This window comes from Halobacterium rubrum, from assembly GCF_021729015.1.
Taxonomy (GTDB): domain Archaea; phylum Halobacteriota; class Halobacteria; order Halobacteriales; family Halobacteriaceae; genus Halobacterium; species Halobacterium rubrum.
In genome coordinates, this window is sequence record NZ_JAJQQZ010000001.1 from 277754 (window position 1) to 1145054 (window position 867301).

Genomic DNA, 867301 nt, shown 5'->3' on the forward strand with positions numbered 1-867301 from the left:
CCCCGACGCCATCGTCTCCGTCCGTGCCGCCCGCAACAACAACGCCGAGACCAGCCTCGCGAACGTGCTCGGTAGCAACATCTTCGACCTCCTCGTCGCCGTCCCCGCCGGCATCGTCCTCGGCGGCGCCACCCCCATCGACTTCGCGTTCGCCGCCCCTATGATGGGCGTCCTCGTCGCCGCCACCATCGTCCTCTTCACCGTCATCCGCACCGACCTCGAACTCACCCGCAGCGAATCGCTGCTCCTGCTCGCGCTGTACACCGCGTTCGTCGCGTGGCTCGCGCTCGAAACGGCCGGCGTCACCGACCTCATCCCGACGTAGCGCCGGCCCACGCGCGCGCCCGTAACGGGGGCTTTTTACGGACGGCTCGCGTAGCCGCTTTCAATAATGTTCAAGGCGATCGTGAGCGCCGACACGCTCCAGGAGACGCTGGACTCCGTGAGCGTGCTGGTGGACGAGTGCAAGATCCACCTCGACGAAGACGGCCTCTCCATCCGCGCAGTCGACCCCGCCAACGTCGGCATGGTCGACCTCGACCTCGGCGCCGCAGCGTTCGAATCCTACGAAGCAGACGGCGGCCTCATCGGCGTCAACCTCTCCCGGCTCGAGGACATCGCCGGCATGGCCGACGCCGGCCAGCTCGTCCAGCTCGAACTCGACGAGGAGACCCGCAAGCTCCACATCCAGATCGACGGCCTCGAGTACACGCTCGCGCTCATCGACCCGGACTCCATCCGCCAGGAGCCCGACATCCCGGACCTCGACCTTCCCGCACACGTCGTCATCGAGGGCCGCGACATCGACCGCGCCGTCACCGCCGCCGACATGGTCTCGGATCACATCGCGCTCGGCGTCGACACCGGCGACGAACTGTTCTACGTCGACGCCGAGGGCGACACCGACGACGTCCACCTCGAACTCACGCAGGACCAGCTCATCGACCTCGACGCCGGCGACGCCCACAGCCTGTTCAGCCTCGACTACCTCAAGGACATGAACAAGGCCATCCCGAAAGACGCCGAGGTCGAACTCGAACTCGGCGACGAGTACCCCGTCAAGCTCCACTACGACATCGCCGAAGCCCAGGGCCGGGTCACCTACATGCTCGCGCCCCGCATCCAGAGCGACTGACGCACGTTCGCCGCGCTTTTCCGGTCCTGTTACGCAGCCGGACGGCCAGGGTCCTGTCTCGGTCCGGCAGCCGCCTCCGGTGTCTCACCTGACCTGGTAGCTACTCGGGGACGGGTCGGCAAGCGTCTCGCCGCAGTTCGTGCACTGCCAGGTGTTCGCGCCGAGTTTCTGGTAGCCGTTGCGGAGGCTACGCCCGTGCCACGTCGTCCAGTCGATGTCGCAGGCGGGACACGAGTCCGGGAGGCCGCGCGCGTCCGGGTCGGGCGTGGGTTTCGATTCGGCGACGAGCGCTTCCAGACGGTCGCTGCGGGACTTCAGCGCGGAGAGGCTGTCCTCGTCGAGGGCCGCGCGGAACTGCCTGAGGTAGCGCCGCGACCGGTTTTGCACGGTCTTGAGGCGGTCGAGGTGGTCGTCGTCGACGGCTTCGTCGCCCCACAGTTCGGCGTTCCGTATCTTCACGGAGACACCGTAGTACCGCTCCAGGGTGGCCGCGTAGTGCGCCCGGAGGTAGAGTCCTTCGACGCGCGCCCCGAACGCCTCGCGGTCGAGCGGCGGCACGAACTCCGCGTCCCGGGGGACGGCGTCGTCCGCCGGTCGTGGTTCGCCGAGGAGCGCGACGCGAGCGTGCGGCGACGCGCTAATTGTCGACGCGACTACCGCCTCCAGGCGTTCTGGGGAGTAGTCTCGCGCGACGAGGGCGACGGCCACTTCGCCACTCAGTGTGTCCTCGAACGCCGCCGGGTCCGTGGCAGATTCTACCGAAATCTGGTCCGGGGTGGCCGCCCGTATCCGCTCGCACCAGTCGGTGTTCGCGAGCACGGCGACCGACGCGCGCATGGGCGGTCGCCCGCGGTCGTCCTGCGGGGCGGGGTCGTCCGCCGGGTCCGGAGATTCCGGCAATATTTCCCGCATTCTGGTCGGCCGTTCGTGCCCCAGAGTGTTAACAACTCTCACACGTGTCGTCCGTCAGACAGGAGGTACTTCTGCGGCCGTGGGCGTGCCACCGAGGGCGACCAGAGCTCGGACAGCCCGGGCGCAGTCGACTTCGGGCCCGTCTCTCGGGGGCGACGCCGATGCCGGCTGCCCGTCAGGCGTCCCCGTACCACTCGGCCGCGAACCGCTCCGCGAACGCCTCGAGGAAGGCGTGGCGTTCCGCCGCTATCCCGCGGCCGGTCTCGGTGTTCATGTTCTCGTGGAGGCGCAGGAGCTTCGCGTGAATGTGGTGGTACGTACTCCCCGGCACGTCGTCGTCGTCGACACCGGCGTCCTTCTCGTAGGCCTCGTCTTCGGGGAGCGGGCGCTCGGTGTCCCACATGAGGTTGCCGTGTGCCCCTCCGAACTGGAACGCGCGAGCGACGCCGACGGCACCGATGGCGTCCAGATTGTCGGCGTCCTGCAGCACCTCGGCCTCCAGTGTCTCGGCCGTCCGGGGATCGTCCTCGAAGTCGTACTCCTCGTGGACGGCGACGCAGTGACACACCGGGCCGTGGATGCCCTCGGGGACGCGGGCCTCGGCCAGTATCTCGCGAATCTCGGGAATCGTCTCCTCGGGGTGCGTGAAGCCCTCGCCCCGCACCCGGTGGAGGTCGTGGACGAGCGCCGCTACGCCGACCACTCGCGGGTCGGCGCCCTCCGCCGCCGCGATGCGCGTCCCGAGGCGATTCACGCGCCAGAGGTGGTGCAGGTCGTGGCCGGAGTCGTCGCCGTCGAGGTGGACGGCCATCTCGTCGGCCACCCGCTGGTAGAGCGCGTCGTACTCCTCGTCGTCGTCCTCGTCGGTCACACTCCGGCGTTCGGCGACCCGGCGGAAAAAATCACTCGGCGCGACGGCGCGGTCTCACGCCGTGGCCGCCCGGTAGCCGGCGTACGCCAGCGAGAGGACGCCGCCGACCAGCGAACCCAGCGTCCGCAATACGCCTGCAGAATCCGGGAACGTCGGCTCGTACACGAACCGGAGGTCGTAGGCTGTCGACTCGTACTCGACGCGCTGCTCTGTGACGCTCGTCCGGTCGCCGCCACTCGGGAACTCCACGCCGTCCGGGTACGTCTCGCCCACGTACCGGACCGACCCGTCGTTCGCGAGCGCCGCGTCGAAGGCGGCCCGGTCACCGGCGGCGAGGTCGCCGTACGCCGTCGGTGCAGTCGCGGTCTGGTTCTGTTCGGCGACGACGAGATACTCGTCCGGCGGGTCGGCCGCCGGCGCGGCGAAGAACGCCGCCAGTAACACGACTCCGAGCACTGCTGGGAGGGCAACGCTGGCGCGAACCATGCCGGAACCGGGCCGGCTACGCCCATAAACCCCGACGCGGTGTCTCAGTCCGTGCTGTCGCGGCCGCCGAGCGGGCTGGACAACGCCGCGTCGGTGTCGTCTGCCGGGGCTGCGAGCACCGTCTCCCCTGCCCGGACCGTCTCCCCGGACTCCACGACGACGTCCTCGCGGTCGTACTGCTCGGGCAGCACGACGTCCGCGCGGCTGCCGAAGGAGATGTGGCCGAGGCGGTCGCCGCGTGCGAGGTCGTCGCCCGCTTCCGCGTAGGGGTGGATGCGCCGGGCGAACGCGCCGGCGATGAGCACGAGCGTCCACTCGTCGGTCTCGATGCGGACGCGTTCGTTGTGCTCGGACTCCTTGTCGAACGCGGGGCGGTGGCCGCCCGGCTCGTGAGTGACGGCGTCGACCGTGCCGTCGAGGGGTGCGCGGTTCACGTGCACGTCGTGGACGTTCATGAACACGCCCACGCGTACCCGGTCGTCGTCTTCCTCGCGAATCACGGACACCTTCCCGTCGGCGGGCGTGACGACGCCCGGGCCGTCCGGGCTGCGGTCGGGGTCGCGGTGGAACCAGGCCACGAACCCGGCGAGCCCGAGACCGACGACGCCCCACAGCGAGGACAGTCCGAGCAGCGCCAGCCCGACGACTGCGGGCGGCAGGGCGTACTTCCACGTCCAGGGGCCTCGCGCGAACACACTCCTCCAGTTGCGGGCCAGGGCTGTGAGCGTGTCGGTCCGGAGCCGGGGCGTTTATCGGCGTTCGCTCGCAATGACGGAGCAGTATGAACGCGCGCCACGCCCGCTATCCCTTCCTGGGGGAGGCACGCGACGCGGTCGAGGAGGCCGGCGTGGACCTCGCTCGCGTCGTCGACGAGGACGACGCCGTCGTGGAGCGCGCCCGAGAGCGGGTCGTCGGCGCGCTGACCGACGGCTCGGTCGGCGAGCGCGCGCGCTCGGACCGCGTCGAGTTGCTGTCGTATCCGGTGGCGCGCGTGCTCGTCTCCGTCGTCGACGAGAACGTGCTCGTGCGGAAGTACGCGCAGGCCGAAGCCGACGCCGCCCACGAGCGGTTCACGGCCGACGAGACCGACGACAGCGAACTGAAGAGCGTCGGCGGCGACGACCGGCTCCCGCGGGCCGAGCTCCTGCGGGAGTTCGACCTCACCGACCACGTCTACGAAACGCCGGACGGCTACGACGTAGACGTGCCGACGTACCTCCTGCTGTCGTCGTCGCTGCGCAGCGACGACTGGCGGCTCGTGAATCGCGCGCTGGACGACGGGCGGGTGCCGGTCTCGGAGCCGGAGCTGGACACGCTGCTCCGGGAGGCAGTCAGGGAGCGCATCGAGGACGGACTGCCGCTGTCCGTCCCGGACCCCATCGAGGACGCGCTGGAGGCGCCGGCGACGGCCGTCCGGGACGTGCTCGCGGACATGGACCTCACGCGGGAGATCGACACCGTCGTCCCGGAGCTGTTCCCGCCGTGCATGCAACACCTCCTCGACCAGGTGCAGCGCGGCGAACACCTCCCGCACCACTCGCGGTTCGCCATCACGTCGTTCCTCGCGAACATCGGGCTGACAACCGACGAAATCGTGGACATCTACAAGGTGAATCCGGGGTTCGGCGAGGAGATGACCCGGTACCAGACCGACCACATCCAGGGGGACTCCAGCCCCACCGAGTACACGGCGCCGTCGTGTGCGACGATGAAGGCCTACGGGGACTGCGTGAACCCGGACGACCTCTGTGACGCCATCAACCACCCGCTGTCGTACTACGAGGTGAAACTCGACGACGAGGACGACGACGATCTGGAGGACTGGCGGGAGCGCGAGGACAGCGACGACGGCGGGGAGGAAGCGGCGGACGCCTGACTACCGGGTCATTCGCCCTGCTTGCCGGAGAGCCAGTAGCCGATGCCGGCCATCAGGAGGATGAAGACGACGATACCGGCGACCACCGCGTAGGCGCTGGTGGCGCCGAGGCCGCTGGCACCCATCGACATCGCTGCGACGAGAATGCCGATGAAGACGAGAACCGCGAGGATGGCGATGCCCGCCTCCACGCGGGCGTCGAGCGCGTCTGACATGGCTTCCGCTTTCAGGGGCCGCCGCAAAAGCGCTTCGAAGCCGACGGCAGCGGCGGCGACTCCCTCCCTAGGGGCCAGGTTCGAAAGTACTCCCCGGATTGCGGGGGTTTAGGCGGCTTCGCGGCGTACGTTCGGGTGACGATGGCGGCCGACGCCGACGGCGACCGGGGGCGCGCGGAGCGCGCCCGCGACGAGCGGATGCGGGTGACTGCGACGGGGAGCGGCCGGTACGAGGTGGCGACCGAGTCGGGGAACGTCTACGAGGTCGACCTCGAGCGCGGGCGGTGTGCGTGCCCCGACCACCAGTTCCGGGGGGTGCGCTGCAAGCACCTCCGCAGGGTCGCGATGGAGGTCACCGCCGGCACCGTCCCGGCGCCCGGCGAGCGCGCCGCGGCCTGTGCGAACTGCGGTGAACGCGTTCACGTCGACGAGGACGCCCCTGACCCGGTCTACTGCGGGGACTGCACGCTCGACCCGGGGGAGTTCGTCGTGGACCGCGAGACGGGCGACCTCGTGGTCGTCGTCGAAACCACGGGAGAGCGAGCCGACGTGGTCGACATCCCGTCGCGGGGCTGGACGGTCGCCGACCACTACTCGAACGAAGACTACGACCCCAGTGACGTGGTCGTCGACGTCCTCTACCCGCTGGACCGGGAGGCCACGCCGTCGTCCGTCGAAGCGCGGCCGCCGCGGCGGTACGCCTTCCCGCGCGGCCGCTTGCGCCGCCCCGGCGAGTCCGAGTCCTGACTGCGACCGGGGGCTACTCCAGCATCGAGGCGGCTTCGTCGGTAGAGAGCACGCCCTGGTCGACCGCTTCGAGGACGTCCCGGGCGTCGTGGCCGTCGTCGCCGGCTCCGCCGCCGTCGTTCCCGTCGGTGCCGAGGTCGTCGAGGTGCTGTCCGTCCTCGACGGCGGTCTCCTTCTTCACGCGGTAGTTCCCGCCGTCGGTCTGGTGGACGTCCGCCGGGTGGAAGAAGTACCAGTCCTCGCGGTCGAAGCGCACGCCGATCTTCGGGCTGGCGCCGAAGTTCTGGGAGAAGTACACCAGGGCTTCGACCTCTTCGCCGGTGAGGTAGATGGGGTCCCCCGCGGAGGACTTCGCTTCGACGGCGTAGAAGGCGTCGCCGTCGCCCGCCAGCACGTCCGGGAGTTCGCGCTCGGTCGCGCTCCCGGAGGCCGGCGCGCGCATCACCGCGAACCCGCGCTCGTCGAGTGCGTTCACGAGCTCGCGCTCCCGCCTGTTGCCCTTCGCGTTGGAGTTAGCCATGCTGGTGGCCTCCGTGTGGGGCGGCGGCAGTGGGTCCGAGCCCGTGCGTAGTCGTCATGGTCCGTGGTACGCCGTGGGGTGGTTAGTGCGTTGCGTCCCGGCGTGGCGCGCTCCGCGGACGGGTCACTCGCTGACCGGCGCCGGGCGCTCCAGCGCGAACAGCTCCTCGAACAGCCGGCGCTGGGCGACCCGGAGGTGGCGGTTCACAGTCGGCTGAGAGACGCCGAGCAGGTCCGCGACACCCTCGCCGGTGGTCTCCCGCGGCCACTCGAAGAACCCCGCGAGGTACGCCGTCCGCAACACCTCCAGCTGGCGTTCGGTGAGCGAGTCGAAGAGGTCCCGGACCACCTCCTCGCGGGTGCGAGCGGTCCGCTCGACGTCCCGCCGTCCCTCGAGGTCGACCGCCTCGTACCGGCTGCGGAGGCGGTCGACGTACTCGCGGACGTCGCTGGCCGCTGGCACGTCCACGACGACACTGAGGCCGTCGTCGTCGGCGACCACCGACTGCGGGCTGCCGCCGCTGCGCGCGAGCACCCGGGGGAGGCTGTCGGCCGCCGCCGTCACTTCGAACGCGTGGCGGTCGTCGGCGCTGGCGACGTGCTGGAAGTCAGTGACTCCCGCGAGGCCGGCGAGGGCGTCGGCGACCTCGTCCCGGCTCGCGCCCGTCACCGAGACGAACAGGTCGCTGGCGTCGCCGGCCCGGCCCGCCGACCCCTCGTAGACGACGCGGCCGCCGGTGGCCGTCTGGAGCCGGGAGAGGACGGTCTGGTCGGCCGTCACCGCCAGCTGGAGTTCGACGTGCGTGTCGGCCTGCAGTGCCTCGCGGGCGGCGACGGCCGCCATCGCGTCCGCGATGGTCTCGCCGAGTTCGGCGAACACGTCCGTCTCCAGGTCGCCGAAGGCGCCGGACTCGTCGGCGTAGACTGCGAGCACGCCGTGGCTGTGGCGGCCGACCGACAGCGGCACGGCGAGCGCCGACGCGAACCCGCGGGCGGTCGCGTGCTCCCGCCACTCCTCGGCGGTCACGCGCTCGGCGACGGTTTCGACGACGGCGGGAGCGTCGTCGCGTGCGGCGACGACCGCGGGCTCCTGGCGGTCGGCGCGCAGCGAGACGGCGTCGAGGTAGGTGCCGCCGTCCCCGGCCCACCTGCGCGGGCTGAGCCGCCCGTCGTCGGCGTCCCAGCCCCCGACCCACGCGAACTGCATGCCGTCGGCGTCCGCCAGCCCCTCGCAGACGGCGGTCTCCACGGCCCTCTGGCTCTCGGCGGCGACCAGCGACTGGTTGATGGTGCGCATGATATCGGTGACCTGCACGCGGCGCTGAAGGCGTTCGTTGCGCTCGGCGAGTTCGCGCTCGCGCGCCCGGAGGTCGGCCTCGCTGGCCAGCCGGTCGAACGCCGCCTCGGCGCTCGCGGCCGCGGTCTCCACGAGGCGGCGGCTGTCGCCCTTCGGGGGCGAACCGGTCGTCGCCACGACGAACAGGCCGTGGTCGCCAGCGGGGACGAAGACGCCACTCCTCGCAGCGTTCCGTGGCGTCCACTCGGGTGCGACGACTGTGGTGTCGTCGAATGCCTGCGTCTCGCCGTCCAGGAAGCACTCCCAGGGGACGGAGCCGTCACCGACGTCCAGCGGTGGGGGGTCGCCGGATGCGAACGCCGCGGTGGCGGCGACTGGCGCGAACTCGTTGTCCGCCGACTGGAACTGGTAGAACGCCACCGCCGCGTCGCCGAGCGCGTCTTCGACCGTGTCGACCACGGTCTCGGCGGCGGTCTCGGTCGAGTCGACGCCGAGCAAGTCGACGGTGGTGTCGTGGACCGCCGCCAGCGCCTGTTCACGGCGGTCGCGCTCCAGTTCGTAACTCACCCACCGCGCCATGAGGTCCACGAGCGCGCGGTCCAGCGCGGTGAACGGCGCCCCCGAGGGCTCGTCGTCGAAGAAGCACAGCGTGCCGTACAGCTGGTCGTCGACGACGACGCGGCCGCCGATGTAGCAGGCGATGCCGCTGTCGGCGTACCCGGGGTCGTCCGCTTCGCCCTCGCCCGCCGCGTCGTAGATGGCGAGGATGTCGTCGCCGTCGATGGTGCGCCGGCAGAACGTCGCGGACAGCGGCAGCTCGTCGCCGGCGGCGACGAAATCGGACCCGACAGCGCGTTCGACCCGGTAGTCGCTGGCGGCCTCGTCGATGCGGCTGAGGTAGGCGTTGTCGGTGTCGAACCACTCGCAGCCCAGCGTCAGCAGCCGGTCGACCTTCTCGGCGAGAGACAGCGACGGGTCGGCGGTGATCTCGTAGAGCCGCTGGCGGCGGTCGACGCGGTCGCCCCGCACCGCCTGGAGGTCGCCGAACACGGCGTACCCTTCGCCGTCGGCGACCGGCACGAACTGGAAGCTGGTGTCGGCGACGCCGCCCGACGTGGCCACCCGCAGGCCCGCCTCGACCCGCTCGCCGGCCGCCGCGCGCGAGACCACGTCGCCGCAGTCTTCGACGAAGCACTCCGCCAGCGACGACCCGGCGGACGCGACGCCGTCGAACGTCGCGTCGAACTCGTCGTTCCCGTCGGCGATTCGCGGCGGCGACGCCCCGGTCACGCGCACGACCGGGTCGGTGGTGTGTTCGAACAGCGCGGCCGCCCGGTCGCGTTCGGCGGCCCGCTCCCGCTGGACCTCGCGGAGCCGGTCGGCGACCGCGCGGACGGCCGCCTCGAGGCCGGATTCCTCCTCCTCCTCGTCGCCGTCCGGCAGGTCGAGGTCCGTTTCGCCGGCGGCCAGCGCCTCGAGCGAGCGCCGCACGCGGTCCCGGGAGTCACTGCTCATTCTACACAGGTTGGTAACACGGCACAATAGTTTTCACGGAGCGAGTGACAGCTGGCTCCACCACACGCTATACGTATTGCGGCGGCAGTCGGGGCGGTTTACCAGTATACCGGTCAGGGGGATACCCGTGGAGGCCGTTCCGCACACACGATGTCAGAGGCACGCACCGAACGCCACCCCGTCAGTTCCCGCGTCGTCGCCGCGCTGGCGAGCGCCACCGATACCGAACCTCGCAACGTCGACCCGCCGCTGTACGAGACGGTCGACGCCGACGCCCTCGACGCCGTCGTCGCCAGTGCGACCGACGTCGAACTCAGCTTCGAACACGACGGCCACACGGTCGTCGTGCGCGCCGACGGCAGCGTCGTCGTCGACGGCACGGTCCACGCGAGCGCCCGCGAAATGATCGACGCATGACCGATGCACGCCACCCGGAGACGCTGTCCGGCGAGGACCCGGTGAGAGACACCTACGAGGAGTACGACCTCGAGGGCACCCGGGTCGCGATGATCGCCGACCCCCACAACGAACACGCCTGGATACAGTCCGACGACGCCGTCCCCGTCACGCAGTAACGCCACACCCGGCCGGGCACCGGGCGAGGTGGCGGACGCTGCGAGACGGCTGCACGGGCGCTGCGAGACTGGCGAGTGCCGTCCGAGGAACCGCGAGAAGACAGTCGAGAGCCGGGTCTACGTGCCGTGCTGCCAGGAGTCCATGTACTCGGCCTGCTCGTCCGTGAGCTCGTCGAGCTCGATGCCCTCGGCCTCGAGTTTGATCTCGGCGAGCTGCCGGTCGAGTTCGTCCGGGACCTCGTTGACGCCGGCGTCGTAGCCGTCGCCGTTCTCCACGAGTTCGCGCACGCAGACCGCCTGCACGCCGAACGACTGGTCCATGACCTCCACCGGGTGGCCGAGGCTGACGGGCGCCGCGAGGTTCACGAGCCGGCCCTCGGCGAGCACGTTCAGCCGCGTGCCGTCGGCGAGCCGGTACTCGCGGACACCGTCACGGACCTCGCGCTCGCTGTCCGCGAGCGCCGAGAGCGCGTCGAGGTCGATCTCCACGTCGAAGTGGCCGGCGTTCGCGAGCACGGCGCCGTCGCCCATCTTCTCGAAGTGGCGGTCGACGATGACGTCCCGGTTCCCGGTGGTCGTGATGAAGACGTCGCCGACCTCGGCGGCCTCGTCCATCGACATCACGTCGTAGCCCTCCATGTGGGCCTCCAGCGCGCGCCGCTCGTCGATCTCGGTGACGACGACGTTCGCGTTCTGGCCGCTTGCCTTCCGCGCGACGCCCTTCCCGCAGTAGCCGAACCCGGCGACGACGACGTTCTTGCCCGCCCACGAGAGGTTCGTGGTCATCGCGATGGAGGACAGCGACGCCTCGCCCGTGCCGTGGACGTTGTCGAACAGCCGCTTCATCGGCGTGTCGTTGACGGCGAACACGGGGTAGTCGAGCGCGCCGTCGGCGTCCATCGACCGCAGCCGGTGGACGCCGGTCGTCGTCTCCTCGGTGCCGCCGACGATGGTTTCGATGAGCTCGGGGTGCTCCTCGTGCACGCGGAAGACGAGGTCGCCGCCGTCGTCGACCGTCACCGTCGGCTCGTGGGCGAGCACGGCGTCGATGGCCTCGTAGTATGCCTCGTCGTCGACGCCGTGCTCGGCGTACGACGAGATGTTCTCGTGGGCGTCCAGCGCCGCGCTCACGTCGTCGTGGGTCGACAGCGGGTTGCAGCCCGTGATGGCGACCTCCGCGCCGGCGTCGGCCATCGTCTCGACGAGCGCCGCCGTCTTCGCCTCGACGTGCAGCGCCATCCCGACCGTCTCGCCCGAAAGCACCTGCTCGTCCTCGAACTCCTCGCGCAGCGTCGACAGGATGGGCATGTGTTCGAACGCCCAGTCGATCTTCTTCCGTCCCTCCTCGCGCGCCGACTCGACGTCCTCGAGCCGACTGCTGATGGGTGACGCAGTCGTCGTCATGCAGGAATCGACGGGCACCGAACCCAAAACGCTACCGAAGCCGTCGGCGCCAGCCGCTACCCGCGACGCCGACGGACCGCCCGGAGAAAAACAGCTGTCGGCTTACGGCGGGCCGTTGCCGTTGCCGCCGCCGTTACCGTTGCCGTTGCCGTTGCCGTTGTTGCCCTTCTCCTCGTCGTCGTCTTCGTCGTCTTCGTCGTCGTCCGCGTTGCCGTTGCCGTTGCCGTTGTTGCCCTTCTTCTCGTCGTTCTCGTCCTCGGCGCCTTTCTCGTCGTCCTCGCTGTCAGCGCCCTTCTCGTCGTCGCCGCCGGCCTTGTCGTTGCCCTTCTCCTCGGGCGGGCCGGCGTTGGCGTTGTCCGAGCGGTTGTCCGCGCCGGGGTTGTTGTCCGTGACGAACGCCGCCACGGCGTGTCCGCTCATGTTGCCACCGGCCTGCAGCGAGTGCACGAACGCGGACACCCGTGCGCCGAACGACTCGTTCGCCTCGGAGCCGTTGTCCTCGACGGCGGTCAGCGTCGCGGTCGCCGACGCTGTCAGGTTGTCCGCCTCGGCGGTGACGTCGACGGTGACGTTCTGCTCGGGCGCCGGCAGGTCGACGGTGCCGTTCTCGCCCGTCTCGTAGTCGCCCTCGCCGGCGTACGAGACGTTGTCCTGTGCCGTGACGCCGACCGAGGCGTTCGCGACGCCCGTGCCGTTCGTCGTCACGTCGACCGTCGCGGAGCCGTCGTCGGCCTGCGTCACGTCGACCGCCAGCGACTCCTCGTCGCCGTCGTCAGTCGGCGCCACGAGGTCCAGCGTCGTCGACGCCGTCGTGTTGTTCGCCGCCGCCGTCACGTCGACGGAGACGTTCTGCTCTGGTGCGGGGAGGGTGACGGTGCCGTTCTCGCCCGTCTCGTAGCCGCCCTCGCCGGCGTACGTCGAGTTGTTCAGTGCGTCGACGGTGACTGACGCGTTCGCCACCGCGGTCTCGTTGTCCGTGACGGTCACGGTCACCGTGCCGTCGTCAGCCTGCTCGCCGCTCACGTGCAGGCCGCCGTCCGCCGCCGCCGCCCCGCCCGGGACGGCTGCGACGGCCGCGACGAACAGCGCCACGACCAGTACTGCGTGCCCTGTCTTGCCCATGGTCGTCGCTTTGTTACCACGTGAGTGCAATAACGTTGCTGGCCGCCGAACTTCGAGTATTTGGGTGTTTTGGCCGTGGTACTGGTAGGTCGCCTACTCGCCGGCGCGCTCCGCGACGGCGGCGGCCCGCTGCTGGGCGCACTCCCGGACCGCGGCCTCGTCGAACGGCAGGACCTCGCGGTCCCGCATGAGGACCTCGCCGTCGCAGACCGTGTGTCGGACGTCCTGTCCGGTCGCGGCGTACGCGAGGTGGGAGACGTGGTCGTGGACGGGCGTCAGGTGTGGCGCCGAGAAGTCGACGACGGCGAGGTCCGCGTTCGCGCCCGCCTCGACTCGGCCGGAGTCCTCGAAGCCGAGGGCGTCGGCGCCGCCAGCAGTGGCCATCTCGACGGCTGCCTCGGCCGGGACGGCGTCGGCGGCGCCGGCCTGGAGCTTTCCGAGCATCGCGGCGTCCCGCAGCTCGTCGAAGACGTCGAGGTCGTTGTTCGACGCGGCGCCGTCCGTGCCGAGCGCGACGGTGACGCCGGCGTCCCGCATCGCCTGCACGGGCGCCATCCCGGAGGCGAGTTTCATGTTCGACGCAGGGCAGTGGACGACACTCGCGCCCGACTCGGCCAGCAACTCGACTTCCGTCTCGTCGGTGTGGACGCCGTGCGCGAGAAAGTCGCCGTCCTCGAGGAGCCCGACGTCCTCGGCGTACTCCATGGGGCGGACGCCGCGCTCGTCCACGATGGGCGCAACCTCGTCCTCGGTCTCGTTGGCGTGGAAGTGCACGGGGACGCCCGCCTCCCGCGCCTGGAAGACGAACTCGCGGAGGTACTGTTCGCCCACGGTGGTGAGGCTGTGGGGCATGTACGCCGTCCGGATGCGGCCGTCGGCGGCGCCGTCGAACTCCCGGGCCACCTCGAGGCTCTCCTCGTTGTCCTCGATGGCCTGCTCGTCGTCTTTCCCGACCGTGACGACGCCGTGGCCGAGCCGGGCGCGCACGCCCGCTCGTTCGACGGCGTCGGCCACTTCCGGCACGTGGAAGTACATGTCCGCGAACGCTGTCGTCCCCGAGCGAATCAGCTCGACGAGCGCGAGCTCGGTGCCGGCGCGGACGTCCTCGGCGCCGAGTTCGGCCTCGGCCGGCCAGATGTCCTCCTGTAGCCACGCGTCCAGCGGCTTGTCGTCCGCGTACCCCCGGAGCAGCGTCATCGCCGCGTGGCAGTGGGCGTTGACAAGCCCCGGCATCACCAGACAGCCCTCGGCGTCCAGTCGCTCGTCGCCGCCCTCGACGTCCTCGCCGACGGCGAGAATCTCGCCGGCTTCGCGGTCGACCAGCACGTCGCCCTCGGTCACAGAGAAGTCCGGCCGGAGGACCGACCCGCCCGCGATTCGCAGCGTACTCATGGCCTGGGATTCGGGGGTTCCCGGTGTGAATCTGTCGGGTTCCCCGCTCAGTCTCCCGCGGGAAACTGCGGACCGTGGACTGCCCAAACCTTACCAAAAACATATATGAATCAGTGGTGGAAACAAGGTGTATGTCGTCTCGTCGTACACGGGGTCGCCTCCAGCGTGGACGCGGCTGGCCGTCCCGGCGACGACCACCGGCACACCGCAACCGCCCTCGCCGAGCGCCCGGACTGACTCGCGTTGGCACGCAAGAACACGGCGCCGCACTCACTGCACCCACCCAATGCCACCACAGACACTGACACGCGCAATCCTTCGATACACCGTCGGCGTCGGCGGTGTCGCCGGCGGCCTCCTCGTCGGCATCACCGCCGTCGCGACGACGTTCTCGCTCAGACTTCTCGCGATGATTATGGTCGGCATCGCGGGACTCATCGCACCGCTGCTGGTCGCCGCGGAGACTGGCGCCGACACCATTGACGAAGGTGCCGAAGCCGGGTTCGTGAGTAGCGACGGCTCGGCGCCGGAGAACACCGGGGTCTCGTTCCCCGGGCGTCTCGAAGCCGCGTTGTCGCTCATCGGCTTCGGCGTCGTCGGTATCCTCGCGATAGTCGTGCTCGCCTGACGAGCCGCGACCCGTCACCGGTCTCCTCCCGTTCGCGCGTGCTTCTACCGAAATCGAAACGTGGCACGCCGACCGGGGCGTGAATCTGTCGGGCGCGCCCTACGAGTTCTGGCGGGCGGCCGCCACGATGCTCGCAGTCTGGCCGACCCCGGTCGCGGCGATGCCGGCGAGCACGACCCAGCCGGCCGCCGGCACCCACGACGCGAGCCCGAACACCGCGAGCGCGGCGCCCGCGACGGACGCCACGGCGGCACCGAGGTAGACGCGGGCGAACGCCGGGTCGGGCGTCCGGCGCGAGGTGTCCACTAGCCCCCACGCCGGCAGCAGCATCCAGCCGACGACGGCCCCCGCCCGGAGCATGCCGGCGGGCTCGGCGGACACCCGGAAGGACGCCAGCCCGAGCGCCGTCACGCCGACGCCGGCGGTGACGACGGTCCGCCACGCCCGCAGCGCGCCGTCCCGCATCTCCGTCCACGACAGCGCCGCGAACGACGCCAGCAGGACGACCATCACGACGTGCGCGACGAACAGCGAGTGTTCGCCGACGTACCCGAGGTGGGCGGCGGCGGCGAACCCCCACGCCAGCGGCACCAGCCCGACCGGCCCGTACTCGCGAGCGCGCTCCAGCATACACACCGTCTGGGCCGCCCGCTCGCTTGAAACCACCCGCTCTCCCACCAGTGCCGGCGCCCGCCACCCAAAGGTAGTTCCGGACTCCCGTCGAAGCCGACAGCATGCGAATCGCCGTACCCAACAAGGGGCGCCTGCACGACCCCACCCTGGAGTTGCTGGACCGCGCCGGCATCGGCGTCGAGAACGGCGCCGACCGTCAGCTGTACGCCGACACCGTCGACCCCGACATCACGGTGCTGTACGCGCGCGCCGCCGATATCCCCGAGTACGTCGCCGACGGCGCCGCCGACGTCGGCATCACGGGCTACGACCAGGTGCGGGAGTCCGCCGTCGACGACGTCGCCGAACTGCTGGACCTCGACTTCGGGAAGTGCCGGCTCGTGCTCGCGGCGCCCGAGGACGGCGACATCACCGAACCCGGCGACCTCGACGGGAAGACCGTCGCCACCGAGTTCCCGACGGTCACCCGCGACTACTTCGACGGGAAAGGCGTCGACCCCGAGATCGTCGAGGTGACGGGCGCCACCGAACTCACGCCCCACGTCGAGATGGCCGACGCCATCGTCGACATCACGTCGACGGGTACGACGCTACGCGTGAACCGGCTCGCAATCGTCGACGAGGTGCTGGCGAGCTCCGTGCGACTGTTCGCCCGCGAGGACGTCCGCGACGACCCGAAGGTCCAGCAGGTCGAGACGGCGCTCCGGTCGGTGCTCGACGCCGCCGGCAAGCGATACGTGATGTTGAACGCGCCCGAGGACCGCCTCGACGACGTCAAGGACGTGCTGCCCGGACTGGGCGGCCCGACGGTGCTCGACGTCGACGAACCGGGGATGGTGGCCGTCCACGCCGTCGTCGCCGAGCGCGACGTCTTCGAGGCCGTCAACGACCTCAAGGGCGTGGGCGCCTCCGGCATCCTCGTCACGGAGATCGAACGCCTCGTCGAGTAGCCGCTGCTCGCGTCGCTCGCCGACCTCCCGCGTCCCTACTGGTCGCTCGTCCCGCGGAGCTGTCGCTTCGCGCGGTCGACGGCTCTCGCGGCCGTCCCCGCAAGCGGGTAGGCGACGATGCCGACCACGCTCAGCGCGGCCAGCGCGATTGCCGCCATCCGCATCTGGTCGGGGGTCTCGGCGGCAAGCGACACCAGAATGCCGGCGGAGGGAGCGACCCACACGCCGGCGAGCACGCTCGGCTCGTCGAAGAAGTAGTAGGTCGCCAGCGAGAGGACGGCCGCGAGACCGAAGACGGCGGCGACGTCGGGACCGGGCGGGCGGACGTAGGCGGCGGCGTACGCGAGCACGGCGGCGCCGAGAGTGAGGGCGCTCGCGCGGAGGGCCTGTCGGTCGTACTCGTCCATACTCGCCGACACCACACACTGCACAAAAAACCGGGGTGGGCGTTCTCTCGCCCTGCGACTGCCGGCGTCACCCGGGTGCGGTGCCGAGGATGGCGAGCACGTTCGCTACGAGCAACACCACGGCCAGCGACACGGTGTAGTGCATCACGACGACGAACGCCGTCGTCCGGTAGCGCACCCGGTAGACCGCGCGGACCGCGGCGAAGTCGGCGGCGAGCCCGACGGCGACGATGAGCAGCGGGCTGAAGCGCACGAGCGCGACGGTCACCACGGCGGGCGCCAGACCGACGAGGAACCCCCGTTTCCAGGGGACGTCGCCGAGCACGTACGTGGCGGCGGCGTGCGCGGTGAACCCGAACAGCAGCCAGCCACCGACGAACGTGGCGACGAACTGGAGGGGCGTGCCCGTTGCCGGTTCGACGACGGCGTCGGTCGCGGCGACGACGGCGGCTGCTACGGCGGCCACGGCCGGTTACTCGAGCAGGCCGAGTTCTTCGAGCCGGGACGTGATCTTGTCGACGGCGTGCTCGGCGTCCTTGGGCTTCTTCCCGCCGGTGATGACGAGTTTGCCGGAGCCGAACAGGAGCGCGACCACTTCGGGCTCGTCGAGGCGGTAGACGAGGCCGGGGAACTGCTCGGGCTCGTACTCGATGTTCTCGAGGCCGAGGCCGATGGCGATGGCGTTGAGGTTGAGCTGGCGGCCGAGGTCGGCCGACGTGACGATGTTCTGGACGACGATTTCGGGGTCGTCTTCCACCTGGATGGAGAGCTCGCGGAGCTTGTCGAAGACGATGCGGAGGCTCTCGTGGACGTCGTCGGTGGACTTCGCGCCGGTACAGACGATCTTGCCGGAGCGGAAGATGAGTGCTGCGCTCTTCGGGTCCTGAGTGCGGTAGACGAGCCCGGGGAACTGCTCGGGGTCGTAGTCGGCGCCCTCGAGGTCCATCGCCACGCTCTGGAGGTCGAGCTCCTGGCCGATACCGGTGGAGGCGACCACGTTTTCAATGTTGATGGTTTCCTTGGGGTCGGTCATCGTTCGACTTAAACCACGTATTTAAGGTTTAAAAAGGTTCGTGGTCCGGGTAGTGGTGCCTCAAATACCTGCAGCCACCGGCAGCCTGATTGCCCGCGGGCGTCCAGTTCACCCGTGTTCGTGCTCGAACTCGGCGGCGACGACGACGCGTTCGCCGCCGCCGAAGCCCGCGTTGCAGCCCCCGACGCCGACGTGACCGCACCCGGCGTCGCCACCGCCAGCAGCATCGACGCCGACCGGCTGGCGGGACTGGCGTACACGCACCGCGCCGGCGAGCACGTCGCGACCACCGACGCCACGATACCGGCCGCAGTCGATGCGCTCCGGGACGCCGTGCTCGCCCGCGACGGCACGGTCGCCGTCCGCGCCCGCGACGTCCGCAAGACGACCGGCGTGGACACCCAGCGCGCCGAACGCGAACTCGGCGGCGTGCTCGTCGACGCCGGCTTCGACGTGGACCTCGACGACCCCGACCACGAGCTCCGTGCGCTGTTCAGCGCGGCGCCACGCGCCGCGGAAAACGCGAGCGGTGAGCGTAGCGAGCCGCGAGCCACCGGTTCGTGTTTCCTCGCGTGGCTCGCCGCCGAGTCCGTCCGGGACTACGGCGACCGCAAACCCACCGACCGGCCGTTCTTCCAGCCGGGCAGCATGGACCCGCTGCTCGCGCGCGCCGTCTGCAACCTCGCCCGCGTCGCCCCCGGCGACCGCGTCCTCGACCCGATGTGTGGCACCGGCGGCGTCCTCATCGAAGCGGGGTTGCTCGGCGCTCGCCCGGTCGGGACGGACGCCCAGTCGAAGATGGTCGCGGGCGCCCGCCAGAACCTCGCGCACTTCCTCGACGACTTCGACGTGGCGCGCGCCGACGCCACCAGCCTCCCGCTCGAAGACGGCAGCGTCGACGTCGATGAACGGAGTTCATCGGGCCGACAGGCGAAGCCTGTCGACGCCGCAGTCTTCGACGCGCCGTACGGCCGCCAGTCGAAGATCGCGACCCACGACCTCGCGGACCTCGTCGGCGGCGCCCTGAGCGAGGTCCGGCGCGTCGTCGACGGCCGCTGCGTGCTCGTCGCCGACCGCGACTGGCGCGAGGAAGCCGCCGCTGCGGGCTGGAGCGTCGAGTCGCGCTTCGAGCGCCGCGTCCACCGGTCGCTGGTCCGGCACGTCCTCGTTCTCGGTTGACGCCGGGTAGCAACGTTCGGCCCCGCTCGACCTCTCGGAACCCTGTATTTTGTCCGGCTGTCAGTTTGGATTCTGAGGGAAAATCGCATTCAACGATGCGACCGTCGGTGTTCGTGTGCACCAGCGACCGCCCCGCCTCCCCGACTGGCTCGCCCGCGCCGCCGACGCCGGCCCGTCCGTCCTCGCGGCAGGGACCGTCCTCGGCCTCCTCGCCTTCTTCACGAACCCGGTCCCCGACCCGTCGTTCCCGTGGGCGACCCTGCCGGCGTCGCTCAGACTCCCGGTCACCCAGCCACGAATCGAACACTGGCCCGTGACGTACACCGTCGCCATCTGGACGTGGGTCGTGGCCACCCCGTTCGTCCTCCTCGCCGCCTACCGACGGCTGCCCCCATCACCGCGAGCGGGGCCGGCTGGCTGGCTCGTCGGCGTCCCCGCCGGCCTGATGCTCGCGCTCACGACGTACTGCCGGTTCTTCTGGCCGAAACTCCACCCGGCGTCGTGGAACGCGCCGTCGTACACGTTCGCCTGCTGGGGGTACTGCTCGTCGTACCTGCCGGCCTGGAGCAACCTCGCGTACGCCATCGCGGCGCTCGGCGTCGTCGCGTTCGTGCTCGCGAGAACGAACCGGACCGGCGGCCGGCAGTTGACGCTGGCGTTCGGCGTGCTCGCGCTCCCGCTCGGCCTGCCGGCGGTGGTGTACGCCCGGTACTACTCCCGCCACCAGTAGCGAACGCCCGCAGCGGCGAGGTAGGCGCCGACGCCCACGGCCAGCACCGCCAGCCCGCCGTCCTCGCCGACGCTCACGTCGAGGACAGCGAGCCCGGCCACCGTGAGGAGGTAGCCGAGCAGGCAGACGAACCAGACGTCGTCGTAGTCGAAACTCGGGCGGTCGTGCGCGAGCGCCCACCCGAGCGCGAACGCCGGCGCGAGCACCACCAGCGGCCCCCACCAGGGCGTGCTCTGGCTGTCGACGGCGGTCACGAGGATGGACCCGGGGAGCGCCGACAGCACCATCGTCCCGACGACGATACCGGCGCGCTCCAGCGTATCCGCGAGTGACACAGGTGGAGTCGGGTGCGGGCCGACGAAAAGCTACCGACCGAGTTCCGCGAGCAGCCGACCGAGCTGCACGCGGTCGCTGTTGCCCTGCGTGAGGTCGAACTCCACGTCGCCCGCCATCGCGTACAGCTCCGCGAGCTCGTCGCCGGAGTACCGCGAACGCGCGACGTCGAGGAGTTCGTCCAGCACCTCGCCGCCGCTCATCCCCTCGTCGACGAGCAGGTCGTCGAGCGTCGACCGCGCGTCCGTGAAGTCGCCCGCCTCGGCGTCGTCGAGCATCGATTCGACGACGTCGTCGCTGCCGACGTCCTGGAGGGTCTCGTAGGCGGCGTTCATCGTCACCTCGCCTTCCTGCTCGGCGGTCGTCTGCGCGCTCAACACGGCCTCCCGGAGGTCGCCCTCGGCGTACCCCGCGACGAACTCCAGGCCGTCCGGCTCGTAGTCGACGCCCTCGGCTTCCACGATGTCCCGGAGCACGCCGACGATCTCGTCGTCGCTCGGCGCGCGCACCGACACGGGGAAACACCGCGAGTGAATCGGCGGAATCAGCTTGGAGGGCTGGCGGGTCGCGATGACGAACTGCGTCGCCTCGTGGTGGCGCTCCATCACGCGCCGCAGCGCCTGCTGGAAGTCCTCCCGGATGGCCTCGGCGTTGTCCAGCAGGATCGTGTTGTAGCCGCCGGAGACCGGTGAGTAGCTCGCTGTCTCCTTCAGCACGTGGTTCACGAGGTCCGCCTTCGAGGAGTTCCGGCGGCGCTTCGAGTCGATGAACGGCGCGAACCGCGGGTCCTCGCTGATCTCCTTTTTCGTCATCCCGAAGAAGTCCGCGACGTTCAACTCCACGAGGTCGTTGTCGGGGTCGTCGTGGGCGGCCTCGGCGAGCGCGCGGACGGCCGCCGTCTTCCCCGCGCCCGGCGGCCCGTACACGACGAGGTTCACGGGCTCGTCGACGGCGTCCCGCAGCCGGTCCCGCACGCTCTCCTGCGGGAGGTCGGCCAGCGACGGCGCGTGCTCGTCGATCCACAGCGGCTCGTCCATCACTGCGGGGTAGCCGCCGCGGCACAAAGAAAGAGTCGGTCCGGGGTGTCGGTTGCGGGGTCCGGGCCTGCTCAGTTCTGCCCGCCGCCCTGACCGCCGTCGCCGCCCTGCCCGTCGTCGCCGTCGCCCTCTGCGTCGCCGTCACTGCCCTGCCCGTCGCCGCCGTCGCCCTCTGCGTCGCCGTCACTGCCCTGTCCTTGGTCGCCTGCACCGTCACCCTGTCCGTCATCGGCGGACTGCTCACTACCGGCCGCAAAGCCCAGCACGGCCTCGCCGTCGACCGTGTACGGGCCGTCCTCGGCGCCGTCGCTGGCGACGAAGTCGTAGGTCTCGTTGCCGGTGGTCTCCTGGTGGGGCATCGCGACGAGCGTCTCGCCCGGCTCGACGGACGCGTTCTCGTCGAACTCGGCGCCCGAGACGTTCTCGAAGAGCGGCACGGAGACGTTCTCGTGGACGCCGGGCTCGAGGTACTCGGAGACCCCGACGACGCTGCCGACGGTGTCACCCTCCAGGAACGTGTTGTCGTGGACGGCGACGTAGCCGCCCTCGGGCACGAACACGCTGTCGACGGTGACGTTCGTGGCGTCGTTGCCGGCGGGCGTGAACCGCACCTGCGACTCGTTCGTGACTTCGATGGCTGCGAACCCGCTGGAGTTCTCGGTCGTGACGCCGTGGATGTACTCGCCCTGCCCGACGGCCGAGGCGTTCAGCTCGAACGTCACCGTCTCGTTGCCGGAGGCGTTCACCGTCACGTTCTGCCGGACGACGACGTCGGCGCCGCTGCCGGCCAGCCGGAACGCGACGTCACCGCTTGCTGCCTCGTCGAGCGTGTTCGCGACAGTAGCGTTCACCGTGATGGTGGCGTTCGGCGCCGCGAACGCCGGTGCCTCGAGCGACTCCACGACGAGCCCGCGGTCGTCGACCTGCGCGCCGTCCATCGCGAACTCGACCTGCGCGTCGTCGGTCACGGTTTCGTTGTCCACCGCGTAGGGGCCGTCGTCGGCGCTGCCAGTGAACACGAAGTCGTAGGTCTCGTTGCCAGTGGTCTCCTGGTGGGGCATCGCGACGAGCGTCTCGGTGCCGTTCGGCATCGAGACGTTCTCGGTGTCGGCACCCCGGACGCCCTCGAAGAGCGCCACGGAGACGTTCTCGTACGTGCCCGGTTCGAGGTACTCGGAGACGCCGACGACGCTCTCGACGGCGTCACCGTCCAGCAGCCGGTCGTCGTGAACGGCGACGTAGCCACCCTCCGGGAGGGTGACGTTCTGGACGGTGACCGTCCCGTTCTCGACCGTCTGGTTGTCGAACGTCACGGACGCGTTCCCGTCCTCCTGCTGTTGCTGCTGTACCTGTGCTGCCCTCGTGTCGTCGGCGATGCCGGCGCCACCGAGCGCCGGTCCCGCCGTCGCCGCGGCGGCGCCGCCCCAGAGGACGAGCGTCGCCACGACGACCAGTACGCCGATGTGTCTCGTACGTGCCATGCCAGCGCAACGAGGGGCGCAATCCGAATAAACGCGACAGATAGTTAACGCCGATTTCGGAGTATACAGGACTGCTACTCCGAGAAAAGCGAGCGTACGCAGTGAAAGCCGACCGTACCCGTCTCGGCGAGCGAACAGGTCCGGGGAGCGAGGTGGACGGCCGACGAAACGCGAGCCTACCCGCAGCAGGCGGCTCCTCCGTCGCCGAACGCACGGCGTGCTGGCCGGGAACGCGCGTCGGTGTCGCAGTGGCCGGCGGGTGCTCTGACGGCCGACCGTGTCGCGCTATCGGTGTCGTTTTGCGCGCGGCTCCCGCAGGGGACGGTATGACTCTCACCGTCACCTTCCTCGGGACGAGCGGCGCGGTCCCGACGACGGAGCGCAACCCCAGTTCGCTGTTCGTCCGCCGGGAGGGCGACGCGTTCCTCTTCGACGCCGGGGAGGCGACCCAGCGCCAGATGATGCGCTACAACACGGGCTTCGACGTCTCGGACGTGTTCGTCACGCACGGCCACGGCGACCACGTGTTCGGGCTGCCGGGGCTCGTCCACACGTGGGACTTCAACGACCGCGAGGACCCGCTGACGATTCACGTCCCGCGGGGTCTGGGCGGCGACATCGAGGACCTCGTGTTCTCCGTCGGCGGCGACGTCGGCTACCCGGTCCGGGTCAGCGAGGTGAGCGCCGGGGAGATCGTGCTCGCCAGAGACGACTACGAGGTGCGGGCGTTCACGACCGCCCACCGCACGGCGTCGGTCGGGTACGCGCTCGTCGAGCACGACCGGAAGGGCCGCTTCGACCGGGAGCGCGCCGAGGAGCTCGGCGTGCCCGTCGGCCCGAAGTTCTCGAAGCTCCACGACGGCGAGCCGGTGGAACTCGATGACGGCACCGTCGTCCACCCGGACCAGGTCGTCGGCGACCCGCGGCCCGGCCGGAAGTTCGTCTACACGGGCGACACCCGGCCCCACGACGCCGTCGTGTCCGCCGCCGAGGGCGCCGACCTCCTCGTGCACGACGCGACGTTCGCGAACGACGCTGCCGAGCGCGCCGCCGAGACCGGGCACTCGACGGCGGGCGAAGCGGCCGAAATCGCGAACCGGGCCGGGGTCCGGGCGCTCGCGCTCACACACGTCTCCTCGCGGTACGCGGGCGACGCCAGGGAACTCAGCGAGGGCGCGGCGGGGTTCGCGGGCGAGGAGGTGTTCGTCGCACACGACGGTCTGGAGTACGACGTGACCTTCCCGACCGACAGCGACGACAGCGACGAGAAGTAGGTCGGCTGGTGGCCGGCGCCGCGCTGGCCGCCGTCAGTCCCGCACGTTCTCGACCAGTTCTTCGGCTTCGGTACGTTTCTCGCCGAGCGCGGCACCGGCGAGCGCGCCGAGCCCGCCGCCGGTGCTGGCGGCGTTCCGGCTGAACAGGCCGCCGACGGCCGCGCCGACGGCCGCACCGATTGCCGCGTACTTCGCCCGAGTGAACACTGTGGATAGTCGCTTTCCCATATCTGTTGGTTCGCAAGCGACACGTAAAAGCTGTTCGGCGGTCCGACACGTCACCCGGTCGCCCAGTCGGCCAGGTCCTCCACGACGCCCGCGACGAGGTCGGGGTCGTACGTCCACGCGCCGACGTAGTCGTCGTCGTTGCCGTCGCGCTGTTCAGCGACGAGCGCGCACTGGCTGTCGCCGGGGCCGTCGAAAGCGACGAACCAGTACCGGTCGGCGTACTCGCCGCCCGCGTGGACGGCCACCTCCTCGGCGTCCACGCGCTCGTCGGCGAGGTGCACGTGTACGTCGAGACTCGTGTCGGCAGCGAGCCGGTGGTACAGCGACTGCTGGTCGGCGAACGCGTCCGCGGTCTGGAACCCCACGTGGAGCAATCCGTCGCCCGCCCGCCACGCCCGGTCCTCGAACTCCCGCGTGGTCGCCAGCAGCTGCCGGCGGGACAGCGACGCGAACACCGTGTCGTCGAGCAGGTCGAGGACGGCGCCGTACGCCGGCGAAACCGCTTCCCTCGCGCGTTCGTCAGTCGCCCGGGGTGGCGCGAGCAAGCGCTCGAGGGTGGCCACGGTGACCGCGCCACGGAAGCGCTCGCTCCCAGGGCGCTCGCCCGTATTTTCCGAGTCAGCACCGCCTGCACCACTTTCGTCGTCGCCGCTGCCGCTGTGGCTGCCACCGGCGTCCCGAACCACGACGAACGGGTCGGGGCCGCCCGGCGGGAGCCGCCGGAACGACACGTCGACGTTCCGTGCGGCGAACCGGTCGGCGAACTCGCCCCGCTCGGGCGCGTAGTGGGTGAGGCGCTTCCGGCGATCGGCGGCCGCCTCGAGGACGTTCCCCGGGCTCATCGCTCCGGCAGCGCGACGTCGTACTGGTGCGCGAACTGGACTACGCCCTCGACGGCCGGCGCCAGCGACGACGCCGTCACGGTCCCGGCCTCGCGGTCGTACTCCGCGAGCCCGGCGTCGTCCAGCAGCGGGAGGTGGCTGTGGTGGAGCGTCGCGAGGATGCGGTCGTACTCCTCGCTCCCGACGTCGGTGGTGTCCGCCAGCTGCCAACCGGCGAGGACGTCGGCCAGCTCTGCGACGGACGCCGGCGACTCCTCGAGGAGGTACCACAGCAGGTGGCGGCGCTGGCCGTCCGCGAGCGCGGCGAACAGCCGGTCCGGAGGCGGGGCCGTACCGCCGGCGGTGGGGTCCCAGTCGCCGGCGCTGGACTGCGAGTGGATAGGGCTCTCGTCGCCCGACATACGTATACACACGGTAACATACTACATAGAAATACGGGCTGTCCCACTGCCCAGTGCTACGAGGGGGCCCCGTCGGCGGCTGTCCCACCTGCACCCCCGGGCCGCCGTGCACTTATGTGGGCTCGCTCCGTATTCCTGAGCGTGAGTACCCGCACGAGCGCCCTCGACGCTCTCGTGTTCGGCGTCGACGTGCAGAGCGGTGACGTGCGCGGCGACGCCCCGTCCTACGCGCTGGTCGTCTTCGACGGCGAGTCCGTCGAGCGCGACGTGGTCACCCGCCGGAAGCTCCTGCGGCTGGTGGCGGACCGCGAGCCCGCCATCGTGGCGACCGACAACATGTACGAGCTCGCCGCGGACAAAGACCAGCTGATCCACCTGCTGCGGCGGCTGCCCGAGGCGACGAAGCTCGTGCAGGTGACCGGCGACGAGCGCCCCGAACCCCTCTCCCGGGTGGCGAAACGCCACGGCGTCCCGTACGGGAAGCCAGCGATGGAGGAGGCCGAGGCCGCCGCCCGGCTGGCCGCCCGGAACGTCGGCTACGAGGTGTCGGCGTTCACCGACGAGACCGAGATCAAGGTCGCCCGCGGCCGGTCGACGGGCGGCGGTGGCGGCTGGAGCGAGGACCGCTACACGCGGCGCATCCACGGCGCGGTCAAGCGCGAGTCCCGGAACGTCGAGTCGAAGCTCGACGACGCCGGCCTCGACTACGAGCGCGAGGTCACGGAGAAGTACGGCGGGTACGCCAACGCCGTCTTCACCGTGCAGGCGCGCCCCGAGAACATCCCCATCGGCGAGCACCGGTCCGGCGACACCCGGGTGGAGATCGAGCCGGTGCGCCGGGACGGCATCGAGTTCCGGCCGCTCGCCCGCAGGCGGGACCGCGTGCTCGTCGGCGTCGACCCCGGCACGACGACGGCCGTCGCGCTCGTCGGACTGGACGGCCACGTCCTCGACGTCACGAGCACCCGGACCGCCGACACCGCCGAGGTCATCGAGTGGATCATCGAGCGCGGCCGGCCGGCGCTGGTCGCCGCCGACGTCACGCCGATGCCCGACACCGTCGAGAAGATCGCGGCGAGCTTCGACGCCCCGACGTGGGCGCCCGACGCCGACCTCCCGGTCGACGAGAAACAGCACCGCACGCGCGAGGAAGGCTACGACGACGACCACCAGCGGGACGCGATGGCGGCCGCGCTGTACGCTTACGACCACTACCGGGAGACCATCGACCGCGCGACCGGCGAGGCGCCGCCGGACGTCGACGAGGGCGAGGTCGCCGCGCGAGTGCTCGCCGGCGAAACCCTCCAGGGCGTCCTCTCGGACCTCGAGGAGGTCGAGGAGCCCGAGCCCGAGGAGTCCACCCACGAACCCCGCGAGCTCACCGACGAGGAGCGCCGCATCAGGGACCTCGAAGCGCAGGTCGAACGCCTGCAGGCGCACGTCTCGGACCTCGAAACCGAACTCGACGAGAAGGACGCGAAACTCGAGGAGTACGAGGAAGAGCTCTCGGAGGCCCGCCGCGAGGAGCGCCAGGAAGCCCGCGAGCGCCGCGAGGTGACCCAGCTGGAGTGGGAGAACGACCGCCTCGAGACCGAACTCGAGGAGCAACGCGAGCGCGCCGACAGCCTCGAGGAGAAACTCGAGCGCCTCAAAGACCTCTGGAAGCTCGACCACTCGAACTTCGCGGACGTCAGCCGCGGCCGCGACCTCGTCGCCGTCAAGCCCGTCGACCAGTTCACCGTCGACGCCATCGAGACTGCCCACGACGAGTACGGCATCGCCGCCGGCGACGTCGTCTACCTCCGGGACGCCTCCGGTGCCGGTCGCTCCACCGCCGAACTCCTCGCCGAGTTCGACCCCCGGGTCGTCCTCCGGTCCGGCGGGCTCTCCGACGCGGCCGACGAGGTCCTCTTTGACCGGGAGATTCCGGTCGGTCCCGCCGACGACGTCACGATCCGCGAAGTCGACGAACTCGCCGTCGCCAGCGAGTCCGACGTCGAAGCCGTCGTCGAGGACTGGCGCGACCGCAAGGCCCAGCGCGAGCGCGAGCAGAAGGAGACGATGGTCGACTCCATCATCAGCGAGCACCGCGCCGACCGGGATTGACGCTGTAGTTTCTCGCTAGCTCGATCGCGCTGGTGGCTCTGATGCTCCGAAAGCCCCGGGCGGCTACGGTCGCGCGGCTCGCTGTGCTCCTCGGTCACTGCGTTCCCTGCGGTGCTTGCTTCGCCGGGCTTCCCGTAGCCGCCCGCCACTTTCGATGTCCCGCCTTGGCGGCTGGGCAGCCGGCAGTAACTCTGTCGACTGACCGTCCGGTAGCGGGGTGGGACTGAGCGAACGCTTCGCGTTCGCGAAGGTCGGAAGACGAGCGGAGCGAGTCTTCCGGGAATCCAGAAGGGGCCGTCGGGTCGGCGAACCCGGGCGACGCAGGCACCGGACCGAACGACTGGAGGGAGTGAGGGAGGAGCGCAGCGAGCCCCGGGAGTCGAGCCGTTGGGGGCTTTCGAGGAAGTGTTCCGAGTACTCGTGACGTAACCGCCGACCAGAAATCCACCTGCAGAACCAGTCACAGACTTCCGCACCGCTTAACCCGGCGGCCCGAATCTCTCGGGGTATGGACGCGTACGAGCGCATCACTCGGAACACGGCGGAAGTCGTGACCGAGGACGAGGTTCGGGAACTGGCCGAGGACCCCGAGGGCAAGCGGGTGTACGTCGGCTACGAGCCCTCCGGCGTGTTGCACCTGGGGCACCTGTTGACGGCGAACAAGCTGATGGACCTCCAGGCGGCGGGGATGGAGGTCGTGGTGCTGCTGGCGGACGTGCACGCGTACCTCAACGACAAGGGGACGTTCGAGGAGATTCGGGACACGGCCGACCAGATGAAAGAGCAGTTCCTCGCGTACGGGCTCGACGAGGACCAGACGGAGTTCGTCCTGGGGTCGTCGTTCCAGCTCGACGAGGAGTACGAGCTGGACCTCCACGCGATGCAGGTCGAGACGTCGCTCAAGCGAGCGCAGCGCGCGATGGCCGAGATCCAGAGCGGGGAGACGGCGAAGGTCAGCCACGTCGTCTACCCGCTGATGCAGGCGCTGGACATCGAGTACCTCGACCTGGACCTCGCCATCGGCGGGATGGACCAGCGGAAGGTCCACATGCTCGCCCGCGAGGAGCTGCCGAGCGTCGGCTACGAGAAGCGCCCGGCGCTGCACACGCCCATCATCGGCGACCTCGGGTCCGGCGACGGGAAGATGTCCGCCAGCGAGGGCGTCACCATCTCGATGGAGGATTCCACCGAGGACCTCGAGGAGAAGGTCAACGCGGCGTTCTGCCCGCGGACCCGCGACCCGGAGGGCGAGAAAGTCAACCCCGTGCTGGAGCTGTTCCAGTACCACGTCTTCCCGCGGTTCGAGGAAGTCGTCGTGCAGCGACCCGACGAGTACGGCGGCGACCTCGTCTACGAGGAGTACGAGACCCTCGCGACCGACCTCGAGTCGGGCGACCTCCACCCGGCGGACGCGAAGAGCGCGCTGGCGTCGGCGCTCGACGACCTCATCGAGCCGGGCCGTGAGCGGCTGCGGGAGCTCCGCGACGAGTAGCGGACGCGGTCTGTTCTACTGCACGCGAGTCCTCAGTCGGTCGCGTCGGCCGTCCGGCTTTTCCGTCTCGCGCCGCTACATGTCGCCCCCATGGTCGAACACTGCGACAAGTGTGGGACGGCGCTCGACCCCGACCAGCCGCGACACCAGCGTTTCGTCTTCGAGGCCGCCGAGGACGACACCGAGACCCTGGTCGGTGCACTGTGCTCGGACTGCTTTTTCGCGTTCGAGGAGTGGCTGGCGACCCGGGACGCTCCGGACTCGTCGTAAGGTTCTCGCTCTCGGACCGTCGCAGGGTTCTAACCCCCGGTTGGCGTACCGGTTCTCATGACTGTTCCGGACGTGGAGGCGACGGCGGACGCCTTCGGGGCGCTCGCCGACCCGGTGCGCGTGGAGATTCTGGCGGCGCTCTGGGAGGCCGAGGGGTCGGCCGTCCAGTACTCGTCGCTGTTGGAAGCCGTCGGCGTGCAGGACTCGGGCCGGTTCAACTACCACCTGTCGAAGCTCACAGACCACCACTTCGTCGCGAAGACCGACGACGGCTACCGGCTGCGGCCGGCGGGGTTGCTCGTCGTGAACGCCGTCTACTCGGGGTCGTACGTCGAAGCGCCGGTCCGCGAGGGCCTCGACGTCGGCGGGGCGTGTCCGTCCTGTGACGGGCCGCTGGTCGGCGAGTACGACGAGGGAATGTTCCGCGTGCTCTGTGGCGACTGCGGGGACCAGGTGTTCATGCTGTCGTTCCCGCCGCGGGGCGTGGAGACCCGGGTGGACGACGACGACGCCCTCCTGCAGGCGGTGTCGGTGCACGCGCGAGCCCACACGAGGCGAGCGAACCGGGGGCTGTGTCCGTTCTGTGGCGGTGCGATGACGGGCTCGCTCGACCTCGACGCCGACACGGCACTGCCGGTGTCGATGCTGGTGCGACGCGACTGCGACAACTGCGGGGTGGCGAACCGGTCCAGCATCGGGTACGCGGTGCTCGAACACCCCGCAGTCGCGGGGTTCCTCGCGGAGCAGGGGCTGCCGGTGGACGCGCCGCCGTGGCGGTTCGACTGGTGTCTGAGCAACGACACGGTGACTGTGGCGTCCCGCGACTCGCCCCGTGTGACCGTGGATGCGACGGTCGAGGGGGCCGAGACGGCGCTCCGTGTGACAGTAGACGAGCGTGGCAGGGTGGCCGGGACCGAGCGACTGCCCGCCGAAGACCTGTAAGCAAAATCGGAAAACCGTCTTTGTACGCGGGCCGATAAGTATCAGGTACAGAAACGCCTGTAATTAAATCGGTGCTTTCTTCTAACAGTTCCGTGTAGCTGCTGCTCAGGCACCCGAGCGCTGCGAATTCGGGGGTCGTCACGTCCGCCAGCCCGCGCCAGTCGCCCGCCCTGTACCGCCGCGGCCGACCACACCACAGCCATCCCCACCGAATGAGCACTCCCCCAGACCCGACTCCGGTCGACTCGCTGTCCGACCCCGACGCCCTCCGCGACCGCGACGGCGTCGAGTACCTGACTGTCAGCGACGACGACCACTTCGAGTCGAACCAGCGAACCGAGGGCGTCGCGGTCGTCGGCGTCACGAACGGCGCCGGCGACCTCGCGCTCCCGACGCTCGAAGCCGGCACGATACTCACGCACGCGATGGTCGAGGACGGCGGGGACTTCGCCGACACCGCCCGCGAGGGCACCCACGAACTCCTCGGCATCGACGTCACCCTCGACGACGTGCTGCGCGTCCGCCGGAAGGTCTCCTCGCGGCCGGACGCGGAGGAGGACGCAATCGCCCACGTCGTCGTCTACGCAGCGTCACCCGCCGGCGACGCCGAGCTGCCCGAAGAGGTCCCGTCCTGTCAGGTCGAATCGACCGACTGGTACGACGGCGTCCCCGACGACCTCGTCTCCGCAGAGATGCGCGACGACCTCGAACGCCTCCTGGAGTGACGGCCTGCGGCCGTAGCTGTCGCTGACGCCCGCTCGCGGGCGTCGCTGCGGACCTCCTTCGACTGCCGGCCGGAGAACTGTTCTACAGCCCGAAGACGCCCATGAGCGACTGGATCGCGCTGCGGGCAGCGAGGGCGACGCCGACGAGGACGGCGGCGATACCGGCGGCGACCACGGGTGCTTTCCACGCGACGACAGCGACGCCGACCACGACGAGCAACACGCCGAGGTAGCCGAGCGCGTCGAGTTTCTCGAACATACCTCAGGCACGCCCAGCGGCGGTGGTAAGCCTGCTGGTCGGCGGTCGAATGCCGCGGAGTGGTGGGGTTTAAACAGTTCGCTGTCCAACCGCGCCGTATGAGCGAGGACGACGGCGGACGCAAGAACTTGCGAATGCCCGAGGACGACGAGGTGTTCGCGGAGGTAACGGACATGCTCGGCGCGAACCGCGTCCAGGTTCGGTGTGCGGACGGCAAGGAGCGGACGGCACGCATCCCGGGACGGATGCAGAAGCGTATCTGGATCCGCGAGGACGACGTCGTGCTCGTGGAGCCGTGGGACTGGCAGGACGACAAGGCCGACGTGACGTGGCGCTACGAGAAGAGCGACGCCGACCAACTCCGCGAGGAAGGCCACATCGAATGACGGCGGTGGGACGGCGGTGACCGACGAGCAGGACGACTTCGGGCTGACCGAGGAGACGGAGGGAGCGCCCGGCGACGAGTTCGAGGAGATCGACGTCAGGGACACGGAAGCCGACCGCATCGCGCGCACGAAGGACCGCGAGTTCGCGGAGTTCCGGAAGCGCCTGAAGGACACCGAGCAGTTCAAACTCGACGACGGCGCGTTCGACGACGCGACGTACGCGGCCATCTACAAGCTCGTCGAGGACGACCACGTGGGCGCGATGGGCGGCCCCATCTCCACGGGCAAGGAAGCCAACGTCTACGAGGCCCTCGACGGTGAGGGCGGCGACGTGGCGCTGAAGGTCTACCGCATCAACGCGTCGAACTTCCAGCAGATGCGGGAGTACCTCGAGGGCGACCCGCGCTTCGAGGGGCTGCGCGGCGACAAGAAGGCGGTCGTGCTGTCGTGGACGCGCAAGGAGTTCTCGAACCTGCGGCGCGCGAAGGCCGCCGGCGTGCGGGTGCCGGAGCCGCTGGCGGTCCAGCGGAACGTGCTCGTGATGGAGCTCATCGGCCGGGAGGGCGACGCCGCGCCGACGCTCAGCGACGTCGACGTGGAGAACCCCCAGATGGCCTACGAGGTCGTCCGCGAGTACGTGCGGCGGCTGTACGACGCCGGCCTCGTGCACGGCGACCTCTCGGAGTACAACGTCGTCGTCTACGAGGGCGAACTGGTCGTCATCGACGTGGGGCAGGCGGTGACCATCCACCACCCGAACAGCGAGGATTTCCTCGAGCGGGACTGCCGGAACGTCGCGAACTTCTTCGCGCGGCAGGGCGCCGAGGACGCCGACCCCGACGACCTGCTGGCGTACGTCCACGAGCACGCGAACCCGCGCGCCGAGGCGGACACTGCGGCGGGCGCACGCGACGGCACCGAGGCAACCGAGCAGGGCAGCGACACCGACGACGCCTGAGCGGGCTGGCCCTGCTGCACCGAAAGTGTTTTTGACGCGGTTCCCGGAATCCGGAGTATGCAGTCCGCTCTCCGCGGCTGGCGCTGGCGCGTCCGGGGAGCGGACAGTCTCGTCGCCGCGGCCTGACGGGCGTCACCCGCTCGGGTTGGGGGCGTGGCTCACTCCGTTCTCTCCGTTCTCGCGTACCGCCTGCCGACTACCAGCCACGCACCCACTCACACACGCATGACAGACGACGATACCGTGACGCCGTACGCCGTCGAGGGCGAGGACCTCGACTACGAGAAGCTGCTCGCTCGCTTCGGCGCGGACGAACTGACCGACGACCAGCGCGCCCGGTTCCCCGACCACCCACTGGTACGACGAGGGCTGTTCTACGCCGGCCGGGACGTCGACGACTTCCTGGCGGCCGACACGCAGTCTATCGTCACCGGCGTCGGCCCCTCGGGGCCGATGCACCTCGGGCACGCGATGGTGTTCTACTTCGCGAAACGCCTGCAGGACGAGCTCGGCGCCCGGGTCTACATTCCACTCTCCGACGACGAGAAGTACTGGTTCAAAGACCAGACGCCCGCGGAGACTGGGGACTACCTCCGGGAGAATCTCCGTGACCTGCTCGCGGTCGGCTTCGACCCCGAGCTGACCCGCATCGTCGTCGACACCCGTGACGCCGACGTGCTCTACCCGCTGGCGACGGCCTTCGCCGGGGACGTGCGGCACGCGACGCTGCAGAACGTCTACGGCGAGCCGGACAACGTCGGGCAGGCGTTCTACCCGGCGGTCCAGACCGCCCACCTCCTGCTCCCGCAGATCGTCCACGGTGAGCACGAGACACTCGTCCCCATCGCCGTCGACCAGGACCCCCACGTGCGGGTGAGCCGGGACGTCGCCGCCAAGGCCCGCTACCCGGTCGGGAAGCCCGGGGCGCTCCTGATGCAGTTCCTCCCGTCCCTGGAGGGGCCGGGGAAGATGAGCAGCTCCGAGGGCGTCTCCATCCGGCTCACCGACGACCCCGACACCGTCCGCGAGAAGGTCCGGAAGCACGCCTACACCGGGGGCCGCGCGAGCGTCGAGGAGCACCGCGAGCGGGGCGGCGTCCCCGAGGAGGACGTCCCGTTCCAGTACCTCTCGGCGTTCTTCGAGCGCGACGACGACGAACTCGCGCGAATCGAGCGCGAGTACCGGGCGGGCGACCTGCTCTCGGGCGAGCTCAAGGAGCTCGCCGCCGACCGCATCGCGGACTTCCTCGAGGGCCACCAGCAGCGGCGTGCGGCACTCGGTGACGTCGACGCCGAACTCGAAGCGTTCCGGCTCACCGACGACGAGCGCGAGCGTGCGCGCGACGCGGTCGGGTTCGGGTACTGAGCCCGAGACCGAGGCCCCACCTCTAAGACCCGCCGCGTCGACTACGCAGCCATGAACGAGGACGCCGAGGCCGCCTTCGCGGCGGTCGCGGACGAACTCCGGGTTCGCATCCTCCGCGAGCTCTGGGACGCCGACGACCCCCTGTCGTTCTCGGAGCTCCGGGAGCGCGTCGGCGTCCGGGACTCCGGGCGGTTCAACTACCACCTCGGCGAGCTCCGTGGGCGGTTCGTGGAGAAAGACGAGGACGCGGGCGGCTACGACCTCCGGTTCGCCGGCCGGAAGCTCGTCGGCGGGCTCTACTCGGGGGTGTACACGGAGGCCGCCGAGCCTGTCGGCCCCCAGCCGGTCGACGGCTCCTGTGTGACCTGCGGCGGCGACCTCGAAGCCGTCTACGAGGACGAACACGGCAAGGTCGACTGCACGGACTGCGAGGTGACGCTCATCCAGACGGGCGTCCCGCCGGCGTTCGTCGACGGCCGGGAGGACGACCTCGCGGCCGCCGTCGACGGCTACGTCCGCACGACATCGCGGTCGTTCCTCGACGGCTTCTGTCCGACCTGCAGCGGACCGACCGCCGGTCGGCTGGAAGACAGCGAGTACGGCCCGCAGGCGGTCGTGGAGTGCGAACGCTGCGGCGCGTCGTTCTACGGGCTCGCGGCGTGGGTCGGCGTCGACCATCCTGCAGTGGTCTCGTTCTACGACGACCACGACCGCAGCGTCCGGGACACGGAGCTCTGGCGCCTCGACTGGCTGGCCGACGCCGCGTGGGTCGACGGGGCGGACGGCGACCGCGCGACCGTCACGGTCGAACTCGACGGCGAGGCGCTCCGGCTCACCGTCGCCGACGACCTCGCCGCCACCGCCGTGGAACGGACGGAGACCGACTGACGCAGGTGACGAAGGCTTTTACGCGAGCGACAAGTACACCGCGTTATGAAACACGTGAAGATTCCGAACGACCGGATCGGGGCACTCATCGGCGACGGGGGTGAGACGCTCCGCCGCATCGAGGCCGCCGCTGAGGTCGACATCGACGTCGACTCGCAGGACGGCGCGGTCGCCATCGAGCGCACGGGCGACCCGGTGCGCGGGATGAAGGCGCCGGAGATCGTGCAGGCCATCGGCCGCGGCTTCAAGCCCGACGAGGCGCTGACGCTGCTGGACGACGACATGCGGATGTTCGACACCATCGACATCGAGCGGGCGGCCCGCAACGACAACGACCTCCGCCGGAAGAAGGGGCGGCTCATCGGCGAGGACGGCCGTACCCGGGAGCTGATGGAGGAGCTGACGGGCGCGTCGGTGGTCATCTACGGGTCGACGTTCGGCGTCATCGGCCAGCCCAAGGAGGTCGACGTCGCGCGGTCGGCCGCCGAGATGCTGCTGGACGGCGCCCCCCACGGCTCCGTCTACTCGTTCCTCGAGCGCAAGCGCAGCGAGGAGCTGAAACAGCAGGGGATGGACTACCACGAGTTCCCGGGCTGACGCCCGTAGCGGCCCGTTCTTTCGCTGTTCGACGGTTCTCCAGCGGTCGCGCTCGCGGTTCGCGTGACAGCCGTTGACGTACATAAAGCCTGAGCGGGTCGCTCGCTGTTCGCCCGTGGGATGCCGTCTCCGCCGTCCTTCCGGGGTGTGTTACTCCCTCGCGCACAAGCTTTAAATAGAATCGCATTCAATCAATGAGTACTAATGGCTCAGCAGATGGGTAACCAGCCGCTGATTGTCCTCTCCGAGGACAGTCAGCGCACATCCGGAGAGGACGCGCAGTCGATGAACATCACCGCCGGCAAGGCCGTCGCGGAGTCCGTACGGACTACGCTCGGCCCGAAAGGCATGGACAAGATGCTCGTCGACTCGACGGGCGAGGTCGTCGTCACGAACGACGGCGTCACCATCCTCAAGGAGATGGACATCGAGCACCCGGCGGCCAACATGATCGTCGAGGTCGCCGAGACCCAGGAGACCGAGGTCGGCGACGGCACGACCACCTCGGTCGTCGTCTCCGGTGAACTCCTCTCCGAGGCCGAGGACCTCCTCGAACAGGACATCCACGCGACCACGCTCGCGCAGGGCTACCGACAGGCCGCCGAGAAGGCCAAGGAGCTCCTCGACGACGCCGCCATCGACGTCTCCGCCGACGACGCGGAGACCCTCGAGAAGATCGCCGCGACCGCCATGACCGGCAAGGGCGCGGAGAACGCCAAGGACGCCCTCTCCTCCCTCGTCGTCCGCGCGGTCCAGTCGGTCGCCGACGAGAACGGCGTCGACACGGACAACGTCAAAGTCGAGAAGGTCACCGGCGGCGCCATCGAGAACTCCGAGCTCATCGAGGGCGTCATCGTCGACAAGGAGCGCGTCAGCGAGAACATGCCCTACGGCGTCGAGGACGCCAAGATCGCGCTCGTCGACGACGGCCTCGAAGTCAAGGAGACCGAGATCGACACCGAGGTCAACGTCACCGACCCCGACCAGCTCCAGGACTTCCTCGACCAGGAAGAAGAGCAGCTCAAGGAGATGGTCGACTCCCTGAAGGAAGCCGGCGCCAACGTCGTCTTCGCCGACTCCGGCATCGACGACATGGCCCAGCACTACCTCGCGAAGGAGGGCATCCTCGCCGTCCGTCGCGCGAAGTCCGACGACTTCACCCGTCTGTCCCGCGCCACCGGCGCCACCCCGGTCTCGAACGTCAACGACATCGAGTCCGAGGACCTCGGTGACGCAGGCAGCGTCGCCCAGAAGGACATCGGCGGCGACGAGCGCATCTTCGTCGAGGACGTCGAGGAAGCCAAGAGCGTCACCCTCGTCCTCCGCGGCGGGACCGAGCACGTCGTCGACGAGGTCGAGCGCGCCATCGAGGACTCCCTCGGCGTCGTGCGCGTCACCCTCGAGGACGGCAAGGTCATGCCCGGCGGCGGCGCCCCGGAGACCGAACTCGCCATGGAGCTCCGCGACTTCGCGGACTCCGTCGGCGGCCGCGAGCAGCTCGCCGTCGAGGCGTTCGCCGACGCCCTCGAAGTCATCCCGCGCACCCTCGCGGAGAACGCGGGCCACGACCCCATCGACTCCCTCGTCGACCTCCGCAGCCAGCACGACGGCGGCAACAAGGCCGCGGGCCTCGACGCCTACACCGGCGAAGTCGTCGACATGGAGTCCGACGGCGTCGTCGAGCCGCTCCGCGTGAAGACGCAGGCCATCGAGTCCGCCACCGAAGCGGCGACGATGATTCTGCGCATCGACGACGTCATCGCCGCGGGCGACCTGGCCGGCGGTCAGGTCGGCGACGACGACGGCGACGACGGCCCCGCCGGCGGCCCCGGCGGCATGGGCGGCGGCATGGGCGGCATGGGCGGCATGGGCGGCGCGATGTGAAGTCGGCCACGTAACACCCGCCACCTACCCCCAGCCGGTCCGCACCGCTCGCTCACCACTATCACCCGACACACTTCTTTCGACGCCACGCCGCCCAGCGGTCGCGCTGTCCTCGAGTCGCTGCAGCCAGCGCTCGCCCGGGAAAACGGACGTTCTAAGTGGCGGCCTGCAAGATTTGCGGGCATGGAGACGCTGCTGCTCAACAAGGACGACGTCGACGAGAACACGCCGATGGCCGAACTCATCTCGGCCATCGAGGACGCGTTCGCCGCCTACGAGACCGGTGACGCCCAGATGCCCGCGAAGTCCTACATCGATCTCCCCCAGTACAACGGCGACTTCCGCTCGATGCCCGCGTACATGGACGCCGGCTCCTGGGACGCCGCGGGCATCAAGTGGGTGAACGTCCACCCCGACAACCCCGAGGACCACGACCTCCCCACGGTCATGGGGACGATGGTGTACTCCGACCCCGAGACCGCGTTCCCGCTCGCGCTCATGGACGGCACCGAACTCACGATGAAGCGCACGGGCGCGGCGGCAGCCGTCGCCACCGACCACCTCGCCGTCGAGGACGCCTCGAGCTTCGGCGTCGTCGGCGCCGGCGTCCAGGCCTACACGCAGCTGGAAGCCATCTCCCAGGTACGGGACATCCAGGAGGTCGTCGTCAGCGACGTCGACGACGACGCCGTCCAGCAGTACATCGACCACTTCTCGGACCGCTTCGACGTCCGCGCCGGCTCCATCAGTGAGGCCGGCCACTGCGACATCCTCTCGACGGTCACCCCCGTCGAGGACCCCGTCGTCTCGGCCGACGACCTCGCCGACCACACCCACGTCAACGCCATGGGTGCCGACGCCGAAGGCAAACACGAGCTCGCCGACGAGATTCTGCTCGCCGGCAAACTCGTCATCGACGACCACGCCCAGACCACGCACTCCGGCGAAATCAACGTCCCCTACAACGCGGGCGTCCTCGACGACGACGACATCGACGCCGAAATCGGCGAAATCGTCACCGGCAACGCCGACGGCCGCACCGACGCCGACGGCGTCACCGTCTTCGACTCCACCGGCCTCGCCATCCAGGACGTCGCCGCCGCCCACGTCGTCTACGAACACGCCGACGACCACGACAACGGCTACGAGTTCGACCTGCTCGGCGTCTAGACGTAGCTTTTACTCGTACCTTTTGCTGCGCTCCTTCGAGCGCGTCGCGCTCTCAGTCGCTGGCAAAAGCTACGCTAAAAGCCGTCGTCACCCCCCCTTCGGGGGTTCCTCGGCCTGCGCTCACTCGCTACACTCGTTCGCGCAGTGAACCGCTCGCCTCGACCTCTTCGAGGCGCTCGGCTCGCGGATGCTCGTCGTTGGTCGTGTCATTTGCCGATGCTGCCGGCTGTTCCCCGAGTCACATGCCGCCTCTGGTCTGGCGGGCGAGGAACCCGGTGACCTTCGAGATGCCCCAGACGACCGCAATGACGGGCAGGAGGGGAACCAGGAGGAACAGCAGGCCGATGAACACCAGCCAGCCGATGGTCGACATCTCGGGGTTCGGCTTCGGGACGCTGGGCGGGCTGACGCTGCGGACCACGCGCTCGACGGGCTCGGGGGTGGCGCTCATGGGTGTCCTACGCGCCCGCCGCGAAAACGTGTTGTGCTAGTGATTACTTCGGGCGGGGGACGCGGAGCGGTCGGCGTCGCTTCGAACAGGTGGGGCTGTCGTAATGAAAGGCATTTGGCCCTCGGTCCCGCAGTGTCGGGCAAGAGCAACGCATGGGCCAGCAAGAAGCCACCTACGACCACCGAACGATCGAGCAGCGCTGGCAGCGCGAGTGGGACGACGCCGACGTCTTCCGGGTGCCCGACGACGCCGAGGACCCCGAGTACGTGCTGGCGATGTTCCCGTACACGTCCGGCGAGCTCCACATGGGCCACGTCCGGAACTACGCCATCACCGACGCCTTCGCGCGGTACCGCCGGATGGACGGCGAGGAAGTCCTGCACCCGATGGGGTGGGACTCGTTCGGGCTGCCCGCCGAGAACGCCGCCGAGGAGCGCGACACCAACCCCCGAGAGTGGACCGAGCGCTGCATCGAGCAGATGCGCGACCAGTTCGAGTCGCTGGGCTTCGGCTACGACTGGGAGCGCGAGGTCACGACCTGCGACCCCGACTACTACAAGTGGAACCAGTGGCTGTTCAACGAGTTCCGCGACGCCGGCCTCGTCGACCGGCAGGCCGCGACGGTGAACTGGTGTCCGTCCTGCGAGACGGTGCTGGCCGACGAGCAGGTCGAGGGCGACGACGAGCTGTGCTGGCGGTGTGACACGCCCGTCACCGAGCGCGACCTCGACCAGTGGTTCTTCAAGACCACCGAGTACGCCGACGACCTGCTGGACTCCATCGACGAACTGGACGGCTGGCCGACGAACGTCCGGGACATGCAGCGCAACTGGATCGGCCGCACCGACGGCGCCGAAGTGCCGTTCACGCTGCACGCGCCCGACGGCGACGAAGAGGTCGTCGCGTTCACGACCCGGCTGGACACCATCCACGGTGCGACGTACTTCGCGCTGGCGCCCGACCACCCGCTGGCCGAGGCCGCGGCCGAGCGCGACGACGACGTCGCGCACTTCGTCGACCACGTCGCCGACCCCGAGGGCGACGAGCCCCAGGGCGTCGAGACCGATATCACGGCCACGAACCCCGCGACCGGCGAGGAGATTCCGGTCTTCGTCGCGGACTTCGTGCTCTCGGACGTCGGTACGGGCGCGCTGATGGCGGTGCCCGCTCACGACGAGCGCGACCACGAGTTCGCGCAGAACCACGACGTCGAAATCCGGCAGGTCGTCGCACCCGAGGACGACGACGACGACGAGGAAGTGGACGTCGAGGAGGCCGCGTTCACGGACGACGGCGTGCTCGTGAACTCCGGGGACTACACCGGCCTCTCCAGCGAGGCGGCCCGCGAGGAGCTGACCGCGGACGTCGACGGCGCCGAGTCTGCCGTCCAGTACCAGCTCCGCGACTGGGGGGTCTCCCGACAGCGCTACTGGGGGACGCCCATCCCCATCGTGCACTGCGAGGACTGCGGCCCGGTCTCCGTGCCCGACGAGGACCTGCCAGTGGAGCTGCCGGAGTTCGTTCACACGACCGGCAACCCTCTGGACGCCGCCGACGACTGGAAGCACACCGCGTGCCCCGACTGTGGGGAGCCCGCCGTCCGGGAGACCGACACGATGGACACGTTCGTCGACTCCTCGTGGTACTTCCTGCGGTTCACGTCGCCGGATCTCGAGGACGCCCCGTTCGACGTCGAGCGCGCGAACGACTGGATGCCCGTCGACGAGTACGTCGGCGGCATCGAGCACGCCGTGATGCACCTGCTGTACTCGCGGTTCGTGACGAAGGCGTTCGCCGACCTCGACATGCTCGACCACCGCGAGCCCTTCGAGTCGCTGACCACGCAGGGGATGGTGCTCGGCGAGGACGGCACGAAGATGTCCAAATCGAAGGGCAACGGCGTCTCCCCCGAGCGCATCGTCTCCGAGTACGGCGCCGACACCGCGCGGCTGTTCACGCTGCGCGCGGCCCGCCCGGACAAGGACTTCCCGTGGAGCGAGGAGGGCGTCCGGTCCAGCCGCGCGTTCCTCGAGCGCCTGCTGGCGATGGCCCGCGAGGTCGACGCCGACGCGACCGACGCCGACAGCGACCTCGCCCCGGCCGGCGAGTACGTCGCCCGTGAAACCGCCGCGACCGTCGACGCCGCCACCGACCACTTCGACGAGATGGAGTTCAACCGCGCGGTCCAGGCGGTCGACGAACTGGTGTCGCTGCTGGTCCGGTACCGCGACCGCGACGACACCGAGGACGCGGTCGTCGCGCGCGGCGTCGAGGTCGCCGTGAAGCTGCTGGCGCCCATCGCGCCCCACGTCGCCGAGGAGTGCTGGACGGCGCTGGGCGGCGACGGCTTCGTCGCGGAGGCCGACTGGCCGACGCCCGCACGCGACGTCAGCGACCACGACCGGGCGACCCGACTGGTCGAGCAGACCCGCGAGGACGTCCGGGACATCGTCGACACCGCCGGCATCGAGGACCCGACCGGCGTCGACGTCGTCACGGCGCCCGAGTGGATGTACGACGTCCTCGAACTCGCGAAGGACGCCGACGGCGACGTCGTCGGCTCCGTGATGAGCGACGAGGACCTCCGGCAGCGCGGCGAGGACGCCGCCGACTACGCGAAGGACCTCGCCGCGCAGGCGCCGGCGTTCCCCGACGTCCTCGGGCCGGACGAGGAGCGGGAGACGCTGGAGCGCGCGGCGTGGCTCGTCGAGTCCGAGTTCGAGGCGCCGGTGCGCGTGCTCGCCGCCGACGAAGCGGACGACGACGTCGCGAGCAAGGCCGAACCCGGCCGCCCTGCCATCCACGTCCACGAAGGCTGAAGTAGCGCCCGCGGCTCGGCCAGCTCGTGGGCGAGTTCGCCGACACCCTCCACGAGGCCGTCCGGGACGCGCTCGCCGCCCGAGACCCGAGCCGGGACTGGCAGACCGAGTGGTACGTCCGCCGGACGCCCGTCGACGTCGCTGGAATGCCCGACGATTCTGCCGTGCCGCTCGTGCTCGTCGAACTCGAAGTCCGGCGGGCCGACCCCGCGAACAACACCGTGAAACTCGCGCGGTACGCCGACGCCGGCGACCTCGACGGACCGGTCCGCCTCGTGCAGGTGTTCACCGACTACTACGACCTCGAGACCGGCGTCTCCTCGAAGCGCGAGAACGCCGAGTTCGTCGGCGACCTGGCCGCCGACTCGATTCCGAGCTTCGACTACGACGCCGTCTCGCTGTCGGTCGCGCCGCCGAAGCGCGGTACCGACCCGCCAGCCGACTGGCGGGACGCCATCGACGCAGCCGCCGCAGAAATGCTGGACTGACGCCGCCGCTGGCGGGGTTACTCGACCTCGATGGTCGTCGAGTCCTCGGTCACGTGGGCCTTCGGCAGCGTCACCGTCAGCACGCCGTTCGAGTAGTCCGCCGCAGCGCCCTCTTCCTCGACGTCCTCGGGCAGCGTCACGCTCCGGCTCACCGAGTGCTCGCTGCGCTCCCGGCGCACGTAGTCGGCCGTCTCCACGTCGCTGCCCTCGCTGTGGGTCGCGTCGATGCGCACCGTCCGGTTCTGTACCTCCACGTCGATGTCGTCGCTGTCGAACCCCGGCAGGTCCGCGACCAGCGCGAACTCGTCGCCGTCGTCGCGCACGTCGACGGCCAGCCCGCCCGTCGCGGTGCCCCGGGCCTCGTCCAGTCGTTCGAGCAGCGACTCCAGTTCGTCGAAGGGACTCCCTCGATCCATATCCGTCCTTTCGGCGGCAACAAATGAAAATCCATCGGCCAGATTGCGACCCGGCTACTGTTCGCAGTCTTCGAGACTTCGAGCACAGCGAGAAGTCTCGCTATCTCACGGCTCCCGGTGGTCGCCGTTCACGTTCAACGAGACGTCTCCCGTCGGTCGACGTCTCGCTCGTCTCACGGGTCACTGCGTTCCCCGCTCGACTGTTCGGAGAACCGCCGCTCGCTGTGCTCGCGGCGCTTCTCCTACGCCACGTGTTCGGTGTCGTACGACCCGAGCTGCCGAACCCACCCCTCCGACGCGATCTCCTCGAGGTCGTCGACGGCGTCCTGCGTGCGCTGCTCGTAGAGCCCCGCGTCCACGTCGATGTGGAAGAGGTAGTCCCCGAGCCGTTCGCCCGACGGTCGGGACTCCACCCGGGAGAGGTTGATGTCGCGGTCGGCGAACGGCTCCAGCAGCTCCAGCAGCAGGCCGGGGTAGTTCGCGTTCGGGTAGACGACGAACGACGACTTCCCGCCGGCGTCGGAGCGGTCGCGCTCCGGCGCCACGACGAAAAACCGGGTGGTGTTGCTCGTGCGGTCCTGTACGTCCTCGCCGAGCACCCGGAGAGAGTCGCCGGCAGCGTTGTCCGGGTGCGCGATGGCCGCCACGGAGCCGTCCTCGCGCGCGAGCTCGACACCCTGGGCCGTCGACGCGACGGCCTTCCGGTCGGCGCCCGGGTGGTGGGCGTCGAGGTACTCCCGGCACTGCGCGAGCGCCTGCGAGTGGCTGGCCACCACGTCGAACGACGAGCTCTGGCCCAGCAGCGCGTGTCGAATCGGCGTCACGACCTCCCGGACGACGGCGAGGCCGTCGGTGTCGGCGAGCGCGTCCAGCGTCTCCGTCACCGACCCCTCGATGCTGTTCTCGATGGGGACGACACCCCGGTCGGCGCGGCCCTCGGCCACGGCGTCGACGATGCCGCGGACCGACTCCGCGAACGAGATGCCGTCCTCGGGGTCGTCTGCGACCGCCGTCGCGGCGCGGTGCGAGTACGTCCCGGACGGACCCAGCGTCACCGTCTTCATGTCCTCGGGTATCCGGGGCGGCGGGAAAAGACCGTCGGGGGTGTGTCAGTCGAACCGGTAGCCGCCGACCACGAGAAACGTGCCGACCGCAGTGAACGACGGAACAGATGAGAGAGAACGAGAGAGCGACGACCGAGCGGGCTACCGGTTCAGCGTGTGGATGGCGTGACCGAGCGCGTGCTCGGCGGCCTCCATCGTCGCCTCGGCGAGCGTCGGGTGGGTGTGGATGGTGGAGGCGACGTCCTCCAGCGTGGCACCCATCTCGATGGCGAGCCCGAGCTCGGCGACGAGTTCGCTGGCCTCCGGGCCGACGATCTGGGCGCCCAGGATGAATCCGGACTCCTCGTCGGCGACGACCTGCACGAAGCCCTCGGCGTGCCCGGTGGTGAGCGCGCGGCCGCTGGCGTTGAACGGGAACTTCCCGACGACCGGGTCGAAGCCCTGTTCGGCGGCGTCGTCCTCGGTGAGGCCGACAGTGCCGATTTCGGGGTCGGTAAAGACCGCCGCCGGCACGGCCTGGTAGTCGAGCGCGGCGGGCTCGCCGGCGATGACCTCGGCGGCGACCTCGCCCTCCTTGCTCGCCTTGTGCGCGAGCATCGGACCGGGCGCGACGTCACCGATGGCGAAGACGTTCTCGACGTCGGTCCGGGCCTCGTGGTCGGTCTCCAGCCGGCCGTCCTCGTTCGGCTCGAGACCGATAGCCTCCAGATTCAGGGTGTCGGTGACCGGCTGGCGGCCGACCGCCACGAGCACCTTGTCGGTGTCGAACTCGGTCGTCTCGCCGTCCTCGTCCTCGGCGGCGACGACGATGCCGTCGCCGGCTTCCTCCCAGCTGTCGGCCGCGAGGCCGAAGTGGAAGTCGATGCCGAGCGCCTCGGCGCGCTGCTTCACGGGGTGCGCGAGGTCGTCGCCGTACTGCGGGAGGATGCCGTCCAGCATCTCCACGACGGTGACGTCGACGCCGAGCTTCGCGAACACCGTCGACAGCTCCATGCCGATGTAGCCCGCGCCGACGACCACAAGCGAGTCCGGTAGGTCGTCCATCGCCAGCGCCTGCCGGGAGTCAAGCACGGGGTCGTCGCCGAAGTCGAAGCCCGGCACCTCGATGGGCCGCGAGCCGGTCGACACGATGGCGTGCTCGTACTCGATGGTCTCCGAGCCCTGGCCGTCACCGCCGTGCACGACCCGGAGCTTGTCGCTGCCGGCGAACTCCGCGCGGCCCTCGACGAGGTTCACGCCGTTGGCCTTGCAGAGTTTCTCCACGCCGCCCGTGAGCTGGTCGACGACGCCGTCCTTCCAGTCGACCATCTCCGCGACGTCGACCTCGGGGTCGGCGTACACGCCCATGTCCTCGGCGTCGCCGGCCTCGTGGGCGACGTCGGAGGCGGTGATCATCGCCTTCGACGGGATGCAGCCGTAGTTCAGGCAGGTGCCGCCGTAGGCGTCCTTCTCGACGAGCGTCACGTCGAGGCCGAGCTGTCCAGCGCGAATCGCCGCCACGTAGCCACCGGGGCCGGCCCCGATGACGGCGACGTCCGTCCCAGTCGAGATGTCTCCGACAACCATTATTCGAGTAGTAGTAGTTCGGGGTCAGTCAGATACTCCATGACGCGGTTCGTGAACTGGGCGGCCTCCGCGCCGTCGATGACGCGGTGGTCGATGGACAGCGACAGCGGCAGCGTCTGCGCCGCGCGCACGTCGCCGTCCTCGGCGACCGGCCGCTCGTCGATGGCGCCCAGCCCGAGAATCGCCGTCTCGGGGTAGTTGATGATGGGCGTCGCGTACTCGCCGCCGATGGCGCCGAAGTTCGTGATGGTGAACGTCCCGCCCTGCATCTCCTCGCGGGAGATCGAGCGATTCCGGGCCTTCTCGACGAGCTCGTTCATCTCCTCGGAGATCTCCAGCATCGACTTCTGGTCGACGTGTTTCACCACGGGCACCATCAGGCCGGCGTCCGTCGCGACGGCCACGCCGATGTTGTAGTCCTGCTTCAGCGCGATTTCGTCGTCTTCCTCGCGGAGCTCCGAGTTCAGCACCGGGAACTCCTTCAGCGCCGCGACGACCGCCTTCATCACGAACGGCATGTACGTGAGCTTCACGTCCTCGGCCTCGGCGCGCGCCTTCAGCTTCGAGCGCGTCTCCACGAGGCCGTCGATGACGGCGGTGTCGTGGTGCGTAACGTGGGGCGCCGTGTACTTGGACTCGGCCATCTGCTCGCCGATGGTGCGGCGGATGCCCCGGTAGGGCTCCGTCGTCTCGCCGCCCTCGACGAACTCGCGGCTGGCCGCGCCGCCGGCTGCGGCGGCGTCGCCCTGTGCGGCCTGCCCGCCCTCGGCGTACGCCTGGACGGCCTCCGCGGTGACGAACGCCTCGCCGTCGCGCTGTTCGACCGCCGGCACGTCGTCGATGTCGACGCCGAGCTCGCGAGCGACGCCGCGGGTCGCGGGCGCCGCCAGCGTCTTCTCGCGGCCGGCCGGCTCCTGGCCGCCCGCAGCGGCACCGCCGGCGCTGGCCGCAGTGGCACCGTCGTCGTCGCCGACCGCCTGGGTCGCGGACGTCGACTCGGCGGCCGGCTCCGCGGCCTCCTCGCCGCCCTCCGCGGCGGCGCGCACGTCGCCCTCGGTGACGCGCCCGGAGGGCCCGGTGCCCTCGACGCCGTCGAGGTCGACGCCCAGTTCGCGGGCGAGTTTGCGGACGCTCGGCGGCGCGAACGTCCGGCCACCAGCCTCGCTGGTCGCCGACGCTGCTCCGTCGGCGCTCTCGTCGTCGTCGTCGTCGTCGTCGCCGGCTTCCGCCGACTCCTCGGCCTCGGGCTCGGGCGCCTCGCCCTCCACGTCGAACGTGACGAAGAGGTCGCCGACCGGCACGATGTCGCCCTCGTCCCAGTGGAGTTCGCGGACCGTGCCGTTCACGGGCGCGGGCACTTCCACCTGGGCCTTGTCCGTCTCCACCTCGGCGACCGGCTGGTCCTCGCTGACCGTGTCGCCCTCGGCGACGAGCCACTGCACCAGCTCGCCCTCGGCGACGCCCTCGCCGACGTCCGGGAGCGTGAACTCTCGGGCCATCTTAGAAGTCGAACGCCTCCTCGATACCGGCCGCGATGCGTGCGGGCTCCGGCAGGTAGTAGTCCTCCAGCGCCGCCAGCGGGAACGGCACGTCGAACCCGGTGATGCGCTCGACCGGCGCCTCCTGGTAGAGGAGCGCTTCCTCCTGGATGGTCGCCGCGATCTCGGCGCCCAGCCCGCCCGTGTTCGGGGCTTCGTGGACGATGGCCGCCCGGCCCGTCTTCTTGAACGACTCGACGATGGTGTCGAAGTCGATGGGGCTGAGCGTCCGCAGGTCGACGACCTCCACGTCGACGCGGTCGAGCTTCTCCGCGGCCTCGATGGTCGGCCGGGTCATCGCGCCCCACGTGAACACGGAGACGTCCTCGCCCTCCTTGCGGACGGCGGCCTCCCCGAGTTCGACCTCGTAGGGGTCGTCCGGGACCTCCTCGCGGAACGCCCGGTAGATCTTCTTCGGCTCGAGGAACACGACCGGGTCCGGCTCGCGAATCGCGGCGATGAGCATCCCCTTCGCGTCGTGGGGCGTGCTCGGCATCGCGACCTTCAGCCCGGCCTCGTGCGCGTAGAACGCCTCCTTGGACTCGGAGTGGTGTTCCGGCGCGCGGATGCCGCCGCCCATCGGGGCGCGCAGTACCATCGGCAGCGTGAACCGGCCCCGCGAGCGCGTGCGGAGCCGCGACATGTGGCTCACGATCTGGTCGAAGCCCGGGTACATGAACCCGGAGAACTGGATCTCCGGCACCGGCTTCAGGCCGTACGCGGCCATCCCGACCGCCGAGCCGATGATGCCGGACTCCGCCAGCGGCGTGTCGATGACGCGCTCGTCACCGAACTCGTCGTACAGCCCCTCGGTCGCGCGGAACACGCCACCGTTCTTCCCGACGTCCTCGCCCATCACGAGCACGTCGTCGTCTTCGGCCATCTCGTCGCGGAGGCCGTCCCGTACTGCCTGCACCAGGGTCAAGTTCTCGCTCATGTCTTAGTCCTCCAGTAGCGCCTCGTCGCCGTACTCGTCTCGAATCGACTGGAAGTACTCGAGTTGCTGTTCCAGCCGCTTGGGCATGTCCGCGTAGACGTGCTCGAACATCGACGCCGGGTCGGGCCGCGGCGTCTCCTCGGCGGCCTCGATGGCGTCGGCGACGTCGTCCTCGATCTCGGTCTCGATGGCCTCGACGTCCTCGTCGTCGAGCCGGTCCGTGTTCTTGAGGAACGTCTCCATGCGCGGAATCGGGTCTTTCGCCTTCCACTTCTCGACCTCCGCCTCGTCGCGGTAGACGGAGGGGTCGTCGGCGGTGGTGTGCGCGCCGAAGCGGTACTGCACCGCCTCGATCATGGTCGGGCGCAGCTCGCCCTCGTCGGGGTCTTTGGCCTTCTCGACGGCGTCTCTGGTCACCTTGTAGACGGCTAGCGGGTCCATGCCGTCGACCTGCACGCCGTCGAAGCCGTACGCTTCGGCCTTCTGCGCGAGCGTCTCGGAGGCCGTCTGGCGCTCCCGGGGGACGCTGATGGCCCACTGGTTGTTGTTGCAGAAGAACACGTTCGGCGTGTCGAAGACGCCGGCGAAGTTCAGGCCCTCGTGGAAGTCGCCCTCGGAGGTCGCGCCGTCCCCGAAGTAACAGAGGAACGCCTTGTCCTGTTCGTCCTTGAGCTTGGACGCCCACGCCATGCCGGTGGCGTGGGGAATCTGGGAGGCGATGGGGACGGCGACGGTGAAGACGTTCTTGTCGAGGGGAATCTCGTTCCCGCGCTCGTCACCCATCCAGTACAGCAGCGTGTCTTTCAGCGGGAGGCCGCGGACCAGTCCGGCGCCGTGCTCGCGGTAGCTCGGCACCATCCAGTCGTCGTCGGCGAGCGCCATCGCGGACGCGATCTGGGCGCCTTCCTGGCCGGACAGCGGCGGGTAGGTCCCGATGCGGCCCTGTCGCTGGAGGCTCACCGCGCGCTCGTCGAACCGGCGCGCGAGCTTCATGTGGCGGTACATCTCGACGAGCTCGTCGTCGGAGAGGTCCGGTACCTCCGCGCCGTCGACCAGCTCGCCGTCCTCGTCCAGCACCCGGTACATGTCGTCGGGTGCTCGATGAACGGTCTCGGTCACGGGTACCCCCGTCCTGACATGTGCGGAGGGTCTACCCCTGCAACCATATGGTTTTCGTAACAATCTTTGCCAAGGGTCTCACTGGCACCGAATTCCCGGACTCGTGTCCAGTCACGACGGAACAAAACGACTGAACGAATAGCTTGGCCGCCTGGAAATACAGAACCAGAATAAACACTCGGTGGAACCTCCCGGTGTTGGACGCCCGTCCACCCGCCACTCGACCGCCGGCCTCACGGGCTTTTTACGTGGCCGCCGACGGCCCGGCCGGTCTTGCCACTCGACTGACTGTTCCTCGCTAGCGATTACCGATGGTCTTCGTGACCCGTGACACCCACCGCTCGCTCAGTCCGAGGCCGCTCTCCGAGCGTCCTCGCGGCTCGCGTGTCGCTGTGCTCCCGCTCGCTCAATCGGAAGCCGCTCTTCGAGCGTCCTCGCGGCTCGCGTGTCGCTGTGCTCCCGCTCGCTCAATCGGAAGCCGCTCTTCGAGCGTCCTCGCGCGCCTCCTCGATGCTCTTGCCCTCCCTGACCACGGCGTCGACGAACAGCTCGCCCGCCTTGTACGACGACCGCACCATCGGACCGGACGCGCAGTACAGGAAGTCGAACTCCTCCTCGGCCACCCGCTGCCACGTGTCGAACTTCTGGGGGTGGACGTAGTCGTCGACGTCGAGGTGCGAGCGCGACGGCTGGAGGTACTGCCCCAGCGTCACCACGTCCACGCCGACCTCCCGGAGGTCCCCCAGCGTCTGGTAGACCTCGTGGTCGTACTCGCCGACCCCGAGCATGATGCTCGTCTTCGTGTAGATGTCCGACTCCCGGTTCACCTGGTCCAGCACCGACAGCGACTGCTCGTAGCCCGCGCGCCGGTCCCGGACCGGGAACTGCCGTCGCTCGACCGTCTCGACGTTGTGCGCGATGACGTCCGGCCCTGCGTCGATGATCTCCCGAACCAGCGACTCCTCGCCCTGGAAGTCCGGAATCAGCACCTCCACGAGGATAGATGGGTCGCGGTCCTTGATCTCCCGAATCGTCTGCGCGAAGTGGCCGGCGCCCTGGTCGTCGAGGTCGTCCCGGTCGACCGACGTCAGGACGACGTAGTCCAGCCCGATTTCGGCGACGGATTCCGCCACGTTCGCGGGCTCGTCGGGGTCCAGCGCCTCCATGCCGCCCGTCTCGACGTCACAGAAGTTGCAGCCGCGGGAACACCGGTCGCCCATCAACATGAACGTCGCCGTCCCCGGGCCGTCCCGGCCGCTCCAGCACTCGCCGAGGTTCGGGCAGGACGCCTCCTCGCAGACGGTGTGGAGGTCGTTGTCGCGGAGCGTCTCCTTGATGTCCGCGAACCGCTCCCCGGACGGCGGCCGCATCTTCAGCCAATCCGGCTTCCGGCGGCTACTCATGTGCCCGTCTTCGGAAGCCAGCGCAAAAACGGTGCGGATTGCGGCCTCGCCTGACGGGTGCAGCAACGCATCCCGTATGTTAAAGAGGGGCGGGGGAACAATTAACGAGACGAAATCCGATATAATGTTCGACGTGTCCAGCGAGGAGATAACGGAGGGCTCGCTCCCCCGAGCCCTGCTGTTCCTCAGCACCCCGCTCGTCGTCCAGCAGTACGTCGTCGTCCTCCAGCAGGTCGTGGACGTGTTCTGGCTCGGCCGCGTCAGCGAGGACGCCGTCGCCGCCGTCGGCCTCGTCGCGCCGCTCGTCGGCTTGCTCAGTCTCGTCACGAGCGTCGGCGTCATCGGCGGCCGCGTGCTCGTCGCCCAGAACGTCGGCGCCGACGACGAAGCCGAAGCGCGACGCGCCGGGTTCCACGCGACAGTGCTGGTCGGCGCCGCCAACGTCGTGCTCGCTGCGCTCGTCTACTTCCTCGCGGCGGACGTCGTCGGCCTCCTGAACCCCGGCGAGGCCGTGCTCCCGCTGGCCGCCACCTACCTCACGGTGACCACGTTCGGCCGCATCTTCGGCGGCATGAGCGACGCCATCGAGTCCGGGTTCGTCGGCTGGGGTGACTCCCGGGCGTCGATGGTCGTCAACGTCGCCGCCGTCCTCACGAACGTCGTCCTCGACCCCTTCCTCGTCGTCGGCTGGGGCATCCCCGGCTTCACCGGCTACGGCATCTTCGGCGCCGCGGCCGCCACCGCCATCGGCTACGTCGTCGGGTTCAGCGTCGCGCTCGCGGGCCTTCGTGTCGCCCGAACGAACTTCACCATCCACTGGCGGGACGTCGGCTTCGACCCCGACACCGCCCGTAGCCTCCTCGAAGTCGGCGTCCCGAAAGCCGGCCAGGAGGGCGGCCGACAGGTCGCCCGCCTCGTCGTCATCGCCATCGTCAGTGCCGTCGGCGGCAGCGCTGGACTGGCAGCCTACACCGTCGGCGCCCGCATCTCGACGGTCGCGTTCGTGCCCGCCGCCGCCGTCGGGAGCGCGGTGTCCAGCGTCGTCGGCCAGAACGTCGGCGCCGGAAAGGCCTCGCGCGCGACTCGCGCGACGTGGCTGGCGACGGCTGCCACCGCCGGCGGCATGGCGGTCCTCGGCACCGTCCAGTTCTTCCTGCCGGGCGCCATCGCCGGCGTGTTCGCGCCGACGCTCGCCGGCGACGCGCTCGCGTACACGGTGACGTACCTCGAAATCCTCGCCGTCGGGTACTGGGCGTTCGGCGTCATCTACCCCGTGCAGGGCGGCTTCAACGGCGCCGGGAAGACGCAGGTTTCGATGGTCGCGACGCTCCTCCAGTACTGGACCGTGCGGCTGCCCATCGCCGTGCTGGGCGCGTACGTGTTCGTGCTCGCCGTCCCGGTTCACGCGGTGTTCTGGGCTATCACGCTCTCGAACGTCGTCGCGGCGGTGGGCGTCGCGGCCTACTTCTGGTACGAGACCAGCGGCGGCGGCGGCCTCATCCAGCGCGCGGCGACGGCGGCCGCGGCAGACTGACTGTCACCGTTCCGTCGTCCGCCGACAGTCAGCCACGTGGCTCGCGGCGCGATAGCGCCGCTCGTCCATTCCGTGCTCTCCCGCTGGTCGAGCACGCTACTCTCACGGCTCCCGCTGGTCGCCGTTCGAGCGTTCCGTCGTCCTCCTTCGTCGGACGACGCGGACTAGAAACGCCTATCCGGGCTCCCGCCTTCCCCTCGCTCGATGGAAGTCGCCGAGGTCGTCCCGGAGTTCGCCGAGGCGTTTCCCTTCGACGAGTTCAACGAGATGCAGCGCGAGGCGGTGCCCGCGTTGCTGGAGTCGGACGCGAACGTGGTGGCGTCCGCGCCGACCGGCAGCGGGAAGACCGCGCTCGCCGAGCTCGCCATCTGCCAGACCCTCGAGGCGGGCGGGACGGCGCTGTTCGTCGCGCCGCTGCGCGCGCTCACCAACGAGAAGGAGGACGAGTGGGAGCGCTTCGAGGACCTCGGGTACTCGGTGTACGTCGTCACGGGCGAGCGGGACCTGAACCCCCGGCGGGCCGAGCGCGCCGACGTGCTCGTGATGACGCCGGAGAAGGCCGACTCGGCCACCCGGAAACACGACTCCCCGCGGTACTCGTTCGTGACCGACGTCGACTGCGTGGTCATCGACGAGGTCCACCTGCTGGACTCCGAGAAACGCGGGAGCGTCCTCGAAGTGGTAGTCTCCCGGCTGCGGCGGCTCTGTGACCCCCGCGTCGTCGCGCTGTCGGCGACGATGCCGAACATCGAGGACGTCGCGGACTGGCTGGACGCCACGCCGGAGACGACCTTCGAGTTCGGCGACGAGTACCGCCCCGTGGACCTCCACGCGGGCGTCCGCACGTACGAGCACGGCGACAACCCGTTCGCGGACAAGTACCGGCGGCTGTTCACGGCGCTCGACCTGGCCGAACCCCACCTGCGGGAGGACGGCCAGTCGCTCGTGTTCGTCTCCTCCCGGCAGGACACCGTGCAGGCCGCGAAGAAGACCAGAGACGAGATTGCGGAGCGAGACATCCCGGTCGGCTCCCGGGGCGACTACGAGTTCCACACGGCCGCCGAGGAGCTGGACAACGCGACGCTGCGGAAGAGCGTGCTCGACGGCGTGGCGTTCCACCACGCCGGGCTCTCGACGAGCGACAAGAACCGCGTCGAGCAGTGGTTCCGGGAGGGGAAGATTCGCGTGCTGTTCTCGACGTCGACGCTCGCGTGGGGCGTGAACCTCCCGGCGCGCTGCGTCGTCATCCGGGACACGAAGCTCCACGACCCGCTGGAGGGCGAGGTCGACATGAGCCCGCTGGACGTCCTCCAGATGCTCGGGCGCGCCGGCCGCCCGGGCTACGACGACGTGGGGTACGGCTGGGTGGTGTGTGACGCCGGCGACGCCGACAAGTACCGGACGCTGCTGGAGGAGGGCCACGAGATCGAGAGCCGGCTGGCCGGCAACCTCGCCGAGCACCTGAACGCCGAGATCGCGATGGGCACCATCCGCGGCCTCGGCGACGTGATGGACTGGCTGGAGACGACGTTCTACTACCGGCGCGCGCAGTCCGCGCCCGAGGACTACGACTTCCCGACGCTCCGCGAGCGCGTCCGCGACACGCTGGACGACCTCGTCGAGGAGGGGTTCGTGGAGACCGACGAGGACCTCGGGCTGTCAGCGACCCGGCTCGGGGTGCTGGCGTCGACGTACTACCTCCGGCTGGACACCGCCCGGGAGTTCCGCGAGGTCGCAGCGGACGGCCCCGACGACCGCGCCATCCTGCGGGCGGTCGCCAGCGCCGGCGAGTTCGACTCCGTGAGCGCCCGGCAGTCCGAACAGGACGCGATTCAGAAAGTGCTGGGCCGCGCGGCCGACCACCGGGAGGCCGCGGAACGAGCGAGCGGCGGAGCCGCGAGCAACAGCGCCGAGGGGATGGACGACGGCCCGCGGAAGGTGTACGCCATCCTCCGCGCCGGCATGCGGGGCGCCGTCCCGACCGAACTCCGGTCGGACGCCTGGGTCATCAAGCAGAACGCGCTCCGGCTGCTGGCCGCGCTGGGCGCGTTTTTCGACCGCTACGACGACCCGGCGGGCGCGAACGCCGCCGCCCGCCTCGAGGCCCGCATCGACACCGGCGTCCCCGAGGCCGCAGTCGGCCTCACCGCCGTCGACGGCGTCGCCGCCGGCCGCGCGCACAAGCTCCACGACGAAGGCATCGAAACCCCGGAGGACGTCCGCGACGCGGGCGTCTCGGGACTCGTGGACGCCGGGCTCGCCGAGGGCGTCGCCGAGAGCGTCCACGAGCAGGCCGCCGGCCTCCCCGACGTCGCCGTCGACTGGGGCGACTTCCCCGACTCGATTCCGGCCGGCGCCAACCAGCTGTGCGAGGTCACCGTCCGCAACGACGGCGGCGCCACCAAAGCCGGCGTCGAGGTCACCGTCAACGACGTCGAGATGAGCACCGAGACCGGCTACCTCGACGACGCGCTCGCCGTGCCCGTCGGCGTCTTCGGCGCCGACACCGAGGAACTCACCTACGAGGTCACCGTCACGTTCGCCGACCTCCCCCTGTTGCCCGTCACCGACACCCGAACCGTCGACGTGGCGTAGCCCACCTGCTCGCGCTGAAGTTCAAGTACGGGAACGGGACCAGCAGGGGGTATGCAGGACGCGATTCGCGTGCTGGCCGGCGAGTGTGCCGTGCGATACGAGCACGGCGGAGAGACCGAACGAGTGCTGCGCGGGGACGTGGTCGTCGTCGTGAAGCCCGACGACACCGTGCTCGTCCACGACGCCGACGGCTACCAGCCGGCGGCGTGGCTCACCAGACCCGGCGTCGTCCGGTACACCCGGGACGCCGGCGGCTTCCGCATCGACGCGGCGGACGGCGACGAGCGCCTCGTCGTCGAGAGCGCGACCGAGCACGGCGACGCGCACTACCCGGCGTCGCCGGCCGGGCCGCCGGTCGGCACCTGCGACTGCGGCGGCGCGTTCGTGCGCGACGGCGGCCGCGTGGTCTGCGTGGACTGCCGCGAGCAGTACGCCATCCCGCGGGACGCCGCCGTCGTCGACGAGACGTGTGGGGACTGCGGGCTCCCCCGGATTCGTGTGGAGCGCGGCGCGGCCGTGACGGCGTGTCTCGACCGAGAGTGTGAGCCCATCGCCGACGCCGTCCGAGCCGCACTCGACTGGACGTGTCGCTGCGGCGGCCGGCTGGCCGTCGAGTCCGACCGTGGCCTGCACGCCGTCTGTGCGGACTGCGGGTCCCGGTTCCGACTCCCCCGGGGAACCGAAGCGGGGGACTGCGAGTGCGGGCTGCCGGCCGTCCAGACGGCCGACGGCCGCCGGTGTCTGGACGCCGACTGCGAGCGCGCACCACAGTCGCTTTGAGTGTCCGCGCGCGTCAGTGAGGTATGAACGGCGACCTGCGCGGGGACGAGGTGCACGTCGGCGGGGACGCCCGCCAGCGCTTCCACGACGCCCGCGGCTACGGCTACCCGCTGGGCGGCAACGACGTCGCGCTGTCGCTGGTGGAGGCCGCCCACCTCCTGTTCCGTGGCGACCTCGACGACGTCGACGGCAAGCGCTTCCGGGCGTTCCTCGCGGACCGCGAGGCCGGGTTCACCGCCCGCTTCCTGGTGTACGTCGACCTCCGGGACCGGGGGTTCTACCTGGTGCCGGACCGCGAGCCGTGGTGGCACGAGCCCGGTGACGGCGACTTCGTCGTGTTCCCGCGGGGGAACACGCGTCGGGACGGCGTCGTCAAACACCGGGTGCGGGTCGTGGACGAGCGCGCGACGCTCCCCGTCGGCGAGCTCGGCGACGAGGTGCTGGCGGTGGTCGACGAGGAGAGCGAGATAACCTACCTCGACGTGGACTCGGAAGCCCCCGACGGCGACACCGAGTTCGACCAGCCGGCGGGCGTCGAGGCGGTGTTGCTAGACGACCGCGTACTCGTCTGGGGGCCGCCGAGCCGGCTCCACGAGTCGGGGTTCTACGGGCAGCCCCTCGGCGGGCGCGCCGCCGACCACGACGCGCTCCAGCTCTCGCTGCTGGAAGCGGCGTACCTTACCGCCGAGGGCGTGCTCTCCTTCGAGGACGACGCAGACATCGAGGACGTGCTCGCTCGCGGCCGCGTCGGCGAGGGCGAGCACTTCGACCGGCGGCTGGCGGTCTACCGTGCGCTCCGCGACGCCGGTGTGGTGCCGAAGACCGGGTTCAAGTTCGGCGCCGACTTCCGCACGTACTCGGGCGTCGAGTCCGTCGACGACCTCGGCCACTCCGAGCTGCTGGTGCGCGTGCTCGACACCGACCACGTGTTCTCGCCGCGGGACCTCTCGCTGGACGTGCGGCTCGCGCACGGCGTCCGCAAGCGAATGGTTTTTGCAGCCACCGACGGCACAGACGACACGACGATTCGCTGGCTCTCCGTCAGTCGACTGACGCCATGACCACCGACGACAACAACACTACTTCCACGGCCGGCGCCGACGACGTCGCACTCGACCCCTGGGGGTCCTCGACCGTCTCCGACTACCGGAACCTCTTCGAGGAGTTCGGCATCGAGGCCTTCGAGGACGTCCTCGACGAGGTGCCTGCGCCCCACTACCTGATGCGGCGCGCCATCATCTTCGGGCACCGGGACTACCGCCGGGTGGCCGACGCGATGCGAAACGACGAGCCCTTCGCCGCGCTGTCGGGGTTCATGCCGACGGGTGACCCCCACATCGGCCACAAGATGGTGTTCGACGAGATCGTCTGGCACCAGCAGCAGGGCGGGGACGCGTACGCGCTCATCGCCGACCTCGAAGCCCACTCGGCCCGGGGGCTTGACTGGGACGAGATCGACGAGCACACCGAGGACTACCTGCTGAGCCTGCTCGCGCTCGGCTTCGACGCCGAGGAGGGCGAGCTCTACCGGCAGTCCACGAACCGCGAGCTCCAGGACCTCGCGTTCGAGCTCGGTATCGAGGCGAACTTCTCGGAGTTCGAGGCCATCTACGGGTTCGGCGGTGACACGGACGTCTCCCACATGCAGAGCGTCGTCACCCAGATGGCGGACATCCTCTACCCCCAGCTCGACGAGCCGAAGCCGACTGTCATCCCGGTCGGCCCCGACCAGGACCCCCACGTGCGGTTCGCCCGCGACCTCGCGGAGCGCACGCGCTACTTCAAGGTCACCGAGGCGTTCGCGAGCGTCGCGTTCGACGACAACGAGCGCCCGCTCGTCCGCGCCGCCTACGACGCCCGCGGCGAGTACGCCGAGGACGCGGACCAGCCCCGGTGTACGGAGGCCGCCGACTGGCTCGCAGCGGAGCCCACAGTAGCCGACGACTTCGACGCCGACACTGTCGACTCGGTCGTCCAGAAACTGGAGAACGCGGGGATGGAGCCGCTCCGGCCACGCATCCGATTCTTCGACCGGCAGGCGACCGACGAGGCCTTCGAGGCGCTCATCGACGAGATCGCGGGCGAGAAGCGCGTCTTCGAGGGCCACGTCGACGCCTTCGACGTGGAGATGGAGGCGGCCGAGGACCTCGCGCTCGCCGTCGAGGTCGACCACGGCGGTTACGGCTTCGTCCCGCCGTCGTCGGTCTACCACCGCTTCATGACGGGGCTGACCGGCGGGAAGATGTCGTCGTCGATTCCGGCCAGCCACATCAGCCTGCTCGACGACCCCGAGGAGGGCTACGACAAGGTCAAGGCCGCGACGACCGGCGGCCGCGAGACCGCCGAGAAGCAGCGCGAACTCGGCGGGGAAGCCGACGAGTGCCCGGTCTACGAGCTGTACGCCTACCTGATGGCGGGCGACGACGACGAGTTCGCCGAGGAAGTGTACTCGGAGTGCGTGAACGGCGAGCGCCTCTGTGGCGGCTGCAAGGAGCAGGCCGCCGAACTGATGGCGGAGTTCCTCGAGGACCACCAGGAGAAACGCGAGGAGGCCCGCGAGGTCCTCGACGACCTCGACATCGAGCTGGACTCGGCGCGCGCCTGACCACCACGACCCCGTTCTCGCCTCCCGGCCTCTCGGTGTCTCGCTGCGTGCACTCCGACAGAAGGCCTATCCCGGTCTCTGCCGTTCGTTCGCGTATGTCCGACGCGCAGGCCGCCGCCAAGGCCCGCGACCCCGACGCGCTCGTCGCCGAGCTCCGGGACGCCCACGAGGCAGTCGCCGACGCCGAGGCCGCCGTCGACGAGTACGGCGAGGCCCGCCTGCAGGCGCTCCGGCGGGCGCTCCGGGAGTTCGACCGGCTGCTCGTCCAGTACGAGGACGACGCCACCGGCACCGGAGACTTCCAGTCGTATCTGGCCTTCCAGGAGGACCTCGTGGCGCTCGTCGAGGAGGACTTCGACGACGACCTCCCCGAGCGCGACACCTTCGAGGACCTGCTGGAGCTGTTCAAGAAGCGCCGGCTCTCCGAGTCCGACTTCGCCGAGGCGCGGGACCGACTGGCGGACGCCCGCGACCTCGTCGACCGCCTCGACGACCTCGCCGACGCCCGCGACGACCACAGCGAGGTCCGGTCGCGGGTGGCCGACACCGCGGACGCGTACGGCGAGGAAGTCGCCGAACTGGAGCGGCTCCGGCGCCTCGGGAACGCCGACCTCGACGCCCCCGTCGAGGACCTCCGCGAGCCGATTCGCGAGTACGACGACGCCGTCACCGACGCCTTCCAGTCGTTCCGCCGGGAGGCGCCGGCCCGGGAGTTCCTCGACTTCGTCGAGACGACGGAATCCTACCCCCTGGTCGGGTTCGAGCCCGTGCCAGAGGGGCTCGCCGAGTTCGTCGCCGACCGGCCGGCCGGTGAGGAGCCGATTCCCCAGCTGCTGGAGTACGCCGGCTACTCGCCGTCGAAACTCGACCACTACGTCGCCGCGCCGCGCACGCTGAAGCGCGCGGTCGGCGGGAACCGCACGTACCTCGAACGCCTCGACGCTGACCCGCTCTTGGTCGGGTGGCCACCGGCGCCCGCCGAGGACCTCCAGTACCGCCTCGACGAACTGGTGTCGGTCGTCGCGCGCTTCGCCGGCGGCGACGTCCTCGAACCGCTCCACGCGGTCCGGAAGTGGGTTCGCAGCGACGACTACGACCGTCTCCGGGACGCCGCCGTCGCCACACACGAACTCACCGACGACGAGAAACAGCGCATCGAGTCCGGCGTCGAAGACGACCTCCGGCGGGCGAGAGAACACGAGCAGCGGCTGCGGGACGCGCTCGACGAGTACTGACTAGGCGGCGTCTGCGCCGGCTTTCGCTGCGCGCAGGTCGGCGGCGAACGCCTCCGCGAGCTCCTCGGCCTGCTCGCGGTCCGTGGACTCGGCGTAGATGCGGACAACCGGCTCCGTGCCCGACGGCCGGACGAGCACCCACGCGTCGCCGTAGTCAAGCCGGTACCCGTCGATGGTGGTGCGGTCGGCGTCGGCGTCCAGCGCGCGCTCCTCGGCGGCGTCCAGCAGCGCGTCCCGTTCGGCGTCGTCGTCGTAGCCGACGTTCACGCGGACGTTGTGGTAGTCGCTGTACGGCTCGACGACCTCGCTGGCGGGCGTACCGTCGGCGAGCAGTTCGAGGAACCGGGCACCGGTGTACGCGCCGTCGCGGGTCGTCCGGTAGCCCGGGAAGATGATGCCGCCGTTGCCCTCGCCAGCCACCGGCACGTGCTCGCCTTCGGCCTCCAGCTGGCGGATGCGCGTCATGATCTGCGTGGAGCCGATGGGCGTCAACTCGAGGCTGGCACCGGTGCGCTCGCAGACGTCGACGAGGCGCTGGCTGACGTTCACCGCGGAGACGGTGGTGTCGCCCTCGTCGAGTTCGGCCGCGGCGAGCGCGGCGAGCGCGGCGTCGCCCTCGACGTACTCGCCGGTCTCGTCGAAGAAGATGGCGCGGTCGGCGTCCCCGTCGTGGGCGATGCCGACGTCGGCGTCGGCTGCCTCGACGAGCCGCCCGAGGTCCTGGAGGTGTTCGCGGACCGGCTCCGGCTCCCGACCCGGGAAGTGGCCGTCCGGCTGGCTGTTCACGGTGACGACCTCACAGCCGAGTTCGCGGTAGAACTCGGGGCTGGTGAGCGCGCCAGCGCCGTGACCCGGGTCGAGGGCCACGGTCAGGTCGGCCGCCGCGATGGCGTCCCGGTCGACCGACTCGTACAGCTGGTCGAGGTAGCTGCGGGCCGCCGACGCCACGTCGCGGTCGTCGCCGACGCCGTCCCACGCCGCGTCGTCGAACTGCTCCGTGGAGAACTTCCGCTCGACGCGCTCGAGGTCGTCGACGGCGAGCTCCACGCCGTCGCTGCCCACGAGCTTGACGCCGTTGTACTCGCCGGGGTTGTGGCTCGCCGTCACCATCACCGCCGGCACCCCCTCGCGTTCGGCGTACGCCTGCGTCCCCGGCGTCGGCAGCACGCCCAGCCGGTCCACGTCCGCGCCGACGCTCTGCAGGCCGGCGACGGCGGCGTTCTCCAGCATCCGACCCGTCGTGCGCGTGTCCCGCGCCACGGCCACTCGGTCGGCGCGCCACACCGACCCCGCCGCCTTCGCCACGCGCAACACGAACCCCGGTGTGAGCTCCTCGTTGGCCACGCCCCGCGTCCCACTCGACCCGAAGACCTTCATGGGTGTCTGTCGGAGTGGACGCCTCTAATCGCTTCCGAACGCTGCGTGCGCTCCGGAAACAGGACTTCCTCGTTTTCGCCGTCGTCGTCGACGACCTCGAGGACGAACGACGCACCGTCGTAGTGGTAGACCCCACCCACGGCCTCGCAGTGCTCGCTGAGGTCGTCGGCGAGCGCCTGCCCCGTCTCCGGGTCGACGTCCGATGTCACCCACTCGTTGCGGGGTGCGTCCGCCACCGCCTCCGTCACCCGCTCCAGCGGCGGGTGGTCGGCGACGAACTCCATCGCCAGCGTGCAGTGGCGTTTCGCATCGGCCGAGTGGCCCTCTGGCGGCCGCTTCGCCCTGACGAGGACGGTCTCGTCGGCGAGCACTCGAAAACACCCGGCTGTCGACGCCAGGCCGACCACGCCAGCGAGTACCGTCCGCCGTCGCATACCGTACACGTTCGGCGGCCCCCGCAAAATGTTTTCGAGAGAACCGCAACCCCTTAGCCCGGCGACCGCGGCGGTCTACGTATGCCCACCGTGCGCGAAGACCGCGTGTTCGTCGAACAGGGCGAGACCCTCGTGGCGTACGTCGCCGCCGGCCTCGGCATCACTGCCGCCCACATCTCCGGCAGCAAGGTCGGCGAGTTCGCCCTCGAACACCGGTGTGACGCCCGCGACGTGGCCGCCACCGGCCTCGGCGTCGCCGCCGCCACCGACGACGGCGTCCTGCTCTCGACGGCCGGCAGGGACTTCGCCGCCACCGGCTTCGACCGGGCCGCCGTCGCCGTCACCGGCTTCGACGGCGGCGTGCTCGCGGCCGGCGAGGACGGCACCGTCGCGCACTACGACGGCAGCGAGTGGACCGACCGCGGCGCCGTCGACGACGGCGTGGACGTCCGCGGTCTCGACGCCGACCTCGTCGCCGCCACCGACGGCGTCCACCGCCTCACCGCCGACGGCGACGGCCTCACGCACGCCGGCCTCGACGACGCCCACGACGTCGCCGCTCCCGGCGTCCCGCAGGCCGCCACCGCAGACGGCCTGTTCTCGCTCGGGAACGGCTGGCTGGAGGACGTCTCCGGCGACTTCCGCGCGGTCGCCGCCGACCCCGCCACCGCCGCCCCCGGCGAGGTCGGCGTCGCCCACGCCGCCACCCCCGACGCCTGCTTCGAACACACTGCCGACGGCGAGTGGACCGAACGAACCGCCCTCCCGGTCGACGAACCGGTCGTCGACGCCACCCACGCCGTCGACACGACCATCCTCCTCACCGCCACCGGCACCCTCGTCGTCGACGACCACACCGACGGTGACACCCGCCACCGCAGCCTCGGCCTCCCCGACGCCGCCGCCGTCACCGTCGTCGGCGAAGAACACGTCACCAGCGACGAAGACGCAGCGTAACGCCACGCCCCCGCTTCGCCCGGTCGACCACGCTGCTCGCGGCTCCCGCTGGTCGCCGCTCGCGCTAACGTGGCTCTCGCTCACTTCGTTCGCTCCGAGCCACGCACGCAAAGGAAACGCGTAAGCCGCCGGCACGAGTCCACCCGGATATGTTACTCAGCGGGTCCTCGAGCCAGGCGCTCGCGGCCGCGCTCGCCGCCGAGACCGGCGAGCGACTCGGCCGGGTGGCCTACGACTCGTTCCCGGACGGCGAGCAGCTGGTGACCGTCCCGGAGGACGTCGCCGGCGAGCGAGCGGTGGTGGTGGCGTCGACGCCGACCAGCGACGCGCACGTCGAAGTGCTGCAGTTGCAGGACGCTGCCCGCGAGGCCGGCGCGAGCGAGGTCGTCACCGTCCTCCCCTACATGGGGTACGCGCGGCAGGACGAGGCCTTCGAGGCCGGCCAGCCGGTGTCGGCGCGAGCGGTCGCCCGCGCCATCTCGGCCGGCACGGACCGCGTGATTACGGTCAACCCTCACGAAGACGGCGTGCTGGAGTTCTTCGATGCGCCCGCCGTGGGCGTCGACGCCGCGCCGCAGCTCGCCGAGCCGCTACCCGGCGACCTCGCGGACCCCGTCTTCCTCGCGCCCGACCACGGTGCGACCGGGCTCGCGGAGAGCGTCCGAGACGCCTATGGCGGCGGTGTCACCGACCACTTCGAGAAGGTCCGGCACTCCGGCAGCGACGTCACGGTCGAACCGAGCGAGATCGAGACCGCCGGCCGGGACGTCGTCGTCACGGACGACATCGTCGCCACCGGCACCACGATGAGCGAGGCCATCGCCGCGCTCGACGACCCGGGCCGGGTGTTCGTCGCCACCGTCCACCCGCTGCTCGCGGGCAACGCCCGCCTCAAACTCGCGGACGCGGGCGTCGACGCCGTCTACGGTACCGACACCATCGAGCGCGCCGTCTCCGAAGTGTCGGCCGCACCCGCCGTCGCCGACGAACTCTGACGCCGGCTCGTTCTCTCTGTCCCGCTCGCCGCAGCCGTCACCGCAGCCGCCCCAGGAGCGCGGCGTCGGGCCGCCACGCGAGCAGCGCGACGGCGAGCACGAACACCGCCGTCGAGAGGTCGTAGGACAGCGCCGACGCCGTCCCGAACGCGACCGCGCCGCCGGCCAGCGACGAGACGACCGCCGCCAGCAGCGGCAGCGTACAGCTCACGCACGAGAACAGCCCGACGAACCCGCCCGCCAGCGACGTCTCCGCGTCGGCGAGCGTGGCGTACACGAGGTACGCGAGCGCGAGGTAGCCGGCGACCCGGTAGGGAGCGGCGGCCACCCGGACGGGGCCGACGTGCGCCAGCATCATCGGCCCCCAGCCGGGTGGCAGCGCCCAGTAGACGGTCACGCCGCTGCCGTTCGACGCCGCGAGGATGCCGCCGACGGCCGCGAGCACGAGGAAGTACGCTGCGGCGACCCCCGCCGCGAGCCGGCGCCGCCGTCCGTTCGCCGGCCGGGGCGTGACCCGCCAGACGGCGAGCACGCTGGCGTTCAGCCACACGAACGGGTAGAGGAAGTACCGCAGTTCGTCGACGGCGACCGGCATCGCGGCGAGGTAGGCCGCGAGCGCCGCGATTTCGGCGAGCGCGAGCGTGGCGAGGACGCCGACCGTCTCCCGCCGGGGTCGAACTCGGGCGAGCGCGGCGCTCACGACGACTCCACCTCCCCGGCTCCAGTCTCGCCACCGGACCCGCCCCAGTCAAGCAGCGAGCGCGTGGAGTTCCCGACGACCAGCAGGCTGGAGGCGGTCATCGCGCCCGCTGCGAACAGCGGATTGAGGGCGCCGGCGACGGCCAGTGGCACCGCGATGGCGTTGTAGAGGAACGCCCACGCGAGGTTCTGGCGGATGCGGCCGTTGGTCGCGTCAGTCAGCTCGAAGATGCGCGGGACGGCGGCGAGGTCCTCCGTGGTGACGACGGCGTCGGCGGCGTCGGCGGCGAGCGCGGCGTGGTCGAGGGCGACGCCGAGGTCGGCGGCCGCCAGCGCTGGCGCGTCGTTGACGCCGTCGCCGACCATCGCCACCGTGTCGCCGTCGGCGCGCAGCGACCGCACGACCTCGGTCTTGCCCTCCGGCGGGACGCCCGCGAACACCTCGGCGACGGCGTCGTGCTCGCGGAACTGCCGGGCGGCCTCGGGGTCGTCGCCCGTCAGCACGACCACGTCCCGGCCGTCGGCCGCGAGGTCGGTGACGACGGCCTGCCACTCGTCGCGCGGCCGGTCGCCGGCGACCACGACCCCTCGAGCTTCGCCGTCCCAGCCGACGAGCACGGGGACGTTCCCGTTCGCTCGCGCCTCGCTCGCGCGCTCGGCGTACCGCTCGGGCACCCGCCAGTCGCGGTCCGCGAACAGCTCGCGGTTCCCGGCTAGCACCGCCGCGCCGCCGGCCGCGTCCACCGGCGCTGTCTCGTCCGTCCGGGCACCGTCGGGGCGGACCGCGAGACTGCCGGCGACGCCCCGGCCGGGCACGCGTTCGAAGTCGTCGACGTCGCCGGCCGGCGCGGCCCCGTCGGTGATGGCTGCGGCGACCGGGTGGTCGGCGTACTGCTCGACGGCGGCCGCCCGGGCGAGCACGCGGTCGTCGCCGACCACGTCCCGGACGCGCATCTCGCCGGTGGTGAGCGTCCCCGTCTTGTCGAACACCACGGTGTCGGCCTCCGGTGCGGCCTCGAACGCCGAGGCGTCGGTGACGACGACGCCGGCGTCGAGGGCCTCCTTGACGCCCCGGGCGACCGCCAGCGGGGTCGCGAGCCCGAGCGCACACGGACACGACACCACGAGCACGGACAGCCCGACGAGCAGCGCCTCGTTCGCGGCGGCGCCACCGGCGAGGAAGTGCCAGCCGCCGGCCAGCCCCGCGAGCACGAACACGAGCGGGACGAAGACGGCGGCGACGCGGTCGACGAGCCGCTGGACGCCCGGCCGGGCGCTCTGGACGTCCCAGAGCACGCGCACGACGCGGTCGAGCGTGCTCGCGGCGTCCTCGCCGACCGTCACGACGAGCCGGCCGTCCGTGACGACGGCGCCGCCGACGGCGTCGTCGCCCGGTTCCTTCCCGACGGGCGTGGACTCGCCGGTCACGAGCGACTCGTCGACGGTCGCCGTACCCTCGGCGACCGTGCCGTCGACGGGCACGCGCTCGCCGGCGACGACCACGACCTCGTCGCCGGGCCGGAGGTCGTCCACTGGAACCGTCTCTGTCCCGCCGCCGGCGCTGCGGCGGGTGGCGTCGTCGACGCGCTCCTCGGTGAGGTCTGCGAGCCGACCGGCCGCCGCGCGCTTCACCCGGCCCTCGTAGTAGTCCCCGACGGTGACCGCGAGCACGACGACGATGGCGACGTCGAAGTACACCTCGCGGCCCCCAGTCAGGACGGTCACCGTGCTGAACAGGTAGGCGGCGCCCGCCGCGATGGCCACCAGCAGGTCCATGTTCGGGTGGCCGGCCCGCAGGCTCACGTACGCCCCCCGGAACAGCGGGTAGCCGGTGTACGCCAGCACGACCGTCGCCATCAGCCAGACGTTCGCCAGCAGGTAGCTGCCCGCCAGCCCCTGGAGGTCCAGCAGGTGGGCCGCCGACGGCACGTCGAGGTACGCAGGGTAGAGGAACAGGACGTACCACAGCATCGTCATCATCCCGAAGAAGCCGCCGACGAGCAGCCGCCCGACTTCCGACTGGTCGTCGTCGGCCTCGTCGTCGCGCTCGCTCGCGCTGTACCCGAGGCCGTCGACGGCGTCCAACACGTCCCCGCGGTCGACCCGCTCGGGGTCGTACGTGACCTTCAGCGTCTCCGTCGGGTAGCTCGCGGACGCCGCCCGCACGCCCTCGGTATCGGTCGCCTGCGACTCCACGAACGCCTCGCAGGTCGCACAGTGCATCCCCGAGACGGAGAGGAACGCCGCCTCGCCGTCCGCGTCCTCGACGTCCGGTCCGGTGTCGAGGTCGTCGGCCGGGTCGGCGTCCACGCTCTCCGGGTCGTCGAGCGTGCGCGCGACTTCCATGCAGCCCCGACAGCAGTACTCGCCGTCGACGCTGCCGTCGCTGGCGGTGACGGGCGGGTCCGGCGTCGGGAGGCCACAGAGCGTGCAGGTGTCGTCGTGGTCGGTCATGTCACGTTGGCATCGGCGGCATCGGCAGCGGCAGGTGCGGGACCGTGTAGCCGAGCGCGGTCACGCCCTTCGCCAGCGGGATGGTGCCCGCGACGACGAACGCGACGCCGAGCGCGCGGTGGACCCGGTGGCGCGTCGTCGCGCTCACGGCGTCGACGGCGGTGCCGTACGCGAACAGCGTCGGGAACGTCCCGAGGCCGAGCGCGCCCAGCGCCGCCGCGCCCTCTGTGGGGCTGCCGGTCGCGAGCGCGTACAGGTAGCCCGGGTAGATGAGCGGACACGGCATCGCGCCGTGGGCGGCGCCCAGCGCGACGATGCCCGGGCCGGTCGCCCAGTCGTCGACGCGGTCGGTGAGCCGGCCGGTGACCGCGCCGAACGCCCGGCCGAGTCCGGGGACAGCGCCCGAGGTCAGCCGGGACTGGCCGCCGGTCGCGTACCCGACGCCGGCAGCGACGATGACGACGCCGGCGACGATGCCCGCCACGCCCCGGACGAGGTGGCTCACTTCGAGGACGCCGCCGGCGTCCACGAGCACGGCGCCCAGCGCCCCCATCAGCCCGCCGACGGCGGCGTAACTGACGGTCCGGCCGGCGTTGAACAGGGCGTGCTGGCGGAGCGCACGCATCGACGGCCCGCGCCTGTCGTCGTGGTCGCCGTCGCCGATTCGGTCGGCGTACATCGTGACCAGCGGCCCACACATCCCGAGGCAGTGCGCGCCGCCGAGCAGTCCCACGACGAAGAACACGACCACGCCGGCGTCGGGCGCGCTCGCTGACGCAGCAGCGACGCCGGCGGCCGCGAGCGACACCCCTGAGAGCCCCATCGCCGCGAGGTCAGTGCGCGACGGCGTGGTCGTCGCCCTCCGCCGCCGAGAACATGTAGTAGAGGCAGCCGGCCACGATGAGGACGTTCCCGAGCGCGATGGCCGCGATGGTCTCCTGGCCCGCCGCGTACAGCGCGACCGGCACCAGCGCCAGCAGCGGCATGACGGTCGCGACGACCTGTGGACGCACGTTCATACCCGCTGGTTGGCTGGTTCTGGCCTAAACCTTTTGACGGATTCCTACGCGCTTGGAATCACCGAGAGTAGCTAAAGGGCCTCTCGGAAACACGGGGGTGTGAACGGCTACGGGGCCTTCCGTTCCGGCACACCGGTAGACTCCGTACCGGCTTCACTCGCGTCGCCGTCCCCGATGGTGACGGGAACGAAGTGAGGTGTACACGATGACCAGACTGGACAACAACAACACTACGCTATCGCGCCGCGGTGTCCTTCGCGCCGCTGCCGGCTCCGCAACCGCACTCGCGGCCGGCGCGGCGGCGACTGGCACGGCCGCGGCCCAGGACTACGGCGGCTGGTTCACCGGCGACGCCAAGGGCGGCGCCGTCGGCAACTACGACGGGACGACTGTCGACCAGACGGGACAGGACGAAGTGACCGTGGAGGTCGGCGTGAACGCCAACGGCGGCTCGTTCGGGTTCGGGCCGGCGGCCGTGCGCGTCGACCCCGGGACGACAGTGAACTTCGAGTGGGTGTCGAACACGCACAACGTCGTCGTCGAAGACCAGCCGGAGGGCGCCGACTGGAGTGGCGACGAGGAGATCAACAACGAGGGCTACTCGTACAGCCACACCTTCGAGACCGAAGGCATCTACAAGTACTACTGCGACCCCCACCTCTCGATGGGGATGAAAGGCGCCGTCGTCGTCGGCGGGTCCGGCGACGGGGGCGGCGGCGGCAGCGACGCTCCGACCGTCGAGGCGGACTACGGCGACTGGTTCACCAGCGACGCCGACGGCGGCGCTGCCGGGAACTTCGACGGGTCGACTGCCGACCGGACCGGGCAGGACGAGGTCACCGTCGAAGTCGGCACGAACGCGAACGGCGGCTCGTTCGGGTTCGGGCCGCCGGCGGTCCGGGTGTCGCCCGGCACCACCGTGAACTTCGAGTGGGTGTCGAACACGCACAACGTCGTCGTCCAGAACCAGCCGAGCGACGCCGACTGGAGCGGCGACGAGGAGATCAACAACGAGGGCTACTCGTACAGCCACACCTTCGACACCCCCGGCGTCTACACGTACTACTGCAACCCCCACCTCACTGCGGGGATGAAAGGCGCCATCGTCGTCGGTGCCGCTCCCGGCGGCAGCGGGGGCGACGGTGGCGGCGGCACTGGGCAGCGCGCGTTCGCCGGCAGCACGCTCTGGAAGTCCGTGTTCGCCGGCGGTGTCGCGCTCGCGATGCTCGCGCCGATTCTCGCGAGCTACTACCGGAACCGCACGCCAGCCGGCGGCTCAGGCGGCGCCGGCAGCGAGACGACAGACGAGATCACCGAGGCCGACGAGTTCGAGCCGGAGACCGAGATCGGGCACGACGAGTACGACCCGGTCGGCACGCTCGCGCTCGTCGCAATCTACTTCCTCATCCTGGTCGGGATGTGGGCGTTCACGTACTTCGTCGAGTTCCTCGGGAACGGACCGACCATCGTGGGGTGACCAAGGATGCGGATACACAGATTCGAGAAACTCTGGCTCGCCGCGGCGTTCGTGCTCATCGCCGCGTTCATCGCCACCATCGTCTACGGCTCGCTCGGCGCGGGCGTCGCGATGGTCGGAGACGAGGGCGGCACGGTCGACCCGGACGACCCGACCGCCTCGGACAACTTCCGGGAGCCCGGCGTCTACCAGACCGGTGACGGCGAGTACGCGGTGTACGTCGAGGCCCGCCAGTTCGCGTTCGCGCCCGGCACGAACGAGCCGATTCGCGTGCCCGCCGACGCCGAAGTGACGTTCTACGTCACCAGCAGCGACGTCACGCACGGCTTCGAGCTCGTCGGGACGAACGTGAACACGATGGTGATTCCCGGGCAGGTCGCCGAGCTCACCGTCGAGTTCGACGAGGCCCGCACGCACCACATCGTCTGCCACGAGTACTGTGGCGCTGCCCACCACGCGATGGAGGGCACCGTGGAGGTCGTGTCCCAGGACCAGTTCCAGTCCCAGGACGTTCCGGAGGTGAACGAGGAATGACGTTCGTCGACAAGTTCCCCGAGGAAGCGAAGCTCGTCAGGTGGCACTTCGGCGTCGGGTTCGTCGCGCTCGCGCTCGGCGGCCTGTTCGGCCTCGTGCAGTCGCTGTACCGGACCGGCTACTTCCGCGACGCGCTGCCGATCGACGCCGCCCAGTACTACACGGTGCTGACCGGGCACGGCGTCCTGCTCGCGCTCGTGTTCACCACGTTCCTCATCTGTGGGTTCTTCGTGTGGGCGATCACGCGCAGCCTCGACCGGCCGCTCGCCCACCAGCGGGTCGCGTGGGCGGGCTTCTTCGCGATGCTCGTCGGGACGACGCTGGCCGCCATCACCATCCTGAACGGGTTCGCGCCCGAGCTGCCGTTCGGCTCCGCGGACGTCCTCTACACGTTCTACGCGCCGCTGCAGGCTCACCCGGCGTTCTACGTCGGCGCGGCGCTCCTCGTCGTCGGGTCGTGGGTCGTCGGCGCCGAGTACTTCCTCACGTACCGCGAGTGGCGCGCCGACAACCCCGGCGAGCGCATCCCCCTGCAGACGTTCATGGTGCTGGCGACGTTCGTCATGTGGTACCTCTCCTCGTTCGGCGTCGCCGTCGAAGTGGTCGTGTTCCTGATTCCGTGGTCGCTGGGGTGGATCAGTCAGGTCGACCCGCTGCTGACCCGGACGCTGTTCTGGTACTTCGGCCACCCGGTCGTGTACTTCTGGCTACTGCCCGCCTACCTGGCGTGGTACACCATCCTCCCGAAGCTCGCGGGCGGCAAACTGTTCAGCGACCCGCTGGCCCGGGTCGTCTTCGTGCTGTTCGTGTTGCTGTCGACGCCGGTCGGCTTCCACCACCAGTACACCGACCCCGGCATCGCTGAAGGGTTCAAGTTCATCGCGATGACGAACACCTTCATGTTGCTGTTGCCGTCGCTGCTGACGGCGTTCACCGTCGTGGCGTCGCTGGAACACGGCGCCCGGCAGCGCGGCGCAACGGGGTACTTCGGCTGGCTGCGCGCGCTCCCGTGGGGCAAGCCGTCGTTCTCCGCGATGGCGCTGGCCGGCCTCGTGTTCGCCGCGGGTGGGTTCTCCGGCATGATCAACGCCGGGATGAACATCAACTACCTCATCCACAACACGATCTGGGTGCCCGGCCACTTCCACCTCACCGTCGGCACGGCGTTCGCGCTGACGATGATGGGTGTCTCCTACTGGCTCGTCCCCCAGATTACCGGCAAACAGCTCCAGCACAAGACCATCGCCGCCGCCCAGCCGTTCGTCTGGGTCATCGGCATGACGCTGATGTCGAACGCGATGCACCGCGGCGGCCTCGCCGGGCTGCCGCGCCGCACCGCGAAGCCGCTGTTCCGCGGCGAGGGCGCCGCGCCGTTCGACCCCGTGGTCGGCAGCATCGCCGAGATGCAACTCCAGATCGCGGTCGGCGGGACGCTGCTGTTCGTCGCCCTCGCGATGTTCCTCGTCGTGATGACGGGGACGTGGCTGTCGCGGTCGGGCGTCGGCCAGCTCTCGGTCAACGGCACGATTCCGGCGCCGCTGTCCGGGCCGGCCGACAGCCCCCGCATCCTCGACAACCTCAAGGTGTGGGCCGGCATCGCCGTCGTGCTGGTGATCATCGCGTACGGCCTCCCGCTGTACAGCATGGTCGCGGACGGCATCCTGTCGCCGGGCGCCGGCCTGCTCGCGCCGCTGCTCGGACTGTAACCCTCCTGTATCGCATCCTCCTCCGGGACGACACATCCACACAGACGAGATGACTGACACCGACCACGAAGCGGACGGCGACGACGTCACCCGGCGCTGGCTGATTCGCGTACTCGTCGGCCTCGGGTTCGGGATTCCGATCGCCATCGAGGGCGCGACGCTCGTCGGTCTCGTGGAGTCGTGGCTGTTCGGCGACGGCGAGGGGGACGACGACGCGGCGTCGACGGCGACCACGACGTCGGAGCCGACGACGGCCGTCGGCGACGACCTGCTGCCGACGACCGACCGCGCCGAGACGCTCACGGAGGCGACCGTCTACGCCCGCGACGACGGCTGGCGGTTCGACCTCGCCGTCGACGTCGAGAACTCGGGCGACCGACCGTACGAACTCCGGCTCGGCACCGTCACGACGCAGGACGGCTCGCGCGTCGAGGGCGGCGCGTCCACCGGCCGGCTCGCCGCCGGCGAGTCGGCGACGCTGTCGGCGAGCTACGACCTCCCGGACGGCGAGACGCCAGCGACGATGGCCGTCGTCGGCGTCGAGTCCGTCGAGGGCGGCGGCGAGCGACTCTTCCGGCGGGACGTTCGCTTCGGCAACATCCCCGTGCAGGGGTAGGCGAACTGCCGGCGGTCCTGCGGCCGTCCGCTGTCACGCTGTCTACTGTCGACCGTCACGCTGCCTGCCGCCGCCCCTCTCGCCACCCTTCGACGAACAGCGCTGCGACCAGCGCGACGGCGAGGGCAGCGCCTGCGGCCGCCGCGAACGCCAGCGCGTAGCGGCCGTCCGGAAGCGCGCGAATCGCGACCCCGTAGCTCTGCAGCCCGAGGAACGCGAGCAGTACCCCGAGGACGACCCGCTGGAGGGTTCGGAGAGCCGACTCGAGCGTCGACGCTGCGGACATACGCCCAGTGCGGTCGGCGACGACAAAAAACGGCCAGTGGCGCTCGCAGCCGCTGCGAAGTCTCAGCGAGCCGGCGGCGAGGCGGGCTTACAGCTCCTCGATTTCGAGGGCGACCGTGGTGCCCTCGACGTCCCACTCCTCGCGGTGCCCGTCGTCGACCTCGCCGAGTTCGCGGGCGCGGGTCTCCTCCCGGATGAGGTCCTCGTGACGGGCGACGAGTTCGGCGACCTCCTCGTCGAATACGAGCACGTCCAGCCGGATCTCGGCGTCCATCTCGAGGTCCATGTCCTTGCGCATCTCCTGGACGCGGCGGACGACCTCTCGGGCGTACCCCTCGCTCTCGACGTCCTCGTTCAGCTCCACGTCGACGTAGACCGTCCCCGACTCGAAGTCGGCGCCGGCGACGTGCTCGGCCGTCTCCTCGACGAACTCGACCATCTCATCGGTGAGTTCGACGTCCATCCCGAGGTCGTCAGCGACCTGCTCGGCGAGGGCGTCGAGGTCCGTGTCGGTGACGTGGGCGTCGTTGAGTGCGTTCATGACACGGCCGGCGTCGTCGCCGAACGCGGGGCCGAGTTCGCTCATGTCGGCGCGGGCGCTGTACGCGAGTTCGCCCCAGGACTCGCCGGGCTCGACGACCTCGACGGTGCGGGTGTTGAGGCGGTCGGCGAGCAGGTCGCCGTGGGCGTCCAGCGCGTCGACGACGCGGTCGTCGTCGGCGTCGACGACGATTCGCGTGACGGGCCACCGGAGCTTCCGGCCGGCCTGCTGGCGGGCGTGGCTGCCCGCCTCCTCGGCGGCACGCAGCACCTCGATGTGCTCCTCGAGAGCGGGCTGGCGCAGCGACTCGTCGACCGCGGGCCAGTCGCACATGTGGACCGTGTCGTAGCCCGTCTCGCCGGTGAGGTGGCCGTACAGCTCCTCGGTGACGAACGGCGCGAACGGCGCCAGCAGCGCCGTGACTTCGAGGAGGACGCGCTGCATCGTGGCGTAGGCGGCGGTCTTCGACGCCGACTCGCCGTCCTCCCACATGCGCTCGCGGACGACCTGCACGTAGTACCGGGAGAGGTCCTCGACGACGAACTCGAGGACCTCCTCGAGCGCGCGGTGCTGCTCGTAGGCCTCCCAGTGCTCGGTTGCGTCGGCTTTGACGCGCTGCAGCGTGGACAGCAGCCACTCGTCGACGGCCTCTAGCTCGACGTCGTCGACGCCGACGCCGGCGTTCTCGCCGCCGAAGCCCTCGGGGACGTTCGCGTCGAAGCCGTCCAGCGCCATGTACGGCCGCGGGAACCGGAAGACGTTCCAGAGGATGTTGAGGTCGGCCTGCATGTTCCCGACCTCGTCCTCGGAGACCCGCATGTCGTCGCCCTGCGGGGTCACCGAGAGCACGAACATCCGCATCGGGTCCGCGCCGAACTCCTCGATGAGGTCGTGGGGGTCGATGCGGATGTCCTTGCTCTTGGACATCGCGCGGCCGTCCGGCATCAGCGCGTGGCCGTGCATCAGGACGTTCTCGTACGGCGACTGACCGACGGCGGCGGTGCCCATCCCGAGCTGGCTCCAGAACCAGCCGCGGGTCTGGTCGTGGGCCTCGATGATGAGGTCAGCGGGCCACAGCTCGTCGTGGGCCTCCGTCTCCGCGGGGTAGTTCAGGGTGCCCCAGGAGGCGACCGAGGAGTCGATCCAGACGTCGAAGACGTCCGGGACGCGGGTGTACGTCGTCCCGTTCTCCGTGATGGTGAGGTCGTCGACCGTGTCCTTGTGGAGGTCGACCTCGTCGGGGTCGACGTTCTGGTCGACGCGCTCGGCGAGCTCCTCGCGATCCCCGACCACGACGACGTCCTCGACGTCGCCGCTCCAGTCCTCGGGCGTCCAGATTGGCAGCGGGATGCCCCAGTAGCGCTGCCGGCTGACGTTCCAGTCCGGCGCGTCCTCCACGAAGTCCCGGAAGCGGTTCTCCCGTGCCCAGTCGGGGTACCAGTCGGCGTCCTCGATGTTCTCCAGCAGCTCGTCTTTGACGTCGGTGACCGTGATGAACCACTGGTCGGTGACGATCTGGACGATGCCGGTGTCACACCGCCAGCAGTGCCCGTAGCTGTGCTCGACGGTCTGGCTGGCGAGCATCGCGCCGCTTTCCTCGAGGTCGGCGATGATGTCGTCGTTGGCGTCCCGCACGAACTGCCCCTCGTACTTACCGCCCTCGTCCGTGTAGACGCCGTCCTCGCCGACCGGACAGAACACGGGCAGCCCGAGTTCCTCGCCGCGGTCGAAGTCCTCCTCGCCGTGGCCGGGCGCGGAGTGCACGAGCCCGGTGCGGTCGGCCTCCACCCAGTCGCCGTGGTAAACCTCGTGAGTGCCGTCGGCGTCGGTGGGGTTCGCGGGCACCTCGTCGGTCAGCGGCGGCGTGTACGACCAGCCCACGAGGTCGCTGCCGGTGAGGTCGGCCTCGACCTCGTAGTCGCCGTAGCGGCCCGCCGACAGCACGTCCTCCACGCACTCAGTCGCGACGTACAGCACCTCCTCGTCGCCGTCTTCGGTCGTCGCACGGACCTGCTGGTAGTCGCCGTCCTCGTCGACGGCGACGAACTCGTTGGCGGGAATCGTCCACGGCGTCGTCGTCCACACGACGAGGCTGCCCTCGCGGTCGTCGAGGTCGAACTTGACGTAGATGGAGGGGTCGGAGACGTCCTCGTACTCGACCTCGTTGTTCGCGATGGCGGTCTCGCAGCGCGGACACTGACTGATGGAGCGCTTCCCGCGCTCCACGAGATCGTTGTCGTACACCTGGCTGAACGCCCACCACGTCGACTCCATGTACTCCGGGGAGACGGTCCGGTAGGGGTCGTCCCAGTCCATCCACGCGCCGAAGCTCTGGAAGTCCGACTGGAGTTGCTGGAGGCTGTCCTCGGCGAACTCCCGGCAGGCGTCGAGGAAGTTCTGGACGCCGAACTCCTCGATGTCCTTCTTGTTCGCGAAGTCCATCTCCTCCTCGACTTTCGTCTCGATGGGCAGCCCGTGCATGTCGTAGCCCGGGCGGTCGGTCACGTGGTGGCCCTGCATCCGCTGGTACCGGATGTAGGCGTCTTTCAGGCTCTTGTTCCACGCGTGCCCCATGTGGGCGGCGCCGCTCGTGTACGGCGGGCCGTCCACGAAGAAGAACGGCTCGCCGTCGGCCCGGTGCTCGACCGTCTGCTCGTAGGCGTCGACGTCGTCCCAGTACGAGAACACCCGGTCCTCCACGTCCTCGGGGTCGTACTGGTCGGGCACGTCGCCGAATCCACTCATACGGGTACCGTCCCGCTCGCACCTAAAAGGATAATCGGTTGTACAGCCGCCGGCAGTCCGCGGTTACGCCAGCCGGCCCGCGACCGCGTCCTGGAAGACCTTCACGCCGGCCGCCACGCCGACCGCCCCCATGACGGCGAGCCAGACGCCGAAGCCGACGTCGCCGCCGCTGCCGAGCGTCGAGGCGCTCTGGAGTTCCGCCACCAGCCCGCCGCCGACGAGGGTCGCACCGAGGAGCGCGAACAGCGCGGTGACGGCGGCGTCGAACAGTTCGGGGAGAGATTCGAGCATACGCCCCGTCAGTACCCACCCCGTTGTAGGCTTTCCGCTCGACTCAGAAGATTTACGACAGCCCGGAGGCGACCGCCGGTATGGGCCACACTGGGAACCTCGACTACCCCGACCTCGCGAAGTACGGGACGCTGGCGAGCCTGGCGCTCCTGCTGGTCGGCGCCGCCGGCACGACGCTGGGCGCGGGTCGACTGCCGGGCTGGGAGCTGACGCTGCTGCTGGACCTCGAAATTCTCGGCGTGCTCGGCATCGTCGTCTGTCCGTTCCTCTTCGGTGTCGCGCTCCCCCTGCTGGAGTGACGCTCCCGGCGACCGGGCGCGGTCGCCGACAGGACTAACTCGCGGTCTCCCGTTTGCCTCGCGCATGCCCGAGGACGCGTTCGAGACGCTCGCGGACGCCGACGTCCGCAACGCCGCGACGTTCACACTCGACGCAGCCCACGCGACGCCCGTGTTCGGCCGCCAGCAGGACCCGCCCAGCGAGCCCGCCGCGACCGACGCCGACCCCGGGGAGGCCGTCGACGTGCTCGGTACCTCCCACCTGCTCGCGCAGTTCGGCGCGGTCGCCCGCGAGGCGCTGCGCGGCTACCTCCCGGAGGGCCACGGCGCCGTCGAGCGCGGCGCCTCCATCTCTCACCTCGCGCCCGTCGGCGTCGACAGCGAGGTCACTGTGACGGCGACGATGGTGCGCGTCAGCCGGCCGGACGTCCGGTTCGCCGTGCGCGCCGAACGCGAGTCCGACGGTGCCTCCGTCGCCACCGGCGACCTGACGTTCCGCGTCGTCGACCGCGACCGGTTCCGGGACTCCGTCCCCGAGTAGGCTTAAGGGCGAGCCGTGCGTCCCGTCACCCATGAGCGAGGACTGCATCTTCTGCCAGATCGTCGACGGCGAGATTCCCGGCCGCATCGTCTACGAGGACGACGACGCGGTGGCGTTCCTCGACGCGAATCCGATGGCGCCCGGCCACACGCTCGTCGTCCCCCGGACCCACCACGAGACTCTCGGCGACCTGCCCGCCGACGAGGGCGAGGCCGTGTTCGCGGCGCTCCACCGGCTCGCACCCGTCGTCGAGGCCGCCGTCGACGCAGACGCCAGCACCGTCGCGTTCAACAACGGCGAGGCGGCCGGCCAGGAGGTACCACACGTCCACGGCCACGTCATCCCGCGGTTCGAGGGCGACGGCGGCGGCCCCATCCACACGGTCGCCGGCAGCCGCCCCGACCTCTCCGACGAGGACCTCGACGCCATCGCCGACGACATCGCGAGCGCCGCCGAGTGACCGACCCGCCGCGGCTGGCCACACGCCCCGCCCGGAGCGCTGACGCGCCGTGACCGCGACCGCCGTCTTCGCGGCGTACACCGCGGCGTTCGCGCTGACGGCAGTCGCGTGTTTCGCGAGTCTGCGGCGGACCGGTCGCGTCGAGGACGCCGACACGCGCCGCGGGCTCGCCGCGCTGCTCGCGACCAGCGGCCTCTGGGCGGCCGCCGCCGTCGGCTACCTGCTCGCGCCGACCGACGACGCCGCGAACGCGTTCCACATCCTCGGGCTCGTCGCGGGATTCAGCACACCGGGGGCGTGGCTGTACTTCTGTTCGGCGTACACCGGCCGTCGCCTGCACCGCGACCCCCGGTACCGGCGGGCCGCCGTCGCGGTGTTCGCCGTCGTCGTCGCGGTGAAAGTCACGAATCCGCTGCACCACGCGTACTTCACCACGACGGCAGCGTCGACGCCGTTCCCGCACGCCGCCGTCCAGAGCGCCGCGCTGCACTGGCTGGTCGCCGGGTTCGCGTACGCGCTGTCCGCTGTCGGCTACTTCATGCTGCTCGAACTGTTCGACCAGACGAGCCTCGACACCCGGCCGCTCGTCGGGCTCGCGTCGCTCACCGCGCTGCCCGTCGCGCTCACGGTCGCCGGATCCCGAGTGCCGTGGCTCGTCGACATGTCCTACGAGCCGCTGGGCGTCGCGGCGTTCGCCGTCGGCTCCCTGTTCCTGTTCACGGGGACGTTCGAGACCGTCCGCGTCACCAGCCAGCTCGACGACCCCGTGGTGTTCGTCGATGCCGACGACCGCATCCGGGACTACAACGACGAGGCGGGTGGACTGTTCCCGGCGCTCGAGGGCGCCACCGGCCGCCCGGTCGCCGACGTCCTGCCGGACGTCGTGGGCGTCGTCGAGGCCGACGACGCCGTCATCGACCGCGAGGTCGACGGCGAGACGCGGTCGCTGCTGGTGGCCGCCAACCAGTTCGCGGTCGGCCGCAACCGGGTCGGCCAGCTGTTGCTGTTCTCGGACGTCACCGAGAGCGAGCGCCACCGCCGCGAACTGGAACGCCAGAACGAGCGCCTCGAACAGTTCGCGAGCGTCGTCAGCCACGACATCCGCAACCCCCTGAACGTCGCGCAGGGCCGGCTCGACCTCGCCCGCGAGGCCCGGGACGACGAGAACCTCGAGACGGTCGCCGACGCGCTCGACCGCATGGAGTCGCTGGTCGCGGACCTGCTGGCGCTCGCCCGGCAGGGCGAAGCCATCGGCGACACCGAACCCTGCAGCCTCCGGGACGTCGCCGAGGAGGCCTGGGCGGGCGTCGGCACCGGTGACGCCACCCTCGACGTGGCCGGCGACAGGACGCTGGCTGCCGACCGCACCCGGCTCGTGCAGCTGTTCGAGAACCTCTTCCGGAATGCCGTGGAGCACGGCTCCACGAACCCTGACTCGCAGGCCCGTCAGGACGCTGTCGAACACGGCGGCTCCAGTGTGACTGTCTCGGTCGCCCCCACCGACGACGGCTTCGCCGTTGGCGACGACGGCCCCGGTATTCCCGTCGACCAGCGCGCCCGCATCCTCGAACCGGGCGTGACGACCACCGAGGGCGGCACGGGGTTCGGGCTCGCCATCGTCGCGAGCATCGCCAGCGCACACGGCTGGACGGTGACGGTCGGCGAGAGCGAGGCCGGCGGTGCACGCTTCGAGTTCGCGGGCGTCGAAACGCTGGCTCAGAACGACTAAATTTTAGTACGATAAAAAGCGAATCTATGGCATGGAGACGACAACGACCGCCGCACTCGTCGGCGTCGCCGGCGGCGCCGGCGCCACCCGTCTCGCCACCGAGACTGCCGCCGTGCTCGCGCGGGACGGCGCCAGCGTCGGCGTCCTCGACGCCGCACTCGCTACGCAGGGACTCTCACAGCACGTGGCCGGGCGCATCGACCCCGACGCCGCCGCAGTCCTCGCCGGTGACGCCGACCCCGCCGACGCCCGCCACGACCTCGCCCCGGACGCCCCCGGCGACGTGGCCGCGTATCCGGCGTTCGCGCCGTTCACGCGCGTCGCCGAGGCGAAGACTACGGAGGCCGCCCAGCGGTTCGAGGCTGTCCTCGACGACCTCGCAGCGACCCACCACTACGTGCTCGTGGACACGCCGCCGGTTGCCGCCAACCAGTCCGTCGCCGCCGTCACCGCCAGCGACGCCGTCGCTGCCGTGGTGCCACCCGGTAACCGCGGCGCCGACAGCCTCCAGCGCGTCCGCGGCCGCCTCGCCGACGTCGGCGCCGACTGCGACCACGTCGTCGCCAACCGGACCCAGACAGCACCGCCGGACGCGGGCCTCGCTGTCCCCGAACACGACGAGACGGGGATTCCCGACGCGCCCGTCGCGCTCGACGGCACCGACGCCTTCACCGAGTCGGTCGTGGCGCTCGCCGAGACGCTGTTCGAGACGACCGTCGACGTCGACTTCGAGGACGACTCCGTGCTCGACGCCGCCCGCGAGAAGCTAGCCTGACTCGGGGAGCGTCGCGTCCAGCGCGTCCCGCTTCGCGACCATCGCGTCCTCGCCGGGAGACAGCGTACTCTCCACCGCCTCGGCCGCCCCCGACAGCCGGTCGTGGGTGGCGACGTACGCCGCGAGCGCGAACTCGCGCTCGCTGGCGTCAGTCAGCGCGAGCGCGTCTGCCCGCGACAGCTCGGCGTCCAGCCAGTCCTCGAGCACGTCGCGCTGCAGCGGCGAGAACGGCGTCAGTCCCTCGAACCCCAGCCGGTGGAGGCACTTCGCCGTCGTCGTCGGTGCGAGGCCCACCTCGTTGGCCGCGTCGCCGACGCTCCCGCCGGCCGCGTACGCCTCAGCGAGGTCGGCGGCCGCCTCCGCCCCACAGGGCAGGTCGTCGGCGTACTCCGCCAGCCGCTCGGCCAGCGACGCCGCCGTGCGGTCGACACTCGCCACGCCGCGCTCGCGCTGGCTGGTCGTCACCGCCACCCCCTCCGCGATGTCCGACAGTCCCATACCCGGCTCTTCCGCCCCACAGAACTTAAAATTAGACGAAACAGACGCGAACTGAACGCCGCCGGTACGCCGGAACCTACCGGTTACCGGTAGGTTCAGGAACCTCGAGACGGCCGATTTCCGGCGATTCGCCCCGCGTTTAAATACTGCTACGGCGCCTACGTTCAGGTACGATGAGTCAGGCACAGTGCTGCCCCGAGTGTCAGGGAACCGTCCGCGAACAGGACACCGAACGCGTCTGCGTCGACTGCGGCCTCGTCGTCGACGAGGACCGAATCGACCGGGGCCCCGAGTGGCGGACGTTCGGCGACGACTCCGAACGCAACCCCGAACGCACCGGCGCGCCGCTCACGCGCTCCCGGCACGACCGCGGGCTCTCCACCGAGATCGGTCGCTCGACCCGGCTGAAGGGCCGCAAGCGCCGGAAGTTCGCGCGGCTCCGCCGCCAGCACAGGCGCGCCACCATCTCCTCGAAGGCCGAACGCAACCAGGTGTACGGCTTCACCGAGATCCGGCGGCTCGTCAGCACGCTCGGGCTGCCGCGCAGCGTCCGCGACCAGGCGTGTGCGCTGTTCGACTCCGCGCAGAGCGAGGACCTGCTCCGCGGCCGCACCATCGAGGGGTTCGCGGCCGCCGGCGTCTACGCCGTCTGCCGCACGAACGGTGTCTCCCGCACGCTCGGCGAGGTCGCGGCGGCCGCGCGCGCCGACGAGAACGAACTCACCGCTGCCTACGACGCCATGAACACCGAACTCGGCCTCCCCACCGGCCCCATCGACCCCCGCGATTACCTGCCCCGGTACGCCGACACCCTCGACCTCCCCAGCGACGTCGAACACCGCGCTCGCGCGTTCGTCGACGACCTCGAAGCGGCCGGCGCGGTCTCCGGTCGCAACCCCAGCGGGGTCGCCGCCGCCTGCCTCTACACGGCCGCCGCCGACACCGACCACGCCGTCACGCAGGCCGAGGCGGCCGACGTCGCGGACGTGACGCCCGTCACGCTCCGCACCACCCACTACGAGCTCCGGCAGGACTGAACCAGCGCCCCGAGTTCTGCGAACCGTCCGGCTGCAGTCGACTCCGCCGCGACCGCACGCACCGGCAGCCCCGCCGACAGGGCTCGTTCGAGGGGCCCGGACTCGGGGACCGCGACTGCGGGCGCGCCGAGCGCGTCGGCCACCCGGTTGCCGCCCGAATCGGCGCGGTTGTACGCGACCGCCGCCAGCCCGGCGTCGAGTTCGCGGGCGAGCGACCGCACCCGGACGGCGTCGGCGAGCGCGGCGCGGTCGGGCGTCGTGACGACCACGGCGGCGTCCGCCGCGAGCAGCGGCACGCCGACGTCCGCGCGCAGGCCCGCCGGACAGTCCACGACCACGTCGCCGAACTCGCTGGCGACCGAATCGAGCACGGTCGCGAGCTTCCGGGGGTCGCCCTCGCGGGCGCCGGCGAGCGTCCGCCCACACGGAAGCACCGAGACGGCGCCGTCCGTCTCGACTGCCTCGACGGGGTCGGCGCGCCCGGCCAGCACGTCGTGGAGGTCCGGGCCGTGGTCGGCGGGGACGTCCGCCATCCCGAGGTCCGCGTCCACGAGCACGGCACCGAGCTCGGCAGCGAGGTTCACGGCGACCGTCGTCTTCCCGACGCCGCCCTTCCCGCCGACGACGGCCAGAATCACTCCTCGCCCACCCGCTCGCGGAGCACGCTCGCGCGAGCCGCCAGCGCCGACACGGCCTCCCGGTCGGCCGCCGTCTCCACGTCGGCCGTCGCTCGCGTTGAGACGTCGCCCAGCCAGTCTCGGACCGACTCGGGCAGCCCGGCGTCGGGCGCCGGCACGGCGTCTCTGGGCGGCCGCGGGTCGCCGAACTCGGCGACGGCCTCGCGGGCGTTCGGCGGCCCGTCGGCGGCGCGCTCGGTCCACGCCACCGTCACCGGCGGCTCGCTCGGCTCGCCGGGCGTCGCGTATCCGAGCGGCCGGACCTCCCCCGGTGCGAGCACGCCCTCCCAGCCGCCGTCGTCCCAGCCCGGCGCCGGTAGTCCGTCCTCCCGCGGCGGCCACACTGGTCCCGCGCACTCGTTCGCGAGCCGAACCCGCCGCGGCTGGGTGCCGCGCTCGTCCGTTCCGCTTCCCCTCCCACCGCCGTCGTGTTCGACGCGCACCGCCACGAGCGTGACCCCGTTCCGGCGGTGTGTCTCGGTCGCTACGCGCATACCGTCGGTGGCCTCCTTCCCGTGCTTAAACTTCTACCAGCGCCACGGGCGCGTCCAGCGCTGCACTCGCACGGGTCGCGTTCGAGAACAGGCTCGACCCCACCACGAGTGGCGCGCCCGGCGCAGCGAGTCTGGCGACGGCGGCCCCGGCGACCCAGTTCGGCCCCTCGAAGGCGTCCGGGCCCGTCGGCTCGTCAGCGAACGGCAGCGCGGCGAGCGCCCGCTGGAACCGCTCACCCCACCGCTCGGCCAGTGCTCGCCGCGCGTCCCGCCGCAGGTTCGCCAGCCGGTCCTCCAGCGACAGCCTGCGCTCCCGGGCGTCCCGTGCCTCCCGGGCCCGCCGCCTCGCCCGTTCGAGCGCCTCCTGCGCCGCGTGGTGTTCCGTCTCCGCCGCCGCCAGCTCCCGGTTCGCGTCTGCGAGCGCCTCCTCGGCGGCGGCGGCGTCAGCGTCACCGACGCCCCGGCGCGCCTCGACGCGACCGCTCACGCGCGCCACTCGCTCGCGGAGCCGCTCGACGTCTTCGGCCGTCTCGGCGACTCGTTCGCGGGCGCCGGCGAGGTCGACCGACGCCACCGAGACCTCGGCGAGCTCGGCTTCGACGGCCCGCAGGTCGCCGTCGTACTCGGTCCTCGCGCCCCGGCTCCGCGCCGCGGCTGCCAGCGCCGCCCGAACCGGCACGCTGACCTCCCTGTCCAGGACGCCGACGTGCTCGTGGACCGCGGTGGGGCGCTGACTGCACACTCGGTCGTCGTCGGGGTCGCGGACCGCAGCGGCCACCTCGCTGGCGGTCACGTCCACCGACCGCAGGTCGACCGTCCGGCCCCGCCGCTGGACGCCGCCGAGCGCGACCTTCACAGCTCGCTGTCCCGCAGCGACTCGGGGTCCGGATGCTCCTCGCTGCCCGCCGCGAACTTCGCGTACGGCGTGCTCGCCGCGTCCCGGGCCTCGTAGGCCTCGGCGGCCGACCGCACGCGCTCGGGGGCGTCGGCGAACTCGTTGAACGCCGCCGTGCGCTCGACCTGCACGTCGTCGCCGTGTTTCTCCCGCAGCCGAAGCGCCTGGAACGCGCCGAACTCCGTCTCCCGCAGCAACGCGGCGCGCCCGAACCGCCGGACGACGCAGTCCTCGTGGGCGTCACAGACGTTCCGCAGGGTCTGGCGAGCCGCTCGCGCGTACGTCACCACGAGTAGCACTACCCGAGCTTCCACACAGCGACAAAAATTAGTTACGGAACAAGTGCAATCAAGTCGCGTCGAGGACGTCGAAATCGGGGACGGCTCCGTCCACTCGCGCCGCGACCCGGTCTCTCGCAGTCTCGGCGTCCGGCGCCACGACCACCACGCCCTCCACGGCTGGATCGCCGGTCGCCCGGTACGCGGACAGGCCGTCCTCGCCCTCGAACTCCGTCGCGTACGTCCGCAACACGCCCAGCACGCGGTCCTCGACGTCCTCGAGGCTCGCCTCGCCGTCCTCGAAGTCCGCCAGCGCGTCCTCGACGTTCCGGAGCGCAGAGATTCGGTCCATCAGATCGAGCGCAGGTGGTCCTTGTTCGGCTGGTAGAGCTCGCCCTTCTCCTTGAGCTTCTCTATCTCGTGTTCGGCCTTCTCGGCGTCCATCCCGACCTCCTCTGCGCGGTCGAGCACCTCCTCGACGGGGGCGCCCTCGTCGAACTCCTCCTCGATCTCGCCGATGAGCGCCTTGATGTTCTTCACGCGGTCCCGCTGGGTCTTCGACTGCCCGGTTTCGACCACGTCGGCGTCGAACTCGCCCGTCTCCGGGTCCACGCCGATGTCCTGCAGACACGACCGCACGATGGAGATGACGCGGTCGGCGTCCTCCTGCTCGACCGTGTCGGAGAGCCGCAGCCGCGCGGAGGCCTCCGCCAGCCGCACGATTGCCTCCAGCTGGCGGGCCGTGACCGGCACGGGCGCGTCCTCGTCGGCGCCCTTCGACCGCAGGTCCACGTAGAAGTCCTCGATGGCCTGTTTGGCCTCGGCGGTCATCGTCGGGAAGCAGTTCCGGCGAGCGTACGCGATGTACTTCCGCAGCAGGTCCGGGTCGATGGCCGGCGCCACCTCCTCCGTCTGGCTGTCGATCTCCTCCTCGCTGTAGTTCGCGTTCGCGAGCTGCTCGTTCTGCGTGTTCAGCTCCCCGGCGTAGTTCGTCTGCAGGATGTGCTCGGCGAGCGCCGCGTCCTCCTCGGGGTCGGGCTCGTCCGTCACCGTGAAGATCAAGTCGAACCGCGAGATGAGCGCCGGCTCCAGGTCGATCTGCTCGCCGATCGGTTCGTACTGGTCGAATCGCCCGTACTTCGGGTTCGCCGCCCCCAGCAGCGAACACCGCGCCTTCAGCGTCGCGTTGATGCCCGCCTTCGAGATCGAGATCTTCTGCTGTTCGAGCGCCTCGTGCATCGCCGACCGGTCGTCGTCGGCCATCTTGTCCAGCTCGTCGACCGCCGCCACGCCGTTGTCCGCGAGCACGAGCGCGCCCGCCTCCAGCGTCCACTGCTGGCCGTCGCCGAAGTCGTCGCGTACAGCTGCGGCCGTGAGGCCCGCCGCTGAGGACCCTTTCCCGGAGGTGTAGACCGAGCGCGGCGCGATGTTCTGGACGTACGAAATCATCTGGGAGTTGTGCGAGACCACGCCGTCTGTGAGGTAGTTGTGCGTCCCCTCGACTTCGAGGTCGTACACCCACTCCTCGTCGGTCTCGACCTCTTCGATAGTCTCGATGCGAGTCCATTCGACACTCTCTGAGCTTTCCTCCTCGGAGAGTGGGGCTGGAGCGCGCTCATGCACGACCCCACCGTCGGTTGCGACCTGACTCGGGTCGTAGCCGTCTGGTTCCACTCCCACGAACTGCCCGGGTTCGAGGTCGTCGGCTCGGACTGCTTCGGGGCCTTGCGAACCCGGGACGAACAGCGGGTGGCTCGGCGTGACGGTGACCTCGTGGCCGTTGGCCGTTCGGACGCGGTACATCGTCTCCGGCGCCTCGCGCTTCCAGACCTTCGTCGCGCGGCGCTGCACGAGCGTGCCGTCCGGTGCGAGCGACGGAACCGCGAGGTCGGCGTCGTCCCAGACGCCGTCGTCGACGGGCTTCGGGTCGTCGAGATTCGACTCGACGAGGTCTCGAATCTCGTGTTCACTGCCGTCCGCGAGCGTCACAGTGGTATCGCCGCGCACGCACTTCCCGGTACCCGGGTCCCCTATCAGCAGCATGTGGAGGTCGCCGCGAATGCGGGATTCGTCCGGGAGGTGTTTGGTGACGCCGGAGAACAACTGGAGGATCATCGCGAGTTTGGCTTCCCGGTGGCCGTAGATGGCGGGCGCCATCGAGTCGACCATCTCCTCGTAGATGTCGTCGTGGTCGGAGAGCTCGATGATCTCTTTTTTGTCCTCCTCGGTGATGTTCATCTCGTCGAACTCGGCGTCCTCGATGACGACCGACGACCCCTCCATGTAGTGTTCGAAGACGGGGGAGTCGGTGGCCTCCTCGCTCTGGTCGAGGCGGAGGACGCCGGTGACGGTGACGTGGTCGCCGGGCGTGACTTCGCCGGTGGCGTCGTCCTCGATGTGGATGTCGATGCTCTGGGGGGTTTCGCCACCCGCCAGCCCCTCGGGGGACTCCTGCACGCGGAGCTTCTGGGAGTCGACGAACTCCGAGCGGTCGGGGTCGAGCTTGAAGGGGCCCTGGCGCTCGCAGGACTCGCACTGGTAGGGCTCCTGGAAGCCGGCGTCGCCCTGCGGGACTTCGGTCTCGGCGCCGCAGCGCTGGCAGACGAAGACGGCGCGCTGGATCTTCGGCATGACGTCGGTCGCCTTCCGCACCATCCCCTGCACGGAGACGAGCGTGTTGAGGTGCTCGGCCCGAATCTCCCGAATTTCGGTGTGCTCGGAGAGGCCCTGGACGCGGACGTGGGCCTGTCCGAGGCTGACGTCGACGGGGAGGTCGTAGAGCCGCAGGGCCTCCTCGGCGGCCTCCTGGAGCTGGTCGGGGTGGTTGATGTAGTCGTCGGCCAGGTCGGGGTCCATCTGGTAGAGGTCCCGCCAGTCCAGCTCGAGCGACTTCGACTCGCGGGGGTACTCGCGCGCGAGCTGCGCGACGTCCTCGCTGTAGTACCGGCGGTAGAACTCCTCGAATCGGTCGACGAGCTCCTGGTTGGCGGCCTGGGCCATTCTGTCCTTCCGGGGTAGTGCTCGCTGGCCTAAGAAGGTTCGCAAACCGGGGTGGAACTGGTCGGCTGCCTAGTTCGGGCTTCGACAGCCCGCAGCGAGGAGTGCAAGAAGCGGCGGGAGACGGTGCTAGGAGCGACTGCGGCGGGCGTCAGTCGGCCGTGGAGTCCGGCGCTTCGACGTCTTCCGTGGTGTCAGCCGACTTCTCAACTCCGTCTGCTTCGGGGCTGTCGTCAGCGGCGTCGCTGTCGGGACTGTCGTCGCCGTCACCGCCGCCCGGCACCGACTCCTGGCTGTCGAGGCCGACCTCGCCGGCGACCTTCGCGCGGTTCACTTCCCCGATGCGGTCGGCGGTGGCGTCCACGAACTCGAAGAGGTCCTCGCGGACCTCGCTGTCCTCCTCGCGGATGGTCGGGCCCGCCATGTCGCCGCTGTCGAAGTCGGGGTGGACGGGGAGCTCGGCGAGCACCGGGACGCCGTAGTCCTCGCGAATCTCGTCGCCGCCGCCCTCGCCGAACACGCGGTGGGTGTCGCCGCAGTCCGGACACTGGAACGCGGCCATGTTCTCGACGACGCCGAGGATGGGGGCGTCGTGCTTCTCGAAGAGTTTGAGCCCCTTCCGGGCGTCCGCGACCGCCATCTCCTGTGGGGTCGTGACGACGACGACGCCCGCCAGCGGCAGCGTCTGCAGGAGGTTCAGCGAGGCATCACCGGTGCCCGGCGGCAGGTCGACGACGAGGTAGTCCAGCCGCCCCCACTCGACCTCGTTGATGAACTTCATCATCACGTTGTTCACCATCGGGCCGCGCAGGACGGCGGGGTCGTCGCCGTCCGGCATCATGTGGTCGGTGCTCATCACGCGCACGCCGTCCGACGCCGGCGGCACGATCTCCTCGTTCGGCGTCATCCCGGGGTCGTTCTCCGTGGGCAGCAGCCGGGGAACGTTCGGGCCGTGGACGTCGGCGTCGAGGATGCCGACGCGCGCCCCGCGGTCGTTCAGGCCCGCTGCGAGGTTCGCGGCGACGGTCGTCTTCCCGACGCCGCCCTTCCCGGACGCGACGGCGACGATGTTCTTCACGCCGGGCAGGACGTCCTCGTCGAAGCCCTGGTCCTCGCCGACGCTCGCGCGCAGGTCCGGTTCCAGACCGGCGTCCTCGACGACGTCCCGGATCTCGTTGCCGATCTCCATCTCCGTCGGCGAGTACGGCGCGTTGAACGCCAGCGAGATTCGTGCCTCGTCGTCCTCCCCGATGGCGATGTCGTTGACCAGTCCCATCGAGACGACGTCGTCGCCGTTGTCTGGGTCCTCTACCGCTCTGAGTTGCTGTTTGAGTTCGGATGCAGTGGGTGTCATGGTGTGGTGCCGGGGTCGCGTCGAGTCGTGGTCGGTCGAGTGCGGTCGCAGCGCGATTCGAGGTGGTCAGCGCGCGGCGTTCAGAAGAACACCACGTCGATGACCATCGTGGCGACGAACAGGCTTCCCCACAGCGTCGTCGTCAGCCCGACGAGGTAGCCAACGCCGAGCGCGACGCGCTTCGCGTCGGTTGGCTTCCCGACCACCCACGCCGCCAGCATCAGGTAGATGGGCAACAGGACGATGCCGAAGATGAGGTACGTGCCCGGGCCGACGAACGGGAGCACGAACGGCGGAAGCGCCATCAGTCACTCACCTCCGTGGCCTCCGCGTCGTCGTGGTGGTCCTGGATGGCGTGCAGTTCGACGACTGGGATGACCTTCGAGACGACGAGGAAGAACAGCACGACGATGCCGACCGCGCCCAGAATCGAGGACAGCTCCACCGGCGACGGGATGTAGTGGCCGGGGACACCGTCGTACAGCGCGAAGTGGGCGTGCTGGAGTCCCTCGACGACGAACAGCGTCTTCTCGATGAGCGTTCCGACGAGCACGAGGAACGACACCGCGACGATGCGCGGAATCGAGAACAGCGACGCCTTCAGCGCGGACGCGAAGATGTACAGCAGCCCGAGGCCGACCAGGCCGATGGCGACCCAGTAGACGGGCGTCGAGAGCTTCACCTCGGTGGCGTGCTGGAGCGTTGTCGGCGCCGCGAAGATGCCCGTCATCACCTGCTGGAGCTGCAGCCAGAGGAAGAGTAGAGCGAAGAAGCCGAGCCACTTCGACAGGCCGTAGAACACCTGGTCGGGGATGAGCTCCTCCCAGTCGTAGACGTACCGGAACGCCGCCGCGATGATGATGATGCCGCTGACGGCCGACGTCAGCGCGATGGAGAGGAACGACGGCCCCTGGACGCCGCCCGCCCAGCCCGCCATCGACGGCAGCAGGGCGAACAGCCACGGGATGACGCCGCCGTGCAACAGCAGGGGCGCCATGATGATGATGGCGAACGCGAGCCACCACACCATGCGCTCGACGACCTGGTCCTCCTTCTCGCTGTACCCCAGCATGAGCGCCTTGTACAGCGGTTCGAAGGTGTCCGGCAGCCGGTCACGCAGGCGGTGGATGTCGTACCGGATGGTGAGCAGGAGGTAGGTCGCCGTCAGCACGAAGTACGCCGTGATGACGGTGACGTCCCACATGAGCGGCGACCACTGGACGCGCGTCGGCCACGCCGGGACGACGCTCGTCACGAGCCGGTCCGGCCGGCCGACGTGGATCATGATGTAGAGGCCGGCGCAGGTGAGTGCGGCGATGGTGAGCAACTCGGCCATGCGCGCGACCGGCTGGTAGGTGTCCATGCCGAGCAGCCGGACCGCGGCCGAGAGGATGATGCCGCCGTGGGCGATGCCGACCCACCAGATGAACGCCCCGATGTACAGCCCCCACGGGACGCCGCCGCCGGACCCCCAGTCGGCGAGGTTCGTGACGATGAGGCCGTTCGACAGCTGCTGGTAGTAGAAGAACAGCCAGACGCCGATGCCCGCGAGCGCGGCGAGCAGCGCGCCGACGTACCGCTTCGACGGCGCCTGAATCGGCCGAGTCAGGGTTTCACGCCCGACGTCGGTGCTCATGCCTCTTCACCTCCCTCCTGGTTGGCCATCGCGCCGTTGTCCAGGACCTCCTCCTTGCGGTCGTCGACGAGGCCGACGTCCTCGTAGGAGACGGGCCCCTCGACTTGCTCGGCGTCCTGGGACGGCTCGTTGCCGACGTACCGGACGTTCGGGTCCGTGCCGCGCTCCTCCATCAGCTGGAACGTGGAGACGGTGTGTTCCTTCCGGTTCTGGAACGTCATGTCGTTTTCCTGTTCGTCCTTGTACTGTTCGAGGTGCGTGTTCGGCGCGCTCTCGGGGTCGTTGAGGTCGCCGAAGTGGATGGCGTCCATCGCGCACGCCTCCTCGCAGGCCGTCGTGCCGATCTTGTCGTCGCCCATCTTGCCGTCCTGGCGGTCGACGCAGAACGTGCACTTCCCCATCACGCCCTCGGGCGGGCGGGCACCGACCCAGCGGCCGCGCTCGTCCTGGGACTGGCTCTCGGGAATCTCGGACTGCGGGTGGTCGGGTTCGCCCCACTGGAAGTAGTTGACGCCGTACGGACACGAGACCTCGCAGTACCGGCAGCCGATACAGATCTCGTAGTCCGTTAGCACGAGACCGTCCTGCTCGCGGGTGTGGCGAGCACCGACCGGACACACCTTCGTACACGGCGAGTCCGTGCAGTGCTGGCACGGCCGCACGAGGAAGTTCTCGTCGTCCTGGTGGTCGTCCTCGTACGTGAAGACGTACATCCAGTTGGCGCCCCCCGAGAGCTTGTGCTCCTGGTCGCAGGCGACCATACACGCCAGACACCCGTCGCAGTTGTTGAGGTTGATCGTCATCCCCCAGCGGGTGCCGTCGTACTCGTCGCCGCCCTCGCCCTCGGCCGACGCCGCGCGGTTCTCGCCCGCGCTGGCGAAGATGCTGAGCGCGGCGACGGCGGCGCCGCCCTTCTTCATCACTTCGCGCCGGGAGAGGTCTTTCTCGTCGGCGAGCGCCTGGAGCTTGTCGCCGACCCCCTCGCCGTCCCCGGCGTCGACGTTGCCGACGTCGTCGAGGAGGCCGTTGAGTTCGCGGTCGTCCTCGCCGAACTCCTCGAGGATGTCCTCGTGGTACTGGCGGTAGAACTCGGCCTCGCCGAGTTCGCCGGCCGCGACTCGCTGGGCGTCTTTCGCCATCTCGACGCCGAGCTCGGTGTCGTACTCGGTGTCGTCGAGTACGCGTTCCATGCGCCTCGTCTCGTCTTCGCTGAACGAAGTCGTCTGGTCAGTTTTGTCCTCGTCTGGCATTCGTATCTCCTCCGGGTCGGGAGCGGCGCAGCGGCCCAGCCAGCCGCCGTCGGTTCCGTCGCCACTCCGCGGCTACCCGCCTGTACCGGGCGTTACGACACGACGGGCAAGAACAGCCCACCCCGTTTTCACGAACTGGGCACCGGCCCGAAGATGTTAGTCGAGGAGACGAGGCCGTGGCTGACCCGGTCGCGGAACGGCTGGCGGTGAAGCCAACCCTTAGTACCCTCCGGCTCCGTGAGAGTCCTGTGACGGAGGACCAGCAGTGACGAGTTCGACGCTCGGTATCGCGACAATCGACATCGCGTACGCCGGGCTGTTCGTGCTGGCAGCGGTCGTGTCGGCCGCCAGCAGCTGGCGAGCTCGACGCGTCGAAGACCGGGAGACGCGCCACGGACTGGTCGTGTTGCTCGCGACCGCCAGCGGCTGGTCCGCCACCCACGCCATCACGCTGCTCGCACCGTCCGAACTGGTCGCCGACACCGCCTACCTCGTCGGCCTCGTGCTCGGGTTCTCGACCGTGTGGGCGTGGCTGTACTTCTGCTCGGCGTACACCGGCCGCGTTCTCCACCGCGACACCGCGGTGGTCACCGGGAGTATCTTCACGTACCTCGCCGTGGTCGCCGTGAAACTCACCAACCCCATCCACCACCTCTACTACCGGGCGACCTACCAGCCCGCGGAGTTCCCGTTCTTCGTCGTCGAACACGGCATTTTCCACTGGGGCGTCACCGGCCTGTCGTACGCGCTTGCCGGGATTGGGATGTTCATGCTGTTCGAGTTGTTCCGCGAAGCGGACTACGGCACGCGGCCGCTCGCTGCACTCGTCGGCGTGATGGCGGTACCCGCCATCCTGGACGTGTACAGTTTCGCGAGTCCGCGGCTCGTCGACATCATCCACTCGCCGCTCGGCGTCGCCGTGTTCGCCGTCGGCGTCCTCTTCGTCCACGAGAACCGCTTCCTCGCCGTCCAGCTCACGGGTGACATCGACGAGCCGGTCGTTCTGCTCGACGACGACGACCGCGTCCGCGCGGTCAACGACAACGCCCGCGCTCGCCTCCCGAGCCTCGACGGCGCAGTCGGGAAGTCGCTCGCCGACTCCGCGCCGACGATTGCGGCCCACATCGACGGCGACGACGACGTGCTCGCCGTCCGCCGCGGCGACGACACCGAGTACTACCTCGTCGCCGAGTCGACGTTCTCGCTGGGCGCCAGCAGCCTCGGCCGCGTCGCCGTCTTCACCGAAATCACCGAGACCGAACGCCAACGACGCGAGGTCGAACGCCACAACGCCCAGCTCGAGGGGTTCGCCGCGGGCGTCAACCACGAACTCCGGAACGCCATCCAGGTCGCCACGGGGTACACGTCGCAGGCCGCCAGCGCACTCGAGTCCGAGGACGTCACCGGCGCCCGGCAGTCCCTCGAACGCGTCTCGGAGGCCGTCGACCGCATGGAGGACCGCGTCGGCGACCTCTCGACGCTCGCCCGCCACGGCCGCACGCTCCGCGACACCGACACCGTCGACGTCCGCGAGGCGGCCCGGGCGGCCTGGCAGACCACGGACACCGGCGACTCGGAACTCACAGTCACGGGCGACGCCACCGTCGACGCCGACCGCGTCCGCCTCGAAGACCTCTTCGAGGCCGCCTTCGAGTTCACCGTCGACAACGACGCCAGTCACGTCGCCGTCGATATCGGCGAGAAGACGTTCACCATCGAGGACGACGGCGCAGCGCCCTCGGTCACCGACACCGAACGCTTCTTCGACTACGGCGACGCCGTTCCGTCGACGCAGGCCGGCATGCACCTCCCGAACGTCCAGACGCTCGCCCGCGTCCACGGCTGGACGGTCACCGTCGACACCGACTACCGGGACGGCCTCCGCCTCGAAATCGCGACCGAACCCGCCCCGCTCGCGCTCACCGAACCTCCCGAGTGACTGCCGGGCGCGCCGGCGGTCAGTCCAGTTCGATCTCCTGTTCCTCGATGACGCGCTCGCTCTCGTTGTTCACGGCCCGAACGACCAGATTCGTCTCGCCCGCCCGCCCCACGTCTTTCGGCAACTCGACGGTCTCGTTGACCTGCTCGATGGTCGCGTTCCCCAGCGAGTTCCCGGTCGTCACCTCGATGTAGTTCGCGTTCCCCGCCTCGGTCCACATCACGGTGGCTTCCCCGTCCGTCGCCGCAATCTGGACGCCCGCCGTCACCCCCTCGCCTTCGGTGAGCACGCCCACCCCGACCGCCCCTGCGACCACGACGGCGACGGCCAGCAACAGCACCACGCCTACCGCGGGTGACGTCGCTCGCTCGTCGGACGGCGCCGGAATCATACCCGCCAGTATCTGCGTCCCACGTATATGTGTACTCCCGTGGCTATCGCAGACGATACTCGACCCGGCGCCACGCGCAACACTCAACTCCCGGCCGCTCCGACCCTCGAAGGTGCCCGAGACGCTGACTGCCGACGTCGTCCACGCCCTCGCGCCCGACGAACTCGAGGAGGCGGACCTCCAGCCGGAACTGGCGGAGCTCGCCGCCGGCCGCCACGTCCTCGTCTGCCGGAAAGGCGGGAAACCGTCGTGGCTCGAACGAATCCTCGCGTTCTTCCGCCGCACCCCCATCGAGGCCGTCACCGTCGTCGCCGACGAGGGCGTCGCTGAAGGCGAAGAGTTCACGGCCCAGGTCGTCGAGACGAATCTCACCGGCGTCTACGAAGCGGTCGGCGTCACCGACCGCGACCCGTAACTCGAGCAGTTCGCTGTCGGCCGTTTCGCCGTCACGGCATTCGTGAACGTCCACCCAGACGACGCCCCTCGACCCCGTGGTACTGTCGGAGCCGAGACTGACAGAGGTTGCACGTTCGCTCGTGAAAAGTGGGACCGCCCGAGTATGCCTCTGTCCGGTTCTGAAGCGTCTGATTTCGTCTCTCGCGGAGTCGCGACTCGTGGGTTGTTGGGTCGTCATGAGTGGATGTCGAGGTCGTCGACGTAGGCGCGCCGCCGGTGCTCCATGCGCTCCCGGGGCGTCGCCTTGTCGTAGTGGCGTTCGATGGTCTCTACGGAGGCGTTGACGCGCGTGGCGACGACTTCCGGCGGCAGGCCGGCGTCGAGTTGCCACGTGATCGAGCCCGTGCGGATCTGGTGGGGGCTGCGCGAGCTCGGACACTTCGAGGCGTGGCCGCGTTCAGTGAACTCGCAGGTGTCGCGCTTTCGGCCGTGCGGGCACCCGGCGTAGATGCAGGGTAGCGTCGCCATGTACGTCCAGACGCGGACGGTGTTGGCGGTGGGGCGGCCGAGCCGGCTGGCGAACAGCGGCTTCCGGCCGTGGTCGTCGTGGACGTCCCAGCGCTGGCCGTCCGCGAGGTACCCGCGGATGGCGTCGGCGGTCGTGTCCGCGAGCGCGACGGGGCGCTCGCCCTGGTCTTTCTTCTTGAGCGGGGTGCCGGTGCTGGGCCGGTGGACGAACTCGAGGAACTGGTCGTCGGGGTGGAAGTCGCGGACGTCGAGCGCGCGGACGGCGCCGAGCCGGCAGCCGACCGTCCAGAGGATCTCCAGCAGGGCGTGGTCGCGCGTGCCGAACTGGTGCTCGCGGTAGTACTCCAGAAGCGCCTCGGCGTCGGCGGTGGCGAGCTTGACGTCGCTTGACTTCTCGCTGGGGTCGACCGTCGGGACGTGGACCTTCTCGGTGAGGCCGTCGTCGACGGCTTCGATGCGTTCGAGGTACTCGACGAACTTCCGGAGCGTCTTCAGCTCGTTCCGGAGCGTGATGGGGGCGATGTCCTCGCCGGCGCGGTGGGTCTCGTAGTTCTCGAACGTCCAGCCGGTGAGGTCGCCGACGCGCTCGACCTGCTGGCGCTCGCACCACTCGACGAACTGCTTGAGCCGGTAGTGGTAGCTCTTCGTCGAGTGCTCGGTGGACTCGGGCCGCCGCCGGTCGACGTACCGCTCCCACGCCTCGCGGGGAGTGAGGTCCTCGGGCTGCACGTCAGGCACCCTCCGGAGCCGCAGCCTGCTCCTCGCCGACCAGCTGGTCGCCGTCGGTGACGTCCTCACCGAGGACGCTCCGGACGTCCTCGATGGGGTGGCGTTCCGACGTCCACCAGCGGCCGCGGCGCCACTCCTGTCGGACCCACGCGTCGTCGTCGACGGCGAGCCGGGTCTTCCGGCCGAGCGTGTCCGTGTACTCGACGAGCACGAACATCGTCACTCGCCCTCCTCGTCGTCGTCCTCGACGCAGTCCTTGCAGCGCGAGGCGTCGGCGAGGCTGATGGTGTCGGCCTTCAGGTCATCGCCACAGTCGTCGCAGACGAGTCCGTCGCTCATCGCTGGACCTCCTCGGTGTCCTGCCAGTCGAGGCGGTCGGCGAGCGCCGCGCGGCCGGCGTCGGTGAGCTGGTACTCGTTGGTCCGGCGGTCCCGCTGGCTCTTCGCGACGAGCCCGTGGTCGACGAGCGCGTCGAGATTCGGGTACAGCCGGCCGTGGTTGACGTTCTCGGCGTAGTAGTCCTCCAGCGAGTCCTTGACGGCGAGGCCTTTGCTCGCGCCGTCCTTCGCGAGCGTCCACAGCACGTCGCGCTGGAACGCCGAGAGGCCGGCGATCGAGGCGTCAGTCATCGTTCTCACCTCCGTAGCGCTGTTCGAGACGCTCGACTTCCTGAAGGAACGCATCTGCCTCCTTGATGGTGAGGCTGCCTTCGTCGGCGAGTAGGCGCTTCAGGAGGTAGCGCGTGGACTTCGCTTCGAGGTCTTCGAACGTCTCGAAGCCGTTCCGGATGTTCGTCTTGGTGAGGTCGTTCGGCCGGCCGTACAGCAGGCTCACGGTGTTGGAGTGAGTGAGGCCGGTGTCGATGTCGGTGAGCTCCGACTGGAATTCGTCGAGGGTGTGTTCGGCGCCGCGCAGCGCTTCGATGCCGCGCTCGAACATCTCGCGCGTCACCTCGACGTCGTCTTCGTCGTCCTCGACGACGTGCCCGCCGTCGGCGATGAGCGTCTTCGCTCGGCGCGCACACGGCCGGCAGAGCGACCGCCCGGGGGGATTCATGCCCTCGGCGTCGCGGACGCCGCAGTCGTCGCAGGGCGTGCGCTCGGTGGATTCTTGGGGGAGCGACGCGTCTCTGGTCGTGCGGGCTTGATTGCCCGCGTGGGATTTCGCGGTCATAGCTGACACAGCGAAACCGCGTCTCGGGGCGTGTTCTAGCACGTCCCGGCCTTCTACGTCCGACAACAGTCTTCCACGACCAGCCAGCGGTCTCGCATCTACCCCTGTGTGACTGGCGGAGCATAAATGCAACGACGAAGCACTTGTTTAGCCAAAGCAGCACAAGTGCTTTGTCTACAGCAGCAGTACTATTTTGCGGATGATTAGGGGCTACCGCGCCACATTTGCTGGTGATGAGAAAGTCGGGCTCGTGGATGACGATTTGGGACGACCGGATACTCGAGTACATTCAGGAAGAGGAATCAGGCTCTCCAGCAGAGCTGGAGGACTCTGGCTACATCAGGGTCTCAAAGTCCCAAATCTCCCGGCGACTCCGCCGACTTGCCGAGTACGGAATGCTCCAGCACCTCGGCAACGGCGTCTACGTCATCACCCAGCGCGGCGAGGACTACCTCGCTGGCGACCTCGACGCCGACGACATCGAGGACCCGAACGGTAACGGCGAGAAAGCGCAGTCGTAGTCGCCCCCTCCCAACGATGAGAAAGACGGCCACCTGGATGCGGCAGTTGGACGAACGGCTCCTCGAACACCTCGGCGAACAGGACTGGTCGACGCCGCGAATGCTCGCACAGCATCCCCGCTTCGAAGAGATGCAGGTCTCTCGCGGACGGATTCGCGAGCGCCTGCAGATGTTGGCTGATGCCGGTCTGGTCGGTCGGGAACACGAGGACATCTACGAGATCACGACGTGGGGACAGCTGTATCTCGAGGGTGAACTCGACGCCGAGAATCAGCCGAAGCCGAGACCAAAGAGAGTTCGCTAAATTTTGTCCCGCGATTAGTCTCCTGCTGCCTCCTCCTCTAGACTCTCGACTCGGTTCAGGAGGCGTTCATCGCCTGTCTTCTGTGCCTTCTCCCTGAATACTTCCAGGAACTGGTCGAACGTATTCTCTGCAATATCCTGCATCCGCTCGTAGGTCCGACCGTATAAATCGTCGCTCTCAAGGCGTTTAATCTTGCCTGCGGCACCTTCAGACACTTCTCCCCCAATCACGTAACCGCTGACACTTCGGTAGAGGTCATCCTGTTCCGATATAGAGCTCCGGAGGTGGTCCACGTACAACTCTAGGTTACTCAGATGACGGCGTTCGATAGTATCCGATGGGCTCATGATTTCGACAATGTTCAGGTTCTCACCGTATCCCAGACAGAGGATTTTGAGCCTCGTATCAGGGTTGTCGTGGACGTTTTCGGCAGGGAATTGCTCTTTGATTTCGTCGCTATACTTTGGCTCGTCATCGACGTAATCCCACCGAGGCTCCATCACCCACGGATTTTCGGAAATGAAGTCGTGGACGTACTCCTCGTTTTGAGCATCAGAGTCGATGAGAGAGCGGAACTTCGAAATCGTCTCTAAGCGACCTCGAGCAACCTGCATTAATTCCAGCGCGTCGATAACTTCCCATCGGTCGAACAAGTCGAACACAGCATCTGTGTCGGCGACATCGACGTCCTGCATATCCGTAATGAAATCCGTGAAGACCTCTCGCTCGGCACTATCAGCTACCTTCTCGATGAACTCATCTTTCTCTCCTGACTCGAAATCACGGTGTTGAGCTGCTTTTCCGATGAACTCATCTATTTCCTCTTGTTTGTCATCTGGAAGACTAGTGATACGGTCGTCGTAACTCTCGGTCTCTTTAGCTGCCTTCGTCGCTTCACTCGACCGCTTTTCGGCTCCTGCATCCGCCACATTGACGAGTTCTTCCTTTATCCACTCTCGTAGTTGCGTGGCGGGTTCCTTACCCCACGCGAGGCTGCTCCGATCCGTCGAAATCAGGTCCAAATCTTCTCGATCCACGAAGTCTGCATGGATTTCACCGACGACATATTCAAGCGCGAACTGACCACTGGTAGCTGCACTAACTCCTAAGAATGTGGGCTCTTGGACGAGTTTCCCACGAGCCATGACTGCAACACCCTTCTGTTCGTCACTCTCGACTGGATCTTCCATCGTCCCAATCCAACCCTTAACCGGGTACTGATTACCTTCTGAATCCTCGATTTGCTCGTCGTATTCCTCTACGTACGAGCACTTCCTTCGCAGCCCCCGGTCAGATGGTTCGATACGCTCCCCGTTTACTCTGACGACGAAATCTTCGTCAATGACCGAGAACCTCCGTGCTAACCGTTCCTTGATGTACCTGGTCGTAGGACGGCGCTCACGATTCAAGTCGGTCAGTGTGACGATGGTGCCGTGATCTTTGTCCGCACTCGAACCATAATCAGTAACTTCAGGGTCGTATGTGCTCGTATCAGCAGGGTCTGCTTCATTCCCTCTTTCTTTCATCTGGTCGTAGTCGAGCTCAAACTCGACATGCTTCCCGTCCTTAAACGTCTGAATTACGACTTTCCCAGCAACTCCGAATCCCGCCAGTTTGCCGATCCCCTTACGCCCCATCACGGGCCGAGTCATGCCCCGAATATCGACTACGTCCTGCTCTTCGTCTTGTCTCCGGTTACGTCCGACTACGAGGAACTTCTCTTCGACCTCATCGTAGTCCATCCCAATTCCATTGTCTTCAATTGTAATCTCGTAGTCGTCGCTCATCGACTCATCCGTAGGGACGTCGATGTCGACTTCAGTCGCGCCTGCGTCCCAGGCGTTCGCGACGTACTCAGAGATTACAGCGGGGAGACTGGTATACATCTTCAGCCCGAGGTGCTGGAGGATGTTCATGTCCAGCGTCATGGTTAGGTCGGGCTCGTCGATGCCGTCTTCTGGGGTGGAATCTGATTCACTCATTGTCTTGAGCAAACGCCTGAAGTCGCTCTATTTTCTCGATAATCTCCTCATTCTCTGATGCGCGGAAATAAGGTCGGACAGCATTAAGGAGTTCATTATTTGTGTTTATCGACCTTTCAAGCACTTTTGGATAAGTCTTTGCCACAATCCCCCACGTTTTGTTCCTCTCTAATTTCCCCCGTACAGACTCAAGTTCGCACCCGAAGACCCGTCCGTCGGGATCGTCCTCATTCACAGCATCTATTTGCGGAATTGCGTCCACACACGACTCCAAGAACTCATACTCCTTTCTGGAGACTGTTGAGTCACACGGCAATAGGACTTGCACAGATATCGATTCGTTGTGACAGAAGACAATAACCTCGTAATCCTCAGGAGTAAAATAATGGTCTTTCGCGGCTTCTCTAATGGTTTCTGCTACGTCATCTAAACTCCTGACATCATACCAGTTTTCGTCAACGAACTGTGGGTACTCAGCAAAAACTGGCTCTGGAATATGTTTGTCTTCTGCCTCGATGCTCTCTCGAAGTTCGTCCAGCGCTTCTATCTGCTGTTTCCCTACCTCGCTGTCTCGAATTATGTCTACCGCATCCAAGAGGTCCTTTGCGTTGAATAGCCTCGTTGACGCTTCGACTGGTCGCTTTCGGAGGTAGTCCTCTCGGTACTCACCCGCTGGTGAGAATACTTCCTCCTCTACGTCGATATCTTCGATGGGGGGAGCATAAGAGTCGAGTTTGCTGGTAGCATCTTGAGCTTCGATGAAGCCCGCCAACATCGCACCGTCGATGAGTTTAATGTTATTTTCGGCACCATATTCATATCCTTTAGTCGAGAACGGTGATGACGTAACGACGACGACGAAATCAGTGTCTGGATCGTCACGGTCTATTGAAGCGTACTGCTGAAGATCTGGTCGCCCAACTTTATTTCCTCTATCAGGGCGTTTCACCTGTATAGACGCCTTTTCTTCAACAAACGTGTATCTACGAGCGACGACGTCAACACCGCCATCACCGGAGTCTTGCGTGACCTCGGTGTCCCACCCTGCTTCATCGAAAATCTCAGCTACGAAGTCCTCGAATTCGTAGCGATCAATTTCCTGAATTCGGGTAATCGTTTCCTCTTGTCCCCGCACCTTACTCATCGTACTAAATTGAAAATTCGTTAGGTATTAAATTACCGGACGAGAATTACGGTGTATGTTGCTTGAGAATGTCGAACTAGCACGTGGTCAGTCTTTATCTCTCTCCGAGTTTGACGATTTATTTGGGCAAGGAACCACAGGGAAGGGGATCGAGATTAGATATGATGAAAAGGGCCAAAAATACCTCTGGCTGTTTGCTGGTGAAGGAGACAGATACGAGGACTCCGCTGATGGCGAGACGTTCACTTTTGTAGGAGAGAATCCGCAGGGCCCTGACGTAGATCGCCCTGGTGAAGAGAATCAGCGAATGCAGCGAGGGAACAAGGAACTTCGCGATGCTATCAACACGCCTCTACCTATTTTCTTATTCCACGAAAACTCGGAGCAAGGAAACTGGACATTTGAGGGGCAAGTCGAAGTAATCTCATACTCATACACACCCTCAGAAGGCCGCTACGTATACGAGTTCGAACTCGAATTTGCCGAAGCTAATAACGAAGGGAAAACTGGGACTGAACTGAATCACAGCAATTCTGAGGTGGAGACCACTCCAGATATAAATCAACCAAAACGCGCTGAAACCTCGGTAAGCCGCATAATTAGAAATACGGAACTTGCTCGCAGATTAAAAGAGAAGTACGATCACCGGTGTCAGGTGTGTGGTGACCAACGACGTGGCACACTAGACGGACTGTATTCTGAGTGCCATCATATTCGGCCACTCGGACGACCACATAATGGTCCCGATGAGGCCTCTAATCTTCTTGTTCTCTGCCCAAACCATCATGCTGACTTCGATTATGGTAACATCTCTGTAGATCCGGACAGTCTCGAAATTGAGCATGATTATGAAGATGAGACTGATGGCGGAGAGCTAACTCTGCGAGACGATCACGAATTGAGCAAGGCAGCTCTACGTTACCATAATCAGTTGATTCAGTAGGAGAAAACTACCAGCAGCAATGTCACCCGAGGGAGACTTTTTTATGCTGAGGGACAGTCGTACAGATATGACCATCCGCGCGGTCGATTTATTTAGTGGGGCAGGAGGCCTCACATACGGCCTTCGGGGGGCCGGAATCGACGTTCGTGCCGGGTTCGATATCGAACCTGAGTGCGAATATCCGTACGAAGCTAACAACGAGGGCGCGGAATTTGTCGAAACGGATCTGAGCGAAGGCAACTCGATAGCCGAGATTCGCGAATACCTTTCGGGTGACGAAGAGTACACTTTGGTTGCAGGTTGTGCCCCTTGCCAGCCTTTCTCAACCATGAGCAACGGCAATAAAAACCAGAAAGAAGGGCATGAGAAATGGGGGCTGATGGGAGAATTCGCTGAAATTGTGTCCGAGGTGGAACCAGACCTCGTGACGATGGAAAACGTACCAGAGGCCCGGAAGGCAGAGCCGTACGACGAGTTCCGATCAACGCTTTCTGAGTTGGGGTATTCAATAAGTGACGGCTTGGTTGATTGCCCCGACTATGGAGTCCCTCAGGAAAGAAAGAGGCTGGTCCTGTTAGCTTCCAAACATGGGCACATCGAGCTCACCGAACCAACCCATGATTCAGAAAGAGTTTCAGTCCAATCTGAGTTCGAAAAGCACGAATTAGCCGAGCTTGAGGCTGGAGAAACCTCTGAGAAAGACTTCCTACATAATGCTCGAGGCCTCTCTGACACTAATCTGAAGAGGATTAAGCACTCAGAACCGGGCGGGTCTTGGAAAGATTGGCCAGAAGAGTTGCTTCTAGACTGCCACAAAAAAGAGAGTGGTCGAAAGTACGTCTCATCGTACGGTCGAATGGAATGGGATAGTCCTGCCCCGACGATCACCACTCGATTTTATAATTATGGTAGTGGCCGATTTGGCCATCCAGAAGAGGACCGTGCTATCTCGGTTCGCGAAGGTGCCTTGCTCCAGACGTTCCCTCCAGACTACGAATTTGTAGAGTCGGAGGACGATCTAAGCGTTGTTTCAGTCGGAAAGCTGATTGGGAACGCTGTTCCTCCTCGTCTTGCTAAGGCAATCGGCGAGAGCTTGATTCAACACGTAAACCACGAGGCGCCTCAGCAGCGCCTTACCGCTGAGCAGATAAGCTGATAGATTCGCTTACAACCAAGGAACCTTCTCTCTCGCCCGCTGCTGCGCTTTCACGCTGTACTGTCCCAGATAGTGCTCGCGGAACGTGTCCCAGTCTTCCCAGCCGCCGTACTCCATCACGAGGCCGGGCTCGACCTCGCGCTCGCAGAGTAGCGTTCCCCACGTCCGCCGGAGGTCGTGGGGAGTCAGGTACTGCCAGCCGTCGTCGTCGTGGCGTTCGGCCAGCTCGTCGGCGGCGCGGTCGACCCACCGCTCGACCGTGCGCGTGCTGACGTCGACGAGCGGCGCGGCGTCGTCGGCGCCGCGGAGATCCGCGAGCGTCGAGATGGTCGTCGAGAGGTCGCCGGGCAGCGGCGTCTCGCGGTACTTGTCGCCCTTGCCGTGCTCGACCCGGAGGAACGCTCCGGCTGGTCCCTCGGTGACGTTCTGGGGCGTCGCCTCGACGATCTCCTTGCAGCGCAGCCCGCAGCGCAACCCCAGCCCGAACGCAATGCGCTGCTCGGTGTCGTCGGCGGTGGCGATGAACTCGCTGGCCTCCTCCTCGGTGAGCCAGACCTTCCTACCGTCGTGGTCGTCGTGGTCTTCCATCTGCATCGTCGTGTCGCCTATCTCGAGAGATGCGACAGAACTCCTAGAATCTTTCCCCGATTCAGGGTGAATCGACGTCGATCAGCGGAGATTCTGTCGCACTTTGCAGTGTTCTCCGACACCTAATGACGAGAGATGCAACTTCGAATTAGTCGCCCACGACAATCGACGAGAATGCTAGAGCTCGTCACGCGGGCTGTAGTAGGTACGATCGAACTTTTTCGCGTGCATCAGCGCTTTTTCTTCCAGTTCAGTGATGAACTTCTTCGCCGCCATTACTGCTTCATCAAGCTCGTCCTTCCTACACGTGAAGTAGATATCTCGTAGGTGGTAGTTCGGGTTGTTAGACTTATATTCAGATGTCTCCCAATCATACTCCGAGAACAACTTCGTCGTCTCTTCTATTATCCACTCTGCGACGGCGTTACGTTGCATCTCTTCCTCCTGTTCTAACAAATCAGGATAATTTTTATCGAGATTGTACCCCGACGGTTCAGGGATGTCACCGACGATTATCTCTACCTCGTCTTCCCCCCGGGCAATTAGGAGAATCTTGGCGTCGTGGCTGGTAAATGGGGTGTCAATGTCGTATCTCACATCTGCTTCGTCTTCGAGTTTGGCAGACCGGTTACTGCTTCTGTTGGCCATATTCGGTTGTGTGAATCCGGACTCTTGATACTTGCCTGCAGATCATACAGTTCTTTCTCGCTCGTTTCTGAGTCGTATTGTCGAACTCCCAGCGAAGTGCGACAGATTAGCCCTCTTTTTCAGACGGACCACACAGGCCCTCTGGTCAATCATAAGTAGGCATTTTAGACATCGACCGTTGTGGCGGCGCCAATGTCTGAGTTCTGTCTCAAGAGAACGCCTCTGCGAATATTCCCGCAGTATCTGACGGTCCTCCGGCATACACAGTGCGAAGGTATCCGGTAGCGCAAACCGCCTCCAAGGAGAAAACAAAGAACAGGATTAAGGGCGATCCAATCTCGCGGAGTGGCTTCGTTGCGCCTGCTCCAAGTGCTGCGCTCACAGATGCGATACTCAGGTTGAATAAGAGGTTGTTGACGCCCGGTTTCAAATCGTCTATCTCGTGCGCAATCCGTCTTATTGGGACGACCACAATTACGATTCCAAATATACTCAATAATATCTGGCTTTTGATACTATGGGGGAATTCGAACAGTGTTGCCAGTGTCGCACCTGCCCCTGCTCCAGACAGGGTGACGAGATCATCAACAATCTGTCTCAGCGATTGGCTCATAAAGAAAAACAGACAACAAATTGTGGATAATGTTTTCGAACCTATTAATAGTAAAAGTTGCCGTCGTTCTCCCCGGTTACTATCTATGACGACACGCTCCCCAACCAAACTGCGGCCCTGGTGGCCGCAGATTAGTCAGGAGAGCGCCGGATAGATTCCCGTCTTCCAGACCGCGTCCAGCGGCGTCCAGATACCGAAGGCGTGACTCACCGCATCGTCGAGGCCGACGAGTACGCCCACGAAGGCGACGAGCCGCCAGACGAGCGGGTAGCCGCTCCACATGCCGCCGGGCCAGACGACGCCGACGAGCGCGACGAGCAGGCCCGCCAGCGTGAGCAGCGCGCCCGTGGCGTGGTAGTACGGCCAGACGGTCGCGAACGCGAACAGCGCCGTCAGTGTGCCCGTGAGCGCGAGCAGGGGCTCGCGTTGGGCGTAATCGTCGGCCACCACGAGAATGGCGACTGCGAGCACCAGCACGCCGATGTAGAGGTGGTGCGGGGCACCGATGACGCCGTCCGGCACCGATTCCGCCGGGAACGTCACGACTCACCACCGTCGTTCTGGACGGCGCCGAGGATGGCCTTCAGCGCGCCTTTCCCGAACGCCCACGTCGCCGCGAGCGCCACCGACAGCGCGAACACACGCCACAGCAGCGAGGGTACCTCGACGCCAGTCGCGAGCGCGACCGCCAGCAGTCCGACGTTCGCCAGCACCAGCACGTACGCCAGCCCGTCGTTGGTCAGCCGATGGCGAACGTCGACGTCGTCGGTGGTCTCGGCGTCAGTCACGGCGACCACCTCCGTCGGTCCGCAGGCCTTCGCGGCGGAGCGCGCGCTTGTTGTGCCGGGAGCGCTGGGTGTTCTCGGCGACGCGCTCGATGAGCCCGTCGCTGTGCTGTTCGCCCTCGAGGGCGCGCCGGCTCCACCGCGCGTCGCGAGCTGCCCGGCGCGTGTAGGAGAGCGCGCCGAGCGCCGACAGCGCGGTGACGACCGCGGAGATCGCCATGACGACTTGCGTCCAGGGCATCAGGCCACCTCCTCCCAGACGTCGCCGACGCCGGCGGCGGCGTCCTCGATGTAGTCGTCGGCCTGTGTCGAGAAGCCGATGGGCGCGGCTTCCAGCGCCTCGACGACGATGTAGACGATGCCGAGCATCAGCACGACGAACACGGCGGTCTCGACTGCGTCGAGAGAGTTCCCGGTCACGGGTAGACACCTCCGGGGGCGGTGACGGGCGCCAGCGGGTCGTTCCAGATCGGCTCGTCGTCGCTGTCGTCGTCCGAGTCGTTGCCCGAACTCGGCGGCGATGCGCTCGGCGCCGTCGACGGGTCATCTGGGTCGATGCCCGGCCCAGGCGAGTGACCGCCGTCGTCCGGGCTCCAGTCGTCGCCGGTGCTCCCGTCGTCGCCTGCATCGTCGTCCTCGTCGTCCTGAAGTTCGTCCGGAATGTCGATGGGGTCGATGTCGGGCGTCTGGTCGCCCTCGCCGCCGTCCGGACCACCGCGCCCACTGCTCGCGTCGTCGTCCCCGTCGTTCGGGTCGACGCCCGGACCTGGGTCGTGGCCGCCGTCGTCGGGCTGCCAGTCGTCGCCCTGTTCGGGCGCTTGGTCGCCCCCCGCGTCATCCCAAGGGTCGCTCGACGAGTCGTCGTCGGGCTCCTCGACGGCGCCGTCTCGGCCGGTCCCACGCGAGCCGTCGATGGTGTCCTGACCGCCGCTGGGCTCGGTCGTGTCGCCGGTTCCGCTGATGCCGTCGACGTCTTCGCCGACAGCGTTCTTCAGCGCGGCCGTGGCGCTCTCGTAGGTGGTTGCTGGCACGCCGACGGCCGCGAGGCTGGCGGCCTGCGTGGCCGACAGCGCCATCGTCGCCCCACCGGCGTAGACGTAGGCGGCAGCGCTGCCAGTCGCGACAGTTGCTCCGACGACGAGCGCGGCCTCTCCGGGGTTCTTGCGTGCCCACTCGAAGAGGCCCGTGCCGTCCTCGTGGAACGGCTGGTTTGCGGCGCCGGCGTCGGCGGCGCCGATCGACGGGTCGGGGAGCTGGCTGGCGAGGTCCTCGAGGTCGCCCGTCGACGGATTCGACAGGTCGACGCCCTCGAGCTCGCTGCCGCCGTAGGTCGTCGAGTCCTCGGTTGCGTCCGGCGGGAACAGCTCCTCGTTGCGCTCGGCGTTCTCCTCGTTCGGGTCCGGGAACCGGTCCTGTCGGTTGTCAACGGGGTTCGGACCGGAGTCTTCGCCCGGCCGGTCCTCCGGCGTCGTACCGGTCGGCGAGTCTGTTCCCGGGTCGACCTCGTCGTTGTCCTCGGGGAGCGTCCATCCGCTGCTGTCGCCGGCCGTGTCGCCGCTCTCGTCGCTGGCACCAGAGCCGGAGCCGGAGCTAGAGCCAGAGCCGCTGCTCGAACCACTGCCAGACCCGGAGCCACTCTCCCAGCCCGAATCAGCACCCGAGCCGGTTCCCGGCGTGCTTGGACTCGGTGACGTCTGGCTCGGCGGTGTGAGCGTTCCGAAGCCGTACAGCAGGCCCAGCAGCGCCAGTAGCAGCGCCCACACAGCCTGCGCTCGCTTCTTGTTGTCCATCAGCCGCCACCTCCGCCGTGCGGCCCGTTCAGGGCCGTATTCGTAGTTTCCTGCATCGTTAGATGTTATGAGAGTGTGGGGCGTTAGCCGTCCAAGAGATTTGCAGGCCGTCGAGGCTGCCATCCGCGTTGTAGTCGTTATTATTGGTGTACTGCATCCTTACGAGGTCCACCAGTTTGGTGCTCCCGATGTTGAGGGTATTCCAGCCCTGGGAGACGCTATACCAGCGGTCTGAGCCCCCGCTGGCGTACTCCAGCTCTATCCAGTCAATTGAAACGCCGCTGTCATACCCCTGAGCGTTCACTTTTGCCGCCGAACCCCATCGGCTATCGTAGGGGTTCACGGTATCGCTGACTGTGTAGCTGCTGCCTGGGTTGTTACCACCCGATGCACTCACGCCAGGAATCGTCACCCAAGTGGATGGCCCGCCGCCCCCCGTTTGTGTACTCCCCGGTGCCCCGAGGTCACTAGCGTGCTTGCCGTCGACGGTGTCTGCGTCGACCTGTCCGTCGACGGTCGTCCGGACGTTCGCATCGCTACGATGCTGGCCTGCCGAGACGCCACCGACCTCGCTGTGGTCGGTGACAGTCAGCAGGTGCCAGTCCACGCCGTCGTAGACCTTCGCCTCGTTGGTGCCGAGGTCGTACCACGTCTCGCCCTCGGTGGGGCTGTCGGGCGCGGTGTCGGTGACGTAGACGAAGCCGGAAGAGATGGAGTCTGCAGGCCACGTCGCCATCTCAGACCACCTCGTAGACCTGCGCCTCGACGGCGGTCGCGTCGCTGCCTTCGAGGCGGATGGCTGTCGCGTCGTACCCCATCGCGATGATGTCCGCGCCGGCCGCGTCGAACTGCACCGGGCTCTCGGGGGCGACGTACCATGTGGTACCGCCGTCCGGTGACAGCGACACTTCGACGTTGACAGCGCCCTCGGCGCCGAGGTACAGCGTCCACGAGGAGGCGTCACCGAGCATGCTGGCGGTGCCGCCGCTGATGTCCTCGGCGCCGTTGGTCAGCCCGCGCTCGATGCTGGCGCGACCCTGTAGCTCCTCGATGTCGCCACTGACTCCGACGGGCATCAGGTCATCACCTCGTATCCCACCGGCTGGATGGCGTAGTCGCGGTCGCCGGTCGTCGCCGAGAGGTTCCGCACGACGACCTCCATCGACTGACTGAAACCCAGCGCCGGGATGAACGTCACCTGAAGGTCGTCGATGTCCGTCGGCGGAATCGGCGCCGGCCCGAACACCGTCTCGCCGTCCATCCGGACGACGTACTCGGTGTCCGCGCGCTTCGAGATGGCGACCGTTCCGACGCGAAACTCGGCGTCGTTGCTCGTCGGTTGGTACTCCAGTCGGATTTCCTCGCCGCCTGCGAGGCTCACCGACGCCGTCTCGGCGAACGGCCGGTCGCCCGGGTCGGGTTCCGGGATGAGCGCCGGCATCAGAGGTCGCCTCCGTGCTTGCGGTCGACGCTCGCCAGGTCCGCCGTCTTGTCGCTGTCCTCGTCGCCGTCGTGGGCTGCGGGGACCGTGCCGTCGCGGCGCCGCTCGACCTGCTGGAGTGTCTGCTCGTGCATCGACGAGCGCTCGCCGCGGAGATTGACGCGCTGGCGGGACTCGTCGGTCCACGTCGTCGGTTCCTCGTCGCCGTCGTCGCTGGTAGTGGTGTCGTTACTCATGGTAGGTTGTGTAGACCCACACGGCGAGCAGCACGATCTGGGCGACCTCGAGGGCGAGTTCGATGTCGGCGCGGCTCCACGACGACGCCTCGATGGCCGCCGACAGCGGCGACTGGTCGCTCCCGCTGGTCGTCGACGGCGCCGCTGTTGGGGCCGGTTCGGTGCTGTCGCTCTCGGTCTGTGTGGTGTCCCAAAGAGTGGTAGACATGTGTGGCCCTCCGGCGCTACATCGCGTCCGTCACGGCGCTCTTCAGGCCGGACACGATGTCGCGGCCCTGCATCGCCGTGAAGTTCAGTAGCGCGTTTGTTGCGACTGCGCCGTCACCGTCCGGGTCCTCGAAGCGCGTGACGTAGGGGACGTCGACGTAGACGTCGAGGGTCATGTCGGCAGCGACGAACGGCTCCAGCGGGTCCGAGCTGTCACGGAACTCGAAGTACTCTGGCTGCTCGCTGAGGTTCTTCCGGTGGATGTTCTTCACCGACACCGTCTTCAGGTTCTTGCTGGTGCTGGTGGAGCCGTCGGCGGCCTTCTCGACCTCGAGCGTGCCCGCCGCCTCCGGGATGTAGAAGACGTGGACCGTCGAGCCAGTTCCGGGGTCCGTGACCTGGACGTCGCCGGTGCTGACGGCGTCGTCGTTGTCCGGGGTGCCGTAGTAGTCGCCGTCGAGCCAGACGACGACGTTCTGGGTGTTCGGACAGTCCAGCACGCCGTGGCTAAGGCTGAACGTCTCCTGGTCGTCGGCCGTCCCGTTCGTCGGACCGAGGCTCTCGTAGGCAGGGAGCGCGAGCTCGACCGGCCGGTCGTTCTGCTTGCCGAGGAGCTTGTACGCGACATCCGCCCGGAGGCGGGCGACGCGGGAGCGCTGGCCCATCGAGTTGGCCTGCCAGTCGAAGGCCTGCGGGGAGAGGTTCCGCCGGTCGCGGCCGGTCTCCTGCAGCTCCTTCTTGATGGCTCTGGGAATTCCGGGCATGGTCACCGGGAGAAGGGGCCTTCGAGGGCGTCCGTGTCGAGCTGTGCGACGGAGTCGGCCGCGCTGAACGCGACCGCCGAGTCGATCATGATGGCGAACTCGTCGATGTCCCGAATCGTGACGCTGGATGGCGTGCCGGCCTTCTCAGCGGCTTCGGGGTACTGGAGGTCGACCTTGCTCTGGTCGATGTTGTCGGCGTCCTGCTGGGTGGTGATGTCGTTGCGGACGTAGTGGCCGATGTTCGTGATCTCCTCGCTGATGCGGTGGAACGACGACTGGCCGGCGCGCTTGATGGCGAGGAAGACGGTCGTCGAGCCGATGGGGAGCGGGTCGCCGTTGCTGTCTCGGGCCTTCAGGTACAGCGGGAGGCCCGATGAGGAGCCGGCTGCGACGGCGTTGAGCAGCCGGACGGCGGTGCCGCGCTTCGGGCTGAACGTGAGGACGGCGGTCTCGTGGTCGGCGACGCCGTCCCGGGCCTCGACGTTGGTGCCAGTGGCGCCCTGGTCGAGGAAGATGTTGGCAGTCTCGGCCATCAGTTACCGACCTCCGTGATGTGCTGCTTGAGGTCCATGCGCTCGGCGAACTTGTCGACGGAGTACAGCCCGCCGCCGAGCATCAGCTCCCGGCTGTAGGCCGGCGAGTACTGGGCGCCGGCGACGACGAGCGCGCCGTAGGCCTCGTCGGGGATGTCGTAGCTGGTGTTCGGTTCGATCAGGTTGCGGGCGACGGTCGGCCCGACGAATCCCGCGAAGACGGCCCCGGCCTGCGACCAGAACTCGGGGTCCGCGAGTTCGTCGAGCGCGTCCATCGCATCACTGGTAGCTGCCATTGCGCTCCTATCCGAGCCCCGGCCCGTTTGTACGAATGCGGCTTAGATAGCGCGAGAAGGCGCGGGCAGGCAGGTAGAGGCGTCGGGTCCCGCTGGGTGTCAGCGGCGGTTCTGCTGGTGCCAGTCGGCCATCAGCTCGGCGAGCGTCTCCGCGTTGCCGGGCTCGAAGCCCTTCCGGTCGGCCATCTCTGCCTTGATTTCGCGGAACAGTTCAGCCTTGTCGCCGTACAGCGTGACTGATTCGCTCGGTTTCGCCATCTCAGCTGTCCTCCATGTCCGGGGGAACGAGCTTCATCCCCTCGTCGCCGTAGTGCGTCGCCTCCATCTGAACGCGCCGGGTGTCGATGCGCTCGATGTTGCCCTTGTCGTCGCTGTGGATCCACTCGCTGCCGATGGTGTGCTCGTCGTCGCCTTCGCCCTCTGTGAACCGTCGGAGTGGTCGGCTCTCGCCGTCGACTTGCAGGGCGTCGGGGACCGCGCTCGGCAGGTCGAGGGCGTTCGGGTTGTGGAACTCTGCGGGGTACTCGACGGCGTCACCGACCTTGTTCAGGTCGCCTGTGGACGTGTAACCGCCGAGAATCTGGAGCATCACGTTCCCGATGATGGTCTCGTCGATCTCCGTCAGCCGCTGGGTCGCCCAGAGGCTCGAGGAGCCTTCGCCGCGGCCGGTGGTCGCCATCCCCTTGATGACGTCCGGAAGTTTCCCCGACTGCGGGGCCGCCCAGTGCGCCTCGTCGATGACCGTCAGCGCCGACGACGAGCCCGAGGACTGGGCGAGCCGGCGCGCGGCACGGATGACGGGCGCGACGACCTGCTCGCGCCACTCCTCGGGTTCCAGCTCGTGGCGGGCGAGGACGAGCCGGGGGTTCTGGCGGAGTGCTTGCACCCACTCGTCGACGCCGAACGCTTCGGCTTCGCGGGGGCCGACGATGTAGTGGGCTGCGAGCCCAGATTTCACGAGGCCGCGGAACTCGTCGCTGTAGTCGAGGCAGACGAAGTAGTCGTACCGGGGTGCGTTCGTCTCCATCCACGCCTGCAGATACCACGACTTCCCCCAGCCGGACTTCGCTCCGAACAGCCCGTGCACGGCTTACTCGCCCTCCTCCGCGTCCTCGACAGCTTCGACGTCGATGACCTGCGTGCCGGAGAGTTCGAGGTCGCGGCCGTGCCACCGCCGAATCGTCACGGGCTGACCGTCCTCGAGACGCCGCAGGGCGTCCTCGTTGAGGGTCACGGACTGCTCGGTCGGCTCCCGGGTGGGCTCGCTGCTGGCGGTGAGCGACCGGACGATCTCGAAGACCGCCATCAGGGTGACGAACGCCGTGAAGGCGTACGCCAGCTCGTCGGCGATGCCGTCGGCGTCGAAGCCGTCGGTGTAGGTCACGCCGACCCCTCCATGTCATCGGCGACGGCGGTCATCACGGCCTCGACGGTGCGGAGGTTCGTGGTGAGGACGTCCTGAATGGCCTCGCCGGGGCGGAAGTCGACGACGTTCTGGCGGAACTCCTCAAGGGGGACGCCGAAGGTGTTCTCGACGTGCAGCGCCGCCAGTTCGTCGTCGCTGTAGGCGTCGGCCTCCGGGGAGGTGCTGCGGTAGTTCTGGGCCCACGCCTGCTTCTGAGCCTGCCACTCGTCGTCGTTCAGGCCGGCGTAGGGCTTCGCCCGGGCCGGTTCGTCGAGGTAGTCGGGGGCGAACTCCTCGAAGTACCAGCCGACGAGGTCGGCCTGACTGGCACGCTCGGCCATCGTTTCGAGCTGGGCGGCCCGTTCCTCGACGTCGGGCAGTTCGTCGACGGAGACGTCGGCGTCGCTGGCGTCGGCGAGGCGCTGGGCGAGCTGGAGCTGGGCGCGCTCCCGCTGGGCGACGACCTGCGAGAGGGCTTGCATCTGGGGGCGGAACTGGTCGAACAGCTGTGCGCCGGTCGCTTCGGTCATCTGCGCTTTCGCTGCGCTGAGTGGGTTAACCATCGTCCTGCTGGAGCTTCGAGACTGCCTTGTTTGGGAGGTCGGTGCGACTGACGAGAACGGTGGCGCAGAGGGCGGCGGTGGCGACGAGCATCCCCTGTGCGGGGTCCATCTCGGCCTTGCCCTGCTGGGCCATCCAGTCGTTGACGTACTCGTCGAGGTGGAGATCGCGGGCCAGCGACTCGTCGATGTGGTCGGCGTCCTCGTCGCCGTACTCGTCGATGACGGCATTCAGGCCGGTGGTGACGGTGCCGACGTAGAGGTCGCCCCAGTCGGTCGTGCCCGTCTCGGCTGCCGGCACTGGGGCGCTGCCGTCGCTCGCGTCGGCCTGCTCGGGCTTGTCGGCGTCCTCCTGGTCGTCGTCGGCGTCGGCGCCGGCCTCCTCCTCGACCTGCTCGGCGAGGTCGGCGAGCCCGCCCATGTCGGCCCGCTCGTCGGGGTCGATGTCGGGCTGCTCCTCGCCGCCCTCGTTCTCCTCGGTTTCGGCTGCTTCGCGCTGCTCTTCGGCGCCTTCTGCCTGCTGCTGGTCGGTCATTCCCAGAGGTCCTCCGTATCGCCGCTGCTCGACTGGTCACCGGTGGTCTCCTCTTCCTCATCGACAGGCGTCTCGGCGGTGCCTGCGGCCGATGTGGGGCCGTCGTCGGTGTCGTGGATGACGACGTAGTAGACGACTGCCGCGACCGCGACAGCGCCGACAACGAGCAGGACGGTGCGGGTTGAGGGCGCTGGGAGGCCGCTGCCCTCGTCGGCTGTACCCGATTGCTCGCCGTCGCTAGGCGAATCGCCAGACGACTCGCCTTCGTCGCTGCTCTCCGCCTGCTGTTCCTGCTGCTGTTGCTCGTACTCCTCTGGTGTAGCCATCTCAGAGCCGTCTTCCGCCTGCTCTGAAGGCGAAGATTCGGCGCCTTCAGACTGCTCTCCGTCCTGTTCTCCCTCTCCGTCGTCGGAGCCGTCGGTAGCAGCGCCTTCAGGGGGTGTTTCGACCTGCTCCGAAGGCGAGGTTTCGGCTGCTTCGGCCTGCTCTCCGGCGCCTTCTCCCTGCTCTTCTTCGCCCTGGGCGTGAACCTCGGGCTTGAGGGTGTTCCAGTCGTGGCCCTCGCTGGTCTCGGCGTTGATGTGCGAGCGCACGCTCGCCAGCGACGCGCCACCGCCGTAGTCGCAGACCGGGCACCAGTGTGGTTGCTTGCTCATGTAGTGTTCTGCCGCTCTGTGTGGCCCTCGGCGTCGTGGGCGGTGTCGCCCTCGGCCGCGAGCCGGTCGCTTAGTTCTTCGAGTCGTTCCAGTTCGATGGGTTCCTGGCCGTGGTCGGCGCGAATCGCGTTGATGGCGGCGGCCGCCTGCTCGGCGTTCTGTTTTGCCTCCAGAGCGTCGTCGAGTTCCGCTGCGAGCCGGGCGATGGCGGCCTTGTAGCCCTGCCACGCCCGCCCGAGTGCGCCGGCGGCCTCGCCCTCGATCTCCTGCTCGGTGCTGGCGTCGGCGTCGTCGAGGATGCTGGCTACCTCCTCGTCGTCGTAGCCGCACGCCTCGCTGAGAAACTCGCAGGCGTCGGGGTCGCCGTGCTGGCAGTGGTCGCGGGCGTGGTCGCACTCCTCGCCCATTGCCTTCTCCGCGCGGCCGAGGCGGTCGTCGGCCGAGTCTTCGGCGTCGAGGCGGCGGCCACCACCGCCGTCACGGGCGGCTCGCTCGGCGAGGTCGCGGTGTTCGTCGACGGTCAGCGTCTCGTCGTAGTAGCTCGTCCAGTCGTCGACGCCCTCCTCGCGGAAGATCGCCTTCGCGGCGGCCGCCTTCCGGTACGAGTTGTCACCCGTGAAGGGGCCGAGCCGGTCTTTCTCGGCATCGGTCAGCTCAATCTGGCCGGCACCGCTCGCGCGCTCGCTCCGGCCGCTCGCGGCCTCGACGTGCGCCCGGTCCAGCACGTGCTCGGGCGGGTCCGACACGAGCGCCACGGTCTTCCGGCGCTTGTCGTCGTCGACGGGACAGACGTACTCCTCGTAGTCATCTCTGAAGGCGTTGGCCGCCTGCATGGAACCGAACTCTACAGTCTCACTCAGGGGTAGGTCACCTCGACGGAGAAACAGGCGCGAGACGCGCAAAGCGACCCGGAATACTGGGGTCTGACTAAAGTCTCGGCAACGTTTAACGGGTTACCGGGCTACGAGGAAACTGTAGTCATGGCGATGAACCAGTTGGTGTCCATCGGCGGTACGTCAGCGGGCGTCTCGCTGCCGCTGGACGAGCTTCGCGACGAAGGTGTTGTATCGGGCGGTCGGGGCGGCGAACCGCTCGAGATCGAGGAGACGATGCTGCGGGTCGAGCGCTTCGACCGCGGCGCCTGGCAGGTCGTCCGGACCGACGTCCACGACTTTCCGGCGTACATGGAGGAACCAGCGTTCTGCCAGCAGGCAGAACCGACAGTCAGCGCGTAGCAGCCTGACGTTCGCCCCACTCACGGAAAACGGAATTCCGATGTACGCACCAGAGTGCTCGCCGAGCAGCCTCGCTGTCCGGAGTCACATCGATTAGTCCATCCGTCTTTTCAACCATCACCCAGTAGCCGTCACCCACCTTCTTCCCGTCTTCAGCGCTTACAACGATTGCTGGAAGTGGTGGATCGTCGAGTCGATCCTCGTGTATGCCGAGAAATCCCAGCAGAACGCCGCGACGTGTCGGGTGAATGCCGCAGTTCGAGGACACATCTCCGTAGGTAACCTCTCGCTCGTCGCTAGCTGCACGAACGAGGTAGGTCTTGAGCGTCTCTACCTTCTGGACCAGAGTTTCAAACTCGTTGTACGGGTTCGTCATCAAACCCTCGTCGGCAATTGACCGAAGTTCTTCTCGGTCGATCTTGGACGCCGATGTCATATTCGACCCGCCAACGTGGCTTCAGAAAGTTAGACGCCTGCTTCGGTGCTGGTCTTACCGTACGCGGATGTGCGGCTGGTTGACCGGGTCGCCGGTCCGCGTGAGGTAGCCGCGTTCGTTCAGCGGCTTCAGGACCCGTCGCGGGACGCTCTCTTTCGGGAGGTTGAGCTTCGACGCCAGCACGCTCCGTGCTTCTGTCAGCGGGAGCGACCGGCCGTCGGTCGTCAGCCGGCGAAGCTCCTTGTAGGCGGCCGCGAGCGTGTCGTCGTCCTCTGGCGGGACGAGCCCACCGTCGGTCGTCGGCGTCGAGACGGTCTTCCGCATGTGCTGGCGGATTGCTTCGCTGCGGTTGGTGTCCTGGTCGTCGAGGATGTCGTCGTACTCCTCGAGGAGGTCGGCCGGCACGCGGACGGTGACGCGCTGGGTGTTGGACTCGTCGCTCTCCATGCGCCCCATCAGACACGCACCTCCGCATGACACAGACGGCCGCCGTCATACGCACTCGAACCGCCACACGTGGCGGGGGTTCGGGTGGTCGCTTGCAGTATGTAGGACACCCCTCCCCCAGTCAGAGAGAGGCTCGCGCGCTCCCGGGCGTGCCCGCTCATGCGCGCGCTGCCTCCGCATCGTCGACGGTGAGCCACCACGGCGGACTGAGGTGGGTGTCGTCGGCGTCGAGGTCGCGGACGCCGAGCTGGTCGCGGCTCCAGCGCCACCAGAGGTGAGCGACGTGCGCGCACCACTGGCGGTGCTGGAAGCTCTTGCAGTCGCAGTCGGCGCGTAGCTGGCCGCTCTGGATGGCGAACAGCACGCGGTGCTTGTCGCCCCAGTCGCCGCTCTCGCGCTCCAGCAGCACGTCGAAGTGCGCGTCGTCGACCGGACCGAAGTGGGCCTCGGCGCTCTGAGCACGCTGCCACGCGCCCGACAGCGTCCAGTCTTCGGGGAATGTCAGCTCCGGCGGGTCGGCCAGATAGCCGTCGAGTGGGCCGCCGGGCGGCTGTTGGGCGCGGCTCATGGGCCTGCGAACACCTCGGCCGGGCCGTCGCTGCAGTTCGGACAGACGCGCCGGGGGATGCCGCCGGGAGACGTCGCCGGGCGGAGGCGGGCGCCGCAGTCCCCGCAGAACCGGCGGGTCATGGGCGGCACTCACCTCGGTCGAGCGCGGGACAGAGCTGGTCGGCGGACTCGATGAAGCCGCCACAGTAGCGACAGATATCTTGCTCGTCGGTGGTCTCGGCGGGTGCGCTCACGCCGACCACCCCCGTCGAGACTCGGCGCTATTCGGTTTCGCAGAACGGCCGAGAACCGGCAATAAAAGCCGTCTCTGCCTTAAATAGTATGGGACCGCCCGAATTTGAATCGGGGTCACGGGCACCCAAGGCCCGAAGGATACCAAGCTACCCTACGGTCCCGCACGCCGAGGTACACCGCGGGTACGCCTAAGCGTTTCGTTCGGGAGGCCACAACGGTTTTCGCGTTCGACGGCGACACCGGCCGTATGGCGACGACTCTCGAACTCGCGCTGGTGGCGCTGGTGCTGGCGGCGCTGTTCGGCGCGTACCGGGTGATTCGCGCGGTGAAGCCGTTCGTGGTGAACGCCGTGGTGGGACTGGTGGTGATACTGCTGGCGCAGGCGCTGGGGGCGGAGGTGGCGGTGACGCCGCTGGCGTTGCTGGTCGTGGCTATCGCGGGGTTCCCGGGCGCCGTGCTCGTGATTCTGCTGGCGTACGTGGGGGTCGCGTTCGCGCCGGGGCTGGCGGCGCTGCCGCTGGTCGTCGGTGTGCTGTAGTTAGACGTTCGTGCTGCCGGGATTCGGGTTATTCGTCGTCGTCGCGGAGCTCGAGGTCGGCGACGATGCGGTAGGGGTCGTGGCCTTTGCGGACGCCGTCGAGGATGCGGAAGGCGGCGTCGGGGTCGAGGAAGTGCGTGGTGACAGCGCGGCCGAGGTCGGTCGGTTCGAGACCGTCGACGAACTCGTACTCCAGCAGTTTGCCGAGCGCGTGCTTGGTGGGGACGTCGCCGACCATACGGTCGTTGAGGCGTTTGGCGGCCGTCCCGCCGACGGTGACGTTCGCGAGTGTCTCCTCGACGGCGGCGTCCTCGTCGTAGTGCGTGACGACGTCCTCCATGTCGCCTTTGAGGAGTTTGAACGCGATCTCCTCCTCGGTGCCCTCCATGGAGGAGTGATACGAGGCGTCGGGTTCGACGAGGACGTACACCTTCCCGCGGTCGTGGTAGTCGGGGCGGCCAGCCCGGCCGAGCATCTGCTCGAACTCCTGGACGGAGAGCCACTCGATGCCCATGGCCAGCGTGTCGAAGATGACCTGGTTCGCGGGGAAGTCGACGCCGGCCGCGAGCGCGGCGGTCGTCACGACGGCGGCGAGGTCCTGGTCGCCGAACTGGCGTTCGACGGACTTGCGTTCGCCGTAGTCGAGGCCGGCGTGGTAGGGCCGCGAGGGGTAGTCGAGTTTGCGGGAGATCTCGTTGCAGCGCCGCCGGGAGTTCGTGAAGATGATGGTCTGGCCGCGGTACCCCATCGAGGACTCCTGGTCGAACTCCCGGCGGACGAGCTTGTTCTCGATGTCGGGCTTCTCGGAGCCGTCGGCGAACGTGACGTGGCGCTCGATGGGGACGGGGCGTTCCTCGAACTCGACGAGGTTCGCGCGCAGTTTCCCCGCGAGTTCGCCGGGGTTGCCGACGGTCGCGGAGAGGTACACCCACTGCGCGCCGTCGTAGCTCGAGCGCTGCTGCTGGCGTTGTTCGCAGTAGTACTTCAGCCGCGAGATGAGGCCGTCGAGCCGGTGGCCGCGTTCCTCGGCCTTGAGGGTGTGGACCTCGTCGATGACGACGGTCCCGATGTCGCCCAGGTTCCGGCCGGTCCGCAGCGCGTGGTCGATGCCCTCGTAGGTGCCGACGATGATGTCCGCCGACGGGTCGAAGGCGTGCCCGTCGTCCCGAATCCGGGACGACCCAACGCGGATAGTGACGTTCGCGAGGTGGCCGTACTCGTCCTCGAAGTCCTCGTGTTTCTGGTTCGCGAGCGCCACGAGGGGGACGAGGAACAGCATCTTGCCGTTCCCGGACTTCAGCCGGTGGAGGCCCGCGATTTCGCCGACGAGCGTCTTCCCGGTCGCCGTCGCGGACACCACCATCTGGTCGTCGCCCTCGACGAGCCCGTTGTCGACGGCGAGGCTCTGGACGGGCAGCAGCTCCTCGAAGCGGTCCTCGAAGAGCCCCTGGACGTCCGGGTGGAGGTCCAGCTCGGAGACCTTCACGGGGTCGACCTCGTCCGTGGTCGCCGACACCTCGTCGTACTTCGTCAGGTCGGGGTCGAGGTCGCCGCCCAGCAGCCCCGTCACCTTCCCGAGGTCCTGCTCCTCGAACAGCAGCTCCTCGAGGCGGTCCTGGGCGGCGCCGGACACCGACCCGGAGAAGGAGAGTTCGCGTTCCAGCTCCTGGACCGCGCAGTCGCGGCAGATGAACTCGCCGTCGGCTTCGATGGCCGTCTCCGACGTTAGCGGCGAGTACCGGCCCCTGCCAGCACAGTACCGGCACGTCCGCACCACCTTCGCGCCGAGCTGGTAGGCGTCGAGCATCTCACGCAGCTCCTCGCGACCGGTGGTCGTCGTCTGCTGGCTGATGCGGATACGGCCGGCGCGGCGCGCGATCTCCACGAACTCCTCGGGGTTGCGCGGCTCCTCGCCGCCGCCCGTCTTCACGCGGAACCGTGCCGGTCGGGGACCCGGGCTCTTCTCCGCCACTTCCAGCTTCGCGCGGAACAGCCGGTCGCCGTCGCGGTTGGCGACGGCGAGGTAGTCGTCCCCCGTCTCGTGGAGGAACAGCGTGTCCACGCGCTGGACCTGCTCAGACACGGACAGTCATACAGGACGCCGGTATTTCAGCGGTTCGCTTGTCTGGCAGTGCCACGCGCGAGCGCCGCCCGGAGCCACGTCAGCGCGACCCACGGCACCGGGAACGGTTTTACGGCGGGCGTGCTCTCCCCGACGATGACCGACGACGCCCTCCCCCTCGACGCCCTCGAAGCCGCCCTCGCCGACGAGCTCGGCGAGCCCGTGACCGACACCGAGGTGCTCGACGGCTCGCTGAACGTGATGGTCGCCGTCTCCACAGACTCGACGGAGAACGCCTACGTCGTCCGGCAGGCCAGCGAGATGCGGGACAGCGACCTGTTCGTGGACCTCGACCGGGAGTACCGCGTGCTTGAGGCGCTGGCCGATACTGGCGTCCCCGCCCCCGAGCCGGTCGCCTACTTCGAGGACGAGTCCGTCCTCGGCGACCCGTTCGTCGTCACGGAGTTCCTCGACGGCGAGCCGGTGCCGGTCGGGAATCGGCTCCCCGAGCGCTTCCAGACCGAGGCCGGTCGACGGGCCGTCGGCGAGGAACTCGTGGACGCACTCGCCGACGTGCACTCCGTCCCCGCCGAGCGCTTTGAAGGGGTCTGTGAGCGCAACGCGCCGCTGGAGCAGGTCGAGTCGTTCGCGGACCGCCTCGACCGCGCGACAGCGGCCAGCGGCCGCGACGTCCCCGACCTCTGGCGCGTCGTCGACTGGCTCCGCGACCACGCACCCCCGACTCACGAGACCCGGCTCACGCACGGCGACTTCAAGTCCGGGAACGTCTTCTTCGGCGACGGCACGCCGCCCGAGGTCACGGGCGTCTTCGACTGGGAGACGGCGACGCTCGCCGAACCTCGGACGGAACTCGGCTACCTCCTGTTCTACTGGCGCGACGACGGCGACCCGACGCCCGCCCTCCACGGCATCCGCGAGCGATACGGCGACGACCACCCGGAGGCCGTCCGGGAGGTCGAAGCGGCGGCCGAACACGGCTTCTACCGGTACGCCAGCCGGCCCGGGAGCCCGAGCCGCCGCGACCTTGTCGACCGCTACGAAGCCCAGACTGGGCTCTCGTTCGACCACGACCGCTTCTACCGGGCGCACGCGGCGCTCGGCCTCGCGGCCGTCTGGGAGGACATCCACGCCCGGCAGGTCGAAGCGGGCGAGGACTCGGACTGGGAGCCGCTGCTGGACTACACGGCGGCGGTCACGGCCAGCATCGTCGACGGCGAGTTCGAGCTCTGAGACGCCCTACTCGTCGACTAGCTGGATGTCGTCGTCACCATTGGGCACCACGCAGACGAACGCCCCCGTCTCGTCGCCGTCGTTCTCGTACCAGTGGACGGCGCCCGCCGGGATGAGGAGGCTGTCGCCCTCGCTGACCTCGTAGGTGTCGCCCTCGATGCCGACGGTGTAGCTGCCCGCGAGCACGTACTGCTCGTGTTCGACCTCGTTGGTGTGCTCGGGCACGCTCGCGCCCGGGTCGAGTTCGAACCGGCGCATCGCGAAGTGCGGTGCGCCGTCGGACTCGTCCAGCAGGACGCCCTTGCGCATCCCGTCGGCCGCCCCGACGCTCTCGTACTCGGCGTCCTCGCCGCGCTTGACGACGTGTGGTGTGTCGGTCATACCGAACCGTTCGCGGGCCCGGGATTTAGGGCTAGCCGTCCCGGCCCCCCGCCGCTCGACTCAGCCGTCCCGTCCCCGCAGCCCCAGCAGCTCGCGGGCTTCGTCCGGCGTCGCCACGGGCCGCCCGAGTTCGTCGGCGAGCCCGGCGACGCGCTCGACGAGCTGGGCGTTACTCTCGGCGAGCTCCCCGGCCTCGTAGTAGACGTTGTCCTCCAGGCCGACGCGCACGTGGCCGCCGAACAGGACGCCCATCGTCGCGAACGGGAGCTGGTGGCGGCCGAAGCCGAGCATGTTGAACGCCGCGCCCTCGGGCAGGTTCGAGACGAGGTTCAGGAAGTTCCGTGGCCGGGGCCGGGTGAGGGTGCCGGGGCCACAGATGAGCGTCGCGTAGACGGGGTCGGCCAGCTCCCGGCGCTCGAGGAGGCCGTGGACCTCGTTCAGGTGGCCGTCGTTGAACACCTCGAGTTCGGGCTTGATACCGCGCTCGACCATCTCGGCGTGCAGCGAGTCGACGAGGCCGCGGGTGTTCTCGCTTGTGAGGTGGTCGTAGCGGTTCAGCGGCCCCATGTCGAGGCTCGCCATCTCGGGCGCGGGGTCCGTCCTGAGGGGCTGGTGTCGCAGTTCGTCGGGCGCTCCGGTCCCACCCGTCGAGTGCTGGATGACGACGTCGTCGGCGTGGTCGCGGATGGTGTCGTCTATCGCCTGGAAGCGCTCCGTGGCGAACGAGCGCTCGCCGCTGTCCGTCCGGGCGTGGACGTGGACGACCGCCGCGCCCGCTTCCTCGGCGGCTGCCGCCGCGCGACCGATCTCCTCGGGCGTCTCCGGGAGGTTCGGGTTCGCCTCCTTCCCGTGGACGCCGCCGGTCAGCGCCGCCGTGAGAATCACGGGCTCGCCGGCGAGGTAGTCGGTGTAGGTCACGACTGGCCGCCCTCCGGTCCGTCGTCCAGTGTCGTGTCGTCCCTCGACTCGTGGGCGCGGAATATCTCGCAGTCCGTCGCGTGGTCGAGGTTGTAACGGTCGTTGCAGACGTCCGCGCGCATCGCCTGCACGAACTGCTCGGCGGCCGCGCAGTACGCTCTCGGCGTGTCGAAGGACCGCCCGTCGCCGTCTGCGCGGTACTCGAGGTGCGGGCAGGTCATACGCCCCGTTGGCCGGCTGGCGTGTTAACGATTACCTGACGGTCGCGCCCGGTGGTAACCCACTCGTCCCCCGGTGACGGCGCCGTCCGGCTAGACATAGGGGGCTGTGGCAGATAGTGACGGGTATGCCGACTACCCCCGGACTCCACCACGTCACGGCCATCGCGGGCGACCCGCAGGACAACGCCGACTTCTACGTCGGGACGCTGGGCCTGCGGTTCGTCAAGCGGACGGTGAACCACGACGACACGGGCACGTACCACTTCTACTTCGGCGACCACGAGGGGACGCCGGGCACCAACATCACGTTCTTCCCGTGGGGCGAGCGCGGCCGGGACGGCGAGTTCGGCGCGGGCCAGACCAGCCACACCGCCTACCTCGTCGCCCCCGACTCGCTGGACTTCTGGCGGGACCGCCTCCGAGAGGCGGGCGTCGACGTCGAGGAGACCGAGCGTTTCGGCGAGTCCGTCCTCCAGTTCGCGGACCCGGACGGCATCGGTCTCGAACTCGTCGCCAGCGACTCTGCCGCCGACGCCGAGACGGTCGCCTGGGAAGACGGCCCCGTCCCCGCCGAGCACCAGCTCCGGGGGTTCCACAGCGTCACGCTCGCCGTCGCCGAGTTCGGCCCGACGGCGGAGATTCTCACGGACGTCCTCGGCTACGAGCACGTCGGCGACGAGGACGGCCGGCGGCGCTTCCGCGCGCCGGGCGAAGGCCCCCACTCCCGACTCGACCTCGTGGAGACCGACCAGTCCCGGGGTCGGATGGGTATCGGCACCGTCCACCACGTCGCGTTCCAGGCCGAGGACACCGACGAGGAAGAGCAGTACCGGGAAGCCTACCAGTCCCACGGCCTCCAGCCCAGCGGCGTCATCGACCGGAAGTACTTCCAGTCCGTCTACGCCCGAGAGCCCGGCGGCGTGCTGTTCGAGATCGCGACCAACGGCCCCGGGTTCGACGCGGACGAGGCCGTCGAGGACCTCGGGTCGAATCTCGTCCTCCCCGAGTGGCTCGAGGACGAGCGCGAGCGCATCGAAGCCGAACTCCCGGCGTTCGACCCGCCGAGCTACGGGGACGACTGATGGCACCCGACAGCCAGCGAGACCCACGAACCGGGAGCCCGTTCCGCTTCGACTACGAGTCGCCGGTGCTGCGGTTCGGTGCCGGGAGCGCCCGCGACCTCGGCGACGAACTCGCCGCTCGGGGCCTCGATAGCGCGCTCGTCGTCACCGGCTCGACGGTCGGCACCACGCCCGCAGTGATGGACCCGGTTCGGGCGGGGCTGGGCGCCCGGCTGGCGGGCGTCTTCGCCGAGACGACGCCGGACAAGCGCCTCGCCACGGCTTTCGACGCCGCCGACCGTCTCGCCGACGCGGGCGCCGACGCGTTCGTCGTCGTGGGCGGCGGCAGCAGTATCGACGTGGCGAAGGTCGCTAGCGTCCTCGCCGCCGCCGGCGAGCCGAGAGAAGCGGTCTTCCGGGCGTTCGCCGACACGGGGACGATTCCGCTCCCGGACGGCGACCTGCCGCCGGTCGTGGCCGTTCCGACCACGCTCGCCGGCGCCGATGTCTCGCAGGTCGCGGGCATCACCGCCGGTCCCGAATCCGGCTCCGTCGACGAGGAGACCGGGGGCGGTGTCGGCGACCGCCGTCTGATGCCGGCCTCGGTCGTCGCCGACCCCGACCTCGCTGCGACCACCCCGGAGTCCGTGCTCGCCGGCTCCGCGATGAACGGCTTCGACAAGGGCGTCGAGACGCTGTACGCCGCCAGCACCACCCCGGTCACGGACGCCACGGCGAGCCGCGGGCTCGGGCTGCTCGCCGACGGCCTCCGCGACCTCGGCGACACGGGCCCGACGCCCGAGACACTGGAGCCGGTCCTCGAGGGGCTGTTGCTCGTCCAGTACGGCATCTCGCGGCCCGACGGCTCCACGCTCTCGTTGATTCACGCCTTCGGCCACGGCCTCACCCGCACGGGCACCCTCCAGCAGGGCGTCGCGCACGCAATCGTCGCTCCGCACGTCCTCGACTACCTCTTCGACGAGGTCGACGGCCGCCGGGACCTGCTCGCCGACGCGCTCGGCGTCGCGGACGGCGACGACGACGACCCCGCAGCAGCCGTCGTCCGGGAGGTCGAGGCCGTCCGGGACGCGCTGGACCTGCCGAGCCGCCTCCGGGACGTCGACGGCCCCGAGCCCGAGGACTTCCCGGACGTGGCCGAGGCCACCGTCGCCGATTCCTTCGTCGCGAACGCGCCGCCCGACCTCGAGTTCACGGCGGCGGACGCCGAAGCGATCCTCGACGCGGCCTGGTGACTGGGGAACCACGGCGGCTGCGGTGCTCGGCACCTCACCGCCGCCCCCGGACTTAACAGGGGTCGACTGGTAGCTACTCCCATGCGAGGCTTCCGTATCGGGAGCGTGTTCGGGATCCCTATCAAACTCGACGTCACGTTCCTCCTCATCCTCCCCGTGTTCGCCTACCTCATCGGGCTGCAGGTCGACATGTGGATATCGATGCTGAACGGCCCGCCGTTCGACGCCGCACTGAACGCGGAGTCCCTGACCGCCGGCGACGGCCAGTGGCTGCTCGGCTCGGTCGCTGCTATCGGGCTCTTCGTCGGCGTCGTCCTCCACGAACTCGGGCACTCAGTCGTCGCCATGCGGTACGGCTTCACCATCGACTCCATCACGCTGTGGATTCTCGGCGGCATCGCCAGCCTCAGCGACCAGCCCGAGGAGTGGGACCAGGAGTTCTACATCGCGCTCGCCGGCCCCGCCGTCAGCGTCGCGCTCGCCGGCATCTCCTACGTCGCCCTCCAGGTGTTGCCGTCGTCGCTGGACTTCGCGCGGTTCGTGTTCGGCTACCTCGCGCTGATGAACCTCGCGCTCGCCGCGTTCAACCTCCTGCCGGGGTTCCCGATGGACGGCGGGCGCGTCCTGCGCGCGCTGCTCGCCCGCAACCGGCCGTTCGCCCGCGCCACCCAGATCGCCGCCGAGGTCGGCAAGCTGTTCGCGCTCGTCATGGGCATCGTCGGCCTGCTCTCGCTGAACATCATTCTCATCGGCGTCGCCTTCTTCATCTACATCGGTGCCTCCGGGGAAGCCCAGCGCACGGTCATGAACGCCGCCTTCGAGGGCGTCACCGTCGCGGACGTGATGACACCCGCCAGCGAGGTCCACACCGTCAACGCGGGGGACTCCGTCGCCGACCTCATGGACCGCATGTTCGAACAGCGCCACACCGGCTACCCCGTGCTGCGCAACGGCGAGGTCTCCGGGATGGTGACCCTCGACGACGCCCGCTCCGTGCAGGCCGTCGAGCGCGACGCGATGCGCGTCGAGGACGTCATGACCGACGACGTCTACACCGTCCCCGACTACGCCGACGCCACGGACGCACTCGACGCGCTCCAGCGCCACGGCGTCGGTCGGCTGCTCGTCGTCGACGCCGACGGCGAGATGACCGGCCTCATCACCCGCACCGACCTCATGAACGCCTTCGACATCATCCAGTCCACGGGCTACCAGACGCCCCGAGAGAACCTCGACCTCTCCTCCGGTCGCTGAACAGTGGGGCGCCCTCGGTTCTGGGCGAAACCGGGTGTGGGTGGCTGCGTGCCACCCGGGACCTGTACGCGTCGACTCGATTCACAGGCACACCCGACCAGATACGGGGCCGCTCAGCCCTGTCGGTGCTCGAGCTCGTGGCGTGCGCTCTTTCGAACGAACTCCGCCGTCGGCTCGGACTCACCCCGATAGGGAGTCCCGTTCAGGCGGAGCGTACGAGTGTCGTCTTCGAGCGCATCGACGACGTCCTCGGTGGTGTACGTCGACGACTCGGGCGCGCTCGTGCCGGCGAGAAAGTAGACGTCGTCGACGGACTCGGTGTTCACGCGAGCCACACTCCCGAGCGGGTTCGTCTCTGTTGCGGGCAGGCTCCGATGGACGACGTGCTCGTCGCGGGAAACAGACTCGACGTCGGTCGTCGTGGCGAACATGCCGTCAGCCCGCCGGACGAGGGTGGCCACCGGACTGCCGAAGAACTGGTGCGGCGAATCGAGGCCGGCGAGGTCCGCGCTCCACGGAAGCGTGTGGCTGGCTACCAGTGGCGCCACCAGGTGAACGACGCTACTCGGCGAGAGCCGGCCGTCTGCGGTCAGACCGGCGAGTGTCCCGTTCTCACAGAGGCGTCTCTGTGCGGACGGCGAGAGCGAGCACCCGAACATGACGACCGACGGCCACGAGTCGGCTGCGTCCTCGATTTCTGCGTCGGAGACGGCTCCGTCGGCGTCAGTCCCGGGCTCGCAGTAGAGGAAGTCGGGGTCGGCGTCGAGCACGCGACCGAGTGCGTCCGGCGTCGCGTTGTCGGCGACGACTGTGGTCGCGTCGCGGACCTGTGGCTTCCGGGCCGCGTCCAGAGACGATCGAAGCGCGTCCGCTCGGTCGCTGTCCCCGAGCACGAACCCAAGCGTCACGTCTTCGGGGACCGGGAGCTGTCGCTCCCGCTGCGCGACGAACGCTTCGGGGACGAGTCGCGTCCACCCCGGCGGCACCTCGTCGGTGGTCGTCGCGGCTCCGAGCTCCCGAATCGCCGGGTCAGTCACCCAGTCCGGGTCCGCTGACGTGTCACCACTGGCGACGCGAATCGGCGCGAGCTCGTTCGCGAGCGACGACAGCAACGCGGCGTCCTCGACGCGCGGCCGAAGTGTCGCGGTGCAGGGCCACGCGGGCCGCAGACCGTCTACGCTGGCCGGGTCGACTTCGAGGTACTCGAGGAGTTGGACGGCGAGTGGCTCGCCGTGGAGGTTCGGCGGATAGAACGGGAGTTCGGGAGCGACGAGGTCGTACTCCCGGCGGCGAAACGAGTAGTACCCCCCGATTCGGACGAGCGAATCGAAGAACAGTGCCCGGCTCAGTACGGACGCGACGTGTTCACCGGGGGACCGCTCGGGTGTCTCCAGCGGTTCGCTGTACCCGTTGTCCAGGTGGAGCGCTGGGCTGTCACCGATTTCGAGCGTGGCCCCGAAGTAGAACGCGAGCGGTACGACGGGGTAGACGTACTCGTACTCGGCGGGCACCTCGATGGTGACACCCGTGTCGGGCTTCGACAGCTGCGACGGTACGTCGAGTTCGTCGCTCGGGCGAATCGCTGGCGGGTGGCCCCGGAGTGTCGGCCAGGAGCGCTCGCTGGTGAACTCCTTGACCGAGGACCCGAGATAGGAGACGGCCTCCGCCACCGCAGCCGGGTCGTCTGGCACATCGATAGTCGCCTCTGGACGCGTGTGCTTGGACCGCGCACCGATAGTCACAGTCGTCTCGTCGTCGAATTCGACTGTCGCTGCGGCCGTGTCCAACGCACTCGACTCGTACCTCGCGGTGAACGCGGCGTCCCGGACCCGCAGGTACGTTTTCGTGCTCCCGGCGAGCTCGAGGAAGTACGTTCCGCCTTCGAACCGCCTGGGTTCGGAGGTGAGCCCACCCAGATGGTCGCCGTCGCTGTCCCGAACGAGCACCTTCGTGCTCGGGTCGATTCGGACCCGCGTCGTCGTCACCGAGACGGCGGCGTCGACGGGAAAGACGAATAGGTCCGTGATGGCGGGCGTGACGTCCACACCCGCGTCCACGCCGAGCTGGATGTCACTGGACTCGACCCCGTCGGTGACGCGCACCGTCCCCTCGGCTGCGTCCGCGACGAACGACACCAGCCCGCCGTCCGAATTCATGCCTTGAAGTTGTTCTGAGCGCGGTTCACCCTGTCGGAGCCGGACGCCGCTCTCGCGAGACAGCAAGTACTTCTCGGGGAGCGTCCTACGAATCCGTCCACGATGACCGACGGCGACGCGCCCGACGCGACACCACTGTACGAGGAGTGGTCGCTGCACGGCGCCGACCGGTACGCGACCGACGACCTCCGGGCGCTCAGCCGCTACCTCGGCCTCGAAGGTGACGACCTGCGCGCGTGCCTGAATCAGGCCGCTGACGTGGTCGACGTCCCCGCCGAGGACGGCCGGGGGCTGGTCGTGCCGCTGCACGGCGAGGACACGCCGGCGCCGACCAGCGAGTACGTCGTCTGGGACGCCGACGCGGACGCAGTCGGCTACTTCGACGAGACCTTCGGCATCAGCGGCACGAACAGCCGGGCGCCTCTCGACGACGTGGTCGCCACCGAAATCGCCCACCGGGTGCGGTTCTGGCACCCTGACCACGCTCCCGACAGCGACGCGGACGCCGCCGCCGCCGACCCGCTGGGGGGCGCCGACGTGCCAGACGCGATTCGCGCCAGCGACCCGCTCGCCGGCCGCGACCGCCGCGCGTTCTTCGACGCCCTCCGCGAGACTGTCCGGGGCGAGCGGACGGCCGAGCGCGACCAGACCCGCGACGCGCACGCCGACGCCGACCTCGGCCAGCTCGTCGGCGAGCGCGCCGTCGACGGCCCGTTCGTGCTCGTGTCGACGACCGCCCAGTCCGACCGGCCGGCGGACGTGCGCGTCCAGTACGCGCCCGAGGACGGCGGCGCGCCGGCGGACGTCGACCTCGTCGCCGCCTTCGACCTCTACCCGGACAACCGCGTGCTCGTCGACGCGTTCCACGGCGACTTCCCGTTCCCCGCCCGCGTCGCGAGCGTCGACGGCCCCCTCGTGACGCTCCGGCCCGCGTGGGAGCGCGTCGACGACCCCGAGCGCGTCGCCGCGGCGCTCGAGGACGCCGACCCGTTCTGGCTGCGCGGCCTCCTCAATCCCGTCCCGTACGCTCGCCGGCTGGACGCCCTCGACGCGGTCTGGGAGACGCCGGCGAAGCGCCGGCTGCTCACAGGCGAGCGCGACCTGTCGTTCTCGCGGCCGCCGAACCGCCGGCGCGCCGACCTCGCGCTCGACGACCACCAGCAGCGGGCGCTGGCGTGGGCGGTCGCCGCCGACGACGTGGTCTGCATCCACGGCCCGCCGGGAACGGGGAAGACGCGGACGCTGGCCGCCGCCGTCGCCGAGTCTGTCGCGCGCGGCGAGCGCGTGCTCGTGACCGCCCACTCGAATCAGGCCGTCGACAACCTCCTCGTCGGCGACAGCACGCCCGACGAGGTCGACGACGGCTCCCTGCACGGCGTGCTCGGCGACAACCCTGAAGTCGACGTCGCGCGGTACGGCAGCCACTCCCGGAACCGGGTGGTCGACGAGCACTACCGCCAGCGCGGCGTCGACTCGGCCGACGTGGTCGCAGCGACGACGAACGGTGCCGCCGCCTTCGACCAGGACGCCTTCGACGTCGCGGTCGTCGACGAGGCGACGCAGGCGTCCCGCGCCGCCACCGCCATCGCCGTGAACGCCGCCGAGACGCTCGTGCTCGCCGGCGACCACCGCCAGCTCCCGCCCTACGGCGTCCGGGAGGGCGGGGCGGGCGAGATGCGGCCGTCGCTGTTCGAGACGCTGGTCGACCGCTACGGCGACGACGTCGCCGTCCTGCTCGCGCGCCAGTACCGGATGCACGACGCCATCGCCGGCTTCCCGGACGAGGCGTTCTACGGCGGCCGCCTCGAGACCGCCGCGGAGGCGGCCGACCGAACCGTCGATGGCCTCTCCGCCGTCGACCTGTTCGACGTCACGGGGGACGAGCGCCGGGAGGAGCGCGGCGCGAGCGTCCGGAACGCGGCGGAAGCGTCGGTCGTCGCCGACCGCGTCGAGACGCTCCTCGGCGTCGGCGTCGACCCGGGCGACGTGGGCGTCATCGCTGCGTACAGCGGACAGGTCTCCGAGATTCGGGGCGTGCTCGCCGACCGGGGCCTCGACCGGCCCGCGCTCACGGTCGACACCGTCGACTCCTTCCAGGGCGGCGAGCGCGAGGCCGTCGTCGTGTCGTTCGCGCGCAGCAACGACGCAAGCGACGCCGGCTTCCTCGAACACCCCGAGGAGGGGCCGCGCCGGCTGAACGTCGCGCTCACCCGGGCGCGCCGCCACCTCTCGCTGGTCGGCGACTGGACGACGCTCACCGAACCGGCCAGCCACCGCAGCCCCGAGGAGAGCTGTGCGGCCGTCTACGCCGACCTCCACGACTCCCTCGCCGGCCACGCCGACGCCCGGCTGCACAGCCGGTAGGCTGCGGGGGCCGCGTCCGACCGCCTGCCACCCACAGCCAAGACCCCGGGCGTTCTAGGCGAGGGCGTGACTGCCCTGCTCGTCTACGGCGCCTACGGCTACACCGGCGAACTGGTCGCCGGGGAACTCTGCTCGCGCGGCCACGACCCGGTGCTCGCGGGCCGGAACGGCGCGAAGCTCGGCCGCGTCGGCACCCGGCTCGGCTGCGAGACGCGCGCGTTCCCGGTCAAGGACGCCGACGGCCATCTCGACGGCGTCGACGTGGTCCTGAACTGCGCGGGGCCGTTCGTCGAGACGGCCGAACCGCTGGCCGACGCCTGCCTCGGGGCCGGCGTCGACTACCTCGACGTCACCGGCGAGATTCCTGTCTTCGAGTCGCTCGCCCGGCGCGACGACGACGCCAGCGACGCCGGCGCGACGCTGCTCCCGGGCGTCGGCTTCGACGTCGTCCCGACCGACTGCCTCGCCGCCCACCTCGTCGGGCGGCTGCCCGACGCAACCCACCTCGCGCTGGGCTTCGAGCCACACGGCGGCATCTCGCCCGGGACGGCCGCCACCGCCGTCGGCCAGCTCGGCGAGGGTGGCGCCGTCCGCCGCGACGGGCGCCTGCTGTCCGTGCCGCCCGCGCACCGCCAGCGTCGCATCGACTTCGGGAACGGCACCCGGACCGCCGTGACGTTCCCGTGGGGCGACGTCGCCACCGCCTATCGGTCGACCGGCATCCCGAACGTCGAGGTGTACATCCCCGTGCCGTCGGGCGCTCGTCGCGCACTGAAGGCGTCGAAGTACCTCGGGCCCCTCTTCGACGCCGACCCCGTGCAGGACGGCCTCCAGTCGCTCGTCCGGCGGTTCGTCGACGGCCCCGATGCCGACGAGCGCGAGACGGGCCGTGCCTACGTCTGGGGCGAAGTCAGGAACGACGCCACCGGCGAGACGGCGGTTTCCCGACTGGTCACGCCCGAGACGTACGCGTTCACCGTCGACGCCGCCAGCACCGCCGCTGAACGGACACTCGACGGCGACGCGCCCGGCGGCTACCAGACGCCCGCGACCGCCTTCGGCGCCGACTTCGTCACGACCCTCGACGGCGTCACCCGGACGGACGACGACGACGAGGACGACGACGAGAGCTAGAGCGCGTCGACTGCGGCGTCCCCGTTGTCCGACTCCACCAGCACTCCGTGTGTGCCGTCGCCGAGTACGCCCCGTACCTCCTCCTCGTCGCCGTCGCGTTGCTCGTCCGAGAGGTCGAGCCCCTCGATGCTCGCGTTGCCGTTGTCCGTTCGCGCCACCACCTCGGCGTCGGCGTCCGGAGACAGCGACACCGACACGTCGCCGTTGCTCGACGCCACCGTCACGTCACCGGGCAGCGGCGCCGGCACGTCGGCGGCGACCTCACCGTTGTCGGTCTCGGCCGCCGACACCGGCCCGGCCGACCGAACCGTCACGTCGCCGTTCTCCGAACTGGCCGACCCGACGCCCGCCACGTCTCGGACATCGACGTCGCCGTTGCTCGTCTCGAGGTCGCCCGTCGGCGTCCCTGCCGGCACCTGCACGTCGAAGTCCGCGCTCACGCGCCGCGTGCTCCCCTCGAGTGCGATGGAGAGGTCTCCGCTCCCGGGCGACCCGGCGACCTCGACGCCCTCGACCCGGTCCTCGCTCGGCCCGGACAGCCGCGCCGTCACCGACACCCGGTCGCCGTCGTGCGTCGACACGTCCACGTCGCCGTTCTCGCTTTGCACGCTCACCGAGGCGTCCTCGTCCGGCAGGTCGAACTCGACCTCTCGGGTGTCCTCGTACTGGTCGCCGAACAGTCCGGTCGAACAGCCCGTCAGCGCCGCCGCCGACGCAGCCGCGACTCCACTCAGGAGGGCTCGCCGATGCATACTCGGTCCTCTTGCTCGAACTCCCTAATCAGTTGTCGCGTGTCTCGCGCGCTGAAACGGTGACCGGCTACCAGACGAACGACACGCTACGCGGTCGTTCGTCGCTGTGTCGCTCAGAACTGGCGGCCAGAGACACAACGCTACGCGGTCGTTCGTCGCGAAACGGTCCAGGGGCGAGAATCGAACCGGAGCCAGAGGTTCCTGCTCGCTCGCGCTGGTCGCTCGCGGGCTGCCTCTGGCAGGGTTCGATCTCGCCTGCTGGACGTCACTACGTTCGAACGCTCGCGACACAGCAAGCTAGTCGCTCGCGGTTCGAGTGTATCGAGAAGGTCCAGGGGCGAGAATCGAACCCGCGTCTCAGCCTCCACAAGGCTGAAGGATAGTCCACTACCCTACCCCGGACACTGCACTCGGTCGTAGCAGGCTGGAATTCAAATACGTTACGACCTCGGGCAGACGATACGCTTTTCCACGAACCCGGCGTATCGACGGGTGACTGTGGCCGTCACGGACAAAATCTACGTGAAGAACCACCGGCAGATCGCCTCCCAGCTCGACACCCGGTTCCCCAAGTCGGCGTTCAGCGGTGCAACCCTCGACATCCTGTTCACCGGGGACCTCTCCGAGCTGAACGACGCGACCCGGGACTCCGTCCTGGAGTTCGCCGAGGACTTCCTGGACTGCGACTGCGACTCGAACCCCTACTGCGGCCACCCCGAGGAGAAGTTCGTGGAGTACCTGCTGGACCTCCGCGCGCAGGGCCTCGACCCCGAGTCGATGGTGGACGTGATGACCGACGACTACATGGTGTACGCCTACCCCGGCGACCTCTACTCGTTCCTCGACAACGCCATCCGCACGCTGGAGGCCGTCGAGGAGCTCGCCGAGGTAGACGGCCGCCACGAGCAGGCCGACCGCGCCAGCCGGAAGAAGCGCGAGCTCAGTCGCTGACGCCGCTGTCGGCGGCGCGACTGCCGCTGCCGGCGAACCGCTCCACGAACGCGGCCACCTCGTCGACGGCCAGCTTCTCCGTCCCCGACGCCGTCTCCACGTCGACGACGCCGTCCTCGCGGTACGTGTTCCCGACCACGACTTTGGCGGGGATGCCGAGCAGGCCGCTCTCGGCGAAGCGCTCGCCCACGGACAGCCCCGCATCTTCGTCGTACAGCAGGACGTCCTCGCGCCCGCAGTCGTCGTGGATGCGTTCGGCGACGCCTAGCACCTCGCTGTCGTCGCCGACGGGGACGATGGCGGCGCGGTAGGGCGCGACGCTCCCCCAGTCGGTGACGGGCCACGCGAGGTTGTCGGGGCTGCCGTGTTGCTGGCCGAGCGTCTGGAGCAGGCGGTCGACGCCCAGTCCGTAGCTCCCCATCTCGACGGAGCGCTCGTCGCCGTCCGCCGTGTCGACGGTGAAGTCCATCGCCTGGGAGTACCGGGTGCCGAGCTGGAATACGTGCCCGACCTCGATGCCGTCGCTCGCGGCGAGCGACCCGCCGCACTCGGGGCAGGCGTCGTCCGCGTCGTACTCGTCGAAGCCGTCGTGTTCGTCGGTGACACCGAACCGACAGCCCGCACCCGTGCAGTAGACGAGCCGGTCGCTGTCGCCGCCGGCGTCCGCGACGGGCGCGACGAACTCCTCGGAGGTCGCGCCGCCCATCACCCCTGCGTCTGCCTCGACGATTGCGTACTCCAGTCCCACGTCGTCGAGGGCGCGCTCGTAGGCCGCCCGGACCTCCCGGTACGTCTCCCGGAGTCCGGCCTCGTCGGCGTGGACGCTGTAGGCGTCCTTCATCGTGAACTCCTTCGTGCGAACGAGTCCGTTCCGGGCGTGGTCGTCCCGGAATTTCGACTCGACCTGGTAGACCAGCAGGGGGAGGTCGTGGTGGCTCCGCACCGGCCCGTCCAGCAGGTTGACGACGCCCTCCTCGTGGCTGGGCGCGAGACACATCGCCTGCCCGTCGCGGTTCTCCAGCGTGAACATCTCGCCCTCGAAGCCACCCCAGCGGCCGCTCTCCCGCCAGCGGTCTGCGTACTGGAGGCCGGGCAGCCGCACGCGCTGGCCGCCGATGCTGTCCATCGCTGCGACGACCCTGTCGGTGAGCTTCGCCCGGACGCGCTGGCCAGCGGGCGTCACCGCCCACAGCCCGCTGCCGAACCCCCGAATCAGGCCCGCACGGACGAGCAGCTTCGCCGCCTCGGACCCCGCGCCGGGCGTCTCCCGGGTCGCGGGCAGGAACAGGTCGCTACGCCGCACGCCACTCACCCCCGGTCACGGCGCTGGCGTCGCTGGTGGTGGTCGTCGCTTCGAACGCCGTTGCTCGTGTTCGCCGCGAGAAGCAGTAGCTATGCGCCTGCCGGAACGCGTCCACGGGCCCGACTGGACCCCTGGAGTGACTCGACTAGCACGTCCGACGCTTCAGCTCCCCACACAAAAAGGGTTCCCCGGCCGTGGGACGCCCTCCCTACCCGAGCTGGTAGGGTTCGTCCTCGTCGTCTAGCTCCTCGAGGTGGACGACCTCCTCGACGTCGTCCTCGCCGTCCAGCCGGTCCCGGAGGTGGTCGATGTACGCCTTCTGCTCGTCGAGCTGTTCGCGGAGGTGTTCGGCCTCCAGTTCGAGGCGCTCGTGCTCGCGCACGAAGCTCTTCGACACCTCGACGGTCGGCGGGAAGTCGCCGTCGCCGTCGCCGCCGCCGCCGCTTCCGGCGCCCGCGCCGCTCTCGGGCACCACCTCGACCTTGCCGTCGTGGGTGACCAGCGTGTCCACGTAGTCACGAAAGACGGCGGACAGCGAGAGGTCGCGCTCCTCGGCGATGTCCCGCAGCGCGTCGAAGGCGTCCTCGTTCACGCGGAACGAGATGGTCTTGTTCTTGTTCCCCATTTGCGAGGGAGTGTCGGCCGGAACGTCTTAAGCGTTTGTCAGACGTTCACGCGTCGGCCGGGACGTCTGCTTCTGTATCGAAGTCCTCCAGCGCGTCGAGGACCGCCTGCCGGTACGCCGAGAGGTCCTCGCCGTACTCGGCGCGGGCGCGCTCGGCGTACTCGTTGCCCTCCTCGTCGAAGGCCTCGACGCGGTCGAGCGTGCGCTCGGCGGCCTCCACGACCCAGCGGTCGCGGACGGCCTCGTCGACCATCGTGATGGACTCCGGCCGCAGGGAGACGTTCACGGACCCGTCGTCGGTCTCGAAGGTCCGTGGCTTCCCGACCACGGCGACGTACGTCGGCGTCTCGGCGTCCCGCAGCGTCGACGCCGCCTCGGGCTGGTACTGGCCGGCGTACACGAAGAACGTCCCCGTCGGGTCGACGACGCGGCCGCGCCAGTACTCCGAGTCCTCGCCGATGTCCTCGGTCTCGGTGAGCGTCCCGGCGACGAACACGCGGTTCGAGCGCTCTCCCGTCGGCAGCAGCGCGTACAGCGGCGCGCGCTCGTCGTCGGACTCCTTGAACGTGAACGTGGCGTCGTTGAACTCGGCTGCGAAGACGCGTCGCGCGACCTCGCGGGTAGGTGCTCCACTCATTTACATCGACCTCGCTCGAATCAGCACGGATTCCGGGTCTGGCTGGTCGTCCAGCAGCGTCGTCTCGTTCGCGAGCACGTAGCGGCCGAACGTCGGCCCAGTGACCCGGTAGTACTTCCCCAGAATCTTCGCGCGCATCTCGTCGGCGACGACGGTCGTGTCGAGGGCGTCTTTGGCCATCTGTTTGGCCTCCTCGAGGCCGATGTCCGTGAGGTCCTCCGTGGCTTCCTCGTCGAAGATGACCTCGTGGACGTCCGTGCCGTCGTCGAGCACGCCCTTGATGCGGAGGTCGAACTCGCCCTCGACCTCGCCGTGCTCGTTACAGCGGCCGTTCTGGAGGACGCGCGTGCAGTCCTCCTCCGGGCAGCGCTTGATGAGGCCGCTCCCGGACTGGACGTCCACGAGCGCGCCCTCGACCTCGTCCTCGTTGTCGCCGACTTCGAACTCCTCGTCGACCTCCTCGATGGTCGTCGTCTTGTTCAGTTTCACCGAGTACCGGCCCTCGTACTCGTCGGTGACGACGTTCCCGAGCCGGTACGTCTTGCCCTCCTCGAGGTTGGCGAGGTCCGACTTGGCCCACTTCGTGAACTTGATGGTACCAGTCGGGTCGCCGAGCAGGCCGACCTGCCCGACGGAGTCCGAGCGGGGCTCCCAGAGCTCCACGACTTTCGCCGTGATGTCCACCCACTGCTCGGCCTCGTCGACGTCCTCGACTTCGACGGTGTCGTTGCCGCCACCGCCGGCGAGGTCGTCGCGGTCGAGGCCGGCCTCGTCGAGGTAGTGGTTCTCGACGCTGCGGCGGGCCTCGTCTACCGGGACCTTGTACTCCGTAACCAGTTTCTCCAGCCGTGCTTCCACGTCGTCGACGGTCGCGTCGACGTGCTCCGAGAGGTCGTCGTGGACCTCCTGAGCCGTATCTGAAAGGTCGCTCATGGTCGTGTGTCCGTCTCCGCGTGTGTTTCGATGGGAGACGTATCGGTGTTGACTCCCGACCACCTTTAAATCTCCGCAACCGGGGTGAAAGTGGTCGGCAGGCGGCCGGAGACAGGCATTTGGGCCGCCCCGTCGAACTGCAGTCCATGCACCACTCGACCGGGGGACCGGCGCCGTGACGCGGACTGTCGTCGCCGTCCTGCTCGCCGGCGGCACCGGCACCCGGCTGTACCCCGCGAGCCGCAGCCACCGACCGAAGCAGTTCCTCGCGCTCGGCGACGACGACGACGACGACCGCAGCCTCCTCCGCCGCACCGCCGACCGCGCGAGCTTCGCCGACGACGTCGTTTCGGTCACGCGCGACGAGTACGCCGACCGGGTCAGCGAGACCGTCCCCGAGGCCACAGTTCTCACCGAACCCGCCGGGAAAGACACGGGGCCGGCGCTCGCGTACGCCGCCAGCGAGGTCCGGGAGAGATTCGACGAGGACGCGGTGATGCTCTGTCTCCCCAGCGACCACGTCGTCGGCGACGGCTTCCGGGAGACCGCCGAGACGGCCATCGACGTCGCCGCACGCACTGACGCGCTCGTCACACTCGGCGTCGAACCGGACCGTCCCGCCACCGGCTACGGGTACATCGAGCCGGGCGAAGACCGCGGCGACCACAGCGAGGTCGCCGTGTTCCGCGAGAAGCCGGACGCCGAGACGGCCGAGCGCCTGCTCGAACAGGGCTGCCTCTGGAACGCCGGGATGTTCGCGTGGAGGCCAGCGGCCTTCCTCGACGCCGCCCGCAGCGGGCCACTCGCACCGGTCGTGGACGCCCTCGACTCCGGGACGGACCCGGCGGTCGCCTTCGACCGCGTCGACCCCGTCAGCGTCGACTACGCCGTCCTCGAGCGCGCCGGCGACGTCCGGGTCGTCCCCGCTGCCTTCGACTGGGACGACGTCGGCGCCTGGGACTCGCTCGGCCGCCTGCTGGACGGCGAGAACGCTGTCTTGGGGGACGCGACGACCATCGACGCCTCCGGGAACGTGGTCGCCAGCGACGACGACAACCACGTCTCGGTCGTCGGCGTCGACGACCTCGTGGTCGCCGCCTACGACGACCGCGTGCTCGTCGTCCCGAAAGAAGACACCCAGCGCGTCCGCGAAGTGGTCGCTGAACTGGCGGACGACGGGCTGTTTTGAGTGGTCTCGGTAGCGCTATCCCGGTTCTGGACCTGGCGTTGCAAGTGGGTCAGCAGCGCGATTCAGCGGGGTATGTACCACTCGTCGAATCACGACACGTAAATCGCCTCGGGGTCAAGCCCCGAGGCTTTCGCGTGGACTCCCGTTCTATCCCCCAACTGAGGCAGGGGGTGCGTACTCCCCGCTTACGTTCAGCGTCCCGCGATTCAAGCGCACATCTACGGGTGCGCCTCCATCGCCTGCGTTTTGCCGACGACGGAGATACTGCAAACCGATGTTCTTCGAGGCGTTGTAGTCGGCGTGGTTCTCATACCCACACTGCTGGCACTCGAACGACTCCCCGTTCCGGTTATCGTCGTGGGTAAACCCACACGTCGAGCAACGCTTCGACGTGTTGCGCGGGTCAACCTGCACGGTTTCGACGCCGTGTTCTTTGGCTTTGTATTCGACGTACTCGTAGAGGCGTCGGAACGCCCAGACGTGTTGCCACGTCGCCTCGGGGATATTCTCCCGAATGTTGGTCAAGTCCTCGAACACGATGTGCGAACAGTCGTTCTCGACGGCCTCCTCGATGAGTTCGTTCGCCACCGTGTGAAGCTGTATCACGTCGGGGGGTCGTCCCGCCATCGTAGCGTGGTTTGTGTCATCTGGTGTCGGCTTCCTCCCCGGCCTCAAGGGTCGGGGCATCCGCCTCGTACCGCCTGTGAACTCGAAACCTGTTCTCCGGACGGACAGCCACAGTCGAATGTGGGATGGATACGTCAGTCCGCGGCGTGGGCCTGGCCCCCGCGGTTCTCGTCCATTCCGCTCTCACGATGCAGCCAGTAGAGGACCAGGAACAGCCCCGTTGCCAACACGTTCAGTACCATCTTGTAGTTCATTTCGATCCCGACCTCGGCTATCTGGACGCTGTCGGGTGACGGGATCACTCCGGCAGCCAGAAAGACGAAGTGGATGATGACCCCGGTTACCACGGCAGAACCGAAGATCATCAACGAGAGGACGACAGCGAACGTCGTCCCGTAGTACTCTCGATAGGCGTCCATGATGGGCGGGACGATCAGGTCGGCGTAGATGTATGAGAGAACCGACCCGAATGGCAGGCCGTTGCTGAACAGCACGGCACCGAAGGGGACGTTCCCGACGGAGCAGACGAACGTGGCGACGCCGATGATCGCGCCGAGAACCGCGGTCCAGAAGATGTACACCGGAACACCGAATGTGGCACCGGAGAAGACGGCGGTCCAGACCGACTCGGGGATGAACCCGGCAATCAGTCCGGCGAAGATGAACCCGATGGCGATCTCGTCCCAGAGCATCCCCCACTCCTTCCACTGCTTATCGGCTAGCGCCTTCCAGCCCTCCATCGACGTGGCCTGTTGAATGATCGTGGTGTTGGCCTCTTCAGGATCGAAGCTCTCCTTGCACGACGCCGAGCAGAAGTGGTAGGTCTCACCGCCGTGTTGAATGGTGTGTTCGGTCTCGCTGGGGTTGATCTCCATCCCGCAGACCGGGTCCCGGACCGTCTGCTCTCTCTCATCGCGGACGTTCTGGCGAGCCTGCTCGACGACCTCGTCGGGGACGAGGTAGACGAAGCCGAACGCCATCATCCCGATGAGTACGAACCCGCCCACGATGTCGGCGAGGAGGAACTGCCAGCCGAGCAGTATCCAGATGACGGCACCGATCTCGATGACGAGGTTCGTCGAAGCGAACATGAACGCCCCCAATGTGGCGGCGGCGGAGCCGCCTTTCTTGAAGAGGTTCTTCGCGGTGGCGATGGCCGAGTACGAACACGACGAGGAGACGAACCCGAACAGCGATCCGTACCCGATCTCCCGGAGTCCGTGCCCCTCGAGCAGTTCGCTGACCTCCTCGTTCGAGGTCCAGGCTTCGACGCCGCCCGCGATAGCGAATCCGACGACGAGCGCCCACCACGTGATCCAGGCCATGGCGGCTGTCGTCGTCAGAAACTGTCGGAAGCTCTCGACGAAGAACGCCCCGAGCGGCTGGTTCGTGGTGAACACGCCGATGGCGACGGTCACGAGCGCGATGACCGCCAGTATCGCGTACTCAGTGCGCTCCATGTGTTCTGATGGGAGAGCCACACTTACCGGGATTGTGGCTTCCAATCCAGTCCGAGTAACCGGCTGTGAGTTTGGAACCTAAAATGCTGAGCGACCCTATTTTGTTCCTCTCTCTTTTCCGAACCAGATAAACCGAATCTGTAGCTGATAGAATCTACGTGGTGGATTCGCCGGTCTGCTTACTGACTCGGCTGTCTCATATCCCCGTATTCGAGATGACTGAATCCCTCGTGTGAGCAACCACTGTCATCCCCGCAGTCGGCCGCCGTCGACGGGCACGCTGGCGCCGTTCACGAAGCTCGCGCGGTCGCTCGCGAGGAACGCCACCACGTCGCCGAGTTCGCCGGGGTCGCCGACTCTGTCCAGCGGGATGTCGTCGCTCCAGGCCGCCAGTCCCGCCTCGTAGCTGTCGTACTCGCCGCGCTCGACGGACGCCGCCACGAGTTCCTCGATGCGCGGCGTCTCGTGGGCACCGGGCTGGACGACGTTCGCGCGCACCTCGGGCGCCCACTCGCGGGCGACGGTCTTCGCCAGCCCGACGACGCCCCGCCGGACGGCGTTCGACAGCACGAGCCCCTCGATGGGCTCGCTGACGCTCGTCGACGTGATGCAGGTGACGGTGCCGCCGTCGCCAGCGACGAGGTGCTCGTGGGCGGCGTCCAGCGTGCGCACGACGCTCATCACGAGCAGGTCGAACGCCTCGTACCAGTCCTGCTCGCTGGTCTCGAGGAACGGCCCGCTCGGCACGCCGCCCGCCGACGTGACGAGGTGGTCGAGTCCGCCGAACTCATCGACGGTCGCCTCCACGACCGCGTCCACGTCGTCGGGGTCGGTGATGTCGGCCGGGACGGTGTGGACGTCGCCGGCTGCCCCGTCCCGGACGTCCTCGGCTGCCGCCTCGAGTCGGTCCGCGCTGCGCGAGCACAGCACCACATCGGCGCCCTCGCGCGCGAGCGCCGCCGCACTCGCCTTCCCGAGGCCGCTCGACGATGCCGTCACGAGCGCCGCGTCGCCGTCGAGTGTCAGGTCCATGCGACTGGGTGGGCCGGCCAGGGGCTAAGTCGCTTCGCCGCCGGCAACTGCTGGAACCTAAACATCTATCAACGCTCTATCGAGTACGCCGTAGCAGTCGGCCGCGTGCCGGCCCATACCACCGTGACGATACACTTCGACGTCGCGCCCGACGACGCCGGCGCCCGGACGCTCCGCGTGCGGGACACGACGGAGGCCGAGCGGTTCGACCTCCACGCCGACCGCGAACTATCGCCCGAGCAGGCGTCGACCGACGAGTTCTCGCGGCCCGTCGACGCGGCAGTGGTGCTAACAGTGGGAGAACTCCACTTTCCGCTCCACAACCCGGCGGTGTTCTTTCAGCAAGGGTCGGCAGTTCACCGGAGTGAGGACGAGGCGTCGAGCGAGTGGCTACAGCGGGGAACGTACGAGGTGGACGTGCTCGTTCCAGCAGTAAAGACGTACGTGAAGGTGTGTGATGCCCGGGTTCGGGCACGGTTCGGGGACGGACACACCGTCCTCGAGGTCGACCCTGGAACGAGACTCGTCGTGGGTGCGCGGTCGCACCACGAGCAGCCGGCGGGCACTGTCACGACGACCGAAGACCCGCGGGACGTGATGCGGGCGATTTCGACGTTCGGGTCGGCGCTGAAGACTCACTCTCCGGACCGGTCGTGGCCGACGCTGCGCGGACATCCGCCGGCGCTCGAACTCGGGTCGAGTCTCGAGGTGCCGGACGCCGTCGCGCCGCCGGAGACAGGTGTGACCATCGAGGTGCCACCCGACTACGGGCCGATTTTCTCGGTGGCGCCGCTGGCGTACTACCTCGGCGCCACCGTCGAGCCGGGCAGTCGGCCCCGGCTCCACACTGAAGGAACAACGCACGAATTCGACCCGGACGCACTCGCCAGCGAGGTTGCCGACGTCCTCGAGCACTGTTTCGTGCTGGACGGAACTGTGCGGACTGCGGGTGTCTACCCGTACCGTCACGAGCAGGCCGACGTCGTCGACGAACGGACGAACCTCGACCACGAGCGGCTGTTCGAGCTACCGCTGGCAGAACGGACGGCCGCGTACCTCGACATCCCCCGCTCGGTCACCGCCGAGCTCCTGCGGTGGCACTTGACAGCTGACGTCTCCCCGGAGGCGCGCTACGCGGCGGCGCTGCCGCACCTCGTGAACGCGCTCACCGCCATTCGGAGTCCGCCACCGGAGCCGTCGCGCGTGGAGCGGGCGCCCGAGCCGAACGCGCTGGCGCGGTCGCTCGCGCAGGACCCCGACGACGCCACGACGTTCGTCCGCCCGCAGGACGCCGGCACCCCCGGACACGCCTGGGTCGGGGAGGGGTTCGCGGTGGAAGCGGCGAACCCGACGGTAGGGTCGTTTCGACGGGGGTTCGAGTGGCCGTCCGGCGAGGGGCCACTGGACGTCCACGTGGTGTACAACGACGAGCGGCTGGACGCCCCAGACGAGCTCGCCTACAGTGTCCACGAACTCGCGGACACGAGTGTCAGGGTGTCGGAGTCGCTGCCGACGGTGGAGTTGCGGGAGGCGTTGCTGGAGGACACCGACTTCCTGCACTTCGTGGGACACGTGACCGAGCGGGGGATGGTGTGTCCGGACGGGGAGCTGGACGTGCGGACGCTGCCGATGACCGGCGTGGGGGCGTTCTTCCTGAACGGGTGTCGCTCGTACGAGCAGGGGTTCGCGTTGCTGACGGCGGGGGCGGCGGGTGGTATCGTCACCGTCGACGATGTCGAAGACGAGGTCGCCGGCGAGGTCGGGTATCAGGCGGCGATGTTGCTGGATGCCGGTTTCCCGCTGTACGCCGTACTGGACGTGCTCGACCGGACTGAGGTCGACACGAGCCGGTACACCCTCCTCGGCGACCCAGCGCTCACGCTTCGGCGGAGTGCGAATGGCGTGGCGGACCTCTGGACACCCGTAGCTGGTGGCGACAGCAACGCCGACGAGATCCAGTTCTCGTCGACGCTGTACCCGACTGGCGAGAACGGGCTCGGCAGTCTGTATTCGTTCAACCACGGGTCAGGTCCGCCCTCTCTCGGGTCGGCGAGACAGACGTCATTCGTGCTGTCGAACGACGATCTTGCCGGGTTCGTGGAGAACCACGTATCACCGTTGCTCGTAGACGGCCGGCTCCAGCCAGCCAACTCGTTCACGGTCGACGACTTCCAGTAGGAGCACGCGCGGGTCTGACAACGCTTATCCACCCGTCGGCGACTACGTGGGGGGGAAGCAGCTACGAGGACAGCGTGACGATCCAGTTCGAAGTCGACGGTGACGGTCGGACGCTCCGAGTGGTAGACACTGCCGAGAGCGAGCGGTTCGACCTCCGCGCCGACCGCGAACTATCGCCCGAGCCGGCGTCGACCGACGAATTCGCGATGCCGGTGCAGGCCGCCGTCGGCATCGAGACCAGCGAACTCCACTTCCCGCTGTACCGGCCCGCCGTGTTCTTCGAGGACGGCGAGGCCGTCCACCGGACGGAGGACGAGGCGTCCAGCGAGTGGCTGGACCGGGGAACGTACGAGGTTGACGCGTCGCCGCCGGGCGCGAAGACGTACGTGAAGGTGTGTGACGCCCGAGTTCGGGCGCGCTTCGAGGACAACCACACCGTGCTCGACACCGAGTCGGCCACCCAGCTAGTCGTCGGTGTCCGGTCGCACCACGAGCAGCCGGCGGGGACAGTGACGGTGACAGACGACCCGCGGGACGTGATGACGGCGGTTTCGACGTTCGGGTCGGCGCTGAAGACCCACTCTCCCGACCGGTCGTGGCCGACGCTGCGGGGCCACCCGCCGGCGCTCGAACTCGGGTCGAGTCTGGACGTTCCGGATGCTGTCGCACCGCCGGAGACGGGCGTGACCATCGAAGTGCCACCCGACTACGGGCCGATTTTCACGGTTGCACCGCTGGCGTACTACCTCGGTGCCACCGTCGAGCCCGGGTCGGAGCCGGCGCTCCACGCGGCCGGCCGGACGCAGTTCTTCGACGCGAACGACCTCGCCGCCGACGTGCAGGCGACGCTCGAACACCTGTTCGTGCTGGACGGGGTCGTCCGGACGGTCGGCGTCTTTCCGTTCCGGCACGAGCAGGCCGACCGCCTCGAGGAGCGCGTCGACCTCGACTACGAGCGGCTGTTCGAGTTGCCGCTGGACGAGCGGACTGCCGCCTACCTCGACGTGGCCCGTTCGGCGACCGAGGGGCTCGTCGGCTGGCACTCGACGGCGGACGTGGCGCCGGAGCCGCGGTACGTCGCGGCGCTGCCGCACCTCGTGACCGAGCTCACCGCGATTCGGAGCCCGCCGCCGGAGCCGTCGCGCGTGGAGCGGGCGCCCGAGCCGAACGCGCTGGCGCGGTCGCTCGCGCAGGACCGCGACGACGCCACGACGTTCGTCCGCCCGCAGGACGCCGGTACCCCGGGGCACGCCTGGGTGGGTGAGGGGTTCGCGGTGGAGGCGGCGAACCCGACAGTGGGGTCGTTCCGGCGGGGGTTCGAGTGGCCGTCGGGCGAGGGGCCACTGGACGTCCACGTGGTGTACAACGACGAGCGGCTGGACGCCCCAGACGAACTCGCGTACGACGTGCACGAGACGGCCGACACCGACGTGCGGGTGTCGCAGTCGCTGACCACGGTGGAGTTGCGGGAGGCACTGCTGGAGGAGACGGACTTCCTGCACTTCGTGGGGCACGTCACGGAGCGGGGGATGGTGTGTCCGGACGGGGAACTGGACGTGCGGACGCTGCCGACAACGGGTGTAGGGGCGTTCTTCCTGAACGGGTGTCGCTCGTACGAGCAGGGGTTCGCACTGCTGACGGCGGGGGCGGCGGGTGGCATCGTCACCGTCGACGACGTCGACGACGAGGTCGCTGGCCGGGTCGGCCGGGACGCCGCGCTGTTGCTGGATGCCGGTTTCCCGCTGTACGCCGTGCTGGACGTGATCGACCGCTCGGTCGCCGACGCGAGCCGGTACACCCTCCTCGGCGATCCGACGCTCGCACTCCGAAGGAGTGTGAATCACGTGTCGACCCTCTGGACGCGTACCGCTACAGCCGAACCAGACGACGGTCGGACACAGTTCACGTCGACGCCGTATCCGCACGGCGAGAACGGGCTCGGCAGTCTCCTCTCTCGGCACTACGGTTCAGCGCCGACGTCCCTCACCTCCGCGAGTCCGACCAGCGTCGCGGTCTCGCCGGACGAACTCGCAGCACTCGTCGGGAACGAGCAGAGCCCACTGCTCGTCGACGGCGACCTTCGTCAGGCGAACGCGTTCTCTGTCGACGACTTCCAGTAGGAGCACGTCGCCGGTCTGACAACGCTTATCCACCCGCCGGCGACTACGGACACGGAGGCAGTCCCGGGGGATTGCGTGACCATACAGTTCGACACGGACGACGACGGTCGGGCGCTCGAAGTCCGCGATACGACGGAGGGAGAGCAGTTCACGCTCCGCGCGGACCGCAAGGTCACGCCCGTCGCGGCGTCGACCGACGAGTTCGCGATGCCGGTGGACGCCGCCGTCGCCGTCGAAGCCGGCGAGCTCCACTTCCCGGTGTACCGGCCGGCCGTCGTCATCGAGGACGGCGACGTCGTCGACCGCATCGAGGACGAGGCGTCCAGCGAGTGGCTACAGCGGGGCACCTACGAGGTGGACGCGTCGCCGCCGGGCGCGAAGACGTACGTGAAGGCGTGTGACGCCCGGGTCCGGGCGCGGTTCGTCGACGACCGCACTCGCCTCGACGTCGACCCGGCGACGAGACTCGTCGTCGGCGTGCGGTCGCACCACGAGCAGCCGGCGGGTACCGTCACGACGACGGAGGACCCGCGGGACGTGATGCAGGCCGTCTCGACGTTCGGGTCGGCGCTGAAGACCCACTCTCCCGACCGGTCGTGGCCGACGCTGCGGGGCCACCCGCCGGCGCTCGAACTCGGGTCGAGTCTCGAGGTGCCGGACGCCGTCGAGCGGCCGGAGACCGGCGTCACTATCGAGGTGCCGCCGGCGTACGGGCCGATTTTCACGGTGGCGCCGCTGGCGTACTACCTCGGCGCCACCCTCGAACCCGGGGCCGAACCTCGGCTCCGCGCGGCCGACACGACCCACGAGTTCGACCCGGACGCACTCGCCAGCGAGGTCGCCGACGTCCTCGAGCACTGCTTCGTGCTGGACGGTGTCGTCCGGACGGTCGGCATCTACCCCTTCCGACACGAGCAGGCCGACCGCCTCGAGGAGCGCGTCGACCTCGACTACGAGCGGCTGTTCGACCTCACCCTCGACGAGCGGACTGCCGCCTACCTCGACGTGCCCCGTTCGGCGACGGAGGGACTGGTCGGCTGGCACCTGACCGCCGACGTTGCGCCGGAACCCCGGTACGCGGCGGCACTTCCGTACGTCGTCGACGAACTCGCGGCCGTCCGGAGCCCGCCGCCGGAACCCCGGCCGGCAGCGCGCTCGCCGGAGCCGGACGCGCTCGCTCGCTCACAGGCCCGGACGTCCACGGCGTCGGCAGACGTGCTCGTGCCCGACCCGGTCGACACCCCGGGGCACGCCTGGGTCGGGGAGGGGTTCGCGGTGGAGGCGGCGAACCCGACGGTGGGGTCGTTCCGGCGGGGGTTCGAGTGGCCGTCCGGGGAGGGACCTCTGGACGTCCACGTGGTGTACAACGACGAGCGGCTGGACGCCCCGGACGAACTCGCCTACGACAACCACCCGACTGCGGAGACGAACGTGCAGGTGTCGCAGTCGCTGACCACGGTAGAGTTGCGGGAGGCGTTGCTGGAGGAGACGGACTTCCTGCACTTCGTTGGCCACGTGACCGAGCGGGGAATGGTGTGTCCGGACGGGGAACTGGACGTGCGGACGCTGCCGATGACCGACGTCGGGGCGTTCTTCCTGAACGGGTGTCGGTCCTACGAGCAGGGGTTCGCGCTGCTGACGGCTGGAGCGGCGGGTGGCATCGTCACCGTCGACGACGTCGAAGACGAAGTCGCTGGTAAAATCGGGTATCAGGCGGCGATGCTGCTGGACGCCGGCTACTCGCTGTACGCCGTGCTGGACGTCCTCGACCGGACCGGAGTCGACAGGAGTCGGTACACGGTTCTCGGCAGTCCCAGACTCAAGCTACGTAGTACGACGGGTGTCGCGCTCCTCCGAGAATTCGACTCGTCCGATGTGGCGACGACCGACGGAGCTCTCCCAGTGCGTACCCACACGTACCCTGAAAGGACGACCTCACTGGGTGGATACCTCACCACCAACTACGTCGATGCTGCCGATTCTCTGGTGTCTGCGGACCCCGTCGAGACAACAATCACGCGAGCAGAATTCGAACGGTACACCGACACTCAGCCCCTACCGACTCTCGTCGACGGCGACCTCGTCCTCAACACCGACCTCTCCCTCGAGGACTTCGACGGCGCCTAGTTGCCCCAGAAGTTGTCGCGGCTGCCCAGCCGCTCCATCGACCCATCGTCGTCGTCATCGTCGTCCTCGTCGCTGTCGTCGGCTTCGGCTGCCTCGTCGGCTGCCTCCTCGTCGTCCTCGTCGTCCTCCTTCTCGGGGAGTTTCTCGAGAAGGTCGGCGCGGGCGTAGTTCGGCTTCACCTTCGAGATCTCGGCTTTCACGCGGGCCGGCGGCAGCACGCCGTCGACCATCACGATGAACCCCGAGTCCTCCTGGCGGCCGACGCCGGCGCCGCTCTCGTGCATGTCGTCGACCTCGATGACTACCTCCTGGCCGGGCACCACGGGCGCGGTCTTCAGGTCCTCGATGGGCTGGCTGTAGTGCTGGCACCACTCCATCCCGCCGCGGTCGCCGTAGTGCTGGCACCCCATTCCCTCTATCTGTTCCTGGAAGCTGGGGCACTCGTCGGCGAGGGGGCAGTCGGCCATACCACACGTTTCTGGCCGGCGGTCTAAACCCTTGCGGCACGCTCTGCCGCGACACTGGCGGCCGGCGTCGACGCCCCTCGCCCGCTAACTCCGCCAGAGAAGACGGCTACGCCAGCGGCGTCCGCTCGACGACCTGCCCGTCGTACGTGGGGTACTGCTCGACGATCTCGCCGTCGTCGACGTCGCCGTCCTCGATCATCTCCTCGAGCAGCCACCACGCCACCTCGACGTGGTTGGACTTCACCGTGTAGAACTCCTCGGGGATGCCGAGCGCCTCGAAGCGCTCGGGGGCGACGGTCGTCTTCCCGTAGACGAGCGTGCCGTCGTCCGTGACTTCGTCGAACTCGCGGCGGACGTTCTGTGCCATGCGCTTGAGCCGCGAGCGGTGCTGGGCGGCGTCCTTGAAGACGCTCGTGCAGAAGTACACCTTCTCGTGGTCGGCCATCTCCTCGAGGATTGCGTCCTTCGAGCCGTCGACGGCGCTCATGTGGTCCTCCTGGAGCTCGTAGCCCTCCGCCTGCATGCGCTCGTAGTTCCCGTCGCTCATCTCGAACTCGTTGACGTTGCAGAAATCGGCCGCGCCCTCGTCGAGGAACTCCAGGAACTCCTCCTCGGCGCGGATGCCCGGAATCTCGAAGGCGGGCGTCAGGCCTTCCTCGCGGGCGATGTAGAGAATCTCCTCCCACTCGGTGCCGTGCATGTCGCCCCACAGCTCGTACGGCGGGTGGAACCGAATCTCGTCGAGACCCGCCTCGCTCAGGCGCCGCATGTTCTCGCGGCCGCCCGTGATGCCGGTGTAGAGGTGCGTGTGGTGGTCTTCGCCGAACTCGTCTTTGAGGCGGCGGAGGTACCGACAGGTCCGGTCGAGGACCTCCTGGGGTTCGCCGCCCGTGATGGACGTGCCGAGGGCGTCCATGAGCTTCGCCTCCTCGACGATGTCGTCCTCGGTCTCGACGGGGCGCTCGTTGGCGTACACCTGGTGGACGTTCTTCCGGTTCTCGCCGAGCGGACAGTAGAAGCAGTCACGCTGGTCGCAGTACCCGTAGACGAAGAGGACCATCTTCCCCCCTTCCGCGCACTGCTCGCAGCCCTTGGAAATCATCTGGTGACCAGTGCGTACTGCTCCGAGCCTCAAAAACCGACCGGAACGACCTCCGGGTCGTCGAGTCGCGTTCCGGGCGTCCGGTCGACGGACTGGCGGCGGGACGCGCCGACTGCCTCCCGGGGTTCGGGAGCGACCCCCGAAGACAAATATGGGCCGGCCGCCTACCCACTGGCAGATGCTGCTGGTCCTCTGCGTGGACCTCGACGACGACCTCGGGCGGAAGACGGGGGTGCCGACGCCCGTGGTCGGCCGCAACGAGGTCGAACACGCCGCGGTCTCGCTAGCGGAGGCCGACCCCGAGGACAGCGACGTGAACGTCCTCTTCGAGGGCGTCCACCTCTACGACCAGTACAGCGCCGAAGAGGAAGTGGAAGTTGCGGCGGTGACGGGCGTGGAGCGCGGGGACGTCGCAGCGAACCGCAAAGTCGGCCGGGAAGTCGACGAGGTGCTGGCCGGGCTGTCGACGGACGACCCCGTGCGGGCGGTGGTCGTGACCGACGGGGCACAGGACGAGTCCGTCGTGCCCGTGATTCGCTCCCGGGTGCCCATCGAGGCTGTCAAGCGCGTGGTCGTCCGGCAGGCCCAGGACCTGGAGTCGATGTACTACACGCTCAAGCAGGTGATGAACGACCCCGAGACCCGGGGGACGATTCTGGTGCCGCTCGGCATCCTGTTGCTCATCTACCCGCTGGCGGTGCTCGCCGACGTGCTCGGGCTGCCGGGGGCGGTCCTCGGCGTGTCGTCGGCGGCAATCGGGCTGTACGCCCTGTTCCGGGGGCTCGGGCTCGAACGCGTCGTCGACGACGCCGTCGGCCGGCTGCGGGACAGCCTCTACACCGGCCGCGTGACGCTCATCACGTACGTCGTCGCGGCGGCGCTGCTCGTCATCGGCGGCGTCGAGGGCGTCTCGCAACTGGAGTCGGTGCGCGCGCAGGTCGGCGGCGACCTCGCACCGAGCACCGTCGTCGCCGCGCTCACGTACGGCGCCGTCCGGTGGTTCGCGGCGGCCGGGCTCACGACCAGTCTCGGGCAGGTGACCGACGAGTACCTCGCCGACCGGTTCCGGTGGCGGTACCTGAACGCGCCGTTCTACGTGCTCTCGATCGCCGCCGTGCTCCACATGCTGTCGGCGTTCTTCCTCGACTACGTCACGCTCACCGAGCTCGCCGCCGTACTGACGGCCGGCACGCTGGTGAGCGTGCTGTCGACGCTGACGTTCGCCGTCGTCGAGTCCTGGCTGGACGGGCCGGACGCCGAGGCCGCCTGACTCAGACGTCCCGTTCGACGACGAACTCGGCGAGATACTCGAGGTAGTCTTTGGCTTCGCCGTCCGGGAGGTTCAGGTCCGCGAGTGCGGCGAGCGCGCGGTCGGACTGCTCCCGGGCGAGCCCGTTCAGCTCCTCGGGGGAGCGGTCGGTGACGCGCACGATACTCGGGCGGTCCATCTCCTCGTCGATGCCCGCCGGCTTCCCGAGCGCCTCGCTGTCGGCGGTCGCGTCGAGGACGTCGTCCCGGATCTGGAACGCGACGCCGACGCGTTCGGCGTACTCGCCGAGCGTCTCGACTGTGCGGCCGTCGGCGTCGGCGGCGATGGCGCCGAGCTCCGCGGCCGCACGGAACAGCGCGCCAGTCTTCCGGCGCGCGAGTTCCATGTACTCGTGTTCGTTCTCGGGACGGTCGACGAGCTCGATGGCCTCGCCCTCGCCGAGCTCCACCAGCGAGTCCGTGACACACTCCATCGCCCGGGGGTCCCGGGAGAACAGCGCGAACGCCTCCCCGAGCAGGCCGTCGGAGGCGACCAGGCCCGGGCCGTAGCCGTACTCGGCCCACGCGCTCGGGGAGCCCCGCCGGATCTCGGACTGGTCGATGATGTCGTCGACGACCAGCGAGGCGTTGTGGACCAGTTCGACGCCGACGGCGTAGTCCAGTGCGTCCTCGCCGTCCGCCGACAGCACCGTCTGCTGGCGGGCCGACGAGCCGTCGACTGGCTCCCAGACGTCCCCGCCCGCGGCCTCGCAGACGAGGACAGTGAGCGTCGGGCGGACGCGCTTCCCACCGGCGAGCACCACGTGTTCGAGCTGGTCGCCGAGCTCGGCCGGTTCGACGCCGCCGACCGTCTCGGCGATGCGCTCCTCGATGGCGGCCCGGCGCGCCTCCACGTACTCCATCACCCCCGAATCGGGGTTTCCCGGCCAAGTACCTGACGGGACGTGCCGGTCCCGCCGAGAGTCAGTACTCTACACCGTCGACTGCAGGCGGCCAAAAAACCGGAGAACTGTTGATTCGACCGTCCTCAGACGCTCGGCGGCTCGCCGCCGAACTCCCGCGAGTACCTTTTTCCGCCTCGGGTGCGCTCCGCGCACCGCTCGGCGCAAAAATCTACGCTAAAAAGCCCTCGCCCTCGCGGTGCTCGGGCGAGTGAACCGCGGCCTACGGCCGCGGATGCCACCTTCTTCAGACGCTCGGCGGTTCGCCGCCGAACTCCTCGATGAGCGCCGGCACGACGTCGAAGAGGTCGCCGACGATGCCGTAGTCGGCGATGTCGTAGATGGGCGCGTTCGGGTCCGTGTTGATGGCGATGATGGTGTCGGCGCCCTTCATGCCGGCGACGTGCTGGACGGCGCCCGAGATGCCGATGGCGAGGTAGACGTCCGGCGTCACCTGCTTGCCGGACTGGCCGACCTGCCGGTTCTTCGGCAGCCAGCCGTTGTCCACGATGGGCCGCGACGAGGAGAGGGTCGCGCCCGTCGTCTCGGCGAGCGCCTCGATGAGCTCGAGGTTCTCCTCCTCTTCGATGCCGCGGCCGATGGAGACGAGGAAGTTCGCGTCGGCGATGTCGACGTCGCCGCCGCCGACTTCCTCGAAGCCGTTCACCGTGGAGCCGACGGCGTCCTCGTCGACGTCGACGTCGAACGTCGAGACCTCGGCGTCACCGACGCCCTCGGCGGCCGGCCACTCCGCGCCCCGGATGGAGACGACGTACGGTCCGTCGGCCACCTCGACGGTGGTCTCGACCTTCGACCCGTACATCTCGCGGGTGACTTCCAGGGTGTCGTTGTGCGCCAGGTCGATGGCGTCTGAGACGTACGTGCGTCCCGTCCGGGTCGCCACGGCGGGCGCGTAGTCCAGGCCGTTCACGCTGTTCGGCACCAGCACGAACTCGGCGTCGAGGTCCTCGGCGAGCGCCTCGACGGCCTGCACGTAGACGTCGTGGTTGAACTCCTCGCCGTGCTCGACGGCGTGGACGTGGTCGACGCCCTCGCGGTTCAGGTCGTCCGCGAACGACTCCGTGTCTCCGGAGACGACGGCCGCGTGGAGGTCGGTGCCGGCTGCGTCGGCGAGCTCGCGGCCCGCCGTCAGCAGCTCGAAGCTCACGTCGCGAAGCGCCCCGCGGCGGTGGTCGGCGACGGCGAGAACGGTCATTCGCCGACCACCCCCTTGTCGCGGAGGACGTCAGCGAGCTGCCCGGCCTGCTCGCCGGCGTCGCCCTCGATGTACTCGGCGTCGCTCTCGGTCTCCGGCTCGTACATCGCCGTCACGTCCAGACTGGACTCGACGACGCCCGCGTCCAGCCCGAGGTCGTCGAGGCTCTTCGGCGCGATCTCCTTGGACTGTGCCTGCCGGATGCCGCGCAGGCTCGCGTACCGCGGCTCGTTGATGCCCGTCTGGATGGTGAGCACGGCCGGGAGCTGTACGTCGGTGAGCTCCTCGACGCCCCCCTCCAGCTCGCGGCGCACCGAGGCGACACCCTCGTCGAGCACCGTCTCGGTGTCCAGGTCGTTCACGACGGCCGCCCACTGGAAACCGAGCTCCTCGGCGAGCGCCACGCCGGTCGCCCCGAAGCTGTCGTCGTTGGCCTGTACGCCGGACAGCACCAGGTCGGGGTCCTCCTCCTCGACGACGGCCCCCAGCAGCTGGGCCTTCGTCTCCACGTCGAGCAGTTCCACGTCCTCGATGGCGTCGTCCCAGACCCGGACCGCGCGGTCCGCGCCCTTCGCGAGCGCCATCCGGATGGTCTCCTCGGAGCGCTCCGGGCCGATGGTGACCGCGACGACTTCGACGTCGTCGCCGGCCTCCGCCAGCTGGACGCCCTCCTCGACGGCGTAGTCGTCCCACTCGTTGAGGTCGTAGTCGAGGTACGTGCTCCCGATCTCCGTGCCGGAAATCTCGAAGTCGTCCTCGACGGCGGCCACCTCCTTGACGGTGACGAGAACCTTCATCACCCCGAAAATCGCGCTCCCCGGGGGTAAACGTTTTCGGAACCGCTGGAGCACCGCCGAGAGTTGTTACCGGTCGTCCTCGCCGCCACTGTCGATGCCCTCGCCCGGCAGCGAGATGAGGTTCTCGCGGCCGATGCGGAGCTTCTCCACCCGGTCCTCGTCGGCCATCGAGGACAGCAACTGGGAGACTTTCGCCGTCGACCACCGGGTCTCCTCGACGATCTTGGACTGCTTCATCCGGCCGCCGTGCTCCGCGAGCAGCCGCTCGACGCGCTCCTCGTCGCTCAACAGCTCGGGGTCGACGCCGCCGCCGCTCCCGGCGCCCGCGGACTCGGAACCGTCCGCAGTGCCGTTGCCGCCCGCACCGGCGCCACCGTTCGCGTCACTGGCGCCAGCGCTACCGGAGGCCTCGCCCGCCGACGCGCGCTCCGCGCCCGCGGCGCTACCGTCCGCAGTCGGACCCGCGCTGTCGTCGCCGTCCCCGCCGCCGGACTGCCCCGGCGTCGGGCGACTGGACCGCCGGTACAGCCAGACGCCAACGCCCACTAAGCCGGCCGCGGCGACCACGCCGCCGACGGCGAGCATCGACACGCCGCCGTCCCCACCGAGCGGCGAACTCGTGAACACGAGCGACGGCTCGCCCTCGCCGAACGTCTGTGGGCCCTCCCACTGGTAGGCGCCGCCGACGACGTTCGTGGTCGGCTCGACGGTGTCCGGGTCGTAGTCGTCGGGCGCCCGGATGCTCAGACTCTGGCCGGCCTGCAGGTCGCCGAACCACGACCCCGCGAACGAGTCGACGGTCATCGTCTCGTTGTCCACCGCCGCGAAGTTCGTCCACGTGAACTGCAGAGAGAGCACGCCCGTCGAGTTGTTCCCGCGGTCGACGGTCGTCGCCGCGCGCCGGTCGTCCGTAATCTCCATCGGCCGCCCGACGCGGTCGCTCACGTCGGGCGCCGCCGCCTCGAAGACGTCCACGGAGAAGCCGTTGTCCGTCTCGCCGGCCTTGAACGCGGCCGCGATCCGGTCGAACGCCGCAGTGTCGTTCTCGTCGGTCAGGATGTAGGTCGCGGAGACGTTCCACCGCGCGTCGCCGTCCTCCTCGAGCTGGACGGCGATGTGGACGCCCTCCTGATCGAGGCTCTCCGCCTGGAGCTGCGGGTCGCCGGCACTGGCGGCCGACGGCGCGGTCGCGTCGTCGGCAGCGGCCGCTGGACCGACGACGGCGCCGGCCAGCGGCGCGACGACCAGACACGCGAGAGCGACGAGGAGGGCGGCCTGCCGCATACACCGTGACTGTTCGACGCTCGGGCAAAGTACTTTCCATCCAGTCGACAGGCCGCGGTGGATGCGGTCGGAGAGAACGCTCCACATCGTTTTTCAGCACCCCCCGCGAACGGTCCCCCATGTCCCGCGTCCGCCCCGCCCTCGCCGCTCTCGTGCTCGTCGTCGCCACGGCGGCGACCGGGCTCGCCGCCACGGGGTCGCTGGCTGCACCCGTCCAGCCCGGCGACGACCCCACCGTCGGCGTCTCCGAGAACTCCACTCGCGTCCTCCTCCTCACGCGCGCCGACGCCGCCGCGTTCAACTCCGCTACCCTCTCGGTCACCGACTCGCTGGGCGCCGGCCACGAGGGCGTCACGGCACAGTACCGGCTCGAACGACTCGACAGCGCGCTCGAGAACGCCGCGACCGAGGCCGAACGCAGGGCGCTCATCCAGCGCGAGATCGAGTGGGCGGCCGACCGCACCGCGGCGCTGGTCGAGCGCGAGCGTGCCGCCCGCGAGGCCTACGTCGCCGGTGACATCACTGCCACGGAGTACCTCACGACAGTCGGCGCGGTCCACGCTGCTGCCGAGGACGTCGAGTCGTTCCTCGGCGACGGCAACACCCCGAGTTCGCTGTACACGTTCGCCGAAACCCGCAACTACGGTGAGCTGACCACGACGGTGAGCCGGAACCGCGCCCGGCTTCAGACCGTGCTCGGGCCAGTCCGGGAGCGTGCTGCCGGCGTCGTGCAGGGTGACCGCGAGCGCGTACGGATTCACGTGACTGTCGGCGACGGCGTGATGCTCTCGGCCGTCGATGGCGGCCAGTACGTCCGGGAGACGGTCCGGCCCGGGAACCTCGACGAGGACACAGCGCCGGACTACGGCGACCCGGTGGCGTACATCGGCGAGACCTACCCGTGGGTGAAGAACAACTCCCGGGGCGCGTCGTACTCGCTGCTCGGCCGGTACGCCGTCCTGTTCTCCACGAGTCACGGCCACGGCGAACTGGCGCTGTACTACGACGTCACGACGGAGCGCGTGTTCGTCGAACGTCAGCAGCTACGGCTCTCGGCGACCCCCGTGCGCTACGAGTCCTCGGCCAGTGCGAGCAACACCACCCTGCACGTCTCCCGGACGTACACCGGCGGACCCGTGAACGTCCGCGTGGAGAACGAGACCGGTGGCCCCGTCGACGCGCCCGTCGTCCTCGACGGCGCGGAGGTCGGGTCGACCGGCGAGAACGGCGAGCTCTGGACGGTGAGCCCCGGCGGCGAGTACACGGTGTCCGTGCGGGTCGACGGCGAGACGCTGAACGCGACCGTCGTCGCGAACCCTCGGCCGCCGACGGCGGCCGACGCCGAGAACGGGACGGCTGGCACGGCCTGACTCGGGGGAGCGCAACGACCCGGAAGTTCTTGTCCGGGGACGCGACCACCGGGGAGCGTGGCGCGCGCATTCGCCCCCGTCGCGGCCGTGTTGCTGATTGCAGTCACCGTCGTGGCCGCCGCCGGCGTCCTCGCGCTCGTGCCGGCAGCGCCCGGTGAGCCGCCTGCACCGCGCGGCGTCGACGCCGAGGCCGCCGCGAACGGCACCGTCAGGCTGACGCTGGTGGCCGGCAGCGCCGTCGACCCGGGGTCGCTGTCCGTGCGGGTTCGCGTCGACGGCGAGCCACTCGCCCGCCAGCCACCGGTGCCGTTCTTCTCGGCGGCCGGCTTCTACAGCGGCCCGACCGGCGCGTTCAACGCCGCCAGCGACGCCGACTGGCGGGTCGGCGAGACCGTCTCGTTCAGAATCGCACCGACGAACCGGCCGGTGCCGGGAGCCGGGGACACCGTCCGGGTGACGCTGGTCGTCCGCGGACAGGTCGTCGGAACTGGCGAGACGACCGTCGACGCGCCGCCGTAGCCTCGCTGTCGCCGGGGTCGCGTCAGGCGGCCTCGCCGGTGTCGTCCTCGGCGTCGGGGGCTCGCGCGACGGTGACGATGGCGGGCGGGCTGTTGGGCTGCTTCTGTAGCACCCGGTGCTCGATGTCGTCGAAGCCCGCCTCCCGGAACATCCGGTCGGCCTCCTCCTCGTCGTAGAACAGCATGATGGCGTCCGCGAGCTTCTGGAACACCGTCGACGCCGGGTAGTCAGGGCCGACGACCAGCACCTGGCTGCCGGGCTTCGCGACCCGGCGGAGCTCCCGCAACCCCTCGACGGGGTGGGGCCAGTACTCGATGGACCCCGACGACCACACCACGTCGAAGCTGTCGTCTTTGAACGGCAGGCGCTCGGCGTCCCCGAAGTGGAAGGCGACGGGGTCGTGTTTCCCGAGTTTCTCCCAGGCCTTCTCCAGCTGGTGGGGGCTCTGGTCGAGGCCGTAGACGTCCTCGGTGTGCTCCAGCAGCCCCTCGGTGCCGAAGCCGGTGCCACAGCCCACGTCGAGCACGCGGTCGTCGGCGTCGATGTCCAGCATCGACAGCGCCTCGGCGCGCATCTCCTCGGTCCAGATGAACGTGTTGACGCGGTCGTACACCTTCGAGAGGTACTTGTAGAACGTGCGGGCCCGCGCCTTGTCTTCGAGGACTCCCATCGGCCGAATGTTGGCCTGAACACGCATAATAGCTTCCGATGGCCCTTGAACTTCGCAACTACCATATAGCCCGTGGGCCAACTCCCGACCGGTTAGAGCGTATGCCAAGGCCAGAGGTTCTCGAAGACATCAAATCGGCAGAGTCTGACGCCGACGACATCGTGGCCGAGGCCGAGGAGGACCGCGAACAGCGGCTCTCCGAAGCCCGGTCGCGGGCCGATGAAATCCGCAGCGAGGCGGAGGAGGAGGCCCGCGAACTGAGAGACGAACGTCTCGCGGACGCCCGCGAGGAGATCGAGGCCGAGCGCGAATCCGTCCTCGAGGACGGCGAGGCAGAACGTGAGGAACTCGTCGCCGAAGCCGAGGACAACACCGAGGAGGCGGTGGAGTTCGCGCTCGAACGGTTCACGGAGGCGGTACATGCTCAGACCTGAGCAGATGAGCAAGGTGTCGGTGGCGGGCTCCCAGCGCGTGCTGGGCGACGTCATCGAGGCCATCCACGACCTCGAGCTGGTCCACCTCTCGGACTACGACGGCAACATCGAGGGCTTCGACAACGGCGACCCGATGGCGGGCGCCGACGAGGCCGCCGAGAAGCTGGTGACCGTTCGGTCGCTGAAGTCCATTCTCGACGTCTCCGAGGCGGACGCGGGGCCGACCCGCATCGTCACCGACGAGGCTCTCGAGACGGAACTCGAGGAGATCCGCGTCGAGGCCAACGAGCTCGACGACCGACGCAGCGAGCTCGAGGACGACCTCCGCGACGTCGAAGAGCGCATCGAGGCCGTCGAGCCGTTCGCCGACCTCGGTATCGACCTCGACCTGCTGCGGGGCTACGAGTCCCTCCAGGTCGCGGTCGGTGAAGGCGAGGAAGACGCCGTCGGGCGAGCGCTCCGGGAGTCCAGTCGTGTCGCCGCCTTCGAGACGTTCGCGGGCGACGACACGCTCGGCGCATTCGTCTACCCGAAGGACGGCGACGACGACGCGGCGCTCGACGACGCGCTCGTCGGCGTCGACTTCACCCGCATCGAAGTGCCCGAGGACGCCGAGGCGAGCCCGGGCGAGTACGTCGCGAAGCTCCGCGACGAACGGAACACCGTCGAGACGAAACTCGAGCGCGTCGACGCCGAGCTCGCGGAGTTCCGCCAGGAGCACGCCGGCTTCCTGCTCGCCGCCGAGGAGAAGCTCGCCATCGACGTCCAGAAGGCCGAGGTGCCGCTGCAGTTCGCGAGCACCGACCGCGCGTTCGTCGCCGAGGGCTGGATTCCGACCGACGAGTACGACGCGTTCGACGAGTCGGTGCGGGCAGCCGTCGGCGAGCACGCGGCAGTCGAGGAGCTGGAGCGAGCGGACTACGAGCCGTCGGGTCACGGCCACCAGGCGCCGGCCGAGGACCACGACGATACGCACGCCGACGCCGCGGCCGCCACCGACGGCGGCACGAACGCCGAGTTCGACGAGAGCGACAGTCCGCCCGTCGTCCAGGACAACCCGGGGCCGGTGAGCCCCTTCGAGTCGCTCACCGAAGTCATCAACCGACCGAAGTACACGGAACTCGACCCGACGGTCGTGCTGTTCCTGACGTTCCCGGCGTTCTACGGGTTCATGATCGGGGACCTCGGGTACGGCATCCTGTACACCGCTCTCGGGTTCTGGCTGTACAGCAGCTTCGACAGCGAGATGATCTCGAAGCTCGGCGGCGTCGCGATGTGGGCCGGCGGCTTCACCGCGCTGTTCGGCGTGCTGTACGGGGAGATATTCGGACTCCACCTCATCACTAACTACGTGTGGGAACCCGTCGTCGGGCTCGCCGACGCACCCCTGAAGAAGGGCCTGCACGTCGGTGCGTTCGCCGAACTCTGGCTCGCGGCGAGTCTGGTGTACGGCATCGCGCACCTCACCATCGGCTACGTGTTCGGGTTCGTCAACGAGTCCCGTTCGCACGGCGTGCAGACGGCCGTCACCGAGAGCGGCGGCCAGATGCTGCTGATGCTCGGTGTCGGCCTGTGGCTGTTCAGCACGCACGGGCAGTCCGGCGGCGGTCCGCGCCCCGAACTGCTGTACAGCGTGGTCGAACTGCCGGCTATCGTCGGAATCGTGGGACTGGTCGCTGCGCTCGCCGGGCTGGTGCTGGTCACCATCGGCGAGGGCGCGGCCGGGTTCCTCGAGAGCCCGACGTACGCGCTGGTCAACACCGTCTCCTACACGCGTATCGCCGCCGTGCTGCTCGCGAAGGCGGGGATGGCGTACGTCGTGAACCTCCTCGTGTTCGGGGCGTACGACGTCGACCTGACGAGCGAGGCGGCTCAGGCCCACGGGTACGAGCCGTACACCGCCAACTACCTGTTCGGGTTGTTCCCGACAGAGATCCACCACGAGACCCACTTCATGCTGTTCAGTGGGCCGGGCAAGTATCAGGCCGAGTACTACTCGGTCCTGTTCGACGGCCTCATCCACATGGGGTGGGGCGGTGTGATCGCCGGCGTGCTCGTGCTGGTCGTTGGGCACGCTCTCGTGCTCGGGCTCGGCGTAACATCCGCCGGCTTACAGGCTCTACGCCTCGAATACGTCGAGTTCTTTAACAAGTTTTATGAAGGCGGTGGCGAGAAGTACAACCCGTTCGGTTACACACGCAACTACACCACTGAGGACTAAGTAAAATTAAAAATGTTCGAAAATTTCGCCCAGCTGACGACGACCCTGACGCAGACCGGAGGTAGCATGCCCGCAATCACCCCGAAGTCCGCCGCCGCTCTCGCGGTCGGTCTCGCGGCCCTCGCAGCAGGGTACGCGGAGCGCGGTATCGGTAGCGCGGCCGTCGGCGCCATCGCCGAGGACCAGGACCTCTTCGGTACGGGCCTCATCCTGACGGTCCTCCCGGAGACGCTCGTCATCCTCGCGCTGGTCGTCGTCTTCGTCGTCCCGACCCCGTTCTAACTACCCCCGCAGTCTCCACTTATGAGTCTGGAAACAGTAGTTGAGGATATTCGAGACGAGGCCCGCGAGCGCGCGAAGGAGATTCGTGCAGACGCCGAAGAGCGCGCCGACGCCATCGTCGCGGAGGCGGAAGCCGACGCCGACGAGATCGTCGCCGAAGCCGAGGCTGACGTCGAGTCAGAAATCGCCCAGGAGCGCGAGCAGAAGCTCTCCAGCGCGAAACTCGAGGCCAAGCAGATGCGCCTCGAGGCGCGTCGGGACGCGCTCCAGTCGGTGCGTTCGTCCGTCGAAGACCGCATCACCGACCTCGACGGCGACGAGCGCGAGGAGCTCACCCGCGAGCTGCTCGACGCCGCCAGCACGGAGTTCGACGACGACGCCGAGGTCCGCGTGTTCGGTCGCGCGGACGACGAGGCCCTCATCTCGGACATCCTCGACGACTACGACGGATACGAGTACGCCGGCGAGTACGACTGTCTCGGCGGCGTGGTCGTGGAGAGCGACACGTCCCGGGTCCGAGTCAACAACACGTTCGACTCGGTGCTCGAGGACGTCTGGGAGAACAACCTGAAAGCAATCAGCGCCCGCCTGTTCGACGAGGAGCAATGAGCGCGTCCGGACCGGCCAACTACGAGTACGTGGTCGCCCGGGTCCGCCACCGTCGAGCCAGCCTGTTCGGCGACGACGAGTACCGCAAGCTCCTCCGGATGGGCACCGGCGGCATCGCGCGCTTCATGGAGGACACCGCCTACGAGGCGTCAATCAACCGTCTCGGGTCGCGGTACAGCGGCGTGGACCTCGTCGAGTACGCGCTCAACGACACGCTCGCCAGCGAGTTCGACTCGCTGCTCCGCTGGAGCGAGGGCCGCCTCTACGATCAGGTCGCCAAGTACCTCCGGAAGTTCGACGCGTGGAACGTGAAGACGGTGTTCCGGGGGCTGTACTCGGACGCGACCGTCGACGAGATCCGCGCCGACTTCGTCGACGCCGGCGAGTTCAGCGAGGAGTTCCTCGAGCGGCTGGTCGCCGCCGACTCCATCGAGACGGTCGTCGAGACCCTCGACGGGACGCTGTTTGGCCCGTACGTCGAGCCGGCGTTCGAGGACTACGAGGAGTCCGGGACGCTGGTCCCGCTGGAGAACGCCGTCGACCGCGCGTACTACGAGAACCTCGTGCCCCGGCGCGTCACGAATCAGGACAGCCCGCAGGCGCTGTACGCGGAGTTCCTGACCGCCGAGATCGACTTCCGGAACGCCCGGAACGCGCTGCGGCTCGCGCGGTCGGGGGCGTCGGTCGACCCCGAAGAGTACTTCATCGAGGGTGGGACGCTGTTCGAGGCGTCGGAGCTGGCGTCGCTGGTCGAGCGCAAGTCCGACCTCGTCGACCGCATCCGGGAGAGCCGGTACGGCGACGAGCTGTCGGCCGCGCTGAACGACCTCGAGGAGGCCGACAGCCTCATCGGGTTCGAGCACGCGCTCGACCGCGCGCTCCTGGAGTACTCCGACCACCTCTCGTACGTCTACCCGCTGTCCGTCTGTCCGGTACTGGCGTACATACTCGCGAAGGAACGGGAAGTGGACAACATTCGCGCCATCGCTCGCGGCCGGGAGGCCGGCCTGAGCGAGGACGAGATACAGGAGGAGCTGGTCATCCTATGAGCCAGGAGATTGCCGTCGTCGGCAGCCCGGAGTTCACCACCGGGTTCCGGCTCGCAGGCGTTCGGAAGTTCGAGAACGTCCCGCAGGACGAGAAGGGCGACGAGCTGGACGGCGCCGTGGAGGCAGTCCTCGAGGACGACGACGTCGGCATCGCCGTGATGCACGATGACGACCTCGAGTTCCTCTCGCGGGGCGTCCGGCAGTCCGTCGAGACCAGCGTGGAACCGACGTTCGTCACCATCGGCGGGGGCGCCGCCGGCGGGAGCGGACTTCGAGACCAGATCAAGCGCGCCATCGGGATCGACCTGATGGGCGACGAGGAGGAAGGTGACTAAATCGAATGAGTCAAGCTGAAGCTATCACCGACACTGGCGAAATCGAGAGCGTGAGCGGTCCGGTCGTGACCGCCACGGACCTCGACGCCCAGATGAACGACGTCGTCTACGTGGGCGACGAGGGTCTGATGGGCGAGGTCATCGAAATCGAGGGCGACATCACCACCATCCAGGTGTACGAGGAGACGTCCGGCATCGGGCCGGGCGAGCCCGTCGAGAACACGGGCGAACCCCTCACTGTGGACCTGGGTCCGGGAATGCTGGACTCCATCTACGACGGCGTCCAGCGCCCGCTGGACGTCCTCGAAGACGAGATGGGGGCGTTCCTCGACCGCGGCGTCGACGCGCCCGGCATCGACCTCGAGAAGGAGTGGGAGTTCGAGCCCGCCGTCGAGGAGGGCGACGAGGTCGAGGCCGGCGACGTCGTCGGCAGCGTCGACGAGACCGTCAGCATCGAGCACAAGGTCCTCGTCCCGCCCAACAGCGAAGGCGGCGAAGTGGTCTCCGTGGAGTCCGGCTCGTTCACCGTCGAGGAGACGGTCGTCGAGCTGGACACCGGCGAGGAGATCCAGATGCACCAGGAGTGGCCGGTGCGCCGCCAGCGGCCGACCGTCGAGAAGCAGACGCCGACGGAGCCGCTGGTCTCCGGCCAGCGCATCCTCGACGGCCTGTTCCCGCTCGCGAAGGGCGGGACGGCCGCGATTCCGGGGCCGTTCGGGTCCGGGAAGACGGTCACCCAGCAGTCTCTGGCGAAGTTCGCCGACGCGGACATCGTCGTCTACATCGGCTGCGGTGAGCGCGGCAACGAGATGACCGAGGTCATCGAGGACTTCCCGGAGCTGCCCGACCCGCAGACCGGGAACCCCCTGATGGCCCGGACGTGCCTCATCGCGAACACGTCGAACATGCCGGTCGCGGCCCGCGAGTCCTGCATCTACACGGGCATCACCATCGGCGAGTACTACCGCGACATGGGGTACGACGTGGCGCTGATGGCCGACTCCACCTCGCGGTGGGCGGAGGCCATGCGCGAGATTTCCTCCCGCCTCGAGGAGATGCCCGGCGAGGAGGGCTACCCGGCGTACCTGGCCGCGCGCCTCTCGCAGTTCTACGAGCGCGCCGGCTACTTCGAGAACCAGAACGGCAGCGAGGGCTCCATCTCGGTCATCGGCGCGGTGTCGCCGCCGGGTGGTGACTTCTCCGAGCCGGTCACCCAGAACACGCTGCGCATCGTGAAGACGTTCTGGGCGCTGGACAGCGACCTCGCCGAGCGCCGGCACTTCCCGGCGATCAACTGGGACGAGTCCTACAGCCTGTACAAGGACCAGCTCGACCCGTACTTCGAGGAGAACGTCGTCGACGACTGGTCCGAGCAGCGCCAGTGGGCGGTCGACATCCTCGACGAGGAGGCCGAACTCGAGGAGATCGTACAGCTCGTCGGGAAGGACGCGCTGCCCGAGGACCAGCAGCTCACCCTCGAGGTCGCGCGCTACATCCGCGAGGCGTGGCTCCAGCAGAACGCGCTCCACGACGTGGACCGCTACTGCCCGCCGGAGAAGACGTACGCCATCCTCTCGGGTATCAAGTCGTTCCACGACGAGGCCTTCGAGGCGCTGGACGCCGGCGTGCCGGTCGACGAGATCACGGCCATCGACGCCGCGCCGCGTCTGAACCGTCTCGGCACGACGCCCGACGACGAGTACGAGGAAGAGGTCGAGGAGATCGAACAGCAGATTAGCGAACAGCTCCGGGAGCTCTACTGACCACAATGAAAGAGTACCAGACGATCACCGAAGTCAGCGGCCCGCTGGTGTACGTCGAGACCGACGAGCCAATCGGGTACGACGAGATCGTCGAGATCGAGACGCCGGACGGCGAAGTGAAGCGCGGGCAGGTGCTGGAGTCCAGCCAGGGCTTCGTCGCCATCCAGGTGTTCGAGGGGACCGAGGGCATCGGGCAGGACGCCTCGGTTCGGTTCCTCGGCGAGACCCTGAAGATGCCCGTGACCGAGGACCTCCTCGGTCGCGTGCTGGACGGGTCCGGCAACCCCATCGACGGCGGTCCCGACATCGTCCCCGACGAGCGACTCGACATCGTCGGCGAAGCAATCAACCCCCACGCGCGGGAGTACCCCGAAGAGTTCATCCAGACCGGCGTGTCCGCCATCGACGGCATGAACACGCTGGTTCGGGGGCAGAAGCTCCCGATCTTCTCCGGGTCCGGGCTGCCCCACAGCGACCTGGCACTCCAGATCGCGCGGCAGGCCTCGGTCCCCGAGGAGGAGGAGGCCGAGGGCGAGGACAGCGAGTTCGCCGTCGTCTTCGGCGCGATGGGTATCACGGCCGAGGAGGCCAACGAGTTCATGGAGGACTTCGAGCGAACCGGCGCACTGGAGCGCTCCGTGGTCTTCATGAACCTCGCCGACGACCCGGCCGTCGAGCGGACGGTCACGCCGCGGATGGCGCTGACCACGGCCGAGTACCTCGCCTTCGAGAAGGACTACCACGTCCTCGTCATCCTGACGGACATGACGAACTACTGCGAGGCGCTGCGCGAGATCGGTGCGGCACGCGAAGAGGTGCCGGGTCGCCGTGGCTACCCGGGTTACATGTACACGGACCTGGCGCAGCTCTACGAGCGCGCCGGCCGCATCGAGGGCCGGGAGGGCTCTGTCACGCAGATTCCCATCCTCACGATGCCGGGTGACGACGACACGCACCCGATTCCGGACCTCACCGGGTACATCACCGAGGGCCAGATCATGATGAACCGCGACCTGAACAGCCAGGGCGTGACGCCGCCCGTGAACGTCCTGCCGAGCCTCTCCCGCCTGATGGACGACGGTATCGGCGAGGGGCTCACCCGCGACGACCACGGCGACGTCTCCGACCAGCTGTACGCGGCGTACGCGGAGGGCGAGGAGCTCCGCGACCTCGTGAACATCGTCGGCCGCGAGGCCCTGAGCGAGCGGGACAACCGCTATCTGGACTTCGCGGACCGCTTCGAGGAGGAGTTCGTCGACCAGGGCTTCCGGACGAGCCGCTCGATCGACGAGACGCTGGACCTCGGCTGGGAGCTGCTGTCGATGTTCCCGAAGGCCGAGCTGAACCGCGTCGACGAGGACCTCATCGAGGAGTACTACGTCGAGGACGCGGCGTCCGAGGAAGAGGCCGCGGCGGCCGACTGACGCCCGAACCCGACACCACCCATTCTCCGTTCTTTCCCGTCGCCCAGCCGCGGCGCCAGCCGGGTGCGTCCACGCTCGGACACCCACAGTTTCGGCCCTACAGTAATGAGGGAACGGCGCCACAGATGAGGAGACGGCAGTGGCGTCGCTCGCCGGACTCGCCACGTTTTTCGTGGCGGGCACGGAACCAGCGTGCAGTCGTCGGACGGCCGCCACCCGGCACAGCGGTGGCGGTCCGCTCGCAGACGGAGTGAGACGGTGACAACGAGCTACCTGACGTTCCTGGCCGTGGCCGTGGGCCCGCCGCTGGCGGCGCTGACAGCGCTGCGTGTGGCTCGCTGGGACGGCGACCGCTACCGGCTCGCGGGCGTCGGCGTCCTGCTCGTGCTGGCGATGACGTACACGACGCCGTGGGACAACTATCTGGTCGCGCGCGGCGTCTGGTGGTACGGCGAGGGGACGGTGGTCGCCCGCATCTGGCACGCGCCCCTCGAGGAGTACCTCTTCATCGCGACGCAGACGCTGCTCACCGGGCTCTGGGTACAGACGCTGCCGGTGCGGCCCGACGGCGAGTTCCTGTCGACCCGGCGGGACGCGGCAGTCGGGGCGCTGGCGGGCGTCGCGGTCGGCGCCGTCGGCGTGGCGTTCCTGTTCCGGGACGCGACGTTCTACGTGGGCGCCATTCTGGCGTGGGCAGCGCCCGTACTCGGCCTCCAGTGGGCGGTCGGCTGGCGGTACCTCTGGGAGCGCCGGCGTGTGTTCGCGGTGGCCGTGCTGGTACCGACGCTGTTCCTCGCGGCCGCCGACCGGTACGCCATCGCGGACGGCATCTGGGTGCTGGCCGACCAGTACACCACCGGCCTCACGGTGCTCGGGCTCCCAGTCGAGGAGGGCGCGTTCTTCTTCGTGACGAACGTCTTCGTGAGCCAGGGGCTCATCCTCTACGCGTGGGTGCTAGCCCGGTGGCGCTGACCGACCTCGGCGACCGGGAGCGACGCACGCTCGCCCGCCCGGCGCTGGCCGCCGGCTGGGTCGCCGTCGCGGTCGCCGCGCTCCCCGCGCTCTCCGGCGTCGAGCTGTCGCCGACCGCGCGGTACGCGCCGCTGGTCGCGAGCGCCGTCCTGTTCGGGATGCCCCACGGCGCCATCGACTACGTCGCCCTCCCGCGAGCGGTCGCCGGCGCGGTCACCGCCCGCTGGCTCGCGGCCGTCGGCGTCGTCTACCTCCTCCTCGGCGGCGGGTACGCGGCCGCGTGGTTCGCCTACCCGGTCGCCGCGGCGCTCGCGTTCGTCGCCGTGACGTGGCTGCACTGGGGGCAGGGCGACCTCTACCCCCTGCTCGATTTCCTCGATGTGGACTACCTCGACACGCGCACGCGACGCGTGAGCGCCGTGCTCGTGCGCGGCGGCCTCCCGATGCTCGTCCCGCTGCTGGGCTACCCGGGCCGCTACCGCGAGGTCGTCGCGGCGTTCGCCGCGCCGTTCGGCACCGGCGCCGACGACGTCGCCGGCCTCCCGCTGTTCGACCCGCAGATCCGGCTGGCGCTCGGCGTCGCGTTCGCCGCGCTCACCGTCGGCGTGCTCGCCGCTGGCTGTCGACGAACCCGGAACCCGTGGGCGTGGCGCGTGGACGCCGCCGAGACGCTGGGACTGTGGGCGTTCTTCTACGTGGTCCCGCCGGTGTTCGCCGTCGGGGTCTACTTCTGCCTGTGGCACTCCGTCCGGCACGTCGCGCGCGCAATCGCCGTCGACGACTCCATTCGCCCCTCGCTCCGAGCCGGCGACGTGCTCGGGCCGCTCGCGCGGTTCGTGCGGGAGGCGGCGCCGCTGACCGCCGCCGCGCTCGCGCTCGGGGGCGTGCTCTGGTGGGCGGTGCCGGACCCGCCGACCACCCTCGAGGGCGGCGCTGCCCTCTACCTCGTGTTGATCGCGGTGCTCACGCTCCCGCACGTCGCGGTGGTGACGTGGATGGACCGCGCGCAGGGCGTGCTCTGAGCCCGACTGAAAACGTTTACCTCCCCGCAGAGAGAACGCCCTCGCAAGAGACCAGTATGGCCCAGGACATCAAGCCCACCCGGAAGAACCTCATGGAGATCGAGGACCGCATCGACCTCTCCGAGCGAGGCCACGACACGCTCGAACAGAAGCGCGACGGCCTCATCATGGAGTTCATGGACATCCTCGATCAGGCCCAGGACGTCCGGGAGGACCTCGAGGGCGACTACCAGACCGCCCAGAAGAAGATCAACATGGCGCGCGCGATGGAGGGCGACATCGCCGTCCGCGGTGCCGCCGCCGCCCTCGAAGAGCACCCCGAGATCACCGTCGAGTCACGGAACATCATGGGCGTCGTCGTCCCCCAGATCGAGTCCTCGAAAGTCCGGAAGAGCCTCGACGAGCGCGGCTACGGCATCCTCGGGACGAGCGCCCGCATCGACGAGGCCGCCGAGGCCTACGAGGAGCTGCTGGAGTCCATCGTGCTCGCCGCCGAGGTCGAGACCGCAATGAAGAAGATGCTCACCGAGATCGAGACGACCAAGCGCCGCGTCAACGCCCTGGAGTTCAAGCTCCTGCCCGAGCTCTACGAGGGCAAGGAGTACATCGACCAGAAGCTCGAGGAGCAGGAGCGCGAGGAGATCTTCCGCATGAAGAAGGTCAAAGCGAAGAAAGAAGAGCAGGAAGAAGAGGAGGAGGAGGAGGACGCGGCCGACGCGTACTACCTCGACGAGGAAGAGGCGCCGGCCGACGACTAGCGGAGCCCGCTGCCCACCGGCCAGCACGCCCGTCCGCCCGAGTCACTTAGGGGGCGGCCGGCCGTCGGTCGACGCATGACGTGTCCGAACTGCGGCAGTCCCACGCTCTCTTTCCCCGTCCCGGAGTCGGTCCGTGGACACTTGCCCGACGACCGCGCAAGCGCCACCATCTGTACGCACTGTCTCCAGGTCGCGCCGAGCGACGACGCCGTCTCGGAGTACCCCGATTTCTCCCGCGCGAGCACCGCGTTCCCCGACGACGGCGAGACGGCGGCCGTGCTCGCCAGCCTCCTCGCGCTGCTGGACCGGCTCGTGTTGCACCGCGAGGACGCCGACGCCGTCGCCGAAGTCGCCGAACGTCGGGGCGTCGACGTGCTCCTGTTCCTGGACCGGGTCGCCGCCGACGACAGCGCCGACCCGGAGCTCGACGTGACCCGGCGGCGCACCCAGCTCGAACAGCTCATCTGACTGCCGGCACGCCAGCAGTTAGGGGGCTGGCCGCCGACAGTCGCGACATGAACACCGAGTGGGCCGACGCCGGCCGGCTGGCTGGCTTGCGCGAGGACCTCGTAGTCACGGGCGAGCGCGCCCGGATTCCCGTGGAGGCACCGTTCACGGGCGAGGAGATCGCCGAACTCCCCGCCGGCACGGAGGCGGACGTCGAGGCCGCGGTCGCACAGGTCCAGGACGCCCAAGAGTCGTGGGCCGAACGCTCCGTCGCGGAGCGGACGGCGGTCCTCGACCGGTACGCCGACCGCGTGCTGGACGCGCAACGCGACGTGCTGGACCTCGCACAGCTGGAGTCCGGGAAATCCCGGCGGGACGCCTTCGAGGAGGTGCTGGACGTGGCGGCGACGGCGGACCACTACGCGAACGTCGCCGAGGACCTGCTGGCGAGCGAGCGCCGCTCCGGCGTGATTCCGGGGCTCGTCAGGCCGACGGTCCACCGCCACCCGAAGGGGGTCGTCGGCATCATCTCGCCGTGGAACTACCCGGTGACGCTGGCCATCTCGGACGCGCTGCCGGCGCTGGCGGCGGGCAACGGCGTCGTGCTGAAGCCCGCCGAGCAGACCACGCACGTCGCCTTGCTGGCGCGCCGGCTGCTCGTGGAGGCCGGGCTGCCCCCGGAGCTGTTCGCCGTCGTGTCCGGGGAGGGCGAGCGGGTCGGCGCCGCGCTCGTCGACCACGTCGACTACGTGGCGTTCACGGGGTCGACGCGCGCCGGCCGCGAGGTCGCCGCCGCAGCCGGCCGGAACCTCGTGGACTGTTCGCTGGAGCTCGGCGGGAAGAACCCGCTGCTCGTACTGGACGACGCCGACCCCCAGAAGGCCGCTGCGGGCGCCGTCAGAGCGTGCTACGCGAACGCCGGCCAGCTCTGCATCAGCACCGAGCGGCTGTACGTCCACGACGACGTCTACGACGACTTCCGGGACGCGTTCGTCGCGGCCGCCCGCGACCTCCGGCTCGGCACCGGGTTCTCGTACGGCCCCGAGATGGGGAGCCTCCAGAACGAACCCCAGTTGCGGAAGACCGTCGAACACGTCGAGGACGCCGTCGAGAAGGGGGCGGACGTGCTGGCGGGCGGCCGCGAACGCCCGGACCTCGGCCCGTACTGCTACGAGCCGACGGTGCTGGAGGGCGTCACCGAGGGGATGACTGCCTACGACGAGGAGACGTTCGGCCCGGTCGCGTCGCTGTACCGGGTCGACAGCGTCGACGAGGCCGTCGCGCGCGCCAACGACTCCGAGTACGGCCTGAACGCCTCCATCTGGACGGGCAACCCGGAGCGCGGGGCCAGCGTGGGTCGTCGCATCGACTGTGGCACCGTCAACGTCAACGAGGGGTACGCCGCCGCGTGGGCGTCCATCGACGCGCCGATGGGCGGCATGGGCGACTCCGGGGTCGGCCGCCGGCACGGCGACGAGGGCCTGCTGCGGTTCACGGAGGCCCAGACCGTCGCCGTGCAGCGCGGCCCCCGCGTCGACCCCGGGCCGCTCCCGCAGGCGCTGTGGGCGAAGGCGATGACCGCCGGGACGCGCCTGCTCGGACGGCTCCCGGGGTGGCTGCGGTGAGCGCCGTCTTCCTCACCGGATTCCCGGGCTTTCTGGGGTCGGCGCTCGTCGACCGGCTGCTCGACCGCCGGGAGACGGTCCACTGTCTCGTCCAGCCGAAGTACCGCGAGGCCGCCGAGGCCCGGGCCGCCGACCTCGCGGGCGAGGACCGGCAGGACGCAATCGTGCTCCACGCCGGCGACGTCACGGAGCAGGGGCTCGCCCTCGACGACGACGCCCGCGAGACGATTCGGGCCGAGACCCGGGAGCTGTTCCACCTCGCCGCCGTCTACGACCTCGCCGTCGACCGCGCGGTCGGCGAGGCCGTCAACGTGGACGGTACCCGCCACGTCCTCGACCTCGCCGAGGTCTGTACGGACCTCGAGTGCTTCCACTACGTGAGCACCTGTTACGTGAGCGGGCGCCACGACGGCGTCTTCGGGCCCGACGACCTCGACGTCGGGCAGTCGTTCAACAACCACTACGAGGCGACGAAGTTCGAGGCCGAACTGCTCGTCCAGGAGCGAATGGCCGAGGGGCTGCCGGCGACCGTCTACCGGCCCGCCATCACGGTCGGGGACAGCGAGACCGGCCGGACCCAGAAGTACGACGGTCCCTACTTCGTGATGCGGTGGCTGCAGCGCTGCCCCGGTGTCGCACCGCTGCCGGTGTTCTCGGGCGCCGCCAGCACCGAGCTGAACGTCGTCCCCCGGAACTTCGTCGTGGACGCCATCGACCACCTCAGCGAGCACGGCGAGCCCGGCACCGTCTACCAGCTCTGCGACGCCAACCCCCCGACGATTCCCGAGCTCACGCGACTGCTCGCCGACGTCACCGACACGCGCGTGCTCCCGGTGCCGTCGACGCCCGGGCTGGCGAAACGCCTGCTCGGCACGGGCCTCGGCCGGTCGGTCGCCGGCATCCCGCCGGAGACCCTGGACTACTTCACGCACCCGACGACGTACGTCGCCCCACACACCCGCCGCGACCTCGCGGGCTCGGGCATCGCCTGTCCGGCCTTCGAGAGCTACGTCGACGTGCTCGCCGCCTACGCCCGCGACAACCCCGAGGTCGGCAGCGACGCGATGACGTAGCCGGCGAGCCGACTCCGGCGACGGCGGCCCCAGCGGTGAGGCTTATCCGGCTCTGCGCCTAACTCGACGTGTGGTAAAGTCCCCGTTCGAGATTCTGGGCGTCGACCCCGGCGCGGACGACGACGAGGTCGAGCGCGCGTACCGCCGGCGCGTCGTCGAGACCCACCCCGACCAGGGCGGCTCCCGGGAGCAGTTCCAGCTCGTCCGCGCGGCCTACGACGCCATCGACTCCGGCGACGTCGAGAGCTTCGACGAGGACGAAGTGGACACGGACCCCGAGGAGTCGGGGTTCGAGCGGCGGCCGGCGTCGGCGGCGACGCGCGTCGAGTACCTGAACTACGACGCGGTCGCGGACGCCGGCTGGACGCTCGGCGACGACGACCTCTTCGAGAAGGCCGCCGACGCCGACCTCGACCCCCTCGACCACGGCGAGTTCACGGTCGAACCGGGCGAGTCGCTGCTGGAAGCCGCCGAGCGCCGCGGCTGGGCGTGGCCGTACGCGTGCCGGGGTGGCGCGTGCGCGAACTGCGCGGTCGCGGTCACGGCCGGCGAACTCTCGATGCCGACCGACCACATCCTCACCGACGACCTCACCGACCAGGGGTTCCGGCTGTCCTGCAACGGCGTCCCGCTGTCCGCCGAGCTCCGGGTCGTCTACAACGTCAAACACCTCCCCGGCCTCGACGAACTCCGACTCCCGCCGTACCCCTTCGAGCAGGCGCACGCCGACGACTGACTGCGCCGCACTTCCGCCGGAGAACCAGTCCGCCTAGACGCCCGTGGAGTACCGCAGAATGCCCGCGTAGCCACCGAACGCCGTGAGGAGCTGTTCGCCCTTCTCGAAGTCGGTGGAGATGAAGTGCGTGTCCGTGCCGCGCTGGTCGGCGATCTCCATCAGGTGGTCGATGGCGTCCTCGCGTTCGACCTCCTCGGCGTCCTCGCCGCACTCCGAGCACGTGTGGTCGGGGCTGGAGTTGCGGCGGTCGACCGTCTCGTACTCCTCGTGGCCGTTCGGGCACTCGTAGACGACGACGTCCTCGCGGAGGTCCTCGGAGACGAGCAGCCGGTCGACGCTCCCCATGATGAGGTTCTGGCGGGTCTGCTCGAAGCCGTACGTGGCGAGCTCCCCGCCGTTGAGCTCCTCGAAGAACTCCTCCATGTCGGACTTGTCGTCCATCAGGTCGGCTTCCGCGAGCGCCGCCTGCCCCGCGTCGACGAGGTCCGAGAGCCCGGACTCGTCGGTGTAGGAGACGTCGAACTTCCCCAGGACCTTGTCCCGGAGCTCGTGGTGGAGGTAGTCGCCGTCGAGGAACTCGTCTTTGGTCGGCGACGGGCCGCCGACGAGGATGCCGTCGAGCTCGTGGCGCTTCGCCACGAAGAGGTCGTCGGCCATCCCCGCGACCTCCTGGTAGAAGTTGTCGATGGCTTCCAGCCGCAGCCGGGCGAACCGCTGTGCGGACTGGCCACCCTTCCGCTGTTTGCCGGGAACCAGCGACTCGGCGGACTTCACGGGCTCGACGCGCTTGCCCTTCAGCCAGCCGACGTTCGCCTCGCGGCGGTCGAGGACGATGAGCCCGTACAGGCCCTTGTCGCCGAGCATCTCCTCGAGGGGTTCGGTGAGGAACGCCGAGTCGCAGTGGTAGCGGAACGACTCGATGGGCTGGGGCGGCGACTCCAGCACTTCCGTGACCATGTCCGTGCGGCCGCCGCCGGAGTCGACGGCGCCCGAGAAGATGACCATGCCGTTGTCCGGCGGGAAGGTGTCGTAGTACCGCAGCCGGTCCTTGATAGAGGTGAGGGCGTCCTGGACCGCAGTCCGCGTCTGCTTGGACTTGATGTTGGACGCCTCCGAGTGCTCCTGGGTGACGTGTGCGACGACGTCGGAGATCTGCCGTTCCGGAGGGATGTAGATGGTGACCAGTTGGGTGCCGCTGCCCTCGTAGTCTTTGAGCTCCTCGATGACTTTGCGGAACTCGTACTTGCGTCGGTCCTCGGACGGTACCTCGTCCTGCTCGCTCATTGCACTGGAGTAGCCGACCGGCCGGTAAGTAAGCTTTGACCTGCTAGGAAGGCTCTCACACGGAATCTGGCGCCGATTCACAGCGCCGGGGCTTTCGGGGAGTCGTCGCAGTGCGGTCACTCCAGTTGCACACCTCGCCGCCAAACGCTTTATGTGACGGTGTGCGAAGATGTACCCATGAGTAGTGGCCGAGTGTTCGCCGTCGCCTCGGGGAAGGGCGGCGTCGGAAAGACGACGACCGCCGTGAACGTGGCGTCGGTGGTGGCGGAGGCGGACCGGTCGGTGGTGCTCGTCGACTACGACCTGGGGATGGCGAACGTCGGTCAGGTGCTCGACGTCGAGGACCCCGCCGGGGCGACCCTGCACGACGTACTGGCGGGGGACGCCAAGCCGCTGGACGCCGTCTCGGCGGCCCCCGGCGACTTCGACGTGGTGGTCGGCGGCACCGACATCGAGGACTTCGGGCGCGCAGACCCCTCGAAGCTCCGGGGGATGGCAGACGCGCTCCGGTCGGAGTACGACGTGACCATCGTCGACACCGGCGGCGGCCTGAGCCACGACACGACCGTGCCGCTGGGGCTGGCCGACGAGACGGTGCTCGTCTCGACGCGGCAGGCGGCGGCCCTGGAGAACACGGCGAAGACCCGGGACCTCGTGGAGCGCGTCGGCGGCACCGTCCGGGGGCTGGTGGTGACGCGGGTCTCCGGCAGCGACGTGGCGGACGACGACGAGGTGGCAGCGCTGGACGTCGACGTCCTCGGGTCGATTCCGGAGGACGGCCGGGTGGCGGACAGCGAGCGCGCGGGCGAGCCGCTGGTGTCGTTCGCGCCGGAGAGCCCCGCAGCCGTGGCGTACCGCGAACTCGGCTACGAACTGCTCGGCGAGTCGCCGCCGCTGTCGTTCAAAGACGGCGACGGTGAGGGCGCCGGGGACGCCCAGCCGGGTGCGGCGATGGCCGAGATGATGGGCGAGGGCGGCGACGCCGAGGAGTCGTCGGAGCCGTCGCTGCTGTCGCGGGTGACAGGCGGGCTGCTCGGGTCGAACGGGAAGGATTAAGCGACCGCGCACTCGGACACTCGGGTATGGCAACGGAACGCGACTCCATGTCGACTGGATGGCTGCTGTTCTACGTGCTGCTGGCACTCGCGGTCACGTACGGCGCGCTGTCGTACGTCGGCGCACCGCTGTAGTCGGCGCGCGCCGCAGCGGCCAGCAACGTTTTCGGTGCTCCGGGCACCGTCCCGTCAGTTCTGCTCCAGAGCACTGCCGCCGCCGCAGCCGCTGCGGCGCCTACATCGACTCGGGGGCGTCGATGCCGAGGGCGTCGAGCGCGTTCGCGAGCGTCTGGCGGGCGGCGTCGACGAGCGCGAGCCGGGCGGCCTGCACGTCCTCGTCGACGTCGTCGGCGAGCACCGGGCACTCCCGGTAGAAGGCGTTGAAGTCGTCGGCGAACTCCCGGGTGTAGGTCGCGACCTGGTGAGGCTCGAGGTCTTCTGCGGCTGCCTCCACCACGAGCGGGAACCGGGCGATGGACGCCAGCAGCGCGCGCTCGGCGTCGTCGGTGAGCACGTCGGCGTCGAGGCGGGGTTCGACGTCGCCCGCGGCCTCGCCGAGAATCCCGCAGGCTCGGGCGTGGGCGTACTGGACGAACGGCGCGCTCTGCCCCTCGAAGTCGAGGGCGTCGTCCCAGTCGAACGTGATGGCCTTCGTCGGCTGCTTGGCGACGACGTCGTAGCGCACCGCGCCGATGCCGACCTGTTCGGCGATGCGTTCGACGTCCTCGTCGGTGAGGTCGTCGTCCCGCACGCGGTCGCCGAGCCGCGAGCGGACGGCGTCCTCGGCCCGCGAGACGGCCTCGTCGAGCAGGTCGTCCATGTCGACGCCAGTCCCCTCGCGGGTGCTCATGGACTCGCCGCCGGGGAGGTTCACCCACGCGTAGAACAGCTCCTCGAGGCGGTCGGTGTCGTTGCCGAGGATGTCGAGGGCGGCGTTGAGCTTGTTCGCGTGCAGCTCCTGGTCCTCGCCGAGCACGGTGACGGCGCGGTCGAACTCGTCGAACTTCCACTCGTGGTGGGCGAGGTCCCGGGTCGTGTAGAGGGTGGTGTCGTCCGACCGCAGGAAGACGAAGGACTGCTCGATGTCCCAGTCGTCGAGGTCGAGCTGCCAGGCGCCCTCCTCCTCGTAGGCGTGCTCGGACTCTTTGAGCCGGTCGACGACCTCGTGGGTAGAGTCGTCGCGGAGGAACCGCGTCTCCTTGACGAACTCGTCGAACTCGGCGGGCAGCCGGCCGAGGGTGTCCTGCATGCCGCCGAGGACGGTGTCGACGACTTCTTCGACGCGTTCGTAGGTGGCTTCGTCGCCCTCGTCCAGTCCCTCGATGATTGCCGCGATCTCCGCTTCGGCGGCCTCGACCTCCTCGTCGGGGCCCTCCTCGAGGAACTCGTTGCCCTTCCGGTAGTACCGCACGAGGTCGTAGTCCGGCTTCTCGCGCTCGGGCTCGGGCAGGTCGGCCTCGTCGAACGTCTCGTAGGCCCACGTGAACACCGCCATCTGGCGGCCGGCGTCGTTGACGTAGTACTCGCGAGTGACGTCGTTGCCGGCGTACTCGAGGACGCGAGCGAGCGCGTCACCCAGAATCGGGTTCCGGGCGCGGCCGACGTGGACCGGCCCCGTCGGGTTCGCGCTCGTGTGCTCGACGACGACGGACTCGCCGGTGTCCGCGAGGTGGCCCCAGTCGTCGGCCTGCGCTTCGACGAGCGTGTCCGCGAAGTACGCGTCGCTCGGCCGGAAGTTCACGTACGGCCCCTGCGAGCGCGCTTCGGCGACGTACTTCGCGTCGGTGACGTCGACGGCGTCGGCGAGCTCGCCGGCGACCTGCGGCGGCGGCGCGCCCGCCTCACCGGCGAGCCGGTACGCCACGCTGGACGCGAGCACGGCGAGTACGTCCGCGGGCGGTTCCTCGATGCCGAGGTCCCCGGTCGGGTAGCCGAGGTCGTCGAGCGCCGCCTCGACGGCGGCCTCGACTTCCCGGCGGAAGGCGATGAACATGCCCACTGGTTGCTCGCGCCGGCTAAAGGGGTTTCCGAAGGAGCGCCGGAGGGCCGACGGGCCACACCGAACGCTGCCCTGCAGTCGCTGTGCGAACTAGTGCCAGTGATTCCGGGAGTGTAATGTAGGCGGCGCGCCGTCGTGGACGCACGTGAGTCGGTGGCTGACGACCATCTCCGTGACCGGTGCCGTCCTCATCGCGTTCGCGCTCGGACGGGCGGCGTTCGGCGTCGTCAGCGGCGGGGCCGCCCCCGGCACCGTCATCGACTTCGTGCTGGTGAGCGCCCCCGGCGTGGTGCTGTGGTACGTCGCGTACTGGCTGCCGAACACCGAGTTCGACCCGTCGCTGTACCCGCGCGTGCTGGCGTGGAGTGTCGGCGGCGTCGGCGTGATGCTCGCGTTCTCGCTGCTCCGGGTGGGCCACCCCGGCGTGAGCGTCGACGGCTCGCTCGGCACGCAGGCCATCGCGGTCGCCATCGGGTCGTTCGGCGGGCTCGCCATCGGCATCCGGGAGGCAGAATCCATCACTCGTGCCCAGGAGCTCGGCGACCGGAACGAGGAGCTGGCGCGCCGCGAGCGCGAGCTGGAACACCAGAACGAGCGCCTCGACGAGTTCACGAGCATCGTCAGCCACGACCTCCGGAACCCCCTGAACGTCGCGCAGGGCCGACTCGACCTCGCCCGGTCGAACGTCGACGACGACGAACACCTGTCGGCCGTGGCGGACGCCCACGAGCGGATGGAGGCGCTCGTGGACGGCCTGCTGTCGCTGGCCCGACAGGGCGAGACGGCCGACGACGACCTCGACCCCGTCGATGTCGCCGCGCTCGCCCGCGACTGCTGGGAGGCGGTCGCGGAGCCCGGTGCCACCCTCGACGTCCCCGAGGCGGGCGACGAGTTCGTCGTGCACGCCGACGAGCAGCGCCTCCGGCAGGTGCTCTCGAACCTCTTCCGGAACGCCGTGGAGCACGGCGACGACGACGGCGTCAGAGTCACCGTCGGCGCGCTCGACGACGGAGCGGGGTTCTACGTGGCGGACGACGGCCCCAGAATCCCGGCCGAGGACCGCGAGCAGGTCTTCGACCGCGGGTACTCCTCGTCGACCGACGGCACCGGCTTCGGGCTCGCCATCGTCGCCCGCATCGCCGACGCACACGGGTGGACCGTCTTGCTCGCAGACGGCGAGGACGGCGGCGGCGCGTGCTTCGAGTTCCGGGACGTCGAGCTCGCGGAGTCGGCCGCGCCTGCGGCGTAGCGCCACGTTTTTCCACGGCAACGGCGAATCCGGGTCCATGCCGAAGCAGGTGGACGACCCGGACTACCACCACGAGAACCACACGGCCGCCCAGACGTGTGGCTGGACCGCGAACGCGATGCGCGGCGAGGGCACCTGCTACAAGCACGCCTTCTACGGGATTCGGTCGCATCGGTGTATCCAGATGACGCCGGTGGTGCGGTGCAACGAGCGCTGTGTGTTCTGCTGGCGCGACCACTCCGGGCACACGTACGAACTCGACGGCGTCGAGTGGGACGACCCCGAGGCAATCGTCGACGCTTCGATTCGCCTCCAGAGGAAACTGCTGTCGGGGTTCGGCGGGAACGACGACGTGCCCCGGGAGCGCTTCGAGGAGGCGATGGAGCCCCGGCACGTCGCCATTTCGCTGGACGGCGAACCCACCCTCTACCCGCACCTCCCCGAGCTCATCGAGGCGTTCCACGACCGGGGGCTGACGACGTTCCTCGTCTCGAACGGCACGCGCCCCGAGGTGCTGCGGGAGTGCGACCCGACCCAGCTGTACGTCTCCGTGGACGCGCCGGAGCGCGCGACGTTCGACGACGTGGTGGGGGCCACCGAGGACGACGCGTGGGAGAAGCTCGTGGACACGATGGACGTGCTCCACGAGAAAGACGAGACGCGGACTGTGCTGCGGACGACGCTCGTGGGCGGCGAGAACATGGCGAACCCCGACTGGTACGCGGGATTCTTCGAGCGCGCGGACCCGGACTTCGTGGAGCTGAAGGCGTACATGCACGTCGGCGACAGCCGGGACCGCCTCGACCGTGGGGCGATGCCCGACCACGAGGCAGTCCTCGAGTTCGCCCGCGAGGTCAAGGCACACCTGCCACACTCGGTGCTGCGGGACCAGCCGGAGTCCCGGGTGGCGCTGCTCGCCCGCGACGAGGACACGTGGGTCGAGGACTTGCAGGCCGACTCCGCGTTCTGGAGCGAGGGCGCCCGCCCGAGCGCCGACTGACACAATTTCGAGACGCGTTCCACATCCGGTATCCTTATGCGGGGCGCGAGCCAAGCCCGAGACATGTCAGGAGCCACGGGCACCGGCGACGTCGGCTACGACGAACTCGCCGTGCTCAAACTGCTCGCGCTCGACGGCGCCCACCGCGGCGAGGTGAAGGTGTCGTGTGGCGACCTCGCCGGTCGCCTCGACGCCTCCAGCCAGACCGCCTCCCGGCGCCTCCAGGCGCTGGAGGACGCCGGCTACGCCACCCGCGACCTCGTCAGCGACGGCCAGTGGGTCGCCGTCACCGAGGACGGGCAGGCCGCCCTCGAACGCGAGTACGAGGACTACCGCCGCATCTTCGACGACCCCGGCGAGCTCGCGCTCGACGGCACCGTCACCAGCGGCATGGGCGAGGGCCGCCACTACATCAGCCTCCCCGGCTACAACCGCCAGTTCGTCGAGAAGCTCGGCTACGACCCCTACCCGGGCACGCTGAACGTCGACCTCACCAAGGAGAGCCAGCGCGCCCGCTCGGCGATGCAGTCGCTGACCGGCGTCGACATCGAGGGCTGGGAGGACGAGGAGCGCACGTACGGCCCCGCGACCTGCTATCGCTGCACGGTGCTCGCCGACGACGCCGACTTCGCGGGCGCCCACGTCATCGTCCCCGACCGCACGCACCACGACGAGAGCCAGCTGGAGGTCATCGCCCCGGAGAAGCTCCGCGACGAACTCGGCCTCCTCGACGACGACGAGGTGACTATCCGTGTCGAAGAGCAGTAGCGCCGCCACGACCGCGGGCGTCGACCGCGCGGTCGCCGCGTTCCGCGACGGCGACCCCGTGCTCGTCCACGACGCCGCCGACCGCGAGGGCGAAGTCGACCTCGTCTACCCGGCCGAACCCGTCGAGCCGGCGGCCGTCGCCCGGATGCGCAACGACGCCGGCGGCCTCGTCTGCGTCGCGCTCGCCGACGACGTCGCCGACGCCTTCGAGTTGCCGTTCGTCAGCGACGTGCTCGACCACCCGGCGGCCGACCACGGCCACCTCGGCTACGACGACCGGTCGTCGTTCTCCCTGACGGTGAACCACCGCGACACCTACACGGGCATCACCGACGACGACCGCGCGCTCACCATCTCGGAGCTCGGCCGCGCCGCCGCCGACCCCGACGCCGTCGACTTCGCCGACGAGTTCCGCGCGCCCGGCCACGTCCACGTGCTCCGGGCCGCCCCGTCGCTGTCGGACCGACAGGGCCACACCGAACTTGGCGTCGCGCTCGCCCGCGAGGCCGACATCGCGCCTGCCGTCGTCGTCTGCGAGATGCTCGACGACGAGACCGGCGGCGCGCTCTCGGTCGCCGACGCGAAGGCCTACGGCGAACGCGAGGGCATCGCGTACGTCGAGGGCAGCGACCTGCTGGACGCCCTCCAGTAAGCCGACGTCACCGTGGGTGCGTATCTCCTGCTAGTGTTCGTGTTCGCGACCCTCGACAGGTAACGCGCACGGCGACGGGCGGTCGCAGTCCGAACGCAGTCATCCGTTCGGTCGCCAGTGAGAGAGCGGTCGTTTGCTGCGGGCCGCTCCTGCCGACTGCAGTCTCTCCTCCGTTCAGTCGTCGGCGACGACGGCCTGGTCAGCTTCGCTGCGGTCCTGCGTGTAGCCGTACCCGAAGAAGGCCATCGCGAACAGCACCAGCGGCGAGAGGATGCCGAAGAAGTAGTACGGCGCCCACCACCACGAGATGGCGCCCTCGGCGGAGTACAGCACGCCCGTCATGAAGACGGCGCCGGCGTGCCACGGGAAGAACGGCCCGGTCGGGGTGCCGGCGGCCTCGACGGCCCGGGAGAGGTCCCGCTCGTTCAGGCCGTACTCGTCGTAGAGATTCCGGAGGCTGACGCCGGGGACGACGATGCTCATGTACTGCTGGGCGGAGAACGCGTTCGTCGTGATGGCGGCGACGCCGGTGCCGGCGACCAGCGACCCCGGCGACCAGATGGCCTGCGTCAGGTGGTGCGTGAGCGTCGGCAGGATGCCGGTGCGCTCGAGGAGGCCGCCGAGCGCGAGCGCGGCGACGACGACGGCGATGGTCCACGCGGACCCGGCGATGCCGCCGGTCGACAGCAGCCCGTTGACGAGCTCGCTGCCGGTCTCGGGGCTGGTGCCGTTGAGGAAGACGTCCCAGGCGGCCGTGAACGCGACGCCCTGGGCGGCGACGGTGGTGAGCGCGCCGGCGAAGACGCCGGCGACCAGCGACGGGAGCGCGGGGTAGCCGCGAATCGCGAGCCCGAACGTCACGACCAGCGGCAGGAAGACCAGCGGACCGAGCGCGTACGTGTCGGCCAGCGGGCCGCTGATGGCGGCGACGTCGGGGGCGCCGCCCTCGACGGCGTACACGCCGAGTGCGGCGTACGCGAGCACGGACAGCCCGAACGCGATGGCGGTGCCGACGCGCATCCCGTTGATGTGGTCGTAGAGGTCGGTGTTCGTGACGGCGGCGGCGAGGTTCGTGGTGTCCGACAGCGGGCTCTGCTTGTCGCCGGCGTAGGCGCCGGAGACGATTGCGCCCGCGGTCATCGCCAGCGGGACGCCGAGACCGTTCCCGATGCCGACGAACGCCACGCCGAGCGTGCCGACCGTGGTCCACGACGACCCGATGGCGAACGCGACGACGGCGGCGAGCACGGCTGTGACAGGGAGGAAGACGACCGGCGTGAGCGCGCCGAGCCCGTAGTACATCAGGCCGGGGATGGTGCCGGCGCTGGTCCACGTGGCGATGAGCCCGTAGATGACGAACAGGATGAGGATGGCCTGCAGCCCCATCCGGAGGCCGGCGGCGGCGGCGTCGTACACCGAGTCCCAGTCGTAGCCGAGCCGGTAGCGCGCGAACAGCCCGGTGAACGCGATACTCCACAGCAGCGGTGCGTGCGGCGCCAGCCCCAGATAGCCGGAGCCGACGCCGAGGGAGACGACGACGGCCAGCACCGGGAGCAGCGCCTCGCGCAGGCTGGGCCGGTGGGCCTCGTCGATGTCCTCGTAGGCTAGCGGCGTGAATTCGCTCATCACGCCCCGATAATTCACTCGGGTAATTAAGCTCCACGATTAGATTATTTAGAGACATTCCTGCCGGCTGTCACGGCAACCGGCGAGCGTTGCGGGAAGCGTCACTCGTGGTTTTATCACCGACTAGTGCGTCCCGGCGCATATGGCCAGTTTCAGCGAGATGGACGTCGACACCATCTGGATGGACGGCGAGTTCGTCGACTGGGAGGACGCACAGGTACACGTTCTCACCCACGCCCTCCACTACGGCTCGGGCATCTTCGAGGGCGTCCGCGTCTACGACACCGACAACGGCCCCGCCATCTTCCGGTGGGACGAACACCTCGACCGGTTCTACCAGTCAGCGAAGCCCTACGACCTCGACATCGAGTTCACGCCCGAGGAGCTCACCGAGGCCACGGTCGAGCTCGTCGACCGCCAGGACCTCCGGTCCTGTTACATTCGGCCGCTCGCCTACTACGGCTACGACTCGCTGGGCGTCTCCCCGGGCGACTGCCCGACGGACGTCGCCATCGCCGCCTGGCCGTGGGGCACCTACCTCGGCGAGGACGCCCTCGAGAACGGCGTCGACGTGATGGTGTCGTCGTGGCGCAAGCACGCCTCCAGCCAGATTCCGACGAACGCCAAGACCACCGGCCTCTACGTCAACAGCATGCTCGCCGGAGAGGAGGCCCGCCGCAACGGCTTCGTCGAGGCCATCGTCCTCAACAAGGAGGGTAACGTCGCCGAGGGCCCCGGCGAGAACCTCTTCCTCGTCCGCGACGGCGAACTCTACACGCCCGGGCTCTCCGAGAGCATCCTCGACGGCATCACCCGCGACACCGTCATCACCCTCGCCGAGGAGCGCGGCTACACCGTCCACGACAACGTCTCCATCTCCCGCGGCGAACTCAACACCGCCGACGAGCTGTTCTTCACCGGCTCCGCCGCGGAAGTCACCCCCATCAAGCAGGTCGACAACGTCGAAATCGGGAACGGCAGCCGCGGCCCCATCACCGAGGAACTCCAGACCGCGTTCTTCGACCTCGTGGAGTCCGGCGACCGCGAAGAGTGGTTCCACTACGTCTGAACCACCTCCCTGCCGTCACCAGTTCTCCAGAACAGTGCGCCGACCGCTGCCGTGACGACCCCTAGTCGTCGGTTCGCACGACGTCGTCCTCACTGCTGCTCGCGTCGCCCTCGTTCGCGACCAGTCGGTCGATGGCGACCTCGTCCTCGTTCTCCCCGAAGCCGGCGCTCAGCACGCGCGTCAGCGCATCTTCGACGCTCTCGTCGGACTCCTCGAGGTCCTCGGGGTCGACCTCCATCACGAACCCGGTGGTGATGTTCGGCGCCGTCGGCATGAACACGACCTCGCGGTCGTCGTCGGTCGTCTTCCCGGTCTTGAAGGCCGTCAACCGCATCCCCGGCCACGGCTCCAACTTCACGGGCTGCTGGAACTCGCCGGCGCCGTCGGACAGCACCGTCTCGACGGCCATCTTCGACGCGTTGTAGACGATGCGCAACACCGGCAGCCGGTTCATCAGGTCGTCGATGACGGCCTCGACGATGCCGCCGACGGCCGTCCGCATCAGGTAGCCGACCGAGAACACCACCAGGACGAACACCACGAGGGTCAGACCGACGGCCAGGACCGGGTCCTCCACCTGTGTCGCGACCAGCGAGAGCCTGGAGAGCAGCCCGAACAGCCAGTAGATGACGTACAGCGTGACGAGAATCGGGACGAGCACGACGAGCCCGCTCGCGAAGTCCCGCTTCCAGGAACTCATACCGAACACCACAGACGGGCCACGTATAGTGATTTCGAGGTTTCTCGGCGCGCTCCGCCGCTACCGGCCGAGCACCGCGCGCACCGCGAACAGGAGGTTCTCCTTGCGCTCCATCGCGCGCCGGTAGAAGTACGAGAACCACTTGTCGCCGTACGGTACGTACTGGTAGGTCTCGACGCCGTCGGCCGCCAGCTCCGTCTGGGCGTCCTCCCGGATGCCCATCAGCATCTGGACCTCGTAGTCGGTGCCGTGCTCGTCGTGGAGGCCGGCGGCGTGCTCGATCATCGCCGGGTCGTGGCTGCCCACCGCCACGCCGTCGTCGAACTCCCGGAACATGTACTCGAGGTAGTCCCGGTACGCCTCGTTCACGCGCTCCTTCTGCTTGTACGCGATTTCGGACGGCTCGTCGTACGCGCCCTTCACCAGCCGCACCTTCCCCGGGACGTCCGCCAGCCGTTCGAGGTCGCCCTCGGTGCGCTTCAAGTTCGCCTGGATACAGACGCCGACGTCACCGTCGTACTTCCGGGCGAAGTCCTCGAACGCGTCCAGGGTCGCGTCGGTCGTCTCGTGGTCCTCCATGTCCACCCACGTGAACACGCCGTGGTCGTCAGCCGTCTCCACGATGCTCTCGAGGTTCTCCCGGAAGACGTCCTCGCCGACGTCCAGCCCGATCTGGGAGGGCTTCACCGAGATGCAGGCGTCGACGTCGCTGTCGGCGATGTCGGTCACGAGGTCGCGGTACGCCGCCGCGTCCTCGTCGGCCGGCGGCCGCTCGTGGTAGTGCTCCCCGAGGAGGTTCAGGATGGCCGCCACGTCCCGGTCGTTCAACCCGTCGACGTACTCGATGGCCTCCGCCGGCGTCTCCCCCGCGACGAACCGGCTCGCGATGGGCGGAATCATACGAATCTCTCGGTGGCGCCGTCCCTTAAATACCCCGCTCGCGGGAACCCACGCATTTTTGCGTGGGGCGCGACCACCGACGCGCATGGTGGACCTGGTCGGTACTGTCGCCGTCGCCGTGTGGGCGATGCTCCCCGCGTACGTCCCGAACAACGCCGCCGTGCTCGCTGGCGGTGGCCGCCCCATCGACGGCGGCCGCATCTGGGGCGACAGCCGCCTCCTCGGCGACGGCAAGACCTGGCGCGGGACTGCCGTCGGCACCCTCGTCGGCGTCGCGCTCGCCGTCGCCCTCAACGCCCTCCGCCCCACCGCCGTCGACGCGCTCGGCGTCCCCGCACTCCCCGAGTTCCCGCCGCTGGCGATGGGCACGCTCGCGTTCGGCGCCATGCTCGGCGACATCACCGCCTCCTTCCTGAAGCGACGCACCGGTCGCCAGCGCGGCGCCGCCTTCCCGGTGGTCGACCAGCTGGACTTCGTCGTCGTCGCCCTCGCTCTCACGGCGCTTGCAGCCCCCGCGTGGTTCGGCGACACCTTCACGCTGTCCGTGCTCGCCACCGTCGCCGTCCTCACCCCCGCGCTCCACCTCCTCACCAACGGCATCGCGTACGCCCTCGGAGTCAAAGACGAACCCTGGTAGCACCCGCGTTCTCCCCGCCGAGCACTCGTTCGCGGTGTACGGGCCGTTCACAGCCTGTGTTCGGTGCTGGCCGGCAGACGGTCAGTCGTCGTCGCCGAGCACTTTCACGTACTCGCAGTTCTCGACGTGGAGGCGTTCGTCGTAGTCGTCGGCGACGTGCTCGAAGCCCCGCGCCTCGTAGAAGCCCCGGGCGTTCTCGTTGGCCGCCATGACGACCAGCCGGATGGCATCGTAGCCGCCGTCACGAGCCAGGGCTTCGATGCCGTCGAGCAGCTGGCTGCCGACCCCCTCGCCCTGCCGGTCGGGATGGACGTAGATGGAGCCGAGCGTCAGCGCGCCGGCGTCGTCGTCGCCCGGGACGCCGCTGGCGTACCCGACGACGTCTGTCGCTTCGCCGGTGTCGTCCTCGCAGGCGACGAGGGTCGTGTTGTCCCCGTCCCGGTAGCGCTCGCGCAGCGTCTCGACGGCGTAGTACTCCGCGAGGAACTCCTGGACTGCGGCGGCGCCCACGATGGGTTCGTGGGCGTCGCGCCAGGCGGCGTCGGCGACCCGACGAACGCCCGCTGCGTCCGCCGGCGTCGCCTCGCGGACGTGCATAGCCGCCCCTTGGGAGGCGGCCGGCATAGCGTTTGGGCGGGACCGGCGGGCTTTTGTCCGGCCGGCACCCCGTTTCCGGCGATGACTGCCACCGACGACCTCGTGGCCGCGCTCCGGGCCGCAGATGCCGTACAGTTCGGCGAGTTCGAGCTCTCTCACGGCGGCACCTCCGAGTACTACGTCGACAAGTACCTCTTCGAGACCGACCCCGACTGCCTGTCGGCCATCGCTGGGGCGTTCGCCGACCGCATCGACGACGTCGCCGATGCGAAGCTGGCGGGCGTCGCGCTGGGCGGCGTTCCGCTTGCCGCCGCGACAGCCACCGAGGCGGGCGTGCCGTACGTCATCGCTCGCAAGGAGGCCAAAGACTACGGCACCGCCAACCGCATCGAGGGCCGGCTCGACGACGGTGAGGAGGTCGTGGTCGTGGAAGACATCGCGACGACCGGCCAGTCCGCCGTCGACGCCGTCGAGGCGCTCCGGGACGCGGGCGCCGTGGTGGAGCGCGCGCTCATCGTCGTGGACCGCGAGGAGGGCGGTCGGGAGCTGCTGGCCGAGCACGGCGTGGAGATGGAGGCGCTGGTCACCGCCAGCGATCTCCTCGACGCCGAGTAGACTGACCGCGTCGTTGGCCCTCGACGGCCCCGAAAGTGGACGCGTTTGTGACTGATTCTCGTCCGGCTCGGTCCGAGGTATTCAAGTTTGTGGAAACGTGTGTATCGATATGAACCGAGCCGAGAAGGCCGCACTGCAGTTGCAGGCGGTCGACGTCCTCCGCACGCTGAAAGAGACCCGGACCTACGACGAGCTCTCCGCGGACACCGGGCTGCCCGCCGGCGACCTGAACCGCTACGTGAACGGCCACGTCCTCCCGAGCGCGGACCGCGCCCGCGACGTCGTCCGCGAGGCCGGCGCCGACCTCCTCCGCGACGAGCTCGCGGCCCGCGTCCACGTCGACGACGACGGCTACGTCGACAACTCCGGCGTCGTCTTCGACCAGTCGTTCCTCGACCTGGTGGCGCCCGTCGCCGCCGAGACGTTCGACTTCGAGGTGCCCGACGTCGTGCTGACGGCGGCCACCGACGGCATCACGCTGGCCGCCGCGCTGGCTTCCTACTACGGCGCGGACTGCGCGTACGCCAAGCAGTCCAAGGAGACCGCCGTCGAGGAGTTCGTGGAGGCCCGCCAGCGCCTCGAGTCCGGCATCGAGTTCACGTACTACCTGCCCGCGTCGGCGCTGAACGACGGCGACACCGTGCTCGTCGTCGACGACCTCATCCGGTCCGGCGAGACCCAGGAGCTCCTGCTGGACATCGCGGACGCCGCCGAGGCCGACGTCACGGGCGTGTTCGCGCTCATCGCCGCGGGCGACGAGGGCATCGACCGGGCGCGCGAGCGCACGGACGCCCCGGTCGGTGCGCTCACCGAGCTCGACGAGCTGTAACGGCCGATTCTGCCCACGTTCTTGTATCGTTCCGGCGTCGCGGACCTGTTAGTCGACACGAACGTCGAACGTGCATAACAAGCCTCAAGTGTCGCGCCGAGATGTGCTCGAACGTGCATCATGGGGCTCGCTGACTACTTCGGCTTCGACGAACACGACACCGACCTGCGCACGGAAGTCGTGGCGGGCGTGACGACGTTCCTCGCGATGTCCTACATCGTCGTCGTCAACCCCGCCGTCATGACGCAGATCACGCAGGACGGCGAAGTCGTCAAACCCGGCATCGCGCTCGCGAACTACAGCTACGCCGAGACCGTCCAGATGCTGGCGGTCGTCACGCTGCTCGCGTCGGCGGTCGCCATGCTCGTCATGGCGTTCTACGCCAACCGGCCGTTCGGGCTCGCGCCCGGCCTCGGCCTCAACGCCTTCTTCGCGTTCACGGTCGTCGGCGCGCTCGGCGTTCCCTGGCAGACCGCCCTCGCCGCCGTCTTCGTCGAGGGCGTCCTGTTCATCGTCCTCACCGCGGTCGGCGCCCGCGAGTACGTCATCGGCCTCTTCCCGGAGCCGGTGAAGTTCGCCGTCGGCACCGGCATCGGGCTGTTCCTCGCCATCATCGGCCTCGAGGCGATGGGCATCGTCGTCGGCGACGCCGGCACCATCCTCGCGCTCGGCGACCTCGCGCAGAGTCCGGTCGCCATCCTCGCCGTCGTCGGGCTGTTCTTCACGGTCGCGCTGCACGCTCGCGGCGTCACCGGCAGCATCATCATCGGCATCGTCTCCACGACCGTCGCCGGCGCCGCGCTCACGTACGCCGGCGTCGTCGAACCCGGCGTGCTCGCCGGCGACTTCGTCCGCAACGGCAGCTTCGCCGCCAGCGAACTCCCGAAGGCCCAGTACGACGTGACGCCGCTGGCCGGCGCGTTCGTCGAGGGCTTCCAGGACGTCGAAGCCTTCAGCTTCGCGCTCATCGTGTTCACGTTCTTCTTCGTGGACTTCTTCGACACCGCCGGCACGCTCGTCGGCGTCGGGCAGGCCGGCGGCTTCCTGAACGACGACGGCGACCTCCCGGACGCCGACCGCCCGCTGATGGCGGACGCGGTCGGCACCACGTTCGGCGCGATGCTCGGGACCTCGACGGTCACGACGTACGTCGAGTCCGCGACGGGCGTCGAAGAGGGCGGCCGCACCGGCATGGTCGCGCTCGTCGTCGCCGTCCTGTTCCTGCTGTCGCTGGCGGTCGTCCCGCTGGCCGCCGCAATCCCCCAGTACGCCAGCCACATCGCCCTCGTGGTCGTCGCGCTGCTGATGCTCGCGAACGTCACCGCCGTCGACTGGGACGACCTCACGCACTCGATTCCCGCTGGCCTCACCATCCTCGTGATGCCGTTCACGTACTCCATCGCGTACGGCATCGCCGCCGGCATCGTCTCCTACCCCGTCGTGAAGGTCGCGTCCGGCGAGGCCGACGACGTCGCGTTCGGTCAGTGGCTGCTCGCCGCCGCCTTCATCGTGTACTTCTACGTGCGCACCAGCGGCGTGCTCGCTGCCGCGGTGTAGCGCTCGCCGCCGCTGCGGTGAAGCGGCCGTTCCCGCTCGGTCCCCCGGGTTCTTTTGGCGTGCTCGTCTATCGGCGAGACATGACGCTGGAACTGTACAAGCTGCCGGGCTGCCCGTACTGCGCGAAAGTCGAGACGAAACTGGACGAGCTCGGCCTCGAGTACGTCGAACACGAGGTTCCGAGCTCGCACAGCCAGCGCGGCGAGGTCGAGGAAGTCAGCGGCCAGACCGGGGTTCCCGTACTCGTCGACCCCGACAACGGCGTCGAGGGGATGCCCGAGAGCGACGACATCGTCGAGTACCTCGACGAGCACTACGGCGCGTAACGACGCCGTACCCGCGCCGTCGCCGGAATCCACGCTTTTTTGCGGACGCGTTTCATGGTGACCGCTATCCGTGAACGTCGTCAAGCAGGTGCAGGCGACGCTGGAACAGCTCGCCACGACGCAGGCCCGCGTCGGCGCGACAGTCACGCTCGCGGTCGTCGCCGCAGTGCTCGCGTGGCTGTTCGCGCCCCGCGTCGTCCGGACCGTCCACCGCGAGGTGACGGGTCGCCTCCTCGCCAACGAGCGCGTGCCCGTGGACCTCGACTCGTTCGACATCGGGTTCCCGGTGACGTTCGTCGTGCGCACCATCCAGCTGGCGCTGTTCGTGCTGGCGTCGCTGATGGTGCTGGTCGTCTGGGGGTACGTCGACGTCGCCGTGGCGGCCGTCGAGGCCATCGTCGGCACGATTCCGCTGTTCGTGCGCGTGCTCGTCACCATCTCGCTGGTGGCGGCGACGCTCGTCGGCATCGACGTCCTCGAGGACCGCGTGGACGCGTACGCCGAGGAGTCCGACGCCCTGAATCAGCACCAGCAGGGCGTCGTGTTCCGCGTGCTGCAGGTGAGCGTGCTGGTCGCGGCGACCATCGCGTCGCTGTCCGTCTGGGGCGTGAACCTCGGCGGGCTGCTGGTCGGCGCGGGGTTCCTCGGCATCGTCATCGGTACGGCCGCCCGGACGACCATCGGCTCGCTCATCGCGGGGTTCGTGTTGATGTTCGCGCGGCCGTTCGAGATCGGTGACTGGGTCGCCATCGGCGAGGACGAGGGCACCGTCACCGACATCACCATCATCAACACGCGCATCCGGAATCCGAGCGGCGAGGAGGTCGTCATCCCGAACGAGAACGTCCTGAACGCGACGGTGACCAACCGCACGAGTATGCAGCGGCTGCGGCTGTCGGTGGACGTCGGCGTGGACTACGACGCCGACGTCGAGGCGGCCGAAGCGGTCATGCAAGACGCGCTGGAGGACCTGAACCGCGTGCTCTCGAATCCCACCCCGCAGGTGGTGCCGAAGTCGCTGGGTGACTCGGCGGTCGTCCTGGAGTGCCGGTTCTGGATCGACCACCCGAGCCCGGCGAAGCGCGCGATGGTGACCGCCGACGTGGTGCGGGGCGTGAAGGCGGCGCTCGACGACGCCGGCATCAAGATCCCGTACCCGCAGCGCGAACTGCTCGGGCGGGAGGAGGACGGCGGCCTCGGCATCGACCACCGGGAAGGGCGTGCGGAACTGACGCGGGACCGCTGACGTCTCGGCGTTCTCGCTTTTGCAGTGGCTTCTGCACCGGCCACACACCGGATTCGACGCGACGCAGACGGCGCTGTCGCTACGGGCCGGTCGAATGAAACTGAATCGCCGCGTCGGTCACTCGTCGATGTCGTAGAGCGTGATGCGCCCGGTCTGCCGGACGACGACGAAGAAGTCGTGGTACGAGAACGACACCCGGAGGCTGCCCGGGGTGTCGGGCTGGTCTGGTTCGATAACCCGGTTCAGCGCGTCGGTGTCGACGGCGTCGTGAAGTGGGTCGAGGTCGATCGGGTCGAGGTCGATGGCGTCTGCGACGGTCTCGACGACTGCGGTCGCCGGGGTGACGTCCGCCCAGGCGTAGTTTCGACTGAGCGGGGTCGTTTCGGCGAGCGTGGCGTCTCCGTCGGAAGTGCTCCGATTCGTGCTCAACATGCTCCGTACCGGACGTGTGTTACCCTCACAAATATAACTTCCGTGACTATTGTGGGGGATTCTGGTAACTACCCGGAAACCACCCTCCGAGTGCGCCGGCCTCAACACTCGAGAATACAACTTGGAAATCTAACTACAGACCGTGTACAACTCTGCACGGGTCGCCGGACAGGTGATGCTTGTACGTCATGAACAATACTGAACTCGCCGGCCGTTTACGCGCGCCGTCCCCGGGTTCCACTCAGGCTTCCTGGGGGTCGCCGCGGTCCGCCAGCAGGTCCCGGAGGTCGTCGGAGTCGTCGACCTCCTCCAGTTCCTCGCGCTCCACGATGGCGGTGTCGTCGACGGACTCCCGGCTCGCCTCGTCGACGACGTAGACGGCCCGCGTGTGCGTCACCTCGCCGACGGAGCTCATGATTCGGGCGCGCTTCACCGCAGCCTCGGTGAACGACGAGTGGCCAGTGAGCAGCCGGTCCGGGCCGGCGGACTCCTCGCTGACGGCCTTGAACGGCGCCCGAACCGTCGGGTGGACCTCGAAGCCGACTCGGGCCAGCACCGAGAGCACGGGCACGTCCTCGGGGGCCGCCTCCGGGTCCTCGGGCGTCGGGTCGGCGTCCCGGACGTCCTCGGCGCCCTCCATCACGGCCACGGGCGACGTGAGCTCGCCGCCGAACAGCTCCTCGAGGCGCATCGCCACGTCGATGCTGGCGTTCATCCCGTCCTCGTACTTCGAGACCGTCCGCCGGGAGACGCCGAGCTCGGACGCGAGCTGTCCGAGGCTCAGGTCCTCGTCCTCGCGGCGGTCCGCCAGCACCTCGCCGTCGATGTTCACGTAGAGACCGCCCGGTGCTGCGTACACCAGCGGCGGCATCCCCTCGACGAACAGCTCCATGGCCGTGTCCGGGCTGAACACGGGGACGCCGTGCCGGAAGTACACCACGCCCGGGTCGAGCTCCTCGTCGCGCGTCCGCAGCCCCACTACGAGCGGGGTCGCCTGCAGGTACGTCCCGAGCCGCCGCATCTCGGCACCCGTCTCCGCGTCGAACGCGTCGATGTTGCCGAGAATCTTCACCAGCACCACGTCGTCGCCGCGGCGCGCGGCGACGTCGAAGCTCTTCGGGCGCGTCGCACACCGGTCGCTCACCGAAAAGCCCGCGTCTGCGAGCATCGCGGTGACGTTCTCGATGAGAGCCGACCGTGACATACTCGGTGGTAAGTCTTTCGGGCCATATATGCGTTGTGACGGCGACAGCGCCGCTTGCCCCGATTTTCCCGAGACGACACGTCGACGGCGCCCTCCTACGACCCCGCGGTTCGACCGCAACCGGAAAACCGCTGCCCACCGTACACCGCGCCATGACCGTCGTGGCGCTCGACGACACCGACTCCCGGACGGCGGGGATGTGTACGACGTACGCCGCCCACCTCGTCGCCGAGGAACTCCGGGATGTCGGCGTCGACGTCGACCGTGTCCTGCTCGTGCGCCTGAACCCCGCCGTCGCCTACAAGACCCGGGGGAACGCCGCGCTCGCCGTCCACGCCGACGTCGACCTGCTGGTCGCCCGCGACGTCGCGTCCAGAGTCGTCGAGGAGCACGCCGAGGTCGGCGACGACCGCACTAACCCCGGCGTCGTCGTCGCCCACGAGGCCGACGCGCCCCCCGCAGTCGCCGCGTTCGCCGAGCGCGCGCTCCGCGAGGACATCGACCCCGCCGAAGCGGAGGCGCTCGCGGCGGCCCACGGCTACGAGACCGCGGGCTGGGGGAACGGCCGGGGCGTCGTCGGTGCGCTCGCCGCCGTCGGCGCGTGGACAGCGTTCGACGACTGGACCTACGAGTGCATCCACTACCGGCCACGGGACCGCTGGGGGACCGACCGAATCGTCGACGCCGAGAGCGTCTTCGACGCCGCCGACGCCGCCTACCCGGACGCCTGGGACACCGTCGACCGCGGCGAGGGCGAACTCGTCTGCGTCCCCCACACGCCCGGCCCAATCCTCTACGGCGTCCGGGGCGACGACCCCGAGACCGTCCGGTGGGTCGCCGACGAGTTCGACAGCGAGCCCGTCCACGCCAGCGAGCTGTTCGTCGCCAATCAGGGCACCGACGCCCACCTCGCCGACGCCGCGCTCGCCGACGTCGAAGACGGTCGCGCGTACCGCGTGGACGCCACGGTAGCCGGCGGCCCCGAGACCCGCGAGGGCGGCCACGTCTTCGTCCCCGTCGAGGACGACGACGACGCGACACTGCAGTGCGTGGCGTTCGAGCCGACCAAGCGCTTCCGGGCCCACGTCCGGCGGCTGCGGCCCGGCGACCGCCTCACCGTCTGCGGCGAGGTCGCCGACGGCACCCTCAAGCTGGAGAAGTTCGCCGTCCGCGACCTCGTCACGACCGAACGCGTCACGCCCACCTGTCCCGGCTGCGGGACGAACATGGAGAGCGCGGGCGCCGACCAGGGCTACCGCTGCCGGGACTGCTCGACGACCGCGGGTGGCAAAGAGCGGCAGGCGCTCGACCGTGACCTCGACGCCGGCTGGTACGAGGTTCCGCCGTGTGCGCGCCGCCACGTCGCGAAGCCGCTGGTCCGCGAGGACTGGGATGCACCCGTCCATCCCGAGCGATAGGGAAGAGTTTTGCGGCGATTATCGCTCGTTCGCAGGGTGCCCCAACGCTTTACCGTACTGTCCGAGAAGCTGTAAATATGCCACCGGGCAGCCGTACCCACCGCGACGACGACGCTGTCGCAGAGCCCGACGAACAGCCCGAGAGCGCTGCGTCCGGGCGGGTGCTCGCCCGGGTCGAGTCGGCCGACGACGGCCACGAGGAGTGCACGCTGTTCCCGGCCGACGCCGACGCCGACGAGCTCGTCACGACGTGGCTGACCGCGGCCGACGACGCGTTCGTCGACCTCGACGACTGCCGCTAGTCCGCCTTCAGCCCGCTCCCCGTCAGCGCGACGACCACGTCCTCGCTCCCGTCGAGTGTCCCGTTCTCGCGGTACGTTTCGAGTCCAGCGACCGCCACGGCGCTGGTCGGCTCGACGTAGAACCCGCGCTCGTGGAGCGCAGCCAGCGCCCGCTCGGTCGCCGCCTCGCCGCACGCGATTGCGTCACCGCCGGAGTTCTCGATAGCGCCGAGAAGCTGGTCGAAGCGCGCCGGCTCGCGAATCTGGATGCCGTCGGCGACGTCGTTGCGCGCCGCCGCAGCCGGGCCGTGTAGCTCCTCGACGACCGGCGCGACGCCCTCGGCCTGCACGCCGAGCAGTCGCGGCACCTCGTCCGTCCAGCCCGCGTCCCGGAGCTTCTCGAACCCGCGGTAGGCGCCGAGGAACAGCGTCCCGTGGCCCAGCGGGAGCACGACCGCGTTCGGCACGTCCCAGTCGCGCTGCGCCGCGAGCTCGTACGCGAACGTCTCCGTGCCAGCGTAGAACGCCGGGTTCCACGCGTGGCTCGCGTACCACGCCTCGCCGCCCACGGCTTCCCGGACGCAGGCGTCCGTGACGTCCTGCCGGCTCCCCTCGACTCGCACGGGTGTCGCGCCCGCCGCCTCGATGGCGTCGAGCTTCGACTGTTTGGCGTCCGCCGGCACGTAGATGTCGGCGTCGACGCCCGCCCGCGCGGCGTACTGCGCGATGGCCGCGCCGGCGTTCCCCGAGGAGTCCTCGACGACGCGCTCCACCCCGAGCTCCGCCGCCCGGGAGAGCGTGAGCGCCGCGCCCCGGTCCTTGTAGCTCCCCGACGGGAACACGTAGTCGAGCTTGAACTGGGCGTCCCACGCCGCCGACTCGGCGACCGGCGTCCACCCCTCGCCGAGGGTCACCTCGCGGCCGACGGGCAGGAACGCGTCGAACGCCCACAGCCCCGCCAGCGGGTCGACGTCCGGCTTCTCGCCGTCGGGCAGCGGGCGCTCGGCGAAGTCCAGCGCGTGCCCGCACTCGGGACAGCGCCACGGCTCGTCGGCCCCCGACTCGCAGGTCGCGCCACACGACCGACACTCGAGCATGCCTCACCGGACGCCGCCCGCTCACCTGAGCGTGGCGGTTCCCGGAAGTGGAGCGCCGACCAGCGACGCGCCGGTGTCAGTACGTGTCCACGCTCGTCCCCACCGAGCAGACGTACTCGCCGGTGGCGACCTGGGGCTTGCGGCGGGTGCGCCAGAAGATGCCGTCGGTGTCGGCGGTGACCGTCGCCTTCAGCGTGCCGAAGGGGTCGGTGACCTCGAACAGCGTGTCGCCGGCGTCGACGCGGTCGCCGAGGGCCACCTCGTAGTCGACGAGCCCGCCGACGGGGGAGCCGTAGCGGTCGAACTCCTTGGCGCGCGTCTGCGGCCCGGTCTCCAGGTCCCCGTCGAGGAAGCCGTAGTAGCGGAGGACGTTGAAGACGCCGTCGACGCCGTACCGGATCGACTCCTGGTCCCAGCCGACGCAGCCGCCGAGCTCCGGGTCGACGGTGGGGATGCCGTTGTCTGGGCCGGCGCGCGCGAGCTGACCGTCCGGCCCCTTCTGGTCGAGGACGTGCCCGCACCCGAACACCTTCGCGAGCTTGAGACACTGCGAGTGCAGCCGGTGGTGGCGGCCACACCGCACCCGGACCTCGTTGATCATCCGCGACGTCGAGGCCTGGTGGAGGTCGAGGATGAGGTCGGCGTCCTCGGCGGCCGAGAACGTCGCGTTCGCGATGCGCTCGCTCGAGGAACCGTCGGCGTTCCCGGGGTACGCCCGGTTGAGCTTCGTGTCGTCGATGGGGTTGCGGTGTTCGGCGACGTTGAACGCAGGGAGGTTCGTGACGCCGACGACGCGCACTTCGCCGGCCAGCTCGGCGGGGTCGAGCTGGGGGACGACGCGCCGCACGACACCGACGCCGTTGAGTTCGTCGCCGTCGCTCGCTGCCTGCACGTACAGCGTCTTGCCGTCGCGTTCGCCGTTCACGACCGCGACCGGCAGCCCGAGGCTGGTGCCGTCGCGGGTCTCACCGACCGTGAGGCGGCCGGTGTCGAGTTCGCCGGGGCCGGCAGACGCGGTGCCGAGGGTCGTCATTACGTCCTGATTCCGGCGGCCGTACCTTCAGCGATTCGGTCGGGGAACCGACGGGGCTAAGCCCGGCCCGCCACAACCGGCGGATATGCCCGAGCGGCCCGGCGTGCAGAACCTGATGCAGACGCTGGACGTGGCGACACAGGCCAAACGCGGCCTCCTGGTGGGGGTGCTGGCCGCGGCCGCGACCTACTGGTTCTTCGTGGTGGCGTCGGGCGGGGCGGTGTACCCGACGCCGTACCTGGCGGGGCTGGCGCTCGTGCTGGCGTTCACGGTGACGCTGCTGGCGACGGCGCTGTTCACCGTCGGCGCCGCCTACCGGGTGACGAAATCTCTCGAGTAGCGGAGCTGACACGACCGGTGCGGGCAGCATCGCGACTGCCACAGTACTGAAATAGGTGCAGGTAGTCGCCGGGGGTGATGGGTGACGACGACTTCCCGACTCGGCTCGCGGCCGCGACCGGCGACGACGGGGACGGCGGGGACGGCCTCCCCCCGGCGTCCTCCGTCGTGGCGGGCCTGCTGCGGCCGCTCCGGGGAGCCGACCGGTCGAAAGGCGGCCACCGGTACGAGACGGCCGCGACGGACCGGTCCGCGAAGCGATGGGTGTACACGACCGACGTCTCGTTGCGCGGCGTCGAGTGCACGTCGAAGCTCGTCGTCTTCCGCAGACACGGCTACGTGTACGCCTACCACGGGCTGGAGCCCGAGTCCGACGGCGGGCTGCTCGTGCGGTTCCGCGGCTCGGACTCGGAGTACGACGCCTTCGACGTCGACGAGTCGGCCGTGGACGCGCTGGAGGAGCGCCGCCGGCAGCTCGCCGCCGCGGGCGTGGTCGGGCAAGTGACCGCCGTCCAGCCGGCGGACGGCCCGGCGGGGTTCAAACTCCGGTTCGAGACCGGGGAGACGTCGATGATGGACGCGCAGTCGTTCACCGACGGCCGCGACTACGTGCAGACGCCGCTGCCCGACCTCGCGCTGACCGTGATAGAACGGGAACGCGGCTGGCTGGCGGACTGAGCGCCCGCCTGTCGGCGACGAGCCGTGCTGTCACGCGGCCAGCGCCCGGAGCTTCTCGGCGCCGCTGCGAGTGCCCTTCGCGAGCAGCACGTCGCCCGGGCGGACGGCCGTCTCCGGGCCGGGTTCGACGACCCACGCCTCGGCCTCGTCCGGACTGTCGCCGCGCCGCACTGCGACGACCCGCATCCCGGTCTGGGTCTTCACGCGCTCGTCGCCGAGCGTCGTGCCCGCGAGCACGCTGTCGGCCTCGACCGGAACCCGGACGACCACTTCGTCGGAGGCTTCGACGGCCTCCTGCACGACGATGTGCGTGTCGAGCCCGCGGAGCACGCCCTCGCTGATCTCGACGGCGGCGTCGCTGATGACCTCGGTGGCGGTCGCGATGTGGACCAGCCCCCGAAGCGACACCGGGTCGGGGACGTCGGCGGCCGCCCGCAGCGTCCACGCCTCGAAGCGTGACTTCAGGGCGTCGACCTCCGCCTCCAGTTCGACGACCTCGGCGGCGAGCCCGTCGTCGTCGAACAGCACTGCGCCGTACGCGAGGTCGACGGCGAGCTCGCTCATGTTCTTCATCAGGACGACGGAGTCGACGGCGCGTCCGAGGTCCTCGACGTCCGGCTCGGCGGCCGCCGGCCGGTCGTACGCCACGCCCGTCGCCGTCTCGAAGACGGCCGCCACGCCCGTCTCCGGCCCCCGCAACAGGAGCACGTCGCCGGCCCGCAGCGTCGTCTCCCGGTCGGGGTTCGGCAGCCAGTCGGAGCTGGTGCCCGCTCCGCCTTCGCCATGGCCCTCGCGCCTGATGGCGATGACGCGCACGCCAGTCGCGGTCTCGAGGTCGACGTCGCCGAGGGTCCGGTCGGCGTACTTCGAGTCGGCGGCCAGCTCCGCCCGCACCAGCGACTCGGCGGCCTCCGGGAGCGCTGCCCGCATCGCGTCCGGCAGCCCGACGTCCTCCCGGACGACCTTCGCGATGTCGCCGGCGGCGTCGCTCATCTTCTCCGTCGCCGCCACGACCCCGAGCACTGGCGCCAGCGACTCGGCGTCCTCGGGGCTGCGCGCGGCCATCAGCAGCGTCATCCGCGCCCGCAACTGGAGGACGTCCATGCGCTCCTCCAGCCGCAGGACTTCCTCGGCCACGTCGTCGCTGCCGTGCAGCACCGCCGAGAACGAGAGGTCCACGAGGAGCTCCGCCGTGTCCTTCAGCTCCACGAGGAGCTCTTTCGCGCTCGCCGGCTCGTACTCGACGCGGCCACCCATGTCTCGTCGTTCGCTCCGGCTCGCGTTAAACGTTGGCGTGCCCGGAACCGGAATCGATTTCCGGGATTCCACACGAAAAACCGATACCCATTAGGACCGGCACGGGCGAGCCTAGGCCATGTCCGACGAACTCAAGAAGGGCCTCGAAGGTGTGCTCGTGGCCGAGTCCGAGTTGAGCTTCATCGACGGCGACGAGGGGAAACTCGTCTACCGCGGCTACACCATCGAAGACCTCGCGCGCGACGCCAGCTACGAGGAAGTCCTGTACCTCCTCTGGCACGGCGAACTCCCGACACGCGAGGAACTGGACGCCTTCCGCGCGGACATGGCGAGCCACCGCGAGGTCGACGACGACGTCCTCGACCTCGTCGCGGACCTCGCCGACGCCGACGCGGAGCCGATGGCAGCGCTGCGAACGGCCGTCTCGGAGCTGTCGGCGTTCGACGGCGACAGCGACGCCGAGCCGACCGACCGCGAGGCGAACCTCCGGAAGGGCAAGCGCATCACCGCGAAGATTCCGACCATCGTCTCGGCGTTCGCGCGACTGCGTGACGGCGACGACGTCGTCGACCCCCGCGAGGACCTCGACCACGCCGCGAACTTCCTCTACATGCTGAACGACGAGGAGCCCGACGACGTCCTCGCCGACGTCTTCGACCAGGCGCTCGTCCTGCACGCCGACCACGGCCTGAACGCCTCGACGTTCTCCGCGATGGTCACCTCTAGCACGCTCGCGGATGTCCACTCCGCGGTCACCTCGGCCATCGGCACGCTCTCCGGCAGCCTCCACGGCGGCGCGAACGCCAACGTCATGCGCATGCTCCAGGAGGTCGACGACAGCGACAAGGACGCCCTCCAGTGGGTGCAAGACGCTCTCGACAGCGGCGAGCGCGTGATGGGCTTCGGCCACCGCGTCTACAACGTCAAGGACCCGCGCGCGAAGATTCTCGGCGAGCGCAGCGAGGAGCTCGGTGAGGCCGCCGGCGACACGAAGTGGTACGAGATGAGCGTCACCATCGAGGACTTCATGGCCGAGGAGAAGGGCCTCGCGCCGAACGTCGACTTCTACTCGGCGTCCACCTACTACCAGATGGGCATCCCCGTCGACATCTACACGCCCATCTTCGCCATGAGCCGCGTCGGCGGCTGGGTCGGCCACGTCCTCGAACAGTACGAGGACAACCGCCTCATCCGGCCGCGCGCCCGCTACACCGGCGAGGCGGACCGCGACTTCCCGAGCGTCGACGAGCGGTAAGCGCGTAACAGCGGCCCGCAGGCGCTCGCTATTCCTCGCGTTCGATCTCGTCGAACAGTGCGACGACCAGCCCTTCGACCTCGTCTCTGATTTCGCGGACGCGCTCGGGGGCTTCGCCGCCGGGGTCGTCGAGCGCCCAGTCGCGGACGTCGACTCCGTCGACGTCCCCGAGGTCCAGCGTCGAACAGCCCATCGTGGCGACGTAGTCGCAGTCTCGCAGCTCCGCCTCGCCGATCTCGCGGGGCTGGCGGTCCGAGAGGTCGAAGCCGGCGTCGGCCATCGCGTCGAGGACGCCGTCGTGGACGCTGTCAGCCGGGTGGGTGCCGCCGGTGAGCACCTCGACCTCGTCACCGAGGTCGCGGCGGTCGACCTCCCGCTCGGCGAAGGCGGCCGACATCTGGGAGCGGCCCGCGTTCTGCACGCAGACGAACGCGAGGGTGGTGGTCACGCGACCACCTCCCGAGCCGCGTGCAGCGCACGTCGCGCCGCAGGCGAGACGGCGTTTTGCACGCAGACGGACGCGAGTCGGAGCGATTCAGTGTCCTCGGTGGGTGTGGAGTCGGTGGACATGCGTTGTGGTGGTGGTCAGTCGTCGGTCGGGGCGGTCGAGTCGGCGGAGCCGTCACCGCGCCCGGCCCAGTCGAAGCGGTCCTGGAAGTACAGCGCGACGTTCACCAGCGCGAGCAACACCGGCACCTCGATGAGCGGGCCGACGACGGTGGCGAACGCGACGCCGGAGCCGACGCCGAAGACGGCGACGGCGACGGCGATGGCGAGCTCGAAGTTGTTCGAGGCGGCGGTGAAGCCGATGGCGGTCGTGGTGGAGTAGTCGGCGCCGATGCCCCGCCCCATCGCGAAGCTCACGAGGAACATCACGACGAAGTAGACGGTCAGCGGCACGGCGAGCAAGAGCACGTCGCCGGGCGAGGCGACGATGGTCTCGCCCTGCGTGGCGAACATCACGACGACGGTGAACAGCAGCGCGACGAGCGTCAGCGGGTCGATTCTGGGGACGAACTCGTCGTCGTACCACTGCTCGCTTTTGACCCTAGTGCTGACGTACCGGGTGAGGAAGCCGGCGGCGAACGGGATGCCGAGGAAGACGACGATGGCCTCGAACACCTGTCCGGGCGAGATGGAGAACGTCTCGATGCCGGCGACCAGCGACTCCATACCGAGCAGCGGCGGGAGCACGAGCGCGAACAGCCAGACGTAGACGCCGTAGGTGAGAATCTGGAAGAGGCTGTTGAACGCGACGAGGCCGGTGACGTACTCCGTGGAGCCCTCCGCGAGCTCGTTCCAGACCAGCACCATCGCGATGCAGCGCGCCATCCCGATGAACACGAGGCCGAGGAAGTACTCGGGGCGGGCGGGCAGCCCGGGCACGACGCCGCCGAAGAAGACGACGGCGAGCGTGAACATCAGCGTCGGCCCGATGAGCCAGTTCTGGACGAGGCTCAAGCTCAGCACGCGGTAGTTCGAGAACACGGTTCGGAGCCGCGAGTAGTCGGCTTTCGCCAGCGGCGGGTACATCATCAGTATCAGGCCGACCTCGACGAGGTGGAGGTCCTGAATCGGCGCCGTGACCGAGGGCGCGGCGAACCCGAGCGCGACGCCGACGGCCATCGCGCCGAGAATCCAGACGGTGAGGTACTTGTCGAGGAAGTCCATCGACCGCGGGTCGCCGCAGGCGTCGCAGCCGCAGTCCGGGCCGTGGTCGTGGGCGACCTCACTCATCGACGCTCACGCTCCCGTCGAGGACGGTGACGAGTGCGACCGCGCGGTTCGTCGCGCGGTACTTCTTCCAGCGGCCGTCCTTCCGGGCGTCGACGAGCCCGGCGTCGGCCAGCCGGGAGAGCGCGTGGCTGAGCCCGCTCTCGGAGACGTCGACGAGGGCGTCCAGTTCGCAGACGCAGAGTTCGCCGTCGGCGGCCACCAGCACCCGGACGAGCGTGTACCGGGTCTCGCTGGCGACCGCGGAGAGGACGTCGAGTTCGGCGTCGACGCGCTCCGGACCGATCGCGGTTTCGAGCGCGCTCAGTTCGTCGAGGCGCCGGTCGACGTCCTCGTCCCGGCACTCCCCGAGCTCGTCGTCGAGGTACCGCCGCAGCCGCTCGGTGGCTTCTGCCATCGTTAGCCAGTTGAACGAACGCTCAATTATACGTTCCGGTACGCGTGGCTGAAACTGGTGAAAGAGCTCTGCTCGGGAACGTAGCGCTCTATAGATTTAGGCGTGATTAGTAGTAGTTCAACTATCGCTGCGCTCGGCCATCATGCCGGCAGCGCGGTCGGCCCAGCCGCTGTAGTGGAAGCCGACGGCGACCACCAGCGCCATCCAGGCGTTCGAGAGGCCGACGCTCCAGTACGCCGCAGTGACGCCCCAGCCGAGCGCGACGCCGGCGACGTACGCGAACCCGACGAGGAACCCGAACATGCCGGTGGCGCGCGCGAGCAGCGGGATGCGGGTCTCGCTCGCGCCCTGGAGTGCGCCCGACAGCGCCGTGAACGAGACGAGGAAGGGGGCACTCACGCCGTACACCTGCGCGAACGGAACGGCGTACCGGAGCGTCGCCGGCGTGTCGTCGAGCAGCGAGACGAGCGGGCGGGCGTAGACGGCGAGCAGGACGCCGACGGCGCCGACCGTGACGACGCCGAGGGCGGCGACCGCCCAGCCGTTGTACCGCGCGCCACCGGGGTCGCCTTCGCCGAGCGCCTGCCCGACGACGACGTTCGCGGCGACGCTGTAGCCACGGGAGAGCGGGCCGGTAACCTGCTGGTAGGCCCGCCGGCCGACCTGGAAGGCGGCGTTGACGTTCGTGCCGAAGGTCAGCAACACGGCGTTGAACGGGAACTCCGCGAGCGTCGAGCTCAGCCCCTCGGCGATTTTGGGGACGCTGACGACGAACAGCTGCCTCGTGACGACGGCGGACTCGGGGCGCGCGAACCCGGCTTCGGTCGCGCCCGAGGCGATGGCGACCGTGAGCGCGAGCGCCGTGAAGACGTTGCCGGCGGCGGTCGCGAGACCGACGCCGAGCACGCCGAGCTCCGGCAGGCCGAAGAACCCGAGGCCGAGGCCGACGCTGCCGAGGACGTTCCCGACGTTCGCGACGGCGTTGACGTACATCGGCGTCCGGGTGTCGCCCGTGCCCTGCAGCGAGCGCGCCGCGACGAGCGCGACGTGGCGTGCGGGCGCCGTGGCGAGCACGACGGCGAGGTAGGTGCCGCCCAGCCGGACCACGTCCGGCGCGGCGCCGAGCAGTCGAATCGCGTCGGCGCCGAACAGCACACCGAACGCGGCGAACGGCACGCCGACGAGCGCGCCGACAAGAATCGCCTGCGTGACGGCCTCGTCCCGGGTGGCGGTGGCGCCCCGGCCGGTGTCCTGACTGGAGAGGCTGATGGCGCCGCCGCCGAGGCCCAGCCCGACCCGCAGCGGGAACCGCGCGTAGAGATCCGCGAGCCCGACCGCGACGACTGCGGCGGGCGAGATGGCCGCCGTGACGGCGACGTCGACAGTCCGCATCAGTGTGCGCAGCGTCTGCTCGGCCATCACGGGCCACGCCAGCGCGAACACGCGCCGCCACACCGACCGCAGCCGCGAGTACACACCGACAGGTCGGCGGCCCGCCGGATGGAGCTACCGGTCCCGGAAAGTCGGGACGCGTCGCCGTGCAGTCTGCCACTTTCACTTTCACTCCGGTTCGGTCGGTTTTATGTTGGTGGCGGGTCTCATCCCAAATGTCACACGCTCCATTTTCGCGTTCTTCGCCGCTCACCACCAACGGTTAAATCCGGACCAGCCATACCGGCGGGTATGCTCGAACTCGACGACGTGCTCGCCGCCCGCGACCGCGTCTCCGAGACGGCCCGCCACACACCACTGGACTACTCGCACACCTTCTCTCGGATGACGGGCGCCGACGTCCACCCGAAACTGGAGTGCTTCCAGCGCACCGGCTCGTTCAAGATCCGGGGCGCCACCAACCGCGTCCGCACGCTCTCCGACGACCAGCAGGCCCGCGGCGTCGTCACCGCGTCCGCGGGCAACCACGCGCAGGGCGTCGCGCTCGCGGCGAGCCGGTCCGGCGTCGACTCGAAGGTCGTGATGCCGGAGACCGCGCCCATCTCGAAGGTCAAGGCGACGAAGAGCTACGGCGCCGAGGTCGTCCTCCACGGCGCCGACTACGACGAAGCGCAGGCGCACGCCCACGAACTCGAGGACGCCGAGAACCGCACGTACGTCCACGCGTTCGACGACGAGTACGTCATGGCCGGCCAGGGCACGCTGGGCCTCGAAATCGCCGAGGACTGTCCGAACGTCGACACCGTCGTCGTCCCCATCGGTGGGGGCGGACTCATCTCCGGCGTCGCCACCGCCCTCAAGGGCGAGCTCGACGACGTGCGCGTCGTCGGCGTGCAGGCCGAGGGCGCCTCGACGGTCGCGCAGTCCCTCGACAAGGGCCAGCCCCAGGGCGTCGACCACGTCGACACCATCGCCGACGGCATCGCCGTCCGGCAGGTCGGCCAGAAGACGTTCCCCGTCATCCAGGAGCGCGTCGACGAGGTCGTCACCGTCTCCGACGACGAGATCGCGACCGCGCTCGTCCTGTTGCTCGAACGCGGGAAGACGCTCGTCGAGGGCGCCGGCGCCACCCCGCTGGCGGCCGTCCTCGAGGAGAAGTTCGACTACGACGACGGGGAGACCATCGTCCCCGCGCTCTGCGGCGGCAACATCGACCTCAACCTCCTCACGACGGTCATCGTCCGGGGGCTCGTCGACCAGGGCCGCTACGTGAAGGTCCGCACCGTGCTCAAGGACCGGCCGGGCAGCCTCAACACCCTGCTGGACGCCGTCGCCGACGAGCGCGCGAACATCTACGCCATCCAGCACGACCGCACCAACCGCGACATCGCGATGAACGCCACCGAGGTCGAACTGGACCTCGAGACCCGCGGCCCCGAGCACGTCGACCGCCTGCTCGACCGCATCCAGGACGAGGGTTTCGACGTCACCGTCCTCAACGGCCCCCGCATCGAGAGCGACTGACTCCCGGACTCCGGCGGCCGGATGGACGACCGGCTCTGGCCCGTTTCTCCTACGTTTAAGACGAGGGGGAGCGACGATTCGGACATGAAGCGCATCATCGAGACTCCCGACGCGCCCGCCGCCGTCGGCGCGTACAGTCAGGCGACGACCAACGGCGACGTCGTGTTCACCGCCGGCCAGATTCCGATGACGCCGGACGGCGACCTGCTCGACGACGAACCCATCGACGTCCAGACACGCCAGAGCCTCGAGAACGTCAAGGCCATCCTCGAGGAGGAGGGCCTGAACATGCAGGACGTCCTCAAGGTCTCCGTGTTCATGGACGACATCGAGGACTTCGACGACATGAACGAGACCTACAAGGAGTACTTCCAGGACAATCCGCCCGCGCGCTCCGCGGTCGAGGTCGCGAACCTCCCGAAGGGCGTCGGCGTCGAGATCGAAGCCATCGCCGCGCAGCGCGACTAGCGAGAGAGCAGCATGGTCGACGCGCGCACGAAGTCGACGGCGCTCTGGGGGGTCGTCGGCGCGCTGGCGTTCCTCGTGCTCGCACAGGGCTACCTCCTGATAGCGGGCCAGCGCGTCGCCTACAGCGCCCTGTTCGGCGTCGCAGCCGTCGTCTTCGCCGCCGCCGCAGCCACCTCCCACGTCGCCGCCGGCCGCCTCGGCGGCTGAACGGAAAAGAAGGGTTTAAACGCGCGACCCCGGTACGAACGACTGGGCCGGGATGGCCGAATGGCAAAGCGCACGCCTGGAAAGCGTGTCCCCTTACGGGGTTCAGGGTTCAAATCCCTGTCCCGGCGTTCTCCCCGTACTCGCGCCGCACAGCGACGGTGCTGTCGCTGTGCGCGCGATGCTTGCGTAAACGACGACGGGATTTGAACCACGGCAGACCGAACGCAGTGAGGGCTGGCATCGGGTTCAAATCCCTGTCCCGGCGTAGCTTTTTCCTGCGCTCACTCGACGGCTTCGGCGCCTCGTTCGCTGGCAAAAAGCTACGCCAAAAAGCCGTCCTCACCCCCGTCCGGGGGTTCGTCGGCCAGCGCGCTTCGCGCGCTGTGAATGCTCCGAGTTCGTTCTCACGTTCGAGCGGCTCGTCTCGTCGCGCTGGTGTTCGCGAACTCGGCGAGCCGCCGGCCTACCACTCGACGTAGGTGATGTACGCGGTGTCCTCGTACTCGACCAGCCACGTGCCGTAGGCGTCCGTGGTGTCGATTCCCTCGTGGTCGCGGATGCGGTCGACGACCGACCGGAAGGCGTCGCTCTCCTCGAAGTAGCCGCCGTCGATGGCCGCCTCGACGACGTCGCGTTCGGCCTCGGAGAGCTCCGACAGTTCGAACTGGTAGCGGTCCCGCACGCTGTCGGCGAACGTCTCCACGTCGGAGGAGACTTCGGTCAGTTCGTACCGGTACTCGGTCTCGGTCGTGGTCCGGGACTCGACCGTGACCCGGTACTGGCTGTCCTGGTGGGTCACGACGTCGTACTGGGGTTCGGTGACGAACACCGACTCGTTGCCGACTTCTTCGGCGGTGCCGTACCGGACGCCGAGCTCCTCGCGGCTCGAGTCGGCGTTCTCGTCGGTGACGACCGGTTCGAGGTGCTCGCGGTCCACCTCGGGCAGGTCGGCGTACGCGACCTCGCCGACCGACGGCGTCGAGTCCTCCGGGTTCGTCTCGACCACCACGTCGTAGACGGTCACCTCGTCGCTCTCGAGTTCCGTCGAGGCGACCTCGTAGAACGCGCCGTCGAAACGCACGGTCCCGGACCGGTCGAACAACTCGGTCCGGCTGCGTCGCGTGGCGGTGCCGTTCTCCAGTGCCGCCTCGACGACCGCAGACTCCGTCGAACCGCCGTCGACAGGCGTCGACACCTCGTCGGCGACGTCGTCGGCCGTCGCCTCGTCCATGTCGAGGACGACGGTCGGGTGGGCGCAACCGGCGAGGAAGGGGAGGAGGGCAACTCCGCTCGCGAGGAACTGGCGGCGTCGCATGCGTCTACGGACGCCCAAACGCGGTGAAAGCTTTCTGGTGGGTCGCCCGGGGAGCGACGACGTCGCCGGTCAGTTCTCGCTGTCGCTCACTCGCATCCGGGGGAGCGACCGGTAGGTGAGCGCGCGCCACAGCCACTCCAGTGGGCCGTAGCGGAAGTACCGCAGCCAGAGCACGGACAGCGGGACCTGGACGGCCCAGATGGCGACGACGAACCCGAGGGCTTCGACCCGGGAGACGCGGCCGAACAGTCCGAGGCCGTGGCCGTAGAAGATCGAGGTGGCGACGACCGTCTGGAGGATGTAGTTGCTGAAGGCGGTGCGGCCGACGGCGGCCAGCCAGCGGGTCACGACGCCGGCGGGCCGCCACTTCGCGTACAGCATGACGAGCCCGAGGTAGGCGCCGGCCAGCGGGATGCTCCCCCAGTAGTTGAACTGCGTCCAGTACAGCGCCACCGACGCCGCCCAGTCGTTGGCCTCGATGAACCAGACGCCGGCGAGAATCGTGGCGAGGCCGACGGTGCCGCCGACGGCGACGAGCCGGTGGTAGAAGCCCGCCGACCGCTCGTTGGTCATGACGCCGGTGCGGAACAGCGCCATGCCGTACAGCATCAGGCCGGCGGTCCGCCAGCCCGTCGAGGCGAGGTAGCCGGCCGTCTGTCGGTACACCGACGAGGAGACGCGGTGGTCCATCTGCGCGAGCCAGCCGCTCCGGTAGGTCTCGACCTCGGACTGGATGGTGGACTGGGCGGGCTGCCAGGATGCGGCGAGCTGCTCGGGGCTGGCGGCGAGCGCGGACAGCACCTCCAGCGCGGAGGGGATCACGAGCAGGGCGGTGCCGACCAGCGCGAGCTCGCGGGCGTCCCAGTCGCGCGCGGCGACGACGAACAGCGCGGTGACGCCGTACGCGACGAGGATGTCGCCGTACCAGAGGAGGTAGGCGTGTGCTAACCCGAACGCGACGAGCCACAGCGACCGTCTGAGGTGCAAGCGGACAGCGGGGTCGTCGTCGCGTTCGCGGTTACGGACGAACAGCGCGACGCCGGCGCCGAAGAGTAGCGTGAACAGCGTGATGAACTTCTGTTTCACGAGGACGTGGCCGGCGAGCCACGCCCAGTAGTTCGCGCCCGTGAAGTCGCCGTACGCGGTGGGGTTGAACAGCACGATCTCGGGCATCGAGAACACGCGGATGTTGATGACGAGGATGCCGAGCAGCGCGAACCCCCGGAGGGCGTCGAGGCCGACGACGCGGTCGCTGGGCGCCGTGGGGCTTCGTTCGGAGGTCATCGGCTCGCCTCCGCGGTAGCGTCGGTCTGTACGGCGCTGTGTCGTCCTCGCCGGGCCATCACTCGTCTACGTGGTCGGTTCGGTGTCACAAAAGGTGTGGTTTCCCGGCCGGGCCTGCGCGAACTGTCCGGGGTCGTCGAGAGGGGTCGACGACGGTTCGGTTCCCGGACGTTATCCAGTTGCTACCGCGGGATAGTCGACGCATAGCGAAGTCCCCGTGGTCGGAGTGTTCGCGCATGGCGACCTGTGAGGAGAGCCCGGCCGAGACGCTTGCCGACCTCGGGATGCTGGAGCGGCTGCGTTTCGAGGTCGCAGACGAACAGTTCGAGGGATACTCCCACCGGAAGCAGGTCGGTGACGACCGGCTGTGGGTGGTGGTGCAGACCGAGGGGGACCGCGTGTTCCGCCTCGAGACGCAGTGGGCGAACGGCTGGCTGGAGCCGCTGGTCGACGAGTACGACGGCACCGAGGACTCGGTGGAGCCGGTGGGGAACCTCTCGTCGGTGGAGGCGCTGGGGTACGCGCGCAGCGAGAACCCGGATGCGGACACCTGACCACCGCCGCCGAATACACTTAAACACCGTCTCGGACGCCACGGCTCGTGTGAACAACTGACACGCTACTCACGGGTTTTAGTCTCCTGTACCGGTGTTAGGAGGCGAATCGGCAGGGTCGACCAGTACCCACTCTCGTACTAAATAGGTGCTTTTATATAGAATGGCAATCAATGTATCGCACATGGCTCAACAGCAACAGCGTATGCAGGGGCAGCCGATGATCATCATGGGCGACGACGCGCAGCGCGTGAAAGACCGCGACGCCCAGGAACACAACATCTCGGCCGCCCGTGCGGTCGCCGACGCAGTACGCTCCACACTCGGCCCGAAGGGTATGGACAAGATGCTCGTCTCCTCGATGGGCGACGTCACCGTCACGAACGACGGCGTCACCATCCTCCAGGAGATGGACATCGACAACCCGACCGCGGAGATGATCGTGGAAGTCGCCGAGACTCAGGAGGACGAGGCCGGCGACGGCACCACGACCGCGGTCGCCATCGCGGGCGAGCTCCTGAAGAACGCCGAGAACCTCCTCGAGCGAGACATCCACCCGACGGCCATCATCAAGGGCTACAACCTCGCCGCCGAGCAGGCCCGCGAGGAAGTCGACAACGTCGCCGTCGACGTCGAACCCGACGACGAGGAGATCATCCGTAGCGTCGCCGAGACGTCGATGACCGGCAAGGGCGCCGAGCTCGACAAGGAGCTGCTCTCCGGCATCATCTACGACGCCATCAATCAGGTCTCCGTCGACACCGACGAGGGCGGCATCGTCGTCGACGCGGCGAACATCAACATCGAGACCCAGACCGGTCGCGGCGTCGGCGAGAGCCAGCTGCTCCGCGGCGCGGCCATCAGCAAGGACCCCGTCCACGACCAGATGTCCAGCGAGGTCGAGGACGCCAGTATCCTCCTCCTGAACGAGGCCATCGAGGTCGAGGAGGCAGAGGCCGACACCTCCGTCAACATCGAGAGCCCCGACCAGCTGCAGTCCTTCCTCGACCAGGAGGAGAAGCAGCTCAAGCAGAAGGTCCAGCAGGTCGTCGACACCGGCGCCGACGTCGTCTTCTGCCAGAAGGGCATCGACGACATGGCCCAGCACTACCTCGCGAAGGAGGGCATCCTCGCCGTCCGCCGCACGAAGAAGTCCGACATCGAGTTCCTCACGAACGTCCTCGACACGTCGGTCGTCACCGACCTCGACGCCGCCAGCGAGGCCGACGTCGCGACGGGCTCGGTTACCCGCGACGACGAGGACGAGCTGTTCTACGTCGAGGGCAGCAGCGACCACGCCCACGGCGTCACCATCCTCCTGCGCGGCTCCACCGACCACGTCGTCGACGAGCTCGAGCGCGGCGTCTCCGACGCGCTCGACGTCTCCGCGCAGACGCTCTCGGACGGCCGCGTCCTGCCCGGCGGTGGCGCGACCGAAGTCGAGGTCGCGCGGCGCCTCCGTAACTTCGCGGACTCCGTCGAGGGCCGCGAGCAGCTCGCCGTCGAAGCCTTCGCCGACTCTCTGGAGCTCGTTCCCCGCGTCCTCGCCGAGAACGCGGGCCTCGACTCCATCGACACGCTCGTCGACCTGCGCTCCGCGCACGAGTCCGGCGACGAGCGCATCGGCCTGAACGTCCTCTCCGGCGACCTCGAAGACACCTTCGAGGCCGGCGTCGCCGAACCGGCGCACGCCAAGGAGCAGGCCGTCACGTCCGCTTCCGAGGCCGCGAACCTCGTCCTCAAAATCGACGACATCATCTCGGCCGGCGACCTCTCCACCGACAAGGGTGACGACGAGGGCGGCGCCGGCGGCATGGGCGGCGGCATGGGTGGCGGCATGGGCGGCATGATGTAAGCTCGGCCACGTCGTAGCTTCCACCACCCACCACGGCCGTTTCAGCCGTTCGCCGCTGCTGCACCGCTCGTCGACCGACTCCGCGATTTTCTTTCGACGTCGTCGCGACCACCGTCGGGTCCGTGCTCCCAGTGGCGCGGTTCAGTCGGTTACCGCCGACCCGACCCGCTGGACGAGTGCGGCGGTCGCGTTGAAGACGACGTACGTGAACAGCAGGGCGGCGAGGACGATGGTGACGCGGTCGACGCCCGAGGCGTCCGCCTGGAGCCAGGCGAGCCCGGCGACGACGCCGCTCGTCAGGATGCTGCCGGTCCGCGGGCGGAGGAGTGCGTGGAGCACGGGCGACTGTTCGACGCGCGCGCCAAAAATCTGGACGGTCGGTTACTCGTTGTCGTCGTCGTCCTCGTCGACGTCGAGCTGGAACTGTTCGTTCTCGGCGGCGGCGTTGAGGACGACGCTGGTGTTGGACTCGTTGATGTCGGCGTCCGACAGCAGTTCCTTGATGAGGGCGTTCATGTCGTCGGTTTCGGTGAACTTCCCGACGGCGACGACGTCGTAGTCGCCGGTGACCTCGTAGACGGAGATCATCTGTTTGTGGCCGCGGAGCGTGTCGGTGATGTCGGGGAGTGCGTTGCCGTCGACTTTCAGCTGGAGGATGGCGGTGACGTCGTAGCCGAGGCGCTCGTAGTCCACGACGGGCGTGTAGCCGTTGACGACGCCCTCGTCCTCGAGGGTCTGGAGGTGGTTCGAGACCGTGGTGACCGAGACGTCGAGGTCGTCGGCGAGGCTCCGCAGGCTCGCGCGACCGTCGCCGAGTAGTTCGTTGACCAGTTTCACGTCGAGGTTCTCGTAGGTCATACACCACGATACCGACCCCACCGTTTAGAAGTTTACGAATGTCCAGTTTTAATTCGGAGCGGCTCTACTTACACCGAGCGATACTCCTTTATTGATGGACGTAGACCACACTTACCGTAGATAGAAATGACGAACGGAGATTCCAAATCCGACGGACTCACGGACCGGGAGCAGGCCGTACTGGACGAGATCGAGACGAAGGGCATCGACTTCCTGCGCCTCCAGTTCACGGACATCCTCGGCACCGTGAAGAACGTCTCAATCCCCGCCCACCAGGCGGAGAAGGCGTTCACGGAGGGCATCTACTTCGACGGCTCCTCCATCGAGGGGTTCGTCCGCATCCAGGAGTCGGACATGCGCCTCGACCCCGACCCCGACACGTTCGCCGTGCTCCCGTGGCGGTCGAACGGCGAGGGCGGGAGCGCGCGTCTCATCTGTGACGTCGTCGACCGCGAGGGGAACGCGTTTGCCGGCGGCCCCCGGCAGGTGTTGAAGAACGTCCTCGCGCGCGCCGAGGAGATGGGGTACACGGTGAGCATCGGCCCCGAACCCGAGTTCTTCCTCTTCGAGAAAGACGAGGCGGGGAATGCGACGACGGACGCCCACGACAACGGCGGCTACTTCGACCTCGCGCCGAAGGACCTCGCGTCGGACATCCGCCGCGAGATCATCTTCACGCTCGAGGAGATGGGCTTCGAGATCGAGGCCAGCCACCACGAGGTCGCGCGCGGCCAGCACGAGATCAACTTCAAGTACGACGACGCGCTCACCACCGCCGACAACATCGCGACGTTCCGCGCGGTCGTGCGCGCCGTCGCCGAGCAGAACGACGTGCACGCGACGTTCATGCCCAAGCCCATCGGCGAAATCAACGGGTCGGGCATGCACAGCCACATCTCGCTGTTCGACGAGGACGGCGAGAACGCGTTCGCCGACGGTGACGACGAGTTCAACCTCTCCGAGACCGCCTACCAGTTCATGGGCGGCGTGCTCGAACACGCACCCGCGTTCACCGCCGTGACGAACCCGACGGTGAACTCCTACAAGCGCCTCGTCCCCGGCTACGAGGCGCCGGTGTACATCGCGTGGAGCGACGTGAACCGGTCGGCGCTCATCCGGGTGCCGGACGCCGCCGGCGTCTCCGCGCGGTTCGAGATCCGCTCGCCGGACCCGTCGTGCAACCCCTACCTCGCGCTCGCCGCCGTCATCGCGTCCGGCCTCGAGGGCATCGAGGAGGGTGCCGACCCCGGCGACGCCGTCCGCGAGGACATCTACGAGTTCGACGACGAGAAGCGCGCGGAGTACGGCATCGAGACGCTACCCGGCAACCTCGGCGAGGCCATCACGGCCCTCGAGGAGGACCCGGTCGTCCAGGAGGCGCTCGGCCCGCACGTCTCCGAGAAGTTCGCGGAGGCCAAGCGCCAGGAGTTCTCCGAGTACAAGGCGTCGGTCTCCGAGTGGGAGACCGACCGCTACCTCGAGAAGTTCTGAACGGCGGGCAGCCCCACGAACACCGTTCCGGCCGCGGCGTGCGCCGCGAACACGGCCGGCGCCCCGGCCTCGAGGCCGAGGGTCGCCGCCGCCGCGCCGCCGAACGCGAGCACTGCGAGTGTGCCCGCGACCGGCCGCACCGCCCGGTCGACCGCGCTCCGTTCGTCGACGACGAGCCAGCCGACCAGCGCGCCGACCGTCCCGCCGAGCGCTGCCACGGCGTCCGTCGTCGGCCCGAGCACGCCGACCGCTGCCGCCGCGAGCGCGACAGCGAGCAGGAAGCCGTAGACGACGCGCCGCCGCGTCAGCGCGAGCACGACGCCGACGAACGCCACGCCGACGACCATCCCCGCGAGCACGTCCACGAGGTAGTGGACGCCCAGCGCGACCCGCGTGAACGACACGAGCAGAATCATCGCCGCACCGGCGGCGTACCGCCGTGCCCGGGAGCCGACGCCGAGCAGCGCCGCGAGCCCGCCGTAGAACGCCGCCGACCCCGTGGCGTGGCCGCTCGGGAAGCCGTTGCCGTCCTCGGCGATGCGCATCACCGACTCGGGCGGCCGCGGCTCCGCGAACGCGCCCTTCAGCAGGACGACCAGCGCCAGCCCGCCGATGGTGACGGCGAGCAGGCGCGCGCCGTTCCGCCGTCCGACCACGCCGAACCGGTCGCCGAACAGGTAGACGAACGGCCCGGCGGTGGTCACGACGTACGTGCTCCCCAGCGTCGTCAGTGCCACCAGCACCACCACCAGCACGTCCGGGACGCTCCCGGCGACCGCCTCGGTGACGCCGACGCCGCGCGCAGTCACGGCTCGCTCCCCCCGCGGAAGGACCGGACCCGGTCGGCGAGCCGGCCCGGCAGCCCGAGCGCGCTCGCGCTCACGCCGAACAGCACCATCAGCGTGTAGAGGCCGAGCGTCGACAGCCAGACGACGACCATCGCCAGAATCGCCCAGCCGCCGGAGAGGTACGCGAACGCCCCGATGGTCATCGCCGTCCCGTACAACAACACGAGGTACGGCCCCCAGCCGCGGGCCTTCCCGCGGCGCTGGCGGGCGCGCACGTACTGCTTCAGTTCGGCCTCGAGGTCGCCGCGGCTGACCGTCTTGTCGTCGAGCTCCTCACGGAGCGCCCTGACCTCGGCGCCGAGTTCGGCGACGTTCGGCGCCTCGTCCAGCGGTTCGCGCCCCTGGTCGGCGTCGTCCTCGTCGTCTCCGTCGTCAGTTCGTCCCGACAGCACGGCGTTGAGTACCGCCCCGACCGTGATAACGATGCCGCCGAAGTACAGCATCGTGACGAACAACAGGGCACCACCGAGCACGCCGTACAGTTCGAGGCTCGCGGTCTCCGCGTACAGCCGGAATCCCTCGGCGAGCGCGGCCCAGCCGACCGCCGCGAACGCGGCGCCCGGCGCCGCCTCCCGCAGCGTCATCGCCACGTCCGGGAACACGTAGTACGCCGGCAGGAACACCACCGTCAGCGCCGCCACGAGGGTCGCGACGCTCGTCACGTCGGCGAACGGTACGAGGTCCAGCGCGGGCGCGAGCACGCCGACGACGGCGGCGGCCACGACGGCGACCGGAATCGTCACGAGCACCACGCCGGCGTCCAGCAGCTGGCTCGGCAGCGACTCCACCTCGTCGACGCCGTACACCTGCGAGAACGCCACGTCCAGCCCGCGGAACAGCTTCAGGCCGGACCACGTCAGCAACACCACGCTGGCCGCCGTGGTCCCCGCCCGCCCCCGGACACCCGTGAGCGCGTCTCTGACGGACTGCTGGCCGGTGCCAGTGAGGAACTCGTCGGTGAGCCGCAGGCCCTCGTCGACGAGCGCCTCGCCGCCCAGCGCCGTCCCGACGGTCACCGCCAGCAACACCAGCGGCACCAGCGACACGAACGCGTAGTACGCGACGGCCGCCGACAGGAACGTCACCTGCTCGCTGCGGGCTGCCGTCACGGTCTGCCGGGCGACGGCCGTGGCGCATCGGAGTCGAGTCACACACGGCGCTTCGCCCCCGGCCGGGATAAATCGCCGCGGCTCAGTCGAGAACGGCCGCCTCGACGTCCCCGAGGCTGCCGTCGGTCTTGAACGTCGTGCCGCCGAAGTGCGTCCGGGAGGCCGCCAGCCCGGCGTCCCGGAGCTGGTCGAGGAACTCGTCCATACCGACCGCCGGCTCGCCCCACTGGCTGTACAGCCGGTGCTGGTCGTAGTGCGTCGGCTCGTGGAGCTCGCCCTCGATGGTCTGCAGCAGGTGGAACGCCTGCGAGGCCTCGCCCATCTCCCCGGTCAGGTGCTCGCGCACGCTCGCCGCGAACGCCTCCTCGTGTGCCGGTCCGAGCCACAGCGGCCCGGCGGTCAGCACCTGACTCCCGCCACACCGCGGGCACTCGTCGCGGGGGTCGGCCAGCAGGCCGTGCTCGTGCTCGCGGTAGAGACACTGCTGGCAGTGGTAGACGTGCCCGAGTTCGTCGATGGCCGCGTTCGCGTCCGTCGCCCGGTGGTGGAGTTCGAGGTACGTCCGCACGTAGTGGTCGCTGACGTGGCTCAGAATCGGCGTGACACCGACGTCGTAGCGCGCCGCCGTCCGCGCCATCGCCCCCAGCAGGACGCGAAGCCCCATCTCGGCGTGGTACTCGGTGTTCCGCGGCGTCGCCGAGTACTTCCGCACCCCGGACTCGAAGTGCGCGCCACACAGCGGCGCGGTGTCCGTCGCCGTCACGCAGACGAGGTTCCGCGCGTTCGCGAACGCCGCGTCCGCGAACGGCACCGGCGACCCGAACGGGTCGACGTCCACCACGTCGACGACGCGGTCGTGGTCGTGCAGCAGGCTGTTGGCGTCCCGCTGGACGACCTCGCCGTCGAGGCCGTTGCGCGCGAGGTTCGACTCCGCGAGCTCGACGGCGTCGGCGTCGATGTCCGCCATCGTCACGTCCCAGCCGGCGTCCGCTGCCCGCACCCCGCGGATGCCGCTTGCCGTCATCGCGTCGAGGTACGTCTCGGCGCGCGGCTCGCGCTCCCGGAACGCCGACAGCGTCGCCACGGTCAGGTCCCGGTTGAGTTCCTGCGTCTCGTTGAAGAACACGTCGTCGGCGGCGCCCTCGCCGCCGCCCGACGCCTCCGGAACCTCCACCGCGACGCCACCTTCCTCGACGAGCATACCGCTACTCAACGGTGTCGGTGAAAAAAGGACGACGGTTGGCGGGCGCTGGCTGCTGGCGTTTGGCTACGTGCCGAGTTCGGTCGCGCGCTCGACGACCTCGGTGCCGTACCGGTCGGCCAGCGCGTCGTGCTGGTCGGGCCGGTGCTCGTAGACGTCCTGGAACAGGTCGATGGGGGTCTTCGCCGCCTGGTAGGTCGCCTCGTCCCACATCCGGTCGGACTCGACGTCCACCGCGACGCCGTCGATTTCGATGGTCGCGGCGCGCGTCATCGCGATGGCGCCCTTCCCCGCCTCCTTCGCGGCCTCGAACTCGGCCATCGAGTCCACGATGTCGGCCATGCTCGGGACGTAGGCCGCCCGGTCGAGCAGCTCTGTCTGGAGCTCGTCGCCGTCGAGTTCCTGCTCGCGGCCGTCAGCCCGGAGGACGTAGCCGTCACCGGCCGCCTCGAGCCCGAGGCCGTCCCCGTCGTAGACCCAGCGTCCGTCGTCCTCGCGGAGTTCGGTCTCGCCCTCGCCGTCGTCGAGCAGCCAGTAGCCCGCCTCGGGCGGGAGGGGTGCGGTGTTGGCCTCCACGACCTGGCCCGGCGTCAGCGACCAGATGCCGGTCATCCCCTTCGCGCGGTTCTCGGTCATCCGGTCGCGGTACCCCTCGACGTCGCGGATGTCGTCGAAGGGGCCGTCGACCGCGATCAGGCCAGCGGCGCTCGCGCCCCGCGACGTGTTGTGGCGCAACTCCGGCCACTCGGGGAGCTCGCCGGTCGGCGTCATCGCACGCATGTCCTTCGTGTAGTCGACCTCGCCGTCCACCAGCAGGAACAGCCGTTCGAGGTTGTTCGACGGCTTCCCCATCTCCTCACGGAGGTCGCCCATCGCGAGCTCCGCCTCGCCGCTCTCGACGATGACGGACATCGAGAGACTGCCCTCCTCGAGACCGTGCTCGGTCTCGACGATGGTCAGGAACTCGTCGGCCTTCTTCCAGTCGTCGACGCCGCCCACCTCGGGAATCACGAAGCCGTCGATGTGTTCGACGGCGCCACCCTCGGGGTCGGCGATGGTCCGCATCTGCTGGAAGCCCCGGTAGCGCGTCGCGGGGCTGTCGCGGTGCCAGACGACCCGCGGGTGGATTTCGGCGGGGACGTCGGCGCCGTGCTCGGCGACCACCTCGACGACGTTCTCGGCGCCCTCCTCGCGCATCGACGGCGCGGTGGCGTCCTCGTTGTCGGGCACCCAGACGTCCGGGGCTTCCATCCCGCGGAGGCCGGCGGCGCTCCGGAGCATCTTGGCCGAGTCGTCCGCCCCCTCGACCGCCGTCGGCGTCGTGAAGAACGTGCGCACGAACTCGCGGTCGTAGTGGCGGGCGGTCGGGTCAGTCGTCATCGCTGGTCTCCGGCGCGGCCGGGTCCTCGGACGTGATGGGGTCGGACTCGTCCTCGCTGTACCCCTCGGACTGCTCGATGCGCCGCTTGGCTTCGGGGTCGAACTGCGTCTCGATGTCCTGGTAGCGGGAGACGAGCGAGAGGTCGTGGTGGCTCTCGGTCTCGTGGCCGAGGTAGCGGTCTTCGAGGTCGAACTGCGCCTGCTCGGCGTTCTCCTCGATGTTCACCATGTCCTCGTAGACAGCGTGCGCGCCCGAGTGCAGGCCGAAGAGGGTGATGAAGACGTACTTGTACCCCAGGTCGCCGAGTTCCTCGAACGTCAGCGGGTCGTCCTGCTCGCTCCACGCGAACGACGACGAGTAGTTGAACGCCAGATCGAGGTCCGGGTGGGTCTCGTGGATGGTCTCGGCGTACTCGACGGCGTCCTCCCGCGAGGGGTCGGGCATCTCCGGCCACACGAGGTCGACGCCCGCGTCGGCGTAGATGCGGCCGCGTTCGAGGTGTTCCTCCCAGTCGCCGTTCGCGGAGCCGTAGGCGTCGGTGCGCGCGATGATGACCGTGTCCTCGCTCTGCTTGGCGTCGACGGCGGCCTCGAAGCGCGCCCGGGCCTTCTCGCGGGAGGCAATCTCCTTGCCGGCGATGTGCCCGCAGCGCTTCGGCGTGGTCTGGTCCTCGATGTGGATGGCTGCGACGCCGGCCTTCTCGTACTCGCGGACCGCGCGTCGGACGTTGTGCACGCCGCCGTAGCCGGTGTCGCAGTCGGCGACGACGGGGAGGCTGGTGGCGTCGACGATGCGCTTGGCGTTCTCGACCATCTCCGTCATCGAGACCATCTCGAGGTCCGGGAAGCCGAACTGGCCGAGCACGGTGGAGTAGCCGCTCATGTAGACGGCGTCGTGGCCGGCGCGCTCGGCGAGTCGCGCGTCGAGGGCGTGGTAGAGCCCGGGCGCGAACACGTACTGGTCGTCGAGCAGCTCGCGGAACTCGCGGGCTGCGGGGTTGTCGATGTCTCGTCGCGTGTAGTCGGGGTACTCGTCAGTCATCAGTTGGGTCCGTCGAGTCGGCAGGGTCGTCGGTCGGTTCGTCGAGTCGGTGGCTGCGAACGGTCTCGTCGAGCCACGTCTCGCGGTCGTAGTCGTCGCGCAGGTCGGGGACGACGGGAGCGCCCGTGTTCTCTATGTCAGTGTAGGTTGGCATTGTCGTTGTCTGGGGGGTTGCGGTCGGGGAGTGGTTCGCGTGGGTGTCGGCGTCGATGTCGGACCGGGATGGCCTGCTACGCACATTGCGACTCGAGAGGCACGGGCGACGCGAATAAAGTTAATGATTATTCATGTACAATGGTGTGAATATAATGAATATTAATTATAGAATCAGATTGACGGATGTCAACACGCCACACGGACCGGCCGACTCGGGCAACCGAACTGCTAAACCTCGCCCCTCCCAAGTCGAGGTGTGCCCGAAGACGGAGCCGGCGCCGGAAACGGCGACACCGAGGACAGCGACGACTGGCGGACCGCCCTCGCCGACGAGGGCAGCCTCACGCCCGCCATCACGGAACGCATCCTCGACGCCCACGGCGACCGCGGCCAGCGCGCCATCGAAGCCGCCAGCGAAGGCCGCGTCAAACAGTACAACGACTTCACCGTCGTCGTCGGCCACGGCGACGAGTACATCGTCGAAGCCGGCTCCTGCAACTGCGAGGACGCCCAGTACAACCTCGGCCCCGACGAGTCCTGCTGGCACGCCCTCGCCGCCGCCATCGCCGACCGCGTCGGCGCCGTCGACCACCACGACATGTTCTACAGCGAAGTCCGAGACTTCCTGTAGTACGTTTTGCTCCGCTCGCGGCGCGGAGCGCCGCTCGCTGGCAAAAGCTACGCTAAAAGCCGTCGTCACCCCCTGACGGGGGTTCCTCGGCGCGAGCGCTCACTGCGCTCGCGCTCAGTGAATCGCGGCGCTCGGGACCACCGCGAGAGCACGCTCTCGCGAGTCCTCGTTCGCTCCGCTCACGAGGACTTCGGACCACTCGCGCCGCGAATGCTCGCTGTCCATTGTCGAATCCGCAGTCACTCTTCTGCGTTCTCGCCGGCGTCGTTCCGGCGGTGGACCATCCAGCGCAACTGCTCGGGGTCGCCGTCCGGGTGGTCGATGGCCTCGTCCATCACGTCGAAGCCGCAGGCCTCGTAGAAGGGGACGAGACCCTCGCAGGCGAGCAGGGACGGCGCGACGTCCTGCAGCCGGGGGTGGGCGACGACGGCGGCCACGAGGTCGGCGCCGAGGCCGTTGCCGCGCCGCCGTTCAGCCACGACAACGTCGTACACCATCGCGTAGTAGACGTAGTCTGTCAGCACGCGTGCGGCTGCGATCGGGTCGCGGGACTCCTCGTCCCGGAGCACGACCACCTCGTCGGTGTGGCGGAGGGCGCGGCGGACGTCTTCTGGGTCGCGGTCGGCCCACCAGTCGTACTCGCGGTAGAGGTCGAGCAGGTCGTCGGCAGTCGCGCCGTAGGAGACGGAGACCATACGCCCGGTGGCTCGCGGAGCGAGAAAAGCGTTCGCGGGCTGCGGGAGGCCGCCCAGGGGGTTACTGGTGGTCGGCGCAGTAGTCGACGAAGTTCCGGAGGATGCGCAGCCCGGTCTCGCCGGACTTCTCGGGGTGGAACTGGGTGCCGAAGACGTTGCCGGCGTCGTTGGCGACGACGGCGGGGAACGTCGTCCCGTAGTCCGTCTCGGCGACGACGTGCCCGGGGTCGTCGGGCGCGGCGTAGTAGGAGTGCACGAAGTACGCGTACTCGTCGTTCACCCCGTCGACGAGCGGGTGGTCCCGGGTCACGGAGAGCTCGTTCCAGCCCATGTGGGGGACTTTCACGTCCCCGGTGAACCGGACGTTCCGGCCCGGAATGAGGTCGAGGCCCTGGACGTCGCCCTGCCCCTCGCGGTCGGCCTCCTCGCTGGAGGTCAGCAGCATCTGCATCCCGAGACAGATGCCGAACAGCGGCCGCCCCTCGTCGGCGGCGTCGGTGAGTGCGTCGCGGAACGGGCCGGCGTTCTCCATGCCGTCGCCGAACGCGCCGACGCCCGGCAGCACGATGCCGTCGGCGTCGTCGAGCGCACCGGGGTCGTCGGAGACCGTGACGGCGGCGTCGGCGCGCTCCAGGCCGCGCGTGACACTCCGGAGGTTCCCGAGCCCGTAGTCCACGACGACGACCTCGGCGGCGGTCTGGCCGGCGGTGGATTTACTCATACTCGTGTATTTCCCCTCCGCCACCAAGTGCGTTCGCATCCGTATCGATACATAGAGATGTGTATCCAGGGGGAAGCGAGAACGGCAAACCTTATGCCTCACCCTTCACACTCCAAAGACGAATTCCCAATGGCGGGACGACGCAAATTCCTCAAAGTCGCAGGCGCGACAGGTATCGCAGGACTGACCGGCCTCAGCGGCTGTACGGGCGGTGGCGACGGAGACGGCGGCGACGGAGACGGCGGCGGCGACTCCACGACGGCGGAGTCGACGGCCACGACGTCCTCCGGGCCGGCCGAGATCACGTTCACGCTGACGCCGGCCGAGTCCGAGGTCGACGTCCGCAAGCAGTACCAGCCGCTGTTCGACTACCTCGAGTCCGAGGCAGACGTCAGCATCGAGTCCAGCGTCGCCGCGGACTACGCGGCGGTGTACTCCTCGCTGGAGTCCGGACAGACCGACGTGGCCGACGCCGCGCCGGCCATCGCCATCCAGAGCGCCGACAACGACGTCGCGGAGGTCGCCGGTATCCGCATCGCGTACGGCGCCGCGAAGTACTTCTCCCTGATCACGACGCTCCCGGACAGCGACATCGAGAGCCTCTCTGACCTCGAGAGCGAGACGGTCGCGTTCGCCGACCGGCTCTCCACCAGCGGCTCCATCTTCCCGTTGTACATGCTCAACGACGCCGGCCTCGACACCGGCGGCGCGCCCAACGGCACCCCCGAGGACTTCGAGGGCCAGTGGTCCGACCACTCGCAGGCCCGGAAGACGCTCATCAACCGCGACCCCGTCGTCGCAGCGGGCACCGGCGCGTTCTCCACGGCGGGCCACGTTCCGAAAGACCAGTTCTCGGACCAGTTCCTCGAGATGTCCGCCGAGAACGACGGCGACCTCGGCACCGCAGACCCCGAGCTCCAGCTGCTCGCGGAGTCCAACCCGATTCCGCGCGCACCCATCCTGATGCGGACGGGGCTCGACTCGACGGTCAAGTCCGACGTGACCGAGGCGCTGCTGGCCGCCGGCGAGGAGGACCTTATCAACGAGGACCTCGGCGACGACCAGCAGCTCTGGTTCACGGGGCTCAGCGAGGGTACCGTCGAAGCGTACCAGCCGGTTCGTGACGCTTTCGAAGCCCTCGGCGTCGACCTCGGCAACGCGTAACTCGTTCGTACGCAATCGAACAATCTATTTGTCGGCGGCAACGACAGCCAGTCAGCCAGCGCGTCAGGCGGCCTACCGAGAAATGATAGAAGTCTCAAACCTGAGTAAATCGTACGGCGACATTCAAGCCGTCGACGACGTCTCCTTCACAATCCCCGACGGTGAATTCGTCGTGGTCCTCGGCGAATCCGGCGCGGGGAAATCGACACTCCTCCGATGCCTGAACGGGCTCACCAAACCTACTGAGGGCTCGGTCTCGATCAACGGCGAGTCCGTCATGGGGCCTCGGGACGACGTCGCGATGGTGTTCCAGCAGCACTACCTCATCGAGGAGATGAGCGCGTACAACAACGCCCTCACGGGCGCTCTCGGCCGGACTAACCTCTTCGACAGCCTCACCGGCCGATACGAGAAAGACGACAAGTACGAGGCGCTGCGTTCGCTGCGGACCGTCGGCCTGCTCGACGAAGCCGGGCAGGCCGTCGGCCAGATGAGCGGCGGCCAGCAACAGCGCGTCGGCATCGCTCGCGCCCTCGTCCAGCAGCCGAACCTCCTGCTGGCCGACGAGCCGGTCGCGAGCCTCGACCCGGCGTCGGCCGAGCGCGTCATGGGCTACATCCGGCGAGCCGCCGACGAACGCGGCCTGTCGACGCTCGCCAGCCTCCATCAGGTGAACATCGCCCGCGAGTTCGGCGAGCGGTTCCTCGGCATGAAGGACGGCGAGGTCATCTTCGACGGCTACCGTGACGACCTCACCGTCGACGTGATCGACGAGATCTACGGTAGCATCGAGACGGACGCCATCCGCTCGGAGGCCGAAGCATGAGCACCGAAACCGAATCCGAAACGAGCGAGGTCCAGACCGCCGACGACGTCGACGACGCGTTCACGCTCATCCGCATCAACAAGCGCGCTCGACAGGTGTTCGGGCTCTTCGCGCTCGTCGTCTTCGGGTGGCTGTTCACGCTCGCCCTCGACCAGGTCGGGTTCGCCGTCTCCGAGATCGTCAAGTACTGGCCGGACTTCGAGGACGCCCTCGGGCAGTTCTTCCCGCCGGGCGAGGTGTTCGGCATCCCGTTCGTCGACGTCGGCGCGTACTGGTCGTTCATCCAGGAGCGCAACCTCATCATGCAGGTCGAGACCAACGGCGCCGGGTTCATGTTCTGGGACTGGACGGTCATCCCCGGCCAGATGTTCGTCACGCTCGCGATGGGCTTCGCGGGCCTCGTTCTCGGCTTGCCGGGCGCACTCATCCTCGGCGTGCTCGGGAGCGAGCGCGTCACCCCGTACCCGTTCAACTTCATCTTCCGCGGGACGATGAGCGTCATTCGTGCCATCCCGGCACTCGTCTGGGCGCTCATCTACATCCCGCTGGGCGGCGTGACGCCGTTCACGGCGACGCTCGCCATCGGGACCGACACGATGGGGAACCTCGGCCGCCTGTTCACTGACGCCCTCGAGGAGGTCGAGGACGGCCCCATCGAGGCCATCGGTTCGACCGGTGCGAACGGCCCGCAGCGCGTCATCTTCGGGATGCTGAGTCAGGTTGCTTCGCCGTTCATCGCCTGGACGATGTACATCCTCGAGATCAACACGCGCATCGCCGTCACGATGGGGCTCATCGGCGGCGGTGGGCTGGGGTACGTGCTCCAGACCCAGCGCAGCCTGTTCAAGTACACGAACATGATGGCCACGATTCTGGTCATCTTCGTGCTCGTCATCTCCGTGGAGATCGTGAGCCAGCGCGTGCGCTCGTACATCCGCGGCACCGAGGAGTCGCAGGGACTCATCGCGCTCATCGTCGAGTTCCCGCAGCGGATGGTCCGCTCCATCTGGCAGTAAGAACGAGTTCGCCGCCTTCTCTCCCCGTTTTGTGTTCCTCCGTTCTCGCTTCCGGAGTCAGTAGTCGCCGAGCCGCGACTGGCCGCCGCTGGCGCCCGCCATCGTCGCAGCCGTCTCGATGGTGTCCCGGAACGCGTCCCGCTGGCTCGCGTCGTAGAGCGTCGCCGCCGGGTGGAGGCACAGCAGGACGTCCCGGGGGCTGCCGCCGAGGTCGACGCGCTCGACGCTCCCGGTCTCGTTCGTGACTGCGACGTCCCGGCCGAGCAGGTGCTCGCCGGGGACTTTCCCGAGCGTCACGACCACCTCGGGGTCGACGAGCTCGATTTCGCGCTCGAGGTGCGGCCGGCAGTTCGCCAGCTCCTCGCTGGTCGGGTCGCGGTTGTCCGGCGGCCGGCAGCGCACGCAGTTCGTGATGCGGACGTTCTCGCGGGCGAGCCCGGCGTCGGCGAGCTCGTCGTCGAGCACGTCGCCGCTCCGGCCGACGAACGGTACGCCGTCCTCGTCCTCGTTCGCGCCCGGTGCCTCCCCGACGAACAGCACGTCGACGTCCGCGGGTCCGTCGCCGTTCACGATCTGGCTGCGGGAGTCGACCAGCGCCCCGCAGCGCGTACAGCCCTCGACGGCCAGCCCGTCCATCGCCTCGGGGGCCGCCGTCGAATCCGCGCCGCCGTCCTCGCCCTCGTCGTTCATGCTCGTACGTGGCGCCTCGGCGGAGTTAAGCGTAGTCGTCGACCGCGCGCGCAACCAGTCGCGCGACCCGAAGCGGCTCGGGGCGTCCGCCCTCCGGCGTGAACGCGCACACCACCTCGTCGGGCGAGTCGCAGCCGACGCTCCGCACGAACACGCGCTCGCCGTTCACGGCGAGCGGGTGGCGGTCGGGCAGCGACTCGTAGACCGCGAGGCGGTCCTCGCGCTCGCGCCCCGAGAACTCGCGCTCGATGGGGTCGCGGAGGCCGTCGCTTGCCTCGAACGAGACTGCCAGCACGGGCCGCTCGACGGCCTCGTGGACGGCCCGCAGGTCCACGACGTTGAACCACGCCGGCGCGACGCCCGCCAGCAGGACGTACCGGACGTCCTCGCGGCCGAGGCGCTCGTAGCAGTCGACCACGGCGGCGGTGCTGTCGAGGCCGCCGACCGTACACGTCGAAAGCGAGAAGCCGTCCGCGACGCGGGACGCACGCACCACGGCACCGGCGACGGTCGCGCTGTTACCGCCGCTGGCGGAGGCCGCCACCCCGAGCGCGCGCGTCCCGGGTTTCACCACGACCCTACGACTCGTCTTTGATGTCCTGGAGCCGGTCCAGGAGCTCGTCGTTGGACGCGCCGATTTCGTAGTCTACGCCCCCGTCGTGTTCGTACTCGGCAGTGTCCACCCCGTCCTCGGCGTCGATGTCCTCGGAGTCGATGGACTGGTTGTCCTGTTCGGATTCGTCGTAGCTCCCGAAGCCCATGACCACCTGAACGTAGACGGTTGAATCACTAAAATTCCTCGCCGGGTTTAGGTGCCGAAAGCGCCTGAATGGGCACATGGCAGACGTACGAGTCGTCACGAGCGGCGCCGAATCGTTCACGTGCAACGCCTTCCTCGCGCTCGGCGAGACGTCCACGACGCTCGTGGACGCGGGGGCCTACGACGGCGTCGTCGGCGAGATCCGCGAGTACGTCGACGACCTCGACCGGGTCGTGCTCACCCACCAGCACGGCGACCACGTCCAGCAACTGGACGCCGTCGTCGACGCCTTCGGCGAGCCCGACGTGTACGCGTACGACGACCACCCGCTGCGCACCCACGCGCTCGCCGACGGCGACGAGGTCCGGGTCGGCGACGAGACCGCAGACGTCGTGTTCACGCCCGGCCACGCCCCCGACCACGTCTCGCTGGTGACGGAGTCGGCGCTGTTCGCGGGGGACGTCGTCGTCCACGACGACGGCGCGTTCGACGACGGGAGCTTCGGCCGCACCGACATGCCCGGACAGTCCCGGGAGCGCCTCGTCGGCAGCATCCGGGAGCTGCTCGCGCGCATGCCCGACTCCGTCTCCGAGTTCTACGCCGGTCACGGCGGCGTCTTCGAGGGCGACGTCCGGGCGGTCGTCGAGCGCGCGCTCGACCGGGCGGAGCGCCGCGAACCGAAGTATCCCGACGACCAGTAGCGCGACGACCTGACACACCACGACAACCCTTATTCGGTCGGCGGCGAACGGTCGGATATGCCCGGCCGCCCGTTCGTCTCCGGCGACACCGTCGACCTCTGCCCGGTCGGCGAGGACGACGTCGACTTCCTCCACGACACCGTCAACGACCCCGCCGTCTGGCCGACCATCGGCGCTCGGACGCCCGTCACCGAGCGCGAGGAACGCGAGTGGTACGAGGAGCAGGCCAGCGCGGACGACGGGAACGTGAACTTCGTCGTCGCCGTAGACGGCGACCCGATCGGCAGCCTCGGCGTCCACGGCGTCGACGACAGGAACGGCAGCGCCGAAGTCGGCATCTTCCTCGCCGAGGAGTACTGGGGTGAGGGCTACGGCACCGAAGCCGGCCGCCTCGCCACCACGTACGCGTTCGACCAGCACCGACGCCACCGCGTCGTCGCCCGCGTCTTCGAGGGTAACGAGGCCTCTATGCGCGTCTGGGAGAAACTCGGCTTCGAACTCGAGGGCACCCACCGCGACGAGATGTACGTCGACGGCGAGTACCTGGACGTCCACTACTACGGCGTCCTCGAATCCGAGTGGGACTGGTGACGTCGCCGTCGCCGCCACCCGACCTCGTGCCCGCCGTCGTCGCCGTCGTCACCGACGAGGCCGGACGCGTGTGCCTCGTCCGCGACACCAAACGCGACAAGTGGACGCTCCCGATGGGCCGCGTCGAGCCCGGCGAGTCGGTCAAAGACGCCGTCCGGCGGGAAGTCCGCGAGGAGGCCGGGCTGGTCGTCGCCCCCGACGTCGAACTCACGGGCGTCTACACCGACCCGGCCACGCAGGTGTTCGACACCCCGGACGGCCGCAAGCAGTTCCTCGCCTACGCCTTCCGCTGCGAGTGGGTCGACGGCGACCCCGAACCGGACGGCGACGAGACCACCGCCGTCGAGTTCTTCGTGCCGGGCGAGTACCCCAGCGACTTCCACCCCAGCGACGACTGGGTCGCACACGCTCTCCACGGCGACGGCGTCGAGGTCACCTGACCAGCACCAGCAGCGACCCGGGCGGCGCGATAGCCGCCGCTACTGGACGTGTGAGTACTGCAGGAGAACGCCGGCCAGTTATGCGGAGCGGCGCTCGGAGGCCTTCGTGCGGAGGTTCTTGTACCCGCACTTCCGGCAGCTCTCGGCGTCCTTCGGGTTCCGTGCGTTACACCGCATGCAGATCTGCTTCCCCAGCAGTCGGTCCTCGATGGTCTCGCTCATGCACCCGGGTTCGGCGCCACCGCGTTTAAGCGGTTCGGAACGGGGCCACCGGGCGACCCGCTGGGTCAGTCCTCGCCGGCGTCGAGGTACTCCTGCTGGACGGCGACGACCTCGCTGGAGTCCTCGCAGTCGGCGTACCGCTCGAGTGGTTCCTCGTTCAGTTCGAGGAACGTGTGTCCCCACGTGAACTTCGACAGCACGGCCTCTGCGCGCTCCCAGTAGCCGAGGATGGCCAGCGCGCCCGCGAACGCCTCCGCCGTGTTCAGCTGGAACGGCTGCCCGTAGTTCACGGGGTTGGCCGCCACGAGGAACGGGAGTGCGCGGTGCTCGCCGTCCAGCTCGAACATCGCACGCCCCGCCGTCTCCCACGAACAGTCCAGCGCCACGAGCGTCCCCGTGTCGTCGGCCGGCGACAGCGCCTGCTCGGCGTGCGGATTCAACACGACGCCGTACGGCGTCTCGCGGGCGGTGTGGTGGAGTTCCGCCATGTCGAAGCGCGCGAGCTTCCGCGCCGTGCACTTCTCGGGGTCGTCGTCGCCCTCGTACCGGACGTGCAGGTCCACGGTGCTACCACACACTCGGCCGGCCGCCGGCAAAAGCCCCTCGCTCGGCCGTCCGCCCCCGAATCCCTCCAGACCCCGGTTTCTTGTCCGGGCAGCCCCTCGGTGCGAGCATGAACGCCGGCGCCGCCGAGGACGACGACGCCCCCGTGCAGGCGTACTACGACGCCATCGACGACGGCGACTACGACGCCCTCCGCGAGGTGCTCGCCGACGACTTCACACAGGAGCGCCCGGACATGGTCCACGAATCGCCCGGGGACTTCGTCGCGTTCATGCGCGACGACCGCCCCCGGGACGACACCCGCCACGTGCTCGACGGCGTCTACGACGGCCCGGACGGCGGCGTCGCCGCCCGCGGCCGGCTCGTCGCACCAGAGGGTCCGATGTTCGCGTTCGTCGACGTCTTCGAGACGACTCCCGACGGGAGAATCAGCCGGCTGCGGACGTACGTCGACTGACTACTGCTACTCGCGGCTCACTCCGTTCGCCGCTCGCGGTTTCGCGGTTCTCGCTCGCTTCCGTCGGTCGCTCGTTCCGAACCACGCTGCGCTCGCGCATCGCTGCGCTCGCTCACGGGTCGCTTCGCTCCACGTTCGCCATTTCCTGGGTCTCACTCGCCCACCCTGTTCGCTCGTTCCGACCCACGCACTCGCTCCGAACCGCGCCACTCACGCCCGCTCACGGCTCACTGCGTTCGCCGTTCGCGCATTCGGAGGCGTTCGCTGTGCTCGCGCATCGCTGCGCTCGCTCACGGGTCGCTTCGCTCCACGTTCGCGCATTCGGAGGCGTTCGCTGTGCTCGCGCATCGCTTCGCTCCGCGCTCGCGGTTTCGCGGTTCTCGCTCGCTGCGCTCGCTCCGAACCGCGCTACTCACGCCTCCCGTTCCCCGTCGCCGAGCGCCGACTCCCCGACCTTCTGCGACCCCTCGATGACTTCCTGGCCGTTCATGTACGGCTGCAGCGCCTCGGGCACGTCGACGGTGCCGTCGTCGTTCTGGTAGTACTCCAGAATCGCCACCAGCACGCGCGGCACGGCCACCCCCGACCCGTTCAGGGTGTGGAGGTACTCCGACGACTCGTGGCGCTCCGGCCGGTACTGGATGCCCGCCCGGCGCGCCTGGAAGTCCTCGAAGTTCGACACCGACGACACTTCGAGCCAGCGGCCGCCCTCCTCGGGGCCGTCGTCCATGTCGTCGCCGGGCGCCCACACCTCGATGTCGTACTTCTTCGCCTGCGTGAACCCGAGGTCGCCCGTGCACATCTCGAGGATGCGGTAGGGCAACTCGAGGCGCCGCAGGACCTCCTCGGCCTCGTCCAGCAGGCCGTGGAAGCGCTCCTCGGAGTCCTCGGGGCGCACGAAGTTCACGAGCTCGACCTTGTTGAACTGGTGGACGCGCACGATGCCCCGGGTCTCGGTGCCGTGCTCGCCGGCCTCGCGGCGGAAGTTCGGCGAGTACGCCTGGTGTTTCACCGGGAGGTCGTCGTCGAGCAGAATCTCGTCCCGGTACATGTTCGTCACCGGGACCTCCGCCGTCGGCAGCAGCCAGAGGTCGTCGTCGACGTACTCGGCGTCGTTCTCGCCGCCGATGCGGTAGGCGTCCTCGACGAACTTCGGGAACTGGCCGGTCCCCTCCATCGACTTCGAGTTCACCGGAATCGGCGGGAAGACGTCCTCGTAGCCCTGCTCGCGGTGGACGTCCAGCATGAACTGGACGAGCGCGTGCTCCAGTCGGGCGCCCGCGCCCTTCGCGAAGTAGAAGCCGCCGCCGGAGACCTTCGCGCCGCGCTCGAAGTCGAGGATGTCGAGTTCCTCGCCGAGGTCGTAGTGTGGGACCACCGCCTCGGGGAGGTCCCGGCGGTCGTCGAAGCCCTCGCGGCGCCGCTCGACGTTCTCGTCCTCGGTCTCCCCGACCGGCACCTCGTCGTCGGGGACCATCGGCAGCGTCAGCAGGCGCTCCTCCAGTTCTTCCTCGAGCTCGTCGGCGCGCGCCTCGACGTCCGCCAGCTCGTCTTTGAGCTCCTGGGAGCGCTCGATGGCCTCCTGGGCGGCGTCCTCGTCGCCTTCCTGTTTGAGCTCGCCGATCTTCGAGGACACCTCGTTGCGCTCGTGGCGGAGGTCGTCGCCACGCGCTTTCAGTTCGCGCCACTCCTCGTCGACCGCCAGAATCCGGTCGAGGTCCGCGTCGACGCCCTTCTTCTCGAGGGCGTCCCGTACGTCGTCGGGGTGCTCGCGGACGAACTGTCGGGACAGCATTTGCTCTGTGATTCAGCGGGCCGCGGCAAGAACGTATCGCATCCCTGTGACGCCGTCACGCCGCCGGCGCACGGGCACTTCCGGCAGGCACGGGCGCTGGTTGCCTCCAGCGAGACGCTTTTTTCGGCCGCCCCCCTCCCGGGTGGTATGACTGCAGCTGACAGCGACAACTGGGACGTGTACGTCGAAGACAACGCACTGGTCGCGGACTTCGCGGCGGACATCTCGACCGACGAGTCGGTGTTCGCGGCCGTCAACGAGGAGTTCGAGCGGCTCGCCGCCGACCCGGACGTGGACACCCACATCTCCGTGCTGCGGATGGACTCACCGCTGAACAGCGACGTCTTCGAGAAGGCCAGAGAGGCCGCAGCGGTCGGCGTCGAGCACGGCATCCACTCCTGGATCACGGTCTCCGGGGGCATCAAGAGCCACGCGCTGAAAAGCGAGGTCGGAAACATCGAGGGCGTCGAGATAGAGACCGCGTCGACCGTCGAGGAGGCGCTGGCGCTGGCAGACGAGTAGCCGGGCGCCGGCGACCGGGCTGCCTCCGGCCACTCCGGTCTGGCACGCGAATGCTTTTCCCGGCGGCCCTCCCCCGTTCGTGTATGAGTCCAGGTGACGTTTTCGACGTCGAAACCTGTCCCGGCGTCTCCTACGTCGACACGGGGATGTACGACACTGCCGAGTACGGCTCCGTCTACATCATCGACGCCGACCGGCCCGCTGTGGTGGACACGGGCATCGGCACGAACCACGAGCGCATCCTCGACGCCCTCGAAGCGCAGGGCATCGAGCACGCCGACCTCGAGGCGATTCTGGTGACGCACGTCCACCTCGACCACGCTGGCGGCGCGGGCTACCTCGCCGAGGCGTGCCCGAACGCCGACGTCTACGTCCACGAGGTCGGTTCTCGCCACCTCGTCGACCCCGGGCGGCTCGTCGAGGGCACCAAGCAGGCGGTCGGCGACCAGTGGCAGTACTACGTGGAGCCCGAGCCCGTCCCGGAGGACCGCATCGTGGAGCTGTCGGACGGCGACACCGTCGACCTCGGCAGCCGCGAGCTGACGGTCCACCACGCGCCCGGCCACGCTCCCCACCAGGTGGTGTTCGAGGACCACTCGTGTGACGCCGTGTTCACGGCCGACGCGGCCGGCATCTGGGTGCCCGAGCAGGACCGGGTGCGGGAGACGAGCCCGCCGCCGAACTTCGACCTCGAGCAGTGCATCGACGACGTGGAGCTGATTCGCCGGCTGGAGCCGGAGACGCTGCTGTACGCGCACTTCGGGCCCGGCCCGGACGACACCGACGCCGTCCTCAAGCAGTACGAGCACGTGCTCCGGGACTGGGTCGACGCCGTCGAACGCGAGGTCGTCGAGCGCGGTAGCGAGGAGGCCGCAATCGACCACTTCTCGGCGAGCACGGAGGTCGAGTACGTCTGGGGCGAGCACAAGGCCCGGGCGGAAACTGCAATGAACGTCCGTGGCGTTCTCCGATACCTTAAGAACCGGGAGTGAGACTGGCTGCCATGGACTTCCGCGAGGCCGAGCGCCAGTACGAGGACGACACCATCGCTCGACAGACACTCCCACGCACGTTCGAGGAGTCGGCGGCGCGCCACGCCGACAGCCCCGCACAGGGCTACAAGGGCGGCGTCTACGACCGAACGCTGGCGCCGGACGTCGTCGAACCGGCGCCGCCGGGTGACTACGAGAACCTCACGTACGGAGAGGTCCGGGATATCGTCCGGAATCTCGCCGCCGGCTTCCGCGACCTCGGCGTCGAGGCCGGCGACCGCGTCGGCATCTTCTCGCACACCCGCATGGAGTGGGCGCAGTGCGACTTCGGCGTACTCGCGGCCGGCGGCGCCGTCACCACCGTCTACGCCAGCTCCAGCAGCCGGCAGGTGAACCACCTCCTCGGGGACAGCGGCGCCGTCGGCGTCGTCGTCGAGAACGAGGAGCTGCTCGCTCGCGTCCGCGAGGTCGAGGACGACCTCGAAAATCTCGAGTTCGTCGTCGCGATGGACCACGTCGCCGACGACGACGCCATCCCGCTCTCGGACGTCTACGAGCGCGGCCGCGAGGCGTTCGACCGCGACACCTACGAGGGCTGGATCGACGACCGCGACTACGACGACCTCGCCAGCCTCATCTACACCTCGGGCACCACCGGGAAGCCGAAGGGCGTCGCGCTCACCCACGAGAACTTCCGGGAGAACGTCAACCAGTGCCGCAAACGCTACGGGCCGCGGCCCGACCGCGGCGACGCGCCCGCCATCACCAGCGAGACGCGGCACATCTCGTTCCTGCCGCTGGCGCACGTCTTCGAGCGGCTGTCCGGGCACTTCCTGATGTTCACCTCGGGCGCGCACGTCTGTTACGCGGAGTCCCCGGACACACTCCGGGAGGACTTCGGCGTCTTCGAGCCGACCAGCGGCACCAGCGTCCCCCGCGTCTACGAGAAGCTCTACGACGCCATCCGCGAGCAGGCCTCCGAGTCCCCGGTCAAGGAACGCATCTTCGAGTGGGCGACCGACGTCGGCGTCGACTACCACGAGGCCGACGATCCCGGACTCGGACTCCGAGCGAAGCGCGCCGTCGCGGACAAACTCGTCTTCGAGACCGTGCGGGACGCCCTCGGCGGCAACATCGACTTCTTCATCTCCGGCGGCGGCTCGCTGTCGGCGGACCTCTGCGCGCTCTACCACGGCATGGGCCTCCCGATTCTGGAGGGGTACGGCCTCACGGAGACCAGTCCCGTGCTCACGGTCAACCCCTACGAGAACCCACAGGTGGGGACCATCGGGCCGGCGCTCCCGGACACCGAGCTGGTCGTCGACGAGTCCGTCGCCAGCCCCGAGCAGCGCGACCGCTACGACGGGGACGTCGGCGAACTGCTCGCCCGTGGCCCCCAGGTGTTCGACGGCTACTGGGAGCTCCCCGAGGCGACCGAGGCGGCGTTCGTCCAGCACGAGGGCCAGGAGTGGTTCCGCACCGGCGACGTGGTCGAGATCCGCGACGACGGCTACGTCCAGTTCCTCGAACGCGCGAAACAGCTGCTCACGCTGTCCACCGGGAAGAACGTCGCGCCCGGCCCCATCGAGGACGCGTTCGCCGCCAGCCCGCTCGTCGAACAGGCGATGGTCGTCGGCGACGGCCAGAAGTTCGTCTCCGCCGTCGTCGTCCCGAACTTCGACGGCGTCCGCAAGTGGGCCGACCGCGAGGACCTCGACCTGCCCGACGACCCGGACGCCGTCTGCCGGAACGACCGCGTCTACGACCGCATCCAGCAGGAGGTCGACGACGTCAACGAGAACTTCGAGTCCTACGAGCAGATCAAGCAGTTCCGGCTCGTCGCCACCGAGTTCACGGAGGACAACGACCTGCTGACGCCGACGATGAAGAAGAAACGCCGGAACATCCTCGACCGGTTCGCCGACACCATCGGGGACATGTACGACGAGTAGGCAGTCGCAGTCCCGGCCGGAACCCCGCTTCTTTATACGCAGCGCGGTGAATCACGGGACGTGACACACACGGAGGCGGGTGCTCGATGAGTTCGGCCATCATCCCGGTGGTCGCCACCATCATCGCGCTCGGCGTCCTCGCGCAGGTCGTCGCGGACAAACTCCAGGTGCCGAGCGTGCTGTTCCTGATTCTGGCCGGTATCGTCGTCGGCCCGGAAGTGCTCGGCGTCGTCACGCTGGAGTCGTTCGGTGGCATCGAGACGCTGTCGGGCATCGTCGGCCTCTCCGTCGCAATCATCGTCTTCGAGGGCGCGTTCCACCTCAAGGTCGCGAAGCTCCGGGAAGCCCCGGGCGCGTGGCTCCGACTGGTCACGCTCGGCGCGGCCATCGCCCTGATCGGCACCGCGGTCGCCGTCCGCCTGCTGCTGGACACGGGTTGGGACGTCGCCTTCCTCATCGGCAGCCTGCTGGTCGCGACCGGCCCGACGGTCGTCACGCCGATTCTGAACGTCGTCGCCGTCCGGGACCGCGTCGGTGCCGCCCTCGAGACCGAGGGGGTCGTCAACGACGTCACGGCGGCCATCCTCGCCATCGTCGTCTTCGAGGTGGTCAAGAACCCCGGGCGTTCGATCGACCTCGTGGCCCAGGACTTCGTCACGCGACTCGGTACCGGGGTCTTCTTCGGGCTGCTGGTCGCGGCCGCCGTCTGGTACCTCCTCAGCTACGTCGACCTCTCCCGGGGGAACGCCCCGCAGAACGCCCGGCTGGTCGTGCTCGCCGGCGCACTCGTCGCGTACGGCGCCGCCAACACCCTCTACAGTGAAGCCGGCATCGCCGCCGTCGCGACCGCCGGCGTCGTCCTCGGAAACGCCGACCTGCCCTACGAGGAGGAGATAGAGGCGTTCAAAGGCGACGTGACGCTGGTCGTCCTGTCGTTCGTCTTCATCGGACTGGCCGCGCTGCTGTCCTTCGATACCCTCCTGAACCTCGGCGTGGCGGGGCTCGCGGTCGCGGTCGTCGTCGCGGCGCTCATCCGACCGATCGCCGTGTTCGCGTCCACCATCGGCGGCCGCTACGAGTTCTCCGAGCGCGTGTTCATGAGCGCGGTCGGGCCGCGCGGCATCATCCCGGCGTCGGTCGCGACGCTGTTCGCGGCCGAACTGCAGACCCTCGGGATGGACGCAGCGGCGAACCTCCTCGTCGGCACCGTCTTCCTCACCATCCTGCTGACGGTGGTCCTCGAGGGCGGCTTCGCCAGACACATCGCACAAGCACTCGACGTCATACCAATGAGAGTCATCATCGTCGGCGGCGGCACCGTCGGTCGCGCGCTCGCAGAGCGCCTCAGCGACCGCGGTGAGAACGTCGTCATCGTCGAGAACCGGCAGCCGGCAGTCGAACGGGCACGCAACAAGGGGTACTCCGTCCACCACGGCGACGGCTCCGACACCGACGAGCTCCGGGCGGCCGGCGCCGAGAACGCGAAGATTCTCGTCGCCGCGACCGGCGACGACGACGTGAACCTCCTCGTCGCGCAGCTCGCGGAGTCGAAGTTCGACGTGGAGACCATCATCGCTCGCGCGAACAACCCGGACAACGTCGACGCGTTCGAGGACCTCGGCGTCCGCACCGTCTCGTCGTCGCTGGCGACGGCGTGGGGCATCGACAACATCATCGAACGCCCGGCGCTCGCGAACTGGATGACCGAGATCGGGCGGTCCGGTGACGTCCAGGAGGTCGAAGTGACGTCCGACGAGCTCGTCGGCCTCACCATCGACGAACTCGACAGGGACCTTCCCGGTGGCGTCATCATCGCGCTGGTCGGCCGCAACGGCGACAACAAGGTGCCGGACGCCGACTTCACTATCCAGGAGGGCGACCACCTCACGTTCCTCGGGCGGAAAGAAGCCGTCCGGGACGCCCTGAACTGGTGTCACCCCGAGAGCCCGTAACCGCCCGACTGACCGGCTGTTCTCCGGCCGTTACTCGTGGTGGACCTGCCACGTGAACAGGCTCTCGAAGACGTAGTTCACGAGCATCGCCACGCCGATGGCGCCGCCCTTCACGACGACCAGCCAGAGGTCCACGCCGAACACCGCGAGCTCGACCGCGAACCCGTAGAAGACGGCGACGAACAGGACGTACTGGAGGGTCGACCCGCCGGCGCGGACGACGTGCGAGCGGGCGAGCCGGCGGGCCAGCGACCGGCCGCCGTCGGCGCCCTCGTCGGCGAACGTCCAGCGTTCGTTGACCGCGAACATCACGAGAATCGCCGTCTCGATGCTGGCGACGTTCGCGACGGCCGCCGACAGCCCCGCGAGCTCCGTCAGCAACACGAGCGTCGTCACGTCGAAGGCGGCGCCGACGGCGCCCACGGAGACGAACTGCCCGAACCGGACGCCCGAGACCAGCGCCTCGAAGCGCTCGGGGACTGCCGCCCGCACCCTGTCCAGTCCCTTACTCATGGTGTTCGGTGGCGCGGTCGATCAGCGCCGTCGGGCCGTCCCGGCGGTCGGCGATGGCGTCGTGCAGCCGGCTGTCGCCGAGTCGTTTCGCCCGGTGGCGCGCTCGCAGCAGCGACCGCAGCAGCCGCAGCGGCGTGCGCACCGGGGAGACCGTCGACCCGGGCTGGTCCTCCCACGCGATGGGGACTTCCGCGACCCGGCAGCCGAGCGCGCCGGCGACCGCGACCAGCTCGACGTCCCACGCGAACCCGGCCTCGTAGAGGTGTTCGCGGACGCGCTGCCAGGCGTCGGCCGTGAGCGCTTTCGCGCCGCACTGGTAGTCGTAGAGGTCGACGGCGAGCAGACTGCCGGCGAGCCACGCGAACCCGTCGCCGAGCAGCCGCCGGACGACGGTCTGGTGGCCCTCGACGCTCGCGTCGGGGTGTCGGCGGGAGCCGACGGCGAGGTCCGCGTTGCCGTCGTCCGCGACCCGTGCGACGACCTCGGCCAGCGAGTCCGCCGGCGTCGCGCCGTCGGCGTCCGCGAACGCCAGCACGTCCGTCTCCAGCGTCTCGAAGCCGGCCGTGATGGCCGCGCCCTTCCCGCGGCGGCCGGCGCTCTCCGCGACCGTCGCGCCCGCCTCCCGGATGCGGTCGGCGGCGCCGACGCCGCCGGCGTCGAGTTCGACGTGCAGCCGCTCCGGGTCCAGCGTCTGCCGGAGGCTGGTGATGTACGCGCGCAGCCGCCCGACGTCGGGGTCGTAGGCCGGGACGACGATGCCGACAGAGTCCATCGAGTCGAAGGAGTCGGGACTCCGGTATCAGTTTCGTGGTTTTCCGCCGAGCGCCTACCGCTCGAAGGAGATGGCTGCGCCCTGCCCGAAGCCGACGCAGAGCGTCGCCAGTCCCTTGTCGGCGTCGCGCTTGTTCATCTCGTGAATCAGGGTGACGGGGAGCCGGGCGCCGCTGGCTCCCAGCGGGTGACCGATGGCGATGGCGCCGCCGTTGACGTTGAACTTCTCGTTGTCGATGCCGAGTTCGTCCCGGGAGTAGACGGTCTGGGAGGCGAACGCCTCGTTCAGCTCGACGAGGTCGAAGTCGTCGATGTCGTCGCCGGTGCGGTCCAGCAGGCCGCGCGTGGCCGGGACCGGGCCGATGCCCATCACTTCGGGGTCGACGCCGGCGACGTTGTGGTCGCCGACGCGCGCCAGGATGTCGAGGCCGTGGTCCTGCGCGAACGCCTCGCTCGTCACGAGCGTCGCGGCGGCGCCGTCCGAAATCTGGCTGGCGTTGCCGGGCGTGACGCTACCGTCGCTCTTGAACACGGTCGGGAGCTGGCCCAGCGCCTCCTTGGTGGTGTCGCGGCGGATGCCCTCGTCCTCCTCGACGAGCCCGCTGTCGGTTTCGACGGGGACGAGCTCGTCGTCGAAGCGCCCGGAGTCGGTCGCCTCGGCGGCGCGCTGCTGGCTCTGGAGCGCGTACTCGTCCTGTTCGTCGCGGGAGATGCCGTGGCGCTCGGCGACCTCCTCGGCGGTCATCCCCATCTGGAGCTGGGGGATGTCGTAGTGCTCCGCGAGCTCCGGGTGGAGGTAGCCGTAGGAGTCGCCGTCCATCGGCACCCGGCTCATGTTCTCGACGCCGCCGGCGATGATGGCGTCGCGCTGGCCGGCGCGAATCGCGTCGGCCGACCGCATGATGGCCTCCATCGAGGACGCACACCAGCGATTGATGGACGCCGCGGGCACGTCCTCGCCGAGCTCCGAGAGGAGTGCAATGACGCGAGCGACGTTGTTGTCCTGTTCGGTGCGCTGCTGGGCGACCCCCCACTGGAGGTCGTCGACGTGGTCGCTGGTCAGGCCGGTCTCGTCGAGGATGTGGTCGATGAGCGTCACCGAGAGGTCCTCGCTGCGGGTGTCGGCGTACACGCCGTCCTCTTTCCCCTGCGGGGTTCGGTAGGCGGCGGCGATGACCGGAGTGGTGGTGTCTGCCATACCCACAAGCAGCGCGTCCCGGTCCTTAAACCTCCTACAACCGGCGGCCCGCGGCAAGCCGTTTACTCGGCGCCGCGACGGATCGGTCGGCGGGCTCGGCTGGTCTGTGGCTCGCGGCGCCTCCGCGTTCCAGAAAGCGTTTAGTACCGTCTCCGCAACCGCGTGGTATGTCTCGGACCCGCGACGGCTCGTCCGCCCGCGTCGCGGTCGCCCTCCTCGCGGTGGCGGCGGCCGGACTCGCCGCCAGACTGTGGTCGCTGGGGTGGCGCGTCGCCCACCAGGACGAGGCCCGCGTCGCTCACTGGACGCTCCAGTACATGGAGCTCGGCGCCTGGGAGTACCGCGCAATCATCCACGGCCCGTTCCTCCCGCACGTCAACGGCGTCGTCTTCGACCTGCTCGGGCCGTCGGACTTCACGATGCGCCTCGTGGTCGCCGTCGTTGGCGGCCTGCTGGTGCTGTCGGCGTGGCTGTTCCGCAGCCGGCTGTCGGACGTCGAGGTGGTCGCGCTGGGCGCGTTCCTCGCCGCCAACCCCGTCCTGCTGTACTACTCGCGGTTCATGCGTAACGACGTCCTGCTGGCGGCGTTCATGCTGACCGCGCTGGGGTGCTTCGTGCGCTTCGTCGACACCCGGCGGGTGCGCTACCTCTACGCCGGCGCGCTCGTGTTCGCGCTGGCGTTCACGACGAAGGAGAACAGCCTCCTGTACCCGGTCTGCTGGCTCGGCGCGCTCGCGCTGGTCTTCGACGGCCGCATGGTGCTGGCGGAGGCAAGCGACGACGAAGACGGCCCGGGCCGGTACGAGACCGCGAAACAGTACGCCGGCCGCGTGCTCCGCGGGGCCTGGCGGCACAAGCTCGACCTCGTGCTCTCGGCGTTCGTCGCGGCCGTCGTCGTCGTGGCGTTCTACGCCCCGAAGCCGGGCTTCTACCAGCTGTTCTCGAACCCCGGCATCGCCGGCGACGTCCTCCACACGGCGACCGTCGGGAGCTACGAGGAGTTCGCCGACCTCTGGGGGTCGACGAGCACGAAACAGCACTCCTACATCGCGTTCCTCGAGCACGACCTGGACGTGCTCGTCGCGGGCGGCACGACGCTCGTGGCGTTCGCCCTGCTGGGGTTCCTCCACGACCGGTACGCCACCGAACAGTCGCGGCCACTGGTCGCGTTCTGCTTCTACTGGGGGGCGTTCTCCGTGTTCGGCTACCCCGCGGTCTCTGACATCGCCGCCGGCTGGACCGCCGTGAACGCGCTCGTGCCACTGGCGGTGCCGGCAGCCGCCGGCGTCGGCGTCGTCGTCCGGTACGGTCGGCGCGGCGTCGAGACCGGGGACGCGACGAAGGTCCGGGTGGCCGTCGCCGTGCTCGTCGTCGCTGCCGCCGGCACCGGCGCCGTCGCCGCCGAGACGTCGTACGCGAGCCCGCAGAGCCCCGAGAACCCGCTCGTGCAGTACGCACAGCCAGGCGGGGAGATGCAGCCCACTATCCGGGACGTCAAGCGCGTCTCCGCCGCGAACGACGGCGTCGACGTGCTGTACTACGACGACGAGGACGACGACGCCGGGGACGGGCTGGAGTTCCACCGGAGCGGCGACGACGACTTCAACGTCAGCACCGGCCCGCCGGCGGGCTGGCACGACCGGTTGCCGTTCCCGTGGTACCTCGCGCACGTCGACGCGAACACGACCAGCGTCCAGACGCCGTCTGACTTCCCCGCCGACCCGCCGCCGGTCGTCATCTCCGTCGCGAGCGAGGAGGACGACTTCGCGTCCCAGCTCGACGGCGACTACGAGCGCCACGCCTACCCCCGGTACTTGACCGACCTGTCCCGGACGCTCGTCGTCTACGTCGACCAGTCGGCGCTCCCCGCCGACGCGTAGCTGGCCGCGCAGTCGCCGGGCCGAGACGGCCGGGTGCTGGCGGCCGGACTGCGACGGTATTAAACGGCCCGGGGCGGTAGTTCAGTGCTAGTGACCGAGGCTCTCGACGTCGTGGAGTTCCTGTTGACGGCTCGCGTCTACGACCGCCACCAGGAGCTAGACGAGAACGACCTGCCGCCGGCGCACCGGAGCGCGCTCTGGGGGGACGACGGCGTCCCCCGGCCGCCACAGACCACCGAGGAAGCGACCCGCGAGGCGACTGGCGTCGCCGACCCCTGGGACGCCGTCTCCGGTCTGATGTTCACCGACCGGGACGCGTTCGCCGGGAACGTCTCGCTGGTGGACGACGACATGGCAATCGACTGGTTCGTGGAGCGCGCGGACAGCGAGCGCGTCCGCGACAACCCCGTACTGGCGTTCGTGCTCGGCGACGAGTTCGGCGTCGACTACGAGGCCGCCCGCGAGGAGAACCGGTCGGTGCAGGCGGACCCGCAGTGGATCGACGGCCTGCTGGAGGAGTACTTCGACGAGGACGACGAGGAGATGCTGGACCTCGTGGAGGTGCGGTCGCCCGCCGACATCGAGGTGACCCTCGACGACATCGTGCTCACCGAGGAACAGGAAGAGGAGATGTCGAAGGTGGCGAAGGCCATCGAGCACCGCGACTACCTCGCGACCATCGGCCTCAGCGAGATCGGGAAACTGCTGTTCGTCGGACCGCCGGGCACGGGGAAGACGTCGACCGCCCGCGGGCTCGCCCACCAGCTCGACCTGCCGTTCGTGGAGGTCAAGCTCTCGATGATCACGAGCCAGTACCTCGGCGAGACGGCGAAGAACGTCGAGAAGGTCTTCGAGGTGGCGAAACGGCTGTCGCCGTGTATCCTCTTCATGGACGAGTTCGACTTCGTCGCCACCACCCGGACCGGCGACGAGCACAACGCCATCAAGCGCGCGGTCAACACGCTGCTGAAGAGCATCGACGAGGTCAGCCTCGTCAACGACGACGTGTTGCTCATCGGCGCGACCAACCACCCGGACGAGCTGGACGCGGCGGCGTGGCGGCGCTTCGACGAGATTCTCTCGTTCCCGCGGCCGGACGAAGGGATGCGCGCCGACATCATCTCGCTGGTCACCAGCGAGGTCGACGTCGCGGACTTCGACCCGGCGGAGGTCGCCGCCGAGACGGAGGGGCTCACCGGGAGCGACCTCCGACTGGTGCTCCGCGAGGCCGTGCTCGACGCGCTCGTGGAGGACCGCACGGAACTCACGCAGGACGACCTCCTCGCGGCCATCGAGGACTTCGAGGACCGCGACCACCTCCGGAACCTCGACACGCTCGAGGACGCGCTGGACGAGGACCACGACGGCCACGACCACGCCGACCACGACCACCCCACCCCGGACCCGGAATGAGGGTCACGCTGCTCGGCACCGGCGACACCACAGGCACTCCGACGCCGGACTGCGACTGCGACACGTGCCGGGCGGCCCGCGAGCGCGACGTCGAACGCACCCGGTTCTCCGTCCACGTCGAGGACGAGGCGTCCGGAGACACCCTCCTGCTGGACTTCAGCCCCGACTTCCGGTACCAGTTCCTCCGCGAGGACGACGCCGGGCTGCCAGACGCCGGCGTGGTCTCACACATCCACTTCGACCACCTCGACGGGCTCGGGAACGCCTACCGGCTGTTCGACGACCTGCCGGTGTACGCCGCCGACGAGGCCGACCCCGTCACGGGAGAGTCGGTCGCCGAGACGGTCGCGTCGAAGTACGACTACCTCGACAACGTCCACCCGCGGGCCGTCACGCCACTCGAACCGTTCGAGGCGGCCGGCTTCGAGGTCACGCTCGTGCCCGTCGACCACCCGCCGCTGCTGTGCTACGGTGTCGTCGTCGAGCGCGACGGAGCGACGCTCGCGCTCTCGGGCGACACGACCTTCGACATCCCCGAGGCCTCCCGGGCGGCGATGCGGGACCCGGACCTCCTGCTCGCGGACGGTATCGTCCCCGCGCACCTCGCTGACTACCACCCGAAGGGCGGCCGCCACCCCGACGCCGACGGCGTCCCGCGAACCTTCGGCACGAAACACATGACGAAGGAGGGCGCGCTCGCGCTCGGCGACGACCTCGACGCCGACCAGACGAGAGTCGTCCACGCCGCCCACTACTACCCCGTCGAGGAGGCGTTCGCCGACGACATCGCCGTCGACGGCGAAGTCTTCGAACTCTAGGTCGGTTCGGGGCGGCTGCGGGCCCACGCCACGCCGACCGCGAACCCGAACACGGCGAGCCCGAAGGCGTAGACGAGTAGCCACGGCGGCGCGTCGACGGTCGTCAGCCCGAACAGCCCGAGAGTGAGACCACCGCCGAGCGCGCCGGCGGCCCAGTCCGGGTCCGAAAGCTCGGACCGACCCCTGACGACGTCGGGATGCCGAGCGATGTAGAACCCGGTCGCGCCGTACAGTGCGGCCGTCGGAACCAGCGACACCGGTGGCGCGTCGAGAACCAGAGAGACGCCGGTCGCAGCCAGCGCGGCCGCCACTGCGAGCGCTCGTTCACGTCGTCGCATACGTGCCGGTGGCGCCGTCCGAACTTCAAACGGCCGGCGGACTCGCAGGGCGTGCAGTCAGAACTGGTCGAGGCCCGCCTGCCGTCGCCTACCGCCGGACTCGCGCTGCCACGCCGTGCGTCGCTCCCGTTCGGCGTCGAGGTCCGCCGGCGGCGGGTCCGCGTCGACGAACCCCGGACACTCCTCGCCGCACTCGCTGGCGGGGTCGACGACGCGCTCGAAGTGCTCGCAGTACGGCAGGGTAGCGTCCCCGGCCCCGCCGTCGCCAGCCGTCGCACGAGCGCACGGCGGCAGGTCGAACGTCCGCCACCCCTTGCCGTAGGCGCGCTCGGCCACTCGCCGCCGCTGACGGGCCTTCTCGTCGGCCGTCACCGGGCGGACGTCGGTACGAGCGGTGTGTTCGTCCAGCACCTCCAGTCCCGGCCCTGTTGAGTCGAGGGGCTCGGGCTCCCGGACGACCTCGACCGGGTCGTCGCGGTCGAAGTCCACGCGCCAGACGCCCACCGCCTCGGGGAGGCGGTTCAGGTGCGCTCGCGTGACGTGGGACTCGGTGGCGAGAACGGCGTAGTCGAGCACGCTGAGGCTGGCGTCGTGGCGCATCTGGAGCTCCAGGTCGCCGGGCCGCCCGAGGTCGGGCTTGTTCTCCACGCCCACCAGCCCGCCGACCCAGTCCGGGTAACGGGCGACCTGCCGGACGACCTGCTGGCCGTCCCGGCGCGTCACGTCGAGGAACCCGGCTTCGGCGCCGTGCTCCGCGACGGCTCGCGCGCGCTCTGGCGGCCCGTCGGACACTCGGGTGACGCGCTCGTACTCGCCGACTGGCACGTCGGCGTCCAGCACCGCCGGCGGCACTGTCTCGCTCGTGAGCGTGACGCGCTCGTCGAACGACGGGCCCGGGAGCACGCAGACGGTGTCCACGATGCGGCCGCCGGCGGCGTGCACGCTCGTCCCGAGCTGCCGGGCGACCACGCCAGCCACCCCGCCGACCCCGGGCACGCTGCCGGCGCCCTCGAGGTGCGCGCACAGCCGTAGTTCGAACGCGTACTCTCGCACTGGGCCCGCGTAGGGACCCGGCGGGGTTAAATCGTCCTCCCGTCAGTCGTCGGTCGCCGGCTGGCTGCCGCTGGTGGCGTCCGGTGCGGGCGCCGGCGGCTCGTGCGTCCCGAACTCGGGGTGGGTCTCCTCCATCCACGCGTAGACGACCGCGCCGGAGACGAACATCAGGCCAGCAGTCACGTAGAACGCCGCTTCGGCGCTCACGAACTCCATCGAGGCCCCGATGACGACCGCGCCGACGGCGTACCCGGAGTCACGCCACATCCGGTAGACGCCCATGCCGGCCGACCGCCACGTCGGGTGGGCGGCGTCGCTGGGCACGGTCATCAGGTTCGGGTACAGCAGCGCCATGCCGAGTCCGGAGGCGGCGGCGAGGACGGCCCATGGGACGTAGCCGTCGACGAACGCCATGCCGAGGACGCCGCCGCCGGCGAGGAACATCCCCGCGACGACCGGCGGCCGGCGGCCGACCCGGTCGGCGAGCCCCCCGGTCGCGATCTGGAGGAAGTACATCGCGCTGTGGACGCCGACGACGACGCCGACGGCAGCGATGCCCAGTCCCTCGCTCGTGAGGTACAGCGGGACGGCGATCCAGAACAGCGTGTCCACGAAGTTCTCGACGTGGCCGGCCTGCGCGGCCGCGAACAGCGTGCGGTCGCCGTAGGTCGCGCGCTTCAGCACCGCGGCGAACGGGAGGTTCGCGTCGTGGTGGTCGTCGTCGCCCTCGGCCTGCGCGTACTGGACGGTCTCCTCGACGAGGAAGACCGACAGCAGCAGCGCCAGCACGACGACGACGCCGAGGAAGTAGAACGGCTCCGGCCGGAGGCTGTACTGACCGGCGATGACGCCCGTGACCCATGCGCCGGCGGCGACGCCCGTGTACCCGAACGCCTCGTCGATGCCGACCGCGAGCCCGCGCTGGTCGGGGCTCGCCAGGTCGATCTTGGCGTTGATGGCCATGCTCCACGTGAGCGCCTGGTTGACGCCGAGCAGGAGGTTCCCGACAGTGACCCACTCCCAGCTCGGCGCGAACACGAGGATGACCGGCAGCGGGAGCGCCGTCACCCAGCCGGCGACGAGCACGGGCCTGCGGCCGTACTCCTCGCCCCACTTGCCCGCGTAGAGGTTCAGGATGGACTTGACGACACCGAAGGAGACGACGAACGACCCGACGACGAGCAGCGACTCGACGCCGAGCACGTCCCGGCCCAGCACGGGGACGACGGCGCGCTCGGAGCCGATGGTGAGCCCTGTCGCGAACACGAGCACCACGTGCAGCGAGAACTGCCCGAGGTGTTCGCGGATGCCCTGTGTGAGTTCGGTCGGTTCCGTCATCTCACTCGGCCGCGCAGTTGTTCGGCCCCAGTTCCAGTTCGGCGAGCTTCGAGTCCGGGACGGACACCTCGCCGACGTTCGTGCGTTTCACGCGCTCGAAGTTCGGCGGGTGGTCCGGGACGTCCGAGGCGAGCGTGTCGACGAAGTCCGCGCGGTCGCGGGCAAGGTCGGCGTTGCGCTCTGCGACCTCGTCGAGGCTCGCCGACACGGGCGGCTCGGGTGACCCGGGGTCGTGGGCGGGGAGGACGACGGCGTCCCCGGGCCGGTCGAGCAACCGCTGGAGGCTGTCGTAGAGCGTCGCCGCGTTCGCTGCGGCGTCGCTGTCCTCGATGCCGGCCTCGACGCCGAGTTCGACGCGGCCGACGCTCCCGTGGAACAGGGTGTCGCCGGTGAGCAGCGCCGCGCCCTCGACGTCGAAGGAGACGCTGCCCTCGCTGTGGCCGGGCGTGTGGACGACTTCGACCGTCACGCCGCCGACGTCGACGGTGTCGCCGTCCGCGAGTGGCGTGGCGTCGAGCGCGAGCGCGTCCGACGGGTGGAGGTAGTAGGGGGTGTCGTGGCGGCCGGCGAGGTCGGTGCCGCCGGAGACGTGGTCGGCGTGGGCGTGCGTGTCGAAGACCCCGACGAGGTCGGCGTCGTGGTCGTCGAGCACGGCCTCGTACTCCGCCACGTAGTGCGACGGGTCGAAGACCGCGGCCTCGCCGTCGGCGACGAGGACGTGCGAGAGACAGCCCTTCCCCGGGCGGGCGACCTGCACGAGCGTGCCGTCGAGGCCGGCGTCGACGGGGGCCCGGCGGTGGACCCGGCTCCAGCCGTTCATCCCGTCGACGAGGGTCGCGGCGTCGTAGCCCATCTCTGTCAGCACGTCCGTCGCCGTCTGCGAGACGACGCCGGCGGCACAGACGGTGACGACTGTCGGCTCCTCGGGGAGCGCCGAGAGGTCGTCTCTGGCGGCTCCGCGGTCGTGCGTGAGCTCGTCGTAGACGTCGACGTTGACGCTGCCCGGAATATGCCAGTCCTCGAAGTCGCCGCTGTGGCGGACGTCGAGGACGAGAACGTCGTCGTCGTCGTCGCCGTCGTCGCTGGCCTGCAGGCGTTCGCTCAGTTCGTCCGGCGTGATTTCTGGCATCAGTACCCGCCCGTAGTCGGAATGTGGGAATACGACTGGTGCCGGACATGGCCGGCAGTATTAATTTTCTGTAGTGCATCTGTGCTCGCGTGAGCCTCTACGAAGCCTCGTTCCGGGTGCGCCACGAGTGCCCCTACCGGGAGATCTCGGAGCGGTACCCCGACCTCACCATCCGGGAGTGGTACCTCGACGACTGCCAGGTGGTCGAGCTGACCGCGCCCGACCCGCCGACCGACGACCTGCTCGCGGAGATCGACCGGCTCGGGACGGTGCTCCACGAGTCCAGCGGCGAGCACGGCCTCCACGTGGTCACGCAGTCGTGTCTCTGCTCGCTGGAGGACTCCATCATCCAGCGCTTCGAGGCGTACAACGCGCTCTACCAGCCGCCGACCATCCACCGGCAGGGCTGGGAGCACTACACGGTGCTAGCGTTCGACGAGGGCGACGTCCGGGCGCTCCTCCGGGACCTCGAGGCCGACCGGGACGTCGACGTCCTCTCGAAGACGGCCATCGCCGAACAGGAACTCCCCCACAGCATGCTCGCGCCGGTCGACCAGCTGTTCGACGGCCTCACCGACAGACAGCTCGCGGCGCTCCAGCTCGCCCTCGAGTGCGGCTACTACGAGCAGCCCCGGCGGACGTCGCTGCGGGACCTCGCCGACCGCACGTCGGTCGCGCGCTCCACGTTCGAGGAACACCTCCGGAAGGCCGAGAACAAACTCCTGACGAGCGCCGGCCAGTTCCTCCGGCTGGTGACCGCCGGCTCGACGGCCGACCCGCTGCGAGCCGGTGCCTCCGAGCGGACGGAGTCGGGCGCCGACTGACGGGCCACCGGCGGTCGGACACCGGCCGGCGAACCGCCGCCTCCGTAACAGTAGGTTTATCAGTCGTTCGGGGCGAAATTCACGCAAGATTACTCTGTGAACATGGCAGACGAACACCGTCAACCGGAGGTGAACATCGGACTGGTCGGGCACGTCGACCACGGGAAGACGACCCTGGTCCGCGCACTCAGCGGCGAGTGGACCGACCAGCACTCCGAGGAGATGAAACGCGGTATCTCCATTCGCCTCGGGTACGCCGACGCCACACTGCGTCGGTGCCCCGACTGCGACGAACCGGAGTGTTACACGGTCGCGGAGACGTGCCCCGAGCACGACACCGAGACCGAAGTCACGCGAACCGTCTCGTTCGTGGACGCGCCGGGCCACGAGACCCTGATGGCGACGATGCTGTCGGGCGCCGCGCTGATGGACGGCGCCGTGCTTGTCGTCGGCGCGAACGAGCCGGTGCCCCAGCCCCAGACCGAGGAGCACCTCATGGCGCTGGACATCATCGGCATCGAGAACATCGTCATCGCGCAGAACAAGGTCGACCTCGTCGACGCCGACGAGGCCCGCCAGAACTACGAGGAGATCCAGGAGTTCGTCGAGGGCACGGTCGCGGAGGACGCGCCCATCGTCCCAATCTCCGCCGAACAGGAGATCAACGTCGACCTCATCATCGACGCGCTCCAGACCGAGATTCCGACGCCGGACCGGGACCCGACGGCGGACCCCCGGATGTACGTCGCGCGGTCGTTCGACATCAACCGCCCCGGCACCGAGTGGGGCGGCCTGCTGGGTGGCGTGCTCGGCGGCAGCCTCGTGCAGGGCGAACTCGAGGAAGGCAACGAGATCGAACTGCGCCCCGGCCGCGAGGTCGAGGAGGGTGGCCAGACCGAGTGGCGGCCCGTCTCCACGGACGTCCGCAGCCTCCAGGCCGGCGGCGAGGACGTCGAGAGCGCCAGCCCCGGCGGCCTGCTTGGGGTCGGCACCGGTCTCGACCCGAGCCTGACGAAGGGCGACGCGCTCGCCGGACAGGTCGCCGGGCCGCCCGGCAGCCTGCCGCCGACGTGGGAGTCCTTCGAGATGGACGTCGACCTCCTCGAGCGCCTCGTCGGCGCCGAGGAGGGCGAGGAGATCGACGACATCTCGACGGGCGAGCCGCTGATGCTCACCGTCGGCACCGCCACGACCGTCGGGTCGGTGACGAGCGCCCGCGACGGCGAGTGCGAGGTCGCACTCAAACGCCCGGTCTGCGCGCCCGCCGGTGCGAAGATCGCCATCAACCGCCGCGTCGGCGCGCGCTGGCGGCTCATCGGCGTCGGCACGCTGACGGAGTCCGAGTAGGATGCACGTGGTCGCCGTCGACGCCAACGCGCTGATGCTGCCCGCCGACCAGGACCTCCGGCTGTTCGCGGAGCTGGAGCGCCTGCTCGGCGACTACGAGGCCGTCGTCCCCCGGTCGGTCCGCGACGAGCTGGCGGAGCTCGCGTCGGGCGCGGGAGAGGCGGCGGCGGCAGCCGGCGTGGCGGCGGACCTGGCGGCGGACCGCTGTGGCTCCGTCGAGACGGAGGAATCGTACGCGGACGACGCGATCCACGCGCTCGCGGTGGGCGAGGACGTGGACGCGGTCGTGACGAACGACGGCCCCCTGAAAGAGCGCGTGCTCGACGCGGGCACGCCGGTAATTCATTTAAGGGGCCGGAATCAACTCACTATCACTCGACCATAGATGTACAAGCGAGCACGGCTGAAAGACACGATAGAGGTCCCCCCCGAGCACCTCGGGGACGTCGGTCCGGACCTGGTGAAGCGGCTGCTACAGGACAAACTCGAAGGACGCATGGACGAAGACGTTGGCAGCGTCGTCACCGTCACCGAGGTCCACGACCTCGGCGAGGGTGCGGTGTTGCCGAACCGTCCGGGCGTCTACTACGAGGCGGAGTTCGACGCCGTCACGTTCGAGCCCGAGATGCAGGAAGTCGTCGACGGCGAGGTCGTCGAGGTCGTCAGCTTCGGCGCGTTCGTCGGCATCGGGCCCGTAGACGGCCTGCTGCACGTCTCCCAGATCAGCGACGAGTATCTGGCGTTCGACGAGGAGAACCAGCAGCTTGCGTCCCGCGAGTCCAACCAGGTGCTCGGCACCGGGGACGCGGTGCGGGCGCGCATCGTGACGAAGAGCATCGACGAGCGCAACCCCCGCGAGTCCAAGATCGGGCTGACGGCGAAACAGCCCGGGCTCGGGAAACACGGCTGGCTGCGGGCGGCCCGCGAGCAAGAGCAGGCCGAGAGCGAGGGACAGTAGATGGCGTCGAATCGACTCGCGTGCCACGACTGTCACCGCATCGTCGAGCCGGACGAGGAGATGTGTCCGTACTGCTCGTCGAACAGCCTCACCGAGGACTGGGCGGGCTACGTGGTCATCACGCACCCCGAGGAGTCCGAGATCGCGGACAAGATGGAGGTCCGTGAGGCCGGCGAGTACGCGCTGAAGGTCCGCTGAGCGTGCCCGACTCGGAGGACGCGGTCGCGACGCTCCCGGAGGACGCCCGGGACGCGTTCAAGGACCCGATCGGTCCCGTCTACACCGAGGCGGAGCAGCTGCTCTCGGACGCGGGCAGTCCGGTCGTCGCAGTGGGCGACGTCGTGACCTACCACCTCGTCGCGGCCGGCCACACGCCGAACGTCGCAGTCATCGACGGGCGGACGGAGCGCGAGAGCGTCAGCGACGAGGTCCGCGAGGGGCTGCCGCCGGCCGACGTGTCGGTCGCGAGCGCGCCGGCGACCGTGTCCCGGGCACTCCTCGAAGCGCTCGTCGACGCCATCGACGCGGACGGTGACACGGTGATTTCGGTCGACGGGGAGGAAGACCTCGCGGTCGTGCCGGCGGTGCTGGCGGCGCCCGAGGGCGCCAGTGTGGTCTACGGGCAGCCCGGCGAGGGGATGGTGCTGGCGACCGTCGACGCCGACCTCCGGTCGCGGATGCGCGAGCTCGCCGAGCAACTCGAGACGGACGAGGCGTTCTGGCGGCTCGTGGACTGACGCGGCGTTCGAAATGCTTTTACAGATTTCCCGCGCAAGTACGTGATAACTGACCATGGAAATCGAGATTCTGGGGCAGGAGGACAACCCTCTGCTCCACCGGACGGAGGTCGACTTCGAGATAGTCCACGACGACGCAACCCCCTCGCGGCTGTCGGTTCGCGACAGCCTCGCGGCGAAACTCGACAAGGACTCCGAGGAAGTCGTGGTCCACGAGCTCGACACGAAGTTCGGGATGCGGAAGACGCGTGGCCGCGCGAAGGTCTACGACTCCCCCGAGGAGGCCGCAGAGGTCGAGCACGAGTACATGCTCGAGCGGAACAAGATCGGCGCCGACGACGAGGACGCCGAGGCGGAGGAGGCCGAGTAAGATGGCTCGCGGCGACTACTACGAGGACGACGGCAGCACCGAGAAGGAGATGTGCCCGCGCTGCGGCGACACGTTCCTCGCCGACCACGACGACCGGCAGGTCTGTGGGAAGTGCGGGTACACCGAGTGGGAGTAACGCGGTAGATGCGGGTCGTCGGCGTCGAAGGGACAGCGTGGTGCGCGAGCGCGGCGCTGTACGACGCCGACGCTGATTCTGTCGTCATCGAGTCTGAGGCGTACCAGCCGGACAGCGGCGGCATTCATCCTCGCGAGGCCGCCGAACACATGCGGCAGGCGGTGCCGCGCGTCGTCGAGACGATTCTCGACGAGGCCGACGGCGACGTGGATGCGGTGGCGTTCTCGCGGGGCCCCGGGCTGGGGCCATGTCTGCGCATCGTGGGGTCGGCGGCGCGTGCACTCGCCCAGACGCTGGACGTGCCGCTGGTGGGCGTCAACCACATGGTCGCCCACCTGGAGGTCGGCCGCCACCGGTCGGGGTTCGACGCGCCGGTCTGCCTGAACGCCAGCGGCGCGAACGCCCACGTGCTGGCGTACCGGAACGGCCGGTACCGCGTGCTCGGGGAGACGATGGACACCGGCGTCGGCAACGCCATCGACAAGTTCACGCGCCACGTCGGCTGGCAGCACCCCGGCGGGCCGAAGGTTGAGGCGCACGCCCGCGACGGCGAGTACACGGAGCTGCCGTACGTCGTCAAGGGGATGGACTTCTCGTTTTCGGGCATCATGAGCGCCGCCAAGCAGGCCGTCGACGACGTTCCCGCGAGCGAAGCGAGTGGGAGCTCGTCGCGGGAGCGAAGCGACCGCGACGGTGGCACTCCGGTCGACGACGTCTGCCGGGGGCTGGAGGAGACCGTCTTCGCGATGCTCACCGAGGTCTCGGAGCGCGCGCTCGCGCTGACGGGCCGGGACGAACTCGTCCTCGGCGGCGGCGTCGGACAGAACGACCGCCTCCGGGGGATGCTGGCGGAGATGTGCGAGGCCCGCGGCGCCGACTTCCACGCGCCCGAACCCCGGTTCCTGCGGGACAACGCCGGGATGATAGCGGTGCTCGGTGCGAAGATGGCCGAGGCCGGCGACACGCTCGAGGTAGCGGACTCCGCTATCGACTCGCACTTCCGGCCGGACGAGGTGCCGGTGACGTGGCGGTCGCCGGAGGCGCCGCCGGCCCGCGAGGGCGACGTCCGGCAGGGTGCCGAGGCCACGGTCACCATCGCCGACGACCGCGTCGTCAAGGAGCGCGTGCCGAAGTCGTACCGCCACGAGCGCCTCGACGACCGGCTGCGGCGGGACCGCACGGTCCTCGAAGCCCGACTGACGAGCGAGGCCCGCCGCCAGGGCGTCCCGACGCCGCTCGTGCGGGACGTCGACGTGCCAGAGGCGACCATCGAACTCCAGTACGTCGGGGACAGCGACCTCCGTGACGCCCTGACAGAGCCGCGAGTTCGGGACGTCGGGCGGCACCTCGCCGGGATTCACGCTGCCGGGTTCGTGCACGGCGACCCCACCACGCGGAACGTCCGGGTTGGGCCCGCGGACCCACCGAACGGGCGGGCGGGCGACGCCGACGACCGGACGTTCCTCATCGACTTCGGCCTCGGCTACTACACGGACGACGTGGAGGACTACGCGATGGACTGCCACGTCTTCGAGCAGAGCCTCGCCGGCACCGCCGACGACGCCGAGGCGCTCGTCGCGGCGTTCGAGGACGCCTACCGCGAGGCGGCCGGCGACGAGACGGTCCTCGACCAGCTGCGCGCCATCGAGGGCCGCGGGCGGTACCAGAACGACTGACGGACGAGCTGTGGGCCGACCGGTCGGGCAGCCGGCCCGCCACCGGACCGACTCACCATCGGCCGGTCCGTCGACTCGTCGCCCCAACTGATATGACCGGCGGCGACGAAGTGGGGGTATGGCCGAGAAACCCACCAGCGGGGAACTGTTCGGGGTGCCGTACAACTTCGAGCGCCCGAAGCTCTCGAAGCTGCTGTCGTCGTACTGGCAGCCCGGCGAGGGGATGCTCGTCGAGAAGCCGTTCGGCGTCGGGTACACGCTGAATCTCGCGAACTGGCGGTCGTGGGTCGTGCTCGCAGTCGCGGGCGTGTTGCTCTACCAGCAGCAGGGTAGCGAGGGCGACAGCGAGGACTCGGCGGTCGACGAGGCGGTCGAGGTCGTCGTCGACGACGACTAACCGACGCCATCTTCTCCCCGGAGCCGCACGCGTCTGGTATGCCGAGTCTCCGGTTCGTCACGACGAACAGCGGGAAGGTCCGGGAGGCCGAGGAGTACCTCGCCGGCGTGCGCGACGTCGAACAGTTCGACTACGACTACACCGAGGTGCAGAGCAGCGACCTCGCGACCATCGCCGCCCAGGGCGCCGAGGAGGCCTACGAGGCGAACGGCGGCGACGCGCCAGTCATCGTGGACGACGCCGGCCTGTTCGTCCGCGGGCTGGACGGCTTCCCGGGACCGTACTCGTCGTACGTCGAGGACACGCTCGGCGTCGAGCGCGTCTGGACGCTCGCCGAGGACCTCGACGAGCGCCGGGCGGCGTTCCGCTGCGTCGTCGCGTACACCGACGGCGAGACGACCGAGACGTTCGACGGCGCCGTCCAGGGGACGATGGTCGCGCCCCGCGGCGACGGCGGGTTCGGCTACGACCCGATCTTCGAGCACGACGGCGAGACGTTCGCGGAGATGGACACCGAACGGAAGAACGCGCTGAGCCACCGCGGTCGGGCGCTCGCGAAACTCGCAGACTGGCTGGCGGACCGCGACGCCTGACTGACTGACCGACTCGCCAGACCTGTTACTCGCGGGGGTCGTGGTCGGGCCCCGGGTACTCGCCGCCGACCACGGTCGGGTACAGCGACTCGGCGTCGAACAGCCGCGCGAACGCCGCGGGGGACTTCACGCTGACGTCGACCCGCCCCGAGAGCACCGCGCCGGCCTCTGCCGACCGGAGGCGGTCGTCGTAGGAGAGCACGTGTGCGGCGCCGGCGTTCACGGCGGACGCCAGCGCTGGGTGGTCGCCCTCGGGGTGGCCGACCACATTCGCCAGGTCGGCGACACGGTTCCGCCAGTCCGCCGCGAGCGCGTCGTCGCCCAGCGACGACACGACGGCCTCGGCGTCGTCCAGCAGCGGCTCGCTGGCGACGAGCGTCACCCAGTCGTGGGCGCGAGCGGCGTCGAGTGCGCGCCGCGCGCTCCCGTCCACGAAGAGGTCGGCCGCGAGCACGTCAGCGTCCGCGGCGAACGCCGCGGGGTCGGGGTCACTCGTCACGGCGGGCGGCCAGTTCGTCGCAGACGTCCCCGACCGACACGTCGCGGGTGGCCGCGCGGTCGAACAGCTCCCGCCACGCCACACTCGGCGTCGCCGTCATCACCTGGTCGCGGCCATCAGGTTCCGGACCTCGGTCCGGTACTCGTCGGGAGTCAGTCCGAGGTCGACGTCGATGGTGACGTTGATGGCGTCCGAGAGGTCCTTGTCGACCGTCTCGGCGTAGTTCTCGGCGGGGTAGGCGCCGCCCGCGACGACGACGTAGTCGCCCTCGTTCCAGACGGCGAGGTCGCCCGCCACCTCGATGGTGCCGACGTCCAGCGTGAACGTCTCCCCGCTCGCGTCGAACGAGATGGTGCCGACGGGGAACTCCCCGCGGTACGTCGCCAGCCCCGGCGACTTCCCGGAGTCCGTGGTGAACTCCGCCTCGCCGACCTCCTCGACGTTCTCGAGGCCCTGGTCGCGCATCCGTTGCTCGAACTGGGCGCGCGCCTGCGTCTCGACCTCGCTGACGACCTCCTTCCGGCCGATGTCGCCGGGGAGATTGTTGAGGTTCGGGTCGAAGTTGATGTGGGAGGCGGCGTAGATCGAGAGCGTGCCGTCGATGCGGCCGAGGGTCTTGTCCTCGATTTCGGCGGCGAGCGCGGTGTCGCTGTACGTCAGGGTCGTCGACTTCGCCGTGACGTTCACTGGGCCGTAGGACTCGTCGAGGACGGTCTCCTCGGTGCGGTCGGACTGCTCCCAGCCGCCCTCGTCGAGCTGGTCCTGTGGGACGTCCGGTGGCGCGACCGTGCCGAGTGCGTTCGTGCAGCCCGCCAGCGCGCCGAGGCCGACGGCGCCGACTCCCCCGATGAATCTGCGTCGGTTCATACACCCCTCTCCTGCACTGCGGGCGTATGGGTGTTGCGGCCACCAGCAGGCCGACTCGCGGCCCGCTGTCGGTTTCGGTAGGAGCAGCCTACAGGGTGTCGTCGACGAGCGCTGCGAGTGCGCCAGCGGCCTCGTCGTCCACCGGGCGGTGTGGGGATCGGACTGTGCCGGCGGGCGCGCCCCGCGACCGCATCGCGGCCTTCAGTCCGGGGACGCCGTACTCGGCGGTGACGGCGTGGTTCAGGTCGACGGCCGCCCGGTTGCGGGCGCGCGCAGCGTCGTCGTCGCCCCGGCGGTGCGCCGCGAGAATCTCGCTTGTGACCTCGGGGGCGACGTTGGCGAGCGCGAGCACGCCGCCGTCGGCGCCGGCGTCCAGCGCGGGCGCGAACACGCTCCCGCTGCCGACCAGGAGGTCGAAGTCGTCGTCTGCGGTCGCGGCGCGCGTCCGCTGGAACGCGCCGAGGTCGCCCGACGAGTCTTTCATCCCGGCGACGTTCGGGTGCCCGGCGAGGTCGCCCGCGACGGCCGGAGGCAGGGTGTAGCTGGTGTACTTCGGGACGCTGTAGAGGTAGACGGGTAGCGGCGAGTCGTCGGCGAGCCCCCGGTAGTAGGCCGCGACGGCGTCGTCGTCGTGGCCGAAGTAGAACGGCGTGACGACGAGCGCGGCGTCGGCGCCGGCGTCGGCGGCCGCCGCCGTGAGCGCCAGTGTCTCCCGTCGGCCGGGTGCGCCCGTGCCGGCGAGCACCGGAACGTCCTCTGGGGCGGCGCTGGCCACCGTCTCGACGACCGCGGTCCGCTCGTCGGCCGTCAGCAGTTCCGCTTCGCTGTTCGAGCCACACGGCACGAGGAAGTCCACGCCGCGCTCGACGACCCAGTCGGTGAGCGTCGCGAGCGCGTCGTGGTCCACGTCGCCGTCCTCGTCGAAGGGCGTCGCCAGTGGCACGCCGAGTCCCTGCATACCGTCCCCCACGACCCGCCGCCCGATGACGGTTGTGGTGGTCGGCCGCGCGTCTGACGTGGATTTAAGTGCTACCGGCGGAATCCGCCAGATGGACGCGCGATACTTTCTCCCCCCGCGCGTCCGGCACTCTCCCACTCCCGCTTTCGACGTGGACCGACAGCCCGACAGCGCCGCCGCTGTCGAGTTGGCACGAAAAACGCGGGGCGCGACTGCGACCGGCCGACGCCGCAGCCGCCGCTACGTCACCGTTCGAGGACGGTGCCGCCGGACCCGACCGCGATCTCGACGCTGCTGTCGACCGGCGTCACCGCCTTCAGGTTCTGGCCGGTGGGCGTCGCCTCCTGCGTCCAGCCGCCGGCGTCCCGGCGGTAGACCTTCCCGCCGCCGCCGACCGTCAGCGCGTCCACGCCGTCGGCCTCGACGTCGCGCAGTCCGGCGTCGCCCGTGTCCTCGGGAATCCACGACGACCCGTCCCAGTTGTGGAGCATGCCGCCGCCCGCGGAGACGGTGACGTCGTCGGCGCCGTCGGAGTCGACGCCGTAGAAGTTCACGTTCGCGTCGGCGATGCCGATCTTCTCCCACGTCGTGCCGTCGTCAGTGACGAATACGGTCTTGTTCCCGTCGACGGCGTGCCCGGACCGGGGGCCGTGGAAGTCGATGGCGTTGATCTCGGAGCCGCTCCCGGGCGTGACGTCGTCCCAGGTGCCGGTTGCGCCGTTCTCGAAGCTGCCGTAGATCTTTCCGGAGTCGCCGGCAACGTAGACGTTCGCCTCGCCGGCCTCGCCGGTGACGGCGACGCCGTTGAAGTTGTTCGTCACGTCGTTCGGCGCGGAGTGGTCGTACAGCGTGCGCGCCGGGACGTCGTACTCGCCGATGGCGCCGGAGGACCCGACGAACCAGAGCCGGTCGCCGTCGTCCGTGACGTCCAGCCCGTAGAGGTTGTTGCCGTTGCCTGTCGGGCCGCCGTCGAGGAGCTTCCGCCAGCCGTCGGCGGTGCGCTCGAGGACGACGCCACCCGTTCCGACGGCGTACGCGCCGCCCGTCGCGTACGCGACGTCGTAGAGGGTGTTGCCGGTGGCCGTCTCGGCGACAGTCCAGCCGGAGTCGTCTTCGGCCGATGCGGTCAGCGGGACGCCCGCGAGCGCGGCGGTCGCGGCGCCGGCGCCCCGGAGGAACGTCCGTCGGGTGTGTTCGGTCATTGGTGTTCGGCCCACTCGTCGCTGAGCGCGCCACGGACTTAATACCGGCCCTAGTTGTAGTGATATTAACTCGATTTGTCCGATTTTGCCGGGTTTCGTCCTCTGTGGGGCGACGAAACCCGCCCGAACTCGGGTCCTCGCCCGGCCAGCGGGGGTCCAGTTGCCCGTAGATTTACGTCCGCGCGGGCCCCGGAGAGAGACAATGGCTGCATCCGGCCCGTCCGACGAGCGCGGCGTCGCCGACCTCGACGCCCTCGCCGAGGACGCCGAATTCTTCCGGTCGCTGGTCGAGCACGGCTCGGACGCGATCGTCTCCATCGACGAACACAGCACCATCCGGTACGCCAACCGGGCCGTCGAGCGCGTGTTCGGGTACGCCCCCGAGGACATCGTCGGGGAGAAGCTCACAACCATCATGCCCGAGCGGTTCACCGCCGACCACTTCGACGCGGTCGACCGCTACCTCGACACCGGCGAGCGACAGCTCGACTGGAACGACATCGAGCTCCCGGCCGAACACGCGGACGGTCACGAAGTCCCGCTCTCCATCACGTTCGAGGAACACGTCCACGAGGGCGACCGCGTGTTCTCCGGCATCATGCGAGACGTCTCCGACAGGAAGGCCTACGAGGACACCCTCGAAGCGCTCCAGGAGACGGCGCGAGCCCTCATGCAGGCCCGCACGCCAGCCGACATCGGTGACTGCGCGGTCGGCGCGGCCACCGACGTCATCGGCTTCCCGCTGTCCTCGCTGTACCGCTACGACGACGCCACAGACGTCCTCCGGCCCGGCGTGCAGAGCGAGGCCGCCGCCGACCTCTTCGACGACCCGCCGACGCTCTCGGAGGGGTCGCTGGCGTGGCGCGCGTTCCAGTCCGGCGAGCCACTGGAGTACCACGCCGACGACGACCGCGACCTCCCCGTCCACCGGCCCGACGGTCCGGTCGACGCCGAGTACGCCGTCCCGCTCGGCGACCACGGCGTCCTCCTCGTCGCCGACACCGACGCCGCCGCCTTCGACGACCAGACACGCCACCTCGTCCGCATCCTCGCGGCGAACACCGAAGCCGCGCTCGGCCGCGCGGAACGCGAGGCGGAACGCGAACGCCAGAACGAACGCCTCGAACGGTTCGCGAGCATCGTCTCCCACGACCTCCGCGACCCGCTGCAGTCCGCGCGCGCCACCGCCGCCCTCGCGAAAGCCGGCGACGAAGAGGCCCTCGACGACCTCGAGGACGTCATCGACCGCATGGAAGACCTGGTCGAGGACGTGCTCACGCTCGCCAAACAGGGGCAGGCCGTCGGCGAGACCGAGCGGGTCGCGCTCGCGTCGGTCGCCGCCGACGCCTGGTCGACGGCCGGCGCCGAGGACGCCACGCTGGTCGTCGACGACGACCTCCCCGCCCTGCAGGCCGACGAGGAACGCCTCCGCACCCTCCTCGAGAACCTCTTCCGGAATGCCGTGGAGCATGGCTCCACGAACCCTGACTCGCAGGCTCATCAGGACGCTGTCGAACACGGTGGGAGCGACGTCACGGTAACGCTCGAACCGCTGGCCGACCGCTCGGGGTTCGCCGTGGTCGACGACGGCGACGGCTTCGGGGACGCCGACACCGAGAAGCTGTTCGAGTACGGGTACACTACCAGCAGCGGCGGCACGGGGTTCGGGCTGAGCATCGTCCGCGACATCGTCACCGCCCACGGCTGGACGATTCACGCGACCGACGACGAGGACAGCGAGCGCGCTGGCGCTCGCTTCGACGTACACACGAGGTGACCACAGATGGAGACTGACACCCAGCCCGACGACACGGACGCGGAGCACGCGACAGCGATTGACCCGGACGGCGAGCCGGTCGTCCTCGCAGTGGACGACGAACCGCGGGTCGTCGAGGCGTTCGGGCTCTGGCTCGAGGACGACTACGACGTCCGGACGGCCACGAGCGGCGAGGAAGCTCTCGACGTGGTCGACGCCGACGTGGACGTTGCGTTACTGGACCGCCGGATGCCCGGCCTCACTGGCGACGACGTCCTCGACGAGCTCCGCGAGCGCGGACTGGACGTCCGGGTCGCGATGGTCACCGGCGTCGACCCCGACTTCGACATCGTCGAGATGCCCTTCGAGGAGTACGTCCAGAAACCGGTGGACGGCGACGACCTCCACGAGGTCGTCGAGCGCCTCCTCGACCTCGAACAGTACGACGACTCCGTCGACGAACTGTACGGCGTCGTCCAGAAGCGCATCACGCTGGAAGCCGAACTCCCGGAGAGCGAACTCGTGGACAACGAGGAGTACCAGCGCCTCCGCGAGCGCGAAGCCGAACTCGAAGCCGAGACCGCATCGGTCATCGACTCGATGGACGACGAGGGCTTCGCGCAGCTCTTCTAGCCGAGCCGCGACAGCAGGTCTTCGACGTAGTCCGGCACCGTCACGTCGGCGAGGTTGCCGTCCGCGTTCCAGGACGCCACCACCTCGTAGGTACCGTCTCGCTCGACGTCCAGCTCCCACCGGGTGCCGTCCTCGTCGGTCACTTCCACGCGCGCCCCGCCGGACTCCAGCGGCCGCTGGGGGGCTATCTCCACCGTGTTCCCGTTGTAGGCTTCGACAGTCTCAGCGTCCATACCCCGGGGTACGTCGCCCCCCTACTTGAGGCTTCGAGGACGCGCTCTCTCACTTCACCAGCTCCCAGACCTGGACGTCGTCGCCGTCGCGCAGCGGCTCGCCGCCGAAGCCGCCCTCGACGGACCACTCGTCGAACGGCGACTGCCGGGCGAGCAACTCCACCTGCTGGGCTGGGAGGTGAGAGAGCAGGAACTCGTCGCGGGCGACGACCTCACCGTCCGCGTCGCGGAGTTCTTGCTCGGTGCAGTAGGTCTGTGCTGTCTCGTCGGCGAGCGTCGCCCGCGACCGCCCGGTCAGCGTCTCGCCGCCGTACCCGAACTCCCGGACGCTGTGCCACTCGCCGAACGACTCCGAGACCACCGCGTAGTCGGGGACGTAGACGTCGAACAGCAGTCGACCGCCGTCGGCCAGTGCATCGTACAGCGACCGCAGCGCTGCGAGCTGGTCGTCGACAGTCCGGAGGGTGCACATCGAGTTGTACGGCACCACCGCCAGCTCGTACGTCCGGCTGGCACCGACCTCCCGGAGGTCGGCCTGCCAGACCGACGGCGACAGCCCCTCGCTGGCCGCCCGCTCGCGGAGCACCGACAGCATCGGATCGGACACGTCGAAGCCGTCTGCGTCGACGCCCCGACGGAGGAACTCCAGATAGAGCCGCCCACTCCCGCAGGCACCCTCCAGCACAGGACCGTCCGCTCCCGTCGCTGCGCCGACGTAGAACGACTCGTCGCCGACGTCTCCGTAGTCGTGGCTGGCGTCGTAGAACGCCGCCAGTGGCTCAGAGAAGCCGTTTGGTTCGCTCATTCGGGGCTAGCTGGAGCCACGCGACAAAACGCTGCCGGACACACCACTGCTGGTCGGTCACTGCGGAGCTGTAGCTCCGCGGTCTGTCGCTCGCAGGAAGAGCCTAGACCGGAATTTGAACCGTTGCAAGACGGGTCTGCTCGGCTCACTGCGTTCGCCTGCGCGGACTGCGTCTTGCAGGGATTCGAATTACGGCAACGCTTCTGCTCGTCACGTACGTTCCCCGCAAGAAGCCTAGGCCGGAATTTGAATCCGGGGTCTCGTCCTTACCAAGGACGCGCTTTACCGCTAAGCTACCCAGGCACGCATCCCGAACGAAGTCCGGGAGTAACTTTAGGCGTTTCGATTCAGTGGTCGCCGACCGACGGCGTACCGACGGGGTCCTCCGATTGCAGCGAGCCGACGCGCGCCATCACGTCCTCGACGCCCTCCGGGAGTGCGTCGCCGGCGGCCGCCAGCGGCGGCTCACCGTGGTTGTCGGCCAGCCCGACGAGGTACTGGCGCAGCGCCATCGGCGCCTCGCTGCCCGCCGCCGAGCCGCCCGCGATGGCGGCCAGCTCGAAGACGTTCGCCTCCAGCCCGCGGTCGGTCGGCTCGCGGTCGGCGTGCTGATCGGTCTGCTCGCGGCCGAACGCACGCACCGTCTCGACGGCCTGCTCGGCCGACTCCGTGCGCGCCAGCAGCCGGAAGCCCCGGGCGACGAGCACGTCGGCGGCGAGAATGTCCAGGTCGTCTTCGGGGTCGTCGTCGTCGGTGTCGGCCCACGGCTCGGCGTCGACCAGCGCTCGCGTGACGCGCAGGCCGTCGTAGATGAGTTGCACACCGGCGGCTCGGCGGGTCACTGCGTGGTCGTCGACGGCGCCGTCGACGACGCGAGCGCTCAGCATCGTCAACACCCCCGGGAGCATCGAGGACGAAGCGACGTGGTCGTCGATGACCGCCCGGAGCCCGTCGGGCTCGATATCCGCGACGGCCTCTCGGGCGGCGGCGCGTGCTTCTTCGGCCTCCTCCATCACCCCCGACTAGCGGAGGGAACGGCAAAGACCTTTGGAAAGCACCGCTTTCCACCAGCATGCTCTCGGTGACGGACGGCGACGACTACCGGGTCGTCGCGCTCGACAGGCCGGCAAAACGGAACGCGCTCACGCGCCAGGGACTCGACGACCTCGCAGCTGCCGTCTCGGACGCCCCCCAGCCAGTCGTCTACGTGCACGGGGCTGGGGAGGCCTTCTGCGCCGGTGCCGACCTCGACACCGTTCGGGGGCTGGACGGCGACTCGGGGGCGGCGTTCGCGCGCCGCGGCCAGCGGACGATGAACGCAATTGCCGACGCCGACAGCGTGGTCGTCGCGGGTATCGACGGCCCGGCCCGCGGTGGTGGCGTGGAGCTCGCGCTCGCCTGCGACGTCCGCGTCTGCACGCCGGCCGCGTCGTTCGCGGAGACTGGCGTGAAACTCGGGCTGTTCGGCGCCTGGGGTGGTACGCGACGGCTCCGGCAGGCGGTTGGCGCCACGCACGCCGCCGACCTCTCGCTGTCCGGCCGCACCGTCGACGCCGCCGAAGCGAAGGAGATGGGGCTGGTGTCGCGGGTCGTCGACGACCCCCGGCAGGTCGCCGACGAGGTCGCCGTGAACGACCCGGACGCGCTCCGGGAATTGCAGTCGCTGCTCGGGGCTGACGGCGACCGCGAGGAGACGGACGACCTGGAAGCTGGCGCGTTCGGCCGGCTGCTCGAACAGTCGTAGCCGCCGGTGGTCAGGGCGCCGGCGGCATCGCGCGCTTGTGCTCGCTGGCCTCGTAGAGGTCGACGACCGTCTCGACCACCGACGGGTCGACGCCGAGGTGGTCGGCCGTCGCGCTCGCCGGGACGCCGCCGTCGACGTGCAGCGCGAGCACGGCGTCGATGGTGTCGTAGTCCACGCCGAGCTCCTGCTCGTCGGTCTGGTCGGCCCACAGCTCGGCGGTCGGCGCCTTCGTCACCAGGTCCTCGGGCACGCCGAGGTCGCGGGCGAGCTGCCGGACCTGCATCTTGTAGAGGTTCCCGATGGGGTTGCAGTCCACGGCCTGGTCGCCGTACTTCGTGTAGTAGCCGGTCATCGCCTCAGCCCGGTTGCCCGTGCCGAGCACGACGCCGTCTTCGTGGTTCGCGACGAAGTAGTTGATGACGGCGCGCGTCCGCGCCCGAGCGTTCCCCACCGCGACCTCGTCGCCGGCCGCGTCCGGGAACACGTCCGTCAGCTGGTTCACGAACGGGTCGATCTCCACGACGTCGTACTCGATGCCGAGGTCCTCGGCCACCCGTTCGGCGTCGCTCATGTTCTCCTCGCGGGACACCGCGCCCGGCATCACGAGCCCGTGCAGGGCGTCGGCACCGAGTTCGTCGACGGTCAGGTACGCGACGGTCGTCGAGTCGATGCCGCCGGACAGCCCGAGCACGCAGCGCTCGGCGCCGGCCGTCTCGACGGTCTCCCGGACGAACGACTGGATGCGGTCGCGGCGCTCGGCGAGTTCGGCCTCGGAGAACCGCAGGTCGAACGGCTCGACGGTCTCTGGAGCACTCATCGCCCCTAGATACGGCGCACACCGACTAAAACCCCCGCAACCGGCCGAGATTCCTGCACGAACGTCCACTCGCCGAAACGCTACGTTCAAGTGCCGCCGCGGACAAATCCCGTTCGCGTACCCCTGAACGAGCGCTGGTGGTGAGCGAACCCGACAGGTTCGCGAGGTACAGCGCGCGTGAAACGAGCGCTGGTGGTCTAGTGGTAGGACATGAGCTTCCCAAGCTCATAGCCCGGGTTCAATTCCCGGCCAGCGCACTCCTCTCAAACTCGAGCCGGCCAGCGACGGCTGTGTCGCTGACCGCTCGACTTCTCGCGTGGATGCGCGAGGGAATTGAGCCCTGCCAGTCGCGCGCAGCGAACACGGTGAGCGAGCACGTCTGGCTCTGGTTCAATTCCCGGCCAGCGCACTTCGCGGTCTCACTTCGTTCGACAGCTCGTGCGCTGCCCGACGTCTCGTTCGCTTCGCTCACGAGATTTCCGGAAGACGCGTGGCGTCTTCCGGCGTTCGCAGTCCTGCGGACTGCTCACTCCCGGCCAGCGCACTCCTCTCAAACTCGAGCCGGGCAGCGACGGCCGTGTCGCTCACTTCCGTCCTGTCTTGTCACTACCACCTACACATAACTGCCTGCAGTGACAGCTTCCGTCGATGCCCGTCTCGAACGACCCGACCGTCGTCTCGGTGGACGCCGCAGCGATGCGCGAGGCAGTCGAGGAGACGGTCGAAGGGCACCTGCGGTCGCTCGTCGAGTTCGACGCCGAGGAGTTCGGCGTGCTGTACGTCGACGACCTGACGCTGCAGTTCTACGAGGACGAGGCCGAGATGCGCGCGCACTTCGAGCAGATTCACTCCTACGTGCACGCGGACTTCACGGAGAAAGCGTTCTACACGGAGGACCTGTTCCCGGTGTCCGACCGTGTACGGTACATCGCGACGGGGTTCGACGTCTTCACCGTCGTGCGCGTCTACTTCGAGGACGAGGGCCTGTTCGTCACCGTGGACCGCGACGAGCCCGTCGAACCTATCGTCGACGCCATCGAGGACATCTACCTGGCGTGAGCGTGATGCCACCCGCTGCCGGGACAGAACGTTCTTTGCTCGCGCCCGGCCACGAGGAGCCGTGACGCTGGATTCGGACGCGGCCCGCGAGTGCGTGGCGACCGAGCACGCCGACGTAGTCGCTGCCGTCGGCGCGTGTGCGGACGCCGTGGCCGACTCCCGGGATGGACTGGCCGCCGGGGACGGGACGGCGGTCGCCGCTGCGCTGGAGTCGTGTCTCGACAAGTCGGGAACGCTCGGCGCGCTGCCGGGCGTGCTCGCGGCGGCGGTCGATGCGGCGGGCGGAACGCTGTCCGCAGAGCCGGTGGCGGCGCCGCCGTACGTCGCCGTGACGAGCCGCGGGCCGGTGCTGCGGGCGACGCTCGACGACGGCCGGCTCGTCGTCGAACTGCGGGCGATTCGGCTCACCGACGACAACGGCTACGAACGCCGGGACGGGGTGGCCGTCGAGGCGTCGGTCAGGTAGCTACGCGTAGTGTTCGTCGAGGTACTCGACGATGTCGTCGCTCCCGTAGTGAGCTTCCTCGCGGGCGGTGTCGACGAGGTACGGGATCTGGTCGGCGCCGCCCGCCTCGAGTTCCTCGTGGGTCCGCTCGTTCGTCACGTCGCCGCCGGCGTTCCCCGGGAGCCGGGGGTTGTGGGTGACGTACGAGACGCCGAGCTCCGAGAGCTTCTCGCGGACTTTCGCGCAGTGCGGGCAGCCCTCCGACTGGTAGAGTTCCAGCATACGCGGCGCTTCGACGGCCTCGCACGTAAACCTCACCGAACCGACGGGTAGGCGTCTCGGGCGACCCACTCCCGGAGCCGGCCGGCGCCGTCCTCGTCGTACCGCAGCGGGCGGCGCCACCACGGCCCCTTCCCGGAGTCCGCGGACCACTCGGTGACCGCGCGGTTCGCGTCGATACCCCGGCCCCCGCTCAGGGGGACGGCGGTGTCGTACAGCCGGGAGGCGTCGCCGTCGCCGGCGAGCAGGACTTCGGCGTCGAACGGGTCGCGGCGGAGGTGCGCGTTCCCGGCGAACGCCGCCTGCTCGTCCGCCGGGAGGTCGGTGTACTCCTCGCCGGGCAACGGGTTGCGGGCGAGCACGAACTCGCCGAGGACGTAGGTCCCCCAGTCGGGCGCCATCCAGTCGGCGGGCTCGTCGGGGGCGTCCAGCGTGGCGTAGAAGTAGACGCGGTCGCCCGCCGAGAGGTCGAGCAGCGGCCGGGCTTTCACGCCGTGGGGGTCGCCGTACGTGTAGCGCTCACAGCACGGGTACTCGGCGAACGACGGGTCGAGGTGGACGCGCGTGTCCCGGAGGTCCGGGGGCACGTCGACGGGGAGGTCGAGGTCCGCGTACGTCGGGACCGGGCCGGTGGTCGGTTCGGGCTCGGGGATGGGGACGTAGACGAACGAGCCGTCGGCTCGCAGCGGCCCGCGGAACCCCGGCTGGTTCGTGTTCGCCGCGACGTTGATTGCGACGGCCCGGGTCACGGCCGAAGACTGCCGACGCAGCGCCGACAGAAGTCGTACCCGGGGTCGTTCTCGGCGCCACAGGCGGGACACAGCGTCAGGTCCGGGTTCTCGGGCTCGCTGGTGGGGTCGGCGGGGTGGCTCTGCTCTCGCGGCGCTGCCGAGTCGGAGACGCCGACGTCCCCGCTCTGGATGCGCCGCCACACCGCGAACTGGAGGGCGGCGACGAACAGCATCGCGAGCACGAACAGGCCCCACTCCATGTGTCTGTCTAGCACGGCCACCGTCTTGAGTTTTCGGTCGCTCACTCCTCGTCCGGCGGCGACAGGTCTCGCTGGAACTCGTCGTACGGCTCGACTGCCTCGGCGGCCTCGTCGTCGAGGCGTCGCTCGGCCTGCCGGCGCTGGCCGGCCGCCTCGAGCGGCGCGGCGACGGACTCCCAGCCCGGCTTCACGCGCACGCTCTCGGCCGGACTCCCGACCGCGATGTGGTGGGCCGGCACGTCGCCCTGGACGACCGACCGGGAGCCCACGAGCGCGTTCTCGCCGACGCGGACGCCAGCTCGCACGAGCACGCCTTGCGTGACCCGGGCGTCGTTGCCGATTTCGGTCCGGTAGTTCGTCACCTCGGTCTGGTCGACGACGTCGTGGTCGTGCGTGTAGACGTGGACGCCGTCGCTGACGCTCGCGCGGTCGCCGACCACGAGCTCGCCGCGGTCGTCGAGGTGGACGTCGTCGTGGACGACGACGTTGTCACCGAGCTCGACGTTGTGGCCGTACGTCATCGTGATGCCCTTGAACAGCCGGATGTCCTCGCCGACGTCGGCGAACAGGTGGCCGGCGAGCATCCGGCGGAACGCCAGCGCGACGTCCACGTTGTCCGCCAGCGGCGTCTCGTCGAACTGCCGCCACAGCCACTGCAGGGGCTTCGACCGCGCGAACGCGTCCTCGTCCTTCTCGGCGTAGTACTCCGACTCGAGGGTGGCGTTCCGCGGGTCGAGGTTCGCCAGCCGCGCCGCCGCGGTCGGCGAGACGTCGGTGTCGTCGTCCCGCCAGGCCTCGTAGGCGTCCCGCTCCCCGTGGAGGTCCACGAGCGTCTCGGTGACGGCGTCGGCCAGCTCGTCGGGCGTCTCCGCGGCCGACAGCCGCTCGTCGACGTCCGACACGAACTCCCGTCGGACGCGCTCGGCGCCCTCGGGCAGCGAGACGTGTCGCTTGGTCATGTCCCGTAGTGGGCCGCCGGTACGGATAGTGGTTTCCGTCCCGACGGCTCCCGCCGGTTACGCGTCCGTGCTGGCTGTCAGTCCGTGACCGGCGACACCAGCACCGCAGCGATTCCGGCGACTGTGAGGACACCGGTCAGCGAGACGAGGTACTGTTCGCCGCCGCCGTGGAAGCCGAGCGAGAGCACGGCGACGAGGAGACCACCTACGAGCCACGTCAGTCGGTCGAGTCTGCGTCGGAGGGCGTCGTCCATAGCGTCGCCGAGTGGCGGGCAGCGCTTGAAGCTGGCGTCCGGTCGCTGGAACCGTCGGCGCTAAGTGGCAGAACACCCAACTCCGTGGTATGCAACATCGGGAGCTCGGTGACTCCGGCGTCGAGGTCAGCGAAGTCGGATTCGGCGCGTGGGTCGTCGGCACGGACTGGTGGGGCGACCGCGACGAGGACGACGCCCTCGAGATGGTGGAGTACGCGCTCGACCACGGCATCACGTACTTCGACACGGGCGACGTCTACGGCCACGGCCGCAGCGAGGAGCTGCTCGGGAAGTCCCTGGCCGAGCACGGCGACGAGATGACTGTCGCGACGAAGGTCGGCTACGACTTCTACAACAACCCGCAGGCGGGCCACGGCGAACTCCCGAAGGAGATGTCCGTCGACTACCTCCGGGACGCCGTCGAGCAGTCCATGGACCGCCTCGGCGTCGACCACGTCGACGTCCTCCAGCTCCACAACCCGAACGTCGACGAGCTCACGCCGGACGTCCTCGAACTGCTGGACGAACTCCGCGAGGACGGCCGCGCGGACGCCATCGGTGTCGCTCTCGGGCCGTCCATCGGCTGGCTCGCCGAGGGCGACCTCGCCATCGAGAAGGAGTTCGACGCCGTCCAGTACGTCGGCAACATGCTGGAGCAGGACGTCCACAACCACTTCGTGGACACCGTCCGCGAGCAGGGCGCCAGCACCTCCCTGATTCCGCGCGTCCCGCACTCCTCGGGGCTCCTGAACGAGCAGGTGACGCCCGACACCGAACTCGGCGAGGGCGACCACCGCGGCTTCCGCCCCGAGGAGTGGTACGAGACGGGCTGGGAGAAGGTCGACGCGCTGCGCTTCCTGGAGCGGGACGGCGAGCGTACGATGGGGCAGGCGGCCATCCAGTGGCTCCTGAGCTTCGACGAGGTCGCGACCGTCACGCCGACGTTCCGCTCGAAGGCCGACATCGAGGAGTGGGCCGGCGCCTCCGAGACGCCTGCCATCACCGACGAGGAGCGCGAGCGCGTCGCCGACCTCTACGCGGACAACTTCGGCGTCGACCGCTTCGACGGCATGGCTGAAGAGGACTACCGGACGAGCGTCGACGGCGAGGACCTCCGGGACGCCGGCATCCTCGGCTCTGCGGACTGAGCGGTAGCATACCCGAGCGAAGCGAGGGTTTCGGCGCGCGAACGCAGTGAGCGCGGGACGTTTTTAGCGTAGCTTTTTGCGAGGAGAGGTGCGTGAGCGTAGCGAGCGCACCCGACGAGTAAAAAGGTACTACGCGAGGAAGACGTGGCGCGGTCGGTCTGCGAGCACGTCGCGGCCCCAGTCGACCGCGTCGGCGAAGTCGTCGCTGCGGAAGAACGTCATGGCGTCCTCCTGGGAGCGCCACTGGCTGGCGATGAACATGTCGTTCTCGTCCTCGACGTTGACCATCAGGTCGGTGTCGAAGTGGCCGTCCATGTCCGCGAGGACCTCGCCGACGGTGTCGAACTTCTCGACGAAGTCGTCGGTGTGCTCGGGCTTGGTCTCGTAGAACATCCCCATCGTGCCGAAGCCGGACTCCTCGCCGGCGCGTTCGACGACCTCCGGGAGGTCGGCGAGGAAGCCCGCGGCGGTGTCGGCGGCGCTGGCGGTGTCCCAGATGGAGACGACGGCGCGCCGGTCGGCCTCGTGGCCGTCGTAGACGGCTGTCTTCACGTGGGTGTCGTAGTGCTCGAAGTTCCCGCGGAGGCCGTCGACCTCGTCGAAGAGTTCGTCGGCGTCGGCCGCCGAGTAGAGGACGGTCGCGTAGACGTCCTCGCCGTGGGGCTGGCCGGCGTAGATGTCCTGGTCCTCGAGTTCGCCGCGGATGCCGTCGTCGGCCTCGTCGCCGGTCCCGTGGTGGTGGCTCGCGTCGCCGGCGTCTCCACCGTCGTCACCGTCGTGGTGGTGTCCGTCACTGTCGCCGTGATGGTGGCCGTCGGCGTCGCCGTGGTGGTGCGTGCCCTCGCCCTCGCCGTGGGCGTGTGCGTCTGCCTCGCTCTCGGGGACGGGGACCTCCTCGCCCGCCATGAACGCCGGGAGGTCACTCGGGGGGAACCGGCGGCCGACGAAGAAGTCGCCGAACGCGCCGTACTTCGCGGACACCTCGTCGAAGCGCATCTCGTAGACGATGTCCTTGATGTCCGTGAGGTCGTCCGCGAACAGCGTCACGCCCCACTCCATGTCGTCGAGGCCGACGGAGGACGCGATGACCTGACTGACGCGGCCGGCGTACTGCTTGCCGAGCTCGCCGTGGACCTCCATCATCTCCGCGCGCTCTTCGATGGGCAGGTCGTACCAGTTCTGCTCGGGCTGGCGGCGCTTGCTCATCGGGTAGAACGAGACGTACGTGTCGTCGGGAATCTCCGGCGTGAGCTTGCTCTCGAAGTACTGCCGGAGCCCGTCGTCGACGGACTCGGGGTCCTCGAAGTACTCCGGCGCCGTGTACCCCGACACCTCGACCACGGAGACCCAGGAGTTCGCCTGCTCGGTGTACTCGGCGAACGCCGTCTGCTCGAACGACCGCTCGATGCGGTCGAGTTCGTCCAGCGTCTCCCGGAAGTGCACGAACATCAGGTCGGCCTTGTGGCCGGTGATCGAGAACACGGCCGAGGCACCCTCGTCGGCGCGAGCCAGTGCCTCGCGGTGCGCGAGGAACGACTCGGCTTCCTCGAGTGCGGCGTCGCGGTCCCGCTCGGGGGCCGCTCGCCACGCGTCCCAGTCCACGCTGTAGAAGTCGTGGAGCACGAACCAGCCCTCGTCGGTCGGTGGAGCGTCTGCCATACGCCGGGCTTCGGACCGGGCGTAGAAGGGTTTTCCCAAACCGTCGCGAACCGGAGCCCGCTCCACCCGGGGTGTCCCGACCGAAACCCTTTCCCCGCGACCCGCGGAACGTGGGGGCAGATGCGAAAGAGCGGTCCGCCGAAGGGGCTCGTCTCCTATCTGGTGCTGGAGCTACTGGCCGAGCAGCCGCGGTACGGCTACGAGATTCTCAAGGAGATCGAGTCGCTGTCGGGCGGCCACTGGGAGCCGTCCTACGGCTCGGTCTACCCCATCCTCTACAAGTTCGAGGAGGAGGGGTACGCCGAACGCCTCGAGGTCGAAGACGAGCCGGACCGGAAGTACTTCGAACTCACCGACGCTGGTCGCGAGGAACTCCTCGTGAAACGCGAGGAGGTCGGACAGACCGGGGAAGACCTCTTCGACGTCATCCTCGGATTCTACCACATGTTCGCGGTGCTCGGCACCGACGAGCGCTTCGAGGTGCAGAACCCCGACGAGGGCGAGGGCTGGCGGTTCGACGAGGCATTCTCGTCGTGGATCGTCGAACAGGTCGTCCGGCACCACGAGTACTACTACTCCGACTTCGAGCGCATCGAGGACACGCCCGAGGAGTTCGCCGCACGGATGGGCCTCGACGGCGACGACTAGCTCAGCAGTTCGGGCCCGAACAGCATCAGGAGGAGGCTGGCCAGCATCAGTAGTCCGATACTCGTGGTGATGGCGCGCGTGACCGCCTGCCGATTGTCGAACGGGAGCCGCGCAGTCGCCGCTTCGGCGCCCGACCGCAGCAGGTGACCGCCGTCCAGCGGGAACGCGGGGATGCAGTTGAACAGCGCGAGGTTGAGGTTCACCCAGCCCGTCCACAGCAGGAGGTTCGCGCCGACGAACGTCACCCAGTTCGGTAACACGCCGAGCACGCCCGTGACGTGGTAGAAGCCGGCGTTCGTCCCGGTGAACCCGGGGAAGTTGAACCCCAGCGTCGGGTCGACGAGCCCGATGAACGGCAGGTAGAGCGCGCCGACGACGGCCTGCAGGAAGCCGGTGATGGGGCCGCTGTCACCGCCGAACAGCGCACCGAGGTACGCGGAACCGGAGATGTCGCCCGACAGCATCGTCTTGTAGGTGTCGGCAGGGTACAGCGACGCGCCGAACTCGTCGACGGCGATGCCCGTGACCCCGGGCGCGATGACGACGCCCAGGTAGCTGGAGCCGTCGCGTTGTTCGCCGAGTTCGACCTCGTAGGTCTCGCGGTTCCCGTCGACGTAGGCGGCGACGTCGATGGTGTCGCCGGGCGCACGGGCGTCGAGTTCTTCGCTGAGCGCGTCGCGGGTGGTGACGCGTTCGCCGTCGACGGCGACGACGACCGCGTCTTCCTCGGCGGGCATCCCCGAACCCGCCGCGGGAGCGTCCGGCGCGACAGTCACGAGCGCTCCGGCGGGCCCGGTCGTCGTCGACCCGTCGGCGAGCTCGAACGTCGCACGCTCGCGGTCGGCGAGCGCCTCGTCCAGTTCGGACTCGGTTGCGACCGCCGTTCCGTTCACGGCGACGATAGTGTCCTCGTCGGTGATAGACAGCGGCGAGTTCGAGGCGTTCGCAACGACGTCTAGCCGCCGGTCGACCGTCACCGTCTCACCACTCGACAGCGTCACGGGCACCGCCGGGTCGTCGTACTCGCGGAGCGCGCGCTCGAACTCGGTGTTGTTCGCGACGGCGTCGCCGCCAACGTGCGTGATGCGGTCGCCGCTCGAGATTCCCTCCTCGGCCGCCGCCGAGTCGCCGTAGACCTCGCCGACGAGACCGCCGTCAGAGACTGCGACGGCGCCCGCTACCGGTCCGAACAGCAGCGCGAGCGTGACGACGACGACGAGGAAGTTGTTCGTGACGCCCGCCGCGAACATCCGGGCTTTCGCACCCCGGTCGGCGGCCTCCTGGCTCTCGTGTTCGGGTTCGACGAACGCGCCGACCGGCAGCACCGCCAGCAGCGCCACGCCCATCGACGCCACCTCGATGTCCTCCACCCGGCACATCAGGCCGTGCCCGAACTCGTGGACGACGATGCCGACGAACAGCCCGGTAACGATTTCGGGTGCGACGGACAGCGGCAGGAAGTCGTTGACGCCGGGAATCACGAGGACGTTCGACGGCTGGCTGACCGCCGACGGCTCCGGCGGGTTCGCGAGCGTCGTCACCGCCGTCAGCACGAGCGCGAACAACACGCCGACGAGCACTACGACGGCGAGTCCGAGCCCGAAGTTCCCCCACGCCCGCCAGAGGCGTTCGGGCGCCGCCGCCCAGTCCAGGAACCGCTTGCCCCGCTTCGTGCTCAGTGTCGTTATCGGGCCGCTCGTGCTCACGAACGACGGCAGCAGGCCGCGGCTCCGCGCCCACGACACCACGGCCCAGTAGCCGACCAGGCCGACCAACAGCAGCTGCCAGGTTTCCATTGTTAGACGTGTCCGGGTTCGCGCGGCAAAAGGGGTTCGGGGACGGGACGGTGCTGCCGGGAGTCAGTCCGCCAGCCGTGGGCGGTCGACGTACTGTGACGCCGGGTCAGGCCTCTCGGCGCAGTCGGTCTAGCACGAACTCGCGGTCGAGTTTCGCGAGGAACGGCCCGAGCTTCGGGCCCTGGTCCTCGTCGAAGAACAGCCGGTAGCCGGCCGAGAAGAACGCCCCGATGTCGACGTCGTGGCGTTTCGCTGCCTCGTAGATCTCGCCCTGCAGGGCCTCGCCGTCGGGGTCCTCGGCGTCGAGGAAGTCGGCGAGCTCGTCGAGTGCGGTCTCGGTGGCGTCGTCGAAGTCGTGGGCGGGGATTCCGGTTCGCGCGAGCCGGTAGTTGAACTCGTTGTCCGTGCGTCGCGCCCACTCGCGGGCCAGCTCGACCCGCGCGAGCGCGTCCTCGACCGTCTGCTCGTCGGCGTCCTCGGGGATGTGGCCCTCGCGGCGCGCGATCTCCTCGCGGAGGTCGGGGTCGTCGGTCATCCCGAGCACCGCCGCGAACGTGAACGGGATGCGCACACGGTCCTCGTCGATTTCGTCCACGAGCAGGGGGTAGACGCGGTCGGCGCGCTCGCGTTCGTCCGCGTCGGCGTCCCCGGCCTCGCCGAAGTAGACGCGCTCTAGGCGGTCGAACTCGTCGACGAGCTGGTCGAGGTGTTCGACGGAGAAGTCCCGCGCCCGCCGGGGGTCCTTGCTGAAGAAGAACCGCACGACTTCGGGCTCCAGCAGTTCGAGGACGTCCTGGACGAGGACGACGTGGCCCGCCGAGGAGCTGAACGGCTCGCCGTCGAGCGTGAACCACTCGTAGGCCATCGGCACCGGCGGTTCGTCGCCGAGGACGTTCCGGGCGACGTCGGACCCGGAGGGCCACGAGCCCTCGGCGTGGTCCTTGCCGAACGGCTCGAAGTCGACGCCGAGGACACGCCACTGGGCGGGCCACTCGAAGCGCCACGGGAGCTTCCCCTCGCGGAGCGTCGCGGTGCCCTCGTGGCCGCAGCCGTCGATGGTCTGGTCGCCGGCGTCCATGTCCGTGCAGACGTACTCGACGGTACCGGCGTCTGCGTCGACGCCGGTGACGGTCTCCGTGACCTTCCCGCACGCCTCGCAGATGGGGTTGAACGGGACGTAGTCCTCGTCGACCTTGTCCTGGTACTCGGCGAGCACCTCGCGGGCCAACTCGGCGTGTTCGAGGAGGAATCGGGTGACGCCCTCGAAGTCGCCGTCCTCGTAGGCCTCGGTGTTCGAGACCATCTCCACGTCGATGCCCAGCAGGTCCGCGGAGGACTGGATGAGATTCGAGAAGTGCGCGCCGTAGGAGTCACAGCACCCGAACGGGTCGGGAATCGCGGTGTAGGGCGCGCCGAGGTTCTGGCCGAGCGCGCCCGCGTTCACGTCGCCGAGGTCCACGACCTCGCCGTCGAGGTCGGCGAGCTTCCGGGGCAGCCCCCGCAGGGGGTCGCGGTCGTCGCTCGTGAACACCTGCCGGACCTCGTGGCCGCGCTCGCGGAGCACTTCGGCGACGAAGTACCCGCGCACGATCTCGTTCATGTTCCCGAGGTGCGGGACGCCCGACGGCGAGATGCCGCCTTTCACGACGATGGGTTCCTCGGGGTCGCGGTCGAGCACGCGGTCGGCGGCGGCGTCGGCCCAGAACACGCGGCCGCTGTCGTCGTCGGCGTAGGGGTCGTCGTCGGGGTGCATCTGTTACTCGTCGTCGACCCAGTAGGTCATCTGGTCGTCGGTGCCGTCCGGGATGATGTCGGTGCCGTCGTGTTCGCCGTAGAGCACGGCGTCGACGATGCGCTGGGGGTCGGTGCCGTCGAGCACGATGGTGCGGACGCCCGAGCGCTCGATGAGCTTCGCCGCCAGCAGGTCGACGGGCGCCGACGACCCGGCGTTCATCTCGATGTCCGCGATGATGTCCACGAGGTCGCCGGCGTTCATCTCCGCGAAGTGCTCGGCGTCGTCGTCCTCGTTCGGGTCCGCGGAGAACACGCCGTTGACGCTGGTCGCGTACAGCAGCAGGTCGGCGTCCATGTACTCCGCGAGCGCCGCGCTCACGGCGTCCGTGGTCTGGCCCGCGACCACACCGCCCATCACGGCGACGTCGCCGCGCCGGATTGCCTCGCCCGCCTCCTCGTAGTTCCGCGCCGGGCTCGGGGCCGCCGCACCACCGAGCGCCGCGATGAGCAGCCGGGCGTTCAGTCGCGTCACGTCGACGCCGATGTCGTCGAGCTCGATCTCGTTCGCGCCGAGCTCCCGGGCGGTCCCGATGTAGTCTCGTGCCACTCCCCCGCCGCCGACCACGGCGCCGACCTCGCAGCCGGCGTCGGTCAGCCTGTCGATGGCGTCGGCGTGCGCGTCGACTCGCTCTGAGGCGAGGTCGGGCGCGAGCACGCTCCCGCCGATAGAAACCACCACTCGCATACTACAGTCCGATAGCCCGGAGCCGTCCTTAAGGGTTGTCAACTGCCGATTCGGAGGGCTATCCGGCTGCCGGAGGGAAACACGGAAGCGGGGTCGCCGAGATGCGCCAGTATGGTTCCGGTCCTCGACGTCGACGTCCTCCTCGCGCTGGCGTGGCTGGTGGTGCTGTTCGCGGCCGGGTTCCGGTACCGCTGGGGGTCGCTGCCCTCCGCGAGAGCGCTGCTAGTGGTCGCGTCGGCGCTGGTCTGGCTGGGGTACTCGCTGACACAGCTCTCGGCGTTTCTCGCGGCTCCGTTCGACGACGTAGCGGTCGCGGTAGCGGTGGGTTTCCTGGTCGCCGGCGGGGTGCTGCTCGTCAGGTGGTGGCGGCGGGACGACACGGCGAAATCCGGTGGAGCGGCTAGCGGTAACGAATGACAATTTCCGGGCTGGCTGGCAGCAAGTGGTGGTCGAACTACCGGCATCTGGTCGCTGTCTGACGCGTCGACGACGCAGATCGGGCGTGTGCCGACTACTACTCTGACGTAAACGTGAGAGTAGAAAGAAAATCCCAGAACCGTCTATAAAATGTCTGGACGGCTCTAAAACTGTCCTGAAACGTCGGTCGGAATCAGTTTACGGGTGAAACGTCGGAAATCTGCCCGAACGTTCCTCCCTTTATAACCGGTCGTGGCCAGTAGGGGTGAGCGAGGCCAGACACCATGAGCGCAACCCAACAGCCCTCCACCGAGGCCGACGCCGAGGCCGAATCACCGGACAAGGAAGCGCGCCTGAAGTCCTACCTCCGCGAGAAAGCCGCAGACGGCGAACTCTACTTCAAGAGCAAGTTCATCGCCGACGACGTCGACCTCTCCCCGAAGGAGATCGGCGCCCTGATGGTGAAACTCTCGAAGTCCGCCACGGATCTCGAAGTCGAGAAGTGGTCGTACACGAGCGCCACCACGTGGCGCGTCCAGCCCGCCTGACCGACGCGCTCGACCCCACCCTGACCCGCCGCCCACGCCCGCTACATCGCTCCCACGGGGTCCCGGTCCCCGAACCAACCACACGGGACGTTCCGCTCACGCCCCGCCCACCCACCTCACTCCACGCTTCCGGGACCCCCGTTCTTGCGTGCTGCGCCGCCGCTCCGACGGCGCCGCCGCACGATTCTCACCGCCGCCACAGTGGTTAAGCCACTGTGGCCGCTAGCCCCGGTCGATGTCGGCTCACCCGCCCGAGGACGCACCCGCCCCCGCCGCCCTCGGCGACCTCTTCGACGTCTACGAAGTCCGCCAGCAGGACGAACAGGTGCTGTACTTCGGCCGAGCCGGCGCCGACCGGAGCACCGTCGAACGGGAACTTTGGCCGCTGTTCCGTGAACACGGCTACGAGGTCCGGCTGGCGAGCCGTACCGGCGAGCTGGTGCTCGTCGCCGACCCCATCGACGCCACCAGCGACGACCGGGACGTCCCCTGGACGAACGTCGCGCTGCTCGTCGCGACGGTCGCGTCCACGCTGTTCGTCGGCGCGAACTGGTACTACGTCGACCCGATCTCGCCGGAGATCGTCCACGCCGTGCCGTTCACGCTGTCCGTGCTCGGCGTGCTCGCCGTCCACGAGTTCGGCCACTACGCGATGAGCAAGTACCACGACGTCGACGCCAGCCTCCCGTACTTCATCCCGTTCCCGTCGCTGTTCGGGACGATGGGCGCCGTCATCCGGATGCGCGGCCGGATGCCCGACCGCAAAGCGCTGTTCGACATCGGTGCCGCTGGCCCGCTCGCGGGGCTGGTCGCTGCCGTCGTCGTCTCCGCAGTCGGCCTCTGGCTGCCCCCCGTGACGGTGCCGGCGGACGTCGCGACTTCGGCGTCCGCCGTCCGCATCGAGTTCGACTACCCGCTACTGCTGCGGGGTATCGCCGCCGCCATCGGCGAGCCGCTGTCGTACAGCGACCCGACCCGGTCGGTCAACCCGGTCGTGATGGGCGGCTGGATCGGGATGTTCGTCACGTTCCTGAACCTCCTCCCGGTCGGCCAGCTCGACGGCGGCCACATCCTCCGGTCGCTCGCCGGCGAGGCCGCCGGCCGGCTCGCCCCGGTCGTGCCGACGGCGCTGTTCTCCCTCGGCGCCTACCTCTGGGTCGTCGAGGACGCCGGGAACGCCGCCGGCATCTGGCTGATGTGGGGGCTGCTGGCGTCGGTGGTGTCGCTGTCCGGGAGCGTCCAGCCCGTCGACGACCGCCCGCTGGACCGCCGGCGGGTGGCACTCGGCGTGCTGACGTTCGCGCTCGGCGCGCTGTGTTTCATGCCGCTCCCCATCCAGATCGTCGGCTAGTGCGTCCAGCCCTCGTCGGCGAGCGCCTCGCCGTCGAGCTGGATGCCCGTCTCCGTCGCCTCCCCGACCACCGAGAGGTCGACGGGGACGGCGGCCCGCGCCGCCTCCACGCGCTCCGGGGGGACCGTCGCGACGAGTTCGAAGTCCTCGCCGAACGTCACCGCCCGGCCCAGCGGGTCGTCGACGAGCCCGGAGAGGGCGTCCGCGACCGGAATCCTGTCGCCGTCCACGTCGAATCCGCAGCCGCTGGCCTCCGAGAGCTGGTGCAGCGAGCGCGCGAGGCCGTCGCTGGAGTCCATCATCGCCGTCGCGTGCGCGCCGAGCGCCCGGCCGGCGGCCACGCGGGGCATGAACCGGAAGAGGGCGTTCGCTCGCTCCACGTCGCCGCGCTCGAACAGCTCGAGGGCTGCCGCGCTCCGGCCCAGCGACCCGGTGACGACGACGCTGTCGCCCGGCTGGGCGCCCGCTCGCCCGACCCGCCTGTCGGCGTCCCCGACGGCCGCCGTCGCGACGGTGAACTCGTCGTGGCCGTCGAGGTCGCCACCGACGTACTCCGCGCCGACGGCGGTACAGACCTCCCTCGCGCCGGTCACGAACGCCGTCAGCTCGTCCTCGTCGAAGTCGGGGGCGGCGTAAGCGGCGACAGCTGCGGTCGCGTCGGCGCCCGTGGCGGCGACGTCCGACAGCGACGCGCCCACGGACCGCCAGCCCGCCGTGTACCGCGTCGTCCCCGGCGGGAAGTCAGTGGCCTCGTGGAGCATGTCGATGGTGAGGGCCGTGTCGTCGACGACGGCGGCGTCGTCGCCGGCGCCGGACACGAGCCCACCGACCAGGTCCAGGGCCGCGCGCTCGTCCATGCCACCGGGTTGGCAATCCCACGTGAAAAGCCCCCGGATGCCCCGTTCGCTGGCCCGGAATCGCCGCCGCGAGTGCGTGGGGTTCCGGCGGAGCGGCCCGGCTGTGAGTCACCGACGCGAGCCCGAACGAGCGGCTAACGATGCCTTTAAACGAATCAGGGCCGACGTGCCTCCAATGGCAACTCTCTACGACGCTCCCGTAGACGAGCTCATCGACGAGCTCGCCGCGGACCTCGAGGAACGACTCGACGAGCCGGACTGGGCGAACTACGCGAAGACGGGCGCTGGCCGCGAGCTCCCGCCCGAGCAGGAGGACTTCTGGGCGACCCGCGCCGCCAGCCTCCTCCGGAAGGTCGCCGTCGACGGCCCCATCGGCGTGAAGCGGCTGTCCTCGGCGTACGGCTCCACGACGGACGGCTCCAACCGGTACGTCGTCGCGCCGTCCAAGACGACGAACGGCTCCCGGAACATCGTGCGCACCATTCTCCAGCAGCTCGAAGAGGAGGACCTCGTCGAGAAGCAACACGACCGCGGCCGCGTCGTCACCGCCGAGGGTCGGAGTCTCCTCGACGAGACCGCCGGCGACGTCATCGAGGACCTCGACCGTCCGGAACTCGAACGCTACGCCTAACGACCTTCGACGACGGTAGCCGTTCTCTCCGGCGACTCTCGCCGCCGCACTCTCCCGCCTCCAGCGGTGGCACTCGCCACCTGCGTGCGCAACAATTAACGGGATTCGCGGCCAACTACCGTGTAGTATGAGTGGGAATTCCGACGACGAACGACTCGAGGAGCTCCGCCAGCGGAAAAAAGAGCAGCTCAAACAGCAACAGCAGCAGGGCGGCGAGGCACAGCGGGAGGCACAGCAACAGCAGGCCCAGCAGGCCGAACAGCAGAAGCAGGCGCTGCTGAAGCAGAACCTCACGGACGGCGCCCGGAAGCGCCTGAACACCATCAAGATGAGCAAGCCGGAGTTCGCCGAGAAGGTCGAACAGCAGGTCGTGGCGCTGGCCCAGTCCGGCCGGCTCGAGGAGCGCATCGACGAGGACCAGATGAAAGAACTCCTCCGCGAACTCAAGCCCGACTCCCAGAGCTTCAACATCAACCGCCGATAATAGATGGAGCTGGGACTGCTCTACAGCGGCGGGAAAGACTCCACGCTGGCTGCGCTCGTCCTCGACCGGTTCTACGACATCACGCTCGTCACGGCGCACTTCGGCATCACTGACGAGTACGAGCACGCCCGCGAGGCGGCCGAGGCGACGGACTTCGCGTTCGAGGCGCTGGAGCTCGACCGCGAGGTCGCCGACGACGCCGTGGAGTTGATGCTGGAGGACGGCTACCCGCGCAACGGCATCCAGCACGTCCACGAGCAGGCGCTGGAGGCGGTGGCGGAACTGGGGTTCGACGCCATCGCCGACGGCACCCGTCGTGACGACCGCGTGCCGACGGTGTCGCGGGCGCAAGCCCAGAGTCTGGAGGACCGCCACGACGTCGACTACCTGTCGCCGCTCTCGGGGTTCGGACGGGGTGCGGTCGACCGGCTCGTGCACGCCGAACTCGACGTGGAGGTCGGGCCCAGCGAGGAGATCCCGCGCGCCGACTACGAGGCCGAACTGCGCGCGCTACTCGCCGAGGAGCACGACGAGGCGGTCATCCGCGAGGTGTTCCCGGACCACGACCAGACGTACGTCCACGGCCTCCGGGACTGACCGGGCGTCGCGCTCGCCCGTCCCACGACTGCGTCCCCTACCGGGCGTCGCGCCTGCCGTAATCGAACCACTCTTCTCCGGGCCGCTGTTCCCTCGACGTGATGCAGCCAGGGTTGGTGTACGCGCTCGCCGCCGCCGGCATCTGGGGCGGCTACCTCTTCGCCCTGAAGCGGTACTTCGCGGGCATCCACGGCGCCGTCCTCACGCTGTTCGTGAACATCTCGGCCATCGCGTGGTATCTCCCGGTCGCCGCGGCGACGGGCGACGGCGGCATCCCGTCGTTCCCCACGCTCTCGCTGACCGCCGCGGGCGTGCTCGCGGGAACGATTCTCCTCGGGGGTGCGGGGTTCCTGCTGTCGGTGCGCGCGCTCGCCGTCGGCGACGTCTCCTACGTCGCCCCCATCGCGAAGATCGTGCCGGTGTTCGTCCTCCCCATCGAGGTCCTGGGCCTCGGCGCGGTCCTCGACCCGCTGTCGGTTCTCGGCGTCGGCGTCGCCACGACCGCGGTCTACCTCGCGAACTACGAGGGCGGCGACCTCGTCGAACCCATCCGGCGCGCCCGCCACTCGCGGGCCGCCCAGCTCGCGCTGTTCTCGGCGATGCTGTACGCCGTCAGCGACATCGGCCGCCGGCTCGTCCTCGGCGACTACACCTTCCCGACGCGGGTCTGGGTGCCGACGTTCCTCGGTGGCGTCGCCATCGCCGTCCTCCCGCTCGCGCTCCGCCGCTGGCCCAGCGAGGGCGTCCGCCCGCACCTCAAACTGTTCGCCATCTCGGGGTCGGGCGTCGCGCTCGGCGAGCACATCACGGCGCTCGCGTTCGCCGCCGCGCCCGCCAGCATCGTCTCCACGCTCGTGAACGGCCAGGCCATCGTCGCCGTGCTCCTCGGCTGTGTGCTCCTCGGGGAGCCCGGCCTCCGACGCCGCCTCGCTGCTGCCGTGCTCGCCGTCGTCGGTGTCGGGATGATTGCCGTCTGAACGGCGATTGGCCAGCCGGCATCGGGTGGACTGAAAGGGGCCAGGCTCTCGAAGAAGACTGGCGACGCGAGCACTGGAGCGAGTGCAGCGAGCGAAGGGCGCAGCGAGCCACTCGATTCGAGAGCCCGTGGGCGTTCGAGGTCACGCAATCGGGCGACTGCTACCCGCACACTCCCTGCCACACAGGGCCAGTGAACGGAAGCATTGAAGCGCGGGACGCGACAACGACGCTGCATGTACGACCGACTCAAGGGGTTCCGAGATTTCTACCCCGAGGACATGGGGCCGCGCCGGGTGGCGATGGACGCCCTCGAGGACGCGGCCCAGCGGTACGGGTTCCGCGAGGTGGGGACGCCGGCCCTGGAGTCCACGCAGATGTACGTGGACAAGTCCGGGGAGGGCATCGTCGACGAACTGTACTCGTTCACCGACCAGGGCGGCCGTGACGTGGCGCTGACGCCCGAACTGACGCCGACCGTGGCGCGGATGGTGGTGGCGAAACAGCAGGCGCTGTCGAAGCCCATCAAGTGGTACTCGACGCGGCCGTTCTGGCGCTACGAGGAGCCCCAGCAGGGCCGGTTCCGGGAGTTCTACCAGACGAACGTCGACATCTTCGGGTCCAGCGACCCGCGGGCGGACGCCGAGGTGCTGGCGGTCGCCGCCGACGGCCTGACAGAACTGGGGCTGACCAGCGACGACTTCGAGTTCCGCGTGAGCCACCGCGACATCCTCGGGGGGCTGCTGGAGGCGTTCGACGCCGACGTCGACACCGAGGAGGCCATCCGGACCGTCGACAAGCGCGAGAAGATCGAGCGCGCCGAGTACCTCGACGGGCTGGCGGCGGCCGGCCTCACGTACGACCAGGCCGAGCGCTTCGACGACCTGCTCGCCGGCGACGACCTCGACGCGCTCACCGAGTTCGCGGGCACCGAGCGTGTCGACGACGCCGTGACGAACCTCCGGAACGTGCTGGAGGCGGCCGAACACCTGGGTGTCCGGGAGTTCTGCGACGTCTCGCTGACGACCGCCCGCGGGCTGGACTACTACACGGGCGTCGTCTTCGAGTGCTTCGACTCGACGGGCGAAATCGGGCGCTCGGTGTTCGGTGGCGGGCGCTACGACGACCTCATCGAGAGCTTCGGCGGCCAGCCGACGCCCGCGGTCGGCGTCGCGCCCGGCCACGCCCCGCTGAACCTCCTGCTGGAGCGCGCCGGCGTGCTCCCGGAGGGCGAGTTCGCGGCCGACTACTACGTACTCCAGGTCGGCGACACCGAGGCCGAGGCCGCCGCGGTCGCACAGGCGCTGCGCGAGCGCGGGAACGTCGTCGACACCGACGTCACCGGCCGGAGCTTCGGCGCGCAGATGAACTACGCCGACAGCGTCGGCGCCGACACCGTCGTCATCGTCGGCGAACAGGACCTCGCCGACGGCAACGTCACGGTCAAGGACATGGCGAGCGGCGACCAGACGACCGCGCCGTTCGCCGAGTTCCCCGGCGACATCGACAGCCCGACCGTCGACGACTTCGAGTAGGATGCCCCGTCGCGCGTTCCGCGTCGCCTACGACGGTCGGCCGTACCACGGCTTCCAGCGCCAGCCCGACGTCACCACGGTGGAGGGCGAACTGTTCGGCGCGCTCCGCCGACTGGACGTCTTCGCCGGTGAGAAGCCGCCGGGCTACGCCGCCGCGGGACGCACCGACGCCGGCGTCTCGGCTCGCGCGCAGACCGTCGCGCTCGACGCGCCCGAGTGGCTGACGCCGTACGCGCTCAACGGCGAACTCCCGGACCCGATTCAGGTGTGGGCGCACGCCGACGCCCCCGACGACTTCCACGCGACCCACGACGCGAACTGGCGGGAGTACCGGTACTTCTGGCACGTGCCCGAGGGCAGTGAGGGTACGGAACGGCGAGCGGAGAGCAACGCGACCCGCGAGCAAGCCCCGGACGCCGACGACGACTGCGCGGAGCGCGCGCTCTCCCGACTCGCGGGCGAGCACGACTTCCACAACCTCACGCCGGACGACGCAAACACCGTCCGAACACTCGACGCCAGCCTCGAACGCGAGGGCGACTTCCTCGTCGTCACGGTTGGCGCGAGCGGGTTCTGCCGGGAGCTCGTCCGGCGCGTCGTCTCGCTCGTGCAGGAAGTCGCGGAGACGGGCGAGTTCGACCGCATCGAGACGGTGCTCGGCGACGACCCGGTCGACGGCCCCGATGGCGTGCCGCCCGCCGACCCCTACCCGCTCGTGCTCCACGACGTCGACTACGACGACCTCGACTTCGCGGTCGACGAGGACGCTGCAGAGCGCGCACGAGCGACCTTCCGGTCGCTTCACGACGACCGGCTGGCGCTGGCGCGGGTCGCTGGCCACCTCGCCGAGTTCTGAGTCAGTTCCAGCCGTCCGGCCAGACGCCGGCGGCCTCCATCCCGGGCCGCATCCCGTCGTCGTCGAGGCGGTCGCGGAGGGCGTCGCCGTCGGGCCGCGGGACGGTTTCGCTGTCGTCGCTTGCGAGTTCGCGGACGACGAGCGCGGCGAGCATCCCGTGCTCGCGGAGGTTCCGGGCGTCGGCCTTGTCCCGGGTGTCGGCGTGCGTGTGGCCCCAGCCGCGGCCGCGCTCGGGCGTGACGGAGTGCAACTGCAGGGCGGGGACGCCGGCCCTGAGGAACGGCCAGTGGTCGCTGTACGGGTGGACGGCGTCCCGCACTTCGATGGGGTGGCCGGTGTCGTCGCTGACGCGGTCGAGGACGCCCTCGAAGTGGTCGGTGCCGTGGAGGAACGCCCGCAGGGTGCGGTAGCGGCCGGCGCCGTCGAGGTTCACGACCGCGCGCACGGACTCGGGGTCGAGGCGGTCCGCGAGCGCGCTGGCGCCCTGCAGGCCGACCTCCTCGGCGCCGACGGTTGCGAGTCGGACCCGGCAGTCGAGGTCGAGGTCGGCGAGGACGCGGGCGGCGGCGACGAGCGTGGCGACGCCACAGCCGTTGTCGAGCGCGCCCTCGGCGATGTCGTGGGCGTCGTGGTGGGCGAGGACGACGACCTCCTCGTCGGTGTCCGGGCCGAGCACGCCCTGGGTGTTGGTCCCCTCGCCGGGCTCCGTGTGGGCGTCGACGGAGAGCGCGACCTCGCCGCCGCGGTCGGCGTACTCCTGCAGCCACGCGCCGGTCTCCGTGGAGACGCCGACGGCGGGAATCTCGCCCTCGCGGCCGAAGCGCAGCGACCCCGTCGGGGGCAGCTGGCCGTCCTTGTGGTTGTAGAAGACGAAGCCGGCGGCGCCGTCGTCGACTGCCCGGCCGTACTTCTCCATGCGGTGGACGAGCCGGCCGCCCGGCGGGCTGTCAGTCGAGGCGAGTACGACGGCACCGTCGACGTCGGCGCTGTCGAACTCGTCGTCGGTCGCGTACCCGACGTCGACCAGCCCGCCCGAAGCGGCTCCGGCGGGCGAGTACGGGAGTGCAATCGCCTCGAACTCGCGGTCAGTCGGTTCGGTGACGCGCAGCGAGCAGTCGCCCCGGGTCCAGACCGGGAGGTCGAACGAGGTCGTTGCGACGTCGCGAGCGCCCGCGTCGCGGAGCGCCCCGGCAGTTATCTCGGCGGCTCGGCGCTCGCCCTCGTGGCCGGCGAGCCGGTGGTCGAGTTCGGTCAGGGCGGTGAGCACGTCCCACGGCGTCTCGTCGGTCCACGCCCGTCCGAGGGCGCGGGCTTCCTCAGTCATACTCCCGTGTACGGTGGCGGGACAGTTAATTTCGCGGGCGGGCGGCGGCAAGGCCGCTGCCGTTTGCCAACGTTTAACCGACCGCACGCGAACGCTGAGGCGTATGAGTAGTGTCCCCGAACGCGAGGAACTGGACGACGAGTACAAGTGGGACCTCGAGTCCATCTACGCGACCGACGAGGACTGGGAGGACGGTTTCGAAGCCCTCCAGGCGAAGCTCGAGGACCTCGAGGCCTACGAGGGCCGTCTCACCGAGGACGGCGACACGCTGCTGGACGCACTGGAGCTCCGGGACGACATCTACCGAGAGGCCGAGAAGGTGTCGTCGTACGCACGGATGCGCTCGGACGAGGACACCCGCGATCAGGAGTACCAGGCGCTGCGGGCTCGCGGCGCGAGCCTCATGACCGAGGTCTCGTCCGCGACCTCCTTCTTCGACCCCGAACTCCAGGACTGCACGCGCGAGGAGCTGCAGGCGATGGTCGAGGAGACGCCCGACCTCGAGGAGTACGAGCACTACTTCGACGACGTGCTGCGGATGAAGCCGCACACGCGCTCCGCCGAAGTGGAGGCGCTGCTGAGCGACCTCGGCGAGGTGTTCGGTGCGCCCAGCGACGCCTACAACATGCTGACCGACGCCGACCTCGAGTTCCCGACCGTCGAGGACCCCGACGGCGAGGACGTCGAGATCTCGCAGGCGAACTTCACGAAGCTCCTCAAGGAGCCCGACCGCGAGTTCCGCCAGACCGTCCACGAGGAGTTCTACGAGACCATCGGCGACGTCCGGAACACCATCGGGTCGACGATGAAGAACCAGATGAAAAAGGACGTCAAACTCGCCGAGGCGCGGAACTACGACACCGCCCGGCAGGCCGCCCTCGACGACGGCAACATCCCCGTCGAGGTCTACGACACGCTCGTCGACACGGTCGACGACAACCTCGACAAGCTCCACCGCCACGCCGACCTCAAGCGGGAGGCGCTGGGCGTCGACGAGCTGGAGATGTGGGACCTCTACATGCCCATCGTGGACTCCGAGAGCCCCGAAATCGGCTACGAGGAGGCCCGCGAGCACGTCGTGGAGGCGGTCGCGCCGCTCGGCGACGACTACCAGCAGCGCGTCGCCGAGGGACTGGACTCCAACTGGGTGGACGTCTACGAGAACCGCGGGAAGCGCTCGGGCGCCTACTCCGGCGGCACCTACGACACCCAGCCGTTCATCCTGATGAACTACCAGGACGACATCTCCTCGATGTTCACCCTGGCCCACGAGCTCGGCCACAGCCTCCACAGCCAGTACACGAGCGAGCAGCAGCCCTACGTCTACTCGCAGTACGAGATCTTCGTGGCCGAGGTCGCCTCCACGGTGAACGAGGCGCTGCTCGTCAACCACCTGCTGGACACGGTCGAGGACGACCACTTCCGGCGGCACATCCTCAACGAGTACCTCGAGCGCTTCCGGTCGACGCTCTACCGGCAGACGCTGTTCGCCGACGTCGAACAGCGCCTCCACGAACTCACCCGGGAGGGCGAGGCGCTCACGCCGGACCGAGTAGACGACGTGTACGGCGACCGCAAGCGCGCCTACTACGCGAACGCCAACGTCGACGACCACATCGAGCGGGAGTGGATGCGCATCCCGCACTTCTACTACAACTTCTACGTCTTCCAGTACGCGACCGGCATCTCGGCCGCCGTCGCGCTCGTCCAGGACATCCTCGAGGAGGGCCAGCCCGCCGCCGACCGCTACCTGGAGTTCCTCGAACGCGGCTCCAGCGAGTACCCGCTGGAGCTGCTGCGGGACGCGGGCGTCGACATGTCCACCAGCGAGCCCATCGAGCGCGCGCTCGGCGTCTACGACGACTACCTCGGCGAGGCCGAGGACCTCGTCTGACCCGGCAGCGCTCGCGCCGAATCGCCGGGCAGCGTCGGACGCGTGACCGCCGGTAGGCGTTCAGCCTACCCAAAGGAACTTCTACGCGGGGACCCTAGCGGGGGCAACGAATGTCGCGTAGCCCCTCACTGCCGGACCGGCCGACGCTCGACGTCGACCCCGAGTCGACGCCGGGGGAGCGCCTCGACGCACTTCGAGACCACTACGAGGAGATCGTGGCGGTCCACGAGGAGCTCCGAGAGCAGCTCGACGACGTGGAAGCCCGCCGCGAAGAACTCCGCGAGGAGGTCAACCGCCTCCAGCGCGAGAACGAGACCCTGAAGACGGCGTCGCTGTACCTCGCGACGGTCGAGGACCTGCCGGAGGACGGCAGCGCCGTCATCAAGCAACACGGCAACAACCAGGAGGTCCTCACCGAGCTGTCGCCGCGGCTCGCCGACGAACTGGACGTCGGCGACCGGGTCGCCATCAACGACTCGTTCAGCGTCCAGCGCGTCCTCGACGACGAGACGGACGCGCGGGCGCAGGCGATGGAGGTCGACGAGTCGCCGACCGTCGACTACGAGGACATCGGCGGCCTCGACGAGCAGCTCCGGGAGGTCCGGGAGGCCGTCGAGGACCCGCTCGTGAACCCCGAGAAGTTCGACGCCGTGGGCGTCGAGCCGCCCAGCGGCGTGCTGCTGCACGGTCCGCCCGGCACCGGGAAGACGATGCTCGCGAAGGCCGTCGCGAACCAGACGGACGCGAGCTTCATCAAGATGGCCGGCAGCGAGCTCGTCCGGAAGTTCATCGGGGAGGGCTCCCGGCTGGTCCGGGACCTCTTCGAGCTCGCCGAGCAGAAAGAGCCCGCCATCATCTTCATCGACGAGATCGACGCCGTCGCCGCCAAGCGCACGGACTCGAAGACGTCCGGCGACGCCGAGGTCCAGCGGACGATGATGCAGCTCCTGAGCGAGATGGACGGCTTCGACGAGCGCGGCGACGTCCGCATCATCGCGGCCACCAACCGCTTCGACATGCTGGACTCCGCGATTCTGCGGCCGGGTCGCTTCGACCGCCTCATCGAGGTGCCGAACCCGAACGAGGAGGCCCGCGAGCGCATCCTCGAGATCCACGCCGCCGAGATGAACGTCGCCGACGACGTCGACTTCTCGGACCTCGCGCGGGACACCGATGGGTTCTCCGGCGCGCAGCTCGCCAGCCTCGCCACCGAGGCCGGGATGTTCGCCATCCGGGACGACCGCGAGGAGGTCCGTCGCGGGGACTTCGACGACGCCCACGAGAAGCTCGTCGCCGAGGGCGAGGCCGAGGACGCGGGCGGCCCGCGGTACCCGAGCTACATCCAGTAGGTATTCTTCGCCCGGCCGGCTAGGCCGGGTATGTCCAGTCGGATTCGAGTGGCGTGGGGCACCGGCGCCGCGCCCACCGAGATGGCGGCCTACGACGCCGCGCTCGCGGACGCGAACCTCCACAACTACAACCTCGTCGGCGTCTCCTCGGTGATTCCGGCCGACGCCGGCGTCGACGCCGTCGGGACGGCGCCCGACCTCGGTCCCGCCGGGAACAAACTGACCGTCGTCGAAGCGCACGCGAACACCGCCGGCCCGGGGCACACGAGCGCGGCGCTGGCGTGGGCCGAACGCGGCGACGACCCCGGCCTGTTCTACGAGGCAGCCGGCGAGACCAGCGACGACGACGTCGAATCCCGGGTGACAGCCGGCATCGAGGCCGGCCTGGACCTCCGGGGCTGGGACGCCGACGACCCCGCAGTCCGGAGCGTGACAGTGGAGGCCGAACCGGGCGAGCACGCCGCCGCGGTCGTCGTCGCCGCCTACGGCGACAGCGACCCCGTCTGCTGACTGCGAATCCTACCCACACTACAAGGACTATACGTGACCGACACCTAGGGAGACGACATGCACGGAAACGCGCCGTTCAGCGGGCCGGAGACGACCACCGCCGACCTCAGCGGGGACCAGCGCCGTGCGCTGCGGACGAGCATCGCGCAGATCGCGTCCCTGACCCGCGAGTTCCTGCCGGACGAGTACGTCGTCGGCTCCGAGATATCCAGTGGCTCCAGCGGCGTCCAGGTCACGGTCGCCGTCCGGCCGCCCGCCGGCAACCCCGTCAGCGCGGGGTTCACGCCGGAGTTCGAGGACCTCGCGGACGACGACCTCATCCCGACCGAGGACCGCGAGGAGGTCGCCCGTGGCCTCGCCGCCAGCGCGGCGCTGCAGGTCAAACACGCGCTCGGCGACGACGTCCCCGAGACCGCGCGATAGAACGAGTCTCCGTTCTGCCGTCTACTTCCCCCAGAAGGGGTCGCGCTTGCGCATGATGTCCAGGTAGGACTTCAGCGCCTCGCGTTCGTCGGCGGGAATCTCCTCGCTGAGCTCCTGGTCGAGGACCTTCGCGTGCTTCTCGGGGAGGTCGACCCAGAGCTCGTCGCCCTCTTCGATGTCGCGGCCGACGGTCGGGCCGTCGATGGAGACGCTGACGCGGTTGCCCGCGCGGGCTTCGTCGACGTCCTCGCCCTGGTCCTGGATGCCTTTGACGACGCCGACGCGGTCGAGGTCGTTGCCCTCGACGAGGCCGACCGGCGTGTTGCGCTTGAGGGTGCCCGAGACCACTTCGACGCCGACGACCGCCGGGTCGTTCTGGCGGAACACGTGGTCTTTCAGGATGCGGAAGCGCGCCGGCCGCACGATGTTGTCGAAGATGGCCTCCTTCTGTTCGCGCTCCTGTTGCTCGACGAACTCCTCGTAGTCCTCGACGAGCTGGTAGATGACGTCGCTGGCGAACAGCCGCACGCTCTCCTCCTCGGCTTTCCGTTCGGCCGCGGGGAGCACGTCGACGTTGAACCCGAGGAGGACGCGGTGTTTCTCCTCGTCGACGGTCGTCGCCATCGCCACGTCGCGGGGCGCGATGTCGCCGACCTCCGCCGCCATCACGGGAATCTCGGCCTCCTCGAGGGCGTTCACGAGCGCCTCGAGGCTGCCGAGCGTGTCGGCTTTCACGACCACGCCCTCCTCCTCGGTCTCGACGGCGACCTCGGCGAGTTCGGCCTCGACCTCGGCGACGACCTGCTCGACGTCGCGGTCGCCGACCACGCGGACCGGCGCGCCCGCCATCGCGTCGTCGAGGTCGGGCGCCGCGATTTTCAGCCCCGCTGCGGCCTGCATCTCGTCGACGTCGTCGAAGCGCTTCTCGGTGCGGATCTCCGCGAGTTCGCGGGGTTTCAGGAGCGCGCGCACCTCGGTGACGATGGGGTCGTTCTTCGCGCCGACGACGATCTCGTCGCCCGCGCGGACGGTGCCGTCGTAGAGGATGACGTCGACGGTCTTCCCGAAGCCCTGTTCGTCTTTGACCTCGAGGACGGTGCCGGCGCCCGGCCCCGTCACGTCGACCTCCATCTCGGCTTTCATGTACCGCTGGGCCAGCCCCATCAGGACGGTCAGGAGGTCCGGGACGCCCTCTCCGGTCTCGGCGGAGACCGGGATGACGCCGACGTTCTTCTGGAAGTCCTGCACCCGCCAGTAGAGGTCCGAGGAGAACCCCTCGTCGGACATCTCGCCGATGAGCTCGTACAGCGCCTCGTCGAGGTCCGAGCGCACGCGGTCGCTCTGGTCGTCGTAGGTGCCCTGGACGGGCGCGTCCGGGTTCGGGTTCCAGCCGGGCGTCGTGTCGATCTTGTTGGCGGCGACGACGAACGGCGTCCCCGTGTCCTTCAGGATGCGGATGGCTTCCAGCGTCTGTGGCTGGAAGCCGTCGTTGACGTCCACGACGAGGATGGCGATGTCGGCGAGCGCGCCGCCCCGCGAGCGCAGCGTGGAGAACGAGTGGTGGCCGGGTGTGTCGATGAACAGCAGCCCCGGGAGGTCGAACTCGGTGGGGTCGACGAGGCTGCCCGCGACCTCAGAGACGGTCTCCAGCGGCACGGCGGTCGCGCCGATGTGTTGCGTGATGGCGCCGGCTTCGCCCTCGATGACTGCCGAGCCCCGAATCTTGTCCAGCAAGCTGGTCTTCCCGTGGTCGACGTGGCCGAGGACGGCGACGATGGGCGTCCGCAGGTCCCCGGGGTCGTCGTCTTCGGTGGTTGTGTCGGCGTCGGACATAGTAGAATCCTCCGAGAGAACGGTCGTTACGCGTACAGAACGGGTCGCGGGGTTTAATTCCATCGTCACGCCCGTGGTGTGGCGCCGCCGACGGGCGCGCTACGGGCCGACTGTTGCCCGCGATTCGCCGGCGCCCGTCCGCTGAGACGACCCGGTGGCGACCCCGCGCCGCCGGCGGCAGTCACTTCTCGACGACGACAGTCCCGACCATGCCGAACGACTGGTGGGGCGCACAGTAGTACTCGTACCGGCCGCCCACCTCGAACGTGAACTCGTAGACGTAGTCGCTGTCGTACGTCTCGTTCTCGCCGCCGGGCGTCCCGGTCCAGTCGGCGTCGGCCGGCTGGCTGTCCGGGCGGACGTTGTGGCCGCTGCTGGCCCACTCCCAGCGAACCGTCTCGCCGGTGGCGACGGTGACTTCCTCCGGCGTGAAGCGCGTCTGTCCGTCCGCGCCGACAGTCACGACCGTCGCATCTTCCGTTCCGCCGTTCGTCGTGGTGGTGTCTGCGGCCGTCGTCGCCGTCTCCGTCTCGGTGGCTGTCGCGGTCTCCGTCGTGCCGTCGTCCCCGCCGCCGCCGTACGCGCCGCCACCCGCATCGTCGTCACTGGTCGGCGTCGTGGTGTCCTCGCCGTCGCCGCCACCACCGCCACCGCCGTCGTCGGTGCCGGTGCAGCCAGCGAACGCTGCGGCGAGCGTGCTCGCTCCCGCCGCGAGGACGCGTCGACGTTTCATGCTAGCAGAGACCACGGCACTGACAAAGAGTGTTCGCCCAGACTCGCCCCACGTCTGGCACGCCCGCGGTCCCCGCCGGACCGTCGAACGCCGTCCAGCTGGCCGAGCGGGCGGGGCGCGTGCGTCGCGCGTCCGACGACCCCGCGGGGTTTATGTGAATCCCGGCAGTCCCCACGTGTATGGCCGACATCCTCGCCGAGAACCTCTCCGGGAAGGCCGTGATGGGGTCGGACGGCACGGAGCTCGGGATGCTGTACAACATCACGATGGACCTGAAATCCGGGAAGCTCGAACACCTCCTCGTGGAGCCGACCGAGGAGTCCGTCGCGGCGGACTTCCCGGCCGACGACGAGGGCCGCTACCGGGTGCCGGTAGGCCGCGTCCAGGCAGTCAAAGACTACATCGTCGTGCAGCGGTAGCGTGCGAGTCCTCGACGCCTCCGCGTTCATCCACGAGTACGACGCCGACGGCTCGACGGCGTCGGTGCCGGAAGTCCGCGAGGAGCTGACGGACTCGGCGGCGTTCCGCTTCGACGCCGCCTCCGGCAGCGGCATGCAGGTCCACGTCCCCGGACAGGATGCCCGCGAGCGTGTGCGCCGGGCGGCGACGACGACGGGCGACGACGACGTGCTCTCGGAGACCGACCGGCGCCTGCTCGCGACCGCGCACGAGCTGGACGCGACGCTCGTCACGGACGACTACGCGATGCAGAACGTCGCCGACGAGCTCGGCGTCGACGTCGACGTCATCGCGCAGGACGGCATCAACGAGCGCCGCGACTGGCGCTTCCAGTGCCAGGGCTGCGGCCGCGAGTTCGACGACGACCGCGACCGGTGTCCGGTCTGCGGGAGTCCCCTCGAACGCAAGAATCCGGGCTAGTCGCAGACCTCGAGGCCGGCCTCGACGAGCTGGTGGAGTACCTCCTGCTCGGAGATGCCGTACTCCCGGGCGAGCTCCTCGATGTCCGCTGCGAGCGGGTCCTCGCAGACGACCGAGTACTTCCGAGGCATGTCACTCGGTTTCACGCCGCGAGCACGTAATACTTAGTCAGCCCCGCGTCTGACGCTCACGAGAACTGGAGGTACGCGACCCCGAACTGGACGGCGTCGTACACGCCGTGGACGACGACGGGCGCGAACAGGTCGTCGGTGCGCTCGTAGGCCACGCCGAGCACGAGGCTGACGACGAACACGCGCGCCAGCGTGACGAGCACGGCGCCCGGGGCGGCCGCGCCGGCGTACGCCAGCACGTGGCTGGCGGTGAACACGAACGACGCCACGACGACGGCGCTCCACCGCGAGTACGCGCCGTAGAGGAACTTCTGGACGCCGTTGCGCGCGAGCAACTCCTCGCCCGGCCCGACGAACAGCAGCGAGACAACCGCCAGCGGCGGCAGAATCTCGGGGTTGTCCCGCGCGGTCTCGACGAGACCGTGGGTGCTCTGTGGCAGCGAGAACGTCGTGACCACGAGGTTCAGCGCGAGGTGCAACGCGAAGATGGCGGCGACGCCGGCGCCGGCGACGACGAGGTCGCGGCGGCCGGGAACGCTGACGTCGATGCCGCCGTCGAACGACCGCACGAACGCCACGCCGGCGAGCCCGATGCCGGCGCTGGCGACGGCGGTGTTCGTCGGCCACTGGAAGACGGGCTCGGCGGGGACGAACCCGATGGCGGCCGCCGCCAGCAGGCCCCCGAAGACGAGCGCGGCCGCGGACACCACGGTGGCACCGAGGGTCGCCCGCTCGCGGTCGCGGACGCCGTCGCGGTCGACGCCGGCGACGGCCGCCGCACCGGCTGCGAACGCGCCGAGGCCGGCGAACAGCGCGACCATCGGTCCCGCCGCGAGCCGGCCGCCGAGCGCGAGGACGCCGGCGGCCGCCGCCAGTGCGAGCGCCCCGCCGGCTGCTGTCGCGACGTAGTCGAGCCAGCCGGGGCCGCTACCGTGGCGCCGTGCGGCGAACGCCAGCGTCGCGGCGGCGGCGAGCCCGCCGGCCACCTGCGCGACCAGCGACGGCGCCGGCGTCCAGTCGAGGAACGCCGACGCCAGTCCGACGCCGCCCACGACGAACCCGACAGTCTGCGCGTACCGGTCTGTCACGTCCGGCCGTCGGGACGCCGCCGACATAGGCTTGCCTACTCGACGACGAGCGAGTCCGTCTCGGGCAGCGCCTCGTCGCCGCGCAGGAGGTCGCGGGCGGCGTCTTTCCCCCACTCGACGGCTGGCTGAGTGAACGTCTCGACGCCGTAGAGCTCGCCGGCGAGCACGCAGGCCGCCTCGAAGTCGTACAGCAGCCGACCCACGGAGTGGGCGTCGACGGCGGGAATCTCGACCCGGACCGACGGTACGCCGGACTCGGCGAGGCTGGCCTCCGTCGCCTCGAACTCGGCGTCGAGCAGGTCGCCGAGGTCGCCGCCCGCGAGGTAGTCCAGGCCCGCCATGTCGGTCTCGGGAATCGCGCAATCCGGCCGCGACTCGGGCCGCACCATCGTCACGAGCTTGTCCCGGGGACCGGCGCGGTAGAGCTGGAGCTGGCTGTGCTGGTCGGTTGCGCCGAGGGCTCGCGCCGGCGTCTGTCCGAGGCCGTCTTTCCCCAGGCTCTCCGCCCAGAGCTGTGCGAACCACTCTCCGAAGGTCTCCAGTCCCTCGGCGTAGGGCAGCATCGCGTTCACGCCGGCGCCGCGCAGGTCCAGCGCGTACGCTGCTGCGCCGTAGGCGTACGCGGGACAGTCGTACAGCGACCCGGCGAGCGCGTCCCGGCCCTCGGCTGCACCCACCAGGAGGGCGTCGACGTCGACGCCGGCGAGCGCGGCGGCGGGCAGCGCGACCGTCGACAGCGCCGAGAACCGGCCGGGAACGCCTTCCGGCGCGTCGAGTACGGGCAGGTCGTGCTCGTCGGCGAGGTCCCGGAGGTTCCCCGCCTCACCGGTCGTGACGAGCGTGCGGTCGGCCCAGTCGACGCCGGCGTCCGCCATCGCCTGCCGGACGACGAGGAAGTTCGCCAGCGTCTCGGCGGTCGTCCCGGACCGCGAGACCACGTGGACGGCGGTCGACGAGAGGTCGAGGTCGTCGAGCAACCGCCGGACGTGCGCCGGGTCGACGTTGTCCAGCGCGTGGTACTCGAGGTCGTCGCCGAGCGCGTCCACGAGCGTCGCGGCGCCGAGCGCGCTCCCGCCGATGCCGACGGTCAACAGCGTCTCGGCGTCCGAGAGCGGCGCGACGGCGTCCGTGATTGGCTGCGGGTCGGCTGTCTCCGGGAGATTCAGCGCCTCGTACCCGAACTCGCCGTCGTCCATGCCGGCGGCGATGCGGTCGTGGGCGGCGCCGACGCGGTCGTCCAGCCGGTCCAGCGCGTCCGCGGGGACGCCCGGTCGGGCGGTCGCGGCCAGCGCGTTCCCGATGTCTACTCGCATGTGGGGACCGGCGTCGGCCGGCTACTTCAGGGTAGCTAGTCCGGGCCGGTGTCGCCCCCTCGCCACGCACCGGTGGCCGGGCGTCCCGCCGCCGCGAACCCGGCGGTGGCCGGGAGTCGCCGCGCTTTTGCTCGCCCGGCCCCGACCTCGGAGCGATGGGACGGTTCGACAGTTACTCCGGCCTGCTGACGGCGTTCCCGTACGCGTTCCGGGCGTCCGACTCGCGGCTGTTCAGGAGCTACGCCGTCGTCAGCGCCGTGCTCGGCGGCCTGTTCGCGTTCCTGATGGCGGGCGCGCTGGTCGTGCTCGTGGCGAACACGACCGGCGCGACCGGCGGGTCGCTGACGCTCTCCCGGACGTTCTACGTCGTCATCGGGCTGTTCGTGTTCTTCCCGCTGGTCGCGCCCGTGTTGCTGGTGGCGCGCCGCCACCGCCGCGAGCTTCCGGTCAGCGAGCGCTACGACCCCGCGCTGGCGGTCGCCGGCTACCTGTTCGCGTTCTCCGTCTACCTCGGCGTCGTCGCGTCGATGCCCGCCGAGTACGAGGTCGGTGGGGAGCTGACGACGCGCCCCGAACCCAGCGGCGCCCTCGTCGCGCCCGTCGTGGAGGCGCTGTACGCGCTCCCGTCGGTGTTCTCGCCGGTGGTGCCGCTGGCGGGCGCGCTCGTCGTGTACGCCGTCCACCGGCGCCTGCGCGCCTGAGCCCGTGGGCCGCCTTCGAAACAGTGAACCGCCGAGGCGGCCTACCGGCTGGCAATGAGCGACCAGCGCGAGAAGACGGCGACGTTCCTCGTGACGGAGGTCAGCGAGGAGTCCGCGATTCTCACCGACGTCTCGGACGCCCAGGTGCACACGCTCTCGGAGAACCCCGGCGTCGAGGCCGGCGACGTCCTCGAGGCGACGGTGGCGCCGGACCCGCCGATGGACGTCACGTACAGCGTCGTCGACGTGGCGGAGCGCAAGCAGATTCCGGTGCGCGTCAGCGAGGAGACGCCGACGCCCCAGACCCGCGAGATGGCCGAGGACCTCCCGCAGGGCGAGCTCGCGACCACCGAGCGCGCCGGCGTCGGCGAAGTCCACGTGCTGTCGGTGGGCGCCGACGCGGTCGAGGACGCCGTCGCGGACGTCGCCGACGACCAGCAGACGGTGTCGCGGGCAGCCCGCATCGGCATCGAGCGCGTCGAGATCCGGTCCGGCGAGGACTTCGTGAGCGTCCGCTACCTCCCCTGAGCGCGGTTCAGCTCGGACCGGTCTCGCTCTGGACCGCCCAGCCGGAGTCGACGCCGCAGGCCTCGCGCTCCTCGAAGTGGAGGTCGGTGTCCGCGTCGAGGTCGCCGTCGCCGCCGACGGCCTCGACGACCAGCGGGACGTCGGGGCTGTCGCCACAGCAGCCGACGTCGAGGAACACGTTCCAGGTGTCGCCCTCGCGGGCCGGGCCTTTCGTCTTCTTGAGGTAGGCGCGCATGTGGTCGGTGGTGAGCTGGTCGTACCCCCAGTCGGAGACGTCGGCGGGGTACGACAGCGTGACGCTGTCGGTCGCCATGGTCACGTGTAGGCGTGGCACGCGTTTGGGGCTGTCGCCTACTCGTCCAGCCAGACGCCGACGGCGTCGATGTCGGCCCGGAGGTACCGTGCGCCCAGCGTGGCCGCGAGGAGCGCGCCGACCGCGTTGAAGACGACGTCGAAGACGGTGTCCTCGACGCCGTAGACGACCAGAACCGGGTCGAGCGCGAGCGCCACGGCCGCTTCGCGTGCGGCCCACTCCGCCACCTCCCAGAGGACGCCGAGCGCCAGCGTGAGCAGGAAGATGAAGACGGTCAGGAACGACCGCGGGAAGTGGAGGTCGTCGCGGTGCTCGTCGAGGGCGCGCGCGGCGGCGTAGCCGGCGGCGGCCACGACCGCCGCGGAGAGCCCGTGCGTGAGGTGGTCGAACCACCAGACGGTGTCGTACGCGCCCAGCATCCCGGCGGCGTGGAGGAAGACCGCGACGGCGACCAGCAGGGACGCGCCCGGGGACAGCCACAGGTGGTAGTCGCGGCGGAGGACGACGGGCAGGAACGTGACGGCGAGTCCCAGGACGCCGTTGACCACCACGGCGACGTTCCGGGTGGCGACGCCGACGACTACGATGGCCGCGATGCCGGCCTGCAGCGCCCGGACGAGCAGCGTGGCTGGCTTCCGGCGCACGACCTAGCGGTCGCGGCCGCGGGCCGTAAACTCTCGGGGCGGCGGGTGAGAACGGCACTCCCGGATTCTGACCTCTCGAAGGCGACGCACTCAAGTGCAGGGGTTCCCTACTCGTGGGTACATGATGGCGACGACGCACGCGATGGCCGGGCTCGCAGTCGCGGCCCTCGCCACGCTCGCCGCCCCCGAACACGCCCCCGTGCTCGCCGCCGCCGGGCTCGCGGGCGGCCTGTTCCCGGACCTCGACCTCTACGCCGGTCACCGTCGCACCCTCCACTTCCCCGTCTACTACGCGGTCGCCGCCGCAGCAGCCGTCCCTGTCGCAGCGCTCGCGCCCGGCGCGTGGACGCTCGCCGCAGCCGTCTTCCTCGCCGCCGCCGCCCTCCACGCCGCCAGCGACGTCCTCGGCGGCGGCCTCGAACTCGAACCCTGGCGGGAGACCAGCGAGCGCGCCGTCTACAGCCACTTCCACGGCCGCTGGCTGCCGCCCCGGCGGTTCGTCCGCTACGACGGCTCCCCCGAGGACGTCGTGGTCGCGGTCGGCCTCGGCGTCCCCGCCGCGCTCGCCTTCGAGCCGACAGTACAGCGCGTCGTCGGCGCCGCGCTCCTCGTCTCCGTCGGCTACGCCGTGGTCCGCCGCCGCCTCCCTCGGCTCGTCACCTGGCTGGTCGGTTTCGCGCCCACCGCCGTCCGCAGCCGGCTCCCCGAACGATTCCTCGACTGACGCCACCGCCGGTGTGGACGGCCCGCGCCCGCGCTGCCGGGGATAAGAAGCCTTAACCAGCGCCGAATCCCACCGGCAGGCATGTCACGGTTCGAGGTCCCGGACGTCGACCTCAGCCAGTACTCGATGCGGCAGACCGTCGCCCCGCCGCTCGCTGTCCTGGTCGTCGCGCTCGCCGTCATCGGCGGGTGGATGGCCACCACCGGCGCGCCGGCAAACCCCGGCATCGAGTTCACTGGCGGGTCGGAGATGGTCGCAGAGTCAGACGCCTCCCAGTCCGAAGTGCGGACCGCCTTCGAGACTGAACCGGCCTCCATCCGGCAGGTCGGAACCGGCGGCGACCAGTACCTCGTGACCTTCCAGACCGAGACCGTCCCGGACATCCGGGACGACGCCTCGGTCTCCATCGACGTCGTGCAGTCACAGGAGGTCTCCCCGACGTTCGGCTCGTCCACCCAGCAGCTCGCCCTGTTCGGCGTCGCGGGAGCCTTCCTCGGCATGAGCCTGCTCGTGTTCGCGCTGTTCCGGACGTTCGTCCCGAGCATCGCCGTCGTCGTCTCCGCGTTCAGTGACATCGTCGTGCCCGTCGCGCTCATGAACGTCCTCGGCATCCAGCTCTCGCTGGGGACGGTCGCGGCGCTACTGATGCTCATCGGTTACAGCGTCGACTCCGACATCCTCCTGAACAACCACGTGCTCCGGCGCTCGGGGGGCTTCTGGGAGAGCGTCGACCGCGCGATGAAGACCGGTGTCACGATGACTATCACCTCCATCGCCGCGATGGCCGTGATGACCGTCGTCTCCTACATCTTCGGCATCCAGCTGATGACCGCGATCGGCCTCGTCCTCGTGATGGGCCTGACCACTGACCTCATGAACACCTACATGCTGAACGTCACGCTGCTTCGCTGGTACAAGTTCGAGGGGGTGGCACAATGAGCTGGCTCCGCGAGAACTGGCGGGTGGCCACGCTCGCACTCCTGCTGGTCGCCAGCTCCGTCGCACTGTTCGCGCCGGGCGTCGGCGCGAGCGGCGGCAGTGGTGGTGCCGCCGGCGGCCAGCAGGCTACGGCGGCCAGCGGCCCGACGAACCTCAACTACGGCCTCGAACTCTCCGGTGGCGTCCGCCTCCGGGCGACAGTCACCGGCGTCACCGCCGAAGGCGTCGACGTTACGGTCGACAACGAGGCGGCCATCTCCGAGGAGGTCGCCGCAGCCCTCGACGTCGAACGCGGCGACGTCCGCGCTCGCCCCGCCGGCGACACCGTCGAGGTCTACCAGGACGTCGAACCGAGTGCGCTCGCAGACGCCCTGACCGCCGCGGGCTACGAACCCGACACCACCCGCGTCGGTGTCACGCAAGCAACCCGGGACAACATCGTCAACATCATCGGCTCGAAGGTCGACGCGACCGGGTTCGGTGGCGCGGACGTCACGGACATCGAGACCCAGACCGGCGACCGCACGCACTACATCGTCGTCGAGGTGCCGGGGCAGAACGCCTCGCAGGTCCAGAGCCTCATCGAGGGCCGCGGCGAAGTCGAACTCTGGGCGTACTACCCCGGTGACAACGGCACCCAGCAGAACGAGACGGTCCTCCGCGGCGAGGAACTCGTCGAAGTCGACCAGCCCGACCGGAACCGCCAGGGGCGCCCCATCGTCCCCGTCCAGCTCTCGCAGGACGCCGCCGAGCGCTTCGCCAGCGACATGCAGCGCTACGGGTTCACGTCCCAGCAGGGCATCAGCAACTGCCAGTTCCCGGACGGCGGCTACTGCCTGCTGACGATGCTCGACGGCGAGGAGGTCTACAACGCGAGCATGGGGCCGACGCTCGCCCCCGACCTCCAGTCCGGTGACTTCGTGAACAACCCGACGTTCACCATCACGGCGAACTCCATGGAGGAGGCCCGGACCCTGCAGGTGAACCTGCAGGCCGGCGCGCTCCCCGCCGAACTCCAGTTCCAGGACTCCTACTACGTCTCCCCGAGCTTCGCGGACCGCTACAAACCGCTGACGCTCGTCACCGGTATCGCGGCCGCAATCGCGGTCGCGCTGATGGTGTTCCTCCGGTACGGCGAGCCGAAAGTCGCTATCCCGATGGTGTTCACGGCGCTGTCGGAAGTCGTCATCCTGCTCGGGTTCGCCGCCGTCTCCGGGCTGGCGCTGGACCTCTCGCACCTCGCCGGGTTCATCGCGGTGATCGGGACGGGGGTGGACGACCTCGTCATCATCGCCGACGAGGTGATGACAGAACAGGTGTCCTCCTCGCGGGTGTTCCAGAGCCGCTTCCGGAAGGCGCTGTGGGTCATCGGCGCCGCGGCAGCCACCACCATCATCGCGATGAGCCCGCTGGCCGTGCTGAGCCTCGGTGACCTGCGCGGGTTCGCACTCATCACCATCCTCGGCGTGCTCGTCGGGGTCATCGTCACCCGGCCGGCGTACGGCGACGTGCTGCGCCGCCTGCTGACGGACAACCGGTAACCCGGCGGCTCCCCCTCGCCGGCGGCGGTGCAGTACGCTTTTTGCGTTCGGGCACCCGGTACGCCCATGACTTCGGTTCGTCGCCTCGGAGCGGCCGCCACCGTCGCCCTGACGGGCGCGGCGGTCGTCGCCGTGATGGCCGTCCACGTCGCGACCGCGCAACCGCCGATGTCGGGCCTGCTGCTCGCGGGGTTCGGGAGCCTCGTCGGGCTGGCGCTCGTCGCTGCCGGTGTCGGACTCGTCTGGCTGGACGTCTCCCCCGAGCACGCGCTCCGCGTGGCAGGCTGGAACGTGCTGGGTGTCGTCGTCATCGGTGCGGCGCTCGCGCTGCTGTTCGCGTACCAGGGCGCCGTCGCGTCGGTACCTGCCGCACCCGTCTTCTCGGGGACGGTCGTGGTCGCCGTGAGCGCAGTCGCACACGTCCTCATCGGCATCAACGACGTGCGCCGCATCCGGGCGACCGAGCTCGCCCGCCAGCGCCAGAAACTCGACGTGCTGTCCCGCGTGGTCCGCCACGACCTCCGGACGCTCGCCCAGCTCCTCTACAGCTACGCGAACCGCGTGGAGGCGGCCGCCGCCGGCGACGACGACCCGGAGGCGGTCGCAGCTGCCGTCCACGAGGCCGGTGCTGACCTCTCGAGCATCCACGAGCAGAGCAAGCTCGTGCAGGACCTCGTGGACGGCGAGGCAGCTACTCGCCGCGTCGACCTCGCGGCCCTCGCCGGGGACGTGGCAAGCGACGCCCGCGACGCACACCCGGACGCCACGGTGACAGTCGGCGTGGCGGACGGCCTCGCCGTCGAGGCCGGTGACTACCTCCGGGACGCGCTCTCGGAACTGCTCGAGAACGCCGTGGAGCACAGCTCCACGAGCCCTGACTCGCAGGCTCGTCAGGACGCTGTAGAGCACAGCTCCACGAGCCCTGACTCGCAAGCTCAGCAGGACGCCGCCGAGCACCACGACGGAGAGGCTTCGGGGGTGACCGTCGAACTGTCGGCGGCCCGAGTCGCCGGCGGTGACAGGGTGGCGGTGTCGGTGAGCGACGACGGCTCCGGCATCCCGGCGGGCGAGCGCGCCGTCGTCACCGGCGAGACAGACGTCACGCAGCTCGACCACGCCAGCGGCCTCGGGCTCTGGGTCGTCCGGTGGGTCGCCGACGCCTACGGCGCCGACCTCTCGTTTTCCAGCAGCGAGGCCGGCGGCACCACGGTCACGCTCGAACTGCCGGCCGCGGCGTGACGACCGCCGCCGCCTCGCGCCCACTCAGAAGTCGGTGAGCTTCGCCTCGGTGGCGCCCTTCGCGTCCAGCCCGAACTCCGCCAGCTCGACGAACTCCAGACCGTTGTCGCGGAGCGCCCGTTTCACGCGCTCGGACGCCGACGGCGCGACCAGCATTCCTCTAACGTCGTCGTTCGATTCGTCGTACAGCTCCACGTACCGCTTCAGCTGGTCGAAGTGGTTCAGCGTCGCCTGGATGCGCTTGACCTCGACGACGACGGGCGTGCCGGCCTCGTCGACGGCGTAGAAGTCCACGAAGCCGTACTTCGTCTCGCGCTCGTGCTCGACGATGCGCAGGCCCGCTTCCAGTTCCTCGGGGTTGGCCTCGATGTACTCGTGCATCTCCGCCTCGGTGCCGGACTCCTCGTAGGTCGCGCCGTCCTCGGCGTCGAAGCGCGTGACGCCGTACACCTCGTGCAGCCGGGTCTCGACGCGCTCGCTGGGGTTGGTGCGGCGCGCCAGCAACACGGCCTCGTCGTCGCTCACGCGGGCCTCGACGGTGCCGCCGCCCGGCATCCAGTTCACGGGCTTGTGGCCCGTCGGCTGGTGGACGAGGAAGGTGCCGTCGGGCTTCGCCACGAGCAGCCGGTCGCCCGCGGCGAGGTAGCCGCTGGTGCGGCCCTCGTACTCCACCTCGCAGCGCGCCTGCACGCTCAACACGGCGCCGTCCCGGAACGCGGCCTTCGCGGCGTCCACGAACGCCTCGGGGTCCGGCGCGTCGAGAGTCTCTGCGGCCATCGCGTCGACAGTGGCCGCGAACGCCCGTTAAACGTGTGGATTGCGCGACCCGTCTCGCACGACGAAGCTGGGTTTAAACAGTTAGAAATGAATCAGCGTTGTATGTCAGAGTTCGGCGCACTCTCCGTCGTCCCGCCGTTGCTGGCCATCGTGCTGGCCATCGTCACGCGGAAGGCGGTGCTGTCGCTGTTCGTCGGCGTCTGGGCCGGTGCGGTCATCTTCACCGGTGGCGTCGGTCTCGAACAGACCTTCGACTGGATCGCCCGCTCGATATCACAGGTGTCCGCCGAGGGCGAGGGGTCGACCTTCCACGCCCAGATTATCCTGTTCACGCTCCTGCTCGGGTCGGCCGTCGCGATGATCTGGCGGCTCGGCGGCAGCCACGCCGTCCGCGACTGGGCCATCCAGCGCATCCACAGCAAGCGCTCGGCCGGCATGGTCGCGTGGCTGCTCGGCCTGCTGCTGTTCTTCGACGACTACGCCAACACCGCGGTCGTCGGCTCCACGATGAAAGACGTCTCCGACCACCTCGGCGTCTCCCGGGAGAAGCTCTCCTACATCGTCGACTCGACGGCCGCGCCGGTCGCCACCCTCGCCATCTCCTCGTGGGTGGCGTTCCAGCTGTCGATGATCGACGCCGGCTACGAGGCGACGAACGTCCCGGCCGCCGACCGCCCCGGGTCGTTCGAGATCTTCCTGCAGGCCATCCCGTTCAACATGTACTCGATTCTCGCCGTCGTGATGGTCGCTATCGTCGTCCTCAGCCGGCGCGACTTCGGCGAGATGCTGGCCGCCGAACACCGCGCCTCGACGACGGGCGCGGTCACCCGCGAGGACGCCAACCCCATGCAGGACGTCGAGGAGGAACTCGGCGAGCCGAGCGTCGAGAACCCCAAGCTGCTGTCCTTCTTCGGGCCCATCGCCGTCCTCATCGCGGTCACCATCGGATCCGCGCTGTACACCGGCTACGCGCCGGGCGCCACCCTCTACGACATGGTGGTCGACGCCGACTACGCGCTCGCGCTCATCTTCGGGTCGTTCGCCATGGTGGTCTCGACGTACGTCCTCGGGTGGGCGTACGGCATCCTCACGCTCGGCGAGAGCGTCGACACCACCATCGACGGCTTCGGCATCATGCTCACCGCCGTCACGATTCTCGTGCTCGCGTGGTCCATCGGAAACGTCGTCGACGCGCTGGGCACGGCCGACTACGTCTCTGGCGTCGTCGAGGCGTTTCTCACGCCCGAACTGCTGCCCGTGGTCGTGCTGTTCACAGCCGCGTTCGTCGCGTTCTCCACGGGGAGTTCGTGGGGCACGATGAGCATCGTCACCCCCATCGCGGTGCCGGTCGCGTGGGAGCTCACCGGCACCCACACGATGGTGTCGGCGGTCGTCGGCGTCGTGTTCTCCGGCGCCATCTTCGGCGACCACGCCTCCCCCATCTCCGACACGACGGTGCTTTCGGCGACGTTCACGGGCGCCGACCTCATCGACCACGTCCGCACCCAGCTCTACTACGCGGTGACGGTCGTCACCGTCGCCGCCCTCCTGCTCGTCGTCTGGGGGTACACGCGAATCACGCCGTGGCTGCTGCTGCCGGTCGGCGTGCTCGCGCTCGTCGGCCTCGTCTACGGGTTCTCGGAACTGGACGCCAACCGCCGCGGCATCGACGCCAGACAGTCCAGCGCCCCGACGCCCGCGGACGACGACTAGAAGTCGTCCAGCGCCGACTGCTCGGCGGCCGCCAGCGCGTCCTCGCTGGTCTGCCACGACGACCGCGCGCACGCCGGCAAGGCGCCGTGTTCGCGGACGTGTGCTTCGAGGAACTCACGGGTAGTCGGGTCGCTCGGGTAGCCCGACCCGACGTCCGTGCCGTACTCGTCGGCGAGCGCGTCGACGTGGGCGTCCCGGGCGACCTTCGCCACGACGCTGGCCGCCGCGACGAGGGCGTACTCGTCGTCGGCGCCGTGCTCTGCGGTCACGTCCACGTCGGCCGGGACGCCGTCGGCGACCCGGCGGCCGAACCGCTGCTCGTCCACGTCCCCCGCGTCGACGTACCCGGCTGTGCCGTCGTCGGCGACCGCCGACAGCGCCTCGACCTGCGCCGCCACGGTGAGCCCGTTCATGTCCGTCTCCGGGTCGTCGATGCGTTCGACGGGAATCTCCGCGACCCCGACCCGCATCGACGCCCGGATGCGCTCGTCCAGCGTCTCCCGGCGGCCGGGCGCGAGGCGCTTGGAGTCCGCCACGCCGTCCGGGAGGTCGGTGGGGTCGCCCGCGACCGCCGCCGCGAACATCGACCCCAGTACCGGCCCCTTCCCCGCCTCGTCGACGCCGAACCGGGTCATCTCAGGGCAGGTACTCGGTGTCCTCGAAGGACTCCGTCTCGCCCTCGACGGCGACCACGTCGAGCGCGGTGACCTCGGCGCCGACGTCGAGCAGCCCGGCGAGACTCGGGTTCGTCCGCCCCTCGTCGCTGGAGACGAGCTCCTTGATGTAGAGCCCGCCCTCGCCCTCGATTTCGACCGTCGCGTGCGTGTCGTCCTCGCGCTCGGCCTCGATGTCGTAGACGTCGCGCTCCCGCACGAGGTGCGCGCGCCGGTGGTCGACGCGATTCGGGGTCTCCTGCTCGATGGTCCCGCCGTCCAGGGTTTCGATTGCGCGCTGGAGGTCGTCGTCGCTCACGGGTGCGTCGAACGCGACTTCGGCCCGGTAGCGCTTCCGGGCGTCCAGCTCCTTCACGCGCTCGACCATCTCGTAGTCGGCGACCTCGACGCCCTCGACCTCGACTTTGCCGTCGGCGAAGTCGTTGATGGCGTCCTCGAGCGCGTCGGCGTCCGGGTGGCGGTCCTGTGGCTCCTCGACCTCGACGACGAACGGCCGGCCCGTGCCGAGCATCAGCGCGTCGATGTCCTCGCGGCCGGCCCCGTGGAACGACTCGGCCGACCCGTCCATCGCCTCCACGACCGGCGGCGCGGTGAGCTGTTCGACGCTCTCGGGGTAGAGGAAGCCGGTGCCGTCGCAGTGCGGGCACGGCGAATCCACGAGCGTCCCAGTGCCGTTGCAGTCCGAGCACGGCCACTTCGTCTGGGGAATCCCGCGCTCGAGCTTGCGGTACCGGCCGTAGACGAACGCCGAGTTCACCGTCACGTCGACGGTCTCGGCCTCGACGTCGAGTACGCCGAGCACGTCCGGCCGCCCGAAGTCCACCTCGGCGCCCGTGCGCTCCCCGACGCGCTTCCCGACCTCGCGGTTGCACTCGGACTTGAACAGCTCGCCCGCGTCCTCCTCGAGGCCGGCCAAATCGCGCAGCATCGTCTCGTTCTCCTCGACGAGCGGCGGCGCCTGCGTCCCCACCTGGTAGGTGTCGAACGTCACGTCCTCGATGGCGTCGACGACGAGGTCCGCGAACTCGTCGAACCGGCTCGACGCCCCCTCGCACACCCAGCACGCCTCCTCGGGTGGCTCGTAGGGCTCGTCGTCCTCCAGCGCGACCGTCGTCCGCAGCGCACGCCCGCGCTCGGCGTTCGACAGCCCGAAACTCCGCTCCGCGAAGCACCGCCCGAGGCAGGCGTCACACACCGGGTTCTCCGCCAGCACCGCCCGCGCGTCCTCCAGGATGGTCATGGGCGTTTCGTAGGCGGCCGGTGGTACGTACTCTTCGGTCCGCGAGCGCGCCACTGGGCGTCCGTCAGCGCCGGGCTACCCGAGGAGCACGCCACCAGCGACGCCGGCGACCCCGAGCGCGAGGAAGAAGCAGAGGTACAGCAGGCGGCGCGAGGCACCCGACTCGGTCGGGGCGCTGAAGACGCTGTCCTGGTCGACGTGGGTCTCCGTGGACTCGGCGCCCTCGTTGAGGCTCGCGGTGCCGGCGAGCAGCCCGACGGCCGAGAAGCCGCCGAGCATGTACACCAGCGCCGGGATGTAGATCGAGACGGACTGCCAGTCGGCGAGCGCGAACCCGAGTCCGGCGACGACGGCGGCCGCGACGCCGCCGTACAACGCGGGCGAGACGAGGAGTCGGAGGTTCATACTCTATACCCGACAGGAAAACGTGAAAAAAGTAGCGGCTACCCCTCCAGAATTTTCTCGTACTCGGCGTTCGAGACGTCGAACCGCGGCTCCTCAAACACCGGCAGAGGCAGGCGTCGCAGACCAGACCTTCCGTGCGCCCCTCAAGACGGTCGCGTGGGTGTTCTCGGGTGCCCGTGGTACGTACGCTTCGGTCCTTGGGTCGGATTTGGACGCCTCATGACGAAGAAATCAGCTTCACCACCTTTCACTGACCATAAAATACAACTCCACTACTTGTGTGAATCCGAGTAATGGCCAGTGGAGGAATTGACTTTGAAGGGCTTCTTGACGTGGTGATGATTGCGCTCTTGGGTGTTCTCGCTTACTTAATTTATACAGAATCAAGAGGCGGAGATATTTCGGCTGTAATTGATACCGTTACTGAACTCGCGATGCCATTCTTCCTTATGCTGGTTCTGACTTTCGGAGTTTTAAAAGTCCTCTCGGGGGTGTCCTAAATGCGGGCAGTTACACCAACCATTGATGACTTAATAACGAGAGGCGTTCCTGGCGTAGTGCTGTTTTTAGCAGTGACTTTCGAATTTTTCCAGTCGACAAACGGTTGGCTCGAACCCAACGCGAAATTAGTGATTGTCCTTACTGGCTCCTACACTGTGGGAACATTCATTGATGTCCACAAGCACGACGTATTTTCCCCACCTCCGTTCTTTAGGAAAGTCTTGTACGAAGAGACAGGGAATCCGGGTTTTCTTCGGTTGACTACGAGAGCTAAGCTACGGCTACGCCAAAGTCGAGGAATCGGTCTATGGAATGACGCTCCCATCCTCCCTGAAATCGAAACTTGTCCTGATTATGGTCGGAAGTCGATCTTCTCTAAAAACGGGGGGTCATTAACTCAGCAATTAGAGACCACACTTGGTGAAGATGTCACTCCAAATCGGCTTACTCATGCTTGGACGGAGTTAGAACGGCAAGCCCTCCCTGAATTGGGTCGTACGGGTCAAAATCACCATACGGTGTACCATTTCATCCTGAATCTAGCGATTGGTATCACGTTTGGCTCTCTCCTGCTTCTCTTCCCGCTTTCTCAGGGAAAGTACGTGTCAGTGACCACCGGAGCACTCATTACTGCTTTCTTCGCACTCCTGCTAATGGTTGAGTTAAGTGTTGTCGGAAAGTATGGGACAAGATACGCGAAAAGCTTGGTGCAAGGGATGTATTTATCGTCCAATCCATCAACCACCCGTTATCCAGTCTCATCATAACGGATTAGCTCACCCCCTAAAACAAAGCCGTCCGCTTTGACGCATTCTTTGTGAAATTACTCAATTTTGGTCCCCTCCCCAAACCCGATGCACGTAAGCGCCCCCGCTCCGACACACCACGCATGAGACAGTTCGCCGTTCTCGGTCACGACGCCCCCACGACGCCGGACTTCCCGCTCGACGACTTGCCGGGCGCAGGCGGCCGGCTGGACGTCCTCTGTCGCTGCGTGAGTTCGGCGCTGTTCCTCTCGCACGGAATCCGGGAGGACGTCGAGGTCTTCCTCGTCCTCGGCGACGAGGTGACGGTGCGCATCGACTCCCGCGAGCTCCAGTACATGAGCCCCGACGAGCGCAACGTCGCCGGGCTGCTGAAGCAGGCGCTGGAGGCCAGAGACCGGGCCATCGGCCACCAGGAGGCCGAGTCGTCGCCGGGCATCCACGTCTCGAAGCGCGGCTTCGAGGCGGTGCTGGACGACGCCGTCTCCGGGACGGTCGTGACGCTGCACGAGGACGGCGACGCGCTCGCCGCCGTCGAACCCCCCGAGGACCCGACGTTCGTGCTGTCGGACCACCGCGACTTCACCGAGCGCGAGGCCGGCCTGCTCGCCGACGCCAGCGACCAGCGCGTGCGCGTCGGGCCAGAAGTGCTGCACGCCGACCACGCGATCACGGTCGCGCACAACTACCTCGACACCGACGGCTTCGAGGGGTACTGATGCGGGTCAGCGTCATCGGCGGCAGCACGGTCGACGACGAGACCGCCGCGGACGCCCGCGAACTCGGTCGGGTTCTCGCGAAGCGCGGCCACACCGTCGTCTGCGGCGGGCTCGGCGGCGTCATGCAGGCCGTCTGCGCGGGTGCTCGCGAGCGCGACGGCCACACCATCGGCATCCTCCCGGGGTACGACCGTGCCGACGCGAACGAGCACGTCGTCGAACCCATCGCGACCGGGCTCGGGCACGCGCGAAACGGCGTCGTCGTGCTGAACGGCGACGCCGTAATCGCTGTGGACGGCGGCAGCGGCACGCTCTCGGAGCTCGGGTTCGCCGGCGTCCACGACCGTCCGACCGCCGGCCTCGGAACCTTCGACCTGCCCCACGTCCACGCCGTCGATGCGCCCGCCGACGCAGTCGACTACGTGGAATACCAGACGCGCTGACCGTCCACGCCACTCCACCGCTGCTCGCCGGACCAGCGGGCGGCGTCGACCCTCGACGGACGCATCCCGGCTACTCGCTGACACCACGCGTACCCCTCTCACGCCCCGGAAATCGCTTGGTCTGGTGCGAAGGTTCGTTACCGAATTGGACAAGATTATATGCGGAAGCGACAATCATACAGTGATGACTAGATCCAACCAGGACTGGTGGCCGAACCAGCTGGACCTGGGGCTGCTCGACCAGAACGACCTCGACGTGGGGCCGTACGACGAGGACTTCGACTACGGTGAAGCGTTCCAGACGCTCGACCTCGACGAGGTGAAGGCGGACATCGAAGACGTGATGACCACGTCGCAGGACTGGTGGCCGGCCGACTACGGCCACTACGGCCCGCTGTTTATCCGGATGGCGTGGCACAGCGCGGGCACGTACCGGACCAGTGACGGCCGCGGCGGCGCCTCCGAGGGCGCCCAGCGCCTCGCACCGCTCAACAGCTGGCCGGACAACGCGAACCTCGACAAGGCGCGCCGCCTGCTGCTGCCGGTCAAGCAGAAGTACGGCCGCAAGCTCTCGTGGGGCGACCTCATCATCCTCGCGGGGAACGTCGCCATCGAGTCGATGGGCGCGAAGACGGTCGGCTTCGCCGGCGGGCGCGAGGACGCGTTCAAGCCCGACGAGGCCGTCGACTGGGGGCCCGAGGACGAGTGGGAGGCCTCCGAGCGCTTCGACGAGAACGACGAACTCCAGCAGGGTCTCGGCGCCACCGTCATGGGGCTCATCTACGTGAACCCCGAGGGGCCGGACGGCAACCCCGACCCCGAGGCGTCCGCGGAGAACATCCGCGAGTCCTTCAGCCGGATGGCGATGAACGACGAGGAGACCGTCGCGCTCATCGCCGGCGGCCACACGTTCGGGAAGGTCCACGGCGCAGCGGACCCCGAGGAGCACGTCGGTCCGGAGCCCGAGGCCGCCCCCATCGAGGCGCAGGGCCTCGGCTGGGAGAGCGACTACGGCTCCGGCAAGGGCAAAGACACCATCACGAGCGGCATCGAGGGACCGTGGACGCAGGCGCCCACCGAGTGGGACACCGGCTACCTCGACAACCTCCTCGAGTACGAGTGGGCGGCCCAGAAGGGCCCCGGCGGCGCCTGGCAGTGGATTCCCGTCGACGAGGAACTCGAGGACTCCGCGCCCGACGTCGAGGGCGAGGACGAGGTGACGCCGATGATGCTCACGACGGACATCGCGCTGAAGCGCGACCCGGACTACCGCGAGATCGTCGAGCGCTTCCAGGACAACCCGATGGAGTTCGGCATCAACTTCGCGAAGGCCTGGTACAAGCTCACGCACCGCGACATGGGCCCGCCCGAGCGCTTCCTCGGCCCCGAGGTCCCCGAGGAGGAGATGCTCTGGCAGGACCCGCTCCCGGACGCGGACTACGACCAGATCGACGACGACGACGTCGCCGAACTCGAGGAGGAACTGCTGGCGTCGGACCTGACCGTCCAGCAGCTCGTGAAGACCGCGTGGGCGTCGGCGTCCACGTACCGCGACAGCGACAAGCGCGGCGGCGCCAACGGCGCGCGCCTCCGCCTGGAACCCCAGAAGAGCTGGGAAGTCAACGAGCCCGAGGAGCTGAGGACCGTCCTCCAGACCCTCGAGGAGATCCAAGAGGAGTTCAACGCCGCGCAGTCCGACGGCACGCGCGTGTCGCTGGCCGACCTCATCGTGCTCGGCGGCAGCGCGGCCGTCGAGCAGGCGGCGGCCGACGCCGGCTACGACGTCGACGTCGAGTTCGTGCCGGGGCGCGTCGACGCCAGCCCCGAGCAGACCGACGTCGACTCCTTCGAGGCCCTGAAGCCGAAGGTCGACGGCTTCCGAAACTACATCGCCGACGACCTCGAGGAGGAGCCCGAGCGCCACCTCGTGAACGAGGCTGAGCTCCTGAACCTGACCGCCTCGGAGATGACGGCGCTGGTCGGCGGGATGCGGTCGCTCGGCGCGACCTACCAGGACTCCGACCTCGGCGTGTTCACTGACGAGCCGGGGACGCTCACGAACGACTTCTTCGTGAACCTCCTGAGCATGGACACGGAGTGGGAGCAGTCCGACGACGACGACGACGTCTACGTCGCCCGCGACCGCGACACCGGCGAGATCGAGTACCGCGGCACCCGCCTCGACCTCGTCTTCGGGTCGAACTCGCGGCTGCGTTCCATCGCCGACGTCTACGGCTCCGAGCCCGAGGAGGAGAAACTCGTCCACGACTTCGTCGACGCCTGGGAGAAAGTGATGCGGCTGGACCGCTACGACCTCGAGTAAGCCGGTCGAACGCCCGGTCCGCCGCCCGTCACCGGCTCCTAGTTCGCTTCGCCGATTCGGAACCGTTAAACCGCCCACGTGCGTTCTGTCGAGTGCGGGCCGGTGGGGTAGCTTGGTATCCTTCGGCCTTCGGGTGGCCGTAACCGCGATTCGAATTCGCGCCGGCCCACTTTTCCCGCATTCGCGGCGACTCACAAGCGGTGAGTCCGTCGGCCGGCTCTTGGTAGTGGTACTGCTACTGCTGGTGTTCTTCGCGCGTCGCGCTCGCTGCCGTCACGCCTGTCGACGCGAGCTCGCCGTCACTCGAACTCGACGTCGGTGAACTCGAAGCGCGCACCGCCTTTCGGTCCGGTGGTGAGGTCGACGGTCCAGCCGTGGGCTTCGGCGATTCGTCTGACGATGGTGAGGCCGAAGCCGGTGCCGTCCGACGCCGACGTGTGACCGGGTTCGAACACCTGCTGGCGGTCGCCCTCGGGAATCCCGGAGCCGGTGTCTTCGACGTAGAGGCCGTGGTCGCCGACACGGCCGACGCGGACGGTCACGCCGGGGCCGCCGTGCTCTACGGCGTTGTCGGACTGCCCTGCAGTCCGACTGGCTGTCGAACCGTGTTCGACAGCGTCCTGACGAGCCTGCGAGTCAGGGTTCGTGGAGCCATGCTCCACGGCATTCCGGAAGAGGTTCTCGAAGACGTGCTGGAGCCGGCTGCGGTCGCCGTGGACGACGGCCTCGTCGGCGTCGTCCACGACCTCGATGCTGTCGTCGTCGCCCGTGGGGACGTGCTTCCAGCAGACGCCGAGCAGGTCCGCGAGCGCGACGGGTTCGGGGTCGGTGACGACCTGGCCCTGTCTGGCGAGTGTGAGGGTGTCGGAGACGATGTCGTCCATGCGGTCCAGCGCCGCCACAATGGGTGCGAGGTGGTCGCTGTCGCACTCCTCGCCGAGCAGTTCCGCCCGGCCCTGCGCGATGTTCAGCGGGTTCCGGATGTCGTGGGAGACCACGGACGCGAACTCGTCGAGCTGTTTGTTCCGGCTGCGGAGCTGGCGTTCCCGCTTGACGCGCTCGGTGACGTTCCGGGTGATGCCGACAATTTGGGAGACCTCGCCGTCCGCGAGGACGGGCGCGAGGTTCGTCTGCCAGAACCGCGCGCCGGTCTCGACGGGGACTTCCTCCTGGTACGTGATGGATTCGCGGGCGTTCGCGCACCGGTGGTAGTTCGCCTGCAGTTTCGCGCCGAGGTCGTCGCCGAAGACCTCCATCGGGGTCTTCCCCTTGACTTCAGCAGTCGTGATGCCGGTCTGTTCCTCGTAGGTGACGTTCAGGCGCTCGAACCGGAACGTGTACCCCGAGCCGTCCGGCTCGACGTCGAGGAAGAAGATGCCGTCATCGACGGTCTCCAGCAGGGTCTCGTACTCCTCGGCGAGCTCCTGGTGGCGTCGCTCCCGGCGCTTCCGTTCGGAGATGTCGCGGCTGTTCACGAGGATGCCGTCGATGTCGGCCTCGTCGCCCGTTCGGTCCTGTAGCGTCGCCTCGATCCAGCACCAGGACCCGTCGGCGTGCCGGAACCGCGTCTCGACTGTTTGCGTGCGGACGTCCTCGGACTGGAGTGCTTCGATGGCGTCGGCGACGGCAGCCCGGTCGTCGGGGTGCTGGTACTCGTAGCCGGTCTCACCGACGAGGTCCTCGGGGTCGTAGCCGAGTGTCCCCTGCACCGACGGACTCACGTAGGAGATGGTGCCACTGGAGTCGATGACCGTCGTGACGTCGGCTGATTCCTCGACGAGCGTCCGGTGCAGACCGCCGTCCATGCATCCCCGTAGGCAGCGATCCGGAATAAAAGAGTGGCATACCCCGAGTGCGTCCGGTTCGAGTGGCTTATTCCGACGGGTCGAAGCGCCGCCAGTCGCGGTCGTGGCTGGGGAGGCCGGTGGTCCGGAGTTCCGGGCCGTCGCCGTCGTCGCGGACGTCGATGCGGCCGGCGCAGAACTGCGCGAGCGTCGCGACCTCGCGCTCGTCGTGGTTCGTGGGGTCGACGAACAGGACGCCGAACCCGTCGACGCTGTCGATACGGCCGACGAGCGTGTGCACGAACCGGGAGACGGTCTTGAGGTCGCTGAACGTCAGCAGCGTGGAGACCGAGTAGAGGCCGGTCCGGACGCGGTCGACGTCGCTGTCGGCGAACGACCGGTGGAGGTCGGAGAACCGCATCCCGATGCCGGTGAGGTCGGTGGGACCGGCGACGGTGAGCAGGCGGGCGGGGACGCTGGGTTCGTCGTCGCTGACGCAGTCGATGATGGCGGCCTGGTCTTCGAAGACGGAGACGCCGGCGCGCTGGCAGTCCTCGACGACGCGGTCGGCGCTCTGGTTCGTGGTGACGACGATAGCGCCCTCGCCGTGGGGACCGGCGAGCATGCGGAGCGCGAGGCTGCGGGTGCCGGCGTGCGTGGGGCCGGCGACGAGCACCGTGGTGCCGGGGCGGATGTCGTCGACGGGGAGGCCGTCGAACGTGTAGTCGTCGTCACTCACCGCCGTCACCTCCGGACCCGGCGGCCGGAGTGGTCGTGGCGGTGTCTTCGGCGGCCCGGCGGCGGAGTTCGAACTGGTCCATCGCTTCGGCTGCGAACGACTGGAGGAGCTCGCGGTCGCGCTCGGAGAACGTCCCGGGTTCGTCGTCGTGCAGGCAGAACACGCCGATTCGGTGGCCGTCGGGCGTGACGAGCGGGGCGCCGGCGTAGAACCGGAGTTCTGCCTCCCGGAGCGTGTCGTTGTCCGCGAATCGGGGGTCATCTTGGACGTTCTCGACGACCGTGACGTCGTCGTCGAGGATGGCGTACGTGCAGACCGTGGCGTCCCGCTCGAGGGTGTCGAAGACGCTGCCGTGGCAGGCGACGAACTCCTCTTCGTGGGCGTCGAGGAGGCCGACGGTGGCTGTGGCGACGCCGAACAGTTCGCCGGCGAGGTCAGTGAGGCGGTCGAGGGCGTCGCGGAGGCCCTCGGCGTCGACGGCGTACCGGTCGAGGGCGGCGAGCCGGGCGTCCTCGTCGTCCGGCAGCGGGTACGCCGTCTGGCTGAGGAACGCGAGGCTGTGCTCGACGAGGCCGACGAGGTCGTCGTGGGCGGTGTCGCTGCCGCGGTGGAGGTACTCGGCGACGGTGTCGCCGAAGGCGGCGGTGTCGATATCGTCGAGCGGCGTCTCGGTGAAGAGGATGCAGGCGGCGTCGGGGGCGTGGTCGCGCGCGGTCCGGATGAGTTCGAGGCCGGTGCCGTCCGGGAGGTTGTGTTCGGTGACGACGCAGTCGACGCCACCGTCGGCGAGCACGTCGAGCGCGCCGTCGACGGTCCCGCTACCGGCGGTCTGGAACCCGGCATCGGCGAGCGCCCGCCGCGTCGCCTCGCGAGCGTCGGCGTCGCCGTCTACGCAGAGAATCATACCCGAGCAAGTGACTGCGTGGTAGTAAGATTTCGGGGGTATCGGTGCCCGGACCACCCTGACAGCCCATGCCGAACAGGGTTCCGGCGGGCAGTGCTACGGAGTCGCATGAATGACGCTGCGTTCGAGGCGGTGGCGGACGGCGACCGGAGAGCCCTCCTCGTGCAGCTCGCAGCCACCAGCGACCGGGACGAACCGCTCAGCGTCTCCGGGGACGTCGTGGAGCGGGTGGAGCAGGGCGCCGACCGGCAGGCCGTCGCGCTGCGCTTCCACCACGTCCACCTCCCGAAGCTGACCGACCTCGGGTACGTGACGTGGGACCAGTCCAGCGGGACGGTGCAGCCGGGCCCGGCGTTCGACGACCTGCGGCCGCTGCTGGCCGCCGTGGTAGCCGACGAGCGGACAGTGTACTGACCCGGGGCGTCGCCGGCAGTCGTCTCGTTACTGCGTCCTCGCCGCGTCGGCTTCGGCGACGGCGAGCGTGTTCTCGACGAGCGCGATGGTGGCCCGGCGCAGGCGCTCGGTGATGGCCTGGTCGGAGACGCCGAACTCGTCGGCGAGCTCTTGCGTCGACACCTGCCGGGGGATGTCGTAGTAGCCCTCGCGGACGGCGTACAGGAGCGTGCTCCGCTGTACTTCGGTGAGCCCGAACCAGGGGGAGTCGCCGGGCTTGGTCGGGTTGTAGATGCGGGTGACGTCGAGCGTGACGTGGGCGTTGTCGCAGTACTCCTTGAACGCGGAGAGCGCGCCGTGGTCGGAGAACCGCAGCTCGAACTCCCACGTGTGGGCGTGGCCGGTGGCGGTGAGGAGGTGGGCGCCGGTCTCGAGGAACCCCTCGAAGACGAGGTCGCGCTCGTGGCGCCAGCTCAGCGAGTAGAAGACCTTGTCCTCGTGTTCGTTGACCTCCAGGAGCTGTTCGACTGAGGGGTGGTCCCGGACGTTCGACTCGAAGGCGTCCCGGGTCTCCGACCGCACAGAGAAGAAGGGGACGGCGGTCTCGCCGAGGGGAACCATCTCCTCGAGCTCGATGGTGGTGGCGCCCTCGACGTCGAGAATCCGCCCGAGCTCGAACTCGCTGGCGGGGATGGACACCTCCGCGATGACACTCATTGTAGACGTGTAGTAGTAGCCGGCAGAGACGGATAAATACAGGCCGCTTGGCTCACCAAGCGGCCGAATTCTGCTTGGTACACCAAGCTAATCGGTGCCTTATTCCGGCCAGGTCCCCTCGTGTGAAACGGACGCGCCGCCGGAAGCGAAGCTCGAGTTGCCAGCGGGACTCTACCGGTCCCGGCTCTCGTTCGATGGAGCGCCAGTCCGTCCGTACTCACTATGACCGGCGACGCACTCTCCGACACCGACGTCTCGACGCCCGCGAAGTTCAACGCCGTCCTCACCGAGCTCCTCGTCCGCGCACACGCAACCGACATCGACGTGCAGGGCGCGTGGGCCTGCCGCTCCAGCGACGGGGCACCCGACTGGGAGGCCTCGGTCGTCGAACTCGACGACGGGGACTGACCCGCAGACGCCCCCGCGGTGCTGCTGGCCAGCCCGATTCCACAGTTTCATATTCCCGGCGAGTCGTCACTCAGTCGATTACCGTGAGCGGGGAGTCCGTCTCAACAGAGGCCGGGTCGGCGAGGGGGAGCGAGCCGCGGCTCGTCGTCGTGTGTGGGCTGCCGGGCGCCGGAAAGACCACCGTCTCGGAGCACGCCGTCGACACCCTCGACGCCGAGCTGTTCCGCACGGACGTGGTCCGCAAGGAGCTGTTCCCGGAGCCGGAGTACACGCCCGAGGAGGTGCGCGCCGTCTACGACGAACTCCTCGCGCGGGCGGCAGCCGCGCTGCGCGACGGCGACCCCGTCGTGGTCGACGGGACGTTCAAGGAGCGCGAGTTGCGGGGGGACGCCCGCCGGACCGCCGAGCGCGTCGGCGTGCCGTTCGACCTCGTGAAAGTCGAGTGCGAGGAAGACGTCGTCCGCGAGCGCATCCGGGCGCGGTCGGGCGACGAGAGCGACGCCGACTTCGCCATCCACCAGCAGTTCCGCGAGCAGTTCGAGTCCATCGCGGGCGAGTACGCGCTCGTGGACAACTCCGGGACCCTCGAGGAGACGCTCGGGCAGGTCAACGACGTCTTCTAGATCGGTGCACTGCGCGCGGTAGCCTTTTCTCCGGACGACGCCAACCGCCGGGCGTGACCGACGACGACGCCGACGCCGACAACGAGGCCGACGGCTACGGAAACGCCAGCGACGGCGCCGACCCGCTGGCGTGGGAGACGACCAGCAGCGGCGTGCCCTACACGTGTCCGGGCTTCGAGATTCGCCGCGACGAGGTCCGGCTGCCCGACGGCACCGAGACCGACTACGACTACCTCCACGACGACCCGGCCGTCGTCGTCCTCGGGTTCACGCCCGACGACGAGGCCGTGGTGCTCGTCGAGGAGTGGCGCCACGCCGTCGGTCGCGTGAACCGCGCGCTCCCCGCCGGCAGCGTCGAACCCGGCGAGGACCTCGCCGCCGCCGCCCGCCGCGAGTTCGGCGAGGAGACGGGCTACGAGCCCGACAGCATTGAGCAGTACGCGACCTACGAGCCCGCCAACGGCATCAGCGACGCCGTCCACCACTACTTCGTCGCCCGCGGCTGCACGCCGACCGGCAGCCAGTCGCTGGACGACGACGAGTCCATCCGGGTCGACACCCAGTCCTACGACGACCTCGTCGCCGCCGTCCGCGACGACGAGATTCGGGACGGCCGCACCGCGCTCGGCGTGCTCCAGCACGAACTCGCGTAGCTTTATCAGCGCCCGCCGCCTGCCGCCGGCATGGGCGTCATCGTCTACGAGGACCCGCAGGGCGGCGTCACCGAGTGGCCGACCGACGACGACCGACTGAAGTACGACGAAGCCACCGGCCACTGGCTCGTGAAGACTGGCGACGGCACCGTCCGCCGCATCCCCCGGGAGCGCGTGTTCTACGTCGAGCAGGACTCCTGACGGCCGTCACCGAAGGCAAGCCTCAAGCGCGCGAGGTGGCTACCCCGGTGCAATGAGAGACGTCTTCGAGGTCGGCGCACAGGACGGCCTCGCCCGCATCGGCGAACTCGACGTGCCCCGGGCGGGGGTCACCGTCGAGACGCCGACCCTGATGCCGGTCGTCAATCCCAACCTCATCACGGTCGAGCCGTCGCGGTTCGCCGACGACTTCGGCGCCGAACTCCTCATCACGAACTCCTACATCATCAACAACGACGAGGCCCTCAGGGAGCGCGCGCTCGACGAGGGCCTCCACGAGATGCTGGGCTTCGACGGCGCCATCATGACCGACTCGGGGAGCTTCCAGCTCGCCGAGTACGGCGAGATCGACACGGACACCGAGGCCATCCTCGAGTTCCAGCGCGACATCGGCAGCGACATCGGCACCCCCGTGGACATCCCGACGCCGCCGGACGTCGACCGCGAGCGCGCCGAAGACGAGCTCGCGACCACGCAGGAGCGCCTCGAACTCGCCGAGACCGTCGACGTCGGCGACATGCTCGTCAACGCCCCCGTGCAGGGGTCGACGCATCCCGAGCTCCGAGAGCGCGCGGGCGAGCACGCCTACGGCACCAGCCTCGACCTGTTCCCAGTCGGGGCGGTCGTCCCGCTGATGAACCAGTACCGATACGACGACATGACCGAGGCCGTCCTCGGCGCGAAGCGCGGGCTCGGCCGCGACGCCCCCGTCCACCTGTTCGGCGCCGGCCACCCGATGATGTTCGCGCTCGCCGCCGCGCTGGGCTGTGACCTCTTCGACTCCGCCGCCTACGCCATCTACGCCCGCGACGACCGCTATCTGACAGTGTCGGGCACGAAGCACCTCGACGACCTCCACTACTTCCCGTGTGACTGCCCGGTCTGCGCCGACCACAGCCCGCAGGCCGTCCAGGACATGGACGGCGACGACCGCGAGCGCCTGCTCGCCGAACACAACCTCCACGTCTCCTTCGGCGAGATTCGGCGCGTCAAGCAGGCCATCAAGTCCGGGAACCTGATGGAGCTGGTCGCCGCCCGCGCTCACGCCCACCCGAGCACGCTCGACGGCTACCGCGCCCTGCTCGACCACGCCGACCAGCTGGAGGCGAGCGACCCCGCGAGCAAGGACGCGTTCTTCTACACGAGCGCGGAGAGCGCGCGCCGCCCCGAGGTCCTCCGGCACCACCAGCGTCTCGACCGGCTGGACGTCGACGGCGACGACGTCCTGCTGACCGAGGGCGCCAGCAACCACCGGTACGACGAGTCCTGGAACGTCCTGCCGCCGTTCGGCCCGTACCCGTCCGCGCTAGCCACCACCTACCCGCTGACGGCGGAGACGCCCGACAAGATGGACCGGGCGGGCTACGAGGCCGCCGCCGAGGGCGTCGCGCGCCTCGCCGACGCTAACCCCGACACCGAGTTCACGCTCGCCCACGACGGCTGGCCCGAGACCGCCCTCGCGACGCTCCCCGAGCGCGTCGACCTCTACAATTCTGCGACAGGGGAGTAGCTCCCCAGGGCAGGCGCCGAAAGGCAAGGCAATTGGGCGCGCGCCCCCCAGAGAGCACTAATGACCGACTACTTCGAGGTCCACGAGCGCGACGCCGCGGCGCGCGTGGGCGAGCTCCGGCTCTCGGAGCCCGTGACGACGCCGGCGCTCGCGGACGACGTAATCGAGGACGCCGGCAGCCGGTGGACGCAGCCCCAGGAGACGCCCGAGGGCGACGAGTCCGTGCTGACCGTGCTGCCCCACCGGGCGTTCCCGTCGGGGACCGCCGCCGAGGTCGAGGAGTCGTTCGCGCCCGACTACCCCGACGTCGACTACCCGAGCGCCGCCGTCGTGTCGCCCGAGACTGCACAAGACTTTGGCGCCGACGCCTACGTGCTGTCGGGCGCGCCCGGCACCGTCGGCCACGGGTCGGCGTTCCGCGACGCAGTCGTCCAGACCCGGGACGCCGTCCCGGACGACACCGCGCTCTACCTCTCCGGGGTCGCCACCCCCCGGAACGTCGCCGTGCTCGTGTACGCCGGCGTCGACCTCGTGGACGCCGATCGCGCCGTCGTTCGCGGCACGCAGGGCCGCTACCTCACCACCGAGGGCGAGTACGACCTCGCCGACCTCGACGAACTCCCGTGTTCGTGTCCGGCCTGCCAGCAGCCAGCCGCAGAGTTCGACCGCGAGGACTGCGTCGACCACAACGTCAACGCGCTCGAAGCCGAACTCGGACGGGTCCGGCGCCGCATCCGGGACGGCCGGCTGCGGGACTACGTCGAGGGGCAGGCCCGCCACACGGCGTGGCTGACCGCCGCACTCCGCGAGTTCGACCAGCAGTACGGCTACGTCGAAGAGCGCACGCCCGCCTACCGCGACTCGCTTTTGCTGTCGTCGACCGAGGACGCGCTGCGCCGCGTGGAGATCCAGCGCTTCGCCGACCGCGTCACCAGCCGGTACCGGAAGCGCCTCGACGGCCACCCGCTGTTGCTCGTGCCGTGCTCCGCCCGGAAGCCGTACAGCGACTCCCAGAGCCACCGCCAGTTCCAGGACGCCGCCAGCTACCGGGCGCACATGGTGTCGATGACGTCGCCCATCGGCGTCGTCCCCCAGGAGCTCGAACTCACGTACCCCGCCCAGCACTACGACTCCGTGGTGACGGGGCGCTGGAGCGCCGAGGAGAAGGACTTCGTCTCGCAAGTCCTCCGGCGCTACCTCGAACGTACCGACTACTCCCGCGTCATCGCGCACGTCCCGCCGGAGGGCTACCGCGACATCTGCGAGCGCGTCGCCGCCGAGGTCGACGTCCCCTTCGAGTTCACGGTCGAGGACCACCCGACGACCGACGAGAGCCTCGGCGAGCTGAACGCCGCGCTCGCCGGCGAGGACAAGATCTGGGTGCAGGAACGCGAGCAGGCCACGCTGAAGGCCGTCGCCGACTTCTACTTCGGCGACGGCGCCGGCGACGAGGTCTTCGCCGACATCGAGGTGCAGGGCCGGTACCCGAAGCTCCAGGCGCTCGACGCCGACACCGGCGACCAGCTCGCGGCGCTCGTCCCCCAGTACGGCTCGCTGTCGTTCACGCTCGCCGGCGCCCGGAAGTGGGTGGCCAGCGACGCCCCCACGAAGCGCGTCGAGATCGACGGCTTCGTCCCGCAGGGCAGCGTGCTCGCGCCGGGCGTCGTCGACGCCAGCGACGACATCCGGGTCGGCGACGAGGTCGTCGTCGAGGGGCCGGCGGCGTTCGCCGTGGGGCGCGCCGAGATGCCGGGACCGGCGATGGCCGATGCGACCCGCGGCATGGCGGTGCAGGTCCGGCACTCCGTGGAAAAGTAACAAGGCGTTCGGCGCCGTCTGAGCGCCCGTGCGCGTCGAGGACGTGATGACGACGGCCGTGGTGTCGGTGCCGGCGGCGGTGTCCCTGCACGAGGCTGCCGGCCGGATGCTCGACGCTGGCGTCGGGAGCGTCGTCGTCACGACCGACGGCGACCCGGCGGGGATTCTCACCGAGTACGACTTCGTCGACGCCGGCCACGAGCACGACGACCGGTCGTTCACCGAGATTCCGGTGTACGCCGCGGCCTCCCGGCCGCTGGAGACCGTCGAGCCGACGGCGACCGTAGACAGGGCGGCCCACCAGATGCACGAGACGGGCGTCAGCCACCTGCCGGTGGCCGACGGGCTGGACCTCGTCGGCATCGTCACGACGACCGACCTCGTGGGCGTCCGGGACGAACTCGACGACGACGCGGAGCGCGCGCTCCGCGAGCGCGCCGACTGGACGGCGAGCGGCAGTCCGGGCGGGACAGACTGACGCCGGGACGCCGTCGCTCCTAGAGATAGCCGAGGTCTTCGAGGTGGTCGTCGATGTCGAGCTCTTCGACCTGTTCGAGAGGCTGGCCGCGTTCGGGCAGCAGGCGCTCCATCCGGGCTTCGACCTCGCTGTCCTCGATGCGGCGCAGCTCCCGGGGGTCGGATTCGAGGTCGTACAGTTCTGCGTCCCAGTCCCTGTCGGGGTAGGTGACGTACTTGTAGCCGTCGGCGCGCACGGCCCGCGCCCAGTTGCGCTCGCGGTGGAGGGAGGCGCCACACGCCCGGAGGTACGCCGGCCGGTCGTCGCTGGTGGCCGCCGTCACGGGCTCGCCGTCGACGTCGTTGGCGGGTCGTTCGTCGACGCCGAGGGCGTCCAGCAGCGTCGGGAGGACGTCGACCTGCCGGAGCTGGGCGTCGACGCTCCCGGACTCGACGCCCGGCCCCGAGAGCACGAACGGGACGTTCGTCGTGAAGTCGTAGACGTTCTCGCCGTGGCCGTTCTCCAGGTAGTGGTCGTCGACGTCGGGGCCGCGGCCGTCCCACCGGCGGTTCAGGGCCGCGACCGGGGCGCGGAGGTCGACGCCGCCGTAGTACTGCGCGGCGTCTCGCAGCGACTTCAGGACGAGCCGCAGCGGCGAGTTCCGGAAGGTGACGCTCTCGCCGTGGTCGCCGAGGAACGCCACGACGGTGTCGTCGGGGACGGCGTCGACGAGGTCAGCGAGGTCGCGGTCGAGCGCCGAGAGCGCCCGGCCGTACGGCGTCGCGCCGTACTCGGGGCTGTCGAACTCGGCCGGGACGTGGACGTCCTCGTGGAGCTCCCAGAGGTGGACGAACGCACCGAACGGCTCCGGCATGGCGTCCAGCCGGTCCAGTATCTCGGGCTTCCAGCCGCGGAACAGGTCGGCGTCCTCGGCGCGGTGCTCGTACACGTCGAAGCCGCGGTCGAGGCCCGTCTCCGGCAGGAGGGGGCCGGTGACCCGCGCCTCGGTGTGGTAGCCGGCGTCACCGAGCACGGTCCCCAGCGGGTCGACGTCGTCGGACAGTGTCCCCCGGCGCAGCGACATGACGCCGTTGCGCTCGTTGTAGGTGCCGGTGAGGAGGCTCGCCATCGCGGGCGTCGTCGTCGTGGTCGACGAGTAGACGTTCGAGCAGTCCAGCCCGCCGGCGCGCAGCGAGTCCAGGAACGGCGTGTCGGTGCGGTCGCTGCGCACGGCGTCGTCGCGCAGGCAGTCCACGCAGAGTACCAGGAGGTTCGTGGGCGTGTCACTCGCCGTCATACTTTGTAGCCGAGGCTCTCCAGTCGGTCGTCGACGGTCGTCTCGTCGGTCGATGCTCCCTCGCTCTCGCCGTCGTCGCTACTGCGAGCGCCGGGGTCGTAGGCGCCGGTGTCGCTGGCGGTCGTCTCGCACCACGGGACCTCCCGGAGCGCCGGCAGGTCGACGCCGGCCGGGTGGCCGTAGATGTGGTGCTCGCCGAACGCGTTGCCGTGGTCGCCCGTGAGCACGGCGGTCTCGGCGTCCACGTTCGACAGCAGGAGTTCGACGTCCGCGAGGACGGCTTCGAGGTTGCGCTCGTAGTCCGCCCAGACGTCGTCGACGCTCCGGCGGCCGAACCGGAGCTGTTCCCAGACGGACATCGGCTGGTCGCCCCAGTCGGCCAGCGCGATGCCGTCGTCGTCGCCGCCGCCGCCCCCGTCGCCGGTCTCGTCGTCGCCGAAGACGGTGGGGAAGTGGGGCTGCATGTAGTGGACGACCAGCCGGTCGGTGTCGTGGTCGCGGCCCGCGCGAATCGCCGCGTCGGTCAGCGGCCGGGGCGGAATCGTCCCGCGGTCGTCGTCCCACGCGTCCCGCCAGACCTCCTCGCAGGCGCCGAACCGGTCGGTGTCGATAGTGCGCGAGGAGTAGGGGTTCCCGGTGACGTACGAGACCTCGGCGAGGGCGTCGTCGCTGGCCGCGCCGAAGACGGATTCCAGCCACTCCGTCGACGAACTCGCCGGCGAGGTCGCGGTCCCCCCGACACCGAACGGATAGTCGCCGCTGCCGACGACGTCCGCGAACACGTCGGCGCGGCAGGCGTCGAGGACGACCAGCAGGTCCCAGTCCGCGTCGAGTACCGGGTCAGGCGACGCAGTCTCGGGACGAACGGAGAAGTACGTGCGGTAGACGAACTCCCGGACCGCGTCGAAACCGGCGTGTCGGAGGCTTCGACCCGCGGTAATGAGTGAAGAGCTCATTGGTGGGTGCTATGCGGAACTCCGTCGTTCACGCGGCGTGGGACGACACAGAGCTACATTACTGCTACGCTTCCTGGCGGTCCTGTCTCCGATTGGTGGCGTCGTGATCTCACTCGTGCGTCGCGATTGGGTTGTCTCCTGACTCCCACCGTGGGTCTGGCACCCCCATAGTAAGTACAAAGACACGAATGCCGGGAAACTACGTCTATCGGTCTGGGCGGGTGCCTAATACGGTCTGGGAAGCCGCAGCGGCCCCGAAAAGCTACTCGGCGCGACTAAATGTAAGTCTACCATAATTATCCATACTTTCAAGTTAATCATCCACCATTAACCACGTGTGCCCAGATCATGCGGGGAGATAACAAAGCCGGGGCGATTCGGAGAGGAACTGAACCGCCGGAGTACGAGAATCCCGAATGGGTCGTATCGAAGTCACTGCTCGAGGTCAACGACGCCTGTAGTCGAACGCTAGAGGAATTTCTGCTACAGGCGACTCGGCCCGAGAATGACCTCTCTGCCGAAGCGCTAGAAGAACAGATGGACGACCTGATCACGCGACACGAGCGCCTGATTGCCGAACTGGAACTGGCGAAGCGAGCACTTGGCGATCTAGAGTAGCGGTGCTCCTCCGTTCTTTTCGGGCACCACGCCCACCTACTAATAGCACGTAGCTAGTGGGGAACCCCGGGATATATGTTATGTAGGGGTCATTGTCCTCCCAATGAAACTCGCAGTCCCGACGGACTTCGAGGTGCTGGAGGCCTTATCTGACGGGAAGCGTAACAACGCTGTCAACATCTCACACATGCTCGACAAGAATCGTGCATACATCAACACCCGCCTCCCCGTCCTCGCGGATTACGGACTGGTCGAGCGCGTCGGTCCGGCGTCGAACAGCGGGCTCTACGAGATTACGGAGAAGGGGCAGGTCGTCGTCGAGCACCGAGAGGTCTACGAGGAGAGCGTCGAGGACTTCGAGGAGTTCGTGGCTGAGAAACTCGAAGCGTAGCGCCTGCTGATCCGGGAAACCCGGCGATACACCACAACTCTCCTCTCTCGCGCGGTAATTCACGGCTTAAATTCGTTCTCACGGCGTCTCGTTCGCCACCGACGAGTGTCAGGTTTCCACCACTTCTTAATGGTTCTTCGAGCGCACGCGAGGAGTCGCTACGCATCCTGATTCTGGCGTTCGAAACGGCCCGTTCGCGCCGTAGATCGATTTAGACTCCCTATACTCCGTATTCTGCCGGTTGTTACCTCTACCATATACCGACGGTATCTATAAGTACTATCAGGTAAAATCATTGAACTGTCTGGTCACGAAGTCACCAGACTTCACCCAACCAGAATGGAACGCACTCGGAGAGAATGCAAGCAAGAATGACAGTCTCGGATGACGGCGACGGCGACGACACGCGCGCCACCACGCGGACGACCATCGAGGTTAGCCGCGAGGTGTGGCGGCAGGTGCGCAGCGACGCTGTCGCCGAGGGACAAAACGTCTCACAGAAACTCGAGGAGGTGCTCGAGGATTACTACGACCTCGACTGACGCGCGGTACGGCGGTGTACCGCCGGAAACCACGGCGAGAGGCATCGCTGGCGAACTGACTGCGGTGCAGACGAAACTCGAAGACACGTAAATGATACAGAACGAAACTTACGACAAGGTCCGCGCGGTCTTCCTGACGGCGCTGATGATCGGCTCCGTCTTCGGTGCCGGCATCGCGTTCTCGGGAGGGGCTGCTGCGGCTACTACCTCAATCGAACTGAGCGACAACCTCGTTCAGGGCGGTGAGGATTTCGATGTTAATGGTACAGTCAATGCGAATGGTACCGTCCACGCATTCATTGACAAGAATGGAGACGGTGTGTATCATTCTGCGAACGATACACATCTCGGTAAACTGGACGTGGACGATTGGGAAAGCGACAACGAGTTCTCGATCACCTCTACTAGTACACCAACCGACAGTGGAACGTACGACGTGTACGTGTTCCAGGACGAGGGTGGATCGGGGACTACCATCGACGATGGCGATGCAGGTGAGCGCTATGCGACCCTGCAGGTCGACGCCGACGAGCCAACCTTCGGTGACACGTCCGACCGCAAGGTAACGGACGAGAAGCCGACGGTGAGCCTCGGCATCTCCGACGCCAACACGTCCGTCGACCCGTCGAGCATCGAGATCGACTTCTCGAACGGTGGCAACGTCATCTACGAGGTCAACGAGACCGGGAGCGACCACGATGGGATCGTCTACGACAACGGCGAACTCACCATCGACTTCAGCAACGACGCGCTGAAACCCCTGATGGACGGGACGGAGTACGACGTCAGCGTGACCGCCGCCGACGAGGTCGGTAACTCCAACACCACGAGCTTCAAGGTCGACGTCGACACGACTGCCCCGACCTTCACGCTCGTTCAGCCGACCGACGGCGGCCTCTACGAGGACCCCGAGCAGACCATCGAGGTCAGCATCAAGGGTGGCGACATCAACGACAGCACCGCCGAGCTGACCATCAGTGGTCCCAACGGCGACTACAGCTACACGAACAACAGCTCGGACACTGGTGTCTACGACGCCAGCTCGGACACGTTCACGGTGGAAGCCGGTGGGAATGGCGACATCCCCGAACTCCCGAACGGCACCATCACGGTTGACGTGAGCGCAGCCGACAATCACGGCAACGCGAACTCTGCCTCGTACGCGTTCGAGGTGGACAACAAGCAGCCGTACGTCCAGGACGTCGCTGTCAACCAGTCCGAGAAGGGCGACGACGAGCCGCCCGTCACGGAGGAGGACAGCACGATCTCCGTCGGCATCGAGTTCAACGAGGACGTCGATGCCAGTACGGTCGAAGCCGAGATCACGGCCGACGGCACGACCGTGACGCTGGACTCGTTCAAGGACGACCAGGACGAGGCCGGTGAGGACACCGTCTATCAGTACTACGACGTTCTGCCCGCCTTAGACGATATCGAGAACGACTCCGTGGAGGTCGTCGTCACCGCTGGCGAGGACATCGCTGGCAACGACGCCGACCTCACGAAAGGCGACAACTCCACGACGTTCGCCATCGACACCATCGAGCCGGACGTCACGGTTGACCCCCTCGGTGGTCCGCTCGAGGGTCGCTGGGACATCGCTCAGGAAGTCTCCGTCGACAAGGCCGACGGTAACGACGTCCACATCGGCTGGATAGAGACTGGTGATACGTTCACGAAGAAGAACAAGAAGAGCGTGACGCTGTTCGAGCACCCCGGTTCCGTCGACACGCGGGACATCACCGAGGGTGACATCACCATCGTTGCGTTCGCTGAGGACGACAACGGGAACTTCGACAAAGGCTCTGCTGACGTTATCGTCGACAACTTCGAGCCGAAGGTCGAGTACAGTGGTCCGGAGGTCCTGACCGCGACCGACACCGGTGTCGACTACGACGTCGCCGACCTGGTCACGGTCTCCGACAACGGTACTAACGACGCCAGCGCCTACGGGTACTACGAACTCGGTCCGAACGAGGACCCGAGTAGTCTGAGCTGGAGCGACTTCACGCAGTCCTCGAAGTTCACGGCTGACAGCGACCAGACGTACGTCTTCGCCGCCCAGGTCGAGGGCAAACTGCTCAAGACCAAGCCCGTCGACGCGAAGACGGTCGACATCGAACTCGAGGACGACGACGAGGACGGCAAGCTCAACCTCACCGTCACCTCGCCCGTCGAACTCGACGGTCTGACCGTCACCATCGAGAGCGACGACGGCTACTACAAGCAGTACAAAGAGACGTTCGCACTGTCCGGCCACATCGAGGAGACCGGCGAGCGGACGTACACGATGGTCTACGACGCGCCGCGCGACGGCGACTTCAAGGCCACCATCGACGACGCTTCGCTGGTGAACGGTCTCGACCTCACCGACGCCGGGTCGGACACGGCCCGCGCCATGGGCGACGAGCCCAACATCGGTGACGCCGACGTGATCGGTCTCGGTGAGACCGGGACCGAGGTGCTCGTCCGGTTCACCGAGCCCGTGCAGGGCGTCGATAAAGGCGACTTCGACTTCCTCGGTGACGGGAACGTGGTTGGCATCGACGGCGAAAATGACGACGACGGTAAAGTCGTCCTCACGTTCGACCGCGAGATCCAGACCGGCGACGAGGACGCCCGCCTCACTGTCGACCCGGGCGTGTTCGGGGACTACGACGACCCCTCGACCCTCAACAACGAAGACAGCGAGTTCGTCGACTCCGTCGAACTCAAACTCCAGAAGGGACAGAACTTCGTCTCGGTGCCGCTCGAGGCGGGTTCGGTCTCGTTCGACGAGCTGAAGAACAACGACGAGCTGGACCACGTCGAGGCCATCTGGACGTACGAGGATGGCGAGTGGCTCAGCTACAGCCCCGGTGCGAAGGACAACTCGCTGACGGCCCTCGAGGGCGGTCAGGGGTACATCGTGAAGGCCGACGGTACGGCCTACATGGACGTCCGCGGGTACACGGTGTACGACGGGGACGCCAGCGACAAGATGGAGCCGGACAGTCCGTCCATCCAGGACGTCGACGCTGGCTGGAACCTCCTCGGTCACTTCCAGGAGGGCACCCAGTCGGTCGGCCAGGCGCTCACGCCGCTCGACGGCCAGACTTACGACGCGATGTCTGGCGACACCGGCTTCAGTGTCTCGCAGTTCGAGATTGGTGAGGGCTACTGGGTCTTCACCGACGAGGACGGCCTCCACGCCCCCGTCGAGTACGGCGGCATGGAAAGCGAGAAGCCCGACGTCACGGCGTCGGGTGACAGTCTGTTCAGCGACACGCCGGCCAACGGCAAAGACGTGGACCTCGAGGTCGGCGTCACGTCCGAACAGCAGATCAGCAGAGTCATCGTCGACGCACCGAAGCTCGGTATCGACCACCAGGCGCTCAGCTACAAGCAGAGCACGAAGACGCTCGGTGACCTCTTCGAGGCCAACGGTGTCACCGTCGACTACGATGCGGGCTACGACGGCAAGAAGATCGATGTGATGGTCTACGCCGTTGACGCCCACGGGAACGTCGGCACGTACACCGAGACGGTCGACCCGGTCAACCGGTCCGGCATCGTGAGCATCACGGACGCCGACTTCTCGGACCTGACTCAGGGTGACACGGCGAACGTCACCGTCTCCACGGAGTACGACGCCGACGGGTTCCACGATGCGAAGCTCGTCGTCGAGAACAGCACCGGCGTCGAGATTGGCAGTGAAGCCGACCCCGCCGAGGACGGCTCACAGAACGTCAACGTCTCGCTCACCGATCTCGACAACGGCGAAGAGATCACTGCGAAGCTGATTGACGCAGGTGAAGCCAGCGACTACGTCGTTCCGAACTCGACGGACTGGAGCGAACTCGCAGACGACACTTCGGACGCCGAGGGCCTCACGAACCTCGCGTACACCGAGAACAGCCCGTCCACGATTCGTGGAACTGGCGCTACCGCCATCGACACTGCAGCGAGTTCGGTGAGTGATGATACGGTCTACGTCGAAAGCGGTGTGTACGACTCGGTCACCATGGACAACCAGGGCGTGACCGTCGTGGCTGCTCCCGGTGTGAGCCAGGAGCAGGCAACAATCACTTCTTCCGGTACTTCGCTGACTCTGAGCGCTCAGAACGTTGGAATTGATGGGTTCACCATCAATACGACTGATTCGAGCGCGCAGATGATTGCCCTGAACGCTGATGGCTACACAATCGCCAACAGCGAGCTGAACGTCAGCAATGGTGCTGTCGCCGCGTACGGTAACGGTGCCAACAACGGCCAGCTGATGGCCAATACCTTCATCCTCGGTGATGGTACCAACAACGGAATCCGTCTCGATGGCACTACTGGTACAACCTTCGCGCACAACACCTTCGAGCAGGTGAAAATCTCTCAAGGTTCGAACACTCCGCAGGGGATTCTGTTGAGCAACACCGCCGACACGGTCGTTCACGACAACACTTTCGAAGGTGTCGAAAGCGGCCAGGCGGTGCTCGTCACCAGTAAGCACGACGACGCAACGAACATCTCGATCACGGACAATGATGTGGCGGGATGGTCCAACGGTGTCTACCTCCTGGAGAACGGCGGTAACAACATCTCCGAAGTCGACATCGTAGGCAATGATATCAGCGCTAACAGCACTGATATCCAACTGTACGACCTCTCTGGGTACGAAGGGTTCACCAGTATCAACAGTCAGGATAGCCCTGGCCTTGAGAGTGTTCTATTAGCTGACAATAATGTCGGCAGCGTTGATGTCTCCGGAGTCGACTACACGAAGCCGTCGCTCGACTCTGCAAGTAAAGTGGATGACACGACGATTGAAGTCACGCTGAGCGACTCCGGCTCGGGGCTCGCTCCGAGCACGATCTCAGCCAGTGACTTCAGTGTCAGCTCGGGGAGCATCTCCGGCATTGATAAGTCGAGCATCTCTTCGGGCGATTCGACCGGCACGGTCACGATCAACCTCGCGAGTGCTGTCGACTCGTCCAGCGTTGACGTGTCGATCGCCGGATCCATCGAGGATACCGCGGGCAACACGCTGACGAGCGGTACCGTAACGGCGTCCAACATGGACGGCGTTGCACCGACGCTTGATTCCGCGAGCAAGGTTGACGACACGACTATTGACGTCACCATCAGTGATGGTGTCGACGTGAATGAGTCGACTATCGCCGCAAGCGACTTCAGCCTGAGCGCGGGCTCGGTCGCCAGCATCTCGACGAGCGAGAGCGGTGGTACGACGACCGTGACGCTGAACCTCGCGAATGCGGTTGACGCGTCGAGCGTTGACGTGTCGATCGCCTCCGGTGAGACGATTGCTGACACGTCCGGCAACCAGCTGGACGACACGGCGAGTGCGGTGACGGCGTCCAACATGGACGGCGTTGCACCGACGCTCGATAGCGCCTCGTCGACCACATCGGGTGGTACGACGAATGTTACTGTGACGCTCAGCGAAGCCGGTAGTGGGTTCAACGAGACGTCCATCGAACAGGCCGACTTCAATGTTACTGCTCAGGACGGAACGACCGTCACCATCAACAGCATTGACAAGAGCTCGGTCACCGATGGAGCCACCGGGTCGACCACCGTCACGCTGACTCTGGATGGTGACTACTCCACCAACACGCTGACTGCCGAGATTGTCAGTGGTTCTGGCGGAATCTCTGACCAGGCCGGCAACAGCGTGACGTCCGCCAGTACGTCAGTCAACTAGCACAGCGAACTAACCAACCCTTCCAATTTCCAAATTTCCGCAACACGAACCACCTGTCATAGGCAAAAAATATACTGATGATACATACCATGAATTGGCAACGTTCGGCGGCTCGACTGCTCGTCGTGGTCGTCGTGTTGATGACAGTGACCGGCGCGTTCGTGCCGGCCGTCGCGGCGACAGCCGACGGCCCACCAGAGCCCCCGCAGCGGTACTTCGGTACCGTCTCGGACAGCGGCGGCTCGCCGGTCGGCGGCCTCACCGTGGAAGTGACGCAAAACGGTGACGTCGTCGCCGAGGACGTAACGGACAGCGACGGCTACTACGACCTGCAGGTGAACACGAGCGACGTGAACACGGACGAGCAGGTCACGATCGCCGTCCAGGAACAGACAAAGTCCCGCGACGTCAGCGTTGGTGGGTCGACGCAGGTCGACTTCACGGTCAGCACTGACACCGTCGCGGGCGGCTCCGAGGACCTCGACGAGAACGGTGACGCGACGGTGACGCTCGGTACGGACGAGGTCGACAACGTCGCCGTCGACCTCGAGAGCGGGACGACCGGGACCCTGAGCGTGCGCCAGACGTCGGGTCCGGCGGACGGTGCGCCCGAGCCCGATGGCGTCTCGGTCGCAGCGTACCTCGACATCGAGGCGCCCAGCGGGTCGTCCGGTTCGGTGACCGTGACGGTCACGCAGAGCGCACTCGACGACGCTGGCCTCGCCGTGGAGGACGCGAACATCCTCCACTACACCGACGGCTCGTGGGACACCCTCGAGACGTCAGTTGTCGACGAGTCCGGCGACAACGTGGCGCTGCGTGCCGACGTCACCGAGTTCTCGCCGTTCGCCATCGCCGGCACGAGTGATACCGGCGGTGACGACGGTACCGGTGGTGACGGCGGCACCGGCGGTGACGACGGCACCGGTGGTGACGACGGCACTGGCGGTGACGACGACGGTAGCAGCGATAACACTGGTGGTGCCGGCGGCGGTGGCGGTGGCGGTGGTAGTGATACCACCACCACGACCGCGACGCCGACCACTACGTCGACGCCGACGACGACGCAGCAGCCGACGGACACGACCACGCCGACGGATACGACCACGCCGACGGACACGGCCACGCCGACGACGACGCAGCAGCCGACGGACACGACCACTCCCTCCGGACCGTCCGACGTCGATGACGGACCCGGACTCCTCTTCATCGGAGGCATCGCGGTGGTCCTGCTGGCAGTCGTCGGGACGGTGTACCTCGTGTACGTCCGCGAATAGCCCGACTACCAACCCACTTTTTTCGAGCGCGAGTCGAGAACCACCGCTCCGTCTGCCGGCAGTACTGACGAGTAGCGTGTGACTGTCACGTCCTATGGACCGAGTGCGAACGATCGAGCGGACCGAGCCGGCTGTTCACGAACTACGACGGTGGAGAATATCGTCGAGGACGTAGAGTCCGAAGGGGACGGTTCCACAGACGACCGCGAAGAGGGCGACCTCGAGTTCCGCTTCGCCGAACTTGTCGATGTAGATCTGGAGGCTCCCGTCGAACACGTAAGCGAGGAGGACGAGCATCCCCAGGAGCATGACCGAGAAGCCTCCGAGCAGGATGGTGTACCAGGCGATGAACCTGCGGAACTTGTTTCGACGCGTTCTCTCCGTTTCGTGGTTGGACATTCTGGGTCCGGGCCTGGAAGTTCCGAGCACTCAGAGACGCTTTGTTACAGGGGGCATGTCCACGGGTGGGTCCGGTTAACGACTGAGACAGCTGTTCGCTCCTGAGTCACTGGTCGGAGAGTCCATGGAGTCGGAGCACGAGAGCGCCTGCGGTAACTGACACCCTCTGGGCGGCGAGAACCGCCAGTAAGATACCAATATCCTTCGAGGAAGACAGAGGCGGGGAGGCGTACTCGCTCCCGTGTTCGCTCGAACTCGCAGACTCCTGTGCGTCAGTCGTCGCCGGGTTCGACGTCCAGTGGCCGGTCTGGGTTGGCGTTGGACGCAGCGGCGGGCATCCCGAACTGGTGGTCGCCAGTGACTTCGACGGCGCCGCGCCGGACGGTGGCGTCCCCGGCGAGGTGGACCCGGACCGCTTCGACCAGCGCCTCGGCTTCGAGGGGCTGGCCGCGCGCCCGGAGGTCCTCGACGCCGGCGTCCGGCGGGACGGTGAACGCGCGCTGGGTGAGAATCGGCCCCTGGTCGAGGTCCGTCGTGACGTAGTGGGCGGTGACGCCCGCCACGCGGACGCCCGCCTCGACGGCCTGCCGGTAGGCCTGCGCGCCGGGGAACGCCGGCAGCAGGCTCGGGTGGACGTTCACGATGCGGCCGGCGTACCGGAAGACGACGTCCGGGCTGAGGATGCGCATGTACCGCGCGAGCAACACGAGGTCGACGTCGTACTCGTCGAGCAGCGCCAGCAGGCGGTCCTCGTCGGGCGTGCCGGACTCGTCGCCGATGTCGTGGAACGGGACGCCGTGCTCGTCGGCAATCGGCTGGAGGTCGTCGTGGTTGCCGACGACGACCCGGACCGGGGCCTGCAGGTCGGCGTCCAGCACCGCCCGCAGGCAGTGGTCTTCTTTCGTGACGAGGACGGCGATACCGTCGTCGCGCTCGCCCGGGAACCGGACCGTGACGTCGACACCGAGGTCCTCGCCGGTCGCGTGGAGTTCCTCGCGGAACGCCTCGCGGTCGGTGACGGGCGCCCCGCCCCGGTCGAAGCCGCTGCTCGCGGCGTCGCCGTCTTCTCGCGGGCTTCGCCCGCTCGAACGGTTCGAGGGACTTCGTCCCTCGCTACTCGCTCGTTCGGGAGTCTCGCTGCGCTCGGCCCCCAGGTCCGCCAGAAGTGTCATCCGGAAGACGCCGTCCCTGACTGTCTGTTCGACGTCCTCGATGTTCGCGCCGTGCTCGAACAGCAGTCCGGTGACCGCGGCGACGATGCCGGTGCGGTCGGCTCCGACGACCGTGATCTCGGTGTGGCCGTCGGCCGCTGCGCCCGTGGACTGCTGCTCGCTGGGCATACGCGCAGAGACGTCGTCGACCGGGATACGTGTGACCCGGCCACGACACGCCGAACCAATCCACGAACGTGCATTACGAGATATTTCCACAAGAGTAATTGGGCACGGTCGACCACACTACGGTGATGACCGCGTACACCGCCACGGTGACGGTCCGACTGAAGCGGGGCGTCCTCGACCCCGAGGCCGAGACCACCCAGCAGGCGCTCGAGCGCCTCGGGTTCGAACTCGGCGACCTCCGGTCGGCCGACCGCTTCGAGATCGACCTCGACGCAGACGACGAACACGAGGCGGCCGAGCGCGCCGACGAGATGGCCGAACGCCTCCTCGCCAACCCGACCATCCACGACTACGACGTGGCGGTCGAACCCCGCGAATGACTTCCGAAAGACGGTCCTGCTCGCTGCGCTTTGCGGGCTGCGACTTTCGACGTCACACTCGCCACCGGGGGTGGCTCGCGTGACGGTCTCGGTCGTCCGCTTCGGCGGCTCGAACTGCGACCGGGACGCCGTCCGTGCCCTCGAGTACCTGGGCGTCGACGCCGACATCGTCTGGCACGAGGACGGCCTCCCGGCGGACACCGAGGGCGTTGTCGTCCCCGGTGGCTTCTCGTACGGCGACTACCTCCGGGCCGGCGCGATGGCCGCCCAGTCGCCCGTCATGGACGAGGTCCGCGCGCTCGCCGACGACGGCGTCCCCGTCCTCGGCGTCTGCAACGGCGCCCAGATCGGCTGCGAGGCCGGCATGACGCCGGGCGCGTTCACGACGAACGCCAGCGCGCGCTTCCAGTGCGAGCGCGTCCACCTCCGCGTCGAGAACGCCGACACGCCGTGGACCGCCGCCTACAGCGAGGGTGACGTCCTCGAAGTCCCCATCGCGCACGGCGAGGGCCGCTTCGAGATCGGCGAGGACGCCTACGACGACCTCGTCGCCGACGACCGCGTGCTCTTCCGGTACTGCGACGCCGACGGCGAGGTGACCGACGAAGCGAACCCGAACGGTTCGACGGGCGCCGTCGCCGGCCTCACCGGCGACCGCGACAACGTCGCCGTCATGATGCCCCACCCCGAGCGCGCGACGCTCCCCGAACTCGGCGCCACCGACGGCCAGGGCGTCCTCAGCGCGTTCGCCTGACCGCTACGCGTCTCCACCCCCGTCCTCGACCTTCTGCCCCCAGAAGCCGTCGTGTTTCGTGACGGTGACGTCGCCCTTGACGCTCGTCTGGCAGGCCAGCCGCAGCCCGCTGTCCGACTCGTGGGGCGGGAACGACAGCCGGCGCTCCTCCTGGCTCGTCGGCTCGCTGACCTCGCCGGACACTTCGACTGCACACGTCCCGCAGGTCGCCATCCCCCGGCAGTTCAGGCTGTCCGCGAGGCCGTTGTGCGGCGTCTCGCCGGCGTCTTTGAGGGCGTCGCGGAGCACGGCGCCCGCCTCGCACTCGATCTCCCGACTTTGGTAGTGAATTGTTGGCATATCTCGTTCGAGGGGCGCCACGCCCAACAACGTTCCCACGACCACCAGTCGGTCGTCGCCCGACCGGGGCCGACGACCGGGCGGTTCTTTGTCGGTCGCGCCGACAGCTACGACCATGAGCCGCTCGGGTCGGTCCGCGCTGGTCGCCCGTCGCCGGCGGGAACGGGTCGCCGTCTGGGTCGTTGGCCTCCTCGTGGTCGCCGCCGCTGTCGGCGTCGGGTGGGCGGCGACGCCCTACCACGACGCCCGTGGGAGCGTCGCCGGCGTCGAGGCCCGGGACGACGTCACCGTCGAGCGCACCGGCGCAGGCGGGTACGTCCTCCGGCCGACGGGGACCGACACGGACACGGGCCTCGTGTTCTACCCCGGGGCGCGCGTTCACCCGGACGCCTACGTCGAGTCGCTCGCCCCGCTCGCGAGCGAGGCCGGCGTCACCGTCGTCGTCCCGAAGCTCCCGCTGAACCTCGCCGTCGTCGACTACGGGCTGGCGAACACGGGCGTTCGCCCGCACGCCGCCGAGCGCGCGATGGCGGCCCGAGACGGCGTCGAGGAGTGGTACGTCGGGGGGCACTCTCTCGGCGGCGCGATGGCGTGCCGGTACGCCGCCGGGAGCGAGGACGTCTCCGGGCTGGTGCTGTACGGCTCCTACTGCGACGTGGACGTCTCCGACCGCGCGGACCTCGCCGTGCTGAGCGTCGCCGGGGCGGACGACGGCGTCCTGAACCGGGCGGCGTACGAGGACTCCCTCGCGAACCTCCCCGGGTCGGCGCGCGTCGTGGTGGTGCCGGGCGTCAACCACACCCAGTTCGGGACGTACGTCGGCCAGGACGCCCCCTCGGGGACGACCTTCGAGACCGCCCACGAGCGACTGAACGGCGTCGCAGTCCCGTGGTTCCAGAACCGGACCAATACCGTCGGGCTGGCTCGCGGCCGGCCGGCGGGCTGACTGCTACTTCGGCACCCAGACGAGCGGGTGGTTGCGCCACATCCAGCGCTCCTCGGGCTTGTCGACGACCGCCCAGAAGCTCCGCGGCCACGTGTCGAGTGCGTCGTGGATGGCGTCGTAGGACAGCGTGCTCTCGCCGTCGACGACGAGACCGAACCGCTCGGCGTACCGCTGCGGGTCGACTTCCTCGGGTGGATCGTCGAGGACGCGGCCGTAGTGCGCTCGCCCGAGGTCGTTCGTGTACGTGAGCACGAGGTCGCCGCCGGGCGCGACGGCGTCGTACAGCGACCGGAGCGCCGTCTCCGAGTCGGCGACGTACTCGAGGGTGTGACAGCACGCCACGAGGTCGAACTGACGGCCAGGGTCGAAGTCGGGGAGGACGCCGCGCTCGAAGGCGACGTTCGACGCGTCCTGCTCTGCCGCGCGCTCGCGGCTCTCGGACAGCACCGACGCGGCGGCGTCGTAGCCGACGACCTCGGCGTCGGAGTAGCGGTCGGCCAGCGCGAACGTCAGGGCGCCGCCCCCGCAGCCCACGTCGGCCACGGTCGCCGGCGCGCCGCGCTCGGCGGCGAACGCTGGCACGAGGTCGACGGCGTGGTGGGCTGCGGCGTTCGCGCTCTCGCGGTCCTCGTCGTCGGCGTCGGCCCAGAACGCCCCCCAGTCGATGGTCTCGGGGTGCGTGGGGTCGTCGCCGGTCATCGTCGGTCGGTCGCGTCGGCGGGGTCGGGGGTGACTGTCAGAGACTGGGCACTGCCGGTACCGTCGGCTGGGGAGTTGGCTGGCATGGTGGCGTCGAGACTGCGGGGTGGTCTGCGGGCGCTACGAGCTGCCGCGCCAGTGCTCGGGTGATAGCGGCGCGGAGCAGACGCTATGGGGGACTGATAGAAGAAGCCACCGATTTAATTTCGTTTTGACTCTTGCTTAATTATTAACACCCTGGGGATTTAGTGGTTTTTCCGAACTCGCTGACAGGTCACCGCTCGACCAGCGACTGTCGACCCCCGCTCCGCCGGACACTGAGCCGAGGCCCCTGCTGGTGGCTCGCACAGTGCCGCCACCGAAACAGTGTAGCCGCTCGTCTCCGCATACCCACGCATGGGCTTCGGCAAACACCTCACGAACGGCATCGTCTCGCTCGTCGTCAGCGTCGCCGCCACCCTGCTCGCCGCCGACGACGGCGACGGCCCCTGGGAGCTCGAACAGGTCGCCCTCGCCGTCGCGGTGTCGGCGTTCCTCTCCGGGTTCTTCACGAGCTACTTCGCCGAGTAGCGCCGGCCCCGGGGAAACGCCGATACGGCGCCCGCGCCTAGCGCACTCATGGACGAACCAGCACCGGCCGGCGACGACTGGCCGGACCGCCCGCTGTCCCCGAGCGAAGCCAGCGACCACCTCGACGCCGCCGAGGACGTGCGCGCCGTCTGGGTGATGGACCACGACGACGGCGTGCGCTCCACGGTCGTCCCCGACGACGCCCCAGAGGACGCGGTCGTGGACGTCGTCCTCGAGACGACCACGGGCTTCGAGATGTACAGCTACACGCGCGGCCAGTGGATGGACTACGGCACGCAGCGCCACGACGACGAGGACGCCCCCTCGATGGCGGGGACGCTGGAGAGCTACCGGGTGCTCGCCGGGGACTCGGAGCTGTCGACGTGAGGTCGCCCGCCGGCCGTCACTCGGCCAGCGGGAGGTTGTAGGCGGTCTCCCGCTCGACGACCACGTCGTGGGTCGCCTCGCACTCGCAGGACACCTCCGAGAACACCGACGGGTCCTGCCGCAGGTCGAAGTCCTTGATGGCCTTCTGCACGAGGTCGTCGCACTCCCCGCAGTTGTGCGGCCCGCGGTCGCTGCCGTGGCCGACCGGGTCCGAGACGACGATGGCGTCGACGTCCGCCGTCGACTCCAGCACCGCTGCGACCGACCAGAGCCACGGTGGCCGGTAGCCGCCGCGGAAGTGCAGCTGGTCGACCATCGTGTACTGCTGGACGTTCGTCGGGTTCATCGACACCGTGTGGCAGCCCTCGACGGCCGCACAGCGCCGAATCGAGGACTGCATGTCCTCGATGGCGTCGCTCTCGGAGAGGAACGGCGGCTTCATGAGGAGGTACGCCTTCACGCCGGCGTCGGCCTCCAGCGCCTCCGCGCAGGCGGCCTCGAAGTCGCTGAAGTCGAAGTACTTGTTCACGCAGTCGTGGCGCACCCGGTCGGTCGCCGTCTCCAGCCCGACCGCCACGTCCGTCTCCAGGCCGACGCCGGTGAAGTCCGCGAGCTTCTCGCGCTCGACGAAGTCCGGCAGGCTCTCCACGACGATGCGCTCGCGGTCCGCGAACGTCTCGGCGATGGCCTGCCGGGTCTCGGCGGGGACCTCGCGCTCGTCGAGGAACGACCCGCTCGTGTAGATCTTGATGAGCCCGGCTTCCTCGTCGGCCTCCTCCCGTTCGTGGGCGAGACACTCGTCGATCTGTGCCATCAGGTCCTCGTGGGCGACCGACCCGCCCTCGACGGACTCGGCGACGTACCCGCACATCGTGCAGCCGCCGGCCCGCGCCCACCGGCAGCCGCCCGTGTTCAGGATGATGGTGAGGCTGTCGTAGACGCCGTCGGGCGTGTTGTCCTCGTCCAGCCAGACCCGCGTGGGCTCCCGGGGGTCGTAGTCCTTGGCCCCCTTCTCGTCCCGCAGCTCCCGCATCACCTTGTTGTGGGCGTCCATCCCCCGCCCACGCTCGTAGACCTCCGCGCTCGGCTCGCTCATTGCCCGCGAACAGGACTCGCGGCCGTAAATCGGCTTCGTCTGGGTCCGGCGGCCCCGTCGACCGAACACCACTCCGCAACTAGTGTGACAGCATCCCACAAATCTAAACCGTTTTAGTGGTTCCGGGAGAGGCCACGAACGTGAGCAAAGCGACCTTCGAACTGTACGAGGACGAGGCCGGACAGTACCGCTGGCGGCTCGAACACGACAACGGCAACATCATCGCGGACTCCGGCGAGGGGTACGCGTCCAAACAGAAGGCCCGCGAGGGCATCGAGTCGGTGAAGACCAACGCCGCAGACGCCGACGTCGAGGAACTCGACTGACGAGTCGGCCCGCACCGGCGGGCTGTCGACACCGGTCGCGCAGTTCGCCACGACCCTCCTGCGACCCGCCGTTCTTGTGCCACGAACACGTAGCACACGGCATGTCCGTCCGGGGCGCGCTCGCTGCGGCCGTCGACTGGCTGGAGCCGCGGCCCCGCCTCGTCGACTGGTCGCTGTTCGCGCTCGTCGCCGCCGAAGCCGTCACCGGCCTGGTCTCGTTCACCCTCGGGACGCCGTCCGACTGGCCGGTGTTCTGGGCCCACCGCGCACTCGGCGTCGCCATCGTCGCGCTGCTGGCGTTCAAGCTCGCTCGGGTCCGCCGGAACCTCACGAACCCACGACGCTGGCGGCGCTCCACCGCGCTGTCCGTGCTCGCCGCCGTCGCCGCCGTCGGCGCGCTCGGCACCGGCGTCGCGTGGGTGTTCGGCCTCGACGTCCGTGTCTCGCTGTGGACGCTGCTGTCCGTCCACGTCGCGTTCGGCCTGCTGTTGCTGGTCGTCGTGCCGCTGCACGCCGCCACCCGGTTCCGGCTGCCGCGCCGTGAGGACGTCGAGGGCCGGCGCACCGCGCTCCAGTACAGCGCGCTGCTCGTCGCCGGCGCCGTCACGTACCGCGCCCAGCAGGCGGCGAACCGTGTGCTCGGCACGGCTGGCGCCGACCGCCGGTTCACGGGCTCCCAGCCACGCGAGGGCGACGGCAACGACGCCTTCCCCGTCACGTCGTGGGTCGCCGACGACCCCCAGCCCGTCGACGTGGAATCCTACCAGCTCGCCGTCACCGGCCGCGTCGCGGACTCGCTGGCCCTGCCCGTCGACGAAGTGGCGGCCGGCGACGCGGAGCGCGCGCTCCTCGACTGCACGAGCGGCTGGTACACCGTCCAGGCGTGGCAGGGAGTCCGCGTCGCCGACCTGCTCGACGCCGCCGGCGGCACGACCGACGGCGCCAGCCACGTCCGGTTCGTCTCCGTCACGGGCTACCGGTGGACGCTGCCCGTCGACGAAGCGCGCGACGCCCTGCTCGCGACGCACGTCGGCGGCGAGCCGCTGACGCACGGCCACGGCGCGCCGGTCCGGCTGGTCGCCCCCGGCCGCCGCGGGTTCCAGTGGGTGAAGTGGGTGACGCGGGTGGAAGTGCGGGCCGGCCCCGACCCCGCGCAGTGGGTCGTGACGCTCGTCAGCGGCTTCGACTGACCGCGGCGGCGACGGCGCCGACGGCGGCGCCCGCGAGGTTCGCGACGGCGTCGCCGAGGCTCGCCCCACGACCGACCATCGGCTGGAGCACTTCGACGCCCGCACCGAACCCGGAGACGGCGAGAACGACACTCACGAGCGTCCGCCGGCCGGCGTCCTCCACGGCGCGCGTCGCCGCGAACGCTACGGCCGCGTACCCGGCGAGGTGCGCGAGCTTGTCGGCGCCGGTCGGGACACTGTCGCCGTCCGGAACCGGCACGAGCGACGTCGCGAGCACGACGACCGCGAGCGCGACAGCGACGCCGGCCCAGCGTCGCCGCATCGTCACTCCGGCTCGAACGCGGACAGCGCCTCCCCGAGCGGCGGCGCGTCCGCGAACCACTCGTGGCCCGTGTAGCGGTTCGCGCCCGCCGCGTACAGGTCCGCGGTCGCCTGCAGAATCTCGGGCGGCAGCGGGTCCGGAGACGCCTCGCACAGCGACTTCCAGTCGGCGACGCCGCGCTCGTCGGCTTCCTGCTTGGCCGCCTTCACGGCCTCGACCCAGTCGGGGTCGCTGCGCTTGTAGAACTGCCGCACCGCCTCCTTGGAGACCTCGCGGCCGTCGAACCGGAAGCGGTTCTCGTCGAACGTCCCGACGACGTCGGCCACCCGGAGCTCGCCGTCGACGTACAGGCACTCGATCTTGCCGTCCTCGTGGACGAACCCGGTCTCGGCGGCGCGCTCCGTGACGACCTCGTTCACGCGCCGAGCGAGCGCGTCCAGTTCGGCGATGCCGGCCGCGCCGGCGATGCGGTCGGCTTCGGGATTCGAGAGGTAGCGGTCCTGCTCCTCGTACTTCGTGGAGAACTCCACGACGGTGTCCGGGAGGTCGACGGGCTCGTCGGGCCACTCGCTCGCCTCGAGGCCGACGTCGGCGGGGTCACACCGCGTCCGCAGGCTCGACCCGACGGGCACGCTGTTGCGGAACACGACCTCCAGCGGCACGAGGTAGTTCTCGCCCGCCGCCTCGTGGTACTGGTCGTAGTCGTAGGCGCCGCCCTCGAAGGGCAGGTCGGGGACCTGCGTGAGGCCGACGACCATCTCGCTCGGCACCTCGGGCGCGTCCGCGAGGGCGACGGTGTCGCCGTCGGGTGTGCTCGCTCGCGGGTCGCCGTGCTTCTCGCTCGCGCTGTCCGCGGAACGTGGTTCCGCGCGGACCCCTTCGTAGTGCGTCGGCACGCCCTCGGCCTCGAGGAGCTCGAAGTTGAACGCGCCCATCGTGCAGAGGCTCGCACCCTTCCCCGGAATCAAGTCGGGCATCTCGCCCCAGTCGAAGACGGAGTACCGGTCGCTGAACTCGAAGACGCCCCGACCGAGCGCGTCCCGGGTGGGGTCTGACTCGACGCGGAGGTCCTTGACGCTCGCCATACCGCTACACCCGCGACCCCACCCCATCAATCTTTCACTCTCGTGCCCACAAACCCCCGGTTCGGACTGGAGATGTGCACGTTCGTGGTGTCGCACGGGGGCCTGCCGCTGTGGCAGGGTTTTTGGCCGTGCGAGCAGTGCCATCGACAATGAGCGACGCCAGCGCCGACCTCGACTTCGACGTGGTCCCCGAGACCGACCAGTCGTTCGAGAACGCGCTGGGGAAGGCACGCGACGGCGACCGGCTCTCGGTGGACGACGGCGTCGAACTCATGACGACCGGCACCGACAGTGAGGGCATCGACCCCCGGCGCAAGGAACTCGTCCTCGAGGCCGCCGACCGCCGCCGCGCAGAGGTCGTCGGCGACGAGGTGACGTTCGTCGCGAACCTCAACAACAACGTCACCACGGCCTGCAACACGGGCTGCCTGTTCTGTAACTTCAAGGACACCGCCCACCGGTTCGAGGCCGACAACGACGAGACCCACGCAGGCTTCACGAAGACCCCCGCGGAGTCGAAGGCGGCCGTCGCCGACGCCGTCCAGCGCGGCGTCTCCGAGGTCACCTCGGTCTCCGGCCTCCACCCCGCGTTCGGCCTGAACGACGCCCACCGCGCCGTCCTCGACTCCGAGAACCCCGAGCACAACTACAAGCCCCCGGAGGTGTACGACACCGATCCGACGACGTACGTCGACCAGATTGCGGCGATGAGCGAGGCCGGCGCCCACGTCCACTCGATAACGCCCGAAGAAGCCCACCACGCCCAGCGCGGCGTCGACTGGGGCTACGACGAGGTCTACGGGACGCTGGCCGACGCCGGACTCGACACCGTCCCCGGGACGGCTGCCGAGATTCTCGTCGACGAGGTCCGGGACGTCATCTGCCCCGGGAAGATGACGACCGACGAGTGGGTCGCCGCGATGGAGGCAGCCGCCGACGCCGGGCTCCCGATGACCTCCACCATCATGTACGGCCACGTCGAGAACGCCGCCCACCGCGTGAAGCACCTCGACGTCGTCCGGGACCTCCAGGACCGCACCGGCAACATCACCGAGTTCGTCCCGCTCTCGTTCGTCCACGAGCAGACCCCACTCTACGAACGCGGCGTGGTCGACTCGGGTGCCAGCGACGCCGAGGACGAACTCATGATCGCCGTCTCCCGCCTCTATCTGGACAACGTCGACCACATCCAGTCCTCGTGGGTGAAGTTCGGCGACGCGAAGGGCCTCAAACTCCTGAACTGCGGCGCCGACGACTTCATGGGCACCATCCTCAGCGAGGAGATCACGAAGCGCGCCGGCGGCCAGCACGGCGAGTTCCGGTCGGTCGCCGACTACGCCGAGATGATTTCGGCCATCGGCCGCACGCCCGTCGAGCGCTCCACGGACTACACCGAGCGCCGCGTCCTCGACCCCGACGCCGACGTGCTCGGCCCCCGGCTCGGCCCCGAAGCCGACGGCACGCCGCTCGTCCCGGAACGCACCACGCCAGCCGGCGCCGCCGACGACTGACGCCATGATGGCCACGACGCACGCCGCGATGGGCGTCTGCCTCGCGACACTCGTCCTTCCGGTCGCCCCCGAGTTCGCTGTACCCGCCGCGCTCGGCGCCATCGCCGGCGGCGTCTTCCCGGACCTCGATGTCGCCGTCGTCGCCCACCGCCGGACGCTGCACTTCCCCGAACACTACTGGCTCGCCGTCCTCGCTGTACTCCCCGTCGCGGTCGTCTGGCCCGCGCCGGAGACCGTCGCCGCCGCGTTCTTCGCGCTGTCCGCGGCCGTCCACTCCGTCAGCGACGCCTTCGGCGGCGGCCTCGGCGCCCGCCCCTGGGACAACGACGACCAGCGCGGCGTCTACTCGCACCACCGCGGCGAGTGGATTCCGCCCCGCCGGTGGATTCCCTACGACGGCTCGCCCCGCGACCTCGCCGCCGCAGCCACGCTCTCGCTGCCCGGCCTGCTGCTGTTCGGCAGTCCGGTCCGGGAACTCACCGCCGCGATGGTCGCGCTCTCCGCCGTCTACGTGCTCGTCAGGAAGCCGCTGGGGAACTTCGCCGCCCGCCACGACCTCTGAACCGCCGTAGAACAGCCGCTCCAACCGGACCGCTGCCGGTCAGTCCGCCAGCACCGACCGGTAGCGCTCACCGTCCCGGATGGCTTCGCCGATGCGCTCGCTCACCCACTCGTTCTCGACGCCCTCGTCTGGCAGGAACCGCTCGTAGATGGGCAGCCGCTCCCGGAGCCCCACACCGCCGTGGTCCGCGATGTCCTCCAGCTCGCGGACCGCCGGCCACGCGTAGTCGGGGTTGATGTAGTCCTCGGTGACGGGTGAGACGCCGCCGAGGTCCTCCACACCGCAGTCCAGCAACGCCCGGGCGTCGGCGAGGTTCGGCGGCACCTGCACGGCCACCGACTCGGGGAGCACGCCCCGGGCCATCGCCACCGCCCGCCGCATCGTCGCCTCGTCCGGCGGCGCCTCGTCCCAGCGCTCGTTCGGGCTCACCGGCTGCACGATGACCTCCTGGACGTGGCCGTAGCGCTCGTGGAGCGCCCGGATGGCGAGCAGGCTCTCCGCGCGGTCCCGCCAGCTCTCGCCGATACCCACGAGGATGCCGGTCGTGAACGGCACACCGAGTTCGCCCGCTGTCCGAATCGTGTGCAGGCGCTGGCCGGGGTTCTTCGCGCGGGAGCCGGAGTGGGCCTGCACGTCCGCCGTCGTCTCCAGCATCACGCCCATCGACGCGTTCACGTCAGCGACCAGTTCCATCTGCGCTCTGGTCTGGTCGCCGGGGTTCGCGTGCGGCAACAGCCCCTCCTCGAGGGCGATCTCGCAGGCAGCCCGCAGGTACTCGTGGATGGAGTCGTAGCCCCACTCCGCGAGCTGGTCGTGGACGGCAGTGTAGCGGTCGTCCGGGTCGTCACCGAACGTGAACAGCGCCTCCGTGCAGCCCGCCTCGGCGCCCGCCCGGCACTGCTCGCGGATCTCCCCGGGGCTCAGCAGGCTCGCCTCCCCGGGCACGTCGTAGTACGTGCAGTACGTACACGTGTACCGGCACGCAGTCGTCAGCGGCAGGAAGACGTTGCGCGCGAACGTGAGCTCGTCAGCCGGCTCCACGTCCGCCGGCCGAACCTCCAGCGCGCGCTCGACGTCGCTCTCGCGAACCGAGACGTCGACGCCGTACTCGTCGGCGCCCGGAATCCCGGTCACGGCTCGCCCTCGCTGTCACCACCGGCCACTGCCGCCGACGCCGCGGCCGGCCCCCCCGGCCGGTAGATGTCGTAGTTCCGCGCGACGAACACGCCGTACCCCAGCGCCACGGCGGCGCCGACGACCGCCGTCCGCGCCAGCCCGGCGACCGACGGCCCGAGCACCGCCACGGCACCTAGTCCCGCGACCACGCCGCCCGTCGCGCCGGCGAGCGCGAGGTCCGCGACGAGCGCGCTACTGGGCTGTCGCTTCAGCAGTTCCGTCCGCTCGTTGTTCCCCAGCGGCGTGTACGCGTCGGCCAGCGCCAGTATCGCCGGCACGACCGCGCCCGCGGCCGTCGGCGTCGCCATCCACCGCGGCACGCCCGCCGCACCCAGCGCCGTCACCAGCACCGCGAACAGCGCGACGGCGAGCGCGCCGACGCCGACGAGCGCCCCGAACGCCCGCGCGAACGGACTCCAGTTCATACCCACCCGTCCGGGGTTCGGGCGCTTAGTCGTTGGGTTCGACCACCGGCTCGCCGTCCCGCACTGCGAGCGCGTACCCGGCGTCGGCGAGCCAGTCGGCCGCCCGGCTGTCCGTGCCACCGTGCACCAGCACGTCCACGAGGTCCTGCTCGTCGTCGACGTCCACAGCCAGCCGGAACGAGTCCACGGTCGTCACGTCCAGTCCGGCCCGCTCCGCCGCCGCGACGTGGTCCCGGAACGACGCCCCGTGGTAGTCGACGGCGAACCCGGGCTCGCGGACGACCAGCGCGTTCGTCCCGCCCGCCGTCCCGGGCGCGATCACCACGTCGCCGTCGGCGTCGAACAGCCGCCCGACGCAATCGGGCGTGGCGAGCGCGAGGTCCGCCATCACCACCGCCACCGGCAGCGCTTCCTCGTCGAGTACATCCTGTACGGCGACGGACAGCGACCGGTCGTCGACCGACACCGGCACCCCCACGTCTCGGTCGACTGACGCCGTCGCCAGCAACTCCGGCTCCCCGCCAGCGCCCCGCACGGCGTCCAGCACGTCCGCCAGCATCGCTTCCGCGAACTCGCGGCGCTCCCGCTCGTCGTCTCCGCCGTCACCGTCGAAAACCGCAGCGAGGCGAGAGTTCGGATTCCGCGGGTCGAACGGCACGACCGTCCGCATCGTCAGCCCAGCTTGTCGTACGTGTCCCGCTGCTGGAGGTACCAGTAGCCGATTCCGGCCACCACCAGCACCAGCACCAGCGCGACGCCCCCGTACAGGAGCAACTGGGTCTGCTGGGCCGAACTCGCCGCGTTGTTCGCAGCGGACTCGGCCTCCTCCGCGTTATTGGCCGCCTCCTCGAAGTTCCCCGTATTGTAGAACTCGATGGCGTCCTCGAGGTCGCCCTCGGCGCCGCTGACGCTCGCGCCGCCGGACTGTGCGCTCTCGATAGCGGTCTGGGCGTCACTGATCGCCGTCCGCGCCTCCTGGCTGGCGGAGGTGTACGGTCGCGTGTCGAACGTCGACAGCACCGTACTCGACCCGCCCTCCTGGGTCTGCTCGAAGGACGCGTACGTGATCGTCTGCTCGGGGTCGTAGCTCCACTCGAAGGCCGACGCTTGCGGCACCGTGCCCTCGATGCTGACCTCGACGCGCGTCACGCCCGACGACGCCTGGAGCTGGTAGGTCATCTCCTGACCCGTCAGCGTCTCCTCGCTCACCTGGTTGCCCGCGTTGTCGAACGTCTGGACCTGCCACGTGACGTCCGTCAGCTGCGTCTCCGCCCGAAGTGTCCACTGCTCGTAGTCGCTGAACGGGTCGGTCACTTCGAACGTTGTCGACTGCTGTTCCCCGACCTGCGCCGTGCCCGGCGCGTCCCCGTCGACCGACACCGCGGCTACCGGCACCGCGGCCACTGCGAGTAGCGTCACGACGGCGAGGACGGCCCCGAGCTCAGAATAACGGCTCGAGTTCATCATCGTCGTCTTCGACTAACTCCTCCAAGTTGTCTTCGCTTTCCTCCCGAATCTCGTCGATGTTGTCCTGCGCTTCGATGGCGACTTCCTGCAGCTCCTTGATGCGCGGGACGTTGTTCACGCCGGACAGAATCACGACGGACGCGACCTGCTGGGAGTCCGGCACCGGGTAGTCGCCACCCCGGACCTCCATCGAGCCGGTCTGCTCCTCGAGCCACTTGCGGCCGCGCTCGATGCCTTTCCGGTTCAGGTACTTCGGCGGCCCCGCGGTCACGAGCAGCGCGCGCTCCGCGCCCTCGATCTCGCAGGGGAGCGTCAGCCGACCGAGCGCCGCCTTCCGCACGAGACTCGTGATGCGGTTCGTCGTCGACGCCGAGTCCTCGACCGGGTCGTCGTCACCCTTGAACCGCGACAGTAGCCCGCTTCCGCTGCCGCCGTCGTTGTCGACGGTCTCGGAGGCGTACCCGATGGTGGAGACGCCGCCTCCCGCGAGCGTGTTGATGATCTCGCTGGAGTCCACGACGGACTCGGCGACGTCGCCGCCCTGCTCGACCTCCCCCGCGCCGAAGAGGATGCCGAAGCGTGTGACGATCTCCTCGTTGATCTCGTCGTAGCCGCCCTGGACGGACTCACCCGACTTCCGCCAGGCGTCGTTGTCGAACACGAGGAGGTTGTCGACCTCCCGGACGAACGTCTGGAAGGACCGCGCGGCGTTCAGCGTGTAGATGCCGCCCTCGTCGCTCCCGGGGAGCACGCCGAGGCCGTAGACGGGTTCGGTGTAGATGCGCTTGAGGTGTTTCGCGATGACGGGCGAACCACCGGAGCCGGTGCCACCACCGAGCCCAGAGATGACGAGGAACGCGTCGACCTCGTGGACAGGAATCGAGTCGATGGCCCCCTGTACCTCGTCGATGTCCTCCTCGGCGATCTCCGCGCCGAGCTCGTTGTCCGCGCCCACCCCGTGTCCCTTGACGCGGGACTGCCCGATGAGGACGCGGTTCTCTTGCGGCACGTGCTCCAGACCCATTAGGTCGGCCTTGGCGGTGTTGACGGCGACAGCGGCGCGCACGATGTCCGAACCGTGGCGCTTGTCGTACTCGATGAACTTATCGAGTATTTTCCCGCCCGCCTGACCGAACCCGATCATTGCGAGTTTCATACGGAACCCTTTGCCAAGGTAAAGCGCCAACGGCTGTATAAGCCTTTTGCAGACGAGTGTCCGACGGTAGCCACGTGTTACTCGTTTTGTGGAGGTAGGGGGCGTAAGACGAACGAACTCGAGTCGACGAGCGAACCGCCTCCTCCCCTTCCTTTAACTTTAATGGCCAGCTACCGGCAGTTCAGTGCCCCGTGTCGACGTTTAAGAGCACCCTACCGTCCGCGACCGGACGGCACGGCGCACTCCGGAGCGCCGTCAATGGACGGCCAGATAGTCCTCGAGTGACGTCAGCTCCCCGGCGTCGACCCCGAACGCGCCAACGTCGTTGCTGTCGGTCGTGTTGTCGAGTTTCAGCGACCGGTACTGGTCGGAGCCCATCGGCACGAACGGCAGCGGGTCCGCGAGCGTCAGCCCGATTGCCGCCAGCGGCATCGGCACCGGGAGCACCCGGACGGACTTCCCCTCGGCGCGGTACACCAGCCGCGCGACGTCGGCCAGCGTCAGCGACTCCGGCCCGCCGATCTCGTACGTCTCGCCCCAGTGGGACTCGTCCTCGACGGCGTCCGCCAGCATCGGCACGAGGTCCTGCACCCAGATGGGCTGGAACTTCGACTTCCCGCCGCCCGGCAGGCCGGTCACGTACGGCGTCGTGAGCTTCTTCGTGAACCCCACGAACTCGCCACCGTCGCCGAACACCACCGACGGCCGGAAGATGGTGTACTCGAGGTCCGACGACCGCACGACCTCCTCGGCGCGCCCCTTCGCTCGCAGGTACGCCGTCGACCCGTCAGGGTCGGCGTCCAGCGCAGACATCTGGAGGACGTACTCCACGCCCGCCTCCTCGGCCGCGGTGACCACGTTCTCGGTCCCGCCGAGGTGGACCTCGAGGTGGCGGCGGTCGCCCTGCTTGGGCTTGAACAGCGGCGACAGCGCGACGAGGTTAACCACCGCGTCGTGCCCCTCGACGGCCTCGGCGACCGTGTCGTACGCCGTGACGTCCCCGACGGCCCGTTCGACGCTCGCGGGCAGGTCGGCGCCGTCCGGGTTCCGCGCGAACGCCGTCACGTCGTGTCCACGGTCGTCCAGCTCCCGGCACACGTGCGTCCCGATAAATCCCGTACCGCCAGTAACCAACACGTCCATGGCCCCACTCAGGAGCGCTGCCTCCCTAAAAGTATGCCACGGGGCGGGCGCCCCCGCTGTCGGCGAACCCGAAGCCGTTTGTACGTCGCTGTCCGTGCCACAATGTATGCTCGTCACGCTGGAGGGCATCGACGGCAGCGGGAAGACGACAGTCTGGGAGGCGCTCCGGGACGCCCGCAGCGGCGACGACGACGACGGCTTCACGTTCACGGCCGAACCGACGGACTCGTGGTACGGCGAGGCCGTCCGGCGCTCGGAAGTCGCCGACGACGCCGACCCGCTCGCGGAACTGTTCCTGTTCACCGCGGACCACGCCGACCACCTCTCCCGCGTGGTCGAACCGGCGCTCGAACGCGGCGACGTCGTCGTCTCCGACCGCTACTCCGACTCCCGGTACGCCTACCAGGGGGCGGCCCTGGACGGCGAGATCAACCGCGCGATGGAGTACGTCCGCGGCATCCACCAGCCGTGGACACGCCCGCCGGACCTGACGCTGTACTTCGACGTCGACCCCGAGACCGGCGCGGCTCGGTCGGGCGCGACGAACAAGTTCGAGCAGGCGGAGTTCCTCGCCGACGTCCGCCAGAACTACGAACAGCTCGTCGACTACGACCCCGAGCGGTTCGTGCGCATCGACGCCACGCAGTCGCCGGAAGCCGTCATCGAGGACGCCGAGGACGTGCTCGGGCGTGTGCTCCACGCCGACGATGGCTGACGACCGGCGCGACGGCTCCGACACGGACGCCGCCGCCGGCGACGACGAACACGCTGGCGGCCGCGACGGCACTACTGGTGCCGGCGACGACGCCAGTGGCGACTTCTCGTTCTCGCTGCCGCCGATTCGACTGCCGCCGCTGTTCCCCGAGCGCTTCCGCGTGCTGTGGCCCGGCGGTGGCAGCGGTCCCTCGACCCGGCCGTCCCGCCCGGCGGCGATAGCGGGGCTGGTCGCGTTCGACCTCGCGGACGCCGCGCTCGCCGTCTGGGCCACCGACGCAGCGGTGGTCGCTGGCGCTCGCGTGCTGGCCGGGTCGCTCGTCGCCGGTGTGGCGTTCGGCCTGCCCGGCGCGCTGTACGCGCTCGAAGCCGCCGCGGTGCTCGGCGGCGCCGGCCTGCTGACGGTCTTCCCGACGCTGTCGGCGCTCCTACTGGTCGTCCGGGTGGTCCGGTAGATCCTCCAGTTCCTCGGGGGCCGGCAGCCAGAACAGGTCGATCGACCACCCGAGGAAGAACGGGAACGCCCACGTCACGACGATGAGCTCGCCAGTGTCTGCGAACGCACCGGCGCCAAGCCCCAGAGACCCGAGGACAATGGTTGTCAGCACGTAGACCAGCGGAATCAGGACGAAGGTGTAGACGAGCGACCCCCACCGGGTGCTCAGCGTGACGCGGAAGAACCGAGCGCCGAACGCCGCGATAGCGGTGTGCAGCAACACGATGAAGCCGACGCCGGCGGCGGTAGCGGCCGAAACCATGTCCGGCCGTAGTCGCTCGTGGGGCTTTTCGCTATCGGTAAGTAGCTGCCCGCAGTCCGGCCCGACATGCACCGCGTCATCGGGGAGCGCGACCTCCAGACCGTCGACGTGAGCGAGTCGGAGGCGCGCGCCGTCCTCCGAGACATGGTTCGAGCACGGCACTTCGACGAGCGCGCGCTGGCGCTTCAGCGCCGCGGCTGGATGCCGGGCTACCCGCCGTTCAAGGGACAGGAGGGCTCGCAGGTCGGCGCCGCCCACGCGATGGGGGACGACGACTGGCTGTTCCCTACCTACCGGTCGAACGCCATGCAGCTGGCGCGCGACGTCCCGGCCAGCGACATCCTCCTCTTCCGGCGGGGCCACGCCGAGTTCCACTCCGACCACGACGTCCAGAACTTCCCGCAGGCGGTCCCCATCGCCAGCCAGATTCCCCACGCCGTCGGCGCCGGAATGGCGATGGACTACGCCGGCGACGACGACCGGGCCGCAGTCGCGTACTTCGGTGACGGCGCGACCAGCGAGGGCGACTTCCACGAGGCGATGAACTTCGCCGGCGTCTTCGACGCCCCCGTGGTGTTCTTCTGCGAGAACAACAACTGGGCCATCTCGCTGCCCCGCGAGCGCCAGACCGCCAGCGACTCCATCGCGGTCAAAGCCGAGGCGTACGGCTTCGAGGGCGTTCAGGTCGACGGAAACGACCCGCTGGCCGTCCACGAGACGGTCGCCGAGGCGCTCGACGACGCGAAGGCCGGCGAGCCGGTGCTCGTGGAGAGCCTGACCTACCGGCAGGGCGCCCACACCACGAGCGACGACCCGGACCGGTACCGCCCCGAGGAGGAGGACCTCCCGGACTGGCGGACTGCCGACCCCCTCGACCGGTACGCCGACTTCCTCCACGAGCAGGGCGTCGTCGAGGACGGGTTCGTCGAGGAGTGCTTCGACGAAGCGGAAGCCGAGATCGACGACGCCGTCGACGCCGCCGAGGCGGTCGGCGAGCCGGACGTCGACGAACTCTTCGACCACGTGTACGCCGAGCGCACGCCCCGCATCGACGACCAGAAGGCGTGGCTCGACGGCTGGCTCGAGGACCACGACCCACAGGAGATGGAGTTCTGAAGGCACACCTCCTCGCGTGCAGTCGGCCGGAAGCATTTTCACGGCGCGCGGTGACGCCCCGGGTATGCGCCGCCGTCGGTTCCTCGCCTGCGCCGCCCTCTCCACCGGAGTACCGGCCGCCTCGGCCGGCTGTCTCGGCGACGACTTGGGTCCGACGACCACTGCCGTAGACAGACTCCGGTTCGTGAACCACGCCGACGACGGCTGCGACGTCTCGGTGACCGTCACCAACCCCATCGGGGAGGGATTTGTCGCCTACGAGTCGTCGTTCCGGCTCGGGCCCGCTTCGTCGGACGAGGACCCCGCCGGGAACGTCACTCGCGACCCAGACCTGAAGGACTTCGGCGCGTACGTCGTCGAGACGACGGTCGGTAGCGAGTCGCTGACGGTCGATACGACCGAGCACGTGGACGAGAGCGCCGACTGCGTCCGCCTGAAGTTCGAACGCTCGCCGGACGGACGTGTCGAACTGGTCTCGACCAGTTACGACATCTGTTGACCGCCCCGCTCAGGCCGCCGCCAGCGAGATGTACGTCTTCGTGTCGGTCACGCCGGCGACGGCGCCGACGTCCTTCGAGACGGTCTGGAGGATGCTCCCGACCTCGTCGCCGCCCACTTCCACGATAACGTCGTACCGGCCGGCGACCACGTTGGCGTCTCTGACCCCGTCCATGTCCGCGATCTGCTCGCAGACGTCTGTCGCCGCGCCCGCGCCGGCACTCACCATGATGAACGCGTGAACCATGCTCACCCGTAGGACGCCAGCCAGCAAAAGCATTGGTGCATGCCAACACCCTACAAACCTATTTGTCGTGTCACGTCATACAGGGGGCTATGGACATCGTCATCATCGGCGCCGGACGCGTCGGCTCCCGCACCGCGCGCGTCGTCGCCAACGAAGGCCACACCGTCACACTCGTCGAACGAGACTACGACAGAGCCGAACGCGCCCGAAACGAAGGCTTCGACGTCATCGAAGGCGACGGCTCCAGCGAAGACGTCCTCATGGAGGCCGGCCTCGACGCCGCCGACGCCGTCGGCGCGCTCACCAGCGACCTCAACACCAACTTCGTCGCCTGCATGGTCGCCAACCACCACGGCTGCCGCACCGTCCTCCGCATCGACGAGGACTACCGCGAGAACATCTACCGCAAGTACGCCGACGAAGTCGACGAGATCGTCTACCCCGAACGCCTCGGCGCCATCGGCGCCAAGAACGCCCTGCTGGGCGGCAACGTCACCGCCATCGCCGACCTCGCCGAACACCTCCAGATCGTCCAGCTCACGGTCACTCAGGACGCCCCCATGCGCGGCTACACCCTCAGCGAACTCGAACTTCCCGCCGGCGCCCGCATCCTCGCCTTCGGCAAAGAAGACGGCTCCCTCGCACTCCCGCTCCCAGACGAAACCCTCGAAGTCGGCGACCGCATCGCCGTCCTCGCCGAATTCGACGCCCTCGACAACGTCCGCCAGATACTCGTCGGGCAGCACGCCAGCGCCACGGAGGGGATGTAGATGGTCACCGCCTACGTCATGGTGAAAGCCAACACCGGCGAAGCGGACCGGCTGCTGCACGAAATCGCGGACGTCGACGGCATCGTCGACGCCCACATCGTCGCCGGCGACGTCGACATCATCGCCAAACTCGACGTCGACTCCCCCGCCGACGTCAAAGAGATTGCCGCCACCACCATCCAGAACACCGACGGCGTCGAAGACACCGAGACGTACATCTCCATGTAGTACCTTTTGCTGCGCTCCTTCGTCTGCTCACGGGCGCGTAGCGCCCGTTCGCACGGCCAGCAGGACCAAAGTGTCCCGCTCGGCTGGCAAACGCTACGCTGAAAGCCGTCGTCACCCCCTTCGGGGGTTCCTCGGCCGCCGCTCGTTCGCGGTGCTCACGGCTACGCCGTTCGCACAAACAGAGGCGTTCGCTTCGCTCACGCCTCACACCGCTCACTCGCGCCGTGAACCGCGACCCTCGACCTCTTCGAGGTGCTCGGGTCGCGGATGCTTGCTGTCGGTTGGAGGGGCTGCTACAGCGGCGTGCCGTCGGTTCCCTGTGCGTTCTGGGCGGCCTGCTCGCGCATCGCCTGGACCTTCTCGACGTAGTCGTAGCCGGGCACGACGCCCTGGAACCACGTGCCCTCCACGTAGTTCACGAGGGCGAGCGTGTCGTCGGCCGCCTTCCCGGAACGCGGAACCACCGTGAGTTCGACGGTGATGTCGCCGCCGACCCGCGAGACGTTCGTCACGTCCACGTCGTCGGCGTGCGTCACGCTGTCGGCGTCCCGGACCCGGCGCTCGAACGTGTCGTACCAGCCGTCCTCGACCACGTCGGCGACCTCGTCGTTCGTCGCGGCGTCCAGCGTCGGCACCACGACCTCCGCAGTGACCGTTCCGTCCGACGAGACGGCGACGGTGGCGTCCCAGTCGTTCGTTGTCGGCACGAACACTGTCCCGCCGTCGTCGCCACCACTGCCGCTCGTGCGCTCGAAGCGACCGTGCGCCTCGAACTCGCCAGCCACGTCACCACTCATTGCACGGACACACGGCGTCGCGCCGCTTGGGCGTTGCGTTCCGCTGGGTATACGTGCCGAGGCCGCCCACGGCGACACGATGCCACCGACCCGCCGGCGCGCACTCCGCGCACTCCTGCTCGTCGCCGCCGGTGGGTTCGCGGGCGCGACACTCCGGTACTTCGTCTCGCTGCTGGCAGCCGGCCCGGCCGGGACCCTCGCCGTGAACGCCGCGGGGAGTCTCGCGCTCGGCGCGCTCGTCTACGAGGCCGTCGGCACCAGCGCGCTCGCCGACGAGGCCCGGACGCTGCTCGGCACCGGCTTCCTCTCCTCGCTGACCACGTACAGCACGTTCGCCGTCGAAACTGCGGTGCTCGCACCGCTGTGGCTGGTCGCGAACGTCGCGGCGAACTACGCGCTCGGGTTCACCGGTGTCCTCGTCGGCCGCGCGCTCGCGCTCCGGTACGGAGGCGAGGCAGCGTGACCAGCGTCCCAGTTCCGCCGTCGGTGCTCGTCGGCGTCGGCGGCGCGCTCGGGGCGGTCCTCCGGTGGGGCGTCGGCGAGGCCGTCCGGATGGAGCGCTACCCGGCGAGCACGCTCGTCGTGAACGTCCTCGGGACGTTCGCGCTCGCCGCACTCACGTTCGCCGGTGCCAGCGAGGACGCCGCACTGCTGTTCGGCACTGGTGCCTGCGGCGCGTTCACGACGTTCTCCTCGTTCAGCGTCGACGTCGTCGGCCTCGTCGAGGACGCGCGCTTCGGCGCGGCAGCGTTCCACGCGGTCGGGAATCTCGCCGGCGCCGCCCTCGCCATCGCGCTCGCGTGGCTGCTCGTCCCCTGACCGTACCGGGCTTCGGTGGACTGAAGGCCCACCTCCGGCAATCCCGCCGTAATGACGACTGACTGGCGCGCAGCCAGCCACATCACGAAGGTCGACCCGGCCGACCCGCTGCCCGGGAACCTGTCCGTGCTCGGGCACACCGACCTCGTGATCGTCGGCGGGTCCGACGACGTCACGGAAGCGAACACGCTGGCGACGATCGAACGCATCACGGCCGAGTTCCCGCAGCTCCCGGTCTGGCAGGAGCCCTACAGCGGCAGCCACGTCTCCTCGGACACCGTCGACGCCGCCGACCGCCTCTCCGTCCCCGCCGTCTACAACGGTGACAGTGCGAACTTCGTCGACAAGCACGTCGACTTCTTCACCGAGGTCGGCCAGAAGCCCGCGGAGCTCACCGGCGCCAGCCTCCCCGTCGTCGGCGACCTCGTGCAGTCGAAGGGCCGCGACGCCGTCACCGCGCTCTCCGAGAAGGTCCTCGCTGAGGGCTACGTCGTCCAGAACCTCGACTCCAAGGCCGCCGCCGAGTCCGGCGTCGACACCCTCTACACCCCCGAGCAGGTCGCCGGCGCCGCGCTCGCCACTGAATCGTTCTTCGACTTCCCGGTGTTCTACGTCGAGTACTCCGGCACCTACGGCGGCCCCGAGGACGTCGAAGCCGCCGCCCAGTACCTCGACGACACCGCGCTGTTCTACGGCGGCGGCATCCAGCGCGCCGAACAGACCGAAGAGATTCTGGACGCCGGCGCCGACGCCGTCGTCGTCGGCGACATCTTCCACGAGGACCCCGACCGCTACCTCGACACCATCCCCTGACTGCTACTCGTGGGCGAGCCAGAGGCCCACGATTTCGCCGTCCACGATCCGGTAGACGCCGACCGCCTCCATCTCCTCGCCGCCCTGCTCGACGCGCTCGTGGTCCACGACGTACTCGCCGAGCGCGATGCGCGACAGGACCTCCGCCTCGGGCGAGACGGCTTCGAACTGCTGGCCGTACAGCTCCCGAATCTCGCGCTCGCCGACCGCCATCGGCTCCTCGTCGTCGAACCCCGTGACGACAGCGTCCGCCGAGAACTCCGCGACGAACGCGTCCACGTCGCCGTCGTTGTACGCGACTAGCTGGCGGTCGACGACTGTCTCCGGTGAGTCGGAGTTCTCGCTCACAGTGGCTTCTGGCTCGTTCCCGACAGTTGAAGACACGGATTTGTACAGCGGACTCCACGACCGACGGCAAGCATCCGCGACCCGAGCGGTCCGAAGGACCCGGATGGGTCGCGGTTCACGCCGCGACCGCAGGGAGCGGCGGCCGAGGAACCCCCGAAGGGGGTGACGACGGCTTTTAGCGTAGCTTTTGCCAGCCGAGCGGGACCAGAGGTCCCGCTGGCCGTGCGAACGGGCGCTACGCGCCCGTGAGCAGAGAGCGAGCGAAGCGAGCGACCGCAGCAAAAGGTACGTGCGAGGGGTGGGATTCGAACCCACGAACCCCTACGGGAGCGGGTCTTAAGCCCGCCGCCTTTGGCCGCTCGGCCACCCTCGCATCTTCGTGGTGGGGTGCGCGGGGAGAAGTCGGTTACGGTCAAGCGCCGCGGCGGCGGCGACGACGGATGGCGACCGAGGTGCCCCAGCCGACGCTCGCGCCGATGATGGCGAAACGGTGGCTGATGGTCCAGTCGACACCGAACGCGAGGGTGGTGACGCCCGAGATGGCGACGAGAACGACGGTCGTCCAGAGTGCGCCGAACGAGGCCGGCCGCACGCTACTACCAGTCGACGGAGAGCGTGCCGTCGCCGCTGGGGTCGGGCGCGATCTCCTCGTCGGTGCGGCGGTCGACGACGTGGATGACGCCGTCGCCCTTCTTCGCGGGGCAGGCGTCGGCCGCGTCGACGTTGTGCTGGAGGTCGTCCTCGTCGAAGAAGTACGCGACGGGGTCTGCGAGGCCGGTGGAGATGTCCATCTCCCAGTTGGCGGAGACGGCGGCGCACTTGCCCGCGCCGAAGCACTTGTTCGCCTCGAAGATTATCTTGTACGGCGCTTCGTCGACGGGCGGGGCGTCGGCTTCGCCGATGTCGCTGGGGTCCAGCGCGGCGGAGTCGGCGTCGCTCATGGCACTGGGTTGGGAGCGACCGGTCTTTCGGCTTTCGGTCGGCCGGTCAAGGAGACGCGACTGCAGGAAAGACGTCCGCTACGGCGTCAGTCGTGGATCTCGATGCGGTCGATGGTGATCTCGGTGGTCGGCTTGTCGTTGGCGTCGGTCTCGACGTTGCCGATGGCTTCGACGACGTCCATGCCGTCAGTGACCTCCCCGAAGACGGCGTGGCGGCCGTCGAGGTGCGGCTGGGCGTCGAGGGTGACGAAGAACTGGCTGCCGTTCGTGTCGGGGCCGGAGTTCGCCATCGAGAGCACGCCGGGGCCGTCGTGGCCGAGGTCGTCGTGGAACTCGTCGGCGAACTCGTAGCCGGGGCCGCCGCGGCCGGTGCCGGTCGGGTCGCCGCCCTGGATCATGAAGTCCTCGATGATTCGGTGGAACGTGGCGCCCGCGTACAGCGAGTCGCCGCGAATCTCGCCGCTCTCGGGGTCCTCCCACGTGACGGTGTCCGGAGCGGGGTCGGCGTCAGCGGCGGGCTCGTGGCGCGCGAGGTTCAGGAAGTTCTCGACGGTGCGGGGCGCCCGGTCGTCGTACAGTTCGACGTCGAACGCGCCCTCGCTGGTGTGGATGGTGGCTTCGACTGTCATCGTGTCAGGACAGTCGGCGCGCCGCCGGAAAAACCCTCCCGACTCGCCGGGGGTAGTCAGCGGTGGTACACCATGTGGATGAGGTCTTCCTCTCGGCCGTCGTGTTTGACGCTCTCCCGGCTCTGCTCGAACCCGCAGCCGGCGTAGAACTCCGTCAGGCCCTCCCGGCAGGCAGCGTTCAGTCGGGGGACGTCGCCGAGCGCGTCGTGGTCGACGACCGCCGCGAGCAGTTCGTTGCCGAGCCCCTCGCCCCGGCGGGCTTCGGCGACGACGACGTCGTAGACGCTGGCGTAGTAGGCGCCGTCGGTGACGACTCTGGCGGCGGCGACGAGTTGGTCAGTCGCCGCCTCGCGGAGGCCGACGGCGACGTCCGAGCCGTCGATGGCGGCAGCTACCCGGTCCGTGTCGCGGCCCGCCCAGACGTGGTAGTCGTCGTAGAGCGCGGCGAGGTCGGCGGCGTCCTCGGGCGTGAGTTCGACGACGGAGACAGCGGTCACGTCGGCGGCGACACTCGGCGGCGACTTACCCGTTACGGCCCGGGCCGTCCACGACGTCGCCCGTGCCGTCGAGGCGGAACTCGCAGCCGCCGTCCGGGCCGGCCGCGACGTCGACTCGTGGCGGGTCCGCCGACACCAGCGTCCCCGCTCCCGGCAGACAGCAGTCGATGGCCCACACCGGCTGCTCCCGGACGTCGACGCCGGCGTCGTGGTACGCCGCCACGACTGCCGGGTGGTCGAACACGAACAGCCCCGGGTTCAGTGTGAGCTGGCGGCCACACGACTGACACACCGCCACGTAGGCCGCCTCCATCGGGACGTCGGTGGGGATGTGGGTCTCGAAGCGCCAGTCGACGCCGCCGAGACAGGCCGGGCAGGTGTCGCGGCGGGCGGCCGAGAGGTCGGTGCGCAGCGTCGCGTCGAGGACGCGCGTCGCCTCTCGCAGGCTGGCGTCTGCCAGTACGCCCGGTGGGACTGCCTCCCCGAACGCCCGGTCGTCCCCGCAGCCGACTCTGAGGACCCCGTCCTCGTAGACCGCTTCGAGGGGGTCGCCGCACCGCCCGCAGGTCTCGTCTAGCTCGACCGGACCGCGGTCTGGCGGGTCGCTGTACGCGCCGGCGAGAATCGAGCTGGCGGCCTGCTGGCCGACCGGGGAGAGCCTGTAGCCGTCGTCAGTCTCCACGACGAGGTGGCCCGTGAGCTCGCCGAGGTGGTAGTTGAACCGTCCCGAGTCGGCAACGCCGACGCGGTCCCTGAGCGTGGAGAACGGCACTGCCGAGTCACGGGGCGACTCGCGGCGGGCAGTCGCGAGCTCCCGCAGGATGCTGGCTCGCGTCTCGTCCGCGAGGAGGTCGAAGCCGTCGCCGTCTGTCATACGTTCCCGTCGATGCGACCCCACAAATCGGTTCCGCTCGGGAGCCTGCTGTCCGCCCCTCAGAACGCACAGAGATCCGCGAGGAGGTGTTCGGCGCTGCCGTCGGAGATGACGCGCTCGGCCTCGTCGATGCCGTCGTCGAGGGTGGCGACGTCGCCGCGGGCGTACATGCGCAGCGCGGCGTTCACCAGCACGGCGTCCCGGAACTGGTCGCGGCGCTCGCCGGAGAGCACGTCCAGCGTGATTTCGGCGGAGTCGGCGGCGACGTCGTCGACGTGGAGGTCCTCGGACTCGAAGTCCATCCCGTACTCGGGGGTCTCGATGGTGAAGTCCTCGAGGGCAGCGCCCTCGTCCCACTCGGCGACCGTCGTCGAGCCGGGGCGGACGTCGTCGTAGCCCTCCATCCCCTGGAACATGAGCACGCGCTCGAAGCCGGCGTGCTCGCTCTCGCGGACGGTCTCGACCATCTTCTCGGCGAACGCGAGGTGGTAGAACGACCCGAGGTGCACGTCGGCGTTCGCGGGGTTCGCGAGCGTCTCGACCGTGTTCACGAACGTCCGGACGCCCATGTTGTCCCGGCGGTCCCAGAGCGCGTCCACGACGGGGTTGAAGTTCGGCTGGTAGTAGAAGCCGAAGCCGTGCTCGTCGACCATCGCCGCTGAGTCCTCGGGTTCGAGTTCCGTTCGCACGCCGAGCTCGTCGAGGACGTGCTTGTACGAAACGTCCTTCTGGGACGGGACGCGGTCGCCGGAGTGGACGACGACCGGGGTGCCGGCGGCCGCGGCGACGAGGCCGGCGGCGACACCGAGCAGCGCGCTGCGGGCCTTCCCGTCGTAGTTCGCGCCGCAGTCCACGGGGTCGGCGTCGGGTTCGGCGGGGACGACGCTCTCCTCGTGCATGACGTCTACGAACCCCGCGAGCTCCTCGGGGTTGTTCTTCTTCCAGCGGTTCGCCAGCCAGAACGCGCCGAGGGTGGTCGGGTCCGGATGCAAGTCGAGGATTCGCTGGAACGCCTCCCGGGCCTGCCCGCGGTCCATGTCCCCGGCGGACTTCGGCCCGGACGCCACGACCTCGGTGTTCAGGCGCTTCAGCGGCCACTCGCCGTACTCGTCTGCCATGGACGGTCGTTGGGATTACACCGGGGTAAATCCACCCACTCGGTCCCGAAAACCGGTAGCCGTCCCGGAAACCGGTAGACAGTAACCCGGGGAGCCCCTATCGGCCGTCGATGGTCGCGGGTGACTGGCGCGAACGCATCGACGACACCGACGCACGCCTCATCGACGAGTACCAGAGCGGGTTCCCCGTCCGTGAACGGCCCTTCGAGGTCGTCGCCGACGACCTCGGGACGACGCCCCGAGACGTCCTCGAGCGCGTCGAGCGGCTGCGCGAGGAGGGCGTCTTCCGGCGGTTCGGCGCCGTCCTGAACCCGCCCGTCATCGGGTCCTCGACGCTCGCCGCCGTCGCGGCGCCCGAGGACCGCTTCGACGAGGTCGCCGACGTCATCAACGGCTACCGTCAGGTGAACCACAACTACGAGCGCGCCCACGACTACAACCAGTGGTTCGTCGTGACGGCGGGCAGCCGCGAGAAGCGCGACGAGATTCTCGCCGACATCGAGGACCGAACGGGCTGCGAGGTGCTGAACCTCCCGATGCTCACGGACTACTACATCGACCTCGAGTTCCCCGTCGTGAACTCCGACCGCTTCGCCCGCGAGAGTCTGGACAGCACGGCCGTGGACGCGACGAACATCAGCGAGAACGCCACCGGCGACCTCTCCGCGCTCGACGCCGACCTCCTGCTCGCGATTCAGGATGGCTTCCCGCTGTCCGCCACCCCCTACCAGGACGTCGCCGACGACATTGGCGCGGACGTGAGTGACGTGCTGGCCGCCGTCGAGCGCCTGCTCGCGGCCGGCTGCATCAAGCGCGTCGGCTGCATCGTCAACCACGTCGTCACCGGGTTCGACGCCAACTGCATGGTCGTCTGGGACGTCCCAGACGACGAACTCGACGACCGCGGCGTCGCCGTCGGCCAGCTGCCGTACGTCACGCTGTGCTACCACCGGCCGCGGCGGCCCGACCAGGACTGGCAGTACAACCTCTTCACGATGATTCACGGCCGGGAGAGCGACGCCGTCGACGAGAAGATAGACGAACTCGCCGCCGACCACCTGCCGTTCGACCACGAGCGGCTGTACAGCCAGCGCACCCTCAAACAGACCGGCGCACGCTACGACGACCTCGTCGGCGAGTAACTCCGCCGCCGCCGGCAGTGCCGCCGGCCTCGACGACTCCTGCTACCGTTACTCCTCGGCCGTGACGAACAGAATCGGCGCGACGACGACCAGCGCGATGCCGAGGAACCGGAACGTGAACGGCGAACTGCCGAGCATCGAGCCCGGGGTCATCAGGAACAGCAGGCCGAACAGGATGGAGTTGATGGAGACGACTTTCCGGCTGCCCAGCGGGAGCGTGCCGAGCACCGACCCGACGAACAGCAACGCGAGCACGTGACCGATGTGGTAGTTCGAGATGAAGTCGTCGATGATGGGCAGGGGAGTGGACAGCATCCTTTGACGAATCTCGCCGCGAAATCCCCTTTAAGGTTCCGTTCCGCCGCTCGAACCGGACAGGTCCAGGGGCCGCAGCCACGTGTACCACACCACCACGACCATCGTCGCGTACCCGCCGTACCACACCACCCGGTTCGCCAGATCGAACCCGGCCTGCCCCAGCAGGTAGCTCGCGACACCGGGGAGAATCACGCCCGCCGCGAGCACCGCGCCGAGTTTCACGCGCTCGTCCATACACTCGGTTCGGACTCTGGACGCCTGAATGTCTCGGTCCCGGCGGCCGCCGGCGTCGGGGTGTCGCCGTGGCGCCGCCGCTGGACAGCTGGCGTCGTTTCCTTCTCGAAACAGGGGTGCGCCGGGGCGGGGCGTGACAGGGGGTTCGGGTTGGGCGGGCCGAGCACCCCGGCGCTGTCAGAGACACGGGCTCCGAACGGAACCCACGCCGACCTACCCACCGCCCGATAGTCAAACCAGTCCCGGAGTTGCAGGGTCTGCGAACGCCCGCCGCGAACCCACTGCTCGGACCCTCACAGCCCGAGCTGGCGCGCCATCCACTCCTCGCCCGCCTGCCCCAGCATCTCCTCGAAGTCCCCGAACGCCGTCCGGTCCGCCACGTACTCGTCGAACTCACCCTCCGGAATCGCCGCGAACTCCGCCCGCGACGACACCGACCACTCGCTCTCCTCCACGAACGCCTCGAAACTCTCCACGTCCGTGTGCCGCTCCATGAACGACGGCGGGAACACCACCCCCAGCGCGTCGGCGCCCTCCTCGCTCAGCGCCGTCGCCCGCTCGTGGAGCTCGTCCACGACCGCGCTCACGTCCCCGTACTCCGCGTCCTCCACCGAGGTCATGGTCTAGCTCTCGCACCCAGGGGTCAAAACCGTTCGCGTAGTGTCTGACGAGAGGCTGACGCTACAGACGGAGACGGCGCTTCTCGACGTGGGTTCGGGAGAAAGTGGGTCAGTGCGGATTTGAACCGCAAGCCTCCACCTTATCAGAGTGGCGCTCTACCTAGTTGAGCTACTGACCCGCGCACTTTGGCGTAGTCCGGTGGTACAATTAAGGGTTTCCTTTCGACAGCACGACGCCGGCTTGCGTTACTGGCGGCCGTCGTCGCCGTCGCGGTCCTCGAATTCGACGTCGTAGGCGTCGTCGTCGAGGTCGACGGTGTCCTCGTCGTCGTCGGGAGCGCCGGCGGCGCCCCCGCTGGGGCTGAACGGGCCGCCACCGCTACCCGGACCGCTGCCACCGGGACCGAACGGTCCGCCCGTGGCGTCGTCGTCACCGTCTCCGCCGTTCCCGGGGAAGCCGAACGTGTAGACGTTCCCGGTGGCGAATCCACCGGTCTTCGCGTCGACCTTCGGCGTGACGTAGCGCTTGACCGCCCACCGGAACCCCGCTCGCGTGACGGGGAACACGAGCAGGAAGCCGAGCGCGTCGGTCACCAGCCCCGGCGTCAGGAGGAACGCGCCGGCCGCGATGAGCAGGCCGCCGTCGACGAGCTCGTCGGTCGGCGGCTGGCCGCGCGCCAGTGACTGCTGGAGCTTCGCGAGGGTCGCCCGGCCCTCGGCGCGCACGAACAGCGTCCCGAGCAGCGCGGTCAACACGACGAGCGCGACGGTGACCTGCCAGCCCAGCTCGCCCGCGACGAACACCAGGAAGATGGCGTCCGTCAGCGGCACCAGCAGGAGGGCGAGGAACACCCACCGGAAGCGAGGCATGCGCGGTGGTTGCCGGGCGCGCCTGATAGCCTTTCTGTTGGACGGTCTCGGACGGCTGCAGTCCCCGCTCGACTCGCCCGGTTCGAAACGGTTTCCCGGAGCGGTCGCCGAGAGGACGTATGAGCGAGTGCGACGGCGAGGACGGGGCGGCGACGCGCGTGGAGTGGCGCGAGTGGGGGCCGGAGGCGTTCGCGGAGGCCCGCGAGCGCGGCGTCCCGGTGCTGGTGTCGGTGGTGGCCGAGTGGAGCGAGTCCTGCCGGGCGATGGACGAGCGGACGTACGGCGAGCCGCGCATCGCGGCGAACGTCAACGACGACTTCGTGCCTGTGCGCGTTGACGCCGACCAGCGACCCCGGGTACGGGAGCGCTACAACATGGGTGGGTTCCCGTCGACGGTGTTCGTGACGCCCGGGGGCGAGCACATCGCGGGCGCGACGTTCCTCGAGCCGGAGGGGTTCCGGCAGGTGCTACAGCGCGTCCGGGAGACGTGGGACGAGAAGGGCGAGGACGCGGGGAGCGTGCCGCGCGCGCTGGCGGGCGGAGAGCCGCCGGCGGCGCCGCTGTCCGGCGACGTCGAGCGGCTGGTCGCGGGCCAGCTCGCCGACCAGTACGACGAGGAGCACGCCGGCTGGGGGACGAGCGAGAAGTTCCCGCTGCCGGAGACGGTGTCGTTCGCGCTGAAGCGCGACCGGGACCGTGCGCTCCGAACGCTGGACGCGATTCGCCGCCACCTCGCCGCCGACGACGGCGGCTTCTTCCGGTTCGCGCACGCCCGGGACTGGTCGGACCCGCAGGCGGAGAAGACGCTGTCCGTGAACGCGAGCCTGCTGTCGGCGTTCGCCCACGCCTACCTCCACACGGGAGCGGACGAGTACCTCGACGCCGCGACCGGCATCGTGGACTACCTGACGGGGACGCTGTGGACGGGCGAGGCGTTCGGCGCGAGCGAGACGCCGGCCGGCGACGTGGACGAGACGGCCTACGCCGACGGGAACGCGCTGGCCGCCGACGCCCTGCTCACGCTCGCCGCCTACACGGACGACGACCGCGCGAAGCGGTACGGCGAGCGCACGCTGGAGTACCTCGCCGACGAACTCGTCGCCGACGGCACCGTCCGGCACTACGCCGGCGAAGACGCACCGGTCGGCCTGCTCGCAGACCGGGCACAGGTGGTCGGTGCGTTCGCGACGGCCGCACAGGTCGTCCATCCCGCGTATCTGGAGACCGCCTGCGCGGTCGCCGACCGCGCCATCGACGACCTGCAGGACGCCACGGGCGCGTTCACCGACGGCCCCCAGACGGGGGCGGGGCTGCTCGACCAGCCGCTCCGGCCCGTCGACGACACGGCGACGATGGCGGACGCGCTCGTGGACCTCCACCACCTCGCGGGCGACGACCGCTACCTCGACGCCGCCCGGGACGCCGTGTCTGCGTTCGCTGGCGCCGCCGAACGGATGGGCGTGCAGGTCGCGGGCTACGCGACCGCTGCCGCCCGCGTGACCGACCAGCCGCTCGTGATTCGGGTGGCCGCCGACGCGGGCAGCGACCTCCACCGGGCCGCGCTCCGCATGGCCGACCACGAGAAGGTCGTCGCCGTCGATGCCGACGGCGAGCCGGGGACGGCGTGGCTCGACACCGGGGACGGCGTCACCGAGACTGTCGATTCGCCCGGTGCGCTCGCCGACCTGGTCGCGGAGACGCACTGAACGCGCTGGCCGCCACCGCCGGCGCGACGGCCTTCCCAGCGTCTGGGAACACGGTCGAAAGCGTTCGGGAGTAGGTAGAGGGACCTGCTGTCGAGACCTTTACCGTATGTCGGCAGAGGCAGCGACAGACACAGGAGACGACGAACCGTGGCCCCAGCGCCTGCTGGACAACATCTGGTTGCTGGCGCTGGCCGCGATCATCTACTTCGTGGTGTCGTACATCGTGTGGGGAATGGTCGACCTGGCGACGATTCCCCCGGGGTGATTCAGTCATGAGCTCGCCACTCGACGACCCCGACGGCAACTGGTGGGACAGGCAGGTCAACCGCCGTGAGACCATCTGGCTCGGGCTCTCGGCCGGCTGGGCGGTCAGCCTCTTTGGCTGGATGCTCGGCTGGACGGAGTTCGGCGACCAGAACAACATCGGGGAGACCTACGAGATCAGTCCCGAGCGCTTCCAGGAGAAGGTCTCGACGTTCAAGGAAAACGCCGGCACGCTCACCGTAGACGACGAGGAGTACCTCGTCCCGGACGGCGAGGACATCTACATCGGCGCGTTCCAGTGGGGCTTCGACGGCCTCCCCGTCGTGGTTCGGCCTAACAAGGAGTACAAGGTCCACCTCGGGACGTACGACGTCCAGCACGGCTTCAGCGCGCGCAACGAGTCGAACCTCAGTCAGCAGATCTCTCTCCAGATGATCCCCGGCTACGAGTGGGTCTTGGAGATGTCCTGGGACGACACCGGCACCTACCAGGTGATCTGCAACGAGTTCTGCGGGAACGGTCACCGGTCGATGCACGGGAAGTACCTCGTGCGCGACCACGAGGAGGTCGAGACGGGCCCCGACGCCGGTGGCGGCCAGGAAGAATCCGGCCCGTACGGCGGCTGGCTCACGTCCGACAACAACGGTGGCACCGCCGACAACTTCGACGATGTCGTCGACGAGACCGGCTCGTCGTCGGTCACAGTCGAGGTCGGCGCGGAGGGCAACGGCGGTCCGTTCGCCAACACGCCCGCCGCGGTCAAGGTCGAGCAGGGAACCACGGTCAGCTTCGAATGGGTCTCTAACGGCCACAACGTCGTGCTCGAGGACGCCCCCGACGGTAGCGACTGGAGCGGGGTCGAGGCCCTCAAGAACGAGGGGTACAGCCACGAACACACGTTCGAGACGACCGGCGTCTACAAGTACTACTGTGACCCCCACCTGCAGATGGGGATGAAGGGCGTCGTGGAGGTGGTCTAGATGTTCGGAATTAGTCCCTACGAGTACGACGACGACGGCTTCCGTGACTGTAGCGTTACCGGCCTCCGCATCCACAGATCCGCGGAGGACATGGTGAAACTGTACGGCCTGACGGCCATCGTCGCGCTCGTCGTCGGCGGCATCTTCGCCATCGCAGTGGCGATGACCCGCTGGGAGCTCGTCGGCATGCTCGACCCCGGCCAGTTCTACACGTACCTGAGCATGCACGCCTGGAACCTCCTCATCTTCTGGATGGTGTTCATGGAGATCGCCATCCTCTACGTCGGCGGGCCGTTCGTGCTCGGGCGGCGGCTGTCGCTGCCGTCGCTGGCGAAGGTCGGCTACGGCCTGATGCTCGTCGGCGCCGTCGGCGTCAACGTCGCCATCTTCCTCACCAAGTCGCCGGACAACGCGCCGCTGCTCACGTCGTACGTGCCGCTGCCGTCGTCCTGGCAGTTCTACCTGTTCGCCATCGTGTTCCTGCTGGGTGCGGTCGTCGCAGCGCTCCCGTTCTTCGCGACCATCTGGTGGGAGCGCCAGGAGAACCCCGGGAAGACGCTGCCGCTGGTCGCGTTCGGCGCGTTCGTCACCTCCATCATCGCGCTGGAGGCACTGCTCGGCGGCCTCATCACGTACGTCCCGACGCTCGCCTGGCGGATTGGGGTCCTCGAGAGTCTCGACCCCGTCTGGTACCGCCAGATGTACTGGATCGTCGGCCACGGCACCCAGCAGATCAACCTCGTGGCGATGATCGTCATCTGGTACTTCCTCACGCACGTACTCGGAGGCGCGGAGGTCGCCTCCCAGAAGGTCTCGCGCATCGCGTTCGTGATGTACCTCTTCTTCATCAACCTCGGTGCAGCACACCACCTGATGTCCGACCCCGCAGTCTCCGCGGGCTGGCGGCTCTGGAACACCTCCTACTCCGCGTACGGTGCGGTTATCGCGTCGATGATCCACGCGTTCGCCATCCCCGCCGGCCTCGAAGCGGGCCGCCGCGCGAAGGGCAAGGGCGGCGGGCTCTTCGGCTGGCTGTGGTCGAGCCCGTGGCGTGACCCCGGGTACTCGGCGACAATCCTCTCTATCATCCTGTTCGGGTTCCTCGGCGGCATCACGGGCGTCATGATGGGGCAGATGCAGCTCAACATGACCTGGCACAACACGCTCGCCACGGTCGGGCACTTCCACGCGACGGTCGTCCTCGGGACGACGGTCGCCTTCATGGGACTCGCCTACTACGTGCTCCGCCTCGTGTTCGGTCGCGAGTGGGTCCTGAAGCCGCTGGCGAGGATACAGCCGTTCTTCTACAGCGGGACGATGGCGCTGGTCACGCTCATGATGATGTACCTCGGTCTGCTGTTCAGCGTGCCGCGACGTCACCCGTCGGTGATGGACATCCCCGGCACGGAGTTCAGCTTCGAGGCCGCGGCACCGTTCTTCGCGGTGTTCGGCATCGCCGCGTTGCTCGCTATCGTCGGCGGTGCGATGTTCGTGGTCGTCGCCGTCGGTACCCTGCTGTTCGGTGACGAGTTCGACGCGGCCACTGCGAAGATTGGCGACGTCGGACGGCTCGCTGCCGCAGACGGCGGCGACGAAGACCACGAGCCGGTGCACGAGCAGAGCATGCGTGGCACGTTCGTGCTCACGCTCGTGTTCCTCGCGACGTTCGTCGTACTCACCGCGCTCAACTGGTACCTGCTGTCGAACACCTGGCAGATCGGTCCCTGACCGGGGCCGACGCCGACGCCACTACCACCACCAAACTCTCACGACATGTACTCCCAACTGCCCCGGCACCTCTGGTCGCTGGTCAAACCCCGCATCGTCGCGTTGCTGTGCGTGACGGGCGTGTTCGCCGTGTACGCTGCCGGCGGCGCGTCGGCCGCCACCGTCGCGTCGTTCGTCGCGGCTGGCGCGCTCGTCGCGGCCGCGTCGGCGGCGTACAACTGCTGGTACGACCGCGAACTCGACCGCCACATGGACCGCACCGCCGACCGCCCGCTGCCCAGCGGCGACCTCGACCACCGGGTGGCGTTCGCGTTCGCCACCGCGTTGCTCGTCGCGGGGACGGCAGTCGGGATCGCGTGGCTGCCGGTGGAGACGGTCGGCTACATGCTCGCGGGCGTCGCGTCGTACGTCCTCGTCTACACCGTCGGCCTGAAGCGCCGGCACTGGCTGGGCGTCGTGCTCGGCGGGTCCGCCGGGTCGTTCCCCGTGCTCGCCGGCTGGACGGCCGTCCGGCCGCTCTCGACGGAGGCGCTCGTGCTGGCTGCGGTCGTCTTCGTCTGGACGCCCGCTCACGCGTGGGCGCTGGCACACGTCTACCGCGAGGACTTCACCGCCGCCGGGATTCCGACGCTTCCCGTCGTCGCGTCGGCCCGCCGCGTCCGGCGCGCGGTCTGGTACTCGGCGGTCGGCACGCTCGTCGTCGCGGCCGCCGCGGTGCCGTTCGCGCCCGCACCCTACGCGACCGTACTCACCGTCGGCGGCGTCCTCTTCCTGGCTGGCTTCCGCCAGTACCACCGCGAGGGCACCGACGCCGCCGCTGTCCGGGCGTTCTTCACGTCGAACACGTTCCTCGCCATGCTGTTCGTCGCGTGGGGCGTCGGCGGCGCCACGGGCGGCGTCGGCCCGGTCGGCCAGCTCGCTGCCGCCGGGGGGACCGCCGCGATGTTCGCGTGGCTGTGGACGGCCCGGCCCGCACTCGACGGCGTCGAGAGCGCGCCCCCAGTGGAGTATCACTGGGTGACCGCTCGCGTCGGGCGGCTGGCGGAATACGTTCGGGACAACGCACACTCCCCGCGACCGAGTAAGTCAGACTGATGACCGACGAGTCCTCCGCAGGCGCACCGTCGGACGCGTCCGGCGGCAGCAGCGTCGCGTTCTCCCCTGTCGCCGTCGTCTCGAACGCGTGGTCGGGCCTGAAGACGGTCTACTGGGCGAACTCGCCGAGCTGGCGCGTGATGAAGTCGGGCGCGCTGCTGTTCCTCGGGTTCTTCCTGTGGGCGGGCTCGAACATCCTGCACTCGTACAACACCGGGATGGACCTGCTGTACTACCCGATGGCGTACGGCTTCCTCCTGATCGGGTACGGGCCGATACACCACCTCGTCGTCATTCCGCTGGCGGTGCGTTGGCGGCGCAGCGGCGACGGGACCAAGCGGACGCTGGGCCGCCGCGGGCCGAACGCGATGCTCGCGGTGTTCCTCGTGGCGGTGCTCGTCCTCGGGGCGTTCCCGGCGGGCGCGATGACCGTCGACTTCGGGAGCGGCGGTGGCGACGGCCCCGCCGACATCGACCCCGAGCTGTCCTGCGTGAAGACCACCACCACGGGCGACCAGGTCAGCGTCGACTGCGAACTGGAGGCCGTCGACGGCGTCGGACGCATCGTCGTCGAGAGTGGCGGCGAGACCATCAGGACGGTCGAAGACCCGCCCTACGAGTTCACCCTCCGGGACGACGACATCGGGTCCGTGATGGGCGAAGAGCAATTCACGGTCCGCCTCGAGGACGACGAGGGACACTTCGTCCGGCGGTACACGCGCCGCCTCGCCGTCGTTCCCGAGGCGGAGGAGTAAACTGTCGGAGCGTTTTTCACCGTGCGTGACGAACGGCGAGGAGATGGCTGACCTGAGGGACATCGGGCTCTCGGAGTACGAAGCGAAAGCCTACCGCGCGCTGCTCCGGACCGGCCCGGCAACCGCCAAGGAGTTGTCAGAGGAGAGCGGTGTGCCGATGGGTCGCGTCTACGACGTGCTCGGCAGCATCGAGTCACAGCACCTCGTCCGCAGTCAGGCCGCCAGCCGGCCGAAGAAGTACGTCGCCGTCGAACCCGAGACGGCCCTCGACCGGCTGCTGGAGGACCGCAAGCGTGAACTCCGCGAGAAAGCCGACCAGTACGAGACGGTCGTCGACGACCTCACGCGCGAACTCGACGAGCCGAAAGCCCCCGAGGACGGCTTCTGGACGGCCGCAGTCGGCCCCGACGCCGCCCTCGACCTCCTGCTGGAGCGCATCGACGCCGCCAGCGACAGCGTCGTCCTCGTCTCCGGTACGCCCGCTTCCGGCTGGGAGCTGGACGACGTCAGCGGTCGCGTCTTCGGCCGCCTCGAGGCCGCCGTCGACCGAGGTGTCGACGTCTCCGTGCTGCTCTCCGAGGACCTCGCGCGGTCGATTCCCGACGAGGTCAACGAGCGGTACGCCGAAGTGCTCGCCGACGAACCCGACTACGAGGTGCGGGTCGGCGAGAGCATCGACGGCAACGTCACTATCGTCGACGGCGCCGAGGTGTGTCTGGAGGTCTCGAACCCCGTCCAGCCCGGCGAAGCGTTCGCCACCATCGACCTGCAGGACACCCAGTTCGCCACCGACGTCCACGCCGCCTTCGAGGAGAGCTGGACGGACGCTACGACGCTCGGGTAGCGGCCCGGCGAGCCGCGCGCTCCGCGGGCCGCAGTGCGCCGCCGGAAAAAACCGCTCCCAGTCGTGAACGAACATTCATACGTCGACGGTGTGGACGTTCCACCGTGCGTTCGAGTCGCTCCCTGTTCGTGGTCGCTGTCGTCACGCTGGTCTCGCTGGTCCTGGGCGTGATTGGTGGGCGCTGGCTGACCGACGTCGCCGCTGCGGGCCCGCTCGCGCTCTTCGGTTTCGCCCTCTTCGCCGTCCTGCAGACGCTCCTCGTGCCGGTGTTCTTCGCGGCGCTGTACGTGGACATCGGCGTCGTGCGCGCCAGCCCAGCGCCGTGGTCGCCGAACCGCTGGCTCTGGGTCGCTGGCGGCGCACTCGCGGCAGTGGCCGCCTACGCCACGGCGAGCAACACCGTCGTCGTTGTCGTCCCGGTCGGCCTCGCGTACCTCGGCCGGCGCTTCTCCGCCGCGACGGGCGCGGACACCACCCCGAAGCCGCCGGAGCCGTCGACCGACAACGACCACGCCGGCGGCCGCTCGGTCGCCGGCGTCCTGGTCCACGTGCTCGCACTCGCGGCCGCCGCCGCCGCGTTCGCGCTCACCAGCGACGTGAGTGTGACGCTACTGGCGTTCGGCGGCGTCGCAGCCGTCGTGCTCGTGGCCAGCGACGACTCGTTCACGCGAGCGAACGCTCGGAACGCCGCGAACTGGTCGCTGTCGGTACTCGCGCTCGCGACGGTTTCGCTCGTCCCAACCGGCCTGTACGCCATGGACGGCCAGTTCTACGGGTACACTGTCACCGGGCCACTCCTCCCCCCGACTCTCGACACGCTCGTCAGGTCCGGAACCACTGCGCTCGTCGTCGTGACTCTGGTCGCGCTCGTCGCGACCGTTGCCTTCGCGGCGTTCGCCGCGTGGCAAGCGGCGATGGGAACGCCGTGGTCGTACCCGTTGGCGCCCTCGCTCGTCGAACGGTTCACCTGACGGCCGCGGCGCAGCGGAACGCCGACTGCCAGCAGATTCGCGGCGTCACTCGCCGCCGTCGACTTCCTCGCGGAGCTGCCCGAACTCGGCGACGCGCTCGGCGTGAGCGTTGTGCTGGTGGATGGACTCGTCGTTGGACTGCTTCATCGTCACCACCGCGTCCTCGGGCAGGTGGTCGAACTCGTCGACGACGCCCCGGGCCATCGACCGCACGCAGTCCTCGACGAACTTCGCGTTCGCGTGCGACTGGTAGGTCATGTGGTCCTCGTCGGGGCGCTTGGCGGTGTTGTAGATGCGCGCGCTCATCGAGTCCCGCGCGACGTCCACGAGGTCCATCAGGTCGACCTCCGGGTCGCCGGCGGCCTCGACGGTGAGCGTGGCGTGCCCCCGCTGGCTGTGCCCGGCCTGCGGGACGTCCTTGAGGAACTCCCGGACGGCGTTCTCGCCGACGCCGAGCTCGGCGAGCTTCTGGCGTGCGGTCTCGCTCATCATCTGCTGGCTGCACGGACACACCGTCATGCCGACGACGCGCGCGCCGATCTCCTCGCGGGTCGGCTCGTCGGCCCGGGCCGTCGCGGACGCGATGATGTCGACGGTCGCCTGCGTCGGGAGGTCAGACGCCGGCGTCTCCTCTCGGACCATCAGCTCGGCCTCCATCTCGACGGTCGCCGTCGACGTGTAGTCGTGCTTCTCCAGGAGCCGCTCGGCGACCGTCCCGCACATCTCCTCGACGCGGTAGACGGGGTCGCTGACGGCGTCCTCGAGGGTCTCGTCGATGACCTGCATGTTCCGGCTCATGTCGATGCCCTTCCGGCCGCGGGGCAGGTCGACGTACACCTCGAACTCCGCCATCAACGCGATGGGGCGGTCGTCCTCGCGGGCGATTTTCACGAGCTTCTCGACGCCCGTCACGCCGACCTGACTCAGGCCGACCGAGACCTCGGGTTCGGAGGCCTGCACGTCCGGTAGCTGCTGGCTCATTGCACCTTCCTTGGGGGGGAAGCTCAATACGACTTTCCGTTCCGGCACTCACTCCAGTTTCCCGAGCGCCTGGAAGAAATCGGCGTCTGGGCCCGCGACTCGCCCGGGATCGTCGGCTCTCTCGACGGTCACGACCGACGGCGTCTCCACGCGCTCCGTCCGGCCGCCGTCGCTGGCCACGACCACCTCGTCGGGACCGTCCACGCGCACGGTCACCTCGCTGTCCAGACCGACCGCCAGCGGCGGCATCGCCTCCGACGCGCACATGCCCGTGACCACCAGCGCGTCCACGCCCGGGTGCACGAGCGGCCCGCCCTCGCTGAGGTTGTACGCCGTGCTGCCGGTCGGCGTCGCCACCAGCACGCCATCGGCGTGCGTCGCCCCGTACAGCGACCCGTCTACGCGGACCTCCACGTCGACGCCGTGGCCGTGGCCGCGCTGGTCGCCCAGCACAGCCACCTCGTTGAGCGCGGGCGTCGCCGACCAGCCGTCGCCGGACGCCACCACGCGGGGTACCTCCCGGTACCGGACGTCGCCGGTCTCCCGGAACCGCTGGACCTCCCGGGAGACCACGTCGACGACGTCCTCGGGGGCGACCGCGTTCAGGAACCCGACCTCGCCGAGGTTCACGCCGAGCACGGGTGTCGACCCGGCACCCCGCGCGGCGAACAGGAAGGTGCCGTCGCCACCGATAGACACCACGAGGTCGCAGGCCGAGAAGGCCGCGACGTCACGTCCCGCGACGTCCAGCTCTCCGGCAGTCGCCGCGTCCAGCCACACCTCGACGTCCATCTCCGTCAACTCCTCGCGGACGTCCCCCGCGAGGTAGGCCGCGCGGGAGTTCCCGCGCTGCGCGACGATGCCGACTCGCATATCTCCCACTCGAACGCCGGCGCTTGAAAAACCCGCGGGCGGCGGAAACTACTTTTCGCTGCCCACCCTCGGCCGGGGTATGGAGCCGACGGCGCGTGTCGCCGCGGCCCGGGGGCGGCACCGTGGCTGACGACGACGGAGAGGGCGACGACGACTGGTTCGAGGCGGCGTTCGAGGACGAAGCTGACGCCGCCGACAGCGACTCGGCCGACGGCACGGACAGCGACTCGGCTGGCCGTCCAGCGGAAGCCGACGCAGACCCCGACGAGACGCCAGCAGAACCGGACGGAGAGCCGTCGAGCGAACCGTTCCCGGACGGGGAGACGGCCGAAAGGGGCCCAGGCTCGGACGGCGCTGCCGAGCCGGTCGGGAGCGCCAGCGCGGCCGAACTCGACGACGCTGCCGACTCACCAGCGGCGGAACCGACCGACGGCCCGCCGGCCGACGCCGACACCGACGCGGACGACTTCGCCGACGCGTTCGGTGCAGACGACGGCGACACTCCGGACTCGTCCGATGCGGGTGGCGGTGACACGCCGGCCCCTTCCGGCTCGGACGACGGGGACGGGAGCCCTGACGACTTCGCGGACGCGTTCGACGCCGGTGGCGACGACGGTGGCGGTGGTGGCGACGGCGACGACGACGAACTGTTCGAGGACGACTTCGCCGACGCGTTCGCGGGCGCCAGCGGCGGCGGCAGTGGTGGCGGTGGCAGCGCGCCACAGATGCCGGGCGGTGGTGGCGGTGGTAGTGGTGGTGGCGGCGAGGGAACGTTCGGATTCGACCTCGAGGACGGCGCGGGCACCGGCGACGCCGGCGACGACTTCGAAGAGGAAGACTTCGAGTCGGACATCCCCCGCATCGACGTCGGCATCGAGGGCCTCGACGAGATGATTCAGGGCGGCGTCCCCGAGCGCTCCCTGATGGTCGCCGTCGGCGAAGCCGGCACCGGGAAGACCACCTTCGGCCTCCAGTTCCTCCACGAAGCCATCCAGAACGGCGAACGAGCGGTCTTCATCACACTCGAGGAGTCCCGCGAACGCGTCGTCCAGAGCGCCGACGAGAAGGGCTGGAACTTCTCCGAGCACGCCGCCAACGGCGACCTCGCCGTCGTCGACATCGACCCCATCGAGATGGCGAACTCGCTGACGAGCATCCGGAACGAGCTCCCGCGACTCGTCGAGGACTTCGGCGCCAGCCGGCTCGTCCTCGACTCCGTCTCGCTGCTGGAGATGATGTACGACGACCAGTCGACGCGCCGCACTGAAATCTACGACTTCACCAAAGCGCTGAAGGAAGCCGGCGTCACCACGATGCTCACCAGCGAAGCCAGCGAGGACAACGCCTTCGCCTCCCGATACGGCGTCATCGAGTACCTCACGGACGCCGTCGTCGTCCTCCGGTACATCCGCCCCGAGGACTTCCGGGAGACCCGGCTCGCCGTCGAGATTCAGAAGATACGCGACGCCAACCACTCCCGCGAGACCAAGCCCTACGAGATCACCCACGAGGGCATCAGCGTCTACCGGCAAGCGAACATCTTCTAGACGTACCTTTTGCTGCGCTCACTCGGGTGCTGACGCACCCTCGCTCGCTGGCAAAAGCTACGCTAAAAGCGCCGTCGGACCCCGCTCCGGGGGTCCTCGGCGCCCGCGCTCCCTCCGGTCGCGCGGTGAACCACTTCGCTCGGGTTCTCCGAACCGCTCGCTCGCGGATGCTAGTGCTACCGGCTCCCGAGGTTCAAGTGGGAGAGCGGAACCAACCCAGGTCGTGACCTGAGTGTCGGCGCGGGCGGACCGAGACGAGAGCGCGGCGCACCCGCCCGCGAGCAGCGCTGGCGCCGCCTGTCAGCCCTGTCTACCGGACGATGGTCACCGGCATCGGCGACCGCCGAACGACATTCTCCGCGACGCTGCCGAGCAGGATGCGCGTGACGCCGGACCGCCCGTGGCTCCCCATCACGATGTGGTCGACGTCCTCGTCCTCGGCGTACGAGACGATGGTGCGGCTCGGCCGCCCGACCTCGGTCGCGGTCTGCAACTCGACGTCGTACTCGTCGGCCGTCGCCTGCGCGTCCTCGAACAGCTCGTCGGCCGCGGTCTTCGACTGCTCGAACCACTCCTCGGAGTAGCCGGGTACCGTCGCCTGCGAGGTGTACCCGGCCTCGATGGGGTCGATGACGTTCAGGACGGTGATCTCCGCCGCCTCGAACTCCTCGAGGGCGTACTCGAGGGCGTTCTGTGCCTGCGGCGACCCGTCGATGGGAATCAGGACGTGTGTCATGTCTAGGGATTCCACGCCACCGAGGATAAAGGGGGCGGCCAGTTCCCGTCAGTCGCGACCGTGCCGCGTCACGCACGTCGACAGTCCCTGAATCTCGACGGGCTCGGAGTTGTCCGGCGAGTAGACGACCATCTGGCCCTTCTCCATGTAGGGCACCTTCGACTGGAGCGACGACGGGATGTTCACGGCCTGAATCGCGTCCTCGTCGCCGAGGTTCAACACGACCGTCGTGTTCACCTGCTTGAACACGGGGTCCGCGATGTCTTGGGGGTCCTGCGTGATGAGGAACAGCCCGAGGCGCTCCTTGCGGCCCTGCTTGGCGGCCTCCGTGAACTTCCCGACGACCTTCCGGGCCTGCACGCTGTCGGCGTCCGAGAGGAAGTTGTGCGCCTCGTCCATCCCCACGAGCAGCGGCGTCTCCTTGATGGACTCGTAGCTGGGGTCGTTCGAGAGCTTCTGGTCGACCAGCAGGCTCGACACCGCGAGCACGACCGTCTCGGCCGCCCGCGAGTCGCTGACGTGGTACGTCGGCACGACTGACAGCCGACCGGGGCGCACGAACTGCCGGTCCTCGACGAGGTCGGTGATGGCGCGCGCGTCCTGGTCGAAGAGACCGTTTGGCATCCCGTTGACCCGCCGCAGGACGGCCTCGTAGGTCGCCTCGTGGACGCGCCCGGACTCGTCGAGTTCCTCTTTCAGCGCGGGGTCGTCGAGGAACGAGCAGAACTCCCGGTACGTGCCGGACTCGCCGTACTGGCCGAAGAATCGGTCGAGCAGCAGGTGGAGTGCGCCGTACTGGTTGTCGTTGAGGTCGCTGGAGGCGACCAGCCAGGGGTTGTCCCGCACCATCGAGAACGGCACCGTGAACTCCACCTGTTCGGCGGCGTGGTGGTCGGCGGCGTACGACGCCGACCCGACCTTCGGGACGAACGCGACGGTGTCGTCGTGGCCGCCGTACGCCAGCCCCTGGGTCTCCCACTGGCGCTCGTCGCCGGGTTCGGCGTCGGGGTTGTCGTCGTGCATCTGGGCGTACTCGTCCTGCGGGTCGAACTGGACGACCGCCATCCGGCGTTCGGGGCCGCCGGAGTCGACGGGGTACCGACGGTCCTCGTGAAGGTACTGGCGGAGGACGTTCTTCGCGGCGTGGGTCTTCCCGGAGCCGGTGCCGCCGGCGACCAGCGTGTGCCGGAAGACCAGCGGGTCGCCGGCCTCGTAGTCGTCTTTGACGCGGTAGTCGATGGTCGGCGGTTCTGCCGCCGTCCGGACCTTCTCGCCGCCGACGGAGAGGTGCCCGAGGAACACGCCATCCTCGGGAATCTTCAGGCCGGTCTTGATCTCGGTGGCGTCGTCGGCCGCCCGCACCACGGTCTCCGGCTTCGGGACGCGGTCGGGCATCCGGCGTTTCAGGTCGCCGCTGCCGCCGTCGGTGTACAGCACGGCGACGGGGTCGAGCTCCGCGAGGAACTTGTAGTCCTGTTCGTCGACGCCGTCGGAGCGCATCGCGCGCCGGGCGTGAATCTCGGTGGCGTCGTCGCTCTCGAACGCCTGCACGTACTCCAGGCCCGTGATCTTGCAGAAGAGCTTCTCGCCGCCCGGGTAGGGCGCGACGAGGTAGGTGCCGAGCCGGACCGCCGACCGGTTGCCGGCGGTGACGTACGCCTTCAGGGCGGTCTCGCGGCCGTCCTCGTGGATGCGGAGCCCCTCGGAGACGGCGAGCGCGCCGATGCCGTCGTCGCTCCCGACGTCCTCGAGTTCCGGGCGGTCGTAGTCGTCGCCCGACTCGGTGGGGCCCTCGACCCCACCAGTCTCGTCGTCGTCGTCGTCGTCGTCGCGGCCGTGGTCCGCGAAGTCCCCGAGGTCGCTCATGGACGAGGGGTGGCAGCGCACGGACTAACCGCTTTCCCCTGAACCACAACCGTTTAGCCGGCAGACTGCCGGCGTGGAACTGATGCCCTCCGACGTCGAGAACACGGCAGTGCGTGCGTGTCTGGCCGGCGGCCGCCACCTCCGGGAGCGGTTCGGCCGAGAGCCCGACGCCGAGTACAGCCGCCACGACGTGAAGGCGGAGGCGGACCGCGCGAGCGAACAGCGGATGCTGTCCGTGATCCGGGACAGCCACCCCGACCACGCGGTGTACGCCGAGGAGTCCGGCGACGTGTCGACGGGCGGCGACTACCGGTGGGTCGTCGACCCGCTCGACGGGACGAACAACTTCGTCGCCGGCCTGCCGTCGTTCGCGTCGGCGGCCGTGGTGCTGGACGACGACGGCCCGCTGGCCGGCTGCGTCTACGTGCCGGTGAGCGACGACTGCTACGTCGCCCGCCGGGGCGAGGGCGTGACCCACGACGGCACGCCGGTGGCCGCCGACAGCGACGCGACGACGGAGACGGCGACGGTCGGGTTCGTGATCGGCCACGACGTGAAACTGGACGGGCGGCTGGCGGAGGCCGACGCGATGCAGGCAGCGCTCGGGGACGCGACCAAGCGCGTGGTGGAGAGCTGGTCGCCGTGCGTGCACTGGGGCGCGCTTGCCCGCGGTCGGCTGGACGGGATGGTGTGTTTCTATCCGGACGACGAGGAGCAACACGTCGGCGAACTGCTCGCCAGCGAGGCGGGCGCGGCCGTCGCCCGGCCGACCGACGGACTGTACGTTGCAGCCGTCAGCGAGGCGATTCGCGACGACCTCGTGGCGGCCGTCGTCTGACCGAGGTCCGCGGTCTTTTCCGTGTCGGTGCAGTAACTCCGGTATGCTGCTGGTTCGTGGGTCGGCCGGTGGGACGGCCCTGACGGGGACGCTGTACGAGCGCGGCGAGACCGCGCCGTCGTTCAAGGGAGCGCCCGACGAGGCGGCGCCCTACGTCTGGGTGTGCGACGAGTTCTACGCGGTGGACAGCGGCGGGCAGGTCCAGCACGTGGACGGGGAGGAGGTCAACGTCGCCTTCGAGTCGCCGATGCCGCGGGGGTTCGAGACGCGGGACGCGGCGCTGGAGGCGGCCCGCGAGCACGTGCGGACGCAGTTCGCGCGGATCGGCGTCGACCGCGAGGACGTCGACGTGGAGGTCGTGCGCGAGCACGAGACGGACGCCGATTTCTGAGGGCAGGTCAGCCGTCGGTTGTGTAGTCGTCGAAGGTCCGGACAGCGTTGCGGCCGGCGAGGACGGCGGCGCCGCCGGCGACGAGCAGCCCGACGGCGAGTCCGGTGACGTAGACGACGGTCTCCGAGACACCGAGCAGGCCGCCGAGGGCACCGGCGACCGCGGGGGACTGGACGCCGGTGGCGACTCCCGCGGACAGCAGGAAGACGATGGTGTAGACGCCGAACGACCACAGCGAGGGGACGACGGCTTCGCGGCTGCGGGTGATGCTCGTGGCCTCGTACTTGGGGAAGGACGCGCCGACGCCGGCGGCGACCGTCGCGGCGAGTCCGGGGAGGACGACGGCGGCGACGACGAGGCACGCGACAGCGACCGGTGGTAGCGGGCCGAAAACGCCGAGGGCGAGTGCGAGCGCGAGCGTGACCGGGGTGCCGAGGAGCGCACTGGCGGCGACGAGTCCGCCGACGAACTCGCGGCCGGAGACGCCCGAGGTGACGGTGACGGGGAGGACGGCGCCCTCGTCGCCGAGGGGGTTCAGGCTGAACAGCGCGCCGGTCGCCCAGGCGGCGTACAGCGTGACGGTGGCGGGGAGTGTGGCGGTGACATGGCCGGCGTCGACGCTGTTCTGGATGGGCGCGAACAGCACGAAGATGGGGTAGGTGACGTAGACGAGCTTGACGGGGGCACGGCGCGCGCGCAGCCAGCTCTTGCGGGCCACCCACGCGGTCCGGCGGCCGAGCAGGTCGTCGAGCCGGCCGCCGCCCGCCGAGTCGGTCTGGCGCGGGGTAGCGTGAGCGGTGTCGTCGTACCAGCGGCGTTCTGAGACGCGGACGCTCGCGAGCACGCCGAGGGAAGCGACGACGACGGAGCCGGCGAGGACGGCGCCGGCGCGGAGCGCGCTGGCTTCGGCGCCGGGGACAGTGAGCAGCGCGAGGTCGGCGTACCACGCGACCGGTGACGCCTGCGTCGCCTCGAGTGCGGGCGCGACGACCACGTCGAGCGTCTCCGTGAACAGCAACGCGAGGTAGGCGAGGAAGGCGGCGACCCCGAGCCCGGTCTTGTAGCGGTCGACGAACTCGGACTGCCCGAGGAGGTAGGCGACTGCGGCGCCGGCGGGGAAGCCGACGAGGTAGGCCGTTGTCGCGAGCGCGCCGAGCGCGAGGACGGCCAGCGGGAACGCGAGCGGCACGCCGGCGCCGGCGGCGAATCCGGCGCTGGCGACGACGAGCGGCGAGACGAACATGCCGACGACGCGGAGGTAGCCGGCGGCCAGCAGCCCGCCGACGACATCGCGGGCGGGCACGGTGGTGAGGTAGCCGTCGCGGACGTCGATGTCGCCGAGTTGGAGCGCGGTGAGGTAGGCGGTCATCGTGAGCGTGAACACGCCGATGCCGGCCGGGACGAGCCCGACGAGGTCGCCGGCAGCGCCGGGGTCGTCGACGAACGCCTGCCCACCGACGTAGGCGGCCCACGTGACGCCCGCAGTCATCCCGACCACGAGGACGGCGACGAGGCCGACGGCGATGTGCTGGGCGAGGCTCTTCTCGCGGAGCTTCCGCCAGCCGACGCGGAGCTCGTTGTACGCGATGCTGGCGGCGTGGCCGGTGTCCGGAACCCCGGGCATCTACGCCTCCCCACCGATGCCGCCGGTGACCTCGAGGAAGACGTCTTCGAGGGTGCGTTCGTCGCCGGTCTCGGCGCGCTGCTTGAGGGCGTCCGGCGGGCCTTCGGTGACGAGGCTGCCGTCGTGGAGCACGCCGACGGTGTCCGCGAGTTCGTCGACGACCGGGAGGATGTGCGTGGAGAGGAAGACGGTGGCGTCGCCGTCGGCGAGGTCGGCGATGGTATCCCGGACGGTGCGGGCGGCCCGTGGGTCAAGTCCAGACGTCGGTTCGTCGAGGAAGAGCACGTCGGGGTCGTGGAGCATCGCCTGGATGATGCCGGTCTTCTGTTTCATCCCCTTCGAGTACGCGGAGATGCGGCGGTCGGCGTCGTCGGCCAGCGAGAACCGCTCCAGCAGGTCGTCGATGCGTTCCTCGGCCCGGGATTCGGGGAGGTCTCGGAGGCCGGCGACGTACCGGAGCTGTTCGCGGGCCGTGAGTTCGGCGTGCAGCGGCGGCTCCTCGGGGAGGTAGCCGAGATTCGAGACGACGGCGTCCCGGTCGGTGATGTCGGCGCCGGCGACCGTCCCGGTGCCGTCGCTGGGCTTCGTGAGCGTGGCCAGCATCCGCATCGTCGTGGTCTTCCCGGCGCCGTTCGGACCGAGGAAGCCGTACACCGACCCCTCGGGGATGGCGAGGTTCAGCCGTTCGACGGCCGTCGTGTCGCCGTACCGCTTCGTGAGGTTCCGGGTCTCGATGGCGCGGTTGGTCATTACCCGTCGGTGCCACGTCCGGAGCAATAAAACCGGCCGAGCGTTCTCCGGCGATGTGGTCGTCCGTTACCAGCGGTGGTCGTCGTAGTTGCGGTCCTCGCGGCTGTCGAAGGACTGCTCGAGCTTGCGGACGAGCTCCTGTTTCTCGTCGCTGCCGATGCGCGCGAGCTCGTCGGCCTTCCCGACCGGCTCCGGCGGGCCGGCTTCGGCGGCGACCTGACTGGTGACGTAGCGCTCGACCGCCCGCCGGCAGTCGGGGTCGTCGGCGAACACGCGCGGGAGTTCGACCTTGTGCACGAGGTCCGTCCGGGGGTCGTAGACGACGAAGAACGCGACCTCGTAGCAGGCGGCGTCGAGTTCGCGGTCGACGCCGAGTTCGTCGGCATCCGCGAACACGCCGTCAGCGCCGAGCGTGGACGTGAACCAGCACGTCCACGTGAGTTCGTCTGTGAGCCGTTCGTAGCCGTCGCCCTCGAACTCGCGGCGTTCGAGCACCTGTCCGAAGAACGCGGCGTCGGTCGCCCACGGGGTGGGGCGGCCGCGGTCGCGGAGCGCGCGCACGAGGGCCTGACTGGCGGGGCTCTTCACGAAGCCCGCCAGCGGGACGCCGCGGTCGGCGAAGTCCTCGACGAGCCGGACGTAGTTCTCCAGCACTTCGCCGACGAGTTCGTTCTGCGTGACGAGGTCGGCGAGGCTGGCGTGGCGGTCCGCCCACTTCACGAGCTGTTTGGGGTAGACCGGGCCGTCGAGCAACAGCAGGTCGTCGACGCGCTCGGCGTGTTCGAGGGCGTGGTGGCTCTCGGCGAGGTACAGCGCGAGCCCGTGGACGACGCGCTCCTGGTCGCGGGCCAGCGGCGTGGTCTGGACGATTCGGCCGCGCCAGTAGCCGGCGTCGGCGCGCTGCCAGTCGGTGCCCATGTCGACGGTGGCGTCGTTGGAGTGGACGCTCGTGATGGTGGTGCGGGCGCGGTGGCAGTCCAGGTCGGAGGGCGTGGCGCTCATCGCGGCCTGCGCGAGGTCGAGGACGAGGCCGTTCGTGAACGTCCGGGGATTGATGGTGCCGGAGTCGAGGCCGTGGGCGGTCTCGAAGGGGTCGGGCTGGAGCGCGAGCTCCTCGACGGGCGCGGCGTGTCTCACGAGGTCGTCCAGCGGTTCGAGCACGGGGCCGTCGTCGCCGTACAGGGGGTCGAGGAACTCGCGCCACGTCTCGTCGGCGAGGTCGCGGTGTTCCTCGGCGTCCACCTCGTGTCTGATGCGGGCGGCGAGGTCCGCGATGCCGTCGAAGTGGACGGGGTCGAGGGTCATGGCGGGGAGTGGACGGGCGAGCCACAAGTAGCTCCCGACCGTCGTTTACTCGCGACCGAAGCAACTTTTGTCAGAAATGTTAAATTCGTCGGCGTAGTAGCCGGTCGTGGATGCAGCAACACCGCACGAGCTCGGTGAACTGGCGGCGCACCGACAGCGGCGTCGAACTCTACGACGAGACCAATCCCGACGCCTGGATTCACATCGACGTCGACCCCGGCGCCCCCGCAGACGAACGCCCCTTCAGCGTTTGCCCGGACTGCGGCGTCGTCGCCCCCCAGCGTACCGCCCCCACCGACCACATGGTCTGTGGCGAGTGCGGCGCCGAATTCGACAACGACGACTAGTTAGTGTAGGCTGCTTCTCTGACTGCTCTCGGGACTACACGTCCTCAAAAGCCCCGAGACTGTGGACTCGGTGCGCTCTCACGGCTCACTCCGTTCGCCGTTCGAGTATATCGAGGTCTCCCAGTGGTCGAACTCGCACTCGCTGCGCCCTTCGCTCCTTCACTCCGTTCAGTCGCTGCAGTGCTTGCTTCGCCCGCCTTCGTCCACTGGGCGGTCGGCTCCGCCGACCGCCTCATACCGTGGCGGCTACGCCGCCACGCGAGCCTCGCCCCTTTCATTCCTGCCCGTGACCGGCTGGTCAGCCGGCAGGAATCAGGCTGGTTTCACAGCCGGTAGCAGGGGGTGGAAATCGAAAGGGGCGGCGGGGTCGGCGTCTCCGCGAGCGAAGCGAGCGGATGGCTCGAAAGACGAGCGAAGCGAGTCTTTCGGCGAAGCACGGCGAAGTAAGCACCGTAGGAGCGACCGACGGGAGCGACGAGGCGCGCAGCGAGCCGCGCAAGTCGAGCCCTCCGGGGCTTTCGGAGAGTTAGTAACCCACACCCCAGAACCAAACCCCGCTCCAGAGAGACGACACCTACATAGGCCCAACTGCCGCATCCACGAGCATGCAGGCCGCGCTCGTGATTCTGGACGGCTGGGGGCTCGGCGATCACGACTTCCGAGGCGGCGGAGCTGCCTCGACGTCCCGCTCACAGGGCTCGCGGGACCGACGCGACGCCGTCGATGCCGCCGACACCCCGAACTTCGACGAGTACGCCGAGCGGGGGGCGTTCGGGACGCTGACGACGTCCGGTCGGGACGTCGGGCTGCCGGACGGCCAGATGGGGAACAGCGAGGTCGGCCACCTCACCATCGGCGCGGGCCGCGTCGTGAAGCAGGCGTACACGCGCATCGAGGACGCCATCGCCGCCGACGAGCTCTGCGGGAACGACGCCATCGCGGGCGCACTCGACCACGTCGCGGAGACCGGCGGGACGCTGCACGTGATGGGACTCGTCTCGGACGGCGGCGTGCACTCCGACCAGGAGCACCTGCACGCGCTCGTGGAGTGCGCCGCAGAGCGGGACGTCGAGGCGGCTGTCCACGCCTTCACCGACGGCCGGGACACGTCCCCGACCGGCGGCGAGGACTACCTCGCCGACCTCGAAGCCGTCACCGACGAGCACGGGACCGGCGAGGTGGCGACGGTCTCCGGACGGTACTACGCGATGGACCGCGACCAGAACTGGGAGCGCACGAAATCGGCGTACGACGCCATCGTCACCCGGGAGGCCGACCACTCGGCCCGCTCGGCGGTCGACGCCGTCACCGACTCCTACGAGCGCGGCGACACCGACGAGTTCGTCGAGCCGACCGTCGTCGAGGGCGGCGACGCGCTCACCGACGGCGACGCCGTCGTGTTCGCGAACTTCCGCGCCGACCGCGCCCGCCAGCTCACCCGGCTGCTCGCGGACATCGCGCCCGCCGACTGGGAGGCCGATGGCGTCGAGACGAGTCCGCCGGACGTGCCGGTGGTGACGATGACCGAGTACGACGAGACGTTCGACCTCCCGGTGGCGTTCCCGGCCGAGGAGCCCGCGGACACGCTCGGCTCGGTGCTCTCCGCGGAGGGGCTCACCCAGTTCCGGGTGGCGGAGTCCGAGAAGTACGCCCACGTGACGTACTTCCTGAACGGCGGCCGCGAGGTCGAATTCGAGGGCGAGCGCCGCGAAATCGTGGAGAGCCCGGACGTGCCGACGTACGACGAGCAGCCCGAGATGAGCGCGCCCGGGGTCACCGACACCGTGCTGGACGCGCTCGCGACCGACGACCCGGACGTGCTCGTGTTGAACTACGCCAACCCCGACATGGTCGGGCACACGGGCGACTTCGACGCCGCCGTCGAGGCCGTCGAGGCCGTCGACCGGGAACTCGGACGGCTGGTGCCGGCGCTCTCTGACGCGGGCGACGAGCGGAGCGAGTCGCCGAATGGGCGAGCGGGGAGCGAAGCGACCCGCGAGCAGGGCGCGCACATCTTCCTCACCGCCGACCACGGGAACGCCGACGACATGGGGACAGTCGAGGACCCCCACACTGCGCACACGTTCAACCCCGTGCCGTTCGTCTCGCTTGCCCCCGAAACCGGGGGAGACGACCGCTCGGGCGGCTTCGCCGTCCGGGACGGCGGCGCGCTCCGGGACGTCGCCCCGACGCTGCTGGAGGTGCTCGGCATCGACCGCCCGGCCGCGATGACGGGGTCGTCGCTGCTGGAGTAGCGCGGTCTACGCGAACGCCTCGCCGCCGGTCGCCCGGAAGGAGTAGTCGAGGCTGGGCGCGGAGTGGGTCAGCGACCCCATCGAGATGACGTCCACGCCCGTCGCCGCGTACGCGGGGACGTCGTCGACGGTGATGCCGCCGCTGGCCTCCGCGAGCGCCGCGCCGTCCAGCAGGTCGACCGCGCGCTCGGTCTCTGCCGGCGTCATGTTGTCCAGCAGGACGATGTCGGCTCCGGCGTCGGCTGCCCGTGGCGCATCCTCGGGCGTCTCCACCTCTACTTCCAGTTTCGTCGCGAAGCTCTTGGCCGCTCGGAAGCGCTCGACGGCGCCCTCGAGCCCCAGCTCGGCGACGTGGTTGTCCTTCACCATCACCATGTGCGAGAGGTCGAGGCGGTGGGTGTCGCCGCCGCCCGCGACCACCGCGCGCTTCTCGACGCCCCGGAGTCCAGGGGTGGTCTTCCGGGTCGCCGCGATTGCCACGTCGTCGCGCTTCTCGCGTGCGGCGTCGACGGCTCGCCGGGTCTTCGTGGCGATGCCGGAGGCGTGGCCGGCGACGTTCACGGCGACCCGCTCGGCGCGCAGCACGCTCTGTGCGTCGCCGTCGACGGCGAGCACGGCGTCCCCGGCGTCGATTCGGTCGCCGGTGTCGACGAGCGCGTCGGCCTCGCAGCCGAGGTACTCGAACACACGGACTGCGGCGTCGAGGCCGGCGGCGACACCCGTTTGCCTGGCGACGAGCCGGCCGGCCGTCTCCCCGGGCACGTCGTTGGTCACGTCGTGGTGGCCGAGGTCCTCGCGCAGCCACCGCTCGACGTCGGCGTCAGTGACCGGCATCCGGTGCCTCCTCGACGGCAGCCTCGTCGGTGCGGTGGTGGCAGCCGGCGCTCTCCGGGTTCTCGCTGGCGGCCCGTGCGACCAGCAGCCCGACGACGGCGGCGTTCCGGAGCTGGTAGAGGTCCCGGCTCGTCCGGGTGCGGACGTAGGCGTCGACCTCGCCCTTCAGCCGGCGGAGCACGCCCTGTGCGCGCTCGAGGTCGGAGCCGGACCGGTGGAGGCCAACGTACTCGTCCATCACGCGCCGCAGCCGCCGGAACTTCTCGTCGGCGAAGCCCGACGGGAGGTCGGGGTCGCGGTCCCGGAGCTCGGGCGGCTCGCTCGGCTCCGCCTCCCGGCCGTCGCTGGCCGCCGTCTCGCCGGCCCGCAGCCCCCAGACGAGCCCCTCGAGCAGGCTCGTGGACGCGAGGCGGTTCGCACCGTGGACGCCCGTGCGGGCGCACTCGCCGACCGCGAACAGCCGGTCGAGGCTCGCTCGGCCCTCGGTGTCGACGGCGACGCCGCCACAGAGGAAGTGCTCGCAGGGCGCGACCGGGATGCCCGCCTCCCAGTCGACGCCACGGTCCTCGCAGGTCTCGGCCAGCCCCGGGAACTCCCCGGCGAAGTCCAGCGGGGAGACATCCAGCCGGACCTCGCCGGTGGCGTCGCGCTCGGCGGCGACGGCGCGCGCGACCACGTCGCGGGGCGCGAGTTCGGCGTCCTCGTGGTACTCGGGCATGAAGCGCTCGCCGTCGGCGTTCCGCAGAACGGCGCCCTCGCCGCGGACGGCCTCGGAGACGAGAAACGGGTCCTCGTCGTCGTAGGCGGTCGGGTGGAACTGGACGTACTCGACGTCCTCGACGTCCGCGCCGGCGAGCGCGGCCATCGCCACGCCGTCGCCCGTCGAGCCGGCGGGGTTCGTCGACCGCCGGTAGAGGTCGCCGATGCCGCCCGTCGCGAGCACCGTCGACCCGGCGAACACCGGGGCGCCCGTCCCGGCCCGTTCGCCGGTCTCGGGGTCGCGGTCGAGCAGCGCCCCGGTCACGAGCCCTTCGTCGGTAATCAGGTCGAGTGCGGCGGCGTCCTCCAGAATCCGGACGTTCTCGTGGTCGTCGAGGAGTCGGAGGAACGGCCGGAGGATGTGGTGGCCCGTGGCGGCGTCCACGTGCAGGATGCGCGCCTCGGAGTGGGCGGCCTCCTGCGCGTAGTCGAAGCCCTCGCCGTCGCCGCCGTCGAAGGACACGTCCAGTGTGTCGACGAGCACGTCCTCGACGGCGTCGGCGGCGTCTTCGACCAGCACGTCGACTGTGTCGGGGTCGGCTTCGCCGTCGCCGGCAGCCAGCACGTCTCGTTTCAGGGACTCGGGGCTGTCTCGGGTGGTGGCGATGCCGCCCTGCGCCCAGTCCGTGCTGGCGTCGGCGGGGCGCTCGGCCTTCGTCGCGACGAGCACGTCTGCGCCCTCGCGGGCGGCGGCCAGCGCGGCCGCACAGCCCGCGATGCCCGAGCCCACGACGAGCACGTCGGTGGTAGCGTAGTCGGTCATGGTCAGATTTCGAGCATGCGGTCGAGCGCGACCTGCGCCAGTTCCTTCTCCTCGGCGGCGACCTCGACGACGTTGCGCTCGCGGCCCTCGACGAGCTCCTCGAGCACCCACGCGAGGTAGTTCGGGTCGATCTGGCGCATCGCGTTGCAGTCCATGCAGGCGTCCCCGCAGAGGGGGACGACGTTCACCTCGGGGTGCCAGCGCTGGAGGTGGTTCGCGAGGTGAATCTCGGTGCCGATGGCCCACGTCTCGCCGGGGTCGGCGTCCTCGACGGTCTGCGTGATGGTCGACGTGGAGCCCACGACGTCCGCCGCCTCGACGACCTCCCGGCGGCACTCGGGGTGGACGACGACGTTCACGTCCTGGTGGTCCTCGCGGACCTCGGCGACGTGGTCGGCGGTGAAGCGCTCGTGGACCTGGCAGTAGCCGTCCCAGAGCACGATGTCGGCGTCGGCGACCGCCTCGGCGGTCTTCCCCTCGGCGTCCCAGGGGTCCCACTCGACGGTGGAATCTTCGAGGCCGAGCCGGTGGGCGGTGTTCTCGCCGAGGTGTTTGTCGGGGAGGAACAGCACCTTGTCGCCGCGCTCGAACGCCCACTCGAACGCTCGGTGGGCGTTCGACGACGTGCAGACCAGCCCGCCCTGCTCGGCGCAGAACGCCTTCAGGTCGGCGTAGCTGTTCATGTACGTGATGGGGATGATGTTCTCGTCCGGGGCGGCGTCGGTGATGTCCGCCCACGCGGCGTCGACCTGGAGGGCTTCGGCCATCCCCGCCATCGGACACGAGGCCTCCATCGAGGGCAGAATCACGGACTGGCTGTCGTCCGTGATGATGTCCGCGCTCTCGGCCATGAACGTCACGCCGCCGAAGACGACGTAGTCGGCGTCGGCGTTCGCGGCCTCCTTCGAGAGCTGGTAGGAGTCGCCGATGAAGTCGGCGTGCTCGACGATCTCGCGTCGCTGGTAGTTGTGGCCGAGGACCACGACGTCGTCGCCGAGTTCGGCACGCGCCGCCTCGATGCGTTCCGTACGCTCGTCTTCGGTCAGTTCGCGGTACTCCTCGGGAAGCGCTTCGAGGTCGTCGTACTTGAAGAGACTCAGGTCGGTCTCGAACGACGACGTGTCCATCTCTGCCACGTTCAGGTCACCCGTGTACTCTCACCTTCGGAACTCCACTATGAAAAGATTATTTCTTCAATCTCGGCTGTCGGAGAGACGAGCCACTACTCGAGGAGAACGAGAGAGCGAGAATCGAGTGGTCGGCTACTCGTCCTGCTCGCGGGACACCTGTTCGTGGGCCTCCTCCCGGGTCATCCGGGTCGTGTCTTCGGCCTCCCGGCGCACGAGCAGGTACAGGAGAAGTGCGCCGCCGACGCCGACGACGAGGAACAGACCGAACGCGACGCCTGCTGTTGCCATACCCGGCGGTTCTCCCGGCTCGATGTTAGGTCTGGGGGCTACGTCCCGTCGTACACCACGTCGCCGTCCACGACGGTCATCGCCACGTCGACGTCGTCCGCGATTGCGTCCGCGTGCTCCCACGGCGACGCGTCCAGCACAGTGAAGTCAGCCAGCGCGCCCTCCTGAATCGCGCCCTGCTCGTCCTCGCGGAAGCCGGCGTACGCGCCGCCGCTCGTGTACGCCCGCAGCGCCTCCGTCACCGACAGCCGCTGGGCGTCCGCCGGAGCGTTCACGGCGTGGTGGACGCCCAGCAGCGGGTCCAGCGGCATGCAGTCGCTGCCGAACGCCACGTCCACGCCAGCCTCCAGCATGTCGGCGAACCGGTTGCTGGCCTCGCGGCGCTCGGTGCCCAGTCGGTCCTCGTAGAGGCCCTCGGTGCCCGCCCACTTCAGGAAGTTCGGCTGCGGGGACGCCACCACGCCGAGGTCGGCCATCCGCTCGATGGCGTCGTCGGACGCGAGCTCGGCGTGCTCGATGCGGTGGCGGCGCTGGCCCGCGTCCCCGGCGGCTGCGTCCTCGTAGGCGTCGAGGACGGCGTCGACGGCCGCATCGCCGATGGCGTGCGCAGTCACCTGCAGGCCCGCGCCGTCGGCGCGCTCGACGATGCCCGCTAGCTCCTCGGGGTCGACGACCCACGTCCCGGTCTCGTCGGGCGCGTCGGCGTACGGCTCGTGGAGCTTCGCCGTGTGGCCGCCGAGGCTGCCGTCGGTGTACGTCTTGACAGCGCCCATCTCGACCATGTCGCTGCCGTGGTTCGTCACCAGCCCCGTCTCGAGGACGGCGTCGAGGTGGTCGGCCCAGTAGTTCAGCCGCACCCTGACGGAGAGCTCGCCCGCCGCCTCCAGCTCCCGGTAGGCACGGGGCGCGTGGGAGTGCCGCACCATGTCGTGGACGGCGGTCACGCCCTTCGCGTTGGCTTCGCGCTGCGCCGCCCGGACCAGCGCCTCCGTCTCCGCCGGGTCGGGGTCGGTCGCGTCGTAGACGACTTCGACGGCGTCCTCCACGATGCGACCGTCCTCACCCACGTCCTCGTCGGGCATCTCGTCGCCGTACTCGGCCAGTGCGACGCCGTTCACCGTCGCGGTGTGCATGTCCTCCCGAATCGCCGCGACCGGCTGCGCCTCGCTCGCGGCGTCGAGGTCGGCCTGCGAGAGGTCCGCGTCGCCCGGCCACTGGCTCTCGTCGTACCCGAACCCGAGCACCCACTCGTCCTCGCTCAGGTCGCTGGCGCGCTCGGCCAGCCGCTCGGTGACTTCCTCCGGACCACTGGCTCCCCGGAGGTCGGCGTGCACGCCGTGCTGCCCCACGACCTCCATGTGCGTGTGGGCGTCGACGAACCCCGGAATCACCACCCGGCCCCCGAGGTCGACGGTCTCCGTCCCGGTCCCTCCGAGGAAACCGGCGTCGTAGTCGTTGGCCAGCCCGACGACGCGGTCGTCCCGCACCGCCACCGCCTCGTACACCTCGTCACCGTCTGGGCCGAGTGTGTGGATCTCGCCACCGTGGAGAATCAGGTCGGCAGCCGCTGTCATACCTCTACGCCGGACGGCTGCGCGCAAAGAGCTTCGGGAAGACGAACAGCGAGTGGAGGGCCGAAGGGGGACCGGACGACACCAGCGTCGGGCGCAGGGCTACTGACTGGCGATTCGCTGGGCGACGGCCTCGCGCCAGTCGTCGGCGTTCTCGCGGAGGGTGTCGTAGCCGTACTGGAGCTTCTCGTCGGGGACGTGGACGTACTGCTGGAGGTCCTCGGGGAGGCTGGCGTCCGAGACGGTCGGGATGCCGACGTTCTTCTCGGCGACGTTGCGCTGCGTGTCGGCCGCCAGCATGAACGACGCGAAGTCGTCGACGAGGCCGCCGCGCTCGGTGCCGTCGAACTTCGCGGTGCCGGAGACGTACGCGTACCCCTGGTCGTTCGGGAACCCGATCTGGTGGCGGCTCATGTCGGTGTCCTCGGCCTGACTGGCGTACACCTGGTCGGTGCTGTACGACATCACCATCGGCGCCTCCTCGCCGGAGTACGCGCTGTACGCGGCGTTCCACGACCCGGTCGTCTGGAGGCCGTTGTCGACGAGGCGGTTCCAGTAGTCGAGGTAGCCGTCCTCGCCGAACTCGTGGACGGTCCACAGCAGGAAGCTCAGCCCGGTGACGGTGTTCTGGGGGTTCGGGAGCAGCAAGCCGTCGCTGAACTCCTCGGTCGTGAGGTCCTCGAGGGTCTCCGGCTCGGGGACCTCGTTCTCGTCGTAGACGATGCAGACGTAGGAGGCGCCGGTCGGCAGGACGCGGCGCTGCGGGTCGAACCAGTACGCATCGACCACGTCGCCGGTGTTGTCGACGCCGCCGGTGTCGAAGCCCGCGAACAGGGACTCGTCGAGTTCGCGGTCGGCGCGCACGAGTGCGGTCGGCGTGACGCCGACGTAGCCGTCAGCACCGAGGTCGACGCCCTGCTGTTTCCGGCGGATGAAGTCGTTGAGCTCGTTGTCGCGGACGACCCAGTCGAACTCCACCTTGTGTTCGGACTCGAAGGCCTCCTCGACCCAGCCGCCGGCGCTCGTCGACACCGCGCCGACGTACGCCTCGCTGGTCCCCATCCGGAGCTGCGGCGGTTCGCCGCTCTCGCTGGCGGTCGTGCCGCCCGTCGTCGTCGTCGTACCCGCTTCGGTGGTGGTCTCGGTCGCGGTCGTGGTCGTGTCCTCGCTCGTGTCCGTCGTCTCGACACAGCCGGCGAGCCCGAGCGCGGCGGCGCTGCCGATGGTCGTGACGAACTTGCGTCGGGAGGACGTCATCGGTCGCTCGCTGCCTCCCGACCGAGGTGGTCCTCCACGCGGTCGACTTTCTCCTCGACGGCGAGGTCGTCCTCGCGGTAGTGGTCGATTTTCACCGTCGTCCCCACGCGCGGGGCGTCGACGGCCTCGTGAGCGGCCTTGACGGCCGCCAGCAGCTCGTCTATACCGTCGGCCTCGATGGTGGTCTCCATCGGGTTGGTCTGGTAGCGGACGTCGAAGTCCTCGAGCGCGTCGATGGCGCTGGCTATCTCGGCGTCGAAGTCGACGCCGGGGCTGTCCACCGGCGCGACCGAGAGCATCGCAGTGACTGTCACACCCGCCCTAGCGACCACCGAGTAATATAACTCACTATTCTCGAACGGCGTGTCGAACCGCGACGCCGGCGAACCCCGCCGCGACTGCGAGCCAGGCCGCGCCGACGCCGAGCGCGCTCCAGTTCGGGTCGCCGCCGATGGCGGCCTCCATCGCCGCGGTTCCGGCCCACCGCCCCGGCAGCAGGTCGGCCCACGCCGGGGCGTCCGTCGCCAGCGGCGAGTGGAACAGGAACAGGTCGACCGTCGGCGCGAACAGCATCGCGTACACGCCACCGAGGCGGTTCAGGAACACCCCAGCGACGGCACCGACGAGCCCGTAGGTCGCCGCCAGCAGCACCGTCGCAACCAGGAACACACCCACGCGCTCGGGGGACGCGTGCACGAGCAGGACGGCCGTCGCGGCCACCGACCCGACCGCGGCCACCGCCAGCAGGACGCCCGCGCGAGCCGCGAACAGCGACCGCGCCGGCAGCCCGGACAGCGACAGCCAGCCGTCGGCGTCCAGCGTGTTCACGGTGAGGAACAGCCCGCCGACGCCAGCGACTACCACGGCCGCGAGCACGGCCAGCATCGGCAACACCCCCTCGACCATCGTCGCCCGTGTGGTCACGGTCGCAGTCTCCACGCGGACGGTGGTCTCGGGGAGAACCGCTCCCAGGACGCCGACGAAGTACGCCGGCAGCACCACCAGCAGCGCCAGCAGCACTGGCGTGCGCGCGAACTGCTTGACGGTCGCGGCGAGCGCGGTTCGCGTCCGGCTCACAGCGACCACCCCCGGCCAGTCGCCGCCGCGTACGCGACGCCCGCCGCAACTGCCAGCACCGCGAGGTACGCCAGTGCCGGCGCGACGTTCCCGGTGCCCACCGTTCCGTCCAGCACCGCCGACTCGAACATCGCGTGCGGGTAGTGCAGCGGCAGCAGCGTCACGAGGTCAGTGTCCACCGACAGCACGTCACCGGAGAGAAAGGAGTCCGCGTCCGCGAGGAACACCAGCACGAGCGACCCCTCGAGGTCGCGTGGCACGAGCGCGCCGACGACCACGCCGAGCAGCCCGTACAGCGTCCCCGCCAGCACGAGGACGAGGTAGGCGGGCGCGACGGCCGCGACGTCCGTCCCGAACGCGAGCAGCGACAACAGCGAGACCGCTGCGGCGACCAGCGCGACGCCCGTCGTGACGAGCACGCGCGTCCCGAACAGCACGCCCGAACTGAACCCCGAGAACGCGAGGTAGCGGTCGGCCGTCGCCGCGCTCACGGTGCCGAACAGGCCGACCAGTCCCGTGAGGAACGCGGTCGCGAACAGCGCGCCGCCGATGCGGCCGTACGTCGACGCCGACCCGTCGACGAAGCCGACGTCCGGGAACGCGCCCATCGCAGCGCCGTAGACGTACGTCACGAACGGTGGCAGCGCGACGAGCATCGCGAGCGTCGTCGGCTGGCGGAGGACGCTCCTGCTGTGTGCGCTCGTACCGGTAGCCACCTCACCCATCGGCGCTCGCCTCCAGTTGCTCGTGGTCACCGGACGCCCCCGACTGCGTTCCGCTGCGCGCCAGTCGGCCGTCTCGGAGTTCGAGGATGCGGTCGAACCGGTCGCGTTCGCTCACGAGGTGCGAGATGACCGCGATGGCCGTCCCGTCGGCCGCGAGGTCCGCTGCGAGCTCCCAGAACGAGAGGTAGGTCTCCCAGTCGAAGCCGGTGTACGGCTCGTCCAGCAGGAGGACGCCGGGGTCGTGCATCAGCGAGACGGCGAGCGTGAGCTTCCGGCGGTTGCCGCCCGAGAGCCGGTCGACTCGCCGGTCCCGGAACCGCTCGAAGTCGAGGCGGTCGGTGAGCCGGTCGGCGGCGTCCCGGATGGCGTCGTCCGTCATCCCGTGCGCTTCGCCGAACAGCCGGAACGTCTCGTCGACCGTGAGCCGGTCGTAGAGCCGGTCGTCCTGCGGACACCAGCCGACGCCGTCTGGCCGCGAGACAGTGCCGGCGTCCGGCTCGATGGCCCCGACCAGACACTGCATCAGCGTCGACTTCCCGGAGCCGTTCTCGCCGACGATGCCGACGACCTCGCCGGCGCGGAGTTCGAGGCTCGCGCCGGTCAGCACTTCGACGTCCGGCTCCCAGGGGAGCCACGAGCTGTACGTCTTCTCGACGCCGTCGGCGGCGAGGACGACTTCACGCCCGTCCTCGCCCGACTGATTCGGTATATTCGGCATATACCGAATATTCCGAATGGACTGATTTATAGGTTGGGGATGCGAAGGTTCGGGCATGACCAGCGACCAGGTCGAGGACGCCCGGGAGCGCGTCGTCGACGCCTTCGAGCGGTCGGCCGAGATATACGGCCTGAACAGGAGCTACGGTCGCCTCTACGGCGTCCTGTACTTCGCGCGCGAACCGCTGTCTCTCGACGAGCTCGCCGAGGAGACCGGGTTCGCGAAGTCCACAGTCAGTACCGCGATGAAGGAACTCGAGCGGTTCCACATGGTCCACCGGCGGTCCATCGAGGGCGAGGGCAAACGCGCGTTCTTCGAGCCCGAACGGGACTTCTGGCACATCGTCAAGCAGTTCCTCGACCGCGAGATGCGCCGCGAGATCGACACGATGGCCCGCGCGCTCGACGACGCCGAGACCGCCCTCGAAGCCGCCGTCGACGCCGGCGAGGACGAGCGCGCCGCCCGCGACCTCGAACGCGTACGAGACCTCCAGCAGGTCTACGACCGGTCCGAGGCCTTCGTGAACCTCGTGACGCGCGCGCCCAGCGACCGGCTGCGGTCGGCGTTCGAGGACTTCGCCGACCTCGTCCGGCGCTGAAGGGCAACCTTCAGGGCGGCGGGCCGCCGACTCCCGGGCATGACAGACGACGCCAGCGACCTCGCGGACCGAGTGCAGGCCGGCGACCTCCGGCTGTACGAACTCGAGGACCACGCCGACGCCGAGACCGCGGCGGCCGCGCGCCGCGACCTCCTCGAGCGCGAGACCGGCGCCGACACGGACGCCCTCGGCTCGTTCTCCTTCGACGCCGAGCAGGCTTCCGAGACCGCCGTCGAGAACCTCGCGGGCGGCGCACAGCTCCCGCTGGGGGTCGCGGGTCCCGTCGCCGTCAACGGTGGCGCCGCCGACGACGAGTTCTACCTCCCGATGGCGACCACCGAGGGCGCGCTCGTCGCGTCCGTGAACCGAGGCTGCTCGGCCATCACGGCGGCCGGCGGCGCGAACGCCCGCGTCACGAAAACCGGGATGACGCGCGCTCCCGTCTTCCGCGTCGAGGACGTGACCGAGGGCGCGGAGGTCGCAGAGTGGGCGAAAGAGAACCACGACGTGCTGAAGGCGGCCGCCGAGGGGACGACGAGCCACGGCGAGCTCACGGACGTGACGCCGTACGTCGTCGGTGACAGCGTCTATCTGCGGTTCCGGTACGACACGAAAGACGCGATGGGAATGAACATGGCGACCATCGCGACCGAGGCCGCAAGCGAGGTCGTCGAGCGCGAGACGCCCGCCGAACTCGTCGCGCTCTCCGGGAACCTCTGCACGGACAAGAAGCCGGCCGCCATCAACGCCGTCGAGGGTCGCGGACGGACGGTCACGGCCGACGTGACCATCCCCCGCGACGTCGTCGAGGAGCGCTTCGACACGACGCCCGAAGCGATCGAGGAGGCGAACACGCGGAAGAACCTCGTCGGCTCCGCGAAGGCCGGGAGCCTCGGTTTCAACGCCCACGCCGCGAACGTCGTCGCCGCCGTCTTCCTCGCGACCGGGCAGGACGCCGCGCAGGTCGTCGAGGGCTCGAACGCCATCACGACCGTCGAGGCGCGCGAGGACGCGCTGTACGCGTCGGTGAACCTCGCGAGCCTCGAAGTCGGCACCGTGGGCGGCGGGACGAAGCTCCCGACCCAGCGCGAGGCGCTGGACGTCCTCGGCGTGCGCGGTAGCGGTGACCCCGCCGGCGCGAACGCGGACGCGCTCGCCGAAATCATCGCTGCGGGCTCGCTCGCCGGCGAACTCAGTCTGCTCGCCGCGCTCGCTTCCCGCCACCTGTCGTCGGCGCACGCGGAACTCGGGCGCTGATACGGGCTGCAGACGAAACAAAATTTTACCACGTGCTCAGTGAAAAATAAGGCTGTCACCGAAGTCGGCCTCCGGGCGGCGGTCCAGTACTGGGGTTCTGCCGGCGTGGCGTGTGCCGTCCTCGCCGTCGCAACGGCCGTCGCGACGTCGTTCCCGTTGCTCCTGCGGGATGGTGCTGTTCGGCGTGCCGCTGGTCGTCGTCCCGCTAGTCGTCGGCGTGACCGACACCCGCCTCGACACGGCGGCCAGCGCGACCCGTCTCGGATTCGACGCCGGCGACCCCGGCCAGTACGACCCGGGGCGCGTGCTGCCGATTCCGAACCCGCTGGACCTCCTCTGCTGGCTGTGCTGCGTCGGCCTCGTCACGATGGCCGTCGCCGCCTGACCAGTTTCACTTTCACCGGGCGGCAGACACAGGATTATTTTCCTGCATTGCGTCGTTCGATTTATGCGTGCTCGCGGAGACGTCGCCGACGACGCCGACCCTCCCGCCGCTCGTGCGGAGCGCGCGCTCCGCCTGCTGAAGCTCCTGCTGACGGTGCTCGTGCTGGCGCTCACGCTCGCTCGCGGCCTCGCCGGCGGGCCGCTATAGCAGCCGGTAGCCGCCGCCGTCCTCGACGACCTCGCCCGCCCGCTGGAACTTCGCCAGTGCGTCCTCGACGTACTCGCCGCTCGCGCCGTGCTCGGCTGCGAACGCCTTCACCTCGCGCTTCGTCGGGGCGTCCAGCTCCCGGAGCGCCGTCCTGACGGCGTCGCGCTTCGAGAGACTGCGCCCCGAAGACTCGGCGCGCTCGGCGGCCGCCGCCACCTCGTCTGTGTCGACGCCCGACTCTGCGAGGTACTCGTCGTCGCTCATCCCCGCGTCCTCGACGTAGTCGTCGAGGGTGGCGAAGTCCTCTACTTCGGCGAAGGCGTCGCCCTGCCCGGCCTTGTTCGCGAGAATCGACGCCCGGACCTCGCGGGCGTGGTCCTCGTCGTCGGTGGTGACGAACTGCTTGAGCGTGCCGAACTGGTGGCGCTTCTCGCAGCGCGGACAGCCGGTGGTCTCCGGCCGCCCCTCGACGACCCACAGCGCGTTGCACTCCGAGCAGCCGACGACGGCGTACGTCATCCACCCGGGAGTCCGGCGCGGTCCGGTATAAACTCGTGGGTGGCGGGCAGTTCCCGCGCCGGGGTCGGATTTTTGCCGGTCCGCGCCGTCGACCCCAACATGGACATCGAGCGCCTGACCGACACGGAGACCGTCGAAGCCGTCGACGGCGTCCACCTCGGACAGCTTGCCGTCGGCGAGGAGACGAGCGTCCAGCACTTCGAAATCGAGCCGGCTGCGGTGGTGCCCGAACACGACCACCACCACGAGCAGGCCGGATTCGTCTACCAGGGCGAACTCACGTTCCACGTGGGCGGCGAGGAGCTCGTTGTCGGCCCCGGTGACTCTTACACCATCCCCGGCGGCGAGCCACACGCCGCCGTCAACGAGGGCAGCGAGCCCGTCCGCGGCATCGACGTGTTCTCGCCGCCGCGCGCGAACCCCGACTGGCTAGAGTAGCGCTCCTATCCGCTAGCTAACCTTTATCGTCGCGGCCGACGCAGTTCGTCGTATGGTGGGAGTCAACACACTCCGAGAGATGTACGAGCAGATGGTGACAGCCCGGCGCTACGAACAGCGTCTCCAGGAGGAGTACCTCGAGGGCAAACAGCCAGCCTTCGACATCTCCGCCGGTCCCATCCCGGGTGAACTCCACCTCGCAGCCGGCCACGAGGCCGCCGCAGTCGGCGTCTGCGCGCACCTCGACGACGAAGACACGGTGACCGCGCCCCACCGTCCGCACCACGTCGCCATCGCGAAGGGCGTCGACCTCGACAGGATGACTGCCGAAATCTTCGGCCGCGAGACGGGTCTCTGCAAGGGCAAGGGCGGGCACATGCACCTCTTCGACCCCGACGTGAACTTCGCCTGCTCGGGCATCATCGCGCAGGGCTGCCCGCCCGCAGTCGGCGCCGCGATGGCCGCCGACAAGCGCAACGAGGACAGCGTCGCCGTCGCCTACCTGGGCGAGGGCGCGGTCGACCAGGGCGCGTTCCTCGAATCCCTGAACCTTGCCGCCGTCCGGGAGCTCCCGGTGGTGTTCGTGGTCGAGGACAACGACTGGGCCATCAGCATGCCCCAGGACCGCATCACCGACGTCGACACCATCGCCGAGCGCGCCGACGGCTTCGACATGCCGGGCGTCCGCGTCGACCACGACGACGCGATTGCCGTCTACGAGGCCGCCCGGGACGCCGTGGGGCGCGCCCGGAACGGCAACGGCCCGACGCTGCTGGACGTGCAGGTCCACCGCCGGATGGGGCACTTCATGGGCGACGCCGAGGGCTACCGGCCCGACGAGGACAGCGAGCGCGCCCAGCGCCTCGACGCCATCGAACGCCTCGCCGACGACCTCCGGGACCGCGGCGTCGACGACGCCGAACTCCAGGAGCTCCGCGAACTCGCCGAAGACCGCGTCGAGGACGCCATCGAGTGGGCGAAAGCCCAGCCGGAACCGGACCCCGCGGACGCCCACGAGGACGTGTTCGTGGACGACCCGGCCGCCGCCAGCGGGGGTGACGACTGATGTCGAAACCGGCCTCTGACCCCGGGACGGGCGGCGTGGACCGCGAACTCACGATGAGTCGCGCGATGGTCGACGCCATCGCCTCGGAGATGCGGGCCGACGACGAGGTGTTCTACATGGGCGAGGACGTCCAGGACTACGGCGGCATCTTCGACTCTACGGAGGGCCTGCTGGAGGAGTTCGACCGCGACCGCGTGATGGACGTCCCCATCAGCGAGACGGCGTACGTCGGCGCCGCAGTCGGCGCCGCACAGGCCGGGATGCGGCCAATCGCGGAGATCATGTTCGCGGACTTCGTCGGCGTCTGCCTCGACCAGGTGTACAACCAGATGGCGAAGAACACGTACATGAGCGGGAGCGCGGTCAACGTCCCGATGGTGCTGACGACGGCCGTCGGCGGCGAGTACAACGACGCCGCCCAGCATTCCCAGACGCTGTACGGCCTGTTCTCGCACCTCCCGGGGATGCAGGTCGTCGTGCCGTCGACGGCCTACGACGCGAAGGGCCTGATGCACGCCGCCGTCCGGAGCGACGACCCGGTCGTCTACATGTTCCACAAGCGCCTGATGGGCATCGGCTGGATGCCCGCCCCCGAAGGGCCGAAGACGCCCGTTCCGGAGGACGACTACACGGTCCCCATCGGCGAGGCCGACGTGAAACGCGAGGGCGGCGACGTCACCGTCGCCACGCTCGGTCTGCACGTCCACCGCGCGCTCGACGCCGCCGACCAGCTCGCCGACGACGGCGTCGACGTCGAAGTGATCGACCTCCGGAGCCTCGTCCCGTTCGACACCGAGACCGTCCTCGATTCGGTCGAGAAGACCGGGCGACTCGTCGTCGTCGACGAGGACTACCAGTCGTTCGGCGTCACCGGCGAAGTCGTCGCCCGGGTCGCCGAACGCAGCCCGGACGCCCTCGAGGCCGTCGAGCGCGTCGCGATTCCCGACGTCCCGATTCCGTACTCGCGGCCGCTGGAGACGGAAGTGAACCCGCAAGTCGAGGACATCGTCGCCGCCGTCGAATCGGTCGAATGAGCACCGACGTCGACTCCGAGTCGGTCTGGCCGGCGGACGCCGACGACGTCGACGAGGCAGTCGTCGCCAACTGGTTCGTCCGGGAGGGCGGCGCCGTCGACGCTGGCGACACGCTCTGCGAGATCCAGATCGAGAAAGTCAGCGTCGACGTCCCCGCCCCCGAGAGCGGGACACTCGCCGAGCGCACCGTCCCCGAGAACGGCGAGTTCCGGCGCGGTGACGTGCTCGGCCGCATCGAGACCGGCTGACGGCTCGGTCAGCGCACGACGGTGACCGGCACCGGCGACCGCCGGAACACCTTCTCGGCGACGTTGCCGACGACGAGGCGCTCGGCCAGTGTCCCGCCGTGGCTCCCGACGACGACCACGTCGAAGTCTTTGGCCGTGTTCACGATGGCTTTCGCCGGCGACCCGAGCGCGAACCGCGTCGACACCTCGGCGTCGTGCTCGGCCGCAATCTCTCTCGCCCGTTCGAAGACGTCCTCGGCGTGGGCCTCGGCCGCGTGCTCGAGGCCGTCCTCGAGCACGAGGCTCATCGCCTGCCCCATCATCGGGGACGGCTCCCCGACGACGTGCAGCACCGTGATCTCGGCGTCCGGGTACGCCTCCAGCGCGTGCTCGAGCGCGCGCTCGCTCATCTCCGAGTCCTCCATCGGCACGAGCACCGTCGATATCATACGTGACCTACGACGCACTCCCGGATAAACGTCCCTCGCGGTCGGTCGGCTCGCTGTGGGACGGCAGCACGGCAAAAAAACCGGGTTCTAGATGGTGTCGGCGCGATTGAGGGTCCGGGGAGCGAGTTACGCGAGGTCCTCGATGTCGTCGGCGGAAGCCGACTGCCCGAAGAACTCGGCTCAGGCGAGTTCTTCGATGTCCTCGGCGCGAGCCGAGGGTCCGAGAAGCGAGTTACGCGAGGTCCTCGATACGTTCGACGACTTCCTCGGCGTACTCGGAGGTGGAGAGCTTGACGCCGCCCTCGACCTGCCGCTCGAGGTCGTACGTGACGCGGTGCTCGCTGATCTGGGACTCGACGGCCTCGTGGACGAGGTCGGCGGCGTCGTCCCAGCCGATGTACTCCAGCATGAGCTTGCCGGAGAGGATCATCGCGGTCGGGTTCGCCTTGTCCTTGCCGGCGTGCTTCGGTGCGGAGCCGTGGACGGGCTCGGCGAGCACGCGGCCGTCACCGAAGTTCGCGCCCGGCGCGATGCCGAGGCCGCCGATCTGGGCGCCCGCGGAGTCGCTGAGGTAGTCGCCGTTGAGGTTCGGCATCGCGAGCACGTCGTAGTTCTCCGTGCGGGTGAGCAGCTGCTGGAGCATGTTGTCGGCGATGCGGTCCTTGACGACGACCACGTCGTCGGGAGCCTCGCCGTCGTACTCTTCCCAGAGGGTGTCCTCGTCGATGGTCTCCTCGGGGAAGTCCTCCTCGGCGACCTCGTAGCCCCAGTCGCGGAACGCGCCCTCGGTGAACTTCATGATGTTGCCCTTGTGGACGAGCGTGACCGAGTCGCGGTCGTTCTCGATGGCGTACTCGATGGCGCGGCGGACGAGGCGCTTCGTGCCGAACTCGGTGATCGGCTTGACGCCGATGCCGACGGCGCCGTCGTGGATGGTCGCGTCGAAGCCCATGTCGTCCTCGACGAAGTCACGGACCTCCTCGACCTCGTCCGTGCCGGCCTCCCACTCGATGCCGGCGTAGACGTCCTCGGTGTTCTCCCGGAAGTTCACCATGTCCATCTCCTCCGGGTCCTTGACGGGGGACGGGACGCCGTCGAGGTAGTAGGTCGGCCGGACGTTCGCGTAGAGGTCGAGCTTCTTGCGGAGCGCGACGTTGAGGCTGCGGAAGCCGGCGCCGACGGGCGTCGTGAGCGGGCCCTTGATGGCGACGCGGTGCTCGCGGATCGCCTCGACGGTCTCCTGCGGGAGGTTCTCGTCGTACGTCTCGCGGGCGTCCTCGCCAGCGTAGACGTCCATCCACGCGATGTCGTGGCCCGTGGCTTCGGCGGCGGCGTTCAGTACCTTCTGGGCGGCCGGCCCGACGTCCTTCCCGATGCCGTCGCCGTGCAGGACGGGGATGATCGGGTGGTCGGGGACCTCCAGAACGTCTTCGTCCTCGTCGTACGTGATCTGCTCCCCCTCGTCGGGGACCTCGATTTTGTCGTAGCTCATGTCGTTTGCACCTCACGCGAGGCGCCTAAAAGGACTGCTGTTTGCGCCGGCCGCGTCAAAGCTTGCCGCGTCCGGTTTCCGGCGATGCGTCACTCGTCGTCGACCGGCTCCGCGGGTCGCACGAGGTCCGCGAGCGTCACGAACAGCCCGAGCAGCCAGCCGACGACCGTCGCCAGCCCCGTCCACATGCCGACGTAGCCGAGTCCCGCGAGCCGGAAGTTCTCGCGGAGAAACGACGCGACGCCGGCGACCGAGAGGGGGTTGTCCAGCAGCCAGATAGCGAGCGCGTAACTGTTCGGGAACACGCTGTCGGCCAGCGGCGGCCAGTAGAACGCCGCGACCACGGGGGGCAGGAGCAGCGCCGTGACGCCGAGGGGGTACGCGAACACCACGGTCGAAAGCCGGCCGCCGCGCCGCGCGATGGTCGTCGAGAGCACTGCCGACGCCACGGCGACGCCGCCCCCGGCCGCGACCGCACGGACGCCCTCGGATGGCACGTCGAGCAGCCAGACGCCGGCCGTGAACACGCTCCACGCGACCGTGGTGCCGACCGCGACGCCCAGCCAGCCCAGTGACACCGCCGTCCGGAACAGCCGCCGGGTGTAGAACCGCACGGCGAACCCGACGAGCGCGAGTGGGTAGACGGCGGCGACCACCGGGACGCCGAGCGCCGCCCACAGCCAGAACGCCGCCTGACCGACCGTCGTCGACGGCGACCACTCGCCGAGCGCCGGGTGGTGGTCGCGCCGTCCGGGGAATCCAAGCGTTAGCCAGCCGTCGTGGAGGACAGACAGGTCGGTCCGGACGCGCGACCGCAGTGACGGCGTCCGCTGGCGGCGCCCCTGGCCTCGTGCTCGCGTCACGGCTCGTTTGCCCCCGGGCGGCTCATATCGGGTCGAGCTCGTCGTCGGGGTCGGTGACGAGCTCCGAGATGGCGGTCTCGCGCTCGGCGGCCTGCGCTTCGATGTTCTCGCGGGCGTCGACGGCCTGCGTCTGCAGGGCGTCGATGCGGGGGACGTCCGTGGCGTTCGCCAGCAGGACGGTCGCCCGCAGGCGGTCGGCCGCCGGCCGCGGGTCGTCGCCCGCCAGCACTTCTACGCTGTCGATCTGGGATTCGAGCCACTTTCGCGCCCGGACGAGCCCTTTTTGAGAGAGTTCGGACGGTGGCCCCGAGACGACGACGACCGCGCGTTCCGCGGACGCGATGTCCGCCGGGCAGGTCAGCCGGCTGCGGGCCGCTCGGCGAACGAGGCCGTGGACCTTCGTTGCAGCGCCCTCGCGTTCTCGGCCGGGGTCCTCGTCGTTCCGGAGTCGCCCGAGCAGGCCGCGCTGTCGCTGGGTCTCGGATTCGAGGCTGGCTTCGGCGTACGCGACCGTGGCGACGCCACCGACGGACAGCGTTCGCTTCACGTCGCTTGAGTCCATCGCGTTCTCCGAGACCGGGGAGCCGTCGTACTCGCCGGGCGCCAGCAGCGCGACGACGCGCTTGGCGATCTCGAGGTTCGTCTGCTCGTAGCCGGACTCGATGGACTGCGTGCCCTCCCGCCAGGCGTCGTTGTCGAACGCGATGGTGGCGTCGGTCGCGTCGACGAACGACCGGATAGAGCGCGCGGCGTTCAGCGACGCCCGCCCGCCCTCGTCACTGGACGGTAGTACGCCGAGGCCGTACACCGGTTCGCCGTATCGCTCCCCGAGCGCCTCGGCGAACACAGGTCCGCCGCCGGAGCCCGTGCCGCCCCCGAGTCCAGCGATGACGAGGAACGCGTCCACGTCGTGTAACGGGACGTTGTCGAGGATGCGCTGGACCTCCGAGAGGTCCTGGCGTGTCAGCTCCGCTCCGAGGTCGGGGTCGGCGCCGGCCCCGTGTCCCTTCGAGCGTTCGTCCGTCTGCCCGACCAGCACCTGGTGGCGCTGTGGGACGTACGAGAGCTTCTGGAGGTCGATGCGCGCGGAGTTCACGACGGCGGTGAACTGGCACAGCGACCGCTCCGTCTTCGTCTCGTACTCGACGATGCGGTCCGCGATTTTCCCGCCCGCGTTCCCGAACCCGACGACTGCGAGCTTCATGGGTCCCACCGGACCGGGAACGCGCTTTGGTATACAGTGACTACCACTGTCCCCGGGGGCCGAATCCACACGCACTAAGCCCCCGGGCGCGCCACGTGCAGGCATGCGAGTCATCGTACACGGCGGCGCCGGCACCAGCCCCGACGAGCCAGAACCGCGGCAGGCGACCCTCGACGAGGCGGCCGACGCGGGCGCCACCGAGGACGACCCCGTCGACGCCGTCGAGGCCGCGATTCGCGTGCTGGAAGCCGACACCCGGTTCAACGCCGGGACCGGCGGCGCGGTCCAGTCCGACGGCGTGATTCGGACCGACGCCGGCGTGATGACCAGCGGGCGGGAGGTAGGTGCGGCAGCGTCGATGCCGGGCGTCGAGGCCGCCGTCTCGGTCGCGCGCGCCGTCATGGAGGAGACGCCACACGTCCAGATGGCCGGCGTCCACGCCGTCGACTTCGCCGCCGACGTCGGCGTCGACGTCGAGTGCGACCTCTGGAGCGACGACACCCGCGAGCGCTGGGCCGACCTCGACGACCACCCCGAGGGCTCCCCGACCGACCACCTCGACTGGATCCGGGACAAGTTCGGCCAGACCGACCCCGGCGGTCAGCAGCGAGACGGGGCGGAGAGCGAGGACGGGGACGCTGCCGGCACCAGGAAGGACCACGACACCGTCGGCGCCGTCGCGTTCGACGGCGACCAGTTCGCGACCGCGACGTCCACGGGCGGCCGCTGGCTCGCGCTCGCCGGACGGGTCGGCGACGTCCCGCAGGTAGGCTCCGGCTTCTACGCCGCGCCGGCGGGCGCCGCGTCGGCGACGGGCGCCGGCGAGGACATCGCGAAGACCACGCTCACGCGGCGCGCGGTCCGCCACCTCGAGAACGGTCTCGGCGCGCAGGCCGCCGCCGACCGCGCTATCGAGGAGTTCGGCGAACTGACGGGGTCGTCGGCCGGCGTCATCGTGCTGGACAGCGACGGAGAGTCCGGGGAGGCGTTCAACTCCGAAGCGATGCAGACAGCGAGAGTCCGAACGGAGTGAGGACTCTCGGTATTGCGAACGCGGAGCGAAGCGACGCGTGAGCCGCGCGGTTCTGAGCGCAGCGAAGAACCTCGAAACTTCGAGCGGCGAGCGCGTGGTCGACCGGAGCGAGGCCACGCGGAGAGTGAACGGCGACCGAAGGGAGCCGTGAACACGAGCGACCCGCGAGCCGCACGGAAGCGAGCGCAGCGAACATCTCGGCGCTGCGCCAGGCGCGACGGCCGGCCATCGACTGGCCGCCCGATAGTCACGTCGTCGTTTGAGTCCCCGGTGGGTTCTTTGTGGGCGCTCGTGGAGTCGTTACTGATGACATCTCGGTTGTTCTTCGACGGCGACGAACTGGATTCGGGGGCGGTGTGGCGGGAAGTCGTGCCGCTCGTGCGACTCGTCGCGGTGGTCGGCGCGGTCGCACTCGTGCCCGTGGTTCTGCAGTGGCTGGTCGTGGAGACGCTCGGGCTCGTGCCGGTGTTCGCCGTCCTGTTCTCGGTCGCGACCCAGTTCGTGCTGGCGGTGGGGACGGCCGTCGTTCTGTTGTACGTCGTGACGCGGGCGAACCGGCTCGCTGGCGACCCGGCGTAGCCCGCTGGCTGGCCGCGACCCGCAACCTCTTTGCCGCGTTCGGGCGAAACCCGAGGCATGACAGACAGCGTCGAGGTCGGTTCGGAGGCCTACGAGAAGTACGTCGAGGCCGGCGAGATTCTGACCACCGTGATGGCGGAAGCGGCGGAGCGCGTCGAGGTCGGCGCGACCCACCTCGAGGTCGCGGACTACGCCGAGGACCGTATCCGAGAACTCGGCGGCGAGCCGGCGTTCCCGGTAAACATCAGCATCGACGAGGAGGCCAGCCACGCCGCCCCGGGCGCCGACGACGACACCGAGTTCGGCGAGGACATGGTGTGTCTGGACGTCGGCGTGCACGTCGACGGCCACATCGCCGACGCCGCGACGACCGTCGACCTCTCGGGCAACCCCGAACTCGTCGAGGCCGCCGAGGAGGCGCTCGACGCCGCCGTCGACGCCGTCGAGCCGGGCGTCCACACGGGCGAGATCGGCGCCGAGATCCAGGACGTCATCGAGGCGTACGGCTACAACCCCGTCGTGAACCTCACGGGCCACGGGATGGACGTCTACGACGCCCACACCGGGCCGAACGTGCCGAACCGTGCGCTCGACTCGGGCGTGGAACTGCAGGCCGGCGACGTGCTCGCTATCGAGCCGTTCGCCACCACGGGCACCGGGAAGGTCGGCGAGGGCACGGCCACCGAGATCTACGAGGTCGTCGGGTCGGGGAACGTCCGCGACCGGCGCGCCCGCCAGCTCCTCGAGGACCTCGAGCGCTTCGACGGGCTGCCGTTCGCGGCGCGCTGGCTCGAGGGGTCGCGCGCCGAGATGAGCCTGAAGCGCCTGGTTCGCGCGGACATCGTGCGGTCGTACCCCGTGCTGAAAGAGGACGACGGCGAACTCGTCAGCCAGGACGAGCACACGCTGGTCGTCACCGAGGACGGCTGCGACGTCGTGACGAATTGAGCGGCCGGCGGGAAAGATGAGGGTGGTGGGTTCCGACCGACTGGTCACGCGTCGTTCATGCGCTGGCTCGTCTCCTCGCCGCAGGCCCGGCACGTGGCGACGCGGTAGGGCTCGCGGGAGAACGCGGCGTTCTCCCCGCCCTCGTTCTCAGTCCGGAGTTCGACGGACACCCGGTGGGTCGTCTGGCTGCTGCAGTTCTCGCAGCGCTCCGTCAGGCCGTCCGTCTGTGGGGTCTTGCTCGCCACTGGAACCACCACTTGTGTTCACGCGGCCTCGGTACAAATAAACTCGGGTGGCACCGGGCGCTGTTCGTCTCCGGGCGGGCGTGGGAGCGGCACCGAAAGGCTACTGCCGGGGGCCGCCCACGCCTCGGGCATGGACCAGGTGTTCGCGCCGTGGCGCATCGAGTGGGTGGAACGCGACGACAAGAACGAGGGCGTCGACTGCGTGTTCTGCGAGTTCCCCGACCGCGAGGACGCCCGCGAGCACCTCGTCGTCGCGCGCTCCGAGCACGCCGCGGTGATGCTGAACAACTACCCGTACAACCCCGGCCACTGCATGGTGATTCCGGACGTCCACACGGGCGACTACACCGACCTCGGCGACGACGTCCTGCTCGACCACGCCCGCCTCAAGCAGGCGACCTTCGACGCGGTCGACGCCGCACTGGGGCCGGACGGCTTCAACGCCGGCCTGAACCTCGGCGGCGGCGCCGCCGGCGGCAGCATCGACGACCACCTCCACACGCACGTCGTGCCGCGCTGGAGCGGCGACACGAACTTCATGGCCGTCGTCAGCGACACGAAAGTCATCGTCGAGGCGCTCGACGACACCTACGACCGGCTGCACGAGGCGTTCGGCGCCCACCCGGCCGCCGTCGACAGCGAGGCGGGCGCCGTCGAACTGGTGTTCGACTGACGTCGCTGAGACTACAGCGGTCCCTTGAGCCTCGGTAACGGTTTTGTCGACCCGAACCGACACCCGGCGTATGCCCCTCCAGCCGACCAGACGACGTGTTCTGACCACCAGTACCGCCGCCCTCGCTGCCACCGTCGCCGGCTGCTCGGCGGTCCCCGGCTACGGCCCGGAGTCCGACGAAACCGGCCCGGACAGCGGCACGGACTCCTACGGCGTCGTCGTCCGCAACGACACGGACGAGACATACCCGGTCACGGTCACCGCCGGTCCCCGCGGCGAGGAACCGTCCTTCGAGGAGACTGTCGAGAGCACGCCCGAGGACCCCATCGAGTGGGACGGCGTACTCACCGGCGAGGGCCTGTTCGTCGTTGCGGCCGACGTGGACGCCGAGAGCTTCCACGAGGAGCAGAGCCAGACGATGCGCACCGTCACCGTCGGCAGTGAGAACGGCCCCGAGGTCGAGGACGTCCTGGTGCACCTCCGCAGCGAAGCCCACGGCGTGGTCGTCGACGTCGACATGGACTGGGGGTGAACGGCTGGAACCGAAAGGACGAACCCCCCGGCCGAGATAGCTCGGCGTGATGGAGCGCAAGCGGGCGGTCCGCCGGGTCGGCGTGCTCGTGCTCGCCGCGAACCTCGCTCTGGTCGCGGCGAAGGGCGCCGCCTGGTGGGCGACCGGCAGCCTCGCGGTCGGCTCCGAGGCGGTCAACAGCCTCGCCGACGTGGCGTACTCCGTGGTCGTCCTCGGCGGCCTCTACCTCACCACGCAGCCGCCGGACTTCGAGCACCCGCACGGCCACGAGCGCATCGAGCCGTTCGTCTCGCTGGTGGTCGCGCTCGGCGTGCTCGCCGCCGGTGCCGCCGTCCTCTGGCAGGCGACGACGTCCGTGATCGCGGGCGACGTCGGCCGGAGCGCCGGCATCACGGGCGTCGCCGTCCTCGCCGGGACGGCCATCGCGAAGTACGCTCTCTACCGGTACGTGCTCGACGTCGCCGAGGACCACCACTCGCCGGCGCTGCGCGCGACCGCCCTCGACAACCGCAACGACATCCTCACCGCCGGCGCCGCGCTCGCCGGCGTGCTCGGGTCCGCCGCCGGTTACCCGATTCTGGACCCGCTGGCGGCGTTCGTCGTCGCCGCCGGTATCCTCCACACCGGCTACGAGATCGTCCGGGACAACGTCAACTACCTCGTCGGCGCCGCGCCGCCCGACGACCTGCGGGACGAGATTCTGTCGCGTGCACTCGACCACCCGGATGTCGAGGGCGCCCACGACGTCGTCGCGCACTACGTCGGCCCCGAAATCGACGTCAGCCTCCACGTCGAGGTCGAGGGCGAGATGACGCTGTACGAGGCCCACGACATCGAGACGGAGCTCATCCTCGACCTCGAGTCCATCCCGGAGGTCGACGACGTGTTCGTCCACGTCGACCCGAAAGAGCTCGGCGAGTGGAAACAAGAAGAGCGAGCAGCGGACGCGCCCGAGTAGTCGACTGCCGCCCCGCGCCAGTCAGTCGGCGGTCGTGCTCGCGCGGTCGTCGTCCTCGGCCGCCAGCGACGCCACGGGCTCCGCGAACGCGTACACGGTCTGGTGGCCGGTGACCTCGACGGTGGCGAAGTCACCGGGTTCGAGACCGTGGTCGGTCGCGTTCTGGACGATGACCTGCCGGTAGGACCCGTCGTAGCACTTCACCGAGTCGCCGGTTCCCTCCTCGACGACGAGCACGTCACGCCGGGTGCCGACCATCGACTCGTAGGCCGCCGCGACCACGTCCATCTTCAGGTCCGTCATCGCCTTCGAGCGGTCCTTCTTCGTCTGGCCGCCCAGCCCCTTCATGTCGGCGGCGTCCGTACCGGGGCGCTTCGAGAACCGCGTGACGTTGATCTTCTCCGGCCGGGTCTCCCGGAGGAGGTCCATCGACTGCTCGTGGTCCTCGTCGTCCTCGGTCGGGAAGCCGACGATGAAGTCGGTCGACAGCGTCCACTCGTCGAGGTAGTCGTCGAACGTCTCCACGATGTCGAGGTACTGGCTGACCTCGTGCTGGCGGCGCATGTCCTCGAGGACGTCGTCGCTGCCGGACTGCACGGGCGCGTGCAGGAAGTTGTAAATCTCGTCGTGCTCGGCGAACACGGCAGCGAGCTCCTCGCGGATGCCGTGGACGCCGCCGGGGTTGGCCATCCCCACGCGGACCCGGAAGTCGCCCTCGATGTCGGTGGCGATGCGCTCCAGCAGCTCCGGGAGCTTCCGTTCACCGTTGTCCCAGCCGTAGACGCCCGTGTCCTGCCCGGTGATGCGGATCTCTTTCGCGCCGGCGTGGACGAGCGCCCGAGCCTTCTCGACGTTCGCCTCGACCGGCGGCGAGTCCACGCGTCCGGTCGCCTGCTTCGTGATGCAGTACGAGCAGTTGCTCATGCAGCCCCGCGCGATGGGCAGAATGCCCACCACGCCGTCCAGAATCGGCTCGGCGTCCGGCGTCGTCGTCGGACACTCGCCGTTCGTCACCGCCTCTGGCACGTCGTCCCAGTGCAGGACCTGGGCGTCCACGTCTGCGTCCGCGAACTCCCCGCCCTGCGCGAGGGCCATACAGCCGGTGACGATGAGGTCCGCCGTCTCGTCGGCGAGTTCTTCGGCCCGCCGGAGCATGTTGCGCTCCGTTTTCTCGACGACGGTACAGGTGTTGAGGATTGCGACGTCCGCGTCCGCCGGCCCCTCGACCTCGTGGTGGCCGGCGTCGCGGAGGCGCCGCTCGATCTCGCGGCTCTCGCCGCGGTTCGAGGTGCACCCGTACGTCTCGATGTGGTAGCGGGCCATCGCTGCAAGGTCGTTGCCGGTCCGCGGGCAAAAGGGATGCGGTAGGCGGCGACGCGCCGGTACGCAGCCCGAGACCCAAAACGATACAACCGCCAGCGACGAACCGCCGACGATGCCCTCCAGACGACAGTTTCTCGCGACGAGCGCTGCGGTCGGCGCGGCCGCGCTCGCGGGCTGTAGCGCGCTGCCGTTCGGTGGCGGTGGCGGCGACGACGGGAACGACGAACCGAGCGCCGAACCGAGCGACGACACGCCCCGCGAAACGAACGTGGCGTCGGGGTGGCCGAACCCCCGGCGGGACCCCGCACACACCGGGTGGGTCCCGGACGGCGGCGTCGCGGACCCGAGCGTCGAGTGGCGGTCCGAGCCCGTCCCGTTCAACGCCAGGCCCTCCGTCGCGGGTGCGACAGTCGTGGTCGGTGCGAAGGGGCTCACGGGGTTCGACGTGCTCTCGGGAGAGACGCTCTGGTCGTCGCGGTACGGTACGGGCGGGTGGGCGCCACCGGTCGTCAACGACGTCGCGTACGCCACCACGCGGACCCTGGAGGGCAACGACCAGCCGGGCGTCGTCGCCGTGGACGCTGTCGACGGCGAACTTCTGAACGCGACGGCGATATCCGACCCCGCGGGAATTCCGCCGACGCGGTCCTTCGACGACGTCCGCGACCGGTACTTCCTCCCCGTCGAGGGGGGCGTTCGAGCGGTCGTTTGGCCGGGCCCCGACGAGGACAGGACGGGAGACGACGAACCCCCCGAGTGGCGCCAGGACGTGTTCGGCACGCACGCAGCACCGCTAGCGTACGACTCGGGGCTGCTCGTCGCCACCGCCGGGGCGGGCGAGGTGTACACGTTCGGAATGAACGGCGACGGGAACTGGCGCCGCAACCTGAACGACATGGTGACGGCTCCGGCCGTCGTGGGTGCCCAGCGCGTCTACGTCGGCACCCACGAGCAGGTGGTCGCGCTCGAACGCATCGACGGTGGCGAGGCGTGGCGCGTCCCCCGGCCGGCGACCGCGCCGCTCGCGCTCGACGACGGCCGGCTGTACACCGTCCACGGCGACGCGCTCGTCGCACGGTCGCCGCGTACCGGGGGCGCGGTCTGGGAGACGTCCCTCGACAACCGGCCGTCGACGGCGCCCGCGGTCGGCGGCGACGCGGTCTACCTCGGCCGGGAGGACGGCGAGGTACACGCCTTCGACGTCGAGGACGGCGAGCAGCGCTGGACGCGCTCAGTCGGCGACGGGCTCGGGCCGACGCTCGCGCTCACCAGCGACCGCCTCTACGCCGTCGCTGAGTCCGACGGGACCTACCGGGTCGTCTCCGTCGCCTGACCGCAACGGCTACAACCCGGTCGGGTGAACGCCCGGTGATGCCCTCCAGACGACGATTCCTCGCGGCGAGCGGCGCGGCTGCCAGTGCGGCGGTGACGGCGGGATGCAGTTCGCTCCCGGTCGGGGACGACCCGGTCCCGCTGGGCGACGACTATCCCACCAGCGGTGACGCGACCACGACCGGCGGCTGGGGGACACACCGGTGCGACGGCGCGAACACCGCCTGTGCCCGCGACGCGTCGCCGGTCGAGAATCCGAGCATCGAGTGGGAGTCCCCGCAGTTCGGGAGCGTCCAGCGACCGGCACAGCGCACGCTGACTGTCGACGCCGCCACGGTGTACACCGGCGGTAAAGCGATTCACGGCTTCGACGTGCTGTCCGGCGACCCGGTCTGGACCAGCGAGGACGTCTTCGCCACTCGAATCGCGCCCGACGTCCACGAGGGCGTGGCGTGGACTCGGGCCGGTCCGGACAGCTCGACCGTGGTGGGGCTGGACGCGTCGACGGGAGGCGAGGTACGCCGCCGCGAGTTCGACGTCGAACTCCACGGTGAGCCGTCGGTGACACGCGGCCGGGACGCCAGCAGGTTGCCGCCGTACCTCGTCGCGCAGACGGCCGAGGGCGGCGTCGCCGGTGTCGTCACCGAGGAGCCCGAGCGGGAGCCGCTGTGGGAGACCTCGTGGGCGCAAGACCTCTTCGCTGGTGGGGTGTTCCGTCCCGCGACGACCCAGCAGGTCGCGGTCACGTCCCACGCCGGTGAGGTCTACCGGTTCGGCGCGTCCGGCTACCCGGCGTGGCGGACGGACCTGCGGCGGCGGCCGCGGTCGTCGCCGGTGGTCGGTGCGACCCGGCTGTACGTCGCGACGAGACGCGGCGCCGTGGCGCTCGACCGCGAGACGGGCGCGGTCGACTGGGAGTACACCGACGTGGGGGTCGACGGGGACGCGACCGGCGGCCGGACGCAGACTGGCGTGCGGCGCTCGGCGGTCGCGTTCGACGGCGCGCGGGTGTTCCTCTCGGGGTCGAAGTCCCTGCACGCAGTGTCGGCGAAGACCGGCCAGCGGCTGTGGCGCCACGAGTTCGACGAGACCCCGACCGCACTCCCGGCGGTCGGCGGCGACCGGGTGTACGTCGGGACGGACACCGAGGTTCACGCGCTCGGCGTCGATGGCACCCACCACTGGGCGTTCGACGTCGACGACCCCATCGGGGAGACGCTCGCGGTGACGGACGGCCGCCTGTTCACGCTCGCGAACCGTGGTCGAGAAGACGACGTGGCGGTCGTTTCGCTCGCCTAGGCGTCCTCGAAGGAGTCGACGATTTCGACGCCCGACGACGCGCCGATGCGCACCGCGCCGGCGTCGAACATCGCTTGCGCCTGCTCGTAGTTCCCGACGCCGCCGCTGGCTTTGACAGGGAGGTACTCGCTCATCAGTTCGACGTCCGGCACTTCGGCGCCGCCGTCGGCGAACCCCGTGGAGGTCTTCACCATGTCGGCGCCGGCGGCCTCGGCGGCCTCGCAGGCGGCTTGCTTCTCGTCGTCGGACAGCAGTGCCGTCTCGATGATGACCTTCACGGCCAGCGGCGTGGCGTCCACGACCGCCGCGATGTCGTCCTCGACGGCGTCGTGCTCGCCGGCTTTCAGGCGGCCGACGTTGACGACGAGGTCGAGTTCGTCCGCGCCGTCCTCGTGGGCGCCCTCGGCCTCGGCGACCTTCGCGGCGGTCGCGTGCTGGCCGTGCGGGAACCCGACGACGGTCGCGACGGTCAGGTCGTCGGGCGCGTGCTCGCGGGCCTCGGGAACGTAGCACGGCGGGATACAGACGTTCATGCCGTACTCCGCGGCCTCGTCGACGACGCGCTCGACGTCGCCGGGCGTCGTCTCCGGCCCGAGCACGGTGTGGTCGATTCGGGACGCGAGTGTGTCGCGGTCCATGCTGGAGACGGCGGGCCCGCGGTGGCATAGAACCCCCGACTCTCCTCGCTGATAACGCCAACCGAACGTTGAAATACGGCAAATGGGTCCGACGTGGTATGCATCGCACAACGAGACGCGGCTGGCTAGCCGCGGCTGGTGCCACCGCCGTAGCCGGCCTCGCCGGCTGCGCGGGCGTCGGCGGGTCCAGCGAGCCCGTGGCGCTGGGGTCGCTGCTCCCGCTGTCCGGGCCGGGGGCGCTCGGCGACGTCGCCGCCGACCACGAGCGCGCGGTCGCCGCCGCCGTCGAGCACGCCAACCGCGCGGGCGGAGTGGACGGCCGGGAGGTCGTGCACGTCTCGAAGGACACCGGCGCGAACCCCGAGACCGCCGCCGAGGCGTACGCCGAACTCACCGAAGACCACGACGTGTTGTCGGTCGTCGGCCCGGTCATCAGCGACGTCACGGCGTCACTGACCGAGCGCGCCGCCGACGACCGGCAGTTGCTCGTCAGTCCGTCGAGCACGGCGCCCGACCTCGCGTCCGCGGGCCGCACCGACGACGGGAAGTTCTTCGCGCGGACGTGCCCGAACGACAGCCAGCAGGCCGCAGTGATGGCGAAAATCGTCGACGACGACGCGTACGCGAGCGCCGACACGGCCACCGTTTTTCACCTCGACGACGCGTTCGGGTCGGCGCTGGCCAACGCTCTGGAGGGCACCATCGACGCCGACGTGGCGGCGACCGTGTCCTACCCGGGGGGTGTCGAGGACCCGGCGCCGCTGGTCGACGACGCGCTCGCACCCGAGCCGGACGCCGTCGCGTTCGTCGGGTCCCCGGGGTCGTCGGCGTCGGTCCTCAAAGAACTGCTCGCTCGCGAGTACGAGGGCGACGTCGTGCTCAGCTCGGGGCTGGCGTCCGACAACCCGCGGCCGAACTGGACGGGCGTCTACACGGCGTCCGTCGCCAGCGCGAACACTGTCGGGACGAAGCGCCTGCGTCGCGAGCTGTCCGACGCCGCGCCCCTCCTGGTGTACACGATGAACGCCTACGACGCCGCCATGCTCCCGCTGCTCGCCGGCGAGTACGCGGGCGAGGCGTCGTCGCCGGCGGCCGCCGACGCACTGCAGACCGTCTCGGGTGGCGTCGGTCACTCGGTGACGGTCGGCGAGTTCGACCGCGCCCGCGACCTCGTCGCCGCCGACCGCGAACTCAACTACAAGGGCGCCGCCGGCGACATGGACCTCACTGACGACCTCGAACCGGTGACCAGTTACCTCGTCCAGCAGGTCGCCGAGAGCGGGCTGGAGACCCTCGAACTGCTGAAACGCGGGTACTTCGGCGGCGGCAGCGGGGGTGGTGACGCGTGAGCGACATCGACCGGGGGCTGCTCGAACGCCTGCTGCCGGCCCGGATTCGCGGCAGTTACGCCGCGAAGTTCAACGTCCTCCTGCTTGCGGTGGTGGTCGTGGTCGCGGCCGCCGGCGGCTTCATCCACCTCCAGACCCAGCAGTCGGTCGGCGAGGACACGGAGAGCGAGGTGTCCGGCATCGCGGAACAGCAGTCGGCCTCGCTGCACGACTGGGTGACCCAGAAGGAGGCGACGGCGCAGTTCCTCGCGTCGGACTTCGGCGGTGACTCGGTGTGGGCCAGCGACGTCGAGCCGGAGCTGGAGCGCCAGCTCGCGACACTCCAGACCAGCGTCCTCGCCATCCACGTCGTCTCCACAGGCACGAACAGCGTGGTGGCGAGCACGGACGACGCCCGCTCCGGAGCGTCGCTGTCCGAGGGCGACGTGCCGTGGTTCGGCACCATCACGGACGGCGCTACCGGCGTGGCGGTCTCGGAGCCGTACCGTGAGAACGGCGAGCCCGTGTTCGCGGTGACGGCGCCGACGGACAAGACCGGCTGGGTGCTCGTGATGACGGTCTCGCTGGCGGACCGCTCGCAGTCGTTCAACTCCCCCATCGCCACCGGAGACGTGAAAGTCGTCAACGGCGACGGCGAGATCGTGTTTGACAACCGGAACCGCGCGCTGCTCGAGCAGTACACCAACAGCGACGGCGAGGTGCCGGAGGCGGTCGCGACCGCGCGCAACGGCCGGACCGTCTTCGAGGTCGCCGGCGAGCGCACCGGTATGGAGGACGGCCGGTACGCGACCGCGTACACGGCGGTCGAGGGCACCGACTGGGTGCTGGCGTACCACGTGCCTCGGAGTGAGGCGTACGCGCTCCAGACGCAGGTGACGGAGTACCTCGCCGGGATGGTCGTCATCGCGCTCGTCGGCCTGCTGCTGGTCGGGCTGACGGTCGGTCGGCGGACATCCAGCGCGCTCGACGAGTTGTCCGGCGTGGCGTCGGCGGTCGCGGACGGCGACCTCGACACCGACGTGCCGGACACCGACCGTACCGACGAGCTCGGCGAACTCGTCGACGCCTTCCAGGGGATGCAGGTGTACCTCGGTACGGCGGCCCGGCAGGCGGACGCGCTCGCCGAGCAGAACTTCGATGCGGACGTGCTCGACGAGGACCTGCCGGGGTCGTTCGGGGCGTCGCTGTCCCAGATGCACACCCGGCTGGAGGCGCTCATCACGGACCTCGACGAGGCCCGCGAGGACGCCGAGCAGACCCGCAAGGAGGCCGAAGAGGCCCGCAAGCAGTCCGAGCGCCTGAACGAGCGCCTGGAGCGCCGGGCGGCCGAGTACAGCGACGAGATGGCGGCGGCCGCGGCCGGCGACCTCACCCGGCGTCTCGACGAGGACGCCGACAGCGAGCCGATGCGGGACATCGCGGCGGCGTTCAACGACATGATGGACGACGTGGAGGCGACGCTGTCGCAGGTGCGGTCCATCGCGGACGCCGTCGACCGGGCGAGCACCGACGTCTCCACGAGCTCCGCGGAGATCCGGAGCGCGAGCGACCAGGTTAGCGAGTCCGTGCAGGACATCTCCGCCGACGCCGACCAGCAGCGCGAGCGGCTCGGGACGGTCGGCGACGAGGTCACGTCGCTGTCCGCGACCGTCGAGGAGATCGCCGCCAGCGCCGACGACGTCGCCGAGACGGTCGACGGCGCGGCCGCGGAGAGCGAGCGCGGCCGGGCGCTGGGCGAAGACGCGGTCGCCGAACTCGAACGCATCGAAGCGACCGCGGACAGCGCCGTCGAGCGCGTGAACGCTCTCGAGGAGGCGGTCGACGCCATCGGCGAGGTCACCGGCGTCATCACGGACATCGCCGAGCAGACGAACATGCTGGCGCTGAACGCGAACATCGAGGCCGCCCGCGCCGACAAGGACGGCGACGGGTTCGCCGTGGTCGCCGACGAGGTCAAGGACCTCGCCGACGAGACCAAGGAGTCCGCCGAGGAGATCGAGGGGCTAGTCGAGGATGTCCAGGACGACGTCGAGGCGACGGTCGAGGACATGGCTGACCTCGGCGAGCGCGTCGACGCCGGCAGCGAGACCATCGAGGCGGCGCTGTCGGCGCTGGACGACATCGGCGGGCGGGTCGAGGAGGCGAACGCGAGCGTGCAGTCCATCAGCGAGGCGACCGACGAGCAGGCGGCCTCTACCGAGGAGGTCGTGACGATGATCGACGAGGTCGAGGACCTCAGCGACCGCACCGCGACGGAGGCCCAGCAGGTCTCCGCGGCTGCCGAGGAGCAGGCAGCCTCCGTCTCCGAGGTGGCGGGGCTGGCCGACGACCTCGACGGGCAGGTCTCGGACCTCAACGAGCTGCTCGCGGAGTTCGAGACGCGCGAGGACGCCGGCGGCGCAGTCGACGCGGCCAGCGACGACGGTGACGAGGGCGGCCAGGAGGCCGACTCCGCGGCTGCCGACGGCGGCTACGAGGGCGACGGCGAGGGCAGCGGCGACGCGGACGGGACGGACGAAGCGGAAGCCGGCGACGACCCGGACGCGGCGACCGACGGCGGGTTCGAGTTCCGCTGACGCCGGCGGCGCTGAGTGAACGCGTCGCCGCGAGCGACCTCACCCACCGCCGTTCACTCGGTCTGTAGCGTCGACTCGAGGTCGCCCTGCTCGTCGAGTTCGGAGAGGATGTCGCTGCCGCCGACGAACTCCCCGTCGACGTACACCTGTGGAATCGTCTCCCAGCCGCTGTGCTCCTCGAGGGCCGCCCGGTACTCCGGGAGCGCGTCGAGGACGTTCACCGTCTGGAACTCCTCGCGGTGCTGGCTGATCAGTCCCAGCGCGCGCTGTGAGAAGCCACAGCGGGGCTGCGCCTGAGTCCCCTTCATGAAGAGGACGACGCCGTCGGATTCGATGGAGTCGTCGACGGTCGTCTGGACGCGAACTTGCTCCGAGGACATGTGGAGTCAGACGGCAGCCAGGTCTTTATGATTTGTCTTGCTAGCGCTCCGCATCCTCCGGCGTCCGCGTGCTGACCTTCAGCGCGTGGATGTCCGTGATCATGTGCTCGTCGACCGCGTCGTACACCATCTCGTGCTGTTCGACGAGGGACTTCCCTTCGAAGGCGGGAGAGACGACGTCCGCGGCGAGGTGGTCGTCGTCGTTGGGCCGCGGCGCCGTCACGGTGGCTCGGGCGTCGTCGATCGACGCCTCGATGCGCTGTTCGAGTTCCTCGTGATCCATGGCGGACGAAAACCGTTCGACGCGAATAAACCTTGAGCCAGCGCGCCGTCGCCGAACGCTTTTCTTCGTGGGCGCGTAGCCCGAGTATGGTCAACGAGGACGTCCGTACGACGGCCGAGGACATCGCCGAGATGGAGATTCGGGGGGCGGCGACCATCGCGCGCGCCGCCGCCGACGCGCTGGAGTCCCAGGCCGAAGCCAGCGACGCCGAGAGCCCGGCGGCGTTCCGCGCGGAGATGCGCGAGGCCGCCCGACACCTCCGAGACACCCGGCCGACGGCGGTCAGCCTCCCGAACGCGCTCCGGTACGTTCTCCGGAATCTGGAGGGTGAGACCGTCCGGGCGCTCCGGGCGTCGGCGACCGAGGCCGCCGAGTCGTTCCGCGACCAGCTGGAGCGCGCGCAGGACGACCTCGGGGAGATCGGTGCGAACCGGCTGCGGGACGGCGACGTCGTGATGACACACTGCCACTCGACGGACGCGCTGGCGTGCGTGAAGGCCGCGCTCGACGACGGCAAACACATCGAGGCCGTCGTCAAAGAGACCCGACCCCGCAAGCAGGGCCACATCACGGCCGAGCAGCTCCGCGAGTGGGGCGTGCCGGTGACGATGATCGTGGACAACGCGGGCCGCCGGTACCTCGACGAGGTCGACCACGTACTCGTCGGTGCGGACTCCATCGCGGCCGACGGTTCGGTCATCAACAAGGTCGGGACGAGCATGCTCGCCGTCTCCGCCCGCGAGCGAGGGGTCCCGGTGATGGTCGCCGCGCAGACTCTGAAGCTCCACCCGGACACGCTCACCGGCCACACGGTCGAGATCGAGATGCGCGACGAGACCGAGGTGCTCGCCGACGACGACCGCAAGCGCCTCGGTAATCCGGACGTGGAGAACCCCGCCTTCGACGTGACGCCGCCCCGGTACGTCGACGCCATCGTCACCGAGCGCGGCCAGTTCCCGCCCGAGAGCATCGTCACGCTGATGCGGGAGCTGTACGGCGACGGCACCACGGAACCCTGGACCGAGGAGTAGCCAGCGTCCGGGCCTGAGCCGGAAGGACAACACTTTCCTCCCGAGGCCGACGCCACCTCGTATGAACGCTGTCGCGCTCTCCGCGGTGCTCCCGACCGGGTTCGCGCTCCCGCCGCTGCCCTATCTCGGCGTCGTCGCCGCAGCGACGGTCGCGGTCTTGGCGGGGCTCCGCCGCGAGCGCCCGGCCGTCGACGCCCGGACCGTGCTCGCGCTCGCGCCGTGGATGGTGCTGGGGTCCAGTCTCTACGTCTGCTACCAGCTCGCGCTGTTCCCGGACGCCGTCGCGCCCTTCTTCGGCTCACCAGTCGTCTACGCCACGACGTTCGCCGTCGCGGGCGCCACCTGGCTGGCGGCCCGGCGCGCCGGCTCCGCAGCGCCGACGCTGCCGACGCTCGCTGCAGTCGGCGCCGTGTTCGCTGTCCTGCCGATTGCCGCCGCCCTCTACTGGGGGTGGACCGAGGCGTCGCTGACCGTCGCGTGGCCGCTGGGCGCCGTCGCCGCCGCCGCCGTCCTCACGGTCGCAACGTGGGCCGTCGTCGCCCGCGTCCGGCCCGAGGACGCCAGCACGGTCGGCGCGGCCGGCGTGCTCGCGGTCTTCGGGCACGCCCTCGACGCCACCTCCACCACCGTCGGCATCGACGTGCTCGGGTACGGCGAACAGACGCCGCTGTCGGCCGCCATCATCGAGTTCGCTGCCGGCCTTCCCACCGAGCCGCTGCTCGGCACCGGCTGGCTGTTCGTCCTCGTGAAGCTCGCGCTCGCCGGCGGCGTCGTCGCGCTGCTGGCCGACTACGTTCGGGACATCCCCAGCGAGGGCAACGCCCTGCTCGGCGTCGTCGCCGCCGTCGGCCTCGGTCCCGGGACGCACAACGTCGTGCTGTTCATCGCGGCGAACCCCGCTGGCCTGTAGCGCGAGCCGACCCCGCAGGATTTTAGCCGCGGGGAGCGTTCCGCGGTGGTATGGTCAGAGTCGTCGCCGCCGGCCACGTCAACTGGGACGTCACGCTCCGCGTGGACGCCCTCCCCGACCCGGACGGGGAGGCCGAGATCGTCTCCCAGCGGCGCTCGGGCGGCGGCAGCGCCGCGAACGTCGCCGTCGCGCTCGCGGGTTTCGACGTCGAGACGGGGCTCGTCGGCAGCGTCGGCGACGACGAGCACGGACTGCTCGCCCAGCGCGAACTCCAGGACGCCGGCGTCGACCTCGACGGCCTCCGGGTCGTCGACGGCCTCGAGACGAGTGTGAAGTACCTCGTCGTCGACGGCGACGGCGAAGTGATGGTGCTCGGTAACGACGGCGCCAACGAGGCCGTCGGCCCCAGCGACGTCGACCCCGACGTCGTCGCTGGCTGCGACCACCTCCACCTCACCAGCCAGCGCCCCGAGACCGCCGACCGGCTCGCCGAACTCGCAGGGGACGCGGGCGCCACTGTCTCCTTCGACCCCGGGCGCCGGCTCGGCGACCGCGACTTCACCGCCACCCTCGACCGTACCGACGTCCTCTTCGTCAACGACAACGAGGCCGAAGCCGTCCTCGACGAGGACGCCGCCTATCCCGGGTCCGACTTCAGCGACCGCGTCGTCGTCGTCAAGCACGGCGCCGAGGGCGCCACCGTCCACACCCCGTCGGGGTCGTACAGCCACCCCGGATTCGACATCGAGCCGGTGGACACCACGGGCGCCGGCGACGCCTTCGCCGCCGGCTTTGTCGCCGTCCGCCTCGACGACGGCGGCTACGAGCGCGCCCTCGAGTTCGCGAACGCCTGCGGCGCGCTCGCCGCCCAGCACGAGGGCGCGCGCACCGCCCCCACGCGGCCGGAAGTCGACTCCTTCCTCGACGGCCAGTTCTGAGTCCGGTCCCGGTGTTCGGGGTGGCCCGAGCCACCCCACACAACTTTCGTGGTTCGTCCGGTACGACCGGTATGCACCTTCTCGCCGCCTACCCCGACCGGGTAGTCGCGCTCGACGAGGCGGACGGCACACTCACAGCGGCATTCGAGGGCGACGTGCAGTGCATCGACGACGGTCAGGCGGGCGTGTTCGCCGGGACCAGCGACGCCGTCTATCGCCGCCTCGGCCCCGGCGACTGGGAGCGGGTCGCTGCGCTGGGCGACGTGACCAGCGTCACCGTCGCCGAGTCTGGCGTCTGGGCCGGCACGGAGCCGAGCGCCGTCTACCGCGCCCCCGAGGGAGACTCCTTCGAGCAGTGCGCGCCCCTGGCCGACCTGCCGTCGAGCGGCCAGTGGGCGTTCCCGCCGCGGCCGTCGACTCACCACGTGCGCTGGCTGGAGTGGACGCCGGACCGGCTGTACGCCGCCGTCGAGGCGGGGGCGCTCCTCCGCAGCGAGGACGGCGGGGAGACGTGGCAGGACCGGGTGCCGGCCGGCCCCCGAGACACGCACTCGATGGCGACCCACACCGGGCGGCCAGACCTGGCGTACTCGGCAGCCGGCGACGGCTTCTACGTCACCGAGGACGGCGGCGACACCTGGCAGACGGTGGAAGCCGGCCTCGGCGACCGGACGTACTGCTGGAGCGTCGTCCGGGACCCCGGCGACCCGGACCGCCTGCTCGCGTCGGCGGCGTTCGGCGCGCGCAGCGCCCACACCTACGAGACCGCCGACAGCGCGGTGTTCCGCCGGAACGCCGGCACCGACGAGTGGACGCGCTGCACCGACCTGCCGGGCCCGGAAGGGCTGCTCCGGGCCGAACTCGCCGCGACCGGCGACCCCGGCGGCGTAGTCGCCGCGACCAACCGCGGGGTCTACCGGACCGACGACTGGGGCGAGACGTGGACCCGCCTCACGCCGGACTGGCCACCCGCCCTCGAAGCGGCGGCGCCCCGGGGTGTGGTGGCGCTGGACTGACCGCGACATCCGGGTCTTTTTCTCGCCCACTGGCCAACTCCGGGTATGGCGAAACAGCCCCACCTGCTCGTCGAGGAAGGCGACGTCCACGACATCGCGTTGCTTCCCGGCGACCCCGGTCGCGTCGACCGCATCGCCGGCCACTGCGACGACAGCGAAGTCGTCGCCGAGAACCGCGAGTACAAGATCGTCAACGCCACCTACGACGGCGTCGACCTCACCATCAGCTCCACCGGCATCGGCTGCCCGAGCGCCGCCATCGCCGTCGAGGAGCTGGCGAAGGCGGGCGTCGAGACGTTCATCCGCGTCGGCACCATCGGCGGCCTCCAGGCGGACGTCGAAGTCGGAGACATGATCGTCGCCAACGGCGCCGCCAAAGAGGAGGGCACGAGCAAGCGCTACGAGTCGCCGGTCTACCCGGCCGTCCCGGACTACGACGTGCTCGCGGGCCTCGTCGAGTCGGCCGAGAGCAACGACGAGGACGTGCACGTGGGTCCAATCGTCTCCGACGACGCGTTCTACAACGAGAGCGACGAGTACGTCGCCGACTGGGAGGACGCGAACCTGCTGGGCATCGAGATGGAGGCCGCGACCGTGTTCTCGCTGGCGCGCCGCCGCGGCCTCGCCGCGGGCGCCATCTGCACGGTCGACGGCAACCTCGTCGCTGGCAACCAGAAGGGCGCCGACAGCGACGACGAACTCCCCGAGAAAGCGAAGAACAACGTCGCGCGCGCCATCGACATCGCGCTCGACGCCGTGGCCGACCTGCAGACCGCGTAGTACCGCAGGCCACCCCCGTCTCGTTCTCCCACCGTCCCCGCTTATGGAGCCCGGAGCCGTCTGTCCGGGCTATGAACGGGCCCGACGACGAGGCGGGCGACCACGACCACGAGGAGTTCGACTCGGCGGGCGCCGACGAACGCCAAGTCGGCCGCGAGATGGCCGACGACAGCTCGGGACTCGGGTCGGTGCTGGCTCACGCGTACCGCGGCGAGATCGACCGCGTGGGGACGTGGCGCCAGCGCCTCGACCAGACCACGACGTGGGCGGTCACGGTGCTCGCAGCCATCCTGACGTGGGCGTTCTCCACCTCCGACAACCCGCACTACGTCCTGCTCGTCGGCGTCGTCGTCCTCACCATCTTCCTCTGGGTCGAGGCGCGGCGCTACCGGCACTACGACGTCTTCCGGTCGCGAGTCCGGCTGCTCCAGGAGAACCTCTTCGCGACCGCGGTCGACCCCTCGGAGGGCGTCGAGGAGCGCGACTGGCGTGCTGACCTGAGCAGGGACTTCCGCCGGCCGACGCTGAAGGTCCCTTTCCTGGAGGCGCTCGCGAACCGCCTCCGGCGGATGTACCTCGCGCTGCTCGGCGTCCTGCTCGTCGCGTGGGTGTTCCGCCTCGCGGCCTTCTCCCCTCCCGGCGGCTGGCTGGCGGCCGCCGCAATCGAACGCATCCCGGGGGAGGTGGTCGTCACAGCGGTCGGCGCGTACTACGCGGTGCTGCTCGTGGTCGCGTTCTGGCCGAGAGAGCGCCACGCGAAAGGCGAGTTCCGCGAGGGCGACCCCGAGGAGTGGGAACGCGAGGAGTGACGGCGCAGCTCGTCTCTCACACTCCCGTCTCGGGTGGCGCCGCGGCGGCACTCACGCGGGGAAGCGTCAGGACCAGCGTCTCAGTGGGCGCCGGGCAGGACGCTCGGCCGCCAGTCCGCCAGAGAGAGCGAGCAGAGCCGAAACACACAATACTGGCCGCCGTCGACTCGCTGAACGTGCTCTCCGGACTCCGGAAGCGGCTCGCGGCCGCTCGGCGGCGCATCGCCCGCGTCGAGCGCCGGGAACTCCGCGAGTTCCGCCGGTGGCTGGAGACGACGACCAACCTCCTGCACGTCTCCGTGCTGCTGTTCGTGCCGCTGCTGGTCGGGCTGGTGACGCTGCTGGCGAACACCGTGGGAGCGGTGTCGTTCCTGCTGTTCCCGCCGCTGGCGTCGGGGACGTACACGCTGTTCTCGGACCCGGAGGGGCAGTACTCGGAGCCACGGACGTTCGTCGGGGGACTGACTGTCGGCGCGCTCTGCGGGTGGGGCGCCGTCGAGTTCCTCGCTACCGTGGTCTACGGTGTCCCGCCGAGCGCCGTCGGCGTGGACGCGGGGGCGGCGGCGCTCGCGGTGCTGGCGACCGGCGGGGCAACGTGGGTGCTCGGTCTCGAACTCCCGACGGCGTTCTCGACGGCGCTGCTCGTCCTGTTCACGGGCGGCGCGGGGCTGGCGTACGTCGGCGGCGTCGCGCTGTCGTCGTCGCTGGTGGCCGTCGTGTTCGTCGCGTGGCGCAGCGAGATCTACGAGGAGCGCGCCCGCTACCTCTACCACACCACGGAGGCCGACGACCACGTCGTCGTCCCGATGCGGGGCGACGACGCCCCGAAGGCGGCGATGTTCGGCGCCCGAATCGCGGCCGCCCACGACGCCGGCAAGGTCGTCCTGCTGGACGTCGTCGACGACGAGGACGTCGCGGCCGCCGAGCGCGAGTCCATTCGGAGCGACGGCGCGACCGCGGAGTACGTCGAGAACGCCGAGTCGTCGGCCGAGCAGGATGCCGCCGACGCCTCGGCCCGCCGGCTGGAGACGCAGGCCGCCCGCATCGAGACCAAAGTCGGCGTGCGCTGTGAGGTCGTGGTCGCGGTGGCGGACGGCGACCACGCGGGCACGGTGCTGGCGACGGCCGACGAGGCGAACTGCGACCTCGTCGTCACGCCGTTCGAGGCCGGCGACGGCGGTGGCGGACTGTCGCCGTTCCTCGGGACGCTGTTCGGGTCGGCCATCGACGTGGTGGCGCTCCGGTCGGCCAGCGACCGCACGGAGTGGAAGCGCATCATGGTGCCCGTGCGGTCGGCGTCGAACGTCGCACACGCGATGCTGGACTACGCCGAACGGCTCGCCGGCCGGAGCGGGTCGGTCAGCGTCTGCTCGTGTGTCGACTCCGAGCGCGACCGGCGGCGAGCGGAGTCGACGCTCGCGAACCTCACGGAGACGATGGAGGCGCGCTGCGAGACCCGGGTGTCGCGGTCGTCCGTGGAGTCGTTCGTCGAGCGGAACGACGCCCACTACGACCTCGTGATGCTGGGCGCGAGCACGGACCGGTCGGCGGCGTCGAAGTTCTTCTCCCGGCCGACCTACGAGCGCGTCGCCGGCCTCGAAACCGACGTCGCCGTCGTCCACACCGCGTAGCGGCAGGCGCTACGGGTCCGCCGTGTCCTCGAAGACGCCCTGGGCCTCCCGTTCGGCGTCCTCGTCGCCGAGCGCGGACCGGGCGATGAGTCGGCCACCGATGACTGCGGGGCTGATGACGGTGTCCGCGCCGGCGCGCCGGAGTTTCGCCTCGTTCTCCTGTTCGGTGGCGGCCGCGACGACGCGGACGTCCTGGTGGTTCTCGCGGACGGTGAGCACGACGAGGGCGTCCTCGCCATCGTTGTTGGTCGCCGCGACGACGGCGCGAGCGCGGTCGACGCCCGCCCGCGTCAGCGCCTCGTCGTCGGCGGGGTCCGCGACGAGTACGTGGAGGTCGCGCTCCCGCAGCTCCGCGACGCTGTGGTCGTCGTTGGTCACCACGAGGTACTGCCGGTTGCTGTGGTCGAGTTCGGTCAGAATCGGTTCCGTGAGGTCGCCGTAGCCCGCGACGACCACGTGGCCGTCGAGGGACTCGAGGTCGCTCTGTGTCATGCGTCCGAGGGCGCTCGCGAACCGGGCTTCGAGGGCGGGGCCGAGCAGGGCGGTCAGCGCGATGGCGAAACTCGCCGTGCCGAGCACGAGCACGGACAGCGAGAACAGCCGGGCCTCCTGTGTCGTCGGCGTGATGTCGCCGTACCCGACGGTGCTGGCCGTGACGAGCGTGTAGTAGAAGGCGTCGAGCATCGTCGACACGGACTGGAACCCGTCGTCGCCGCGGAGCGCGTACGTCCCGATGGTGCCGTACGTGAGCACGCCGAACAGCGCGCCGGCGGCGGCGAGCTGGCTGGTCGACAGCGTCACGTGTTCGTCGAACCGGGCGCGAGCGACGGCGAGCACGGGGAACGCCGCCGCCGACAGCACGACCAGCGGCACCGAGTACGGCGTCGCCTGCACCAGTCCCTGCGCGACGGTGACCGGCAGGAGGACGAGCGTCGAGTACCACGCGACGCGCAGCCCGCGACGCAGCCCGAACGCGCTCATCGCCATCAGGAACCCGGTGAGCGCGCCCGTGAACCCCGCCGTCTGGCTGATGGCGGGCGGGACGTACTGCGCTATCGGGCCGAAGCCCGCGGTCGGGTCGACGATGCCGAGGACGCCGGTGGCGACGGAGAGCCCGGCGACCGCCAGCGTCAGCGCCACGGCCACCCGCCCCGTCACGCGTTCGACACCCGGCACGTCCATACTCCTACGCCGGACGCCGCCGGTAATAAGGCCGGCGACGCCCCGGTGGAGTGACGCGATTCGCGTTCCGGCAGCGGTAGGATTTTGACGGCGGGCCGAGTCGGTGCGAGCCATGACTGCGCTCCCCGTGCAGGTCCTGCACGGCATCTACCTCGGGCTGCTGGCCGGCGTCGTGCCGGCGCTGGTGGCGTTCGGGCTGGGGTTCCTGTTCCGGTACGTCGTCGGCCTGACGGTGCCCGCGTTCGGTGTCGTCGTGCTCGGTGTGGCGCTCGCCGGCGTGAACGGTGGGCTGCTGGCGTTCGCCGACCCGAGCATCACCGGCGCCGCGAACGCCGCGACGCTCGTGGTGGCGCTGCTGGTGGTGACGATGCTGACGCTGTACACGCACGCCGTCGGCGACCGGCTCGGCGCGGACCTGCCGCGGCGCATCACGCTCCGGACGCTCCGGGAGCGCACGCTCAGCGCGGACGTCGTCGACCTCGTCGGCGGCACCAGCCGCGTCACGGTCCGGGTGGTCGGCGGCGTCCGGGACGTTGACGGCTACCCGCCGCTGTCGGAGCCGCTGCGCGCGGAACTCCGGTCGGTGGCGTGGGAGTTCCCCGGCGACCTCCGGCTGTCGGCGCTCGAGGAGCGGGTGGCCGACCGGCTGCGGTCGGAGTTCGACCTCCAGGACGTCTCGGTGTCCGTCGACGAGCGCGGGCGGGCGACGGTGGCGGCAGCGCCACCGGCTGCCGGCGTCTCGAAGCGCACGCCGCCGGGGAAGCGCGCGGTGTCCGTCGAGACGCTCGTGCCGACCGGCGTGGCGCGCGGCGACGAGGTCGCGGTCCTGACCGCGGGCGACGGCGGCGTCGAGGGGACGGTGGTGTCGGCCCGCTCAGGCGGCTCTGCGGGCGCCCCGCAGTCGGTCGCGACAGCAGCCTCGTCCAGTGGTGATGACGACGGCGACGACGAGGGGGTCGATGCGGCCGACCAGCCCGTGCAGGCAGCGGCGCCGACGACTACGGGCGGCGACGGCCGGGTGACCGTCGCAGTGTCGCGAGCGGACGCCGAGCGCCTGCTCGCGACCGGGGGCGCGCCGGTGGTCGTGCAGTCCCGCAGCACCGGCCGCGAGTACGAACTCCTCGGCGTGCTGCGGCGGGCGGGCCGGCGCGTCCGCCGCGTCACACTCGGCGAGGGCGACTCGCTCGGCGTGGCGGCCTCGCCGGCGGGCGTCCGGGACGAGTACGGCGTGGCGGTGCTCGCTATCCGGGATGACGACGCCGGCGGCGGCTGGCGCGTGGCGCCCGACGCTGCGGCGAGGCTGACCGGCGGCCAGGAGCTGTTCGTCGCCGGCTCGCGGAGCGACCTCGACCAGTTCGCGGAGGTGGCGTCGTGACCGCGCCGCCCGCGCTCGCCGTCGGCGACGCCGTCCCGGTGGCGTCGCTGGCGGAAGTCGGTGGTCTCGTCGTCGCCGCCGCGCTCGTCGTCGCCGTGCTCGCGGCCGGGTTCCGGTGGTTCTTCCGGCAGCGCGTCGCGTTCGGCGTCGCGTTGCTCGTGGACGCCACCGTCGTCACGCTGTACCTCAACACCCGGGTGGCGCTCGGACAGGCGATATCCGGCGCGACGGGTGCCCTCGAACCGCTGGCGGTGGTGTTCAACCTCGCCGCCTTCGCGGTCGCCGGCGTGCTCGTCGTGCCCGCTGTGCGGTTCGGGGACCGCATCGGCGTGCAGGTGCTGGCGGCCAGCGGCGCCCGCGAACTCGCCAGCGACGTCGGCGACTTCGTGCAGGCCGTGGGTCGCGCCATCGCCGTCGACCTCCCCGAGGACGTCGCGGACATCGACGGCTACGACCCGGTCGCCGACGACGTGAAACGCGACCTCGCCGGGAAGACGCTCGTGTTCCCGCGGCGGCTCACCGTCGAGCAACTCGAGGACCGCGTCGCAGCGCGCCTGAAAGACGACTACGAGGTCGGGTACGTCGACGTGGAGCTGGACGCCGACGGTACGGTCACGCACCTCGGGCTCGGCCGCCGGGTTGCGGGAATCGGCCCGACGCTGCCGCCCGGAACCGCTGCCGTCGCCGTGCACGCCGACCCGCCGAACGCGGCGAGCACGGGCGACCTCGTGCAGGTGTGGGCGACCGGCGACGGGAACGACGACGACGACGACGACGCCCCGGGGAGGGTGGCGACGGCCGAAGTCCGGGCCGTCCACGGGGACGACGTCACACTCGCCGTCGACGAGGCGGACGCCGAAGTGGTCGCGGGCGGCGAGTTCCGGCTGGCGACGCTCCCTCGGGAGCCGGGCGCCGACCACGAGTTCGCGGCGGTGTTGCGCGGCGCCGACGAGACGATGTCGGTCGTGGACGTCGCGGCCGGCAGCGACCTCGACGGCGCGACGGTCGCGGACGCACCGGGGGCGGTCGTGGCCGTCCGGTCGAACGGGCGCGTCGAAGCAATCCCGGACGCCAGCCGCGCGCTCGTTGCCGGCGACGCCGTCTACGCGCTCGCCAGCCCGGAGGCCGCCCGGCGGCTGGAGGCCGCGGGTGCGGCGCCGCCGGGCGCCGACTCGACGCCGGCGGACGACGCCGACGCCCCGTAGCACATATGCCGGGCGACCGACGAGGAGAGCACATGGAGTGGCAGCTGTTCGCAGACCTCTCGGACGTGGCGGGAGACGACCGGGTCGCCGTCGACGTGCCCGCGGAGGACGCGACCCTGCGGGACGCCGTGGACGCGCTCGTCGAGGACCGGCCGGCGCTCGGGGAGCGCGTGCTCGCCGACGACGGCAGCCTGCACTCGCACGTCAACGTCCTCGTGAACGGCGAGAACGTCGACGCGGGCGGTGACGGCCTCGACACCTCCCTCCAGCCGGGCGACGAGCTGGCGATGTTCCCGCCGGTCAGCGGCGGCTGATGCGCGAGCTCGCCCACCGGGGGTTCGCGGGCGTCGCCCCCGAGAACACGCTCGCTGCGGTCGAGGCGGCCGTCGACAGGGCGGACGGCGTCGAGGTGGACGTCCAGCCCGCGAGCGACGGCACCCCCGTCGTCTTCCACGACCACCGTCTCGGCAGCGGCGGCGACGCCCGCGGCTGCACCGACCTGTCGGGGTTCGTCTGGGACGCCAGTCCTGATGCGCTCGCCGATGCCGACGTGCTCGGGTCCGGCGAGGGCGTGCCCACGCTCGCGGCAGTCACGGAGGCCGTGCCGCCCGACACCGTCTTCCACGTCGAACTGAAGTCGCCCGGCTCTGTGACCGAAATCGGGGCCGAGGGCCCCGGAGCGAGCCGGTGGCGGCCGTTCGTCGGGCGCGTCGCCGAGGTGCTCGCCGACGCCGACGCGCCCGTGGTGTTCTCCTCCTTCTTCGACGGCGCGCTGGCGGCCGCCTCGGAGACCGCACCCGACGTCCCGCGCGCGGCGCTCTGCCTCGACGGCGAGACGGGACTCGCCCGCGCCAGCGAGTTCGACTGCGACGCCATCCACCCGCCGGTCGACGCCGCGGACGCCGACCTCGTGGAGCGCGCACACGCCGCCGGCCTCGACGTGAACGTCTGGACGGTCGAGACGTGGCAGGCGGCCCAGCGGTGTCGGGAGGCTGGCGTCGACGGCGTCATCGCCGACTACCCCGGCGTCACCGACTACCTCGACGGCGATTGAGCCGGCGGTTGCAGACCGCCTCTGGTGGCTCGGCCGCTGACAGTCACTCCCCCGTCCGTTCGAAGTCCTGCATCGCGTGGTCGCTGCCCGCGACGAACACCTCGTCGTCGGCCTCGACGGTCGTCCCCTCGTCGGTCAACACCTCGTCGTCCCGTGCGACGCCGACGACCGTCCAGCCGGCGTCCGGGTTCCCGCAACCCTCCACGCGCCGACCGGCGAACCGCTCTCCGTCCGCGCGAACGAGCCGGATCTGCGAGACGGGGTCCATCACGCGCTCGCCGTGGACCTCGCTGGCGACCAGCCGCGCGCTGACGCGCTGGACGGACAGCACGTAGTCGGCGCCCGCCCGGAACGCCGGCGACGCCTTCTCCTCGTCCGTGACCCGCACGAGAATCTCGACGCCGTCGGACAGCGAGCGCGCCATCGCGACCGTCAGCAGCGTGGTCGCGTCGTCGTCGACGGTGACGACGAGCGCGGTCGCCTCCCCGATGTCGGCTGCCTCCAGCACCTCGGGTTCGGTGACGTCCCCGACCACGTCCGCCCCGCTGTCGGCCGCCTGGTCGACAGTGGTCACGTCGGCGTCCTCGGGCAGGGCGTCGACGGCCGCCCGCCCACCCTCCCCCAGCCCGGCGACGACGACCTGCGAGTGCGGGCGACCGTGGGGCCGCCGGACTCCCGCGACCTCGCTGGCGGCCGCCTCGATTTCGGACTCCGGGCCCGCGACCACGAGGACGGTGTTCGGCGTCAGCCGGTCGTCGGGCGACGGCGGCACCCTGAGTTCGCCGTCGAACCAGCCCGCGACCAGCGTCAGCTCCGGGTGTTCGGCCAGCGGCGACTCGCCGACGAGCACGCCGTGCAGCGGACTCCCGCGGCGCACCAGAATCTCGCGGATGGCGACGTCCTCGTCGGCGTCCCCCGGGACCGACACTGGCGTCGTCGCCTTCTCCGCGAGCCGCTGGCCGATGAGCGCGTGCGGCGCCACGCTCCGGTCGACGCCGACCTCCGCGAGCGCCGTCTTCCGCCGCGTCGACTCCGTGAAGCTCACCACGCGGAGGTCCTCGTTCGCCTCGAGCGCGGTCAACACGACGCTCGCGGTCTCCCCGCCGCTGTCCGTGATGAGCACTGACGCCTTCCCGATGGACGCGCGGTCGAGGTCCTCCCGAGTCTCCGGGTCGCCGTTGATGGCCTGATAGCCGTCGTCGGAGAGCCGGACTGCCTCATCTTCGTCGCTCTCCACGAGCACGTAGTCGACGCCGAGCACCTCCAGTTCGTCCAGCAGGACCTCCGTGTCGCGGCGGTACTCCGCGAGCACGACGTGGTCGTGCTTCGGCGTCAGCCGGTCGTCGAGGTTCAGCGGCGTGCGCTCGAACAGCGGGATGACGAGCACGCGCAGCGTCACGAACCCCATCACGACCCCGGAGACCTGCATGAACGCCACGAAGAGGTTCATCCACGGGGTGTCCCACGGCGAGTCGGCGCCGAACCCCGTCGTCGTCAGTGTCTCGATGACCGTGTTCAGGGCCTGGAACGGCGTCCGCGGACGCCCCTCCAGCGCCGCCATCCCCCAGTAGTAGACGCCCGTGTAGACGAGCACGAGCGAGGTGATACCGGCGAGGAACACCAGGAGGAGTCGCTGGCGTCTGGTGAGGTCGTTTGGTCCGCGCGGCAGGTCCCGTGGCAGTTCCATCTCCTCCAGTGTACCGGGGCTCGTGGCAAAACGTTTGGCAGTGACCGCTCCGGACGACTGGCCGGCGGCGGGCCGTCGACGCTACCCGCGGTAGTCGCTGGTGAGGTCGGCGGCCATCACGAAGTCCGGCTCGTCGCCGATCTCGGTCCGGGTCACGGCGACGTCGCTGACCATCCCGACGTCCTCGGGAATCAGGACGCGCGTGCGGTCGGCGTCGACGCTCGCGGCGTCCCGGGCGACGGCCGCCAGGAGGTCCTCGGCGGCGTCCCGGTCGGTCCAGCCGGCGACGCCGTACTCGGCCCACGTCTGTTCGACGCCGTCCTCGTCCTCGCGGTCGTACGTCCGCGTGCGGAACGTGAACCCCTCGGTGCCGGACGTGTCGTCCTGCACGACGAGCAGGCCGTCTCGCTCGTCGCGAGCCGCCGCCAGCCGCCCGCGGGTGAGCTCGGCCAGCGCCCACGACTCCTCGGTGTGCAGCGCCAGCCCCCGGAGTTCGTTCCGGGCGTGGCTGTCCTGCCAGTACCGCCACGCCGCGTTCACGTCGTCCGTGACCTGCCGGCCGGGGTCGGCGCTCGCGTCCGGCGTCGGGTGGACCCACCGGAACTCGGTCGCGGGCGCGAACCCGGCGGCCCGCGAGTGCCCGAGCCCCATCACGTTCCACGAGAACACCATGTTCCGGGCGACCGTCGCGCCCCGCTCGCGCGCCCAGTCGAAGCCGGCGTGGACGAGCCGCAGGCCGACGCCGGACCCCCGGTAGTCGGGGTTCGCGCGCATCCCCTGCGCCCACGCCTCGTGCTCCGAGAGCCGGACGAGCTGGACGATGCCGGCGATGTCGTCGCCCGTGTCGGCGACGAACGTGCGCTGGCGGGGGCCGTCGCTCTCGACCCAGTCCTCGAAGACGCGCGGGATGTAGTCGCCGTCGTCGCGGCGGTCGGACCACGTGTCGCTTGTGAACGCCGCCACGTCCTCGTAGTCGTCCAGTTCCGCCTGCCGGACGGTGATCTCCACGCTCATGTCCACGGCCGGGACTGCTCGGTCAGCTCGCCCGCCAGCGACTCGCCCATCGCCGCCTCGGGGTCGTCGGCGTTCGCGAGCGCCCACATCAGCTTCACCTTCGCCGTCCCCGGGAGCGTGTCGCCGGCCTCGACGACGCCGGCGTCGAGCAGGTCGCGGCCCGTGTCGTAGACGCGGTCGCAGACCCGGCCCTCGAGACACTGGCTCGTCATCGCGACCGTCGTCCCGTCGTCGACGAGGCCGCCGATGGTCTCGACGAAGTCCGTGTGGACGTGCCCGAGCCCGGTGCCCTCGACGACGACGCCGTCCTTGCCCTCACAGGCCGCGAAGAACGCCTCGTCCATCCCGGGCGTGAACTTCACCAGCTCCACGTCCGGCTCGAGGTCGGGCTGGAGGGCGAGGTCGCTGCCGCCGCGCTCGGCGTACTCGCCATCGAAGGAGACGCCACGGGCGTCGGCGGTCGCGTCCTCGCTGGCGGCGTCGTAGTCGACGTACCCCAGCGGCTCCGCGCCCACCGTCTCGAAGGCGTCGCGGCGGCTCGTGTGGTTCTTCCGCACCCGGGTGCCGCGGTGGAGCGCACACCGGTCGTCGCTCTCGGAGGCGTGCATGCAGACCAGCACCTCGGCGGCGTCGCTCTTGGCGGCCTCGACGGCGCAGACCGCGTTCATGACGTTGTCCGAGGACGGCCGGTCGGCTGACCGCTGGCTGCCCGTGAACACGACCGGGACCGGCGTGTCGAGCATGAACGAGAGCGCGCTCGCGGAGAACTGCATCGTGTCGGTGCCGTGCATCACGACCACGCCGTCGGCGCCGGCCTCGATCTCCTCGCGGACGGCCTCGGCGAGGTCCCGCCAGATGGACGGCTCCATGTTCTCCGAGAGGATGTTCGCGACGACCCGGCCCCGGTAGTTCGCGCGGCCGGCGAGGTCCGGGACGGCCCGAAGCACGTCCTCGGCGTCGAAGCGCGCCGTGACTGCGCCCGTCCGGTAGTCGACCGTCGACGCGATGGTGCCACCGGTGGAGATGAGCGCGACGGTCGGCAGGTCGTCGTCGAACTCGACGGCGGACTCCGTCGACTCGTCACCGCTATCGGCCTCCACGTCGACCACGCCCGCCTCGAGGACCTCCACGTCGGCGTTCTCGTCCTCGACGCCCACGTTGTACCCCGAGTCGAGTTTGACGACGAGGTGGTCGGGCGACGTCGACGGCAACAACACGCCCTCGTGGGTCCGGTCGCCGCGAGTGACGCGCACGCGGTCCCCTGCGTCTGCTGTCATACGCAGGAGTACCGCGTCGCTGGAGGAAAAGGTTGCTACTCCGCGATGGCGTACTCGCCGCCCGACTGCTCGACGACCACGTCCCGCTCGGCGAGCGTCTCCAGGACGCCCTCCACGAGCGGCTCGGGGGCGTCCAGTCGGTCGGCGACGGCCGCCGGCGTCCCGACGCCGTCCGCGAGCGCCGCGAGCACGTCGGCGTACAGCCGGTCGGGGCCCTCGCCGATGGTGTCAGCCAGCTCCGTCTGGACGTCGGCCAGCCGGCCCTGCACCCAGCGCTGGGCCAGCGACAGCTCCCGCTCCAGGTCTTTGAGTTCGTCGAGTTTCGCGGCGAGCTCGCCGACGTCGTCGTCGGTCGAGCGCTCCTCGATGCGCACCGAGACGTACTGGCACCGCGTCAGGTCGAGGTCGGCGCTGGCCGGGTACGCGGACTTCGCGCCGAAGTCGAACGGCGACAGCTGGACCTCCAGCCGGAGGTTCTCGGAGATGTGGAAGTACTTCCGGCGCTGGTCGTCCACCCGAGACTCGACGAGGCCGGCCTCCTCCAGCTGGCGGAGGTGGTCGATGACGGCCTTCGGACTCACGCCGATGTACTCGGAGATCTCCGTGACGTAACAGGGCTTGCGCGCGAGCAGCCGGAGGATGCGTCGGCGGTTCTCGTTGCCGAGCAAGTCCAGCAGTGCCCCGGAGTCCATGCTACGAACTGGTTGGCGGTCAGCGCTGAAAAGGGTGTCTGCTCGGTGGAAATGCGGTACGGCTTAAACGTTCGCCGACGAACTTATCAGTGAGCACGGTAGAGGATGACACGCATGTTCGAGGCGTTCTCCAGCGGCTACTACCTCGGACGGCTGTACGTCGAACCCGCCGACACCGACCGGGCTGCGATGAACCAGTCCCAGCACGAGCGGGTCAACGAACAGCTGTACGCAACGGACGACGGACTGTCGCGAACGGACCTTCCCCTCGTGATGAAACTCGGGGCGGCACACCTCGCGGTAGACGGCCAGGAGAACGTCCCAGAGCGAACACTCGCGGTGCCCGCCGACCTCCTCGAGGACCTCGACGTGGACAACCCGCCGACGCTCTCGGAGGTCCTGCTGGCGAAACGCGACCACGCCGCTCGCTTGCTGGACATCGGCGCGGTCTGAGCCGGGGCCGCCAGCGCGCCAGTAGCGCCGACGGCCGGGCACAACGCCTTTACTCGCGGGCGTCCGCCGTCTGTCCATGCTGGACGACATCCTCGGGCGCACCGAACTCAAGGAGCGCATCGAGGACCTGGAGGGCGAGAAGGAGTCGCTGGCGAACCAGCTGGCGGCCGAGGAGGAGCGCCGCAGCGAGGCGGCCCGGAAGCGACAGGAAGCGGAGCGCCGCGTGAACGAACTGGAGGCGAAAATCGAGGAACTCGAGGACCGACTGGACCGGGCGGAGGCCGACGACGCCGGCCCCGATTTCCGGGGTCGGGCGGACCTGACCGGGCGGCGCCGCGAGCGCGTGCTCACCTTGCTGGCGAGTCTGGAGGCCGGCGAGGAGGGGGTCCTGACGGCGTACGTCCCCGACGACCCGCCGGACGCGGTCCGGGACGCGCTCGGGGAGCGCGCCCCGCTGGTCGAGCGAGCCGCGCCCTGCGTGGTCGTGCGCGACCAGGAGGGCGTCGTCTCGCTGGCGCTCCGGCCGCCGAATCCCCCGGCGGCGGCCTTCTGCGAGTGGGGCGAGACGGCGCGCGTCGACCGCGAGTGGGTCGCGCCCACTGGCCGGTACGCGCTCGCCGTGGTGCGCGCAGACCTCTTTGCAGTCGGCACCTATCAGGACGGACAGCAGGAGTCCTTCGAGGGGTTCGAGAGCAACGTGAAAAGCGACCACTCGAAGGGCGGGTTCTCGCAGGCGCGCTTCGAGCGGCTGCGCGACGAACAGATACGGGAGCACGTCGAGAAGTGCCGCGAGGCGCTGGCCGACGTCGAGGCCGACCGGACGTTCGTCGTCGGGCAGGAGACGCTGCTCGGTGAGTTCGACGCGGACGCGACGGCCGCCGTGGACGCGACGGGCGACCCCGAGGACGCGCTCGCGGACGCCCACGAGGACTTCTGGACGCTACCGCTGTCGCTGCTCTAGCCCGAAGCGGAGCAACGTCCGGCTTTCCGGACGTCTCAGAGCGTGTACGTCCGTTTTCTGACGCGCCCGCAGCGCGGACAGATGTGGCTGTAGTGGACGCGGCTGCCGTCGGTCGTCGACCGCCACCGGCCGCCGTCGTCCTCGTAGCCGCAGGCCGAGCACTCCATGTCGACGCGTTCGAGGCGGCTGCGCATCCGGTCGAGCGCAGTCACACCCCTGTGCTTCGTAGCCATACGTTCCGGTACGCGGCGAACCGGTAAATAGTGTGTGGGTAGTTCACACGAGCCACGGGACTACGTGGGGGTCGTTTGCCCCCTGCATCAGGTTTACCACGGCCGGGAGCTACCGGTTCTGCATGAACGTCGCCTTGCTCGCCCACGAGCAGTTCCCCGACCGCGCGAAGACCGCGGTCGGCGTGCTGCGGTACGCCGACTACGACGTGGCCGCCGTCCTCGACCGCGACACCGCCGGCAGCCGGGTCGCCGACCACGTCCCCGGCGTGCAGGACGCGCCGGTCGTCGCCTCGATGGCCGACGTCGACGAGGCCGTCGACGCGCTCGTCGTCGGCATCGCGCCCATCGGCGGCGGCTTCGAGGAGTCGTGGCGGTCGGACGTCCGGACCGCCCTCGAACGGGGCGCCGACGTCTACGCCGGCCTCCACTACTTCCTCGCCGACGACGACGAGTTCGCGGCGCTCGCGGACGAACACGGCTGCGAGCTCTGGGACGTCCGGAACCCGCCCGAGGACATCGGCGTCGCCGAGGGGACCGCCGGCGACGTCGACGCGACCGTCGTCACTACGGTCGGCACCGACTGCTCGGTCGGGAAGATGACCGCCACCCGCGAACTCTACGAGGACGCCCGCGACCAGGGCATGGACGCTGCGTTTGTCGCGACCGGTCAGACCGGCATCCTCATCGAGGGCGAGGGCGTGCCGGTCGACCGCGTCGTCTCGGACTTCGCCGCCGGCGCCGTCGAGGGGATGGTCGTCGAGGCGGCCGAGGACCACGACTACGTCTTCGTCGAGGGGCAGGGAAGCATCGTCCATCCGGCGTACTCGGGCGTGACGGCGAGCATCCTACACGGGTCGATGCCCGACGCGCTCGTGCTCTGTCACGAGGTCGGCCGGGACTCGGTCCACGGCTACGACCAGGCGATTCCGCCCGTCGAGTCGTTCCCCGAGCGCTACGAGACGTTCGCCGAGCCAGTCAGCGATAGCCACGTCGTGGGCGGCATGCTGAACACCCGGAGTGTCGACGACGACGACGACGCCCGGGACGCCGTCGCCGACTTCGCCGACACTATCGACGCGCCCGCCGACGACCCCGTTCGGTTCGGCACCGAGGCCGTGCTGGAGGCGATTCGATGAGAGCCGAGTTCGAGCGCCGCGAGTTCACCCTCGAACACCCCTTCACCATCGCCCGGGGCACGCAGGAGACCGCCGCGAACGTCGTCGTGGAGGTCCACGACGAGGACGGGAACACGGGCGTCGGCGGCGCCGCTCCGTCGGCGCACTACGGGGAGACGGCGGCCACCGTCGAGGCCGTCCTCCCGGCGCTGCTGGAGGTCGTCGAGCGCGTCGACGACCCCGAGAACCTCGCGCGCATCGAGACGGGGATGAAGGAGGTCGTGCGGGACAACCCCGCCGCCCGGGCCGCCGTCTCCATCGCGTGCCACGACCTCGCCGCGAAGCGCGCCGACCTCCCGCTGTACCAGTACTGGGGGCTGGACCCGGCGGACACGCTGGAGACGTCCTACACCATCGGCATCGACGACGCCGAGACGATGCGCGAGAAGACCCGGCAGGCCGTCGACGCCGGCTACGGCACGCTGAAGGTCAAACTCGGGACGCCCCGCGACGAGGAGCTGCTGTCGACGGTCCGGGACGCCGCGCCGGACGCCACCATCCGCGTCGACGCCAACGAAGCGTGGAGCCCCCGGGAGGCCGTCCGGAACATCGAGTGGGTCGCGGACTACGGCGTCGAGTTCGTCGAACAGCCCGTGCCCGCCGAGAACCCCGAGGGCCTCCAGTTCGTCTACGAGCGCGCTGAACTCCCCATCGCCGCCGACGAGTCCTGCATCACCGCCAGCGACGTGCCACAGATAGCCGACAGGTGCGACATCGCGAACCTCAAACTCATGAAGACCGGCGGCCTGCGGGAGGCCCGGCGCCTCATCCACACCGCGAAGGCCCACGGCCTCGAGGTGATGTGTGGCTGTATGATCGAGTCCAGCGCCAGCATCGCCGCCGCCGCGCACCTGGCGCCGCTTTTGGACTACGCCGACCTCGACGGCTCGCTGCTGCTGGCCGACGACGACTTCGACGGCGTCCCCATGCCCGCCGGCCACGTCGACCTGCAAGCGGTCGACCGGGCCGGAACTGCTGCACGAGAGTAACGGCTGCGAGACTGCGGTACGCGAACAGCGGTCCCGTGGCTACCGTCCGAGAACAGGTGTCCCAGCGCCGAGCCGGCGGCTGGGACGTGTGGATTGCTGCTCCGAATCCGCGCAGAGCGCGAGCTACGGAGCGTAACTGTAGTGATAGTAAAGAGTCAGCCGTCGTCAGAGACGACGGGCGGCGGCGTTACTCGTTACGGACGAGGTTCGTCGCGCGCGGACCCTTCGGGGACGATTCGATGTCGAACTCGACTTCCTGACCCTCTTCGAGGTCCGGACCGCCGACGTCCTCCATGTGGAAGAAAACGTCCTCGTCGTCGTCGACGTCGTCTGCGTCAGTCGAAATGAAACCGTAGCCGCCCGTGTCGTTGAAGAAGTCAACCTTACCTTCTGCCATTGCAACCATCCGTAGGGCCGGTTCGGGGATAAGAGTTGCGAGTGTCGGCGTACCACGGTCCGCTGCACCACGAACGAGGAACCGGCGGGTCGACGGACGGGACTGGGCCCCGACGGACTAGCACAGTCTCAACAGGCTTATGGAGGCCTCCCGGCGAACAGAGGGTGTAATGAGTTCGGTCACTGTGACGCTGCCGGACGGGTCCACGCTCGACGTGGAGTCCGGCGCGACGGTCGAGGACGTAGCGTACGAAATTGGGCCTGGCCTCGGCCGTGACACAGTCGCTGGGAAGATCGACCACGAGCTGGTGGCGAAAGAACAGCCGATCACCGAGGACTGCGAGATCGAGATCGTCACGGACCAGAGCGACGAGTACCTCGACGCGCTCCGGCACACGGCCGCACACGTGCTCGCGCAGGCAATCCTCCGCCACCACCCCGACGCGAAGCTCACCATCGGCCCGTACACCGACGAGGGCTTCTACTACGACGTGGCGGACGTCGAGCTGGACGCCGACGACCTCGCGGAGATTCAGGCCGAGGCGGAGGCCATCATCGACGAGGACCTCGACGTCGAGCGCGTCGAGTACGCCCGCGAGGACGCCCGGGAGACGTACGAGGACAACGAGTTCAAACGCGAGATTCTCGAGACGGAGGCGGCGGGCGACGGCCCCGTGAGCTTCTACGAGCAGGGCGAGTTCGAGGACCTCTGTCGCGGCCCGCACGTCGACTCCACTGGCGAAATCGGCGGCTTCGAAGTGCTGGAGACCTCCGCTGCCTACTGGCGGGGCGACGAGGAGCGCGAGACGCTGACGCGCGTGTACGGCACGGCGTTCCCGACCGAGAGCGAACTCGAGGACTACCTCGAGCGCCGCGAGGAGGCCCAGGAGCGCGACCACCGGAAGCTCGGCCGGGAGATGGACCTGTTCTCCATCCCGGACGTCACCGGCCCCGGCCTCCCCCTCTATCACCCGAACGGGAAGACGGTGCTGCGGGAGCTCTCCGAGTTCGTCCACGGCCTGAACCGCGAGATGGGCTACGAGGAGGTCGAGACCCCGCACCTCTTCCGCACGGAGCTCTGGAAGCAGTCCGGGCACTACGACAACTACGTCGACGACATGTTCCTCCTCGACGTCAACGACGAGGAGTACGGCCTGAAGCCGATGAACTGCCCGGGCCACGCCACCATCTTCAATCAGGGGTCGTGGAGCTACCGCGACCTGCCCGTGCGGTACTTCGAGGACGGCAAGGTGTACCGCAAGGAGCAGCGCGGCGAGCTCTCCGGGCTGAGTCGGGTGTGGGCGTTCACCATCGACGACGGCCACGTGTTCGCGCGCGCAGACCAGATCGAGGAGGAGGTCCGGCGGCTGATGGACACCATCATCGAGGTCCTGGACACCTTCGACCTCGACTACGAGGTGGCGCTCGCCACGCGCCCCGAGAAGTCCGTCGGCAGCGACGAGATCTGGGAGCAGTCCGAGAACCAGCTCCGGGAGGTGCTCGACCAGCAGGGCGTCGACTACGACGTCGAACCCGGCGACGGCGCGTTCTACGGGCCGAAGATCGACTTCGGGTTCTCCGACGCGCTCGGCCGCTCGTGGGACGGCCCGACGGTCCAGCTGGACTTCAACATGCCCGACCGCTTCGACCTGGAGTACACGGGCTCGGACAACGACGCCCACCAGCCGGTGATGATTCACCGCGCGCTTTACGGGAGCTACGAGCGGTTCTTCATGGTGCTCATCGAGCACTACAACGGTCGGTTCCCGACGTGGCTGGCGCCCGAGCAGGTGCGCATCCTCCCGGTGACGGACGACAACCTCGGGTACGCTCACCGCGTGAAGAACGAACTCGACGGCTACCGCGTCGAGGTCGAGGACCGCGACTGGACGGTCGGCCGGAAGATCCAGCAGGCCCACGACGACAACGTCCCGTACATGCTCGTCCTCGGCGACGACGAGGAGGACGCCGGGACGGTCTCCGTGCGCGACCGCCAGGAGCGCGAACGCAACGACATCCCCCTCGCGACGTTCCTCGAGCACCTCGACGCGGAGGTCGAGGGCAAGCGTACCGAACCCGACTTCCTCGCGTAGCTGGCTGATGTCGCGGGCGCCGGTCGGCCTCGGCGCCGGCACGTACGTCGCGTTCCTCCTGGCCGTGCTCGGCGCGATAGCGTGGGCGACGGGGACGGCGGCGCTGCTGCCGAGTCTGGGGCCGTCGGCGTACGTGCTCGCCGCCATCGACGACCGGCCGCGGCGGGTCGTCGTCGGTCAGTTCGTCGGCGCGCTCGCGGCGTTCCTCGCGGTGCTCGCGTTCGCCGGCACGGCGACGCCGCTGCTCGACGCCGCCGCCGGGTCGACGGCGGGGCTGCGCCGCATCGCCGCGGCGCTGGTCGCGACCGTCGTCGCCACCGTCGGAATGACCGCCACCGACAGCCTCCACCCGCCCGCGTACGCGACCGTGCTGATCGTCTCGCTGGGCATCGCCGACGACGCGCTGGACGTCGTGGCGTTCGGTGTCGGCGTGCTCGTGCTCGTCGCCACCCACGGCGCCGTCGACCGGCTGGGGCCCTGGCGGCCGCCCTACTCGCTGTAGTCGCTGGAGTTGCGGTCTCTGGTCGCGCGGTCGGTTTCCCGGAGGACGAACGCGCCGATAGACAGCGTGCGCTTGGTGACGGTGACGACGCGGAGAATGTACGCCAGTAGTAACGCGAACGGTGACACGGCGACGGTCGTCGCGGCGCTCACGGCGACGAGGGCGTGATTCACTCCGAACGTCGCCCCCGGGTACTGCGCGGGGTCGAACAGCAGGACGGTGGCGACAGACACGCCGAGTGCGGGCATCGCGGCGTACAGCAGCTGCCGGGACAGCTCCGAGAGCTCCTACATGCTCGTGCCCGGTGACGACGAGGAGGACGCCGGCACCGTCTCCGTGCGCGACCGCAAGGAGCGCGAACAGAAGGACATCGCCCTCGACGCGTTCGTCGACCACCTCGACAGCGAGGTCGCGGGCAAGCGCACCGAACCCGACTTCCTCGTGGAGTGATAGGGCCTGCCATTCCTGGTCCGAATACTCTCGCTACGCCCGTACTGTCGCCGTTCCGTTCGTCCCAGTTGCCGAGACACTCCCAACAAACGACTCACTTCCGACGAGTAGCACGGTCGTCTCCGGCGCTACGCGGGTCAGTTTGGCGGTCGCATTCAACTCGCTGCGGGCGTCCAGATACGTTTCGACGCCACGCTCGAATTCGGTGGCATTAGCGGGGTCGTCCCAACGTAGTATCCACGCGTAATCCCTGGCGGTTCCGCTGCCGAACACGACACGTCTGTCGTTCCCCCAGCCGTCGGCAGCCTGGGCCGCGGTGGACTCACTGAGTGCGGTACCTAGGAGTGCCCTCGCGTACATCTCGCCGAACCGCTTCTGGACTGTCGTCTCTCGTGCCGTCTCGACAGTCACCGAGAGCGGTGCCACTGGCTCGCTTCCAGGGGGGAGCGCGTGGAGGAGTTCTTCGGTCGTCTGTGGCGGATTCTCGTAGATTCGGTGAAGCTGTTCGGGCGATGTGAGTGTCGTGTCGACGTACCGTGTCCCGAAGTAGTAGGGTGCCGCATCAATTTTCGTCGTTCCCGTGGCGTTCTGATACCGCTTCCGGAGATTAACTTGCGTATAGTTCGTGTACCGTTGTGTGTACCGCTGCGACACGTACGTCGCGCTGCCCTCGACGATTGCCCTGTACGTGTTGACTCCGTCCCGTGTGCTGTGGAATTCGTCCCAGAGCGGCTCGAGGAAGTTCTGTCGCATCTGTATGGTGTGTAGGTACTCGTGTGCGAGCGTCGTCTCCAGTCCAGTGCTGCGATTAAGTGCGGAGTCGTCGAGCGTTATCTGGTTCCCCGGCGGCGTCGTTCGTCCGAGTGGACCACCACTGGCGGACCCTTCGACGCCGAGCAACTGCTGGAACCGAGGCGGAGTCTGCGTTTTTTCCGTGGAGAGGTTCTCGACGGTGACCGCTACTGGTGGCCCCACGTCGGCCCCTACTATTCCCGCGACTCGTTGCCAGACCTCACCCACGTCGTACGGGAGTTCACCACCGTCTACGTCGATGTTACGGTGTCTATCGGTAGTAGTACCGGGCGTCGAGTGTTCTGTGGATATCATCGACCCCTCTTGGGTTGGCGGGGCCGTCGTCGTGGACGTGCCCGGTGCCGGTGTTCCCTGGCATCCAGCGAGTAGGAGAAGTAAGCAGCAGCACAGTGCGAGAGTCCGCATACCTATTTTTCTGACCGCTCAGTTAAATATCTACTGTCCAATAATCCACGCTTAAATTTATTAATGTACAATCCCTAGACAGAAATATGGCGAATAGAATACTTGTACTGTTCTGTGTCATGCTCGTCGTGGTCGGAATTGCCAGTCCAGTAGTTGCTGCAGACCCAGAACCGGAGATGTGTACCCCCGGACCAACTTCTGAGGATACTAGCTCGACTGGAGACGTATCTCCCAACTGCGGTGATGACGGTGAGTACAACGGCAGCATCCCGAGTCCTCCTTGCGGATACACGTGTGGATTGCCTGTATGACCTGAGCGGATTCGTATTCAGAAGGAGCCGTTCCCGTCACTCCTCGTAGTCGACTTCCCCGGAGCGGTCCGTCTCCCGGAGGATGAACGGGCCGATGGAGAGCGTCCGCTTGGTCACCGTGACGATGCGGAGGATGTACGACAGCAGGAAGGCGAACGGGAGCAGCGAGATGGCCACGCCCGCGCAGACGACGAGCAGGACCGTCTCGACGCCGAGCAGCGTGCCCGGGAACAGCGCGGGTTCGAGGTAGACGATGCCCATCACGGCCGCCGCGAGCGCCGGAATCGAGGCGTAGAGGATGGTCCGCGAGAGGTTGATGAGCTCCCACTGGAAGTACAGCGTCTTGAAGTGCTCGCGGGCCGGCCCGAACAGCTCCAGTGCCTCCACGAGGTCGTCGAAGGCCGCCCGCGCGTCGTCGTCCAGCGAGTCGGCGTGCTCCGCGCGGAGTCGCCGCGCGGCGTATATCTTCCAGGAGTAGTTGTAGTTCAGCGCGGCGAACACCACGTTGAACGTGCCGAACTGCGCGCCCTCGAGGCTCTGCTCGACCGCCGCCGCGTTGCGCTCGACGTCCTCGACGAACCCCGCTACCCGATCGTTCAGGTCGGCGTCGTCGATTGCCGCGACGGCGTCGTCAACGGCGTTCGCCCGCTGCTTCGTGAGTTTCACGAGCGACCGCAGGAACGCCGACGGCTGGGCCGGGCTGACCGGCTCCTCGATAACGTCCTCGACGTCCGACCGGAACGCCATCGCGCCCTCCATGCGCTCGCGCTGGTCGCCGACTGGGCCCTGCTCCTGGGAGAGCACGAGTTGGCTCAGCGTCAACACCAGCGTCACGCCCGTGATGATTGCGGTCAGCAGTCCCTGGAACAGCGTCTCCATCGGGTCACCGCCGTCCAGCAACGTCCGGACGCTCGTCGGGTGGAGGGTTCCGACGAGGACGAGTGTGACGAACACGCCCGCCACGATGCCGCCCGCGACGAGCCACCGGTTAGCGTTCAACAGCAACCAGAACTTCCGAGAGCTCTCGGGCACCCGCTCCCGCATCGTGTCGCTGGGCTGGTCACCCTTCTTTGGGCCGTCCTCAGCCTCGCTCTCTTCGTCCGCGTTCGAACCCATTACTCCCCGCTTGACGGTTCGCGCGGAAAACGCTGGTTGCTGGAGCCGCCCCACTCCGATAGCCGCCGAGGCCCTGACGAACACCCAGGGAGGATTCGATACGCTGCGTTGGATCGCCATCGAACCGGTCGCCGTCGCGCCCAGCGTTCAGAGGAGCTCCTCGCGCAGGAACGCGGCGAGGACGACGGCGTTGTTGTGGGTCTCGTCACTCGCTGCCCACACCAGCGTGAGCGTCTCGTCGTCGGCGTACTCCAGTACCTCCGACCGGAGTTCGCCGCGCTCGTCGTCGAGTTCTGCGCGGTACTCCCGCTGGAACGCCGCCCAGCGCTCCGGGTCGTGGTCGAAGTGCTCGTGGAGCTCGTCCGTCGGCGCGACGGACTTCGCCCAGTTGTCGAGTGCTGCCTCGTCCTTGCTGACCCCGCGCGGCCAGAGGCAGTCGACGAGCACGCGCGCCCCGTCCCCGGGCGCCGGGTCCTCGTAGACGCGTTTCGTCCGCACCTCCATGCGCGGCCGTTCGCCGGCCGGGCACGTAACGCTACCCGCTATCAGCAATCGCAGGCTACACGGCGGGGGCTGGCGAACGCTCGGGTATGGACCAGGAGACCGTACTCGTACCCGGCGCGCGGGACGTTGAAGCCACGCTCGACTCGCCACCCGGCGGGGCGTCGGCGTGCGTCGTCACGTGTCCACCGCACCCCCAGCACCGCGGCCACCGCGGTGACGCCCGCCTCGAAGCGGTCTCGGAGTACCTCGTCGGCGAGGGCCTGGCGTGCCTGCGGTTCGACTACGGCGACTGGGACGAGGGCCGGGGGGAGCGCGAGGACGCCCGGAACGCGCTCCGGTGGGCCGACGACCGCTACGGGACCGTCGGCGTCTTCGGATTCAGTTTCGGCGGCTCGATTGCCGCGCTCGCCGCCGCGACGACCGAGGTCGAGCTGTGTGCGGTGTCACTGCTCGCGCCCGCCGCCGAGCTCCCCGCCGGCTTGAACGCCGCCGACGCCCTCGCGGACGTCACCGCGCCCGTCCAGGTGGTGTACGCGACGCGGGACGACACCGCCGACTGGCAGCCGGTCGTCGACGCCGCCCGCGAGCTGGACTGCGAGGTCGTCGAGCGCGACAGCGACCACTTCTTCGTCGGGAAACTCGACACCGTCGCCGAGACGGTCGGGCCGTTCCTCGGAGACGCCTGCTAGGGCGTCGGCCGGTCTCGCCAGCCGAGAGACTGTGCTGAGTCTCCTCTGCCCCGGAGCGCGGCTGTCGGCCCGCGTCGGGCGGTCGCTGCCTCGGGTGGCACGCTCTGTCGCGCGACGGGCGTCCCGAAACGGTTTTTGCTCGGCCTGCCGGACGGTCAGTATGCCGACGGAGACCGGATACGACCCCTCTCTCGGGAGCAAGTTCGTGTTCGTGACTGGCGGCGTGATGTCGGGCCTCGGGAAGGGCATCACGGCGGCGAGTCTCGGACGACTGCTCTCGAACGCGGGCTTCGACGTTACTGCAGTGAAGATCGACCCGTACCTGAACGTGGACGCGGGCACCATGAATCCCTACCAGCACGGGGAGGTGTACGTCCTGAACGACGGCGGTGAGGTCGACCTCGACCTGGGGAACTACGAGCGGTTCCTCGACGAGGACATGACCTCCGACCACAACGTCACCACGGGGAAGGTCTACCAGGACGTCATCGAGCGGGAGCGCTCGGGCGACTATCTGGGGAAGACCGTTCAGATCATCCCCCACGTCACCGACAACATCAAGCGCCGCATCCGGGAGGCGGCCGAGGGCAGCGACGTCTGTCTCGTCGAGGTCGGCGGGACGGTCGGTGACATCGAGGGGATGCCGTTCCTCGAGGCCCTCCGGCAGTTCAGCCACGAGCAGGACGACGAGGACATCCTGTTCGCGCACGTCACGCTCGTGCCGTACTCGAAGAACGGTGAGCAGAAGACCAAGCCCACCCAGCACTCCGTGAAGGAGCTCCGGTCTATCGGTCTCCAGCCGGACATCCTCGTGGGGCGCTGCGAGGACCGCCTCGACCCCGACGTCAAGGAGAAGATCGCGCTGTTCTGTGACGTCCCGAACGACGCCGTGTTCTCGAACCCGGACGTGGAGGACGTCTACCACGTCCCCCTCAAAGTCGAGGAGGAGGGCCTCGACCAGTACGTCATGGAGCGCTTCGACATCGCCGACGACGCGCTCCCGGAGGCGGAGCAGTCGACCGAGTGGCGTGACCTCGTCACCCGCGAGCGCACCGGCGAGGTCGACGTCGCGCTCGTCGGGAAGTACGCCCTCGAAGACGCCTACATGAGCATCCACGAGGCGCTCAAGCACGCCGGGCTGGAGGCCGGCGTGGACGTGAACGTGCTCTGGGTGGACTCCGAGAAGATGCACGACCACCACGAGCGCCGCATCGAGGAGGCCGACGGCATCGTCGTCCCGGGCGGCTTCGGCTCTCGTGGCACCGAGGGCAAGATCGAGGCGATTCGGTACGCCCGCGAGAACGGCGTGCCGTTCCTCGGGCTCTGCCTGGGCTTCCAGCTGGCGGTCGTGGAGTACGCGCGCAACGTCCTCGGGATGGAGGGCGCGCACTCCGCGGAGATCGACGAGGACACGCCGTACCCGGTCATCGACCTGCTGCCCGAGCAGTACGACCTCGAGGACCTCGGTGGGACGATGCGCCTGGGCGCCCACGAGACCGAGATCGAGCCCGACACGCTCGCCCACGAGCTGTACGGCGACACGTCCTGTACGGAGCGCCACCGCCACCGCTACGAGGTCAACCCCGAGTATATCGACGAGCTCACCGCGGACGGCCTGACGTTCTCCGGCGAGGCCGGCAACCGCATGGAGATCGTGGAGTACGACGACCACCCGTTCTTCTTCGGGACGCAGTTCCACCCCGAGTACCGGTCGCGGCCCACGAGAGCGAGTCCGCCCTTCGTCGGCCTCCTCGACGCCGTGCTCGAACGGGTGGACGTCGACCCGGCTCGCGGCGACGCGGAAGCGGAGGTGACGAACTGATGGTGGACGTCGAATCCTTCGTCGAGGACGCCCGCGAGGAGATCCGCGAGGAACTCGGCGACGAGACGGCCATCATCGCGCTGTCGGGCGGCGTCGACTCCTCGACGGCGGCAGCGCTCGCCTACGAGGCCGTCGGCGACCAGCTCGTCCCCGTCTACGTCGACACCGGCCTGATGCGGAAGGGCGAAACCGACGAGATTCGAGAGGTCTTCGACTACATGGAGAGCCTCCGCATCGTGGACGCCCGCGACCGCTTCTTCGACGAACTCGAGGGCGTCACGGACCCCGAGGAGAAGCGCCACGTCATCGGCGAGCAGTTCATCCGGGAGTTCGAGACGGTCGCCGAGGAGGTCGACGCAACCCAGCTCGTGCAGGGCACCATCTACCCCGACCGCATCGAGAGCGAGGGCACCATCAAGAGCCACCACAACGTCGGCGGGCTGCCCGAGCGGGTCGGCTTCGACGGCATCGTGGAGCCGATGCGCGACCTCTACAAGGACGAGGTCCGGGAGGTCGCGCGCCACCTCGGCCTCGAGGAGATCATCAGCGAGCGCATGCCGTTCCCGGGCCCGGGGCTCGCCGTGCGCGTCATCGGCGAGGTGACCCCCGAGAAGGTCGAGGTCTGCCGGGAGGCGACCCACATCGTCGAGGAGGAACTCGAGGAGTACGAGCCGTGGCAGGCGTTCGCCGCCGTGCTCGGCCGCGCCACGGGAGTCAAGGGCGACAACCGCGTCCACGGCCACGTCGTCGCCGTCCGGTCCGTCGAGTCCCGGGACGGTATGACCGCCCGCGCCCAGGAACTGGAGTGGGAGACCCTCCAGCGCCTGCAGTCCCGCATCGCCGGCACCATCGACGAGGTCTCGCGGGTCGTCTACGACGTCACCCACAAGCCGCCCGCCACCATCGAGTACGAGTAACCCCGTCCGCTCCCGGTCGCCGTGCTTCGACTCGGCAGGTTCTTCAGCCAGCCGCCCCCAGCCACCAGTATGCACGCAATCGTCGTAGGAGCCGCCGACGCCGACATCGCGGACGCACTCGAAGCCGAAGGCGTCGACGTGACCCGCCTCGAGGGCGTGGCGTCCGGCGAGCGACTCGAGGACGCCGGCGTCGCGGACGCCGACCTGCTGGTCGTCGTCGACGTCGACGAGGCCACCGCGATTCCCGTCGCCCGCGAACAGAACCCCGACCTCCAGACCGTCGCGTACACGGGCGACGGCGTCCCCGAGTTCGTCAAAGGCGTCCTCGACCTCACGGTCGACCCCGCGCTGCTCGACGCCGAGGCCGTCGCCGAGGAACTGACGGCCTGAACCAACCCGCCCCCGGGGACCTCGCTCCGGCCCGGGACTGAAGTCCCCCGCCCGCGTTCCTCCGGTATGGCAATCGACCGTTACCCGGACCTCGACCCCGACGACGGCGAGGTCGTCACCGAGGAGCTGTTCTTCAGCGAGGACGCGCTCGTGAAGGCGTTCGCGCTCGGCCCCGGCGCCGAGGTCGAACCCCACGAGCACGCCGACCAGACCAACGCCTTCCACGTGCTCTCGGGCGAACTGGTCGTCGTGCAGGGCGACGACGAGGAGACGGTGACGGCGCCGGGCGTGGTCGTTCACGAGCGCGGCGTCCCCCACGGCGCCCGCAACGAGAGCGAGGCGGTAGCGGTGTTCACGGCGACGATGGCGCCGATGGGGTAGCGGCAGGGCGCTTTCTCACAGCGAGAGCGCGAGCGGGCGGCCGGGCCGCGCGTCCTCGGGGTCGTCGACAGCCGCCGAGAACGGGCTGACGTGCTCCCAGCAGACGAACGTCTCCACCCGGCCGGGCTCGTAGAGGAAGTAGTCGGCGGGCTTCGAGCAGCGGTCGCACTCGGGCTCGCCGTCGCAGTCGTCGAGCGCCGCCGACAGCGCCGCGGCGGCCGCGTCCCGGTCGGGGTCGCTGCGGGGGGCCGCGTCGCTGACCTCGTCGCGCTCGTCGGGCGCGTCGTCGCTCGCTGGCGGCATCTACGCCAGAATACGGCGTTCTCCGGCTTAAAGCTCCGCACGGCCGGGACACCGGCGTCGCTCCGAACGCCGAAACTGCGCGGGACCACCCGGCGGGCGTGTTCACGTACGAGCGGGGCTGACGGCTACTCCTGCAGCCGTCCGAGCACGGGAATTTCCTCGAGTCGCTCCTCGTCGAGGGCGCTCCAGTCGATGCCAGCGGGCTTGCCGCCCTCGTACTCGGTCTCGACAGTCCGTTCGGGTGTGACTACGAGGTCCATCGGCACGTCGTGGGCACCGGTCGGGACTCCGTCGTCGACGACCTGGCGCTCGTGGACAGTGGTGACGGTGGTCGTGTCGTCGTCGACGCGCCCGAACTCGCGGAGGAGCGCGAACTCGAGGTCGCTGTACCCCTCGCCCTTGCCGACGCGCTCGCCGCGAGCGGTGACGGCGACACTCCCCGAGACCACGAGGTCGATGGGTTCGACGGCCTCGGGGCCGACCGGCTCGCCGTACTCGCCGATGCCCGAGACCGTCGTGGCTGCGTCGACGTCGTCGACGTCCGCCGGGTCGATGCGGAGGAAACACTCCTCGTCGCGGAGCCGGGGGACGGCGGCGTAGAGGGTCTTCCCGGCTCGCAGCGCCGCGCGCCGAACGGGGAGCTGGGGGGCGTCGGGGTTCCCCTTCACGGTGTCCGCCCGCTGCCACGCGTCGGTCTCCGCGAGGCGGTCGGCGGCCTCGTCCGCGCCGGCGAAGTTCGGGATGCGGCCGTGTGGCGGGAACGGGAACCGAGCCGCGCCGCTGGCTTCGAGGTCGTCCCAGACGCGCTCGCGGAGCGCCTGCTTGTCCATACCCCGGGTTCCGGGGGCGCCACCGTAGTCGTTCCCGTTTCGGGCCGACAACTCGACGTAAATCGGGTTAATCGGGATTGAGGCGGGCCGAGGCACTGGAACTCGGATTCAGCGCTTCCCCGGTTGAAGTGGGTGTGGCGCCTCGACCCGAGTGCAATGAACGCTCGAAAACTGCTCGCGGTCGCCGTCGCCGCGTCCGTCCTCCTCGCGGGGATGGCCGCTGCCGGCGCCGCCACGCCCGCCGAACCGGCGTCCGACAACGCACCCGACGAAGCCGACCGCACGAACGACACCGACCGCGGTGCCAGCGGCGACGACGCCGCCGACGAGAACGCCACGGACGGCGACGAGACGGCTGCCGACGCCGGCCCACCGAGTGACGTGCCCGCGGCCGACGACGGCGACGAGACCGAGGCCACGCGGGGGCCGCCGAGCGAGCTCCCCGAGCAGGTGCCCGACCACGTCGGCCAGATCCACGACCGCATCGACGCGTTCCTGAACGACGAGGTCGACAACCTCGGGACCGCGCTCGGCGACCTGCTCGGTAACGAGGCTGACGGCGACGAGGCCGCTGCCGACGACGAGCAGACTGCTGACGACGCAGACGACGAGGAAGCCGACGAGGAGGAAGCCACTGAGGACGACGACGACGACGACGCGACGACCACGACCTCCAGCGACGACGAGACGACGACCTCCAGCGACGAGTAATCCGACGCGTCCCGCGACCCGTCTCCGTAGCCGACGGCCGATTCTGCTGTTCTCCGCTGTGAGTGGACGACGCCTAGCGCCTCGCCAGTCCGACGAGGTGGGTGATTTCGGGGAGGATGACTGACTCCGTCCCGAGTTCCGCGGCGTGTTCGCTGCCCGGGAGACAGAAAACCAGCGTGCCTTCGACGACGCCACCGGTGGCTCGCGAGCCGACGACCTTGGTGCCGATGTCGTCGAAGGAGAGCCGACGGAACACCTCGCCGAAGCCCGGGAGTTCCCTGTCGAACAGCGGCCGGGCGGCGTCGACCGTGACGTCGTCGGGCGTCACGCCGGTGCCGCCGCTGGTGACGACGACGTCGACGTCCTCGCGGCCGGCGAGGTTGTCGAGCGCGGACTGCACGCGGTCGTAGCCGTCCGCGACGAGCTCGCGCGTGACGACTTCGTGGCCGTCGGCCTCGAACGCCTCGACGATGGTATCGCCGGCCGGGTCGTCCGACAGCGACCGCGAGGACGACACCGTCAGCACCGCCACGCCGACCTGCTCGGCGTCGTGGTGGTGATGGTGGTGTTCGTCGTCGTCCTCGTGGTCGTGTGCTCGCTCGTCTTCCGCCGGCGAGTCGGCCTCGTCCCCGTGCTCGCTCCCGTCGCCCTCGCCCTCCGCTTCCTCCTCCCCGCTGTCCTCGTCGTCCTGTCGCGTGTCCCGGGACTGGAAGTCGACCATACGGGCAGGCTACGGGGGCCGCCGACAAAAGGCTGGGCGCCAGCCCGCCGGAGTCCCCACAGTTTTGGTCGGGGACGCCGACCCACCGGCCATGGACGCAGTCACCTTCGACGGGCACGGCGACACCGAGGTCATCGGGTACGGGGAGGTCCCGGACCCCGAGGTCGGCCGCGACGAGGTACTGGTGGACGTGAAGGCGGGCGCGCTGAACCACCTCGACGTGTGGACCCGGCGGGGGATGCCGGGCCTCGACCTGGAGATGCCCCACGTGCCGGGCAGCGACGGCGCCGGCGTCGTCGCCGAGGTCGGCGAGGACGTCCGGCGCTTCTCGGACGGGGACCGGGTGGCGCTGTCGGCGGGCGTCTCGTGTGGGTCCTGTGAGTTCTGCCGAAACGGCGAGTACCCGCTGTGTGCGTCGTTCCACGTCATCGGCGAGCACGTCCCGGGCGTCCACAGCGAGTACGCCGCCGTCCCGGCGGACAACCTCGTCCCCGTCCCCGACCACGTCGACTGGGAGACGGCCGCCGCCGCACCGCTGGTCTTCCAGACGGCGTGGCGGATGCTGAACACGCGAGCGGACGTCTCCCCCGGCGAGTCCGTCCTCGTGCTCGGTGCAAGCGGCGGCGTCGGCCACGCCGCCGTCCAGATCGCCGACCACGCCGGCGCGGAGGTGTTCGCGACGGCGAGCACCGAACAGAAACTCCAGTACGCCGAGGAGCTCGGCGCCGACCACGTCGTGAACTACGAGGAGACCGACTTCGCCGACGAGATCCGCGCCGAGACCGGGAAGCGGGGCGTCGACGTCGTCGTCGACCACGTCGGCGAGGCGACGTGGGACGACTCCCTGCGGTCGCTGGCGAAGGGCGGCCGACTCGTCACCTGTGGCGCGACCACCGGCGGCCGCCCCGAGACGCACGTCCAGCGCGTGTTCTGGAACCAGCTGTCGATTCTGGGGTCGACGATGGCGACGCCCGGCGAGGCCGACGCTGCCCTCGAGCACGTCTGGGACGGCACCTTCGACGTCCGAGTCCGGGACGTGCTCCCGATGAGCGAGACGGCGCGCGCCCACGAACTGCTGGAGAACCGGGAGGGCTTTGGGAAGGTAGTCGTTAGACCCGACAGCGAGTACAACTGATGGCGAACCCCCACGAGCCCCAAGAGGCCGCGACGCGCACGGCGATGAGCAAGCGCTCCCAGTGGCTGGTCGTCGGCGTGCTCGCGCTCTGCGGGCTGGCGGCGCCGGCGTTCATCTACTGGGTCGGTCCCGGCAGCTTCGGGCTGGGATTCCGTGACACCTACCTCGCGATTCCGATGATTCCGGCCATCCTTCTGGGCGCGGTCGGCGTCTGGACGGCGATCCGCGGCTGACGCGACCGACTCAGTCCGCCGTCGTGTCGGGCGCGCGCTGCGGCGACACCGACCACGTCTCCTGGGTGTACGCCATCTCCCAGAAATCGTGTTCGAGGCGCGCGCTCCGGTGGAACGCTGCCCGCATGGCCTCGCGGGCGCCCGGTCGCTCGTCGGCGAGCCGGTCGACCAGGTCGCGCATCCACCCGACAGTCTCGCGGAACGCGTCGCTGGTGTACTTCTCGACGAACGGCGTGTAGCGGTGCTGGCCGTCCGCCAGCTCCGCCATGTGGTCGGCGACGTCCAGGTAACCCTGCCCGCAGGGGTAGACGGCGGCAGCGACCGTCGGCAGCCCGCCCTCGCGGGCACAGCGGACGAGGTGGTCGGTGTAGGCCTGACAGGTCGGAGCCTTCTCGACGGCCTCGAGGTCCCCGGCGGTGAGGCCGTAGTCGGCGGCGAACTCGCGGTGGAGGTCGAGCTCGTCGGCGAGCACGCGGTGTGCGGTCTCGGCGAGCCGAGTGGTCGTCTGTTCGTCGTCGGCGCGCGCGGCCGCCAGCGAGAACACGTCGGCGTAGTCCAGCAGGTAGCGGTAATCCTGCTCGACCCAGTGCCGGAAGGCGGCGTCGTCGAGCGTGCCGGCGGCGAGCTCCGTGACGAACGAGTGGTCGTACTGGGCGGCCCAGACCGGTTCGGCCTCGGCGAGAAGCGTGTCGCTGAACGCCATACGTGGCCGGTGGGCTCCCGCGAGCAAATAACCTAGTGATACAACTGACTAATCGCGCACGGCGACAGGCTGGCGTTCGAAGTCCTCGCCGGTCCACAGCCACGCGTCCAGTGTCGGCGGCCGCGCGGCCAGCGACGCCACGACGTACACGTGGCCGGGCCACCGCGCGTGCTCGCGGTCCGCCGCACTCGGCCGCCCCGGCCCCGACGGGTGCGAGTGGTAGAACCCGACGACCTCCATCCCGGTCGCCTCCGCCTCGTCGAACACCGCCAGCGTCGTCTCCGGGTCGAGCTCGTACCGCACTCGCGGTGCGTCCGCCACGTTCGGCACCCGGCGGACCGCCGTCACGCGCCGCTGGTCGCCGTCGCGCTCGCCGACGAACACGCCACAGGCCTCCAGCGGCGCGTCCGCCTGCGCGTGGTCGAGCACGGCGTCGTAGGCGTCCCGCGTGAGGACGAACACGCCCCCTGATTCGGGGCCGGTACGGAAAAGTCGCGGTGGTGCTCGCGGTGGGTGCTGCTCCGGAGGCGTTACTCGCGCGTGCCGTCCGGGACGGGGTCGGCGTCGCCCTCGAAGTCCCGGCGCATTGCGATCTCGAACCACGGGCACAGCCGGAGCTGGCGGTAGTACCGGGGGTTCTCGTGCAGGTCCTCGTAGTCGACCCACATCGCGCCGCCGACCTCCTCGGGGTCGCGGTCGAAGCTCGTGTCGTGCAGCGTCGCCTGCAGGACCGCACAGACCTCCCACTCGAGACCCTGGTCGAGGTAGTGGCGCCTGTACTCGAAGCGGTCCGTGACCTCGAGGTCGCCGTACTGGTCGGGAGTGATGCCGAGTTCCTCCTCTAAGCGCTCGCGGGTGGCTTCCTTCTGGCTCTGGCCCTCCACGGGGTGGCTGGCGACCGTGCCGTCCCAGTAGGTGTCCCAGAGGCGCTTGCGTTCGGCGCGCTGCGCGAGCAGCACGCGACCGTCCTCGTCGAACAGTAGGCAGGTGAACGCGCGGTGACGGATGCCGTCCCCGGTGTGGGCGTCGAGGCGGTTCGCCAGCCCCTCGCGCTCGTCGTGGGCGTCGACGGCGACGACGGCCTGCTCGGCGTTCTCGGCGGTCTCGTCGTCCCGGCTGGATTCGACGGAGACGCTCGGCTCGGTCTCGCTCATGCTCTCACGCACGGCGACCCGGCCTAATAGCGCTTCGACTCACCCGAGCTTCTCGTCGAGAATCAGCCGCGTGCGCGTGGACACGACCGCGTCCTGCTCGCGGGCTTTCGTCATCAGGTCGTTGACGCCACCAGTGTCTGCGGCGTCGACGACCAGCACGATGTCGTCCTCGCCGGAGACCTGCCAGACGAAGTCGACGGCGTCCCACTCCACCATGCGGTCGCCGAGCTCGTGGGTGTCGACGTCCATCGCCACCCCGATCTCGATCATCGCCTTGACGTTCCCGGTGGAGGTCGAGACCGTGAACCGCTCGATGACGCCGTCCTCGACGAGCTGGTCGACGCGGTTGCGCACGGTGCCCTCGCTGACGCCGATGTCGTCGGCGATCTCGGTGTAGGGGGTGCGCGCGTCTCGTCGCAGCGTGTCCAGAATCTGGCGGTCGACGTCGTCCATACCCATCGTACCGGGACGCACACAAAAAGGATTACGAAAATCGTAGCCAATCTACGAAAGGAAGATTTATAGTCCGCAGATGCGTGTGAATCTCGTAATGCCAGACGCCTACCTCGCGCTCGAGACCGGCGACGTGGTCGAGGCGACAGCCCGCGCCCCGGGGACGGCGCGCGGCGAACTCGTCTTCACGACCGCGTACACCGGCTACGAGGAGAGCCTCACCGACCCCTCCTACGAAGCCCAGGTGCTCACGTTCGCCTACCCCCTCATCGGGAACTACGGCGTCCGCCCCGAGCGCACCGAGTCCGACCGCGTCCACCCCAGCGCCGTCGTCGCCCGCGAACTCACGGACGACGTCGCCGACTGGCTGCGCGACGAGGGTGTCCCCGCCGTCGACGGCATCGACACCCGCGACCTCGTCCTCGACATCCGCGAGGGCGGTGCGATGCAGGTCGGCATCGCCGCCGGCCCCGACGCCAGCCCCGCCGAGGCCCGCGCGCAGCTCGCCGACTGCCCGCACCTCTCGGACCTCACGGACATCGGCGCGCGCGTCAGCGTCGACGCGCCCGAAGTCCACGGCGACGGCGACACCGACGTCGCGCTCGTGGACTGCGGCGCCAAGCAGTCCATCGTCGACTCGCTGGTCGACCGCGGCGCCACCGTCCACCAGCTCCCTTACGACGCCACGCCCGCCGACGTCGACGCCATCGACCCCGACGTGCTGTTCGTCTCCAACGGCCCCGGCGACCCCGCGAACTTCGGCGCCGCCGAACGCCTCGTCGACGAGTACGTCGGCGAGGTCCCCATCGCCGGCATCTGCCTCGGCCAGCAGGTCGTCGCCCGCGCGCTCGGTGGCGACACCGAGAAGATGGCGTTCGGCCACCGCGGCGTCAACCAGCCCGTCCTCGACCACGGCTCGGGTCGGGTCGTCATGACCACGCAGAACCACGGCTACACCGTCGCCGACCCCGGCGACCTCGACGTCACGCAGGTCAACGTCAACGACGACACCCCGGAGGGGCTGGACTCGGAGGCGCTCGACGTCCTCACCCGCCAGTACCACCCCGAAGCCAACCCCGGGCCGAACGATACCCTCGACTTCTTCGACGACGTGCTCGCCATGGCCGAGGCGCGTCAAACCCCCGTCGCCGCCGACTGACGGCGCCCCGCTGTTCTCTCCGTCCCGATACGCACGCGGCCCGAAGCGTTACATTCCGCGCTGAACAACCGGAATATAATGCCCGAGTCGGAGTCCGTCTTCTCCGAGAATCCGCTGACGTTCCGCGAGTGGCACGCCGCCGTGCTCGGCGGGAGCGTCGGCGCCGTCGCTGGCTACCTTCCCACTATCGGCTACCCCGGCGCCGCCGTCACCCTCGCGGGCCTCGTCGTCGGCGTCGCGTTCGGAGTGAAGCGCCTCGGCAGTGTCGCCGGACGCACCGTCAGGAAGGAGCCGTGGTACGCGCTCGCCGCGCTCGTCGTCGTCGGGGCTGCTGTCCGGCTGCTGCTGCCGGTGTTCGCGTGACCGGTCAGCCCCAGGTCTCGTCGCGAATCGGGCGCTCGCCGACCGGCGCGACGTCCAGGTCGCCGTCCGAGGCGGCGACGCCCTCGAGCATCGCCTCGGCCGCCGCTTCCGTGGAAACGTAGGGGATCTCCTCCTCGACGGCCGTCGTCAGCGCCGCCCGGTCGTCGCTCACGAGGAACTCCACCTCGCCCTGGCGGATGGCTTCGGGGACGTCTTCGGTCTCCACGACTTCGAAGTGCTCGTCGAAGCCGTCGACGGGGAGGTCGACGACCGCCGCCGACCCGGGCTCGGGGGCGTTGAACGCCGCCGTCTGGGCCTTCCAGTACGCCATCCCGGGGTCGCTGGCGGTGCCCATCACCTCGCCAGTGGACTTCATCTCCGGGCCGAGCCGCGGGTCCGACTCCGGCAGCCGGTCGAACGGCAACACGACCTCCTTCACGCTGTACTGCTCGGGGACGCCCTCGCTGGCGTCGAGCTCGGCCAGCGAGTGGCCGGCCATCACCTTCGCCGCGAGCTTCGCGATGGGGACCCCCGTCGCCTTCGAGACGAACGGGACCGTGCGCGAGGAGCGCGGGTTCGCTTCGAGAACGTACACTTCGCTGCTCGCGGCTTCGCCGCTCGCACCTTCCGAGGAGCGTGGCTCCTCGCGGTCCTGTACGGCGAGCTGGACGTTCAGCAGGCCGACCGTGTCGAGGGCGGTCGCGATCTCCTCGGTGACCTCCCGAACCCGGGCCAGCGTGTCGTCGTCGAGGCTCCGGGGCGGAATCACGCACGCCGAGTCCCCGGAGTGCACACCGGCGGACTCGACGTGCTCCATCACGCCGCCCAGCAGCACGTCCTCGCCATCGGAGACGGCGTCGACGTCCAGTTCAACGGCATTCGCGAGGAACTCGTCGACGAGAATCGGCTTGTCCGGGCTCACCCGGACGGCCTCCTCGACGTAGTGGCGGAGCTCGTCGTCGTCGTGGACGACCTCCATCGCCCGCCCGCCGAGCACGTAGCTCGGGCGGACGAGCACCGGGTAGCCGACCTCGTTGGCGAGGTCGAGGGCTTCCGCCTCGCTGGTCGCGGAGCCCCCGTCGGGCTGGCTGATGCCGAGTTCGTCCATCAGGCGGTTGAAGCGGTCGCGGTCCTCCGCGAGGTCCATCGCGTCCACGCTCGTCCCCATCACCTCGCAGTCGAGGTTGCGGCGCTCCAGTTCCGCTTCGAGGGGGTCGCCGACGTCGACGCTGGTCTGGCCGCCGAACTGCACCATCACGCCGTCGGCGTTCGTCGCCTCGACGACGTCCGCAACCTCCTCGGCGGTGATCGGCTCGAAGAACAGGCCGTCGGAGGTGTCGTAGTCCGTCGACACCGTCTCGGGGTTGTTGTTCACGACGTGGGCTTCGACGCCCGCCTCGCGGAGCGCGCGCACGGCGTGGACCGTGCAGTAGTCGAACTCCACGCCCTGCCCGATGCGGATGGGGCCGCCGCCGACGATGACCACGCTCTCGGCGTCGCGGTCCGCCTGCACCTCGCTGCGGGTCGAGCCCGACGAACGCGCCGAGTAGTAGTACGGTGTGGAGGCGGCGAACTCGCCCGCGCAGGTGTCGACCTGCTTGAACGTCCGCTCGGGCGCCGTGGTCTCGACGTCACCGACAGCCACGTCGCCACCGTCGCTCGCCAGCTCCGCGACCTCGCTGTTCGTGTAGCCGAGCTGGGCGGGCGTCGCGACGTCGCCCTCGCTGGCGGCTTCGGAGGCCTCGGCCACGTTCTGGAAGCGCTCGAGGTACCAGTCGCGGAAGCCCGTGAGGTCGTTCACGTCGTCGACCGTGAAGCCGCGCTCGAACGCCTCGAAGACGGCGTACGGCCGGTCGGGGCTCGCGCGCTCGAGGTAGTCGGCGGCGAGCTCTTCGTCGCCCACGTCGGTCCAGTCTACGCTCGGGTCGTACTCCGAGGACCGCAGCGCCTTCAGCAGGCTCTCCTCGAACGTCCGCCCGATGGCCATCGCCTCGCCCGTCGACTTCATCGCCGTCGACAGCTCGAAGTCGACTTCCGGGAACTTGTCGTTGGGCCACCGGGGCACCTTCGTCACCACGTAGTCGATGGCCGGCTCGAAGGCGGCGGTCGTCTGGCCCGTGATCTCGTTCTCGATCTCGTGGAGGCGCTTGCCGAGCGCGACCTTCGCCGTCACGCGGGCGATGGGGTAGCCGGTCGCCTTCGACGCGAGCGCCGACGACCGCGAGACGCGCGGATTGACCTCGACGACCCGGTACTCGCCGCCGGGCGTGCCGTCGTCGCGCCACGCGAACTGGATGTTGCAGCCGCCCTGGATGCCCAAATCCCGGATGACTTCGAGTGCGGCGTCCCGCATCTCCTGGTGCCCGTCGTCCGGGATGACCTGGCTCGGCGTGACGACCGTCGACTCGCCCGTGTGGATGCCCATCGGGTCGATGTTCTCCATGTTGCAGACGATGATACAGGAGTCGCCGGCGTCCCGCATCACCTCGTACTCCAGTTCGACCCAGCCCGAGATGGACTCCGTGACGAGGACCTCGGAGTTCCGGGAGAGCCGCAGGCCCGTGCGCACGCGGTCGACGAGCCCCTCGAAGTCGTCGACGACGCCGGAGCCGCTGCCGCCGAGGGTGTACGTCGTCCGCGCGATGACCGGTAGCCCGCCGACCGCCTCGACTGCGTCGTCGACGCGCTCGCGCAGCGAGTCCTCGTCCATGTCCGTCACCGTCTCGTCGTCGCCGAGCGCGATGGTCGTCGAAGCCGGCACCGGCTGGCCGAGGTCCTCCATGCGCTGGCGGAACAGGTCGCGGTCCTCCGTCGCGTAGATGGTGTCCAGCGGCGTCCCCATCACGTCGACGTCGTGTTCGTCGAGGACGCCCTGCTCGGCGAGTTCCGCCGTGACGTTCAGCCCGGTCTGGCCGCCGAGCCCGGCGATGACGCCGTCCGGGTTCTCCTGTTCGATGACCTCTGCGATGGCGTCGGGCTCGATGGGCTCGATGTAGACCGCGTCGGCCATCTCGGGGTCGGTCATGATGGTCGCGGGGTTCGAGTTCACCAGCACGACTCGGACGCCCTCCTCCTGGAGCGCGCGGCAGGCCTGCGCGCCCGAGTAGTCGAACTCTGCCGCCTGACCAATCTGGATGGGGCCACTCCCGATGAGCAGTATCGTCCGGTCGTCCTCGGTCATGTGTTACCCGATCGAAGTTCGGTCATCGTAATAAGTTACACGGAACTGTGCGATGCTCGGAACTCAATTACGAATATCGTAGAACTGGCGGGGCGGAGGGATCACGGCAAGTGCTCGAAACCGAGCGTGCGCGACCGGTCGGGAACTGAGGCCACCCGACAGCGCGTTTTTCCGTTCACGGCGCGTCAACACACCTGTCATGTTCCTCGACGACCTCGAGGTCGACCGGTCGACGCTCTCCGGCCCGGAAACCCGCGCCCTCGGGCGGATGGCGGCGGTCGCGTGGCTGCTCGACGACGCGATCCGCGTCCCCGGGACCGGCCGCCGCATCGGCCTCGACCCCGTCGTCGGCGTGCTCCCCGTGGCCGGCGACCTCGCCATGGCCGCGATTTCACTGTACATCGTCGTGGAAGCCGCGCTCGCCGGCGTCTCCCGGCGCACGCTCGCAGCGATGCTCGTCAACATCGCCATCGACACGGGCGCCGGTTCGGTCCCCGTCGTCGGCGACCTCTTCGACGCCAGCTGGAAAGCCAACAGGCGCAACGTCGAACTGGCCGCCCGGGACCTCGCCGAGGCTCCCTGAGGCCGGTCAGTCGCGTTAGAACAGTTCCCTCGTCGCTCACGGGACTCCCGCTGGGACGTCTCTCCCGAGACGATTCAGACCGCCGAATCGTACTCGTCCTCGAAGTCCCGTTGCTGCCGGTAGACGTCGACGAACTCCTCGACGTCGAACTCCTCGAGTTGCTCCTGGAACTCCGTCTTCGAGGACTCTGCCTCGGCGTGGCTGACGGCGTGGTCCATCAGCTCCACGACGAGTTCGACGACGACCCGGTGGAGCTCGCGGGCGTCGAGGTCCGTCACCCAGCACATCGCGTAGCCGACGCTGCCGTTCTCGCTGGCGTCGACGGCCGTCACGTCCTCCGGAAGCTCCTCGAGGACGGCGCCCATCAGGTGGGGGGTGCCGAACTCCTCGAAGTCGTCATCCTCGGCGGGCTCGACGGCCTCCACGAGGACGTCGACGATGGACTCCGGCACCCACCGCGACGGCGGGTGCATGTCCATCACGACGGCGTGTGTGTCGCCACACGAGCACGCGTAGTTCCGCATCCCCATGTCGAAGTCCTTCAGGTGGGCCTGCTCGCCACACGGCAGGTCGACCCAGTCGTCGTCTTCCTCCTCGGTACCGGGGACGCGTGGCTCCGTCATCACGGCGTCGTTGGCGCGGGCGCCGAATAAGCCCCGCGGACGGACGTGAACGAACGAGGAGAACGTTCATGGATTCACGAGGTGACGGTGTCGTATGGGAGTCATCGAAATCGAGTCGCTCACGAAACGCTACGGCGACCTCACGGCGGTCGACGACCTCACCTTCGAGGTCGCGGACGGCGAGGTCTTCGGGTTCCTCGGGCCGAACGGCGCCGGCAAGACCACGGCCATCCGGACCCTGCTCGGGATGCAGGCGCCGACCGCCGGCAGCGTCCGCATCGACGGCCACGACACCACCGACGAGAACCAGCGCCTCGAGGCGCTCGCCGACACCGGCTTCCTCCCCAGCAACCCCCAGTTCGACCCGCAGGCGACGGGCCGCGAGATACTGGACCTCCACGAGTCCATCAAGGGCGGCAGCCGCCGCGACGAACTGCTGGAGCTGTTCGACCCGCCCCTGGACCGCGAAATCCGGGCGTACTCCACGGGGAACGTCCAGAAGCTCGGGCTCGTGCAGGCGTTCATGCACGACCCCGACGTGGTCGTCATGGACGAACCCACGTCCGGCCTCGACCCGCTGCTGGTCGCCCGGTTCAACGACTTCGTGCGCGCCGAACGCGAGCGCGGCGTCACCGTCCTCTTCTCCAGTCACGTCCTCAGCGAGGTGCGACGCGTCTGCGACCGGGTCGCCGTCATCCGGGACGGCGCCCTCGTCGCCGTCGAGGACGTCCAGACGCTGCTGGCGCGCAGCGGGAAGGTGGTGCGGGCGCGCGCCGACGGCAGCCTCCCCGACGACGCCTTCGACATCCCGGGTGTCGCCGACCGCACCGTCGAAGCCGACGGCGACGCCACCAGAGTCTCGTTCACGTACACCGGCAGCGTCGACGCGCTCGTCGACGAACTCGACCGCTACTCGCTGCTCGAGCTCGACGTCGAGGAGGCGCCCCTCGAGGACGTCTTCCTCCAGTTCTACGGGGGTGAGGCGAGTGCTTGAACTCGCCCGGTACGGCGCCCGCCGCCGCATCACCGGCGCGCTCGTGCTCGCCGCCGGCCTCTCCGCGTTCAGCGCGCTGTACGCGGCGTTCTTCCCGTCGGTCACCGAGGGCATCGACCTCGACCAGTACGCGGAGACGCTGCCCCCGGTGTTCGTCGAGGCGTTCGGCCTCCGGTCGCTGGGCACCATCGAGGGCTTTCTCGCCACCGAGCTCTACCAGTTCGCGTGGGTCATCCTGCTCGGACTCTACCTCGCGTACAGCGCGGCGTCGGTCGTCGCCAGCGACGTCGAGTCCAGCCGCATGGACCTCCTGCTGGCGCTGCCGGTGTCCCGCGCCCGCATCGTCGGTGAGTCGTTCCTCTCGCTCGTCCCGGGCATCGTCGTCATCAACGCCGTCGTCGCGGCGGTCACGTGGGCCGCTACCGGCTTCATCGGCCACCAGGTCGCTGCGGTCGACCTCGTCGCCGTCCACGCGCTGTCGCTGCCCTACCTGTTCGCGTGCGCCGGCATCGGGCTGGCGTTCAGTGTGACGCTGGACCGCGCGAGCCTCGCGCAGCGCGGCGCCGCCGGCACCGTCTTCTCGCTGTTCCTCGTGGAGACGCTCGTCACGAACACCGACTACTCGTGGGCCGGCGCGCTCGCCCCGCAGCGCTACTACGACCCGACCGCCGTCCTCGTCGACGGCGTCTACGACCTCGAGGGCGCCGCCGTCCTCGCGGCCGGGGCGCTGGTGCTGGTCCTCGCCAGCCAGTGGCACTTCACGCGGAGGGACGTCCAGTGACCGGCGGCTTCAGCGACGACGAACGCCAGCGCGTCCGCGAGGCGCTGCTCGACGCGGGCCGCGAGCAGTTCGCGCGCTACGGCCTCGCGAAGACCACGGTCTCGGAGCTCGCCGACGCCGCCGGCATCGCCACGGGGACGTTCTACTCGTTTTTCGACTCGAAGGAGCGCCTCTACTACGACGTCCTGCAGGAGCGCGCGGCCGACGGGTTCGCGGAGTTGACGGCCGCAATCGAGGCCGCCGACGGCCCGGAGGCCGCCACGCGCGCGTTCCTCCAGACGGCGTTCGCGGTCGTCGAGGACGACTCGCTGCTCCGGAACGTCGTCTACGGCGAGGAGCGCCAGCGCCTCCTGCGGGTGCTCGACGACGACGAGCTCGCCGCGAACCGACGGCAGAACGTCTCCGTGCTGGCGCCCCACGTCGCGGACTGGCAGGACGCCGGGGTGGTCCGGGACGGCGACCCGGAGACGCTCGCGCTCGCCGTGCAGAGCGTCGGATTCGTCGTCGCGCACCGCGACGAGTTCGCCGACGACGCCCAGTACGAGGCGGTGCGGGACGCGCTCGTCGACATCGTCGCCGCCGGCCTCACCGACACGACGGGCTGCGAGGGCAAGCGTCCGAGCGACGGTGAGGACAGCACCTCGTCCCAGTAGCAGCGCTCGCTCCGTTACGGCCAGTCGTCGCGCTCGGGCTCCTCGGGAACGGCGTCGGGCTCGTCGTCGGTGGCGAGCTCCCAGTCGGCGTTCTCGGCGGCGTCCTCCAGCGTGAGGTACTCCCAGCCGACGTCCTCGGCGAGCTGTCGGTCCGCCTCGCTGGTGCCGACGAAGACGTGGCGCTCGGTGTCGAACTGGTCTCTGACGGACTCGAGGCTGTCCTTGCGGCTCTTCGGGCCGGAGAAGAAGTCCTGGCGGATGCGGCGCTTGCGCGTGAAGTTGGTGACGACGTACGTCGGTTCGTCGGAGACGACGCCGACGTACTCGGTCCACTGGCGGGCGCCAGCGAACGCGGTCCCGGGCTTGGCGAGTTCCTTGAGCGCGGACAGCTCGAACGCGAGTGTCATGTCCGTGCTCCCGCCGGATTGGCTCATGGCGGGAGGTCGGGCACGGACGGGAAAAACGGCTTCGGTTGGGGTAGGGGTCTGGGACTCGGACCGCGGGTCAGCGCGCGACGGTGATGCGGTAGTAGCCGGTGAACTTTACGACCTCGCCGTCCGTGAACGCCGCCGCCGCCTCGTCGTCGAGGGAGACGGCGCCGTCCGTGGCTGCCTCGTGGAGCACGTCCTGTGCGTGGTCGTCGAGTTCGTCGAAGTCCCGGACTGGCGCGTGGACGCCGCCGTCGGTGGCGGCCGCGCCGAGGGACTCGGCCTCTGTGGCGTGGATCGTTGGGTTCATCCGGTCACCGGCACTCTTGTGCCATGCCAACGTATGCCACGGTTTAACTTAAACTTACCGGGGGAGTTGACCGTATCGACCAGCGCAGCCGCTGCGAATCCGGGAGTACCGCAGTAGAGTCGTACGCGAGAAGCGAGTCTGGCGACGGCGGACGGTTCGGCGCTACTGCTGGGTCGCAGTCGCCAGCTCCTCGACCTCGAAGTTCTCCTGCAGGAGGACGTCCTGCTGGTCCGCGACGACGGCCTCGTCTTTGATGAGCTGCTTGTACTTCGACTGCGGCGCGAGGTTCCCGATGAGCACGCCGCCGATGAGCTGGCCGTCCTTGAACGTCAGGCGGCGCCACTCGTTGCCGCCGTAGTGGCGCTCGCAGGACTCGTCGCCCATCGTCGGGAAGCCAAACGAGAGGAACGGGAAGTCGAAGTGCGTGATGGAGTACGACGACACCCAGCGGAACGGCTCCACGTCCACGTCGTGGCCGCTGTCGGCGAGCATCGTCTTCCCGGCGAGCGCGCCCTGCTGTTTCGCGGAGCCCCACGAGCCGTTCTGCGCGCGCTCGTCGAGGATGGTGTCCCAGTACTGGGTGATGTCACCGGCCGCGTAGACGTCGTCGACGTCCGTCCGCATGTACTCGTCGACGTGCACGCCGTTCTCGATGGTAACGTCCGTGTCCTGGAGGATTTCGACGTTGAAGTCGAGGCCGATGGCGACGCCGACGAAGTCCGACTCGTGGCGGTCGCCGTTGCCGTCGACGGTCGCGACGACCTCGCCGTCGTCGTTCGTCTCGAAACGGCCCGCGCCGGACTCGAAGACGGGCTCGACGCCCTTCTCGCGGAGCCCCTCGTGGATGATTTCGGCGCCCTCCTCGCTGAGCGCGTACCGCCACCAGCGGTTCCCGCGCATCAGGTACTTCGCGTCCACGTCCTGCCCGCCGCAGATGGCCGCCAGGTCGATGCCCAGCAGGCCCGCGCCGACGACGACGCCCGTGTCGGCTTCCTCGGCGTGCTCGCGGATGCCGCGCGCGTCCTCGAACGTCCAGAAGTGGTGGACGCCCTCCGCGTCCGAGTTCTCCACGGGGAGCTGGTTCGGCGTGCCGCCCGCCGCGACCAGCAGCTTGTCGTAGTCGATCTCGTCGCCCTCGTGGGTCTCGATGGTGTGCGCGTCGGGGTTGACGTCGGTGACGAGCGTGTTCAGCCGGATGTCGATGTCGCGCTCGTCGTACCAGTCCGGGTCGTGGATGCTGATGGGGGCCTCCGGGAGCTTGCCCTTCGCGAACTCCTTGATGAGAATGCGGTTGTACAGGGTCTCGCCCTCGTCGGTGACGACGGTGACGTCGGCCTCTGGCGCCTCCTCGTGGATGGCCTCGGCCGCGGAACTGCCCGCGATGCCGTCGCCGATTATCACGTACGACTCGCTCATACTCGGGGGTCACGCCTTCAGGGTTGAAGTGGGTTGCTATCTCCTCGGCGCCCGGATTTCGGCAGGCTCGCGTCTTTGTAAACCGTTGTCTATGAGCACGACCTGGCGAGGTTAGTCGTGGTGAATCGTCTCGTGGCGGCTGCGAGTAGGGGGGTCTTGCACCTCGGTAGGGTCGGGCAGTCTCAGCCGGTCCACGAGCCAGTGGGATTCGACGGGGCGCCCGCGTACGCCGGTAATCACGTGCTAGAAGCGCTGTCGTGGTTGAATTCGCCTGAACTATCGGCGCGCTTTATCACCAATCGCGTTGACGGTTCGACTGTCCCGCTGCCAGGGACGGAACACCAATGCAAGACCAGCCAAGCTTCCAGCAGCCGCAGCTATCGCGAGCCGAACAGTACACGGGACCGACCAGTCAGGTCGCGGGCAACCGGCAACCGCAGGCCGCCCAGCAGCACGGGCAGATCGCCCAGCAGCCCCAGCAGTTCGCCGGCGGACAGTCGCCACAGCAGTCCGGGATGGAGCCGCAGGCACAGCAGCCACAGTTCCAGGCCGGCCAACAGCAGCAGCCGCTGCAACAGCAGCCGCCGCAACAGCAGTTCCAGGGTAGCCAGCAGCCACCACAACAGGGCGCCAGCGGGCAGGTGCCATCGCAGGCCGCAGCCGGCCAGCAGCAGGCACCCCAGCAGGACCTGTCGAAGCGCCAGTTCCAGCAGGCCCAGCCGGAGGGCCAGCTCCAGGGGACGATCCAGCAGCCGGAGATCCGTCGCCAGGAGGCTGCAGGCCAGAACCAGATTGAACAGCAGCCGGCGTCTCCGGTCGGGCAGCAGCAGCAGCCGGCGTCTCCGGTCGGGCAGCAGCAGCAGCCGGCGTCTCCGGTCGGACAGAAGCAGCAGCCCCAGTCCCAGCCGCAGCAGCAGCAGCCCATCGGCTCCGGGATGCCGTCGACTGGCGCCCCGCAGCAGCCGATGACGGAGGGAATCGGCAAGCAGGCCGGGATGCAGTCCCCACAGATTTCGTTCAGCTCCCCGTCCGAGCAGGGGCAGGCCGTCGGCGGCCAGCCCGGCCAGCAGACCACCGGACAGGAGCCGGTTCGGCAGTACGTCGAGACCGCCGACACGAAGCTGCTCGCGGACACGCTCGCGCGCCGGGTCGGGCTGACGAGCCAGCAGCTCGCGCAGGTCGTCCCGCAGCTCGACGTCGTGCTCCGGAGCCAGCAGCACGGCGCCGGACAGTCCACGATCTCCCAGCAGCCGACCGGCAAGCAGCCGATCGGCCAGCAGGCCGCGATGGGCGTCCAACAGCCGGTGACCCAGCCGCAGTCCCCCGTGACTCAGCAGCGATGAGCTACGACCCACGAACTGACCCGGGCGTCCCGCGCGCGGCGGCCGCCTGGAACGCGACCGGACCGACGACTACCGGACCCGTAGCCCCCGCGACGCCACAGCAGTCCGCGGGCGTCGGCGCCGGCCAGCAGCAGGCCGAGGCCGTCGAGTACCAGCCGCCGGCCGCGGCGACGCCGAACATCGACGTCGTCGAGTCCGACCAGGAGATCGTCGTGTTGCTCGACGCACCCGGGTTCGAGGAGGACCACATCACCGTCCACGCGGACGCGAACAACCTCTACGTCACCGCCGACCGGTCGGACGACCCGGCGGTCGGCTCGGAGAGCGGCGAGCGCACGCTCCTTCACGAGCGACCGGTGCGCATCGAGCGCGCCATCACGCTGCCCGGGCACATCGACCCCGAGCAGGCCACCGCCGAACACGAGAACGGCGTCTGCCGCATCACCGTGCCGAAAGACGAGGAAGAGCGCCGACACGAGATCGCCTTCCAGTAGGTCACCCGAACGCTCCGATTTTTCGACGCGGCCGGCCCGCTACTGGTAAGCACACCCACACGAGGCGAAACGGTCTTAGTAGCCCGGGCGTTACGGCTGCCAGAGCCCGGTAACCGCGGCTTACGCGGGCCGGCAGCCAACCGATGTCACAGGATTACCGACTCGTCTCAGAACTCGTCCGTCCCGGCGACAGCCTCCCCTGCCCCGAGGACGCCGACCCAGTCGTGCAACCCACCGGCCACCCGGGACTGGTACGAATCACCTACCTGAAAGAAGTGACGCGCGTGCCGTTCGCCGCGAGCCACGACGAGGACGACGCCGACCTCGCGTACGTCGAGTAACCACCTCCTACGCGCAGCCAGCGGCGCGCTCGGCGACGAGCAGCGAGTGTCGCTGTCGGGACGTTCTTGAGGGCAGGTCTCCTACGGGCAGGCATGAAACTCCGCCAGAACGTCCGGCACTTCGCGTCGAAGAAGGCCCTGGAGGTCCCGGGCCTGCGGGACGTGGTCAACGACAAGCTCGTCGACCTCCACACGAGCATCTTCCTCGACAAGGCGCCCGAGGAGCGCCGCGAGGAGCGCCGCGACCACCTCGACGGCTTCTTCGACGCGACGATGGACATGTACCTGACCGCTCTGCAGGCGGGCTACCCGGAGGCGGAGGCCCGAGAGATGACGCACATCGTCGCCAACTTCGATTTCTACAACCACGGCTGGGCGGCGATGATGGAGTTCCCCGCGGACGAACTCGGCGAGCACTACGAGCGGTACGCGGCGTTCTTCGACGAGCACGGCGTCAGCATCGACGACCCGCTCGGCGAGTTCCGGCCGGCCGACGGTATCCCCGACGCGCCGGCGACCCCCGAGAAGCTCGAGGACGCCGAGTTCGAGAACGCCGCCGCCGGCTACGAGGACGACGTCTACGTCGAGACCGAGGACGGCGTCCAGCAGGGCGGCGCCGACGAGCCGGACGACGTCGACCCCGAGGACAGCCCGTTCGCCGGCTAGTCGAGCACCGCGGCCAGGGCGTCCCGGCCGCCCGACCGAATCGGGTCGCCGTGGCCGACGCAGGCTGCTTCGAACGCCGGTGTGCGGTCGAGCACGCGCCGCACACTCGGTTCGAGCTCGCCGGTGTCACTGGACAGCAGCCACGGTGACAGCTCCAGCCGGCCGTCGTCCTCCCGCACGAGGTCGCCGAGCAGCGCAGCATCCAGTTCCTCGTGGACGTACGCGACGTGGCCGGGCGTGTGGCCGGGCGTCGCGACGACCTCGAAGCCCCCGACCCGGTCGCCGTCGCCGAGCGCGCGTACCGGTGAGTCGACGCTCGGTGTGAGCATCCCGCCGAGCCGCTGTCCGAGTCCCTTCGGGGCGGACAGCGGCGGCTTCCGGTTGCCGACGACGAGGTCGGCGTCGCCCTCGCCGCAGCAGACCTCGACGTCGCCGTCGGCCGCGCGCACCGAGGAGAGCAGCGACTGCAGGCCGCCGACGTGGTCGACGTCGTAGTGCGTGAGCAACACTCGGTCGACGTCCCGCATCGAGAACCCCGCGACTTCGAGCGCGCGACGAACGCTGTCGGCCTGCCACGGCATCCCGGTGTCGACCAGCGCGAGACCGTCGTCGTCCTCGACGAGGTAGGCATTCACGCCGCGCAGGCCCACCCGCCAGACGCCCGGACGCAGTTCCACTGCCATCACCGCCGGGTACGACGGCCGGTGGTTTAGTTCCTCAGTCGGTACTGGCTGCGGCCACCGTCGATGTGGCCGCCGACTGCCCGGGTACCGCGCTCGCCCGGCGGTGGCTGTTTTGATGGTGGACGCCGAAGCCACGCCTATGCCCAGCGCGACCACCGAAGCCGACCCGCCCGGCCGGGAGCGCTCCGACACGCTCGCGGACGTCCGGGAGACGTACGCCGAGCAGGCCGACCGCTTCGACCGGATGCAGTGGCTGAACAGACGGCTCACCGGCGGCTTCCGCCGGCGGCTGTTCGCCCGGGCGAGGGGCCGCGTGCTCGACGTCGCCTGCGGGACCGGTCTGAACGTCCAGTTTCTCCCGAAGGCGACGACGTACGTCGGCGTCGACCTCAGCCCCGAGATGCTCGCGAACGCCAGCGAGCGCTTCGGCGGACTCGACCGCGTGGTGGGGTTCCACGAGATGGACGCCCAGACACTCGCGTTCGACGACGACACCTTCGACACCGTCATCTCGGCGCTGTCCACGTGCACGTTCCCGGAGCCGGTCACCGCACTGAACGAGATGTCGCGCGTCTGCAAGCCCGGTGGCCGCGTGCTCCTCTTCGAGCACGGCCGGAGCTCCGTCGGCCCCGTCGCGCGCTTCCAGGAGTGGCGGGCCGACGCCCACTACGCGAAGCACAGCTGCCGGTGGGATCAGGACCCGCTCGCGCTCGTCGGGGACGCCGACCTCTCGGTCGTCGACGCCTCGACGGCGCTTCTCGGTGTCCTCACCGCCATCGAGGCCGAACCAGAACAGGGCTGACGGGGCCAGTCTGCTGTGTCGAGACCACCAGACTTACGCCGGCTCTCGGTGATGCCCCCGCCATGGCAGTCCCGCCCTCCCCCGAGAACGTCGAGACGTACGTCGAAGACGGCGCCCGCATCGCCGCTATCCTCCTCGTCTGGGGCGCGCTCGCGGCGTTCTTCCGCTACGGCCTCACGGAACTCGGCGTCTTCGGGCGCGCGTTCGCCGGACTCGGCCGTGTGTTCGGCTACGTCGGCGTCCTGAACGCCGTCCTCTTCGTGCTGTACCGCGCGCTCGACTACCACCACGCGCTCGCCGCAGAACGGTAACTGCTGTCCGGCAGCGCGACCGGCTCTGCCATCCGGCATCACGACCGACTGTACTGCCCGCTACTCCTCGCCGACGACCCGGTCGGCCGCCTCGTAGCCCGCGACGATGCCGCCGTTCAGCGACCGCTCCGGGTACTGCGCGCGGCTCGCCATCCCCGCGTAGTAGACGCCGTCGTGGCCCTCGCTTTCGAGGTCGTAGGGCACCACCATGTCGAGGTAGCCGCGCTCGTAGACGGGTGCGGTCCGGGGGTTCCGGTTCGTCGCGACCCAGTTCACCGACTCGCGGTCGAACCCCGGGAACAGCGCCTCGATGCCCGACAGCCAGTGCTCGCGGACCTCGTCGTCGCTCATCTGCCAGACCTCGTCGTCGCGGCTCTGGACGTACTTCGGGACGTAGAGGAGGTGTTCGCCGCCGTAGCGCTCGGGGTCGACGAAGTTCGTGTGCTCGATGAGCGCGCCGAACGGCGCGTCGTCGGCGATGTTCAGCCAGTACGTGTCCGTCAGCGGCTCGTCCATCGACACGATCGAACACACCGTCCCCTGGAAAGTCACGTCGCACTCGTAGCCGGTCAGCGACTCGAGGACGTTCGGCATCGCGGCCACGACCACGCCGTCGGCGTCGACGCGCTCCGCGCCGCCCTCCGCCCCGCGGTCGACGGTGACGGCCTCGACGTCGCCTGCGGCGTCACGCTCGATGCCGGTGACTCGCGTCCCCGTCTCGATGTGCTCGCGACCGACGTCGTCGACGAGCGCGTCCAGCAGTCGACCGAAGCCGCCGTCGAGGTAGCCCAGCGGCTCGCCCCGGAGGAGGTCGCGTTCGCCCCGGAACTTGATGCGGCCGAGCAGCCACGCCGCGCTCACGTCGTCCATCCGGTCGCCGAACTTCGCTTCCAGCAGCGGCTCGAAGAACCGCTCGTAGACGCCCCGGGTGGTGTGCTCGACGACGAACTCCTCGACGCCCACGTCCTCGAAGTCCTCCAGCCGGTCGTAGGTGTCGAACGAGGGGACGCCACCCCGGACGTCGACCTCCTGCGTGAGCATCGCCAGCCGGAACGTGTCGTAGGTCGTCATGTGGGGGAACGCCAGAATCTCCCAGGGCTTGTCCATCGGGTGGACGGTGCCGTCCACGTAGTAGGCGTTCTTCCCGATGGGCCACCGGAGGTCGTCGCCCAGCCCCAGCTCCTCGATGACCTCGACGATGGTCTCCTCGGAGGCGGAGAGGTGGTGGTAGAACGCCTCGATGGGGTCGCCCGCCGTCTCGTGGGTCGCGGCGAGCCCGCCGACCTGGTCGGACGCCTCGAACACCCGGGCGTCGACCCCGCGAGCCTGGAGGCGTCGGGCGGCCGCCAGTCCGGCGATGCCGCCGCCGACGATGGCAATCATGCCGAACTGTCCGACACGTGACCGGGTTAGCGTTACGGTCGTCGGTCGCCCCACCACCCCGAAGGCTTCCCCGGCCCACACGTCTTTGTACGGGTACTCCAATGCCCGGACAATGGCGCTGCAGTGGACGCCGTTTACGCTCCCGATACTCGCCGCAGGCCTGGGGTACGCAGCGTTCGCCGTGTACCTCTTCCGCCGGCCGGAACACCGCGGGACGCACGGATCGCGGATTGCGGCGTTCCTGCTGGGGGGCATGGCGGTGTGGCTGCTGGCGTACGCGGGCCAACTGTCGGTCACGTCGCTGGACGCGAAACTCGTCTTCCAGCGGCTGAAGTACCTCGGGCCGACGACCGTGCCGGTGCTGTGGTTCGCGTACACGCTCGCGTACACCGGTTACGTCGACGCTGTGCCGCGCCGCGCGTGGGCCGCGCTCGCCGTCCCGCCGGCGGCGATGTTCGCCCTCGCTGTGACGTACCCGTTGAACCGCCTCGTGTGGGCGGACGCCTTCCGCAGAGACCTCGGCAACTGGGTGGGGTTGGGCGTCGAGCACGCCGTCGCGTTCTACGGCTACCAAGTGTACGTGTACGGGCTGTTCCTCGCGAGCCTCTTCGTGCTCGCGCAGAACCTCGTCGCGTCGTCGGGCGTCTACCGCAGACAGACCCTCGGCCTCCTCGCTGGCGCGCTCCTTCCCGGTTTCCTCGGTGTGCTCCACGTCGCGGACGCGAGTCCGGTGCCCTACCTCGACCTGCCGGCCATCGCGTTCGTCGGCACCGCGGCCGCCGTCGCGTGGAGCGCCACGCGCGACGACCTGTTCACGCTCGAACCGGTCGCGTGGGAGACCGCCATCGCGAAACTCGACGACCCGGTGTTCGTGCTGGATACCGACGACCGCGTGGTCGCCGCCAACGACGCCGCCGAGTCGTTCGCACCAGATCCCGTCGGGCAGTCAGCGGCGGCAACCCTCGGGCGCGTCCTCGCGGACGACGTCTGGACGGCCGTCGGAGACCACGAGTGCGACGGCACCAGCGGCTGCCGCCATCGCGTCTACGAGGTGTCCGTCTCACCCGTGGAGCGCGACCAGACGCGCGTCGGTCGGGTGGTTGTCGTCCGCGACGTGACCGAGCGCCGCGAACGCGAGCGCCGTCTCGACGAGTTCGCGAGCGTCGTCAGCCACGACCTCCGGAACCCACTGAACGTCGCCCACGGCCACCTCGAACTCGCCCGGGAGTCCGGCGACGACGAGCACTTCGAGGAGACCGACGACGCGCTCGCACGCATGGAGGACATCATCGACGACCTGCTGACGCTCGCCCGCGAGGGCGACGCGACGCCGGACGCGGAGCCGGTGACGCTGTCGGCGGCCGCCCGAACCGCCTGGGAGTCCGTCGAAGCCACAGACGCAGACGCCACCCTGGAGGTCGGCGAGGATCGGACGCTGGTCGCCGACGAGACGGCGCTCGTCCGCCTGCTGGAGAACCTCTTCCGGAATTCGACAGAGCACGCCGGCTGCGACGTCGCGGTCGCCGTCGGCACCACGGGAGGAGGCTTCTACGTCGAGGACGACGGCCCGGGCGTCCCCGAATCGGAGCGAGATACCGTCTTCGAGTCGGGGTTCACGACCAGGGACGACGGCACCGGGTTCGGGCTGTCCATCGTCGCCGAGGTCGCCGACAGCCACGGCTGGACGGTCGCTCTCGTCGACGGCGAGGCCGGCGGCGCGCGCTTCGAGTTCGACACGTAGTTGCGCCGTCCGCTATCCTTTTGCCTGCGCCCGAGAGAGACCACGCCATGATTGCGGTGCGCGCACCCGCGACGAGCGCGAACCTCGGCAGCGGGTTCGACGTCTTCGGGGTCGCTCTGGACAGACCCGCCGACGTCGTGCGCGTCGAGCGCGCCGACGAGACCACCATCGACGTGACGGGTGCCGGCGCCCAGTACATCCCGGAGGAACCCAGTGCGAACACCGCCGGCGTCGTCGCGCGGGAGCTCGACGCCCCCGCCCACATCCGCATCGACAAAGGCGTCCGGCCATCCTCCGGACTGGGGTCGTCGGCCGCCAGCGCCGCCGCCGCGACCGTCGCGCTCGCCGAACTCTACGACCGCGACCTCACCGACGAGCAGCTCGTCCGGGTGGCGGCGCAGGGCGAAGCCGCCGTCTCCGGGGACGCCCACGCCGACAACGTCGCGCCCGCCATCCTCGGCGGCTTCACCATCGTGCGCGAGGACGGCATCGAGTGCGTGGACGCCGACCTCTCGCTTGCGGTGTGCCTGCCGGACATCGTCGTGTCCACGCGGGACGCCCGGGGCGTGGTCCCCGAGTCCGCGGCGATGGCCGACCTCGTGGCGACGGTCGGCTCCGCCGCGACGCTCACGCTCGGCATGTGCGAGAACGACCCCGAGAAGGTGGGACGCGGGGTCGAGGACGAACTCGTGACGCCCGCTCGCTCGGCGCTGGTCGACGGCTACGACGCGGCCTGCGAGGCCGCCCGCGAGGCCGGTGCGACCGGCGTGACGGTCTCCGGGTCCGGGCCGGGTGTCCTCGCCGTCTGCGAGCGCGAGAACCGGAAGCGCGTTGCCGCCGCGCTCGTCGACGGCTTCGAGTCCGTGGACGTCGACGCGACGGCGTACCCGACAGGCATCGGCGACGGCGCGACGTTCGTCTGACACCGCTGTCGCTCCGACCGGGGCCGACCGACCGGGCCGCTTCGCCCCGCTGGGGAAACCGTTATGTGGGCCGCACAGAGTCCTGGCCACGTGGCGTCGAATACGTCTGACAGGTCCGAACGAGGACACGAACGGACGGTAGCGGGCGGACAGACAGACACGGTACTGGGCACCATCGCCGGGCTGGCCCGGCGCGCGAACCCGGCGTTCGCCGCGGGCGTCGTCCTCGTCCCGCTGGCGCTGCTCGGCTACGCTGCCACGGTCGGCGGCCAGCAGCTCCACACCTACGTCCACGTGATGACGGGCGTGCTCTGGACGGGCGTCGACGTGTTCATGGCGGCAGCGCTCGGCCCCGCCGTCGGCGGACTCGACGTCGAGGACCGCGCGAAGTTCTTCCGCCGACTCACCCCGAAGACGGCGTTCCTGCTGCCGTCGATGGCGGCGGTCACCATCGCGGGCGGCATCACGCTCGCGCTCCGCATCGACGGCCTGTTCTCGCACGCCCACGTCTGGCTGGCCATCTTCACCGCCGCCGCGCTCGTTCCGACGCTCCTCCTGATCGGCCACCAGTTCGACGCCTTCGGCGACTGGCGCTGGCAGGCGTGGTTCGGCGTCGTCCTCCTCGGCAGCGGCGCCTACCTCGCGACCACCCTCCCGACCTTCGGGTGGACCGAGCCGGTGTTCGTCGTCGCGCTCGCCGTCGTCGCGGTGCTGAACGTCCTCGGGTTCGGCGTGCTGATGCCCGGCGAAGTCCGGATGTACCGGGAGATGACCTCGGAGGACCCCGACGAACAGGTGATCGCCGACATCGGCATGCGGAACGCGAAACTCGGCGGCGTTCAGGGCGCCTTCCAGCTGGTCGTCGTCGCGACGATGGTGCTGATTCGCTGGCGCGTCCTCCGCTTCGACGCGCTCCTCTAGAAGGTGGCGTCCGGGTTCGCTGCCCGGTCAGTTCCCGCGGCCCTGCATCTGCTCGTCCTCGGCCAGGTCGGCGTTCGGGTCGCCCTTCATGCCCGCACCGATGTTCGACGAGATCTCGGCGAGGCGCTCGGGGTCGTCCCAGTTGTTCACGGCGTCCACGACGGCGCGGCCCATCGCCTCGGGGTCCTCTGCGCCGAAGATGCCGGAGCCCACGAAGATGCCGTCGCAGCCGTGGTGCATCATCAGCGCCGCGTCCGCCGGCGTCGCGATGCCGCCCGCGGCGAAGTTCACGACCGGTAGCCGCCCCATCTCGGCCGTCTCGTGGACGAGCTCGCGGGGCGCCTCGTGCTTCCGGGCCCACATGTCCCGCTCCTCGTAGCTCATGCCCTCGAGTTTGCGGATGGCGGACTTGATGTTGCGCTGGTGGTGGACGGCCTGATTCACGTCGCCAGTACCGGCCTCGCCCTTCGTGCGGATCATCGCCGCGCCCTCGTCGATGCGCCGCAGCGCCTCACCGAGGTTCCGCGCGCCGCACACGAACGGCGCCGTGAACTCGCGCTTGTCGATGTGGTACTCGTCGTCGGCGGGCGTCAGTACCTCGCTCTCGTCGATCATGTCCGCGCCGACCGCCTGCAGAATCTCGGCCTCTTTCCGGTGGCCGATGCGGGACTTCCCCATCACCGGGATGGAGACCTCGTCGATGACGCCTTCGAGGCTCGACGGGTCGGCCATCCGCGCGACGCCGCCGCGCTTCCGGATGTCGGCCGGCACGGCCTCGAGGTTCATCACGGCGACCGCACCGACGTCCTCCGCGATGCGCGCCTGCTCGCGGTTCACCACGTCCATGATGACGCCGCCCTTCTGCATCTTCGCGAACCCGCGTTTCACCAGTTCGCTGCCGCGCCGCAGTTCCTCGAGGTCGGTCTCGGTGGCCATACCTGATTGTTGGTTTCCCGCCGCTTAACTGGGGCGGTTGCGGCACGGCCCGGGCACGACCCGACGACGGGCCGGCTGGCTGCTGGCGCACTCCGCTGAACCGAACGCTCTTACCCTCGGCCCGTGGTACGCCCGACAATGAGAAGCGACGAAGTCCGGGACGACACCGCCAGCGACGACGAGGCGACGGAGCTCCGGGACGCCGTCGAGCGGTCGCGAAGCGGCGCGCCCGCGGTCGGGTCGGTCGTCCGTGACCGATTCACCTCCGACGAGATCTTCCAGCGCATCATCGCCGCCGCCGACGAGGAGATCACGTCCGGGAGCCGCGAACTGTTCTTCAGCGCGCTCGCCGCCGGGTTCGCCATCACCATCACGTTCATGCTGTACGTGTCGCTGACGGCGTCGACCGGCGGCGACCCCGTGTTGAGCGCGCTGCTGTACCCGCTGGGGTTCATCTACATCATCATCGGCGGCTACCAGCTGTACACCGAGAACACGCTGCCGCCGGTCGCGCTCACGCTCGAACGGCTGGCGAGCGTCCCCGCCCTGCTGCGGAACTGGACGGTCGTGCTCGCCGGGAACTTCGCCGGCGGCGCGCTCGGCGCGCTCGCGCTCGCTTACGGCGGCGTCATCTCGCCGGAGGCGGCCGCGGTCGCTGTCTCCCTCGGCGAGAAGGGCGTCGCCACCGCGTGGTGGAGCCTGTTTGCGAAGGCGGCGTTCGCGGGGCTCATCGTCGCCGGCGTCGTCTGGGTGGAGTACGCCGCCCGCGACACAATCTCGCGGCTCGTCGTCGTCTACATCGCGTTCCTCGCCATCCCGCTCGGCGGGCTCTACCACTCCGTCGTCTCCTTCACGGAGATGGTCTACCTTGTCCTGCAGGGGGACCTCCTGATCGCCACCGGGCTGTACGAGTTCGTGCTCCCGGTGTTGCTCGGGAACACCATCGGCGGCGTCGTCCTCGTCACCGTCGTCAACTACTTCCAGACGACCGAGCACCGGCTGGCGTCCGCGCGCTTCGAGGGCGCCGACCGCCAGCTCTCGGTGCGCGAGTGGCTGTTCGGCGGGCTCGCCGGGCGGTCCTACGTTCCCCTCATCGACACCGCCGAACTCGAGGGCGGCGACGACGAGTACCGGGTCGTCGTCCCCATCTCGAACCCCCGGACGGAGTCCCGGCTCGTGGAACTGGCGTGCACGCTGGCCTCCCGGAAGGCCGGCGCCGTCGTCCACGTCGTCCACATCGTCCAGATGCCCGACCGCACCCCTCGTGGGTACGACCTCGACCAGCGCCAGCGCATCGTCGAGAACTCCGAGGAACTGCTCGCGGACATGCCGTCGGTCGCCGCCGACTACGACGTCGGCTGCGAGACCTCGACCGTCGTCTCCCACCGGTCGTTCCAGGAGCTGTTCGACGTCGCGGAGCGCGAGCGCGCCGACCTCGTCGTGATGGGGTGGGGCGAGGACCGCCTCTGGTCGAACGGTCGCGCGGAGCGCCCGCTGGACGAACTCACGAACAGCCTCCCCGCCGACGTGCTCGTGTTCCGGGACCGCGGCCTCGACGCCTCCCGCATCCTCGTCCCGGTCGCGGACAACGCCCACGCCGACCTGAACGCCGAGGTGGCGCGTGCGCTCCGCGAGACCGCCGGCTCCGAAGTTACGCTGCTCCGGGTCGCCCCCGACCCCGGCGGCCGCGACGAGGCCCGACAGTTCCTCGAACAGTGGGCAGCCGAACACGATCTCGAAGACGCCAGCATCGTCGTCGACGACTCCGGCGACGTCGAGGGCGCCATCGCCGGCCACTTCGACGACCACACGATGCTGCTGGTCGGCGCGACCGAACAGGGCCTGCTCTCCCGGCTGCTCACCGACTCCCTGCACTTCGACGTGGTCACCGAGTTCGACGGCTCCGTCGTGCTCGCCGAAGCCGCGACCGCCCGGAGCCTCCGCCGGCGCATCTTCGGCCGGTGAGCCACGGCGTGCTCCCGGTGTAGCCGGTGACCGAACGCCGCGGCGACGCCGCCCGGGACCGCAAGCGATATGCGCCGACCGCGTGACCGACGCCACGTACCGATGTCGACTCGCGACGCCCCGGCCGCCGAGACGACGCCGCCCGGCGACGACGGCCTCCCCTGGTACGTCGCCCCGCTCCCGACGTGGCTGGAGGACCTCGCGCTCCGGCTGGCGTGGGTCATCGCCGCCGTCAACTTCGCCGGCACCGCCTTCGGGTTCTGGTACTACCGCTTCCAGCTCGCCGACACGCCGCTGGCGGCGTGGGTGCTCGTTCCCGACAGCCCGGTCGCCACGCTGTTCATCGCGCTGTCGCTGACGGCGTACAAGCTCGACTGGGAGGCGGACTGGCTGCACGCGCTGGCGTTCTTCGGCTGCCTCAAGCTCGGGCTGTGGACGCCGTTCGTCCAGCTGGTCGTGAACGGGCAGGGCGCGCTCTGGTGGGGGATGTACTGGTTCCTCGTCGTCAGTCACTTCGGGATGGCCGTCGAGGCGTTCGTCATCCACCGGTACGCCACCTTCTCGCTGCCGGCGGTCGGCGTGGCGCTGGCGTGGTACGGCGGCAACGACCTCGTGGACTACTTCCTGCGCGTCCTCGACGGCCCACACCACACCGCGCTGCGCGCCGAACTCGGCGCCGGTGCGGCCAGACACTCCCTGTACGCCCACGACCTCGCGGCGGCCTGCGCGGTCGCGCTCACGATGCTCGCGACGTTCCTCGCCCTCGCGACGCGCGTCTCGTACCTGCAGCGAGCCGACTGACCGTTCGCGCCGCCACTTTTGTCGGTCGCCCACGTCGGGTGACACATGTTCGACGCCGTCGCCGACCTCCCGCTGACCGTCGAGTCCGTTACCCTCGACCGCCACGCCCGCCAGACGCCCGCGTTCGAGCGCGTCTCGACGGTCGTCTCGCTCTCGGGCGGCGGCCACACCGGCCGCGGCGAGGACGTCACCTACGAGACCGAGCACCACGACGACCTCGCCGAGTGGGCTGCCGACCGGCCCGAGGGCGCCGCCTTCGACCTCACCGGCGAGCGCACGTTCGCCGAGTTCTCGGCCCTGCTGGACGACACGGAGCTCTGGCCGACCGGCGGCCCGGAGCGCGCAGACTTCCGGGACTACCGCCGCTGGGGGTTCGAGGCCGCCGCGCTCGACCTGGCGCTGCGGCAGGCCGGCGAGACGCTCGCCGACCGCCTCGACGCCAGCCACGACCCCGTGCAGTTCGTCGCCAGCAGCCGCCTCCCCGACGGCGACACCGACCGGGTCGAGGCGCTGCTGGAGCGCTACCCGGACGTCGAACTCAAACTCGACCCGACCTCGGAGTGGCCCGACGCTACCTTCGACTACCTCCGGGAGACCGGCGCCGTCCGCATCCTCGACCTCAAGGGCGCCTACGAGGGCACCGACGTCGACCAGGCGCCCGACCCCGGCCTCTACGAGCGCGTCTTCGAGGGATTCCCTGAGGCCGTCGTCGAGGACCCCGCCGTCTCCGAGGAGACCCGCGAAGTCGTCGAGGCGCACGCCGACCGCGTCTCCTGGGACGCCCCCATACACAGCCTCGACGACGTCCACGCACAGCCGGTGACTCCCGAGTGGCTGAACGTCAAGCCCTCGCGGTTCGGCACGGTCGCGTCGCTGTTCGAGACCATCGAGTGGTGTCGCGAACACGACGTCACGATGTACGGCGGCGGCCAGTTCGAACTCGCCGTCGGCCGCGGCCAGATCCAGGAGCTCGCCTCGCTGTGCTACGCCGACGGCCCCAACGACGTCGCGCCGCGGGAGTTCAACGAACCGACGCTGCCCGACGACCTGCCCCGGAGCCCGATTCCGGTCCCCGAGGACCACGTCGGCTTCGGCTTCTGACTGCGGCCGCGAGCCCCGCGCTCAGGGGAGTTTGAGGAAGTTCGCACCGTGCTGCTGAGCGCGCAACACCTCCGCCACCCCGGAGCCGATGACCTCGACGCCGTCGGCGAGGTTGTCGACGTCGTAGTCGAAGCGCTCCAGCGAGTTCCCGCAGACCTTCACGGCGACGCCAGCCTCGGCCATCTGGGTGACGCTCGCCGCCTCCGGCGCCGACGCCAGCAGGAACCGCACGGCCGGCCCGTTGACGACGACCTGAATCTGTTCCGGCCGGGTCTCCACGGAGTCGTCCCGCACGAGGTGCGCGAGGTTCCGCAGCGCCATCTGCCAGCCGCTCGCCTCGTCGGTCGTGACGTGGACGACGACGCCGTGAGGGGCGTTCATGCACCCACCGTGTTCGACTACCGCAACAAAACGCTGTGGGTCGTGTCACCGCCTGCGACGGCCGCCTAGTCGCCGTTCTGGTGGGCACGCACCCAGAGCTCGCCGATGCGGGAGAGCCGCGTCCGGTAGGACTTCCCGTGCTCCTCGCGCTCGACGTACCCCTTTCCGCCGGGGCCGAGCTTGTCCACCGTGTACGTGACCTTCGACCGGAAGCTGTCCGTGTACTCCTCGTTGAGGTCGTCGGCGAGCGCCGACGCCAGCTCGCTGACGGACTCGAACTCGCCGTGCTCGCCGAGCGTGAACAGGATGAGCTCCTCGAACGGCTTGACGTTCGAGAACGACGCCACCGGCAGCTCGACGATGTGGCTGCCGCCGACCTCCTTAGCACCGATTGTCGTCCCGCGTTCGTCGAACTCCGCCAGCAGGTCGCGGGCGGCCGACAGCTGCTCCCCGACCGCGTCCTCGTCGACGTCGCCGTCCGCGACCGACTCCAGCAGGTCGGCGCTGGCCCGGAGCTCCTCCGCCAGCTCCGTCTCGAGGTACTTCTCGGGCGCCGTGTAGTACGTGTGGATGCGGTCGCGGTCCTCCGGCCGCTCGACCATGATGGAGTGGGCCGCCGTCGCGAACGCGAACGAGACGGTGCGGGGCATCGACGCGATGTTCACCCAGACCTCGCCCTCCGGGTCGGCCTCGAGGACGTCCTCGATGAGGTCGAACGCCTGCTCGAAGGCGGCGTCGTAGTCGTAGACGTCGACGACCGAGACGCGCTCGGTCTCCGCGCCCAGCAGGTTCCGGAAGTCCTGCTCGAGCTTCTCGGAGATGCGCTGGCTGTACTCCACGTTCGCCTGACTCCCCACCGCTCCCTCCAGGAGAATCACGCGGTCGACCTGTAGCTGCTCGCGCACCAGCGGCGCGATGAGCCGGTCGTAGTCGAACCCGACCGGGACGACGTGCGTCTGCATACTCCCGGCTTGGGGGAGGGCGGGTAAAATGCCTGTGCGTGTCGGCCAACACCGCCAGCAGTAACACCATCGCCCCCGAAGCGTCGGGTATGAGCAAGTGGCTGGAGTCCGGGCTGCGGCGGGACGTCTGCGTCGTCGTTGCGGGCGAGGGCGACCCGACCCAGCAGTCGGTGAAGCGTGCCGTCGAGCGGAAGAACGACGACCGTATCGAGCCCAAGCGGTTCAACGGCGCCGTCCAGAAGCTGGAGTCGGCGGGCATCGTCGAGCGCGAACAGGACGGCCTCCACGACCGGCTGCTGTTGACCGACGCCGGCGAACGGCGGCTCAAGGAGCACCACGAGTGGGTGGCCGAGTACCTCGGCGACGACGACTAGGTCAGTCCGCGCGGAGCGCGTCGACGTAGGCGGCCGGGTCCTCGGTTGTGTCGGGGGTCGTCACGGCGGAGACGCCGACCGTGAGCACGAGCCCGAGGACGAGGCCGACGACCTGCGCGAACCACCCGAAGTACGACGACGCGACGACCGGGACGCCGCCGAGGGTGACCGTCGGCCCGAAGACGGTCGCGAGGTAGAACGCCTGCGTGCCGGCGATGCCCGCGAACATGCCCGCTTTCGTGGTGCGGCGCCAGTACATCGCGAGCGCGACCGGCGGCGCGAGCTGGGCGAACCCACCGAATGCGGTCGACCCGACTTCCAGCAGGCTGCCGGGCCGCAGGAGGCTGCCGCCGAACGCGGCGACGGCGAAGACGGCGACGCCGACCCGACCGAGGACGTCTTCGCGGCGCTCGGAGGCCTCGCTGTTCACGAACGGCCGGTAGATGTCCCGGGTGAAGTACGACGACCCCGACAGCAGCATCGAGTCGCTGGAGGACATCATCGCGGCGAGCGCGCCGGCGACGACGAGCGCGGCGAACCAGCCGGGCGTGTACTCGTTCAGCAGGATGGGGACGATGTTCTCGCCCTCCGGCAGCGGGAGGCCGACGCCGTTGGCCCACGCACCCATGAGGAACGCCGGAACGAACAGGAGGACGACCAGCAGCGGCCAGATGGCGAACGTACGCTTGAGGGTGCGTTCGGAGTCGGCGACGAAGAAGCGCTGGTTCACCTGCGGGAACATCGAGACGCCGACGGCGATGCCGATTGCCTGCGAGAGCATCCACTGCGGGGAGTACGCGCCGCCGCCGAGCGCGCGGAACTCGGCGGGCATCGCGCCGGCGAGGCCGCCGCCGCCGCTGCCAGCGATTTCGGTGGCGACCCAGAGGAAGGCCACCCACGTGATGCCGAGCATGAACACGCCCTGGAGGGTGTCCGTCCACGCGACGCCGCGCATCCCCGAGATGCCGACGTAGACGACCATGAAGAGGGTGATGAGACCGGCGCCCGCCCAGTAGGGGACGGCGCCGCCGGTGAGGCCGACGAGGGCTTCGCCGGCGCCGATCTGCTGGAGCATCACGTAGGGGAACAGCCAGAAGATGCTGACGCCGGCGACCAGCCCCCGGAGCCCCCGGGAGCCGAAGCGGTCGCCGAGCATCTCGCCGAGCGTGACGTAGCCGTTCTCCTTGCCGAGCAGCCACTGGCGGTAGCCCAGGAAGTACCACAGCAGGCCGAAGAGCACGCCGTCCATCAGACCCATGACGAGAATCCACTCGGGGCCGTTGGCGTAGGCGATGTTCGGGCCGGCGAAGAACGTGAACGCCGACAGCAGCGTCGCGAACGTCGTGAACAGGAGGACGCCCGTGCCGAGGCCCCGTCCCGCGAGGTAGTAGTCCTCGGCGCTGCGGTCGGTGACGCGGTAGGCGACGAGACCGACCGCCAGCGCCACGAGCATGTAGGCGGTGACGACCCCGAGTTCCAGCAGCGTACCGCCGGTCATCGCCGGTCGACCTCCACGAACATGCCCCAGTCGCGGCGGGCGAACGCGGCGAACGCGACGGCGGTGACGCCCATCCAGGCGACGTGCCACCACAGCCAGACCGGCAGGCCGGCGACGAGCGTGTCGCTGCGCCAGAGGAACCACGGGATGGCGAGTGCAAGCAGGACGGCGAAGCAGGCCGCCCACGCGAGTGCGCTCCGAGACACCATACTGTCACCGTGTCTGTCCGTTCACCGGTTAAGTGTTGGTATTGGTGTCGTACCGCGCCTGTTGTAGAGAAATTTTCTCGGAAGAGCGTGGTCCGTCGCTCCCACGACAGGTATTTGGCGGGCGCGTTCCTACCAGAACACAACAACGTACCGATGGAGGACACCGCCAAGTACCTGATTCACGCGGACTTCGTCGTCGACGGCGTCGTCGAACGCAGCGACGTCGTCGGCGCCGCGTTCGGGCAGACGGAGGGCCTGCTCGGCGACGACCTCGCCATCCCGGACCTGCAGGACTCCGCGAAGCTCGGACGCATCGACGTCTCCGTGGAGAGCGAAGGCGGGCAGTCTTTCGGCCACATCACCATCGCGTCCAGTCTCGACCAGGTCGAGACGGCGACGCTCGCGGCAGCCCTCGAAGCCGTCGAGCGCATCGGCCCCTGCCGGGCGGACGTCGAAGTCGAACGCATCGAGGACGTCCGGGCGGCCAAGCGCCGGGAGGTCGTCGACCGCGCGAAGGAACTGCTCGCGAACGCCTTCGACGAGGGCGCCATCGACTCCGACGACATCCTCGAAGAGGTCCGGGAGAGCGTGCGCGTCGAGGACGTCACCGAGTACGCCGGCTACCCGGCCGGCCCGAACGTCGCGTCCAGCGACGCCGTCGTGGTCGTGGAGGGCCGCGCGGACGTCGTGACGCTGCTGGGGTACGGCATCAAGAACGCCGTCGCCGTCGAGGGCACGAACGTCCCCGCCGAGGTGGCGGCGCTCACCCGGGAGAAGACGGCGACGGCGTTCCTCGACGGGGACCGCGGCGGCGACATGATTCTGCGGGAACTCCAGCAGACCGGCGACCTCGACTTCGTCGCTCGCGCTCCCGAGAACGAGTCTGTCGAGGATCTCTCCCGGTCGGCCGTGGACACCGCGCTGCGCGGGAAGACGCCGGCGTCGGCCGCGCAGCAACTCGGCAGGAGCGAGGCGGCCGGCGACGACGCGAGTGAGACCGCGACCGCCGCCACCGACGGCAGCGCCACGCCCGCGCCGGACTCGACGTCGGATTCCGGCGCCACCCCGCCGGCGGAGCCGGGGACGGACGCCGCAACCCCAACCGAAGCGACGTCGGCACCGGAGCCCGGAGGGCGTCAGGCCGACGAGTCTGCGACCGGCGACGACACTCCTGGAGACAGCGACGACATCGCTGACGGCGACGGGGCTGGTGAGACGGTGCCAGAACAGCAGGGCGTCGAGGCGCCGAAGGCGCTCGGCGACCACGTCCACGAGGTCGTCGGCGGCGGCACCGTCCGGCTACTCGACGACGACCTCTCGGTCGTCCGCGAGTCGCCCGCCGACCGGGCCTTCGCGGCGCTCGAGGACGCCGACGTGACGCCGACCGCCGTCGTCGTCGACGGCATGGTCACGCAGCGCCTGCTCGACCTCGCCGCCCAGCGCGGCGTCGCGTCGCTGGTCGGCACGGCGACCGGCCAGTTCGTGAAACAGCCCGTCGGCACGCGCGTCCACACGGCCGACGACTTCTGAAGAACACTCGACCGGCGCCGCCGGTGGGGACGGTCAGGCGAGGCCGACGGCGAGCGCGAGCAGGCCACCAGCCACGCCGCCGGTGAGCGTTGCGAGGAAGTTCACGCCCTGGTTGCCGAGCCGGTCACCCTCGATGGTCGCCCCGGCGACGCTGTCGGCGGTCATGCCGACGACGCCCGCGCCGACGACGGCGCCCGCGCCCAGTGCACCGAGGTCGAAGACGACGACCGACAGCGCCGCGATGACGGCCGCGCCGGCGAGCCCGGCGACTTCCCCCTGCCAGGTGACGGCGCCGTCGGTCCCCGGCTCCACGCGCTCGAATGTCGTCACGAGCCGGGGCTCGTCGAACAGACCGCCGAGCTCCGAGGACAGCGTGTCCGCCAGCGCCGTCGCCACGCTCCCGGCGTACGCGAACAGGAACGCGACGTCCGAGAACGGCACGTGGGCGTGCGCGGCGTACAGCAGTAACGCGATGAGCGCGGCGGCGGAGTTCCCGAGGACGTTCCCGGTCCCGCGGGCACCGTCGTTGGGCTCCGCGACGCCGCGCTCGGCCTTGCGCTCGTACTTGAACTTCGTGGAGAGGCTGCCGACGGCGAAGAACGCGACGAGCACGACGAACCAGCCGTAGCCGCCGAGCACGACGGCCAGCAGGCCGAGGAAGACGCCCGTGAGCATCCCCGCCACGGAGGTCGCGCCGAGCGCTCTGGACACCCACCCGAACGCCGAGGTGACGACGAGCGCGACGGCGACGCGCTCCCACGCGACGGCCGCCGGCACCTCCGACAGCGGCGCGAGCACGGCGAACAGCCACAGCAACAGGGCGACCGTCGCGAGCAGCAGGGGGTCGTCGCGCGCGACGAAGAACGTCCGCATGATGCCCGCGAGCAGCGCCGCGCTCGCCGCGACGAACACCATCTGGGGGTAGTTCGGGGTGCCGCCCGTGAGCGAAGTGACCGCCGCCTGCCCGCCGAAGGCGGCGACGCCGGCCACCACGACGAAGCCGACCATCGAGAGCGTACGGTTCTCCCGCACCTGCAGGACGAGTCTGCGGCCGAGGTCGCCGTACCCGACGACGAGCACGGACGCGACGAACACGCCGGCGGGCACGTCGAATATCGGCACGAGGAGCCCGACGCCGGCGGCGGACAGCGCGAACGCGATGAGCGTCCTGAGTCGCTGCTCGCGGCGGTCCTGAGCGGTCGAGAACACCTCGAACAGCCAGCCGTCGGTGACGACGGCGCCCAGGACCGCGACGACCGCGAACGGCACCGCGGCTGCCTGGCCCAGCAGGGGGGCCGCGAGGGACAGCGTCGCCACCAGCGCGAAGGCCAGGGCACGCCGCAGACTCCAATTCACGTCTGCCTCCGATTTGCCGCCCCCGCACTTAACTTCCCCGAAGCCGCGACCCGCAACGTTTTGGACGGCGGCGGGCGTCGGTCCCGACGTGGGCCTCTACGACTACTACCTCGCTGCCCGGGTTCGTCGCCACCCCGCCGACGGCCCCGACCACGTCGCGGTCGTCATCACCGAACGGGACCTCCTGGAGGCCGGCGCCTACGACACGCTCGCGGCGTTCTACGGCTGGGCGTTCGACCACGGCGCCGAGCGCGTCACCGTCTACGTCAGCGTCCTCGACGCCGCCGCCGTGCCGACGCTCGAACGAGAGCTCGCGAACGTCGACGCCCCCCGGGAGGTCGCCGTCCGGGGGCCCGAAGACGACGAGCGCGCCGACGCCCCGATTCAGGTGAGCGTCGGCCACGGCGGCAAACACGAGTTCGCGACTGCCGTCCAGAACGTCGCCGAGGCCGTCGACGCCGGCGACCTCGACCCCGGCGACGTCGACGAGGACGTCGTCGAGTCCGAGCTCGTCTTCCCCGCCGAACCCGACCTCGTCATCAAAACCGGCGCCGAGCGCCTCTCGGACTTCATGATCTGGCAGTCCGTCTACTCGGAGCTGTACTTCACGGACGTGAACTGGCGGGACTTCCGCAAACGAGACTACCTGCGGGCGGTGCTGGACTACCAGAATCGGCAGCGGCGGTTCGGCCGCTGAACAGGGCGAGGCGTGGGCCGCTGGGCCTTCGATTTCGGGTGGTCCGGTCGGCAGGCCGACCCTCGTCGGTTCGTCGACGGGAACCCGGGCGGGAGGCCGACCCTCGTCGGTTCGTCGACGGGAACCCGGGCGGGAGGCCGGACTGGGCGCGTCTCCGACTCGCCGCAGTCCAGTGGCCATGCTTAACACGTAACCGACGTTTTGGTCCGTGTACATGGCGTTCGGTCCCACCTCGCTCCAGTCGGTCGCCGCTGCGAGCCCGTTCCTCCTCGCCGGCCTCGGCGCCGCCTGGCTCGCGGTCCACGTGTACCGACAGCGCGGTGGGTCGTCGGCCGACGTGTACACCGACCTCTGGCGGTCCTTCCTCGCAGTCTGTCTCACGTTCGCGCTGGGGTTCACTGGGTCCGGCCTGAGTCGGCTCCTGTCCGGTGAACTGCGGGTCGTCGCCGCCGTCGTGGCGTTCCTGTCGGTGCTGCCGTGGGCGGTGTTCGCGCTGTACTTCGTCGGACGCGGCAGCCTCGTCACCCGCGGGCGCATCGCCGTCGCCGTGGGCCTGCTCGTGTTGTTCGTGCTCACGGTGTTCCCCGGCGTGTTCTCCGGCGACTCCGCCGGCGAGCTGTCAGCTGCGTTCCTCGTGGTCGCCGCTGTGCTCACGCTCGTCGCCCCTGCGACGGTGTTCGCCGTCTCGGGTCTGGCGGTGCTGTCGGCGTACCGGCACCGCTCCCTGTCGACGCTCAACGGCGTCGTCGTGTCGCTGCCGGCACTGCTGGTCATCGTCGCCGTCCAGATGACGCGGGCGTCTACCCCGCAGCTCAACCAGGTGGTGTTGGCCGCGATGGCGGTTCTGGTCACGTGCACGCTCGGCGTCCTCGTGACTCGGTTCGACGTCCTCCGGAGCCGTGCGGGAATCGGGACACTCGGCGACAGGACCGTCATCCGGGAGCTGAACGAGGCGGTCGTCACGGTGGAGCGAAACGGCTCGCTCGCCCGCGTGAACGAGACGGCGAGCGCGCTGTTCGGTTCGAAGCTCGACAGCACGCCGTTCGTGGACATCGTCGGGCACGAGGTGTCTGCGCTCGCCGACCGTAACACGGTCGAGTGCTGGACCGAGCGCGGCCGCCGACAGTTCGACCCCCGGGTCCAGGAGCTGACGAACGAACACGGCGAGGTCCTCGGCCACACGGTCACCCTGATCGACGTCACGGACCGCGAAATCAGGCGCCAGCGGATCGAGGTCCTGAACCGGATCTTCCGGCACAACATCCGGAACAGCCTCGACGTCATCACCGCCAACGCGGAAGCCGTCGCCGACGACGCGCGGTCGGAGCCGATCCTCGAGACGGCGGCGACCATCGAGGAACTGGGTGCGGACGCGCGCCGAATCGAGGACCTGATGCGACGGTCGCACGGGCAGCGAGCCGACACCGACCTGTCGACCGTCGTCGCGTCCGTCACCGAGACGGTCCGGGAGCGCTTCCCGGAGGCGTGCGTGTCGGTCGACCTCCCCGACCGGTCGGTCACCACCGACGGCGAACTCTTCCGGTTCGCACTCCGGAACGTCGTCGAGAACGCAGTCGTCCACAACGACGGCGACAGCCCTCGCGTCGACGTTCGCGGCAGCGAGACCGATGCAGGCGTCCGCGTGGTCGTCGCAGACGACGGTCCCGGCATCCCGGACGCCGAGCGGTCGGTCATCGAGGAGCAGACCGAGTCACCGCAAGCACACGCCAGTAGCCTCGGTCTCTGGGGGACGAACTGGGCGGTCACGCAACTGGGCGGCGACCTGTCGTTCGCCGACAGCGACCTCGGTGGAACGGCAGTCACGATAGAACTCCCGGTGCGGTGACGAACCGCCACCGGGGCCGTCTCAGGCCGTGGCCGGACAGGTCAGTCCGCTGACTGCCCCTCGCCGTCGACGTCCTCCGGCGGGTCCGGGAGCGCGCCCTTGAAGCGGTCGAAGATGCGGCGGGCGTCCTTGACCTCCGACCCGAGCGCGCGGACGAGCGCCAGCGACCGCTCGGCGCGCGTCCGTCGCCACGACGCCTCCCGGGACTCGTAGGTGCGCACCGCGCGCAGGAAGTCGACTTTCGAGAACTCCGGCCAGTACGGTGTGCAGAAGAACACGGCGGCCTCGCTGCCGTTGGCGTGCCACGGCAGGAAGTTCGAGGTGCGTTCGTCGCCGCCCGTGCGGATGATGAGGTCGACGTCCTGCACGGGGCTGGTGTGCAGCCGCGATTCGACGGCCTCGAAGTCCACGTCTGTGGGGTCGAGGTCGCCGTCGTCGACTGCCTCGGCAACCCCCCGGGCGGCGGTGAGCAGTTCGTCGCGGCCGCCGTACGCGAGCGCGACGTTCAGCGCGAATCCGTCGTAGCCGGCGGTCCGCGACTCGGCGTACCGGACGGCGTCCTGCACGCGCTCGGGCAGCCGGTCGGTGTCGCCGATGGCGCGAATCCGCACGCGCTCGTCGTGGACGCGGTCGGCGTCCGCGAACTCCCGGAGCTTGTCCTCCAGCAGGTCGAAGAGGTGTTCCTGCTGCTCGCGGGGCCGCTCGAAGTTCTCCGTGGAGAACGCGTACAGCGTGAGTTCCTCGACGCCGAGTTCGGCACACCAGTCCAGCACCTGCTCGGTGGTCTGGGCGCCGGACTGGTAGCCGTCGGTCGGCTCGTCGCCCTGCTCGCGGGCGTACCGCCGGTTCCCGTCCTGGATGACCGCGACGTGGGCCGGCGCGCCGTCTATCTCCCGGGAGAGCACGCGCTCGTAGACGGTGCTCGCGGCGTCCCACAGGCGGTCTCGCATCACCGGAGACGACAACACTCTCACGTATCAGCCTTCTGTTCGCGCCGGTCTCGCGCGCAACCCCCGACTGCAGTCCAGGCTGTCGCCGCCGCTCCCGAACGAGTTCGGGCTACTGGCGGGCTCTCGGACGGGCAATCGCCACACGTAAGCCGGCGAGCCGAGACCGTTCTGGTATGAGCGAGACGGCGCACGCAGACCTGTACCGGGAGACGGTCGAACTCCTGCGGCCGGGCGACATCGAGCTGGCCGGCGCGGTCATCCACACGACCTACGACAGCGACGAGGAGAGCAAGCTCCACCAGCTCACGCTCGACGCCGGCCGCGCCGTCGCCGACCACACCGAGAAGGGCGACACCTACGTGTACTCGGGCAACGACAGCGACGAGTTCGGCGTGAACCAGCACCAGGGCCTGACGCTGGACGACGACGAGTTCGTCTGGGAGTGCCAGCAGCTCCGTCGCGACGACGAGTTCGTGGTGGTGCTGTACTGGGAGGTCACCGGCGACGACGACGCCGTCGTCGCGGACATCGCGGCCGTCGACGGCGTCGAGGAGGCGGTCGCGGTCACCGAGGACGGCTTCGACGCGTAGCCACTTCCAGCGAGTTGGGAGGCAGTCGGGCTGTTTATTGGGCGTGACTCCCGAGACGGTGGTATGGATATCGGGGACCTAGACGACCGGGACCGTGCCGTCCTGAACGCGTTTCAGGGTGGCTTTCCGGTCGTGCAGCGACCGTTCGAGCCCGCAGCGCAGGCGCTCCGGTCGCGAGGGGTCGAGATGAGCGGCGACGAACTGCTCGACCGCGTCCGGACGCTGGACGAGGAGGGCGTGTTGACGCGGTTCGGCGCGCTCATCAACGCCGAAGAGATCGGGGGAGCGGCGTCGCTGGTGGCGATGCACGCCCCGGAGAGCCGCTTCGACGAGATCGCGGAGACGGTCAACGACGTCCGGGCGGTCGCGCACAACTACGAGCGCGAACACCCCCACCTGAACATGTGGTTCGTCGTCTCCGTCGCGGACCGGGACGTCGAGGACGTGCTCGCCGAAATCGAGGAGCAGACCGGCCAGGAGACGTACAACCTCCCGAAACAGCAGGAGTTCCGCGTGGAGGCGAAGTTCCTCGTCGACGGCCCCGTCTCGGACGGCGACGTGGACCTCTCGCACCTCGGGCCGACGCCGGAGCCGACGGACCGCGACACCCTCACGGCCGCCGAGCGCGACCTCGTCGTCGCCGTGCAGGACGGTCTGCCGGTCGTGGAGACGCCGTTCCGCGCGGTCGCCGACGACATCGGCCGCGACCCGGAGTGGGTCGTGGAGACGCTGCGGCGGTTCAACGAGGAGGGGAAGGTGCGGCGCGTCGGCGTCATCCCGAACCACTACGCGCTTGGGTACACGGAGAACGGGATGACCGTCTGGGACGTCCCCGACGACGTCGTCGGTGAGGTCGGGCCGGCCGTGGCGAGCCTGGACTTCGTGACGCACTGCTACGAGCGGCCGCGCCACGACGGCGTCTGGGAGTACAACTTCTTCGCGATGACGCACGGCCGCAGCGAACAAGAGAGCGCAGAGCGCGTCGAGCAGGTGCGCGACGTGATGGACGAGTACTGGGAGGTCGGCGACGACGACTGGGACACCCTGTTCTCGACGAGCATCCTGAAGAAGACGGGCATCCGACTGGACGAACGGGCGGACGCGAACACGGCCTGAGACACCATGATACCGCTGGTCCACGACTTCCGCGGCGAGTCGGTGCTGGTGGTCGGCGGCGGCAGCGTCGGCGCCCGGAAAGCCCGCCGGTTCGCCCGGGAGGCGGACGTGACCGTGCTGTCGCCGGCGTTCGCCGACCGGGAGTTCGGTGACGTCGAGCTCGTCCGGGCAGCGCCCGAGCCGGACGCGGCCGAGGAGTGGGTCGCTCGAGTCGACCCCGCGCTGGTCGTCGCGGCGACCGACGACGCCGACGTGAACGCGGCGTTCGCGGCGGCGGCCCGGGACGCCGGCGCGCTCGTGAACCGCGCCGACGAGTCGACGGCCGGCGACGGGGACGCTGCCGGCAACCGCGGCGCCGACAGCGTCGTGGTGCCGGCGACGGCGGGCGCCGACCCCGTCACAATCGCCGTCTCCACGGGCGGCCACAGCCCCGCGCTCTCGAAGTACCTCCGCGAGGAGATCGAGTCGGAGTTCGCGGGCGCCGGCGGCATGGCCGAGCTCACCGCCGACCTCCGCGACGACCTGCGGGCGACCGACCTGTCGCCCGCCGACCGCCGCGATGCGGTACGGGCTGTCGTGCGCTCGGAGCCGGTTTGGAAGGCTTTACGTACCGGAACTGCCAACCCTCGAAAGAGAGCCGAGGCCGCCGTCGCGCGCGCCCTCGGCGGGGAAGTAGATTGGTCGACATGAACGGAAACACTGGTGTCGTCTCCGGCGTCCGCGTCTCGCACGAGACGGCCTCACTCGACGAGCTGGCTGCCGCGAGCGCCGCGTCCACGGAGGCGGCGCTGGACGCGCTGCTGGAGCAGCCGCCCGTCGAGGAGGCGTTCGTGCTCCAGACGTGTCACCGCGTGGAAGCCTACGTCGTGACCGCAGACCAGGCGTCCGGCCGGCGGGCACTGAGGGCGGCCGGCTTCGACCCGGCTGGCGCGGGTGCGGTGTCGATGGGTCACGAGGAGAGCCTGCGACACATGCTGCGGGTGGCGGCCGGACTCGAGTCGCTCGTGGTCGGCGAGGACCAGATCCTCGGCCAGCTCCGGGACGCCTACGACGCCGCGAAGGACGCCGGCGGCATCGACCGCGTGTTCCGGGAGGCCGTGACGAAGGCGATGCACGTCGGCGAGCGCGCCCGCACCGAAACCGCCATCAACGAGGGTGCGACCTCGCTGGGCACGGCGGCGGTGCGGCTCGCCGAGCGGAAGACCCGCCTCGAGGATGCTCGCGCGCTGGTCGTCGGTGCCGGCGAGATGGGGGCGCTGGCGGCGAAGGCGTTCGCGAGCGCGGACGTGGCGGAAGTCGTGGTGGCGAACCGGACGCCGGAGCGCGCCGACCGGGTCGCCGAGGGCGTGGACGCGCGGACCGAGACGACAGACCTCGCCGACGCTCGCGGCCGTCTGGACGCGGCCGACGTGGTGGTGGCGGCGACCAGCAGCCCCGAGCACGTGCTGCCGGCGAGCGCGTTCGCGGACGCGGGCGAGACCGTCGTCGTCGACCTCGCACAGCCCCGGGACGTCGCGCCGGCCGCGGGCACGCACGACGCGGTCTCGATCCACGACCTCGACGACCTCGAGGCGGTGACGGCGGCCACCCGGGAGCGCCGCGAGGACGCCGCTCGTGAGGTCGAAGCGATGATCGAAGAGGAGTTCGAGCGGCTGCTCGCGCAGTACAAGCGCAAGCGCGCCGACGAGGTCATCGCCCGGATGTACGAGAGCGCCGACCGCCTGAAGAGCCGGGAGGTACAGACCGCGGTCCAGCGCCTGGAGGCCGAACGCGGCGAAGACCTCTCGGAAGACGACCGCGAGGTCCTGGAGTCGATGGCGGACGCGCTGGTGAGCCAGCTGCTGGCGGCGCCGACGCGCAGCCTGCGTGACGCCGCCGCCGAGGACGACTGGTCGACCATCGCGACCGCACTGGAGCTGTTCGACCCGGACTTCGAGGACGGGATGCCGTTCGACGTGCCGCCGAGCGAGCCGGCGTCCGCCGAGTCCGAGGACTGACGCCGCCGCGTCTCGCGTTCTGCCGTGCTACAGTCGCCGTCGAGTAGCGTCGCCGCTGTGGGTGCCCGCAGCGGGCTGCCGTGGGGTGGCTGGCGACTAGGATTATGAGGCTGGCCGCCCTCGCCCGTAGTATGTCCGAGGTTCTGGACGACGACACCATCGAGTCCCGGCTGCCCGAACACTGGTCGCTGGACGGCGAGGAGATCGTCCGCGTCTACGAGTTCGACGACTACCTGACGGGCGTGGCGTTCGCGTCCGAGGTCGGGGAACTCGCCGACGAACAGTTCCACCACCCCGAGATCCGGGTCCGGTACGACGAGGTCGAAGTGCGGTTCACGAACCACGAGGCCGGGGGCGTCACCGAGCAGGACGTCGAGATGGCCGAGCGAACCGACGCGCTCCGGTAGGCGATGGAGGCGGCGTACGTGTTCGCGGTGCGGTTCCGGCTCGACCCCGGGATGGGTGTGTCGGTGAGCCCGGCGGCGTTCGAGACGCGGCTCCGCCGGCCTGCCGACGAGCCCGGGGAGCCGGGCTGGCTGTTCTTCCGGGACAACCTCTGGCGGGGCGACCTCGCGGACCCGGAGGGGTTCCGGGAGCTGACGGCGGACGCTCTCGGGGTCCCGGTCGAGTCCGTCGAATACCGCGCGCTGGAGACCGACCGCGAGTACTACGACGCGCTCAAGTCGGCCATCGGCGACGACCTCGCGGCGTTCAACGCCGACGGCGTCGACGAAGTGCTCTCGAAGTACCTCGGGAGCTCCGTGGAAGTCACCGGCTAACCCCGCAAAATTCTTGCCCGACCCGCCCTTACTCGTCGTTCCCCCATGTCCCCGCCCGCCGACTACGACGTCTGGCTGTTCGACTTCGACGGGACGCTCGTGGACACCGAGTGGGCCTACACCCGGGAGGTGTTCGACCGGGTCGGCGACCGGCTCGGCCGCGAGTTCGCCGACCGCGAGGCCGAAATCCTCTGGCACGGCCTCGGCGGCAGCCGCGACGTCCACCTCCGGAACTGGGGCGTCGACCCCGAGTCGTTCTGGCCGGCGTTCCACGCCGTCGAAGACCCGACCGAGCGCGCCGAAGCCACCTACCTCTACGACGACGCCGCTCGCGTCGCCGACCTCGACGAGCCGACCGGCGTCGTCACGCACTGCGCGGAGTTCCTCGCCGACCCCATCATCGACCACCTCGACGTCGGCGACTGGTTCGACGTCGTCCTGTGCTGTGACGACGACACCGGCTGGAAGCCCGACCCGCGCCCCATCGAACTCGCGCTCGCCGACGTCGGCGCCGCCCCCGGCGCTCGCGGCGTGTACGCGGGCGACGCAGCCAGCGACGTCGGCGCCGCGAAGAACGCCGGGCTGGACGCCGTCCACGTCGAGCGCCACGACCCCGCGAAGCGGGGCCAGTGCGTGCTCGGCGACCACCGCGTCACCTCCTTCGACGGCCTCTTCGACGGCGGGGTCTCCCGCTAACTGGCGTTAATCGGGGTGAATCCGGCGTCAGGGAGTCGGCCGTTCAATACCCTGGCGGTCCTCGACTGATTCGGCGGCGAACGACTCGCCGCCTGTCAGGGCACAGGGCTACGGGCGCATCCGGTCGGGGCTGCTCCCCTCCAGCCGCCGACTACCGGGCCGCGCGTCACCGGGCTCCGAGCGGGCGCGCGGCCTCGTCTCTCCGGTGGGTCCGCGGGCACGCCACACTCCTTCCCGCATCTCTCCCACTCCACGTTCCACCCCTTCCGCTGTATCTCACCGCTGACCGCCGCCCCGGCCCTCGCCGGGTCACGGACGGCGGCCCGTGCCGGGACCACCGGCTTTAACGCTCCGCCGTCCCAACTGGCGGTACATGTCCCGCTTGCGCGAAGCGCTGGGGAACTTGCCCGACGCCGTGTTCGTCGACGTCCACGAGCGTGACGACGCCTACCTGTACGTCGTCGACGTCGCCGGCGTCACGCCCGCCGACGTGGACGTGCGCGTGACCGGGCGATCGGTCGTCGTCGACGCCCACCGCCGGAAGTCGGTTCCGGACGGTTTCGACTACCGCCGAGAGGACCGGTCGCTGTTCCTCGACATCGAGTTGCCGCTCCCGATGGACGCCACAGACGACGGCGCGGAAGCGTCGGTCGCCGACGGCGTCCTGGAAGTGCGACTCCCGAAGCACAGCGGCCCCGGGAAGCGCGTGCCGGTCGAGGGGTGACCGGTGGCGGTACTCAGGTCGTACCGGCGGTTCGTCGTCGTCGTCTGGCAGTTCCTCCCGCTGCTGTGGGGGTGGGCGCGTGACCGGCGTCGCTTCCTGCTGTTCGGCGGGAGCCGCAGCGTCACCACTGACGTCCGCCGGGAGCGCGCGCAGATCCTGCTCGAGTCACTGCTGACGCTCGGCCCGACGTTCATCAAGCTCGGGCAGCTGCTGTCGACGCGCCCCGACGTGCTGCCGCCGGAGTACATCGAGGTGCTGACGGAGCTCCAGGACCGCGTGCCACCGGCGGACTGGGACGAGGCGAAGACGGTCATCGAGGACGAACTCGGGCCGGTCGACGAGGTGTTCGACGACTTCGACCGGGAGTCCATCAGCGGCGCGAGCCTCGGCCAGGTGTACACGGCCGAGGTCGACGGCGAACCGGTCGCCGTGAAGATCCGGCGGCCGGGCATCGAGGAGCTCGTGGAGGCGGACCTCCGGGTCATCCGGTGGTCGATACCCATCGTCGTGCGGTTCGTCGGCGAAGGCCAGGCGTTCAGCCTCGGGAACCTCGCCGACGAGTTCTCGAAGACCATCCGGGAGGAGATGGACTACGCCCGCGAGGGCCGGATGCTCCAGGAGATTCGAGGGAACTTCGCCGACAATTCCGACATCGTGATTCCCCGCGTGTACGAGGACTACTCGGACGCTCGCGTGCTCACGATGCAGTACATCGCCGGGACGAAGATCTCGAACGTCTCGGAGCTCGAGGAACGCGACATCGACCGCTCGGAGGTCGCCGAGACCCTCGAACGGGCGTACCTCCAGATGATCATCGAGGACGGCGTGTTCCACGCGGACCCGCACCCGGGGAACCTCGCCGTGCAGGACGACGGCAGCATCGTGTTCTACGACTTCGGGATGAGCGGCCGCGTGGACTCGTTCATCCAGGACAAGATCGTGGACTTCTACATCGGCGTGGCGAACCAGGACATCGACGGGATTCTGGACGCGCTCATCGAGATGGGGACGCTGTCCCCGGAGGCCGACCGCGCAGTGATGGCGGACGTGATGGAGCTGGCCATCCAGGACGCCCGCGGCGAGGACATCGAGACGTACCGCGTCCAGCAGATCATCGGCAAAGTCGAGGACACCATCTACGAGTTCCCGCTGCGGCTGCCCCCGAACCTCGCGCTCGTGTTGCGCGTCGCGACGGTCGTCGAGGGCGTCTGTGTCACCCTCGACCCGGACTTCGACTTCATCACGGTCGCGACGGACTACCTCACGGAGCAGGGGTACCGCGAGGAGTCCATCCGGCAGTTCGTGCAGGGGACCGCCGAGGACTTCCAGGCGGCGGCGACGTCGGCCGTCCGGGTGCCGCCGAAACTGGAGAGCGCGCTGGACAGAGTGGAGCGCGAGGACCTCCACGTGCGGGCGGACCTCGAGGACAGCAACCACGTCATCGACAAGCTGGGCCGTCGGGTCGTGCTCGGGCTGGTGCTGGCGACGAGCGTGCCGACGACGGCGTTCCTCTACGTGTCCGCGGACCTCGCGGCCACTGGCGTGTCGGCGGCGTTCACGACTTCTATCGCGCTGGCGCTGTACCGGTCGTTCCGCGAGAAGAAGAGTCTGCAGGCGAGCCCGCAGTTCACGCGCCAGAACCTCCGGGAGCGAGAGGGCGGCCCGGAGTGACCGGCGCCGCCGACACCGCCGGTAGCGCTGGATTCTTGCCCGACGGGGCCCGCCAGTGACCCATGTACCTCGCCGACGAAGCGTGGCCCGAACTTGGTGAGTACTTCGCCGAGGAGTCGCTGGCGCTCGTGCCGCTGGGGTCGACCGAGCAGCACGGCCCCCACCTGCCGGAGTCCACCGACCACCGCATCGCCGAGGCGTTCGCCCGCGAAGCCGCCGACCGCACCGGCTTCCTCTGCACGCCGACCGTCAACGTCGGCGTCAGTCCTCACCACCGCCAGTTCCCGGGGACGATGTCGGTCGACCCGCCAGAGTTCCGGGACTACGTGGAGTCGTTCACGCGGAACCTCGCGTCCCACGGCGTCGACCGCGTCGTGTACGTGAACGCCCACGGGGGGAACGTCCAGCACCTCCGCGAGGTCGGGCGGCGGCTGCGGGACGACGGCACCCTCTACGCCGTCGAGTGGATGTGGGACGAGTCCATCCCGGAGCTCGTCGACGACCTCTTCGCGCAGAACGGCCCGCACGGCGGCCCGAAGGAGACGTCGATGATGCAGTACCTCGACGGCGAGCACGTCCACGACGACCGCCTCGAAGAAGCGAGAGACGGCGGCGTGGCCAGCGTGGCGGACGCCGACACCGTCAAGCACGGCGCCCGGACCTTCTACGACGCCATCGACAACACGGACAACGGCGTGCTCGGCGACCAGACCGACGCCACCGCCGAGAAGGGCGAGCAGCTGTTCGAGGCCGCCAGCGACCAGCTCGTCCAGCTCTGCGAGTGGCTCGACGCCCAGGCGTTCGAGGACCTGCTGCCGAAAGAGCACGTGTAGCTGGGGGACTGGCCGTCGTCGACAGTGGCACCCGGACTGCCGGCGGCGTCCGAGTTATCCCGACCGGGCGCGAACCCGGCGTATGGACGCTCCCACCTTCGAGCTAGAGCGGTGGTTCGCCGAGGTCGAGGCCGGCGCGGACGTGATGCTCGCGGAGAGCGGCGTGCGCAGCCTGCCGGCGAGCGACTTCGACACCGACCCCGGAGAACTGGGGTACGTAATTCCGACGAACGGCGAGCCGGCTCTGCGGGCGGCCATCGGCGAGCGCTACGGCCGCTCGGCCGACGAGGTGGTGACCACGGTGGGGACCCAAGAGGCGAACTTCCTCGCGTTCCAGTCGCTGTTGTCGGCCGACAGCCACGCCGTCGTCGTCACGCCGACCTACGAGAGCCTGCACGCGATTCCCGACGCAATCTGCGACGTGACGCGGGTCGAACTCCAGGCGCCGGACTGGACGCTGAACGTCGACGCCGTCGCCGACGCAATCCGGCCGGACACCGACCTCGTCGTGCTGAACAACCCGAACAACCCGACGGGCCGCCAGCACGACGCGGCGACCGTCGAAGCGGTCTACGACCTCGCGGCGGACGCCGACGCCTACCTGCTCGGCGACGAGGTCTACCGACAGCTCTGCCCGGACCCCACGCCCGCCGTGGCGAGCCTCGGCGAGCACGGCATCAGCACCGCCGGGCTGTCGAAGTCCTACGGGCTGGCCGGCTGCCGCTTCGGCTGGCTCGCCGGCGCCGAGGACGTGGTCGAGGACGTCGAGGCGTGGAAAGACTACACGACCATCTCCCCCGGGAAGTTCGGCCACCACGTCGCCGAGCAGGTGTTCGGTGTCGGTGACTTCGAGTCTCGGGCGGGCGAGCTCCGGCAGGCGGCACTGGACCACGTCGCGACGAACGCCGAGATTACTGCGGAGTGGGCCGACGAGCACGGTCTCGGCTGGGACGACCCCGTGGGCTGCAACGTCCTGCTCGACGTTCCCGATGGCTTCGACGACTCGCGGGCGTTCTGCCGGGCGGTCGTCGACGAGGCGTCGGTCGTGCTCGCACCGGGGGCCTGCTTCGGGGTCGAGGGAACGTTCCGGCTCGGATTCGGACTGCCGACCGGGGAGCTCCGCGAGGGGCTGGAACGCGTGGGAGCCGTGCTCTAGCGCCGAGTCCGTTCCAAGAGGTTTATACTACGTAGGCGAGAATCCGGGAGCATGGCGAAAGAGCAGAAGGAAGTGCGTGACCTGCAGGAAGGCAACTACGTGATGATGGAGGACGCCGCCTGCCAGATCAACGCGTACAGCACCGCGAAGCCCGGCAAACACGGCAGTGCGAAGGCCCGAATCGAGGCCGAGGGCGTCTTCGACGGCAAGAAGCGGTCGCTCAGCCAGCCGGTCGACCAGAAGATCTACGTCCCGATCGTCGACCGCAAGCAGGGCCAGATCGTCTCGAAGGAGTCCGAGACCGTCGCGCAGGTCATGGACCTCGACACGTACGAGACGGTGACGATGCAGATCCCCGCCGAACTCGACATCCAGGCCGACGAGAACATCGAGTTCCTCGAGTTCGAGGGCCAGCGGAAGATCCTCCGGGACTGATCGATGTTCCCCGGCGCCCGCGACGCCGACTCGGCGGACCCGGGGTCGGCCGCCGACTACGTGGTCGTGGGCGCGCCACTCGACGTCTCTACCTCCTTCCAGCCGGGGACGCGGTTCGGCCCCGGTGAAGTCCGCACACACGCCGGGACCTTCGAAGACTACGACCCGGCGACGCGCACGCACTTCTCCGAACACGCTGTGGCCGACTACGGTGACGTGCGTGCGTGGAACGACGCCGCGGAGTACCTCGAGTACCTCGAGGGCGTCGTCACTGACGTCCACTGGAACGATGCCGTGCCGCTGCTCGTCGGCGGCGAGCACACCGTCTCGGTTGCGGCGGTTCGCGCGCTCGACCCGGACGTGTTCGTGGCGCTCGACGCCCATCTCGACCTCCGGGAGGACCTCGACGGCGACCCCCTGAGTCACTCGACGGTCACCCGGCACGCCCTCGACGTCGCCGACGAAGCAGTCGTCGTGGGCGCGCGGTCGGGCAACGAGCACGAGTGGGAGCGCGCCAGCGAGGGCGACGTGACCGTCGTGGCGCCCGAGAACGCCGCGGACTGGACGCCCGAATTCGACGACGACACCGACGTCTACCTGAGCGTGGATATCGACGCCGCCGACCCCGGATTCGCGCCCGGCACCGGCACTCTCGAACCGTTCGGCCTCCAGCCCCGGGAGCTGCGGGACGCCGTCCGCGCGGTGGCGCCCCAGGCCGTCGGGTTCGACGTCGTCGAGGTGAACGACCGCGACGACGGGCAGGCGGCGACGCTCGCGGCGAAACTCCTCCGGGAGTTCGTCTACCACCACGCCACTGCCTGACCGCAGGCGCCGCCCGGCTGCTACCGGCTCCCAGCGCTCTCCCGCCGACGCCTAGAAGGGGGCGGCGGTCTCTCGTTCTCGTATGGACGTCTCCGACATCGCCCAGCAGTACGACGAGCGGCTTCGCGTCGACGACTACGAGGACGCGGCGACGAACGGCCTCCAGGTCGGGCCGGCCGACCGGGCGGTCGACCGGGTCGCGTTCGCCGTGGACGCCGTCGTCGAGACCATCGACGCCGCCGTCGAGTGGGGCGCAGACCTGCTCGTCACCCACCACGGCGTCGTCTGGGGCGGCCTCGACTCGGTCACGGGCCGCGAGTACGACCGGGTCGGGCGGCTCGTCGACGGCGACTGCGCGCTGTACAGCGCCCACCTGCCGCTGGACGGGCATCCGGAGCTCGGGAACGCGGCGCAGCTCGCGGACGCCCTCGGCGTGGCGGACCGCGCGCCGTTCGGCGAGCACGCGGGCGAACACCTCGGCGTCCGGGGGACGTTCCGGGAGCCGACGACCGGCGACGAGCTGTCGTCGACGCTGCAGGCGGAACTGGACACGGCGGGCCGGCCGGTGCCGGTGCTGGACTTCGGACCGGACGAGCTGTCGGATGTCGCCGTGCTCACGGGCAACGGCGCCGACTGGCTGCGGGAGGCCGAGGCCGCCGGCGTCGACGCGTTCGTCACGGGCGAGGGCAAGGGCAAGCTCTACCACGAGGCCCGGGAGGCCGGCGTGTCCGTGTTCCTCGCCGGCCACTACGCTACGGAGACGTTCGGCGTGCGAGCGCTCCGAGACGTCGCCGTCGACTGGGACGTCGAGACGCGGTTCCTCTCGCACCCGACTGGGCTCTGAGGGTCCGGTAGGCGCCGCCGATAGCGGTATCACTGGTGAAAATCGGGTGCGAACCCTTTTTAAGGGGGGTGCCGTACGTCGGTTCTACATGGGGTCCGGATTACTCACACGCGTACGGGGGAGCTACGGGACGAAGCTCGCCCTCGCTCTGGTCGTCGTCGTCGCGCTCTCTGTCGGCGTCGGCGCGCTGGTCTACCAGCAGACCACCGACCAGCTCGAGGGCGACGTCCGCGCCGACCTGACCGGGTCGGCGGACGCCCGAGCGGACCACCTCGACGCCTGGCTCTCGAACGTTCGCGGACAGACAATGCTGGCGTCCAGTCAGCCGGCCCTCGCCTCCGGCGACGAGGCCGAGGTCGAAGCGTCCCTCGACAGGCTCGCCGGCAGCGACGAACTACCAGACGGCGTCGTCGCCGCCCACTACTACGACGGCCCGTCGACGACCATCGAAATCAGCTCGAACGACGACTTCGCCGGCGTGAACCCCGCCGAGCAGGGCGCGCCGTTCGCCACCGACCCGCCGACGTTCGACGGCGCCGACGACGTCGCGGTCACGAAGCCGTTCACGGTGCCGGTCGCGGACTTCCCGGTGCTCTCGGTCGTCTCGCCGATCGAGGGCGCCGAGGGCAAGTTCCTCATCTACATGGTGAACGTCAACGAGCTCACCGCCGACTTCGACCAGGCAGTCGACGGGAGCAGCACCGTCGTCGTCGCCGAGGACGGGACGTACGTCGCGCACCCGGACCAGTCGCGGGTGCTGACCGAGCACGACGGCGCCGAGGGGATGCTCGAGCAGTCGCTGTCCGAGTCGACGTTCATGCAACACGACGGCATGGTGATGGCGGCGTCGCCCGTCGACGGCGCGCCGTGGACCGTGATGGTGCACGCGCAGCAGAGCGAGGCGTTCGCGCTCGGTGACTTCGTCGCGTCCAGCCTGATGGGGCTCGTGCTCATCACGGTCGTGAGCCTCTCGCTGGTCGGCGTGACGGTCGGGTCGACGACCGTCACGTCTCTCCAGCACCTCTCGCGGCGCGCCGACGAGATGGCCGAGGGGAACCTCGACGCGGACATCGACACCGGCCGGAGCGACGAATTCGGGACGCTCGCTGGCTCCTTCCGGGAGATGCGGGACTCTCTGTCGACGTCGCTGTCCGAAGCCGAGACCGCCGAGGCCGAAGCCCAGCAGGCTCGCGCGGAGGCCGAACAGCAGCGACAGGAGGCCGAACAGGCGCGCGAGAGCGCCGAGGAAGCCCGCCGCGAGGCCCAGGAGACCGCCCGCGAGCTCGAGGCCGCGGCGACCGACTACGAGGACGCGCTGACGGCCGTCGCGGACGGCGACCTGACGCGTCGCGTGGACGCCGACCGCGACCACGACGCGATGGCGCGCGTCGGCCGCGCGGTCAACCAGATGCTCGACGACATCGAGACGAGCGTCGCCGCGGCGTCCGCGTTCGCCGACCACGTCTCCGACGCCGCCGTCCGCGTCGAAGGCGGCGCCACCGACGCGATGGACGCCGGCTCCGACGTCTCCACGGCCGTCGACGAGATCTCGGACGGCGCTACCGAGCAGACCGACCGGCTCCACGAGGTCGCGGGCGAGGTCGACGACCTCTCCGCCAGCGCCGAGGAGGTCGCGAAGACCGTGGCGTCGCTTGCCGACACCGCCGGGCAGGCCGCCGACGCGGTCGAGGACGGCCGCGAGGCGACCGACGAAGCGGTCGCGACGATGGACGACGTCGCCGACGACGCCGAGGCGGCCGCCGACGCGATGGACGCCCTCGACAGCGAGATGGAGGACATCGGGGAGATCGTCGACGTCATCGCCGACATCGCCGAGCAGACGAACATGCTGGCGCTGAACGCGTCCATCGAGGCCGCTCGCACGGGCGCCGACGGCGACGGGTTCGCCGTGGTCGCCGACGAGGTCAAGGGCCTCGCCGAGGAGTCGCGGGACGCAGCCGAGGACATCGAGGAACGACTCCTCGACCTCCAGGGCCAGGTCAGCGACGTCGCAGACGAGATGCGCGACACCAGCGAGAACGTCGCCGACGGCCGGACGACCGTGGGAGACGCCGCGACCGCGCTGGACGACGTCGTGGAGTTCGTCGCCGAGACGGACTCCGCAGCGGGCGAGATCCGGGACGCGACCGACCGGCAGGCCGAAGCCGCCTCCCGGGTGGCCGGCGCCGTCGACGAGGTCGCCGGTATCAGCGAGGAGACGGCCGCCCAGGCGACCGACGTCGCCGAGTCGGCCGACGAACAGACCGAGACGCTCTCGACGGTCGGGGACGCCGCCGCCGACCTCGCGGAGCGCGCCGCGACCCTCGACGACCTGCTCGCGGACTTCGACGCGCGCGGCGGCGACGAGGAGGTGAACTGACATGGCACTCGAGACGTGGTTCTGGGTCGGTACGGTCGGCATGATCGCCGGCACGCTGCTGCCGCTCCGGGACATGATCCGCTACCCGTCGCATCGCCGCTACGACCTCGTGCTGGCGGGCATCACGGGGCTCGCCGCCATCGCGTACGCAACCATGGGGCTCGGTCTGACGGCGACGACCGTCGGCGAGCACACGGTGTACATCGCGCGGTACGTCGACTGGCTGGTGACGACGCCGCTCATCGTGCTGTACCTCGCGATGCTCGCGAAGCCGTCCCGCCGGACCTACGTCTGGCTGCTGCTCGCCGACGTGTTCGTCATCGGCGCCGGCATCGCCGCCGCACTCAACCCCGGGTCCCAGCGCTGGCTGTTCTTCGCCGCCGGCGCCGTCGGCTACGTCGTGTTGCTGTACGGCCTGCTGCGGACGCTGCCGCGCGCTCTGGGCGACGACCCCGACCCGCGCGTCTGGTCGCTGTTCGTGACGCTGCGCAACATCACGGTCGTGCTCTGGACGCTGTACCCCGTCGTCTGGATGCTCGCGCCCGCCGGCGTCGGCATCCTCCAGACGGAGATGTACACCATCGTCGTTGTCTACCTCGACTTCATCTCGAAGGTAGCGTTCGTCGCGTTCGCCGCGCTCGGCGCGGACGCCGTCGACCGTCTCGTCACTGCGACGGCCACCGGCTCCTCGGCGTCGATGCCGGACCCGATGGAGACGCCGGCCGCGACTGACGCCGGCGACGACGACTGACCGCCAGCGTCTTTTCGCTACTGCCCGTAGCCCCGGACGGCCGATGACGACGCAACCGGGCCGACCCGGGGTGGCTCCTGCGGGACGACGAGCCCTATGAGTGCCGAGGCCAACTGCCGATCCGTTCCCGTTCGACGGTATCTCACAGACGTGGTTCGCTATTCACCGGACGCGACTCGTCGTGACTCCCGAGCGCTACACGTGGCGATTGCCTCGGCCTGGGGCCCGTTCTGCCGGTGGACGGGAAATCCACCCTAAACTATTATGATAATATAGCAATCATGTAACAACATGGTACGCAGTACCAGACGAGAGGTTCTCAAGGTGAGCGGCGCACTGCTCGGCGGGATTGCGGCCGGAACCACGGTCACGGCGGCGACGTCGACGGACCGGTACATCGTCCAGACCAGGGGGCGCGGGCTCCCCGACGGCGTCGACGTCGTCCACGAGATGCCGGGGACCAATCTGGCCGTCGTAACCGGGGACGAGAGCGCGTTGCAGGCGGCGAAGGGCGTGCGCGAGTTCGCGCCGGACATCGAGCTCGAACTGAACGAGCCGGCGACGAACGCGGACGTCCCTTCGTTCGACGCCTCGGAGTACGAGGGCCAGCCCGGGGACTTCCTGCAGTGGGACAAGGCCGACCTGGACGTGCCAGCGGCCCACGAGACCACAGAGGGCGAGGGCACGCGCGTCGCCGTCATCGACTCCGGTGTGCTGGAGACGCACCCCGACCTCGCGGGCCCACTGAACGTCGACCTCTCGCGGAACTTCACCGACGACGGCGGTGACCACAACCCCGTCGGCGGCGACGACCACGGCACCCACGTCGCCGGCATCGTCGCGGCGGACAACGGGGGCGGTATCGGCGTCAACGGCACTGCGCCGGAGACCGACCTCGTCGATTGCCGGGTGTTCTCCGAGGGCGGCGGCGCGTCGTTCGCGGACATCCTCGCGGCCGTGGTCTACAGCGCGAACGTCGACGCCGACGTGGCGAACCTCTCGCTGGGGGCGTACCCGGTTCCGCGGCAGACTAACGGCCAGTTCTACGGCAAGGTCCTCAACAGCGCGATGACGTACGCGAACAAGGAGGGGACTCTGCTCGTCATCGCGGCCGGCAACGACAGCGCCGACCTCCAGCACGACAGGAACTTCGTCAGCCTGCCGAACGAGGGTGCACAGGCGCTCTCGGTGTCGGCGACCGGACCCATCGGGTACGGCTGGGACGCCGACGGCGACGGCGATGCGACGGACCTCGCCGACCCGCCGGAGAGCCCGGCGTTCTACACGAACTACGGCACGAACGCCGTCACGCTCGGCGCGCCGGGCGGCGACGCCGACCCAGCCGCCATCGGCACTGACGTCCCGTGGTTCAACGACCTCGTGTTCAACACGGTGTTCAGCTACGAGGACACCGACGGCGACGGCGAACCCGATACACAGGTCCCCGGCTACGGCTGGAAGGCCGGCACCTCGATGGCCGCGCCGAACGTCGCCGGCGCCGCCGCGCTGGTCAAGAGCGCGAACCCGGACTACAACGCCAACCAGGTGGAGGCCGCACTCAAGAACGCGGCCGACGTGCCCGACGGCTACGACAAGGCGTTCTACGGCAGCGGCTACCTCAACATCCTCGACGCACTGTAGGGAGAACGGCGACGCGCGTTGGGGACCGCGTCGACGACCACCTTTTCTCGACGGCGCCGTCCCAGTTCCGGATCTGCCGCTCGAAGAGTAGTAAGAGAGAGAGTGGGCGAATTTCGGATTGAGCGGCGTCTATAGCCGTTCTAAACCTATTCTCTCTGGATAGATTGTGAGTCGTGAGTGCCGAGGCCGACTTTTCGCGCACACGCAACTGGCGGACCGCTGGTGCTGGCAGTCTCACTCTCTCTGGCTGCCCACTGCACTCCAGTCGACCGTCGTCCGTGCCCCCTTCCTACTTGGTGGCTCGCGTCGTCACACCTGTATGCCAGCGTCAGAGACGCCGACCGCCGATTCGGTCACCGGGTCACAGACAGCAACTGGCGCCACGCCACCCAGCGACGCCCCTCGCTATCGCCGCCTCCGTCGGTGGAACGCGGTGATGGCGGTCCTGCACTTCGTGCAGGGCGCGCTGATGGTGTGGCTGGCCGAAGACGTGCGGTGGCCGATTACGCGGACGCGCTACGAGTTCGACGTCGCGACGGAGTCCATCGCGCCGGTGAGCGTGCCCTGGGTGGACGTGACGCTCCCGCTGCTGGTCGCGGGGTTCCTCTTCGTCTCCGCGCTCGCACACGCCGTCATCGCCACCGCCCGGTACGAGCAGTACGTCGCGTACCTCGAGCGCGGGATGAACCCCTACCGGTGGTACGAGTACTCGGTGAGCGCGTCGCTGATGATCGTCGTCATCGGGATGCTGGCGGGCGTCTGGGACCTCGGGACGTTGCTGGCGCTGTTCGGACTGGTCGCGGTGATGAACCTCTGCGGGCTGTTGATGGAGCAGCGCAACGAGACCACCGAGACGACCGACTGGACGCCGTACTGGGTGGGCACGTTCGCCGGCCTGATTCCCTGGGTCGTCATCGCGGTGACGTTCGTCGGGACGGTGACCGCCGCCGCCGGCGAGTTCCCCGAGTTCGTCATCTACATCTACGTCTCCATCTTCGCGTTCTTCAACCTCTTCGCGGTGAACATGGCGTTGCAGTACCGGGAGACCTGGCGGTGGAGCGACTACCTCTTCGGCGAGAAGGCGTACGTCGCGTTGAGCCTCGTCGCGAAGTCCCTGCTGGCGTGGCAGGTGTACTTCGGGACGCTGAACTCCCCCATCTGAGGCGGCTGCTGGGAGACCCCCTCCGCTGCAGCTTCGATGCTCGCCGTCCGCAGGCTGCCCGCGTCACTCCTCGCTTGTCGTGACGTCCTCGTAGGTGACTTCGGTGCCGGAGGCGACCGGCTGCAGGAGGTACGACCCGGTCTGGCCGCGCTTGACCGGCGTGAAGTCCGCGACGAAGCTCGTGCGCTGGTCCTCGCGCACCTCGAACGGCTCCTTGAACTGGAGCGGCGCGTTCCCGGGCGTGCCGACGTCGGCGTCGCCGCCGCCGTCCGCGAGCGGCGCCGAGACGCCCGAAACGTCCAGCTGGAGGAACGCGTAGCTCCCCGTCTCGACCTCGCGGTCGTCGACGAGCGCGCTGTCGCCGTCCTGCAACTCCACGAGGTCGGCCTCCTGGGCCTCGTCGAACTCGTGGTACTCGCGGCCGTCGCTCTCGTCGACGTCCTCGGCGTCCTGCTCCTCGACTACCGCCGTGGTGGCGTCCGACCCGGCGTCGTCGGTCTCCGTCTCGTCTTCTGTCGCCGTCGCGTCCGCGGCGTCCCCGCTCTCACTGTCCTTCAGCCAGATGCCCTCGATGGTGACCACGCACGTCTCGAAGTCGGCGATGTCGCCGGGTGCGTCTTTCACCGTCGTGGACAGCGTACCCGTACTCGACCCGCTGCCACCGGTACAGCCCGCGAGGCCAGCGAGGCCGGCCGCGCCGAGCGCGCCGGCCGCCTTCAGGTAGTCGCGTCGGGATGCTGTCGTGTCGGCGAACTTGTCTCGCATACACGTATCCGGGGAGCGCGAGCCGGATATACCGAGCACACGCGGAGCCCGAATTTGCCCGAGTTGGGTCGAGTAGGCGTCGGTTGTGGCGAGAAGGTGTCGGGTGGCTTGCCACGTCGCCGCGACCACCGGTAGCCGTCAGAGTTTGTCGGCGTTCTTCGCCTGGTCGCTGCGACGGCGGGCCTGATCGAGGCGGTTGTCTGCCGCGTTCGCGAGCCCGGACGGGAGTGAGTCGCGCGCCTCGGAGAGTCTCGTGGAAACCTGGTCGAGGCGGTTCTGGACGGTCTCGAGTTTCTGGTCGGCGTTCCCTCGGTCGCCGGCTTCGGCGCGCTCCGCGGCACGGCGGGCGGCCTCGGCGACGGCGTCGAGTGCGTTCGCCAGCCCGTTCACGGCGTTCTCCTGCCCGCCACCACCCCCGTTGCCCCGGTCGTCGTCGGTGTCGTCGGAGTCGCCGCCCCCTTCGACGGCGGCGACCTCGTCCCGGGTCTCCGCGGCGATGTCGGCGAGGTAGCTGGCGAGTGACGCCTTCCCGGTCTGGGGGTTCTCGACCCGGACACTGTCTGCGTCCCCACCGGGATTGACGCGGTCGGCACCGATCGCGTCGTCGCTGTCCCGTACCTCGGTCGTGAACGCGCCGCCCCGGTGGACGTAGACGGCGTCCGGCCCCGCCAGCGGCGCGTCGTACAGCCGGCCGGCGAAGTCGTCCTCGACGGCGAGGTCGGTGAGGTCGGCGTCCACCTCGCTCGGGTCGACCTCGAGTTTCACGCTGTGCTCGCGGGCGACCACCGGGATTTCGCCGTCGACGCCGGCGGCCGTGACGCTGCCGTCGCCGCCGCTATCGCTGCTGTCGTCGCCGCCCACGGCGACCGTCTCGCTGTGGGGTTCGACGCCCGCGCCGTTGACGGTGAGCCTGTGCTCGCCCTCGGTGACGCCCTGCACGACGGCGATGCCGTTGAACGTCGGGACGGCCTCCGGCTCGCTCTGCAGCAACGCGACCAGTTCGAGGGACGACGACTCGGTCGTCAACCCCTCGTTCTCGGGGGCGTCGTCGCTCGTGATGGCGTTTGTCACGCCCGCGACCACCTGATTGACGGGGGACGGGTCCCCGATGGCGTCGTAGCGCTCGGCCAGCGCCTGCCGGTGGCGCGCCTCGCTGATGTCCGCCGCCGGGTTCGTGTACCGGGGGCTCTGCCAGGGGACGCCGGTCGTCGTGATGTGACCGGCGACGGCGTCCTCGACGAAGTCGGGGATGGCGAACTCGAAGCTCAACTGGGGACCGACGAAGTCCGCGACGTGCTCGAGGTCGGTCGTCGGCCGGAGTTCGTACTCGACGTCCGGGTCGGCGTCGCTGGCGCCCGCGAAGTCGAACTGGAGCCCGGTCTCGCGCTCGGGGAGGTCCGGCGGGGACTCCAGCGCGTCGAACGACCGCACGGTCAGCGACTCGTCGACGAGGTCCTCGGCGCCGACCGCCGGCAGGTCGTCGTGGTCGTACAGCGGCTCGCCGTCCAGCTCGGGGACGCTGTACGGCAGCGCGAACTGTTCGTCGCGCGGCAGCCCGTACGCCAGCGGGATGGCGGCGATGGCCTCGACGCCCTCGAGGACGCTGTTCGTGACGTCGGCGACGCTGCCGTCCAGCGGCAGACGCTGGAACTTGTCGGCGTCCTCGTTCACCGAGAGGCCACTGGAGTGCGAGCCCAGTTCCGTGAGGATGCGGGGGCGGCGGCTGCCGTCCGGGTCGAGGAACTCGTTGTTCGGGACTTTCCGGGAGTGCGAGCTCGCCACGTACAGCTGTGGCTCCCCGGTCTCGGTGTCCACGAACACGTGCAGGACCTCCCAGTCGTGCCAGTGGAAGTTCGTGGCGAACTGGTCGAACGCCGAGTAGAACCAGAACTGGACGACCGCAAGCGGCGACGCCTCGTACTCGACGACGTTGAAGAACGACACGGGGTCGACCGGGTCGCCGTCGTCGCCGCTGCGCTCCGCGTAGCCGTTCAGCGCCTCGAAGCCGTCGACGACCGTCTCCCCGTCGCGCTCGACCTCGTAGGGCTGGGGGTCCGTCGGGAACCACTGCTCGTGCTCGTCGAAGTACAGCGTCGGCGCGAACTGCTCGGCGAGCGACCGCGCGCGGTCCGCGTCCTCGACGACCGACGCGTCCCCGTCGTCGCTGGTCTCGAACAGTGAGCAGCCCGCGAGCGCCGACGTGGCGCCTGCTGCGATGCCGCCGAGCACGGTGCGCCGGTTCACCGCCTGCGAGCGCTCTCCCGTCATCGTTGCCGCCCTGTCGCCGACGGCCGGCGCACGGCGGTCGCCTGACTACCGGTGTTCCCGAGCAATTTCGAACCTATACACGACGCCCGCGAATAGACCTTCTGGTGGTCCCCGGTACGGCGTCGGCGCGTCGTCGTCCGTCGCGGACGACCGAGCTCACGGCCGTAGCGCGAACAGCGCGAGGTGGCCGAGGACCGCTGTGCTCTCCGGCCCGCCGGCGAGTGCGCCCGACAGCACGCCGATGGTGCTGACGAACGCGCTGGGCGGCAGCGAGCGCGGGTAACTTCTCAGCTATCCTTGAGCGAACGGGCGCGGTACCGGTCGCGGGCCGCCTCGAACAGCGGCCACACGACTGGGTTCTGCCCCTTCTCCCAGTGCAACAGCGGCACTGCCTCGGCGCCGTACTTCGACTTGAACCGGAAGACGGAGTTGTCGAAGTGCGCACCGGTCCTGTCGAAGCTGTACGCGTCGAAGCCCTCCGCGATGCCCCACTCGATTGCCGCGGCGTGCATGAGCTCGGAGGGCATCGACTCGTAGCAGGACTCGTCGGGGATGGCCGACAGCCAGTGGACGAGCACGGACTGTTCGGCGTCCAGCAGGTAGACGTACCGGCCGACCACGTCGCCGTCGACCCGCGCGGTGAACACGCGAGTGCGGTCCGCGAGGTGGTCGGCGACCGCTTCCAGCAGCGACTTCGGGAATGCGTTGCCGTCGACGCGCCGGACGTTCCGCCGGTACAGCTCGTACGTCCGGTCGAGGTCGTCGCCGAGCACGCCGACCTCGACGGCGTACTCCTGCTCGCGGGCGTCTCGAATCGCTTTCCGGCGTTCCTTGTCCATGTCGGCGAGCACGCGCTCCCACGACCGGTCGATGTCGAGGACGAGCACCGCGAGGTCGGTCGACAGCTCGTACCCCCGGTTGGCGAGGTACTGGCCGTAGCGCACCAGGCCGAGGTCGTGGCTGGCGATGCGGTGGTACAGCACCGGGCCGCCGCCGGTAGCGTCCAGCGCGTCGAACAGCCGGTCGACGTTCGCCGCCTCGTCGCCCGCCACGACCGGGCCGCCGTAGCCCGGTTCGCCGGACAGCAGCGCGGTGACACCGAGCGCGTCTGCGACCGCGTCCGCCGCGTCGTGGGGGAGGTCGAGGTCGGCAGCGAACACCGGGAGGACGGCCACCGGGTTCCCGTCCTTGGCGACGAGCGCGTGCCGCGGCCGGTAGTCGAGGCCCGCCTCGACCGCTGCGAGCCACTCGTGGCGGTGGAAGAGGCTGCCGCGGTCGGCCTGCGTGACGAGGTTGTTCCACTGGTTCCGGTCGACGTCGTGGACGCTCGCCAGCAGCGTGGCCGTGACCCCGTCGTCGACGGTGTCTGCCCGTGCCATAGCCCCGGAAAGACTGCTGACGTCCTTCGTTATCCACACCTGTCCGCGGCAGGGGCTGCCGGCACTCGCGTCGACGTGGCGACGTCCGACTGACCGGGTGCGGAGTAGCGTCTCAGCCACCTGTAAGGCCTCCTTACGCGTCCCTGCGGCGCGAAGCACTCGACTAGTAAGCTCGGCGTTCGCTCGTTTGCCGTGCGCTGCTCCCCCGGCCGCAGTCGAGTACACGACGCCGGCGCCGTCGCCGTCGGGAACTGCTGGTGCCGTCGAAACGACGATCGTTTCTGTGGTATCTAGTACTTCCACCGCTGTGAGCCGACCATTCAGTGACGAAATGATGGCAGAACGGCGGCATAGCGAACATTTGTTTTTATTCTCGCCGTTCTGGCCGACGGATGCGGTACTCTTATGCGTAGAACGGGCGTGTGTTCAGTCGCAATGGCAGAAGGTCAGGTCGACTTCTTCAACGACACGGGCGGCTACGGTTTCATCGAGACTGAGGACGCGGACGAGGACGTTTTCTTCCACATGGAGGACGTCGGCGGCGAAGATCTCACTGAAGGCACCGAAATCGAGTTCGACATCGAGCAGGCTCCCAAGGGCCCGCGCGCGAAGAACGTCGTTCGCGTATAACTCGGACTCTCTACGACGAACGAACCGCAGATTTTTCGGCGACGCTACCCGCCCAGCAGTGCGTTCGTCGTACTGGACGCTCGCACAGGCGTTCCCGGTAAGTCTCTGGATTCGCAGCGCCGTCGCCGAAACCGCCGCTGCTGGCGCTACACAGTGAAAGAACGGCCGCTAGCGCGCTGTACCGCGGGGCGGATTACTCGATGTGGCCTTCGGCGCGCAGCTGGTCGGCGTCCTGGTCGGAGTACCGCCACTCGACGTTCGCCTTCTCGTCCTGCCAGTCCCACGGCTCGGCGAGGACGACGTCGCCCTCGTTGATCCAGGTGCGGTACTTCATTCGGCCGGGGATACGGCCCATGCGTTCTTCGCCGTCCTCGCACTGCAGCGTTACGTGGTTCCCGCCGTCGTGTCGCTTGACGACCGCAAACACTTCGTCGTCGTTGGGCATCCGGAGGTTCCGGCGCCCGCTGTCGTCGCTCACACCTCGTCTACGAACCCACCACAGTAAAAGGACGTGGTACTCGTGGTACCTCGCGACACGCCGTCCAGGTCTCGGATTTCGGGCAAGGCGGCTCTTCTTCTGGGCGACTGGGCGCTGTGTCTGGCGGTTCGAGTGGGCGTCACGTGGTTCCGACGGCGATTTTGGATTCTACATGAACGTTTATGATGTATGGGGGCGACGGTCGGGACGCCCGATGCACCGGCCCACGTCCGACCAGGCGACGCCGACACCGATTGACCGACTCCCGACCACGCCGACCACAGCCACACGCTACTCGTGAAGACAGCCACCGAACCCCGAGCAGAGGCACCGAGTCTCCCGGCCATCGACTCAAGCGAGGGCGCCGACCCGCCGAGCACCGACACCTCGTGGGTCGACCGCTGCCAGCGGCAGTTCACCACCGACGACGACCGCCGCCTCCACAACCTCGTCGACGACGAGAACTGCGTCGTCTACGACGGCGTGTAGGACAGCCTAATTCTCCCTGTCCCCTCCCACTGTCGGCACTCCCCGACACTGCACGCAAAGAAACAGCAGCGGCCACGTACCGCCGGGGTCCCGGAGTCGCCCGGGCCGCGCCGCGGCGTTACGTGTCGGTCTCGTTCTCGGGCGCTGCCGCCGTCTCGTTCAGCACGACGGTGACGTTCGCGTCGGCCGTCACCGCGACCCCGTCAGCGACGAACGGGCCGTCGTCGAGGCCGTCCGTGGCGACGAAGTCGTAGGTTTCGTTGCCGCTGTTCTCGACGTGCGGCATGGCGATGAGCGTCTGGTTCTCGATGAGCGTCTGGTTCTCGGCGAAGTCGGCCCCGGAGACGTTGAACAGTTCGACGGTGAGGTTCTCGTAGTCGCCGGCTTCGAGGTACTCCGAGACGCCGACGACGCTAGCCGTCACATCTCCCTCGAGGAGGGAGTCGTTGTGGATGGCGACGTAGCCGTCCTCGGGCAGCGAGACGGCCGAGACGTTGACGGCGGTCCCGTTCGAGGTCTGGTCCTCGAAGGTCACCGACGCCATCGCGGTCTCGTTCTCCTCGGTCTCGTTGCCGTCGGTCGGCTCTTCGGTCGTCGTCGGTTCCTCGGTCGTCTCGTTGCCGGTGTCCGTCTCGTTGTCCATCGCCGTCTCGTCCAGTTCGACGGTGACGTTCGCGTCGGCCGTCACCGCCGCGCCGTCAGCGACGAACGGGCCGTCGTCGAGGCCGTCCGTGGCGACGAAGTCGTAGGTTTCGTTGCCGCTGTCTTCGACGTGCGGCATGGCGATGAGCGTCTGGTTCTCGGTCAGCGTCTGGTTCTCGGCGAAGTCGGCCCCGGAGACGTTGAACAGTTCGACGGTGAGGTTCTCGTAGTCGCCGGCTTCGAGGTACTCCGAGACGCCGACGACGCTAGCCGTCACATCTCCCTCGAGGAGGGAGTCGTTGTGGATGGCGACGTAGCCGTCCTCGGGCAGCGAGACGGCCGAGACGTTGACGGCGGTCCCGTTCGAGGTCTGGTCCTCGAAGGTCACCGACGCCATCGCGGTCTCGTTATCGTCGGTCTCGTTGCCGTCGGTCGGCTCTTCGGTGGTGGTGGGTGCCTCGGTGGTGGTGGGTGCCTCGGTAGTGGTGGGTGCCTCGGTGGTGGTGGGTGCTTCAGTCGTGGTTGGTGCCTCGGTGGTGGTGGGTGCTTCAGTCGTGGTTGGTGCCTCGGTGGTGGTGGGTGCTTCAGTCGTGGTGGGTGCCTCGGTGGTGGTTGGCGCTTCAGTCGTGGTTGGTGCCTCGGTGGTGGTTGGCGCTTCAGTCGTCGTCGGTTCTTCGGTCGGTTCTTCGGTCGGTTCTTCGGTCGGTTCTTCGGTCGGTTCTTCGGTCGGTTCTTCAGTCGGCTCTTCGTCCGGCGGGCCCGCCTCGGCCGCTTCGACCGAGAGCGTGCCGACGCTGAGGCCCTCGACGGTTAGCGACCCGAAGCTCAGGCCGCCGCCCGCGAGCATGCCCTGCGCAACGTCACCGTTCGAGCGGTCCCACGTGACGGTGTCAGCCTCGACGTCCTCCAGCATGATGGAGTCGACCTCGGCGTCGACGGTCACGGTGTTGTTCTCGATGGTGATGGACGCCGAGTCGATGTTCTCGATCTGGACGGCTCCGGCCTCGAAGCCCTCGACGTTGTCACCGAGGGCCGACCCGAACGCGCTCCGCAGCGCGTCCTCGGTGCCACCGATCTCGCCCAGTTGGAACGTCAGCCCCTCGACTTCGACGTCCTCCATCTGGACGCGATCGGCTGTCACGTCCTCGGCTGTGGCTGTCGAGCCGGCCGCTCCGGCCTGCTGTGCTGGTGTGCCCGGCGACGTGGTGGCGACCGCCGCGCCGGCCGACAGCGCGACTGTCAGTGCCATCAGTACGGCCCCGATCTTGAGTCTCCGCGTGCTTGTGCCTGTCATGCCCACTAGATGACTCGGCGGCCAACCGCATTGTTATACTCTGGCTCGAATCACCAAACGGCGTGCTACTCACGACTTCTCTAACCCTACCTGTTAGCCGGTCGTTGCGGTTTCCTGCGGGACGGACGGGTGCGATTCGAAAGCCGGCGTTACGCCACGAACTCGTCGCAGTCACCTCGTTCTGGTGTCCCGCGCCGGCAGCCGGCGCGCGCTCGGGCCAGTTGTACACTCGGCTTATCAGCGCGGTCCCAGCCGGGACGCAACGCACCCCGCTTCGGAGTGCCGGCAGGCGACGTGGGGACGGCTGGTGTTTTTGTCGCCGGCGTGCCAACACCCACGCATGCAGGGGAGTCTCCCCGGGGAACGTGACGTGACTGTCGTCGGCGGCGGCTTCGGTGGCCTCGCCGCGACGGCGTACCTGGCGCGCGCCGGCGCCGACGTGACGCTGCTCGAACGACACGACGCGGTCGGCGGCCGCGCCGGCGTCCTCGAACGCGACGGCTTCCGGTTCGACACCGGGCCGTCCTGGTACCTGATGCCGGACGTCTTCGAGCGGTTCTTCGACCACTTCGACCGAGAGCCGGAGGATTACTACGACCTCGAACGGCTCGACCCCCAGTACAGGGTGTTCTGGAAGGACGGCGACTCGGCGACGATCGAACCGCACCGCCGGAACGCCCACGAGCTGTTCGAGTCCTACGAGGACGGCGCCGGCGACGCCCTCGAGGCGTACCTCTCGCGGACCGCGCGGAACTACGAACTCGCGATGAACCGCGTGGTCTACCCGGACCGCACGAGCTTCCGGGACTACGCCAGCACGGAGATGCTGCCGCTGGCGCCCAGATTCCGGCTGTTCGGGAACATGGACGACTACGTCTCGCGGTTCTTCGACCACCCGAAGCTCCGCCAGCTCCTGGAGTACACGCTCGTGTTCCTCGGCGGCGCCCCCCACAACACGCCGGCGCTGTACTCCATCATGAGCCACGTCGACTTCGACGGGAACGTCTTCTACCCCGAGGGCGGCATCGCGGGCGTCGTGGACGCGCTCGCGGACCTCGCCGTCGAGCAGGGCGCGACCATCGAGACGGGCGTCGAAGTCGAGGGTATCCGGGGCGAGCGGGGCGAGTTCACGCTCGCGACCAGTGAGGGCACTGTCGGCACCGACATCGTCGTGAACAACGCGAACCCGGCGTACGCCGAGCGCGAACTGCTGGACGACGGCGGCCGCGACCACGCCGACGGCTACTGGGACGACCAGACGTACGCGCCGTCTGCACTCCTGTTCTACCTCGGCGTGGAGGGCGACGTCGACCCCCTTGCGCACCACTCGCTGGTGTTGCCGACCGACTGGGACGGCCACTTCGAGCAGATCTTCGACGACCCGGCGTGGCCCGACGACCCGGCGTACTACCTCTCGGTCGCGTCGAAGACCGACGACGCCGTCGCGCCCGAGGGCCACGAGGCGGTCGTCGTCCTGCTCCCCATCGCGCCGGGGCTGGACGACGGCCCAGAGGTACGGGAGGAGTACCGCGAGATGCTGCTGGCGGACCTCGCCGACCAGACGGGCGTCGATTTGCGGGACCGCATCGTCGTCGAGGAGTCCGCCTGCGTCTCGGAGTTCAGCGACCAGTTCGGCGACCCGGGCGGGACGGCGCTGGGGCTCGCGCACACGCTGTTCCAGACGGGGCCGCTGCGCCCCGGGAAGCGCGGCGGGCCGGACGGCCACTACTACGTCGGCGCGTACACGAACCCCGGCATCGGGATGCCGATGTGCCTCATCAGCGGCGAGCACGTCGCGAAAGCCGTCATCGACGACGACCCCGACGCGACCGGCTCGACCGACCCGCTGGCCGTCCCGGGTGACTACGGACTGGGCACCCCCAGCCCGTCGGACTGACAGCGATGCGGCTGTACTGGCACCAGCGGGACCTCCGCGTCCCCGACAACCGCGGGCTGCACGCCGCCGCGACAGCGGGCGTGGGTGACGGCGAGTCCGATGGAGCGGTCGTCCCCGTCTACGTCTTCGACGAGGCCGTGCTCTCGCAGGTCGGCCGCCCGAAGCGCGCGTTCCTCGCCGAGAGCGTCCGGGCGCTCCAGTCGGCGTACCGCGAGCGCGGCAGCGACCTCGTCGTCCGCGAGGGGGCTGCCGAGGACGTGCTCCCGGAGCTCGCCGCCGAGTTCGGCGCCGACGTCGTCGTCCACGCCGACCACTACGACGCCGCGCGCCGGAACCGACAGACGCGCGCCGAGGCTGCACTCGCCCGCGCGGGCGTCGAGACGGCGAGCAGGGTGGACAACTCGCTCGTCGACCCCTCCGTCCTCGACGACTCCTACCCCTCGCACAGCCAGTTCCACGACGACTGGCAGCAGGCGCCGAAACCGGACCCGGTGCCCGCGCCCGACGACGGCGCGCTCGCCGACGTACGGGACGACCACAGGCTCGCCGTCCCCGAGACCGACGCGACCATTCCCGAGGCGGGCTACCGGGCCGCCCGCGACCGCCTCGACTCGTTTCTCGCAGACGGCGTCGAGTCGTACAGCGACACCCGGGACGACCTCGCGGCGGCCGTCGACGACCCGACGAGTGCCGTCTCCCGGCTGTCACCGTATCTCGCGGCCGGTAACCTCGGTATCCGGGAGGTCTGGGCGGCCGTCGGGGACGTCTACGACGACGCCACGGGTGACGCCCGGCGGAACGTCGGGAAGTACCGCTACGAGCTGTCGTGGCGCGAACAGAACTACCACCTCCTCTTCGCTAACCCCCGCCTCCAGACGGAGAACTACGTCGACTTCGAGCGCGACATCCGCTGGGAGAACGACGACGACCACTTCGCGGCGTGGACGCGCGGCGAGACGGGCTACCCGCTCGTCGACGCCGGGATGCGCCAGCTCTACGAGGAGGGGTACGTCCACAACCGTCCCCGGCAGGTGGTCGCGAGCTTCCTCACCAAGCACCTGCTCGTGGACTGGCGGCGCGGCGAGCGCTACTTCGCCGACCGGCTGGTGGACTACGACCCCGCGAACAACGCCGCGAACTGGCAGTGGACGGCGTCGACGGGTACCGACACCGTCGACGTCCGCATCTTCGACCCCGTCAGCCAGATGGCCAAGTACGACGCCGACGCCGAGTTCGTCACCGAGTACGTCCCCGAACTGCGGGGCGTCGACCCCGAGGCCGTCGTGGACTGGCCGACGCTCCGGCACTCCGAGCGCGAGCGGCTCGCGCCGGACTACCACCACCCCATCGTCGACCGCGACCACGCCTACGACCGCGCACAGCGCGCCTTCGAGGCGGCGCTCGGGAAGCGCTAGGCGGCTCGCGGCGATTCCGCGTCGGTTTTACCACGGGTCCACCTACCGCCGAGTATGTACGACCGGATTCTGCTGCCGGTGGACGACAGCGAGTCGATGGAGCGGGTCGTCGACCACGCCGCCGACGTCGCCGGCCGACGCGACGCCACGGTGGACGTGCTCTACGTCGTGGACGACCGCGCGTTCCTCACGCTCGACGACGGGATGCAGGACGAGGCGACCGCACAGCTCCGCACGCAGGGCGAGGACGCCGTCGAACGGGCGGCCGACCGCCTCGCGGCGGAGGGCGTCGACGCACAGACGCTGGTCCGGGACGGCGACCCGGCCGAAGAGATTCTCGCTGCGCTCGACGAGGACGACGCGGACCTCGTGGTGATGGGGACGCGGCGCGGCGAGTTCGAGCAGTCGATGCTCGGCAGCGTCTCCCGGCAGGTCGTCGAGTCCACGGACACGCCCGTGCTGACGGTGCCGGTCGCCGAGGAGTAGTTACCACCTGGAGACGGCGACGACGGCGAGCGCGCTGGCGGCGACGCCGGGAACCACCGGGTCGACGACGACGACGTCGGCGACCGGGCCACCGGGCGCGGAGAGGACGTGCCAGCCGGCGGCGGCGGCGAACCCGGCCACCATCCCCGCTGCTGCGCCGATGCCGGTCGTTCCCGGCCAGTGCAGCGCCGCCAGCAGGGGGGCGAACAGTGTCGCACCGAGCAGCGACGCGTACAGCGCGACGATGAACTGCACGAGGCCGCCGAGCGCGCCGGCAGCGGCGGTCAGCCCGACCGGGACTGCGGCGGCGGCGACGATGGTGGCCCGGGCGAGCGAGAGGACGTGGTGCTGGCCCGGGTCGTCGGTGACGCCGAGCGCGGGCAGGGTCTCCGCGTAGATGTCGTGTGCGACCGCCGAGGCGGTGACGAGGAGGACGGAGTCGACGGTGGAGACGATGGCGGCGAGCGCGGCGAGCAACAGCAGGCTGCCGACGACCGGCCCGAACAGGTCGACCGCGAGCGAGACGAGCGCGGCGTCAGGGTTCGCGAGTGTGGGGTACTGGACGCGGGCGAGCACGCCGAGGACGGCGATGCAGGCGCCGACGACGGCCTGTATGGCGACGGCGACGCCGATGGCGGACCGGACGGTGTCCGGGTCCTGCATGGCGTTCACGCGGGAGAGCTCGTAGGGCGCGACTGTGGTGCCGATGCCGAACGCCAGGCCGAGCGCGACGACGGTCCGCCAGCCGCCGTTCCACGCGACGAGACCGGGGTCGACGCTCGCTGCGGCGGTGCCGAGCGCGGCGAGGCCGCCGACGTCCCCGAGGCCGATGGCGGTCGCGGCGAGGAGGCCGCCGACGAGCAACGCGACCTGTGCGACGTCCGAGTAGACGCTGGCGCGCATCCCGCCGGAGACGGTGTAGGAGAGCGCGAGCACGGCGACGAGCGCGGCTGCGGGGACGCCGCCGACGCCGACGAGTGCGTCGAGGATGACGCCGCCGGCGACGTACTGGCCGGTGGTGTAGACGAGGTAGACGGCAGCGATGAACGCGGCGGCGGCGCCGCGCAGGGCCGCGGTACCGAACCGGGCGGCGAGGAAGTCCGGGACCGTGAAGCCGCCGGCCGCCCGGAGCTGGGGGGCGACGAACAGCGTCGAGACGAGCCAGCCCGCCCAGATGGGCAGCCACACCCAGACGAAGCCGACGCCGGTAAGGTAGTGGATGCCGACGGTGCCGACGAGGGTGCCGGCGCTGACCTGGGTGGCGGTGAGGCTGGCGCCGCCGACCAGTGGGCCGACGTCGCGGTCGGCGGTGAAAAACGACTCCACGTCCGGCCGTTTCTGGAGTGCCGACCGGAGGCTCATTGGCGGTCGGTGGGCGCGTCGTCGGTCGCGCTCGGGTCGCCGGCGAGCCGGCGGCTGGCGTAGGCGGCGGCTGCGACGAAAAGGGCTGCGGCGACGCCGTAGGCGGTGAGCGTGACGACCAGCCCCATCGGGAGCAACTTTTGCCGGTGTCCTGTTAAGCACTGCGTTATCTGTTGCTACGGGAATACGTTCGGGCGCCACTACTATGTCAGGCGACACGATAGTACTTCAGAATGAGTGCGCCACGGCCCGGCCGCCTGACGGTCCTCTGCGTGGACGACGACCGGGCGTTCCTGGACCTCGAATCGGAACTCCTGGAGCGACAGGCCGACGACATCCACCCGGTCACCGCCTGCTCGGGCGACGAAGCTCTCGACGTGCTCGCCGAACACGACGTCGACTGCGTCGTCTCCGACTACGACATGCCGGGACGCAACGGTCTCGACCTGCTCGAGGCCGTCCGCGCACGGTACCCCGACCTGCCGTTCGTGCTGTTCACCGGGAAGGGCAGCGAGGAGATCGCCAGCGAAGCCATCTCCGCCGGCGTCACCGACTACCTCCAGAAGGAGACGGGTACCGACCAGTACGAGTTACTCGCGAACACGGTGCGCAACGCCGTCGAACACGTGCGAGAGGCCACGCAGCGCGAGCGCGCCGAGCAGTGGTACCGGCAGCTGTTCGAGCAGCGGCTCGTCGGCGTCGCTATCAGTCAGGGCGGCGAGTTCGTGCAGGCCAACCAGAAGTTCGCGGACATCTTCGGCCGGGAGCGCGAGGACGTCCTCGGCCTGTCGGTCGAGGCGGTGCTGGCGCCCGCCGACCGCGAGCGCGTGCTGGACGCCCTCGTCCGGCGGGAGGAGGGCGCCGTGGACAGCGTCCGGTACGTCGTCACCGGGATGCGCCCGGACGGCGAGCGCGTCCACGTCGAGGTCAACGGCGGCCGCGTGGACTACGGCGGGGAGCCCGCCATCCTCGGCCTCCTGCGGGAGGTCGACGCTCCGGGCGCGACGGCCGCACCGGACGGCGATGCCACCGAAAGCGGTGAGACGGCGAATCTGGCAGCCGCCGCGCGCGCTGCCTGGCAGACCCTCGACCCGCACGCGGACGCTGTCCTCGACGTCGACGACGCAGACGCGACACTCGCCGTCGAGGAAGCGAGCCTGGTGGCGTTCTTCGAAGAAATCGTCGAGCGGACGGTCGGCCTGAAACCGGGGGACTGCACGCTGACTGTGGCCACGACCGACGACGGGTTCCGGGTGCGAGTCGAGTCGCCGGCAGTGGTCGACACGCTCTCCCGGGACCTCTACGCCGGCTCGCAGCCCCGGCCGGACCCCGTAGCGGGCGTGGCGACGACGCACGGCTGGGACGTCCTCATCACGGGCATCGACGACACGACCGTCGAGTACGTCCTGGAGCGCGTGGCGTTCGCCGACGACGAGGACGCCACAGGCCGCGAGACGTGACAGTGGCGAAACGCCTTTGCTTCCGGTGTCCGTGGCCCGGGGTATGAGCACCGGGGCGGAGGACACCGAGGGGAGTCGCTCGCGGACGCGACCTATCGAGGTCCTCCACGTCGAAGACGACGAGACGTTCGGGGAGCTCGCGGCCACCTACCTCGAGCGCGACGACGGCGGCCGGCCGCTGTCTGTCACGACGGTCGCCGACCCCGAGTCGGCCCTCGACCACGTCGACGCGGCGGACTGCGTCGTCTCCGACTACGAGATGCCGAAGATGGACGGGCTCGAACTCCTCGAGGTGGTCCGCGAGGACGACCCCGACCTGCCGTTCGTGCTGTTCACCGGGAAGGGCAGCGAGGCCACGGCGAGCGAGGCGATTTCGGCGGGGGTCACCGACTACCTCCAGAAGGACACCGGCACCGACCAGTACGCGGTGCTCGCGAACACGGTACGCAACGCCGTGAGCCGCCGGCGCGCCCGCGAGGACGCTCGGCGGGGCGAACAGCGGCTGCGGCGCGCGCTGGACTTGCTCCCGCAGTGCGTGCTCGTGAAGACCATCGACGGCGAGTACCTCCTCGTGAACGAGTCCGGCGCGTCGAACTACGGCCTGACCCCCGAGGAGGTCGAGGGCCGCAACGAAGCCGAGTTCCTGTCCGACGAGCTCGCCGAGCGGTTCTACCGCGAGGACGAACAGGTCGTCGAGTCCGGGGAGCCGCTGTACGTCCCGGAGCAGCACGTCGACGACGAGGTCGGCGGCGAGCGCGTCGAGGAGGTCCACAAGATTCCCTTCGACGCCCCGGGGACCGACGAGGACGCGGTCCTCACCGTCGTCGCCGACGTCACCGAGGCCTACGAGCGCCGCCACCGGCTCGCCGGTGCTGCGACGCGCGTGGAGGACGCACTCGCGGAACTCGACGCCGCCGACGTGGACAACGACGAACTCCGGTCGGCGCTCGAGGACGCCCGCGAGTACGCGACCGGCGAGTGCGGGTCCCTCGGCGACGAGGCGTGACCGACAGCGGCCCACCGCCCGCCACCGGAGCACAGGGCTGTTACTCTGCGGTTCGACTGTCCCTCGCTCGCTGCGTCGGTCAGTAGGCCGCGCGGTCGCGTGTCTCGCCGACCGTGGCGTCGCCGTGGGCGTCGACGTCGTCGGCGTAGACTGTCTCTACTTCGGCGTCCGGCCCGAGGACGACCGAGTCGGCGACCACGGTGTCGGCGCGCGTGGCCTCCAGTTCGACAGTCTCGCCCTCGACCGTTCCGACGTCGAGGACGCCGTCGCTCCCGAGCAGCCGCTGGAGGAACGACCCGGAGTCGTCGGTGTCCCGGACGACGACCTCGGACGCCTCGATGGCGTCCACGCGCGAGCGGCCGTCCACGGTCAGTTCGAAGCGCTCGGCGGCGAACTCGTCGGCGGTGACTTTCCCGGCGCCGACGAAACTCCCGACGTTCACGTCCCCGAACGAGCCCGCGCCGCCGATTGTGAGCTCGGTCACGTCGGTGAGCCCGCCGACTTCCACTTTCCCGCTGGTCGACACCGCTGCGGCGACGAGGCTGCCGGCGACCTCGAGTTTCCCGCTGGCGTCGATGTCGTGGCCGTCGAGGTTCCCGCCGACGTCGAACTTCCCGCTGACCGACAGCTCGTCGGCGGCGGCGTCACCGCCGACCTCGAGCTTCCCGGTGGTGTCGACGTCCTGGCTGTCGAGGTCGCCGCCGACGGTGGCCTTGCCGCTGACGTCCACCTCGTCCGCCCGGGCGTCCCCAGAGACGGTTCCCTTCCCGCTGACGTCGAACGTCTCGCAGTCGACGCTGTCGAAGCTTCTGGAGCCGGCGACGCTGATTCGGTCTTCGCGAGCTGTGTCGCTCATACTACACTCGTCGACGCCACCCCACATCAATCTTGCTCTGAATGTGAGTTGAGTGTGCGCCGAGACGCACATTTATTGTCCACCGGGTCGTAGCCGGGGGCATGAGCCGACAGATTCGCATCACTGTCGACGACGACGAGGTCTTCGAGCGACTGAAACGCCGCAAGGACGCGCTGGACCTCTCCTGGGAGGACGCCCTCCGCCGCGGCCTCCGGGACTCCAAACAGCCGCCGCGCGCCCCCGACGCCGGCGACGCACGCCCGGAGCCCGACCCCGGTCGCGACCGCGGTGGCCGTCGCAGCACGGACGCCCGCCGGGAGGCCGCCTCGGGCAGCGACCCCTCGCCGTTCGACCCGGACTTCGGCGAACGCCTCGCCGAACGCGTGCTGTCCACCGTCGGAGAGTCCGTCTCCGGTGTCGCCGACAGCCTCGACGAGGAGATCGACCGCCTCGAGGACGCCGAGGACGCGGTGCTCGTGCTCGGCGACGGCGACGGCGAGCGCGTCCCGCTGCGCGTCTCGCTGCACACCGGTCCCGGCGGGCTGGACGTCGACGTCGTCGCGGTCCGCAGTGGAAAAGACACCGAGGGGATGAACGAGTTCGCCGACGGGGCTCGCGCGACCGTCGCCCGCCGGTTCGCGCGCGGCGAGACCGCCACCCTCGAGCTCGCGGGCGGCGAGGAGACCTACGACGTCCGTCCCGAACTCGAGTGGGCGCGCGGCGACGACGGCACCCCGTCGGTCACCGACGTCTCCGTCCGCGACGTCGTCTTCGAGGAATGATCCGCTTCCGGCTATCCGGCGTGGCTCCCGGTGACCTGGAGGCCCGCGATGCCGACGACGACGAGGAGGATGCAGGCGACACGGAGCGCTGACGCCGACTCGTCGAAGAGGTAGACGCCGAACCCGGCTGTCGTCACCGCGCCGATGCCCGTCCAGACGGCGTACGCCGTGCCCACGGGGAGGTCCTGGACGGCCTGCGCGAGCAGGTAGACGGAGATGGCCATCGCCGCCAGCGTCGCGACCGACGGCAGCGGCTCGGTGAAACCGTCGGTGTACGCCAGCCCGACGGCCCACACCGCCTCGAACAGCCCCGCCACGAGCAACACCAGCCAGGCGTTCACGCTCGAACGCACGCGCGGGAAGCCCGTGAACGCGTCGGTCGGCGGAGCCGGCTGCTGGTGGTGCTGCCGCTGTCGTTGCTGTGACCGCCCGGCCAGCGGGGCCGTTCGTCCGGAGTGCCGGTGGCGTAACGGTGAAATGCGCTACCCACGACGCTCACGTCGTGCGCCCGAATCGCGTTCCGTCGACCGGCTGCTGTCGTCGTCGGCGGCGGCGCTACCGCCGCCGCCACTGCCGGCAGCCCCATGGCGGGGAAGTGGCCTGATGGTCGACCTCGTCGGCATCTTCCTCGGCGCGGTCGGCCCCATCGTCGCCATCGCCGGCGTCGGCTACGTCCTCGACTCGACGAGGAACGTCGACCCCGGGCCGCTGAACACCGCGGTCGTCTACGTGCTGGCGCCCGCGCTCGTCTTCCACAGCCTCGCCGTCACCGAACTCGACGCCGACACGCTGCTCCGGCTCGGGGTCGGCGTCGTCGTGTTCACGCTCGCGATGTGGCTCGTCGCCGAAGCAGTCGGCCGCGCCACGGGCGAACGCGAACCCCTGTTGAGCGCGCTCGTGCTGGTCGCCATCTTCTCGAACTCGGGGAACCTCGGCATCCCCGTCTCGGACTTCGCGTTCGGCGACGTCGGCCGCCAGACGGCGGTCGTCTTCCTCTCCGTGCAGTCCGTGCTGATGTACACGCTCGGCGTCTACGCCGCCTCCCGGAGCGCCGGGTCGGCGGGCCGCGAGGGGCTCCGGCGCGTGTTCAGGCTCCCGCTCGTGTACGCGGTCGTCGCCGCGCTCGCCGCCCGCGCCCTCGGCGTGGTGCCGGCGACGGACGGCGCCGCGATGGAGTCGCTGCAGCTCGTCGGCGACGCCGCGATTCCGGTGATGCTGCTCGTGCTGGGCATCCAGCTCGCGCGCACCGACACCGGTGCGGCCGTCTCCCGGACCGGGTCGGCGGTCGCGCTCCGGCTGCTCGTCGCGCCCGCCATCGGCCTCGGCGTCGCACTGCTGCTGGGCTTTGGCGACCCCGACGTCGCGCGCGTGTTCGTCCTCGAGACGGCGATGCCGGCGGCGGTCACACCCGTCATCCTCGTCACCGAGTTCGCCGCCGACGCGCGCTCCGGCGGCCTCACCGTCCCCCAGTACGTCTCCACGAGCGTGCTGGTCACGACGCTGCTGAGCGTGCCGGCGCTCACGCTGCTCATCGCCGCCCTCCGGTCCGGCGTGGTCATCTGAAGGCTGGCCGGCTGGCGGCCGTCAGTTCGTCGAGATGATCTCCACGACGTCCCGGGCGTCGAGGTTCTGGTCGGCCGCTATCTGGCGGTTCGCCCGGCAGTCGACGGCGTGCAGGAACCCCTCGCCGACGTCCGAGTGGACCGCGAACGCGAAGTCCTCGGCGGTCGCGTGCTCCTCCAGCAAAAAGACGTCCGGCAGCACGCGGCCGTCGGCCGTCCCGAGCCCGTTCGCGGACCCGGGGAAGACGGGCTTGACGCCCAGCGCGTCGAACAGCGCCGTCTCGATGGCGGACTGGACGCCGGTCCCGCCGTACTCCGCGACGAACTCCCGGATGGACTCCAGGCCCTCCCGCTGCTCGTCGCTGGGGTCGCCGACGATGCTGAACTCGCTGTCGCCCGACCGGTAGTCGACGACACCCGTCTGGTCGGCCTGCGACAGCGCCTGCTCGGCGTGTGCGCTCACCGGCACGAACTCGAGGTGGTCGTACTCGTCGTCGCTCGTGATTTCGTCCCAGTTCGCCTGCGCCTCGGGGGTGTCCATCTTGTTCGCGGCGACAACCATCGGCTTCGTGCGCTTGCGCATCTCGCGGGCGAGCTCCAGGCGGTCGGCGCCGTCCCACGTGTCGGGGTCGAGTTCGAGGCCGAGCGCGAGCACGACCTGCTTGACTTCCTCGGGGCTCGTGCGGAACGCGCTCATCTGCTCGGCCAGCTCGACCTCGAGGTCGCCGTCGGCCATGTGCTGGCCCTCGTAGCGCTCGATGCCCTTCTCGAGGACGTCGAGGTACCACTGGTCCAGTTCCTCCTCGAGGAAGTCGATATCCTCGCGGGGGTCGTGGCCCTCCGTCGGCTCCCCTTCGAGGTCGGTCGTCCCGGAGAAGTCGACGACGTGGACGAGCACGTCGGCCTCGTTGAGGTCGGTGAGGAACTGGTTGCCGAGGCCCTTGCCCTCGTGGGCGCCCGGAATCAGGCCCGCCACGTCCACCAGCTTCGTCGGCACGAACCGGGTGCCGTCCTCGCAGAAGCCGGTCGACGGCGTGCACTCCTCGCCGAACTCGGGGGCTGCACAGTCCACGCGCACGTACGCCTCGCCGACTGCGGGGTCGATCGTCGTGAACGGGTACGCGCCCTCCGGCACGTCGTTGTTCGTCGCTGCGTTGAAGAACGTGGACTTGCCAACCGAGGGCTTGCCCACCAGCCCGACGCGATAGCTCATTGCTCACTGGCAGGGGGCTCTCGCCTAAACGGATTGCTACCTGTCGGCCGTGTGCGACGCCGGGACACGCGCCCCGTCGGCGACCCGGTCGGTCCTCACGCCACGTCCACGAGGTCGTGCAGGGAGTCCAGTTCGTAGTCCGGGGTGGCGTCCAGCTCGTAGCCGTCGCGGTGGTCGCGCCACAGGAACGCCGAATCGGTGCCGGCGTTCCGGGCGGCGAGCACGTCGCTCTCGGAGTCCCCGACGAACAGCGCGTCCCCGGGGTCGACGTCGAGGTCCGCGAGCGCGCGGTCGAGGTAGTGACTCTCCGGCTTCTTCCTGTGGAGGCTCGCCGGCACCATCTCGCGGCCGTAGTGCGTGTGGAAGTCGCCGCGGATGCCGTGGTGGTCGAGGATCGCCTCGATGGTCGCGTGCTGGTTCGTGGAGACGATGCCGCGGGGCCCGTCGAGCGACCTGACTGCGTCGTAGTCCTCGTAGAGTGGTTTGCGACCCTGCTCCATGTCGGCGATCTGGACCTCGGCGAACGCCTCGTCGCGAGCCCGCCACAGCTCGGCGGGGTCGAGGTCGTACGCGCCGGCGGCGGTCTGGAGGTCGTCAGGCGTCACGTGGAGGTGGATGGCGTCGACGTGCTCGGACGTGGGGTCGGTGACGCCGACGCGCTCGAAGGCGTCGACGGTGGCCTCCCGGAGCACGTCCCGGGGCGTCGGGTACGTGAGCACGCCGTCGTTGTCGAAGACGACTGCGTCGTAGCTGCTCGTCACGTCCGGCCATTGCGACGACCCGGGCTTAGTCGTTCCCGTCCCGGCCGTCGCCCCCGATTCCACCGGGGGTCTTGGCTGCCGGCGCCGAACCAGCCAAGGGGCCGCCGCCCCCAGTCGGAGTATGGACTCCCAGTCGCTGGCGGACGCCTTCGACGCGGTCGAGGAGACGTGGACGCCACACCTGATTGCGGAGCTGAACGACCAGCACGTCAAGGTCGCCAGACTGGACGGCGAGTTCGTCTGGCACGCCCACGAGGACGCCGACGAGCTGTTCTACGTCGTCGACGGCGACCTCACCGTCGAGTACCGCGACGACGCCGACCGCGAGAACGCCGTCCACCTCGGGCCCGGCGACCTCACCGTCGCGCCGGCCGGCGTCGAACACCGCCCGGTCGCTCACGAGGAGACCGAGGTCGTGCTGTTCGAGCCGGCGGGCACGACGAACACCGGCGACGCCGAAGCCAGCGACCGCACCGTCGAGGACCTCGACCGGGTCTGAGACAGCACGGCAGCCGCCCGGACGCGGCCGCTGTCGGGGCGCCGAGCGGTTCCACGGGCGACAGGCATAACTCGTCAGACGCCGACAGTTCGTCTATGAATCGACGCGCGTTCCTCGGCGCTGGGGCGACCGCACTCGCCGCCGGCCTCGCCGGCTGCTCGGCACTCGGCGGGTCGGGGGCGGCGGCCGTCGACCACCCCGGCACGCTCGACCAGGAGTTCGTGGCGAACGCGGACCTGCCGGCCGACGACGACCTGGCCGACGGGTACGCGCCGGAGTACGGCGACCCCGGACAGATGGAGGTCGACGAGTCCCGGTTCCGGTCCACGGAGACGAACGGCGAGACGGTCACGCTCGTGCCCGTCGACGTGATCCGGTACTGGCACCAGACCGCGAACGCGCGGTTCGTCGACGCTCGCGGGCTCGACCAGTACACGACCTCGCACATCTACGGCGCGGTCCTGAGCCCCGCGACCCGGGACTCCAGCGGCGGCGGCATCCAGAACTGGAGCCAGGACGACCGCATCGTCTGTTACTGTGGCTGCCCGCACCACCTGTCGTCGCTTCGCGCGGCCGGCCTCCAGAAGGCGGGGTACTCGAACGTCTACGTCTTCGACGAGGGGTTCTACGAGTGGCGGGACCGCGACCTCCCGATGCGCGGCCAGAGCTTCGAGAACCGGCAGGCCCGCGTCATCGCGGGCGAGGTCGACGCCCAGTACGCCGGCGACTACGCGTGGGCCGAGACCACGGACACCGGCCAGCAGGAGGCCGCGCCGATCCGGAACGACGGCAGCTTCGAACTGCACCTGCGGTTTGCGGGGATGACCGACGAGACGCCGATTCGCGTGAAGACGCCCGCGTTCCAGGTCACGCGCCCGCTGGGCGAGCTGACGGCGATCGAACTGACTGCCTGAGGACGACGCCGACCGCTTCCGGGCCGCCGGGACCGGCGCTTTTACGCTCGCGGCGTCCCACCGTTGCGTATGAGCGAGACAGTCGTAGTGACTGGGGCGTCCGGCGGCATCGGGGAGGCGGTGGCGCGCGCGTTCGCCGACGAGGCGGACGCGACCGTCGTGCTCGGCGGCCGGAACCGGGACGCGGTCGAGGCGGTCGCCGAGGACGTCGGCGCGGAGTGGCTGCGGGCCGACGCTCGCGACGAGTTCGACGCCGAGCGGCTGATGGAGACGGCGTCCCGCGCGGGCGACGGTTCCGGCGTCGACGTCGTCGTGCCGTGTGCTGCGGTCTACCACGGCGCGGCTGGCGAGACGCCGCTGAGCGAGGAGTCGTACAGCGCGTTCGACGACACCGTCCGGACGAACGTCCGCGGCGTGTTCGCGGCCGTCCGGGAGGCGCTGCCGCACATGGACGAGTCCGGGCGCGCGATTCTGCCGACCGGCGGCGTCGCCCGCGAGGCGAAGGACGGCTTCGGGGCGTACGCCGTCTCGAAGGCCGCCGTCGAGGGGCTCGCGCGCCAGTTCGCCGTCGACTGCGAGCAGGCGGTCGGCTGCGTCGACCCGGGGACCGTGGACACCGACCTGCACGGGATGGGTGGCCGCGACCCCGAGGACGTCGCGGACCTGTTCACGTGGGCGGCGTCCGTCCCCGAGGAGCTCGACGGCGCGGTGCTGGGGCTGAAGGAGTGGAAGCAGGCGACCCGGTAGTCAGAGCCGTCGCGGGAGCGCGGCGGTGACGTCGACGCCCGGGCTGTACGCGAGGTGGGGGTCGCCGTCGGGGTGGTCGAAGCCGTTGGCTGCGAAGAGGTCGTTCTCCCGGACGTCGACGGTCGCGTCCGACAGTTCCCACGGTGGGTGGTCGACTTCGCCCCGGTAGACAGTGTCGCCGCCGCCGGCGACGAAAAACCGGTAGCGCTCTAGCAGAAACGCCGTCAGCGAGCCGGGGTCGGCGCGCGAGAGTTCGCCGTCCTGCCGGTAGGTGGCGTCGAACGACAGCGGGGCTGCGCCGTCGTGCGCGCGGTCGCTCTGGAAGCTGACGCCGTCCGGACCGCGCTCGACGCGCATGTCGGCGTCGTAGTACGGTAGTCGGAACAGCCGCCGGGCGATGCGCACGCCGACGGGGTCGGTGGCGTCGAGGTTGAAGAAGTAGATGCCGGGCTGACCGCCCCCGGTGACGTACGTGCGGAGGTTCAGTTCGCCGAACGTGCGCCCGACGGCGGCCGGGAGCCCCCGCGGGCGGACGTCGGCCATCACGAACGGGACGACCGACAGGTAGGCGTCGCCGTCGAAGGTGTCGACGGTGAGGCCGTCCGGGAGCCGGTCGGCGACGAGGTCCGGCTCGACCGGCCAGCTGGCGACGAGGAGGTCCTCCCACCGCATCGACAATACGTCCATGGCGGTCGTTGGGCCGGCGCCGGTTTGGGACTGGCGGCGACCGACAGATTATTAATCGCCAGAAGAGTGTTAATAACCGAATGTCGGTCTCGCACACCACGCAGGTAGCGCGCGCTCGAACGCTCCGGCTCGGCGGCGTCAGCGCCGTCGCCTTCCTCGCGCTGTCGGCGTACGTGCTGGTCGCCGGCGACGCCCCGAAACTGCTGGGCATCTCGTGGGTCGCGTTCACGGCGATGGCCGGCGCCGCCGCCGTCGGCGCCCGAACCACCAGCGACCACCCCACGGCCCTCGTCTGGGGGTACGGGCTGGCGTCGGGCGCGATGGTCACCAGCGCCGCCGCTTTCCTCCTCCCGCAGGCCATCGGCTACGCCGCCAAACCCGGCGGATTCGGCGTCGCCGCCGGCATCCTCACCGGGTTCGGCGCCCACACCATCGGCCACCGGCTCTCCCACCTCGACCTCCCGCTGGACCGGACCACCGCCGAGCTCTCCGCGCACTCGCTGGCCGCCGGCTCCATCATCGGCGTCGTCTACACCGCCATGCCCGACCTCGGTCCGCTCCTCGGGCTCGCCATCGTCTCCCACAAGGGCCCCGCCGGCTACGCCGCCGCCCGCCGTCTCGTCCGGAACGGCCGCTCCCCGGCGATGCTGCTGTTGCCCGCCGCCGGCGTCGGCATCGCCGCCCTCGCTGTCACCGTCGTCTCCTTCCCCACGGACCCGACCTTCCGCGCCGTCGTCTTCGGCTTCGCCGCCGGCATCTTCCTCCACGTCGCCATGGACTTCCTGCCGCACTGCGAGACCGGCAGCGACGTCCACGACGCCGTCACGCGCTCGGACCACGACCACGACCACGGCCGCCTCGACAGCCTCCGCCAGCAGGCCGTCCTCTCGACGGCCATCGGCGCCGTCGCCGTCGCTACCGCATGGCTGCTGTTGCAGTAACACGCTCGCTTCTGTCGTCGTCACTGTTCACGTCCGCTCGACCCAGAGCAGCGCAGCCGCCACGAGTACGTACGCGGCGCCGACCGCCAGCAGCCAGCCCCGGGTCGCCGGCCGCAACAGCAGGCCCACGAGCCCGATGCCGTACCCAACCCCCAGTAGCGCGCCGGTCGCCGTCCGCCCCCAGTTCGTACCGTCGTAGGCGGGCCCTCGAGCCGTTTCGGCGAGGCGTTCGACAACTGTGGCGGCCGGCAGCAGCGCGACGAGCAGCGGAGCGACGGGAACGACGCCCCAGAGCGCGCCGAGTGCGCCGGCAGCGATACCGGGGTAGACGCCGGAGCAGCGGGCACACAGCCGAACCCGGGCGTCGAACCCCGGCACTGGAACTGCGTGACACCGGTCCCAGTCCTCGCGCTCGTGATGCGAGAGGACGTACTGGCCGGTCGCCCGCAGCCCCGCCGCGAGTTCGGACCCGAGTGCGCTCACTGGCCGGGACCCTCAGGCGTACTGGCGCTGGAACTCCTCCTCGGACTTCACGAGGTAGACGATGCCCTCGACGAACCCGACGATTGCGGGGATGAACGTCCAGAAGAAACAGAGGTACAGCAGCCCCAGTTTCGTCTGCCCGAGGTAGAACTTGTGCGCGCCGAAGCCGCCCAGCAGCAGCGCCAGCAGCGCTGCCGCCACCCGGTCGCTGTCGCCGCGTCCGGCACTCATCCCCGCTGTCTGCCGGACCCCACAGTCCGGGCAGAGCTCGGCGTCCCGGTTGAGCACCGTCCCACAGTTCGTGCAGTACTTCTCGTCGCTTGACCGACCCGGACCGCCACTCGACGGGAGCTTCTTCTGTCCCACGCCGCACTCCGGACAGACCTCGGCGGCGGCGTCGATCTGTTCACCGCAGGAGATGCAGTGCCCGCCGCTGCCGTCTCCGTGTCCTGTCTCGCTCACGGTGGCTGCATCGAGAATCGCCGGTAAATAACTGCCGGCACCCCTCGCCGGGTGCTGAGAGTAGTCAGCTGTAGTCCCGCCACCGGTTCCCGCACTCCTGGCACTTGAAGAAGCGCGTCGGCGGCTCGTCGGCGCTCCCGGTCTGCTTGATGGTGTACCACGCCTCGCCGTGGCCACACTCCGGACACGTCTCCTCGGCGGTCGGCTTCCCCTCGAAGTTCGCGTCCTCGCTGGTCTCGATGACGTCGCTGGTGTCCTGCTCGGCGGTCTGAACGAACCCCTCGTCGCTCTCGCTGTCGGCGCTCGCGCCGCAGGACGCACACACCATCTCGCCGTCGTCCTGCTTGTGCATCATCGAGCCGCACTCGTCGCAGAACTGCATACCTCCCGCTACTCGTGGTCGCCGGAAAAGTCACTCGGGTCGTCTCGGGCCTCACGCTCCGCCACAATCGGGCAGTCCACGACCCGGAAGTGGCCGGTGTCGACCTCCGCCGCGATGGTCGTGCCGTCGTGCGTGCACGCCGTCTCCGGCGGGTCAGCGAAGTGCGGGCAGCCGTGACAGAGACTCTTCTCCACGACGGTCACGTCGCCGTCGGCGTCCTCGGCCACCCCGGTGTCGGCCGAGACCGCGTCGGCGTCCACGACCGGTTCGTCGGCCGACTCCTCCAGCTCCGCCCAGACGGCGTCCTCGTCGACGTCCCCGACCTCCATCTCCGCGAACAGCTCCTCGAAGTCGTCGCTCTCGCCGGCGTCGTCGCGCTCGCGTCGCTCGTCGACGTCCCGCCGCAAGTCGGACAGCGGCGCGTCCGGCCCGGACTCCCGGTCGTCGCTCACCCGCTCGCCTCCGTGGTCTGCACCGTCGTCGTGGGTGGGGCTGCTGTCGCGTTCGTCGTCCCGGTCGTCCGCCTCGTCGGTTCCACTGCCGGCGCCGCCCCCGAGTGACCGGTTCCGCCGCGGGTCGTCGTCGCCGCTCACGGCTCACCACCACCCGGACCGCCGTCGGGGCGACCGCCTCCGTCGTCGGTCGCGTCCAGCACCTCTGCCGGCTCTACCGCCTCGTCGCCGTCCTCGCCGTCGGCCCCGGCGCTGCCGCCGGACCGGTCACCAGAGCCGGCGCCCGACGCCATCTCCTCCAGCGTCTCCGTCTCCGCGCCGAGCCACGACCCCTCGCCGTCCTCGCCGGCCGGCCCACCGGTCCCGTCGTCGTCGTCCAGCCACGGCCGCCCGGCGGCGAGCGCGGGTGTCGCACCCGTCTCCAGCGTGTGGCTGCTGAACCAGCCCGCGTCCGGCGACACGTCCTCGAACGGCGCCCCGCAGAACGGACACTCCGGCGCCGTCAGCAGCGCCACGTCCACGGACTGCCCGCAGTCCTCGCAGTCCGCCTCCCGCACGTCGGCGACGTTCGCCGCGCGCTTCAGCGCGTCCGTGCGGGCCCGCCGGGCCTCCGCGGCGCCGACGGTTCGCACCGCCTCCCGCATCGACACCACCGCCCGCGCGAGCGTCGTCACCTTCCCCGAGAGCGCCTCAACCTCCTCGTCGAGGAACTCCAGGACCTCCTCGAAGTTCTCGAACCCCGCGTCCACGCGGTCGGTCAGGTCCGCAACGTCCCCAGTGAGCGCCGCCGCCTCCTCGTCGACGCGCTCGGCGGCAGCCAGCGCCTCCCGCACGTCCGCCGCCAGCTCCGGGTGGTCGTGGTCTGCCTCGGCCTTCCCGTCGGCCTCCCGCTTGACCTGGACCACGCGCTCCCGGACGTCCTGGAGCTTCTCGTCGAAGTCGGCCTCCGCGTCGGCCACCCGTGACTCCGCGTCGTCGAGTCTGGTCTCCGTTGCCGCGATGCGCTCGGCGAGGTCGTCGAGGCGGTCGGCGTACTCGTCGCTCGTCGCGAGGTCCGCCGTCATCTCGCCGTCCTCCACACTGCGGTAGGCGGCGACGACGCGCTTCAGGAACGCCTCCTCGTCCATCCCCAGTTCCTCCGCTCGGTCGGCCAGCCACGCGGCGGCCGGCCCCTCCAGCGTCGCGCTCTCGACGCCGTCCGACGTGCCGTCGGCCATTCACCCGACCTTACCGGCCAGTATCCTTAACCGTTCGGGGGCGCCTACCGGATCTTCCGCACGTCGCTGACGTCGAACCCGGCGTCGTGGATCTCCGTCTCGAACTGCACGATGTCCTCCTCCTCGAGGCGTCCGAGCACGCCCCGGAACTCCCGCACGAACATCGTCCGCACGCGCTCGTTGCCCCCGCTCTCCCACGCGAAGTCCACCGTGCCGTCGACGGACGTCATCAGGCTCCCGAGCTCCTCGCTGGTCACCGCGTCCCGCGTCAGATGCAGCAGAATCAGCCCACCCCACTCCCGGGCCGCCTTCCGCAGGCCCTTCAGGGTCATCACCACGTCGCCGAAGTCCATGTCCGACGACCGCGTCCCGATGAGGTCGTTCAGTGAGTCCACCATCACCAGACTGCCGCTGGCGTGCTCGTCGAGGTAGTCGGCGAACCGCTCCAGCACGTCCCGGGTGTCCTCGCCCGTGTGTCCGAGGTCCTGCACCGACCGGTGTTCGCCGGCGTACCACGCCCGCGGCACCGGACTCAACTGGAAGTACTCCGGCGACAGGTCCGTGAACGTCACTGCGTCCGCACCCGCTCGGACGATCTCCTCGTCCATCGTGAACGCGATCTCGCGCTGCAACTCCGACTCGTCGGCCGTGAACGACACGTAGTGGATGTCCTCCGGCGGCCTCGCGTTCGCGTGCAGGTCGCCGTAGTGGAGGTCGAACAGCTCCCGGTCGGCGGACTCCACCGCGTTCATCATCGCCGCCGTGTACAGGAACTCCCGCGCCCCCGCACCGGCCTCCCCCGACAGGAGCACCACGCTCCCCTCCGGCGCCCCACCCCCGATGCGGCTGTCCAGCCGCGAAATGCCGAACGGAATCGTCGCCATGTCTCCCCGGTAGCGGGGTTCCGGCTTACGTCTTTTGCCGCCCGGCGCCGTGCGTGATTTCGCTTCGCTACTCGCTCGGGACAGGGTCCGGAAACCCCCGGCTGTGTCGCGGGCTGCCTCTGGTGGGAGTCAGTCGTCGCGGATTCGGGCGCCGACGTTGCGGGGCTCGGCGACGCGGACTTCGCCGTCGACGCCCGCTTCGGCGAGCGCGCGACGGCCGGCGTCCCGGGCGGCGTCGGCGCGCTCGCGGTCGGTGACGCCGTAGACGGCCGGCCCCCACGAGGACTGGCCGGCGCCAGTGACTGCCGGTGTGTCCTCGAGGACGTCGACGAGGTCGCCGGCGGGCGGGCGGTAGACGCCGCCCTGCTCGCCGGCGTACCACGCGCCGTTCAGCCGCCCGACCTCGGCGACACCCGCGCCGAAGGTGTCCACGTCGCCCGTCGCGACAGCCGGGAGCACGCGGTCGGTCACCACCGACGAGATGCGGTCGGCGAGTCCCGGGTCGGCGTTCTCCACCACCGCACGCATGCTGTCGTCCTCCTCGCTGCCCGCCTTGCCCGGTTCGGCGTCTGGGAGCACGAGCAGGAACCGCCAGTCTCCGGGAATCTCGTGGCGCGCCGCCACCGGTGGCACCGTCCACTCGCCACGCTCGGGACGCTCGGGCGTGAACTGGCTCGCCGGGTGGCCGGCGTCGAAGACGAACCCGCCCGCCTCGAACGCTGCGACGCCGACGCCGCTGCGACCGCCCCGACCGAGCGACGGGGCGTGCGCTCGGACTCCCGGCTCCCGACCGTGGACGCGCGCGACCGCCGCGAGCACCGCGAGCGCGAGCTGGGTGCCGGAGCCGAGGCCGACGTGCGCCGGCAACTCCGATTCCACGGTGACGGCGGCGCCCGGGACGTCGAGCAGGTGACAGGCGCGCTCGACGTGTTCGCGAGCGCGGTCGTGACTGCACACGACCGACTCGGCGCGCTCGGCGGACACCGCCACCTGGGGCTCGTCGAGGGCGACGCCGAGGCTCCCGTAGAGGCGCTGGCGCGCCAGCGAGAGGTTCAGGAAGCCGAAGTGCAGCCGGGGCCCGGCCGCCACCCGCACGGACATACACACAGACACGGCTCCCGACTCGAAGGGGGTTGTGGCGGTGGCAAACGTTCCCGCTACTCGAAGGCGGCCGCGATGCGCTGTGCGACGACGGGTGCGCCGTTCTCGAAGTCCGGGTCGTCCGGGGGGTCCTCGACCGCCCGAACTGCGGACTCGGGGGATTCGGCGACGGCGAACCCTGGCTCGCCGCCCGCCTCGACGAACCGCGCGACGCCCCGCTGCTCGCTCGTGAACGGGTAGACGACGCAGGGCGTGCCGGCGACGGCCGCCTCCATCACCGTGGAGTAGCCCGGGCAGACGACGGCGTTTGCCTCGCGCAGCACGGGCAGCATCGACCGGACGGTCGTCCAGCCGTCGCCCCCGACGACCGTCACGTCACGCCCGTGCTCGCGCAGGCGACTGGCGACCTCGTCGAGGTCGTCGGAGTACGTGCTCGGCGAGACGAGCACGTCGACGTCCGGCACGTCGCCCTCGAGGGGGACGTCGAGGGCGAGCGGCGGTACTCGCTCGACGCCTCGCGGGTCCCCGGTGAGCGCCGGCCAGACGGCCGGGTAGAAGAACGACCGGCTGGCGGCGACCTGCTGGCGGGTGAGCAGCTTCGCGCCGACGCGCTCCGCGAGGTCGTCGTAGTAGCCGGGCGTGTTGTGCGTGCAGACGTACTGGCGGACACGAGCGAGCACCGCAGCCACCGATGCGAACATGTCGTCGGTGATCACGCAGTCGGCGTCCACCCGCCGCAGCCAGCGGGCGACGTCGCGCACGCGACGGACGGCGTCCGGAACGCTCCCGGTCACCACGTCCAGCAGGGAGCCGCCGTCGCCCTGGTAGTCGCCGATGAAGTCCACCACGGTGGGCACGTACTCCTCGTACCCGAGCAACTCGACGAACTGTTCGCCCGGCCCACCACCCGCCAGCTCCACCGTCGCGCCGCGCGCCTCCAGCTCCCGGGCGACCGCCAGCATTCGGGTGGCGTGCCCGGCTCCCTCCGGGTAGTGCACGACGGCGACGGTGGCGTCCATGCCCGGCAGTGCTCGCGGCCCACGCAAGCCGGTTTCGGTGGCGGCCCGCCACCACTACTTCTTCGAGAGGAACTCGGGGAGCCGCAGCCGGTCGAGGTCGTCGCGCTTCAGACTGTCGAGGTCGATGCGCCGCAGGAAGTCCGGGAGGTCGTCGCGGTCCCGGCCACCGCGGTCGACGGCGATCTCGTCGCCCTCCTCCTCGCGGTACGTGATGAGCTTCGACCAGACGGCCGTCTCGCGGTCGGGGAAGTCCAGGTCGTCGTCGTCGCCGGCGCCCGACGCGAGTTCGCTGTCGAGGTTCGCGGCGTCGGTCTTCCCCTCGTCGTAGGCCATCTCCACGAGCGACCGGCCCGTCGCGGAGACGAGTTTGCGGTACTCGCCGGGGTAGGTGTCGCCGAGCGCGGCCGCTGCACCGAGGGCGTACGCCCGCCACACTGCCTCTTCGCGGCCGACGTCCTCGGGGTCCCAGTCAGTGTCGAAGCTCTGTTCGTACATCCTACTCGGGCCTGACTTTCCGGCTCGGGTCGACGTTCAGCCCGCTGCCGGTGAACGCCACGTCCCGGATGTCGCAGTCGATGTTCGTCCCCCGCATCTTCACCACCTGCACGCCCCGGGTCATCCCGCCCTCCTCGAGGAAGTTGTGCAGGAAGATGACGCCGTGCGCGAGGTAGTGCTCCTCGCTGTACGCCGTCGGGTCCGTCATCTCCGACACGAGGAGGACGGTGGCGTCGGTCTGCTTGAGGTTCGTCGCGAAGTCCGTCACCTCCGTGTCCGGGTCGTCGGTGAAGTGGTCGAGCAGCATCGTCGAGTCGACGACCACCCGGTCGTAGTCCTCCTGGCGGATCATCGCCGCGAGCCGCGCCGAGAGCCCGGACTCGCGGCCGTAGCCCGACAGCGACCGGCGCGCGCGTTCCATCGTGAGGTTCAGGAACTCGAAGCGGTCGGTGCTGGCGGCCTTGTCGAACCCGAACTCGTAGTTCGCCATGTCCTCGACGAGTTCGTTGCGGGTCTCGTGCATCGTGACGTACAGCACGCTGTCGCCGTTCCGGATGCCCTCGGTGACGTACTGGGCGGCGAGTGTCGTCTTCCCGCTGCCGGGCGGCCCGCTCAGCGTGTAGAGCCGGCGCGCGGGCAGCCCGCCGTCGAGCAGGCGGTCGAGCCCGGTGGCGCCAGTCGAAATCCTCATCGGGCACAGAGAGACGGTCGAGGGCTAAAACCTTCGGGGATGCCGGGGGCGGTCACGCGACCTCCTCCGGGGGCTCGACGTGGACGAGCACGTCCCCGCGTACCCGACCGAGGACGGTGAGGTCGTCCCGGGTGGCCAGCTGGCTGTCGTCGACCTCGTGGTCCTTCCGCCGGAACACGCTCCCGTCGCCTGTCGCCCGGATCTCCCCGACCTTCACGAGACTGTGCGGTTTCACGTAGGCGTAGACGTCTCGCAGCGCCTCCGGGGAGTCGACGGTGGCCGTCCCGACGACCGCTTCGGTGAGCCGGTCGCCGGGGTCGAGGTCGGTGGCGTGCAGGTCTGCCCGGGACCCGAACTGCTGGGACATCGCCGGCATGACGCTGTCCTGGGTCTCCTGGGATGGCCGCGTCTCCGTCGACCGGAGCACGAGCCGGAAGCGCACGCCCATGCTGGTCTCCCTCTATCACCGATACTTGAATCTGTGTGTGCAAATATCACACGTGATAGTTGCTGTACGTTCACTGCCGGAAACTTCTGGTAGCGGCCCTGGAACACTCCATCGGAATCTACTCGGTCGCGGTGGTCACGTCGTCGCCGACGGCGAGCGTCTCGCCGCCGGTCACCTCGGGCGCCCGCGCGAGAATCATCGCGGCGTAGTAGTGGTCGAAGGCGTCCCAGTCGGCCCACTCGGGGAAGCTACGCTCACGTTCAGCGAGGAACGTCTCCCGGAACGCCGGCAGCGGGTCGCCGGTGTCGGGGTCCCGCGACGGGACCACGCAGCGGTTGCAGGGCGTGGCGCCCTCGAAGCGGACCCCGCCGGCCGTGAAGTCGGGGGCGTCCGCGCCGACGAAGCGGTCCTCCCAGAACGCCGGCACGCCCCCGACCTCGACGTTCGCTCGCAGCCGCCGTCGCGCGCCCTCGACGGTCAGGTCCTCGAACCACGACGCCACCGCCTCCAGTGTTGCAGTGCTGACGACGGACGGCCCCATGCTCGGGCGGTCCACGAACCCCGTGTCGTCGTCCCGTTCGAGCGCGACGGCGGCATCGAGGCGCTCTCCGAACCAGTCGCCGGCCGCTGCGCGGTCGTCGTCGTCCCCGAGGTCGAACTCGCGCCGGTCGCCGTCCGGCGCCGCCACGGTCAGCGTCCGGGTCGCCCGGTCGTACGCCGTCGCGAACTCGTGCAGCGCCGGGAGGTCTTTGGCGTTCAGGGAGTCGCCGGTGTCGGGGTCGACGAGTGCGAACGCGCGGTCGTGGGCGAGCGTGCCGCCCGGACGGAGCGCCGCCTCGTCGGCCGACTCGCCGTCCAGTCCCTTCACCGGATACACCCGGAGCGCCGCGACGTGTGCCATTACGGGGACGGTGTGTCGGCTGGTGTATAGCTGTTCGCAACGGGTGTGTGACAACGGTTAACATAAGTTGTCTGGGTGTGCTACCCTCCAACATGAGCCTGGAGACGGACGCTCAGGGGACGCGGCTCACCCTCGACCTCTGGCACCCGAACTGCTGGGCGATACAGGCGACGGCCGACAACCCCGGCGGCATCCTCGCCCACGCCGTCTACGACTCGCCGGCCAGCGGCGACTCCGGCGTGAACAGCCTGTTCACGGCCTACGGCGACAGCGAGACCGAGGTGGAGGCACTGCTGGAGGCCGTCGACGACTCGCCGCTCACGGACACGATGCGAGAGCTCCACACCCAGGTCGACACCCGGCGCGGGCGAACGACACCGGGGCGGGTGTCCCGGGAGTTCTTCCTGGAACACGACCCCAGCGACATGATCTGTCCGCTGTTGCTGGAGCACGGCTTCGTGCACAGCTCACCCGGTCGCATCGAGGGCGGCCGCGAGTACTGGAACGTCCGGTACGCGGGCGAGCGCAGCGACATCGAGGGGGCGCTGGAGGCCATCCGCGAGGAGGGCGACGCCGAGGTGCGGGTCGAACGCATCGGCACCGTCGCGGCGGAACGGGGGGCCCCGGAGAACGTCGACCCGCTCACGCCCGCCCAGCGGGAGGCCTTCGAGCTGGCTCGCGAGCGCGGCTACTACGAGTGGCCCCGGGAGTCGTCGACGCGCGAACTCGCCGCGGCACTCGACGTCTCGAAGACGACGCTGCTGGAGCACCTCCGGACGGCCGAATCGAAGCTCCTCGACCCGTGAGTCACCGCGGGCAGCTCCGTTCGCGGTACTGTACCTACCATGGTCGGGTGGTGGTATTTGTCCCAGAAGTATGACGCGTCTAGTGCTATGGTATCACGTGACACGAACGTCGTCGACCGGCGGACCTTCCTCAAACTGACTGGCGGCAGCGGCCTCGCGGCGACTGCCGGCTGCCTCGGCTTCGGCGGGGACGGCGGCGGCGGCCCCATCGTCATCGGTCAGCCGGCCGCACTCACCGGCCAGTGGGACTTCCTCCAGCCGGGGGTCTCCGCCGCGACGGACGCCGCGATTCAACACATCAACGACGCTGGCGGTCCGCTCGACCGCGAGGTCGAACTCCAGCGCCGCGACACCGCGGTCGCTCCCCAGGAAGCGCGCACGGTCGTCACCCAGCTCGTCGAGAACGACGACGCCGTCGCGCTCCTCGGGCTGTTCTCCAGCGAACTCAACCCCCTCTTCGACTTCATCCAGGAGCAGGAGACGCCTGTGGTCACGCCCTGGCCGGGATCGAACTTCCTCGACACTCGCGGCGGCGACAAGGGCACGCCCGACGACCTCTCCGACGACGGCTGGATCTGGCGCACCGTCATCAGCGACACCGTCCACACGGCGGGCGCGGCGCTCCGCGCGCTCGACGATGGCCACGAGACGGTCGGCGTCATCAACGGCAACACCGAGGGCGCGAAAAGCTGGGCGGACGGCTTCGTCAACGCCTACGAGGCAAACGGCGGCACGGTCGCCGAACGCGTCGAAGTGAGCCAGGGGTCCTCGAGCTACCAGTCCGCGCTCGACCGCCTGTTCGGCACCGACTTCTCGGCGTTCGCCGTGAGTCTGCCGCTGGAGGACGCTATCACGCTGATGAGCGACTGGGCGGACGGCAACTACGGCCGCCAGCCCATCCTCTCTGACCCGCTCGCCCAGCAGGACCTCGTCGACCAGGTCGGCGACCCGCTGAGCGGTGCGTGGGCGGCCAGCCCGGGTGAATCCGGCCCGAACTACGACGCCTTCGAGAGCGCCTACGAGGCGGACGCCGACATCAACGCCTGGACGCCGCCCGCGTGGGACGCCACGATGGTGACCGCGCTCGCAATCGAGCGCGCCGGCGAAGCCACCCCCGAAGCTATCGAGCAGAACCTCGGTCCGGTGAGCCGCGGCGACGGCACCGAGGTCGCGACGTTCCAGGAGGGCAAGGAAGCCCTGAACAACGACGAGGAAATCAACTACCAGGGTGCCGCGACGGACGTGACGTTCACCGACTTCGGGAACGTCATCGGGTCTGTCGTCATCAACGAGGTCCAGGACGGCGAGTTCACGCAGGTCGAGACGATCTCGGCCGACGACCTCCGCGAGTTCGTGCCAGAGGGCGAGTACTAGGCAATGGGTCTGGTACAGAACGTCGTCTTCGGGCTGGTACAGGGGTCGTACATCGCCATCGCCGCCATCGGGTTCACGATGATCTACGGCATCGTGAACATGATCAACTTCGCGTACGGCGAGTACCTCACCATCGGCGCGTTCGTCGGCGTGCTCGCGGCCGGCGTCCTCCCGCTTCCGGTCGCCGCACTCGTCGCGATGGTGGGCGCGGGCGCCGCCAGCATCGCGCTCGCGAAGCTGTTTTTCACGCCCATCAACGAGACCGGGCCGGTGCCGATGCTGCTGACGTCCATCGGCCTCGGGCTCGTGTTGCGGAACGTCATCCGCCTCGGCGCCGGGCGGAGCGCGCGGTACTACGACACGGAGTCCGCGACCTACGAGTTCGCCGGCGTCCCGGAAGTGCCAGTCGGCTCCGTGGACCTGCTCGGGAACTTCTTCGTGACCTCCCGGATGCTCGTCGTCGTGGGCTGTGCCGTCGCCGTGTTCGCCATCCTGCACGCGCTGTTGACGCGCACCGACGTCGGCATCGCGATGCGGGCGATGAGCGACAGCGAGGACCTCGCGCGCGTCCGCGGCATCGACACCCAGATGATCCGGAACAGCGTCTGGGTTCTCGCGGGCGTGCTCGCCGGCCTCGCCGGTGTCCTCCTCGGCATCCAGACGAACGTCAGCGTCACTACGGGGTTCAGCCAGATTCTCCAGATACTCGCCGCCGCGATTCTCGGCGGCGCGGGGAGTCCGTACGGCGCCATCGCCGGGTCGTACGTCATCGGCCTCGTGGTTGCACTCTCGACGGCGTTCCTCCCGGCGGACATGACGGGGCTGTCGTCGGCGGTGGCGTTCCTCGTGCTCGTCGTGGTGTTGCTCGTGAAACCCAGCGGCATCGCCGGCGAGGAGGTGCGTGAAGCGTGAGCGTCGCCGACCGCATTCGGGACGGCGACGGCACGCTCGCAGCTGTCGCAGGCGTCGCCGCCGTCGTGCTCGCGTTGCTGTTCGCGGTGTCGCCGTTCACCGTCGGCCTCCCCGGCGAACTCAGCGTGTTCGTGGAGGTCGGTGTCCTCTTCGGCCTGTACGTCATCCTCGTGCTGGGACTGGACCTCCAGTACGGCCACACGGGACTGGTAAACTTCGGGCACGTCGTGTTCTTCGCGGTGGGCGCGTACACCGCCGCCATCCTCGCCGCACAGGACTCCTTTGCCGGCACGAGTCTCGGCTACCCGTGGCCGCTCGCGCTCGTCGCCGGCGTCCTCGTCGCTGCGGTCGTCGGCGCCGTCGTCGGCGCCACGTCGCTGCGCCTGCGCGACGACTTCCTCGCCATCGCGACGCTCGCCACCGCCGAAATCTTCCACACGGTGACGGTGAACTTCTCCGGCACCTTCGGGGGGAGCACCGGCATCTTCGGCGTCCCGCAGCCGGTCGCGGCGGTCGCCGGCGACTTCGGGAAGACGATGCTCGCAACGCTCGTGCTGTTCCTCGGACTCGCTGCACTCACGTACGCCATCGTCACCCGCCTCACGACGGCGCCGTACGGTCGCGTGCTGCGCGCGATTCGCGCCGACGAACTCGTGACGCGGTCGGTCGGCAAGTCGACGTTCCGGTACAAGATGCAGGCGTTCGTCTACGGCGCCGCGCTCGCCGGGTTCGCCGGCGGCCTGTTCGCGCTCTACAACGGCGCCGTCGCCCCGAGCTTCTTCACGATCCAGGTCACGGTGACCGTCTGGATCGGGATGCTGCTGGGCGGCGCGTCGAACCACCGGGCGGTCATCGGCGGGCTCGCGGTCATCATGGGCCTCCGCCTGTTCTCCCGGTTCGCGAACGACCTGGCGCCCGTCACCTCGGGCGAGTTCGCGTCCCTCCGGCTCATCGTGGTCGGGATGATTCTCGTGCTCGTCATCCGGTACCGGCCGGCGGGCATCTGGGGCGACGCGGAGGAACTGGGGGTGGATTCGTGACGCTCCTCGACATCGTCGACCTCGAGAAGGAGTTCGGTGGGCTGCTCGCCGTCGACGACCTCTCGCTGTCCGTCGACCGCGGCGAACTGGTCGGCGTGATGGGGCCGAACGGCGCCGGGAAGTCGACGCTGTTCAACTGCGTCAGCGGCGTCGTGGAGCCGACCGACGGCACCGTCGCCTTCGACGGCGAGGACGTCACCGGCGAGCAGCCGGAGGTGCTGGCCCGGCGCGGCCTCGTCCGCACCTTCCAGCACACCCGCCAGCTCGGCACGATGACCGTCCGGGAGAACGTCAGGCTCGCCGCACCCGACCAGGCCGGCGAGCGCACACTCCCCGCACTCACGCGCTCGCAGGGAATGCAGGAGACCGAACGCCGGGTGGTCGAGCGCGCCGACGAACTCGTCGAGGCGTTCGAACTCGACCACCTCGCCGACGAGTACGCGAGCAACCTCTCCGGCGGCCAGCGGAAGCTCCTGGAGCTGGCTCGCGTACTGATGCTCGACCCCGACCTCCTGTTGCTCGACGAGCCGTTCGCGGGCGTGAACCCCACGCTCACGAACGACATCGCGGACCGCATCCGAGCGCTGAACGACGAGGGGATGACCGTCGTCGTCATCGAGCACGAACTGGAGACGCTGACCGCGCTCGTCGACCGGCTGGTCGTCCTCACGCAGGGCAGCGTGCTCGTGGACGGCGACCCGGAGACCGTGCTGGAAGACGAACGCGTCGTCGAAGCCTATCTCGGTGAGTGACCATGCAGGACCCCCAACACACTGACGAGACCGCGGACGCCGTTACTGTCGGCGGAGACGAGGAGCTGACGGACGCCGACCCGCTGCTGGCGGAGGTGGAGCAGTGACGCTGCTCGACGTCGCCGGCCTCGACGCGGGGTACGGCGACCTCCAGGTGCTGACGGACGTCGACCTGCACGTCGACGACGGCGAGTACGTCACCGTCGTCGGCCCGAACGGGGCCGGGAAGTCGACGGCGATGAAGTCCGTCTTCGGGCTCGCCGACCGCTTCGACGGCACCATCACGCTCGCCGGCGACGACATCACGAGCCTGCCGCCCGAGGACGTCATCCACGAGGGAATCAGCTACGTGCCCCAGACGGACAACGTCTTCCCATCGCTGACCGTCGAGGAGAACCTCCGGCTGGGTGCGTACATCCTCGACGAGGTCCCCCAGGACCGCCTGAACGCCGTCTTCGAGCGCTTCCCGGTGCTCGAAGACCGTCTCGGCGAGACGGCCGGCGCGCTGTCCGGCGGCCAGCAGCAGATGCTCGGCATGGGGTGTGCGCTGATGCTCGACCCCGACCTGCTGCTGCTGGACGAACCGTCTGCGGGCCTCGCGCCAGATCTCGTCGACGACATGTTCGACCGCATCGACGACGTGAACGACGCCGGTACGTCCATCCTGATGGTCGAGCAGAACGCCAGGGAGGCGCTGCGGCGCTGCGACCGCGGTTACGTGCTCGCGCAGGGCGAGAACCGCTACGAGGGCCCGGGCGAGCAACTCCTCCACGACGAGGAGGTCCGCCAGCAGTTCCTCGGCGGCTAAACGATTAGCTCGGTTACAAAAATCTCGCTCCGGGAGCGCTTTTGTCCGGGGCGCGCGTCACCCCGCGTATGCTACTCGTCGGCAGCGACGACGGCGTCCACGCCGCGACCGGCGTCCCCGACGCTGGTCCGGTGGACGCCACGCACGTACTCGACGCGGGACAGGCGATGCGAGTGGAGACGTTCGACGCCGTCGACGGCGTCTTCGCGGCGACTACGAACGGCCTCTACCACTCCGGCGACGGCACCGAGTGGACGGACCTCGGCGTACCCGACGGAGCGGTGTACTGCGTCGGCGCGGACGACGGTCGCCTCTATGCCGGGACGCGGCCGGCGCGCCTCTTCGCGGCAGCCATTCCGGCCGACCACATCGAGGAAGGGCTGGCGTGGCGGGAACTGGACGCCTTCGATGCGCTCGCCGACCGCGAGGCCTGGGGCATCGACCGCCACGACGGCGTGTCGCAGGTGCGGGACGTCCGCAGCCCCGCCGGTGCCTCCGGCCGCCTCGTCGTCGGCGTCGAAGTCGGCGGCGTCTTCGTGAGCGAGGACGGCGGCGAGACGTGGACCGACCGGCGCGTCACCGGCTTCGATGCACCCCACCTCGACGACGTCCACCACGTCGAGGTCGAGTCCCCGGACACCTGGGTCGCGGCGACGGGCAGCGGCCTTTGCCGGACGACCGACGCCGGCCGGTCCTGGGCACGGCTCGACAACGGCCACCGCCAGACGTACTTCCGGGAGTCGCTCGCGCACGACGGTCGCATCTACGCCGGCGGGTCGCCGTCGCCGCCGGGCGGCTGGCGGGACGACCGCGATCACGCGCTCTTCGAATCGACGGGCGGCGAATCGCTGACCGCGGTCGAGTCGCCGGTCCCCGAGGAAGTCGCGGTCGGCTGGACCGTCGTCGACGGCGACGTCTACGCCGTCACGAACCGAGGGACGCTCATCCGACGGTCCGTCGACGGCTGGCGACGGACTGGAACGGTGCCCCACGCCGAGAGCGTCCACGGCCGGACGCAGCCACTCGCCTGGGTCAAGCGCTGAGTCAGAGCGACTGCTCGCTGCCCCTCCCCTGCTCCCGCGCCGTCTCGTACACTTCGGTGGCGGCGGCCACGTCCATGACCGCGGAGCCGACGCTCTCGACGACCAGTATCTCGTCGTCGCGCTCGCGGCCCCGCTCGCCGCTCAGCACGGCGGAGAACGGTATCAGGTCGGACTCGTCGAGGTCCGTCGCGGTCAGGTCGCCGGTCGCCGCCACCTCCTCGGGCACGTCCGCGAACACGCGGCTGGCGCGGTCGAACACCGCGGGTTCGAGTTCCTGCATCTCGGCGGTGTACGCGCCGACGGCGACGACGAGCGCGCCGTCCGCGAGGGCGTCCGCGGGGAACACGGGCTCGGTGCTGGTCGTCGCCGTCACGACGACGTTCGCGCCCGAGACGGCCTCTCGCGGCGAGTCGACGGCCGTCGCGTCGACGCCGTCCTCGCGGAGGTCGCTCGCACAGGCCTCCTTCGAGTCGCTCGGCGAGTAGATACGGGCTTCGTCGAGGTCGGTGAGCGCGTCGACGGCGCGGGTCTGCCAGCGCGCCTGCGCGCCCGCCCCGAGCACGCCCAGGGTGACGCCGTCGCCGGCCGCCAGCTCGCGGGCGGCCAGCCCGCCGACGCAGCCCGTGCGGGCGTTCGTGACGTGCGAACCGTCGAGGACCGACACCGGCTCGCCCGTGCGGGCGTCGGCCAGCACGATCTGGGCGTGGATGGTTGGGAGTCCGCGATTGGGGTTGTCCTCGTGGACGCCCACCAGTTTCGTCGCGAAGTACGGTTCGCCGTGGACGTACGCCGGCATCGCGAGCCCAGTCCCCAGGGGTTCGTCGTCCTCTCCGAGCCCCTCGCCGACGGGGTAGTGTGGGCGCTCGGGGCGTTCGACCTCGCCGGCGCCCTGCTTGACGAGCGCGTGCTCCACGACCGGCGCCAGCGTCGCGAGGTCGAGGACGTCGGCCACGTCCTCGTTGCCGAGTACCAGAACCATGCTCGAGTCGTGGCGGGCCACCGAGTTAGCTGTTCGGCCCCTGGCGAACCGTACACTTATCTCCGATGGGGAGTGTGAACTACGCACATGAACGTGGTCGTCGTCGGCGGCGGCATCGTCGGGCTCGCGTCCGCGTACTCGCTCGCCGACCGGGGCGCCGACGTGACACTCTGCGAGAAGGGGGCACTGGGCAACGCCAGCACCGCACGAGCCGCCGGCGGCATCCGCTGCCAGTTCTCCACGGCCGTCAACGTCGACCTCTCGGTGGCGAGCCGCGAGGTCTGGGACGACTTCGAGGGCCGCTTCGGCGTCGACATCGCGTACCGCAAACCGGGCTACCTCTTCCTCGCGCGCGACGACGCCACGGTCGACCAGTTCCGCGCGAACGTCGAACTGCAGCAGGCCCGCGGCGTCGACAGCGTCTTTCTCGACCCCCGAGACGCCACCGAGTACTGTCCCGGCCTCGAGCCCGAGCAGTTCGCCGCAGCGACCTACCACGCCGAGGACGGCTTCGCCGACCCCAACCTCGCCGTCCAGGGGTACGCCAGCGCCGCTCGGGAGGCGGGCGTCGACGTCCGCACGAACACCGCTGTGACCGACGTGCTCCGGGACGGCGACCGGGTTGTCGGCGTCGACACCGAAGACGGCCGCCTCGAAGCTGACTACGTCGTGAACGCCGCCGGCGCCTGGGCCGGCCGACTCGCCGACCTCGCGGACGCCGCGCTGCCCATCGAACCGCGCCGCCGCCAGATTGCGGTCGTCGACCCGACCGAACCCGTCCCCGAGGACGTCCCGCTCACCATCGACCTCGACACGGGGTCGTACTTCCGGCCCGAGCGCGACGGCGCCGCGCTCGTCGGCGGCCACTTCGGCGGCGACGACCCGGCTGTCGACCCGGACCACTACTCGCAGTCGATGGACCTCGACTGGGCCGCCGACGCCGTCGAACGCGCCGCCGCCTACACCACGTACTTCGACGCGGAATCCGGTATCAAGCGCGGCTGGGCGGGCCTCTACGCGGTCACCCCCGACCACCATCCAGTCGTCGAGGAGACCGTCCCCGGCCTCGTGACGGCCGCCGGGTTCTCCGGCCACGGCTTCCAGCACGCACCCGCGACCGGCCGAATCGTCGCCGACCTCTGCCTCGACGGCGACACCTCGGTCGTCGACGTCGACGTCCTCGCCAGCGACCGCTTCGCCGACGGCGGTGACGACCTCGTCGAGCGTAACGTCGCCTGACTACTCCTCCTCGGGCAGCGACTCCTTGACCGGCACGAGCCGGATGTGCCCGTTCTGGTCTACGTTCACCCGGTAGCCCGCGTAGGAGAACGACAGCTCCACGTGTGCCGTCGCCGACGGCGGTTCGCCGAACAGCTCCTCGACGAACCGGTTCACGGCCGTGTACAGCGACGGCAGCTCGTCCATGTCGACGCCCTCCACTTCGGCGATACCCGCAAGGAGGTCGAACTCCGCCGTGTCCGGGTGGGGGTCGATGGCGTACCGCACGGTTCCATCGTCGTCGACCGAGATGTCGGGAGGGTCCATGTCCCGGGGTTGGGCAATCCGATACGTACCACTGCTGGCAGGGTCGTTTCAGCCTTGTACCCGGCTGGTACGGCAGACACTGCGGCGTAGTGTCACGGCTCCCGTCGCGACGCCTCGAGCGTTCCCTCCTCGAGCGCGTAGCGGACCTCGGGGTGCGTCTCCCCGCCGATTGTCGTCTCCGCCTCGTCGACCTGCTCGAACCCCAGCGACTCGTAGAACGCTCGCCCCTGCTCGTTGGCCGCCAGCACCGTCGCGTTCACCTCGTCGACGCCGCGCTCCCGCAGCGCCGCCACGGTCGCCGACAGCAACTGCTCGCCCGCACCCGCCCGGCGCTCCGCCGGGTGGACGTACAGCCGCAACACGTGCCCGACGTCCACGTCCGCGTACCCGTGCGCGAACCCCACGACGCCGCGACGAACGTCGTCCTGCTCGGCCTCACTCTCCGCCACCAGGACGGGGGTTCGCTCGCCCGCAATCTGGTCCCGGAGCGTCTCCTCGTCGTACCAGTCGTTGACCCCCGACGTGACCGTGTCCCGTGTCAAGAGGTCGGTGTAGTCCCGCTCCCAGGACGCCTCGGCGACCGCACGAATCCCCTCGAGGTCCTCCCTCGCCGCCTCACGTACTCGCATGCGTGTGTACGACTAGCACGGCAACCGTGATTAGCGTTTCCGCGCGCCCGACACGCCAGAACGGAACCGCTCCCGACGACACTGGTCTCCGGTCTACTCGACGTCGCCACTCGGAATCGAAGACAGAACCGCCAGAAGTGGGACTGCTAGAGGCTCGCTGCACTCGCCTCTATACTTTCATTTCGCTCCGCGAAAAGTGGGACCGTCGAGATTCGAACTCGAGTCCGACGCACCCCATGCGCCGAGGATACCGCTACCCCACGGTCCCGCACTCGGGAGGACGCGCGGTCCGGCATTAAGGCCTTCGCTTCGACGGCGGCGTGGTTCGTCAGACGAGGACGCGTTCGAGGTCCACGACGGTGCCGGTGTCGCCGTCGGGGTCGCCGACCAGCCGACCGAGGCAGACGGCGGAGCCGTCCTCGGTGTAGCAGCCGACGAGCCCGTCCGTGTCGACGGCGTCGTCGTCGGCCCGGAGGACGCCGGGCGCGTAGACGGGGGCGCCGTTAGCGACTTCGCGGGCCGCCGAGTCAGCGATAGTGATGCTGGGCAGGTGCGTGAGTGCGCGCTCGGCGGGCTGGACGACGGCGCGGAGCGCTTCCTCGGGCGTCCCCGGCGGCTCGGTGTCGTCCTCGTCGCGCAGCCACGCGAGCGCGTCCGCGAGGTCGTGGAGGGTAGCGAGGTCGGTGTCGTCGAACGGCGTGGTGGCGGTCCGCCGGAGGTGGCCCATGTGGGCGTTCGTGCCGAGCGCGCGCCCGATGTCGTGGCAGAGCTTCCGGATGTACGTCCCGGACTCGCAGCGAATCCGCAGGAGCGCCTGCCGGCCGTCGACGTCGAGCACGTCGAGGTCGTAGACCTCCCGGCTGCGCAGCCGGCGGGCGACCGCCGACTTCTTCGGCGGCTTCTGGTAGACGTCGCCCTCGAACTCCGCGACGACCGATTCGAAGTTCCGCGGCGGGTCGTCGTGGAGCTCGAGCACGGTGACGTACTCCTTGAACCCCTCCAGCATCGCGGGCGCCAGCCGGGTCGCAGCGCCAGTCAACACGGGCAGGCAGCCGGTGACTTTCGGGTCGAGGGTGCCGGCGTGCGCGGCCTTCTCGACGCCGACCATGTCCCGAATCCACGCCGACACCTGGTGAGCCGACGGTCCCGGCGGTTTGTCGAGGTTCACGACGCCGAACTCGAGGACGGCGTCGGGGTCGCGGTCGGCGGGCGGGGCTCGGAGTGGCATGGTGTGTTAGAACTGGTAGCGGACGTTCTCGATGGGCGTCGGGCCCTCGTCGCGCTCGGCCTGGTAGGCGTCGACGGCGTCCAGCACGATGTCCGTGACGGCGTCGGGCCCCCAGCGCGCGGTGTTCACCGAGAGGTCGTAGATGGTGATGTCGTCGAAGTCGATGGCGTAGTACTCCTCGTAGCGCTGGGTCTCGGACTGCTCGCGCTTCTCGGTCTCCGCGCGCGCCGCCGCCGGCGTCTTGTCCTCGCGCTCGGCGATGCGTCGCGCCCGCACGCTCATCGGGGCGTCCAGCCAGATCTTGATGTCGGCGTACTCGCCGGCCATCCAGCCCGCCAGCCGCGACTCGAGGACGACGTCGTCGCGGTCGCGTGCGGTCTCCCGCAGCCGCCGGTCGAGGTCTTTGTCGATCTGGGGGTCCTCCTCGGCGAGCTCGTTGAACTCCTCGAGAGTCAGCCCGCGGTCCTCCGCGAGCCCGCGGAAGATGTCGCCCCCCGAGACGTGGTCGTAGTCGAGGTGGTCCGCGAGTGTCGACGCGACCGTGCTCTTCCCGCTCCCCGGCGGTCCGGAGATCGTGACTAACATATCCGTGCTGGGAGCGGCCGGGACAAAGAGGTTTTGAACCGCGGACAGCACCGCACCGCCGGCACGCACACAACCCGGAGTGCGCTCGCAGCGGGCCGGGTTACGTCGGCGTCGTCTGGATGTTCAGCGACTTCCGGATGACGTTCGAGAAGCTGAACGAGCACAGCATGTACCAGACAATCCACGCCGGGAACACGAGGACCTGCCCGGAGTTGAGGTTGACCTCGCCCATGAGCGGCAGGACCATCGTGAGCTCGCTGGTGGGGACGCGGCCGGTGCCGAGCTTCCAGTACATCCAGAGGAACACCGGGATGGTGAGCAGCATGATCCACACCATCGGCCGGAACTGCTCTTTGAGCATGCTGGCCTGGTCGCCGAACGCCTCCATCTGCTCCTCGCGCAGGCGCTCGACCTCGGCCTCGTCGCCGCGCTCTTTCGCGGCGGACATCTTGTCCTGGAGCTCCTGTGCTTGCTCCTGATACTCCGACATCTTGTCCATGTCGGTGAGGTTCGCCTGCAGGAGCGTGGAGTACAGGCCCGTGAGCACCGCCAACACGAGGATGACGACGTAGAACGGCAGTATCGCGTCCAGCGGTCCGAGCAGGACGTCGATGCCGCCACCGATGCCGTTCCGGATCGGTGGGTAGCTGTACCCGATCATCGCGCCGACGGCGCCGACGCCGGCGAGTTTGTCGTACGTCGACCACGAGGAGCTCTCGGGGGCGTCGTCGTCGCCGTCGTCGTCGTCGGGCGCGAGACCGTCTTCGACGCCCTCGGGGTCGGCGAACCGGAACCCGTCCTCGCCCTCGACGAGGATGTCTTTCTCCAGGAGGCGGCCCCACTGGCCGGTGGAGACGTCGTCGCTGACGTCCTGCCACTGGAGGTCGCCGTCGTGGTCGAGGAGGTCCTCGAGGATGGTCGCCATCTCGGGGTCCTCCCGCACCAGCGACCGCACTTTCTCCGCGGTTCGTGCCATCTCGTCCGCGCTTTGGTGTTGACCGCTTGAATCGCTTACGGAACCCCGCCCGGTCGGACTGTCGCACTCTGGCGTGCGCTCGCGGCTGTGAGACCGCTAGTCGACGACGACTTCGACGGTTCCCTCGGCCGTGGCGTCGGCCGCTACGAGCCACGCCCGGACCAGGTAGTCGCCGGGGTCGGGGTCCGGCCACGTCGCGTCGAAGGAGAGCTCGCCGCCGCCCGCCACCGTCTCGGTCCCGGTCGCCATCGAGAACATGCGGCCGTCGCTGTACCGCCAGCGCTCGGTGCCATCGGTGTTGCGTTCGGCGACGACCTCGATTCGCTGGCCGTCCCGGAACGAACACTCGACGGAGTGGTCTGTCGGGTTCTCGACCGCGAGCGTCACCGTGAGGGCGCCGTCGTCGCTCACTGTCGCCGTTGCTGTCGCCTCCAGTACGCCGTCGTCGTCGTCGGCGTCGCTGTGGTCGGATTCCGTCATTGGTGGTGGAGACACTCGGAGTGGTGGTAGGTGTGGCGGTGGTGGTGGTGGCGCACGCCGGCGTGCGGAGCCGTGTGGCTCACCGCAGGGAAGCCGGGGGCCAGTCGGCGGTCGGCGTCAGTCGTCCGAGGAGTCGAGGCCGAGGGCCGCTGCAGCGTCGAGCAGGCCGCTGCCCTGCTCGTTGCTGGCGAGCCCGATGTCCTCGGCCGTGCTCTTCAGCTGGCTGCGGGCGTCGCTGTTCGTGTCGCCGTTGGCCACCAGGAGGCCGGCGGCCCCCGCCACGTGCGGGGTCGCCATCGACGTGCCGGAGAACGTGTCGTAGCCGCCGGGCACTGTCGAGTAGACGTCGGTACCGGGCGCGACGAGTTCGACCTCTGGACCGGTCGAGGAGAAGTCGGACAGCGAGTCGTCCTGCGCGGACGAGGAGACCGCGAGACACTCCTCGTAGGCGGCCGGGTAGCCGACGCAGTCGCCACACGGGCCGTCGTTGCCGGCCGCGGCGATGAGGAACACGCCCTTGTCCTGCGCGTACGAGCAGGCGTCCTTCAGCGTCTGGGAGCCGGAGGAGCCGCCGAGGCTCAGCGACCCGACGTCCCAGCCCTGGTCGGCGGTGTACTCGATACCCGCCGCGATGTCGGAGTACGACCCCGAGCCGCGCTTGCCCAGAACTTTCACGGCGTGCAGCGTGGCCTCGGTGGAGACGCCGCGGACGCCCTGCCCGTTGTCGACGGCGCCCGCGATGCCCGCGCAGTGCGTGCCGTGGTCGTTGTCGTCGTCCCAGTTCTCGGCGTAGTTCCCCTTCGCCTTCACGAACGCCTTGCCGGCGCCGAGGTTGTCGACGAGGTCGGGGTGGTCGGAGTCGATACCGGTGTCGATGATGGCGACGTCGGCGCCCGCACCAGTCTCGCCGTTCGCGGACGTGACGTCGGCGTCCACGCGGTCGACGCCCCACGTGAGTTGCTGGCCGAGCGCGTGCATCGTGCCGTTGCGCTCGACGTACCGGACGTCCGGGCGCTTCGAGAGCCCCTGGATGGCGTTCTCGTCGACGCGAATCGTGAGCGCGTCGAAGTTGAACTCGCGGACGACGCCCGCCGCCTCGGCTTTCGCCGCGCGCTTCCCGCTGGCGTCGCTGTAGCCGACGTTCACTTCGACGGTGCTGTCGTTCCCGCGCGCCGACGCCAGCCCGGTGAGGCCGACGCTGGCGAGTGTGCCGCCGGCGAGTTTGAGTACGTCTCGACGCGTCTGGTCCCTGTCGTTGCCCAACATGGCACTCGAATCCACGACCTCACCCGTCTTGATACTTTTCTAGCTACAGTTTAGATTAATTAATAAACTAGTTGGGGAGAGAAAAACTGGCTATCGCCGTGGCGCTGTCGCTGGTGGACAGCGAAATCGCGGCGAAAAAGACGGTTGCGGTCGTCAGTCGGCGCGCTCGGCGACGGCGTCACGGACGTCCGTCCAGACCTCGTCGGGCGTGCGCTCGCCGTCGACCTCGACGAGCACGCCCTGGTCGCGGAAGTACTCCACGACGGGAGTCGTGTTCTCCTCGTAGACCGAGATGCGCTCTCGGGCGGTCTCCTCCGTGTCGTCCTCCCGCTGGTAGAGGTCGCCGCCGCACTCGTCGCAGACGCCCTCCTCCTCGGGCTGGTCGAACTCCACGTGGAACGTCGCCCCGCAGTCGTCGCAGACCCGGCGGCCCGTCAGCCGTCGCACGAGTTCGTCCTCGGCGACGTCGAGGTACAGCACCACGTCGAGGTCCGTGATGGAGTCGAGGTACTCCGTCTGGCTCTCGTTGCGGGGGTAGCCGTCGAGGACGTAGCCGTCGGCCTCCTCCAGCGCGACCTTCACAATCTCGTTGACGACCGGGTCCGGCACGAGCTCGCCGGCGTCCATGTACTCGGCGGGCGTCCCGTACTCCGTCTCCATCTGTTTGTTCTCGCGGAGCGCGTCGCCCGTCGTCACGTGCTCGATGCCGAACTCGTCGACCAGTCGGCGGCTCTGCGTTCCCTTCCCGGCGCCCGGTGCGCCCAGCAGCAGTACGTGCGGGTTGCTCATACGCTCCCTTCACTGGCCCCGTTCAAGGGCGTGTCGTTCCCGGCCGAATCGTCAAGTGCCCTCCGGCCGCAGGGGTGGGCGTGGACGAAGCCCTCCAGACGGCGACGACGTACGAGTCGAACGCCCGCGCGTACACGGAGAAATACTCCCGCGGTAGCGTCGCCGACGACTTCGGCGACCCGTTCTTCGACGCATTGTCTGGCGACCGGGTGCTCGACCTGGGCTGTGGCCCCGGGAGCGACGCGGCCGTCTTCGCCGACCGCGGCCTCGACGTCGTCGGCGTCGACGTCACCGCGTCGTTTCTCGACGCCGCCCGCCGAGACGTCGAAGACGGCCACTTCGCCCGCGGCGACGCACGCCGACTTCCGCTGGCCGACGACACCGTCGCCGGCGTCTGGGCGTGCGCGAGCCTCCACCACGTCCCGCCCGCAGACCTCCCCGCCGCGCTCGCGGAGTGCCGTCGCGTCCTCCGCTCCGACGGTACGTTCTTCTGTTCGGTGAAGCGCGGCGACGGCGATGGCTTCGAACCCGACGACGACCACGCCGACGGCGACGACCGCTACTTCGCGTACTACGACGCCGGCCAGTTCGAGCGCTTGCTCGCCCACGCCGGACTCGCCGGCGACGTGGACGCCGACGGCCGCTGGGTGAGCGCGCTCGCACACCCCGCCTGATTTGTGGGTGCGCCGCCAAGCACCGCCATGACCCGATTCGACGCCGACACCGAGGCCGACCGCATCGACCTCGTCGCCGACACGGTCGCCGCCCACCGCGAGCGCGACAGCCAGTTCTGCACTCTCGAGGCCGCCACCGACCCCAGCGGCGACCCCGAGTTCCTCCCGCCGTGGGTGCAGTTCGCCGAGGGCACGCTGAACCTCGACTGCACCACCGAGGAACTCGACTCCCTGAACTCCGTCCTCGGCCGGTACGGGGCGTTCACCGTCGCCGACCGGACGGACGTCGAGCCGGACACCGCCGAGGAGTCTCCCGGGACGAACGTCCGCATCGACGCGCGCGCCGACGACGAGCGCGTCGGCCAGTTCGTCGACGCCGTCTTCCGGGAGGTCTACGGGCTCCCCGGGGACTTCCGCCTTTGGGCGGTCGAAGTCTGAGCAGCGGTGGCTCTGCTCGGCTACTGTCGCTGCCACGCCGAGTTGAGGACGTACCCGAGGATGACGCCGGCGTACAGCAGAAGCGCGCCGCCGTCGATTCGCCCCTCGTAGACGAGGTACGCGAGACCGGCGAACGTGACGAGGACGACCAGCGCCGCGAGCGCCCGCAGCGCCACGGCGTACACGCGCTCGCTGGCCTCCCGCGCGCGACCGCCCCGTGAGGACTGCTTTCCCTCCGACATACCTACAGGCCCCCGCCGGCAGCGGTTAGTTACTCGCAGCGTACCCGACACGGCGCGGGAACGGCGAACGGTCCCGCCCCCTCCCTGTCCCCGAAGCCGCCGCCGAAATTCGAAGCTATAAGTTCTTGCGCGTCCACCCTCCAGGTATGATTTCTCAGTACGAAACGCCGCTAGCCGGCGGTCTGCCGCCAGCGACCCCGGGTGGTCCGAATGGGTGACCTGCTCGAACGGGTCGTCCTCCCGGTCGCCAGCGAGGGCGACGCTCGTGACACGTGCGAGGCAGTGCTCCCGTACGTCGCCGACGCCGGCGGCGAAGTCGTCGCCGTCCACGTCGTCGAGAAGGCCGGCGGCGCTATCGACAAGGCCGGGGTCGAGCAGCGCGAGGAGTACGCCGCGGACGTCTTCGCCGTCGTCACGGACGCGTGTGACGACGCCGGCGTCCCCTGCGAGACCGAGGTCGTGTTCGCGACGGACATCGCCGACGGCGTCTTCGACGCGGCCCGCGACCACGACGCCTCGGCGGTCGCGTTCACCCCCCGCGAGAGCAGCCGCTGGCTCGACCTGCTCACCGGAGACGACACTCGTAACCTCGTGAAGCGCGCCGACCGTCCCGTCCTCGCGTTCCCAGCCGGCGACGAACCAGGAGACGACGACGACGACGACGAAGACGGAGCCGACCCGACCGCCAGCGCTGTGGCTGCCGACGACCCGCCGACGGTGGAGGACGACGACGATGAGTGAGGACGACCTCGCGAAAGACCTCGGCCCACTCGCCGCGCTGACCATCGGTGTCGGGACGATGATCGGCGCCGGTATCTTCGTGCTCCCTCGGCAGGCGATCACGGAGGCGGGCTCGTTCGCCGTCGTCTCCTTCCTGCTGGGGGGCGGTATTGCCCTGCTGACGGCGCTGTCCGCGAGCGAACTCGGGACCGCGATGCCGCGCTCGGGGGGCGCCTACTACTACGTCAACCACGCGCTCGGCCCGCTGTTCGGTTCCATCGCCGGCTGGGCGAACTGGCTCGGCCTCGCGTTCGCGTCCGCGTTCTACATGTTCGGGTTCGGCCAGTACATCGGGAACATCGTCGGTATGCCGGACGCGTTCGTGTTCGGTCCCGTCGTCGTCTCCTCGGTGAAACTCGTCGCGCTCGCCGGCGCGGCGCTGTTCGTCGCCGTGAACTACGTCGGCGCGAAGGAGACAGGGCGGCTCCAGAACGTCATCGTCGTGCTGTTGGTCGCTATCCTCGCCGTATTCACGACGTTCGGCGCACTGAACGCCGAGACCGCGAACCTCCCGGCCAGCAAGGGCTTCGGGCCGATGCTCACGACGACCGGCATCATCTTCGTCTCCTATCTCGGATTCGTCCAGATCACGAGCGTCGCCGAGGAGATCAAAGACCCCGGACGGAACCTCCCGCGGGCGGTCATCGGCAGCGTCCTCCTCGTCACAGTCATCTACGCGTTCGTCCTCGTCGCGATGAGCGCCGCCGTCGACCCCGGCTTCATCGCGTCGCTCGGTGACGACCAGATCGCCGTCGTGGAAGTCGCCGCCCTCCTGATGGGGCCGATCGGTGCCGCCGCACTGCTGTTCGGGGGGCTACTCGCTACGGCGTCGTCCGCGAACGCGTCCATCCTCGCGTCCTCCCGCATCAACTTCGCGATGGGACGGGACAACATCGTCACGCCGTCGCTGAACGAGATCCACCCCCGGTTCTCGACCCCGTACCGGTCCATCGCCGTCACCGGTCTCCTCATCCTCGCGTTCATCGCCGCGGGAACGGTCGAGGCGCTGGCGACGATGGGCAGCGTGCTCCACCTCATCATCTACGGCCTGCTGAACGTCGCGCTCATCGTCATGCGGGAGGCGGACCCCGCGGACTACGACCCCGACTTCGAGGTGCCGCTGTACCCGTTCACGCCGATTCTCGGGATGCTCACCTCGTTCGCGCTCATCGCGTTCATCAGCGAGACCATCATCGCGTTGAGCGTCGCGCTCGTCGCCGGCGCCGTACTCTGGTACTTCCTGTACGCCCGGAGCCGTACGGGCAAACAGGGCATCCTCGGACAGTACGTGCTCTCGCGTGCCGACGAGATGCCGGACGCGGCCGTCTCCGCTGCGAGCGGGGTCCAGCCCGACGGCGGCGACTACCGGGTAGTGGTCCCGCTCGCGAACCCCGAAACCGAGAAAGACCTCATCTCGCTCGGTGCGGCCGCCGCGAAAGCCAACGGCGGCCGCGTGGTCGCGCTCCACATCGTCCAGGTGCCCGACCAGACGAGCCTGGCGTACGCCCGCGACCACCTCGAACAGTTCACTGACGCCGCCGAGAGCGAGCAGCTGTTGACGGACGCGAAGGCCGACGCCGAAGACTTCGGCGTCCCCGTCGAGACGCACACCGTTCTCTCACACCGCTCGTTCGAGGAGGTGTTCGACGCCGCCGAGTCCCACGACGCCGACGTGCTCGTGATGGGGTGGGGCGAAGACAGCCACGGCTCGCCGGGTCGCGCCGAGTCTGCGGTCGACGAAGTTGCCGGCGACCTGCCGTACGACGTGCTCGTGATGAAAGACCGGGGCTTCGACCCGTCGAGGGTCGTGCTCCCGACTGCTGGTGGCCCCGACACCGACCTGGGCGCCGCCGTCGCGCGCTACCTCCGCGACCAGTTCGGCAGCGAGGTGACCCTGCTGCACGTCGCGGACGACCCCGACGAGGGCGAGGCGTTCCTCGAGGAGTGGGCGGCCGCTCGAGACCTCGAGGACGCAGAGACCCGCGTCGAGACGGGCGACGTCGAGGCCGCCATCGCTGCGGCAGCCGAAGACGCCACGATGCTGGTCGTCGGCGCGACCGAGCGCGGCCTGCTCCGCCGACTCGTCACGGGGTCGCTCGTCCTCGACGTCGTCGACAAGGTCGACTGCTCGGTCGTCCTCGCAGAGAAAGAGCGGTCGAAGTCGGTTCTCGAACGGCTGTTCGGCTGACCGAGCGAGCGATTCACTTTTCACACTCCGCGAGCCAGTACCGCACCCCACCAGATCGGTCGCCGTCACCCACGCGGCCGACTGCACACAGCCATGTACATCATCATCGTCGGCGCCGGTGACACCGGCACGCCGCTCATCGAGACGGCGACCGAAGACGGCAACGAGGTCGCAGTCGTGGAGCGCGACCCGGAGCGGGCCGAGCGCGCCGCTCAGGACTACGACTGTCTGGTCGTCAACGACGACGCCACGAGCAAGGACACCCTCGAGGACGCGGGCGCGGACCGCGCAGACGCCATCATCGCCACGACCGACGACGACGCGACGAACGTGATGGTCTGCCTGCTCGCCGAGGAACTGGAGGTGCCGACGGTCGTCTCCGTCGTGAACGACACCGAGCACATGAACCTCTACCGGCAGGCGGGGGTCCACGTCGTCGAGAACCCCCAGCGGCTCATCGCCGACTACCTCTACCGGGCCATCGTCAGGCCGTCTATCGTGGACTTCATGCGCGTCGGCGACGAGGCGGAAGTGTTCGAGGTCGAGGTCGCCGAGGGCGCCCCCATCGCTGGGCTGACACTCGCCGAGGAGGACGTGCTCCCGGCGGACTCACTCGTCGTCGCCATCGAGCGAAACGGCAACGGCGACCCCATCACGCCGCGCGGCGGGACGAGAATCGAGGCCGGCGACGTCGTCACGGTGTACTCTGCGAGCGGCGCGACCCCGGACATCCTCGACCTCTTCGAGCGCGCCGACCCCTGACCGACGATGTCCAGGGCCAGCTACCGGCGGGACCTCGCGACGATCGCCAGAGACGTCGGCGGACTCGTGCTCATCGCCGCGGCCCTCATGTCGGTGAGCGTCCTCGTCGCCGTCGTCTTCCGGGAGTGGCACGCAGCGCTGGGATTCCTGCTCGCCGGCGGTGCGAGTGCTGCCGTCGGCGGCGCCGCCCGCCGCCGCTTCGCCGACGCGCCGGACCCGAAGATGAAACACGGGATGGTCATCGCCGCCGGCGGCTGGTTCTCCGTCGCGGTCGTCGGCGCGCTCCCGTTCCTGTTCACAGCGTGGCTGACACCACCGGCTGTCATGGAGAGCTTCGTGCCCGCCGGCGCGGACTGGACACGCGTCGCAGTCGCAGACACCACGACGCTGTCCAGTCTCGCGTACTTCCGCAACCCCCTGCACGCGCTCTTCGAGAGCATGAGCGGCTGGACGGGCAGCGGGCTGACGATGGCCATCCACGAGCCGTCGCTGCCCCGCACCATCCAGTGGTGGCGGTCGCTCACGCAGTGGGTGGGCGGCGTCGGCGTCGTCGTCCTCACGGTGTCCATCCTCGCCCGCCCGGGCTCCGGGAGCTACGCACTCTACCGCAGCGAGGCCCGCGAGGAGAAGATTCACCCGAGCGTCGTCTCCACGGTCCGGACCGTCTGGAAGCTCGTGCTCGGGTACACCGCGGTGGCGGTGGTCCTGCTGTTCGCCGCCATCCGAACGAGCGACTACGGCGCCGCGCTGCCGCTGTGGGAGGCCGGCTGGCAGGCGCTCAACCACGCCATGACCGGCCTCACCACCGGCGGGTTCAGCGTCACCGACAACTCCATCGCGACCTACGACTCGGCGGTCGTCGAGGCCACACTCCTGCCCATCATGGTGCTGGGCGCCATCGCGTTCCCGGTCCACTACCTCCTGCTGTCCGAACGCGACCTCGGTGTGCTCCGCGACGACCTCCAGACCCGCTGGCTGTTCGCGCTCCTCGGGCTGGGCATCGTCGTACTCGCGGCACAGAACGCCACGACCGTGCCGGCGACGACGGGCGCGTTCACGCCGTGGACGCCGGTCGTCGTCGAGCTCCCGTGGCTCTCCCCCCAGCAGGCCGACGCCGTGCGGGACGCCACCTTCCAGTGGGTGAGCGCGCTCACCTGCACGGGCTTCCAGTCCGCGCCTATCGGCCGCTGGGTCGCCGGCGCGAAGGTGCTTGTCGTCGGCGCGATGGTCGTCGGCGGCGCCGCCGGGTCGACCGTCGGCGGCATCAAGATCGTCCGCGCCTACACCGCCGTCCGGGGGTTCGTCTGGCAGTTCTCCCGGGTGTTCCTGCCCGCGAACGCCGTCGTCACCGCGCGCATCGACGGCCGCACGCTCGACCGGGAATCGATGGAGCGGGAGTTCAGCGAGGCCGCCATCGTCACGCTGCTGTGGCTCGTCCTGCTGGTCGCGGCGAGTCTCGTCCTCGTGAACGTCGCCGGCCCCGAGTTCGGGTACGCCGACGCCCTGTTCGAGGTCGCCAGCGCACAGGGCAACGTCGGCCTCTCGTCGGGCATCACCGGCCCGAGCATGCCGCCGGTCGCAGAGGCGATGTTCCTGCTGAACATGTGGATCGGTCGCCTCGAAATCATCCCCGTGCTGGTGTTCGCGCGCGCCGCCATCTACGGGCTCGACCCCTGACGGCCGGACGGGGGAGTCACCTCTCCCGTCCGTCCTGCCGTCAGCCCTGCCAGTACGACCGCGTGAACAGGACGAGCACGGGAATGACCTCCAGTCGCCCAACCCACATCAGCACGACCATCACGAGTTTCGTCGCGTTGGTGAGCGGAAGGTAGCTCCCCATCGGACCGACCATCCCGAAGCCCGGACCGACGTTCCCGAGCGTCGCGGCGACGGCGCTCATCACCTCGATGGCCGACAGCGTCTCCTCGATGCGTGATGAGTCGATGGCGACGAACACCGTGCCGAACGCGAACAGTGCGACGTAGACGGCGGTGAACGCGTAGATGCCGCGGACGCCGGCCTCGTCGAGCGCCCGGCCGCCCAGCCGGACCGGCCGTACGGCCTCCGGGTGGACGGTCGTGAACAGCTCTCGCTTGAGGCTCTTGATGATGACCAGCCACCGCACCATCTTCACCGCGCCGCCGGTGCTGCCAGCGCTCCCGCCGACGAAGATGGCGAGGAACAGGACGTACTTCGCGGGCTCGCTCCACTGCGCGAAGTCCATGCTCGCGTATCCGGTCGTCGTCACGATGGAGGCCGCCTGGAAGGCCGCGTGTCGCAGCGACACCTCGGCCTCGCCGGCGACCGGCCCGACGACGACCTCGAGGGTCGGCCCCGCGAACAGCAGGCCGGCGAGCAGCGCCGTGACCGTCCCGACGACGCCGGCGTAGAACTTGAACTCGGCGTCCCCGAACAGCGCGTCGAGGTCGCCGGTCAGCGCCTGCCAGATGAGCGCGAAGTTCGTCCCCGCCGCGAACATGAATGGGACGATGACCCACTGGACGACGCCCGTGAACGCCTCGATGGAGCGCGCTTCGGGGCTGAAGCCGCCGGTCGCCATCGTCGTGAAGCCGTGGGCGACGGCGTTGTACAGCCCCATGTTGGGCGCGTACCCGCCGATGTGGAGGCCGTACAGGAGCAGTACCTCGAACGCCGTGATGCCGGCGTACGCCAGCCAGAGTGCGCGCGCCGTCTCCGCGATGCGCGGCGTGAGCTTCTGGATGCCCGGCCCGGGCGCCTCGGCGTCCATCAGCTGTGCGCCCCCGACCGACAGCTCCGGGAGAATCGCGACCGCGAGCACCACGATGCCCATGCCACCGAGCCACTGGGTGAGCTGGCGCCACAGCAGGATACCGTGGGAGTGCGTGTCGAAGGAGATGTCGCCGAGCACGGTCGCTCCGGTGGTCGTGAAGCCGCTCATCGTCTCGAACAGCGCGTTCGCGGGGTTCGCGAGCGTCGACGCGGGCGCGCTCGCCGCGGCGACCCCCGGGATGCCGTGGGCCGCCACGAGATACGGCAGCGCGCCGACGAGACTCGCCGCGAGCCACGTCCCCGCCACCATCAGGAACCCCTCCCGACTGCCGATGTTCTCGACGTCGCCCAGCCGCTCCATCGCCGACCCGACGACCAGCGCGACGGCGATTGTCACGACGAACGCCGCCAGGCCGCCGTCGCCGTAGTAGAGGCTCACCCCCAGTGGCACCAGCAGCGGCACAGACAGCCACTTCACGACGGTGCCGACCAGCGCGGCGCTCGCCCGCCAGTCCACACGCAGACTCATAGCTTCGACGTGACTTCCGTCATAGCGTCGGCCTGCACGAACGCCACGACGTGGTCGCCGACCTCCACGACCGTGTCGCCGCGCGGCGTCACCAGTTCGTCACCGCGCGTGATGGCGCCGACCACGACGCCGCTGGGCAGGTCGGCAGCGCCGTCCTGAATCGTGCGGCCCGCCAGCACGCTCTCGTCGTCGATCTCGACCTCCAGCACTTCGGCGCCGCCGGACCCGATGATGGCGACGTTTTCGGCGCGGCGCTCGCGCGTGAACCGCGTGATCTCCTCGGCCGTCACCTCGCGGGGATTGACGGCGACGTCCACGCCGACCGCCTCGAACAGCTCCACGTACCGGGGTTGTTCGACGACGGCGATGGCTCGCTCGGCGCCCACGCGCTTCGCCAGCAGCGCCGCGAGCAGCGACCGCTCGTCGGTCCCCAGCGACGCCACCACGACGTCGGCGTCCTGGACGTGTTCCCGAGTCAGGAACTCGGGGTCGGTCCCGTCGTGGGACAGCACCGTCGCCGACGGGACGCCCTCTGCGAGTTCGCGGGCGCGCTCCGGGTCGACCTCCACGATGCGCGGCGACAGGCCGCGGTCGCCCAGCAGTTCGGCGGTCAGCTCGCCGGTCTTCGACCCGCCGATGACGACCACGTCTTCGGCCTCGTTCAGCCGGTCGCCGTTGCAGAGCGCGCGAGCGAACGCCCGCACCGTCGATGGCACCCCCACGACAACCACCCGAGCCCCCGGCTCGATGACGGTGTCCCCGCCCGCAATCTCGGGCGTGTCGGTGCCCGTGGGAATCACCGCCACGAACGTCAGGTCGTCGAACCGGTCGGCCTCGGCGACCGTCTGCCCCGCGACCGGGCTGTCCTCGGGGACGTCGAACTCCGCCATCTCCACGCGGCCGTCCGCGAACGGATTTACGTCGTGCGCAGTGGGCAGCCCGACGATTCGTACGATGGTCTCGGCCGCCAGCAGGTCCGTGCAGACGAGGAAGTCCACGCCGAACGCGCCCTCGTGGGCCTGCCAGGTGTCGAGGTAGTTGGTCTGTTCGACGCGCGCGATGGTGAACGCGTCGCTGGTCGTCTTCACCGTCGCGCAGATGGTGAGGTTCGTCTCCTCGTCGTCCGTCACCGCGATGACCACGTCGGCGGCCTCGACGCCCGCTTCGTCCAGCACCGCCAGGTCGGTTCCGTCCCCGGTCACGCCGAGGATATCCTGGTCGTACTGCAGCGACTCCACGCGGCTGCCGTCCCTGTCGACGACGACGACCTCGTGGGAGTCCGCGAGACTGCCCGCGATACTCGACCCTACCTCCCCGGCGCCGACGATGAGTACGCGCATCTTACGTCTCGCACCCGCTTTCCATAGGGGGATGCTGGAGGGCCGGGGTCAAGTGGGTGTCGGAGCGACTGCAACGTTTATTGGGGACCGGCATACATTGAGGGCAAATGACGAACGGCTCAGGCGACTCCATCGCCGTGCTCCTCGCCGAGGACGACGACGCCCTCGCGGACCTCACCGCGACGTACCTCCAGCGGGAGTCCGACGCGTTCTCGGTGACGACCCGCGGCGACGCCGAGTCCGCCCTCGAGTACCTCGCGACGGAGGGGCCCGTCGACTGCATCGTCTCCGACCACGACATGCCGGGGATGGACGGCCTCGAGTTCCTCGAAGCCGTCCGGGAGGACCACCCCGACCTGCCGTTCGTCCTGTTCACCGGGAAGGGCAACGAGGAGATCGCCAGCGAAGCCATCTCGGCGGGCGTCACCGACTACCTCCAGAAAGACACCGGCACCGACCAGTACGCCGTGCTCGCCAACCGTGTGCACAACGCCGTCGAGCGCCAGCGCTCGCAGACCGCGCTCCGCGAGGAGAAACACCTCCTCGAGCAGGTGCTGGCCACGACCCCGGGGTCGGTGGTCTTCGACACGGACGGCCGGGTGGCGTCAGCGACCGACCGCGCGGCGGCGACGCTCGGGCTCACCGACGCCGAGTTCCCCGTCGACCCGGACTGGACGCTCGCCGACCTCGACGGCGACCCGCTGTCCGAGGGCGACCACCCGGCCCGCCGCGTCGCCAGAACCGGCGAGCCGGTTCACGGCGAACGCCTCGCCGTCGTCTTCCCGGACGGCTGGGAGAAGAACCTCGTGATGCACTGCGCGCCCATCTTCGACAGCGACGGCGGTGTTCGGAAGACGCCGCAGGAGTCTTCCGCAGCCCAGCAAAACGCGGAGCGTTTTGAGGACGTCGACCGCGTCGTCGCCTCGTTCACGGACATCACCGACCGGGTGCGTCGCGAGCGCGAACTCAAGCGCGTCCAGACCATCGTGCAGGCGGTCGGCGACTCCGTCTACACGCTCGACGAGGACGGCGTGTTCACGTTCGTCAACGACGCGTTCGTCGAGCTCAGCGGCCGGAACCGCGAGGACCTGCTCGGCAGCCACGTCTCCGAACTGCTCACGCCCGACGACCTCGCTGCCGGCGACCAGGCCATTGTGGACCTCATCGAGGACGACGACGACACGGCAGTCGTCGAGATGAGCGGGGACCACTGGGCCGACGGCGTCGAGCACCTCGACGTCCACATCGCGTTGCTGCCCGGCGACGGCGGCTACGAGGGGACCGCGGGCGTCGTCCGGGACGTCACAGAACGCCGGCGGCGCGAACGCCGCCTGCGGGAGAGCGAGGAGAAGTACGCCACCGTCGTCGAGGAGGCCAGCGACGGCGTGTTCGTCGCACAGGACGGCGTCCTGAAGTTCGCGAACCCGCAGGGCGCCGACATCCTGAACGCCGACGCGGAGACCGTCGAGGGGACGCCTGTCGGCGACGTCATCGCGCCGGAGTATCAGGACAAAGTGCTCAGCCGACTCCAGCGGCGGCTGGAGGGCGACGACCCCGAGCGACGCTACGAGTTCGAGGCGGTGACCGTCGACGGCGACCGCGTCCCCATCGAGTTCACGGCCTCCACCATCACCTACGGCAGCGACCCCGCCGTGCTCGCCATCTGCCGGGACATCTCCGACCGCCGCGAGGAGGAACGCCAGCGCCGCCGCGCCGAGACCATCGTCGAGACCGCGCCCGACGCCGTCTTCATCGTCGACGAGGACGCCGGCTACGTCGACGGCAACCGACGCGCCGCCGACCTCGTCGGGCTGTCCCGCGAGGAACTCGCCGAGCACAGCGTCCCCGACCTCGTCGACGCCGGCGTCTTCGACCCCGAGGTCGTCCCCCGGTACCGGGAGACCATCGCCGCCCTGCTGTCGTCGGACAACGACACCGAGAAGGGAAAATTCGAGTTCCGCGTCCACCCCGCCGGCACCGACGATACTCGGGTGGTCGAGTGCCACCTCGCGCTCCGGCCGCACGGCGACGAGTTCCGCGGCACCATCGGCGTCCTCCGCGACGTCACCGACCGCAACCGCCGCCGCCGCGAGCTCGAAGCCCAGAACGAGCGCCTCGACGAGTTCGCGAGCGTCGTCAGCCACGACCTCCGCAGTCCGCTGAACGTCGCGACGGGGTGGCTCGAACAGTACCGGGAGACCGGCGACGAGGACGCCCTCGACACGGTCGCGGACTCCCTGGACCGCGTCGACGAGATTCTGGACGAACTGCTGACGCTGGCCCGCGACGGCACCGACGACCGCGAGACCGAGCCGGTGTCGCTGCAGGTCGCCGCCATCTCGGCGTGGGACGCCGTCGACACCGGTGACGCGCACATCGGCATCGACGCCGAGAACTGCGACGTCGAGGCGGTCTCCGGCCGGCTCCAGGAGCTCCTCGAGAACCTCTTCCGGAACGCCGTCGAGCACGCCGCCACGCCCGAACAGCCCGCGCAGCTCGAGGGGTCGTCCTTCCGGGACTCGACCTCGCTGACCGTCCGCGTCGGTGAACTCGAGGGCGACCGGGAGGGGTTCTACGTGGCCGACGACGGCCCCGGGATTCCCGACGAGAAGCGCGAGGAGGTCTTCGAGATGGGGTTCACGACCAGCGACGACGGCACCGGGTTCGGGCTCGCCATCGTCGACAGCGTGGCCGAGAACCACGGCTGGCGGGTCTCCGTCACGGACGACGAGGAAGACGGCGGCGCGCGCTTCGAGTTCGATACCTGAATCGCTCTCCGGACGGGACGGCCGGGTGGGTCAGGCGCCGTCGGTCACGATGCCGGCGACCCGCTTGCGGTCGAACAGACGCTCGCCGTCCGGAATCTCCGGGTAGGACGCGCCAGCCTCGTACCCCGGCCACGAGCCGAAGACGTCGGGGTAGAGCTGCTTGGCGGTCATCTCCAGCTGGAAGAGGTTCATGATCGGGCCCTGGTAGCGCATCCCGGACGCGTACACGCGGTCGTCGGCCAGGGCCGAGAGCCGGCCGCCGACCTCGCTGTCACGGAGCCGCTCGCGGACGTCCGCCATGTCGTAGGTCGGCGTCGTCCCCCAGAGGTGCAGAATTACGTCCGGGTCCGCCTCCAGCATCGTCTCGTAGCCGACCGTCCCCCAGAGGTTCGCCCAGTTCTCGTCGGCGAACGCGTCCTTCGCGCCAAGCGGCCGGGTGTCCGCCAGCCAGTACCCCGGCTTGTTGAGGTGGTACGTGTAAAACGACCCCTCGCTGTACGTCACGCGGACGGCCGTCGGGCGTTCGTCTTCCGGCGGCAGGTCCTCCTCGATGGTGGCGAGCAGGTCGTCGTGCACTGACCGCAGCGCCTCGAAGCGCTGGCGCTCCTGGAACACGTCGGCGACGCGGCCGAACAGCTCCCAGAGCGTGTAGTACTCGTAGTCGTCGCGGTAGGCCTCGTGGGGCTGGGCGCGTGTGCCGCTGTAGAAGTTTCCGAACCATGGGCCGACGCTCGACGCGACGTCCTCGACGTCGGCGGCGTCCCAGTTGTCCTGCGTGCGGACGTACGCCGGGTCGAGGAAGTGGACGTCGCTGTCGAGGTCGTAGAACTCCTCGGGGTCGAGGGCGTCGGCGAGTGGGTCCGGCAGCCCCTCGTAGTCGAAGCTGACGCCGTCGAGGCGGTCGTAGTAGTTGTGCATCGCCGGGCCGCTCATCCCGGGGACGTAGATGGAGTTGACGGCGTCCCCGTGGCCGAGCGCGACGGCCATGTCCGCGTACTGCGGGAACAGCACGAAGGCGCTCTCCGGCGGCTCGTCGAAGGAGACGTCGCCGACCGGCGCCAGCGACGCCTCGTAGCCACTCGAGTCGGCCGCAGTCGTCGGACCGTCGTCGCCCTGTGCGTCCTCCGAGCCGGGGCTCGTGCAGCCCGCGAGCAGTGCCGTGCCGGCCGCCGCGCTCTGGAGGTACTGTCGTCGCGTGAATCTCCCGACCATGTATTTAGGCCGGCCTAAAAATTGATAAGCGTTCGGATTCGCGACCGCCAGCCAGCCCGGACGCGGCAGCGGCTGCGCAGCCAGCGAACGGGGAGAAGGTGTGTTCCGCGGTTAGTCGTCGCCGCCGCCGAACATCTCCCGCATCATCGGATGCATCTCCATCATCTGCTCTTCGGCGATCTCCTCGTAGAGCTTGTACGTGATGGAGATCGTCAGCAGCAAGCCGGTGCCAGTGACGTCCCCGATGGTTCCGAGCATGTTCGCCATCACGGCGAGCAGCCCGACCAGCGCCCCACCGATGACGGTGACCTGCGGGATGTACCGCTCCATCACCTTCTCGATGACGCCCTGGTTCTTCCGGAACCCGGGAATCTGCATCCCCGAGTTCTGGATCTGTCGCGCGGTCGCGTCCGGCCCCATGTCCGCGGTCTCGACCCAGAACACCGCGAAGATGGCGCCGCCGACGATCATGAACGTCAGGTCCACCGCGATACGGATGAGGACCTGCCACGGCTCGGCGCTCGTGCCCGCTGTCCACCACATCCACGCGTTCGGATTGTAGATGGGTGCCAGGTAGTAGAACAGCCCGCCCACGACCTGCCCGTCCGCGTACACGCCGAGCCACGACGGCATCGACGCCAGCGACGAGTTCAGAATCTGGCCGAGGAACTGGATGTTCGCCTGCAGCGCACGCACGAGAATCATCGGCAGGACGCTCGCGTAGATGAGCTTCACCGGGAACCGGCCCCGGGCGCCCTTCACGCGAGCGTGACTCAGGGGAATCTCGACGCGCACGCTCTCCGCGTACACGACCACGACGTAGATGAACAGCGTCGTGAGCAGCCCCAGGATGCCGGCCTGCATCAGCAGGAACGCCACCCCGTCCATCGACAGTAACGGCGGGATGTTCGAGACGTTCCCGGCGATGATGTCGAACCACGTCGGAATCAGGCCCTGGTTGCCGACGCCGCCCTCCCAGAAGACGAGCCCGCCGACCAGGCTCTGGCTCACGCCGGCGACAATGAACAGCCCGATGCCGGACCCGACGCCCCACTTCGAGATGACCTCGTCCATGAACAGGAGGAGGATGCCGCCGGCCGCAATCTGGGCGAACACCAGGAACTGGACGCCGAGCACGCCGCCCGGCATCGACTGCGCGAGCTGCTGGCTCGGCTGCAGGAAGTTCCCGAGGAACACCATCGGTGCGCCCGTCAGGACGACCATCACGACCACCAGGAACTTCTGGAGGCCCTGGTAGATGGCCTGGTCTCTTGGGTCGTTGTCAGTGTCCAGGCCCAGGAGGTTCGCGCCACCGAGCAACTGCAGCACGATACTCGCCGTGACGATGGGGCCGATACCCAGCTGGAGCACGGTGCCCTGACCGCCAGCGAGCAGGCTACGGAACTGCCCGAAGAAGTCGTTTCCGGCGGTCTCGATCCCGAACAGTGGCACGTTCGTCAGGAAGAAGTACAGCACGAGGATTCCCCCCGTCCAGTACATCTTCCGGCGGAACGGCACGTGCCCTTCCGGTCGCTGGACCGCGGGCATCCGCGTGAGGACCGGCGCAGCAGCCTCCTTCCAGCCCATGGGTTACTCCTCGTCGTCCTCGCTCGCGCGCTCGGAGACGACGGCGTCGCCGCCCTCGCCCTCGATGAGTTCGACGGCCGCGTCACTGAACGCGTCCGCGGTCACTTCGAGCTGCTCGTAGAGCTGGCCGCCACCGAGGACCTTCACGACGTCGGCGTCCCAGCCGTCGTCGGCCACGTCCCGGGCGTCGACCTGGTAGCCGAACTCGGTCTCCTCGGCTACACCGTCCTCGGCGAGCAGGGCGATGTCCTCGTCGAGCTCCTGCACGGAGACCACGGCGACGTCACGGTCGGTCTTCTCCGGCCGCTTGAAGCCGCTCTTCCCGACGTCCTCGTAGTTGTGTTGCTCGTGTTTCTTGCGGCCCGCGCGGCCACGGCCGCCACGGTTACCGGCGCCGCGGCGGTTCTTGTGCGTACCGCCGCCGTGCGTGCGGGAGCCGCGTTGTCGTCGTTTCTTGTCGGTCATGGTTTCTATCGCATGTCGGTGAGGAGACTGTCGATCTCCTCGGTCGTGTGTTTCCCGAGCTGGCCGCCCTCGCTGGCCGGCTGCTTGATGCCCTCGTGTCCACCACGCGGCGGATGCAGGCGCAGCACCGGCGACAGACCGGCCTCGCGCAGCGTCGTCTCCTCGTCGAGCAGCGCGCCCGCGAGGTCGGCGACGTCGTCGTACTCGGTGTGTTCGGCGACCCACTCGTCGTCGACGTCGGCGTCGCCCTCCGCGGGCTCCGCGCGACTCTCGACGAGTTCGACGAGGACGTCCTCGCTGGGCTCACCGAACGCCACGTAGTCGTTCACCTTGGCGACCATCCCCGAGTACGTTTCGGTCTCGGGGACCAGCGCGCAGTGGTTCACGCTGTGGATGTTCAGCATCTCCAGCGTGTCCTGCACGTCGCCGCTCATGTCCACTTCACCGCGGACCTGCACGAGTGCCTGCATCACTCGATCACCTCACGCTCCTCTCGAGCGTGCTGGGGGACGCGAGCCTCCGAGGTCGCGCGGAGCGCGTTGAACGTCGCCTTCGCGAAGTTCACCGTCGTCCGCGTCTTCCCCGAGGACCGCGTCCAGATGTCCTCGATGCCGGCGAGGTCCAGCACGTGCCGGACCGTCTCCCCGCCCGCGAGACCGAGGCCTCGCGGCGCGGGAATCAGCTCGACTTCGACGCTGCCCGCCTTGCCGGTCGACTTGAGCGCGACGGTGTGGGGACGCCCACAGCCACACTCCCACGACCCGCAGCCACGGGAGACGTCGATGATGTTCAGCTTCGCTACCTCGATGGCCTTCTGGATGGCGCCGCCGACCTGATCGTCGCGGCCCTCCGCGTAGCCGACGTAGCCGTCGCGGTTCCCGATCGCAACGACGCATCGGAACTTCACGCGGCGACCGGAGTCGGTCATCCGCTGCACCATGTTGATGTCCAGCACTTCGTCGTCCAGCCCCGGCAGGAGCTGGTCGACGATCTCTGGCTCCTTCAGGGGCAGCCCGGTGTCGAGGGCCTCCGACATGTCCTCGATCTCCCCGTCCTGCACGAGGCGACCGAGGCGGGTCTTCGGTTGCCAGGTGTCGTTGTAACTCATGTGTTAGTCCTCCGTGATGGCTTCCCGCGTCTCGTCGAAGTGCTCGGGAAGCTCCGTTGCGTCGAAGTCGCCGCTGTACAGCGGCTCGTCGAGACTCTCAGCGTACTCTGCGATGTGTTCGCCCCGGGTGCGACTCCAGTCCGCGAGGACCGAGTCGTTGTGCGGGACGTCCAGGCCGGCGTCGATGGCGCCCTCCTGGATCGCGAACACCTTCGAACCCGGGGTGGCCGTGTTCAGGCCGATGTCGAGGACCGCGTCCTCGACGCCCGCGTCCACTGCGCGCTGCCCAGCGAGCAGCCCCGTCAGGTACGCCGCTGGCAGGTTCCCGGTGGGAGCCTCCCAGCCGTACTCCGCGAGGTCACTGGAGTGCGCGCTCGCAATCGTTTCGTCGCCGTCGGATCCGGTCGCGACCAGCTGCGCCGTAACGTGCTTGTTGCTCTTGCGAGCGACAAGCCGGGGTTTCCCCGACTTCAGGAGGCGCAACCTCTGATGGTAGTCCGTCCGGACCTCGCGGCGGCGCCGCATCGGCACCTTGTATCTAGGTCCTGTCGCCATTAGCTATCACCGTAGTTCTCTTCAATGTAGTTCGTGAGGCGACGGACGCTGTCGAACTCGCCGCCGTTCGCCATGTTGTACAGCTTCCGGTACTCCGCCGGGGACAGCGTCCCGTCGTCGCGGAGCTCGCGGAGCTTCTGTCGCTGCGCTCGGATGCCGGCAGCGTAGGCTTCCTTCTCGTTCTGCCGTGCGCCGGACTTCCCCTTCCGGGAGCCGGCGCCCTTCTTGTGACCGTAGGACCGCTTCGCGGCGCGCTCGCGTGCGCGACCGCGAGAGTTGCCCTGTGTCTCCTCTGCGTCGATGGTGCCCTCCGCGACCAGCTCGCGGATGTCCTCTCGCGTGATCGCGTCAGCGATCTCGGACTGGGCCTCGGGATCGAACCAGACGCGGTTCTCGCCGACGTCGAGGACGTCTGCGGCGAGCCGCTTCTGTGCGCTCAGGTCACTCATTGGTGTCTTCGACCTCCACTTCCACGTACGTGGGGTTCAGGACGCGGATGCCCTGTTCTTCGGCCTGTTCTTCGATGCGTTCGCGCTTGCGAGCACCGACCTTCGAGGCGATGCGGGCCGCCTCCGTGTCGGGGTCGACGCCCTCGAGGTCGTCCGTGTTGTGCACGCGGACCTCCTCGAAGCCGCTCGGGTGCTTGCCGCGAACCGCTTTCGGCGTGCGGAAGCCGGCTTCGACGGTGTCGCCCTTGCCCTTGATGCTGCGGCGCTGCTTGGACAGCTGGCCGCGCGGGCGGCGCCACGACGTCGGCGTCCGCTTCTTCTTGTGGTAGTCCTGGCGGTTGAACTGCGGTTTGCCGACGCGGCGACGCTTCTGGAGGAGTCGCTCCTCCTCGTCGCTCAGGTCGGGGGTCTTCTCGGTGAGGCCGCGAGCCTGGAGTTCCGTCTCCACGTCTTCCTCTTCTTCGGCCGCTTCCTCGGGCTCGGCCTCTTCGACCTCGGCCTCGGTGTCCTCTTCGACCTCGAGACCGCCCACGTCCGCCTTGATGCGGGCCGCGAGGGCGTTCCCGATGCCGTCGACGTCGGCGAGCTCGCTCTGGCTGGCCGCCTGCACGTCCTCGACGGACTCGAAGCCGGCCTCCTCGAGCGCCTCGGCCTTCGACGGGCCGACACCGGAGACGTCGGAGAGTTCCTCGGGTGTGTCTTCTGCTTCGTCGCTCATCTATCAGGCACCTCCCTTCGCGGGCTTCTCGACGATGTAGACGCCGTCCTGGAAGACGCGCGTGTCCTTGTCGGTAACCCGGGTCAGCTGTTCGATGTCGGCCGCCGTCTGGCCGACGTCCTCGATACTCGGGCCGCTCAGCGTGACGTCCTCGCCGTCGACTTCCACGTCCGTGTCGCCACGGATCTGGGTGCGGCGGGGCGCCTTCTCGCCGAGGAAGTTCTGGATGACGACCTCGTCGCCCTCCACGTCGACCTGCATCGGGAAGTGGGAGTAGTGCACTTCGAGTTTGTACTCCCAGCCCTCGGTGACCCCGTGGAACATGTTCTCCACGTGGCTCTCGAAGGTCCCGACCGTCGAGTTCGTCTTCGCGTCGTTGGCCTCGCTGGCAACGACGACGACATCGCCCTCGACGGACACGTCCACGTCGGGGTACCAGAGGCGTCGCGTCACGGAGCCCTCGGGGCCCTCGACGGCGAGGTCGAGGTGGTCGACCTCAGCCGTCACGTCGTCCGGAATTTCGATTTCGACTCGTGCCATGGTTCAGTATACGTACGCGATGACCTGGCCACCGATGCCCTCCTCGCGGGCCTCGTAGTGGCTCATGATGCCGTGGCTGGTCGTCACAACGAGTGCGCCGTAGTCTCGAGCGGGGAGGTATCGTTTCTCCCACTGCTCGAAGCCGTCCGCGCCCACGGAGTACCGCGGGTTCACCGGACCGCACTCGTTGATGGCACCTTTCAGTTCGACCTCGAAGCGACCGGCCTTCCCGTCGTCGACGAACTCGAAGCCGTCGATGTACCCGCGGTCGTAGAAGACCTCGAGGACGGAGCCGACCATGTTCGAGGCGGGCTCTACCGTGTGTGTGAGATGCCCGACGCTCTCGGCGTTGTCGATGCCGGAGAGTGCGTCGGACAGTGGATCGTTTGCCGTCATTGTTAGCTGTACTTCTTGAAGCCCATCGAGCGGGCGATCTCGCGGAAGCACTGTCGACACAGCCAGATGTCGTACTTGCCGACGAGGCCCTGTTCGCGGCCACAGCGCCGGCACTCGTGTGTCTGGCCCGTCTCCTCGGCTTCGCCTTCCGTCTCGCTCATTCGTTGACCTCCACGTCGAAGTTGGATTCGAGGTACGCGACTGCGTCCTCGGGGTCGAGTCGGTGGTTCGAGGGAATCTGGCGGGTGACCTGGTCGCGCTTCGCGACGCGGTACCCGGGACGGGTCATGTTGACCGTGACGTCCATCCCGTAGATTCCGATGTTCGGGTCGTACTCTTGGCTCGGGAAGTCCGTGTGCTCCTCGATACCGAAGCTCACGTTCCCGGTGTCGTCGAACTGTCGACGGTCGATGTCGGCAGCGGGGAGCGCGCGCTCGAGGAAGTCCTCGGCGTCGTCGCCCCGCAGCGTGACCTTCGCGCCGATCGGGTCGCCGCGGCGGAGCCCGAACTCGGGCTCCGGCTGCTTCGCCTGGGTGCGGACCGTGTTCTGGCCGGTGATCTCCTGGAGGATGTCCTCCCCGTTCTGGAGTTCGACACCGCCCTGACCGACGCCCATGTGGACGACAACCTTCTCGATACGGGGCTCCCGCATCTCGTGGAAGTCCGCCTCGGCTTCACTCATTCGTCATCCTCCTCCACGAAGTTCTCGTCGATGACCACGACGTAGTCTTCGATGGTCTCGAAGCCGCCGTCCTCGTCGTCCACGCGGACGGTGTTGTCCGCGCTGCCGGGCTGCACGTCGATCTCGTCGATCTCGCCGATGTCGCCGGCGTGCTGGCCCGCGACGGCGGTGACGAGCGCGCCCTCCTCGTACTCGAAGTGCGCGACGATCTCGCTGGTGTCGTTGTCGACGACGACGGAGTCGCCGCCGGCGTAGTCGTCGCCGTCCTCGACGACGAGGTTCGTGCCGTCGTGGAAGTTCAACTGCGTGCGACCGCCAGAGACGGTCGTCTTGTCAGTGACTTTGTTCAGCTTGCTGCCGGCCGCGTCCGCGTCGACACCGGTGAGGCCGAGTCGGCCGCCCTCGTCCGGGAACACGCGGTAGTACTCGTCGCGGTCCGGGAACGCCAGGATGTCGAACATCCCGATGGGGCGGTTGACGTCGCCGACCGAGCCGCCGTTGACGAGCACGCCATCGGTGTTGATGGCGTACTGCGCCTCGCTCGTGTCGTCGACGTACCCGAGCACGTCCCGGAGCACGACGACCAGCGGCACGCCCGCTTCGCCGTGCGGGCCGGCCCCAGCCTTCGCGGTGAACGTCTCCGTCTTCCGCTCGACGGGCCAGGACTTCGGTACCGAGAGTCGCTTCTGGTGATTCGTCATTCGTTGTCACCCTCCAGTCGCTCGGCGCGCACGTCGTCATCGAGGTCGAGGTCGGTCACGCGGAGGTTGCTGGAATCGACGGGACGAGGCGTCTCCTCGCCGTCGGCAGCCTCCACGGTCACGCCCTCGACGAAGACCTCGGCGTCCCGCAGGTCGACGTCGACGACCTCGCCGGTCTCCCCGGCGTCGTCGCCACGCATGACCTCGACGGTGTCGCCGACGTTGACGCGGACGTTCCGCTGGTCGTACTCCTCGCGGAGGTCGCCAGCCAGTGTCGCCCGCACCTGGTCTTGCTTCTCGTGCAGCGACGCGCGTTCCGTGCGAGTTCGCTGTTTGTGTGGTTGTTCGCTCATTGTGCTATACGATCATCGTCGCGGTACTCGCGATGGTACCGTACCGTTCGGCTACTTCGCGCGAAATCGGGCCCTTGATCTCGGTCCCGCGAGGCTCGCCGAGGTCGTCGATGATGACGGCGGCGTTGTCCTCGAACTTGACGCGCGTCCCGTCCGGCCGACGAATGGGCTTGCGCTGACGCACGACGACGGCCTCCAGCACCTGGCGGCGCATCTCCGGCGTCCCCTTCGTCACCGAGACGGTGATGGTGTCGCCCAGCCCGGCCTTCGGGTGGCGGTTCTTCGTTCCCTGGTAGCCCATCACGCTCGTGATCTTGAGCTCGCGTGCGCCAGTGTTGTCGGCGCACTTGATGAGCGACCCCTTCTCGAGGCCCTGCGTGACGTCTGCCTTGATGGCTTCCATCAGGCGTCACCTCCGTCGGTGACTTCGACGACCACGTGGGACTTGGTCTTCGAGAGCGGTCGGGTCTCTGCGATGCTAACCGTGTCGCCGACACTGATGTCGAAACACTCGGGTGCGTGTGCCGGAACGCGCGACCGCCGCTTCATGTAGCGGTCGTACTTCGGCACGAACACGTCGTACTCGCGTTCGACGACGACGGTTTTCTCCATGTCTGTGGAAGCCACTTCACCCTCGAGGACCTGTCCGCGCACGGAAAGATTCCCGTGGAACGGACAGTCCTCGTCGGAGCACGTGCCCTCCGGTTCTGTTACGTTCAGTCCTATCGCCATTTCGAATCAACTCCGTTCTCGGAGCGTCGCTCGGGTCGTGAGAGCAGTTTGACTCCATCCACCGTAACGTAGGCCACGCTCTCGCCAGTGGTTTGGCGACCGTCGCCACCTGCAGGTTTGAACGCAGTCCCGGCCCCGTTGTCCGGGGCCGCAGCTTCATCTGTGAGTCGGAACTCGAAGGTGGCCCCCGCCTTGGGGACCTGCCTGACACCCGAATCGCACTCTAGGACGAGTGTCTGCATCGTCTCGCGGACGACACAGCCCTCGATGCCTACCCGCGACTGGTCGGTGTCCTCGACGACCCGCGCGTGCAGGCCGACGAGCTCGTGTCGCGGTAGTGTTTCGGGTGTCAGACTCATCTGTCGTTACTCGTCGTCGGTCTCGAGGTCGCCTTCTTCCCGCTGAATCGTCTTGATGCGGGCGATGGTCTTCCGGAGCTCACCGATGCGGCCCGGGTTGTCCGGGGCGCCACCGGCGGCCTTCACTGCCTTCGAGTTCAGGAGCTCGGTCTCGAGCTCCTCCAGTTCGGCCTGCCGCTCCGCGGGGGTCATGTCGCGAATCTCCTGCGTGTGGAGAATCGCCATTACTCCTCACCCCCCTCTTCGTCGTCGTCTTCCTCCTCCATCTCGTCGAGGAGGTCTTCGGCCGTCTCGGCCGCTTCGTCGTCGACGTCGCTGAACTCGTCGTCCTCGCCCTCGACCTCGTCGGCGAGCTCGTCGAGCTCTTCCTCGACGTCGTCGTCGGCCTCGATGGCCTCCTCGATGACTTCCTCCTCGTCGTCGTCGAACTCCGCGGGCTCCGCAGCGGCCTCGACGTCGGCCTCCTCGGCCTCGTCTGCCGCCTCGTCGCCTTCGCCCTCGAGGAGCTCTTCGAGTTCCTCGTCGGCTTCCGTCTCGTCCACGACGAGGTCCTCGATGTTCGCGTCCTCCTGGATCTCGAAGTCGTCGGGGAGTTCGGCGTTCGGCGGGATGATCTTCACGTTCACGCCGATGGTGCCGAGCTTCATCACCGCGACGCCCTTGCCGTGGTCGACGATCTCCTCGGCGGGTTCGCCGTTGTGCTTGATGTAGCCGCGGTTGAACTTCTCGACGCGGCCACGGTTGCCGGTGACCTTCCCGCTCAGGACGATCTCGGCGCCCAGCGCGCCGGCCTCCATGATGCGGTCGATGGTCGTGTGACCGGCCTTCCGGAAGTACCAGCCGCGCTCGAGCGCGTTCGCGAGGCGGTCCGCGACGATCTGTGCGTTCAGGTCGGGTTCGTCGACCTCCTGCACGTCGATCTGCGGGTCCTCGAGGTCGAATCGCTCCTCGAGCTGCGTCGTGATCTTCCGGATGTTCTTTCCGCCCTTGCCGATGACCATCCCGGGCTTCTCGGCCTTCAGGACGATCTGCATGCCCATCGGCGTCGGCGCGAGCTCCATGCCACCGTAGCCGGCTCGCGCCAGCTCTTCGGCGAAGAACTCGTCGATCTGGCTGCGCTGGAGGCCCTGCTCGATGAACTCGAGTTCGTCCGCCATCAGGCGGTCACCTCCTCTTCGGCGTCGGGCTCGGTCACGACGATCTCCACGTCACAGAGCGTCGAGTTCCAGGCAGTCGCCCGCCCCATCGCGCGGGGCTTGCGGCCCTGGCTCTCGCCGACCTTGTGCGGAGCGACGTGCTCGATGACCATCTCCTCGGGAGAGAACCCCTGCTGTTCGGCGTTGTTCGACACGTTCGAGAGGAGCTTCAGGAAGTCCTTCGAGGCCTTCTCCGGGTAGCGTCCCGCGTCCCAGCCGTCGATGTCGTTCCGGTGGCCGACGCCGCTGTTGTGCTGCTTGAACGGCACGGACTGCTCCTCGTCGATGACCGCATGGAGGTAGTCCTCCGCGTCGGCGACCGTCTCGCCGCGAATCTCGCGGGCGATGGCCTTGCTGTGCTTCAGGCTGATGGACCGTTCTCGGAGCATGGCTTTCGCCGACTCCTCGGAGTCCACGTCCACGCTGTAGCTGATTCCCATGGGTGGTGTTATTTGAGCGGCACGAACTTCGAGGAGCGGGTCGCGCCGATGCCCGCCTGCCCGTGTTCGACCGACGACCGGGTGAGCTGGAACTCGCCGAGGTAGTGCCCGATCATCTCGGGCTGGACCTCCACGCGCTCGAACTCCTGGCCGGTGTACACCGCAAACGTCAGGCCGACGAACTCCGGCAGCACCGGCATGTCGCGCAGGTGTGTCCGGATCGGGTTGTTCGCCGTCTCGTCGGCCGTCGCGTCGCGCGCCTCCTCCAGCACCTTCTGGTGCTGGTCGGAGAGGCCACGGGTGATGGTTCGCCGCTGGCGAGCGGGGAGCAGTTCCGCGACGTCCTCCAGGCTCATGTCCTGCAGCTCGTCGAGGTCGTGGCCGCGGTAGGTGAACTCACCCTCGCGGCCGGTTCGGTATTCCGTACTCATGATTACTCCTTGCCTCCGCGGCCAGTCCGCTTGGAGGCGATGTCACCGACCTTCCGGCCGGGCGCCGCGTCCCGGGAGACCGACTTCGGTCGGCCCGGGTGCTGGCGGCCACCGCCACCGAACGGGTGGTCGACGGCGTTCATCGCGACACCACGCACGCGCGGCCACTTCGTGCCACGCGACTTCATCTTGTGGTGCTTGTTGCCGGCCTTCACGAACGGCTTCTCCGTCCGGCCACCGCCCGCGACCACGCCGACGGTCGCGCGGCAGTCGGGGGAGAGCCGCTTCATCTCGCCGGACGGCAGCTGGACGACCGTGGCGTCCCGCTCGTGCGTGACGAGGTCGGCGTTGACCCCGCTGGCGCGAGCGAACTTGCCACCGTCGCCCGGCTGACTCTCGACGTTACAGACCGGGACGCCCTCGGGGATCTCCGCGAGCGGGAGCGTGTTGCCCGGCTCGATGTTGGCGGAGATACCGATCTCGAGGGTGTCGCCGACACCGACGCCCTCGCTGGCGAGCACGAGGCGCTGGTCGCCGTCCTCGAACTCGACGCGAGCGACCGGCGCGCTGCGCGCCGGGTCGTGCTCGACGTCGACGACTTCGCCGGCGAGCACGTCTGCGTCCTCGGTGCGTTTGTGCGACAGTTCGCCCTTGTATCGGTGCGACGGCGCACGGAACGTCGACGTCCCGCGCCCGCGTCGCTGACCCTGGATTCTGCGTCCCATTGTCAGAACACCCCGATGCGGGAGGCGACGTCCTGCGCGTCGTCCTCCTCGGAGAGTTTCACCGTCGCCTTCTTCTCGGCGTCGGGGGTGATCTGCGTGTTGATGTCGACGACCTCGACGTCGTACTCCGCCTGGACGACGTCCCGGATCTCGGGCTTCGCCGCGTCGATGTCGACGATGAACTGGAGCTTGTTCTGGAAGTCCATCTCGTCCATCGCCTTCTCCGTCACGAGGGGGTAGTCGATGATGGAGCTCATCGCTGTGCCACCTCCTCGACGGCGCTCTCGGTCCAGACCGTCAGTCGGCCCGGCTCCGCGCCCGGTGCGAGGTCTTCGGCGTTCACTTCCCGGCCGGTCGCCACGTCGACGCCCGCGAGGTTGCGGGCGGCCTTCGACGGCCCGCTCTCGCTGGACGTGACGAACAGAATCGCGGTCGGCTCCGTGTACTTGCGGCCACGGAGCTTCCCCTGCCCGGCTCGGACGGTGCGACCCTCGTCGGCGCGCTCGACGTCCTCGTGGACGCCCAGCGCCTCGAGGAGGGAGACGACCTCCTGGGTCTTCACGAGGTCCTCGAAGTCGTCGCTCACGACGAGCGGGAGCTCGAGGTCCTCGTCGAAGTTGTGGCCGCGCTCGGCCACCAGCTCGCTGTCGGTCGTCGCCGCGACGGCGGACCGAACTGCGGCCTTTCGCTCCTTGTCGTTGAGGTCGAGGCCGTGGTCTTTCTCGGCTTTCGGCGGGTGTGCGCGTCGGCCACCGACGGTCTGCGGGACGCGGGCGCCCTGCCCGTTCGCCCGCGGGACGTGGGCCATACCGCGGCCACTCCCCTGTGACTCGGCGGTAGTGCGCAGGCCCGCGTACTCGTCGGAGCCGTACTCCTGTGTTCGGTTGGCCTGAGCGGCGAGCACGGCTCGCTTCACGAGGTCCGGGCGGACCGGCTCCTCGAAGACCCGCGGCAGGTCGAGCGTGCCAGCGTCGTCGCCGTCCAGGTCGCGTACGGTTACCTGCATAGATTATCCCTGGTTGGATGCGGTGCTCACGTACCGCACCTCCGGATCGAGGCGCGGCGATTCGTTCGGCCGGACGGCCGGCCGGAAGCGCACGAGGCGCTGCTCCGGACCGGGCACCGAGCCCTTCACGAGCGTGTACGGACCGTCGACTTCGCCGTAGTTCGGGAAGCCGCCGTCCGGCGTCGGCTCGTCCCCATCGTTGATGTCGATGAGGCGCTTGTTCAGTTCGGTGCGCTGGTGGTAGCCGGTCTGGCCCTGCTGGGGAACCGTCGAGCGAACGCGGCTCGGGTTCCACGGGCCGAGGTTACCGATGCGGCGCCGCCAGCCCTGGCGGGCGTGCTTGCCCTTCCGCTTCTGGACGCCCCAGCGCTTGACGGGGCCCTGGGTGCCCTTGCCCTTCGTGACGCCCGCGACGTCCGTGAACTCGCCGGCGCGGAACACGTCACCGAAGTCGTGGGCGCCGCCGTCCTCGAGGAGGTCGGCAGCGAACTCGAGTCGGTCAGCGAGGCTGCCGCCGCCGACGCGAGTCTCCATGACGTCCGGTTTCTTCTTCGGGACGCCCGGGGCGTCGCCGGGTGCCGTGTGCGTGATGACACGGACGTCGGCGACGTCCTCGGTGTCGAGCGCCTCGTTCAATTCCTCAATGTCTCCGCCCTCGTCGGGAACGGAGAGCGTGCGGTCGAGCGCCTCGTGCGTGTCGTCCGCCCAGACTTCCGTCAGCGGCTTCTTGCCGTACGGCGTGTCTTCGTAGAGGCGGACGGCCGCCGCCCGCATGGGCGGCGTCTCGACGACCGTCACGGGGACGGTCGTCTCCATGCCCTCGGTCGGTGCGTTGGCCTTGTCGTCGACGAGGACGACGTGGGTCATGCCGGCCTTGTAGCCAGCGAAGCCCTGCAGGCCGACTTCACCGTCGTCGGCGGGCCACGAGTTGAAGCGCGGTACTTCGCTCTCCGCGCGCTTGCGGGGACTGAACCCCATCGAGCCTTTGCGTGGTCGGTTTGGCTGTGGCATCGTATCACTCCGTGAGCGTCAGGGAGCCGAGTGTCGCGAACACCGCTTCTTCGGTGCGTACGACCTCGCTCCCCTGATCGGGGATGGTGTTGAGCCAGGCGTCGAATCGCGCGGGTGCGTCGGCGGATGAGTCGGTGACCGACTCCCTGACCGCGTCTTCGGAGACTCCGAGCATGGGCGGAAGCCCACGTTCCGGTGCCCCGAAGGCGACGGTCAGTCCGTCCCGGGCGGCGCGTTCGACGTACCCCCCGAGGGAAGCCACCGAAAGCGGCTCCCCGTGCCGGGAGGTCGCGATGCGAACGCCCGCGTCGGAACGGTCGAGAGCGTCACCGAGGGCCGTGCGTTCGACCGAGAACCCCGGGAGGGGTTCGTCGACCAGTTTCGCACGGACCGGTCGTCGCGAAGAGACCCTGATGGTCACGCGCTCCCCCTCCACGAGCTCCATACCGGGAGGCTCGTGGAGCGAGATCGGGTGTTGCATGCCGCAATTGACCCGAACGCGCCCTTCAGATCCGACCTGGGTCACGATTCCCTGTCGTAACGACCCAGACCCGCTCGAGTCTGAGCCGGTCCATGACGAGAGACGGAGCGGGGGCAGGACACCGGCGTACTCCAGTTCGCCGCGAGTGTCGAATGCCTCCTTTCGGAGGTAGGGTGGCGTCGCGGCGTACCGCAACACCGTTTCGACGAACCCGCCGCCCCACTGCCGCTCGCCGTCTTCGTCGGGGAAGACGACGACGCGGTCGATCCGGAACACCGCCGCCGCGCGGGCGACGTAACCGAGCTTGCGAGTTGCCTCGCGTTTGTCCTCGGCTTCCCGGACGAGGGACGACGGCACGAGTACGCTGCGTGTCATGCCGTGTCGCGTCCGTGTCTCGTCACGAGACTGTAGCGTACGTACAGAGCTCTCCCTAAAAAGGGTGGCGTTTCCGAGCCGGTCGTGTGCCGCCCTCACACCCCGCGAGCCGGCCGATTTGTGTGCGATTGGTTGTCAGTCGGCGACCCGGCCGCCGAGCCGCCGGCCCGGTTCGTCGGGTCGGGCCGACACTGTCGTCCGTTCCCACAGTCGGTGGCAAAGAATGGATTTATATACTACCGCGTCGTTGTTCGGAATGCGAAGGGCGCTGGTAGTGTAGTGGTATCACGTGACCTTGCCATGGTCACAACCGGGGTTCAAATCCCCGCCAGCGCACTCCTCTGATTTCTGAGCTCCGAAGCGATGTCTCTGTCGCCCGGGCGAGTTGCTGTGGTGCAGGACTTGAACCCTGGAAGTCGCAACCGCGCAGCCGGACGTACTGCGACGAGCGGGACCGTCTTCCTCCGGTTCAAATGCCGGCCAGCGCACTCCTCCCGCTCTCACGACGCCGAGTGGCGGCTCAGTCTCGGGTCGTGTTCTCGAGTAGGGGCGTTGCGCCGTACGTCTGGTCGCTCCAGTGCCGGCCCGGGGCGGCGTCGTAACTATTGTCTGGCAGCGCCGCTCCGGGGAGCACGCCCCCGGAATCGGCTCTGTCACGCGTCCCGGAAGTGACTGGCCACTGCCAGCACGACGGCGAGGGTAGCGAGTGCGAACGGAACCGGGCCCGTGTCGCCGCCGAACTGCCAGTCGAACGCGACGGTCCCGACGACCGCGACGACTGCGAAGACGATGCCGACGACCTGAAGGCGGCCTGCGTCTCGGAACACGAGTGTACGTACCCGGTGACTCGTCGTAATAGTTCGGGTGCGATCTCGACCGAACTGCAGAACTATCACATTCTAGACTGTAAATTGTTTCACCAACTGCGCGGGGTAGGGGTGCGTTCACGGCCGACTGACGGCTTTTACCTCCGGTACAGTATTTTGAGTGCGTGTCGTTCGCACTCCCTCGAAGGTTATTTGTCGGACGAACATAATTGCTAGGTGTCCCCCGACATGAGCCGCCTCTCCAAGTCACAGGTCATCCGCCGGTACTACCTCTACCGGGCCACAGCACGGCCCGGGTTCCACTACCCCATCTACACGTTCTTCCTGCTGTTCAACGGGCTCTCGTTCACCCAGATCGGCCTCATTGCCTCGATTCAGTCCATCGTCGTCGTCACGTCCGAGATTCCCACGGGCTACGTCGGCGACCGTATCGGCCGCCGGAACAGTCTCGCCGTCGGTGCGGCCATCATGCTCGTGTCGAACGCCAGCTACCTCGTCGCCACGGACTTCATCGGATTCACGTTCACGTTCGTCACGCTCTCCTTCGGCGGCACCTTCATCTCTGGTTCCGGTAGCGCGTGGCTCTACGACACGCTCCAGGAACACGACATCGAGGACGAGTTCACGCGCATCAGCGGGCGCGGCCGCGCAATCGGTCTCTACGTCGGTGCCGTCGGGGTCGTCCTCGGCGCCGTCCTCTACACGGTGAACCGCTCGTACCCGTTCATCGCCGGCATCGTGACCGCCGCACTCGCCATCGTGTTCGTCCTCCGGCTCCCCCAGAACGAGGCGTACGACGACGACGCCGAGCTCGAACAGGACCGGATGTCGGTCGCCGACGCCATCCCCGTCATCCGGGACCAGCTGACGAACTCGCGGCTGCGGTGGTTCGTCGTCTACGTCTCGCTCATCAGCGGCGCCATCTGGACGATGGACATGTGGATTCAGCCCATCGCCCGGGACGCCATCGAGGCGACGTTCCTCCCGACGCTGCAGTCACTGGACCTCCCCCGTCCGGACATCCTCTTCATCGGCCTCCTCTACGGCGCGTTCCGGCTGCTGTCGGCGGTCACCAGCGACTACGCCAGCGACCTCGAAGGCCTGCTGGGCGTCCGGAAGGCCGTGATGCTCGTCCCCGCGGCCATCGCCGTGACGTACGTCCTCGCGGGGCTGTTCCCCTGGGTCGTCTTCCCGATGTTCTTCGCGCTGAAGGGCGGCGGGTCGCTGTTGCGCCCCATCCAGAACCGCTACCTGAACGACAACGTCGCGTCGGTCGGTCGCGCGACGCTGCTGTCCTCGGTGGCGATGCTGCGACAGGTCGCCGGCGTCCCGTTCCGCGTCGGCAGCGGCGTGCTCGCGGACGCGTTCTCGGCCGTGGAAGCCGTCGCCATCCTCGGCGGCCTGTTCCTCGTCGGGTCGACGCTCCTGTGGGCGTTCCGGCCGCCGGTCAGTACCGACTACGAGCCGCCGGAGGAGTCGGATGCAGCGTCGACGGCTGCCGACGGCGGCACGGCCGAGGACTGACTGCTGCCGGCCGGAGCGGACGCCCGGCCGACCACTGCCGTCCGCTACTGAGAAACCTCTTGTGTGGGGGCGCCGAATCCCGGCGCATGGACAGTCTCAATCGGATGGCGCTGGAGCTCGCCGACGAGGCCCTCGAGTTCACCGAGGAGCTCGACATCGGCGCGTTCGAGCTGGACAGCGGCGCGACGGTCATCGACTTCGGCGTGGAACACGAGGGCGGTCTGGAGGCGGGCCTGCTGCTGGCCGAACTGCAGACGGCGGGGCTGGCGACGGTCCAGACCCGGGTCGACGAGGTCGCGGGCGCGACGTTCCCGCACGTCGAGCTGGCCTGCGACCAGCCCGACGTGGCGATGCTGGGCGCGCAGAAGGCCGGCTGGGAGCTCACCGCCGAGGACTACGAGGGCCTGGGCAGCGGGCCGGCCCGCGCGCTGGTCGCCCGCGAGGGCGAGTTCCAGGCCATCGACTACGTGGACGCCTTCGAGTTCGCGGTGCTCGCGCTGGAGGGCGACGAGCTCCCGACCGAGGCCGCGGCCCGGGAGGTCGCCGACCTCGCGGGCGTGGAGCCGGGCAGCGTGTTCCTGCCGGCGTACCGCACGGCGAGTGTCGCCGGCAGCGTGTCCGCGGCCGCTCGTGCCGTCGAGCTCGCCGTCTTCCGGCTGTACGAGCTGGGCTACGACCCGACGAACGTGCTCTCGGCGTCGGGGAGCGCGCCGGTCGCACCGGTCGCCGCCGACGAACAGACCGCCATCGGTCGGACGAACGACGCGCTGGCGTACGGCGGCCGCGTCCACCTCACCGTCGCCGAGGACTTCGACGCCTTCGAGGCCGTCCCGTCGTCGGCCGCCGAGCTCTACGGCGACCCGTTCGCCGATGTGTTCGGCAGCGAGGACTGGGACCACGACGAGATCGACGAGGGTGCGTTCGGGCCCGCCCAGCTCACCGTCGACGTCGTCGGCGGCCCGACGTACGCGATCGGCGAGGTCCGGGAGGGCTTGCTGGCCGACGGCTTCGGGCTGGCGTAACGCCGGAAGGCGTCGTTTTATCTGGTGTCCGGCCTACGTGGCGGGCATGGACGAACTCGCGGGGACGTCGGTCGCCGTCATCGGCGCGGGCTTCGGCGGGCTGTCGACGGCCTGCTACCTCGCCGACGCGGGCGCCGACGTGACCGTCGTGGAGAAGAACGGCCAGCTCGGGGGCCGCGCCAGCACCCTCGAGCGCGACGGCTTCCGGTTCGACATGGGGCCGTCGTGGTACCTGATGCCGGACGTCTTCGAGGAGTTCTTCGCCGACTTCGGGAAACAGCCGTCGGACTACTACGGGCTGACACAGCTCGACCCCCACTACCGCATCTTCTTCAAGGACAACGAGGGACGGCGGCCCGGCCGGGACGCACCCGGCCTGGACGTCGACACGGACGGCGACACAATCGACGTGACGCCGGACCGCGAGCAGGTCAAGCAGGTGTTCGACGCCTACGAGCCCGGCGCGGGCGACGTGCTCGACGACTACCTCGCGCAGGCGAAAGAGAACTACGAGGTCGGCATGGAGCACTTCGTGAAAGAGGACCGGCCCCGGGTCCGGGACTGGATGGACCCGAAGCTCGCGGAGTACGCTCGCGGCCTGACCCTGCTTGGGTCGATGCAGGACCACGTGGAGAACTACTTCGACCACCCGAAGCTCCAGCAGGTGATGCAGTACACGCTCGTGTTCCTCGGTGGATCGCCGGACACGACGCCGGCGCTGTACAACCTCATGAGCCACGTGGACTTCGGGCTCGGCGTCTACTACCCCGAGGGCGGGATGGCCGGCGTCGTCGACGGGATGGCGGACCTCGCGCGAGAACTCGGCGTCGAATTCCTGACTGACCACCCGGTCTCCGAGATCAAGGGCCGCCGGGGCGGGTTCAAACTGGAGACCGACGGCGAGACCGGCGCCGTACTCGCCGACGTCGTGGTCTCCGACGCCGACTACGCCCACACCGAGCAGGAGCTCCTCCCCCCGCAGAAACGCCAGTACGACGCCGACTACTGGGAGTCCCGGACGTACGCCCCGTCGGCGTTCCTGCTGTACCTCGGCGTCGAGGGCGACGTCGACGACCTCGCCCACCACTCGCTCGTGTTGCCGTCGAACTGGGACACGCACTTCGAGCAGATCTTCGACGAGCCGGCGTGGCCCGACGACCCCGCCTACTACCTCTGCGTGCCGTCGAAGACCGACGACACCGTCGCGCCCGACGGCCACAGCAACCTCTTCGCGCTCGTCCCCGTCGCACCCGGGCTCGACGACACGCCCGCCGTGCGAGAGTCTTACCGCGACCTCGTGCTCGACGACATCGCCGAGAACACGGGCGTCGACGTCCGCGACCGAATCGTCGTCGAGGAGACGTTCTCCGTCTCCGAGTTCACGGAGCGCTACAACAGCTACCAGGGGACGGCGCTGGGGCTGGCCCACACGCTCCGGCAGACCGCGCTGTTCAGGCCGCCGCACCGGTCGTCGGCGCTCGACGGGCTCTACTTCACCGGCGCGAACACCACGCCCGGCATCGGCGTCCCGATGTGTCTCATCAGCGGCGAGGTGACCGCCGACTACGTGATCGACGACGCGCGCTGACACCACACCATGTTCCGCTACCTGTTCGTCCTCTCTCGGCCGCGGTTCTGGCTGTACCTCGCCGGCCCGGTGCTGGTCGGCGTCTCCTACGGCGCCGACAGCGTGAGCGAACTGTTCGCGGCACCCGCCGTCGTCCTGTTCGGGTACTTCCTGCTGCCGGCGAACGTCTACCTCTACGGCATCAACGACGTCTTCGACAGGGACGTCGACGAGACCAACCCCAAGAAGGACGACCGTGAAGCCCGCTATCAGGGCGGCGCCGCCATCGCCGTCGTCGTCGCCATCTGCGGGCTGTTCCTGGCGTTCGTCGCCACGCCGCTGCCCCAGCAGTCGTGGCCGTACCTCGCGGCGTGGTTCCTCCTCGGCACAGAGTACAGCGCGCCGCCGCTGCGGTTCAAGACCACGCCGTTTCTCGACTCGCTGTCGAACGGCCTCTACGTCCTCCCGGGCGCGGCCGCGTACGCGGCGGTCGCGGGCGCCCACCCGCCACTGCTGGCCGTCGCTGGCGGCTGGCTGTGGGCGATGGGGATGCACACGTTCTCCGCTATCCCGGACATCGAGCCCGACCGCCGAGCCGGCATCACCACCACCGCGACCTACCTCGGGAAGGACGGCGCGTTCGCGTACTGCGCAGCCACCTGGCTGGCGTCGGCGGCCGTGTTCGCGCTCGTCGACTACCGGTTCGGGCTGCTGTTGCTCGCCTACCCGGTGCTCGTGTTCGGCATCCGCCGGCTCCGCGTGGACGTCGACCGCGCGTACTGGTGGTACCCAGCGGTGAACACCGTCGTCGGCATGGTGTTCACGCTCGGCGGCCTCTGGGGTGTCGTGTATGGGTGACGACCACCGCCGCGCCCGCCTCGAACGCCGGCTGCACGACCTCGTCGCCGGCCACCGCTTCGAGATTGCCGTCGTCTTCCCGGTCGTCGGCGCGGTGACGCTGCTCGCGTCGGCGTGGGGGCTGCTGCCGCCGGTGCTCTCGTTCAACCCCTACTTCATCCTGTTCGGGACGGTCGTGATGCGGCTGCCGCTGGTCGCCGGGCTGGCGCCGCTGGTCGACCGGCGGGCCGCCGTCGCGCTCGCCGCGCTCACCGTCTACGCGTTCGGCATCGAGCTCGTCGGCGTCGCCACGGGGTGGCCGTACGGCGAGTTCGCGTACCTGATCGAACTCGGCCCGATGCTCGCCGGCGAGGTGCCGCTGGGCCTCCCCGTGTTCTTCTTCCCCATCGTCGTCAACAGCTACCTGTTGGTCGTGTTGCTGCTCGGGCCGCGTGCCCGCAGCCGGCTGCTGCGGCTGGTCGCCGTCGCCGCCACCGTCGTCTGGATGGACGTCGTCCTCGACCCCGCGGCCGTCGCACTCGGCTTCTGGGAGTACTACCCCGGCGGCGCGTACCACGGCGTCCCGCTGTCGAACTACGCCGGCTGGGTGCTCTCGGCCGTCGTCTCCGTCGGCATCCTCGACTGGGGGTTCTCGCGGGCCGGCCTGCAGGCGCGGGTCGCCGACTGCGAGTACCTCCTCGACGACCTCGTGAGCTTCGTCATTCTCTGGGGGACCGTGAACCTCGCGTTCGGCCAGCTCGTCCCCGCGTTCGCCGCCGGCGTGCTCGGCGTCGCCCTCCTGAGAACAGACCGCTTCGACTTCGCTGTGCTCCGCGACCGCATCCCCTCCACCTAGGGCGTCGGCCGCGGGTCGCCGTGGTGGCGCCGGCTGTCTCCGGTCTCCGCCAGCCCGGTCGCCCTGTAGAACACCGCTTCCGGGCTGGAGTTCAGCGCCCACAGGGCCCGCGTCTTCGCCACCAGCCAGAGCTTCCGCGGCGTCGACAGCGACGGCGTCTCGGTGAGTACGTCGCAGTCGCGGCGCCGAATCAGCCGGTGGTGGTCGGCGTACAGCACCGCCGCCACCAGCACCGCGAACTGGCAGTCCTCGGGCAAGTACTCGATGCCGGCGACGCCCTCCCGGTACTTCCGCTCGGTGTACGCCAGCTCCGACCGCATCGCCTCCCGGAACGCCGGCGTCACGTCGGCCTCGCGGAGCTGGTCGACGGTCACGCCGTACTCCTCGCGGGTCTCCCCCGGGAGGTAGACGCGGTCGTACTGGTGGACGTCCTCCGCGACGTCCCGCAGGAAGTTCGACAGCTGGAAGGCTTCCGCCAGCGCCGCGGCGTGGGGCGCCGCCGTCTCCTGGTCGTCGACCTCCATCACGTCCATCATCATGTAGCCGACGGCGACAGCCGACCCCCGCATGTACTCCTCGAGTTCCTCGTGGCTGTCGTAGCGGGTCTTCTCCAGGTCGGCCTGCATCGCGTCCACGAACGTGTTCACGTCGTCGTCGCTGATGCCGTGGCGGTCGGCGAGCTCCCGGAACGCTGCCAGCACCTCGCCGTCGGCGTCGACCGACCCGGGGCCGCGCTCCCCGAGCGCCACCGCTCGAATCCCCTCCAGTTCCCGTCGCTGGGCGTCCGGGTCGCGGTCTTCGGTCGTGTCGACCACGTCGTCGGCCACGCGGAAGAACGCGTAGAGGACGTACGTAGCGTGGCGCACGCGCTCCGGTAGTAGTCGCGTGGCAAGGTGGAACGTCTTCCCGGTGCGGCGCTGTATCGCCTTGCTCGTCGTAATCTGTGTTTCCTGGACCATGTGGCGGACTCCTCGCGGCACGCAACTGCGGGCACGCGCCCCGTCGTCGTTGCACGTCTGTATGCATCGAGAGAAGAAAAAACACGGTGGCTGTCGCGTCCCCCGCCGGCTCTCGTCGGTCCCTGCTGTTCGCCCTCCAAACGACTGAAGGCCGCGGGGACCCGACCACGGGGCATGCAGCGAAAGCCCGTGCCGCCGGCACCGTCGTCGCTGGCCGCCGTCGCCGACGTCCGCGACGCCGCACCGCTGGTTCCGAAGCCCGAGGACGACTGCTGTCGCCGGCTCGTCGACCGGGCGGGTGTCGCGGACCGCGGCCGGGCGTCCTCGTGGCTCGTGTTCCTGTCTGCGCTCGGCGTGCTGACCGAAGCAGACGCCGGCTACACCCGCGAGGGCGAGGTCTCGCTCGACGACACGGCGGCGCTCGCGTCACGATTCCGGGAGCACGTCTTCCTCGCGGCCGAAACCGTCGACGCCCTCGACCCCGACGAACCCCGGTCGCCGGCCGAGGTGTTCGGGGCCGTCCGAGAGCGGGTGCCGCGCTGGGAGCGCGCGAAGCGCGACGACTGGGAGGCATTCTGGACTGGGCGGGTCGAGCGCCGCCTCGACTGGGCGGTCCTGTTCGGCCTCGCCGCCCGGACGGACAGCGGCGGCGGCTACGTCCGCGCGTAGCCCGTCACCCGACGTACTCGCCGTTCCGCACGTAGAACACCGTCTGGCCGGCGAACACGCCCGTCCCGGCCGCCACGGCGACCGCGACTGGTCCGGCGTAGCCGTTCGTGACGGCGACGTAGCCGCCCGCGAGCCCGACGACCGCGGTGCTCACCGAGGCGAGCACGCCGTCGACGACCTGCTCGGTGCCGGTCTTCGCAGCGTCGTAGGCGTCCCGGTCGAGGCGGGCGCTCGTGCGAACCAGCGACGGCGTCGCCGCCGCGAGCCCGATGGCGAGCGCGTACGCCGTCTCCATCGACAGCGACAGCCCGCCGGCGACGAGCCCCGCGACGACGAGTCCGGCGACGAACTCCAGCGTGTTCCGGCTGACCATGCGCGGCGTTTCGACCGCGCCGGCAAAAGCCTACCCGACGACTCCGGCGTTCGCGAAGCGAAACCGGGCGCACGGGGACACCTATCAGGCGTCCTCGACGATGCCGGTGACGGTGCCGACGCCCTTGCTGGACCCCTCGCGGAAGACGAACCGCTGGCCCTCCTCGACGAGGTACGGCCGGAACTTGAACCGGACCGTCGTCCGGCCGGTGTCGCCGGGGAGGAGCTGGCCGTCCTCGGGCTCGAAGCGCGCCGCCTCGCCGACGGTCTCGAGGTGGACCACGGGCTCGTAGCCGGCGTCGATGCGGGTCGGGTGGTTCAGCACCATCACCTCCGCCTCGAACTCCCTGACGGGGTCCGGGTCGGCGTCACCCGGCAGCAACACCATCCCGCGCTCGATGGCCTCCTCGCGGACGCCCTTCAGTGCGATGCCGACGATGCGGCCGGCCTGCGCCCTGTCGACGCGGTGGTAGTGCATCTCGATGGACCGCACCTCGACCTCGCGGAAGCCGCCGTCCGGGAACGGCCCCAGCAGCAGGTCGTCGCCGGCCTCGACGGTGCCGGACTTCACGGTGCCGGAGGCGACGGCCCCCACGCCCGTGACGTTGTACGTGCGGTCGACGTACATCCGGAACGGCCCGCTGGCGGCCGTCGTCTTCGGCAGCCGCTCGAACAGCTCGTCGAGGACGCCGAGGCCGTCACGGGTCACGGCGCTCGTGCGCACGATGGGCACCACGCCGTCGCCGAGTTCGTCGACGGCGGCGTCGACGCCGTGGCGGGCGACCGGCAGCGGCGCGCGCTCCGTCCGCCGGAGCAGCGCCTCGACCTCGCGCTCGACCTCGGCGACCCGGTCGTCGGTCACGAGGTCGGTCTTCGTGATGGCGACGATGGTCGGCAGCTCGGTCGCGAACAGCACCCCCATGTGCTCGCGGGTGGTCTTCGTCGGGCCGTCGTCGGCGGCCACCGTCAGCAGCCCGTAGTCGAGCTTCTGGCCGACCAGCCCCCGGATGGTCGTCGACAGCCACGGCTCGTGGCCGACCGTGTCCACGAACGACACCACGCGGTCGGCGGCCTCCACGACCGCCGCCCGCTCGTCCTTGCGGTCCGGATTCCGCACGCGCAGCGGCCCGTCGCCGTCGAAGCCGTAGACCCCGTACGAGAGGTCCGCCGACAGCCCGCGCTCGACCTCGTGGGGCTGCACGTCGAGGAAGCCCCGGGTACTGCCGTCGCCGTCGTCGGCGTCGCCGGTGACGAGGCTGCCGACGAGCGTCGACTTCCCGTGGTCGACGTGGCCCGCCGTCCCCACGATGATGTGGTCGTCGTCGGGCGTCAGCGACCCGCCCTCGTGAATCGTCGCGACGCCGACGATGCCCTCCTCCGCGTCGTCGCCGTTCTCGCTGACGCTGTCGACGCCCCACGTCTGGACGTCCGCGATGTGCGCGCCCGCCTCCTCGGCCAGCAGGCTCAGGACGTCCATCGACTCCGAGAACGTCTCCGGGCTGACCCCGGCGAGCCCGCCGTCGTCGGTGACGCCGAGCACGTACTCCGCCTCGCCGTCCCCGGAGAGCACGCGGTGCCGGAGCTGCGCGGCGAGGCTCTCGAGCCGGCCGTCCGAGAGGTGGACATCCCGGCTGAACCGCTCCTTGAACTCGACGCTTCCGCCCTCCCGCTCGCCGCGCTCGAGCGCGGCGGACAGTCGGGCGCGGTCGCGTCCCATGCTGCCGCGTTAGGGACTACCAGACAAAAGCCTTCCCCGGGTTGTGCTCCGGAGCCCTCCGGAGACGCCCGAATCCGCTACGGCCAGTCGAGGTCGTCGACCGCGTCGGCGAGCTGTCCGCCGTCGTATCTCGCTCGCGCCCAGCCCGCGTCTGCCGCACCGTCCACGTCGGCGTCGGCATCCCCCACGAGGGCGTACGCGTCGGCGGGCAGCCGGCGTTCGGCGAGGTCGAACGGCGCCGGGTCGGGCTTGTGTGCGCCCGCCTCGTACGCCGTCACGACCGCGTCGACGTGCTCGGTGAGTCCTGCGGCCGCGAGCTTCGCGCGCTGCCACTCGGGAACGCCGTTCGTCAGTACGCCGACCGCGTTGTCGTCGTCGTCGCCGAGCCGTTCGAGCGTCGCCGCTGCGTCCGGCGTCGGCGCTGTCGCTGCCACCTCGGCGTCCAGCAGCGCCCCGACGGTCTCCTCGACGCCGTACCCGAAGTCGGTCTCGGCGCGCAAGTGCTCGACCCCGCCCCGGTAGGGCGCCGGCCGGCAGGCCCGGAACTGCTCGACGAACCCCTCGCTGTACGTCTCCAGCCACTCGTCGGGGCTCTCGCCGGCCACTCGCTGGAAGGCGTCGGCCAGCGCCGCCTCGATGGAGGGCCGGGTGTGGACGAGCGTCCCGTCGAGGTCGAAGTAGATAGCGCGCACGCACACACCTCGCGCCGCAGCCACCGTAAAGCTACGCGTCGCGCTTCAGGCGCTCGTAGGCCTCGTTCACGCGGGAGAACGCCTCTGCGTCCCCGCCGCGGTCGGGGTGTAGCTCCCGGGCCTTCTCCCGGTAGGCCTGCTTGACGGCGTCGCCGCTCGCGCCCGGCTCCAGGTCCAGCACCCGGTAGTCCTCGGGGCGCGGCCGGTCGTCGGCCACGCCGTCGGCGAACTGGCCGCTCTCCGTCGAACGCTGGTCGCCCCGCGCCCGTCCCTGCCGGCCGCGCTCCCCGCGCGGCCCCGTGCCGGCCGTCCGGCCGTCCCGGAACGACTCCCGGCTCGCCCGCTTCCGGGCGGCCTGTCGCTGAAACACGGCCCGCCCCAGCCGCCCCGACGCGTGGTAGTAGAAGATGGCCGCCACGCCCCCGAACGGCACCGCCACCGAGAGCGCGACGGGGCTGTACACGACCGAGAGCACGCCGAAGACGACGCTACACACGCCGAAGACGCCAGTCAACCCCCACAGGAGGCTCCCGTCGGGTCGCACGGTACACACTAGGGGACCGACCACCAAGGGTGTTGGCCTCCCCGCAGCGCCCGCACCATCAAGCACCCCGAGCACGTAGGTGTACGTATGAGTGTCACTGGCGTCTGTTCAGTCTGCGGCACCGCGAGCGCCCAGCGTGTCTGCGACCGCTGCGGGAACGTGGTCTGTGAGGACCACCACGACCCCCGCGGCGTCTGCACGGAGTGCGCCGCCGAGATCGGGGGCGGGCGCGAAGGGAACGTCGGCGACGACCCCAGCGGCCACGGTCCGGCCGGCCCGCGCTGACGCCCCTGTGAGAGCCGCCCGGACTCCGTCGACGGCCGGCTACCGGTACTGGTTCAGGCGCTCTCGGAGCGTCCGGGCCGCGTCGCCGGCGGCTGCGGCCCACTCCGGCGAGTGCTCGCCCGCGAAGATGATGCCCCGCGTCGAGTTCACCAGCCCGACGCCGTCGTCGTTCAGGCCGTACTCGACGGCAGTCTCGGCGTCCCCGCCCTGTGCGCCGACCCCGGGCACGAGGAACGGGAGTTCGGGCACGCGCTCCCGGATGGCTTCGAGCTCGTCGGGCGCGGTCGCGCCCACGACCAGCCCGACGTTCCCGTACTGGTCGTTCCAGTCGGCCGCGCGCTCGGCGACGTGCTCGTAGAGCCGCCGGTCGTAGGCCGCCAGTTCGAGGTGCTGGAAGTCCATCCCGCCGGGGTTCGACGTCCGGCAGAGCACGAACACGCCCGCGTCCTCCCGGGAGAGGAACGGCTGCAGGGCGTCCTCGCCGAGGTAGGGATTCACCGTGACGGCGTCGACGTAGTCCAGAATTTCGGCGTACTGGCGGGCCGTGTTTCCGATGTCCGCGCGCTTGGCGTCCAGCAACACGGGGACGTCTTTCCCGTGGGCGTACGCCACCGTCTCCCGGAGCGCCCGCCACCCGTCGGCGTCCTCGTAGAACGCGGCGTTCGGCTTGAACACCGCCGCGTGCTCGTGGGTCGCGTCGATGATCCGTCGGTTGAACGCCCACCGCGGCAGGTCGGCGTCCTGTACCTCGTCGGGCAGCCGGTCGGTGTCCGGGTCGAGGCCGACGCTCACCACGGAGTCGGCCGCCTCGATGCGGGCCGCGAGGTCGTCGAAGAAGCTCATACGTTCGCGTCCCCGCAAACCAGCAAAAGCGATTCGCTTTCCCGGGCGGCTACGCCGACGCCGCCGCGCCGAGCACGTCCAGTGCGCGCTTCGCGGCGGCGCCGTACTCCACGAACACGACGAGCCGCGGCGGCTCGCTGGCCACCGGCCGGACCCGCAGCCCGGCGCCCGCGGCGGCCTCCCGCGCGGCGTCCAGCCCGCCGTACAGCTCCACGCGGACGCGGTCGGGCTGCACGAACACGCGGGCCAGCTGCTCGCCGCCACAGGTCACGTCGTAGGCGCGCGCGCCGTCCGCCGTCGGCTCCACGTCCGGGTCCGCGTCGACGACGGCCAGCTCGTCGTACGGCGCCCGCTCGTGGCCCGTCACCTCACTCGACAGCAGCTCCGCGATGCGCTTCCCGTCGGTGATGCGGTCCTCGACCATCTCAGAGTTCCTCCCGGGCCTTCTCGGCTGCGCCTGCCGGCTCCACGCCCTGGCGGCGCGCGTACACGACCGCCGCCGCGTCCGCCGTCACGCCGAGGTCGCCCTGCAACTGGTTGACCGCCGCGACCGTCTCCTGGCGGTCGAAGCCCTCGGCGACCAGCGCGTCCAGCGCGCGCTCGAACGCCGACCGCTCCTGGAACAGCGACGCGTCCGGCGAGAACCCCTCGGGAATCTCCACCTCACCCGGGTCGAAGGTCGCCTCCACGTCGCCGTCGACGCGCTCGACCAGCCCCTCGCCGTCGGCGACGTCCAGCAGCCGCTTGGCCTGGTCGGGGCTCATCCAGTCGCGGTCCAGCGACAGCGCCACCACGAACGCCTGCTCGGCGACCCGCGTCCGCCCCTTCTGCTTGAACGGCGCGGCCGCCGCGACCCGGAGACTCATACCCGAGTGCAGCGCCGGCACGCGCCTAAACCCTGCGTTGTCGCCTAACCGAGTCTTTCAAGTGCGTCCTGCGACTTCGTGGGAGTATGCCATATCAGGGCCGCTCCAAGCGCTCGAAGACGGGCGCGCGACTGCGACCGCGCTCGAAGAAGAAGAAGAGCAAGATGGGCCGGGAGCCGACCGAGACCACCGTCGGCGAACCGCGGTTCCGCACGGTCGACGCGCGCGGCGGCACCGAGAAGGTCCGTGCGCTCTCCACGAACGTCGCGAACGTCGCGACCGAGGGCGGCAGCGAGCGCGCGACTATCGAGGACGTCGTCGAGAACGACGCGAACCCGAACTACGCCCGCCGGAACATCGTCACGAAGGGCGCCGTCATCGAGACGGACGCCGGCACCGCCCGCGTCACCTCCCGCCCCGGCCAGGACGGGCAGGTGAACGCGGCGCTCGTCGACGAGTAACGACGGACCTCGTTCTTCTCGGCCGAGCGACTGCTGTTCGACGCTGTCGAGCGACTGCCCCGAACACGGCCCCGGTCAGTCGTCGGTGCTGCGCGTGATGTACTCCCGGGGAGCGTCGGTGGCGACTGGCACCGAGAGGTCGTCGACGCCGACTCTCGAGAGGTGTTCGTCGCAGAGCTGGAAGCCCGTGGTGGAGACGTCGTAGTCGACGTACGACACCGTTCGGCCCTCGGACTCGTAGGTCGAGGGGAGCCACTTGGGGAGCGCCCAGAAGCCGTCGCGGTCGCAGAACACGCACGTCTGGTCGTCGTGGTCGACGAGCTCGTCGCCGAGTTCGCCGAACTTCTCGGTCTCGCAGCGGACACAGAGGCCGCCGAGCTCCACGCCGGATTCGAGTTCGACGACGACGCGGTTGTACCCGCTCGGTTTCTCGCAGACGACACAGTCCATGTGGGTCCCTCGTGCTCCGGATTACTGGCATCAAACTGGGGTTAAGTAAAGATTACTATGCGCACAGTGCATTCTACGTTCTGGCGCGGTCTCCGGCCGGCTACGGTTCGTTTCGACTGTAACTCCGGGGACGGCGCCGGTTTCGATTCGGTTCTGCCGTCCACCGGACCGCAGTCTTGCGTTTCCCGTGGAGGCCGACAGACAGCGAACAGGTATTATCGTTATCACGTCTGAACATCGAACTGGCCGCCGGTCTCCCGGCCGTCGAAACTCCGGGCAGGCGCCGAGCGGGACAGCGATGGTGAATATGTTCGGTCAGACACCCTGTCTGACGCTCGTGCGACACGTTTCGACTGGACGGCCAGAATCAGCGGCCACGAGTTTCCCGCTCTCGGTTCAGCGTGCGCGCGGCTTCGCCGCGCGTTTCTCTGCGAGCGAACGAAGTGAGCGAGCTGGAGAGTTTATTGGAACCCGATGTGTTCGCTGCCACGGCGGCCGCTCGCGTCGGGCGCCTGACTGCCCTTGAACTGCTCTTCGACCTGGTCGTAGTAGTCCATGAGCTCGTCCGTGATCGTCGGCCGGACGTTCTCCATCGCCTGCCGGAAGTGTGACATCCCGACGTCCTCGGCGTCGTCGTCCTCGCGCAGCGCCTCGATGGCGGCCTCCCGCGCGATGTTCGCGAGGTCGCTGCCCACGTAGCCGTCAGTTCGTTCCGCGAGCTCGCGCAGCGAGACGTCGGCCGCCAGCGGCGTGTCCTGCGTGTGGATCTTCAGGATCTGCTCGCGGCCCTCGACGTCCGGCTGCCCGACCTGCACGAGCCGGTCGAAGCGGCCGCTCCGGATGAGCGCCGGGTCGATGATGTCCGGGCGGTTCGTCGCCGCCACGACCATCACTTCCTCCATCTCCTCGAGGCCGTCGAGCTCCGTGAGGAGCTGGTTGACGACGCGCTCGCTGACGTTGTTCCCGCCGCTCTGGCCGCGGCCGGGTGCGAGGCTGTCCAGCTCGTCGAAGAATATGACGGTCGGCGCAACCTGCCGGGCCTTCCGGAACGTCTGTCGGATGGCCTTCTCGCTCTCGCCGACCCACTTCGACAGCAGCTGGGGGCCCCGCACCGAGATGAAGTTCGCGTTCGTCTCGTTGGCGACGGCTTTCGCCATCAGCGTCTTCCCGGTGCCCGGCGGCCCGTACAGCAACACGCCGGCCGGCGGTTCGACGCCCATCCGCCGGAACTTCTCCGGCTGGTTCAGCGGCCACTCGACGGACTCCTTGACGTTGTCTTTCGCGTCCGTGAGCCCGCCGACGTCGTCCCACGTGACCTTCGGTAGCTCCACGAGGACCTCCCGCATCGCCGACGGCTCGACCTCGCTGAGCGCGCCCTTGAAGTCCCGGCGCTTGACGATCATGCGGTCGATGAGGCTCGGCGGGATGTCCTCCTCGTCGAGGTCGATCTCCGGGAGGTAGCGCCGGAGCGCGCGCATCGCCGCCTCCTTGGTCAGGCTCTCGATGTCCGCGCCGACGAAGCCGTGCGTGTCGTCGGCCAGCGTCGAGAGGTTCACGTCGTCGCTCAGCGGCATGCCCCGGGTGTGGATCTTCAGGATCTCCTCGCGACCGACCTCGTCCGGGACGCCGATCTCGATCTCGCGGTCGAACCGGCCGGGCCGGCGGAGCGCGGGGTCGACGGCGTCGACGCGGTTCGTCGCCGCGATGACGATGACCTGCCCGCGGCCCTCCAGCCCGTCCATCATCGTCAACAGCTGGGCGACGACCCGGCGCTCGACCTCGCCGGTGACGTCCTCGCGCTTGGGTGCGATGGAGTCCAGCTCGTCGATGAAGATGATGGAGGGCGACTCCTCTTTGGCGTCCTCGAAGATCTCCCTGAGCTGTTGCTCGGACTCGCCGTAGTACTTCGAGATGATCTCCGGGCCGGCGATGGAGAAGAAGCTCGCCGACGTCTCGTTGGCGACGGCTTTCGCCAGCAGCGTCTTCCCGGTACCCGGTGGTCCGTGTAGCAACACCCCCTGTGGCGGCTCGATGCCGAGCTTCTGGAAGATCTGGGGGTGTTTCATCGGGAGCTCGACCATCTCCCGGACGCGCTGGATCTCGTTCTCGAGGCCGCCGATGTCCTCGTACGTGATGCCGCCGCCGGTGCGCTCGAAGCCACTGATGGGCTCCTCGCGCAGCTCGACTTCGGTGTCTTCGGTGACGAGGCAGACGCCTTCGGGCTCCGTCTCGACGGCGATGAGCGGGATGGCCTGTCCGGGCGACCGCATGAAGGGGTGGTTTGTCGACGACATCACCGGGACGATGTCGCGCGCGACGACCGGCCGCTTCAGAATCTGGCGTTTCACCATGCCGGCGGCGTCGCTGCCGAACTGGACGCTGGCCTCCTCGGGTGGCGCGAGGACGAGTTTGTCGGCCTTCTCCGCTTCCGCCTTCCGGATCTCCACGCGCTCGCCGATGCCGACGTCGGCGTTCTGGCGGGTGAAGCCGTCGATGCGGATGGTGTCGGTGTTCCAGTCCTGGCGGTCGGCGCGCCAGACCTTCGCGGCCGTCGTCTCGGCCCCCTCTATCTCGATGATGTCACCCGGGCTGAGTTTGAGATGCAACAGGGTGTCGGGGTCGAGGCGCGCGATGCCCCTCCCCGAGTCGTTCGGGTAGGCTTTCGCGACCTCAAGTTGGACTTCGTTCATGGTTGGAGACTGCGGGGTTAGTTCCGAGTCCGGCGGCCCGACAGAAGTACTTTCCGTCGATTCGCGTGGACCCGGGCGTGCGAATAGATAGCATGGTTGGACTCAAAGGTGTGCCGGATGCGCGTGGTTCTGCCGCGGCCCTGCCGACTGACCGGCAGTCCGTGCGCCGAGACGAGGATTTTTGGTCCCGGCTCCGAGGGAGAGGCCTATGGACGCACTCGTCGTCGGCGGCACCGGCCTGCTCGGCTCCGCGGTCGTCTCCCGGACCGGCGGGACGGCCGCCTCCCGGCAGACCGGCTTCGACTTCTTCGACGACGACCCCCGCGACCTCGTGGCGGCCCACGACCCGGACGCCGTCGTCGTCGCCGCGACGGTCGAACGCCAGTCCGTCCCCATCCCCGAGTACGTCGACGCCGTCGGCGCGTTCGTCGACGCCTGCGCGGACTGCCGGCTCGTCTACGTCTCCAGCGACGCCGTCTTCGACGGCAGCGACGGCCGCTACGAACCCGACGACGTCCGGACGCCGAGAGACGACTACGGTCGCCGCCTCCAGGTGTTCGAGGACCAGGTCGGGAGCCACGACGACGGCATCGTCGTCCGCCCCAGCTACGTCTACGCCGCCGACCCGCTCTCGCCCCGGCTCGCCGACGCCCGGGGCGCGCTCGCCGACGGTGGAGCCGACGAGCACTACGACGACGTCTACCGCAGCCCGGCGCACGTCGAGGACGTCGCTGCTGTGGTCACCGAACTCGCCGCCGGCCACTGGGACGGGGTGTTCCACGTGCCCGGTCCGCGGCTGAGCGTCTACGAGTTCCACGAGCGCGCGCTGTCGGCGCTCGGCGTCGACACCAGCGCTCTCGAAGCCGTCGAAGCTCCCGAGGACGGGCCCGTCGCCCGTGACCGGTCCCTCGCCGGCCCGCGGTTCGAGACGGCACTCGACGCCACCGTCCGCCCGCCGTCCGACGCGCTCTAGGGCTGCTCGCCGTCGTCGTCCTCGCTGGCCTCGTCCCCCGCGGTCTCGGACCCGTCGACGTCCGCTCTGTGCTCCGCCAGCGCCTCCTCGAGGGTCAGCTGGCCGGCCGCGACGCGACGCGCGAGGTCGGCAGTGATGGTGCGGTTCTCCTCGCTGGCCTCCCGCGACCGTGCTTTCACCACCTCGATTTCGCCCTCCGTGGGCTCCACCGACCGCCCCTCGACCGCCTCGCCGGGCGTCAGGGCGATGTTCACCGCGGCGAGCACGTCGCCCATCCCGCGAGCGCCCGACCCCAGGTGCGGCGTCGTCCCCGTCTCGTCGACGAGCTCGACCGTCGCGTCCCCGAGGTCCTCGATGATGCGCGCGCCCGCCATCCGGGCGCCGTCGCCGACGCGAACCACGGCGTCCTCGTCGCCCGCGACTTCGTCGTGGACTACCTCGGCGGCGTCCTCCACGGGAACCTGGAACGCCGCGACCACCATCCCGCCCCGAAGCACGGCCACGCCGGGCTGTGTCCCCGGGTCGACGCCGACCACGGTGCCGGTGGCGTCCCCCCGGAGCCGGGACAGCGCGCGTTCCACTGCGAGGCGCTCCCGTCCCGGGTCCGCCCGCACGACGGGCACGTCGACGTCGACGTCGTCGTCGCTGGCCGCCACGACCACGTCAGTACCCGCCGGCAGCGGGTCACCGGGCTCGACGGTCGTGAACGCCACGTCCCGGTCGCGCAGCTCGCCAACGACCTCGTGGTACACTTCGAAGTCCGCCGTCGCGACGACAATCACGCCCCGAACTCGGCGTCCCGCCGGCAAAGTCCTTTCCGAGGGCAGCCGCGACCGGCCCGGTTCCAGCCCGTCGACGGCGAGTCGACCGAGAGTATTTAGCCGGGGGCGCGCCAACCACCGGCAGTGAGCGAGGACGACACCCACGTCTCGACGGGCTGTGACTCCCTCGACGACCTGCTCGGTGGCGGCGTCGAGCGCGGCACCGTCACCCAGCTGTACGGGGCGCCGGCAGCCGGAAAGACGAACGTCGCCCTGTCGACGGCGGTCGAGGCCGCCAGCGAGGGCGGGACGGCCGTCTACGTCGACACCGAGGGGCTGTCCGTCGAGCGCTTCGACCAGATTCTCTCCGCGCGCGCCGACGACCCGGAAGCGGCGTCGGCGAACGTCGTCGTCTCGGAGGCCCACGACTTCGCCGAGCAGGCCGAAGCGGTCCGTGACACGGCCGATTTCGCCGACCGCGCGGACCTCGTCGTCCTCGACTCGGCGACCGGCTTCTACCGGCTGGAGCGCGGCGAGGACGAGGACGCCGGCGACGCCCTCCGGCAGGTCGCCGACCAGATCACGCACCTGCTGTCGCTCGCGCGGAAACACGACCTCGCGGTCGTCATCACGAATCAGGTGTTCACGGACGTGGAGAGTGACAGCGACCGCGTGCGGCCGCTGGGCGGACACACGCTCGAGCACTGGACCGGCGTCGTCGTGCGCCTCGACCGGTTCCGCGGCGGAAAGCGCCGCGCGACCCTGGAGAAACACCGCTCGCGGCCCAACGGCGAGCAGGCGCAGTTCCGTATCACGGACGCCGGCGTCGAGAGCGTCGAGAAGAACGAGCCGTACTGACGAGTTCTGCGGCGATTCGTCCGGGTAGCTGCTCAGGCGCCGGTCCGGTACTCGCCGTGTTTCATGCCGATGAGGAACGACACGGCGGCGAACACGGCCATCGACGGCAGCACCATCATGAAGACGGTGTCGGTCGCCATGAAGTCGGCCGACGCGAGGCCGATTGTCCCGACAGCGACGATTGCGACCAGCAGTCCAACAGCGCGTGCGAAGTCGAACTCCATACCCAGCCGTTGGTACGCACCCCGCAAATAGGTTCCCGAAGCCGTTCGGGTCGCGGGAACTGCCGTCCGGCGACACACCTTCTTGCTCCCGGCGTGTGATGAAGTCTCATGGGCGGCCCGCTCACCGACTCCCCCGACGGACAGGTTTCCGGGAGGAGCGCACGCTCATCGACTGGTAGCGTGCGGCGAGAACGGACGGACACGAGCGTCGTTCCGGGAGAGCGACGGCGCGGCCCGGATTAGAGCTCGTTCAGCTTCCGGAGGAGCTGTCCCTCGTACTCCTCGTCGTGTTCGATGCCCTTGAGTTCGAGGACGTTGCGCTCGAGCTTGTCCAGTGCGACGTGGAAGGAGTTGTCGGCGCCGTAGCCCTCGCCCGTACCGGCGATCTGGCCCTTGTTCGTGCGGAGGCGGATCTGGGACTGGATCAGGGGGGTGCCGCGGAGCTTCTCCTTGTGCTTGGAGAGGCGGACGTGGGCGTGGTGGACGTGCATGTCGCCGTACTTGTCGGCGACGTCCTCGATGCGCTCTCGGACTTCCTGCCGGGAGAGCGCGTCCAGCAGGTCGATGTTCGTGATCTGGACGTCGAGGTGCTCCTCCTCGGTGTAGGAGAGCGCACGGAGGACGTCCGTCTTGGTGAGGATGCCGCCGACGACGCGGTCGTCGCCCTCGGGGGTCACGATGACCCCGGAGTAGTCGTTCTCGAGCATGTCCTCGACGGCGTCCCGCACCGAGTCGTCGAGGCTGGCGGTCTCGACGGGGCTGGTCATCTCGTCGTAGACCGGGAGGTCAAGCAGCCGCTCGATCTCGCCGCTGCGGTCGCCGACGGTGGTCTTCTCGGTGTCGCGGACGACGAAGTCCACGATGTCGTAGCGGGTGACGATGCCGGAGAGGAAGCCGTCGTCGTCGACGACGGGGAGCCGCGAGATGCCGTGCTCGCGGAGGAGGTTGATGACGCGACCCATCGACTCGTCTTCCTCGACGGTGACGACGTTCTCCGTGTAGATGTCGCGGACGTCGAGCGCATCGAGGTTCTCGAGGACGGCCGTGAGGATGGCGTCCTCGGTGACGACGCCCCAGAGTTGGTCTGCCTCGAACACCGGCGCGATCTTCGTGCCACCCTCGACCAGCATCCGGGCGGTCTCGCGGACGTCCTCTGTCCGGCTGACCTTGGGGGCGTCCGTGACCATGGCAGCGACCTTGGTGTCGTCGCCGATGTGGGACTGGATGAGCTGGCGTTCCGTGACGACGCCGGCGTACTGGCCGGCCTCGGTCACGATGATGCCCTTGGGGTTCTCGCTCTCGAAGATAGACCGCACTTTGCCCAGTCGTTCTTCGGCTTCGACCTCGATGTAGTCGTTCGTCGCAATGTCAGAGATATCCATGGGCCTTCACTCGGAGAGACGCCCACCATCGCCTTGAACCTTGTTGCGTGTCTCAATCCACTGGACGACTGGGGGTGGAGTTTACTCGCCGGGGGTCGTAGGCGTGGTCGTGCTCCCCGACATCGGCGCGGTGTTCGGCCCGTACACGTACCTGGCGTCGGAGGTGGCGTTCGGAGCGCTGGCAGTCGTGTTGCTGTACCGTGCGGCGGCGCTGCGCCGGGCGGCCGTCACCGTCGCCGCGCTCTACCCCGTGGCGTACGTCTGGGACTGGTACACGCTCACTATCGGCGTGTTCGCCATCGAGTTGCGGACCGGCGTCGACGTCCTGGGGATTCCCGTGGAGGAACACATCTTCATGGTGGTCGTGCCGGCGCTCGTGGTCGCGTTCCACGAGACGCTGCACGGCGAGCCCTGACGCGTCCGGCTGTCGGTCTCAGTCGGCCGCCGTGACGTCGGCGCCCGCCTGCGAGCTCGTCGACGGCGAGTCCACGAACATCCGGCGGCGCGCGTAGAAGAAGTACACGTACGGTACTTTCGCCAGCGTGTCGAGGAACACGTACGTGAGCGCGACGCCAGCCGCCGTCGCCTCGCCGACTCCCGCCGGCCCGAACAGCCAGACGAACGGGTACGCGAGCCACAGCAGCCCGATGTGGTTCTTCAGGAGGTTGAACAGGCCGAGCTGCTCGGGGACGTCCGGCACCATCCGCGGGAAGACGACGTAGAGGTAGACGAACAGCGTCAGGTGGAACACCGACGAGACGCCGAACAGCGCCCACTTCAGGGTGCCGTCGGTGACGACCGCACCGGCGCCCGCAGCAATCATGAGCGCGTCGGCAATCATCACGCCCGCGATGTTGCGCCGCGACGCGCCGGCGAGGTAGCCGACGTAGCCGACGAGCAGCGGCGTCGTCACGAGCCAGTCGAGGTACCGGAGCCCGACGATGGTGTTGCCGTTGACCGTCACGGTGCCGACACCGAACGCCATCCCGACGTACGACAGCCCCGCGAACACGGGAATGATGGCGAGCGGCGCGAGCCTGGACTGGTACCTGGACCCCTCCAGCGACTGGTAGAGCAGCCCGGCGAACACGACGCCGACGGCGAACGCCGCAGCGGCGAGGCCGTAGGCAGTGGACACGGCGTCCATCACGCACCACCTCCGTCGGCGCCGGCCCGCGGAATCGGCTGCCCGGTGGTGTCGTTCGCCCCGTCGCGGCCGTCGTCCGCGACCGTGAACGACGCCACGCGCGACTGGAGCTGGTCGACGGCGGTGTTCTGGAACTCCTCGAGGGACACGGCGATGGTCTCCGCGCTCTCCCGCTGGCTGTTCACCTCGGACGACGCCTCGGCGGCCAGTGACGCCGTCTCGTCGCTCAGCTCGGCGACGCGCTCCACCGAGGAGGCGGTACTCTGGACCGTGTCGGCCTGCTCCGCGGTCGTCTGCTGGATCTCGTCGATGGAGCCGGAGACGTCGTCGATGGAGTCCGCGATGGTGCGGATGTCCCGCAGCGTGGATTCGACGGTCTCGCTGCCCGACTGCACGCGCTCTCGCGTCTCGCGGATCGACGCCGTGACGTCGGCCGTCTGCCCGGTGACCTCCTCGACGACTTCGGCGATCTCGTTCGCGCGGTCCTGGGTCTCCTCGGCGAGGTTCTTGACCTCGTCGGCGACGACGCTGAAGCCGTCGCCGTCGGAGTCGCCGTCGGCGCGCGCTGCCTCGATGGAGGCGTTCAGCGCGAGCATGTTGGTCTGCTCGCCGATGTCCGTGATGACGTCCACGATGTCCGTGATCTCGGCGACCTGGTCGCGGAGCTGTTCGACCTGCCCGACGGCGTCCTCGACCTCGGTCTCGATCCGGTCCATCTCGCCGAGTGCCGTCTTCGAGGAGTCGCGCGCCGCGTCGCTGGCCTCGGCCACGTCTTCGCTGCGGGAGGCAAGGTCCTCGACCGTCGCGGCGATCTCTTCGGCGGACGCGCTCACGTTCTGGATGTCGTCCGTGACGGAGTCCAGTTCCGTGCGCTGCTCGTCGGCCTGCGATTCGATCTTGGAGACGGACGCGACCGTCTCCCCGATGCTGGCTTCGATGTCCGCGCTGGTCTCGGACATCTCCGCCGTCTCGGCCTCGATGTCGTGGGCGACGGCCGCGACCGTCTGGACGGTCGACTGGAGGTCGTCCATCATCTGGTTGAACGCGGTGCCGACGGTCTCCATCGCTTCGCGTTCGGTGTCCACGTCCACCCGCTCGGTGAGGTCGCCGGTGGCGGCGGCCTCCATCGTCTCACCGTAGCGCTCGGCGGTGGCCTGGTAGGCGGCTGCGAGCTCTCTCGCCTCTCGCTCAGCCGATTCGGCCTCTTGACGGGCTTTCTCCGCCTCTTGCCTAGCTTCTTCGGCCTCGGTCTGGGCGGCTTCCAGTTCGGTCCGAGTGCGATCCATCTCCTCGAGCCGGTCGCGCAGGGACTGTCGCATGTCCTCGATGGAACTTGCGAGCATGCCGAATTCGTCGACCCGCGTGGACGAGACCTCCTGTTCGAGGTTTCCGTCCGCGATCTGCTCGGTCTGTGCGGCGATCTCTTTGACGCTGGCGATTGTCTCGGCGGCGTTGATCGACCCGAGAGTGAGGAGGCCCGCTATCCCCGCAACGACGGTCGATGTCACGTCGTTGGTGGTGGCGCCGACACTGACCAGGAGGGCGGCGGTGGCGACGTACCCCAGTCCGAGTTTGACACCGTACCGGCGACGCGCCCATGTTACTGCCATGGCACCTAGTTATCAGATTTACAGATAAGTCTGGGGCCGTGGTTTTCACGGCTGAAAACCGGCGCGAGAACGGCTATAGAGAAGGTGTGGTTTCTGCCGGTACCTGTACCTATTCGCGGAGACATGTTCTGGTTGTGGTGTGCAGACTGCTGTCTCTGTGGGGGAGTAGCCCGACGCTACCCGAAGCACACCACCCACGCTCAGAGTTACAGAACGTAACCGTATGCTCATCTGGGGTCCTCTCTAATCCCGCTGCATGTACGATAGCGTCCTGGTGCCGACCGACGGCTCCGACGGGACGGACGAGGCGGTCGCGCACGCAATCGACATCGCCGAGCAGTACGGCGCCACACTGCACACCCTCTACGTCGTCGAGTCGACGCGGTCGAACGAGACACCCGGCGAGGACCCCCTCGGCCGGGTGCGGGACGCCGGACAGAACGCCGTCGACAGGGTCGCCGAACGCGCGCGTTCGGCGGGCGTCAAGACGGTCGAGGCGAGCGTCTCCCGCGGCGTCCCCGCGAACGAGATCCTCGCCTACGTCGACGACCACGGGGTCGACGTGACCGTGATGGCGACGGCCGGCCGCAGCGGCGAGTCCCGGGACCTGCTCGGCAGCGTCGCCGAGAGCGTCGTCCGCGAGTCGCCCGTCCCGGTGTTGCTCGTGAACGTCGGTGAGACGCTCTGAGCTACTCGCCGTCGGTGGCCGGCGTCCCGGTCTCGGGGCGCTCGTCGAGCACCCACTGGACCAGCAGCGCTTGCACGCGCTCGCGGTCGGACGCGTCGCCGTCGTCGCCCGCGAGCGCCTGCTCGCTGCGATCGAGCAGGTCGGCTTCGACGCCCGAGTGGTCGGGTTCGTCCCTGATGTCGTTCAACAGCGCCTCGAAGTCTTCCCGGAGGTCGAAGGAGGCACGGGCGACGTTGCACTTCCCGAGGGGGTTCTGGCCGAGGTCGAGCACGAGCTCCTGGACCAGCTCCCAGTCGCTCGCACAGAAGTGAATCGAAACCTCGCCCTCGACGTCCTGCCACGCGATGGGGTCGCTGTTCGCCATCTCGGGGATGGCGGCCGGCGGGAGGTCGACACGGGCGGCGGTGTCCGGGTCGTCACAGAGACAGCACGGCTGCTCCGTCTTCCCCGTGTACATGCCTGCCGGTAGGGACGCGAGGGTCTTCTGTCTACCCGTGGCGGCACCACCCGCTCCGACGACTAGCCCCCGCAGTCACGCCGCCTCGTCTCCGCCGTCGTCCTCGCCTTCTTCGTCCTCCTTCTCCTCGTCGTCCGTCTGGCGTTCGCGCTGCACCACGAACACCGGGCCGAGGAACCGGTCTGCCACCTGGTCGGCGGGCAGCCCGAAGACGAACGTCGTCAGCGATGGGTCGGACTCCCCCATCACGACCGCGTCGTAGTCGTCGGCGGCCTCGATGATGGTGTCCAGCACCGCGTTCGTCCGCTCGACGCGCGTCTCGACGCTGTCCTCGTCCATCCCCAGCGAGACGAGGCGCTCGACCAGCCCGTCCAGCAGCGTCTGGGCGTCCGCGTCGCTCTCCCCCTCGCCGGCGATGTGGTACAGCGTCACCGTGACGTCCCGGTCGCCGAACAGGCCGGCGACCGTGCGCGTCAGCCGGTCGGTGCCGACGGTCCCCCGTACCGCCACGAGGATGTCCTCGACGCCGCGGGTGGCGTTCGGCGCGAGCACCGCCAGACAGTCGTGCTCGTAGATGAGCCGGTCGATGGTCTGCTGGCCGTCGTGCGTGAACACGAGCCGGCGCTCGACGGTCGCACCAGCGTCCGTCAGTATCTCCTCGAACTCGTCGAGGCGACGGTTCGCCCGCTCCTCGAACTGGAGGCGGGCCTGCCCGGTCGCCGTCTGGTCGGGGATGACGTGGTACCCCAGCAGGACCACGTGGGCGTCCGCGAGCAGGTCCGGGACACCCTCGGGGAGCGATTCGCCTTCGAGCACGCGCACCGGGACGAGTATCGATGGTCTGTCTGTCATGGTCAGATTGCTCCTTCGAGGTCGACGCCCTCGGCGTAGTACCGGCCCCAGCCGTAGGCGGCCGCCATCACGACGACGCCGACGGCGATGGACGCGGGCTGCATGAACGCCACGAGCGCGAAGCTGGCTATCGCGCCGGCGACCGGCACCGCCGGATAGCCGGGGACTTCGAAGCTCGGGTCGTACCACTCGGGGTTCCGCCGCCGCAGCACCACCAGCGTCACGCACATCAGCCCGTACATCACGAGGTGGAGGAACGACGCTACCTCCGCGAGCAGTTCGGTCTGGCCGGTCGCGACGAGCACGAGAATCGGCCCGCCCGCGGAGAGCAACGCCACGTGTGGCGTCCCGTACCGGAGGTTCACTTCACTGGCTTTCCGGGGGAGCAGGGCGTCCCTGCTCAGCGCGTACACCGACCGTGACGCGCTCAGAATCGAGGCGTTCGCCGAGGAGAACGTCGCTAGCAGGCCGGCGCCGAGGATGGCGACGGCGCCGGGCGTCCCGAGTAGGTCGCGGGCGACCTCGACCATCGCCGTCTCACCGAACTCGCCGAGGCGTTCGGCGCCGAACGCGCTGGTCGCGACGAAGATGGTGACGACGTAGAACACGGTGACGACGACGACCGACCCGACCATCGCCGCCGGGAGGTTCCGGCCGGGGTCCTCGATCTCGCCGGCGACGGTCGCGACCTGCGCGAACCCGAGGTAGGAGGTGAACACGAGCGCCGCCGTCGACAGCACCGGGAAGTACCCCTGCGAGAAGAACGCCTCCGGCGCCGTCTCGCGGCCGAAGACGCCCACTGCGTCGAGCACGCCGTAGGAGAGGAACACAGTCAGCACCACGAGCAGGATACCGACGACGACGTTCTGTATCGCGGACGTGTTCTCGGTACCGCCGATGCTCACCGCCGTGAGGACGGCGCCGAACACCAGCCCGGTGGCGACGACGGGACTGAACCCGAGGACGATGCCGAGTTCGGCGAGCACGGCGCTGGCGTAGTGGCCGAGCCCGACGAGGTAGAACGCCGACGCGAACATCAGGCCGAGCCAGAGACCGAGGCCGACGATTGCGCCGTACGCCGTCCCCAGTCCCCGGGAGACGAAGTAGTAGCCGCCCCCGCTGCGGGGCATCGCGGTCGCGAGTTCCGACGTCGGGAGCGCGACGAGCAACGCGATGCCGCCGCCGATGGCGAACGACAGCGTCGCCGCGAGGCCGGCGTTCTGGGCTGCCAGCCCCGGGAACACGAAGATGCCGGCGCCGATCATCGTCCCGATGCCGATCGCGAGGGCGCCGGTCAGTCCGATGGTGCGTTCGAGCTCGGAGTCGTCGTGTACTGTCGTCACACCTGTGACTACGCCGGCGTCGGTCTCCGGCGCCTCGCCGGCGACGTTCTCCCCCATCGGGTCTGCATCTGTCGGCTCGTTCGACACGTGATAGTGTTCGTCCACCGAGAGGATAAATCCGGGTGGTAGCCGGGGTGGGCCGACGCCCGACGCCGCGCCGTCCGTGGACTCTCGACGTCGGGACGACCGACCCACGGACGAAATTTCACCGGCAGAGCCACAAGACACTTGACGTTTATCGAGCCACCGAATGACATGGACCGCGAACGGCTCCTCGCTGCCGGCATCGCCGCCGTCGTCGTCGCGTCGGCGGTCGCGGCCGTCGCGATACCGGGCGTCGTCGCCGACACCGACCGCGACGACGTCCGGCCCGGCCGCGTCGACGTCGAGGAGGTGACCATCGCGGCGGACGGCACGTCGTCGGGGACCGTGGACCTCTCGGTCACCGCCTACCTCGACCACCGCGGCGGCGACTCGGAGAACGTCACCGTCGACGTGCGCGCGGTCGGCCTCGAGTCCGGACTGGTCGAGACCACCCGCAGCGTCGACGTCGACACCATCTCCGGCGACCGCGAGACCCCCGTCAGCGTCGACGTCCCCGTCGCCCGCGACGGCGGCTACCGGATCGAGACCGTGCTGTACGCCGACGGCCAGCGCGTCGCCACGGTCGCCAAGTCTGTGCGCGGCGTCGGCAGCGTGCAGGCCGGCGGCCACGTGACCTTCCACCGGTTCGGCGCCGACCTCCCCGCCGTCCAGTACGCCGTCGCTGCGGCCGACGGCAACACCACGACGCTGGAGGTGTCGACGTACCTCACGAACCGGGGTGCGGAGCCGTCCGGTGACGTCTCCGTGGAACTGGTCGTCCGGCAGGCCGAGTCGAACGTGGTCGCCGCCCGAACGACCGTCCCGGTCGACGACGTCGCCCCCGGAGCGACGGTGACACCCCGCGCAGCCGTCGACGTGCCCTCGGAGTACAACTACTACCTCGACGCCATCCTCCGGAAGGACGGCGTCATCGTCGACACCGCGCGCAGCGCCGCCAACCTCGACCCACAGGAGCGCATCGAGGCGAACACGACGGTCCGGGACACCGGCCTGCGCGTCGAGGACTTCGAGACGACGCGCGACGAACAGCCGGAGACGGAAGCCGGCGGCGACCAGTCGGCCGGCGGCAGCGTCCCCGGGTTCGGCCCGGTCGCCGCCCTCCTCGCCGTCGCCGCAGCAGCCACCCTCGCCGCCGCACGGAGGCGGTCACCATGAGTGACAGAGACAGAACCCAGTCGACCACCGACGACACCGACGACGACGGAGAAGCGCCGGCGGCTTCGACCGCCGAGACCGACACCGAGGACAGCAGCACCAGTACCAGCACCAGCAGCAACGACGGCAGCGTCCGTGGCGGCGCCGGCCGGGCTCGCGACGACGCCGGCGACGTTCGGGACCTCATCCTCCGGGGGGCCCTCGTGGTCCTCGGGTTCGTCGCCCTGGTCGCGTTCTTCCAGTTCTACACCAGCGCGGTCGCCGTCATCGACGAGTGGGTCGGCCGCGAGTACCGGGCGCTGTTCCGCGCGGCGTTCAACCTCGTCGTCCTGCTCGCCGCGGGCATCGGCATCTCCGTCGTCGTCCGCGAGCTCACCGGCAGCGACGGCGGCGGCGGGGTGTAACCCCCGACGGCACCGACAGAGCAATACTGCTGGACGGCGACCCACCGCGTAATGTCGCGTTCGCCGTCCGACTGGACGGACCGCGAGTTCCCGGTCGGCGACCCGGTGCAGCAGATGCGGTGGGGCAGAACTGCGAACCACGCTCGCTGCGTTCGCGCACTGCGACTCGCCCGATTCAAATCCGCCACACGCCAGTCGCCACGCCGTCACGCGCCAGCGACGGAGCCACCGCTGGCAGGCACGAGTTCGAGAGCAATGGACTGAAGCGAATTCCGAGCCGGGCCAGGGCAGTCCTCGGCGTCAGAAGTCCAGTAGAAGTGGGTTGGGGCGGATTTGAACCGCCGACCTCCTCCATGTCAAGGAGGTGTCATAGCCTGACTAGACCACCAACCCTCGTGGCCTCTCGCTGCACTCCTTCGTAGTCCGGGGGTACAGTTGAAGGTTTCGAATCGGAGAAGGCACGAGGGGGCAGGGGAGACGCCACTTGCCGACCCCCGCTGGCGGGCCAGTCGTGCCCCCCGCATCCAGACGGACGTCCCTCGCTGCGACCGCGTCGGAGGTGCAGTCGGAGCCGCGGGCTCCCTCGGCTCGCGGACTGGCCGGGAGCCAGTCTCCTCAGCTCGACCGGTCGACGCCAGCGAGTACCGCGGCACGCCCGACGGCTCCGCCGAGTTTCTGCCCGGGAATCCGTCGCCGTCGGCGGTAGCTCGTGGCGACAGCCACAGCCGTCGAGCGGAGAACCTTCGACTGCAGCGCCTCGCTCACGAATCTCGCCCTCGTCGACCCCGGCCTCCGCCAGAGCGGCACCACCCAGACTGCCGGGTGCGAGCGACGCTTGTTGGCTCCGACCGCGCCGCCTCGACCCCTCGGCTCCGCCACCTGCCGTGTCACCGCACCGCACGACACGCTTAAGTGAACGTACAGACTTGTACACTATAACCCGAAATAGTACATTGGTGTCCACAATGCAGGAATACATCGAGCGCGTCGCGGCCGGCGAGGACCTCTCCCTCGACGCCGCTCGCGACGCCGTCACGCGACTGTTCGAGGACGCGACCGACGCCGAAATCGGGGCGCTGCTCGCCGCGCTCCGCGCGAAAGGCGAGACCGAGACCGAGATCGCGGGGTTCGCCCAGGGGATGCGGGAGGCCGCCAACACCGTCGACCCCGACCGCGAGCCGCTGGTCGACACCTGCGGCACCGGCGGCGACGACTACGACACCATCAACGTCTCCACGACGTCCACGATGGTCGCGGCGGGCGCGGGCGTTCCCGTCGCCAAACACGGCAACTACTCCGTCTCCTCGTCGTCGGGTAGCTCCGACGTCCTCGAGGCCGTCGGGGTCGACCTGGACACCGACCCGGAGGCCGTCGAAGCACGCATCGAGGACGACGGCATCGGCTACATGCACGCCCCCGAGTTCCACCCGGCGATGAAGGCCGTCATCGGGCCGCGCCGCGAACTCGGCGTGCGCACCATCTTCAACGTCCTCGGCCCGCTCACGAACCCCGCCGGCGCGGACGCGCAGGTCGTCGGCGTCTACGACCCAGACCTCGTCCCCGTGCTCGCTCGTGCCCTCTCCCACATGGGCGTCGACCGCGCGCTCGTCGTGCACGGCGACGGCCTCGACGAGTTCGCGCTCCACGGCGAGTCGACGGTCGCGGAGCTCCACGAGGACGGCAGCATCGAGGAGTACACCGTCACGCCCGAGGACTTCGGCGTCGCAGAGGCGCCCATCGACGCCGTCGCCGGTGGCTCGCCCGACGAGAACGCGGAAGACCTCCGCGACATCGTCACCGGCTACCTGACCGGGCCGAAGCGTGACATCATCCTCGCGAACGCGGGCGCAGCCATCTACGTCGCCGGCGAGGCCGACTCGCTGCGCGACGGCGCCGAGCGCGCTGCCGAAGCCATCGACTCCGGCGCCGCCGCGAAGACGCTGGAGCGCCTCCGCGAACCCCACGCGGCGGCCCAGTGATGACCCGCGTGAAGGTCTGCGGGCTGACGACCGAACGCGACCTCGAGGCTGCGGTCGACGCCGGCGCCGACGCCGTCGGTGTCATCGCGGACGTCTCCGTGGACACGCCCCGGGAGGTCGCCGTCGAGGGCGCCGCAACACTGGTCGAGTCGGTGCCACCGCTCGTGACCAGCGTGCTCGTCACGATGCCGGAGACCGCCGAGCGAGCGGTCGAGCTCGCGGAGACGGTCGCCCCGGACGCCATCCAGCTCCACGGCGACCTCCCGCTCGGCGACGTGGCGTACGTCAGCGCGAACACCGACGTGGCCGTGCTGCAGGTCGTCGACGCCGGCGACCCGACGGCCGCCCGGTACGACGACGTCGTCGACGCGCTGCTCGTGGACTCCGTCGGCGAGGACGGCGGCGGCGGCACCGGCCGCACGCACGACTGGGACGCCACCCGGGAGTTCGCCGCGGACGTGGACTCGCCGGTCGTGCTCGCGGGCGGGCTCACTCCGGCGAACGTCCGGGACGCCGTCGACGCCGTCGACCCGTTCGCCGTCGACGTGGCGTCCGGCGTCGAGGCCGCGCCGGGCGAGAAGGACCACGACGCAGTCGAGGCGTTCGTCGCGAACGCGACCGAGCCACGCGAGGTCGAGCCGCTGTGATGGACACCGACCGCGACGCCTTCATCGACCTCGCCGCCGATGGCCCCGCCGTCGTCCGGGTCGCCGCCGAGCTCGACGTCGACGTGTCGCCGCTGACGGCCTACGACGCGCTGGTCGACGGCGACCACGGTTTCCTGCTGGAGAGCGCTGAGAAGACCTCGGCGAGCGACCCCGACGGCGCGTTCCAGCCGTCTGGCGCCGACGAGGCGCGCCACGCCCGGTACTCGTTCGTCGGCTACGACCCCGCCGCCGTCGTCACCGTCGACCCGGACGAGACGAGCGTTCGACGGCTGCGCGACGACCGCGTCGTCGACCGTCTCGACGGCGACGGTGACGGCGACGTGCTCGACCGCCTCCGGGGCGCGCTCCCCGGCGTCGACCGCCGGAACTTCCCCGCCGAGGACCGCCAGCTGCTCGACGGCGGTCTGGTGGGCTTTCTCGCGTACGACGCCGTCTACGACCTCTGGCTCGACGAAGTCGGCGTCGAGCGCCCGGAGACGCCGCTGCCGGACGCCGAGTTCGCGCTCACCACGCGCACGCTCGTCTTCGACCGCGCGACCGACTCTGTCTCGCTGGTGTTCACGCCAGTCGTCGACGACGACGACGCCGGCGCCGTCTACGACGAGCTGGCGGTCGAGGCCGAGCGCGTGCGGGACGCCCTGCGCACTGTCGACGACCCGGAGTTCGGTGGGTTCCGCGTGACCGACGAGCGCGCGGGCGACCGCGACGAGTACGAGGCCGCCGTCGAGACGGCCAAGGAGGCGGTCCTCGACGGCGAGGTCTACCAGGCCGTCGTCTCCCGGACCCGGGAGCTGGACGGTAACGTCGACCCGCGCGGCCTCTACGACGCGCTCCGAGACGTGAATCCCTCGCCCTACATGTTCCTGCTGGAGCACGGCGACCGCACCGTCGTCGGCGCCAGCCCGGAGACGCTCGTGGCAGTCCACGGGGACACCGTACTCAACAATCCCATCGCGGGCACGTGTCCGCGCGGCGCGAGCCCGGTCGAGGACCGGCGGCTGGCGGGCGAGATGCTCGCCGACGAGAAGGAGCGAGCCGAGCACACGATGCTCGTCGACCTCGCGCGCAACGACGTCCGCCGCGTCAGCGAGGCCGGGAGCGTCGAGGTCCCGGAGTTCATGCGCGTGCTGAAGTACAGCCACGTCCAGCACATCGAGTCCACCGTCACGGGGACGCTCGCCGGCGACGTGGACGCATTCGACGCGACCCGGGCGTCGTTCCCGGCGGGCACGCTGTCGGGCGCGCCGAAGGTCCGCGCGATGGAGCACATCGACGCCCTCGAAGCCAGCCCGCGGGGCATCTACGGCGGCGGCGTCGGCTACTTCTCGTGGACCGGCGACGCCGAGTTCGCCATCACGATCCGGTCGGCGACCGTGGAGCACGGAGAGAACCCGGATACTCTTCGCGTGCGCGCCGGCGCCGGAGTGGTCGCCGACAGCGACCCGGCCGCCGAGTTCGACGAGACGGAGGCGAAGATGGACGGCGTGCTCGCGGCCGTCGACCGCGTGCGCGTGGACGACACCGAGGACGGTGAGGCCGACACCGCCACCGGAGGCGGCGGTCCGGAGTCCGACGGTGAGGCCGACCCAGCGGAGGTGCAGCAGCGATGAGGGTGCTGTTCGTGGATAACTTCGACTCGTTCACGTACAACCTCGTGGAGTACGTCTCCGAGCAGACGCTGCCGGACAGCCGGCCCGAGACCGAGGTCGTGAAGAACACGGCGTCGCTGGCCGACGTACGGAACTACGACCCGGACGCCGTCGTCGTCAGTCCGGGGCCGGGCCACCCCGAGAACGACCGGGACGTCGGCGTGACGGCGGACGTCCTCCGGGAGGTCGGCCCCGACGTGCCGACACTCGGCGTCTGTCTCGGGATGGAGGCCGCCGTCTACGAGTACGGCGGCGAGGTCGGTCGCGCGCCCGAACCGATGCACGGCAAGACCAGTCCCGTCGACCACGACGGCGACGGCGTGTTCGCGGGCGTCCAGCAGGGGTTCCCGGCCGCCCGCTACCACTCGCTGGCCTGCACCGAGATCCCGGACTGCTTCGAGGTCACGGCGGAGACCGCCGACGGGACGCTGGCGATGGGCGTCCGGCACCGCGAGTACCCCATCGAGTGCGTGCAGTTTCACCCGGAGTCCGTACTCACGGGCGCCGGCCACGACATCGTCGAGAACTTCCTCCGGTCGGCACTGCCGCCAGCGGCGACGGCCGGCGAGTAGGGCTGTCAGAACAGTCCGCCGGCCAGCGTCGAGACCACCCACAGCCCCGCGACCACGAGGGTCGCGAGGACGACGAGTTTCCACGCGACACTCAACACGAATCGGCCGACGAGAACCACGACGCCGATGGCGACCAGCGCGAGCAACAGCGTCCCCAGCGGCGACCCGGTCAGGCCGCCGACGGCGGCCAGTGCAGCGAGCATGGTGACGGCCACGGAGCGGACGGTGGTAAGTCTGTGGGCCACACCCCCTGCGTTCGGGTGGAAGACGAAACTGAAGTCCCGGCGCCGTCCCGGAGATGTGGTGGCCAGCTGTCGCCACTTTCACCTCGCTTTGGGAGCCTTCATATTCGGCCCGGACGTAGGACGCAGACACGCCGAATTGGGGCGGCGCGAGCGGCCCGGTTCAGGGGGTACCGAGAACACAACTACTAACCTCCCGTGCCGGCTACCAGTGTGTCGTTCCCGAACACCGACGTTCACCCATACATGAAATTCCAACCCACCACTTCACGGACTGTCGCGCCGAGGGATAGCCGATGAGCTCCGAGGACCTCTCTGCGGACGAGCTCACCCTGCCCGTCAAGCGCGTCACCGGCGAATCGCTCGAAGACCGTCTCACCGCGAACGCCTACCACAACATCCTGCCGGCGCGCTACCTCCGGAAGGACACCGACGGCGAGCTCGTCGAGGAGCAGGAGGACCTGTTCCCGCGCGTCGCGAAGAACATCGCGCTCGCCGAGGTCGTCTACGAGAGCGACGACCCCGTCGAGGTCACGCCCAGCCAGCTGAAGCCCGACCACCCGCGGCGAGACGAACTCGCCGAGGAGGTGTTCGGTGGAGACATCGACCCCGACAGCGACGAGGAGACCGTCGATCTCACCGAGGAGAACGTCAACAAGTTCGCGTACGACACCGTCGTCCCCGAGCTCGACGACCCCGAGGTGCGCGAGCACGTCGAGGGCGTCGCCGCCGAGTTCCGCGACCTGATGGAGAATCTGTCGTTCATGCCGAACTCGCCGACGCTGATGAACGCCGGCGACGAGCTCCAGCAGCTCTCCGCGTGCTTCGTCGACTCGCCCGACGACGACATCACGGACATCCACCAGACTGCCAAGGAGGCCGCCGAGGTCTTCCAGTCCGGCGGCGGCATGGGCTACGCGTTCTGGCAGCTCCGGCCGTACGGCGACACCGTCGGCTCCACGGGCGGCATCGCCTCGGGCCCGCTGACGTTCATGGAGACGTTCGACCAGATGTGTGAGACCATCGCGCAGGGCGGCGCGCGCCGCGGCGCGCAGATGGCCGTGATGCGCGTCAGCCACCCGGACGTCGTGGAGTTCATCCACGCGAAGAACAAGGACGTCTCGCTGGCGCACACGCTGAAGCTCAACGACCCCGACGACTACACGTACACCGAGTTCTCGGAGGCCCTCGAGGAGGCCCGCGACCTCATCGACGAGGACGGCCGCGTCCCCGAACACCTCCGGAACGCCGTCGAGGGCCACCTCTCGAACTTCAACATCTCCGTCGGCGTCACCGACGGCTTCATGGAGGCCCTCGAGAACGGCGAGGAGTACACGTTCACGAACCCGCGCACGGGCGAGGCCCACATCGCGACCGAGGAGACGAAGGAGATGTACTCCCGGTACGGGCTCGGCCACTACGTCACGCCCGGCGAGGAGCTCACGCTGCCCGCCGGCGAGCTCTGGGACCGCATCGTCGAGGGCGCCCACGAGAACGGCGAACCCGGCGTCATCTACCTCGAGCGCGTGAACAAACAGCACTCCTTCGACGTGGAGGAGCACCCCGACCACCGCATCCTCGCGACGAACCCCTGCGGCGAGCAGCCACTCGAGGAGTACGAGGCCTGCAACCTCGGGCACATCAACCTCTCGACGCTCGCGGCCGAGGACTCGCCGGACTGGCGAGTCTGGAGCGAGAACCACGACTTCGACAGCCTCGAGGAGGGCGTCAGCCAGTTCCTCGACGAGGCCGTCGACGTCGACGAGTTCGAGCACCGCATCGAGATGGGGACCCGGTTCCTCGAGAACGTCGTCACGATGTCGGACTTCCCCGTCGAGGAGATCGAACAGAAGGTCGCCGAGATGCGGAAGATCGGCCTCGGCGTCATGGGACTGGCCCAGCTGTACATCCAGCTCGGTGTGAAGTACGGCAGCGAGGAGGGCAACGAGATCGCCAGCCAGCTGATGCAGACCATCAACCACGGGTCGAAGGCCGCGAGCCACGAGCTCGCACTGGAGCGCGGGAGCTTCGACGAGTGGGACAAGTCCAAGTACGCCGACCCGACGGAGTACGCCGAGTGGTTCGAGCACCACACCGGCGAGGACGCCGACGAGTGGGCGGACGGCTACCCGGTCCGGAACCACAACACGACGACCATCGCGCCGACCGGCACCACGTCGATGGTCGGCAACACCACGGGCGGCTGTGAGCCCATCTACAACGTCGCCTACTACAAGAACGTCAGCGACGACGTGCAGGGCGACGAGATGCTCGTGGAGTTCGACGACTACTTCCTCCGGACGCTGGAGGACAACGACGTCGACGTCGACGCGGTCAAAGCGGAGGCCCAGGAGCAGATGGCGAACAACGAGTTCGACGGCGTCGATGGCCTGACGACGGTGCCGGACGCCATCGGCGAGCTGTTCGTCGTCACCAGCGACCTCTCCGGGAAGGAGCACGCGGCCGTCCAGACCGCCTGCCAGGACGGCGTCGACTCCGCCATCTCGAAGACGTGTAACTTCCCGAACGACGCGTCCGTCGAGGACATGGACGAGGTGTACCGCTACATCTACGAGAACGGCGGGAAGGGCGTCACCGTCTACCGCGACGGCACCCGCAGCAAGCAGGTGCTGACGACGCGCGCCGACAACACCGAGTTCTCGACGCTCGACGAGGACGAGGCCGCCGAGGCGATGGTCGAGACCATCCAGGAGACGTTCGGCGGCATCGAGGGCTTCCTCGAGAACGACGACGTCCAGGACGCCTTCGGCGAGGACCTCCGTGAGCTGTTCGCGACCGGCGACGACGCTGCCTTCGACGAGGACGACTTCGCCGAGAAGCAGCCCCGGCCGGACCTCCTGCACGGCGTCACCCAGCGCATCGACACCGGCTACGGGAAGCTCTACGTCACCATCAACGAGGACCCCGAGCGCGAGCGGCCGTTCGAGCTGTTCGCGAACACCGGGAACTCCGGTGGCTTCACGGGCTCGTTCACCGAGGCGCTCGCGAAGACCATCTCGGTGGCGCTGCGGTCCGGCGTCGACCCCGCCGAGATCGCGGACAAACTCCAGGGCATCCGGTCGCCGAAGGTCGCCTGGGACAAGGGCGAGCAGGTCAACTCCATCCCGGACGCCTTCGGGACGGCGCTACGCCGCTACCTCGACGGCGACGTCGACCGCGCGGCCTACCCCCAGCAGCAGCACCTCACCGAGATCGGCGAGGAGGAGGAAGCGGCTGGCGCACAGTCGACACCCGAGACGGACGGCGGCGCTGCCGAGTCGCTGGGCGGCCCGCAGGGCCCGACCGGCGCCGGCGGGAACGCCGACGGACAGGACACCGAGGACGCGACGCAGTCGCTCATCGACGCCGGGGAGAGCCCCGAGTGTCCGGACTGCGGGTCGATGACGCTCTACTACAGCGAGGGCTGCAAGACCTGCGAGTCCTGTGGCTGGAGCGAGTGCTGACCTGACGCGCTCGCAGCAAGCGTAGCCGTTCTTTCGCTTCCGAGAGGAACACGCCTTTACTCGCCGCAGTGCAGTGTTCGGGTATGCCAGCGGACGACGCACCGGCGTGCCCGCAGTGCGACGCCGACCTGTTCAAGCGCCACTGCAAGTACGTCTGCCCACAGCACGGCGTCGTGGTCGACTGCAGCGACCCGTTCACGTTCTGACTACGCGACGACCCGCCGGTACGCGACGGGCCCGAGCAGCGCGGCCGCGGCGACACAGCCGGCGACGACGAACGCGGGGCTCACCGAGGCGCCGGTCATCGAGAGGGCGTCGAGGCCACTGCCGACGAAGACGGTGCCGACGACCCACGGGAGTTCGCCGACGACCGTTCCGACGACGAACGAGCCCAGTCCGACGCTGCCGGCGCCGGCGGCGGCCGAGACGGGTTCGGCGGGCGTCGGCGCGAATCGTGCGGCGACGAGCCCGCGGACGTCCCCTGTCGCGGCGAAGAAGCGCTCGCTGCCGGCGGAGAACCGGCCGAGGAGTCGGCCGTCGACGGGCGCGTACCGGCCGGCGGCGTACGCGGGGAGGCTGGTGGCGACGGCGCCCGTCAGCGCTATCGGGACGCCGACGGCCAGCCCGTACCTGAAGCCGACGAGCAGGGAGAGCGCGCTGATCGGCCACGCGAGGAACGGACGGACGGCGTACAGGCCGACCAGAATCGCGGGGAACCACGGGCTGGCGAGCGCGACACGGAGGGCGTCAAGTGCTCGTGCTGGGCGAAGTACGACTGCCAGCGCGACCAGCACGGCGGCGACCGCGCCCGCGGCGTAGCGTCGCATCGGCGCCTGCTATCCGGGGGAGCCACAAAACGACTGCCATCGGGCAACGCTGAAGTACGACCTCCACCGACGACACGGTATGACCGGTCACGGCGGGGTCGACGCCGACGAGGCCGACCCAGTCGAGGTCGGCGTGGAACTCCTCGCGAACCTCGAGTTCGGGTCGCTGTCGGTCGCGGACGCCGTCGACCGCATCGAGACGGTGACCACGCACCCGGAGACCACGCGAAAGATTCTCGACGAGGCCGAGCGTCGCGGCGTCATCGAACGCGAGTCCGGCGAGGTCTACCCGCAGGGCGGCGCGTACGTCAGCTTCGACTCGCAGGTGATTCAGAAGGAGGGGGAGTTCTCGTGTCGGCGCTGCGGGTCGTCGCTGTCGACGGGCCACTTCGTCGACCTCGACGCCGGCGAACTCGGCCCCTTCGGCTCCTCGTGCATCCGGAAGGTCACTGGTCGGGAGTGAGCGCCCGGAGGTCGTCGAGGCGCTCGCGCTGGGCCTCCAGGACCTCCTGCTGGGCGTCGATGACGGCGCGCTGGCGTTTGACCGTGTCCGCGAGCTCGTCGATTACCGCCGCCATCTCGTCAAGTTCCGCCTCTAGTTCCTCGGGTTCGACCGGCGGCTCGACTTTCGCCGCCGCCGTCTGAAAGCCACTGGACTCGAACTCGTCGCCCCCACTGTCGTCCTCGCTCTCGCCGGCGCGTTCGGCGCTCGGTGCAGCCGTCTCCGCACTGTCCTCGGGCTCGCTGTCCGGAGCGCTGCTCGTGCCTGCAGCCTCCGCGTCGGCAGTCACACCGGCTGCGTCCTGTTCCTCGTCGTCCTCGCCGACGCCGCTCGTGTCGATGGGGTCGACGCCGCCGCCGAACGACACCGCTCCGGACCCGCCCTCGGGGTCGCCGCTCCCGCCGGCCGCCGCGAGCTCCGCAGCGCTGTCCACGCCGTGGTACGCGAACACGGCGTCCTCGACGGCCTCTCGGACGGCGCGGAACTGCTCGTTCGGCGCCTTGAGACGTTCGGTGCGTTCGGTCGTCTCGAGGACGAGCTGGCTGGAGACGTTGCCCTCCTCCGTGGATAGCCCGGTGACGGTCGCGAACGCGATCTCCTCGTAGTCGGGCCCCCAGACCGCCGACCCGATGTGTTTCACGACGCGGTCGCTGGTGACGACCAGCGTGAGCTCGCTGAACCGGTAGGTGCGCTTGACCGTCTCCCCGGGGTCGGTGACGTCCGCGGCGTTCAGCACGCCCGCGAGAATCGGGTGCAGGGCGTCGTCCAGACTCCCCGAGGGAAGCGAGAACGACTCCTCGCCGTCCAGTCCGTAGTCGAGTGTCACTTTCGTCTTCCGTCGCCCCTCACTGACCTGGACGCCTTCGGCGTCGTGGGGGAACTCCGAGACCGACTCGTCGCTCAGGAGTCCCTCGGCGGTGTACAGCAGGGTACGCGTCGGCGTGACGAACAGCGCGTCCTCCCCCTTCAGCGAGACGTGGGCGGCGACGTCCTCGTCGCCGAGCGAGGACTGCACGAGCGCAGGTACGTCCATGTAGGCCCGAAACCACCGACTCGGCTTAAACCCGGCGGGTGGCCGGTCGAGATGAGAACGTTAAAGAGCAAGACCAGCATACGGCGAAACGAGCCCGGGTGGCTTAGCTGGTCATAGCGCCGCACTCATAGGGTATCGAGCTTCGGTGCGGCATCCCAACGCCACGTGGATGCTCAGCATGTCCGCGAGGCCCGCCGAGCCTCGAACCTGGGACATGCGGAGATCGAGGGTTCAAAACCCTCCCCGGGCACTTTTGCGACTACCGACGACGTCGACGAGCTACGGTGACTGCTGTCGTTTCCTCTGCTGGGCCGCCGTCGAAATCCGTAGGATGGGCCTGTTGCCGACGAGAGACTGGGTGAGTCGTCTGCCCGGCGCGACGCCCGGCTGGCTATCGGGGTTATACACCACCGAGCCGTCAATCAGTTGAGGGTACGGAGTTACGTGACGAGAGCCCTCGATAAACTGTTAGGACTGCTCTCGACGCCTCGTGAAGAGTCGGTAGTCATCCGGATAACGGCCTAAAACGGAGTGAAACGCCGACAACGGTCAGCTTACTATATGGGATGGGCGGTCCTAGAATGGAGTAGACGAGGTGCCCCTCCCAATGTCAACCCCCTCCCGCTCCGCTCTCGCCGAGGCCGCGACCGACGCCGTGACCACGCCCGGGTCCGCGACCGTCCTGAAGCCCCTGGAAGTCGCGGGCTTCTGGGCGGCCGTCGCACTGCCGTTCCTCTACCTGCCGCTCGTGGTCGCCGGGCCGTCGTCGTCCGCCGAACAGACCGCGCTCGTCGTGATGGTGCTCGCGCACGTCGTCGCGCTGGTCCTCGGTCACCGTCACCGCGCCGACTGACCTGTCCCCCCGACGCGACTGCACTTCCACGCGAGCCCCTGAATTCGGTCCCTGTCTCCTCCATTCACTTCGCGCCGCCCGCTGTTCTGTCTCGCTCTCGTGTTCTCTGTGGCGCTGCTCGTTCGCTACTCGTTCCCGCAGCGAGTCGAAGGCGGACCGCTTAACCCGGCTGTTTCCGTCGCCACGACCATGGGACTGGACGCTGTGCCGCTGGGCCGCACCGGGCTGCGAGTCACCGAACTGGCGTTCGGCACGTGGCGGTTCGGCCGCGAGAACGACGCCGGCGAGGTCGAGGTCGGCGAGCAGCGCGCCCACGAACTGCTGGACGCGTACGCCGACGCCGGCGGCCGGTTCCTCGACACCGCCGACATGTACGGCGGCGGCCGCGCCGAGCGGTACATCGGCGACTGGCTCGCGGACCGCGACCGCGAGGACTACGTCGTCGCGTCGAAGGTGTACTGGCCGACCCGCGAGGGCCCGAACGGCCGCGGCCTGAACCGCAAACACCTCCGGGACAGCGTCGACAGCATCCTCGACCGGCTCGACACCGACTACGTCGACCTCCTGTACGTCCACCGGTGGGACGACGAGACGCCAGCCGAGGAGTTCATGCGCACGCTCGACGAGTTCGTGCGCGACGGCAAAGTCCACTACCTCGGCGCGTCGACGTTCGAGCCCAACGCCTGGAAGGTCGCGAAGGCCAACGAGATAGCGAAACGGGAGGGGTACGAGCCGTTCACGGTCGCCCAGCCCCGGTTCAACGCCGTCAACCGGGAGGTCGTCGGGAACTACCTCGACATGTGCCGGGACTACGGCATCGGCGTCGTGCCGTGGTCGCCGCTCGCCGGCGGCTTCCTCACCGGGAAGTACAGCCGGGGCGAGGCGCCACCCGAGGGTACCCGCGGGGCGACCGACCAGCAGTTCGTCGACTCCTACCTCACCGAGTCGAACTTCGACGCGCTGGACGCCGTCGAGGCCGTCGCAGACGAGGTCGGCGCCTCGCCCGCACAGGTGTCGCTGGCGTGGCTCCTCCACCACGACCAGGTGGTCGCCCCCATCACGGGCGCCCGGACGCCCGAGCAACTCGCGGAGAACGTCGCGGCGGCCGACGTCGAGTTGACGGCCGCCCAGTTCGAGCGCATCGCGGACGCGAAGTAGCGTTCTACGCCCACGACGCCCGCACCCGGCGCAGTTCGGCGGCGAGCGCGCGCCGCTTCAGGACGCAGAAGCCGGTGAAGATGACGAGGAAGCCGGCGACCGTGTTCGGCGTGATGGGTTCGGCGAGCCACAGCAGGCCGACGACAGCCGCGAACACGGGCGCGACGTAGCTCACGAGGTTGATCTCGATGGGACCGAGGCGCTCCAGCAGCTCGAAGTAGACGAGGAACCCGGCGGCACTGGCGGCCAGCGAGAGGTACGCGATTGCGAACAGCGCCTCCGAGTTCCGGGGGACGACCTGGGGTTCGCCGGCCGCGACGCTGACCACGTGCATGAGACCGGCGCCGAGCAGCATCGACCACGCCTCCATCGTCTCGATGGAGAGGTCGTCGTCGACGCGCTGGGTGAGAACGCTGCCGAGCGCGAAGCACGTCGACGCCGCCAGCACGAGCAGGACGCCGACGGTGTTCCCCGCGAAGAGGTTCTCCGGGTCGGGGTTCGAGAGCACGACGACGCCGATCAGACCGAGCCCGAGCCCGACGAGCCCGGCGACCGAGAGCCGCTCGGAGGGGAGGAACGCGCGAGCGAACCCGGTCGTGAGCACGGGGCTGAGGCTGACGACGACCGCAGCGACGGCGCTCGTCGTCTGCTGCTCGCCGACGAACAGGAAGGCGTGGTAGGCAGCGATCATCAACACGGCGGCGATGCCGACGGTCGTCCAGTCGGCCCGCGTCCGCGGCAGCCAGCGGTCGCTGACGCGGGCGGCGTACGCGAGCATCACGACACCCGCCACGTCGTACCGGACCGCCGCGAACAGCACGGGCTCGAAGCCGGCCTCCAGCCCCGCCTTGATGGCGGGGAACGCCGACCCCCAGACGGCCGCGAGCAGCAGAAACAGGACAGCGTCGCGGTAGTTGGTCACGCCACCACTCCACGCCGTGGGGAATTGACCGTTTCGGAGCCGGAACGATATTGCCGCGGACCCCGAGCCGGCAGCGGGCGACCGACCAGCGACACTCGAGAGCCCGCCGGGACTGCGCTCACCCGGAACTACTTTCGTGAGCCAGTAGCGACAGAGGCCTGTGCCCTCCGATGACACCGTGCGGCCAGCCAGACCTGCCGACGCAGACGCAGTCTATCAGGTGATGCGACAGAGTAGACGAGACGCGTTCAGTGGGCTGCTCCCGCCGGCGGCGCTCGACTGGGACGCCGCGGTTCCCGACGCCTTCGAAGCGTTCGTTCGGGAGACCGTCTCCCACGGCGAGAAGGCCATGCTGGTCGCGACCCGCGCTGGTGCAGTCGTCGGTGTCGTCGAGCTCGTCTGGCGACCGGCGGCCACGGCGGACTTCGTCGCGGCGTCCGCGGCAGAGCTGAAGGCCATCCACGTCCGCCCCGCCGACCGGAACGAGGGAATCGGCTCGATGCTCCTCGACGAATCGTTCGCCACGCTCCCGTCAGACGTGGCCGGCCTCTCGCTCTGCGTGCTCCGGGGGAACCAGCAGGCTCGCGCGTTCTACGAGCGGCGAGGGTTCGAGCAAACCGGCACGACCACCACGACCCACGCCGGAGACGACTTCACGGAAGCCGTCTACCACCGGCCACTGTGAGCGAGCCGTGCGCGGGTTCGTCCGGCTGTTCCCCCCCGTCGCTTCGAGAGACGACCCCGCGGGGCGACTCCTACAGCTGTACTCCCGACCGTTCGGCGTGCAGCGCGCGCAACACGTCCTCGCGGGTGACGATGCCGACGAGGTCGTCGCCGTCGCCGTCGACAACGGGCACGCGGTTCACGTCCCGGTCGTCGTGGGCGAGAATCTCGAGGACGTCGTCGACGGAGTCGCCGGGGCCGACCGTGAGCACGTCCTCGGTCATGATCCGCTTCACGGGCTTGCCCGCGCTGGAGGCGAGGTCGAGGCTGGTCTCGAGGTCGTCCCAGGACAGCTCGAAGCCGTAGTCCAGCGACTCGAGGAACGGCGGCAGCCCGATGGGAATCCAGACCGTGCGGTGTTCGGGCTGGAACAGCTCGACCATGTCCCGCTGGGTGACGACGCCCACGAGCCGGTCGTCTTCGTCCACTACGGGGAACCCCGTGAACTCGCGTTCGGCGAGCTTCTGGAGGACCGTGCTCACGTCCTCGGAGTCTCGAACCGTCTCCACGTCCGCCGTCATGAGGTCTCGGACCAACATGCTCCTGTTCGACGGTGACGCTCCCCGGGGCCGTATGCCTACCGCCGGCAGATTTACGTCGAGCCAGCAGGTACTCGGCGTATGGCCATTGTGGGCCAACCGAGCCTGCGGGACCTCTTCGACGACGCGCCGACGCCGCACATCGCGCACCCCCCACACTCCCACCGGCGGGACTTCTACGTCGCCACCGACGGGTCGTACGCCAGCGACGGCGCCGGCCTCGGCGTCATCATCGAGACGCGGGACGGCGACCGCGTCGCGCGCCGGTCGGTGCCGGACGGCGCGCCGGACAACAACGTCGCGGAGTACCGTGCGCTCCACCTCGGACTCGACACGCTCGCGTCGCGTGCGCCGCCGGGCGCCAGCGTCGGCGTGCTCGTCGACCACGACGCGCTCGCCGCCGACGTCAACACCGCCGTGCTCGCGGCGCGCCGCCGGGACTACCGGCCGCTGCGGGAGTTCTCGGTCCCCAGCGAGGCCCGCCACCACTGGCGCGGCATCCGGGCTCGCGTCACCGGGTTCTCGGAGATTCGCGCCGCACAGGTCGACAGCAGTCGGAACCCGGCCCACGTCCTCGCGAACGAGCCCGGCCAGTACGCCCACGTCAACGACGAGTCGGACCGCTGTCTGCTGCCGGACGCGACGACGCCCTCGTCGGACCCCCAGATTCCGCCGCCGTCGCGCTCGGACCGCCGCGCCGGCGACTGACCGGCGGCGGACGCTTGCTCACCCCACCAGCAGTCTGACACCGACACTCGTGAGTACGACCAGCGTCAGCGCCTGCTTCGTGCCCTCGGAGAGCGAGGGTCTGATTCGCCGGCCCACAGCGACGCCGAGAACGCTGGGGACGGCGGCCGCCACGGAGACGGCGAACAGCCCGGAGCCACCGTAGAGGCCGAGCGCCGCGGCGGCGCCGACGCGAATCGTCGACACGCCCAGCAGCACCATTCCGAGCACGCCGACGAACGTCGACCGGTCGAGGGAAAGCGACCGGAGGTACGCCACCACCTGGATGCCGACGTTGCTCGCGCCGAACAGCAGCCCGGACGCGAACCCGAGCAGCGCCTTCGACGGACCATCCACCCGGAAACACCGGTCGGCCAGCCACTGTTTCCCCGGGACGGAAACGAACGGCTGCGTGAACGCCGCGTAGACGAGCGTGAGCGCGCCGAGCGCGGACGTCAGCGGGCCGGCGGGGATGCTCTCGAGTGCCGCCATCCCGACGACGGTGCCGGCTGCGGCGGCCACGACGTACGGCCAGAACCGGCGGGCGCACGACTGCAGGGCGTCTCCGTCCAGTTCCCGGACGAGCGAGACGTTCGTCGCGAGCAGCGGGAGAATCAGGACGACGACGGCGTCGCTGGGCGCGAGCACACTCGCCAGCGTCGCGGTCGCCACGACGGCGAACCCGAAGCCCGTGATGCCCGTGACTGCGCCGGCGAACAACGCCACCGCGAACACCACCACCGTCACGTCGGTCGCGACGCCGAGTATCACACGCCAACCGGGACACCTGTCGACAAAAGCGTTCGGCCAGCCGACGGGCTGTGGCTACTCGGTGAGCGCGACGTAGCAGTAGCCCAGCAGCGCGCCGACACCGCCGCCAGCGCCGGCACCAGCCGGTGCGGCGCGCCGCGTGCGGGCGCGCACCTGGTCGTCGGTCCACTCGGTCGAACGGAGAGCGTCCAGCACCATGCGGGACAGAGCGGGCACCGGAAAGATAAAACGGGGTCGTCGAGTCGACGGCCGTCGGTGCGTCAGTCCTCTTCCTGTGCGTCGGCGGCGGCGACGGCGGCGAGGTTCACGATGTCCTTGACCTCGTCGCCCCGCTGGAGCACGTGGACCGGCTCGTCCATGCCGACCAGCATCGGCCCGATGGCGTCGGCACCGCCGAGGCGCTGCAGGAGCTTGTAGCCGATGTTGCCGGCCTCGAGGTTCGGGAAGATGAGGACGTTCGCGGCGTTCTCGAGGTCGCTGAACTCGTAGGTGCCCCGGAGGATGTCCTCGACGACGGCGGTGTCGGCCTGCATCTCGCCGTCGACCGGGAAGTCGACGTCGTCGCGCTCTCGGAGGATGCGGGCGGCGTCACGGGGCTTCCGGGTGCCCTCGTTGTCGACGCTGCCGAAGTTCGAGTACGACAGCATCGCCACACGTGGGTCGATGTTGAAGCGCCGCGCGAGGTCGGCCGTGTGTTCGGCGACCTCTGCGAGCACGTCGGCGTCGGGGTCCTGGTTGACCGTGGCGTCCGCGCAGAAGATGACGCGGTTCTTGAACGTCAGCATGTAGACGCCCGCGACGTAGTCGGCGTCGGGCGCCGTGCCGACGACCTGCAGCGGCGGCTTCAGCGCGCTCGGGTAGTGGTGGGTGAGGCCGGTGAGGAACGCGTCGGCGTCGCCGGCCTCGACCATCGTCGACCCGAGGTAGTTCGGGTCGCGGGTGACCAGCGACTCCGCCTCGCTGCGCGTGATGCCCTTGCGCTTCCGGAGCTCGTAGAGGCGTTCGGCGTACTCGGAGTGGTCGCCCTCGTCGGGGTCGACGACGTCGGGGTCGAAGTCGAGGCCGAGCGCCTCGACCTTGCCGTGGATGGTGTCGCGGTCGCCCAGCAGGACGGGGTCGGCGATGCCCTCCTCGTCCATCTGGTAGGCGGCGCGGATCATCTTCTCGTCGTCGCCCTCGCCGAGCGCGACGCGCTTCTTCTCGCTTTTCGCCTTGTTGATGACGATGCGCATCATCTCCCGGCTCTTGCCGAGGCGGGCCTCCAGCTCCTCGCGGTAGTCCTCGAGGTCAAGCGTGGTGCGCGCACACCCTGACTCCATCGCTGCCTCCGCGACCTTCGGCGCCACCTCGAACAGCACGCGCGGGTCCAGCGGCTTCGGGATGATGTACTCGGAGCCGAACTGGAGCGGCTGTTCACCGTAGGCTTTGACGACCTCGTCGGGGACGTCCTGCTTGGCGAGGTCGGCCAGCGCCTCGGCGGCGGCGACCTTCATGGCCTCGTTGATGTCGGTCGCGCGCACGTCCAGCGCGCCCCGGAAGATGAACGGGAACCCGAGGACGTTGTTGACCTGGTTGGGGTAGTCCGAGCGGCCGGTCGCCATGATGACGGTGTCGCTGCGGGCGGCTTTCGCGGACTCGTAGTCGATTTCGGGGTCGGGGTTCGCCATCGCGAACACGATGGGGTCGTCGGCCATCGACCGCACCATGTCCTGGCTGACGATGCCGCCGACGGAGAGCCCGACGAAGACGTCGGCGCCGTCCATCGCGTCCGCGAGGCCGCCGCCCTCGCCGGCCGGCTGGGCGAACTCGGCCTTGAAGTCGTTGACGTCGCGGTCCTCGGTGATGATGCCCGAGGAGTCACACATCGTGATGTTCTGCCGGTTCACGCCGAGGCTCACGTAGAACTTCGCGGACGCGATGGCGGACGCGCCGGCGCCGGAGAAGACGACCTCGAGGTCGTCGAGGTCCTTCCCGGCGATTTCGGCAGCGTTCAGGAGGGCCGCGCCGGAGATGATGGCGGTGCCGTGCTGGTCGTCGTGGAAGACGGGGACGTCCATCTCCTCCCGCAGCCGGCGCTCGACCTCGAAGCACTCGGGCGCCTTGATGTCCTCGAGGTTGATTCCGCCGAACGTTGGCTCCATCGCCGACACGGTCTCGACCAGTTCGTCGGCGGAGGCCTGATCGAGCTCGATGTCGAAGACGTCGATGTCTGCGAACCGCTTGAACAGCACGCCCTTCCCTTCCATGACGGGCTTGGCGGCCTGTGCGCCGATGTCCCCCAGGCCGAGCACCGCCGACCCGTTCGAGACGACGCCGACCATGTTCCCCTTCGTGGTGTACTTGAAGGCCTCGTCGGGGTCGTCGGCGATGGCCCGGCAGGGCGCCGCGACGCCGGGCGAGTACGCCAGCGAGAGGTCCCGCTGTGTGTTGGTCGGTTTCGTCGTCGAGATCTCTACTTTCCCGGGCGGGTCGCTGGCGTGGTAGTCCAGCGCGTCCTCGTCGAGTCCCATGGTTGGGACACCGCCGGCATCCCGCAAAAACCTGTCCCAATGCGTCGAACGCTGGTTCGTCGCGCGTCGAACTCGGTGTTCCCGTCGCGCTGGAGAACCCGACACGCATACGTACCCTTCGACCGGAATCCCCACCATGGCTCGTCGCTCGTACCAGCTCGCGGCTGTGACGACCGTACTCACGTTCGCGCTCATCCTCCTCGGAGAGTTCACCGCCGTCTCGGGCTCGGGTGCCACCTGCGGGCTCCAGTGGCCGGACTGCAGTGGACAGCTGCTCCCGTTCGGGCTGCCGGTCAACGACTTCATCGAGCAGTTCCACCGCTCGGTCGCGATGGTCGTCGGGTTCTTCATCCTCGGCACCGGCGCCGTCGCCTACCGCAACTTCGACGACCGCGACATCCAGGTGTCAGGCGTCCTCTCGGTCGTCCTCCTGCCCGTGCAGGTGATTCTGGGCGGCACCACTGTCACCTTCAGTGGCCTCCTGCCGTGGGGGTACATGCCGCTCACGCAGGCCATCCACCACCTCGCCGCCATGGCCATCTTCGGCACCCTCATCTACACGACGCTCCGGATGCGAGAACACACCGGTCTCGGCCTCGGCCGCGTCCGCACGGCCGCGCTCGCCGGACTCGCGGCGCTCCCGCTGGAACTCGCGTTCTCCCGGAACACCATCTTCGCCATCTACGGCACGCGCGTCCAGTTGCTCCACCACACGTTCGAACTGGTCGTCTTCGCGGCCGCGCTCGCGGGCTGGGTGTGGGCGCGCCGGCGTGGTGCGAGCCGCGCTGGCACCGCCTGCGGGGCGACCGTCCTGCTCGTCGTCGTGCAGGTGTTGCTCGGCGTCGGTATCGTCGAGTTCTCCGCCGCTGTCCAGCTCTCGTACTACGCGCTGGCCGCCGCTGTCGCCGCGCTGCTCGTCGTCGCGGCCCGGGTCCGCGCCGGAACCGCCGCCAGCCCCACGGCGGCGTAGCGGCGCGCGAATCCTGCACCGGATGGTGTATTTATGTACAGGGGGGTTCTATCGAAGCCCATCATGTCGAACATGGACAGACGCACGTACCTGAAGTCCGTCGGCGGTACCGGTGTCGCACTGACGCTCGCTGGCTGCACCAGTCTCACCGGCGACGGCGGCAACGCCGACACCATCACGCCCGGGACGGCGTCGGGCTTCCCGCCGTTCGAGTTCGTCAACGACAGCGGCGACCTCGTCGGCTTCGACATCGACCTGCTCACCGAGGTCGTCGACCGCACCGACTACGAGCTCGGCGAGTGGGAGGACCTCGAGTTCGGCCAGCTCATCACGTCGCTGGACAACGGCAACATCGACGTCATCGCGGCGGCGATGACCATCAACGACGAACGCGACCAGACGATCGACTTCTCGGACCCATACTACGACGCCAACCAGGCCGTCCTCGTCCGCGAGGACGCCGACTTCCGCCCGGGGAGCCGCGACGACCTCGGGGACCGCCCCGTCGGGGCACAGACGGGGACCACCGGCGAAGACGAGGTAGACGCCCTCGTCGAAGACGGCATCATCGCCGGCGGCCAGAAGTCCACGTACGGGAACTACGTGCTCGCGGTCCAGGACCTCGTGAACGGCAACGTCGACGCCGTCATCGTCGACACGCCGGTCGCGGAGACGTTCGTCTCGAACCGCGCGGTCGTCACCGCGTTCACCATCGAGACCGGCGAACAGTACGGCTTCGGCGTCCCCGAGGGCGGCGAGGAGCTCCAGACCGCACTCAACGACGGTCTCGCCGAGGTCCAGGACGACGGCACGTTCCAGGACCTGACCGAGGAGTGGTTCGCCAGCGGCGAGTAACACTCGATGGACTCCGTCTTTCTGTCGGCACAGCCGCTCGGCGACTGGGAGTTCGTCTGGCAGCAGCGCCAGTTCTTCGTCGAGGGCACGCGCATCGCCGTCGAGCTGACGTTCTACAGCATCGTGCTCGGGTTCATCCTCGGGCTGCCAGCGGGCGTCGTCGAGGCGTACGGCGGCCCGTACTCGAAGGGCGTCGTGCGACCCGTCGGCGTCGCCATCCGCGGCACGCCGATTCTGGTCATCATCGCCATCACGTACTTCGCGTTCGGCGTCTCGCCGGCGTTCCTCGCGGCGACGCTCGCGCTCGGCGTGCGCTCGGCGGCCTACCAGAGCCAGATCTTCCGGGGCGCCATCGAGAGCGTCGAGGGCGGCCAGATGGAGGCCGCGCGCGCGGTCGGCCTCTCGAAACTGGACGCCATCCGGCACGTCGTCCTTCCGCAGGCGCTGCGGCGGTCTGTCCCGGGCTTCCAGAACGAGTTCACCATCGTCCTCAAGGACACCAGCATCGCGTACGCGATCGGCGTCGCGGAACTCCTCAAGCGCAGCTACGACCTCTTCTCGCTGCAGACGTCGGCCGCCCTCGAGGTGTTCCTCGCGGCGTCGCTCATCTACTTCGTGTTGACGTTCAGCGTCAACCGCGGCATCGAAGTACTCAACGACCGGGTCGCGATTCCCGGAGGTAACTACTAATGGCTGAGAACAGACTCCTGGACGTCGTCGACGTCCACCAGAGCTACGGCGAGGAACGTGTGTTGGAAGGCATCTCCTTCGAGATGGACCGCCAGGACGTGAAAGTCCTGGTCGGCCCCTCGGGGTCGGGGAAGTCGACGATGCTGCGGTGCATCAACCGACTCACCGACATCGACGAGGGCGAAATCGCTCTCGACGGCGAGTCCATCTACGACATGAACCAGAACGACCTCCGGCGGCAGGTCGGGATGGTGTTCCAGGACTTCAACCTCTTCGCGCACCTCACCGCCCTCGAGAACGTCACGCTGGGCCTCAAGCGCGTCCGCGACATGAGCGAGCCCGACGCCGTCGAGAAGGCCGCCCGGCAACTGGAGTCGGTCGGCCTCCGCGAGCAGGCGAACTCCTACCCAGCCGAGCTCTCCGGCGGCCAGAAGCAGCGCGTCGGCATCGCTCGCGCGCTCGCGATGGACCCGAAGCTGATGCTGTTCGACGAGCCGACGTCGGCGCTGGACCCCGAGCTCATCGGCGAAGTCCTCGAGGTGATGCGGGACCTCGCCGAGGAGGGGATGACGATGCTCGTCGTCACCCACGAGATGGGGTTCGCGCGACAGGCCGCCACCGACGTCCTCTTCCTCGAGGACGGGGAGCTCGTCGAACAGGGGCCGCCGGACCAGCTGTTCGAGGCGCCCGAACAGGACCGGACCAGAGACTTCCTGGGGCGGCTCACCTCGCTGCACGGCGACCAATGACGCGGTCGACGAAGCGCGCCGTCCGGGACGGGGCGCTGGCCGTGTTCTGGCTGTGGTTCGGTGCCCGGCTGCTCAACGACTGGTTCGGCGGCGTGTTCGTGGCGGCCGGCGAGCCGTTCTTCGACCCGCAGCCGGTAGCCGACGCGTCCACGGCGCTGCGGGAGGCGGTGGCCGGCACCGGCGTGCTCGGCGAGCCGGTCGGCTGGGTCGCGAACGGCCTCGGGTCGCTGTCGTTCGCCATGACGTACCTCCCGGACCTCGCCGCCGGCGCGTGGCTCACGGTCGTGCTCACGATCTTCGCCACCATCTTCGGGCTGGTGCTGGCGGTGCCGCTGGCCGCAGCCCGCGTCTACGGCCGCGTCACCCACTGGGTCGCGCTGGCGTTCATCGAACTCATCCGGGGGACGCCGCTGCTCGCGCAGCTGTTCGTGCTGTACTACGCGCTCCCGCTGTCGCGGTGGTTCGCCGCGGTGCCGTACCTCGGCAGCGGCATCGTACCCGAGCAGGCCGTCTGGGTCGCCGTCGTCGGCTTCACCATCAACAGCGCGGCCTACCAGGCCGAGTACATCCGGGGGTCTATCGAGGGCATCGACCCCGGCCAGCTCGTCGCCGCCCGGTCCATCGGGCTCTCCCGCGTGCAGGGCATCCGGTACGTCGTCATGCCGCAGGCGCTGCGGTTCGCCATCCCGTCGTGGACGAACGAGCTCGTCTACCTCACGAAGTACTCCTCGCTGGCGGCGTTCATCACGGTCGGCGAGCTGTTCCACGCCGCTCGGGCCGCCGCCTACGCCAACTACCGGTTCCTCGACCTGTTCCTGCTGGCGGCTGTGGTCTACCTCGCACTCGTGCTGTCCGCGACGACGGTCATGGAGTGGGTGCGCGGGCGCGTCGCCATCCCCGGCGTCGGCGGCTCCGGCGACGGACGGATGTCCGCCGACTAGGCAGCGCCCGCTTCAGAAGAACTCGTCGAGACCGCGCTGGCTCTCGTCGTCGCCGGAATCGCGGTCCTCGCTCGCGGCCTCGTCTTCGTCGTCCTGATCGACGAGCACGTCCTGCCCGTCATCGTCCCCGTCGGCGTCGTCTCCGCCGTCGTCGCTCTCGCTCAGAGTCGCGCCCTCGAAGGCGCCGCCGGAGTGGTCGACGGCCGCCTCCTCCCGGAGTTCCTCGGCGTCAGCGACGATGGATTCCACCTTGTTCGTCGTCTCCCCGGAGCCCGTGACGAACGAGACGTGTTCCTCCTGCATGTCGTAGGCGGCCGTCATCGCCACCGTCAGCTCCCGGTTCTTGCAGTGGTGGGTCATCGCCGCGAGGAACGGCAACACGTCGTTGCGCGCCGTCGCCATGCTGCAGCCCGCGGTCTCGGCGATGTGGCGGGCGACGTAGTCGCGCTTCTCCCGGGTCGCCCGCGAACTCCCGAGCTTCCGCCAGTAGCTCGGCGGGCCGTAGCGCGTCCAGCCGCCGTGGTCGTGCTGGCGCGAGGCTGCGACGCCCGCCGCGATGTTGTCGGTCGCGTACCGCCAGTACGAGTAGTTCTGGGTCGCCCGCACCCGGCCGAGCCAGATGTCGGCGTTCGACAGGAACTCGTAGGCCACCGCGAGCTCGTCGCCGTAGTAGTCCTTCGGGACGTTGTCCTCGACCCAGTTCAGGAGGTCGTCCGGCGTTTCGTCGACGTCGTAGGCCGCCTGCAGCGCCTCCTCGGCGCCGTGGGTCTTGATGAGGCCGTCGAGGAAGTCGAAGACGCCCTCCGACCGGTCGCGCTCCCCCATCACCACGTCGTCCTCGGTGAGTTTGCGGTCGGTCTCCGCGAGCGCCTGCAGGTCGTTGACCGCCGACCGCAGGTCCCCGGCGTTCTGCTCGGCGATGGCCTTCAACGCGTCCTCGTCGTACTCCACGTCCTCCCGCCGACAGATGTCCCGCAGCACCGGGACGATGGAGCGCTTCGAGACGTCCCGGAACTCGATGTCCTGCGTGGCGTTCCGGAGCGTCGAACTCATGTCGTAGTACTCGTTGGCGACGAGGACGATGGGCTGTGGGGACTCCTTGACGAGTCGCGTGATGGCGGCGCTGCCACCCCTGTCGACGTTCCCGTGGAGGTTGTCCGCCTCGTCCAGCAGGACGAGCTTCTTCCCGCTGGAGCCGCCGGTGAGCGTCCCGGACTTCGCCGCTTCGCCCGCGACGCGCTCGACCACGTCGGCCGTGCGCTGGTCGCTGGCGTTCAACTCCACGACGTCCCAGCCGGCGTCGCTCGCGAGCGCGTGCGCCGCCGACGTCTTCCCGACGCCGGGGCTGCCGTGGACGACGACCGCCTCCCGGTGGTCCTCCCACGTCTCCGCCCACTCCGCCAGCGCGTCGCGGGCCTTGTCGTTGCCGCGCACCTCGGAGAGCGACGACGGACGGTACTTCTCCGTCCAGTCTACCATTGGCATCCGGTAGGGAGGAGTTCCGGTTAGGTGTTGCGGAGCGCGTGGCCGAGCGAAGCGAGGCCACGTTATCGTGAGCGGCGACCACCGGGAGCCGCGAACAGCGTTCCCGAGCAGCGCGAGGGAACGAGGCGGAGCGGGGAGCGCAGCGACCCGCGGAGCGCGTGCTCGACCGAAGGGAGAGCACGGTATGGTGAGCGGGGAGCGCAGCGACCCGCGAACAGCGTTCCCGAACGGAGTGAGGGAACGGGCCGGACGAACGGCGAGCGTAGTGAGCCGTGAGGAGCGCGTGGCCGAGCAAAGCGAGGCCACGTTAGAGCGAGCGGGGAGCGCAGCGACCCGCGAGCCGCGTGGGGACGACTGGAGGGAGAGCACGTTGGAGCGAGCACACCCCGACTTCCGGGGAAGCCGTCGAGTCAGCCCGTACAGTTTTGCGGTGTGGCGTGGTACGTGTGTCCATGAGTGATTCGCGAGCGGTCCACCTCGACGAGGCGGAGCGTGAAGCCTTCCTGGGTGCGGGCGGCACCGGCGTCATGTCGTTCGCTAACGGGGAGGGGCCGCCGCACTCGATTCCCGTCTCGTACGGCTACGACGCGGACACTGGGTCGTTCTTCTTCAGGCTGGCGTACGACGCGGACACGGAGAAGCCGGGGCCGGAGGACGTGGCGGTCTCGTTCGTGGTGCACGAGGAGACCGACGAGGGCTGGCGGAGCGTCGTGGCGAAAGGCGAACTGCAGTCGACCGACGACGACGACGTGTCGACGGAGGCACTGGAGGCGCTGCGGCGGGTGGACATCCCGCTGGTGGACGTCTTCGAGCGGCCGACGGTGGAGACCGACTTCGAGTTCTTCCGGCTGCGGACCGACGACGTGACGGGGCGCAAGGAGGCGCCGCCGGGGGAGTGACCGGAAGGCCCGCGGGCGGGGACGCCGAGGGGGAGGCGTTCCCGTCGGTGCTGTCCACGGAGCGGCTGCGGCTGGAGCAGTGCTGCCGGGCGAACGTCTCCGTCGCCGAGTTCTACCGGGCGGCGTCGGACCGGAACCCCCACATCGAGGCGGTGACCGAACACCTCTCCTGGACGCCCCACGAGTCGCGGCGGGAGTCCCGGGAGACGCTCGCGCACTTCGAGGAGGCGTGGGCGGACGGCGAGATCGCGACGTACGCCATCCGGCCGAAGGACGCCGAGCCGACCCCGGAGTCGCTGGCAGGGTCGCTCGTGGACACCGACGACGGCGTGCTCGCCGGGACGTGTGCGCTGACCTGCGACTGGGACGCTGACTGCGGGACGCTGGGGGTCTGGCTCCGCAAGGAGTACTGGGGCCGGGGGTACTCCGGGGAGCGAGCAGACGCGCTCCTGGCGCTCGCGTTCGACGAGCTCGGTTTCGGCGTCGTCGCAGTGTGTCACAATGCGGGCAACGACCCGTCCCGCAGCGCCATCGAGTCCTACGTCGACAGGCACAGCGGCCACCGCGAGGGGCTCCTGCGGCACTTCGCTGCCGCCCCCGACGGGAGCGGTGGCGTCGACCAGGTCAGATACACGATTTCGCGGGCGGAGTGGCGGGCCGCGAGCGGCCAGAAGTGACTTCCGGGTCGCCGGCGGACGAGCGGGTATGGATTCAGTCGAGTCGACCTCCTCGTCGTCGCAGGGCGTGACCAGCGCGGTAGCTGGGGCCGCCGCCGGCGCCGTCGCCTACGTGGTCGGCTACCTCGTCACGTACCTCTGGCAGTCCGGGTCGGTCGAGGAGTCTCTCCAGGCGTACAACGCCATCGTCGACCTCCTCGGCGGCGACCCGATTCCCGGCTGGCAGGCGGTCGGCTGGCTGTACTACAACGCACACAACGTCGCGTTCACGACGCCCGCGCTGGGCTCCGGTCGGGTCTCGCAGAACCTCGTCGCGGACGGGAACGCCCCGATGTTGCTGTACCTCGTTCCGGTCGTCGTCCTGCTCGCAGCCGGCTTCGTCGTGGCACGCGCCGGAGACGCCAGTGACGCGGAAGGTGGCGTTCGGGCGGGCGCAGCGGTGACGCTTGGGTACGCCGTGCTCGCGGTCGTCGGGCTGTTCCTCTTCCGGTACAGCGTCGGCGACACCACCGTCCACGTCGACTACGCGCTCGGCGTCCTCCTCGCTGGCGTCGTCTACCCCGCAGTCTTCGGCGGGCTCGGTGGCGTGCTCGGCGCCGTCACGCGCTAGTCGAGGTCGCGGGCGACCATCTCGCCCCAGTGCTCGAAGCCGTACCGTTCGTAGAACGCCTGCGCACGGTCGTTCTCCCGGTCGACGTCCAGCACCATCCGGTCCAGCGGGAGGTCCTGATCGTGAGCGACGGCCAGTGCGGCGTCCATCAGGTCGTCGCCGACGCCGTCGCCCCGGTGCTCGGGGCGCACGAAGATCTCGTTGAGCACGGCGGCGTCCCAGACGAACGACAGCGACTCGGGGAGCACGAAGACGTAGCCCGCGTGGCCGGATTCGTCTCCTCCTTCGGCGACCTGCACGCAGCGCTCGTGCTCGTCGACGCAGCGCGCGACCCAGTCCAGCCAGCGCGACCGGTAGTCGTCGGTGAGCTTCGCCTCGTAGACCTCGTGTTTCTCGTCGCTGCCCGTGCCCTCGCCGAGCCCGGTTTCGAACCCCTGCTTGAGCGCCCAGAGGTCGTCTGCGTCCCGGGTGGCGTCGTACGGCCTGACCATGCCCCGGGTTCCCGCCGGGCGGAGTTAGCGGTTGCCCTCGCGGAAGCGACCCCAGACAGCGACGGCGGCGGTGGCGACGACGACCAGTTGCATCCCCGACCTGACGATGGGGAACAGCCGCTCGGCGTCCGCGGGGTCGTCGCCGCGCTCGACGTCGACGCCGGTCTCGTAGTGGACGGTCTCCGTGGTGCCGACGACGCTGTCCGCGTCCTCGCCGCCGAGTTCGACGAACGTCTGGACGACGCCCCGAGTGCTCGAGAGCTGGAGTTCGCCGTCGAACGCGTAGAACGTGTCGTGGACGGGGTAGAGGAGGTTCACGCCGTTCGTCATCAGGTCGGGGGCGATGCCGCCGAGCGCGAGCGCGACGACGCCGACGCCGGCGACGTGGGGGCCGGTGTCGCCGAACTGCCGCCGGAGCCAGCCGCCGTCTCGGCGGGCGTCCCACGCCACGAGCGCGCCGAGCGCCAGCGGCAGCAGAGCGGTGTGGAGGAGCGCGCGGTGGCCGCCGGGAATCCAGACGCCGAGAAACGTGTCGAGGTCCGGGAGCGCCGTGAACGCGCAGACGGCGCCCAGCGTCCGGGCGTCGAAGACCCGCAGCAGTGCCGTCGCCACGAGCGCGCCGAACGCGACGTGTACGACCGTCGAAGGCATACGCCTGCTACTCGGAACCATCCCACAATGGGTCTTGCCCCGGCTTTCGGCGCCGCCGGTCGAGTCCCGCACCCTGTCGGTAGGTTTTTGCCGGGGTACTGGCCAAAACGGGGACATGGACGAGGACCCACGGGAGGGGCTCGCGGTGCGCATCGCCGGGGAGGTCACGCTCAGCGACGACCCCGGCGCGACGCTGCGGAAGTGGCGCACCGACTTCGACGTCTCCCAGACCGCGCTCGCCGAGGAACTCGACGTCTCCTCCTCCGTCGTCTCGGACTACGAGAGCGGGCGCCGGGAGAGCCCCGGCATCGCGCTCGTCAGCCGGCTCGTGAACGCTCTGCTGGACATCGACGAGCGCCGCGGCGGCACACACATCGGGCAGTTCGCCCGCGTGCTCTCGGCGGGCTTCGACAGCGACGTCGTCCTCGACCTCCGTGAGTACCCGACTGCGGTCGCGCTCGACGACCTCTACGACGCCGTCGACGCCACCGAGGTGGTGCGGGGCGACCGCGACACCGTCTCGGGCCACACCGTCATCGACTCCATCGAGGCCATCCGCCGGCTCTCGGGCGACGGCTTCTACCGGCTGTACGGCCAGTCCACCAGCCGCGTGCTCGGGTTCACGAACGTCTCCCGCGGTGAGAGCCCGCTGGTCGCGATGCGTGTCGTCGACCCGACGCCGAGCGCAGTGCTCCTCCACGGCCTCTCGCCCGACGAGCTCTGGGAGCACGCCCCCGCCCTCGCCAAGCGCGACGGCTTCTCGCTGGCGGTCACGGAGATGCCCGTCGAGGAGATGCTCGCGTCGCTCCGCCAGCACGCCTGAAGAAATCTCGGCTTTCCTACAAAAACTGGCTTTCGAGAGCGCTTATTGTCGTTTCGGTCGTATCGAATACCACCGAGATGGCCTCCAGCACACACGTCGTCGCCGTCTGTGGCAGCCTCAGCGACGACTCCGGCACCCGCATCGCCCTCCAGACCGCCCTCGACGCCGCCAGCACCGACCTCGTCGACCTCCGCGAGTTCGAGTTGCCGCCGCGGGACGGCGACGACCGCGACGCCGGCGACGCTCCAGAGCTCCGGGTCGACGTTCGCGGACGGCGCGTTCGCCGAGGACGACCTCGAAGAACGGACCCGTCGGCTCGGCGAGCAGGCAGTTGCGTACGCCGGCGTCGAACAGTACCCCGACCTCGCCGCGCCCGCCGGCGACGACCAGCCGGTCGCCGCCACGCAGAACTGACGCTCCCCGCCCACCCGAACCGTTAGGTAGACACCCGCCCTGCAGCCGTCCATGCGCGTACTCCTCTCGATTCTCGCTGGCGTCGTGACGTTCCTCGCCGTCGCCGTCGCGGTCACGTCACTGCTCCGGGACGTCGTCTGGCCGTCCGTGTTCGTCGGCGTCCCCGCCGGCGTGCTCGCGGGCGTTGCCGTCGCAATCGGGACGGGCGTGTACCTGAGCCGTCGAGAACAGCAGTAGCAGCAGCGGCGACGAGAGGGATTACTCGACGTACGTGTACTTGCGCTCGTTCATCGGGCCCCAGCCGTCGAAGACGAACTCGCTGTCGGGCTGCGTGAACGGCTCCAGTTCCACGCTCTTCTCGTGGTTGTGGCGGTCGTGGACCTGCTCGTACTCGTCGAAGCTGAGGTCGTAGCGCGCGTCGATGTGTTCGTCGACGTTCGACGCCGCGACGGCCTCACTGAAGCCGTCCTGAACGGTCTCCGCGTGAATTTCGGCCTGCGCACCGGAGCCGTACGACGCCAGGAGCAGTCGCTGGCCCGCGAGGTCGATGCCGTTCTCCGCGGCGTGCTTGAGTGCGCTGAACCGCGCGAGGTGCACCGAGCCCGTGTACCAGTTCCCGACCTGACTGGAGATCGAGAGCGTCGGCTCGATGGTCCCGTCGTACCACTCGCGGTACGCGTCCGTGTCCGTCAGCCCGTCGACGTACTCGCTGATGGCGTCGTCGAACGCGTCCTTGGAGTCGAAGTCCTCGCGGCGGGGCTGGCGGCCGATTTCCCCGGCGAGCTCGTCCTCGACGTCGGTACCGCGAATCATGTGCCGGTAGCCCAGCACGGCCGCCTTCCGGACCATCCCGGGGAACGGCGTGTGGAACGGGATGTACGCGTAGTCGTCGGGGTGGGAGGCGCCCGCCGCGCGCTCGAAGTCCTGGAGGGCTTCCCGCATCCGCGCGAGATAGACCTGCATCGAGCGCTTCCCGTCGACGCTCGGGAACTGCTGGTTGGGCTTCAGGAAGTCCGTCTCGTCGGCGGAGCCGTAGCCCTGCTCCGTGGACAGCTCGACGATGTCCGGGTCCTCCGTGATCCACATCGCGACGGCGCCAGCGCCCTGCGTCGCCTCGCCGGAGGAGTCACGGGCGTACAGCGCCGTGTCGGTCGCCACCACGAGCGCGCCCCGGCCCCGGTTCCGGCCCGCGAGGATCCAGTTCACGGCGTCGTCGAGGCTCTGGGTCCCCGCGATGCACGCGAACTTCCGCTCGCCCTTGTTCGCGTGGTGGAAGTCGCCGTCGTACACCTGCTCGAGGCAGCCGGCGATGTACGTCGAGACGGGCTTGGAGTTGTCGAACGCGGACTCCGTCGCCACGTCGATGCGGCCGACGTCGTCGGGTTCGAGGCCCTTGCGCTCCATCAGCCGGTGGGCGGCGTTCGCGCCCATGGTCACGATGTCCTCGTAGGCGTCCGGGAACGACGACGCGTGCAGCCCCAGCCCCTTCGTGTACTTCTCGGGGTCGTCGCCCATCTCCGGCGCGAACGTCTCCCCGAGGTCGAGTTTCAGCTTCCCCGTCCAGATCTCCATCGCATCGATGCCGACGCTTGTCATGGCTGGACGTACTCAGGAGGGGCTTATGGGCTTGTCGATAGGTGTTTCGACGATAGTCGAAAAATTTCGCAGCGGGGCCTCCCCACCATTCAGAGCTGGACAGTCTGCGTCTCCGTGTCCGTGTTCCCTGCGTCGTCTGTCACGACGATTGTAACCTCGTACTCCTCCTTGTTGTTCCCCTTGTAAGTTGTCGTTCCTGACGCCGACCCACCGCTGACTGCGGTGGTCTGTGTGTTCGAGTCGCCGCTGTCCAGTGAGTCGAACTGCACCTCGACCGAGGAGAGGTCGCCGTCCGGGTCCGAAACCGACCAGTCGGCGTCTATATCGTTGCCGTTCCCCTCAGACGCCGCGAACGAATCGACTGCCGGTGGTGATTGCCCACCGCCACCGCCCCCGTTCTCTGCCGCTGGGTGCGCGTACACGAGGAACTCGCTGGTCTCCCGGACACCGTCACGTTCGTACGCAACCACCACGCGGAAGTCCTCATTTGTGACGTTCACCTCGGTGGGGAAGTCCGACGTGACGCCTGCATAGAACTCCGCGAACGACACTCGCGCCGTGCCGTTCGGAGACAGCGACACCGTCCCAGACGCATTCACTTCCGTGGTCGTGAACGAACCGGAACCGGTGTCATAGACGGTCTCGGTTCGGTTCTGGGCCAGCGACAGCGTCAGCCCCCTCGTCCCTACGTACGTGTACTCGTCATCCACGAGGGGCACGTCTACGGTCTCGTTCTGCCCGGTCGGTGACACGGCGAATTCGCTACTTCCGTAGTCGTACCCGGGAGCTTTGTCCGACAGTCCGTCGATTGCGTCGCTCTCGGGGAGCACCGTCACGTCCGTTATCGTGACGTTGCTGCTGTACTGGTTCGAGACGTTGAAGTACACGCCACCAGGAACACTATCGTCGTCCTCGCCGTCGAACGCTGTTCCGTTACCAACGAGAACGAGCGACCCGCCACTGCCGTTCCCGACTGCCGGCGTGCTCGTCTCACCGACCGTCGCGTTCACCGTCCGCTGTGCCTCGCTGCCGGTCGCGTCGACGAGTTCGAACTGGACTGGGGTCTCAGTGGGATTACCGTTCACCTCGAACGTCACACGCCCGTCCTCGTTCGTCGTCCTGTTCCCGTCCTCGTCCTCGAAGACGTCCGAGCGGTTCGCAGTCACTAACTCCCCCGACTCTGGGTTGTTGTACTCGTCGCGCGCTTCGACGGTGACGCTGTCGTCGTCGCTCTCGACGAGCGTGAGGTAGTACGGGGCCGGGTTCGTCGCGCCGCTGCCGACGCCGACTTTCGCGGTCCGCAGCGTGAACGGGCCACTCCAGTCGATAGATAGCGTCACTCGGTCCGTCCCGTTCTGGGCGACGGTGACGTTCGGATTGTCGCCCAGGCTCGTGCTGTTCCGCAGGACACCGGCGTCGACGACCGTCGGAATCGTGACGTTCACCGGCTCGGTCGAATCGTCGGGCTGGACCTGCACGCGGTTTGCCGGCGCGCTCAACGCCGTCGGGTCGACGGCCACCGAGGACGACCGCGACGTGCTCAGCGAGCCGTTCAGCGCGACCAGCGAGACAGTTCTGGTCTGCTCGTCGACGACTAGTTGTTCGGTCAGCGGGACGGAGGTGTTCTGGTCCGGGTAGTAGTTCGAGAGCAGCGACGCCTCGTAGCGCAGCCGGGGCGCGTCCCGGTACTCGTTGTACCCCGGAACGTAGGAGAGTGACTTCGTCGGTTTGGCCCACGAGCCGTTCAGATAGTCACGGGTCTCGTCGTTGGTCGCGTTGACGTTCGACACCGTGACGTTCGGGTCGTCGTAGGTGTTCGTCCTGAGTGTACCCGCGGCTGGCGGCGGATTCACGAGGAAGACGCGGTTCGGGTACTCGGTACCCAGCGAGACGGTCGCCGGCCGGCCGTCGCCGGTCGTGGCCGTCGACACGAGCGCGTTCCGCACGTCGACCAGCTGCCCCTGGACCTGCTGGCTGTGGCGGTACTCGACGTCGCTGTTCTCGGCGGGGACGACAGACGCCTGGTAGACCGAGAGCGCGATGATGATGGTGGCGAACAGTAACACTGCCCCCACCTGCACCGTCACTCCGCGGGTGTCGTCCCTGAATCGCACGGTTGGGTGAAGTCGGGAGGCGAACTGTATAAACGCGGCGGCTACCGGCTCAGTCGTCGTCCTCGATGACTTCCGGGTCCGACAGCGCGCTCTGGAGGCTGTCGAGGCCGTTCACCCACTCGGTGACGAGGCCGTACTCGACGTCCTCCAGCAGCTCCATGTCGAGCTCTTCGTCGTCCACGACCCGGGTGCCGGCGGCGGCGACCAGGCCGAGCGCGCGGTCGAGGTCCTCGCCGGTTTCGGCCTCGACGGCCGCCTGCACGTACTCCTCGACGGACGCCTCGTCGGCGACGCCGTCTGCGACGTACTGTTCGGCGCTGTAGAAGACCGCGACGAGGCTCGTCTGGACGCCGTCGACCAGCATCAGCTTGTCTTCGTCGTCGAACGCGGGCTCCGCGAGCACGACCTCACGGATGTCCGCGAGCTCGTCCATCGTCTCCTCCTGTTCGAGCTCGTCGTCCTCGAACGCCTTCAGAATCTTCGCGACGGCGATAGCGACGTCGTCTTGGAGGTTCAACAGCAGCCGCGCGGAGTCCTCGTCCTCGGGGTCGAGGTCCTCCTCGCGGAGGCGGTCGAGCCAGTTCTGCCATCGTTCTTCGGAGTAGAACTCCTCTTCGGGGGCGCTCATACCCGAACGGGCGGCCGCGCGAGACAAAGGCCTTTCCTTCAGCGGAGCACTGCCCGACCGGGCCGACGAAGCGTGGAACGGGCGCAAGAGAACTTCTGGCGGCCGTTCAGTCCATCGTCGCCTCGGTATCGACGCCGTACACCGCCTGCGGTGTCTCGACGTGCGCGCGCCGGACCGCGTCCTCGTGGCCGTCCTCGAGCAGCCAGCGCACACGCCGCGGGACGGTCTTCGGGCCCATGACGGCGCCCGGGCGGTCCGCGTCGTCGACGAAGTCCGTCTCCATCAGGAACGGCTCGCCGGACTCGACGGCGTCCCGGAGATACTCCTTCTCGCACATCACGCTGGGCGTGCAGCCGGCGAGCCGACCGCTCGCGTAGTGTTTCACCACGCGTTCGGGCGCGAGCCCGGCGTTCTCGGCCCACTCGCCGACCTCGGTCAGGTCCTCGGTGGCCTCGGTGTGCAGCTGCAGCGAGACGCCCACTTCTGCTGCGCGCTCGCAGGCGTGTCGAATCACGGCGTTCGACGCGTCCCAGACGGCGTCGCTGACGTCGTAGTGCGGCCGGCCGGACTTCAGCGCGACCGCGCGGCCCTCGCTGGCCACGTCCGCTGCTTCGTCGATGCCGGCGCACATCAGGTCGCGGGCCGCTTCGGGGGAGAAGCCGCGCTCGTCGACCAGCCGGGACACGAGACCGGGGTGGACGCCGAGCACGGGCCAAGCCTCGCCGTCCAGAATCTCCCGGGCCGCCTCGACGAGCCGCACCGTCTCCTCGAACACCGGCCGGAAGTCGTCGCCGGTGTCGGGTTCGACGCCGAGGTGCCAGGAGGGCTTGTTCACGACGAGCAGGTGCGTGCCGCCCGCCCGCGAGAACTCCCGGACGGCGTCCAGCCCCTGGTTCTCGGCGTCGAGGTGGAGGTGGTCGTCGAGCACCGGCTGATCGAACTCGGTCATGGACTCGGATTCGCCCTCGCCGCCCGAAAGCCTGTTCGTCCGTGCCGGTGCGCGTCAGCCGTCCGAGTCGCCGTCGAGCACCACGGCGTCGGTCGCGGCGTGCCGCAGCGCGTCCGACCGGCCGTGTTCGCCCGGCGCGATGGCGAGCGTCCGCACGCCGCGCCGCTCGGCCTGTTCGAACACGGGCTTGAAGTCGGTGTCCCGGGACGCCACGGCGAGCACGTCCACGCCGTCGTCCAGCACCAGTTCCGTCGCGTCCACGGCGAGTTTCACGTCCACGTCGCCGCTCGTGACCCGCACGTCGTACCCCCGGGCCTCCCCGGCCTGGATGAGCGACGGCGTCGCGTGTTCGTCGAGGTAGAGCCGCGTCACCGCCAGCGGCCCGACTTCGCTCGCCGCCTCTCGCACGTCGTCCAGGTCCACGTCGAACTCCTCGCGGAGCACGTTCGGGCCGTCGACGAACAGCGCCACGCCGCCCGGCGTCTCGCCGTCCCCCAGCAGGTCCCGCAGTCGGTCCATACTTCGGTTCGGGGGTCGCGAGCCAAGAGCGTGCCGGAACGACTGTCGCCCCGCACCCGTCGTGTCGCCGCCTGACGGGCGCCCCTCCCCGGTCGGCTGCGGCGATTCGACTGGAGACCCCCGGCGGTTCTGTACACCGAAATGTGGTGTACGCTCTGGCTGCGTTCCGACCGTAGAGTGAAGCCAAGCGACGGCTCACTGCCGGCACTCGCCGTCTCTGTCCTCTCCTGACCGGCCGCCGTTCGAGTGGCGACTCCGCGCTCCGGTTTGCAGGCGGTCGAGGCGAATACTCCGTGCCTCGACTCCGAGGCGATTCACGAAAGCCTTACTTCCCGGGACGCGACGGGCCACGTATGGGTCTTCGAACGCCGCCGCTGTACGGCCGACACGAGGACCGCGGCGCCTCCTTTACGGAGTTCGGCGGCTGGGACATGCCAGTCGACTTCGCGGGCATCCAGGAGGAACACGCCGCGGTCCGGGAGGCCGCGGGCATCTTCGACGTCTCCCACATGGGAGAGATCGAGGTGTCCGGGCCGGACGCCGAACGCCTGATGCAGCGGCTGACGACCAACGACGTGACGAGCCTCGACCCCGGCGACGCCCAGTACGCGGCCATCACCGACGAGGACGGCGTCATGGTCGACGACACCGTCGTCTACCGGACGCCCGACGACTGGGGGGACGCCGAGTTCCTGTTCGTCCCGAACGCCGGCCACGACGAGGCCGCCTACGACCGGTGGACGGACTACCGGGACGCACACGACCTCGCAGCGACCGTGGACAACGTCACCACCGACTACGGCATGGTGGCCGTCCAGGGCCCAGAAGCCCCGGACCTCGTCGCCGCCCGCGCGGGCGAGGACGTCCGAGACCTCTCGATGTTCGAGGCGGCGGGCGCCGAGGTCGCCGGCGTCGACTGCCTCGTCGCGAACACCGGCTACACGGGCGAGGCGGGCTTCGAGCTCGTGTTCCCCGCCGACGGCGCAGGCGCCGTCTGGGACGCGTTCGCGAACGACTGCCAGCCCTGCGGGCTCGGCGCCCGCGACACCCTCCGGATGGAGTACGGCTTCCTGCTGTCCGGGCAGGACTTCCACCCCGAGGACGACCCCCGGACGCCCCTCGAGGCCGGCATCTCGTTCGTCGTCGACCTCGACACCGAGTTCGTCGGCCGGGACGCCCTCGCGGCCCACCAGGACGCCGGCCTCGACCAGACGTTCGTCGGCCTCACGCTCGACGAGCGCGGCGTCCCCCGCCACGGCTACGCCATCACCACGCCCGACGGCGAGGAGATCGGCGAGGTCACCAGCGGCACGATGAGCCCGACGTTGAACGAACCAATCGGGCTCGGCTACGTCGACGCCGACTACGCCGAGGACGGCACCACCGTCCACGTCGACGTGCGCGGCACCGGCAAACAGGCAACCATCACCACCCCACCCTTCTAGACCAATGAGCTTCGACGTACCCGACGACCTGCAGTACCTCGAATCGCACGAGTGGATCGACCCCGAGACCGGCCGCGTCGGCATCAGCGACTTCGCGCAGGACGAACTCGGCGACGTCGTCTTCGTCGAGCTGCCCGGCGTCGGCGACGACCTCGAGGCGGGCGGCGAGTTCGGCGTCGTCGAATCCATCAAGGCCGTCTCCGACATCTACGCCCCCGTCTCCGGCGAAGTCACCGCCGTCAACGAGGACCTCGCCGACCAGCCCGAGCTCGTCAACGAGGACCCCTTCGGCGACGGCTGGCTCGTCGAACTCGACTTCGACGACGCCGACCTCGAGGACACCCTCGACGCCGACGAGTACCACGACCAGATCGCCTGAGTCTCTCGTTTTCGCTGCGGGCGCGCTCAGGGCGTCCTCGCAGAAGCTACGCGAAACGAAGCTGTTCTCCGCCAACCCGCTCGTTCCGCCGCCGGTGTGCGCTCACGATGCCTTCGAACCGCTGGCCCGCTCGCGCTCGCGGTGGGCTGGCCAGCCGGCAGATACGTGCTGTCGGTCCGTCGGTCGCAAGAACCGTCACCTCACCCCTCGTCCGTGCCTAAGAGACTTGCAAATGGACTGGTTGTAGGCACGTTCGTGGACAGTCTCGGGGGTGAGGACGTTCCGGAACCGGGAGTATCTTTAGCGCAGGGTCGTAACTTCCGGATATGAGAGCCACCGGAACCGTCGGCGGTGCACTCGGGGAGCGAGGGGGACACCGATGAGCGGGAGCCCGTACGCGTCCCACAGTGAGGGGGACACCGAGGCGATGCTCGAGGCCGTCGGCGTCGACCGGGTCGAGGAACTGTTCGACGTCCCGGAGTCCGTGCGCTTCGAGGGCGAGTTCGGCATCGACGCCAAGTCCGAGCAGGCGGCGCTCCGGGAGACGAAGCGACGCCTCGCGGCCAACGACGACCTCACGGAGTTCCTCGGGCGCGGCCACTACGAGCACTACGTGCCGTCGCTCGTGGACAGCGTCTCGCAGCGCTCGGAGTTCATCACCTCGTACACGCAGTACCAGCCCGAGGTCACGCAGGGCTTCCTGCAGGTCCTGTTCGAGTACCAGAGCCTGCTGGTCGAGCTGACGGGGCTCGGCGTCGCGAACTGCTCGATGTACGACGAGGCGACTGCGCTCGCCGAAGCCGCCCTGCTCGCCAAGCGCGTGCGGGCCGCCGACGGCGACCGCGTGCTCGTTCCCGAGTACGTCCGGGACAGCCACGTCAGCGTCCTCGAGAACTACACCGGCGGCTCCGAGGTCACCGTCGAGCGCTACGCCACCGAGGCCGGGAACGTCGACGTCGACGCCCTCGAGGCCGCGATGGCCGAGGACGTCGTGATGGTGTACGCCGAGAACCCGACGACGCTCGGCACCGTCGAGGAACAGCTGCACGCCGTCGGCGACCTCGCCGACAGCCACGACGCGCTGTTCTGTCTGGGCTCGGACCCGGTCGCGATGTCGATTCTCCAGCGGCCCGCCGACGTCGGCGCGGACGTCGTCGTCGGTGACGCCAGCGTGCTCGGGATGCCCACGAGCTACGGCACGGGGCTGGGCGTGTTCGCCACCCGCGAGGAGTTCCTCCGGCAGGTGCCCGGCCGGCTGGTCGGCGCCAGCGAGGACGACTCCGGCACGCGGGCGTTCACGCTCACGCTCCAGACCCGCGAGCAGCACATCCGCAAGGAGCGCGCCACGTCGAACATCTGCACGAACCAGGCGTGGGTCGCGCTCCGGGCCGCCATCCACGCCGCGTGGCTCGGTGCGGACGGCCTCGTCGACCTCGCCGAGCGCATGGTCGAACTGCCCCGCGACCTCGCTGCGAGCCTCGACGACGTCCGCGGCGTGACGGCGCCGATCCACGACGACCGCCACCACGTCCGGGAGTTCCAGGCGCGCACCGACCAGCCCGCGCCCGCCGTCGCCGACGACCTCGAAGCCGAGGGGTTCGCGGTGCACGCCGTCGACGACCACACCCTCCAGGTGTGTGTCACGGACGCGAACGAGCACGCTGCCGACGAGTTCGTCGCCGCGGTCAGGGAGGTGAGCGAGTGATGGAGCACTACGACCAGGCACGCTACGGGCCCGCCGGCGAGGACACGAACGAGCCGCTGCTCAGCGAGAAAGACCAGACCACCGTCGAGGTCGACTCCTCGCTGCCCGACGACCTCACGCGCGACGAGGTCGAGCTACCGAGCCCCGAGGAGCCGGAACTGGCACGCCACTACGTCCGCCTGAGCCAGCAGAACTACGGCGTCGACTCCGGCCCGTACCCGCTGGGCTCCTGCACGATGAAGTACAACCCCCGGTTCACCGAGGAGGCCGCCGCCCTCCCCGACGCTGCCGTCCACCCGGACCGCTCGGAGGACTCCCTGCAGGGCACCCTCGAACTGCTGGGCGACCTCCAGGATTACCTCGGTCGCATCGGCGGCATGGACGCCGTCACGCTCCAGCCGCCCGCGGGCGCCGCCGGCGAGTTCACGGGCATCCTCGTCGCCGAAGCCTACCACGAGGCCAACGACGAGGGCCACCGCGACGAGGTCATCGTCCCCGACGCCGCGCACGGCACGAACTTCGCGTCGGCCGCGCTCGGCGGCTACGACGTGGTCGAGATTCCGTCCGGCGACGACGGCCGCGTCGACCTCGAGGCGCTGGAGGCCGCACTCGGCGAGAACACGGCCGCACTGATGCTGACGAACCCGAACACGCTGGGGCTGTTCGAGCGCGACATCGAGACCATCGCGGAGATGGTCCACGACGCCGGCGGGCTGCTGTACTACGACGGCGCGAACCTGAACGCGCTGCTGGGCCGCGCTCGCCCCGGCGACATGGGCTTCGACATCATGCACTTCAACGTCCACAAGACGTTCGCCACGCCGCACGGCGGCGGCGGCCCGGGTGCGGGCCCAGTGGGCGTCACCGACGAACTGGCTGACTTCCTGCCGGACCCCCACGTCCGGGAGGGCGACGCCGGCGACTACGAGCTGTACACGCCAGAGCACTCGGTCGGGAAGGTCCACGGCTTCCAGGGGAACTGGCCGGTGCTCGTGAAGGCGTTCGCGTACATCGACCGGCTGGGCGACGACGGCCTCGCCGACGCCTCCGCGAAGGCCGTCCTGAACGCGAACTACCTCGCCGAACAGCTCGACTACGAGATTCCGCTCGGGCCGTTCCACCACGAGTTCGTCGCGAGCGCGGGCGACCAGGACGCCGCCGACGTCGCCAAGCGCATGCTGGACTACGGCGTCCACCCGCCGACCACGAAGTGGCCCGAACTCGTCGACGAGGCGCTGATGACCGAGCCGACGGAGGTCGAGACGAAAGACAACCTCGACGACCTCGCGGACGCCTTCAACGCCGTCGCCGCCGAGGACGACGAGACCCTCGAGTCGGCCCCGAACCGGACGACTGCGCGCCGCATCGACCAGACGACGGCCGCCCGCAATCCGCGGCTGTCCTGGCACGACCTCGAGTAGACTGCCGGGACGGTCGGAGGCGCCCCTCTCGGAATCGCACTCCCCGACGCCGACACACGCACTCACTTACTCGCTCACTGGCTCGCGGTGTCGCCGCTGCTGTTCTCGGGGGTTTCGCCGTCCGTCTCGCTCTCTGGCGCCGACTCCTCGACGTGCACGGTGACGTCGCCGTCGGCGGATACTGCGACCTCGACGGGCGTCTCCAGTCGGTTCTGTGAGGCGTGTGCCGACAGCTCCTCGTAGAGCACCGAGTACAGTTCCGGCCGGGGGTAGGCGACCGTGACATCGGCGTCGTCGCCGCGCGCGTACACCTCGTCGACGAGGTCGTCGAAGCTCTCGCCGGCCGGCGCCGTGAACCGGACGGGCGCCCGGATCGCCGCTACGAGGTCCAGCGTGCGCTGTGCCTTCTCGACGTTCGCGCGGGCCGCGCGCTCGACCGCGCTGACGTTCGAGTCCGTCGTCCCCAGCCTGTCGGCGATCTCCCGTTGCGTGTACCCCTGCTCCCGGAGTTCGAGGACCTCTACCTGCCGGTCGGTCAGCACCGTGTGCTCGGACGTGACCACGGCCAGTCAAACGAAACTGTTTGAGTTAATCTTATCGGGGAACCGAATCTGTTTGACTATCGTGGCTTCTGACTCGTCTCCGTCGAGACGGCGGTATCTGGCGGCCGCCGGAGCGACCGCGTTCGGCAGCCTCACTGGGTGCCTCTCGGGCTCGGGGTCGCCGGTGAGCGTGCTGGCAGCCGGCAGCCTCGCCAGCACCTTCGAGGACCACGTCGGCCCGGCGTTCGAACGGGAGACCGACTACCGGGTCCACGGCGAGTACCACGGGTCGGCCGCACTGCTGCGGATGGTCGAGGACCGGACGAAACACCCCGACGTCGTCGTCAGCGCCGACGCCACGCTCCTCCGCGACCGGCTCTACGGCGACCACGTCGACTGGGACGTCGAGTTCGCGTCCAACAGCATCGGGCTCTGCTACAACCCATCGACCCTTCTCGGTGACCGCCTCGAATCCGGCGTGCCGTGGTGGGAGGCCGCTCGCGACGCCGATGACGGCGACCTCGCCATCGGCGACCCGGAGCTCGACCCGCTGGGATACCGCGCGCTGATGGCGTTCGAGCTCGCAGAGCAGGAACACGGTGTGGCCGGCCTCCGGGACGACCTCGCGGCCGCAGCCTACCGGGAGCCCGACGAGCCACAGCTCCTCCTCGGGGTCGAGACGGGCGCCCGCGCCGGCGCGGTCGTCTACGAGAACATGGCCGCCGACCACGACCTCCCGTTCGTCGGCTTCCCCGACGCCTACGACTTCTCCGACCCCGGACTCGCCGACCACTACGCCACCGCCACGTACACCACGAGCGACGGCTACGTCACCCGGGGCCGCCCGATTCTCTACGCAGCGACAGTTCCTAGCGGTGCCGACTCGCCGGCCGCCGGCCGCGCGTTCGTGGACTTTCTCACCGACGCGTCCGTCGTCCTGATCGAAGCCGGGCTGGCTGTCGCCGGCGGCCTCCCGCGGTCGAACGCCAGCCCGCCATCGGGGGTGGACGTGTGACCAGCGCTGGCGACACCGGGCCACCGGTGGGGGACCGCTCGCTCCGCCACCTGCTCCCGGCGGCACTCGGCGCACTGCTGGTCGTCTACCTCCTCGTCCCGTTCGCTGCCTTCCTCGCCCGGACCGGAACCGCCGACGTCGTCGCGCGACTCGCGTCGCCGGACGCCCACGCAGCGATCCGGAACTCCCTGGTCGCAGCCACCGCTTCGACGGCCATCGCGACCGTCCTCGGGGTGCCGCTCGCGTACGCGCTCGCGAGGACGAACTTCCCCGGGAAGCGGCTCGTCGAGGGCGTCGTCGTGTTACCGCTGGTCGTCCCGCCGGTCGTCGGCGGCGCCATGGTGTTGACGGCCGTCGGTCGGTTCACGCCGCTGGGCGCGTGGGCGGCTGCCGCCGGCGTGCCGCTCACGGACAGCCTGTTCGGCGTCGTCCTCGCGCAGACGTTCGTCGCCTCGCCGTTCCTCGTGCTCGCGGCGCGCTCCGGGTTCGACACTGTCGACGAGCGGTTCGAGGACGCCTCGAGGTCTCTCGGGAGCGGCCCGCTTGCGACATTCTGGCGCGTCTCGCTCCCGCTCGCGCGCCCGGCGGTCCTCGCCGGCGTCGTGTTGACGTTCGCGCGTGCGCTCGGCGAGTTCGGCGCGACGATGATGGTGGCGTACAACCCCCGGACCATCCCCACCCGCATCTGGGTGGCCTTTCTCGGCGGCGGCATCGACGCCGTCGTCCCGCTGGCGCTGGCCCTGCTGGCGGTGGCGCTGTTCGTCGTCGTCGGTGTGCAGTGGCTCGGCCGACTGCCCACCGCAGCTGACCAGTGATGGCCCGGTTGCTGACTGCTGCCCGGACAGACTGAACCCTTCTCGATAGGTACGAGACGTGCCGAGCGGCTCGTTTCGCCCGATTTCTCCGTCGCCGCGAGTGCTCCACTTTCTATATCGCAATATATGGTTTATTAGTTTCTCCTCCTCCTCCACACCGTTGCCAAAATATAACTCGAATAGCACTTGCGTTGCGCTCGGCCGTCAAGCACGGCCGCAGCTGGGGTGTCCGGGCGACGTGGGTCTGGGAGCGCCACCGAGTCCTCTCAGTGCGGGTAGTCGCGAGCCGGGCAAACCCCCGGGGGCGAGACAGGGCCGCCCCTGCAGGACCCCCCAATTCGCGCGGGTTCACTGTCGCGACCCTCGAAACACCCGGTCGAGCACTGCGTAACTGCCTTCGATGGCCGCGCTCACGTCGGCGCGAACCCAGGGGGAGCGGGGTGGAGAACAGGGGTGCAGCCAGACCGCGCGCGCCGCAGTGGTCAGGGCCTCGGGCCGGGGGCGTCCACCGATCCAGAGAGTCGCGCGGGCAGTTACGCGGTCGCCGAGGTGATGTCGCCGCCGATGCGGATGAAGCCGTAGTCGCACTCGGGGCAGGACCACTTCGTCTTCAGGCCGAGGTGGAGACTCGTGGCGGCAGTCCGGTAGAAGTTGCGTTCCTCGCCGCAGTTCGGGCAGTCGTGGTCGAGTTCGGTCGCCATACGTCGACGTCCCCGAGCCAGCCAATTCAACGTACTGATTTCCGGGAATCGAGGGACGCCGCCCCTCAATAAATCGTATATGACGATATTGAATCGGCTGGTCGCTGCAACCGCTCGCCCACCCGGTGTCTGCAGTAGAACCTTCCCACAGCGCCGCGAACGTCCGGTATGACGAACGCTGACGCGGTCCGCGTCTGGCTCGTGGAGCGAACCTACTCGGACGACGAGCAGAACCTCATCATCCTGACGTACGCGACCACGGACGGCGACCAGTACTTCCGGAAGGAGCGCGCGCTCACGAGCTTCAGCGACACGCGCGAGACGACGGCGGCCGTGGACGCGGCCCCGGAGAACCTCGGGGCGGTCGACGACCCCGAACTGCGGGAGCGCTACGCTGCCGAGGCACAGCGGATGGCCGACGAGCACGACCCCGACGACGCGATCTGAGGGGCGACGCGGCGTCGTCAGGACTGGTCTGCCGGCGAGACCTCGGTCAGAACGTCGGTCGCGACCCCGTGGCGCGCGTCCGCGACAGAAGGGGGAACGTCGTCGTCCCCGTCGTAGCGGCTGTCGAGGCTCGCGCTGACGGCGTCACGGACGCAGGCGCGGGCAGCGGCGCCGACGCGAGTGGCGCTGCCGGAGTACGCCGACGGTTCGCCGTCGGGGTCGCAGGCCGCGACGACGGCATCGCTCGTGGTGCCCGGGAAGCCGGCGGCGTCGAGGAGCGTCGCGGCCTTCGCCTCTGCGGCGACGGCGACGAGGTTCGAGAGCGCGGCGTCGTCGAGGGCGCGCGTCGTCCCGACCACGACGTTCACGGTGCCCGCCACCGGCTCGGGGTCGGTGGGCAGTGTGCCCCCACTGGGCTCCATCGGGAGCGTCGCCGGGTTCGAGAGGCCGACGGTCGCCGCGACCGCGACCGGGCCGCAGCGGGCGATTCTGGCGTGTTCCTGTGCGACGCCGGTCAGGAGCAGCGGTGCGTCACTCCCTGGGTCGAATCCGGCGGCTGTGATGCGGTCTGTGGCCCACGACCCGACGTCGTCGGGGTGCCAGCCCTCCGGGACGGTGACGTTGAACGCGCGGTCTGCGGCCGCGAACCCGCCGTCCCAGCCAGTCGACAGCCAGCGAGCACCGGGCGCGGCGAGTTCGAGGACGCCGTCCCGGACTGTCGCGTCAAACATCGTCGAGCACCGCCAGCAGTCGGTCGTTCTCCTCGGGCGTGCGGACGGCGACCCGGACGTGAGAATCGAGGCCGCGGAACGTCGTCGCGTCCCTGACGACGACCCCCCGCTCGCGCGTGGCTGCGGTGAGGTCGTCGACGTCCCTGTCGCCGACGTCCAGCAGCAGGAACGGCGCGTCCGAGGGGTGGACGTCGAACTCCCCGGAGAGCTCGTCGCGGAGCCGCCGTCGTTCGCTGGCGACGCGCTCCCGGGTCTCCGCGACGAACCCGGACTGCTGCATCACGTGCGCGCCGACGGCGGCGGCGGGCGTGCCGAGGTTCCAGGCGCGGCGGCCGGTCCGGAGGTCGGCCAGCCGGTCGCCGGACGCGACGAGGAAGCCCGCGCGGATGCCGGGCAGCCCGAACAGCTTGGTGAGCGAGCGTGCGACGACGACGCCGGGTTCGCCGGCCATCGAGGGCGCGTCGGTGAAGCCGAGGAACGCCTCGTCGACGAGCAGTTCGGTGTCGGCGGCCCGGCACCGTGCGGCGAACGCACGGAGGGCGTCGGTGTCGTACCGGTCGCCGGTGGGGTTGTTGGGGTTGCAGGCGACGACCATCGCGTGGTCGTCTGGGTCGGCGTCGAGGAGGTCGTCGTGGGCGACGAGCTCGGGGCTCGCGCCCTGCAGTTCGACCTCTCGGGCGTACTCGCCGAAACTCGGCCGGGGGACGAGGACGCTGTCGCCCGGTCCGATCCGGGTCTCGATTGCGAGCCGGATGCCCGCCAGTCCGCCGGGCGTCTGCACCACCTCGTCGGGCGTGCAGCCGACGTAGTCGGCGGCAGCCTCGCGGAACGCGGAGTAGTCGTCGTTCGGGTACCGCGTGGCGTCGCCGAGCGCGTCCTCGTAGACGTCGCGGGTGCCGGGCGGCGTCAGGGGGTTGACGTTCGCGCTGAAGTCCAGCACCCCGGAGTCGTCGCTGCCGCCGTGCGGGACTCGGCCGGCGTCGCGGACGGCGTCAGGGTCCATTGCCTCCCTCCACGTCGGCGTCGCCGTTGACTCCTGCGGTGTCGGTCGCGTCCAGCAGCCGCTCGGCGACCGCGGCATCGGCGCGCCGGTTCACGTTCACGGCGAGTCGCGCGTCGTAGCTCCGGTATACGTCGCTCGCATCGTCGCCGTCGCCGACGACGTTCACGCCAGTGGGTACCCAGGTGTCGTCGCTGTCGACGCTCGCGCCGAGCAGTTCCTTGAGCGCTCGCGGGACGCACACGCTGGTCGAGCCGTCGGCGGCGGTGAGGAGGTCGTCGACGGCGTCCCCGGCCAGCAGCGGCAGGTCGGCGGCGACGGAGAGCACCAGCGGCTCGACTGCGTCGAGTGCCACGCCGAGGTCGGCGACGTACCCGTCGCCCGGCGTCTCGACCAGTGGCAGCTCGCCGTCGAGGTGGGCTCTCGTCTCGGGCGCGTGCGGCGACACGACGGCGTGTGTGGTGTCGACCCGGTCGGCGGCCGCGAGCGCGTCCCGGACCCGGTCGACCATCGGCCGGCCGGCGACGTCGAACAGCGGCTTCTCGGTGTCGCTGTCGAGCCGGGTGCCGCGGCCGCCACACATCAGGAGAGCGTCCACGCCACCACCCCCACGTGTAGGCCGACGACGCGACCAACCTCGTTGACGGCGCCGAAGACGTCGCCGTTCGTGCCGCCGAGCAGTACGGTGAGCCACCGGAACACGGCGACGCCCCCCACGACCGCGCCGACGAGCGCACCGGCGGCGGCGGGCGACGGCCACGAGAACACGGCGGCGGGGAGCGCAATCGCGGCGACGCCGGAGAGGTCGGTGTTCGCCGCGCGCTCGGTGAACTGGGCGCCGAGACCGTCGTGGGGCGTGACGCCGAGGCAGGCGACGGTCGCCATCCCCGCCTTCGTGCCGACTTCGGCCGCGACCACGACGGCGACCGCCGTCCGCTCGGGGAGGCCGGCGACGCCGAGCGCGCCCAACGCGAGTCCCAGGAGGACGACGCCGACGGCGGCGACGGCGCCGACGCCCACAGTCGTGTCCTTGAGGACCTCGCGTCGCTCGCTGCGGTCGCCGTGGACGACGGCGGCGTCGCCGGCGTCCGCGACGCCGTCGAGGTGGTTGATGCCCGTGACGGCGAGGACGGCGACGACGTAGGCGGTCGCAATCGTCCCCGGGGGCGCGGCGCCGTCGAAGACGAACGGGACGGCCAGCAGCGCGCCGACCACGTAGCCGGCCAGCGGGAACGCCCACGGGGACGCCCGGAACGCCGTCCACGCGTCCTCGCTGTGACCGACCGGGAGGCGGGTGAGGAAGCCGACCGCGCCGCGCAGCGCCGTCAGGGCCACGCCACCACCCCGCCGTCTCCGGCGACGTACACCGCGAATCCGGCGAGCCCGTACGCCAGCAGGCCCGCCGCGCCCACGACCCGGACGCCCCGGTGGCTCTCCGCGACACTCGGGAAGTCTTCCCCGAGGGTGAGGTCGTAGACGCCGGGCTTGGCGAGCCGGCGGCCCAGAACGGCCGCGAGCGTCGCCATCGGCCAGCCGGAGTTCGGGGACGGCGGCGCGTCGGCGTGCCCGCCGGCCCGCGCGACCGTTCGGGGGTCGCATGCTGCGGCGGCGACCAGGAGCGCGGCGAGCCGGGCGGGCAGCCACATCACGGCGTCGTCGAGGCGCGCGCTCGGCGTGCCGACGCGCTTCGAGCGGTAGCCGAGCATCGAGTCCAGCGTGTTCACGGCCTTCACCCACGCCGCAGCGGCGGCGGCGACGGCCAGCGACCCGGTCGCTGCGGCCCCGGCGGCGAACGCCAGCAGCGGTGCAACGAGGCCGTCCGCGAGGTTCTCCGCGGCGCTCTCGACGGCGGCGCTCCGGACCTCGGCCGCCGAGAGGCCGCTGGCGTCCCGGCCCACCAGCGACGGCAGGCGGTCCTTCGCGGCGGCGAGGTCCTCGCCGGTGGCGGCGACGACTGCTCGCGCCTCGTCGAGGAGCATCCGGAGGCTGGTCGTCGCGAACAGCGCGACCCCCGCGACGGCTGCGCCGGCGAGCCCGCCGATACCGGTCGCTGCCGCCGCGACGAGCCCGCCGACGGCGGCTGCCGCGGCCAGCGGCAGCAGGCCTGCAACGAGCGTGCCGACGGCGAGCGGATGAGTCCACTCGCGGTCGAAGGGGGCGATGGCGCGCCCGAACCACGCGACCGGGTGGACGCGGGTCGGCGGCTCGGCGACGGCGAGCTCCAGTGCGAACGCCACCGCGACCGCGCCGAGGGCCGCCGTCCCGTTAGGATTCACGGCTCCACCCCGAGTGCCGCCGGAATCTCGCTCAGTGGTGTCTCGGTCAGGAGGAGTGCTCGGCCGCCGAGGGCTTCGACGCCGCCGTCCGTCTCTGGTTTGTCGCCGACGTGGACGAGACATTCCGGAGCGACGCCGAGCGCGTCGGCGACGGCGCGGAACGCGCGCTCGTCGGGTTTGCGCCAGCCGCAGTCGACGCTCGCCACGACGACGTCGAAGCGCCCGTCGAGCCCGGCTCGGGCGAGCGCGCGCTCGACGAGCCCGGACACACTGCAGTTAGAGAGGACAGCGACCGGCCCGCACCGGGCGGCGGCGTCGATGGCTTCGAGCGCGCCCTCGCGCCGGCTGACCGGCCGGTCGAACGCCGCGAGCGTCGCCGCCTCGACGGCTTCGGCGTCGGCATCGACGCCGCGGGACGCCAGCGCCTCGGCGACGTGCACCGGGAGCGGGCGTTCGGCGCCCGGTTCGACGTCCGCGTGGGGCTGCCGGTAGGCGGCCTGCCAGTCGTCCGGGACGGCGACGCCCCTGCGTTCGAGCGCGTCAGCGACGGCGTTCGCGGGGTCGTCGGGGCGCTCGGCGTCGACCAGCGTCCCGAACAGGTCGAACGACGTTGTCACTGTAGTTTGCTTACTGCAAGCAGACTTGAATCGGTCGGTCGACCGGGCGGAATCGGCGCCGGTATCGCTACTCGGGGAGGCCGAGCGCGGCGAGGTCGACGTGCTCGCGGACGAGGGCGGCGGCTGCATCGTACGGCGAGGCGCGGTTCTCTCCGGCCGGGTCCGGCCGGTCGACGCCGGCGTACTCGTAGACCGCGTCCACGAACCCCTCGCGGGCAGCGTCGTTCTCGAAGAGGCCGTGGAGGTAGGTGCCGAGCACGCGGTCGGTCGCGGCACTCGTCGGCCCGACCGGGTCCGGGAGCCGGGCAGGGACCTCGGTCCGGCCCACGTGAATCTCGTAGCCGGACACTTGCCCAGTAGCGCCGGCCAGCGGCTCGCAGCCGGTGAGGTTCCGGGTGACCGCTTCGACGCGCTTGTCCTCGCGGAAGTCCGTCTCCACGGGCAGCAGCCCGAACCCCTCGACGGCGTCCAGTCCGTCGCTCGTGGACTCGACGGCCGCGCTCGTAACTCGCTCGCCGAGCAGCTGGTAGCCGCCACAGAGCCCGACGACGGGCCCGTCGAACTCTCGGAGTTCGTCGCCGAACCCCGCCGAGCGGAGGTCGCGCAGGTCGTCGACGGTGTTCTTCGTCCCCGGCAGGACGACGCCGTCGGCGGCCGCGAGCGAGCCGTCGGGCGGGGTGTACGCCACCCGGACGCCCGGGACGCGCTCCAGCGGTTCGAGGTCTGTGAAGTTCGAGATGCGGGGGAGTCGCGGGACGGCGACCGTGACCGTCCGGTCGGCCGCCACGCCGTCGCCGTCGCCACGGACTGCCGGGTCGCTGCCGTCGCCGTCCGGCAGCGAGAGGCTGTCCTCTGCCGGCAGCCCGGGGTCGTCGTGGGGGAGCACGCCCAGCACCGGAACGCCGGTCCGTGCCTCGATCTCCTCGATGCCGGGGGCCAGCAGGCTCGGGTCGCCGCGGAACTTCGTAATTACGGCGCCGGCGACCCGCTCGCGGACGTCGTCGGGGAGCAGTTCGAGCGTGCCGTAGAGGCTGGCAAAGGCGCCGCCGCGCTCGATGTCCACCACGACGAGCACGTCCACGCCTTCCGGCTCCGCCGCTCGGGCATCCCGTCGCGCCTCCGGCGCGACACGGTCCGCGAACCGCGCGGTCTCGAGGTTCGCGAGGTCGCGGTCCCGGAGGTTGATCTCGGCGATGCTACCGGCTCCCTCGGCGACCACCACGTCGTGGTCGGTGGCGAGCCGCTCGTGGGCGGCTGCGGCCGTCTCGCGAGCGTCCTGCCAGTGGTCGTCGTAGTAGTCGCCGGCTGCGTAGTGGCCGACGGCCTGTCCGTCGAGGACGACCTGACTCTCGGCGTCGCCCCGGGGTTTCAGCAACACGGGGTTGTGGTCGGTCGACGCCGGCGTCCGGGCGGCGCGGGCCTGCACGTACTGCGAGACGCCGATTTCGCCCCACGCGGCGTCGGCCGGGGTGCCCTCGGCGACGGGGGCTGCGCGGGCGTTGTTGCTCATGTTCTGCGCCTTGAACGGCGCCACCGACAGCCCGCAGTCGGCGAGGTGCCGGCAGAGCCCTGCCGCCACCGTGCTCTTCCCGACGTGGGAGGCCGTCCCCGCGACCAGGATAGTCCGGCAGTCGGACGCCATCTCAGAACTCGGTGCCCTTCCGGGCGCCCTGCCCGTCGTCGATGGGGTGGCGGTGCTTCCGGACCTCGGTCACGAGGTCGGCGCGCCCGGTCACGAACTCGGGTTCCTCGTGGCCACCCGTGAGCACGAGTTCCAGGTCGTCGGGCTTCTCCTCGACGAGCGCGACCACGTCTGCGGGGTCCACGAGCCCGCGATTCGCGGCGTACAGCACCTCGTCCAGCACGAGCATGTGGACGCCGTCCGCCGGCGGGCCGTCCAGCGGCAGCGGGCCGTCGACCTCGCGGGACGCGTCGACAATCTCCCGGGCACGAGCGAGTCCGCCCTTCGCGCGGGCGGCGTGCTCGTCGTCGCTGCTGCCGTCGTGGAAGCCGTGCCAGCCGTAGTGCCCGGAGTTCTCGTACGAGAGACCCGGAATCTCGGCCATCGCGGCGTACTCGCCCCGCACGTCCTCGACGGTGCTCGTGCCGCCCTTCATGAACTGGAGGACGTGCACGCGGTAGCCGTGGCCGGCCGCCCGCATCGCCATCCCGAGCGACGCCGTGGTCTTGCCCTTCCCGTCGCCCCACCAGACCTGCACCAGCCCGAACTCGTCGGGCTCGCTCGGGGTGATTCCGTCGGGTCGCATCGGGTGGTCGTCCGCGTCGCCGTCCCCGTCGTTCGGTCCGTCCCGCTCGCCGTCGGTGGTGGTCGTGTCGTCGGTGGTCATAGGGAGTCGAGGAAGTGGTCGAAGGCGCCGCTCTCGGCATGGACGTGCGCGTACGTCCCGAGCGTTCGGTGCTCGACGAGGCCGTCGCGGTCGCCGGTGATGCCGTCGCCGCGTTCGACGTCGAACGCGAACCGGGCGTCGTCGGCGACGTCGGCCTCGGAGTAGTGGAACTCGTGGCCGCGCAGGGTCTCGCCCGCGCTCGCCGTGAGCGCGCCGTCCCCGCGCGCCCGGAGTTCGACGTGGTCGAGGGCCTGATAGCGGTCGCACATCCGCACGTCCGCAGGGAGGACGCCCGCCATCTCGACGGTGTCGCCGTCGGTCGTCGTCAGGCACTCCGCCAGCGCCAGCAGCCCGCCGCACTCGCCGAGGACCGGGAGGCCGTCTGCCGCCCGGTCGGCGAGCGTGTCGAGTGCGGGTGCGGCGGACAGGGCGTCGGCGTGCAGTTCCGGGTAGCCGCCGGGCAGGTAGACGCCGTCGCAGTCGGGGAGGTCGTCGCCGGCCACCGGTGAGAAGGTGGTGACGTCGGCGCGCGCCCGGAGGCGCTCGCGGGTCGCCGGGTACGCGAAGCAGAACGCGGCGTCCTCGGCGACGGCGACGCGCTTCCCGGTTTCTGGGCGGGACTCACCGGGCGCCGGTCGTGGCGGTTCCCGCGCCACGTCGACGAGGCGTTCGGCGTCGACGTGTTCGGCCGCCGCGGCGAGCGCGTCCGGGTCGACGGCGGCCTCCTCGCCCATCTGGAGGCCGAGGTGGCGGTCCGGTATCTCGAGGTCGTCGCTGGGGGGAATCCGGCCGAGGTACGCGAGGCCGTCGGGGAGCGCGTCCCGGATGCCCGCCTCGTGGCGGCCGCCGTGCGCTCGCTGCGCGAGCACGCCCACGACGTCGACGTCGTGTCCGGACTGGGCGGCGTACTCGCGGAAGCCCAGCGCCGTCGCCGCGACGCTCTGCATGCCCGCGCTGGCGTCCACGACGAGCACGACCGGGAGGTCGAGCACGCTCGCGACGCGCGCGGTGCTGGCGACGCTGCCGTCGTACAGTCCCATCATGCCCTCCACGACGCAGACGTCGCCGTCGCCCCGGTAGTAGTTGCGCCGGGTGCCGTGGTCGCCTTCGAGCCAGGGGTCCAGCGACCGGGACGGTTTCCCGGCGACTGGCTCGTGGTGGCTCGGGTCGATGAAGTCCGGGCCCGCCTTCGCCGGCTGGGGGTCGTGGCCGGCGTCTTCGAGAGCGCGCAGGACCGCCAGCGTCGCCACCGTCTTCCCGACGCCGGAGGCCGTTCCGCCGAGGACGAAGCCCTTCACGCCGGTCCCTCCGGCGCATCGGTCACCCGGTCGTAGACGTCGACGATGGCTGCCCGGACCTCGTCCATCCCGAGGCCGGCTTCGTCGGCGAGCGCGAGCGCGCCGCCCATCCCGACGCCCTCTTTCGCCTCTCCGGCGAGGTACGCCGCCATCGCCGGGTGGCCTTCGCGCGCCTCGAAGCCGGGGTCGGTGACGGTGAGGTCGAGTGACTGGTCGGCGGCGAGGCCACGGATGGCCGCCGAGTCGTCGCTGGCGACGAACGACGTGGTCGCCAGCTCCAGTGGGTCCTCGGCGCCGGCGTGCCTGACGAGCGCGCCGGCCGTCGCGAGCTGCGTGCCGCCACCGAGCGTCACGTCGGTTCCCGCGTCGAGCGCCCCCGCTGCGAGGCCGGCGACGGCAGCGAGCACGGGGTCGCCCATCTGCCCGACGGCCTCGACCGGCTGGCCGGCGAGGTCGCCGGCCTCGAGGCCGCTGGCGGCCAGCCCCTCGTCGACGACGGACTCCTTGAGGGAGAGGGGGTTCTCCGGCAGCGAGGAGGAGACGGCGCGGCGCTCGCCGAGCGCGGCGAGCACGCCCATCGCCGTCGTCGTCCCGCCGGGCACCGTCTCGGCGAGGACCAGCCGGTCGGCGGGCAGCGACCCACCGAGGTTCCGGGCTGCGGCGAAGATGTCGGCTGCGTCTGGGACCGGCGCCTCGTCCCGGATGTCGCCGCCCGGGGAGGCGTCGACGCCGACAGTCGGTGCGCCGGTCGGTTCGGCGAGGCCGGCGTCGACGACCAGCGTCTCGACGCCGAGGCGTTCGCGGACCGCTCGCGTGACGACCGCGGGCGTCGGGCAGCCGGAGGGACTGACGGGGACGACGGGCGAGCGCACGGTGTGGCCGTACGCGAGCAGTTCGGCGTCGGCGCTGGGGGTGTGCGCCATCAGCGCCGGGTCGGCGCCGGCGGCGCTGATGCCGTCGATGGCCGCCGTCTGCGTCGACCCCGCCGCGAGCGCGAATAGGGTGTCGGGCGTGCCGGGCATGCCTGCACAGAGAACACAACCGGACTTTAATTCAGCGGTCGTGTTTTCAGCTCTGTCTTGGTTGGGGTCGGCCAGCGCAAGCTATTAGGGGGTCTCGCGAGAGCACGTAATCAATTGGAGTTGGATTAGTACAATCCAGCTTTATACTACCATGACACGCGACGCGCTCGTCCTCCTCGGCCGGGACACGCCCCACGCACGCGAAACGCTCGCCACGCACGCCCGGCGGCTCCGCGACCGCGGCGTCGCGGACGCCGTCCACGCCTGCCACTACGAACACGAACCGCGGCGCGACCTCCGAGACCCGCTGTCGGCCGTCGACGCCGACCGCGTGTTCGCGGTCCCGATGACCGCCGCCCACGCCCGCGAGACGACGGTCGGCGTCCCCGCCGCCCTCGACCGGCTCGCCGCCACCGTCCACTACTGCGAGCCGGTCTGCCGGAGCGGCGCCGTCACCGACGCGCTCCGCGACCGCGCCGCCGAAGCCGCTCCCGACGGCGCGCCCGCCGCTGTCGGCCTCGTCGCGCTCGGCGCCAGCTCCCGCCCCTACCACCGGCAGGTCGCCGAGTACCACGCCGCCCGGCTCCGCGAGCGCGGCGACTACGACGACGTCGCCACCAGCTTCCTCGTCCAGAACCCCGCCGCCGAGTGTCTGCGGTACAACCTCGACGCCGACGACGCCGTCGCAGTCCCCCTGTTCGTCGCCGGCGGCGACGCCACCGACCGCGACATCCCCGACCGGCTCGAACTGGACCGCGGCGGGCTCGCCTACGCCGACCCGCTCGGCGCTCACCCACGGCTCATGGACGCCGCGGAAGCACTGGTCGCCGAGAAGCGCGTGCTGGCCGACCGCGACGGTGCGGCCACGTTCGAGGACTCGCTGACGGCGAACGCGACCGCGTTCGCGGCCGACGGCGAGGGCCCCTAGGCGGGCCGCCGGACCGCCAGCACCGACAGGTCCGAGAACGGCGTCTCCTCGCCCGCGTGCTCGGCCAGTTCGCCGAGCGTGCTGCGCGTGATCGACTCCTCGTCGCCGTGTGTCAGGTGTTCCAGCACGAGCGCCGGCAGGTCGGGGGCCGCGCCCGCCTCGTCGAGGAGGTCTGCGGCGACGTCTCCGGGCATCAGGTCGAACGGCCGCGGCAGGACGAGCAGGTGGCGGTCGCCGACCGCGGCGCGGAGCCGCGCGAGGTCGTCGGTCAGGTCGCCGCTCTTGTGCAGCGTGACGAACTCGGTGTCCTCCATCGGCGTTCGCGCCCTGCTCGCGGCCACCTGCAGCGAGGAGACGCCCGGAACCACCCGGACCGGCTGGCTCACCGCCTGCTCGACTTTCCCCAGGAACTGGTAGCCGGAGTGGTTCGGGTCCCCCATCAGCACCGCCGTCCCGCGCTCGCCGTCGGCGACGCGGTCGGCGAACGCCGACAGCGTCTCGCCCTCGTCGCGGTAGCCACACGTCAGCAGGTCAGCGTCGGTGAGGTCGGCGACGAACTCGACGACTGTCTCGAAGCCGACGACGACGTCCGCCTCCCGGACGGCGCGCTCGCCCCGGGGCGTCAGGAACTCCGGGTTCCCGGGGCCGACCCCCACGGCGTGGACGACGTCCTCGGCGTCCCCCCGGGCCGGCTCCGGCCGCCGGGCGGCGAACGACGCCGGGTCCGGCCCCGAGTCGAGGTCGTAGTCGTCGCTCACGGCGCCTCCAGCGAGACGTCGCCGTCGCGGGCGTCGCTGGCGACGTGAATCAGTTCGTTCGTCAGCCCGGCGGCCAGCCCGCTGCCGCCGCGCCGCCCGACGTTCGTGACGGCGGGGACGCCGTGTTCGCCGGCGACCTCGCGGAGCCGCTTCCGGCTCTCCGCCGCCTTCACGAAGCCGACGGGCGTGGCGACGACGACCGCCGGCCGGGTGCCGTCCTCGATGCAGTCCGCGAGCGCGAGCGCGGCCGTCGGCGCGTTCCCGACCACGGCGATTGCACCGTCGTAGACGCCCTGCCTGTCGAGTTCGAGGACGGACGCCGCGGTCCGGGTCATCCCGGTCTCCGCCGCCAGCTCGGCGCCGTTCCCGATGGCCTTCCGCACCTCGCAGTCGTGGCCGCGCCCGGTGACGCCCTCCTTCACCATCGTGATGTCGGTGACGACTGGCGCCTCGTCGAGGACGGCGCGAGCGCCGGCCCGGACCGGCTCGGAGTCGTCCTCGCCGGTGAACCGCACGAGGTGCTGGAACTCGGGGTCGCCGGTCGCGTGCACCGACTTCTGGCGCACGCGGTCCGCGAGCGTCTCGTCCGGCACCAGCTCGCGCACGCGGTCCATGCTCGTCGCCGCGATGTCCATCGCGTTCTCCGTGGTCGCACCGAGGTCCGCGTACGCCTCGAAGTCCTGTTCGTCCGCCTCGTCGCCGTCGTCGCCGGTGGTGGGCTGGTTCTCAGTCGTCATTCGCGGGTGCCTCCCGTTCGTCGCTGTCGGTGGTCGATGCTGTGCCGCTGGCTCTGGCCTCCAGATCGCCCTCCACCCGGAGGTGGAGGTCGCGCAGACGCTGTGCGGTCTCGTCGTCCGCCCCCCAGAGGTCGCGCTCGATGGCCTCCAGAAGGGTGTCCGTGATGGACTCCAGGGCCCACGGGTTCACGTCCCGCAGCCACTCTTGGCGGTCGTCGTCGAACGCGTACTTCTGTGCGACGTCCGCCCAGAGCGCGTCAGAGACGACGCCCGTGGTGGCGTCCCAGCCCAGTGTGACGTCGACTGTCGTCGACAGGTCGCCGGCGCCCTTGTAGCCGTGTTCCTCCATCGAGTCCAGCCACTCGGGGTTGAGGACCCGAGCCCGCATCGCCTTCCGGACTTTCTCCTCGTTCGTGTACACGTCGACGTTGTCCGGGTCGCTGGAGTCCCCGACGTAGGACGCCGGCTCCGACCCGGATGCCTCGGCGACGGCCGTGATGAAGCCGCCGTGGAACGCGTACCAGTCCGAGGAGTCGAACTCGTCTTGCTCCATCGTGTCCTCGATCTTGACCGTGGCGTCGACGTTCCCGAGCCGGCGCTCGAAGGCGTCGTGGGCCTCGCTGACGCGGCCCCGCGACCCCATCGCGTAGCCGCCCCACTGGACGTAGACGTCGGCGAGGTCCGAGCGGTCCTCCCAGTTCCCCTCGTCGACCGCTTTGTTCGTCCCCGCGCCGTAGCCGCCGGGACGCGTCGTGAACACGCGGTGCTTCGCGGCGTTCTCGGGGTTCTCGACACCCTCCTCGGCGAGTTCGGCGGCGTCTTCCTCGACGTGCTTCTTCACGTAGTTCCGGTCGTGGGGTTCGTCGAGGTCGACAACCACGTCCACGGCGTCGTGGACGACGCCGGCGGCCTGCGGGAACGCGTCCCGGAACAGCCCCGACACGCGCGTCGTCACGTCGATTCTGGGGCGGCCGAGTTCCGCCAGCGGAATCGGCTCCACGTCGTCGACCCGGCCGGCGTCCGTCCACACCGGCCGGACGCCCATGAGGCCGAGCACCTGCGCGATGGTCTCGCCGCGCGTCCGGACCGTCGGGGTCCCCCACGCGACGACGCCGACCTCCTCGGGGTACTCGCCTTCGTCTCGCGGGTCGCCATGCTCCCCGCTCGACTGTTCCGCGGCGCTTCGCGCCGCGCTCTCCTCCCGGTGGCGCTTGGCGACGCCGTCGGCGACCTCCTTCCCCACGTCCCACGCCGTCCTGGCGGGGACTTTGCGGGGGTCCAGCGTGTAGAAGTTCCGGCCCGTCGGCAGGAGGTCGACGCCGCCCCGCGTGGGCGCACCGCTCCCGCCGGGTTCGACGTACCCGCCGTCCAGCGCGTCCGCCGTCTGCGGAATCTCCGACTCGGCGCCGAACACGCGGGGCGCCGCCTCCTCGCAGATGAAGGCAAGCACCTCCCGCAGGTCGTCGTGTGCGCCCGATTTCGCGCGGGCGTCCCCGAGCGTGTCTATATCGACCACGAGGAGATTCATGTTCACCTCATCGTTCGCCCCGGCGTCGACGTTCGACGCCGGCACGTCGAAGCCCTCGCTGGCGAGGGTCTCGACGAGGTCGACGCTCGTCTCGTACACCCCGTCGGCGGCCTCGGCGTACGTCATACCGAGGGCCTCGCTGTACTCGCCCGGGGCGTCGAGCATCGTCTCGTAGTCGACGCCGAGCACGCCCGCGACGCTCTCCCGGAGCGACGGCGCGCCCGGGTTCTCCAGGCGCGTGAGCGCGACCAGATACTCCACCAGCCGGTCGCCCTCGGGTGGCTCGCCCATCGTGTGCAGGCCGAGCCGAATCTGGGTCGTCTTCACGTCCGTCACGTACTCGTGGACGCGCTCGACCAGCTCCTCGATGGCGACATCGTCACCGTCTACGTCGCCCTCCGCGAGCGACGTGCCGGCTTCGTCGGGGCCACGGACCTCGGCTTTCTCGTCGATGCTACCCGCGATGCCGAGTTCGACCGCGAGGTCGAGGTCGTCGACCTGCTCGCGGATGCGGGCTTCGAGGTGGTCCTCGGCGTCGGCGCCGGCGCCGGTGCCGGCCTCCCGGTAGCGCGACGCCAGCTCCTCGAGTTCGGCGAGCTCGTCGTACGTGCCGGCGTTGCTCATGACGGGCGTGAGGTAGTCCACGACGGCGGCGTACGACCGGCGCTTGGCCTGCGTGCCCTCGCCGGGGTTGTTGACGATGTAGGGGTAGACGTTCGGCAGGTCGCCCAGCAGCGCGTCCGGCGCGCTCCCGGCGTCGAGGCCGACGGTCTTCCCCGGCAGCCACTCGAGGCTGCCGTGCGTGCCGAGGTGGACGACGGCGTCCGCGTCGAAGTCCTCGCGCAGCCACGCGTAGAACGCGTAGTAGTCGTGGGGCGGCTGGAGGTCGCTGTCGTGGTAGACCTTCTCGGGGTCCATGCCGAAGCCGCGGGGCGGCTGGACGGTCACGAGCACGTTCCCGTACTCGACGCCCGGAATCGCGAACGGCCGCTCGGGCGGGTCGCCCCACTCCTCGACGACGTTCTCGCGGAAGTCGGGGTCGGCGTCGGCCCACCAGTCCGCGTACTCGTCGGTCGACACCACGTCGACGCTGTGCTCGCGGACGCCGTCAGACGAGTCTGACGAGCCCACGCTCGCTTCGCTCGCGTGGACGTCCTCGGGCGCGACCCAGCGGTCGTCCAGCGTGAGCTGGCTCGTCAGTTGCTCGATGAGTGCCTGGCCCTCGGGCGGGGTCTGGCCACCCAGATTGTACCCCCTGGCGTCCAGTTCGTCCAGCAGATTCACCGTGCTCTCGGGCGTGTCGAGGCCGAAGGCGGTGCCGATGCCGTCGTCGCTGGGCGGGTAGTTGTGGAGGACGACGGCGATCTGCTTCTCGTCGTTGTCGAGGTGGCGCAGGCGCGCCCAGTTCACCGCGAGGCTGGCGGCGTGCTCGACGCGGTCCGCGATGGGGAAGTGCTGTTTCGGCGCGGTGCCGATGCCGGCGTCGTCGTCGGTGCGTTCCTTGCCGGAGATGGGGTGTGTGACGACGTTGCCGTCGAACTCCGGGAGCGCCACGGACAGCGCGAGCTCGAAGCCCATCACGCCGGTGTCCGCCGAGTCGTACCGGGAGCGCGAGCGCATCGTCGTGACCGTCTGGAGGACGGGCACGCCGAGGCGGTCGAGGAAGACGTCCTCTGCGGAGTCGCCCTCGTCGGACGCCGACCGCCCGCGCTCGTCCATCGACAGCGAGAACATGAACGACGAGAGCACGGCGTCGACGACCGGCTCGCCGTCGGCGGTTCCACCGCCTCCGCCTCGAGGCGTCTCGGACGCCTCGCCGTCTTCGATGAGCCACTGGTCCGTCACCCACTCGGCGTCTTCCTGCTCGTCGCTGTCGGTCGCCGGGTTGCAGAAAATCGGGAGCGCGTTCGCGCCCTGGTCCTCCAGCGCGCGGACGACGCTGTCGACGTAGCGGGTGTTCTCGTGCGTCCAGTGGGACTCGTAGAACCAGACCGCCACCGTCGGGGCGTCGGGGTCGAAGGTCGCCCGGAGTTCGTCGTACTCGACGCCGGGGTGGTCGGGGTGGTAGACGCCCTCGGTCGGGAGCGCGACCGGGTCGTCGTACGCGAATTCGCTGGCGGAGTACCGGTCGCCGAGGAACCGCAGGCAGTTGGCGACGTTCGCCGTCCCGCCCCGGTCGAGGTACTCGCAGACGGCCTCGCGGTCCTCGGCCGCGACGGTGGTGTCCTCGACGGCGTAGGCGTCGCCGGTGGACTTCACGACGAGCGGGACGCCGGCGTCGGCGAGGCGGTCGGTCGCCCGGTCGTAGCCGGGCATGCTGTCCTCGGCGCCGTGCAGCCAGAACACGGCGGCGTCGGCCTCGGTGGCGGCGTCGAGGAACGCCTCGACGTCGGTGTCGTCGTCGAGGTCGCTCTCGGAGCGCGCGACGAGGTCGACGTCGACGCGCTCGGCGGCCGCCTGGACGGCACCGAGTTCGTTCTCGGTCGCGGTGTAGAGTGCAAGTACAGTCACAACGCTGTTAAACCTCCATTGTAGTACTACAACTATGGTTGATTTGGGACGCAGCAAAAAGCTGTCGCCCGACCGGCGCGCCGACGTGCCGTTCCCGGCCGTCGTCGGGCAGCAGAACCTGAAGGCGGCACTGCTCGCCGTCGGCGCTAACGACGCCCTCGACGGCCTGCTCGTCGCCGGCGAGAAGGGCACCGCGAAGTCCACGACCGCCCGCGCGCTCGCCGACCTCCTCCCGGACCAGCGCGCCGTCGCCGACTGCCCCTACGGTTGCCCGCCCGAGAACCCAAAACGGCAGTGTCGGGACTGCCGGGACCGGGACGACCCACCGGTCGAGACCCGCTCCGTCCCGTTCGTCACGCTACCACTCGGTGCCTCCCGCGACCGCGTCGTCGGGTCTCTCTCTGTCACCGACGCGCTCGCCGGCGACGCCGAGTTCAACCCTGGTTTACTCGCCGCCGCCAACCGAGGGTTCCTCTACGTCGACGAGGTGAACCTCCTCGACGACCACCTCGTCGACGTCCTCCTGGACGCCGCCGCCGCCGGCGTCAACCGCGTCGAGCGCGACGGCGTCAGCGTCACCCACCCAGCCGAGTTCACCCTCGTCGGCACCATGAACCCCGAGGAGGGCGACCTCCGGCCACAGTTCCGCGACCGGTTCGCGCTCCGCGTCGCCGTCGAGGGCAGCGACGACCTGGCCGACCGCGTGGCGATTCTCGACCGCGCGCTCGCTGGCTTCGACGGCGACTACGTCGAGGAGACCGCCGCCGTCCGGGACCGCCTGCTCGGCGCCCGCGACCTGCTGTCGGACGTCGACCTGCCGGACTCGCTGGCCCGGGAAATCGCCGAACTCTGCCGGGATGCCGGCGTCGACGGACACCGCGCCGATGTCGCCACCGCTCGGGCCGCTCGGACCCTCGCGGCGCTCGACGGACGGCCCACCGTCACCGAGGGCGACGTCCAGCGCGCCGCCGGGTTCGCGCTCCCCCACCGGCTGCAGTCCCGCCCGTTCGAGGACGCCCCCGACCCGGAGGACGTCGTGGACGACCACTTCGACGACCGCGACGCCCAGCAGCCCGACGAGGGCAGCGATGACGGTGGGCAGTCCGAATCCGACGCGCCCGACGAGGACGAAGCGGCCGACTCCGGTGACGAGTCCGGAGAGCCGGACGCCGACTCCGGCCCGGACACCGACGAGGAGTCGACGGCAGACCCCGAGTCCGGCCAGCGTGGCGACCAGTCCGGCGACAGTGAGGCCCCCGGACAGACGGGGCGGGGAGGCAGCGATGGCGGTGACGGAGACGGAGACAGGGACGGAGACGATGACGAACCGGCCGACAGCGACACAGAATCGGGTGAGAGCGACGGGAACGCCGGCGACGACGAGAACGAGGACGAGGACGAAGCCACGCCGCTGGTCCCCGGGCAGTCCCGCGGCGAGGCCGTCGAACCGGGCGTCGGCGAGGCCCCCGACACCGGCTCCCCGGACGCCGAGCGCGCCACTGGCGGAACGGGACGCGCGACCGCCGACCCGAGCACCGACGCTCGCGGGGCTCGCGTGCGGACCGAGCGCGCGTCACCCACCGACGACGTGGACGCCGCCGCCTCGGTCCGGGCGGCCGCCGCCCGGGGCAGCGACAGCGTCGCGTCCCGGGACCTCCGGCAGTCAGTCCGCTCGGGGTCGGCGTCCGCGCTGGTCGTGTTCGCGGTGGACGCCAGCGCGTCGATGCGCGGGCCGATGCGCGCCGCCAAGGGCGTCGCGCTCGACCTGCTCCGGGACGCCTACGAGCGCCGCGACGAGGTCGCCGTCGTCGCGTTCGCGGGCGACGACGCCGACGTGGTGTTGCCCCCGACCGACAGCGTCACCCTCGCCGCCCGCCACCTGAAGTCGCTGCCGACCGGCGACCGGACGCCGCTCCCGGCGGGCCTCCGGACCGCCGACGAGGTGCTGGGGCGCGCGGACCCCGACGCCGCCGTCGTCGTTGTCGTCACCGACGGCCGGGCGAACGCCGGCACCGACGCGCCGACCAGCGACACCCGGGCGGCCGCGAGCGCGCTCGCCGACCGGGACGCGGACGTGCTCGTCGTCGACGCCGGCGACGACGGCGACCGCGGCAGCCTCGTCGACGACGTGGTTCGCGCCTCGCAGGGCGAGCGCGTGCCGCTGTCCGCGCTGACGCCGGAGCGAATCGACGGCGCGGTCCGGGGCGCGACCGGGGGTGAGGCCTGATGGTCGACGCTCTCGGCAGCGCCACCGGCATCGGCATCCTCGGAGCGGCGGCCGTGCTCGGCGTCACGCACGCCCTCGAACCCGACCACGCAGCCGGCATCTCCGCGCTGACGAGCGAGACTGACCGCTGGACGCACGCCGCGTTCGTCGGCGGCAGCTTCGCCGTCGGCCACGTCGCCGTCGTCGTCGCCTGGGTCGCCGTCCTCGGGCTGCTGGGCGCCGCCGCCAGCAGCGTCCCCGGCGCAGTCGACGAGCTGGGCACGCTGGTCGCCGGCGGCATCCTCCTCGTCGTCGCAGCCGTGCTCGCGGCGACCGGTGCTCACCGCCTCCGAGCTGGTGGCGACGACGAGCAGGACGCGGACGGCGAGCGCGGGATTGCGGGTCGCCTGCTGGCGCGAGCGCAGGCGCACCTCCACAGCCACGAGCACGAGACGCGTGCGGACTACCTCCGGACGGGCGTCGTCGGGTCGCTGTTCGCGCTGTCGCCGCCCGTCAGCATGCTCGCGCTCGTCTCGGCAGTACTCCCGTCTGCGGGGCTGTCGACGACCGCAGCCAGTGTCGGCGTCTACGCCGTCGCCATCACCGCGACGATGAGCCTCGTCGGCACCGGCCTCGGCAGCGCGTTCGCGGCGGCGCGGCGGCGCAGTCGACGCACGCACGCCGCCCTGGAACTGTGCGCGAGTGGAGCCGTGTTCGCGTTCGCCGTGCAGATACTGGTCGTCTGAGGGCGCTGTCGATTGCTTCTCCGTTCGCAGAATAGCGGTCCGGACCGATTCACAGTCCGTTCCGACTTGGCGTCAGTCGAACAGCCGGAGCCGATACGCTCCCAGCGGCCCGTCGTCGCTGTTGTCGTGGTACGTCACCGGCTCCTCGACGACGGCGACACGGCTTCCGCAGTCGCTTCGACCGCCGCCTTCCCGGGCACTGCACTCGTCGCCGAGCGCCGCGGCGGTGACGACGCCGGGCACGCTCCGGGCGACCGTCGGCCCACCGGCCACGTCGTACCGACGGACGCCGTGCCGGTCCGGGTCCCGGTCGCGGAAGTGCTGGGCGACGGGCACGGCGACGCAGTCGTCGCGGGCAGCAATCTCGTGCGCGAACCCGCCGACGGCGTCGACGAACGCCGTGTCCCCGCTGGCGGTCACGCCGACCGCGGTGTGTTCGTTCGGGTGCCGCAGTTCGGTCTCGCGGTCGTCGCCCTCGGGGTAGGTGTTCCCGACGACGAAGACGGCACCCTCGGCCGTCGCGTGGACGTGATTCGGGTAGGCGTAGACGGTCTCCTGCGCTGGCTCTCCTGTGGCGTCTCCGCCGCCGCCGCCGCCGTGTTCGACCGGCCGACCGAGGTCGACGGCCCACCGGACGCCGTCGCCGTCGAGGCAGTACCCCCGGTAGTCGGCGTGGCTCGCGGCGACCACGCCGCCGGGCGCGAGCGCCACGTCGCCGACGCGCCGGTCGCCGTCGCCCGGCGGGTCCCAGCGCCGCCGCCCCCGGCCCGTCTCCGGGTCGAGCACGACGAGGCCGGCGTCCCAGTCGCCGGGGCAGCGGTTGTAGGCGACGGCGAGACGGTCGCCGCCGTCGACGGCGAGGCTGATGGGGGAAGCGTCGGCCTCGTGTCGCCACGCGACACTCCCGTCCGGGCCGACGGCGTACACGACGCTCCGGAAGCACCGGCCGCCGTCGGGCCCGCGCTCGTAGCGGCGCGCGGCGACGAACGCGCTCTCGCCGTCGGCGTCGGGCACGGCGATGTCGACGACGAACGGCAGGTAGAAGCGGGTGTGTTTCTGCGGGACGCCGACGTCGTCGGCGGTCCGGTACCGCCACCGGACGGCCCCGGTGTCGCGGTCGTGCAGTCGAATCTCGCCGGCCGCACCGCGCTCGCCGGCCAGCACGCCGCCGGCGAACGGCGCCAGCGCGACGACGCTCCCCCGGTCGCTGTCGCCCTCGTTCCGCCAGCGCTCGTCGAGCGACGCGTCGAAGGCCGCGACGGTGCCGTCCGCGAGCCCCGCCACGACCGCGTCGCCGTCCAGACAGACGCCGGACCGGCGGCCGAGCTGCCGGGAGCCGTTCGGCTGAACCTCGCCCAGGTCCGCGACGGCGCTACTCGTCGGCGGGGAAGGCATCGTGGAGAGAGTGGTGGGTCTCGCCGAGGTCGTCGAAAAACGAGTCGCCGTGGTCGGCGAGCCGAGCCAGCGACCGCTCGGCGTCCCGGACGGCGACGAGGCGCCCCCGGAGGTAGTCGTACTCGGCGTCGCTCTCGTCGGCGGCGGCGACCTCCTCCTCGAGGTCCACGAGCGCGGCGTCGAGGTGGCGCTGCAGGTCGGACAGCGAGTCCGCTTCCGCCAGCCCCTCGATGGGGCCGTCCAGTGCGCCTTCCAGTTCCTTCTCGGCGTGCTCGCGGGCGCTCCGGTCGCTGGTGCCGAGAACGTTCATCAGGCCGAGTCGCAGCGCTTCGAGTTCGTGGCAGGTCATAGTAGCTGTGAGTCGAGGTCGGGCACGATGCGGTCCCGGTCGGCGTGGGACGAGACGATGCGGTCGGCGTCCTCGGGGTCGACGCGCTGGTACCAGACGCCGTCGGGGTAGACGGCGACGTTCGGGCCGTCGCCGCACTCGCCGAGACACGAGGTGCGCGTCACGCGCACGCTGGCACCGTCGGCGTCCCGGGCTTCCTGTCGGAGGCGTTCGAGGACGGCCGGCGCGCCGTCGGCGGCGCACGTCTGGTTCGTGCAGACGGCGACGTGCTGGTCGGGGGTGTCGTGGACGTGTGGGTCGTCGGCGACGTCCTCGCGGTTCTCGTGGGCCTCCTGGTGGTTCAGGGCGCGCAGCATCGCCTTCGCGCCGCCGACGTCCTCCTCGTAGCCGTCCAGTTCCACCTTGTACTTGCAGGTGTCACAGGACATCTCGACGCTGCCCGTCCGCGCCTCCTGCCAGCGGTCCGCGAGCACGTCCAGCAGCCGCGAGTCCGTGCCCAGCGGGTCGCCGCAGGCGGCGTCGACGTACGGGTAGTCCGCGTCGAACTCGTCAGTGCCGTCCCGGATGCGGCCCGTGAGCACGCCGTCGCCGAGCATGTACGGCACGACCACCACGGCGTCCGGCCGGTGTTTGGCGACGTCGTGCAGCGTGTCGTCGAGCGTCGGTTCCGTCACGCCGATGAACGTCGCGTCGACCCGCGAGAACTCGCGGCCCTCGTACAGCAGGCGGGCGAGCTTGTGGACGTCGGCGTTGGCGTCTGGGTCGCTGGAGCCGCGCGCACACAGGACGACCGCCACGTCGTCTTCCTCGCGGTCGACGCCGAGGTCGGCCTCGACGGCTGCCGCGCGGTCGTCCAGCAGGTCCACGATGGCGGGGTGGACGCCGAGGTGCGAGCCGTTCCGGAAGTCGACCTCCGGGTGCTGGCTGCGGGCGCGCTGGAGCGCGGCCGGCACGTCGTTTTTGACGTGGCTGGCGGCGAACAGCGACAGGTGGACGACCGAGATGCTGGCGACGGCCGGCGCGAGCGCGTCGATGGCGTCCGGAATCGTCGGCTCTGCGAGTTCGAGGAAGCCGGCGTCGACGGGCACGCCGAGCCGGCCCTCGAGGTCGGCGGCGAGCGTCCGCACCTGTTCGTTGGACTCCTCGCGGCGGGAGCCGTGGCCGACGAGCAACACCGCCTCGTCGTTCAGACTCCCGGTCGGGCTGTCGGTGCGGCTCACGGCTCCCCGACCTCCAGTGTGGCGTCGACGCCATCGGCCTGTTCGAGGCTCCGCCGGAGCTTCCGGCGGCGCGACGGCGCGAACAGCCCCGACTCGTCGCTGCCCTCGTAGAGCCACGCGCCGAGTGCCGGCACGGCCTCGTCCTCGACGCTGAAGTAGTACCCCGAGGACGCGTCCGCCAGGTCGCCGCAGGGCGCGGCCCGCGGCACGTCGTCGAGCAGCGACTGGACCGTCTCCAGCAGCGCCCGGTCCTCGTGGACGAACGAGAGGCCGACGGTGCCCGACGACGACTTGAAGCAGACGGTGCCGCAGGCCTCGACGAGCCCGCGGAGCAGCTGGCGCTCGTGGCCGTCGAACGCGTCCAGCCGGTAGCCGCCCGCGTCCCCGTCGATGGGGAGGCCGAACGCGGCCGCCGCGCGCTCGGCCAGAGAGCCGAACACCTGGACGGTGTACTCGTCCTCGCGGCGCGTGATCGAGGTGTCGTGGGCGTACTCCCGCTCCCTGACGCGGTGGTCGGTCTGGGCGCCGCCCGCGACGGCCGCCAGCCGCTCGGCCGCCGCCTCGTCGGTCGTCTCCACGCGCACGCAGGACTCCGTGAGGTCGCCCGAGCCGGCGACGTACCCCCAGAAGTACGCGGTCTCTGGGTGCGCGGCGAGCGCGGACTCCGGCACGTCGACCCGCTGGCTGTCGGTACTCACGGCTCGCCCTCCACGCGCTCGACGGTGATGGCGTCGAACGGACACGCCTCGGCGGCGGCCTCGGCGTCGTCGACGCGCTCGTCGGCGAACTCGCCGACGACGGCCGTATCCGTCTCTCGAATCGTGCCGTCGTCGCTCTCTGCCGGCGGCGCCGGGTCTGCGTCCGGGTCCAGCGTGGCGATGCCGTCGTCGTCCTCCACAAACCGGGGGTCCCGGGTCAGGCACGCGAACACGCCGTCGCAGGCGTCGCGGTCGATGGTCACCCGGTACATCAGTAGTCGTACTTCGTCTCGTAGCCACGCGGCGTGACCATCCGGTCGTCGAAGACGTACGTCTCGTCGTTGCCGACGACGATTGTGGTGGTCATGTCCACGAGGTCGGTCTCGCCGTACGATTCGAGCTCGCCGAGGGTCGTGATCTCGACTTCCTCGTCCTCGCGGCCGGCGCCGTGGACGATGCCGACCGGCGTGTCCTCGTCGCGGTGGTCGAGCAGAATCTCGCAGGCCGTCTCGAAGTTCTCGCGGCGCTTCCGGCTCCAGGGGTTGTAGATGGCGATGGTGAACCCCTCGCCGGCGACGGCGTGCAGCCGGGACTCGATTTCGTCCATCGGTGTCAGGTGGTCGGACAGCGAGACGCTCACGGAGTCGTTGACGAGCGGTGCGCCCAGCCGCGCGCCGCAGGACTGCGCCGCCGGGACGCCGGGCACGACCTCGAAGTCGAGCATCGACGCCATCGCGCCCTTCGACTCGGTGATCTCCAGCGCCAGCCCCGCCAGCGCGTAGACGTTTGGGTCGCCGCTGCCGACGATGGCGACGTGGTTGCCGGCGAGCGCGCGGTCGATGGCCTCCTCGGTGCGGGAGACCTCGCCGCACATCGGCGTGTCGTAGATGTCCTCGGCGTCGTCGGTGATGTCGTCCGGGATGAGGTCGATGTACGTCGTGTACCCGACGATGTGCTCGGCGTCGGCGAGCGCCGCCTTCGCGCGGTCGGTCATCCCCTCCGGCTGGCCGGGGCCGAGCCCGACCGCCACGAGCGTCCCGGGGTCGGCGTCGAAGTCGTCGACGGTCGCGCCGACTTCCTCTGCCTCTTCGTTCGCCTCGCTCTCGGTGTCACTCGACGCGCCGCAGGCCGAGGTCGACGAGTCGGTGCTGCTCGACGACCCGCCGCACGCCGACTCGCTGCTCGTCTCGTCGGTCGCGGACGCGCCGCACTTGCCGGTCGATTCCTCCGTCTCGGTCGTGGTTGTGGTGTCGTCAGTGCTCATCAGAAGTCCTCGACGTCACGCCCGCCGCGCGGGGTGACGAGGTGTTCGCGATGGTCGTTCTCCCATACCGCCGTCTCGTGGTTCCCGACGAGAATCGAGGTGCCCATGCCGCCGACCTTCTCGCTGTGGTCGGCGACCTCGCCGAGCGTCGTCACGGTGTGCGTCTCGCCCTCCGTGTTCCGGCCGGCGTCGCCGCGGCCGGCGTCGTTCACGATGGCGACAGGCACGTCGTCGGCGCGCTCCTCGCGGAGCACGTCGACGGCGCGCTCGTAGTCCCGCCAGCAGTTGTAGAGGACGACGACGAACCCGCTGATTGCGGCGGCCCGGAGCTTCTCCTCGATTTCCTCCCACCCCCGCCACTTGTCGGACAGTGAGATGGTGCAGAAGTCGTTCGAGAGTGGCGCGCCGAGGTTCGCCGCGCCGCCGAGCGCCGCCGTGACGCCGGGGACGATCTCGATGGGGACGTCGTAGGCCTCGTCCTCCTCGGCCATCAGGTAGACCAGATCGGACTTCCCGTAGACGTTCGGGTCGCCGCCGGAGACGTGCGCCACGTCCTCGCCGTCCCGCACGCGCTCGAAGGCCTCCCGGGCGAGTTCGACCTGTCGCCCCATCGTCGACCGGACGACCTCCTGGTCGGGGCGCTCGCCAGCGTCCTCCGGCGGCAGCGTGCCGTCCCGCCGCAGGAACTCCTGGTAGAGGTTCGACGCGACGACGCAGTCCGCCGTCCGGACGACGTCCTTCGCGCGCTGGGTCATCCCGCCCGGCAGGCCCGGGCCAATGCCGACGACGTACAGCGTGCCGTAGTCGCTGGTGTCGGCGGTGGAAGCGGCGTCGCTGTCGCCACCACTGCCTACCTCGCTGCTCATTGTCCCACCGCCACAGTGACAGCCTCGTCGTAGCGTTCCTTCTCGACGAGCAGTTCGTTGTCGCGGCCGCCAGCGATGGCCGACGCTTCGGCGATGCCGGGCCAGCCGATGAGCTCCTTCGAGCGCGACGGCGTCGGGCCCTCGTGGTCCTCGAGGGTCTCCTTCTCGAAGGAGACGACGCCGAGGCCGAGCTCTTCGGCAGCCGCCAGCAGGCCGTCCTCGTCTTCCTTCCGAGTGCCGGTCGCAACGAACTCCACGTCGTCGAGGTCGCAGTCCGTGCCGTCGAGGCTGGCTTCCCACGCGTCGAGGAACTGCTGTTTCTTCGCGCCGGAGACGCTGCCCGTGCCGAGGACGACGCCGTCGTCGCCGTTGCGTTTGAGGACGGTGACGTCGTCGCCGACGAGCACGGCCTGCGGGCCGTCCAGTCGAGCGACCGGCCCCAGATTCTCGTCGAGGACGGCGAGGTTCGTGGCGACCGTGGAGTCACCGTTCACGACGTGGGCGTCGAGGGCCTTCGCGCGCTCCTCGACGCCCTGCTTGCCGGCGGCCTCTGACGCCGTCGTCATCGCCGGGACGGCACCCATCGACGCGAGGTCGTCGGCGACCTGGTTGGCGCCGTGGTGGCCGCCCGTCAGCGGAATCGCCCACGTGAGTGCCTCGTCGACGACGACGACGGCGGGGTCGTCCCACTTGTCGTCGAGCAGCCCGGCGGTCTTCCGCATCGCGATGCCCGAGGCCATCAGGCCGACGAAGCAGTCGTACTCGCCCCAGTGCTCGGCGAACACGTCGCCGTGGTACTCCAGAATCTCGATGGACTCGTACCGGTCGCCGATGCCGTCGACGATGTCCTCAGCCGTGTCCAGCTTGCGCTCGAATGCCACGACGGCGATGTCCTCCGCGACTTCGCCGTCGGAGTCCGGCGTCGAACAGTGCCCCCCGGAGTCGTCGGAGTCGTTGTCCGTACTCATGGTCAGTCGTCGGCCTCGCTCTCGCCGCGGTTCGCCCAGTCGCCGTAGAGGTACGAGCGGTCGTAGTTCGCGCCCGCGCCCGCCTCGCCGATCACGACCAGTGCCGAGGCGCGGTAGCCCGCCGCCTCGACTCGCTCGCCGATGGTCTCGATGGTGCCCTCGATGACGTCCTCGTCCGGCCACGAGGCGTGGTAGACGACTGTGACGGGGGTGTCCGGGTCGTGGCCGTCCTCGAGCAGGCGCTCCATCACGTCGGGGATGGCGTGCGTGCCGAGGTAGATACAGGTCGTCACGTCGCCCATCTCGACGAACTCCGAGACGTGGTCGTCCTCGGCGTCGAGGGTGTTCCCCTGCGGGCGCGTGAACGCGACGTGGTTCGCGGTGCCGTTCAGCGTCAACTGCGTCCTGAGCGTCGCGGCCGCCGCGAACGCCGACGTGACGCCCGGGACGATGTAGGTCGGGACGCCCTCCTGTTCGAGGGCGTCCATCTGCTCCAGGGCGGCGCCGTAGATTGCGGGGTCGCCGCTGTGCAGGCGCACGACCGTCCGGCCGTCCTCGTGGGCGTCCCGCATCAGCGGAATCAGCTCTTCGAGGTCCTTGCCGACCGAGGAGACGGTCTCGGCGTCCGCGCAGTACTCCTCGAGGAGTTCGCTGTTCACGAGGGACCCGGCGTGCACGACGAGGTCCGCGTCCGCGACGAGGTCTCTGCCCGTGACCGTCAGCAGGCCGGGGTCGCCCGGGCCGGCGCCGACGAACGGGATACCGTCCTGCACGTCGCCGGCGGTGTGTTCGTAGACGCGCTGGTCGCGGCCGCGCTGGCGCTGCTCGCTCGCGGCGTCGATGGCGTCCTGCGGAGCCTGGGTCTCGTGTTCGGCGTCGTCAGTCACCGCTGACCACCCCGTCCTCGGCGCCGTCACCGGACCGGTCCACGTCGTCGAACGCCGTCGGCCGGTCCTTCTGGAGGGACTGGCGTTCGGCGTAGGCGAGCGTGTAGTAGTCGCGCTCCGCGATCTCTCCGGGGTCGCTGGTGACCGTCGTGTCGCCCTGCTCCATGAACAGCCGGCGGCCGTACGTCACGTCGTAGCCGGCGTCCACGAGCCCCTCGTGGGTCGCGGGCGCGTCGGTCACTTTGAACAGGACCATGCGGTCTGGGCCAGTCGGGGACGCGCCCTGCGAGGCTTCCCGGAGCGCGAGCCCCGCGCCGGCGTCGACCTCCACGCCGAGCGCGGTGGTGAACGCGCTGACGGCGCTGACCCCGGGGACCGTCTCCACGTCGACGTCCGGGTGGAAGGCGTCGAGCGTGCGGCGGAGGTGGCCGAACGTCGAGTAGACGTTCGGGTCGCCGAGCGTCGCGAACGCCACGTCGCCGTCGCGAGCACGCGGCGCGACCTCACTGGCGGCGTCGCGCCACGCCTCGCGGAGCTCCTCGGGGTCCCGGGTCATCGGGAAGTCGAGGTCGCCGACGCGGGACTCCGGGACGTGGTCGGTGACGACCGACTTCGAGAGCCGGCCGGGCGAGTACACCACGTCGGCGTCTTCGAGGACGCGCTTCCCCCGGACGGTGACGAGGTCGGCGTCGCCGGGGCCGAGCCCGACGCCGTAGACGGTCATTGCTGCCCCTCCGCCTCGCCGGCGGCTTCCCCGTCTCCGGTGGCGCTGCCGACGAACGTGTAGACGGGGTTCTCGGCGTCGAAGGCGGTGGCGCCGGCGAGGTCGTAGCCGCGGCTCACCTGGAACTGCGAGACCTCGTCGAGCAGGTCGCGGTCGCGGAAGGCGCGGGCGGCCTCCCCGGCGACTTCCAGCCGTGAGACGTTCATGACGACGCGGCCGACGCCCGTCTCGACGGCGTGGTCGAGGACGGACTCGTAGTTCCGGCTGCCGCCGAGGAACAGGATGTCGGCGTCACTGGGGAGGCCGTCTGGGGCTTCGGCGTGGCGCAGGTCGACGGCGTCCGAGAGGCCGTTCGCGGCGAGGTTCTTCCGGGTAGTCTCCAGCCTGTCGGCGTCGCGCTCGAGGGCGGTGACCCGGCCGGCGTCGCGTGCGGCCTGTATGGTCACCGCGCCCGTGCAGGACCCGACCTCGACGAAGTGGTCGTCGGGGCCCAGCGCGAGCTTCGACCAGAGGACGGCCCGGACTTCGGGCTTCGTCGGTCCGGCCCGGGCGTCGTGTGGGAGTCGTGTCTGTGCCATCGCCGGACACAACGACAGTAGCGCCCAAAACAATTTTGGTTGTATTAGGGAAAGTGTATTTTCGTAACTGGCCACGAGACGCGCCACAGCGCCGCCGACGCGGGAAGTTACACAAAAATACTTGAATTGGGGGCGCCTCCGTTTGGGTTGATGGCCGACTCACTGCCCGACGGGGAACTGGGGGTCCTCCGTAGCAAGCGGAACGCCACCCGCTACCAGATCCTCGTGGAGATCGCCGAGCGCCAGCCAGCCGTCAGCCAGCAGGAGATCGCCGACGAGATCGGCGTCACCGCGCAGGCTGTCAGCGACTACCTCGGCGACCTCGTCGAGGAAGGCCACGCCCGCAAACACGGCCGCGGCCGCTACGAGGTCACCAAGGAGGGCGTCGACTGGCTGATCTCTCAGACCGACGACCTCCGGTCGTTCGTCGAGTACGTCTCCGAGAACGTCCTCGAGGAGGTCGACGTCGACACCGCCGTCGCCGCCGCCGACATCGAGGAGGGACAGCGCGTCTCCCTCTCGATGCGGGACGGCGTGATGCGCGCGACCCCCGGCGACGCCGGCAGCGCGACCGCCGTCGCGGTCACCGACGCCGAAGCGGGCCAGGACGTCGGCGCCGCCGAGTTCGAGGGGATGCTCGACTACGACCCCGGCGAAGTCACCGTGCTGTCCACCCCTGCCGTCCAGGACGGCGGCAGCGCCGCGCTCCCCGACGGCGCAGTCGCCGACCGCCTCGACGAGCACGACATCGTCGCCGCCGCCGGCGTCGAAGCGCTCGTCGCGGTCAGGGACGCCGGCACCGAGCCGGACGTCCGGTTCGGCACCGCCGCCGCCGTCCCCGCGGCCGCGAGCCGCGGTCTCTCCGTTCTACTCGTCGCGACCGCCGACCGGCTGTCCGAGCACACCGACCCGTTGCGCGAGCGTAACCTCGGCTACGAGGTCGTCGAACCCGGGCTGGACTGAGGGCCGGTCGCCGCTCGTTCGCAGCCTGATAGCCAGGGTGTCGACAGACGTTTGTACGACGCGACAGAAATTTTTGGTATGGTATCACTCGGCACGATTCGGGCACGGCCGCCCCGGGGGTGACCCGCGTGTTCGCCGCGAACGCCGAGACCACGGCCCCACACGACCTCGTCGCGGCCGCCCAGCGCCTCCGCCACGCCGTCCACCACGACGGCGGCGCCCCACAGCTGTTCGACTCGCTGACCGACCTCGATGGCGACGTGCTCGCGGCGCTACAGGACGACCAGGACGCAGCCGCCGCCTTCTGGCTGAACGTCCACGGCGCGCTGGTCGAGCGCGGCCGGAACGGCGGCGTCGAAGCCTGCCAGGTCGCCGGCGTCGACCTCACCGCCGACGACGTGAAACACGACCTCCTGCGCGCGGACCGCTGGAAGTACGGCTTCGGCTACCTCCCCGACCCCTTCCCGGGGCGGTTCGCGCGCCGCCACCGGCTCCGGGACCTCGACGAACGCGTGCACTTCGCGACACTCGCGGCCCGCCACGTCCCCGGGATGGCGGTGACGTTCACGGCGGCGAACGTCGACGACGAACTCCGGACGCTCACGCGCCGGTACCTCCAGGGGAGTGCCGACTACGACCCCGAATCGGGGGTCGTGCGAGTGCCCCGGGTGTGTCTCTGGTACCGGGGTGACTTCGGCGGGAGCGCCGGGGTGCGGTCGCTGCTCGTAACCCACGACGTCCTCCCCGCGGACGCGACACCGCGGCTCCGCTACGTCGCGTCGCCGTCCGGCGACGACTCGGCCGCCCCCGCAGAGCGAGCGCGCGGCGACACTCAGTAGAGTTCGCCGCCCAGCGGCACGTCCTCGTCGGGCCCGACGAGCACGGGATTGCCGTCCTCGTCCGGTACGCCGACCGTGAGCACTTCCGACTCGTAGCCCGCGATGTTCACGGTCCCGAGGTCCGTGGCACACAGGACCTGCCGGCCGACGAGCTCCTCGGGGTTGTAGTTGTAGCCGGTCTGGGCGGCTGACTGGACCGTCTCGTCGTCCCCGAGGTCGACCTCGAGCTTCGCGAGCTCGGGCTTGCGTGCCTCCGGGAACGCCTCGGCGGCGACGACTTCGCCGACCGCGAACGTCGTGTCGAACATGGTGCCCGGACGCACGGAAGGCGGTCACATGAACGTGTGGGGACCAACACCTTTGGGCGCGCCACCCCAACCACGGGTATGGCGCTGACCCTGTACGCTCTCGACGGCTGCCCGTACTGCGAGAAGGTCTCCGACGCCCTCGACGACCACGGCATCGACTACGAGACGGAGTGGGTCGAGGCGATGCACTCCGAGCGCAACGACGTGAAGCGAGTGAGCGGCCAGCGCGGCGTGCCCGTGCTCGTGGACGACGAGCGCGGTGTGACGATGGCCGAGAGCGAGAACATCCTCGACTACGTGGAGGTGACGCTGGCGTGAAGATCTACACCAAGCGCGGGGACGACGGCGACACCGACCTCCGGAACATGGAGCGCGTCTCGAAGACGAGCCCCCGCATCGAGGCGTACGGCACTGTCGACGAACTGAACGCGGCCGTCGGCGCAATCCGGCCGACTGACGTCGACGAACTCGACGACTACCTCCGGGAGGTCCAGAACCACCTCCACGTCGTGCAGGCGGACTTCGCGAACCCGGAGCCCGACGAGGGCGACCCGCAGGTCACCGGCGAGCACGTCGAGCAGGTCGAGGACTGGATCGACGCCTGCGAGGAACAACTGGAGCCACTGGAGTCGTTCATCCTGCCGGGGGGTAGCGACGCGGGCGCGGCGCTCCACCAGGCGCGGGCGGTCTGCCGGCGGGCGGAGCGCCGCGCGGTAGCGCTCCAGAACCACGAGGGCGACGACGTGAACGAGACGGCCGTCGCCTACCTGAACCGGCTGTCGGACGCCCTGTTCGTGTTCGCGCGGCTGGCGAATCAGGCGGCGGGTGTCCGCGAGGAGTCGCCGTCGTACTGACGGCGACGGGCGCGGACGAGGACAGATGTGATGCCGACGTCCCTCCTCAGGGACGGCGAAGTGCCGACGGTCTCTCTGGCTGGGACAGACGCGGGCGGGCTGTCGGCGACGCCCGCCACACAGAGTTTAGGTTTGCCTAAAGGAACTAAAAACCTGCGGTGGGCGACAGGAACTGCCACTGTGTTGTGTGCTACCACGAAACAGTATCGGTGACTGCTGCCCGCCCCGCCCCTGTCGGGGAACGCAAGCCTTAATGCCGGCCTCCGGGTACGATTTGGTGTCCGGGTCGGTGGTCTAGTCCGGTTATGACGGCTCCTTCACACGGAGCAGGTCGGCGGTTCAACTCCGCCCCGACCCACTTCTACTGAACCCACACCGACGAGCACCGCGTAGCGTGTGCGAGTCGTGTGGTGGTGGTGCGTGGTGTCGCGGAGTTGAACCCTGGAAGACGAGCGCAGCGAGTCTTCGTCCGGTTCAACTCCGCCCCGTCCTACTTCTACCGAAGCAACGACGGCGAGATCACCGGGGCCAGCTGAACTTCCCTCCCAGCACGAGCCCCGCGACTACCCCCTGTAAGGTCGGAACCCGAGACCGACGCCGGCTACTCGCTGCCGGCTTCCCGGGCTTCCAGGCGACCGCCGCAGCCGCCACACCGGTAGTCGCCCGGATTCTTCACGAGCTTCGACTCCCGGTAGCGCGCCAGCTCGCTGCCGCAGTCCCGGCAGACCACCCAGTAGTTCGGGTCGGCGAACAGCTCGCAGGTGACCGGCGTCTGGAGCCGGCGCGCCCACGCCTCGAAGCGGTCGCCGTGGCTGGAGTCGCCGTACTCGTTCAGGAGGTGGGCGTGGATCAGCTCGTGGCGGACGGTCTCGGCGGCCGCGCCCCAGCCGCGGTTCTCGAACAGCGCCCACGCGATGGAGACGCGCTCGGGGTCGCCGTCGCGGTAGTGGACGGCGCCCGCCCGGCGTCGCGCGCGCTTGCTTACCTCCCAGTCGAGCGTGTCGACGTCGACGGAGAGTCCGTAGTTCCGGACGACCTCGCGGGCGTACACTCGGGCGACGGCGAGAAACTCCCCGGGCGTGGTCGCGGCTGCGTCGATGGCGTAGAACTCGGTGTCCAGTCCCGGGTCGTCGGCCGTCATCGCGTCGAGTGTGGGTGTGCTGTCACGGTGTGGCTCCCGGCAGTCGGTCGACTGTCGCCGCTGCCTGCCCGGAGGGACAGCGCCAGCAAAAAAGCTCGGCCCGCCGGTCGACCGTCGACGTACCAGCTCTGTTACGGAAGCTGCGTTCAGCGAGCGTATCAGTGCCTCTCGAACGGAGTGTGACGTGATGCCTGGACTGGACTCGCTGCGAGTGGGCGTGGTCACCGGCCCCCGGACCTCACGGCGGGCGCACGGGAACTGGTCGCCGAGTTCGAGCGGCGCGGCGTGACCGCCGGCCCCGCAGTCTGGACCGACGACGACGAGAGCCGGGCGGATCTCGACGTCATCCTCCTGCGGTCGTGCTGGGACTACCACGAACCAATCGACGACTCCCGGGACGGCCAGTTCGTGTTGATGGAGCTCGAGCTCGCCGAGCCGTACCTCTGGCTCGGCCAGGCCGACGGCGCAGTCGAGGGGCTCGCGGACGCCGTCGAGGCAGCCCGCTGAGACTGGCGGCTGCGGAACTCCGGCGTTCAGCACGACCAGACCGGATTCGAGACTGGCCTGAGCACCATCGAGTCCCTGATATTCTCTAGGGATGTTGGGATTTCCTCCCACGCCTCTAGTAGATACACAGGAGTTTACGATTTTCAGGACAAGAGCTAAACAGTAGCTTGTTTTGCTGTTCTACTGGAATGGACAATACGAACGTAGCGAAAAATTCGGTAATCGTGTCTGATTGTACTTCACGGATGCTCGGCGGGGGTGGTGCCTGAATGGCCGTCCCCGCCGGCGTCGCGGACGGCATCAACACGGTTTGGGCGCTCGTCGTGGCGTTCCTCATCTTCTTCATGCAGCCCGGGTTCGCGCTCCTCGAGAGCGGCCAGGTCCGCGCGAAGAACGTCGGGAACGTCCTGATGAAGAACGTCACCGACTGGACGGCCGGCGTGCTCGCGTACTTCCTGCTGGGGTACGGGCTGTCGTCGGTCGTCGGCGCCGTCACCGCCGGGCGCCCCCTCGACGCGCCGTTCGCGTACTTCGGCGCGCCCGGGCAGTGGGTGACGTGGCTCGTCGGCGCCGTGTTCGCGATGACCGCCGCCACCATCGTCTCGGGCGCCGTCGCCGAGCGCACGAACTTCACGGCGTACGCGTTCGTCGCGGTGGTCATGACGGCCGTCGTCTACCCCGTCACGACCGGGCTCACGTGGGCCGGCGGCCTGCTCTCCCTGGAGGGGTACGTCGGGCAGGCGCTGGGCGTCGGCTACCTCGACTTCGCGGGCGCCACCGTCGTCCACATGCTCGGCGGCATCGCCGGCCTCGTCGGTGCCTACTTCGTCGGTCCCCGCGAGGGGCGCTTCGACGCCAGCGGCGACAGCCACCCGATTCCGGGCCACTCGATGCTGCTTGCCGTCCTCGGCACGCTCATCCTCGCGTTCGGGTGGTACGGGTTCAACGTCGGCACGTCGGCCATCTACGGGCCCGACGACGCGCTGCTGTCCGCCCAGCTCGGCCGGGTCGCACTGAACACGACGCTCGGCATGGGGGCGGGCGCCGTCGCGGCGATGGCGGTGTCGGCGTCTCGGCAGGACAAGCCGGACCCGCTGTGGACCGCCAACGGCCTGCTCGCCGGGCTCGTCGCCGTCACGGGCGCCGTCCCGCACGTCACCTGGGTGGGCGGCATCGTGCTGGGCGCGCTCGGCGGCGCGCTCGTCCTCCCGACGTACCGCTTCGTCGTCGACTCGCTGCGCGTCGACGACGTCTGTGGCGTGTTCGCCGTCCACGGGATGGCGGGCGCGGTCGGCACGCTGTTGATTCCGTTCTTCGCCGTCAGCGGCTTCTCCGCCACGCAACTGCTGATGCAGGTGGTCGGCGTCGGCGTCGTCGCCGCGTGGGCGACCCTCGGCAGCGCCGGGACGTTCCTGCTCGCCGACGCCCTCTTCGGTCTCCGGGTCTCCCCCGAGGAGGAGGAAGCCGGCCTCGACGCCAGCGAGCACGGCGTCGCCGCCTACCCCGAGTTCACCGGCGGCGGCAGCCCGGACAGCCAGCCCGTGAGCGCCGACGGCGGCCACCCCGGGGGTGAGACCGATGACTGACTCCGACGACATCGAGATGGTCGTCGCGTACGTCCGCCCGGACAAGCTCTCGGACGTGAAACAGGCCATCGCGAACGTCGGCGCGCCCTCGCTGACCGTGACGAAAGTCTCGGGCCGCGGCAGCCAGCCGGTGAAGACCGAGCAGTGGCGCGGCGAGGAGTACACCGTCGATCTCCACGAGAAGGCGAAAGTCGAGTGCGTCGTCGCCGACGTCGACGCCGAGACCGTCGTCGACGCCATCGGCGACGCCGCCCACACCGGCGAGAAGGGCGACGGCAAAGTGTTCGTGCTCCCGGTCACGTCGGCGGTCCAGATCCGGACCGGCGCCACCGGAACAGACGCCGTCTAGCAGACCGACCAGTCGTCGCCACCCGCTGTCGCAATTGCGGCCCTCTTCCTCCACCGCCCGCACTCGGCGCGTCAGCCGGCAGTCAGGCGTCGTTCATCCGGCGAGACCGGCTTGCCTCGCAGCGCTGGCAGGTCGCGACCCGGTAGGGCTCCCGGGAGAACTCGGCGTTCGCGGCGCTCTCGTCGTCTGTCTCCGCGCGCAGTTCGATGCTGACGTCGTGGGGGGTGTCCCGGCCGCAGGCCTGACAGTGCTCCTGCCGGGTCGTCCCCATCGGTTTGGTCGCCATCGTGACTCGGCCAACGACCGGGAGGGGGATAAGCCGGGACGACGCTGACACCGGGTTCGGCCCGAATTAAGCCGAATTAACCCGGGATAATCCACGGATGGCGGCGGGGGCGGTGTCGAACCGGGGTCGCGGCCGGCTCCCGGGTGCTGTGGCTGGTCGGCGCGACGAGCGGGGAGAGAGAAGGGCCGGGTTACAGCAGGTCTTCGATGTTGTCGGCGACCTCCTCGGGGGTGTCGCCGACGGGGACGCCCGCGTCGTTCAGGGCGTTGATCTTGGACTCGGCGGTGCCGGTGCCGCTACCGGAGACGATGGCGCCCGCGTGACCCATGCGCTTGCCCGGCGGCGCGGTGCGGCCGGCGATGAAGCCGGCGACCGGCGTGTCCATGTGCTGGGCGATGTACTGGGCGGCCTCCTCCTCGTCCTCGCCGCCGATCTCGCCGCACATCACGACGGCCTCGGTGTCGGGGTCGTTCTCGAACAGCTCGAGGGCGTCGATGAAGTCGGTGCCGATGATGGGGTCGCCGCCGATGCCGATGGCGGTCGTCTGCCCGATGCCGCGCGAGGTGAGGGAGTCCACGACCTGGTACGTGAGCGTGCCAGAGCGGGAGACGAGCCCGACGTTGCCGGACTCGAAGATGTTGCCCGGCAGGATGCCGAGCTTCGCCTCACCCGGCGTGATGATGCCGGGGCAGTTCGGGCCGATGAGGCGGGTGTCGACCTCGGAGAGGCGCTTGTACACCTTCGCCATGTCCTGGGTCGGGATGCCCTCGGTGATGGCGACCACGAGGTCGAGGTTCGTGTCCAGGGCCTCGAAGACCGCGTCGGCGGCGAACGCCGGCGGCACGAACACCACGGAGGCGTCCGCGTCTTCGGCCTCGACGGCCTGGTCGACGGTGTCGTAGACCGGGACGCCGGCGACCTCCTGGCCGCCCTTCCCGGGCACTGCGCCCGCGACGACGTTCGTCCCGTACTCGATCATCTGTTCGGCGTGGAACTTGCCTTCGCCGCCCGTGATGCCCTGCACCACGACGCGGGTGTCGTCGTCGACTAGAATGCTCATTGGTCTCCCTCCTCGGCGTACTCGACGGCGCGCTGCACGGCGCCCTCGAGCGTCTCTTCGACGGTCACGAGCTCGTCGTTGAGGATCTCGCGGCCCTCGGCGGCGTTGGTGCCGGCGAGCCGCACGACGACGGGCTTCGGGATCTCGTCGAACTGTTCGAGCGCGGCGTTGATGCCCTTCGCGACCTCGTCGCCCCGGGTGATGCCCCCGAAGATGTTGAAGACGACGCTGTCGACGTTCTCGTCGCTGAACACCATGTCCAGGGCGTTCGTGACGCGTTCGGCTTTCGCGCCGCCGCCGATGTCCAGGAAGTTCGCGGGGCTGCCGCCGTAGTAGTCCACGAGGTCCAGCGTGGTCATCACGAGTCCGGCGCCGTTGCCGATGATGCCCGTGTTGCCGTCGAGGCGCACGTAGTCGAAGCCGTACTCGTTGGCCTTGGCTTCGAGGTCGTCCTCGGCGGCCTCCTCCTCCATCTCGGCGAGCTCGGGCTGGCGGAACAGCGCGTCCTCGTCGATGTTCATCACGGCGTCTGCCGCGATGACCTCGTCGTCGGCGGTGACCATCAGCGGGTTCACCTCGACGTCGCTGCCGTCGCGGGCCTCGTAGAGGTCGTACAGCGTCGTCAGGATGGACGCGACGTCACCGGCGACTTCGCGGGGGATGCCGGCCTCGTAGACGGCCTTCCGGGCCTGATAGGGGTGCAGGCCGAACGAGGGGTCGACGTGTTCGCGCACGATTGCGTCGGGGTCCTCCTCGGCGACCTCCTCGATGTTGACGCCGCCGCGCTCCGAGACCATGACGACGGGCTTGCCCTCGCCGCGGTCCATCGTCACGCCGACGTACAGTTCGTTCGTGAAGTCGACGGCCTCCTCGACGAGGACCTTCTCGACCGTGTAGCCCTTGAGGTCCATGCCGAGAATCGACTCGGCGGCCTCGCGGGCTTCGTCGGCGTCCTCGACCAGTTTGATGCCGCCGGCCTTCCCGCGGCCACCGACGTGTACCTGGGCCTTCACCGCGACGGGGTAGCCGAGGCCCTCTGCGGCCTCGACGACCTCGTCGACGGACGAGGCGAGCTCCGACCCCGGGGTCGGGATTCCCGCCTCGGCGAAGACCTGCTTCGCCTGGTACTCGTGAAGCTTCATGCACTCTCAAGGGCGACCCGGGCGCGCATAAAGCCCATCGGTCTGCGACTGCGGCTACGCGTGCCGGTATCGCCAGTACGAGTAGCCGACGGTGGCAGCGGCAGCGAGCACGGCCGGGGCGACCGCGAGGGCGAGCGCGTAACTGGGGACGAGCACGCCGGCTGCGGCGACCGGCCCGCCGGCGACGAGGACGCGGCCGACGAGGCGGTTGGTGTCGGCCCAGACCCCCTCGTCTTCGAGGGTCCAGGGCGTGCGGGCGCCGACGAACCAGTTCTGGTCGGTTCGCGCCGTCACCACGCCGGCGACGACGTAGACGCCGCCGAGGGCGGGGGCGAGCGCCTGCATCGGGGCGACGTCGACGCCGAGGTTCACGACGAGCACGAACCCGTGCGCGTAGACGACGAATCCGACGGTGGCGAGCGCGAGGGCGTCGTAAGCGTCACGGAAGTCGTCGTAGTCGTTGCGCGGGTCGAGGCGGGGGAGCACGTGGAAGAAGCCGACGGTGAGCGCGGCCACCGCCGGGGTGAGCGACAGGCCGAGCCACGTCGGCATCGTGCCGTCCACGTCGCCGGCGGCGTTCCAGTGCGTCGCCATCCTGGCTGGCAGTTCTGGCGCCGCGAGCGCGCTGGCGAGCACGGCGACGGCGACCAGCATCCCGCCGCGGTACAGGAGCCGTCGGTCGTCGGTCACGGACGGTACTGGGCGCGCCTGCAGTATAAAAGCAGCCAGCAGCGCGCTACTGTTGGGTCGCGGATACGTTTACGGTGGTCGCGTTCCACGGTACCGATATGCACGCCGAGTTCGATTTCGAGGGCGACGTGGTGCTGGTGACTGGTGCGTCGGGCGCGCTGGGGAGCGCGGTCTGCCGGGCGTTCGACGACGCCGGCGCGACGGTCTGCGGGACCGACGTGGTGGAACCGGGCGAGGACACGGAACTGGACCGCGGCGAGGTGTCGTTCTACCGGGGCGACCTCACGGACGAGGCACAGGCCGAACAGGTCGTCTCCGGGGCTGTGGACGCCCACGGTGGCCTCGACGCGCTCTGCAACGTCGCCGGGATGTGGCAGGGCGGCGACCCCATCGACGAGACCGACGTCGGGGACTTCGAGACGGTCTTCGACGTGAACCTGAAGACGATGTTCCTCGCGAGCAAGCACGCCCTCCCCCACCTCCGGGAGAGCGGCGGGAACATCGTCTCCGTGTCGGCGCGCGCCTCACTCGAAGGCGGCGAGGGCGACGGCCCCTACCGGGCGGCGAAAGCCGGCGTCCGCCTGCTTACGGAGACCATCGCCGAGGAGAACCGTGGAGCGGTGCGCGCGAACGCCGTCATGCCCTCGGTCATCGACACGCCGGCGAACCGCGAGATGCTGCCCGACGCCGACCACGACTCGTGGGTCGACCCCGCCGACATCGCCCGCGTCGTGCTCTCACTGAGTTCTGACGCCACGCCACCCACCAGTGGCGGCTCGGTCCCCGTCTACGGTGAAGCCTGACCGTCACTCACACCCGCCGATTCGACTTGCGGTTCGCCGGCGAACGCCCCGTTCCAGTGGACGTACGTGGTGAATATGGGTATCTAGCCGCACCGAACTGGACGCTCGAAAACCATGCCTCCTGTTGGCGTGCTGTACTCTACCAATTCGAACGGCTTTTCAGGCAGGCACAGAGAACGGCGTGGTACAACATGGCAGAACGTGAAACGTGGACGACGAGAGTTGGCTTCATCTTCGCCGCCGTCGGGTCGGCGGTCGGCCTCGGGAACATCTGGTCGTTCCCGTTCCAGACCGGACAGAACGGCGGTGCAGCGTTCCTCCTGGTCTACCTCGCAGTCGTGTTCGTCATCGGCTTCCCGGCGATGCTCATGGAGTTTGTCATCGGCCGGCGCAGCAAACAGAACCCAATCTCGGCGTTCCGCGAGCTCGGCTTCGAGAACTGGTCGTTCGCGGGGACGCTCGGCGTCCTCGGCTCCGCCGTCACGCTGGCGTTCTACAGCGTCATCGGCGGCTGGGTTCTGAGCTACATCGTCGGCAGCGCCACCGGCACCTACTTCGGTAACGTCGCCGGCTTCTTCGGCACCGTCTCCGCCGGCCCGCTGGCCGTCGGTACGCACGCCCTCTTCATGGGGCTGACCGTCGCAATCGTCGCGTTCGGCATCCAGGGCGGCATCGAGCGCGCCACCAAGGTGATGGTGCCCGCTATCCTCGTCCTGCTGCTCGGCCTCGCCGCCTGGGGGTTCACCCTCGAGGGCGCGACGGCCGGCTACGAGTACTACCTCTCCCCCGACTTCGGCTACCTCGCCGACAACCTAACCTCCATCGTGCCGTCCGCCGTCGGGCAGGCGTTCTTCACGCTGTCACTCGGGTTCAGCGTCATGATCGCGTACGCCTCCTACCTCGGGAGCGACGACAGCCTCCCGGCTGACGGCTCCGCCATCGTCGTCATCAACACGCTCGTCGCGCTGCTCGCCGGGTTCGTCGTCTTCCCGGTCCTGCTGTCCATCGGCGTCGAACCGGGCTCCGGCGGCGTCGGCACTGCGTTCGTCAGCCTCGCCGGCGCGTTCGCCCAGATTCCCGGCGGCGAGCTGCTCGGTGTCGGCTTCTTCATCGTCCTGCTGCTGGCGGCGCTGTCCAGCGCGATTAGCCTCCTCGAGACGCCGGTGTCGTACGTCGTCGACAACTACGACTACGACCGGAAGGTCGTCGCCACGGTGCTCGGCGGCACCATCTTCGCGGCCGGCATCCCGACCGCGCTGTCGACTGCCACGCTTGGCTGGTACAACGACATCGTGTTCAACCTCCTGCTGCCGCTGGTCGTGTTGCTGTTCGCGCTGTTCGTCGGCTGGGTCGCCTTCGACGAGTCCGTCGACGAACTCGCGCAGGGCAGTTCGCTCGGCACCGGGTTCACGGCGCTCTGGCTGTGGTGGGTGCGTCTGGTCATCCCGGCCGCCATCGGTCTCACGCTCGTCCTCGGCGTGCAGGACCTCGCGCTGAAGGCACAGCTCATCGAGTCCGCCGTCGTCCTCGGCTAGGGATCGTCGGCGAGACCGCGATTCGGCCACAGAATCGAAATTCCATAACGGTTTTTCACGCGGCTTGCGCCGTGTTCTCGGGGAGTTGACGGTTCGTTGGTCGTAACCCTAAAATGGGGGGGTTTGCTACAGAGTTGCAATGACACGTGAGTCCTGGCAGACGCGGCTCGGGTTCATTCTGGCCGCGGTGGGGTCGGCGGTGGGACTGGGGAACCTCTGGCGGTTCCCGTGGATGACCAGCGAGAACGGCGGCGCGGCGTTCCTCCTCGTGTACCTCGGGGTCGTACTGGTCGTCGGCGTCCCCGGTCTGCTGGCGGAGTTCGTCATCGGCCGACGCTCCCGACGGAACCCCGTCGGCGCACTCTCCGCACTCTCGGACTCGAAGGGCTGGACCGTCTTCGGCCACGTCTTCGTCGTCACCGCTGTCGTCCTGCTGTCGTTCTACAGCGTCGTCGGTGGCTGGATCTTCCGGTACCTCGGCGCCAGTTTCACCGGCGCGTACTTCGCGAACCCCGGTCAGTACTTCGGGGCCGTGAACTACGGCGTCGAAGCCCTCGGATTCCACCTGCTGTTCCTCGGCGTCACGGCGCTCATCGTGCTCCGCGGCGTCAAACGCGGCATCGAACGCGCGACGAAAGTGATGATGCCCGCCATCGTCGTCCTGCTGGTCGGGCTCGCCGCCTGGGGCGTCACACTCGACGGCGCCGCGGCCGGACTCTCGTTCTACCTCTCCCCCGACTTCGGGGCGCTAGAAACGAACTTCCTCGACATCCTCCCGGCCGCCGCCGGCCAGGCGCTGTTCACGCTCTCGCTGGGCGCCGGCACGATGGTCACGTACGCCTCCTACCTCGGGGAGGACCGCTCGCTGGCCGCCGACGGCACCGCCATCGCCGTCCTCAACACGTTCGTCGGCGTGCTCGCGGGCGTCGTCGTCTTTCCCATCCTGTTCGCGCTCGTCGGCGACGCCGGCGGCGGCGGCCCCGGCGCGCTGTTCGTCGGCCTCGCGAGCGCGTTCGCCTCGTTGCCCTACGGGCAGGTCGTCGGCGTCGTGTTCTTCGGCGTCGTCGCACTCGCCGCGCTGTCCTCCTCGATATCGATGCTGGAGATTCCGGTCTCCTTCCTCGTCGACGAGTACGGCGTCTCCCGACCCGCCGCGACCACCGGACTGGTGGCGCTGTTCGCCGTCACGGGCTCGGTGTGCGCGCTCTACCCGAGCGTGTTCGGCTTCGTCGCCAGCACGCTCGTCGACCTCCTGCTGACCGGCGGGCTCGTCGGCTTCCTGCTGTTCGCCGGCTGGGTGCTCGGCCGGGACGCCGTCGAGGAGTACGAACTCGGCGCCGGCGAGTTCGCGACGTCGCTGTCGACGGCGTGGCTGTACGCCGCGGGCGTATTCATCCCGGTGTTCCTCATCTTCACGTTCGTCTCCGGGCTCGCCGCCGCGCTCGGCGTCTCGGTCGCGTCGGTCGAACTGCTCGGCGTCACACTCGGACAGACCCGGCTGTTCGTGGCCGTGAGCGTCCTCGTCGCGGTCGCGTCGTTCCTCGGGCTGCGGCGGGCCGAGTCGGTCGTCTGACCGGCCCGCCGCCGTCGCTCGCCGTTGGCGCCTCGACCCCGCTTGGCGTCCCCGTCTCGGAATCCTTTTGCCGCCGGTCGCGGAAACCCCGATAATCAGATGACGATGGAAGAGCGCATCGAGGAACTGCGCGAGAAGACCGAGCGCGCACTCCTCGGCGGGGGGGAGGCCCGCATCGAGTCCCAGCACGAGAAGGGGAAGATGACGGCCCGCGAGCGAATCGACTACTTCCTCGACGACGGGACGTTCAACGAACTGGACCAGCTGCGCACGCACCGGTCGACGAACTTCGACATGGACGAGAAGCAGCTGCCGGGCGACGGCGTCGTCACGGGCTACGGCGACGTCAACGGCCGCACGACGTTCGTGTTCGCCCACGACTTCACCGTCTTCGGCGGGAGCCTCGGCGAGGTGTTCGCCGAGAAGGTGACGAAGGTGATGGACCGCGCGATGGAGGTCGGCGCGCCCGTCGTCGGCCTGAACGACTCCGCCGGCGCCCGCATCCAGGAGGGCGTCGACGCCCTCGGCGGGTACGCGGAAATCTTCACCCGCAACGAGAAAGCCAGCGGCGTCGTCCCCCAGATTTCGGCCATCATGGGGCCGTGTGCGGGCGGTGCCGTCTACTCGCCGGCCATCACGGACTTCGTGTTCATGGTGAAAGACACCAGTCACATGTTCATCACCGGGCCGGACGTCATCGAGACGGTGACCGGCGAGGAGGTCGGGTTCGAGGAGCTCGGCGGCGCGACCACGCACTCCTCGGAGTCCGGCGTCGCGCACTTCGCCTGCGACAGCGAGGAGGAGGCCCTCGACAACATCAGGCGTCTGCTCTCCTACCTCCCGCAGAACAACGTCGAGGACCCGCCGCGGGTCGAGCCCTACGACGACCCCGAGCGCCGCGACGAGGCGCTGGAGTCCATCGTCCCCGACCAGCCGCGCAAGCCCTACGACATGACGAACGTCATCGGGAGTGTCGTGGACGAACAGTCCTTTTTCGAGGTGCAGGCGAACTACGCGAAGAACATCGTCGTCGGGTTCGCCCGGCTGGACGGGCGCTCGGTCGGCATCGTCGCGAACCAGCCCCGCGTGAACGCCGGCACCCTCGACATCGACGCCTCCGAGAAGGCCAGCCGGTTCGTGCGGTTCTGTGACTCGTTCAACGTCCCCATCCTGACGTTCGTGGACGTGCCCGGGTTCCTGCCGGGGACCGACCAGGAGCACGGCGGCATCATCCGGCACGGCGCGAAGCTCCTGTACGCCTTCAGCGAGGCCAGCGTGCCCCTGATGACGGTCATCACCCGGAAGGCCTACGGCGGCGCCTACGACGTCATGGCGAGCAAGCACATCGGCGCAGACGTGAACTACGCGTGGCCGACCGCCGAAATCGCGGTGATGGGGCCGAAAGGCGCGGTGAATGTCCTCTACAGCGACGAGCTCGAGGCGGCCGACGACACCGAGGCGCGCCGCCAGGAACTCATCGACGAGTACCGCGAGGAGTTCGCGAACCCCTACACGGCGGCGGACCGAGGCTACGTCGACGCCGTCATCGAGCCGACCGAGACCCGGCCGCGGCTCGTCGACGACCTCGAGATGCTGGCCAGCAAGCGCGAGGAGACGCCGGACAAGAAACACGGCAACATCCCGCTGTGATGGCTGTCGACATGGACCTGACAATCCCAGACGACGCCAGCGACGAGGAGGCGGCCGCCATCGCTGCGGCCGTCCAGAGCCACGTCTCTGCGCTCGCGGCCGCGGCCGAAGCGGCCAGCGAGGACGACGACACCGACGACTGGACGGACCGGAAGTGGGCGTTCGCGGGGCGCGTGGAGTCGCTCGGCGGCCGGTCGGTGCGCGTGCCCGACGGCGCGCCGACGGACGCGTGGAGCGCAGCCGGGCGCCGCGAGCGGTTCTGAGCGGGTCGGCCGAGTACGTCTGCTGGTGCCCGTGGTGGGTTCGCTCTGACTGCGCACGGCGAGCGCGCCGGCTCGAGACCGACAGTTCCGGTGAGTGAACCGACCGCGTCGAGCCGCTACCGTGCCTCGAAACGCAGTTCCGGGTCGGTCGCCGGCTGCGTGGTCGACCCGACGTCGACGCCGACGTCGTCGCAGTCGTGGGACACGGTGGTGCGTCGGGCGATTGTCGCGAGCGCCAGCTGCAGCTCCATCCGCGCGAACCGCATCCCGATGCAGTGCCGGGGCCCACCGCCGAACGGGAAGTACGCGTAGTCGGGGCGGTCGCCGGGGGGGTCGTCGACGTCGGTCCACCGCTCGGGGTCGAACGTCATCGGCTCGTCCCACCACCGCGGGTCGGTGTGGACGTGGAACTGCGGCAGCACGACGAAGGTGTCCGCCGGAATCCGGTACCCGCCGACGACGACCGGCTCGCGCGTCTCCCGGAAGATTGCGGACGCCGGCGGGTACCGGCGGAGGACCTCCCGAATCACCTGCTCGGTGTAGGAGAGCGCCGGGAGGTCGCCGAGCGTCGCGTGCCCGCCGTCGAGGACTGCGTCGACCTCGGACTGCAGCCGGGCCGCGACCTCGGGCTTCCGACCGAGTTCGTACAGCGCCCACGTCAGGGCAGTCGCGCTCGTCTCGTGGCCGGCGAACAGGAACGTCACGAGCTGGCTCCGGAGTTCGTCCTCGGTGCGGCCCCCAGCCCCGCCGCTGTCCTGCGCGACCAGCACCGACAGGAGGTCCTCACCGGTCCCGTCGGCGTCCGCGAGGAGAGTGTCGACGACGCCGTTCAGTCGGTCGACACCGCGTCGGTACCGGCAGTTCGACGGCGTCGGCAGCCACTCGGGGAGGTCGACGGCGACGGGGTTCTCGCTGGTCCGTTCCCGGATAGCGTTCGCGCCTGCTCGCACCGCAGCCCGGTGTTCGTCCGTCTCCGCACCGAGCAGAGTCTTCCCGAGGACGCGCAGCGTGTACCGCGACGTGGCCTCGGTCGCCTGCACGCCGCCGGCGTCGGCGGCCCACTCGTCGGCGGCCGCCGCGGCGTACGTCGCCATCGTCTCGGCGTAGGTCTCGATTCGCTCCCGGTAGAACAGCGGCTGTAGCTGGCCTCGCTGGCGCTGCCAGCGGTCGCCGTCGGTCAACAGGAGCCCGTCTGCGAGCACGTCCACACCGGGGCCGTCTGGCTTCCGGAACGCCGCCGGCTCCTCGACGAGCACGCGGCGGATACCGTTCGGGTGGAGGACGCCAGCCATGTCGTATGTCCCCATCGAGAACCGAACGACGTCGCCGTGGCTGGCGACGTCCTCGTAGAACGCGTACGGGTCGCGGCCGAAGGCGACTGCACTCCCAAGAACGGGGACCCCGTCGCGTTTCGGCGCCAGTGGAGCGTCTGTCGTCGCTTCGCTCATACTCGCTTTTCGGAGGCCAGCGGGATTCGACTTCCCACGGCCACACTAGACGATTTAAGTGACGCGGCCGAACGAGCGGCCGTGAAACACCTCCGTGTGAGACTCGGGTTCCCGCCGGCCACCAGACACCCGATGCACCAGTTCCTCGTCGAGCACCCGGAGATGCACCGCGAGGAGCTGTGGTCGTGGAACTTCACGGGGGAGGCACCAGTGGTGCTGTTCCGGGTCGAGGGCCTCCGAGAGCCGTACCGAAAGCGCATCGCGGCCGTCGACGACATCGAGGAGTTCGAACTCACGACCGGCGGCGACGGCTGGTTCTACTCGTTCGTGCGCGCGACGCCGACAGACGACGAGTGGGAGTGCCTGCTCGCGTTCGCGTACGCGTCGCTGCTCGTCGTTCCGCCGGTCGTCTACTCAGACGAGGGCGACGCGGTGTTCGACGTGGTCGGCGACCCCGACGACCTCCGCGGCCTCCTCGCGCAGTTGCCGGGCGACGTGGACACGACCGTCGAGCGCGTCGGGGAGTACGACCGGCGCCGCGGGCCGTCAGTCCCGATGACCGACCGCCAGCGCGATGTCGTGGCGGTGGCGGTCGATCTCGGGTACTACGAGGTTCCCCGGACGGCGACGCTCGACGACGTGGCGGCCGAGGTCGGCGTGGCGTCGTCGACGGTCTCCGACCACCTGCGGAAGGCGGAGTCGGCGGTGATGGCGTCGCTCCGTGGTGTCACCCGGTGACCACCCGGTCGCCGGTTCCGAGGCGAGTCTCGCACCACACCGGTTCGAGCGCGTGCGCACGACCGGGCTGAACCGGCGGGGAACCGACGACCCAGAACCGAAGCTATGAGTAGGGCGTCCCCAGAACGAACGTCCAAGAATGTTCGAGAAGGTGCTCGTCGCGAACCGCGGCGAAATCGCGGTGCGAGTGATGCGGGCCTGTGACGACATCGGTGTGGACACAGTCGCCGTGTACAGCGACGCGGACAAGCACGCCGGCCACGTCCGGTACGCAGACGAGGCGTACAACGTCGGCCCGGCGCGCGCCGCCGACTCCTACCTCGACCACGAGGGCATCATCGACGCCGCCAGACAGGCCGGCGCCGACGCCATCCACCCGGGCTACGGCTTCCTCGCGGAGAACGCCGAGTTCGCCGGGAAGGTCGAGGAGACCGAGGGCGTGACGTGGGTCGGCCCGTCGGCCGACTCGATGCGCCAGCTCGGCGAGAAGACCCAGGCCCGGAAGACGATGCGGGACGCGGACGTCCCGATTGTCCCGGGCACCACCGACCCCGTGGAGTCCGTCGAGGACGTCCACGAGTTCGGCGAGGAACACGGCTACCCCATCGCCATCAAGGCGGAGGGCGGCGGCGGCGGCCGCGGGATGAAGATCGTGCGGAGCGAGGACGAGGCCGCCGAACAGCTCGAGTCCGCCGAGCGCGAGGGCGAGGCGTACTTCGACAACGCGAACGTCTACCTGGAGCGCTACCTCGAGAACCCCCGCCACATCGAGGTCCAGATTCTCGCAGACCACCACGGGAACGTCCGCCACCTCGGCGAGCGCGACTGCTCGCTGCAGCGCCGCCACCAGAAGGTCATCGAGGAGGGGCCCAGCCCCGCGCTCACGGACGAGCTCCGCGAGGAGATCGGCCGAGCGGCCCGCCGCGGCGCCGACTCCGCGGGCTACTACAACGCCGGCACCTTCGAGTTCCTCGTCGAGGAGGACCCCGAACGGGAGCCCGGCGAGCTCCTCGGCCCGGAGACGAACTTCTACTTCCTCGAGGTCAACACCCGCATCCAGGTCGAGCACACCGTCACCGAGGAGCTGACGGGCGTCGACATCGTGAAGTGGCAGCTGAAGGTAGCGTCCGACGAGGAACTCACGTTCGAGCAGGACGACGTGGAACTGGAGGGGCACGCCGTCGAGTACCGCATCAACGCGGAGAACGCCGCCAACGACTTCGCGCCCGCCACGGGGGGCAAACTGGAGACCTACGACCCGCCGGGCGGTATCGGCGTCCGTGTCGACGACGGACTCCGGCAGGGCGACGACCTCGTCACCGACTACGACTCGATGGTCGCGAAGCTCATCGTGCACGGCAGCGACCGCGAGGAGTGTCTCGCGCGGTCCCGGCGCGCGCTCGCCGAGTACGACATCGAGGGCATCCCGACCATCGTGCCGTTCCACCGGCTGATGCTGGAGGACGAGGCGTTCGTCGGTGGCACGCACACGACGAAGTACCTCGACGAGGACCTCGACGAGGAGCGCGTCGCCGAGGCCCAAGAGCAGTGGGGCACGGAGACCGAGTCCGAGGACAGCAGTGACGATGACGTCGTCGAGCGCGACTTCACCGTCGAGGTCAACGGCAAGCGCTTCGAGGTCAACCTCGAGGAGCGCGGCGCCGCACAGCTCGCGACGACCGCCGCCGCCGAGAACGGTGGCGGCGAGCGGCCGGAGCCCGCGGGCGGGAGCGACGACGGCGGCGAGACCGTCGTGGAGGGCGACGGCGAGACGGTCGAGGCCGAGATGCAGGGCACGATTCTGGACGTGAACGTCGCCGAGGGCGACGAGGTCGAACCCGGCGACGTGCTGGTCGTCCTCGAGGCGATGAAGATGGAGAACGACGTGGTCGCCTCCCACGGCGGCACCGTCACACAGGTCGCCGTCGCGGAGGACGACAGCGTCGACATGGGCGACGTGCTGGTGGTCATCGACTGACGGCGGCCGAATCTTTATCCGACGGGCCGGCCCTGCTTCTGACAGCCGACGAGGCGTGCCGGTCGACCGGCGTTGGTATCCGCGCCGAACGCCTCTCCCGCAGCCCGGAGCCGAACACCATGGTACTCGAGGACAACGCCGCTGCTGCCGGTGACTGCCCCGACTCGCGCGCGGAGCGGGCGGTCTGCCGAGCGCCGGCACGGAGGAGGGGGGCGCCGTGAGGCCGACGTTCTCACCCATCGAGCGACCGCCCGGCCTGCAGGTTCAGGACCCCATCGAGAACGCGCAGTTCGAGCTGTACACGGACTCGGTCGTGGACCCTGTACGGGCGAGCGACGACGCCGCTGACGACCGGTTCGCGCTCCCCGTCGACAGCGCGGTGCGCTTCGAGGCAGAGTCGATCGAACTCCCGATGCTGCTGAACGTCTCGGTGTGGACGCAGGACGGGACGTACGTCGGGCAGTCAGCCAACCAGGAGGTCGACAGCTACCCACGGCGAGCGTACGCGCTGGACCTCCACGTCGGCCCGATGAAACTTCAGGTGGCCGCCGACGCCCCACTCCAGATACGGCGGGCGGAGAACACCACGTTCCTCGAGTTCGAGGCGCCGACGCCGGTGTTGCTGGGCGCTCGTTCGCTCCACGAGTCACCGGCGGGCACCATCACCATCGGCGACGACGTGACCGACGGGATGCGCGCCGTCTCCCTGTTCGGGTCGGCGCTGAAGACGACGAGCCCGGAGCGCTCGTTCCCGACGCTGCGCGGCCACCCGCCGCTCGTCGAACGCGGCGACGGCTTCGACGCCCCCGACCACCTCGTCGCGGCCGACACGGACGTCGCCATCGAGATTCACCGGGACTGGGGCGACCTCTACCAGGTGAGCGCGCTCGCCTACTACCTCGGCGCCGAGGTGCGCCCCGGCCCGGAGCGCGCGCTCGTCCTCGACGGCGACCGCCACGTGCTCGGGACCGACCGGTCGTTCGGCGACGAGGTCCGGGCGCTGCTGGAGCACGTCTTCCTGCTTGACTGCGTCGTCCGCACGGAGGGGTTGTACCCCGTCGACCTCCACGAGCGCGCGGTCCTCGAACCGGACCTCGACGTCGACCTCGCGGCCGCCTACGAGGCGTCGCTGGCCGAGCGGCTCGAAACCTACCTCGACGTCCCCTACGAGGTGACCGAGCCACACGTCCCGAAGTGGAAGCTCACCGCCGACATCGCTCCCGAGGCGAAACGCATCGAGTCGCTGCCGTTCGTCGTGAACGACCTCGCGCGCATCCGCATCCACGACCCCGACGCCGAACCGCCGGACGTCGAGGAGGAGCCGGAGGCCGTGACGTCGTTCCTCCGGGGGGGCCAGCGTAGCGTCCACCGGAGCCAGTCCGAGGTCGACTTCGACACGACGGGCGTCGTGAAGCCGCCGTCGACCGACGCCATCGAGCACGTCTGGCTCGCCGACGGCTTCCCGCTGGGCGCCAGCAAGGGCGCCGCGGAGTACTACCGGCGGCGCTTCGAGTACGAGACGCCCGACCGGGACGCCATCCGCATCGACATCGTCTGCAACGACCCCGAGATGACCGAGGAGGAGGTCGTCGAGGAGTTCTACGGCGCCCGGGACTTCTTCGAGTTCGACATCGAGGTCCACTACGGCCTCTCGACCGACGAACTGGGCGACCTCCTCCGGACGGAGGTCGACTTCCTGCACTACATCGGCCACGTCGAGGAGGGCGGGTTCCTCTGCGAGGACGGCCTCTTCGACGCCCGGCGGCTGGAGTCGACGGGCGTCCGCGCGTTCCTCCTGAACGCCTGCCGGTCGTACATCCAGGGGCAGGCGCTCGTCGACCGCGGCAGCCGCGGCGGCATCGTCACGCTCACCGACATCAGCAACGACCCCGCGGTCCGAATCGGCCGAGCGCTCGCGAGACTCCTCAACAACGGCTTCTCGTTGCTCTCGGGGCTGTCGGTCGCTCGGAACGTAACGATATTCGGGAATCAGTACATCACGATTGGGGACGGAAGTGTCCAACTGGTTCAGAGCAACCGGGGTACGCTGACTTCAGCGAAGCTTGGGGGGGCGTCGACAGGGTACGATATTACCATGCAGGCCTACCCAACGAACTCGAAATCAATCGGTACACTATTTAGCCCGCACCTGACGAGCCAAACAACATACTATCTGAACTCGGGGGAGATCGGTCCGTTTACCGTTGAGGAGACAGAGCTGATAGAATTTCTCGACAAAACGTTCATCCCGATACTCCAGGAGAACCGTCTTTCTTGGAGTGACGAAGTTCGGCGAGAATTACTCGATTAAGGGCCCGCAATGCTGGTCCCGCTCGCTGCCGCTCCGCCAGCACTCGACAGGAGCACCATCATCGTGAACAGCACGCCGATCATTCGCGGGTGGTCCGACAGGAACTGACTGAACTTGTTGTCTGCCATCGTCACCCGTACCTGCACCGGGTAATATATTCAATCTATCTGAAAATAACGAATATAAATAAAGCGGAAATTTATCGGATATATGGTTCTGGGCTGGGAGACACCGCGCTTCAGAGATACTGTGTCGGCGTCCCGGAAAAGAGCTTCCGGCCGAAAATCCGGGATTTAACACGACTCGCCGGGTATCGAGCGGTGATGAACGACACGCGACGGGCCGTCCTCGACGCGCTCGCGGAGGGGCCAGTGACGGGGCCGGCGCTCGCCGACCGCCTCGACGTGTCCCGGGCCGCGGTCTGGAAGCACGTCGAAGCGCTCCGGGACGCTGGCTTCGACGTGGACAGCGTCGACGACGGCTACGTGCTCGCGGGGGTCCCCGACTACGGCGGCCCGGCCGTCGAGCTCGGGCTGGACGCACCGTTCGGCGTGGAGTACCACGACGCCGTCCCGAGCACGAACGACCGGGCGCGCGAGCTGGCCGCCGACGGCGCCCGCGACGTGGTCGTGCTCGCGGACCGCCAGACCGGCGGCCGGGGTCGTCGCGGCCGCGAGTGGTCGTCGCCGTCGGGCGGCGTCTGGGCGAGTCTCGTCTTGCGACCGGATCTGCCGCCGGCGCGCGTCCCGCTGCTCACGCTCGCGGCGGCCGTCGCCGTCACGGACGCCGCCCGGGAGGCGGGCGTCGACGCCGCCATCAAGTGGCCGAACGACGTGGTCGTGCCGGACGAGGACAGCGAGCGCGGCGGCCGGAAGCTCGCCGGCGTCCTCACGGAGATGGAGGGCGAGGCGAGCCAGGTCTCGTGGGTGGTCGTCGGCACGGGCGTGAACGTGAACGTCGACCCCGGTGACCTCGAGGGGGACGCGACGAGCATCCGCGCCGAGGCGGGGAACGTGTCGCGGCGGGTGTTCGTCCAGCGCGTCCTCGAGCGCTTCGACGAGCTCCGGGCCGACACCGACGGGGTGCTGGACGCGTGGCGCGAGCGGGCGGCGACCATCGGGCAGCGCGTGCGCGTCGACCTCGGCGAGGAGACGGTCGAGGGCGAGGCCGTCGACGTGACCGAGCACGGGGCGCTCGTCGTCGACACCGGCGACAGCGACGGGAGCGACGACGACGGGAGCAGCGAGCGGGTCGTCCACTCGGGCGACTGCCAGCACCTGCGGCCGGCCTGACGCCGTCTAGTCGAGGCGCTCGGGGTCGAGAGAGGCGTAGTGCGCGATACTCTCGAAGTGGTCGAGTGCGAGTGCATCGCCCGGGTCGGGGCGGCCGTCGCCGAACGCGTCCTCGACGAACAGCCGGGCGACGGCGGCCTCCCGGGCGTCTCCAGCCTCGTCGAGGCGGTCGTGGGCGAGCGCGAGCAGACTGCTGGCCGCGACGACGTCGTAGGCGTAGTCCGCCAGCGCCTTCGCCTCGTGCTGGGCGCGGGCCCTGTCGGCGCCAGCCAGCGCGACCATCGCCTCTCGGAGGCCATCTCGTTCCTCGCGGATTCGCCGATTGAGGCTGCCGACCACGTCGCTCGTGGTCTCGGCGGCGTGGTCGAGGTTCTCGTCGACGCGCGCCAGCAGCGCCTCGGCGGCGCCCTCGCGGTCGAGCGCGCGCAGGAGGTCGAGGGCGAGGACGTTCGACGGCCCCTCCCAGATGGGGAGGACCTGTGCGTCCCGGAGGAGGCGCTCGGTGACGTAGTCGGCCACGTAGCCGTCGCCGCCACGGATCTCCATCGCGTACGAGGTGGCGTCGACGGCCAGCCGGCCGGTCCGGTACTTCGCAATCGGGACCAGGCCTCGCATCAGGGAGTGCGCGTCGTCGTCGCCGTCTTCGGCGGCTTCGAGCGCGTGGGCGGCTTCGAGTGTGACGGCGACCATGCCCTCGTAGCGGGCGGTCCACTCGGCGAGGTCCCGCCGCATCAGCGGGTGGTCGTCGAGCGTGCGGCCGAACGCTTCCCGGTCGGCGGCGTGGACTTTCGCCTCGAGGAGCGCGCGGCCGGTGACGCCGACCGCGCCGGCGGCGTTCGCGACGCGCTCGAAGTTCAGCATCGTGGTCATCTGCCGGAAGCCGTTCTCGGGGTCGCCGACGAGGTAACCGGTCGCGTCCGTCAGTTCGACTTCGCCCGTGGGCACCGTCTCCGTGCCGAGTTTGTCTTTCAGCCGGCGGTACGTCTGGTCGTTCAGCGAGCCGTCCGGCAGCGTGTGGGGGACGAGGAACAGGGAGAGCCCGTCGGTCCCCTCGGGTGCGTCCTCGCGGCGTGCGAGCACGAGTGTCCCCTCGGCGTCGACGTTCGAGCAGAACCACTTCTCGCCCGTGAGCCGGTAGGTGCCGTCGTCGGCTTCGACGGCCGTTGTCTCGTTCGTGCCGACGTCGCTGCCGCCCTGCTTCTCCGTGAGGAACATCGCGCCCTCGATTGCGTCGTCGTGGTCGCGGGCGACCAGCCGGTCGAAGTACTCGCCCAGCACGTCGGGCTGGGGACTGTGTTCGGCGTAGTTGTCGAGCACCAGGGCGGCGCCGGCGGTCATCGAGACGGGGCACGCAAACCCGATGTCCGTGTACGCCAGAAGCGCCTGCGCGGTCAGCGAGTACGCCAGCCCCGGCGGCTCCTCGCGGTCAGCTGGGGCGGTGAAGGCGTCCGCGACGACGCCGAACTCGTACGTGAGGCGGTCGTTCTCGTGCTGTGACGGGTGGTACGTGACGTCGTTCGCGCGCTCGCCGCGGCGGTCGTACGTCTCCAGTGTCGGCGGGTTCGCGTTCGCCACGTCGGCGTTGTCGGCGACCGTGGTGCCGACGATGTCGCCCCACTCGGAGAGCCGGTCGTCGACCCAGTCCCAGTCGTCGTCGCCGCCGTCGTGGAGTCTGTGGGCGTGCCGGCGGAGCGTCGGGTCCCAGCGCCAGTAGTTGCAGCCCCGGCCCTCGTCGAGGCCGGCGTAGTCCAGACTGTCCATGTGGGACGTTGCCGCGCCACTGGGCTTGAAGGTTCGCCCGTTACGTCTCGCCGTCGTCGTCGACCCGGACGGTGAGCACGGGCACCGACGACGACCGAACCACCTTCTCGGCGACGCTCCCGAGCAACAGCCGGTCGATGCCGCCGCGGCCGTGCGTCCCCATCACGACGAGGTCACAGTCGGCGTCCTCGGCGTACCGGACGATCTCGCGTGCGGGGTTGCCGTCCGCGAGCTCGCGCTCGGCGTCGACGCCGTGCTCGTCGGCGATGGCGGCGACTTCGTCGAGCGCGGTCGAGCCCTCCTCGTTCAGCATCGCGGAGACGTTCTCCCACGACGAGTCCATCGGGAGCCCCGCGAAGCTCGCGGAGTTCACGACGTAGAGGGCGTGTATCGTCGCGTCGTGCTCGGCGGCCAGGTCGGCGGCGTGCTCGACCGCCTCTCTGGTCGCCTCGGACCCGTCCGTCGGCACGAGGATTCGCTCGTATCGTCCCATCGCCCGGTACTTCTCCCGGTGGTGTGTTAAGTGTTCAGGGCGAGACGACGCGCTTCACGTCGGCCGCACCGGCGCGCCGGACGACCGCCCGGACGGCGTCCCGGTAGCCGGCGAGATTGTCGGAGTCGCCGTCGAGGACGAACAGGCGGGCCTCGCGGCCGGCTTCGATGGTGCCGTAGTTCGCGTCGAGGAGCTCGGCGCCCGCCGTCGTCGCCATCCGCAGCACGTCGACGGCGCCGACGTCACAGCACTTCGCGGTGTACGCCATCTCCCGGAACATCGACGGCGAGTTCAGGAAGACGTTGTCCGTCCCCAGCGCGACGGTCGTGCGGTCGACGAGGTCGCTGACGGGCGGGAGCCCCACGCCGGTCACGAGGTTCGAGCGCGGGCAGACGGCGACGGGTATCTCGCTGTCCTCGACGCGGTCGAGGTGGAGTGATTCGGCGTGCACCATGTGCACGAGCAGGTCCGGGTCCAGGTCGAGCGCGGGGTTGATGTCGCTGGCGTCGACCTCCCCGGCGTGGATGGCGAACGGCTTCCCGGCCTCCCGGGCGGCCGTCCGCTGGCTGCCGAACTCGCCGTCGCCGGCGCCGCTCGCTCCGTAGCCGTCCGCCACGTCGAGCACGTCGGGGTCCCCGCGCCCGAAGACCACCGACTCCACGTCGACGCCCTCCCCGGCCTCCCGGATGGCGCGCACACCCTCTACCCCGCCCTCCCGGAACTCGAGGTGGGTGGTCGTCCCGGTGTCGGCCATGTACGACAGCGACCGCCGCATCGCCGCCACGAGGTCCGCGCGGTCGGCCTCCCGCAGCAGCCGGTGTTTCAGGCCGTCCGGCGGCGCCACCAGTTCCTCCAGCGAGAGCCCGCGACCGGCCTCCTTCGCGATGGAGTCGCCGGTGTGGGTGTGCGCGTTCACGAACGCCGGGACCACGATGTCGTCGCTGTCGACGCGCTCCTCGTCCAGCCGCAGGATTTCGCCGTCCTCGACGACCAGCGTCCCCTGCACGGGCTCGAAGTCGTCGCCCCAGAGGACAGTTCCGGAGAGTTCCATGGGTCTCCCTTCCGCCGGAGGGGACGTAAGGGTACTCGAAGCGCCTCGCGGGCGCCGGGTCGGTCACTCGAAGTCCTGGAGGCTCGCGTACCGGCCGGGGGAACTCACTTCGCTGACGAGCGCGCCCTCCGTCTCCAGACCGAGCACGCGCTCGGCGGCCTGCCCGACGGCTTCGACGTGTTCGGCGGGTGCGTAGACGCCGAGGCGCCACTGTTCGCGCTGGGCGACCCGGAGCGCGTTGACGAGCGTCGACTGCTCGTGGAGCCGCCGCACCTCGCCGTTCACGAGCACGCCCGTCGACGACTCGCGCATCGACGGCTCGCCCTGCACGTCGACGACCACGGTCCCCTCGGGGACGCCGGCGTCGGCGGCGACGTCGCGCTCGAACTGCCGCACCGTCTGGTGGTCGGCGCCGACGACGGCCTCGTCGACGTCGCCGAGCTCCGCCCAGACGGCGCGCTTGTAGAGGTCCCGGCGCGAGAGCCGGGCGGCGAGGTCGCTGGTCGCGTCGTGGCGGCGGAGCGCCGCCACGAGGTCGTGGTCGTCCATCCGCCGGAGTTCGCTCGCCGTCACGTCCGTCTCCTCGAGGAGGCGTTCGGTCGCCCGCCGAAGCATCGACTTCGAGATGCGGGCGACGTGGTGGCTGTACACGGTCGGGTTCATGAGGGCGCGCGCCAGCAGCAGGCTCTCGGCGGTCTGGACGTTCCCCTCGTCGAGCACGAGGTCGCCGTCGATGAACGTCAGCTCGCGCACGAGCCGGCCGGTGTCGATGGTGCCGTAGGGGACGCCGGTGTGGTGGGCGTCCCGCACGAGGTAGTCCATCCGGTCGACGTCCAGTTCGCCCGCGACGAGCTGTGCGAGCTCGCCGTCGCCGGCGACGAGGTCGGCGATGTCCCCGGGGTCGATGCCGTGGTCCGCGAGGACGGACGCGACCCGGTCGGACGCCAGCAGTTCGTCGACGTCGTCGTGGCGTTTCCCGGTCCGGCGCTCGATCACGCCTTCGACGTTGTGGCTGAACGGGGAGTGCCCGATGTCGTGGAGGATGGCGGCGGCGCGCACCCGCTCGGCGCGCCGGCCGGCGATGCCGAGGTGGTCGAGCGCGCGGTCCGCGAGGTGGTAGACGCCCAGCGAGTGCTCGAATCGCGTGTGGTTCGCCGACGGGTAGACGAGGTGGACCGTCCCGAGTTGTTTGACGTTCCGCAGCCGCTGGACGGGCGGCGTGTCCAGGAGGGCCGCGGCGACGCCCTCGACCTCGATGTGGTCGTGGACGCTGTCCTTGATGGTGGTCATTGCCCCCGAGTTGGGCGGTCTCCGGTATAAAATCGTGCAAGCGACACTGGGAGCAGTGACCCGGGGAACTATGCCGGCCCGCGCCGACAGCGCGGGACGTGTCCCGCACTCCGTTCGCCCTCCTCGCAGTCGTCGGGCTGGTCGCCGTCGCCGGCTGTGGCGCCGTCCTCCCCGGTGGCGACCTCGGCCCCGGTGGCGACGAAACCGACCTCGAGCCCGCCGACTCGCCGTACACGACGCCGCTGGAGAACAGCGACCTGCTCGCGGACCACGAGGCCGCACTCCGGGCGGCCGGGACGTTCACCGTCGTCCGGAACACGACCGTGACCGACAGCGGCGCCGACGGCGGTTTCGAGTCCCTGACGACTGCCCGCGTGAGCCTCGCGGACGGTCGCGTCTACGAGACACAGCGCCCGCCGCCGGTCGCCCAGTACTACCGGTACGGCGACGGAACCACGTTCACGCGCTACCGCACGGGCGATTCGTACCAGTACTCCCGGTCTGCGAACGATTCGGACGTCCGGTCAGCGGCCGAGTGGGGCCGCGAGCCCGTCGCACAGTTCCTCCCGCTGGCGTCGCTCGAACACCGTGGCGCGACCGAGCGCGCAGACGGGCTCGTTCACGTCTACCGCACCACCGACCCGGCGGACGTGGACGTCGACGCACTGACGGGGGAGGCCTCCGCCGAGGCGACCCTGTCGGCGGTGAACGTCACGATTCGTGTCCACGAGTCGGGCGCCGTCACCGCTCTCCGTCTCTCGTACACCGTGGAGAACGGCGACCGCGAACGCACGGTCGAGACGTCGGTGACGTACACTGCCGTCGGCGAGACTGACGGGTCGCCCCCCGCGTGGGTCGACGAAGCCAGAGACAGATTCGGCGACGGCGACGACGACGCAGGGTGACGACCGGTCCGGAGGGGTTTTCCACGCCACTCCCGAACCTCGGGTATGCGACGCCAACTCGCCGCCCTGCTGGTCGTAGCGCTCGTCGCGGTCGCCGGCTGCGCCGGCGGCAGCGGCCCCGCCACGGACGGCACAGACACTGTGGACGGAGCGGAGCCGGTCTACGAGACGCCACTCGACGCCGAGTCGGTCGCTGACGCCCACGTCGACGCCCTCACCGACGCGGGCACGTACACCATCGAGTCCGACGCGACCCAGGAGTCACCGGGCCAGAACCGGACCGTCGAGACCAGCGGACTGGTCCGCGGCGACATCTCGTCGGGCGCCGTGTTCTCGCGGACGGAGAGCGCCCAGCGCACCGTCGAACTGTACAGTGACGGCGACGGCACCGCCTACCAGCAGTTCGCCGCCGGCGACCAGACCCAGTACCAGAACGTCTCCGGGCAGGCCGGCAACGCCACGCAGTACGCCCGCGACACCGTGACGTCGTTCGTCGGGCTGTTCGACTTCACCTACGCCGGCACCGAGGACGTCGACGGCGAGACGGTCCACGTCTACGAGGCGGACGGCGCCGACGCGCTGAACACGTCGTCGCCGGCGTTCGCGCAGCTGAACGAGTCGAACGTCGACGAGGCGTCGGCGACGATGCACGTCGGCGAGGACGGCGTCGTTCGGATGGCGGGTTACGACATCACCGTCACGGTCCAGGACCGCACGCAGTCCGTCGAGACCACGCAGCGGTTCACCGAAGTCGGGTCGACGGAGGTCGCCGAGCCGGACTGGCTGAGCGAGGCGCAGTCCAACAGCTCCGAGTAGCCGACAGCGACTCTTCTGCGTCCTCCCGGGGTCGGAAGCGTTTACCCGCCGGCACCCACACAGACGGGTATGACGACGTTCCTCGCCGGGGGGACGGGCACGCCGAAGCTCCTCGCCGGCGCCCGCGAGGTCTTCGACCCGGCCGAGACGACGGTCGTCGGGAACACCGGCGACGACGTCGAACTCGGCGGGCTGCTCGTCTGCCCCGACGTCGACACCGTGCTCTTCGAGGGCGGTGGCGTGCTGGACCGCGAGACGTGGTGGGGCATCGAGGGCGACGCGTCGACGACCCACGACTACCTCGGCGACCTCGCGACCGAGGCCGGCATCGACCCCGAACGCCCCCGCTATCTGCCCGACGACCTGCAGACTGCGGGCCGCGACATCGCTCGCTGGCGGCGGTTCTCGGGCGCCAGCGAGTTCATGTTCATCGGCGACCGCGACCGCGCCGTCCACACGCTGCGCACGAGCCTGCTGGACGAGGGGTACTCGCTGACCGAGGTGACGCGCCGGCTCGCCGATGCCTTCGGCCTCGACGCCGACGTCGTTCCGATGAGCGACGACCCCGTGGCGAGCATCGTCCACACGCCCGACGACGAACTGCACTTCCAGGCGTTCTGGGTGGCCGAGAACGGCGACCCCGCAGTCGAGGACGTGGAGTTCCGGGGTGCCGAAAGCGCGAGCGCAGCAGCCCCGGCAGTCGAGGCGATCCGGGACGGCCCGGTCGTCGTCGGGCCGTCGAACCCCGTGACGAGCCTCGGCCCGATGCTCGCCCTCGACGGCCTCCGGGACGCGCTCGACGACGCCGTCGTCGTCGCCGTCTCGCCGTTCGTCGAGGACGAGGTGTTCTCCGGGCCCGCCGCGAAGCTGCTGGCGGCCGTCGGCCACGAGCCGTCGACGGCGGGCGTCGCCGACGTCTACGACTTCGCGGACGCCTTCGTCCTCGACAGCGCGGACGGCACCGAACTGGACCGGCCGGTCGTCCGGACGGACACCAGTCTCGACACCGAGGCGGACGCCGAGCGGGTCGCTCGTGCCTGCCGGGACGCTCTCGACCGGGTGGACGAGCCCGGGGAGGTGGCCTGACGTGTTCGCACCCCGGCTCGCGATCGCCAGCCTCAGCGGCGAGGCCGACGCCGAGTGGGCGAAAGCGTCGGTCCAGCACGCCGGCGGCGCGTTCCTCGGCGGCATCGCCGTCGACGAGCCGACCCGGGAGGCGGCCCGGGCGATGGTCGACCGGGACCGCGAGGAGTTCCTCCCCGCGGACCCGGTCGCGTGGGTCGACGACCAGCTCGCCGAACTCGACGACGAGTTCCTCCGGCCGGCCGTGAACGTCCGGTCGGCGAGCCTCGACCCGCTGCGCGAGGTCGCCGGCGTCTGCGCCGACCACGACGCAGTCCTCGAAGTGAATGCCCACTGCCGTCAGGATGAGATGTGTGCGGCCGGCGCCGGGGAGTCGCTGCTGCACGACACCGACCGGCTCCGAGCGCAGGTCAGGGCCGCCAGCGACACTGGTGCGCCCGTCTCCGTGAAGGTCCGGGCGGAGGTCGACGGCGTCCACCTCCAGGTGCTCGCGCAGGCCATCGAGCGTGCGGGTGCCGACGCGGTCCACGTCGACGCGATGGACTCGCGGCGGGTCGTCCGGGACGTCGCCGACGCCACCGACCTGTTCGTCGTCGCGAACAACGGTGTCCGGACCCGCGAGGACGTCTTCGAGTACTTCTCGTACGGCGCCGACGCCGTCAGCGTGGGGCGGCCGAGCCGGGACCCCGAGCGCGTCCGGGCGGCCTACGCCGCCGTGAAGGAGTGGTTCCTGTGAGAACGCCGAGCGAGCGCGCCGAGCTCGCCCTGCTGCTGGAGGTGGCGGGCGCCCCGAAACCGGGGAACGTCGACCGCGACCGCGACCTCGCCGACCTCCGCTTCGAGCAGTTCCTCGCGGGCGCGGTCGGCGCCCGGAACGGCCTCGAGCGCGCCGCAGACGCGGCCGAACCGCTCGGCGACGCCTTCGAGACCGCCGTGGTGGGGATGGCGGAGGCGGCTGGCACGAACACGCAGTTCGGCTGCCTGCTGCTGTTGACGCCGCTGGTCCGGACTGCTGCGACCGGCGACCTCACCCGGGAGCGCGCAGCCGAGGTGGCCGAGTCCACGACGGTCGCGGACGCGGCCGGGTTCTACCGGGCGTTCGAGCACACCGAGGTGGCGGTCGGCGAGCCCCCAGACGACGCCACTCGGCTTGACGTGCGACGCGGTGCGAACGCCGTCCCGGTGCTCCGCGAGCGCGGGCTGACGCTGTACGACGTGATGGACCTGGGCGCGGACGGCGACGCGAACGCCCGCGAGTGGACCACCGGCTTCCCCCGGGTGTTCGACGCCGCGGAACGCATCGAGGCGGCCGACGGCCCGCTCACCGACCGCGCCGCCGACGCCTTCCTTCGCTTGCTGGCCGAGGCGCCGGACACGCTGGTCGTCACCGAACACGGCGAGGCGGTCGCCGAGGACGTCCGCCAGCGCGCCGAAGGCCTCGTGGACGCCGAGGAGAGCGCGGTCCGCGCGTTCGCCGACGACCTCGTGGAGCGCGGCGTGAACCCGGGGACGACGGCGGACCTGACGGCGGCGGCGCTGTACGTCGCGCTCGAATCCGGCGTGTCGGTCGCCGGGGTGACGACTGACGGCGAGGGCAGCGGTGGAGGTGACGGCCCGTGACCGACTGGCCGGTCGGCCTCGCTGGCGTGACCGAGACGGTCGTCGCGACCCTCGGACCGAACGACCGCTGGAACCACGCCGCGCTCGGGCTGCACGCGCCCGACGCCGAGGGCGAACCGGCGACCGCGACGACGTGGGGGAACACCCGGACGCGCCGGAACTTCCACCGGCAGGGCGGTGGCTACGTCCAGTTCGTCGACGACCCCGTCGCGTTCGCGGACGCCGCGCTCTCGATACGGGAGACCGACGACCCGGTGCTGGACGACGCGGCGACGACGGCGTGGGCGCGCGTCGACGCAGAACAGACCGGCAGCGGCGACGACGAGGGCACGCCAGTCGAACACTGGAAACTGTCGCCGGTCGAGACCGCGGTGGTCCGGGAAGCCCCGTTCCGCGTGAATCGGGGGTTCTACGCCGTCGTGGAGGCGACCGTCGCGGCGTCCCGGCTGGACGTCGACGCCTACGACACCGAGACGCTCCGGGAGCGACTGCGGTACTTCGAAGACGTCGTCGAAGCTGCTGGCGGCCCCCGGGAGGAGACGGCGATGGCGCGCGTCCGCGAGCACACCAACGGCGACTGGTAGCTCGGGCGGTGGGCGGGGAGCACTGCCAACTCCGGTGCGATTCCTTCGATGTCACCAGAACCGGTGGGTACATTCGGCGTCGCTCTCTGGTGCCGTCGATGGCTGTTTCGAAGTGGTTCCTGCTGTACAAGCTAGCGGAGGTCGGTGGGGTCGCGACCGCAGTCGCCCTCTTCATGCTCAGCGCCGGCGGAATCCCCACTCTGGACGTCGTGGCGTGGTCGCTGGGTCTCGGGCTGCTCGTCGTCGCAGTGGACGAGCTGACCGGCGGCGTCACCCCCAGCGCCCCCGACGACTGACCGGAGAAAGCATTTACGCGGACCGTCGAAACGCCAGTGTATGCGACGACGCGCCCTCCTCGCCGCCGGTGGCTCTGCCCTCGGCGCCGCCTTCGCAGGCTGTCTCGCTGGTTCGGACGACGGCAATGCGACGACCACCGGGACGACTAGTCGTACCGGGCCCGCGGAGTCCCAGGAGACGACCGACGACACGCCGACGACGACCCAGTTCGACGTCGACCTCGAAGTGGCAATGGAACGACACCAGCCGAACGTCGTCCTGACGGCCGTCGACTCGGTGGGTCTCCGACCGGAGGGCTACCAGTATCTGTTCTACCACGTGAACGTGACTCGCGGCGTCCCACCAGAGCGCATCGACTTCGGGTTCCGGTACGGCGGCCGCGTGTACGCGCCGGGCGTCGACACGGCGGGGACGCTGCGGCGCGAGGAGCAACGCGACGACCGGTACACCGCCGGGCGCGGTGAGGGCTGGCTGGTGTTCGAGCTACCGGCGGACCGGGCTGCCACACACGCGGCGCTCGCGCTCGGCGGTGAAGAGTGGCCAGTCGACGAGACCACCCGCCGGCGGCTATCAGAACCGGAGCCGCCGCTGACCGTCGACTGGGGGCTGACCGAGGACCAGCCAGAGAACGCCGCACGGCTGACGTTCACCGTGACGAACGAGGGCGACGTCGACACCCGGTTCGTCGCCGCCCTGAACGGCATCCTCGTCGTCGGCGCGCACAGCCCGGTCGCCGGCTTCAACCGCGAGATTCCCGCCGGCGAGACTGTGTCGTGGACGTACATCCACGACGGCGGCGACCCGTACGTCGCCAGCACCGAGTCGGAGTCGGACAGCCACTACAATCTGGAGTGGTCGCAGGGCGAGGACGATCTGTACGTGGCGCACGCCAGCGGGGAGTAGGCGACTCGCTGGGGCGGGTCAGCCGTCCGATGTCGGGACGTTCAAATCGCCGCAGCCAGTACCCGGGTGCATGACCGACGAGGACACGCGCGAGAACGTCCTGCCCGGCTCCGACGAGGAGCTGGACACGCCGGACGTCCGCGGCTACGACTTCAGCGGCGACTTCGACTTCTTCGAGTTGCTCGATTCGTACGCGACCACGGGCTTCCAGGCGACGCACCTCGCCGAGGCCGTCGACATCACGAGGGAGATGCGCGAGGAGGACGCCACCATCTACCTCACGCTGACCTCGAACATCGTCTCCTCGGGGCTGCGGGAGGTCGTCGCACACCTCGTGCGGGAGAACTACGTCGACGTCATCATCACCACCTCGGGCTCCCTGACCGAGGACGTCATCAAGACCGCGAAGCCGTTCAAGATGGGCGAGTGGGACGCCGACGAGGCCGCGCTCCGCGAGGAGGGCATCAACCGCCTCGGCAACATCTTCGTCCCCTCGGACCGCTACGTCTGGCTCGAAGAGTACCTCTACGACTTCTTCGACGACTTCTTCGCCGAGGAGCAGGTCCGCACACCGACCGAGTTCGCGAAGGAACTGGGGGAGACCCTCGACGACGAGAACTCCATCCTGAAGAACGCCGCCGACAACGACGTCCCCGTCTACTGTCCCGCCCTGACGGACGCCGAGATCGGGAACTTCCTCTACTACTACCGGCAGGGCAGCGGCCCCGACGTCGGCATCGAGGTCCTCGAGGACTACGACTCCCTCATCGAGGACGGCCTGCTGTCGGACACGACCGGCCTCATCTGCGTGGGCGCCGGCGTCCCGAAACACCACGCCATCATGACGAACCTCTTCCGCGGCGGCGCCGACTACGCCGTCTACATCTCCACGGGCATGGAGGGCGACGGCTCGCTCTCGGGTGCGCCGCCGGAGGAAGCCGTCTCCTGGGGGAAGATCAAAGACGAGGACTCGGAACCGAACTACACCCTCGTCGAGGCGGAGGCCACACTCGTCTTCCCGCTGCTCGTCGCCGGGGCCTTCGAGGACGAGCGAACAGCGTAACAGGGCCACTTCCGGCCGATTTCGAGGTCGGTGAAGTGGCCACAGCACTCGCGAGCGGTCCCGACGGCTCAGACGAAACGAATGCTTTTAACGCGCGGCGAATGAAACGACGTGCATGGCCATCAAGCCCGACTACGTCAAGAAGACGGGGAACATCCTCATGGAGCGATACGAGGACGCGTTCTCCCGGGAGGACTTCGAGCACAACAAGGAAGCCGTCACGGAGCTGACGAACATCGAGTCGAAGAACGTCCGCAACCGCATCGCGGGCTACATCACGCACAAGCGCAACTAGTTCTGCGACCCGAAGTCGTATCACCGCCCGCCGCCGAGAGGGGGGTATGACTACGGTAGGCGTACTCGGTGCGACCGGTGCAGTCGGCCAGCGATTCGTACAGCTGCTGGAGGGCCACGACCAGTTCGACCTCTCCGTCGTGACGGCGAGCCCGTCGAGCGCAGGCGAAGCGTACCACGACGCGGCGAACTGGGGGCTAGATACGCCCATCCCCGGGGAGACGGCCGACCTCACGGTTCGAGCCACGGACCCGGACGAGATTCCCGACGACACCGACCTCCTGTTCTCGGCGCTGCCCTCGGACGTGGGCGCCGACGTCGAACCCGAACTCTGTGAGGCGGGGTTCGTCGTCTCCTCGAACGCGAGCAACGAGCGCCGCGCCGACGACGTGCCGCTCGTGATTCCCGAGGTGAACGCAGACCACCTCGGCCTCGTCGACGTGCAGCGCGACCGGCGCGGCTGGGACGGCGCGCTCGTGAAGAACCCGAACTGCTCGACCATCACGATGGTGCCGACCCTCGCCGCCCTCGACGAGTTCGGACTGGAGCGAATCCACGTCTCGACGCTGCAGGCCGTCTCCGGCGCGGGCTACTCCGGCGTCACCTCGATGGAGATTCTGGACAACGTCGTTCCCCACATCGGCGGCGAGGAGCGGAAGATGGAGACCGAGTCCCGGAAGCTCCTCGGGGAGTTCACGGGCGCCGAGGTCGAGTACCACGACGCCGTCGTCTCCGCCTCGTGCAACCGCGTGCCGACCCTCGACGGGCACCTCGAGAACGTGTTCGCCGAGACCCGGGACGAGCCCACGCCGGAGGACGTGGCGGCCGCCCTCGAGGACGCGCCGACCCTCGACCTCCCGAGCGCGCCCGACCCGCTCGTCGAAGTGTTCGACGACCCCGAGCGCCCGCAGCCCCGCCTCGACCGGATGCTCGGCGGCGGCATGGCCATCGCCGCCGGCGGCATCCAGACGACGGACACCGGCTTCCAGTACAACTGCCTCGCGCACAACACCATCCGGGGCGCCGCCGGCGCCAGCATCCTGAACGGCGAACTGCTCGCCAGCGACGGCTGGCTGTGAGAACACCCCCGTCGTTTTAGCCGGCTCGGCCTCGAATCCCCACCGTGTCTCGCGTCGAGTGGACGTACACCGTCGAAAGCAGCCGATTCCTCCGAGTTCTCGCTGTCGCCGGCGCGGGCGCAGTCGGCTCTGTCTTCGTCTTCGTCGGCGCCGCAGTCGTCCTCGTCGTCGGGAGTTCCCTGCTCGACGGCGAGTTCGCCATCCTCGGTCTCCTCCTCGCGTTCGGACTGCTCGGCGCGCGCCGGCTGGCGACGCACGCCGCGCTCTTCGACAGCGAGACGTCGACGGTCACCGACGTGCTTCCCGCTCGCCAGGTCGTCGCGGCGAGCGTCGCGTGGGCCGTCCTGCTGGCTGCGCTCCTCGCGGCAGCCGTGCAATCCGAGGCGGTGTTCGCCGTGCTCGCGCTCGCTGCCGTCGGCTGCCTGCTGCTCGCCGGACTCCTCCACAGCGAGGGGCACGTCGACACAGACGAGGGCGTCGTCGTCGTCGACGGCGGCGGTGGCGGCAGCGAAGCGACGCTCGCCAGCGTCGACGACGTTCGCCGACACGACCTCGGTAGCATCGCGGTCCTTCGGGTTCGCTACCACGACGGAACCGGGTCGTCAGTTCCCCGACTCCTGACAGTCCCCGGCGAGCAGACAGCCGCCGTCCAGCGCGCGCTCGAGTCAAGCGACGCCGAACCCCCCGAGAGCGACCGGAACCCACTGATCGCGAAGACGCTGTACGCGTTCGCGCTCGGGTCGTTCGTGCTCGCCGGCGTGTTCGGCTACTTCGCGGCGGCCGAGCGTGGCGACGCCGCGGTCATCGGCGCCTACGTCGCGCTCTTCGTGTCGGTCTTCGGACTCCTGTTCGCGTGGCTGGGGGTCGTCGAGGGCTAGTCCACGCGGTTCTCGAGTGGGTCGCCGGTGTCGAGCCGCTGGACGTTCCCGGCGACGATGTTGGCTAGCCGGTCCCAGTGCTCCGGCGTGTGGCCGGCGTTGTGCGGCGTCAGGAGGACGTTCTCGAAGTTCCACAGCGGGTGGTCCTCGGGCAGCGGCTCGGGGTCGGTGACGTCGAGGGCGGCACCGCGAATCGACTGCTTGCGGACGGCGTGGACGAGCGCGTCCGTGTCGACGACGCCGCCGCGAGCGACGTTCACGAGCACGCTCTCCGGCGGCAGCGTGTGGAACGCCGCTTCGTCGATCAGCCCCCGGGTTGCGTCGGTCAGCGGCGTGGCCAGCACGAGGTAGTCCGTCTGGGCGAGCGCGTCGTGGACAGCCTCGTCGTCGCGGACGCCGACGACCTCGTCCGTCGGCCCGCCCTTCTCAGGCGTGTACCGGATGCCGACGGTGTTCACGCCGAACCCCTGGAGGCGTTCGACGACGGCGTGCCCGATGGCCCCCATGCCGACGACCGTGACCGTCGACCCGCCGAGCTCGCGGCCCTGGTAGTGGCGGTACTCGCGGTTCCGCTGGCGCCGCCAGCCCTCGTGGAGGTCGCGCGCGAACGTCAACACGTACCCCAGTACTTGCTCGGCGATGCTGGGCGCGTGGATGCCCGCCGCGTTCGTCACTGCCACGCCGCGCTCGCGGAGCGCGTCCATCGGGAGGTGGCCGTAGCCGGCGTACGCACACGCGAACAGCTCCAGGTCTCCCGCGGCAGCGAGCAGCCCCTCGTCGATGCCGACGCCCGTCACGACGCTGGCTTCGGCTGCCAGCTCGCGCTCCTCGCCGGGCGTCCGCGCCAGCGACACCTCGTGGCCGGTGAGCCGGTCGCGGAGCGCGTCGGCGTACTCCTCCATCCCGAGCCCGTGTGTCCCCTTCCGCAGCACGGCGACGTCTGTCATGCCCGGAGCGTCGGCGTCCCGGGCTGTAAGCGTTCCGCGACGCCCGCCCTCCTCGCCGCTTTGCGAAGGGTTTTTCAGCCATCTGCAGTAGGGTGAGGTGTAATGAGCCAGCCACAGGGACTGTCCTGTGCCGCGAAGCTCGCACGCGTAGTCCTCGACAACCGCGGGCCGCTGTCGCCCGCGGAAGTCGCCGACGAGGGCCGCCTCAGCGAGCCGCAGGCTCGCGACGCGCTCGCCGAACTCGCCGACGTCGGCCTCGCAGAGGGCGTCTGCGGCCTCTGCGAATCGAAACAGGAAGTCTACGAGCTCACTGACGACGACGGCAGCGACGCCGACGCCGGCTCGGCCGGCGACAACGGCTGCGAGCCGTAACCCTGATTCTCCGCGCGCTCCTACGTACTTCCGCACGCCGTTGTCCCCGGCCGAGCACGGCCATCCGGCCGCGATGAACACCCGGAGAACCCCGGCGTGCGACATCCAGCGCTGGCCGGCTCACGCCGGCTCGGCAACTGGTGGCGCACAGCGCCACCCGGCTCGGCGGTTTCACCGCCTCGCCATCCGGTGCTCGCTCCGCGAGCACCCGCCCGCCACGAGGGTTTCCCGGCCGACAGGGCACGCCGCCCACGGATGAGGCCGGTCGTTAGTGTCGCGGGCGTACACCTCGAAATCCCCCGAAGCGACGGCTATCTGCTCTCTCAGGCGTCACGAAATCGCTGAAATAGAAGCCAAGTGTGCTCACGCGTCGCTAAGTACAGGTGATATGCCAATCGCTCACTAAAGAGGTTGCACTATTCATGCACAAGTCCACGGGTGACGTATTGGCCGTAGATACCTACTCCAAGAGCGACAATGAGACCGACGAGTCCGATACCGACGATGGCGTAATGGTAGCGAAAGGCCAGTCGGAGTGAGCGCTGGGATAGTTCAGGACCGCCGAGGAAGATAGTGGTGAGTTGTTCGCCGAATATCGGGACGGCCAATAAGCCATCAAGTACTTGCTGGCCCGTGTAGAACGCAAGCTGGTTCCACGGGAGTAACAGCCCCGACACGGCATACACGACGACGACTGGCAACGCCAAGAGACACCCAACCGTGTAGACCGGCCTGTACATAACCCCGAGAATAATCCCGAGTGGTACCGTCACGCCTGCACCGACTGCGAGTAGCACTCGGAGAAGCTCTGCGCTCCCGTCGGGTGGCGTGACGACCAAGAGTAGCAAATCGAGACACAGGAGTGTAGCGATGAACCCGGCAAACAGCCACTCTCCCACCCAACGGGAGGAATCTTTGCGCTCAAATAGCCAATGCACAGATGCATGCCTACCCGCCGCTCGCCTATACTTTGTGTTTCCCCAATACGCAGATTGACCTACCGCCCACTTCACCGTCACTGATAGCGGATTTCACTCCCACTGCCCCTACTAGTAGATTCTCGCCCGGTAGTGTCGCGGGCGTACATCGAGCCTCTCAGCGTTCGCTGTGTTCGTTTTCGGATTCAGCCAAACACTCAAGAATCACGTGCGCCTATCTATCGATATGGCGACAATCGAGATCGACGACGACGTCTACGAGGCGTTGCAGCTCCCGGAAGGGGAGCGCTCGTCTGCGATGAAGCGAGAGTTGGCGGTCTCGCTGTACGCCCGTGACGTTCTCTCGTTCGGGAAGGCGCGAGCCCTGGCGGGGCTGTCGAAGCGAGAGTTCCAGGGCCTGCTCGGCGAGCGTGAGATTCCCCGCCATTACGGCGAACGGGAGCTCGAAGAAGACCTCGACTATGCCGAATAGCGGGCTGGTCGTCTCGGACACGTCCCCACTCCTGAACCTCGCACTCATCGACCGACTCGACCTCCTCGAAGCCCAGTTCTCCGAAATTACGGTTCCACAGCAGGTCTGGGGCGAACTTACCGACGGAGAGGATGGACTGGAGGCGCTCCGTGGTTTGCGCGACGACGGGTTTCTACACCTCGTCGAAGTGGAACGCTCGGACTTGTTCGTGGAGCTCTTCCACGAACTCGACCTCGGTGAAACGGCGGCGATCTGCTATGCTGTTAAGGCGGACGCTGACCTCGTTTTGCTCGACGAGCGAGACGGACGGCGTGTCGCGCGCAGACACGACCTGAACGTCACGGGCGTAATCGGAGTTCTTCTTCGCGGAGCGAAAACGGGGGCGGTGGACTTAGAACACGAGCTGGACGCCCTCCGCGACGCCGGATTCTGGATTTCCGACGGTCTCTACTCGAAGGTTCTCTCCGAATCCGAATAGTCATTCCCTCCGAGTAGACAGCTGCAGCCACCAGATTCTACTTCCACCGAGTCTACTAGTAGATTGTCGCCCGGTAGTGTCGCGGGCGTACATCTCACGCTCCGACAATGCTGTCTGTGGACTTCGAGACGAGCTCCGATGACCTGGTTTGCCAAGCGGCAGTCTGGTCGGCTACCAGCCAAACGCTTATTCGACGTCTCCCGTTACTTGCAGGTAGCATGGCCAGTTCGACCAGAAACGGGGGCGACCACACCGACGAGATTCGGCTGTGGCGTGAAGACGACTGGTGGGTGGCCAAGGACGTCGAAACCGGTGTCACGACGCAGGGACAATCCCGGACGATCGCCCTGGAGAACCTCGACGAAGCGGTCGCGCTCCACGATGGCGACGTCGGCACCGAGCCGACCGACGGGGAACTCAACGAACTCGGCATCGACCCGGCAGACAACACGACAGGCGAGGAAGAACCGCCGGACGTACTCGACTGATGGGACGGCGGACGTTCTCGGGAAGAGAGGTCGTGAAGGTGTTGGTCAACGTCGGCGGCTTCGAGTGGCGACGGACCGCTGGCGACCACGCGCAACTCTACTACGAACATCCAACAAACGAGAACGACCAGCGGAAAGTCACGGTCCCCTTGCACGACGAACTCCGGACGGGCACACTGCGCGATATCGCTGACAGCGCCGGTGCGAACGACTTCGCCTCGTTCTGCAACTGGATCGACCGCCACGCGTAACTACGTTGGATTCCGTCGCTCTCTGCCCAGTTCGCGGTTGCCGAATCTACTAGTAGATTGTCGCTCGGTAGTGTCGCGGGCGTACATTCCAGGACCGTGAAGCGATAGCACTGTAGAATCGGGTATCGAACTGGTGGCTACCAGTCAGTCGTGTAGCCAGTCGTACCACTCATCGAGGTCAACGACCTCGTTTTCGATGGCTGTCGCTCCGTACTGGTCGAACACTTCGTCCACGACTCGTGCAAGTCCTTCCGGATCCTCGTCGGGGCGGTTCTGATCGTAGTAGAGCAGTAGCCCAGCGTGGTCGATCTCCCGGTGCAGTTCCTCGAAGTCTCGCGCGTTGTTCGTCATCAGTGCGACGCCGTGCTCACCGCACCACGCCAGGAAATCGGTGGTCAACCTAGCACGGTTCGGGCGGATTATCCCCGCATCAGGTTCATCACTTCCTCGGCGACGTCCGGTTCGACGGCGACGATGTACCGGCGGCCAGGTGTCAGGGTCGTGTCCGGCCGGGCGATCTGGTGGCCATCATCATCATCGGAGACGATCAGCGTCCCAGCCGGAAAACGCACGTCGGTCAGTTGCTTTCCGGCGGCCGGGGCCCCCTCTGCGACGCGAACGATCATGATATCAAGATCGCCAGTCACGTCCACCAGCGTCTGGACGTCGCTGCCGACGAGTTCGTTCGCCGCTACCCGTGCGCCCGCCCGCTCTGGAAAGAGAATCGCATCGACGAACCGCGTGTAGGCCTCCCCCGCCTGGCGATCGACACGCGCCACCGTTCTAATCTCAGGTGACAACTCCGAGGCGGCCAGACAGACCGCCAGGTTCAGTCCGGTTTCACCAGTCAGCGCCGCGATGGCGTCGGCTCGCTCGATACCGGCCTGTTCGATGATATCGGGGTTCGTCGCATCCCCCTGGATGACCGTTGCTACCCACTCGTCTGCAATCTCCGAGACGATTCGTTCGTCGCGTTCGATAATCGTTACGTCGTGGCCGCGGTCCGCGAGCAACTCGGCTGTCTGGAAGCCGACGCGCCCGCCACCCGCGATGACGATGTCGAGCGTGCTGGTCATGAGTTCAGTCTTCAGCCTCCGGTGTCATTGTGGTGTCGGAATCTGTCATCTTGCGATCCGAACGGCCTTTCAGCCGGTTGATGGCAACATATGCGAGGCCACCGAGCAAAATCCATGCCACGCTGAGTACCAGTGCCAACGGATCCGTCTGGAGCAGGTACTCAACGAGCACCCCGGTCAGGATCAAGTTGAGGACGACACCGATTACCGGCGGCGCCGGGTAGAAGGGCATCTCGTAAGGACGGTTCATGTTCGGCCGCTCGCGGCGGAGCCGGATCACGGCGACGTTCACGATAATAAACGATAGCAGAAAGAACAAGCTCGACATGTTGCCCGCACTCTGTGTCGGCAGCGCTACCGACGCGAGCATCACCACCGCGCTAGCGAGGATAGCGACGAACGGCGTCCCGTAGCGGTGGTGGAGCTGCCCGAACGACGGCAGCAACTGTCCCTCGCGCCCCATCGAGAATGCCACCCGGGAGGAGGCGATTACGACCGCGTTCAGCGCCGTCAGCGTCGAGAACACCGCGCCGAAAACGACCAGTGCCCCGCCGTTCTGGATAATCGGCAGCCCGGTCGGCATGAACGACGTCGCCGCCGCGGCGATGCCTGCCTCTCCAGCGTCGGCAAGCTCCCCGGCCCCAAGCGTCCCGATGGCGACTGTTACAACCGCCAGATAGACGATTACGGTCACGGCGAGGCTCAGGAAGATTGCTTTCGGAATGTTCTCACGCGGGTTCTTCACTTCCTCTGTGACGGTGGTGATGAGGTCGTACCCCTCGAAAGCGATGAACGTCAGACCCATCGCCGGGAGAACCGCGGCCGCCCCGCTTCCCTCGGGAAACAGCGGCTGGAATTCGGCCCCGGAAAACATCGGCGAGGCGAGCCCGAAGGCAACAAACACCAGAAGGATACTCACCTTGATGATGGTGAAGATTGTTTCGACGCTGCCGCTGGCGGCCGTCGAGATAGCGTTCAGTAACACTAGGCCGAGGACCGCGACGAACGCCAGCAGGAAGGCAAGTGGTACCGCTGTATCGACGAGCGGCAGCACGACAGCACCCACCTGGTCTGGCGGTGGGACAATCCCGTAGACGTGCAGTAATTCGAGGAAGTTCGGCGCGAAGCCGAGCGCATACAGTGCCCCCGCAATCATGTAGGCGAACCAAAGCATCCAGCCCATGATGAACGAGGACAGGTCGTCGAAGATCTCTCTGACAAAGGCGTAGCCGCCGCCACTTTTGGGAATTGAGGCAGCGAGCTCGGCGTACGAGAGCCCGGTGAACGCGGTGACAACACCGTTCAGTGCGAAGACGATAATTGCGGCAGGGCCAGCGATTTCGGCCGCGAGCCCCGTCAGCACGAAGATACCGGCTCCGATCATCGCCCCCATCCCGATCATCGTCGCGTCGAGCAACCCGAGTTCGGCCTCCGGAGACCGAGTCTGACTTCCGCTCATGCCAGAGAACTGTAGTTTCGCTCCTTGTACATCGTACAGTTCGAGAGGCCTATTTGTCCCACTTTATGACCAGGGTGAATTCCCCTATCGCAGTAGCCGTACTCGCATTTGATAAATCATTACAAGCGTCGCTGACGGCTCCAAATACCACCATTCCGGACACGTAGGAATCCGAGAGACAATTGAAAACGATGCAGTTCGAACCAACGAACAATGAGCAAACCAAAGCGGTTCGTAATCGCGGGCGGGGGGCGAGTCGGCCTACAGACGGCCGAGAATCTCGCGGACCAGGGCCACGAGGTAGTGTTGGTCGAATCCGACGAGGACCGCGTCGAAGAACTGTCAGACGCCTACACCGGCCTCGTCATCCATGGCGATGCCACCCGCCCCTCGATCCTGAAACAGACAGATCTGACCCGGGCCGACGCTATCGCAGCACTCACCGACGAGACGGGAACGAATCTGGCGATCTGTATGGAGGCTCAGTAACTCGCCCCTTCTATCCAGACACTCGCCCGCGCCGAGACGCAGACCGATCAAGAATACGACGAGGTGGTTGATGCGACCGTCTTGCCAGAGTACCTGGGGGGCGATCACGCGGCGGACATGCTCACTGGCGAGGACATCCGGACACTGATCTACCCGACCGCAAATCTCGACATCATCGAAGTGACCGTCACCGAATCGGCACCCGTAGCGGGGCGGCGGTTGGACGAGATCGCACTTCCGACCGGCAGCCTCCTGATCTCGACCGCAAACCGTGAAGCGCTCGCCGGGCCGGGGACGATTCTGGAGGCCGACGAGCGCTACATACTCGCCGTCGAATCTGATGTCGTCGACGAGGTGTTGAATCTGATGCGTGGATAGCACTCGGGATGTCGATAGCTGAAACAAAACACATGAAGTGGCTATACCGACCGTTGTCTCTGTGTCTGCATGCCAGTACAGCGTGTCATAGAATACGTCTCACACCCTCTACACGGTGATTTTGACTGCTTCATCTCACGTCTGATTCAGGGAAACACCGCAGCCCAGACTCTATTCAGGCGAGACTATGTGAGATGTTCTGGTCGAGAATTATTGTATGACGGTCAGTAATCTTACTAAGCCGAACAATCTGCAAGCACTGAGCGATTCAGGAGGGCAAAGATGGGTGTGCGACCTGTTCGATGACACCCTCCGAATGCCGGCTACGAATCAGACGACGCCTCGACCGCCTCCGCAATTGCCTGGAGGTCGGCCTTCCGTAAGGTGGAGTCGTCTGCTGCCTCCAACGACTCTTCTACGCCGACCTGAGTCCGGATGAGTCGGCGCATCCGTGCTGTTGACGGCTGCCCTGCCTCGTCGATAGCAACTCCGAGGGCCTCACAAATCGCTTGCAGTTCCTCCTTCGTAAACGACGCCGCAACCTCCCGCTCGAAGCGACCCGTCGCCACTCGAATCGCATTTCGAAGTTCATGGACAGTTGGACTCATAACGTTCCACTTTCCTCTCAGTCCCCTCAAAGTTCCTACTCAGGTGCGGTGAGACGTTTCCGGAACTGCGGACTAGTACGGCCTTGCCCATCGCCGAACAGACGCTCTATACCTAGCAATCAATTGGCGCGATGGTACTGGACGGTGACCTGGGCTGTGACACCGCCAGAGAGCTGCTCGGCGAGCGAGTTTTGCTGCTGAATACACCGTTCCACTTTCGCTGAGTCTACTAGTAGATTGTCGCCCGGTAGTATCGCAGGCGCACATATCCCGTATGCTGCTAGTAACTTATAAAATAATATAGATTTCTTCAGGTACGGCCTACCGCTGAGACCGATTCGTCCGTGATGACCCCCTTTCTCGCCGAGTTCTCGGAACTAATCGAGGATGACACGCCTGAGCTGAGATATTCCTTCGTGCTGATATCGTATAGAGTCGTAGCGCGCGGAATCGGCCGTATCTTCGACGCCTGGGTGTACGTTCTCTCCACCGGGGTATCTGGTCAATAGCCGCTCAGCAGGGAGACCCACTTAGCGGTGGGATTCGATTGTGATGACCGGGTCGCCATGTTTGTCGGCACTGATTGTCGCGGTCGTCGAATCCGCTTCAAACTGGAGGGTCATCTTGAGATGGTTGTCTTGGAAGAGTCCGTCGAGTGCGTCCGTGTTGATGTCTTCGTTGATGAGCCACTCTTGTTCAAGGATGTCCTCGTCGTGGGCCGCTGCAACCGCCGAGACGACTGCGATGCTCAGCTCTTCGCCCTCCGCAGGCTCGTAGGAGAACTCCCGTGTACTCTCCATACCGCTCTTTAGGTAGTCAGCGGGAAACCCGCTCCTGCCAGTAACTATCGTGATAGCTGTCTATCGTCGCCAGTTTAGTACAACTCTCGAAGGCGGCAGCCAAATCACGCAATATCACCGTCGGAACGGAAGAACGACAGCGGGTGTGTCACCCGCTGTGCGTCTCCCACGTCGGTGTCGATGCCAACGGGGGGGACTGGGTGTGCTGCTGGAATGTGGTCTGTTGACACCGACGAACAACGCTACCACAGCAGGAAGCAAAAGGAAACCGACCCAGTAAACGCAATTTGCCGGCGGTGTAGTTACCACGGATGATGTGTTAGAAGATAGTCGGGAAAATATGGTTGATATATCCCCTGTACGTAGCAATTTCTGGGACGGGAATACTGGCAGACGTTCTGTTCTTTGACACCGCCGAGGCGCTAATCGCTCTGATTTCGTTCGAAAGCCGATTGCGGCGTTCCACGTTCTCCGAGCCGACTAGTAGATTGTCGGCCGGTAGTGTCTCGGGCGTACATCTCTTGCCTTCGTAATCACAGGTAAAGCCTCTTTGTCGGGGTCATTTGGGGTCTCCGGAGTGACACCATCTGCGGTCGTCCGGGTCCGCAAGACGAGCGTGAGAGAGTCGGCGGGGTACCGGGGCAACTGACTGGGTTCGAGGCCATCACGCTGGTCTCCGGTCTCTCAGCTTGCTATCATCCAGTAGCACATTTTTATGACTCGTCAAAAAAAGGAGAGATACCGATGGAACGACTCGAGGCGCAGTTGGCCGCAGAGACGACGCGTCAGGCGACTGCCGCAGAGCTCCGTGCGGAACTCGGGTCTCGAGAACTGCCACGCCACCTCGCGCTCTTCTACCGGTCGAACGAGTCCCAGCTGGCTGCTACCACGGCCTTCCTCGTCGAAGGCCTCCAGTCTGGCCATCGCTGTGTCTACCTGCTCGACGTCAACACCGCTGCCGAGATCAAAGCGGCACTCCGGCGAGGGAACGTCGACGTCGAGAGACGCATCGACGCTGGGGATCTCGTCATCCGAGACGCCGAAGCGGTCTACCTCGAATCCGGCTTCGACCCTGACAAGATGATCACGACACTCGAAGACGAAGCCAGGGCCAGCGTCGAGGACGGCTACGATGGGTTGTGGCTCGCCGGCGAGAACTCGTGGTGTTTCCACACCGACCAGTCGTTCGACCACATCCTCGACTTCGAAGCGGACTTCGACGCGACCTGTCCGGAGCTCCCGGTCACTGCACTCTGCCAGTACGACCTCGAACGCTTCAACGGGACGTCGGCCGCGAAAGCCCTCCGGACGCACGAACAGGTCATCTACCGTAACCAGCTCTGCAAGAACCCGTTCTACGTCCCACCCGAGGAGTATCGCTCGACCGATCGTCCGGAGTCGAACGCGCAACTGATGCTGGAGCAGGCGTACTCGCTGACGAGCGCCCGACGGGACGTCGACGAACGAGAACAGCGGTTAGGTATCGTCAATCGCGTCCTCCGGCACAACATCCGCAACGACCTGAACCTCGTGAAGGGGACGCTCGAACTGCTAGGCGAGACGGAGTCGTTGTCAGCGGAGAGCAGCCAGCAACTTGCGACCGCCATCGAGGCCGCCGAGTCGGTCGTCCAGATCGCGGAGAAAACCCGCCACATTCAACAGACGACGGGCGATCCGGCTGTCGAGCCACAGAACCTCGGTCCCCTCGTCGAGACGGCCATCGACGAAGTGACAGGCGAACATCCGACTGCCGACGTCCAGTTCTCCGGAGTGGACGGCGTGACTGTGCTCGCTGACGAGAACCTCACCGTTGCGTTGCGTGAAGCCGTCGAGAACGGGGTTGTCCACCAGGACGCGGCGTCTCCGACCGTTCTGGTCTCTGTCTCGACGCCGAGCGAGGATACGGCCCGGATAGAGATCCGGAACGAGGGGGCAATTCCGGACGTGGAACGGTATACGCTGGAGAAGGGCAAGGAGACGCCACTGGCGCACTCCAGTGGGCTGGGCCTCTGGCTGATCAAGTGGATCGTCGAGAACGCGCACGGGTCAATCGAGTTCCCGGACTCGAACGGAGACGAGACACGCCTCCGGATCGAACTGTACCGGGTTCCCTCCTAGGCGGAGCCGCCACCGACAGGCCGGGCGCACGTGCGGACGGAGTCCGGATTAGCCGTCCCGCAGACGCCCGGATTACGACGCTGTGCGTTCACTCGACGGTGTGTGCGTGGCGCTGCCGCCGGTCGCGTCACCGGTGGTGCCGTGCCCCCGCCAGAGAGAAGGTCGGTTCGAGTCGTCTCGACACCGACCGCGCAACTCCACTTTCGTCGGTCGTGCTGGCAGACTGTTGCCCGGCGGCGACGGTGCCGTTCACAACTCGGGGCAAGCTCGCGCAGCGTAGACGACTGTCGGCGGCACGTCCGCCATCAGTTCGGGGTCGAACCCACCGAACGCCGACTCGTACTCGTCGGGGTCTGCGTAGCCGGGCTCCCGGATCGCCTCCACCGTGAACCCGGCGTCGTCGAGGTGAGCGACGGTCTCGGAGACGGGCCGGCTGTAGACGACCATCTCTGCGTCGAAGGGCTCGCTGTACTCGCGGCGCGGGCTGTCTCCGAAGTAGCTGCGCGCGACGTCGCCGGACTCGGGGTCGAAGAGCTTGTAGCAGGGGTGGTCCACGCTGAACACCAGGCGGCCGCCCGGTCGAAGGACGCGGTGGGCTTCCCGGAAGCAGCCCGTGAGGTCCTCGACCCACTGGAACGCGAACGCCGACACGGCGAGGTCGAAGGCGTCTGTGGGTAGCGGGAGGTCGGTGACGGACGCCTCGATGAACGTTGCGTCGGACGCCCCGACGCCGGCCGCGTTCGCCCGAGCGTGCGCGAGCTGGGCAGACGAGAGGTCCACGCCGGTGTAGTCGGCGCCCCGGTCGGCGAGCGCCAGCCCGAACTGGGCGCCGCCACAGCCGAGCTCCACGACGTCCTCGCCGGCCACGTCACCGAGCAGCCCGAGGTCGTCGTCGTGCGGGGCCCCCGGTCCCCGCGCCACGCCGACGTCGATGTCGCCGACCGTCTGGAAGTGGTCGGCCCACGCGTCCCACCACGTCTTCGCTGCTTCCTCGCCGCAGTGGTCGCCAGCACCCCCGCTACCGCTTCGCTCATCACCATCGCCGTCGCCGTCCTCGGCACTCGTCATCGGATCGCGTCGAGGCGGGCGTCCATCTCGGCCTCGAAGCGGTCGGCGAGCGCCTCCGGGTCGTCGTCGACGACGTCGACCCACTTCTCGTAGAAGCCGACGCGCCCGAGATACCGGACGGCGTCGTAGACGGGCTCGCGGTCGCCGTAGCCCGGCGGCAAGTCGCCCGCTCGCTCGCGGTAGCCGCCGTGGAGCGCGTCGACGACACCGGCCGGCGCGTTCCCGTCGGCGTCCGCGAACACGAGGCTCGTCGCGCGGTGGAGCTCCCGCGCGGGGTCGCCGACGTGCGCGAGCTCCCAGTCCACGAAGCCGACGCTGCCGCCGGCGAGCGGGAAGCAGTTCGGCATCGCGGGGTCGCCGTGCAGGAGCGCAGCGGGCGCCCCGTCGAGCAGGTCGCGGTTCGCCTCGACGGCGGCGGCGACCTCGCCGTAGTAGTAGCCGAAGCGGTCGGCGGGCGCGATGGTGTGCATCCAGTCGATGCGGTCGACGAGCACGTCCGTCCACGACCCCTCGTCGACTTCGAGGCCGTTCGCGCCGCCACCGACCACGTGGCCGTGGGCGTCGAAGCGGTGGTCGTGGAGGGCGGCGAGTGCTCGGCCGACGCGCTCCGCGAGGCGGGCGCGGTCGTCCTCGTGGGCCTCGCTCCACTGGCGGCGCAGGCTGTGGTCGCCCAGCGGCGCCGTCGCGAGGTACGGCGTCTCGCAGTCCGCGTCCGCCGCCAGCACGTCCGGCACGGCGACCCGTGCGTGCTCCCGGACGTAGTCAGTGACGGCGCACTCTCGGGTAACGCGGCTGCCGTCGCCGTCGCTGGCCACCTTCAGGAACGCGGTCTCGCCGTCCGCGAACTCGACGTGCACGGTCTGGTTCTGGTCGTTCCACGACGGGCCGGTGCCAGCCAGCCCGGACACGCTCCGGTCCGGGAACGCTGCCTCGACTGCGTCCACCAGTCCGTCGTCGGCCTGCGACCGCCAGTCGGTCGCTTGCTCCGTATCGCTCATACAGCACTCGGAGGGCTGCCTCCCACATAGCTCTCATCTGTAGTGTCGTACAGCCGCCGCGCCGACGGGCGCCGGAACAGACTCATTACGACTGGCCGGCAACAGTCCGGCGTGACCGAAGACACCGACCGAGTGGCGGTCGACGCCCGCGACCCCGCCGAGGTCTTCGGCCTGCTCGCCGCAGAAGCCCGCGTCGACGTGCTTCGAGCGCTCGCCGACCACCCCCAGGACGCCGTCTCGTTCTCCGGGCTGTTCGCCGCCGTCGACGCCGTCCGGGACTCCGGGAACTTCAGCTACCACCTCGAGAAGCTCCGCGGGGCGTTCGTCCGCGAGGCCGACGGCGGCTACGCGCTCACGCACGCCGGCCGGCAGGTCGTCGGTGCGATCCACGCCGGCAGCTACACCGCCGACGCGGCCGTCGACCCCGTGGACGTCGGGTGGCACTGCCAGCGCTGCGGCGGCCGGATGACCGTCGCGTACGCCGACGGCGCCGCCAGCATGGAGTGCCGGGACTGCGGGAGCGGGGCCCGAATCCCGTTGCCGCCGGCCACTGTCGACCAGGTCGACCGGTCGGCGTTCCCGGAAGCTGCCGCGGCCTGGTACCACCAGCGCGTCCGCCGCACACTCGATGGCTTCTGCGCGGACTGCACGGGGCGAATCGACGCCGAACTGGTCTCGGCGCCCACCGCCGACGGCCCGTCGTTGGCGGAGTTCTCGTGTCCGCGCTGCGGCCGCACGGCGACCCTCTCCGGGACCACCATCGCCACCTTCCACCCCGTCGTCGAGGGGTTCCTCGTCGAACACGGCTTCGACACGACGGCCCACCACCCCTCCCAGATATGGCCCGAGCTGGACGACACTGCGGTTTCGGTGCGGTCGCGGGACCCGATTGCGCTCACGGTCCGATTCGAGCACGGCGGAGAGGCCGTCAGCGTCGACGTCGCTCCGGACGCCTCCGTCGAGACCGTCGACCGGTCCCCGGTCGAGTAGTCAGCTCGCGCCGTCCGTCTCGGCGGGCTCCTCGAGGCGCTCGGAGACCTCAGCCGCTACCTGCTCCGCGACTTCCTCCTCGACCCGTTCGTCGACTTCCGCCTCGACGCGCTCCTCGACTTCGTCGGCGACCTCCTCGGTGACCGTCTCCTCGACCTCGTCGACGACCTCTTCCTCCACGCGGTCGCCGACTTCCTCGGTCACCGTCTCCTCGACGCGCTCCTCGACCTCGTCGGCGACGCGCTCGTCGACCTCCGGCGGCACCTGTTCGGCAACCTCGTCGCCCACGCGCTCCTCGGCCTCCGCCTGCACGCGCTGTTCGGCTTCTGCCTGCACCTGCGCCTCGGCCTCCTCGGAGACGGCCTGCTGGATGGCGCGCTCGTAGATGGACATCTTCTCCCAGACGCGCAGGATGTACCCGACCACCAGGCCCGCCTCGAAGGCGGCGACTCGCGGGTCGAACCGGTAGACGAGCACGGCGAACCCGCCGACGAACAGCACACCGTACAGCAGTTCTATCTGGAACATCGTCTGCCAGCCCTGGAGTCGACTGCGCACGGACATCGCTGTCTGTCACTACGGCCGTGTCGACAAAAAGACTACCACCGACCCCGGAGCAGGCAGGCGAATCTGTAGCGGGAACGTCCGTTCTGGTCGGGCTCAGTCGCCGCCCGAGTCACCGGCGCCGTCGAGTGCCCGTTCGGCGTCGCGGACGGCCTCCTCGATGTCGGAGAGCATCGCCGTCTGCTCCTCGTTCGCGGCGGCGATGGTCGACGTCTCGTCGGCGACCTCGTCGGCGCGCTCGACGACCTCGTCGACGACGCCCGCGATGGCCTCGGCGGTCTCGGCCTGCTCGTCGGTCGCGTCGGCGATCTCCGCGACGCCGTCGGCGGTCTCCCCGATGCCCTCCACGATGGCGGTCTGATTCTCGACCAGCTGTTCGGCGGCCTCTCGGGCCGCCTCGACCTCGTCGATGGCCGCAGTGACGCTCTCGGCCGTCTCCTCGCTGTCCGCTTCGATGTCCGCGACCAGCGCTTCGATCTCTGCCACCTGGCTCTGGGACTGCTTGGCGAGGTCCTTGACCTCGTCGGCGACGACGGCGAAGCCCTCGCCGTCCTCGCCCGCGCGAGCGGCCTCGATGTTCGCGTTCAGCGCCAGCATGTTCGTCTGGTCGGCGATGTCGTTGATGACGTCGACGAGCTGGTCGATCTCCGCCAGCCGGTCGTGCAGCGCCTCGGTGTTCTCGCCGACGGTGTCACCAGCTTCGGCGAACGCCTCGACGGCGTCCAGTACGTCCTCGGCAGCTTCGAGCGACTGCTCGGCGCGCTCGCGCGCCTGTTCGCTGCGCTGACGGACCTCATCGGCGCTGGCAGCCACCTCCTCGATGGTCGCCGACAGCCGAGAGACGTCCTCGGCGACCTCGTCGATACGGTCGGCCTGCTGGGCCGCGAGGTCGCTGATCTGCTGGCTCGAGTCGGCGACCTCCTCGCTCGCGTCGGTGAGTTCGTTGACGGCGGCCTCGACCTCTTCGGTGAGTGTCTCCTGGGCTCGTTCGACGCGCTGGCGCTGCTCGACGACGTCCGTGACTAGCGTCAGCACCTCGACGGCGCCGACGACCTCCCCGTCGGCGTCGGTCAGTGGGGTGGCCGACGCCTGCGCGTGCTGGGTGCCGGACGGCATCTCTGCCGTTCGGATGTCGTCCTCGCGTATCGGTTCCCCGAGCCGGGCGACGGTGTCGGCGAGCGTCTCGTCTTCGCCCTCCGTCCCGAACACCTCGATGGCGGGGGTGCCGACCGCTTGCTCGGCGGCCAGCCCGGTCATCTCGACGACTGCGTCGTTCCAGACAGTAATGACACCGTCGCGGTCGACGACGAACAGTGGTTCCGGGTACGCCTCGAAGAAGCCCGTCGCGAGCTGCTGCCAGGGGCCCCCGGTGTCGCCGCTGCCGTCGTTGGTCGCGACGTCGAGTGCAGAGAGCGTCATGACCTGCGTTCGACGCAGGCAGCGGTTAAGCCTCTCGGTGTTGGCAACGGCCGATGAAAACGCACTAACGCCGGGCGACCCAACGGCACGTATGGACTACGAAGCCGTCGCCGACCTCGCGCCGGACCGACGCCGCGCGCTGTTCGAGCGGGACGCCGGCGTCGACGCGGTGCGGTCGGACGTGCGGGAGATTCTCGACCGGGTGGAGACGGAGGGCGACGTGGCGCTCCGGGAGTTCGCCAGCGAGTTCGACGGCGTCGAGGTCGGGAACCTCGACGTCACCGACGAGGCCGAGCGCGCCTACGAGGAGATCGGCGACGGCGTCCGCGAGGCCATCGAGGACGCCGCGGCGAACGTCCGCGAGTTCCACGAGGCCCAGGTGCCCGAGGACTGGCGCGAGGAGTTCGGGGAAGGAAGGGAGCTCGGCCGGCGGTTCCGCCCCATCGAGCGCGTCGGCGTCTACGCGCCGGGGGGCACGGCGACCTACCCGTCGTCGGTGCTGATGGGCGTGATTCCGGCGGTCGTGGCGGGCGTCGAGCAGGTGGCGGTGGCGACGCCGCCGGCCGAGGAGCTGAACCCGGTGACGCTGGCGGCGGCCCACGTCGCGGGCGCAGACCGCGTGTATCAGATTGGTGGCGCGCAGGCCGTCGGCGCGTTCGCGTACGGCACCGAGACCGTCGACACCGTCCAGAAGGTCGTCGGGCCGGGCAACAAGTGGGTGACCGCGGCGAAGGCCGAGGTCCGGGGCGACGTGGAGATCGACTTCCTCGCCGGCCCCTCGGAGCTGCTGGTGGTCGCCGACGAGACCGCCGACCCCGGGTTCGTCGCGGCGGACGTGCTCGCGCAGGCCGAACACGACCCGAACGCGAGCGTCGTCGCTGTGACGGACGACGAGGCGACCGCCGGGGCAATCACCGACGAGGTCGCGGCCCGGCTCGACGACCGCGAGCGCGCCGACACCATCCGGCAGGCGCTCGACCACGAGGCCAGCGGCGTGTTCGTCGCGCGGTCGATGAGCGAGGCGGTCGTGTTCGCCGAGGAGTACGCCGCCGAACACCTCTCGGTTCAGGCCGACGACGACGAGGCGCTGCTGGACCGCATCGACAGCGCCGGTTCGGTGTTTCTCGGCGGGTACGCGCCGGTCGCCGCTGGCGACTACGCGACCGGCACGAACCACGTGCTGCCGACGAACGGGAAGGCGCGAGTGACGGGCGGCCTGAGCGTCGACACGTTCCTGCGGTCGACGACCGTCCAGCGCCTCGACCGCGAGGGCCTCGAGGACCTCCGGGAGACGGTGACGACGCTGGCGGACGCCGAAGGACTGGAGGGGCACGCCGCGAGCGTCGACGCGCGCTTCGAGGACGAGTAAGTCGCTACTCGCCGTTCTCCAGCTCGAACGCGACCTCTACCTCTGTCTGGTACTCGCGGCCGTCGACGGACGCGATTTCGACGCCCTGCTCGACGACTTCCGCCCACATCACGTTGTCCAGAGTCTGTTCGGCGCGGTCGATGGCGTCGTCTGCGGCGGCGGCGAAACTCTCCGTGCTGGTACCCGTGAGTCGGACCTTCTTGAATACCATGTGGCTCCGTACCACGGGTGTCGGTATAAAACTACTCGCCGGCCGACCGCTCGCCCAGCCGCCGGCGCAGGGCCGCCGTGACGCCGCCGAGGTACGCCGTCCCCCAGGCTGCGGCGACGACGGCGCCGGCGGCGTTGAACACGAGGTCGAGGACGACGTCCCCGATGCCGAAGACCGTGAGGACGCTGCCGCCGGTCAGGTCGCCGACCGCCATCAGCGCGTACTCCACGACCTCCCAGAGCACGCCCACCGCGAGCACGGTCGAGAGGATGAACACCGACACGAACCGCGGCGGCAACTCGACGTCGTCGCTGTGCTCGTCGACGGCCCGCACCACCGCGTAGCCGCCGCCGGCCACCACCGACGAGGACAGCGCGTGCGTCAGGTGGTCCCACCACGGGATGCCACCGGGGGCGTAGAAGTTCGTCCCGCTGCCCGGGAGCCCGACGACCCCGAGCGCGTGCAGGAACACCGCCGACGTGATCCACAGCGTCAGTCCCGGGTCCATCGGGATGCCGTAGTCGCGCTCGAGGACGGCCGGCAGGTACGTGACGGCCAGCCCCAGCACGGCGTTGGCCACGATGCCCGTGTCGCCCTCGTAGACACCGACGAACAGGAAGCCGACCAGCGACAGCTGCATCCCGCGGGCGGCCTGCCGCTGGCGACGCGCGGACACGCCGAGGCGGTCGCCGAGCGTCACTCCGTCACCACCTCCGCGACCTCCGCGGGGAGGCGGCCGTGGGGGTCGGCGTACCGCCGGACGTAGTAGACGAACACGCCCCCGGCGAGCGCGCCGACGGCCGTCGCCGCGACGAAGTCGAGCATCAGCGCGTCGACGGCGGCGGTCTGCTGGGCGTCGGTCAGCGGCGGCGCCGCCGGCAGCACGAAGCGCGTTCCCAGCAACACGTCGGAGGCGTACTGGACGACGGCCCACAGGCCGGCGGTGGCCATCGTCGTCACCACGACGAACACGCCGGCGAACCAGTTGGTCATCGCGACGGGCGTGAACACGTCGAGCTCGACGGCGACGACCAGCGCGAGCGCGGCGACGGAGAGGTAGGCGGCGACGTCGGCGGTCAGCGGCGTGGTCGCGACGGCGCGCCAGACGCAGGGGATGGCGACGACGGCGACGACCTCCCAGGGGAGCATCGCGGTCGGCTGGCGGAACGCCACCGGCGGCACGGCGACGACGACGAGGACGGCGACGGCGAACGCCGCCCAGGCGATATCACTGGCGGCGCTGTCGACGGCGACGGCCGCGACGACTGCCGCGACCAGCCACGAGAGCGCGGCGTTCGCGCGCTCGTCCCGCACGAGCGGCGCGAGGGTCGAGGGTCCAGCCACACTCGCTGCTACGTCCGTGCCCGGCATTAAGCGTCAGGGCTCGGCGCGGGCCCGATCGGTTCGTCAGGCGACGCCGGCGAGGTACGCTGCGGTGTACGCGACGCCGGCGACGGTGACGGCCGCCAGCCCCGTCAGCGCGGCCGCCGGGAGCGAGGGAAGCGTGCGGGGCGCCGTCGGCTTCGGTGCGACGCCGACGGTGCCGACCGCGAGCACGCTGAACACGAACTGGTAGGACGCGTCCAGTGTCGGCGCGGGCACGGCGAGCACGGCCAGCGCGTACCCGGCGCCGGCGACCGCGCGGTAGTCGACGAACTCGCCGAGGTTGCGGTCGGCGACAGCGAGCGCGCCCAGCACGCCCAGCCAAACCGCCGCGAGTTCGACGCCGAACGCCCCCAGCACCTGGAGCGTCGGGTCGGCGGTGAACGTCACGCGACCGCCGAGCAGGACGGCGTCGAGCGGGTACAGCAGCGCGGGGGGGTCGCCCGTGAGGAGGTCGCCGAACGGGTGGCTGACGAGGCCGAACGCGGCGACTGCGAGCAGGCTGCGACCCTGCACACCGACGGCGTGCCCGAAGCGGGCGACGACCCAGCCGGTGAGCGCGAACGCCGCCACGACGACTGCCGCCAGCGGGCCGGAGACGGCGAACGCCACGGCGACGAGCGCACCGAGGACGCCCGCTGCGAGCCGCCGGTGGGTGGGCGCGAGCGCGAACGCGGCCGCCGCCGGGAGCGCGACGACCAGCGAGTGCGTCACGCCCCGGTGGACGGCCGTCGACGCGCCCCAGAAGGAGTTCGCCGCGGCGAGGGGCTGGGTCGGGTCGACGCCGACGAGGCCGACCAGCGCGTACGCCATGTCGACGTCGGGCGCAGCGGCGAACAGGCCGGCGACGCCGGCGAGCGCGAGCGCGCGGCGGCGGGACACGCCGGTCTGGAGGGCGAGCAGCGCCACTATCCCGAACGCGGCCGTGGCGTGTCCCAGGAACATACGGGTGTGTACGGCGCCACACGTCATAAGTCAGTCGGCGGCCGTGCTAGCGGGCGTCACTCGACCTGCTTCGTCCACTTCTTCTCGACGTCGGCGTTCGCGCGGACCACGGTGTCGCCGTCGGGCGACTCGAACCGCGTCTTCCGGAGCTCGATGGAGCGCACGGTGCCGGTGACGTCGCCCGCGACGACCTCGTCACCGGGGTTGAAGTCGGGGTCGCGCAGAAGGTAGAGGCCGGCGACGGCGTCGGCGAGCATCCCGGAGAGCGCGTAGGAGACGCCGAGCGCGAGGAAGCCCGAGGCGGTGCCGAGCGCAGCGGCGATCTCGGGGAGACCGACCACGGAGAGGAACGCCAGCAGGACGCCGAACCAGAGCACGATGGACCCCAGCGTCCCGCCGAGCTGGACGTAGACCGGCTGGTCGGGGAAGGTCCGCCGGAGCAGCGCGCGCACGGCGGTCATCACGACGCGGACGGCGACGGCGGCGAGCACGAGGAAGACGATGCCGGCGGCGACGTCCGGCAGCGCGCCGACGACGGTGTCGACGAAGCCGTCGACAGTACGCTCGACGACGCCAGCGGTCTGGGCTGTCATGGGACGCCGGTCGCACCCCGGGTACGTAAGCGCTGGTGGCGGAGCGGGCGGCGGCAGCGCTGCGACGGCCTGCACGGGACAGCGGCGCCCTGACCGCTTCCCGAAGGTATTTGCGCCCGCCACGTCCCGGCCTAGGTATGTCCGAGACACCACCCGACGTCGGAGAGCTGTCGCCGCCGCAGCGAACGCTCATGGGCCCGGGCCCGAGCCCGGTACACCCTCGCGTCCTGAAGGCGATGAGCACGCCGCTCGTGGGCCACCTCGACCCGTCGTTCGTGGAGATCATGGACGAGACCCAGGAGCTGCTGCGGTACACGTTCCAGACGGACAACCAGTGGACGATTCCGGTCTCGGGGACGGGGTCGGCGGCGATGGAGGCCGCCATCGGGAACCTCACCGAACCCGGTGACACCTTCCTCGCGCCGACGAACGGCTACTTCGGCGACAGGATGGCGGAGATGGCGCGCCGCGCCGGCGCCGACGTCGTGCGCGTCGGCGCGCCGTGGGGCGAGCCGCTGGACCCCGACGACGTCGCGGACGCCTGTGCGGAGTTCGACCCGGACGTCTTCGGGTTCGTGCACGCCGAGACGTCGACGGGCGCGAAACAGACGAACGTCCCGGCCATCACGGAGGCCGCTCACGACCACGGCGCGCTCGTCATCGCGGACACAGTGACGAGCATCGGCGGCGTGGAGCTGCGGGTCGACGACTGGAACATCGACGCCGCGTACGCCGGGCCCCAGAAGTGCCTGTCGTGTCCGCCGGGCGCCAGCCCGCTGACGCTGAACGACCGCGCGATGGACAAGGTGCTCGACCGCGACGAGCCGGCGCGCTCGTGGTACCTGGACCTCTCGCTGCTGGAGGGGTACTGGGGCGACGAGCGGGCGTACCACCACACCGCCCCCATCTCGAACGTGTACGCGCTGCGGGAGGCGCTGCGGCTGGTCGCCGAGGAGGGCATCGAGGAGCGCTGGGCGCGCCACGAGCGGGTCGCCGGCGCGCTGAAGGCGGGCGTCGAGGCGATGGGGCTCGGTCTGAACCCCGAGGACGACTACTGGCTGCCGAGCCTCAACGCCGTCCACGTCCCGGACGGCGTCGAGGACAGCGACGTCATCGAGTACGTTCTCGAGCACTACGACCTCGAGATTGCGTCGGGGCTGGGTGACCTCGAGGGCGACATCTTCCGCATCGGCTGTATGGGCCACGGCGCCCGGCCCGAGAACGTCACGCTCGTGCTCGCCGCGCTCGCGGACGCGTTCGACGCGCTGGGCGCGGACGTGGACGCCGCTGCCGGGATGGCTGCGGCTCGCGAACAACTTCGGTAGTCGGCAAAAAGACCGGCCGCGGTCGCGCGGCGTCTGTTACTCTGCCGGTGGTGCGCGCGCGACCTCGTAGTCACCGTCCTCCTCGACGCCGAGCACCGCCCACTCGCCGGACGGGTCGCGGCGCTCGAGCTCGCGTTCGAGGGCGTCTGTGTGCTCCGCCCACGTGACGAAGCAGCGGTAGCCGCCCTCGTCGTTCGTGTCGACGTCGTCGGTGACGGCGCGCACTCGTATCTCCTTCCAGTCGCGGGTGGCGGAGAACTCGGCGCCGTCGCCAGCGAGACTGTACCCGAGGTCGTCGAAGATCGACCGGGCCTGCTCGTCGGGAGGAGTGGTAACAGCTCCCATGCAACTACTTCGTTCACGGGCACGGGTCATAAACCTTCTTGCCGTGCGAGGTAGTAGCATACCCTGCTGTAGAATCGCTGCTCAGACGCTGTCGGCGTGGAGCCGCCACCGGCGCACGAAGAGGTCGAGGCCGTCTGCGGTCGGCTCGAACTCGACTGGCACACGGTCGCCGGCCGCCGACACCGCCTCGAACGCGAGGTCGTCGGGGTCGGTGGACACGGGGCGCGCGGTCACCGTCTCCCCGCCGAGCGCCGTATCGATGCTCACCTCGACGCCCCCGCCGGCGGGCTCCACCTCGGCCGACGCGACACCCCGGTAGGACTCGTAGCTGCCCGCGACTCGCCTGGCCTTCGCCCGCAGCCCGTGGAAGGCCACGGCGCCCGCCGGGTCCTCGCCCTCCACGATGGCCAGCAGCGCGGGGCCGACGTGCATCGGGTGCACCTCGGGGGCCGTGTTCGCCGCCACCGCGACCCCGAGCTCGCGCTCGGCGAGGAACCCCAGGTACGCCGACGTCACCGACAGCGTGCCACTGTGGCCGACGAGGTCGTCGCCCCCGAGGAACGACCGCCGCATCCAGCCGTAGCCGTACCGCTTCTCGGTGCCGTCGACCTGTTCGCCCCTGCCGACGTGGCCGCGCTGCGCGCGCTCCAGCAGCCCTTCGGGAACGACGGCCTCGTCGCCGTGCATCGCGAACCGGAGGTAGGCTGCGAGGTCGCGGGCCGTGCTCAGGAGGCCGCCGGCCGCGCCGATGCCCTTCACCGGGAACGTCGAGCGCTCGGGCCCGTCCTCGTCCATCAGGTACGGCGTCATGCCGTCCTCGTGCTCGGTCGGGTCGGCGGCCAGCACCGACCGGTCCATCCCCAGCGGCGCCAGCACCTCGTCGTCGACGTACGCCGGGAGGGCTCTGCCGTCCACGGCCTCGACCAGCTCGCCGAGCACGGTGTAGCCCGTGTTGTAGTAGAAGAAGCGCTCGCCGTCCTCGCCGCCGCCGCCGGCGCGCTCGCCGAGCGACTGCTCGACGTGGCGGCGGTGGTCGCCGTCGCTGCTCAGCGGCGCTGTCTCGCTGCCCTCGCCGAGCATCCGGGCAGCGAGCGCGACGCTCGCGCCGTCGCTGGGCATCCCGGACGTGTGCGTCAGGAGGTCGTGGACCGTCGGCGGGTCCGCCAGGCCCTCGAAGTAGCCGTCCACGTGCGCGGTCACGGGGTCGTCGAGGGCGACGTCGCCGGCGTCGACGAGCTGGAGCACACACGTCGCCACCACGGACTTCGTGATGGACGCGACGCCGTACAGGGTGTCCGAGGTCGCGGGCTCGTTGGCCTCGAGGTCGCGCGCACCGAAACCGTCCAGATAGGCGACGTCGTCGCCGTCCACGATGGCGACACCCGCGCCGGGCACGTCGTTCTCGGTCAGCCAGTCGTCGACGAACGCCTCCACGCGCCGCCGGGTCTCGGCGGCCAGCAGAGCTGTCTCGGCCATACCCGGTGTGTGTCACACAGCAGCAAAGAAGCGAGGGTGCCGGCAGCCCGCCGGCGGGGCGCCTACTCGTGGGCCGAATCCCACTCCTCGGGCTTCCGGAAGTTCCCGCAGACGTTGCACTTGATGCGGCCCATCGAGTCCATCGCGTTGTCGACCGACTCGCAGTTCGAACAGTACCACCCCCAGCGATTCTCGCGGCTCTCGGTCCGGTACACCACGAAGAACGGGCCGTCCTGCCCGCGCTCCCCCTCGTCCTCGGCGACGTACAGCGTCCCGCCGTCGTCGCGCTCGACCGTCAGCATACCCCCGCCTACCGCGGTCCCGCATTTATCGCTTTCTCCCGGGTGCCGGTTCCGAAACCCCCTTGGCCGCCAGCGTCCTCCATCCGCCACCGTGGCTCCCTCCATCTATCACTACTCGGACCTCGAGAGCGTCTACGACACGCCCGAGCGGGCCGGCAGGCTGGCGACCCTGCTCGCCGAGCGCGACGGGGACGCCATCGCGGCCGGCAGCGGCGACAATACCTCGCCGGGCGTGCTGTCGCTGGTGACCGGCGGCTGGCAGGCGACGGACCTCTACGACGTCGTCGAGCCCGACGTCGCGACGTTCGGCAACCACGACTTCGACTACGGCCCGGAGACGACCGCCGACCTCGTCGCCGCCACGCCACAGACGTGGGTGTCGGCGAACGTCTTCCTCGGCGACGACCGAATCGCGGGCGTCGACCCGTGGACGCTCGTCGAGCGCGACGGCGTGACAGTCGGCTTCTTCGGCGTGCTGGACGACTCGACGCCCGCACTGAACCCGATGGCCAGCGACCTCACCGTCACCGACCCGATCGCGGCCGCCGAGGACGCGGAAGCCGACCTCCGGGCGGCCGGTGCCGACTACGTCGTCGCGCTGTCGCACCTCGGCCGCGGGGACGGGGAGCTCGCCGCCGCCACCACCGTCGACGCCGTACTCGGCGGCCACATCGCCAGCGAGCGCGTCGAACGCATCGACGACACGCTGATCACGCGCCCGGGCTCCGGGGGCGAGGTTGTCCTCGAAGTCGACCTCGACTCGGGGGACGTCACCCGCCACGTCGTCGACGATGCCGCCGTCCACGAGGGCGTCGCCGAGTCGCTCCGCCAGCGGATGGCCGACGCCGGCCTCGACGAGGTCGTCGGGCACGTCGCCGAGCCGATGGAGCGCACCGAACGCACGCTGTTCCGGGGCGAGTCCCGCATCGGGAACTTCGTCGCCGACGCCTACCGCTGGACAGCCGGCGCCGACGTCGGCCTCCAGAACTCGGGGGGCGTCCGCGACGGCCCCGCCCTCGACGGCGACGTGACCGTCGCCGACCTCGTCAGCGTCGTGCCCTTCGAGGAGCCGGTGTCCGTCGCCGAACTCACTGGCGCCGAACTGCTGGACGTGTTCCGCGCGGCGAAGGGCGGCGACCTCGGGTTCGCCGAACCGGACTGGTGGCACGCCCACGTCTCCGGCGCCGAGCTGGAGTGGCACGACGGCGACGGCCTCGCGGCGGCCCGTGTCGGCGGGGAGCCCGTCGACCACGACGCCACCTACACCGTCGCCACCACGGACTACCTGTTCTACTCGGACGACGAGTTCCCCGCGCTCGACGAACGCCACCGCGTCGACCGCCTCGACGTCCAGCACGAGGTGCTGGCCGCCTACGCCCGCCAGCAGGGCATCGACCCGAGCGTCGAGGGCCGCGTCCGCCTGCACGCCGACGACTGACCCACCGGTCCGCCCGCTGCCGACCCGGATGCCGTGCTCGCCACTCCAGCAGTGACGCCCCGTCGATCGAGTGGGCCGAACTGCTAAGGAGCCAGTCGCCGTCTGTGCTCTCATGCCGACACCCTACCCCAGCGTCGACGCCGGGTCCTTCCACTTCAGTCACGAGACCGCGGCCGGCGACATCCTGCTGTGTGGGTTCTCCCAGTTCGGGCTCGCCGGCCTCACCGCCGCCGACTACCTCGTCGACCACCTCGGGCTCGAACAGACCGGCCACGTCGCCGCCGACGACCTCCCCGCAATCACGCCGTTCGAGAACGGCACGCCCCGCCACCACACCCGGCTGTTCTCCCGCCAGGACCTCGACGTGACCGTGCTCGTCGGCGAGCTGTTCGTCCCCGTGTCGGCCGCCGAGCCGTTCACGTCGGCGCTGGCCGACTGGCTCGACGCCAGCGACGTCGCCGAGGTCGCCGTGATGGCGGGGGTACCGATGCCCCACGGCCCCGACGATCACCAGACGTACTACGTCGCCACCGAGGACTATCAGGCCACCCGGCTCGCCGACAGCGACGTGCCGCCGATGGGCAACGGGTTCCTCGACGGCGTGAACGCGGCGCTGCTCGAGCGCGGCATCGACTCGCCGTTCCGGGCGGCCGTGTTTACGACGCCCGTCCACGCACAGGCGCCGGACGCCGAGGCCGCTGTCCGGCTCGTGGAGACCGCGAGCGAGGTCTACGGCCTCGACGTCGACACCGGTCCGCTGGAGGCGTTCGCGGCAGAGGTCGCCGACCACTACGAGCAGCTCAGCGAACGCCTCGAGGAAGCGCCCGAGGCGGAGCGCCCCGACGACCGGATGTTCATGTGAAACGGCCGCTTGACCACCCACGAGACACTTACCGGCAGCAGTGAAACCGACGGGGTATGAAGCGACGCGCCCTCCTCGGCACGGTGGCGACACTCGGTGCCTCCAGCGCCGCTGCCGGCTGTCTGGGGTCCCCCGGCCAGTCGGACGACTCGACGACAGCGACGACGACGACGCAGTCGCCCACCACGAGCACGGAGCCGGGGACCTCGACGACCGACGACGGGACCACCACTCCCACCGAACTGCTGGACCTCGGCGAGCCGGCGTCGGCCGTCGACTGTCCGGTGCCCGACGAGGGACGCGCCGTCTGCTACCCCGAGCACGCCGACGCCGCGCTCTCGCTCTCGCCGGACCCGGAGACCGTCGGGCTGCCGGCCGGTGAGACGACGCTGACGCTCGCGAACGACACCGACCACGAGTACCGCGCCAACTTCTACGGCTGGACGCTCTCGAAGCGCGTCGACGGCCAGTGGTACCGAATCGCGCCCCAGTACCACCCCGAGCCGCTGCACGTGCTCCCGTCGGGCGCGACCCACGAGTGGACGCTCGCTGTCGACAACAGCGAAGCGCCGACGGGGGGCGCCGCCGCCGAGGAGGACGTCGACCTCGCCGGGCTCGGCGGCGGCGAGTACGCGTTCACCGTCTCCGGGTGGTTCCCGATAAACGACGACCGCGACGGGTCGTTTCACGTCGCCGCCAGCGCGCGCTTCGACCTCGACGGCGACCCGCTGGAACTCACTCCAGTCGGTGACCCCGACACCAGTCGCGACGGCAGCACGGTCACCGTCACGTCCAGCGAGGCGCCAACCGAGGAGACGCCGCTGTCGGTGCTCACCGTCGAGCGCGTCGGCGAGGCCGGCGTCCCGCCCTCGCGCCCGATACGGGACCGCATCGTCGAACAGCTCCTCCGACCCCGGATGGAGGTGATGGGCGACCCGAATCCGCTGCGGAACGCCCTGCCGTTCTTCGAGGACGGCGTCGACACCGTCCGCTACGAGGCGCCGTCGGGCGTGACGCCGCCGTTCGGGCTGGACGAACCCTGCTACCTCAGGTACGGCGACGAGATCTACGAGATCGCGAGCGAGCCGAGTGACTGCCGAGGTCCCACCCGCACTCCGGTGGCGCGGTCGCGGCCCGCCGACCGCCACCTAAAAGGCGGGGCTGTTCGTCCGTACGGGTATGAGCGACGAGGACCTCCGCGGGACCGTCGAGCGCGTCGGCAGGGGATTCGACCTCGGCGAGTACGAGGTCGAAGCCTACCTCACGGTGCTCCGGCACGGCGAACTCACCGCCAGCGACATCGCCGACCGCACCGACATCCCGCAGCCACGCGTCTACGACACCGTCCGGAGTCTCGGCGACCGCGGACTCGTCGAACTCCGGGAGTCCCGCCCGATGAAAGTCGTCGCCCTCGACCCCGAGGAAGCCTTCTCGAGCCTTCGCCAGGACTTCACCGAGATGGTCGGCGCGCTCGAAGCCGAGTACACCAAGCCGGCCCGCGAGACCGAGGCCGTCTCGCTGGTGAAGTCGCGGTCGACCATCGTCCGGTACTTCGGCGAAGTCGTCGACGAGGCGGAGTTCGAGCTCGTGTGCTCGCTCACGCCCAGCCTCCTCGAGCGCTTCGCGGACGACCTTGCGGCCGCGAAAGACCGCGGCGTGAGCGTCGACGTCGTCGTCACGCCCGCCCGTGACGCCCCGGACCCCGAGGAGTTCGACTACAGTCGTTCGACGACGACGGCGCGCGGCCGTCGCGGCATCACGACCCCCGTCATCGCCGTCGCCGACGGCCACTACTCGGTGTACGCCACGCAGGACGCCGTCCGCGACGACTCCGAGCGCTACGGCGTCATCTTCGACCGCTCGGCGCTTGGCTTCCTGGTCTCGGGCTTCTTCGGCACCGTCATCTGGTCGACGGCGACGGAGACCCTCTACGAACCGGACGACGGCGTCGAACTCCCGCGGACCTACGCCTCTATCCGGCGCTGCGTGCGAGACCTCCAGTCCGTCGACGGCGACGTCTACGCGACCGTCAGCGGCCGCGACGTCCTGACGGGCGACGACCGCCGGGTCGCCGGCCGGGTCGCGGAGACGCGCTTCGAGGAGACCGGCGAGGTCGCCACCATCGTCGTCGACAGCGAGGAGGCAGGTCGCGTCGAAGTCGGCGGCCGGGTCGCCGCGCTCGAAGACGTCGAAGCACACGAGATAGCCGTCGGCCGCAGCGAGCCGCCGGAACTGTAGGAGAACGCCGGCGGTCCCGTCTAGTACTCCCGGACGCCCTCGTCCGTCACCACGGCGTCCAGCAGCCGGGTCGGCGTCGCGTCGTACGCCGGGTTCTGCACCTCGAAGCCCTCCGGCGGCTCCCGGATGACCTCGCTCGTGTCCCGGAAGTCGTTCTCGAACTGGAACCCCGACTCGACGAGCTTCGCGCCCGACCCGGCCACCGTCACCGGCGTCCCGACGTCGGCCGCCGTCGCCACCAGCGGGTACGTCCCCACGCGGTTGTAGTACGTGTCCTCGACGATGCAGTCCATCCCGAGCAGGACCTGGTCGCAGTCGCCGAGGTAGTAGCCGGACGCGCCGTCCACGATGAGGGTCGGGTCGACGCGGTCCATCGCCGCCAGCGTCCGCGCCGTCTTCCGGCCGAGGTGTCGCGGCCGGGCCTCAGTCACGACCACGTCGAGGTGTTTGCCGTCCCGCGCCGCCAGTTCGATGGCCTCCAGCACGGTCGACGAGTAGTCGTGCGTGAGCAGCGTCTGGCCGTCTTTGATGCGGTCGGCGGTGGCTTCGGCTGCCTCGTGTTTCCCGGTGTTCACGCGATCGACCACGTCGTCGATGGCGGCGGCCGTCAGCTCCTGGGCCTCCATCACCGACGCGGGGTCCATGTCGCGGACGCGCTCGACGACCTCCCGCTGGGTCGTCACCAGCGACGCGTGGGAGGGGTTGGCGCGCCGGAGCGCCGTGCTGTTGCGCTCCAGCGCCCGCACGTACTCCTCGACGGTCGGATACTCGCCGTCCAGCAGCGCTTCGAGGGCTCGCGCCGCTTTCACCGCGACGACCGAGGAGGAGTGCGTCCGCATCTCGCGGATCTCCTCGGCAGTCTCGTCTATCATACAGGAACGTCCGGCGGGTCGAGCAATAGGTCTTTTCGTAAGCCCCTGCTGGCTGCTGCGGGCTCGCGAGCGCTCACCCCGTGTTCTGCATGCCGGCGGCGATGCCCTTCACGGCCAGGCGGAGCGCCCGCTCCTCGACCGACGACCGGTCGTCCGTGGCGAGCAACTGCATCTGGAGGTGGTGGAGCGGGTCGACGTAGGGGTTCCGGCGGTCGAGACTCTCCGCGAGCCACCCCGGAATCGGGAGGTCGTCCGTCTGGGCGACGGTCGTGACGAGGTCGACCGCGCGCTCGTACTCCGCCTCGATCTCCGGGAAGAAGCGGTCCCGCAACGGGTCGGGCGCGAGGTCGGCGTACTCGCGGGCGACCGCCATGTCGGTGCGGGCGAGCGCGTGGGCGGCGTTCTCGAGCACCGTCCTGAAGAACGGCCACGACTCGTACATCTCCTGGAGCGTCTCGACGTCGCCGCCGTCGTCGAGGTACGCGTCGAGGCCGGTCGCCAGCGAGTACCAGCCCGGGACGATGCACCGCGACTGCGTCCACGAGAACACCCAGGGAATCGCGCGCAGGTCCTCGATGCTGCGGTCCCCGCTCCGCGACGCCGGCCGCGATCCGAGGTTGAGGTTCTCGATGACGGTGATGGGGGTGGCGTGCTCGAAGTACGACACGAACCCCTCGCTGTCGAGGAGGTCACGGTAGGACTCCCGGGCAGCGTCGGCCGCCGTCGCCACCGCCTCCAGCCACTCGTCGGCGACCGGCTCGGTCGGCGTCTCGATGGCGTTCACCCGGGCGCGGAGCTGGGCGTTCAGCATCTGTTCGAGCTCCCGCTCCGCGATGGTCGGGTTCGCGTACTTCTCGGCGATGGTCTCGCCCTGCTCGGTGAACTTCACCTGGCCGGTGACCGACTCGTTCGGGAGCGCGAGCAGCGCGTCGTTCATCCGGCCGCCGCCCCGCGAGACCGACCCGCCGCGCCCGTGGAACAGCCGGAGGTCGACGCCGTAGTCCTCGCAGATGGCCGCGAGGCGCTTCTGGTTCCGGTACAGCGACCACCGGGCGGCCAGGTAGCCGTTCTCCTTGTTGGAGTCAGAGTATCCGAGCATCACCTCCTGGGTGTCACCGCGTGCCTCGAGGGCCGCCGCGTACGCCTCGTTCTCGAACAGTGTCCCCATGATGCGGCGGGCGTCCGAGAGCGCGGCCTCGGTCTCCAGCAGCGGCACGACGTCGAGGTTGCAGGTCTCGGGGAGGTCGACGACGCCGGCCTGGTCGGCGAGGAACAGGACTTCGAGGACGTGGCTGGGCTGCTCGCACATCGAGATGCAGTACGTGTCGATGGCGTCCACGCCGAACTCGCGGTGCCAGTCCGCGAGCGCGTCGAACCGTTCGAGGACGCGGGTAGCCTCGTCGTCGAGGGCGTCGGTGTCGGTGAGATCGAGCATCGGCGACGGCTGCGTGATGGCGTCGGTGAGGAAGTCGACGCGCTCGGACTCACTCATCCCCGCGTAGTCGGTGCCGTGCCGGTCGAGTACCGCCGAGATGGCGTGCGTGTGTTTCTCGCGGTGGTCGCGGAGGTCGAGACTGGCGAGCGTGAACCCGAACGTCTCGACCTGCCGGACGAGCGGGTCGACGTGCAGCCGCGCCACCTCGTCGGCCCCGTTCGCACGGAGGTCCTCGGCCAGCCCCGCCAGTTCCGCGCGGAACTGGTCGGGAGTGGCGTACCCGCCGTCGCGGGGGTCGGTGACGCGGTCGAGACGTTCGGTCAGCAGCGCGACCTGCTGGCGGTACGGCTCGCCGTCGTACTCGTCGGCGGCGCGGTCGGCCGCCGCGGGGAACCGTTCCCGGTTCGCGCGGAGCTGGTCGTCGAACCGGTCGCAGTGCGAGAGCCGTGACCCGTCGTGGCTCACGACGTCGACGAGGTCGTCGACGGCCTCCAGGTACTTCTCCAGGACGACGCGCTGCTGGCGGTCGAGCGTGCGCTCGGTGACCTCGCGCGTGACGAAGGGGTTGCCGTCGCGGTCGCTGCCCGCCCACGACCGGAACTCCAGGAGCTTCGGCACGTCCAGTGACGCCTCCAGGTCGTCGTCGTCGAGCGCGTGCTCCAGCTCGCGGTACACCTCGCCGACCACGTCGAAGAGCACGTGTTCGAGGTGCCACTGGACGTTCAGCGCCTCGTCGAACGGCTCCGGCCGGCGCTGCCTGACCTGCCGGGTCTGCCAGAGGCTCGTCACGGTGGCCGCGAGCGCCTCCTCGTGCTGGCGTTGCTCTTTGGTCGTGAGGAGCTGCTGGTCGAGCGTCTCGAGTTCGTCCGCGACCGACCGGAGCTGGGACTTCACGGTCTTGCGCCGGGCTTCGGTGGGGTGTGCGGTGAACGTCGGTTCGACGAGCACGTCCTCGAACGCGCGCTGGACGGTCTCCGGGTCGGCGGTCGCGAGCGCCTCGACGGCGGCTTCGAGGCCGTCGTCGGGTCGGCCGGCCTGGCTCTGCTCGCGGAGCGCGCGGATGCGGTCGCGTTCCTCCGCGAGGTTCACGAGTTCGAAGTACGTGGTGAAGGCGCGAGCGACTGCCAGTCCGTCCTCGTCGTCCAGGTCGGCACACAGCGCGCGGAGGTCGCCGTGGTCGCCGTCGCCGCGGTCGCGGTTCTCGATAGCCCGCGTGCGGAGCCCCTCGACCGCGTCGAAGGTCGAGTCGGAGGTCTGGGCCCGCAGTACCTCACCGAGGAGGCCGCCGAGGTGTCGGACGTCTACCCGGATGTCCCTGTCAGACAATTCCATACACACCGGTTCCGACTGGTGGAAGATAAAACGACCATCCCGCCACGAGTATTGCCACTCGGAGACCACCGCCGCGACCGGCTACGCCCGGTCGTCGGGCTGCCGGCGCCGCACTGGCTTTACGCCGCGCGCCCGAACCACTGGTATGGTCGCCGTCTCGTACTACTGTCCGCGGTGTGGCGCCGTCGCCGAACTCGACCGCGACCCCTACATGGCGGACAAGTCCGTGACGCCGTTCCCGCTGGAGGGCTGGACGTACGCCGACCCCGCCGAGGACGACTACGAGGCCGACGAGTTCGACGGCGTGCGGCTGGACTGCGGGGAGGGAGGCGTGCTCGACTGGTCGCACCCGCCCGACGCGAGCGAGGCGAGCGACGCCGACGAACCGGGCTGCGGGGAGCCGTTCTACCTGAACTTCGTGCGCTTCGAGGACGGCAGCGAAGTCGAGGGGAGCCGGGAGTCCCGGCGCGTCGAACTCTCCGAGACGCAGGGTCCGGACTCGCCGGGCGGTCCCGGTGGACCGTCCGGGCCGGGCTTCTCGCGGTAGGGGTCGCTCCGCGCCAGTCTCGCTGCCGTCGTCGGTCAGGTGCGCTCTGTTTCGACTACCTCACCGTCGCCGTCGACGGTCAGTGACAGTGTCTCGCAGCCCGCTTCGACGACGACGCGCACCCGGAGCGGCGCCCTCGACACCACGGACTCGGCGCCCGGTTCGCAGAAGTCCAGCGTCCAGAACGGCACCGTACGGACATCGACGCCGTGGTCGAAGTGGAAAGCCAGTACGTCGGGGTGCCCGAGTAGGAACAGCCCGACGGGAAGCACGTGCTGGAACCCACAGTGGTGGCAGTCGCCGTGATAGACGTAGTGCTCGGGGTCGCCGTGCCATAGCTCGAGTTCGCCCTTGACGCGCCCCGAACACTCCGAGCAGACGCCCGCTCGGGTCAGCGACCCCCAGCGGTTTTCGAGGAAGCCGGCGCGCTCGGCGACGACATCCCGGGGCTGTGACTGAAGAAAGCTCGGCGGGACGTACAGCGCCAGCGCGTGGTCGTCGTCGCCGCAGGTCACGTGGAGCGCGCCCGCCTCGTAACGCAGACAGAGGTCGTCGCCGCAGGTCCAGCACTCCCCCGGCGCATCCACCGGTCCCCACGTCCAGTCGGTGTCGAGGAATCCCGACCGCAGCATAGACACTACGCGCATCCCCACGCGGGAGAGCCGGTAGCCGTCGGCCCCGCCTTCGACGAGTCCATCGAGGCGGTCGAGGTGGTAGGTGAAGTTCCCGCTGTCGCGCTCGCCGACGCGCTTCCGGAGGTCGTTGTACGCGAGCCTCGCGTCCGCGCCCTCGCTCCGGTGGAAGTCGGCGAGGGCGCGCAAGATGTCGGCGCGAGTGGCCTGCGAAACCACGTCGAACACGTCCGTCGAGGCGTCGTCGTCCACTCCCGAGAACTACGCCGCGCGCCACGTAAACCCACCGTGTCAACAGGGTTAGTGTATCGAGTTGCTCAGAACGACTAATGCCGATGCCCGTCACGCGGCAGGTATGGACGACCGAGAACGAGAGCGACTGCTTGACCGCGTCGAACGGTCCTCGAACAGCATCGGCGAGTCGATTCCAGACGAGCTTACCGTCGGCGACACCACCATCGACCTGAAGGCGTTCGTCTTCGAGTGCAAGCGCCTCGACTCCGTACCGGCCGACCGGCGCGAAGAAATCGAGTCGGTTCAGTCGATGCTCCGTCGCGAACGCCTCCGACGCAAGCACCGAATCAGGGACGACGACCTCACCTGCGAGACGGCCGAGGACCTCGCGGCGAGCGTCCACGGAATCGACCGCGCGTTGAACGCGCTGGCAGGATTGGACGACCCCGGCATCGGCGAGGAACTCCGGCAGAAGCGTCTCGACGACGCGAGAGAACTAATCGCACTCGCCGACACCTCGCTCTGACCGGTGCGCGGGCCGACGGCACTGACGGTCACCCCTTGACGTTACAGACGGGGTAGGTGCGGACGACGAGGTCGCCGATGCCGAGGGCGTCGGAGACGCCGACGACGTCGTCGACGTCCTTGTAGACGCCGGGGGCCTCCTCGGCGATGGTGGCGCCGGAGGCCGCCTTCACGTAGATGTCGCTGTCCTCGCGGAGGTCGTCTTGCACGTCGCCGCCCCAGTACTCGTCTTTGGCTTGCGTGCGGCTCATCAGGCGGCCGGCGCCGTGGGCGGTGGAGCCAAACGACCGGCCGAGCGAGCCGTCGCCGCCCTTCAGGACGTAGCTGCCCGCACCCATCGACCCGGGGATGATGACTGGCTGGCCGACCTCGCGGTACGCTGCCGGGACGTCCGGGTGGCCGGCGGGGAACGCCCGCGTCGCGCCCTTCCGGTGGACGAACAGCTCGCGGTCGACGCGCTCGCCGTCGCCGTAGAGGCTGTAGCCGCCGTCGTCGTCCTCGCCGGCGACGACCTCGTGGGTCTCGCGCTTCGCGATGTTGTGGGCCACGTCGTACAGCAGGTCCATCTCGAGGGCTTCCCAGTCCGGCGCGTCGAAGACGTCCGCGAACGTCTCCCGGACGGCGTGCGTGATGAGCTGGCGGTTCACCCACGCGAAGTTGATGGCGGCGCACATCGCACCGTAGTACTCCTCGGCGAGCTCGGAGCCCGCGGGCGCCGCCGCGAGGTCCTTGTCCGGCAGCGACTCCAGAAAGTCGGGGTGTTCCTGTTCGATGCGCCGCAGGTAGTCCGAACACACCTGGTGGCCGAGCCCCCGCGAGCCGCAGTGAATCAGGACCACGATCTGGTCCTCGGCGAGACCGAAGGCGTCGGCCGTCTCGTCGTCGTGGACGTCCGTGACGCGCTGGACTTCGAGGAAGTGGTTGCCCGACCCCAGCGACCCCATCTGGCTGGCGCCCCGGTCCCGGGCCTTCTTCGAGACGGCGTCGAGGTCGGCGTCCGGCCGCTGGCCCTCGTCCTCGCAGTGCAGGCGGTCCTCGCGGACGGCGTACCCCGCCTCGACGCACCAGTCCACGCCCCGCTCCAGCGCCTCGTCGAGGTCGGTGTGGTTGCCGTCGTGGACGCCGCCGCCCCCCAGCCCGCAGGGCACGGCGTCGAACAGCGCGTCCACGAGCTCCTCCTCGTGGCCCCGGACGTCGTCGTAAGTGAGGTTCGTCTTCACCATTCTCACTCCGCAGTTGATGTCGAAGCCGATTCCTGCGGGCGATATACAGCCGTCTTCGGCGTCGAAGGCGGCGACGCCGCCGACGGGGAAGCCGTAGCCCTGGTGGCCGTCGGGCATGCAGAGCGCGGGCGCGACGACGCCGGGCATGCAGGCGACGTTCCGGAGCTGGTCGAGGGTTTTGTCGCCTCCAATCTGCTCGAGGAGCGCCTCGCTGGCGAGCACGCGCGCCGGGACGCGCATCTCGTCGTCCCGGGCGAGCTCCCAGACGTCCGGCTCGACCTCGGTGAGGTGGTGGCCGCGCGCGTCGAAGGAAGTCATACGTGTCCGTCCGCCGTCCGCGCTGGAATACGTTTCGTCTACTCCGCGGTCGCACGGACTCGCGCGCGGTCGGAGACGGTGCCGAGGCGTTCGTCGACCGACAGGGGGCCGCCGCCGGTGACGAACAGCGCGGAGACTAGCCCGAACAGCGTGACGTGTGCGAGCACTGGATCGTCGGGCAGGCCGAACAGCGTGGTCGTGAGCACGAGGAACGCGGTGGCGGCGGTGGCTCGCGTGAACAGGCCGAACACGAGGAGAACGCCGATTGCGAGTTCGGTGAGCCCGGCGCCGACTACCCAGAGGCCGGGGTCGACGGGGACGACGGCGGTGAGGCCGTACTTCTCGACGACGGCGAGCGCGCGCCCGGGGTGGGCGAGTTTCTCCCAGAACCCGAGCAGCGCGAAGTTGACGCCGAGGCCGACGCGGACGACAGTCGGCGCGAACCGCTCGTAGGGCGCAACTACGTCGTTGAATCGGTCGACCAGTGGGTGGAGGGGGTCCAGTCGGCCGTAGAGGGTGTCGTCGGCAGCGGCGACCCGCTGGAGGAGGTGGTCGGCACTCGGGCGGCCGCCGCCGAGCACGGCGATGCCGAGGAAGCCACCGACGTACTCGCTGGCCAACAGGAGGTCTGGGTCGACGACGAGACCGGCGAGGTAGACGGCCAGTCCGGCCAGCGCCACCGCCCGGGTGGCGAGTCCGAACAGCAACAGGAACCCCAGCGACACCTGGAGCACGCGCGTGGGACTCTGGACTGCCGGCGAGAAGAAGTAGCCGGCGAACCCGGCGCCGACCAGCGGCAGGCCGACCGCGAGCCGGAGCATCCACGGGACGAACGCGCGGTAGCTGGCGAGCGCGTCGCGCAGCGCGTCGATGTCGGCGGCGGCGGGCCGGTACCGGAGGAACGCCGCCATAGCCGTGACCACGGCGAGACCGCCGGCGCCGACCGCGGTCGCGTTCACCGGGGCCGAGAGGACGTCGAGGAGAAACGCTACTGCCTCGACCGCCGACGACCCGTCGACGACGTAGCGGACGTGGGTGGGAGCCCCGAGACCTGCGAGAGCCATAGTCGTCGTACGGCCGCCACACCGAAAAGTCTCGCAGGTGCGGCGTCAGACGTCGAAGACGACGTACGCGTGCCAGCCGGATTCGCGGGGCTCGAGGACCATCTCGGAGTACGTGACGGCCTTGAGGTCGCGGGCGTGGAGTTCGCTCAGCGGGACGCCGCGAGCCGTCGCCTCGACCACCCACTCGCTGGCGTCCTCCTCACCGTCCTCGCCCGCCCCGGTGTCGCCGCTGCCGGTGGCCACCTCGCGCACCGTCGCGTCGCTGTCGACGGGGAGGACGCCGCGGACGTCTCGCTCGTAGAGGAGTCGGCTGAGGTAGTCGTAGAGCACGGCTTCCCGGGACTCGGCGCGTTCCTCGACGGCGAACCGCTCGCCCGCGTCGGGGACATCGCCGTCGGCCATCGCGGCGGCCATGCCGTCGGCGAGCGCGGCGAACACGCCGCCGAGGCTGTCGGCGTCGGCTTCCACGGCGACGTCGGCGGTGTGGTCGCGGAGCGTGAACGACGTCACCGCGACGCACCCCGGGAGTCGGCTGTGGTCATCGTCGGACGCGACGGCGAGCACGGAGGAAAGCATTTCGACGGCGAGCCCCCGCGGGACGGTGGAATTATGGTCGTCGGCGCGCTACCGTCTCGGGTGAGCGTCACGGTGGACGAACAGGTGGTTCCCCCGGGCAGCGACGAACACCTCGAAGCGGCCTGGGCGCTGAAAGAGCACATCCGGGAGCACGAGGGCCTCCTGAAGCAGCGACGCGGGTTCTTCGCGAACGCGTACCGGCGGGCGACGGTCCACTGTTTCCTCGCGGGTGACGGCAGCAACGACGGTGACGACGACGGCGGCGACGACCTGATAGGGTTCGCGGCGGCGCGCTCCGACGGCTACATTCTCTTCCTGGCGGTGGCGCCCGAGTACCGCGGCGAGAACTTCGGCGAGCGCCTCGTCGCGTCGGTCGCCTCCGAGGCGGGGAAGGCGTCCTGTCACGCCCGGAAGACCAACGAGAACGCCATCGGGTTCTACCGGAATCTCGGGTTCACTGTCGAGCGCGAGATCGACGACTACTACGAGGACGGCACCGGCGCCTACTACCTCCGGCTCGGCGACCACGACCGTATCCGGGACCGTATCTCGGAACTGCTGCGCGGCGGCCGGTAGCGGGCCATCCGGTGGCGCAGCGTTGCCCGTCAGTCAGAGTTCGCAGTGGCGTCGCCGACCGCGGCGTTCGTGTTCGCGGGGACGGCGAACTCGTCGTCGTCCGGCGCCGCGAGGTCGGTGACGGCGTAGAACACGTCGAGTGGGTCGTCGGTGAACTGCCAGCGCAGCCACGCGCGGGCGACGAGACTCAGTCGCCGCGGGAGTGTCAGCGTCGGCCGCTCGGAGACCACGTCGCAGCCCCGGTCGCGGATCAGCCGGTGCTGGTCGGCGTACATCACAGCCGCCGCCAGCACGGGGAACTGGCAGCCGTCGGGCAGGTAACGGATGCCGTCGACGCCGTGGTGGTAGAGCCGTTCGGTTCGCCGGAGCTCCGCCTGAACGGCGTGCCCGACGGCGGGCGAGAACGACAGGCTGGTGACGTCCCCGTGGCTGGCACCGTAGCCGTCCAGCGTCTCGGCCGGGAGGTAGACGCGGTCGTAGTCGACGACGTCCTCCCGGACGTCCCGCAGGAAGTTCGTGAGCTGGAACGCCTCGCCCAGCGAGGCGGCGTGCGGTCGCGCGACCGCCTTCTGTTCGGGGTCCATGACTTCGAGCATCATGTACGCGACGGCGACCGAGGACCCGCGGAGGTACGTCGACAGCTCGTCGTGGTCCCGGTACCGGACGGTGTCCTCGACGTCCATCAGCATCGAGTCGACGAACGCGTCGACCTCCTCGCGGGGGATGTCGTGGCGCTCCCGGAGGTCGGCGAACGCCGCGAGCACTGGCTCGTCGGTCTCGCGCTCTCCGAGTGCTGCCTCGCGGACGCGCTCGAGTTCCCGGCGCTGGGCCTCGGGCGGTCCGGGGTCCTCGTCGTCGACGATCTCGTCCGTCAGCCGGAAGAACGCGTACAGGACGTACGTCGGGTACCGGACCTGTCCGGGGAGGAACCGGGTCGCGACGTGGAACGTCCTGCCGGTGGTCCGCTGGACGGCCTTGCTCCGTCGTATCTGTTCCCGTGAGACCATGTGGTGGTGAGTGGACTGCGTCGGTTGCCGCGTGGTACCACGTCACTCTCCCCTAGGGACGCGCCCGGCCTCAAAGGGATACCCCACCAGTTTGGAGTGCTTATCTGGGCTAGTACTCGTGGAACACCTCGCCGCAGCGACGGCACTCGATTCGCGCCGACCCGAACCACGGGTCGATCTTCTCCACTGGCCCGTGGCACTCCGGACAGACGCCCATGCCGCGGTCGTCCGCCGCGCGCACCGAGAGGTCCAGCAACAGGTCCTCCAGTTCCTCGATCTGTTCGCCCTGTTCCTCGACGAGGGCTTCGAGCTCGTCGACGCGCTGCTCGTAGGCCTCCGCCGAGTCGAGGTCCACGACCACGTCCTCGCTCTCGTCCGTCGTCGCGTCGGTGTCGGTGGTCACGGACGACTCCGTCGTCGCTTCGTCCACTGTCGCCGTGTCGGCCGTCTCGTCGGTGTCTTCGGTCACGGCTAGTGGTCGGTGTTCTGTGGCTTCAAACACGGACCAAACTGGTGGCCCCCGGAGTGTGTCTCGGCGTCCTGACAGCCGCTGGCGCGGTCTCGCGAGGACGCCCTCAGACCAGGCGACCCATGTAGACGCCGACGCCGACGACGGCAGCCGCCATCCCGACGTTCAGCAGACCGGGAATCCGCTGGCCGCGCGAGACCCGGTAGAGGCCGAACGCCGCGATTGCGACCGCGACCATCACGTGCACGCCGACGACGAGGTTCTGCTGTTCCATACGCCGAGTTCGGTCCTCGGGGCCTTCAACGGCACCCCAAACCCCGTGGGCCGGCTCGGGCGCTGGGTCGCGTCACGCCGACTCGCCGACCGACGGCTCGGTGCGGTCGACTGCCCGCCTGAGATGGTCCTGCTGGAGGACGAGGCCGTCGGCGTCCTCGGCGTCGAAATCCGTCTGGCGGAGGTGGTCTTCCATCGCGAGCAGGGCGGCCTCCCGGACGACGCCGGCGAGGTCGCTGCCGGTGTAGCCCGGCGTGGCGTCAGCGAGCGCGCCGGTGTCGACGCCGCCGCCGGTCGTGACGTCCGCGAGGTGCACGTCGAGGATGGCGGCCCGCGCGTCACGGTCCGGGACCGGGACCTCGACGCGCTTCTCGATGCGGCCCGGCCGGAGCAGCGCCGGGTCGACGGAGTCCGGGCGGTTCGTCGCCGCGAGCACGGCGACCTCGCCGCGGGCCGAGAGGCCGTCGAGCTCCGTCAGCAGCTGGGAGACGACGCGCTCTGCGGCGCCGGTGTCGGTGTCGCGGCGGGCCGGCGCGAGCGCGTCCAGTTCGTCGAGGAACACCACCGACGGGGCGAGCCGACGCGCGCGCTCGAAGAGCTCCCGGACGCCCTTCTCGCTCTCCCCGACGTACCGGTCCATCAGCTCGGGGCCGTCGACGGCCAGAAAGTTCGCGTTGGTCGACTCGGCGACCGCCTTCGCGAGCATCGTCTTCCCGGTGCCCGGCGGGCCGTAGAGGAGGACGCCGGACGGCGCGTCGGTGTCGAGGCGCTCGAAGAGGTCGGGGTACCGCTGTGGCCACTCGACGGTGCGCACGACCTCCCGTTTCGCGGGCTCCAGCCCGCCGATGTCGCGGTACGAGACCGACGGGCGCTCTACCGTGACCTCGCGCAGTGTGGAGGGGCCGACGGCGTCGAGCGCGGCGTCGACGTCCCGGGCCGCGACGACGGGGTCCCGGGCGGCGCTGCGGCCCACGGCTCGGGTGGCCGCGTCGACGAGCACGGCTTCGAGGTCGGCGCCGGTGTAGCCGTGGGTCCGGGCGGCGACGGCGTCGAGGTCGACGTCGTCGTCGATGCCGACGCCGTCGGCGTGGACGGCCAGGATCTCGCGGCGCGCGTCTGAGCCGGGGACGCCCACGCGCAGTTCACCGTCGAAGCGCCCGCCGCGCCGCAGCGCCGGGTCGACCGCGTCGGCGCTCGCCGCCTCCCCGACGACCACGAGGTCCTCGCGGTCCCGGACCTGGTCGAGCAGCCAGCCCAGACGGGACTCCGTTCGCGGGCTCCCGCCGCCACCGGCCTCGGGGTTGGGGGCGGCGGCCGGGAGGTCCTCGACGAACAGCACGGCCGGCGCGTCGTCGCTGGCGGCGCGCAGCACGGCAGCCAGCGCGTCACGGTCGCGGGCGTCGACAGGCGTCACCTCGTGAACGGGCAGGCCCGCGCTGTCGGCGACCGTGTGGACGAGCAGCGTCTTCCCGGTGCCCGCAGGGCCGTGGACGAGCACGCCGGCAGGCGACCGCGCACCGACGTCCTCGAAGGCGTCGTCCACGAGCGGTGCGGCGACGAGCCGGCGGAGGGTCGCGCGCTCCTCGCGTAGCCCGCCGAGGCCACTCCGTGGACCGTCGGCAGCGGGAACTGGCTCGGCATCAGTTCCGCCGTCCTCGACTGGCTGGAGCGTCACCGTCGTCTCCGCGGTGGCCGTCACCGGTGAACCGGGCTCGGTCTCGACCACGTCGACGGCAACGACGACGGTCCCGCCGAACAGCCGGACGTTCACACGGTCACCGACCGCCAGATGCCGGCCCGCGAGCGCTCGCGCGAGCGCGTCGGCGTCGCCCTCGAGCGCGGACGGCTGGGCGGGCGCGACCACGACTTCGGCAGCCGGCTCGGGATCGACACGGGCGATAGTGACGGCGTCGGTGTCGCCGACGTTCCGACGGACGTCGTCGCCGGCGAGTGCGCTGTCGGGGCCGAACGCGTCGCTGTCGGGGCCGACCGCCGCGACGGTGTCGTCGGCACCCTCGACGCGTACGGCGCCGCCGACAGCGACGCCGACGCGCTCCCGGGTCTCGGATGCGAGCCTGAGCTCCTTACCGTCGACTCCGGTCGCCCCGTCGTCGTTGCTCGAGTCCCGCAGGACCACTCGCGCTCGCGTCATCCCGTTCCCGCCTCCGGTAACACGTGCTAGCTGTGAACTGACAGCCGCAAAGGGACACCCCCCAAACTGCTGGGGTGTCGCGGCCCCGAGCGGACTGTGTCACTCGCTACCAAATTGATTGGGCGGCGGAGTTACCCCCGGTGCACCCGACGTTCCTGTTGCCGTTACACAGCCATGTTCACGGTCGAGCAACAGGTCCGCATCGACTCGCCGCCCGGTGAAGTGTTCTCCTTCCTCGACGACCCCCGGAACCACGTGAAAGTCACGCCCGGCCTCGTCGACGTCGCAGACGTGGAAGCGCTCGCCAGCGGCGGCAAACGTGCCGAGTACCGCTACAAGCTCGCCGGCGTCGAACTGGTCGGCGTCGTCGAGGACGTCGAACGCGTCCCCGGTAGCCGCCTCGTCCAGCGGCTCACTGGCGCCATCGACGGCACCATCACGTACGAACTCGCGGGTGACGACAACGACGACGACGGCGCCACCGACCTCACGTACGAGGCCGAGTACGACCTCCCCGACACCGTCATCGAGTCGGTCCTCGCACCCATCGCGGAAGCCTACAACCGACGCGAAGCCAGAGCCACCGTCGAGAACCTCAAGACGTTCCTCGAGAACTGACCGGTCGCGCGACCCCGCTTGCGACGCCGCCACGGTCCCCGCTGGCGACGCCTCGCCGGCTCCCCGCCGCTATTCTTCGAAGAACGCGCCTACGAGCTTCTGCTTGGCCGCCTGCAGGTGCTGGTGGTACGTCGACGGCACGATGTCCATCGACTCGGCGAGCTGTTTGCCCTCGGCGCGCCGCGGCCACTCGAAGTAGCCGCTCACGTACGCCTTCTGCAGCGCCGTGAGCTGGCGGTCGGTGAGTTCGCTGCGGAGCTCCTCCCGGAAGCCGTGGGGGGTCTGCTCGGGGTCGTCCTCGTGGTACGCGACCAGCTCGACGTCCTCGTAGGTCTCCCGGAGCGCGCTCAGAACGCGCCGGGCGGCGCCCTCCGTGCCGACCCGGACCTCCAGCTCGAGTGTCGAGCCGTCCGCGCGCATCGACCTCACCCGGCTCCCGAACTCCGAGAGCACGTCGACCAGCGGCGAGTTCTCGAGGCTGAACTGGACGACGCTCTCGTCGTCCGTCGACACGATTACCTCCGCGTCCAGCACGTCGTCGTAGGCCCGGGCGGCCTCGACGACGGCCTCGGCGTCGTCGTGGGGCGTGCTGACGAGCGTGAGCACGCCAGGCTCCTGGCTGTCCGCGATGGTGGCTTCCTGCTCGAACGTCGTGTCGACGGCCGCCGCGAGGTCGACCAGGAAGATGTCGTCGTCGGACAGCTCCACGCCGATGTTCAACACGGTGTCGGTGGCGATGGTGCGTCGCGTCAGCACGTCGTTGATGGACGCCCCGACAGTGCGCCCCAGCGACCGCAACAGGACCTGCTCGCGGTCGTCGAGCAGCCGTTCCTCCGTCGCGACGGCGAGCACGCCGTACGTCGTCGAACGGTACGTCAGCGGCACGAGCACGCACCGCTCGCCGTCTCTCACGCCCGGCAGCGCCTCCGCCTCGTCGACCGTAGTGGCCTCCCGCTTCTCGAGGACCTCCCGGAGCGCGACGACGCACGCCGAGTCCCCGTCGAGAGAGAGGGTGGTGCCCCCGGCACCCTCGCAGTCGCCCGTCGCCTCCCGCACCTCGACGGTGTTCTCCGTCGCGTCGTACCGGCCGAGCCACGCGCCGGCGTACTCGCTGCCCGTCCCGACGCGCTCGGCGATGCTGCCCTCGATCTCCTCGCGGTTGTCGGCCCTGACGAGCGCCGACGTGACGTCGTTCACGAGGCCGTTCACGCGGTCCAGCAGCCGGTCCAGTGACTCGCGCTCGGCCTGCAGGTCCTGCTGGGCTTCCCGCCGCTCGGTGACGTCCATCTGGAAGCCGACGTAGTGGGAGACGTCGCCGTTCTCGTCGAAGATGGGGCTGATGGTCACCTGGTTCCAGAACAGCGACCCGTCGCGCCGGTAGTTCCGCAGAACGACCTCTGCGTCCCGCCGCTCGCCGATGGCCTCGCCGAACGCCGCGACCTTCTCCTCGTCGGTCCCCGGCCCCTGCAGGAAGCGGTGGTTCGCCCCGACGACCTCCTCGGCCGGATACCCCGTGATGTCCTCGAAGGAGTCGTTCATGTAGATGACCGGCTCCTCGGGGTTCTCGGCGTCCGAGATGGTGATGCCGATGGGCGCCTCGTCGAGCGCCTGCTCCTTGAGGCGGCGCTCGGCCTCCACCGTCAGGTCCGATATCGGCATCCGGGTGTCGCCCTCGGCGGCGTACGTCGGCACAGTGCTGTGGAGGCGTTCGACGACCGTCTCCGTCGCGTCGGCTGCGAACGACGGGACGAGCCCGGTGGCGTCGGCTTCGACGGCGCGCCGCGCCACCTCGCCGTCGACGGCCGTCGGCACCAGCACCACCGGCAGTTCGGCGTGTGTCTGTCGGACGGCCTCGAGGAACGCCACGCCGTCGAAGCCGTCGGCGACGTGGACCGCGACCACGCAGTCGATGTCCGGGTCGTCCACGCGGTCGCGCGCGGCGACGAAGTCCCGTACCTGTGTCACCTCGAGGCGGTCGTCGTCGGCGAGGCTGCCGGCGGTCGGACCCGTCTCGGGGTCCTCGCCCGCGAACAGTACGCCGATCGTCTGTGTGTCTGTTGATGTCATGAAGTGAAGTCGAGAGTGGGAGTCAGGGGACGTACCAGATGCCGCGAGTGCGGTCGAGCCACGCGCCGACCACGACGTGCGGGAGCGCGATGATGCTCACGAAGATGCTCCAGAACGCTACCAGGCCGACGAGCAGGCCGGCGCCGCCCAGCGGCTGCGGCGACAGCGTCCAGACGACGGCGGCCAACCCGAACGTGGCGACGCTTCCGACCACCAGCACGCCCCACGACGCCAGCGTGACGCGCTTCGGGTCGTCGGAGTCCAGCGCGTCCAGCAGGCCGCCGTCGTGGTCGTCCGGGTCGACTGCCGGCTCGTCGACGGCCGTCGAGCGCGCCACCTGCCGGGCCGAGTACCACAGCGGGAAGTACAGGCCGACCGCGACCACGACGGGGACGATAGCGAAGTACGCGACGAGCAGCAGCGTCTCTGCGGCGTCCGCGAGGAACGAGCCCGTGCCGGCCGACCGGTGGTAGCCGAGCACGAGGTGCGCGACCAGGAGGCTGCCGAACCCGGCCCCGAGGTAGAGCCGGCTGGTCGCGGGGTCGCCGGCGACAGCCGACAGTGCCCCCGGCTCGAAGATGTTCACCATCACGGCGCTGAACGCGTAGAAGGTGTCCGTCCAGAACACCATCGGCACCACCATCACGGCGCCGCCGCGCACGACGGCGGCCAGCCAGCGCTGCAGGCGCGTCCGCAAGTGGTCAGTCCCGTACAGGGCCTCCATGGACTGGACGCCGCCGAACCCGCCTTTCGCGACGGCGACGCTCACTGCGAGCGCGAGTCCGGCTACCGGCGCGACGAAGAACAGCGCCACGAACAGCGTGATGCCCACGAGGTACGTCACGACGTACGTCCCCTGGAAGGACGTCGCCCGCCGCCGCAGGTTCTCGAAGTGCTCGTAGCCGCCGTGCGGGAGATTCATCGCGACCATCCCCAGCAGGTAGACGCCGGCCTGTACCCGGAGCGGCACCGATAGCCCGGCCAGCCGCCCGACGCCGAACGCGGCGGCGACCACCACCAGCGACAGCCGGGACGCCGTCAGTGGCAGGCCGCCGGCGGCGTTCGGGACGAGCCACGCTGGGCCGAACTGCGACTCGTTGCTCATGCTGCATACGTTGTCTCGTGCCAGCATCAAAAAAGACCCCAGCTAGTGGGGTGTTCCCCGGGGAGAATATTTAACCGGTGGGGCTACGGACCCCCGGACGGTGCCGATCACCGAACTTCAGTGTCCGCGGTGCGGGACGGAGGTCAAGATGGGGCTGCCGATGGGAGCGACTGTGAAATCCGTCACCGCCGCCGAGGAGCCGGAGCCATCCGACGACGACGGGAAGAAACTGCGGGCGCTGCGCTGCCGGAACGACCACGAGTTCGCCGTCGTCTTCGAGTTGTGAGCGTCCGGCAGGCCGACCGACCACGGGGGAGACCCCCCGGCTCGCAGCCCCAGCTACGCAGTTATCGGGCCGATTCTCGGCCGTAAACCGCTCGTTTTCGGACTGTTAGACGGCTCGTAACGGAGGGGTGCTCTATTTCGGTACGGTCCGACGTGCAGCGCCACGCCAGGCCGACTGCCGAGAATCGCTCGGAGCGCTCCCGAGAACGTACCATACTGATTGGGTCGTGGAATTACTCGCGTATACTCGTTAGGTGATATTGCATGTTGGAGCTACTACCAACAGCAGTGGAGGGGGTATCGCAGGCAAACATAACCAGCCGCCCGGAGTGGATCTGGCTGGCGCTCGGGACGGTGCTGATGGGGGTCGGGACGCTGTACTTCCTCATCAAGGGGATGGGGGTCACTGACCCCGACGCGAAGAAGTTCTACGCAATCACGACGCTCATCCCGGCCATCGCGTTCACGATGTACCTGTCGATGCTGCTGGGGTACGGGCTGACGATGGTTCCGTTCGGCGGTGAACAGCACCCGATCTACTGGGCGCGGTACGCGGACTGGCTGTTCACGACGCCGTTGCTCCTGCTCGACCTGGCGTTGCTCGTCGACGCCGACCAGGGGACTATCCTCGCCCTCGTGGGCGCGGACGGTATCATGATCGGTACCGGTCTCGTCGGCGCGCTCACGAAGGTCTACGAGTTCCGCTTCATCTGGTGGGCCATCAGCACGGCCGCGATGCTGTACATCCTGTACGTGCTGTTCTTCGGCTTCACCGCGAAGGCCGAGCAGATGCGCCCGGAGGTCGCGTCCACGTTCAAAGTGTTGCGTAACGTCGTCCTCGTCCTGTGGTCGGCGTACCCCATCGTGTGGCTCGTCGGGAGCGAGGGCGCGGGCATCGTTCCCCTGAGCATCGAGACGCTGCTGTTCATGGTGCTGGACGTGAGCGCGAAGGTCGGCTTCGGGCTCATCCTGCTCCGCAGCCGGGCCATCTTCGGTGAGAGCGAAGCACCCGAACCGTCCGCTGGCGAAGGTGCGGCCGCGACGAGCGACTAACCGCAGCTCCCACCACCGCAGACACACCCGACCCCGCTTTCGGCACCGTGACGGCGGCGGGAACGGCGACACCGATTGCAGCGACGCCGCTGGTGGCGTGACACCGCAGTGCCGGCGCCACTCCCGCGGTGCCCACGAGACATGACACTGATGAGTTTGTTCGGCATCCTGGCACGCTCGGGCGACAGTACTGGCGGCGGCGACGACGAGCCGGACATGCCGGCGGTCCTGAACCGGCTGGCGGTCGTCGCGTTCGTCGGCGCGGCACTGGTCGGTGCAGCCGGCCTGTTCGCGGTGCCCGTCTTGCGCGACCACGGGATGACGTTCCGGGCGGCGTTCGCGGTCGTCGGCGTCACCGAGTTCTCGGCGGCTGTGGTGGCAGCGTTCGCCGGCTACCACCTCTACTCCGTCCCGGAAGAGTAGGCACCACCGCCGGCAGTGCTCGGCCGGTCCGCTCCCGACCCGACCCGGACCGGTCGTGAAGACGACACGCCTTTGGGGCCGGTCGGCGTACCCGACGCCGGACTAATGGAGGAACGCACGCGAGCCTATCTCCGGGGCCGGTTCGGCGACTTCTACCGCCGCACGGAGGTCACCCTGCCGCCGCGGGCCGACGAACGCGAGTGGGGGTACATTCCGTGGACGAGCGGCCCGGACACGACGATGGTCCGCCACAAGTCCACGCTGGACCTGGGTGACACGTCGGCGTTCCTCGAACGCGAGCGGCCCCGTCACGTGTACTTCTCGGCGGGGTTCTACGAGGAGCCGGGCGCCGCCACGATGGAGGAGAAACACTGGCTGGGCAGCGACCTCGTCTTCGACCTGGACGCCGACCACCTGCCGCGCGTGACCCTCGGCGAGGACTCGTACGCCGAGATGCTCGCGAAGTGCAAGGACGCACTGTTGCGGTTGCTGGACTTCCTCGAGCGCGACTTCGGCTTCGAGGACCTGACGGTGACGTTCTCGGGCGGCCGCGGGTACCACGTCCACGTCCGCGACGAGGGCGTCTACGATCTCGAACGCGAGCAGCGCCGCGAGATCGTCGACTACGTCAGGGGGAACGAACTCGACCTGGAGACACTGATTCGGGAGGAGGCCGTCGACGGCATCGGCCTGAAGAACCCGACCGAGAAGCGCACGCTGCCCGCAGACGGCGGCTGGGGGCGCCGGGTAACTGACCGCCTCGGGGCGTTCGCCGACGACCTCCTGGAGCGCGGCGAGGACGACGCCGTGGAGTACCTCTCGGACTTCGAGGGCGTCGGCGAGAAGTCCGCGCGTGCCATCTACAACGTCGTCCAGAACAACACCGAGGCGGTGAAAGCGGGGAACGTCGACGTGCATCCAGCCTTCCTGAAGGTCGCCCGGCGGTACGTCGCGGAGACCGTCGAGGCGGAGAACGCGCCCATCGACGAGCCCGTGACGACTGACACGAACCGGCTGATTCGGCTGCCGGGGACCCTGCACGGCGGCAGCGGGCTGGAAGTCAAGCGACTCGACCGGGAAGCACTGGACGACTTCGACCCGCTGGTGGACGCCGTCCCCGAGACGTTCGTCGGCCACGACATCACCGTCGAGGTCAGCGAACAGCGCACGCTCGAACTGCTCGGGGAAACGCTTACAGTGGGGCCGGGAGTCGAGACTGTACCAGAGTACGCGGGCGTCTTCCTGATGGCCCGCGGGACCGCCGAGAAGGCCAAAGAATGAACCTAGAGGACCTGCGTTCGGCCCAGACACGGGAGCGCGCGACGGACGGTCTCCAGGACCTACGGGACTCGTTCTACGCCGACGTGGCCGAGTTCATCGAGGACCTCAAGGACCGCCGGGAGAAGGCCGCGGAGGCCGCCGACGACCCGTTCGGCGACCCGGAGGTTCAGGAGCTCACGGACAAGATCGAGACCGCCGAGCAGGTCTCGGAGGCCATCTACGAGCGCCGGATGGGGAAGCTCGTGAAGCAGGCGAGTCTGGCGGCCGCGGGAATGCCCGACGACGAGAACGGGCTCACCGCCGAGGAGCAGGAGCTGTACACCGACCTCGTGGACCGAATCGAGGCGAACAAGGCCCACGTGCTGGACGTCATCTCCGGCGACGCCGACCCGGCTGCCGGCGACGAGACCGAGGATGCAGCCGGAACGCCTTCGCCGGACGCGCTCGACGCCGGCCCGACGAACCCGGCCGAGGCAGACGGCAGCGCCAGCGAGCCCGCCGATTCGTCGGCCGCCGCGGCGATGGGCGGCGGGCTCGACGACGACGAAGAGGCGGCCAGCCCCGAACCGGTCGACAGCGATGCCGGCGCGAGCGAACCGACGCCGACACCGGAGGCGGAGCCGCCGGAGGCGGTGGCGAAGGACCTCGCTCGCGTCGCGGGCGACGACGGCGAGGACACCGATGGGGACACTGGCACGACGCCCGACGGCGGCGTACAGAGCGAACCCGCGGGAAGCGGTGCCGGAGCGGCTGGGGACGACGGCGACGACACGGACCGAGTCCGGGTGCGCGTGACCGACGACGTCGGCGAGATTCTCGGGGTCGACGAACGCCCCTACGACCTCGAAGCCGACGACGTCGTCACGCTCCCCGAAGCGAACGCTGAGCCGCTCGTCCAGAAGGACGTCGCCGAACGACTGGAGTAGCGGTCGCTGGTGGATTCTCAGCGACTGTACCGCGAAAGTTCAGCAGCCGGTAGTGACACGAGTATACTCGCGCCTTGGCGGGAGTTTCACCGCGCGACCGAAGGGAGCGCGGGAAGTTTTTAGCGTAGCTTTTTACGAGGTGGGGGTTGCCGGCGGAGCCGGCAACCGAAAACGTGGCGGCGAAGCCGCCACGCGGTTCCCGCAGCGAGCGCCGAAGGCGCGAGAGAGGAAACCCGCCGAAGTAAAAAGGTACTACTACTGGAACGCGCCGGGCTTGGGGTCGTCGTCCGCCGGCGTTTCGGCGGAGTTGAACTGCTGTTCGATCTCCTCGTACTCTTCTTTGACGTCCTCGTCGACGCTCGGCGTCACCTCGTCGAGGGCGTCCTCGAAGTGCTGCATAGTCACGCGGACGTTTCCGACGGATTCGGCTGCCTCGTCGGCGTCGACGGAGTTGACGAACTCACGGGTGGCGTTCATCGTGGCCTCGCGGACGAGCGCTTCGACGTCGGCACCGACGAAGCCGTCCATGCGGTCGGCGACCGCGTCGAGGTCGACGTCGTCGGCGAGCGGCTTGTCCCGCGTGTGGACCTCGAGGATGGCGCGGCGGGCGTCGGCGTCCGGCACCGGCACGTGGACGTGGCGGTCCAGGCGGCCCGGGCGCAGCAGCGCGCTGTCGATGAGGTCCGGCCGGTTCGAGGTGGCGACGACGACGACGTCCTCGAGGGCTTCGATGCCGTCGAGTTCGGTGAGCAGCTGGGAGACGACGCGTTCGCCGACGCCCGAGTCACTGCTGGTGCGGCCGCGTTCGCCGGCGATGGCGTCGATCTCGTCGAAGAACACCACCGTCGGAGCGTTCGAGCGGGCCTTCTCGAAGACCTCGCGGACGCCCTTCTCGGACTCCCCGACGTACTTGTTGAGGAGCTCGGGGCCCTTCACGGAGATGAAGTTCGAGTTGGCCTCGTTGGCGACGGCTTTCGCCAGCAGCGTCTTCCCGGTACCGGGCGGGCCGTACAGCAGGACGCCTTTCGCGGACTGGAGGTCCATCGCGTCGAAGACCTCGGGGTAGTCCAGCGGCCACTGGATGGTCTCGCGGAGGCGTTCTTTGGTGTCCCCGAGGCCGCCGACGTCCTCCCAGGTGACGTCTGGGACTTCGACGAAGACCTCGCGGAGCGCGGACGGCTCGATGCCCTTCAGCGCCTGCTTGAAGTCGGTCTCGGTGACTTTGATGGACTCCAGCAGCTCCGCGTCGATCTCGTCGGACTCGAGGTCGATATTCGGTCGGACGCGGCGCAGCGCGTTCATCGCGGCCTCCTTCGCGAGGCTCTCGATGTCGGCGCCGACGAAGCCGTGGGTGCTCTCGGCGTACTCGTCGAGGTCGATTCCCTCGGCGAGCGGCATGCCGCGCGTGTGGACCTGCATGATCTCTTTGCGGCCCTCCTGGTCCGGAACGCCGATCTCGATTTCGCGGTCGAAGCGACCGCCGCGGCGGAGTGCGGGGTCGATGGCGTCGACACGGTTCGTCGCCGCGATGACGGTGACGTCACCGCGCTCTTCGAGGCCGTCCATCAGGCTCAGCAGCTGGGCGACGACGCGGCGCTCCACGTCGCCCTGGGTCTCGCCGCGCTTGGGCGCGATGGAGTCCAGTTCGTCGACGAAGACGATGGCGGGCGTGTTCTCCTCTGCCTCGTCGAAGACCTCGCGGAGCTTCTCCTCGCTCTCGCCGTAGTACTTCGACATGATCTCCGGCCCGGAGATGGTCTGGAAGTGGGCGTCGATCTCGTTGGCGACGGCCTTCGCGATGAGCGTCTTCCCGGTGCCGGGCGGGCCGTGCAGGAGCACGCCCTTCGGCGGTTCGATGCCGAGCTGCTGGAAGAGCTCGGGGTGGCGCATCGGGAGCTCGATCATCTCCCGGACCTGTTCGAGTTCGCGGTCGAGGCCGCCGATGTCCTCGTAGGTGACGTTCGGCGTGGCGTCACCGCCTTCCGGGGATTCGCCGGCGCCCGGCGCGATCTCTTCGGCCGGCCGTTCGGACACCTGAATCTCGGTGTCGTTGCTGACGACGACCGTGCCCTCGGGCTCGGTCTCCGCGACCTTCACGGGAATCTGCTGGCCGGAGATGGTGCTCATGCCGCCGAACCCGAACGAGATGGGGATGGTCTGGCCGGCGGTGACCGGGCGGCCACTGAGGCGGTCCCGGACCATCGGCGCGATGTTCCCGCGCACGCGGAGGTTCTGCGGGAGCGCGACGGTGATGGCGGCCGCGGGCTTGATATCGGCGGGCTCGACGGTCACCTTGTCGTCGATGCCGACGTCGGCCTCCTGCCGGAGGCGGCCGTCGATGCGCACGATGCCCTCGCCGTCGTCCTCGGGGTAGCCGGGCCACACGCGGGCGACCGCTCGGCCCTGGTCGTTGCGGCCCTCGACGACGACGTAGTCGCCGTTCTCGAGGTCCAGCTCCTCCATGGACTTGCGGTCGACGGCGGCGAGGCCGCGACCGGCGTCCTTCTGCTTGAGGGGTTTGACGGTGAGTTTCATCGCTGTACCTCGACAGTAACGACGCCGTTGTTGATGAATGCTCGCGTCACGTCGCCCTCGGGGGCGTCGAGCTCGTACTGCGCGTCCGTCTCGGCGCCGTCCTCGCCGAGGACGACTACGATGACGGTGTCGTCGACCACGTCGACGGACACCCGGTCGTCGTCCAGACCGAGGTCGGCTGCGAGCACGCGTTCGTCGCCGTAATCGTACCGGCGGGCCAGCGCGTTCGTCTCGCTGTTGAGTGTCTCCAGGTTCATCTGACTAACGTAACGTTATCTTCGAGAGTACTTAACGGTGTCGTCCAATTGCGGGGGACGTGACGGGGGCGACAACAGACGACTTGAATTGCGGTTCACACCTCCGTAGCTGTTATGGCCCTGGTGGCTCTCGCCACAATCATGGAGACGGTCTCCCACCACGGCCGCCGGACCGCCTACCGCGTCCGCGGCAGCGACGGTGACGGCGCGCCCGCCCTCTTCGTCCACGGCAGCGGCGGCACCCACGCCGTCTGGAAGTCACAGCTCGCCCGGCTCGTCGGCGACCGCCCGGTCGCAGCCCTCGACCTCTCCGGCCACGGCGAGAGCGAGGACGTCGCCACCGACGCCGGCCCCCAGACCCTCGACGCCTACGCGCAGGACGTGCTCGCCGTCGCCGACGCCGTCGACGCCGGCGTCCTCGTCGGCAACAGCCTCGGCGGCGCAGTCGCCCTGACCGCAGTCCTCGACCACGGCGCCAGCCCTGACGCCCTCGTCCTCGCCGGTTCGGGCGCCAAACTCGCCGTGCTCGACGACCTCCGGGACTGGCTGGCTGGCGAGGACGGCGGCTTCGACCGCGCCGTCGAGTTCCTCCACGGCGACGACCTCCTCCTCCACGACCCCGCCGACCGCGAGCTCGCGTTCTCGAAAACCGCCATGCGCGAGTGCGGCCGGGCGGTCGTCGAACGCGACTTCCTGTCATGTCACACTTTCGATGTCCGGGACAGACTGGGCGAACTCGCGATGCCGGTGTTCGCACTCACGGGCGAACACGACCGACTCACGCCCCCGGAGTTCCACGAGTACGTCGCAGAACACGTGCAAGATGGGGCGTGGACCACAGTCGAGGACGCCGCCCACCTCTCGATGCTCGAGGCGCCCGAGGCGTTCAACGCCGAGCTCGCCGGCTTCTTCGACGACCTGGAGGTGTCGCGATGAGGAGCCCGGACCAGCCGTCCCCCGGGCGGACGATGCCGTACCCGCCGCTGCTCGTCGTCGTCGTCGGCCTCGTCGTACTCGGCGTGGTCACGCACCAGCCGCTCCTGTGGTCGCTGGTCGCGGCGGGCGTCGTCGCGCTGTACGCTGGCTACCGGGCGGCCCGGTCGCGTCAGTAGAGGTCGTCGACGTCGTCCTCGACGTGGCTGTGTTCGTCGGCGGGGAACTCCCCCGACTCGACGGCGTCCACGTAGTCGCCGACGGCGTTCTCCATCTCCGCTCTGACGTCGCCGAACTGCCTCGAGAACGGCGGGCTGCGGTCCGAGATGCCGAGCACGTCGGAGACCACGAGGACCTGCCCGTCGGTGTCGGGGCCGGCGCCGATGCCGATGGTGGGGATGTCGATGGCGTCGGTCACGTCGGCCGCGACGTTCGCCGGGACGTGTTCGAGCACGAGCGAGAACGCGCCGGCGTCCTCGTGCTCGCGGGCGAGTTCGAGGATGCGCTCGGCGGCGTCCTGGTCGGTGCCCTGCCGGAAGTAGCCGCCGAGCTGGTTGACGTGCTGGGGGGTGAGCCCGAGGTGGGCCATCACGGGAATCCCGAGGTCCGTGAGCGTCTGCGTGAGTTCGACGGTGTGTGGGCCACACTCCAGTTTGACCGCGTCGGCGTCTTCCTCCTTGAGCATCCGGCCGGCGTTGTTCACGCTCTCGGTCTCGTCGGCGCCGAAGCTCAGGAACGGCATGTCGGCGACGACGACGGCGTCCTCGGTGGCGCGCGCGACGGCACCGGTCGTCGACGCCATCTCGTCGACGGTGACGGGCAGCGTCGTGTCGTAGCCGAGCTTCGCGTTCCCGACGCTGTCCCCGACGAGGATGACGTCCACGCCCGCCTCGTCGACGACTTCGGCGGTCGGCGCGTCGTACGCGGTGAGCATCGTGACGGGGTCCTCGCCCTCGTTTCGTCGCACGGAGTTGACGGTCGGCATACACCTGACTCGGTCCGACTGCGTGTTAAACGTACGCGAAGCAGCGCCGGACGCCGGACAGTGTGGCCGTGGCGTCGATGACGGGAGAGTTAAGCCCGGCGCGGCCGTCGCTGGAGACGTGCCAGAACTCGAGGAGCGCACCGACCCCGACGGCGTCGACTACGGGTGGGTGATGCAGACCACGTTCGTCGCCACCATCGTCGTCGGGGCGCCCGTCGTCGCGGTGCTCTCGACGTTCTACGCGCTGCCGACGTGGGCGGCCCGGGTGTCGTTCGCCGTGCGCGTCGGCGCCATCGTCTGGTTCCTGACCGCCGTCGCGACGTTCCTGTACGCGCGCAGCCGACACGCCTGAGCGGCTACACCCAGCGGAAGTCGGCGCCGGCGCGCTCGGCGGTCGTCTCGTCGCTCTCGGAGTCCCCGACGAACAGCACCCGCTGGACGTCGACGCCGAGTTCGCCGGCGACCCACTCCAGCGCGCGCGGGTCCGGCTTTCGCGCGGGCACGGTGTCGCGCCCGGCGACCACCGACACTGCGTCTGCGAGACCGTGGCGGTCGAGCGCGCGTCGGCAGGCGACTTCGGCGTTCAGCGAGCAGACGCCCACGGGCACGTCCAGCGGGAGTTCCTCGGCCGTCTCCAGCAGCCGGCCGGTCTCGGCGCCCGCGACCTCGTGGTCGGCGATGCAGTCGTGCACGGCGTCGCCGATGCCCGCGTCCTCGGCCGCCGTGAGGAGCTCCCAGGTGTCGAGGTCGTCGGGGTCGACTCCGGCGTCCCGGAGGAGCGTCGAGACCTCGCGCCCGACGGCCGCCCAGTCGACGTCGAGTCGCACGAGCGTGCCGTCGAGGTCGTAGACGACGGCGTCGTAGTCCGCTGTCACGGGCGCTGATTCGGCGCCGGGACGTGTTAGTACTTCGGTGGGAGCCAACGCTTACAACGCCCAGGCGGCTGGGTCCGGTATGACTGACGCGCTCTCCGTGGCCGCGCTCGGCTACGGGTTCATCGGCGAAGCCCACGCGAACGCGCTCGCCCGCCTCCCGCAGTTCTTCCCGGACGCCCCCGACGTCTCCCGTGACGTCCTCGTCGGCCGCGACGAGACCGCGGCCCGGGAGGCGGCCGACCGGTTCGGCTTCGACCGCGTCGAGACGGACTGGCGGGACGCAATCGAGGATGTCGACGTCTTCCTGAATCTCGGCCCGAACCACGTCCACGTCGAGCCGACGGTCGCGGCCCTCGAAGCAGGCGTCCACGTGCTCTGCGAGAAACCGCTCGCGCCGACCGTCGAGGGCGCCGAGCGGGTCGTCGACGCCGCCGAGGTCAGCGACGCGACGGCGGGCGTCGTGTTCAACTACCGGTTCCTGCCGGCCGTCCAGCACGCGAAGGACCTGCTCGACGCCGGGGACCTCGGGACTGTCCGGCACGTCCGCTTCCAGTACCTCCAGGACTGGCTCGTCGACGACGACGCCCCCTGGACGTGGCGCCACGACGCCGAGCGAGCCGGTGCGGGCGCGCTCGGTGACCTCGGCGCGCACAGCGTCGACCTCGCGCGCTTCCTCGTCGGCGACCTCGAGCGCGTCAGCGGCCACCTCGCGACGTTCACCGAGGAGCGCGTCCCAGAGGGCGGCGGCGACCCGCGGCCGGTCACGGTCGACGACGCGTTCACAGCGCAGGCGGAATTCGAGTCGGGCGCACTCGGGACGTTCGAGGCGTCGCGCTGTGCGCCCGGCCGGAAGAACGGCCACACGTTCGAGATAGACGCCAGCGAGGGAGCGCTCGCGTTCGACCTCCAGCGCCCGAACGAACTCGAGGTGAAGTACCCGGACGCCCGGGGGTTCGAGACGGTGCTGGTCACCGAGGACGCCGACCCGTACGGCGAGCACTGGTGGCCGCCCGGCCACGTCCTCGGCTGGGAGCACTCCGTCGTCCACCAGGACTACGAGTTCCTCTCTGCGGTCGCCGACGGCTCGGAGGCCTCGCCGGACGTCCGGGACGGCCTCGCCGCCCAGCGCGTGCTCGCTGCCGTCGCTGCCAGCGACGAGCGCGGCGAGTGGGTGTCGGTGTGACGCCGGTCCACCCCGGGGGACTTTTCCCGCGCGACCGACGAGGTGTGGATATGCACGAACGAAACAAGACTGCCGGGGCGACCGCCGGCAGCGTGGAGGTCACCACAGATGCTCGCCCGCGTACGTGAGGACGTTCGCGCGATGCGGCGCCGCGACCCCGCTGCGGACGGACAGCTCGACGTCGCGCTCACCTACCCCGGGCTGCACGCCGTCTGGCTGCACGTCTTCCTCGCCGCGCCGCTGTACCAGTGGTGGCCGCTGGCCGGCCGGCTCGTCGCGTTCTGGACGCGCTTCCTGACCAGTGTCGAGATCCACCCGGACGCCGACCTCGGCCGCCGGGTCACCATCGACCACGGCGACGGCGTCGTCGTCGGGGAGACCGCCGAGGTCGGCGACGACGTCCACATGTACCACGGAGTCACGCTCGGCGGCAACGACCCCCGGCCGGTGAAGCGCCACCCGACCGTCCGCGACGGCGCGACCCTCGGCGCGAACGCGACGCTCATCGGCGACATCGAAATCGGCGAGAACGCCAGCGTCGGCGCCGCCTCGGTCGTCACCGACGACGTCCCGGCAAACGCCACGGTCGCCGGCATCCCCGCCGAGCGCGTCGACGACGGCACTGCGGTCGAGGAGTAGTTTCGGCCGCCCCGTCAGTCGATGAGGCCGCGTGCGATAACTTCCTTCTGAATCTCGGAGGTGCCCTCGTAGATGGTCGTGATCTTCGAGTCGCGGTAGAACCGCTCCACGTCGAAGTCCGACGTGTAGCCGTAGCCACCGTGGACCTGGACGGCCTCGTTGGTGACATCGACGGCCGCCTCGCTGGCGAAGTACTTCGCCTTCGCGGCGGCGTCGCGGTGGTCCTCGCCGGCGTCCGCCTTCCGGGCGGCGTCGCGGGCGAGCAGGCGGGCCGCCTGCGTCTGGGTCTCCATGTCAGCGAGCTTGTGCCGGATGGTCTGGATCTGGGAGATGGGCTGGTCGAACTGCTCGCGGTCGTCGGCGTACTCCAGTGCGGCGTCGAGACCGGCCTGCGCGAGGCCGACGGCCTGCGACGCGATGCCGATGCGGCCGCCGGTCAGGATGTGCAGGGCTGCGGAGAGCCCACGACCCTCCTCCGTGAGCTGGTTCTCGGCGGGAATCCGGCAGTCGTCGAACAGCAGGCTCGTGGTATCGCTGGCGCGCAGCCCGAGCTTGTCCTCTTTCTTGCCGACCTCGAGACCGTCGGTGTCTTTCGGCACGAGGAACTGCGTGATCTTGTCGTCGTCGCCGTCGACCTTCGCGAACACGACGGCGACGCCCGAGCGCTGGCCGTTCGTGATCCACTGCTTCTTCCCGTTCAGCACGAACTCGTCGCCCTCGCGGCGGGCTTCCGTCGACATCTGGGCGGGGTTCGAGCCGGCCTCGGGCTCGGAGAGCGCGAACGCACCGACCGGCCGGCCGTCCACCATCTCGGGCAGCCAGCGGTCCTTCTGGTCCTCGTCGCCGAACTCGGCGATACACGAGGTCGCAAGGCAGTGCACCGACAGCGCCGTCGCCACCGACAGCGCACCGTACGCGAGCTGTTCGTTCACGACGCTGTACGTCAGCGAATCGACGTCCAGCCCGCCGTACTCCTCGGGGGTCGTCATCGCGGTGACACCGAGCTCGCCGAGGCCGTCCCAGACGTCCTCGGGGAACGACTGTTCGCGGTCGGCCTCGGCGGCCACGGGCCGAATCTCCTCGACGGCGAACTCGCGGACGGAGTCCCGCATCCGCCGCTGTTCCGCAGAGAGGTCCATACCGACTCTCTCGGACGCTCGGGAGAAAAGGTATCTGGTTCCGCCCGGCGACTGCTACTCCTCTCGGACGTAGTCGGCGACCGCCTCCGGGTCGGCGTCGATGCCGCCACCCTGCGCGAACGGCGGGCCGCCGCCACCGCCGCCGCCGAACTCGCCGGTCACGTCGTCGACGACGTCGCCGGCGTTCGCGTCGGCGCCCTGGGCCGCCGCGACCACGAACGTCGAGCCGTCCCCGCCCGTTGCGACGACCACGTCGCCGGCGTCACCGGCCACGGCCTTCGCCGCGTCGCCGACCTCGTTGGCGTCGAAGCCGTCGACCGTGCCGACCAGCCACGTCTCGCCGTCGCGCTCGACGGCCGGCAGACTCGCCACCCGGGAACCGAGGACCTCACTTTTCAAGTCCGCGAGCTCGCTCTCGAGGTCGTCGGTCTGCTGCTGGAGGCGTTCGGCAGCCTCGCCGAGTTCGTCTTCTGGGACGCCGAGGGTCGCGGCAGCGTCGAGGGCCGCTCGGCGGACGTCGGCCTGCCGCTCGACGGCCGACGGCCCGACGGCGAACTCCACCCGGGTCAGCCCCTCGCCGGGGTTCGACCGCGAGATCACCGAGACCGGGCCGATCTCCTCGGTGTTCGCGACGTGCGTGCCGCCGCAGGCCGCCACGTCCCAGCCCTCGACGGTGACGATGCGGACGGTGTCGGCGTCGGCCATCACGCCCTCCTCGGTCTTCGTGTTGAACGCCACGTCGTCCCGGTCGCGCGCCTCGTCGGCGGGAATCTCCGTCCACGTCACGTCGTGGCTGTCCCAGACCGCGCGGTTCGTGAGGCGTTCGAGTTCGGCCACGACGTCGTCGTCGATGTCCGTGCTCGTCTCGAAGTCCACGCGGACCTTCCGGGCGCTGATGTCGAACCCGCCGTACCCGAGGTCCTCCAGCAGCCGGCGACCCGCGCCGTACAGCACGTGGCTGGCGGTGTGGGCGCGCATACAGTACTGCCGGAACGCCGGGTCGACCTCGCCCTGCACGCGGTCGCCCGCGGCGAACTCGGGCTCCTCGGCGAGCACGTGGACGACGCCGTCGACGTCCTCGGAGACGTGGTCGACGGCGACCCCGCCGACCGTCCCGCGGTCGGCCGGCTGCCCGCCGCCCTCCGGGTAGAAGTACGTCTCCGTCAGCCGCACGTCGGTGCCCGCGACCGCGGCCACATCCGTCGTGAACGACGTCGTGTACGGGTCCGCGGGGGCGTTGCTGTCTGCCATGCCCGAGTGGAGTCGCTCCCGCGTCAAAAACAGTCGGGCCGCCCCGGCCTACTCGTCGCTGAGCTCGACGTCGAGGAACTCCTCGAGGGCCGCGATGACGGAGCCGCCGACGTTCGCCTGCGTCGCGCGGGCCTGCTCGACAGCCAGCAGGTCGGACTCGTCGATCTCCAGCTCCTCGGCGAGCTCCTCGCGCTGGAGGCCCGCGTCCTGCCGCGCGCGAACGACGCGCTCGCCGTAGTCGCTGACGAGGTACGGCAGCCGGTCGGCCTCGTAGTTCGTGCCCTCCTCCTCCCAGTGACTGGAGTCACCGCTCGTGACGGCGTCGAACTGCTTGGCCTGGTTCTGGACGGCACGCTGCTTCCGGTCGGCGTCGGCGTCGTCCCCGTCGTCGCTGTCGGCCTGCGGGCTCTCGTCGTGGCTCGCACAGTCCGGGCAGACGGTGAGCTCCGCCCCGGCGACGTTCGCGTCCCGCAGCGAGTCGGAGGCGGACCCGCAGAGCTCGCAGGTCTGGCCACCGCTCCCGCTACCGGCGCCGCCGGTCGAGTACTTCGGCATACGTTGCCGTATGTGAGCGCGGTTATTTCAATACCCGGTTTGCGGTCAGGGTATCACTAAGTACCCCCGGGGGAAATCTGGGTGGTATGCCCGGCGACTTCGCCGACCGCGTCTACCTCGCGGCGCTCGGCAGCCCGGACCTCGTCGACGCCTTCGGCGACGGCTACGAGACTGCCGCCGAGCCGCCCGCCGTCTCCGGCCTCCTGCGGTCGCTGTCGGACACGCACGCGTGGGCGACCCGGGAGACCGACCTCGTCGCCGACCTCGAGCGCGGCGACTACGTGGTCTTCCACCGCGACTGGGGGCTGCGCGCCGTCGGCCAGGTGTGGTCGACGACTGCCGACAGCGACGAGGTGGCGCGACACACGACCCTCGACGACCCCGCGGGCGAGTGGGCGCTGGTGACGCTGACGAACGTCCAGCCCGCCCTCGACCACGTCTCGCTCATGTCGCTTGACGTCGACGACGCCCGCGAGGACCGGTCGCTGTACCGCTTCGACGACGACACGGCCGCCGACCTCCGCGCCCGCTACACGACGCCGGCGCGCTTCGTCGAGGAGCTCGTCGCGAACCCGCTGGCCTTCGACGTGCCGCCCGGCGGCACGCCCCCGGACCGGCGGCCCGACGCGCCGTCCCGGGCCAGCGACGGGCTCGAGCTCCCGGACACGCCGGTCGAGGCGCACCTGGACGCGCTGGACAACGTCCGCACGACCGCGTGGCGCGTGCTCGCACTGGGGTCGTTTCTGCTGGCGGCGACGCTGGCCGTCCTCGAACGCTACCGGGTGTCGCCAGAGGAGCCGTTCTCGTTCACACCCACGGTCTGGCTGGGGGTCGCGGGGCTCGCTGTCGGCGGCGCGCTCGCCACGGCCGTCGTCGTGCACGGTTCGCTTCGGCCGCGGCCCGGCCTCCCGGCGTTCACGCGCGAGCAGACCGGCGCCGTCAAGCGCGCCGGCGCGACGGACCGCGGCACCGACGCAGCGGGCCACGCGGCGTCGACCGCGGCAGCCTACTGCTCGCACCTGCACGGCGTCACCCGCCGGCTCGGCGTCGCGACGGCGACCGCAGCGGTCGGCGTGCTGGGCGGCGCCGTCTACGTCGCCTACGGCCTCGGTGCGCAGGTCACGCCCGCAATCCGCCCGCTGTCGTCGGTCGCACTCGCCGGCTTCCCGGCGCTCGTGCTCGCGGCGTCGGCGTACGTGCTCGCCCAGCACGACGACGTACCGACGCCCAGTATTCCCGACGTCGACGTGCCGGCGGTGCCCGACTTCCCGGGACTCCCCGCGGTCGGCGGCGCCGTGTCGGCCCGCCTGGACGCGCTCAAGCGACGCCTCTCCGGACTCACCGGCCGCAACCAGTAACGACAGCCACCCGTCCCGTCGCGTCCGCCGGCGCGCTCGCGTGCTTCCCAGTGTACTGGAACCAGGGCGGTCCATTTATCCCGGGGTGTCGAATATCGGTACACAGATGAGCGCCAGCGAGGACATCGTGTTCACCTGCCCCGAGTGCGGGGAGACCATGGTGGTCAATCCCGCGATGCAGGACGCCCTCCTCTCCAACGGGTGCGTCGTCTGCGGGGCGTCGGTCGCCGACGACGCCTTCGAGGTCGCCGACGCCGCCTGCGAGTGACACTCCGGCCGTCGTCGCTCCCGCCCGGCGGGTCGCTGGCTGCCCGCCGCTGTCTCTGTGTCTGTCCGGTCGCTCTTGCCGGCAGAGATGACCAAGTATAAAGATTCGCGCCGGCAAGTGCAGCCAACGACCGATGGCCCTGGAACAACAGACCGAGATGTCGCGGGCTGAGACGGACTCCGTGTTGGCCCGCAACGAGACCGGGGTACTGTCGCTGGCTCGCGACGACGAGCCGTACGCGATCCCCATCTCCTACGGCTACGACGCCGAGACGCGGACGTTCTTCCTGCGGCTTGTCTCCACGCCCGAAAGCGAGAAGCGCGAGTTCCTCTCCTCGTCGCCGGCGGTCCGGCTCGTCGTCTCCGAGGAGTCCGAACCCGAGTACCGCAGCGTCGTCGCACAGGGGACGCTGCGGGAGGTGTCGACCGACGAGATGACCGTCGAGCGCATCGAACAGTTCGGGGACGCCAAGCGCCCGCTGTTCGAGGTCTGGGGCGAGTCGAAGACCGACCTCCGCATCCAGCTGTACGAGCTGGACGCCGACGACGTGAGCGGCCGCTTCATCGAGCTCGACCCGTCCGAGTACGCCTGACCGGCCGACCGGGCGCCGTCCGGCGGTCCAGTGTCGGCCCGCCACAGCGCCTGCGGGTTCTCCCGTGGATTCTTGTACCGTTGCGACCCTCGTGTTCGTAGATGCCCGCTGGTATCCGCGTCACCGTGTCGTTCCCGCGGCCGCCGGTCTGTCCCATCGCGGCCCTCTCGGCGCGCGCGGGTACCACCATCGACGACGTGTCCACGAGCGCGAGCGTCGACGGCGACCCGGTCACCGAGTTCCTCGTGGACGCCGACGCCGTGCCCGACGACTACGAGCGCGACCCCGTGTTCACGTACACCGACCGCCACCTCTACCGCGTCCGTCACGACGCCGACGCGGACTGTCCGTGTACGTGTCTCGGCGAGTTCGACACAGCGGTCGATCGCTATCACGCCAGCGACGGGGACCTCCAGGTCGTCTTCCACGCCCGCGAGTTCGACCAGGTGCAGGCCATCGTCGGCGAGCTCCGGGAGCGCTTCGACGACGTGGACATCCAGCGGCTCGTCCGCGCGCCGACGGGAACGTCGGCCCGCGACACGGTGTTCGTGGACCGCGGCCAGCTCACGGACCGCCAGCTCGAGGTGTTAGAGACCGCCTACGACGCCGGCTACTTCGAGCGGCCGCGCGGGGCGACCGCCCAGGAGCTCGCCGACGACCTCGGCATCGCGCCGTCGACGTTCACCGAACACCTGCTCGCCGCTCAGCGGAAGCTGCTGGGCGACACGCTGGAAACCGACGCCTAACTCCCGAGGGGACTTAAACCACCCACGATGCTGAGGTGGCCAATACCTCCCCGGGCAGGTGTTTCGATGAAGTAGTATGAGCCAGTCGCAGATGGCAACGGCGACCCGGCAGGACGACGCGAGCGAAGACACCGTCACCGCCACCGAATCGATTCAGGGCGTCCTCGACGCACTCGACGACGCTGAGTGCCGGGCTATCCTCGAAGCAACCACCGGCGACTCCATGACCGCCGCCGAGATTGCCGACGAGTGCGACCTCCCGTCCTCGACGGCGTACCGGAAGATCGACCTCCTCGACGACGCCGACCTCCTCACCGAGGAACTCCGCATCCGGCGCTCCGGCAAGCACGTCTCCGAGTACGCCTGCGCCGTCGACGACGTCACCCTCTCTGTCGACGAGGGCGGCGTCGAGCTCTCCGTCTCCCGCACCGACGCCGCAGCCGCCACCGACCTCCCCCACCCCTTCGCGGACTAATTCCGATGTCCACCAGACAGAACGCCGACGACACCGACTTCGCCGAGAAGTTCGTCGAACTCACCGGCCGCGAGACCATCACCGACTCCGGTGACCCCGACGAGACCAGCAACGACCGCCTCGGTGACGAAACCGCCGACGCCGCCCGCGAGACCGCCGAACACACCGGCCTCGACGACGCAATCGACGCCGCCGACTTCGACGACTACTGACTCCGGCACTTCTGCGACCGCTGCTGCGGGAACTGCGACTGGCCCCAGCGGCGCCGCTATCAATCGGCCCACGACGGATAGAAACCGACAGCAGGCGGTCTGACTGGCTGTCGAGTGTTGCTTCGGTAGGATTGTGCGTGGGTGATGTCCCGAAAGGGGAAATCACCGTGCATCGCGGAAGCCTCGGCGGCGTCGCCGCCTCGGCAGTCGGTGGGCGTGAACGCCCACCCGTGCGATGCGTGGGACCGGATTTGAACCGGTGAACCTCTACAGGACAGCGCCCTCAACGCTGCGCCTTTGACCTAGCTCGGCTACCCACGCTCGCGCGTGTCTTTCTCCGCACTCCGTCGTACCCGCCCCCGAATTAAAACCCCTACGATTCGGGCGTCCCGTGGTTCGGTCGCGCACGGAAACCGCTATGGGGCGTGCGTCCGAACGCCGGCGTATGGCTCAGGAGGGGTTCGCACGCCGGCACGTCGGGTCGCTGACGGCGGTGCTGTCTATCGCGTCTATCGCGCTCGTGGTCGCCGCGGTCCGGGGGTTCGTCCCGAGCACCGCAGTCCCGCACGGCCCGCAGTGGTTCGTGGACGCGATTCCGACCGCGAACGCCGTCATCTCCGCGGCGGCCATCGGCACCATCGTCGCCGGCGTCCGGAAGATTCGCGCCGGTGACGTCGACGGCCACCGGAAGCTGATGCTCACGACGACGCTTTTGTTCTTCACGTTCCTCGGGCTCTACCTCTACCGGCTCGTGGTCGAGGGGACGACGGAGTTCCCGGGCGACGGCGCCGTCTACACGTTCGTCTACCTCCCGATTCTGGTCGTCCACATGGGGCTGGCGATGGTGTCGATTCCGCTGGTCTACTACGCGCTGTTGCTCGCCGGCACCCACTCGGTCGCCGAGCTCCCCGACACCCGCCACCCCACGGTGGGCCGGGTCGCTGCGGGGTTCTGGCTCGTCTCGTTCGCGCTCGGCATCGTCGTCTACCTCATGCTGTACGTGCTGTTCTGACCGTCCGCCGTCGTCGCCCACGTGGGCGGGTCGACGGTGGTCCCGTTTGCCCACGTCACCGCCACGTCCCGGCCAGTCCGGGGGTCGTCAGTGTCCAGGTCCCGCGTCAGCGACAGCGACAGTACCCGCCCAGTCTCTGTCACGGTCAGTCGAGCACTGAACAGCGACGGACTGTCGCCGTCCTCCTCCCCGAGGGACTGCTCGTTCGCCACGAGGGTCGTCACCGTCCGCCCGTCGTCCCGCTGCTCGACGCCGGCGACGCTGAAGTTCCCGGCAGTCAGGGTCTGCAACAACAGTCGGTCGCGGGCCGCGTGGCGGTCGCGTAGCGCCGCCAGCCGGTCCCGGTCCTCGCTCACGACGGACGCGTTGCCGTCGGTGACGACTCGACGCACGACGGTCGTGTCGTTCGCGTACGTCTCCACTCGCTCGCGGGTCACCGCGTCGTCGCCGGCCACGCGCACGCGTTCGGCCGACCTGTAGAGCGGACCGCCGCCGCCAGCCACGCGCGCTTCGCCGGTCAGCTCCACTTTCCGCGTCCCGTTGCCGACCGGCACTGGAACAGTCACATTGCTGTTCGCCACGGCACCGTCTTCGCGGACAGATTCGACGTGTGCGTCGACGAGCGCGCGCGGGTCGTCGAGGCCGTCCCCGGTGACGCCCGGCGGGTAGGCCTGTTCCTCGGCTGTCGGAGTGGCACTCGGGCCGGAGAGCGGACCCGAGACACACCCGGCGAGCACTGTCAGAGCGACTACTGCGACAACGATGGCTGCGTGGAGGGCGCGTCGCATAGCCCGGCGTTCACTGCCGCGCGACAAAAGTCTCGTGCGACGGCGCGTCTCAGTCGTCGCCGACGATCGGCCGCTGGACCGCGCGGTCGGTCGCCTCGTCCTCGACCTCGTAGGGGTACTCGCCGGTGACACAGCCGGCACACAGGTCGGCCTCGCTCTTCCCGATGGCCGCCGTCACAGCGTCGAGGGAGATGTACGAGAGGCTGTCGGCGCCGATCTCCTCGGCGATCTCGTCGGCGGTCCTGTCGGCGGCGATGAGCTCGTCGCGGGTCGCCATGTCGATGCCGAAGTAACACGGCGCCTGGATGGGCGGCGCGCCGATGCGGACGTGGACCTCGCTTGCGCCAGCCTCCCGCACGAGGTCGACGAGCTGGCTGCTCGTCGTGCCGCGGACGATTGAGTCGTCGATGATTGTCACGGCCTTCCCCTCGACGGTGGACCTGATTGGGTTGAGCTTGAGGCGGACCGCGCGCTCGCGGGCCTCCTGTGTCGGCATGATGAACGTCCGGCCGACGTACCGGTTCTTCATCAGGCCCTCCGCGAACTCGATGTCCTCGCCCTCGCTCTGGGCCTGTTCGGCGTAGCCGGACGCGAACGCGCGCCCGGAGTCCGGCACGGGCATCACGACGTCGCTGTCGACGCCGGCCTCCTGCCAGAGCTGGCGGCCGAGCTCGCGGCGCACCTCGTAGACGAGCTCGTCGTCGATGACGGAGTCCGGGCGCGCGAAGTAGACGTACTCGAAGAAGCAGTGCGCGGTGTTCTCGAGGCCGAACAGCTGGTGGGAGTCGAAGCCGCCGCCGTCCTCGTGGAGCACGACCAGTTCGCCGGGTCGGACGTCCCGAACGACCTCGCCGCCGATGGTGTCGATGGCGGCGGACTCGCTGGCGAGCACGTAGCCGTCTTCGACCTCGCCGATGATGAGCGGTCGGTTCCCGCGGGGGTCGCGGACGCCGAGGACGGTCTCGTCGTGCATGATGGTCAGCGAGTACGAGCCGTGGACGCGCTCCATCGTCTGCTCGACCGCCTCGACGATGTCGGCGTCGAGGAGGTTCCGCGCGAGGTCGTGGGCGATGACTTCGGTGTCGCCGTCGCTCGTGAACGCGTGGCCGCTGGCTGCGAGGTCGTCGCGCAGTTCGTCGGCGTTGACGAGGTTGCCGTTGTGGCTCAGTCCGAGCGCGCCGCCCTTGAAGGAGACGGAGAACGGCTGTGCGCAGGACTTGTCGACGCTGCCCGCGGTCGGGTAGCGGACGTGGCCGATGGCCGTCGAGCCGTGCAGCGACTCGATGTCGGTCTCGTCGAAGGCGTCGCCGACGAGGCCCATGCCGACGTGCTGGTGTTGCTGGAAGCCGTCGTGGGAGACGATGCCCGCGGACTCCTGCCCGCGGTGCTGGAGGGCGTACAGCGCGTAGTACGTCGGGAGGGCGGCGTCGCGGTCCGACAGGGAGGCGCCGACGACGCCGCACTTCTCGGTCGGGTGGTCGAACTCGGGTCCGTCCGCGGGGCCGCCTGGCATACCTCGGCGTTGCGCGTACCCACCGGTAAAGCTTCCGCAACCGTGTCGAACTCACCGATACAATTCTCTATCCTGTGCACGAATGTGGGTATATCTCGCCAGTGACCCGAACACTGGTAGGACTTCGCGTGGAACCATCACGAGTGGCCAGCAACGCTCCCTACGAGACACACACCGACCGCTACGAGGCGTGGTTCGACGCCCACGAACCCGTCTATCGGGCCGAACTGGCCGCCCTCGACCGCCTCGTCCCCGAGCGCGGCCGCGGCCTCGAAATCGGCGTCGGAACCGGCCGCTTCGCCGCGCCGCTCGGCGTCGACGTCGGTCTCGACCCGGCCGAAGCGATGCTCGAGCGCGCCCGGGACCGCGGCGTCGAGACCGTCCGGGGCGCCGCCGAAGCGCTGCCGTTCCGCGAGCACAGCTTCGAGACGGCGCTGCTCGTGACGACCGTCTGCTTCGTCGACGACCTCGCGGCGACCCTGCGGGAAGCCGACCGTGTGCTCTCGCCGTCCGGCCGACTCGTGATCGGGTACGTGGACGCCGGCAGCCCGCTCGGCCGCCGCTACCGGGAGTCCAGCGACCAGAACCCCTTCTACGAGGACGCGACGTTCGTCACGACGGACGACCTGCTCGGCGAACTCGAAGCCGCCGGCTTCCACGACGTCGAGTTCGTCCAGACCATCGCTGGCCCGCTCGACGAGGTCGACGACTCGGAGCCCGTCGAACCGGGGTACGGCGACGGCTCGTTCGTCGGCCTCGCGGCTCACCGGTGAGTGGAACGGTCGTCGCTCGTCGAGACGGCAGCGAGGCTACGCGACGAGAGAACCGGGAGAGGAGAGAGTGGGTGTGGTCGCCGTCAGTTGTCGCCGGTCTTGCCCTGCCAGTCGTAGTCCCGGCGCTTCGCCGAGTCGCCGAAGCCACAGGAACTACAGACCTTCTTCTTCGTGTGGTAGGACTTCTCGCCGCAGCGGCGGCACTTCGTGTGCGTCGTGGTGTTCTTCCCCCCCTGACTCGGGGTTCCTGCGCCAGTCATGGTTTGATGGTGACGACGTTGTCGCCACGGATAATCGTTGTGTCTTCGCCTTCGATGACGACGTTCATGTGCTGGTCGTAGCCCGTGAGGACGCCGGTGAACTCCTCGCCGTCCTTCAGCCGGACGGTGACCGTCTCCTCGAGAGACTCCTCCAGCACGTCCAGTGGTCGGCCGCTCATACTCCTATCGCCGGCAGTCGCGTCCATAAGCGTACCGGACCGTTCCCGCCACCGTCGCGTGGAACGAGCCCTCCAGACAGCCCCCGTCCCCTCAGAGCTCGACGGCGAACGACTTCCGAGTAGTGGCGCGGTCGGCGAACGCCGCCAGCAGGTCGGCGCCCGCCACGAGGTCGTCGGTGTCCACGACTTCGGCCGGCGTGTGCATGTAGCGGTTCGGCACGCCGAGGTTGGCGGTCGGCACGCCGCCCTGCGCCGTGAAGAACGCGTCGGCGTCGGTGCCGGTCGTGAGCCGCTGGGCCTCCACCTGGACCGGGAGGCCGTCGTCCTCGGCGGCAGCGCGCAGCGACGCGACGACTTCCGGATGGTTGGCGGCACCCCGGGTGACCGTCGGGCCGTCGCCCAGCACGACCTCGCTGGCGCGGTCGGCCGGATAGCTCGGGTCGTCGGCGGCGTGGGTCACGTCGACGGCGACGACGGCGTCCGCGTCGAGGTCGAACGCCACCATCTGTGCGCCCTTCGTGCCGAGTTCCTCCTGGACCGTGCTCACGGCGTAGACGGTCGCGTCGACGTCCCGCTCGACCGCACGCCGGAACCCCTCGGCGGCGACCCAGAGGCCCGCTCGGTTGTCGAGCCCGCGGGCGTTCAGCCGGCTGCCGGCGAGGTCCTGCGGCTCGGCGACGAGCACGCCGGGGTCGCCGACCGACACGAGGTCGCGGGCCGCCTCGCCGTCCGCCGCCCCCACGTCGACGTGTTGCTCGGTGACGTTTGGCGGTGCCTCCTCCTCGCCCTTCTTCCGGAGGTGCGTCGCCGCCTGCCCGACGACCCCGTTCACAGTGCCGTCGTCGGTCTCGATGCGCACCTGGCTGCCCCGAGTCACGGTCCTGTCGAGGCCGCCGACCGGCGAGATGCGGAGGAAGCCGTCGTCGGTGATCTCGGAGACCGCGAACCCGATTTCGTCGGCGTGCCCGGCGAACGCCACCGACGTGTCCCCGCCGCCCTCGTGGACGGCCACGGCGTTGCCGTAGGCGTCTGTCTCCACGCGGTCGGCGTACTCGCGCACGTAGTCGACCCACGCGCGCTGCGCGGCGGTCTCGTGGCCGGACGGGCTCCGTGCGGCCAGCAGGTCGTCGAGGAACTCGCGTCTCGCGTCGTCCATGCACACAGTCGCCACCCGGCCCAAATCAACCCCGTGGATGCGGACGCTCGGAGTCCCCGCAACGGCTAAATGCTCACTCCGCCAACATCCATCCATGGGAATCCTCGAAGTACACTTCCACGAGTCCGAGTTCGACTTCTCGCCGTCCATGCAGACCGGCGGCGACGAACCGCTCGACGAGGCGACCGACGACGCAGCCGCCGACACCGAGGACGGCACGATGGTCGAACCCGACGAGGAGTCGGGCAGCGGCGGGCTGGGCGCCGTCGTCGCGCTCGCCGTGCTCGTCGCACTCGGCACGCTCGTCGGGCTGCGCCGCCGTCGGGGCGGCGACGACGGCGAAGCCGCCGACGAGACCGACGAAGCCATCGAGATCTCGGCCTGACCGCACCGCCTCGGCCGTCGACTCTTTAGCGTGCGACCGTCCGCGAGTACCCCCGGAAGGGATTTGCGTTCCGAACCCCCACTTCGTGTATGACGATTCTCGAGAGCGCGCGGGCCGTCGCCGACGCCGACGCGGACGGCGCCGTCGACTGGGACGCCGTCGCCGACGCCGCGAAGGGCGCCACGCCCCCCGGCGACCTCGACCTCGCTCCCGGCGAAGCCGAGGCGTACGCGGCCGACGTGCGGGAAGCGCGCGAACGAATCCGGGCGGTCTCGGGGCTGGACTTCGACGTGCCGGAGACGGTCGAACTCCAGACCCGCCACCACTGGATCGACGCGAACGTCGCCACGTTCCGGCGGGCGTTCGAACCCCTGAACGAGCGCGCGTCGGTGCTGCCCGGCGTCGCTCGCGCGTTCAACACGGTGACGACCGCGGGCGCGCTCGCGTTCGTCTCCCGGAACGTCCTCGGCCAGTACGACCCGCTGCTCCTCGCAGATGGCGCTCCCGGCGAGGACGGGAGCGCCCACGCCCTGTACTTCGTCCACCCGAACATCGTGGCCGTCGCCGACAGCCTCGACGTCGACGTCCCGCGGTTCCGCCGCTGGATCGCCTTCCACGAGGTCACGCACGCCGCCGAGTTCGGCGCAGCGCCGTGGCTGCCGGACTACCTCGAATCCCGACTGGAGGACGGCGTCGACGCGCTCGGCGACGGCGAACTCCGGACCGAGGCCTTCGAGGAACTGAACGTCGCCATGACGGCCGTCGAGGGGTACGCCGAACTCCTGATGGACGAGGCGTTCGACGGCGAGTACGACGACCTCCGGCGGAAGCTCGACGCCCGCCGCCGGCAGGGCGGCGGCCCCCTCAGCCGGGTCGTGAAGCGGCTGCTGGGCTTCCAGCTCAAGCGCGAACAGTACGAGCGCGGCAAGGAGTTCTTCACGTACGTCGCCGGCGAGCGCGGCCTCGAGGGCGCCTCGAAGGTCTGGGACGACCCCGAGTACCTGCCGACCGACGACGAACTTGACGTGCCGCCCCGGTGGCTGGCACGCGTCTCGGCCTGACAGTCAGTCCCCGGACCGCGGGCGGTCCCCGGAGAGGTTCCCGTACAGCGAGTAGAGGATGACGAGCATCCCCACGGCGACGACCGCCGTCTGCACGGTCCCCGCCAGGAAGATGCTCAGGCCGACGACCTCGAACAGCACGCCCTCGATGACGGCGCCGACGCTGATGACGACGAACCCGACGGCGACGTACAGCATCGGCTCGCTGCCGAACTCCCGGTAGCCCCGGAACGCCTGGTAGGCCACCAGGAACCCCAGCCCCATCGTGACGAGTTTCGCGACGACCAGTTCTATGTGCATGCGTTAGCTCTCCCTGATTCCGTCCCAGATGCGGGTGAACCGCTCCGCGGGCGACTCCCTGAGGTCCATCTCCACGACGAGCTCGCCGTCGCGGATCTCGACGTCGAGGTGGTCGAGGTTCGCCTCGTAGACGCTGTGGTGGCTGCCGTCCGCGGCCAGCGCCGTGCGTTCCACGAGGAAGTCCGCTTCGAGCATGTCGTCGACCCGCCGGTAGACGGTGGACACGTCGGCGCCGACGAGCTCGCTGAGCTCCTTCGCCGACCGGGCGTCCTCGCTGGTCGCGACGAGTATCCCCTGCACGTACTCGTCGCCGAGCAGCGACAGTACCTCGTTCGGTTCCTGGAGTGGGTTCTCCGGCACACGTGTCCTCGTAGTCGATTCTACGACCATCCCGCACTTAAACGCGTGGCTGTTTTGGCGGCTCGCCAAATCACCATCCCTGCATACACTACCCCACCTCGTACGTCCACATGAGGTGACACAGGATGGATACTGATCGACCGACGCGACGGGCGATGCTGGCACTGTCCGGGAGCGCACTCGCGGCCGCGACGGCCGGCTGCACCGGACTTACCGGGGGAACAGCCGACGACTCGACGACCGAGGAGGACGGTCACCACGACGACGAACACGACGGGACGACTGAAGAAGACGGCCACCACGAGGAGGAGGGAGACGGCCACGACGACGAACACGGGGAATCGGGACCCGCCGAACACGTCGAAGTGCCGATGCTCACCCGCGACGACGGCCACCACTTCCACCCGCACGTCGCGTGGGTCGAGGTCGGCGGCACGGTCACGTGGACGCTGGACAGCGGCGCCCACGCCACGGCCGCGTACCACCCCGACAACGGCGACCGGCCCCAGCGGATTCCCGACGGCGCCGACCCGTGGGACTCCGGCATTATCGACGAGGAGGGCGCGACCTTCGAGGTCACGTTCGACACCGAGGGCGTCTACGACTACTACTGCGCGCCCCACGAGGCCGGCGGCATGCTCGGAAGCGTCATCGTCGGCGAACCCGACGCTCACGACCAGCCCGGGCTCGCCGAACCCCAGTCCAGCCTCCCCGAAGGCGCGCAGTCGAAGCTCGCCGACCTCAACGAGATGGTCAACGAGAAACTCGGCCACACGCACTGACCGCCCGGTAGCCGGTCGCATCCGGTCCGCCGCAGCCTCTTTGGTCCGCCCACACGTACCACTCCCTAGAGGGGTCACCGTGACAGAGACGTGTCCAGTCTGCGGGGAGGCGGTGCCCGTCCGGCACGCCGTCCACGTCACCGTGAACACGAAGACCGACGACCACGGCGTGCTCGACCAGTACGTCTGCCGGTCGTGCTACCGCGCAGAGATCGCTCCACTGGTGTCGTGACAGCGTCGGCCCGGGCCGCCCCTGCAGCAGCAACGGCGACGACGACGCTCGCTACTGGAAGCCCCGGCCGACGTCGTCCTCGTCGACGAGGTCGTCGAGCTCCGCGTCCAGCAACTCGTCGGCGTCCGGGAACTCCTCGGCGAGCCCCTCGACGGGGTCCGGCCGGTCGTAGGGGTCGTAGTCCATCGGCCCGAACGCCGGGCTGTCCAGCGCGTCCATCACGTCCTCGAAGAACGCGTCCGGCGTCGTCGGCGCGTCCGCGTGCGCCTGCACGACCTGCTCCAGTTCGCCGGCCTTCTGTTCGGCGTCGTTCTCGTCGTCGACGGGCTGCTGGACCGCGAACCGGCCGCCCGCCTCGTCGTCGGTCGGCAGGAAGTCCGCCAGCCCGTCGTCGACCTTGCGGGCGACCTGCGTCCCCACCCCACGCACCTCGTAGGGGTTTTTCGCGTACGTCTTGAGGTGGAAGACGCCCTCGGCCGGATGCCCGAGGTAGAGGTCCTCGCCGACCCCGGACGCCCGGTCGCCCGCCACGGCCCGCCAGTCGTCCGGGTCGCCCGACGACGATACTACGTCCTCCACGATGTCGTCCCAGTCCCGTACGCGCATCTCGACGCGAGGTTGGGGGCTCGTGGACTTCAACCCTGCCTTCGAGGCGGTCTCGTGGCTCCCGGTGACCGCGGGGAGCGACACCGTTATTCGCGGGCCGTCCCACACGTCGTGCGTGAACATTCGGGGCGAGGTCACCGACGCCGGCGCCGTCGAGTCGGTGAGCACGCAGTACGGCGAACGGGACATCCTCGAGGTCGAGTTGCGCCCGGAGAACGAGGCGGAGTCCGTGCCGGTGACGCTGTGGGGGAAGTGGACGGAGACGGCCGAGTACCTCGAGGCGGGAATGGAGCTGGCGGTGTACGACGCCGACGAGGACGAGTACCGGGGGGAGACCCAGTACGCCACGGGGGAAGACTCCTGGGTCGTCGTCGAGCCCGACTTCGTCGTGGACGTGACGGACATCCGGTCGTTCGTGCAGTGCCCGCGGATGTACTACCTGAACAAGCTCTCGGGGCTGCCGCTGAAGTACCCGGTGACGAAGGGGACCATCGTCCACGAGGTGTTCGGCGACCTGCTGCGGGGCCGCGACCTCGAGGAGTCGGTCGTGGAGCGCGTCGACGAGGCGGGGCTGGAACTCGGGCTGCTGGGTCGGAGCCGCGAGGCGGTCGAGGCCGACGTGCGCGACAACGCCAGCGCCATCGAGGGCTGGCTCCAGCAAGGGAAGCTCACCGACGAAGATGGGTGGCGCTCGGAGTACACGCTGGTCTCGGAGCGATTCGGCATCAAGGGCCGGTGCGACGCCATCCGGCGCGGGATGCCCGTGGAGCTGAAGACGGGGAAGAACACGAACCGCGACCCCCGGTTCCACGACAAGGTACAGGCGGCGTGTTACGCGCTGATGCTCGACGAGCGCGGCGTCCCCGCCAACACCGGGACGCTGCTCTACACGAAGAATGCCGCCGTCGACCGCAACGAGGAGACGGGCGACCTCTCGCCCGCCAAGGAGTTCTCCATCGGCCGCGGGTTCCTGGAGTTCGTCGTCCGGGAGCGCAACCACCTCGCCGCCCTCGAGGCAAGCGACGGGCCGCCGACGGGCTACGAGGCGGACGCGAAGTGCGAGTACTGCTTCGAGCAGGACACCTGCATGGTCGTCTCCGGCCGCCTCGACCAGGAGTCGAAGGCCGGCCAGCTCGGGGACCCTGTCCCGGCGGAGGAGCGCGAGTACTTCGACGAACTGTACGAGGCGGTCGAAGCCGAGCGCGCCTCGGTCCACGACGAGTACCGCAAGCTCTGGGAGCAGACCCCCGAGGAGCGCGCCGACGACGACCGGGCCGTCGTCGGCCTCGAGCCGGCCGGGCAGACGGAACTCCCGGACGGCCGCTGGCGGCTGACCGCGAACCGGCCGGGCAGCGCCGCCTCCAAGATTCGGGAGGGCGACCGCGTGCTCGCGTCGGATGGCGACCCCGTGACGGGAACGGCGGAGATGGCGCGCGTCGAGCGGCTGGACGCCGACCGCGTCGAGGTCACCGCCGACGAGCCCGTCTCCCTCCGGCGCCTCGATGTCTACCCCTCGGAGCTCTCTGTCGACCGGATGCTGACCGCCCTCCACGACGCCGTCCTGAAGGGCGACCAGCGCCGCAAGGACCTCCTGTTCGACCGGGCGAGCCCCCGGTTCGGAAGTGAGGACCACGGCCTCATCCCGAACAACGACGCCCAGAACGAGGCTGTGAACCGGGCGCTGAACGCGGAGGACTTCGCGCTCGTCCACGGCCCGCCCGGCACCGGGAAGACGTACACCATCGCGACCCTGATTCGCGCGTTCGTGGAGCGCGGCGACCGCGTGTTGCTGTCGGCGTTCACGAACCGGGCGGTCGACAACGCACTCGAAGCGCTCCGCGAGCAGGGATTCGGGGACGGGGTTGGCCCGGAGGGCCGACCGAACGAAGGAGGCGGCGAAGCCACCGACTACATCGTGCGAGTGGGCACCGAGACCGGGGTCCGACCGGACATGCAGGACCTCCGGCTGGACCAGTCCGGCGACCCCGGCGAGCGCGCGGCGGCGCTCCGGTCGTCGCCCGTCGTCGCCGCCACCACGGCGACCTGTGGCTCCCGCATCCTGCGCGAGATGGAGTTCGACGTGGTGCTCGTCGACGAGGCCAGCCAGCTCACCGAGCCGGACACGCTGGCCGCAATCAACCGCGGCGAGCGCTTCGTGCTCGTCGGCGACCACGAACAGCTTCCGCCTGTCGTGCGCTCGGGCGGCCGGCTGTCGAAGTCGCTGTTCGAGCGCCTCCACGAGACGTACCCGGACGCCTCGGTCATGCTCGACCAGCAGTACCGGATGAGCCAGCGCATCCAGGCGTTCTCCAGCCGGGAGTTCTACGACGACCAGCTCCGGCCGGCCACGGGCGAGGTCGCCGGCCAGCGCCTCGCCGACCTCGGCGTCGACCCTGGTGGTGCAGTCCAGGACGGGGTGACGTTCCACGACGTCCCCGGCACCGACGACGCGCACGTCGACCCCGTGGAGGCCGAACGCGTCGCCGACGTCGTCACGGAGTACGTCGACGCGGGACTGGACCCGAGCGAAGTCGGCGTCATCGCGCCGTTCCGCGCGCAGGTCGCCGAAATCGGCCGCCGCACCCCGGAGGGCGTCGCCGTCGACACAGTCGACCGCTTCCAGGGCTCCTCGAAGGAGGTAATCGTCGTCTCCTTCGTCGCCCGCGGCACCCTCGACGGCCCCATCTTCGAGGACCACCGCCGGGTGAACGTCGCGCTCTCCCGTGCGAAGAAGAGCCTCGTGCTCGTCGGTGACGAGACGGCGCTGCGCTCGGAACCCCTCTACGACCGGATGGTCGACTGGGCGAGCATGGACTGAGCCGCCGACTCCCTTTATCTCGGCTCCCGTCGAAGCACCCCCCATGCAGGCACTCGCTGCGGCCCTCGGGCCGAAACTGCTACTGGCACTTGCGCAGCCGGAACCGGCCGGCGTCAACGTCGACGTGGGCGTCGGCCAGGGGCTCGCCGGCGGCGCCGTCGGCGCGTTCCTCACGACGCTGGTCGTCGGCGCCATCGCCGTCGCCGTCTTCCCCGACCGCACCGAGGAGCTAATGGTCGCCGTCGTCGCCGAGCCCGTCGAGTCGTTCGCCTACGGCGTGCTCGCCCTGCTCGGCCTGTTCGTCGTGACGCTGCTGCTCGTCGTCACCGTCCTCGGCATCGTCCTCGCCGTACCCCTGGTGCTCGTGGCGTACGTGCTCTGGGCGGCCGGGTCGGCGGTCGCGTTCCTCGCCATCGCCGACCGCATCCTCGACCGCGACAGGGACGACGAGGGCTGGTTCGTGACCCTGTTGCTCGCCGCGGGACTGAACGGCGCGCTCGCCGCGACGGGGGTCGGCGGCCTCGTCGGACTGGCGGTCGGCGCCGCGGGCTTCGGCGCCATCCTGCGGCCGTACCTCGGCTGACTCGCTCACTCCTCGAGCTGTTCGTGGACGCGCTCGTGGAACTCCCGCAGCACTGCGTCCTCGTCGTCCGCCAGCACAACGTCGCTAGCCGACAGCGTCGCGAGCCCGAAGGACAGCGGCGAGGGCGTCTGGAGGCTGGTCTCGGTCACCTCGATTTCGCCGGCCTGCACCCGCGAGAGCACGTCCCGGACGCCGGCGAGGTCGAGCTTGTCCTCGACGAGTTCGCGGTACGTCTCGTCGATGACGGCGAAGTCCTCGAGGTCCTCGGCGAGCCCGAGCAGCATCTCGCTGGCGACCTGCTGTTTGCTCGCGGACTTCTCGTGGCCCTTGTAGCGTTTCAGGACGAGCAGCGACCGGGTCGCGTCGATGCGGAAGTACCGCTCGAGGAGGTCGGTGTCGTCCAGCGCGTCCCGCAGCGTCTCTCGGACGGAGTCGGGGTCCGTGTCCCGGAGCAGGCCGGCGACGTCGACTTTCCGGTTCAGCGGCATCGCGAGCGTGAAGCCGTTGTCGGCGACGGAGACGGCGACGTTCGCGTTCGTCTCGTTCGCACACCGGTACGCCAGCAGCCGGGAGAGACCGTCGTTGAACCGCCGACCGTACGGCGTGCGGACGTGGTAGCGCCGCCGGTAGTCGTCGCGGTCTTTCACGGCCTCGATGGCGATTCGCTCGTCCGTGCTGACGCTCTCCACGCCAGCGTAGGCTATCTGGTCGTCGTACATCCGGGCGAGCGCCCGCACGGCGTTGCCGTCGATGGGGAACTCCCGCAGCCAGCGCCGCACCGCCGCCGCCCCACCTTGTGCGTGTTTCTCGGCGAGCTCGCCCTGGAAGCGCGCGATTTCGCGGCCGAGGTCGAACGAGAGGGGGAGCCGCTCGGAGAACCACGACGGGACCGTCGGGCGCTCGCTGGTGCGGTCGACGTACACCTTCGACCCGCGCCGGTACCGGTACGCGAACCGGTCGCCGCCGAGCACGAACACGTCCCCCGACTCGAGCGTGTCGAGGTAGCTCTCGTCGAGCTGGCCGACCCACTCGTCGCCACCCCGAATGTGGACGTTCACGGCGAACGAGTCCGGGATGGTGCCGATGTTCTGGAGGAGAATCGGGCGCGCCAGCCGCCCGCGCTTCCCGATCAGGGTCTCGCCGACCTCGAACTCGGGGTAGTGGTGTTCGCCGTCGGGCTGGTCGTTCTCGTCGCGCCAGACCTTCGCGTAGACGTTCCGGTCCTCGAGGCCGTCGTAGTCGGCCCGCAGGTACCGAATCAGCGACTCGTAGTCGTCGTCGCCGTACTCGCGGTAGGGGTACGCCGACTGCAGCGTCGCCCTCACCGCGGATTCGCGGAGCGGCCCCGAGATGGCCATCCCGTAGACGTGCTGGGCGGCGACGTCCTGGCAGCGCTCGGGGATGTGCACGCGGTCCACGAACCCCCGCTCGGCCTGCCGGAGCATCACCGCGCACTCCACGAGCTCGTCGCGGTCGAGCGCGATGACGCGACCCGTCACCGTCCGACCGGGCCGGTGGCCGGCCCGGCCGACGCGCTGCAGCAGGCTCGCGACCGATTTGGGGGACCCCACTTGCACCACGAGGTCGATGTGGGGCATGTCGATACCGAGCTCGAGGCTCGTGGACGTCGTCGTCACGTCCAGCGTGCCCTCTTTGAGCTGTGACTCGACGGCCTGCCGGCGGTCCTTCGAGAGGCTGCCGTGGTGGCACGCAGAGTGGTCCTCGTCGACGACGCCGCGCTCACGCAGATTCTCCAGCACGCGCTCGGCGCCAGACCGCGTGTTCGTGAACACGAGCGTGCTCTCGTGGCCGTCCACGAGGCTGTCGAGCTTCTCGTAGAACGCGTCGTTGACGGCGCCCCGCGACGTGTTCACGAGGTCGGGCGTCGGGCAGTGCAACTGGAGGTCGTAGTCCCGGGCGAACCGCGCGTCCACGACCTCGCAGTCCCGGGGCTCCGGGTCGCCGCCGGGGTCGCCGTCCCCCGCAAATCCGACGAGGAACCGCGCGATGTCCGACAGCGGCTCCACGGTCGCCGAGCAGCCGATGCGCGTGAACCCGCCGGCGAGCCGCCGGAGGCGCTCGAGGCTCACCGAGAGGTGGGTGCCGCGCTTGGAGTCGGCGAGGCTGTGAATCTCGTCGACGACGACGTACTCCACCGACTCGAGGCGCTGGCGGAACTTCGGCGAGTTCAGTAGAATCGCCAGCGTCTCCGGCGTCGTGTTCAGGATGTGGGGCGCGGTCTCCAGCATCTGCTGGCGCTCGTAGTCGGAGGTGTCGCCGTGGCGAATCGCCTGCCGGACGTCCGTCTCGACGCCACGCTCGGCGAGTCTGTCGGCGATTCCCTCGAGTGGCTCCGCGAGGTTGCGATCGATGTCGTTCGCGAGGGACTTCAGCGGCGACACGTACAGGCAGTAGACGCCGTTCTCGAGGCCGCCCTCGGACTGTTCGCGCTCGAACAGTTCGTTCAGGATGGCGGTGAACGAAGCCAGCGTCTTCCCGGAGCCGGTCGGCGCCGCGACCAGCGCGTTCGCGCCCTCGTGGATGAGCGGGATGGCCTCCCGCTGCGGGGGCGTCAGGCAGCCGCCGTCCTGCTCGGGCGGCCCGAACCGGTCGACCCACCAGTCCCGCACGGCGGGGTCGAGGACGTCGAGAATCTCGCGGTCGCTGGCCGCCGACCCGGTCAGCGCCCCCGACTCGCTCGCCATTGTCTGACTCGGGGTTGGGACGCGCACGCCAAGTGTCTGACGACGACTGGGACTGCAATTTCCTTGGGAGTCCCCGTATCCGTGGTTGTTGTCAACTCCTCCTCGAAAGCCCCGGCGGGCTCGCGGTCGCTCGCTGGCATATCCCTCACTTCGTTCGGGATAGGGGCCAGCGAGACGACCGGGCAAGCGCGAGCCCGCCGCCCCTTTCAGTCCCGCCCGATACCGGCTGGTAGACCGGCAGGCTGGGACTGAAAGGGGCGAGGCTGGAGACGACGGCGGACGACGTAAGCACGCGACCGAAGGGAGCGCGCGCAGCGAGTGCACCGAGTCTCCAGCCTCGGGGCTTTCGAGGCGGCGTCACTACTGTGCACAGATACAGCGGAATCGCGGCATCACGACTACGGACCCCGTATCGTTAACCGCCTCGCTGTCCCGCACTCGAGTATGCAACTGACGTTCCTCGGCACTGGTTCTGCGATGCCGACGGGCGAACGGATGCAGACCGGACTGCTGGTCGAAGACGGCGACAGCCGGCTGCTCGTGGACTGCGGGAGCGGCGTCCTGCACACGCTCGCGCGCAGCGACGTGGGCTACGAGGGCGTCGACACCGTCCTGCTCTCGCACCACCACCTCGACCACGTCAGCGACCTGCTCCCGTTGCTGAAGGCGCGCTGGCTCGCCGGCGAGGAGTCGCTGACCGTCGTCGGCCCGGAGGGCACCGAGTCCCTCGTCGAGGGGCTGCTGGAGGTCCACGACTACCTGCAGGGCCGAGTGGACCTGACGCTACGCGAGGTCGACGTGGGCAGCTTCGAGGTGGCCGGCTTCGACGTCGACGCCATCGAGACCCAGCACTCGATGCCCGGGCTGGCGTACCGGTTCGGCGGCGGCGAGGGCGACGAGGAGGACGGCGGCGGTGACCTCGTGTTCAGCGCCGACACCGAAGCGTTCGAGGGCATGGCCGAGTTCGCGGACGGGGCGTCCGTGCTCGTCCACGACTGCTCGTTCCCGGACGAGGTCGACGTCTCCAACCACCCGACGCCAACCCAGCTCGGCGAATCGCTGGCCGGCATCGACGTCGACGACCTCTACCTCACACACCTCTACCCGCACACCGACGGCGAACACGACGCGATGACGGAGTCGATTCGGGACGCCGGCTTCGGCGGCGAGATTCACGTCGCCCGCGACGGTCTCGGCGTCGACGTCTAGCTCAGCTTCGCGACCGTCTCGCGGACCTCCTCGACGGTCTGGACCTGCTGGTCGGTCGCGTCCGCGATGTCGTCGAGCGCGTCCGCAATCTCCCGCGCGCTGTCGTCGACGTCGTCGACCATCTCGGCAACCTCCTCCGTGCTCACCGCCTGCTCGTCGGTCGCCGACGACACCTCCTGTACGCCGCTCGCGGCGTCCTCGACGGCGTCGGTGATGTCCTGGAGCGTCGCCATCGCCTCCTCAACGCGCTCGACGCCCTCCCCGATGCGCCGGCTCACCTCGTCCAGCTGTTCGACCGTCTGCTCGGTGTCCTCCTGCATCCGCTCGACGAGTTCCTCGACGCGCGTGGACTGTTCTCGGGACTCCTCGGCGAGGTCTTTCACCTCGTCGGCGACGACGGCGAACCCGTCTCCCGCCTCGCCCGCTCGCGCCGCCTCGATAGAGGCGTTCAGCGCGAGCATGTTCGTCTGCTCGGCGATGTCGTCGATGACGCCGGTCACGGACTCGACGTCTGCGGCGCGCTCGCGGAGCTGCTCGACGTCCGCCGCGACGTCGTCGGTCGCCTCGTCGATTTCGGTCATCGTGTCCAGCGCGTCGTCGGCGGCGGCCTCTCCCTGCCGAGCCAGCGCCTCGGCGTCCTCGCTGGTCTGTCGCACGTCGTCGGCCGTCGCGGCGACCTCCTCGATGCTCGCCGACACGCTGGATATCTCCCGGCTGACGTCTGCCATCTGGTCGACTTGGTCGTCGGTCGCGGCCCGCATGTCGTCCGTTCGCTCGGCGACGTCTCTGGACGTTGCCTCCAGCGAGGATAGTGGGTCTTCGACGTCCTCGGCGACGGCGTCCGCCAGCTCCTCCCGGCGGTCGACCTCCTCCTGGAGGCGCTGGGCGTACGAGTCGATGTAGGTGTCCATCGCCACCTGCTGGTCGAAGGTCAACAGCTTCAGCATGGGGAGGAACCGCGACACGAGCTCGTCGACGGCGGCCGTCGCCTCGTCGCCGCGGTCGGCGGTCACCTCGTCGGCGAGCGCATCCAGCAGTCCGTCGTAGTACTGCGTGTACGCCCCCAGATACACCTCCGGGCCGAGGTCGAGGAGGTCGTGGAGCTTCCCGATTCGGGCGCGCCCCTCCACGTACGAGCGGTCGTACTCGCCGCGGCCCAGTCCCCGAAGGTACTGGGTTTGGGTCTGCTTCAGCTGGTCGATGGCTTTCGTCGAGCGCCCCATGATGTCGACCGTTCGGCCGTGCCTCTGGAGGTGGTCGTAGAAGTCGTCGACGAGGTCGTCGGCGATCCGGTCGAAGAGGACGCTCTCGTCGGCCAGCGCGTCTTCGGCGTCGTCGTCGAGGCCTGTGAACGCCTTCCGCCAGGCGATCTCGTCGTCGTCGAGTCCGATTCGGTCGGCGAGTTCGCCTCCGTCGACGCCCCGCCGGACGTCGCCGGTCACGGTGGGGGTGTCGTTTTCGGTCATACCCCCGGTATCAGGCTCCCCGTTTTATGGCTTGCTCAAACAGTCCGGAAACTACGCCTCAGTCCAGCCGGTAGCGCAGGACGGCGGCGATGCCGCCGAGGTTCCGGAGCTGCTCGCCGGGCGCGAACTCGTGGCTGAACACGGTCACGTCCCCACCCTGCTGTTCGACGCTCGTGACGAGCTCGTTGACGTCGACGTCCTCCCACTCGCCCTCGCCGGCGCGCTCCAGCCGCAGGCGCTCGTCGAGAATCAGGAGGTCCTCGACCGCGCCGAACTCCACGGCCTTCTGGACCTCCTCGATGCCGTAGGCGGCCTTCTCGTCGGTCGCCATCTGCGTGGTGAGCTCGTCGATGAGCTCGGACTCCTCGGCGATACGGGTCTCCTCCTGGACGTCCTCGACGGCGCCCCGCTTGAGGACTTCGTGGACGCCGCGGCCGCCGACCGCGCTGGTGTCCACCATCGTGATCTTGTCCTGCAGGTCGGGGTACTCCTCGGTGACGTGGTCGAGGGCGTCCTGCTTCGTGAACCCGGGGCCGGCGAGGATGATGGCGTCGGCCTGCATGCGCGCCAGTGCGTCGGCGAGCGTCGCGAACAGCTCGTCGCGCCCGCGGTCGTTCTGCTCGCCTTTCCCCGTGGTCGCCGTGAACGACCCCTGCTCGTCGACGCCGTACTGCTGGACGACGTGGATGTGCGCCTCGCCCTCCTCGACGGTCGCGATGGCGACGTCCGGCTGGTCGGTGGCTTCGACGGCCTCGTTCAGGCGGTCGAGCTGGTCGGGCTGCCAGTGCTTCTCGACCTCCAGCTCCTCGCGCTCCTCGACGTTCAGCGTGTGGTGCAGGCCGAGCTGGTCCTCCCGCGAGCAGTCCTCGATGGTGCCCGAGACCCGCAGCCGGTTCGAGAACTTGTGGAACTCCACGTCCTCGACGTCGATGGTGACGAACATGTGCTCGCGCTCGCCGCCCGTGTCCCGCATCTGGTCGTCGTTGCGCTGGATGCGGCGGTGGGTGTCCCCCGCCACGAGGTCCCCGGGTTCGAGGACGTACGCGAGGTGCCAGAGGTCGTCGAGGCTCTCGGGGACGAGCGTGATTCGTTCCCGGCCGCCCTCGACGGTGTGGCGGTCTTTCAGTTGCATACTCGGCCCGAGGGCCCCCACGAGAAAAGGCTCACTCCTTTCGGGCGGTCACGACTGGGCGGGGTCCCGTGCGCCCATCGGGTCTTCCCACCAGCGGACGGCGGCCGAGCCGACGACCAGCGCCAGCCCGCCGGCGGCGAGCGCGAACAGCGGGGAGACGGCGTCCGACACGACGCCGCTGCCGAACTGGAACGGCACGACTGCCAGCCCGCTGACCATCGCCATCGCGCTCAGGACCGTCGCCCGGCCGAGCGTGTCGACGCGCTCGTTGACGAACTGGCCCGCGAACGAGCGAGTCACGTCCGAGAGCCCGCGAGCGAAGAGGAACGTCGGGAGCGCCAGCACCGGCACGAAGTACATCCCGACGAGCGCGGCGCCGACGACGAACGGCAGCACGAGGAACCACGTCCGAACACCGATTGCGTCCTCGATGGCGCCCGTGTAGTAGCTGAGCACGGCGCCGACGAGGCTGTAGGCGGCGTAGAACCAGCCGAGCAGCGACTCGACTCGCCCGGGGGCGACGCCGATGTCTACGACGACGGTGCGGAACACCGGCTGGAGGAAGACGAACACGAGGTACGTCACCGCAGCGTAGAGCACGTAGTAGTAGACGATGAACGCCCGGAGGTTCCGCTGGGCCAGCGCGTCCCTGACGATGCCGACGGTCCGCCGGAAGCTCAGGTCGTCGCTGTCGGACTCCCGGTACGTCTCCGGTTCGTCCAGCGTCACGAGCACGAGCGCACCGACCCCGGTGACGGCGGCCGCGACGAACCACGGGTAGGAGAGGTCGATGCTTCCGAGGTAGCCGCCGACGACGGCCGCGCCGGCTCCGACTGCCAGCGACGCCGACTCACCGCGTCCCCGCACGTGGGCGAACTCGTCCTCGGAGAGGTCGTCCGTGAGCGTGTCGTAGAGCCAGGCGTCCTCGCTGCCCGACCGGAAGTTGTAGCCCGCCGACCAGAACACGTAGAGGACGGCGAGCGCGGGGAACGACTCGGCGAGCCCGATGCCCAGCAGCGTCACGGCGATGAGCACCGTCCCGACGAGCAGGCTGTTTCGGCGGCCGATTCGGTCGCCGACGTAGCCGGTCGGGACCTCGCCGAACAGCGTCGTGAGGTTGTAGATGACCTCGAGAGTCGCGATCTGCGTGAAGTTCAGGCCCTGGGCGAGGAAGAAGAGGTACATGATTGGCCGGTAGAATTCGACCGCCTTCGTGGCCTTGTAGAGATAGTACTTGAGGACGCGTCCGCGCAGCGACGACTGCCGCCAGGACACCAGAGAGCCGACGGGCATCACTGAGACATGTCTGGAGGACCTACAACTACGTTCTGTTATGTCGAGCGCGGCGAATCGTAATACCACGGCGTTCCAAGTGCCGGGGCTCGTAGCGTCCGGCATGCGAACGAGTCTGAACGTGCCCGACGACCTGCTCTCGGCGTTCGACGAGACGTGGGCGGCCGAGGGCTACGAGTCCCGGTCGCGGGCGGTCCGGGAGGCGATGCGGGAGTACGTCGAGCGCCACGCCGCCCTCGAGGACCGTGAGGGCGAGGTGGTGGCGGCGCTGGTCTTCGACTACGACCACCACGAGGTCATCGAGGCGCTGCACTCGGTCCAGCACGACTACCAGGACGTCGTGCAGTCGACGAGCCACGTCCACCAGGGCGACTGGTGTCTGGAGACCGTCTACTGCCGGGGGCCAGCCGAGCGCGTGCGTGAACTGGTCTACCGGCTCCGGGACTTCGACGGCGTCGGACAGGTGAAGACGACGACACTGGCGCCCGCCGCTACGTTCTGAGCGTCGGCGCGGCGCCCCAGCCGAAGCACGCGAACGCCAGCACCTCGAAGTAGGCGGCGAGCAGGTGGCCGACGAGCACGTCGCCGAGCGCGGCGGCCGACGCGATTGCGACGGCGAGCGCGCCGAGTCCGGCCGCCCACTGCGTGAAGTACTGTGCGTGGCCCAGCGTCCGGCCGACGGCCTCTCGGTCGAAACCCGCGCGAAGCGAGTCGCCGGCGAGGGCGTGCGCGAGGCTCGCCGGTGCAGCGTACGCCAGCGGGAGCAACAGTCCGAGCAGCCCGGCAGCCAGCAGCGCGATTGGCGTGGCTGGCGCGTCGCTCGGCAGCCCGGTCGGCAGGAGTACCGCGCCGACACCGAGCACGGCAGCCACCGGCAGCGCGTACGCCGCCGCGACGCCGACCACTCGCCCGGTGTCGGCGAGCAGACGGCGGGGCGCCCGGAAGCTCGGCGGCGCCCCGGCCTCGTCCCCGCTGCTGTCTCCGTCGGCGCTCTCCCCGGTCGCGGCGGCGCGTGTGACGCCGCCCAGCATCCCCAGCAGTCCCGCCAGCGGGACGAAGGGCACCACGAGCGCGTGCAGCAGGTGGAGAATCCACGCGACGAGGTAGCGGTCCTCGGCGTCCCCGGCGAGGGGGTACCGGAGCGCCGTCCGCATCGTCACTCGTCGACGATGCGGCTGCCGCCCGGCGGCATGTACTTCTGGATCTCGCCGGGGCTGGCGACCTTCCGGACGAACGACTCGTCGGTGAAGCGGTCCCGGAACTCCCGGTAGATGCGCTTGGCGGCGTCGCCCTGCGCGTACCGGCCGGGTTCGACCTCGATGAGCGTCTCCACCTGGTCGCGGACGGCGTCCGTCGGCCCGCCGAGCACCCGGGTGTTCGGCTCGCAGGTGATGCCGACCGCCCACTCGGTCGGCAGGTCGCGGAAGTACGTCCGGTCGCCGCGGACGGCGAACCCGCCCTTCTCGAGGTACTCGCCGGACTCCGGCGTCTTCGACACCTGGTCGGGCGACACCATGTAGGCGTCACCGGCGCCCCGGCCGTCCTTCCAGACGGACGAGCACGCGACGGCGAACTGGGCGGCCTGTCGCTTGTCGCGGTCGGGCACCTCGATGTCGTTGGAGGGCTCGCTGGGCGCGCTCGTCTTCAGTACCGTGATGGGGCCGCCGTGGGCCTGCGAGTGGAAGAAGCGGTCGTAGCGGTCCATGTACTTCTTCACGAGTTCCTCGTTCTGGCCGGCGTCCCGGCCGCCCAGCACGAGGAACCCCTCGCTCGTCCGGAACCACCGGAACCGCTCGTACCACTGCTCCTGGTGGCGGATGGGGATCGAGGTGCGGGACAGCCAGTCGACGTCTTCCTCGTCTTCCTCGTGTTCGTGCTCGGGTTCGGCCTCCCACTCGTCGCGGCGCTGCTTCACCGCTTCGAGGTCCTCCCGGGTGTTCTCGATGGCGGCCCGGGCGCCCTCCTTCTTCTCCTCGATGCGCTTGGCCTCCGTGTACAGCCGGTCGGCGTTCTTCTCGACGCCCGACGACGGGTCGAGGGTCACGGTGTGGTCGTCGATTCGCACCCGAACCATGCCCTCGGACTCGTCGACGCCCGCGAACGCCTCGGCGCCCGGCACGTCGCCGGCGGCGTCCTCGAACGTCTCGGCGATGTCCTGCCAGCCGTGGCCCGCGTCCCGGGCCTGCTGGACGGCGGTCAGCAGGTCGTCGACGAGGTCGTAGTGGCCGTACAGCGACTCGGCCTTCTCGCGCTCGACCTCGGCCTGTGCCTCGAAGTCCTCGATGGCCTGCTCCTGTTGCTCGATGATGCGTTGCTGTTTCTCGATCTCGTTCTCGAAGTCCGGGCGCTCGACGGTCTCACCGCTGTCCTCGTCCTCGCTCGTGTCGAGGTTCGTGAAGTAGTCGTCGAGCGCCGCGTTGAACGAGTCGAACGCCTCACTCGGCAGGTCGGCGCGCTCGTCGAGGTCGACGGGCGTCACGTCCACTCGCTGACCCTTGCCGTCGCCGTCTCCGTCCGACGCTTCCGCTTCGTCGTCGGCCGGCTCGTAGTACACCTGCGGGTCGAGGTCGCCGGCGCTGATGTCGCCCAGCAGCGTCTCACTGGCCTCGAACAGCGCCTCCAGGTCCGACTCGTCGGCGTCCTCGACGGGCTTGGTCTTCTCGACGCCGGCCCGCGAGCACAGCTCCTCGGCGTACAGTCCGCCGAAGTTCAGCTGGGTCGCCAGCGTCCGCACGAGGTCGGTGTCCGAGTCCCGCATCTGCTCGGCGAACCCCTCGTAGTCCAGATCGAGAGGGTTCACGCGAGCGCTCGGGAAGCCGTACTCGCGGCCCGGCGCGACCGTCCGGGACTGCAGCCGGACGGTGTCGAGGCTGTCGACGACCTCGCCCTGTGGGTCGAGGACGGCGATGTTGCCGTCCCCGAACAGCTCCGCGACGACGGTCGTGTCGGCGTCCTCCCGCCGGAACTCGAACTCGAGGATGCGGTCGAAGCCGTGCTGGCGGACCTCGTGGAAGTCCGCGCCGGACAGCCGGTTGCGCAGCATCTTCGCGAAGTTCGGCGGCCGGCCCGGCGCGTCCGGGACGTGCGTCGGGTCGGCGACGTGCGCGCGCTTCGTCTCCCCGACCTCCACGAGCAGCTCCACCCGGCCTTCGTCGAAGTCCCGCATCTTCAGGCGGAGGAGGTCGTCGCCGTAGAGGTAGGCCTTGTCGACTTTCGCCCCCGAGTACTCGTTGAGCTCCGCCGTGAGGGCGACGAGGTCGACGCTCGTCACCTCCCGCTTCTGGTCCATGCCAACTCCGTTGTCGGCCCCTACCCCTCTGCCTTACGGTCGGCGTGCCCGACCGGAGGGAGGGCACGGGGATGTGAGCGGGGAGGAACGACCCGCGAGCCGCCTAACGCGGCGGAGCCGCGTCACGTTTGCGCGAGCCACACCACGCCGGCCGGATTCTCCCTCGCTGCGACCGCCCCCGCCGTATTAGGGGTCGGCGGGACCGACAGGGCGAGCGATGGCCTCGAAGCTCGCAGACTGGTTCGACGAGAAGCCGTTCGACCAGCAGATCATCGTCCTCGCGCTCGTACTCGACCCGCTCGGGTTCGGTGCCGGCTGGCTGCTCGGTCCCTCGCTGGGCGTCGACCCGCTCGTCGGCGCCGTCTTCGGGGTGGTGGCGGCGAGCGTGCCGACGTCGCTGCACGTGCTGCGGGAAGCGACGAGCTAGGGCGGACGGCGTCAGGCGAGCGTCACGTCGAGGTACAGCATCACGACGACGCCCGCCATCAGACCCATCGTCGCCACGCGCTCGTTGCCGTTCGAGTGGGTCTCGGGCACGATCTCGTCGCTGATGACGAACAGCATCCCGCCCGCCGCGAACCCCATCGCGTACGGCAGGATGGCGCTGGAGACGGTGACCGCCCACGCTCCGAGCAAGACCATCGGTATCTCCACGAGTCCCGCTCTGACGCCCGTGAGGGCGGCGTACGTCGTCCGGTCGAACCCGGCGTTGACGGCCGCGACGGAGACCGCCAGCCCCTCCGGGATGTTCTGCATGCCGATGGCGAGCATCAGCGACAGCCCCTCGCCGACGTTCCCGCTGCCGAACCCGACGCCCACGGCCAGCCCCTCGGGCATGTTGTGGATGGTGATGGCGACAATGAACAGGAGAATCGGCGCCAGGTCAGCCTGCGAGACGGTCTGGTCGGCGCGCTGGCGGCCCGTGATGAGCACGTGGACGTGGGGCACCCAGCGGTCCGCGCGGTCCAGCAGGACGACACCGAGCACGATGCCGGCGATGACCTCTAGCAGCCCGTTCTCGCCGCCGAACTCGATGCCCGGCAGGATGAGACTCGTGAAGCTCGCCGCGAGCATCACGCCTGCGGCGAACCCGAGTGCGCCGTCCAGCGACCACTGGCTGGGGTCCCGCCACACCACCACCAGCAGCGCCCCGACGAGGTTCAGGCCCGCGATAACCACACCGCCAACGAGCGCCTGCACGAGCGGGTCAGTCCCGGCGAGGTCGAGGAACCACGCTTCGAGCATACGCGTCGTCTCGCGGACCCGCTACATAAGTCCCGCCACGGCTGGGCGGCTGTCCGGGTGCGTTCCGCAACGCCTACGCCCCGTCGTGGGCTACGCCGGAGCAATGACCGAGTCTTCACTGTCTGTCCTCCTCACTAACGACGACGGCATCGACGCGCCGGGCATCCGGGCGCTCCGCGACGGGCTGGCCGCCGACGGCCACGACGTCACCGTCGTCGCGCCCGCCGACGAGCAGTCGGGTACCGGTCAGACCCGGACGTTCGACGTGCTCGACTACGACGACCGCAAGCAGGGGTACGCCGTCCACGGCACACCCGCCGACTGCGTCGGGCTCGCCGTCGCCGGCCTCGACGTGACTCCGGACGTCGTCGTCTCGGGGTGCAACGACGGCCCGAACCTCGGTGCGCACATCCTCGCGCGCTCCGGCACCGTCGGCGCCGCCATGGAGGCCGCGTTCCTCGGGCTGCCGGCCGTCGCCATCTCAATGTACGACTGGGAGTTCGACCCGAGCGGCGACTGGGACCCGGACTACGAGAGCTTCGACACCGCCGCCGAGACCGCCGCCGACATCGTCCCCGAGTTCGTCGACGGCACGCTGCTCCCGACCGCCGACTACCTCTCCGTGAACGCGCCCGCCACCCGCCACGCCGAGAACCCGGTCAAGCGCGTCACTCGCCCAACCCGCGAGTACGAACTTCAGGCCAACTTCACGGGCGACGGCGTCGACGTCGAGGACCGCTTCTGGTACCAGTTCCTCGACCGCGACGTCCCCGACCCCGCTGGCACTGACCGCCATCACTGCGTCGACAACGAGATCTCTATCTCCCCGCTCACGGTCCCGCACTCCGTCGCCGACGGTGCGACTGTGGGCGGGCTGCTCTGAGGCGCCTGCGTATTTCCGAATCCTGGGTTCTGCCGACCGACGGGTCGGCTGTCCAGCATCCGCGAGCGAGCGGTCCGAAGGTCCCGAGCGAAGCGGTTCACCGCGCGACCGCAGGGAGCGCGGGCCGAGGAACTCCCGACAGGGGGTGACGACGGCTTTTAGCGTAGCTTTTGCCAGCCGAGCGGGACCGAAGGTCCCGCTGGCCGTACGAACGGGCGCTGCGCGCCCGTGAGCAGAGAGCGAGCGACCGTGGTTCGAGAGACTCCTTCGGCGTCTCTCGTCATCTGGAAAGAGCGCGCAGCGCTCTTTCCGTGACAGCAAACGGTACTACGGGAACGGGTGGAACGGCCTGTCCAGTCTCGCCTGGAACCCCATTTCGCGCGGGACTTCGCGCGCTCGGTCGCCGAAGAACGGCTCGGAGACGAACAGCGGCTGGGCTCCGGGGACGAGCACGCGAACCGCCTCGAAGCCGGCGGCGTCGACGTCGCGGGGCGTGATGCGGGCGGCGTAGGCGTCGAGGTCGGCGCCGGTCAGCGCGTCGAGAACGGCGTCGAGTTCGCCAGCTGGGTCGTCGGTCGGTGGGTCGCTCGGCCCGACCTCGTCGGCGGGGACGGTGGTGTCGGGGTCGACGAACCCCTCGACCTCGCGGGGGAAGTCGGCGTACTTGCCGATGGCGCCGTCCTCGTCGCTGGCCTGCTCCGGTCCCATCGCGCGGAGCTCCATCCAGTTCTGGAGGGCTTCGGCGAGCCCGTCGGTGGCAGCGGCCGCCGGGTCGAGGTCGGCGGCGGAGCCGAGCGCGAACCGCGGCCAGTCGTCGCGGTGGACCGCGACGGCGACGACGGGGACGTCGACGTCCTGCGTGCAGAGCAGGGGCGTGACGGTGAGGTCCTCGGCGCGCGCGTGCTTGCGGAGGTCGGCGAACTCCGGGGTGTCGACAGTGAGGCCGAGAGGGTCGAACGTGGAGTACCACGCGAGCATCGTGGCGTCGCGCTCAATGGTCTCGTAGAGCCCCGACAGGAGCGCTTGTGCCCCGGAGTTCCCGAGACCGAGGCCCGTGGTAATCGCGGGACCCGACGCGTCGTCTGGCGGCGGGAAGACGACTCGACTCGCTGGCAACAGCGCGTCACCCCCGGTCTGCAAGTGTTCCCCACGCACCCAGTCGACGGCCTCGGGGTCGGCGACGGACTGGCCGTCGGGCCGGACGAACGACGACGGGGTGACGGCGTCCTCGTGGTCGACCGACCGGGTCTCGAAGTCCTGCTCGCGGTAGACGCCCGCGCTGTAGCGCTCGAGGCCCTCGCCCACGGCGCGCATGTAGGCGGCGTTCCAGTCGGGGTCGACGCCCGCGGCCTGCCGGGCGGCCTCGGCGTCGCTGAACCCCGAGGTGTCGCTGACGCTAGCGAGGTAGTACGGCGCCGGGAACGACTCGCGCTCGCCGACGGCGGTCACGAGCCCGACGCGGTCGTCGACGAGCGGTTCGGCCGCCCGCAGCGCGGCGTCCAGCGAGCGCGCGCCGGCGTCGTCCCGCTGGAGGTCGCGGTCCTGCCGGCTCCCGCAGTCGCAGTCGGGAAGCGGAGCGACCGAGCGCTCGGCGTGCGGGAGTTCGACGACTGTCCCGGGTTCGGCGTCGCCCCGGAGCGCAGCGACGGCGAGCCGGCCGGCGTGCGCGCCCGCCAGACGGACTGTCGACCGGTCGGCCGACGGCGACTCCGTCGGCTCCTGGCCGGTCGACGCGACCCTGCCGGCGAGACAGTCGAAACACGGCCCGTCGGGCGCCAGCACCGCGACGCCAGCCTCCACGTCCGGGAGCGATGCGCCGCCGAGTCCGCCGACCTCGACGGTCACGAGCGGCGTATCACCGTCTCTGGCGGCCTCGTTCGCGGCGCGGAACCCGCCCGCGCCCGCGACGCCGACGACCACGCCCAGGTCGGCGTCCGCGACCCCGTCGACGCCCGTCGACTCGATGACCGCGTCTACGTCCCCGAGCGCGGCCTCCACGGCCGCGACGGCGGGACCGTCGCCCACGACAGCTACCTCCGCAGTCACAGCGAACCCGCCTCCGTTTGCATACCTGCGCGGAGACGCGACGACAGCAAAACAGTACGGGGTTCGGTCGCCCTACGCGAGCATCGACTCGGCGACGTTCGCGAACTCGCCGGCCGGCGCGTCCTCCAGCCGGTCGTCGGCGAGTTTGAGGCGGAGCCGCGGCCGCCCGACGTCGATGGGGACCTTCTCGGTGTCGATGAGGCCGAGGTCCTCGAGTTTCGTCTTCGTCCGGGAGAACGTCGCCTTCGACGCGATGCCGACGTCCTCGCCCCACTTGCTGATGTCGTAGAGCAGCTCGCGGTTCTTCGCCGCGACGAGCAGGCTGATGGTGACCTCGTCGAGGCCCTCGCCGTCGCCGCGAGCGGTCTCCAGCGACGCGAGCACGTCGTCGAAGTCGTCGCCGACTTCGCCGCTGATGTCTTCGTCGAGCGTCGACCGCACGCGGTCGATGGCGGGCGTCCGGAGCGTGAACGCCTCGGCGTCGGCCCAGTCGGCGGTCGCGGCGTCGTAGGCGGTGCCGGTGAACGACTCGTCGTCGGTGGCGAGGCCGCCGACGAGGCCGCCGGTCTCCAGCAGCGCGACCGCGCGGTCCTCGGTGACGAGCATCGACGAGCGACCGTCACCGTCGAGCGTCCGGAGTTCGAGGTCGTCGCTCTCGACGAGGTTCGCCGCGTTGCTCGCGACGATGAAGTCGTCCATCACGTCTTTCAGCGTTCGTTCGTCGCCGAGGAGGCGGATGGCCGGGAGGTCGCCGTCGTAGTCGTTGGCGGCGTCCACCAGCTCCTGTACGGCTCGCGGGCTGGGGTCGACGACGAACAGCTCGGCGGGGTCGTCGCCGAACACCTCGTCGAGGACGTCGGCGACCGCGGTGCCGAGTAGATTCGATGTCATCTATGCCCACTGGTATGGTGCGTGGCTATTTAATTTTACCGGGAGCATCGAGTGTAAAACGCCGTTTCGACGGGGTCTCCCGGCGGAGTACACCGGTTACGGTCGGCGGTCCGGACGCACGACGGCGGCGGCTTCGTCGGCCCAGTGGAAGCGCCCGTCGAGGACCACCGGCGCGTCGACGTCCGCGAGCACGGCCGCGAGCTCGGCGGCGTCGGCCGTGAACACGGTCCGGTTCCCGCAGAGCCGCCGCGACACGTCGCCGGGCGCCGGCGCCACGAAGCCGTCGCCGTGGCTGGCCAGTGACTGGTGCTCCCAGGCGACCCGGTATCGGTCGTCGCCCTCGCCGGCTCCGTCGAGGGGCTCGACGTGCGCGACCCGGGGGTCGCTGTCGCCGTTCGCGGCCAGCGTCTGCGTGCCGTCGCCGACGACGGCGTAGTCTTTCCCCATCCGGATGCGGCGGCGGGCGAGCCGGAGCGCGGCGACGATGGGGAAGCCGGCGAGCAGCAGGCGCGCGAACGCTGTCCCGACCTTCGCCGCCTGCTCGTCGAGGACTTTCCGGAGGGTGACGGCGCCAGCGACGCTGCCGGCTTCGACCAGTGCCATCCCCTCGTGGTAGGACCCGCAGGCGTTCAGGAAGAACGTCTCGACGTTCGTCTCGGAGAGGTCGGCGGCGGCGAGGTGGCCGTCGGCGCACCGCAGCCCGTCGACCTCGCAGTGCCCGATGTAGTGGACGAACTCGTGGTGGTCGGCGAGCACGTCGGCCAGCTCGCGCCGCGTCAGGCGCTCGTGGAAGCTGACGTCTATCGGGAGGTCGCCAGCGTGCGTGTCGTAGATATCGGCGACGGCGTCGTGTTCGCCGGCCATGTCGCGGTCGTTGAGCACGACGGCGACGGACATCCGCTCGCGGTCACCCGCCACCCCGTAGCGGTCGTGGTTCCGGTAGGCAGCCGGGTGGGTCTTGAACGCGTCAACGGGCGTGCCGTCGGCGAGCCAGCCCTGCGTGCGGCCGGGGCGGTCGACGGGGTCGAGCATCTCCACGCTCGCGACGGGGCCGGGCGCCCCGCGGTAGAAGTCGTCCAGCGACCGCGAGACGAGCTCCTGGCGGTCGAGGCTCGCGGTCTCCGGCGGGAACACGAACGCCAGCCGGTCGAGGAGGTACGGGAGCGTCGACACGTGCTCGACGCTGGGGGCGACGTGCATCGCGAGGTGCCACTCGGGAAGCCGGTCGAGGACCCGGCCGAGGGGCGCGTCGAGATAGGTCGCCAGCCGGGCCGCCGGCGACGCGTCGGCGAGCCGCTCGGGGTCGAGGTCCAGTGCGTCGAGGGTCCCGGTCTCCGCGACGCCGGGGCCGGTGGTCGCCTCCCGGACGAGGCAGTCCAGCCAGAACGTCCGCGCGAGCAACGCCGGAGCGTCACTGGTGAGCGGGCCGAGCCGGCGGTCGACGCCCGCGTCCGGCGCCCGGAGGACGGGGTCGGCGTCTTCGGCGACGGTGACGTCGGCGCCGAGGTAGAACGCGAGCGGCGCGCCGACGAACACCGAACGCAGCGACGCCGGCATCCGGAGTTCGATGCCGGTGTCGGGCGTCGCAGCCACCACCGACTCGGGCACCGAGAGGGCGTCGCCGACTCGTACTGCGGGCGGCCGCCGCCTGTGCGCTCGCAGGCTGCGAGCCGGCCCCGTCGTCTCGTGGGCGGCGGCGGCGTGCGTGACGGCCGCCGCGACACCCTCGGGTGTCGGCGGGACGACGACAGTGGCGGAGTCACGGCTGTCCGTGGCGCCGCTCACGAGCTTCCCCCCGGACTGCTCCCGCTCGGTCACGTACCGTCGCCGTTGGCCCACGACACATATATTTCTATCGTGCCGGCGCCGGGAATTAGTCCGGTCGCGAGCGCGCGCTCGGTAGACTTATGGCCCGCGCGGCGCCCCCTCACAGTATGAGCTACGAGGAGGTCCGGGAGGTCGACCCGGCAGTCGCCGACGCGCTCGTGGGCGAACGTTCGCGTCAGGAGCACACGCTCGCGATGATCGCCAGCGAGAACCACGTCAGCGAGGCGGTCATGGAGGCCCAGTCCAGCGAGCTCACGAACAAGTACGCCGAGGGCTACCCGGGCTCCCGGTACTACGGCGGCTGCGAGTACGCCGACGACGTCGAGGAGATCGCCGTCGAGCGCGCGAAAGAGCTGTTCGGCGCCGACCACGTGAACGTCCAGCCCCACAGCGGGTCGTCGGCGAACATGGGCGTCTACTTCGCCACGCTGGAGCCTGGCGACAAGATTCTCTCGCTCGACCTCACGCACGGCGGCCACCTGAGCCACGGCCACCCGGCGAACTTCGCCGGCCAGCTCTACGAGGTCGAACAGTACGAGGTCGACCCCGAGACGGGCCGTCTCGACTACGAGTCGCTGCGCGAGCACGCCGAGGCCTTCGAGCCGGACATGATCGTCTCCGGGTTCTCGGCGTACCCCCGCGAGGTCGAGTGGGAGCGCATCCAGGCGGCGGCCGACGCCGTCGGCGCGCTGCACACGGCCGACATCGCGCACATCACGGGCCTGGTCGCGGCTGGCGAGCACGCGTCGCCGGTCGGCGTCGCTGACTTCGTGACGGGGTCGACGCACAAGACCATCCGGGCGGGCCGAGGTGGCATCATCATGTGCGACGAGCAGTTCGCGGACGACGTCGACTCCGCGGTGTTCCCGGGCGCCCAGGGCGGCCCCCTGATGCACAACATCGCCGGGAAGGCCGTCGGCTTCCACGAGGCGCTCCAGCCTGAGTTCGAGGACTACGCCGCACAGGTCGTCGAGAACGCCGCCGTCCTCGGGGACCGCCTCGAGGAGCACGGCTTCTCGCTGGTGTCGGGCGGCACCGATACCCACCTCGTGCTCGTCGACCTCCGGGACTCGCACCCGGACGTCTCCGGCGGCGACGTCGAGGACGAACTGGAGGAGGTCGGCATCGTGCTGAACGCGAACACCGTCCCGGACGAGACGCGGTCGGCGTTCGACCCGTCCGGCATCCGCATCGGCACGCCGGCGCTCACGACTCGCGGCTTCGACGCCGACGCGATGGAGACGGTCGCAGACTCCATCGCGCGCGTCGTCGACAACCTCGGCGACGAGGACGTGTACGCCGATGTCTCCGACACGGTCGACGACCTCTGCGAGCAGTACCCGCTGTACGAGTAGCGACCTAAGCCGCGGCTACTCTTCTCGGGGGCGAGCGTACGGCCGGTATGCGCCTGCTCCTGGCGGTGGTGCCGTCCCGGTCGTCGGTCGCCGACACCGCCGGCGCCGTCGCGGGCGTGCTCCGGGACCGCGAGCTCTCGCTGGCCGCCGCCGGCATCGCGTACCACGTGTTCAACACGCTGTTGCCGGTGCTCGTGCTGGCCGTGCTCGGGGCGTCCCGGAGCGAGGCAGTCGCCGTCGCGACGGCCGAACTCGGCGGCCGCGTCGGCGCAGGCGGGCGGATTCGGGTCGTCGCGGCCACCGTCCGGGAGAGCGAGGGGTTCTGGCGGCTGGCAGTGCTCGCGGGCGGGGTCGCGACGTGGAGCGCGCTCCAGCTGGCTCGCGCCATTGCCGACGTCTTCGAGGCGGTGTACGGCGATCTGGACCACACGCGCGTGGAGCGCGGGGCCGACGTCGTGGTGGTGTTCCTGACGTGGCTCGTGGCGCTCGCCCTCGTGGTCGTCCTCGGCGTGCTGCTGGGCGCAGTCGCGCCCGTGGTCGCCGTGGTCGTGGCGTGGCCGGGCGTCCTGTTCGTCTCCCTGCTGGCGGCGTTCCTCCCCCTGTACCTCGTGTTCCCGCCGGAGGCGACGCTGCGGTCGGCGCTGCCGGGCGCCGCGCTCGCAGCCGCCATCTGGACGGCGTCTGGGCTCGCCCTGGCTGCGTACGCGCGAGCGGCGGCGAGCGTCCAGTTCTTCGGCGTCGTCGGCGTCGTCCTGCTCGTGTTGACGTGGCTGTACGTGGGGAGTCTGGCGCTGGTCGCCGGCGCCGCGACCAACGCCGTCCTCGCGGACCGGCGGGGAGTACCACGTACGTGAACAGAAACACGCATAGATTCTCGTTTCTATACACACACCACCACATTCAAGGGCGGCCGCCGAGGAGATACAGCTATGACCGACGTCATCGACGGGGACGCCGTCGCCGCGCAGGTGCGCGAGGACCTGACCGGGGCTGTACAGACGCTCGAGGAGGCAGGCGTCACGCCCCGACTCGCCACGGTGCTGATGAACGACAAACAGGCCAGCGAGACGTACATCTCCATGAAGCAGCGTGACTGCGAGGAGCTCGGCATCGCCGCCGAGGATGTCCGCATCGACCCGGAGGCGCCCGCCGACGAGCTCTTCGACACGCTCGCCGAACTGAACGCCCGCGAGGACGTCCACGGCATCCTCGTGCAGGACCCGACGCCCGACCACGTCTCCGACGAGCGCGTGCTGTCGGCCGTCGACCCCGCGAAGGACGTCGACGGCTTCCACCCGGAGAACGTCGGGAAACTGGTCGGCGGTAACCCCCGCTTCAAGCCCTGTACGCCCCACGGCGTCCAGAAGCTGCTCGCCCACCAGGGCGTCGACCCCGACGGCAAGGAGGTCGTGGTGGTCGGCCGGTCGAACATCGTCGGGAAGCCGCTGGCTAACCTCCTCGTGCAGAAGGCCGACGGCGGCAACGCCACGGTGACGGTCTGCCACAGCCACACGGACGACCTCGCCGCCCACACCCGACGGGCGGACGTCGTGGTTGCGGCCTGTGGCGTCCCCGAGCTGGTCGACGGCGACATGCTCTCCGAGGGCACTGTGGTCGTCGACGTCGGCATCAACCGCGTCGACGCGGACACTGACGAGCAGAGCTCGTCGAGCAGCCAGAACTCTTCGAGTTCCGGCGACACCGAGAAGGGCTACGAGCTCGTCGGCGACGTCGACTACGACTCGGCGAAGGCGAAAGCCAGCGCCATCACACCCGTCCCCGGCGGCGTCGGTCCGATGACGCGGGCGATGTTACTGTACAACACCTTGAAGGCCGCCAGCGAGCAGACCGGCGTCGACGTCACGCTGCCCTGACTGCCGGGCGCGCCGGTCGACAGCGGGGATGCGGGGTCCGGCGCCCGTAGTTTCTTCGTCGTTCCCGACGCGAGTCCGGTATGGCCGACGAACCACGTGCCGACGTCCAGGGCGTTCTGGAGGCAATCGAGGCGATGGACGCACCCGCCTACCACGAACTCTCGCCGCCCGAGGCCCGCGAGATGCGTCGGGGGCTCCTCGACGTGCCCGCCGAATCCGAGGCGCTCGGCCGGGAGTACGACCGCACGATTCCCGGCCCGGGCCACGAACTCCCCGTCCGGGTGTACGAGCCCGATGGCGACGGCCCACACCCCGTCGTCGTCTACTTCCACGGGGGCGGCTTCGTGCTCGGGACGCTGGACAGCCGCGACCCGATCTGCCGGACGGTCGCCCGGGAGGCCGAAGCGGTCGTCGTCAGTGTCGCGTACCGGCTGGCGCCCGAGCACCCGTTCCCGGCCGCCGTGGAGGACGCCTACGCCGCGACGCAGTGGGTCGCCGAACACGCCGGCGAACTCGGCGCCGACCCGGACCGGCTGGCAGTGGCGGGCGACTCGGCCGGCGGGAACCTCGCGGCCGCTGTCGCGCTCGCCGCCCGCGACCGCTCTGGCGGCCCCGACGTCGCCCATCAGGGGCTCGTCTACCCCGTCCTCGACCACCGCGAGCACACCGACCACGCGTCCCACGAGGAGAACGCGGAGGGGTACTTCCTCGAGGACGCCGGGATGACCTGGTTCGACGGGCACTACGTCGACTCCTGGGTCCACCGCCAGAATCCCGCTCTCAGCCCGCTGGCCGCCGCCAGCCACGCCGACCTCCCGCCCGCAAGCGTCGTCACCTGCGGATTCGACCCGCTGCGCGACGAGGGAATCGCGTACGTCGACGCGCTCGAAGCGGCGGGCGTCGACGTCCAGCACCGCCACTACGACGACCTCGTCCACGGCGTCATGAGCATGGTCGTCGACCCGCTCGACATCCCGAGTGGTCACGAGGTCCTCGACGCGTTCGCCAGCGACCTCGGAGCGGCGCTCCACGAGTCCTCGTAGCCCACCGCTGGGGCTGGGAGGCGTCTCGCGGGGCGTGCGAGGTCACCCGAGCGCGTCCAGCCGAGTGCGGGCGCGCTCGACCCCCGACTCGTCGCCCCGGATTGCGTCCGCGATTGCCTGCACCGCCGCCACGAGGCGCTCGCTGTCCTCGGGCTCCACCTCGCCGTCGAGGGCCTTCAGCCGGCGGCTGTGCTCGCGCACGCGCTCCAGCAGCCCGCGCTCCGGCGCCGGCAGCTCGCCGTCGCAGTACTCCCGGATGTCGGTCCGGTAGGCGTCGACGGCCGCCGCGGCAGCCAGTCCCCGGGCCGCCCACAGCGACTCCGGCACTTCGCCCGGGTCCGGGCGCTCGCCGTCGTCGGCGCCGTTCAGCAGCGCGAGCACGTAGCGCCGTTCGTCGTCGCCTACTCTGAGCTTCCCCGCGAGCAGCAGCGCGACGCGCCGCAGCTCCTGGGCGGCGAGGTAGGTGTCGTCGAGGTCCAGCAGGCTCCCGCCCGAGACGAACCCCCGGGACTGGCAGTACTCGCGGCACGCCTCCTTGGCCGGTTCGAGGGCGTCGAGCACGTCGTCCGCGCCCGCTTGCCGCGCCTCGGTGAGGTCGAGCTCGCCGGCCGCGTCGGTGTGCGTCTTCCGGTCGCCGACGCCGACGCTCCGGAGGCTCCCGCAGCTCGGGCACTCGACGCTCCCGGTCTCGAAGTACGACCAGCGCGTCCCACACGATTTGCACTCGCGCTCGCCGCGCACGTCCATGCCTAGTGGTTCGCCGGACTGCGGGATAATTCCCGCGGGTCGGATCCGTGCCCTTCGACCACCGAGCTATTTGTAGCGCGTCCGTGACGGCTGGCCCGTATGCCCTCTAGCGACGACCCCGAGGCGACGGCCCGCGAGTTCGGGACGCTGCTCGCCGAGCGCGAACTCGCCGACGCCGAGAGACTGCTCGCTGACGACGACGCCGTCCTCGAATCGTTCCCCGAGGAGTTCGCCGAACCCGAGATGGACGCCGGCGACGCGCTGCAGTCGTACTGGTACGGCCTGCACGGCCACTACGGCGACTTCGAGGGTGTCGACGACGTGATAGTCGAGGACCGCGACGCGACGGTTGAACTGTCGTTCGCGGCGGGGACACAGCGCCTCGACCTGACGGTCGACGAGGCGGGCGGCGTCGCGGCGGTCTCGCTTCCGGCCGAGTACACGCCGCCGGAGTACGCCGACCCGGAGACGTTCGAGGAGCGGGCAGTCACCGTCGACGCCGGGGACGTCGACCTCGACGGCGTCCTTACCACGCCAGACGGCGACGGGCCGTTCCCCGCGATGGTGCTCGTGCACGGCCATGGCGCCACCGACCCGGACGCCACGGCGGGCTCGACGAAGATTCTCAAGGACGTCGCGTGGGGGCTCGCCACCGAGGGCGTCGCCACGCTGCGGTACGAGAAGCGGCTCCACGACCACGAGGTCCCCGACGAGGCGTACACGCTGGACCGCATCGTCGTCGACGACGCCGTCGCCGCGCTCGACGAACTCGCGGCCGCCGACGCCGTGGACCCGGATTCCGTCTTCGTCGCCGGCCACAGTCAGGGCGGGATGTGCGCGCCCCGAATCGCCGACCGGCACGGCGGCGCCGCCGGTGTCGCAGTGCTGGACAGCCTCGTCGACTACGACGTCGACCCGGACGGTGAGGTCGAGTTCATGCAGTACAACATCGACCCCTACGGCGACCTCGACGAGGCACAGGAGGCGGCGCTCGACGCCCAGCGCGAGGCGCTCCAGCGGGTCGCGGACGGTGACTTCGACGCCGACGACACCGTCCTCGGGCAGCCGGGCGGGTTCTGGCAGAGCCGGCTGGAGTTCGCCCCCGGCGAGACCGTCGAGAACCTCGACGTCCCCGTGTTCTCGGCGTCCACCGAGCGCGTCGACCACGACCACCAGCAGCCGCTCCTGGATATGAGTAGGGAGGGCTACGAGGAGTGGCAGGCCCTCGACGCCGCCGACGGCAGCCGCTTCGAGTACTACGAGGACGTCGGCCACTACTTCCGGGAAGGCCCGGTGCCGTCCACGACCGAGTCGCTGTACTTCGGCGGGAACGTCGCCGGCTACGTCGTGGCGGACCTCGCCGACTGGGTCCACGAGGTCGCCGACGGCTGACTCGCCCCTGGCTCGACTCGCAGTGCCCGGCCCGGTGTGGCTCGGAGTGGCGTGGTCTGACAGTTCGAATCTGTCCCACCGCGGAACTTATGGTGGTCTCGTGGCAACGACCAGTCACGATGCCGAGTCAGAACGCTACGACTCCGGCCGCTGGGGATACCCGAAGCCGCAGCGATGCGGCTGGTCGAGAAATTCGCCGAGCCGCCTGACCTCCGGGTCGAGCGCCGCGGCGACCGGGTGGCCGTCTCCGTGGACGGCGACGAACTGGTCCTCTCGACGGACGACGCCGAACAGCTCCGCGACCAACTGGACGACGCCCTGACCGCCCGCGAGGCGTTCGTGAACACCGTGGGCGTCCACCGGCCCGACGGCAGCTACGTCGTCGAACGGCGGGGGGCCGACTCCGCCGGCAACCGGAAGGTGTTCGGGAGCTTCGACGCCCTGCGGCGGCTCTGCCGCCGGCTGCCCCGGGAGTTCACGGCCGAGGACCTCTCGGCGTCCGGGCTGACGGCGGGCCGCCGGCACATGGTGCTGTGGCACCTCGTCGAACACCCCGGGTTCCCGGTCGAGCTGGCGAGTCGGCAGCCGCTGACCGCCGAGAAGCCCGCGAGTGAGAAGACGGCAACGGGGGTGGACGAGGCGTAGCCTTTTGCCGGGCGCGAGCCACCGTGCGCCCATGACGTTCTCCATCGTCGCGCGGGACCCCGAGACCGACGCGGTCGGCGTCGCCGTCCAGTCGAAGTTCGTGTCTGTCGGCTCCGTCGTGCCGTTCGCGAGCGCGGACGCCGGCGCCATCGCTACGCAGAGCTTCGCGAACGTCGCCTACGGGCCGGAGGGCCTCGACCTCCTGCGGGAGGGGCACTCGGCCGAGGAAGTCGTCGAGGAGCTGACCGGCGCCGACGAGGAGGCGCCGCAGCGACAGGTGGGAATCGTCGGGCAAGACGGCTCCGTGGCGGCGTTCACGGGCGAGGAGTGCTTCGACCACGCCAGCGACCGGCAGGGCGACCACTACACCGTCCAGGGGAACATCCTCGAGAACCGGGAGACGGTCGACGCGATGGCCGACACCTTCGAGGCGACCGACGGCGGGCTACCGGAGAAGTTGCTGGCGGCGCTCCAGGCCGGCAACGAGGCGGGCGGCGACCAGCGCGGCGAGCAGGGCGCGGCGCTGTACGTCGCCAAGCCCGAGGGCGGTTACGACGGCGGGAACGACCGGTGGATCGACGTGCGCGTCGACGACCACGAACATCCTATCGACGAACTCGAGCGGGTGTTCCGCATCTACGACATCACGCTGCTCGAACGCGAGGACCCCGAGGAGTACCGCGAACTCTCCGGCGACACCGCCGAATCGGTGCTGGCGACGCTGTCGGCGCTGGGGTTCTACGACGACGAGCCGTCGGGCGACTTCGGCGAGACCGAACGGGAGGCGCTGGAGGACTTCCGGGGGATGAACAACTTCGAGAACCACGACCTCGACGCCCTCGAGGACGCGCTCGCCCGGGGCTGGAGTGACGCCGACGGCGAGGGCGAGGACCGCGTCGTGAACGCCATCTGGCACGGCATCTCGCGGCTGGACCGGAAGTAGAGACGCCCCGGCGACTCCGCGAGGCGGCGTTTCTTACTGCTGGAGTCGCTACAGTGTACCATGCGCGATGAGGAGGAGATACGCGAGCAGTACGAGTTCCTCGTGGAGGAACTGGACTCCGAGGACATGAACCACGAGGGCGTCAGGCAGATGTTCACGTACTACCGACGGGCGCTGGGCTGGGTGCTCGAAGAGGAGCACATGTAGCGGCAGGAGTTTCGTCCGGGGACAGATTTATTATCGTACCCCGCCTTGACTCAGGTGACGCTTCGCTTGGAGGGCCGAAGCGTCAGCGGGGACCAATTCAGGGCGGCTGCGGGGCCGGATTTTCCGGCCTCGCATCCTTTTCCGTTGACTCACGTTCCACAGCGGTGGCGCTGCCGCCGCGCGGGCATCGGTAGTGACGGCGAGAACGCAGTGACAACAGTGTCGAGCGGGATTCTGCTTCGAGCGCGCGAAACACGTGGCGCACCGGAGTCTGGCCGAGAGAACGCGCAGTTTCAGCGAGGCAGCGAACGCCCCGTCGCCGCCCGGTGGGCGCTACGAGATGTCGAGGCCGGTGGCGTCGCCGGCTTCGGCGTCGCTCTCGTCCCACTCGAGTTCGAACTCGACGCTGTGTTCGTCGGGCCCGCTGCCGGTCTCGCGTTCGGCCTTCACTTCGAAGGTGACCGACTCGGGCGGGTCGAGCGTGAGCGAGTCGCCGCCGGCTGACAGCGTGAGGGCGCCGCCGCCGTCCAGTTTGTCGGCGACGGTCCGGAGGTAGCTGGCGACCTCGCTGCGTGACTGCGTGAGCTCCGTCTCGAAGAGCACTTCTTCGGGCATACTCAGCTGTACGCTCGCCGACAGTATAAGCCTGCGCCCCCGACATATCAATTCAGTAGAATGGTGTGACGGGGGCGCTGTGTCTGCGAACGTGCCACCACACTTATGCGCTGAGCGACGAAACTAGTACCGAGTACGAGACATATGCACGACCTGACAGGGTTCCAGCGAGACCTCCTGTACGTCGTCGCGGGCCTCGACGAACCCCACGGCCTCGCAGTCAAGGAGGAACTCGAGGACTACTACGAGTCCGAGATCCACCACGGCCGCCTCTACCCGAATCTGGACACGCTCGTCGACAAAGGCCTCATCGACAAGGGCGAACTCGACCAGCGCACGAACTACTACACGCTCACCCGACGGGGCACCCGCGAACTGGAGGCGCGCCGCGAGTGGGAGGCCCAGTACGTCGACCCGTCGCCGTCGTCTTCGTCCTCGTAGGATGGTCTCCTCGCGGCTCGCGACCGCCGCCGTCGGGGTCGTCGTCAGTCTCGCGGTGAGCATCGTCCTCTGGCAGGTCTTCGACGTCGCGCTCTTCCTCCTGGCCGTGCCGTTCGTTCCGTTCCTCTTCCGGCGCGCTGGCGGCGACAGTGAGGACGCCGCCAGCCGGCGCCCCACCGAGCGGACGTGCCCCGAGTGCGGATTCAGCACCCGGAACCCCGAGTTCGCGCACTGTCCGCGGGACGGCACCGAACTCGAGCCCCACTAGGCGCCGTCGGGCTCCGTCGAGGTGTCTGTGGAGTCGTCCGGGGACGTCCCCTGTCCCGTGTCCGTGTCCCCGTCCTCCGGTGTGGTGGCTTCCGCCAGTGCCGTGTCGGATTCGGGGGCTTCGCCCGCCGGCGGCTCGCCGGCGGCCGGTTCGGTCGGCTCGCCGTTCGGCACCGGCTCGATGGTCACGCCGGCGACCAGCTCGGGTAACACGAGACGCCCAAAGTGCACGACCAGCACGAGCACCATCGGTCCGAGGAAGATGCCGTACCAGCCCCAGATGAGCGGGCCGAAGACGTACGCCAGCATCACCAGCCCGAGGTGGAGGTCCCGCCCGGAGACGTACGGCCGCACGACGAGGTCGGGGATGAAGTCGACGACGACGGCCGCGACGGCGCCGAACAGCACGACGAACCAGTAGCCCGTGCCCGCCTGGAACGCGGCGACCGCCAGCCACGCGAGCAGCGGAATCCAGACGAGCTTGATGCCGATGACGGGGACGAGGCTCGCGGCCCCCGTCAGCAGCCCAAGCAGTGTCGCGTAGGGGAGGCCGACGCCGCCCGGCGAGACGACGTCGAGGGCGTTGAACGCGAGCGCGGCCACCACGCCGGTGATGAACGCGAACAAGATGTTCCCGAAGAAGATGTTCGAGAAGTCGCGGTCGATGGCGTCCGTGTACGCGTGCAGGACGCCGTCCTCGTCCGCGAACCGCCGGTGGAACCAGTTCGCGAGCCGGTGGCCGTCCCGAAGCAGGTAGAACGCGATGACGATCATCGCGAACAAGTGGACGAACGCCGTGCCGAGGAAGCCCACGTACTGGCCGGCGTTCTCGGCGACGGTGCCGATGGCCGACTGGACGGACGGCTGGTCGAGCAGCGACTGCGGGTCCTCGACGGCCTGCGAGACGTCCAGGTACGGCGAGATCAGGGACTCCAGTTGCCCGAGCTCGGCGCCCTGGGAGTCGAGGATGGTGTTCAGCTCCTGCAGGCCGACCGCCGTCGTGTACGCCACCAGCAGGATGGCCGGCAGCGCGAGGATGAGCAGCGACACCAGTGCGGCGACGGTCGGCGGTCCGAGGCGGTCTTTCAGCCGCCGGTAGACCGGGCGAGTGGCGTAGTAGAGGAAGAACCCGATCACGAACGTGCCGGCGAACGTGTAGACGACGTACGCCAGCACGGCGGCGAGCACGCCGGCGACTACCCACCAGGTGGCGCGCCCGCGGTCGACGTCGAGGGAAGTCATCAGTTCTACGAGGTGGCCGGGCACGCAAAAATACTTGCTCGCCTGACTCCCGGTAGGCGGCGGCTACCGGAACCGCGACGGCCGGTCGACCGGGGAGAGCAACCGAGTCACCGGCGGCACAGACGCCGGTAGTCTCCCTCGCGCGCCAGTTGGGCGTGTCAGGGGTCGTAGCCCGCCCCAGCGTTTATATTTATCACTATATACGTCTCAGTAGTGAGCCCGCCAGTCGAGACGCTGGCCGCCGCGCCCCTCGACAGCCAGGTCGTGCGCATCGCCGTCGCCGTCGCGCTCGGCCTGTTCCTCGGACTGGAGCGCGAGTGGTCACAGAAAGCCGCCGGTATCCGGACGTTCGCGCTCGTGAGCGTGCTCGGCACCATCTTCACGATGGTAGACACCGAGCGCTGCGCGGAGGCAGCGGGAGCCTGCTCGCCGTTCCTCTCCGGGATGGGCGCCCTGTTCGTCATCGTACTCGCCGGCGTCCTGATGCTGTCGGGGATGCGCGAGGAGGACGGCAGCCTCCACCTCACCACCGCCGTGAGCATGCTCGTCGCCTACGGAATCGGCGTGCTCGTCGCGCTCGACGCCGTGCTGCCCGCGACGGTGGTCGCCGTCACGAGTTCGATTCTGCTGGTGTTCAAGCGCGAACTCCACGGCTTCGCGTGGGGGCTGTCCCGAGAGGAACTCCGGTCGACGACGGAGTTCGCCATCCTCGCGTTCGTCGTCTACCCGATTCTGCCCGCGGGCTCGGTGACCGCCGGGTCGGGCGCGTGGGCGGTCGAGATCGAACCCCGCGTGGTGTGGTCGATGGTCGTGTTCGTCGCCGCCATCGGCATCGTGAACTACGTCGTGGTGCAGGCGTACGGCGGCCGCGGGATCGCCGTCACCGGCTTCTTCGGCGGGCTGGCGTCGTCGACAGCAGTCGTCGGAACGATGCTCGACCACGTCGACGAGCACTCCGACGCCACCCGGTACGCGGTCGCCGGCGTCCTGCTGGCCAACGCCGCGATGGCGCTCCGGAACCTCCTCATCGTCGTGGTGTTCACGCTGTCGGCGGGCGTGCTCCTCGAGGGGACCGTGCCACTCCTGACCATCGTCGTGGGTAGCGTCCTGGTGGCCGGCCTAACGGCGGACTGGTCACAGGAGGTCGAAATGGACCTCGAGAGCCCGTTCTCGATGCGGAACGCACTGGGGTTCGGGGTGATGTTCCTCGTGGTGGTCGTCGCGGGCGGTCTGGCGGAGACCCAGTTCGGGTCGACGGGCCTGTTCGTCACGGCAGTCGTCTCCGGGCTCGTGTCGAGCGCGGGCGCGACCACGTCGGCGGTCGTGCTCTACCGCGCGGGCGCCATCTCCTCGGATTCGGCGACCATCGCCGTCCTGCTGGCGACCGCCAGCTCCATCGGCGTGAAGGTCGCGCTGTCGACCACGAGCCCGAACCGGGGGTTCTCGACTCGCGTCGCGGGCTACAGCGCCGGACTCCTCGCCGCAGGCGGCGCCATCGCCCTCGTCGTCGCTGCGTAACGTTTGCCACTACCGGAACGAACGCCTTTTACTGGGGCCGGTGCCAACGGTGGGCATGGACCGAGAAACCGCCGAGCCGAGCGTCCGGAGTATGCCGGGCGAGAAGGCCGAGCAGTGGGTGAACTACCACCACGAGCACGCGGCGCCCTCCACGTACGTCTACGAGTTCGTCTGGGACATCACCGAGGACGCCGCCGGCCCGTTCTGTACGGACGTCGACGGCAACGTCCTGATGGACTTCACCAGCCACGTCGCCGCGGCGCCGTTCGGCTACAACAACCCGAAGATCATGGACCGCCTCGAGGAGTTCGACCTCGTCGACCCCTCGAAGATCGCGGGCCAGGACTTCTACGCGAGCGGCGGCGGCAGCCCCGAGGACCCCGAGACGCCGACCTCCACGCAGCTGCTGGACCGCCTGACCGACCTCACCGAGCACTACGACCTCGACACCGTCTTCCTCTCGAACACGGGCGCGGAAGCCGTCGAGAACGCCATCAAGATCTGTTACGCGAACCGTGGCCACCGCGCGTTCACGTTCGACGGCGCGTTCCACGGTCGGACGCTCGGTGCGCTCTCCTTGAACCGCTCGAAGACCGCGCACCGGAAGGGCTACCCCGAGATCGGGGGCGTCGTCTCCGCGCCGTACTGCTCCTGCGAGGGCGAGTGTACGTGTGGCTGGAAGACCAACGGCCCCGCGGGGAACGTCGTCGCGGACAAGCTCCACCCGAAGCGCGGCGTCGTCGACCCCGAGGAGGTCGCCTACCTCATCATGGAGCCCCAGCAGGGCGAGGGCGGCTACCGCGTCCCGAACGAGGACTTCATCGCGGACATCGTGGACATCCAGCAGACGTACGACATCCCCGTCATCAGCGACGAGATTCAGGCGGGTCTCGGCCGCACGGGCGAGCTCTGGGGTGTCGACCACACCGACCTCGACCCGGACGTCATCACGTCCGCGAAGGGCCTCCGCGTCGGCGCCACTGTCGCCAACGAGGAGCTCTTCCCGAGCGAGACCGGCCGACTGTCCTCGACGTGGGGCGCCGGCGACATCGTCGCCGCCGCGCAGGGCGTCGCCACCATCGACGCCATCACGAGCGACGGCGTCCTCGACAACGTCACCGCGCGCGGCCGGCAGGCAAAAGACGTCCTGCACGACGCCGACCCCGACTTCGTCGAGGACGTGCGCGGCCGCGGCCTGATGCTCGCCGTCGAGTTCGACACGAAGGAGCGACGCGAGGCCGTCGTCCACGCGTGCCTCGAGCGCGGCCTGCTCGTGCTCGGCTGCGGCCACAAGACGCTGCGGCTGCTGCCGCCGCTGGACGTCACGGAGCGAGAGATCGACCTCGCGCTCGACATCTTCCTCGACGCCATCGACGACCCCGAAGTCCGCCACGTCGGCGCCTCGAAGGTCGACGGCGAGAGCGCGGTCTGACCACGAAATCGCCGCCGGCTCCCGAAAACAGGACGTAACCGTCGCTTATTCTGGTCGGCCGCCGTCCTGGCGGGCCGGCTGCGCGGGTGCCTCGTCAACGTGGTCGCCGGTGGCGCTGCTCACGTCGAAATCCGTCAGCAGCGACTGCAGGCGCTCGGCCTGCTCGCTCAGCGACTCGACGTTGTCGCTGACCTCGGCGGTGGACGCCGCCTGCTGTTCGGCGGCAGCAGACGCGCTCTGGGCGTCGCCGGCGGTCGCCTTGCTGATGTCGGCGACCTCCTCGACCATCGACACCGCCTCCTCCGTGCTCGCGGCCTGGTCGTCGGTCGTGTCGCTGATCTCCTGGACGCCGGTGTCGGTCGCCTCGGCGTTCTCCGCGACCTGCGCGAACGCGTCGACGACCTCGTCGACGGCCTCGATGGCGTCCCGGACGTTCCGGTCGGCCGTGCGCGCCTCCTCGACGGTCGCCGCGGTCTGGTCCTCGATGTCCGCGACGAGTTCGCCGATGTCGGCTGCCGACGCCTTCGTCTCGTCCGCGAGGTCTTTGACCTCGTCGGCGACCACCGCGAAGCCGTCGCCGCTCTCGTCGGCGCGTGCCGCCTCGATGTTCGCGTTCAGCGCCAGCATGTTCGTCTGCTCGGCGATGTCGCGGATGAGGTCCACGATCTCCTCGATCTCCGCGATCTGGTCGTCGAGCGCCTCGACGTTCTCGACGGTCGACCCGACCGCCGACTGGACCGTTCGCGAGTCCTCGATGGCTCGCTCGGCGGTCGCCTCGCCGTCCCGAGCGATTTCGGCGGTCTCGTGGGAGCGCTCGGCGACCGAGTCGGCGGACGCCGCGACCTCCTCGACGGCCGCCGACAGGTCCGTCATCTCCTCGGAGACCGCCTCGAGCTTCTCCCGCTGGTCGTTGGCGCCCTGCGCGATCTCCTGGACGGTCTCGCTGACCTCGCCGCTGGCGGCCTCGACCTCGGTGACGCCCGCCTCGGCGCTCTGGCTCGCCGCCGCGACGTCCTCGGCGAACGCCTGAATCTCCCGCATCGCCCCCTCGGTCTCCGCGAGCATCTCGTTGAACGACTCGGCGATCTCCGCCATCGCCTCGCTCTCGACGTCCGCGTCGAGCCGGACGCCGAGGTCGCCGTCCGCCGCCTGCGCCATCGCCTCGCTGTACTCCGCTGCGCGCGCCTCGAGGCGGTCGTTCAGGGCCTCGACCTCGCGCTGCTGGGCTTCGGCCGCCTCTCGCGCCTCCTCGGCCTCGGCCTTCATGCGCTCGGCCTCGGCCTTCTCGGCCTCGATCTCCTCCTGTTTCGCCTCGAGGTTCTGGACCTGCTCGGCCTTCGCGCGTGCCTCCTCGAGGCGCTGCTGGGACTGCTCGCGGGACTTCTCCGTAGAGTACCAGTTCGCCATCAGCGCGCCCGCCAGCATGAGCACGAACACGCCGTGGATGACCCCCCACACCCAGGGGTTGTTGATGGCGGCGGCGTGGTTGTAGACGCGTTCGGCGTTGATCATCCCGAAGACGCCGTGCGTGAACACGACGTAGCCGAGCCCGAGCGCGAACGGCAGCCAGTCCTCGTAGACGGCGATGACCGCCATCCCGACGAAAAAGTGGAAGTGCGCCTCGATGAACCCGCCCGAGAACTGGACGAGCACGACCGACGACGCCAGCACGGCCGTAGACGCCAGCGCTGTCCGAGTGCGCCGAGAGAGCCGCGACACGGCTGCGAGCGCGACGAGGCCGACGACGACGCCCAGTTCGACGGCGATGAGCAGCGGCGGCGTCTCCGGCACCGTCGCGCCGGTCACCAGCGACTCGGTGCCGTCGTAGACCCCGAGCGCGAGCAGGAACGGCACGTGCCCGAGGACGAACAGCAACACGTTGCGGTGGCGGCTGCGCCACGCGTCGTCCGGAATCGTGTCCCCGCTCGGCGTGTACCGCACGAACTCCCGGAGCGTCCCCCGCCAGCCGTTCGCTCCGGACGGCGAGCGGCCGTTGCTCGTCTGATTGGCTCCCATGGGGCGGACACCACACTCCGCAGGAAAAAGTGCTCTGGCCCCGCTATCAGCCGAGATAATCAAAACGGCAGCGAAAAAACCTCAGACCCACTAATCTAGGGATTAACACGATTGTTCGTGTATGACTCGATGTCCGGGGCTGCCCACTGGACTGCGGGCGGTCCGACTGCCGCGGCGGTCGGCAGCCGCTCCCTCAGAACTGATAGCGGCGGTCCTGGTCGGGTTCCGGCGGTGCCTGTCCGCCCGCGCCCGCCATGTCGTCGTAGGTCATGCCCGAGAGGTACTCGTCGTAAGTGACGTCGTACGCGCCCCGGAGGTGGAAGTCCAGCCGGCCGGTCTCGGTCGTCGACTGGAAGAGCAGGTGGACCGCCCGCCGCAGCAGTTCGTCGGTGTCGGCGTCGAGGGCGGCCGACAGCATCGCCAGTTCCTGGCGGGTCTCCCGGTCGAGGAAGTCGTAGTCGTCGAGGTCCTCGGAGGCCAGTTCCACGTCTGTCTGGAGGTCGTCGAGGCTCATACCGGGGAGAAGCGACGCGCGGGGGATACGCTTTTCGTCAGGTCGAGTCGTTCGCCGGCGCCGCGTCGGGGATGGTGACCGATACCGGCTCGCCGTAGTCCGAGAACAGGATGGTGACGTTCGCGCGAGCCGTCTGGCCCTGCGTCGTCACCGTCGTCGACAGCTCGGCCTTCCGCGGTCGGTCGGTGTCGTCGGCGACGTACAGCCGGTAGCTCGCGTTCTGGATGGTCAGCGTGGCCTGCCCGGTCTGGGCGCCCTGCGAGAGCAGGGACTCGAAGGCTGCGGGGTCGGCGTCGACCTCGTAGACGGTCGTCTCGACGCCGTCGACGGTCTCCGTGCCGGCCTCCGAGACCTCCCCGACGTCCAGGAGCGCGCGCTGCCTGGCGAGCGTGCCGTTCTCGCCCCAGACGCCGCTGCCGGCGAGGTCCTGACGCTGCCACTGGCCGCCCGCTTCGACGTACATCGTCTCGCCGTCGACGTAGGCGGTCGCCGGCGTGCCGTACACGGACATGTTCAGTCTGGCGCGCTCGCTCGCGCGGTCGTAGACGCCGACCTGCGTGAGCTGGAGGGTCTCGCCGTTCGCCGTGAGTTTCATCCGGAAGTCGACGCCGTAGGTCTGGACGCCCGCGGTGGCGTCCGCGACGCGCTCCGAGACGGGCCGGGCGTCCTCGGGGGACTGGGTGGTGGCCTGCTGGCCACCGCCACCGTCGCCGATGGCGCCACAGCCGGCCGTGACCACGAGCGCGGCGACGAAGACCGCAATCAGGGCTCGGTGTCGCATACTCCGGAAGTTCGACTGACTGGCACTTAGTCGATACGTCTTCCCGCGGCGAACCACCACCGCCAAGGCCGACGCGACCCAACCGCCGTGCATGACAGCCGGGGCGGACGCCGACAGTGAGGACGCCGGAGACGACGCCGCCGGGGACAGCACGGATGGGGGGTGGTCGCTTCCCGAGGACGTCGAATACGTGCGGGCGGCGCTCGTCGACTGGTACGAGGCCGACCACCGTTCGTTCCCGTGGCGAGAGACGACCGACCCCTACGCCATCCTCGTCTCGGAGGTGATGAGCCAGCAGACCCAGCTCTCCCGGGTCGAGGACGCCTACCACGAGTTCCTCGAGCAGTGGCCGACCACGGCCGCCCTCGCGGCTGCAGACCAGAGCGACGTGGTCGGGTTCTGGTCCGCGCACAGCCTCGGGTACAACAACCGCGCGACGTACCTCCACGAGGCTGCCCAGCAGGTCGAAGGCGACTACGACGGCGAGTTCCCGGAGACCCCGGGAGAACTCTCCGAACTGATGGGCGTCGGGCCGTACACGGCCAACGCCGTCGCGTCGTTCGCGTTCGACAATGGGGACGCCGTCGTGGACACGAACGTCAAGCGCGTGCTGTACCGCGCGTTCGACGTGCCGGACGACGACGAGGCCTTCGAGGCGGCCGCCAACGACCTCATGCCCGAGGGCGAGTCCCGCGTCTGGAACAACGCCGTCATGGAACTGGGCGGGGTCGCTTGCGGGAAGTCGCCGGCCTGCGACGAGGCGAGCTGTCCGTGGCGGGAGTGGTGTTCGGCGTACGCCGAGGGGGACTTCGCCGCGCCGGACGTCCCCGCGCAGTCGACGTTCGAGGGCAGCCGCCGCCAGAAGCGCGGGCGCGCCGTCGGTGCGCTCCGCGAGCACGGCGAACTAGAGCTGGACGAGCTCGGACCGCGTGTGCGCGTCGACTACACGCCCGACGGCGAGTACGGCCGCGAGTGGCTGCGTGACCTGCTCGACGACCTCGCCAGCGACGGCCTCGTGTCGGTCCACGAGCGCGATAGCGGCGTGTTCGCTCGGCTGGCCGCCTGACCGAACGTCCCGCAACGCTTTTGCACGGATAAAACAATATTGGAGTATGGAACGAAACGTCGGTTCCACGGACGCAGTGGTGCGCGTGCTGCTGGGCGCACTGCTCGGTGTCGCCTCGCTGGCCATCCTCGGCGACTACGTCGAGGCCGCCGCGATACTGTCCCCGGTGCTCGGCCTCGTCGCCGTGATTCTGCTCGCGACCGGGCTCACGAACACCTGTGGCCTCTACAGCGTGCTCGGCGTCAGCACCGAGTGAGCCACGACCCTGATTTTTATTCGATGAGAATCGGGTGCCCAGTTTAGGGTGGCTCGTGCGTCACGTTCACATAGCTGGTGAGACCCGTGAGAGCGACAGAAACAGACCCCGACCCGGCGGCTCCGGACCCGGCAGCCCCCATCAGCCGTGGGCCGGACCGCACGGACGGCAACGACGGTCCCCGGACGCACAGCCGCGTCGTGAACGAACTGCGTCGACTCCGGTCGCTGCTGGGGTGACCGGAGCGACACCAGGAGACCCCAACGATGGTAGACCTCGTCCCCTTCGTCCTGCTCGCGAAGGCGGTCACGCTCGCGCTCGGCCTCGTCGTCGCGCACCTCGGGTACCGGGCGTACCGCCGCACCGACCTCGCCGCGCTGCGCTCGCTCGCCGTCGCGCTGACGCTCGTCGTCTTCGGTGTCGCCCTCGGCGCCGCCGACATGCTGCTCGGCATCGACGCCGAGGTCGCCGGGTTCGTCGGCAGCATCGTCACCGCGATCGGGTTCGTCGTCCTTGTCCACGCGCTGTACACGGACGACCTGACGCCATCGGGGCGCGGGCGCAACCCCGGCGAGAACTGACCGGCGTCACTCCCTTGCTCCCGATGCCTCCGTGCCAGCCCCGGTGTCTTCCTCGTCTTCGTCGTCCGTCTGGCGGACTGTCAGCACGGGGACGTCGCTCGTCCGGACGACGCGCTCGGTGACGCTCCCGAGCAGCGCGCGACCCAGCCCGCGGCGGCCGTGGGTCCCCATCACGACGGCGTCGATGCCCTCGTCGGCGACGTAGTTCTGGATGGTCTCGAAGACGCCACCCTGCATCACCACGCCCTTCGCGCGGACGCTCCGGTCGTCGGCCTGCTCGACGACGGCGTCGACCACGCCCTCGCCCTCGCGCTCCAGCGGGTCGATGACCTCGTCCTCGAAGGTCACCGTGCTGTACTCCGTGGTGTCGGCGACGTACAGCACGTGCAGCGTCGCGTCGTACCGCGCTGCGAGGTCGATGGCGTGCTCGACGGCGGCGTCTGCGGCGTCGCTCCCGTCAGTGGGCAGGAGGATGTCGTCGTACACGGCCCTTCGTTGTCACCCCGGCCCCTAAAAACGCGCGCAGGCTTTAGGGGCCCGGGACTCGACCCAGCGTCTATGACAGACAGCGCTCCCACGACTGTCGCGGGCGTCTGCGGCAGCCTCCGGGACGACAGCGTCTCCCGAACCGCCCTCCGAACCGCCCTCGACGCCGCCGCCGACCGCGGCGCCGACACCGACCTGCTGGACCTCCGCGAGTTCGACCTCCCAGCGTACGACCCCGACGCCGACGAACCCGGCGACGCGGCGGAGCTGACGCGACGAGTCCGGGAGGCGGACGCCATCCTCCTCGCGACGCCGATGTACCACGGCAGCTACTCCAGCCCCCTCAAGACCGCACTAGACTACTGCGGGTTCGACGAGTTCGAGGACAAGACTGTCGGCGTCCTCGCCGTCGCCGGCGGCAGCTTTCCCATCACCGCGCTCGAACACCTCCGGTCCGTGCTGCGTGCGCTCGACGCCTGGGTGCTCCCCTACCAGGCGGCCGTCCCGAACGCCTCCTCGCGCGTCTCGGACGGCGAACTCACGGACCCCGAGCTCGCTGAGCGGGTCGCTACGCTCGGCGACCGCGTCGTCCAGTACGCCGACATCCAGCCCGACCCCCGGAGCTTCGAGAGCGAACAGAACGTCGGCGGCAGTCGCGGCGACTGACGAAGAGCAAGCGTTTTCCTCCAGCCACCCCCGGCACACGGTATGCACGCCATCACGAACTCCGGGTGGGTCGAGGTCATCACGGGGTCGATGTTCTCCGGGAAGACGGAGGAACTCCTCCGTCGGCTGCGGCGCGCGGAGATCGCGGGGCAGGACGTCGCCGCGTTCACGCCCGCCGTCGACGACCGCTACGGGGAGGCGACGCTGGGCTCGCACGCCGGCCGCTCATGGGAGGCGACGGTCGTCGACACGACGGCAGAAGGTGTCCAGTCGATTTCGGGGAAGCTGAACGGCGAGGAGGTCGTCGCCATCGACGAGGCGAACTTCTTCCCCGACGAACTCGTCGGCGTCTGCCAGGCGCTCGCCGACGACGGCCGCCGGGTCGTGCTCTCGGGCACCGACCAGACGTACCGCGGCGAGCCCTTCGAGCCGGTGCCGCAGCTGATGGCCGTCGCCGAGTACGTCGACAAGATGCAGGCCATCTGCACGGAGTGCGGCGAGCCCGCGACCCGCAACCAGCGGCTCATCGAGGGCGAGCCAGCCCACTACGACGACCCGACCATCATGGTCGGCGCCGAGGAGTCCTACGAGGCCCGGTGCCGGAACTGCCACGTCGTCGTCCGGGACTGACCGACGATGACGACCTGGGTCGAACCGGAGGGCGGCCGCGAACGGGGCCTCGAGGGGCTCGCGAAGTCCTTCACGCAGGTCCTCCTGAACCCCGTGACGTTCTTCGACGAGGCGGTGTCGCCCGGCGACCAGGCGCCCGGCCTCGTGTTCGCGATGGCGGTGGTGCTGGTCGCCGCCGGGACCCGGGTCGCGGTCGACCCCGGAGCGGTGCTGGCGTTCCCGACCGCGCGCTGGCTCGCCGCCGCACTCACAGTCGCGCTCGTCGTGTTGCTGGTGACGCCGGCCGCCATCCACGCGCTCTCCGCGCTCCAGACGCTGGCGCTCGTCGTCGTCGCCCCGTCCCGGGGCGGCGTCAGCGAGACGGTGCAGGTGCTCGCGTACGCCGCCGCACCCTGCGTCGTCGCCGGCCTCGGTGTGCCCGCGGTCACCGTGCTCGCCGGCGTCTGGTCGTTCGGCCTGCTCGTCGTCGGCACGACCGTCGTCCACGACATCTCGCCGGTCCGAGCAGCGGTCGCCGCCGTCGCCCCCGGCGTGCTGGCGTTCGGCTCCGGATTCGGCGCCATCCCCGCCGGTCGCACGGTCGCCGCCAGCCTCGGCCTCGCACTTTAGGCGCCCGCCGCCGAAACGGGGGGTGTGCTGAACATCAACCTCTCCGACTTCATGGTCGAACTGAAAGACGGTTCCATCCAGAACGTCGGCCCGGCGAACAAGCACGCCGAAGCCAAGCTGTTCGACGTCGACGCCGCCGAGGCCCGAGAGTTTGGCGACAAACGCGTCAAACTCGTCTTCGAGGACGAGTCCGGCAACGAGGTCCAGGTCGCGCTGTTCCCCGAGGACGTCCGGACGGTGGTCGAGGACGTCGAAGCACTGAAGTCGGAGAGCCCGGTCTTCGAGTAGCCCCGCCGCACTTTCGATAATCGTTTAGGGCAGCGCCCGCTCCTTCGATGCAAATGGGTACCTGTATCGTCTGCGGCTCCTCCACGGATGGGCACATCTGTGACACCCACGAGGAGGACGTCGTATTCGACTTCCGAGGCAACTCACCGAATGAACTCACGCCCGGCCGGTTCTACCGCGGCACCGTCGACGGCTTCGCCGAGTTCGGCGTCTTCGTCGACGTCGGCGACGCGGTCACCGGCCTCCTCCATCGCTCGGAGATTCCCGGGCGCGTCGAGTCCCTCGACTGGGACGCCGGCGACGAGGTCTTCGTCCAGGTGACGGACGTCCACGACAACGGCAACGTCGACCTCGGCTGGTCGATTCGGGAGTCGATGCGCGACTTCCGTGGCGAGCTCGTCGACGACCCAGACAACGACTCGGACGCCGTACTCCCCGAGAACGTGGACGACGGCAGCGAGGATGAAGGCGAATCGGCGGAGCCCGAGACCGACGAAGCCGACGAGCCCGCAGACACCACCGAGGACGCCGACGCGACCGACCAGGCTGCCGACGCGGAGACCGCCGACGGCGGCCAGCACGTCGAGGACGCGAGTTCGCGCTCCGGCGACGCCAGCTTCGAGTTCGCGGGCGGCGACACCGACGACGAAGACGACGACGAGCGAGCGGACGCCGTCGAAGCGTCGGGTAGCGACGACGAAGCAGCTGAGGACACCGACCAGACCGAGGAAGCAGCACCGAGCGAGACCGACGTGACTGAAGACGACGACGAGGAAGAATCTGAGGGTCGCCCGACCGTGAAGGTCGGCGACCTCGAGGACTACGTCGACGACGCAGTCACCGTCGAGGCCGAGATCGCGAGCGCCCGCCAGACCAGCGGCCCCACCGTCTTCGAACTCGCCGACGAGACCGGCGTCGTCGACGCCGCCGCGTTCAAGGAAGCCGGCGTCCGCGCCTACCCCGGCATCGAGGCCGGCAGCGTCGTCAGTCTCGACGGCACCGTCGAACGCCGCCGCGGCGAACTCCAGGTCGAGACCGAGGACGTCACCGAACTCGACGACGAACACGCAGCCGCCGTCCGCGAGCGCATGGACGACGCGCTCGACGAGCAGGCGGCCCCGGAGACCACCGACCTCTTCGCCGACGACGACGCAGTCAGCGCCGTCCACGACGACCTCGTGGACGCCGCGACCGCCATCCGGCGCGCCGTCATCGACGCCCGCCCGGTCATCGTCCGCCACCCCACGACCGTCGAAGGCTACGTCGCCGGCACCGCCATCGAACGCGCGCTCCTCCCGTTGATTCGGGACGAGCACGCCCGCGAGGACGCCGAGTACCACTACGTCGACCGGCGCCCGCTCGACGACGCCTTCTACACCATCGACGACGCGACTGGCGACGTCACCAGCATGCTCGAGGCCGCCGAACGCCACGACGAGAAACACCCCCTGTTCGTGCTCGTCGGCGCCGGTTCCACGACCGAGTCCACCGACGCCCTCGACCTGCTGGACATCTACGACGCCGACACCGTCGTCGTCGACGGCGGCTACGCCGACGACGCCGCCGGCATGGACGTCCTCGTCTCCCCGACGGCAGCCGGCGAACAGCCCGTCAACACGGGCGCGCTCGGCGCGCAGCTCGCCGCCGTCGTCAACAGCGACGTCCGCGAGGACCTCCAGCACCTCCCCGCAGTCGCGTACTGGGAGGACCTCCCGGAGGCGTACGCCGACCTCGCGACGGACGCCGGCTTCGACCGCGACGAGCTCGAAGCGCTGCGCGACGCCATCGCGCTGGAAGCGTTCTACCAGTCCTACGAGGACAAGCGCGAACTCATCTCGGACCTCCTCTGGGGCGACGCCGACGACGAACTGGTCGACCACGTCGCCACCCAGTTCCGGGACCGCCTCGACACCGAGCTCTCGACCGCCGAACCCCACCTCTCGGTTCGCGGCGAGAACGGCGTCGCGTTCGAGACGCTGGACGTGGACGCCTACACGCACCAGTACGACTTCCCACCGGTCGACCTCCTGCTCGACGCGCTCCACCGGCGCGACGACAGGGCCGACGTCCTGCTCGGCGTCGACGAAGACGAACTCCGGGTGCGCAGCGACGACGCCATCGACGTGCACGCCGTCGCCGACGACGTCGCCAGCGAGGTCCCGGACGCCGGCGTAACGGCGCGGGGCGCCCGCGACGGCCGCATCGAGTTCCTCGCCGGCGAACGCGACGCCGTCCTCGACGCCGTCGTCGACGCGCTCGCCGACCAGCTGGCCTAACGACACGCTTTTTCTCCCGCGGCGGCTTCCACCCACCAATGAGTAGCGACGCCGGCGACGGGGCGTTCCAGGCCGCCTGCGAGGAGCTCGTCGACCGCATCCTCGCGGGCGACGTCGGCGAGGACGACGTGGAGAGTGCGAAACTCGACGTGTGCTCGGAGTACTCGGCGTCGAAAGTGCCGAAGCACTCCGAACTGCTGGACTTCGCGCCCGACGGCCGCCGCGAGGAGCTAGAGGAGGTCCTGCAGCGCAAGCCCGTGCGGACGGCGTCGGGCGTGACGCCGGTCGCCATCATGACGAGTCCGCACACGTGCCCGCACGGCAAGTGTCTGTACTGCCCGGGGGGCCCGGCCAGCGAGTTCACGTCCAGTCAGTCCTACACCGGCCACGAGCCCGCCGCAGCACGGGGCGTGCAGAACGACTACGACCCCTACGGGCAGGTGACCCTGCGCCTCCACCAGCTCCGGGAGATCGGCCACCCGGTCGACAAGGTCGAACTCATCCTGATGGGCGGGACGATGACGGCGCGCAGCCACGACTACCAGGAGTGGTTCGTGAAGCGCGCGCTCCAGGCGCTCAACGACTACGACCGCGACCAGGAGCCGGCGCCGAGCGAGGACGAGTCGTTCGCCCAGGACCCCGAGGAGTACGACTTCGCGTACCTCGAGGACGTCGTCGCGAACAACGAGTTCGGGGAAATCCGGAACATCGGGACGACGTTCGAGACGAAGCCGGACTGGTGTGACCCCGAACAGGTCGACCGCATGCTCGACCTCGGCGGCACGAAAGTCGAGGTGGGTGTGCAGACGACCTTCGAGCGCGTGAACCGCGAGATGCACCGCGGCCACGGCGTGCAGGCGTCCGTGGACGCGAACCGCCGGCTGCGGGACGCCGCGTTCAAGGTCGGGTTCCACATGATGCCGGGCCAGCCCGGGATGAGCAAGGAGATGGTCCTCGAGGACTTCCGACGGCTGTTCGAGGACAGCCGCTGGAAGCCGGACTACCTCAAGATCTACCCGACGCTGGTCGTCCGCGACACCATCACGTACGACATGTGGCGCAACGGCGAGTTCGAACCGCTCCAGAACGAGGAGGCCGCCGACCTCGTCGCCGAGATCAAGGACATGATTCCCCGGTACACGCGCCTGCAGCGCGTCCAGCGGGACATCCCGGCGGACTTCATCGACGCCGGCGTCTGGAAGTCGAATCTGCGGCAGCTCGCCCGCCAGCGGATGGACGAGCACGGGTGGGAGTGCGAGTGCATCCGCTGCCGGGAGGCCGGGATGAACGACGAGGACCCCGAGAACGTCGAACTCGACGTGCAGACCTACGAGGCCGGTGGCGGCACGGAGCACTTCATCAGTTTCGAGGACTTCGACCGCGACCTTCTGGTCGGGTTCGCGCGCCTGCGATTCCCGGACGACCCGGTGCGCGACGAGCTGGAGAACGCCGCCTTGCTCCGGGAGCTCCACGTCTACGGGAGCGAGGTTTCGGTGGGCGACGACACGGCGGACGGCCAGCACCAGCACCAGGGCTACGGCCGCCGCCTGATGGAGCGTGCCGAGGAGATGGCCGCCGCCGAGGGCTTCGAGAAGCTCTCGGTCATCTCCGGCATCGGCGCCCGGCAGTACTACAAGCGGAAGCTGGGCTACCACCAGGACGGCCCGTACGTCAGCAAGCGGCTCAAGTAGGGCTAGCAGGCGGCGGGCGACTGCGCCGGTGCGTGGTGCCGCCGTTCCGCGTCCGCACGCACCGGCCGGCTGTCAGGTCACGAGCCGAAGTGGTCCTGCTCTCGTACTTGAACCTACGCGGCCGGTAGTGGCTCGCATCCGCGAGCGAGTGGTTCGAAGTTCTCGTGAGCCAGAGGCGAACGAGAGCCCGCGAGACCGAAGGTCTCGCTAAGAACCCGAGCAAAGCGGTTCGCGCTGCGAGCACCAGCGGTGCGAGCAGCGGCCGACGACTGAGGGGAGCGAGCGTAGCGAGCGAACCAAAGGGGGAGTGCTTTTAGTGTAGCTTTTGCCAACGAGCGAGGGCGCCTCAGCGCCCGAGCGAGTGCAGCAAAAGGTACAGGTGCGTGTTATATCCCGAACGTCGCCCGCAGCATGTCGCGGGTGCCGGGGCCGAGGCCGACGGCGAGGACGGCGACGAGCATGAGCGTGGTGTAGCGCGGGGCTTCGTCGCGGAGCTGTTCGTCGAACAGGGAGAGGACGAGGAGGACGGCGGCGACTTTCACGAGGATGAACGGCCAGGTGTCGCCGGTGAAGTGGACGACGGATTCGGGGAGGAGGGCGTGGGTGGCGTCGACGATGTACTCGTTGAGGGGGTGTTTGGAGACGAGGTCGCCGCGGGGGTAGCCGAGTTCGGCGCCCCAGTCGAGGCCGAGGACGTTGGCGACGCCGTCGACGGCGTGGCCCCAGAGGATGAGGGCGCCGGCGGTTTCGGTGCCGCTGGTGACACTCGGGAGCCAGCGGCGGGCGGCCCACCAGACGACCGCGGTGATGACCGTGGCGAGGCCGAGCGTGAGCACGGTGAACACGGGGATGAACTGGACGTAGTCGCGGGTGGCGGCGAGGTAGCCGAGGCCGAGAACGTTGGCGGCGAGGATGGCGGTACCGATTGCGGCGAGCGGGCGGTGGTAGTCGTCGAAGACGTCGGTGCGCCGGGCGAGCAGGACGGTGCTCACGAGCGCAGCGAGCGTCACCGCGAACATGACGAAGTAGATGACCGGACTGATGATGAGCGTGTTCAGCGGGTAGGAGATGAAGGGATCGACGTTCCCGAAGAGTTCGGTCGCGTTGTTGGCGTCTTCGACGACGCGGAGGGCGCCGCCGAGCAGGACGAACGGGAACAGCGCGTAGAGGAGGTTCAGGCGCTCGCCGACCCGGAACCGCTCGAGGAAGAAGTGGACGCCGACGAGCGATCCCAGCAGGGTGACGGCGTACCCGATCTCGGAGACGATGGTGTAGCCGGGGTACGCGACCGGTTCGCTGGCGGCGGCGCAGGCGGCTTTGTTGAAGACGAGTTCGACGGCGCCGCCACTCCAGACGGCGCACTGGGCGCCCTGCGCGTCTGCGTAGACGGGCCCCCAGAAGTAGTGCCAGATGAAGTCGCCGTAGACGGTGTCGGTGAACAACAGCGACCCGACGACGAGCGCGGCGACGACGGCGAGCACAGTCGCCGTCCACGTGCGCTCGGCGCTGGTCTCCGGGAAGGAGGTCATGTCCGTACGCGTGTGCGGACCGGGTTTTACCGTTGCGGTCTACAGCGGGAGTTCGGCCGACTCGTACTCGGTGCCGAGCACGACCATCGTCTGGGAGCGCGCGAAGCCGTCCATGTCGGCGATGCGTTCGAACATGAGCTCCCGGAGGTGGTCCGTGTTCTCCGCGACGACGCGGAGGATGATGTCCCACTCGCCCGTAGTGAGGTTGACTTCCTGGACGCCGTCGATGGCCGTGAGGCGGTCGAGCGTCTCGTCCTCGCGGCCCTGTTCGACGCGGAGGCCGACGAACGCCGACGTGCCGAAGCCGACGGCCTTCGGGTCGACGTCGGCGTGGTAGCCGCGGATGACGCCGGCCTCCTCCATGCGGTTGACACGGTCGTGGACGGTCGCAGACGACATGTCGATCTCGCGCGCGATCTCGCTGAACGGTTTTCTGGCGTCGTTCTGGAGCGCGCGGAGGATGGCGCGGTCCGTGTCGTCGAGGTCCATACCCGCGGTACTCGTTGGCAGGCCCAATACCTTACTACTCGGGGCGAATCTCGCGAGCGGCGGCGAGCACCTCGTCGTGGGCCTCGCCGTTGGAGGCGACGAGGCCTTCGGCGCCCGGCGTCCAGCGGTCGCCGTGGACGTCCGTGACCGTGCCGCCGGCCTGCCGGACGAGGTGGACGCCGGCGACGCTGTCCCAGGGGTGCGCGTAGACGTTCGTGATGGTGGCTTCGAGCTGGCCGCTGGCGACCATCGAGAGGACGGCTTGCGCGCAGCCGTAGCGCCGCATGTCCCCGAAGCGGTCGACGATAGCGGCGCAGGCGTTCCCGTACTCGTCGCGGCGGTCGAAGTCCCACCAGATGGTGGGCGCGACCACGAACGCCTCCGGGTCGGTCTTCTCGCTGACGGAGACCGGATCACCGTTCAGCGTGGTGCCGTCGTCGCCGGCGACGTAGGTGTCACCGAGCGCGGGGAGGTGGTTGCAGGCGGCGACAGCTTCGCCGTCGTCGACCGCGGCGACGGCGGTCGCCCAGATCTGGGTGTCCCGCACGAAGTTGTTCGTGCCGTCGATGGGGTCGATGACCCAGGCGTCGCCCTGCTCGGGGACGGTCTTGAGTTCGTCTTCTTCCTCGCCGACGATGGCGTCTTCGGCGTGTGTCTCCCGGATGACTTCGATGACGCGGCGCTGGGCGGCCCGGTCGGCCTGGGTGACCACGTCGGTCTTCCCCGACTTGGTCTCCACGTCGATGCCGGTGCGGAACGCGTCCAGCGCGACGTCGCCGCCAGCCCTCGCGGCGCGCTCGGCGACGGTGACGTGGTGGGCTGTCTCGCCCGTGTCGTCGTCGTCGTTCATGCCCCGAGAACTGGCGTGCCCGCCCAAAGAGCCGTCGGTCTCGCGTCTCGCGCTCCCTCAGTCGTCGTCGGCGGCGTCTGCGGAGCTCGCCAGCAGCTCGTCCTCGAAGGCGGCGACCGCTTCGACGACACGGTCGGCGTCCTCGTCGGGGACGTCGAACGCGTCGAGACTCTCGTACAGCAGTTCGATCGCGCGCTGGATGTCCGTCGGCGTGAACGGCACGTGGGCGTGCGCCTCCTGGACTGGTGCGGCGTCGTACGTCTCTGGGCCACCGGCCGCCTCGCAGAGGAAGTCCGTCTGCGTCCGACGCAGCGAGTCGATGTCGGCGCCCTCGAAGTAGGGGCCGAGGTCGTCGTCGGCCACGAGCCGGTCGTAGAAGTCGTCGACCACCGCGCGGATCCCGTCGCGCTCGCCGAGCCGCTCGTACAGCGTCTCCTCAGTCATGCCGCGATGGAGGGACTACTGCGAGGAAAAACCTCGCGACGATTCCAGACCGGTGGTAGCGGACCGGCGACGCTAACCCCGGAAGTGACGTCGCCGTCGCTGCTGGACAGTGCCAGGCTACGTAGTTTTGCGAGGGAAGTCCGTCTCGCGGACTTCCCGCATCACCCGCGGTCGCGGGGCGATGCGAGGGAAGGGATTCGAACTTCCGTCGGTGGCCCGACGGCGTTCGAACCCCCTGCATCTATCTCGCGCGCAGGGCGCGAGTACGATGCGAGGGAAGGGATTCGAACCCTCGAACTCCTACGAGAACGGATCTTGAGTCCGTCGCCGTTGGCCGAGCTTGGCTACCCTCGCACGCGTTCGTCCGTGGGCGAGTCTGTCGCTTAGTCGTTGCGAATTGAGGACCAGTCGGCAGAGAACTTTTCACGAAACAGTACAGAAGTTCGTGCAGGAACGATTGTGCCGCCCTGGATAGACCCGAATGAAACCCGGTCAGTGTGGGACAAGGAGTCCGAACAGCACCTCCCCGACCGAATCCGACCGACAGTCGAGCGAGCACACGAGGTGTCGGTGCCGTTTCAGTACCGGGAGCAGCGGAGCTTCGACGGGACGCTCTCCGACGTCGAAGTGGACGGCGTCGAGTACACGTCCGGCGAGTACGTTGTGGACGCCGGGGTGACCCACGAGCGGTTGCTGAAACTCCACGTTCGCGGGGTCCTCTGGCAGGCCGGCGACTCCGGGAGTGGACGCCGGTTCAAACTCCAGATTGTCCGGGAGAAGCCCCCCACGGATACCGTTCCGTACGACAAGTACGCAGTCTGGCAGCGCTACCAGTTCGGGGACGTGACGGTCGACCCGGTCGAGGGACCGCAGTTCGACCCTGACGCGGAGCCGACTCAGACCGAGCGGACCACCACGACGTTCGACGCCCTCCAGAAACCGCTCCGGCTGCACATCTCGGAGCTGGAGCTGGTGCGGAACCCGGAGTTCGCGGAGTACCGACTGGCGGAGAACGACCAGTGGGAGGAGTACGGCGCCGTGTTCCGCTGGCGGGCTGACGCCTTCCAGCACCGCCTCGAGTGAGCGGGACCGACCACCGACCAGACGGCGCCAGTCACGGGGAACGGAAGACCACGACCACGACGACGACGAAACCGGTAAGCCGCAGGCCGGAGTAGGTTCGGTGTGGCGAAACCCCTCCGGTTCCGGCACTCGCGGGAGCGCTGGGACAGCGGCCGCGTCGCTCGAGCCCTCCACAGTGAGCTCGACGACAACCTCGGGGCGTCGATGGGCGCGCCGTGGTTCAGGCAGCCGTCGGGCTACGAGGCGGTGCGGTTCGACGTGGACAACGGCGACACGGCGCTGTTCGCGTGGCGGGCGGGCGACGACGAGACCGGCGGCTGGTGGCTGGGGAACACGGAGACGCCGTCGCCGCTGTGGCGGACGGACAAACAGACGTTCGCGCAGGCGCCGTTCGACCTGAGCCGGTGGGCGCAACGCGAGTTCACGGCGGAGCTCCACGAGCAGGCGCCGTGGCTGGAGCCGTACCCGTACGTGTCGTGGTTCTTCCTGCCGGTGTTCTGCTCGAAGGACGGCCGGGAGACCACCCGGGCGTTCTTCCGCGAGCACGCCGCCGGCTTCCCGGACGCGGACTCCGAGGACGCCCTGGACTTCTACGAGTCGTTCCTGTCGACGGGCGTCTTCGACGACCACCGCCACGAGATGGCGGGGAAGCTCGGGACCTCCGAGTACCTGGACGTGACGCGGTCGAGTTCGGCGATGAGTGAGTTCCACGCCGCGTGGCTGCTGCGGGAGGCCGGCTACGACGTCACCCCGGAGATCGAGGTGACGACCGGGCACAGCCTCGACTTCCGTGCCGACCGCGAGGGCGAGCAGGGCGTGCTCGTTGAGGTCACGCGGCCCGTGCCGACGAACGACCGCGCGGCGAGCACGCCAATCGCGGCGATTCGGGACACGGCGGCGACGAAGACCGACGGCCAACTCAGCGAGCACGGCGGCGGCGCGGTGCTGTTCGTGGACTGTTCGTCGTTCCCGGACGACGAGTGGCGCCGGATTCTCGGCGAGCAGCCGGACGTCCACCACCGGCCGGCGGTCGTGTTCCGGCTGCGGCCGGACGGCACCGTGCAGGGCTACACGAAGGGCTCGGTGCCGCTGGAGCTCCCGCAGCTGTAGCGGGACAAGACCTTTCTCCGTCGCTGCCGCGGTTCGAGGCGTGACCGACGCCCTCCACTCCGCCGCCAGCGCGGCGTTCCCGGACCGCACCATCGAACGCGTGGCCGAGCAGGACACCCGGCCGGGGAACGAGACCGCACTCGTGACGCTGGCCGACGGCGGCCACGCGTACCTGAAGACGGCCACCGACCGCACGTACCGACTGGTGCGGGAGATTGCGGCGACGCAGTACGCCGCCGAACACTGCTCCGTGGCCGTCCCGGCGGTGCTGGCCGCCGATGCCGACGGCGACCGGCCGTACCTCGCGACGGCGCCGCTGGATGGGACGGCGATGACCGACGTGTGGCAGGACGAGGACGTCGACCGCGAGTGGCTCGCCCGCGAGGCGGGTCGCGCGCTCGCCGGCGTCCACGAGGCCCGGTTCGACGCGCCGGCTCAGGTCGTCGGCGGCGACGCCGAGGGCCTTGAACTCGAGGCGGGCTCGTGGACGGACGTGCTCGTGTGGACCGTCGAGGAGCGCGCGGACGACTGGTGGGCCGAGCGCTTCTCGGACGTCCCCGGACAGGTCGTCGACGTCCTGGAGGACGCGCGGCCGCTACTCGACGGTGCGCCGGCGGCGCTGCTCCACCTGGACGCCGCTCGACCGAACGTCCACGTCGACCCGCCGGGGCTGCTCGACTGGGAGCGGGCGGTCGTCGGCGACCCCGCCCTCGACGTGGTGGACTCCGTCGCCAACAACTTCGACCAGCCGGACGTCCCGGACGACGAGTTCGACAGACTGCGGGACGCCCAGTTCGCGGGCTACCGCGAGCGAGCGGGCGGTCTCCCGGACGGCCTCGCGGAGCGACGGCCCGTCTACCGGCTGTTCACGTCCCTCCTCGCGCCGCAGGCGTTCGAGGACTGGTCGGCCGACGTGGACGTCTCCAGCGACGAACTGGCGGCGAACGTTCGGGCGGAACTCGACGAGCGAATCGGCGCTGTCCGGGACGCGCTGTAGGCCCGGCTTCCGAGGGTTCTTACCCGAGGCCGCCCCACCGACTACCGAATGGGCGACGCCGACGACGCCGCCGCCGACGCCGGGGAGCCGTGGCGCGAGTTCTTCGGGTTCGAGGCGCCGTACGACCAGCAGGCAGACGCCATCGAGGCCGCCGTCGACGCCGGGGACAGCGACGGCTTCCTCGCGATGGAGGGGCCCTGCGGGACGGGGAAGACGATGGCTGCGCTGACCGCCGGCGCACACCTCGTCCGGAACACCGACAGCTACGAGCGCGTGCTGGTGGTGACGCCTGTCAAACAGCAACTGGAGCAGTTCGTCGCCGACCTCCGGACGATGAACGCCAGCCTCGACGAGCCGCTGGACGGCGTGGCGCTCGTCGGGAAGCGCGACCTCTGCCCGTACGAGCGGGAGGGGAAGTTCCCCGACGAGTCGAGCGTCCACGACCGCTGCGAGGACCTCCGGGAGTCGACCGCGGGGCTCGTGGACGCGGACGGCGAGGGCGGCGAGTTCGACGGACAGGACGCGAGGGAGTTGACGGAACTCCGAGCGGCGGACGCGCTTGACGAGCCGTGGTGGGACCCCGTGAAGGGCCGGGACCTCGCGCGGTCGGCGCGCGCCGACGCCAGCCACACGCTCTCCGAGAACCCGCTGCGGACGGACGGCGCGGACTCGCCGTACGTCCCCCACCAGCCGACCGCGCCCGAGGACTTCTCAGACGGCGACGACGCGCCGCTGTTCTGTCCGTTCGAGGCCGACTGGTACGGCCGGAACAAGGGCTCGCCGGTCGGCTTCGAAGCGGGCCGGCACAACGTCGTCACGAGCGAGGACGTGTTGCCGACGAGCGTCGAGCACGGGACGTGCCCCCACCGGGTCCAGCAGGTGATGCTCGACCACGCGGACGTCGTCGTCGGGAACTACAACCACCTCTTCGACCCGCAGACGCGGGGGCTCACCGAGCACCTCGTCGACGATTCGACGTTCGTCGTCGTGGACGAGGCCCACCGGCTGGAGGAGCGCGTCCGCGACCTGCTCTCCGACCGGGTCGGTCGGCACACGCTGGCTCGCGCCCGGAACGACTGCCGGACGCTGCTCACGCAGGCCAAACAGAGCCGGGAGAACCGCCAGGAGGTCGAAGACCGGCTCGCCAGCCACGAACTCTCGCTGGACGCGGTCGAGGTGATGGTCGAGTTCCTCGGGGACGTCCTGGAGTGGCTGGACGACCGCGTGGCACAGTACCTCGCCGAGGAAGGGTTCGACCCCGAGTTCGCGGCGTCGCTGCCCGAGCGCGACCACGAGGTACCGCTGCGCGACCCCGAGACCGAGCGGCCGGACGACCTCACGCAGTGGGCCGAACGGAACGGCCACACTGGGGACACGTGGCGGTCGCTGGCTGCTGTCGGGAGCACCGTGCAGGCGATTCTGGAGGACGAGGGCGACCGGTCGGCGGTGGCGGGGCCGGTCGGCATCACGCTCCAGCGGTGGTGGGAGCGCGACCACGCGACGTACTTCCGCGAGATAGAGCTGGAGCACGCACCCAAGGACTCGGGGCGGGCGGGCGCGAAGTGGGCCGAGGCGTACACGCCGGCCCTCGTGATGTTCAACTGCATGCCGGCGCGAGCGCTCCGGGAGACGCTGTCGGAGGTGGGCGGTGGCGTGTTGATGAGCGCGACCCTCGAACCGCTGGACGTGTTCCGGGAGGTCGCGGGGCTGGACCGGCTCGAGGCGGGCGCGGGCGACGGCGACCCCCGGCCCGTCGTTGAGCGGCGCTACGACCTCCGGTTCCCGGCCGAGAACCGCGCGAGCTTCCTCGTCGACGCCGCGCCGTTCACCGCCCACAACCGCGGCGACCCGGAACCGGACAACGACAACCGCACCCGCGACGAGTACCGCTACGTCCTCCGGACCGTCGCCCGCCAGCCGGGCAACGTCCTCGTCTGCATGCCGAACTACCGGGAGGCGGCGTGGGCCGCCGACTACCTCGGCGGCGACGGCGTCGTGGACAAGGACGTGCTCGTCGACGAGTCGTCGTCGAACGAGGCGACCGACGACCTCAAAGCCGAGTTCTTCCGGGGCGAGGGGAAGGTACTGGTGACGAGCACGCGCGGGACGCTCACCGAGGGCGTCGACTACGACGGCGAGAAGCTCGCGGCCTGTCTGGTCGTCGGCGTCCCGCTTGTGAACGTCGGGTCGCCCCGGGTGCGGGCGGTCCGGCGGGCGTACGCCGACGCCTTCGGCGAGGACCACGCCTTCGAGTACGCGCTGACGGTGCCCGCGGTCCGGCGCGCCCGGCAGGCCATGGGTCGCGTGATTCGCGGCCCCGAGGAGGTCGGCGTGCGCGTGCTCGCCGACGGCCGGTACGTCGAGGGCGCCCGCCACTCCGTCTTCGAGTATCTCGGCCCGGGCGAGCGGGCGGAGTTCACGAGAATGACGCCGGAGTTCCTCGGCGACCAGCTCGACGCCTTCTGGGCCGACCACGACGCCTGACGGCAGCAGCGACGCCGGCGAAACCAGTGCGCCCGGCCCAGTTACAGCGGCACGGAGCCGTCGGTGCGCGCGGCCTCGTAGAGCGCGTCGATGGCGCGCATGTTCGCGACGGCCTCCTCGCCGTCAGTTCGGGGCTGGTCGCCGGATTCGACGCAGTCGGCGAAGTGCTCTACCTCTAATCGGTACTGGTCGACGGGGTCGAACTGCTCCTCGACGGTCTTCCCGTCGGTCCCCCAGCGCAGGACGACGCCGTCGCCGTGCGTGGGGTTGAATGCGTCCTCGACCTCCAGCCAGCCGTCGGTGCCCTCGACGCGGTAGGACTGGTAGTTCCGGGACTCGAAGCTCGCCTCGACGGTCGCCGTGCCGCCGTCGGCGAACTCTAGCGTGCCGGCGACGCTGGTGTCCACGCCGCAGTCGCGGGCGTCGTGGACGCTGGCGTCGGCGGCCACCGGCTCCCCGAGGAACTGGCGGGCGGCGTTGACGGCGTAACAGCCCACGTCCATCAGCGACCCGCCCGCCAGCGCCGGGTCGAGGCGGACGTCGTCGGACCGGTCGCGGGGCAGCGGGAAGTTGAACGCGGCGTGGACGTGCTGGACGTCCCCGAGGTGGCGCTCGGCGACCTCGATGGCGCGCTCGGTCCGCGGGTGGTAGCGGTACATGAACGCCTCCATCAGCGTGACGCCGGCGTTCCGGCAGTGCTGGACCACCTCGACGGCCTCGTCGGCGTCGCTGGCCAGCGGCTTCTCGCAGAGCACGTCCAGTCCCTCGCTGGCGGCCCGGCACGTCCAGTCGGCGTGCAGGCTGTTCGGCAGCGGGACGTAGACGGCGTCGACGTCCGCGTCGAACAGCGCGTCGTAGTCGTCGCAGACGACCGGTACGTCGTGGCGGTCGGCGAACGCCGCGGCACGCTCGCGGTCCCGGGAGGCCACCGCGTGAACCTCGTGCTCGGAGGCCCGGATGGCCGGGGCGACCGCGACGTCCGCGATGTTCGCCGTCGAGAGGATGCCGAATCGCACGACTCCACGAGGACGTGCCAGCCCCCTAACTGTTTGGACCGCAGGCCTCAAGCCACTCCGGGTGCTGTCTGGCTGCAATGACAGAAATTCGCACACCCTCGGAGCGGGAGTGCACGCGCTGCCAGCGACACGAACGATGGAGCGACGAGGACGAGCAGTGGCGAATCGACGGCGACGAGGCGGGAGACGTCCACTGCGTCCACGACTGGGACGTCACCGGGACGTTCACGACGGTACCCGGGGACGCGCCGGACCACGAGGCTTGATGACGGAGGGGGGCGAAGCCGACAGCGTGCCCACCCGCCACGACCGCCTCGACCGACACCAGACGCCCGACGGCGGGAACTCCCTGTGGTTCTGGACTGACGCCAAACACCCCCTGCGGGTCGCCGTGAACTACGTCGCCATCGTCCTCGCCCGCATCTCGCCGAGCCTCAAGCTGAAGAACTGGCTGCTCGCGAGCATCGGCGTCACCGTCGGCGACGGCGTCTCGTGGGGGCTGGAGTCGACGCCGGACGTCTTCTGGCCGGAACTGGTCACGGTCGGCGACGAGGCCATCGTCGGCTACGACGCGACTCTGCTGTGCCACGAATTCCTGCAGGACGAGTACCGCACGGGCGAAGTCGTCGTCGGCGACCGCGCGATGATCGGCGCCGGTGCCGTGGTGTTGCCCGGCGTCGAGATCGGCGAGGGCGCGCAGGTCGCCGCGAACTCGCTGGTGGCCGACGACGTCCCGCCCGGCGAGACGGTCGCGGGCGTGCCGGCAGAGCCTGTCGACTCCGACTAGCGCGGGGGTTCGTCGCTACGACTGCCACCGCCGCCGCCGTTGCCGTCCTCTTCTCCGCCAGTGCCGGCGATCGAACCGGTATCAGGGCTCCCCTGTTCCTCTCCTCGCTCACGCTCACCGGCCGCCGTATCGCTTCGCTCCGCTGTCCCAGTACGGCTGCGTCCGCTCCCCGGGACGAGCGCGCCGACCGCCGTCAGACCGCCGAGGACCGCCAGCAGCCCGCCGAAGGACAGCGCGCCGACGGCACTCAGTGTCGCGTCGACGGCGACCCCGCCGGTCAGCGCGGCCAGCAGGAACGCCACGCCTGCGACCGCGAGCCCGTACCGGGTCACGCGGAACTCCGTCGCCGCCACCTGCCAGAACGCCCGGAGAACCGAGCCGAGGGACGCGTCGGCGACGCGGTGCTCCACGGTGCACGCCGCGCCCGCAGCCGCCAGAGACGCCGAGCCGAACGCGAGCACGCCGGCCGCGAAGTAGGCGAGGATTCCCTGCGCCGGCGACGACGGGAAGACGCCCGTCGCCGCGCCCGCGACCAGCACACCGAGCGCCCCGACGCGTCGCGTCCACGCGCGACCGCGCGTCGACGCTGCCCACGACCGCACGCCCGGTCGGCTCACGAGCACAGCACCCACCGCGGCGAACGCCACCGCGCCGAGTGCGGTGTAGAGACCGTCCATCACTGCTGCTCGTGGACGAGGACGACGCCCTGCCGGAGTACGAGGTGGTTCGGCACGACGTACTCGCGCTGTTCGGCCTCCACGTGCGTCACGAACACGTCGACCTCCTGGACGATTCCCTCGTGGTCGCCGATGGCCACCCGGTCGCCGATACCGTACGGCTCCCGCAACAGGAGGAAGACGCCCGCCGCAGCCGACGTCAACAGGTGCCGGGTCGCCACCAGCGTGAACACGACCACGGACCCGACGTAGACGGCGAACACCACGACGAGCGCGGTCACGGCGACGCCGAGTTGCGCCAGCGCCACGAGCCCGGCCACGAGGAGGATCGTGTACTTCGCCGCCATCGGCACCACCGAGACCTCCGGTAGCTTCACCGACCGCAGCCGTTCGCTCACGAACAACTCGACCCGGTCGCCGACCAGTACGCCCGCCATCAACACCACCACCGCGACGACGACCGACGGCAAGTAACTCAGCACGGGGTACCACAGCGGCGTCTGAATCGAGAACCGTGCGATGTCGAGTGCCACCAGCGCCGCCACGACGTACACCACCCAGGACGTGAACCGTGCGACGACCCGGACTGTCGTCGACCCTGCGCGGTCTACGACCTGCTCGACGCTCGTCCCCTCCACGGCCTCGTCGACGCCGAGGGCGCGAAGCACGCGCTCGTTCACGCGACCCACGAGGTACCCCAGCAGCAGCCCGAGGACGAACACCACGGCGGCGAGCGCGTACCGGAACTGCGGGCCGGTCAGTGCGTCCAGTTGCGCGGCCACCATCTCAGTACTCCTCGGGGTCCAGCTCCAGCACCAGTTCGCCGTCTTTGAACGCCCGGACGAGCCCGTCCGACTCGGAGAGCACGATGGCGACGGCGTTCGTGTCCCGCGTGATCGCGCCCGCAGCCATGTGTCGGGCGCCCAGCCCCTTCGGGATGTCTGTGCCCTCCGCGCCCGGCTCGAGGTACCGGTACGAGGACACGATCTTCCCCGAGTCCGAGATGACGAACGCGCCGTCCAGCCGCGAGAACTCCTTCAGCATCACGTTCACGATGGGGTCGCCGACGTGCACGTGGCTCTTCTCGAAGGGGTTGTACGACAGCGGCCGGCTCTTGTTCATCACCTTCCCGGCGTCCCCGACGACGAACAGCGCGCCGACGGGCTCGCCCTTCTGGCCCTTCCGTCCGAGCTCGATGGCGACCTCGAAGACGTCGCGGATGACCCCCGGCTCCCCGCGGGAGTTCGCGAACAGGTCGTACACCCCGGAGTGGTCCGAGTCGTCCGCGCGCGTCCGGGTCACCATGTCGATGTCGTCGCCGAACAGCGGCGCGGCACACCCGAGTTCGTCGCCGTCGGTCACCACGCCCTCGCTCAGCGCGCCCTCGACGCCGAACCGGATGCGTTCGCGCACGTCGTCGAACTCCAGTGGCAGCTCCACGAACTCGTCTGCGTCCACGGTGTTCTCCTGGGCCACCACCACGACGGCCGTGTCCTCGAGGTCGGTCGCGCGCTCGTAGTACGCGCCGCTCGGCGAGAACAGTAACAGCACGTCGATGCCCTCCACGATGTCCCCGACGAGCTCCGGTGGCCGACTCATTTACTGGTACCTCTCGCCGCGCGCATAAAAAGGATGCCGGCCCGTTCGTCTGACGCCCGCACGACGACCAGCACTGCTCCCACTGTGAACGGACGACTCACTGGTAATCGCTCGCCTGCCCTGATTGGGGTCGAAGACGAACTTGGCAGGTCCGGATTCGACACGGCGACGGGTTCGGTTCGTTCGTTCGTGCTCACGGCTCGCGCTGCTCGCCGTTCGCAATACGCAGACGCTCACTTCGTTCGCGCCTCGCAGTGCGCGGGACCGGATTTGAACCGGAGGAAGACTCGCTGCGCTCGTCTTCCAGAGTTCGAATCCGTGCCTGCTCCATCCTTCGCTTTCTCGCTCCGCTCGAAAACTCGGTCAGTGCGCGGGACCGGATTTGAACCGGCGGACCCCTACGGGACAGCGTCCTAAGCGCTGCGCCGTTTCCTGGCTTGGCTACCCGCGCGCGTACTCCGGTACCCGGCAGACGCAAAAAACCGTTGCGCTCCGCTCCGGGGACACCGAGGGCGTCCAGCGAGCCCAGACCGAGCAACGCGAGGCCGGCCAGCACGACGGTAGCGACGGCCCACGCGCCGACGCCGACGAGGCCGGCGCGCCGAATTACTGTGGATTGCCGGACGAAGGTTTACGTCGGAGCCGACGAACGGTGTGGTATGTACCGTGCGGGCGACGAGTTCGAGCAGCGCGAGTGGCTGGACGAACTCGAGGCCGTCGCCGACGAGCTCGAACTGGACGCCGAGGCTCGGTCGACCGCCAAAGACCTGTTTCTGTCGACCGCCGAGAGCCCGGCGGAGCGCTCGAAGCCGGCGGCTGTCGCGGCGAGCATCTACGCCGGCGCGCTCATCGCCGGCGACCAGCGCAGCCAGACCGCCGTCGCGGACGCCGCCGGCGTGTCGCGGCTCGTGGTGCAGGAGCGCTGGAAGCCGATGCTGGAGCGAGCGGGCTTCGACCCGCCGACGTGGTAGACCGGTTCGACGTCCGTTCCCGAGACGGGCAGAAGACTACTGGGGGGTGCGGCCGTCGCGTTCGGGCGTCAGGTTGCCGTGTTCGTCGATTTCGCCCTTCACGATGCGGGTCGAGGAGATGATGTCGCCGTCGTCGGCTTCGACGTGGTCGACGACCTCGATGTCGAGGGGGCCGGTTCCGTCCTCCGCGCGGAGGTCGTTGATGCGCTGGCCGCCGTCCTCCGTCTCCGGGGAGACGACGAGTACGTCGAAGTGCGGTTCGGTGGCGATGCCGGTGGGCGACTCGAGTTTCCGAATTCGGTAGTCGCGGCCGTACTCGTCGGCGAGGGCGGCGAGTTCCTCGTCGAGGTCGGCGCGGCGCGCGTCGAACGAGCGGACGTACCGGTCGACGTGCCGGGTCTCGGCCGCCAGGTCGTCGCTGGTGAGGCCGACGGTCACGTCGCCGAGGTCGAACGCGCGCTCGAAGAGCTTCCGGTGGCCGTCGTGGATCGGGTCGAACGTGCCACCGAGAGCGACGTTCATGTCCCGCCGGTCGGTCCGGGCGCGTTTAGCAGTTTGGATTCAGGCGCCGTCGTCGCCGTCTTTCCGGTGGTCGGCGTCCGCGTCGTCGCCGTCGCTGGAGCTGTCCTCGACTTCGATGCGGACCGGCGCGTCATCCGTAGCGTCGCCGCCGGTGGTGCCGGCGTCGACGTCGCGGTCGAGGCGGTCGTCGAGGTTGAACACCGTGTTGAGCTCGTTCTGGACGCGGCCGACCGCGCCGGAGACGAGGTCGCTCGGCGGGATGGCGGTGTACTCGTAGGGGTTGTTGCCGGCGCCCTCGGCCTGTCGTTTGCGTCGCTCGACGACGTCGTCGTCCGCGAGCTCGGCCAGTGCCTCCCGCACGGTCGACGGGTAGAGACCGGTGCCGTCGGCGACCTCTTCGCTGGTGCTCCAGGGGTGCTGGCGGAGGTAGACGAAGATGCGAGCGCGGGTTTCGGTGTCGAGCAGCCAGGCGAGAATGTCGACGACGCCCTGGTCGAACCCGGAGACGGCGCGGTCCTTGCCGTCCTCGAGACGGTCCCGGGGGGAGGCTCCGTCGTCGTCAGGTGTGTCCTCGGACATGCGTTGTTTCGTCTAGGACAAAAGCGACGAGCGGATGAAAAACCCTTCGTCGTTTCAGACGCCCGACGGCGGGCGAGTTCGGGGTCCGTCGCCGCACTCGCGTGTCCGCTACAGCACCAGGGACTCGTAGAGCGCACGCTCGCCGTCGGCCTCGAGGACGCTTCGCTGACGCTCGCTGCCCGACTCGGCATCGTAGACGTCCCGGATGCCGGAGACGCCGAGTCGCTCGCACTCCCGGTCGACGACCTCCCCGAGGTCGACGGTGTCGGCGCCGTCCCGCGCCACGAACGACGCGTCGTGGCCGTGCCGCGTCGCCCGCCACTTGTTCTCGTCGAGGAGTTCCCGGCGCAGGCCGTTCTCGGCGAACGGCTCGGGGTGGTCCTCGAAGCGTTCGGCGAGGTCGGTGACGAGCGCGTGCGAGTACTCCACGAACGCCTCCACGACCTCGGGGCTGGCCTGCGCGTCGGGCGCCCGCACCTCGACGCTGCCGTGGCCCGAGTGGGGGCGGACATCGTACCAGAGCTCGCCGCGGTCGTCGATGCTGCCGTACTCCACCATCCGGCGCTCGAACTGCTGGAAGTCCTCGTAGGAGTCGAACGCGGTCGGCATCCCGGTGTTCGGCAGCCCCTCGAAGATCTTCGCGCGGGCCGACGCCAGCCCCGTGTCGAAGCCGTTCCAGTACGGTGAGTTCGCCGACAGCGCCAACATTACGGGCGTGTGCCACCGCAGACGGTTCGCCACCCAGACCGCCTTGTCCGGGTCGTCGACGCCGACGTGCACGTGCAGGCCCGCCGTCGTGTTCCGGTGCTGGGGGTACTGGATGCGCTCGAGCTGCGACCGGTACCGGGGCTTCTCGGCGTGCTCGTGCTGCCGCCACCGCGCCCCCGGGTGGAGCCCTGCAGCCGCAATCCGGAAGCCGTGCTCCTCGGCGTACGCCACCAGCGCCGCCCGCACGTCCCGAATTGCCGCCGGCGCCGCCCCGGGGCCGTCGAGCTTCGGCGTCTGCGTCTCGATGACGAACTTGAACAGCTCGTGGTCCAGCCGGCCCTCCAGCAGCTCCGGCGGCTCGCCCTCGTACACCAGTTCGTCGCTGCCGGCGGTGGGCACGCCGCGCTCGTCGACCACGAAGAACTCCTCCTCGACGCCCAGCGTCCCCATCTCCGCGAACGCCTCCGGCGAACCCACGTCCATGCTGGCCCGAGCTTTCAGTTCGAGCGCGTAAATAGTTCTGGAACCGGCGGTGTGGGTCGTCTTCAGTCTGCCGGGGGCGTCACTCCGGCGTCGCGACGACCGCGAGGTGGTCGTCGTGGAACGGCTCCATGCGCTCGGTCGCCAGCACCTCGTAGCCGTCGCGGAGCTCGTCGAGCACGCGCTCGAAGACGGCCTCGGGCGCTTCGGTCACGTCCTCACTGCGGGCCTTGATTGCGGCGACGAGGCGGCCGTCGTCGGCGAGGAACTGGCGGTTCGCCAGCGCCACGTCGGCCTGCCCGCGGGTCGCGACGTCCTGCACGATGGCGTCCAGCCCCGATTCGACGACGTGCGCGTACGTCTCGGGCTTCCGGGCGTCCTTCAGCAGCGGGAACAGCGTCTCGCGGGCTTCGGCGACGTCGAGCAGGTCTCGGACCGGCCGGGGCGCGAACTCGACGGCGTACGTCGGGCCCGCGAAGTCGGCGACGTGGCTCACGGTCGTGCCGTTCGCGGCGCCGAGGTACAGCACCCCGTCGCCGCCCGACAGCCCCGTGTCCAGGCCGAGTTCGAGCGTCGCGCCGAACTTCGAGCGGTGGGCCTCCCAGCGCCGCCAGCCGTCTACGACCGGTTCGCCGTACGACGGCTCGCCCCGGGTCGCGAGCACCTCGTCGCCCCCGTCGAACTCCCGTCGCTGCACGCCCTCGGGGAGGTCGGTCATTCCGTATCACGAGCGCGGATGCGCTCCATGCGTTCGTCCAGCTCGTCCCGGAGTTCGGGCCGTCTGTCCCCCGAGTAGTGGTCGACGCGAGCCGCAATCGAGAGCTTCCCGGCGAGCGCGCGCGACGCCGACCCCCGCTCGTCGGGGTGGGTGCCACGCACGTACTCGTGGGTGTAGATGACGCCGTGTTTCGGCGAGGGCGCGTGCCCCCGGAGGTGCGCGAACAGCGCGTCTTCGGCGCCGAGCACCTGCACGGTCCCGGAGGGCATCTTCGCCAGCTCCTCGAGGCCGCCGGCGAGCGCAATCAGGCGCGCGGCGAGCACGGGTCCGGCGAGCATCGAGAGGTTCGGCGCGACCGCCGGCGCCTGCGCTTCCACGAACTCCCGGACGCGCTCCCGCTCGTCGCCGAGGTCTGCGGCCCGCCGGCAGAGCGCGACGGCGCGCTCCTCGGCCGGGGTCTCGGGCTCGCGGCCCGCCACAGCGCGCGCGCCCTCGACGCCTCCCTCCACGTCCTCGAAGAGGCTGCCGGCCCACTCGACGGCGCGCTCGGCGACCTCGTTGGCGGCGTCCGAGAGGTCCGCCATCGCCCGGACGGCGTGCACGAGTTGCTGGTCGTCGGCGCGCTCGCGCTCCCGGACGGCCGCCCGCGTCCCCGCGAGCGTCGCCGCTCGCAGGCGGTCGTAGTACTCGGCCTCGTCGCTGGCGGCGCCGTCCGCGACGGCCACCGCCGGCCAGTCGTCGGGGGCGTCGGCCCGGCCCGTCCGGACCGCGTCACCCGCCGCGTCGGGGTTCCGGACGTCGACGTCCGCGAACCAGCCCTTGTCGGTCATGGCCGTCGATTCCCGCCGCGCGCGGTTAAACCTACCTCGCCGGAGGCGACGTGTCGGCGGCGGGACGGGTACCCGCGGCATTAACCTGTTCGCCACCGCTACTGGGTGTATCAACGAGCGATGAACGACGACCCAGCGCCGGCCGTCCACGACGAAACGGACGCTCCACCGGTCACGCTCAGGTGCGGCAGCGACGACGCCCGAGACGAGAGCGACGACTGTGTCACGGCGTGGAACGCGGCCGCGGCCGCCGCAACGGGCCGCGAGGACCTCGCCGGCGTGCGCTTCGAGGAGGTCTGGCGGACCGTCGAGACGGACGGCGTGGCACTCGACGTTCGGGCGTCACGGCGCGTGTCCGCCGACCGGAGCCGGCTCCAGCAGTTGCTGTCGAACCTCTTCCGGAACGCCGTGGAGCACGGGCCCCGAGTGACCGAGTCCACGGACGCGAGTGACCCGGCGGGAGACGAGGGTGTGGTCGTGACAGGGGAGCAGTCGGACGGGGTCGAGGGCGAAGCGAACGGCCTGCCGGGCGGGCCGGTCGCGACCGTCACGCTCGGCGACACCGACGACGGCTTCTACGTCGCCGACGACGGCCCCGGTATCCCGGAGAGCGAGCGCGAGGACGTCTTCGAGCACGGCTTCACCACGAGCGCGGACGGGACGGGGTTCGGGCTCAGCATCGTCTCGAACGTCGCAGACGCGCACGGCTGGACGGTGTCCGTCACCGAGAGCGACGCGGGCGGCGCGCGCTTCGAGTTCGCGGACGTCGACGCCGCGTCGGACCTATAAGGACCTCCGGTGTGACCGCTCGGTCATGAGCGAGCGAGCGAGCCGTTCGGACGGTTCGGGCGGGCGGGACCGGCCGGACGTCTCCGACCTCTTCGACGAACTCGAGGAGCTGGACGAGGTCGTCGACGACCCCGAGGCCCAGCGCCAGCTCGACGAGATCAAGACCCTCACCGGGAGTATTCAGGGGTCGGCGTTCGGGCAGGTCATCTACGGGTTCGACCGGCACGACGCCGCAGAGGCCGCGCTCGGCAGCCTCCTGTTCGGCATCCCGATGGCCGTCGAGGGCGGTACGAACGAGGCGGGGGAGTTCGTCGCGGCCTCGCCGTGGCTGCTGGTGGGGACCGTCGCCGCCACCGTCGCCATCGTGCATGCTGTCCTCTACGTCGCGGAGTTCCAGGACGTCCGGGTCGCGCGGACGCTTTTCGGCTTCGTGCCGCGACGGCTCGCCGGCGTGCTCGCCGTCTCGCTGGCGACGGCCGCCGTCCTGCTGGCGGGCTGGGGGCGGCTCCCCGCCGACGACCCCCCAGTCGCCGCCGCGACGGTCCTCGTCGCGTGGGTGCCGATGGCCATCGGCGCCGCCCTCGGCGACATCCTCCCGGGTTCGTAGCGTCGACGGGGTGGACGCCCGGAGCGCTGCCGAAAGACAATGGTTAAAACGCGTCCGGGCGATACCAGTTGTATGAGCGAAGCCTCGCAGGCGCGCAAGTGCGTCTCCTGTGGCATCAACATCTCCGGCACGACCGCCGCGTCGTTCAAGTGCCCGGACTGCGGCCAGCAGATTTACCGCTGTGCGAAGTGCCGCAAGCAGAGCAACCTCTACGAGTGTCCCGACTGCGGGTTCCGGGGGCCCTGACCATGAGCAAGGTCGCCGCCGTCCTCAAGGTCATGCCGGAGAGCCCGGAGATCGACCTCGACGACCTCCAGGAGTCCCTCTCGGATTCGCTTCCGGAGGGCGCGAAGATCAACGGGACCGACACGGAGGAGGTCGCGTTCGGTCTGACCGCGCTCCTGACGACGGTCATCGTTCCCGACGACTCCGGTGGGACCGAAGCCGTCGAAGAGGCGTTCTCGAACGTCGAGGACGTCGAGTCCGTCAGCGTCGAGGAAGTCGGCCGCCTGTAAGCGGCTCCAGTTCTCTCAGCTGTCGCCGCCACTGCGCAGCGACGCGTTCAGGTCGCGGATGTCGTCGCTGGTGGCGTCGGTGTACCCGCCGTGGAAGGCGAGCACGCCGTCGACGTTCAGCTCCGCGAGCCGTCCGAGGGAATCGACAGCGGTGTCCATCTTCTCCGTGAACTCCGGGTCCGGGCCGGCGAGCTCGTCGTCCTCGACCCTGAGCGCGTCGGCGGCGAGCAGTAGCCCGCGGTCGGGCAGGTACAGTGAGGCGTGGCCGTCGGTGTGGCCGGGCGTGTCGACGACCCGGAGCGGGCCGGCGTCGGTGCGGAGCTCCGTCCCGTCGGTGATGCGTACGTCGGCGTCGGCCGGCGGGTAGCCGCCTCCGCCGCCCCGCGGTCCGCGGTCGCCCTCCACGACGGGGGCGTCGCCCTTCGCGACGAGTACGGCCGCGTCGGTCTCCTCCGTGAGCGCGGCGAGGCAGCCGGCGTGGTCGCCGTCCTCGTGGGTGACGACGACGAACTCGACGTCCCGCAGCCGGAACTCCTCGTCATCGAGTGCGGCCTCGAGGTCGTCGAGGTGGCCGGGGAGCGCGGTGTCCACGAGCACCAGCCCGTCGTCCGTCTCGACGCCGGCCGGGTGGAACGTCACGTCGCGGCCGTCTCGCTGTACGGTCACCGGGAACGCGTAGACGCCGTTGGCGAGTCGCATACGGTTCCTACGACGTCAGACCGGAAAGCAGTAGGGGGCAGTCGGCGGGCCGCAGACGGGAAGAAAAACGGCAGACTGCGGACTACGCCCTCACTCCAGAGCGGCCTCGATGGCCTGCTGGAGGTCGGCCTTGAGGTCGTCGGCGTGCTCGATGCCGATACTCGCCCGAATCAGGCCGTCGGTGAGGCCGGCGGCCTCGCGTTCCGCCTTCGGGATGGCGGCGTGGGTCATCGCCGCGGGCTGCTCGATGAGCGACTCGACGCCGCCCAGCGACTCCGCGAGCGTGAACACCTCGGTCTCGCCGACGAAGTCGCTGGCCTCCTCGAGGGTGGCGTCCAGTTCGAAGGAGACCATCCCGCCGAAGTCGTCCATCTGTTCGGCCGCGAGCTCGTGGTCGGGGTGGCTCTCGAGACCGGGGTAGTGCACCTGACTGACGTGCTCGTGGTCCTCGAGCCACTCCGCGAGGTCCATCGCCGTGTCGCAGTGTCGGTCCATGCGCACGCCCAGCGTCTTCGTGCCGCGCAGGACGAGGAAGCAGTCGAAGGGACTGGGCGTGGCGCCGACGGAGTTCTGGTAGAACCCGAACTGCTCGTCCAGCTCCTCGTCGTCGGTAATCAGGGCGCCCGCGACGAGGTCCGAGTGGCCGCCCAGGTACTTCGTGAGGCTGTGGCAGACGACGTCCGCGCCGAACTCCAGCGGGCGCTGGAGGTACGGCGTCGCGAACGTGTTGTCGACCGCGCACAGTGCGTCGTGTTCGTGGGCGATGTCCGCGAGTGCGCCGATGTCGTTGACGTTCATCAGCGGGTTCGTCGGCGTCTCCACCCAGACGAGTTCGGTCGAGTCGCGCATCGCCGCGCGGACCGCGTCGTGGTCGGTGGTGTCGACGAAGTCGAAGTCGATGTCGTAGTCCTCGTATACCTGCGTGAAGATGCGGTGGGTGCCGCCGTAGACGTCGTCGCCCGCGACCACGTGGTCGCCGGCCTCGAGGAGGTTCAGCACGGTGTTGATGGCGCCCATCCCCGAGGAGAACGCGCGGCCGTACTCGCCGCCCTCGAGGCTCGCGAGGTTGTCCTCGAGGTCCGTCCGGGTGGGGTTGCCGGTCCGGGAGTACTCGTAGCCGCGGTGGTCGCCGGGCCCGTCCTGGACGTACGTGGAGTTCGCGAAGATGGGCGTCATCAGCGCGCCCGTCTCCTCGTCGGGCGCCTGGCCCGCGTGGATGGCGCGCGTCTCGAAGCGCTCGTGGTCGTCGTCGCCGCCGTCGTCGCCGGTCATGCTCGAACGGTCGCCGGCCCGCGAGTTAGGTCTGTCCGTTCCGGGCCTCCCGGCCTCGACTCCGGACGCGTCACTCCCGGCGACCCCGCCCCGGGTGTGGTCTCCGCTCGAGCTCCTCGGCGAAAACGGGCGTCGGCGGGGAGAAACGGCAGTCTACGCCGGGAAACGGGGTCGCGTCCGACCACCCGAAACGGACGGATAATTAAGTGGGCAGTCCCGCAATCAGGTACTGTGGTACTGGACCGCCTGCGAGCCCTCGGCCGCGACCGGTCGACCGTGCTCCGCGAGTGTCGGGACTGCGGGACGACACTCGACGACCAGCTGTCGGAGTGCCCGACCTGCGGCTCGAGCGAGATTGCCGCCTACGAACTCTGAGAGGCCTCCTTCCGGGGCTGTCTCGCGTCTCACCGGGACAGCCGGGAGCGTTCGGGAGGCCGACAGCCCGACAGCGGCTCGCGCCGGCGTGACCGTCTTCTGTGCTCCGGACCGAAACGGCAAACCGTCTGCCACCTGAGCGTGGGTACATCAACCGATGTCTGGCGGCCGCACCAGGTACGTCGACTACCGCGTCAGTCTCGCGTACGTCGGGACCGTGCTGCGGTACATCGGCGTCACTCCGCTGTTCCCGCTCGTGCTGGCGCTGTACTACGGGGAGGACCCGCTCCCGTTCCTCGCCACGTCGGTCGTGATGGTCGGCGTCGGCACGCTCCTCGAAGGGACCGACAGCGGCGAGGAGCTCGCCCGACGGGAGGCGTTCCTGCTGGTGAGTCTCGCGTGGCTGGTCGTCCCGGTGTTCGGGACGACACCGTACCTCGTCGCCGGGACGGGCACCGTCGCGGGCCCAGTCAACGCCCTCTTCGAGTCGATGAGCGGGTTCACGACGACGGGCGCCACCGTCCTCGGCGAGATATCGGTCGACCGCCACGGGCACGCCATGCTGATGTGGCGCCAGCTGACGCAGTGGCTGGGCGGCATGGGCATCCTCGTGTTGATGGTCGCCATCCTGCCGAAGCTCTCCGTCGGCGGCGCCCAGGTCATCAGCGAGGAGTCCCCCGGGCTCGCCCTGGAGAAGCTGACGCCGCGCATTCAGGAGACCGCTCGCGCCCTCTGGGGCATCTACGCCGGGTTCACGGTGCTCGCGGCGGTCGTCTACTACGCGCTTCACCACCTCGGCGTCGCGCCGAACATGGACCTCTACAACGCCGTCGCTCACGCGCTCACGACGATGCCGACCGGCGGCTTCTCGCCCGAGGCCCGGAGCGTCGAGGCGTTCTCGCCGGTCGTCCAGTGGGCGTTCGTGCCGTTCATGGTGGTCGCGGGGACGAACTTCGCGCTGTTCTGGTACGTCCTCCGCGGGGAGCCCCGCCGGCTCACCGACAACGTCGAGTTCCGGTCGTACCTGCTCGCGATGGCCGCGTTCGGGGTGGTCGTCACTGGGGTGCTCTACCTCGGCGTCGGGCTCGCGGAGACGCCGGCGAACGTCGGCGCGATTCCCGGCGAGCTGGAGGACTCGCTCCGGCAGGGCGTCTTCCAGGTCGTCGCCGTGGTGACGACCACGGGGTACGCGAGCATGGACGTCAACACCTGGGACGCGTCCGCCCAGACCGTCCTCCTGTTCGCGTACTTCCTGGGTGGGTCTGCGGGCTCGGCGGCGGGCTCGGTGAAGATCGTGCGATGGGTGCTCGCGAAGAGAGCCATCGGCCGGTCGCTGTTCACTGCCGTCCACCCGGAGGCTGTGAAGGCGATACGGCTAGACGGCAGCGTCGTCGACGACGACACCATCCGGGACGTCTTCGTGTTCATCGTCGTCTTCCTCGGGCTGTTCGCCGTCTCGACGGTGGTGCTGTACGTCGACAGCTTCCGGACGCCCGAGGTGACGCTGACCGGGCTGGACGCCATGAGCGTCGCTATCGCCACGCTCGGGAACGTCGGCCCGGGGTTCGGCGTCGTCGGCCCGATGGGGAGTTTCGAGCCGTTCTCGAACGCAGCGAAGCTCTACATGGTGTTCCTGATGTGGATCGGTCGCCTGGAGGTGCTGTCGGTGCTCGTCGTGCTCACGCCCGCGTTCTGGCAGCGCTGACACCCGCGGAGGGTCGTCGGCCCGGGCCGTAACGGTCCTTTTTTAACCGCGACGGAAGTAGGGTGGTGCATACGACTATGCCGAACTCCAACGGACCCCTCAGCAACAGTGGTGGGAAGCTCCAGAACGACCCGCGAGACCGCGGCACGTCGCCGCCCCAGCGCGCCATCGCCGACTTCGACGACGGCCAGACGGTCCACCTGAAGATCGACCCGAGTGTGCAGGACGGCCGGTTCCACCCGCGCTTCAGCGGCCTCACCGGCACCGTCGTCGGCACGCAGGGCGACGCGTTCAAAGTCGAGATCAACGACGGTGGGATGGACAAGGTCGTCATCGCGGCCGCCGCCCACCTCCGCGCACAGGAGCAGGCCGAGGAGTAGTATGACGATCTTCAAGGAGACAGTCGAGACGGAGCCGCTGACGGTCTCGGAGGCCAAAGAGCTGCTCTCCGAGGTCGAGGCAGAGCGCGCGCTCGACGAGGACCGCGAGCTCCGCTTCGAGCTGTCGCGGGCCATCGAGCACGCGAACCGGTTCGCGGTGCTGGAGGCCGAGGAGTCCCGGGAGTTCGTCGACGAGCTGCTGGCCCTCGACGTGCTCGACGACGAGGACGTGGCGTACAAGGTCGTGGACCTGCTGCCGCGGACGCGGACGGAGCTGCGCTCGGTCTTCGCGAACGAGCGGTACGCGATGTCCGGCGACGAGCTGGACGAGATTCTGAACGTCGTCGCGAAGTACGCCTGAGTGGCCGACCGTTTAAGTGTCGGCTCGGCGTACGTCCTCGTATGAGTGATACGTCTTCGACGGACGACGACGAGGTCGAGTCTGCCGTCGTCCTCGACTTTCTCGCGCACGGCCGATCGGACGGCCGGAGCTACGGCGACGGCGCGGTGGCGTACGCCGTCTCCACCGAGGATTTCACGCTCTACGAGCTGAGTCTGTCGGGCGACGCCGACATCTCTATCCTGGACCGAGTGCGGGTCCGGCCGGACTTCGAGGACGGCATCGAGCGCGGACGGACGGCGGAGTACGACGACCTCTCGGACGGCGCGCGGTCGGAACTGGACTACGTCGTCGAGGACGTCGTGGACGCCAACGAGCGGCGGTTCGTGGACTTCTACAACGACGCCCAGCCCATCTCCCTGCGGCTCCACCAGCTGAATCTGCTGCCGGGCATCGGGGAAAAACTCCGGGACAACATTCTCGACGAGCGCAAGCGCCACGGGCCCTTCGAGAGCTTCGAGGACATCGAGGAGCGCGTGGACGGCCTGCACAACCCCCGAGAGGTCGTCGTGGAGCGCATCCTCGACGAGATCCGAGACGACGACCTGAAGTACTACAACTTCGCGTCCTCGTAGCGGGGGGTTTAGGGGGGGTGAGAGGGTACATCCGGCAATGACTGCTTCGCGGGACCCGGACGCGCTGATTCGACGCGCGGGCCGTCCAGACCCCGAGTTCGACCAGCACTTCCTCGTGGACGACCGGGTGCTCGACCGCATTCCCACGTACGCCGAGCGCTTCGACCGCAGCCACGTTCTCGAGGTCGGCGCGGGGACGGGCGCCCTCACGGACCGGCTGCTCGACGTCGCGGACCGCGTGACGGCCGTCGAGCGCGACGAGGACTACGCCGCGTTCCTCCGCGAGGAGTTCGCCGACGAGATAGCCGCTGGCGACCTCGACGTCGTGCAGGGCGACGCGCTCGACGTCGACCTCCCCGAGTTCTCGTGTTCGGTGTCGAATCTGCCCTACGGCGTCTCGAGCGAGGTGACGTTCCGGCTGCTCCCCGAGGGCGAGCCGATGGTGTTGATGTACCAGCTGGAGTTCGCCGAGCGGATGGCCGCCGAGCCGGGGACGAGTGACTACGGCCGGCTGTCGGTGGCGGCCCAGCACTACGCGGACGTCGAACTGGTCGAGACCGTCCCCCCCGAGGCGTTCGACCCGCAGCCGCGCGTCGAGAGCGCCGTCGTTCGATTGACGCCCCGCGAGCCCGACTACGAGGTCGGCGACGAGGCGTTCTTCCTCGACTTCGTGAAGGCGCTGTTCACGCAGCGCCGGAAGACCACCCGGAACGCCATCCGGAACACCGCCCACATCTCGGGCCTGGAGCGGCCCGACGCGGTCGTGGACGCCGTCGACGAGGACGTGCTCCGGCAGCGGCCCGGGAACCTCGACCCGTCGGCGTTCGCGGCGCTGGCGAACGTCGCGCTCGGCGTCGAGGGGGGTGGCGACCCGTGACCACCACCGCGAGCGAAGTGGTCGACACCCTGCACGGGCTGTCGCTCGTCGAACAGGTCGGTGCGACCGTGTTCGCCGTGGCGCTGCTGGTGGCAGCGCTGTGGCTGGCGCGCCGCGTGTGGTGGAGCCGGGAGTCGCGAATCCTGCACGTCGTGGTGGGCGCCGTCGGGCTGGCGGCGATCGGCGCGGCCGGCGCAGTGGTGGTGGTCGTCTGGGGGCTGGAGAGCGCGGCCGTCGACCGCCTCCGGAGCCTCCAGGTGGGCGTTCGAGTGGTGGCCCGAATCGCCATCACGATGGGGTTGTTCGCGGCTGTCTACGTCGGCACTGGCGCCCTCGAGGACGTCGTCGAGCGGTTCACGCGGACGCAGGAGGGCATCACCGACCACCAGACCGAGGTGACGTTCCGCATCCTCCAGATCACGCTGTACATCGCGACGCTGATCGCGGCCCTCGGGTTCTGGAACGTCGACCTCTCCGGGCTGCTCATCGGTGCGGGCTTCGCCGGCATCGTGCTCGGCATGGCCGCCCGACAGACACTGGGCGCGGTCATCGCCGGACTCGTCTTGATGTTCTCGCGGCCGTTCGAGATCGGGGACTGGGTGAAGATCGGGGACAAGCACGGCATCGTGACGGACATCACCATCGTGAACACGCGCCTGCAGACGTTCGACGGCGAGTACGTGATGTTGCCCAACGACCTCGTCGGCTCCAACGAGATCGTGAACCGGTCGCGGAAGGGCCGGCTACGCATCCACGTCGAGGCCGGCGTGGACTACGGGACGGACGTGCAACACGCGATGGACGTGGCGAAGTCGGCGCTGAGCGACGTCGAGGACGTGCTGTCGGTGCCGCGGCCGCAGGTCGTCCTGAAGGAGTTCGCGGACTCGGCGGTGGTGCTGGACATCCGGGTGTGGATCGACAAGCCGAGTTCGCGGCGGCGCTGGCGCGCCCAGACCGCGGTCATCCGCGCGGTGAAGTCTGCTTTCGAGGAGGAGGGCATCAAGATCCCGTTCCCGCAGCGGGAGGTCTCGGGTCGCGCGGAGACCGGTGGCTTCCGGGTGCACGAACAACAGCCCGGGGACGAAGCGGTGGAGGACGCCTCGGAGCCCCGGCAGGTCGAGGGTGAGGACGATGACTGACCTCGCCGACCGCCGGGGCGCTGGCGCGGACGTCTACCAGCCGGCCGAGGACACGCACCTGCTGGCGGAGGCGGCGGTCGCGGAGATTCAGCCGCCGGCGCGCGTGCTGGACGTCGGGACGGGTTCGGGCTACGTGGCGGCGACCGTGCGCGACGAGACGGGCGCCGACGTGGTCGGGACCGACCTGAATCCGTTCGCGGTCCGGCAGGCCGCCGACCGCGGGGTGCCGGTCGTCCGGGGGGACCTGGTGTCCGCGTTCCGCGAGGACGCCTTCGACGTGGTGGTGTTCAATCCGCCGTACCTGCCGCGGGACGAGAACGCCGCCCGGGACGACTGGATGGAGGTCGCGCTGTCGGGCGGCGAGACCGGCCGGGAGGTCGTCGAGGCCTTCTTCGACGCCGTGGGGCGCGTGCTGGCTCCGGACGGCTTCGTGCTCGTGCTCGTGAGCACGCTCACTGGCGTCGAGGAAGTCGTCGAGTACGCCGGCGGGCGGGGGTTCTCGGCGGCGGCGGTCCGCGAGGAGTCGTTCCCCTTCGAGACCCTGACCGTGCTCAAACTCCGCGAATAACTATCGGGTATATTCTCGTAGAGAAAATATTAAACGTGGGAATGTCGTAGCGTGTCGTAGATGACACGCATCGCCACGACGCCCGGCCTGTTCCCGCTGCCCGACGACGCCAAGGAGGCGCTGTCGGACCTGAAAGGCCACCAGAAGGGCGACCTCGTCTCCGGCGACGAATCCGCTGACGTCTCGGCCGTCTACGACGACGTCCGCGAGGAACTCGTCGCACTCCAGCAGGACGCCGGCCTCGACCGCGTGGTCGAAGGGCAGGCACGCTGGGACGACATGCTCGCCCACCCACTGACCGTACACGACAACGTCTCGCCCGGCGGCATCGTCCGCTACTACGACAACAACAACTTCTACCGCGACCCCGTCGTCGAGGGCGAGCTGACGTTCTCCGGCGACCTCGCCGGCGACCTCGAGACGGCGGCCGGCCTCACCGACGACCTGCAGGCGGTCGTCCCCGGCCCGTACTCGCTGGCCGACCTCGCGACCGACGAGCACTACGGCGACGACGCCGACTTCCAGGCCGCCGTCGCCGACTTCCTCGCGGGCGAGGTCGAAGCGTTCCCGGAGGCCGTCGAGACGGTGTTCCTCCTCGAGCCCTCGCTGGTCGAGAACGCACCCGGCGACGGCGCCGACGAGCGAGCCAGCGAGGCCATCGACACTGTCGCGTCGGCCGTGGACGCCGACGTGGTCGCCCACCCCTACTGGGGCGCGCTGGACGAGAAGGTCCACGCCCACCTGCTGGACGCCGACGTCGACGCGGTCGGCTACGACCTCGTCGCCGACCACGACGACAACGTCTACAACGTCGCCGAGTACGGCACCAAAGACTCGGTCGCGCTGGGCGTCGTCGACGGTCAGAACACGCTCGTGGAGTCCCCAGACACCATCCGCGAGCGCGTCGACTGGTTCGAAGACCAGGTGCCAAACGACTTCGAGGACGTCTACGTCACCGCGAACACCGGCCTGTTCTACCTGCCCGTGAACCGCTTCGAAGAGAAACTCCGCGCGCTCGGCGCCGCCACCGGTGCGGACGACAGCGAAGACCACGAGGACGAGGTGACAGCATGACCGACACCCGCGAGCAGTTCCGGCCCGAGGACCACGACAACGACCACTTCCTGCTGACGACCGTCGTCGGCTCCTACCCGAAGCCGAAGT

At 69.5% G+C, this 867301-nt stretch carries 955 protein-coding genes, 16 tRNA genes and 6 pseudogenes (2 of these 977 cut by a window edge); 486 read left to right on the top strand and 491 right to left on the bottom strand.

Annotation, left to right across the window (positions count from 1 at the left end):
• Both LT971_RS01425 and LT971_RS01430 read left to right on the top strand, forming a co-directional pair.
• Positions 1-325, top strand: partial view of a sodium:calcium antiporter gene (locus tag LT971_RS01425; protein ID WP_237005066.1) — the final stretch only. It extends 683 nt beyond the left edge of the window; only the last 325 of its 1008 coding nucleotides appear in the window; its start codon lies beyond the left edge, outside the window; its stop codon occupies positions 323-325.
• 66 nt (positions 326-391) lie between these two features.
• Positions 392-1135 carry a DNA polymerase sliding clamp gene (locus LT971_RS01430; protein ID WP_237005067.1) on the top strand — a complete coding sequence of 248 codons (744 nt, stop codon included), beginning with the start codon at positions 392-394 and terminating at the stop codon, positions 1133-1135.
• Between the two features lie 84 nt (positions 1136-1219).
• Here the strand turns inward: LT971_RS01430 and LT971_RS01435 are convergent, their stop codons facing one another.
• The 4 genes from LT971_RS01435 to LT971_RS01450 form a co-directional block, all read right to left on the bottom strand.
• On the bottom strand, positions 1220-1972 hold the full coding sequence (locus LT971_RS01435) for a hypothetical protein (protein ID WP_237005068.1): 753 nt from the start codon (positions 1970-1972) through the stop codon (positions 1220-1222).
• 250 nt (positions 1973-2222) lie between these two features.
• On the bottom strand, positions 2223-2918 hold the full coding sequence (locus tag LT971_RS01440) for an HD domain-containing protein (RefSeq protein ID WP_237005069.1): 696 nt from the start codon (positions 2916-2918) through the stop codon (positions 2223-2225).
• A gap of 54 nt (positions 2919-2972) precedes the next feature.
• Positions 2973-3404 (bottom strand): hypothetical protein, encoded by a 432-nt coding sequence (locus LT971_RS01445; protein ID WP_237005070.1) that lies wholly within the window; start codon positions 3402-3404, stop codon positions 2973-2975.
• Positions 3405-3448: 44 nt separating this feature from the next.
• A complete protein-coding gene (locus LT971_RS01450) occupies positions 3449-4099 on the bottom strand; it encodes a protein sorting system archaetidylserine decarboxylase (RefSeq protein WP_237005071.1) in 651 nt (216 codons plus the stop codon).
• 86 nt (positions 4100-4185) lie between these two features.
• Here LT971_RS01450 and priL point away from each other — a divergent pair, with 86 nt between their 5' ends.
• Complete coding sequence (gene priL, locus LT971_RS01455) at positions 4186-5280, top strand: DNA primase regulatory subunit PriL (protein ID WP_237005072.1); 1095 nt, start codon at positions 4186-4188, stop codon at positions 5278-5280.
• A gap of 8 nt (positions 5281-5288) precedes the next feature.
• On the opposite strand, the gene LT971_RS01460 is transcribed toward priL, so the two are convergent.
• Complete coding sequence (locus LT971_RS01460; protein WP_237005073.1) at positions 5289-5495, bottom strand: DUF7472 family protein; 207 nt, start codon at positions 5493-5495, stop codon at positions 5289-5291.
• A 141-nt stretch (positions 5496-5636) separates the two neighbouring features.
• On the opposite strand from LT971_RS01460, the gene LT971_RS01465 reads away from it, so the two are divergent.
• Positions 5637-6242: an SWIM zinc finger family protein gene (locus LT971_RS01465; RefSeq protein ID WP_237005074.1), complete on the top strand. Its 606-nt coding sequence runs from the start codon at positions 5637-5639 to the stop codon at positions 6240-6242.
• Positions 6243-6255: 13 nt separating this feature from the next.
• Here LT971_RS01465 and hjc read toward each other — a convergent pair whose 3' ends face one another.
• Entirely contained in the window at positions 6256-6762 is a 507-nt protein-coding gene (gene hjc, locus LT971_RS01470) for a Holliday junction resolvase Hjc (protein WP_237005075.1), read from the bottom strand.
• A 123-nt stretch (positions 6763-6885) separates the two neighbouring features.
• Positions 6886-9573 carry a bacterio-opsin activator domain-containing protein gene (locus LT971_RS01475; RefSeq protein WP_237005076.1) on the bottom strand — a complete coding sequence of 896 codons (2688 nt, stop codon included), beginning with the start codon at positions 9571-9573 and terminating at the stop codon, positions 6886-6888.
• Between the two features lie 150 nt (positions 9574-9723).
• Here LT971_RS01475 and LT971_RS01480 point away from each other — a divergent pair, with 150 nt between their 5' ends.
• Positions 9724-9990: a HalOD1 output domain-containing protein gene (locus LT971_RS01480; RefSeq protein WP_237005077.1), complete on the top strand. Its 267-nt coding sequence runs from the start codon at positions 9724-9726 to the stop codon at positions 9988-9990.
• The gene (locus LT971_RS01485; protein WP_237005078.1) at positions 9987-10148 is read left to right on the top strand and encodes a hypothetical protein; all 162 of its coding nucleotides are present in this window, start codon (positions 9987-9989) and stop codon (positions 10146-10148) included. Before LT971_RS01480 ends, LT971_RS01485 begins: the two co-directional genes overlap by 4 nt.
• 117 nt (positions 10149-10265) lie before the next feature.
• Here LT971_RS01485 and LT971_RS01490 read toward each other — a convergent pair whose 3' ends face one another.
• The 3 genes from LT971_RS01490 to LT971_RS01500 form a co-directional block, all read right to left on the bottom strand.
• Entirely contained in the window at positions 10266-11552 is a 1287-nt protein-coding gene (locus tag LT971_RS01490) for an adenosylhomocysteinase (protein WP_237005079.1), read from the bottom strand.
• A 102-nt stretch (positions 11553-11654) separates the two neighbouring features.
• Positions 11655-12674, bottom strand: a complete 1020-nt coding sequence (locus LT971_RS01495) for a hypothetical protein (RefSeq protein ID WP_237005080.1) — start codon at positions 12672-12674, stop codon at positions 11655-11657.
• 93 nt (positions 12675-12767) lie between these two features.
• Complete coding sequence (locus LT971_RS01500; protein WP_237005081.1) at positions 12768-14066, bottom strand: amidohydrolase; 1299 nt, start codon at positions 14064-14066, stop codon at positions 12768-12770.
• Between the two features lie 286 nt (positions 14067-14352).
• Here LT971_RS01500 and LT971_RS01505 point away from each other — a divergent pair, with 286 nt between their 5' ends.
• Positions 14353-14694 (top strand): hypothetical protein, encoded by a 342-nt coding sequence (locus tag LT971_RS01505; RefSeq protein WP_237005082.1) that lies wholly within the window; start codon positions 14353-14355, stop codon positions 14692-14694.
• 99 nt (positions 14695-14793) lie between these two features.
• Here LT971_RS01505 and LT971_RS01510 read toward each other — a convergent pair whose 3' ends face one another.
• Positions 14794-15324, bottom strand: a complete 531-nt coding sequence (locus tag LT971_RS01510) for a hypothetical protein (protein ID WP_237005083.1) — start codon at positions 15322-15324, stop codon at positions 14794-14796.
• Between the two features lie 104 nt (positions 15325-15428).
• Between LT971_RS01510 and hisG the strand changes: the two genes are divergently transcribed.
• Complete coding sequence (gene hisG / locus LT971_RS01515; protein ID WP_237005084.1) at positions 15429-16277, top strand: ATP phosphoribosyltransferase; 849 nt, start codon at positions 15429-15431, stop codon at positions 16275-16277.
• Positions 16278-16312: 35 nt separating this feature from the next.
• Here hisG and LT971_RS01520 read toward each other — a convergent pair whose 3' ends face one another.
• The 3 genes from LT971_RS01520 to LT971_RS01530 all read right to left on the bottom strand — a co-directional run bounded on the left by LT971_RS01520 (position 16313) and on the right by LT971_RS01530 (position 17717).
• A complete protein-coding gene (locus tag LT971_RS01520) occupies positions 16313-16684 on the bottom strand; it encodes a hypothetical protein (protein ID WP_237005085.1) in 372 nt (123 codons plus the stop codon).
• A gap of 67 nt (positions 16685-16751) precedes the next feature.
• Positions 16752-17150 carry a DUF7473 family protein gene (locus tag LT971_RS01525; RefSeq protein WP_237005086.1) on the bottom strand — a complete coding sequence of 133 codons (399 nt, stop codon included), beginning with the start codon at positions 17148-17150 and terminating at the stop codon, positions 16752-16754.
• Between the two features lie 6 nt (positions 17151-17156).
• Complete coding sequence (locus LT971_RS01530; RefSeq protein ID WP_237005087.1) at positions 17157-17717, bottom strand: TATA-box-binding protein; 561 nt, start codon at positions 17715-17717, stop codon at positions 17157-17159.
• Between the two features lie 114 nt (positions 17718-17831).
• On the opposite strand from LT971_RS01530, the gene LT971_RS01535 reads away from it, so the two are divergent.
• A complete protein-coding gene (locus LT971_RS01535; RefSeq protein ID WP_237005088.1) occupies positions 17832-18896 on the top strand; it encodes a methyltransferase domain-containing protein in 1065 nt (354 codons plus the stop codon).
• A gap of 115 nt (positions 18897-19011) precedes the next feature.
• Entirely contained in the window at positions 19012-19626 is a 615-nt protein-coding gene (locus LT971_RS01540; protein ID WP_237005089.1) for a hypothetical protein, read from the top strand.
• On the opposite strand, the gene LT971_RS01545 is transcribed toward LT971_RS01540, so the two are convergent.
• The 3 genes from LT971_RS01545 to LT971_RS01555 all read right to left on the bottom strand — a co-directional run bounded on the left by LT971_RS01545 (position 19608) and on the right by LT971_RS01555 (position 22477).
• Complete coding sequence (locus tag LT971_RS01545) at positions 19608-19961, bottom strand: hypothetical protein (protein ID WP_237005090.1); 354 nt, start codon at positions 19959-19961, stop codon at positions 19608-19610. The genes LT971_RS01540 and LT971_RS01545 overlap by 19 nt on opposite strands.
• Positions 19962-19991: 30 nt before the next feature.
• Positions 19992-20996, bottom strand: coding sequence for an AAA family ATPase (locus tag LT971_RS01550; protein WP_237005091.1), 1005 nt, complete (start codon positions 20994-20996; stop codon positions 19992-19994).
• 71 nt (positions 20997-21067) lie between these two features.
• Positions 21068-22477 (bottom strand): DUF7282 domain-containing protein, encoded by a 1410-nt coding sequence (locus tag LT971_RS01555; protein WP_237005092.1) that lies wholly within the window; start codon positions 22475-22477, stop codon positions 21068-21070.
• A 326-nt stretch (positions 22478-22803) separates the two neighbouring features.
• Here LT971_RS01555 and rnz point away from each other — a divergent pair, with 326 nt between their 5' ends.
• Positions 22804-23751, top strand: coding sequence for a ribonuclease Z (rnz, locus tag LT971_RS01560; protein ID WP_237005093.1), 948 nt, complete (start codon positions 22804-22806; stop codon positions 23749-23751).
• 33 nt (positions 23752-23784) lie between these two features.
• Here the strand turns inward: rnz and LT971_RS01565 are convergent, their stop codons facing one another.
• The 3 genes from LT971_RS01565 to LT971_RS01575 are packed head-to-tail and all read right to left on the bottom strand — an operon-like array spanning position 23785 to position 25222.
• Positions 23785-23979: a glycine zipper 2TM domain-containing protein gene (locus LT971_RS01565; RefSeq protein ID WP_237005094.1), complete on the bottom strand. Its 195-nt coding sequence runs from the start codon at positions 23977-23979 to the stop codon at positions 23785-23787.
• Between the two features lie 50 nt (positions 23980-24029).
• Positions 24030-24821, bottom strand: a complete 792-nt coding sequence (locus LT971_RS01570; RefSeq protein WP_237005095.1) for a DICT sensory domain-containing protein — start codon at positions 24819-24821, stop codon at positions 24030-24032.
• Positions 24818-25222 carry a DUF7344 domain-containing protein gene (locus LT971_RS01575; protein ID WP_237005096.1) on the bottom strand — a complete coding sequence of 135 codons (405 nt, stop codon included), beginning with the start codon at positions 25220-25222 and terminating at the stop codon, positions 24818-24820. Before LT971_RS01575 ends, LT971_RS01570 begins: the two co-directional genes overlap by 4 nt.
• A 141-nt stretch (positions 25223-25363) precedes the next feature.
• Between LT971_RS01575 and LT971_RS01580 the strand changes: the two genes are divergently transcribed.
• The 5 genes from LT971_RS01580 (at position 25364) to LT971_RS01600 (ending at position 30757) form a co-directional block, all read left to right on the top strand.
• The gene (locus tag LT971_RS01580) at positions 25364-27328 is read left to right on the top strand and encodes a DUF460 domain-containing protein (protein WP_237005097.1); all 1965 of its coding nucleotides are present in this window, start codon (positions 25364-25366) and stop codon (positions 27326-27328) included.
• A 508-nt stretch (positions 27329-27836) separates the two neighbouring features.
• Entirely contained in the window at positions 27837-28820 is a 984-nt protein-coding gene (locus LT971_RS01585; RefSeq protein ID WP_237005098.1) for a tyrosine--tRNA ligase, read from the top strand.
• A gap of 90 nt (positions 28821-28910) precedes the next feature.
• Positions 28911-29090 (top strand): hypothetical protein, encoded by a 180-nt coding sequence (locus LT971_RS01590; RefSeq protein ID WP_237005099.1) that lies wholly within the window; start codon positions 28911-28913, stop codon positions 29088-29090.
• Positions 29091-29147: 57 nt separating this feature from the next.
• Complete coding sequence (locus LT971_RS01595; RefSeq protein ID WP_237005100.1) at positions 29148-30032, top strand: ArsR/SmtB family transcription factor; 885 nt, start codon at positions 29148-29150, stop codon at positions 30030-30032.
• Between the two features lie 212 nt (positions 30033-30244).
• Positions 30245-30757: a hypothetical protein gene (locus tag LT971_RS01600; RefSeq protein WP_237005101.1), complete on the top strand. Its 513-nt coding sequence runs from the start codon at positions 30245-30247 to the stop codon at positions 30755-30757.
• Between the two features lie 82 nt (positions 30758-30839).
• Here LT971_RS01600 and LT971_RS01605 read toward each other — a convergent pair whose 3' ends face one another.
• Positions 30840-31016: a DUF7470 family protein gene (locus LT971_RS01605; RefSeq protein WP_237005102.1), complete on the bottom strand. Its 177-nt coding sequence runs from the start codon at positions 31014-31016 to the stop codon at positions 30840-30842.
• Positions 31017-31114: 98 nt separating this feature from the next.
• On the opposite strand from LT971_RS01605, the gene eif1A reads away from it, so the two are divergent.
• From eif1A to LT971_RS01640, 7 genes are all read left to right on the top strand, one after another.
• Positions 31115-31402 carry a translation initiation factor eIF-1A gene (eif1A, locus tag LT971_RS01610; protein ID WP_089669266.1) on the top strand — a complete coding sequence of 96 codons (288 nt, stop codon included), beginning with the start codon at positions 31115-31117 and terminating at the stop codon, positions 31400-31402.
• A gap of 16 nt (positions 31403-31418) precedes the next feature.
• A complete protein-coding gene (gene rio1, locus LT971_RS01615; RefSeq protein WP_237005103.1) occupies positions 31419-32360 on the top strand; it encodes a serine/threonine-protein kinase Rio1 in 942 nt (313 codons plus the stop codon).
• A 225-nt stretch (positions 32361-32585) separates the two neighbouring features.
• Entirely contained in the window at positions 32586-33725 is a 1140-nt protein-coding gene (locus LT971_RS01620; protein WP_237005104.1) for a tryptophan--tRNA ligase, read from the top strand.
• 51 nt (positions 33726-33776) lie between these two features.
• Positions 33777-34613, top strand: coding sequence for a winged helix-turn-helix domain-containing protein (locus LT971_RS01625; protein WP_237005105.1), 837 nt, complete (start codon positions 33777-33779; stop codon positions 34611-34613).
• A 45-nt stretch (positions 34614-34658) separates the two neighbouring features.
• Positions 34659-35210, top strand: a complete 552-nt coding sequence (locus tag LT971_RS01630; protein WP_237005106.1) for a KH domain-containing protein — start codon at positions 34659-34661, stop codon at positions 35208-35210.
• Between the two features lie 231 nt (positions 35211-35441).
• Complete coding sequence (thsA, locus tag LT971_RS01635) at positions 35442-37094, top strand: thermosome subunit alpha (RefSeq protein ID WP_425293267.1); 1653 nt, start codon at positions 35442-35444, stop codon at positions 37092-37094.
• Positions 37095-37277: 183 nt separating this feature from the next.
• Positions 37278-38264, top strand: a complete 987-nt coding sequence (locus LT971_RS01640) for an ornithine cyclodeaminase family protein (RefSeq protein WP_237005107.1) — start codon at positions 37278-37280, stop codon at positions 38262-38264.
• A gap of 238 nt (positions 38265-38502) precedes the next feature.
• Here the strand turns inward: LT971_RS01640 and LT971_RS01645 are convergent, their stop codons facing one another.
• Positions 38503-38715: a DUF7535 family protein gene (locus tag LT971_RS01645; protein ID WP_237005108.1), complete on the bottom strand. Its 213-nt coding sequence runs from the start codon at positions 38713-38715 to the stop codon at positions 38503-38505.
• Positions 38716-38867: 152 nt separating this feature from the next.
• On the opposite strand from LT971_RS01645, the gene leuS reads away from it, so the two are divergent.
• Together leuS and LT971_RS01655 are read left to right on the top strand one after the other, a co-directional pair.
• Entirely contained in the window at positions 38868-41534 is a 2667-nt protein-coding gene (leuS, locus tag LT971_RS01650) for a leucine--tRNA ligase (protein WP_237005109.1), read from the top strand.
• A gap of 26 nt (positions 41535-41560) precedes the next feature.
• Positions 41561-42022, top strand: a complete 462-nt coding sequence (locus tag LT971_RS01655; protein ID WP_237005110.1) for a hypothetical protein — start codon at positions 41561-41563, stop codon at positions 42020-42022.
• A gap of 17 nt (positions 42023-42039) precedes the next feature.
• Here the strand turns inward: LT971_RS01655 and LT971_RS01660 are convergent, their stop codons facing one another.
• From LT971_RS01660 to lipA, 7 genes are all read right to left on the bottom strand, one after another.
• Complete coding sequence (locus tag LT971_RS01660; protein ID WP_237005111.1) at positions 42040-42438, bottom strand: Hsp20/alpha crystallin family protein; 399 nt, start codon at positions 42436-42438, stop codon at positions 42040-42042.
• Between the two features lie 242 nt (positions 42439-42680).
• The gene (gene pheA, locus LT971_RS01665) at positions 42681-43502 is read right to left on the bottom strand and encodes a prephenate dehydratase (protein ID WP_237005112.1); all 822 of its coding nucleotides are present in this window, start codon (positions 43500-43502) and stop codon (positions 42681-42683) included.
• 141 nt (positions 43503-43643) lie between these two features.
• A complete protein-coding gene (lpdA, locus tag LT971_RS01670; RefSeq protein ID WP_237005113.1) occupies positions 43644-45068 on the bottom strand; it encodes a dihydrolipoyl dehydrogenase in 1425 nt (474 codons plus the stop codon).
• Positions 45068-46567 carry a dihydrolipoamide acetyltransferase family protein gene (locus LT971_RS01675; RefSeq protein WP_237005114.1) on the bottom strand — a complete coding sequence of 500 codons (1500 nt, stop codon included), beginning with the start codon at positions 46565-46567 and terminating at the stop codon, positions 45068-45070. Before LT971_RS01675 ends, lpdA begins: the two co-directional genes overlap by 1 nt.
• Position 46568: 1 nt before the next feature.
• Complete coding sequence (locus LT971_RS01680) at positions 46569-47543, bottom strand: alpha-ketoacid dehydrogenase subunit beta (RefSeq protein WP_237005115.1); 975 nt, start codon at positions 47541-47543, stop codon at positions 46569-46571.
• Between the two features lie 3 nt (positions 47544-47546).
• Complete coding sequence (pdhA, locus tag LT971_RS01685) at positions 47547-48629, bottom strand: pyruvate dehydrogenase (acetyl-transferring) E1 component subunit alpha (protein WP_237006242.1); 1083 nt, start codon at positions 48627-48629, stop codon at positions 47547-47549.
• A 500-nt stretch (positions 48630-49129) separates the two neighbouring features.
• Positions 49130-50065: a lipoyl synthase gene (lipA, locus tag LT971_RS01690; RefSeq protein ID WP_237005116.1), complete on the bottom strand. Its 936-nt coding sequence runs from the start codon at positions 50063-50065 to the stop codon at positions 49130-49132.
• A gap of 124 nt (positions 50066-50189) precedes the next feature.
• Here lipA and LT971_RS01695 point away from each other — a divergent pair, with 124 nt between their 5' ends.
• The 6 genes from LT971_RS01695 (at position 50190) to LT971_RS01720 (ending at position 58814) form a co-directional block, all read left to right on the top strand.
• The gene (locus tag LT971_RS01695) at positions 50190-51599 is read left to right on the top strand and encodes an MATE family efflux transporter (protein WP_237005117.1); all 1410 of its coding nucleotides are present in this window, start codon (positions 50190-50192) and stop codon (positions 51597-51599) included.
• 204 nt (positions 51600-51803) lie between these two features.
• Entirely contained in the window at positions 51804-54194 is a 2391-nt protein-coding gene (locus tag LT971_RS01700; RefSeq protein WP_237005118.1) for a DEAD/DEAH box helicase, read from the top strand.
• A gap of 51 nt (positions 54195-54245) precedes the next feature.
• The gene (locus LT971_RS01705; protein ID WP_237005119.1) at positions 54246-54974 is read left to right on the top strand and encodes an endonuclease NucS domain-containing protein; all 729 of its coding nucleotides are present in this window, start codon (positions 54246-54248) and stop codon (positions 54972-54974) included.
• Positions 54975-54997: 23 nt separating this feature from the next.
• Positions 54998-56035, top strand: coding sequence for a tRNA-intron lyase (gene endA / locus LT971_RS01710; protein WP_237005120.1), 1038 nt, complete (start codon positions 54998-55000; stop codon positions 56033-56035).
• Positions 56032-57579, top strand: a complete 1548-nt coding sequence (locus LT971_RS01715; RefSeq protein WP_237005121.1) for a tryptophan--tRNA ligase — start codon at positions 56032-56034, stop codon at positions 57577-57579. The genes endA and LT971_RS01715 overlap by 4 nt, the downstream gene beginning before the upstream one ends.
• Positions 57580-57674: 95 nt before the next feature.
• Positions 57675-58814 (top strand): DUF7118 family protein, encoded by a 1140-nt coding sequence (locus LT971_RS01720; RefSeq protein WP_237005122.1) that lies wholly within the window; start codon positions 57675-57677, stop codon positions 58812-58814.
• Here the strand turns inward: LT971_RS01720 and glmM are convergent, their stop codons facing one another.
• Positions 58815-60191: a phosphoglucosamine mutase gene (gene glmM / locus LT971_RS01725; RefSeq protein ID WP_237005123.1), complete on the bottom strand. Its 1377-nt coding sequence runs from the start codon at positions 60189-60191 to the stop codon at positions 58815-58817. It abuts the gene before it with no gap.
• On the bottom strand, positions 60188-60625 hold the full coding sequence (locus tag LT971_RS01730; RefSeq protein WP_237005124.1) for a hypothetical protein: 438 nt from the start codon (positions 60623-60625) through the stop codon (positions 60188-60190). Before LT971_RS01730 ends, glmM begins: the two co-directional genes overlap by 4 nt.
• Positions 60626-60706: 81 nt before the next feature.
• Here LT971_RS01730 and LT971_RS01735 point away from each other — a divergent pair, with 81 nt between their 5' ends.
• Together LT971_RS01735 and prs are read left to right on the top strand one after the other, a co-directional pair.
• A complete protein-coding gene (locus LT971_RS01735) occupies positions 60707-61582 on the top strand; it encodes an HVO_0234 family beta-propeller protein (RefSeq protein ID WP_237005125.1) in 876 nt (291 codons plus the stop codon).
• Positions 61583-61731: 149 nt separating this feature from the next.
• Positions 61732-62577, top strand: a complete 846-nt coding sequence (prs, locus tag LT971_RS01740) for a ribose-phosphate diphosphokinase (RefSeq protein WP_237005126.1) — start codon at positions 61732-61734, stop codon at positions 62575-62577.
• A gap of 37 nt (positions 62578-62614) precedes the next feature.
• On the opposite strand, the gene LT971_RS01745 is transcribed toward prs, so the two are convergent.
• The 4 genes from LT971_RS01745 to LT971_RS01760 are packed head-to-tail and all read right to left on the bottom strand — an operon-like array spanning position 62615 to position 66749.
• Positions 62615-63277 carry a DUF7546 family protein gene (locus tag LT971_RS01745; RefSeq protein WP_237005127.1) on the bottom strand — a complete coding sequence of 221 codons (663 nt, stop codon included), beginning with the start codon at positions 63275-63277 and terminating at the stop codon, positions 62615-62617.
• Positions 63274-65730, bottom strand: a complete 2457-nt coding sequence (locus LT971_RS01750; RefSeq protein WP_237005128.1) for a heavy metal translocating P-type ATPase — start codon at positions 65728-65730, stop codon at positions 63274-63276. Before LT971_RS01750 ends, LT971_RS01745 begins: the two co-directional genes overlap by 4 nt.
• Position 65731: 1 nt before the next feature.
• Complete coding sequence (locus LT971_RS01755; RefSeq protein WP_237005129.1) at positions 65732-66553, bottom strand: sulfite exporter TauE/SafE family protein; 822 nt, start codon at positions 66551-66553, stop codon at positions 65732-65734.
• A 10-nt stretch (positions 66554-66563) separates the two neighbouring features.
• Entirely contained in the window at positions 66564-66749 is a 186-nt protein-coding gene (locus tag LT971_RS01760; protein WP_237005130.1) for a DUF8131 family protein, read from the bottom strand.
• Positions 66750-66954: 205 nt separating this feature from the next.
• On the opposite strand from LT971_RS01760, the gene LT971_RS01765 reads away from it, so the two are divergent.
• The 4 genes from LT971_RS01765 to LT971_RS01780 are packed head-to-tail and all read left to right on the top strand — an operon-like array spanning position 66955 to position 71082.
• Positions 66955-68226, top strand: a complete 1272-nt coding sequence (locus LT971_RS01765) for a halocyanin domain-containing protein (RefSeq protein WP_237005131.1) — start codon at positions 66955-66957, stop codon at positions 68224-68226.
• 6 nt (positions 68227-68232) lie between these two features.
• Positions 68233-68760 carry a cytochrome c oxidase subunit II gene (locus LT971_RS01770; protein WP_237005132.1) on the top strand — a complete coding sequence of 176 codons (528 nt, stop codon included), beginning with the start codon at positions 68233-68235 and terminating at the stop codon, positions 68758-68760.
• Entirely contained in the window at positions 68757-70466 is a 1710-nt protein-coding gene (locus tag LT971_RS01775; RefSeq protein WP_237005133.1) for a b(o/a)3-type cytochrome-c oxidase subunit 1, read from the top strand. Before LT971_RS01770 ends, LT971_RS01775 begins: the two co-directional genes overlap by 4 nt.
• 49 nt (positions 70467-70515) lie before the next feature.
• The gene (locus tag LT971_RS01780; RefSeq protein WP_237005134.1) at positions 70516-71082 is read left to right on the top strand and encodes a hypothetical protein; all 567 of its coding nucleotides are present in this window, start codon (positions 70516-70518) and stop codon (positions 71080-71082) included.
• 55 nt (positions 71083-71137) lie between these two features.
• Here the strand turns inward: LT971_RS01780 and LT971_RS01785 are convergent, their stop codons facing one another.
• The 3 genes from LT971_RS01785 to LT971_RS01795 all read right to left on the bottom strand — a co-directional run bounded on the left by LT971_RS01785 (position 71138) and on the right by LT971_RS01795 (position 74944).
• Positions 71138-71368 carry a hypothetical protein gene (locus LT971_RS01785; protein ID WP_237005135.1) on the bottom strand — a complete coding sequence of 77 codons (231 nt, stop codon included), beginning with the start codon at positions 71366-71368 and terminating at the stop codon, positions 71138-71140.
• An 87-nt stretch (positions 71369-71455) separates the two neighbouring features.
• A complete protein-coding gene (ileS, locus tag LT971_RS01790; RefSeq protein WP_237005136.1) occupies positions 71456-74653 on the bottom strand; it encodes an isoleucine--tRNA ligase in 3198 nt (1065 codons plus the stop codon).
• 63 nt (positions 74654-74716) lie between these two features.
• Positions 74717-74944 (bottom strand): DUF8151 family protein, encoded by a 228-nt coding sequence (locus tag LT971_RS01795; RefSeq protein ID WP_237005137.1) that lies wholly within the window; start codon positions 74942-74944, stop codon positions 74717-74719.
• Between the two features lie 80 nt (positions 74945-75024).
• Here LT971_RS01795 and LT971_RS01800 point away from each other — a divergent pair, with 80 nt between their 5' ends.
• The 5 genes from LT971_RS01800 (at position 75025) to LT971_RS01820 (ending at position 78727) form a co-directional block, all read left to right on the top strand.
• On the top strand, positions 75025-75243 hold the full coding sequence (locus tag LT971_RS01800) for a DUF7860 family protein (RefSeq protein WP_237005138.1): 219 nt from the start codon (positions 75025-75027) through the stop codon (positions 75241-75243).
• 64 nt (positions 75244-75307) lie between these two features.
• The gene (locus LT971_RS01805) at positions 75308-75763 is read left to right on the top strand and encodes a thioesterase family protein (protein ID WP_237005139.1); all 456 of its coding nucleotides are present in this window, start codon (positions 75308-75310) and stop codon (positions 75761-75763) included.
• Between the two features lie 31 nt (positions 75764-75794).
• Positions 75795-76223: an HIT family protein gene (locus tag LT971_RS01810; protein ID WP_237005140.1), complete on the top strand. Its 429-nt coding sequence runs from the start codon at positions 75795-75797 to the stop codon at positions 76221-76223.
• Between the two features lie 49 nt (positions 76224-76272).
• The gene (locus tag LT971_RS01815; RefSeq protein WP_237005141.1) at positions 76273-77952 is read left to right on the top strand and encodes a sensor histidine kinase; all 1680 of its coding nucleotides are present in this window, start codon (positions 76273-76275) and stop codon (positions 77950-77952) included.
• A gap of 31 nt (positions 77953-77983) precedes the next feature.
• Positions 77984-78727, top strand: a complete 744-nt coding sequence (locus LT971_RS01820; protein WP_237005142.1) for a P-loop NTPase family protein — start codon at positions 77984-77986, stop codon at positions 78725-78727.
• Here LT971_RS01820 and LT971_RS01825 read toward each other — a convergent pair.
• Complete coding sequence (locus LT971_RS01825) at positions 78719-79225, bottom strand: DUF7858 family protein (protein ID WP_237005143.1); 507 nt, start codon at positions 79223-79225, stop codon at positions 78719-78721. The genes LT971_RS01820 and LT971_RS01825 overlap by 9 nt on opposite strands.
• 173 nt (positions 79226-79398) lie before the next feature.
• Between LT971_RS01825 and LT971_RS01830 the strand changes: the two genes are divergently transcribed.
• Positions 79399-80262 carry a transcription initiation factor IIB gene (locus LT971_RS01830; protein WP_237005144.1) on the top strand — a complete coding sequence of 288 codons (864 nt, stop codon included), beginning with the start codon at positions 79399-79401 and terminating at the stop codon, positions 80260-80262.
• Here LT971_RS01830 and LT971_RS01835 read toward each other — a convergent pair.
• The 10 genes from LT971_RS01835 to LT971_RS01880 form a co-directional block, all read right to left on the bottom strand.
• The gene (locus tag LT971_RS01835) at positions 80241-80900 is read right to left on the bottom strand and encodes a MinD/ParA family ATP-binding protein (protein ID WP_237005145.1); all 660 of its coding nucleotides are present in this window, start codon (positions 80898-80900) and stop codon (positions 80241-80243) included. The genes LT971_RS01830 and LT971_RS01835 overlap by 22 nt on opposite strands.
• On the bottom strand, positions 80897-81433 hold the full coding sequence (locus LT971_RS01840; protein ID WP_237005146.1) for a DUF7857 domain-containing protein: 537 nt from the start codon (positions 81431-81433) through the stop codon (positions 80897-80899). Before LT971_RS01840 ends, LT971_RS01835 begins: the two co-directional genes overlap by 4 nt.
• 25 nt (positions 81434-81458) lie before the next feature.
• Positions 81459-82289 carry a DUF7856 family protein gene (locus LT971_RS01845; RefSeq protein ID WP_237005147.1) on the bottom strand — a complete coding sequence of 277 codons (831 nt, stop codon included), beginning with the start codon at positions 82287-82289 and terminating at the stop codon, positions 81459-81461.
• Positions 82286-82627, bottom strand: a complete 342-nt coding sequence (locus tag LT971_RS01850; protein ID WP_237005148.1) for a DUF7855 family protein — start codon at positions 82625-82627, stop codon at positions 82286-82288. Before LT971_RS01850 ends, LT971_RS01845 begins: the two co-directional genes overlap by 4 nt.
• A 49-nt stretch (positions 82628-82676) precedes the next feature.
• A complete protein-coding gene (locus LT971_RS01855) occupies positions 82677-82958 on the bottom strand; it encodes a DUF7854 family protein (RefSeq protein ID WP_237005149.1) in 282 nt (93 codons plus the stop codon).
• Complete coding sequence (locus tag LT971_RS01860; protein ID WP_237005150.1) at positions 82958-85606, bottom strand: ATP-binding protein; 2649 nt, start codon at positions 85604-85606, stop codon at positions 82958-82960. Before LT971_RS01860 ends, LT971_RS01855 begins: the two co-directional genes overlap by 1 nt.
• Before the next feature lie 148 nt (positions 85607-85754).
• Positions 85755-86957 (bottom strand): Mrp/NBP35 family ATP-binding protein, encoded by a 1203-nt coding sequence (locus LT971_RS01865; protein ID WP_237005151.1) that lies wholly within the window; start codon positions 86955-86957, stop codon positions 85755-85757.
• 80 nt (positions 86958-87037) lie between these two features.
• The gene (locus LT971_RS01870; RefSeq protein WP_237005152.1) at positions 87038-87262 is read right to left on the bottom strand and encodes a hypothetical protein; all 225 of its coding nucleotides are present in this window, start codon (positions 87260-87262) and stop codon (positions 87038-87040) included.
• Positions 87262-88593 carry an NrfD/PsrC family molybdoenzyme membrane anchor subunit gene (gene nrfD, locus LT971_RS01875; protein ID WP_237005153.1) on the bottom strand — a complete coding sequence of 444 codons (1332 nt, stop codon included), beginning with the start codon at positions 88591-88593 and terminating at the stop codon, positions 87262-87264. Before nrfD ends, LT971_RS01870 begins: the two co-directional genes overlap by 1 nt.
• Positions 88590-89843 (bottom strand): 4Fe-4S ferredoxin N-terminal domain-containing protein, encoded by a 1254-nt coding sequence (locus tag LT971_RS01880; protein ID WP_237005154.1) that lies wholly within the window; start codon positions 89841-89843, stop codon positions 88590-88592. Before LT971_RS01880 ends, nrfD begins: the two co-directional genes overlap by 4 nt.
• 265 nt (positions 89844-90108) lie before the next feature.
• Here LT971_RS01880 and LT971_RS01885 point away from each other — a divergent pair, with 265 nt between their 5' ends.
• A complete protein-coding gene (locus LT971_RS01885; protein WP_237005155.1) occupies positions 90109-91782 on the top strand; it encodes a histidine kinase N-terminal 7TM domain-containing protein in 1674 nt (557 codons plus the stop codon).
• A gap of 19 nt (positions 91783-91801) precedes the next feature.
• Here LT971_RS01885 and LT971_RS01890 read toward each other — a convergent pair whose 3' ends face one another.
• Positions 91802-92173: an archaellin/type IV pilin N-terminal domain-containing protein gene (locus LT971_RS01890; RefSeq protein ID WP_237005156.1), complete on the bottom strand. Its 372-nt coding sequence runs from the start codon at positions 92171-92173 to the stop codon at positions 91802-91804.
• A 112-nt stretch (positions 92174-92285) separates the two neighbouring features.
• Here LT971_RS01890 and LT971_RS01895 point away from each other — a divergent pair, with 112 nt between their 5' ends.
• A complete protein-coding gene (locus LT971_RS01895; RefSeq protein ID WP_237005157.1) occupies positions 92286-92588 on the top strand; it encodes a DUF7526 family protein in 303 nt (100 codons plus the stop codon).
• A 215-nt stretch (positions 92589-92803) separates the two neighbouring features.
• Here LT971_RS01895 and LT971_RS01900 read toward each other — a convergent pair whose 3' ends face one another.
• From LT971_RS01900 to LT971_RS01915, 4 genes are all read right to left on the bottom strand, one after another.
• A complete protein-coding gene (locus LT971_RS01900; protein WP_237005158.1) occupies positions 92804-93826 on the bottom strand; it encodes a tyrosine-type recombinase/integrase in 1023 nt (340 codons plus the stop codon).
• A 1-nt stretch (position 93827) separates the two neighbouring features.
• The gene (locus tag LT971_RS01905; RefSeq protein WP_237005159.1) at positions 93828-94043 is read right to left on the bottom strand and encodes a hypothetical protein; all 216 of its coding nucleotides are present in this window, start codon (positions 94041-94043) and stop codon (positions 93828-93830) included.
• 118 nt (positions 94044-94161) lie between these two features.
• Positions 94162-94455: a PadR family transcriptional regulator gene (locus LT971_RS01910; protein ID WP_237005160.1), complete on the bottom strand. Its 294-nt coding sequence runs from the start codon at positions 94453-94455 to the stop codon at positions 94162-94164.
• On the bottom strand, positions 94448-94999 hold the full coding sequence (locus tag LT971_RS01915) for a hypothetical protein (RefSeq protein WP_237005161.1): 552 nt from the start codon (positions 94997-94999) through the stop codon (positions 94448-94450). Before LT971_RS01915 ends, LT971_RS01910 begins: the two co-directional genes overlap by 8 nt.
• Before the next feature lie 233 nt (positions 95000-95232).
• On the opposite strand from LT971_RS01915, the gene LT971_RS01920 reads away from it, so the two are divergent.
• Positions 95233-95520 (top strand): winged helix-turn-helix domain-containing protein, encoded by a 288-nt coding sequence (locus LT971_RS01920; protein ID WP_503488456.1) that lies wholly within the window; start codon positions 95233-95235, stop codon positions 95518-95520.
• A gap of 16 nt (positions 95521-95536) precedes the next feature.
• Complete coding sequence (locus LT971_RS01925; protein ID WP_503488457.1) at positions 95537-95824, top strand: winged helix-turn-helix domain-containing protein; 288 nt, start codon at positions 95537-95539, stop codon at positions 95822-95824.
• A gap of 14 nt (positions 95825-95838) precedes the next feature.
• On the opposite strand, the gene LT971_RS01930 is transcribed toward LT971_RS01925, so the two are convergent.
• Together LT971_RS01930 and LT971_RS01935 are read right to left on the bottom strand one after the other, a co-directional pair.
• A complete protein-coding gene (locus LT971_RS01930; protein WP_237005164.1) occupies positions 95839-97806 on the bottom strand; it encodes an ATP-binding protein in 1968 nt (655 codons plus the stop codon).
• Positions 97799-98950, bottom strand: coding sequence for a restriction endonuclease (locus tag LT971_RS01935; RefSeq protein ID WP_237005165.1), 1152 nt, complete (start codon positions 98948-98950; stop codon positions 97799-97801). The genes LT971_RS01930 and LT971_RS01935 overlap by 8 nt, the downstream gene beginning before the upstream one ends.
• A gap of 55 nt (positions 98951-99005) precedes the next feature.
• On the opposite strand from LT971_RS01935, the gene LT971_RS01940 reads away from it, so the two are divergent.
• On the top strand, positions 99006-99893 hold the full coding sequence (locus LT971_RS01940; protein WP_237005166.1) for an HNH endonuclease: 888 nt from the start codon (positions 99006-99008) through the stop codon (positions 99891-99893).
• A gap of 67 nt (positions 99894-99960) precedes the next feature.
• Positions 99961-101049, top strand: a complete 1089-nt coding sequence (locus LT971_RS01945) for a DNA cytosine methyltransferase (RefSeq protein WP_237005167.1) — start codon at positions 99961-99963, stop codon at positions 101047-101049.
• 9 nt (positions 101050-101058) lie between these two features.
• Here LT971_RS01945 and LT971_RS01950 read toward each other — a convergent pair whose 3' ends face one another.
• The 23 genes from LT971_RS01950 to LT971_RS02060 all read right to left on the bottom strand — a co-directional run bounded on the left by LT971_RS01950 (position 101059) and on the right by LT971_RS02060 (position 112939).
• On the bottom strand, positions 101059-101637 hold the full coding sequence (locus LT971_RS01950; protein WP_237005168.1) for a tyrosine-type recombinase/integrase: 579 nt from the start codon (positions 101635-101637) through the stop codon (positions 101059-101061).
• A 177-nt stretch (positions 101638-101814) separates the two neighbouring features.
• Positions 101815-102285, bottom strand: coding sequence for a hypothetical protein (locus tag LT971_RS01955; protein WP_237005169.1), 471 nt, complete (start codon positions 102283-102285; stop codon positions 101815-101817).
• A 208-nt stretch (positions 102286-102493) separates the two neighbouring features.
• Positions 102494-102898: a hypothetical protein gene (locus tag LT971_RS01960; protein WP_237005170.1), complete on the bottom strand. Its 405-nt coding sequence runs from the start codon at positions 102896-102898 to the stop codon at positions 102494-102496.
• A 135-nt stretch (positions 102899-103033) separates the two neighbouring features.
• Positions 103034-103441, bottom strand: coding sequence for a hypothetical protein (locus LT971_RS01965; RefSeq protein ID WP_237005171.1), 408 nt, complete (start codon positions 103439-103441; stop codon positions 103034-103036).
• Positions 103438-103686 (bottom strand): hypothetical protein, encoded by a 249-nt coding sequence (locus LT971_RS01970; RefSeq protein ID WP_237005172.1) that lies wholly within the window; start codon positions 103684-103686, stop codon positions 103438-103440. Before LT971_RS01970 ends, LT971_RS01965 begins: the two co-directional genes overlap by 4 nt.
• Positions 103679-103924: a hypothetical protein gene (locus LT971_RS01975; protein WP_237005173.1), complete on the bottom strand. Its 246-nt coding sequence runs from the start codon at positions 103922-103924 to the stop codon at positions 103679-103681. Before LT971_RS01975 ends, LT971_RS01970 begins: the two co-directional genes overlap by 8 nt.
• The gene (locus LT971_RS01980; protein WP_237005174.1) at positions 103924-104103 is read right to left on the bottom strand and encodes a hypothetical protein; all 180 of its coding nucleotides are present in this window, start codon (positions 104101-104103) and stop codon (positions 103924-103926) included. The genes LT971_RS01975 and LT971_RS01980 overlap by 1 nt, the downstream gene beginning before the upstream one ends.
• Complete coding sequence (locus LT971_RS01985) at positions 104100-105473, bottom strand: hypothetical protein (RefSeq protein WP_237005175.1); 1374 nt, start codon at positions 105471-105473, stop codon at positions 104100-104102. The genes LT971_RS01980 and LT971_RS01985 overlap by 4 nt, the downstream gene beginning before the upstream one ends.
• A 58-nt stretch (positions 105474-105531) precedes the next feature.
• Positions 105532-106209, bottom strand: a complete 678-nt coding sequence (locus tag LT971_RS01990) for a hypothetical protein (RefSeq protein ID WP_237005176.1) — start codon at positions 106207-106209, stop codon at positions 105532-105534.
• 1 nt (position 106210) lies between these two features.
• Positions 106211-106549 carry a hypothetical protein gene (locus tag LT971_RS01995; protein WP_237005177.1) on the bottom strand — a complete coding sequence of 113 codons (339 nt, stop codon included), beginning with the start codon at positions 106547-106549 and terminating at the stop codon, positions 106211-106213.
• Positions 106549-106914 (bottom strand): hypothetical protein, encoded by a 366-nt coding sequence (locus tag LT971_RS02000; protein ID WP_237005178.1) that lies wholly within the window; start codon positions 106912-106914, stop codon positions 106549-106551. The genes LT971_RS01995 and LT971_RS02000 overlap by 1 nt, the downstream gene beginning before the upstream one ends.
• Complete coding sequence (locus tag LT971_RS02005; RefSeq protein WP_237005179.1) at positions 106914-107150, bottom strand: hypothetical protein; 237 nt, start codon at positions 107148-107150, stop codon at positions 106914-106916. The genes LT971_RS02000 and LT971_RS02005 overlap by 1 nt, the downstream gene beginning before the upstream one ends.
• Complete coding sequence (locus LT971_RS02010; RefSeq protein WP_237005180.1) at positions 107143-107358, bottom strand: hypothetical protein; 216 nt, start codon at positions 107356-107358, stop codon at positions 107143-107145. Before LT971_RS02010 ends, LT971_RS02005 begins: the two co-directional genes overlap by 8 nt.
• A 16-nt stretch (positions 107359-107374) precedes the next feature.
• Entirely contained in the window at positions 107375-108121 is a 747-nt protein-coding gene (locus LT971_RS02015) for a hypothetical protein (protein ID WP_237005181.1), read from the bottom strand.
• Between the two features lie 2 nt (positions 108122-108123).
• Positions 108124-108654 (bottom strand): hypothetical protein, encoded by a 531-nt coding sequence (locus tag LT971_RS02020; protein ID WP_237005182.1) that lies wholly within the window; start codon positions 108652-108654, stop codon positions 108124-108126.
• Positions 108654-108950 (bottom strand): hypothetical protein, encoded by a 297-nt coding sequence (locus LT971_RS02025; RefSeq protein ID WP_237005183.1) that lies wholly within the window; start codon positions 108948-108950, stop codon positions 108654-108656. The genes LT971_RS02020 and LT971_RS02025 overlap by 1 nt, the downstream gene beginning before the upstream one ends.
• Before the next feature lie 99 nt (positions 108951-109049).
• Positions 109050-109208, bottom strand: a complete 159-nt coding sequence (locus tag LT971_RS02030) for a hypothetical protein (protein WP_237005184.1) — start codon at positions 109206-109208, stop codon at positions 109050-109052.
• A 1-nt stretch (position 109209) separates the two neighbouring features.
• Entirely contained in the window at positions 109210-110037 is an 828-nt protein-coding gene (locus tag LT971_RS02035) for an ATP-binding protein (RefSeq protein ID WP_237005185.1), read from the bottom strand.
• 3 nt (positions 110038-110040) lie between these two features.
• On the bottom strand, positions 110041-110334 hold the full coding sequence (locus tag LT971_RS02040) for a hypothetical protein (protein ID WP_237005186.1): 294 nt from the start codon (positions 110332-110334) through the stop codon (positions 110041-110043).
• The gene (locus LT971_RS02045) at positions 110331-110885 is read right to left on the bottom strand and encodes a hypothetical protein (RefSeq protein WP_237005187.1); all 555 of its coding nucleotides are present in this window, start codon (positions 110883-110885) and stop codon (positions 110331-110333) included. Before LT971_RS02045 ends, LT971_RS02040 begins: the two co-directional genes overlap by 4 nt.
• 25 nt (positions 110886-110910) lie before the next feature.
• Positions 110911-111450, bottom strand: a complete 540-nt coding sequence (locus LT971_RS02050; protein WP_237005188.1) for a hypothetical protein — start codon at positions 111448-111450, stop codon at positions 110911-110913.
• On the bottom strand, positions 111447-112106 hold the full coding sequence (locus LT971_RS02055; RefSeq protein WP_237005189.1) for a hypothetical protein: 660 nt from the start codon (positions 112104-112106) through the stop codon (positions 111447-111449). The genes LT971_RS02050 and LT971_RS02055 overlap by 4 nt, the downstream gene beginning before the upstream one ends.
• A complete protein-coding gene (locus tag LT971_RS02060) occupies positions 112103-112939 on the bottom strand; it encodes a hypothetical protein (protein WP_237005190.1) in 837 nt (278 codons plus the stop codon). The genes LT971_RS02055 and LT971_RS02060 overlap by 4 nt, the downstream gene beginning before the upstream one ends.
• Before the next feature lie 147 nt (positions 112940-113086).
• On the opposite strand from LT971_RS02060, the gene LT971_RS02065 reads away from it, so the two are divergent.
• Positions 113087-113341, top strand: coding sequence for a DUF8053 family protein (locus LT971_RS02065; RefSeq protein WP_237005191.1), 255 nt, complete (start codon positions 113087-113089; stop codon positions 113339-113341).
• Here LT971_RS02065 and LT971_RS02070 read toward each other — a convergent pair.
• From LT971_RS02070 to LT971_RS02085, 5 genes are all read right to left on the bottom strand, one after another.
• Positions 113331-113777, bottom strand: a complete 447-nt coding sequence (locus tag LT971_RS02070; RefSeq protein WP_237005192.1) for a hypothetical protein — start codon at positions 113775-113777, stop codon at positions 113331-113333. The two genes, LT971_RS02065 and LT971_RS02070, sit on opposite strands and share 11 nt — an antisense overlap.
• A gap of 54 nt (positions 113778-113831) precedes the next feature.
• Positions 113832-114233 (bottom strand): CopG family ribbon-helix-helix protein, encoded by a 402-nt coding sequence (locus LT971_RS02075; protein ID WP_237005193.1) that lies wholly within the window; start codon positions 114231-114233, stop codon positions 113832-113834.
• 148 nt (positions 114234-114381) lie between these two features.
• Positions 114382-114792, bottom strand: a complete 411-nt coding sequence (locus LT971_RS02080) for an SWIM zinc finger family protein (RefSeq protein ID WP_237005194.1) — start codon at positions 114790-114792, stop codon at positions 114382-114384.
• Positions 114789-114914: a hypothetical protein gene (locus tag LT971_RS16345; RefSeq protein WP_272904601.1), complete on the bottom strand. Its 126-nt coding sequence runs from the start codon at positions 114912-114914 to the stop codon at positions 114789-114791. Before LT971_RS16345 ends, LT971_RS02080 begins: the two co-directional genes overlap by 4 nt.
• Before the next feature lie 202 nt (positions 114915-115116).
• Positions 115117-115189: transfer RNA gene (locus tag LT971_RS02085), tRNA-Pro, on the bottom strand.
• An 86-nt stretch (positions 115190-115275) separates the two neighbouring features.
• Here LT971_RS02085 and LT971_RS02090 point away from each other — a divergent pair.
• On the top strand, positions 115276-115566 hold the full coding sequence (locus tag LT971_RS02090; protein WP_237005195.1) for a pro-sigmaK processing inhibitor BofA family protein: 291 nt from the start codon (positions 115276-115278) through the stop codon (positions 115564-115566).
• A 28-nt stretch (positions 115567-115594) separates the two neighbouring features.
• Here the strand turns inward: LT971_RS02090 and LT971_RS02095 are convergent, their stop codons facing one another.
• Positions 115595-117649: a DEAD/DEAH box helicase gene (locus LT971_RS02095; protein ID WP_237005196.1), complete on the bottom strand. Its 2055-nt coding sequence runs from the start codon at positions 117647-117649 to the stop codon at positions 115595-115597.
• 135 nt (positions 117650-117784) lie between these two features.
• Between LT971_RS02095 and LT971_RS02100 the strand changes: the two genes are divergently transcribed.
• The gene (locus LT971_RS02100; protein ID WP_237005197.1) at positions 117785-118879 is read left to right on the top strand and encodes a phosphotransferase family protein; all 1095 of its coding nucleotides are present in this window, start codon (positions 117785-117787) and stop codon (positions 118877-118879) included.
• Positions 118880-118885: 6 nt separating this feature from the next.
• Here the strand turns inward: LT971_RS02100 and LT971_RS02105 are convergent, their stop codons facing one another.
• The 3 genes from LT971_RS02105 to LT971_RS02115 are packed head-to-tail and all read right to left on the bottom strand — an operon-like array spanning position 118886 to position 120399.
• Positions 118886-119260 (bottom strand): cupin domain-containing protein, encoded by a 375-nt coding sequence (locus LT971_RS02105; protein WP_237005198.1) that lies wholly within the window; start codon positions 119258-119260, stop codon positions 118886-118888.
• Positions 119261-119320: 60 nt separating this feature from the next.
• Complete coding sequence (locus LT971_RS02110) at positions 119321-120178, bottom strand: beta-keto acid cleavage family enzyme (RefSeq protein WP_237005199.1); 858 nt, start codon at positions 120176-120178, stop codon at positions 119321-119323.
• Positions 120175-120399, bottom strand: a complete 225-nt coding sequence (locus LT971_RS02115) for a hypothetical protein (RefSeq protein WP_237005200.1) — start codon at positions 120397-120399, stop codon at positions 120175-120177. The genes LT971_RS02110 and LT971_RS02115 overlap by 4 nt, the downstream gene beginning before the upstream one ends.
• A 125-nt stretch (positions 120400-120524) precedes the next feature.
• On the opposite strand from LT971_RS02115, the gene LT971_RS02120 reads away from it, so the two are divergent.
• The 3 genes from LT971_RS02120 (at position 120525) to LT971_RS02130 (ending at position 123967) form a co-directional block, all read left to right on the top strand.
• Entirely contained in the window at positions 120525-121481 is a 957-nt protein-coding gene (locus LT971_RS02120; RefSeq protein ID WP_237005201.1) for a ring-cleaving dioxygenase, read from the top strand.
• Entirely contained in the window at positions 121481-122713 is a 1233-nt protein-coding gene (locus LT971_RS02125; RefSeq protein WP_237005202.1) for an iron-containing alcohol dehydrogenase family protein, read from the top strand. The genes LT971_RS02120 and LT971_RS02125 overlap by 1 nt, the downstream gene beginning before the upstream one ends.
• Before the next feature lie 81 nt (positions 122714-122794).
• Positions 122795-123967, top strand: a complete 1173-nt coding sequence (locus LT971_RS02130) for a CBS domain-containing protein (RefSeq protein WP_237005203.1) — start codon at positions 122795-122797, stop codon at positions 123965-123967.
• Positions 123968-124080: 113 nt separating this feature from the next.
• On the opposite strand, the gene LT971_RS02135 is transcribed toward LT971_RS02130, so the two are convergent.
• Complete coding sequence (locus tag LT971_RS02135; protein ID WP_237005204.1) at positions 124081-126123, bottom strand: hypothetical protein; 2043 nt, start codon at positions 126121-126123, stop codon at positions 124081-124083.
• A gap of 102 nt (positions 126124-126225) precedes the next feature.
• On the opposite strand from LT971_RS02135, the gene LT971_RS02140 reads away from it, so the two are divergent.
• Together LT971_RS02140 and LT971_RS02145 are read left to right on the top strand one after the other, a co-directional pair.
• Entirely contained in the window at positions 126226-128487 is a 2262-nt protein-coding gene (locus LT971_RS02140) for an AAA domain-containing protein (RefSeq protein ID WP_237005205.1), read from the top strand.
• A gap of 66 nt (positions 128488-128553) precedes the next feature.
• Positions 128554-129621 carry a saccharopine dehydrogenase family protein gene (locus tag LT971_RS02145; protein ID WP_237005206.1) on the top strand — a complete coding sequence of 356 codons (1068 nt, stop codon included), beginning with the start codon at positions 128554-128556 and terminating at the stop codon, positions 129619-129621.
• Here LT971_RS02145 and LT971_RS02150 read toward each other — a convergent pair.
• Both LT971_RS02150 and LT971_RS02155 read right to left on the bottom strand, forming a co-directional pair.
• Positions 129618-130373 (bottom strand): DUF4097 family beta strand repeat-containing protein, encoded by a 756-nt coding sequence (locus tag LT971_RS02150; RefSeq protein ID WP_237005207.1) that lies wholly within the window; start codon positions 130371-130373, stop codon positions 129618-129620. The two genes, LT971_RS02145 and LT971_RS02150, sit on opposite strands and share 4 nt — an antisense overlap.
• 329 nt (positions 130374-130702) lie before the next feature.
• A tRNA-His gene (locus tag LT971_RS02155) sits at positions 130703-130775 on the bottom strand.
• A gap of 96 nt (positions 130776-130871) precedes the next feature.
• Between LT971_RS02155 and LT971_RS02160 the strand changes: the two genes are divergently transcribed.
• The gene (locus tag LT971_RS02160; protein ID WP_237005208.1) at positions 130872-131324 is read left to right on the top strand and encodes a DUF5814 domain-containing protein; all 453 of its coding nucleotides are present in this window, start codon (positions 130872-130874) and stop codon (positions 131322-131324) included.
• On the opposite strand, the gene LT971_RS02165 is transcribed toward LT971_RS02160, so the two are convergent.
• The 4 genes from LT971_RS02165 to LT971_RS02180 form a co-directional block, all read right to left on the bottom strand.
• A complete protein-coding gene (locus LT971_RS02165; protein WP_237005209.1) occupies positions 131314-132627 on the bottom strand; it encodes an aminoacyl--tRNA ligase-related protein in 1314 nt (437 codons plus the stop codon). The genes LT971_RS02160 and LT971_RS02165 overlap by 11 nt on opposite strands.
• Before the next feature lie 208 nt (positions 132628-132835).
• A complete protein-coding gene (locus LT971_RS02170; RefSeq protein WP_237005210.1) occupies positions 132836-133252 on the bottom strand; it encodes a DUF8146 domain-containing protein in 417 nt (138 codons plus the stop codon).
• A 46-nt stretch (positions 133253-133298) separates the two neighbouring features.
• Positions 133299-133889 (bottom strand): RPA family protein, encoded by a 591-nt coding sequence (locus LT971_RS02175; RefSeq protein ID WP_237005211.1) that lies wholly within the window; start codon positions 133887-133889, stop codon positions 133299-133301.
• Positions 133890-134822, bottom strand: a complete 933-nt coding sequence (locus tag LT971_RS02180; protein ID WP_237005212.1) for a replication factor A — start codon at positions 134820-134822, stop codon at positions 133890-133892. It lies immediately after the preceding gene.
• Between the two features lie 175 nt (positions 134823-134997).
• Between LT971_RS02180 and LT971_RS02185 the strand changes: the two genes are divergently transcribed.
• On the top strand, positions 134998-136011 hold the full coding sequence (locus LT971_RS02185; protein ID WP_237005213.1) for a mannose-1-phosphate guanylyltransferase: 1014 nt from the start codon (positions 134998-135000) through the stop codon (positions 136009-136011).
• Between the two features lie 49 nt (positions 136012-136060).
• On the opposite strand, the pseudogene LT971_RS02190 reads toward LT971_RS02185, so the two are convergent.
• From LT971_RS02190 to LT971_RS02200, 3 genes and pseudogenes are all read right to left on the bottom strand, one after another.
• Positions 136061-136614, bottom strand: a pseudogene (locus LT971_RS02190) (RNA-guided endonuclease InsQ/TnpB family protein); the annotation flags it as partial.
• Between the two features lie 158 nt (positions 136615-136772).
• On the bottom strand, positions 136773-138098 hold the full coding sequence (locus LT971_RS02195; protein ID WP_280337240.1) for a permease: 1326 nt from the start codon (positions 138096-138098) through the stop codon (positions 136773-136775).
• Between the two features lie 246 nt (positions 138099-138344).
• Positions 138345-139130 (bottom strand): SDR family oxidoreductase, encoded by a 786-nt coding sequence (locus LT971_RS02200; protein ID WP_237005215.1) that lies wholly within the window; start codon positions 139128-139130, stop codon positions 138345-138347.
• Between the two features lie 123 nt (positions 139131-139253).
• Between LT971_RS02200 and LT971_RS02205 the strand changes: the two genes are divergently transcribed.
• The 3 genes from LT971_RS02205 (at position 139254) to LT971_RS02215 (ending at position 145555) form a co-directional block, all read left to right on the top strand.
• Complete coding sequence (locus tag LT971_RS02205) at positions 139254-141308, top strand: hypothetical protein (protein WP_237005216.1); 2055 nt, start codon at positions 139254-139256, stop codon at positions 141306-141308.
• 74 nt (positions 141309-141382) lie between these two features.
• Positions 141383-143428 (top strand): hypothetical protein, encoded by a 2046-nt coding sequence (locus LT971_RS02210; RefSeq protein WP_237005217.1) that lies wholly within the window; start codon positions 141383-141385, stop codon positions 143426-143428.
• 75 nt (positions 143429-143503) lie between these two features.
• Complete coding sequence (locus LT971_RS02215; protein ID WP_237005218.1) at positions 143504-145555, top strand: hypothetical protein; 2052 nt, start codon at positions 143504-143506, stop codon at positions 145553-145555.
• Here LT971_RS02215 and LT971_RS02220 read toward each other — a convergent pair.
• Entirely contained in the window at positions 145552-146022 is a 471-nt protein-coding gene (locus LT971_RS02220; protein WP_237005219.1) for a TRAM domain-containing protein, read from the bottom strand. The genes LT971_RS02215 and LT971_RS02220 overlap by 4 nt on opposite strands.
• Before the next feature lie 106 nt (positions 146023-146128).
• Complete coding sequence (locus tag LT971_RS02225; protein ID WP_237005220.1) at positions 146129-147124, bottom strand: radical SAM protein; 996 nt, start codon at positions 147122-147124, stop codon at positions 146129-146131.
• Between the two features lie 178 nt (positions 147125-147302).
• On the opposite strand from LT971_RS02225, the gene LT971_RS02230 reads away from it, so the two are divergent.
• Positions 147303-148394, top strand: coding sequence for a DUF373 family protein (locus LT971_RS02230; RefSeq protein ID WP_237005221.1), 1092 nt, complete (start codon positions 147303-147305; stop codon positions 148392-148394).
• Position 148395: 1 nt separating this feature from the next.
• Here the strand turns inward: LT971_RS02230 and LT971_RS02235 are convergent, their stop codons facing one another.
• The 4 genes from LT971_RS02235 to LT971_RS02250 all read right to left on the bottom strand — a co-directional run bounded on the left by LT971_RS02235 (position 148396) and on the right by LT971_RS02250 (position 152631).
• Positions 148396-149295, bottom strand: coding sequence for a polyprenyl synthetase family protein (locus tag LT971_RS02235; RefSeq protein ID WP_237005222.1), 900 nt, complete (start codon positions 149293-149295; stop codon positions 148396-148398).
• Positions 149296-149581: 286 nt separating this feature from the next.
• Positions 149582-150550 carry an electron transfer flavoprotein subunit alpha/FixB family protein gene (locus LT971_RS02240; RefSeq protein WP_237005223.1) on the bottom strand — a complete coding sequence of 323 codons (969 nt, stop codon included), beginning with the start codon at positions 150548-150550 and terminating at the stop codon, positions 149582-149584.
• A complete protein-coding gene (locus tag LT971_RS02245) occupies positions 150547-151347 on the bottom strand; it encodes an electron transfer flavoprotein subunit beta/FixA family protein (protein WP_237005224.1) in 801 nt (266 codons plus the stop codon). The genes LT971_RS02240 and LT971_RS02245 overlap by 4 nt, the downstream gene beginning before the upstream one ends.
• Before the next feature lie 66 nt (positions 151348-151413).
• The gene (locus LT971_RS02250; protein WP_237005225.1) at positions 151414-152631 is read right to left on the bottom strand and encodes a helix-turn-helix transcriptional regulator; all 1218 of its coding nucleotides are present in this window, start codon (positions 152629-152631) and stop codon (positions 151414-151416) included.
• A 119-nt stretch (positions 152632-152750) separates the two neighbouring features.
• Between LT971_RS02250 and LT971_RS02255 the strand changes: the two genes are divergently transcribed.
• Positions 152751-154001, top strand: coding sequence for a DUF7094 domain-containing protein (locus LT971_RS02255; protein ID WP_237005226.1), 1251 nt, complete (start codon positions 152751-152753; stop codon positions 153999-154001).
• Positions 154002-154058: 57 nt separating this feature from the next.
• Positions 154059-154520 carry a type IV pilin gene (locus LT971_RS02260; protein WP_237005227.1) on the top strand — a complete coding sequence of 154 codons (462 nt, stop codon included), beginning with the start codon at positions 154059-154061 and terminating at the stop codon, positions 154518-154520.
• Positions 154521-154542: 22 nt separating this feature from the next.
• On the opposite strand, the gene LT971_RS02265 is transcribed toward LT971_RS02260, so the two are convergent.
• Positions 154543-155190, bottom strand: coding sequence for a methyltransferase domain-containing protein (locus LT971_RS02265; RefSeq protein WP_237005228.1), 648 nt, complete (start codon positions 155188-155190; stop codon positions 154543-154545).
• 101 nt (positions 155191-155291) lie between these two features.
• On the opposite strand from LT971_RS02265, the gene ahaH reads away from it, so the two are divergent.
• The 15 genes from ahaH to fer all read left to right on the top strand — a co-directional run bounded on the left by ahaH (position 155292) and on the right by fer (position 169940).
• A complete protein-coding gene (gene ahaH / locus LT971_RS02270) occupies positions 155292-155624 on the top strand; it encodes an ATP synthase archaeal subunit H (RefSeq protein WP_237005229.1) in 333 nt (110 codons plus the stop codon).
• Complete coding sequence (locus LT971_RS02275) at positions 155611-157845, top strand: V-type ATP synthase subunit I (protein WP_237005230.1); 2235 nt, start codon at positions 155611-155613, stop codon at positions 157843-157845. The genes ahaH and LT971_RS02275 overlap by 14 nt, the downstream gene beginning before the upstream one ends.
• Positions 157846-157857: 12 nt before the next feature.
• Positions 157858-158127, top strand: coding sequence for an ATP synthase subunit C-like protein (locus tag LT971_RS02280; RefSeq protein ID WP_425293259.1), 270 nt, complete (start codon positions 157858-157860; stop codon positions 158125-158127).
• Between the two features lie 21 nt (positions 158128-158148).
• Positions 158149-158736 carry a V-type ATP synthase subunit E gene (locus LT971_RS02285; protein WP_237005232.1) on the top strand — a complete coding sequence of 196 codons (588 nt, stop codon included), beginning with the start codon at positions 158149-158151 and terminating at the stop codon, positions 158734-158736.
• The gene (locus tag LT971_RS02290) at positions 158733-159785 is read left to right on the top strand and encodes a V-type ATP synthase subunit C (RefSeq protein ID WP_237005233.1); all 1053 of its coding nucleotides are present in this window, start codon (positions 158733-158735) and stop codon (positions 159783-159785) included. Before LT971_RS02285 ends, LT971_RS02290 begins: the two co-directional genes overlap by 4 nt.
• A complete protein-coding gene (locus tag LT971_RS02295) occupies positions 159782-160120 on the top strand; it encodes a V-type ATP synthase subunit F (protein WP_237005234.1) in 339 nt (112 codons plus the stop codon). Before LT971_RS02290 ends, LT971_RS02295 begins: the two co-directional genes overlap by 4 nt.
• 5 nt (positions 160121-160125) lie before the next feature.
• Complete coding sequence (locus LT971_RS02300) at positions 160126-161883, top strand: ATP synthase subunit A (protein ID WP_237005235.1); 1758 nt, start codon at positions 160126-160128, stop codon at positions 161881-161883.
• 5 nt (positions 161884-161888) lie between these two features.
• Entirely contained in the window at positions 161889-163307 is a 1419-nt protein-coding gene (locus LT971_RS02305) for an ATP synthase subunit B (RefSeq protein ID WP_237005236.1), read from the top strand.
• 258 nt (positions 163308-163565) lie between these two features.
• Positions 163566-164279 (top strand): lycopene beta-cyclase, encoded by a 714-nt coding sequence (gene crtY / locus LT971_RS02310; RefSeq protein ID WP_237005237.1) that lies wholly within the window; start codon positions 163566-163568, stop codon positions 164277-164279.
• Positions 164255-165301, top strand: a complete 1047-nt coding sequence (locus tag LT971_RS02315; RefSeq protein WP_237005238.1) for a Brp/Blh family beta-carotene 15,15'-dioxygenase — start codon at positions 164255-164257, stop codon at positions 165299-165301. The genes crtY and LT971_RS02315 overlap by 25 nt, the downstream gene beginning before the upstream one ends.
• 56 nt (positions 165302-165357) lie before the next feature.
• Complete coding sequence (locus LT971_RS02320) at positions 165358-166059, top strand: V-type ATP synthase subunit D (RefSeq protein ID WP_237005239.1); 702 nt, start codon at positions 165358-165360, stop codon at positions 166057-166059.
• Positions 166060-166134: 75 nt separating this feature from the next.
• Positions 166135-166527, top strand: a complete 393-nt coding sequence (locus LT971_RS02325; protein WP_237005240.1) for a DUF6276 family protein — start codon at positions 166135-166137, stop codon at positions 166525-166527.
• A 47-nt stretch (positions 166528-166574) separates the two neighbouring features.
• A complete protein-coding gene (locus LT971_RS02330; RefSeq protein ID WP_237005241.1) occupies positions 166575-168131 on the top strand; it encodes a succinic semialdehyde dehydrogenase in 1557 nt (518 codons plus the stop codon).
• Entirely contained in the window at positions 168119-169204 is a 1086-nt protein-coding gene (locus LT971_RS02335) for an SDR family oxidoreductase (protein ID WP_280337241.1), read from the top strand. Before LT971_RS02330 ends, LT971_RS02335 begins: the two co-directional genes overlap by 13 nt.
• 70 nt (positions 169205-169274) lie before the next feature.
• The gene (fer, locus tag LT971_RS02340) at positions 169275-169940 is read left to right on the top strand and encodes a ferredoxin Fer (RefSeq protein ID WP_237005243.1); all 666 of its coding nucleotides are present in this window, start codon (positions 169275-169277) and stop codon (positions 169938-169940) included.
• A 33-nt stretch (positions 169941-169973) separates the two neighbouring features.
• On the opposite strand, the gene prf1 is transcribed toward fer, so the two are convergent.
• On the bottom strand, positions 169974-171224 hold the full coding sequence (gene prf1 / locus LT971_RS02345) for a peptide chain release factor aRF-1 (RefSeq protein WP_237005244.1): 1251 nt from the start codon (positions 171222-171224) through the stop codon (positions 169974-169976).
• A gap of 177 nt (positions 171225-171401) precedes the next feature.
• Between prf1 and LT971_RS02350 the strand changes: the two genes are divergently transcribed.
• The gene (locus tag LT971_RS02350; RefSeq protein ID WP_237005245.1) at positions 171402-172280 is read left to right on the top strand and encodes a MinD/ParA family ATP-binding protein; all 879 of its coding nucleotides are present in this window, start codon (positions 171402-171404) and stop codon (positions 172278-172280) included.
• Positions 172281-172514: 234 nt separating this feature from the next.
• Here the strand turns inward: LT971_RS02350 and argS are convergent, their stop codons facing one another.
• Complete coding sequence (gene argS / locus LT971_RS02355; protein WP_237005246.1) at positions 172515-174272, bottom strand: arginine--tRNA ligase; 1758 nt, start codon at positions 174270-174272, stop codon at positions 172515-172517.
• 151 nt (positions 174273-174423) lie between these two features.
• On the opposite strand from argS, the gene LT971_RS02360 reads away from it, so the two are divergent.
• The 4 genes from LT971_RS02360 to ribB all read left to right on the top strand — a co-directional run bounded on the left by LT971_RS02360 (position 174424) and on the right by ribB (position 177947).
• The gene (locus tag LT971_RS02360) at positions 174424-175527 is read left to right on the top strand and encodes a sensor histidine kinase (protein ID WP_237005247.1); all 1104 of its coding nucleotides are present in this window, start codon (positions 174424-174426) and stop codon (positions 175525-175527) included.
• Positions 175528-175564: 37 nt separating this feature from the next.
• A complete protein-coding gene (gene twy1, locus LT971_RS02365; RefSeq protein ID WP_237005248.1) occupies positions 175565-176527 on the top strand; it encodes a 4-demethylwyosine synthase TYW1 in 963 nt (320 codons plus the stop codon).
• 63 nt (positions 176528-176590) lie between these two features.
• Positions 176591-177295: a DUF120 domain-containing protein gene (locus LT971_RS02370; protein ID WP_237005249.1), complete on the top strand. Its 705-nt coding sequence runs from the start codon at positions 176591-176593 to the stop codon at positions 177293-177295.
• Positions 177279-177947 carry a 3,4-dihydroxy-2-butanone-4-phosphate synthase gene (ribB, locus tag LT971_RS02375; RefSeq protein WP_237005250.1) on the top strand — a complete coding sequence of 223 codons (669 nt, stop codon included), beginning with the start codon at positions 177279-177281 and terminating at the stop codon, positions 177945-177947. The genes LT971_RS02370 and ribB overlap by 17 nt, the downstream gene beginning before the upstream one ends.
• Positions 177948-178121: 174 nt before the next feature.
• On the opposite strand, the gene arcD is transcribed toward ribB, so the two are convergent.
• Positions 178122-179573 carry an arginine/ornithine antiporter ArcD gene (gene arcD / locus LT971_RS02380; RefSeq protein ID WP_237005251.1) on the bottom strand — a complete coding sequence of 484 codons (1452 nt, stop codon included), beginning with the start codon at positions 179571-179573 and terminating at the stop codon, positions 178122-178124.
• Between the two features lie 142 nt (positions 179574-179715).
• On the opposite strand from arcD, the gene LT971_RS02385 reads away from it, so the two are divergent.
• Positions 179716-180642 carry a branched-chain amino acid transaminase gene (locus LT971_RS02385; RefSeq protein ID WP_237005252.1) on the top strand — a complete coding sequence of 309 codons (927 nt, stop codon included), beginning with the start codon at positions 179716-179718 and terminating at the stop codon, positions 180640-180642.
• 61 nt (positions 180643-180703) lie between these two features.
• Here the strand turns inward: LT971_RS02385 and LT971_RS02390 are convergent, their stop codons facing one another.
• Positions 180704-181342, bottom strand: a complete 639-nt coding sequence (locus tag LT971_RS02390; RefSeq protein ID WP_237005253.1) for a DUF502 domain-containing protein — start codon at positions 181340-181342, stop codon at positions 180704-180706.
• Between the two features lie 60 nt (positions 181343-181402).
• Positions 181403-182242 (bottom strand): proline dehydrogenase family protein, encoded by an 840-nt coding sequence (locus LT971_RS02395; RefSeq protein WP_237005254.1) that lies wholly within the window; start codon positions 182240-182242, stop codon positions 181403-181405.
• 85 nt (positions 182243-182327) lie between these two features.
• On the opposite strand from LT971_RS02395, the gene LT971_RS02400 reads away from it, so the two are divergent.
• On the top strand, positions 182328-182879 hold the full coding sequence (locus LT971_RS02400) for a CDP-2,3-bis-(O-geranylgeranyl)-sn-glycerol synthase (RefSeq protein ID WP_272904602.1): 552 nt from the start codon (positions 182328-182330) through the stop codon (positions 182877-182879).
• Between the two features lie 81 nt (positions 182880-182960).
• Here the strand turns inward: LT971_RS02400 and LT971_RS02405 are convergent, their stop codons facing one another.
• Positions 182961-183476: a GNAT family N-acetyltransferase gene (locus tag LT971_RS02405; protein ID WP_237005255.1), complete on the bottom strand. Its 516-nt coding sequence runs from the start codon at positions 183474-183476 to the stop codon at positions 182961-182963.
• Positions 183477-183557: 81 nt separating this feature from the next.
• Here LT971_RS02405 and pyrE point away from each other — a divergent pair, with 81 nt between their 5' ends.
• The 5 genes from pyrE to LT971_RS02430 all read left to right on the top strand — a co-directional run bounded on the left by pyrE (position 183558) and on the right by LT971_RS02430 (position 188049).
• Positions 183558-184091 (top strand): orotate phosphoribosyltransferase, encoded by a 534-nt coding sequence (pyrE, locus tag LT971_RS02410; RefSeq protein WP_237005256.1) that lies wholly within the window; start codon positions 183558-183560, stop codon positions 184089-184091.
• A 109-nt stretch (positions 184092-184200) separates the two neighbouring features.
• A complete protein-coding gene (locus LT971_RS02415; protein WP_237005257.1) occupies positions 184201-184920 on the top strand; it encodes a phosphoribosyltransferase family protein in 720 nt (239 codons plus the stop codon).
• A 120-nt stretch (positions 184921-185040) separates the two neighbouring features.
• Positions 185041-186477, top strand: a complete 1437-nt coding sequence (locus LT971_RS02420) for an NCS2 family permease (RefSeq protein ID WP_237005258.1) — start codon at positions 185041-185043, stop codon at positions 186475-186477.
• Between the two features lie 80 nt (positions 186478-186557).
• Entirely contained in the window at positions 186558-186803 is a 246-nt protein-coding gene (locus LT971_RS02425) for a glutaredoxin family protein (RefSeq protein ID WP_237005259.1), read from the top strand.
• Positions 186804-186873: 70 nt separating this feature from the next.
• Positions 186874-188049 (top strand): mechanosensitive ion channel family protein, encoded by a 1176-nt coding sequence (locus LT971_RS02430; RefSeq protein WP_237005260.1) that lies wholly within the window; start codon positions 186874-186876, stop codon positions 188047-188049.
• A 117-nt stretch (positions 188050-188166) separates the two neighbouring features.
• On the opposite strand, the gene LT971_RS02435 is transcribed toward LT971_RS02430, so the two are convergent.
• Positions 188167-188481: a HalOD1 output domain-containing protein gene (locus tag LT971_RS02435; RefSeq protein WP_237005261.1), complete on the bottom strand. Its 315-nt coding sequence runs from the start codon at positions 188479-188481 to the stop codon at positions 188167-188169.
• Positions 188482-188722: 241 nt separating this feature from the next.
• Entirely contained in the window at positions 188723-189685 is a 963-nt protein-coding gene (locus LT971_RS02440; protein ID WP_237005262.1) for a transcriptional regulator, read from the bottom strand.
• 152 nt (positions 189686-189837) lie between these two features.
• Between LT971_RS02440 and LT971_RS02445 the strand changes: the two genes are divergently transcribed.
• A complete protein-coding gene (locus LT971_RS02445) occupies positions 189838-191103 on the top strand; it encodes a tRNA(Ile)(2)-agmatinylcytidine synthase (protein ID WP_237005263.1) in 1266 nt (421 codons plus the stop codon).
• A gap of 77 nt (positions 191104-191180) precedes the next feature.
• Positions 191181-191405, top strand: a complete 225-nt coding sequence (locus tag LT971_RS02450; RefSeq protein WP_237005264.1) for a DUF7511 domain-containing protein — start codon at positions 191181-191183, stop codon at positions 191403-191405.
• On the opposite strand, the gene LT971_RS02455 is transcribed toward LT971_RS02450, so the two are convergent.
• Both LT971_RS02455 and LT971_RS02460 read right to left on the bottom strand, forming a co-directional pair.
• Entirely contained in the window at positions 191402-192481 is a 1080-nt protein-coding gene (locus LT971_RS02455) for a pyridoxal-phosphate dependent enzyme (protein ID WP_237005265.1), read from the bottom strand. The genes LT971_RS02450 and LT971_RS02455 overlap by 4 nt on opposite strands.
• A 76-nt stretch (positions 192482-192557) precedes the next feature.
• Positions 192558-193514 (bottom strand): succinylglutamate desuccinylase/aspartoacylase family protein, encoded by a 957-nt coding sequence (locus LT971_RS02460; protein ID WP_237005266.1) that lies wholly within the window; start codon positions 193512-193514, stop codon positions 192558-192560.
• A gap of 85 nt (positions 193515-193599) precedes the next feature.
• On the opposite strand from LT971_RS02460, the gene LT971_RS02465 reads away from it, so the two are divergent.
• Positions 193600-193854: a DUF7536 family protein gene (locus LT971_RS02465; protein ID WP_237005267.1), complete on the top strand. Its 255-nt coding sequence runs from the start codon at positions 193600-193602 to the stop codon at positions 193852-193854.
• Positions 193855-193931: 77 nt separating this feature from the next.
• The gene (locus tag LT971_RS02470) at positions 193932-194531 is read left to right on the top strand and encodes a hypothetical protein (RefSeq protein WP_237005268.1); all 600 of its coding nucleotides are present in this window, start codon (positions 193932-193934) and stop codon (positions 194529-194531) included.
• Between the two features lie 30 nt (positions 194532-194561).
• Here the strand turns inward: LT971_RS02470 and LT971_RS02475 are convergent, their stop codons facing one another.
• Positions 194562-195788, bottom strand: a complete 1227-nt coding sequence (locus LT971_RS02475; RefSeq protein ID WP_237005269.1) for a potassium channel family protein — start codon at positions 195786-195788, stop codon at positions 194562-194564.
• Positions 195789-195906: 118 nt separating this feature from the next.
• On the opposite strand from LT971_RS02475, the gene citZ reads away from it, so the two are divergent.
• Positions 195907-197043, top strand: a complete 1137-nt coding sequence (gene citZ / locus LT971_RS02480) for a citrate synthase (RefSeq protein WP_237005270.1) — start codon at positions 195907-195909, stop codon at positions 197041-197043.
• Positions 197044-197071: 28 nt separating this feature from the next.
• On the opposite strand, the gene LT971_RS02485 is transcribed toward citZ, so the two are convergent.
• The 4 genes from LT971_RS02485 to LT971_RS02500 all read right to left on the bottom strand — a co-directional run bounded on the left by LT971_RS02485 (position 197072) and on the right by LT971_RS02500 (position 200593).
• Positions 197072-197491, bottom strand: coding sequence for an arsenate-mycothiol transferase ArsC (locus tag LT971_RS02485; protein WP_280337242.1), 420 nt, complete (start codon positions 197489-197491; stop codon positions 197072-197074).
• A gap of 137 nt (positions 197492-197628) precedes the next feature.
• Complete coding sequence (gene arsB, locus LT971_RS02490) at positions 197629-198780, bottom strand: ACR3 family arsenite efflux transporter (protein WP_237005271.1); 1152 nt, start codon at positions 198778-198780, stop codon at positions 197629-197631.
• Entirely contained in the window at positions 198773-199174 is a 402-nt protein-coding gene (locus LT971_RS02495) for an ArsR/SmtB family transcription factor (protein ID WP_237005272.1), read from the bottom strand. Before LT971_RS02495 ends, arsB begins: the two co-directional genes overlap by 8 nt.
• A 117-nt stretch (positions 199175-199291) precedes the next feature.
• On the bottom strand, positions 199292-200593 hold the full coding sequence (locus LT971_RS02500; protein WP_272904669.1) for an MATE family efflux transporter: 1302 nt from the start codon (positions 200591-200593) through the stop codon (positions 199292-199294).
• A gap of 264 nt (positions 200594-200857) precedes the next feature.
• Between LT971_RS02500 and ilvA the strand changes: the two genes are divergently transcribed.
• From ilvA to LT971_RS02520, 4 genes are all read left to right on the top strand, one after another.
• The gene (gene ilvA / locus LT971_RS02505; RefSeq protein ID WP_237005274.1) at positions 200858-202090 is read left to right on the top strand and encodes a threonine ammonia-lyase; all 1233 of its coding nucleotides are present in this window, start codon (positions 200858-200860) and stop codon (positions 202088-202090) included.
• 84 nt (positions 202091-202174) lie between these two features.
• On the top strand, positions 202175-202558 hold the full coding sequence (locus LT971_RS02510) for a Rid family detoxifying hydrolase (RefSeq protein ID WP_237005275.1): 384 nt from the start codon (positions 202175-202177) through the stop codon (positions 202556-202558).
• A gap of 12 nt (positions 202559-202570) precedes the next feature.
• Positions 202571-202765, top strand: coding sequence for a DUF7981 family protein (locus LT971_RS02515; RefSeq protein WP_237005276.1), 195 nt, complete (start codon positions 202571-202573; stop codon positions 202763-202765).
• Between the two features lie 46 nt (positions 202766-202811).
• Positions 202812-202893: transfer RNA gene (locus LT971_RS02520), tRNA-Ser, on the top strand.
• A gap of 335 nt (positions 202894-203228) precedes the next feature.
• Here LT971_RS02520 and LT971_RS02525 read toward each other — a convergent pair.
• Both LT971_RS02525 and LT971_RS02530 read right to left on the bottom strand, forming a co-directional pair.
• Positions 203229-204080: a hypothetical protein gene (locus LT971_RS02525; RefSeq protein ID WP_237005277.1), complete on the bottom strand. Its 852-nt coding sequence runs from the start codon at positions 204078-204080 to the stop codon at positions 203229-203231.
• Between the two features lie 69 nt (positions 204081-204149).
• Positions 204150-205364 (bottom strand): DUF418 domain-containing protein, encoded by a 1215-nt coding sequence (locus tag LT971_RS02530; RefSeq protein ID WP_237005278.1) that lies wholly within the window; start codon positions 205362-205364, stop codon positions 204150-204152.
• A gap of 236 nt (positions 205365-205600) precedes the next feature.
• On the opposite strand from LT971_RS02530, the gene LT971_RS02535 reads away from it, so the two are divergent.
• The gene (locus LT971_RS02535) at positions 205601-205918 is read left to right on the top strand and encodes a hypothetical protein (RefSeq protein ID WP_237005279.1); all 318 of its coding nucleotides are present in this window, start codon (positions 205601-205603) and stop codon (positions 205916-205918) included.
• Between the two features lie 184 nt (positions 205919-206102).
• Positions 206103-207773, top strand: a complete 1671-nt coding sequence (gene thsB, locus LT971_RS02540; RefSeq protein ID WP_425293260.1) for a thermosome subunit beta — start codon at positions 206103-206105, stop codon at positions 207771-207773.
• A gap of 141 nt (positions 207774-207914) precedes the next feature.
• On the opposite strand, the gene LT971_RS02545 is transcribed toward thsB, so the two are convergent.
• Both LT971_RS02545 and lrp read right to left on the bottom strand, forming a co-directional pair.
• Complete coding sequence (locus LT971_RS02545) at positions 207915-208112, bottom strand: hypothetical protein (protein WP_237005280.1); 198 nt, start codon at positions 208110-208112, stop codon at positions 207915-207917.
• Between the two features lie 42 nt (positions 208113-208154).
• Positions 208155-208631 carry an HTH-type transcriptional regulator Lrp gene (gene lrp, locus LT971_RS02550; protein WP_237005281.1) on the bottom strand — a complete coding sequence of 159 codons (477 nt, stop codon included), beginning with the start codon at positions 208629-208631 and terminating at the stop codon, positions 208155-208157.
• A gap of 126 nt (positions 208632-208757) precedes the next feature.
• Between lrp and glnA the strand changes: the two genes are divergently transcribed.
• Complete coding sequence (gene glnA / locus LT971_RS02555) at positions 208758-210122, top strand: type I glutamate--ammonia ligase (RefSeq protein WP_237005282.1); 1365 nt, start codon at positions 208758-208760, stop codon at positions 210120-210122.
• Here glnA and LT971_RS02560 read toward each other — a convergent pair.
• The 6 genes from LT971_RS02560 to LT971_RS02585 all read right to left on the bottom strand — a co-directional run bounded on the left by LT971_RS02560 (position 210104) and on the right by LT971_RS02585 (position 215856).
• On the bottom strand, positions 210104-210931 hold the full coding sequence (locus LT971_RS02560) for a phosphatase PAP2 family protein (RefSeq protein WP_237005283.1): 828 nt from the start codon (positions 210929-210931) through the stop codon (positions 210104-210106). The two genes, glnA and LT971_RS02560, sit on opposite strands and share 19 nt — an antisense overlap.
• On the bottom strand, positions 210928-212121 hold the full coding sequence (locus LT971_RS02565; RefSeq protein WP_237005284.1) for a YihY/virulence factor BrkB family protein: 1194 nt from the start codon (positions 212119-212121) through the stop codon (positions 210928-210930). Before LT971_RS02565 ends, LT971_RS02560 begins: the two co-directional genes overlap by 4 nt.
• Positions 212122-212161: 40 nt before the next feature.
• Positions 212162-213280: a tRNA (guanine(26)-N(2))-dimethyltransferase gene (locus tag LT971_RS02570; protein WP_237005285.1), complete on the bottom strand. Its 1119-nt coding sequence runs from the start codon at positions 213278-213280 to the stop codon at positions 212162-212164.
• A 66-nt stretch (positions 213281-213346) separates the two neighbouring features.
• Positions 213347-214660, bottom strand: coding sequence for a malate synthase AceB (gene aceB, locus LT971_RS02575; protein WP_237005286.1), 1314 nt, complete (start codon positions 214658-214660; stop codon positions 213347-213349).
• Positions 214650-215702 carry an isocitrate lyase gene (gene aceA / locus LT971_RS02580; RefSeq protein ID WP_237005287.1) on the bottom strand — a complete coding sequence of 351 codons (1053 nt, stop codon included), beginning with the start codon at positions 215700-215702 and terminating at the stop codon, positions 214650-214652. Before aceA ends, aceB begins: the two co-directional genes overlap by 11 nt.
• A complete protein-coding gene (locus LT971_RS02585; RefSeq protein WP_237005288.1) occupies positions 215695-215856 on the bottom strand; it encodes a hypothetical protein in 162 nt (53 codons plus the stop codon). The genes aceA and LT971_RS02585 overlap by 8 nt, the downstream gene beginning before the upstream one ends.
• A 258-nt stretch (positions 215857-216114) precedes the next feature.
• Between LT971_RS02585 and LT971_RS02590 the strand changes: the two genes are divergently transcribed.
• Positions 216115-216489: a hypothetical protein gene (locus tag LT971_RS02590; RefSeq protein ID WP_237005289.1), complete on the top strand. Its 375-nt coding sequence runs from the start codon at positions 216115-216117 to the stop codon at positions 216487-216489.
• 239 nt (positions 216490-216728) lie between these two features.
• Here LT971_RS02590 and LT971_RS02595 read toward each other — a convergent pair whose 3' ends face one another.
• Positions 216729-217184, bottom strand: coding sequence for a GNAT family N-acetyltransferase (locus LT971_RS02595; protein ID WP_237005290.1), 456 nt, complete (start codon positions 217182-217184; stop codon positions 216729-216731).
• A gap of 61 nt (positions 217185-217245) precedes the next feature.
• The gene (gene hisH, locus LT971_RS02600; RefSeq protein WP_237005291.1) at positions 217246-217905 is read right to left on the bottom strand and encodes an imidazole glycerol phosphate synthase subunit HisH; all 660 of its coding nucleotides are present in this window, start codon (positions 217903-217905) and stop codon (positions 217246-217248) included.
• A gap of 129 nt (positions 217906-218034) precedes the next feature.
• Between hisH and phnD the strand changes: the two genes are divergently transcribed.
• The 3 genes from phnD to phnE all read left to right on the top strand — a co-directional run bounded on the left by phnD (position 218035) and on the right by phnE (position 220911).
• Positions 218035-219069: a phosphate/phosphite/phosphonate ABC transporter substrate-binding protein gene (phnD, locus tag LT971_RS02605; protein ID WP_237005292.1), complete on the top strand. Its 1035-nt coding sequence runs from the start codon at positions 218035-218037 to the stop codon at positions 219067-219069.
• An 82-nt stretch (positions 219070-219151) separates the two neighbouring features.
• Complete coding sequence (locus tag LT971_RS02610) at positions 219152-219895, top strand: phosphonate ABC transporter ATP-binding protein (protein ID WP_237005293.1); 744 nt, start codon at positions 219152-219154, stop codon at positions 219893-219895.
• Positions 219892-220911, top strand: coding sequence for a phosphonate ABC transporter, permease protein PhnE (gene phnE, locus LT971_RS02615; protein ID WP_237005294.1), 1020 nt, complete (start codon positions 219892-219894; stop codon positions 220909-220911). Before LT971_RS02610 ends, phnE begins: the two co-directional genes overlap by 4 nt.
• Before the next feature lie 57 nt (positions 220912-220968).
• On the opposite strand, the gene LT971_RS02620 is transcribed toward phnE, so the two are convergent.
• Genes LT971_RS02620 through LT971_RS02630 form a run of 3 tightly spaced genes read right to left on the bottom strand, consistent with a single transcriptional unit; the run spans position 220969 to position 222362 of the window.
• Entirely contained in the window at positions 220969-221601 is a 633-nt protein-coding gene (locus LT971_RS02620; protein WP_425293261.1) for a uracil-DNA glycosylase, read from the bottom strand.
• 25 nt (positions 221602-221626) lie between these two features.
• Positions 221627-222172, bottom strand: a complete 546-nt coding sequence (locus LT971_RS02625) for an endonuclease dU (RefSeq protein WP_237006247.1) — start codon at positions 222170-222172, stop codon at positions 221627-221629.
• Positions 222173-222179: 7 nt separating this feature from the next.
• Complete coding sequence (locus tag LT971_RS02630; RefSeq protein WP_237005295.1) at positions 222180-222362, bottom strand: DUF5786 family protein; 183 nt, start codon at positions 222360-222362, stop codon at positions 222180-222182.
• A 76-nt stretch (positions 222363-222438) separates the two neighbouring features.
• Between LT971_RS02630 and LT971_RS02635 the strand changes: the two genes are divergently transcribed.
• Genes LT971_RS02635 through LT971_RS02645 form a run of 3 tightly spaced genes read left to right on the top strand, consistent with a single transcriptional unit; the run spans position 222439 to position 224093 of the window.
• Complete coding sequence (locus tag LT971_RS02635) at positions 222439-223062, top strand: MBL fold metallo-hydrolase (protein WP_237005296.1); 624 nt, start codon at positions 222439-222441, stop codon at positions 223060-223062.
• Between the two features lie 57 nt (positions 223063-223119).
• A complete protein-coding gene (locus tag LT971_RS02640) occupies positions 223120-223653 on the top strand; it encodes a GNAT family N-acetyltransferase (protein WP_237005297.1) in 534 nt (177 codons plus the stop codon).
• On the top strand, positions 223650-224093 hold the full coding sequence (locus tag LT971_RS02645) for an NUDIX domain-containing protein (RefSeq protein ID WP_237005298.1): 444 nt from the start codon (positions 223650-223652) through the stop codon (positions 224091-224093). The genes LT971_RS02640 and LT971_RS02645 overlap by 4 nt, the downstream gene beginning before the upstream one ends.
• A gap of 78 nt (positions 224094-224171) precedes the next feature.
• On the opposite strand, the gene LT971_RS02650 is transcribed toward LT971_RS02645, so the two are convergent.
• Positions 224172-224315 carry a 50S ribosomal protein L40e gene (locus tag LT971_RS02650; RefSeq protein ID WP_237005299.1) on the bottom strand — a complete coding sequence of 48 codons (144 nt, stop codon included), beginning with the start codon at positions 224313-224315 and terminating at the stop codon, positions 224172-224174.
• 65 nt (positions 224316-224380) lie between these two features.
• Positions 224381-224878, bottom strand: coding sequence for a DUF367 family protein (locus LT971_RS02655; RefSeq protein WP_237005300.1), 498 nt, complete (start codon positions 224876-224878; stop codon positions 224381-224383).
• Between the two features lie 110 nt (positions 224879-224988).
• Between LT971_RS02655 and LT971_RS02660 the strand changes: the two genes are divergently transcribed.
• Positions 224989-225336: a nuclear transport factor 2 family protein gene (locus tag LT971_RS02660; RefSeq protein ID WP_237005301.1), complete on the top strand. Its 348-nt coding sequence runs from the start codon at positions 224989-224991 to the stop codon at positions 225334-225336.
• 412 nt (positions 225337-225748) lie between these two features.
• On the opposite strand, the gene serS is transcribed toward LT971_RS02660, so the two are convergent.
• Positions 225749-227131, bottom strand: a complete 1383-nt coding sequence (serS, locus tag LT971_RS02665; protein WP_237005302.1) for a serine--tRNA ligase — start codon at positions 227129-227131, stop codon at positions 225749-225751.
• 147 nt (positions 227132-227278) lie between these two features.
• Here serS and LT971_RS02670 point away from each other — a divergent pair, with 147 nt between their 5' ends.
• The 4 genes from LT971_RS02670 (at position 227279) to LT971_RS02685 (ending at position 232549) form a co-directional block, all read left to right on the top strand.
• Positions 227279-227653, top strand: a complete 375-nt coding sequence (locus tag LT971_RS02670) for a hypothetical protein (RefSeq protein ID WP_237005303.1) — start codon at positions 227279-227281, stop codon at positions 227651-227653.
• An 83-nt stretch (positions 227654-227736) separates the two neighbouring features.
• Positions 227737-228645 carry an MBL fold metallo-hydrolase gene (locus tag LT971_RS02675; protein WP_237005304.1) on the top strand — a complete coding sequence of 303 codons (909 nt, stop codon included), beginning with the start codon at positions 227737-227739 and terminating at the stop codon, positions 228643-228645.
• Between the two features lie 11 nt (positions 228646-228656).
• Positions 228657-230597: an AMP-dependent synthetase/ligase gene (locus LT971_RS02680; RefSeq protein ID WP_237005305.1), complete on the top strand. Its 1941-nt coding sequence runs from the start codon at positions 228657-228659 to the stop codon at positions 230595-230597.
• A gap of 86 nt (positions 230598-230683) precedes the next feature.
• Positions 230684-232549, top strand: a complete 1866-nt coding sequence (locus tag LT971_RS02685) for a cation:proton antiporter domain-containing protein (RefSeq protein ID WP_237005306.1) — start codon at positions 230684-230686, stop codon at positions 232547-232549.
• Between the two features lie 30 nt (positions 232550-232579).
• Here the strand turns inward: LT971_RS02685 and LT971_RS02690 are convergent, their stop codons facing one another.
• The 3 genes from LT971_RS02690 to LT971_RS02700 are packed head-to-tail and all read right to left on the bottom strand — an operon-like array spanning position 232580 to position 235031.
• Positions 232580-233062, bottom strand: a complete 483-nt coding sequence (locus LT971_RS02690) for a GtrA family protein (protein WP_237005307.1) — start codon at positions 233060-233062, stop codon at positions 232580-232582.
• On the bottom strand, positions 233055-233834 hold the full coding sequence (locus LT971_RS02695) for a glycosyltransferase (RefSeq protein WP_237005308.1): 780 nt from the start codon (positions 233832-233834) through the stop codon (positions 233055-233057). Before LT971_RS02695 ends, LT971_RS02690 begins: the two co-directional genes overlap by 8 nt.
• Before the next feature lie 54 nt (positions 233835-233888).
• Entirely contained in the window at positions 233889-235031 is a 1143-nt protein-coding gene (locus LT971_RS02700; protein WP_237005309.1) for a thiolase family protein, read from the bottom strand.
• 167 nt (positions 235032-235198) lie between these two features.
• On the opposite strand from LT971_RS02700, the gene LT971_RS02705 reads away from it, so the two are divergent.
• The 3 genes from LT971_RS02705 to LT971_RS02715 all read left to right on the top strand — a co-directional run bounded on the left by LT971_RS02705 (position 235199) and on the right by LT971_RS02715 (position 239142).
• Complete coding sequence (locus tag LT971_RS02705) at positions 235199-236911, top strand: flippase activity-associated protein Agl23 (protein ID WP_237005310.1); 1713 nt, start codon at positions 235199-235201, stop codon at positions 236909-236911.
• A 90-nt stretch (positions 236912-237001) separates the two neighbouring features.
• On the top strand, positions 237002-238324 hold the full coding sequence (locus tag LT971_RS02710; protein WP_237005311.1) for an ATP-binding protein: 1323 nt from the start codon (positions 237002-237004) through the stop codon (positions 238322-238324).
• Positions 238321-239142, top strand: a complete 822-nt coding sequence (locus LT971_RS02715) for an MBL fold metallo-hydrolase (protein WP_237005312.1) — start codon at positions 238321-238323, stop codon at positions 239140-239142. Before LT971_RS02710 ends, LT971_RS02715 begins: the two co-directional genes overlap by 4 nt.
• Here LT971_RS02715 and LT971_RS02720 read toward each other — a convergent pair.
• From LT971_RS02720 to LT971_RS02735, 4 genes are read right to left on the bottom strand one after another with little or no spacing between them, the layout of a single operon-like run.
• Entirely contained in the window at positions 239139-239480 is a 342-nt protein-coding gene (locus LT971_RS02720) for a hypothetical protein (protein WP_237005313.1), read from the bottom strand. The two genes, LT971_RS02715 and LT971_RS02720, sit on opposite strands and share 4 nt — an antisense overlap.
• Before the next feature lie 57 nt (positions 239481-239537).
• The gene (locus LT971_RS02725; protein ID WP_237005314.1) at positions 239538-240533 is read right to left on the bottom strand and encodes a DUF5787 family protein; all 996 of its coding nucleotides are present in this window, start codon (positions 240531-240533) and stop codon (positions 239538-239540) included.
• A 42-nt stretch (positions 240534-240575) separates the two neighbouring features.
• Positions 240576-241871, bottom strand: coding sequence for an MFS transporter (locus LT971_RS02730; protein ID WP_237005315.1), 1296 nt, complete (start codon positions 241869-241871; stop codon positions 240576-240578).
• Between the two features lies 1 nt (position 241872).
• Entirely contained in the window at positions 241873-243000 is a 1128-nt protein-coding gene (locus LT971_RS02735) for an MBL fold metallo-hydrolase (RefSeq protein WP_237005316.1), read from the bottom strand.
• 89 nt (positions 243001-243089) lie between these two features.
• On the opposite strand from LT971_RS02735, the gene LT971_RS16480 reads away from it, so the two are divergent.
• The 11 genes from LT971_RS16480 to rdgB all read left to right on the top strand — a co-directional run bounded on the left by LT971_RS16480 (position 243090) and on the right by rdgB (position 250038).
• Positions 243090-243824: a helix-turn-helix domain-containing protein gene (locus LT971_RS16480; protein ID WP_237005317.1), complete on the top strand. Its 735-nt coding sequence runs from the start codon at positions 243090-243092 to the stop codon at positions 243822-243824.
• Positions 243825-243926: 102 nt separating this feature from the next.
• The gene (locus tag LT971_RS02745) at positions 243927-245171 is read left to right on the top strand and encodes a translation initiation factor IF-2 subunit gamma (RefSeq protein ID WP_237005318.1); all 1245 of its coding nucleotides are present in this window, start codon (positions 243927-243929) and stop codon (positions 245169-245171) included.
• 1 nt (position 245172) lies between these two features.
• A complete protein-coding gene (locus tag LT971_RS02750; protein WP_237005319.1) occupies positions 245173-245556 on the top strand; it encodes a PIN domain-containing protein in 384 nt (127 codons plus the stop codon).
• Positions 245557-246129 carry a DNA-directed RNA polymerase gene (locus tag LT971_RS02755; RefSeq protein WP_237005320.1) on the top strand — a complete coding sequence of 191 codons (573 nt, stop codon included), beginning with the start codon at positions 245557-245559 and terminating at the stop codon, positions 246127-246129.
• The gene (gene spt4, locus LT971_RS02760; RefSeq protein WP_237005321.1) at positions 246130-246327 is read left to right on the top strand and encodes a transcription elongation factor subunit Spt4; all 198 of its coding nucleotides are present in this window, start codon (positions 246130-246132) and stop codon (positions 246325-246327) included.
• A 2-nt stretch (positions 246328-246329) separates the two neighbouring features.
• Positions 246330-246866 (top strand): GTP-dependent dephospho-CoA kinase family protein, encoded by a 537-nt coding sequence (locus LT971_RS02765; RefSeq protein ID WP_237005322.1) that lies wholly within the window; start codon positions 246330-246332, stop codon positions 246864-246866.
• A 55-nt stretch (positions 246867-246921) separates the two neighbouring features.
• A complete protein-coding gene (locus tag LT971_RS02770; protein WP_237005323.1) occupies positions 246922-247236 on the top strand; it encodes a 30S ribosomal protein S24e in 315 nt (104 codons plus the stop codon).
• Between the two features lies 1 nt (position 247237).
• Positions 247238-247372 (top strand): 30S ribosomal protein S27ae, encoded by a 135-nt coding sequence (locus LT971_RS02775; RefSeq protein ID WP_237005324.1) that lies wholly within the window; start codon positions 247238-247240, stop codon positions 247370-247372.
• An 8-nt stretch (positions 247373-247380) separates the two neighbouring features.
• Positions 247381-249048 carry a bifunctional N(6)-L-threonylcarbamoyladenine synthase/serine/threonine protein kinase gene (locus LT971_RS02780; protein WP_237005325.1) on the top strand — a complete coding sequence of 556 codons (1668 nt, stop codon included), beginning with the start codon at positions 247381-247383 and terminating at the stop codon, positions 249046-249048.
• A gap of 118 nt (positions 249049-249166) precedes the next feature.
• Entirely contained in the window at positions 249167-249445 is a 279-nt protein-coding gene (locus LT971_RS02785; RefSeq protein WP_237005326.1) for a DUF5808 domain-containing protein, read from the top strand.
• 38 nt (positions 249446-249483) lie between these two features.
• On the top strand, positions 249484-250038 hold the full coding sequence (rdgB, locus tag LT971_RS02790) for an RdgB/HAM1 family non-canonical purine NTP pyrophosphatase (protein ID WP_237005327.1): 555 nt from the start codon (positions 249484-249486) through the stop codon (positions 250036-250038).
• A gap of 25 nt (positions 250039-250063) precedes the next feature.
• On the opposite strand, the gene LT971_RS02795 is transcribed toward rdgB, so the two are convergent.
• The 4 genes from LT971_RS02795 to LT971_RS02810 all read right to left on the bottom strand — a co-directional run bounded on the left by LT971_RS02795 (position 250064) and on the right by LT971_RS02810 (position 253564).
• On the bottom strand, positions 250064-250537 hold the full coding sequence (locus tag LT971_RS02795; RefSeq protein WP_237005328.1) for a DUF7384 family protein: 474 nt from the start codon (positions 250535-250537) through the stop codon (positions 250064-250066).
• Positions 250538-250636: 99 nt separating this feature from the next.
• The gene (locus tag LT971_RS02800) at positions 250637-251404 is read right to left on the bottom strand and encodes a DUF6517 family protein (protein ID WP_237005329.1); all 768 of its coding nucleotides are present in this window, start codon (positions 251402-251404) and stop codon (positions 250637-250639) included.
• An 88-nt stretch (positions 251405-251492) separates the two neighbouring features.
• Positions 251493-252362, bottom strand: coding sequence for a dihydrodipicolinate synthase family protein (locus LT971_RS02805; protein ID WP_237005330.1), 870 nt, complete (start codon positions 252360-252362; stop codon positions 251493-251495).
• A 245-nt stretch (positions 252363-252607) separates the two neighbouring features.
• Positions 252608-253564, bottom strand: a complete 957-nt coding sequence (locus LT971_RS02810) for a WD40/YVTN/BNR-like repeat-containing protein (protein WP_237005331.1) — start codon at positions 253562-253564, stop codon at positions 252608-252610.
• Positions 253565-253766: 202 nt separating this feature from the next.
• Here LT971_RS02810 and LT971_RS02815 point away from each other — a divergent pair, with 202 nt between their 5' ends.
• Complete coding sequence (locus LT971_RS02815; protein WP_237005332.1) at positions 253767-255341, top strand: PAS domain S-box protein; 1575 nt, start codon at positions 253767-253769, stop codon at positions 255339-255341.
• A 6-nt stretch (positions 255342-255347) separates the two neighbouring features.
• Positions 255348-255953, top strand: a complete 606-nt coding sequence (locus tag LT971_RS02820; RefSeq protein WP_237005333.1) for a response regulator — start codon at positions 255348-255350, stop codon at positions 255951-255953.
• On the opposite strand, the gene LT971_RS02825 is transcribed toward LT971_RS02820, so the two are convergent.
• From LT971_RS02825 to LT971_RS02840, 4 genes are all read right to left on the bottom strand, one after another.
• Positions 255950-256186, bottom strand: a complete 237-nt coding sequence (locus tag LT971_RS02825; protein ID WP_237005334.1) for a hypothetical protein — start codon at positions 256184-256186, stop codon at positions 255950-255952. The two genes, LT971_RS02820 and LT971_RS02825, sit on opposite strands and share 4 nt — an antisense overlap.
• A 49-nt stretch (positions 256187-256235) precedes the next feature.
• Positions 256236-256991 (bottom strand): class I SAM-dependent methyltransferase, encoded by a 756-nt coding sequence (locus tag LT971_RS02830; protein WP_237005335.1) that lies wholly within the window; start codon positions 256989-256991, stop codon positions 256236-256238.
• Positions 256992-257222: 231 nt separating this feature from the next.
• Positions 257223-257294 (bottom strand) — tRNA-Thr (locus tag LT971_RS02835).
• Between the two features lie 44 nt (positions 257295-257338).
• Positions 257339-258004, bottom strand: a complete 666-nt coding sequence (locus LT971_RS02840; protein WP_237005336.1) for a DUF7114 family protein — start codon at positions 258002-258004, stop codon at positions 257339-257341.
• Positions 258005-258063: 59 nt separating this feature from the next.
• On the opposite strand from LT971_RS02840, the gene LT971_RS02845 reads away from it, so the two are divergent.
• A complete protein-coding gene (locus LT971_RS02845; RefSeq protein WP_237005337.1) occupies positions 258064-258735 on the top strand; it encodes an enoyl-CoA hydratase/isomerase family protein in 672 nt (223 codons plus the stop codon).
• Between the two features lie 10 nt (positions 258736-258745).
• Here LT971_RS02845 and LT971_RS02850 read toward each other — a convergent pair whose 3' ends face one another.
• Positions 258746-259552 carry an NAD+ synthase gene (locus tag LT971_RS02850; protein ID WP_237005338.1) on the bottom strand — a complete coding sequence of 269 codons (807 nt, stop codon included), beginning with the start codon at positions 259550-259552 and terminating at the stop codon, positions 258746-258748.
• Between the two features lie 186 nt (positions 259553-259738).
• Here LT971_RS02850 and LT971_RS02855 point away from each other — a divergent pair.
• The 3 genes from LT971_RS02855 (at position 259739) to LT971_RS02865 (ending at position 261077) form a co-directional block, all read left to right on the top strand.
• Positions 259739-259809 (top strand) — tRNA-Gly (locus tag LT971_RS02855).
• A 391-nt stretch (positions 259810-260200) separates the two neighbouring features.
• Positions 260201-260611 carry a DUF7522 family protein gene (locus tag LT971_RS02860; protein ID WP_237005339.1) on the top strand — a complete coding sequence of 137 codons (411 nt, stop codon included), beginning with the start codon at positions 260201-260203 and terminating at the stop codon, positions 260609-260611.
• A gap of 61 nt (positions 260612-260672) precedes the next feature.
• On the top strand, positions 260673-261077 hold the full coding sequence (locus LT971_RS02865) for a DUF7988 family protein (protein ID WP_237005340.1): 405 nt from the start codon (positions 260673-260675) through the stop codon (positions 261075-261077).
• On the opposite strand, the gene LT971_RS02870 is transcribed toward LT971_RS02865, so the two are convergent.
• The 5 genes from LT971_RS02870 to LT971_RS02890 form a co-directional block, all read right to left on the bottom strand.
• Entirely contained in the window at positions 261078-261338 is a 261-nt protein-coding gene (locus tag LT971_RS02870) for a glutathione S-transferase N-terminal domain-containing protein (protein WP_237005341.1), read from the bottom strand.
• A gap of 32 nt (positions 261339-261370) precedes the next feature.
• Entirely contained in the window at positions 261371-262084 is a 714-nt protein-coding gene (locus LT971_RS02875; RefSeq protein WP_237005342.1) for an Nmad3 family putative nucleotide modification protein, read from the bottom strand.
• Positions 262081-262371, bottom strand: a complete 291-nt coding sequence (locus tag LT971_RS02880; RefSeq protein WP_237005343.1) for a DUF7577 domain-containing protein — start codon at positions 262369-262371, stop codon at positions 262081-262083. The genes LT971_RS02875 and LT971_RS02880 overlap by 4 nt, the downstream gene beginning before the upstream one ends.
• Complete coding sequence (locus tag LT971_RS02885; protein ID WP_237005344.1) at positions 262368-263285, bottom strand: acyltransferase; 918 nt, start codon at positions 263283-263285, stop codon at positions 262368-262370. The genes LT971_RS02880 and LT971_RS02885 overlap by 4 nt, the downstream gene beginning before the upstream one ends.
• Before the next feature lie 77 nt (positions 263286-263362).
• Positions 263363-263539 (bottom strand): hypothetical protein, encoded by a 177-nt coding sequence (locus LT971_RS02890; protein WP_237005345.1) that lies wholly within the window; start codon positions 263537-263539, stop codon positions 263363-263365.
• Between the two features lie 89 nt (positions 263540-263628).
• Here LT971_RS02890 and LT971_RS02895 point away from each other — a divergent pair, with 89 nt between their 5' ends.
• Complete coding sequence (locus tag LT971_RS02895) at positions 263629-264687, top strand: aldo/keto reductase (protein WP_237005346.1); 1059 nt, start codon at positions 263629-263631, stop codon at positions 264685-264687.
• A gap of 129 nt (positions 264688-264816) precedes the next feature.
• Here the strand turns inward: LT971_RS02895 and LT971_RS02900 are convergent, their stop codons facing one another.
• Complete coding sequence (locus LT971_RS02900; protein WP_237005347.1) at positions 264817-266346, bottom strand: heme-binding protein; 1530 nt, start codon at positions 266344-266346, stop codon at positions 264817-264819.
• Between the two features lie 120 nt (positions 266347-266466).
• Between LT971_RS02900 and LT971_RS02905 the strand changes: the two genes are divergently transcribed.
• On the top strand, positions 266467-266994 hold the full coding sequence (locus LT971_RS02905; RefSeq protein ID WP_237005348.1) for a PadR family transcriptional regulator: 528 nt from the start codon (positions 266467-266469) through the stop codon (positions 266992-266994).
• Here LT971_RS02905 and LT971_RS02910 read toward each other — a convergent pair.
• From LT971_RS02910 to pyrH, 3 genes are all read right to left on the bottom strand, one after another.
• Positions 266991-268790, bottom strand: a complete 1800-nt coding sequence (locus tag LT971_RS02910) for a site-2 protease family protein (RefSeq protein ID WP_237005349.1) — start codon at positions 268788-268790, stop codon at positions 266991-266993. The two genes, LT971_RS02905 and LT971_RS02910, sit on opposite strands and share 4 nt — an antisense overlap.
• A 106-nt stretch (positions 268791-268896) precedes the next feature.
• Entirely contained in the window at positions 268897-270543 is a 1647-nt protein-coding gene (gene lysS, locus LT971_RS02915; RefSeq protein ID WP_237005350.1) for a lysine--tRNA ligase, read from the bottom strand.
• 3 nt (positions 270544-270546) lie between these two features.
• A complete protein-coding gene (gene pyrH, locus LT971_RS02920; protein WP_237005351.1) occupies positions 270547-271269 on the bottom strand; it encodes a UMP kinase in 723 nt (240 codons plus the stop codon).
• A gap of 111 nt (positions 271270-271380) precedes the next feature.
• Between pyrH and LT971_RS02925 the strand changes: the two genes are divergently transcribed.
• The 3 genes from LT971_RS02925 to LT971_RS02935 all read left to right on the top strand — a co-directional run bounded on the left by LT971_RS02925 (position 271381) and on the right by LT971_RS02935 (position 273585).
• Positions 271381-271686, top strand: coding sequence for a hypothetical protein (locus LT971_RS02925; protein ID WP_237005352.1), 306 nt, complete (start codon positions 271381-271383; stop codon positions 271684-271686).
• A 284-nt stretch (positions 271687-271970) separates the two neighbouring features.
• Entirely contained in the window at positions 271971-272234 is a 264-nt protein-coding gene (locus LT971_RS02930) for a DUF7123 family protein (protein ID WP_237005353.1), read from the top strand.
• A gap of 235 nt (positions 272235-272469) precedes the next feature.
• Entirely contained in the window at positions 272470-273585 is a 1116-nt protein-coding gene (locus tag LT971_RS02935; RefSeq protein WP_237005354.1) for a site-2 protease family protein, read from the top strand.
• Here LT971_RS02935 and thiL read toward each other — a convergent pair.
• Positions 273582-274442, bottom strand: coding sequence for a thiamine-phosphate kinase (gene thiL / locus LT971_RS02940; RefSeq protein WP_237005355.1), 861 nt, complete (start codon positions 274440-274442; stop codon positions 273582-273584). The two genes, LT971_RS02935 and thiL, sit on opposite strands and share 4 nt — an antisense overlap.
• Before the next feature lie 175 nt (positions 274443-274617).
• Here thiL and LT971_RS02945 point away from each other — a divergent pair, with 175 nt between their 5' ends.
• The 6 genes from LT971_RS02945 to truA all read left to right on the top strand — a co-directional run bounded on the left by LT971_RS02945 (position 274618) and on the right by truA (position 279520).
• Positions 274618-275073 (top strand): 30S ribosomal protein S19e, encoded by a 456-nt coding sequence (locus LT971_RS02945; RefSeq protein ID WP_237005356.1) that lies wholly within the window; start codon positions 274618-274620, stop codon positions 275071-275073.
• A 127-nt stretch (positions 275074-275200) separates the two neighbouring features.
• The gene (locus LT971_RS02950; RefSeq protein WP_237005357.1) at positions 275201-275557 is read left to right on the top strand and encodes a DNA-binding protein; all 357 of its coding nucleotides are present in this window, start codon (positions 275201-275203) and stop codon (positions 275555-275557) included.
• A gap of 3 nt (positions 275558-275560) precedes the next feature.
• Positions 275561-276154 carry a DUF7411 family protein gene (locus LT971_RS02955; RefSeq protein ID WP_237005358.1) on the top strand — a complete coding sequence of 198 codons (594 nt, stop codon included), beginning with the start codon at positions 275561-275563 and terminating at the stop codon, positions 276152-276154.
• 101 nt (positions 276155-276255) lie between these two features.
• The gene (locus tag LT971_RS02960; RefSeq protein ID WP_237005359.1) at positions 276256-277131 is read left to right on the top strand and encodes an EamA family transporter; all 876 of its coding nucleotides are present in this window, start codon (positions 276256-276258) and stop codon (positions 277129-277131) included.
• A gap of 234 nt (positions 277132-277365) precedes the next feature.
• Positions 277366-278664 (top strand): histidine--tRNA ligase, encoded by a 1299-nt coding sequence (gene hisS / locus LT971_RS02965; protein WP_237005360.1) that lies wholly within the window; start codon positions 277366-277368, stop codon positions 278662-278664.
• A gap of 1 nt (position 278665) precedes the next feature.
• Positions 278666-279520: a tRNA pseudouridine(38-40) synthase TruA gene (truA, locus tag LT971_RS02970; protein ID WP_237005361.1), complete on the top strand. Its 855-nt coding sequence runs from the start codon at positions 278666-278668 to the stop codon at positions 279518-279520.
• A 1-nt stretch (position 279521) separates the two neighbouring features.
• Here the strand turns inward: truA and LT971_RS02975 are convergent, their stop codons facing one another.
• Positions 279522-280844 (bottom strand): M28 family peptidase, encoded by a 1323-nt coding sequence (locus tag LT971_RS02975; RefSeq protein WP_237005362.1) that lies wholly within the window; start codon positions 280842-280844, stop codon positions 279522-279524.
• Between the two features lie 103 nt (positions 280845-280947).
• On the opposite strand from LT971_RS02975, the gene pepF reads away from it, so the two are divergent.
• The 4 genes from pepF (at position 280948) to LT971_RS02995 (ending at position 285020) form a co-directional block, all read left to right on the top strand.
• Entirely contained in the window at positions 280948-282738 is a 1791-nt protein-coding gene (pepF, locus tag LT971_RS02980) for an oligoendopeptidase F (RefSeq protein ID WP_237005363.1), read from the top strand.
• A gap of 110 nt (positions 282739-282848) precedes the next feature.
• Positions 282849-284087 carry a proteasome-activating nucleotidase Pan2 gene (gene pan2, locus LT971_RS02985; protein WP_237005364.1) on the top strand — a complete coding sequence of 413 codons (1239 nt, stop codon included), beginning with the start codon at positions 282849-282851 and terminating at the stop codon, positions 284085-284087.
• A 30-nt stretch (positions 284088-284117) separates the two neighbouring features.
• Positions 284118-284597 carry a pyruvoyl-dependent arginine decarboxylase gene (locus LT971_RS02990; protein ID WP_237005365.1) on the top strand — a complete coding sequence of 160 codons (480 nt, stop codon included), beginning with the start codon at positions 284118-284120 and terminating at the stop codon, positions 284595-284597.
• A gap of 57 nt (positions 284598-284654) precedes the next feature.
• Positions 284655-285020: a DUF5811 family protein gene (locus LT971_RS02995; protein ID WP_237005366.1), complete on the top strand. Its 366-nt coding sequence runs from the start codon at positions 284655-284657 to the stop codon at positions 285018-285020.
• Between the two features lie 21 nt (positions 285021-285041).
• Here the strand turns inward: LT971_RS02995 and infB are convergent, their stop codons facing one another.
• On the bottom strand, positions 285042-286853 hold the full coding sequence (infB, locus tag LT971_RS03000; protein ID WP_237005367.1) for a translation initiation factor IF-2: 1812 nt from the start codon (positions 286851-286853) through the stop codon (positions 285042-285044).
• Between the two features lie 181 nt (positions 286854-287034).
• Entirely contained in the window at positions 287035-287586 is a 552-nt protein-coding gene (locus LT971_RS03005; protein WP_237005368.1) for a plastocyanin/azurin family copper-binding protein, read from the bottom strand.
• 179 nt (positions 287587-287765) lie between these two features.
• On the opposite strand from LT971_RS03005, the gene LT971_RS03010 reads away from it, so the two are divergent.
• Positions 287766-288005, top strand: coding sequence for a PRC-barrel domain-containing protein (locus tag LT971_RS03010; protein ID WP_237005369.1), 240 nt, complete (start codon positions 287766-287768; stop codon positions 288003-288005).
• Position 288006: 1 nt separating this feature from the next.
• Positions 288007-288465, top strand: coding sequence for an NOB1 family endonuclease (locus LT971_RS03015; protein ID WP_237005370.1), 459 nt, complete (start codon positions 288007-288009; stop codon positions 288463-288465).
• On the opposite strand, the gene LT971_RS03020 is transcribed toward LT971_RS03015, so the two are convergent.
• From LT971_RS03020 to LT971_RS03030, 3 genes are read right to left on the bottom strand one after another with little or no spacing between them, the layout of a single operon-like run.
• Positions 288462-288596: a CopG family transcriptional regulator gene (locus LT971_RS03020; protein WP_237005371.1), complete on the bottom strand. Its 135-nt coding sequence runs from the start codon at positions 288594-288596 to the stop codon at positions 288462-288464. The two genes, LT971_RS03015 and LT971_RS03020, sit on opposite strands and share 4 nt — an antisense overlap.
• 56 nt (positions 288597-288652) lie before the next feature.
• On the bottom strand, positions 288653-289684 hold the full coding sequence (locus LT971_RS03025) for a CPBP family intramembrane glutamic endopeptidase (protein ID WP_237005372.1): 1032 nt from the start codon (positions 289682-289684) through the stop codon (positions 288653-288655).
• 35 nt (positions 289685-289719) lie between these two features.
• Positions 289720-290997 carry a phosphoglucose isomerase-related protein gene (locus LT971_RS03030; protein WP_237005373.1) on the bottom strand — a complete coding sequence of 426 codons (1278 nt, stop codon included), beginning with the start codon at positions 290995-290997 and terminating at the stop codon, positions 289720-289722.
• Positions 290998-291152: 155 nt separating this feature from the next.
• Here LT971_RS03030 and LT971_RS03035 point away from each other — a divergent pair, with 155 nt between their 5' ends.
• Both LT971_RS03035 and LT971_RS03040 read left to right on the top strand, forming a co-directional pair.
• Entirely contained in the window at positions 291153-291698 is a 546-nt protein-coding gene (locus LT971_RS03035) for a DUF8056 family protein (RefSeq protein ID WP_237005374.1), read from the top strand.
• A 54-nt stretch (positions 291699-291752) separates the two neighbouring features.
• On the top strand, positions 291753-292226 hold the full coding sequence (locus LT971_RS03040; RefSeq protein ID WP_237005375.1) for a DUF5812 family protein: 474 nt from the start codon (positions 291753-291755) through the stop codon (positions 292224-292226).
• 7 nt (positions 292227-292233) lie between these two features.
• Here the strand turns inward: LT971_RS03040 and LT971_RS03045 are convergent, their stop codons facing one another.
• Positions 292234-292539: a DUF7968 family protein gene (locus tag LT971_RS03045; protein ID WP_237005376.1), complete on the bottom strand. Its 306-nt coding sequence runs from the start codon at positions 292537-292539 to the stop codon at positions 292234-292236.
• A 38-nt stretch (positions 292540-292577) separates the two neighbouring features.
• Positions 292578-293183, bottom strand: coding sequence for a DUF2238 domain-containing protein (locus LT971_RS03050; RefSeq protein ID WP_237005377.1), 606 nt, complete (start codon positions 293181-293183; stop codon positions 292578-292580).
• Between the two features lie 124 nt (positions 293184-293307).
• Here LT971_RS03050 and LT971_RS03055 point away from each other — a divergent pair, with 124 nt between their 5' ends.
• From LT971_RS03055 to LT971_RS03070, 4 genes are all read left to right on the top strand, one after another.
• A complete protein-coding gene (locus LT971_RS03055; RefSeq protein WP_336885792.1) occupies positions 293308-293907 on the top strand; it encodes a metal-dependent hydrolase in 600 nt (199 codons plus the stop codon).
• An 81-nt stretch (positions 293908-293988) separates the two neighbouring features.
• Positions 293989-294846: a protein translocase subunit SecF gene (gene secF / locus LT971_RS03060; RefSeq protein ID WP_237005379.1), complete on the top strand. Its 858-nt coding sequence runs from the start codon at positions 293989-293991 to the stop codon at positions 294844-294846.
• Positions 294843-296387 (top strand): preprotein translocase subunit SecD, encoded by a 1545-nt coding sequence (locus LT971_RS03065; protein ID WP_237005380.1) that lies wholly within the window; start codon positions 294843-294845, stop codon positions 296385-296387. The genes secF and LT971_RS03065 overlap by 4 nt, the downstream gene beginning before the upstream one ends.
• Before the next feature lie 66 nt (positions 296388-296453).
• Entirely contained in the window at positions 296454-297626 is a 1173-nt protein-coding gene (locus LT971_RS03070) for a sensor histidine kinase (protein WP_237005381.1), read from the top strand.
• A 24-nt stretch (positions 297627-297650) separates the two neighbouring features.
• Here the strand turns inward: LT971_RS03070 and nucS are convergent, their stop codons facing one another.
• Positions 297651-298403 (bottom strand): endonuclease NucS, encoded by a 753-nt coding sequence (gene nucS, locus LT971_RS03075; RefSeq protein ID WP_237005382.1) that lies wholly within the window; start codon positions 298401-298403, stop codon positions 297651-297653.
• Between the two features lie 102 nt (positions 298404-298505).
• On the opposite strand from nucS, the gene LT971_RS03080 reads away from it, so the two are divergent.
• On the top strand, positions 298506-300116 hold the full coding sequence (locus tag LT971_RS03080) for a Na+/H+ antiporter NhaC family protein (RefSeq protein ID WP_237005383.1): 1611 nt from the start codon (positions 298506-298508) through the stop codon (positions 300114-300116).
• On the opposite strand, the gene rnhB is transcribed toward LT971_RS03080, so the two are convergent.
• The 3 genes from rnhB to LT971_RS03095 form a co-directional block, all read right to left on the bottom strand.
• Entirely contained in the window at positions 300113-300751 is a 639-nt protein-coding gene (rnhB, locus tag LT971_RS03085; RefSeq protein WP_237005384.1) for a ribonuclease HII, read from the bottom strand. The genes LT971_RS03080 and rnhB overlap by 4 nt on opposite strands.
• Position 300752: 1 nt before the next feature.
• On the bottom strand, positions 300753-302030 hold the full coding sequence (locus LT971_RS03090) for a tRNA pseudouridine(54/55) synthase Pus10 (RefSeq protein WP_237005385.1): 1278 nt from the start codon (positions 302028-302030) through the stop codon (positions 300753-300755).
• Positions 302031-302105: 75 nt separating this feature from the next.
• Positions 302106-302435 carry a hypothetical protein gene (locus LT971_RS03095; RefSeq protein ID WP_237005386.1) on the bottom strand — a complete coding sequence of 110 codons (330 nt, stop codon included), beginning with the start codon at positions 302433-302435 and terminating at the stop codon, positions 302106-302108.
• Positions 302436-302728: 293 nt separating this feature from the next.
• Here LT971_RS03095 and LT971_RS03100 point away from each other — a divergent pair, with 293 nt between their 5' ends.
• The 5 genes from LT971_RS03100 to LT971_RS03120 all read left to right on the top strand — a co-directional run bounded on the left by LT971_RS03100 (position 302729) and on the right by LT971_RS03120 (position 307354).
• Complete coding sequence (locus tag LT971_RS03100) at positions 302729-302935, top strand: hypothetical protein (protein ID WP_237005387.1); 207 nt, start codon at positions 302729-302731, stop codon at positions 302933-302935.
• 890 nt (positions 302936-303825) lie between these two features.
• Positions 303826-304419 (top strand): tRNA (pseudouridine(54)-N(1))-methyltransferase TrmY, encoded by a 594-nt coding sequence (trmY, locus tag LT971_RS03105; protein ID WP_237005388.1) that lies wholly within the window; start codon positions 303826-303828, stop codon positions 304417-304419.
• Positions 304419-304862: a TIGR00725 family protein gene (locus LT971_RS03110; RefSeq protein WP_237005389.1), complete on the top strand. Its 444-nt coding sequence runs from the start codon at positions 304419-304421 to the stop codon at positions 304860-304862. The genes trmY and LT971_RS03110 overlap by 1 nt, the downstream gene beginning before the upstream one ends.
• Entirely contained in the window at positions 304816-307185 is a 2370-nt protein-coding gene (katG, locus tag LT971_RS03115; protein WP_272904604.1) for a catalase/peroxidase HPI, read from the top strand. Before LT971_RS03110 ends, katG begins: the two co-directional genes overlap by 47 nt.
• A 96-nt stretch (positions 307186-307281) precedes the next feature.
• Positions 307282-307354, top strand: a tRNA-Pro gene (locus LT971_RS03120).
• Between the two features lie 130 nt (positions 307355-307484).
• Here the strand turns inward: LT971_RS03120 and LT971_RS03125 are convergent.
• The 3 genes from LT971_RS03125 to LT971_RS03135 form a co-directional block, all read right to left on the bottom strand.
• Positions 307485-308990: a PAS domain S-box protein gene (locus LT971_RS03125; RefSeq protein ID WP_237005391.1), complete on the bottom strand. Its 1506-nt coding sequence runs from the start codon at positions 308988-308990 to the stop codon at positions 307485-307487.
• Between the two features lie 67 nt (positions 308991-309057).
• The gene (locus tag LT971_RS03130; protein ID WP_237005392.1) at positions 309058-309708 is read right to left on the bottom strand and encodes a DUF7504 family protein; all 651 of its coding nucleotides are present in this window, start codon (positions 309706-309708) and stop codon (positions 309058-309060) included.
• The gene (locus tag LT971_RS03135) at positions 309701-310612 is read right to left on the bottom strand and encodes a GAF domain-containing protein (protein ID WP_237005393.1); all 912 of its coding nucleotides are present in this window, start codon (positions 310610-310612) and stop codon (positions 309701-309703) included. The genes LT971_RS03130 and LT971_RS03135 overlap by 8 nt, the downstream gene beginning before the upstream one ends.
• 108 nt (positions 310613-310720) lie before the next feature.
• On the opposite strand from LT971_RS03135, the gene LT971_RS03140 reads away from it, so the two are divergent.
• Positions 310721-311026: a DUF7344 domain-containing protein gene (locus tag LT971_RS03140; protein WP_237005394.1), complete on the top strand. Its 306-nt coding sequence runs from the start codon at positions 310721-310723 to the stop codon at positions 311024-311026.
• Positions 311027-311053: 27 nt separating this feature from the next.
• Here the strand turns inward: LT971_RS03140 and LT971_RS03145 are convergent, their stop codons facing one another.
• The gene (locus LT971_RS03145) at positions 311054-311722 is read right to left on the bottom strand and encodes a helix-turn-helix domain-containing protein (RefSeq protein WP_237005395.1); all 669 of its coding nucleotides are present in this window, start codon (positions 311720-311722) and stop codon (positions 311054-311056) included.
• 222 nt (positions 311723-311944) lie between these two features.
• Between LT971_RS03145 and LT971_RS03150 the strand changes: the two genes are divergently transcribed.
• From LT971_RS03150 to LT971_RS03180, 7 genes are all read left to right on the top strand, one after another.
• Positions 311945-312130, top strand: coding sequence for a hypothetical protein (locus LT971_RS03150; RefSeq protein WP_237005396.1), 186 nt, complete (start codon positions 311945-311947; stop codon positions 312128-312130).
• A gap of 83 nt (positions 312131-312213) precedes the next feature.
• The gene (locus LT971_RS03155) at positions 312214-312753 is read left to right on the top strand and encodes a P-loop nucleotide/nucleoside kinase family protein (RefSeq protein WP_237005397.1); all 540 of its coding nucleotides are present in this window, start codon (positions 312214-312216) and stop codon (positions 312751-312753) included.
• A 125-nt stretch (positions 312754-312878) separates the two neighbouring features.
• Positions 312879-313406: an NUDIX hydrolase gene (locus tag LT971_RS03160; RefSeq protein WP_237006248.1), complete on the top strand. Its 528-nt coding sequence runs from the start codon at positions 312879-312881 to the stop codon at positions 313404-313406.
• Between the two features lie 30 nt (positions 313407-313436).
• A complete protein-coding gene (locus LT971_RS03165) occupies positions 313437-313607 on the top strand; it encodes a hypothetical protein (protein ID WP_237005398.1) in 171 nt (56 codons plus the stop codon).
• A 52-nt stretch (positions 313608-313659) separates the two neighbouring features.
• A complete protein-coding gene (gene tgtA, locus LT971_RS03170; RefSeq protein WP_237005399.1) occupies positions 313660-315135 on the top strand; it encodes a tRNA guanosine(15) transglycosylase TgtA in 1476 nt (491 codons plus the stop codon).
• A 60-nt stretch (positions 315136-315195) separates the two neighbouring features.
• Positions 315196-316953, top strand: coding sequence for an archaeosine synthase subunit alpha (gene arcS / locus LT971_RS03175; protein WP_237005400.1), 1758 nt, complete (start codon positions 315196-315198; stop codon positions 316951-316953).
• A 28-nt stretch (positions 316954-316981) separates the two neighbouring features.
• Positions 316982-317431, top strand: a complete 450-nt coding sequence (locus LT971_RS03180) for a CBS domain-containing protein (RefSeq protein WP_237005401.1) — start codon at positions 316982-316984, stop codon at positions 317429-317431.
• 19 nt (positions 317432-317450) lie between these two features.
• Here LT971_RS03180 and LT971_RS03185 read toward each other — a convergent pair whose 3' ends face one another.
• Positions 317451-318707, bottom strand: a complete 1257-nt coding sequence (locus tag LT971_RS03185) for a sulfatase family protein (protein ID WP_237005402.1) — start codon at positions 318705-318707, stop codon at positions 317451-317453.
• Positions 318704-319663 (bottom strand): hypothetical protein, encoded by a 960-nt coding sequence (locus tag LT971_RS03190; RefSeq protein WP_237005403.1) that lies wholly within the window; start codon positions 319661-319663, stop codon positions 318704-318706. The genes LT971_RS03185 and LT971_RS03190 overlap by 4 nt, the downstream gene beginning before the upstream one ends.
• 348 nt (positions 319664-320011) lie before the next feature.
• Here LT971_RS03190 and LT971_RS03195 point away from each other — a divergent pair, with 348 nt between their 5' ends.
• The 5 genes from LT971_RS03195 (at position 320012) to LT971_RS03215 (ending at position 328186) form a co-directional block, all read left to right on the top strand.
• Positions 320012-320281 carry a DUF8103 family protein gene (locus LT971_RS03195; protein WP_237005404.1) on the top strand — a complete coding sequence of 90 codons (270 nt, stop codon included), beginning with the start codon at positions 320012-320014 and terminating at the stop codon, positions 320279-320281.
• Between the two features lie 103 nt (positions 320282-320384).
• The gene (locus tag LT971_RS03200) at positions 320385-320672 is read left to right on the top strand and encodes a helix-turn-helix domain-containing protein (RefSeq protein WP_237005405.1); all 288 of its coding nucleotides are present in this window, start codon (positions 320385-320387) and stop codon (positions 320670-320672) included.
• A gap of 371 nt (positions 320673-321043) precedes the next feature.
• Entirely contained in the window at positions 321044-321214 is a 171-nt protein-coding gene (locus LT971_RS03205) for a hypothetical protein (protein ID WP_237005406.1), read from the top strand.
• Between the two features lie 91 nt (positions 321215-321305).
• On the top strand, positions 321306-326909 hold the full coding sequence (locus LT971_RS03210; RefSeq protein WP_237005407.1) for a surface glycoprotein: 5604 nt from the start codon (positions 321306-321308) through the stop codon (positions 326907-326909).
• Between the two features lie 89 nt (positions 326910-326998).
• Entirely contained in the window at positions 326999-328186 is a 1188-nt protein-coding gene (locus LT971_RS03215; protein ID WP_237005408.1) for a PGF-pre-PGF domain-containing protein, read from the top strand.
• 135 nt (positions 328187-328321) lie between these two features.
• On the opposite strand, the gene LT971_RS03220 is transcribed toward LT971_RS03215, so the two are convergent.
• Both LT971_RS03220 and LT971_RS03225 read right to left on the bottom strand, forming a co-directional pair.
• Positions 328322-328585, bottom strand: coding sequence for a hypothetical protein (locus LT971_RS03220; RefSeq protein WP_237005409.1), 264 nt, complete (start codon positions 328583-328585; stop codon positions 328322-328324).
• Between the two features lie 272 nt (positions 328586-328857).
• On the bottom strand, positions 328858-329925 hold the full coding sequence (locus LT971_RS03225) for a formyltetrahydrofolate deformylase (RefSeq protein WP_237005410.1): 1068 nt from the start codon (positions 329923-329925) through the stop codon (positions 328858-328860).
• A gap of 125 nt (positions 329926-330050) precedes the next feature.
• Between LT971_RS03225 and purS the strand changes: the two genes are divergently transcribed.
• Both purS and purQ read left to right on the top strand, forming a co-directional pair.
• Positions 330051-330305, top strand: a complete 255-nt coding sequence (gene purS / locus LT971_RS03230) for a phosphoribosylformylglycinamidine synthase subunit PurS (RefSeq protein WP_237005411.1) — start codon at positions 330051-330053, stop codon at positions 330303-330305.
• A 79-nt stretch (positions 330306-330384) separates the two neighbouring features.
• Positions 330385-331059, top strand: a complete 675-nt coding sequence (purQ, locus tag LT971_RS03235) for a phosphoribosylformylglycinamidine synthase I (protein WP_237005412.1) — start codon at positions 330385-330387, stop codon at positions 331057-331059.
• Between the two features lie 3 nt (positions 331060-331062).
• On the opposite strand, the gene LT971_RS03240 is transcribed toward purQ, so the two are convergent.
• On the bottom strand, positions 331063-331398 hold the full coding sequence (locus LT971_RS03240; RefSeq protein ID WP_237005413.1) for a 2Fe-2S iron-sulfur cluster-binding protein: 336 nt from the start codon (positions 331396-331398) through the stop codon (positions 331063-331065).
• 115 nt (positions 331399-331513) lie between these two features.
• On the opposite strand from LT971_RS03240, the gene LT971_RS03245 reads away from it, so the two are divergent.
• Positions 331514-332344 (top strand): alpha/beta hydrolase, encoded by an 831-nt coding sequence (locus LT971_RS03245; protein WP_237005414.1) that lies wholly within the window; start codon positions 331514-331516, stop codon positions 332342-332344.
• A gap of 3 nt (positions 332345-332347) precedes the next feature.
• Here the strand turns inward: LT971_RS03245 and LT971_RS03250 are convergent, their stop codons facing one another.
• The gene (locus tag LT971_RS03250; RefSeq protein ID WP_237005415.1) at positions 332348-333043 is read right to left on the bottom strand and encodes a class I SAM-dependent methyltransferase; all 696 of its coding nucleotides are present in this window, start codon (positions 333041-333043) and stop codon (positions 332348-332350) included.
• A gap of 396 nt (positions 333044-333439) precedes the next feature.
• Here LT971_RS03250 and LT971_RS03255 point away from each other — a divergent pair, with 396 nt between their 5' ends.
• Together LT971_RS03255 and LT971_RS03260 are read left to right on the top strand one after the other, a co-directional pair.
• A complete protein-coding gene (locus LT971_RS03255; RefSeq protein ID WP_237005416.1) occupies positions 333440-333613 on the top strand; it encodes a hypothetical protein in 174 nt (57 codons plus the stop codon).
• 48 nt (positions 333614-333661) lie between these two features.
• On the top strand, positions 333662-334000 hold the full coding sequence (locus LT971_RS03260) for a hypothetical protein (RefSeq protein WP_237005417.1): 339 nt from the start codon (positions 333662-333664) through the stop codon (positions 333998-334000).
• 16 nt (positions 334001-334016) lie between these two features.
• Here the strand turns inward: LT971_RS03260 and LT971_RS03265 are convergent, their stop codons facing one another.
• The gene (locus LT971_RS03265) at positions 334017-335096 is read right to left on the bottom strand and encodes an archaeosine biosynthesis radical SAM protein RaSEA (RefSeq protein ID WP_237005418.1); all 1080 of its coding nucleotides are present in this window, start codon (positions 335094-335096) and stop codon (positions 334017-334019) included.
• Between the two features lie 140 nt (positions 335097-335236).
• Between LT971_RS03265 and LT971_RS03270 the strand changes: the two genes are divergently transcribed.
• Positions 335237-335422 (top strand): HVO_2922 family protein, encoded by a 186-nt coding sequence (locus LT971_RS03270; RefSeq protein ID WP_237005419.1) that lies wholly within the window; start codon positions 335237-335239, stop codon positions 335420-335422.
• Positions 335423-335523: 101 nt separating this feature from the next.
• The gene (locus tag LT971_RS03275) at positions 335524-336612 is read left to right on the top strand and encodes a molybdopterin-dependent oxidoreductase (protein ID WP_237005420.1); all 1089 of its coding nucleotides are present in this window, start codon (positions 335524-335526) and stop codon (positions 336610-336612) included.
• Here LT971_RS03275 and LT971_RS03280 read toward each other — a convergent pair.
• On the bottom strand, positions 336596-336934 hold the full coding sequence (locus LT971_RS03280; protein ID WP_237005421.1) for a VanZ family protein: 339 nt from the start codon (positions 336932-336934) through the stop codon (positions 336596-336598). The two genes, LT971_RS03275 and LT971_RS03280, sit on opposite strands and share 17 nt — an antisense overlap.
• 2 nt (positions 336935-336936) lie before the next feature.
• Complete coding sequence (locus tag LT971_RS03285) at positions 336937-338019, bottom strand: phosphoribosylaminoimidazolesuccinocarboxamide synthase (RefSeq protein WP_237005422.1); 1083 nt, start codon at positions 338017-338019, stop codon at positions 336937-336939.
• A gap of 149 nt (positions 338020-338168) precedes the next feature.
• On the opposite strand from LT971_RS03285, the gene cofH reads away from it, so the two are divergent.
• Positions 338169-339530: a 7,8-didemethyl-8-hydroxy-5-deazariboflavin synthase subunit CofH gene (gene cofH, locus LT971_RS03290; protein ID WP_237005423.1), complete on the top strand. Its 1362-nt coding sequence runs from the start codon at positions 338169-338171 to the stop codon at positions 339528-339530.
• Positions 339531-339534: 4 nt separating this feature from the next.
• Positions 339535-340092, top strand: a complete 558-nt coding sequence (locus LT971_RS03295; RefSeq protein ID WP_237005424.1) for a metal-dependent hydrolase — start codon at positions 339535-339537, stop codon at positions 340090-340092.
• Positions 340093-340131: 39 nt separating this feature from the next.
• On the opposite strand, the gene cofG is transcribed toward LT971_RS03295, so the two are convergent.
• The 6 genes from cofG to LT971_RS03325 form a co-directional block, all read right to left on the bottom strand.
• Positions 340132-341226 (bottom strand): 7,8-didemethyl-8-hydroxy-5-deazariboflavin synthase subunit CofG, encoded by a 1095-nt coding sequence (gene cofG / locus LT971_RS03300; RefSeq protein WP_237005425.1) that lies wholly within the window; start codon positions 341224-341226, stop codon positions 340132-340134.
• The gene (locus LT971_RS03305; RefSeq protein ID WP_237005426.1) at positions 341223-341693 is read right to left on the bottom strand and encodes a hypothetical protein; all 471 of its coding nucleotides are present in this window, start codon (positions 341691-341693) and stop codon (positions 341223-341225) included. The genes cofG and LT971_RS03305 overlap by 4 nt, the downstream gene beginning before the upstream one ends.
• Positions 341694-341718: 25 nt before the next feature.
• A complete protein-coding gene (gene cofC, locus LT971_RS03310; RefSeq protein WP_237005427.1) occupies positions 341719-342363 on the bottom strand; it encodes a 2-phospho-L-lactate guanylyltransferase in 645 nt (214 codons plus the stop codon).
• Positions 342364-342365: 2 nt separating this feature from the next.
• Complete coding sequence (locus tag LT971_RS03315) at positions 342366-343157, bottom strand: hypothetical protein (protein ID WP_237005428.1); 792 nt, start codon at positions 343155-343157, stop codon at positions 342366-342368.
• The gene (locus tag LT971_RS03320; protein ID WP_237005429.1) at positions 343135-344316 is read right to left on the bottom strand and encodes a tubulin/FtsZ family protein; all 1182 of its coding nucleotides are present in this window, start codon (positions 344314-344316) and stop codon (positions 343135-343137) included. The genes LT971_RS03315 and LT971_RS03320 overlap by 23 nt, the downstream gene beginning before the upstream one ends.
• 255 nt (positions 344317-344571) lie before the next feature.
• Positions 344572-345459 (bottom strand): complex I NDUFA9 subunit family protein, encoded by an 888-nt coding sequence (locus LT971_RS03325; RefSeq protein WP_237005430.1) that lies wholly within the window; start codon positions 345457-345459, stop codon positions 344572-344574.
• A 106-nt stretch (positions 345460-345565) separates the two neighbouring features.
• On the opposite strand from LT971_RS03325, the gene tmk reads away from it, so the two are divergent.
• On the top strand, positions 345566-346174 hold the full coding sequence (tmk, locus tag LT971_RS03330; protein ID WP_237005431.1) for a dTMP kinase: 609 nt from the start codon (positions 345566-345568) through the stop codon (positions 346172-346174).
• Positions 346167-346628, top strand: coding sequence for a hypothetical protein (locus LT971_RS03335; protein WP_237005432.1), 462 nt, complete (start codon positions 346167-346169; stop codon positions 346626-346628). Before tmk ends, LT971_RS03335 begins: the two co-directional genes overlap by 8 nt.
• On the opposite strand, the gene LT971_RS03340 is transcribed toward LT971_RS03335, so the two are convergent.
• Positions 346602-346931: a DUF7991 family protein gene (locus LT971_RS03340; protein ID WP_237005433.1), complete on the bottom strand. Its 330-nt coding sequence runs from the start codon at positions 346929-346931 to the stop codon at positions 346602-346604. The genes LT971_RS03335 and LT971_RS03340 overlap by 27 nt on opposite strands.
• A gap of 66 nt (positions 346932-346997) precedes the next feature.
• Here LT971_RS03340 and LT971_RS03345 point away from each other — a divergent pair, with 66 nt between their 5' ends.
• Both LT971_RS03345 and LT971_RS03350 read left to right on the top strand, forming a co-directional pair.
• Complete coding sequence (locus LT971_RS03345) at positions 346998-348047, top strand: thiamine pyrophosphate-dependent dehydrogenase E1 component subunit alpha (protein ID WP_237005434.1); 1050 nt, start codon at positions 346998-347000, stop codon at positions 348045-348047.
• Positions 348048-348111: 64 nt separating this feature from the next.
• Positions 348112-348546 (top strand): hypothetical protein, encoded by a 435-nt coding sequence (locus tag LT971_RS03350; RefSeq protein WP_237005435.1) that lies wholly within the window; start codon positions 348112-348114, stop codon positions 348544-348546.
• Between the two features lie 9 nt (positions 348547-348555).
• On the opposite strand, the gene LT971_RS03355 is transcribed toward LT971_RS03350, so the two are convergent.
• Positions 348556-348792 (bottom strand): Lrp/AsnC ligand binding domain-containing protein, encoded by a 237-nt coding sequence (locus LT971_RS03355; protein WP_237005436.1) that lies wholly within the window; start codon positions 348790-348792, stop codon positions 348556-348558.
• An 89-nt stretch (positions 348793-348881) separates the two neighbouring features.
• On the opposite strand from LT971_RS03355, the gene LT971_RS03360 reads away from it, so the two are divergent.
• Positions 348882-349562 (top strand): potassium channel family protein, encoded by a 681-nt coding sequence (locus LT971_RS03360; RefSeq protein ID WP_237005437.1) that lies wholly within the window; start codon positions 348882-348884, stop codon positions 349560-349562.
• Positions 349563-349790: an Lrp/AsnC family transcriptional regulator gene (locus LT971_RS03365; protein WP_237005438.1), complete on the top strand. Its 228-nt coding sequence runs from the start codon at positions 349563-349565 to the stop codon at positions 349788-349790.
• A 293-nt stretch (positions 349791-350083) separates the two neighbouring features.
• On the opposite strand, the gene LT971_RS03370 is transcribed toward LT971_RS03365, so the two are convergent.
• Complete coding sequence (locus LT971_RS03370) at positions 350084-350587, bottom strand: DUF5813 family protein (protein ID WP_237005439.1); 504 nt, start codon at positions 350585-350587, stop codon at positions 350084-350086.
• A 79-nt stretch (positions 350588-350666) separates the two neighbouring features.
• Here LT971_RS03370 and LT971_RS03375 point away from each other — a divergent pair, with 79 nt between their 5' ends.
• The 3 genes from LT971_RS03375 to LT971_RS03385 are packed head-to-tail and all read left to right on the top strand — an operon-like array spanning position 350667 to position 352219.
• A complete protein-coding gene (locus LT971_RS03375; RefSeq protein ID WP_237005440.1) occupies positions 350667-351050 on the top strand; it encodes a CrcB family protein in 384 nt (127 codons plus the stop codon).
• The gene (locus LT971_RS03380) at positions 351047-351406 is read left to right on the top strand and encodes a fluoride efflux transporter FluC (protein ID WP_237005441.1); all 360 of its coding nucleotides are present in this window, start codon (positions 351047-351049) and stop codon (positions 351404-351406) included. Before LT971_RS03375 ends, LT971_RS03380 begins: the two co-directional genes overlap by 4 nt.
• Positions 351407-351457: 51 nt before the next feature.
• Entirely contained in the window at positions 351458-352219 is a 762-nt protein-coding gene (locus LT971_RS03385) for a geranylgeranylglyceryl/heptaprenylglyceryl phosphate synthase (RefSeq protein ID WP_237005442.1), read from the top strand.
• A 3-nt stretch (positions 352220-352222) separates the two neighbouring features.
• Here the strand turns inward: LT971_RS03385 and LT971_RS16485 are convergent, their stop codons facing one another.
• From LT971_RS16485 to LT971_RS03425, 8 genes are all read right to left on the bottom strand, one after another.
• Positions 352223-352567, bottom strand: coding sequence for a nuclear transport factor 2 family protein (locus LT971_RS16485; protein WP_237005443.1), 345 nt, complete (start codon positions 352565-352567; stop codon positions 352223-352225).
• 290 nt (positions 352568-352857) lie between these two features.
• Positions 352858-352940 (bottom strand) — tRNA-Leu (locus LT971_RS03395).
• 39 nt (positions 352941-352979) lie between these two features.
• Positions 352980-353159 carry a hypothetical protein gene (locus LT971_RS03400; RefSeq protein ID WP_237005444.1) on the bottom strand — a complete coding sequence of 60 codons (180 nt, stop codon included), beginning with the start codon at positions 353157-353159 and terminating at the stop codon, positions 352980-352982.
• 4 nt (positions 353160-353163) lie between these two features.
• Positions 353164-353508 carry a ferredoxin gene (locus tag LT971_RS03405; RefSeq protein ID WP_237005445.1) on the bottom strand — a complete coding sequence of 115 codons (345 nt, stop codon included), beginning with the start codon at positions 353506-353508 and terminating at the stop codon, positions 353164-353166.
• 86 nt (positions 353509-353594) lie between these two features.
• Positions 353595-354137, bottom strand: a complete 543-nt coding sequence (locus LT971_RS03410) for a peptidylprolyl isomerase (RefSeq protein ID WP_237005446.1) — start codon at positions 354135-354137, stop codon at positions 353595-353597.
• 56 nt (positions 354138-354193) lie between these two features.
• Positions 354194-354634, bottom strand: coding sequence for a GNAT family N-acetyltransferase (locus tag LT971_RS16490; RefSeq protein WP_237005447.1), 441 nt, complete (start codon positions 354632-354634; stop codon positions 354194-354196).
• Between the two features lie 25 nt (positions 354635-354659).
• The gene (locus tag LT971_RS03420) at positions 354660-355508 is read right to left on the bottom strand and encodes a winged helix-turn-helix domain-containing protein (protein ID WP_237005448.1); all 849 of its coding nucleotides are present in this window, start codon (positions 355506-355508) and stop codon (positions 354660-354662) included.
• 59 nt (positions 355509-355567) lie between these two features.
• Complete coding sequence (locus LT971_RS03425; RefSeq protein ID WP_237005449.1) at positions 355568-356626, bottom strand: anthranilate phosphoribosyltransferase; 1059 nt, start codon at positions 356624-356626, stop codon at positions 355568-355570.
• 110 nt (positions 356627-356736) lie between these two features.
• Between LT971_RS03425 and ahbB (LT971_RS03430) the strand changes: the two genes are divergently transcribed.
• Positions 356737-357768, top strand: a complete 1032-nt coding sequence (gene ahbB, locus LT971_RS03430) for a siroheme decarboxylase subunit beta (RefSeq protein ID WP_237005450.1) — start codon at positions 356737-356739, stop codon at positions 357766-357768.
• Between the two features lie 48 nt (positions 357769-357816).
• On the opposite strand, the gene LT971_RS03435 is transcribed toward ahbB (LT971_RS03430), so the two are convergent.
• The 5 genes from LT971_RS03435 to LT971_RS03455 form a co-directional block, all read right to left on the bottom strand.
• Positions 357817-358083 carry a DUF8006 family protein gene (locus LT971_RS03435; protein ID WP_237005451.1) on the bottom strand — a complete coding sequence of 89 codons (267 nt, stop codon included), beginning with the start codon at positions 358081-358083 and terminating at the stop codon, positions 357817-357819.
• A gap of 30 nt (positions 358084-358113) precedes the next feature.
• Positions 358114-358320 carry a DUF7996 family protein gene (locus LT971_RS03440; RefSeq protein ID WP_237005452.1) on the bottom strand — a complete coding sequence of 69 codons (207 nt, stop codon included), beginning with the start codon at positions 358318-358320 and terminating at the stop codon, positions 358114-358116.
• 293 nt (positions 358321-358613) lie between these two features.
• Positions 358614-358940 (bottom strand): hypothetical protein, encoded by a 327-nt coding sequence (locus LT971_RS03445; protein ID WP_237005453.1) that lies wholly within the window; start codon positions 358938-358940, stop codon positions 358614-358616.
• Between the two features lie 105 nt (positions 358941-359045).
• A tRNA-Ile gene (locus tag LT971_RS03450) sits at positions 359046-359119 on the bottom strand.
• A 67-nt stretch (positions 359120-359186) separates the two neighbouring features.
• Positions 359187-359810, bottom strand: a complete 624-nt coding sequence (locus LT971_RS03455; protein ID WP_237005454.1) for an FxsA family protein — start codon at positions 359808-359810, stop codon at positions 359187-359189.
• A 119-nt stretch (positions 359811-359929) separates the two neighbouring features.
• On the opposite strand from LT971_RS03455, the gene LT971_RS03460 reads away from it, so the two are divergent.
• The 8 genes from LT971_RS03460 (at position 359930) to LT971_RS16495 (ending at position 368153) form a co-directional block, all read left to right on the top strand.
• Positions 359930-361516 carry a DUF255 domain-containing protein gene (locus LT971_RS03460; protein ID WP_237005455.1) on the top strand — a complete coding sequence of 529 codons (1587 nt, stop codon included), beginning with the start codon at positions 359930-359932 and terminating at the stop codon, positions 361514-361516.
• Positions 361517-361622: 106 nt separating this feature from the next.
• Positions 361623-361781, top strand: coding sequence for a hypothetical protein (locus LT971_RS03465; protein ID WP_237005456.1), 159 nt, complete (start codon positions 361623-361625; stop codon positions 361779-361781).
• A 7-nt stretch (positions 361782-361788) separates the two neighbouring features.
• Positions 361789-362760 (top strand): halocyanin domain-containing protein, encoded by a 972-nt coding sequence (locus LT971_RS03470; protein ID WP_237005457.1) that lies wholly within the window; start codon positions 361789-361791, stop codon positions 362758-362760.
• Positions 362761-364488 carry a cytochrome c oxidase subunit I gene (locus LT971_RS03475; RefSeq protein ID WP_237005458.1) on the top strand — a complete coding sequence of 576 codons (1728 nt, stop codon included), beginning with the start codon at positions 362761-362763 and terminating at the stop codon, positions 364486-364488.
• Positions 364489-364533: 45 nt separating this feature from the next.
• Positions 364534-365583: a heme o synthase gene (gene cyoE, locus LT971_RS03480; protein ID WP_237005459.1), complete on the top strand. Its 1050-nt coding sequence runs from the start codon at positions 364534-364536 to the stop codon at positions 365581-365583.
• Positions 365583-366338, top strand: a complete 756-nt coding sequence (locus LT971_RS03485) for a hypothetical protein (protein ID WP_237005460.1) — start codon at positions 365583-365585, stop codon at positions 366336-366338. The genes cyoE and LT971_RS03485 overlap by 1 nt, the downstream gene beginning before the upstream one ends.
• A 43-nt stretch (positions 366339-366381) precedes the next feature.
• Entirely contained in the window at positions 366382-367182 is an 801-nt protein-coding gene (locus LT971_RS03490) for a TrmB family transcriptional regulator (RefSeq protein ID WP_237005461.1), read from the top strand.
• 104 nt (positions 367183-367286) lie between these two features.
• Positions 367287-368153, top strand: a complete 867-nt coding sequence (locus LT971_RS16495) for a magnetosome magnetite crystal formation protein family (protein ID WP_237005462.1) — start codon at positions 367287-367289, stop codon at positions 368151-368153.
• A 45-nt stretch (positions 368154-368198) separates the two neighbouring features.
• On the opposite strand, the gene mptA is transcribed toward LT971_RS16495, so the two are convergent.
• Positions 368199-369134 (bottom strand): GTP cyclohydrolase MptA, encoded by a 936-nt coding sequence (gene mptA, locus LT971_RS03500; RefSeq protein ID WP_237005463.1) that lies wholly within the window; start codon positions 369132-369134, stop codon positions 368199-368201.
• Positions 369135-369182: 48 nt separating this feature from the next.
• Positions 369183-370007 (bottom strand): NAD(+)/NADH kinase, encoded by an 825-nt coding sequence (locus LT971_RS03505; RefSeq protein ID WP_237005464.1) that lies wholly within the window; start codon positions 370005-370007, stop codon positions 369183-369185.
• A gap of 122 nt (positions 370008-370129) precedes the next feature.
• Here LT971_RS03505 and LT971_RS03510 point away from each other — a divergent pair, with 122 nt between their 5' ends.
• Positions 370130-371554: a KaiC domain-containing protein gene (locus LT971_RS03510; RefSeq protein ID WP_237005465.1), complete on the top strand. Its 1425-nt coding sequence runs from the start codon at positions 370130-370132 to the stop codon at positions 371552-371554.
• A 310-nt stretch (positions 371555-371864) separates the two neighbouring features.
• Here LT971_RS03510 and LT971_RS03515 read toward each other — a convergent pair whose 3' ends face one another.
• Both LT971_RS03515 and LT971_RS03520 read right to left on the bottom strand, forming a co-directional pair.
• On the bottom strand, positions 371865-372290 hold the full coding sequence (locus LT971_RS03515) for a universal stress protein (RefSeq protein WP_237005466.1): 426 nt from the start codon (positions 372288-372290) through the stop codon (positions 371865-371867).
• Between the two features lie 48 nt (positions 372291-372338).
• Positions 372339-374156: an ATP-binding protein gene (locus LT971_RS03520; protein WP_237005467.1), complete on the bottom strand. Its 1818-nt coding sequence runs from the start codon at positions 374154-374156 to the stop codon at positions 372339-372341.
• An 82-nt stretch (positions 374157-374238) separates the two neighbouring features.
• Between LT971_RS03520 and LT971_RS03525 the strand changes: the two genes are divergently transcribed.
• Together LT971_RS03525 and LT971_RS03530 are read left to right on the top strand one after the other, a co-directional pair.
• Entirely contained in the window at positions 374239-374994 is a 756-nt protein-coding gene (locus tag LT971_RS03525; protein ID WP_237005468.1) for an inositol monophosphatase family protein, read from the top strand.
• A gap of 43 nt (positions 374995-375037) precedes the next feature.
• Positions 375038-375385 carry a DUF7113 family protein gene (locus LT971_RS03530; RefSeq protein WP_237005469.1) on the top strand — a complete coding sequence of 116 codons (348 nt, stop codon included), beginning with the start codon at positions 375038-375040 and terminating at the stop codon, positions 375383-375385.
• Positions 375386-375392: 7 nt separating this feature from the next.
• Here LT971_RS03530 and LT971_RS03535 read toward each other — a convergent pair whose 3' ends face one another.
• From LT971_RS03535 to LT971_RS03545, 3 genes are all read right to left on the bottom strand, one after another.
• A complete protein-coding gene (locus LT971_RS03535; protein WP_237005470.1) occupies positions 375393-377009 on the bottom strand; it encodes a hypothetical protein in 1617 nt (538 codons plus the stop codon).
• Entirely contained in the window at positions 377010-377759 is a 750-nt protein-coding gene (locus LT971_RS03540) for an ABC transporter ATP-binding protein (protein ID WP_237005471.1), read from the bottom strand.
• A 66-nt stretch (positions 377760-377825) separates the two neighbouring features.
• Complete coding sequence (locus LT971_RS03545; RefSeq protein WP_237005472.1) at positions 377826-379064, bottom strand: DNA double-strand break repair nuclease NurA; 1239 nt, start codon at positions 379062-379064, stop codon at positions 377826-377828.
• A 110-nt stretch (positions 379065-379174) separates the two neighbouring features.
• On the opposite strand from LT971_RS03545, the gene LT971_RS03550 reads away from it, so the two are divergent.
• Positions 379175-379411, top strand: coding sequence for an Rcat domain-containing protein (locus LT971_RS03550; protein WP_237005473.1), 237 nt, complete (start codon positions 379175-379177; stop codon positions 379409-379411).
• A gap of 605 nt (positions 379412-380016) precedes the next feature.
• The gene (gene gpmI / locus LT971_RS03555; protein WP_237005474.1) at positions 380017-381666 is read left to right on the top strand and encodes a 2,3-bisphosphoglycerate-independent phosphoglycerate mutase; all 1650 of its coding nucleotides are present in this window, start codon (positions 380017-380019) and stop codon (positions 381664-381666) included.
• A gap of 6 nt (positions 381667-381672) precedes the next feature.
• On the opposite strand, the gene nadC is transcribed toward gpmI, so the two are convergent.
• The 10 genes from nadC to LT971_RS03605 all read right to left on the bottom strand — a co-directional run bounded on the left by nadC (position 381673) and on the right by LT971_RS03605 (position 390845).
• Positions 381673-382500, bottom strand: a complete 828-nt coding sequence (gene nadC, locus LT971_RS03560) for a carboxylating nicotinate-nucleotide diphosphorylase (RefSeq protein WP_237005475.1) — start codon at positions 382498-382500, stop codon at positions 381673-381675.
• Positions 382487-384022, bottom strand: a complete 1536-nt coding sequence (locus LT971_RS03565; protein ID WP_237005476.1) for an L-aspartate oxidase — start codon at positions 384020-384022, stop codon at positions 382487-382489. The genes nadC and LT971_RS03565 overlap by 14 nt, the downstream gene beginning before the upstream one ends.
• A gap of 2 nt (positions 384023-384024) precedes the next feature.
• The gene (gene nadA, locus LT971_RS03570) at positions 384025-385149 is read right to left on the bottom strand and encodes a quinolinate synthase NadA (protein ID WP_237006249.1); all 1125 of its coding nucleotides are present in this window, start codon (positions 385147-385149) and stop codon (positions 384025-384027) included.
• A 135-nt stretch (positions 385150-385284) separates the two neighbouring features.
• Entirely contained in the window at positions 385285-385440 is a 156-nt protein-coding gene (locus LT971_RS03575; RefSeq protein WP_237005477.1) for a DUF8143 family protein, read from the bottom strand.
• A 38-nt stretch (positions 385441-385478) separates the two neighbouring features.
• Positions 385479-387014 (bottom strand): amidohydrolase, encoded by a 1536-nt coding sequence (locus LT971_RS03580; protein WP_237005478.1) that lies wholly within the window; start codon positions 387012-387014, stop codon positions 385479-385481.
• Between the two features lie 99 nt (positions 387015-387113).
• Complete coding sequence (locus tag LT971_RS03585) at positions 387114-388268, bottom strand: thiamine ABC transporter substrate-binding protein (RefSeq protein WP_237005479.1); 1155 nt, start codon at positions 388266-388268, stop codon at positions 387114-387116.
• Complete coding sequence (locus LT971_RS03590; RefSeq protein WP_237005480.1) at positions 388265-388582, bottom strand: thiamine-binding protein; 318 nt, start codon at positions 388580-388582, stop codon at positions 388265-388267. Before LT971_RS03590 ends, LT971_RS03585 begins: the two co-directional genes overlap by 4 nt.
• 34 nt (positions 388583-388616) lie before the next feature.
• A complete protein-coding gene (locus LT971_RS03595) occupies positions 388617-389345 on the bottom strand; it encodes a hypothetical protein (protein ID WP_237005481.1) in 729 nt (242 codons plus the stop codon).
• On the bottom strand, positions 389342-390070 hold the full coding sequence (locus LT971_RS03600; protein WP_237005482.1) for a hypothetical protein: 729 nt from the start codon (positions 390068-390070) through the stop codon (positions 389342-389344). The genes LT971_RS03595 and LT971_RS03600 overlap by 4 nt, the downstream gene beginning before the upstream one ends.
• Positions 390063-390845 carry an ABC transporter ATP-binding protein gene (locus tag LT971_RS03605; protein WP_425293262.1) on the bottom strand — a complete coding sequence of 261 codons (783 nt, stop codon included), beginning with the start codon at positions 390843-390845 and terminating at the stop codon, positions 390063-390065. The genes LT971_RS03600 and LT971_RS03605 overlap by 8 nt, the downstream gene beginning before the upstream one ends.
• On the opposite strand from LT971_RS03605, the gene LT971_RS03610 reads away from it, so the two are divergent.
• The 4 genes from LT971_RS03610 to LT971_RS03625 all read left to right on the top strand — a co-directional run bounded on the left by LT971_RS03610 (position 390844) and on the right by LT971_RS03625 (position 393235).
• Positions 390844-391386, top strand: coding sequence for a GbsR/MarR family transcriptional regulator (locus LT971_RS03610; RefSeq protein ID WP_237005484.1), 543 nt, complete (start codon positions 390844-390846; stop codon positions 391384-391386). The two genes, LT971_RS03605 and LT971_RS03610, sit on opposite strands and share 2 nt — an antisense overlap.
• 39 nt (positions 391387-391425) lie before the next feature.
• Positions 391426-392643: a hydroxymethylglutaryl-CoA reductase (NADPH) gene (gene hmgA, locus LT971_RS03615; RefSeq protein WP_237005485.1), complete on the top strand. Its 1218-nt coding sequence runs from the start codon at positions 391426-391428 to the stop codon at positions 392641-392643.
• Positions 392644-392812: 169 nt separating this feature from the next.
• Complete coding sequence (locus LT971_RS03620) at positions 392813-393028, top strand: hypothetical protein (RefSeq protein ID WP_237005486.1); 216 nt, start codon at positions 392813-392815, stop codon at positions 393026-393028.
• A gap of 63 nt (positions 393029-393091) precedes the next feature.
• Positions 393092-393235 carry a hypothetical protein gene (locus LT971_RS03625; RefSeq protein WP_237005487.1) on the top strand — a complete coding sequence of 48 codons (144 nt, stop codon included), beginning with the start codon at positions 393092-393094 and terminating at the stop codon, positions 393233-393235.
• Here the strand turns inward: LT971_RS03625 and LT971_RS03630 are convergent.
• Positions 393230-393754: a DUF5817 domain-containing protein gene (locus LT971_RS03630; RefSeq protein ID WP_237005488.1), complete on the bottom strand. Its 525-nt coding sequence runs from the start codon at positions 393752-393754 to the stop codon at positions 393230-393232. The two genes, LT971_RS03625 and LT971_RS03630, sit on opposite strands and share 6 nt — an antisense overlap.
• Positions 393755-393853: 99 nt before the next feature.
• On the opposite strand from LT971_RS03630, the gene LT971_RS03635 reads away from it, so the two are divergent.
• The 4 genes from LT971_RS03635 (at position 393854) to LT971_RS03650 (ending at position 396540) form a co-directional block, all read left to right on the top strand.
• A complete protein-coding gene (locus LT971_RS03635; RefSeq protein ID WP_237005489.1) occupies positions 393854-394192 on the top strand; it encodes a cupin domain-containing protein in 339 nt (112 codons plus the stop codon).
• 79 nt (positions 394193-394271) lie between these two features.
• Complete coding sequence (locus LT971_RS03640; protein WP_425293268.1) at positions 394272-395258, top strand: thiamine pyrophosphate-dependent dehydrogenase E1 component subunit alpha; 987 nt, start codon at positions 394272-394274, stop codon at positions 395256-395258.
• Positions 395258-396292 carry an alpha-ketoacid dehydrogenase subunit beta gene (locus LT971_RS03645; protein WP_237005491.1) on the top strand — a complete coding sequence of 345 codons (1035 nt, stop codon included), beginning with the start codon at positions 395258-395260 and terminating at the stop codon, positions 396290-396292. Before LT971_RS03640 ends, LT971_RS03645 begins: the two co-directional genes overlap by 1 nt.
• Positions 396289-396540: a lipoyl domain-containing protein gene (locus LT971_RS03650; protein ID WP_237005492.1), complete on the top strand. Its 252-nt coding sequence runs from the start codon at positions 396289-396291 to the stop codon at positions 396538-396540. The genes LT971_RS03645 and LT971_RS03650 overlap by 4 nt, the downstream gene beginning before the upstream one ends.
• An 8-nt stretch (positions 396541-396548) precedes the next feature.
• On the opposite strand, the gene LT971_RS03655 is transcribed toward LT971_RS03650, so the two are convergent.
• From LT971_RS03655 to LT971_RS03670, 4 genes are all read right to left on the bottom strand, one after another.
• The gene (locus tag LT971_RS03655) at positions 396549-396968 is read right to left on the bottom strand and encodes a universal stress protein (RefSeq protein ID WP_237005493.1); all 420 of its coding nucleotides are present in this window, start codon (positions 396966-396968) and stop codon (positions 396549-396551) included.
• A 232-nt stretch (positions 396969-397200) separates the two neighbouring features.
• The gene (gene icd / locus LT971_RS03660; RefSeq protein ID WP_237005494.1) at positions 397201-398460 is read right to left on the bottom strand and encodes an isocitrate dehydrogenase (NADP(+)); all 1260 of its coding nucleotides are present in this window, start codon (positions 398458-398460) and stop codon (positions 397201-397203) included.
• Positions 398461-398549: 89 nt separating this feature from the next.
• Positions 398550-399323, bottom strand: a complete 774-nt coding sequence (locus LT971_RS03665) for a hypothetical protein (RefSeq protein WP_237005495.1) — start codon at positions 399321-399323, stop codon at positions 398550-398552.
• 22 nt (positions 399324-399345) lie between these two features.
• Entirely contained in the window at positions 399346-400527 is a 1182-nt protein-coding gene (locus LT971_RS03670; protein ID WP_237005496.1) for a tubulin/FtsZ family protein, read from the bottom strand.
• 103 nt (positions 400528-400630) lie between these two features.
• Between LT971_RS03670 and LT971_RS03675 the strand changes: the two genes are divergently transcribed.
• The 3 genes from LT971_RS03675 to map all read left to right on the top strand — a co-directional run bounded on the left by LT971_RS03675 (position 400631) and on the right by map (position 403087).
• On the top strand, positions 400631-401560 hold the full coding sequence (locus LT971_RS03675) for an isoaspartyl peptidase/L-asparaginase (RefSeq protein WP_237005497.1): 930 nt from the start codon (positions 400631-400633) through the stop codon (positions 401558-401560).
• Positions 401561-401866: 306 nt separating this feature from the next.
• On the top strand, positions 401867-402139 hold the full coding sequence (locus LT971_RS03680) for a hypothetical protein (protein ID WP_237005498.1): 273 nt from the start codon (positions 401867-401869) through the stop codon (positions 402137-402139).
• A 57-nt stretch (positions 402140-402196) separates the two neighbouring features.
• Positions 402197-403087, top strand: a complete 891-nt coding sequence (gene map / locus LT971_RS03685) for a type II methionyl aminopeptidase (RefSeq protein WP_237005499.1) — start codon at positions 402197-402199, stop codon at positions 403085-403087.
• 44 nt (positions 403088-403131) lie between these two features.
• On the opposite strand, the gene LT971_RS03690 is transcribed toward map, so the two are convergent.
• A complete protein-coding gene (locus tag LT971_RS03690) occupies positions 403132-403332 on the bottom strand; it encodes a DUF7835 family putative zinc beta-ribbon protein (RefSeq protein WP_237005500.1) in 201 nt (66 codons plus the stop codon).
• A 130-nt stretch (positions 403333-403462) separates the two neighbouring features.
• Between LT971_RS03690 and LT971_RS03695 the strand changes: the two genes are divergently transcribed.
• From LT971_RS03695 to LT971_RS03705, 3 genes are all read left to right on the top strand, one after another.
• Entirely contained in the window at positions 403463-404005 is a 543-nt protein-coding gene (locus tag LT971_RS03695; protein WP_237005501.1) for an HIT family protein, read from the top strand.
• A 70-nt stretch (positions 404006-404075) separates the two neighbouring features.
• Entirely contained in the window at positions 404076-404537 is a 462-nt protein-coding gene (locus tag LT971_RS03700) for a hypothetical protein (protein WP_237005502.1), read from the top strand.
• Between the two features lie 49 nt (positions 404538-404586).
• Complete coding sequence (locus tag LT971_RS03705) at positions 404587-405495, top strand: cation diffusion facilitator family transporter (protein ID WP_237005503.1); 909 nt, start codon at positions 404587-404589, stop codon at positions 405493-405495.
• 21 nt (positions 405496-405516) lie between these two features.
• Here LT971_RS03705 and LT971_RS03710 read toward each other — a convergent pair whose 3' ends face one another.
• Entirely contained in the window at positions 405517-406818 is a 1302-nt protein-coding gene (locus LT971_RS03710) for a tRNA (N(6)-L-threonylcarbamoyladenosine(37)-C(2))-methylthiotransferase (protein WP_237005504.1), read from the bottom strand.
• 112 nt (positions 406819-406930) lie between these two features.
• Between LT971_RS03710 and LT971_RS03715 the strand changes: the two genes are divergently transcribed.
• Positions 406931-408151, top strand: a complete 1221-nt coding sequence (locus LT971_RS03715) for an outer membrane protein assembly factor BamB family protein (RefSeq protein ID WP_237005505.1) — start codon at positions 406931-406933, stop codon at positions 408149-408151.
• A gap of 38 nt (positions 408152-408189) precedes the next feature.
• Positions 408190-409449 (top strand): outer membrane protein assembly factor BamB family protein, encoded by a 1260-nt coding sequence (locus LT971_RS03720; protein ID WP_237005506.1) that lies wholly within the window; start codon positions 408190-408192, stop codon positions 409447-409449.
• On the opposite strand, the gene deoC is transcribed toward LT971_RS03720, so the two are convergent.
• Entirely contained in the window at positions 409446-410087 is a 642-nt protein-coding gene (gene deoC, locus LT971_RS03725) for a deoxyribose-phosphate aldolase (RefSeq protein WP_237005507.1), read from the bottom strand. The genes LT971_RS03720 and deoC overlap by 4 nt on opposite strands.
• A gap of 98 nt (positions 410088-410185) precedes the next feature.
• Here deoC and LT971_RS03730 point away from each other — a divergent pair, with 98 nt between their 5' ends.
• The gene (locus LT971_RS03730) at positions 410186-411436 is read left to right on the top strand and encodes an ABC transporter substrate-binding protein (RefSeq protein ID WP_237005508.1); all 1251 of its coding nucleotides are present in this window, start codon (positions 410186-410188) and stop codon (positions 411434-411436) included.
• Positions 411433-414012: a methyl-accepting chemotaxis protein gene (locus tag LT971_RS16370; protein WP_280337325.1), complete on the top strand. Its 2580-nt coding sequence runs from the start codon at positions 411433-411435 to the stop codon at positions 414010-414012. The genes LT971_RS03730 and LT971_RS16370 overlap by 4 nt, the downstream gene beginning before the upstream one ends.
• Before the next feature lie 53 nt (positions 414013-414065).
• On the opposite strand, the gene LT971_RS03740 is transcribed toward LT971_RS16370, so the two are convergent.
• Positions 414066-414392, bottom strand: a complete 327-nt coding sequence (locus LT971_RS03740) for a glutaredoxin family protein (RefSeq protein WP_237005509.1) — start codon at positions 414390-414392, stop codon at positions 414066-414068.
• Positions 414393-414432: 40 nt separating this feature from the next.
• Positions 414433-414675 carry a BolA/IbaG family iron-sulfur metabolism protein gene (locus LT971_RS03745; protein ID WP_237005510.1) on the bottom strand — a complete coding sequence of 81 codons (243 nt, stop codon included), beginning with the start codon at positions 414673-414675 and terminating at the stop codon, positions 414433-414435.
• 86 nt (positions 414676-414761) lie between these two features.
• Between LT971_RS03745 and LT971_RS03750 the strand changes: the two genes are divergently transcribed.
• The 7 genes from LT971_RS03750 (at position 414762) to LT971_RS03780 (ending at position 421790) form a co-directional block, all read left to right on the top strand.
• Positions 414762-415706 (top strand): ribose 1,5-bisphosphate isomerase, encoded by a 945-nt coding sequence (locus LT971_RS03750; protein ID WP_237005511.1) that lies wholly within the window; start codon positions 414762-414764, stop codon positions 415704-415706.
• A gap of 61 nt (positions 415707-415767) precedes the next feature.
• Entirely contained in the window at positions 415768-416616 is an 849-nt protein-coding gene (locus LT971_RS03755; RefSeq protein ID WP_237005512.1) for a DUF63 family protein, read from the top strand.
• A gap of 50 nt (positions 416617-416666) precedes the next feature.
• The gene (locus tag LT971_RS03760; RefSeq protein WP_237005513.1) at positions 416667-417554 is read left to right on the top strand and encodes an ATP-dependent ribose-1-phosphate kinase; all 888 of its coding nucleotides are present in this window, start codon (positions 416667-416669) and stop codon (positions 417552-417554) included.
• A 71-nt stretch (positions 417555-417625) separates the two neighbouring features.
• Positions 417626-418570 carry a WD40/YVTN/BNR-like repeat-containing protein gene (locus LT971_RS03765; protein ID WP_237005514.1) on the top strand — a complete coding sequence of 315 codons (945 nt, stop codon included), beginning with the start codon at positions 417626-417628 and terminating at the stop codon, positions 418568-418570.
• Between the two features lie 45 nt (positions 418571-418615).
• Complete coding sequence (locus tag LT971_RS03770) at positions 418616-419350, top strand: guanosine phosphorylase (RefSeq protein ID WP_237005515.1); 735 nt, start codon at positions 418616-418618, stop codon at positions 419348-419350.
• A 71-nt stretch (positions 419351-419421) separates the two neighbouring features.
• Positions 419422-420159, top strand: coding sequence for a DUF2270 domain-containing protein (locus LT971_RS03775; RefSeq protein ID WP_237005516.1), 738 nt, complete (start codon positions 419422-419424; stop codon positions 420157-420159).
• Between the two features lie 176 nt (positions 420160-420335).
• On the top strand, positions 420336-421790 hold the full coding sequence (locus LT971_RS03780; RefSeq protein WP_237005517.1) for a universal stress protein: 1455 nt from the start codon (positions 420336-420338) through the stop codon (positions 421788-421790).
• Between the two features lie 9 nt (positions 421791-421799).
• Here LT971_RS03780 and LT971_RS03785 read toward each other — a convergent pair whose 3' ends face one another.
• Positions 421800-422972 carry an NAD-binding protein gene (locus LT971_RS03785; RefSeq protein ID WP_237005518.1) on the bottom strand — a complete coding sequence of 391 codons (1173 nt, stop codon included), beginning with the start codon at positions 422970-422972 and terminating at the stop codon, positions 421800-421802.
• A gap of 112 nt (positions 422973-423084) precedes the next feature.
• Here LT971_RS03785 and LT971_RS03790 point away from each other — a divergent pair, with 112 nt between their 5' ends.
• Genes LT971_RS03790 through LT971_RS03805 form a run of 4 tightly spaced genes read left to right on the top strand, consistent with a single transcriptional unit; the run spans position 423085 to position 426606 of the window.
• Positions 423085-424347: a DUF8167 domain-containing protein gene (locus LT971_RS03790; protein WP_237005519.1), complete on the top strand. Its 1263-nt coding sequence runs from the start codon at positions 423085-423087 to the stop codon at positions 424345-424347.
• On the top strand, positions 424344-425552 hold the full coding sequence (locus tag LT971_RS03795) for a DUF8167 domain-containing protein (protein WP_237005520.1): 1209 nt from the start codon (positions 424344-424346) through the stop codon (positions 425550-425552). The genes LT971_RS03790 and LT971_RS03795 overlap by 4 nt, the downstream gene beginning before the upstream one ends.
• A 32-nt stretch (positions 425553-425584) precedes the next feature.
• On the top strand, positions 425585-425866 hold the full coding sequence (locus tag LT971_RS03800; protein WP_237005521.1) for a ubiquitin-like small modifier protein 1: 282 nt from the start codon (positions 425585-425587) through the stop codon (positions 425864-425866).
• Positions 425866-426606, top strand: a complete 741-nt coding sequence (locus LT971_RS03805; RefSeq protein ID WP_237005522.1) for a glycerophosphodiester phosphodiesterase — start codon at positions 425866-425868, stop codon at positions 426604-426606. Before LT971_RS03800 ends, LT971_RS03805 begins: the two co-directional genes overlap by 1 nt.
• Positions 426607-426649: 43 nt before the next feature.
• Here the strand turns inward: LT971_RS03805 and LT971_RS03810 are convergent, their stop codons facing one another.
• The 4 genes from LT971_RS03810 to LT971_RS03825 form a co-directional block, all read right to left on the bottom strand.
• Positions 426650-428293, bottom strand: a complete 1644-nt coding sequence (locus LT971_RS03810; RefSeq protein WP_237005523.1) for a potassium channel family protein — start codon at positions 428291-428293, stop codon at positions 426650-426652.
• Between the two features lie 81 nt (positions 428294-428374).
• Positions 428375-429307, bottom strand: coding sequence for a GNAT family N-acetyltransferase (locus tag LT971_RS03815; protein ID WP_237005524.1), 933 nt, complete (start codon positions 429305-429307; stop codon positions 428375-428377).
• Complete coding sequence (gene gatD / locus LT971_RS03820; protein ID WP_237005525.1) at positions 429304-430584, bottom strand: Glu-tRNA(Gln) amidotransferase subunit GatD; 1281 nt, start codon at positions 430582-430584, stop codon at positions 429304-429306. Before gatD ends, LT971_RS03815 begins: the two co-directional genes overlap by 4 nt.
• A 35-nt stretch (positions 430585-430619) precedes the next feature.
• On the bottom strand, positions 430620-431276 hold the full coding sequence (locus tag LT971_RS03825) for an ArsR/SmtB family transcription factor (RefSeq protein WP_237005526.1): 657 nt from the start codon (positions 431274-431276) through the stop codon (positions 430620-430622).
• 114 nt (positions 431277-431390) lie between these two features.
• Here LT971_RS03825 and LT971_RS03830 point away from each other — a divergent pair, with 114 nt between their 5' ends.
• Both LT971_RS03830 and LT971_RS03835 read left to right on the top strand, forming a co-directional pair.
• Positions 431391-431729, top strand: coding sequence for a DUF5802 family protein (locus LT971_RS03830; protein ID WP_237006250.1), 339 nt, complete (start codon positions 431391-431393; stop codon positions 431727-431729).
• A 76-nt stretch (positions 431730-431805) separates the two neighbouring features.
• On the top strand, positions 431806-432690 hold the full coding sequence (locus tag LT971_RS03835) for a Vms1/Ankzf1 family peptidyl-tRNA hydrolase (RefSeq protein ID WP_237005527.1): 885 nt from the start codon (positions 431806-431808) through the stop codon (positions 432688-432690).
• A 35-nt stretch (positions 432691-432725) separates the two neighbouring features.
• Here the strand turns inward: LT971_RS03835 and LT971_RS03840 are convergent, their stop codons facing one another.
• A complete protein-coding gene (locus LT971_RS03840) occupies positions 432726-432923 on the bottom strand; it encodes an HVO_0649 family zinc finger protein (RefSeq protein ID WP_237005528.1) in 198 nt (65 codons plus the stop codon).
• A 122-nt stretch (positions 432924-433045) separates the two neighbouring features.
• On the opposite strand from LT971_RS03840, the gene LT971_RS03845 reads away from it, so the two are divergent.
• Positions 433046-434059, top strand: a complete 1014-nt coding sequence (locus LT971_RS03845; RefSeq protein WP_237005529.1) for an N-acetyltransferase DgcN family protein — start codon at positions 433046-433048, stop codon at positions 434057-434059.
• Positions 434056-435087 carry a dipeptide epimerase gene (locus LT971_RS03850; RefSeq protein ID WP_237005530.1) on the top strand — a complete coding sequence of 344 codons (1032 nt, stop codon included), beginning with the start codon at positions 434056-434058 and terminating at the stop codon, positions 435085-435087. The genes LT971_RS03845 and LT971_RS03850 overlap by 4 nt, the downstream gene beginning before the upstream one ends.
• A 187-nt stretch (positions 435088-435274) precedes the next feature.
• On the opposite strand, the gene LT971_RS03855 is transcribed toward LT971_RS03850, so the two are convergent.
• Positions 435275-435484 (bottom strand): cold-shock protein, encoded by a 210-nt coding sequence (locus LT971_RS03855; RefSeq protein WP_089669905.1) that lies wholly within the window; start codon positions 435482-435484, stop codon positions 435275-435277.
• Positions 435485-435653: 169 nt separating this feature from the next.
• Between LT971_RS03855 and thrS the strand changes: the two genes are divergently transcribed.
• Positions 435654-437576 (top strand): threonine--tRNA ligase, encoded by a 1923-nt coding sequence (gene thrS / locus LT971_RS03860; protein WP_237005531.1) that lies wholly within the window; start codon positions 435654-435656, stop codon positions 437574-437576.
• A gap of 7 nt (positions 437577-437583) precedes the next feature.
• Positions 437584-438078: an HPP family protein gene (locus LT971_RS03865; protein WP_237005532.1), complete on the top strand. Its 495-nt coding sequence runs from the start codon at positions 437584-437586 to the stop codon at positions 438076-438078.
• Here the strand turns inward: LT971_RS03865 and LT971_RS03870 are convergent.
• Positions 438066-438311, bottom strand: a complete 246-nt coding sequence (locus LT971_RS03870; protein ID WP_237005533.1) for a DUF7972 family membrane protein — start codon at positions 438309-438311, stop codon at positions 438066-438068. The two genes, LT971_RS03865 and LT971_RS03870, sit on opposite strands and share 13 nt — an antisense overlap.
• A 55-nt stretch (positions 438312-438366) precedes the next feature.
• Here LT971_RS03870 and LT971_RS03875 point away from each other — a divergent pair.
• Positions 438367-438528: pseudogene (locus LT971_RS03875) on the top strand (His/Gly/Thr/Pro-type tRNA ligase C-terminal domain-containing protein); the annotation flags it as partial.
• 33 nt (positions 438529-438561) lie between these two features.
• On the opposite strand, the gene LT971_RS03880 reads toward LT971_RS03875, so the two are convergent.
• The 3 genes from LT971_RS03880 to LT971_RS03890 form a co-directional block, all read right to left on the bottom strand.
• A complete protein-coding gene (locus LT971_RS03880; RefSeq protein WP_237005535.1) occupies positions 438562-439635 on the bottom strand; it encodes a hypothetical protein in 1074 nt (357 codons plus the stop codon).
• Positions 439636-440093: 458 nt separating this feature from the next.
• Entirely contained in the window at positions 440094-441173 is a 1080-nt protein-coding gene (locus LT971_RS03885; RefSeq protein ID WP_237005536.1) for a DUF7972 family membrane protein, read from the bottom strand.
• 147 nt (positions 441174-441320) lie between these two features.
• Positions 441321-441677, bottom strand: a complete 357-nt coding sequence (locus LT971_RS03890; protein WP_237005537.1) for a DUF488 domain-containing protein — start codon at positions 441675-441677, stop codon at positions 441321-441323.
• Between the two features lie 86 nt (positions 441678-441763).
• Between LT971_RS03890 and LT971_RS03895 the strand changes: the two genes are divergently transcribed.
• From LT971_RS03895 to LT971_RS03915, 5 genes are all read left to right on the top strand, one after another.
• Positions 441764-442366 (top strand): alpha/beta hydrolase, encoded by a 603-nt coding sequence (locus LT971_RS03895; protein ID WP_237005538.1) that lies wholly within the window; start codon positions 441764-441766, stop codon positions 442364-442366.
• Between the two features lie 160 nt (positions 442367-442526).
• A complete protein-coding gene (gene pyrG / locus LT971_RS03900) occupies positions 442527-444188 on the top strand; it encodes a glutamine hydrolyzing CTP synthase (RefSeq protein ID WP_237005539.1) in 1662 nt (553 codons plus the stop codon).
• Entirely contained in the window at positions 444188-445105 is a 918-nt protein-coding gene (guaA, locus tag LT971_RS03905) for a glutamine-hydrolyzing GMP synthase (protein WP_237005540.1), read from the top strand. Before pyrG ends, guaA begins: the two co-directional genes overlap by 1 nt.
• 69 nt (positions 445106-445174) lie before the next feature.
• Entirely contained in the window at positions 445175-445495 is a 321-nt protein-coding gene (locus LT971_RS03910; RefSeq protein WP_237005541.1) for a DUF7126 family protein, read from the top strand.
• Positions 445496-445561: 66 nt separating this feature from the next.
• Complete coding sequence (locus tag LT971_RS03915) at positions 445562-445876, top strand: cupin domain-containing protein (protein ID WP_237005542.1); 315 nt, start codon at positions 445562-445564, stop codon at positions 445874-445876.
• A 15-nt stretch (positions 445877-445891) separates the two neighbouring features.
• Here LT971_RS03915 and LT971_RS03920 read toward each other — a convergent pair whose 3' ends face one another.
• Both LT971_RS03920 and LT971_RS03925 read right to left on the bottom strand, forming a co-directional pair.
• Complete coding sequence (locus LT971_RS03920) at positions 445892-446179, bottom strand: hypothetical protein (RefSeq protein WP_237005543.1); 288 nt, start codon at positions 446177-446179, stop codon at positions 445892-445894.
• 125 nt (positions 446180-446304) lie between these two features.
• Positions 446305-447009, bottom strand: coding sequence for a 5-formyltetrahydrofolate cyclo-ligase (locus LT971_RS03925; protein WP_237005544.1), 705 nt, complete (start codon positions 447007-447009; stop codon positions 446305-446307).
• A gap of 156 nt (positions 447010-447165) precedes the next feature.
• Here LT971_RS03925 and LT971_RS03930 point away from each other — a divergent pair, with 156 nt between their 5' ends.
• Positions 447166-447720 carry a hypothetical protein gene (locus tag LT971_RS03930; protein ID WP_237005545.1) on the top strand — a complete coding sequence of 185 codons (555 nt, stop codon included), beginning with the start codon at positions 447166-447168 and terminating at the stop codon, positions 447718-447720.
• 73 nt (positions 447721-447793) lie between these two features.
• Here LT971_RS03930 and LT971_RS03935 read toward each other — a convergent pair whose 3' ends face one another.
• Entirely contained in the window at positions 447794-448441 is a 648-nt protein-coding gene (locus tag LT971_RS03935) for a MogA/MoaB family molybdenum cofactor biosynthesis protein (protein WP_237005546.1), read from the bottom strand.
• 91 nt (positions 448442-448532) lie between these two features.
• Between LT971_RS03935 and LT971_RS03940 the strand changes: the two genes are divergently transcribed.
• Positions 448533-449576, top strand: a complete 1044-nt coding sequence (locus LT971_RS03940) for a zinc-binding dehydrogenase (protein ID WP_237005547.1) — start codon at positions 448533-448535, stop codon at positions 449574-449576.
• Positions 449576-449809 carry a DUF7977 family protein gene (locus LT971_RS03945; protein WP_237005548.1) on the top strand — a complete coding sequence of 78 codons (234 nt, stop codon included), beginning with the start codon at positions 449576-449578 and terminating at the stop codon, positions 449807-449809. The genes LT971_RS03940 and LT971_RS03945 overlap by 1 nt, the downstream gene beginning before the upstream one ends.
• Positions 449810-449819: 10 nt before the next feature.
• Here LT971_RS03945 and tenA read toward each other — a convergent pair whose 3' ends face one another.
• The 4 genes from tenA to LT971_RS03965 form a co-directional block, all read right to left on the bottom strand.
• Positions 449820-450512 carry a thiaminase II gene (gene tenA, locus LT971_RS03950; protein ID WP_237005549.1) on the bottom strand — a complete coding sequence of 231 codons (693 nt, stop codon included), beginning with the start codon at positions 450510-450512 and terminating at the stop codon, positions 449820-449822.
• A 48-nt stretch (positions 450513-450560) separates the two neighbouring features.
• Entirely contained in the window at positions 450561-450974 is a 414-nt protein-coding gene (locus LT971_RS03955) for a desampylase (RefSeq protein ID WP_237005550.1), read from the bottom strand.
• Positions 450975-451042: 68 nt separating this feature from the next.
• Positions 451043-451666 (bottom strand): isopentenyl-diphosphate Delta-isomerase, encoded by a 624-nt coding sequence (locus LT971_RS03960; RefSeq protein ID WP_237005551.1) that lies wholly within the window; start codon positions 451664-451666, stop codon positions 451043-451045.
• A 39-nt stretch (positions 451667-451705) separates the two neighbouring features.
• Positions 451706-452119, bottom strand: a complete 414-nt coding sequence (locus LT971_RS03965; RefSeq protein ID WP_237005552.1) for an Lrp/AsnC family transcriptional regulator — start codon at positions 452117-452119, stop codon at positions 451706-451708.
• 97 nt (positions 452120-452216) lie between these two features.
• Between LT971_RS03965 and carA the strand changes: the two genes are divergently transcribed.
• The gene (gene carA / locus LT971_RS03970; protein ID WP_237005553.1) at positions 452217-453278 is read left to right on the top strand and encodes a glutamine-hydrolyzing carbamoyl-phosphate synthase small subunit; all 1062 of its coding nucleotides are present in this window, start codon (positions 452217-452219) and stop codon (positions 453276-453278) included.
• A 78-nt stretch (positions 453279-453356) separates the two neighbouring features.
• Positions 453357-453641 carry a hypothetical protein gene (locus LT971_RS03975; protein WP_237005554.1) on the top strand — a complete coding sequence of 95 codons (285 nt, stop codon included), beginning with the start codon at positions 453357-453359 and terminating at the stop codon, positions 453639-453641.
• A gap of 4 nt (positions 453642-453645) precedes the next feature.
• Here the strand turns inward: LT971_RS03975 and carB are convergent, their stop codons facing one another.
• Positions 453646-456822 (bottom strand): carbamoyl-phosphate synthase large subunit, encoded by a 3177-nt coding sequence (gene carB / locus LT971_RS03980; RefSeq protein WP_237005555.1) that lies wholly within the window; start codon positions 456820-456822, stop codon positions 453646-453648.
• Between the two features lie 199 nt (positions 456823-457021).
• Between carB and LT971_RS03985 the strand changes: the two genes are divergently transcribed.
• On the top strand, positions 457022-457405 hold the full coding sequence (locus LT971_RS03985; RefSeq protein ID WP_237005556.1) for a DUF4112 domain-containing protein: 384 nt from the start codon (positions 457022-457024) through the stop codon (positions 457403-457405).
• 74 nt (positions 457406-457479) lie between these two features.
• On the opposite strand, the gene LT971_RS03990 is transcribed toward LT971_RS03985, so the two are convergent.
• Positions 457480-458028, bottom strand: coding sequence for a DUF5815 family protein (locus LT971_RS03990; RefSeq protein ID WP_237005557.1), 549 nt, complete (start codon positions 458026-458028; stop codon positions 457480-457482).
• 94 nt (positions 458029-458122) lie between these two features.
• Here LT971_RS03990 and LT971_RS03995 point away from each other — a divergent pair, with 94 nt between their 5' ends.
• Genes LT971_RS03995 through LT971_RS04005 form a run of 3 tightly spaced genes read left to right on the top strand, consistent with a single transcriptional unit; the run spans position 458123 to position 460456 of the window.
• Positions 458123-459022 (top strand): ABC transporter ATP-binding protein, encoded by a 900-nt coding sequence (locus LT971_RS03995; protein ID WP_237005558.1) that lies wholly within the window; start codon positions 458123-458125, stop codon positions 459020-459022.
• Positions 459015-459803, top strand: a complete 789-nt coding sequence (locus LT971_RS04000; RefSeq protein ID WP_237005559.1) for a DUF2705 family protein — start codon at positions 459015-459017, stop codon at positions 459801-459803. Before LT971_RS03995 ends, LT971_RS04000 begins: the two co-directional genes overlap by 8 nt.
• Positions 459800-460456 (top strand): TetR/AcrR family transcriptional regulator, encoded by a 657-nt coding sequence (locus tag LT971_RS04005; RefSeq protein ID WP_237005560.1) that lies wholly within the window; start codon positions 459800-459802, stop codon positions 460454-460456. The genes LT971_RS04000 and LT971_RS04005 overlap by 4 nt, the downstream gene beginning before the upstream one ends.
• A 14-nt stretch (positions 460457-460470) precedes the next feature.
• Here the strand turns inward: LT971_RS04005 and LT971_RS04010 are convergent, their stop codons facing one another.
• The 3 genes from LT971_RS04010 to LT971_RS04020 all read right to left on the bottom strand — a co-directional run bounded on the left by LT971_RS04010 (position 460471) and on the right by LT971_RS04020 (position 462610).
• Complete coding sequence (locus tag LT971_RS04010) at positions 460471-460890, bottom strand: DUF7124 domain-containing protein (RefSeq protein WP_237005561.1); 420 nt, start codon at positions 460888-460890, stop codon at positions 460471-460473.
• Positions 460891-460960: 70 nt separating this feature from the next.
• Complete coding sequence (locus LT971_RS04015) at positions 460961-461194, bottom strand: DUF7979 domain-containing protein (RefSeq protein WP_237005562.1); 234 nt, start codon at positions 461192-461194, stop codon at positions 460961-460963.
• 162 nt (positions 461195-461356) lie between these two features.
• Complete coding sequence (locus LT971_RS04020; protein ID WP_237005563.1) at positions 461357-462610, bottom strand: NAD(P)/FAD-dependent oxidoreductase; 1254 nt, start codon at positions 462608-462610, stop codon at positions 461357-461359.
• Between the two features lie 344 nt (positions 462611-462954).
• On the opposite strand from LT971_RS04020, the gene LT971_RS04025 reads away from it, so the two are divergent.
• The 4 genes from LT971_RS04025 to LT971_RS04040 all read left to right on the top strand — a co-directional run bounded on the left by LT971_RS04025 (position 462955) and on the right by LT971_RS04040 (position 465454).
• Positions 462955-463953 (top strand): hypothetical protein, encoded by a 999-nt coding sequence (locus LT971_RS04025; protein ID WP_237005564.1) that lies wholly within the window; start codon positions 462955-462957, stop codon positions 463951-463953.
• On the top strand, positions 463950-464447 hold the full coding sequence (locus tag LT971_RS04030; RefSeq protein WP_237005565.1) for an Hsp20/alpha crystallin family protein: 498 nt from the start codon (positions 463950-463952) through the stop codon (positions 464445-464447). The genes LT971_RS04025 and LT971_RS04030 overlap by 4 nt, the downstream gene beginning before the upstream one ends.
• 143 nt (positions 464448-464590) lie before the next feature.
• Complete coding sequence (locus tag LT971_RS04035) at positions 464591-464788, top strand: hypothetical protein (protein ID WP_237005566.1); 198 nt, start codon at positions 464591-464593, stop codon at positions 464786-464788.
• Positions 464789-464881: 93 nt separating this feature from the next.
• Entirely contained in the window at positions 464882-465454 is a 573-nt protein-coding gene (locus LT971_RS04040) for a DUF6149 family protein (protein WP_237005567.1), read from the top strand.
• Here the strand turns inward: LT971_RS04040 and LT971_RS04045 are convergent.
• Entirely contained in the window at positions 465451-466137 is a 687-nt protein-coding gene (locus tag LT971_RS04045) for an MBL fold metallo-hydrolase (protein ID WP_237005568.1), read from the bottom strand. The genes LT971_RS04040 and LT971_RS04045 overlap by 4 nt on opposite strands.
• A gap of 139 nt (positions 466138-466276) precedes the next feature.
• Here LT971_RS04045 and LT971_RS04050 point away from each other — a divergent pair, with 139 nt between their 5' ends.
• Positions 466277-466939, top strand: a complete 663-nt coding sequence (locus tag LT971_RS04050) for a class I SAM-dependent methyltransferase (RefSeq protein WP_237005569.1) — start codon at positions 466277-466279, stop codon at positions 466937-466939.
• A 62-nt stretch (positions 466940-467001) separates the two neighbouring features.
• Positions 467002-467250 (top strand): hypothetical protein, encoded by a 249-nt coding sequence (locus tag LT971_RS04055; RefSeq protein WP_237005570.1) that lies wholly within the window; start codon positions 467002-467004, stop codon positions 467248-467250.
• A 60-nt stretch (positions 467251-467310) separates the two neighbouring features.
• Here LT971_RS04055 and LT971_RS04060 read toward each other — a convergent pair whose 3' ends face one another.
• Positions 467311-468633 carry an NAD(P)/FAD-dependent oxidoreductase gene (locus LT971_RS04060; protein WP_237005571.1) on the bottom strand — a complete coding sequence of 441 codons (1323 nt, stop codon included), beginning with the start codon at positions 468631-468633 and terminating at the stop codon, positions 467311-467313.
• A gap of 112 nt (positions 468634-468745) precedes the next feature.
• Between LT971_RS04060 and LT971_RS04065 the strand changes: the two genes are divergently transcribed.
• The 3 genes from LT971_RS04065 (at position 468746) to LT971_RS04075 (ending at position 472218) form a co-directional block, all read left to right on the top strand.
• The gene (locus LT971_RS04065) at positions 468746-470374 is read left to right on the top strand and encodes a sensor histidine kinase (RefSeq protein WP_237005572.1); all 1629 of its coding nucleotides are present in this window, start codon (positions 468746-468748) and stop codon (positions 470372-470374) included.
• 47 nt (positions 470375-470421) lie between these two features.
• Complete coding sequence (locus LT971_RS04070) at positions 470422-471297, top strand: homoserine kinase (protein ID WP_237005573.1); 876 nt, start codon at positions 470422-470424, stop codon at positions 471295-471297.
• Between the two features lie 183 nt (positions 471298-471480).
• Complete coding sequence (locus LT971_RS04075) at positions 471481-472218, top strand: hypothetical protein (RefSeq protein ID WP_272904695.1); 738 nt, start codon at positions 471481-471483, stop codon at positions 472216-472218.
• Positions 472219-472245: 27 nt separating this feature from the next.
• Here the strand turns inward: LT971_RS04075 and pdxS are convergent, their stop codons facing one another.
• Complete coding sequence (gene pdxS / locus LT971_RS04080) at positions 472246-473154, bottom strand: pyridoxal 5'-phosphate synthase lyase subunit PdxS (protein ID WP_237005575.1); 909 nt, start codon at positions 473152-473154, stop codon at positions 472246-472248.
• A gap of 138 nt (positions 473155-473292) precedes the next feature.
• On the opposite strand from pdxS, the gene LT971_RS04085 reads away from it, so the two are divergent.
• From LT971_RS04085 to LT971_RS04095, 3 genes are all read left to right on the top strand, one after another.
• Positions 473293-475119 (top strand): formate/nitrite transporter family protein, encoded by a 1827-nt coding sequence (locus tag LT971_RS04085; protein ID WP_237005576.1) that lies wholly within the window; start codon positions 473293-473295, stop codon positions 475117-475119.
• Between the two features lie 102 nt (positions 475120-475221).
• Positions 475222-475920 (top strand): DUF1405 domain-containing protein, encoded by a 699-nt coding sequence (locus tag LT971_RS04090; protein WP_237005577.1) that lies wholly within the window; start codon positions 475222-475224, stop codon positions 475918-475920.
• 45 nt (positions 475921-475965) lie between these two features.
• Complete coding sequence (locus LT971_RS04095) at positions 475966-477021, top strand: enolase-like domain-containing protein (protein WP_237005578.1); 1056 nt, start codon at positions 475966-475968, stop codon at positions 477019-477021.
• Positions 477022-477042: 21 nt separating this feature from the next.
• On the opposite strand, the gene LT971_RS04100 is transcribed toward LT971_RS04095, so the two are convergent.
• Both LT971_RS04100 and LT971_RS04105 read right to left on the bottom strand, forming a co-directional pair.
• Complete coding sequence (locus tag LT971_RS04100; RefSeq protein WP_237005579.1) at positions 477043-477402, bottom strand: DsrE family protein; 360 nt, start codon at positions 477400-477402, stop codon at positions 477043-477045.
• A gap of 65 nt (positions 477403-477467) precedes the next feature.
• On the bottom strand, positions 477468-478364 hold the full coding sequence (locus LT971_RS04105; RefSeq protein WP_237005580.1) for an HFX_2341 family transcriptional regulator: 897 nt from the start codon (positions 478362-478364) through the stop codon (positions 477468-477470).
• An 89-nt stretch (positions 478365-478453) separates the two neighbouring features.
• Between LT971_RS04105 and LT971_RS04110 the strand changes: the two genes are divergently transcribed.
• On the top strand, positions 478454-478738 hold the full coding sequence (locus LT971_RS04110) for a winged helix DNA-binding protein (RefSeq protein WP_237005581.1): 285 nt from the start codon (positions 478454-478456) through the stop codon (positions 478736-478738).
• 1 nt (position 478739) lies between these two features.
• On the opposite strand, the gene LT971_RS04115 is transcribed toward LT971_RS04110, so the two are convergent.
• Both LT971_RS04115 and LT971_RS04120 read right to left on the bottom strand, forming a co-directional pair.
• On the bottom strand, positions 478740-480236 hold the full coding sequence (locus LT971_RS04115; RefSeq protein ID WP_237005582.1) for a sodium:solute symporter family protein: 1497 nt from the start codon (positions 480234-480236) through the stop codon (positions 478740-478742).
• Positions 480233-480445, bottom strand: coding sequence for a DUF3311 domain-containing protein (locus LT971_RS04120; protein WP_237005583.1), 213 nt, complete (start codon positions 480443-480445; stop codon positions 480233-480235). The genes LT971_RS04115 and LT971_RS04120 overlap by 4 nt, the downstream gene beginning before the upstream one ends.
• A gap of 153 nt (positions 480446-480598) precedes the next feature.
• Between LT971_RS04120 and dnaG the strand changes: the two genes are divergently transcribed.
• Positions 480599-481975: a DNA primase DnaG gene (gene dnaG, locus LT971_RS04125; RefSeq protein WP_237005584.1), complete on the top strand. Its 1377-nt coding sequence runs from the start codon at positions 480599-480601 to the stop codon at positions 481973-481975.
• Between the two features lie 33 nt (positions 481976-482008).
• Here the strand turns inward: dnaG and LT971_RS04130 are convergent, their stop codons facing one another.
• Positions 482009-483331, bottom strand: a complete 1323-nt coding sequence (locus LT971_RS04130; RefSeq protein ID WP_237005585.1) for a DUF92 domain-containing protein — start codon at positions 483329-483331, stop codon at positions 482009-482011.
• An 88-nt stretch (positions 483332-483419) separates the two neighbouring features.
• Between LT971_RS04130 and LT971_RS04135 the strand changes: the two genes are divergently transcribed.
• Positions 483420-484028, top strand: a complete 609-nt coding sequence (locus LT971_RS04135) for an undecaprenyl diphosphate synthase family protein (RefSeq protein ID WP_237005586.1) — start codon at positions 483420-483422, stop codon at positions 484026-484028.
• Between the two features lie 214 nt (positions 484029-484242).
• Positions 484243-485874, top strand: a complete 1632-nt coding sequence (locus LT971_RS04140) for a sensor histidine kinase (RefSeq protein ID WP_237005587.1) — start codon at positions 484243-484245, stop codon at positions 485872-485874.
• 41 nt (positions 485875-485915) lie between these two features.
• Here LT971_RS04140 and uppS read toward each other — a convergent pair whose 3' ends face one another.
• Positions 485916-486824, bottom strand: coding sequence for a polyprenyl diphosphate synthase (gene uppS, locus LT971_RS04145; RefSeq protein WP_237005588.1), 909 nt, complete (start codon positions 486822-486824; stop codon positions 485916-485918).
• Positions 486825-486997: 173 nt separating this feature from the next.
• Between uppS and LT971_RS04150 the strand changes: the two genes are divergently transcribed.
• From LT971_RS04150 to heR, 18 genes and pseudogenes are all read left to right on the top strand, one after another.
• Complete coding sequence (locus LT971_RS04150) at positions 486998-487414, top strand: DUF5778 family protein (protein ID WP_237005589.1); 417 nt, start codon at positions 486998-487000, stop codon at positions 487412-487414.
• A gap of 63 nt (positions 487415-487477) precedes the next feature.
• Complete coding sequence (ahbB, locus tag LT971_RS04155; RefSeq protein WP_237005590.1) at positions 487478-488530, top strand: siroheme decarboxylase subunit beta; 1053 nt, start codon at positions 487478-487480, stop codon at positions 488528-488530.
• 6 nt (positions 488531-488536) lie between these two features.
• Entirely contained in the window at positions 488537-489220 is a 684-nt protein-coding gene (locus LT971_RS04160; protein WP_237005591.1) for a precorrin-2 dehydrogenase/sirohydrochlorin ferrochelatase family protein, read from the top strand.
• Positions 489217-490527, top strand: coding sequence for a glutamyl-tRNA reductase (gene hemA, locus LT971_RS04165; RefSeq protein WP_237005592.1), 1311 nt, complete (start codon positions 489217-489219; stop codon positions 490525-490527). Before LT971_RS04160 ends, hemA begins: the two co-directional genes overlap by 4 nt.
• Positions 490528-490658: 131 nt before the next feature.
• Positions 490659-490934 (top strand): 4a-hydroxytetrahydrobiopterin dehydratase, encoded by a 276-nt coding sequence (locus tag LT971_RS04170; protein ID WP_237005593.1) that lies wholly within the window; start codon positions 490659-490661, stop codon positions 490932-490934.
• Positions 490935-490937: 3 nt separating this feature from the next.
• Complete coding sequence (lwrS, locus tag LT971_RS04175; protein ID WP_237005594.1) at positions 490938-491306, top strand: LWR-salt protein; 369 nt, start codon at positions 490938-490940, stop codon at positions 491304-491306.
• Between the two features lie 45 nt (positions 491307-491351).
• Positions 491352-492002 (top strand): HAD family hydrolase, encoded by a 651-nt coding sequence (locus tag LT971_RS04180; protein WP_237005595.1) that lies wholly within the window; start codon positions 491352-491354, stop codon positions 492000-492002.
• A gap of 373 nt (positions 492003-492375) precedes the next feature.
• Complete coding sequence (locus LT971_RS04185; protein WP_237005596.1) at positions 492376-492726, top strand: Hsp20/alpha crystallin family protein; 351 nt, start codon at positions 492376-492378, stop codon at positions 492724-492726.
• A 3-nt stretch (positions 492727-492729) separates the two neighbouring features.
• The gene (locus LT971_RS04190; protein WP_237005597.1) at positions 492730-494397 is read left to right on the top strand and encodes an ABC1 kinase family protein; all 1668 of its coding nucleotides are present in this window, start codon (positions 492730-492732) and stop codon (positions 494395-494397) included.
• A 62-nt stretch (positions 494398-494459) separates the two neighbouring features.
• Positions 494460-495230, top strand: coding sequence for a creatininase family protein (locus LT971_RS04195; RefSeq protein WP_237005598.1), 771 nt, complete (start codon positions 494460-494462; stop codon positions 495228-495230).
• 82 nt (positions 495231-495312) lie between these two features.
• Positions 495313-496386, top strand: a complete 1074-nt coding sequence (locus LT971_RS04200) for an aminotransferase class I/II-fold pyridoxal phosphate-dependent enzyme (protein ID WP_237005599.1) — start codon at positions 495313-495315, stop codon at positions 496384-496386.
• A 51-nt stretch (positions 496387-496437) separates the two neighbouring features.
• Positions 496438-496821 (top strand): translation initiation factor IF-5A, encoded by a 384-nt coding sequence (locus tag LT971_RS04205; protein ID WP_237005600.1) that lies wholly within the window; start codon positions 496438-496440, stop codon positions 496819-496821.
• Between the two features lie 3 nt (positions 496822-496824).
• The gene (speB, locus tag LT971_RS04210) at positions 496825-497643 is read left to right on the top strand and encodes an agmatinase (protein ID WP_237005601.1); all 819 of its coding nucleotides are present in this window, start codon (positions 496825-496827) and stop codon (positions 497641-497643) included.
• An 82-nt stretch (positions 497644-497725) separates the two neighbouring features.
• A complete protein-coding gene (locus LT971_RS04215) occupies positions 497726-498487 on the top strand; it encodes a Nif3-like dinuclear metal center hexameric protein (protein WP_237005602.1) in 762 nt (253 codons plus the stop codon).
• An 88-nt stretch (positions 498488-498575) separates the two neighbouring features.
• Entirely contained in the window at positions 498576-500867 is a 2292-nt protein-coding gene (locus tag LT971_RS04220) for a methyl-accepting chemotaxis protein (protein ID WP_237005603.1), read from the top strand.
• A 1-nt stretch (position 500868) separates the two neighbouring features.
• A pseudogene (sop2, locus tag LT971_RS04225) lies at positions 500869-501599 on the top strand (sensory rhodopsin II).
• A gap of 310 nt (positions 501600-501909) precedes the next feature.
• Entirely contained in the window at positions 501910-503259 is a 1350-nt protein-coding gene (locus LT971_RS04230; protein WP_237005605.1) for a S8 family serine peptidase, read from the top strand.
• 319 nt (positions 503260-503578) lie between these two features.
• Positions 503579-504421 carry a heliorhodopsin HeR gene (gene heR / locus LT971_RS04235; RefSeq protein ID WP_272904605.1) on the top strand — a complete coding sequence of 281 codons (843 nt, stop codon included), beginning with the start codon at positions 503579-503581 and terminating at the stop codon, positions 504419-504421.
• Positions 504422-504484: 63 nt separating this feature from the next.
• Here the strand turns inward: heR and LT971_RS04240 are convergent, their stop codons facing one another.
• The 3 genes from LT971_RS04240 to LT971_RS04250 form a co-directional block, all read right to left on the bottom strand.
• Positions 504485-505186 carry a DUF4382 domain-containing protein gene (locus LT971_RS04240; protein WP_237005607.1) on the bottom strand — a complete coding sequence of 234 codons (702 nt, stop codon included), beginning with the start codon at positions 505184-505186 and terminating at the stop codon, positions 504485-504487.
• A 138-nt stretch (positions 505187-505324) separates the two neighbouring features.
• Positions 505325-507454 (bottom strand): hypothetical protein, encoded by a 2130-nt coding sequence (locus LT971_RS04245; RefSeq protein ID WP_237005608.1) that lies wholly within the window; start codon positions 507452-507454, stop codon positions 505325-505327.
• Positions 507455-507741: 287 nt separating this feature from the next.
• Complete coding sequence (locus LT971_RS04250) at positions 507742-508833, bottom strand: GNAT family N-acetyltransferase (protein ID WP_237005609.1); 1092 nt, start codon at positions 508831-508833, stop codon at positions 507742-507744.
• A 435-nt stretch (positions 508834-509268) separates the two neighbouring features.
• Here LT971_RS04250 and LT971_RS04255 point away from each other — a divergent pair, with 435 nt between their 5' ends.
• Positions 509269-509463 carry a cold-shock protein gene (locus tag LT971_RS04255; RefSeq protein WP_237005610.1) on the top strand — a complete coding sequence of 65 codons (195 nt, stop codon included), beginning with the start codon at positions 509269-509271 and terminating at the stop codon, positions 509461-509463.
• 193 nt (positions 509464-509656) lie between these two features.
• Here the strand turns inward: LT971_RS04255 and LT971_RS04260 are convergent, their stop codons facing one another.
• Positions 509657-509941 carry a translation initiation factor eIF-1A gene (locus LT971_RS04260; RefSeq protein WP_280337366.1) on the bottom strand — a complete coding sequence of 95 codons (285 nt, stop codon included), beginning with the start codon at positions 509939-509941 and terminating at the stop codon, positions 509657-509659.
• 297 nt (positions 509942-510238) lie between these two features.
• Between LT971_RS04260 and LT971_RS04265 the strand changes: the two genes are divergently transcribed.
• Positions 510239-510430 (top strand): hypothetical protein, encoded by a 192-nt coding sequence (locus LT971_RS04265; RefSeq protein WP_237005611.1) that lies wholly within the window; start codon positions 510239-510241, stop codon positions 510428-510430.
• A gap of 118 nt (positions 510431-510548) precedes the next feature.
• Here the strand turns inward: LT971_RS04265 and LT971_RS04270 are convergent, their stop codons facing one another.
• The gene (locus LT971_RS04270; protein WP_237005612.1) at positions 510549-512321 is read right to left on the bottom strand and encodes a DUF7282 domain-containing protein; all 1773 of its coding nucleotides are present in this window, start codon (positions 512319-512321) and stop codon (positions 510549-510551) included.
• Between the two features lie 385 nt (positions 512322-512706).
• Here LT971_RS04270 and crtID (LT971_RS04275) point away from each other — a divergent pair, with 385 nt between their 5' ends.
• From crtID (LT971_RS04275) to LT971_RS04285, 3 genes are read left to right on the top strand one after another with little or no spacing between them, the layout of a single operon-like run.
• The gene (crtID, locus tag LT971_RS04275) at positions 512707-514263 is read left to right on the top strand and encodes a bifunctional phytoene desaturase/3,4-desaturase (protein WP_237005613.1); all 1557 of its coding nucleotides are present in this window, start codon (positions 512707-512709) and stop codon (positions 514261-514263) included.
• A gap of 5 nt (positions 514264-514268) precedes the next feature.
• Positions 514269-515678, top strand: a complete 1410-nt coding sequence (locus LT971_RS04280) for a cryptochrome/photolyase family protein (RefSeq protein WP_237005614.1) — start codon at positions 514269-514271, stop codon at positions 515676-515678.
• A gap of 54 nt (positions 515679-515732) precedes the next feature.
• A complete protein-coding gene (locus tag LT971_RS04285; RefSeq protein WP_237005615.1) occupies positions 515733-516164 on the top strand; it encodes a universal stress protein in 432 nt (143 codons plus the stop codon).
• Here LT971_RS04285 and LT971_RS04290 read toward each other — a convergent pair whose 3' ends face one another.
• Positions 516165-517526, bottom strand: a complete 1362-nt coding sequence (locus LT971_RS04290; RefSeq protein WP_237005616.1) for a sodium:solute symporter family protein — start codon at positions 517524-517526, stop codon at positions 516165-516167.
• The gene (locus tag LT971_RS16375; RefSeq protein ID WP_272904606.1) at positions 517523-517654 is read right to left on the bottom strand and encodes a hypothetical protein; all 132 of its coding nucleotides are present in this window, start codon (positions 517652-517654) and stop codon (positions 517523-517525) included. The genes LT971_RS04290 and LT971_RS16375 overlap by 4 nt, the downstream gene beginning before the upstream one ends.
• A 105-nt stretch (positions 517655-517759) precedes the next feature.
• Between LT971_RS16375 and LT971_RS04295 the strand changes: the two genes are divergently transcribed.
• Positions 517760-518986, top strand: coding sequence for a response regulator (locus LT971_RS04295; protein WP_237005617.1), 1227 nt, complete (start codon positions 517760-517762; stop codon positions 518984-518986).
• A gap of 43 nt (positions 518987-519029) precedes the next feature.
• Positions 519030-519992, top strand: a complete 963-nt coding sequence (locus LT971_RS04300; protein ID WP_237005618.1) for a PAS domain-containing protein — start codon at positions 519030-519032, stop codon at positions 519990-519992.
• 79 nt (positions 519993-520071) lie between these two features.
• Here LT971_RS04300 and LT971_RS04305 read toward each other — a convergent pair whose 3' ends face one another.
• A complete protein-coding gene (locus LT971_RS04305; protein ID WP_237005619.1) occupies positions 520072-520848 on the bottom strand; it encodes a hypothetical protein in 777 nt (258 codons plus the stop codon).
• 101 nt (positions 520849-520949) lie between these two features.
• On the opposite strand from LT971_RS04305, the gene LT971_RS04310 reads away from it, so the two are divergent.
• Positions 520950-521630 carry a hypothetical protein gene (locus tag LT971_RS04310; RefSeq protein ID WP_237005620.1) on the top strand — a complete coding sequence of 227 codons (681 nt, stop codon included), beginning with the start codon at positions 520950-520952 and terminating at the stop codon, positions 521628-521630.
• A gap of 11 nt (positions 521631-521641) precedes the next feature.
• Here LT971_RS04310 and sugE read toward each other — a convergent pair whose 3' ends face one another.
• A complete protein-coding gene (gene sugE, locus LT971_RS04315; RefSeq protein WP_237005621.1) occupies positions 521642-521971 on the bottom strand; it encodes a quaternary ammonium compound efflux SMR transporter SugE in 330 nt (109 codons plus the stop codon).
• A 262-nt stretch (positions 521972-522233) separates the two neighbouring features.
• Here sugE and LT971_RS04320 point away from each other — a divergent pair, with 262 nt between their 5' ends.
• Positions 522234-523193 carry an AEC family transporter gene (locus tag LT971_RS04320; RefSeq protein ID WP_237005622.1) on the top strand — a complete coding sequence of 320 codons (960 nt, stop codon included), beginning with the start codon at positions 522234-522236 and terminating at the stop codon, positions 523191-523193.
• 21 nt (positions 523194-523214) lie between these two features.
• On the opposite strand, the gene LT971_RS04325 is transcribed toward LT971_RS04320, so the two are convergent.
• Both LT971_RS04325 and LT971_RS04330 read right to left on the bottom strand, forming a co-directional pair.
• Positions 523215-524405 (bottom strand): redox-regulated ATPase YchF, encoded by a 1191-nt coding sequence (locus LT971_RS04325; RefSeq protein ID WP_237005623.1) that lies wholly within the window; start codon positions 524403-524405, stop codon positions 523215-523217.
• 95 nt (positions 524406-524500) lie between these two features.
• Entirely contained in the window at positions 524501-525166 is a 666-nt protein-coding gene (locus LT971_RS04330) for an HAD family hydrolase (RefSeq protein WP_237005624.1), read from the bottom strand.
• Positions 525167-525287: 121 nt separating this feature from the next.
• Here LT971_RS04330 and LT971_RS04335 point away from each other — a divergent pair, with 121 nt between their 5' ends.
• From LT971_RS04335 to LT971_RS04345, 3 genes are all read left to right on the top strand, one after another.
• The gene (locus tag LT971_RS04335; RefSeq protein WP_237005625.1) at positions 525288-525665 is read left to right on the top strand and encodes a cupin domain-containing protein; all 378 of its coding nucleotides are present in this window, start codon (positions 525288-525290) and stop codon (positions 525663-525665) included.
• 95 nt (positions 525666-525760) lie between these two features.
• Positions 525761-526579, top strand: coding sequence for a rhodanese-like domain-containing protein (locus tag LT971_RS04340; RefSeq protein WP_237005626.1), 819 nt, complete (start codon positions 525761-525763; stop codon positions 526577-526579).
• 69 nt (positions 526580-526648) lie between these two features.
• Positions 526649-527326 (top strand): SDR family oxidoreductase, encoded by a 678-nt coding sequence (locus LT971_RS04345; RefSeq protein WP_237005627.1) that lies wholly within the window; start codon positions 526649-526651, stop codon positions 527324-527326.
• Here LT971_RS04345 and LT971_RS04350 read toward each other — a convergent pair whose 3' ends face one another.
• Entirely contained in the window at positions 527327-528013 is a 687-nt protein-coding gene (locus tag LT971_RS04350; protein WP_237005628.1) for a YqjF family protein, read from the bottom strand. It lies immediately after the preceding gene.
• An 80-nt stretch (positions 528014-528093) separates the two neighbouring features.
• Here LT971_RS04350 and LT971_RS04355 point away from each other — a divergent pair, with 80 nt between their 5' ends.
• Complete coding sequence (locus LT971_RS04355; protein WP_237005629.1) at positions 528094-528954, top strand: ZIP family metal transporter; 861 nt, start codon at positions 528094-528096, stop codon at positions 528952-528954.
• 27 nt (positions 528955-528981) lie between these two features.
• Here LT971_RS04355 and LT971_RS04360 read toward each other — a convergent pair whose 3' ends face one another.
• The 12 genes from LT971_RS04360 to LT971_RS04415 all read right to left on the bottom strand — a co-directional run bounded on the left by LT971_RS04360 (position 528982) and on the right by LT971_RS04415 (position 537489).
• Positions 528982-529437, bottom strand: a complete 456-nt coding sequence (locus LT971_RS04360) for a DUF2085 domain-containing protein (protein ID WP_237005630.1) — start codon at positions 529435-529437, stop codon at positions 528982-528984.
• 12 nt (positions 529438-529449) lie between these two features.
• Entirely contained in the window at positions 529450-529899 is a 450-nt protein-coding gene (locus LT971_RS16500) for an NINE protein (RefSeq protein WP_237005631.1), read from the bottom strand.
• Between the two features lie 64 nt (positions 529900-529963).
• Positions 529964-530281, bottom strand: coding sequence for a transcription factor S (locus tag LT971_RS04370; RefSeq protein WP_237005632.1), 318 nt, complete (start codon positions 530279-530281; stop codon positions 529964-529966).
• Positions 530282-530289: 8 nt separating this feature from the next.
• Positions 530290-530874: a DUF8135 domain-containing protein gene (locus LT971_RS04375; RefSeq protein WP_237005633.1), complete on the bottom strand. Its 585-nt coding sequence runs from the start codon at positions 530872-530874 to the stop codon at positions 530290-530292.
• Entirely contained in the window at positions 530871-531950 is a 1080-nt protein-coding gene (locus tag LT971_RS04380; protein ID WP_237005634.1) for a hypothetical protein, read from the bottom strand. Before LT971_RS04380 ends, LT971_RS04375 begins: the two co-directional genes overlap by 4 nt.
• A gap of 44 nt (positions 531951-531994) precedes the next feature.
• Positions 531995-532834, bottom strand: a complete 840-nt coding sequence (locus LT971_RS04385) for an RAD55 family ATPase (protein WP_237005635.1) — start codon at positions 532832-532834, stop codon at positions 531995-531997.
• A 129-nt stretch (positions 532835-532963) separates the two neighbouring features.
• Complete coding sequence (locus tag LT971_RS04390; protein WP_237005636.1) at positions 532964-533935, bottom strand: beta-ribofuranosylaminobenzene 5'-phosphate synthase family protein; 972 nt, start codon at positions 533933-533935, stop codon at positions 532964-532966.
• A gap of 56 nt (positions 533936-533991) precedes the next feature.
• Positions 533992-534954 (bottom strand): glycosyltransferase, encoded by a 963-nt coding sequence (locus tag LT971_RS04395; RefSeq protein ID WP_237005637.1) that lies wholly within the window; start codon positions 534952-534954, stop codon positions 533992-533994.
• A 54-nt stretch (positions 534955-535008) separates the two neighbouring features.
• The gene (locus LT971_RS04400) at positions 535009-535449 is read right to left on the bottom strand and encodes a DUF8057 family protein (protein ID WP_237005638.1); all 441 of its coding nucleotides are present in this window, start codon (positions 535447-535449) and stop codon (positions 535009-535011) included.
• A gap of 1 nt (position 535450) precedes the next feature.
• Complete coding sequence (locus LT971_RS04405) at positions 535451-536140, bottom strand: RAD55 family ATPase (RefSeq protein WP_237005639.1); 690 nt, start codon at positions 536138-536140, stop codon at positions 535451-535453.
• Between the two features lie 52 nt (positions 536141-536192).
• Positions 536193-536588, bottom strand: coding sequence for a hypothetical protein (locus LT971_RS04410; RefSeq protein ID WP_237005640.1), 396 nt, complete (start codon positions 536586-536588; stop codon positions 536193-536195).
• 118 nt (positions 536589-536706) lie between these two features.
• The gene (locus LT971_RS04415; protein ID WP_237005641.1) at positions 536707-537489 is read right to left on the bottom strand and encodes an MOSC domain-containing protein; all 783 of its coding nucleotides are present in this window, start codon (positions 537487-537489) and stop codon (positions 536707-536709) included.
• A gap of 92 nt (positions 537490-537581) precedes the next feature.
• Here LT971_RS04415 and LT971_RS04420 point away from each other — a divergent pair, with 92 nt between their 5' ends.
• The 7 genes from LT971_RS04420 to LT971_RS04450 all read left to right on the top strand — a co-directional run bounded on the left by LT971_RS04420 (position 537582) and on the right by LT971_RS04450 (position 544224).
• A complete protein-coding gene (locus LT971_RS04420; protein WP_237005642.1) occupies positions 537582-538295 on the top strand; it encodes a helix-turn-helix domain-containing protein in 714 nt (237 codons plus the stop codon).
• Between the two features lie 87 nt (positions 538296-538382).
• Complete coding sequence (locus LT971_RS04425; RefSeq protein WP_237005643.1) at positions 538383-539669, top strand: ABC transporter substrate-binding protein; 1287 nt, start codon at positions 538383-538385, stop codon at positions 539667-539669.
• 3 nt (positions 539670-539672) lie between these two features.
• Positions 539673-540581, top strand: coding sequence for a branched-chain amino acid ABC transporter permease (locus LT971_RS04430; RefSeq protein WP_237005644.1), 909 nt, complete (start codon positions 539673-539675; stop codon positions 540579-540581).
• Positions 540578-541621, top strand: coding sequence for a branched-chain amino acid ABC transporter permease (locus LT971_RS04435; RefSeq protein ID WP_237005645.1), 1044 nt, complete (start codon positions 540578-540580; stop codon positions 541619-541621). Before LT971_RS04430 ends, LT971_RS04435 begins: the two co-directional genes overlap by 4 nt.
• On the top strand, positions 541618-542373 hold the full coding sequence (locus tag LT971_RS04440; RefSeq protein ID WP_237005646.1) for an ABC transporter ATP-binding protein: 756 nt from the start codon (positions 541618-541620) through the stop codon (positions 542371-542373). The genes LT971_RS04435 and LT971_RS04440 overlap by 4 nt, the downstream gene beginning before the upstream one ends.
• A 103-nt stretch (positions 542374-542476) precedes the next feature.
• Positions 542477-543181, top strand: a complete 705-nt coding sequence (locus LT971_RS04445; RefSeq protein ID WP_237005647.1) for an ABC transporter ATP-binding protein — start codon at positions 542477-542479, stop codon at positions 543179-543181.
• A 68-nt stretch (positions 543182-543249) separates the two neighbouring features.
• Positions 543250-544224: a WD40/YVTN/BNR-like repeat-containing protein gene (locus LT971_RS04450; RefSeq protein ID WP_237005648.1), complete on the top strand. Its 975-nt coding sequence runs from the start codon at positions 543250-543252 to the stop codon at positions 544222-544224.
• A 1-nt stretch (position 544225) separates the two neighbouring features.
• On the opposite strand, the gene LT971_RS04455 is transcribed toward LT971_RS04450, so the two are convergent.
• Positions 544226-545203 (bottom strand): ornithine cyclodeaminase family protein, encoded by a 978-nt coding sequence (locus LT971_RS04455; protein ID WP_237005649.1) that lies wholly within the window; start codon positions 545201-545203, stop codon positions 544226-544228.
• Between the two features lie 87 nt (positions 545204-545290).
• Between LT971_RS04455 and LT971_RS04460 the strand changes: the two genes are divergently transcribed.
• Positions 545291-546442, top strand: a complete 1152-nt coding sequence (locus LT971_RS04460; RefSeq protein ID WP_237005650.1) for an NAD(P)/FAD-dependent oxidoreductase — start codon at positions 545291-545293, stop codon at positions 546440-546442.
• Here the strand turns inward: LT971_RS04460 and LT971_RS04465 are convergent, their stop codons facing one another.
• The 9 genes from LT971_RS04465 to LT971_RS04505 form a co-directional block, all read right to left on the bottom strand.
• Positions 546443-546748 carry a HalOD1 output domain-containing protein gene (locus LT971_RS04465; RefSeq protein WP_237005651.1) on the bottom strand — a complete coding sequence of 102 codons (306 nt, stop codon included), beginning with the start codon at positions 546746-546748 and terminating at the stop codon, positions 546443-546445. It abuts the gene before it with no gap.
• 92 nt (positions 546749-546840) lie between these two features.
• Positions 546841-547377: a GNAT family N-acetyltransferase gene (locus LT971_RS04470; protein ID WP_237005652.1), complete on the bottom strand. Its 537-nt coding sequence runs from the start codon at positions 547375-547377 to the stop codon at positions 546841-546843.
• A gap of 197 nt (positions 547378-547574) precedes the next feature.
• Positions 547575-547645, bottom strand: a tRNA-Pro gene (locus LT971_RS04475).
• Between the two features lie 60 nt (positions 547646-547705).
• Positions 547706-548605 carry an RNA-guided pseudouridylation complex pseudouridine synthase subunit Cbf5 gene (locus LT971_RS04480; protein ID WP_237005653.1) on the bottom strand — a complete coding sequence of 300 codons (900 nt, stop codon included), beginning with the start codon at positions 548603-548605 and terminating at the stop codon, positions 547706-547708.
• Positions 548606-548611: 6 nt separating this feature from the next.
• Positions 548612-549190, bottom strand: coding sequence for a (d)CMP kinase (gene cmk, locus LT971_RS04485; RefSeq protein WP_237005654.1), 579 nt, complete (start codon positions 549188-549190; stop codon positions 548612-548614).
• Positions 549191-549290: 100 nt separating this feature from the next.
• Positions 549291-550166 carry a DUF106 domain-containing protein gene (locus LT971_RS04490; RefSeq protein WP_237005655.1) on the bottom strand — a complete coding sequence of 292 codons (876 nt, stop codon included), beginning with the start codon at positions 550164-550166 and terminating at the stop codon, positions 549291-549293.
• Between the two features lie 96 nt (positions 550167-550262).
• Positions 550263-550646: a BsuPI-related putative proteinase inhibitor gene (locus LT971_RS04495; protein ID WP_237005656.1), complete on the bottom strand. Its 384-nt coding sequence runs from the start codon at positions 550644-550646 to the stop codon at positions 550263-550265.
• Between the two features lie 117 nt (positions 550647-550763).
• Complete coding sequence (locus tag LT971_RS04500) at positions 550764-551912, bottom strand: S8 family peptidase (protein WP_237005657.1); 1149 nt, start codon at positions 551910-551912, stop codon at positions 550764-550766.
• A gap of 153 nt (positions 551913-552065) precedes the next feature.
• The gene (locus tag LT971_RS04505; RefSeq protein WP_237005658.1) at positions 552066-552701 is read right to left on the bottom strand and encodes an adenylate kinase; all 636 of its coding nucleotides are present in this window, start codon (positions 552699-552701) and stop codon (positions 552066-552068) included.
• Positions 552702-552781: 80 nt separating this feature from the next.
• Between LT971_RS04505 and LT971_RS04510 the strand changes: the two genes are divergently transcribed.
• Both LT971_RS04510 and LT971_RS04515 read left to right on the top strand, forming a co-directional pair.
• Positions 552782-553375, top strand: a complete 594-nt coding sequence (locus LT971_RS04510) for a class I SAM-dependent methyltransferase (protein WP_280337381.1) — start codon at positions 552782-552784, stop codon at positions 553373-553375.
• Positions 553376-553402: 27 nt separating this feature from the next.
• Positions 553403-553813 carry a DUF7975 family protein gene (locus tag LT971_RS04515; protein WP_237005659.1) on the top strand — a complete coding sequence of 137 codons (411 nt, stop codon included), beginning with the start codon at positions 553403-553405 and terminating at the stop codon, positions 553811-553813.
• 20 nt (positions 553814-553833) lie between these two features.
• Here LT971_RS04515 and LT971_RS04520 read toward each other — a convergent pair whose 3' ends face one another.
• Positions 553834-554055, bottom strand: coding sequence for a hypothetical protein (locus LT971_RS04520; protein ID WP_237005660.1), 222 nt, complete (start codon positions 554053-554055; stop codon positions 553834-553836).
• A 210-nt stretch (positions 554056-554265) separates the two neighbouring features.
• On the opposite strand from LT971_RS04520, the gene LT971_RS04525 reads away from it, so the two are divergent.
• From LT971_RS04525 to LT971_RS04540, 4 genes are all read left to right on the top strand, one after another.
• On the top strand, positions 554266-554796 hold the full coding sequence (locus LT971_RS04525) for a universal stress protein (RefSeq protein ID WP_336885793.1): 531 nt from the start codon (positions 554266-554268) through the stop codon (positions 554794-554796).
• Positions 554789-557023: an amino acid permease gene (locus LT971_RS04530; RefSeq protein ID WP_237005661.1), complete on the top strand. Its 2235-nt coding sequence runs from the start codon at positions 554789-554791 to the stop codon at positions 557021-557023. The genes LT971_RS04525 and LT971_RS04530 overlap by 8 nt, the downstream gene beginning before the upstream one ends.
• A gap of 93 nt (positions 557024-557116) precedes the next feature.
• Positions 557117-557785 (top strand): potassium channel family protein, encoded by a 669-nt coding sequence (locus LT971_RS04535; protein ID WP_237005662.1) that lies wholly within the window; start codon positions 557117-557119, stop codon positions 557783-557785.
• Between the two features lie 6 nt (positions 557786-557791).
• A complete protein-coding gene (locus LT971_RS04540) occupies positions 557792-559462 on the top strand; it encodes a potassium transporter TrkG (RefSeq protein WP_237005663.1) in 1671 nt (556 codons plus the stop codon).
• A 40-nt stretch (positions 559463-559502) separates the two neighbouring features.
• On the opposite strand, the gene LT971_RS04545 is transcribed toward LT971_RS04540, so the two are convergent.
• Entirely contained in the window at positions 559503-561065 is a 1563-nt protein-coding gene (locus LT971_RS04545) for a TrkH family potassium uptake protein (RefSeq protein ID WP_237005664.1), read from the bottom strand.
• Positions 561062-562405, bottom strand: a complete 1344-nt coding sequence (trkA, locus tag LT971_RS04550) for a Trk system potassium transporter TrkA (protein ID WP_237005665.1) — start codon at positions 562403-562405, stop codon at positions 561062-561064. Before trkA ends, LT971_RS04545 begins: the two co-directional genes overlap by 4 nt.
• A 107-nt stretch (positions 562406-562512) precedes the next feature.
• On the opposite strand from trkA, the gene LT971_RS04555 reads away from it, so the two are divergent.
• A complete protein-coding gene (locus LT971_RS04555) occupies positions 562513-565173 on the top strand; it encodes a PAS domain S-box protein (protein WP_237005666.1) in 2661 nt (886 codons plus the stop codon).
• A gap of 30 nt (positions 565174-565203) precedes the next feature.
• Here the strand turns inward: LT971_RS04555 and LT971_RS04560 are convergent, their stop codons facing one another.
• The 26 genes from LT971_RS04560 to LT971_RS04685 all read right to left on the bottom strand — a co-directional run bounded on the left by LT971_RS04560 (position 565204) and on the right by LT971_RS04685 (position 580695).
• Positions 565204-566385 carry an ABC transporter substrate-binding protein gene (locus LT971_RS04560; protein WP_237005667.1) on the bottom strand — a complete coding sequence of 394 codons (1182 nt, stop codon included), beginning with the start codon at positions 566383-566385 and terminating at the stop codon, positions 565204-565206.
• 111 nt (positions 566386-566496) lie between these two features.
• Positions 566497-567972 carry a preprotein translocase subunit SecY gene (gene secY / locus LT971_RS04565; protein ID WP_237005668.1) on the bottom strand — a complete coding sequence of 492 codons (1476 nt, stop codon included), beginning with the start codon at positions 567970-567972 and terminating at the stop codon, positions 566497-566499.
• Between the two features lie 3 nt (positions 567973-567975).
• A complete protein-coding gene (locus LT971_RS04570; protein WP_237005669.1) occupies positions 567976-568437 on the bottom strand; it encodes an uL15m family ribosomal protein in 462 nt (153 codons plus the stop codon).
• Positions 568438-568442: 5 nt separating this feature from the next.
• Positions 568443-568907, bottom strand: coding sequence for a 50S ribosomal protein L30 (gene rpmD, locus LT971_RS04575; RefSeq protein ID WP_237005670.1), 465 nt, complete (start codon positions 568905-568907; stop codon positions 568443-568445).
• Positions 568907-569545 carry a 30S ribosomal protein S5 gene (locus LT971_RS04580; protein WP_237005671.1) on the bottom strand — a complete coding sequence of 213 codons (639 nt, stop codon included), beginning with the start codon at positions 569543-569545 and terminating at the stop codon, positions 568907-568909. The genes rpmD and LT971_RS04580 overlap by 1 nt, the downstream gene beginning before the upstream one ends.
• Before the next feature lie 3 nt (positions 569546-569548).
• Complete coding sequence (locus LT971_RS04585) at positions 569549-570100, bottom strand: 50S ribosomal protein L18 (RefSeq protein WP_237005672.1); 552 nt, start codon at positions 570098-570100, stop codon at positions 569549-569551.
• Positions 570100-570549 carry a 50S ribosomal protein L19e gene (locus LT971_RS04590; RefSeq protein ID WP_237005673.1) on the bottom strand — a complete coding sequence of 150 codons (450 nt, stop codon included), beginning with the start codon at positions 570547-570549 and terminating at the stop codon, positions 570100-570102. The genes LT971_RS04585 and LT971_RS04590 overlap by 1 nt, the downstream gene beginning before the upstream one ends.
• Positions 570542-571267 (bottom strand): 50S ribosomal protein L32e, encoded by a 726-nt coding sequence (locus LT971_RS04595; RefSeq protein WP_237005674.1) that lies wholly within the window; start codon positions 571265-571267, stop codon positions 570542-570544. The genes LT971_RS04590 and LT971_RS04595 overlap by 8 nt, the downstream gene beginning before the upstream one ends.
• Before the next feature lie 3 nt (positions 571268-571270).
• Complete coding sequence (locus tag LT971_RS04600) at positions 571271-571807, bottom strand: 50S ribosomal protein L6 (protein WP_237005675.1); 537 nt, start codon at positions 571805-571807, stop codon at positions 571271-571273.
• A gap of 3 nt (positions 571808-571810) precedes the next feature.
• On the bottom strand, positions 571811-572203 hold the full coding sequence (locus LT971_RS04605) for a 30S ribosomal protein S8 (protein WP_237005676.1): 393 nt from the start codon (positions 572201-572203) through the stop codon (positions 571811-571813).
• A 2-nt stretch (positions 572204-572205) separates the two neighbouring features.
• On the bottom strand, positions 572206-572364 hold the full coding sequence (locus LT971_RS04610) for a 30S ribosomal protein S14 (protein WP_237005677.1): 159 nt from the start codon (positions 572362-572364) through the stop codon (positions 572206-572208).
• Positions 572361-572885 carry a 50S ribosomal protein L5 gene (locus LT971_RS04615; RefSeq protein ID WP_237005678.1) on the bottom strand — a complete coding sequence of 175 codons (525 nt, stop codon included), beginning with the start codon at positions 572883-572885 and terminating at the stop codon, positions 572361-572363. The genes LT971_RS04610 and LT971_RS04615 overlap by 4 nt, the downstream gene beginning before the upstream one ends.
• On the bottom strand, positions 572882-573586 hold the full coding sequence (locus tag LT971_RS04620) for a 30S ribosomal protein S4e (RefSeq protein WP_237005679.1): 705 nt from the start codon (positions 573584-573586) through the stop codon (positions 572882-572884). The genes LT971_RS04615 and LT971_RS04620 overlap by 4 nt, the downstream gene beginning before the upstream one ends.
• Positions 573583-573939, bottom strand: coding sequence for a 50S ribosomal protein L24 (gene rplX, locus LT971_RS04625; RefSeq protein ID WP_237005680.1), 357 nt, complete (start codon positions 573937-573939; stop codon positions 573583-573585). Before rplX ends, LT971_RS04620 begins: the two co-directional genes overlap by 4 nt.
• 4 nt (positions 573940-573943) lie before the next feature.
• Positions 573944-574342 carry a 50S ribosomal protein L14 gene (locus LT971_RS04630; protein WP_237005681.1) on the bottom strand — a complete coding sequence of 133 codons (399 nt, stop codon included), beginning with the start codon at positions 574340-574342 and terminating at the stop codon, positions 573944-573946.
• Positions 574342-574671: a 30S ribosomal protein S17 gene (locus LT971_RS04635; RefSeq protein ID WP_237005682.1), complete on the bottom strand. Its 330-nt coding sequence runs from the start codon at positions 574669-574671 to the stop codon at positions 574342-574344. The genes LT971_RS04630 and LT971_RS04635 overlap by 1 nt, the downstream gene beginning before the upstream one ends.
• Positions 574662-575030, bottom strand: a complete 369-nt coding sequence (locus tag LT971_RS04640) for a ribonuclease P protein component 1 (RefSeq protein WP_237005683.1) — start codon at positions 575028-575030, stop codon at positions 574662-574664. Before LT971_RS04640 ends, LT971_RS04635 begins: the two co-directional genes overlap by 10 nt.
• 6 nt (positions 575031-575036) lie before the next feature.
• Entirely contained in the window at positions 575037-575255 is a 219-nt protein-coding gene (gene rpmC, locus LT971_RS04645) for a 50S ribosomal protein L29 (protein WP_237005684.1), read from the bottom strand.
• Complete coding sequence (locus tag LT971_RS04650; protein WP_237005685.1) at positions 575255-576187, bottom strand: 30S ribosomal protein S3; 933 nt, start codon at positions 576185-576187, stop codon at positions 575255-575257. The genes rpmC and LT971_RS04650 overlap by 1 nt, the downstream gene beginning before the upstream one ends.
• Positions 576187-576666, bottom strand: coding sequence for a 50S ribosomal protein L22 (locus tag LT971_RS04655; RefSeq protein ID WP_237005686.1), 480 nt, complete (start codon positions 576664-576666; stop codon positions 576187-576189). Before LT971_RS04655 ends, LT971_RS04650 begins: the two co-directional genes overlap by 1 nt.
• 8 nt (positions 576667-576674) lie before the next feature.
• A complete protein-coding gene (locus LT971_RS04660; protein ID WP_237005687.1) occupies positions 576675-577097 on the bottom strand; it encodes a 30S ribosomal protein S19 in 423 nt (140 codons plus the stop codon).
• Between the two features lie 2 nt (positions 577098-577099).
• Positions 577100-577822 carry a 50S ribosomal protein L2 gene (locus LT971_RS04665; RefSeq protein ID WP_237005688.1) on the bottom strand — a complete coding sequence of 241 codons (723 nt, stop codon included), beginning with the start codon at positions 577820-577822 and terminating at the stop codon, positions 577100-577102.
• Positions 577823-577824: 2 nt separating this feature from the next.
• Entirely contained in the window at positions 577825-578079 is a 255-nt protein-coding gene (locus LT971_RS04670; protein ID WP_237005689.1) for a 50S ribosomal protein L23, read from the bottom strand.
• Entirely contained in the window at positions 578076-578828 is a 753-nt protein-coding gene (gene rpl4p / locus LT971_RS04675) for a 50S ribosomal protein L4 (protein ID WP_237005690.1), read from the bottom strand. Before rpl4p ends, LT971_RS04670 begins: the two co-directional genes overlap by 4 nt.
• Before the next feature lie 3 nt (positions 578829-578831).
• A complete protein-coding gene (locus tag LT971_RS04680; RefSeq protein ID WP_237005691.1) occupies positions 578832-579839 on the bottom strand; it encodes a 50S ribosomal protein L3 in 1008 nt (335 codons plus the stop codon).
• Positions 579840-579843: 4 nt separating this feature from the next.
• Positions 579844-580695 carry a putative RNA uridine N3 methyltransferase gene (locus tag LT971_RS04685; protein WP_237005692.1) on the bottom strand — a complete coding sequence of 284 codons (852 nt, stop codon included), beginning with the start codon at positions 580693-580695 and terminating at the stop codon, positions 579844-579846.
• Positions 580696-580960: 265 nt separating this feature from the next.
• Here LT971_RS04685 and LT971_RS04690 point away from each other — a divergent pair.
• Positions 580961-581031: transfer RNA gene (locus tag LT971_RS04690), tRNA-Gly, on the top strand.
• 317 nt (positions 581032-581348) lie between these two features.
• On the opposite strand, the gene LT971_RS04695 is transcribed toward LT971_RS04690, so the two are convergent.
• On the bottom strand, positions 581349-581522 hold the full coding sequence (locus LT971_RS04695; protein ID WP_237005693.1) for a hypothetical protein: 174 nt from the start codon (positions 581520-581522) through the stop codon (positions 581349-581351).
• 228 nt (positions 581523-581750) lie between these two features.
• On the opposite strand from LT971_RS04695, the gene LT971_RS04700 reads away from it, so the two are divergent.
• The 5 genes from LT971_RS04700 to cruF all read left to right on the top strand — a co-directional run bounded on the left by LT971_RS04700 (position 581751) and on the right by cruF (position 587328).
• The gene (locus tag LT971_RS04700) at positions 581751-583046 is read left to right on the top strand and encodes an MFS transporter (RefSeq protein ID WP_237005694.1); all 1296 of its coding nucleotides are present in this window, start codon (positions 581751-581753) and stop codon (positions 583044-583046) included.
• An 86-nt stretch (positions 583047-583132) separates the two neighbouring features.
• Positions 583133-584068: a methenyltetrahydromethanopterin cyclohydrolase gene (gene mch / locus LT971_RS04705; protein ID WP_237005695.1), complete on the top strand. Its 936-nt coding sequence runs from the start codon at positions 583133-583135 to the stop codon at positions 584066-584068.
• Positions 584069-584114: 46 nt separating this feature from the next.
• Positions 584115-585656, top strand: coding sequence for a bifunctional phytoene desaturase/3,4-desaturase (gene crtID / locus LT971_RS04710; RefSeq protein WP_237005696.1), 1542 nt, complete (start codon positions 584115-584117; stop codon positions 585654-585656).
• Between the two features lie 9 nt (positions 585657-585665).
• Positions 585666-586493 carry a prenyltransferase gene (locus LT971_RS04715; protein ID WP_237005697.1) on the top strand — a complete coding sequence of 276 codons (828 nt, stop codon included), beginning with the start codon at positions 585666-585668 and terminating at the stop codon, positions 586491-586493.
• Positions 586486-587328 carry a bisanhydrobacterioruberin hydratase gene (gene cruF, locus LT971_RS04720; RefSeq protein WP_237005698.1) on the top strand — a complete coding sequence of 281 codons (843 nt, stop codon included), beginning with the start codon at positions 586486-586488 and terminating at the stop codon, positions 587326-587328. Before LT971_RS04715 ends, cruF begins: the two co-directional genes overlap by 8 nt.
• Here cruF and LT971_RS04725 read toward each other — a convergent pair.
• On the bottom strand, positions 587325-588287 hold the full coding sequence (locus tag LT971_RS04725; protein ID WP_237005699.1) for a phytoene/squalene synthase family protein: 963 nt from the start codon (positions 588285-588287) through the stop codon (positions 587325-587327). The genes cruF and LT971_RS04725 overlap by 4 nt on opposite strands.
• Before the next feature lie 174 nt (positions 588288-588461).
• On the opposite strand from LT971_RS04725, the gene LT971_RS04730 reads away from it, so the two are divergent.
• Positions 588462-588956 carry a double winged helix-containing putative transcriptional regulator gene (locus LT971_RS04730; RefSeq protein ID WP_237005700.1) on the top strand — a complete coding sequence of 165 codons (495 nt, stop codon included), beginning with the start codon at positions 588462-588464 and terminating at the stop codon, positions 588954-588956.
• A 4-nt stretch (positions 588957-588960) separates the two neighbouring features.
• Here LT971_RS04730 and LT971_RS04735 read toward each other — a convergent pair whose 3' ends face one another.
• The 4 genes from LT971_RS04735 to LT971_RS04750 form a co-directional block, all read right to left on the bottom strand.
• Complete coding sequence (locus tag LT971_RS04735) at positions 588961-589329, bottom strand: hypothetical protein (RefSeq protein WP_237005701.1); 369 nt, start codon at positions 589327-589329, stop codon at positions 588961-588963.
• Positions 589330-589413: 84 nt separating this feature from the next.
• Positions 589414-591045: a GTPBP1 family GTP-binding protein gene (locus LT971_RS04740; protein ID WP_237005702.1), complete on the bottom strand. Its 1632-nt coding sequence runs from the start codon at positions 591043-591045 to the stop codon at positions 589414-589416.
• Between the two features lie 77 nt (positions 591046-591122).
• Positions 591123-591737 (bottom strand): HAD family hydrolase, encoded by a 615-nt coding sequence (locus LT971_RS04745; RefSeq protein WP_237005703.1) that lies wholly within the window; start codon positions 591735-591737, stop codon positions 591123-591125.
• 31 nt (positions 591738-591768) lie between these two features.
• Positions 591769-592281, bottom strand: a complete 513-nt coding sequence (locus LT971_RS04750) for a J domain-containing protein (RefSeq protein WP_237005704.1) — start codon at positions 592279-592281, stop codon at positions 591769-591771.
• Between the two features lie 87 nt (positions 592282-592368).
• Between LT971_RS04750 and LT971_RS04755 the strand changes: the two genes are divergently transcribed.
• Positions 592369-592566 carry a hypothetical protein gene (locus tag LT971_RS04755; protein WP_237005705.1) on the top strand — a complete coding sequence of 66 codons (198 nt, stop codon included), beginning with the start codon at positions 592369-592371 and terminating at the stop codon, positions 592564-592566.
• 39 nt (positions 592567-592605) lie between these two features.
• Here the strand turns inward: LT971_RS04755 and pyrF are convergent, their stop codons facing one another.
• From pyrF to LT971_RS04770, 3 genes are read right to left on the bottom strand one after another with little or no spacing between them, the layout of a single operon-like run.
• On the bottom strand, positions 592606-593409 hold the full coding sequence (pyrF, locus tag LT971_RS04760) for an orotidine-5'-phosphate decarboxylase (RefSeq protein ID WP_237005706.1): 804 nt from the start codon (positions 593407-593409) through the stop codon (positions 592606-592608).
• Between the two features lie 49 nt (positions 593410-593458).
• On the bottom strand, positions 593459-593833 hold the full coding sequence (locus LT971_RS04765) for a DUF7993 family protein (protein ID WP_237005707.1): 375 nt from the start codon (positions 593831-593833) through the stop codon (positions 593459-593461).
• A 1-nt stretch (position 593834) separates the two neighbouring features.
• Positions 593835-594275, bottom strand: a complete 441-nt coding sequence (locus LT971_RS04770) for a DUF2240 family protein (RefSeq protein ID WP_237005708.1) — start codon at positions 594273-594275, stop codon at positions 593835-593837.
• Between the two features lie 86 nt (positions 594276-594361).
• Here LT971_RS04770 and LT971_RS04775 point away from each other — a divergent pair, with 86 nt between their 5' ends.
• Positions 594362-594736, top strand: a complete 375-nt coding sequence (locus tag LT971_RS04775; RefSeq protein WP_237005709.1) for a 30S ribosomal protein S8e — start codon at positions 594362-594364, stop codon at positions 594734-594736.
• Positions 594737-594811: 75 nt separating this feature from the next.
• Here LT971_RS04775 and LT971_RS04780 read toward each other — a convergent pair whose 3' ends face one another.
• On the bottom strand, positions 594812-595186 hold the full coding sequence (locus tag LT971_RS04780; RefSeq protein ID WP_237005710.1) for a hypothetical protein: 375 nt from the start codon (positions 595184-595186) through the stop codon (positions 594812-594814).
• Positions 595187-595647: 461 nt separating this feature from the next.
• Complete coding sequence (locus LT971_RS04785) at positions 595648-597876, bottom strand: CDC48 family AAA ATPase (protein WP_237005711.1); 2229 nt, start codon at positions 597874-597876, stop codon at positions 595648-595650.
• Positions 597877-598084: 208 nt separating this feature from the next.
• On the opposite strand from LT971_RS04785, the gene LT971_RS04790 reads away from it, so the two are divergent.
• Positions 598085-598849, top strand: a complete 765-nt coding sequence (locus LT971_RS04790) for a sugar nucleotide-binding protein (protein WP_237005712.1) — start codon at positions 598085-598087, stop codon at positions 598847-598849.
• Here LT971_RS04790 and LT971_RS04795 read toward each other — a convergent pair.
• Positions 598846-599631, bottom strand: a complete 786-nt coding sequence (locus tag LT971_RS04795; protein ID WP_237005713.1) for a hypothetical protein — start codon at positions 599629-599631, stop codon at positions 598846-598848. The genes LT971_RS04790 and LT971_RS04795 overlap by 4 nt on opposite strands.
• Before the next feature lie 123 nt (positions 599632-599754).
• Between LT971_RS04795 and radB the strand changes: the two genes are divergently transcribed.
• On the top strand, positions 599755-600468 hold the full coding sequence (gene radB, locus LT971_RS04800) for a DNA repair and recombination protein RadB (protein ID WP_237005714.1): 714 nt from the start codon (positions 599755-599757) through the stop codon (positions 600466-600468).
• 32 nt (positions 600469-600500) lie between these two features.
• On the opposite strand, the gene LT971_RS04805 is transcribed toward radB, so the two are convergent.
• Together LT971_RS04805 and LT971_RS04810 are read right to left on the bottom strand one after the other, a co-directional pair.
• Entirely contained in the window at positions 600501-600692 is a 192-nt protein-coding gene (locus LT971_RS04805) for a DUF7333 family protein (protein ID WP_237005715.1), read from the bottom strand.
• 239 nt (positions 600693-600931) lie between these two features.
• On the bottom strand, positions 600932-602074 hold the full coding sequence (locus LT971_RS04810; RefSeq protein WP_237005716.1) for a CBS domain-containing protein: 1143 nt from the start codon (positions 602072-602074) through the stop codon (positions 600932-600934).
• Positions 602075-602183: 109 nt separating this feature from the next.
• Between LT971_RS04810 and LT971_RS04815 the strand changes: the two genes are divergently transcribed.
• A complete protein-coding gene (locus tag LT971_RS04815; RefSeq protein ID WP_237005717.1) occupies positions 602184-602489 on the top strand; it encodes a lycopene cyclase domain-containing protein in 306 nt (101 codons plus the stop codon).
• Positions 602490-602507: 18 nt separating this feature from the next.
• Here the strand turns inward: LT971_RS04815 and LT971_RS04820 are convergent, their stop codons facing one another.
• The gene (locus LT971_RS04820) at positions 602508-603221 is read right to left on the bottom strand and encodes a bacteriorhodopsin (RefSeq protein WP_237005718.1); all 714 of its coding nucleotides are present in this window, start codon (positions 603219-603221) and stop codon (positions 602508-602510) included.
• Positions 603221-604831: a methyl-accepting chemotaxis protein gene (locus tag LT971_RS04825; protein WP_237005719.1), complete on the bottom strand. Its 1611-nt coding sequence runs from the start codon at positions 604829-604831 to the stop codon at positions 603221-603223. Before LT971_RS04825 ends, LT971_RS04820 begins: the two co-directional genes overlap by 1 nt.
• 256 nt (positions 604832-605087) lie before the next feature.
• On the opposite strand from LT971_RS04825, the gene LT971_RS04830 reads away from it, so the two are divergent.
• Entirely contained in the window at positions 605088-605519 is a 432-nt protein-coding gene (locus tag LT971_RS04830) for a universal stress protein (RefSeq protein ID WP_237005720.1), read from the top strand.
• 1 nt (position 605520) lies between these two features.
• Here LT971_RS04830 and LT971_RS04835 read toward each other — a convergent pair whose 3' ends face one another.
• From LT971_RS04835 to LT971_RS04845, 3 genes are all read right to left on the bottom strand, one after another.
• Positions 605521-605976 (bottom strand): DUF7960 family protein, encoded by a 456-nt coding sequence (locus tag LT971_RS04835; RefSeq protein WP_237005721.1) that lies wholly within the window; start codon positions 605974-605976, stop codon positions 605521-605523.
• A gap of 75 nt (positions 605977-606051) precedes the next feature.
• Complete coding sequence (locus LT971_RS04840) at positions 606052-606828, bottom strand: universal stress protein (protein ID WP_237005722.1); 777 nt, start codon at positions 606826-606828, stop codon at positions 606052-606054.
• Positions 606829-606830: 2 nt separating this feature from the next.
• Positions 606831-608228, bottom strand: a complete 1398-nt coding sequence (locus LT971_RS04845) for an APC family permease (protein WP_272904709.1) — start codon at positions 608226-608228, stop codon at positions 606831-606833.
• A gap of 198 nt (positions 608229-608426) precedes the next feature.
• Between LT971_RS04845 and LT971_RS04850 the strand changes: the two genes are divergently transcribed.
• Together LT971_RS04850 and LT971_RS04855 are read left to right on the top strand one after the other, a co-directional pair.
• Positions 608427-609431 carry a DUF7490 domain-containing protein gene (locus LT971_RS04850; RefSeq protein ID WP_237005724.1) on the top strand — a complete coding sequence of 335 codons (1005 nt, stop codon included), beginning with the start codon at positions 608427-608429 and terminating at the stop codon, positions 609429-609431.
• On the top strand, positions 609428-609835 hold the full coding sequence (locus LT971_RS04855; RefSeq protein ID WP_237005725.1) for a DUF8060 family membrane protein: 408 nt from the start codon (positions 609428-609430) through the stop codon (positions 609833-609835). Before LT971_RS04850 ends, LT971_RS04855 begins: the two co-directional genes overlap by 4 nt.
• Before the next feature lie 318 nt (positions 609836-610153).
• On the opposite strand, the gene LT971_RS04860 is transcribed toward LT971_RS04855, so the two are convergent.
• Together LT971_RS04860 and LT971_RS04865 are read right to left on the bottom strand one after the other, a co-directional pair.
• Positions 610154-610228 (bottom strand) — tRNA-Val (locus LT971_RS04860).
• A 222-nt stretch (positions 610229-610450) separates the two neighbouring features.
• A complete protein-coding gene (locus LT971_RS04865; RefSeq protein ID WP_237005726.1) occupies positions 610451-610600 on the bottom strand; it encodes a hypothetical protein in 150 nt (49 codons plus the stop codon).
• Positions 610601-610800: 200 nt separating this feature from the next.
• Here LT971_RS04865 and trpD point away from each other — a divergent pair, with 200 nt between their 5' ends.
• From trpD to trpG, 4 genes are read left to right on the top strand one after another with little or no spacing between them, the layout of a single operon-like run.
• Positions 610801-611814 carry an anthranilate phosphoribosyltransferase gene (gene trpD, locus LT971_RS04870; RefSeq protein WP_237005727.1) on the top strand — a complete coding sequence of 338 codons (1014 nt, stop codon included), beginning with the start codon at positions 610801-610803 and terminating at the stop codon, positions 611812-611814.
• Positions 611814-612461: a phosphoribosylanthranilate isomerase gene (locus LT971_RS04875; RefSeq protein WP_237005728.1), complete on the top strand. Its 648-nt coding sequence runs from the start codon at positions 611814-611816 to the stop codon at positions 612459-612461. Before trpD ends, LT971_RS04875 begins: the two co-directional genes overlap by 1 nt.
• The gene (gene trpE / locus LT971_RS04880; protein ID WP_237005729.1) at positions 612458-614092 is read left to right on the top strand and encodes an anthranilate synthase component I; all 1635 of its coding nucleotides are present in this window, start codon (positions 612458-612460) and stop codon (positions 614090-614092) included. The genes LT971_RS04875 and trpE overlap by 4 nt, the downstream gene beginning before the upstream one ends.
• The gene (gene trpG / locus LT971_RS04885) at positions 614089-614703 is read left to right on the top strand and encodes an anthranilate synthase component II (RefSeq protein WP_237005730.1); all 615 of its coding nucleotides are present in this window, start codon (positions 614089-614091) and stop codon (positions 614701-614703) included. The genes trpE and trpG overlap by 4 nt, the downstream gene beginning before the upstream one ends.
• 5 nt (positions 614704-614708) lie before the next feature.
• On the opposite strand, the gene LT971_RS04890 is transcribed toward trpG, so the two are convergent.
• Positions 614709-614906 (bottom strand): DUF8029 family protein, encoded by a 198-nt coding sequence (locus LT971_RS04890; RefSeq protein ID WP_237005731.1) that lies wholly within the window; start codon positions 614904-614906, stop codon positions 614709-614711.
• A gap of 335 nt (positions 614907-615241) precedes the next feature.
• Between LT971_RS04890 and LT971_RS04895 the strand changes: the two genes are divergently transcribed.
• Both LT971_RS04895 and LT971_RS16390 read left to right on the top strand, forming a co-directional pair.
• On the top strand, positions 615242-618409 hold the full coding sequence (locus LT971_RS04895) for an adenosylcobalamin-dependent ribonucleoside-diphosphate reductase (RefSeq protein ID WP_237005732.1): 3168 nt from the start codon (positions 615242-615244) through the stop codon (positions 618407-618409).
• An 83-nt stretch (positions 618410-618492) separates the two neighbouring features.
• Positions 618493-618615: an HVO_2523 family zinc finger protein gene (locus tag LT971_RS16390; RefSeq protein WP_272904609.1), complete on the top strand. Its 123-nt coding sequence runs from the start codon at positions 618493-618495 to the stop codon at positions 618613-618615.
• Here LT971_RS16390 and LT971_RS04900 read toward each other — a convergent pair whose 3' ends face one another.
• The gene (locus LT971_RS04900) at positions 618616-619236 is read right to left on the bottom strand and encodes a TVP38/TMEM64 family protein (RefSeq protein WP_237005733.1); all 621 of its coding nucleotides are present in this window, start codon (positions 619234-619236) and stop codon (positions 618616-618618) included.
• 79 nt (positions 619237-619315) lie between these two features.
• Here LT971_RS04900 and LT971_RS04905 point away from each other — a divergent pair, with 79 nt between their 5' ends.
• Positions 619316-619699 carry a DUF5830 family protein gene (locus LT971_RS04905; protein ID WP_237005734.1) on the top strand — a complete coding sequence of 128 codons (384 nt, stop codon included), beginning with the start codon at positions 619316-619318 and terminating at the stop codon, positions 619697-619699.
• Here the strand turns inward: LT971_RS04905 and LT971_RS04910 are convergent.
• Positions 619683-620771: a DUF7115 domain-containing protein gene (locus tag LT971_RS04910; protein WP_237005735.1), complete on the bottom strand. Its 1089-nt coding sequence runs from the start codon at positions 620769-620771 to the stop codon at positions 619683-619685. The genes LT971_RS04905 and LT971_RS04910 overlap by 17 nt on opposite strands.
• Before the next feature lie 92 nt (positions 620772-620863).
• Between LT971_RS04910 and LT971_RS04915 the strand changes: the two genes are divergently transcribed.
• The 3 genes from LT971_RS04915 (at position 620864) to LT971_RS04925 (ending at position 622782) form a co-directional block, all read left to right on the top strand.
• Positions 620864-621021: transfer RNA gene (locus LT971_RS04915), tRNA-Met, on the top strand.
• A gap of 357 nt (positions 621022-621378) precedes the next feature.
• On the top strand, positions 621379-621624 hold the full coding sequence (locus LT971_RS04920; RefSeq protein WP_237005736.1) for a DUF8028 family protein: 246 nt from the start codon (positions 621379-621381) through the stop codon (positions 621622-621624).
• Positions 621625-621813: 189 nt separating this feature from the next.
• On the top strand, positions 621814-622782 hold the full coding sequence (locus LT971_RS04925) for an aldo/keto reductase (protein ID WP_237005737.1): 969 nt from the start codon (positions 621814-621816) through the stop codon (positions 622780-622782).
• A gap of 4 nt (positions 622783-622786) precedes the next feature.
• Here LT971_RS04925 and LT971_RS04930 read toward each other — a convergent pair whose 3' ends face one another.
• Positions 622787-623704 carry a DMT family transporter gene (locus LT971_RS04930; protein ID WP_237005738.1) on the bottom strand — a complete coding sequence of 306 codons (918 nt, stop codon included), beginning with the start codon at positions 623702-623704 and terminating at the stop codon, positions 622787-622789.
• A gap of 178 nt (positions 623705-623882) precedes the next feature.
• Here LT971_RS04930 and LT971_RS04935 point away from each other — a divergent pair, with 178 nt between their 5' ends.
• Positions 623883-624389, top strand: a complete 507-nt coding sequence (locus LT971_RS04935) for a GNAT family N-acetyltransferase (protein WP_280337622.1) — start codon at positions 623883-623885, stop codon at positions 624387-624389.
• Positions 624390-624459: 70 nt separating this feature from the next.
• Here LT971_RS04935 and LT971_RS04940 read toward each other — a convergent pair whose 3' ends face one another.
• Complete coding sequence (locus tag LT971_RS04940; protein ID WP_237005740.1) at positions 624460-624966, bottom strand: CBS domain-containing protein; 507 nt, start codon at positions 624964-624966, stop codon at positions 624460-624462.
• A gap of 81 nt (positions 624967-625047) precedes the next feature.
• Here LT971_RS04940 and LT971_RS04945 point away from each other — a divergent pair, with 81 nt between their 5' ends.
• Positions 625048-625674 (top strand): ribonuclease H, encoded by a 627-nt coding sequence (locus LT971_RS04945; RefSeq protein WP_237005741.1) that lies wholly within the window; start codon positions 625048-625050, stop codon positions 625672-625674.
• Between the two features lie 18 nt (positions 625675-625692).
• Here LT971_RS04945 and LT971_RS04950 read toward each other — a convergent pair whose 3' ends face one another.
• The 3 genes from LT971_RS04950 to LT971_RS04960 all read right to left on the bottom strand — a co-directional run bounded on the left by LT971_RS04950 (position 625693) and on the right by LT971_RS04960 (position 628973).
• Positions 625693-626463 carry a sulfite exporter TauE/SafE family protein gene (locus LT971_RS04950; RefSeq protein ID WP_237005742.1) on the bottom strand — a complete coding sequence of 257 codons (771 nt, stop codon included), beginning with the start codon at positions 626461-626463 and terminating at the stop codon, positions 625693-625695.
• Positions 626464-626517: 54 nt separating this feature from the next.
• On the bottom strand, positions 626518-626661 hold the full coding sequence (locus LT971_RS04955) for a hypothetical protein (protein ID WP_237005743.1): 144 nt from the start codon (positions 626659-626661) through the stop codon (positions 626518-626520).
• Positions 626662-626723: 62 nt separating this feature from the next.
• A complete protein-coding gene (locus LT971_RS04960) occupies positions 626724-628973 on the bottom strand; it encodes an NADP-dependent malic enzyme (RefSeq protein WP_237005744.1) in 2250 nt (749 codons plus the stop codon).
• A 136-nt stretch (positions 628974-629109) separates the two neighbouring features.
• Between LT971_RS04960 and LT971_RS04965 the strand changes: the two genes are divergently transcribed.
• From LT971_RS04965 to LT971_RS04985, 5 genes are all read left to right on the top strand, one after another.
• Complete coding sequence (locus tag LT971_RS04965) at positions 629110-629943, top strand: COX15/CtaA family protein (RefSeq protein ID WP_237005745.1); 834 nt, start codon at positions 629110-629112, stop codon at positions 629941-629943.
• Positions 629944-630006: 63 nt separating this feature from the next.
• Positions 630007-630798: a transporter substrate-binding domain-containing protein gene (locus LT971_RS04970; RefSeq protein WP_237005746.1), complete on the top strand. Its 792-nt coding sequence runs from the start codon at positions 630007-630009 to the stop codon at positions 630796-630798.
• Between the two features lie 6 nt (positions 630799-630804).
• A complete protein-coding gene (locus LT971_RS04975) occupies positions 630805-631488 on the top strand; it encodes an amino acid ABC transporter permease (protein WP_237005747.1) in 684 nt (227 codons plus the stop codon).
• Positions 631488-632237 (top strand): amino acid ABC transporter ATP-binding protein, encoded by a 750-nt coding sequence (locus tag LT971_RS04980; RefSeq protein WP_237005748.1) that lies wholly within the window; start codon positions 631488-631490, stop codon positions 632235-632237. The genes LT971_RS04975 and LT971_RS04980 overlap by 1 nt, the downstream gene beginning before the upstream one ends.
• Complete coding sequence (locus tag LT971_RS04985; protein ID WP_237005749.1) at positions 632234-633178, top strand: amino acid ABC transporter permease; 945 nt, start codon at positions 632234-632236, stop codon at positions 633176-633178. The genes LT971_RS04980 and LT971_RS04985 overlap by 4 nt, the downstream gene beginning before the upstream one ends.
• A gap of 12 nt (positions 633179-633190) precedes the next feature.
• Here LT971_RS04985 and LT971_RS04990 read toward each other — a convergent pair whose 3' ends face one another.
• Positions 633191-634657 carry a replication factor C large subunit gene (locus tag LT971_RS04990; protein ID WP_237005750.1) on the bottom strand — a complete coding sequence of 489 codons (1467 nt, stop codon included), beginning with the start codon at positions 634655-634657 and terminating at the stop codon, positions 633191-633193.
• Positions 634658-635115: 458 nt separating this feature from the next.
• On the opposite strand from LT971_RS04990, the gene LT971_RS04995 reads away from it, so the two are divergent.
• From LT971_RS04995 to LT971_RS05005, 3 genes are read left to right on the top strand one after another with little or no spacing between them, the layout of a single operon-like run.
• Positions 635116-635562, top strand: coding sequence for a pyridoxamine 5'-phosphate oxidase family protein (locus LT971_RS04995; RefSeq protein WP_237005751.1), 447 nt, complete (start codon positions 635116-635118; stop codon positions 635560-635562).
• Positions 635559-636239, top strand: coding sequence for a GNAT family N-acetyltransferase (locus LT971_RS05000; RefSeq protein WP_237005752.1), 681 nt, complete (start codon positions 635559-635561; stop codon positions 636237-636239). Before LT971_RS04995 ends, LT971_RS05000 begins: the two co-directional genes overlap by 4 nt.
• Positions 636240-636267: 28 nt before the next feature.
• Positions 636268-636849, top strand: coding sequence for a DUF7978 family protein (locus LT971_RS05005; RefSeq protein ID WP_237005753.1), 582 nt, complete (start codon positions 636268-636270; stop codon positions 636847-636849).
• Here LT971_RS05005 and LT971_RS05010 read toward each other — a convergent pair.
• Positions 636846-637340, bottom strand: a complete 495-nt coding sequence (locus tag LT971_RS05010) for a GNAT family N-acetyltransferase (protein WP_237005754.1) — start codon at positions 637338-637340, stop codon at positions 636846-636848. The two genes, LT971_RS05005 and LT971_RS05010, sit on opposite strands and share 4 nt — an antisense overlap.
• Before the next feature lie 24 nt (positions 637341-637364).
• Positions 637365-637991: a metal-dependent hydrolase gene (locus LT971_RS05015; RefSeq protein ID WP_237005755.1), complete on the bottom strand. Its 627-nt coding sequence runs from the start codon at positions 637989-637991 to the stop codon at positions 637365-637367.
• A gap of 115 nt (positions 637992-638106) precedes the next feature.
• Between LT971_RS05015 and LT971_RS05020 the strand changes: the two genes are divergently transcribed.
• From LT971_RS05020 to LT971_RS05030, 3 genes are all read left to right on the top strand, one after another.
• Positions 638107-638814: a helix-turn-helix domain-containing protein gene (locus LT971_RS05020; protein WP_237005756.1), complete on the top strand. Its 708-nt coding sequence runs from the start codon at positions 638107-638109 to the stop codon at positions 638812-638814.
• Positions 638815-638922: 108 nt separating this feature from the next.
• Positions 638923-639228: a hypothetical protein gene (locus LT971_RS05025; RefSeq protein ID WP_237005757.1), complete on the top strand. Its 306-nt coding sequence runs from the start codon at positions 638923-638925 to the stop codon at positions 639226-639228.
• A gap of 51 nt (positions 639229-639279) precedes the next feature.
• Complete coding sequence (locus tag LT971_RS05030; protein WP_237005758.1) at positions 639280-639465, top strand: DUF8147 domain-containing protein; 186 nt, start codon at positions 639280-639282, stop codon at positions 639463-639465.
• A 21-nt stretch (positions 639466-639486) separates the two neighbouring features.
• Here LT971_RS05030 and hmgB read toward each other — a convergent pair whose 3' ends face one another.
• The 5 genes from hmgB to LT971_RS05055 all read right to left on the bottom strand — a co-directional run bounded on the left by hmgB (position 639487) and on the right by LT971_RS05055 (position 645034).
• Positions 639487-640824 carry a hydroxymethylglutaryl-CoA synthase gene (hmgB, locus tag LT971_RS05035; protein WP_237005759.1) on the bottom strand — a complete coding sequence of 446 codons (1338 nt, stop codon included), beginning with the start codon at positions 640822-640824 and terminating at the stop codon, positions 639487-639489.
• Between the two features lie 89 nt (positions 640825-640913).
• Positions 640914-642938: a hypothetical protein gene (locus LT971_RS05040; RefSeq protein WP_237005760.1), complete on the bottom strand. Its 2025-nt coding sequence runs from the start codon at positions 642936-642938 to the stop codon at positions 640914-640916.
• A gap of 49 nt (positions 642939-642987) precedes the next feature.
• Complete coding sequence (locus LT971_RS05045) at positions 642988-643566, bottom strand: DUF2150 family protein (RefSeq protein WP_237005761.1); 579 nt, start codon at positions 643564-643566, stop codon at positions 642988-642990.
• A 106-nt stretch (positions 643567-643672) separates the two neighbouring features.
• Positions 643673-644515: a TatD family hydrolase gene (locus tag LT971_RS05050; protein WP_237005762.1), complete on the bottom strand. Its 843-nt coding sequence runs from the start codon at positions 644513-644515 to the stop codon at positions 643673-643675.
• A 54-nt stretch (positions 644516-644569) separates the two neighbouring features.
• A complete protein-coding gene (locus LT971_RS05055) occupies positions 644570-645034 on the bottom strand; it encodes an NYN domain-containing protein (RefSeq protein WP_237005763.1) in 465 nt (154 codons plus the stop codon).
• A 353-nt stretch (positions 645035-645387) separates the two neighbouring features.
• On the opposite strand from LT971_RS05055, the gene gcvT reads away from it, so the two are divergent.
• The 4 genes from gcvT to gcvPB all read left to right on the top strand — a co-directional run bounded on the left by gcvT (position 645388) and on the right by gcvPB (position 649984).
• Positions 645388-646479, top strand: coding sequence for a glycine cleavage system aminomethyltransferase GcvT (gene gcvT / locus LT971_RS05060; protein ID WP_237005764.1), 1092 nt, complete (start codon positions 645388-645390; stop codon positions 646477-646479).
• A 4-nt stretch (positions 646480-646483) separates the two neighbouring features.
• Complete coding sequence (gene gcvH, locus LT971_RS05065; RefSeq protein ID WP_237005765.1) at positions 646484-646858, top strand: glycine cleavage system protein GcvH; 375 nt, start codon at positions 646484-646486, stop codon at positions 646856-646858.
• A 379-nt stretch (positions 646859-647237) separates the two neighbouring features.
• Positions 647238-648563 (top strand): aminomethyl-transferring glycine dehydrogenase subunit GcvPA, encoded by a 1326-nt coding sequence (gene gcvPA / locus LT971_RS05070; RefSeq protein ID WP_237005766.1) that lies wholly within the window; start codon positions 647238-647240, stop codon positions 648561-648563.
• Positions 648563-649984, top strand: a complete 1422-nt coding sequence (gene gcvPB, locus LT971_RS05075) for an aminomethyl-transferring glycine dehydrogenase subunit GcvPB (RefSeq protein ID WP_237005767.1) — start codon at positions 648563-648565, stop codon at positions 649982-649984. Before gcvPA ends, gcvPB begins: the two co-directional genes overlap by 1 nt.
• Positions 649985-650058: 74 nt before the next feature.
• Here gcvPB and LT971_RS05080 read toward each other — a convergent pair whose 3' ends face one another.
• Positions 650059-650547 carry a Tfx family DNA-binding protein gene (locus LT971_RS05080; RefSeq protein WP_237005768.1) on the bottom strand — a complete coding sequence of 163 codons (489 nt, stop codon included), beginning with the start codon at positions 650545-650547 and terminating at the stop codon, positions 650059-650061.
• A 52-nt stretch (positions 650548-650599) separates the two neighbouring features.
• Between LT971_RS05080 and LT971_RS05085 the strand changes: the two genes are divergently transcribed.
• Both LT971_RS05085 and LT971_RS05090 read left to right on the top strand, forming a co-directional pair.
• Positions 650600-651541, top strand: coding sequence for an extracellular solute-binding protein (locus LT971_RS05085; RefSeq protein ID WP_272904610.1), 942 nt, complete (start codon positions 650600-650602; stop codon positions 651539-651541).
• Positions 651538-652356 carry an ABC transporter permease gene (locus LT971_RS05090; protein ID WP_237005770.1) on the top strand — a complete coding sequence of 273 codons (819 nt, stop codon included), beginning with the start codon at positions 651538-651540 and terminating at the stop codon, positions 652354-652356. Before LT971_RS05085 ends, LT971_RS05090 begins: the two co-directional genes overlap by 4 nt.
• A 533-nt stretch (positions 652357-652889) precedes the next feature.
• On the opposite strand, the gene LT971_RS05095 is transcribed toward LT971_RS05090, so the two are convergent.
• Positions 652890-653057, bottom strand: coding sequence for a DUF7838 family putative zinc beta-ribbon protein (locus LT971_RS05095; protein ID WP_237005771.1), 168 nt, complete (start codon positions 653055-653057; stop codon positions 652890-652892).
• Positions 653058-653225: 168 nt separating this feature from the next.
• On the opposite strand from LT971_RS05095, the gene LT971_RS05100 reads away from it, so the two are divergent.
• Positions 653226-653504, top strand: coding sequence for a DUF7967 family protein (locus tag LT971_RS05100; RefSeq protein ID WP_237005772.1), 279 nt, complete (start codon positions 653226-653228; stop codon positions 653502-653504).
• Positions 653505-653521: 17 nt separating this feature from the next.
• Here the strand turns inward: LT971_RS05100 and LT971_RS05105 are convergent, their stop codons facing one another.
• From LT971_RS05105 to LT971_RS05150, 10 genes are all read right to left on the bottom strand, one after another.
• Positions 653522-654235, bottom strand: a complete 714-nt coding sequence (locus tag LT971_RS05105; RefSeq protein WP_237005773.1) for an adenosylcobinamide amidohydrolase — start codon at positions 654233-654235, stop codon at positions 653522-653524.
• Entirely contained in the window at positions 654228-655238 is a 1011-nt protein-coding gene (gene cobD, locus LT971_RS05110; RefSeq protein WP_237005774.1) for a threonine-phosphate decarboxylase CobD, read from the bottom strand. The genes LT971_RS05105 and cobD overlap by 8 nt, the downstream gene beginning before the upstream one ends.
• Entirely contained in the window at positions 655228-655818 is a 591-nt protein-coding gene (locus LT971_RS05115; RefSeq protein ID WP_237006253.1) for an NTP transferase domain-containing protein, read from the bottom strand. The genes cobD and LT971_RS05115 overlap by 11 nt, the downstream gene beginning before the upstream one ends.
• Positions 655818-656570: an adenosylcobinamide-GDP ribazoletransferase gene (gene cobS / locus LT971_RS05120; protein WP_237005775.1), complete on the bottom strand. Its 753-nt coding sequence runs from the start codon at positions 656568-656570 to the stop codon at positions 655818-655820. The genes LT971_RS05115 and cobS overlap by 1 nt, the downstream gene beginning before the upstream one ends.
• Positions 656561-657511: a CobD/CbiB family cobalamin biosynthesis protein gene (locus tag LT971_RS05125; protein ID WP_237005776.1), complete on the bottom strand. Its 951-nt coding sequence runs from the start codon at positions 657509-657511 to the stop codon at positions 656561-656563. The genes cobS and LT971_RS05125 overlap by 10 nt, the downstream gene beginning before the upstream one ends.
• The gene (locus tag LT971_RS05130; RefSeq protein ID WP_237005777.1) at positions 657508-658128 is read right to left on the bottom strand and encodes an HAD family hydrolase; all 621 of its coding nucleotides are present in this window, start codon (positions 658126-658128) and stop codon (positions 657508-657510) included. The genes LT971_RS05125 and LT971_RS05130 overlap by 4 nt, the downstream gene beginning before the upstream one ends.
• 67 nt (positions 658129-658195) lie before the next feature.
• Positions 658196-659770, bottom strand: coding sequence for a cobyric acid synthase (locus LT971_RS05135; RefSeq protein WP_237005778.1), 1575 nt, complete (start codon positions 659768-659770; stop codon positions 658196-658198).
• Position 659771: 1 nt separating this feature from the next.
• Positions 659772-660395, bottom strand: coding sequence for a cob(I)yrinic acid a,c-diamide adenosyltransferase (locus tag LT971_RS05140; protein ID WP_237006254.1), 624 nt, complete (start codon positions 660393-660395; stop codon positions 659772-659774).
• A 77-nt stretch (positions 660396-660472) separates the two neighbouring features.
• On the bottom strand, positions 660473-661774 hold the full coding sequence (locus tag LT971_RS05145) for a cobyrinic acid a,c-diamide synthase (protein WP_237005779.1): 1302 nt from the start codon (positions 661772-661774) through the stop codon (positions 660473-660475).
• The gene (locus LT971_RS05150; RefSeq protein ID WP_237005780.1) at positions 661771-662796 is read right to left on the bottom strand and encodes a nicotinate-nucleotide--dimethylbenzimidazole phosphoribosyltransferase; all 1026 of its coding nucleotides are present in this window, start codon (positions 662794-662796) and stop codon (positions 661771-661773) included. Before LT971_RS05150 ends, LT971_RS05145 begins: the two co-directional genes overlap by 4 nt.
• A 151-nt stretch (positions 662797-662947) precedes the next feature.
• Between LT971_RS05150 and LT971_RS05155 the strand changes: the two genes are divergently transcribed.
• Complete coding sequence (locus LT971_RS05155; protein WP_237005781.1) at positions 662948-663724, top strand: sirohydrochlorin chelatase; 777 nt, start codon at positions 662948-662950, stop codon at positions 663722-663724.
• On the opposite strand, the gene LT971_RS05160 is transcribed toward LT971_RS05155, so the two are convergent.
• The 3 genes from LT971_RS05160 to cobN are packed head-to-tail and all read right to left on the bottom strand — an operon-like array spanning position 663721 to position 669258.
• On the bottom strand, positions 663721-664482 hold the full coding sequence (locus LT971_RS05160) for a cobalt-precorrin-7 (C(5))-methyltransferase (RefSeq protein WP_237005782.1): 762 nt from the start codon (positions 664480-664482) through the stop codon (positions 663721-663723). The genes LT971_RS05155 and LT971_RS05160 overlap by 4 nt on opposite strands.
• Positions 664479-665219, bottom strand: coding sequence for a precorrin-8X methylmutase (locus tag LT971_RS05165; protein ID WP_237005783.1), 741 nt, complete (start codon positions 665217-665219; stop codon positions 664479-664481). Before LT971_RS05165 ends, LT971_RS05160 begins: the two co-directional genes overlap by 4 nt.
• Positions 665209-669258 carry a cobaltochelatase subunit CobN gene (gene cobN, locus LT971_RS05170; RefSeq protein ID WP_237005784.1) on the bottom strand — a complete coding sequence of 1350 codons (4050 nt, stop codon included), beginning with the start codon at positions 669256-669258 and terminating at the stop codon, positions 665209-665211. The genes LT971_RS05165 and cobN overlap by 11 nt, the downstream gene beginning before the upstream one ends.
• 34 nt (positions 669259-669292) lie before the next feature.
• Between cobN and LT971_RS05175 the strand changes: the two genes are divergently transcribed.
• Both LT971_RS05175 and LT971_RS05180 read left to right on the top strand, forming a co-directional pair.
• Complete coding sequence (locus tag LT971_RS05175) at positions 669293-671485, top strand: VWA domain-containing protein (RefSeq protein ID WP_237005785.1); 2193 nt, start codon at positions 669293-669295, stop codon at positions 671483-671485.
• A complete protein-coding gene (locus LT971_RS05180; protein ID WP_237005786.1) occupies positions 671485-672210 on the top strand; it encodes a hypothetical protein in 726 nt (241 codons plus the stop codon). Before LT971_RS05175 ends, LT971_RS05180 begins: the two co-directional genes overlap by 1 nt.
• A 72-nt stretch (positions 672211-672282) precedes the next feature.
• Here the strand turns inward: LT971_RS05180 and LT971_RS05185 are convergent, their stop codons facing one another.
• From LT971_RS05185 to cbiT, 11 genes are read right to left on the bottom strand one after another with little or no spacing between them, the layout of a single operon-like run.
• On the bottom strand, positions 672283-673605 hold the full coding sequence (locus LT971_RS05185; RefSeq protein WP_237005787.1) for a PQQ-binding-like beta-propeller repeat protein: 1323 nt from the start codon (positions 673603-673605) through the stop codon (positions 672283-672285).
• Positions 673583-673954, bottom strand: a complete 372-nt coding sequence (locus tag LT971_RS05190) for a DUF3209 family protein (RefSeq protein WP_237005788.1) — start codon at positions 673952-673954, stop codon at positions 673583-673585. The genes LT971_RS05185 and LT971_RS05190 overlap by 23 nt, the downstream gene beginning before the upstream one ends.
• Positions 673951-675174, bottom strand: a complete 1224-nt coding sequence (locus LT971_RS05195; RefSeq protein ID WP_237005789.1) for a CbiX/SirB N-terminal domain-containing protein — start codon at positions 675172-675174, stop codon at positions 673951-673953. The genes LT971_RS05190 and LT971_RS05195 overlap by 4 nt, the downstream gene beginning before the upstream one ends.
• The gene (locus LT971_RS05200) at positions 675171-675872 is read right to left on the bottom strand and encodes a cobalamin biosynthesis protein (protein WP_237005790.1); all 702 of its coding nucleotides are present in this window, start codon (positions 675870-675872) and stop codon (positions 675171-675173) included. The genes LT971_RS05195 and LT971_RS05200 overlap by 4 nt, the downstream gene beginning before the upstream one ends.
• The gene (locus LT971_RS05205; RefSeq protein ID WP_237005791.1) at positions 675869-676144 is read right to left on the bottom strand and encodes a ferredoxin; all 276 of its coding nucleotides are present in this window, start codon (positions 676142-676144) and stop codon (positions 675869-675871) included. The genes LT971_RS05200 and LT971_RS05205 overlap by 4 nt, the downstream gene beginning before the upstream one ends.
• On the bottom strand, positions 676144-677136 hold the full coding sequence (gene cobJ / locus LT971_RS05210; protein ID WP_237005792.1) for a precorrin-3B C(17)-methyltransferase: 993 nt from the start codon (positions 677134-677136) through the stop codon (positions 676144-676146). The genes LT971_RS05205 and cobJ overlap by 1 nt, the downstream gene beginning before the upstream one ends.
• The gene (locus tag LT971_RS05215) at positions 677136-678002 is read right to left on the bottom strand and encodes a precorrin-3B C(17)-methyltransferase (protein ID WP_237005793.1); all 867 of its coding nucleotides are present in this window, start codon (positions 678000-678002) and stop codon (positions 677136-677138) included. Before LT971_RS05215 ends, cobJ begins: the two co-directional genes overlap by 1 nt.
• Entirely contained in the window at positions 677999-678970 is a 972-nt protein-coding gene (gene cbiG / locus LT971_RS05220) for a cobalt-precorrin 5A hydrolase (RefSeq protein ID WP_237005794.1), read from the bottom strand. Before cbiG ends, LT971_RS05215 begins: the two co-directional genes overlap by 4 nt.
• A 2-nt stretch (positions 678971-678972) precedes the next feature.
• Positions 678973-679857 (bottom strand): cobalt-precorrin-4/precorrin-4 C(11)-methyltransferase, encoded by an 885-nt coding sequence (locus tag LT971_RS05225; RefSeq protein WP_425293263.1) that lies wholly within the window; start codon positions 679855-679857, stop codon positions 678973-678975.
• The gene (locus LT971_RS05230) at positions 679850-680581 is read right to left on the bottom strand and encodes a cobalt-factor II C(20)-methyltransferase (protein WP_237005795.1); all 732 of its coding nucleotides are present in this window, start codon (positions 680579-680581) and stop codon (positions 679850-679852) included. The genes LT971_RS05225 and LT971_RS05230 overlap by 8 nt, the downstream gene beginning before the upstream one ends.
• Positions 680578-681159: a precorrin-6Y C5,15-methyltransferase (decarboxylating) subunit CbiT gene (cbiT, locus tag LT971_RS05235; protein WP_237005796.1), complete on the bottom strand. Its 582-nt coding sequence runs from the start codon at positions 681157-681159 to the stop codon at positions 680578-680580. The genes LT971_RS05230 and cbiT overlap by 4 nt, the downstream gene beginning before the upstream one ends.
• Positions 681160-681309: 150 nt before the next feature.
• Between cbiT and LT971_RS05240 the strand changes: the two genes are divergently transcribed.
• On the top strand, positions 681310-682122 hold the full coding sequence (locus LT971_RS05240) for a DUF7839 domain-containing protein (RefSeq protein WP_237005797.1): 813 nt from the start codon (positions 681310-681312) through the stop codon (positions 682120-682122).
• Between the two features lie 128 nt (positions 682123-682250).
• Complete coding sequence (locus LT971_RS05245; protein WP_237005798.1) at positions 682251-682961, top strand: DUF547 domain-containing protein; 711 nt, start codon at positions 682251-682253, stop codon at positions 682959-682961.
• Here the strand turns inward: LT971_RS05245 and LT971_RS05250 are convergent.
• The gene (locus LT971_RS05250; RefSeq protein WP_237005799.1) at positions 682955-683269 is read right to left on the bottom strand and encodes a tRNA-binding protein; all 315 of its coding nucleotides are present in this window, start codon (positions 683267-683269) and stop codon (positions 682955-682957) included. The genes LT971_RS05245 and LT971_RS05250 overlap by 7 nt on opposite strands.
• 78 nt (positions 683270-683347) lie before the next feature.
• Between LT971_RS05250 and LT971_RS05255 the strand changes: the two genes are divergently transcribed.
• The 3 genes from LT971_RS05255 (at position 683348) to LT971_RS05265 (ending at position 684481) form a co-directional block, all read left to right on the top strand.
• Positions 683348-683587 (top strand): glutaredoxin family protein, encoded by a 240-nt coding sequence (locus LT971_RS05255; protein WP_237005800.1) that lies wholly within the window; start codon positions 683348-683350, stop codon positions 683585-683587.
• A complete protein-coding gene (locus tag LT971_RS05260) occupies positions 683584-684123 on the top strand; it encodes a cob(I)yrinic acid a,c-diamide adenosyltransferase (RefSeq protein WP_237005801.1) in 540 nt (179 codons plus the stop codon). Before LT971_RS05255 ends, LT971_RS05260 begins: the two co-directional genes overlap by 4 nt.
• A 283-nt stretch (positions 684124-684406) precedes the next feature.
• A tRNA-Val gene (locus LT971_RS05265) sits at positions 684407-684481 on the top strand.
• Between the two features lie 243 nt (positions 684482-684724).
• On the opposite strand, the gene LT971_RS05270 is transcribed toward LT971_RS05265, so the two are convergent.
• Entirely contained in the window at positions 684725-685264 is a 540-nt protein-coding gene (locus LT971_RS05270) for a SprT-like domain-containing protein (protein ID WP_237005802.1), read from the bottom strand.
• Positions 685265-685504: 240 nt separating this feature from the next.
• Here LT971_RS05270 and LT971_RS05275 point away from each other — a divergent pair.
• The 3 genes and pseudogenes from LT971_RS05275 to glnK1 all read left to right on the top strand — a co-directional run.
• A pseudogene (locus tag LT971_RS05275) lies at positions 685505-685771 on the top strand (DcsG N-terminal domain-containing protein); the annotation flags it as partial.
• A 269-nt stretch (positions 685772-686040) separates the two neighbouring features.
• A complete protein-coding gene (locus LT971_RS05280) occupies positions 686041-687357 on the top strand; it encodes an ammonium transporter (protein ID WP_237005804.1) in 1317 nt (438 codons plus the stop codon).
• Positions 687350-687706, top strand: a complete 357-nt coding sequence (gene glnK1 / locus LT971_RS05285) for a nitrogen regulatory protein GlnK1 (RefSeq protein WP_237005805.1) — start codon at positions 687350-687352, stop codon at positions 687704-687706. The genes LT971_RS05280 and glnK1 overlap by 8 nt, the downstream gene beginning before the upstream one ends.
• Before the next feature lie 82 nt (positions 687707-687788).
• Here the strand turns inward: glnK1 and LT971_RS05290 are convergent, their stop codons facing one another.
• The 4 genes from LT971_RS05290 to LT971_RS05305 all read right to left on the bottom strand — a co-directional run bounded on the left by LT971_RS05290 (position 687789) and on the right by LT971_RS05305 (position 690884).
• Positions 687789-687992 (bottom strand): DUF7835 family putative zinc beta-ribbon protein, encoded by a 204-nt coding sequence (locus LT971_RS05290; RefSeq protein WP_237005806.1) that lies wholly within the window; start codon positions 687990-687992, stop codon positions 687789-687791.
• A gap of 190 nt (positions 687993-688182) precedes the next feature.
• On the bottom strand, positions 688183-689052 hold the full coding sequence (gene sucD / locus LT971_RS05295; protein ID WP_237005807.1) for a succinate--CoA ligase subunit alpha: 870 nt from the start codon (positions 689050-689052) through the stop codon (positions 688183-688185).
• Positions 689049-690194: an ADP-forming succinate--CoA ligase subunit beta gene (gene sucC, locus LT971_RS05300; RefSeq protein WP_237005808.1), complete on the bottom strand. Its 1146-nt coding sequence runs from the start codon at positions 690192-690194 to the stop codon at positions 689049-689051. The genes sucD and sucC overlap by 4 nt, the downstream gene beginning before the upstream one ends.
• A 54-nt stretch (positions 690195-690248) precedes the next feature.
• Positions 690249-690884 carry an SdpI family protein gene (locus tag LT971_RS05305; protein WP_237005809.1) on the bottom strand — a complete coding sequence of 212 codons (636 nt, stop codon included), beginning with the start codon at positions 690882-690884 and terminating at the stop codon, positions 690249-690251.
• Positions 690885-690982: 98 nt separating this feature from the next.
• Between LT971_RS05305 and LT971_RS05310 the strand changes: the two genes are divergently transcribed.
• The 5 genes from LT971_RS05310 to LT971_RS05330 all read left to right on the top strand — a co-directional run bounded on the left by LT971_RS05310 (position 690983) and on the right by LT971_RS05330 (position 696708).
• Entirely contained in the window at positions 690983-691687 is a 705-nt protein-coding gene (locus tag LT971_RS05310; protein ID WP_237005810.1) for an SDR family oxidoreductase, read from the top strand.
• Positions 691688-691878: 191 nt separating this feature from the next.
• The gene (locus tag LT971_RS05315; RefSeq protein ID WP_237005811.1) at positions 691879-693222 is read left to right on the top strand and encodes a sodium-dependent transporter; all 1344 of its coding nucleotides are present in this window, start codon (positions 691879-691881) and stop codon (positions 693220-693222) included.
• A 139-nt stretch (positions 693223-693361) separates the two neighbouring features.
• A complete protein-coding gene (locus LT971_RS05320; protein WP_237005812.1) occupies positions 693362-694795 on the top strand; it encodes a sodium-dependent transporter in 1434 nt (477 codons plus the stop codon).
• A 99-nt stretch (positions 694796-694894) separates the two neighbouring features.
• The gene (locus LT971_RS05325; RefSeq protein ID WP_237005813.1) at positions 694895-696445 is read left to right on the top strand and encodes an acyl-CoA carboxylase subunit beta; all 1551 of its coding nucleotides are present in this window, start codon (positions 694895-694897) and stop codon (positions 696443-696445) included.
• Between the two features lie 11 nt (positions 696446-696456).
• Entirely contained in the window at positions 696457-696708 is a 252-nt protein-coding gene (locus tag LT971_RS05330) for a DUF8022 family protein (protein ID WP_272904611.1), read from the top strand.
• A 116-nt stretch (positions 696709-696824) separates the two neighbouring features.
• Here LT971_RS05330 and LT971_RS05335 read toward each other — a convergent pair whose 3' ends face one another.
• A complete protein-coding gene (locus tag LT971_RS05335; RefSeq protein ID WP_237005815.1) occupies positions 696825-698156 on the bottom strand; it encodes a cytochrome P450 in 1332 nt (443 codons plus the stop codon).
• A gap of 81 nt (positions 698157-698237) precedes the next feature.
• On the opposite strand from LT971_RS05335, the gene LT971_RS16505 reads away from it, so the two are divergent.
• The 3 genes from LT971_RS16505 to LT971_RS05350 all read left to right on the top strand — a co-directional run bounded on the left by LT971_RS16505 (position 698238) and on the right by LT971_RS05350 (position 703183).
• Complete coding sequence (locus LT971_RS16505; RefSeq protein ID WP_237005816.1) at positions 698238-698894, top strand: helix-turn-helix domain-containing protein; 657 nt, start codon at positions 698238-698240, stop codon at positions 698892-698894.
• Between the two features lie 139 nt (positions 698895-699033).
• Positions 699034-700872 carry an acetyl-CoA carboxylase biotin carboxylase subunit gene (locus LT971_RS05345; protein WP_237005817.1) on the top strand — a complete coding sequence of 613 codons (1839 nt, stop codon included), beginning with the start codon at positions 699034-699036 and terminating at the stop codon, positions 700870-700872.
• Positions 700873-701089: 217 nt separating this feature from the next.
• Complete coding sequence (locus tag LT971_RS05350; RefSeq protein WP_237005818.1) at positions 701090-703183, top strand: hypothetical protein; 2094 nt, start codon at positions 701090-701092, stop codon at positions 703181-703183.
• On the opposite strand, the gene LT971_RS16400 is transcribed toward LT971_RS05350, so the two are convergent.
• Complete coding sequence (locus LT971_RS16400) at positions 703180-703311, bottom strand: DUF7503 family protein (protein WP_272904612.1); 132 nt, start codon at positions 703309-703311, stop codon at positions 703180-703182. The two genes, LT971_RS05350 and LT971_RS16400, sit on opposite strands and share 4 nt — an antisense overlap.
• A gap of 195 nt (positions 703312-703506) precedes the next feature.
• Between LT971_RS16400 and LT971_RS05355 the strand changes: the two genes are divergently transcribed.
• Positions 703507-704475, top strand: a complete 969-nt coding sequence (locus tag LT971_RS05355; RefSeq protein WP_237005819.1) for a biotin--[acetyl-CoA-carboxylase] ligase — start codon at positions 703507-703509, stop codon at positions 704473-704475.
• A 6-nt stretch (positions 704476-704481) separates the two neighbouring features.
• On the opposite strand, the gene LT971_RS05360 is transcribed toward LT971_RS05355, so the two are convergent.
• From LT971_RS05360 to LT971_RS05375, 4 genes are all read right to left on the bottom strand, one after another.
• Complete coding sequence (locus LT971_RS05360; protein ID WP_237005820.1) at positions 704482-706236, bottom strand: acyl-CoA dehydrogenase family protein; 1755 nt, start codon at positions 706234-706236, stop codon at positions 704482-704484.
• A 40-nt stretch (positions 706237-706276) separates the two neighbouring features.
• Positions 706277-706729 carry a universal stress protein gene (locus LT971_RS05365; protein ID WP_237005821.1) on the bottom strand — a complete coding sequence of 151 codons (453 nt, stop codon included), beginning with the start codon at positions 706727-706729 and terminating at the stop codon, positions 706277-706279.
• Between the two features lie 34 nt (positions 706730-706763).
• The gene (locus LT971_RS05370; RefSeq protein ID WP_237005822.1) at positions 706764-707780 is read right to left on the bottom strand and encodes an amidohydrolase family protein; all 1017 of its coding nucleotides are present in this window, start codon (positions 707778-707780) and stop codon (positions 706764-706766) included.
• A 63-nt stretch (positions 707781-707843) separates the two neighbouring features.
• Positions 707844-709070 carry an HD domain-containing protein gene (locus LT971_RS05375; protein ID WP_237005823.1) on the bottom strand — a complete coding sequence of 409 codons (1227 nt, stop codon included), beginning with the start codon at positions 709068-709070 and terminating at the stop codon, positions 707844-707846.
• Between the two features lie 98 nt (positions 709071-709168).
• On the opposite strand from LT971_RS05375, the gene LT971_RS05380 reads away from it, so the two are divergent.
• The 12 genes from LT971_RS05380 to LT971_RS05435 all read left to right on the top strand — a co-directional run bounded on the left by LT971_RS05380 (position 709169) and on the right by LT971_RS05435 (position 718592).
• Positions 709169-709975, top strand: a complete 807-nt coding sequence (locus LT971_RS05380) for a DUF7537 family lipoprotein (protein ID WP_237005824.1) — start codon at positions 709169-709171, stop codon at positions 709973-709975.
• Between the two features lie 45 nt (positions 709976-710020).
• On the top strand, positions 710021-710791 hold the full coding sequence (locus LT971_RS05385) for a DUF7537 family lipoprotein (protein WP_237005825.1): 771 nt from the start codon (positions 710021-710023) through the stop codon (positions 710789-710791).
• Positions 710792-710860: 69 nt separating this feature from the next.
• The gene (gene cofD / locus LT971_RS05390) at positions 710861-711877 is read left to right on the top strand and encodes a 2-phospho-L-lactate transferase (protein ID WP_237005826.1); all 1017 of its coding nucleotides are present in this window, start codon (positions 710861-710863) and stop codon (positions 711875-711877) included.
• Between the two features lies 1 nt (position 711878).
• Positions 711879-712610, top strand: coding sequence for a beta/alpha barrel domain-containing protein (locus LT971_RS05395; protein WP_237005827.1), 732 nt, complete (start codon positions 711879-711881; stop codon positions 712608-712610).
• A complete protein-coding gene (locus LT971_RS05400) occupies positions 712607-713494 on the top strand; it encodes a triphosphoribosyl-dephospho-CoA synthase (RefSeq protein ID WP_237005828.1) in 888 nt (295 codons plus the stop codon). The genes LT971_RS05395 and LT971_RS05400 overlap by 4 nt, the downstream gene beginning before the upstream one ends.
• Positions 713491-714078, top strand: coding sequence for a DUF447 domain-containing protein (locus tag LT971_RS05405; RefSeq protein WP_237005829.1), 588 nt, complete (start codon positions 713491-713493; stop codon positions 714076-714078). The genes LT971_RS05400 and LT971_RS05405 overlap by 4 nt, the downstream gene beginning before the upstream one ends.
• 98 nt (positions 714079-714176) lie before the next feature.
• Positions 714177-714374, top strand: coding sequence for a hypothetical protein (locus tag LT971_RS05410; RefSeq protein ID WP_237005830.1), 198 nt, complete (start codon positions 714177-714179; stop codon positions 714372-714374).
• Positions 714375-714414: 40 nt separating this feature from the next.
• Positions 714415-715278 (top strand): hypothetical protein, encoded by an 864-nt coding sequence (locus LT971_RS05415; RefSeq protein ID WP_237005831.1) that lies wholly within the window; start codon positions 714415-714417, stop codon positions 715276-715278.
• 70 nt (positions 715279-715348) lie between these two features.
• A complete protein-coding gene (locus tag LT971_RS05420) occupies positions 715349-716341 on the top strand; it encodes a deoxyhypusine synthase (RefSeq protein WP_237005832.1) in 993 nt (330 codons plus the stop codon).
• Between the two features lie 115 nt (positions 716342-716456).
• Positions 716457-716636 carry a 30S ribosomal protein S17e gene (locus tag LT971_RS05425; protein WP_089670091.1) on the top strand — a complete coding sequence of 60 codons (180 nt, stop codon included), beginning with the start codon at positions 716457-716459 and terminating at the stop codon, positions 716634-716636.
• Positions 716637-716682: 46 nt separating this feature from the next.
• Complete coding sequence (gene asd, locus LT971_RS05430) at positions 716683-717714, top strand: aspartate-semialdehyde dehydrogenase (protein ID WP_237005833.1); 1032 nt, start codon at positions 716683-716685, stop codon at positions 717712-717714.
• Between the two features lie 44 nt (positions 717715-717758).
• Positions 717759-718592, top strand: coding sequence for a hypothetical protein (locus tag LT971_RS05435; protein ID WP_237005834.1), 834 nt, complete (start codon positions 717759-717761; stop codon positions 718590-718592).
• On the opposite strand, the gene LT971_RS05440 is transcribed toward LT971_RS05435, so the two are convergent.
• Positions 718589-719539 carry a D-2-hydroxyacid dehydrogenase gene (locus LT971_RS05440; protein ID WP_237005835.1) on the bottom strand — a complete coding sequence of 317 codons (951 nt, stop codon included), beginning with the start codon at positions 719537-719539 and terminating at the stop codon, positions 718589-718591. The genes LT971_RS05435 and LT971_RS05440 overlap by 4 nt on opposite strands.
• A 102-nt stretch (positions 719540-719641) precedes the next feature.
• On the opposite strand from LT971_RS05440, the gene LT971_RS05445 reads away from it, so the two are divergent.
• Positions 719642-719911, top strand: a complete 270-nt coding sequence (locus tag LT971_RS05445) for a hypothetical protein (RefSeq protein ID WP_237005836.1) — start codon at positions 719642-719644, stop codon at positions 719909-719911.
• A 416-nt stretch (positions 719912-720327) separates the two neighbouring features.
• Here LT971_RS05445 and LT971_RS05450 read toward each other — a convergent pair whose 3' ends face one another.
• The gene (locus tag LT971_RS05450; protein ID WP_237005837.1) at positions 720328-720810 is read right to left on the bottom strand and encodes a cytochrome b family protein; all 483 of its coding nucleotides are present in this window, start codon (positions 720808-720810) and stop codon (positions 720328-720330) included.
• A gap of 265 nt (positions 720811-721075) precedes the next feature.
• Between LT971_RS05450 and LT971_RS05455 the strand changes: the two genes are divergently transcribed.
• The 4 genes from LT971_RS05455 (at position 721076) to LT971_RS05470 (ending at position 722538) form a co-directional block, all read left to right on the top strand.
• Positions 721076-721321 carry a UPF0175 family protein gene (locus tag LT971_RS05455; RefSeq protein WP_237005838.1) on the top strand — a complete coding sequence of 82 codons (246 nt, stop codon included), beginning with the start codon at positions 721076-721078 and terminating at the stop codon, positions 721319-721321.
• Positions 721311-721799: a PIN domain-containing protein gene (locus tag LT971_RS05460; protein WP_237005839.1), complete on the top strand. Its 489-nt coding sequence runs from the start codon at positions 721311-721313 to the stop codon at positions 721797-721799. The genes LT971_RS05455 and LT971_RS05460 overlap by 11 nt, the downstream gene beginning before the upstream one ends.
• Before the next feature lie 218 nt (positions 721800-722017).
• Complete coding sequence (locus LT971_RS05465) at positions 722018-722287, top strand: type II toxin-antitoxin system HicB family antitoxin (protein ID WP_237005840.1); 270 nt, start codon at positions 722018-722020, stop codon at positions 722285-722287.
• Positions 722287-722538: a type II toxin-antitoxin system HicA family toxin gene (locus LT971_RS05470; protein ID WP_237005841.1), complete on the top strand. Its 252-nt coding sequence runs from the start codon at positions 722287-722289 to the stop codon at positions 722536-722538. The genes LT971_RS05465 and LT971_RS05470 overlap by 1 nt, the downstream gene beginning before the upstream one ends.
• Positions 722539-722682: 144 nt before the next feature.
• Here the strand turns inward: LT971_RS05470 and LT971_RS05475 are convergent, their stop codons facing one another.
• The 3 genes from LT971_RS05475 to LT971_RS05485 form a co-directional block, all read right to left on the bottom strand.
• Positions 722683-722889, bottom strand: a complete 207-nt coding sequence (locus LT971_RS05475; protein ID WP_237005842.1) for a hypothetical protein — start codon at positions 722887-722889, stop codon at positions 722683-722685.
• Positions 722890-722957: 68 nt separating this feature from the next.
• Positions 722958-723614: a potassium channel family protein gene (locus tag LT971_RS05480; RefSeq protein WP_237005843.1), complete on the bottom strand. Its 657-nt coding sequence runs from the start codon at positions 723612-723614 to the stop codon at positions 722958-722960.
• 4 nt (positions 723615-723618) lie between these two features.
• Positions 723619-725073, bottom strand: coding sequence for an APC family permease (locus tag LT971_RS05485; protein ID WP_237005844.1), 1455 nt, complete (start codon positions 725071-725073; stop codon positions 723619-723621).
• Positions 725074-725286: 213 nt separating this feature from the next.
• Here LT971_RS05485 and LT971_RS16555 point away from each other — a divergent pair.
• Positions 725287-725940 (top strand): annotated as a pseudogene (locus LT971_RS16555) (potassium channel family protein).
• A 323-nt stretch (positions 725941-726263) separates the two neighbouring features.
• Here LT971_RS16555 and LT971_RS05500 read toward each other — a convergent pair.
• Both LT971_RS05500 and LT971_RS05505 read right to left on the bottom strand, forming a co-directional pair.
• On the bottom strand, positions 726264-726548 hold the full coding sequence (locus LT971_RS05500; protein WP_237005847.1) for a hypothetical protein: 285 nt from the start codon (positions 726546-726548) through the stop codon (positions 726264-726266).
• Positions 726549-727078: 530 nt separating this feature from the next.
• Positions 727079-727348, bottom strand: a complete 270-nt coding sequence (locus LT971_RS05505) for a HalOD1 output domain-containing protein (protein ID WP_237005848.1) — start codon at positions 727346-727348, stop codon at positions 727079-727081.
• Between the two features lie 744 nt (positions 727349-728092).
• Between LT971_RS05505 and LT971_RS05510 the strand changes: the two genes are divergently transcribed.
• Complete coding sequence (locus tag LT971_RS05510) at positions 728093-729466, top strand: MEDS domain-containing protein (protein ID WP_237005849.1); 1374 nt, start codon at positions 728093-728095, stop codon at positions 729464-729466.
• A gap of 249 nt (positions 729467-729715) precedes the next feature.
• Here LT971_RS05510 and LT971_RS05515 read toward each other — a convergent pair whose 3' ends face one another.
• Together LT971_RS05515 and LT971_RS05520 are read right to left on the bottom strand one after the other, a co-directional pair.
• Entirely contained in the window at positions 729716-730534 is an 819-nt protein-coding gene (locus LT971_RS05515) for a class I SAM-dependent methyltransferase (RefSeq protein ID WP_237005850.1), read from the bottom strand.
• A complete protein-coding gene (locus LT971_RS05520; RefSeq protein ID WP_237005851.1) occupies positions 730531-731532 on the bottom strand; it encodes a phosphotransferase family protein in 1002 nt (333 codons plus the stop codon). Before LT971_RS05520 ends, LT971_RS05515 begins: the two co-directional genes overlap by 4 nt.
• Positions 731533-731643: 111 nt before the next feature.
• On the opposite strand from LT971_RS05520, the gene LT971_RS05525 reads away from it, so the two are divergent.
• Positions 731644-732522 carry a DUF7351 domain-containing protein gene (locus tag LT971_RS05525; protein WP_237005852.1) on the top strand — a complete coding sequence of 293 codons (879 nt, stop codon included), beginning with the start codon at positions 731644-731646 and terminating at the stop codon, positions 732520-732522.
• Here LT971_RS05525 and LT971_RS05530 read toward each other — a convergent pair whose 3' ends face one another.
• The gene (locus LT971_RS05530; RefSeq protein ID WP_237005853.1) at positions 732523-733086 is read right to left on the bottom strand and encodes a hypothetical protein; all 564 of its coding nucleotides are present in this window, start codon (positions 733084-733086) and stop codon (positions 732523-732525) included.
• Positions 733087-733182: 96 nt separating this feature from the next.
• Entirely contained in the window at positions 733183-734505 is a 1323-nt protein-coding gene (locus LT971_RS05535) for a methyl-accepting chemotaxis protein (protein WP_237005854.1), read from the bottom strand.
• A 91-nt stretch (positions 734506-734596) separates the two neighbouring features.
• On the opposite strand from LT971_RS05535, the gene hisD reads away from it, so the two are divergent.
• Positions 734597-735874: a histidinol dehydrogenase gene (gene hisD, locus LT971_RS05540; protein WP_237005855.1), complete on the top strand. Its 1278-nt coding sequence runs from the start codon at positions 734597-734599 to the stop codon at positions 735872-735874.
• A gap of 4 nt (positions 735875-735878) precedes the next feature.
• Here the strand turns inward: hisD and LT971_RS05545 are convergent, their stop codons facing one another.
• From LT971_RS05545 to LT971_RS05565, 5 genes are all read right to left on the bottom strand, one after another.
• Positions 735879-736085, bottom strand: coding sequence for a dodecin (locus LT971_RS05545; protein ID WP_237005856.1), 207 nt, complete (start codon positions 736083-736085; stop codon positions 735879-735881).
• 31 nt (positions 736086-736116) lie between these two features.
• A complete protein-coding gene (locus LT971_RS05550; RefSeq protein ID WP_237005857.1) occupies positions 736117-736785 on the bottom strand; it encodes a DUF2238 domain-containing protein in 669 nt (222 codons plus the stop codon).
• A complete protein-coding gene (locus LT971_RS05555) occupies positions 736782-737429 on the bottom strand; it encodes a hypothetical protein (RefSeq protein ID WP_237005858.1) in 648 nt (215 codons plus the stop codon). The genes LT971_RS05550 and LT971_RS05555 overlap by 4 nt, the downstream gene beginning before the upstream one ends.
• Positions 737430-737492: 63 nt before the next feature.
• A complete protein-coding gene (locus LT971_RS05560; protein WP_237005859.1) occupies positions 737493-738413 on the bottom strand; it encodes a metal-dependent hydrolase in 921 nt (306 codons plus the stop codon).
• Between the two features lie 56 nt (positions 738414-738469).
• A complete protein-coding gene (locus LT971_RS05565) occupies positions 738470-739006 on the bottom strand; it encodes a mechanosensitive ion channel domain-containing protein (RefSeq protein ID WP_237005860.1) in 537 nt (178 codons plus the stop codon).
• Between the two features lie 137 nt (positions 739007-739143).
• Between LT971_RS05565 and LT971_RS05570 the strand changes: the two genes are divergently transcribed.
• Positions 739144-740331, top strand: a complete 1188-nt coding sequence (locus tag LT971_RS05570; RefSeq protein WP_237005861.1) for a pyridoxal-phosphate-dependent aminotransferase family protein — start codon at positions 739144-739146, stop codon at positions 740329-740331.
• A 36-nt stretch (positions 740332-740367) separates the two neighbouring features.
• Here LT971_RS05570 and LT971_RS05575 read toward each other — a convergent pair whose 3' ends face one another.
• From LT971_RS05575 to LT971_RS05585, 3 genes are all read right to left on the bottom strand, one after another.
• Complete coding sequence (locus LT971_RS05575; RefSeq protein WP_237005862.1) at positions 740368-740676, bottom strand: DUF7116 family protein; 309 nt, start codon at positions 740674-740676, stop codon at positions 740368-740370.
• Between the two features lie 81 nt (positions 740677-740757).
• Entirely contained in the window at positions 740758-742152 is a 1395-nt protein-coding gene (locus LT971_RS05580) for a serine hydrolase domain-containing protein (RefSeq protein WP_237005863.1), read from the bottom strand.
• 62 nt (positions 742153-742214) lie between these two features.
• Positions 742215-742454 carry a DUF5816 domain-containing protein gene (locus tag LT971_RS05585; protein ID WP_237005864.1) on the bottom strand — a complete coding sequence of 80 codons (240 nt, stop codon included), beginning with the start codon at positions 742452-742454 and terminating at the stop codon, positions 742215-742217.
• A gap of 91 nt (positions 742455-742545) precedes the next feature.
• Here LT971_RS05585 and LT971_RS05590 point away from each other — a divergent pair, with 91 nt between their 5' ends.
• Entirely contained in the window at positions 742546-743892 is a 1347-nt protein-coding gene (locus LT971_RS05590; protein WP_237005865.1) for a bifunctional metallophosphatase/5'-nucleotidase, read from the top strand.
• Between the two features lie 112 nt (positions 743893-744004).
• Positions 744005-744754, top strand: a complete 750-nt coding sequence (locus LT971_RS05595) for a proteasome assembly chaperone family protein (protein ID WP_237005866.1) — start codon at positions 744005-744007, stop codon at positions 744752-744754.
• Positions 744755-744782: 28 nt separating this feature from the next.
• Here LT971_RS05595 and LT971_RS05600 read toward each other — a convergent pair whose 3' ends face one another.
• The gene (locus LT971_RS05600; protein WP_237005867.1) at positions 744783-744992 is read right to left on the bottom strand and encodes a hypothetical protein; all 210 of its coding nucleotides are present in this window, start codon (positions 744990-744992) and stop codon (positions 744783-744785) included.
• 447 nt (positions 744993-745439) lie between these two features.
• A complete protein-coding gene (locus LT971_RS05605; RefSeq protein ID WP_237005868.1) occupies positions 745440-745646 on the bottom strand; it encodes a hypothetical protein in 207 nt (68 codons plus the stop codon).
• Positions 745647-745933: 287 nt separating this feature from the next.
• Here LT971_RS05605 and trmB point away from each other — a divergent pair, with 287 nt between their 5' ends.
• A complete protein-coding gene (trmB, locus tag LT971_RS05610) occupies positions 745934-746992 on the top strand; it encodes an HTH-type sugar sensing transcriptional regulator TrmB (RefSeq protein ID WP_237005869.1) in 1059 nt (352 codons plus the stop codon).
• Between the two features lie 20 nt (positions 746993-747012).
• Here the strand turns inward: trmB and LT971_RS05615 are convergent, their stop codons facing one another.
• Positions 747013-747864 carry an eIF2B alpha/beta/delta subunit family protein gene (locus tag LT971_RS05615; RefSeq protein WP_237005870.1) on the bottom strand — a complete coding sequence of 284 codons (852 nt, stop codon included), beginning with the start codon at positions 747862-747864 and terminating at the stop codon, positions 747013-747015.
• A 73-nt stretch (positions 747865-747937) separates the two neighbouring features.
• Complete coding sequence (ppc, locus tag LT971_RS05620; protein ID WP_237005871.1) at positions 747938-750631, bottom strand: phosphoenolpyruvate carboxylase; 2694 nt, start codon at positions 750629-750631, stop codon at positions 747938-747940.
• 145 nt (positions 750632-750776) lie between these two features.
• On the opposite strand from ppc, the gene LT971_RS05625 reads away from it, so the two are divergent.
• A complete protein-coding gene (locus LT971_RS05625) occupies positions 750777-751178 on the top strand; it encodes a DUF7969 family protein (RefSeq protein ID WP_237005872.1) in 402 nt (133 codons plus the stop codon).
• Between the two features lie 35 nt (positions 751179-751213).
• On the opposite strand, the gene LT971_RS05630 is transcribed toward LT971_RS05625, so the two are convergent.
• Complete coding sequence (locus LT971_RS05630) at positions 751214-752062, bottom strand: winged helix-turn-helix domain-containing protein (protein ID WP_237005873.1); 849 nt, start codon at positions 752060-752062, stop codon at positions 751214-751216.
• Between the two features lie 103 nt (positions 752063-752165).
• On the opposite strand from LT971_RS05630, the gene LT971_RS05635 reads away from it, so the two are divergent.
• On the top strand, positions 752166-752570 hold the full coding sequence (locus tag LT971_RS05635) for a DUF5788 family protein (RefSeq protein WP_237005874.1): 405 nt from the start codon (positions 752166-752168) through the stop codon (positions 752568-752570).
• Between the two features lie 28 nt (positions 752571-752598).
• Here LT971_RS05635 and LT971_RS05640 read toward each other — a convergent pair whose 3' ends face one another.
• Genes LT971_RS05640 through LT971_RS05650 form a run of 3 tightly spaced genes read right to left on the bottom strand, consistent with a single transcriptional unit; the run spans position 752599 to position 755750 of the window.
• Positions 752599-754110: an RtcB family protein gene (locus tag LT971_RS05640; protein ID WP_237005875.1), complete on the bottom strand. Its 1512-nt coding sequence runs from the start codon at positions 754108-754110 to the stop codon at positions 752599-752601.
• Positions 754111-754148: 38 nt separating this feature from the next.
• On the bottom strand, positions 754149-755174 hold the full coding sequence (locus tag LT971_RS05645) for a DoxX family protein (protein ID WP_237005876.1): 1026 nt from the start codon (positions 755172-755174) through the stop codon (positions 754149-754151).
• Between the two features lie 45 nt (positions 755175-755219).
• The gene (locus tag LT971_RS05650) at positions 755220-755750 is read right to left on the bottom strand and encodes an archease (RefSeq protein ID WP_237005877.1); all 531 of its coding nucleotides are present in this window, start codon (positions 755748-755750) and stop codon (positions 755220-755222) included.
• A 60-nt stretch (positions 755751-755810) separates the two neighbouring features.
• Between LT971_RS05650 and LT971_RS05655 the strand changes: the two genes are divergently transcribed.
• Positions 755811-756326, top strand: a complete 516-nt coding sequence (locus LT971_RS05655; protein ID WP_237005878.1) for a GNAT family N-acetyltransferase — start codon at positions 755811-755813, stop codon at positions 756324-756326.
• Between the two features lie 29 nt (positions 756327-756355).
• On the opposite strand, the gene LT971_RS05660 is transcribed toward LT971_RS05655, so the two are convergent.
• From LT971_RS05660 to LT971_RS05675, 4 genes are all read right to left on the bottom strand, one after another.
• Positions 756356-757333 carry a phytoene/squalene synthase family protein gene (locus tag LT971_RS05660; protein ID WP_237005879.1) on the bottom strand — a complete coding sequence of 326 codons (978 nt, stop codon included), beginning with the start codon at positions 757331-757333 and terminating at the stop codon, positions 756356-756358.
• 109 nt (positions 757334-757442) lie between these two features.
• A complete protein-coding gene (locus tag LT971_RS05665; protein WP_237005880.1) occupies positions 757443-757802 on the bottom strand; it encodes a hypothetical protein in 360 nt (119 codons plus the stop codon).
• A 106-nt stretch (positions 757803-757908) separates the two neighbouring features.
• Positions 757909-758076: a hypothetical protein gene (locus tag LT971_RS05670; RefSeq protein WP_237005881.1), complete on the bottom strand. Its 168-nt coding sequence runs from the start codon at positions 758074-758076 to the stop codon at positions 757909-757911.
• 72 nt (positions 758077-758148) lie between these two features.
• Positions 758149-760227: an AAA family ATPase gene (locus tag LT971_RS05675; protein ID WP_237005882.1), complete on the bottom strand. Its 2079-nt coding sequence runs from the start codon at positions 760225-760227 to the stop codon at positions 758149-758151.
• 174 nt (positions 760228-760401) lie between these two features.
• Here LT971_RS05675 and LT971_RS05680 point away from each other — a divergent pair, with 174 nt between their 5' ends.
• Entirely contained in the window at positions 760402-760845 is a 444-nt protein-coding gene (locus LT971_RS05680) for an SRPBCC family protein (RefSeq protein ID WP_237005883.1), read from the top strand.
• A 69-nt stretch (positions 760846-760914) separates the two neighbouring features.
• Here the strand turns inward: LT971_RS05680 and LT971_RS05685 are convergent, their stop codons facing one another.
• Both LT971_RS05685 and LT971_RS05690 read right to left on the bottom strand, forming a co-directional pair.
• On the bottom strand, positions 760915-762912 hold the full coding sequence (locus tag LT971_RS05685) for a bacterio-opsin activator domain-containing protein (protein ID WP_237005884.1): 1998 nt from the start codon (positions 762910-762912) through the stop codon (positions 760915-760917).
• A gap of 22 nt (positions 762913-762934) precedes the next feature.
• Positions 762935-764017, bottom strand: coding sequence for a Brp/Blh family beta-carotene 15,15'-dioxygenase (locus LT971_RS05690; protein ID WP_237005885.1), 1083 nt, complete (start codon positions 764015-764017; stop codon positions 762935-762937).
• Between the two features lie 100 nt (positions 764018-764117).
• Here LT971_RS05690 and brz point away from each other — a divergent pair, with 100 nt between their 5' ends.
• From brz to LT971_RS05715, 5 genes are all read left to right on the top strand, one after another.
• Positions 764118-764303 carry a transcriptional regulator Brz gene (brz, locus tag LT971_RS05695; protein WP_237005886.1) on the top strand — a complete coding sequence of 62 codons (186 nt, stop codon included), beginning with the start codon at positions 764118-764120 and terminating at the stop codon, positions 764301-764303.
• A gap of 263 nt (positions 764304-764566) precedes the next feature.
• On the top strand, positions 764567-765355 hold the full coding sequence (locus tag LT971_RS05700; RefSeq protein WP_237005887.1) for a bacteriorhodopsin: 789 nt from the start codon (positions 764567-764569) through the stop codon (positions 765353-765355).
• 141 nt (positions 765356-765496) lie between these two features.
• Complete coding sequence (locus LT971_RS05705; RefSeq protein ID WP_237005888.1) at positions 765497-765778, top strand: hypothetical protein; 282 nt, start codon at positions 765497-765499, stop codon at positions 765776-765778.
• A 105-nt stretch (positions 765779-765883) separates the two neighbouring features.
• Positions 765884-767059, top strand: coding sequence for a DNA primase small subunit PriS (gene priS / locus LT971_RS05710; protein WP_237005889.1), 1176 nt, complete (start codon positions 765884-765886; stop codon positions 767057-767059).
• Positions 767056-767985, top strand: a complete 930-nt coding sequence (locus tag LT971_RS05715) for a hypothetical protein (RefSeq protein WP_237005890.1) — start codon at positions 767056-767058, stop codon at positions 767983-767985. The genes priS and LT971_RS05715 overlap by 4 nt, the downstream gene beginning before the upstream one ends.
• Positions 767986-768240: 255 nt before the next feature.
• Here LT971_RS05715 and LT971_RS05720 read toward each other — a convergent pair whose 3' ends face one another.
• A complete protein-coding gene (locus LT971_RS05720) occupies positions 768241-770520 on the bottom strand; it encodes a CDC48 family AAA ATPase (RefSeq protein ID WP_237005891.1) in 2280 nt (759 codons plus the stop codon).
• On the bottom strand, positions 770517-770777 hold the full coding sequence (locus tag LT971_RS05725) for a DUF7127 family protein (RefSeq protein WP_237005892.1): 261 nt from the start codon (positions 770775-770777) through the stop codon (positions 770517-770519). Before LT971_RS05725 ends, LT971_RS05720 begins: the two co-directional genes overlap by 4 nt.
• A gap of 141 nt (positions 770778-770918) precedes the next feature.
• Between LT971_RS05725 and LT971_RS05730 the strand changes: the two genes are divergently transcribed.
• Positions 770919-771713 (top strand): alpha/beta fold hydrolase, encoded by a 795-nt coding sequence (locus tag LT971_RS05730; RefSeq protein WP_237005893.1) that lies wholly within the window; start codon positions 770919-770921, stop codon positions 771711-771713.
• A complete protein-coding gene (locus LT971_RS05735) occupies positions 771710-771889 on the top strand; it encodes a hypothetical protein (RefSeq protein WP_237005894.1) in 180 nt (59 codons plus the stop codon). Before LT971_RS05730 ends, LT971_RS05735 begins: the two co-directional genes overlap by 4 nt.
• Here LT971_RS05735 and panB read toward each other — a convergent pair.
• A complete protein-coding gene (panB, locus tag LT971_RS05740) occupies positions 771883-772695 on the bottom strand; it encodes a 3-methyl-2-oxobutanoate hydroxymethyltransferase (protein WP_237005895.1) in 813 nt (270 codons plus the stop codon). The two genes, LT971_RS05735 and panB, sit on opposite strands and share 7 nt — an antisense overlap.
• Positions 772696-772813: 118 nt before the next feature.
• Between panB and LT971_RS05745 the strand changes: the two genes are divergently transcribed.
• Positions 772814-773047 (top strand): DUF5822 domain-containing protein, encoded by a 234-nt coding sequence (locus LT971_RS05745; RefSeq protein ID WP_237005896.1) that lies wholly within the window; start codon positions 772814-772816, stop codon positions 773045-773047.
• Between the two features lie 4 nt (positions 773048-773051).
• On the opposite strand, the gene LT971_RS05750 is transcribed toward LT971_RS05745, so the two are convergent.
• Positions 773052-773570 carry an HAD family hydrolase gene (locus tag LT971_RS05750; RefSeq protein ID WP_237005897.1) on the bottom strand — a complete coding sequence of 173 codons (519 nt, stop codon included), beginning with the start codon at positions 773568-773570 and terminating at the stop codon, positions 773052-773054.
• Between the two features lie 79 nt (positions 773571-773649).
• Between LT971_RS05750 and LT971_RS05755 the strand changes: the two genes are divergently transcribed.
• Both LT971_RS05755 and cysE read left to right on the top strand, forming a co-directional pair.
• Entirely contained in the window at positions 773650-774753 is a 1104-nt protein-coding gene (locus tag LT971_RS05755; protein WP_237005898.1) for a Gfo/Idh/MocA family protein, read from the top strand.
• A gap of 108 nt (positions 774754-774861) precedes the next feature.
• Entirely contained in the window at positions 774862-775392 is a 531-nt protein-coding gene (cysE, locus tag LT971_RS05760) for a serine O-acetyltransferase (RefSeq protein WP_237005899.1), read from the top strand.
• 14 nt (positions 775393-775406) lie between these two features.
• Here cysE and LT971_RS05765 read toward each other — a convergent pair whose 3' ends face one another.
• The 3 genes from LT971_RS05765 to LT971_RS05775 are packed head-to-tail and all read right to left on the bottom strand — an operon-like array spanning position 775407 to position 778337.
• Entirely contained in the window at positions 775407-776531 is a 1125-nt protein-coding gene (locus LT971_RS05765; RefSeq protein ID WP_237005900.1) for an acyl-CoA dehydrogenase family protein, read from the bottom strand.
• Positions 776532-776585: 54 nt separating this feature from the next.
• Complete coding sequence (locus LT971_RS05770) at positions 776586-777782, bottom strand: alanyl-tRNA editing protein (protein WP_237005901.1); 1197 nt, start codon at positions 777780-777782, stop codon at positions 776586-776588.
• 48 nt (positions 777783-777830) lie between these two features.
• On the bottom strand, positions 777831-778337 hold the full coding sequence (locus LT971_RS05775) for a helix-turn-helix domain-containing protein (RefSeq protein WP_237005902.1): 507 nt from the start codon (positions 778335-778337) through the stop codon (positions 777831-777833).
• Positions 778338-778423: 86 nt separating this feature from the next.
• Between LT971_RS05775 and LT971_RS05780 the strand changes: the two genes are divergently transcribed.
• The 6 genes from LT971_RS05780 (at position 778424) to LT971_RS05805 (ending at position 781988) form a co-directional block, all read left to right on the top strand.
• On the top strand, positions 778424-779695 hold the full coding sequence (locus LT971_RS05780) for a hypothetical protein (protein WP_237005903.1): 1272 nt from the start codon (positions 778424-778426) through the stop codon (positions 779693-779695).
• 106 nt (positions 779696-779801) lie between these two features.
• On the top strand, positions 779802-779963 hold the full coding sequence (locus LT971_RS05785) for a DUF7560 family zinc ribbon protein (protein ID WP_237005904.1): 162 nt from the start codon (positions 779802-779804) through the stop codon (positions 779961-779963).
• A gap of 133 nt (positions 779964-780096) precedes the next feature.
• Complete coding sequence (locus tag LT971_RS05790; RefSeq protein WP_237005905.1) at positions 780097-780555, top strand: pyridoxamine 5'-phosphate oxidase family protein; 459 nt, start codon at positions 780097-780099, stop codon at positions 780553-780555.
• Positions 780556-780656: 101 nt separating this feature from the next.
• Positions 780657-781301 carry a helix-turn-helix domain-containing protein gene (locus tag LT971_RS05795; RefSeq protein ID WP_237005906.1) on the top strand — a complete coding sequence of 215 codons (645 nt, stop codon included), beginning with the start codon at positions 780657-780659 and terminating at the stop codon, positions 781299-781301.
• Between the two features lie 91 nt (positions 781302-781392).
• A complete protein-coding gene (locus LT971_RS05800) occupies positions 781393-781776 on the top strand; it encodes a winged helix-turn-helix domain-containing protein (RefSeq protein ID WP_237005907.1) in 384 nt (127 codons plus the stop codon).
• 5 nt (positions 781777-781781) lie between these two features.
• Entirely contained in the window at positions 781782-781988 is a 207-nt protein-coding gene (locus LT971_RS05805; RefSeq protein WP_237005908.1) for a hypothetical protein, read from the top strand.
• A gap of 236 nt (positions 781989-782224) precedes the next feature.
• On the opposite strand, the gene LT971_RS05810 is transcribed toward LT971_RS05805, so the two are convergent.
• Positions 782225-782309: transfer RNA gene (locus LT971_RS05810), tRNA-Leu, on the bottom strand.
• A gap of 124 nt (positions 782310-782433) precedes the next feature.
• Between LT971_RS05810 and LT971_RS05815 the strand changes: the two genes are divergently transcribed.
• On the top strand, positions 782434-783000 hold the full coding sequence (locus LT971_RS05815; protein ID WP_237005909.1) for a DUF420 domain-containing protein: 567 nt from the start codon (positions 782434-782436) through the stop codon (positions 782998-783000).
• Here the strand turns inward: LT971_RS05815 and LT971_RS05820 are convergent.
• Together LT971_RS05820 and purF are read right to left on the bottom strand one after the other, a co-directional pair.
• On the bottom strand, positions 782973-783788 hold the full coding sequence (locus LT971_RS05820; RefSeq protein ID WP_237005910.1) for a DUF7537 family lipoprotein: 816 nt from the start codon (positions 783786-783788) through the stop codon (positions 782973-782975). The two genes, LT971_RS05815 and LT971_RS05820, sit on opposite strands and share 28 nt — an antisense overlap.
• A 49-nt stretch (positions 783789-783837) precedes the next feature.
• The gene (gene purF, locus LT971_RS05825) at positions 783838-785301 is read right to left on the bottom strand and encodes an amidophosphoribosyltransferase (RefSeq protein WP_237005911.1); all 1464 of its coding nucleotides are present in this window, start codon (positions 785299-785301) and stop codon (positions 783838-783840) included.
• A gap of 143 nt (positions 785302-785444) precedes the next feature.
• Here purF and LT971_RS05830 point away from each other — a divergent pair, with 143 nt between their 5' ends.
• Complete coding sequence (locus LT971_RS05830) at positions 785445-786074, top strand: class I SAM-dependent methyltransferase (protein ID WP_237005912.1); 630 nt, start codon at positions 785445-785447, stop codon at positions 786072-786074.
• A gap of 83 nt (positions 786075-786157) precedes the next feature.
• Here LT971_RS05830 and LT971_RS05835 read toward each other — a convergent pair whose 3' ends face one another.
• From LT971_RS05835 to LT971_RS05845, 3 genes are all read right to left on the bottom strand, one after another.
• Complete coding sequence (locus tag LT971_RS05835; RefSeq protein ID WP_237005913.1) at positions 786158-786334, bottom strand: 50S ribosomal protein L37e; 177 nt, start codon at positions 786332-786334, stop codon at positions 786158-786160.
• On the bottom strand, positions 786331-786513 hold the full coding sequence (locus LT971_RS05840) for an LSM domain-containing protein (RefSeq protein WP_089670440.1): 183 nt from the start codon (positions 786511-786513) through the stop codon (positions 786331-786333). Before LT971_RS05840 ends, LT971_RS05835 begins: the two co-directional genes overlap by 4 nt.
• 91 nt (positions 786514-786604) lie before the next feature.
• Positions 786605-787669 carry a M20/M25/M40 family metallo-hydrolase gene (locus tag LT971_RS05845; protein WP_237005914.1) on the bottom strand — a complete coding sequence of 355 codons (1065 nt, stop codon included), beginning with the start codon at positions 787667-787669 and terminating at the stop codon, positions 786605-786607.
• 94 nt (positions 787670-787763) lie between these two features.
• Between LT971_RS05845 and LT971_RS05850 the strand changes: the two genes are divergently transcribed.
• Together LT971_RS05850 and LT971_RS05855 are read left to right on the top strand one after the other, a co-directional pair.
• The gene (locus LT971_RS05850; RefSeq protein WP_237005915.1) at positions 787764-788054 is read left to right on the top strand and encodes a hypothetical protein; all 291 of its coding nucleotides are present in this window, start codon (positions 787764-787766) and stop codon (positions 788052-788054) included.
• An 89-nt stretch (positions 788055-788143) separates the two neighbouring features.
• A complete protein-coding gene (locus LT971_RS05855; RefSeq protein WP_237005916.1) occupies positions 788144-789115 on the top strand; it encodes an Rv3626c family coenzyme F420 biosynthesis-associated protein in 972 nt (323 codons plus the stop codon).
• A gap of 3 nt (positions 789116-789118) precedes the next feature.
• Here the strand turns inward: LT971_RS05855 and LT971_RS05860 are convergent, their stop codons facing one another.
• Positions 789119-789415, bottom strand: coding sequence for a DUF7521 family protein (locus tag LT971_RS05860; RefSeq protein WP_237005917.1), 297 nt, complete (start codon positions 789413-789415; stop codon positions 789119-789121).
• Positions 789416-789418: 3 nt separating this feature from the next.
• A complete protein-coding gene (locus tag LT971_RS05865; protein WP_237005918.1) occupies positions 789419-789775 on the bottom strand; it encodes a transcriptional regulator in 357 nt (118 codons plus the stop codon).
• Positions 789776-789900: 125 nt separating this feature from the next.
• Here LT971_RS05865 and LT971_RS05870 point away from each other — a divergent pair, with 125 nt between their 5' ends.
• Together LT971_RS05870 and LT971_RS05875 are read left to right on the top strand one after the other, a co-directional pair.
• Complete coding sequence (locus tag LT971_RS05870) at positions 789901-790557, top strand: plastocyanin/azurin family copper-binding protein (RefSeq protein WP_237005919.1); 657 nt, start codon at positions 789901-789903, stop codon at positions 790555-790557.
• 79 nt (positions 790558-790636) lie between these two features.
• Positions 790637-790789 (top strand): hypothetical protein, encoded by a 153-nt coding sequence (locus LT971_RS05875; protein WP_237005920.1) that lies wholly within the window; start codon positions 790637-790639, stop codon positions 790787-790789.
• 51 nt (positions 790790-790840) lie between these two features.
• On the opposite strand, the gene LT971_RS05880 is transcribed toward LT971_RS05875, so the two are convergent.
• On the bottom strand, positions 790841-791395 hold the full coding sequence (locus LT971_RS05880; protein WP_237006256.1) for a hypothetical protein: 555 nt from the start codon (positions 791393-791395) through the stop codon (positions 790841-790843).
• 115 nt (positions 791396-791510) lie between these two features.
• On the opposite strand from LT971_RS05880, the gene LT971_RS05885 reads away from it, so the two are divergent.
• Both LT971_RS05885 and LT971_RS05890 read left to right on the top strand, forming a co-directional pair.
• Positions 791511-794213 carry an AAA domain-containing protein gene (locus LT971_RS05885; RefSeq protein ID WP_237005921.1) on the top strand — a complete coding sequence of 901 codons (2703 nt, stop codon included), beginning with the start codon at positions 791511-791513 and terminating at the stop codon, positions 794211-794213.
• Positions 794214-794256: 43 nt separating this feature from the next.
• Positions 794257-794796, top strand: a complete 540-nt coding sequence (locus tag LT971_RS05890) for a DUF8173 domain-containing protein (RefSeq protein WP_237005922.1) — start codon at positions 794257-794259, stop codon at positions 794794-794796.
• 5 nt (positions 794797-794801) lie between these two features.
• Here the strand turns inward: LT971_RS05890 and LT971_RS05895 are convergent, their stop codons facing one another.
• Positions 794802-797501, bottom strand: coding sequence for an ATP-dependent helicase (locus LT971_RS05895; RefSeq protein WP_237005923.1), 2700 nt, complete (start codon positions 797499-797501; stop codon positions 794802-794804).
• A gap of 444 nt (positions 797502-797945) precedes the next feature.
• On the opposite strand from LT971_RS05895, the gene LT971_RS05900 reads away from it, so the two are divergent.
• Positions 797946-798710 (top strand): MBL fold metallo-hydrolase, encoded by a 765-nt coding sequence (locus tag LT971_RS05900; RefSeq protein WP_237005924.1) that lies wholly within the window; start codon positions 797946-797948, stop codon positions 798708-798710.
• On the opposite strand, the gene LT971_RS05905 is transcribed toward LT971_RS05900, so the two are convergent.
• From LT971_RS05905 to LT971_RS05915, 3 genes are read right to left on the bottom strand one after another with little or no spacing between them, the layout of a single operon-like run.
• Positions 798707-800176: a globin-coupled sensor protein gene (locus LT971_RS05905; protein WP_237005925.1), complete on the bottom strand. Its 1470-nt coding sequence runs from the start codon at positions 800174-800176 to the stop codon at positions 798707-798709. The two genes, LT971_RS05900 and LT971_RS05905, sit on opposite strands and share 4 nt — an antisense overlap.
• A gap of 58 nt (positions 800177-800234) precedes the next feature.
• Positions 800235-801308 (bottom strand): mRNA surveillance protein pelota, encoded by a 1074-nt coding sequence (locus LT971_RS05910; RefSeq protein ID WP_237005926.1) that lies wholly within the window; start codon positions 801306-801308, stop codon positions 800235-800237.
• A 48-nt stretch (positions 801309-801356) separates the two neighbouring features.
• Positions 801357-802601 (bottom strand): MFS transporter, encoded by a 1245-nt coding sequence (locus tag LT971_RS05915; protein ID WP_237005927.1) that lies wholly within the window; start codon positions 802599-802601, stop codon positions 801357-801359.
• 103 nt (positions 802602-802704) lie between these two features.
• On the opposite strand from LT971_RS05915, the gene LT971_RS05920 reads away from it, so the two are divergent.
• A complete protein-coding gene (locus LT971_RS05920; protein WP_237005928.1) occupies positions 802705-803103 on the top strand; it encodes a CopG family ribbon-helix-helix protein in 399 nt (132 codons plus the stop codon).
• On the opposite strand, the gene LT971_RS05925 is transcribed toward LT971_RS05920, so the two are convergent.
• Positions 803093-803755 (bottom strand): DUF4013 domain-containing protein, encoded by a 663-nt coding sequence (locus tag LT971_RS05925; RefSeq protein ID WP_237005929.1) that lies wholly within the window; start codon positions 803753-803755, stop codon positions 803093-803095. The genes LT971_RS05920 and LT971_RS05925 overlap by 11 nt on opposite strands.
• 2 nt (positions 803756-803757) lie before the next feature.
• Entirely contained in the window at positions 803758-805890 is a 2133-nt protein-coding gene (gene rqcH, locus LT971_RS05930; RefSeq protein ID WP_237005930.1) for a ribosome rescue protein RqcH, read from the bottom strand.
• Between the two features lie 217 nt (positions 805891-806107).
• On the opposite strand from rqcH, the gene LT971_RS05935 reads away from it, so the two are divergent.
• Positions 806108-806317: a DUF8141 family membrane protein gene (locus tag LT971_RS05935; RefSeq protein WP_237005931.1), complete on the top strand. Its 210-nt coding sequence runs from the start codon at positions 806108-806110 to the stop codon at positions 806315-806317.
• An 11-nt stretch (positions 806318-806328) separates the two neighbouring features.
• Here the strand turns inward: LT971_RS05935 and LT971_RS05940 are convergent, their stop codons facing one another.
• Positions 806329-807135, bottom strand: a complete 807-nt coding sequence (locus tag LT971_RS05940) for a ZIP family metal transporter (RefSeq protein ID WP_237005932.1) — start codon at positions 807133-807135, stop codon at positions 806329-806331.
• A gap of 103 nt (positions 807136-807238) precedes the next feature.
• Between LT971_RS05940 and surE the strand changes: the two genes are divergently transcribed.
• Complete coding sequence (gene surE / locus LT971_RS05945) at positions 807239-808018, top strand: 5'/3'-nucleotidase SurE (RefSeq protein WP_237005933.1); 780 nt, start codon at positions 807239-807241, stop codon at positions 808016-808018.
• Between the two features lie 327 nt (positions 808019-808345).
• On the opposite strand, the gene LT971_RS05950 is transcribed toward surE, so the two are convergent.
• The 3 genes from LT971_RS05950 to LT971_RS05960 form a co-directional block, all read right to left on the bottom strand.
• Complete coding sequence (locus LT971_RS05950) at positions 808346-810043, bottom strand: YcaO-like family protein (protein ID WP_237005934.1); 1698 nt, start codon at positions 810041-810043, stop codon at positions 808346-808348.
• A 93-nt stretch (positions 810044-810136) separates the two neighbouring features.
• The gene (tbsP, locus tag LT971_RS05955; protein WP_237005935.1) at positions 810137-810955 is read right to left on the bottom strand and encodes a transcriptional regulator TbsP; all 819 of its coding nucleotides are present in this window, start codon (positions 810953-810955) and stop codon (positions 810137-810139) included.
• 96 nt (positions 810956-811051) lie between these two features.
• Complete coding sequence (locus tag LT971_RS05960; RefSeq protein WP_237005936.1) at positions 811052-812773, bottom strand: CHAT domain-containing protein; 1722 nt, start codon at positions 812771-812773, stop codon at positions 811052-811054.
• A gap of 116 nt (positions 812774-812889) precedes the next feature.
• On the opposite strand from LT971_RS05960, the gene glyA reads away from it, so the two are divergent.
• From glyA to lipP1, 4 genes are all read left to right on the top strand, one after another.
• Positions 812890-814137, top strand: a complete 1248-nt coding sequence (gene glyA, locus LT971_RS05965; protein ID WP_237005937.1) for a serine hydroxymethyltransferase — start codon at positions 812890-812892, stop codon at positions 814135-814137.
• A gap of 47 nt (positions 814138-814184) precedes the next feature.
• Positions 814185-814991, top strand: a complete 807-nt coding sequence (locus LT971_RS05970; RefSeq protein WP_237005938.1) for a YhjD/YihY/BrkB family envelope integrity protein — start codon at positions 814185-814187, stop codon at positions 814989-814991.
• Between the two features lie 75 nt (positions 814992-815066).
• Positions 815067-816011 (top strand): tetrahydrofolate dehydrogenase/cyclohydrolase catalytic domain-containing protein, encoded by a 945-nt coding sequence (locus LT971_RS05975; RefSeq protein WP_237005939.1) that lies wholly within the window; start codon positions 815067-815069, stop codon positions 816009-816011.
• Positions 816012-816091: 80 nt separating this feature from the next.
• Positions 816092-817054: a LipP1 family hormone-sensitive lipase gene (lipP1, locus tag LT971_RS05980; protein ID WP_237005940.1), complete on the top strand. Its 963-nt coding sequence runs from the start codon at positions 816092-816094 to the stop codon at positions 817052-817054.
• 42 nt (positions 817055-817096) lie between these two features.
• Here lipP1 and LT971_RS05985 read toward each other — a convergent pair whose 3' ends face one another.
• Positions 817097-817801: a DUF7117 family protein gene (locus tag LT971_RS05985; RefSeq protein ID WP_237005941.1), complete on the bottom strand. Its 705-nt coding sequence runs from the start codon at positions 817799-817801 to the stop codon at positions 817097-817099.
• A gap of 99 nt (positions 817802-817900) precedes the next feature.
• Between LT971_RS05985 and LT971_RS05990 the strand changes: the two genes are divergently transcribed.
• The 4 genes from LT971_RS05990 (at position 817901) to LT971_RS06005 (ending at position 820988) form a co-directional block, all read left to right on the top strand.
• Positions 817901-819193: an alpha/beta hydrolase family protein gene (locus tag LT971_RS05990; protein WP_237005942.1), complete on the top strand. Its 1293-nt coding sequence runs from the start codon at positions 817901-817903 to the stop codon at positions 819191-819193.
• Positions 819194-819367: 174 nt separating this feature from the next.
• Entirely contained in the window at positions 819368-819838 is a 471-nt protein-coding gene (locus LT971_RS05995; protein ID WP_237005943.1) for a DUF7528 family protein, read from the top strand.
• Between the two features lie 31 nt (positions 819839-819869).
• A complete protein-coding gene (locus LT971_RS06000) occupies positions 819870-820781 on the top strand; it encodes a DUF1028 domain-containing protein (protein ID WP_237005944.1) in 912 nt (303 codons plus the stop codon).
• A gap of 60 nt (positions 820782-820841) precedes the next feature.
• A complete protein-coding gene (locus LT971_RS06005; protein WP_177170853.1) occupies positions 820842-820988 on the top strand; it encodes a DUF8555 family protein in 147 nt (48 codons plus the stop codon).
• Positions 820989-821321: 333 nt separating this feature from the next.
• On the opposite strand, the gene LT971_RS06010 is transcribed toward LT971_RS06005, so the two are convergent.
• The gene (locus tag LT971_RS06010) at positions 821322-821603 is read right to left on the bottom strand and encodes an amphi-Trp domain-containing protein (protein WP_237005945.1); all 282 of its coding nucleotides are present in this window, start codon (positions 821601-821603) and stop codon (positions 821322-821324) included.
• A 144-nt stretch (positions 821604-821747) separates the two neighbouring features.
• Between LT971_RS06010 and LT971_RS06015 the strand changes: the two genes are divergently transcribed.
• Both LT971_RS06015 and LT971_RS06020 read left to right on the top strand, forming a co-directional pair.
• On the top strand, positions 821748-822044 hold the full coding sequence (locus LT971_RS06015; protein WP_237005946.1) for a PadR family transcriptional regulator: 297 nt from the start codon (positions 821748-821750) through the stop codon (positions 822042-822044).
• Position 822045: 1 nt separating this feature from the next.
• Positions 822046-822312, top strand: coding sequence for a hypothetical protein (locus LT971_RS06020; RefSeq protein WP_237005947.1), 267 nt, complete (start codon positions 822046-822048; stop codon positions 822310-822312).
• On the opposite strand, the gene LT971_RS06025 is transcribed toward LT971_RS06020, so the two are convergent.
• A complete protein-coding gene (locus LT971_RS06025; RefSeq protein WP_237005948.1) occupies positions 822309-823553 on the bottom strand; it encodes an AI-2E family transporter in 1245 nt (414 codons plus the stop codon). The two genes, LT971_RS06020 and LT971_RS06025, sit on opposite strands and share 4 nt — an antisense overlap.
• A 213-nt stretch (positions 823554-823766) precedes the next feature.
• Here LT971_RS06025 and LT971_RS06030 point away from each other — a divergent pair, with 213 nt between their 5' ends.
• Positions 823767-825071 carry an MgtC/SapB family protein gene (locus LT971_RS06030; RefSeq protein WP_237005949.1) on the top strand — a complete coding sequence of 435 codons (1305 nt, stop codon included), beginning with the start codon at positions 823767-823769 and terminating at the stop codon, positions 825069-825071.
• Between the two features lie 55 nt (positions 825072-825126).
• Positions 825127-826503 (top strand): class-III pyridoxal-phosphate-dependent aminotransferase, encoded by a 1377-nt coding sequence (locus LT971_RS06035; RefSeq protein WP_237005950.1) that lies wholly within the window; start codon positions 825127-825129, stop codon positions 826501-826503.
• Between the two features lie 45 nt (positions 826504-826548).
• On the opposite strand, the gene LT971_RS06040 is transcribed toward LT971_RS06035, so the two are convergent.
• The 3 genes from LT971_RS06040 to LT971_RS06050 all read right to left on the bottom strand — a co-directional run bounded on the left by LT971_RS06040 (position 826549) and on the right by LT971_RS06050 (position 829814).
• Positions 826549-828519: a methyl-accepting chemotaxis protein gene (locus tag LT971_RS06040; protein WP_237005951.1), complete on the bottom strand. Its 1971-nt coding sequence runs from the start codon at positions 828517-828519 to the stop codon at positions 826549-826551.
• 193 nt (positions 828520-828712) lie between these two features.
• Entirely contained in the window at positions 828713-829033 is a 321-nt protein-coding gene (locus LT971_RS06045; RefSeq protein ID WP_237005952.1) for a ribbon-helix-helix protein, read from the bottom strand.
• A gap of 37 nt (positions 829034-829070) precedes the next feature.
• Positions 829071-829814: an SCO4651 family lipoprotein gene (locus tag LT971_RS06050; protein ID WP_237005953.1), complete on the bottom strand. Its 744-nt coding sequence runs from the start codon at positions 829812-829814 to the stop codon at positions 829071-829073.
• A gap of 91 nt (positions 829815-829905) precedes the next feature.
• Here LT971_RS06050 and LT971_RS06055 point away from each other — a divergent pair, with 91 nt between their 5' ends.
• The 3 genes from LT971_RS06055 (at position 829906) to LT971_RS06065 (ending at position 831717) form a co-directional block, all read left to right on the top strand.
• Complete coding sequence (locus LT971_RS06055; RefSeq protein WP_237005954.1) at positions 829906-830880, top strand: HhH-GPD family protein; 975 nt, start codon at positions 829906-829908, stop codon at positions 830878-830880.
• A gap of 46 nt (positions 830881-830926) precedes the next feature.
• Positions 830927-831136 (top strand): YgaP family membrane protein, encoded by a 210-nt coding sequence (locus LT971_RS06060; protein ID WP_237005955.1) that lies wholly within the window; start codon positions 830927-830929, stop codon positions 831134-831136.
• Between the two features lie 266 nt (positions 831137-831402).
• Positions 831403-831717 (top strand): DUF7521 family protein, encoded by a 315-nt coding sequence (locus LT971_RS06065; protein WP_237005956.1) that lies wholly within the window; start codon positions 831403-831405, stop codon positions 831715-831717.
• Between the two features lie 6 nt (positions 831718-831723).
• Here LT971_RS06065 and LT971_RS06070 read toward each other — a convergent pair whose 3' ends face one another.
• Complete coding sequence (locus tag LT971_RS06070; RefSeq protein ID WP_237005957.1) at positions 831724-832203, bottom strand: universal stress protein; 480 nt, start codon at positions 832201-832203, stop codon at positions 831724-831726.
• Between the two features lie 72 nt (positions 832204-832275).
• On the opposite strand from LT971_RS06070, the gene LT971_RS06075 reads away from it, so the two are divergent.
• Genes LT971_RS06075 through LT971_RS06100 form a run of 6 tightly spaced genes read left to right on the top strand, consistent with a single transcriptional unit; the run spans position 832276 to position 838363 of the window.
• Entirely contained in the window at positions 832276-832869 is a 594-nt protein-coding gene (locus tag LT971_RS06075) for an NADPH-dependent FMN reductase (RefSeq protein ID WP_237005958.1), read from the top strand.
• A gap of 42 nt (positions 832870-832911) precedes the next feature.
• A complete protein-coding gene (locus LT971_RS06080; RefSeq protein WP_237005959.1) occupies positions 832912-833499 on the top strand; it encodes a thymidine kinase in 588 nt (195 codons plus the stop codon).
• A gap of 6 nt (positions 833500-833505) precedes the next feature.
• Complete coding sequence (locus tag LT971_RS06085) at positions 833506-834108, top strand: YIP1 family protein (RefSeq protein WP_237005960.1); 603 nt, start codon at positions 833506-833508, stop codon at positions 834106-834108.
• 51 nt (positions 834109-834159) lie between these two features.
• On the top strand, positions 834160-834396 hold the full coding sequence (locus LT971_RS06090; protein ID WP_272904735.1) for a hypothetical protein: 237 nt from the start codon (positions 834160-834162) through the stop codon (positions 834394-834396).
• Between the two features lie 53 nt (positions 834397-834449).
• Entirely contained in the window at positions 834450-836672 is a 2223-nt protein-coding gene (locus LT971_RS06095; protein WP_237005962.1) for a DHH family phosphoesterase, read from the top strand.
• Between the two features lie 38 nt (positions 836673-836710).
• Positions 836711-838363, top strand: coding sequence for a tRNA uridine(34) 5-carboxymethylaminomethyl modification radical SAM/GNAT enzyme Elp3 (locus LT971_RS06100; RefSeq protein ID WP_237005963.1), 1653 nt, complete (start codon positions 836711-836713; stop codon positions 838361-838363).
• Positions 838364-838749: 386 nt separating this feature from the next.
• Here the strand turns inward: LT971_RS06100 and LT971_RS06105 are convergent, their stop codons facing one another.
• The 5 genes from LT971_RS06105 to LT971_RS06125 all read right to left on the bottom strand — a co-directional run bounded on the left by LT971_RS06105 (position 838750) and on the right by LT971_RS06125 (position 842029).
• Positions 838750-839892 (bottom strand): DUF63 family protein, encoded by a 1143-nt coding sequence (locus LT971_RS06105; protein ID WP_237005964.1) that lies wholly within the window; start codon positions 839890-839892, stop codon positions 838750-838752.
• 39 nt (positions 839893-839931) lie between these two features.
• Entirely contained in the window at positions 839932-840381 is a 450-nt protein-coding gene (locus tag LT971_RS06110) for an Lrp/AsnC family transcriptional regulator (RefSeq protein WP_237005965.1), read from the bottom strand.
• Positions 840382-840415: 34 nt separating this feature from the next.
• Positions 840416-841231 (bottom strand): inositol monophosphatase family protein, encoded by an 816-nt coding sequence (locus LT971_RS06115; RefSeq protein ID WP_237005966.1) that lies wholly within the window; start codon positions 841229-841231, stop codon positions 840416-840418.
• A 57-nt stretch (positions 841232-841288) separates the two neighbouring features.
• A complete protein-coding gene (locus tag LT971_RS06120) occupies positions 841289-841675 on the bottom strand; it encodes a group I truncated hemoglobin (protein WP_237005967.1) in 387 nt (128 codons plus the stop codon).
• A 269-nt stretch (positions 841676-841944) separates the two neighbouring features.
• A tRNA-Leu gene (locus LT971_RS06125) sits at positions 841945-842029 on the bottom strand.
• Positions 842030-842134: 105 nt separating this feature from the next.
• Between LT971_RS06125 and LT971_RS06130 the strand changes: the two genes are divergently transcribed.
• The 4 genes from LT971_RS06130 to LT971_RS06145 all read left to right on the top strand — a co-directional run bounded on the left by LT971_RS06130 (position 842135) and on the right by LT971_RS06145 (position 847349).
• Complete coding sequence (locus LT971_RS06130; RefSeq protein WP_237005968.1) at positions 842135-842758, top strand: hypothetical protein; 624 nt, start codon at positions 842135-842137, stop codon at positions 842756-842758.
• Between the two features lie 102 nt (positions 842759-842860).
• Entirely contained in the window at positions 842861-843868 is a 1008-nt protein-coding gene (locus tag LT971_RS06135) for a DUF5784 family protein (RefSeq protein WP_237005969.1), read from the top strand.
• 40 nt (positions 843869-843908) lie between these two features.
• Positions 843909-844865 carry a phosphotransferase family protein gene (locus LT971_RS06140; protein ID WP_237005970.1) on the top strand — a complete coding sequence of 319 codons (957 nt, stop codon included), beginning with the start codon at positions 843909-843911 and terminating at the stop codon, positions 844863-844865.
• A gap of 48 nt (positions 844866-844913) precedes the next feature.
• Positions 844914-847349: an ATP-dependent DNA helicase gene (locus tag LT971_RS06145; protein ID WP_237005971.1), complete on the top strand. Its 2436-nt coding sequence runs from the start codon at positions 844914-844916 to the stop codon at positions 847347-847349.
• A gap of 41 nt (positions 847350-847390) precedes the next feature.
• Here the strand turns inward: LT971_RS06145 and LT971_RS06150 are convergent, their stop codons facing one another.
• Positions 847391-848365 (bottom strand): Gfo/Idh/MocA family protein, encoded by a 975-nt coding sequence (locus LT971_RS06150; protein WP_237005972.1) that lies wholly within the window; start codon positions 848363-848365, stop codon positions 847391-847393.
• A 77-nt stretch (positions 848366-848442) separates the two neighbouring features.
• Between LT971_RS06150 and LT971_RS06155 the strand changes: the two genes are divergently transcribed.
• Positions 848443-848631 carry an HEWD family protein gene (locus LT971_RS06155; protein WP_237005973.1) on the top strand — a complete coding sequence of 63 codons (189 nt, stop codon included), beginning with the start codon at positions 848443-848445 and terminating at the stop codon, positions 848629-848631.
• Complete coding sequence (locus tag LT971_RS06160) at positions 848631-849152, top strand: acyltransferase (protein WP_237005974.1); 522 nt, start codon at positions 848631-848633, stop codon at positions 849150-849152. The genes LT971_RS06155 and LT971_RS06160 overlap by 1 nt, the downstream gene beginning before the upstream one ends.
• Here LT971_RS06160 and LT971_RS06165 read toward each other — a convergent pair.
• The 4 genes from LT971_RS06165 to LT971_RS06180 form a co-directional block, all read right to left on the bottom strand.
• Positions 849149-849829: a hypothetical protein gene (locus tag LT971_RS06165; RefSeq protein WP_237005975.1), complete on the bottom strand. Its 681-nt coding sequence runs from the start codon at positions 849827-849829 to the stop codon at positions 849149-849151. The genes LT971_RS06160 and LT971_RS06165 overlap by 4 nt on opposite strands.
• The gene (locus LT971_RS06170) at positions 849829-850614 is read right to left on the bottom strand and encodes a mechanosensitive ion channel domain-containing protein (RefSeq protein WP_237005976.1); all 786 of its coding nucleotides are present in this window, start codon (positions 850612-850614) and stop codon (positions 849829-849831) included. Before LT971_RS06170 ends, LT971_RS06165 begins: the two co-directional genes overlap by 1 nt.
• A 1-nt stretch (position 850615) precedes the next feature.
• A complete protein-coding gene (gene dacZ, locus LT971_RS06175; protein ID WP_237005977.1) occupies positions 850616-851428 on the bottom strand; it encodes a diadenylate cyclase DacZ in 813 nt (270 codons plus the stop codon).
• A 367-nt stretch (positions 851429-851795) separates the two neighbouring features.
• Positions 851796-851879 (bottom strand) — tRNA-Leu (locus LT971_RS06180).
• 208 nt (positions 851880-852087) lie between these two features.
• Between LT971_RS06180 and LT971_RS06185 the strand changes: the two genes are divergently transcribed.
• Positions 852088-852399: a transcription initiation factor IIB family protein gene (locus LT971_RS06185; protein ID WP_237005978.1), complete on the top strand. Its 312-nt coding sequence runs from the start codon at positions 852088-852090 to the stop codon at positions 852397-852399.
• A gap of 36 nt (positions 852400-852435) precedes the next feature.
• Here the strand turns inward: LT971_RS06185 and LT971_RS06190 are convergent, their stop codons facing one another.
• The 5 genes from LT971_RS06190 to LT971_RS06210 all read right to left on the bottom strand — a co-directional run bounded on the left by LT971_RS06190 (position 852436) and on the right by LT971_RS06210 (position 856236).
• Positions 852436-852921, bottom strand: coding sequence for a phosphopantetheine adenylyltransferase (locus LT971_RS06190; protein ID WP_237005979.1), 486 nt, complete (start codon positions 852919-852921; stop codon positions 852436-852438).
• 39 nt (positions 852922-852960) lie between these two features.
• The gene (locus LT971_RS06195) at positions 852961-853500 is read right to left on the bottom strand and encodes a winged helix-turn-helix domain-containing protein (protein WP_237005980.1); all 540 of its coding nucleotides are present in this window, start codon (positions 853498-853500) and stop codon (positions 852961-852963) included.
• A 108-nt stretch (positions 853501-853608) separates the two neighbouring features.
• Positions 853609-854691: a glutamate--cysteine ligase gene (locus LT971_RS06200; protein ID WP_237005981.1), complete on the bottom strand. Its 1083-nt coding sequence runs from the start codon at positions 854689-854691 to the stop codon at positions 853609-853611.
• Positions 854692-854770: 79 nt separating this feature from the next.
• Entirely contained in the window at positions 854771-855406 is a 636-nt protein-coding gene (locus tag LT971_RS06205) for a fibrillarin-like rRNA/tRNA 2'-O-methyltransferase (RefSeq protein ID WP_237005983.1), read from the bottom strand.
• The gene (locus LT971_RS06210) at positions 855403-856236 is read right to left on the bottom strand and encodes an NOP5/NOP56 family protein (protein WP_237005984.1); all 834 of its coding nucleotides are present in this window, start codon (positions 856234-856236) and stop codon (positions 855403-855405) included. Before LT971_RS06210 ends, LT971_RS06205 begins: the two co-directional genes overlap by 4 nt.
• A 324-nt stretch (positions 856237-856560) precedes the next feature.
• Here LT971_RS06210 and LT971_RS06215 point away from each other — a divergent pair.
• From LT971_RS06215 to LT971_RS06230, 4 genes and pseudogenes are all read left to right on the top strand, one after another.
• Positions 856561-857025: pseudogene (locus tag LT971_RS06215) on the top strand (sensor histidine kinase); the annotation flags it as partial.
• 25 nt (positions 857026-857050) lie between these two features.
• Positions 857051-857632: a DUF2391 family protein gene (locus LT971_RS06220; RefSeq protein ID WP_237005985.1), complete on the top strand. Its 582-nt coding sequence runs from the start codon at positions 857051-857053 to the stop codon at positions 857630-857632.
• Positions 857633-857704: 72 nt separating this feature from the next.
• Entirely contained in the window at positions 857705-857878 is a 174-nt protein-coding gene (locus LT971_RS06225) for an HVO_2753 family zinc finger protein (RefSeq protein WP_010902845.1), read from the top strand.
• A 2-nt stretch (positions 857879-857880) separates the two neighbouring features.
• Positions 857881-858147, top strand: coding sequence for an elongation factor 1-beta (locus LT971_RS06230; RefSeq protein WP_237005986.1), 267 nt, complete (start codon positions 857881-857883; stop codon positions 858145-858147).
• Positions 858148-858162: 15 nt separating this feature from the next.
• Here LT971_RS06230 and LT971_RS06235 read toward each other — a convergent pair whose 3' ends face one another.
• Both LT971_RS06235 and LT971_RS06240 read right to left on the bottom strand, forming a co-directional pair.
• Positions 858163-858846, bottom strand: coding sequence for an MBL fold metallo-hydrolase (locus tag LT971_RS06235; RefSeq protein WP_237005987.1), 684 nt, complete (start codon positions 858844-858846; stop codon positions 858163-858165).
• A 90-nt stretch (positions 858847-858936) separates the two neighbouring features.
• Complete coding sequence (locus LT971_RS06240; RefSeq protein ID WP_237005988.1) at positions 858937-860118, bottom strand: cystathionine gamma-synthase; 1182 nt, start codon at positions 860116-860118, stop codon at positions 858937-858939.
• A gap of 231 nt (positions 860119-860349) precedes the next feature.
• On the opposite strand from LT971_RS06240, the gene LT971_RS06245 reads away from it, so the two are divergent.
• From LT971_RS06245 to LT971_RS06290, 10 genes are all read left to right on the top strand, one after another.
• Positions 860350-860493 (top strand): hypothetical protein, encoded by a 144-nt coding sequence (locus LT971_RS06245; protein ID WP_237005989.1) that lies wholly within the window; start codon positions 860350-860352, stop codon positions 860491-860493.
• Between the two features lie 157 nt (positions 860494-860650).
• Positions 860651-862198, top strand: a complete 1548-nt coding sequence (locus tag LT971_RS06250) for a TrkH family potassium uptake protein (RefSeq protein ID WP_237005990.1) — start codon at positions 860651-860653, stop codon at positions 862196-862198.
• Positions 862199-862275: 77 nt separating this feature from the next.
• Positions 862276-862578 (top strand): 50S ribosomal protein L21e, encoded by a 303-nt coding sequence (locus LT971_RS06255; protein WP_237005991.1) that lies wholly within the window; start codon positions 862276-862278, stop codon positions 862576-862578.
• 1 nt (position 862579) lies between these two features.
• Positions 862580-862939, top strand: coding sequence for an RNA polymerase Rpb4 family protein (locus LT971_RS06260; protein WP_237005992.1), 360 nt, complete (start codon positions 862580-862582; stop codon positions 862937-862939).
• A 41-nt stretch (positions 862940-862980) separates the two neighbouring features.
• Positions 862981-863553 carry a DUF655 domain-containing protein gene (locus LT971_RS06265; protein ID WP_237005993.1) on the top strand — a complete coding sequence of 191 codons (573 nt, stop codon included), beginning with the start codon at positions 862981-862983 and terminating at the stop codon, positions 863551-863553.
• Positions 863554-863590: 37 nt separating this feature from the next.
• On the top strand, positions 863591-864430 hold the full coding sequence (locus tag LT971_RS06270; RefSeq protein WP_237005994.1) for a 16S ribosomal RNA methyltransferase A: 840 nt from the start codon (positions 863591-863593) through the stop codon (positions 864428-864430).
• Complete coding sequence (locus LT971_RS06275; RefSeq protein WP_237005995.1) at positions 864427-865569, top strand: mechanosensitive ion channel family protein; 1143 nt, start codon at positions 864427-864429, stop codon at positions 865567-865569. Before LT971_RS06270 ends, LT971_RS06275 begins: the two co-directional genes overlap by 4 nt.
• On the top strand, positions 865562-866137 hold the full coding sequence (locus tag LT971_RS06280) for a HemK2/MTQ2 family protein methyltransferase (protein ID WP_237005996.1): 576 nt from the start codon (positions 865562-865564) through the stop codon (positions 866135-866137). Before LT971_RS06275 ends, LT971_RS06280 begins: the two co-directional genes overlap by 8 nt.
• Before the next feature lie 60 nt (positions 866138-866197).
• The gene (locus LT971_RS06285) at positions 866198-867211 is read left to right on the top strand and encodes a 5-methyltetrahydropteroyltriglutamate--homocysteine methyltransferase (protein WP_237005997.1); all 1014 of its coding nucleotides are present in this window, start codon (positions 866198-866200) and stop codon (positions 867209-867211) included.
• A protein-coding gene (locus LT971_RS06290) for a methionine synthase (RefSeq protein ID WP_237005998.1) crosses the window boundary here: on the top strand, positions 867208-867301 show its 5' portion. Its footprint extends 1016 nt past the window's final position; 94 of the gene's 1110 nt are visible here — the first part of the coding sequence; the start codon lies at positions 867208-867210; the stop codon falls past the right edge of the window. The genes LT971_RS06285 and LT971_RS06290 overlap by 4 nt, the downstream gene beginning before the upstream one ends.

Excerpts from the sequence above, each read along its gene's own strand:
- LT971_RS05115 (WP_237006253.1), bottom strand. The coding sequence starts at position 655,818 with ATGTGTGGCGGCCGCGGCACCCGGCTCGACAGCGACACCGAGAAGCCG.
- LT971_RS03045 (WP_237005376.1), bottom strand. The coding sequence starts at position 292,539 with ATGGCGACCGACAGCGTCACGCTGTCGTACCCCGCCGACGTCTCCGAC.
- LT971_RS04560 (WP_237005667.1), bottom strand. The coding sequence starts at position 566,385 with ATGGTCGGGAGATTCACGCGACGACAGTACCTCCAGAGCGCGGCGGCC.
- LT971_RS05915 (WP_237005927.1), bottom strand. The coding sequence starts at position 802,601 with ATGCCCGTCGGCTCTCTGGTGTCCTGGCGGCAGTCGTCGCTGCGCGGA.
- LT971_RS01460 (WP_237005073.1), bottom strand. The coding sequence starts at position 5,495 with ATGTCAGACGCGCTCGACGCCCGCGTGGAGGCGGGCATCGCCATCCTC.
- LT971_RS04285 (WP_237005615.1), top strand. The coding sequence starts at position 515,733 with ATGTACGACCGGATTCTGCTGCCGGTGGACGACAGCGAGTCGATGGAG.
- LT971_RS02050 (WP_237005188.1), bottom strand. The coding sequence starts at position 111,450 with ATGACCGACCAGCAGCAGGCAGAAGGCGCCGAAGAGCAGCGCGAAGCA.
- LT971_RS01825 (WP_237005143.1), bottom strand. The coding sequence starts at position 79,225 with ATGGGACTGTCGGACATCGCGGAGGGGGTGGCGGTGACGACCAGCCAG.
- LT971_RS02330 (WP_237005241.1), top strand. The coding sequence starts at position 166,575 with ATGAACACCGAGTGGGCCGACGCCGGCCGGCTGGCTGGCTTGCGCGAG.
- LT971_RS03055 (WP_336885792.1), top strand. The coding sequence starts at position 293,308 with ATGGCGACGACGCACGCGATGGCCGGGCTCGCAGTCGCGGCCCTCGCC.
- LT971_RS05155 (WP_237005781.1), top strand. The coding sequence starts at position 662,948 with ATGACACGCGACGCGCTCGTCCTCCTCGGCCGGGACACGCCCCACGCA.
- LT971_RS02030 (WP_237005184.1), bottom strand. The coding sequence starts at position 109,208 with ATGGCGAAACCGAGCGAATCAGTCACGCTGTACGGCGACAAGGCTGAA.
- LT971_RS05365 (WP_237005821.1), bottom strand. The coding sequence starts at position 706,729 with ATGGGACGATACGAGCGAATCCTCGTGCCGACGGACGGGTCCGAGGCG.
- secY (WP_237005668.1), bottom strand. The coding sequence starts at position 567,972 with ATGGGCTGGAAGGAGGCTGCTGCGCCGGTCCTCACGCGGATGCCCGCG.
- LT971_RS04845 (WP_272904709.1), bottom strand. The coding sequence starts at position 608,228 with ATGGGGGAGAACGTCGCCGGCGAGGCGCCGGAGACCGACGCCGGCGTA.
- LT971_RS03920 (WP_237005543.1), bottom strand. The coding sequence starts at position 446,179 with ATGCCGCCAGCGAGCGACGACGCGCCCGACGAGCGCGACGAGGTCAGC.
- LT971_RS06015 (WP_237005946.1), top strand. The coding sequence starts at position 821,748 with ATGCACGACCTGACAGGGTTCCAGCGAGACCTCCTGTACGTCGTCGCG.
- LT971_RS05510 (WP_237005849.1), top strand. The coding sequence starts at position 728,093 with ATGGAACGACTCGAGGCGCAGTTGGCCGCAGAGACGACGCGTCAGGCG.
- cofD (WP_237005826.1), top strand. The coding sequence starts at position 710,861 with ATGACGACGTTCCTCGCCGGGGGGACGGGCACGCCGAAGCTCCTCGCC.
- ilvA (WP_237005274.1), top strand. The coding sequence starts at position 200,858 with ATGCTCGAACTCGACGACGTGCTCGCCGCCCGCGACCGCGTCTCCGAG.
- LT971_RS04415 (WP_237005641.1), bottom strand. The coding sequence starts at position 537,489 with ATGGCACACGTCGCGGCGCTCCGGGTGTATCCGGTGAAGGGACTGGAC.
- LT971_RS01860 (WP_237005150.1), bottom strand. The coding sequence starts at position 85,606 with ATGGCCCAGGCCGCCAACCAGGAGCTCGTCGACCGATTCGAGGAGTTC.
- LT971_RS04400 (WP_237005638.1), bottom strand. The coding sequence starts at position 535,449 with ATGTACGAACAGAGCTTCGACACTGACTGGGACCCCGAGGACGTCGGC.
- LT971_RS01600 (WP_237005101.1), top strand. The coding sequence starts at position 30,245 with ATGAGCACTCCCCCAGACCCGACTCCGGTCGACTCGCTGTCCGACCCC.
- LT971_RS04240 (WP_237005607.1), bottom strand. The coding sequence starts at position 505,186 with ATGCGAGACAAGTTCGCCGACACGACAGCATCCCGACGCGACTACCTG.
- LT971_RS03435 (WP_237005451.1), bottom strand. The coding sequence starts at position 358,083 with ATGCTGTCCACTCCCCTGCCCATCATCGACGACTTCATCTCGAACTAC.
- LT971_RS01755 (WP_237005129.1), bottom strand. The coding sequence starts at position 66,553 with ATGGGGCTCTCAGGGGTGTCGCTCGCGGCCGCCGGCGTCGCTGCTGCG.
- LT971_RS16390 (WP_272904609.1), top strand. The coding sequence starts at position 618,493 with ATGCCAGCGGACGACGCACCGGCGTGCCCGCAGTGCGACGCCGACCTG.
- LT971_RS05585 (WP_237005864.1), bottom strand. The coding sequence starts at position 742,454 with ATGCTGACGGTCGAGCGCGACGACGGCGGGACGCTGTACGTCGCCGAG.
- LT971_RS04615 (WP_237005678.1), bottom strand. The coding sequence starts at position 572,885 with ATGAGTGAAGCCGAGGCGGACTTCCACGAGATGCGGGAGCCCCGTATC.
- LT971_RS01430 (WP_237005067.1), top strand. The coding sequence starts at position 392 with ATGTTCAAGGCGATCGTGAGCGCCGACACGCTCCAGGAGACGCTGGAC.
- LT971_RS03505 (WP_237005464.1), bottom strand. The coding sequence starts at position 370,007 with ATGCGAGTCGGCATCGTCGCGCAGCGCGGGAACTCCCGCGCGGCCTAC.
- LT971_RS03190 (WP_237005403.1), bottom strand. The coding sequence starts at position 319,663 with ATGAGCTCTTCACTCATTACCGCGGGTCGAAGCCTCCGACACGCCGGT.
- LT971_RS04280 (WP_237005614.1), top strand. The coding sequence starts at position 514,269 with ATGCGGCTGTACTGGCACCAGCGGGACCTCCGCGTCCCCGACAACCGC.
- LT971_RS03815 (WP_237005524.1), bottom strand. The coding sequence starts at position 429,307 with ATGAGCGTGGAGATCACCGTCCGGCAGGCGGAACTGGACGACTACGAG.
- LT971_RS04430 (WP_237005644.1), top strand. The coding sequence starts at position 539,673 with ATGGGTCTGGTACAGAACGTCGTCTTCGGGCTGGTACAGGGGTCGTAC.
- thiL (WP_237005355.1), bottom strand. The coding sequence starts at position 274,442 with ATGGACGAGCGCGCGGCCCTGGACCTGGTCGGTGGGCTCGTGTCCGGC.
- LT971_RS03960 (WP_237005551.1), bottom strand. The coding sequence starts at position 451,666 with ATGAGCGAGACCGAGCCGAGCGTCTCCGTCGAATCCAGCCGGGACGAC.
- LT971_RS04890 (WP_237005731.1), bottom strand. The coding sequence starts at position 614,906 with ATGCTCGCTGCACTGGCCGCCGTCGGCGGCCTGACCGGGTCGCCGCTG.
- LT971_RS05840 (WP_089670440.1), bottom strand. The coding sequence starts at position 786,513 with ATGAGCGGCCGACCACTGGACGTGCTGGAGGAGTCTCTCGAGGAGACG.
- trmY (WP_237005388.1), top strand. The coding sequence starts at position 303,826 with ATGAGACAGTTCGCCGTTCTCGGTCACGACGCCCCCACGACGCCGGAC.
- LT971_RS04460 (WP_237005650.1), top strand. The coding sequence starts at position 545,291 with ATGAACGTGGTCGTCGTCGGCGGCGGCATCGTCGGGCTCGCGTCCGCG.
- LT971_RS04730 (WP_237005700.1), top strand. The coding sequence starts at position 588,462 with ATGCAGCGAAAGCCCGTGCCGCCGGCACCGTCGTCGCTGGCCGCCGTC.
- pdxS (WP_237005575.1), bottom strand. The coding sequence starts at position 473,154 with ATGGCCACCGAGACCGACCTCGAGGAACTGCGGCGCGGCAGCGAACTG.
- infB (WP_237005367.1), bottom strand. The coding sequence starts at position 286,853 with ATGTCCGACGCCGACACAACCACCGAAGACGACGACCCCGGGGACCTG.
- LT971_RS06255 (WP_237005991.1), top strand. The coding sequence starts at position 862,276 with ATGCCGAACTCCAACGGACCCCTCAGCAACAGTGGTGGGAAGCTCCAG.
- cofH (WP_237005423.1), top strand. The coding sequence starts at position 338,169 with ATGAGCGACGCCAGCGCCGACCTCGACTTCGACGTGGTCCCCGAGACC.
- pepF (WP_237005363.1), top strand. The coding sequence starts at position 280,948 with ATGAGTAGTGTCCCCGAACGCGAGGAACTGGACGACGAGTACAAGTGG.
- LT971_RS01675 (WP_237005114.1), bottom strand. The coding sequence starts at position 46,567 with ATGGCCCGAGAGTTCACGCTCCCGGACGTCGGCGAGGGCGTCGCCGAG.
- LT971_RS05615 (WP_237005870.1), bottom strand. The coding sequence starts at position 747,864 with ATGATAGACGAGACTGCCGAGGAGATCCGCGAGATGCGGACGCACTCC.
- LT971_RS04580 (WP_237005671.1), bottom strand. The coding sequence starts at position 569,545 with ATGAGTTACAACGACACCTGGCAACCGAAGACCCGCCTCGGTCGCCTC.
- LT971_RS02220 (WP_237005219.1), bottom strand. The coding sequence starts at position 146,022 with ATGGCCGACTGCCCCCTCGCCGACGAGTGCCCCAGCTTCCAGGAACAG.
- LT971_RS02695 (WP_237005308.1), bottom strand. The coding sequence starts at position 233,834 with ATGGACTCTGTCGGCATCGTCGTCCCGGCCTACGACCCCGACGTCGGG.
- LT971_RS01465 (WP_237005074.1), top strand. The coding sequence starts at position 5,637 with ATGGCGGCCGACGCCGACGGCGACCGGGGGCGCGCGGAGCGCGCCCGC.
- LT971_RS05670 (WP_237005881.1), bottom strand. The coding sequence starts at position 758,076 with ATGGAACAGCAGAACCTCGTCGTCGGCGTGCACGTGATGGTCGCGGTC.
- LT971_RS02640 (WP_237005297.1), top strand. The coding sequence starts at position 223,120 with ATGCCCGGCCGCCCGTTCGTCTCCGGCGACACCGTCGACCTCTGCCCG.
- LT971_RS05255 (WP_237005800.1), top strand. The coding sequence starts at position 683,348 with ATGGCGCTGACCCTGTACGCTCTCGACGGCTGCCCGTACTGCGAGAAG.
- LT971_RS03305 (WP_237005426.1), bottom strand. The coding sequence starts at position 341,693 with ATGAACTGGAGTCCGTTCGCGCGGGCGTTCGGGGCGCTCGTCGGCGTC.
- LT971_RS05705 (WP_237005888.1), top strand. The coding sequence starts at position 765,497 with ATGACACTGATGAGTTTGTTCGGCATCCTGGCACGCTCGGGCGACAGT.
- LT971_RS03420 (WP_237005448.1), bottom strand. The coding sequence starts at position 355,508 with ATGACAGACGGCGACGGCTTCGACCTCCTCGCGGACGAGACGCGAGCC.
- LT971_RS01810 (WP_237005140.1), top strand. The coding sequence starts at position 75,795 with ATGAGCGAGGACTGCATCTTCTGCCAGATCGTCGACGGCGAGATTCCC.
- cobJ (WP_237005792.1), bottom strand. The coding sequence starts at position 677,136 with ATGAGCACTGACGACACCACAACCACGACCGAGACGGAGGAATCGACC.
- LT971_RS05375 (WP_237005823.1), bottom strand. The coding sequence starts at position 709,070 with ATGACCACCATCAAGGACAGCGTCCACGACCACATCGAGGTCGAGGGC.
- LT971_RS03890 (WP_237005537.1), bottom strand. The coding sequence starts at position 441,677 with ATGGAGGTGCGGACGAAACGCGTCTACGAGGACCCGGCGCCCGGGGAC.
- tenA (WP_237005549.1), bottom strand. The coding sequence starts at position 450,512 with ATGGCGTTCAGCGACACGCTTCTCGCCGAGGCCGAACCGGTCTGGGCC.
- LT971_RS04530 (WP_237005661.1), top strand. The coding sequence starts at position 554,789 with ATGAGTGAGGACGACCTCGCGAAAGACCTCGGCCCACTCGCCGCGCTG.
- LT971_RS04655 (WP_237005686.1), bottom strand. The coding sequence starts at position 576,666 with ATGGGAATCAGCTACAGCGTGGACGTGGACTCCGAGGAGTCGGCGAAA.
- LT971_RS04300 (WP_237005618.1), top strand. The coding sequence starts at position 519,030 with ATGAGCACCGGGGCGGAGGACACCGAGGGGAGTCGCTCGCGGACGCGA.
- LT971_RS04585 (WP_237005672.1), bottom strand. The coding sequence starts at position 570,100 with ATGGCGACAGGACCTAGATACAAGGTGCCGATGCGGCGCCGCCGCGAG.
- LT971_RS03090 (WP_237005385.1), bottom strand. The coding sequence starts at position 302,030 with ATGACCATCCTGGAGGACGCGCGGGCGGTGCTGGCGGAGAACCCGGTG.
- LT971_RS04040 (WP_237005567.1), top strand. The coding sequence starts at position 464,882 with ATGAAACTCCGCCAGAACGTCCGGCACTTCGCGTCGAAGAAGGCCCTG.
- LT971_RS02825 (WP_237005334.1), bottom strand. The coding sequence starts at position 256,186 with ATGGACGCTGAGACTGTCGAAGCCTACAACGGGAACACGGTGGAGATA.
- thrS (WP_237005531.1), top strand. The coding sequence starts at position 435,654 with ATGAGTTCGGTCACTGTGACGCTGCCGGACGGGTCCACGCTCGACGTG.
- LT971_RS01640 (WP_237005107.1), top strand. The coding sequence starts at position 37,278 with ATGGAGACGCTGCTGCTCAACAAGGACGACGTCGACGAGAACACGCCG.
- LT971_RS01920 (WP_503488456.1), top strand. The coding sequence starts at position 95,233 with ATGAGAAAGTCGGGCTCGTGGATGACGATTTGGGACGACCGGATACTC.
- LT971_RS04895 (WP_237005732.1), top strand. The coding sequence starts at position 615,242 with ATGAGCTCCGAGGACCTCTCTGCGGACGAGCTCACCCTGCCCGTCAAG.
- LT971_RS02955 (WP_237005358.1), top strand. The coding sequence starts at position 275,561 with ATGGAGCTGGGACTGCTCTACAGCGGCGGGAAAGACTCCACGCTGGCT.
- LT971_RS03675 (WP_237005497.1), top strand. The coding sequence starts at position 400,631 with ATGCGAGTCATCGTACACGGCGGCGCCGGCACCAGCCCCGACGAGCCA.
- LT971_RS02610 (WP_237005293.1), top strand. The coding sequence starts at position 219,152 with ATGATAGAAGTCTCAAACCTGAGTAAATCGTACGGCGACATTCAAGCC.
- LT971_RS02230 (WP_237005221.1), top strand. The coding sequence starts at position 147,303 with ATGCTGCTGGTCCTCTGCGTGGACCTCGACGACGACCTCGGGCGGAAG.
- LT971_RS01880 (WP_237005154.1), bottom strand. The coding sequence starts at position 89,843 with ATGCCAGACGAGGACAAAACTGACCAGACGACTTCGTTCAGCGAAGAC.
- LT971_RS04170 (WP_237005593.1), top strand. The coding sequence starts at position 490,659 with ATGTCCGAGGTTCTGGACGACGACACCATCGAGTCCCGGCTGCCCGAA.
- LT971_RS02675 (WP_237005304.1), top strand. The coding sequence starts at position 227,737 with ATGAGTCCAGGTGACGTTTTCGACGTCGAAACCTGTCCCGGCGTCTCC.
- LT971_RS05230 (WP_237005795.1), bottom strand. The coding sequence starts at position 680,581 with ATGACCGTCTACGGCGTCGGGCTCGGCCCCGGCGACGCCGACCTCGTC.
- leuS (WP_237005109.1), top strand. The coding sequence starts at position 38,868 with ATGGGCCAGCAAGAAGCCACCTACGACCACCGAACGATCGAGCAGCGC.
- LT971_RS03020 (WP_237005371.1), bottom strand. The coding sequence starts at position 288,596 with ATGCCTCGGAAGTACTCGGTCGTCTGCGAGGACCCGCTCGCAGCGGAC.
- LT971_RS04620 (WP_237005679.1), bottom strand. The coding sequence starts at position 573,586 with ATGACGAATCACCAGAAGCGACTCTCGGTACCGAAGTCCTGGCCCGTC.
- LT971_RS04650 (WP_237005685.1), bottom strand. The coding sequence starts at position 576,187 with ATGGCGGACGAACTCGAGTTCATCGAGCAGGGCCTCCAGCGCAGCCAG.
- LT971_RS05580 (WP_237005863.1), bottom strand. The coding sequence starts at position 742,152 with ATGGCCGAGACAGCTCTGCTGGCCGCCGAGACCCGGCGGCGCGTGGAG.
- LT971_RS03760 (WP_237005513.1), top strand. The coding sequence starts at position 416,667 with ATGGTCAGAGTCGTCGCCGCCGGCCACGTCAACTGGGACGTCACGCTC.
- LT971_RS02780 (WP_237005325.1), top strand. The coding sequence starts at position 247,381 with ATGCGGGTCGTCGGCGTCGAAGGGACAGCGTGGTGCGCGAGCGCGGCG.
- LT971_RS02715 (WP_237005312.1), top strand. The coding sequence starts at position 238,321 with ATGAGGGTCACGCTGCTCGGCACCGGCGACACCACAGGCACTCCGACG.
- LT971_RS04725 (WP_237005699.1), bottom strand. The coding sequence starts at position 588,287 with ATGGTCCAGGAAACACAGATTACGACGAGCAAGGCGATACAGCGCCGC.
- LT971_RS05765 (WP_237005900.1), bottom strand. The coding sequence starts at position 776,531 with ATGGACCTCTCTGCGGAACAGCGGCGGATGCGGGACTCCGTCCGCGAG.
- LT971_RS05360 (WP_237005820.1), bottom strand. The coding sequence starts at position 706,236 with ATGGACAGTCTGGACTACGCCGGCCTCGACGAGGGCCGGGGCTGCAAC.
- LT971_RS01495 (WP_237005080.1), bottom strand. The coding sequence starts at position 12,674 with ATGGGCAAGACAGGGCACGCAGTACTGGTCGTGGCGCTGTTCGTCGCG.
- LT971_RS02000 (WP_237005178.1), bottom strand. The coding sequence starts at position 106,914 with ATGCCGGCGCTCATCCCGGAACCCGACCCGGGCGACCGGCCGTTCGCC.
- LT971_RS04635 (WP_237005682.1), bottom strand. The coding sequence starts at position 574,671 with ATGGCGATAGGACTGAACGTAACAGAACCGGAGGGCACGTGCTCCGAC.
- LT971_RS05535 (WP_237005854.1), bottom strand. The coding sequence starts at position 734,505 with ATGACGCTCTCTGCACTCGACGTCGCGACCAACGACGGCAGCGGCGAC.
- LT971_RS04070 (WP_237005573.1), top strand. The coding sequence starts at position 470,422 with ATGATTGCGGTGCGCGCACCCGCGACGAGCGCGAACCTCGGCAGCGGG.
- LT971_RS04910 (WP_237005735.1), bottom strand. The coding sequence starts at position 620,771 with ATGGACGTACCTGCGCTCGTGCAGTCCTCGCTCGGCGACGAGGACGTC.
- LT971_RS02660 (WP_237005301.1), top strand. The coding sequence starts at position 224,989 with ATGAACGCCGGCGCCGCCGAGGACGACGACGCCCCCGTGCAGGCGTAC.
- LT971_RS02595 (WP_237005290.1), bottom strand. The coding sequence starts at position 217,184 with ATGGTCTCCGTCTCCTACGGCGCGACTGCCGACGACCTGCTCGACCTC.
- LT971_RS02200 (WP_237005215.1), bottom strand. The coding sequence starts at position 139,130 with ATGGACCTGACACTCGACGGCGACGCGGCGCTCGTGACGGCATCGTCG.
- LT971_RS04985 (WP_237005749.1), top strand. The coding sequence starts at position 632,234 with ATGACGCGGTCGACGAAGCGCGCCGTCCGGGACGGGGCGCTGGCCGTG.
- LT971_RS03345 (WP_237005434.1), top strand. The coding sequence starts at position 346,998 with ATGCACCGCGTCATCGGGGAGCGCGACCTCCAGACCGTCGACGTGAGC.
- LT971_RS03600 (WP_237005482.1), bottom strand. The coding sequence starts at position 390,070 with ATGGGTGAGGTGGCTACCGGTACGAGCGCACACAGCAGGAGCGTCCTC.
- LT971_RS06190 (WP_237005979.1), bottom strand. The coding sequence starts at position 852,921 with ATGAACGTCGCTCTCGGTGGCACGTTCGACCCGATCCACGACGGCCAC.
- LT971_RS05055 (WP_237005763.1), bottom strand. The coding sequence starts at position 645,034 with ATGGACCGACTGCGGGACCTGCTGGGGGACGGCGAGACGCCGGGCGGC.
- LT971_RS03770 (WP_237005515.1), top strand. The coding sequence starts at position 418,616 with ATGGCGAAACAGCCCCACCTGCTCGTCGAGGAAGGCGACGTCCACGAC.
- LT971_RS04920 (WP_237005736.1), top strand. The coding sequence starts at position 621,379 with ATGTCAACCCCCTCCCGCTCCGCTCTCGCCGAGGCCGCGACCGACGCC.
- gpmI (WP_237005474.1), top strand. The coding sequence starts at position 380,017 with ATGCAGGCCGCGCTCGTGATTCTGGACGGCTGGGGGCTCGGCGATCAC.
- ahbB (WP_237005590.1), top strand. The coding sequence starts at position 487,478 with ATGGATATCGGGGACCTAGACGACCGGGACCGTGCCGTCCTGAACGCG.
- LT971_RS03425 (WP_237005449.1), bottom strand. The coding sequence starts at position 356,626 with ATGGCAGACGAGTACGGCGAGTGGCCGCTGAAGCGCCTGAACACCGAG.
- LT971_RS04355 (WP_237005629.1), top strand. The coding sequence starts at position 528,094 with ATGTCGGTCTCGCACACCACGCAGGTAGCGCGCGCTCGAACGCTCCGG.
- LT971_RS01830 (WP_237005144.1), top strand. The coding sequence starts at position 79,399 with ATGAGTCAGGCACAGTGCTGCCCCGAGTGTCAGGGAACCGTCCGCGAA.
- LT971_RS02395 (WP_237005254.1), bottom strand. The coding sequence starts at position 182,242 with ATGATTCCGCCCATCGCGAGCCGGTTCGTCGCGGGGGAGACGCCGGCG.
- ppc (WP_237005871.1), bottom strand. The coding sequence starts at position 750,631 with ATGGAATTGTCTGACAGGGACATCCGGGTAGACGTCCGACACCTCGGC.
- LT971_RS03910 (WP_237005541.1), top strand. The coding sequence starts at position 445,175 with ATGCACGCAATCGTCGTAGGAGCCGCCGACGCCGACATCGCGGACGCA.
- LT971_RS03460 (WP_237005455.1), top strand. The coding sequence starts at position 359,930 with ATGAGCGAGTGCGACGGCGAGGACGGGGCGGCGACGCGCGTGGAGTGG.
- LT971_RS04670 (WP_237005689.1), bottom strand. The coding sequence starts at position 578,079 with ATGAGCTCCATCATCGACTACCCCCTCGTGACGGAGAAGGCGATGGAC.
- LT971_RS02055 (WP_237005189.1), bottom strand. The coding sequence starts at position 112,106 with ATGAGCAAGCAACCACACTGGTGCCCGGTCTGCGACTACGGCGGTGGC.
- LT971_RS05725 (WP_237005892.1), bottom strand. The coding sequence starts at position 770,777 with ATGAACCTGGAGACACTCAACAGCGAGACGAACGCGCTGGCCCGCCGG.
- LT971_RS03645 (WP_237005491.1), top strand. The coding sequence starts at position 395,258 with ATGTCGAAACCGGCCTCTGACCCCGGGACGGGCGGCGTGGACCGCGAA.
- LT971_RS02235 (WP_237005222.1), bottom strand. The coding sequence starts at position 149,295 with ATGGAGTACGTGGAGGCGCGCCGGGCCGCCATCGAGGAGCGCATCGCC.
- prf1 (WP_237005244.1), bottom strand. The coding sequence starts at position 171,224 with ATGAGCGAGCAGGACGAGGTACCGTCCGAGGACCGACGCAAGTACGAG.
- LT971_RS04105 (WP_237005580.1), bottom strand. The coding sequence starts at position 478,364 with ATGCAGACGCACGTCGTCCCGGTCGGGTTCGACTACGACCGGCTCATC.
- LT971_RS01975 (WP_237005173.1), bottom strand. The coding sequence starts at position 103,924 with ATGCCCTGGACGCAAGTCGTCATGGCGATCTCCGCGGTCGTCACCGCG.
- LT971_RS03730 (WP_237005508.1), top strand. The coding sequence starts at position 410,186 with ATGCATCGCACAACGAGACGCGGCTGGCTAGCCGCGGCTGGTGCCACC.
- LT971_RS02500 (WP_272904669.1), bottom strand. The coding sequence starts at position 200,593 with ATGGCCGAGCAGACGCTGCGCACACTGATGCGGACTGTCGACGTCGCC.
- LT971_RS01960 (WP_237005170.1), bottom strand. The coding sequence starts at position 102,898 with ATGAGCCAATCGCTGAGACAGATTGTTGATGATCTCGTCACCCTGTCT.
- LT971_RS03520 (WP_237005467.1), bottom strand. The coding sequence starts at position 374,156 with ATGAGCGACCTCGGGGACTTCGCGGACCACGGCCGCGACGACGACGAC.
- LT971_RS05805 (WP_237005908.1), top strand. The coding sequence starts at position 781,782 with ATGTCCACCAGACAGAACGCCGACGACACCGACTTCGCCGAGAAGTTC.
- nadC (WP_237005475.1), bottom strand. The coding sequence starts at position 382,500 with ATGCCGGTCACTGACGCCGACGTCGAGCGGTGGCTGCGCGAGGACCTC.
- lipP1 (WP_237005940.1), top strand. The coding sequence starts at position 816,092 with ATGGCCGACGAACCACGTGCCGACGTCCAGGGCGTTCTGGAGGCAATC.
- tgtA (WP_237005399.1), top strand. The coding sequence starts at position 313,660 with ATGAGAGACGTCTTCGAGGTCGGCGCACAGGACGGCCTCGCCCGCATC.
- LT971_RS06055 (WP_237005954.1), top strand. The coding sequence starts at position 829,906 with ATGACAGCCGGGGCGGACGCCGACAGTGAGGACGCCGGAGACGACGCC.
- LT971_RS05870 (WP_237005919.1), top strand. The coding sequence starts at position 789,901 with ATGGATACTGATCGACCGACGCGACGGGCGATGCTGGCACTGTCCGGG.
- LT971_RS03135 (WP_237005393.1), bottom strand. The coding sequence starts at position 310,612 with ATGATTCTCTGCGTAGACGGCGACGCCGACGCTCGCGAGGCGACGCGG.
- LT971_RS05505 (WP_237005848.1), bottom strand. The coding sequence starts at position 727,348 with ATGGAGAGTACACGGGAGTTCTCCTACGAGCCTGCGGAGGGCGAAGAG.
- LT971_RS06195 (WP_237005980.1), bottom strand. The coding sequence starts at position 853,500 with ATGTCCGAGGACACACCTGACGACGACGGAGCCTCCCCCCGGGACCGT.
- LT971_RS01705 (WP_237005119.1), top strand. The coding sequence starts at position 54,246 with ATGCAGGACGCGATTCGCGTGCTGGCCGGCGAGTGTGCCGTGCGATAC.
- LT971_RS01700 (WP_237005118.1), top strand. The coding sequence starts at position 51,804 with ATGGAAGTCGCCGAGGTCGTCCCGGAGTTCGCCGAGGCGTTTCCCTTC.
- LT971_RS05215 (WP_237005793.1), bottom strand. The coding sequence starts at position 678,002 with ATGAGCAGCGAGGTAGGCAGTGGTGGCGACAGCGACGCCGCTTCCACC.
- LT971_RS06170 (WP_237005976.1), bottom strand. The coding sequence starts at position 850,614 with ATGGTGGCCGCGCAACTGGACGCACTGACCGGCCCGCAGTTCCGGTAC.
- LT971_RS01750 (WP_237005128.1), bottom strand. The coding sequence starts at position 65,730 with ATGACCGACCACGACGACACCTGCACGCTCTGTGGCCTCCCGACGCCG.
- LT971_RS03205 (WP_237005406.1), top strand. The coding sequence starts at position 321,044 with ATGACAGTCTCGGATGACGGCGACGGCGACGACACGCGCGCCACCACG.
- LT971_RS04855 (WP_237005725.1), top strand. The coding sequence starts at position 609,428 with ATGAGTGACAGAGACAGAACCCAGTCGACCACCGACGACACCGACGAC.
- LT971_RS04370 (WP_237005632.1), bottom strand. The coding sequence starts at position 530,281 with ATGCAGTTCTGCGACGAGTGCGGCTCGATGATGCACAAGCAGGACGAC.
- LT971_RS03930 (WP_237005545.1), top strand. The coding sequence starts at position 447,166 with ATGAACGCTCGAAAACTGCTCGCGGTCGCCGTCGCCGCGTCCGTCCTC.
- purF (WP_237005911.1), bottom strand. The coding sequence starts at position 785,301 with ATGCCAGGCGGCCCCGCGGACGGACCCGAGTTCGACCACCCGACCGAG.
- lpdA (WP_237005113.1), bottom strand. The coding sequence starts at position 45,068 with ATGGTTGTCGGAGACATCTCGACTGGGACGGACGTCGCCGTCATCGGG.
- LT971_RS04775 (WP_237005709.1), top strand. The coding sequence starts at position 594,362 with ATGCCATATCAGGGCCGCTCCAAGCGCTCGAAGACGGGCGCGCGACTG.
- LT971_RS02475 (WP_237005269.1), bottom strand. The coding sequence starts at position 195,788 with ATGGGTGGCCGCGTCGAGTACGAGCCGGCGAGCGCGAAAGAGCTCCTC.
- LT971_RS04200 (WP_237005599.1), top strand. The coding sequence starts at position 495,313 with ATGGACGCTCCCACCTTCGAGCTAGAGCGGTGGTTCGCCGAGGTCGAG.
- panB (WP_237005895.1), bottom strand. The coding sequence starts at position 772,695 with ATGCCGACCGTCAACTCCGTGCGACGAAACGAGGGCGAGGACCCCGTC.
- LT971_RS03635 (WP_237005489.1), top strand. The coding sequence starts at position 393,854 with ATGGACATCGAGCGCCTGACCGACACGGAGACCGTCGAAGCCGTCGAC.
- LT971_RS05940 (WP_237005932.1), bottom strand. The coding sequence starts at position 807,135 with ATGCTCGAAGCGTGGTTCCTCGACCTCGCCGGGACTGACCCGCTCGTG.
- LT971_RS04385 (WP_237005635.1), bottom strand. The coding sequence starts at position 532,834 with ATGGCGACGATTCCGTTCGGCATTTCGCGGCTGGACAGCCGCATCGGG.
- LT971_RS02510 (WP_237005275.1), top strand. The coding sequence starts at position 202,175 with ATGAAGCGCATCATCGAGACTCCCGACGCGCCCGCCGCCGTCGGCGCG.
- LT971_RS03110 (WP_237005389.1), top strand. The coding sequence starts at position 304,419 with ATGCGGGTCAGCGTCATCGGCGGCAGCACGGTCGACGACGAGACCGCC.
- LT971_RS02895 (WP_237005346.1), top strand. The coding sequence starts at position 263,629 with ATGCAACATCGGGAGCTCGGTGACTCCGGCGTCGAGGTCAGCGAAGTC.
- LT971_RS02250 (WP_237005225.1), bottom strand. The coding sequence starts at position 152,631 with ATGCGGCAGGCCGCCCTCCTCGTCGCTCTCGCGTGTCTGGTCGTCGCG.
- arcS (WP_237005400.1), top strand. The coding sequence starts at position 315,196 with ATGACCGACTACTTCGAGGTCCACGAGCGCGACGCCGCGGCGCGCGTG.
- LT971_RS01995 (WP_237005177.1), bottom strand. The coding sequence starts at position 106,549 with ATGCCCGTCGGAGTCAGTGGCGACATCGAGGAGCTACAGGGTCGCGCC.
- LT971_RS02730 (WP_237005315.1), bottom strand. The coding sequence starts at position 241,871 with ATGACGGAACCGACCGAACTCACACAGGGCATCCGCGAACACCTCGGG.
- LT971_RS04945 (WP_237005741.1), top strand. The coding sequence starts at position 625,048 with ATGGCCATTGTGGGCCAACCGAGCCTGCGGGACCTCTTCGACGACGCG.
- LT971_RS03965 (WP_237005552.1), bottom strand. The coding sequence starts at position 452,119 with ATGGACGACGTCGACCGCCAGATTCTGGACACGCTGCGACGAGACGCG.
- LT971_RS04215 (WP_237005602.1), top strand. The coding sequence starts at position 497,726 with ATGGACGTCTCCGACATCGCCCAGCAGTACGACGAGCGGCTTCGCGTC.
- LT971_RS05985 (WP_237005941.1), bottom strand. The coding sequence starts at position 817,801 with ATGGACGTGCGCGGCGAGCGCGAGTGCAAATCGTGTGGGACGCGCTGG.
- LT971_RS02685 (WP_237005306.1), top strand. The coding sequence starts at position 230,684 with ATGAGTTCGGCCATCATCCCGGTGGTCGCCACCATCATCGCGCTCGGC.
- LT971_RS03295 (WP_237005424.1), top strand. The coding sequence starts at position 339,535 with ATGATGGCCACGACGCACGCCGCGATGGGCGTCTGCCTCGCGACACTC.
- LT971_RS06100 (WP_237005963.1), top strand. The coding sequence starts at position 836,711 with ATGAGTAGCGACGCCGGCGACGGGGCGTTCCAGGCCGCCTGCGAGGAG.
- phnD (WP_237005292.1), top strand. The coding sequence starts at position 218,035 with ATGGCGGGACGACGCAAATTCCTCAAAGTCGCAGGCGCGACAGGTATC.
- LT971_RS05015 (WP_237005755.1), bottom strand. The coding sequence starts at position 637,991 with ATGCCTTCGACGGTCGTACACGTCGCGTTCGGCGCGCTCGTGGCGACG.
- LT971_RS01800 (WP_237005138.1), top strand. The coding sequence starts at position 75,025 with ATGGGCCACACTGGGAACCTCGACTACCCCGACCTCGCGAAGTACGGG.
- LT971_RS05835 (WP_237005913.1), bottom strand. The coding sequence starts at position 786,334 with ATGACTGGCGCAGGAACCCCGAGTCAGGGGGGGAAGAACACCACGACG.
- LT971_RS05020 (WP_237005756.1), top strand. The coding sequence starts at position 638,107 with ATGGACGAGGACCCACGGGAGGGGCTCGCGGTGCGCATCGCCGGGGAG.
- LT971_RS04700 (WP_237005694.1), top strand. The coding sequence starts at position 581,751 with ATGAGCCGCCTCTCCAAGTCACAGGTCATCCGCCGGTACTACCTCTAC.
- LT971_RS03260 (WP_237005417.1), top strand. The coding sequence starts at position 333,662 with ATGGACGAACCAGCACCGGCCGGCGACGACTGGCCGGACCGCCCGCTG.
- LT971_RS02525 (WP_237005277.1), bottom strand. The coding sequence starts at position 204,080 with ATGCGACGCCGCCAGTTCCTCGCGAGCGGAGTTGCCCTCCTCCCCTTC.
- nadA (WP_237006249.1), bottom strand. The coding sequence starts at position 385,149 with ATGGACACGTCGTCGTTCGAGACCGACCTGAGTCTCTTCAAGTACGAC.
- LT971_RS05970 (WP_237005938.1), top strand. The coding sequence starts at position 814,185 with ATGCGCCTGCTCCTGGCGGTGGTGCCGTCCCGGTCGTCGGTCGCCGAC.
- LT971_RS01490 (WP_237005079.1), bottom strand. The coding sequence starts at position 11,552 with ATGACGACGACTGCGTCACCCATCAGCAGTCGGCTCGAGGACGTCGAG.
- LT971_RS05150 (WP_237005780.1), bottom strand. The coding sequence starts at position 662,796 with ATGCCCGGCACGCCCGACACCCTATTCGCGCTCGCGGCGGGGTCGACG.
- LT971_RS02465 (WP_237005267.1), top strand. The coding sequence starts at position 193,600 with ATGCCCGAGCGGCCCGGCGTGCAGAACCTGATGCAGACGCTGGACGTG.
- LT971_RS04055 (WP_237005570.1), top strand. The coding sequence starts at position 467,002 with ATGGCAGTCCCGCCCTCCCCCGAGAACGTCGAGACGTACGTCGAAGAC.
- lwrS (WP_237005594.1), top strand. The coding sequence starts at position 490,938 with ATGGAGGCGGCGTACGTGTTCGCGGTGCGGTTCCGGCTCGACCCCGGG.
- LT971_RS04980 (WP_237005748.1), top strand. The coding sequence starts at position 631,488 with ATGGCTGAGAACAGACTCCTGGACGTCGTCGACGTCCACCAGAGCTAC.
- endA (WP_237005120.1), top strand. The coding sequence starts at position 54,998 with ATGAACGGCGACCTGCGCGGGGACGAGGTGCACGTCGGCGGGGACGCC.
- phnE (WP_237005294.1), top strand. The coding sequence starts at position 219,892 with ATGAGCACCGAAACCGAATCCGAAACGAGCGAGGTCCAGACCGCCGAC.
- uppS (WP_237005588.1), bottom strand. The coding sequence starts at position 486,824 with ATGCGAGACCGCCTGTGGGACGCCGCGAGCACCGTCTACGAGCGCGTG.
- LT971_RS05900 (WP_237005924.1), top strand. The coding sequence starts at position 797,946 with ATGCAACTGACGTTCCTCGGCACTGGTTCTGCGATGCCGACGGGCGAA.
- LT971_RS05105 (WP_237005773.1), bottom strand. The coding sequence starts at position 654,235 with ATGTTTGACGCGACAGTCCGGGACGGCGTCCTCGAACTCGCCGCGCCC.
- LT971_RS03650 (WP_237005492.1), top strand. The coding sequence starts at position 396,289 with ATGAGCACCGACGTCGACTCCGAGTCGGTCTGGCCGGCGGACGCCGAC.
- sucC (WP_237005808.1), bottom strand. The coding sequence starts at position 690,194 with ATGAAGCTTCACGAGTACCAGGCGAAGCAGGTCTTCGCCGAGGCGGGA.
- LT971_RS02905 (WP_237005348.1), top strand. The coding sequence starts at position 266,467 with ATGCGAAAGAGCGGTCCGCCGAAGGGGCTCGTCTCCTATCTGGTGCTG.
- LT971_RS01765 (WP_237005131.1), top strand. The coding sequence starts at position 66,955 with ATGACCAGACTGGACAACAACAACACTACGCTATCGCGCCGCGGTGTC.
- LT971_RS04925 (WP_237005737.1), top strand. The coding sequence starts at position 621,814 with ATGGGACTGGACGCTGTGCCGCTGGGCCGCACCGGGCTGCGAGTCACC.
- LT971_RS05905 (WP_237005925.1), bottom strand. The coding sequence starts at position 800,176 with ATGACCGAAAACGACACCCCCACCGTGACCGGCGACGTCCGGCGGGGC.
- LT971_RS01840 (WP_237005146.1), bottom strand. The coding sequence starts at position 81,433 with ATGCGCGTAGCGACCGAGACACACCGCCGGAACGGGGTCACGCTCGTG.
- LT971_RS02885 (WP_237005344.1), bottom strand. The coding sequence starts at position 263,285 with ATGACCAAGCGACACGTCTCGCTGCCCGAGGGCGCCGAGCGCGTCCGA.
- LT971_RS06050 (WP_237005953.1), bottom strand. The coding sequence starts at position 829,814 with ATGCGACACCGAGCCCTGATTGCGGTCTTCGTCGCCGCGCTCGTGGTC.
- LT971_RS02065 (WP_237005191.1), top strand. The coding sequence starts at position 113,087 with ATGGCGATGAACCAGTTGGTGTCCATCGGCGGTACGTCAGCGGGCGTC.
- LT971_RS01795 (WP_237005137.1), bottom strand. The coding sequence starts at position 74,944 with ATGCTCGAATCTCTCCCCGAACTGTTCGACGCCGCCGTCACCGCGCTG.
- LT971_RS02755 (WP_237005320.1), top strand. The coding sequence starts at position 245,557 with ATGTACAAGCGAGCACGGCTGAAAGACACGATAGAGGTCCCCCCCGAG.
- LT971_RS03150 (WP_237005396.1), top strand. The coding sequence starts at position 311,945 with ATGACCGGCGACGCACTCTCCGACACCGACGTCTCGACGCCCGCGAAG.
- LT971_RS01510 (WP_237005083.1), bottom strand. The coding sequence starts at position 15,324 with ATGCTGGAGCGCGCTCGCGAGTACGGGCCGGTCGGGCTGGTGCCGCTG.
- LT971_RS01950 (WP_237005168.1), bottom strand. The coding sequence starts at position 101,637 with ATGGAAGACCACGACGACCACGACGGTAGGAAGGTCTGGCTCACCGAG.
- LT971_RS02995 (WP_237005366.1), top strand. The coding sequence starts at position 284,655 with ATGCACGGAAACGCGCCGTTCAGCGGGCCGGAGACGACCACCGCCGAC.
- guaA (WP_237005540.1), top strand. The coding sequence starts at position 444,188 with ATGGTGGACGTCGAATCCTTCGTCGAGGACGCCCGCGAGGAGATCCGC.
- LT971_RS06035 (WP_237005950.1), top strand. The coding sequence starts at position 825,127 with ATGGACCGAGAAACCGCCGAGCCGAGCGTCCGGAGTATGCCGGGCGAG.
- truA (WP_237005361.1), top strand. The coding sequence starts at position 278,666 with ATGCCCCGTCGCGCGTTCCGCGTCGCCTACGACGGTCGGCCGTACCAC.
- LT971_RS04180 (WP_237005595.1), top strand. The coding sequence starts at position 491,352 with ATGTCCCCGCCCGCCGACTACGACGTCTGGCTGTTCGACTTCGACGGG.
- LT971_RS01935 (WP_237005165.1), bottom strand. The coding sequence starts at position 98,950 with ATGAGTAAGGTGCGGGGACAAGAGGAAACGATTACCCGAATTCAGGAA.
- LT971_RS04660 (WP_237005687.1), bottom strand. The coding sequence starts at position 577,097 with ATGAGTACGGAATACCGAACCGGCCGCGAGGGTGAGTTCACCTACCGC.
- LT971_RS01735 (WP_237005125.1), top strand. The coding sequence starts at position 60,707 with ATGCCCACCGTGCGCGAAGACCGCGTGTTCGTCGAACAGGGCGAGACC.
- tmk (WP_237005431.1), top strand. The coding sequence starts at position 345,566 with ATGCTCGTCACGCTGGAGGGCATCGACGGCAGCGGGAAGACGACAGTC.
- LT971_RS06010 (WP_237005945.1), bottom strand. The coding sequence starts at position 821,603 with ATGCCCGAAGAAGTGCTCTTCGAGACGGAGCTCACGCAGTCACGCAGC.
- LT971_RS05325 (WP_237005813.1), top strand. The coding sequence starts at position 694,895 with ATGACGATGGAAGAGCGCATCGAGGAACTGCGCGAGAAGACCGAGCGC.
- gcvH (WP_237005765.1), top strand. The coding sequence starts at position 646,484 with ATGAGCTTCGACGTACCCGACGACCTGCAGTACCTCGAATCGCACGAG.
- LT971_RS03640 (WP_425293268.1), top strand. The coding sequence starts at position 394,272 with ATGTACGAGCAGATGGTGACAGCCCGGCGCTACGAACAGCGTCTCCAG.
- LT971_RS03445 (WP_237005453.1), bottom strand. The coding sequence starts at position 358,940 with ATGACCTCGGTGGAGGACGCGGAGTACGGGGACGTGAGCGCGGTCGTG.
- cyoE (WP_237005459.1), top strand. The coding sequence starts at position 364,534 with ATGTACTCCCAACTGCCCCGGCACCTCTGGTCGCTGGTCAAACCCCGC.
- cbiG (WP_237005794.1), bottom strand. The coding sequence starts at position 678,970 with ATGAGTACGGACAACGACTCCGACGACTCCGGGGGGCACTGTTCGACG.
- LT971_RS05990 (WP_237005942.1), top strand. The coding sequence starts at position 817,901 with ATGCCCTCTAGCGACGACCCCGAGGCGACGGCCCGCGAGTTCGGGACG.
- LT971_RS03895 (WP_237005538.1), top strand. The coding sequence starts at position 441,764 with ATGGACCAGGAGACCGTACTCGTACCCGGCGCGCGGGACGTTGAAGCC.
- LT971_RS03720 (WP_237005506.1), top strand. The coding sequence starts at position 408,190 with ATGCCCTCCAGACGACGATTCCTCGCGGCGAGCGGCGCGGCTGCCAGT.
- LT971_RS02745 (WP_237005318.1), top strand. The coding sequence starts at position 243,927 with ATGGCAGACGAACACCGTCAACCGGAGGTGAACATCGGACTGGTCGGG.
- LT971_RS02400 (WP_272904602.1), top strand. The coding sequence starts at position 182,328 with ATGGTGGACCTGGTCGGTACTGTCGCCGTCGCCGTGTGGGCGATGCTC.
- LT971_RS06165 (WP_237005975.1), bottom strand. The coding sequence starts at position 849,829 with ATGGACGGTCTCTACACCGCACTCGGCGCGGTGGCGTTCGCCGCGGTG.
- LT971_RS05515 (WP_237005850.1), bottom strand. The coding sequence starts at position 730,534 with ATGACGAGTGCCGAGGACGGCGACGGCGATGGTGATGAGCGAAGCGGT.
- LT971_RS04405 (WP_237005639.1), bottom strand. The coding sequence starts at position 536,140 with ATGAGGATTTCGACTGGCGCCACCGGGCTCGACCGCCTGCTCGACGGC.
- LT971_RS03470 (WP_237005457.1), top strand. The coding sequence starts at position 361,789 with ATGAGCTCGCCACTCGACGACCCCGACGGCAACTGGTGGGACAGGCAG.
- LT971_RS02960 (WP_237005359.1), top strand. The coding sequence starts at position 276,256 with ATGCAGCCAGGGTTGGTGTACGCGCTCGCCGCCGCCGGCATCTGGGGC.
- LT971_RS03265 (WP_237005418.1), bottom strand. The coding sequence starts at position 335,096 with ATGAGCGAGCCGAGCGCGGAGGTCTACGAGCGTGGGCGGGGGATGGAC.
- LT971_RS05270 (WP_237005802.1), bottom strand. The coding sequence starts at position 685,264 with ATGACGGCCGACGACCCGGGACTGGACACCGAGTTCTACGCCATCGAC.
- LT971_RS04160 (WP_237005591.1), top strand. The coding sequence starts at position 488,537 with ATGATACCGCTGGTCCACGACTTCCGCGGCGAGTCGGTGCTGGTGGTC.
- LT971_RS06210 (WP_237005984.1), bottom strand. The coding sequence starts at position 856,236 with ATGACCGACAAGGGCTGGTTCGCGGACGTCGACGTCCGGAACCCCGAC.
- LT971_RS04250 (WP_237005609.1), bottom strand. The coding sequence starts at position 508,833 with ATGGCACGGGCAGACACCGTCGACGACGGGGTCACGGCCACGCTGCTG.
- LT971_RS03385 (WP_237005442.1), top strand. The coding sequence starts at position 351,458 with ATGACGACTGACTGGCGCGCAGCCAGCCACATCACGAAGGTCGACCCG.
- LT971_RS04490 (WP_237005655.1), bottom strand. The coding sequence starts at position 550,166 with ATGGCACGAACCGCGGAGAAAGTGCGGTCGCTGGTGCGGGAGGACCCC.
- LT971_RS02005 (WP_237005179.1), bottom strand. The coding sequence starts at position 107,150 with ATGAGTAACGACACCACTACCAGCGACGACGGCGACGAGGAACCGACG.
- pan2 (WP_237005364.1), top strand. The coding sequence starts at position 282,849 with ATGTCGCGTAGCCCCTCACTGCCGGACCGGCCGACGCTCGACGTCGAC.
- LT971_RS01930 (WP_237005164.1), bottom strand. The coding sequence starts at position 97,806 with ATGAGTGAATCAGATTCCACCCCAGAAGACGGCATCGACGAGCCCGAC.
- LT971_RS02080 (WP_237005194.1), bottom strand. The coding sequence starts at position 114,792 with ATGAGCCGCGCCCAACAGCCGCCCGGCGGCCCACTCGACGGCTATCTG.
- LT971_RS03550 (WP_237005473.1), top strand. The coding sequence starts at position 379,175 with ATGCAGCAACACCGCACGAGCTCGGTGAACTGGCGGCGCACCGACAGC.
- LT971_RS03915 (WP_237005542.1), top strand. The coding sequence starts at position 445,562 with ATGGCAATCGACCGTTACCCGGACCTCGACCCCGACGACGGCGAGGTC.
- serS (WP_237005302.1), bottom strand. The coding sequence starts at position 227,131 with ATGCTGTCCCGACAGTTCGTCCGCGAGCACCCCGACGACGTACGGGAC.
- LT971_RS02440 (WP_237005262.1), bottom strand. The coding sequence starts at position 189,685 with ATGTCACGGTCGGCTCTCATCGAGAACGTCACCGCGATGCTCGCAGAC.
- cobD (WP_237005774.1), bottom strand. The coding sequence starts at position 655,238 with ATGGACCCTGACGCCGTCCGCGACGCCGGCCGAGTCCCGCACGGCGGC.
- nrfD (WP_237005153.1), bottom strand. The coding sequence starts at position 88,593 with ATGAGCACCGACGTCGGGCGTGAAACCCTGACTCGGCCGATTCAGGCG.
- LT971_RS03340 (WP_237005433.1), bottom strand. The coding sequence starts at position 346,931 with ATGGTTTCGGCCGCTACCGCCGCCGGCGTCGGCTTCATCGTGTTGCTG.
- trkA (WP_237005665.1), bottom strand. The coding sequence starts at position 562,405 with ATGCGCGTACTCATCGTCGGCGCCGGGGAGGTAGGGTCGAGTATCGCG.
- LT971_RS01435 (WP_237005068.1), bottom strand. The coding sequence starts at position 1,972 with ATGCGCGCGTCGGTCGCCGTGCTCGCGAACACCGACTGGTGCGAGCGG.
- LT971_RS03325 (WP_237005430.1), bottom strand. The coding sequence starts at position 345,459 with ATGGACGTGTTGGTTACTGGCGGTACGGGATTTATCGGGACGCACGTG.
- LT971_RS03880 (WP_237005535.1), bottom strand. The coding sequence starts at position 439,635 with ATGATATCCACAGAACACTCGACGCCCGGTACTACTACCGATAGACAC.
- LT971_RS04140 (WP_237005587.1), top strand. The coding sequence starts at position 484,243 with ATGGCGTTCGGTCCCACCTCGCTCCAGTCGGTCGCCGCTGCGAGCCCG.
- LT971_RS05700 (WP_237005887.1), top strand. The coding sequence starts at position 764,567 with ATGTTGGAGCTACTACCAACAGCAGTGGAGGGGGTATCGCAGGCAAAC.
- LT971_RS01660 (WP_237005111.1), bottom strand. The coding sequence starts at position 42,438 with ATGGATCGAGGGAGTCCCTTCGACGAACTGGAGTCGCTGCTCGAACGA.
- LT971_RS03585 (WP_237005479.1), bottom strand. The coding sequence starts at position 388,268 with ATGACGTCCTCCCGACGCAAGTTCGTCACGACCATCGGCAGCGCCGCC.
- LT971_RS03005 (WP_237005368.1), bottom strand. The coding sequence starts at position 287,586 with ATGAAACGTCGACGCGTCCTCGCGGCGGGAGCGAGCACGCTCGCCGCA.
- LT971_RS04570 (WP_237005669.1), bottom strand. The coding sequence starts at position 568,437 with ATGACCGACAAGAAACGACGACAACGCGGCTCCCGCACGCACGGCGGC.
- LT971_RS06005 (WP_177170853.1), top strand. The coding sequence starts at position 820,842 with ATGCGCGATGAGGAGGAGATACGCGAGCAGTACGAGTTCCTCGTGGAG.
- LT971_RS03220 (WP_237005409.1), bottom strand. The coding sequence starts at position 328,585 with ATGTCCAACCACGAAACGGAGAGAACGCGTCGAAACAAGTTCCGCAGG.
- LT971_RS02620 (WP_425293261.1), bottom strand. The coding sequence starts at position 221,601 with ATGAACGACGAGGGCGAGGACGGCGGCGCGGATTCGACGGCGGCCCCC.
- LT971_RS04290 (WP_237005616.1), bottom strand. The coding sequence starts at position 517,526 with ATGAGCCTCCGGTCGGCACTCCAGAAACGGCCGGACGTGGAGTCGTTT.
- LT971_RS02370 (WP_237005249.1), top strand. The coding sequence starts at position 176,591 with ATGTCAGGAGCCACGGGCACCGGCGACGTCGGCTACGACGAACTCGCC.
- LT971_RS05480 (WP_237005843.1), bottom strand. The coding sequence starts at position 723,614 with ATGACCAGCACGCTCGACATCGTCATCGCGGGTGGCGGGCGCGTCGGC.
- LT971_RS01695 (WP_237005117.1), top strand. The coding sequence starts at position 50,190 with ATGTTCGACGTGTCCAGCGAGGAGATAACGGAGGGCTCGCTCCCCCGA.
- LT971_RS05355 (WP_237005819.1), top strand. The coding sequence starts at position 703,507 with ATGAACGACACGCGACGGGCCGTCCTCGACGCGCTCGCGGAGGGGCCA.
- LT971_RS06000 (WP_237005944.1), top strand. The coding sequence starts at position 819,870 with ATGACGTTCTCCATCGTCGCGCGGGACCCCGAGACCGACGCGGTCGGC.
- LT971_RS03740 (WP_237005509.1), bottom strand. The coding sequence starts at position 414,392 with ATGTCCTCGGAGCAAGTTCGCGTCCAGACGACCGTCGACGACTCCATC.
- LT971_RS04680 (WP_237005691.1), bottom strand. The coding sequence starts at position 579,839 with ATGCCACAGCCAAACCGACCACGCAAAGGCTCGATGGGGTTCAGTCCC.
- LT971_RS04785 (WP_237005711.1), bottom strand. The coding sequence starts at position 597,876 with ATGAACGAAGTCCAACTTGAGGTCGCGAAAGCCTACCCGAACGACTCG.
- asd (WP_237005833.1), top strand. The coding sequence starts at position 716,683 with ATGACTACGGTAGGCGTACTCGGTGCGACCGGTGCAGTCGGCCAGCGA.
- LT971_RS05595 (WP_237005866.1), top strand. The coding sequence starts at position 744,005 with ATGCCGACACCCTACCCCAGCGTCGACGCCGGGTCCTTCCACTTCAGT.
- LT971_RS05030 (WP_237005758.1), top strand. The coding sequence starts at position 639,280 with ATGCGCGTACTCCTCTCGATTCTCGCTGGCGTCGTGACGTTCCTCGCC.
- LT971_RS03535 (WP_237005470.1), bottom strand. The coding sequence starts at position 377,009 with ATGCCCGGGGTTCCGGACACCGGCCACGCCGCCAGCATCGCGTACAAC.
- LT971_RS02225 (WP_237005220.1), bottom strand. The coding sequence starts at position 147,124 with ATGATTTCCAAGGGCTGCGAGCAGTGCGCGGAAGGGGGGAAGATGGTC.
- pyrF (WP_237005706.1), bottom strand. The coding sequence starts at position 593,409 with ATGAGCTTCTTCGACGACCTCGCGGCCCGCATCGAGGCGGCCGACTCC.
- LT971_RS01555 (WP_237005092.1), bottom strand. The coding sequence starts at position 22,477 with ATGGCACGTACGAGACACATCGGCGTACTGGTCGTCGTGGCGACGCTC.
- LT971_RS03850 (WP_237005530.1), top strand. The coding sequence starts at position 434,056 with ATGAGAGCCGAGTTCGAGCGCCGCGAGTTCACCCTCGAACACCCCTTC.
- LT971_RS06280 (WP_237005996.1), top strand. The coding sequence starts at position 865,562 with ATGACTGACCTCGCCGACCGCCGGGGCGCTGGCGCGGACGTCTACCAG.
- LT971_RS04900 (WP_237005733.1), bottom strand. The coding sequence starts at position 619,236 with ATGCGACGCTACGCCGCGGGCGCGGTCGCCGCCGTGCTGGTCGCGCTG.
- LT971_RS02045 (WP_237005187.1), bottom strand. The coding sequence starts at position 110,885 with ATGACCGAAGCGACCGGCGCACAGCTGTTCGACCAGTTCCGCCCCCAG.
- LT971_RS03715 (WP_237005505.1), top strand. The coding sequence starts at position 406,931 with ATGCCCTCCAGACGACAGTTTCTCGCGACGAGCGCTGCGGTCGGCGCG.
- LT971_RS05180 (WP_237005786.1), top strand. The coding sequence starts at position 671,485 with ATGGTCGACGCTCTCGGCAGCGCCACCGGCATCGGCATCCTCGGAGCG.
- hmgB (WP_237005759.1), bottom strand. The coding sequence starts at position 640,824 with ATGACAAGCGTCGGCATCGATGCGATGGAGATCTGGACGGGGAAGCTG.
- LT971_RS05925 (WP_237005929.1), bottom strand. The coding sequence starts at position 803,755 with ATGCGGACGGCGCTCCGGTACCCCCTCGCCGGGGACGCCGAGGACCGC.
- LT971_RS04305 (WP_237005619.1), bottom strand. The coding sequence starts at position 520,848 with ATGAGCGACACAGCTCGCGAAGACCGAATCAGCGTCGCCGGCTCCAGA.
- LT971_RS03775 (WP_237005516.1), top strand. The coding sequence starts at position 419,422 with ATGAACGGGCCCGACGACGAGGCGGGCGACCACGACCACGAGGAGTTC.
- LT971_RS03605 (WP_425293262.1), bottom strand. The coding sequence starts at position 390,845 with ATGCCCGAACCTTCGCATCCCCAACCTATAAATCAGTCCATTCGGAAT.
- LT971_RS01625 (WP_237005105.1), top strand. The coding sequence starts at position 33,777 with ATGAACGAGGACGCCGAGGCCGCCTTCGCGGCGGTCGCGGACGAACTC.
- LT971_RS04470 (WP_237005652.1), bottom strand. The coding sequence starts at position 547,377 with ATGCGAGTACGTGAGGCGGCGAGGGAGGACCTCGAGGGGATTCGTGCG.
- LT971_RS05460 (WP_237005839.1), top strand. The coding sequence starts at position 721,311 with ATGCCGAATAGCGGGCTGGTCGTCTCGGACACGTCCCCACTCCTGAAC.
- LT971_RS02890 (WP_237005345.1), bottom strand. The coding sequence starts at position 263,539 with ATGGACGACGCCCTCCGACGCAGACTCGACCGACTGACGTGGCTCGTA.
- LT971_RS04810 (WP_237005716.1), bottom strand. The coding sequence starts at position 602,074 with ATGGATATCTCTGACATTGCGACGAACGACTACATCGAGGTCGAAGCC.
- aceB (WP_237005286.1), bottom strand. The coding sequence starts at position 214,660 with ATGACGACTGACCCGACCGCCCGCCACTACGACCGCGAGTTCGTGCGC.
- LT971_RS05345 (WP_237005817.1), top strand. The coding sequence starts at position 699,034 with ATGTTCGAGAAGGTGCTCGTCGCGAACCGCGGCGAAATCGCGGTGCGA.
- LT971_RS04340 (WP_237005626.1), top strand. The coding sequence starts at position 525,761 with ATGAATCGACGCGCGTTCCTCGGCGCTGGGGCGACCGCACTCGCCGCC.
- LT971_RS02950 (WP_237005357.1), top strand. The coding sequence starts at position 275,201 with ATGAGTGGGAATTCCGACGACGAACGACTCGAGGAGCTCCGCCAGCGG.
- LT971_RS02650 (WP_237005299.1), bottom strand. The coding sequence starts at position 224,315 with ATGAGCGAGACCATCGAGGACCGACTGCTGGGGAAGCAGATCTGCATG.
- LT971_RS02060 (WP_237005190.1), bottom strand. The coding sequence starts at position 112,939 with ATGCAGGCGGCCAACGCCTTCAGAGATGACTACGAGGAGTACGTCTGT.
- LT971_RS01680 (WP_237005115.1), bottom strand. The coding sequence starts at position 47,543 with ATGAGCGAGAACTTGACCCTGGTGCAGGCAGTACGGGACGGCCTCCGC.
- LT971_RS01715 (WP_237005121.1), top strand. The coding sequence starts at position 56,032 with ATGACCACCGACGACAACAACACTACTTCCACGGCCGGCGCCGACGAC.
- LT971_RS02820 (WP_237005333.1), top strand. The coding sequence starts at position 255,348 with ATGGAGACTGACACCCAGCCCGACGACACGGACGCGGAGCACGCGACA.
- LT971_RS04995 (WP_237005751.1), top strand. The coding sequence starts at position 635,116 with ATGAGTGATTCGCGAGCGGTCCACCTCGACGAGGCGGAGCGTGAAGCC.
- LT971_RS01985 (WP_237005175.1), bottom strand. The coding sequence starts at position 105,473 with ATGGACAACAAGAAGCGAGCGCAGGCTGTGTGGGCGCTGCTACTGGCG.
- LT971_RS03145 (WP_237005395.1), bottom strand. The coding sequence starts at position 311,722 with ATGAGTGTCATCGCGGAGGTGTCCATCCCCGCCAGCGAGTTCGAGCTC.
- LT971_RS05675 (WP_237005882.1), bottom strand. The coding sequence starts at position 760,227 with ATGACGCGAGCGCGAGTGGTCCTGCGGGACTCGAGCAACGACGACGGG.
- LT971_RS03805 (WP_237005522.1), top strand. The coding sequence starts at position 425,866 with ATGCGCGAGCTCGCCCACCGGGGGTTCGCGGGCGTCGCCCCCGAGAAC.
- LT971_RS06260 (WP_237005992.1), top strand. The coding sequence starts at position 862,580 with ATGACGATCTTCAAGGAGACAGTCGAGACGGAGCCGCTGACGGTCTCG.
- LT971_RS02390 (WP_237005253.1), bottom strand. The coding sequence starts at position 181,342 with ATGAGTTCCTGGAAGCGGGACTTCGCGAGCGGGCTCGTCGTGCTCGTC.
- LT971_RS04295 (WP_237005617.1), top strand. The coding sequence starts at position 517,760 with ATGAGTGCGCCACGGCCCGGCCGCCTGACGGTCCTCTGCGTGGACGAC.
- LT971_RS04390 (WP_237005636.1), bottom strand. The coding sequence starts at position 533,935 with ATGTCCGTGCGGGTGGCGGCCGGGCCCCGGCTGCACTTCGGCTTCCTG.
- LT971_RS02830 (WP_237005335.1), bottom strand. The coding sequence starts at position 256,991 with ATGAGCGAACCAAACGGCTTCTCTGAGCCACTGGCGGCGTTCTACGAC.
- LT971_RS03840 (WP_237005528.1), bottom strand. The coding sequence starts at position 432,923 with ATGGCTACGAAGCACAGGGGTGTGACTGCGCTCGACCGGATGCGCAGC.
- LT971_RS06265 (WP_237005993.1), top strand. The coding sequence starts at position 862,981 with ATGAGTGATACGTCTTCGACGGACGACGACGAGGTCGAGTCTGCCGTC.
- LT971_RS03280 (WP_237005421.1), bottom strand. The coding sequence starts at position 336,934 with ATGCGGCGACGCTGGGCCGGCGTCGCTGTCGCGCTCGCGGTCGTCGTG.
- LT971_RS04780 (WP_237005710.1), bottom strand. The coding sequence starts at position 595,186 with ATGGACTGTGTCGTCTGCGAGAAACCGAGCGGGTACAACCGCGTCGTC.
- LT971_RS04765 (WP_237005707.1), bottom strand. The coding sequence starts at position 593,833 with ATGGTCGAGGACCGCATCACCGACGGGAAGCGCATCGCGGAGCTGCTG.
- LT971_RS02925 (WP_237005352.1), top strand. The coding sequence starts at position 271,381 with ATGGTTCCGGTCCTCGACGTCGACGTCCTCCTCGCGCTGGCGTGGCTG.
- LT971_RS01990 (WP_237005176.1), bottom strand. The coding sequence starts at position 106,209 with ATGGCGACGTGGCCTGCAGACTCCATCTCTTCCGGCTTCGTCTACGTC.
- LT971_RS05690 (WP_237005885.1), bottom strand. The coding sequence starts at position 764,017 with ATGAGCAACGAGTCGCAGTTCGGCCCAGCGTGGCTCGTCCCGAACGCC.
- LT971_RS03945 (WP_237005548.1), top strand. The coding sequence starts at position 449,576 with ATGGCGAACCCCCACGAGCCCCAAGAGGCCGCGACGCGCACGGCGATG.
- LT971_RS06040 (WP_237005951.1), bottom strand. The coding sequence starts at position 828,519 with ATGGGAGCCAATCAGACGAGCAACGGCCGCTCGCCGTCCGGAGCGAAC.
- LT971_RS04875 (WP_237005728.1), top strand. The coding sequence starts at position 611,814 with ATGACCCGCGTGAAGGTCTGCGGGCTGACGACCGAACGCGACCTCGAG.
- LT971_RS02705 (WP_237005310.1), top strand. The coding sequence starts at position 235,199 with ATGTCTCGGACCCGCGACGGCTCGTCCGCCCGCGTCGCGGTCGCCCTC.
- LT971_RS01520 (WP_237005085.1), bottom strand. The coding sequence starts at position 16,684 with ATGGACGAGTACGACCGACAGGCCCTCCGCGCGAGCGCCCTCACTCTC.
- LT971_RS02945 (WP_237005356.1), top strand. The coding sequence starts at position 274,618 with ATGGCAACTCTCTACGACGCTCCCGTAGACGAGCTCATCGACGAGCTC.
- LT971_RS05005 (WP_237005753.1), top strand. The coding sequence starts at position 636,268 with ATGGATTCAGTCGAGTCGACCTCCTCGTCGTCGCAGGGCGTGACCAGC.
- LT971_RS05715 (WP_237005890.1), top strand. The coding sequence starts at position 767,056 with ATGAACCTAGAGGACCTGCGTTCGGCCCAGACACGGGAGCGCGCGACG.
- LT971_RS05470 (WP_237005841.1), top strand. The coding sequence starts at position 722,287 with ATGGGACGGCGGACGTTCTCGGGAAGAGAGGTCGTGAAGGTGTTGGTC.
- LT971_RS02010 (WP_237005180.1), bottom strand. The coding sequence starts at position 107,358 with ATGTCTACCACTCTTTGGGACACCACACAGACCGAGAGCGACAGCACC.
- LT971_RS04205 (WP_237005600.1), top strand. The coding sequence starts at position 496,438 with ATGGCGAAAGAGCAGAAGGAAGTGCGTGACCTGCAGGAAGGCAACTAC.
- LT971_RS02150 (WP_237005207.1), bottom strand. The coding sequence starts at position 130,373 with ATGCATCGGCGAGCCCTCCTGAGTGGAGTCGCGGCTGCGTCGGCGGCG.
- LT971_RS01940 (WP_237005166.1), top strand. The coding sequence starts at position 99,006 with ATGTTGCTTGAGAATGTCGAACTAGCACGTGGTCAGTCTTTATCTCTC.
- LT971_RS02700 (WP_237005309.1), bottom strand. The coding sequence starts at position 235,031 with ATGGCAGACACCACCACTCCGGTCATCGCCGCCGCCTACCGAACCCCG.
- LT971_RS04270 (WP_237005612.1), bottom strand. The coding sequence starts at position 512,321 with ATGGCACTGACAGTCGCGCTGTCGGCCGGCGCGGCGGTCGCCACCACG.
- LT971_RS02515 (WP_237005276.1), top strand. The coding sequence starts at position 202,571 with ATGGTCGACGCGCGCACGAAGTCGACGGCGCTCTGGGGGGTCGTCGGC.
- LT971_RS03530 (WP_237005469.1), top strand. The coding sequence starts at position 375,038 with ATGCTGCTGGTTCGTGGGTCGGCCGGTGGGACGGCCCTGACGGGGACG.
- LT971_RS01550 (WP_237005091.1), bottom strand. The coding sequence starts at position 20,996 with ATGGACGAGCCGCTGTGGATCGACGAGCACGCGCCGTCGCTGGCCGAC.
- LT971_RS05575 (WP_237005862.1), bottom strand. The coding sequence starts at position 740,676 with ATGGGAGCTGTTACCACTCCTCCCGACGAGCAGGCCCGGTCGATCTTC.
- LT971_RS06230 (WP_237005986.1), top strand. The coding sequence starts at position 857,881 with ATGAGCAAGGTCGCCGCCGTCCTCAAGGTCATGCCGGAGAGCCCGGAG.
- LT971_RS05790 (WP_237005905.1), top strand. The coding sequence starts at position 780,097 with ATGGCCCTGGAACAACAGACCGAGATGTCGCGGGCTGAGACGGACTCC.
- LT971_RS05860 (WP_237005917.1), bottom strand. The coding sequence starts at position 789,415 with ATGCACATAGAACTGGTCGTCGCGAAACTCGTCACGATGGGGCTGGGG.
- LT971_RS04335 (WP_237005625.1), top strand. The coding sequence starts at position 525,288 with ATGGACTCCCAGTCGCTGGCGGACGCCTTCGACGCGGTCGAGGAGACG.
- LT971_RS05370 (WP_237005822.1), bottom strand. The coding sequence starts at position 707,780 with ATGGAACTCTCCGGAACTGTCCTCTGGGGCGACGACTTCGAGCCCGTG.
- LT971_RS03455 (WP_237005454.1), bottom strand. The coding sequence starts at position 359,810 with ATGCCTCGCTTCCGGTGGGTGTTCCTCGCCCTCCTGCTGGTGCCGCTG.
- LT971_RS05935 (WP_237005931.1), top strand. The coding sequence starts at position 806,108 with ATGGCCTCGAAGCTCGCAGACTGGTTCGACGAGAAGCCGTTCGACCAG.
- LT971_RS03215 (WP_237005408.1), top strand. The coding sequence starts at position 326,999 with ATGAATTGGCAACGTTCGGCGGCTCGACTGCTCGTCGTGGTCGTCGTG.
- LT971_RS03100 (WP_237005387.1), top strand. The coding sequence starts at position 302,729 with ATGGCCAGTGGAGGAATTGACTTTGAAGGGCTTCTTGACGTGGTGATG.
- LT971_RS04100 (WP_237005579.1), bottom strand. The coding sequence starts at position 477,402 with ATGAACGCCCCTCACGGCGTCGTCGTCCACGTCACGACCGACGAGGCG.
- LT971_RS03940 (WP_237005547.1), top strand. The coding sequence starts at position 448,533 with ATGGACGCAGTCACCTTCGACGGGCACGGCGACACCGAGGTCATCGGG.
- LT971_RS05815 (WP_237005909.1), top strand. The coding sequence starts at position 782,434 with ATGGCTCAGGAGGGGTTCGCACGCCGGCACGTCGGGTCGCTGACGGCG.
- katG (WP_272904604.1), top strand. The coding sequence starts at position 304,816 with ATGCGCCCGCCGACGCAGTCGACTACGTGGAATACCAGACGCGCTGAC.
- LT971_RS03810 (WP_237005523.1), bottom strand. The coding sequence starts at position 428,293 with ATGGAACTGCCACGGGACCTGCCGCGCGGACCAAACGACCTCACCAGA.
- LT971_RS05485 (WP_237005844.1), bottom strand. The coding sequence starts at position 725,073 with ATGAGCGGAAGTCAGACTCGGTCTCCGGAGGCCGAACTCGGGTTGCTC.
- LT971_RS01500 (WP_237005081.1), bottom strand. The coding sequence starts at position 14,066 with ATGAGTACGCTGCGAATCGCGGGCGGGTCGGTCCTCCGGCCGGACTTC.
- LT971_RS02295 (WP_237005234.1), top strand. The coding sequence starts at position 159,782 with ATGAGCCAGGAGATTGCCGTCGTCGGCAGCCCGGAGTTCACCACCGGG.
- LT971_RS03655 (WP_237005493.1), bottom strand. The coding sequence starts at position 396,968 with ATGATATCGACGGTGCTCGTGCCGATGGAGGACTCGGAGATGAGCGAG.
- LT971_RS05975 (WP_237005939.1), top strand. The coding sequence starts at position 815,067 with ATGACCGACGTCATCGACGGGGACGCCGTCGCCGCGCAGGTGCGCGAG.
- crtID (WP_237005696.1), top strand. The coding sequence starts at position 584,115 with ATGGACGAACTCGCGGGGACGTCGGTCGCCGTCATCGGCGCGGGCTTC.
- LT971_RS01620 (WP_237005104.1), top strand. The coding sequence starts at position 32,586 with ATGACAGACGACGATACCGTGACGCCGTACGCCGTCGAGGGCGAGGAC.
- LT971_RS05775 (WP_237005902.1), bottom strand. The coding sequence starts at position 778,337 with ATGCCGAAGTACTCGACCGGCGGCGCCGGTAGCGGGAGCGGTGGCCAG.
- LT971_RS03630 (WP_237005488.1), bottom strand. The coding sequence starts at position 393,754 with ATGACGTACGCCGTCGTCGGCTGCTCGGAGTGCAACGCGCTGTGGGTC.
- LT971_RS04770 (WP_237005708.1), bottom strand. The coding sequence starts at position 594,275 with ATGAGTCTCCGGGTCGCGGCGGCCGCGCCGTTCAAGCAGAAGGGGCGG.
- LT971_RS03185 (WP_237005402.1), bottom strand. The coding sequence starts at position 318,707 with ATGACGGCGAGTGACACGCCCACGAACCTCCTGGTACTCTGCGTGGAC.
- LT971_RS05135 (WP_237005778.1), bottom strand. The coding sequence starts at position 659,770 with ATGGCGTCCGACTGCCGGACTATCCTGGTCGCGGGGACGGCCTCCCAC.
- LT971_RS05800 (WP_237005907.1), top strand. The coding sequence starts at position 781,393 with ATGGCAACGGCGACCCGGCAGGACGACGCGAGCGAAGACACCGTCACC.
- LT971_RS03540 (WP_237005471.1), bottom strand. The coding sequence starts at position 377,759 with ATGACCAACCGCGCCATCGAGACCCGGAACCTCACGAAGCGGTACGGC.
- LT971_RS05995 (WP_237005943.1), top strand. The coding sequence starts at position 819,368 with ATGCGGCTGGTCGAGAAATTCGCCGAGCCGCCTGACCTCCGGGTCGAG.
- LT971_RS02935 (WP_237005354.1), top strand. The coding sequence starts at position 272,470 with ATGTCGGCTCACCCGCCCGAGGACGCACCCGCCCCCGCCGCCCTCGGC.
- LT971_RS06250 (WP_237005990.1), top strand. The coding sequence starts at position 860,651 with ATGTCTGGCGGCCGCACCAGGTACGTCGACTACCGCGTCAGTCTCGCG.
- LT971_RS03140 (WP_237005394.1), top strand. The coding sequence starts at position 310,721 with ATGAATGACGCTGCGTTCGAGGCGGTGGCGGACGGCGACCGGAGAGCC.
- pyrG (WP_237005539.1), top strand. The coding sequence starts at position 442,527 with ATGCCGACGGAGACCGGATACGACCCCTCTCTCGGGAGCAAGTTCGTG.
- LT971_RS05240 (WP_237005797.1), top strand. The coding sequence starts at position 681,310 with ATGGCCGACTCACTGCCCGACGGGGAACTGGGGGTCCTCCGTAGCAAG.
- glnA (WP_237005282.1), top strand. The coding sequence starts at position 208,758 with ATGACGAACGGAGATTCCAAATCCGACGGACTCACGGACCGGGAGCAG.
- LT971_RS01445 (WP_237005070.1), bottom strand. The coding sequence starts at position 3,404 with ATGGTTCGCGCCAGCGTTGCCCTCCCAGCAGTGCTCGGAGTCGTGTTA.
- surE (WP_237005933.1), top strand. The coding sequence starts at position 807,239 with ATGACCGAGTCTTCACTGTCTGTCCTCCTCACTAACGACGACGGCATC.
- pheA (WP_237005112.1), bottom strand. The coding sequence starts at position 43,502 with ATGAAGACGGTGACGCTGGGTCCGTCCGGGACGTACTCGCACCGCGCC.
- LT971_RS04310 (WP_237005620.1), top strand. The coding sequence starts at position 520,950 with ATGAGCCGACAGATTCGCATCACTGTCGACGACGACGAGGTCTTCGAG.
- LT971_RS03360 (WP_237005437.1), top strand. The coding sequence starts at position 348,882 with ATGGACATCGTCATCATCGGCGCCGGACGCGTCGGCTCCCGCACCGCG.
- LT971_RS05570 (WP_237005861.1), top strand. The coding sequence starts at position 739,144 with ATGTCCGAGACACCACCCGACGTCGGAGAGCTGTCGCCGCCGCAGCGA.
- LT971_RS01780 (WP_237005134.1), top strand. The coding sequence starts at position 70,516 with ATGACTGACACCGACCACGAAGCGGACGGCGACGACGTCACCCGGCGC.
- LT971_RS02870 (WP_237005341.1), bottom strand. The coding sequence starts at position 261,338 with ATGCTGGAACTCTACCAGTCGGAGGGCTGCCCGCACTGCGCGAAAGTC.
- LT971_RS02120 (WP_237005201.1), top strand. The coding sequence starts at position 120,525 with ATGCCGACTACCCCCGGACTCCACCACGTCACGGCCATCGCGGGCGAC.
- LT971_RS05100 (WP_237005772.1), top strand. The coding sequence starts at position 653,226 with ATGACGAACGCTGACGCGGTCCGCGTCTGGCTCGTGGAGCGAACCTAC.
- LT971_RS04020 (WP_237005563.1), bottom strand. The coding sequence starts at position 462,610 with ATGAGCGAGTCGTACGTGATAATCGGCGACGGCATCGCGGGCAGTTCC.
- rpmD (WP_237005670.1), bottom strand. The coding sequence starts at position 568,907 with ATGCAGGCACTCGTGCAGGTCCGCGGTGAAGTGGACATGAGCGGCGAC.
- LT971_RS03565 (WP_237005476.1), bottom strand. The coding sequence starts at position 384,022 with ATGACCGACTACGCTACCACCGACGTGCTCGTCGTGGGCTCGGGCATC.
- LT971_RS01760 (WP_237005130.1), bottom strand. The coding sequence starts at position 66,749 with ATGAACGTGCGTCCACAGGTCGTCGCGACCGTCATGCCGCTGCTGGCG.
- LT971_RS02320 (WP_237005239.1), top strand. The coding sequence starts at position 165,358 with ATGGCCCAGGACATCAAGCCCACCCGGAAGAACCTCATGGAGATCGAG.
- LT971_RS03320 (WP_237005429.1), bottom strand. The coding sequence starts at position 344,316 with ATGAAACTCGCAATGATCGGGTTCGGTCAGGCGGGCGGGAAAATACTC.
- LT971_RS01645 (WP_237005108.1), bottom strand. The coding sequence starts at position 38,715 with ATGAGCGCCACCCCCGAGCCCGTCGAGCGCGTGGTCCGCAGCGTCAGC.
- LT971_RS02245 (WP_237005224.1), bottom strand. The coding sequence starts at position 151,347 with ATGAAGGTTCTCGTCACCGTCAAGGAGGTGGCCGCCGTCGAGGACGAC.
- LT971_RS03275 (WP_237005420.1), top strand. The coding sequence starts at position 335,524 with ATGTCCGTCCGGGGCGCGCTCGCTGCGGCCGTCGACTGGCTGGAGCCG.
- LT971_RS03010 (WP_237005369.1), top strand. The coding sequence starts at position 287,766 with ATGGCCGACATCCTCGCCGAGAACCTCTCCGGGAAGGCCGTGATGGGG.
- LT971_RS05530 (WP_237005853.1), bottom strand. The coding sequence starts at position 733,086 with ATGTCCGTGCGCAGTCGACTCCAGGGCTGGCAGACGATGTTCCAGATA.
- LT971_RS01590 (WP_237005099.1), top strand. The coding sequence starts at position 28,911 with ATGGTCGAACACTGCGACAAGTGTGGGACGGCGCTCGACCCCGACCAG.
- LT971_RS04540 (WP_237005663.1), top strand. The coding sequence starts at position 557,792 with ATGTCCAGGGCCAGCTACCGGCGGGACCTCGCGACGATCGCCAGAGAC.
- LT971_RS02770 (WP_237005323.1), top strand. The coding sequence starts at position 246,922 with ATGGAAATCGAGATTCTGGGGCAGGAGGACAACCCTCTGCTCCACCGG.
- LT971_RS16400 (WP_272904612.1), bottom strand. The coding sequence starts at position 703,311 with ATGGCAGACAACAAGTTCAGTCAGTTCCTGTCGGACCACCCGCGAATG.
- LT971_RS02930 (WP_237005353.1), top strand. The coding sequence starts at position 271,971 with ATGAGCGCAACCCAACAGCCCTCCACCGAGGCCGACGCCGAGGCCGAA.
- LT971_RS03315 (WP_237005428.1), bottom strand. The coding sequence starts at position 343,157 with ATGAACTCGAGCCGTTATTCTGAGCTCGGGGCCGTCCTCGCCGTCGTG.
- LT971_RS04665 (WP_237005688.1), bottom strand. The coding sequence starts at position 577,822 with ATGGGACGCAGAATCCAGGGTCAGCGACGCGGGCGCGGGACGTCGACG.
- LT971_RS05050 (WP_237005762.1), bottom strand. The coding sequence starts at position 644,515 with ATGACCGAGTTCGATCAGCCGGTGCTCGACGACCACCTCCACCTCGAC.
- LT971_RS02975 (WP_237005362.1), bottom strand. The coding sequence starts at position 280,844 with ATGACTGAGGAAGCCCGCGCCCTCGGACGGGCGTGGACCGACGAGACG.
- LT971_RS02195 (WP_280337240.1), bottom strand. The coding sequence starts at position 138,098 with ATGGAGCGCACTGAGTACGCGATACTGGCGGTCATCGCGCTCGTGACC.
- LT971_RS05280 (WP_237005804.1), top strand. The coding sequence starts at position 686,041 with ATGGCCGTCCCCGCCGGCGTCGCGGACGGCATCAACACGGTTTGGGCG.
- LT971_RS01905 (WP_237005159.1), bottom strand. The coding sequence starts at position 94,043 with ATGTTCGTGCTCGTCGAGTACACGGACACGCTCGGCCGGAAGACCCGG.
- LT971_RS01575 (WP_237005096.1), bottom strand. The coding sequence starts at position 25,222 with ATGTCGGGCGACGAGAGCCCTATCCACTCGCAGTCCAGCGCCGGCGAC.
- LT971_RS06110 (WP_237005965.1), bottom strand. The coding sequence starts at position 840,381 with ATGGACCTCGACGACACGGACCGCGCCATCCTCCGCGCGCTCCAGAAC.
- LT971_RS03225 (WP_237005410.1), bottom strand. The coding sequence starts at position 329,925 with ATGCCCAGCGAGCAGCAGTCCACGGGCGCAGCGGCCGACGGCCACACC.
- LT971_RS05780 (WP_237005903.1), top strand. The coding sequence starts at position 778,424 with ATGCCCGGCGACTTCGCCGACCGCGTCTACCTCGCGGCGCTCGGCAGC.
- LT971_RS05755 (WP_237005898.1), top strand. The coding sequence starts at position 773,650 with ATGACTGACGCGCTCTCCGTGGCCGCGCTCGGCTACGGGTTCATCGGC.
- arcD (WP_237005251.1), bottom strand. The coding sequence starts at position 179,573 with ATGAGCGAATTCACGCCGCTAGCCTACGAGGACATCGACGAGGCCCAC.
- LT971_RS04345 (WP_237005627.1), top strand. The coding sequence starts at position 526,649 with ATGAGCGAGACAGTCGTAGTGACTGGGGCGTCCGGCGGCATCGGGGAG.
- LT971_RS05850 (WP_237005915.1), top strand. The coding sequence starts at position 787,764 with ATGGGAATCCTCGAAGTACACTTCCACGAGTCCGAGTTCGACTTCTCG.
- LT971_RS02775 (WP_237005324.1), top strand. The coding sequence starts at position 247,238 with ATGGCTCGCGGCGACTACTACGAGGACGACGGCAGCACCGAGAAGGAG.
- cruF (WP_237005698.1), top strand. The coding sequence starts at position 586,486 with ATGGGTGACGACCACCGCCGCGCCCGCCTCGAACGCCGGCTGCACGAC.
- LT971_RS05455 (WP_237005838.1), top strand. The coding sequence starts at position 721,076 with ATGGCGACAATCGAGATCGACGACGACGTCTACGAGGCGTTGCAGCTC.
- LT971_RS02910 (WP_237005349.1), bottom strand. The coding sequence starts at position 268,790 with ATGGAAACCTGGCAGCTGCTGTTGGTCGGCCTGGTCGGCTACTGGGCC.
- LT971_RS05445 (WP_237005836.1), top strand. The coding sequence starts at position 719,642 with ATGAGCCAGCCACAGGGACTGTCCTGTGCCGCGAAGCTCGCACGCGTA.
- LT971_RS04230 (WP_237005605.1), top strand. The coding sequence starts at position 501,910 with ATGGTACGCAGTACCAGACGAGAGGTTCTCAAGGTGAGCGGCGCACTG.
- thsB (WP_425293260.1), top strand. The coding sequence starts at position 206,103 with ATGGCTCAACAGCAACAGCGTATGCAGGGGCAGCCGATGATCATCATG.
- LT971_RS01870 (WP_237005152.1), bottom strand. The coding sequence starts at position 87,262 with ATGGCGCTTCCGCCGTTCGTGCTCCCGTTCGTCGGCCCGGGCACGTAC.
- LT971_RS03195 (WP_237005404.1), top strand. The coding sequence starts at position 320,012 with ATGCGGGGAGATAACAAAGCCGGGGCGATTCGGAGAGGAACTGAACCG.
- LT971_RS05560 (WP_237005859.1), bottom strand. The coding sequence starts at position 738,413 with ATGTTCCTGGGACACGCCACGGCCGCGTTCGGGATAGTGGCGCTGCTC.
- ileS (WP_237005136.1), bottom strand. The coding sequence starts at position 74,653 with ATGAGTGGATTCGGCGACGTGCCCGACCAGTACGACCCCGAGGACGTG.
- LT971_RS02810 (WP_237005331.1), bottom strand. The coding sequence starts at position 253,564 with ATGACCGAACACACCCGACGGACGTTCCTCCGGGGCGCCGGCGCCGCG.
- LT971_RS02850 (WP_237005338.1), bottom strand. The coding sequence starts at position 259,552 with ATGAGTGCTCCAGAGACCGTCGAGCCGTTCGACCTGCGGTTCTCCGAG.
- LT971_RS05635 (WP_237005874.1), top strand. The coding sequence starts at position 752,166 with ATGGACGACCGAGAACGAGAGCGACTGCTTGACCGCGTCGAACGGTCC.
- LT971_RS03485 (WP_237005460.1), top strand. The coding sequence starts at position 365,583 with ATGACCGACGAGTCCTCCGCAGGCGCACCGTCGGACGCGTCCGGCGGC.
- LT971_RS04605 (WP_237005676.1), bottom strand. The coding sequence starts at position 572,203 with ATGACGGCAAACGATCCACTGTCCGACGCACTCTCCGGCATCGACAAC.
- LT971_RS06045 (WP_237005952.1), bottom strand. The coding sequence starts at position 829,033 with ATGAGCCTCGACGACCTCCAGACAGACGTGGAACTGGCCTCCGAGGAC.
- LT971_RS06065 (WP_237005956.1), top strand. The coding sequence starts at position 831,403 with ATGGTAGACCTCGTCCCCTTCGTCCTGCTCGCGAAGGCGGTCACGCTC.
- LT971_RS16345 (WP_272904601.1), bottom strand. The coding sequence starts at position 114,914 with ATGACCCGCCGGTTCTGCGGGGACTGCGGCGCCCGCCTCCGCCCGGCG.
- LT971_RS04535 (WP_237005662.1), top strand. The coding sequence starts at position 557,117 with ATGTACATCATCATCGTCGGCGCCGGTGACACCGGCACGCCGCTCATC.
- LT971_RS02175 (WP_237005211.1), bottom strand. The coding sequence starts at position 133,889 with ATGAGTGGAGCACCTACCCGCGAGGTCGCGCGACGCGTCTTCGCAGCC.
- rnz (WP_237005093.1), top strand. The coding sequence starts at position 22,804 with ATGACTCTCACCGTCACCTTCCTCGGGACGAGCGGCGCGGTCCCGACG.
- LT971_RS02265 (WP_237005228.1), bottom strand. The coding sequence starts at position 155,190 with ATGGGAGTCCTCGAAGACAAGGCGCGGGCCCGCACGTTCTACAAGTAC.
- LT971_RS05190 (WP_237005788.1), bottom strand. The coding sequence starts at position 673,954 with ATGACCTGCCACGAACTCGAAGCGCTGCGACTCGGCCTGATGAACGTT.
- LT971_RS05845 (WP_237005914.1), bottom strand. The coding sequence starts at position 787,669 with ATGGACGACGCGAGACGCGAGTTCCTCGACGACCTGCTGGCCGCACGG.
- LT971_RS06200 (WP_237005981.1), bottom strand. The coding sequence starts at position 854,691 with ATGGACGTGGGTTCGCCGGAGGCGTTCGCGGAGATGGGGACGCTGGGC.
- LT971_RS05720 (WP_237005891.1), bottom strand. The coding sequence starts at position 770,520 with ATGAAACTCACCGTCAAACCCCTCAAGCAGAAGGACGCCGGTCGCGGC.
- LT971_RS04805 (WP_237005715.1), bottom strand. The coding sequence starts at position 600,692 with ATGGAGTTCGACTTCGCACGCGCTGTTGGACTGCTGGTCGCAATCGTC.
- cbiT (WP_237005796.1), bottom strand. The coding sequence starts at position 681,159 with ATGGCACAGACACGACTCCCACACGACGCCCGGGCCGGACCGACGAAG.
- LT971_RS04600 (WP_237005675.1), bottom strand. The coding sequence starts at position 571,807 with ATGGCACGAGTCGAAATCGAAATTCCGGACGACGTGACGGCTGAGGTC.
- lipA (WP_237005116.1), bottom strand. The coding sequence starts at position 50,065 with ATGAGTAGCCGCCGGAAGCCGGATTGGCTGAAGATGCGGCCGCCGTCC.
- LT971_RS05545 (WP_237005856.1), bottom strand. The coding sequence starts at position 736,085 with ATGGTATTCAAGAAGGTCCGACTCACGGGTACCAGCACGGAGAGTTTC.
- LT971_RS06020 (WP_237005947.1), top strand. The coding sequence starts at position 822,046 with ATGGTCTCCTCGCGGCTCGCGACCGCCGCCGTCGGGGTCGTCGTCAGT.
- secF (WP_237005379.1), top strand. The coding sequence starts at position 293,989 with ATGTCACGGTTCGAGGTCCCGGACGTCGACCTCAGCCAGTACTCGATG.
- LT971_RS03255 (WP_237005416.1), top strand. The coding sequence starts at position 333,440 with ATGGGCTTCGGCAAACACCTCACGAACGGCATCGTCTCGCTCGTCGTC.
- dnaG (WP_237005584.1), top strand. The coding sequence starts at position 480,599 with ATGGAGGACACCGCCAAGTACCTGATTCACGCGGACTTCGTCGTCGAC.
- LT971_RS04320 (WP_237005622.1), top strand. The coding sequence starts at position 522,234 with ATGGTCGACCTCGTCGGCATCTTCCTCGGCGCGGTCGGCCCCATCGTC.
- LT971_RS05330 (WP_272904611.1), top strand. The coding sequence starts at position 696,457 with ATGGACCTGACAATCCCAGACGACGCCAGCGACGAGGAGGCGGCCGCC.
- LT971_RS03695 (WP_237005501.1), top strand. The coding sequence starts at position 403,463 with ATGGACCAGGTGTTCGCGCCGTGGCGCATCGAGTGGGTGGAACGCGAC.
- LT971_RS02800 (WP_237005329.1), bottom strand. The coding sequence starts at position 251,404 with ATGAACCGACGCAGATTCATCGGGGGAGTCGGCGCCGTCGGCCTCGGC.
- pyrE (WP_237005256.1), top strand. The coding sequence starts at position 183,558 with ATGACTGCCACCGACGACCTCGTGGCCGCGCTCCGGGCCGCAGATGCC.
- crtID (WP_237005613.1), top strand. The coding sequence starts at position 512,707 with ATGCAGGGGAGTCTCCCCGGGGAACGTGACGTGACTGTCGTCGGCGGC.
- LT971_RS02025 (WP_237005183.1), bottom strand. The coding sequence starts at position 108,950 with ATGGCAGCTACCAGTGATGCGATGGACGCGCTCGACGAACTCGCGGAC.
- sucD (WP_237005807.1), bottom strand. The coding sequence starts at position 689,052 with ATGAGCATTCTAGTCGACGACGACACCCGCGTCGTGGTGCAGGGCATC.
- LT971_RS02405 (WP_237005255.1), bottom strand. The coding sequence starts at position 183,476 with ATGCACGTCCGCGAGGCGACGCCGGCGGACGCAGCGGGCGTTCGTCGG.
- LT971_RS03245 (WP_237005414.1), top strand. The coding sequence starts at position 331,514 with ATGAGCCGCTCGGGTCGGTCCGCGCTGGTCGCCCGTCGCCGGCGGGAA.
- LT971_RS02090 (WP_237005195.1), top strand. The coding sequence starts at position 115,276 with ATGGCGACGACTCTCGAACTCGCGCTGGTGGCGCTGGTGCTGGCGGCG.
- LT971_RS06085 (WP_237005960.1), top strand. The coding sequence starts at position 833,506 with ATGACGACCTGGGTCGAACCGGAGGGCGGCCGCGAACGGGGCCTCGAG.
- LT971_RS06185 (WP_237005978.1), top strand. The coding sequence starts at position 852,088 with ATGTACCGTGCGGGCGACGAGTTCGAGCAGCGCGAGTGGCTGGACGAA.
- LT971_RS03035 (WP_237005374.1), top strand. The coding sequence starts at position 291,153 with ATGGGACGGTTCGACAGTTACTCCGGCCTGCTGACGGCGTTCCCGTAC.
- LT971_RS02530 (WP_237005278.1), bottom strand. The coding sequence starts at position 205,364 with ATGACCTCCGAACGAAGCCCCACGGCGCCCAGCGACCGCGTCGTCGGC.
- rpl4p (WP_237005690.1), bottom strand. The coding sequence starts at position 578,828 with ATGCAGGTAACCGTACGCGACCTGGACGGCGACGACGCTGGCACGCTC.
- LT971_RS05140 (WP_237006254.1), bottom strand. The coding sequence starts at position 660,395 with ATGCGACCCGACGGAATCACCCCGAGCGAGCCCGACGAGTTCGGGCTG.
- aceA (WP_237005287.1), bottom strand. The coding sequence starts at position 215,702 with ATGACTGACGAGTACCCCGACTACACGCGACGAGACATCGACAACCCC.
- LT971_RS06115 (WP_237005966.1), bottom strand. The coding sequence starts at position 841,231 with ATGAACGACGACGACGACACGGGCGAGACAGCCCACCACGTCACCGTC.
- LT971_RS04905 (WP_237005734.1), top strand. The coding sequence starts at position 619,316 with ATGACCGGTCACGGCGGGGTCGACGCCGACGAGGCCGACCCAGTCGAG.
- LT971_RS04630 (WP_237005681.1), bottom strand. The coding sequence starts at position 574,342 with ATGGAAGCCATCAAGGCAGACGTCACGCAGGGCCTCGAGAAGGGGTCG.
- LT971_RS02585 (WP_237005288.1), bottom strand. The coding sequence starts at position 215,856 with ATGCCAACCTACACTGACATAGAGAACACGGGCGCTCCCGTCGTCCCC.
- nucS (WP_237005382.1), bottom strand. The coding sequence starts at position 298,403 with ATGGCCGCAGAGACTCTCGACGCGCCGGACCCCGAGGCGTTCGTGGAC.
- LT971_RS04465 (WP_237005651.1), bottom strand. The coding sequence starts at position 546,748 with ATGGACCCTCCCGACATCTCGGTCGACGACGATGGAACCGTGCGGTAC.
- LT971_RS06270 (WP_237005994.1), top strand. The coding sequence starts at position 863,591 with ATGACTGCTTCGCGGGACCCGGACGCGCTGATTCGACGCGCGGGCCGT.
- LT971_RS02445 (WP_237005263.1), top strand. The coding sequence starts at position 189,838 with ATGACCGTCGTGGCGCTCGACGACACCGACTCCCGGACGGCGGGGATG.
- LT971_RS06145 (WP_237005971.1), top strand. The coding sequence starts at position 844,914 with ATGGGCGACGCCGACGACGCCGCCGCCGACGCCGGGGAGCCGTGGCGC.
- LT971_RS04120 (WP_237005583.1), bottom strand. The coding sequence starts at position 480,445 with ATGGTGTCTCGGAGCGCACTCGCGTGGGCGGCCTGCTTCGCCGTCCTG.
- LT971_RS03625 (WP_237005487.1), top strand. The coding sequence starts at position 393,092 with ATGCGTGCTCGCGGAGACGTCGCCGACGACGCCGACCCTCCCGCCGCT.
- LT971_RS04505 (WP_237005658.1), bottom strand. The coding sequence starts at position 552,701 with ATGAGCAACCCGCACGTACTGCTGCTGGGCGCACCGGGCGCCGGGAAG.
- LT971_RS04825 (WP_237005719.1), bottom strand. The coding sequence starts at position 604,831 with ATGGCAGTAACATGGGCGCGTCGCCGGTACGGTGTCAAACTCGGACTG.
- LT971_RS04410 (WP_237005640.1), bottom strand. The coding sequence starts at position 536,588 with ATGGGCGTGCGCTTCCGGCTCGTGCTCCGGTCGACGGAGACGCGGCCA.
- LT971_RS04420 (WP_237005642.1), top strand. The coding sequence starts at position 537,582 with ATGAGCCTGGAGACGGACGCTCAGGGGACGCGGCTCACCCTCGACCTC.
- LT971_RS05315 (WP_237005811.1), top strand. The coding sequence starts at position 691,879 with ATGGCAGAACGTGAAACGTGGACGACGAGAGTTGGCTTCATCTTCGCC.
- LT971_RS03990 (WP_237005557.1), bottom strand. The coding sequence starts at position 458,028 with ATGACGGAGCCACGCGTCCCCGGTACCGAGGAGGAAGACGACGACTGG.
- citZ (WP_237005270.1), top strand. The coding sequence starts at position 195,907 with ATGTCCGACGAACTCAAGAAGGGCCTCGAAGGTGTGCTCGTGGCCGAG.
- trpD (WP_237005727.1), top strand. The coding sequence starts at position 610,801 with ATGCAGGAATACATCGAGCGCGTCGCGGCCGGCGAGGACCTCTCCCTC.
- LT971_RS02105 (WP_237005198.1), bottom strand. The coding sequence starts at position 119,260 with ATGACCGACACACCACACGTCGTCAAGCGCGGCGAGGACGCCGAGTAC.
- LT971_RS03835 (WP_237005527.1), top strand. The coding sequence starts at position 431,806 with ATGCTGGACGACATCCTCGGGCGCACCGAACTCAAGGAGCGCATCGAG.
- LT971_RS01585 (WP_237005098.1), top strand. The coding sequence starts at position 27,837 with ATGGACGCGTACGAGCGCATCACTCGGAACACGGCGGAAGTCGTGACC.
- twy1 (WP_237005248.1), top strand. The coding sequence starts at position 175,565 with ATGCCGAAGCAGGTGGACGACCCGGACTACCACCACGAGAACCACACG.
- cysE (WP_237005899.1), top strand. The coding sequence starts at position 774,862 with ATGCTCGCCCGCGTACGTGAGGACGTTCGCGCGATGCGGCGCCGCGAC.
- hmgA (WP_237005485.1), top strand. The coding sequence starts at position 391,426 with ATGACAGACGACGCCAGCGACCTCGCGGACCGAGTGCAGGCCGGCGAC.
- LT971_RS04790 (WP_237005712.1), top strand. The coding sequence starts at position 598,085 with ATGGACGCACTCGTCGTCGGCGGCACCGGCCTGCTCGGCTCCGCGGTC.
- LT971_RS05010 (WP_237005754.1), bottom strand. The coding sequence starts at position 637,340 with ATGGTCAGGCCGTACGACGCCACCCGGGACGCAGACGACCTCTGGGCG.
- LT971_RS03210 (WP_237005407.1), top strand. The coding sequence starts at position 321,306 with ATGATACAGAACGAAACTTACGACAAGGTCCGCGCGGTCTTCCTGACG.
- LT971_RS06080 (WP_237005959.1), top strand. The coding sequence starts at position 832,912 with ATGCACGCCATCACGAACTCCGGGTGGGTCGAGGTCATCACGGGGTCG.
- gatD (WP_237005525.1), bottom strand. The coding sequence starts at position 430,584 with ATGACAGCAGACGCAGGGGACCGCGTGCGCGTCACTCGCGGCGACCGG.
- LT971_RS03750 (WP_237005511.1), top strand. The coding sequence starts at position 414,762 with ATGGTCAACGAGGACGTCCGTACGACGGCCGAGGACATCGCCGAGATG.
- LT971_RS04850 (WP_237005724.1), top strand. The coding sequence starts at position 608,427 with ATGGACCGCGAACGGCTCCTCGCTGCCGGCATCGCCGCCGTCGTCGTC.
- LT971_RS04820 (WP_237005718.1), bottom strand. The coding sequence starts at position 603,221 with ATGGACGCCGTGTCCACTGCCTACGGCCTCGCCGCTGCGGCGTTCGCC.
- LT971_RS04425 (WP_237005643.1), top strand. The coding sequence starts at position 538,383 with ATGGTATCACGTGACACGAACGTCGTCGACCGGCGGACCTTCCTCAAA.
- LT971_RS04835 (WP_237005721.1), bottom strand. The coding sequence starts at position 605,976 with ATGTACACGGGGAAGACGGAGCAGCCGTGCTGTCTCTGTGACGACCCG.
- LT971_RS04840 (WP_237005722.1), bottom strand. The coding sequence starts at position 606,828 with ATGACAGACAGACCATCGATACTCGTCCCGGTGCGCGTGCTCGAAGGC.
- LT971_RS02290 (WP_237005233.1), top strand. The coding sequence starts at position 158,733 with ATGAGCGCGTCCGGACCGGCCAACTACGAGTACGTGGTCGCCCGGGTC.
- mptA (WP_237005463.1), bottom strand. The coding sequence starts at position 369,134 with ATGAGCCAGCAGCTACCGGACGTGCAGGCCTCCGAACCCGAGGTCTCG.
- glnK1 (WP_237005805.1), top strand. The coding sequence starts at position 687,350 with ATGACTGACTCCGACGACATCGAGATGGTCGTCGCGTACGTCCGCCCG.
- hemA (WP_237005592.1), top strand. The coding sequence starts at position 489,217 with ATGAACGGAAACACTGGTGTCGTCTCCGGCGTCCGCGTCTCGCACGAG.
- LT971_RS03525 (WP_237005468.1), top strand. The coding sequence starts at position 374,239 with ATGCCCTCCGACGTCGAGAACACGGCAGTGCGTGCGTGTCTGGCCGGC.
- LT971_RS04495 (WP_237005656.1), bottom strand. The coding sequence starts at position 550,646 with ATGACGGAATCCGACCACAGCGACGCCGACGACGACGACGGCGTACTG.
- LT971_RS04965 (WP_237005745.1), top strand. The coding sequence starts at position 629,110 with ATGGCTCGTCGCTCGTACCAGCTCGCGGCTGTGACGACCGTACTCACG.
- LT971_RS05820 (WP_237005910.1), bottom strand. The coding sequence starts at position 783,788 with ATGCGACGCGCCCTCCACGCAGCCATCGTTGTCGCAGTAGTCGCTCTG.
- LT971_RS03040 (WP_237005375.1), top strand. The coding sequence starts at position 291,753 with ATGAGCGACCAGCGCGAGAAGACGGCGACGTTCCTCGTGACGGAGGTC.
- LT971_RS03800 (WP_237005521.1), top strand. The coding sequence starts at position 425,585 with ATGGAGTGGCAGCTGTTCGCAGACCTCTCGGACGTGGCGGGAGACGAC.
- hisH (WP_237005291.1), bottom strand. The coding sequence starts at position 217,905 with ATGAGTAAATCCACCGCCGGCCAGACCGCCGCCGAGGTCGTCGTCGTG.
- LT971_RS04500 (WP_237005657.1), bottom strand. The coding sequence starts at position 551,912 with ATGTTGGGCAACGACAGGGACCAGACGCGTCGAGACGTACTCAAACTC.
- speB (WP_237005601.1), top strand. The coding sequence starts at position 496,825 with ATGTTCCCCGGCGCCCGCGACGCCGACTCGGCGGACCCGGGGTCGGCC.
- LT971_RS04960 (WP_237005744.1), bottom strand. The coding sequence starts at position 628,973 with ATGGGACTCGACGAGGACGCGCTGGACTACCACGCCAGCGACCCGCCC.
- LT971_RS06075 (WP_237005958.1), top strand. The coding sequence starts at position 832,276 with ATGACAGACAGCGCTCCCACGACTGTCGCGGGCGTCTGCGGCAGCCTC.
- prs (WP_237005126.1), top strand. The coding sequence starts at position 61,732 with ATGTTACTCAGCGGGTCCTCGAGCCAGGCGCTCGCGGCCGCGCTCGCC.
- LT971_RS03070 (WP_237005381.1), top strand. The coding sequence starts at position 296,454 with ATGACTTCGGTTCGTCGCCTCGGAGCGGCCGCCACCGTCGCCCTGACG.
- LT971_RS02415 (WP_237005257.1), top strand. The coding sequence starts at position 184,201 with ATGAACCGAGCCGAGAAGGCCGCACTGCAGTTGCAGGCGGTCGACGTC.
- LT971_RS05680 (WP_237005883.1), top strand. The coding sequence starts at position 760,402 with ATGTTCACGGTCGAGCAACAGGTCCGCATCGACTCGCCGCCCGGTGAA.
- pyrH (WP_237005351.1), bottom strand. The coding sequence starts at position 271,269 with ATGCGAGTGGTGGTTTCTATCGGCGGGAGCGTGCTCGCGCCCGACCTC.
- LT971_RS06240 (WP_237005988.1), bottom strand. The coding sequence starts at position 860,118 with ATGACCGGCGACGACGGCGGCGACGACGACCACGAGCGCTTCGAGACG.
- LT971_RS03755 (WP_237005512.1), top strand. The coding sequence starts at position 415,768 with ATGAACGCTGTCGCGCTCTCCGCGGTGCTCCCGACCGGGTTCGCGCTC.
- LT971_RS04755 (WP_237005705.1), top strand. The coding sequence starts at position 592,369 with ATGAGTGTCACTGGCGTCTGTTCAGTCTGCGGCACCGCGAGCGCCCAG.
- ahaH (WP_237005229.1), top strand. The coding sequence starts at position 155,292 with ATGCCAAGGCCAGAGGTTCTCGAAGACATCAAATCGGCAGAGTCTGAC.
- LT971_RS04640 (WP_237005683.1), bottom strand. The coding sequence starts at position 575,030 with ATGAGTCTGACACCCGAAACACTACCGCGACACGAGCTCGTCGGCCTG.
- hisD (WP_237005855.1), top strand. The coding sequence starts at position 734,597 with ATGGACTACGAAGCCGTCGCCGACCTCGCGCCGGACCGACGCCGCGCG.
- LT971_RS01565 (WP_237005094.1), bottom strand. The coding sequence starts at position 23,979 with ATGGGAAAGCGACTATCCACAGTGTTCACTCGGGCGAAGTACGCGGCA.
- LT971_RS04520 (WP_237005660.1), bottom strand. The coding sequence starts at position 554,055 with ATGTCGGAGGGAAAGCAGTCCTCACGGGGCGGTCGCGCGCGGGAGGCC.
- rplX (WP_237005680.1), bottom strand. The coding sequence starts at position 573,939 with ATGAGCGAACAACCACACAAACAGCGAACTCGCACGGAACGCGCGTCG.
- LT971_RS04940 (WP_237005740.1), bottom strand. The coding sequence starts at position 624,966 with ATGTTGGTCCGAGACCTCATGACGGCGGACGTGGAGACGGTTCGAGAC.
- trpG (WP_237005730.1), top strand. The coding sequence starts at position 614,089 with ATGAGGGTGCTGTTCGTGGATAACTTCGACTCGTTCACGTACAACCTC.
- LT971_RS02275 (WP_237005230.1), top strand. The coding sequence starts at position 155,611 with ATGCTCAGACCTGAGCAGATGAGCAAGGTGTCGGTGGCGGGCTCCCAG.
- LT971_RS02805 (WP_237005330.1), bottom strand. The coding sequence starts at position 252,362 with ATGCAGGGACTCGGCGTGCCACTGGCGACGCCCTTCGACGAGGACGGC.
- LT971_RS05475 (WP_237005842.1), bottom strand. The coding sequence starts at position 722,889 with ATGACGAACAACGCGCGAGACTTCGAGGAACTGCACCGGGAGATCGAC.
- LT971_RS02280 (WP_425293259.1), top strand. The coding sequence starts at position 157,858 with ATGTTCGAAAATTTCGCCCAGCTGACGACGACCCTGACGCAGACCGGA.
- lrp (WP_237005281.1), bottom strand. The coding sequence starts at position 208,631 with ATGACCTACGAGAACCTCGACGTGAAACTGGTCAACGAACTACTCGGC.
- LT971_RS06120 (WP_237005967.1), bottom strand. The coding sequence starts at position 841,675 with ATGACTGAGGAGACGCTGTACGAGCGGCTCGGCGAGCGCGACGGGATC.
- LT971_RS05880 (WP_237006256.1), bottom strand. The coding sequence starts at position 791,395 with ATGCGCGTACGGGACTGGGACGACATCGTGGAGGACGTAGTATCGTCG.
- LT971_RS01785 (WP_237005135.1), bottom strand. The coding sequence starts at position 71,368 with ATGTCCGCAGCGTCGACGCTCGAGTCGGCTCTCCGAACCCTCCAGCGG.
- LT971_RS04220 (WP_237005603.1), top strand. The coding sequence starts at position 498,576 with ATGGGGTCCGGATTACTCACACGCGTACGGGGGAGCTACGGGACGAAG.
- LT971_RS05640 (WP_237005875.1), bottom strand. The coding sequence starts at position 754,110 with ATGACTTCCTTCGACGCGCGCGGCCACCACCTCACCGAGGTCGAGCCG.
- LT971_RS06160 (WP_237005974.1), top strand. The coding sequence starts at position 848,631 with ATGACGGAGGGGGGCGAAGCCGACAGCGTGCCCACCCGCCACGACCGC.
- LT971_RS04060 (WP_237005571.1), bottom strand. The coding sequence starts at position 468,633 with ATGATTGCCATCGTCGGCGGCGGCATCGCCGGACTGGCGGCCGCCCGA.
- LT971_RS03865 (WP_237005532.1), top strand. The coding sequence starts at position 437,584 with ATGTCGCGGGCGCCGGTCGGCCTCGGCGCCGGCACGTACGTCGCGTTC.
- LT971_RS02130 (WP_237005203.1), top strand. The coding sequence starts at position 122,795 with ATGCGAGGCTTCCGTATCGGGAGCGTGTTCGGGATCCCTATCAAACTC.
- LT971_RS04555 (WP_237005666.1), top strand. The coding sequence starts at position 562,513 with ATGACGAACGGCTCAGGCGACTCCATCGCCGTGCTCCTCGCCGAGGAC.
- LT971_RS01910 (WP_237005160.1), bottom strand. The coding sequence starts at position 94,455 with ATGACTGACGCCTCGATCGCCGGCCTCTCGGCGTTCCAGCGCGACGTG.
- LT971_RS05410 (WP_237005830.1), top strand. The coding sequence starts at position 714,177 with ATGGCTGTTTCGAAGTGGTTCCTGCTGTACAAGCTAGCGGAGGTCGGT.
- spt4 (WP_237005321.1), top strand. The coding sequence starts at position 246,130 with ATGGCGTCGAATCGACTCGCGTGCCACGACTGTCACCGCATCGTCGAG.
- hjc (WP_237005075.1), bottom strand. The coding sequence starts at position 6,762 with ATGGCTAACTCCAACGCGAAGGGCAACAGGCGGGAGCGCGAGCTCGTG.
- LT971_RS03845 (WP_237005529.1), top strand. The coding sequence starts at position 433,046 with ATGAACGTCGCCTTGCTCGCCCACGAGCAGTTCCCCGACCGCGCGAAG.
- LT971_RS02425 (WP_237005259.1), top strand. The coding sequence starts at position 186,558 with ATGACGCTGGAACTGTACAAGCTGCCGGGCTGCCCGTACTGCGCGAAA.
- LT971_RS04195 (WP_237005598.1), top strand. The coding sequence starts at position 494,460 with ATGTACCTCGCCGACGAAGCGTGGCCCGAACTTGGTGAGTACTTCGCC.
- LT971_RS02180 (WP_237005212.1), bottom strand. The coding sequence starts at position 134,822 with ATGAGCGACCTTTCAGATACGGCTCAGGAGGTCCACGACGACCTCTCG.
- LT971_RS02815 (WP_237005332.1), top strand. The coding sequence starts at position 253,767 with ATGGCTGCATCCGGCCCGTCCGACGAGCGCGGCGTCGCCGACCTCGAC.
- LT971_RS04025 (WP_237005564.1), top strand. The coding sequence starts at position 462,955 with ATGCAAGACCAGCCAAGCTTCCAGCAGCCGCAGCTATCGCGAGCCGAA.
- LT971_RS05895 (WP_237005923.1), bottom strand. The coding sequence starts at position 797,501 with ATGGCGAGCGAGTCGGGGGCGCTGACCGGGTCGGCGGCCAGCGACCGC.
- priS (WP_237005889.1), top strand. The coding sequence starts at position 765,884 with ATGGAGGAACGCACGCGAGCCTATCTCCGGGGCCGGTTCGGCGACTTC.
- LT971_RS03545 (WP_237005472.1), bottom strand. The coding sequence starts at position 379,064 with ATGACCCTCGACCCCGTCCACTTCGACGGCATCGCGGACCTCGCCGCC.
- mch (WP_237005695.1), top strand. The coding sequence starts at position 583,133 with ATGGACAGTCTCAATCGGATGGCGCTGGAGCTCGCCGACGAGGCCCTC.
- LT971_RS02170 (WP_237005210.1), bottom strand. The coding sequence starts at position 133,252 with ATGGGGAACAAGAACAAGACCATCTCGTTCCGCGTGAACGAGGACGCC.
- LT971_RS05465 (WP_237005840.1), top strand. The coding sequence starts at position 722,018 with ATGGCCAGTTCGACCAGAAACGGGGGCGACCACACCGACGAGATTCGG.
- LT971_RS01775 (WP_237005133.1), top strand. The coding sequence starts at position 68,757 with ATGACGTTCGTCGACAAGTTCCCCGAGGAAGCGAAGCTCGTCAGGTGG.
- LT971_RS05205 (WP_237005791.1), bottom strand. The coding sequence starts at position 676,144 with ATGTACCGGGTGACCATCGACCGCGACGCCTGCGACGGCGTGTTCGCG.
- LT971_RS03355 (WP_237005436.1), bottom strand. The coding sequence starts at position 348,792 with ATGGTTCACGCGTTCATCATGGTGAGTGCCGGCGCGGGCGCGGCGACA.
- LT971_RS02470 (WP_237005268.1), top strand. The coding sequence starts at position 193,932 with ATGGGTGACGACGACTTCCCGACTCGGCTCGCGGCCGCGACCGGCGAC.
- LT971_RS06225 (WP_010902845.1), top strand. The coding sequence starts at position 857,705 with ATGAGCGAAGCCTCGCAGGCGCGCAAGTGCGTCTCCTGTGGCATCAAC.
- LT971_RS04450 (WP_237005648.1), top strand. The coding sequence starts at position 543,250 with ATGCTACTCGTCGGCAGCGACGACGGCGTCCACGCCGCGACCGGCGTC.
- LT971_RS03440 (WP_237005452.1), bottom strand. The coding sequence starts at position 358,320 with ATGGACGAGCGCGTGAAACTCGGCGCGGTGCTCGCGGCGGGCGTGATT.
- eif1A (WP_089669266.1), top strand. The coding sequence starts at position 31,115 with ATGAGCGAGGACGACGGCGGACGCAAGAACTTGCGAATGCCCGAGGAC.
- LT971_RS06025 (WP_237005948.1), bottom strand. The coding sequence starts at position 823,553 with ATGACTTCCCTCGACGTCGACCGCGGGCGCGCCACCTGGTGGGTAGTC.
- glyA (WP_237005937.1), top strand. The coding sequence starts at position 812,890 with ATGAGCTACGAGGAGGTCCGGGAGGTCGACCCGGCAGTCGCCGACGCG.
- LT971_RS02535 (WP_237005279.1), top strand. The coding sequence starts at position 205,601 with ATGGCGACCTGTGAGGAGAGCCCGGCCGAGACGCTTGCCGACCTCGGG.
- priL (WP_237005072.1), top strand. The coding sequence starts at position 4,186 with ATGAACGCGCGCCACGCCCGCTATCCCTTCCTGGGGGAGGCACGCGAC.
- LT971_RS04545 (WP_237005664.1), bottom strand. The coding sequence starts at position 561,065 with ATGAGTCTGCGTGTGGACTGGCGGGCGAGCGCCGCGCTGGTCGGCACC.
- LT971_RS02385 (WP_237005252.1), top strand. The coding sequence starts at position 179,716 with ATGGCCAGTTTCAGCGAGATGGACGTCGACACCATCTGGATGGACGGC.
- LT971_RS04480 (WP_237005653.1), bottom strand. The coding sequence starts at position 548,605 with ATGCCACTCCGAGCCCCGCCCGCCGACCGCGACCCCGACGCCGTCCTC.
- carA (WP_237005553.1), top strand. The coding sequence starts at position 452,217 with ATGCCAGACGCCTACCTCGCGCTCGAGACCGGCGACGTGGTCGAGGCG.
- LT971_RS04350 (WP_237005628.1), bottom strand. The coding sequence starts at position 528,013 with ATGGACGTATTGTCGATGCGGTGGGAGGACCTCCTCGTCGCCAGCTGG.
- LT971_RS02840 (WP_237005336.1), bottom strand. The coding sequence starts at position 258,004 with ATGGAGGAGGCCGAAGAAGCACGCGCCGCCGCCCGAGAGGCCGTCGCG.
- LT971_RS02325 (WP_237005240.1), top strand. The coding sequence starts at position 166,135 with ATGACGTGTCCGAACTGCGGCAGTCCCACGCTCTCTTTCCCCGTCCCG.
- LT971_RS01530 (WP_237005087.1), bottom strand. The coding sequence starts at position 17,717 with ATGACCGACCCCAAGGAAACCATCAACATTGAAAACGTGGTCGCCTCC.
- LT971_RS05320 (WP_237005812.1), top strand. The coding sequence starts at position 693,362 with ATGACACGTGAGTCCTGGCAGACGCGGCTCGGGTTCATTCTGGCCGCG.
- LT971_RS02455 (WP_237005265.1), bottom strand. The coding sequence starts at position 192,481 with ATGCTCGAGTGTCGGTCGTGTGGCGCGACCTGCGAGTCGGGGGCCGAC.
- LT971_RS03610 (WP_237005484.1), top strand. The coding sequence starts at position 390,844 with ATGACCAGCGACCAGGTCGAGGACGCCCGGGAGCGCGTCGTCGACGCC.
- LT971_RS03925 (WP_237005544.1), bottom strand. The coding sequence starts at position 447,009 with ATGGACAAGCAGGCGCTCCGCGAGCGCGTCTGGGACGACCTCGAAGCC.
- gcvT (WP_237005764.1), top strand. The coding sequence starts at position 645,388 with ATGGGTCTTCGAACGCCGCCGCTGTACGGCCGACACGAGGACCGCGGC.
- LT971_RS04010 (WP_237005561.1), bottom strand. The coding sequence starts at position 460,890 with ATGAGCCAATCCGGCGGGAGCACGGACATGACACTCGCGTTCGAGCTG.
- LT971_RS02845 (WP_237005337.1), top strand. The coding sequence starts at position 258,064 with ATGCTCTCGGTGACGGACGGCGACGACTACCGGGTCGTCGCGCTCGAC.
- LT971_RS04740 (WP_237005702.1), bottom strand. The coding sequence starts at position 591,045 with ATGGGACGCGACCGCGCCCGACTGTCCGCCGCGCTCGAGCGCGGCGAG.
- LT971_RS06285 (WP_237005997.1), top strand. The coding sequence starts at position 866,198 with ATGACACGCATCGCCACGACGCCCGGCCTGTTCCCGCTGCCCGACGAC.
- LT971_RS02140 (WP_237005205.1), top strand. The coding sequence starts at position 126,226 with ATGACCGACGGCGACGCGCCCGACGCGACACCACTGTACGAGGAGTGG.
- arsB (WP_237005271.1), bottom strand. The coding sequence starts at position 198,780 with ATGAGTGAGGTCGCCCACGACCACGGCCCGGACTGCGGCTGCGACGCC.
- hisG (WP_237005084.1), top strand. The coding sequence starts at position 15,429 with ATGCGAATCGCCGTACCCAACAAGGGGCGCCTGCACGACCCCACCCTG.
- LT971_RS02570 (WP_237005285.1), bottom strand. The coding sequence starts at position 213,280 with ATGCTCGTCGAGGAAGGTGGCGTCGCGGTGGAGGTTCCGGAGGCGTCG.
- LT971_RS04525 (WP_336885793.1), top strand. The coding sequence starts at position 554,266 with ATGGGTGACCTGCTCGAACGGGTCGTCCTCCCGGTCGCCAGCGAGGGC.
- LT971_RS01955 (WP_237005169.1), bottom strand. The coding sequence starts at position 102,285 with ATGGCCAACAGAAGCAGTAACCGGTCTGCCAAACTCGAAGACGAAGCA.
- LT971_RS01570 (WP_237005095.1), bottom strand. The coding sequence starts at position 24,821 with ATGAGCCCGGGGAACGTCCTCGAGGCGGCCGCCGATCGCCGGAAGCGC.
- rpmC (WP_237005684.1), bottom strand. The coding sequence starts at position 575,255 with ATGGCGATTCTCCACACGCAGGAGATTCGCGACATGACCCCCGCGGAG.
- LT971_RS02300 (WP_237005235.1), top strand. The coding sequence starts at position 160,126 with ATGAGTCAAGCTGAAGCTATCACCGACACTGGCGAAATCGAGAGCGTG.
- LT971_RS02015 (WP_237005181.1), bottom strand. The coding sequence starts at position 108,121 with ATGCCCGGAATTCCCAGAGCCATCAAGAAGGAGCTGCAGGAGACCGGC.
- LT971_RS05440 (WP_237005835.1), bottom strand. The coding sequence starts at position 719,539 with ATGACAGACGTCGCCGTGCTGCGGAAGGGGACACACGGGCTCGGGATG.
- LT971_RS04685 (WP_237005692.1), bottom strand. The coding sequence starts at position 580,695 with ATGACACGCAGCGTACTCGTGCCGTCGTCCCTCGTCCGGGAAGCCGAG.
- LT971_RS03030 (WP_237005373.1), bottom strand. The coding sequence starts at position 290,997 with ATGCGAGTAGACATCGGGAACGCGCTGGCCGCGACCGCCCGACCGGGC.
- LT971_RS06235 (WP_237005987.1), bottom strand. The coding sequence starts at position 858,846 with ATGCGACTCGCCAACGGCGTCTACGCGTTCCCGGTGACCGTACAGCGA.
- LT971_RS05660 (WP_237005879.1), bottom strand. The coding sequence starts at position 757,333 with ATGGTCTCACGGGAACAGATACGACGGAGCAAGGCCGTCCAGCGGACC.
- LT971_RS02255 (WP_237005226.1), top strand. The coding sequence starts at position 152,751 with ATGTCCCGCGTCCGCCCCGCCCTCGCCGCTCTCGTGCTCGTCGTCGCC.
- carB (WP_237005555.1), bottom strand. The coding sequence starts at position 456,822 with ATGACCGAGGACGACCGGACGATACTGCTCATCGGGAGTGGCCCCATC.
- LT971_RS02900 (WP_237005347.1), bottom strand. The coding sequence starts at position 266,346 with ATGGCAGACGCTCCACCGACCGACGAGGGCTGGTTCGTGCTCCACGAC.
- LT971_RS02075 (WP_237005193.1), bottom strand. The coding sequence starts at position 114,233 with ATGGGGCGCATGGAGAGCGACGAGTCCAACACCCAGCGCGTCACCGTC.
- LT971_RS04395 (WP_237005637.1), bottom strand. The coding sequence starts at position 534,954 with ATGGACGCCACCGTCGCCGTCGTGCACTACCCGGAGGGAGCCGGGCAC.
- LT971_RS04115 (WP_237005582.1), bottom strand. The coding sequence starts at position 480,236 with ATGACCGGCGGTACGCTGCTGGAACTCGGGGTCGTCACCGCCTACATG.
- LT971_RS01770 (WP_237005132.1), top strand. The coding sequence starts at position 68,233 with ATGCGGATACACAGATTCGAGAAACTCTGGCTCGCCGCGGCGTTCGTG.
- LT971_RS05685 (WP_237005884.1), bottom strand. The coding sequence starts at position 762,912 with ATGACATCAACAGACACACAGACGATCGGCGTACTGTTCGCGGGCGAG.
- LT971_RS05420 (WP_237005832.1), top strand. The coding sequence starts at position 715,349 with ATGACCGACGAGGACACGCGCGAGAACGTCCTGCCCGGCTCCGACGAG.
- LT971_RS05095 (WP_237005771.1), bottom strand. The coding sequence starts at position 653,057 with ATGGCGACCGAACTCGACCACGACTGCCCGAACTGCGGCGAGGAACGC.
- LT971_RS02285 (WP_237005232.1), top strand. The coding sequence starts at position 158,149 with ATGAGTCTGGAAACAGTAGTTGAGGATATTCGAGACGAGGCCCGCGAG.
- LT971_RS02785 (WP_237005326.1), top strand. The coding sequence starts at position 249,167 with ATGGCCGAGAAACCCACCAGCGGGGAACTGTTCGGGGTGCCGTACAAC.
- LT971_RS05425 (WP_089670091.1), top strand. The coding sequence starts at position 716,457 with ATGGCCATCAAGCCCGACTACGTCAAGAAGACGGGGAACATCCTCATG.
- LT971_RS03405 (WP_237005445.1), bottom strand. The coding sequence starts at position 353,508 with ATGAGCGACGCCGACTCCGCCGCGCTGGACCCCAGCGACATCGGCGAA.
- LT971_RS04970 (WP_237005746.1), top strand. The coding sequence starts at position 630,007 with ATGTCGAACATGGACAGACGCACGTACCTGAAGTCCGTCGGCGGTACC.
- LT971_RS03125 (WP_237005391.1), bottom strand. The coding sequence starts at position 308,990 with ATGGACGGCGGTCTGCACCGGACGCTCGTCGAGGAATCAGCCGACGTC.
- LT971_RS02070 (WP_237005192.1), bottom strand. The coding sequence starts at position 113,777 with ATGACATCGGCGTCCAAGATCGACCGAGAAGAACTTCGGTCAATTGCC.
- rqcH (WP_237005930.1), bottom strand. The coding sequence starts at position 805,890 with ATGGACCAGAAGCGGGAGGTGACGAGCGTCGACCTCGTCGCCCTCACG.
- LT971_RS06090 (WP_272904735.1), top strand. The coding sequence starts at position 834,160 with ATGGTCGAACTGAAAGACGGTTCCATCCAGAACGTCGGCCCGGCGAAC.
- LT971_RS03285 (WP_237005422.1), bottom strand. The coding sequence starts at position 338,019 with ATGGCGAGCGTCAAGGACCTCCGCGTCGAGTCAGACCCCACCCGGGAC.
- LT971_RS16375 (WP_272904606.1), bottom strand. The coding sequence starts at position 517,654 with ATGGGGCTGGTCGTCACGCTCACCGCCTACGGCGTCGCCGCAGCCCTT.
- LT971_RS04110 (WP_237005581.1), top strand. The coding sequence starts at position 478,454 with ATGAGCAAGTGGCTGGAGTCCGGGCTGCGGCGGGACGTCTGCGTCGTC.
- LT971_RS04590 (WP_237005673.1), bottom strand. The coding sequence starts at position 570,549 with ATGAGTGACCTGAGCGCACAGAAGCGGCTCGCCGCAGACGTCCTCGAC.
- LT971_RS04185 (WP_237005596.1), top strand. The coding sequence starts at position 492,376 with ATGTCCCGCTTGCGCGAAGCGCTGGGGAACTTGCCCGACGCCGTGTTC.
- LT971_RS03670 (WP_237005496.1), bottom strand. The coding sequence starts at position 400,527 with ATGAAGCTCGCAGTCGTCGGGTTCGGGAACGCGGGCGGGAAAATCGCG.
- LT971_RS02115 (WP_237005200.1), bottom strand. The coding sequence starts at position 120,399 with ATGACCTGCCCGCACCTCGAGTACCGCGCAGACGGCGACGGGCGGTCC.
- LT971_RS02635 (WP_237005296.1), top strand. The coding sequence starts at position 222,439 with ATGGCAGACGTACGAGTCGTCACGAGCGGCGCCGAATCGTTCACGTGC.
- LT971_RS03350 (WP_237005435.1), top strand. The coding sequence starts at position 348,112 with ATGCGCCGCCGTCGGTTCCTCGCCTGCGCCGCCCTCTCCACCGGAGTA.
- LT971_RS01480 (WP_237005077.1), top strand. The coding sequence starts at position 9,724 with ATGTCAGAGGCACGCACCGAACGCCACCCCGTCAGTTCCCGCGTCGTC.
- LT971_RS01890 (WP_237005156.1), bottom strand. The coding sequence starts at position 92,173 with ATGATTCCGGCGCCGTCCGACGAGCGAGCGACGTCACCCGCGGTAGGC.
- LT971_RS03575 (WP_237005477.1), bottom strand. The coding sequence starts at position 385,440 with ATGGCAACAGCAGGCGTCGCGTTCGGTCTGTTCCTCGTCGTCGGCGTC.
- LT971_RS02690 (WP_237005307.1), bottom strand. The coding sequence starts at position 233,062 with ATGAGTAAGGGACTGGACAGGGTGCGGGCGGCAGTCCCCGAGCGCTTC.
- LT971_RS05650 (WP_237005877.1), bottom strand. The coding sequence starts at position 755,750 with ATGCTTTCCTCCGTGCTCGCCGTCGCGTCCGACGATGACCACAGCCGA.
- LT971_RS06095 (WP_237005962.1), top strand. The coding sequence starts at position 834,450 with ATGGGTACCTGTATCGTCTGCGGCTCCTCCACGGATGGGCACATCTGT.
- LT971_RS01505 (WP_237005082.1), top strand. The coding sequence starts at position 14,353 with ATGCCACCACAGACACTGACACGCGCAATCCTTCGATACACCGTCGGC.
- LT971_RS04090 (WP_237005577.1), top strand. The coding sequence starts at position 475,222 with ATGTCGACTCGCGACGCCCCGGCCGCCGAGACGACGCCGCCCGGCGAC.
- LT971_RS02350 (WP_237005245.1), top strand. The coding sequence starts at position 171,402 with ATGAGTAGTGGCCGAGTGTTCGCCGTCGCCTCGGGGAAGGGCGGCGTC.
- LT971_RS05250 (WP_237005799.1), bottom strand. The coding sequence starts at position 683,269 with ATGTTCGACACGACGTTCGCGGTCGGCGAAGTCGTCGCCGCCGAGGCG.
- LT971_RS04065 (WP_237005572.1), top strand. The coding sequence starts at position 468,746 with ATGGCGCTGCAGTGGACGCCGTTTACGCTCCCGATACTCGCCGCAGGC.
- LT971_RS03375 (WP_237005440.1), top strand. The coding sequence starts at position 350,667 with ATGCCACCGACCCGCCGGCGCGCACTCCGCGCACTCCTGCTCGTCGCC.
- LT971_RS04245 (WP_237005608.1), bottom strand. The coding sequence starts at position 507,454 with ATGACGGGAGAGCGCTCGCAGGCGGTGAACCGGCGCACCGTGCTCGGC.
- LT971_RS03410 (WP_237005446.1), bottom strand. The coding sequence starts at position 354,137 with ATGACAGTCGAAGCCACCATCCACACCAGCGAGGGCGCGTTCGACGTC.
- LT971_RS05785 (WP_237005904.1), top strand. The coding sequence starts at position 779,802 with ATGAGCGCCAGCGAGGACATCGTGTTCACCTGCCCCGAGTGCGGGGAG.
- LT971_RS03165 (WP_237005398.1), top strand. The coding sequence starts at position 313,437 with ATGGGCGTCATCGTCTACGAGGACCCGCAGGGCGGCGTCACCGAGTGG.
- LT971_RS04455 (WP_237005649.1), bottom strand. The coding sequence starts at position 545,203 with ATGGTTCTGGTACTCGGCAACGAGGACGTGGCCGACGTCCTCGACCTC.
- LT971_RS02670 (WP_237005303.1), top strand. The coding sequence starts at position 227,279 with ATGACTGCAGCTGACAGCGACAACTGGGACGTGTACGTCGAAGACAAC.
- LT971_RS03855 (WP_089669905.1), bottom strand. The coding sequence starts at position 435,484 with ATGGCAGAAGGTAAGGTTGACTTCTTCAACGACACGGGCGGCTACGGT.
- LT971_RS05175 (WP_237005785.1), top strand. The coding sequence starts at position 669,293 with ATGGTTGATTTGGGACGCAGCAAAAAGCTGTCGCCCGACCGGCGCGCC.
- LT971_RS03365 (WP_237005438.1), top strand. The coding sequence starts at position 349,563 with ATGGTCACCGCCTACGTCATGGTGAAAGCCAACACCGGCGAAGCGGAC.
- LT971_RS04045 (WP_237005568.1), bottom strand. The coding sequence starts at position 466,137 with ATGGCAGTGGAACTGCGTCCGGGCGTCTGGCGGGTGGGCCTGCGCGGC.
- LT971_RS03095 (WP_237005386.1), bottom strand. The coding sequence starts at position 302,435 with ATGAACCTCCGACTCCTCGTCTCGCCCGCGTTGTACGGCGGCGTCGCG.
- LT971_RS04715 (WP_237005697.1), top strand. The coding sequence starts at position 585,666 with ATGTTCCGCTACCTGTTCGTCCTCTCTCGGCCGCGGTTCTGGCTGTAC.
- LT971_RS04255 (WP_237005610.1), top strand. The coding sequence starts at position 509,269 with ATGGCAGAAGGTCAGGTCGACTTCTTCAACGACACGGGCGGCTACGGT.
- LT971_RS05605 (WP_237005868.1), bottom strand. The coding sequence starts at position 745,646 with ATGCGGTCCCGTATCGGGCGCGAGGGCGGGACGCCGGCCTCGCCGACG.
- LT971_RS01915 (WP_237005161.1), bottom strand. The coding sequence starts at position 94,999 with ATGACCGCGAAATCCCACGCGGGCAATCAAGCCCGCACGACCAGAGAC.
- LT971_RS04975 (WP_237005747.1), top strand. The coding sequence starts at position 630,805 with ATGGACTCCGTCTTTCTGTCGGCACAGCCGCTCGGCGACTGGGAGTTC.
- LT971_RS06220 (WP_237005985.1), top strand. The coding sequence starts at position 857,051 with ATGAGCGAGCGAGCGAGCCGTTCGGACGGTTCGGGCGGGCGGGACCGG.
- LT971_RS03745 (WP_237005510.1), bottom strand. The coding sequence starts at position 414,675 with ATGGATCACGAGGAACTCGAACAGCGCATCGAGGCGTCGATCGACGAC.
- LT971_RS04955 (WP_237005743.1), bottom strand. The coding sequence starts at position 626,661 with ATGGTGCTGGACGCTCTCCGTTCGACCGAGTGGACCGACGACCAGGTG.
- LT971_RS05165 (WP_237005783.1), bottom strand. The coding sequence starts at position 665,219 with ATGACGACTGAGAACCAGCCCACCACCGGCGACGACGGCGACGAGGCG.
- LT971_RS02860 (WP_237005339.1), top strand. The coding sequence starts at position 260,201 with ATGCCCGTCTCGAACGACCCGACCGTCGTCTCGGTGGACGCCGCAGCG.
- LT971_RS05625 (WP_237005872.1), top strand. The coding sequence starts at position 750,777 with ATGGTCGCCGTCTCGTACTACTGTCCGCGGTGTGGCGCCGTCGCCGAA.
- LT971_RS01805 (WP_237005139.1), top strand. The coding sequence starts at position 75,308 with ATGCCCGAGGACGCGTTCGAGACGCTCGCGGACGCCGACGTCCGCAAC.
- LT971_RS05520 (WP_237005851.1), bottom strand. The coding sequence starts at position 731,532 with ATGAGCGATACGGAGCAAGCGACCGACTGGCGGTCGCAGGCCGACGAC.
- LT971_RS02020 (WP_237005182.1), bottom strand. The coding sequence starts at position 108,654 with ATGGCCGAGACTGCCAACATCTTCCTCGACCAGGGCGCCACTGGCACC.
- LT971_RS03710 (WP_237005504.1), bottom strand. The coding sequence starts at position 406,818 with ATGGCCCGCTACCACATCGAGACGTACGGGTGCACCTCGAACCGCGGC.
- LT971_RS01925 (WP_503488457.1), top strand. The coding sequence starts at position 95,537 with ATGAGAAAGACGGCCACCTGGATGCGGCAGTTGGACGAACGGCTCCTC.
- LT971_RS05890 (WP_237005922.1), top strand. The coding sequence starts at position 794,257 with ATGCAGGCACTCGCTGCGGCCCTCGGGCCGAAACTGCTACTGGCACTT.
- LT971_RS02630 (WP_237005295.1), bottom strand. The coding sequence starts at position 222,362 with ATGGGCTTCGGGAGCTACGACGAATCCGAACAGGACAACCAGTCCATC.
- LT971_RS02100 (WP_237005197.1), top strand. The coding sequence starts at position 117,785 with ATGACCGACGACGCCCTCCCCCTCGACGCCCTCGAAGCCGCCCTCGCC.
- LT971_RS05415 (WP_237005831.1), top strand. The coding sequence starts at position 714,415 with ATGCGACGACGCGCCCTCCTCGCCGCCGGTGGCTCTGCCCTCGGCGCC.
- LT971_RS03200 (WP_237005405.1), top strand. The coding sequence starts at position 320,385 with ATGAAACTCGCAGTCCCGACGGACTTCGAGGTGCTGGAGGCCTTATCT.
- LT971_RS05290 (WP_237005806.1), bottom strand. The coding sequence starts at position 687,992 with ATGGCGACCAAACCGATGGGGACGACCCGGCAGGAGCACTGTCAGGCC.
- LT971_RS04610 (WP_237005677.1), bottom strand. The coding sequence starts at position 572,364 with ATGAGCGAGACGGAAGGCGAAGCCGAGGAGACGGGCCAGACACACGAG.
- LT971_RS04830 (WP_237005720.1), top strand. The coding sequence starts at position 605,088 with ATGTACGATAGCGTCCTGGTGCCGACCGACGGCTCCGACGGGACGGAC.
- LT971_RS04085 (WP_237005576.1), top strand. The coding sequence starts at position 473,293 with ATGAGAAGCGACGAAGTCCGGGACGACACCGCCAGCGACGACGAGGCG.
- LT971_RS03985 (WP_237005556.1), top strand. The coding sequence starts at position 457,022 with ATGTTCCTCGACGACCTCGAGGTCGACCGGTCGACGCTCTCCGGCCCG.
- LT971_RS01630 (WP_237005106.1), top strand. The coding sequence starts at position 34,659 with ATGAAACACGTGAAGATTCCGAACGACCGGATCGGGGCACTCATCGGC.
- LT971_RS03370 (WP_237005439.1), bottom strand. The coding sequence starts at position 350,587 with ATGAGTGGTGACGTGGCTGGCGAGTTCGAGGCGCACGGTCGCTTCGAG.
- LT971_RS03065 (WP_237005380.1), top strand. The coding sequence starts at position 294,843 with ATGAGCTGGCTCCGCGAGAACTGGCGGGTGGCCACGCTCGCACTCCTG.
- purS (WP_237005411.1), top strand. The coding sequence starts at position 330,051 with ATGACCGCGTACACCGCCACGGTGACGGTCCGACTGAAGCGGGGCGTC.
- LT971_RS04595 (WP_237005674.1), bottom strand. The coding sequence starts at position 571,267 with ATGAGCGACGAAGCAGAAGACACACCCGAGGAACTCTCCGACGTCTCC.
- cmk (WP_237005654.1), bottom strand. The coding sequence starts at position 549,190 with ATGTTAGTCACGATCTCCGGACCGCCGGGGAGCGGGAAGAGCACGGTC.
- LT971_RS03580 (WP_237005478.1), bottom strand. The coding sequence starts at position 387,014 with ATGACAGCGGCTGCCGACCTGATTCTCCACGGTGGCGAGATCCACACA.
- LT971_RS05310 (WP_237005810.1), top strand. The coding sequence starts at position 690,983 with ATGCACGCCGAGTTCGATTTCGAGGGCGACGTGGTGCTGGTGACTGGT.
- LT971_RS02125 (WP_237005202.1), top strand. The coding sequence starts at position 121,481 with ATGGCACCCGACAGCCAGCGAGACCCACGAACCGGGAGCCCGTTCCGC.
- LT971_RS04050 (WP_237005569.1), top strand. The coding sequence starts at position 466,277 with ATGCCCAGCGCGACCACCGAAGCCGACCCGCCCGGCCGGGAGCGCTCC.
- LT971_RS02750 (WP_237005319.1), top strand. The coding sequence starts at position 245,173 with ATGCACGTGGTCGCCGTCGACGCCAACGCGCTGATGCTGCCCGCCGAC.
- LT971_RS05910 (WP_237005926.1), bottom strand. The coding sequence starts at position 801,308 with ATGCAACTGAAAGACCGCCACACCGTCGAGGGCGGCCGGGAACGAATC.
- LT971_RS01865 (WP_237005151.1), bottom strand. The coding sequence starts at position 86,957 with ATGACACCCACTGCATCCGAACTCAAACAGCAACTCAGAGCGGTAGAG.
- LT971_RS04035 (WP_237005566.1), top strand. The coding sequence starts at position 464,591 with ATGTCACAGGATTACCGACTCGTCTCAGAACTCGTCCGTCCCGGCGAC.
- LT971_RS05795 (WP_237005906.1), top strand. The coding sequence starts at position 780,657 with ATGCCCGCTGGTATCCGCGTCACCGTGTCGTTCCCGCGGCCGCCGGTC.
- rnhB (WP_237005384.1), bottom strand. The coding sequence starts at position 300,751 with ATGACCCGGTTCGGCGTCGACGAGGCGGGGAAGGGGCCGGTACTGGGG.
- LT971_RS03995 (WP_237005558.1), top strand. The coding sequence starts at position 458,123 with ATGGGAGTCATCGAAATCGAGTCGCTCACGAAACGCTACGGCGACCTC.
- LT971_RS02240 (WP_237005223.1), bottom strand. The coding sequence starts at position 150,550 with ATGACCGTTCTCGCCGTCGCCGACCACCGCCGCGGGGCGCTTCGCGAC.
- map (WP_237005499.1), top strand. The coding sequence starts at position 402,197 with ATGACAGACAGCGTCGAGGTCGGTTCGGAGGCCTACGAGAAGTACGTC.
- LT971_RS04095 (WP_237005578.1), top strand. The coding sequence starts at position 475,966 with ATGTTCGACGCCGTCGCCGACCTCCCGCTGACCGTCGAGTCCGTTACC.
- LT971_RS01945 (WP_237005167.1), top strand. The coding sequence starts at position 99,961 with ATGACCATCCGCGCGGTCGATTTATTTAGTGGGGCAGGAGGCCTCACA.
- LT971_RS02450 (WP_237005264.1), top strand. The coding sequence starts at position 191,181 with ATGCCACCGGGCAGCCGTACCCACCGCGACGACGACGCTGTCGCAGAG.
- LT971_RS03250 (WP_237005415.1), bottom strand. The coding sequence starts at position 333,043 with ATGACCGGCGACGACCCCACGCACCCCGAGACCATCGACTGGGGGGCG.
- LT971_RS03465 (WP_237005456.1), top strand. The coding sequence starts at position 361,623 with ATGTCGGCAGAGGCAGCGACAGACACAGGAGACGACGAACCGTGGCCC.
- LT971_RS05500 (WP_237005847.1), bottom strand. The coding sequence starts at position 726,548 with ATGAGTCCAACTGTCCATGAACTTCGAAATGCGATTCGAGTGGCGACG.
- LT971_RS03790 (WP_237005519.1), top strand. The coding sequence starts at position 423,085 with ATGACTGCGCTCCCCGTGCAGGTCCTGCACGGCATCTACCTCGGGCTG.
- LT971_RS05565 (WP_237005860.1), bottom strand. The coding sequence starts at position 739,006 with ATGACAGCCCAGACCGCTGGCGTCGTCGAGCGTACTGTCGACGGCTTC.
- LT971_RS06105 (WP_237005964.1), bottom strand. The coding sequence starts at position 839,892 with ATGACCTCCTTCCCGGAGACCAGCGCCGAGCGCACGTGGACGGCGACT.
- hisS (WP_237005360.1), top strand. The coding sequence starts at position 277,366 with ATGTACGACCGACTCAAGGGGTTCCGAGATTTCTACCCCGAGGACATG.
- LT971_RS02495 (WP_237005272.1), bottom strand. The coding sequence starts at position 199,174 with ATGGCAGAAGCCACCGAGCGGCTGCGGCGGTACCTCGACGACGAGCTC.
- LT971_RS01595 (WP_237005100.1), top strand. The coding sequence starts at position 29,148 with ATGACTGTTCCGGACGTGGAGGCGACGGCGGACGCCTTCGGGGCGCTC.
- LT971_RS03475 (WP_237005458.1), top strand. The coding sequence starts at position 362,761 with ATGTTCGGAATTAGTCCCTACGAGTACGACGACGACGGCTTCCGTGAC.
- LT971_RS06060 (WP_237005955.1), top strand. The coding sequence starts at position 830,927 with ATGGAACGAAACGTCGGTTCCACGGACGCAGTGGTGCGCGTGCTGCTG.
- LT971_RS03825 (WP_237005526.1), bottom strand. The coding sequence starts at position 431,276 with ATGGACTCCGGGGCACTGCTGGACTTGCTCGGCAACGAGAACCGCCGA.
- LT971_RS01475 (WP_237005076.1), bottom strand. The coding sequence starts at position 9,573 with ATGAGCAGTGACTCCCGGGACCGCGTGCGGCGCTCGCTCGAGGCGCTG.
- LT971_RS06155 (WP_237005973.1), top strand. The coding sequence starts at position 848,443 with ATGACAGAAATTCGCACACCCTCGGAGCGGGAGTGCACGCGCTGCCAG.
- LT971_RS01855 (WP_237005149.1), bottom strand. The coding sequence starts at position 82,958 with ATGGACCGAATCTCTGCGCTCCGGAACGTCGAGGACGCGCTGGCGGAC.
- cofC (WP_237005427.1), bottom strand. The coding sequence starts at position 342,363 with ATGCGGACGGTCGTGCCGTTCGACCCGCGGAATCCGAACTCTCGCCTC.
- LT971_RS05735 (WP_237005894.1), top strand. The coding sequence starts at position 771,710 with ATGAGGAGCCCGGACCAGCCGTCCCCCGGGCGGACGATGCCGTACCCG.
- LT971_RS06205 (WP_237005983.1), bottom strand. The coding sequence starts at position 855,406 with ATGACCGACCTCCCCGAGGGCGTGCAGCGACGGGAGTTCGACGGGGGC.
- trmB (WP_237005869.1), top strand. The coding sequence starts at position 745,934 with ATGAGCGACGAGGACCTCCGCGGGACCGTCGAGCGCGTCGGCAGGGGA.
- LT971_RS04325 (WP_237005623.1), bottom strand. The coding sequence starts at position 524,405 with ATGAGCTATCGCGTCGGGCTGGTGGGCAAGCCCTCGGTTGGCAAGTCC.
- LT971_RS03515 (WP_237005466.1), bottom strand. The coding sequence starts at position 372,290 with ATGACACACGTCCTGATTCCCATCGACGGGTCGCCGCAGGCACAGAAC.
- LT971_RS05335 (WP_237005815.1), bottom strand. The coding sequence starts at position 698,156 with ATGAGCGAAGCGACGACAGACGCTCCACTGGCGCCGAAACGCGACGGG.
- LT971_RS04735 (WP_237005701.1), bottom strand. The coding sequence starts at position 589,329 with ATGGTCAGCCGGAACACGCTGGAGTTCGTCGCCGGACTCGTCGTCGCG.
- LT971_RS02735 (WP_237005316.1), bottom strand. The coding sequence starts at position 243,000 with ATGCCAGAAATCACGCCGGACGAACTGAGCGAACGCCTGCAGGCCAGC.
- pdhA (WP_237006242.1), bottom strand. The coding sequence starts at position 48,629 with ATGTACCGGGTGCTGGACGAGGACGGCGAGCTGGTCGACGGCGCGGAG.
- LT971_RS04515 (WP_237005659.1), top strand. The coding sequence starts at position 553,403 with ATGACCCGATTCGACGCCGACACCGAGGCCGACCGCATCGACCTCGTC.
- LT971_RS05185 (WP_237005787.1), bottom strand. The coding sequence starts at position 673,605 with ATGCCTTCCCCGCCGACGAGTAGCGCCGTCGCGGACCTGGGCGAGGTT.
- icd (WP_237005494.1), bottom strand. The coding sequence starts at position 398,460 with ATGAGCTACGACAAAATCGAGGTCCCCGACGAGGGGGAGCAGATCACG.
- tbsP (WP_237005935.1), bottom strand. The coding sequence starts at position 810,955 with ATGACATCGAATCTACTCGGCACCGCGGTCGCCGACGTCCTCGACGAG.
- LT971_RS05045 (WP_237005761.1), bottom strand. The coding sequence starts at position 643,566 with ATGAGCGCCCCCGAAGAGGAGTTCTACTCCGAAGAACGATGGCAGAAC.
- LT971_RS05770 (WP_237005901.1), bottom strand. The coding sequence starts at position 777,782 with ATGGCAGACAGCAACGCCCCCGCGGACCCGTACACGACGTCGTTCACG.
- LT971_RS05385 (WP_237005825.1), top strand. The coding sequence starts at position 710,021 with ATGCGACGCCAACTCGCCGCCCTGCTGGTCGTAGCGCTCGTCGCGGTC.
- LT971_RS02720 (WP_237005313.1), bottom strand. The coding sequence starts at position 239,480 with ATGCGACGACGTGAACGAGCGCTCGCAGTGGCGGCCGCGCTGGCTGCG.
- LT971_RS01485 (WP_237005078.1), top strand. The coding sequence starts at position 9,987 with ATGACCGATGCACGCCACCCGGAGACGCTGTCCGGCGAGGACCCGGTG.
- LT971_RS02460 (WP_237005266.1), bottom strand. The coding sequence starts at position 193,514 with ATGACGACCCTCGGCACCGCGTCTGCCGGCCCCGGCGAACTCGACACC.
- LT971_RS03935 (WP_237005546.1), bottom strand. The coding sequence starts at position 448,441 with ATGGTCGACTTCCAGTCCCGGGACACGCGACAGGACGACGAGGACAGC.
- heR (WP_272904605.1), top strand. The coding sequence starts at position 503,579 with ATGCCAGCGTCAGAGACGCCGACCGCCGATTCGGTCACCGGGTCACAG.
- LT971_RS05920 (WP_237005928.1), top strand. The coding sequence starts at position 802,705 with ATGCGAACGAGTCTGAACGTGCCCGACGACCTGCTCTCGGCGTTCGAC.
- argS (WP_237005246.1), bottom strand. The coding sequence starts at position 174,272 with ATGTTCATCGCCTTCCGCCGGGAAGTCGAGGCCGCCGTCGAGGCGGCG.
- LT971_RS02990 (WP_237005365.1), top strand. The coding sequence starts at position 284,118 with ATGTCCAGTCGGATTCGAGTGGCGTGGGGCACCGGCGCCGCGCCCACC.
- LT971_RS03490 (WP_237005461.1), top strand. The coding sequence starts at position 366,382 with ATGGCTGACCTGAGGGACATCGGGCTCTCGGAGTACGAAGCGAAAGCC.
- LT971_RS02680 (WP_237005305.1), top strand. The coding sequence starts at position 228,657 with ATGGACTTCCGCGAGGCCGAGCGCCAGTACGAGGACGACACCATCGCT.
- LT971_RS03680 (WP_237005498.1), top strand. The coding sequence starts at position 401,867 with ATGACATCTCGGTTGTTCTTCGACGGCGACGAACTGGATTCGGGGGCG.
- gcvPA (WP_237005766.1), top strand. The coding sequence starts at position 647,238 with ATGAGCGGGAGCCCGTACGCGTCCCACAGTGAGGGGGACACCGAGGCG.
- ahbB (WP_237005450.1), top strand. The coding sequence starts at position 356,737 with ATGGTCGCGGGTGACTGGCGCGAACGCATCGACGACACCGACGCACGC.
- LT971_RS04015 (WP_237005562.1), bottom strand. The coding sequence starts at position 461,194 with ATGAACCCAACGATCCACGCCACAGAGGCCGAGTCCCTCGGCGCGGCC.
- glmM (WP_237005123.1), bottom strand. The coding sequence starts at position 60,191 with ATGAAGGTCTTCGGGTCGAGTGGGACGCGGGGCGTGGCCAACGAGGAG.
- LT971_RS03080 (WP_237005383.1), top strand. The coding sequence starts at position 298,506 with ATGTCAGAGTTCGGCGCACTCTCCGTCGTCCCGCCGTTGCTGGCCATC.
- LT971_RS03765 (WP_237005514.1), top strand. The coding sequence starts at position 417,626 with ATGCACCTTCTCGCCGCCTACCCCGACCGGGTAGTCGCGCTCGACGAG.
- LT971_RS03975 (WP_237005554.1), top strand. The coding sequence starts at position 453,357 with ATGCCCGAGTCGGAGTCCGTCTTCTCCGAGAATCCGCTGACGTTCCGC.
- LT971_RS02135 (WP_237005204.1), bottom strand. The coding sequence starts at position 126,123 with ATGAATTCGGACGGCGGGCTGGTGTCGTTCGTCGCGGACGCAGCCGAG.
- LT971_RS03705 (WP_237005503.1), top strand. The coding sequence starts at position 404,587 with ATGGAGCGCAAGCGGGCGGTCCGCCGGGTCGGCGTGCTCGTGCTCGCC.
- LT971_RS01605 (WP_237005102.1), bottom strand. The coding sequence starts at position 31,016 with ATGTTCGAGAAACTCGACGCGCTCGGCTACCTCGGCGTGTTGCTCGTC.
- LT971_RS03240 (WP_237005413.1), bottom strand. The coding sequence starts at position 331,398 with ATGCCAACAATTCACTACCAAAGTCGGGAGATCGAGTGCGAGGCGGGC.
- LT971_RS03700 (WP_237005502.1), top strand. The coding sequence starts at position 404,076 with ATGCCCCTCCAGCCGACCAGACGACGTGTTCTGACCACCAGTACCGCC.
- LT971_RS04030 (WP_237005565.1), top strand. The coding sequence starts at position 463,950 with ATGAGCTACGACCCACGAACTGACCCGGGCGTCCCGCGCGCGGCGGCC.
- gcvPB (WP_237005767.1), top strand. The coding sequence starts at position 648,563 with ATGGAGCACTACGACCAGGCACGCTACGGGCCCGCCGGCGAGGACACG.
- deoC (WP_237005507.1), bottom strand. The coding sequence starts at position 410,087 with ATGGACCGCGACACACTCGCGTCCCGAATCGACCACACCGTGCTCGGG.
- LT971_RS04150 (WP_237005589.1), top strand. The coding sequence starts at position 486,998 with ATGAGCGAGACGGCGCACGCAGACCTGTACCGGGAGACGGTCGAACTC.
- LT971_RS04990 (WP_237005750.1), bottom strand. The coding sequence starts at position 634,657 with ATGGTAGACTGGACGGAGAAGTACCGTCCGTCGTCGCTCTCCGAGGTG.
- LT971_RS01820 (WP_237005142.1), top strand. The coding sequence starts at position 77,984 with ATGGAGACGACAACGACCGCCGCACTCGTCGGCGTCGCCGGCGGCGCC.
- LT971_RS04380 (WP_237005634.1), bottom strand. The coding sequence starts at position 531,950 with ATGGCCGACGGCACGTCGGACGGCGTCGAGAGCGCGACGCTGGAGGGG.
- LT971_RS03830 (WP_237006250.1), top strand. The coding sequence starts at position 431,391 with ATGTTCGAGGCGTTCTCCAGCGGCTACTACCTCGGACGGCTGTACGTC.
- LT971_RS05855 (WP_237005916.1), top strand. The coding sequence starts at position 788,144 with ATGACGATTCTCGAGAGCGCGCGGGCCGTCGCCGACGCCGACGCGGAC.
- LT971_RS03885 (WP_237005536.1), bottom strand. The coding sequence starts at position 441,173 with ATGGGTTCGAACGCGGACGAAGAGAGCGAGGCTGAGGACGGCCCAAAG.
- LT971_RS03785 (WP_237005518.1), bottom strand. The coding sequence starts at position 422,972 with ATGGACGTGCCGGGTGTCGAACGCGTGACGGGGCGGGTGGCCGTGGCG.
- LT971_RS02420 (WP_237005258.1), top strand. The coding sequence starts at position 185,041 with ATGGGGCTCGCTGACTACTTCGGCTTCGACGAACACGACACCGACCTG.
- lysS (WP_237005350.1), bottom strand. The coding sequence starts at position 270,543 with ATGCACCCCGACGACGACCCCTACGCCGACGACGACAGCGGCCGCGTG.
- dacZ (WP_237005977.1), bottom strand. The coding sequence starts at position 851,428 with ATGAGTCGGCCACCGGAGCTCGTCGGGGACATCGTGGAGGGCATCGAC.
- LT971_RS03335 (WP_237005432.1), top strand. The coding sequence starts at position 346,167 with ATGGCTGACGACCGGCGCGACGGCTCCGACACGGACGCCGCCGCCGGC.
- LT971_RS05645 (WP_237005876.1), bottom strand. The coding sequence starts at position 755,174 with ATGGCTCTCGCAGGTCTCGGGGCTCCCACCCACGTCCGCTACGTCGTC.
- LT971_RS02435 (WP_237005261.1), bottom strand. The coding sequence starts at position 188,481 with ATGTTGAGCACGAATCGGAGCACTTCCGACGGAGACGCCACGCTCGCC.
- LT971_RS01720 (WP_237005122.1), top strand. The coding sequence starts at position 57,675 with ATGTCCGACGCGCAGGCCGCCGCCAAGGCCCGCGACCCCGACGCGCTC.
- LT971_RS01730 (WP_237005124.1), bottom strand. The coding sequence starts at position 60,625 with ATGCGACGGCGGACGGTACTCGCTGGCGTGGTCGGCCTGGCGTCGACA.
- LT971_RS03620 (WP_237005486.1), top strand. The coding sequence starts at position 392,813 with ATGGTGCTGTTCGGCGTGCCGCTGGTCGTCGTCCCGCTAGTCGTCGGC.
- LT971_RS02305 (WP_237005236.1), top strand. The coding sequence starts at position 161,889 with ATGAAAGAGTACCAGACGATCACCGAAGTCAGCGGCCCGCTGGTGTAC.
- rdgB (WP_237005327.1), top strand. The coding sequence starts at position 249,484 with ATGCCGAGTCTCCGGTTCGTCACGACGAACAGCGGGAAGGTCCGGGAG.
- LT971_RS05730 (WP_237005893.1), top strand. The coding sequence starts at position 770,919 with ATGGAGACGGTCTCCCACCACGGCCGCCGGACCGCCTACCGCGTCCGC.